This window comes from Actinokineospora sp. UTMC 2448, assembly GCF_024760565.1.
Lineage (GTDB): Bacteria > Actinomycetota > Actinomycetes > Mycobacteriales > Pseudonocardiaceae > Actinokineospora > Actinokineospora fastidiosa.
Map to the genome: position 1 here is coordinate 6,334,965 of NZ_CP031087.1, position 677,433 is coordinate 7,012,397.

At 72.5% G+C, this 677,433-nt stretch carries 669 protein-coding genes and 9 tRNA genes (1 of these 678 cut by a window edge); 255 read left to right on the forward strand and 423 right to left on the reverse strand.

Annotated features, from left to right (window positions below; genetic code table 11):
- The 14 genes from Actkin_RS29120 to Actkin_RS29185 form a co-directional block, all read right to left on the reverse strand.
- On the reverse strand, positions 1-304 hold the 5' portion of the coding sequence (locus Actkin_RS29120) for a pentapeptide repeat-containing protein (RefSeq protein ID WP_189209598.1). Its footprint begins 284 nt before the window's first position; the window shows 304 of its 588 coding nt (coding positions 1-304); the start codon lies at positions 302-304; the stop codon falls past the left edge of the window.
- A 13-nt stretch (positions 305-317) separates the two neighbouring features.
- Positions 318-956: an HAD family hydrolase gene (locus Actkin_RS29125; RefSeq protein ID WP_189209597.1), complete on the reverse strand. Its 639-nt coding sequence runs from the start codon at positions 954-956 to the stop codon at positions 318-320.
- 10 nt (positions 957-966) lie between these two features.
- Positions 967-4,257, reverse strand: a complete 3,291-nt coding sequence (locus Actkin_RS29130) for an error-prone DNA polymerase (RefSeq protein WP_258905013.1) — start codon at positions 4,255-4,257, stop codon at positions 967-969.
- A gap of 136 nt (positions 4,258-4,393) precedes the next feature.
- Complete coding sequence (locus Actkin_RS29135; RefSeq protein ID WP_258908005.1) at positions 4,394-5,923, reverse strand: DNA polymerase Y family protein; 1,530 nt, start codon at positions 5,921-5,923, stop codon at positions 4,394-4,396.
- Between the two features lie 108 nt (positions 5,924-6,031).
- The gene (locus Actkin_RS29140; RefSeq protein ID WP_258905014.1) at positions 6,032-6,907 is read right to left on the reverse strand and encodes a DUF1028 domain-containing protein; all 876 of its coding nucleotides are present in this window, start codon (positions 6,905-6,907) and stop codon (positions 6,032-6,034) included.
- Complete coding sequence (locus Actkin_RS29145) at positions 6,904-7,497, reverse strand: DnaE2-dependent mutagenesis accessory factor ImuA' (protein ID WP_308425858.1); 594 nt, start codon at positions 7,495-7,497, stop codon at positions 6,904-6,906. The genes Actkin_RS29140 and Actkin_RS29145 overlap by 4 nt, the downstream gene beginning before the upstream one ends.
- A 743-nt stretch (positions 7,498-8,240) precedes the next feature.
- Positions 8,241-9,794, reverse strand: coding sequence for a bifunctional phosphoribosylaminoimidazolecarboxamide formyltransferase/IMP cyclohydrolase (gene purH / locus Actkin_RS29150; RefSeq protein ID WP_258905015.1), 1,554 nt, complete (start codon positions 9,792-9,794; stop codon positions 8,241-8,243).
- Positions 9,791-10,387, reverse strand: coding sequence for a phosphoribosylglycinamide formyltransferase (gene purN, locus Actkin_RS29155; protein WP_258905016.1), 597 nt, complete (start codon positions 10,385-10,387; stop codon positions 9,791-9,793). The genes purH and purN overlap by 4 nt, the downstream gene beginning before the upstream one ends.
- A 72-nt stretch (positions 10,388-10,459) precedes the next feature.
- Positions 10,460-11,797, reverse strand: coding sequence for a cell division protein PerM (locus tag Actkin_RS29160; protein ID WP_258905017.1), 1,338 nt, complete (start codon positions 11,795-11,797; stop codon positions 10,460-10,462).
- Positions 11,798-11,897: 100 nt separating this feature from the next.
- Positions 11,898-12,488, reverse strand: a complete 591-nt coding sequence (locus Actkin_RS29165) for a DUF5336 domain-containing protein (RefSeq protein WP_258905018.1) — start codon at positions 12,486-12,488, stop codon at positions 11,898-11,900.
- A gap of 264 nt (positions 12,489-12,752) precedes the next feature.
- Positions 12,753-13,640, reverse strand: coding sequence for a succinate--CoA ligase subunit alpha (gene sucD, locus Actkin_RS29170; protein WP_258905019.1), 888 nt, complete (start codon positions 13,638-13,640; stop codon positions 12,753-12,755).
- Positions 13,641-13,643: 3 nt separating this feature from the next.
- Entirely contained in the window at positions 13,644-14,813 is a 1,170-nt protein-coding gene (gene sucC, locus Actkin_RS29175; RefSeq protein WP_258905020.1) for an ADP-forming succinate--CoA ligase subunit beta, read from the reverse strand.
- A 100-nt stretch (positions 14,814-14,913) separates the two neighbouring features.
- Entirely contained in the window at positions 14,914-15,174 is a 261-nt protein-coding gene (locus Actkin_RS29180) for a hypothetical protein (RefSeq protein ID WP_258905021.1), read from the reverse strand.
- Positions 15,171-16,916, reverse strand: coding sequence for a hypothetical protein (locus Actkin_RS29185; protein ID WP_258905022.1), 1,746 nt, complete (start codon positions 16,914-16,916; stop codon positions 15,171-15,173). Before Actkin_RS29185 ends, Actkin_RS29180 begins: the two co-directional genes overlap by 4 nt.
- Positions 16,917-17,989: 1,073 nt before the next feature.
- On the opposite strand from Actkin_RS29185, the gene Actkin_RS29190 reads away from it, so the two are divergent.
- The gene (locus Actkin_RS29190) at positions 17,990-18,673 is read left to right on the forward strand and encodes a M23 family metallopeptidase (protein ID WP_258905023.1); all 684 of its coding nucleotides are present in this window, start codon (positions 17,990-17,992) and stop codon (positions 18,671-18,673) included.
- A 97-nt stretch (positions 18,674-18,770) separates the two neighbouring features.
- On the opposite strand, the gene pcrA is transcribed toward Actkin_RS29190, so the two are convergent.
- Positions 18,771-21,116, reverse strand: coding sequence for a DNA helicase PcrA (gene pcrA, locus Actkin_RS29195; protein ID WP_189209585.1), 2,346 nt, complete (start codon positions 21,114-21,116; stop codon positions 18,771-18,773).
- A 239-nt stretch (positions 21,117-21,355) separates the two neighbouring features.
- On the opposite strand from pcrA, the gene Actkin_RS29200 reads away from it, so the two are divergent.
- The 7 genes from Actkin_RS29200 (at position 21,356) to Actkin_RS29230 (ending at position 27,904) form a co-directional block, all read left to right on the forward strand.
- On the forward strand, positions 21,356-21,652 hold the full coding sequence (locus Actkin_RS29200) for a chorismate mutase (RefSeq protein WP_189209584.1): 297 nt from the start codon (positions 21,356-21,358) through the stop codon (positions 21,650-21,652).
- A 51-nt stretch (positions 21,653-21,703) separates the two neighbouring features.
- A complete protein-coding gene (locus Actkin_RS29205; protein ID WP_229786670.1) occupies positions 21,704-22,009 on the forward strand; it encodes a hypothetical protein in 306 nt (101 codons plus the stop codon).
- A gap of 61 nt (positions 22,010-22,070) precedes the next feature.
- A complete protein-coding gene (locus Actkin_RS29210) occupies positions 22,071-22,745 on the forward strand; it encodes a PIG-L deacetylase family protein (RefSeq protein WP_189209583.1) in 675 nt (224 codons plus the stop codon).
- A gap of 20 nt (positions 22,746-22,765) precedes the next feature.
- Positions 22,766-23,647, forward strand: coding sequence for a hypothetical protein (locus Actkin_RS29215; protein WP_258905024.1), 882 nt, complete (start codon positions 22,766-22,768; stop codon positions 23,645-23,647).
- Between the two features lie 233 nt (positions 23,648-23,880).
- Positions 23,881-24,672 (forward strand): hypothetical protein, encoded by a 792-nt coding sequence (locus Actkin_RS29220; RefSeq protein ID WP_189209581.1) that lies wholly within the window; start codon positions 23,881-23,883, stop codon positions 24,670-24,672.
- A 230-nt stretch (positions 24,673-24,902) separates the two neighbouring features.
- Positions 24,903-26,282: a serine/threonine-protein kinase gene (locus Actkin_RS29225; RefSeq protein ID WP_258905025.1), complete on the forward strand. Its 1,380-nt coding sequence runs from the start codon at positions 24,903-24,905 to the stop codon at positions 26,280-26,282.
- 11 nt (positions 26,283-26,293) lie between these two features.
- Positions 26,294-27,904 carry a serine/threonine-protein kinase gene (locus Actkin_RS29230; RefSeq protein ID WP_189209579.1) on the forward strand — a complete coding sequence of 537 codons (1,611 nt, stop codon included), beginning with the start codon at positions 26,294-26,296 and terminating at the stop codon, positions 27,902-27,904.
- Here the strand turns inward: Actkin_RS29230 and Actkin_RS29235 are convergent.
- Positions 27,901-28,797, reverse strand: a complete 897-nt coding sequence (locus Actkin_RS29235; protein WP_189209578.1) for a LysR family transcriptional regulator — start codon at positions 28,795-28,797, stop codon at positions 27,901-27,903. The genes Actkin_RS29230 and Actkin_RS29235 overlap by 4 nt on opposite strands.
- Positions 28,798-28,912: 115 nt before the next feature.
- On the opposite strand from Actkin_RS29235, the gene Actkin_RS29240 reads away from it, so the two are divergent.
- On the forward strand, positions 28,913-29,818 hold the full coding sequence (locus Actkin_RS29240) for a DMT family transporter (RefSeq protein ID WP_258905026.1): 906 nt from the start codon (positions 28,913-28,915) through the stop codon (positions 29,816-29,818).
- 10 nt (positions 29,819-29,828) lie between these two features.
- Here the strand turns inward: Actkin_RS29240 and Actkin_RS29245 are convergent, their stop codons facing one another.
- Together Actkin_RS29245 and Actkin_RS29250 are read right to left on the reverse strand one after the other, a co-directional pair.
- A complete protein-coding gene (locus Actkin_RS29245; RefSeq protein WP_189209576.1) occupies positions 29,829-30,479 on the reverse strand; it encodes a response regulator in 651 nt (216 codons plus the stop codon).
- Positions 30,476-31,723: an ATP-binding protein gene (locus Actkin_RS29250; RefSeq protein WP_396123011.1), complete on the reverse strand. Its 1,248-nt coding sequence runs from the start codon at positions 31,721-31,723 to the stop codon at positions 30,476-30,478. The genes Actkin_RS29245 and Actkin_RS29250 overlap by 4 nt, the downstream gene beginning before the upstream one ends.
- Positions 31,724-31,847: 124 nt before the next feature.
- On the opposite strand from Actkin_RS29250, the gene Actkin_RS29255 reads away from it, so the two are divergent.
- Both Actkin_RS29255 and Actkin_RS29260 read left to right on the forward strand, forming a co-directional pair.
- Positions 31,848-33,131, forward strand: coding sequence for a PspC domain-containing protein (locus tag Actkin_RS29255; RefSeq protein ID WP_258905028.1), 1,284 nt, complete (start codon positions 31,848-31,850; stop codon positions 33,129-33,131).
- On the forward strand, positions 33,124-33,324 hold the full coding sequence (locus Actkin_RS29260) for a hypothetical protein (RefSeq protein WP_189209573.1): 201 nt from the start codon (positions 33,124-33,126) through the stop codon (positions 33,322-33,324). The genes Actkin_RS29255 and Actkin_RS29260 overlap by 8 nt, the downstream gene beginning before the upstream one ends.
- Before the next feature lie 62 nt (positions 33,325-33,386).
- On the opposite strand, the gene guaA is transcribed toward Actkin_RS29260, so the two are convergent.
- A complete protein-coding gene (guaA, locus tag Actkin_RS29265; RefSeq protein ID WP_189209572.1) occupies positions 33,387-34,937 on the reverse strand; it encodes a glutamine-hydrolyzing GMP synthase in 1,551 nt (516 codons plus the stop codon).
- Between the two features lie 247 nt (positions 34,938-35,184).
- On the opposite strand from guaA, the gene Actkin_RS29270 reads away from it, so the two are divergent.
- On the forward strand, positions 35,185-36,627 hold the full coding sequence (locus tag Actkin_RS29270; protein ID WP_258905029.1) for an aldehyde dehydrogenase family protein: 1,443 nt from the start codon (positions 35,185-35,187) through the stop codon (positions 36,625-36,627).
- Here Actkin_RS29270 and Actkin_RS29275 read toward each other — a convergent pair.
- The 5 genes from Actkin_RS29275 to Actkin_RS29295 all read right to left on the reverse strand — a co-directional run bounded on the left by Actkin_RS29275 (position 36,624) and on the right by Actkin_RS29295 (position 43,055).
- Entirely contained in the window at positions 36,624-38,027 is a 1,404-nt protein-coding gene (locus tag Actkin_RS29275; RefSeq protein ID WP_258905030.1) for an FAD-binding oxidoreductase, read from the reverse strand. The two genes, Actkin_RS29270 and Actkin_RS29275, sit on opposite strands and share 4 nt — an antisense overlap.
- A 139-nt stretch (positions 38,028-38,166) precedes the next feature.
- Positions 38,167-38,883, reverse strand: coding sequence for a 23S ribosomal RNA methyltransferase Erm (erm, locus tag Actkin_RS29280; RefSeq protein WP_189209569.1), 717 nt, complete (start codon positions 38,881-38,883; stop codon positions 38,167-38,169).
- Positions 38,884-39,190: 307 nt separating this feature from the next.
- Entirely contained in the window at positions 39,191-40,693 is a 1,503-nt protein-coding gene (locus Actkin_RS29285; RefSeq protein ID WP_258905031.1) for an FAD-dependent monooxygenase, read from the reverse strand.
- A complete protein-coding gene (locus tag Actkin_RS29290) occupies positions 40,690-41,655 on the reverse strand; it encodes an MBL fold metallo-hydrolase (RefSeq protein WP_189209567.1) in 966 nt (321 codons plus the stop codon). Before Actkin_RS29290 ends, Actkin_RS29285 begins: the two co-directional genes overlap by 4 nt.
- Complete coding sequence (locus Actkin_RS29295) at positions 41,652-43,055, reverse strand: MFS transporter (RefSeq protein WP_258905032.1); 1,404 nt, start codon at positions 43,053-43,055, stop codon at positions 41,652-41,654. The genes Actkin_RS29290 and Actkin_RS29295 overlap by 4 nt, the downstream gene beginning before the upstream one ends.
- Positions 43,056-43,179: 124 nt before the next feature.
- Between Actkin_RS29295 and Actkin_RS29300 the strand changes: the two genes are divergently transcribed.
- The gene (locus tag Actkin_RS29300; RefSeq protein ID WP_258905033.1) at positions 43,180-44,073 is read left to right on the forward strand and encodes a LysR family transcriptional regulator; all 894 of its coding nucleotides are present in this window, start codon (positions 43,180-43,182) and stop codon (positions 44,071-44,073) included.
- A gap of 1 nt (position 44,074) precedes the next feature.
- Here the strand turns inward: Actkin_RS29300 and Actkin_RS29305 are convergent, their stop codons facing one another.
- The 3 genes from Actkin_RS29305 to guaB form a co-directional block, all read right to left on the reverse strand.
- A complete protein-coding gene (locus Actkin_RS29305; RefSeq protein WP_258905034.1) occupies positions 44,075-45,802 on the reverse strand; it encodes a GMC family oxidoreductase in 1,728 nt (575 codons plus the stop codon).
- Between the two features lie 76 nt (positions 45,803-45,878).
- On the reverse strand, positions 45,879-47,021 hold the full coding sequence (locus tag Actkin_RS29310) for a GuaB3 family IMP dehydrogenase-related protein (protein ID WP_189209564.1): 1,143 nt from the start codon (positions 47,019-47,021) through the stop codon (positions 45,879-45,881).
- Positions 47,022-47,048: 27 nt separating this feature from the next.
- A complete protein-coding gene (guaB, locus tag Actkin_RS29315) occupies positions 47,049-48,560 on the reverse strand; it encodes an IMP dehydrogenase (protein WP_258905035.1) in 1,512 nt (503 codons plus the stop codon).
- A 110-nt stretch (positions 48,561-48,670) separates the two neighbouring features.
- Here guaB and Actkin_RS29320 point away from each other — a divergent pair, with 110 nt between their 5' ends.
- Positions 48,671-49,129 carry a DUF5319 domain-containing protein gene (locus Actkin_RS29320; RefSeq protein WP_189209562.1) on the forward strand — a complete coding sequence of 153 codons (459 nt, stop codon included), beginning with the start codon at positions 48,671-48,673 and terminating at the stop codon, positions 49,127-49,129.
- A 3-nt stretch (positions 49,130-49,132) separates the two neighbouring features.
- Here the strand turns inward: Actkin_RS29320 and Actkin_RS29325 are convergent, their stop codons facing one another.
- The 4 genes from Actkin_RS29325 to Actkin_RS29340 all read right to left on the reverse strand — a co-directional run bounded on the left by Actkin_RS29325 (position 49,133) and on the right by Actkin_RS29340 (position 52,741).
- A complete protein-coding gene (locus Actkin_RS29325; protein WP_189209561.1) occupies positions 49,133-50,065 on the reverse strand; it encodes an anti-sigma-D factor RsdA in 933 nt (310 codons plus the stop codon).
- Between the two features lie 2 nt (positions 50,066-50,067).
- Positions 50,068-50,640: a sigma-70 family RNA polymerase sigma factor gene (locus Actkin_RS29330; protein ID WP_258905036.1), complete on the reverse strand. Its 573-nt coding sequence runs from the start codon at positions 50,638-50,640 to the stop codon at positions 50,068-50,070.
- A gap of 287 nt (positions 50,641-50,927) precedes the next feature.
- A complete protein-coding gene (locus Actkin_RS29335) occupies positions 50,928-51,524 on the reverse strand; it encodes a response regulator transcription factor (RefSeq protein ID WP_018682728.1) in 597 nt (198 codons plus the stop codon).
- A 122-nt stretch (positions 51,525-51,646) separates the two neighbouring features.
- Complete coding sequence (locus tag Actkin_RS29340) at positions 51,647-52,741, reverse strand: hypothetical protein (RefSeq protein WP_258905037.1); 1,095 nt, start codon at positions 52,739-52,741, stop codon at positions 51,647-51,649.
- Positions 52,742-53,010: 269 nt separating this feature from the next.
- Between Actkin_RS29340 and Actkin_RS29345 the strand changes: the two genes are divergently transcribed.
- A complete protein-coding gene (locus tag Actkin_RS29345; protein WP_258905038.1) occupies positions 53,011-53,568 on the forward strand; it encodes a dihydrofolate reductase family protein in 558 nt (185 codons plus the stop codon).
- Here Actkin_RS29345 and Actkin_RS29350 read toward each other — a convergent pair.
- Positions 53,547-54,515, reverse strand: a complete 969-nt coding sequence (locus Actkin_RS29350; protein WP_258905039.1) for a MerR family transcriptional regulator — start codon at positions 54,513-54,515, stop codon at positions 53,547-53,549. The two genes, Actkin_RS29345 and Actkin_RS29350, sit on opposite strands and share 22 nt — an antisense overlap.
- Before the next feature lie 212 nt (positions 54,516-54,727).
- Here Actkin_RS29350 and Actkin_RS29355 point away from each other — a divergent pair, with 212 nt between their 5' ends.
- A complete protein-coding gene (locus Actkin_RS29355) occupies positions 54,728-55,027 on the forward strand; it encodes a WhiB family transcriptional regulator (protein WP_189209556.1) in 300 nt (99 codons plus the stop codon).
- A gap of 48 nt (positions 55,028-55,075) precedes the next feature.
- On the opposite strand, the gene groL is transcribed toward Actkin_RS29355, so the two are convergent.
- Both groL and groES read right to left on the reverse strand, forming a co-directional pair.
- On the reverse strand, positions 55,076-56,701 hold the full coding sequence (groL, locus tag Actkin_RS29360) for a chaperonin GroEL (protein ID WP_258905040.1): 1,626 nt from the start codon (positions 56,699-56,701) through the stop codon (positions 55,076-55,078).
- A gap of 81 nt (positions 56,702-56,782) precedes the next feature.
- Positions 56,783-57,076 (reverse strand): co-chaperone GroES, encoded by a 294-nt coding sequence (gene groES, locus Actkin_RS29365; protein WP_189209554.1) that lies wholly within the window; start codon positions 57,074-57,076, stop codon positions 56,783-56,785.
- A gap of 209 nt (positions 57,077-57,285) precedes the next feature.
- Between groES and Actkin_RS29370 the strand changes: the two genes are divergently transcribed.
- Together Actkin_RS29370 and Actkin_RS29375 are read left to right on the forward strand one after the other, a co-directional pair.
- Positions 57,286-58,323: a toll/interleukin-1 receptor domain-containing protein gene (locus Actkin_RS29370; protein WP_258905041.1), complete on the forward strand. Its 1,038-nt coding sequence runs from the start codon at positions 57,286-57,288 to the stop codon at positions 58,321-58,323.
- Positions 58,320-58,820 carry a GNAT family N-acetyltransferase gene (locus Actkin_RS29375; RefSeq protein ID WP_258905042.1) on the forward strand — a complete coding sequence of 167 codons (501 nt, stop codon included), beginning with the start codon at positions 58,320-58,322 and terminating at the stop codon, positions 58,818-58,820. The genes Actkin_RS29370 and Actkin_RS29375 overlap by 4 nt, the downstream gene beginning before the upstream one ends.
- Here the strand turns inward: Actkin_RS29375 and Actkin_RS29380 are convergent.
- Positions 58,804-59,691 (reverse strand): patatin-like phospholipase family protein, encoded by an 888-nt coding sequence (locus Actkin_RS29380; RefSeq protein ID WP_189209551.1) that lies wholly within the window; start codon positions 59,689-59,691, stop codon positions 58,804-58,806. The two genes, Actkin_RS29375 and Actkin_RS29380, sit on opposite strands and share 17 nt — an antisense overlap.
- Positions 59,692-59,802: 111 nt before the next feature.
- On the opposite strand from Actkin_RS29380, the gene Actkin_RS29385 reads away from it, so the two are divergent.
- Positions 59,803-61,335, forward strand: a complete 1,533-nt coding sequence (locus Actkin_RS29385; RefSeq protein ID WP_258905043.1) for an alkaline phosphatase D family protein — start codon at positions 59,803-59,805, stop codon at positions 61,333-61,335.
- Positions 61,336-61,429: 94 nt separating this feature from the next.
- Positions 61,430-63,367 carry a peptidoglycan recognition protein family protein gene (locus tag Actkin_RS29390; protein ID WP_258905044.1) on the forward strand — a complete coding sequence of 646 codons (1,938 nt, stop codon included), beginning with the start codon at positions 61,430-61,432 and terminating at the stop codon, positions 63,365-63,367.
- Here the strand turns inward: Actkin_RS29390 and tsaD are convergent.
- From tsaD to tsaB, 3 genes are read right to left on the reverse strand one after another with little or no spacing between them, the layout of a single operon-like run.
- Entirely contained in the window at positions 63,364-64,401 is a 1,038-nt protein-coding gene (tsaD, locus tag Actkin_RS29395) for a tRNA (adenosine(37)-N6)-threonylcarbamoyltransferase complex transferase subunit TsaD (RefSeq protein WP_189209549.1), read from the reverse strand. The two genes, Actkin_RS29390 and tsaD, sit on opposite strands and share 4 nt — an antisense overlap.
- Complete coding sequence (rimI, locus tag Actkin_RS29400; RefSeq protein ID WP_189209548.1) at positions 64,398-64,883, reverse strand: ribosomal protein S18-alanine N-acetyltransferase; 486 nt, start codon at positions 64,881-64,883, stop codon at positions 64,398-64,400. The genes tsaD and rimI overlap by 4 nt, the downstream gene beginning before the upstream one ends.
- Complete coding sequence (gene tsaB / locus Actkin_RS29405) at positions 64,880-65,527, reverse strand: tRNA (adenosine(37)-N6)-threonylcarbamoyltransferase complex dimerization subunit type 1 TsaB (protein ID WP_189209547.1); 648 nt, start codon at positions 65,525-65,527, stop codon at positions 64,880-64,882. Before tsaB ends, rimI begins: the two co-directional genes overlap by 4 nt.
- 70 nt (positions 65,528-65,597) lie before the next feature.
- Here tsaB and Actkin_RS29410 point away from each other — a divergent pair, with 70 nt between their 5' ends.
- Both Actkin_RS29410 and Actkin_RS29415 read left to right on the forward strand, forming a co-directional pair.
- Complete coding sequence (locus Actkin_RS29410; RefSeq protein ID WP_258905045.1) at positions 65,598-66,983, forward strand: acyl-CoA synthetase; 1,386 nt, start codon at positions 65,598-65,600, stop codon at positions 66,981-66,983.
- The gene (locus Actkin_RS29415; protein ID WP_258905046.1) at positions 66,976-68,304 is read left to right on the forward strand and encodes a carboxyl transferase domain-containing protein; all 1,329 of its coding nucleotides are present in this window, start codon (positions 66,976-66,978) and stop codon (positions 68,302-68,304) included. The genes Actkin_RS29410 and Actkin_RS29415 overlap by 8 nt, the downstream gene beginning before the upstream one ends.
- Before the next feature lie 325 nt (positions 68,305-68,629).
- On the opposite strand, the gene tsaE is transcribed toward Actkin_RS29415, so the two are convergent.
- The 5 genes from tsaE to glmS form a co-directional block, all read right to left on the reverse strand.
- The gene (gene tsaE / locus Actkin_RS29420; protein WP_396122900.1) at positions 68,630-69,094 is read right to left on the reverse strand and encodes a tRNA (adenosine(37)-N6)-threonylcarbamoyltransferase complex ATPase subunit type 1 TsaE; all 465 of its coding nucleotides are present in this window, start codon (positions 69,092-69,094) and stop codon (positions 68,630-68,632) included.
- Between the two features lie 14 nt (positions 69,095-69,108).
- Positions 69,109-70,086 carry an alpha/beta fold hydrolase gene (locus Actkin_RS29425; protein ID WP_258908006.1) on the reverse strand — a complete coding sequence of 326 codons (978 nt, stop codon included), beginning with the start codon at positions 70,084-70,086 and terminating at the stop codon, positions 69,109-69,111.
- A 68-nt stretch (positions 70,087-70,154) separates the two neighbouring features.
- On the reverse strand, positions 70,155-71,228 hold the full coding sequence (gene alr, locus Actkin_RS29430) for an alanine racemase (RefSeq protein ID WP_189209543.1): 1,074 nt from the start codon (positions 71,226-71,228) through the stop codon (positions 70,155-70,157).
- On the reverse strand, positions 71,221-72,645 hold the full coding sequence (locus Actkin_RS29435; RefSeq protein ID WP_258905048.1) for an NAD(P)H-hydrate dehydratase: 1,425 nt from the start codon (positions 72,643-72,645) through the stop codon (positions 71,221-71,223). Before Actkin_RS29435 ends, alr begins: the two co-directional genes overlap by 8 nt.
- Entirely contained in the window at positions 72,645-74,507 is a 1,863-nt protein-coding gene (gene glmS, locus Actkin_RS29440) for a glutamine--fructose-6-phosphate transaminase (isomerizing) (RefSeq protein WP_258905049.1), read from the reverse strand. Before glmS ends, Actkin_RS29435 begins: the two co-directional genes overlap by 1 nt.
- A gap of 50 nt (positions 74,508-74,557) precedes the next feature.
- Between glmS and Actkin_RS29445 the strand changes: the two genes are divergently transcribed.
- Positions 74,558-75,337: a dienelactone hydrolase family protein gene (locus Actkin_RS29445; protein WP_189209540.1), complete on the forward strand. Its 780-nt coding sequence runs from the start codon at positions 74,558-74,560 to the stop codon at positions 75,335-75,337.
- A 172-nt stretch (positions 75,338-75,509) separates the two neighbouring features.
- On the opposite strand, the gene Actkin_RS32675 is transcribed toward Actkin_RS29445, so the two are convergent.
- From Actkin_RS32675 to Actkin_RS29515, 14 genes are all read right to left on the reverse strand, one after another.
- Entirely contained in the window at positions 75,510-76,064 is a 555-nt protein-coding gene (locus tag Actkin_RS32675) for a hypothetical protein (RefSeq protein ID WP_309569090.1), read from the reverse strand.
- Positions 76,065-76,078: 14 nt separating this feature from the next.
- Positions 76,079-78,310 (reverse strand): hypothetical protein, encoded by a 2,232-nt coding sequence (locus Actkin_RS29455; protein ID WP_258908096.1) that lies wholly within the window; start codon positions 78,308-78,310, stop codon positions 76,079-76,081.
- Positions 78,311-78,335: 25 nt separating this feature from the next.
- Positions 78,336-78,689 carry a WXG100 family type VII secretion target gene (locus tag Actkin_RS29460; RefSeq protein ID WP_189209537.1) on the reverse strand — a complete coding sequence of 118 codons (354 nt, stop codon included), beginning with the start codon at positions 78,687-78,689 and terminating at the stop codon, positions 78,336-78,338.
- A 154-nt stretch (positions 78,690-78,843) separates the two neighbouring features.
- Positions 78,844-80,343, reverse strand: a complete 1,500-nt coding sequence (locus Actkin_RS29465; protein WP_258905050.1) for a hypothetical protein — start codon at positions 80,341-80,343, stop codon at positions 78,844-78,846.
- Positions 80,340-80,654 carry a hypothetical protein gene (locus Actkin_RS29470; protein ID WP_258905051.1) on the reverse strand — a complete coding sequence of 105 codons (315 nt, stop codon included), beginning with the start codon at positions 80,652-80,654 and terminating at the stop codon, positions 80,340-80,342. The genes Actkin_RS29465 and Actkin_RS29470 overlap by 4 nt, the downstream gene beginning before the upstream one ends.
- Positions 80,654-81,103: a hypothetical protein gene (locus Actkin_RS29475; RefSeq protein WP_258905052.1), complete on the reverse strand. Its 450-nt coding sequence runs from the start codon at positions 81,101-81,103 to the stop codon at positions 80,654-80,656. Before Actkin_RS29475 ends, Actkin_RS29470 begins: the two co-directional genes overlap by 1 nt.
- 126 nt (positions 81,104-81,229) lie before the next feature.
- Positions 81,230-82,564: a phosphoglucosamine mutase gene (gene glmM / locus Actkin_RS29480; RefSeq protein WP_189209533.1), complete on the reverse strand. Its 1,335-nt coding sequence runs from the start codon at positions 82,562-82,564 to the stop codon at positions 81,230-81,232.
- Positions 82,565-82,649: 85 nt separating this feature from the next.
- Positions 82,650-83,087, reverse strand: a complete 438-nt coding sequence (gene rpsI / locus Actkin_RS29485; protein ID WP_189210129.1) for a 30S ribosomal protein S9 — start codon at positions 83,085-83,087, stop codon at positions 82,650-82,652.
- Between the two features lie 143 nt (positions 83,088-83,230).
- Entirely contained in the window at positions 83,231-83,674 is a 444-nt protein-coding gene (gene rplM, locus Actkin_RS29490; protein WP_189209532.1) for a 50S ribosomal protein L13, read from the reverse strand.
- Between the two features lie 260 nt (positions 83,675-83,934).
- The gene (locus Actkin_RS29495) at positions 83,935-84,222 is read right to left on the reverse strand and encodes a WXG100 family type VII secretion target (protein WP_189209531.1); all 288 of its coding nucleotides are present in this window, start codon (positions 84,220-84,222) and stop codon (positions 83,935-83,937) included.
- A gap of 61 nt (positions 84,223-84,283) precedes the next feature.
- Positions 84,284-84,595: a WXG100 family type VII secretion target gene (locus tag Actkin_RS29500; protein ID WP_258905053.1), complete on the reverse strand. Its 312-nt coding sequence runs from the start codon at positions 84,593-84,595 to the stop codon at positions 84,284-84,286.
- A gap of 183 nt (positions 84,596-84,778) precedes the next feature.
- Complete coding sequence (locus Actkin_RS29505) at positions 84,779-84,994, reverse strand: hypothetical protein (protein ID WP_258905054.1); 216 nt, start codon at positions 84,992-84,994, stop codon at positions 84,779-84,781.
- Positions 84,995-85,142: 148 nt separating this feature from the next.
- Positions 85,143-89,132 carry a type VII secretion protein EccCa gene (gene eccCa, locus Actkin_RS29510; RefSeq protein ID WP_189209528.1) on the reverse strand — a complete coding sequence of 1,330 codons (3,990 nt, stop codon included), beginning with the start codon at positions 89,130-89,132 and terminating at the stop codon, positions 85,143-85,145.
- Positions 89,133-89,180: 48 nt separating this feature from the next.
- Positions 89,181-89,882, reverse strand: coding sequence for a hypothetical protein (locus Actkin_RS29515; RefSeq protein WP_258905055.1), 702 nt, complete (start codon positions 89,880-89,882; stop codon positions 89,181-89,183).
- Between the two features lie 133 nt (positions 89,883-90,015).
- Between Actkin_RS29515 and eccD the strand changes: the two genes are divergently transcribed.
- Together eccD and mycP are read left to right on the forward strand one after the other, a co-directional pair.
- Positions 90,016-91,413, forward strand: a complete 1,398-nt coding sequence (eccD, locus tag Actkin_RS29520; protein ID WP_229786662.1) for a type VII secretion integral membrane protein EccD — start codon at positions 90,016-90,018, stop codon at positions 91,411-91,413.
- Positions 91,413-92,831, forward strand: coding sequence for a type VII secretion-associated serine protease mycosin (gene mycP, locus Actkin_RS29525; protein ID WP_189209526.1), 1,419 nt, complete (start codon positions 91,413-91,415; stop codon positions 92,829-92,831). The genes eccD and mycP overlap by 1 nt, the downstream gene beginning before the upstream one ends.
- 139 nt (positions 92,832-92,970) lie before the next feature.
- On the opposite strand, the gene Actkin_RS29530 is transcribed toward mycP, so the two are convergent.
- From Actkin_RS29530 to eccB, 3 genes are all read right to left on the reverse strand, one after another.
- A complete protein-coding gene (locus Actkin_RS29530) occupies positions 92,971-94,020 on the reverse strand; it encodes a WXG100 family type VII secretion target (RefSeq protein WP_258905056.1) in 1,050 nt (349 codons plus the stop codon).
- 1 nt (position 94,021) lies between these two features.
- On the reverse strand, positions 94,022-94,336 hold the full coding sequence (locus tag Actkin_RS29535) for a DUF2563 family protein (protein ID WP_189209525.1): 315 nt from the start codon (positions 94,334-94,336) through the stop codon (positions 94,022-94,024).
- Between the two features lie 62 nt (positions 94,337-94,398).
- Complete coding sequence (gene eccB, locus Actkin_RS29540) at positions 94,399-96,015, reverse strand: type VII secretion protein EccB (protein WP_189209524.1); 1,617 nt, start codon at positions 96,013-96,015, stop codon at positions 94,399-94,401.
- Between the two features lie 501 nt (positions 96,016-96,516).
- Here eccB and eccE point away from each other — a divergent pair.
- From eccE to Actkin_RS29555, 3 genes are all read left to right on the forward strand, one after another.
- Complete coding sequence (gene eccE, locus Actkin_RS29545) at positions 96,517-97,701, forward strand: type VII secretion protein EccE (protein ID WP_258905057.1); 1,185 nt, start codon at positions 96,517-96,519, stop codon at positions 97,699-97,701.
- A gap of 73 nt (positions 97,702-97,774) precedes the next feature.
- Positions 97,775-98,482, forward strand: a complete 708-nt coding sequence (locus tag Actkin_RS29550) for a hypothetical protein (protein ID WP_373292357.1) — start codon at positions 97,775-97,777, stop codon at positions 98,480-98,482.
- Positions 98,483-98,716: 234 nt separating this feature from the next.
- The gene (locus Actkin_RS29555) at positions 98,717-100,288 is read left to right on the forward strand and encodes a S8 family peptidase (protein WP_189209521.1); all 1,572 of its coding nucleotides are present in this window, start codon (positions 98,717-98,719) and stop codon (positions 100,286-100,288) included.
- Positions 100,289-100,360: 72 nt separating this feature from the next.
- On the opposite strand, the gene truA is transcribed toward Actkin_RS29555, so the two are convergent.
- From truA to infA, 8 genes are all read right to left on the reverse strand, one after another.
- Positions 100,361-101,137, reverse strand: coding sequence for a tRNA pseudouridine(38-40) synthase TruA (gene truA, locus Actkin_RS29560; protein ID WP_258905058.1), 777 nt, complete (start codon positions 101,135-101,137; stop codon positions 100,361-100,363).
- A gap of 62 nt (positions 101,138-101,199) precedes the next feature.
- Positions 101,200-101,769 (reverse strand): 50S ribosomal protein L17, encoded by a 570-nt coding sequence (rplQ, locus tag Actkin_RS29565; RefSeq protein WP_258905059.1) that lies wholly within the window; start codon positions 101,767-101,769, stop codon positions 101,200-101,202.
- A gap of 40 nt (positions 101,770-101,809) precedes the next feature.
- Positions 101,810-102,862, reverse strand: a complete 1,053-nt coding sequence (locus tag Actkin_RS29570) for a DNA-directed RNA polymerase subunit alpha (protein ID WP_189209518.1) — start codon at positions 102,860-102,862, stop codon at positions 101,810-101,812.
- 85 nt (positions 102,863-102,947) lie between these two features.
- Positions 102,948-103,553: a 30S ribosomal protein S4 gene (rpsD, locus tag Actkin_RS29575; RefSeq protein ID WP_189209517.1), complete on the reverse strand. Its 606-nt coding sequence runs from the start codon at positions 103,551-103,553 to the stop codon at positions 102,948-102,950.
- Between the two features lie 23 nt (positions 103,554-103,576).
- The gene (gene rpsK, locus Actkin_RS29580) at positions 103,577-103,984 is read right to left on the reverse strand and encodes a 30S ribosomal protein S11 (protein WP_189209516.1); all 408 of its coding nucleotides are present in this window, start codon (positions 103,982-103,984) and stop codon (positions 103,577-103,579) included.
- Between the two features lie 194 nt (positions 103,985-104,178).
- Positions 104,179-104,559, reverse strand: coding sequence for a 30S ribosomal protein S13 (gene rpsM / locus Actkin_RS29585; RefSeq protein ID WP_189209515.1), 381 nt, complete (start codon positions 104,557-104,559; stop codon positions 104,179-104,181).
- A 149-nt stretch (positions 104,560-104,708) separates the two neighbouring features.
- Positions 104,709-104,822: a 50S ribosomal protein L36 gene (gene rpmJ / locus Actkin_RS29590; RefSeq protein WP_010148647.1), complete on the reverse strand. Its 114-nt coding sequence runs from the start codon at positions 104,820-104,822 to the stop codon at positions 104,709-104,711.
- A gap of 81 nt (positions 104,823-104,903) precedes the next feature.
- Positions 104,904-105,125 (reverse strand): translation initiation factor IF-1, encoded by a 222-nt coding sequence (gene infA, locus Actkin_RS29595; RefSeq protein WP_005166804.1) that lies wholly within the window; start codon positions 105,123-105,125, stop codon positions 104,904-104,906.
- 288 nt (positions 105,126-105,413) lie between these two features.
- Here infA and Actkin_RS29600 point away from each other — a divergent pair, with 288 nt between their 5' ends.
- On the forward strand, positions 105,414-106,391 hold the full coding sequence (locus Actkin_RS29600; protein WP_258905063.1) for an aldo/keto reductase: 978 nt from the start codon (positions 105,414-105,416) through the stop codon (positions 106,389-106,391).
- 58 nt (positions 106,392-106,449) lie between these two features.
- On the opposite strand, the gene map is transcribed toward Actkin_RS29600, so the two are convergent.
- The 28 genes from map to rpsL form a co-directional block, all read right to left on the reverse strand.
- Positions 106,450-107,223, reverse strand: a complete 774-nt coding sequence (gene map, locus Actkin_RS29605) for a type I methionyl aminopeptidase (RefSeq protein ID WP_189210125.1) — start codon at positions 107,221-107,223, stop codon at positions 106,450-106,452.
- Between the two features lie 44 nt (positions 107,224-107,267).
- Positions 107,268-107,822, reverse strand: coding sequence for an adenylate kinase (locus Actkin_RS29610; RefSeq protein WP_189209513.1), 555 nt, complete (start codon positions 107,820-107,822; stop codon positions 107,268-107,270).
- A complete protein-coding gene (gene secY, locus Actkin_RS29615; protein WP_189209512.1) occupies positions 107,819-109,135 on the reverse strand; it encodes a preprotein translocase subunit SecY in 1,317 nt (438 codons plus the stop codon). The genes Actkin_RS29610 and secY overlap by 4 nt, the downstream gene beginning before the upstream one ends.
- 303 nt (positions 109,136-109,438) lie before the next feature.
- Positions 109,439-109,885 carry a 50S ribosomal protein L15 gene (rplO, locus tag Actkin_RS29620; protein ID WP_189210124.1) on the reverse strand — a complete coding sequence of 149 codons (447 nt, stop codon included), beginning with the start codon at positions 109,883-109,885 and terminating at the stop codon, positions 109,439-109,441.
- Positions 109,882-110,064 carry a 50S ribosomal protein L30 gene (rpmD, locus tag Actkin_RS29625; RefSeq protein WP_189209511.1) on the reverse strand — a complete coding sequence of 61 codons (183 nt, stop codon included), beginning with the start codon at positions 110,062-110,064 and terminating at the stop codon, positions 109,882-109,884. Before rpmD ends, rplO begins: the two co-directional genes overlap by 4 nt.
- Before the next feature lies 1 nt (position 110,065).
- Positions 110,066-110,725 carry a 30S ribosomal protein S5 gene (rpsE, locus tag Actkin_RS29630; RefSeq protein ID WP_189209510.1) on the reverse strand — a complete coding sequence of 220 codons (660 nt, stop codon included), beginning with the start codon at positions 110,723-110,725 and terminating at the stop codon, positions 110,066-110,068.
- A gap of 34 nt (positions 110,726-110,759) precedes the next feature.
- Positions 110,760-111,161 carry a 50S ribosomal protein L18 gene (gene rplR, locus Actkin_RS29635; protein WP_189209509.1) on the reverse strand — a complete coding sequence of 134 codons (402 nt, stop codon included), beginning with the start codon at positions 111,159-111,161 and terminating at the stop codon, positions 110,760-110,762.
- Between the two features lies 1 nt (position 111,162).
- Positions 111,163-111,702, reverse strand: coding sequence for a 50S ribosomal protein L6 (rplF, locus tag Actkin_RS29640; RefSeq protein ID WP_189209508.1), 540 nt, complete (start codon positions 111,700-111,702; stop codon positions 111,163-111,165).
- 12 nt (positions 111,703-111,714) lie between these two features.
- Positions 111,715-112,113 (reverse strand): 30S ribosomal protein S8, encoded by a 399-nt coding sequence (gene rpsH, locus Actkin_RS29645; protein WP_189209507.1) that lies wholly within the window; start codon positions 112,111-112,113, stop codon positions 111,715-111,717.
- A 77-nt stretch (positions 112,114-112,190) separates the two neighbouring features.
- On the reverse strand, positions 112,191-112,376 hold the full coding sequence (locus Actkin_RS29650) for a type Z 30S ribosomal protein S14 (protein ID WP_189209506.1): 186 nt from the start codon (positions 112,374-112,376) through the stop codon (positions 112,191-112,193).
- A 5-nt stretch (positions 112,377-112,381) separates the two neighbouring features.
- Positions 112,382-112,945 carry a 50S ribosomal protein L5 gene (rplE, locus tag Actkin_RS29655; RefSeq protein ID WP_189209505.1) on the reverse strand — a complete coding sequence of 188 codons (564 nt, stop codon included), beginning with the start codon at positions 112,943-112,945 and terminating at the stop codon, positions 112,382-112,384.
- 2 nt (positions 112,946-112,947) lie between these two features.
- Entirely contained in the window at positions 112,948-113,265 is a 318-nt protein-coding gene (gene rplX / locus Actkin_RS29660; RefSeq protein ID WP_189209504.1) for a 50S ribosomal protein L24, read from the reverse strand.
- Positions 113,266-113,267: 2 nt separating this feature from the next.
- Positions 113,268-113,636 carry a 50S ribosomal protein L14 gene (rplN, locus tag Actkin_RS29665; protein WP_018682823.1) on the reverse strand — a complete coding sequence of 123 codons (369 nt, stop codon included), beginning with the start codon at positions 113,634-113,636 and terminating at the stop codon, positions 113,268-113,270.
- A 67-nt stretch (positions 113,637-113,703) separates the two neighbouring features.
- Positions 113,704-114,000, reverse strand: coding sequence for a 30S ribosomal protein S17 (rpsQ, locus tag Actkin_RS29670; protein ID WP_189209503.1), 297 nt, complete (start codon positions 113,998-114,000; stop codon positions 113,704-113,706).
- A complete protein-coding gene (gene rpmC / locus Actkin_RS29675; protein ID WP_189209502.1) occupies positions 113,997-114,245 on the reverse strand; it encodes a 50S ribosomal protein L29 in 249 nt (82 codons plus the stop codon). The genes rpsQ and rpmC overlap by 4 nt, the downstream gene beginning before the upstream one ends.
- Positions 114,245-114,664 (reverse strand): 50S ribosomal protein L16, encoded by a 420-nt coding sequence (rplP, locus tag Actkin_RS29680; RefSeq protein ID WP_189209501.1) that lies wholly within the window; start codon positions 114,662-114,664, stop codon positions 114,245-114,247. Before rplP ends, rpmC begins: the two co-directional genes overlap by 1 nt.
- 3 nt (positions 114,665-114,667) lie before the next feature.
- On the reverse strand, positions 114,668-115,483 hold the full coding sequence (rpsC, locus tag Actkin_RS29685; RefSeq protein ID WP_189209500.1) for a 30S ribosomal protein S3: 816 nt from the start codon (positions 115,481-115,483) through the stop codon (positions 114,668-114,670).
- Positions 115,483-115,902 carry a 50S ribosomal protein L22 gene (gene rplV / locus Actkin_RS29690; RefSeq protein ID WP_189209499.1) on the reverse strand — a complete coding sequence of 140 codons (420 nt, stop codon included), beginning with the start codon at positions 115,900-115,902 and terminating at the stop codon, positions 115,483-115,485. The genes rpsC and rplV overlap by 1 nt, the downstream gene beginning before the upstream one ends.
- Positions 115,903-115,930: 28 nt before the next feature.
- Positions 115,931-116,212: a 30S ribosomal protein S19 gene (rpsS, locus tag Actkin_RS29695; RefSeq protein WP_189209498.1), complete on the reverse strand. Its 282-nt coding sequence runs from the start codon at positions 116,210-116,212 to the stop codon at positions 115,931-115,933.
- An 18-nt stretch (positions 116,213-116,230) separates the two neighbouring features.
- Positions 116,231-117,064 (reverse strand): 50S ribosomal protein L2, encoded by an 834-nt coding sequence (rplB, locus tag Actkin_RS29700; protein ID WP_189209497.1) that lies wholly within the window; start codon positions 117,062-117,064, stop codon positions 116,231-116,233.
- A gap of 14 nt (positions 117,065-117,078) precedes the next feature.
- The gene (gene rplW / locus Actkin_RS29705) at positions 117,079-117,378 is read right to left on the reverse strand and encodes a 50S ribosomal protein L23 (RefSeq protein WP_189209496.1); all 300 of its coding nucleotides are present in this window, start codon (positions 117,376-117,378) and stop codon (positions 117,079-117,081) included.
- Positions 117,375-118,055 (reverse strand): 50S ribosomal protein L4, encoded by a 681-nt coding sequence (gene rplD / locus Actkin_RS29710; RefSeq protein WP_258905064.1) that lies wholly within the window; start codon positions 118,053-118,055, stop codon positions 117,375-117,377. Before rplD ends, rplW begins: the two co-directional genes overlap by 4 nt.
- A 1-nt stretch (position 118,056) precedes the next feature.
- Entirely contained in the window at positions 118,057-118,707 is a 651-nt protein-coding gene (gene rplC, locus Actkin_RS29715) for a 50S ribosomal protein L3 (protein WP_189209494.1), read from the reverse strand.
- A 33-nt stretch (positions 118,708-118,740) separates the two neighbouring features.
- Positions 118,741-119,046, reverse strand: a complete 306-nt coding sequence (gene rpsJ, locus Actkin_RS29720; protein WP_003938093.1) for a 30S ribosomal protein S10 — start codon at positions 119,044-119,046, stop codon at positions 118,741-118,743.
- A 355-nt stretch (positions 119,047-119,401) separates the two neighbouring features.
- Positions 119,402-120,595, reverse strand: coding sequence for an elongation factor Tu (gene tuf / locus Actkin_RS29725; protein WP_189209493.1), 1,194 nt, complete (start codon positions 120,593-120,595; stop codon positions 119,402-119,404).
- Between the two features lie 146 nt (positions 120,596-120,741).
- The gene (fusA, locus tag Actkin_RS29730) at positions 120,742-122,841 is read right to left on the reverse strand and encodes an elongation factor G (RefSeq protein WP_189209492.1); all 2,100 of its coding nucleotides are present in this window, start codon (positions 122,839-122,841) and stop codon (positions 120,742-120,744) included.
- 39 nt (positions 122,842-122,880) lie between these two features.
- Positions 122,881-123,351, reverse strand: a complete 471-nt coding sequence (gene rpsG, locus Actkin_RS29735) for a 30S ribosomal protein S7 (protein ID WP_189209491.1) — start codon at positions 123,349-123,351, stop codon at positions 122,881-122,883.
- Position 123,352: 1 nt separating this feature from the next.
- On the reverse strand, positions 123,353-123,727 hold the full coding sequence (gene rpsL / locus Actkin_RS29740; RefSeq protein WP_030473471.1) for a 30S ribosomal protein S12: 375 nt from the start codon (positions 123,725-123,727) through the stop codon (positions 123,353-123,355).
- 586 nt (positions 123,728-124,313) lie between these two features.
- On the opposite strand from rpsL, the gene Actkin_RS29745 reads away from it, so the two are divergent.
- On the forward strand, positions 124,314-124,856 hold the full coding sequence (locus Actkin_RS29745) for a hypothetical protein (protein WP_258905065.1): 543 nt from the start codon (positions 124,314-124,316) through the stop codon (positions 124,854-124,856).
- Positions 124,857-125,008: 152 nt separating this feature from the next.
- Here Actkin_RS29745 and Actkin_RS29750 read toward each other — a convergent pair whose 3' ends face one another.
- The 4 genes from Actkin_RS29750 to Actkin_RS29765 all read right to left on the reverse strand — a co-directional run bounded on the left by Actkin_RS29750 (position 125,009) and on the right by Actkin_RS29765 (position 127,518).
- A complete protein-coding gene (locus Actkin_RS29750) occupies positions 125,009-125,440 on the reverse strand; it encodes a hypothetical protein (RefSeq protein WP_258905066.1) in 432 nt (143 codons plus the stop codon).
- On the reverse strand, positions 125,437-126,354 hold the full coding sequence (locus tag Actkin_RS29755) for a WXG100 family type VII secretion target (RefSeq protein WP_258905067.1): 918 nt from the start codon (positions 126,352-126,354) through the stop codon (positions 125,437-125,439). The genes Actkin_RS29750 and Actkin_RS29755 overlap by 4 nt, the downstream gene beginning before the upstream one ends.
- Positions 126,351-126,701 carry a type VII secretion target gene (locus tag Actkin_RS29760; protein WP_258905068.1) on the reverse strand — a complete coding sequence of 117 codons (351 nt, stop codon included), beginning with the start codon at positions 126,699-126,701 and terminating at the stop codon, positions 126,351-126,353. Before Actkin_RS29760 ends, Actkin_RS29755 begins: the two co-directional genes overlap by 4 nt.
- A 79-nt stretch (positions 126,702-126,780) precedes the next feature.
- The gene (locus tag Actkin_RS29765) at positions 126,781-127,518 is read right to left on the reverse strand and encodes a D-Ala-D-Ala carboxypeptidase family metallohydrolase (RefSeq protein ID WP_229786658.1); all 738 of its coding nucleotides are present in this window, start codon (positions 127,516-127,518) and stop codon (positions 126,781-126,783) included.
- Positions 127,519-127,711: 193 nt separating this feature from the next.
- Between Actkin_RS29765 and Actkin_RS29770 the strand changes: the two genes are divergently transcribed.
- The 5 genes from Actkin_RS29770 to Actkin_RS29790 are packed head-to-tail and all read left to right on the forward strand — an operon-like array spanning position 127,712 to position 130,271.
- Positions 127,712-128,155: a YbaB/EbfC family nucleoid-associated protein gene (locus tag Actkin_RS29770; protein ID WP_189209487.1), complete on the forward strand. Its 444-nt coding sequence runs from the start codon at positions 127,712-127,714 to the stop codon at positions 128,153-128,155.
- Between the two features lie 3 nt (positions 128,156-128,158).
- Positions 128,159-128,479 carry a type VII secretion target gene (locus Actkin_RS29775; protein WP_189209486.1) on the forward strand — a complete coding sequence of 107 codons (321 nt, stop codon included), beginning with the start codon at positions 128,159-128,161 and terminating at the stop codon, positions 128,477-128,479.
- The gene (locus Actkin_RS29780) at positions 128,476-129,177 is read left to right on the forward strand and encodes a WXG100 family type VII secretion target (RefSeq protein WP_258905069.1); all 702 of its coding nucleotides are present in this window, start codon (positions 128,476-128,478) and stop codon (positions 129,175-129,177) included. Before Actkin_RS29775 ends, Actkin_RS29780 begins: the two co-directional genes overlap by 4 nt.
- A 7-nt stretch (positions 129,178-129,184) precedes the next feature.
- Entirely contained in the window at positions 129,185-129,808 is a 624-nt protein-coding gene (locus tag Actkin_RS29785; RefSeq protein ID WP_258905070.1) for a CdiA C-terminal domain-containing protein, read from the forward strand.
- 16 nt (positions 129,809-129,824) lie between these two features.
- Entirely contained in the window at positions 129,825-130,271 is a 447-nt protein-coding gene (locus Actkin_RS29790) for a SitI3 family protein (RefSeq protein ID WP_258905071.1), read from the forward strand.
- An 80-nt stretch (positions 130,272-130,351) separates the two neighbouring features.
- On the opposite strand, the gene Actkin_RS29795 is transcribed toward Actkin_RS29790, so the two are convergent.
- The 17 genes from Actkin_RS29795 to rplJ all read right to left on the reverse strand — a co-directional run bounded on the left by Actkin_RS29795 (position 130,352) and on the right by rplJ (position 151,617).
- Positions 130,352-134,251 carry a DNA-directed RNA polymerase subunit beta' gene (locus Actkin_RS29795; RefSeq protein ID WP_189209482.1) on the reverse strand — a complete coding sequence of 1,300 codons (3,900 nt, stop codon included), beginning with the start codon at positions 134,249-134,251 and terminating at the stop codon, positions 130,352-130,354.
- 85 nt (positions 134,252-134,336) lie between these two features.
- Positions 134,337-137,834, reverse strand: a complete 3,498-nt coding sequence (rpoB, locus tag Actkin_RS29800; RefSeq protein WP_189209481.1) for a DNA-directed RNA polymerase subunit beta — start codon at positions 137,832-137,834, stop codon at positions 134,337-134,339.
- Between the two features lie 356 nt (positions 137,835-138,190).
- Positions 138,191-139,291: a hypothetical protein gene (locus Actkin_RS29805; RefSeq protein ID WP_258905072.1), complete on the reverse strand. Its 1,101-nt coding sequence runs from the start codon at positions 139,289-139,291 to the stop codon at positions 138,191-138,193.
- Between the two features lie 11 nt (positions 139,292-139,302).
- The gene (locus Actkin_RS29810; RefSeq protein ID WP_189209479.1) at positions 139,303-139,875 is read right to left on the reverse strand and encodes an Rv1363c family protein; all 573 of its coding nucleotides are present in this window, start codon (positions 139,873-139,875) and stop codon (positions 139,303-139,305) included.
- A 20-nt stretch (positions 139,876-139,895) separates the two neighbouring features.
- Positions 139,896-141,152, reverse strand: a complete 1,257-nt coding sequence (locus tag Actkin_RS29815; protein WP_258905073.1) for an MCE family protein — start codon at positions 141,150-141,152, stop codon at positions 139,896-139,898.
- Entirely contained in the window at positions 141,152-142,345 is a 1,194-nt protein-coding gene (locus Actkin_RS29820) for an MCE family protein (RefSeq protein WP_258905074.1), read from the reverse strand. Before Actkin_RS29820 ends, Actkin_RS29815 begins: the two co-directional genes overlap by 1 nt.
- Positions 142,345-143,538: an MCE family protein gene (locus tag Actkin_RS29825; RefSeq protein ID WP_258905075.1), complete on the reverse strand. Its 1,194-nt coding sequence runs from the start codon at positions 143,536-143,538 to the stop codon at positions 142,345-142,347. The genes Actkin_RS29820 and Actkin_RS29825 overlap by 1 nt, the downstream gene beginning before the upstream one ends.
- Positions 143,535-144,527, reverse strand: a complete 993-nt coding sequence (locus Actkin_RS29830) for an MCE family protein (protein ID WP_189209475.1) — start codon at positions 144,525-144,527, stop codon at positions 143,535-143,537. The genes Actkin_RS29825 and Actkin_RS29830 overlap by 4 nt, the downstream gene beginning before the upstream one ends.
- The gene (locus Actkin_RS29835) at positions 144,524-145,558 is read right to left on the reverse strand and encodes an MCE family protein (protein WP_258905076.1); all 1,035 of its coding nucleotides are present in this window, start codon (positions 145,556-145,558) and stop codon (positions 144,524-144,526) included. Before Actkin_RS29835 ends, Actkin_RS29830 begins: the two co-directional genes overlap by 4 nt.
- On the reverse strand, positions 145,555-146,898 hold the full coding sequence (locus Actkin_RS29840) for an MCE family protein (RefSeq protein WP_189209473.1): 1,344 nt from the start codon (positions 146,896-146,898) through the stop codon (positions 145,555-145,557). Before Actkin_RS29840 ends, Actkin_RS29835 begins: the two co-directional genes overlap by 4 nt.
- Positions 146,895-147,731, reverse strand: coding sequence for an MlaE family ABC transporter permease (locus tag Actkin_RS29845; protein ID WP_189209472.1), 837 nt, complete (start codon positions 147,729-147,731; stop codon positions 146,895-146,897). Before Actkin_RS29845 ends, Actkin_RS29840 begins: the two co-directional genes overlap by 4 nt.
- A gap of 1 nt (position 147,732) precedes the next feature.
- Entirely contained in the window at positions 147,733-148,524 is a 792-nt protein-coding gene (locus Actkin_RS29850) for an MlaE family ABC transporter permease (protein ID WP_189209471.1), read from the reverse strand.
- On the reverse strand, positions 148,521-149,654 hold the full coding sequence (locus Actkin_RS29855) for an ABC transporter ATP-binding protein (protein ID WP_258905077.1): 1,134 nt from the start codon (positions 149,652-149,654) through the stop codon (positions 148,521-148,523). The genes Actkin_RS29850 and Actkin_RS29855 overlap by 4 nt, the downstream gene beginning before the upstream one ends.
- A gap of 217 nt (positions 149,655-149,871) precedes the next feature.
- Entirely contained in the window at positions 149,872-150,264 is a 393-nt protein-coding gene (locus Actkin_RS29860; protein ID WP_189209469.1) for a type II toxin-antitoxin system VapC family toxin, read from the reverse strand.
- The gene (locus Actkin_RS29865; protein ID WP_189209468.1) at positions 150,252-150,509 is read right to left on the reverse strand and encodes a hypothetical protein; all 258 of its coding nucleotides are present in this window, start codon (positions 150,507-150,509) and stop codon (positions 150,252-150,254) included. Before Actkin_RS29865 ends, Actkin_RS29860 begins: the two co-directional genes overlap by 13 nt.
- Before the next feature lie 112 nt (positions 150,510-150,621).
- Positions 150,622-151,011, reverse strand: a complete 390-nt coding sequence (rplL, locus tag Actkin_RS29870) for a 50S ribosomal protein L7/L12 (RefSeq protein WP_189209467.1) — start codon at positions 151,009-151,011, stop codon at positions 150,622-150,624.
- Positions 151,012-151,071: 60 nt separating this feature from the next.
- Complete coding sequence (gene rplJ / locus Actkin_RS29875) at positions 151,072-151,617, reverse strand: 50S ribosomal protein L10 (protein WP_189209466.1); 546 nt, start codon at positions 151,615-151,617, stop codon at positions 151,072-151,074.
- Positions 151,618-151,859: 242 nt separating this feature from the next.
- On the opposite strand from rplJ, the gene Actkin_RS29880 reads away from it, so the two are divergent.
- Entirely contained in the window at positions 151,860-152,768 is a 909-nt protein-coding gene (locus Actkin_RS29880) for a hypothetical protein (protein WP_258905078.1), read from the forward strand.
- Between the two features lie 58 nt (positions 152,769-152,826).
- A complete protein-coding gene (locus Actkin_RS29885; RefSeq protein WP_189209464.1) occupies positions 152,827-153,045 on the forward strand; it encodes a hypothetical protein in 219 nt (72 codons plus the stop codon).
- A gap of 53 nt (positions 153,046-153,098) precedes the next feature.
- Here Actkin_RS29885 and rplA read toward each other — a convergent pair whose 3' ends face one another.
- The 11 genes from rplA to Actkin_RS29940 form a co-directional block, all read right to left on the reverse strand.
- Complete coding sequence (rplA, locus tag Actkin_RS29890; RefSeq protein WP_189209463.1) at positions 153,099-153,818, reverse strand: 50S ribosomal protein L1; 720 nt, start codon at positions 153,816-153,818, stop codon at positions 153,099-153,101.
- Between the two features lie 78 nt (positions 153,819-153,896).
- Entirely contained in the window at positions 153,897-154,703 is an 807-nt protein-coding gene (gene nusG / locus Actkin_RS29895; protein WP_396122901.1) for a transcription termination/antitermination protein NusG, read from the reverse strand.
- 34 nt (positions 154,704-154,737) lie between these two features.
- Entirely contained in the window at positions 154,738-155,178 is a 441-nt protein-coding gene (gene secE, locus Actkin_RS29900) for a preprotein translocase subunit SecE (protein WP_189209461.1), read from the reverse strand.
- Positions 155,179-155,247: 69 nt separating this feature from the next.
- Positions 155,248-155,320: transfer RNA gene (locus Actkin_RS29905), tRNA-Trp, on the reverse strand.
- 165 nt (positions 155,321-155,485) lie between these two features.
- A complete protein-coding gene (locus tag Actkin_RS29910) occupies positions 155,486-156,589 on the reverse strand; it encodes an aminotransferase-like domain-containing protein (protein WP_189209460.1) in 1,104 nt (367 codons plus the stop codon).
- A 56-nt stretch (positions 156,590-156,645) separates the two neighbouring features.
- Positions 156,646-157,077 (reverse strand): MaoC/PaaZ C-terminal domain-containing protein, encoded by a 432-nt coding sequence (locus tag Actkin_RS29915; RefSeq protein WP_258905079.1) that lies wholly within the window; start codon positions 157,075-157,077, stop codon positions 156,646-156,648.
- Complete coding sequence (locus Actkin_RS29920) at positions 157,074-157,526, reverse strand: MaoC family dehydratase N-terminal domain-containing protein (RefSeq protein ID WP_189209458.1); 453 nt, start codon at positions 157,524-157,526, stop codon at positions 157,074-157,076. Before Actkin_RS29920 ends, Actkin_RS29915 begins: the two co-directional genes overlap by 4 nt.
- A gap of 69 nt (positions 157,527-157,595) precedes the next feature.
- On the reverse strand, positions 157,596-157,760 hold the full coding sequence (rpmG, locus tag Actkin_RS29925) for a 50S ribosomal protein L33 (RefSeq protein WP_189209457.1): 165 nt from the start codon (positions 157,758-157,760) through the stop codon (positions 157,596-157,598).
- A 141-nt stretch (positions 157,761-157,901) separates the two neighbouring features.
- Positions 157,902-157,974: transfer RNA gene (locus Actkin_RS29930), tRNA-Met, on the reverse strand.
- Positions 157,975-158,027: 53 nt separating this feature from the next.
- A tRNA-Thr gene (locus Actkin_RS29935) sits at positions 158,028-158,100 on the reverse strand.
- 79 nt (positions 158,101-158,179) lie between these two features.
- Positions 158,180-160,831 (reverse strand): putative bifunctional diguanylate cyclase/phosphodiesterase, encoded by a 2,652-nt coding sequence (locus Actkin_RS29940; RefSeq protein WP_189209456.1) that lies wholly within the window; start codon positions 160,829-160,831, stop codon positions 158,180-158,182.
- 175 nt (positions 160,832-161,006) lie between these two features.
- Here Actkin_RS29940 and Actkin_RS29945 point away from each other — a divergent pair, with 175 nt between their 5' ends.
- The gene (locus tag Actkin_RS29945; protein WP_258905080.1) at positions 161,007-161,903 is read left to right on the forward strand and encodes a GNAT family N-acetyltransferase; all 897 of its coding nucleotides are present in this window, start codon (positions 161,007-161,009) and stop codon (positions 161,901-161,903) included.
- Here Actkin_RS29945 and Actkin_RS29950 read toward each other — a convergent pair.
- On the reverse strand, positions 161,893-162,888 hold the full coding sequence (locus tag Actkin_RS29950) for a winged helix DNA-binding domain-containing protein (protein WP_258905081.1): 996 nt from the start codon (positions 162,886-162,888) through the stop codon (positions 161,893-161,895). The two genes, Actkin_RS29945 and Actkin_RS29950, sit on opposite strands and share 11 nt — an antisense overlap.
- Positions 162,863-163,273, reverse strand: coding sequence for a VOC family protein (locus Actkin_RS29955; RefSeq protein ID WP_189209453.1), 411 nt, complete (start codon positions 163,271-163,273; stop codon positions 162,863-162,865). Before Actkin_RS29955 ends, Actkin_RS29950 begins: the two co-directional genes overlap by 26 nt.
- 98 nt (positions 163,274-163,371) lie before the next feature.
- Between Actkin_RS29955 and Actkin_RS29960 the strand changes: the two genes are divergently transcribed.
- Entirely contained in the window at positions 163,372-163,905 is a 534-nt protein-coding gene (locus tag Actkin_RS29960; RefSeq protein WP_189209452.1) for a SigE family RNA polymerase sigma factor, read from the forward strand.
- Positions 163,902-165,047 carry a hypothetical protein gene (locus Actkin_RS29965; RefSeq protein WP_258905082.1) on the forward strand — a complete coding sequence of 382 codons (1,146 nt, stop codon included), beginning with the start codon at positions 163,902-163,904 and terminating at the stop codon, positions 165,045-165,047. The genes Actkin_RS29960 and Actkin_RS29965 overlap by 4 nt, the downstream gene beginning before the upstream one ends.
- A gap of 17 nt (positions 165,048-165,064) precedes the next feature.
- On the opposite strand, the gene Actkin_RS29970 is transcribed toward Actkin_RS29965, so the two are convergent.
- The gene (locus Actkin_RS29970; protein ID WP_189209450.1) at positions 165,065-165,481 is read right to left on the reverse strand and encodes a hypothetical protein; all 417 of its coding nucleotides are present in this window, start codon (positions 165,479-165,481) and stop codon (positions 165,065-165,067) included.
- 94 nt (positions 165,482-165,575) lie between these two features.
- Between Actkin_RS29970 and Actkin_RS29975 the strand changes: the two genes are divergently transcribed.
- Complete coding sequence (locus Actkin_RS29975) at positions 165,576-165,791, forward strand: hypothetical protein (protein ID WP_258905083.1); 216 nt, start codon at positions 165,576-165,578, stop codon at positions 165,789-165,791.
- Between the two features lie 169 nt (positions 165,792-165,960).
- Here Actkin_RS29975 and Actkin_RS29980 read toward each other — a convergent pair whose 3' ends face one another.
- The 5 genes from Actkin_RS29980 to Actkin_RS30000 form a co-directional block, all read right to left on the reverse strand.
- Positions 165,961-166,698, reverse strand: coding sequence for a DUF899 domain-containing protein (locus tag Actkin_RS29980; RefSeq protein ID WP_258905084.1), 738 nt, complete (start codon positions 166,696-166,698; stop codon positions 165,961-165,963).
- A gap of 236 nt (positions 166,699-166,934) precedes the next feature.
- Positions 166,935-167,879 carry an alpha/beta fold hydrolase gene (locus Actkin_RS29985; protein WP_258905085.1) on the reverse strand — a complete coding sequence of 315 codons (945 nt, stop codon included), beginning with the start codon at positions 167,877-167,879 and terminating at the stop codon, positions 166,935-166,937.
- A 528-nt stretch (positions 167,880-168,407) separates the two neighbouring features.
- Positions 168,408-168,827, reverse strand: coding sequence for a type II toxin-antitoxin system VapC family toxin (locus Actkin_RS29990; RefSeq protein ID WP_258905086.1), 420 nt, complete (start codon positions 168,825-168,827; stop codon positions 168,408-168,410).
- A complete protein-coding gene (locus Actkin_RS29995; RefSeq protein ID WP_258905087.1) occupies positions 168,824-169,102 on the reverse strand; it encodes a hypothetical protein in 279 nt (92 codons plus the stop codon). Before Actkin_RS29995 ends, Actkin_RS29990 begins: the two co-directional genes overlap by 4 nt.
- Before the next feature lie 401 nt (positions 169,103-169,503).
- Positions 169,504-169,584 (reverse strand) — tRNA-Tyr (locus Actkin_RS30000).
- 128 nt (positions 169,585-169,712) lie between these two features.
- On the opposite strand from Actkin_RS30000, the gene Actkin_RS30005 reads away from it, so the two are divergent.
- From Actkin_RS30005 to rfbA, 3 genes are all read left to right on the forward strand, one after another.
- Complete coding sequence (locus tag Actkin_RS30005; RefSeq protein WP_189209445.1) at positions 169,713-170,204, forward strand: YajQ family cyclic di-GMP-binding protein; 492 nt, start codon at positions 169,713-169,715, stop codon at positions 170,202-170,204.
- Positions 170,205-170,274: 70 nt separating this feature from the next.
- Positions 170,275-170,484, forward strand: coding sequence for a hypothetical protein (locus Actkin_RS30010; protein ID WP_189209444.1), 210 nt, complete (start codon positions 170,275-170,277; stop codon positions 170,482-170,484).
- Positions 170,485-170,503: 19 nt separating this feature from the next.
- On the forward strand, positions 170,504-171,385 hold the full coding sequence (rfbA, locus tag Actkin_RS30015; RefSeq protein ID WP_189209443.1) for a glucose-1-phosphate thymidylyltransferase RfbA: 882 nt from the start codon (positions 170,504-170,506) through the stop codon (positions 171,383-171,385).
- On the opposite strand, the gene Actkin_RS30020 is transcribed toward rfbA, so the two are convergent.
- A complete protein-coding gene (locus Actkin_RS30020; protein WP_258905090.1) occupies positions 171,348-172,172 on the reverse strand; it encodes a M48 family metalloprotease in 825 nt (274 codons plus the stop codon). The two genes, rfbA and Actkin_RS30020, sit on opposite strands and share 38 nt — an antisense overlap.
- A gap of 46 nt (positions 172,173-172,218) precedes the next feature.
- Positions 172,219-172,980 (reverse strand): siderophore-interacting protein, encoded by a 762-nt coding sequence (locus Actkin_RS30025; RefSeq protein ID WP_189209441.1) that lies wholly within the window; start codon positions 172,978-172,980, stop codon positions 172,219-172,221.
- Between the two features lie 8 nt (positions 172,981-172,988).
- On the opposite strand from Actkin_RS30025, the gene Actkin_RS30030 reads away from it, so the two are divergent.
- Both Actkin_RS30030 and Actkin_RS30035 read left to right on the forward strand, forming a co-directional pair.
- A complete protein-coding gene (locus Actkin_RS30030; protein ID WP_396122902.1) occupies positions 172,989-174,398 on the forward strand; it encodes an amidase in 1,410 nt (469 codons plus the stop codon).
- A 5-nt stretch (positions 174,399-174,403) separates the two neighbouring features.
- The gene (locus tag Actkin_RS30035) at positions 174,404-174,949 is read left to right on the forward strand and encodes a TetR/AcrR family transcriptional regulator (RefSeq protein ID WP_229786657.1); all 546 of its coding nucleotides are present in this window, start codon (positions 174,404-174,406) and stop codon (positions 174,947-174,949) included.
- Here Actkin_RS30035 and Actkin_RS30040 read toward each other — a convergent pair.
- Positions 174,946-175,227: a hypothetical protein gene (locus tag Actkin_RS30040; RefSeq protein ID WP_189209438.1), complete on the reverse strand. Its 282-nt coding sequence runs from the start codon at positions 175,225-175,227 to the stop codon at positions 174,946-174,948. The genes Actkin_RS30035 and Actkin_RS30040 overlap by 4 nt on opposite strands.
- A gap of 144 nt (positions 175,228-175,371) precedes the next feature.
- The gene (gene ddaH, locus Actkin_RS30045) at positions 175,372-176,235 is read right to left on the reverse strand and encodes a dimethylargininase (protein ID WP_396122903.1); all 864 of its coding nucleotides are present in this window, start codon (positions 176,233-176,235) and stop codon (positions 175,372-175,374) included.
- 75 nt (positions 176,236-176,310) lie between these two features.
- On the opposite strand from ddaH, the gene Actkin_RS30050 reads away from it, so the two are divergent.
- The 4 genes from Actkin_RS30050 to Actkin_RS30065 all read left to right on the forward strand — a co-directional run bounded on the left by Actkin_RS30050 (position 176,311) and on the right by Actkin_RS30065 (position 180,675).
- Positions 176,311-176,760 carry an Lrp/AsnC family transcriptional regulator gene (locus Actkin_RS30050; protein WP_258905091.1) on the forward strand — a complete coding sequence of 150 codons (450 nt, stop codon included), beginning with the start codon at positions 176,311-176,313 and terminating at the stop codon, positions 176,758-176,760.
- A gap of 41 nt (positions 176,761-176,801) precedes the next feature.
- Positions 176,802-177,536: an enoyl-CoA hydratase gene (locus Actkin_RS30055; protein WP_229786656.1), complete on the forward strand. Its 735-nt coding sequence runs from the start codon at positions 176,802-176,804 to the stop codon at positions 177,534-177,536.
- 188 nt (positions 177,537-177,724) lie between these two features.
- A complete protein-coding gene (locus Actkin_RS30060) occupies positions 177,725-179,620 on the forward strand; it encodes a 2-oxoacid:acceptor oxidoreductase subunit alpha (RefSeq protein WP_258905092.1) in 1,896 nt (631 codons plus the stop codon).
- Positions 179,617-180,675 carry a 2-oxoacid:ferredoxin oxidoreductase subunit beta gene (locus Actkin_RS30065; RefSeq protein WP_189209434.1) on the forward strand — a complete coding sequence of 353 codons (1,059 nt, stop codon included), beginning with the start codon at positions 179,617-179,619 and terminating at the stop codon, positions 180,673-180,675. Before Actkin_RS30060 ends, Actkin_RS30065 begins: the two co-directional genes overlap by 4 nt.
- Positions 180,676-180,748: 73 nt before the next feature.
- On the opposite strand, the gene Actkin_RS30070 is transcribed toward Actkin_RS30065, so the two are convergent.
- The 20 genes from Actkin_RS30070 to Actkin_RS30165 all read right to left on the reverse strand — a co-directional run bounded on the left by Actkin_RS30070 (position 180,749) and on the right by Actkin_RS30165 (position 204,245).
- The gene (locus tag Actkin_RS30070; RefSeq protein ID WP_258905093.1) at positions 180,749-181,180 is read right to left on the reverse strand and encodes a sunset domain-containing protein; all 432 of its coding nucleotides are present in this window, start codon (positions 181,178-181,180) and stop codon (positions 180,749-180,751) included.
- 76 nt (positions 181,181-181,256) lie between these two features.
- Entirely contained in the window at positions 181,257-183,608 is a 2,352-nt protein-coding gene (locus Actkin_RS30075; protein WP_258905094.1) for a sunset domain-containing protein, read from the reverse strand.
- 147 nt (positions 183,609-183,755) lie between these two features.
- The gene (locus Actkin_RS30080) at positions 183,756-184,760 is read right to left on the reverse strand and encodes a polyprenyl synthetase family protein (RefSeq protein WP_189209432.1); all 1,005 of its coding nucleotides are present in this window, start codon (positions 184,758-184,760) and stop codon (positions 183,756-183,758) included.
- 123 nt (positions 184,761-184,883) lie between these two features.
- A complete protein-coding gene (gene nuoN, locus Actkin_RS30085) occupies positions 184,884-186,413 on the reverse strand; it encodes an NADH-quinone oxidoreductase subunit NuoN (protein WP_373292356.1) in 1,530 nt (509 codons plus the stop codon).
- A 44-nt stretch (positions 186,414-186,457) separates the two neighbouring features.
- Positions 186,458-188,056, reverse strand: a complete 1,599-nt coding sequence (locus Actkin_RS30090) for an NADH-quinone oxidoreductase subunit M (RefSeq protein WP_189209430.1) — start codon at positions 188,054-188,056, stop codon at positions 186,458-186,460.
- Complete coding sequence (gene nuoL / locus Actkin_RS30095) at positions 188,053-190,002, reverse strand: NADH-quinone oxidoreductase subunit L (protein ID WP_189210120.1); 1,950 nt, start codon at positions 190,000-190,002, stop codon at positions 188,053-188,055. The genes Actkin_RS30090 and nuoL overlap by 4 nt, the downstream gene beginning before the upstream one ends.
- A 16-nt stretch (positions 190,003-190,018) precedes the next feature.
- Positions 190,019-190,318 (reverse strand): NADH-quinone oxidoreductase subunit NuoK, encoded by a 300-nt coding sequence (nuoK, locus tag Actkin_RS30100; protein ID WP_189209429.1) that lies wholly within the window; start codon positions 190,316-190,318, stop codon positions 190,019-190,021.
- Complete coding sequence (locus Actkin_RS30105) at positions 190,315-191,133, reverse strand: NADH-quinone oxidoreductase subunit J (protein ID WP_258908048.1); 819 nt, start codon at positions 191,131-191,133, stop codon at positions 190,315-190,317. The genes nuoK and Actkin_RS30105 overlap by 4 nt, the downstream gene beginning before the upstream one ends.
- A gap of 142 nt (positions 191,134-191,275) precedes the next feature.
- On the reverse strand, positions 191,276-191,800 hold the full coding sequence (gene nuoI, locus Actkin_RS30110) for an NADH-quinone oxidoreductase subunit NuoI (protein ID WP_189209428.1): 525 nt from the start codon (positions 191,798-191,800) through the stop codon (positions 191,276-191,278).
- On the reverse strand, positions 191,797-193,095 hold the full coding sequence (gene nuoH / locus Actkin_RS30115) for an NADH-quinone oxidoreductase subunit NuoH (RefSeq protein WP_258905095.1): 1,299 nt from the start codon (positions 193,093-193,095) through the stop codon (positions 191,797-191,799). Before nuoH ends, nuoI begins: the two co-directional genes overlap by 4 nt.
- On the reverse strand, positions 193,092-195,551 hold the full coding sequence (locus tag Actkin_RS30120) for an NADH-quinone oxidoreductase subunit G (RefSeq protein ID WP_258905096.1): 2,460 nt from the start codon (positions 195,549-195,551) through the stop codon (positions 193,092-193,094). Before Actkin_RS30120 ends, nuoH begins: the two co-directional genes overlap by 4 nt.
- Positions 195,548-196,864, reverse strand: a complete 1,317-nt coding sequence (gene nuoF / locus Actkin_RS30125; RefSeq protein ID WP_258905097.1) for an NADH-quinone oxidoreductase subunit NuoF — start codon at positions 196,862-196,864, stop codon at positions 195,548-195,550. The genes Actkin_RS30120 and nuoF overlap by 4 nt, the downstream gene beginning before the upstream one ends.
- A complete protein-coding gene (nuoE, locus tag Actkin_RS30130; protein ID WP_396123013.1) occupies positions 196,861-197,640 on the reverse strand; it encodes an NADH-quinone oxidoreductase subunit NuoE in 780 nt (259 codons plus the stop codon). Before nuoE ends, nuoF begins: the two co-directional genes overlap by 4 nt.
- 92 nt (positions 197,641-197,732) lie before the next feature.
- Positions 197,733-199,046, reverse strand: coding sequence for an NADH-quinone oxidoreductase subunit D (locus Actkin_RS30135; protein WP_189209424.1), 1,314 nt, complete (start codon positions 199,044-199,046; stop codon positions 197,733-197,735).
- Positions 199,043-199,852, reverse strand: a complete 810-nt coding sequence (locus Actkin_RS30140) for an NADH-quinone oxidoreductase subunit C (RefSeq protein ID WP_258905099.1) — start codon at positions 199,850-199,852, stop codon at positions 199,043-199,045. Before Actkin_RS30140 ends, Actkin_RS30135 begins: the two co-directional genes overlap by 4 nt.
- 3 nt (positions 199,853-199,855) lie before the next feature.
- Entirely contained in the window at positions 199,856-200,404 is a 549-nt protein-coding gene (locus tag Actkin_RS30145) for a NuoB/complex I 20 kDa subunit family protein (RefSeq protein ID WP_189209422.1), read from the reverse strand.
- 12 nt (positions 200,405-200,416) lie between these two features.
- On the reverse strand, positions 200,417-200,815 hold the full coding sequence (locus Actkin_RS30150) for an NADH-quinone oxidoreductase subunit A (RefSeq protein WP_258905100.1): 399 nt from the start codon (positions 200,813-200,815) through the stop codon (positions 200,417-200,419).
- 236 nt (positions 200,816-201,051) lie between these two features.
- Positions 201,052-202,341 (reverse strand): geranylgeranyl reductase family protein, encoded by a 1,290-nt coding sequence (locus Actkin_RS30155; protein WP_258905101.1) that lies wholly within the window; start codon positions 202,339-202,341, stop codon positions 201,052-201,054.
- A 113-nt stretch (positions 202,342-202,454) separates the two neighbouring features.
- Positions 202,455-202,751 carry a barstar family protein gene (locus tag Actkin_RS30160; protein ID WP_258905102.1) on the reverse strand — a complete coding sequence of 99 codons (297 nt, stop codon included), beginning with the start codon at positions 202,749-202,751 and terminating at the stop codon, positions 202,455-202,457.
- A 6-nt stretch (positions 202,752-202,757) separates the two neighbouring features.
- A complete protein-coding gene (locus tag Actkin_RS30165; protein WP_258905103.1) occupies positions 202,758-204,245 on the reverse strand; it encodes a polymorphic toxin-type HINT domain-containing protein in 1,488 nt (495 codons plus the stop codon).
- Between Actkin_RS30165 and Actkin_RS30170 the strand changes: the two genes are divergently transcribed.
- Positions 204,226-204,435, forward strand: a complete 210-nt coding sequence (locus Actkin_RS30170; RefSeq protein ID WP_258905104.1) for a hypothetical protein — start codon at positions 204,226-204,228, stop codon at positions 204,433-204,435. The two genes, Actkin_RS30165 and Actkin_RS30170, sit on opposite strands and share 20 nt — an antisense overlap.
- Positions 204,436-204,480: 45 nt before the next feature.
- Here Actkin_RS30170 and Actkin_RS30175 read toward each other — a convergent pair whose 3' ends face one another.
- Complete coding sequence (locus tag Actkin_RS30175; protein ID WP_258905105.1) at positions 204,481-205,668, reverse strand: M23 family metallopeptidase; 1,188 nt, start codon at positions 205,666-205,668, stop codon at positions 204,481-204,483.
- A gap of 222 nt (positions 205,669-205,890) precedes the next feature.
- On the opposite strand from Actkin_RS30175, the gene Actkin_RS30180 reads away from it, so the two are divergent.
- Entirely contained in the window at positions 205,891-206,820 is a 930-nt protein-coding gene (locus tag Actkin_RS30180) for a hypothetical protein (RefSeq protein WP_258905107.1), read from the forward strand.
- Here Actkin_RS30180 and Actkin_RS30185 read toward each other — a convergent pair.
- Genes Actkin_RS30185 through Actkin_RS30195 form a run of 3 tightly spaced genes read right to left on the reverse strand, consistent with a single transcriptional unit; the run spans position 206,817 to position 209,749 of the window.
- On the reverse strand, positions 206,817-207,503 hold the full coding sequence (locus tag Actkin_RS30185; RefSeq protein WP_189209417.1) for a demethylmenaquinone methyltransferase: 687 nt from the start codon (positions 207,501-207,503) through the stop codon (positions 206,817-206,819). The two genes, Actkin_RS30180 and Actkin_RS30185, sit on opposite strands and share 4 nt — an antisense overlap.
- Positions 207,504-207,521: 18 nt before the next feature.
- Positions 207,522-208,631, reverse strand: coding sequence for a glycosyltransferase (locus tag Actkin_RS30190; protein WP_258905108.1), 1,110 nt, complete (start codon positions 208,629-208,631; stop codon positions 207,522-207,524).
- Positions 208,631-209,749, reverse strand: coding sequence for a glycosyltransferase family 4 protein (locus Actkin_RS30195; protein WP_258905109.1), 1,119 nt, complete (start codon positions 209,747-209,749; stop codon positions 208,631-208,633). The genes Actkin_RS30190 and Actkin_RS30195 overlap by 1 nt, the downstream gene beginning before the upstream one ends.
- A gap of 166 nt (positions 209,750-209,915) precedes the next feature.
- Here Actkin_RS30195 and Actkin_RS30200 point away from each other — a divergent pair, with 166 nt between their 5' ends.
- On the forward strand, positions 209,916-210,785 hold the full coding sequence (locus Actkin_RS30200) for an inositol monophosphatase family protein (RefSeq protein ID WP_189209414.1): 870 nt from the start codon (positions 209,916-209,918) through the stop codon (positions 210,783-210,785).
- Positions 210,786-210,789: 4 nt separating this feature from the next.
- Here Actkin_RS30200 and Actkin_RS30205 read toward each other — a convergent pair whose 3' ends face one another.
- The 9 genes from Actkin_RS30205 to menD form a co-directional block, all read right to left on the reverse strand.
- Positions 210,790-211,500 (reverse strand): DUF4328 domain-containing protein, encoded by a 711-nt coding sequence (locus Actkin_RS30205; RefSeq protein ID WP_258905110.1) that lies wholly within the window; start codon positions 211,498-211,500, stop codon positions 210,790-210,792.
- Between the two features lie 66 nt (positions 211,501-211,566).
- Positions 211,567-212,625 carry a 1,2-phenylacetyl-CoA epoxidase subunit PaaE gene (gene paaE / locus Actkin_RS30210; protein ID WP_258905111.1) on the reverse strand — a complete coding sequence of 353 codons (1,059 nt, stop codon included), beginning with the start codon at positions 212,623-212,625 and terminating at the stop codon, positions 211,567-211,569.
- 1 nt (position 212,626) lies between these two features.
- Positions 212,627-213,112 carry a 1,2-phenylacetyl-CoA epoxidase subunit PaaD gene (gene paaD / locus Actkin_RS30215; protein WP_189210115.1) on the reverse strand — a complete coding sequence of 162 codons (486 nt, stop codon included), beginning with the start codon at positions 213,110-213,112 and terminating at the stop codon, positions 212,627-212,629.
- Positions 213,106-213,990, reverse strand: coding sequence for a 1,2-phenylacetyl-CoA epoxidase subunit PaaC (gene paaC / locus Actkin_RS30220; protein WP_258905112.1), 885 nt, complete (start codon positions 213,988-213,990; stop codon positions 213,106-213,108). Before paaC ends, paaD begins: the two co-directional genes overlap by 7 nt.
- The gene (paaB, locus tag Actkin_RS30225) at positions 213,987-214,310 is read right to left on the reverse strand and encodes a 1,2-phenylacetyl-CoA epoxidase subunit PaaB (protein WP_189209410.1); all 324 of its coding nucleotides are present in this window, start codon (positions 214,308-214,310) and stop codon (positions 213,987-213,989) included. Before paaB ends, paaC begins: the two co-directional genes overlap by 4 nt.
- Positions 214,307-215,239: a 1,2-phenylacetyl-CoA epoxidase subunit PaaA gene (gene paaA / locus Actkin_RS30230; RefSeq protein WP_258905113.1), complete on the reverse strand. Its 933-nt coding sequence runs from the start codon at positions 215,237-215,239 to the stop codon at positions 214,307-214,309. Before paaA ends, paaB begins: the two co-directional genes overlap by 4 nt.
- 42 nt (positions 215,240-215,281) lie before the next feature.
- Complete coding sequence (locus tag Actkin_RS30235) at positions 215,282-215,743, reverse strand: DUF3592 domain-containing protein (protein WP_229786652.1); 462 nt, start codon at positions 215,741-215,743, stop codon at positions 215,282-215,284.
- Between the two features lie 817 nt (positions 215,744-216,560).
- A complete protein-coding gene (locus tag Actkin_RS30240) occupies positions 216,561-217,109 on the reverse strand; it encodes a TetR/AcrR family transcriptional regulator (protein WP_258905114.1) in 549 nt (182 codons plus the stop codon).
- Positions 217,109-218,782, reverse strand: a complete 1,674-nt coding sequence (menD, locus tag Actkin_RS30245) for a 2-succinyl-5-enolpyruvyl-6-hydroxy-3-cyclohexene-1-carboxylic-acid synthase (RefSeq protein ID WP_258905115.1) — start codon at positions 218,780-218,782, stop codon at positions 217,109-217,111. Before menD ends, Actkin_RS30240 begins: the two co-directional genes overlap by 1 nt.
- Before the next feature lie 34 nt (positions 218,783-218,816).
- Between menD and Actkin_RS30250 the strand changes: the two genes are divergently transcribed.
- Positions 218,817-219,728 (forward strand): 1,4-dihydroxy-2-naphthoyl-CoA synthase, encoded by a 912-nt coding sequence (locus tag Actkin_RS30250; protein ID WP_189209406.1) that lies wholly within the window; start codon positions 218,817-218,819, stop codon positions 219,726-219,728.
- Positions 219,728-220,696: an o-succinylbenzoate--CoA ligase gene (menE, locus tag Actkin_RS30255; RefSeq protein ID WP_258905116.1), complete on the forward strand. Its 969-nt coding sequence runs from the start codon at positions 219,728-219,730 to the stop codon at positions 220,694-220,696. The genes Actkin_RS30250 and menE overlap by 1 nt, the downstream gene beginning before the upstream one ends.
- Positions 220,697-220,745: 49 nt before the next feature.
- On the opposite strand, the gene Actkin_RS30260 is transcribed toward menE, so the two are convergent.
- The 3 genes from Actkin_RS30260 to Actkin_RS30270 form a co-directional block, all read right to left on the reverse strand.
- Positions 220,746-222,065 (reverse strand): FG-GAP repeat domain-containing protein, encoded by a 1,320-nt coding sequence (locus Actkin_RS30260; RefSeq protein ID WP_258905117.1) that lies wholly within the window; start codon positions 222,063-222,065, stop codon positions 220,746-220,748.
- A 57-nt stretch (positions 222,066-222,122) separates the two neighbouring features.
- The gene (locus Actkin_RS30265) at positions 222,123-223,514 is read right to left on the reverse strand and encodes an FG-GAP-like repeat-containing protein (RefSeq protein WP_258905118.1); all 1,392 of its coding nucleotides are present in this window, start codon (positions 223,512-223,514) and stop codon (positions 222,123-222,125) included.
- Positions 223,515-223,639: 125 nt separating this feature from the next.
- Positions 223,640-226,714, reverse strand: coding sequence for an AfsR/SARP family transcriptional regulator (locus Actkin_RS30270; protein WP_309569091.1), 3,075 nt, complete (start codon positions 226,712-226,714; stop codon positions 223,640-223,642).
- 94 nt (positions 226,715-226,808) lie between these two features.
- Between Actkin_RS30270 and Actkin_RS30275 the strand changes: the two genes are divergently transcribed.
- From Actkin_RS30275 to Actkin_RS30285, 3 genes are all read left to right on the forward strand, one after another.
- Positions 226,809-227,549, forward strand: coding sequence for a GNAT family N-acetyltransferase (locus Actkin_RS30275; RefSeq protein WP_258905120.1), 741 nt, complete (start codon positions 226,809-226,811; stop codon positions 227,547-227,549).
- Positions 227,550-227,639: 90 nt separating this feature from the next.
- A complete protein-coding gene (locus Actkin_RS30280; RefSeq protein ID WP_189209403.1) occupies positions 227,640-227,921 on the forward strand; it encodes a hypothetical protein in 282 nt (93 codons plus the stop codon).
- Positions 227,922-227,979: 58 nt separating this feature from the next.
- The gene (locus Actkin_RS30285; protein ID WP_258905122.1) at positions 227,980-228,846 is read left to right on the forward strand and encodes a 1,4-dihydroxy-2-naphthoate polyprenyltransferase; all 867 of its coding nucleotides are present in this window, start codon (positions 227,980-227,982) and stop codon (positions 228,844-228,846) included.
- A gap of 180 nt (positions 228,847-229,026) precedes the next feature.
- Here Actkin_RS30285 and Actkin_RS30290 read toward each other — a convergent pair whose 3' ends face one another.
- Positions 229,027-229,218, reverse strand: a complete 192-nt coding sequence (locus tag Actkin_RS30290) for a hypothetical protein (RefSeq protein WP_189209401.1) — start codon at positions 229,216-229,218, stop codon at positions 229,027-229,029.
- Positions 229,219-229,280: 62 nt separating this feature from the next.
- The gene (locus tag Actkin_RS30295) at positions 229,281-229,484 is read right to left on the reverse strand and encodes a BldC family transcriptional regulator (protein ID WP_189209400.1); all 204 of its coding nucleotides are present in this window, start codon (positions 229,482-229,484) and stop codon (positions 229,281-229,283) included.
- A gap of 156 nt (positions 229,485-229,640) precedes the next feature.
- Here Actkin_RS30295 and Actkin_RS30300 point away from each other — a divergent pair, with 156 nt between their 5' ends.
- The 4 genes from Actkin_RS30300 to Actkin_RS30315 are packed head-to-tail and all read left to right on the forward strand — an operon-like array spanning position 229,641 to position 231,739.
- Positions 229,641-230,102 (forward strand): Lrp/AsnC family transcriptional regulator, encoded by a 462-nt coding sequence (locus tag Actkin_RS30300; protein WP_189209399.1) that lies wholly within the window; start codon positions 229,641-229,643, stop codon positions 230,100-230,102.
- Positions 230,103-230,112: 10 nt separating this feature from the next.
- Positions 230,113-230,382 (forward strand): DUF4229 domain-containing protein, encoded by a 270-nt coding sequence (locus tag Actkin_RS30305; RefSeq protein ID WP_229786651.1) that lies wholly within the window; start codon positions 230,113-230,115, stop codon positions 230,380-230,382.
- Positions 230,379-231,467 carry an L-cysteine desulfhydrase Cds1 gene (locus Actkin_RS30310; protein ID WP_189209398.1) on the forward strand — a complete coding sequence of 363 codons (1,089 nt, stop codon included), beginning with the start codon at positions 230,379-230,381 and terminating at the stop codon, positions 231,465-231,467. The genes Actkin_RS30305 and Actkin_RS30310 overlap by 4 nt, the downstream gene beginning before the upstream one ends.
- 56 nt (positions 231,468-231,523) lie before the next feature.
- Complete coding sequence (locus Actkin_RS30315; RefSeq protein ID WP_189209397.1) at positions 231,524-231,739, forward strand: hypothetical protein; 216 nt, start codon at positions 231,524-231,526, stop codon at positions 231,737-231,739.
- Positions 231,740-231,858: 119 nt separating this feature from the next.
- On the opposite strand, the gene Actkin_RS30320 is transcribed toward Actkin_RS30315, so the two are convergent.
- From Actkin_RS30320 to Actkin_RS30335, 4 genes are all read right to left on the reverse strand, one after another.
- Positions 231,859-233,304 carry an AAA family ATPase gene (locus Actkin_RS30320; protein ID WP_258905123.1) on the reverse strand — a complete coding sequence of 482 codons (1,446 nt, stop codon included), beginning with the start codon at positions 233,302-233,304 and terminating at the stop codon, positions 231,859-231,861.
- Positions 233,305-233,380: 76 nt separating this feature from the next.
- Positions 233,381-234,337, reverse strand: coding sequence for a c-type cytochrome biogenesis protein CcsB (gene ccsB / locus Actkin_RS30325; protein WP_189209396.1), 957 nt, complete (start codon positions 234,335-234,337; stop codon positions 233,381-233,383).
- Between the two features lies 1 nt (position 234,338).
- Entirely contained in the window at positions 234,339-235,826 is a 1,488-nt protein-coding gene (locus Actkin_RS30330) for a cytochrome c biogenesis protein ResB (RefSeq protein ID WP_258908051.1), read from the reverse strand.
- Positions 235,827-235,864: 38 nt separating this feature from the next.
- Positions 235,865-236,635 (reverse strand): cytochrome c biogenesis CcdA family protein, encoded by a 771-nt coding sequence (locus tag Actkin_RS30335; protein WP_258905124.1) that lies wholly within the window; start codon positions 236,633-236,635, stop codon positions 235,865-235,867.
- 267 nt (positions 236,636-236,902) lie between these two features.
- Between Actkin_RS30335 and shbA the strand changes: the two genes are divergently transcribed.
- Positions 236,903-237,469, forward strand: a complete 567-nt coding sequence (gene shbA, locus Actkin_RS30340; protein WP_258908053.1) for an RNA polymerase sigma factor ShbA — start codon at positions 236,903-236,905, stop codon at positions 237,467-237,469.
- Here the strand turns inward: shbA and Actkin_RS30345 are convergent, their stop codons facing one another.
- Genes Actkin_RS30345 through hemL form a run of 3 tightly spaced genes read right to left on the reverse strand, consistent with a single transcriptional unit; the run spans position 237,470 to position 239,954 of the window.
- Positions 237,470-238,036, reverse strand: coding sequence for a TlpA family protein disulfide reductase (locus tag Actkin_RS30345; RefSeq protein WP_258905126.1), 567 nt, complete (start codon positions 238,034-238,036; stop codon positions 237,470-237,472).
- The gene (locus Actkin_RS30350) at positions 238,033-238,662 is read right to left on the reverse strand and encodes a histidine phosphatase family protein (protein WP_189209393.1); all 630 of its coding nucleotides are present in this window, start codon (positions 238,660-238,662) and stop codon (positions 238,033-238,035) included. Before Actkin_RS30350 ends, Actkin_RS30345 begins: the two co-directional genes overlap by 4 nt.
- Positions 238,659-239,954, reverse strand: coding sequence for a glutamate-1-semialdehyde 2,1-aminomutase (hemL, locus tag Actkin_RS30355; protein ID WP_258905129.1), 1,296 nt, complete (start codon positions 239,952-239,954; stop codon positions 238,659-238,661). The genes Actkin_RS30350 and hemL overlap by 4 nt, the downstream gene beginning before the upstream one ends.
- A gap of 79 nt (positions 239,955-240,033) precedes the next feature.
- Between hemL and Actkin_RS30360 the strand changes: the two genes are divergently transcribed.
- Positions 240,034-241,947 carry a TPM domain-containing protein gene (locus Actkin_RS30360; protein ID WP_258905130.1) on the forward strand — a complete coding sequence of 638 codons (1,914 nt, stop codon included), beginning with the start codon at positions 240,034-240,036 and terminating at the stop codon, positions 241,945-241,947.
- Positions 241,948-241,994: 47 nt separating this feature from the next.
- Entirely contained in the window at positions 241,995-242,216 is a 222-nt protein-coding gene (locus tag Actkin_RS30365; RefSeq protein ID WP_258905131.1) for a hypothetical protein, read from the forward strand.
- Between the two features lie 408 nt (positions 242,217-242,624).
- On the opposite strand, the gene Actkin_RS30370 is transcribed toward Actkin_RS30365, so the two are convergent.
- The 15 genes from Actkin_RS30370 to Actkin_RS30440 all read right to left on the reverse strand — a co-directional run bounded on the left by Actkin_RS30370 (position 242,625) and on the right by Actkin_RS30440 (position 255,635).
- Complete coding sequence (locus Actkin_RS30370) at positions 242,625-242,939, reverse strand: hypothetical protein (protein ID WP_258905132.1); 315 nt, start codon at positions 242,937-242,939, stop codon at positions 242,625-242,627.
- Positions 242,936-243,304 (reverse strand): hypothetical protein, encoded by a 369-nt coding sequence (locus Actkin_RS30375; RefSeq protein ID WP_189209389.1) that lies wholly within the window; start codon positions 243,302-243,304, stop codon positions 242,936-242,938. The genes Actkin_RS30370 and Actkin_RS30375 overlap by 4 nt, the downstream gene beginning before the upstream one ends.
- Positions 243,305-243,382: 78 nt before the next feature.
- A complete protein-coding gene (locus tag Actkin_RS30380; RefSeq protein WP_258905133.1) occupies positions 243,383-243,901 on the reverse strand; it encodes a hypothetical protein in 519 nt (172 codons plus the stop codon).
- An 18-nt stretch (positions 243,902-243,919) separates the two neighbouring features.
- Positions 243,920-244,393 (reverse strand): hypothetical protein, encoded by a 474-nt coding sequence (locus Actkin_RS30385; protein ID WP_189209387.1) that lies wholly within the window; start codon positions 244,391-244,393, stop codon positions 243,920-243,922.
- A gap of 11 nt (positions 244,394-244,404) precedes the next feature.
- Positions 244,405-244,842, reverse strand: coding sequence for a transport-regulating membrane protein Mce1N (locus Actkin_RS30390; RefSeq protein ID WP_189209386.1), 438 nt, complete (start codon positions 244,840-244,842; stop codon positions 244,405-244,407).
- On the reverse strand, positions 244,839-245,315 hold the full coding sequence (locus tag Actkin_RS30395) for a hypothetical protein (protein ID WP_258905134.1): 477 nt from the start codon (positions 245,313-245,315) through the stop codon (positions 244,839-244,841). The genes Actkin_RS30390 and Actkin_RS30395 overlap by 4 nt, the downstream gene beginning before the upstream one ends.
- A 13-nt stretch (positions 245,316-245,328) precedes the next feature.
- The gene (hemB, locus tag Actkin_RS30400; RefSeq protein WP_189209384.1) at positions 245,329-246,300 is read right to left on the reverse strand and encodes a porphobilinogen synthase; all 972 of its coding nucleotides are present in this window, start codon (positions 246,298-246,300) and stop codon (positions 245,329-245,331) included.
- A gap of 466 nt (positions 246,301-246,766) precedes the next feature.
- Positions 246,767-248,299: a bifunctional uroporphyrinogen-III C-methyltransferase/uroporphyrinogen-III synthase gene (locus Actkin_RS30405; RefSeq protein ID WP_189209383.1), complete on the reverse strand. Its 1,533-nt coding sequence runs from the start codon at positions 248,297-248,299 to the stop codon at positions 246,767-246,769.
- A gap of 21 nt (positions 248,300-248,320) precedes the next feature.
- The gene (hemC, locus tag Actkin_RS30410) at positions 248,321-249,283 is read right to left on the reverse strand and encodes a hydroxymethylbilane synthase (protein WP_189210108.1); all 963 of its coding nucleotides are present in this window, start codon (positions 249,281-249,283) and stop codon (positions 248,321-248,323) included.
- On the reverse strand, positions 249,277-250,590 hold the full coding sequence (locus Actkin_RS30415) for a glutamyl-tRNA reductase (protein WP_258905135.1): 1,314 nt from the start codon (positions 250,588-250,590) through the stop codon (positions 249,277-249,279). The genes hemC and Actkin_RS30415 overlap by 7 nt, the downstream gene beginning before the upstream one ends.
- Positions 250,587-251,381, reverse strand: coding sequence for a redox-sensing transcriptional repressor Rex (locus Actkin_RS30420; RefSeq protein ID WP_189209381.1), 795 nt, complete (start codon positions 251,379-251,381; stop codon positions 250,587-250,589). The genes Actkin_RS30415 and Actkin_RS30420 overlap by 4 nt, the downstream gene beginning before the upstream one ends.
- Before the next feature lie 204 nt (positions 251,382-251,585).
- Positions 251,586-252,254 carry a fasciclin domain-containing protein gene (locus Actkin_RS30425; RefSeq protein ID WP_258905136.1) on the reverse strand — a complete coding sequence of 223 codons (669 nt, stop codon included), beginning with the start codon at positions 252,252-252,254 and terminating at the stop codon, positions 251,586-251,588.
- Positions 252,255-252,335: 81 nt separating this feature from the next.
- Positions 252,336-253,862 carry a molybdopterin-dependent oxidoreductase gene (locus Actkin_RS30430; RefSeq protein ID WP_258905137.1) on the reverse strand — a complete coding sequence of 509 codons (1,527 nt, stop codon included), beginning with the start codon at positions 253,860-253,862 and terminating at the stop codon, positions 252,336-252,338.
- Positions 253,863-253,900: 38 nt separating this feature from the next.
- Positions 253,901-254,119, reverse strand: a complete 219-nt coding sequence (locus Actkin_RS30435) for a glutaredoxin family protein (RefSeq protein ID WP_189210106.1) — start codon at positions 254,117-254,119, stop codon at positions 253,901-253,903.
- 25 nt (positions 254,120-254,144) lie between these two features.
- Positions 254,145-255,635, reverse strand: coding sequence for an AMP-binding protein (locus tag Actkin_RS30440; RefSeq protein ID WP_258905138.1), 1,491 nt, complete (start codon positions 255,633-255,635; stop codon positions 254,145-254,147).
- 195 nt (positions 255,636-255,830) lie between these two features.
- On the opposite strand from Actkin_RS30440, the gene Actkin_RS30445 reads away from it, so the two are divergent.
- The 4 genes from Actkin_RS30445 (at position 255,831) to Actkin_RS30460 (ending at position 259,909) form a co-directional block, all read left to right on the forward strand.
- Positions 255,831-256,472: a sigma-70 family RNA polymerase sigma factor gene (locus tag Actkin_RS30445; protein ID WP_189209378.1), complete on the forward strand. Its 642-nt coding sequence runs from the start codon at positions 255,831-255,833 to the stop codon at positions 256,470-256,472.
- Positions 256,473-256,559: 87 nt separating this feature from the next.
- On the forward strand, positions 256,560-257,675 hold the full coding sequence (locus tag Actkin_RS30450; RefSeq protein WP_258905139.1) for a DUF5667 domain-containing protein: 1,116 nt from the start codon (positions 256,560-256,562) through the stop codon (positions 257,673-257,675).
- Between the two features lie 93 nt (positions 257,676-257,768).
- A complete protein-coding gene (locus tag Actkin_RS30455) occupies positions 257,769-258,662 on the forward strand; it encodes an HAD family hydrolase (RefSeq protein ID WP_189209376.1) in 894 nt (297 codons plus the stop codon).
- The gene (locus tag Actkin_RS30460) at positions 258,662-259,909 is read left to right on the forward strand and encodes a cytochrome P450 (RefSeq protein ID WP_258905140.1); all 1,248 of its coding nucleotides are present in this window, start codon (positions 258,662-258,664) and stop codon (positions 259,907-259,909) included. Before Actkin_RS30455 ends, Actkin_RS30460 begins: the two co-directional genes overlap by 1 nt.
- A gap of 590 nt (positions 259,910-260,499) precedes the next feature.
- Here Actkin_RS30460 and Actkin_RS30465 read toward each other — a convergent pair.
- The 16 genes from Actkin_RS30465 to Actkin_RS30540 all read right to left on the reverse strand — a co-directional run bounded on the left by Actkin_RS30465 (position 260,500) and on the right by Actkin_RS30540 (position 275,275).
- Entirely contained in the window at positions 260,500-260,601 is a 102-nt protein-coding gene (locus Actkin_RS30465; protein WP_018684825.1) for a 30S ribosomal protein bS22, read from the reverse strand.
- A 127-nt stretch (positions 260,602-260,728) separates the two neighbouring features.
- A complete protein-coding gene (locus Actkin_RS30470; RefSeq protein WP_189209374.1) occupies positions 260,729-260,938 on the reverse strand; it encodes a helix-turn-helix domain-containing protein in 210 nt (69 codons plus the stop codon).
- Positions 260,939-261,087: 149 nt separating this feature from the next.
- Complete coding sequence (gene proC / locus Actkin_RS30475; RefSeq protein WP_189209373.1) at positions 261,088-261,900, reverse strand: pyrroline-5-carboxylate reductase; 813 nt, start codon at positions 261,898-261,900, stop codon at positions 261,088-261,090.
- 50 nt (positions 261,901-261,950) lie between these two features.
- Complete coding sequence (locus tag Actkin_RS30480) at positions 261,951-262,805, reverse strand: thioesterase family protein (RefSeq protein ID WP_189209372.1); 855 nt, start codon at positions 262,803-262,805, stop codon at positions 261,951-261,953.
- 59 nt (positions 262,806-262,864) lie between these two features.
- On the reverse strand, positions 262,865-263,791 hold the full coding sequence (locus tag Actkin_RS30485) for a proline dehydrogenase family protein (RefSeq protein ID WP_189209371.1): 927 nt from the start codon (positions 263,789-263,791) through the stop codon (positions 262,865-262,867).
- A gap of 41 nt (positions 263,792-263,832) precedes the next feature.
- A complete protein-coding gene (locus Actkin_RS30490; protein ID WP_258905142.1) occupies positions 263,833-264,633 on the reverse strand; it encodes a sugar phosphate isomerase/epimerase family protein in 801 nt (266 codons plus the stop codon).
- Complete coding sequence (locus tag Actkin_RS30495) at positions 264,630-266,069, reverse strand: Rv0497 family membrane protein (RefSeq protein ID WP_189209369.1); 1,440 nt, start codon at positions 266,067-266,069, stop codon at positions 264,630-264,632. The genes Actkin_RS30490 and Actkin_RS30495 overlap by 4 nt, the downstream gene beginning before the upstream one ends.
- Positions 266,070-266,184: 115 nt before the next feature.
- Positions 266,185-267,117, reverse strand: a complete 933-nt coding sequence (locus Actkin_RS30500) for a Ppx/GppA phosphatase family protein (RefSeq protein WP_258905143.1) — start codon at positions 267,115-267,117, stop codon at positions 266,185-266,187.
- Positions 267,117-267,803 (reverse strand): response regulator, encoded by a 687-nt coding sequence (locus Actkin_RS30505; protein ID WP_189209367.1) that lies wholly within the window; start codon positions 267,801-267,803, stop codon positions 267,117-267,119. The genes Actkin_RS30500 and Actkin_RS30505 overlap by 1 nt, the downstream gene beginning before the upstream one ends.
- Positions 267,800-269,035, reverse strand: a complete 1,236-nt coding sequence (locus Actkin_RS30510) for a sensor histidine kinase (protein WP_309569092.1) — start codon at positions 269,033-269,035, stop codon at positions 267,800-267,802. The genes Actkin_RS30505 and Actkin_RS30510 overlap by 4 nt, the downstream gene beginning before the upstream one ends.
- Positions 269,036-269,205: 170 nt before the next feature.
- Positions 269,206-269,952: a phosphoglyceromutase gene (locus tag Actkin_RS30515; protein WP_258905144.1), complete on the reverse strand. Its 747-nt coding sequence runs from the start codon at positions 269,950-269,952 to the stop codon at positions 269,206-269,208.
- Positions 269,953-270,456: 504 nt separating this feature from the next.
- Positions 270,457-271,341, reverse strand: a complete 885-nt coding sequence (locus tag Actkin_RS30520; protein WP_258905145.1) for a DUF4349 domain-containing protein — start codon at positions 271,339-271,341, stop codon at positions 270,457-270,459.
- 67 nt (positions 271,342-271,408) lie between these two features.
- Positions 271,409-271,906 carry a type III secretion system chaperone family protein gene (locus Actkin_RS30525; RefSeq protein WP_258905146.1) on the reverse strand — a complete coding sequence of 166 codons (498 nt, stop codon included), beginning with the start codon at positions 271,904-271,906 and terminating at the stop codon, positions 271,409-271,411.
- Positions 271,903-273,171 (reverse strand): D-inositol-3-phosphate glycosyltransferase, encoded by a 1,269-nt coding sequence (gene mshA / locus Actkin_RS30530; protein WP_258905147.1) that lies wholly within the window; start codon positions 273,169-273,171, stop codon positions 271,903-271,905. The genes Actkin_RS30525 and mshA overlap by 4 nt, the downstream gene beginning before the upstream one ends.
- A 126-nt stretch (positions 273,172-273,297) precedes the next feature.
- Positions 273,298-273,711, reverse strand: coding sequence for a hypothetical protein (locus Actkin_RS30535; RefSeq protein ID WP_189209361.1), 414 nt, complete (start codon positions 273,709-273,711; stop codon positions 273,298-273,300).
- A 409-nt stretch (positions 273,712-274,120) separates the two neighbouring features.
- Complete coding sequence (locus Actkin_RS30540; RefSeq protein ID WP_258905148.1) at positions 274,121-275,275, reverse strand: L,D-transpeptidase; 1,155 nt, start codon at positions 275,273-275,275, stop codon at positions 274,121-274,123.
- Between the two features lie 71 nt (positions 275,276-275,346).
- On the opposite strand from Actkin_RS30540, the gene Actkin_RS30545 reads away from it, so the two are divergent.
- Positions 275,347-276,078, forward strand: coding sequence for an SDR family NAD(P)-dependent oxidoreductase (locus tag Actkin_RS30545; RefSeq protein WP_258905149.1), 732 nt, complete (start codon positions 275,347-275,349; stop codon positions 276,076-276,078).
- Here the strand turns inward: Actkin_RS30545 and Actkin_RS30550 are convergent.
- On the reverse strand, positions 276,075-277,166 hold the full coding sequence (locus Actkin_RS30550; protein WP_258905150.1) for a UDP-N-acetylmuramate dehydrogenase: 1,092 nt from the start codon (positions 277,164-277,166) through the stop codon (positions 276,075-276,077). The two genes, Actkin_RS30545 and Actkin_RS30550, sit on opposite strands and share 4 nt — an antisense overlap.
- A gap of 25 nt (positions 277,167-277,191) precedes the next feature.
- Between Actkin_RS30550 and Actkin_RS30555 the strand changes: the two genes are divergently transcribed.
- The 3 genes from Actkin_RS30555 to Actkin_RS30565 are packed head-to-tail and all read left to right on the forward strand — an operon-like array spanning position 277,192 to position 279,240.
- Positions 277,192-277,677, forward strand: a complete 486-nt coding sequence (locus Actkin_RS30555; protein WP_189209358.1) for a DUF2505 domain-containing protein — start codon at positions 277,192-277,194, stop codon at positions 277,675-277,677.
- Between the two features lie 2 nt (positions 277,678-277,679).
- Positions 277,680-278,480, forward strand: coding sequence for a class I SAM-dependent methyltransferase (locus Actkin_RS30560; RefSeq protein WP_258905151.1), 801 nt, complete (start codon positions 277,680-277,682; stop codon positions 278,478-278,480).
- 55 nt (positions 278,481-278,535) lie between these two features.
- The gene (locus tag Actkin_RS30565; RefSeq protein WP_258905152.1) at positions 278,536-279,240 is read left to right on the forward strand and encodes a response regulator; all 705 of its coding nucleotides are present in this window, start codon (positions 278,536-278,538) and stop codon (positions 279,238-279,240) included.
- On the opposite strand, the gene Actkin_RS30570 is transcribed toward Actkin_RS30565, so the two are convergent.
- Positions 279,229-280,347, reverse strand: coding sequence for an LOG family protein (locus tag Actkin_RS30570; RefSeq protein WP_258905153.1), 1,119 nt, complete (start codon positions 280,345-280,347; stop codon positions 279,229-279,231). The genes Actkin_RS30565 and Actkin_RS30570 overlap by 12 nt on opposite strands.
- 40 nt (positions 280,348-280,387) lie before the next feature.
- Between Actkin_RS30570 and Actkin_RS30575 the strand changes: the two genes are divergently transcribed.
- Entirely contained in the window at positions 280,388-280,831 is a 444-nt protein-coding gene (locus tag Actkin_RS30575; RefSeq protein WP_189209356.1) for an SRPBCC family protein, read from the forward strand.
- On the opposite strand, the gene Actkin_RS30580 is transcribed toward Actkin_RS30575, so the two are convergent.
- From Actkin_RS30580 to Actkin_RS30595, 4 genes are all read right to left on the reverse strand, one after another.
- Positions 280,780-281,946 (reverse strand): acyl-CoA dehydrogenase family protein, encoded by a 1,167-nt coding sequence (locus Actkin_RS30580; RefSeq protein ID WP_258905154.1) that lies wholly within the window; start codon positions 281,944-281,946, stop codon positions 280,780-280,782. The two genes, Actkin_RS30575 and Actkin_RS30580, sit on opposite strands and share 52 nt — an antisense overlap.
- Before the next feature lie 413 nt (positions 281,947-282,359).
- Positions 282,360-283,232, reverse strand: a complete 873-nt coding sequence (gene purU, locus Actkin_RS30585) for a formyltetrahydrofolate deformylase (protein WP_189209354.1) — start codon at positions 283,230-283,232, stop codon at positions 282,360-282,362.
- Between the two features lie 25 nt (positions 283,233-283,257).
- Positions 283,258-283,986, reverse strand: a complete 729-nt coding sequence (locus Actkin_RS30590; RefSeq protein ID WP_258905155.1) for a maleylpyruvate isomerase N-terminal domain-containing protein — start codon at positions 283,984-283,986, stop codon at positions 283,258-283,260.
- Between the two features lie 11 nt (positions 283,987-283,997).
- Positions 283,998-284,564, reverse strand: coding sequence for a YbaK/EbsC family protein (locus Actkin_RS30595; protein WP_258905156.1), 567 nt, complete (start codon positions 284,562-284,564; stop codon positions 283,998-284,000).
- Between the two features lie 329 nt (positions 284,565-284,893).
- Between Actkin_RS30595 and Actkin_RS30600 the strand changes: the two genes are divergently transcribed.
- Together Actkin_RS30600 and Actkin_RS30605 are read left to right on the forward strand one after the other, a co-directional pair.
- Complete coding sequence (locus Actkin_RS30600; protein ID WP_258905157.1) at positions 284,894-285,499, forward strand: RNA polymerase sigma factor; 606 nt, start codon at positions 284,894-284,896, stop codon at positions 285,497-285,499.
- Between the two features lie 8 nt (positions 285,500-285,507).
- On the forward strand, positions 285,508-285,969 hold the full coding sequence (locus tag Actkin_RS30605; RefSeq protein WP_189210101.1) for a carboxypeptidase regulatory-like domain-containing protein: 462 nt from the start codon (positions 285,508-285,510) through the stop codon (positions 285,967-285,969).
- On the opposite strand, the gene Actkin_RS30610 is transcribed toward Actkin_RS30605, so the two are convergent.
- The 9 genes from Actkin_RS30610 to Actkin_RS30655 all read right to left on the reverse strand — a co-directional run bounded on the left by Actkin_RS30610 (position 285,947) and on the right by Actkin_RS30655 (position 298,039).
- The gene (locus Actkin_RS30610) at positions 285,947-288,175 is read right to left on the reverse strand and encodes a HelD family protein (RefSeq protein WP_258905158.1); all 2,229 of its coding nucleotides are present in this window, start codon (positions 288,173-288,175) and stop codon (positions 285,947-285,949) included. The genes Actkin_RS30605 and Actkin_RS30610 overlap by 23 nt on opposite strands.
- An 89-nt stretch (positions 288,176-288,264) precedes the next feature.
- Positions 288,265-289,386 carry a CapA family protein gene (locus tag Actkin_RS30615; protein WP_396123014.1) on the reverse strand — a complete coding sequence of 374 codons (1,122 nt, stop codon included), beginning with the start codon at positions 289,384-289,386 and terminating at the stop codon, positions 288,265-288,267.
- Positions 289,387-289,512: 126 nt separating this feature from the next.
- A complete protein-coding gene (locus tag Actkin_RS32810; protein ID WP_396122904.1) occupies positions 289,513-290,943 on the reverse strand; it encodes an SRPBCC family protein in 1,431 nt (476 codons plus the stop codon).
- 1 nt (position 290,944) lies between these two features.
- Positions 290,945-291,799 carry an FAD binding domain-containing protein gene (locus tag Actkin_RS30630; RefSeq protein WP_258905160.1) on the reverse strand — a complete coding sequence of 285 codons (855 nt, stop codon included), beginning with the start codon at positions 291,797-291,799 and terminating at the stop codon, positions 290,945-290,947.
- A complete protein-coding gene (locus tag Actkin_RS30635; protein ID WP_258905161.1) occupies positions 291,796-294,228 on the reverse strand; it encodes a xanthine dehydrogenase family protein molybdopterin-binding subunit in 2,433 nt (810 codons plus the stop codon). The genes Actkin_RS30630 and Actkin_RS30635 overlap by 4 nt, the downstream gene beginning before the upstream one ends.
- Positions 294,228-294,752 carry a (2Fe-2S)-binding protein gene (locus Actkin_RS30640; RefSeq protein WP_189209347.1) on the reverse strand — a complete coding sequence of 175 codons (525 nt, stop codon included), beginning with the start codon at positions 294,750-294,752 and terminating at the stop codon, positions 294,228-294,230. Before Actkin_RS30640 ends, Actkin_RS30635 begins: the two co-directional genes overlap by 1 nt.
- 123 nt (positions 294,753-294,875) lie before the next feature.
- On the reverse strand, positions 294,876-295,985 hold the full coding sequence (locus tag Actkin_RS30645) for an XdhC family protein (RefSeq protein WP_189209346.1): 1,110 nt from the start codon (positions 295,983-295,985) through the stop codon (positions 294,876-294,878).
- Positions 295,978-297,048 carry a vWA domain-containing protein gene (locus tag Actkin_RS30650; RefSeq protein ID WP_258905162.1) on the reverse strand — a complete coding sequence of 357 codons (1,071 nt, stop codon included), beginning with the start codon at positions 297,046-297,048 and terminating at the stop codon, positions 295,978-295,980. The genes Actkin_RS30645 and Actkin_RS30650 overlap by 8 nt, the downstream gene beginning before the upstream one ends.
- Positions 297,049-297,163: 115 nt before the next feature.
- Positions 297,164-298,039 (reverse strand): AAA family ATPase, encoded by an 876-nt coding sequence (locus Actkin_RS30655; protein WP_189210099.1) that lies wholly within the window; start codon positions 298,037-298,039, stop codon positions 297,164-297,166.
- Positions 298,040-298,135: 96 nt separating this feature from the next.
- Here Actkin_RS30655 and Actkin_RS30660 point away from each other — a divergent pair, with 96 nt between their 5' ends.
- A complete protein-coding gene (locus tag Actkin_RS30660) occupies positions 298,136-298,342 on the forward strand; it encodes a PspC domain-containing protein (RefSeq protein ID WP_189209344.1) in 207 nt (68 codons plus the stop codon).
- A gap of 14 nt (positions 298,343-298,356) precedes the next feature.
- Positions 298,357-298,623, forward strand: coding sequence for a hypothetical protein (locus tag Actkin_RS30665; protein WP_189209343.1), 267 nt, complete (start codon positions 298,357-298,359; stop codon positions 298,621-298,623).
- On the opposite strand, the gene Actkin_RS30670 is transcribed toward Actkin_RS30665, so the two are convergent.
- From Actkin_RS30670 to Actkin_RS30680, 3 genes are all read right to left on the reverse strand, one after another.
- Positions 298,611-298,898: a DUF2516 family protein gene (locus Actkin_RS30670; RefSeq protein ID WP_373292354.1), complete on the reverse strand. Its 288-nt coding sequence runs from the start codon at positions 298,896-298,898 to the stop codon at positions 298,611-298,613. The genes Actkin_RS30665 and Actkin_RS30670 overlap by 13 nt on opposite strands.
- Before the next feature lie 81 nt (positions 298,899-298,979).
- Complete coding sequence (locus Actkin_RS30675; RefSeq protein WP_258905163.1) at positions 298,980-299,621, reverse strand: hypothetical protein; 642 nt, start codon at positions 299,619-299,621, stop codon at positions 298,980-298,982.
- Complete coding sequence (locus Actkin_RS30680) at positions 299,608-300,036, reverse strand: helix-turn-helix domain-containing protein (protein WP_189209340.1); 429 nt, start codon at positions 300,034-300,036, stop codon at positions 299,608-299,610. Before Actkin_RS30680 ends, Actkin_RS30675 begins: the two co-directional genes overlap by 14 nt.
- A gap of 99 nt (positions 300,037-300,135) precedes the next feature.
- Between Actkin_RS30680 and Actkin_RS30685 the strand changes: the two genes are divergently transcribed.
- Complete coding sequence (locus Actkin_RS30685) at positions 300,136-300,477, forward strand: fluoride efflux transporter FluC (RefSeq protein ID WP_189210098.1); 342 nt, start codon at positions 300,136-300,138, stop codon at positions 300,475-300,477.
- A complete protein-coding gene (locus tag Actkin_RS30690) occupies positions 300,474-300,818 on the forward strand; it encodes a fluoride efflux transporter FluC (RefSeq protein ID WP_258905164.1) in 345 nt (114 codons plus the stop codon). Before Actkin_RS30685 ends, Actkin_RS30690 begins: the two co-directional genes overlap by 4 nt.
- Here Actkin_RS30690 and Actkin_RS30695 read toward each other — a convergent pair.
- The gene (locus Actkin_RS30695; protein ID WP_258905165.1) at positions 300,782-301,426 is read right to left on the reverse strand and encodes a P-loop nucleotide/nucleoside kinase family protein; all 645 of its coding nucleotides are present in this window, start codon (positions 301,424-301,426) and stop codon (positions 300,782-300,784) included. The two genes, Actkin_RS30690 and Actkin_RS30695, sit on opposite strands and share 37 nt — an antisense overlap.
- A gap of 8 nt (positions 301,427-301,434) precedes the next feature.
- Positions 301,435-301,800 carry a TFIIB-type zinc ribbon-containing protein gene (locus Actkin_RS30700; protein ID WP_258905166.1) on the reverse strand — a complete coding sequence of 122 codons (366 nt, stop codon included), beginning with the start codon at positions 301,798-301,800 and terminating at the stop codon, positions 301,435-301,437.
- A gap of 192 nt (positions 301,801-301,992) precedes the next feature.
- Between Actkin_RS30700 and Actkin_RS30705 the strand changes: the two genes are divergently transcribed.
- Genes Actkin_RS30705 through Actkin_RS30715 form a run of 3 tightly spaced genes read left to right on the forward strand, consistent with a single transcriptional unit; the run spans position 301,993 to position 306,040 of the window.
- Positions 301,993-302,754 (forward strand): 3-hydroxybutyrate dehydrogenase, encoded by a 762-nt coding sequence (locus tag Actkin_RS30705; RefSeq protein ID WP_258905167.1) that lies wholly within the window; start codon positions 301,993-301,995, stop codon positions 302,752-302,754.
- A 26-nt stretch (positions 302,755-302,780) separates the two neighbouring features.
- Complete coding sequence (locus Actkin_RS30710; protein WP_258905168.1) at positions 302,781-304,118, forward strand: MFS transporter; 1,338 nt, start codon at positions 302,781-302,783, stop codon at positions 304,116-304,118.
- 53 nt (positions 304,119-304,171) lie between these two features.
- Positions 304,172-306,040, forward strand: a complete 1,869-nt coding sequence (locus Actkin_RS30715) for a helix-turn-helix domain-containing protein (RefSeq protein ID WP_258905169.1) — start codon at positions 304,172-304,174, stop codon at positions 306,038-306,040.
- On the opposite strand, the gene Actkin_RS30720 is transcribed toward Actkin_RS30715, so the two are convergent.
- Complete coding sequence (locus Actkin_RS30720; RefSeq protein WP_258905170.1) at positions 306,030-307,340, reverse strand: 3-hydroxybutyrate oligomer hydrolase family protein; 1,311 nt, start codon at positions 307,338-307,340, stop codon at positions 306,030-306,032. The two genes, Actkin_RS30715 and Actkin_RS30720, sit on opposite strands and share 11 nt — an antisense overlap.
- Before the next feature lie 145 nt (positions 307,341-307,485).
- Between Actkin_RS30720 and Actkin_RS30725 the strand changes: the two genes are divergently transcribed.
- Entirely contained in the window at positions 307,486-308,406 is a 921-nt protein-coding gene (locus tag Actkin_RS30725; RefSeq protein ID WP_258905171.1) for an extracellular catalytic domain type 1 short-chain-length polyhydroxyalkanoate depolymerase, read from the forward strand.
- 1 nt (position 308,407) lies between these two features.
- Here Actkin_RS30725 and Actkin_RS30730 read toward each other — a convergent pair whose 3' ends face one another.
- From Actkin_RS30730 to Actkin_RS30745, 4 genes are all read right to left on the reverse strand, one after another.
- Positions 308,408-310,702: an ABC transporter permease gene (locus tag Actkin_RS30730; protein ID WP_189209332.1), complete on the reverse strand. Its 2,295-nt coding sequence runs from the start codon at positions 310,700-310,702 to the stop codon at positions 308,408-308,410.
- Entirely contained in the window at positions 310,699-311,376 is a 678-nt protein-coding gene (locus tag Actkin_RS30735; RefSeq protein ID WP_258905172.1) for an ABC transporter ATP-binding protein, read from the reverse strand. Before Actkin_RS30735 ends, Actkin_RS30730 begins: the two co-directional genes overlap by 4 nt.
- Entirely contained in the window at positions 311,373-311,897 is a 525-nt protein-coding gene (locus Actkin_RS30740) for a PadR family transcriptional regulator (protein ID WP_189209330.1), read from the reverse strand. The genes Actkin_RS30735 and Actkin_RS30740 overlap by 4 nt, the downstream gene beginning before the upstream one ends.
- A gap of 63 nt (positions 311,898-311,960) precedes the next feature.
- The gene (locus Actkin_RS30745) at positions 311,961-312,329 is read right to left on the reverse strand and encodes a VOC family protein (RefSeq protein ID WP_189209329.1); all 369 of its coding nucleotides are present in this window, start codon (positions 312,327-312,329) and stop codon (positions 311,961-311,963) included.
- Positions 312,330-312,413: 84 nt separating this feature from the next.
- On the opposite strand from Actkin_RS30745, the gene Actkin_RS30750 reads away from it, so the two are divergent.
- Positions 312,414-312,881: a CGNR zinc finger domain-containing protein gene (locus tag Actkin_RS30750; RefSeq protein ID WP_229786639.1), complete on the forward strand. Its 468-nt coding sequence runs from the start codon at positions 312,414-312,416 to the stop codon at positions 312,879-312,881.
- A 6-nt stretch (positions 312,882-312,887) separates the two neighbouring features.
- Here the strand turns inward: Actkin_RS30750 and Actkin_RS30755 are convergent, their stop codons facing one another.
- Positions 312,888-314,096, reverse strand: a complete 1,209-nt coding sequence (locus Actkin_RS30755) for a DUF445 domain-containing protein (protein WP_229786763.1) — start codon at positions 314,094-314,096, stop codon at positions 312,888-312,890.
- 96 nt (positions 314,097-314,192) lie between these two features.
- Between Actkin_RS30755 and Actkin_RS30760 the strand changes: the two genes are divergently transcribed.
- Together Actkin_RS30760 and Actkin_RS30765 are read left to right on the forward strand one after the other, a co-directional pair.
- A complete protein-coding gene (locus Actkin_RS30760; RefSeq protein WP_258905173.1) occupies positions 314,193-315,359 on the forward strand; it encodes a pyridoxal phosphate-dependent aminotransferase in 1,167 nt (388 codons plus the stop codon).
- Positions 315,360-315,544: 185 nt separating this feature from the next.
- Entirely contained in the window at positions 315,545-316,336 is a 792-nt protein-coding gene (locus Actkin_RS30765; protein ID WP_258905174.1) for a hypothetical protein, read from the forward strand.
- Between the two features lie 422 nt (positions 316,337-316,758).
- On the opposite strand, the gene Actkin_RS30770 is transcribed toward Actkin_RS30765, so the two are convergent.
- Positions 316,759-318,183, reverse strand: coding sequence for a MocR-like transcription factor YczR (locus tag Actkin_RS30770; RefSeq protein WP_258905175.1), 1,425 nt, complete (start codon positions 318,181-318,183; stop codon positions 316,759-316,761).
- Positions 318,184-318,244: 61 nt separating this feature from the next.
- On the opposite strand from Actkin_RS30770, the gene Actkin_RS30775 reads away from it, so the two are divergent.
- Positions 318,245-318,886 (forward strand): membrane protein YczE, encoded by a 642-nt coding sequence (locus tag Actkin_RS30775; RefSeq protein WP_396122905.1) that lies wholly within the window; start codon positions 318,245-318,247, stop codon positions 318,884-318,886.
- Positions 318,887-318,905: 19 nt separating this feature from the next.
- Positions 318,906-319,979: a calcium:cation antiporter gene (locus tag Actkin_RS30780; protein WP_396123015.1), complete on the forward strand. Its 1,074-nt coding sequence runs from the start codon at positions 318,906-318,908 to the stop codon at positions 319,977-319,979.
- Here the strand turns inward: Actkin_RS30780 and Actkin_RS30785 are convergent.
- Positions 319,945-320,469: a Clp protease N-terminal domain-containing protein gene (locus Actkin_RS30785; RefSeq protein WP_229786637.1), complete on the reverse strand. Its 525-nt coding sequence runs from the start codon at positions 320,467-320,469 to the stop codon at positions 319,945-319,947. The two genes, Actkin_RS30780 and Actkin_RS30785, sit on opposite strands and share 35 nt — an antisense overlap.
- Positions 320,469-320,678: a helix-turn-helix domain-containing protein gene (locus tag Actkin_RS30790; protein ID WP_189209322.1), complete on the reverse strand. Its 210-nt coding sequence runs from the start codon at positions 320,676-320,678 to the stop codon at positions 320,469-320,471. Before Actkin_RS30790 ends, Actkin_RS30785 begins: the two co-directional genes overlap by 1 nt.
- Before the next feature lie 67 nt (positions 320,679-320,745).
- Between Actkin_RS30790 and Actkin_RS30795 the strand changes: the two genes are divergently transcribed.
- Positions 320,746-321,492, forward strand: a complete 747-nt coding sequence (locus Actkin_RS30795) for a protein phosphatase 2C domain-containing protein (protein ID WP_258905178.1) — start codon at positions 320,746-320,748, stop codon at positions 321,490-321,492.
- Here the strand turns inward: Actkin_RS30795 and Actkin_RS30800 are convergent.
- A complete protein-coding gene (locus tag Actkin_RS30800; protein WP_258905179.1) occupies positions 321,459-322,040 on the reverse strand; it encodes a TetR/AcrR family transcriptional regulator in 582 nt (193 codons plus the stop codon). The genes Actkin_RS30795 and Actkin_RS30800 overlap by 34 nt on opposite strands.
- 85 nt (positions 322,041-322,125) lie before the next feature.
- On the opposite strand from Actkin_RS30800, the gene Actkin_RS30805 reads away from it, so the two are divergent.
- Entirely contained in the window at positions 322,126-322,818 is a 693-nt protein-coding gene (locus tag Actkin_RS30805) for an SDR family NAD(P)-dependent oxidoreductase (protein ID WP_258905180.1), read from the forward strand.
- Here the strand turns inward: Actkin_RS30805 and Actkin_RS30810 are convergent.
- Together Actkin_RS30810 and Actkin_RS30815 are read right to left on the reverse strand one after the other, a co-directional pair.
- Positions 322,815-324,131 (reverse strand): UDP-glucose dehydrogenase family protein, encoded by a 1,317-nt coding sequence (locus Actkin_RS30810; RefSeq protein ID WP_189209318.1) that lies wholly within the window; start codon positions 324,129-324,131, stop codon positions 322,815-322,817. The two genes, Actkin_RS30805 and Actkin_RS30810, sit on opposite strands and share 4 nt — an antisense overlap.
- A 2-nt stretch (positions 324,132-324,133) precedes the next feature.
- Positions 324,134-325,495, reverse strand: coding sequence for a glycosyltransferase family 4 protein (locus tag Actkin_RS30815; protein WP_258905181.1), 1,362 nt, complete (start codon positions 325,493-325,495; stop codon positions 324,134-324,136).
- A gap of 127 nt (positions 325,496-325,622) precedes the next feature.
- Between Actkin_RS30815 and Actkin_RS30820 the strand changes: the two genes are divergently transcribed.
- From Actkin_RS30820 to Actkin_RS30830, 3 genes are all read left to right on the forward strand, one after another.
- On the forward strand, positions 325,623-326,846 hold the full coding sequence (locus Actkin_RS30820; RefSeq protein WP_373292333.1) for an MFS transporter: 1,224 nt from the start codon (positions 325,623-325,625) through the stop codon (positions 326,844-326,846).
- Positions 326,847-327,815, forward strand: coding sequence for a TolB family protein (locus Actkin_RS30825; RefSeq protein WP_258905182.1), 969 nt, complete (start codon positions 326,847-326,849; stop codon positions 327,813-327,815).
- A 92-nt stretch (positions 327,816-327,907) separates the two neighbouring features.
- A complete protein-coding gene (locus Actkin_RS30830; protein ID WP_258905183.1) occupies positions 327,908-328,210 on the forward strand; it encodes a hypothetical protein in 303 nt (100 codons plus the stop codon).
- A gap of 12 nt (positions 328,211-328,222) precedes the next feature.
- On the opposite strand, the gene Actkin_RS30835 is transcribed toward Actkin_RS30830, so the two are convergent.
- The gene (locus tag Actkin_RS30835; protein ID WP_258905184.1) at positions 328,223-329,314 is read right to left on the reverse strand and encodes a right-handed parallel beta-helix repeat-containing protein; all 1,092 of its coding nucleotides are present in this window, start codon (positions 329,312-329,314) and stop codon (positions 328,223-328,225) included.
- A 199-nt stretch (positions 329,315-329,513) separates the two neighbouring features.
- Here Actkin_RS30835 and Actkin_RS30840 point away from each other — a divergent pair, with 199 nt between their 5' ends.
- From Actkin_RS30840 to Actkin_RS30880, 9 genes are all read left to right on the forward strand, one after another.
- Positions 329,514-331,124 carry a hypothetical protein gene (locus Actkin_RS30840; RefSeq protein WP_258905185.1) on the forward strand — a complete coding sequence of 537 codons (1,611 nt, stop codon included), beginning with the start codon at positions 329,514-329,516 and terminating at the stop codon, positions 331,122-331,124.
- Positions 331,125-331,230: 106 nt separating this feature from the next.
- Positions 331,231-332,115 carry a YveK family protein gene (locus tag Actkin_RS30845; RefSeq protein WP_258905186.1) on the forward strand — a complete coding sequence of 295 codons (885 nt, stop codon included), beginning with the start codon at positions 331,231-331,233 and terminating at the stop codon, positions 332,113-332,115.
- Between the two features lie 3 nt (positions 332,116-332,118).
- On the forward strand, positions 332,119-333,444 hold the full coding sequence (locus Actkin_RS30850) for an O-antigen ligase family protein (RefSeq protein WP_258905187.1): 1,326 nt from the start codon (positions 332,119-332,121) through the stop codon (positions 333,442-333,444).
- A complete protein-coding gene (locus Actkin_RS30855; RefSeq protein ID WP_258905188.1) occupies positions 333,441-334,874 on the forward strand; it encodes a lipopolysaccharide biosynthesis protein in 1,434 nt (477 codons plus the stop codon). The genes Actkin_RS30850 and Actkin_RS30855 overlap by 4 nt, the downstream gene beginning before the upstream one ends.
- Positions 334,871-335,668: a glycosyltransferase family 2 protein gene (locus tag Actkin_RS30860; protein WP_189209308.1), complete on the forward strand. Its 798-nt coding sequence runs from the start codon at positions 334,871-334,873 to the stop codon at positions 335,666-335,668. The genes Actkin_RS30855 and Actkin_RS30860 overlap by 4 nt, the downstream gene beginning before the upstream one ends.
- Before the next feature lie 64 nt (positions 335,669-335,732).
- Positions 335,733-336,218: a SigE family RNA polymerase sigma factor gene (locus Actkin_RS30865; protein WP_258905189.1), complete on the forward strand. Its 486-nt coding sequence runs from the start codon at positions 335,733-335,735 to the stop codon at positions 336,216-336,218.
- Positions 336,219-336,226: 8 nt separating this feature from the next.
- On the forward strand, positions 336,227-337,132 hold the full coding sequence (locus Actkin_RS30870) for a hypothetical protein (RefSeq protein ID WP_258905190.1): 906 nt from the start codon (positions 336,227-336,229) through the stop codon (positions 337,130-337,132).
- Positions 337,133-337,238: 106 nt separating this feature from the next.
- On the forward strand, positions 337,239-338,114 hold the full coding sequence (locus tag Actkin_RS30875; protein WP_258905191.1) for a helix-turn-helix domain-containing protein: 876 nt from the start codon (positions 337,239-337,241) through the stop codon (positions 338,112-338,114).
- Positions 338,077-338,238 carry a DUF397 domain-containing protein gene (locus tag Actkin_RS30880; protein ID WP_189209304.1) on the forward strand — a complete coding sequence of 54 codons (162 nt, stop codon included), beginning with the start codon at positions 338,077-338,079 and terminating at the stop codon, positions 338,236-338,238. Before Actkin_RS30875 ends, Actkin_RS30880 begins: the two co-directional genes overlap by 38 nt.
- Before the next feature lie 20 nt (positions 338,239-338,258).
- On the opposite strand, the gene Actkin_RS30885 is transcribed toward Actkin_RS30880, so the two are convergent.
- The 15 genes from Actkin_RS30885 to Actkin_RS30955 form a co-directional block, all read right to left on the reverse strand.
- Complete coding sequence (locus tag Actkin_RS30885) at positions 338,259-338,639, reverse strand: hypothetical protein (protein ID WP_189209303.1); 381 nt, start codon at positions 338,637-338,639, stop codon at positions 338,259-338,261.
- Between the two features lie 2 nt (positions 338,640-338,641).
- Entirely contained in the window at positions 338,642-339,685 is a 1,044-nt protein-coding gene (locus Actkin_RS30890) for a glycosyltransferase family 2 protein (protein ID WP_258905192.1), read from the reverse strand.
- A 16-nt stretch (positions 339,686-339,701) separates the two neighbouring features.
- Positions 339,702-343,715: a DUF4082 domain-containing protein gene (locus tag Actkin_RS30895; RefSeq protein ID WP_258905193.1), complete on the reverse strand. Its 4,014-nt coding sequence runs from the start codon at positions 343,713-343,715 to the stop codon at positions 339,702-339,704.
- A gap of 287 nt (positions 343,716-344,002) precedes the next feature.
- Positions 344,003-345,106: a DegT/DnrJ/EryC1/StrS family aminotransferase gene (locus tag Actkin_RS30900; RefSeq protein ID WP_258905194.1), complete on the reverse strand. Its 1,104-nt coding sequence runs from the start codon at positions 345,104-345,106 to the stop codon at positions 344,003-344,005.
- Positions 345,103-345,741 carry an acetyltransferase gene (locus tag Actkin_RS30905; RefSeq protein WP_258905195.1) on the reverse strand — a complete coding sequence of 213 codons (639 nt, stop codon included), beginning with the start codon at positions 345,739-345,741 and terminating at the stop codon, positions 345,103-345,105. The genes Actkin_RS30900 and Actkin_RS30905 overlap by 4 nt, the downstream gene beginning before the upstream one ends.
- Positions 345,738-347,558, reverse strand: coding sequence for an asparagine synthase (glutamine-hydrolyzing) (gene asnB, locus Actkin_RS30910; protein ID WP_258905196.1), 1,821 nt, complete (start codon positions 347,556-347,558; stop codon positions 345,738-345,740). The genes Actkin_RS30905 and asnB overlap by 4 nt, the downstream gene beginning before the upstream one ends.
- 2 nt (positions 347,559-347,560) lie before the next feature.
- Positions 347,561-349,600: a glycosyltransferase gene (locus Actkin_RS30915; protein ID WP_258905197.1), complete on the reverse strand. Its 2,040-nt coding sequence runs from the start codon at positions 349,598-349,600 to the stop codon at positions 347,561-347,563.
- Positions 349,597-350,715 carry a DegT/DnrJ/EryC1/StrS family aminotransferase gene (locus Actkin_RS30920; RefSeq protein ID WP_258905198.1) on the reverse strand — a complete coding sequence of 373 codons (1,119 nt, stop codon included), beginning with the start codon at positions 350,713-350,715 and terminating at the stop codon, positions 349,597-349,599. Before Actkin_RS30920 ends, Actkin_RS30915 begins: the two co-directional genes overlap by 4 nt.
- A complete protein-coding gene (locus Actkin_RS30925; RefSeq protein WP_258905199.1) occupies positions 350,715-351,719 on the reverse strand; it encodes an SDR family NAD(P)-dependent oxidoreductase in 1,005 nt (334 codons plus the stop codon). Before Actkin_RS30925 ends, Actkin_RS30920 begins: the two co-directional genes overlap by 1 nt.
- Positions 351,716-352,774: a Gfo/Idh/MocA family protein gene (locus tag Actkin_RS30930; protein WP_258905200.1), complete on the reverse strand. Its 1,059-nt coding sequence runs from the start codon at positions 352,772-352,774 to the stop codon at positions 351,716-351,718. The genes Actkin_RS30925 and Actkin_RS30930 overlap by 4 nt, the downstream gene beginning before the upstream one ends.
- A 27-nt stretch (positions 352,775-352,801) precedes the next feature.
- The gene (locus Actkin_RS30935) at positions 352,802-354,316 is read right to left on the reverse strand and encodes a sugar transferase (RefSeq protein ID WP_258905201.1); all 1,515 of its coding nucleotides are present in this window, start codon (positions 354,314-354,316) and stop codon (positions 352,802-352,804) included.
- Positions 354,317-355,334: 1,018 nt separating this feature from the next.
- Positions 355,335-355,408 (reverse strand) — tRNA-Phe (locus Actkin_RS30940).
- A gap of 28 nt (positions 355,409-355,436) precedes the next feature.
- Positions 355,437-355,510 (reverse strand) — tRNA-Asp (locus tag Actkin_RS30945).
- A gap of 14 nt (positions 355,511-355,524) precedes the next feature.
- Positions 355,525-355,597, reverse strand: a tRNA-Glu gene (locus Actkin_RS30950).
- Positions 355,598-355,906: 309 nt separating this feature from the next.
- Positions 355,907-356,152, reverse strand: coding sequence for a hypothetical protein (locus Actkin_RS30955; RefSeq protein WP_189209293.1), 246 nt, complete (start codon positions 356,150-356,152; stop codon positions 355,907-355,909).
- Positions 356,153-356,740: 588 nt separating this feature from the next.
- Here Actkin_RS30955 and Actkin_RS30960 point away from each other — a divergent pair.
- Positions 356,741-357,094 carry a hypothetical protein gene (locus Actkin_RS30960; RefSeq protein ID WP_189209292.1) on the forward strand — a complete coding sequence of 118 codons (354 nt, stop codon included), beginning with the start codon at positions 356,741-356,743 and terminating at the stop codon, positions 357,092-357,094.
- Between the two features lie 83 nt (positions 357,095-357,177).
- Here the strand turns inward: Actkin_RS30960 and Actkin_RS30965 are convergent, their stop codons facing one another.
- The gene (locus Actkin_RS30965) at positions 357,178-357,381 is read right to left on the reverse strand and encodes a cold-shock protein (protein ID WP_189209291.1); all 204 of its coding nucleotides are present in this window, start codon (positions 357,379-357,381) and stop codon (positions 357,178-357,180) included.
- A 378-nt stretch (positions 357,382-357,759) separates the two neighbouring features.
- Here Actkin_RS30965 and Actkin_RS30970 point away from each other — a divergent pair, with 378 nt between their 5' ends.
- The 4 genes from Actkin_RS30970 to Actkin_RS30985 all read left to right on the forward strand — a co-directional run bounded on the left by Actkin_RS30970 (position 357,760) and on the right by Actkin_RS30985 (position 362,058).
- Complete coding sequence (locus tag Actkin_RS30970) at positions 357,760-358,944, forward strand: L,D-transpeptidase (RefSeq protein WP_258905202.1); 1,185 nt, start codon at positions 357,760-357,762, stop codon at positions 358,942-358,944.
- Positions 358,945-359,055: 111 nt separating this feature from the next.
- Entirely contained in the window at positions 359,056-360,318 is a 1,263-nt protein-coding gene (locus tag Actkin_RS30975) for an MFS transporter (RefSeq protein ID WP_189210093.1), read from the forward strand.
- 19 nt (positions 360,319-360,337) lie between these two features.
- Positions 360,338-360,904 carry a PaaI family thioesterase gene (locus tag Actkin_RS30980; protein WP_258905203.1) on the forward strand — a complete coding sequence of 189 codons (567 nt, stop codon included), beginning with the start codon at positions 360,338-360,340 and terminating at the stop codon, positions 360,902-360,904.
- Positions 360,905-360,930: 26 nt separating this feature from the next.
- Positions 360,931-362,058 carry a metallophosphoesterase gene (locus Actkin_RS30985; protein WP_258905204.1) on the forward strand — a complete coding sequence of 376 codons (1,128 nt, stop codon included), beginning with the start codon at positions 360,931-360,933 and terminating at the stop codon, positions 362,056-362,058.
- Here Actkin_RS30985 and Actkin_RS30990 read toward each other — a convergent pair.
- The 4 genes from Actkin_RS30990 to Actkin_RS31005 all read right to left on the reverse strand — a co-directional run bounded on the left by Actkin_RS30990 (position 362,048) and on the right by Actkin_RS31005 (position 369,348).
- Entirely contained in the window at positions 362,048-362,749 is a 702-nt protein-coding gene (locus Actkin_RS30990; protein WP_258905205.1) for an SDR family NAD(P)-dependent oxidoreductase, read from the reverse strand. The two genes, Actkin_RS30985 and Actkin_RS30990, sit on opposite strands and share 11 nt — an antisense overlap.
- 862 nt (positions 362,750-363,611) lie before the next feature.
- A complete protein-coding gene (locus tag Actkin_RS30995) occupies positions 363,612-365,792 on the reverse strand; it encodes a serine/threonine-protein kinase (RefSeq protein ID WP_258905206.1) in 2,181 nt (726 codons plus the stop codon).
- A gap of 1,262 nt (positions 365,793-367,054) precedes the next feature.
- Complete coding sequence (locus tag Actkin_RS31000) at positions 367,055-368,023, reverse strand: glutamate ABC transporter substrate-binding protein (protein WP_189209284.1); 969 nt, start codon at positions 368,021-368,023, stop codon at positions 367,055-367,057.
- On the reverse strand, positions 368,020-369,348 hold the full coding sequence (locus Actkin_RS31005; protein WP_258905207.1) for a GlnX family signal transduction membrane protein: 1,329 nt from the start codon (positions 369,346-369,348) through the stop codon (positions 368,020-368,022). The genes Actkin_RS31000 and Actkin_RS31005 overlap by 4 nt, the downstream gene beginning before the upstream one ends.
- Positions 369,349-369,468: 120 nt before the next feature.
- Here Actkin_RS31005 and Actkin_RS31010 point away from each other — a divergent pair, with 120 nt between their 5' ends.
- Positions 369,469-370,131 carry a DUF5134 domain-containing protein gene (locus tag Actkin_RS31010; RefSeq protein WP_258905208.1) on the forward strand — a complete coding sequence of 221 codons (663 nt, stop codon included), beginning with the start codon at positions 369,469-369,471 and terminating at the stop codon, positions 370,129-370,131.
- On the opposite strand, the gene Actkin_RS31015 is transcribed toward Actkin_RS31010, so the two are convergent.
- A complete protein-coding gene (locus Actkin_RS31015; protein WP_258905209.1) occupies positions 370,128-370,694 on the reverse strand; it encodes a PadR family transcriptional regulator in 567 nt (188 codons plus the stop codon). The genes Actkin_RS31010 and Actkin_RS31015 overlap by 4 nt on opposite strands.
- Before the next feature lie 53 nt (positions 370,695-370,747).
- Here Actkin_RS31015 and Actkin_RS31020 point away from each other — a divergent pair, with 53 nt between their 5' ends.
- Genes Actkin_RS31020 through Actkin_RS31030 form a run of 3 tightly spaced genes read left to right on the forward strand, consistent with a single transcriptional unit; the run spans position 370,748 to position 372,817 of the window.
- On the forward strand, positions 370,748-371,890 hold the full coding sequence (locus Actkin_RS31020) for an FAD-dependent oxidoreductase (protein ID WP_258905210.1): 1,143 nt from the start codon (positions 370,748-370,750) through the stop codon (positions 371,888-371,890).
- Positions 371,891-371,940: 50 nt separating this feature from the next.
- Positions 371,941-372,432, forward strand: a complete 492-nt coding sequence (locus Actkin_RS31025; RefSeq protein ID WP_189209280.1) for a hypothetical protein — start codon at positions 371,941-371,943, stop codon at positions 372,430-372,432.
- 1 nt (position 372,433) lies between these two features.
- On the forward strand, positions 372,434-372,817 hold the full coding sequence (locus Actkin_RS31030) for a VOC family protein (protein WP_258905211.1): 384 nt from the start codon (positions 372,434-372,436) through the stop codon (positions 372,815-372,817).
- Here Actkin_RS31030 and Actkin_RS31035 read toward each other — a convergent pair.
- From Actkin_RS31035 to Actkin_RS31050, 4 genes are all read right to left on the reverse strand, one after another.
- A complete protein-coding gene (locus Actkin_RS31035) occupies positions 372,789-377,618 on the reverse strand; it encodes a DNA repair ATPase (protein WP_258905212.1) in 4,830 nt (1,609 codons plus the stop codon). The genes Actkin_RS31030 and Actkin_RS31035 overlap by 29 nt on opposite strands.
- Complete coding sequence (locus Actkin_RS31040; protein ID WP_189209277.1) at positions 377,615-379,618, reverse strand: SPFH domain-containing protein; 2,004 nt, start codon at positions 379,616-379,618, stop codon at positions 377,615-377,617. The genes Actkin_RS31035 and Actkin_RS31040 overlap by 4 nt, the downstream gene beginning before the upstream one ends.
- 3 nt (positions 379,619-379,621) lie before the next feature.
- The gene (locus Actkin_RS31045) at positions 379,622-380,209 is read right to left on the reverse strand and encodes a hypothetical protein (protein WP_189209276.1); all 588 of its coding nucleotides are present in this window, start codon (positions 380,207-380,209) and stop codon (positions 379,622-379,624) included.
- Between the two features lie 73 nt (positions 380,210-380,282).
- On the reverse strand, positions 380,283-380,768 hold the full coding sequence (locus Actkin_RS31050) for an Lrp/AsnC family transcriptional regulator (protein ID WP_189209275.1): 486 nt from the start codon (positions 380,766-380,768) through the stop codon (positions 380,283-380,285).
- Positions 380,769-380,905: 137 nt separating this feature from the next.
- Here Actkin_RS31050 and Actkin_RS31055 point away from each other — a divergent pair, with 137 nt between their 5' ends.
- Both Actkin_RS31055 and Actkin_RS31060 read left to right on the forward strand, forming a co-directional pair.
- Entirely contained in the window at positions 380,906-384,301 is a 3,396-nt protein-coding gene (locus Actkin_RS31055; RefSeq protein WP_258905213.1) for an indolepyruvate ferredoxin oxidoreductase family protein, read from the forward strand.
- A gap of 11 nt (positions 384,302-384,312) precedes the next feature.
- Positions 384,313-384,385 (forward strand) — tRNA-Lys (locus Actkin_RS31060).
- A 166-nt stretch (positions 384,386-384,551) separates the two neighbouring features.
- Here Actkin_RS31060 and Actkin_RS31065 read toward each other — a convergent pair.
- Both Actkin_RS31065 and Actkin_RS31070 read right to left on the reverse strand, forming a co-directional pair.
- Positions 384,552-386,021 carry a TIR domain-containing protein gene (locus Actkin_RS31065; RefSeq protein WP_258905214.1) on the reverse strand — a complete coding sequence of 490 codons (1,470 nt, stop codon included), beginning with the start codon at positions 386,019-386,021 and terminating at the stop codon, positions 384,552-384,554.
- 512 nt (positions 386,022-386,533) lie between these two features.
- The gene (locus tag Actkin_RS31070; RefSeq protein WP_258905215.1) at positions 386,534-386,992 is read right to left on the reverse strand and encodes a MarR family winged helix-turn-helix transcriptional regulator; all 459 of its coding nucleotides are present in this window, start codon (positions 386,990-386,992) and stop codon (positions 386,534-386,536) included.
- A gap of 76 nt (positions 386,993-387,068) precedes the next feature.
- Here Actkin_RS31070 and Actkin_RS31075 point away from each other — a divergent pair, with 76 nt between their 5' ends.
- The 7 genes from Actkin_RS31075 (at position 387,069) to Actkin_RS31105 (ending at position 392,771) form a co-directional block, all read left to right on the forward strand.
- Entirely contained in the window at positions 387,069-387,554 is a 486-nt protein-coding gene (locus tag Actkin_RS31075; protein ID WP_258905216.1) for a cupin domain-containing protein, read from the forward strand.
- A 121-nt stretch (positions 387,555-387,675) separates the two neighbouring features.
- Positions 387,676-388,188, forward strand: coding sequence for a ricin-type beta-trefoil lectin domain protein (locus tag Actkin_RS31080; protein ID WP_258905217.1), 513 nt, complete (start codon positions 387,676-387,678; stop codon positions 388,186-388,188).
- A gap of 56 nt (positions 388,189-388,244) precedes the next feature.
- Positions 388,245-389,042 carry an isocitrate lyase/PEP mutase family protein gene (locus Actkin_RS31085; protein ID WP_258905218.1) on the forward strand — a complete coding sequence of 266 codons (798 nt, stop codon included), beginning with the start codon at positions 388,245-388,247 and terminating at the stop codon, positions 389,040-389,042.
- Between the two features lie 44 nt (positions 389,043-389,086).
- Positions 389,087-390,376 carry a nucleotide sugar dehydrogenase gene (locus Actkin_RS31090; RefSeq protein ID WP_189209259.1) on the forward strand — a complete coding sequence of 430 codons (1,290 nt, stop codon included), beginning with the start codon at positions 389,087-389,089 and terminating at the stop codon, positions 390,374-390,376.
- A 4-nt stretch (positions 390,377-390,380) separates the two neighbouring features.
- On the forward strand, positions 390,381-391,451 hold the full coding sequence (locus Actkin_RS31095) for a glycosyltransferase (protein ID WP_258905219.1): 1,071 nt from the start codon (positions 390,381-390,383) through the stop codon (positions 391,449-391,451).
- A 6-nt stretch (positions 391,452-391,457) separates the two neighbouring features.
- On the forward strand, positions 391,458-392,045 hold the full coding sequence (locus Actkin_RS31100) for an acyltransferase (protein ID WP_258905220.1): 588 nt from the start codon (positions 391,458-391,460) through the stop codon (positions 392,043-392,045).
- A gap of 63 nt (positions 392,046-392,108) precedes the next feature.
- The gene (locus Actkin_RS31105; protein ID WP_258905221.1) at positions 392,109-392,771 is read left to right on the forward strand and encodes a class I SAM-dependent methyltransferase; all 663 of its coding nucleotides are present in this window, start codon (positions 392,109-392,111) and stop codon (positions 392,769-392,771) included.
- 1 nt (position 392,772) lies between these two features.
- Here the strand turns inward: Actkin_RS31105 and Actkin_RS31110 are convergent, their stop codons facing one another.
- Both Actkin_RS31110 and Actkin_RS31115 read right to left on the reverse strand, forming a co-directional pair.
- On the reverse strand, positions 392,773-394,236 hold the full coding sequence (locus Actkin_RS31110) for a lipopolysaccharide biosynthesis protein (RefSeq protein ID WP_258905222.1): 1,464 nt from the start codon (positions 394,234-394,236) through the stop codon (positions 392,773-392,775).
- A gap of 172 nt (positions 394,237-394,408) precedes the next feature.
- The gene (locus Actkin_RS31115; protein ID WP_258905223.1) at positions 394,409-395,572 is read right to left on the reverse strand and encodes a glycosyltransferase; all 1,164 of its coding nucleotides are present in this window, start codon (positions 395,570-395,572) and stop codon (positions 394,409-394,411) included.
- Positions 395,573-395,684: 112 nt separating this feature from the next.
- Here Actkin_RS31115 and Actkin_RS31120 point away from each other — a divergent pair, with 112 nt between their 5' ends.
- From Actkin_RS31120 to Actkin_RS31130, 3 genes are read left to right on the forward strand one after another with little or no spacing between them, the layout of a single operon-like run.
- On the forward strand, positions 395,685-396,776 hold the full coding sequence (locus tag Actkin_RS31120; protein WP_189209253.1) for a DegT/DnrJ/EryC1/StrS family aminotransferase: 1,092 nt from the start codon (positions 395,685-395,687) through the stop codon (positions 396,774-396,776).
- A 2-nt stretch (positions 396,777-396,778) separates the two neighbouring features.
- On the forward strand, positions 396,779-397,750 hold the full coding sequence (locus Actkin_RS31125; protein WP_258905224.1) for a Gfo/Idh/MocA family protein: 972 nt from the start codon (positions 396,779-396,781) through the stop codon (positions 397,748-397,750).
- Positions 397,751-397,756: 6 nt separating this feature from the next.
- The gene (locus Actkin_RS31130; protein WP_258905225.1) at positions 397,757-398,890 is read left to right on the forward strand and encodes a glycosyltransferase family 4 protein; all 1,134 of its coding nucleotides are present in this window, start codon (positions 397,757-397,759) and stop codon (positions 398,888-398,890) included.
- 52 nt (positions 398,891-398,942) lie between these two features.
- Here the strand turns inward: Actkin_RS31130 and wecB are convergent, their stop codons facing one another.
- Both wecB and Actkin_RS31140 read right to left on the reverse strand, forming a co-directional pair.
- On the reverse strand, positions 398,943-399,998 hold the full coding sequence (wecB, locus tag Actkin_RS31135) for a non-hydrolyzing UDP-N-acetylglucosamine 2-epimerase (RefSeq protein WP_258905226.1): 1,056 nt from the start codon (positions 399,996-399,998) through the stop codon (positions 398,943-398,945).
- A 37-nt stretch (positions 399,999-400,035) separates the two neighbouring features.
- A complete protein-coding gene (locus Actkin_RS31140; RefSeq protein WP_258905227.1) occupies positions 400,036-402,030 on the reverse strand; it encodes a DUF6541 family protein in 1,995 nt (664 codons plus the stop codon).
- Between the two features lie 113 nt (positions 402,031-402,143).
- Between Actkin_RS31140 and Actkin_RS31145 the strand changes: the two genes are divergently transcribed.
- Positions 402,144-403,049 (forward strand): phosphotransferase, encoded by a 906-nt coding sequence (locus tag Actkin_RS31145; RefSeq protein WP_258905228.1) that lies wholly within the window; start codon positions 402,144-402,146, stop codon positions 403,047-403,049.
- Here Actkin_RS31145 and Actkin_RS31150 read toward each other — a convergent pair.
- Positions 403,021-403,740, reverse strand: a complete 720-nt coding sequence (locus Actkin_RS31150) for an inositol monophosphatase family protein (protein WP_309569093.1) — start codon at positions 403,738-403,740, stop codon at positions 403,021-403,023. The two genes, Actkin_RS31145 and Actkin_RS31150, sit on opposite strands and share 29 nt — an antisense overlap.
- A gap of 103 nt (positions 403,741-403,843) precedes the next feature.
- Here Actkin_RS31150 and Actkin_RS31155 point away from each other — a divergent pair, with 103 nt between their 5' ends.
- A complete protein-coding gene (locus tag Actkin_RS31155; protein WP_258905229.1) occupies positions 403,844-404,665 on the forward strand; it encodes a hypothetical protein in 822 nt (273 codons plus the stop codon).
- Between the two features lie 61 nt (positions 404,666-404,726).
- On the opposite strand, the gene phoU is transcribed toward Actkin_RS31155, so the two are convergent.
- The 15 genes from phoU to Actkin_RS31230 all read right to left on the reverse strand — a co-directional run bounded on the left by phoU (position 404,727) and on the right by Actkin_RS31230 (position 421,820).
- Positions 404,727-405,392: a phosphate signaling complex protein PhoU gene (phoU, locus tag Actkin_RS31160; RefSeq protein WP_258905230.1), complete on the reverse strand. Its 666-nt coding sequence runs from the start codon at positions 405,390-405,392 to the stop codon at positions 404,727-404,729.
- 73 nt (positions 405,393-405,465) lie between these two features.
- Positions 405,466-409,929: an LCP family glycopolymer transferase gene (locus Actkin_RS31165; RefSeq protein WP_258905231.1), complete on the reverse strand. Its 4,464-nt coding sequence runs from the start codon at positions 409,927-409,929 to the stop codon at positions 405,466-405,468.
- 221 nt (positions 409,930-410,150) lie between these two features.
- Positions 410,151-411,068 (reverse strand): GGDEF domain-containing protein, encoded by a 918-nt coding sequence (locus Actkin_RS31170; protein WP_373292331.1) that lies wholly within the window; start codon positions 411,066-411,068, stop codon positions 410,151-410,153.
- Positions 411,069-411,232: 164 nt separating this feature from the next.
- Positions 411,233-411,676: a hypothetical protein gene (locus tag Actkin_RS31175; RefSeq protein ID WP_258905232.1), complete on the reverse strand. Its 444-nt coding sequence runs from the start codon at positions 411,674-411,676 to the stop codon at positions 411,233-411,235.
- A 1-nt stretch (position 411,677) separates the two neighbouring features.
- Complete coding sequence (gene dusB / locus Actkin_RS31180; RefSeq protein WP_258905233.1) at positions 411,678-412,811, reverse strand: tRNA dihydrouridine synthase DusB; 1,134 nt, start codon at positions 412,809-412,811, stop codon at positions 411,678-411,680.
- A 23-nt stretch (positions 412,812-412,834) separates the two neighbouring features.
- Complete coding sequence (locus Actkin_RS31185) at positions 412,835-413,584, reverse strand: ESX secretion-associated protein EspG (RefSeq protein WP_258905234.1); 750 nt, start codon at positions 413,582-413,584, stop codon at positions 412,835-412,837.
- Entirely contained in the window at positions 413,584-414,981 is a 1,398-nt protein-coding gene (locus Actkin_RS31190; RefSeq protein ID WP_258905235.1) for a hypothetical protein, read from the reverse strand. The genes Actkin_RS31185 and Actkin_RS31190 overlap by 1 nt, the downstream gene beginning before the upstream one ends.
- A 9-nt stretch (positions 414,982-414,990) precedes the next feature.
- Entirely contained in the window at positions 414,991-415,545 is a 555-nt protein-coding gene (locus Actkin_RS31195; protein ID WP_189209240.1) for a DUF3558 domain-containing protein, read from the reverse strand.
- 23 nt (positions 415,546-415,568) lie between these two features.
- On the reverse strand, positions 415,569-415,955 hold the full coding sequence (locus Actkin_RS31200) for a hypothetical protein (protein WP_258905236.1): 387 nt from the start codon (positions 415,953-415,955) through the stop codon (positions 415,569-415,571).
- A 158-nt stretch (positions 415,956-416,113) separates the two neighbouring features.
- Positions 416,114-416,890 carry a phosphate ABC transporter ATP-binding protein PstB gene (gene pstB, locus Actkin_RS31205; RefSeq protein WP_189209239.1) on the reverse strand — a complete coding sequence of 259 codons (777 nt, stop codon included), beginning with the start codon at positions 416,888-416,890 and terminating at the stop codon, positions 416,114-416,116.
- A gap of 10 nt (positions 416,891-416,900) precedes the next feature.
- A complete protein-coding gene (pstA, locus tag Actkin_RS31210; RefSeq protein WP_189209238.1) occupies positions 416,901-417,812 on the reverse strand; it encodes a phosphate ABC transporter permease PstA in 912 nt (303 codons plus the stop codon).
- A complete protein-coding gene (pstC, locus tag Actkin_RS31215; protein ID WP_229786760.1) occupies positions 417,809-418,762 on the reverse strand; it encodes a phosphate ABC transporter permease subunit PstC in 954 nt (317 codons plus the stop codon). Before pstC ends, pstA begins: the two co-directional genes overlap by 4 nt.
- A 100-nt stretch (positions 418,763-418,862) precedes the next feature.
- Positions 418,863-419,993, reverse strand: a complete 1,131-nt coding sequence (pstS, locus tag Actkin_RS31220) for a phosphate ABC transporter substrate-binding protein PstS (protein ID WP_258905237.1) — start codon at positions 419,991-419,993, stop codon at positions 418,863-418,865.
- A gap of 204 nt (positions 419,994-420,197) precedes the next feature.
- Entirely contained in the window at positions 420,198-421,082 is an 885-nt protein-coding gene (gene mshD, locus Actkin_RS31225; RefSeq protein ID WP_396122906.1) for a mycothiol synthase, read from the reverse strand.
- A gap of 27 nt (positions 421,083-421,109) precedes the next feature.
- Entirely contained in the window at positions 421,110-421,820 is a 711-nt protein-coding gene (locus Actkin_RS31230) for a winged helix-turn-helix transcriptional regulator (RefSeq protein WP_189209236.1), read from the reverse strand.
- 360 nt (positions 421,821-422,180) lie between these two features.
- Between Actkin_RS31230 and Actkin_RS31235 the strand changes: the two genes are divergently transcribed.
- From Actkin_RS31235 to Actkin_RS31270, 8 genes are all read left to right on the forward strand, one after another.
- Complete coding sequence (locus Actkin_RS31235; RefSeq protein ID WP_189209235.1) at positions 422,181-423,050, forward strand: LmeA family phospholipid-binding protein; 870 nt, start codon at positions 422,181-422,183, stop codon at positions 423,048-423,050.
- Positions 423,047-423,478: a TlpA family protein disulfide reductase gene (locus Actkin_RS31240; protein ID WP_258905238.1), complete on the forward strand. Its 432-nt coding sequence runs from the start codon at positions 423,047-423,049 to the stop codon at positions 423,476-423,478. The genes Actkin_RS31235 and Actkin_RS31240 overlap by 4 nt, the downstream gene beginning before the upstream one ends.
- Before the next feature lie 222 nt (positions 423,479-423,700).
- Entirely contained in the window at positions 423,701-424,135 is a 435-nt protein-coding gene (locus Actkin_RS31245; protein ID WP_189209233.1) for a DUF4395 domain-containing protein, read from the forward strand.
- The gene (locus tag Actkin_RS31250; RefSeq protein WP_189209232.1) at positions 424,132-424,965 is read left to right on the forward strand and encodes a sulfurtransferase; all 834 of its coding nucleotides are present in this window, start codon (positions 424,132-424,134) and stop codon (positions 424,963-424,965) included. The genes Actkin_RS31245 and Actkin_RS31250 overlap by 4 nt, the downstream gene beginning before the upstream one ends.
- Before the next feature lie 11 nt (positions 424,966-424,976).
- Positions 424,977-425,282, forward strand: a complete 306-nt coding sequence (locus Actkin_RS31255) for a DUF1416 domain-containing protein (protein WP_258905239.1) — start codon at positions 424,977-424,979, stop codon at positions 425,280-425,282.
- A gap of 199 nt (positions 425,283-425,481) precedes the next feature.
- Positions 425,482-426,114, forward strand: coding sequence for a heme-binding beta-barrel domain-containing protein (locus Actkin_RS31260; protein ID WP_258905240.1), 633 nt, complete (start codon positions 425,482-425,484; stop codon positions 426,112-426,114).
- An 11-nt stretch (positions 426,115-426,125) separates the two neighbouring features.
- Entirely contained in the window at positions 426,126-426,743 is a 618-nt protein-coding gene (locus Actkin_RS31265; protein WP_258905241.1) for a 5-oxoprolinase subunit B family protein, read from the forward strand.
- Positions 426,731-427,600, forward strand: a complete 870-nt coding sequence (locus tag Actkin_RS31270) for a 5-oxoprolinase subunit C family protein (protein ID WP_258905243.1) — start codon at positions 426,731-426,733, stop codon at positions 427,598-427,600. Before Actkin_RS31265 ends, Actkin_RS31270 begins: the two co-directional genes overlap by 13 nt.
- Here the strand turns inward: Actkin_RS31270 and Actkin_RS31275 are convergent.
- The gene (locus tag Actkin_RS31275; RefSeq protein WP_189209227.1) at positions 427,579-428,424 is read right to left on the reverse strand and encodes an aminodeoxychorismate lyase; all 846 of its coding nucleotides are present in this window, start codon (positions 428,422-428,424) and stop codon (positions 427,579-427,581) included. The two genes, Actkin_RS31270 and Actkin_RS31275, sit on opposite strands and share 22 nt — an antisense overlap.
- A 77-nt stretch (positions 428,425-428,501) precedes the next feature.
- On the opposite strand from Actkin_RS31275, the gene Actkin_RS31280 reads away from it, so the two are divergent.
- The 5 genes from Actkin_RS31280 to Actkin_RS31300 are packed head-to-tail and all read left to right on the forward strand — an operon-like array spanning position 428,502 to position 432,428.
- A complete protein-coding gene (locus Actkin_RS31280) occupies positions 428,502-428,900 on the forward strand; it encodes a Fur family transcriptional regulator (RefSeq protein WP_258908063.1) in 399 nt (132 codons plus the stop codon).
- Positions 428,897-430,000, forward strand: a complete 1,104-nt coding sequence (locus Actkin_RS31285; protein WP_258905244.1) for a CAF17-like 4Fe-4S cluster assembly/insertion protein YgfZ — start codon at positions 428,897-428,899, stop codon at positions 429,998-430,000. Before Actkin_RS31280 ends, Actkin_RS31285 begins: the two co-directional genes overlap by 4 nt.
- Positions 430,001-430,010: 10 nt before the next feature.
- The gene (locus Actkin_RS31290) at positions 430,011-430,853 is read left to right on the forward strand and encodes a beta-keto acid cleavage family enzyme (RefSeq protein WP_189209226.1); all 843 of its coding nucleotides are present in this window, start codon (positions 430,011-430,013) and stop codon (positions 430,851-430,853) included.
- Between the two features lie 37 nt (positions 430,854-430,890).
- Positions 430,891-431,469 carry an RsiG family protein gene (locus Actkin_RS31295; RefSeq protein ID WP_189209225.1) on the forward strand — a complete coding sequence of 193 codons (579 nt, stop codon included), beginning with the start codon at positions 430,891-430,893 and terminating at the stop codon, positions 431,467-431,469.
- 17 nt (positions 431,470-431,486) lie between these two features.
- Positions 431,487-432,428, forward strand: coding sequence for an asparaginase (locus Actkin_RS31300; protein WP_229786623.1), 942 nt, complete (start codon positions 431,487-431,489; stop codon positions 432,426-432,428).
- A gap of 1 nt (position 432,429) precedes the next feature.
- Here the strand turns inward: Actkin_RS31300 and Actkin_RS31305 are convergent, their stop codons facing one another.
- The gene (locus Actkin_RS31305; RefSeq protein ID WP_189209224.1) at positions 432,430-433,278 is read right to left on the reverse strand and encodes a DUF8083 family protein; all 849 of its coding nucleotides are present in this window, start codon (positions 433,276-433,278) and stop codon (positions 432,430-432,432) included.
- 195 nt (positions 433,279-433,473) lie between these two features.
- Between Actkin_RS31305 and Actkin_RS31310 the strand changes: the two genes are divergently transcribed.
- Positions 433,474-433,662, forward strand: a complete 189-nt coding sequence (locus Actkin_RS31310) for a DUF3073 domain-containing protein (protein ID WP_189209223.1) — start codon at positions 433,474-433,476, stop codon at positions 433,660-433,662.
- 181 nt (positions 433,663-433,843) lie between these two features.
- Here the strand turns inward: Actkin_RS31310 and Actkin_RS31315 are convergent, their stop codons facing one another.
- Genes Actkin_RS31315 through Actkin_RS31325 form a run of 3 tightly spaced genes read right to left on the reverse strand, consistent with a single transcriptional unit; the run spans position 433,844 to position 436,788 of the window.
- Positions 433,844-435,316 carry a tripartite tricarboxylate transporter permease gene (locus tag Actkin_RS31315; RefSeq protein ID WP_189209222.1) on the reverse strand — a complete coding sequence of 491 codons (1,473 nt, stop codon included), beginning with the start codon at positions 435,314-435,316 and terminating at the stop codon, positions 433,844-433,846.
- Positions 435,317-435,808: a tripartite tricarboxylate transporter TctB family protein gene (locus tag Actkin_RS31320; protein WP_189209221.1), complete on the reverse strand. Its 492-nt coding sequence runs from the start codon at positions 435,806-435,808 to the stop codon at positions 435,317-435,319.
- A complete protein-coding gene (locus Actkin_RS31325) occupies positions 435,805-436,788 on the reverse strand; it encodes a Bug family tripartite tricarboxylate transporter substrate binding protein (RefSeq protein WP_229786622.1) in 984 nt (327 codons plus the stop codon). Before Actkin_RS31325 ends, Actkin_RS31320 begins: the two co-directional genes overlap by 4 nt.
- A gap of 145 nt (positions 436,789-436,933) precedes the next feature.
- Between Actkin_RS31325 and Actkin_RS31330 the strand changes: the two genes are divergently transcribed.
- Both Actkin_RS31330 and Actkin_RS31335 read left to right on the forward strand, forming a co-directional pair.
- Positions 436,934-438,475 (forward strand): sensor histidine kinase, encoded by a 1,542-nt coding sequence (locus tag Actkin_RS31330; RefSeq protein ID WP_258905245.1) that lies wholly within the window; start codon positions 436,934-436,936, stop codon positions 438,473-438,475.
- Positions 438,472-439,131, forward strand: a complete 660-nt coding sequence (locus tag Actkin_RS31335; protein WP_258905246.1) for a response regulator — start codon at positions 438,472-438,474, stop codon at positions 439,129-439,131. The genes Actkin_RS31330 and Actkin_RS31335 overlap by 4 nt, the downstream gene beginning before the upstream one ends.
- Here the strand turns inward: Actkin_RS31335 and arfB are convergent.
- Genes arfB through purF form a run of 5 tightly spaced genes read right to left on the reverse strand, consistent with a single transcriptional unit; the run spans position 439,124 to position 443,628 of the window.
- On the reverse strand, positions 439,124-439,555 hold the full coding sequence (gene arfB / locus Actkin_RS31340) for an alternative ribosome rescue aminoacyl-tRNA hydrolase ArfB (protein ID WP_396122907.1): 432 nt from the start codon (positions 439,553-439,555) through the stop codon (positions 439,124-439,126). The genes Actkin_RS31335 and arfB overlap by 8 nt on opposite strands.
- Before the next feature lie 55 nt (positions 439,556-439,610).
- Complete coding sequence (locus Actkin_RS31345) at positions 439,611-440,456, reverse strand: hypothetical protein (protein ID WP_258905248.1); 846 nt, start codon at positions 440,454-440,456, stop codon at positions 439,611-439,613.
- Positions 440,453-440,947: a SigE family RNA polymerase sigma factor gene (locus tag Actkin_RS31350; protein WP_189209216.1), complete on the reverse strand. Its 495-nt coding sequence runs from the start codon at positions 440,945-440,947 to the stop codon at positions 440,453-440,455. The genes Actkin_RS31345 and Actkin_RS31350 overlap by 4 nt, the downstream gene beginning before the upstream one ends.
- A gap of 51 nt (positions 440,948-440,998) precedes the next feature.
- Positions 440,999-442,075 carry a phosphoribosylformylglycinamidine cyclo-ligase gene (gene purM / locus Actkin_RS31355; RefSeq protein ID WP_258905249.1) on the reverse strand — a complete coding sequence of 359 codons (1,077 nt, stop codon included), beginning with the start codon at positions 442,073-442,075 and terminating at the stop codon, positions 440,999-441,001.
- Positions 442,076-442,092: 17 nt separating this feature from the next.
- Complete coding sequence (gene purF / locus Actkin_RS31360; protein ID WP_189209214.1) at positions 442,093-443,628, reverse strand: amidophosphoribosyltransferase; 1,536 nt, start codon at positions 443,626-443,628, stop codon at positions 442,093-442,095.
- 120 nt (positions 443,629-443,748) lie between these two features.
- Here purF and Actkin_RS31365 point away from each other — a divergent pair, with 120 nt between their 5' ends.
- A complete protein-coding gene (locus tag Actkin_RS31365) occupies positions 443,749-444,399 on the forward strand; it encodes a TVP38/TMEM64 family protein (protein WP_189209213.1) in 651 nt (216 codons plus the stop codon).
- On the opposite strand, the gene Actkin_RS31370 is transcribed toward Actkin_RS31365, so the two are convergent.
- Genes Actkin_RS31370 through Actkin_RS31385 form a run of 4 tightly spaced genes read right to left on the reverse strand, consistent with a single transcriptional unit; the run spans position 444,396 to position 447,178 of the window.
- A complete protein-coding gene (locus Actkin_RS31370) occupies positions 444,396-444,758 on the reverse strand; it encodes a sterol carrier family protein (RefSeq protein WP_229786621.1) in 363 nt (120 codons plus the stop codon). The genes Actkin_RS31365 and Actkin_RS31370 overlap by 4 nt on opposite strands.
- A complete protein-coding gene (locus Actkin_RS31375) occupies positions 444,755-445,534 on the reverse strand; it encodes an ESX secretion-associated protein EspG (RefSeq protein WP_258905250.1) in 780 nt (259 codons plus the stop codon). The genes Actkin_RS31370 and Actkin_RS31375 overlap by 4 nt, the downstream gene beginning before the upstream one ends.
- The gene (locus Actkin_RS31380; RefSeq protein ID WP_258905251.1) at positions 445,531-446,787 is read right to left on the reverse strand and encodes a hypothetical protein; all 1,257 of its coding nucleotides are present in this window, start codon (positions 446,785-446,787) and stop codon (positions 445,531-445,533) included. Before Actkin_RS31380 ends, Actkin_RS31375 begins: the two co-directional genes overlap by 4 nt.
- A gap of 19 nt (positions 446,788-446,806) precedes the next feature.
- On the reverse strand, positions 446,807-447,178 hold the full coding sequence (locus tag Actkin_RS31385; RefSeq protein WP_189209211.1) for a hypothetical protein: 372 nt from the start codon (positions 447,176-447,178) through the stop codon (positions 446,807-446,809).
- Positions 447,179-447,344: 166 nt separating this feature from the next.
- Here Actkin_RS31385 and Actkin_RS31390 point away from each other — a divergent pair, with 166 nt between their 5' ends.
- Entirely contained in the window at positions 447,345-447,887 is a 543-nt protein-coding gene (locus Actkin_RS31390) for a type VII secretion system-associated protein (protein WP_258905252.1), read from the forward strand.
- On the opposite strand, the gene Actkin_RS31395 is transcribed toward Actkin_RS31390, so the two are convergent.
- The 11 genes from Actkin_RS31395 to Actkin_RS31445 form a co-directional block, all read right to left on the reverse strand.
- Complete coding sequence (locus Actkin_RS31395; RefSeq protein WP_189209209.1) at positions 447,859-448,077, reverse strand: DUF397 domain-containing protein; 219 nt, start codon at positions 448,075-448,077, stop codon at positions 447,859-447,861. The two genes, Actkin_RS31390 and Actkin_RS31395, sit on opposite strands and share 29 nt — an antisense overlap.
- Entirely contained in the window at positions 448,064-448,924 is an 861-nt protein-coding gene (locus tag Actkin_RS31400) for a helix-turn-helix domain-containing protein (protein WP_189209208.1), read from the reverse strand. Before Actkin_RS31400 ends, Actkin_RS31395 begins: the two co-directional genes overlap by 14 nt.
- Positions 448,925-448,944: 20 nt before the next feature.
- Positions 448,945-451,449 (reverse strand): glycoside hydrolase family 3 protein, encoded by a 2,505-nt coding sequence (locus Actkin_RS31405; RefSeq protein ID WP_258905253.1) that lies wholly within the window; start codon positions 451,447-451,449, stop codon positions 448,945-448,947.
- Positions 451,446-452,156 carry a PIG-L deacetylase family protein gene (locus Actkin_RS31410; RefSeq protein ID WP_258905254.1) on the reverse strand — a complete coding sequence of 237 codons (711 nt, stop codon included), beginning with the start codon at positions 452,154-452,156 and terminating at the stop codon, positions 451,446-451,448. The genes Actkin_RS31405 and Actkin_RS31410 overlap by 4 nt, the downstream gene beginning before the upstream one ends.
- A complete protein-coding gene (locus Actkin_RS31415; RefSeq protein ID WP_258905256.1) occupies positions 452,137-454,170 on the reverse strand; it encodes an MFS transporter in 2,034 nt (677 codons plus the stop codon). Before Actkin_RS31415 ends, Actkin_RS31410 begins: the two co-directional genes overlap by 20 nt.
- Positions 454,167-455,669, reverse strand: a complete 1,503-nt coding sequence (locus tag Actkin_RS31420; RefSeq protein ID WP_258905257.1) for a flavin-containing monooxygenase — start codon at positions 455,667-455,669, stop codon at positions 454,167-454,169. The genes Actkin_RS31415 and Actkin_RS31420 overlap by 4 nt, the downstream gene beginning before the upstream one ends.
- Before the next feature lie 18 nt (positions 455,670-455,687).
- A complete protein-coding gene (locus Actkin_RS31425; RefSeq protein ID WP_258905258.1) occupies positions 455,688-456,821 on the reverse strand; it encodes a radical SAM protein in 1,134 nt (377 codons plus the stop codon).
- 27 nt (positions 456,822-456,848) lie between these two features.
- On the reverse strand, positions 456,849-458,234 hold the full coding sequence (locus Actkin_RS31430) for a GH1 family beta-glucosidase (protein WP_189209203.1): 1,386 nt from the start codon (positions 458,232-458,234) through the stop codon (positions 456,849-456,851).
- Positions 458,235-458,544: 310 nt separating this feature from the next.
- Positions 458,545-459,723, reverse strand: a complete 1,179-nt coding sequence (locus Actkin_RS31435; protein WP_258905259.1) for an MFS transporter — start codon at positions 459,721-459,723, stop codon at positions 458,545-458,547.
- A 58-nt stretch (positions 459,724-459,781) separates the two neighbouring features.
- The gene (locus Actkin_RS31440) at positions 459,782-460,363 is read right to left on the reverse strand and encodes a DUF4232 domain-containing protein (protein ID WP_229786614.1); all 582 of its coding nucleotides are present in this window, start codon (positions 460,361-460,363) and stop codon (positions 459,782-459,784) included.
- Between the two features lie 201 nt (positions 460,364-460,564).
- Positions 460,565-462,826 (reverse strand): (Fe-S)-binding protein, encoded by a 2,262-nt coding sequence (locus tag Actkin_RS31445; protein ID WP_258905260.1) that lies wholly within the window; start codon positions 462,824-462,826, stop codon positions 460,565-460,567.
- A 170-nt stretch (positions 462,827-462,996) separates the two neighbouring features.
- On the opposite strand from Actkin_RS31445, the gene Actkin_RS31450 reads away from it, so the two are divergent.
- From Actkin_RS31450 to Actkin_RS31460, 3 genes are all read left to right on the forward strand, one after another.
- Positions 462,997-463,563 carry a TetR/AcrR family transcriptional regulator gene (locus Actkin_RS31450; RefSeq protein WP_189209199.1) on the forward strand — a complete coding sequence of 189 codons (567 nt, stop codon included), beginning with the start codon at positions 462,997-462,999 and terminating at the stop codon, positions 463,561-463,563.
- A 247-nt stretch (positions 463,564-463,810) separates the two neighbouring features.
- The gene (locus tag Actkin_RS31455; protein WP_189209198.1) at positions 463,811-464,623 is read left to right on the forward strand and encodes a DUF4097 family beta strand repeat-containing protein; all 813 of its coding nucleotides are present in this window, start codon (positions 463,811-463,813) and stop codon (positions 464,621-464,623) included.
- Positions 464,620-465,207, forward strand: a complete 588-nt coding sequence (locus Actkin_RS31460) for a TetR/AcrR family transcriptional regulator (RefSeq protein WP_189209197.1) — start codon at positions 464,620-464,622, stop codon at positions 465,205-465,207. Before Actkin_RS31455 ends, Actkin_RS31460 begins: the two co-directional genes overlap by 4 nt.
- Before the next feature lie 64 nt (positions 465,208-465,271).
- Here the strand turns inward: Actkin_RS31460 and Actkin_RS31465 are convergent, their stop codons facing one another.
- The 5 genes from Actkin_RS31465 to Actkin_RS31485 form a co-directional block, all read right to left on the reverse strand.
- Positions 465,272-465,622: a hypothetical protein gene (locus Actkin_RS31465; RefSeq protein ID WP_258905261.1), complete on the reverse strand. Its 351-nt coding sequence runs from the start codon at positions 465,620-465,622 to the stop codon at positions 465,272-465,274.
- A 98-nt stretch (positions 465,623-465,720) separates the two neighbouring features.
- Positions 465,721-468,309: a CHAT domain-containing protein gene (locus Actkin_RS31470; protein ID WP_189209195.1), complete on the reverse strand. Its 2,589-nt coding sequence runs from the start codon at positions 468,307-468,309 to the stop codon at positions 465,721-465,723.
- 33 nt (positions 468,310-468,342) lie between these two features.
- Positions 468,343-468,552, reverse strand: a complete 210-nt coding sequence (locus tag Actkin_RS31475) for a hypothetical protein (protein ID WP_189209194.1) — start codon at positions 468,550-468,552, stop codon at positions 468,343-468,345.
- A 151-nt stretch (positions 468,553-468,703) separates the two neighbouring features.
- A complete protein-coding gene (gene clpB, locus Actkin_RS31480) occupies positions 468,704-471,298 on the reverse strand; it encodes an ATP-dependent chaperone ClpB (RefSeq protein WP_258905262.1) in 2,595 nt (864 codons plus the stop codon).
- Positions 471,299-471,547: 249 nt separating this feature from the next.
- On the reverse strand, positions 471,548-472,060 hold the full coding sequence (locus Actkin_RS31485; protein ID WP_229786612.1) for a MarR family winged helix-turn-helix transcriptional regulator: 513 nt from the start codon (positions 472,058-472,060) through the stop codon (positions 471,548-471,550).
- Positions 472,061-472,272: 212 nt separating this feature from the next.
- Here Actkin_RS31485 and Actkin_RS31490 point away from each other — a divergent pair, with 212 nt between their 5' ends.
- On the forward strand, positions 472,273-473,445 hold the full coding sequence (locus tag Actkin_RS31490; protein WP_396122908.1) for a globin domain-containing protein: 1,173 nt from the start codon (positions 472,273-472,275) through the stop codon (positions 473,443-473,445).
- A gap of 274 nt (positions 473,446-473,719) precedes the next feature.
- Here the strand turns inward: Actkin_RS31490 and Actkin_RS31495 are convergent, their stop codons facing one another.
- The 4 genes from Actkin_RS31495 to dnaK are packed head-to-tail and all read right to left on the reverse strand — an operon-like array spanning position 473,720 to position 477,833.
- Positions 473,720-474,145 (reverse strand): heat shock protein transcriptional repressor HspR, encoded by a 426-nt coding sequence (locus Actkin_RS31495; protein WP_189209192.1) that lies wholly within the window; start codon positions 474,143-474,145, stop codon positions 473,720-473,722.
- Between the two features lie 3 nt (positions 474,146-474,148).
- Complete coding sequence (dnaJ, locus tag Actkin_RS31500; protein ID WP_189209191.1) at positions 474,149-475,306, reverse strand: molecular chaperone DnaJ; 1,158 nt, start codon at positions 475,304-475,306, stop codon at positions 474,149-474,151.
- A gap of 20 nt (positions 475,307-475,326) precedes the next feature.
- A complete protein-coding gene (gene grpE, locus Actkin_RS31505; protein WP_258905263.1) occupies positions 475,327-476,004 on the reverse strand; it encodes a nucleotide exchange factor GrpE in 678 nt (225 codons plus the stop codon).
- Positions 476,001-477,833 (reverse strand): molecular chaperone DnaK, encoded by a 1,833-nt coding sequence (gene dnaK, locus Actkin_RS31510; protein ID WP_189209189.1) that lies wholly within the window; start codon positions 477,831-477,833, stop codon positions 476,001-476,003. The genes grpE (Actkin_RS31505) and dnaK overlap by 4 nt, the downstream gene beginning before the upstream one ends.
- 164 nt (positions 477,834-477,997) lie before the next feature.
- Here dnaK and Actkin_RS31515 point away from each other — a divergent pair, with 164 nt between their 5' ends.
- The 3 genes from Actkin_RS31515 to Actkin_RS31525 are packed head-to-tail and all read left to right on the forward strand — an operon-like array spanning position 477,998 to position 479,303.
- Positions 477,998-478,234, forward strand: a complete 237-nt coding sequence (locus Actkin_RS31515) for a hypothetical protein (RefSeq protein WP_189209188.1) — start codon at positions 477,998-478,000, stop codon at positions 478,232-478,234.
- Between the two features lie 45 nt (positions 478,235-478,279).
- A complete protein-coding gene (locus Actkin_RS31520) occupies positions 478,280-478,630 on the forward strand; it encodes a VOC family protein (protein WP_258905264.1) in 351 nt (116 codons plus the stop codon).
- 28 nt (positions 478,631-478,658) lie between these two features.
- Entirely contained in the window at positions 478,659-479,303 is a 645-nt protein-coding gene (locus tag Actkin_RS31525; RefSeq protein ID WP_189209186.1) for a DedA family protein, read from the forward strand.
- On the opposite strand, the gene Actkin_RS31530 is transcribed toward Actkin_RS31525, so the two are convergent.
- Positions 479,263-480,672 carry an FAD-binding oxidoreductase gene (locus Actkin_RS31530; protein WP_189209185.1) on the reverse strand — a complete coding sequence of 470 codons (1,410 nt, stop codon included), beginning with the start codon at positions 480,670-480,672 and terminating at the stop codon, positions 479,263-479,265. The genes Actkin_RS31525 and Actkin_RS31530 overlap by 41 nt on opposite strands.
- 114 nt (positions 480,673-480,786) lie before the next feature.
- Between Actkin_RS31530 and Actkin_RS31535 the strand changes: the two genes are divergently transcribed.
- From Actkin_RS31535 to Actkin_RS31545, 3 genes are all read left to right on the forward strand, one after another.
- Positions 480,787-481,743: an alpha/beta hydrolase gene (locus tag Actkin_RS31535; RefSeq protein ID WP_258905265.1), complete on the forward strand. Its 957-nt coding sequence runs from the start codon at positions 480,787-480,789 to the stop codon at positions 481,741-481,743.
- A 78-nt stretch (positions 481,744-481,821) separates the two neighbouring features.
- Entirely contained in the window at positions 481,822-483,540 is a 1,719-nt protein-coding gene (locus Actkin_RS31540; RefSeq protein WP_258905266.1) for an MDR family MFS transporter, read from the forward strand.
- A gap of 42 nt (positions 483,541-483,582) precedes the next feature.
- A complete protein-coding gene (locus Actkin_RS31545) occupies positions 483,583-484,074 on the forward strand; it encodes an FBP domain-containing protein (protein WP_258905267.1) in 492 nt (163 codons plus the stop codon).
- Here Actkin_RS31545 and Actkin_RS31550 read toward each other — a convergent pair.
- Positions 484,067-485,200, reverse strand: coding sequence for a hypothetical protein (locus Actkin_RS31550; RefSeq protein WP_258905268.1), 1,134 nt, complete (start codon positions 485,198-485,200; stop codon positions 484,067-484,069). The genes Actkin_RS31545 and Actkin_RS31550 overlap by 8 nt on opposite strands.
- The gene (locus Actkin_RS31555) at positions 485,197-485,757 is read right to left on the reverse strand and encodes an ABC transporter ATP-binding protein (RefSeq protein ID WP_258905269.1); all 561 of its coding nucleotides are present in this window, start codon (positions 485,755-485,757) and stop codon (positions 485,197-485,199) included. Before Actkin_RS31555 ends, Actkin_RS31550 begins: the two co-directional genes overlap by 4 nt.
- Positions 485,758-485,831: 74 nt before the next feature.
- Between Actkin_RS31555 and Actkin_RS31560 the strand changes: the two genes are divergently transcribed.
- Together Actkin_RS31560 and Actkin_RS31565 are read left to right on the forward strand one after the other, a co-directional pair.
- Positions 485,832-486,161: a DUF6191 domain-containing protein gene (locus Actkin_RS31560; protein ID WP_258905271.1), complete on the forward strand. Its 330-nt coding sequence runs from the start codon at positions 485,832-485,834 to the stop codon at positions 486,159-486,161.
- Between the two features lie 20 nt (positions 486,162-486,181).
- On the forward strand, positions 486,182-486,823 hold the full coding sequence (locus Actkin_RS31565) for a DedA family protein (protein WP_189209179.1): 642 nt from the start codon (positions 486,182-486,184) through the stop codon (positions 486,821-486,823).
- Here the strand turns inward: Actkin_RS31565 and Actkin_RS31570 are convergent.
- Positions 486,813-487,412, reverse strand: a complete 600-nt coding sequence (locus tag Actkin_RS31570) for a nucleoside/nucleotide kinase family protein (RefSeq protein WP_258905272.1) — start codon at positions 487,410-487,412, stop codon at positions 486,813-486,815. The two genes, Actkin_RS31565 and Actkin_RS31570, sit on opposite strands and share 11 nt — an antisense overlap.
- Before the next feature lie 75 nt (positions 487,413-487,487).
- Between Actkin_RS31570 and Actkin_RS31575 the strand changes: the two genes are divergently transcribed.
- The 3 genes from Actkin_RS31575 to Actkin_RS31585 all read left to right on the forward strand — a co-directional run bounded on the left by Actkin_RS31575 (position 487,488) and on the right by Actkin_RS31585 (position 489,454).
- Positions 487,488-488,486 (forward strand): LacI family DNA-binding transcriptional regulator, encoded by a 999-nt coding sequence (locus tag Actkin_RS31575; RefSeq protein WP_189210075.1) that lies wholly within the window; start codon positions 487,488-487,490, stop codon positions 488,484-488,486.
- Positions 488,487-488,538: 52 nt separating this feature from the next.
- On the forward strand, positions 488,539-488,985 hold the full coding sequence (locus Actkin_RS31580) for an RICIN domain-containing protein (RefSeq protein ID WP_189209177.1): 447 nt from the start codon (positions 488,539-488,541) through the stop codon (positions 488,983-488,985).
- Positions 488,986-489,070: 85 nt separating this feature from the next.
- A complete protein-coding gene (locus tag Actkin_RS31585; protein ID WP_189209176.1) occupies positions 489,071-489,454 on the forward strand; it encodes an ATP-binding protein in 384 nt (127 codons plus the stop codon).
- Here the strand turns inward: Actkin_RS31585 and Actkin_RS31590 are convergent.
- Both Actkin_RS31590 and Actkin_RS31595 read right to left on the reverse strand, forming a co-directional pair.
- Positions 489,440-490,174 carry an SDR family oxidoreductase gene (locus tag Actkin_RS31590; protein WP_258905273.1) on the reverse strand — a complete coding sequence of 245 codons (735 nt, stop codon included), beginning with the start codon at positions 490,172-490,174 and terminating at the stop codon, positions 489,440-489,442. The two genes, Actkin_RS31585 and Actkin_RS31590, sit on opposite strands and share 15 nt — an antisense overlap.
- Positions 490,171-491,283 (reverse strand): glycoside hydrolase family 76 protein, encoded by a 1,113-nt coding sequence (locus tag Actkin_RS31595; protein WP_258905274.1) that lies wholly within the window; start codon positions 491,281-491,283, stop codon positions 490,171-490,173. The genes Actkin_RS31590 and Actkin_RS31595 overlap by 4 nt, the downstream gene beginning before the upstream one ends.
- A 68-nt stretch (positions 491,284-491,351) precedes the next feature.
- Here Actkin_RS31595 and Actkin_RS31600 point away from each other — a divergent pair, with 68 nt between their 5' ends.
- A complete protein-coding gene (locus tag Actkin_RS31600) occupies positions 491,352-493,454 on the forward strand; it encodes a molybdopterin-dependent oxidoreductase (RefSeq protein WP_258905275.1) in 2,103 nt (700 codons plus the stop codon).
- A 25-nt stretch (positions 493,455-493,479) separates the two neighbouring features.
- Here the strand turns inward: Actkin_RS31600 and Actkin_RS31605 are convergent, their stop codons facing one another.
- From Actkin_RS31605 to pyrE, 5 genes are all read right to left on the reverse strand, one after another.
- The gene (locus tag Actkin_RS31605) at positions 493,480-494,088 is read right to left on the reverse strand and encodes a hypothetical protein (RefSeq protein WP_258905276.1); all 609 of its coding nucleotides are present in this window, start codon (positions 494,086-494,088) and stop codon (positions 493,480-493,482) included.
- A gap of 120 nt (positions 494,089-494,208) precedes the next feature.
- On the reverse strand, positions 494,209-494,736 hold the full coding sequence (locus Actkin_RS31610; protein ID WP_258905277.1) for a GNAT family N-acetyltransferase: 528 nt from the start codon (positions 494,734-494,736) through the stop codon (positions 494,209-494,211).
- Complete coding sequence (locus tag Actkin_RS31615; protein ID WP_258905278.1) at positions 494,730-495,374, reverse strand: TrmH family RNA methyltransferase; 645 nt, start codon at positions 495,372-495,374, stop codon at positions 494,730-494,732. Before Actkin_RS31615 ends, Actkin_RS31610 begins: the two co-directional genes overlap by 7 nt.
- On the reverse strand, positions 495,371-495,730 hold the full coding sequence (locus Actkin_RS31620) for a DUF2784 domain-containing protein (RefSeq protein WP_189209169.1): 360 nt from the start codon (positions 495,728-495,730) through the stop codon (positions 495,371-495,373). The genes Actkin_RS31615 and Actkin_RS31620 overlap by 4 nt, the downstream gene beginning before the upstream one ends.
- A gap of 58 nt (positions 495,731-495,788) precedes the next feature.
- Positions 495,789-496,358, reverse strand: a complete 570-nt coding sequence (gene pyrE / locus Actkin_RS31625) for an orotate phosphoribosyltransferase (RefSeq protein WP_189209168.1) — start codon at positions 496,356-496,358, stop codon at positions 495,789-495,791.
- A gap of 83 nt (positions 496,359-496,441) precedes the next feature.
- Between pyrE and Actkin_RS31630 the strand changes: the two genes are divergently transcribed.
- The gene (locus Actkin_RS31630) at positions 496,442-498,409 is read left to right on the forward strand and encodes a GNAT family N-acetyltransferase (RefSeq protein ID WP_258905279.1); all 1,968 of its coding nucleotides are present in this window, start codon (positions 496,442-496,444) and stop codon (positions 498,407-498,409) included.
- Here Actkin_RS31630 and Actkin_RS31635 read toward each other — a convergent pair.
- The 7 genes from Actkin_RS31635 to fbaA all read right to left on the reverse strand — a co-directional run bounded on the left by Actkin_RS31635 (position 498,381) and on the right by fbaA (position 503,909).
- Positions 498,381-499,184: an LURP-one-related family protein gene (locus Actkin_RS31635; protein WP_189209166.1), complete on the reverse strand. Its 804-nt coding sequence runs from the start codon at positions 499,182-499,184 to the stop codon at positions 498,381-498,383. The genes Actkin_RS31630 and Actkin_RS31635 overlap by 29 nt on opposite strands.
- Positions 499,185-499,202: 18 nt before the next feature.
- On the reverse strand, positions 499,203-499,982 hold the full coding sequence (locus Actkin_RS31640; protein WP_189209165.1) for an SDR family NAD(P)-dependent oxidoreductase: 780 nt from the start codon (positions 499,980-499,982) through the stop codon (positions 499,203-499,205).
- A 39-nt stretch (positions 499,983-500,021) separates the two neighbouring features.
- Positions 500,022-500,708, reverse strand: coding sequence for a TtfA family protein (locus Actkin_RS31645; RefSeq protein ID WP_189209164.1), 687 nt, complete (start codon positions 500,706-500,708; stop codon positions 500,022-500,024).
- A 170-nt stretch (positions 500,709-500,878) separates the two neighbouring features.
- The gene (locus Actkin_RS31650) at positions 500,879-501,280 is read right to left on the reverse strand and encodes a DUF3151 domain-containing protein (RefSeq protein WP_189209163.1); all 402 of its coding nucleotides are present in this window, start codon (positions 501,278-501,280) and stop codon (positions 500,879-500,881) included.
- A 4-nt stretch (positions 501,281-501,284) separates the two neighbouring features.
- Positions 501,285-502,472 (reverse strand): amidohydrolase, encoded by a 1,188-nt coding sequence (locus Actkin_RS31655; RefSeq protein ID WP_258905281.1) that lies wholly within the window; start codon positions 502,470-502,472, stop codon positions 501,285-501,287.
- Positions 502,465-502,767, reverse strand: coding sequence for a GNAT family N-acetyltransferase (locus tag Actkin_RS31660; protein ID WP_189209161.1), 303 nt, complete (start codon positions 502,765-502,767; stop codon positions 502,465-502,467). Before Actkin_RS31660 ends, Actkin_RS31655 begins: the two co-directional genes overlap by 8 nt.
- A 107-nt stretch (positions 502,768-502,874) precedes the next feature.
- Positions 502,875-503,909 (reverse strand): class II fructose-bisphosphate aldolase, encoded by a 1,035-nt coding sequence (fbaA, locus tag Actkin_RS31665; protein WP_258905282.1) that lies wholly within the window; start codon positions 503,907-503,909, stop codon positions 502,875-502,877.
- A gap of 86 nt (positions 503,910-503,995) precedes the next feature.
- On the opposite strand from fbaA, the gene Actkin_RS31670 reads away from it, so the two are divergent.
- The 3 genes from Actkin_RS31670 (at position 503,996) to Actkin_RS31680 (ending at position 505,766) form a co-directional block, all read left to right on the forward strand.
- Positions 503,996-504,280: a DUF427 domain-containing protein gene (locus Actkin_RS31670; RefSeq protein WP_189209159.1), complete on the forward strand. Its 285-nt coding sequence runs from the start codon at positions 503,996-503,998 to the stop codon at positions 504,278-504,280.
- 92 nt (positions 504,281-504,372) lie between these two features.
- Positions 504,373-505,296: an SDR family oxidoreductase gene (locus tag Actkin_RS31675; RefSeq protein WP_189209158.1), complete on the forward strand. Its 924-nt coding sequence runs from the start codon at positions 504,373-504,375 to the stop codon at positions 505,294-505,296.
- A gap of 5 nt (positions 505,297-505,301) precedes the next feature.
- Positions 505,302-505,766, forward strand: a complete 465-nt coding sequence (locus tag Actkin_RS31680; RefSeq protein ID WP_258905283.1) for a pyridoxamine 5'-phosphate oxidase family protein — start codon at positions 505,302-505,304, stop codon at positions 505,764-505,766.
- Here Actkin_RS31680 and Actkin_RS31685 read toward each other — a convergent pair.
- The gene (locus Actkin_RS31685; protein WP_189209156.1) at positions 505,760-506,041 is read right to left on the reverse strand and encodes a YciI family protein; all 282 of its coding nucleotides are present in this window, start codon (positions 506,039-506,041) and stop codon (positions 505,760-505,762) included. The two genes, Actkin_RS31680 and Actkin_RS31685, sit on opposite strands and share 7 nt — an antisense overlap.
- Positions 506,042-506,101: 60 nt before the next feature.
- Here Actkin_RS31685 and Actkin_RS31690 point away from each other — a divergent pair, with 60 nt between their 5' ends.
- Complete coding sequence (locus Actkin_RS31690; protein WP_189209155.1) at positions 506,102-506,692, forward strand: SigE family RNA polymerase sigma factor; 591 nt, start codon at positions 506,102-506,104, stop codon at positions 506,690-506,692.
- Positions 506,693-506,800: 108 nt separating this feature from the next.
- Positions 506,801-507,940 carry an N-acetylglucosamine-6-phosphate deacetylase gene (nagA, locus tag Actkin_RS31695; RefSeq protein WP_189209154.1) on the forward strand — a complete coding sequence of 380 codons (1,140 nt, stop codon included), beginning with the start codon at positions 506,801-506,803 and terminating at the stop codon, positions 507,938-507,940.
- A gap of 63 nt (positions 507,941-508,003) precedes the next feature.
- On the opposite strand, the gene Actkin_RS31700 is transcribed toward nagA, so the two are convergent.
- From Actkin_RS31700 to Actkin_RS31720, 5 genes are all read right to left on the reverse strand, one after another.
- Positions 508,004-509,959, reverse strand: a complete 1,956-nt coding sequence (locus Actkin_RS31700) for a S8 family peptidase (protein WP_258905284.1) — start codon at positions 509,957-509,959, stop codon at positions 508,004-508,006.
- Between the two features lie 189 nt (positions 509,960-510,148).
- Positions 510,149-511,576: an adenylosuccinate lyase gene (gene purB / locus Actkin_RS31705; protein ID WP_258905285.1), complete on the reverse strand. Its 1,428-nt coding sequence runs from the start codon at positions 511,574-511,576 to the stop codon at positions 510,149-510,151.
- 11 nt (positions 511,577-511,587) lie between these two features.
- Positions 511,588-512,166, reverse strand: coding sequence for a TetR/AcrR family transcriptional regulator (locus Actkin_RS31710; protein WP_189209151.1), 579 nt, complete (start codon positions 512,164-512,166; stop codon positions 511,588-511,590).
- Between the two features lies 1 nt (position 512,167).
- The gene (locus Actkin_RS31715) at positions 512,168-512,455 is read right to left on the reverse strand and encodes a hypothetical protein (protein WP_189209150.1); all 288 of its coding nucleotides are present in this window, start codon (positions 512,453-512,455) and stop codon (positions 512,168-512,170) included.
- Positions 512,456-512,941: 486 nt separating this feature from the next.
- The gene (locus tag Actkin_RS31720) at positions 512,942-513,469 is read right to left on the reverse strand and encodes a SigE family RNA polymerase sigma factor (protein WP_189209149.1); all 528 of its coding nucleotides are present in this window, start codon (positions 513,467-513,469) and stop codon (positions 512,942-512,944) included.
- Between the two features lie 126 nt (positions 513,470-513,595).
- Between Actkin_RS31720 and Actkin_RS31725 the strand changes: the two genes are divergently transcribed.
- Positions 513,596-514,624 (forward strand): threonine aldolase family protein, encoded by a 1,029-nt coding sequence (locus tag Actkin_RS31725; protein WP_396122909.1) that lies wholly within the window; start codon positions 513,596-513,598, stop codon positions 514,622-514,624.
- On the opposite strand, the gene Actkin_RS31730 is transcribed toward Actkin_RS31725, so the two are convergent.
- From Actkin_RS31730 to Actkin_RS31755, 6 genes are all read right to left on the reverse strand, one after another.
- The gene (locus Actkin_RS31730; protein WP_258905286.1) at positions 514,596-515,351 is read right to left on the reverse strand and encodes a potassium channel family protein; all 756 of its coding nucleotides are present in this window, start codon (positions 515,349-515,351) and stop codon (positions 514,596-514,598) included. The genes Actkin_RS31725 and Actkin_RS31730 overlap by 29 nt on opposite strands.
- A 39-nt stretch (positions 515,352-515,390) precedes the next feature.
- Entirely contained in the window at positions 515,391-515,564 is a 174-nt protein-coding gene (locus tag Actkin_RS31735) for a hypothetical protein (protein WP_189209147.1), read from the reverse strand.
- A 76-nt stretch (positions 515,565-515,640) separates the two neighbouring features.
- Positions 515,641-516,792: a pyridoxal phosphate-dependent aminotransferase gene (locus tag Actkin_RS31740; RefSeq protein WP_189209146.1), complete on the reverse strand. Its 1,152-nt coding sequence runs from the start codon at positions 516,790-516,792 to the stop codon at positions 515,641-515,643.
- Between the two features lie 212 nt (positions 516,793-517,004).
- Positions 517,005-517,169: a DUF397 domain-containing protein gene (locus Actkin_RS31745; RefSeq protein ID WP_258905287.1), complete on the reverse strand. Its 165-nt coding sequence runs from the start codon at positions 517,167-517,169 to the stop codon at positions 517,005-517,007.
- Between the two features lie 2 nt (positions 517,170-517,171).
- Entirely contained in the window at positions 517,172-517,348 is a 177-nt protein-coding gene (locus Actkin_RS31750) for a DUF397 domain-containing protein (protein WP_258905288.1), read from the reverse strand.
- Positions 517,345-518,202 carry a helix-turn-helix domain-containing protein gene (locus Actkin_RS31755; RefSeq protein WP_258905289.1) on the reverse strand — a complete coding sequence of 286 codons (858 nt, stop codon included), beginning with the start codon at positions 518,200-518,202 and terminating at the stop codon, positions 517,345-517,347. The genes Actkin_RS31750 and Actkin_RS31755 overlap by 4 nt, the downstream gene beginning before the upstream one ends.
- 208 nt (positions 518,203-518,410) lie before the next feature.
- Here Actkin_RS31755 and Actkin_RS31760 point away from each other — a divergent pair, with 208 nt between their 5' ends.
- Positions 518,411-519,241, forward strand: coding sequence for a Scr1 family TA system antitoxin-like transcriptional regulator (locus Actkin_RS31760; protein WP_258905291.1), 831 nt, complete (start codon positions 518,411-518,413; stop codon positions 519,239-519,241).
- Here Actkin_RS31760 and Actkin_RS31765 read toward each other — a convergent pair.
- Positions 519,225-521,324: a putative bifunctional diguanylate cyclase/phosphodiesterase gene (locus tag Actkin_RS31765; protein ID WP_258905292.1), complete on the reverse strand. Its 2,100-nt coding sequence runs from the start codon at positions 521,322-521,324 to the stop codon at positions 519,225-519,227. The two genes, Actkin_RS31760 and Actkin_RS31765, sit on opposite strands and share 17 nt — an antisense overlap.
- Before the next feature lie 315 nt (positions 521,325-521,639).
- Here Actkin_RS31765 and Actkin_RS31770 point away from each other — a divergent pair, with 315 nt between their 5' ends.
- The 5 genes from Actkin_RS31770 (at position 521,640) to Actkin_RS31790 (ending at position 526,082) form a co-directional block, all read left to right on the forward strand.
- Positions 521,640-522,428 (forward strand): lysozyme, encoded by a 789-nt coding sequence (locus tag Actkin_RS31770; RefSeq protein ID WP_258905293.1) that lies wholly within the window; start codon positions 521,640-521,642, stop codon positions 522,426-522,428.
- Between the two features lie 168 nt (positions 522,429-522,596).
- Positions 522,597-523,115: a WXG100 family type VII secretion target gene (locus Actkin_RS31775; RefSeq protein ID WP_189209139.1), complete on the forward strand. Its 519-nt coding sequence runs from the start codon at positions 522,597-522,599 to the stop codon at positions 523,113-523,115.
- Positions 523,115-523,912, forward strand: coding sequence for an ESX secretion-associated protein EspG (locus Actkin_RS31780; RefSeq protein WP_258905294.1), 798 nt, complete (start codon positions 523,115-523,117; stop codon positions 523,910-523,912). The genes Actkin_RS31775 and Actkin_RS31780 overlap by 1 nt, the downstream gene beginning before the upstream one ends.
- Positions 523,909-525,264 carry an esterase/lipase family protein gene (locus Actkin_RS31785; protein WP_189209137.1) on the forward strand — a complete coding sequence of 452 codons (1,356 nt, stop codon included), beginning with the start codon at positions 523,909-523,911 and terminating at the stop codon, positions 525,262-525,264. Before Actkin_RS31780 ends, Actkin_RS31785 begins: the two co-directional genes overlap by 4 nt.
- On the forward strand, positions 525,261-526,082 hold the full coding sequence (locus tag Actkin_RS31790; RefSeq protein WP_258905295.1) for a hypothetical protein: 822 nt from the start codon (positions 525,261-525,263) through the stop codon (positions 526,080-526,082). The genes Actkin_RS31785 and Actkin_RS31790 overlap by 4 nt, the downstream gene beginning before the upstream one ends.
- Before the next feature lie 27 nt (positions 526,083-526,109).
- Here the strand turns inward: Actkin_RS31790 and purL are convergent, their stop codons facing one another.
- From purL to purS, 3 genes are read right to left on the reverse strand one after another with little or no spacing between them, the layout of a single operon-like run.
- Positions 526,110-528,383, reverse strand: coding sequence for a phosphoribosylformylglycinamidine synthase subunit PurL (gene purL / locus Actkin_RS31795; RefSeq protein WP_258905296.1), 2,274 nt, complete (start codon positions 528,381-528,383; stop codon positions 526,110-526,112).
- Positions 528,380-529,051 carry a phosphoribosylformylglycinamidine synthase subunit PurQ gene (gene purQ / locus Actkin_RS31800; RefSeq protein WP_189209134.1) on the reverse strand — a complete coding sequence of 224 codons (672 nt, stop codon included), beginning with the start codon at positions 529,049-529,051 and terminating at the stop codon, positions 528,380-528,382. Before purQ ends, purL begins: the two co-directional genes overlap by 4 nt.
- Positions 529,048-529,287: a phosphoribosylformylglycinamidine synthase subunit PurS gene (gene purS, locus Actkin_RS31805; protein WP_189209133.1), complete on the reverse strand. Its 240-nt coding sequence runs from the start codon at positions 529,285-529,287 to the stop codon at positions 529,048-529,050. The genes purQ and purS overlap by 4 nt, the downstream gene beginning before the upstream one ends.
- 148 nt (positions 529,288-529,435) lie before the next feature.
- Here purS and Actkin_RS31810 point away from each other — a divergent pair, with 148 nt between their 5' ends.
- Positions 529,436-530,413 (forward strand): NAD-dependent epimerase/dehydratase family protein, encoded by a 978-nt coding sequence (locus tag Actkin_RS31810; protein ID WP_258905297.1) that lies wholly within the window; start codon positions 529,436-529,438, stop codon positions 530,411-530,413.
- The gene (locus Actkin_RS31815) at positions 530,410-530,931 is read left to right on the forward strand and encodes a GNAT family N-acetyltransferase (RefSeq protein ID WP_258905298.1); all 522 of its coding nucleotides are present in this window, start codon (positions 530,410-530,412) and stop codon (positions 530,929-530,931) included. The genes Actkin_RS31810 and Actkin_RS31815 overlap by 4 nt, the downstream gene beginning before the upstream one ends.
- 48 nt (positions 530,932-530,979) lie before the next feature.
- On the opposite strand, the gene Actkin_RS31820 is transcribed toward Actkin_RS31815, so the two are convergent.
- Complete coding sequence (locus tag Actkin_RS31820; RefSeq protein ID WP_189209131.1) at positions 530,980-532,803, reverse strand: acyl-CoA dehydrogenase; 1,824 nt, start codon at positions 532,801-532,803, stop codon at positions 530,980-530,982.
- Positions 532,804-532,908: 105 nt separating this feature from the next.
- Complete coding sequence (locus tag Actkin_RS31825; protein WP_189209130.1) at positions 532,909-533,625, reverse strand: response regulator transcription factor; 717 nt, start codon at positions 533,623-533,625, stop codon at positions 532,909-532,911.
- Positions 533,626-533,927: 302 nt separating this feature from the next.
- Here Actkin_RS31825 and Actkin_RS31830 point away from each other — a divergent pair, with 302 nt between their 5' ends.
- Positions 533,928-534,380, forward strand: coding sequence for a hypothetical protein (locus Actkin_RS31830; RefSeq protein ID WP_189209129.1), 453 nt, complete (start codon positions 533,928-533,930; stop codon positions 534,378-534,380).
- 265 nt (positions 534,381-534,645) lie between these two features.
- On the opposite strand, the gene Actkin_RS31835 is transcribed toward Actkin_RS31830, so the two are convergent.
- A tRNA-Gly gene (locus tag Actkin_RS31835) sits at positions 534,646-534,719 on the reverse strand.
- Positions 534,720-534,787: 68 nt separating this feature from the next.
- On the opposite strand from Actkin_RS31835, the gene dcd reads away from it, so the two are divergent.
- Together dcd and Actkin_RS31845 are read left to right on the forward strand one after the other, a co-directional pair.
- The gene (gene dcd / locus Actkin_RS31840; protein WP_189209128.1) at positions 534,788-535,369 is read left to right on the forward strand and encodes a dCTP deaminase; all 582 of its coding nucleotides are present in this window, start codon (positions 534,788-534,790) and stop codon (positions 535,367-535,369) included.
- A 66-nt stretch (positions 535,370-535,435) separates the two neighbouring features.
- A complete protein-coding gene (locus tag Actkin_RS31845; RefSeq protein WP_258905299.1) occupies positions 535,436-537,619 on the forward strand; it encodes an esterase-like activity of phytase family protein in 2,184 nt (727 codons plus the stop codon).
- A gap of 4 nt (positions 537,620-537,623) precedes the next feature.
- On the opposite strand, the gene Actkin_RS31850 is transcribed toward Actkin_RS31845, so the two are convergent.
- Positions 537,624-538,427: a DUF1206 domain-containing protein gene (locus Actkin_RS31850; protein WP_258905300.1), complete on the reverse strand. Its 804-nt coding sequence runs from the start codon at positions 538,425-538,427 to the stop codon at positions 537,624-537,626.
- A 115-nt stretch (positions 538,428-538,542) separates the two neighbouring features.
- On the opposite strand from Actkin_RS31850, the gene Actkin_RS31855 reads away from it, so the two are divergent.
- A complete protein-coding gene (locus Actkin_RS31855) occupies positions 538,543-538,818 on the forward strand; it encodes a GlsB/YeaQ/YmgE family stress response membrane protein (RefSeq protein WP_189209127.1) in 276 nt (91 codons plus the stop codon).
- A gap of 33 nt (positions 538,819-538,851) precedes the next feature.
- On the opposite strand, the gene Actkin_RS31860 is transcribed toward Actkin_RS31855, so the two are convergent.
- Genes Actkin_RS31860 through Actkin_RS31870 form a run of 3 tightly spaced genes read right to left on the reverse strand, consistent with a single transcriptional unit; the run spans position 538,852 to position 542,841 of the window.
- The gene (locus tag Actkin_RS31860; RefSeq protein ID WP_189209126.1) at positions 538,852-540,663 is read right to left on the reverse strand and encodes a VanW family protein; all 1,812 of its coding nucleotides are present in this window, start codon (positions 540,661-540,663) and stop codon (positions 538,852-538,854) included.
- Between the two features lie 36 nt (positions 540,664-540,699).
- A complete protein-coding gene (locus Actkin_RS31865) occupies positions 540,700-541,020 on the reverse strand; it encodes a GroES family chaperonin (RefSeq protein WP_189209125.1) in 321 nt (106 codons plus the stop codon).
- 9 nt (positions 541,021-541,029) lie between these two features.
- Positions 541,030-542,841, reverse strand: coding sequence for an NHL domain-containing thioredoxin family protein (locus tag Actkin_RS31870; RefSeq protein WP_258908066.1), 1,812 nt, complete (start codon positions 542,839-542,841; stop codon positions 541,030-541,032).
- Between the two features lie 85 nt (positions 542,842-542,926).
- Here Actkin_RS31870 and Actkin_RS31875 point away from each other — a divergent pair, with 85 nt between their 5' ends.
- The gene (locus Actkin_RS31875; protein WP_258905301.1) at positions 542,927-543,730 is read left to right on the forward strand and encodes an SAM hydrolase/SAM-dependent halogenase family protein; all 804 of its coding nucleotides are present in this window, start codon (positions 542,927-542,929) and stop codon (positions 543,728-543,730) included.
- Here Actkin_RS31875 and Actkin_RS31880 read toward each other — a convergent pair whose 3' ends face one another.
- From Actkin_RS31880 to purD, 5 genes are all read right to left on the reverse strand, one after another.
- Positions 543,731-544,495: an ESX secretion-associated protein EspG gene (locus Actkin_RS31880; protein WP_258905302.1), complete on the reverse strand. Its 765-nt coding sequence runs from the start codon at positions 544,493-544,495 to the stop codon at positions 543,731-543,733.
- Positions 544,492-545,703 (reverse strand): hypothetical protein, encoded by a 1,212-nt coding sequence (locus tag Actkin_RS31885; protein ID WP_258905303.1) that lies wholly within the window; start codon positions 545,701-545,703, stop codon positions 544,492-544,494. The genes Actkin_RS31880 and Actkin_RS31885 overlap by 4 nt, the downstream gene beginning before the upstream one ends.
- A gap of 10 nt (positions 545,704-545,713) precedes the next feature.
- The gene (locus tag Actkin_RS31890; RefSeq protein ID WP_189209120.1) at positions 545,714-546,316 is read right to left on the reverse strand and encodes a DUF3558 domain-containing protein; all 603 of its coding nucleotides are present in this window, start codon (positions 546,314-546,316) and stop codon (positions 545,714-545,716) included.
- 7 nt (positions 546,317-546,323) lie between these two features.
- Complete coding sequence (locus tag Actkin_RS31895) at positions 546,324-546,716, reverse strand: PE domain-containing protein (RefSeq protein ID WP_189209119.1); 393 nt, start codon at positions 546,714-546,716, stop codon at positions 546,324-546,326.
- A 183-nt stretch (positions 546,717-546,899) separates the two neighbouring features.
- Positions 546,900-548,168, reverse strand: coding sequence for a phosphoribosylamine--glycine ligase (purD, locus tag Actkin_RS31900; RefSeq protein ID WP_258905304.1), 1,269 nt, complete (start codon positions 548,166-548,168; stop codon positions 546,900-546,902).
- Positions 548,169-548,319: 151 nt separating this feature from the next.
- On the opposite strand from purD, the gene Actkin_RS31905 reads away from it, so the two are divergent.
- Positions 548,320-549,426 (forward strand): glycerophosphodiester phosphodiesterase, encoded by a 1,107-nt coding sequence (locus tag Actkin_RS31905; protein ID WP_258905305.1) that lies wholly within the window; start codon positions 548,320-548,322, stop codon positions 549,424-549,426.
- Positions 549,427-549,469: 43 nt separating this feature from the next.
- On the opposite strand, the gene Actkin_RS31910 is transcribed toward Actkin_RS31905, so the two are convergent.
- Positions 549,470-550,756, reverse strand: coding sequence for an adenylosuccinate synthase (locus tag Actkin_RS31910; protein WP_189209116.1), 1,287 nt, complete (start codon positions 550,754-550,756; stop codon positions 549,470-549,472).
- 97 nt (positions 550,757-550,853) lie between these two features.
- On the opposite strand from Actkin_RS31910, the gene Actkin_RS31915 reads away from it, so the two are divergent.
- The 3 genes from Actkin_RS31915 to Actkin_RS31925 all read left to right on the forward strand — a co-directional run bounded on the left by Actkin_RS31915 (position 550,854) and on the right by Actkin_RS31925 (position 552,540).
- Positions 550,854-551,516: a hypothetical protein gene (locus Actkin_RS31915; RefSeq protein ID WP_396122911.1), complete on the forward strand. Its 663-nt coding sequence runs from the start codon at positions 550,854-550,856 to the stop codon at positions 551,514-551,516.
- A 127-nt stretch (positions 551,517-551,643) separates the two neighbouring features.
- Entirely contained in the window at positions 551,644-552,273 is a 630-nt protein-coding gene (locus tag Actkin_RS31920) for an HNH endonuclease family protein (protein WP_258905306.1), read from the forward strand.
- Between the two features lie 18 nt (positions 552,274-552,291).
- Positions 552,292-552,540 (forward strand): hypothetical protein, encoded by a 249-nt coding sequence (locus tag Actkin_RS31925; protein ID WP_189209114.1) that lies wholly within the window; start codon positions 552,292-552,294, stop codon positions 552,538-552,540.
- Here Actkin_RS31925 and Actkin_RS31930 read toward each other — a convergent pair.
- Positions 552,521-553,186, reverse strand: a complete 666-nt coding sequence (locus tag Actkin_RS31930; RefSeq protein ID WP_189209113.1) for a TetR/AcrR family transcriptional regulator — start codon at positions 553,184-553,186, stop codon at positions 552,521-552,523. The two genes, Actkin_RS31925 and Actkin_RS31930, sit on opposite strands and share 20 nt — an antisense overlap.
- 89 nt (positions 553,187-553,275) lie before the next feature.
- On the opposite strand from Actkin_RS31930, the gene Actkin_RS31935 reads away from it, so the two are divergent.
- Together Actkin_RS31935 and Actkin_RS31940 are read left to right on the forward strand one after the other, a co-directional pair.
- Positions 553,276-553,929: an SCP2 sterol-binding domain-containing protein gene (locus Actkin_RS31935; RefSeq protein ID WP_258905307.1), complete on the forward strand. Its 654-nt coding sequence runs from the start codon at positions 553,276-553,278 to the stop codon at positions 553,927-553,929.
- A gap of 20 nt (positions 553,930-553,949) precedes the next feature.
- Positions 553,950-554,540, forward strand: a complete 591-nt coding sequence (locus tag Actkin_RS31940; protein ID WP_258905308.1) for an SCP2 sterol-binding domain-containing protein — start codon at positions 553,950-553,952, stop codon at positions 554,538-554,540.
- 55 nt (positions 554,541-554,595) lie between these two features.
- Here Actkin_RS31940 and Actkin_RS31945 read toward each other — a convergent pair whose 3' ends face one another.
- The 3 genes from Actkin_RS31945 to pdhA are packed head-to-tail and all read right to left on the reverse strand — an operon-like array spanning position 554,596 to position 558,192.
- On the reverse strand, positions 554,596-555,957 hold the full coding sequence (locus Actkin_RS31945) for a dihydrolipoamide acetyltransferase family protein (RefSeq protein ID WP_258905309.1): 1,362 nt from the start codon (positions 555,955-555,957) through the stop codon (positions 554,596-554,598).
- A 7-nt stretch (positions 555,958-555,964) separates the two neighbouring features.
- Positions 555,965-556,990 (reverse strand): alpha-ketoacid dehydrogenase subunit beta, encoded by a 1,026-nt coding sequence (locus Actkin_RS31950; protein ID WP_189209109.1) that lies wholly within the window; start codon positions 556,988-556,990, stop codon positions 555,965-555,967.
- Positions 556,990-558,192: a pyruvate dehydrogenase (acetyl-transferring) E1 component subunit alpha gene (gene pdhA, locus Actkin_RS31955; protein ID WP_189209108.1), complete on the reverse strand. Its 1,203-nt coding sequence runs from the start codon at positions 558,190-558,192 to the stop codon at positions 556,990-556,992. Before pdhA ends, Actkin_RS31950 begins: the two co-directional genes overlap by 1 nt.
- A gap of 429 nt (positions 558,193-558,621) precedes the next feature.
- Here pdhA and Actkin_RS31960 point away from each other — a divergent pair, with 429 nt between their 5' ends.
- Both Actkin_RS31960 and Actkin_RS31965 read left to right on the forward strand, forming a co-directional pair.
- A complete protein-coding gene (locus tag Actkin_RS31960; protein ID WP_396122912.1) occupies positions 558,622-560,031 on the forward strand; it encodes a M20/M25/M40 family metallo-hydrolase in 1,410 nt (469 codons plus the stop codon).
- A gap of 2 nt (positions 560,032-560,033) precedes the next feature.
- The gene (locus tag Actkin_RS31965) at positions 560,034-562,976 is read left to right on the forward strand and encodes a TIR domain-containing protein (RefSeq protein WP_258905310.1); all 2,943 of its coding nucleotides are present in this window, start codon (positions 560,034-560,036) and stop codon (positions 562,974-562,976) included.
- 1 nt (position 562,977) lies between these two features.
- Here Actkin_RS31965 and Actkin_RS31970 read toward each other — a convergent pair whose 3' ends face one another.
- Positions 562,978-564,048 carry an ADP-ribosylglycohydrolase family protein gene (locus Actkin_RS31970; protein ID WP_189209106.1) on the reverse strand — a complete coding sequence of 357 codons (1,071 nt, stop codon included), beginning with the start codon at positions 564,046-564,048 and terminating at the stop codon, positions 562,978-562,980.
- A gap of 114 nt (positions 564,049-564,162) precedes the next feature.
- On the opposite strand from Actkin_RS31970, the gene Actkin_RS31975 reads away from it, so the two are divergent.
- From Actkin_RS31975 to Actkin_RS32005, 7 genes are all read left to right on the forward strand, one after another.
- Positions 564,163-566,835, forward strand: coding sequence for an MGH1-like glycoside hydrolase domain-containing protein (locus Actkin_RS31975; protein WP_258905311.1), 2,673 nt, complete (start codon positions 564,163-564,165; stop codon positions 566,833-566,835).
- 117 nt (positions 566,836-566,952) lie between these two features.
- Entirely contained in the window at positions 566,953-567,888 is a 936-nt protein-coding gene (locus Actkin_RS31980) for an ABC transporter substrate-binding protein (protein ID WP_258905312.1), read from the forward strand.
- A complete protein-coding gene (locus Actkin_RS31985) occupies positions 567,888-568,790 on the forward strand; it encodes an amino acid ABC transporter permease (protein ID WP_258905313.1) in 903 nt (300 codons plus the stop codon). The genes Actkin_RS31980 and Actkin_RS31985 overlap by 1 nt, the downstream gene beginning before the upstream one ends.
- Entirely contained in the window at positions 568,787-569,551 is a 765-nt protein-coding gene (locus Actkin_RS31990) for an amino acid ABC transporter ATP-binding protein (RefSeq protein ID WP_309569094.1), read from the forward strand. The genes Actkin_RS31985 and Actkin_RS31990 overlap by 4 nt, the downstream gene beginning before the upstream one ends.
- A gap of 120 nt (positions 569,552-569,671) precedes the next feature.
- Positions 569,672-571,867 carry a translocation/assembly module TamB domain-containing protein gene (locus Actkin_RS31995; protein ID WP_258905314.1) on the forward strand — a complete coding sequence of 732 codons (2,196 nt, stop codon included), beginning with the start codon at positions 569,672-569,674 and terminating at the stop codon, positions 571,865-571,867.
- 23 nt (positions 571,868-571,890) lie between these two features.
- Complete coding sequence (locus tag Actkin_RS32000) at positions 571,891-572,772, forward strand: phosphoribosylaminoimidazolesuccinocarboxamide synthase (RefSeq protein WP_258905315.1); 882 nt, start codon at positions 571,891-571,893, stop codon at positions 572,770-572,772.
- Between the two features lie 51 nt (positions 572,773-572,823).
- Entirely contained in the window at positions 572,824-573,573 is a 750-nt protein-coding gene (locus tag Actkin_RS32005; RefSeq protein ID WP_258905316.1) for a DUF2334 domain-containing protein, read from the forward strand.
- Here the strand turns inward: Actkin_RS32005 and Actkin_RS32010 are convergent.
- Both Actkin_RS32010 and Actkin_RS32015 read right to left on the reverse strand, forming a co-directional pair.
- Positions 573,525-575,195 carry a S8 family peptidase gene (locus Actkin_RS32010; protein ID WP_229786601.1) on the reverse strand — a complete coding sequence of 557 codons (1,671 nt, stop codon included), beginning with the start codon at positions 575,193-575,195 and terminating at the stop codon, positions 573,525-573,527. The two genes, Actkin_RS32005 and Actkin_RS32010, sit on opposite strands and share 49 nt — an antisense overlap.
- Positions 575,196-575,378: 183 nt before the next feature.
- Positions 575,379-576,020 (reverse strand): MBL fold metallo-hydrolase, encoded by a 642-nt coding sequence (locus Actkin_RS32015; protein ID WP_258905317.1) that lies wholly within the window; start codon positions 576,018-576,020, stop codon positions 575,379-575,381.
- A 49-nt stretch (positions 576,021-576,069) separates the two neighbouring features.
- Between Actkin_RS32015 and Actkin_RS32020 the strand changes: the two genes are divergently transcribed.
- Complete coding sequence (locus Actkin_RS32020) at positions 576,070-577,548, forward strand: aldehyde dehydrogenase family protein (RefSeq protein WP_258905318.1); 1,479 nt, start codon at positions 576,070-576,072, stop codon at positions 577,546-577,548.
- Positions 577,549-577,593: 45 nt separating this feature from the next.
- Here Actkin_RS32020 and Actkin_RS32025 read toward each other — a convergent pair whose 3' ends face one another.
- The 4 genes from Actkin_RS32025 to Actkin_RS32040 form a co-directional block, all read right to left on the reverse strand.
- Entirely contained in the window at positions 577,594-577,779 is a 186-nt protein-coding gene (locus Actkin_RS32025; RefSeq protein ID WP_258905319.1) for a hypothetical protein, read from the reverse strand.
- A gap of 39 nt (positions 577,780-577,818) precedes the next feature.
- Complete coding sequence (locus Actkin_RS32030; RefSeq protein ID WP_258905320.1) at positions 577,819-578,397, reverse strand: winged helix-turn-helix domain-containing protein; 579 nt, start codon at positions 578,395-578,397, stop codon at positions 577,819-577,821.
- 100 nt (positions 578,398-578,497) lie between these two features.
- Positions 578,498-579,349, reverse strand: coding sequence for a MaoC family dehydratase (locus Actkin_RS32035; RefSeq protein ID WP_189209094.1), 852 nt, complete (start codon positions 579,347-579,349; stop codon positions 578,498-578,500).
- Positions 579,349-580,713, reverse strand: a complete 1,365-nt coding sequence (locus Actkin_RS32040) for a 3-oxoacyl-ACP reductase (protein ID WP_258905321.1) — start codon at positions 580,711-580,713, stop codon at positions 579,349-579,351. The genes Actkin_RS32035 and Actkin_RS32040 overlap by 1 nt, the downstream gene beginning before the upstream one ends.
- 88 nt (positions 580,714-580,801) lie before the next feature.
- Between Actkin_RS32040 and Actkin_RS32045 the strand changes: the two genes are divergently transcribed.
- The 3 genes from Actkin_RS32045 (at position 580,802) to Actkin_RS32055 (ending at position 583,730) form a co-directional block, all read left to right on the forward strand.
- Positions 580,802-582,082 carry an acetyl-CoA C-acetyltransferase gene (locus Actkin_RS32045; protein WP_189209092.1) on the forward strand — a complete coding sequence of 427 codons (1,281 nt, stop codon included), beginning with the start codon at positions 580,802-580,804 and terminating at the stop codon, positions 582,080-582,082.
- Positions 582,083-582,208: 126 nt separating this feature from the next.
- Complete coding sequence (locus Actkin_RS32050; protein WP_258905322.1) at positions 582,209-583,402, forward strand: ATP-binding protein; 1,194 nt, start codon at positions 582,209-582,211, stop codon at positions 583,400-583,402.
- 181 nt (positions 583,403-583,583) lie between these two features.
- Complete coding sequence (locus tag Actkin_RS32055) at positions 583,584-583,730, forward strand: hypothetical protein (RefSeq protein ID WP_189209090.1); 147 nt, start codon at positions 583,584-583,586, stop codon at positions 583,728-583,730.
- Between the two features lie 150 nt (positions 583,731-583,880).
- Here the strand turns inward: Actkin_RS32055 and Actkin_RS32060 are convergent, their stop codons facing one another.
- Positions 583,881-584,114 carry a hypothetical protein gene (locus tag Actkin_RS32060; protein ID WP_258905323.1) on the reverse strand — a complete coding sequence of 78 codons (234 nt, stop codon included), beginning with the start codon at positions 584,112-584,114 and terminating at the stop codon, positions 583,881-583,883.
- Between the two features lie 33 nt (positions 584,115-584,147).
- On the opposite strand from Actkin_RS32060, the gene Actkin_RS32065 reads away from it, so the two are divergent.
- Positions 584,148-584,453 carry a hypothetical protein gene (locus tag Actkin_RS32065; protein ID WP_189209089.1) on the forward strand — a complete coding sequence of 102 codons (306 nt, stop codon included), beginning with the start codon at positions 584,148-584,150 and terminating at the stop codon, positions 584,451-584,453.
- Positions 584,454-584,492: 39 nt separating this feature from the next.
- Here the strand turns inward: Actkin_RS32065 and mctP are convergent, their stop codons facing one another.
- From mctP to Actkin_RS32105, 8 genes are all read right to left on the reverse strand, one after another.
- The gene (mctP, locus tag Actkin_RS32070; protein WP_258905324.1) at positions 584,493-586,136 is read right to left on the reverse strand and encodes a monocarboxylate uptake permease MctP; all 1,644 of its coding nucleotides are present in this window, start codon (positions 586,134-586,136) and stop codon (positions 584,493-584,495) included.
- Positions 586,133-586,399 (reverse strand): DUF3311 domain-containing protein, encoded by a 267-nt coding sequence (locus Actkin_RS32075; protein WP_189209087.1) that lies wholly within the window; start codon positions 586,397-586,399, stop codon positions 586,133-586,135. Before Actkin_RS32075 ends, mctP begins: the two co-directional genes overlap by 4 nt.
- Before the next feature lie 278 nt (positions 586,400-586,677).
- On the reverse strand, positions 586,678-586,899 hold the full coding sequence (locus Actkin_RS32080) for a hypothetical protein (RefSeq protein ID WP_189209086.1): 222 nt from the start codon (positions 586,897-586,899) through the stop codon (positions 586,678-586,680).
- A gap of 67 nt (positions 586,900-586,966) precedes the next feature.
- A complete protein-coding gene (locus Actkin_RS32085; protein WP_258905325.1) occupies positions 586,967-588,793 on the reverse strand; it encodes a phosphoenolpyruvate carboxykinase (GTP) in 1,827 nt (608 codons plus the stop codon).
- Between the two features lie 354 nt (positions 588,794-589,147).
- Positions 589,148-589,852, reverse strand: a complete 705-nt coding sequence (locus tag Actkin_RS32090; RefSeq protein ID WP_258905326.1) for a hypothetical protein — start codon at positions 589,850-589,852, stop codon at positions 589,148-589,150.
- A gap of 120 nt (positions 589,853-589,972) precedes the next feature.
- Positions 589,973-591,805: a dynamin family protein gene (locus Actkin_RS32095; protein ID WP_258905327.1), complete on the reverse strand. Its 1,833-nt coding sequence runs from the start codon at positions 591,803-591,805 to the stop codon at positions 589,973-589,975.
- On the reverse strand, positions 591,805-592,224 hold the full coding sequence (gene grpE, locus Actkin_RS32100) for a nucleotide exchange factor GrpE (protein ID WP_189209082.1): 420 nt from the start codon (positions 592,222-592,224) through the stop codon (positions 591,805-591,807). Before grpE (Actkin_RS32100) ends, Actkin_RS32095 begins: the two co-directional genes overlap by 1 nt.
- A 50-nt stretch (positions 592,225-592,274) precedes the next feature.
- A complete protein-coding gene (locus tag Actkin_RS32105; RefSeq protein ID WP_258905328.1) occupies positions 592,275-593,843 on the reverse strand; it encodes a dynamin family protein in 1,569 nt (522 codons plus the stop codon).
- Positions 593,844-594,022: 179 nt separating this feature from the next.
- Here Actkin_RS32105 and Actkin_RS32110 point away from each other — a divergent pair, with 179 nt between their 5' ends.
- The 5 genes from Actkin_RS32110 to Actkin_RS32130 all read left to right on the forward strand — a co-directional run bounded on the left by Actkin_RS32110 (position 594,023) and on the right by Actkin_RS32130 (position 596,993).
- On the forward strand, positions 594,023-595,168 hold the full coding sequence (locus Actkin_RS32110) for a sensor histidine kinase (RefSeq protein WP_189210067.1): 1,146 nt from the start codon (positions 594,023-594,025) through the stop codon (positions 595,166-595,168).
- A 35-nt stretch (positions 595,169-595,203) separates the two neighbouring features.
- Positions 595,204-595,860 (forward strand): response regulator, encoded by a 657-nt coding sequence (locus tag Actkin_RS32115; RefSeq protein WP_189209080.1) that lies wholly within the window; start codon positions 595,204-595,206, stop codon positions 595,858-595,860.
- 96 nt (positions 595,861-595,956) lie between these two features.
- Complete coding sequence (locus Actkin_RS32120; RefSeq protein ID WP_258905329.1) at positions 595,957-596,436, forward strand: helix-turn-helix domain-containing protein; 480 nt, start codon at positions 595,957-595,959, stop codon at positions 596,434-596,436.
- A 12-nt stretch (positions 596,437-596,448) separates the two neighbouring features.
- A complete protein-coding gene (locus tag Actkin_RS32125; protein ID WP_258905330.1) occupies positions 596,449-596,682 on the forward strand; it encodes a PIN domain-containing protein in 234 nt (77 codons plus the stop codon).
- A gap of 8 nt (positions 596,683-596,690) precedes the next feature.
- Positions 596,691-596,993, forward strand: a complete 303-nt coding sequence (locus Actkin_RS32130) for a VapC50 family PIN domain-containing toxin (protein WP_258905331.1) — start codon at positions 596,691-596,693, stop codon at positions 596,991-596,993.
- Positions 596,994-597,002: 9 nt separating this feature from the next.
- Here the strand turns inward: Actkin_RS32130 and Actkin_RS32135 are convergent, their stop codons facing one another.
- Together Actkin_RS32135 and Actkin_RS32140 are read right to left on the reverse strand one after the other, a co-directional pair.
- Positions 597,003-597,902: an SDR family oxidoreductase gene (locus tag Actkin_RS32135; protein ID WP_258908074.1), complete on the reverse strand. Its 900-nt coding sequence runs from the start codon at positions 597,900-597,902 to the stop codon at positions 597,003-597,005.
- Positions 597,903-597,917: 15 nt separating this feature from the next.
- A complete protein-coding gene (locus tag Actkin_RS32140; protein WP_189209079.1) occupies positions 597,918-598,496 on the reverse strand; it encodes a TetR/AcrR family transcriptional regulator in 579 nt (192 codons plus the stop codon).
- 249 nt (positions 598,497-598,745) lie between these two features.
- On the opposite strand from Actkin_RS32140, the gene Actkin_RS32145 reads away from it, so the two are divergent.
- The 9 genes from Actkin_RS32145 to Actkin_RS32185 all read left to right on the forward strand — a co-directional run bounded on the left by Actkin_RS32145 (position 598,746) and on the right by Actkin_RS32185 (position 606,769).
- A complete protein-coding gene (locus Actkin_RS32145; RefSeq protein ID WP_189209078.1) occupies positions 598,746-599,687 on the forward strand; it encodes an ABC transporter ATP-binding protein in 942 nt (313 codons plus the stop codon).
- Between the two features lie 4 nt (positions 599,688-599,691).
- Positions 599,692-600,456 (forward strand): ABC transporter permease, encoded by a 765-nt coding sequence (locus Actkin_RS32150; RefSeq protein WP_258905334.1) that lies wholly within the window; start codon positions 599,692-599,694, stop codon positions 600,454-600,456.
- Positions 600,456-601,184, forward strand: a complete 729-nt coding sequence (locus tag Actkin_RS32155) for a hypothetical protein (RefSeq protein WP_189209076.1) — start codon at positions 600,456-600,458, stop codon at positions 601,182-601,184. Before Actkin_RS32150 ends, Actkin_RS32155 begins: the two co-directional genes overlap by 1 nt.
- 288 nt (positions 601,185-601,472) lie before the next feature.
- Positions 601,473-602,042 carry a hypothetical protein gene (locus tag Actkin_RS32160; protein WP_229786600.1) on the forward strand — a complete coding sequence of 190 codons (570 nt, stop codon included), beginning with the start codon at positions 601,473-601,475 and terminating at the stop codon, positions 602,040-602,042.
- 78 nt (positions 602,043-602,120) lie between these two features.
- Positions 602,121-602,759: a tRNA (guanosine(46)-N7)-methyltransferase TrmB gene (trmB, locus tag Actkin_RS32165; RefSeq protein WP_258908075.1), complete on the forward strand. Its 639-nt coding sequence runs from the start codon at positions 602,121-602,123 to the stop codon at positions 602,757-602,759.
- Between the two features lie 78 nt (positions 602,760-602,837).
- Positions 602,838-603,833: a nitric oxide synthase oxygenase gene (locus Actkin_RS32170; protein ID WP_258905337.1), complete on the forward strand. Its 996-nt coding sequence runs from the start codon at positions 602,838-602,840 to the stop codon at positions 603,831-603,833.
- 19 nt (positions 603,834-603,852) lie between these two features.
- The gene (locus Actkin_RS32175; RefSeq protein ID WP_258905338.1) at positions 603,853-605,151 is read left to right on the forward strand and encodes an amidohydrolase family protein; all 1,299 of its coding nucleotides are present in this window, start codon (positions 603,853-603,855) and stop codon (positions 605,149-605,151) included.
- Between the two features lie 181 nt (positions 605,152-605,332).
- On the forward strand, positions 605,333-606,280 hold the full coding sequence (locus Actkin_RS32180; RefSeq protein WP_258905339.1) for a hypothetical protein: 948 nt from the start codon (positions 605,333-605,335) through the stop codon (positions 606,278-606,280).
- A gap of 27 nt (positions 606,281-606,307) precedes the next feature.
- Positions 606,308-606,769, forward strand: coding sequence for a hypothetical protein (locus Actkin_RS32185; protein WP_258905340.1), 462 nt, complete (start codon positions 606,308-606,310; stop codon positions 606,767-606,769).
- Positions 606,770-606,829: 60 nt separating this feature from the next.
- Here the strand turns inward: Actkin_RS32185 and Actkin_RS32190 are convergent, their stop codons facing one another.
- The 4 genes from Actkin_RS32190 to Actkin_RS32205 form a co-directional block, all read right to left on the reverse strand.
- Positions 606,830-607,501 carry an SDR family oxidoreductase gene (locus tag Actkin_RS32190; protein WP_189209071.1) on the reverse strand — a complete coding sequence of 224 codons (672 nt, stop codon included), beginning with the start codon at positions 607,499-607,501 and terminating at the stop codon, positions 606,830-606,832.
- A 55-nt stretch (positions 607,502-607,556) separates the two neighbouring features.
- Entirely contained in the window at positions 607,557-609,602 is a 2,046-nt protein-coding gene (locus Actkin_RS32195; RefSeq protein ID WP_258905341.1) for a PhoX family protein, read from the reverse strand.
- A gap of 171 nt (positions 609,603-609,773) precedes the next feature.
- Complete coding sequence (locus tag Actkin_RS32200; RefSeq protein WP_258905342.1) at positions 609,774-610,865, reverse strand: inositol-3-phosphate synthase; 1,092 nt, start codon at positions 610,863-610,865, stop codon at positions 609,774-609,776.
- 87 nt (positions 610,866-610,952) lie between these two features.
- A complete protein-coding gene (locus tag Actkin_RS32205; protein WP_189209068.1) occupies positions 610,953-611,492 on the reverse strand; it encodes a PadR family transcriptional regulator in 540 nt (179 codons plus the stop codon).
- Positions 611,493-611,726: 234 nt separating this feature from the next.
- Here Actkin_RS32205 and Actkin_RS32210 point away from each other — a divergent pair, with 234 nt between their 5' ends.
- From Actkin_RS32210 to rarD, 4 genes are all read left to right on the forward strand, one after another.
- Entirely contained in the window at positions 611,727-612,131 is a 405-nt protein-coding gene (locus tag Actkin_RS32210; protein WP_189209067.1) for a DUF5318 domain-containing protein, read from the forward strand.
- Positions 612,132-612,204: 73 nt separating this feature from the next.
- On the forward strand, positions 612,205-614,994 hold the full coding sequence (locus tag Actkin_RS32215) for a transglycosylase domain-containing protein (protein WP_309569095.1): 2,790 nt from the start codon (positions 612,205-612,207) through the stop codon (positions 614,992-614,994).
- Between the two features lie 155 nt (positions 614,995-615,149).
- Positions 615,150-616,724 carry a glycosyltransferase family 87 protein gene (locus Actkin_RS32220; RefSeq protein ID WP_258905343.1) on the forward strand — a complete coding sequence of 525 codons (1,575 nt, stop codon included), beginning with the start codon at positions 615,150-615,152 and terminating at the stop codon, positions 616,722-616,724.
- A 371-nt stretch (positions 616,725-617,095) separates the two neighbouring features.
- On the forward strand, positions 617,096-617,998 hold the full coding sequence (rarD, locus tag Actkin_RS32225) for an EamA family transporter RarD (protein WP_258905344.1): 903 nt from the start codon (positions 617,096-617,098) through the stop codon (positions 617,996-617,998).
- Here rarD and Actkin_RS32230 read toward each other — a convergent pair.
- Positions 617,976-619,262, reverse strand: coding sequence for a glycosyltransferase family 87 protein (locus Actkin_RS32230; RefSeq protein ID WP_229786754.1), 1,287 nt, complete (start codon positions 619,260-619,262; stop codon positions 617,976-617,978). The genes rarD and Actkin_RS32230 overlap by 23 nt on opposite strands.
- 136 nt (positions 619,263-619,398) lie before the next feature.
- Positions 619,399-620,169, reverse strand: a complete 771-nt coding sequence (locus tag Actkin_RS32235) for a deoxyribonuclease IV (RefSeq protein ID WP_189209063.1) — start codon at positions 620,167-620,169, stop codon at positions 619,399-619,401.
- Positions 620,170-620,349: 180 nt separating this feature from the next.
- Here Actkin_RS32235 and Actkin_RS32240 point away from each other — a divergent pair, with 180 nt between their 5' ends.
- From Actkin_RS32240 to dnaB, 7 genes are all read left to right on the forward strand, one after another.
- Positions 620,350-621,327: a hypothetical protein gene (locus Actkin_RS32240; RefSeq protein WP_258905345.1), complete on the forward strand. Its 978-nt coding sequence runs from the start codon at positions 620,350-620,352 to the stop codon at positions 621,325-621,327.
- Between the two features lie 48 nt (positions 621,328-621,375).
- A complete protein-coding gene (locus Actkin_RS32245) occupies positions 621,376-622,209 on the forward strand; it encodes a hypothetical protein (protein ID WP_258905346.1) in 834 nt (277 codons plus the stop codon).
- Positions 622,210-622,297: 88 nt separating this feature from the next.
- Positions 622,298-622,588: a 30S ribosomal protein S6 gene (gene rpsF / locus Actkin_RS32250; protein WP_189209060.1), complete on the forward strand. Its 291-nt coding sequence runs from the start codon at positions 622,298-622,300 to the stop codon at positions 622,586-622,588.
- Between the two features lie 10 nt (positions 622,589-622,598).
- A complete protein-coding gene (locus Actkin_RS32255) occupies positions 622,599-623,090 on the forward strand; it encodes a single-stranded DNA-binding protein (RefSeq protein ID WP_189209059.1) in 492 nt (163 codons plus the stop codon).
- A gap of 33 nt (positions 623,091-623,123) precedes the next feature.
- Positions 623,124-623,372, forward strand: a complete 249-nt coding sequence (rpsR, locus tag Actkin_RS32260; RefSeq protein WP_189209058.1) for a 30S ribosomal protein S18 — start codon at positions 623,124-623,126, stop codon at positions 623,370-623,372.
- 12 nt (positions 623,373-623,384) lie between these two features.
- A complete protein-coding gene (rplI, locus tag Actkin_RS32265; protein ID WP_189209057.1) occupies positions 623,385-623,840 on the forward strand; it encodes a 50S ribosomal protein L9 in 456 nt (151 codons plus the stop codon).
- A gap of 375 nt (positions 623,841-624,215) precedes the next feature.
- Positions 624,216-625,583: a replicative DNA helicase gene (dnaB, locus tag Actkin_RS32270; protein ID WP_396122913.1), complete on the forward strand. Its 1,368-nt coding sequence runs from the start codon at positions 624,216-624,218 to the stop codon at positions 625,581-625,583.
- Here the strand turns inward: dnaB and Actkin_RS32275 are convergent.
- Complete coding sequence (locus tag Actkin_RS32275; RefSeq protein WP_258905348.1) at positions 625,574-626,020, reverse strand: LysR family transcriptional regulator; 447 nt, start codon at positions 626,018-626,020, stop codon at positions 625,574-625,576. The two genes, dnaB and Actkin_RS32275, sit on opposite strands and share 10 nt — an antisense overlap.
- Positions 626,021-626,126: 106 nt before the next feature.
- Here Actkin_RS32275 and Actkin_RS32280 point away from each other — a divergent pair, with 106 nt between their 5' ends.
- From Actkin_RS32280 to Actkin_RS32295, 4 genes are all read left to right on the forward strand, one after another.
- Positions 626,127-626,609 carry a nuclear transport factor 2 family protein gene (locus Actkin_RS32280; RefSeq protein ID WP_258905349.1) on the forward strand — a complete coding sequence of 161 codons (483 nt, stop codon included), beginning with the start codon at positions 626,127-626,129 and terminating at the stop codon, positions 626,607-626,609.
- Positions 626,610-626,656: 47 nt separating this feature from the next.
- Complete coding sequence (locus tag Actkin_RS32285; RefSeq protein WP_189209053.1) at positions 626,657-627,043, forward strand: MerR family transcriptional regulator; 387 nt, start codon at positions 626,657-626,659, stop codon at positions 627,041-627,043.
- Positions 627,037-627,375: a thioredoxin gene (trxA, locus tag Actkin_RS32290; RefSeq protein WP_258905350.1), complete on the forward strand. Its 339-nt coding sequence runs from the start codon at positions 627,037-627,039 to the stop codon at positions 627,373-627,375. Before Actkin_RS32285 ends, trxA (Actkin_RS32290) begins: the two co-directional genes overlap by 7 nt.
- A gap of 88 nt (positions 627,376-627,463) precedes the next feature.
- A complete protein-coding gene (locus tag Actkin_RS32295; RefSeq protein WP_258905351.1) occupies positions 627,464-628,720 on the forward strand; it encodes a DNA sulfur modification protein DndB in 1,257 nt (418 codons plus the stop codon).
- Positions 628,721-628,765: 45 nt separating this feature from the next.
- Here Actkin_RS32295 and Actkin_RS32300 read toward each other — a convergent pair whose 3' ends face one another.
- The 4 genes from Actkin_RS32300 to Actkin_RS32315 form a co-directional block, all read right to left on the reverse strand.
- The gene (locus tag Actkin_RS32300; protein ID WP_189209052.1) at positions 628,766-629,131 is read right to left on the reverse strand and encodes a nuclear transport factor 2 family protein; all 366 of its coding nucleotides are present in this window, start codon (positions 629,129-629,131) and stop codon (positions 628,766-628,768) included.
- A gap of 184 nt (positions 629,132-629,315) precedes the next feature.
- Complete coding sequence (locus Actkin_RS32305; protein ID WP_258905352.1) at positions 629,316-634,814, reverse strand: beta strand repeat-containing protein; 5,499 nt, start codon at positions 634,812-634,814, stop codon at positions 629,316-629,318.
- Positions 634,815-634,993: 179 nt separating this feature from the next.
- Positions 634,994-635,752, reverse strand: a complete 759-nt coding sequence (locus tag Actkin_RS32310) for a hypothetical protein (protein ID WP_258905353.1) — start codon at positions 635,750-635,752, stop codon at positions 634,994-634,996.
- A gap of 176 nt (positions 635,753-635,928) precedes the next feature.
- Positions 635,929-638,169, reverse strand: coding sequence for a translocation/assembly module TamB domain-containing protein (locus Actkin_RS32315; RefSeq protein WP_396122914.1), 2,241 nt, complete (start codon positions 638,167-638,169; stop codon positions 635,929-635,931).
- 79 nt (positions 638,170-638,248) lie between these two features.
- Here Actkin_RS32315 and Actkin_RS32320 point away from each other — a divergent pair, with 79 nt between their 5' ends.
- The 9 genes from Actkin_RS32320 to Actkin_RS32360 all read left to right on the forward strand — a co-directional run bounded on the left by Actkin_RS32320 (position 638,249) and on the right by Actkin_RS32360 (position 645,957).
- Positions 638,249-639,427: an AI-2E family transporter gene (locus tag Actkin_RS32320; RefSeq protein ID WP_189209048.1), complete on the forward strand. Its 1,179-nt coding sequence runs from the start codon at positions 638,249-638,251 to the stop codon at positions 639,425-639,427.
- Entirely contained in the window at positions 639,424-640,557 is a 1,134-nt protein-coding gene (gene macS / locus Actkin_RS32325) for a MacS family sensor histidine kinase (protein ID WP_258905355.1), read from the forward strand. The genes Actkin_RS32320 and macS overlap by 4 nt, the downstream gene beginning before the upstream one ends.
- An 11-nt stretch (positions 640,558-640,568) precedes the next feature.
- Positions 640,569-641,204 (forward strand): response regulator, encoded by a 636-nt coding sequence (locus Actkin_RS32330; RefSeq protein WP_189210061.1) that lies wholly within the window; start codon positions 640,569-640,571, stop codon positions 641,202-641,204.
- Between the two features lie 9 nt (positions 641,205-641,213).
- On the forward strand, positions 641,214-641,828 hold the full coding sequence (locus Actkin_RS32335; protein ID WP_258905356.1) for a DUF1707 SHOCT-like domain-containing protein: 615 nt from the start codon (positions 641,214-641,216) through the stop codon (positions 641,826-641,828).
- A 37-nt stretch (positions 641,829-641,865) separates the two neighbouring features.
- The gene (locus tag Actkin_RS32340; RefSeq protein ID WP_258905357.1) at positions 641,866-642,168 is read left to right on the forward strand and encodes a DUF6191 domain-containing protein; all 303 of its coding nucleotides are present in this window, start codon (positions 641,866-641,868) and stop codon (positions 642,166-642,168) included.
- 82 nt (positions 642,169-642,250) lie between these two features.
- The gene (tdh, locus tag Actkin_RS32345) at positions 642,251-643,279 is read left to right on the forward strand and encodes an L-threonine 3-dehydrogenase (RefSeq protein WP_189209044.1); all 1,029 of its coding nucleotides are present in this window, start codon (positions 642,251-642,253) and stop codon (positions 643,277-643,279) included.
- Complete coding sequence (locus Actkin_RS32350; protein WP_258905358.1) at positions 643,280-644,461, forward strand: glycine C-acetyltransferase; 1,182 nt, start codon at positions 643,280-643,282, stop codon at positions 644,459-644,461.
- Positions 644,462-644,495: 34 nt separating this feature from the next.
- Positions 644,496-645,371 carry a LysR family transcriptional regulator gene (locus Actkin_RS32355; RefSeq protein ID WP_189209042.1) on the forward strand — a complete coding sequence of 292 codons (876 nt, stop codon included), beginning with the start codon at positions 644,496-644,498 and terminating at the stop codon, positions 645,369-645,371.
- A gap of 28 nt (positions 645,372-645,399) precedes the next feature.
- The gene (locus Actkin_RS32360; protein ID WP_258905359.1) at positions 645,400-645,957 is read left to right on the forward strand and encodes a TetR/AcrR family transcriptional regulator; all 558 of its coding nucleotides are present in this window, start codon (positions 645,400-645,402) and stop codon (positions 645,955-645,957) included.
- Here the strand turns inward: Actkin_RS32360 and Actkin_RS32365 are convergent.
- Positions 645,931-646,677 (reverse strand): TetR/AcrR family transcriptional regulator, encoded by a 747-nt coding sequence (locus tag Actkin_RS32365; protein WP_258905360.1) that lies wholly within the window; start codon positions 646,675-646,677, stop codon positions 645,931-645,933. The two genes, Actkin_RS32360 and Actkin_RS32365, sit on opposite strands and share 27 nt — an antisense overlap.
- A 140-nt stretch (positions 646,678-646,817) precedes the next feature.
- On the opposite strand from Actkin_RS32365, the gene Actkin_RS32370 reads away from it, so the two are divergent.
- From Actkin_RS32370 to Actkin_RS32380, 3 genes are all read left to right on the forward strand, one after another.
- Positions 646,818-648,935, forward strand: a complete 2,118-nt coding sequence (locus tag Actkin_RS32370) for an MMPL family transporter (RefSeq protein WP_258905361.1) — start codon at positions 646,818-646,820, stop codon at positions 648,933-648,935.
- Between the two features lie 236 nt (positions 648,936-649,171).
- Positions 649,172-650,023, forward strand: coding sequence for a ribokinase (locus Actkin_RS32375; RefSeq protein WP_258905362.1), 852 nt, complete (start codon positions 649,172-649,174; stop codon positions 650,021-650,023).
- Positions 650,020-650,478: a Pycsar system effector family protein gene (locus Actkin_RS32380; protein ID WP_189209037.1), complete on the forward strand. Its 459-nt coding sequence runs from the start codon at positions 650,020-650,022 to the stop codon at positions 650,476-650,478. The genes Actkin_RS32375 and Actkin_RS32380 overlap by 4 nt, the downstream gene beginning before the upstream one ends.
- On the opposite strand, the gene leuS is transcribed toward Actkin_RS32380, so the two are convergent.
- Positions 650,479-653,289, reverse strand: coding sequence for a leucine--tRNA ligase (leuS, locus tag Actkin_RS32385; protein ID WP_258905363.1), 2,811 nt, complete (start codon positions 653,287-653,289; stop codon positions 650,479-650,481).
- Positions 653,290-653,493: 204 nt separating this feature from the next.
- Between leuS and Actkin_RS32390 the strand changes: the two genes are divergently transcribed.
- On the forward strand, positions 653,494-653,892 hold the full coding sequence (locus tag Actkin_RS32390; RefSeq protein WP_189209033.1) for an SdpI family protein: 399 nt from the start codon (positions 653,494-653,496) through the stop codon (positions 653,890-653,892).
- On the opposite strand, the gene Actkin_RS32395 is transcribed toward Actkin_RS32390, so the two are convergent.
- Positions 653,889-654,470, reverse strand: a complete 582-nt coding sequence (locus tag Actkin_RS32395) for a YqgE/AlgH family protein (protein ID WP_189209032.1) — start codon at positions 654,468-654,470, stop codon at positions 653,889-653,891. The two genes, Actkin_RS32390 and Actkin_RS32395, sit on opposite strands and share 4 nt — an antisense overlap.
- A 306-nt stretch (positions 654,471-654,776) precedes the next feature.
- Here Actkin_RS32395 and Actkin_RS32400 point away from each other — a divergent pair, with 306 nt between their 5' ends.
- A complete protein-coding gene (locus Actkin_RS32400; RefSeq protein WP_258908077.1) occupies positions 654,777-656,000 on the forward strand; it encodes an MFS transporter in 1,224 nt (407 codons plus the stop codon).
- On the opposite strand, the gene Actkin_RS32405 is transcribed toward Actkin_RS32400, so the two are convergent.
- Complete coding sequence (locus Actkin_RS32405; RefSeq protein ID WP_258908078.1) at positions 655,917-657,380, reverse strand: CCA tRNA nucleotidyltransferase; 1,464 nt, start codon at positions 657,378-657,380, stop codon at positions 655,917-655,919. The two genes, Actkin_RS32400 and Actkin_RS32405, sit on opposite strands and share 84 nt — an antisense overlap.
- A 129-nt stretch (positions 657,381-657,509) precedes the next feature.
- On the opposite strand from Actkin_RS32405, the gene Actkin_RS32410 reads away from it, so the two are divergent.
- The 9 genes from Actkin_RS32410 to Actkin_RS32450 all read left to right on the forward strand — a co-directional run bounded on the left by Actkin_RS32410 (position 657,510) and on the right by Actkin_RS32450 (position 667,674).
- On the forward strand, positions 657,510-658,052 hold the full coding sequence (locus tag Actkin_RS32410) for an NUDIX hydrolase (RefSeq protein WP_189209031.1): 543 nt from the start codon (positions 657,510-657,512) through the stop codon (positions 658,050-658,052).
- Entirely contained in the window at positions 658,049-660,247 is a 2,199-nt protein-coding gene (locus tag Actkin_RS32415; RefSeq protein WP_258905364.1) for a DUF6049 family protein, read from the forward strand. Before Actkin_RS32410 ends, Actkin_RS32415 begins: the two co-directional genes overlap by 4 nt.
- A gap of 17 nt (positions 660,248-660,264) precedes the next feature.
- Positions 660,265-661,884, forward strand: a complete 1,620-nt coding sequence (murJ, locus tag Actkin_RS32420) for a murein biosynthesis integral membrane protein MurJ (protein ID WP_258905365.1) — start codon at positions 660,265-660,267, stop codon at positions 661,882-661,884.
- Positions 661,885-661,958: 74 nt separating this feature from the next.
- The gene (locus Actkin_RS32425; RefSeq protein ID WP_258905366.1) at positions 661,959-663,518 is read left to right on the forward strand and encodes a protein kinase family protein; all 1,560 of its coding nucleotides are present in this window, start codon (positions 661,959-661,961) and stop codon (positions 663,516-663,518) included.
- A 34-nt stretch (positions 663,519-663,552) separates the two neighbouring features.
- Positions 663,553-664,179: an RNA polymerase sigma factor SigM gene (gene sigM / locus Actkin_RS32430; protein WP_189209029.1), complete on the forward strand. Its 627-nt coding sequence runs from the start codon at positions 663,553-663,555 to the stop codon at positions 664,177-664,179.
- Complete coding sequence (locus Actkin_RS32435; protein WP_258905367.1) at positions 664,176-664,940, forward strand: anti-sigma factor family protein; 765 nt, start codon at positions 664,176-664,178, stop codon at positions 664,938-664,940. Before sigM ends, Actkin_RS32435 begins: the two co-directional genes overlap by 4 nt.
- A gap of 119 nt (positions 664,941-665,059) precedes the next feature.
- Complete coding sequence (gene trxB, locus Actkin_RS32440; RefSeq protein WP_189209027.1) at positions 665,060-666,046, forward strand: thioredoxin-disulfide reductase; 987 nt, start codon at positions 665,060-665,062, stop codon at positions 666,044-666,046.
- A gap of 14 nt (positions 666,047-666,060) precedes the next feature.
- Positions 666,061-666,384 (forward strand): thioredoxin, encoded by a 324-nt coding sequence (gene trxA, locus Actkin_RS32445; RefSeq protein ID WP_189209026.1) that lies wholly within the window; start codon positions 666,061-666,063, stop codon positions 666,382-666,384.
- Positions 666,385-666,537: 153 nt separating this feature from the next.
- Positions 666,538-667,674, forward strand: coding sequence for an N-acetylmuramoyl-L-alanine amidase (locus tag Actkin_RS32450; RefSeq protein WP_189209025.1), 1,137 nt, complete (start codon positions 666,538-666,540; stop codon positions 667,672-667,674).
- Positions 667,675-667,678: 4 nt separating this feature from the next.
- Here the strand turns inward: Actkin_RS32450 and Actkin_RS32455 are convergent, their stop codons facing one another.
- Positions 667,679-668,308, reverse strand: a complete 630-nt coding sequence (locus tag Actkin_RS32455) for a GNAT family N-acetyltransferase (protein ID WP_189209024.1) — start codon at positions 668,306-668,308, stop codon at positions 667,679-667,681.
- Between the two features lie 133 nt (positions 668,309-668,441).
- Here Actkin_RS32455 and Actkin_RS32460 point away from each other — a divergent pair, with 133 nt between their 5' ends.
- From Actkin_RS32460 to Actkin_RS32470, 3 genes are all read left to right on the forward strand, one after another.
- On the forward strand, positions 668,442-669,761 hold the full coding sequence (locus Actkin_RS32460) for an aminotransferase-like domain-containing protein (protein ID WP_258905368.1): 1,320 nt from the start codon (positions 668,442-668,444) through the stop codon (positions 669,759-669,761).
- Positions 669,762-669,842: 81 nt separating this feature from the next.
- Entirely contained in the window at positions 669,843-670,793 is a 951-nt protein-coding gene (locus tag Actkin_RS32465) for a D-alanine--D-alanine ligase family protein (RefSeq protein WP_189209022.1), read from the forward strand.
- Positions 670,794-670,819: 26 nt separating this feature from the next.
- Complete coding sequence (locus tag Actkin_RS32470) at positions 670,820-671,809, forward strand: pentapeptide repeat-containing protein (protein ID WP_258905369.1); 990 nt, start codon at positions 670,820-670,822, stop codon at positions 671,807-671,809.
- Positions 671,810-671,842: 33 nt separating this feature from the next.
- Here Actkin_RS32470 and Actkin_RS32475 read toward each other — a convergent pair whose 3' ends face one another.
- The 8 genes from Actkin_RS32475 to rpmH form a co-directional block, all read right to left on the reverse strand.
- On the reverse strand, positions 671,843-672,796 hold the full coding sequence (locus Actkin_RS32475; RefSeq protein WP_258905370.1) for a ParB/RepB/Spo0J family partition protein: 954 nt from the start codon (positions 672,794-672,796) through the stop codon (positions 671,843-671,845).
- Entirely contained in the window at positions 672,793-673,683 is an 891-nt protein-coding gene (locus tag Actkin_RS32480) for a ParA family protein (RefSeq protein WP_189209019.1), read from the reverse strand. The genes Actkin_RS32475 and Actkin_RS32480 overlap by 4 nt, the downstream gene beginning before the upstream one ends.
- 51 nt (positions 673,684-673,734) lie before the next feature.
- Positions 673,735-674,406 carry a 16S rRNA (guanine(527)-N(7))-methyltransferase RsmG gene (gene rsmG, locus Actkin_RS32485; RefSeq protein WP_189209018.1) on the reverse strand — a complete coding sequence of 224 codons (672 nt, stop codon included), beginning with the start codon at positions 674,404-674,406 and terminating at the stop codon, positions 673,735-673,737.
- 150 nt (positions 674,407-674,556) lie between these two features.
- Positions 674,557-675,090 (reverse strand): Jag family protein, encoded by a 534-nt coding sequence (locus Actkin_RS32490; RefSeq protein ID WP_396122915.1) that lies wholly within the window; start codon positions 675,088-675,090, stop codon positions 674,557-674,559.
- A gap of 29 nt (positions 675,091-675,119) precedes the next feature.
- The gene (gene yidC, locus Actkin_RS32495) at positions 675,120-676,196 is read right to left on the reverse strand and encodes a membrane protein insertase YidC (protein ID WP_258905371.1); all 1,077 of its coding nucleotides are present in this window, start codon (positions 676,194-676,196) and stop codon (positions 675,120-675,122) included.
- A gap of 3 nt (positions 676,197-676,199) precedes the next feature.
- Positions 676,200-676,496, reverse strand: coding sequence for a membrane protein insertion efficiency factor YidD (gene yidD, locus Actkin_RS32500; RefSeq protein WP_189209015.1), 297 nt, complete (start codon positions 676,494-676,496; stop codon positions 676,200-676,202).
- Positions 676,493-676,861 carry a ribonuclease P protein component gene (gene rnpA, locus Actkin_RS32505; RefSeq protein WP_189209014.1) on the reverse strand — a complete coding sequence of 123 codons (369 nt, stop codon included), beginning with the start codon at positions 676,859-676,861 and terminating at the stop codon, positions 676,493-676,495. Before rnpA ends, yidD begins: the two co-directional genes overlap by 4 nt.
- 14 nt (positions 676,862-676,875) lie before the next feature.
- Complete coding sequence (rpmH, locus tag Actkin_RS32510) at positions 676,876-677,013, reverse strand: 50S ribosomal protein L34 (protein WP_189209013.1); 138 nt, start codon at positions 677,011-677,013, stop codon at positions 676,876-676,878.
- Positions 677,014-677,433: the final 420 nt, after the last annotated feature.

A 677,433-nucleotide genomic window follows, 5' to 3' on the forward strand; every position in this document is an offset into this window, starting at 1 on the left:
CGCAGTCGCGGATGGTGACGGGCCGGAAGCGCACGTCGAGGAACGCCGAGCCGATCAGGCTGCATCCGGTGAACGTGCTCTCGGTCAGTGTCGTGCGGTCGAACGTGCACGACCGGAACGCCGTGCCGCGGTGGGTCGACTCGCCCAGGTCGGCCCGGGTGAAGACGCACTCGGTGAACACGCACGTCTCCGTCGTCAGCCCGCGCAGGTCGGCCTCGGTGAAGTCGCAGCGGGTGAAGTGGCGGCCGGTCCAGGTCTGGCCGTGGAAGTCGGCGTCGGTGTGGTCGATGTCTTCCTCGTGCACGCCGCCCACCCTGTCATGCCGCCCCGACAAGCGCCGTCACCAAGTGCAGCCGCCGCTCGGCGACCGACCGCAGCGGGGGCACCAGCAGCACCGGCAGGCCGAGTTCGACCGCCCCGCCGTCTGGCCGCGCCCGGTCGCCCACCATCAGCGTCGACGACGGCGACGTGCCCAGCGCGGCGAGCGCGTGGCGGAAGATCTCCGGGGACGGCTTCTGCACGCCCAGCTCGTAGGACAGCGCGTAGACGTCCACGACGTCGGCCAGCCCGGCCTTGGCGAACACCGGCCGCAGGTCGAAGTGGATGTCGCTCAGCACGGCGACGCGGCACCCCGCGGCGGAGACCGCGCGCAGGGTGTCGGCGGCGTCCACGGCGAACGGGTTGTGCGCCGGGTCGGACTCCACCGCGTACAGCGCGTCCGCCAGCTCCTTGTCCAGCCCCGCTTGGGAGAACACCCGGTAGTAGGCGGCGTGGTGGATGGCCCGGGAGGTGTCGACGCCGGGTGCGTCCAGCAGGTCCTCGAAGACGGAGACGCGCTGCCAGATCTCCTCGGCGGAGGCGTCCCGGCCGATCAGGCACAGCGCCTCGCGCACCCAGGCGACCCCGTCCAGGGTGGTCACCAGGGTGCCGCGCCAGTCGAAGATCACGCCTTCCATCCATCCCCCCTCAGCGGAAATCCCGGGACGTGGCCGGGATTCGCATGTCCAGGTGCTGGAGCCGGTCGGCGTTGAGGCTGACCACCCCGTCGACGTTCTCCACCACCCCGCGCACCAACAGCGCCGAACTCGTGCGCGCGATTCGACGATACCGGGCCCACAGGCCCGGGGAGCACACTATGTTGATCATGCCAGTCTCGTCCTCCAGGTTGAGGAACGTCACCCCGCCAGCGGTCTGCGGCCGCTGCCGGTGGGTCACCGCGCCGCCGACCAGCACCCGGGTCCCACTATCCACTTCGGACAGCGCCGCGGTGGTGAGCGCGCCGAGGCGGTCCAGCCGGGCGCGCAGGAACTCGGTCGGAAAGCTGTCCGGGGACAGCCCGGTCGCCCAGACGTCGGCCACGGCCAGTTCGAGGGCGTCCATGCCGGGCAGGGCGGGCGCGGCCACGCCGACCGCGGTGCCGGGCAGGAACTCCGGGCGCTCGGCCGCAGCCGCGCCCGCCGCCCACAGCGCCTCCCGCCTGGCCAGGCCGAAGCAGCCGAACGCGCCCGCGGTGGCCAGGGCCTCCATCTGCGCGCGGGTCAGCCCGACGCGCCGGGCCAGGTCGACCATGTCGGCGTACGGGCGGCCGGCGGCGATCCGCTCGGCCAGCTCGTCGCCGATGCCGCGCACCGAACCCAGGCCCATCCGCACGGCCTTACCCGCGTCCTCCAGCGTCGCGTGGGCGAGGCTGGCGTTGATGTCCGGCCCGCGCACCTCCACGCCGTGCCTGCGCGCGTCGGCGACGAGCGACTGCGGCGAGTAGAAGCCCATCGGCTGCGCGCGCAGCAGCGCGGCGCAGAACGCGGCGGGGTAGTACAGCTTGAACCACGCGCTGGCGAAGACCAGGTACGCGAAGCTGAGCGCGTGGCTCTCCGGGAAGCCGAAGTTGGCGAAGGCCAACAGCTTCTCGTAGATCCGGGCGGCCAGCTCGGGCCCGACGCCGTTGCGCGCGGCGCCCGCGTGGAAGCGCTCGCGCAGCCGCTCCATCCGGGCGGTGGAGCGCTTGGCGCCCATCGCGCGGCGCAGCTCGTCCGCCTCGGCCGGGGTGAAGTCGGCCACGTCCACCGCGACCTGCATCAGCTGCTCCTGGAACAGCGGCACGCCCAGGGTCTTGCGCAGCGACTTCTCCAGCAGCGGGTGGTCGAAGGTGACGGGCTCCTTGCCGTTCTTGCGCCGGATGTACGGGTGCACGGAGCCGCCCTGGATCGGGCCGGGCCGGATCAGCGCGACCTCGACGACCAGGTCGTAGAACTCGCGCGGGCGCAGCCGGGGCAGCGTCGCCATCTGCGCGCGGCTCTCCACCTGGAAGACCCCGACGGAGTCGGCGCGGCAGAGCATGTCGTAGACGTTCTGATCGGCGAGGTCCAGCTCACCCATGTCGACGTCGACGCCGTGGTGCTCGGCGACGAGGTCGATGGCGTAGTGCAGCGCGGAGAGCATGCCCAGCCCGAGCAGGTCGAACTTGACCAGGTCGATGGCGGCGCAGTCGTCCTTGTCCCACTGCAGGACCGTGCGGTCCTTCATGCGCGCGGGCTCGACCGGGCAGACCTCGCTGACCGGGCGGTCGCAGATGACCATGCCGCCGGAGTGGATGCCCAGGTGCCGGGGGAAGTTCTCCAGCTGCCCGGCCAGCTCCAGCACCGGCTGCGGGATGTCGTGGTGGGTGTCGCCGACGGTGTCGGTCAGCGGGCCCCACCGGTCGATCTGCTTGCTCCACGCGTCCTGCTGGCCCGGCGAGTGGCCCAGCGCCTTGGCCATGTCGCGCACCGCGGACTTGGCGCGGTAGGTGATGACGTTGGCGACCTGGGCGGCGTGGCGGCGGCCGTGCTTGCGGTAGACGTACTGGATGACCTCCTCGCGCCGGTCGGACTCGATGTCGATGTCGATGTCCGGCGGCCCGTCGCGGGCCGGGGCGAGGAACCGCTCGAACAGCAGCTCCCAGCGCACGGCGTCCACCCGGGTGATGCCGAGGGCGAAGCACACCGCGGAGTTGGCAGCCGAGCCGCGGCCCTGGCAGAGGATGTCGTTGTCCCGGCAGAACCGCACGATGTCGTGCACGACGAGGAAGTAGCCGGGGAAGCCCAGCTCGGTGATGACCCGCAGCTCGTGGGCGAGCTGGGCGTAGGCGCGCGGGCGCTCCGCGGCGGAGCCGTAGACGCGGGCGGCGCCGCGGTAGGTCAGCTCGGCGAGGTAGCTGGCCTCGGTGTGTCCACTCGGGACGTCGAACGGCGGCAGCTTGGGCGCCAGCAGCCGCAGGTCGAAGGACAGCTGCACGCCGATCACGGCCGCGCGCTGCACCGCGCCGGGGTAGCGGGCGAAGCGGGCCAGCATCTCGTCGCCGGTGCGCAGGTGCGCGGTGGGCGCCGGGGGCAGCCAGCCCGCGAGGTCGTCCAGGCTGCGCCGGGCGCGCACGGCGGCGACCGCGGCGGCGAGGCGGCCGCGCTGCGGGTGGGCGTAGTGCACGGCGTTGGTGGCGACGGTGGGCAGGCCGAGGTCCTTGGCCATCCCCGCCAGCAGGTCGTTGCGCGTGGAGTCGTCGGGATAGCCGTGGTCGGTCAGCTCGACGAAGACGCGGTCCTTGCCGTAGGCGGTGACGAGGTGGCGCAGCTGCTCGAACGCGGCCTGGGGACCTTGTCGCGCAAGCGCTTGCCGCACCGCGCCCTTGCGGCAGCCGGTGAGCACGACGCAGTGGTCGCGGGTCTGCTCGACGACGTAGGGCAGGTCGTACTGCGGCTTGCCCTTCTCCTCGCCCGCGAGATGGGCGGTGGTGAGCACGCGGGAGAGCCGGTGGTAGCCGTCCTGGCCGTCGGCGAGCAGCAGCAGGTGCTCGCCACCGGGGTCGGGCCTGCCCGCCTGCGGCTCGGTGAGGCCGAGGCTGAGCTCGGCGCCGAAGACCGTCCGCACGCCCAGCTCCCGCGCGGCCTCGGCGAAGCGGACGACGCCGTACATGCCGTCGTGGTCGGTGATGGCGATGGCGTCCAGACCGAGCAGGGCGGCGGCCTCGACCAGTTCCTCGGGGTGGCTGGCGCCGTCGAGGAAGCTGAAGTTGGAGTGGCAGTGCAGCTCGGCGTAGGGGACGCGGGAGTCGCCGTCGGGGTGGTCGGTGGGACCCGGGTGCGCGGTGCCGCCGGTGGGCAGGTAGCGCTCGCGCCTGCGGGTCCAGGCGGGGCTGTCCCCGCCGTCGCCGACCTCCGGCGCGCGGCCGGAGAGAATGCGCTCCAGCTCCGACCACCGCACCGGCGGGTTGTTCCAGCCCATCGCCGTCCTCCGCTGGTGAGGGCCCGGGCGGCCCGTGGGGCGGGCCGCCCGGGCCGGGATCAGGACTCCGGGAGCGGCCCGCGCGGGTGCGGGATCAGCTCGGTGAGGTCGATCAGGTCGATCCAGTCGTCGTCGCTCACCCGTAAATCCCCTCCACGGTCCATTTCTCGTCCTCCCTGCTCAGCAGCAGCGCTGCCTGGTTGTCCTCTTCGGACGCCTCGGCGAGCACGACCTGCAGCCGCGCCCGGCGTCTGCCCCGCGGGTCCCACCAGCGCTCGTCGACCGGCCACGGGCCCGACCAGGCCAGCACGCGGCGCGGCGGGTGGCGGCCGACGACGACCTCGGCCGGGTCGGCGGTGAGCCGGAAGCGGCCGGTCACCGCGACCTCCTCCCCCTCCGCGTCGCGGACGACGACGGGCAGCGGGCGCGGCGGGACGGTGGTCGGCGACGGGGCCGGGAGCGCGCCGGGCCACGGCCGGTCCGGCGGGGCGGGCGGGGTGCGGTCGTCGCCCCAGGGGACCAGGTGGACCCGGTCGGCGGGGCCGCGTCCCCCCGTCATCACCGGGATGAGCACGCCGTCGGGGCCCAGCAGGCCCTGGACGTGCACCATCGCCCGGGCCGCGCGCTCGGCGTGCTCGTCGTGCGCGCCCTGCCACAGGCCCAGCTGCAGCGCCCGGCCGTCGACCACCTCGACCGGGTCCAGCCGCAGCGCGGTGATCGGGGCGTCGGGGCGGTGGGGGCCGCTGAGCCAGCCGTCGAGCTGCCAGCGCAGCCGGTCGGCCATGCCCGCCGGGGTGAGCGGCTCCGCGCAGCGCCACACCCTGGCCAGCTCGGCCCCGGTGGCGGTGGCGGCGTGGATGGCCAGCCGGGTGCAGGCCAGCCCGTGCGCGGCCAGCCCGGCGTGCAGGCGCTCGGCGAGGGTGCGGGCGAGGAACGCGGCGGCGTCGACCCGGTCGACCGGCGGGTCGGGGTGCGCGGTGACGGCCAGGTCGGCAGGCGGGGTGCGGCGCGCGGCCGGGCGCTGCTCGCGGCCAGCGGCCAGCTGGTGGGCGTACGCGGCGGCGGCGCCGAAGCGGGTGGCCACGTCGCGCTGGTCCAGCGCGGCGAACGCGCCGAGCGTGCGGATGCCCAGGCGGCGCAGCAGGTCGACCAGCTCGGGCGAGTCCAGCTCGTGCACGCCCAGCGGGGCCAGGAACGCGGGCGTGTCCGCGACCAGCAGTCCCCTGCGGGCGGCCAGGGTCGCGGCGAAGAGGCCGTCGGCCATCCCGACCAGGCACTCGGCGTCGGCCCGCGCGCCGACGTGGTCGATCAGCCGCTCGGCGGCGGCCTCGGCTGACCCGAAGTACCCGACCGGGCCCCTGGCGGGCACGGCGACCACGCCCGGGCGCACCACCTCGACCCCGACCGCCAGCTCCTCGACGGCCGCGACGACCGGCTCGAACCGCCGCGCGTCGCGGTCGGGGTCGTCGGGCAGCACGACGAGCTCGGGGCAGCGCCCCTGCGCCTCCCGCCGCCGCAGCCCGACGGCGATCCCCTCGGCCCGCGCGGGCCCGTTGCACGCCACGACCCGGTTGGCCGCCACCACGGCCGCGGGCGTGTCGATGCCGACCCCGGCCGCGGCACTCGCGGCCACGACCGGCCAATCAGGACACCACACGACGAGCAGCACGACATCTCCCAGCTGGGGCCGGGTCCGCCGTGGGGAGCCGTCGGACAACAGGGTCGAACATACGTTCGAGTCCGAACGGGAGTCAAGCTCACGGACGGGTGATGCTCACAACCAGCCGAGCAGGGTCGCGGCGTGCGGGTTGCCCTCGGCCATGGCGCGCTCCGCGGACACCCGCGCCCAGCGGGCGATCCTCGGCTCCAGGTCGAGCGCGCGGGCCAGCAGCGGCCGGGCCTCGGCGGTGAAGCCGCGCAGGGCCAGGGTGATGCCCGCCGCGCGCAGGGCCGTCGGGTCGTCCGGGGCCAGGGCGACGGCGGCGCGGAGCTCGTCGGGGTCGTCGGTCATGTGGGCGCGGATGAGGTGGCGGTGGGCCCGGGCGGTGCGCAGCAGGCGGGCGAGGTCGCCGACGGGGTCGCGGGAGTCGTCCACCCGCAAGTCGACCACCGGGTCGTCGGGGTAGCCGGTCGGCTGGGCGCCGGGGGTCGGGCCGACGACCAGCAGCGCGGCCGACTGCGGGCCGCGGACGTCCCCGCCCTCCCGCTCGGCCGCCGCCAGGGCCGCGACCAGGCGCTCGGCGAACGGGGCGGGGGACGACGCGGCCAGCATCGCCTGCCAGACGGTCGGCGCGGCCATCATGTTGGCCTGCGCGCTCACCGGCCCCTGCGTGGCGTGCCCGGCCTCGGGGATGCAGCCGGGGCCGGTGTAGGCGGCCGCGTCGCCGTCGACGCCGACCGCGGCGAACTGGGACTCCTCGGCGCCCGGCAGCGTGGCCACGGCCGCGACGGCCTGCGCGGCGGTCATGCCGGAGGCCATCAGGTCCAGCAGCATCGTCCGCCAGGTCAGCTCCGAGCCCGCCTGCGCGACCACCGCCCCGACGCCCGCCCGCGCGTCGGCGACCCGGGTGCCGATGGCCAGGACACCGCTCTGCACCGCCACGCCGAGGCAGCCGGTCTCCTCATCCCGCGCCACGATCGAGTACGTCATGCGATCAACCTAGATCGGCCGGGCAGCGCCACCCCCACGCGGACCGGCCGCGCCGCCGCGCCCCGGCCTCGGGCGCGGATCTCCACCTGGCGCTCGCGCAGGACGCCGTCGCCCCGGCCGGGCCCGCTCCAGCGGGCGCGGGCGCAGCTCAACTCCACCTCGACCCCGGGCCACGACCCGAACGCCAGCAGCACCGACCCGCGGCTGCGCGCCCGCGCCGACAGCCTGCGCGCGTCGGCTTCCCGCAACCCGCCCGCGACGGCGACCACGGCGAACCCGTCCAACAACGCGGCCACGACCCGCACCAGCTCCAGCCCCGGCCTCGGCACCAGCGCCAACCGCTCCGCGGGCACCCCGCTCTCGGTCGCGGCCAGCACGCCGAGGTCGGGCAGCCCGACCACAGCCGCCCACGCCCCGTCGGCCACCGCCCCGGCCATCAACGCCACCAACAGCGCCCGCGAGCCCCGCACCCCCACCGTCGCGCCCCGGCGCAACCCGCCCCAGGGGAACAGCGGCGCGAGATCCGGCCAGACCGGCAACACCTCCGGCCCATCCCCACCCCCCACCCGCTCGGCGACCGCGGCCCGCAAGGCGGCGATCCCATCCCCACTGGCCCGCCGCAGCCCCCCGCCGGACGCGTCCGGGACGCGCCGGTCCTCTCCGGGAACGCCGCCAAGCCGCCGCCCGCCGGCCGACCGCGCCACCTCGGGGCCATCCGCCCGCCCTCCGGCGGGCCGGCGGTCGCCCGCCAGCGGCACCACGGCAGGGGCATCCGAGCCGCGCTCCCCGGACCCGGAAACGTCGTGGATGAGCCGCGCGCCCGCCAACCTCACGACCTCGGGCACCGCCGAGGCCTCTGCCTGCTCCCCTGGCCCCGCAACACCACCCGGCTGCGGCTCGGAGGCTTCCCACAGGCCGTCCGCCTGGCGGGAGCGGTTGGGCGTGGCGGGGCGGGGCCGCCGCGGATTGCCCATGTCGATCACCTACCCATGTCGAGCACCACCCACTTGCCGAACACCCCAGTTCAGCGATCTTTGTCGAGGATCACTCAGTTTTGTTGCGCGCAGAAAAGGGGCGCCGACCGCCCTCGAATACTTCCCCGCGCTCGAAGGCGATCGGCTTGCCCCATGGCGACACCTTCCTCACGTCGTCCGCGTACCGCTCATACGCGTCCGCCGTGGGGAGCCGGCGTCCGGGGCGTCCGGCCTCGACTCCGTCGGCCCCGTTGGGTCGAACACGTGTTCGACACCCACGACATTACCCGGCCACCGGCCGGTGTCAACCCGGAAATGGCAAAGCGACTGACCCGGACGGGTCGGTCGCTTTGTGAGACTCAGTGCGCGAAGTGCCGCGTCCCGGTCAGGTACATCGTCACGCCCGCCGCCTCGGCAGCGGCGATCACCTCGGCGTCGCGGACCGAGCCGCCCGGCTGGACGACAGCGCGGACGCCGGCATCCAGCAGCACCTCGAGGCCGTCCGGGAACGGGAAGAACGCGTCCGACGCGGCCACCGAGCCCGCCGCCCGCGCGCCCGCCCTGGACACCGCCAGCCGGGCCGCGTCCACGCGGTTGACCTGGCCCATACCCACCCCGACGGTAGCGCCGCCGGAGGCCAGCAGGATGGCGTTCGACTTCACCGCCCGGCACGCGCGCCACGCGAACGCCAGGTCGGCCAGGCCAGCCTCGTCGAGCGGGGTGCCGGTGGCCAGGGTCCACTTGGCCGGGTCGTCGCCCTCGGCGGCGATGGTGTCGAGGGTCTGCAGCAGCAGGCCGCCGGACACCGGGCGCAGCTCCACGCCGCCGCGCACGGGCGGCTCGGCGAGCAGGATGCGCAGGTTCTTCTTCCGGGAGAGCACCTCGACCGCGCCGTCGGCGTACGCCGGGGCCACCACGACCTCGGTGAAGATGTCGGCCACCTGCTCGGCCATCGCCAGGCTCACCTCGCGGTTGGCCGCGACGATCCCGCCGAAGGCGCTGGTCGGGTCGCACGCGTTGGCCTTGCGGTGCGCGTCCGCGATGTCCACAGAGGACACCGCGATCCCGCACGGGTTGGCGTGCTTGATGATCGCCACGCACGCGTCGTCGTGGTCGAAGGCGGCGCGCCAGGCGGCGTCGGCGTCGATGTAGTTGTTGTACGACATCTCCTTGCCGTGCAACTGCTTGGCCGTCGCCAGCCCCACCGCGCCGTCATTGCGCGCGTACAGCGCCGCCTTCTGGTGCGGGTTCTCCCCGTACCGCAGCACCGACTGGCGGCTCCACGACGCCCCCGCCCACGCGGGGAACTCCTCGGCCCCGAACTCCGCGCCCATCCACGACGCCACCGCGATGTCGTACGACGCGGTGTGCCGGTAGGCGTCCACGGCCAGCCCGCGCCGGTCGGCCAGGGTGAAGCCGCCCGCGGCGACCTCGGACAGCACCCACGGGTACCGCGCCGGGTCCACGACGACGGCCACGCTGGCGTGGTTCTTCGCCGCCGCGCGCACCATCGCCGGTCCGCCGATGTCGATCTGCTCGACGCACTCCGCCGCCGACGCGCCCGAGGCCACCGTCTTCACGAACGGGTAGAGGTTCACCACCAGCAGGTCGAACGGCGCGATGTCCAGCTCGCCGAGCTGGGCGACGTGCGCGGGGTTGGTCGTGTCGGCCAGCAGCCCGGCGTGCACCCGGGGGTGCAGGGTCTTCACCCGCCCGTCGAAGGACTCCGGGAAGCCGGTCACCTGCTCCACCGGCGTCACCGGCACCCCGGCGTCGGCCAGCGTCCGCGCCGTGCCGCCGGTCGAGACGATCTCCACACCGGCCGCGTGCAGTCCGGTCGCCAGTTCCAGGAGTCCGGACTTGTCGGACACGCCGATCAGCGCACGGCGCACGGCCTTGCGGGACTCGGTCACGGGATGCTCACCTTCCGTCCGTCCACGGTGTAGCCGTCGCGGGCCATCCGGGCGACCACGTCGACCAGGAGCCGCCGCTCCACCACCTTGATGCGTTCGTGCAGGGCGGCCTCGTCGTCGCCGGGATCGACCGGGACGGCCTCCTGGGCGATGATCGGGCCGGTGTCGACGCCGCCGTCGACCAGGTGCACCGTGCTGCCGGTGACCCGGACCCCGTGGGCCAGCGCGTCGGCGACCGCGTGCGCGCCGGGGAACGCGGGCAGCAGCGCGGGATGGGTGTTGACGATCCGGCCGCCGAAGCGGGCCAGGAACGCCGGGCCGAGGATCTTCATGAAGCCCGCGGACACGATCAGGTCCGGCTCGTGCGCGGCGACGGCGTCGGCGAGCGCGGCGTCCCACGCGGCACGGTCGGCGTGGTCGCGCAGCCGCACGGCGAAGGTCGGCAGGCCCGCGCGCTCGGCGCGCTCCAGCCCAGCGATGCCCGGGCGGTCCGCGCCGACGGCGACGATCCGGGCGGGCAGGTCGGCGTCGAGCAGGGCCTGCAGGAGGGTGCCCGAACCCGACACCAGGACGACGACCCGGGCATCGGGCATGGGCGGGCGGTGAACGCTCAGCGTGGTCTCCTGCGGACGCCGGAACGGGGTGTGTCCAGCGTAAGGCGTCCGTTAACGATCTTCGTCGGCGGCGTCGGTGTCCGACGCCACATCGTCGGCCGCAGGGTCGGCCGCGTCGTCGGCGGTGTCGTCGGCCGCCTCGACCGCCGCATCGTCCTCATCGGACTCCTCGGGGCTGTCCGGCTCGTCGGTCCCGTCCGGCTGCCCGGGCTCGTCCTCGTCGGCGTCGGCCTCCGGCTCGATGAGCCCGGCGGCGACCGGGTGCGGCCCGGCGAACCAGGCGAGCACCCCGGCGGGCACGCCGATCCAGCCGACCATGGCCAGCGACAACGCGGCGGCCCGCAGGTCGAGCGGGTCGAACGGCCCGCCGCCGAGCGCGCCGCCCGCCGACCCGGCCAGCACGGCGACGACCGCGGCGACCAGGATCGAGGCCACCGACACCGCCCGCAGCCGCGCCACCGGCGACTCGTCCGCGTCCCGCAGCGCCCAGCCCACCAACAGGCCCACGGCGAGCGGCAGGACGAACAGCGCGGGCCACCAAAGCTGCGGTCCGCTCGGCAACGCGCCCAGCAGCGGCACCGCGGGCACCGCGCCGCCGCTGAACCCCAGCGGCGCCACCGACACCTCGCCAATGCCGAACCCCGGCCCCGCCGCGAACCCCAGCCCGGCGATGACCGCGTTCGGCAGGTATCCCAGCGACAGCAGGAACAGCCCGGCGCTCTCCCCTGCGCCGCCGGTGAACAGCGAGGTCACCCGCCCGAACGCCGTGACCAGCCCGATGACGACCACGACGGCGCCGACGGCGACCAGCGCGACGCAGGCGAGCACGCCCGCCCGCAGCCCGCGCACCGCCAGCGGGTCGATCCGGCCGCTGAGCCCGGTCAGCACCTCCGAGCGCCGCGCCAGCGCGACGACGCACGCCGCGCCGCTGATCAGCGCCGGGTAGTAGAAGCCCGCCAGCGGGTCGACCCGCAGCGGTCCGTCGAGCAGCAGCGCGGCGGTCAGGCCCGCGGCGGCGTGCGCGAGCGCGACGACGCCCGCGATCCACCCGGTCTGCTGAGGCCCCCGCGCGTCCGCCCGCCGGGCCGCGACCGCGACGACCCACCCGACGAGCAGCGCGAGCAGCAGGGTCGGCAGCAGCGGCAGCGCGCCGAGCGCGCGGTCGGAGATCACCAGCGGCACCTGGTAGGCGGCCAGCCAGCCGGGGACCGCGGCGCCGAGCACCCCGTCGACGCTGAACGACGCCCGCGGCGCGAACGCGGTGACCAGCGCGAACACCGCGGCTATCGCGGCGTGTCCGAGGAGGAGCGGCAGCAGCGCGGCGGCCGCCAGCGTGCGGACCCGCGGGCGCGCTGGCGTCCGCAGCGGGGACTCATCGAGCAGCGCCATGTGTCCACTGTGGCATCGGCGTTGCTCCGAACGGGTCAGCCACGCCGACACGCGAATGGGCGATGCCGGGGTCCGGCATCGCCCATTCGAGGTACGTCGGCTACGGCTGCTGCTGCGGGTACCCGCCCGGCGGCGTGCCCGGGGCCTGCTGCCCGAACTGGCCCTGCTGCGGGGCGAACGTCGTCTGCTGGCTCGACACCGGCGGCTGGCCGAACTGGCCCGGCTGCTGCGGCATCGGCTGGCCCGGCTGACCCGGCTGACCCGGCTGGCCCGGCATCTGCTGCTGGCCGAACTGGCCCGACGGCGGGTTGTAGCCGCCCGGCTGCGCGTAGGGCACGTGGTGCTGCGGCGCCGGGGGCTTGATGATGCCCGCGTCCATCAGGAACGCGGCCACCGCGGCCGCGGCCTGGATCAGGCCGAAGATCAGCAGCAGGATCGCGCCCGTGCCGTCGAGGCCGCCGAACAGGCCGAACAGGACCGTCAGCGCCGAGGCCACCGCGATCGCGGGCACCAGGATGCCGGGCTTCTTGTCCTCGCCGGGCAGGATGACCTTCAGCGAGAGCACGCCTGCGATCAGGAACAGCGCGGGCACCACCGAGGCGATCTCGAAGTAGTTCGAGCCGGGGCCGACCTCGGCGAAGCCGAGGAAGAAGTTGAGCAGGCCGAGGCCGGCGACGCCCAGATGCAGCATCTGCGCGACGGTGAACTTCGGACCCGCCGACGGCGGCGGACCGTAAGCCTGGGTGGGCTGCTGCCCGGGGCCCGGGTAGCCACCCGGTGCACCGCCTGGGTAGGACATCGCGTGCTCTCCTCGCTTGGGCCTGTGTTACGCCGAGCCTGGCGCGAACGCTAGCTCATCCGGCCGGTTCGATGGTCACCGGCACGCGTTGGTTCCCCAGGCTGACGGACGAAAAACCCGCCACCCGGTGGATGGCGGGTCTTTCACCTGGTCTTATTACCGCGCGGCGAACAGCTCGCGGGCCAGGGCCGCGGTCTCCGACGGCGTCTTGCCGACCTTGACCCCGGCGGCCTCGAGGGCCTCCTTCTTGGCCTGGGCCGTGCCCGCCGAGCCGGAGACGATGGCGCCTGCGTGGCCCATGGTCTTGCCCTCGGGGGCGGTGAAGCCCGCGACGTAGCCGACGACCGGCTTGGTCACGTTCTCCTTGATGTAGGCGGCGGCCCGCTCCTCGGCGTCGCCGCCGATCTCGCCGATCATCACGATCAGCTCGGTCTCCGGGTCGGCCTCGAACGCGGCGAGCGCGTCGATGTGCGTGGTCCCGATGATCGGGTCGCCGCCGATGCCCACGGCCGAGGAGAAGCCGATGTCCCGCAGCTCGTACATCATCTGGTAGGTCAGCGTGCCCGACTTCGACACCAGGCCGATCTTGCCCGGGCCGGTGATGTCGGCGGGGATGATGCCCGCGTTCGACTTGCCGGGGCTGATCAGGCCGGGGCAGTTCGGGCCGATGATCCGGGTCTTGTTGCCCGTGGCCACCGCGTGCGCCCAGAAGTAGGCGGTGTCGTGCACCGGGATGCCCTCGGTGATGACCACCGCGAGGCCGATGCCCGCGTCGATGGCCTCGATGGCGGCGTCCTTGGCGAACTTCGGCGGGACGAAGATCACGGTCACGTCCGCGCCGGTCTCCGCCATCGCCTCGGCCACGGTGCCGAACACCGGGAGTGAGGTGCCGTCGATGTCGGCGGTGGCGCCCGCCTTGCGCGGGTTCACGCCGCCGACGATCTGGGTGCCGGACTTGAGCATGCGCGAGGTGTGCTTGGTGCCCTCGGCGCCGGTCATGCCCTGGACGATGACCTTGCTGTTCTCGGTCAGGAAGATTGCCATGGGTCAGGCTCCAGCAGCGGCGAGTTCGGCGGCCTTGTCGGCGGCGTTGTCCATCGTGTCGACTACGGTCACCAGCGGGTGGTTGGCCTCGGCCAGGATGCGCCGACCCTCGTCGACGTTGTTGCCGTCCAGGCGGACGACCAGCGGCTTGGTGGCCTCGTCGCCGAGGATCTCCAGCGCCTTGACGATGCCGTTGGCGACCGCGTCGCAGGCGGTGATGCCGCCGAAGACGTTGACGAACACGGACTTGACGTCCTCGTCGCCCAGGATGATGTGCAGGCCGTTGGCCATCACCTCGGCCGAGGCGCCGCCGCCGATGTCGAGGAAGTTGGCGGGCTTGACGCCGCCGTGCTTCTCGCCCGCGTAGGCCACCACGTCCAGGGTGGACATGACCAGGCCTGCGCCGTTGCCGATGATGCCGACCTCGCCGTCGAGCTTGACGTAGTTGAGGTCCTTCTCCTTGGCGGCGGCCTCGAGCGGGTTCTCCGCGTCCTTGTCCACCAGGTCGGCGTGCGCCGGGTGGCGGAAGTCGGCGTTGCCGTCGAGGGTGACCTTGCCGTCGAGGGCGATGATGTTGTCCTGCGGGTCGCGGACCAGCGGGTTCACCTCGACCAGCGTGGCGTCCTCGCCGACGAAGGTGTCCCACAGCTTCACGATGACCTCGGCCGCCTTCTCGGCGACCTCGGCGGGGATCCTGGCCGCGGCGGCGATCTCGCGCGCCTTGGCGATGTCGACACCGGCGATCGCGTCCACCGGGACCTTGGCCAGCGCGTCGGGGCGCTCGACGGCCAGCTGCTCGATGTCCATGCCGCCCTCGGCGGAGGCCATCGCCAGGAAGGTGCGGTTGGCCCGGTCGAGCAGGAACGAGAAGTAGTACTCCTCGGCGATGTCGGAGGCTGGGGTCACCAGCACGCGCCGCGTGATGTGGCCCTTGATGTCCAGGCCCAGGATGTTCTCGGCCTTCGCCTGCGCGTCATCCGGGGTGTCGGCCAGCTTCACGCCACCGGCCTTGCCGCGGCCACCGGTCTTGACCTGCGCCTTGATGACGACGGTCTGGCCGAGCCGCGCCGCGATCTCGCGGGCTTTCTCGGGGGTGTCGGCCACGTCGCCCGGCAGGACCGGGACGTCGTGGGCGGCGAAGAGGTCCTTCGCCTGGTACTCGTACAGGTCCACGCGACAGTCTCCTGACTACGGTGTCGACACGATTGCTGTCGGACGTCAAGACCCTAGCGAGCAGGGTTTTCGGTTGACACTTCGCACCCGGTGAGGTAGCTCACCTTGGGTGGTGAGTTCGGTCACCGGCAGTGTCCACCCAGGCCAGGACGTCCGCGGCGGGTACCACCGGGATGTCGTCGACCAGGGCGGCGACGGCGTCGACGTGATCGGCGACGGCCACGGCGTCCGGGTCCTCCTGGGCGGCGACGGCCGCGGCCGGGCCGGGCGCGAGCGGTCCGGTGTAGACGACCTCGACGCCGCGGTCGCGCAGTTCCCTGGCGAGCGCGGGCAGGTCCCCGACGAGCACGACGCGGATCATCGGCGCGCGCTCACCGCGGTCGCGGCGGCGATCACCAGCGCGACGACCGCCGCGATGGCCAGCCACAGGCCCTGGCCGGGGCGGCCGTCGGCGGCGCGGGCGGCGGTGAGCGGGTACTCCAGGGCGCGGAAGCCGACGAGGGCGGCGGCGCCGAGCAGCAGCGCGCCCGCGCGCGGCGGCCGGGCGGCCGGGGCGAGCGCGGCGGCGGCGACCACCGCGCCCAGGGCGATCAGCAGGCCCCAGGACGCGAAGCGGAACTCCGCCCAGATGCCGGGGGCGACCAGGTCGGGGGCCTTGAGGACGGGCAGCCCGTAGGCGCCGACGGCCAGCAGCGCGGCCACGGCGGCGGGGGCGGCGACCGGGAGGGCGTAGCTGCGCTCGGTCAGGTCGACGTCGTCGCGCTCCGCGCCACCCGCGATGGCGGCGGTGACCGCGGCGGCGCAGGCGAGGACCAGCGCGAGGCCAGCGAACCAGACGCCCGCGCCGACGGTGACCGCGCCGCTGGCCCCGGTCGCGGTGAACGCCGCGTCCAGGCTTCCCGCGGCGGCGAAGCCGACCCCGGCGAGCACGACGATGAACGCGGGCCGGGTCGCGGCGGCCGACCCCGAGGCGAGCATCGGCGCCGACAGCAGCAGCACGGCGACGGCGACGGGGAGGAACAGCCTGCTGGCGTAGGCGGGCGGGGTGTCGATGCCGTCGGCGACGATCAGGCTGCTGGTGCCCGCGATGACGGCGGCGGCCGAGGTGAGCACGCCGAGGACGCCCGCGACGCGGTGCAGGCTGCCGAGGTCGAGCCGGACGTCGGCGTCCTTGGCGCTGGCGGCGGGGCTGACCGACCACAGCGCGGCGGCGAGGGCGGCGGTGGCGGCGAGGGCCAGGAACGGGCCGAAGGCCGGGTGCAGCAGCTCGGTGAACAGTCCCGCCGCGATCTGCGGGACGGTGACGGCGGCGACGGCGGCGAGCAGGCCGAGGACCATGCCGCGGGCGACGGCCAGGTTGGCGGCGCTGCCCGCGAAGACGGCGGCACCCGCCGCGCCCAGGGCGAGGGCGAGCAGCCCGTACCGGGCGGGGGCGGGCGAGTCGACGACGCCGAGCGCGAGGACGAAGGCGTTGTCGGAGGCGAAGGGGACGACCAGCAGCCCGACGGCGGCGATGGTCCCGGCGAGGAGCGCGGACCGCGTGAACACCGAGCGCGCCCGGGTGGGGCGGTCGGCGGAGGGGTCGTCGAACTCGGCGGCGTAGACCGAGCCGGGCTCCGCGCCCGCCCTGGCGAGCGCGAGCGCCCCGGCCACGGCGGCGAGCACGTGGCCCGCGACGAGCAGCCAGAGCCCGGCGGCGGGCTCCAGGGGCGCGAGGCTGGTCGGGACCAGGATCTCGGGCCGGGAGGCCCGCAGGACGTCGACGGCCAGCTGGAGGTCGACGAGGGCGCGCCCCGGGGCGAGCAGCGCGGCGCCGACGAGGACACCCGCGCCCGTCACCGCCCTGCCGGTCACGGCGAACGCGATGGCGATGGCCGCCGGGAGAAGCGCGAGAACCACGAGAAGCGCGGTGGACGCGTACCCGGGCGGCGGGGCGTCGGCCATGACCCCGACCACCGGGCCTGCGGCGGTGAGCACGGCACCGGCGAGAGCGACACCGAGCCCCGCCTTGAGCCGAACGGGAACGTCAACCCACCCGATCCGCTCAGCGGACAGGGCATCAGGACCGGTCCGGTCCAGCGGCTTGTGGGTCCGCGCAGTCATCGCAGGCAACGCTAGCAAGGTGGCGGGCTGTCGACCGATCAACACCACGGGGGGTGGGGGTGTTTCTTGGGGCCTTGCCCGGTTTGGGGCGCGGCCAGGCGCAGGTGGGCGCGGTCGGGCCCGTCAGCCTTGGGCGGGTCTTGCCCGGTTTGGGGCCGTGGTCAGCCGCAGGTGGGCGCGGGCGACCCCGTCAGCCCTCGGGCGGGCACGGGCGACCCCGTCAGTCTTGGGCGGGCGCGGGCGGCTCGCCGGTTCCCGGCGTTGCTCGTGGTTTAAGAGCGTCCTCGCCGGACGGGCTGGTCTCCGGGATGGTCGGGCTTGCCTGCCATCCCGTCGACCTCCCGGAGGGTTACCACACCCAGGGTGGGGGCGCGGAGCTTTGGGTGTTCGCTTGTCAGAGCCCTGGGGGCTCTGACGTTGCAAGCTGCGGTTTCGTCGAGGGCCGCGCCCCCACCCTGGGTGTGGTAAGGCTGCGCCAGGTCGACGGGATGGCAGGCAAGCCCTGCTTTGGGTGGGTGTGTTGCGTGTGCGTTTGGGTGGGCTGGGGTCCCCCGTGAACCCCTGCCCTTGGGTGTCCGTGTCGGTCGGTCTTGTTGCTTTGGGGTGCCACCCGAACGGCCGATTGAAACGAGACCCACGTCACACTAAAGACGTGAGTTCGGCTTAACTTTGTGTAGTTCTCGCAGGACATGACCTTGGGGGGTTGGCGGGGCTTTACGGATTCAGGTGGGCGCTGTTGCCCATCGCGGTATCTCCCCGTTACTGTCCCCGCGTCCGTTGTCACGGTCAGATCACGGTTAGGGCTGGACGGCAACCTCCCCCGGGAAGCCGTCCGAACTGGGTCCCCCGCCCGGTGAAACCGCCCCCGCCGAGTACGGCCCGTCCCCCGCGGGTCTCGGCGGACGAGGTCTGACTCCCCGAAGGCGGAAGGCCAGGTCTTGTCCCGACATCGCTCGTCCGGCGGTGAACTCGAGTTCGCCGTCGACGATCAGGCGCTGGAACGCACGAGGAATACCCGCGGTCGCGGGGTACACCGGATCGCTCCGCCGTCGTCGGCGTTGCGTGGGCGGGTTGTGGTCGCCGCCGTCGCGGTGGGCGCCTTCGCCGCCGCCGCTGCCGGGCAGACGCTGCAGGGCGCGGTGGGCGAGCAGGCCGCCAGCGCCGACGAGATCATGCCGCTGGCCAACCCGGGCGACGCCGCCGCTTCCATGGGCATCGGCGGCGACACCGCGGGCGCGCCGGAGCTGCTGGCGCTGGCCGCGACCTCGGACGGCGCCATCGAGGCCGAGAAGATGGCCACCACCGAGCGGGTCGTCCAGGAGAAGGAAGAGCGGCTCGCCGAGGAGGAGGCCCGCAGGCGCGAGGCCGCCCGGCCCAAGTACGTCCGCCCGACGACCGGGATCTTCACCTCCGGGTTCGGCGCCCGCTGGGGCCGCACCCACTACGGCATCGACATCGCCAACCGCATCGGCACGCCGATCGTCTCCGTGGCCGACGGCCGCGTCATCGAGGCAGGGCCCGCGGGCGGCTTCGGACTCTGGCTGCGCGTCCAGCACGACGACGGCACCATCGCCGTCTACGGCCACATCAACGACTACGTCGTCAACGAGGGCGACCGGGTCAAGGCGGGCGAGCTGATCGCCCACATGGGCAACCGCGGCCAGTCGACCGGCCCGCACCTGCACTTCGAGATCTGGCAGGACGGCTACAAGATGAACCCGTCCAGCTGGCTCAACCGCCACGGCATCGGCTACTGAGCCCCATTCCCGGTCGTCCTTGACCACGGTCTACCCCCTCGTCGATCCGACGAGGAGGAGTCAACCGCAGGGCACCGACAATTCTCGAACGTACGTTCTAGAGCTTCACCAGCGGCACGCTGCCGATCAGCATCAGCCGGATCGTGCCCGCCGAGCCGAAGTCGATCGTGGCCGTCGCGCGGGGACCGACGCCGTCCGTCGCCACCACCGTGCCCAGCCCGTACTTGTCGTGGTTGACGCGGTCGCCCACGTTCAGCGACAGCGCCGGGGTGTCCTTCCAGCGGGCAGTGGGCGCGGGCCTGCTCGTCGCGCCGAGACCGCCGCCGGAGCGCCCGCCCCACGTCGTCGCGCGGGTCGGCGCGGCCCGCTCGGGGCCGGTGCGCCGCCAGTCGATCAGGTCGGCCGGGATCTCGGCGAAGAACCGCGACGCCGGGTTGCTCATCGGCTGGCCCCACGCCGCGCGCACGATCGCCCGGGACAGGTACAGCTTCTGCCGGGCCCGGGTGATCCCCACATACGCCAGCCGCCGCTCCTCGGCCAGCTCGACCGGGTCGCTGAGCGCGCGCAGGTGCGGGAAGACGCCGTCCTCCCAGCCCGTGCTGAACACGACCGGGTACTCAAGGCCCTTCGCGGTGTGCAGGGTCATCAGCGTGACCACGCCGCTGGACTCCTCGTCGCCGTCGGGGATGGAGTCGGCGTCGGCGACCAGGGACACCCGCTCCAGGAACGCCGCGAGCGAGCCGGACTCCGGCAGCGGGACCGGGGCGGTGTCCGGCGGGGCGTCGTCGGGGACGACGCCGGGGCCCTCGGCGAACTCCCTGGCCACCGTCACCAGCTCGGTCAGGTTCTCCAGCCGGGTGCCGTCCTGCGGGTCGTCGCTGGCCTCCAGCTCGGCGCGGTAGCCGGTCTGGTCGAGCACGGCGTCGAGGACCTCGGCGACGTCCTGCCCGTCGTCGACGAACCGGCGCAGGCCGTCGATCAGCTCGACGAACCCGGCGATCGCCCGCTGCGAGCGCGGGTTGAGCATGGCCACCCGGCCGTCGGCCGCGTCGCGCAGCGCGGCGGCGAAGGAGATCCGCTCCCGCTCGGCGTGGGTCGACACGCACGCCTCGGCGCGGTCGCCGATGCCCCGCTTGGGCACGTTCAGGATCCGCCGCAGCGAGACGGTGTCCTCGGGGTTGGCCAGCACCCGCAGGTACGCCAGCATGTCGCGGACCTCGCGGCGCTCGTAGAAGCGGACGCCGCCGACGACCCGGTAGGGCAGGCCCAGCCGGATGAAGATCTCCTCGAACACGCGGGACTGGTTGTTGGTCCGGTAGAACACCGCGATGTCGTTGTTGTTCGCCTCGCCCGCGTCGACCAGCCGGTCGATCTCGTGGGCGACGAACGCGGCCTCGTCGTGCTCGTTGTCGCCGACGTAGCCGACGATCTTGTCGCCCTTGCCCAGCGCGGTCCACAGGCGCTTGTCGCGGCGGTTGGGGTTGCGGGAGATGACGGCGTTGGCGGCGTCGAGGATCGTCTGCGTGGAGCGGTAGTTCTGCTCCAGCATCACCGTCGTCGCGTTGGGATAGTCCCGCTCGAACTCGACGATGTTGCGGATCGTGGCGCCGCGGAAGGCGTAGATGGACTGGTCGGCGTCGCCGACGACGCACAGCTCCGCGGGCGGCAGGTCGCCGGTGCCCTTGCCGACCAGCTCGCGCACCAGCACGTACTGGGCGTGGTTGGTGTCCTGGTACTCGTCGACCAGGATGTGCCGGAAGCGGCGGTGGTAGTACTCGGCGACGTCCGGGAACAGCTGGAGCATCTCGACCGTGCGCATGATCAGGTCGTCGAAGTCCATCGCGTTGGCCTGCGAGAGCCGCCGCTGGTACTCGGCGTACACCTCGGCGACCCGGCGCTCCAGGTCGTTGGCTGCGTTGGCCGCGGCCGTCTCGGCGTCGATCAGCTCGTTCTTGAGGTTCGACAGGTGCACCGACAGGGTGCGTGCCGAATAGCGCTTGGGGTCGAGGTCCAGGTCGCGCGCGACCAGGGTGATGAGCCTGCGCGAGTCGTCGGCGTCGTAGATGGAGAACCCGGAGGTCAGCCCCAGCGTCTTGGCCTCGCGGCGCAGTATGCGCACGCACATGGAGTGGAACGTCGACACCCACATGGCGTTGGCGCGGCGCCCGACCAGGTCGACCACGCGCTCCTTCATCTCCGCGGCGGCCTTGTTGGTGAACGTGATCGCCATGATCTCGCCGGGGTGCGCGTGCCGCTCGGCGAGCAGGTGGGCGATGCGGCGGGTGAGCACCCTGGTCTTGCCCGAGCCGGCGCCCGCGACCACCAGCAGCGGCGATCCGGCGTGCTCGACGGCCCGGCGCTGCTGCTCGTTGAGGTCGTCGAGGCTGTGCGCGGCCGGGCGCGGCGCGGGAGTGGGGCTGGGGAGGTCGAATAGCGCTTCCATTTGCCGGTCACGGTACCCGGGCGTGCCGACGATCGCGAAGATCCCGCCTCGACCCGGCGGCGGTCGGTGTGCGAGAATCGGCGACGTGCATCGCCGTTACTTCTTTTTCTACGGGACCCGGACTCCGGCTCCCGTGATGGCGTAGGCACCACAAACCCACACGAAAGCCCCGGAGTCCTCGGACCCCGGGGCTTTCGTGCGCCAGGGCCGGAACTCCCCAGGACCCGCAGAGGACGATGATGAGCACCGTGTCCCAGGAACCGAAGTCGGACAAGAGCGTGGAGTTGCCGCAGCCCGCCGAGGTCGCCGAGCTGCGCAAGGAGATCGATGAGCTGGACCGGGAGATCCTGCGGCTGGTGAAGCGCCGCGCGGAGGTCTCCCAGCGCATCGGCGCGGCGCGGATGGCGGCGGGCGGGCCGCGCATCGTCGTCAACCGGGAGATGGACGTCCTCGCCCGCTACCGCGAGCTCGGCACGGCGGGCCGGATGCTGGCGATGGCCCTGTTGGACCTCGGCCGGGGCAAGCTCGGCCGATAATCAGGGAATCTCCCCCATTCCGGGCGGGCCGCGCTGCGGCACACTGGGATCATGGGACTCATCGCGCTGATCGTGGTCGTCGTCGCGCTTGTCGTGACCCTCGGCCACGCGGCTTATCTCGGGCTGCTGAACGCGGCGGCGAAGAAGAAGGGCGCGGCGGGGTCGCAGGTCGCCCGGGACGTGCGCGCCAGGCTGCCGGTGGCGGGGGCCACCGCGGCGGGCGCGCTGCTGGCCGGGCTGATCTCGTCGGGCTCGGGCTTCGCCGACGTCCTGGCGATCCTGCTGGCGGCCGGGTCGGCGGCGATCGCCGGGTCGGCCCAGGTCGCCGCCCAGCAGCGCTACCAGATCGGCCGTTGACACGATCGGGTGAGACGCGGGCAGCCGCGCGAACGCTGCGCGACGACCTAGGCTTGCCGGAATGAGCCGGGCCTTGGTCGTCTTCGCCCACCCCGACGACGTCGACTTCGGCGCCGCGGGCACGGTCGCGGCGTGGACGTCGGCGGGCGTCGAGGTGGCCTACTGCGTCGGCACCTCCGGCGAGGCCGGGTCGCACCCGGGCGCGGTGCGCGAGGCCGAGCAGCGCGCGGCCGCCGCCGAGGTCGGGGTCAGCGACGTCGTCTTCCTCGGCTACCCCGACGGGCGGCTCACCGCGTCCCTCGACCTGCGCCGCGACATCGCCCGGCAGATCCGGCGGTTCCGGCCGGACCGGGTGCTCGCCTGGAGCCCGGAGATCAACTGGGACCACGTCGTCACCGCCCACCCCGACCACCGGGCCATGGGCGAGGCGGCGTTCGCCGCGGTCTACCCCGACGCCCGCAACGCGCACGCGCACCCCGAGCTGCTGGCCGAGGGCCTGCGGCCGTGGACGGTGCCCGAGCTGTGGCTGGCCGACGCCCCGGCCCGGCTGCGCAACCACGCGGTGGACATCACCGCGCACTTCGACCGCAAGCTGGCCGCCTTGCGTAGCCATGTCACCCAGACAGGCGGCAATTCCGGGCTTGAGGCCCAACTTCGCGCACACTTCTCCGCAGTGGCCGCGCGCCACGGCATCACCGGACTGGCCGAGGAGTTCCAGGTCGTCGACACGAGCTGAACGGACAGGAGTCGCCACAGATGACAGGGGGGCACCACAGCGGCAGACACCGGCGGGGCCGGAGCCCCCTGGCGTGGACGCCGCGCACGCGGGACCGGCGGGACCGGGCGCACGCCCTCGCCGAGGCCGACACCGACATCATCCCGATCATCGACGAGTACCCCGACCTGCCCGCCGCCGGGCTGGCGAAGTTCAACCTGGGCAGCATCCCGGCGTCGGTCACGCCGCCGCGCAGCACGCGGCGGGCTGCCTGGTTCGCGGTGACCTCCTCCGCGCTGGTCATCGTCGGCCTGGTGTACGCCGCAGCGGCGCTGGTCACCGGCCCGCGCAGGCCGGACGTCGTCGACGCCCTCCCCGGCCTGCCGACGGTGCCGCAGCCCTACGCCGAGCCCGTGGTGACGACGACGTCGGCGGCGACGCCGACGCGCTCGGCCCCGCCGAGCACCACGACGCGCACCACCACCAGCGCGCGCGAGCCGAGGACCGCGCTCATGCCGACGCGGCAGGCAGCGCCCGCCAGCGAGTCGCAGGCGGCCGCGCCGTCGACGCACCCGACCCGGGTCACGGTGTCCACGCCCGTGCTGGTCGGCCCGGCGACCGACACCGAGGCGATGGGCGACCAGACCGAGGTGTACTACCGGCAGGTGACCGAGGACCCGGAGGCCGCGCACGCGATGACCGCCGGGGAGCTGCACGACGAGGGGCCGGACTCCATCGGGCGGCGGTACGCGGGCATCGAGCGGGTCGAGGTCAAGAGCATCACCATCGACGCCAACCGGGGGACGACGCGCTCGGAGCTGCTCGTGGTCCGCGAGGACGGCACGGTGACCTCCATGGAGCGCGAGCTGACCTTCACCTACGGCTCGGACCCCAAGATCAGCGCGGACAGCGCCGCATCATGAACCGTTGCGCCGTCCGGGGCGACCAGGGCGGCGGAGTACGCAATCTCCGCTACCCCGATCGTCGGCCGAGTGCCGGTAAACAGGTGTGCTCCGAGTCACTATTACTCCATTCGAGTGATATTTGCCGGTTGCCTCTCGCCTCGATCGGGTGAAGCGCCGAGAAAGGGTGGTGTGAGGGCGCGGAGCAGGGTACGAGTGGCCCCGTAGTGGACGGCGGACGAAGGACAATGGCAGTGGAACGACCGGGTCCCGGCAGGCGTCGGGTGCGCTCTGGGGCCGTCCGCGCCACCGAGCTCATCGACCGCGCGGGACGCCGTTTTCCCCGCTCACAGCCGCCGTCGCGGCGGGCGGCGCCTGCCGAGGAGCCGTCGGCGGCGCCCTCGGTCGACCCGCCGTCGCGCCGGATGCGGGCGGCCAAGCTGGCGGGCCTCGTCCTGGCCGCGCTGACGCTGTGCGGCACGGTCGGCACGGCCGCCGTGGTGTCCCGCGAGCGCGGCGACGCCGTCGGCGCTGACGCGCCCGGCCCGATCACCGGCAGACGCGCGCTGCTGCCCGACGACCTCACCGCCGCGGTCTCCCACGCCTCCTCCGTCGCGAGCACGACCTTCGCCGCGCCGACGACGGCGGCCTCCACCGCGATCGTCGCCCGCACCTCCCGGCCCGCGACCGACCAGGGCACCTCGCCCGCCGACGGCAGCACCAGCCCGGTCTCGACCTCCGGGCTCTCCGACGGCGAACTCGTCGCCGAGTACTACCGGCTGGTGCGCAGCGACCCGGGCAACGCGTTCACCCTGCTCTCCGGCGCCGAGTTCGGCGCGGACCTCGGCCAGTTCCTCACCGCGTGGTCGGCGGTGACCGACGTGCGGGTCATGGACATCGAGACGACCGCGGAGGGCGTGGTGGCGGATGTGCGCATGCATTTGGTGACCGGCCAGACGCTGTGGGTGCGCCAGCTGTTCCACGTGACAGACGACACACCCCGCCGGATCGCCAACGTCACGCTGCTGTCGGCGCAGGTCGGCTGACCAGCCAATCACACGTTCGGGCGACCTGTTCGCCCGGATTGTGACACCATGTAACGGCCACTGGAGCGGCCTCGGCGATCCGGGACTGCGTTCGACCGCGCTGCGTGAACGCCTAGCCTGGATAAGTCGGCCTGGGGCCAACGTCGCCGTGTGGGTCGCCCACCGGGCCCAGGACGCCATGGACGAGCAGCCCGTGCACGGAGCGCGCGGGCAAGGGAGGTTCCGGTCGGATGAGCGACGAGGGCCGGCTGGTCGCCGGGCGCTACCGGCTGGCTGAGCGCATCGGCAACGGCGCGATGGGCGTGGTCTGGCGCGGGGTCGACGAGCGCCTGAACCGCGAGGTCGCGATCAAGCAGCTCATCCTGTCCCCGCTGCTGCCCGCCGACGAGGCAGAGGAGGCGGTCGCGCGCTGCCTGCGCGAGGGCCGCATCGCCGCCAAGCTGCACCACCCGAACGCCATCGGCGTGTTCGACGTGGTCGACGCCGACGGCACGCCGTGGCTGGTCATGGAATACCTGCCGTCGGTGAGCCTGGCCAGCGAGCTGGCCGAGCACGGCACGCTGCCGGTGGCCGAGGTGGCCCGCATCGGCCAGCAGATCGCCGCCGCCCTGGCCGCGGCGCACGCGGCCGGGATCGTGCACCGCGACGTCAAGCCGGGCAACATCCTGCTCGGCCACGACGGCACGGTGAAGATCACCGACTTCGGCATCTCCCGGGCGACCGACGACGTGACCGTCACCAAGACGGGCCTGATCGCGGGCACGCCCGCGTACCTGTCGCCGGAGGTCGCCGTCGGCCGCGACCCGTCGCCCGCCTCCGACGTCTACTCCCTCGGCTCGACGCTCTACGCCGCGATCGAGGGCGAGCCGCCGTTCGGGCTGACCGAGAACACCCTCGGCCTGCTGCACGCCGTGGCCGCTGGCAAGATCAACCCCCCGCAGCGCTCCGGGGCGCTGACCCCGGTGCTCGTCGCGCTGCTGGCCGCCGACCCCGAGGCCCGCCCGAGCGCGTCGCGGGTGCGGGAGATGCTGGGCGCGGTGGCCAGGGGCGAGGAGCCCGACCTGCCCGCGACCGCGCTGGTCGCGCCGGTCCCCGCGGGCGACGAGTCCACCCGGCTGGTGGCGAGCCCGGCTGCGCTCGGGACCGGCACCGGCGTGCGCGCGCTGGGCACCGGGACCGGCCGCCCGGTCGGCCCGCCGCCCGCCCGGTCGCACCGCCCGCTGATGTTCGCCAGCGCGGGCGTGGCCATCGTCATCGCGCTGGGCGCGTGGCTGCTGGTGCGCAGCACCGGCGCCGACGACCCGACCAACGGGACCACGCCGCCGTCGCAGGCCCCGGTCGCGACGACGGAGGTCGTGACGACCACGGAGGCGACTACGGACGCGCGCGAGCCGACCACTACGGTCGCTCCGACCACGACGGCGGAGCCGACCACCACGACGACGGCGGTTCCCACGACCACGGAGCCCACGACGACCACCCAGCCGACGACGAGCACCGAGCCGACGACGAGCGAGACGGACCCGACCGCCGAGCCGACCACGCCCAACCCGACCTCGAACGGCCAGCCCACCACGACGGCGGGTCAGCAGAAGCCCGACACCAACTAACCGGAGCGCCGATGTCGAGCGAGCAGACCCTGGTCGCGGGCCGTTACCGGCTGCTGACCAAGATCGGCAGCGGGGCGATGGGCGTGGTGTGGCAGGCGCGCGACGAGCGCCTGCACCGCACGGTCGCCGTCAAGCAGCTGCTCTCCCAGCCCGGGTTGAGCGCCGACCAGGCCGAGGAGGCCCGGCAGCGCGCGATGCGCGAGGGCCGCATCGCCGCCCGGCTGTCGCACCCGAACGCGATCACCGTCTACGACGTGGCCGAGCACGACGGCCAGCCGTGGCTGATCATGGAGTACCTGCCGTCGCGGAGCCTGGCCGCGGTGCTGTCCGAGCGGGAGACGATCCCGCCCGCCGAGGCGGCGCGCATCGGCTCGCAGGTGGCCGCCGCCCTGGTCGCCGCGCACGCGGCCGGGATCGTGCACCGCGACATCAAGCCCGCGAACGTGCTGCTCGGCGACGACGGCACGGTCAAGATCACCGACTTCGGCATCTCCCGGGCGACCGGCGACATCACCGTGACCGCGACCGGGATGCTGGCGGGCACGCCCGCCTACCTGGCGCCCGAGGTGGCCAAGGGCGAGACGCCAGCGCCGTCGTCGGACGTGTTCTCCCTCGGCTCGACGCTCTACACCGCCGTCGAGGGCCATTCGCCGTTCGGGCTGAGCGAGAACACCCTCGCCCTGCTGTACGCGGTCGCCGCAGGCAAGATCACCCCGCCGAAGCAGGCCGGGCCGCTGACCGCGCTGCTCATGCAGCTGCTGCGGACCAACCCGGCCGAGCGCCCGACCATGACCCAGGCCCGGGAGGGCCTGGCCGCGATCGCCGCTGGCAAGCCGCTGCCCACCGCCACGGTCGCCAACCAGCTCACCGACCCGTACCCGAAGCCGCCGGCGCGGCCGGTCGCCGGGCCGCCCGCCACCCCGCCGCCGGGCACCCGGCTGGACATGCACCCGTTCAGCGAACCGCCCCGGCCCCAGCAGCAGCCGCGCCCCATGGGCCCGCGCACGCCCGCAGGCGGCGTCCGCACCGCGCCCCCGCAGCAGCAGCGCAGACCGGAGCGGGACGTGCGCTCGATCGTGCTGACCGTGCTGGCCATCGTCGCCGCTGCCCTGGTCGGCATCCTGGTCGCCAGCCTCATCACCAAGAGCGACGGCAAGCGCGCCGACGAGAACCCGAACCCGCCGACCGTGACGCAGGAGCGGCCCGCGGAGACCACGACCACGAGCGCGCGGCCGACCACCACCACGACCACCACGACGACGACAACCACCACCACGACGACGACCACGCCCAAGCCGACGCCGCGGGACTACGAGACCTTCATCAAGCAGTACTACGGCCTCCTCCCGGCGAACACCGAGGCGGCGTGGAACCTGCTCACGCCCAACGCGCAGCGGCTCTCCGGCGGCTACGAGTCGTTCAAGAGCTTCTACGGCGGCATGAAGAAGGTCGAGGCGAGCCGGGTGAACGCCACCGCGAACGGCAGCGTCACCGCCCGGATCAAGTTCGAGCCCAAGGACGGCGACGACTCGACCGAGCACTACGCCTTCGTCGTCGTGGCCGACGACATGGGCGTCATGCGCATCGACAGCTTCCGCAAGACCGGCGGCGAGGACGGCTAGGCGGCCGCCGCCTCGCGCAGCGCGGTGAGCAGCCCCCGCACCGCGGGGTGGTCCAAAGCGGACTCGCGCACGGCGGCGTGGATCACGCGCACCGGCTCGGGCTTGCGCAGCCGCCGCACCACGACCCCGGGGTGCCTGCTGCCCAGGCCCATCCTCGGGATCACCGAGACGCCGAGGCCTGCGGCGACGAAACCCTGCGCCGAGGTGTAGTCCTCGCTCTCCACCACGACGTCGGGGCTGAAGCCCGCGGCGGCGCACGCGTCGAGCAGGATGCGCAGGCACGGGCCCGGCGGCCACTCGCTGCCCACCCACGGCTCCTCGGCGAGGTCGGCCAGGTCCAGCACCCGCTTGGCGGCCAGCCGGTGCCCGCGCGGCAGCACGGCCTGATAGGGGTCGTCCAGCAGGTGTTCGGTGTGGACGCCGGGCGAAACCAGCCTGCTCGAGCGGTGGATGAAGATCGCGACGTCGGCGTGGCCGCGCTCCACCTCGATCAGCGGGTCCTCCGGGTCGATCAGCTTCAGGTCCACCCGCACGCCCGGGTGCTCGCGGCGCAGGCGGGCCAGCGCGGGCGGCACCAGCGACGCGCCCGCGGTGGTGAAGTACCGCACGACGACGCGTCCGGTGACGCCCGCGCGCAGGTCGGCCAGCGCGGTCTCGGCCTCTGCCACCCGGGTGCCGATCGCCCCGGCGTGCTCGGTCAGCAGCAGCCCCGCCGGGGTGGGCCGCACGCCGCGGCCGAAGCGCTCCAGCAGCACCATGCCGACCTCCTTCTCCAGCGCGGCGATCTGCTGGCTGATGGCGGAGGGCGTGTAGCCGAGGTTGGTCGCGGCCGCGGTCACCGAGCCGCTGGTCACGACCGCGCGCAGGACCTGGAGGCGGCGGACGTCGAGCATGTAGCGCAGCTTAATTGTCGGTCCAGCACTTTTCACTTGTCCTGAGCGGACCGCGCGGGCAGCGTGTGCGCGGAAGGAGCGTGTGATGGTTGGCGGACGGGGGACCCTCATCCGAATGGGCCTGCTGGCCCTGATGTGGGGATCGAGCTTTCTCTGGATCGAGATCGCGCTGACCGGGCTGAGCCCGGTCCAGATCTCGGTCGCGCGCTGCGTGCTCGGCGCGCTGGTGCTCGTCGGACTGTGCTACGCGGCGGGCAAGCGGCTGCCGAGGGACTGGCGGGCGTGGGGGCACATGACGCTGGCGGCGGTGTTCGCCAACGCCCTGCCGTTCACCCTGTTCGCCGTCGGCCAACAGACCGTGGATTCGGGCGTGGCCGGGGTCATCAACGCGACGACGCCGCTGTGGCAGCTGGTGATCGGGCTCATGCTGGGCACCGACCGCGGCATGGGCGGCATCCGCCTCCTCGGCCTCCTCCTCGGCTTCGGCGGCACCCTGCTGATCTTCGCCCCGTGGAACGCCGGCCTCATGGGCTGGGGCGCCCTGGTCATCCTCGCCGCCGCCATCAGCTACGCGGTGGCCTACGCGTACATCGACCACACGATGAAGGGCCGCGGCGTCGCCCCGATCGCGATGTCGGCGACCCAGCTGGTGTCGGCGACGTGGCTGGTGGCGCTGGCCCTGCCGGTGGGCGGCCTCCAGCCGGTGTCGCTGACCTGGCAGGTCATCCTGGCCATCGCGGTGCTGGGCGTGTTCGGCACCGGCTTCGCCTTCGCCCTCTTCTACCGCCTGCTGTCCGACGAGGGCCCCACCAACGCCTCCGTGGTGGGCTACCTGCTCCCGGTGGTCTCAGTCCTCCTGGGCGCCCTCTTCCTGGGCGAGGACCTGAACCTCCGCATCATCGCAGGCATGGTGATCGTCCTGGCAGGCGTAGCCATGACCCGAATCCCCCGCCGCCCACCGACGACACCCGCCGTGCTCGCGGTTGAGGACGAACCACGGGCACCCGCACGGCTGGACTAGGCGAACCGGATCACACCAGCCGCCGGTCCGAAGCCCATCGGGAGAGTTCGTATCGGTTCGACAGCTGGGTCTTCCGCAGCACGCTCGACACGTGCGTCTCCACGGTCTTCACCGAAATGAACAACTCCGACGCGATCTCCTTGTACGCGTATCCCCGCGCCAACAAGCGCAGCACGTCACGCTCGCGTGGCGTCAACAGGTCCAGTTCCGGGTCGCTGATCGGGGCGGCGCCGGGGCGGTCCGCGAAAGCGTCCAGGACGAAACCCGCCAGCCGCGGCGAGAACACGGCGTCGCCCTCAGACACGCGGATGATGGCCTTGCCCAGTTCCGCCGCCGAGATCGTCTTCGTCACGTACCCCCGCGCCCCGGCCCGGATGACCGCGATGACGTCCTCCGCCGCGTCCGACACCGACAGGGCCAGGAACACCACCTCGGGGAACTTCGGCCGGGCCTGCCGCAGGACCTCGGCCCCGCCCCCATCGGGCATGTGCACGTCCAGCAGCACCACGTCCGGCTTCAGGTGGCCGATCCCGGCCACCGCCTCGCCGACCGACCCCGCCTCGCCGACCACCTCGATCTCGCCGTCGACGCTGTCGAGTTCGGCGCGCACCCCGGCGCGGAACATGCTGTGGTCGTCGACGAGGAACACCCGGACACTCATGTGACCACCTTCGCACGCGGCATCTGCAGTTCGACCTCGGTGCCCTCGCCCGGCGTCGTGCGCAGTCGGACCCGGCCGCCGTTGCGCTCCATCCTGCCGTGGATGGAGTCGGCGAGGCCATGGCGGTCCTCGGGCACGGTGTCGGGGTCGAACCCCTTGCCCCGGTCGCGCACGAACACGGTCACCTGCTCGGGCTCCACCTCCGCGTACACCGACACCTCGCCGACCCCGGCGTGCTTGGCCGCGTTGACCATGGCCTCGCGGGCGGCGGACACCACCGCGTGCAGGCCCTCGTCGAGCAGGCAGTCGCCGACGACGACGCTCTGCACGCTGATCGCGAAGGTGTCCTCCACCTCGCCTGCCGCCCTGGCCAGCACGTCGGAGAGGGCCTCTGCCTCGGCGACCTTGCCGTAGCCGGACGGGCTGTAGAGCCAGGTCCGCAGCTGCCGCTCCTGGCCGCGGGCCAGCCGCAGCACCTCGCGCGGGGACTCGGCCTGCTTCTGGATGAGGGCCAGCGTCTGCAGCACCGAGTCGTGCAGGTGGGCGGCGATCTCGGCGCGCTCCTCGGTGCGGATGCGGGCGCGCCGCTCCTCGCCGAGGTCGCGGACCAGCCGCAGCCACCACGGCACGGTCAGCAGGGCCACGCCGACCAGCGCGGCGACAACCGCGAGCAGGGTGAACTGCACCTGGCCGAGGCCCATGCTGGTGAGCAGGAAGATCGCGATGCCCGCGGCGACCAGCGCGGAGCCGGAGAGCACCCGCACGACCGCGGCCGGGCCGCCGCCGCCGAGCACCGCGCCCTTGGCCCGCCGCCGCTGCGACTGGTCGGCCTCGCGCCAGACCAGCGCCGCGCCGACCAGCGTCACGCCGATGCCGCCAGCGACCCAGCCGTTCACCGCGCTGGAGAGCCCCCACGCGCCGATCGTCAGGCCGAGGCCGAGGGCGAGCAGGCCGATGGCCTGCTGGCGCTCGCGGCCGGACACCTCGCGGGTCGGGGCGTCGGCTGGCTGCTGCGGAGCGAAGATCCAGAACAGGCCATAGGCCAGCACGCCTGCGCCGCCCAGCGCCGCGCCGAGGGTGAAGGCCATCCGCACCCACAGCACCGGCATGCCCAGGTGGTCGGCCAGGCCGCCCGCGACGCCGCCCAGGGCGCGCCCGGTCCGGCGGCGCTGCAGCCGGGCGTCGCCGGGCAGCGCCACCGACGTGGGCCCGCTGCGGTCGATCTCGGCCTCCGGCTCGGTCATGGCTGTCTGCACACCAGCATGCTCACACGCGCGCGTGGCGACAACATCGGGGAACGACCCTGACTTCGGGTTCAGGGTCGTTCCCCGATGCGCGCGGCCCTGGCGAGGCGCGATCCTCGGTAGCGTGAGTGGAGCATCCAGGTCCTCCCAGGTGGAGGACACCGTCAAGGACATGTGGGCAACGCGCCCACGGCGGCCGCGGCGCGGTCGCAAGGTCGCGGGCGTCGCGGCCGGGATCGGGCAGCGCTACGGCATCGATCCGGTCGTCCCCCGCGTCCTGTTCGCCGTTCTGACCTTCTACGGCGGCGCGGGCCTGCTGTTCTACGTCCTGGGCTGGCTGCTGCTGCCCGAGGAGGACGACGAGGTCTCGCCGGTCGAGGCGCTGGCGGGCAAGGGCCGCAGCGCCACGTCGCCGTTCTTCACCGTCGTGCTGTGCGCGTCGCTGATCCCGCTGTTCGCCTGGTTCCTCGACAAGGACTTCGGCGGGTTCTTCGGCCTGGTCGCCTGCGCGGTCCTGGTGTACGCGCTGCACCGGGGCCGGGCGCACCTCGGCCGCGTGCCGGAGCCGCCGACGCAGGCGGCCCCCGAGCACCCCTCGGCCGTCGACTACGCCGCCCACACCGTCCCCGTCTACGTCCCGGAGCCGCCCATGTCGTCCCCCGTGCAGCCGGAGCTGGCCGACCAGACCCCGCGCACGACGCCCCCGGAGTGGGACCCGCTCGGCGCGGCCCCGTTCGCCTGGGACCTGCCCGAGCCCAGCCGCCCCGAGCCCGAGGCCGAGCGGCCCGTGCCCGCCAAGCGGTCCAAGGCCGGTCTGGTCACCGTCGGCGTCTCGCTGCTGGCCGTGGGCGGCCTGGTGCTGGCCGGGCCCACGCTCGGCGACTGGGTCAGCGTGCCGCACGTGATCGGCGTGGTGCTGGGCATCGTCGGCGTCGGCATGTTCCTCGGCTCGTTCCGCCGGGGCGGGCGCGGGCTGATCGGCCTGGCCGCGCCGCTGGCCGCGCTGGGCATCGCGATGACCGTGGTCTGGCCGGACGGCTTCGAGGGCGGGGGCATGGGCGACCTGCGCGCCCAGCCCACGACGCTGGCCCAGGTGCAGCCGGAGTACGTGCGCAACGTCGGCTCGGTCGAACTCGACCTGACCGCGCTGACGGAGAAGACCGGGACCGTGAAGACGCGCGCCGCGATCGACGTCGGCGACGTGACGGTCGTCGTGCCCGCCACCGCCGACGTGGTGGTGCGCTGCGAGGCGGGGCTCGGCGACGTCCGGTGCCTCACCGAGGGCCGCGGCGGGTCGAGCCCGATGGTCGACGTGACCGACTACGGCCCGGACGGACCGGGCGGCTTGAGGATCGAGCTGCACGCCGAGGCCACCGGCCCGGGCAGCGTGGAGGTGACCCGTGGCTGAGTGCACCAAGCACCGCCGTCCCGATTTCCTGACGATGCTGTGCGGGCTGGCCACGATGGGCGTCTCGGCCTACGTGCTCACCGACGGCGAGATGTGGCTCCCGGTGCTCGACCTGCGCTGGATCGTCGCCGGTGGCGCGGTCTTCGCGGGCCTGCTGTTCCTGGCGATGTCGACCCGCCGCAAGCGGGACTGACACCTCCCACCCCACTCACGGGAGAAGCGGCGGCCGCCCCGAGGGCGGCCGCCGCTTCCGTGTCACTCCCACTCGATGGTGCCCGGCGGCTTGCTCGTCACGTCCAGCACGACCCGGTTGACCTCCGCGACCTCGTTGGTGATCCGGGTGGAGATGCGCTCCAGCACGTCGTAGGGCAGGCGCGTCCAGTCGGCGGTCATGGCGTCCTCGCTGGAGACCGGGCGCAGCACGATCGGGTGGCCGTAGGTGCGCCCGTCGCCCTGCACGCCGACGCTGCGCACGTCCGCGAGCAGCACCACCGGGCACTGCCAGATGTCGCGGTCCAGACCGGCGGCGGTCAGCTCGTCGCGGGCGATGGCGTCGGCCGCGCGCAGCGTCTCCAGCCGGTCCGCGGTGACCTCGCCGATGATGCGGATGCCCAGGCCGGGGCCGGGGAACGGCTGGCGGTGCACGATCGTCTCCGGCAGCCCCAGCTCGAGGCCGACCCGGCGCACCTCGTCCTTGAACAGCGCGCGCAGCGGCTCGACCAGCTCGAACTCCAGGTCCTCCGGCAGCCCGCCGACGTTGTGGTGGCTCTTGATGTTGGCCGTGCCCGTGCCGCCGCCGGACTCCACGACATCGGGGTAGAGCGTGCCCTGCACCAGGAACCGGAACTTCTCCCCGCCAGCGGCGGCCTGCAGGTCCAGCTCGGCCTGCTCGAAGACCCGGATGAACTCGCGGCCGATGATCTTGCGCTTCTGCTCGGGGTCGGTCACCCCGGCCAGCGCGGACAGGAACCGCTCGCGCGCGTCCACGGTGACCAGCTTGACGCCGGTCGCGGAGACGTAGTCGCGCTCGACCTGGGCGCGCTCGCCAGCGCGCAGCAGGCCGTGGTCGACGAACACGCAGGTCAGCCGGTCGCCGATGGCGCGCTGGACCAGGGCGGCCGCGACCGCGGAGTCCACGCCGCCGGACAGCCCGCAGATGGCCTTGCCGTCGCCGATCTGCGCCTTGATCCGCTCGACCTGCTCATCGACGATCGACGCGGTGGTCCACTGCGGACGGATGCCCGCGACGTCGTGCAGGAACCGGCGCAGCACCTCCTGCCCGTGCGGGGAGTGCCCGACCTCGGGGTGGTACTGCACGCCCGCGAACCGGCGACCGGTGTCCTCGAACGCGGCGACCGGCGCGCCCTGGCTGGTGGCGGTCACGGCGAACCCGTCGGGGGCCTTGGTGACGGCGTCGCCGTGGCTCATCCACACCGGGTGGCGGCCGGGCAGCGCGTCGTGCAGGACGCCGCCGTCCGCGGCGAGGTCGGTGCGGCCGTACTCGCGGGTGCCGGTGCGCTCCACCACGCCGCCGAGGGCCTGGGCCATGGCCTGGAAGCCGTAGCAGATGCCGAAGACGGGCACGCCCGCCTCGAACAGGGCCGGGTCGACGCCGGGCGCGTCCGCGGCGTAGACGCTGGCCGGGCCGCCGGAGAGCACGATCGCGGCCGGGTCGCGCTCCAGCAGCTCGGCGACGGGCGTGGTGTGCGGGACGACCTCGGAGTACACCTGCGCCTCGCGGACGCGGCGGGCGATGAGCTGGGCGTACTGCGCCCCGAAGTCGACGACCAGGACTGGACGGTCCATGGGTTCTAGCCTTCCGGTACGGGCCGGGCGTGCGCGAATCGGCACGCAGCGGCCTGCTGCGTGCCGACCGGTCCCTCCCTGGGTTTCTCTCCCGGAGATGCCTGCCCGCGTGCCGGTCACGCGGGTTTTCCGTGGCGCTCGAACCAGACCCGCTGGATGCGGCGGAACCCTAGCCACCATCGTCGGTCGACCGCTGCCATGGTAACTCCGTGCGGCTCGACGCCGCCTCGCGGCATACGGTTGGGGCATGACGTTCGAGACCAAGCCGCGGCCGTTCTGGGTGGCGGGAGCCGCGCGGACCAGCGAATCGACACTCGACGTGCACCACCCCTACGACGGCACCGACGTGGCCACGGTGTGCGTGCCGGGCCCCGACGACGTCGAGGACGCCGTGGCCGCGGCGGCGGGGATCGCCCGGGAGTTCCGCTCCACCCCCGCCCACGTGCGCGCCGCCGCCCTGGCGCACGTGTCGGCGCGGCTGGCCGAGCGGGCCGACGAGATCGCCGAGACGATCACCGCGGAGAACGGCAAGCCGCTGAAGTGGGCGGAGATCGAGGTCGCCAGGGCGGTCTCGACGTTCCGCTTCGCCGCCGAGGAGGCCCGGCGGTTCGTCGGCGAGTTGCAGCGGCTGGACACCGATCCCAACGGCGACGGGCGGCTCGGCGTGATCCTGCGCCGCCCGCGCGGGCCGGTGCTGGCGGTGGCCCCGTTCAACTTCCCGCTGAACCTGGTGGCCCACAAGGTCGCGCCCGCGCTGGCGGTGGGCGCCCCGGTGATCGTCAAGCCCGCGTCGTCGACGCCGCTGTCGGCGCTGCTGCTGGGCGAGATCCTGGCCGAGACCGACCTGCCCCCGGGCGCGTTCTCGGTGCTGCCGGTGCGCGGGCGGGACATGTCCGCGCTGGTCGAGGACCCGCGGCTGCCGGTCATCTCCTTCACCGGCTCCACCTCGGTCGGCTGGGGGCTGATGGACGCCGCGCCGCGCAAGCACGTGGTGATGGAGCTGGGCAGCAACAGCGCGGCCATCGTCTGTCCGGATTGGACGGACTTCGGGTTCGCGGCCAAGCGGATCGCCACCTTCGGCAACTACCAGGCCGGGCAGTCGTGCATCGCGGTCCAGCGGGTGATCGTGCACCGGGACGTCGCCGACGCGTTCGTGCCGGAGCTGGTGTCCGCGGTGGAGGCGTTGACCGTCGGCGACCCGCACGACCCGGCGGTCGACGTCGGGCCGCTGATCGATGCGGACAACGCCGAGCGGGTCGCGTCCTGGATCGCCGAGGCGGTCGACGCGGGCGCGCGGGTGCTGACCGGCGGGCAACGGTCCGGGAACTCGATCACCCCGTGCGTGCTCGCCGACGTGCCGTCGACGGCGTCGGTGTGCCGCGAGGAGGTGTTCGGGCCCGTGCTGGTGGTGTCCGTCGTGGACAGCGTGGACGACGCCTTCGCCCAGGCCAACGACACCGACTACGGGCTGCAGGCGGGCGTGTTCACCCGGGACGTGCGGCTGGCCTTCCGCGCGGCGGCCGAGTTGGAGGTGGGCGGCGTCGTGGTGGGCGACGTTCCCAGCTACCGGGCCGACCAGATGCCGTACGGCGGGGTGAAGGGCTCCGGGACGGGCCGCGAGGGCGTGCGCTCGGCGATGGACGACTTCACCGAGGACCAGACGGTCGTGCTGTCCGGCCTGACGCTCTAGGTCGGGGTGACGCCCTGCGGGAACGCGAACACCCCGTCCGGGTCGTACCGGCGCGCGGTGTCGCGCAGGCGGTTGAAGTTCTGGCCGTAGTACATGACGTCCCAGTCCGGCATGGCCGCCTCGATGTAGTTGACGTAGCCGCCGCGCACGCCCAGGCCGATCAGGGAGTTGCGGACCTCGGCGACCGGCCTGCTCAGGTTGTCGCCGACCGCCGGGTTCGCCTCCTGGTAGATCTGCACGGTGGCCAGGGCCTCGCGGTGCGGGAAGGCGGTGTCGTCGGGGGCGACCTCGGCGACCGCGCCGCCCAGGGCGTCCAGCAGCAGGCTCAGGCCGTCGCGGCCGTCGAGCAGGTCGACCAGGGCCGCGGGGTCGGCCAGCGGCTCGGACAGGATGCGGGAGCTGGCCGCGAACGCCTCGCGGGGGAAGCGGCCGGGGGCGCAGGCAGCGACGCTGGCGCAGCCCGCGAAGTGGAGCATGGCCTCGAGGTAGCCCATCTCGCGGACCATGCGGTTGACCGGGCGGACGTCCAGATCGGCCAGCAGCGCGACGGCCTCGTGGCGGGGTCCGACGTAGCAGCCGTTCAACCGGCCGCGCGGGGGCGAGCCGCCCTCGACGATCAGGTTGGTCCACAGCTCGGGCGGCAGCCCGGCCGTCCACTCCTGCCACGCGCCGACCACGTCGGGCATCGAGCCCTCGGCGAAGTCCATGCGGACGACGGTGAGGTCGGGGGCGGGGTCGGTGGCGAAGGTGAGGTCGGTGACGATGCCGAAGTTGCCGCCCCCGCCGCCGCGCAGCGCCCAGAACAGGTCCGGCTCGGTCTCCGCGTCGGCGCGCAGGAGCCGCGAGTCGGCGGTGACCAGCTCGGCGGCGATCAGCTTGTCGCAGGTCAGGCCGTACTTGCGGGCCAGGACGCCGAGCCCGCCGCCCAGGGTGAGCCCGGCGATGCCGACGGTGGGGCAGGAGCCAGCGGGCAGCGAGCGGCCCGCCTCGGCGAGCGCGGCGTAGACGTCGATCAGCCGCGCGCCCGCGCCGACGACCGCGGTGCCGTCGTCGCGCACGTCGACCCTGGTCATCCCGCCGAGGTCGACCACGAGCCCGTCGTCGGGCACGGAGTACCCCGCGTAGCTGTGCCCGCCGCTGCGCGCGGCGATGGGCAGCCCGGAGGCGCGGGCCACGTCGACACAGGCGCGCACGTGGTCGGGCGTGGACGCGGTGGCCACCGCGATCGGGGCGCGGTCGTCCAGCAGCGGGTTGTACGAGCGGCGGGCCGTGTCGTAGTCGGGGTCCCCCGGCCGCACGAGCGCCCCGCCCAGGGCGCGGCGCAGGCCGTCGAGGTCCGGGCGGACGGTGGTGGTCGCGGTGGTGGTCGGCGGCGCCGGGGTGGGGCTGGGCTTCGGCACCGTGTCACCCGAACACGCCGGGACGGCCGCCGCAAGCCCCGCGGCCCCGGTCACGTGCAGAAACGCCCGCCTGGTGAGTCCCACGCCCGCGATTCCACCACCGGGGCGGCCGCGCGGCCACCCACCGCTGTTGCCAGAACTACGACGACAACCGCCACAGCCGCGCCCACTGCTCGGCGCTCAGGTCGCGGGGCAGCGCGTCCCGCGGCGCCCACGCGGCGGCCTCCCGGTACCCCGCCTTGGCCAGGATCGCCCGCAGGCCGCGCCCCCGGCCGGTGAACACCCGCTTGACGAACCGCTGGTAGCCCGCCCGGTCGTCGACCAGCGGGTCCGGGCGGCGCGTCGCGGTGAGGATCGCGCCGTCGACCCCGGGCACCGGCCGGAAGGCGCGGGCCGGGACGCGGGCGCGGACCCGGAAGTCGAACCACGGCCACCAGCTGGCGGTGAGCAGCGTCGCCCCGCCGATCCCGGCCCGCCTGCGCGCCACCTCCCACTGGACGATCAGCACGGCGGCCTCCCACCCGGGCGCGGCCAGCAGGCGGCGCAGGGTGGCGGTGGTGATGTGGAACGGGATGTTGCCGACGACGGTGTGCGGGTGCCGGGGGAAGCGGAACCGCAGGTAGTCGCCGTGGATGACGGTGGCCCCGGTGCGCCGTCGCAGCTCGGCGGCGCACCGGGGGTCGAGCTCGACGGCGGTGACGGGCCGCCCGGTGCGCCCGAGCGGGACGGTCAGCGCGCCGTCGCCCGGCCCGAGCTCGACGATGGGCCCGTCGGTCTCCGCGACGCACCGCAACACGGCGTCGATGGTCGCGCGGTCGATGAGGAAGTTCTGGCCGAGTTCGTGGGGGCCGAACATGAGGAAGCTCCACTGTGGACATCAGGTGGAGCCGGGCAGCACTCGCAGGCCGCACCGGCACGGGCCGGAAAGCGGCGCACAGGCCTCGCCTGCGCCCGCTTAGGCGCGGCGGATGCGAATGAAGTACATACCCACGTTCCCGAGGCTATCGACGCCCACAACCGATTTATGGTGATCGTCATGCGGGCACCAGTGGAGGTCGCCACCCGCTGCGGTCCCCGGCTGGTCCGGCGCGTCCACGCCGCCCTGGCGGCCTCGCGCGCCGGGGAGAGCCGGTACCTGGAGCACGGCGTCGCCGTGTGTCGGGCTAGTCGTGGCCGGTTGTGCGGGCGATCGCCTCGGCGACTCCCTTCCCGTCCGGGAGGATCGCGGCGAGGTAGCCGTCGGGGCGGAGCACGGCCACGCCCTCCGGGCCCATGCCCAGGGTGGTCAGGGCGGAGGGGGCCGGTTCGACGTGGGGCCAGTCGTGCGGGGTCGTGGCTGCGGTGAGGAGGGTGAGGCGGGGGCCGAGCGCGGGGCGGAGCCTGCGGCCGTCGGACAGCGGGAGGTCGGGGCAGAGCACGCCCGGCACGGGTGGGCGGGGCGCGCCCGGCGCCGTGGGGAACCTCGCCAGCGCCTCGGCCGGGGCGGGGGTGGTCAGCGGGGAGTCGAGGTACCAGAACGGCTCGGCGAGGCGGCCGGAGTCGATCTGGGCGCGGGCTTGAGGGTCGTGGACGCTGCGGGTGAGGACGTCGACGCGGCGGGCGTGGTCCTCGGGGGTGGCGGGCACGAGGAAGCGCATGGTCTCCCCGGTCACCCGCAGGTTCTCCGCGGCGGCCGCCCCGCGTTCGGTGTCGTAGGTGGACAGCAGCGACGGGGCGCCCCAGCCGGTGCGGAGCGCGGCGAGCTTCCAGGCGGCGTTCTCCGCGTCGGCGATGCCGGAGTTCATGCCTCGGGCGCCGAACGGGCTCATGACGTGCGCGGCGTCGCCTGCCAGCAGGACGCGGCCCACGGTCATCCGGGGGACCCTGCGCTGGTGGAACCGGTAGACGGAGGCCCAGACGACCTCGTAGCCGACCTCGCCGACTACGTGGCGGACCCGCCGGTCGAGGCCGCCGCCCGCGCGTTCGGCGGCGAGGTCGAAGTCCTCCGGCACCTGCCAGTCGATGCGCCACACCGAGTCCGGCTGCGGGTGCAGGAGGACCTGCCTGCCGGGGTTCCACTCCGGATCGAAGTAGAAGCGGCGCTCGGGCGCGCGGTCGAGGTCGGCGCGGATGTCGGTGATCAGGAACTTGTCGTCGTAGGACGTGCCGTCGAACGGCAGGCCGAGCAGCCCGCGCACCGTCGAGTGGGCGCCGTCGGCGGCGATGCAGTGCGTGCCCCGCGCCGTCATCCCGTTCTCGGTCGTGGCGGTCACGCCCGCCTCGTCCTGGGTGAGCCCCGTGACGCGGCGCCCGACGCGCAGGTCGATCAGGGGCGAGGCCGCCACGAGGTCGGCGAGGATGCGCTCCACCACAGTCTGCGGCGTGTTGACGAACGCCGGGAACCGCCCCGGCGGGGTCTCCGGCAGGGCCAGGCGCACGACCTCGTGCTCGCGGTAGTGGATCCGCCCGGAGTACCAGGTGACCCCCGCCGCCACGACGGGCCACCCCGCGCCGACCCGGTCCAGGATGTCGAGGACGTCCCCCTGCACGCAGATCGAGCGGCTCCCCACCGCCGAGCGGGTCGCGGCCGCCTCCAGCAGCACCGACGGCACGCCGTGGCGGGCCAGGTGCAGCGCGGCGGTCATGCCGACCGGCCCGGCCCCGACCACGAGCACGGGCTCGGTCACGACCCGCCCCGCAGCTGCGCCCACACCTCGCGGTCGCGCTCGGGCGTCCACACCAGGGGCCACTGGACTCCGGACAGCTCGTCCCAGTAGCGCTGGACGTCGAAGGGCAGGCAGTGCTCGAAGATCGGCCACCGGCCGTACCTCGGCGCCAGGGCCGCGTGGGCCGCGCGGAACGCGTCGGCCACCGAGCCGCCCGCGCGGTGGGCCTCCCCGACCGTGCGGCGGAGTTCGTCGAGGAAGTGGCGGCTCTGCGCGATGGCATCGCCCACCGCGGCCGCGCCGGTCGCCACCGGGCCGCGGCCGCCGATCAGCGTGGTCGCGCCGAAGGAGGCCACCGTGTCCAAAGTGGTCGTCGCCCACTCGTCGTGGAAGGCGTCGCCGGTGTAGAGCGCGGCCGCCGACTCGACCAGGTCGCCCGCGAACAGGATGCCGCGCGACGGCAGCCAGGCCACGATGTCGCCCGCGGTGTGCCCGCGCCCGCAGTAGGCCAGCACCAGGTCGCCGCGGTCGCCGCCCAGCGGGATCACCATGCGGTCGGTGAACGTCAGTGTCGGCCTGGTCAGTCCCGGGATCGACGACGGCTCCTCGAACAGCCGCGGCATCCGGCCCAGCTCGCTGGCCCAGTCCGCCTCGCCGCGCTCCTCGATCAGCGCCCGCGTCGCGGTGTGGGTGACCACCTCGGCCGCGTCGAACGCGCTCGCGCCCAGCACGCGCACCGCGTGGTAGTGGGTCAACACGAGGTGGCGGACCGGCTTGTCCGTGCGCTCCCGCAGAGCCGCCAGCCACCGGCGGGCCGCGACCGGCGTCGCCCTGGCCTCGATGCAGACCAGGAAGTCCTCGCCCTCCACGGCCCCCACGTTCGGATCGCCCTCCGCGGTCAGCGCGTACACGCCGCCGCCGAGGTCGACGAAGGTCTCCTCCTTGCGGCCGAGGTCGCCGCTGGACGCGAAGTCGGTGCTCACCCCTCCAACCTGCCACCCCGGACGCCGGTTGTCGGCCCCCGGAAGGAGGTCCTCGGCACCAGGCGCCCGACGACCAGGCCGACGGCCACCAGGACCGCCGCCGCGGCGAAGCACCACCGGGTCGCCGCGGCCACGTCCGCTGCGGGGGCGGCGGCCAGGTCGCCGGTCCCCGCCGCGGCGGCGAACACCGCCCCCATGACCGACGCGCCCGTCATGAGCCCCAGGTTCCGGGACAGGGTGAGCGCCCCGGACACCACGCCGCGGCTGCCTGCCGGGACGTCCCGCATGACCGCGGTGTTGTTGGCCGCCTGGAAGGTCGCGTAGCCCGCGGTGATCACGACCAGCGGCCCGATGTACCCGGCGACCCCGGCCGACGCGGGCATCGCGGCCAGGACCGCGGCGCCCGCGATGATGCCGCCGAGGCCTGCGAGCACCATCGCAGGCGCGCCGACGCGGTCCGTGACGCGGCCCGCGGGGACCCCGGTGACGGCGGAGACGACCGGACCGGCCGACATCGCCAGGCCCACGAGGGCCGGGTCGAGGCCGAGCGCCAGCGTCAGGTGGAACGGCCCGACCACGAGGGTGGTCATCATGACGGCCGAGACCAGCGTGTTCGTCGTCAGGCCCGCGGCGAGGACGCGGTCGCGGAGCAGCGCGGGAGCGAGCAGCGGGTCGCGGGCCCGGCGCTCGACGGCGACGAACCCGGCGAGACCCGCGGCCGCGACGGCGAGCAGTCGCGGGTCCACCGTCACGGCGAGCGCGTAGGCGGCGAGGGTGGCGGCCAGCAGCGCCGTCCCCGCGCTGTCGAACCGCCCGCGCGCCGGGGTCGGCGCGGCGGCGGGCAGCGCCCGGATGAGCACCAGCGCGAGCAGGCCCAGCGGCGCGACGACGAGGAAGATCGCGCGCCACCCGGCGAGCTCGATCAGGACCCCGCCGAGCGAGGGCCCCAGCGCCGTGCCGACGGCCGACATGGTCCCCAGCAGCCCCATCGCGCTGCCGGTCCGGTCCGGCGGCACCGTCTCGCCGACGAACGCGATGGCCAGCGCGATCATCGCGGCGGCCCCGACGCCCTGCAGCGCCCGGGCCGCGATCAGCAGGGGCAGGTCCGGGGCCAGTCCGCACAGCAGCGTCGCGCCCGTGAACAGCGCCGTGCCGCCGGTCAGCAGCCGCCGCCGTCCGGCGAGGTCGCCGAGCCTGCCGATGCCGACGGTCAGGGCCGTCGTGGCCAGGAGGAAGGCGACCACGACCCACTGGACCGCGGTGAAGCCCGCGCCGAAGGCCGAGGCGATCGTCGGCAGGCCGACGGTGGCGACGCTGATGCTCAGCGAGGGCAGCAGCGTCACCAGCGACAGCGCGGTCAGCGCCCAGGCCGGGGATCTGCGGGTGGGTGTCGTGGTCACGTCCGGTGCCTCCTGGCGAGGAAAGGGGTTCGACCGGACCGTAAGTCGGCGTCAGAGCGGGCGGAAGACGCAAAGATGGCAACGGACCTGTGCATGCGACGCCAGGTCATGGGATTGTCTGCCCATGGCCCAGCCCGACCTGAACCTGCTGATCACCCTGGACGTGCTGCTGGAGGAGGGCAGCGTCACCCGCGCGGGCCAGCGGCTCGCGCTCAGCCCGTCGGCGATGAGCCGCGCCCTCGCCCGGTTGCGCCGCGCCACCGGCGACCCGCTGCTGGTCCGCGCGGGCCGCGGCCTGGTGCCCACCCCGCGGGCCCTGGAACTACGGGACCGCGTGCGCGGCGTCGTCCAGGAGGCTCGAGAGGTGCTGCGGCCCGCGGCCCGGCCCGATCTGGCCACTGTGGACCGCGCCTTCGCCCTGCGCGCATCCGACGGCTTCGTGGAGCAGTTCGGCCCCGCGCTGGTGGCCGCCGTCGGCGCGCAGGCGCCGGGCGTGCGCCTGTGGTTCCTGCGCAAGGCCGACAAGGACACCGCGCCGCTGCGCGAGGGCTCGGTCGACCTGGAGACCGGCGTCATCGAGGACGCGCCGCCCCCGGACGTCCTCAACGCTCCCCTGTTCACCGACCGCTTCATCGCGGTGGTGCGCCCCGAGCACCCGCTGGCCGAGGGTCCGCTGACGACCGCCCGCTACGCCGCCGCCCGGCACGTGCACGTCTCCCGCCGCGGCCTCGTCGACGGCCTGGTGGACGAGGCCCTGCGCCCGACCGGCCACCACCGGCACGTCGTCGCCGCGGTGGACGGCTTCGGCGTGGCGCTGGCCCTGGTGCGGGCGGCCGACCTGGTCGCCACGGTCCCCGCGCGCCACACCGCAGCCATGCGCCAGGGGATGGCCGCTTTGGAACTGCCGTTCCGCGCCCCGGAGGTGACCGTGTCCCTGCTCTGGCACGCCCGCCTCGACACCGACCCGGTCCACCGCTGGCTGCGCGCCCGCGTCATCGACGTCTGCCGGGCGGGGTAGGTCAGCGCCGCGCGGGCTTGCCGTTCACCTCGACGACGGGCAGCCGCAGGGCCGCGGGCGCGGAGGCCGGGACGGCGGGCGCGACCGGGGCGACCGGGCTGATCCGCCGGTAACCCTCGCCCTGCGCGGGCCGGGTGTCCGGCTCGCCCTTGTTCGGCCAGAACGAGAACGCGCGCTCGGCCTGGGCGGTGATCGTCAGCGACGGGTTCACGCCGAGGTTCGCGGTGACCGCGGCCCCGTCGACCACCGAGATGCCCGGGTAGCCGTACACGCGGTGGTAGGGGTCGATGACGCCGTCGGCCTCGGAGGCGCCGATCGGGCACCCGCCCAGGAAGTGGGCGGTCATCGGGATGTTGAACACCTCGCCCCAGGTGCCGCCCGCGGTCCCGCCGATGTGCTTGGCGGTCAGCTCGTTGGCCGTCTGGCCCGCCGGGATGTACGACGGGTTCGGCACGCCGTGCCCCTGCCGGGAGGTGTACTTCCGCCGCCCGAACAGCCCCCGCTTCAGATAGGTGGTGATGGAGTTGTCCAGGCACTGCATCACCAGCAGGATCACCGTGCGCTCGCTCCACCGGTAGCCCTGCAGCAACGACAGCGTCTTCAGCGGGTGGCGGATCATGAACCACAGCGCCTGCAGGATGCGCGGCACCTTCGAGCCGCCGTCGGTGGCGATCGTCTGCAGCAGGCTCATCGCGTTGCTGCCCTTGCCGTAGCGCACCGGCTCGATGTGGGTGTTCTCGTCGGGGTGGATCGAGGAGGTGATCGCCACGCCGGTCGAGTAGTTGTTCTCCGGGTCGACCCTGGTGCGCGCGGCTCCGATGATCGACTCGGAGTTCGTGCGGGTCAGCTCGCCCAGGCGCGGGGACAGCGCGGGCAGCGCGCCGTTGTCCTTCATCCGGTGCAGCAGGTTCTGCGTGCCCCAGGTCCCCGCCGCCAGCACGACCTGCGTCGCGGTGATCCGCCGCCGCTGCCGCTTGCGGCCCGTGCGGTGGGCGAGGATCTCGTAGCCGCCCTCGACCGGCCGGACGTCGGTCACGGTGGTCAGCGGGATGACCTCGGCGCCCTTCTTCTCCGCCAGGTACAGGTAGTTCTTGACCAGCGTGTTCTTCGCGCCCACCCGGCAGCCGGTCATGCACGACCCGCACTCGGTGCAGCCGGTCCGGGCGGGCCCCTCGCCGCCGAAGTACGGGTCGGCCACGGGCTGGCCGGGCTTGTCGAACAGCACCCCGACCGGCGTCGGGTGGTAGCTCTCGGAGATCCCCATGTCCGCCGCGACCTTCAGCATGACCTCGTCGGACGGCGTCGTCGTCGGGTTGGTGACCACGCCCAGCATCCGCGACGCCTGGTCGTAGTGCGGGGCCAGCTCGGCTTCCCAGTCGGTGATGTGCGACCACTGCTTGTCGGCGTAGAAGCCCTTCAGCGGTCGGTACAGCGTGTTGGCGTACACCAGCGACCCGCCGCCAACGCCCGCGCCCGCGAGCACGACGACGTCCTTGAGCATGTGGATGCGCTGGATGCCGAAGCAGCCCAGCGCGGGCGCCCACAGGTACTTCCGCAGCTCCCACGACGTCTTGGCGAACTCGTCGTCGGCGAAGCGCCTGCCCGCCTCGACGACCGCGACCCGGTAGCCCTTCTCGGTCAGCCGGAGCGCGGCCACGCTGCCGCCGAAGCCCGAGCCGACCACCACGACGTCGTAGTCCGCCTTGTTACCGACGAGTTCGGTTGCCATGCGCCTGAGGTTAAGCGCAGCGCCCGCCCGGAGCTAGGGCCATCGGCGCAAAATCCCGAACTTTGAGTAACAGGTTCTACGCGCGGACCGTGAGGCCGACCTTCTGGAACTCCTTGACGTCGCTGTAGCCCGTCTTCGCCATCGCCCGACGCAGCGCGCCGAAGAGGTTCACCAGGCCGTCGGGGTCGGTCGACGGGCCGAACAGGAGCGTGCGCAGGTCCACCTCGACGTCGTCGGCCACCGGCAGCACCCGGCTGCGCGGCAGCGACGGGTGCGCGGCCGAGGTCGTCCAGTACAGGCCCTGACCGGGCGCTTCCCCGGCGACGGCCAGCGGGGCGCCGAGCATGACCGCGTCGGCGCCGCAGGCGATCGACTTGGCGATGTCGCCGCTGGTGTGCACCCCGCCGTCGGCGATCACGTGCACGTACCGCCCGCCGGTCTCGTCGAGGTAGTCGCGGCGGGCCGCGGCCGCGTCGACGATCGCGGTGGCCATCGGGACCCCGATGCCCAGCGACGAGTCGGTGGTGGTCACGCCAGCGCAGTGGCCGTAGCCGACGATCACGCCCGCCGCGCCCGTGCGCATAAGGTGCATCGCAGTGCGGTAGTCGTGCACGCCGCCCGCGATCACCGGGATGTCCAGGTCGGCGATGAATTGCTTGAGGTTCAGCGGCTCGGCGTCGGCCTCGCGGGCCACGTGCTCGGCGGAGATGATCGTGCCCTGCACGACCAGCACCTCCACGCCCGCGGCCAGCAGGTCCGGGGTCAGCTCGGCGGCGTGCTGCGGGCTGACCCGCACCGCGACCGTGACCCCGGACTCGCGCACCTGCTTGATCGCCTCGGTCAGCAGGTCGATCCTGACCGGCTCGGCGTGCGCCTCCTGCAGGAGCCGGACCAGCTCCATCGGCTCGGCGCCGTCCTCGGCGGCCGTGGCCAGCCGGAACAGCACCTCGTCCGGGTCGGCGTGGCGCGCCCACAGGCCCTCGGCGTTGAGCACGCCCAGCCCGCCCAGCTCCCCGACGGCCACCGCGGTCCTCGGCGAGACGATCGCGTCGCTGGGGTGGGTGATCAGCGGGATGTCGAACCGGTAGGCGTCGATCTGCCACGCCGTGGAGACGTCCTTCGACGAGCGCGTCCGCCGGGACGGGACGATCTCGATGTCGTCCAGGCCGAAGGCGCGGCGGGCCGTGCGGCCCATGCCGATGTCGACGAGATCCCGCACTGGTAGTTGTTCCTCTCGGGAAAGAGCTCAGCGAGTCGTGTAGTTCGGCGCTTCGACCGTCATCGTGATGTCGTGCGGGTGGCTCTCCTTGAGCCCCGCCGACGTGATGCGGATCAGCTGCGCCTGCTGGAGCTCGGCGATGGTCCGCGAGCCGGTGAAGCCCATGCCCGCGCGCAGGCCGCCGACCAGCTGGAAGACCACCTGGGACAGCGGGCCGCGGTAGGGCACCCTGCCCTCGATGCCCTCGGGGACCAGCTTGTCGTCGGCGAGCACGTCGTCCTGGGCGTAGCGGTCGCGCGCGTAGGACTTGGCCTCGCCGCGCGAGCGCATCGCGCCCAGCGAGCCCATGCCCCGGTAGCCCTTGAACTGCTTGCCGTTGACCAGCACGACGTCGCCGGGCGCCTCCTCGGTGCCCGCGAGCAGGCTGCCGAGCATGACCGTGCTGGCGCCCGCGGCGATGGCCTTGGCGATGTCGCCGGAGTACTGGATGCCGCCGTCGCCGATCACCGGCACGTTGGCGGCCAGGCACGCCTGCGCGGCCTCGTAGATGGCGGTGATCTGCGGCACGCCCACGCCCGCGACCACGCGGGTGGTGCAGATCGAGCCCGGCCCGACGCCGACCTTCACGCCGTCGGCGCCCGCGTCGACCATGGCCTGCGCGCCCGCCCGGGTGCCCACGTTGCCGCCGACGACGTCGACGGCGTCGCCGACCTCGCGCTTGAGCTTGGCGACGATGTCGAGCACGTCGCGCGCGTGGCCGTGGGCGGTGTCCACCACCACGACGTCCACCCCGGCGTCGACCAGCGTCATCGCGCGCTGCCAGCCCTGGTCGCCGACGCCGATGCCCGCGCCGCAGATCAGCCTGCCGTCGGGGTCCTTGGTCGCGTTGGGGAACTGCTCGGTCTTGACGAAGTCCTTGACCGTGATCAGCCCGCGCAGCCGCCCGTCGCCGTCGACGATGGGCAGCTTCTCCACCTTGTGCCTGCGCAGCAGCCCCAGCGCGGCCTCCGCCGACACGCCCACCTGGGCGGTGATCAGCGGGCCCTTGGTCATCACCTCGCGCACCGGCCGGTCGTGGTCGACCTCGAAGCGCATGTCGCGGTTGGTGATGATGCCGACGAGCTTGCCGTCGCCGTCGGTGACCGGCAGGCCGGAGATGCGGTAGCGCGCGCACATCCGGTCGACCTCGGCGAGGGTGTTGTCCGGCGAGCAGGTGACCGGGTCGGTCACCATGCCCGCCTCGGAGCGCTTGACCGTCTCGGCCTGCCGCGCCTGCTCCTCGATCGAGAGGTTGCGCTGGAGGATGCCGATGCCGCCCTGGCGGGCCATGGCGATGGCCATGCGCGCCTCGGTGACGGTGTCCATGGCCGCCGACGCGAGCGGGATGCGCAGGGTCACGTTGCGCGAGAACCGGGTCGAGGTGTCGACGGTGCTCGGGATCACATCCGACTGGGCCGGTTGGAGCAGCACGTCGTCGAAGGTGAGGCCGAGTTGGGCGAACTTGTGCGGGACACCGTCGGCGGTGAGCTCGCTGGTCATGGGGGCTGGGCGACCTTCCTGCGGGGGTGTGGCGGCGGGACCCGAGGTCACGCGGGTGGCACGGTTGCCCCATCGTATCTGGGACCGGGCAGGGGCAGCCGGTAGCGTGCGTGGTCGTGGCCCATGACGCAGTTCCCCCGAACCCGTTCGACGACGGCCCGTGGGACCGCCCAGCCGGGCGGGGCCACGGCGGCGCGCTCCCGCCCGACCCGTTCGCGGGCGATCCGGACGACCCCGCCCGCGCCCTCGACGAGCCCGAGGTCGCCGACGACGAGCCGATGAGCGCCGCCGAGCGGGCCGAGTTGCTGGGCGACCTGTCGGACCTGGCGGTCTACCAGGCGCTGCTGGAGCCGCGCGGCGTGCGCGGCATCGTCGTGGACTGCGGCGACTGCCAGGAGCCGCACTACCACGACTGGGCGCTGCTCGCGGCGAGCCTGGAGCAGCTGCTGCACGACGGCCGGATGCGCCCGCACGAGCCCGCGTACGACCCGGACCCGGCGTCCTACGTGAGCTGGGAGTACTGCCGCGGGTACGCCGACGGGGTCACCGCCAGCGAAAACGCGCGCTAGGCGCTAGGGAGTCGTCGCGTCGCCGGTGGCGGGAGCGGACCCGGTGCCCGCCGTTCCCGTCCCGGCCGTTCCCGTGCCCGGGTCGACCTTCGGCTCGCCGGTGGTGACCGACGTCGTGGAGCTCGGGGTCTCCGTGGTCGTGGGCGGCGGGCTGCTCGGCGAGGTCGTGGTCGGCTGCGTCGTCGGCTCGGTGGTGGTGGGCGCCGTGGGGTCCGACGTCTGCGACGGCGTCGTGGACGGCGCGGCCGTGGTCGGGTTGGCCGACGGCGGCGGCAGCACGCCGTCGGCGGGGGCGCCGGGCAGCTGCGACTCCAGGTCGGCGTGGCGGGCGGCGAGTTCGTCGCGGCCCTCCTCGACGGCGACCGAGGAGAGGTTCGCCCCGGCCTCCATCAGCTTGGTCCGCGCCTCGGTGAGGTCGCCCTTGGCCAGGGCGGTCTGCGCGCCCGTCAGGTCCTCGCGCACCTCGGCGGCGGCCTCGACGGAGCGGGCGTGCTCGGAGTAGAGGACCTGGGTCAGGCCCCAGAGGGTGTCGCCGGGCTGGGCGTTGCGGGCGGCGAGTCCCGCGCCGGTGATGGCGATGGCGAACACGGCGGCGGCGGCCGCGACCGGCACGAGCAGCCTGGGTCTGCGCTGCTTGCGGTCCCGGGCTGCGACGACGGTGTCGACGGCCAGCCTCGGATCGACCAGCTCGCCGATGGGCTCGGAGTCCACCTCGTCGCGCCAGGAGGTCAGCAGCACGGCCAGCTCGGCGTCGGCGAGGTCGTCGGTGTCGACCGGCGCGCCCTCGCCGCGCAGCGACGCGCCGAGCGCGTCGAGGAAGGCGTCGTCGGCGTGCACCCTGGCGAAGTCGATCAATTCGCCGTCCGCGTCGAGATCGTCGAGGACGTGCAGGTCGTCAAAGGGATCACGGCCGTCGTCCCACCCTCTGTCGGCCACCGTCAGACCACCTCCTCCGCGGACAACGTCTTGCGCAACCTTGCCAGGGCCCGGTGCTGGGCGACCCGGACGGCTCCGGGCGTCGAGCCCACCGCCTCGGCGGTCTCCTCCGCGGAGAGCCCCACGACCACGCGTAGCACAACGATCTCACGCTGCTTCTCCGGCAAGATCTGCAGGAGGTCTTCCATGCGCTTGCTGAGCTCGACCTGCATGGCGATCTGCTCGGGCCCGGCGTCGGTCTCGGCCTCGTCGGGCACCTCGGTGACCGGCTCGGACCGGTTGCGCTTCGCGGCCCGGTGGGCGTCGGCGACCTTGTGCGCCGCGATCCCGTAGACGAAGGCGAGAAACGGGCGTCCCTGGTCGCGGTACCCCGGCAATGCCGTCAACACCGCGAGACACACCTCCTGGGCCACGTCGTCCGCCGAGGCGAACGAGCGTTCCTGCCTGCCCACCCGGGCTCGGCAATAGCGCACGACCAGGGGGCGGACCGAGGCGAGCACGTGCTCGACCGCGCGAGGTTCGCCCTCGACGGCGGCACCTACCCAGGTGTCCAGTCCGTCCCCCGTTGTGGTCATCGCAGAATGCAGCCCTGGCGTTACGAAGGTGGCCAACTCGAAGACACCGCACGTGCGTGTCGCTCGACTGTCGCCGCCCACCGTACCGGTCTTTCCAGAGATGCCGGAGTGAAGATGTCGGAGCGGGCGGGGCGACACGCTCGGTGTGGCGTGACTAGCGACACACATTAGCGCTCCGCTTGCCGTCCGCAAGTTTCGGGTTGGCAAAACTGCCGGTGACAAGACGACGAGCCGTGGGAGCCCGCTCCCACCCGGGCACCCACGGCTCGCCGCCGACGCGGGTCGGCCTAGGAGACCAGGCCGCGCCGGAAGCCGTGGGCGACCGCCTGGGCGCGGTCGCGCACGCCCAGCTTGCGGAACAGCCTGCGCGCGTGCGTCTTCACCGTGTCCTCGGACAGGTACAGCTCGCGGCCGATCTGCCCGTTGCTCTTGCCCTGGCTCATGCCGCGCAGCACCTGCAGCTCCCGGTCGGTGAGCTGGACCCCGGGGTCGCTGGGCTGGCGCGGCGCGGGCACCGAGGTGCTGGCCAGCGTGTGCGCGAGCGCGGCGACGAGTTCGGGCCTGCTCGCGTCCCAGCGCAGATAACCGCGGGCGCCGCCCGCGATCGCGGCCGCGATGCTGCCCGCGTCGTCCGGCGCGCCGAACACGATGACGTTGGCCTGCGGATTGGCCGAGACGAGCCGCCTCGTCGCCTCCACCCCGGTCGGCACGGCGCGCTGGGTCCCAACCAGTACGACGTCCACCGGCTGACGGGAGAAACGGGCGAGCAACTCGTCACCGTGCGCTACGCAGTCGATGCGACTGACCCCTGGTACCGCGGACATGACGCGGGTCAAGCCCTCCCGGACGCTGCGTCGGTCGTCGCAGATCAAGACCGTCGTCACGGGGACTCCTTCCTGCAGCCGAGTGACGTTCCAATTCCCCTATCGGACGCTGCGCGCCGAACCTTGACCCGATCCGGTGGTAAATCTGTCAACAAAGATGCCGATCGGCGTCCGCCCCCGCGTCACCTGTTCGGAGCAGACGCGAACAGCCAGGTAGGAACCCAGGGAGACGCCTCGGCGTGACAGCGGGCGATCGGGTCGGAGTGTCGTAGCACACAGCGCAACGCATCGACAGCTTGTTCCTTACGTTCGGTATGCCCGAGTTGGTCAAGGACGAGGGCGGCGGGCCAGACGAGCGGGCGGAGGCCGCGGTCGGCCGCGATGCGCAAGTTGCCGACAAGCAGTTCCTCCGCTTCGTCCCGTTCGCCGGTCGCCGCCAGCGCGGCGCCCAGCACGATCGCGCTCTTGACTCGATGCCGGATCGAGCCGAACTCGATTCCGAGCGCGGCCCGGGCGGGCGCGATGGCGGCGGGGGCGTTCCCGGCGGCCAGCTCGATCTCCGCCCGCAGCCACGAGCGCCGCACGCGGCAGCGCGGGCTCACGTCCCCGGTGTCCAGCGCGACCAGCCTCCGCGCCTCCCCGACCCGCCCGAGCCCGACGGCGTCGGCCGCCAGCCCGAGCAGCACGTCCGACCGGGCGTCGGCGGCCAGCCCGAGCTGGACATCTGACCGGCCACCGGCGGCCAGCCCGAGCGGGACGTCCCGCCACACATCCGCAGCCGGGTCCAGCGGGACGTCCCGCTGGCCGTCGGCAGCCAGGCCGAGCGGTTCCTTCCGCCGAGCGTCGGCGGCCAACCCGAGCCGCACGTCCACCGGGGCGTCCGCGGCTAGGTCGAGGGGCACCTCCCGCCGACCGTCAGCGGCCAGGCCGAGCTGCACGTCCGCCGGGGCATCCGCAGCCAGGTCGAGCGGCACCTCCGCGCGGGCATCCGCGGCCAGGGCGAGCCGCGCTTCCGCCCGGGCAGCCGCGGCCAGCCCGGGCGCCCCGTCCGGTCCGGCGTCGGCGGCGCGCGCCGCGGTCAGGCGGTGCAGTCCGCGGGCGTCCCATGATCGGGCGGCCGCGTGTCCGCCGACCTGGCGCAGGTGCGACGCGCGGGTGGCGGCCGCCAAGGCGGCGAGGACCGGGTCGGGCGAGCGCGCGAGCGGGCCCAGGTGCGTCGCGGCGGCGGCGTAGTGCCCGCGCGCGCCCAGCGCGACCGCCGCGAGCCAGGCCGCCACCGACCCCTCCCGCACAGCAGGAACGGGCGAATCGGGCGCGTCCCCGAAGGCCGCCGACCACAGGTCTTCACCGCTGGCGGAAGAAACATCCCTCATCTGGAGGAGTTTGACCCCACCGACCGACGACCGCTGTCGGGTGGCCCGGCTTTTCCGCGGCCACCACGGCCGGTCCGCGGGCCCGCGCTCCGCTATATCCGCGGGCACACGTCCGCTCACCCGCTGGTCCCGGGCACACTGGGCGCGATGTCGCCCGACGGAGGGAAGCGGTCATGCGGAAGGTCAAGCTGCAGCTCCAGGTCACCGTGGACGGCTTCATGGGCGGGCCGGGCGGCGAGCTGGACTGGCTGACGATGCCGTGGTCGGACGACCTCACCGCCTTCACCGACACCATCTGGAAGCCGGTGGGCACCATCGTCCTGGGCCGCAGGCTCGCCGAGGGGTTCATCCCGGCGTGGGCGTCCGGCCCCGAGGGCGAGACCCAGGAGTCGATCGACCAGATGAACACCACGCCCAAGGTCGTCGTGTCCCGCTCGCTCACCGAGTCGCCGTGGGACAACGCCGTGGTCGCTGGCGGCGACCTGAGCGAGACGATCGCCGGGCTCAGGCGGGAGCCGGGCGGGGACATCATCACCTGCGGCGGCAGCACGCTGGTGCGGGACATGATCGCCCGGGACCTGATCGACGAGCTGTACCTGTTCGTCAACCCGGTCGCGATCGGCGCAGGGCTGCCGGTGTTCCCCGAGGGCGCGCGGCGCCTCCGGCTCGTGGCCGCGCGGCCCTTCGAGTGCGGGATCACCGTCCTGCACTACGAGCCGAAGCGGTCCTGACCCTCACCGGCGACGAAGGACTCGATGCGGTCGACCGCGCACGCCAGGTCGTCCAGGCGTTCGACGCGCGCGGGCAGGTCGAGCCCGTGCCAGCCGGGCCCGCAGGCGAAGAGGCGCACGCGCTGGCGCGTCCTGGGCAGGTGGACCAGGGTCGTCACGTCCGCGTGCGCGCGGACCTGCGCGTAGAGCGCGACGGCCGCGGGCGCGGTGCGGCGGACGGCGGCGATCAGGGCGGGCAGCGGCACCGCTGACCCGAGCATCCGGGTGCCCAGGCCGCGCCGGGCCAGGGCGGCGCGGAGCACGTAGAGCGGCAGGCTGTGCAGTTCGTCCGGCGTGCAGCCGAGCAGCACCGGACGCGGGTTGCGCGGGGCCGTGACCAGCGGCGTCGCCCGGATCATGGCGGCCATCGCGCACTCGGTGACCAGGTGCTCCACCTCGACGCAGTCCCCCGCGTACAGGGAGCGGCCCCCGACGGCGGCCAGCACGGGCCGGATGACGTCGTCCCAGACCGCGGCGACCCCGTCGGCGTCGATCGCGTCGACCAGCATCCGCTGGACGGACACCTCGTCCATGGCCATCGCCGCCCGGCCGAGGCCCCGCGCGGGGCCGGGGGCGCCGGGCATCAGCAGCTGGCGCCCGCCGCCGTGGCCCGCGCGCGCCGGGGGGATCGGCGGGGCGACCGGCTGGGGCGCGGTGGCGGCGCGCAGGGCGTACTCGGCCGCCTCGGCGGGCGACGCGCCCTGCAGCAGCGCGCGCTGCATGAGTTCGAGGCGGTGGACGTCGGCGGGCGCGTAGCGGCGGTGCCGTCCGGTGGTGTGGTCGGTGGGCCCGACGCCGTAGCGGCGGTCCCAGGTGCGCAGCGTGGCGGGCGCGATACCGAGCCTGCGGGCGACTGCGGCAACGGTGAGCCGGGGCTCGGAGTCGCAGGCCGCCTCGGGTCTGGTCACCACGCCAACATCGTCGGGTGACACGCGCCGGGCGGCAACCCGGGCTTCTGATGACGCTGCGTCGTCTGGGTGATGCCGATCGGCTGAATCGGCGAACGAAAGAGTCGATCACCCTTGAACAAGCATTGGCGCGCTTCTAGCGTGTAATCCACTGCACCAAATGGAGTATTGACTCTCCAGCCGAACGTCCTACCTACGTGGAGGCGGCCACCATGGCGGACACTCGCAGGCTTCCCGGCCCCAACGCTGACGTGTGGGACTGGCAGCTCGAAGGCTCTTGCCGGGGCATGGACAGCGCGTTCTTCTTCCACCCCGACGGCGAACGCGGGCCTGCGCGGGCCCGGAGGGAGGCCAAGGCCAAGGCGATCTGCCAGGCCTGTCCGGTGCTGTCGCTGTGCCGCAAGCACGCGCTGGCCGTCCACGAGCCCTACGGCATCTGGGGCGGGCTGTCGGAATCCGAACGCGAGGCCATCATCAAGGCGGAGAAGCGCTCGCTGGCGGTGGCCAAATAGACCGAGGGCCTGTCCACAACGGACAGGCCCTCGCTCGTTCGACGCGGGTCAGTGGCCGTGGCCGTGACCGTGCCCGTGGCCGTGACCGGCGGCGGGCTCGTCTTCCTTCTTCTCCACGACGGCGCTCTCCGTGGTGAGCACCATGCGGGCGATGGACGCGGCGTTGGCGACCGCGGAGCGGGTCACCTTCACCGGGTCGATGACGCCGTCGGCGAGCAGGTCGCCGTACTCCAGCTTGGCGGCGTTGAAGCCCTGGCCCCAGGGCAGCTCGCGCACCTTGCTGACCACGACCGCGCCCTCCTGGCCGCCGTTGATGGCGATCCAGGACAGCGGGGCCGACAGCGCCTCGCGGACGATCGCGACACCGGTGGCCTCGTCGCCGGTGAGCCCGAGGTTGCCCTCCAGCTCGGCGGCCACGTGCACCAGCGCGGACCCGCCGCCGGGCACGATGCCCTCCTCGACGGCGGCCTTGGTGGCCGCGACCGCGTCCTCGATGCGGTGCTTGCGCTCCGACAGCTCGGTCTCGGTGGCCGCGCCGACCTTGACCACGGCGATGCCGCCGGAGAGCTTGGCGAGGCGCTCCTGCAGCTTCTCCCGGTCCCAGTCGGAGTCGGTGGCCTCGATCTCCTTGCGGATCTGCTCGGCCCGACCGGCGACGGCCTCCTTGGTGCCGCCGCCGTCGACGATCACCGTGTCGTCCTTGGTGACCACGATGCGCCGGGCGCTGCCCAGCACGTCGAGGCCGGACTCGGACAGCTTCACGCCGATCTCGGCCGAGACGACCTGGCCGCCGGTGACGACGGCGAGGTCGTCGAGGAACGCCTTGCGGCGGTCGCCGAAGTACGGCGCCTTGACCGCGACGGCCTTGATCGTCTTGCGCAGGGCGTTGACCACCAGGGTGGACAGCGCCTCGCCCTCGACGTCCTCGGCCACGATCAGCACGGACTTGCCGGACTGCGCGATCTTCTCCAGCAGCGGCAGCAGGTCGGCCAGCGCGGAGATCTTCTCCCGGTGCAGCAGGACGTAGGCGTCCTCCAGCACGGCCTCCTGGGCCTCCGGGTCGGTGACGAAGTGCGCCGAGACGAAGCCCTTGTCGAACTGCACGCCCTCGGTCACGACGAGCTCGGTGGCCATCGTGGAGGACTCCTCCACGGTGATCACGCCGTCCTCGCCGACCTTCTCGATGGCCTCGCCGAGCAGCGCGCCGATCGAGGCGTCGCGGGAGGCGACGGTGCCGACCTGGGCGATGTTGTCGCGGCCCTTGACCGGGGTCGCCTTGGCCTTGAGCGCCTCGACGACGGCGTCGGCAGCGGCCTGGATGCCCTTGCCGAGCGCCGTCGGGTTGGCGCCCGCGGCCACGTTGCGCAGGCCGACGCGCACGAGCGCCTGGGCCAGCACGGTCGCGGTCGTGGTGCCGTCACCGGCGACGTCGTTGGTCTTGGTGGCCACGTTCTTGGCCAGCTGGGCGCCCAGGTTCTCGAACGGGTCCTCCAGCTCGATCTCGCGGGCGATGGTCACACCGTCGTTGGTGACGGTGGGGCCGCCGAACTTCTTGGCCAGGACCACGTGCCGCCCGCGAGGGCCCAGCGTGACCTTGACGGCGTCGGCGAGCTTGTTGACGCCGCGTTCGAGGGCCCGACGAGCGTCCTCGTCGAAAGAAATCTGCTTGGGCATGGGATTCCCTCTTCACAAGCCGAAGCGCCCCGGTCCCCGGTGTGACCACTGGGGAGCCCGGGGCGCTCGATCGGCTGGGTCCTAGTTGATGACGGCCAGCACGTCACGGGCGGAGAGGATGAGGTACTCCTCGCCGTTGTACTTGACCTCGGTGCCGCCGTACTTGGAGTAGATGACGACGTCGCCGACCTGGACGTCCACCGGGACCCGGTTGCCCTTGTCGTCGATGCGGCCCGGGCCGACCGCCAGGACCTTGCCCTCCTGGGGCTTCTCCTTGGCGGTGTCCGGGATCACCAGGCCGGAAGCCGTCGTGGCCTCGGCCTCGCTCGCCTGGACGACGATCTTGTCCTCGAGCGGCTTGATGTTGACGCTCACCGCTGTGACCTCCACGGGTCGTCTTGAAAGCGTTGGCAGGTGGTAACGGCTCCCTGCCACCCCGCCGTCGCGGGTGCCGGGGCGGTGTCCGGTGCCGTGCACTTGGCACTCTACCCATGCGACTGCTAAGGCTGCAACGAGCCCCTCGGCGTTTCCGATTTGCGGCGCCGCCGGGTTTGTGGTCGATGCTGTCCCCTGTGATGAACGACATGTCCACGCCCATCACCGTGTTCCTGAGCTACGCGCAGATCGACGACGAGGGCCTGGGGTTCGTCAAGGCGTTCCGCAAGGACCTGGAGTTCTACTGCTTCGCCGACCACGGCAGGCGGATCGAGGTCTTCTACGACCGCGCGTCCCTCGGCTGGGGCGACGAGTGGCGCACCGGCATCAGCACGGCGATCGAGGGCGCGCTGGTGTTCCTGCCCCTGGTGACGCTGACCTACTTCGAGCGGCCGTGGTGCCGCGAGGAGCTGCTGCAGTTCTACAGCTCCGCGCACACCCGCGGCGTCGTCGACCTGCTGCTGCCGGTCGTGGTGCTGGGGCACGCCCGGATCACGTCCGACAGCCCGGACATGGCGGTGCGGATCATCGCCGACCGCCAGCAGTTCGACTTCCGCGAGGCCGCGATCGCGGGGTCGGGGACGCCGGAATGGCGGCGGACGATGACCCGGCTGGCGGGCGAGCTGGTCGCGGCCGTGGCCCGCGCCGAGCAGCGGCTGACGCCGTCGGGCGGTCCGGACCGGCGCGTGCTGGGCGAGCGCATGTCGGCGGACGCGACGCGGATGGTCGGCGTCCTGGTCGAGCTCACCCGCGCGATGCAGGAGTACCTGCCCGAGCTGGAGAAGGCGGCCGACCTGATGGCCGACCCGGCCCGCCGCCGCGACCGGGTCGGCCAGGTGGCGGCGGCGCTGGCCCCCGGCGGCGCCCGGCTGGAGCGGTACGGGATGGCGCTGGAGGCCGCGTCGGTCGACCTCGACGGCAACCTGCGCGCGTACTGCGACCTGACGATGACCCACGGCACGCCCGACGAGCGCGCCCGGCTGAGCGCGGACCTGGCGAAGCTCGGCTCCGACGCCCAGCCCCTCCTCGACATGGGCGAGCTGTGCGCCGAGTTCCTCGACCTGCTCCGCCCGGTCGAGGCGGCGAGCGTCCCCATGCGGCAGGCGCTGGAACCGACCAGGAAGGGCTTCCGCGCCGTGGAAAGCGCTGTCGGGATCATCCACGGATGGACGATGCTGGGCCGGTGATCCGACCAGCGACCCCGGCCGACTTCCCCCGCCTCCAGCAGCTCGAGGTCGCCGCGGGCCAGGCGTTCCGCGAGGTCGGCATGCCGGAGATCGCCGATCACGACCCGCCGTCCCTGGAGATGCTGACCCACTTCACCGACCGCGGTCGGGCGTGGGTGAGCGAGGAGGACGTCGTCGGGGCGTACCTGCTGGCCAAGGTCCTGGACGGCTGCGCCCACATCGCCCAGGTCAGCACCGACCCTCAGTTCCGCGGCCGCGGACTCGGGCGGGCGCTGATCGACCACCTGGGCCACTGGGCGTCCAGCCACCACTTCCCCGCCCTCACCCTGACCACCTTCCGCGACGTCCCGTGGAACGCGCCGTATTACCGCCGACTGGGGTTCGTCGAGGTGCCCGCGACGGGTGCGCTGGCCGATGAGGTCGCCAAGGAGGCCAGCCTCGGCCTGGATCCGAGGCTGCGGGTCTGCATGCGCCGGGCGGTCAGCCCAGGGCGGTGATGACGGCGTGGTGGCCCATGCGGACGGCGCGGCGGAGGAGGAAGGGGTCTCGGGTGAGGCGGCTGATCTCGGGGCCGTCCTCCGGTGGGCGGATCTGGAGGATCTCGGTGTGGTCCGCCAGGTGGGCCTCGTCCGCCGTCACCCGGGTGTGGCGGGTCGTCCACGCCTCGACCGCGCCGGGGGCGGCTCGGCGGAGGTAGCGGGTCACCACGGAGGTCTCCACGCGTGAGGGGACCGGCAGCGGGGCGTCGGGGCGGGTGCGCAGGACCAGGACGTGGGTGGCGCCCTGGGCGACGGCGGTGCGGAACGGGACGGACTCGGCTATGCCCGCGTCGATGTAGGAGTGGGCGCCGATGCGGACCGGGCGGCCCGCGAGCATCGGGAGGGCCGTGGACGCGCGCAGGGCGGCGCGCAGGGACGCGGCGTCGGTGATGGTCGGGGCCAGGTCGACCGCCGCGCCGGTGGCGATGTCGGTGGCCAGGGGGTGGAAGGTGGTCGGGTTGGCCAGGATGGCCGCGAAGTCCATCGGGACGGCCGGGTAGATCCGCTCGACCAGGTGCTCGGTGTCGACCACCGGCCCGCCGGTGAGGGCGCGCCACGGGTTGGTCACCCGGCGCATGATCAGCGGGTCCGACCAGCCCAGGACGCCGGTGACGGCCTGGCCGGAGAGGAACCACGCGCCGTTCAGCGCGCCCGCCGAGGCGCCGTAGACGGCGTCGAAGCAGTGCCCGAAGCCGAGTTCGACCAGGGCGGCCGCCATGCCGCCGGAGTACGCGCCCCGGCTCGCCCCGCCCTCGATGGCCAGGGCCACACGGGCGTCGTCGGCAGCGCCGGAGCGGCGGGCGAGCAGGATCTCGCGGACTGCGTGCACCCCCGCGACGGTAAACGACCGCTCATTCTGCTCTCACCCGGATGTGGGATCACGGCCACCATCGCCGACCAGCGTGGCCTCCCGGTACACCCGAACCGAAGGGGAGGCCCGATGACCCACCACCCATCCCGCCGCAGCGTCCTGCTGGGCGGGGCCGCGGCCGCGGCCGGTCTGACCGTGCTGGGCGCGCCCGCGCTGGCCGCGCCGAGCCGCAGGCTCGCCGACCCGTTCACCCTGGGGCTGGCCTCCGGCGACCCGTCGCCGGACGGCTTCGTGCTGTGGACGCGGCTGGCCACCGAGCCGCTGGCGCTCGACGGGCGCGGCGGCATGCCCGACCGGGCGGTCCCGGTGCTCTGGCAGGTCGCCACCGACGAGCGGTTCCGCCACGTCGTGCGCTCGGGTGTCGAGATCGCCCGGCCGGAGTCCGCGCACAGCGTGCACGTGGAGGTGGCGGGCCTGCGCCCGGACGCGGAGTACTTCTACCGCTTCCGCGTGCAGGGCCACCTCACCGAGACCGGCCGCACCCGCACCGCCCCGGCCCCCGGCACCATGGGCGCGCCGCTGACCATGTGCTTCGCGTCCTGCTCCCACTTCGGCGCGGGCTACTTCACCGCCTACCGCCGCCTCGCCGAGGACGACCCGGGCCTGGTGCTGCACCTGGGCGACTACCAGTACGAGTACGCCGCCCGCGCCAACGAGGTGCGCGAGATCGTCGGCCCGGAGACCCGCACGCTGGCCGACTACCGACTGCGGCACGCCCAGTACAAGACCGACGCCGACCTGCAGCTCGCCCACCGGGTCGCCCCCTGGCTGGTCGTCTGGGACGACCACGAGACCGAGAACAACTGGGCCGACGAGGTCCCCGAGCAGCCGGACCCGGCTTTCCTCGACCGGCGCGCCGCGGCGTTCCAGGCGTACTACGAGAACATGCCGCTGCGCCGCACCGCGCGCCCGCGCGGGATCGACATGCGGCTGTACCGGCGGATCGGCTGGGGCGCGCTGGCGAACTTCCACATGCTCGACACCCGCCAGTACCGCGACGACCAGGCCTGCGGCGACGGCACCCGGGTCGGCTGCGAGGAGCGCCTGGACCCGACCCGCACGATCACCGGGGTGGAGCAGGAGCAGTGGCTGGCCGACGGGCTGCGCCGGTCGCGCGCCCGCTGGGACGTGCTCGGCCAGCAGGTGTTCTTCGCCCAGCGCGACCTGCGCGTCGGCCCGGCCGAGGGCTTCAGCATGGACGGGTGGGACGGCTACAAGGCCAACCGCGACCGCGTCGCCGGGCTGCTGGGCCAGACCCGCAACGCCGTGGTGCTGACCGGCGACGTGCACCGGCACTGGGCGGGCGAGGTGCTGGAGACCTGGGACCGCCCCGACTCCCGCCGGGTGGCGACGGAGCTGGTGGCCACCTCGGTGACCTCCGGCGGCGACGGCGACGACTCCGACAACGCCGCGGTGCTGGCGGAGAACCCGCACCTGAAGTTCTACAGCAACCGCCGCGGCTACGTGCGGACGCGGTTCAGCGCGAGCGAGATGCGCGCGGACTTCCGCACCCTCGCCGCCGTGCGGACGCCCGACGCGCCCGCCACCACGGCCGCGACGTTCGTCGTCGCCGACCGGCAGCCGGAGCTGCACCGCGTGTAGGGCCTTCACACCTTGTGCGATTGACGGGGAAAGGCCTTTCCGAGCAGAGTGGGCAGCCACACCACTGGGGTTCCCTGACCGGAAGGCCTTTCCCTTGCACCGCCGACGTACGCTGGCCGTCGCGGTCGTCGCGCTCGCCGCGCTGGCGATCACCGCGCCCGCGACCGCCCAGCCCGCAGAAGAGAAGCGGCAGCGCGCCTTCGCCGCGGCAGCCGACGAGTTCGACGTGCCCGCCGACCTGCTCATGGCGCTGTCCTATTTGGAGTCCCGCTGGGACGCCAACGCGGGCGCGCCGAGCGTTTCCGCGGGCTACGGCCCGATGCACCTGACCGACGCCGCCACGGCCACCGCGGGCGGCACCCACCACGACCACGGCGAGGACCCGCGCGGCGACACCGCCCGGCCCGAGCTCAAGCCCACGCACCAGGACGTCGATATCAGCGCGCCCGCGCTGCACACGCTGCCCAGGGCAGCGGAGCTGACCGGCATCGCGCCGGAGACGCTGCGCAGCGACCCGGCGGCCAACATCCGGGGCGGCGCCGCGCTGCTGGCCCACTACCAGCGCGAACTCGGCCCGCTGAGCGACGACCCCGCGGACTGGTACGGCGCGGTCGCCCGCTACAGCGGCGCCACCGACACCCGCACCGCCGAGGTCTTCGCCGACGAGGTGTACGGCGTGCTGCGCCAGGGCTTCGCCCGCACCACCGACGACGGCCAGAAGATGCGGCTCAAGGCCCGCTCGGTGGAGCCGGACAAGACCGTGCTGAACCGGATGGGCCTCACCCAGACGGCCACGGCGGCCGCGGTCGAGTGCCCGTCCGACGTGGCCTGCCAGTGGGTCGGCGCGCCGTACGGGCAGTTCAACGACAGCAACGGCAATCCCACCTATGGCAACCACGACAAGTCGAACCGGCCGACCAACCAGAAGGTCGACTACATCGTCATCCACGACGTCGAGGGCTCCTACGCGGGCGCGCTCTCCTCGGTGCAGACGCTGACCAGGCCCGCCAGCTGGCACTACACGCTGCGCAGCAACGACGGCCACATCGCCCAGCACGTGGCCACCAAGGACGTCGGCTGGCACGCGGGCAACTGGTACGTCAACTCCAAGGCGATCGGCCTCGAGCACGAGGGCTTCGCCGCGCAGGGCACCTGGTACACCGAGGCGATGTACCGCACGTCGGCCAAGCTGGTGAAGTACCTGGCCGCCAAGTACAACGTGCCGCTGGACCGCCACCACATCGTCGGCCACGACAACGTGCCCGGCCCGATCGCCAGCCGGATCCCCGCGATGCACTGGGACCCGGGCCCGTACTGGAACTGGACGCACTACTTCGGCCTGCTCGGCGCGCCCTTCACCGCCGACGGCACGCCGTACACCAACGTCGTGACGATCCGGCCGGACTGGGCGACCAACAAGCCGAGGTTCACCGGCTGCGACGGGACCAGCGCGGCGTGCCCGTCGCGCAGCTCCACCTCCGTCGTCCTGCGCAGCGCCCCGCGCGATGACGCGCCGCTGCTCAAGGACATCGGCCTGCGCCCGAACGGCGCGGTGTCGACCATGCACGTCTCCGACATCGGCAGCCGCGTCGACTCCGGGCAGAAGTTCGCCGTGGCCGAGCGCTCCGGGGACTGGACGGCGATCTGGTACCTGGGCCAGAAGGGCTGGCTGCGCACCAGCCAGACGGTCCCGAGCCGCGGCGTGCAGGTCTGGCCGAGGCCGGGCCTGACCGCGGTGCCGGTGTACGGCCGGGCGTACCCGCAGGCGTCGGCCTACCCCTCGGGCATCACGCCGGAGCCGGTGGAGGCGCTGCCGTACCGCATGCTGGCGGGCCAGAAGTACATCATGGGCGGGGACGTGGCCTCGGAGTACTTCAAGGCCACCACGTTCGACCCCGCCCACCACACGGTGGTCCGCGGCGAGCGGTACATCCAGGTCCAGTTCGGCCACCGCTTCGGCTTCGTGAAGGCCTCGGACGTGTCCCTGCGCACCGACTACGTGGTGCCGGAGCCGACCCGCCCGCGCCGCTAGACCGAGATGGTGGACACCGGCAGCGCCGGGTCCGCCGAGAGGTCCAAAGAGGACGCCTCGACGCCCGCAGCCACCAGGTGGGCGCCGAGGGCGGCCATCATGGCGCCGTTGTCGGTGCACAGCCGCGGCCGCGGGACGCGCAGCGTGATGCCCGCGGCCGCGCAGCGCTCGGCGGCCAGCTCCTTGAGCCGGGAGTTGGCCGCCACGCCGCCGGAGATCACCATCGTGCCGATGCCCTCGTCCACGCAGGCCCGCACGGCCTTGGCGGTGAGCACGTCGGCGACGGCCTCCTGGAACGACGCTGCCACGTCGTCGACCGGGATCGGCTCGGGCTCGCGCGCCTCGACCCAGCGGGCGACCGCGGTCTTGAGGCCGGAGAAGGAGAAGTCGTTGCGGGCGTCGCGCGGGCCGGTGAGCCCCCGCGGGAAGGCGATCGCCCTCGGGTTCCCCCGGCGGGCGGCGGCGTCGATCGGCGGGCCGCCCGGGTAGGGCAGGTCGAGCACGCGGGCGACCTTGTCGTAGGCCTCGCCCGCCGCGTCGTCGATGGTGGAGCCGATCTCGGTGATGCTGGTCGCCAGGCCGTCGACCTTGAGCAGCTGGGTGTGGCCGCCGGAGACCAGCAGCGCCAGGCACGGCGTCGGGAGCGGGCCGTGCTCCAGGGTGTCCGCGGCGACGTGCCCGGCGAGGTGGTTGGCCCCGTACAGCGGCACGCCCAGCGACAGCGCGTACGCCTTCGCGGCGGAGACGCCCACCAGCAGCGCGCCCGCCAGGCCGGGACCGCAGGTCACCGTGATCGCGTCCACATCGGACATCTTCAGGCCAGCGGCGTCGAACGCCCTGCGCATGGTGGGGACCATGGCCTCCAGGTGCGCGCGGCTGGCCACCTCGGGCACCACGCCGCCGAAGCGGGCGTGCTGCTCGACGCTGGAGGCCACCTCGTCGGCCAGCAGCTCGACCGCGCCGGAGCCGTCGAGGCGGACCAGGCCGACGCCGGTCTCGTCGCAGGAGGTCTCGATGCCCAGGATGATCGTCACGTCGTCTCCTCGACCGGGGCGGGGCGCATCATGGTGTAGGCGTCGGCGCCGGAGGGCTGGTAGTAGCGCTTGCGCAGGCCGACACGGGTGAAGCCGTGCGCGGCGTACAGCGCGATGGCGGGCTCGTTGTCGGTGCGGACCTCCAGGAACACCGTGGCCCCGACCCGGTCCGCCTCGGCGAGGAGCTCGCGCAGCAGGAGTCGGCCGATGCCGCGGCGCTGCCAGTCGGGGTCCACCCCGAGCGTGTGCACGCTGGCCTCCACGTCGCCCGGCGGGCCGACGACGGCCAGCCCGGCGTACCCGACGAGCCGGTCCGCGGCGTAGGCGCCGAGGTAGTAGTGGCCCCAGTCCAGCTCGGAGGCGAACGCGGCCTCGCTCCACGGGTCCTCGCCCGCGAACAGCACGCGCTCCAGCTCCGCGCACCGGGCCAGGTCCTCGCGGCGCAGGTGGGCCGTGCGGACCTGTGCCGTGCGCACGCTCATGCCCGGCTCACCCGCTTGCGGGCGCCGGGGACGACGGCGTCCGGGCGGCGCAGGTACAGCGGGGTCAGCGGGCCGGGCTCGGCGCCGGAGAGCAGCGCGGCGCGCGCCGCGGCGACCAGGCCCGCCGGGGTCGGGTGCGCGGGCTCGATCAGCGGGAGGCCGAAGTCGTGCAGGTCCGCGCCCGCCACGCGCGTGGCGTGCGGCGCGTTGACCTCCGCGGGCGGCGACACGTGCGGGCCGTCGGTGCGCACGCCCATGGCGTCGTAGGTCGCCCAGTAAACCTCGCGGCGGCGGGCGTCGGTGACCACCAGCAGCGGCTCGCCGGGCACGGCGGCGGCGATCGCGTCCAGCGAGCACACCGGGTGGACCGGCCTGCCCAGGGCGTGGCCGAGCGCGCCCGCGCTGACCATGCCCGCGCGCAGCCCGGTGAACGGCCCGGGGCCGACCCCGCAGACGATCGCGTCGACGTCGGCGAGCGTGCGGCCCGCCTCGGCGAGCGCGTCGCGCACGTGCGGGGTCAGCAGCTCGCCGTGCGCCTTCGCGTCCACGGTGACCCGCTCGGCGAGCACGCGCACGGTGTCACCCACCTGGACGACGCCTGCGGTGACGGCGGGGGTGGCGGTGTCAACAGCCAGAACCAACACAGTCGTCAAGAGTACGAGAGAGCCTGCTCACAGCCCTCGGCGGCCGGTGCTCCCCACTAAGGTTGGCCTCGTGCTGCTGCCGCAGAGTGCCCCGGAGCGGGTCGCCGTCCGGTTCCCCGGGCTGACGCTGACGCACGGCGAGGTGGCCTCGGCCGCCAGGGCCGTCGCCGAGAAGGTGCGCGGATGCTCGCGGGTCGCGGTGTGGGCGACCCCGTCGCCGGAGACGGTGCTGGCTGTGGTGGGGTGCCTGGCCGCGGGGGTGGCGGTCGTTCCGCTGAACCCCAAGGTCGGCGCCCGGGAGCTGGCCCACATCCTGGCCGACAGCGCCCCGGAACTGCTGCTGCACGCGCCCGCCGACGACCCGGGGATCGACCTGCCGCGCCACGCGGTGGACGTCGCGGCCCGGGTGTCCGGGGAGCCGCTTCCGGAGCCGGACGGGGAGTCCGTGGCGTTCGTCGTCTACACCTCCGGCACCACCGGGCCGCCCAAGGGCGTGCTGCTGCCCCGGCGGGCGGTGGCGTCGAACCTCGACGCGCTGGCCGAGATCTGGGCGTGGACTCCCGAGGACGTCGTGGTGCACGCGCTGCCGCTGTTCCACGTGCACGGGCTGATCGTGGGCGTGCTGGGCACGCTGCGCCGCGGCGGGACGATGTGGCACCTGGGCCGCTTCACCAGCGCCGCTGTCGGCCAGGCGTTCCGCGACGGGGCGACGGTGATGTTCGGCGTGCCCACGATGTACCACCGGCTGGGTCTGGACTGCGCGGCCGACGCCGACCTCGCCGCCGCGGTGGGCCGGGCGCGGCTGCTGGTGTCCGGGTCGGCGGCGCTGCCCGCGACCGACCACGCGCGCATCACCGAGGCCACCGGCCAGCGGGTGGTGGAGCGCTACGGGATGACCGAGACGCTGATGAACTGCGGGGTGCGCGCCGACGGCGAGCGGCGGCCGGGGATCGTCGGGCCCGCGCTGCCCGGCGTCGAGGTCCGGCTGGCCGACGTGGTCGACGGCATGGGCGAGATCGAGGTGCGCGGGCCGAACCTGTTCCTCGGCTACCTCAACCGCCCCGACGCGACGGCCGCGGCGTTCGTCGACGGCTGGTTCCGCACCGGCGACATGGCCGTGCGCGAGGCCGACGGCGCGTTCCGGATCGTCGGGCGGCGGGCCACGGACCTGATCAAGAGCGGCGGCTACAAGATCGGCGCAGGCGAGATCGAGAACGCGCTGCTGGAGCACCCCGGGGTCGCCGAGGCCGCGGTGACCGGCGAGCCGGACGACGACCTCGGCGAGCGGATCGTGGCGTGGGTGGTGCCCGACGGGGAGCCGCCGTCGGCCGCCGAGCTGGCCGACCACGTCGCCGCGCTGCTGGCCCCGCACAAGCGCCCCCGCGTCGTGCGGTACCTCGACGCCCTGCCGCGCAACGAGATGGGCAAGGTCACGAAGCGGGCGCTGCATGGCTGACCCCGGCGCGCGGTGGGTCATCGACCTGGTCGCCACCGACTTCGACGAGTTCGCCGTGCCCGCCGTTGACCGCGGCGCGGACGGCCCGCTGGCCTGGGCGGGCTACGACGCCCAGCGCGGGGCGGCAGCCGAGCGCAGCGGCGAGACCGAGTCCGTGGTGTGCGGGGTCGGCCGGGTCGGCGGCACGCGCGCGGTGCTCATCGCCTTCGACTTCCGCTTCCTGGGCGGCTCGGTCGGCACCGGCACCGGCGACCGCATCGAGCACGCCTTCGCCCACGCGCGGCGGACGCGGACGCCGCTGGTGTCGCTGATCGCCACCGGCGGCAGCCGCATGCAGGAGGGGATGCTGTCGCTGCGCCAGCTCCAGCGCATCGCCCGGCAGTCGACCCTGCTGCACGAGGCGGGCGTCCCCCAGCTGTCGGTCCTGCGCGACCCGACGACCGGCGGCCTGTGGGCGTCGCTGGGCGCGGGCGCGGACGTCGTCGTGGGCGTCGCGGGGGCGCAGGTGGGCTTCGCGGGCTCGCGCGTGCGCCCCTCGGCCGACCGCGACGACCCGGCGTACACCGCGGAGGGGCAGTTCGCGGGCGGGCACGTGGACGAGGTGTGCGAGCTGGAGGACCTGCCGTCCGTCGTAGCGGAGTGGTTGACGCTGCTGAGCGCGTCCAGCCCGGAGCCCGCGGACGTCCCGCGCGCGCTGGGCGCGGGCGTCCCGGCCGCCGACGGGTGGTCGACGGTGCTGGGCGCGCGTTCCCCCGGCCGCCCGCGCGCGGACGCGTACCTGGACGACTACTTCGACCTGCGCCGCGCCATCTCCGGCGACCGCTGCGGCGGGGTCGACCCCGGGATGCTGTGCGGGATCGGCCTGCGCGGCAGGCGCTCGGTCGCGTACGCCGCCCAGACGGGCACGGCCACCACCCCCGCGGGCTTCCGCACGGCGGTCCGGCTCATCCGGATCGCCGAGCGGCTCGGCCTGCCGGTGCTGACCCTGGTGGACACCCCCGGCGCCGCGAACGACGCCGCCGCCGAGCGCGCGGGCGTCGGCCCAGCCATCGCCGACCTGTTCAGCACGATCGCCGCCGCCCGCGTCCCGGTGACCACCCTGGTCATCGGCGAGGGCGGCTCCGGCGGCGCACTGGCCCTGGCGGCCCCCGACCGCATGTGGATCACCCCGGACGCCTACTTCTCGGTCATCGCCCCAGAACTGAGCACCGCCATCCTCAAACGATCACCGGACGCCGTGCGGGAAACCGCCGAACAGCTGCGCCTCCGCCCGACAGACCTCCTGGAACTGGGCGTCGTCCGCGGCATCGCGACCCGCTAGCGGGCCGACCACCCGCCCGAGCCTGGATAACCACCGACAGGCGACACGTGGGCCGGTCGGTCCGCGCGGCACACCGACCCGGTCACGGAAACGGCAACGGAACCGCCAGCCCACGCCGCAGCGCCGCCCACCGCCTGCCAACGGTTCGGTCATGGACAGGCACAAACGCGACCACCTGCGCGCGGCGCATCGCCGCCGACAGCGGGCGGCGTCTGCCCGAGTCGACTCGTGCGAGCGTGGGCGGGCGAGCAGCGGGACCGCTGGCCGGGAAGGCGTGGGCCAGCGGCAGCGTCGGCGAACCGCCGGTGCGGGTCGGGTGGGGCGGTTAGGCGTGGTTGGCGGTCAGGGCCGTCAGCCGGGTCTCCCACGAGCCCGACGGCTCCAGGGTGAGTTCGCGGGTGTCGTCCGGCCTGCGGGCGATGCGGATCAGCAGGTGGTCGGCCGACAGCCGCTCGGCCGCGCCCTCGCCCCACTCCACGACGACGGCGGCGTCGACGAGTTCGGTGTCGAGGTCGAGGTCGTCGAGTTGGGCGAGGTCGCCGCCGAGGCGGTAGGCGTCGACGTGGACCATGGGGACGCCGCGCTCGCCCGCGGGGTGTTCGCGGGCGATGATGAACGTCGGGCTGCTCACCCGCCCGCGCACGCCGAGGCCGTCGGCGATGCCCTTGGCCAGCACCGTCTTGCCCGCGCCGAGGGGGCCCGCGAGCAGGACGAGGTCGCCCGCCGTCAGCAGGGCGCCCAGGCGCCTGCCGAAGTCCAGCGTGTCCTCCGGGGTACGCAGCTCAACCACGCCGCTCTCCATGTTCACTCCGATGACGGGATACCCGCGCAGTCCCGCAGCAGGACCGCGAGGTGGCCGGTGACCACATCGGGCCGCTCCAGCATGACGAGGTGGCCCGCGCCGCGCACGCGGACCAGGGTCGAGTGGGGCAGTTCCTCGGCGATGCGCTCGGCGTGCGACCACGGAGTCATCCAGTCCTCGTCGCCGCCGAGCACCAGCACCCGGCACTCGCGCAGACCGGCCAGCGCAGCGTAGCGGTTGTGGCTGCCCAGGGTGTCGACGAAGTCGGCGAGCACCCGGACCGGCGTCACGTCGAGCATCGCCACCATGAAGTCGACCAGCCGGGGGCTGACCTCGCGCGAGCCGAACCCGATCGTGCGCACGCCCGCGCGGGTCAGCTGGCCGCCCGCGGCGCGGATCAGCTCGACCAGGCCCGGCTGCCAGTCGGCGAAGCGGCCCAGCAGGCGCGTCAGCGGGTTGTACTTCGACAGCAGCGGCCGCGGCAGCCCCTGCTTGCCGACCTCGCCCGCCGACGTCCCGATCAGCGCGACCCCGCGCACCCGGGCGGCGAACAGCTCGGGGAACAGCTCAGCCAGCGCGATGACGACCATGCCGCCCATCGAGTGTCCGATGAGGACCAGCGGGCCCTCGGGCGCGGCCACCCGGATGACGGCCTCCAGGTCCCGCGCCAACTGCTCGATCGTGCTCCCCGCCGCGTCGGTGCGCTGGGAGCGGCCGTGGCTGCGGTGGTCGTAGAGGATCTGCGCCACCCGGGGCCCGGTCAGCCGCGCCAGGTCCCGCCGCTGGAAGTGCCAGCACAGCCTGCTCAACGCGAAGCCGTGCACCAGGATCGCGGTCAGGTCGGGAGCGCCGCCGTCGGCCGGGTCGATCTCCTCGACCGACAGCGCGACCCCGTCGTCCGCGGCGATGGTGCTCACCCGGTCGGCAGGCAGTTCGCCGAAGGGCTCGTCGGCGTACGGGTCGTCGGCCTTGCGCCGCATGGTCAGCGCGGCCGCGGCCGCCGCCAGGCCCACCGCGCCGCCCACCGCCGCGACCGCGCGGCCGACCCTCACCGCTCCCCCAGGTAGGTGCGCGTCACGCGCGGGCGGTTCATGCCGGTGACGATCTCGTAGTCGATGGTCCCGATCGCCTCCGCCCAGTCCGTCGCGGTCGGCTCGCCCCGGGTCCCGGGTCCGAACAGCACCACCTCGTCGCCCGGGCGCGCGTCGCACTCGACCACGAACTGGTCCATGCATATCCGGCCGCGCACCGGGCACAGGACGTCGTTGACCAGCACCGACATCCGCCCGGTCAGCAGCCGGGGAACGCCGTCGGCGTACCCGACGGGCACCAGCGCCAGCCGGGTGTCCCGCTCGGCGGTCCACAGGTGTCCATAGGAGACGGACTCGCCCGCGGCGATGTCCTTCACCGACACCACCGACGAGCGGAACGTCATGGCGGGCGCCAACTTCTCGCCGCCCGGCACGGGGTTGAGCCCGTACATCGCGATCCCGACGCGCACCATGTCGAAGCACAGGTCCGGCCGGGTGAGCGTCGCCGCGGAGTTCGCCAGGTGCCTGCGCGGGCGCAGCCCTGCGGCCAGCGCCACCTCGTAGGCCTCGGCGAACCGCCGCGCCTGCGCGTCGATCGACGGGTGGCCGGGGTCGTCCGCGCACGCCAGGTGCGACCAGACCGCGTAGACCTCGCTGTCCGACGCCGCCGCCGCGCGCACGAGTTCCGGCCACAGCCCGGGCGGGCACCCGCCCCGGGTCAGCCCGGTGTCGATCTTCAGGTGCACCCGCGCGCCGGACACCGCGCGCAGTTGCTCCACACTGGACACCGCGACGTCGATGCCCTCGGCCACCGCGGGCCGGTAGTCGGTGCCGACCGGGTCCAGCCAGCACAGGATCGGCGCGTCGATGCCCGCGTCGCGCAGCGCAAGCGCCTCGGCCAGCGACACCGTGCCCAGCCAGCTCGCCCCGCCGCGCAGCGCCGCCCGCGCCACCGGGACCGCGCCGTGGCCGTACCCGTCGGCCTTGACCACGGCCATCGTCGCCGCGGGCCCGGCCCGCTCGGCGAGCAGCGCGACGTTCGCCTCGATGTGGTCGAGGTGCACGAGCACCTCGGCCCGGGGGCTAGCCACCCGACACCACCTCCCGCACCGCGTCCGGCACCGCGGCCAGGATCGGCGAGGCCGACACCGGCGCCCCGCGCGCGGCCAGCTCCGCCGCGCGCACGTGCAGCCACGCCGCCGCGCCCGCCGCCGCGACCGGGTCGGCCCCGCTCGCCAGCAGCGCGCCGACCAGGCCGGACAGGATGTCGCCCGTCCCCGCGGTGGCCAGCCAGTGCGAGCGCGCCGGGTTGACCAGGGTGCGGCCGTCCGGCCCGGCGATCACCGTGGCGTGGCCCTTGAGCAGGACCGTGACGTTCAACCGGGACGCAAGCGCTTGCGCGGCCTGCACCCGGTCCGTTCCGAGCGTGATCCCCAGCGGCTCGGCGATCCGGGCGAACTCGCGGTCGTGCGGGGTCAGCACGACCGGGGCGTCCGGGTCGCGGGCGTCCCACAGGTCCGGGTGCGCGCCCAGCAGCGTGATCCCGTCGGCGTCCACGCAGGTGGCCACGCCGTCGGCGAGGACGTCGCGCAGCACCGCCCGCGAGGCCGACCCGGTGCCGAGGCCGGGCCCGACGACCCACGCCTGCACCCGCCCGGCGTCGCCGACCGCCCCGGTGGCCACGACCTCCGGCCAGCGCGCCCGCACCTCGTCGGCCGCCGAGCCCGCGTACCGGGTCAGCCCGGACGTGGCGGCGACGGCCGCGCCGACGGCCAGCACCGCGGCGCCCGGGTAGGTGGCCGACCCGGCGGCCACGCCCACGACGCCCTGGGTGTACTTGTCGTCGGTCTGGCCCGGCACGCGCCAGGTCCGCGCCACGTCGACCGGGTCGAGCACGGAGAAGTCCGGATCGGACAGTGCGAGCCCGAGGTCCACCAGGCGCACATCGCCGCAGCGCTCCGCGGCCAGGAAGTGCGCGGGCTTGTACGCGCCGAACGTCACCGTCACCTCGGCGGTCACCGCGGGACCGTCGACCGCCCCGGTGTCCGGGTCGACGCCGCTGGGCAGGTCCACGGCCACGATCGGCGCGCGCACCCGGGAGACCAGCTCGGCGGCCGGGGCCCGCAGCGGCCCGCGTGCCGAGAGCCCGACGATCCCGTCGACGACCACGTCCGCGGCCTCCACGGCCGACCCGATCCGCCCGCCCGCGCGCAGCAGCGCCGCCAGGCCCTCCGCGTGCACGCGGGACGGGTCGAGCAGCACCGCCGTCACCCCGACCGACCGGCGGCGCAGGAACGCGCCCGCCCAGAGCGCGTCGCCGCCGTTGTCCCCGGTGCCGACCAGCAGCACGACGTGGCGCCCGGCGACCCCGCCCGTCCGGCGCAGCAGCCGCAGCGTGTGCTGGGCGACGCCGTAGGCCGCGCGGCGCATGAGCGCGCCCGGGGCCGTCCTGGCCAGCACCAGCCGCTCGGCCTCGCGCACCCGGCCGGTGGCCCAGACGCCGCGCACTACTCGACCGTGACGGACTTGGCGAGGTTGCGGGGCTTGTCCACGTCGTACCCCCGCGCGCGGGCGATCTCGGCGGCCAGCACCTGCAGCGGCACCGTCGACACCAGCGGCTGCAGCAGCGTCGGCACCGCGGGCACCTCGATCAGCTCGTCGGCGAACGGGCGCACCGTCTCGTCGCCCTCCTCGGCGATGACGACCGTGCGCGCGCCGCGGGCCTGGATCTCGCTGATGTTGGACACCAGCTTGGCGTGCAGCACCGCGCGCCCCTTGGGCGACGGCATCACCACGACGACCGGCAGGCCCTCCTCGATCAGCGCGATCGGGCCGTGCTTGAGCTCGCCCGCGGCGAAGCCCTCGGCGTGCATGTACGCCAGCTCCTTGAGCTTGAGCGCGCCCTCCAGCGCCACCGGGTAGCCGACGTGGCGGCCGAGGAACAGCACCGCCTTGGAGTCGGCCAGCTCGCGGCCGAGCGCGCGCACCCGCTCGACGGTCTCCAGCACCCGGGACACGGCCTTGGGCATGGCCTCCAGCTCGCGGAACTCGCGGGCCACCTCGTCGGCGTACTTGGTGCCCCTCGCCTGCGCCAGGGCCAGCCCGACCAGGTAGTTCGCCGCGATCTGGGCGAGGAACGCCTTGGTGGACGCGACGCCGATCTCGGGTCCGGCGTGGGTGTAGAGCACCGCGTCGGACTCGCGCGGGATCTGCGCGCCGTTGGTGTTGCACACCGCCAGCACGCGGGCCTTCTGCTCGCGCGCGTGGCGCACGGCCTCCAGCGTGTCCGCGGTCTCCCCGGACTGGGACACGGCCACCACCAGGGTGTCGCGGTCCAGCACGGGGTCGCGGTAGCGGAACTCCGAGGCCAGCTCGACCTCGACGGGCAGCCGGGTCCAGTGCTCGATGGCGTACTTGGCCACCAGCCCGGAGTGGTAGGCCGAGCCGCAGGCGACGACGAAGACCTTGTCGACGTCGCGCAGGTCCTGGTCGGACAGCCGCTGCTCGTCGAGCACGACCCGCCCGTCGACGAAGTGCCCGCGCAGCGTGTTGGCCAGCGCCTCGGGCTGCTCCTCGATCTCCTTGAGCATGAAGTACTCGTGGCCGCCCTTCTCGGCGGCGGAGAGGTCCCAGTCGACGGTGAACGGCTTCACCGGGGCGTCCTCGCCGTGGAAGTCGGTGACCCGGTAGCCGTCGCGGGTGATCTCCACGAGCTGGTCCTGGCCCAGCTCGACGGCCTCGCGGGTGTGCTCGATGAACGCCGCCACGTCGGAGGCGACGAACGTCTCGCCGTCGCCGAGGCCCACCACCAGCGGCGACGACCGGCGCGCCGCCACGATCACGTCCGGCTCGTCGGCGTGCGACACGACCAGGGTGAACGCGCCCTCCAGCCTGCGGCACACGGTCCGCACGGCCTCGGCGAGGCCGCCGCCGCGCTCCTTCACCGCGCCGTACTCGCGGGCGATCAGATGCGCCGCGGTCTCGCTGTCGGTGTCGCTGGCCAGCTCGACGCCCGCGGCCTCCAGCTCGGCCCGCAGCGCGGCGAAGTTCTCGATGATGCCGTTGTGCACGACCGCGACCCGCCCGGTGGCGTCGCGGTGCGGGTGGGAGTTGCGGTCGATCGGCGCGCCGTGCGTGGCCCACCGGGTGTGGCCCATGCCCGCGGTGCCCGCGAAGCTGTCGACGCCGACCTCGGCCAGCCGCGCCTCCAGGTTCGCCAGCCTGCCCGCCTTGCGCTCGACGGTGAGGCCCGCGTCGGTCAGCACCGCCACGCCCGCCGAGTCGTACCCGCGGTACTCCAGCCGCCGCAGCCCGTTGAGGACGACGTCCAGCGCCTGCCGGTGTCCTACGTAACCCACGATTCCGCACACGGCGACCAGGGTAACCACGTGCGCCGCGCGGCCCCGGATAGGCTTCCCGCATGGCACGCCTGCTCGACGAGCTGTCCCGCCCGGGCCCGTACGAGGTCCTGCGCGGCGACCTCGCCCTCGTCGGCCTGCCCGGCGCGGTGTTCACCCCGCGCACGGGCCTGAACCTGCCCGCGATCGCCTTCGGCCACGGCTGGCTCCAACCGGTCGAGCGCTACCGCGGCCTGCTCCGGCACCTGGCGTCGTGGGGCATCGTGACGGCGGCGCCCGCCACCCAATCGGGTCCCTTCGCCTCGAGCCGCCTCCTGGCCGCCGACCTGCGCACCGCGCTGGACGTGTGCGTCGGCGTGCGGCTCGGCGACGGCGACATCAGCGTCGACCCGGCCAGGCTCGGCCTCGCAGGTCACTCGACCGGCGCGGGCTGCGCGGTCCTGGCCGCCGCTGAGGACCCCAGGGTGCGCGCGGTGGCCACCCTGGCGGCGTCCCAGACCCGCCCGTTCGCCTCCGAGGCGGCCCGCGCCTGCGCCATGCCCTCCCTGCACCTGGCGGGCGGGCGCGACATCGTCGCCCCGCCGGTCGCCCACGCCGAGCTGATCGCCCGCACCTGGGCCGGGCCGTCCCGGCTGTGCGTGCTGCCCAAGTCCAGCCACATGGCCTTCACCGAGGGCAGGCACTGGAGCGACCTCATCGTCCAGGGCAAGGGCGACTCCACCGCCCGCAAACTGGCGCGGGGCCTGCTGACGGCGTTCTTCCTGCACCACCTGGCGGGCGTGAAGGACTACGCGGCGCTCCTGGAGGAGCCCATCAAGGGCACCCTCCCCACCGCCGCCTAGAACGCCGGAGCGCCGTGGGCGCGGACCTGGATTTCGCTCCGGACCGACGCCCACGCCCGCTGCACCGCGGTCAGTGAATCCGCCTCAGGGCCCGGGTCGCAGGCAGTGGTCCTGCGGACCCGGGACCGTCCAGGCGTCATAGCCCCTCGCCGGAGCCCGGCAGGCTCCCGGCCTACCGGCGCATCCAGCTGCGGCCCGACCAGTCGTCGTCCTCGTCGTCGGTGGCCTCGGCCTGCCTGCGCGGGGGTGCGGCGGGGCGGCGCGGCGGCTCCGGGGGGCGGGTGGGCTGCGGCGGGGGCGGGGGCTGGGCCTCCTCCTCCGCGCCGAAGCTCAGGTAGCGGTTGGGAGCCGCCGCGGACGGCTGAGGCGCGTGCTGCGGCGGGGGGACCGGGCGCGGCGGCGGGGGCGGCGGGGTCTGCCGTGGGGCAGGCGCCTCCTCGCTCTCGCCGAAGGACAGCACGGTCTGCCGCTGGGGACGGTCGCCCCAGGCGTTCTGGGGCTTCTTCTCCGCCGCCTCGCGCGCGGCGATGCGGGCGGCTTCCTTGCGCTCGTGCTCGTCCTTGGCCTCCTGGACGAGCTGTTCGCGCCGCTTGTTCGCCTCGGCCGCCGCCTTGTCGAGCTCCTGCGAGCGCTCCAAGGCCCGGTCCATCGCCCGGCGACCGGCCTCGGTGGCCTGGTCGATGCGGCGCTGGGTGGCCGCCGGGTCCATCTGGTCCATCAGGTACATGACCGCCCCCTGGGTCAGCGGAAGTCGCCGAGGAAGCCGCCGAGGCGGGAATCGGCGAAGTCGTCGTCGAAGAGGTTGCCACTGGTGCGCCACTGGCCGGTCTGGCGCTCGGAGTCGCCGCCCTGGCCGCCGCCGCCCGCACCGCCCATGGCCCCCATGCCGCCGCCCATGGCGCCCATGCCCGCGGAACCGCCTGCCTGGCTGCCGTCGCCGCCGCCCGGGTTGCCGCTGACCGCGCCCAGCGCCGCCTCGCTCGTGGCGGTGACGGACTGCGCCATCGCGTTCTCCGCCGCCTGCGGCATCGGGTCGCCGAACGCGCTGCCCGCCGCGCCCCACGCGCCGCCGTCGCCGGAGGGCGTGGTGGCCTGGTACTCGGCGACCGCGACCGGTTCCCCGTGGCTGCCCGCCACGACGCCAGCGGGCTCGCCCGAGGACCCCGCGGACCCGCCCGCGGAGGCCCCCACGGGCTCGCCGGGGCCGCCGACGGCCGAGCCCACCGGCTCGCTCGGCGCGCCCGGCTCGGACCACACGGCGGGCTCGGCCCACGCGCCCGAGGGCTCGGTGAAGCCGCCCGGAGCGGGCGCGGGCATCGCCTGCACGTCGCCCGGCCCGTACGGAGCGGGCATGGCCTGGACGTCGCCCGGCCCGTCCGGGGTCGGCGTGGCCGACTGGGCCGGGTCGGAGTAGTCGAGGGTGTAGGTGGTCGGCTCGCCGCCGCTGCCGTCGTCGACGGTGACCACGACGGTGTCGCCGCCACCGGGCCGCTCCGCGGTGATGGTCATCGGCGGGTCGGAGATCACCGCCTTGCCGTCCTCGCCCGGCTGGATCATCTCGCCCTCCGCGCCGGGCACGCCGCCACCGGCGCCCGAGCCGTCCGGGCCGAAGCCCGGGGCGGGCGCGGGCAGGGTGGTCACGCCGCCGGGCAGCTGCGGGCCGCCCGCGCCGAAGTCGACCGTGTAGGTCTTGGGCTCGCCGGAGCCGTCGTCCACGGTCACCTTGACCTGGCCCTGGCTGTCCGGGCTGGTGACCTCGATGGTCCGGCCGTCCTCCTCGATCTTCACCGTCTCCGGCGCGCCGCTGCCGCCGGGCGAGCCGTCGGCCCCTGGCCCGTTCGGGTCGGTCGCGCCGGGGTTGTCGGGGTCGAGGGGGTTGTTCGGGTCGGGCTTGCCGTCCTTCTCCAGCGAGCCCGTGTCGGGCTCGGGCAGGGGCGGCGGGGTGGGTGGGGTCGGCATCTGCGCCTGGCCGCCGCCACCGCTGCCCGAACCGCCGCCGCTGCCGGAGCCGCCGCCGTTCCCGGAGCCGCCGCCGTTGCCGCCACCGCCGCCGTCGTCATTGCCGCCGCCGTCGTTGCCGCCGCCGTCGCCCGACGGCGCGCCCGGCACCTTCATCAGGGCGAAGACCTTCAGCTCCGCCATGATGCGCAGGTTCTCCAGCGCGGCGTCGTGCAGCTCGGTGACCTGGTCCTTGAGGTCGTCGGTCGCGGTGTAGAAGCCGTGGATCTTCTCCCGGATCGACTGCCGCTCCTCCTCGGACTTGGTCGCCACGTCGGAGGCCATGCCGCGGACCTTGTCGCCGCTCTCGTCGCAGTCGTTGGAGTCGAACCACTCCAACCAGCCCTTGGTGGCGAACTTGCCGAGCATCGCGCCCGCGTCGTCGTCGTCCTTGTCGCAGTTGACGCTCAGGTGCCACTCGCCGCACGACTCGGCGAAGGCGTCGAGGTCGCTCTGCTGGACCTTCTTCCAGTCCTCCGGCTTGGTGAAGCAGCTGAAGTCGAAGATGCTGACGCAGTTGTCCGAGTAGGTCGAGTAGAGCTGCTGGGCGCTGTCCATCGCGGAGGTGAGCCCGCCCGCGGTCGTCTTGCACGCGCCCGCGAAGTCGTTGAGGGTCTTCTCGACCCGGTCGACGGCGGTCTTGAACGCCTCGAACGACTCGCCCTTCCAGTCGTGGGCGAGCTTGTCCTTGCCGCTCTTGACGACCTGGGCGATGTTCTCCATCGCCGCGGCGAGGCCCTCCAGCCGGACCGCGTCCTTCTTGATCTTCCCCCAGCGCAGCTCGTTGACCTCCTGCCGCTTCTCCGGCGGCTTCGGGTTGAGATTGAGCTCAAGGGCGGTGTCGTAGGCGGGGAGGAGCTGGTCGACGCCGTAGTCCATCGGGTCGCCGATCTCGTCCCACGCCTCGCCGCGGGTGCCGACCGCCGCGGACTTGTTCACCAACGCCTGATAGGCGTCCGGCTTCTCGAATTCCACTTCTGCCCCCTAACGCGCCCGGCGCTCAGACGTAGACGGCGCCGTCGCCGTCGGCGGTGCCGGTCCCCATGCGGTCCTCAATGGACTTGAGGTTGCTGTAGCCGGAGGTGTCGGACTCCACGACGAGGTCGGTGCCCTGGTTGAGGCTGGCGCTGATCGCCCCGAGGTGGGTGGCCAGGTTCTTCAGGTCGTTGGCGATGGCCTGCCAGTACTGCTCGAACTCCGCGCCCTGCAGACCCGCCCACGGCTTGCCGAAGTCGACGGCCTTCGCCGTGCTCTGCGCCAGGTCCGACTGGATCATCGACACCTGCGACTGCGCCTCGGCGAACACCGCGGCGAACCCCCGCACCGCGTCGGCGTCGTACTCGAAACCGCTCACAGCTCTCCCCTCCCGGTCACCCGGCCCGTGCTGCGCAGACTACTCGCCTGTTCCGACCCGGACGGTCCGAACGGCTGATCACACCTGCTTGCAGCGAGTGGGATGCCGTCGGGATTCCGCCGGTTCCCACCTCGTTGCGGACGCGAAGGGACGGTCAGGCCTGCTTGCGGCCGGGATCGATGCCGATGATCCCGTCGAAGCCCGAGGCCGGGTCCTTGTCATCGAAGATGTTGCCCGCGATGCGCCACGCGCTCTGCTTGCGCTCGTTGTCGCCGCCCTGGCCCTGGCCTGCGCCCGCGCCCATCCCGCCGCCCATCGGCATGCCGCCGCCCATGCCGCCGCCGGACCCGCCGGACGCGCCGCCCGCCGCGGCCGCCGCCGGGGCGGCCGCGCGGTGCTGGTCGCCAGCGGGCGCCTCGGCCCCGGTCGAGGGGCCCTCGGCCACCGGGGTCGGCGCGCCGGCGTCCGCGCCCGCCGCGCCGCCCCCGCCGATCGCCGCGGAGCCGCCGCCGGGGCCACCGGCCCCGCCGCCCGGGCCAGCGTCGTCGCCGGAGGGCTTCACCGGCGTCTCGGCGGGCACCGGCTCGGGCTGCTCGTCGCCGGAGGCGTCCACCGTGTAGGTCACCGGCGGACCGTCGCCGTCGTCCAGGGTGATCGCGACCTTGCCATCGCCGACCAGGGTCGCGGTGACGGCGGTGTCGCCGTCGGTGAAGCGGACCGGGCCGTTCGAGAAGTCCAGGGACCGGGTGCCGCCGGGCAGGGCCAGCTCGTAGCGGCCGTGCTCGTCGGGACCGGTCAGCACCATCGAGTGCTCGCCGTCGCGGATGGTCACCCTGGTCTCGTCCGGCGCGGGCTCGGGCGGGGCGAACACGGCGAACGGGTCGGCGGGGACCTCGGCCAGCACCTGCCCGAGGACGCCCCACACCTGCTCGACGGCGTCGCGGGCGGCCAGCGCGCCGCGGCGCAGCCGGACCAGCTCCGCGCTGTGCCGGGCGGCGAAGTCGTCCAGCCAGCCCAGCACCTCGTGGCTCGGCACGACCGGGTCGCCGCCCAGCGGGATGCCCATGGTCCGCAGGGACTGCGGGGTGTGGCCCGCGTCCAGCGCGGCGTCGACCAGGTCGATGTGGGCGTGCCGCAGGGACGGGTCGCTCACCCGCGCGTCCGCGCCGCGGACCTCGTCGGCCCAGCGCCGCAGCACCGACGCGACCGTGCGCCGCGCGCCCTCCATCGCCGCGCCCAGCTGGCCCGCGCTGTCGCGCCAGGCGCCCAGCGCCGAGGCGAAGTCGGACAGGCGCAGCGCGGCGGCCTGGTCGGCCCGGTTGTCCCACCGCTCCTCCAGGCCCGCGCGGGCGGCCGCGACCAGCGGCCCCACGGCCTCCGCCGCGGTCGCCAGCGCGGTCATCCTGGCGAAGGTGGCGTCCATGACGCCGAAGTCGATGCCCCGCAGGTCGTCCAGCGCCCGGGCGTCCTGGTCGGTGCCCCACGGCTCGTCCGGCCACCGCCGCGCCGCGGCCGGGTGGGCCCGCCAGCGCGCGTACAGCGCACCGGCCTCGCGCATCCGCTCCGCGACCCCGGCCAGGTCGTCGACCAGCGCGGTCGAGGTGTCCGACGGGTCCACCGCGGGCTCGACCAGGGCGGCGCTCACCTCGCTCACCGCTCACCGGCCCTGGTGATCATCGCCGCCGCGTCCTCGTCCGCGTCGATCACCGCGCGGTCGGCTGCGGTCAGCGCCTCGCCGATCCCGTCGACCGCGGCGACCGCGCGCTCCAGCGACGTCAGCAGCGCGTCGGCGCGGTCGGCGTACGCCCGGCCCGCGGCGTCCCCGAGCGGGCCGAGCCGCGCCGGGGCGAAGGCGTCACCGCGGCCGTGGCGGACCATCGCCGCCAGGGCGTCGGTGACCTCGGCGAACCGGGCGACGGTCGCGGACACCGCCTCGGTGTCCACCCGCAGCTCACCCCGCGCCATCACCGCATCCACCTCTGCGCCGACAGGTCCTCGTCATCGACCGGGCCGAAGGAGTGCACCCGACTGCGGACGGGCCGCCGCGGCGGCTCCGGGGCCGGTGGCGGCGCGACGGGGGGCGGCGGCGGTGGGACCATCGGCTGCGGGCCGGCCGCGGCCGGGGTCTCGTCCTCGGCGCCGAACGACAGGACCGTCGGGCGCTGCCTGCGCTCCCAGGTGGGCTTCGCCTCGGGCGCCTGCTCGGCCTGCTCGGCAGCGAGCTTCGCCTGGGCCTGCGCCTCGGCGGCCAGCCGGGCGCGCTCGGCGGCCTCGGTGTCGGCGGCGGCGAGCCGCTGGGCGAACTCGTCGCCGATCTCGTCGACCCGCGCGCCGTGCCGGACGGTGATGTCCTCGTACCGGGCGAGGATGTCCCGTGCGGGGATGACCCCGTCCTGCGTTCTCGTGCCGTACATGCTTGTGGCGACCCCCCGGCGGCGCGTTCCCGTTGCCCGTTCGACGCTCTGACGCCGGGGCACGCCCCGCGGTGCCGTCGCGTACGCGAAGAGAATCTACCCCCGGGCGGCCCGGCGGACGGGGCTTTAGCGAGCGTCGGCGACCACGGCCGCGAGCCGGTCGGCAGCGGCCTGGGCCAGCTCCTGGGTCGAGGCCTCGACCATGACCCGGACGAGCTGCTCGGTGCCCGACGGGCGCAGCAGCACCCGCCCGGTGTCGCCCAGCTCGGCCTCCACCTCGGCGACGGCCGCGCTGACCCGGGGCGAGACCGCCACCGCTGCCTTGTCGGCCACCTTGACGTTGATCAGCACCTGCGGCAGCTTCGTCATCACGCTGGCGAGGTCGGCCAGCGGCCGCCCGGTCGCCGCGACGCGCGCCATCAGCCGCATGGCGGTCAGCAGGCCGTCGCCGGTGGTGGCGAACCCGGGGATGATCACGTGCCCGGACTGCTCGCCGCCCAGCGCCAGGCCGGACCCGCGCAGCTCCTCCAGCACGTACCGGTCGCCGACGGCGGTCGTGCGCACGGCCACCCCGGCCTCGCGCATCGCCAGGTGCAGGCCGAGGTTGCTCATCACGGTGATGACGAGGGTGTCGTCCACCAGCTCGCCTGCGTCCTTCATGGCCAGCGCCAGCACGGCCATGATCTGGTCGCCGTCGACGACCGCGCCGGTGGCGTCCACGGCGAGGCAGCGGTCGGCGTCGCCGTCGTGGGCGATGCCCAGGTCGGCGCCCTCGGCGACGACGGCGGCGCGCAGGTCGTCGAGGTGGGTGGAGCCGCAGCCGTCGTTGATGTTCTCGCCGTCGGGCAGCGCGTGCAGGGCGATCACCTCGGCGCCCGCCTCGCGGTAGGCGCGCGGGGCGACCGACCACGCCGCGCCGTTGGCGCAGTCGACCACGACGCGCAGGCCGTCCAGCCGGTTCGGCGTCGCCTTGAGCAGGTGCTCGACGTAGCGGTCGGCGGCGTCGGGGATGTCGTAGACCCGGCCGACGCCCGCGCCGGTCGGGCGGCCGTCGGTGACCCCGATGCCCGCCTCGATCTCGTCCTCGATGGCGTCGGGCAGCTTGTGCCCGCCCGCGGCGAACAGCTTGACGCCGTTGTCGGGCATCGGGTTGTGCGACGCGGAGATCATCACGCCCAGGTCCGCGTTCAGCTCGCCCACCAGGTGCGCGACGCCCGGCGTCGGCAGCACCCCGACCTGCATGACGTCCGCGCCCGCCGCGGCCAGCCCGGCGCACACCGCCGCCTGCAGCATCTCGCCGCTGGCCCGGGGATCGCGCCCGACGACGGCCACCGGCCGGTGCGAGCGGTCGTGCGCGGCCAGCACGCGGGCCGCCGACGCGGCGACCGACAGGGCCAGCTCGGGGGTCAGGTCGGCGTTGGCGAGACCGCGCACCCCGTCGGTGCCGAACAGGCGGGCCATGGACTGGGAAACCTCCGTTGGTGAAAACCAGAACGGGAGCAGCACGGTGCGTGCTGCTCCCGAACGGTAGCGTGCTGTCGTCGCGTCAGCGCTTGCTGTACTGCGGCGCCTTGCGGGCCTTCTTGAGGCCGTACTTCTTGCGCTCCTTCACCCGCGCGTCCCGGGTGAGGAAGCCCGCCTTCTTCAGCGGCGGCCGGTCCTCGCTGTCGAGCTCGATCAGGGCCCGGGCGATGGCCAGGCGCAGCGCGCCAGCCTGCCCGGTGATGCCGCCGCCGCGCAGGTTCGCGCGGATGTCGAAGGACTCGTTCTTCTCGACGGTCACCAGGGGCTCGCGGATGAGCTGCTGGTGGACCTTGTTCGGGAAGTACTCCTCCAGGGTGCGCCCGTTGAGCAGGAACTTGCCCGAGCCGGGGGTGATGCGCACCCGCACGACGGCCTCCTTGCGGCGGCCGACGGTCTGCGCGCTCTCGGCGGTCAGCCGGGGCAGCGCCGGGGCGGCGGGCTCGTCGTCGTCGGCCTCGATGGCCTCGAACGAGTCGGCCTGCGCCTCGTCGGCGACCTGCGCCTCATCGGCGGGGGCCGCGTCGACGGCGGGAGCCTCGTCGGCGACGGGGGCCTCAACGGCCTCCGGGGTCTCCTCGACCTCGGGGGTCACGGCGTCTTCACTCACTTGGCGACCTTCGCAATCTCGAACGGCTTGGGCTGCTGCGCCTCGTGCGGGTGGTTCGGACCCGCGTAGACCTTCAGCTTCTTGGCCTGGGCGCGACCCAGCTTGTTCTTGGGCAGCATGCCCTTGACGACCTTCTCCAGCAGCCGCTCCGGCCGGGTGTCGAGCATCTCGCCGAAGGAGCGCTTCCGCAGACCGCCGGGGTAGCCGCTGTGCCGGTAGACGAACGCGGTGTCGCGCTTGTTCCCGGTCAGGGCCACCTTCTCGGCGTTGACGATCACGACGAAATCGCCGGTGTCGACGTGCGGGGCGTAGGTGGGCTTGTGCTTGCCGCGCAGCAGGTTCGCGACGTGCGTGGCGAGCCTGCCAAGCACCACGTCCTCGGCGTCGACAACGTGCCAAGCGCGGTCGATCTCGCCGGGCTTCGGGGTGTACGTGGGCACGGGTCTACCTCATTGTCAACTTGCGTCATGGGTACCTGTGCGGGCATCACCCCTGGTCGGCGAACCGACCAGGAGCGCGCAACGCCACCCGACCCGCAGTAACCGGTCGGGCATCACGCCCCGCGCCGCACAACAAAGAAAGAAGATACCGGGTGGCATCGCCGAGGGTCAAAACGGGTCCCCCCAAGTCCCCGGCGAGTGACCCCGGACACGCGTCGAGCCCCACGGGAACCCGCGGGGCTCGTCACGATGGGTGGGGATCAGCCCCAGCGGTTGGCGTTCGCCCGCTCGGTGGCCTCGTAGTTCTCGCCTGCCTGGCCGACGGCCGCACCGATGGAGGACAGCACCTGGCGCAGGTCGTCGTAGGCCCGGTCCCACTCGGCCTGCTTCTGCTGCCACGCCTCGGAGGCCGCGCCGGTGTAGCTGGCGCCGATCGGGGCGAGCCTGCTCTTGAGGTCGCTCAGCAGACCGTCGAGGGTGCCGGAGGTGCTGTTGATCGCCTGGGAGGCGTTGGCCACCTCGGCGAAGTTGACGCTGATCTGGTCCATTCGAGTTCTCTCCCTGTGAGTTGAAGCCTGATGTGGGTGCTGTCGGCGTCAGAGGCCGAGATCAGCCGCCGAGGACGTTGCTGATGTTGCTGAGCGAGGAGGACGCCTCCTCCTCCATCTGGGCGTACGCCGCGTTGGACTCCTTCAGCTGCTCCGAGATGCCCTGCAGGGCGTCGTGCAGCTTCCTGGCGTCGTCCTGGTAGCGCTGCAGCAGCGTCGCGAACGCCTGCGAGGCGGCGCCCTTCCAGTTGTCCTGGAGCGGCGTCAGGGCGTTGTACAGGCTGTTGAGCGAGTCCTGGCTCTGCTGGTTGACGTTGTCGACGTCAACAGCCGCCTTGGCCATCTCTTCCTGCGAAACACCGTATCCGGCCATCGGGAGTGACCCCCTACATTCGTCTGGTTGGCTCGGACGTTTCCGTCCGTATGCCCCTTACGACTGCGACCCTGCCAGGTTCGGTTCCATGCCGGTCGCGGTTGGTCGCAGGTAGTTGCTCCCGTAAACGCCGTTTCGGGAAACCCGCAGGTCAGCGCCGCGAAGCGTGTGCAAACGCACCGGTCAGGGGCGGAACAGGATGGTCTGCTCGGAGAAGTCGTCGTCGTCCGGATCGGACGGTGGCGCGGGCGCGGGCTCCGGCCGGTCGACCTCGTCGACCTCCCGCCGGAGCGCTGCCGAGTGCGCGCGCGCCTCCGCCGCCGCCCGCCGCGAGCGGGTCACGGCCGTGGCGAGTTCGGCGCGGAACCGGGCGACGGCCTCCGCGAAGTCGGAGTTCATGGGCCGACCCTACTGCGCGGCCCCGGCCATCGGGTTCCTTCTTCCCCGAACAGGCATGCCGTCGGTTCCGGCGCCGCGCGGGCCCTGCGGACGCGAACGGCGGGAGGCCCGGATGGGGCCTCCCGCCGTGGAACCGTCGCGCTCGGGGTCAGTCCGGCTGGATCCAGGCCACGTGCATGAGGGCCTGGCCCGCCTTGCGGCTGACGAGGGTGCCTCGGCCGGGCGGCATGGCCGACGGCTTCACCGTGCCCAGCAGGGCGCCCTCGTCCTTGCTGCCCGACATCACGATGCCCGGGCTGGCGATCTCGCGCAGCTTGCCCAGGATCGGGTCGAACATCGCGCGCGCGGCGCCGCCGGTGCGGCGGACCGCCACGACGTGCAGCCCGACGTCCTTGGCCTGCGGCAGGAACTCGGCCAGCGGCTGCAGGGGGTTGTTGCCCTGCGGCGCCACCAGGTCGTAGTCGTCGACGATGACGAACAGCTCGGGGCCCTTCCACCAGGACCGGTTCTTCAGCTGCTCCTGCGTCACGTCCGGGCCGGGCAGCCGCTTGAGCATGGAGCCGCGGACGTCCTTGACGATGTCGCCGAGCTGGTTGGACGACACCGCGTAGGACAGCAGGTGGTCGGTGTTGATGAAGCCCAGCATCGTCCGGCGGTAGTCGACCAGGATGATGACGGCTTCCTTGGGCGTGTACCGGTCCATGATGCCGCGCACGATCGTGCGCAGCAGGTTCGTCTTGCCCGACTCGCCTTCGGCGAAGGCCATGAAGTGCGGCTCGTTGTCGAAGTCGAGGTACACCGGCGCGAGGTCTTCCTCGTCCACGCCGATCGGCACCATGTGCGTGTCGCGGCGGGTGTCCATCGCGAGCAGGTCCTCGTACGGCATGACCTCCGGCAGCAGGCGCACCTTGGGCGCAGGCCGCCCGCGCCACGCCGCGGACACCTTGGCCACGGCGTCCTGCACGCCGTTCGCGACGTCCTCGGCGTTGCTGGAACCGTCCACCCTGGGCAGGCCGACGAGGAAGTGCAGCTTGTCGCGCGAGAGGCCGCGGCCGGGGCGTCCGGCCGGGACGTTCACCGCGACCCGGCGGTCCACATCGGACTCCGACGGGTCGCCGAGGCGCAACTCGAACCGGGTGCCCATGAGGTCCTTGAGCGCGGGGCGGATCTCCGCCCAGCGGTTGGCGGCCACGACGACGTGGATGCCGTAGGACAGGCCCTGCGCGGCCAGGTTGACGACCTGCATCTCCAGGTTCTCGAACTCCTGGCGGAAGTTGAGCCAGCCGTCGATGATCAGGAACACGTCGCCGAACGGGTCGTCGGCCAGCTCGCCGCGGCGCTTGCGGTTGCGGTAGTCGGTCATCGAGTCGATGCCCATGTCGCGGAAGCGGCCCTCGCGGTCGGTGACCAGGCCGCTCACCTCCGCGATCATGCGGCGGACCTTGTCCGGGTCGAGACGACCGGCGACACCGCCGACGTGCGGCAGGCCCTCCAGCGACGCCAGCGTTCCACCGCCGAGGTCGACGCAGTAGAACTGCACCTCCTGCGGGGTGTGCGTCAGCGACATCGACATGATCATCGTGCGCAGCAGCATCGACTTGCCGGTCTGCGGGCCGCCCGCGACGGCGGCGTGGCCCGCGGCGCCGGAGAAGTCCGCCCACAGCAGGTCGCGGCGCTGCTCGTAGGGCTTGTCGATGATGCCGAGCGGGATCTGCAGCCTGCCGTTGCCGTAGAAGCCGACCGGGGACAGGCCCCGGTCCTCCGTGGGCTGCAGCGGCGGGAACAGCGTGTCGAGGGAGTTCGGCTCGTTCAGCGGCGGCAGCCACACCTCGTGCGCGGGCGGGCCCTGGCCGACCAGCCGCCCGACGATGACGTCGAGCTCGCTGGGCTCGTGGCCGCCCTCGGGCTTGGGCTCCTCCTTGACCGGGACGACCGGCTTCTCCGGCTCCTTGGGGATCTCGACGTAGTCGGGCACGAACAGCTTCGCCCGCCGGTCGCCGCTCACCGCGGCCACCGGTCCGGCGGCCTGCATGCCCGCGGGCCGGTACGGGCCGGAGACGTAGGCGGCCTTGAACCGCACCATCGTGCTGGTGTCGTACTTGAGGTAGCCCGAGCCCGGGATCGACGGCAGCTCGAAGGCGTCCGGCACGCCGATCGCGGCGCGGGACTCTGCCGCGGAGAACGTCTTCAGACCGATCCGGTAGGACAGGTGCGAGTCGAGGCCGCGCAGCTTGCCCTCTTCCAGGCGCTGCGAGGCGAGCAGCATGTGCATCTGCAGCGACCGGCCCAGTCGGCCGATCATGACGAACAGGTCGATGAAGTCCGGCTTGGCCGACAGCAGCTCGGAGAACTCGTCGACGACGATGAACAGCGCGGGCAGCGGGTCGAGGTCGGCGCCGTTCTCGCGGGCCTTCTCGTACTCCCACACGTTCTTGAAGTTGCCGCCGTTCTTCAGCGCCTCCTGGCGGCGGTTCATCTCGCCCGCCAGCGCGTCCTTCATGCGGTCGACGAGCGTGATCTCGCCCGCGAGGTTGGTGATGACCGCGGAGACGTGCGGGGCGCCGTCGAGGCCGAGGAACGTCGCGCCGCCCTTGAAGTCGACCAGGACGAAGTTCAGCGTCGTCGACGAGTGCGTGGCCAGCATGCCCAGCACGAGGGTGCGCAGGAACTCGGACTTGCCGGAACCGGTCGCGCCGATGCACAGGCCGTGCGGGCCCATGCCCTCCATCGCCGCTTCCTTGATGTCCAGCTCGACGGCCTGGCCGAACTCGCCGATGCCGAAGGGCACCCGGTAGCGGTCGCGGACCGGCCGGGGCCGCCACGCCTGCTGCACGTCGAAGGTCATCGGGTCGCCGGGGATGCCCAGCAGCTCCAGCAGCGTCGGGTTGGCGGCGAGCGCGTCCTCCTCGCCGGAGTCCGCCTGGCCCTGCCCGAGCCGGTAGGGGGAGAGCTTGCGGGCCAGCGCCTCGGCCTCGGCGACGGTCAGCGTGTCCGGCGAGGCGAACCACTCCACGCCGCTGGCGCTGCGCGCGCCGAGCTTGTCGCCCTCGACCACCAGGCGCAGGCCGCGGCGGGCGGTCAGCGCGCCGAGGGAGTCGGACAGGTCCAGCAGCGTGACGCCGACCTGGCCCTCCTCCAGGATGATGTTCTCCTCGCGGGTGACCTCGCCGTCGTCGATGACGATCACGATGTGCGGCTGGTCGGGCTGCGGCGGGGCGTTGCGGGTGAACCGCTGCCGGTCGCGCAGCTCGTCGTCGAGCCAGTGCTCGATCTGGGCCAGCGACCCGGCCATCATCCGCAGCTGGCCGATGCCGTCGACCATCGTCGGGTGCTGCACGTGGGGCAGCCACTTGGCCCACTCCCACTCCTGCTTGGCCTTGCCCGAGGTCACCACGGCGATCAGCACGTCGTCCGGGCTGTGGAAGGTGACCAGCTGGGCCAGCAGCGCGCGGGCCAGGCCGCGGGTGCGGTCGCGGTCGCCTGCGATGCCGACGGCGGCGAACCCGCGGATGGCGACCTGGATCGGCAGGTCCGGCACGATCGAGTGGGCGCGGACGAACCGGCGCAGCGCCAGCGTGGCGATCGGCTCCAGCTCGTCGACCGGGCCGGTCTGCGGCGGCACGAGCCGGGTGGCCAGCCGCTGCGAGCCGCGGCCCGCGCGCAGGTGGCAGAAGTCGGCGTCGGCCTGGCGGCGCTCCCACATCCGGCGGCTGGTGGCGATCGACCACAGCGCCTGCGGGTCCGGGTGGGTCCACTCCAGGGCGGCGCGCTGGTCGAGGGCGGCCTCGCGGGCCCGGTCGCGCATCTGGCCGAGGTAGCGCAGGTAGTCCTTGCGGTCCTCGTTCATCTCGGCCTTCTTCTGGCCGCCGCCGCGCCCGCCGCCACCGGCCATCATGCCGATCGTCGACATCAGGAACATGGCGCCGAACATCAGCGACATCGGGTTCCTGTTCCCGACGACGAACATGAACGCCATCATGCCGATGGACGCGACGATCATGACCGCGGGCAGCAGCTTCATCACGATGCTGCCCGGGATCACCCTGGGCACCTCCGGGGGTGGCTCCAGGTGCACCTCGCCGCCGGGCTGGCGGGGCGCGGCCATGCGCGGCGAACGCTTGAACTGGAGCGTGCTCACCGGGAGGACACCTCTCTCCTGGGCGGGACCTGACGCTGTGCGAGAAACCTACCGAACGGGCAGACGCGCGTCCGACGATTCGGCCGAACGGCTCTTGTCGAGCGGGCCGATCGCGGCCACTGCGGCGACGGCGGCCACCGCGGCGAGCGCGATCGCGGGGACGCCGGGACCGCCGATGGCCAGGAAGTACACCAGTGCCGCCGACAGGGCGACGCCCAGCGCGCCGAGCGCGAACCGGGCCGGGCCAGCCGTGCCCGACGCCACCGCGAGCAGGACGGCGATCAGCAGGGAGAGCCCGCCGTGCAGCAGGGACGACGCCTGGGCGGACGTCTGGACGAACCGCACCGCCATCAGCAGCGCGGCGCTCACCGCGGCCACGGCAGGCGCGTACGCGGTGACCGGCCACGCGGCGCGGACCGTCTCGCCGGAGAGCAGCCACACCAGCGCCACGGCGAGGAGGGCGAGACCGATGAGGACGGCCGTCAGGTCGCTGTCGCGGGTGGTCACGAACACGGCCGTGATCGCCGCCGCGGCCGTGACCAGCACCACACCGAGCGCGATCCGCCCGGGCAGCGTGCGTCCGGCCGGGGAGAGCGCCGCCACGACGGCCGCGGCGAAGCAGAGGGACGGCAACACGGCGACGGGCCGCGTCCCGGTCGCCGTCATCACGCCGAAACCGAGAGCGCCCAGCACGAGCACGAGCGGGAGGACCTTGTGGACTACGCCGCGCTGGGCAGGCGAAACAGCCATCGTTATCCCCCTGTTGCTCCCCGCGCGTCCGGTTTCTGCGCCAACCGGCTCACCCGCGCGGATCGGTGCGGCCATACTAGGGGCCGTCTCGGGGCAGCCGGGACGTGATCGGCCAGGTTAGGGGGCAGCTGAGGTGGCAACGGGGACGACCGTGTTCAGCCGGGTGACGGTACTCGCCCCGAGAACGCGCATCGACGTGGCGCTGCCCGCGGACGTGCCGGTGGCCGACCTGATGTCGATGCTGCTGGAGATGGCCAAGGAGGCCACCCCGGACGGCGGCGCGCGGCACGGCGGCTGGTGCCTGGCCAAGATGGGCGACGTCCCGCTCGACCCCAGCCGCACGCTGGGCTCGCTCGGCATCGTCGACGGCGACATGCTCCAGCTGCGCAAGCGCGCGGAGAACCCGCCGCCCCCGCTCTACGACGACGTCGTCGACGCCATCGCCGAGTCCGCGCCGGACAGCTACCGGCCGTGGACCAAGGACACCGCCCGGCGCATCGGCCACATCGCGGGCGCGCTCGCGCTGGTCCTCGGCGCGGCCGCGGTCTGGATGGGCGGCCCGATGTGGGGCGGGGGCAACCTCGGCCCGGCGATCACCGCGGGCGTGGCCGCCGTGGTGTTCGTGGCGCTGGGCGCGGTGATCGCCCGCGGCTACCAGGAGAAGACGACCGGCGTGCTGATCGCCGCCGCGGGCGCGCTGCCGATGGCCTTCGTCAGCGGCCTGGCGATCGTGCCGGGCGCGACCGGGCGGGCCTCGCTGCTGCTGGCCTCCGCGCTGGTGCTGATCGTGGCATCGGCGTCGATCATGCTGATCGGCGCGGGCGTGACCACCTTCGTCGCCGCGGGCACCGCCGCCGGTCTCGGCGTGCTCGCCTTCGGCGTGGCCACGCTGATCGCGCACCCGGCCGCGGGCATCGCCGCGGGCGCGGTCGCGGTGGCGCTGGCCGCGCTGTCGCTGCTGCCCCGGCTGACCATCCAGCTGGCCAGGCTGCCGCTGCCGAACGTGCCGGGCAGCGCCGAGGACCTCAAGGAGGACACCGGCTTCCCGGACTACCGCTCCATCGAGCGCCGGGCGGGCCTGGCCCACGAGTACATGACCGGCATGATCGTCGGCTGCGGCGTGGTCACCGCGATCGGCGCGATCGTGACGGCGTCCGCGCCCGGGCCGTGGGGCGTCATCCTGGGCGTGGTGGCCACGCTGGTGCTGCTGCTGCGCGGGCGCACCTACGCCAACGGCAGCCAGGCGATCGCGCTGCTGGCGACCGGCATGCTCGGCGCGACGGGCATCCTCATCGGCTGGATGATGGCGATGCCGCCGTTCGAGCGCCTGCTGTGGGTGTTCGGCGCGCTGGTGGTCGTCGCCGCAGGCGCGCTGGTGCTCGGCGTGGTGTTCCCCCGCCAGCGGTTCTCGCCGCCGCTGCGGCGCAGCGTCGAGGTGTTCGAGGCGATCTGCATCGCCGTGGTCCTGCCGCTGGCGCTCGCGGTCATGAACCTGTACGCGGTCCTGCGCCACGTCGACTTCAACATCTGATGCGCCGCCGCACCCGCATCCCCGCCCTGGCGCTGGCCGCCGGGCTGGCGCTGGCCGTGCCCGTCCAGCCAGCGGTGGCCCAGGAGCCCACGACCGCGGGCGCGCTGCCGCCGCCGCTGCCGCCCGGCACGCCGATCCCCGGCGGGACGGACCCGAACCTGCAGTACAACCTGAAGACCCAGTGCATCCGCGGGCACAAGGACAACATCGACATCAAGAACAAGCCGTGGGGCCAGTCGAAGCTGCAGTTCGACACCCTGCACAAGTTCGCGACCGGCAAGGGCGTCAAGGTCGCGGTGATCGACACCGGCGTGTCCCGGCACCCCTACCTCGGCGACCGCCTGCAGGGCATCGGCGACTACGTCAAGAAGGAGCACGACGGCCTGGAGGACTGCGACGGGCACGGCACGATGGTGGCGGGCATCATCGCCGCCAAGCCGCCCGCGGGCTCCGACATCGGCTTCATGGGCATCGCGCCCGACGCGACGATCCTCAGCATCCGCCAGTCCAGCGCGAACTACACCGCCGAGATCGAGCAGAACGGCCAGCGCCGCGAGGTCAACGCGGGCAACCTGCACACGCTGGCGCAGGCGGTCGTGCTGGCCGCCAACTCCGGCGCCGACGTCATCAACATGTCGGTCAACCGCTGCCGCCTGGCCGCGGAGTACCTGATCGACAGCGGCGAGCGGGAACTGCAGGCCGCCATGCGATACGCCGTGGACCAGAAGGACGTCGTGCTCGTGACGTCCGCGGGCAACACCGACGACGACAACTGCCCGGACTCCCAGAACGGCTACGACCCCAACAACCCCACGCACATCGTGACCCCGCCGTGGTTCCGCGACGACGTGCTCTCGGTGGCGGCGGTCAACCGCGACGGCGACCCGGCTCCGTTCACCGTCCAGGGCCCGTGGGTCAGCGTCTCCGCGCCGGGCACCGACATCATCTCCCTCGACCCCTCCGGTGACGGCCTCGCCAACCTGCACATCAAGAAGGAAGGCGAGAAGAGCACCATCCAGGGCACGAGCTTCGCCGCGCCCTACGTGGCCGGGCTGGCCGCGCTGATCCGCGAGCGCTACGACGACCTGTCCGCGCGCCAGGTGATGGAGCGGATCCGGCTCACCGCGTCGCACCCCGCCGCGCCCGGCGGGCACGACAACCTGGTCGGCCACGGCATGATCAACCCGATCGGCGCGCTGACCGCGATGATCCCGGCGGAGCAGGGCATCCCCGCCGAGGAGGGCGTCGACGTCCAGATGCAGATGCCGCCCGCGGTCGTCAAGGATTGGACGCCCATGCACGTCGCGCTGATCGGCGCGGGCGGCGGGCTGCTGCTCCTGCTGATCACGCTGTTCGTGGTGCACACCGTGCGCCGCAACCGCCCGGAACTGCGCTCCGAGGCCCGCGGCCAGGCCTAGCGCCTGATCCCCTCGGCCGCGCCGGGGGGATCAGGCGGGACCCCTGCGGCTACCGACGCCGCCGACTCGACCGCGTCCCGGAGCCCGCCGCCGATGGAGCGCCTGGTTCCCCGGCGGCGCCGGGGAACCAGGCGGAACCTCAGTCGTCGCCGATGACCGACGGGGACGCCTTGGCGGGCTTGCCGAAGATGTCCTCGGGCTTGCCCTGCACGCGGTTGCGCGGCTTGTGCTCGTTCGCCCCGCCCTGCTGGCCCATGGCCCCCATGCCGCCCATCATCGGCATGCCCATGGCGCCCATGCCGCCGCGGCCCGCGCCCGCACCACCCGCCGCGGCCGCGGCCGCCGCGCCCGCCGCTGGCTGCTTCGACTGGCCCGCCTCGCCAGCGGCGACCCAGTCGCCGGGCGCGGGCGGGGACACCGAACTCCCGCCGCCGACTCCGGCGCCGCCGCCGACGCCCGCGCCCCCGCCGCCGACACCCCCGCCGCCCCCGGCGCCGCCCGCGGACGCGACCGACGGCGTCTCCGCCTCCACCGGCTTGACCGTCGGGGCCGAGATCGCCCAGTCCGCCTCGGGGAACGTGTGGGCCATCGCCACGTCCTTGAACGCGGCGGAGCCGTCGATGCCCTCGCACAGCCGCACCAGCGCCTCGAGCACCTGGCGCACCGAGTCGAACAGCTCCTGGCCGGGCCTGCGCATCTGGTCGAGGTAGAACCGGGTCCGGTCGTCGCCGAGACCGCGGCCGTGGCCCGCGGTCTCGGCGGTGTCCACGAGCATGTCGGCGAGGGTGACCACGATCTCCCGCAGGCCGTCCGCCGTCTCGTCGAGGACGTCGGCCATCGTGGTCATCGCGTCGGACATGTCGTTGCCGGCGAGCCCGATCTTGGTCATGTACTCGATGAACGAGTCGGCGTCCGCGCCCTGCCACGCGGCGTCCAGGCCGCCCAGCGGGGCCGTCAGGTCCGTGGAGACCTGCTCGGCGATCGCGCCCACCGCCCGGTAGCGGTCGGCCTCGGCGTGCAGGTCGCTCCAGCGGCCGACGACCGGGGCGAAGTACTCCTCGACCGGGTCCGGCACGCCGAGCTCGGCGCACAGCCGGGACAGGAAGTCCAGGTACGGGCCGATGCCCGCCTCGACGTCGGAGCCGTCCGGCCCGCCCCTGGGCGCGCCCACCGCGCTGACGACGGCCACGTCACTCACCCCCGCTGCGGCGCAGCGCCACCGCGCCGTCGTCGTCGGACGTGCGGTACTTCCCGGCGACCTCGGTCAGGCTCTCGGCCGCGGCCGCCAGCGACTCCGCGCCGCGGTCGAGCTGCGCGCGCAGCGCCGAGGACGCGCGCTGGTAGGCGTCGGCGATGCGCACCGTCCGCCCCAGCGAGCCGAACGCCTCCGGCCCCAGCGGCGCGGTGTCGAGCACCGCGGCGCCGTCGGACAGTTCGGCGGCGGCGGACGCGACCTTCTTCGCGTAGCCGCCGACCCAGTCGGGGTCGACCTTGATCACGGCCATCCGCGGGTCCTCCTTAGCCAGGCGGGTACCCGTCCGACGGTAGGCCGTTCTGCCCGGTTCCCCTAGGGGACGGGTTGCTCCTGCGGCTTGGCCTGCTCGGTGAACACGCCGTCGCCCACCGGGACGGAGTCGAAGGTCTGCAGGACGTCGCGGGCGTTCAGCGACGCGCCGTTGGGCAGCAGGCGGACGATCGCGTCCGGGGCGGGGGACTGTTTGGACAGTCCGAGCGCCCCGGCCGTGCGGGCGTCCGGGATGCCGTACTTCACGCCGCGGTCGGAGATCAGGTAGATCGGGCCGGTGGTGAAGTCGGCCGGGGACACCGAGCCGCGCACCACGGCCGCCTTGCCGGGCGGCATGTAGAAGTGCTCGATCTTCCCGCCGTCGGCGTTGGGCGAGGTGATGTCGACGACGCCGGGCTCGCCGGTGGCGTTGACCGGGACCGGCAGCGTCTGGCCGACGTGCACCTTGGTCTGGCCCTGGGCGTTGGGGCCCTCGCCGACGACCGCCCAGCCCAGGCACACGACCGGGAAGTTGGTCGGGGTCAGCACCTCGGGCACGACCTCGGGGAAGTCCTTCTCCTCGACCGCGTCGCGCAGGACCTGGCCGGGCAGCTGGTCCGGGGCGATGCGCGGGATGTCGGTCTGGCGGGACTGGGTGAACCGGATCAGGTCGGCGGTGGTCTTCTTGATCTGCTGCACGCCGTCGCGCAGGACCACGTAGTAGACGAGCTCGCCCGCGCGCTCGACCTCCAGCACGTCGCCGACCTTGAGGCCCGCGATGCCCGCGCTGCTCTCGCCGCCGCGGCCGGGGATCTCCGGCGAGCGCAGGGCGGCCGCCTCCGGGATGGCGTTCAGCAGGCCGACGGTGATCTTGCGGACGTTGTTGCGGTCGAGGTTCAGCGCGTCGACCACGCGGTCGTTGGTCATGTCGACCTCCGCGCGCACCGTGCTGGTGTTGGGGCGGTTGGCCGAGCTGGGCGTGCGGTAGACGAGGTAGACCTTCTTGGTCGGCGCCTCGACCAGCAGCGCGGCCTTGTCGCCGAGCTCGGGGCCGAGCTCGGGCATGCCGCCGAGCACCGTGGTCTCGATCTTGTCCTGACTGGACGGGTCGTTCAGGCTGCGGTCGAGCTGGTACTCGTCGCACACGGCCCAGTGGTCGGAGATGCGCTGCTCGTCCTTCTCCGGCAGCAGCTGCGGCGCGTCGGGGATGCCCGCCATCCGCTCGCGGGCGATGCCCTCCAGCTTCTCGTCGGCGACGAAGGTCGGCGCGGGCACGGCGCTGACCGGCGTCTCGCCCTCCTCGACCTGGCTGCCCACGCCCTGCGCCTCCGGCGAGCTGCGCGACAGCAGCAGCAGGCGCGCCGAGGTCAGGTTGAAGGTGGGGATCAGCACCTGTCCCTTGGGGGTGCCGTTCAACAGCACGTACACCGCGCCGGACGGCTGCGCGATGATGATGCCGTCCTTGTCCGGCGGCTTCGGCGACGGGCTCAGCAGCCCGACGATCAGGAAACCGATGAGGCCGATCGCGCCCAGGCAGATGCCGACGACCGTGGCTCTGGTGTGGGTGCGCATCGGATCGTGCAGCATCACCGCGTCCTTGCGGACCAGTGCCGACTGCATTCTGCGCAGCACGAAGCGGTATGCCTGAACCTGGGACTTCGTCGTCGGTGTTGATGGCATTCTCGGCCTGCAGCTCTCCCCGTCGCGGTACGGTTCCGCAGGATAGTCGTACGGCCGTGCGCCGTATGCCGGTTCCCGAGAACCGGCACCGACACTAGGGGAATGATCGATCGGATGTCCGTGACCACTCCGCCGCGCCATGGCAGGACACCACCGCCGGGACAACCGCCGCGTCCCGGGCCGGGCGGACCTGGGGGTCCGGGCAGACCGGGTGGCCCAGGCGGACCCGGTGGACCGGGTGGCCCCGGCGGACCGGGGGGACCCGGCAGGCCAGGGGGGCCGAACGGTCCCGGCGGCCCGGGTGGTCCCGGTGGGCCCGGCGGCCCGGGTGGACCTGGCGGCCCCGGTGGACCTGGCGGACCGAGCGGGCCGGGCGGCCCCGGTGGGCCGGGCAGGCCAGGGGGACCGGGCGGACCGGCGGGCGCGAGCCCGGCCGGGCCGCCGCCGACCAGGGTCTCCGCGCGCAGGCGCGCCCGCGGTGCCAGCCTCGGCCCGCTGCCGGTGGCCAACCTGGTCGTGCTGGAGGTCGGCCTGGCGATCGGGCTGATCCTGCTGGCGATCAACCTCAAGCTGGTCTACGTCGCCATCGGCATCGCGGCCGTCGCGCTGGTGGTGGCGTTCCTGCGCTGGCGCGGCCGCTGGTTCACCCAGTGGGTCACCGTCACCACGCGCTATCTGGCCCGCTCCCACACCAGGGTGACCAAGCCCACGGGCGTGGTGACCATGGAGCAGATGGCCCCGGGCAGCGAGGCCGAGGTCACCGGCCCCGACGACCCGCGCGTCGCCCTGCTGCGGCTGGCCGTCCCCGACCTGGTGGTGGCGCACGGCGTCGACCACGAGCGCAAGCCGGTCGGCCTGGCGTGGCACGAGGGCACCTGGACGGCGGTGCTGCTGGTCGACCCCGCGCCCGCGCTGATCACCAAGGTCGGCGCGACGCCGAACCTGCCGCTGGCCGCGCTGGCCCCCTGTCTGGAGGACCGCGGCGTCGTGCTCGACGCGATCCAGGTCATCTGGCACTGCTACCCCGGCAGCGCGGCGCTGCCGCCGAACTCCCCCGCGCTGGCGTCCTACCTCGAGGTCCTCGGCGGGCTGTCGGCAGCGGCGCGGCGCAGCACGTGGGTCGCGGTGCGGCTGGACCCGAGGCGCTGCCCGGCCGCGGTGCGCGAGCGCGGCGGCGGCGTCGTCGGCGCCCACCGCGCGCTGATCGGCGCGCTGTCCCGCGTGCGCAACGCGCTGGAGTCGCGGGGCGTGCCGACCCGGCCGCTGGACCCCGACGAGCTGCTGAAGGCGGGCATCTCCGCCGCCGAGCTGACCGGCGTCGCCGGGTCGCAGGCGCGGGTGTCGCTGCGCGAGCGCTGGACTGGCGTGACCGCGGCGGGCATCGGCCACGCCAGCTACGCCATCACCGGCTGGCCGCAGGGCAAGGCCGCGCAGAGCCTCAACACGCTCACCAGCGTGCGCGCGCTGTCGGCCACCGTGACCATGTCGATCTCGCCCGGCGCGGACGAGGGCGCGGTCGGGCTGCGCGGGCTGGTGCGGGTCAGCGCCCGCAACCCCGACGAGCTCGGGCACGCCGACGAGCGGCTGACCGCCATCGCCGACCGCATCGGCGTCACCCTCACCCCGCTGCGCGGGCTGCAGGCCGCGGGCCTGGCCGCGTCGCTGCCGCTGGGAGGACAGGTATGAGTGAGCTTGCGAGCGAATCATTGATGCCACGGCGTCTCGGAGCCTGCGAGGAGGCGCCGTGAGCAGCAGGCTGATGGACACCAAGGGCGGCGCGGGCGTCGCGCCGGAGTTCCTGGTGTCGCCGGAGATGCTGAGCGCGGTCAGCCCGTCGGGCGACCGGGGCGGCATGGTGCTGGGGTCCAGCGCGCGCGGCGAGCCGCTGCTCGTCTCCGCGCTGCGGCCAGCCCCCACCCGGATCGTGCTGGTCGGCGGGCTGTACCTGGCCCGCCAGGTGGCGCTGCGGGCGATGGCCGTCGGCGCGTGGGTCGTCGTGGCGACCGGTCGGCCCGCGGCGTGGCAGGTGCTGCAGAAGGCCGCGGGCACCGGCCCGGACGGGCGGCCCGCGCCGCTGGTGCAGATCCGCAGGCTCAGCCCGGTCGAGCTGCCCCGGCCGTCCGAGGACGGCCCGCTGCTGGTCGTGCACGACGGCGGCCCGACGCCGCAGGAGCTGTTCCCGCCCCGCTCGCCGTGGCAGACCACGGTGTACGTGCTGCCGTACATGCACCCGCAGGCCGGGGCGACGGCGAACACCGCCGACCTGGTGCTGATGCAGCGCCTCCCGGTCGGCCAGGCCCAGCTCGCGGCCCGGATCTGGCGGCTGCCCCCGCCGATGGTGCAGGAGCTGAGCTCGCTGGCCGACGACCAGGTCGTCGCCCTCGGCCGCAACATGTGGGAGCGCATGCGGCTGGTCACCACCCAGAAGGAGCAGCAGATCCTGGGCCCGGTCCGACGCGGAGACTAGGCCATCCGGCTCAATTGAATACATCCCCGGGGGCAAACGTTTCCCACGGGCTGCTCATCTGTTCATAAGTGGACGGCTTCGTACACGGAACGCTCTTGCGAGAGTTAAAGGTTTTAAACCACTGTGTGAAACGTCCGCGCGGACACCCTGCACCACAACATCTCCCCACCAGCACGCGGCCCTGACCACCAAGGGTCCGGTGCCGCATGCTCCCTGCATCAAGGAGATCGACAGATGGGTAAGTCTCGCGCCGAGTCGCTGCGTCGACTCGCCGGGGTGGGCATCGCCGCCGCCGCCACAGCCGCCGCGGGCGTCGGCCTGGTCACGCCCGCCAGCGCCGCCGAGGGCCGGATTCTGGGCGCTGGCAGTGCGACCGCCATCGAGGGCAGCTACATCGTCGTCATGAAGGACGGGCCCCAGGCCCAGGGCGCGTCCGCCGACGCGCTCGCCGCCCGCCACGGCGGCAAGATCAAGCACCGGTTCAGCGCCACGATCAAGGGCTTCTCGGCGACCATGTCGGAGCGGCAGGCCAAGCGCCTCGCCGCCGACCCCGCCGTCGCCTACGTCGAGGCCGACCAGGTCGTGTCCATCGCCGAGGACCAGCTCAACCCGCCGTCGTGGGGCCTGGACCGGATCGACCAGGCCGCGCTGCCGCTGAACAACAAGTACTCGTTCGCGACGCGGGCCACCAACGTCAACGCCTACATCATCGACACCGGGATCCTGACCACGCACCAGGACTTCGGCGGCCGCGCGGTCCACGGCCGCGACACCGTCGACAACGACAACAACGCCACCGACTGCAACGGCCACGGCACGCACGTGGCGGGCACCGTCGGCGGCGGCGCCTACGGCGTGGCCAAGGGCGTCAAGCTCTACGGCGTCCGGGTGCTCAACTGCAGCGGCTCCGGCACCAACGCGGGCGTCATCGCGGGCGTCGACTGGGTCACCCAGAACCACGTCAAGCCCGCGGTCGCCAACATGAGCCTCGGCGGTGGCGCCTCCTCCGCCCTGGACGACGCGGTCCGCCGCTCGATCTCCGCAGGCGTCACCTACGCGCTGGCGTCGGGCAACTCCAACGCCAACGCGTGCAACTCCTCGCCCGCCCGGGTGACCGAGGCGCTGACGGTCAACGCCAGCGACCGCAACGACGCGCGTGCCAGCTTCTCCAACTACGGCACCTGCACCGACCTCTTCGCGCCGGGCGTGAGCATCACGTCCGCGTGGCACACGGGCAGCACCGCCACCAACACCATCAGCGGCACGTCGATGGCCTCCCCGCACGTCGCGGGCGCCGCGGCGCTGTACCTGGCGGCCAACCCGTCGGCGACCCCGTCGCAGGTGAACTCGGCCATCATCAACGCGGCCACCAGCGGCAGGATCAGCAACCCCGGGACGGGCTCCCCGAACCGCCTGCTGTTCACCGGCGACGGCGGCGGCGAGGAGCCCCCGCCCACCGGCTGCGACCCGGTGACCAACGGCACCGACGTGACCATCCCCGACGCCGGTTCGGCCGTCACCAGCTCGATCACCATCGCCGACTGCGACGGCGGCTCCGCGTCCTCCACGGTCTCGGTGGACATCCGCCACACCTACCGCGGTGACCTGGTCATCGACCTGATCGCCCCGGACGGCACCTCCTACCGCCTGAAGAACTCCAGCGGCTCGGACGGCGCCGACAACGTCATCGCGACCTACACCGTCAACCTGGCAGGCGAGACCGCCAACGGCACCTGGCGCCTCTCCGTCCGCGACGTGTACCGCGCCGACACCGGCTACATCAACACCTGGACGCTCGACCTGTGAGTCGTGCTGCCTGAGTGACCACACAGGACGGCCCGCCGAGTTCCCGGACTCGGCGGGCCGTCCGCCGTGCGCTCAGCGGGTGCGGACGTTGCGGGTGAGCTCGGCGCGGGCGGCGAGGTCGGCGTCGGCGGGGTAGTCGACGCCGATGAGGGTGAGGCCGTGGGCCGGGGCGACGGTGATCTCCGACGGGCGGGTCGCCGCCGTCAGCATCGAGGCGGGCCAGTCGGCGGGTTTGCGGCCCTCGCCGACGGCGAGCAGGGCGCCCATCAGACTGCGGACCATCGAGTGGCAGAACGCGTCGGCGGAGACGTAGGCGATCAGCTCGTCGTCCTCGCGCGTCCACTCCAGGCGCTGCAGCTCGCGGATGGTCGTCGCGCCCTCGCGGCGCTTGCAGAAGGCGACGAAGTCGTGTTCGCCCAGCAGCTGTGTCGACGCGGCGGTCAGGGCGTCGAGGGACAGGGGGCGGGGCCAGGCCACCACGAAGCCGCGGCGCAGCGGGTCGGCGCGCCACGCGGCGTCGGTCACGCGGTAGGCGTAGTGCCTGCGGAGCGCGCCGAAGCGGGCGTCGAAGGCGGCCGGGACGACCCGCGCCGCGGTGACCCGCACGTCGGCGGGCAGCGCCCGGGACAGGCGGAACACCAGGTGGTCGGGGTCGGTGTCGGCGGGGAGGTCGGCGTGCGCGACCTGGCCGCTGGCGTGCACGCCAGCGTCCGTGCGGCCCGCCACGGTCAGCCGGACGGGACGGCGCAGCACGCGCTCCAGCGCCTCCTCCAGCACCCCGCACACGGTGCGCCGCGACGGCTGGCGGGCCCAGCCGGAGAAACCCGCGCCGTCGTAGGCGATGTCCATGCGGAAGCGGGCGAGCCCGCCATCCCCAACCGGGATGACGGGCTCGTCCGGGACGTGCTCGGTCAGGACGTCTTGTCCTTGTCGTCGGCGCCCTCGGCGGGCTCCTCCGCGGCGTCCTTGGTGGCCGACTCGGGCGCGTCGGCGTCCTGGTCCACCACGTCGGCGGCGTCGGTGGTCTCCTCGGCCGCCGTCGCCTCGTCAGCCGTCTCGTCGGCCTTCTTCTCGTCCGCGGCGAAGCGGGTCTTGCGGGCGGCCTCGGCCTCCGCGGTCACCGTCTTCTCCTGGATGAGCTCGATGACGGCCATGGCGGCGTTGTCGCCCCGGCGCGGCATGGTCTTGACGATCCGCAGGTAACCGCCGTTGCGGTCGCTGAAGAACGGGCCGATCTCGGTCATCAGGCGCTGGACGACGTCCTTGTCCCGGATGACCTTCATGATCTCGCGGCGGTTGTGCAGGTCGCCGCGCTTGGCCTTGGTGATCAGCCGCTCCGCGTACGGCCGCAGGCGCTTGGCCTTGGCCTCGGTGGTGGTGATGCGGCCGTTCTGGAACAGCGACGTGGCCAGGTTGGCCAGCAGCAGCCGCTCGTGGGCCGGGCCCGCGCCCAGCCGGGCGCCCTTGGTTGGGGTGGGCATTGGATGCTCCTTGATTAAGATCAGCGAGGCCCGCGAGGACCTAGAGCTGCTCGGTCTCCGCGTAGTCCTGGCCGTCGTCGTTGCCCGTGTCCGCCCCGGTGGACCAGCCCGCGTCGGCCGAGTAGTCGGTAGCGGCGGCCGACGGGTCGAATCCGGGCGGGCTGTCCTTGAGCGCGAGCCCGAGGCCGACCAGCTTCATCTTGACCTCGTCGATGGACTTCGCGCCGAAGTTGCGGATGTCCAGCAGGTCCGCCTCGCTGCGCGAGACCAGCTCGCCCACGGTGTGGATGCCCTCGCGCTTGAGGCAGTTGTACGAGCGCACGGTGAGGTCGAGGTCCTCGATCGGCATCGCGTAGGCGGCGATGGTGTCCGCCTCCTGCGGCGACGGGCCGATCTCGATGCCCTCGGCGTCCACGTTGAGCTCGCGGGCCAGGCCGAAGAGCTCCACCAGCGTCTTGCCCGCCGACGCGACGGCGTCGCGCGGCGTGATCGACGGCTTGGTCTCCACGTCGAGCACCAGCTTGTCGAAGTCGGTGCGCTGCTCGACACGGGTGGCCTCGACCTTGTAGGTCACCTTGAGCACCGGCGAGTAGATCGAGTCGACCGGGATCCGGCCGATCTCGGCGCCCGCCTGCTTGTTCTGCATCGCCGGGACGTAGCCGCGACCGCGCTCGACGACGAGCTCGATCTCCAGCTTGCCCTTGCCGTTCAGCGTGGCGATGTGCAGATCCGGGTTGTGCACCGTGACGCCCGCGGGCGGCACGATGTCGCCCGCGGTGACCTCACCGGGGCCCTGCTTGCGCAGGTACATCGTCACCGGCTCGTCCTCCTCGGAGGAGATCACCAGCTCCTTGAGGTTCAGGATGATGTCGGTGACGTCCTCCTTGACACCCGGAACGGTCGTGAACTCGTGCAGCACGCCGTCGATGCGGATGCTGGTCACGGACGCGCCGGGGATCGAGGACAGCAGCGTGCGGCGCAGCGAGTTGCCGAGCGTGTAGCCGAAGCCGGGCTCGAGCGGCTCGATGACGAAGCGGGAGCGGGTCTCGTTGACCGGCTCCTCGGTCAGGGTGGGACGCTGTGAGATGAGCACTTCTGGTGGTTCCTTTCCGAAGGCGCCCGCTATATGACGCCGATCGAAAGACGGGCGGCGGCCGGGTCGACCGCCGCCCCGACGACTACTTCGAGTAGAACTCGACGATCAGCTGCTCCTGCACCGGGACGTCGATCTGGGCGCGCTCGGGCAGCTGGTGCACGAGGATGCGCAGGTTCGACGGGACCAGCTGCAGCCAGCCCGGGATCGGGCGGTCGCCGACGGACTCCTTGGCGGCCACGAACGGCAGCGTGGGCAGCGACTTCGGCTTCACGTCGATGATGTCGAACTTCGACACCTGGAAGCTGGGGACGTTGACCTTCTTGCCGTTGACCAGGAAGTGCCCGTGGCTGACCAGCTGCCGCGCCTGGCGGCGGGTGCGGGCCAGGCCCGCGCGGTAGACCACGTTGTCCAGGCGGGACTCGAGCAGCTGGAGCAGGACCTCGCCGGTCTTGCCCTGGCGGCGCACGGCCTCCTCGTAGTAGCGGCGGAACTGCCGCTCGAGGACGCCGTAGGTGTAGCGCGCCTTCTGCTTCTCCTGCAGCTGGAGCAGGTACTCGCTCTCCTTGACCCGGCCGCGGCCGTGCTGGCCGGGCGGGTAGGGGCGGCGCTCGAAGGCCTGGTCGCCGCCGACGAGGTCGACCTTGAGCCGACGCGAGATGCGCGTCGCGGGGCCGGTGTAGCGTGCCATGGTTTTCTACTCCTCCCCGTTCCTCAGACCCGGCGCCGCTTGGGCGGGCGGCAGCCGTTGTGAGGCTGCGGGGTCACGTCCTGGATCGTGCCGACCTCGAGACCGGCGGCCTGCAGCGACCGGATCGCGGTCTCCCGGCCGGAGCCGGGGCCCTTCACGAACACGTCGACCTTCTTCATGCCGTGCTCCGCCGCCTTGCGGGCGGCGTTCTCGGCGGCCATCTGCGCGGCGAACGGGGTCGACTTGCGCGAGCCCTTGAAGCCGACGTGCCCGGAGGACGCCCACGAGATCACGGCGCCGGTCGGGTCGGTGATGGAGACGATCGTGTTGTTGAACGTGCTCTTGATGTGGGCGTGCCCGTGCGAGATGTTCTTCTTTTCCTTGCGCCGGACTTTCTTGACTCCGGCGCCGGTGCGCGACTTGGGGGGCATGTCTTGGGTGTGCTCCTACTTCGAACGCTTCGAGGTGGTGACGGTGGGGGCCGCGTGCCGGATGACTGTCCCGGCGTCCGTGTACAGCTCGCGCAGGGCAGCCGGACGGCTGTCCCGAGGCGCGACGGCAAGAGCCACGAAGGCCCGGTTGCGTCGCCGCTGCGGGGCGACGACCACGGTCTGGCGGCCCGTGCTCACTTCTTTCCGGCCTTCTTCTTGCCTGCAACCGTCTTCTTCGGGCCCTTGCGGGTGCGGGCGTTGGTCTTGGTCCGCTGACCGCGGACCGGCAGACCACGACGCCAGCGCAGGCCCTCGTAGCAGCCGATCTCGATCTTGCGTCGAATGTCGGCCTGCACCTCGCGGCGGAGGTCACCCTCGACCTTGAAGTTGTTCTCGATGTAGTCGCGCAGCCGGGTCAGCTCCTCGTCGGAGAGATCCTTGACGCGCAGGTCGGGCGAGATCTCGGTGGCGGCAAGCAGCTCCTTCGAGCGCGTGCGGCCGATGCCGAAGATGTAGGTGAGCGCGATCTCCATCCGCTTCTCGCGGGGGAGGTCGACGCCAACGAGTCGTGCCATGGCGGCTTCTGTCTCCTGTCGGTATCTCCAGGTCTGCTCCCCCACCACCCCCGACCGACTCGAGGTCGGGGACCCGGCCTGAAGTCCGGGCGTGAACCGGGTCCGTGTGACCCGGCAGGTTGAGGGAGGTCCTCGTCAGTGCTGCGTGATCAGCCCTGGCGCTGCTTGTGGCGCAGGTTCTCGCAGATCACCATGACCCGCCCGTGACGGCGGATCACCTTGCACTTGTCGCAGATCTTCTTGACGCTCGGCTGGACCTTCACGTCCTTGTTTCTCCTGCTCGGCCGCCTAGCCCCGCGTGCGCGGGGGCAGCAGTAGTGGCCCGGTCCGGCACGGACCGGGGGTCACTTGTAGCGGTAGACGATGCGGCCGCGGGACAGGTCGTAGGGCGACAGCTCTACGACGACCCGGTCCTCGGGCAGGATGCGGATGTAGTGCTGCCGCATCTTGCCGCTGATGTGTGCCAGCACCTTGTGGCCGTTCTCCAACTCGACGCGGAACATCGCGTTGGGGAGTGGCTCGACCACGCGGCCTTCGACCTCGATGGCCCCGTCCTTCTTGCCCATGTCCTCCGCGTTTCGTGACGGTGTCGGGTGACACTGCCGCGCCGCGCGCCAGGGCAACAACTACATTGTCCTGGACGACACGCACGACAGAGACGGCGCTTGCACAGCGCCACCTGCCTAGTGTACGCACTCACCGACCGTGACCCAAATCGGGTCCAATACCCGACACCCGACGGCCTCCGCAAGCGGCGAACCGCCTGCTCACCTCGTTCATCGGATTATCGGCTGATCGGATCTCCGCGGCTCAGTAAGGTCGGCATCCTGAGTTCGTCGGGACTGGGAGGGAACGTGCAGTACGCGCGACTGGGTTCGTCCGGGCTGAAGGTGTCGCGGATCGCGCTCGGGTGCATGAGTTACGGCGACCCGGGGCGCGGCACGCACCCCTGGACGCTGCCGGAGGCCGAGGCGCTCCCGTTCCTGACGCAGGCGCTGGACCTGGGCATCAACTTCCTCGACACGGCGAACATGTACTCGCTGGGGTCCAGCGAGGAGATCGTCGGCTCGGCGCTGCGCAAGCTGGGCGTCCGCGACGACGTGGTCATCGCCACCAAGGTCTACTTCCCGATGGGCGCGCCGCTGACCGGCGGGCTGTCGCGCAAGGCCATCCTGCGCGAGGTCGACGCGTCCCTGGCCCGGCTCGGGACGGACTACATCGACCTCTACATCATCCACCGGTGGGACTACGAGACGCCCATCGAGGAGACGATGCAGGCCCTGCACGACGTCGTCCGGGCGGGCAAGGTCCGCTACCTCGGGGCGTCGTCGATGCACACCTGGCAGTTCGTGAAGGCCCAGTACACCGCCGACCTGCACGGATGGACCCGGTTCATCAGCATGCAGAACCACTACAACCTCATCAACCGCGAGGAAGAGCGGGAGATGCTGCCCTACTGCCGCGAGGAGGGCATCGGCGTCACCCCGTGGAGCCCCCTGGCCAGGGGCAAGCTGACCCGCGACTGGGACGACACCTCCGCCCGCACCGAGGGCGACCCCATCCAGGCCGGGCTGTACGCGGCCACCGAACAGGCCGACCGCAGGGTCGCCCAGGTGGTGGCCGACATCGCCGCCGAGCGCGGGCTGCCGAGGGCGCAGGTGGCGCTGGCGTGGGTGCTCCAGCAGCCGGGCGTCACCGCCCCGATCATCGGCGCCACCAAGCCCCACCACCTGACGGACGCGGCCGCCGCGGTGGACGTGGAGCTGACCCCGGAGGAGCTGGCCCGGCTCGCCGAGCCGTACGTGCCGCACGCCATCGCCGGATACAGCTAGCCGACGGGAACGGCCCCCGGGAACACCCGGGGGCCGTGTCACGCGAACGGGTGAGGGGTCAGTCCTCGGGGGCGGTGAGCACGCGCGGGCCGTCGTCGGTGATGGCGACGGAGTGCTCCCAGTGGGCGGCCCGGGAGCCGTCGGCGGTGACGACCGTCCAGCCGTCCTCCAGCTCGACCGTCTCCTCGGTGCCGAGGGTCAGCATGGGCTCGATGGCGATGGCCATGCCGGTGCGCAGGCGGGGGCCCTTGCCCGGCTTGCCGTGGTTCGGCAGGAACGGGTCCATGTGCATGGCGGTGCCGATGCCGTGGCCGCCGTACTCGCGGACGATGCCGTACTCGCGGCCGTGGGCCGCGCTCGACGCGATCGCCGACTGCTCGATGGCGTGCGAGATGTCGGTCAGACGGGCGCCGGGCACGGCCGCGGCGATGCCCGCCAGCATGGCGTCCCTGGTCGCCTCCGACAGCTGGGCGTCCTCCGGCGACGGGTCCCCGATGAACAGCGTGACCGCCGAGTCGCCGTGCCAGCCGTCGAGGATGGCGCCGCAGTCGATCGAGATCAGGTCGCCGGTGGCCAGGACCTGGTCGCGGCTGGGGATGCCGTGCACGATCTGGTCGTTCACCGAGGCGCAGATGCTGGCCGGGAAGCCGTGGTAGCCCTTGAAGCTGGGGATGGCCCCGGCGTCGCGGATGGTCTGCTCGGCCAGCTCGTCCAGGTCCTGGGTGCTGACCCCGGCCTTGGCGGCCTCGGCCAGCGCCGACAGGGTCCGGTGCACGACCAGGCCAGCAGCGCGCATCGCGTCCAGCTCGGCCGGGGACTTGATCTCGATCATCCGGCCGCGCCACTTCGCCAGGCCGCTGAACAGCCCTCCACCGCTCACGTCCGGGAGCGCAGGGCGTCCAGCACGCGGCCGGTGATCTCGCTGACCTCGCCGACGGCGTCGACGGTGATCAGGATGCCCGCGTAGTACTCCAGCAGCGGGGCGGTCTCGTCCCGGTAGACCTGCTGGCGGTGGCGGATGACCTGCTCGGTGTCGTCGGCCCGGCCGCGGGCGAGCAGCCGGGTGACCACGACCTCCTCGTCGACGCGGAACTCGACCACCGCGTCGAGCCTGGTGTCGGCGTCGGCCAGCAGCTTGCCCAGCACCTCGGCCTGGCCCACGTTGCGCGGGAAGCCGTCGAGCAGGAAGCCGTGCTCGGCGTCGGGCTGGGCCAGCCGCTCGCGGACCATCTCGTTGGTCACCGCGTCCGGCACCAGCTGCCCGGCGTCGAGGTAGCGCTTGACGTCCTGTCCCAGTTCGGTGTTGTTCGCGATGTGCGCCCGGAACAGGTCACCCGTGGAGATGTGGGGCACGCCGAGCCGCTCGCTCAGCGCCGCCGCCTGGGTGCCCTTGCCCGCTCCGGGCGGACCGACGAGAACAACACGCGTCACTTGAGGAACCCTTCGTAGTTGCGCTGCATCAGCTGGCTCTCGATCTGCTTCACGGTGTCGAGACCGACGCCAACCATGATCAGCACCGCGGTGCCGCCGAACGGGAAGTTCTGGTTCTGACCCTGACCGGTCAGGTCCAGGAAGAAGTTCGGCAATACGGCAACGATGCCAAGGTAGATGGAGCCCGGCAACGTGATGCGGCTCAACACGAAGTTCAGGTACTCGGCCGTCGGGCGGCCCGGGCGAATGCCGGGGATGAACCCGCCGTACTTCTTCATCTCGTCGGCACGCTCGGTGACGTTGAACGTGATGGTGATGTAGAAGTACGTGAAGAAGATGATCAGCGCGAAGTACACGCTGATGTGCACCCAGCTGGACTGGTCGGTCAGGTGGGTCTGCACGAACCGCTGGAACCAGGAGTCGTCGGTGCCGATGAGGTTGACGATGAGGTCCGGCAGGTACAGCAGCGACGAGGCGAAGATGATCGGGATGACGCCCGCCTGGTTGACCTTCAGCGGCAGGTAGGTCGAGGTCCCGCCGTACATGCGGCGGCCGATCATGCGCTTGGCGTACTGCACCGGGATGCGGCGCTGGCCCTGCTCGACGAACACCACGGAGGCGATGATGAGCAGCGCGAACGCGCAGACGATCGTGAAGACGAGCGGGCCGCCGCCGGTCGGGTTGTCGTAGATCGCCTTGCCCTCGATCGGGATGCGCGCGGCGATGTTGACGAAGATCAGCAGCGACATGCCGTTGCCGATGCCCCGCTCGGTGACCAGCTCGCCGAGCCACATGATGAGCGCGGTGCCCGCGGTCATCGTGATGACGATGACCGACAACGTGAAGACGTTGCTCTCCGGGATGATCGGGTTCGGGCAGTTGCCCAGCAGACCGCCGCGGTCGGCCATCGCCACGATGCCGGTGGACTGCAGCACCGCAAGGGCGATCGTCAGGTAGCGGGTGTATTGGGTGAGCTTGCCCTGCCCCGCCTGGCCTTCCTTCTTCAGCTGCTCGAAGCGCGGGATGACCACGGTGAGCAGCTGGACGATGATGCTCGCGGTGATGTAGGGCATGATGCCCAGCGCGAATACCGACAGCTGCAGCAGCGCACCGCCGCTGAACAGGTTGAGCAGCTGGAAGACGCCCTGGTTGTCGTCCTTGCTGAGCTCGATGCATTCCTGCACGTTCGGATACGAGACGCCAGGCGACGGGAGGGCGGCTCCGACACGATAGACCGCGACGATCCCCAGGGTGAAGAGGATCTTCTTGCGCAGGTCTGGCGTCGCAAGAGCCGAGCGGAAGGCGCTGAGCACGCAGGAACCTCCTCGGCGTCGCCTGCACTTCGCTGCAGGCGATACTGCGGTAGCCGACGCGGTTGGCCGGCAGGGAACAGGGAACCATAACCTATCGGGAACGCCGACAGGCCACAGCCACCCCGAAGACGGCCGTCCTGGGGCGTGACCCCGACTTTAACAGCACGAGTGACGAAGCCCGCACGCAGTGCCCGCGGAAAACGCGAGGCGACCGGCGCGAACACCGGCCGACTGCGACCGACGTCACACGAACGCGACGGGCCGGGCACCTGGATGACGGTGCCCGGCCCGATGCGTCATTGCTCAGAGCGTGGTGGCGGTGCCACCGGCGGCCTGCAGCTTCTCGACCGCGCTGCCGGAGAACTTGTCGGCGGTGATGTCCAGCTTGACGCCGTTGACCTCACCGTTGCCGAGCACCTTCACCAGCTGGTTCTTGCGGACCAGGCCCGCCTCGACCAGGGCGGCCTTGTCGACGGCGCCGCCGTCGGGGAAGGCCACCGCGATGTCGCCGACGTTGACGACCTGGTACTCGACCCGGAAGCGGTTCTTGAAGCCCTTGAGCTTCGGCAGCCGCATGTGGATCGGCATCTGGCCGCCCTCGAAGGCGGGCGAGACGTTCTTGCGGGCCTTGGTGCCCTTGGTACCGCGACCGGCGGTCTTGCCCTTGGAGCCCTCACCGCGACCCACACGGGTCTTCTCGGTCTTGGCGCCGGGGGCCGGGCGCAGGTGGTGCAGCTTGATCGCCATCAGTCGACCTCCTCGACGGTCACGAGGTGGCGGACGGTGTGGATGAGGCCGCGCACCTCTGGCGTGTCCTCGCGCACCGTGGACTGGCGGATCTTGCGCAGACCCAGGGTGCGGAGGGACTCACGGTGGTTGCGCTTGGTGCCGATGCTGCTGCGCACCTGGGTCACCTTGAGCTTGGCCATGTCAGTTCCCCGATCCAGCGGTGGCCGCCGCCGCGCGGGCGCGGAGCATGCCCGCGGGAGCCACGTCCTCCAGCGGGAGACCGCGGCGCGCCGCGACCTCTTCCGGCCGCTGCAGGTTCTTCAGCGCCTGCACGGTGGCGTGCACGATGTTGATGGCGTTGTCGGAGCCGAGCGACTTCGACAGCACGTCGTGGACGCCCGCGCACTCCAGCACGGCGCGGACCGGGCCACCGGCGATGACACCGGTACCGGCGCTGGCCGGGCGGAGCAGCACGACGCCCGCGGCCTTCTCACCCTGCACGGGGTGCGGGATGGTGCCGCCGATGCGCGGGACGCGGAAGAAGTTCTTCTTCGCCTCCTCGACGCCCTTGGCGATGGCCGCGGGGACCTCCTTGGCCTTGCCGTAGCCGACGCCCACCATGCCGTCGCCGTCGCCGACGACGACCAGCGCGGTGAAGCTGAAGCGCCGACCGCCCTTCACGACCTTGGCGACGCGGTTGATGGCCACCACGCGCTCGAGGTGCGGGGTCTTCTCCTGGGCCGCCCCGCCGCGACCGCCGCCGTCACGACGGTCCCGACGGTCGCGGCGCTCGCCGCGCTCGCCGCCCTGACCGCCCTGTCCGCCGTGGCCGCCGCCGAACTGCCGCGTACGTCCCGGCATCAGGCGTTCCTTCCCTTGTTAGTGCAGATCATCATCAGAACTCCAGCCCCGCATCGCGGGCCGAGTCGGCCAGCGCCGCGATCCGGCCGGTGTACTTGTTGCCGCCGCGGTCGAAGACGACCTTGGCGATCCCGGCGTCCTTGGCCCGGGCGGCGAGCAGCTCGCCGACCTTGGCCGAACGGGCCTTCTTGTCGCCCTCGAGAGCGCGCACGTCGGCCTCCATCGTCGACGCCGAGACCAGCGTGTGGCCGTTCAGGTCGTCGATGATCTGGGCGAACATGTGCCGGGAGGACCGGTGCACGACCAGTCGGGGGCGCTCCGCGGTGCCGCTGATCTTCTTGCGGAGCCGGAAGTGCCTGCGGGTCTTGGCGACGCGCCGGGTGGTGGAGATGTCCTTGCCCACCGGCTTGCGCTTGGTCACAGTCGTGGTTGCCATATCACTTACCCGTCTTTCCGACCTTGCGGCGGATCTTCTCGCCCGCGTACCGGACGCCCTTGCCCTTGTACGGGTCGGGCTTGCGCAGCTTGCGGATGTTCGCGGCGACCTCGCCCACCCGCTGCTTGTCGATGCCCGAGACGGAGAACTTGGTGGCGCTTTCCACCTTGAAGGTGATGCCCTCCGGCGGCGAGATCTTGACCGGGTGGCTGAAGCCCAGCGCGAACTCCAGGTCGGAGCCCTTGGCCAGCACGCGGTAACCGACGCCGTGGATCTCGAGCTTCTTCTCGTAGCCCTCGGTCACGCCGACGACCATGTTGTTGACCAGCGAGCGGGTCAGGCCGTGCAGCGCGCGGTTCTGCCGCTCGTCGTTCGGCCGGGTCACGGTCAGCGTGCCGTCCTCGGCGCGCTCGACGGTGATCGGCTCGCTGACGGTGATGGCCAGGGTGCCCTTGGGCCCCTTGACGCTGATGTCGCGGCCGTTGATGGTCACGTCCACGCCGGACGGGACGGCGATCGGAAGCCTTCCGATGCGAGACATGTGTCAGTCCCCTTACCAGACGTAGGCGAGGACTTCCCCGCCCACACCCTGCTTGGTCGCCTGCCGGTCGGTCATCAGGCCGCCGGACGTGGAGATGATCGCCACGCCCAGGCCGCCCAGCACCTTGGGAAGGTTGGTCGACTTCGCGTACACCCGCAGACCGGGCTTGGACACCCGGCGCAGACCGGCGATGCTGCGCTCGCGGTTCGGGCCGTACTTCAGCTCGACGACGAGGTCCTTGCCCTTCTCGCCGTCCTGGTCGCGGTAGCCGGAGATGTAGCCCTCGCGCTTGAGGATCTCGGCGATGCTCGCCTTGAGCTTGGAGTGCGGCAGCACGACCTCGTCGTGGTATGCCGAGTTGGCATTGCGCAGACGGGTCAAGAAGTCTGCGATCGGGTCGGTCATCGTCATGGTGACCTGTCAACCTTTCTCGCCGTGGTTCCCGGGCCGGGCCTTCGGCGATCTAGAGGTCTGGGGGGACTCGCGTCCTACCAGCTGGACTTGCTCACGCCGGGCAGCTCGCCCCGGTGCGCCATCTCCCGCAGGCAGATCCGGCAGAGGCCGAACTTGCGGAACACCGAGTGCGGACGCCCGCACCGGTTGCAGCGGGTGTACGCCCGGACCTTGAACTTCGGCTTCTTGGCGGCCTTGTGAACCAGCGCCTTCTTCGCCATATCCCTCAGTTCTCCTTGAACGGGAAGCCCAGGTGCTTGAGCAGCGCCCGGCCCTCCTCGTCGGTCCTCGCCGTGGTGACCACGGTGATGTCCATGCCGCGCTGGCGGTCGATGGAGTCCGGGTCGATCTCGTGGAACATGGACTGCTCGTTGAGACCGAAGGTGTAGTTGCCGTTGCCGTCGAACTGCTTGCCCGAGAGGCCGCGGAAGTCGCGGATACGGGGCAGCGCGATGGTCAGCAACCGGTCCAGGAACTCCCACATCCGGTCGCCGCGCAGCGTGACCCGGGCGCCGATCGGCATGCCCTCGCGCAGCTTGAACTGCGCGATGGACTTGCGGGCCTTGCGCACCTCGGGCTTCTGGCCGGTGATGGTGGCCAGGTCGCGGACCGCGCCCTCGATCAGCTTGCCGTCCCGGGCGGCGTCGCCGACGCCCATGTTCACGACGACCTTCACGACGCCGGGGATCAGCATGGGGTTCGGGTACTCGAACTCCTGCCGCATCGCCGGGGCGATCTCGCCGCGGTAGCGGGTCTTGAGGCGGGGAGTGATCTTCTCCGTGCTAGTCATGATCAGATCTCCTTCCCGTTGCCCTTGCCGCGGGCGATCCGGACCTTGCGGCCGTCCTCGGCGATCTTGTAACCCACGCGGACGGCCTTGCCGTCGGCCACCAGCATCACGTTGCTCACGTGGATCGGCGCTTCCTGCGTCACGATGCCGCCGGACTGGGCGCCGCGCTGGTTCTGCGTCACGCGGGTGTGCTTCTTGATCCGGTTGACGCCCTCCACCAGGACCTTGTTGGTCGCGGGGTAGGCCTGGATGACCTTGCCCTTCGCGCCCTTGTCCTTGCCGGAGATCACGACGACCGTGTCGCCCTTCTTGATCTTCATGCTCAGAGCACCTCCGGCGCCAACGAGATGATCTTCATGAACTTCTTGTCGCGCAGCTCGCGGCCCACGGGGCCGAAGATGCGGGTGCCGCGCGGCTCGCCCTCGTTCTTGATCAGAACGGCGGCGTTCTCGTCGAACCGGATGTAGCTGCCGTCGGGGCGGCGGCGCTCCTTGACGGTGCGCACGATGACCGCCTTGACGACATCGCCCTTCTTCACGCCCGCGCCCGGGATGGCGTCCTTCACGGTGGCGACGATGATGTCGCCGATGCCCGCGTAGCGCCGACCGGAGCCGCCGAGCACGCGGATGCAAAGGATCTCCTTCGCCCCGGTGTTGTCGGCGACGCGCAGTCGCGACTCCTGCTGGATCACGTCAACTCCTTGACCATTCCTGGCCTGCCAGATTGCCGACCTGACAGGCTCGGCCTAGACATGCTGCTTACTTGGCGCGCTCGATGACCTCGACCAGCCGCCACCGCTTGGTGGCCGACAGCGGCCGGGTCTCCATGAGCAGAACACGGTCGCCGACACCGGCGGTGTTCTCCTCGTCGTGCGCCTTCACCTTGGTGGTGGAGCGCATGACCTTCGCGTAGCGGGCGTGCTTCTTGCGGTCCTCCAGCGCCACGACGATGGTCTTGTCCATCTTGTCGGACACGACCAGGCCCTCGCGGACCTTGCGGGTGCTGGTGCGCTTCTGCTCGTTCACGTTCTCAGTGCTCTCAACGTTCTCGCTCATGCGGCACCCTCACCGGTGGTCGCCTCGTCGGGGGACACCGACAGCCCGAGCTCGCGCTCGCGCATCACGGTGTAGATCCGGGCGATGTCCTGCTTGACCAGGCGCAGGCGCCGGTTGTTGTCGAGCTGGCCGGTCGCCATCTGGAAGCGGAGGTTAAACAGCTCCTCCTTCGCCTCCCGCAGGCGCAGCACCAGCTCGTCGTCGGTCAGCTCGCGCAGATCCGTCGCGGTGGTCCCGGCGGCCATCAGAAGTCACCACCCTCACGCGTCACGATGCGGCACTTCATCGGCAGCTTGTGGATCGCGCGGCGCAGTGCCTCACGCGCCACCGTCTCGTTGGGGAAAGTCATCTCGAACAGCACGCGGCCCGGCTTGACGTTGGCCACCCAGTGCTCCGGCGAGCCCTTGCCGGAACCCATGCGGGTCTCGGCGGGCTTCTTCGTCAGCGGACGGTCCGGGAAGATGTTGATCCACACCTTGCCGCCACGGCGGATGTGCCGGTTGATGGCGATACGCGCGGACTCGATCTGCCGGTTCGTCACGTAAGCGGGCTCCAGCGCCTGGATGCCGAACTCGCCGAAGGTGACGCGGTTGCCACCCTTGGACGCGCCCGAGCGGTCCGGACGGTGCTGCTTGCGGTGCTTGACCTTGCGTGGGATGAGCACTGCTCAGCCCTCCCCGTTGCCAGTGCCCTCGGCGGCCGGAGCCGCGGGGGTGTCGGACGCGGCGGCGCGACCCGCCTCGGTGCTGGTGGGCGTGGTGCCCGCGGAGCCGGAACGGCGCGGGCGGCTGGGCCGCTCGCGGCGCGGCTCGCGCCGGGTGTCCTGCGCCTGGCGGACGTCCGCCTCGCGGCGGCCGCCGACGACCTCGCCCTTGTAGATCCACACCTTGACGCCGATGCGGCCGAAGGTGGTGCGGGCCTCGAAGAAGCCGTAGTCGATGTCGGCGCGCAGCGTGTGCAGCGGGACCCGGCCCTCGCGGTAGTGCTCGGAGCGGGACATCTCCGCGCCGCCGAGGCGGCCGGAGCACTGCACGCGGATGCCCTTGACCTGCGGCGAGCGCATGGCCGACTGGATGGCCTTGCGCATCGCGCGCCGGAAGGACACGCGGTTGGACAGCTGCTCGGCGGTCACCTGGGCGACCAGCTGGGCGTCCGACTCGGGGTTCTTCACCTCGAGGATGTTGAGCTGGACCTGCTTCTTGGTCAGCTTCTCCAGCTCGCCCCGGATGCGGTCGGCCTCGGCGCCGCGGCGGCCGATGACGATGCCCGGCCGGGCGGTGTGGATGTCGACGCGGACCCGGTCACGGGTGCGCTCGATCTCCACGCGGGAGATGCCTGCGCGCTCCATGCCCTTGGACAGCAGGCGGCGGATCTTCACGTCCTCCGCGACGTACTCCGCGTACTGCTTGTCGGCGTACCAGCGGGACCGCCAGTCGGTGGTGATCCCGAGCCGGAAGCCATGCGGGTTGATCTTCTGCCCCATTAGCGGGCACCGCCCTTCTTGCCGCCCTTGGCGGGCTTGGCAACCGCCGGACGCGATTCGACCTCGATGGTGATGTGGCTGGTCCGCTTGCGGATGCGGTAGGCGCGACCCTGCGCACGCGGCCGGAACCGCTTCAGCGTCGGGCCCTCGTCCACGTACACCGTGGACACCCACAGGGTGTCCGGGTCGAGGCCGAGGTTGTTCTCGGCGTTGGCGACCGCGCTGGCCAGGACCTTGGCGACCGGCTCGGAAGCGGCCTGCGGCGCGAACCTCAGCACGGCCAAGGCGTCACCGGCGCTGCGACCCCTGATGAGCTCGACGACACGGCGCACCTTCATGGGCGTCATCCGCACGTAGCGAGCCCGAGCCACGGCGCGCGGAAGCTCTTCCGTCGCCACGGCGTCGTTACGGGCGTTCATCGCTGTTCCCCTTGCTCTTCACTCGTGCCTAGCGGCGCCGCGACTTGCGGTCGTCCTTGATGTGGCCCTTGAACGTGCGGGTCGGGGCGAACTCGCCCAGCTTGTGACCCACCATGGCCTCGGAGATGAACACCGGGACGTGCTTGCGGCCGTCGTGCACCGCGATGGTGTGACCCAGCATGTCCGGGATGATCGTCGACCGACGGGACCAGGTCTTGATCACGGTCTTCTTGCCGGTCTCGTTCAGCGCGTCCACCTTCTTGAGCAGGTGGTCGTCCACGAACGGGCCCTTCTTCAGGCTGCGTGGCATATGCTTCTACCTCCCTGCTCAGCGCTTCTTGCCAGTACGGCGGCGGCGGACGATCAGCTTGTCGCTCGGCTTGCGGCGGCGGGTGCGACCCTCGGGCTTGCCCGCCGGGTTCACCGGGTGGCGACCACCGGAGGTCTTGCCCTCACCACCACCGTGCGGGTGGTCGACCGGGTTCATGGCGACACCGCGGACGGTCGGGCGCTTGCCCTTCCACCGCATCCGGCCAGCCTTGCCCCAGTTGATGTTGGAGTGCTCGGAGTTGCCGACCTCGCCGACGGTGGCGCGGCAGCGCACGTCCACGTTGCGGATCTCGCCCGAGGGCATCCGCAGCTGGGCGTAGGGGCCGTCCTTGGCGACGAGCTGCACGCTGGAACCGGCCGAGCGGGCGATCTTCGCGCCGCCGCCCGGACGCAGCTCGATGGCGTGCACCACGGTGCCGACCGGGATGTTGCGCAGCGGCAGGTTGTTGCCCGGCTTGATGTCGGCCCGCGGGCCGGACTCGATCGGGTCGCCCTGGCGCAGCTTGCTCGGCGCGATGATGTAGCGCTTCTCGCCGTCGGCGTAGTGCAGCAGCGCGATCCGAGCCGTGCGGTTCGGGTCGTACTCGATGTGCGCCACCTTGGCGGGCACACCGTCCTTGTCGTGACGGCGGAAGTCGATCAGCCGGTACGCGCGCTTGTGGCCGCCACCCTTGTGCCGGGTGGTGATCTTGCCGTGCGCGTTGCGGCCGCCGCGGCCGTGCAGCGGGCGGAGCAGCGACTTCTCCGGGGTGGAGCGGGTGATCTCGGCGAAGTCCGAGACGCTCGCGCCGCGACGACCCGGGGTCGTCGGCTTGTACTTGCGAATACCCATTGTCTACTCAGTCCTTACGCGGCCGGGCCGCCGAAGATCTCGATCGGCTTGCTCTCCGGGGACAGGGTGACGATCGCGCGCTTGGTGTCCTTGCGCTTGCCGTATCCGGTCCGGGTGCGCTTGCGCTTGCCGTTCCGGTTGAGCGTGTTCACGCTCAGCACCTTGACCGCGAAGATCTTCTCGATCGCGATCTTGATCTCGGTCTTGTTGGCGCCCGGGCTCACCAGGAAGGTGTACTTGTTCTCCTCGAGGAGACCGTACGACTTCTCGGAGATCACCGGCGCGAGCACGATGTCGCGGGGGTCGGGGATCACTTGTCCTCCTCCGACTGGGCTTCCGCTGAGGTGGCCTTGGCCTTGGCGACCTTGACCGGACCGGCGAGGAAGGCGTCATAGGCGGTCTTGGAGAAGACGATGTCGTCGTTCACCAGGACGTCCAGGGTGTTCAGCTGGTCGGGCGCGATGACGTGCACGTGCGGCAGGTTGCGCACCGACACCCAGGCGACGTCCTCGTCGCGGGTCAGCACGACCAGCACGCGGCGCGCGGAGGTCACCGCCTCCAGCAGCTTGCGCGCGGTCTTGGTGGAGGGGGTGTCCCCCTCGACCAGCGCCGACACGATGTGCAGCTGGCCTGCGCGAGCCCGGTCGGAGAGGGCGCCGCGCAGCGCGGCGGCCTTCATCTTCTTGGGGGTGCGCTGGGTGTAGTCGCGCGGCTGGGGGCCGTGCACGACGCCGCCGCCGACGAACTGCGGCGCACGGGTCGAGCCCTGGCGGGCGCGGCCGGTGCCCTTCTGGCGGTAGGGCTTCTTGCCGCCGCCGGACACCTCGCCGCGGGTCTTCGTCGCGTGCGTGCCCTGGCGGGCCGCGGCCTGCTGGGCCACGACGACCTGGTGCATCAGGGCGACGTTCGCCTGCACGTCGAAGATCTCGGCGGGCAGCTCGACCGAGCCGTCCGTGTCACCGGCGGGGGTCTTGATGTCGACGCTGGTCAACTCAGGCACCGCCCTTCGCAGCGGTCTTGAGGAACACCAGGCCGCCCTTGGGGCCGGGAACGGCGCCCTTGAGCAGGATCAGGCCGGAGTCGGCGTCGACCTGGTGCACGGTCAGGTTCTGGGTGGTCACCCGGGCGTTGCCCATGCGGCCCGCCATGCGCAGGCCCTTGAACACGCGGCCGGGGGTGGCGCAGCCGCCGATGGAACCGGGGGAGCGGTGCTTGCGCTGGGTGCCGTGGGAGGCGCCGAGGCCCTTGAAGCCGTGGCGCTTCATGACACCCGCGGTGCCCTTGCCCTTGGTGGTGCCGGTCACGTCGATGACGGCGCCCGGCTCGAACACCTCGGCGGTGATCTCCTGGCCGACGGTGTAGTCGGCCGCGTCGGCGGTGCGCAGCTCGGCCAGGAAGCGGCGCGGGGTGACCCCGGCCTTGTCGAAGTGGCCCCGCTCGGGCTTGTTCACCTTGCGCGGCGCGATGGCGCCGAACGCGAGCTGAACCGCGGCGTAGCCGTCCTTCTCCTGGCTGCGGACCTGGGTGACCACGTTGGGTCCGGCCTTCACGACGGTCACCGGGACGATCCGGTTGTTCTCGTCGAAGACCTGGGTCATCCCGAGCTTGGTGCCCAGGATTCCCTTCATCTGCCTGTCAGACATGGCTCTCGTTACTCTCCGCCTCGCCGCGCGCGCTTACTGGATGTTGACGTCGACGCTGGCAGGCAGGTCGATGCGCATGAGCGCGTCCACCGTCTTGGGCGTCGGGTCGAGGATGTCGATCAGCCGCTTGTGCGTGCGCATCTCGAAGTGCTCGCGCGAGTCCTTGTACTTGTGCGGCGAGCGGATGACGCAGTAGACGTTCTTCTCGGTGGGCAGCGGCACGGGGCCGACGACCCGAGCGCCGGTGCGCGTCACGGTCTCCACGATCTTGCGCGCGGACGCGTCAATGGCCTCGTGGTCGTACGCCTTGAGCCGGATGCGGATCTTTTGTCCCGCCATGGTGGCTTGCCGTTCCTCTTCGTTGCGATCCATCGGCGGGAGCCCGGTTCCCCGGGCCTGTGCCGCGCCGCTTCCCTGTTCACAAGTCAATGGTGTCGGAAGCCGTCTGCCCTGCTCGCTCCGGTCCACGCGGTCGGGCGTGTCGCGGACCTACTGCAGAGCGGTCCCTTGGCCGAACCTCAGGACCTGGCTTTCGGTTCCGAAGGGCCGTGAAGGCCCCGGCTTCTCGTGCCGGGGCGGCCGGTGGTCTTGCCCTATACCGGCCGCCCCGTAACGAGCAACCCATAAAGAATGCCACACCTCGATGTGGCAGACCAAACCGGGGTGGCCGTTAGCTCGGCCACCCCGGTTCAGGTCACTTGTTGATCTTGGTGACGCGGCCCGCGCCGACGGTCCGGCCACCCTCGCGGATGGCGAAGCGCAGACCCTCGTCCATGGCGATCGGCTGGATCAGCTTGACCGACATGGCGGTGTTGTCGCCCGGCATGACCATCTCGGTGCCCTCGGGGAGGGTCACGACGCCGGTCACGTCGGTGGTGCGGAAGTAGAACTGCGGGCGGTAGTTGTTGAAGAACGGGGTGTGACGGCCGCCCTCGTCCTTGCTCAGGATGACGACCTGGGCCTCGAACTCGGTGTGCGGGGTCGTGGTGCCCGGCTTCACGATGACCTGGCCGCGCTCGATGTCCTCGCGCTTGATGCCGCGCAGCAGCAGACCGACGTTGTCGCCCGCCTGGCCCTGGTCGAGGAGCTTGCGGAACATCTCGACACCGGTGACGGTGGTCTTCTGCGCCTTGTCCTTGATGCCGACGATCTCCACCTCCTCGTTGACGTTGATGACGCCGCGCTCGATGCGGCCGGTCGCGACGGTGCCGCGGCCGGTGATCGTGAAGACGTCCTCGACGGGCATGAGGAAGGGCTTGTCGGTCTCGCGCTCGGGCTGCGGGATGTTCTCGTCGACCGCGTCCATGAGCTCCAGCAGGCGGGCGCCCCACTCGGCGTCGCCCTCGAGGGCCTTCAGCGCGGAGACGCGCACGACCGGCAGGTCGTCGCCCGGGAAGTCCTGCGCGGACAGCAGCTCGCGCACCTCGAGCTCGACGAGCTCCAGGATCTCCTCGTCGTCGACCATGTCGGCCTTGTTCAGGGCGACGACGATGTAGGGCACACCGACCTGACGGGCGAGCAGCACGTGCTCACGCGTCTGCGGCATCGGGCCGTCGGTGGCGGCGACCACGAGGATCGCGCCGTCCATCTGGGCCGCACCGGTGATCATGTTCTTGACGTAGTCAGCGTGACCCGGGCAGTCGACGTGCGCGTAGTGGCGCTTCTCGGTCTGGTACTCGATGTGAGCGATCGAGATGGTGATGCCGCGCTGCTTCTCCTCCGGCGCCTTGTCGATCTCGTCGAACGGCGTGAAGGGGTTCAGGTCCGGGTACTTGTCGTGCAGGACCTTGGAGATCGCCGCGGTCAGCGTGGTCTTGCCATGGTCGATGTGACCAATGGTGCCGATGTTGACGTGCGGCTTGGTCCGCTCGAACTTGGCCTTAGCCACTGGACTGTCCTCCTGGACTGGGTTGCTTGTCCGCTGTGGGCGCAGACGCTATCCGTCCACGCCCACCAGCGGTCCATCAGGGTCGATGTGCGGACCCCGGGGAGCTCCCCGGAGAGCCCGCACTTACTGTGCGGAGCTCCGGTGGGTCACTCCCCCGTAGCCTTTGCGATGATCTCCTTCGCCACGTTCGTGGGAACCTCGGCGTAGGAGTCGAACACCATCGAGTAGTTCGCCCGGCCCTGGGTCTTCGACCGCAGGTCGCCGACGTAGCCGAACATCTCCGACAGCGGAACGAGTGCCTTCACGATGCGGGCGCCGCCGCGCTCCTCCATGGCCTGGATCTGGCCGCGGCGGGAGTTCAGGTCGCCGGTGACCGTGCCCATGTACTCGTCGGGCGTGGTCACCTCGACCGCCATCATCGGCTCGAGCAGCGCGGGGTCCGCCTTGCGGGCGGCTTCCTTGAGCGCCATCGAACCCGCGACCTTGAAGGCCATTTCGGACGAGTCGACCTCGTGGTAGGCCCCGTCCAGCAGGGTCAGCTTCAGGCCGACCAGCGGGTAGCCCGCCAGCACGCCGTACTGCATGGCGTCCTGCGCGCCCGCGTCCACCGAGGGGATGTACTCCCGCGGGACGCGACCACCGGTGACCTTGTTGTCGAACTCGTACAGCGCGCCGTCCGCGGTGTTCAGCGGCTCCAGCGCGATGATCACCTTGGCGAACTGGCCCGAGCCACCCGTCTGCTTCTTGTGGGTGTACTCGAACTTCTCGACCGGGCGGCGGATCGTCTCGCGGTAGGCCACCTGCGGGCGGCCGATGTTGGCCTCGACCTTGAACTCGCGGCGCATGCGGTCCACCAGGATGTCCAGGTGGAGCTCGCCCATGCCCGCGATGATCGTCTGGCCGGTCTCCTCGTCGAGGTTGACCTTGAAGGTGGGGTCCTCCTCGGCCAGTTTCTGGATCGCCAGGGAGAGCTTCTCCTGGTCGGCCTTCGTCTTGGGCTCGATGGCGACCTGGATGACCGGGTCCGGGAAGGTCATCGACTCCAGCACGATCGGGTTCTGCGGGTCGCAGAGCGTGTCGCCGGTGGTCGTGTCCTTCAGGCCGATGACCGCGTAGATGTGGCCAGCGCGCGCCTCGGTGACCGGGTTCTCCTTGTTGGCGTGCATCTGGAACATCTTCCCGATGCGCTCCTTGCGGTCCTTGGTCGAGTTGATGACCTGGGACCCGGAGTCGACCTTGCCCGAGTACACCCGGACGTAGGTCAGCTTGCCGAAGAACGGGTGGACCGCGATCTTGAAGGCGAGGCCGGAGAACGGCTCGTCGGCGGAGGCGGCGCGGGTGGCGGGGGTCTCCCCGTCCTGCAGCGTGCCCTCGACCGGCGGGACGTCCAGCGGCGACGGCAGGTAGTCGACCACGGCGTCGAGCATGGGCTGCACGCCCTTGTTCTTGAACGCCGAGCCGCACAGCACCGGGTAGGCCGAGCCCTCGGTCACGATCTTGCGGATGCCCGCCTTGATCTCGGCGACCGTCAGCTCCTCGCCGCCGAGGTAGCGCTCCATCAGGTCGTCGTCGGTCTCGGCGACGGCCTCGACGAGGGCCTCGCGGTACTCCGCGGCCTTCTCGGCGAGGTCGGCCGGGATCTCCTCGACCGTGTAGTCCTCGCCCTTCTGGACCTCGCCGCGCCAGGTCAGCGCCCGCATCTCGACCAGGTCGACCACGCCGATGAACTCGGACTCGGACCCGATCGGGATCTGGATGGGCAGCGGCTTGGCGCCGAGGCGCTCGGAGATGGTCCGCACGGTGAAGTAGAAGTCCGCGCCGAGCTTGTCCATCTTGTTGACGAAGCAGATGCGCGGGACGTCGTACTTGGTGGCCTGGCGCCAGACCTGCTCGGACTGGGGCTCGACACCCTCCTTGCCGTCGAACACGGCGACCGCGCCGTCGAGGACGCGCAGCGAGCGCTCGACCTCGACGGTGAAGTCGACGTGCCCGGGGGTGTCGATGATGTTGATCTGGTGGTCTTTCCAGAAGCAGGTGGTGGCCGCGGAGGTGATGGTGATCCCCCGCTCCTGCTCCTGCTCCATCCAGTCCATGACCGCGGCGCCGTCGTGGACCTCGCCGATCTTGTAGCTGATCCCGGTGTAGAACAGGATCCGCTCGGTCGTGGTCGTCTTGCCCGCATCGATGTGGGCCATGATCCCGATGTTGCGGACCTTGGCCAGGTCGGTCAGCACGTCGAGTGCCACGGGTGTTTCCCCTGTCCTATCTGAAATCAGCTACTGGTCTTACCAGCGGTAATGAGCGAAGGCCTTGTTGGACTCCGCCATCTTGTGCGTGTCCTCGCGGCGCTTGACGCTGGCGCCGAGCCCGTTGGAGGCGTCGAGCAGCTCGTTCATCAGGCGCTCGACCATGGTCTTCTCGCGACGGGCCCGGGAGAACGTCACCAGCCAGCGCAGCGCCAGCGTGGTGGAGCGGCCGGGCTTGACCTCGATCGGCACCTGGTAGGTGGCGCCGCCGACGCGGCGGGACTTCACCTCGATGGTCGGCCGGACGTTGTCCAGCGCGCGCTTGAGGGTGACGACGGGGTCGGTGCCGGTCTTGTCGCGGGCGCCCTCGAGGGCGCCGTACACGATCCGCTCGGCGACGGACCGCTTGCCGTCGACCAGGACCTTGTTGATCAACTGGGTGACCAGCGGCGAGCTGTACACCGGGTCAGAGATGAGCGGCCGCTTCGGGGCCGGTCCCTTGCGGGGCATGTCAGCTCTTCTCCTTCTTCGCGCCGTAGCGGCTGCGCGCCTGCTTGCGGTTCTTCACGCCCTGCGTGTCCAGCGAGCCACGGATGATCTTGTAGCGAACGCCGGGGAGGTCCTTCACACGCCCGCCGCGGACGAGCACCATCGAGTGCTCCTGGAGGTTGTGACCCTCACCCGGGATGTAGGCGGTGACCTCGATACCGCTGGTCAGCTTCACGCGAGCGACCTTGCGGAGCGCGGAGTTCGGCTTCTTCGGGGTAGTGGTGTAGACGCGCGTGCACACACCACGACGCTGCGGGCTCCCCTTGAGAGCCGCAGTCTTCTGCTTGGCGACCTTGTCCTGGCGGCCCTTGCGGACCAGCTGCTGGATCGTGGGCATAGACCGGCTTTCTTCCTGTCGCGCCCTGGCTGGGCGCCTGTTTGCTAGCGGGTTCCTGCATGTCCGCCCGTACCCCGAGGTCGGGCGTGTCGCCGCCCTTCCCCGAAGCACCCGAGGGAGAACGGATCCCCACGGGTTCGGAAGGTTCCTCCGGCGACTGGTGCAGGAGGCCGCCTTCGCAGGCGAACCGCACGGCACAGGCACACGGACCGACCCGACATAGGTCGGGCACGAGTAGCAAAGATACCGTCCCCGCGCGGGCGGGGTCAAAGCGGGGGTACCGCCAACCGGGCTACTCGCCGCGGGTACAACGCGGGACACGCCGAAGACCGTGCCCGAGTGTGGCGAAGGACATAGCGCGCCATGCTGCGGACGTTCCGGGCGAAACGGACTGGCACGAAGGGCGTCGACGCAGGTCAGGCGTCAGGTTATCGGAACGCGTCGCCACGATAGGCAGCCCGAGCCGCTGGCGGGGCATGCGCTCCGCCGGGTCGGGTGACAGCAGTCTGCCCGCCACGATCGTGGACGTGCGGGCCTGCGGCCGAACACCCCGGATCGGCGGCGGCCGAGGCGGTACCGTGCGGGCGTGGATCTCTTCTCCGCGCCCGCGCTGCTGATCGAGCAGGACATCGGCATGCGGAAGTCGTTCTTCAACACCTCGTTCGCGGTGAACGCCTACGACGAGGGCGGGCGGCTGCTGGCCCGGGTGCGCGACCGCAAGAGCCCGGGGCTGCTCGGCGCGGTCAGGATGCTGGGCGAGGCCGGGACGACCCCGTACGACCTCGCCGTCACCCTGCCGGACGGGCGGGAGGCGCTGCGGATCAGCAAGGGTTTCACCTGGCTCGGCGCGGGCCGGGTGGGCGTGGCCGACCCGCACGGGCGCGAGGTCGGGACCATGGTGCGCCGCATGGCCGGGTCGATCGAGTTCGCCGATCCGGACGGGCGCCCGCTGGGCGCGTTCGGCGACCACGCGGCCTTCCGCTACGGCGAGGTGGCCAAGCGGGACGGGCAGCGGGTGCGGCGCAACACGCTCTGGCCGCGGCCCGAGGCGCAGGGGCCCGCGCGACTGCTGGCGATCGCGGCGGGACTGGCGTACACCGTCGTGTCCGGCATGGGCAACAAGGCGTAGCCGACCGGTCGGCGCGCCCGTCGGGCGTCCGGTCGCGCCCGAGGCGCGGCGGGATCGCAGCAGCACCCGGTGTAGGGGTGGCGCGGCCGGGTGCGGATCTCCTGCCGTGGCGTTCGCCCCGGTCGGGCGGCCGACCGGGGCCGTCGCAGGTCCTACCAGGCCTCGCGCATGATGCCGCCGCCGTCGGGGTCGTCGTCGTCGGTGCGGCGGGGGGCCGCGCCGAGGGCGTCGATCACGTCCTGCGGGTCCTGGCCCTCTCGGATGGCGTCGTGGGCCTGGCGCAGGCCGTCGAGGTTGGCGGCCATCGCCTTCTGCACGCCCTCGTCGTCGAGCGCGCGTCCGGAGAGGACGTCGTCCCAGGACAGCTCGCCCGCCTTGATGCGCTGCACCATCTCGCGCATCTCCTTGGGGGCGTTGGGACCCAGGGCGTGCCGCTCGATCTCGGCGATGTCCTTCTCGGACAGTCCGGGGGCGCGGTTGCCGACCGCGGCCGCCTCGACGGCGGTGCGCTCGACGTTGGCGATGCGCGCGTCCACATCGGCCACGAGGGCGTCGAGCCTGGCCTTGTCGTAGGGGAAGGTCATGGCCGCGCCCCGCTGGTCGCGCCCGCGGGCGGGGCGGGCGGCGGCGCGGGGGCGGGCGGGGGCGGCGGCGCGGGCGCGGTGGGCGCGGGCCTGCCGTTGGCCACGTTGTTGTACTTGCCCCTGATCCCCCATGCGCTCATCCCGACGCCGATGGCGCCGGACTTGACGGCCGCCTTGCCGTCGTTGTACTTCTCCTGGCCCTCCTGGTAGCCGTCGACCACGTCCAGCAGGTCGTTGACGTCGCGGACGTCCTTGAGCTTCATCAGGGCCGTGCCCATCGCGACGATGCCGTCGACCATGCCCTGCACGCCCTCGATGAGCGTCTGGATGGAGATGATGATCTTGCGGATGGCGTCGGCGAGCTCGATCGCGTCGTAGACCATCCACACCGCGCGGCCCCAGCCGACGACCGGGATGGCGGCGGTCATGATCGCTTCCATCAGCTTGCCGACGAGCTTGTCCAGCAGCGTCAGCGCAAGGCCGCACGCGGTGCGGCAGGTGTTGGCCATCGACTTGAACCGGTCGCCGATGATGCGCGCCACCTGCGAGTCCGCCTCGATGGCGATCGCCCACATGGTGTCCATGCGGCGGCGGAAGCTGGCCGCGGCGTCACCCTCCCAGTGCTGGCCGAGCTGGTCGGCGCCGCCGTCGAGGTTGCGGCGCACGGAGTCGAGCGCCTTGCCGACCTGGTTCCAGGCGTGGGCGTTGGCGTCGATCTTCTCGAAGTCGCCGAGCAGCGGCTTGATCAGGGCGTCGAGGAGGTTCTCGCCGGTGACCTGCTCGTAGATCCAGTTGACGCCCTGGATCTTCCAGCCCGCCTTCTCGATCAGCTCCTTGGTGGACTGCCTGCCCGGCCGGTCCTCGGCGGCCGCGCTCAGCGCGGCGGCGGGGTCCTCCACGTCGGCGTAGGTCATCGGCCACCGCCCGCCACGGTCACACCGGGCAGGGTGTTCAGGCCCTGCTCGATCAGGTTGAGCCGCTCGCCGCTGCTCGTGTCGGTCCTGTGGTAGGCCTCCGCGGCCTGCACGAGGCTGTCGGCGTCCTTGGTCATCACGCGGTTGGCGAAGTCAAGGGTCTCGCCGTAGAGGTTGGCGATGCCGGTGACGACCGGGTGCAGCAGGGTCAGCAGACCGGTGAAGCCCGCGGTGTCGCCGCCCTTGGCCACGGCGTGCTGCTTGATCGTCAGGAAGTGCTGGGCGTTGCGCGTCATCAGCTCGCTATAGCCCCGCAGCTCGTCCGGTTCGACTTTGAACTGACCCACCGCTTCCACCTTTCACCCTGTCGACCGTGCGGGTGAGACGGCGGCCACCGGACGGCGGTTCCCGGTGGCCGCCGCCGCTTCAGATCCCGCAGCTGGGGGCGTCCCAGAACCGGCTGGACCGGTGGTCGACGTGGGTGTGGTCGTTGTGGCCGGGGTAGCCCGGGCCGAGGATCCCGTTGAACCCGTGGTACCGGGCGCGCTTGGCCAGCGTGCACAGCGAGTGCGGGCCGGACCCGAGGTCCACGGCGTCGCCGTAGAGGTGGCGGCTGTTGGACGCGCCGCCCACGGCGCTGTTGCACGCGTAGCTGCGGAAGCCGCTGGTGACCCGGATCGGCTCGTCACCGAGCGCGTGCCGCATCGCCTGCAGCTTCCACATCGACACCAGCGCGTTGAACTTCGCTGTCGACGCCGAGACCGCGCCGCCGGACCAGGTGGAGTTGCAGTTGTTCAGCTCCGCGTAGGAGAAGTTCACCGGGGTGCAGTCGCTGTCCTGCAGCGCGTAGATCTTGTTGAAGGTGTTGGGGCCCGCCACGCCGTCGGCGCCGAGGCCGTAGGCCTGCTGGAAGCGGGTGACCGCGGCCTTGGTGGCCGGGCCGTAGTCGCCGTCGAGGGCCAGGACGCCGCCGTAGCCGGGGTATCCGGAGACCCGGATCTGCAGCTGGCGGACGTCCTCCCCGGACATGCCCTGGGACAGGGTGCGGCCCCAGGTGTAGCAGCCGTCGGCGGTGGCCGGGGCCGAGGTCAGGACCATGGTCGCGAGCACGGTGGCGATGACCACCGGGACCACGGATAAGAGGCGGGCAATGCGGCGAGTCACGCGAAACCTCCCATATGGGGACGGATGACACCGGGGAAGAGGGTGACTCACGGACCGGGCGTCGTCAATGAATCACAGACCGTATCGACGGTTTGGCCCAACTTTGCGGGTCCGATCGGCGCTGTCCGCCGCCCCGCGGCCGTGATCGGTCCTAGACTCCGAGCCGAGGCCGACGAGGGGAGTCTGGGCGCGTATGGACGGCGAGATCCTCGATCCGGACGGCGCCCGCGAGCGCCTGCGGGCCTGGAAGGGCCGGATCGACAAGCTGGCCGCGGACACGCAGGCCATGAGCGAGCGGCTGCGCGCGGTGCGGATCAGCGCGGCCGACCCGGGCGGGCTGGCCGAGGTCGTGGTCGACTCGACCGGCGCGCTGGTGGACCTGCGCCTGACCGACCGCATCCAGCGGGTGGCCCCGAACCTCGTCGCGCAGGCCGTGATGACCGCGCTCGGCGCGGCCAGGGCCACGCTGGCCGAGCGGTCCCGGGAGGTCATCGCCGAGACGATGGGCCCGGACTCGGCGGCGGGACGCGCGATCGCCGACAGCGTCGGCCGGTCCCTCGGGGAACCGCGCGCCCGGGCGGCGCGTCCGGACGATGACGAGGATTTCGACCTGGGGTCCCAACTCGGACGGGGGTAGGCCATGGCGGGCGGGTTCGGCGTCGAGATCGAGCAGTTGCGGGCGCACGCGGCCAACGTCGAGGCCGTCAAGGCCCGGTTCGAGGCGGTGAAGGCGGCGAGTTCGCACATCGCGCGGGACGACAGCGCCTACGGCCTGCTGTGCGGGTGGATCTCCGGGATCCTGGAGGACAAGCACGCCCGGCAGGACGCGCTGATCGCGCGGCTGGAGAACAACCTGTCGCTGGTCGCGGCGGAACTGCGGGCGAGCGCCGCTGAGTACGAGGCGACCGAGGACGCCAACGCCCTGATGATCGACGGGGTGTACCAGGGCGGCCCGCGATGACCGACGACTCGCTCGTCGCGCCGGTCGAGTCCAGCCGGGAGGTCTGGACCGGCTCGGGCCTGGCCGACAGCATCGAGGGCCTGGTCGACGCCATCAAGAGCGACGGGTGGGTCGACGACCTGCTCGCGGGCGCCCAGCTGGGCGTCGAGGTCGCCGCGACGGTGATGGACCCGATCAGCGCCCTGCTGGCCAACGGGATCGGGTGGGCGATGGAGTACTTCGAGCCCCTGCGCCAGATGCTCGACGAGCTCACCGGCAAGCCCGACGTCGTGGCCTCGCACGCGGCGACGTGGAACAACATGGCCACCGAACTGCACACCATGTCCGAGGAACTGGGCAACCACCTCAACAGCGACCTGCCCGGCTGGACCGGCCCGGCCGCCGACGCCTACCGCGCCCTGATGGTCAACAACGTCGACGGGCTGGCCGCGCTCGGCGCGATCTCCGCGGCGATGGCCGCGGCCACCGAGGGCGCTGGCGGACTGGTGGAGCTGACCAGGGAGATCGTGCGCGACCTGATCGCCGACCTGGTCGCCCGGGTGATCGTCTGGGTGGTGGAGGCGGTCTTCGTGGTGACCATCCCGGTCATCGCCTCGCAGATCGCCGCCGCGGTCGTGAAGTGGGCGGGTCGCATCCTGACCTACACGATGGCGCTGATCACCAGCCTGACCAACCTGACCAAGCTCCTCAACGGGTAGGGCGGCCGTGACACCCAAACCAAGGACGCCCGGCAACGGCAGCCCCGGCTCCCCCGACCGGCCTTCGCAGACCGGCGGCGGCGTCAACGCGGGCAACGGCGTCGACAGCGCGCTCACCAGCGCCGAGACGACCATCTCCCGCGGTGAGCCGGGCAGCGGCCAGGGCCAGACCAACCCCACCACCCCTAGCCAGTCGACGCACACCAGGCCGTCCGGGCAGCCCGACCCGAACGCCAAGCCCGGCGGGACGCCGACCGACACCTCCACCGGCAGCCCGAAGCAGCGCGAGGGCCACCGGATCGAGAACGACACGGCGACCATCCTCGCCAGGGCCGGGTACCGGATCAGCCAGAACACCGGCGAGAAGGGCGCGAACGGCACCAGCGACCCCGACTACAACATCGAGGGTCGGCTGTGGGACTGCTACGCGCCGAGCAGCGACAACCGCAACAGCCTGCGCAGCGAACTGCGGGACAAGGTCAAGAAGCAGTCCGGCAGTATCGTCATCAACATGGAGCGCAGCCCCATGACGGTGGAGGAGATGAAGGCGATCCTCCCGCACGTCAGGGGACTGCAGGAGGTCAAGATCATTGACAAGAACGGCACCATCATCGATGCCTTCCCCCAGTGACGGCAGGACGTGACCCGTGTCCATCACCTACAAACTCGAACTCGGCGCGCCGGTCGCCCCGAAGGCCGTCGTGTCCGCCATGGTCGCCGCGGGCTCGGGGGCGGTCGACCGGCACGAGGGCACGAAGGGCACGCTGCGCGGCGGCGGCTGGTTCGACGTCGACGTCGCCGAGTACGACCCGCCCGACCCGGTGGAGGAGCAGTTCGGCTTCGCCCCGACGATCGAGGCCTACTTCGGACTGAGCAAGACCGGCGATTTCGAGGCGCAGGAGACCGACGCCTTCCGCCTGGTCGTCGCCGTGCTGGCCGCGATTCCCGGGGACGCCCTGCTGCATTTCGAGCACGACGAGGTGTGGCTGCTGCGCCGGAACGGCGAGCTGACCGTCAACGACAGCCTGTGGAAGCCCGCACAGCTCGCCTTGCTGCCGTGGCCGTACAAGCGGGCGCACCTGGCGTTCAGCTGAGCTGAGCGAGACAGGACCGGAAACGGGGGAAAGGCCCCGCGAGCCGAAGCTCGCGGGGCCTTTCCGTCGACTGGCGGCCGTCAGCGGTAGTCGCGGCCGAAGTCGTAGTCGTCCAGCGGGACGGCAGCGCCGGTGCCCGTGCCGAAGACGTCCGGGGTGTAGTACCCGTCGTCGTAGCTCGGGATGGCGTAGGCGGCCACGCGGGCCTCCTCGGTGGGCTGGACCTGGATGTTCCGGTACTTGTTGATGCCGGTACCGGCCGGGATCAGCTTTCCGATGATCACGTTCTCCTTCAGGCCGACGAGCTTGTCGCTGCGGCCGTTGATGGCCGCGTCGGTCAGCACGCGGGTCGTCTCCTGGAAGGAGGCGGCCGACAGCCAGGAGTCCGTGGCCAGCGAGGCCTTCGTGATGCCCATCAGGACCGGGCGGCCGGAGGCGGGCTCGCCGCCTGCCGCCACCACGCGGCGGTTCTCCGACTCGAACTCGGCGCGCTCGATCAGCGCGCCGGGCAGGAACTCGGTGGCGCCGCTGTCCAGGATGGTCACCCGGCGCAGCATCTGGCGGACGATGACCTCGATGTGCTTGTCGTGGATCGACACGCCCTGCGCCCGGTACACCTTCTGGACCTCGTCCACCAGGTGCAGCTGGGCCTCGCGCGGGCCCATCACGCGCAGCACCTCGTGCGGGTCCGGGGTGCCCTCCAGCAGCTGCTGGCCGACCGCCACGTGGTCGCCGTCGGCGAGCGGGCCGTCCGGCGTCAGCGCGAGGCGCTGGCGCTTGGACAGCTTGTCCATCACGATCTCCTCGGAACCGTCGTCCGGGATGATCGTGATCTTCCAGTAGCGGTCGCCGTCCTCGATCCGCACGCGGCCGTCGGTGTCGGCGATCGGGGCCTTGCCCTTGGGCTGGCGGGCCTCGAACAGCTCCTGGACACGCGGCAGACCGGTGGTGATGTCGTCTCCGGCCACACCGCCCTGGTGGAAGGTGCGCATCGTCAGCTGCGTGCCCGGCTCACCGATGGACTGGGCGGCGACGATGCCGACGGCCTCGCCGATGTCGACCAGCTGGCCGGTCGCCATCGAGCGGCCGTAGCAGGTCGCGCACACGCCGACCGCGGCCTCGCAGGTCAGGACCGAGCGGACCTTCACCTTGAGCACGCCGCTGGACAGCAGCTTCTCGATCGCCGGGTCGCCGAGGTCGTCGGCGCGGTTCATCAGCACGTTGCCGTCGGCGTCGGTGACGTCCTCGGCGACGCAGCGCGCGTACACGCCGGTCTCCACGTGCTGGTGGCGCACCGCCGTGCCGTCGGCGTTGCGCACGCCCAGCGGCATGACGATGCCGCGGGTCGTGCCGCAGTCGACCTCGCGCACGATGACGTCCTGCGAGACGTCCACCAGACGACGGGTCAGGTAACCCGAGTCGGCGGTGCGCAGCGCGGTGTCGGCCAGACCCTTGCGGGCGCCGTGCGTGGCGATGAAGTACTCCAGCACCGACAGGCCCTCGCGGAAGTTGGCCTTGATCGGCCGCGGGATGAACTCACCGCGCGGGTTGGTGACCAGGCCGTTCATGCCCGCGAGCTGACGGATCTGGGTCATGTTGCCCGCCGCGCCCGACTTGACGATCATCGGGATCGGGTTGTCGTCGGGGAAGTTCTCCTCCATGACCCGGGCGACCTCGTCGGTGGCCTTCGCCCAGACCTGCACCAGCTCGCTGTTGCGCTCGGAGAGCGACAGCTGACCGCGCTGGTAGCGCTTCTCGACCGTGTCGGCCTTGCTCTCGTAGTCGTCGAGGATGCCCTGCTTGGCCTCCGGGACGAGCACGTCCGAGATCGAGATGGTGACGCCGGAGCGGGTCGCGTAGTAGAAGCCCGCGTCCTTGAGCTTGTCCAGCGTCTGCGCCACGGCCACCATCGGGTAGCGCTCGGCGAGGTCGTTCACGATCGCCGCCTGGCGCTTCTTGGGCAGCAGCTCGTTGATGAACGGGTAGTCCGCCGGGAGCAGGTCGTTGAACAGCACCCGGCCCAGCGTCGTCTCGGCCAGCCACGGCGTGCCGGGGGTCCAGTCGTCGCCGACCATGCCCGGGCCGGGCGTGCGGTCGGTGATGCGGATCTTGACCGGCGACTGCAGGCTGATCGCGCCCCGGTCGTAGGCCATGATCGCCTCGGCCGGGGACGAGAACGCCTGCCCGGCGCCGACGCCGTCCTCCTTGAGCCGGGTCAGGTAGTAGATGCCGGTGACCATGTCCAGACGCGGCATGGCCAGCGGGCGACCCGAGCCCGGGGACAGGATGTTGTGGCTGGACAGCATGAGGATGCGGGCCTCGGCCTGCGCCTCGGCCGACAGCGGCAGGTGCACCGCCATCTGGTCGCCGTCGAAGTCGGCGTTGAACGCCTCGCACACCAGCGGGTGCAGCTGGATGGCCTTGCCCTCGACCAGCTGCGGCTCGAAGGCCTGGATGCCCAGGCGGTGCAGGGTCGGGGCGCGGTTGAGCAGCACCGGGTGCTCGTTGATGACCTCTTCCAGCACGTCCCACACCGCGGGCCGCGCGCGCTCCACCATCCGCTTGGCGGACTTGATGTTCTGCGCGTGGTTGAGGTCGACGAGCCGCTTCATCACGAACGGCTTGAACAGCTCCAGCGCCATCGCCTTGGGCAGACCGCACTGGTGCAGCTTCAGCTGCGGGCCGACGATGATGACCGAGCGGCCGGAGTAGTCGACGCGCTTGCCGAGCAGGTTCTGGCGGAACCGGCCCTGCTTGCCCTTGAGCAGGTCGGACAGCGACTTGAGCGGGCGGTTGCCCGGGCCGGTCACCGGCCTGCCGCGGCGGCCGTTGTCGAACAGCGCGTCGACGGCCTCCTGCAGCATCCGCTTCTCGTTGTTGACGATGATCTCGGGCGCGCCGAGGTCGATCAGCCGCTTCAACCGGTTGTTGCGGTTGATCACCCGGCGGTACAGGTCGTTGAGGTCGGAGGTCGCGAAGCGGCCACCGTCGAGCTGCACCATCGGGCGCAGGTCCGGCGGGATGACCGGGACGCAGTCCAGCACCATGCCCATCGGCGAGTTGCGGGTCGCCTGGAAGGCGGCCACGACCTTGAGCCGCTTGAGCGCGCGCAGCTTCTTCTGGCCCTTGCCCGAGCGGATGACCTCGCGCAGGATGTCCGCCTCGGCGTCGACGTCGAAGTCGCGCAGCAGCGTCTGGATGGCCTCGGCGCCCATGGCGCCGGTGAAGTAGTCGCCGTAGCGGTCGATCAGCTCGCGGTAGAGCAGTTCGTCGGCGATGAGCTGCTTGGGCTCGAGCTTGGTGAAGGTGCTCCAGATCTCCTCGAGCCGGTCCAGCTCGCGCTGGGCCCGGTCGCGGAGCTGGCGCATCTCGCGCTCGCCGCCCTCCTTGACCTTGCGGCGCACGTCGGACTTGGCGCCCTCGGCCTCCAGCTGGGCCAGGTCGCCCTCCAGCTTCTGGGCCCTGGCCTCGATGTCGGCGTCGCGCTTGTTCTCGACCTGCTTGCGCTCGACGCCCATCTCGGACTCCAGCGTGGGCAGGTCGTTGTGCCGCAGCTCGGTGTTCACGCCGGTGATCACGTAGGCCGCGAAGTAGATGATCTTCTCGAGGTCCTTCGGGGCCAGGTCCAGCAGGTAGCCCAGCCGGGACGGCACGCCCTTGAAGTACCAGATGTGGGTGACCGGCGCGGCCAGCTCGATGTGGCCCATCCGCTCGCGGCGCACCTTGGCGCGGGTGACCTCGACGCCACAGCGCTCACAGATGATGCCCTTGAAGCGCACGCGCTTGTACTTGCCGCAGTAGCACTCCCAGTCCCGGGTGGGACCGAAGATCTTCTCGCAGAACAGACCATCCTTCTCCGGCTTCAGCGTCCGGTAGTTGATGGTCTCGGGCTTCTTCACCTCGCCGAAGGACCACTGACGGATGTCGTCTGCGGTCGCCAGGCCGATGCGGAGCTCGTCGAAGAAGTTGACGTCCAGCACGTCGGTTCCTTCTCCCCTTCTTGGGTCATGGCTAGGGGGATCGGCGCCTGGCCGGGGGCCGGATGGCCCCCGACCGGCGAGGTTGTCAGTTCACGACGTCGTCCACCGAGGGCGACTCGTTGCGGGAGAGGTTGATGCCCAGGTTGGCCGCGGCGCGCTCGAGGTCCTCGTCGTCGCTGTCGCGCATCTCGATGGCGGCGCCGTCGCTCGACAGCACCTCCACGTTCAGGCAGAGCGACTGCAGCTCCTTGAGGAGCACCTTGAAGGACTCCGGGATGCCCGGCTCCGGGATGTTCTCGCCCTTGACGATCGCCTCGTAGACCTTGACCCGGCCGAGCACGTCGTCGGACTTGATCGTGAGCAGCTCCTGCAGCGTGTAGGCGGCGCCGTAGGCCTGCATGGCCCAGCACTCCATCTCGCCGAAGCGCTGACCACCGAACTGCGCCTTACCACCGAGCGGCTGCTGGGTGATCATCGAGTACGGGCCGGTGGACCGGGCGTGGATCTTGTCGTCCACCAGGTGCAGCAGCTTCAGGATGTACATGTAGCCCACGGCGACCGGGTGCGGGAACGGCTCCCCGCTGCGGCCGTCGAACAGCTGCGCCTTGCCGTCGGGCTGCACCATGCGCTCGCCGTCGCGGTTCGGGCGGGTGGAGGCGAGCAGGCCCATCAGCTCGTTCTCCTTGGCGCCGTCGAACACCGGGGTCGCGGTGTTCGTGTCCGGCTCCACCTCGTAGAGGTCCTCGGGCAGCTGCTTGGCCCACTCCGCGTCCGGATCGATCGACCAGCCCTGCATCGCGCACCAGCCGAGGTGCAGCTCCAGGATCTGGCCGATGTTCATTCGGCGCGGCACACCGTGGGTGTTGAGGATGATGTCGACCGGCGTGCCGTCCGGGAGGAACGGCATGTCCTCCACGGGCAGGATCTTGCCGATGACGCCCTTGTTGCCGTGGCGGCCCGCGAGCTTGTCGCCGTCCTGGATCTTGCGCTTCTGGGCGACGTAGACCCGCACCAGCTCGTTGACGCCCGGGGGCAGCTCGTCCTCGTCCTCGCGGGAGAACACCCGGATGCCGATGACCTTGCCGGACTCGCCGTGCGGGACCTTCAGCGAGGTGTCGCGCACCTCGCGGGCCTTCTCGCCGAAGATCGCGCGCAGCAGGCGCTCCTCCGGGGTCAGCTCGGTCTCGCCCTTCGGGGTGACCTTGCCGACCAGGATGTCGCCCGCGCTCACCTCGGCGCCGATCCGCACGATGCCGCGCTCGTCGAGGTCGGCGAGCACCTCCTCGGAGACGTTCGGGATGTCCCGGGTGATCTCCTCGGCGCCCAGCTTGGTGTCGCGGGCGTCGATCTCGTGCTCGTCGATGTGGATCGAGGTCAGGACGTCGTCCTGGACGAGGCGCTGCGACAGGATGATCGCGTCCTCGTAGTTGTGGCCCTCCCACGGCATGATCGCCACGAGCAGGTTCTTGCCGAGGGCCATCTCGCCCTCTTCGATGCACGGCCCGTCGGCGATGACCTGGCCGACCTCGACCCGCTGGCCCTCGTCGACGATGGGCTTCTGGTTGATGCAGGTGCCCTGGTTGGACCGGCGGAACTTGTGCAGGCCGTAGGTCCGGCGGGAGCCGTCGTCGGCCATGATCGTGATGAAGTCCGCGGAGACCTCCTCGACCACGCCCGCCTTCTCGGCGGTGACCAGGTCGCCGCCGTCGACCGCGGCGCGCAGCTCCATGCCGGTGCCGACCAGCGGGGACTCGCTGCGCAGCAGCGGGACCGCCTGGCGCTGCATGTTCGCGCCCATGAGCGCGCGGTTGGCAGCGTCGTGCTCGAGGAACGGGATCATGGCGGTGGCCACGGAGACCATCTGCCGCGGCGAGACGTCCATGTAGTCGACGTCGAACGGCTCGATGAACTCGACCTCGCCGCCCTTCTTGCGGACCAGGACGCGCTCCTCCAGGAAGTGGCCCTGGTCGTCGAGCGGCGCGTTGGCCTGGGCGATGACGTGCCGGTCCTCCTCGTCCGCGGTCAGGTAGTCGACCTGGTCGGTGACCTGGCCCTCCACGACCTTGCGGTACGGGGTCTCGATGAAGCCGAACGGGTTGACCCGCGCGTAGCTCGACAGCGAGCCGATCAGGCCGATGTTCGGGCCTTCCGGCGTCTCGATCGGGCACATGCGGCCGTAGTGGCTGTGGTGGACGTCGCGGACCTCCATGCCCGCGCGCTCACGGGACAGACCGCCCGGGCCCAGCGCCGACAGGCGGCGCTTGTGGGTCAGCCCGGCGACGGGGTTCGTCTGGTCCATGAACTGCGAGAGCTGCGAGGTGCCGAAGAACTCCTTGATCGCGGCCACGACGGGCCGGATGTTGATCAGGGTCTGTGGGGTGATCGCCTCGACGTCCTGGGTGGTCATCCGCTCGCGGACGACGCGCTCCATGCGGGACAGGCCGACCCGGATCTGGTTCTGGATCAGCTCGCCCACGGTGCGCAGGCGCCGGTTGCCGAAGTGGTCGATGTCGTCGATCTCGACCGGCACCTCGATGGCGTTCTCGCCCTCGCCGGAGGTCATGGTGGTCTCGCCCGCGTGCAGGCGCACCAGGTACTCGATCGTGGTGACGATGTCGTCCTCGGTGAGCACGCCGGTGGACATCGGGGTGCTCAGGCCCAGCTTCTTGTTGACCTTGTAGCGGCCGACCTTGGCCAGGTCGTAGCGCTTGTCCTTGAAGAACAGGTTCTCCAGGAGGGTCTGGGCGCTCTCCTTCGTCGGCGGCTCGCCCGGGCGCAGCTTGCGGTAGATGTCCAGCAGCGCCTCGTCGGTGCCCGCGGTGTGGTCCTTCTCCAGGGTCGCCAGCAGCGTCTCGGAGAAGTGGAACCGCTCGCGGATGGCCTCGGTGGTCCAACCGAGGGCCTTCAGCAGGACGGTGACCGGCTGGCGGCGCTTGCGGTCGATGCGCACGCCGACGGTGTCGCGCTTGTCGACGTCGAACTCCAGCCACGCGCCGCGGCTGGGGATGATCTTGACGCTGAAGACGTCCTTGTCGGTCGTCTTGTCGATCGAGGTGTCGAAGTAGACGCCGGGCGAGCGGACCAGCTGGGAGACCACGACACGCTCGGTGCCGTTGATGATGAAGGTGCCCTTGTCCGTCATCACGGGGAAGTCGCCCATGAACACCGTCTGGCTCTTGATCTCGCCGGTGGTGTTGTTGGTGAACTCCGCGGTGACGAACAGCGGCGCCGCGTAGGTCATGTCCTTGTCCTTGCACTCCTCGACGGAGGCCTTGACCTCGTCGAAGCGCGGGTCGGAGAAGGAGAGGGACATCGACCCGGAGAAGTCCTCGATCGGGGAGATCTCGTTGAGGACTTCCTCCAGCCCACCGACGGGGTTCTCCTCGCCTGCGTCGACGCGGCGCTGGAACCACGCCTCGGCTCCGGTGAACCACTCGAACGACTGGATCTGCAGGTCCAGCAGGTCGGGGGTACCCAGGGGCTCACGGATCTTCGCGAACGAGACCCGCTTCGGGGCTCCCGGGATCTCGGACTGGGTGGAGTTGGTCGCAAGCGTGGCCTTGGTCGCGCGGGAGACTGCCAAGATGCGTCCTTCCAGGACTATGAGCGGTCGACAGCCGCATTAGCACAGCTCACGCGACTGTCAAGGGTGCCGTGGTGCCCAACATCCTAGCTCTCGGCAAAGGGCGTGCGGAAAATGGGCAGCGCAAAGGGGCAGTCTAGCCACTGACAGGGCGACTGTCGAGGCCCGCGCTCAATCGGCCCTCCTGATCGAGGTCGCTGCTCGGATACAGCCTGAACCCAGCACCCCCGGCAGTCAAGATGCCACGCCAACGAAACCACTTTTGCAGCAGTCATCCGCCGCTCGGCGATCACGTCTTGACCAGCACAAACACGCGTGGTAGCGCCGCCGGGCCTGGCAATCCCACGGATGGAGTGTCAGCACTGGGGCAGTGGTTGACCGTTGGGCAGCGGCTGGTTGAACGTGTCGAACTCGGTGATCTTCCAGGCCCCGTCGACGCGCTCCGCGGTGACCCCGAGCTGGGCCCCGCTGGCGGTCGTCTGGTCCTCCTCGACCCGCGTGGAGGTCTGGTCGATGAAGACCAGCGCCTCGGCCCGGTCGGCGCTCAGCTGGCGCACGCCGAGCTCGCGGACGATCGTCGTGTGGACCAGCTTCTGGGCGGGCGCGAGCTCCCTGAGCTGGCCGAACATGGCGTCGTACTCGCAGACGGCCCGGCCCGCGAGCACCTCCTTGACCGCCGCGGCGGTGCGGTCGAGGTCGCGGTAGTCGTAGGACAGCGCGCGCTCCAGGCCCGCGACGATCTGCGTCTTGACCTCGGCGGTGGCGGCCGCGTCGGTGAATGCGGTGTTGGCCTTGTCCGCCCCGGAGGTCAGCCGGTCGGCCTGGCCCTTGAAGTAGAGCCCGAGCGCGGCCAGGAGCAGGGCGACGACGGCCAGCGCGATCGCCCCGTTCAGCGCCCGCTTGCCCGGGTCGATGGCCGCCTTTGACCTGGTCCGACCGCCCGTCGACCGTTCGGCGACGGCCAGGTCCCTCGGCGCGGCCCGCCCGCCCGCCCGGCGCTTGCCGGTCGGGGACGGCCGCGGCGGGAGATCATCTTCAGCGGAGTCAATTGAGTGACTTTCATCACTTTTCTTGGCCGGGCTGGCGGTGATGACGCCGTCGGTGACCGTCGGGGTGACGGGCTCGTCGCTGTCGGCGACATCCGGGTCGGCGGGCGCCTGCTCGTCTTGGAGATCAGTGTCGCGCTCGTCGACGGGCCCGTCGGCGATGTCCGGCTCGGGCTCGTCGGCGGGCGGCACCGGGGCGGGCGCGGTGATGGCGGTGTCCGAGACGGGGGCGTCGGGACGGGCCTGCGGGTGGGCTCCGCCGGTCGCGGGCCGCTCGTCGCGGGCGGCGGGCGGCTTGGTCCCGGCGTCGCTCTCGTCGGGGACGTCGGGGCGGGCGGGCTTGCGCAGGCCCGCGACCTTGGGGCGGCGGGTCGGGGGTCCGGCCGGGCGGCGGCGCGGGGGCGTGGGCACGGGCTTTCCTCTCAGCCTGCCGGGGTCGGCGCGATGTAGGTCAGGCCGGACAGCTTCCAGCCCGCCTCCCCGCGCTGCAGGGCGGCTTGGACACGCAGGTACTTGTCGACGGGGGCCTCGGCGCCCTCTTCGGTGATCTTCTGGTGGACGGCGCTGATGATCGTGGCCGTGCCGGTCGTGTCGTTGAGGTCGATCACCGCGGTGCTGTAGACGGTGGCCGTCGAGACGCGCTTGCTCTGCTCGATCACCGACTTGCCGCTGGCCCGGCCGCGCTCCAGCTGGGCGAGCATGTCGCCGGTCGACGCGGCGACCCAGCGGTCCAGGTTCGCGTCGACGTCGCGGTAGTCCATCGTGTGGAAGGTGATGACGGCCTGCTCGCCCGCCCGCACGGCGTCGTCTCGGGCGCGGGCGACGTCTAGGGCGTCGTCGGTGCCCGCGCGCAGCCAGGCGACGCCGAACCAGACCGCCGCGGCCGCGCAGAGCACGAGCAGCGCCGTCGCCGCGAGCACGAGCGGGTGTCTCCCCACCGGCCTCGTCCGCACCTCGGCGACGGGCTCGGGATCGACGGGCTCGGGGTTGGTCATGGCGCTCCAGAGTACGTAGGTCAGCCGAGGCCGAGCAGGCCGGCCAGCCCGATGGGGTTGCCGATACCGGGTTGGGTGACCACGCCCGGCACGCCCGCCAGCTCGGCGAGCTGCTCGCTCGGCCGGTCGGCGTTGTCCTCGAGCTGGTCGGGGGTCGGCTGCACGGGCTTGCCCCCGTAGGGCGCGTTCTGCGAGCCGCGGACGCTGATGGGGCTGCCCACCGGCTCGGCGCAGTACGCCTGGGAGTTCTCCGGCACCGGCTCCAGCTCGTTGCCCGCGCGCTGCTTGGTGCCCTCGTAGCCGCGGGTGCACGGCGGCGGGTCGAACAGGTTCAGCGCCAGGCCCAGGTGGGCGGTGCCGTCGCCGGGCACGACCGTCTTCGGGCCGACGGCCACCACCGGGTAGGCGACCAGCGCGAGTTCGAGGCCGTCCTGGCGGGTCACCATCAGGTTGGACGTGGTCAGCAGGTTCGCCACCAGCACGCCCAGCCCCGGCCCGGTCTCGCGCAGCAGGCCGGTGACCGACGCCGCGGCGGGCGGCGCGGCCGCGATCAGCTCGCGGATGTCGGCGTCGGAGCCGCGCAGTTGCTCGCCGAGCAGGCGCAGGTCCTCGGCGAAGCTCTTGATGTTGCCCGACTGCGCCAGCTGGGTGTCGAGCACGATCGCGCCGTCCTCGATCAGCTTCACCGTCTCCGGCAGCGCGGCGCGGGCGGCGGCGGTGAACTCGCCGGTGCTGTCGAGCAGGGCCTGCAGGTCGTCGCCGGTCCCGGTGAACGCCTGGTGCAGCTCGTCGACCACCACGCGCAGGTCGTCGACCGGCACGGACGACGCGAGACCGTCCAGGTCGCGGATGACCTTGTCGGTGCCGACCGGGACGGAGGTGCGGTCGTCGGTGATGCGCGCGCCCTCGGCCAGCGGCTCCCCGCCGTCGTGGCGCGGCCGCAGGTCGACGTACTGCTCGCCCACGGCGGAGCGGTTGGCGACCACGGCGTCGAGGTCGGCCGGGATCGGCGGGGCCTCGGGCTCGATGTTCAGGTCCACCTCGATGCCCTCGCGGGTGAGCCGGATGTCGCCGACCCGCCCGACGTTGACCCCGCGGTAGGTGACCTCGGCGTTGGTGAAGATCCCGCCGGAGTCGGCCAGCTCCATGGTCACCCGGTAGCCGTTGGCGCCGAACGCCCTGCCGATCTCGGTGAACCGGAAAAGCGCGTAGACGACCGCGACCACGGCGATCACGAAGAAGGCGACGAGCTGCAGCCGCACTGTCCTGGTCAGCATCAGGCGCCGCCTCCCAGCAGGACGTCGAAGATGCTGCCGCCGGGCGTCCCGCCCGACGGCGGCTGGGCGGCGGGCGTCTGCGGGGTCACCGAGGGCAGCGGCAGCGGGTCGGGCGCGTTCTCCGGCACCCCGTCCTGCCCGCCCGCCAGACCGCCGAGCTGGTCGGGCAGGCCCAGGTCCTGCAGCGGGTTCTGCCTGCTGCGGCCCAGGTTGTCCAGCACGTTGGTCAGGTCGAGGTCGAGCTTGGCGTAGAGGTTGAAGTAGTCGCCCTTGACGCCCTTGGCCGCCTGGTCGGTGAACGGGAAGGTCAGCAGCAGCTCCAGCGACTTGGGCAGGTCCGCGCCCGCCTCGCCGAGCTTCTGCAGGGTCGGGGCCAGCGCCTTCAGGTCGGCCACGAGGTCGGCGTGGCTGCGGTTGACCGTGTCGACGGCGACCTCGCCCAGCGACTCCAGGCTCTGCAGCATGGTCACGAGCTGGCGGCGCTGCTCGTGCAGCACGGCCAGGCCGGGTCCGATGTCGTCGATGACGCCCGCGATCTGGTCGCGCTGGGCGTTCAGCGTCGCGGCGAGCCGGTTGATGCCGTCGAGGGCGCGGGTGATGTCGTCCTTGCCCGCGTCGAGCGTGGCGACGGCGGTGTTGAGGTTGTCGAGCAGGGCCTTGATGTCGTCCTCGTTGCCCGCCAGGGCGGCGTTCACCTCTTTGGCGATGTCCTGCAGCTGCTCGACGCCGCCGCCGTTGAGCAGCATCGACAGGGCGCCGAGCACCTCCTCGACCTCGGTGTTGCGGTTGGTCCGCTCCACCGGGATCAGCGCCCCGTCCGCCAAGGAGCCCCGCGGGTCCGACGGCGGGCTCAGCTCGACGTACTTCTCGCCGAGCAGACTGGACTGGCGGATCTTGGCCAGGGCGTTGGCAGGCAGCTTGACGTCGCCGTTGACCAGCAGGGTCAGCTCGGCCGTCCAGCCGTCGGGGGCCAGCGAGACGGTGTCGACCCGGCCCACGGCGACCTCGTTGACCTTCACCGCGGACTGCGGCACCAGGTCGAGCACGTCGCGGAACTGCACGCGCACCGAGTACGGCTCGCCGCCGAGGTCGGCGCCGCCGGGCAGCGGCAGGTCGTAGATGCCGGTGAACCCGCACCCGGAGACCAGGGCGGCCGAGCCGAGCACGGCCATCAGCGTGCGCTTCACGGGCATCAGTTGCCTCCCGAGCTCAGCGGGTCGCCCGCGATCGGCAGCGGCAGCATGGGCAGCTGGCCCTTGCGCATGCCGTCGATGACCTGGGCGGGCGAGGGCAGCGGCACCACGCCCTGCAGGATCGGCGCGAGCTGCGCGCACGCGTCGGCCAGCGGGTTCGGCAGCTCCTGCGGCGGGGTCTGCTTGACCAGGTTGCACAGGGTGACGATGGGCGGGTTCGTCAGCTCGTTGATGTTGGACCGGGCGTCCAGGGTGCCGGAGGACGCGTTGTAGGAGTTGACGATGTTGCTCAGCGCCAGCGGGGCGATGTCCAGGGTCTCGGCCAGCGCCGCCCGCTGCTCGACCAGCACGCCGGTGATCGAGGCCAGCTTGTCCACGTTGGACTTCAGCGCGCCGCGGTTGTCGTCGATGAACTTCTGCACCACGCCCAGGGCGATCCCGAGCTGGTCGACGGCGGCGGCGAGGTTGCCGCGCTCGCTGGCCAGGAACTCCGAGGCCTGCGCGAGCTGGACGTTGAAGTCGTTGACCGCCTGGTCGCTGCCCGCCAGCGTGGTGGTGAGCTTCTGCAGGTTCTCCACGGTGGCGAACAGGTCGTCGGAGTTGCCCGAGAGCGTGGTGGACAGCTGCCCGAGCGAGGTGATCGTGTCGTTGAGCGCCTTGCCGTTGCCCTCCAGGTTGGCGGCCATGGTGCTCAGCAGGTCCGACAGCGCGCCGTCCTTGTTGGCGCCGTTCGGGCCGAGGGTCTCGCTGACCCGGGAGAGGCTGGCGTAGAGGTCGTCGACCTCCAGCGGGGTGGCGGTGCGCTCGCGCGGGATGACGGTGCCCGCGGCCAGCACCTCGCCGCCGGTGTAGGCGGGGGTCAGCTGGACGTAGCGGTCGGAGACCAGCGACGGCGCCACGATGACCGCCTGGGCGTTCGCCGGGATGTCGACCGCGCGGTCCACGCTCATCCGCACCTCGACGACGTCGCCGCGCGGGATGATCTCGTCGATGCTGCCGACCTTCACCCCGAGCACGCGCACGTCGTTGTCCTCGTAGAGGCCGACGGTGCCCGCGAACATCGCGGTGTAGGAGCGCTCGTTGGCCTCGCGCAGGAAGTACCAGAGCGCGGTGGCCAGCACGAGGCCGAGCACGCAGGCGATCGCGACCGCGCGCGCCAGGTCGTGCCCCGCCTTGGTCGCGAACCTGCTCATGACGGCCTCCCCAGACAGCCCGGCTGGTTGATCGCGCCGATGGCGGGCGGCAGCAGGCCGCAGATGTAGTTGTCGAACCAGCGGCCGTTGCCGATCGCGTTGTTGAACTGCCGCACGAACGGGGCGAACTTCCGGATGCCCTCGCCCAGCGCCTCCTGGTTGCGCTGCAGCATCGCGGTCAGCTGGTCGAGGCTCTCCAGCACCGGCCCCAGCTGCTCGGAGTTGTCGGCGACCAGGCCCTGCAGCTCCTTGGCCAGCGCGCGGGTGCCGCTGAGCAGCGTCGAGATCGCGTTGCGCCGGTTGTTGATCTCGGTGAGCAGCAGGTTGCCGTCGGTCAGCAGCCGGACCAGCTCGGCGTCGCGGTCGGCCAGGGTCTGGCTGACCTGGCGGGTGTTGGCCAGCAGCCTGGCCAGCTCGCGGTCGCGGGAGCTGATCGTCTCCGACAGCGACCGCAGGCCCGACAGCGCGGCCCCGACCTCCTCCGGGGTGTCGGCGAAGGTCTCGGCGATGACCTCGAAGCTCTTGGCGAGCTGGACGGTGTCGACCTCGTTGACGGTGTCGGCCAGCCCGCGGAAGGCCTCCAGCACGTCGTAGGGCGCGCTCGTGCGCTCCAGCGGGATGCGGGTGCCGGGGTCGAGCACGGCGTCGCCGTCCGGGTCGAGCGAGAGGTACTTCTGGCCCAGCAGCGTCTTGATCTTGATGTCGGCGCGGCTGCGGTCGCCGACCCAGGCGTCCTTGACCTTGAACGACACCACGACGCGGTCGCCGTCGAGCTCGACGTCGGAGACCGAGCCGACCTTGATGCCCGCGATGCGCACCTCGTCGTCGGCCTGGATGCCCGCCGCCTCGCGGAACTCCGCGCTGTAGGTGGTGCCGCCGCCGATGACCGGCAGGTCGTCGGAGTTGACCGCGGCGACCAGCACCAGGCCGATCACCAGGAGGCTGACGATCCCGATGGGGACGGGATTGCGGGAGCGGAAGGACCTCATTCCGTGCACCTCGCCTGGTTCGCGGGCAGCAGCGGCAGGTTGATGGGCTGCTCGATCAGCCCGGGCACGCCGATGTCGCCGGAGGCTTCGCAGAGGTAGAAGTTGAACCAGGAGCCGTAGCTGGCCGTGCGGGTCAGCGCGGCGGTCTTCTCCGGCAGGAACCGGATGAAGTGCTCGACCACCGGCTCGTGCTCGTTGAGGGTGTCGACGAGCGTGCCGAGGTGGGCGATGTCCTGCTTGAGCGGCGCGCGCGCGTCGGCGAGTAGGCCCGAGGTGGTGTCGGCGAGCCCGCCGATGGCCTCGATGGCGTCGCCGATCGGCTCGCGGTCCTCGGCCAGGCCGCTGACCAGCTGCTGGACCGTCACCAGCACCTCCGACAGCTGCTCGCCCCGGGCGTTGACGGTGTCGAGCACTCCGTTGAGGTTGCCGATGACCTGGCCGATGACCTCGTCCTTGGCGGCGATGGTGCTGGTCAGCGAGGCCGTGTGGGACAGCAGCGACTCGACCGTGCCGCCCTCGCCCTGCAGCACCTGGATGATCTCGTAGCTGAGCTGGTTGACCTGCTCGGGCGAGAGCGCCCGGAACAGCGGCTTGAACCCGTTGAACAGCTCGGTCAGGTCCAGCGCGGGCCGGGTGCGCTCCAGCGGGATCTCCGCGCCCGGCTCCAGCACGGCGTTGGGGTCGTGCCCCGCGCCCTGGGTCAGCGAGACGTACCGCTGGCCGACGAGGTTGCGGAACTTGATCTGCGCGCCGACCGACGCGGGCAGCCTGCGCTCGGCGGCCACGGAGAACTCGACCATCGCGAGGTTGCGGTCCACGATGGACACCTCCTCGACCTGGCCGACCCGCACGCCGGCGATGCGCACGTCGTCACCGGGCAGCAGCAGCGTGGCGTCGGTGAACCGGGCCTTGTAGGTGGTCGTCTCGCTGAGGTTGACGTTGGCGATGCTGATGGCCAGCACGGCCGTCGCGGCGACCGTGACCGCCATGAACAGGGCCAGCTTGACCAGCGGCGCGGCGAGGCTCCTCACTCGAAGCTCACCTCCGAGCCGCGCAGCGCCGGGCCGAGCAGCAGCGTGCTCCACGTCGGCACCTGGTGGGCCTCGACGCCCATGCCGGGCGCCAGCAGCTGGTTCACGAAGGCGACCTCCTCCGGCGAGTTCGGCAGGCCGAGCCCGCCGCCGTCCGCGGCGCTGGGCGTGGTCTTCTCGGTGTTCTGCGGCGGGATCAGGCCGTCGCCAGCGGGCCGGGCGGGCGGCGGGAACGACGAGCCGTCGTTGAGCGGGCCGTCCGGCGGGGCCTGCGGGAACGGGCTCGGGAACTCCGCGAAGTCGTAGCAGCGCGGGCCGCGGTCCTCGGCGTAGCGCGGCTCGTCGACGCCGGGCTTGTACGGGCCGCGGTTGACGGTGACCTCGATGGTGGCGTGCAGGCCGGGCTTGTTGGTGCCCTTGCCGAAGGCCACGTCGAGCGCGTCGACGTTCTCGGCCATCAGCTTGAGCAGGCACGGGTACTCCGGGGAGTACCGGGCCAGCGTCTCCAGCGTCGGCCGCGAGGTGTCCGCGAGCATGATCAGGTTCGACCGGTTGGCCCGCAGGAACGCGTCGAGGTCGCGGCCCGCCGTGGTCACCGTGGCGAACACCGCGTCGAGGTTGCCGCGCTGCTCGGCGACGGTCCGGGAGGTGACGGTCATGTCCGACAGGGCCTGGATGAGGTCCGGCGCCGCGTCGCTGTAGGTGTCGCTGACCTCGGCCAGCTTGGCCAGGTCCTCGCGCAGCTGGGGCAGGTGCGGGTTCAGCTCGCCGACCAGCTCCCCCAGCTCGGACAGCGTCTCGCCCAGCTGCTCGCCGCGGCCCTCCAGGGCGGTGGAGATCGCGGTCAGGGTGCTGGAGAGCTTCTGCGGCTGCACGGCCTGCAGCACCGGCAGCAGGCTCTCGAACGCCTGCTCCAGCTCGACGGCCTCCACCGAGGTGTCCTGCGGGATGACCGCGCCCGCGGCGAGCGGGGCGGACACCGGCTCGTCGGGGATCTGCAGCGCGACATAGCGCTCGCCGAAGAGGGTCTTGGGCAGGAACCGGGCGGAGACGTTCGCCGGGATGACGTCGATCTTCTCCGGGTCGATGGCCAGGTCCAGCTCCGCGCCGGTCGCCGTCGGGGTGATCCGGCGGACCTCGCCGACGATGAGCCCGCGCACCTTCACGTCGGAGTGCACGGCGAGCTGGTTGCCGACCTTGTCCGTGGTCAGCGTGACCATGGCGACCGGCGTGAACGCCTTGTTGTACATCGCGATGCTGAGGCTGACCAGCCCGGCGATCACCGCGATGAACGCCAGGCCCCACAGCCTGCGCTTGAGGGTCGTCGCGAAGCCGCTCATCCCGCGATCCTCACCGTCGTCGTGGTGCCCCAGATGGCGAAGCCGATGAAGAAGTTGACCAGCGCCACGGTCACGATCGTCATCCGGACCGCGCGGCCCACGGCCACGCCCACGCCAGCGGGGCCGCCGCTGGCGGTGTAGCCGTAGTAGCAGTGCGACAGGATGATGATCACCGCGAAGATCAGCACCTTGCCGAACGACCAGAACACGTCCTCGGGTGGGAGGAACAGGTTGAAGTAGTGGTCGTAGGTGCCCGCCGACTGCTGGTAGAAGTGCACGATGATCGTCCGTGACGCCAGATAGGACGTCAGCAGCCCGATGATGTAGAGCGGGATCACCGCGATGAAGCCCGCGATGATCCGGGTCGTCACCAGGAACGGCAGGCTCGGGACCGCCATGACCTCCAGCGCGTCGATCTCCTCGGAGATGCGCATCGCGCCGAGCTGGGCGGTGAAGCCCGCGCCGACGGTCGCCGACAGCGCGAGCCCGGCGACCAGCGGCGCGACCTCGCGGGTGTTGATGTAGGCCGAGGCGAACCCGGAGAACGCCGCGGTGCCGATCTGGTCGAGCGCGGCGTAGCCCTGCATGCCGACCACGACGCCGGTGAACACGGTCAGCCCGACCATGACGCCGACGGTGCCGCCGATGACGGCGAGCGCGCCGGAGCCGAAGCTCACCTCGGCGAGCAGCCGCATCGTCTCGCGCATGTACCGGCGCAGCGCCCTCGGGATCCAGGCGAGCGCGCGGACGTAGAAGGAGAGCTGGTCGCCGAGGTCGTCGAGGGCGCCGAGCGGCTTCTCGACGACCTTGCGCGCGGTGTCCAGTGGCGTCATCTCAGCTCCCCTTCGCCGGGACGACCTGCAGGTACACCGCGGTCAGCACGAAGTTGACGAAGAACAGCAGCAGGAACGTGATGACGACGGACTGGTTCACCGCGTCGCCGACGCCCTTGGGGCCGCCCTTCGGGTTCAGGCCGCGGTAGGCGGCGACCACGCCCGCGATGAAGCCGAAGATCAGCGCCTTGAGCTCGCTGATCCACAGGTCCGGCAGCTGCGCCAGGGCCGAGAAGCTGGCCAGGTACGCGCCCGGCGTCCCGCCCTGCAGCACGACGTTGAAGAAGTAGCCGCCCATCACGCCGACCACGCTGACCAGGCCGTTGAGCAGCACGGCGACCAGCATCGCGGCGAGCACCCTGGGCACGATCAGGCGCTGGATCGGCGAGACGCCCAGCACCTCCATCGCGTCGATCTCCTCGCGGATGGTGCGCGAGCCGATGTCGGCGCAGATCGCGCTGCCGCCCGCGCCCGCCACCAGCAGCGCGGTCACCAGCGGCGCGGCCTGCTGGATGATCGCCAGCACGCTGGCCGCCCCGGTGAAGCTCTGCGCGCCGAGCTGGACGATCAGCGTGCCCAGCTGCAGCGCGACGATCGCGCCGAACGGGATGGCGACGAGCGCGGTCGGCAGGATCGTGACGCTGGCGATGAACCAGCACTGCTGGATGAACTCGCGGAACTGGAACGGCCGCTTGAAGATGTTGACCGCGACGTCGAGGCCGAGCGCGAACAGCCTGCCGGTCTCCCGCAGCGCCCCCGCGCCGGGCATCGGGCGCGCGGTGCGCGCCGTCATCGCGATCCCCAGTCGGTGCGCGGCAGGTTCGCCACGTCCGTGTCGGCGAGCGAGCCGCTGAACCCCGTCCTCGGCGTCGGGCTGGGCACCGCGACGCGCGGCCTCCCCGCGGCGTGGGCGCCCGCGCGCACGCCGTAGCGGCGCTGCTCCTCGGGGGTCAGGGAGGCGATGATGCCCTCCTGCGCGGCGGGCGGCAGCTCGTGCAGGATCCGCATGACGCGGTCCTTGCGGCGGCGCACGGCCTGGCGCTCCGGCAGCCCCGGCGTCGGCTCGATCTGCGGGACGATGCCGCGCAGGTCCTCCTCCGGCGACCCGTCGGAGTGGCCCGCCGCGGCGTGCGCCTGCTCGGCGGCCATCGTCGCGGCGTCCTTCTCCTCCGACATGCCGATGGGGCCGAGCCGCCTGCCGTTGAGGAACTGCTCGACGACGGGCTCGTCGCTGGTCAGCAGCACCTCGCGGGGCCCGAACATGACCAGCTCCTTGCGGAACAGCATGCCCAGGTTGTCCGGGACGGTGCGGGCGAGGTTGATGTTGTGCGTGACGATGAGGATCGTCGCGTCGATCTGGGCATTGAGGTCGATGAGGAGCTGGCTCAGGTAAGCCGTGCGGACCGGGTCGAGGCCGGAGTCGGGCTCGTCGCAGAGGATGATCTCCGGGTCCAGCACCAGCGCGCGGGCCAGCCCGGCGCGCTTGCGCATGCCGCCGGAGATCTCGCCGGGCAGCTTCTTCTCCGCGCCCTGCAGGCCCGTCATCTCCAGCTTCTCGAGGACGATCCGCTTGATCTCGGCCTCGGACTTGCGGGTGTGCTCGCGCAGCGGGAAGGCGACGTTGTCGAACAGGTTCATCGAGCCGAACAGCGCGCCGTCCTGGAACAGCACGCCGAACAGCTTGCGGGTCTCATAGAGCTGCTGTTCGGAACAGGTGACGATGTCGACGCCGTTGATGAGGCAGGAGCCGCGGTCGGGCTTGAGCAGGCCGATCATCGACTTCAGGAAGACGGACTTGCCGGTGCCGGAGGGCCCGAGCATGACCGAGACCTCGCCCGGCGGGAGCGTCAGGGAGACGTCCCGCCAGATGGCCTGCCTGCCGAAGGACTTCGTCAGCCCCTCGATGACCACCTCGGCGCCCATCCGCGACCCTCCCGACTTCCCGCCGTCAACGCCCGCCGCCCGCTCGGCGTTGCTACCCAGGTGCAACGACGGCGACAGGCACTGGTTACTGCTGAAGTTACTGCGGAGTTCAGAACGTACCTGTTCGGCCCTTGCCTGGTTCAAGGGGGCTATGACGCGCACCACACAGAGTGCTGTCGCGGGCGGAACGCAGCACCGCGCACACCCGTTCGGTGGCTCAGGAGAGGACGTGGACCGCCCGGACGGCGGCGATCCGCATCAATCGGTCATCGAAGGTCGCCAGCTTCGCGCCGTAGGTCTCCGCGGTGAGCAGCGAGCAGCAGTCCGGCATCGGGAGGCCGGTGGTGGCGCGCAGTCCGGCCAGGGCCGCCACCTGCGACGACGACAGGCCCACGACCTGCAGGCCGAGCTGGTCCATGGCGCGGCGCACGGTGTCCTCCGTGCCGGTCTTGCACGGGCCGACCAGCACCTCGGCCATGGTCAGCGCGCCCATGCGCAGCGGCTCGTCGCCGGTGGCGAGCAGCAGCCGCGTGGCCCGCTCGTGGTGGACCTCGGTGCGGTCGAAGTGCGCGATGAGCACGCCCGCGTCGACGACGATCACGACGGCCACTCGTCGCGCAGCTCACCGAGGTGGCCGGGGCCGTAGGCGCCGGTGGCGATGCCGGAGGTGGCGATGACGGCGGCGCGCCTGCCGTCCGCGGACTCGCGGATGGCGCGGTGCCCCTCCGCGACCAGCCTGCGCAGCAGCTTGCTCGGCCGGTCCCGCAGCTCCGGCCAGCGCAGCGCGGCCTCGTCCAGCGCGGCGCGGACCACCTCGTCCTCGGTGATCGTGTGGCGCGGGTTCTCCGTGGGCACCGGCCAAGTGTCGCACTTCTCCGCAAAGGTGCAACACCTTGCCGGTGCGGACAAGCCGAAGGCCCGGCGCCCCACCGGGGACCGGGCCTTCGAGCGAGGCGCTACGCCGAGATCACTTGAGGCTGATCTTGGCGCCCGCGGCCTCCAGCTTCTCCTTGGCCGCGTCGGCGACGTCCTTCTTGACGCCCTCGAGGATGGGCTTCGGGGCGGCCTCGACCAGCTCCTTGGCCTCCTTCAGGCCCAGGCCGGTGACGACCTCGCGGACGACCTTGATGACCTGGATCTTCTTGTCGCCAGCGCCCTCGAGGATGACGTCGAAGGAGTCCTTCTCCTCCTCGGCCGGGGCGGCGGCGCCACCCTGCGCCGGGGCGGCCGCGACGGCGACCGGGGCGGCGGCGGTGACCTCGAAGGTCTCCTCGAACAGCTTCACGAACTCCGACAGCTCCAGGAGGGTCATCTCCTTGAAGGCGTCGAGCAGGTCGTCGTTGCTCAGCTTCGCCATGGTGGCGTTCCTTTCACGTGCACACCCGGTGCTCCGGGCGCGGGTTATCCGGGTGGTGGATCAGCTCTCGGCAGGCTCGTCGGCGGGAGCGCCTTCGGCCTTCTTGTCGCGCAGGGCGGCGGCCAGGCGGGCGACCTGGGACGCCGGGGCGGCGAACAGGCCAGCGGCCTTGCTCAGGTTGCCCTTCATCGCGCCCGCCAGCTTGGCGAGCAGCACCTCACGCGTCTCGAGGTCCGCGATGCGGGTGACCTCTTCGACGGTGAGCGGGCGGCCGTCCATGTAGCCGCCCTTGATGACCAGACCCTTGTTGTCCTTGGCGAAATCGCGCAGCGCCTTGGCCGCGTCCACCGGCTCGCCCTCGATGAAGGCGATGGCGGTGGGACCGACGAACAGGCTCTCCAGGCCGGTGACGCCCGCCTCCTCGGCAGCGCGCTTGACCAGGGTGTTCTTCGCGACGCGGTAGGACGCGCCGGTGCCGAGAGCGCGACGCAGCGTGGTCAGCTGCGACACGGTGAGGCCGCTGTACTCGGTGACGACGGCCGCCGAGCTGCTGCGGAACCGGTCCGCGATCTCGTCGACAGCGGCCACCTTGTCGGGCTTCGCCATGGTGTCGCCTCCTCTCGTTGGGCTGACGCCGGAAGCCCAGAGACGACGAACGCCCCGGCGCAGGACGGCACGGGGCGTGAGAAGAGACCAACCCGTTCCCCCTGCGCGGGCCGCCCACTCGGGGCATTTCACCTCTCCGGGATCGAAGAGGAACCAGCGGTCTTCGGTGAAACCTCGACAAGACTACGCGCCACCCGCGACGCGTTCCAAATCGCCCCCGCCGACAGGGCATGATGATGTCCGTGGCCGACGACGAGCAGCCCCCGCGCGACCAGCCCGGCCCACCCCCGGGCCCGCGTCCCGCCGAGCAGCCCCCGAGCGCCCCACCCGATCCGCCCTTCCCCGCCGCCCGCCCGGACTGGCCATCCACTCCCGGCGGCAACCCCTCTCCCGCCGAGCAGGCCTTCCCCGCCGCCCGTCCCGACCGGCCGTCCGCCCCGGGCGCGCATCCCCACGGGCCGCCGCCCGGCGCCACCCCTCCCCCCGCCGTCGTCCCCGGGGAGGCGTTCGACGCCGAACAGTGGCGGCGCTTTCAGGAGTTCCAGGAGTTCAAGCGGTTCGAGGAGGCCCAGGGCCAGGCTCCGCCGCCCAGGCGGGCCGGGAAACCGTTGTGGCGCAAGCTCGTCTTCAACCGGTGGGTGCGCCGCCTGGTCGTCCTGCTCCTGCTCCTCATCGCCGCGAGCTGGGCGGTCGACCACTACTTCGGCAACCCCGACGCCGACCTGCCCGCCTCGGAGACCGGCGGCGGCAAGGCCTCGCGCACGGTCCTGTTCGCCGAGTCCCCGCGCGAGGCGATCCGGATGATCTACAACAACGTCGCCCAGGCCACGCTTCCCGACGCCTGCACGCGGTTCGAGACCGAGGAGCTGGCTCAACTCTTCGCCGACCACTTCAACGCGCCCGACTGCCCGACCGCCATCCGCAGGCTGCACGACGAGGTCACCGACGCCAGCGCGTACGCCCGGCCGGTCTTCCCGGCCGCCGTCGACCTGCGGCCCGGCGCGGACGGGACCGTGGTCGTCTCCTCCTGCGAGCTGCAGATCAGCGCGGGGCCCCGGCTCGGCGAGTTCACCCTCCGGATCATCCCCGGGTCGCTCAGCAACCAGTGGATCATCTCCGGCCACCGCAAAGAGGCAGCCGATTGCCGGTAAAGCGGCCTAGTTCGCCAGTAAGAACCGCGGCGACACCGGTCAGCGCTAGGTTCGACTCATGGAACGCAGGGGGATCGAGGCGCTACAGGCCGTCGTGTTCGTCGTCGGGATCTACGAGGGCGTGGTGCCGCTGGTGTCGCGGGTGTTCGACTGGAATCCGGTCCTCGCCCTCCCGCTCCGGCTGCCCGAGCCGTACTGGTGGATCGTCTCCGTCGCCGTGATCGTGGTCGCGGCCGCGCTCTTGGAACTGCTCGAGAGCCGCAAGTCCCGGGCGTGAGAGACCGACGGGCCCCGCCGGAGTACCGGCGGGGCCCGTCGACAGAACCAGGATCAGGCCTGGGCGTCCTCTTCGAGCAGGTTGCGGGTCCGGGTCGGGTCGACCGGGATGCCGGGGCCCATCGTCGTGGTGAAGGTCACCTTCTTGACGTAGCGGCCCTTGGCCGCCGAGGGCTTGGCGCGCAGGATCTCGTCGAGCGCGGCGGCGTAGTTCTCCACCAGCTTGGCGTGGTCGAACGACGCCTTGCCGATCACCAGGTGCAGGTTGGCCTGCTTGTCCACCCGGAAGTTGATCTTGCCGCCCTTGATGTCGTTGACGGCCTTGGTGACGTCCGGGGTCACGGTGCCGGTCTTCGGGTTCGGCATCAGGCCGCGCGGGCCGAGGATGCGGGCGATCCGGCCGACCTTGGCCATCTGGTCCGGGGTGGCGATCGCGGCGTCGAAGTCCAGCCAGCCGCCCTGGATGCGCTCGATCAGGTCCTCCGCGCCCACCGCGTCGGCGCCGGCGGCCTCGGCCTCGGCGGCCTTGTCGCCGACGGCGAACACGATCACGCGGGCCGTCTTGCCGGTGCCGTGCGGCAGGTTGACGGTGCCGCGGACCATCTGGTCGGCCTTGCGGGGGTCGACGCCGAGCCGCATCGCGACCTCGACGGTGGCGTCCAGCTTGACCTTGGAGGTCTCCTTGGCCAGCTTCGCCGCCTCGAGCGGGGAGTAGAGCTTGGCCTTGTCGATGAGCTTGGCCGCCTCGGCGTATGCCTTGCTGCGCTTTGCCATTGCTGTTCCTTACCTAGCGGATCAGTTGTGGTGCGGGCCGCGCATTGGCCCTCCCACGAAAGACACCCCGGCGGGGCGTCAGATCTTGGAGACCTGGGTGAACGACAGCTCGACCGGGGTCTCCCGGCCGAAGATCGACACCAGGACCTTGAGCTTCTGCTGGTCGGCGTTGACCTCGGAGATCGTCGCGGGCAGCGTGGCGAACGGGCCGTCCATGACGGTGACCGACTCGCCGATCTCGAAGTCGACCTCGACGGTGGGCCGGGCCGCCGTGGCGGTGGCCGCCTTGCCCGCCGCGGCGGGCTTCTCGCGCTCGACCTGCGGGAGCAGGAACTTGAGCACCTCGTCGATGGTCAGCGGCGACGGCTTGTTCGTCGCGCCGACGAACCCGGTCACGCCCGGGGTGTTGCGCACCGCGGACCACGACCCGTCGTTGAGGTCCATCCTGACCAGGATGTAGCCGGGCAGCACCTTGCGCTGCACCTGCTTGCGCTGGCCGTTCTTGATCTCGGTGACCTCTTCGGTCGGCACCTCGACCTGGAAGATGTACTCCTCCATGTCCAGGGTCTGGATCCGGGTCTCGAGGTTGGTCTTGACCTTGTTCTCGTAGCCCGCGTAGGAGTGCACGACGTACCACTCGCCCGGCGCGCGGCGCAGCGCCTCGCGCATCTGGGCGGCCGGGTCGACCTCGTCGTCGGCCTGCTCGTCATCGGCCTGGGCTTCCGCCGCGTCGACAGCCTGCTCGTCCGCCGCGTCGGCGGCGTCGTCCGGGGACTCCTGCGCCTGCTCCGGCTCGGTGTCCGCGGCCTGCTCGTCGGCGTACACCTGGTCGTCGTCGGGCGGGCTGGTCAGCTCGCCGCCGACGGCGCCGTTCTCGGAGGTCACTGTTGGTCCCGCTTCCTTTCGTCCATCACGCGGTCTAGCCGAAGAGCCAGAGCACGCCCTTGCCGAGCGCCAGGTCCAGGCCGGAGATCACCGCGATCATGAACGCCACGAACACCAGCACCACGGCGGTGTAGGTGATCATCTGCTTGCGCGTCGGCCAGATGACCTTCTTCAGCTCGGCGACGACCTCGCGCAGGAACCGCCCGATGCGGCCGAGGAAGCCCACCCGGGTGTCCTTGCGGTCCCGGGCGGGGGTGGGCCTGCCCTTGCGGTCCGCCGCGTCCGCGTCGGCCTTCCCGGGCTTGGCCTTGCCCACCGACTTGGCGGACGCCTTCGCGGTGGGCTTGTCGGCGGCCTTGTCGCCGTCCGAGCGGCCCGCCGGGCGGGCGGCTCCGCGCCGCTCCCGCCGGGACGCGGCGCCCGCGGGACGAGCCGGACGCTCGGCGCCCTCTTCCCGCTCCACTTCGTCGGCCACGCCAGTTCCTCCGCTCGGTGTGCTGACCTCGCATCCGGTGCGACGGTCAGCCGCACCGGACGTCAAACGCAGGGGCGACAGGACTTGAACCTGCAACCTGCGGTTTTGGAGACCGCTGCTCTGCCAATTGAGCTACACCCCTTCGCGAACCGCCAGCGGACTGGCGAACCGCGCCTGGTTCGACGTGCCCCACCCTAGCCGCACCGCGGGCGGCACAGCCAGTCGCGGCTCGTCGAGTCGCTCCGGCCACTCTACGGCACGCCGCCGCGTGGCCGGAAACCGGTCCCGGCCACGCGGCGGCGCCGGGTCAGCCCGCGCTGACCCGCAGCGACCCCAGGGCGTCGGCGATGCGCGCGACGCCCTCCTCGATCTGGTCCGTCCGCACGCCGGAGTAGGCCATGCGCAGCGTCGACTCGCCGCCGTCGAGCAGGAAGTCCGTGCCCTTGACGAAGGTGACCCCGCGCTGCTCGGCCGCGGTCAGCAGCTCGCCGACGTTCACGCCATCGGGCAGCTCGACCCACATGAAGTAGCCGCCGTCGGGCTTGGTGAACCGCGCGTCCGGGATGTGCTTGGCCAGCGCGTCGCACAGCACGTCGGCACGCTCGCGCAGGGCGGCGTTGACCGTGGCCACCGAGCGCTCCAGGCCGCCGTCGACGCAGAACCGGTACACGATCGCCTGGGCGAGCATGTTGGGCGAGATGTAGGTGTTGGTCGCGCGCACGCGGATGCGGGCGATGAGGTCGGCGGGGCCGACCAGGTAGCCCACCCGCACGCCGGGGGCGACGGTCTTGGAGAACGAGCTGGCGTACACCACGCGCCCCCGGCCGCCGTCCAGCTCCAGCATGGTGGGCAGCGGCTCACCGGCGAAGCGGATCTGCACGTACGGGTCGTCCTCGAAGACGATGAAGTCGTGCGCCTCGGCCAGCTCCACCAGCCGGGCCCGCTTCGCGGCGCTGAGGGTGTAGCCCGCCGGGTTCTGGAAGTTCGGGATGACGTGCGCGAACGTCGGGCGCACCCCGGACTCCAGCAGGGCGGCCAGTTCCTCGGTGTCGATGCCGTCGGTGTCGAGGGTGACCGCGCGCACGTCCGCGCCGCGCTGGCGCAGGCCGAGCAGCGTGCGGTCGTAGGTCGGGCGCTCGACGACGACCGCGCGGCCCGGCTCGACGAGCTCGTCGAACAGGAAGGCGTCCGCCTGCATGGAGCCGTTGGTGACCAGCACCTGCTCCTCGGCGACGCCGTGCTTCTCCGCCAGGAACTTGCGCAGCGGGGGGTAGCCGATGGCGGTGCCGTATCCGGTCGCGCCACCGGGGTCGGTGGTCAGGGCGGCGTCCGCGGCGGCCTTGAGCCCGTCGATGTCGACGATGTCGAGGGACGGGGCGCCGCGGGCGAAGGAGATGAGGTCGGACGTCACGGCGTCGAATCTACGACTGCCGGGCGCGGGAGCCCCGGTCGGGGCTCCCGGGCCGCTCAGTCGGACAGGCGCACCCTGGCGACCGGCTTGCCCAGCACGGTCTTGCCGTCGAAGTGCGCCGACAGGGCGATCCTGGCGATCCGGGCGCCGTCCTCCTCGTCGATGGCGGCGACCTTGCCCGCGACGGTCAGCGCGGCGCCCTCGCCGTCGTCCGGGACGACCACGGGGCGGGTGAAGCGGGCGCTGTAGTCGAGCAGCTCGCCCCTGCCCCACGCGGTGACGACCCGGCCCGCGATGGCCATGGTCAGCATGCCGTGGGCGATGACGTCGGGCAGGCCGACCGACCTGGCGAAGCGCTCGCTGAGGTGGATCGGGTTGAAGTCCAGCGACGCGCCCGCGTAGCGGACGAGGTCGGCGCGGGTGATCCGGACCTCGATCGCGGGCAGCTCGTCGCCGACGGCGACGCGCGGAGCCGTGGTCTCGCTCATGCTTCCTCCGCATCCCGGACGACCAGCTGGGCGCGCGCGGTGACGACCGGCCTGCCCGCCGCGTCGGCGATGTCCGCGCGCAGGGTGATGAAGTCGTTGCCCGCCCGGCGCGAGATCGCCTCGATGGTGGACGACGCGGTCAGCTCGTCGCCAGCCACGACCGGGCGGTGGTAGGTGAAGGCCTGGTCGCCGTGGACCATCCGGCCGTAGTCCAGCCCGAGCGCCGGGTCGGTGACGATCGTGTTGATCGCGGCGAGGTTGATGATCGTGGTGAACGTCGGCGGCGCGATCACGTCCGGGTGCCCTGCGGCCTTGGCGGCCTCCGGGTCGGTGTGCACGGGGTCGGTCTCCCCGATCGCGACGGCGAACTCCCTGATCTTCTCCCGGCTCACCTCGTACACCGCACACGCGGGGTACTCCCGGCCGACGAACGCTGGATCCAAAGCCACGCGCGGAAGGCTACGGGACGCGCGAAGGCCGCCCCACCGGTGGTGGGACGGCCTTCGCGGAAGCGGTGTTTAGCGCGTTTCCTTGTGCGCCTGGTGCTTGCCGCAGTTCGGGCAGAACTTCTTCATCTCCAGGCGGTCCGGGTCGTTGCGCCGGTTCTTCTTGGTGATGTAGTTGCGGTGCTTGCAGACCTCGCACGCCAGCGTGATCTTCGGTCGCACGTCAGTTGCAGCCACAGCGAAACCTTTCTAACGTCCCGGGTTTCCCGGCTCTCGCCGGGTCCGGGGGCTCGCCCCCGGCTGGGGTCTGGGGCTGGGCCCCAGGGTGGTGGCGGAAGCGATTGTCGGCGCTTTCGCCGACGCACTTCCGCCGTCGCGTAGCGGTGGCCGGACTTGAACCGACGACACAGCGATTATGAGCCGCTTGCTCTACCAACTGAGCTACACCGCCTGGCACGGAACTAGGCCACGATACGCCTAGCCAGTATCGCGGCCTGATCCACGAGCCCCTTTACGGAATCGAACCGTAGACCTTCTCCTTACCATGGAGACGCTCTGCCGACTGAGCTAAAGGGGCGTTGTCGTTCGGGACCCGTCCCTGGCGACGAGGAGTACTTTACACAGACCCGGTTCAAGCTCCAAAACCGGGGGTGGCCTCAGGTCAGGAGAGTGAGCACCATCTCGTCGCGCATGCCCTTGGCCTGCGTCGTCCGCGCCTGCAGCCAGGCCTCCAGCCTGCTCTCCGACAGCGGCCGGGAGATCAGGTAGCCCTGCGCGACGTCGCAGCCCATGGCGGTCAGCTGGTCGCGCGCGAGGTCGTCCTCGACGCCCTCGGCGACGACCGTCAGGCCGAGCGAGTGGCCGAGCTCGACGATCGAGCGGACCACGGCGTGGTCGCCGAGGTCGGTGCCCATGCCGAGCACGAAGCTCTTGTCGATCTTGACCTCGTCGACCGGGAGCTGGCGCAGGTACGCCAGCGACGAGTAGCCGGTGCCGAAGTCGTCGACGGCCAGCACGACGCCTAACGCGTGCAGGGCGCGCAGGACCGGCAACGCGCGCTGCGGGTCGGCCATGACGCCGGACTCGGTCAGCTCCAGCGTCAGCAGCTCCGGCGGCACGTCGTGGCGGGCCAGCGCGTCGGCCACGCGGTCGGGGAAGGTGGCGTCGTCGAGGCTGCGCACCGAGAGGTTGACCGCGGCGGAGATCCGCAGGCCGCGGTCGAGCCACTTGCGGACCCGGCACAGCGCCTGGTCCATGACGAACCCGGTCAGCGCGTCGACGAGACCGGCAGCCTCGACCGCGGGGACGAACTCGTCCGGGTCGAGCTTGCCGAACTCCGGGTGCCGCCAGCGCACGAGCGCCTCCACACCGAGCACCTGGCGGCTCGGCAGGGCGACCTTGGGCTGGTAGTGCACCTTGACCTGGCCGGTCTCCAGCGCCTGGCGGAACTGGGTGACCAGCTGGAAGCGGCGCAGGAAGATCTGGCCCATCGTGGGCAGGTACTCGCGCACGGCCTCGCCGGAGGAGCGGGCGGCGCGCAGGGCGACGTCGGCGCGCTGGAGCAGGGCCTCGATGTCGAGCTCGGCGCCCTCGGCGTCGGCGGTGTGCGGGCTGGCGTAGCCGACGACCGAGCCCGCCTCGACGGTGAGGCGGTCGACCGGGTACGGCGCGGTGAGGTCGCGGCGCAGGCGCTCGGCGGACTCCTGCAGGCGCTCGGCGTCCCCGGCGAGGTCGCAGTCGGCGAGCAGGATGGCGAACGCGCCGCCCTCCAGCCGGGCCAGCGGGACCTCCGGGCCGAGCGCGTCGCGCAGGCGGCGCCCGGCGGCGACGATCATCCGGTCGCTCCAGGCGTAGCCGAGGGCGTCGCTGACGGCGGGCAGCACGTCGAGGTCGATGCGCAGGACGACGGAGTCGGGCTTGCGGCGCAGCAGGTCGCCCGCGGTGCGGCGGAAGCCGGGCCGGTTGAGCAGGCCGGTCAGCGGGTCGTGGTAGGCGTCGTGGCGCAGGGTGGCCAGCAGCCGCCGGTTGTCCAGCGCGGTGGCCAGGTGGCTGGCCATGGTGCCGATCATCCGGACGTCGGCTTGGCCGAAGCCGCGCCAGCGGGAGAGCTTGTCGTGCGCCTCGACGACGCCGAGCAGGTGGTTGGCGCTGCGCAGCGGGGCGACCAGCGCCTCGTCGACGCCGCGGCGCAGCAGGCCCTGGCGGATCTCCGGGACCGAGTCGACGCGGCGGAAGTGGCGCACGTGCGAGCCGGGCAGCCGCAGCAGGGCGTCGGCGCGCGGGCCGGTGGCGTCGAGGTCGACGGTGTCGGCCGGGAGGTCGTCGCCGGAGACGATCACGTGCATCGGGGCCTGCGGCTCGAACCGCAGCCGCAGCACGACCCGGGCGGCGCCGAGCTGGTCCTTGACCCGGTCGGCGATGACCTGCCACTCGTCGGCGTCGGTGACGTCGGCGCCCTCGGTCGGGTCGGCCACGCCCAGCGACGGGCGGGCGGCTGCCTGGTGGCCGGAGCGGGCGACCATGAGGCTGACCTCGGAGAGCGCCTCCAGGTCGCGCTGCTCGCGCAGCAGGCCGGAGTAGGCGATGTAGAGCGCGCTGAGACCGGCCAGGGCCAGCACCAGCAGCGGCCAGCCCCACTCGGCGTGCACGGCGACCTGGTAGCCGACGACGCCGACGGAGGCGTTCACCAGGCCGAGGACGGTGGTGCGCAGGAACAGCCGGGCCGCGGCGCCGACGCGCATCCTGCGGCCGAGGATGCGCACGCAGACCAGCGCGAGCGCGGTGGACGACAGCGGCGCGGCCAGCGCGCCCGCGACGACGCCGGTCCAGGCCGGGGCGACGCCGCTCAGCATGTCGTTGAGCCAGGTGGCGACGGCGAACGCGGCGCAGATCTCGAAGATCATGGCGCCCGCGTTGTAGAGGATGCGGTCCTGCACGCGCCGGATCAGCAGCGTGCCCACCCCGGCGAGCAGGTGCGCGGCGAGCACTACCTCGAATGGCGCAACGAAGAGCCCGATGACCAGCGGGATCTCACAGAACGTGATCGACCACGACACGCCGCTGCGCACGTCGACGTTGATCGCCAGCTGCTCGGCCAGCAGGAAGCCCAGGGCCAGCAGCAACCCGACCCAGACGGTCTGGTTCTCCGGCTGCGGCAGCCACCAGGAGAGCAACCCCGCGGTGACGAGGGCGGACACCAGGACGAGCACGGAGAAGGCCAGGAACGAGCGGTTCGGGGCTTCCTCGGCCTGCCAGTTCTGGGCTTCGGCCTGCGGTTCGGCGGTGGTCTGCCCAGGGTGGTCCGACATGCGACCTCCTCGGGCGGCGTGGTGGGCGACGGCGGGGAAACTGTACCCCGATCAGGCGACGGTGGCACGTGTCGTGATTACCCGCGGACACCATCTCCGTGATCGTCCAGCTTGTGGACGGCCGTGATTCGCCCGGCTGTTTATTCATGATCCCCTCCCGGGGTTACATGGGGCCATGGATGTCGACGCGATCGTTGCCGAGCACGCGGCCCGGGTCGCCGCGCTCGATCCGCTGCTGCCTGAGCAGGCCGCGCCCAGGGAGTCCGGGCGCATCGCGCACGGCGGCGCGGTGGGCGCGGCGTCGTACCAGGAGTCGCCGGAGGGCACGGCCATGCGCACGTGGTTCCCGGCGCGCAGGCACCGGCTGGACGTGCGGGTGGCGGGCCAGGACCCGGTGGACGACCTCGGCCGGGTCCTGGACCGGTGGCTGGCGGGCCTGGCCCCGGTGACGCCGGGCGACCTGGACTGCGCCGCCGAGGTGGAACTGCCCAGCCGTGACACCGCGGCCCTGCCCGCGCTCATCCGCCGCGGCTTCGTGCCGGTCTCGGTGACCGCCGTGCGGCGGGCGGGCCGACCGGCCGCCGTCCCGGGCCCCGGGGTGCGGGCGTGCACGCCCGACGACCTGGCCGCGATGGTGGCCTTGAACATGGAGGTCGTCGAGTACGACGCGCAGTTCGGGAAGATCACCCCGCGCGCCGACACCAGGGAGGCGCTGACCAACAGCCTGCGGCACGGGCTGAGCGCGCCGACGACGCTGTCGTGGCTGGCCGAGCGGGACGGCGCGGCGGTGGGCCTGGCGACCGTCCAGCTCCCGCCGAGCGCTGAGTGGGTGCAGGGCTGCACGTCGGTGTCGCCGGTGGGGTACCTGGAGACGATGTCGGTCACCGAGGGCGTGCGCGGCTCCGGGGTCGGCGGCGCCCTGGTCGGGCACGCCCTCGCGGCCCTGGACGCGGCGGCGCCGGTGTCGGTGCTGCACCACGCGCTGCCGAACCCGCGCTCGACGCCGTTCTGGTACCGGCACGGCTACCGTCCGCTGTGGACGATGTGGTCGCGGCGACCCGCTATCGCCTGACGGCGACCTCGGCGCCGAGGAACCGCCCGAGGTCGGCGGCCTCGTCCCGGTAGACCGCCCGGTCGCCCGGGGCGTCGACCTCGATCACGTGCTCGTTCAGCAGCTTCCACGTGCCGACGACCTCGCCGTCGACCAGGACGACGGGCATGACCATGCCGCCTCGCGTGATCAGCTCGGCGAGCCGCTGGGGGACGATCAGCTCGCGGTCGGCGTGGCCGAGCAGGTAGTCGTCGAAGTGGCTGAGCAGGCGGACCGACGGGCCGGGATCGCGCGGCTCCGGCGCGGTGGCCCGGGCGAACCCGGCGCGGGCCTTGGTCAGCGGCAGGCCGGACCACGCGGCGAGGTCCTCGGCCGTGGCGTGCGCGTGGCCGTCGAGGTAGCGCTGGGCGAGGCGGGCGAGCGCGGTGTCCTCGTCGACGGGGTCGGGTTGGAACCGGACGTAGGTGGGCTCGCGGTCGGCGCGGTCGGGGCCGCGCACGATCGCGCCGGTCATGGCCGCGTAGGCGATCAGGTGGATCGGGGCCTGGGTCTTGGGGTCGAGGTCGATGCCCGCTGCGCTCAGGACCTCGACGATCCGCGCGCGGGTCACCGGCGTGGCTGCGGCCTCGGCGATGACCTCGACGCCGCGGGCGCAGAGGTCGTCGGTGAGGCCGAGGGCCTTCCGCCTGCCCCGGCCCGCGTGGGCGAAGCGGGGGCCGAGCAGGCCCACGACCCAGGCGACGTCCTCGCGGGCGAGGACGTGCAGGGTCCCGCGCATGGCCCAGGTGCGCACGAGGTCGCCGTCCGCGTGCGCCTTGTCGACGTCGTGCCTCGTCAGGCCGTCGGTGCGGGCGCGGATGGCGAGGCGGGCGGCGCGGACGTCCTGCGACTGCAGGGCGAGGACCCGACGGACCGCCGCGACCGCGTCGGCGGGCCGGTCCCCGGCCAGGCCCTGCGCGGCCGTGCGGTGCCTGCGCCGCTCAGCGGGCGAACAGCCGGGACTCATCGGCGAAGGCCTTGAACTCCAGCGCGTTGCCCGCCGGGTCGCGCAGGAACATCGTCCACTGCTCCCCCGGCTGCCCCTCGAACCGGACGTAGGGCTCGATGACGAACGCGGTCCCCGCCGCCCGCAGCCGGGCCGCCAGCTCGTGGAAGGCGGGGACGTCGAGCACCAGGCCGAAGTGCGGGACGGGCACGCCGTGGCCGTCGACGGGGTTGCTCGCCTCGTCCGCGCGGGGCGCGAGGTGGGTGACGAGCTGGTGTCCGCGCAGGTCCCAGTCGATCCAGCTGTCGCTCTCGCGGCCCTGCGGGCAGCCGAGCAGCCCGCCGTAGAACGCGCGCGCCGCGGCCAGGTCGTCGACGGGGATGGCGAGGTGGAAGGCGGGACGCATGCCGCCGACAGTAACGGCTGGGCAACGGCGGCCGGGGGCGGCAACCTTTTCCCGGGCCGCTCGGTCTAGGGGGTGAGCGGAGGGGAGGTGGGGACGGCGTGCGCGCTGAGCCGGAGTTCGACGAGTTCGTGCGGGAGCGCTATCCCCAGCTCCTGCGCTACGCCGTCATGCTCACCGGCAGGCAGTGGGACGCCGAGGAGGTCGTCCAGGAGGCCCTGCTGCGCTGCCTGAAGCGGTGGCGGCGGGTGCCAGCGGAGAACGCCGTCGCCTACGTCCGCAAAGCGATCTACCACGAGTTCCTGCGCGCGGCCAAGAAGGCCACCCCGGTGGCGCCGGAGGAGATCGCCGAGCAGCTCGACCTGACCGACGTCGCCGGGTCGGTCGCCAGCCGCGACCACGTGCTGCTGGTGCTGCAGAAGCTGCCGCCGCGCCAGCGCGCCGCGGTGGTCGCCCGGTTCGTGCTGGACCTCTCCGAGGCCCAGGCCGCCGTCGAGCTGGGCTGCACCGTCGGCACGGTCAAGTCGCTGACCAGCCGGGGCGTGGCGCGGATGAAGGAGCTGTGGGCGGCGGACGAGGCCGTCGTCGGGGGTTGGCCGGGCGTCGACCGGGAGTCGGGGAGGAGGGGGACATGACCGTTGACGAGCAGGACCCCGCCGTGGTGCGACTGCGCCGGGAGTCGGGTTCGGTGGTGGTCGCCCCGCCCAGGGTGGACACGGTGCTGCGGCGGGTGCACGAGCGCCGCCGCGAGCAGCGGCAACACCGCATTCAAGCGTTTGCGGCCCTGAGCGTCGTGCTGATTGCGGTGGCCGGTGCGTTGCTGGTCAACCGGGACTGGGGCCAGGACGTGGTGACCCCGCTGGCGGCCGCGCCGATCGCCGAGTGGCCGCTGCGCGGCTCCCTCGCGGGCGACCGCGACCTGCTCGCCAGGGCGGAGGAGACCTGGCGGCAGAACCCGCACCGGCCGTCGGGGGCGGTGCGGGCGGTGTTCGCCGGGTCTCCGCCGTACTCGGGGACCGCGAACTTCGCGGTGGTGGCGATGGTGTCCGCCGAGGGGTCGGTCGCCTTCGTCACCACCCCAGCGGGCCGACAGATCGATATGTCGACACTGCTGCTGCGGGCGGTGGCGCCCGTGGAGGCGGGCGCGCCCGCGATCGGGTTCATCGCCGCCCGGCCGGACCCGCGCGACGAGGTGGCGGGCATCGCGTTCGGGCTGGCCGCGCCCACCCTGTCGGCGCCCAACCTGGTGTCATCGGCGCTGGACTACTCCCTCGGCGACGGCAACCACCACGTCGACGGCGCGTTCTGGGCGCAGGTGGCGCAGCCGGTCGCCGCCTGGAACAGCCGCCTCGACCTGGGCGCGCTCGGCGCGGTGGACCCGGCGGCGGGGACCGCCGACCCGGTGTCGCGGGTCGGGCTGCGCCGGACCGACCAGGGGCTGGTCGCCGACGGCGCGAGCGAGGGCGACCTCATCGCGACCCGCGACGGCGCGCTGGGCGTGGTCGGCCCGTCAGGCGTGCTGGACACCGGTCTGAGCGCGCTGGGCGAGTGGGGAACCGCGGTCGTCCCCTACAACAACGTCGTCGGCACGCTGACCGACGACGGCGAGTTCCGTCCCGACGGGATCGTCTACCCGGACAACCGGGTCGTGCTCGTGCGGGAGGACGTCACCGTCACGCTCGGCACCGTGGCGCCCGACGGCGCGGCATGGCGGCTGGTCCGCGCGGCCGACCCGGCAGCGGCGCCCGCCGCGGGATGGCGGGTGGGCCTGCCGTGACCCACCCGTCGACATCCCTACTGCGAGGCCCAGCCGTCGCCCCAGACCCCGTTGCTGCCGCCCCAGTCCTTGGTGAGCCGGAAGTAGTGCTCGTGGTACGGGTAGAGGCCGGTCCAGCAGTACCCGTAGTAGTTGCCGTTGACCGAGTAGCGCACGGTCGGGCCGACCTTGGTGTCGGTGCCGTAGGCGTTCCACATCTCGACGCGGATCTCCCGGCCGTACCAGGTCGGGTCCGAGCTGCCGGTCCCGCGCAGGTTCACGCAGGCGCGTCCGCTGTAGGACGGCCAGAACGTCCGCGAGGACAGGCTGTACGCGAAGCTGAAACCGAAGTTGAAGGGCAGGTACACCCCTTGCACGGTCATCTCGTCCGCGGCGACGACCTCCCCCTCGCGGAGCTCGTATGTCGGCGCTCCCGGGATTGGGCCACCGTCCACCCGAGGCGCGATCGGGGGCTCCTTCCCCGGCCGGTTCGGCGGATCGGCATGGGCGGCCGGAGCCACTGACATGACCGCGATAAGGCTGCACAGAATGGGCAGTAAGCGCCGCTTGACTCTCATGGCCATCGACTCCCGCAAGATCATTCCCGGACGTTGGGGAAATTTAACCAGCTCCCTCGATTTCAACGCCCGTCTTTCGGGTGACGACGCCGCCACCTGCTCTTTTCGTCTCCCGACGAACCTGCCGAACGGCCCAATGGTCAGCGCCGAAAAGAGCAGTCGAATCATGCTCGGATACGGTGAATAAGAATCCCGATTTCACTGTTGCTTAGCCAGAATTCCCCCGCCACCGCCCTCACGCGCGCGGGGGTCCGAGGGGCCCGGGCGCCGCTTGCAGGGAGCGCGCCCGGGTCCCGCCTACCGGGACGGGGAAGTCCCCGGACCACCGGGTCCGGGGACTTCCCCTGTCGCACGGGTCAGGCCGATCGGTATTCGTCGTGCCTGCGGAACCACAGCCCGGTCTCATTGCGGCCGAGCGGGGCCCGGTCGAGCCACTGGTACATGCCCCACAGGCCGTCGATGCCGCGCTCGTAGGCGGAGTAGGTGTGGTAGACCACGCCGTCCTCCAGGGCGAACGCGCTCACGCCTGGACCCTCGCGCCGGTAGGTCTCCCAGTCGGTGCCGACGGTCGCGGCGATCTCCAGGTCCAACCCGCGGAAGTCCCGCTTGCGGAAGTTGTACTCGACCTCACCCGTCCGCCACTCCTCCTCGGTGTGCGCGGCGTGGAAGTCGTAGTTGAAGTCGCTGGCGAAGGACGAGGCCCACGGGAACGACCAGCCCATGCGCTTCTTGTACTCCCGCAGCCGAGGCAGCGGCGCCCGCGACACCGCGCACAGCGTGACGTCGTGGTTGGCCAGGTGGACGACCGACCCGTCGAACCCGTCGGCCACCGCCGAACACGACGGACAGCCCGCGGCGTACTCGGGGGCGAACATGAAGTGGTAGACCAACAGCTGCGAGCGCCCCTGGAAGAGATCGGCCAGGGACGCCTCCCCCTCGTCGGTGTCGAAGCGGTAGTCCTTCTCGACCCTGACCCAGGGCAACTCCTGCCTGCGCCGCGCCAACTCGTCGCTGCGCCTGGTCAACTCCTTCTCCTCCGCCAGCAGCTCCAGCCGGGCGGCCAGCCATTCCGCACGTGTTCCGGTCCTGCGCATCTCTTCTCCCCATCGGTTTGTCCCAGCCGGCCCCGGCGACGCCCTTGACGGCCACCAACCACCGGTCCCACTCGACGGCGAGCGCCGCGCTCCACGCCCGTCACCCCTGACACTGAGGGCTCCGTGCACCGCACCTCACGTCCGGAGAACGCCTTGGCCCGCACCTCGATGCAACCGATGGTTGCACATAGCCTCGTGGAGCGCAACCATCGGTTGCGCGTCGTGGTGCGGTGCCCCTAGGCGCCTTCCTGCCGCTCCAGCCACTGCAGAATCGCTTGATTCGTCTCTTCCGGCTTTTCCTGCTGGATCCAATGTCCGCAGTCCAGATTGACCACTTCCACATTGGGCACGAACTTCGTCAGGTTCTCCGCCCTGGCGATCACGTCCCGGTCGCCATAGATCATGAGGGCGGGCTGCCGGATTATCGGGTCCACGTCCGCCAGCAAGTGCCAGTTGCGGTCAACGTTCCGGTACCAGTTGATACTGCTCGTGAACCCCGACGCTTCGAAAGCGGAGACGAAGACGGCCAGTTCGCTGTCGCTCATTATGGGCTCGCCGAGGGGCTTTTCCGCTCTGGCGAGATTAATCAGCGCCACCCCTGGCTGGGGCTCTACCGGGGGCTCGTTCTTCCGGTACAGGTTGCGGAGGAACTGGAAGGTGTTAGCTTCGAACACCGCGTCGGCGACGCCCGGCTGTCGATTGAAGTGGACGAAGTAGAAGTCCTCACCGAGGACATCTTCGATGAACTCGACCCAGGGCTTCTCCCCGCGCTCAAGGTAGGGAACGCTCAGGTTGATCACCTTGTTCACCCGGTCCGGATGCAGCAAGGTCAACCCCCACACGACGTTCGCACCCCAATCATGACCGACGAAGGTGGCATCCTCGTACCCGTAGTGATCGAGAAGCGCGACCAGATCACCCGACAGGTGTTCGATACCGTACTCTGTCACCTCCGTCGGACGAGACGAATTCCCGTACCCCCGCTGATTCGGAACAATGACGTGGTAGCCCGCCGCAGCAAGGACAGGCATCTGGTGACGCCAAGAAAAGGCGTGCTCGGGCCAGCCGTGACAGAGCACGATAGGCGCTCCAGAATTCTGACGGCCTGCTTCGAAGACTTCGAGTTCCACCCCGTTGACCGGAATGCGGGTAGGCTCGGGAAAATCCGCAGGATCAAACATCACATCTTCTCTCATCGAGTTACCGACCCTGGCACGACCCAGTCGGCTGCTAGCACCGTAGGGCTCACTGCGGACAAGATCAGTCCTCGTTAGACGCCACATAGGCGGACGCGCCAGCCTCAGGCGACGACGGCCAGCGCGGGCGATCCTCGGGTCATGGCTGCCTCAACACAGCGATGAGGGCAGCCGTCTCCCACTTCGGCCTGCGGCTCACCACTGGCCCTCGTCCACCGGAAACAGGTGCGGCCTCGAGTGCTTCGCACCCAAGGCCGCGTCCATAGCCCGGCCCCAACTGGCGAGCCGATCTTCTCTCGATTGTCTCCGCAGGTCAGACCTGCTGGTGACGGGTAGAGGATTCGAACCTCTGTGGCTTTCGCGACGGATTCACAGGCGGCTGACCTGCGACGATGCAGCCTTCTACCTGGGCACAGATCACCCGAACGAGGTAGCGGCGACCGGTAGAGAGGCACTGTGGGCAGGAGTTCGCACCCAAACTCGCACCCATATTGGTCCTCTGCAGAGGTACCCCTACGTCACCATGCCTGGTGCGGCGACGGGTAGCCCCGCCGCAACAGCCGAGTCGAGAAGCCGCTTGTCGTACGTGACAAACGCCGAAAGCGGCGTCGCCGTCTCCGAGACGACGACCTGAGCTGTCGCGAGATGGATCGCATCGAGCGTGCGCAGAGTCGCTTCCGGGTACGCGGCCGCAGTGGCCCGAATGACGTCGGTGATCTGCACGCGGTACAGCCGAGCCAGCACGGCCGGAATGCCCGGCAACGCCGCAGGAGCGCTGCGACGAAGCGCCCTGACTGTCTCGACCTCCACCAAGACCGAAGACACCAGCTGCGCACCCGAACGACCTGGGGCGTTGAGCCACGCGACGAGATCGGAGCTGTGGTCCTCGTTGTGCACGAGCTTGATGACCGCACACGAGTCGAGGTAGATCACCAACGCTCCTCGTCACGATCGGCCGCCAACTGCTCCGACACGTTCACACGTCGGTCGCCCTGCGACGGAGGCAGGGGGACGGGGCCGCGGACCGACGGCGCGATCGCCTCCCCGGACACAGCCATCGACTGAAGCGTGGTCACCACAGTCGCCCTTCCCGCCGTGCCATCCGGGGCGACCAGAGCGGCCTCGGCACGACGAGACACGACATCCTTGGCCTTGAGCGCCACCCCTGCGACCCTGACGGACTTGATCAGCCCTTCCGGCACCGACACGTGCCCGACCGCCAAGCGCCCACGGGACCTGAGCCGGCGATGAACACCAGAAGCGCCGTGACTTCTCCTGCTCGCAGGCGGCGTAGTCATGAGCCGAGTGTAGCCGGAGCAGCCCGGCAACTCACGAACATAGAACGCCTCAGACCTGGGCAGACTCACCAGGCAGGCCCCGTGAACGCCAACCGTCGAGACACGTTCCGCCAGCGGCAGTGCCGCAACCAGTAGGAACCCAACTCAGGCACGAGTACCAACACCGAAGCTCGTCATCCCTTGCCCACGCGCTCCATCGACCCACAACGAAAGCGACCCCCAGGGAAGTCCCTGAGGGTCGCACCCAAAGATCACCCAACGCGCGCGTCTTCGATCTTGGTTTCATTATTTGCACTGGTCAGGCCAGCTTGTGGCGGGTAGAGGATTCGAACCTCTGTAGCTTTCGCGACGGATTTACAGTCCGCTCCCATTGGCCGCTCGGGCAACCCGCCGGGGTCCGGTGCGTGCCGGACGGGGGAAACCATACCCAATCGGTCTGGGCGGGTTCCAGCGGGGGACCCCTGGGGGCGGCGGTAGCATCGGCCACCCACTCGGTTTCAGGCGTGGAGGTGCGAGGCACGTGGCGGACCCGTCGTTCGACGTGGTGAGCAAGGTGGATCGGCAGGAGGTCGACAACGCGTTGAACCAGGCGGCCAAGGAGTTGGCGACGCGGTTCGACTTCCGGAACACCGGGGCGGAGGTGGCCTGGGCCGGGGAGGAGGCCATCTCGTTCCAGGCCGAGACCGAGGAGCGGTGCAAGGCGGCGATCGAGGTCTTCAAGGAGAAGCTGATCAAGCGCGGCATCTCGCAGAAGGCGTTCGACATCGGCGACCCGGCGCTGTCCGGCAAGGTGCACAAGGTCACCGGCACGCTGGTGCAGGGCATCTCCAGCGAGAAGGCCAAGGAGATCGCCAAGAAGATCCGCGACGAGGGCCCCAAGGGCGTCCAGGCCCAGATCCAGGGCGACCAGCTGCGCGTCTCGGGCAAGAAGAAGGACCACCTGCAGGACGTCATCGCCCTGCTGAAGGCAGCGGACTTCGGGATCGCGCTGCAATTCACCAACTACCGGTAACACCGCACGCTGAGAGCGGATAACCCAGTCGGCGCGGGCGCATGGTGACCTCCTAGGAGAGGAGGACACCATGCGTGACACCGTGGCGCGGGCGGGCCACCTTGGTCTGGCCGAGATCGACCGGCGGTTGGCGTGTGCCAACCAGGCCATCGACCTGGCGCTGGCGATGCGCGACCGGGCCCGGTTCCACCGGGCCTGCGACGTGCGGGCCGACTTGCTCACACTTCGGGCCGAACGGGAGCGGCTGGAGGCGGCGGGGGAGCCAGAATCGATCTGGTGACCTTACGAGGGGAGTTGGGATGAAGGGCATCGTCCTCGCCGGGGGCAGCGGCACCCGATTGCACCCGATCACGCAGGCGGTGTCCAAGCAGCTCCTGCCCGTCTACGACAAGCCGATGGTCTACTACCCGCTCTCGGTGCTGATGCTGGCGGGCATCCGGGACGTGCTGATCATCTCCACGCCCGTCGACCTGCCGAACTTCAAGCGGCTGCTGGGCGACGGCGCGCGGCTGGGGATGCGCTTCTCCTACGCCGTGCAGCCCGAGCCGAACGGGCTGGCCGAGGCGTTCATCATCGGGGCGGACTTCATCGGCGACGACGACGTCGCGCTGGTGCTGGGGGACAACATCTTCTCCGGCCACCGCTTCACCGAGCAGCTGCAGGAGTGCGTGGCGACCCTCGACGGCGCCACGCTGTTCGGCTACCGCGTCAAGGACCCCGAGCGCTACGGCGTGGGCGAGGTCGACGCCGAGGGCAGGCTGGTCTCCATCGAGGAGAAGCCCGCCGCGCCCCGGTCGAACCGGGCCATCACCGGGCTCTACTTCTACGACAACCAGGTCGTGAAGATCGCCAGGGGGCTGACCCCGTCGGCGCGGGGCGAGCTGGAGATCACCGACGTCAACCTGGAGTACCTGCGGCAGGGCCGGGCCAAGCTGGTCGACCTCGGCCGCGGGTTCGCCTGGCTGGACACCGGCACGCACGACTCGCTGCTGGAGGCCGGGCAGTTCGTGCAGACCCTGGAGCACCGGACCGGCGTGCGGGTGGCCTGCATCGAGGAGATCGCCCTCGAACAGGGCTTCATCACCCCGGACGAGTGCCTGGCCCTGGGCCGGGAGCTGGCCAAGTCCGGCTACGGCGAGTACGTCATGAGCGTGGCGCGGGCCGCGGGCGCAACCGGCTGACCCGCTCGTCGATCGGCGGGTGCGTGGCGAAGCGCCGGGCCAGCGCCGAGTCGGCGGGGAACGGGTTCACGACCATCAGGTGGGCCTGGGCGACCAGCGCGGGAGCGGGCGCCAGCGGCGCGGCGCGGGTGCCCGCGTCCAGCTTGCGCAGGGCGGCCACGAGGGCGTCGGCGTCGCCGGTCAGCCTCACGGCGTCGGCGTCGGCGCGGAACTCGCGGGAGCGGCTGATGGCCAGCCGGACGACGAGCGCGGCGACCGGGCCCAGCACGGCGACGGCGAGCGCGCCCCACAGCCCGTCGTCGTCATCGTCGCCGCCGACGAGGGCGGCCGCGCCCCCGACCACGGCGATGATGCCCGCGAGCGCCCCGGCGACGCTGGCGACCAGCGTGTCGCGGCGGTGCACGTGCGCCACCTCGTGGGCCAGGACGGCGCGGAGCTCGCGGTCGTCGAGCAGGTCCAGCAGCCCGGTCGTGCAGCACACGGCGGCGCTGCGGGGGCCGCGGCCGACGGCGAAGGCGTTCGGCGCGGCGGTGGCGCTGACGTAGAGCCGGGGCATGGGCTTGCGGGAAGTCGTCGCCAGCTCGCGGACGATCGCGTAGAGCCGGGGGTGCTCGGCCTGCGACACCGGCCGCGCCCGCATGGCGCGCAGGGCTATCCGGTCGGCCGCGCCGAGCGCGTAGGCGACGAGGAGGGCCGCGGCGGCGAGCGCGAGCCAGACGGCGTCGAACAGCGCGCCGACGAGGAGGAGCAGCGCGCTGATCCCGCTGAGCAGCAAGGCGGTCCGCATGCGATTCCTCCTCCCGGTCCGGTGTACCAACGGATCGCGGCGGCGCCTAGTTCCCGCTCTCGCCGCGCCGCCAGTAGGTGGTGGGGCGCACACGGGCGCGCGGATAGCCGCGGTCGTCGAGCAGATGCGAGCGCACGGCGAGCATCGCCGCGCGCTCGCCCGCCATCCAGACCTCCGGCAGGCCGGGGGGCAGGTCGGCGGCGCGGATGGCGTCCACGAGCACGGTGCTCTCCCCCGCCGGGACGCCGTCGCGGTGCAGCCAGGTGACGCCGTCGACGGGCTGTTCCTCGGCCGCGTCGGCGACCTCGACGAAGGCGCGCACGGGCTTGTCCACCTCGCGCAGGATGGCGGCGATGGCGGGCAGGGCGGTCTCGTCGCCTGCGAGCAGGTACCAGTCGGCGTCCGGGTCGGGCCGGTAGGCGGGCGAGGGGCCGACGAAGATCATCTCGTCGCCCGGCCGGACGCGCGCGGCCCACGCCGACGCCGGGCCGCTGTCGCCGTGCAGGACGAAGTCGAAGTCGACCTCGTCGCCGTCGTGCCTGGCCAGGGTGTATGTCCTGGTCAGCGGGCGGACCTGGGACCAGCGGGCGCGGGCGTCGGCGAGCGTGTCGGGCAGCTCGGCGCCCTCGGGGTAGAGGTAGAGCATGACGTTCTGGTCGGTCCGGACGTCGTCGAGCGCCTTGAGCGACTCGTGTTTGACGGTGACCCTGGCCATCTTCGGTGTGACGCGGGTCACGGCCGCGACGGGGACCCGCCAGAGGCGGGGCTCGGGCCTGCGGGAACGCCTGCGGGGGTGGTCTGTGCTCATCGGTTCTCATGGTCGCGCGCGGCTTGCGGGCTGGCCAGACCCGGGTACTGTTCGTTCGTACGAACAAGGGAGTGGACATGGCCGGTCTCGCCGAATCCGCGCAACTGCTCTCCGACGGCGTGACGACGTCGTCCGACCTGGTCGGCAAGGCCCTGAAGGCCGCGATGGACAGCGACCTGAACGCCTTCCGGCTGCTGCGCGCGTCCGAGGCGCTGGTCGAGGCGAAGGCCGCGGACGAGCGCCTGGCGGCCGGTGAGCGGCTGCCGCTGCTCGGCGTGCCGATCGCCATCAAGGACGACGTCGACCTGGCGGGCGCGCCCACGGCGTTCGGCTGCGCTGGCGACTTCCCGGTCGCGGAGGCCGACTGCGAGCTGGTGCGGCGGGTGAAGGCCGCGGGCGCGGTGATCATCGGCAAGACGAACACCCCGGAGTTCGGCCAGTGGCCGGTGACCGAGGGCAGCTTCGGCGCGACCCGCAACCCGTGGAACCCCGACTACAGCCCCGGCGGGTCGTCGGGCGGCTCGGCCGCCGCGGTCGCGGCGGGGATCGTCCCGGCGGCGGTGGGCTCCGACGGCGCGGGCTCCATCCGGATCCCGGCCGCGTGGACGAACCTGGTGGGCATCAAGCCGACCCGGGGGCTGGTGCCGACCGCGCCGGACCCGGAGCTGTTCCACGGCCTGACGACGTCCGGCCCGCTGGCGCGGACGGTGGCCGACGCCGCGCTGCTGCTGGACGTGCTGACCGGCGGCGACTACTCGGCGGCGGTGACGGCGCCTGTGCGGCCGTTGCGCATCGCGCTGTCCATGCGGCCCGCGTTCACGGCGTTCCGCGTGCGCGTGGACCCGGACGTGCGGGCGGCGGTGTACGCGGTGGCGCGGACGCTGATGTCGCTGGGGCACTCGGTGTCGGTCGCGGACCCGGCGTACGGGCTGATCGGGCTCAGCTTCCTGCCGCGGTCCTTCGGCGGCATCCACGACTGGACGCGGCGGGTGCCGGACGCGGCGCTGCTGGACGCGCGCACCCGGCACAACGGCCGCGTCGGCAGGCTCCTGGGCCACGGACTGGGCGCGTCCCGGGCCACGCTGGGGTTCTTCGCGCGCCGGATCGGGGCGGTCTTCACCGAGTTCGACGTCGTGCTGACCCCGACGACGGCGACGCCGCCGCTGCCCGTCGGCAGCATCGACGGCCTGCCCGGCTGGCGCACCGACCGGCGGGTGGTGACGGCGTGCCCGTTCGCGTGGCCGTGGAACGTGCTGGGCTGGCCGGGGGTGAACGTGCCCGCCGGGTTCACGCCGTCGGGCCTGCCGGTGGGGGCGCAGCTGCTCGGGCCCGCCAACAGCGAGCCGCTGCTGATCTCGCTGGCCGCGCAGCTGGAGGCGGCGTCGGACTGGGCGGCGACACGTCCGCCCATACGATGACCGGTATGGGCGACACCCGCACCGAGATCCTCCGCGCGACGCTCCGGGTCATCGGCGCGGAGGGCGTCGCCGGGGTGACCAACCGCCGCATCGCCCGCGAGGCGGGGGTGTCGCTGGGGTCGATCACCTACCACTTCGACACGCAGACGTCGCTGCTGCGGGAGACGATGCTGCTGTTCGTCGCCGAGGAGACCGCGCGGCTGGCCTCGGTCGCCGAGGCGCACCGGTCGGTGATCTCGGTGGACGACGCCGCGGCGCTGGTGGAGCGGATCGTCGAGAGCACGGCGTTCGGCAGCGAGGAGATCGCGCCCCTGGAGCTCTACATCCACGCGGGCCGCGACGCGTCGCTGCGCGAGGCCGCCGCGACCTGCTTCGCCGCCTACGACGCCCTGGCGACCGCGGTGCTCTCCGCGCTCGGCGTGCCGGACCCGGCCCGAATGGCCGGTCCCGTGGTGGCGCTGATCGCGGGTCTCCAGCTGCGCCGCCTGGCCACGGGGACATCCGGCCCGACGACGGTCGCGGACGCGCTGCGCCTGCTCGTGGCCGCCTAGCGCCTGCGGTTGAGCGTCGGCCAGGTGGCCAGGGGCGGGACCACCCCGGTGGACAGCTCGACGATCGTCTCCTGGGTGGCGCAGGCGTCGCAGATCGCGATGCAGCCGTCGCTGGTGGCCATGGACGCGCTCGCCCACTCCCCCTGCGGGCCGCGGCCGCACCGGGGGCAGAAGCAGGCGGCGACGAGGTTCTCGATGTCCCTGGCGAACTTCTCCACGAGCCCGATGCTCAACCGCCCGTACCCGATGAGCGCGGTCGCCACACAGTCCCTATGCACAGCCCCGATTCTGGCCGCGCACCCCGTCCCACCAGCGCAGACGCCCGGCGGAGCGGGTCGAGTCCAGCCGATGGGGTGACCGGGGGTTGATGGAAAGCGGCTCCCAGGGCGATCACCGGGAGCCGCTTTCCCGTCCGGGGTCGATCAGCCGCGCAGTTCCATCGTGCAGCACTTGGGGCCGCCGCCGGACTTGCGCAGTTCCGAGATGTCCACGGGGAGGACGGTGTAGCCGTTGGCCTGGAGCTCGGTGATCAGGTGGGTGGACTCCTGGGCGATGACCACGTTGCGGCCGTCGGAGACGGCGTTGAGGCCCAGGCAGGCGGCGTCGGCCTCGGTGGCGCGGATGGCGTCGGGGAAGAGGCGGGCGAGGACGCGCTGGGTGCCTGCGGAGAACGCCTCCGGGTAGTACGCGATGTGGGCGGGTCGGGTGGCGGTGGCCTCGGAGAGGACGACCAGGGCGACGTCGAGGTGGTAGTAGCGGGGGTCGACCAGCTGCAGCGACACCACGGGGACGCCGAGGACCTCCTGGGCCTCGGCGTGCGCGGCCGGGTCGGTGCGGTAGCCGGTGCCCGCCAGCAGGAGCGAGCCGGTCCAGGCGAAGTCGCCCTCGGCCTCGTTGATCCGCGACGGCATGGTCACGTCGCGGTAGCCCGCCTCCAGGAACCAGCGGCGGTAGTGGTCGGCCTCGGCGGAGCGCTGGGCGGCGCGGAAGCGGGCGCCGAGCACGCGGCCGTCGATGACGGTGCCGGAGTTGGCGCTGAAGACCATGTCGGGCAGGCCGGGCACGGGCTCGATCGTCTCGACGGTGTGGCCGAGGGACTCGTACGCCGACTTGAGCGCTGTCCACTGCGCGATGGCCAGATCGGTGTCCACCGGCTTGCTGGGGTCCATCCACGGGTTGATCACGTACTCGACGGTGAAGTGCCGCGGTTCGCACATGAGGTAGCGCCGGGTGGTGGGCACGCGCTCGGCCACCGAGAGGACGACCTGGGGGGACGCAGTGGTCATGGATCGAAATGTATGGGCGAGGTATACCCGCGAACAACGTCGCTGCGTTGCGGATAGAGCTACATAATGTTGCGTATGGATGCCATTGATCAGCGGATCGTTGCGCAGCTCGTGAAGGACGCGCGGTCCAGCTACGCCGAGATCGGCAAGGCGGTCTCGCTCTCCGCGCCCGCCGTGAAGCGGCGGGTGGACCGGTTGCTGGAGGCCGGGGTGCTGAAGGGGTTCACCGCGGTGGTCAACCCGGAGGCGCTGGGCTGGGGCACCGAGGCGTTCGTCGAGGTGTTCTGCGACAGCAACGTCTCCCCCGACCGCATCCGCCAGCGGCTGGAGCCGCTGCCCGAGGTCGTCGCCGCCTACACCGTCTCCGGCGCGGCCGACGCGATAGTGCACCTGCGCGCGGCGAACATCCACCACCTCGAGGACGCGCTGGAGCGGCTGCGCGCGGTGGACATGGTGTCCAGGACCATCTCCACCGTGGTGCTTTCCACACTCCTCGAACGCCCGCCCGCGCCGGAACCTCAGTAGGTTCACCGGACATGGCGGAATCACCGGGAAAGACCGTACGGATGGAGCGCCGCGACGGCGTGGCCGTCATCACCCTGGACGACCCCGACCGGCGCAACGCGCTGACGCTGGCGATGTCCGCCGAGCTGGCGGACCTGGTCGACGGATGCGCCGAGGACCCGGCTGTCAACGCAATCGTGGTCACCGGCGCGCCGCCCGCCTTCTGCGCGGGCGCCGACCTGACCGTGCTCGGCGAGTCCAGGGAAGAGGGGCTCAAGCGCATCTACGCGGGCTTCCTGGCCGTCGCCCGGTCGCCGCTGCCGACCATCGCCGCGGTCAACGGGGCCGCCGTGGGGGCCGGGCTGAACCTGGCGCTGGCCGCCGACGTGCGCATCGCCGGGCCGATGGCCCGCTTCGACGCCCGCTTCCTGCAGCTGGGCATCCACCCCGGCGGCGGCATGACCTGGATGCTGCAGCGCCTGGTCGGACCGCAGGCCGCGACGGCGATGACGCTGCTCAGGCACATCCCCGACGCCGAGGAGGCCAAGCGGATCGGCCTGGCGCACGAGGTCGCCGACGACCCGGTGGCCGCCGCGGTCGGCGCGGCGGAGGCGGCGGCCGCTGCGCCCCGCGATCTCGTGCTGTCCACCAAGCGGACGCTGCGCGCCACCGCGGCGATGTCCGCGCACGACGACGCGATCGCCGCGGAGCTGATCGCGCAGGTGGCGTCCATGGACACCCCCGAATTCGCCCGACTCCTGGCAGCCATGAAGGAGCGGATCACCAAGCGGGGCTGAGACAATCCACACATGGGACCGTCCGGCATCCGAGATACTGTAACCCGGGGTTACAGTAAAATCAGGTACATATCAGGTGGGACCGGGATAGTGGGCGGCGCTGGCCACGCTTGACCGGCCGTCCAGCGGGCAGGACTACCCTCGGGCGCGCGGCGGGAGGCCAGGAGCGTCGGGCAGGAGAGGAATCGATGAGCACGAGTCTCGACGAAGGGGCGGCCGGGTCGACGCCCAGGCCGACCCGGGTGACCAAGCTGGACCGGGTGGTGATCCGCTTCGCGGGCGACTCCGGCGACGGCATGCAGCTGACCGGCGACCGGTTCACCTCCGAGGCCGCGGCCTTCGGCAACGACCTGTCCACGATGCCCAACTTCCCGGCCGAGATCCGCGCCCCGCAGGGCACGATCCCGGGCGTCTCCAGCTTCCAGGTGCACTTCGCCGACTACGACATCCTCACCCCGGGCGACCGGCCGGACGTGCTGGTGGCGATGAACCCGGCCGCGCTCAAGGCCAACATCGCCGACCTGCCCGCGGGCGGCATCCTCATCGTCAACACCGACGAGTTCGTCAAGCGCAACCTCTCCAAGGTCGGCTACGAGGTCAGCCCGCTGGAAGACGAGTCGCTGTCGCAGTACCAGGTGTACGAGGTGGCGATGGCCACCCTGACCCAGGGCGCGCTCGCCGAGACCGGCCTGGGCAAGAAGGACGCCGAGCGCTGCAAGAACATGTTCGCCCTCGGCCTGCTCTCCTGGATGTACCACCGGCCCACCGAGGGCACCGAGCGGTTCCTGCGCGAGAAGTTCGCCCGCAAGCCCGAGATCGCCGAGGCCAACGTGCTGGCCTTCCGCGCGGGCTGGAACTACGGCGAGACCACCGAGGCGTTCGCCGTCACCTACGAGGTCGCCCCCGCGAAGCTGAACCCGGGCACCTACCGGCAGATCACGGGCAACACCGCGCTCGCCTACGGCGTCGTCGCCGCGGCCGAGCAGTCGCGGCTGCCGGTGTTCCTGGGCACCTACCCGATCACCCCGGCCTCGGACATCCTGCACGAGCTGAGCAAGCTCAAGCACTACAACATCACCACCTTCCAGGCCGAGGACGAGATCGCGGGCATCGGCGCGGCGCTGGGCGCCTCCTACGGCGGCGCGCTCGGCGTGACGAGCACCTCCGGCCCGGGCGTGGCGCTGAAGTCGGAGACGATCGGCCTCGCGGTGATGACCGAGCTGCCGCTGGTGATCATCGACGTGCAGCGCGGCGGCCCGTCGACGGGCCTGCCGACCAAGACCGAGCAGGCCGACCTGCTGCAGGCACTCTACGGCCGCAACGGCGAGTCGCCGGTCGCGGTGCTCGCGCCGCAGTCCCCCGCCGACTGCTTCGCCATGGCGCTGGAGGCCGCGCGGATCGCGCTGACCTACCGCACCCCGGTGTTCCTGCTCTCCGACGGCGCGATCGCCAACGGCTCCGAGCCGTGGCTGATCCCCGACGTGGAGGACCTGCCGGACCTGTCGGTGGAGTTCGCCACCGAGCCCAACGGCGCCGACGGCGCGTTCCTGCCGTACCTGCGCGACCCCGAGACCCTGGCCCGCGCGTGGGCCGTCCCGGGCACCGCGGGCCTGCAGCACCGCATCGGCGGCCTGGAGAAGGCCGACGGCACCGGCAACATCTCCTACGACCCGGACAACCACGACCGCATGGTCCGGCTGCGCCAGGCCAAGATCGACGGCATCACCGTCCCCGACCTGACCGTCGACGACCCGTCCGGCAAGGCCAAGACGCTGGTGCTGGGCTGGGGCTCGTCCTACGGGCCCATCGGCGCGGCCTGCAGGCGGGTGCGCAAGCTCGGGCACGACGTCGCCCAGGCCCACCTGCGCTACCTGAACCCGTTCCCGCGCAACCTGGGCGAGGTCCTCTCCCGCTACGACAAGGTCGTGGTGCCGGAGATGAACCTCGGCCAGCTGGCGCTGCTGCTGCGGGCGAAATACCTGGTGGACGCCATCAGTTACACCAAGGTGGCAGGGCTGCCGTTCAAGGCGGAGGAACTGCAGGGCGTGCTGCTGGACATCGCGAAAGGGGCCGATGCCGCGTGACCACGATCGACCTGGGTCTGCCCGGTCTTGCGGGCGTGCCCGCAGCCGACGAACCGCAGAAGGCCAAGGACTACAAGTCCGACCAGGAAGTGCGCTGGTGCCCCGGCTGCGGTGACTACGTCGTGCTCAACGCCGTGCAGTCGTTCCTCCCGTCGCTCGGGCTCAAGCGGGAGAACATCGTCTTCGTCTCCGGCATCGGCTGCTCGTCGCGGTTCCCGTACTACATGAACACCTACGGGATCCACTCCATCCACGGGCGCGCCCCGGCCATCGCCACCGGCCTGGCCACCGCGCGGCCGGACCTGTCGGTGTGGGTCGTGACCGGCGACGGCGACGCGCTCTCCATCGGCGGCAACCACCTGATCCACACGCTGCGCCGCAACGTGAACCTGAAGATCCTGCTGTTCAACAACCGGATCTACGGGCTCACCAAGGGCCAGTACTCGCCGACGTCGGAGACCGGCAAGGTCACCAAGTCGACCCCGATGGGCTCGCTGGACTACCCGTTCAACCCGGTGTCGCTGGCGCTCGGCGCGGAGGCCACCTTCGTCGGCCGCGCGCTCGACTCCGACCGCAAGGGCCTCACCGAGGTGCTGCGGCAGGCCGCCGAGCACCGGGGGTCGGCGCTGGTGGAGATCTACCAGAACTGCCCGATCTTCAACGACGGCGCGTTCGACGTGCTCAAGGAGCCCGGCCAGGCCGAGCAGCGGCTCATCCCGCTGGAGCACGGCAAGCCGATCCGCTTCGGCGCCGAGGGCGAGTACGGCGTCGTCCGCTCCGGCTTCGGCGCGCTGGAGGTCGCCAAGGTCGAGGAGGTCGGCGAGGACGCGCTCGTCGTGCACGACGCGCACGCCACCGACCCGTCCTACGCCTTCGCCCTGTCGCGGCTGTCCACCCAGGACCTCAGCCACACCGTCACCGGCGTCTTCCGCTCGGTGCGGCGCGAGACCTACGACGACCTGGCCCGCGCGCAGGTCGCCGAGGCCCGCGAGGCCAAGCCGACCGACCTGCAGTCCCTGCTGCGCGGCAAGGACACCTGGACCGTCGTCGGCTGACCACGGGAAACGTCCGGCCCCCGTCCTCGTGGAGGATGGGGGCCGGTTCCGTTCTCGGGGGTGGCCTGGCGGCTCAGGCGTCCCAGCGGCTCAGGCCCGCGCGTTCGGCGTCGGCGGGGTTGCGGAACCACAGCTGGGCCCGGACGCGGGGGTAGTGCGGGGACTCGGTGGTGTGGAAGCGGTCCGCCACGCCCTTGACGGTGTACTCGTCGGAGGGGGCGCCGCCGTCGGGGAGCGGGAAGGCGGAGCCGGGGTGCGGGCCGGGGGCGATCTCGACGGCGGCCCAGCGCTCGTCGTAGGCGTCGTGGTCGATCAGGACGTCGTCGTTCAGCAGGTCGTCGAGGGTGCCGGTGAGCCTGCCCTCGGTGGTCGCCCTGGGGATGCGGCCGGTCGGCGGGTCGTCGACGGTGCGCGCGTCGGCCGCGGAGCCGCGCCGCCGGTACAGCCAGACGGCGACGCCGCCGAGCAGGAACGACAGCAGACACAGCACGAGGGGTCGACGCACCACATTCCTCCTAGCCCGGTCCTCGTTCTATCACTCTGGAACGATCACCGCGAGCCGAGGGAACGCGCCGGACCGGTCAAGCCAGCGGGCGGAACCCGACGCGCTCGGCGTCGGCCACCGTGCGGAACCAGACCTCGGCGACCGTGCGGTCGAATTTCGGCGATTCCGGGGAGCAGTACCGCAGCGCCGTGACGCTCGCCTTGACCCGGTACTCGCTCGACGGGGAGTTGCCGCCGGGCAGCGGCATCGCCGAGCCGGGGCCGAACGGGCCCGGCGGGACGAACGTGTCCACGCCGCCGGGCAGCACCTGCGACGCCCGGCCGCGGCGCGCCCGGCTCGGCGGCGGCACCGGCGCCTTGGCCGCCCCGCTCTCGTCGGCCGGACGGACCGGCTCGAACAGCGAGCGGACGCGGTCGGGCTCCGACTCGGCGGCGGGCTCCCGGGTGGCGGTGGCCGCGGACGTCGGGGCGGGCTTGGGCTCCGGGGTGGAGGTGCGCACGCCGAACGGGAACCGGTCGCCGGGCTTCTTGGGCACGCGCTTGGGCAGCGCGCCCGCCTGCGGCGCCGCGGGCTGGGCGGCGGGCTCGGGCTCCATCTGGTGCCTGCCCGCCCTCGGGCCCGCCTCGGCGTCCGGCCGCACGACGGGGGCGAACATGGTGGGCTCCGGCTCGGCGTCCACGCGCGCGGCGGGGCTGTGCCGGGTCGCCTCCGGGCTGTGCGCGGCAGCGCCGTCGGGGCGGGCGGCGGGGCTGTAGACGGTGGCCTCGGAGCCTGCACGGCCCTGCCCGGCCGCCTCCCGCTCGGCGGCGGTGGCCTGCTCGGCCCCGGCGCGCGCCTGCCCGAACGGGTCACGGTCGGCGGCAAGGCTGTGGGACGCCTGCTCGGAACCCGAACGCGCTTGACCGAACGGGTCGCGCTCCGCAGCGGCGCTGTGGGACGACTGGTCGGAACCCGAACGCGCCTGACCGAACCGGTCACGCTCGGCGGCGGCGCTGTGGGGCGACTGGTCGGAGCCGGGGCGCGCCTGGCCGAACGGGTCGTGGTCGGTGTCGGGGCGGGCGGCGGGGCTGTACTGGGTCTGCTCGGACTCGGCGCCCGGGCGGGCCGGGGGGCTGAACGGCTCGCTGTCGGGGCGGGCGGCCGGGCTGTACTGGGTCTGTTCCGACTCGGCGCCGGGGCGGGCGGGGAACTGCTCGCGGTCGGTGTCCGGGCGGACGGGAGGGCTGTAGATCGTCTGCTCGGTCGCGCCCTCGGGGAAGCCTGCCCGCTCGGGCTCGGTGGCCGGGGTGAACATCGGCGGGCGCTGGGCGAACGTCGTCGACTCGCCTGCCGGGGTCCGCTTCGGGAGGGCGTCGGCGTCGCCGGGGGTGCGCTTGGGAAGCGCGTCGGCATCGCCCGGGGTGCGCTTGGGCAGGGCGTCTGCCTCGGCGGCGGCGCGCTTGGGCAGGGCGTCTGCCTCGGCAGCGGCGCGCTTCGGGAGGGCGTCGTGGGTGCTGCGCGTGGGGTGGACGTCGGCGCCGCGCTTGGGGAGGGGGTCGGCCGTGGTCCGCTTCGGGAGCGCGTCGCCGGGAGTGCGCTTGGGGAACGCCTCGGTCTCGGGTGCTCGGTGCTCTGTGTCCGCGGCGCGGTGCTGGGCTTCGGTGTCCTCGGCTCGGTGCCGGGAGTCCCGGGAAGCGCGGTGGTCGTCGGGGTCGTCCTCGCCGCCCACGGAGGGGAAATAGCGGGTCGAGGGGTCGGCCCACTCCTGCTCGTCCTCGGGGGTGAGCGCGCCGCGGTGGGGGTCGATGTCGTCGTCGAGATCGTCGACCAGGGAGGAGTCCTGGTCCAGGTCGCGGATCAGGCTGCCGGAGATCGGGGTGGTGTGCTGGGTGAAGATCGTGCCCGTGCCGGGCTCAGGGAGGTCGTCGACGAGGTGCTCGTCGTCGGGGCTGTCCGCGTCGAGGCGGGAGACGTCGAAGCGCTCGGCGACCGGGATCCACTCCGGCTCGACCTCGGCGGGCGCCTCGACCGGCGGGTGCGGGGCGACCGGCGGGGTGTCGATCAGCTGGGTCGACTCGACGGCGGCGACGGCGGGCGGCTCGTCCGGCTCGTCGGCGGCCTCGGCGGGGGCGAGCAGATCGGGCTCGTCGCGGTCGAGGTCGTCGTGCCGCTCGGCCGGGGAGTCCTCGCCCCGGTCGAAACCGGGCAGCAGCGCGGGCGCGGCGGTCTTGGTGGCCGGGTAGTCGTCCGGGTCGAACTCGTCGTAGGGCCGCTCGGCCTGGTAAGCGGTGGACACCGGCTCGGAACGGCGGCTGCGCGCGTCGGCGAGGCTGTCCTCCAGCTCGATGACGCGCCGTCGGGCGGGTCGGGCCACCAGCGCCCAGCACAGGAGCGCGCCGACCAGGAAACCGGCGAGGCTCCACAGCCACACCTGCCCGAAGAACGGCATCGTGCCACTTCTCCTTCCCGGTCGAGCCGCGCGCCCGCCCGCTCAGCGACTAGGAGAGGCTACTGCGCCGCCTTTCCCGGCGTGCGCGAGCCACGCATTTCGGCGAACGGATTCCGATACCGCGCCGAGATAGCGTCGTTATAGCGCTCAGTGCGTTCGTGCGACCACGTAGCGTGTCAATAGGTGCAGCGCTTCCCGGGCCGGGGAGTCCGGCAGCGTCGCCAGTTCGGCGTCGGCGCGCGCGGTGTAGTCGTCGAGGGTCTGCCGGGCGCGGACCAGGCCGGGTGAGACGCGCAGCAGCCCCAGCGCCTCCTCGACGGCGGCGTCGTCGGTGATCGGGCCCGCGAGCAGCTTCGCCAGCCTCGGGTCGGGGTCCTCGGCCAGCGCGTACAGCATCGGCAGCGTCCGGACGCCCTCGCGCAGGTCGGTGCCCGGCGTCTTGCCGGACTCGGCGGCGGGCGAGGCGATGTCGATGACGTCGTCGGAGATCTGGAACGCCGCGCCGATGATCTCGCCGACCCGGTGCAGGGTCTCGACCTGCGCGGCGTCCGCGCCGGAGAACATCGCGCCGTAGCGGCCAGCGGTCGCGATCAGCGAGCCGGTCTTCTGCCCGATCACCGACAGGTAGTGCGCGATCGGGTCCTCGTCGCGCGGGCCGACGGTCTCGCGCATCTGCCCGGTCACCAGCTCGCGCATCGTCTCGGCGATGACCCGGGTCGCCAGCGGCCCGAGGTCGGCGACCAGCATCGACGCGTGGGCGAAGAGGAAGTCGCCGGTCAGGATCGCCACCGAGTTGTCCCAGCGCGCGTTGGCGCTGGCGTCCCCGCGGCGCATGGTGGCCTCGTCCATGACGTCGTCGTGGTACAGCGTGGCCAGGTGCACGAGCTCCACGGCCGCGGCCGCGGCGATGACCTCGTCGGTGGTGCCCGCGTTGAACTGCGCGGCCACCAGCGTGAACAGCGGGCGGAACCGCTTGCCACCGGCCCGCACCAGGTGCAGCGCGGCCTCGTCGACGAACTCGACGTCGCTGTGCACGGCGCTGCGCAGCAGGTCCTCGACCCGACGGAGCCCGTCGACGACGGTGGCCGTCAGCTCGGGGTCCGCGTTCTCCAAGCCCAACGACGCGGGCAGGACGTTCTCGGTGGCAGACACAGCCGCGAGCCTACTTGCCCGCCTTGACCCGGTTCAGGCCAACGGGAGTGGCGCGCGTCATGGCCGGACACGAAGAACGGGCGCGGTCGATGTCCGACCGCGCCCGTCCGTCGACCGCAGGAACTACCGGATGGCGAAAGCGCCGCCCGCCGCCCAGTCCAGGGCGAACGCCGGGGCGACGCCCAGCAGCAGGGTGACGATGACGCCGAGGGTGATCGCCGCCGTGGTGAAGGCGCCGGGCACGGTGACCGTCGGGCCGTCCTCCGCCGGGGCGCTGAAGTACATCAGCACGATCACCCGCAGGTAGAAGAACGCCGCCACGGCCGAGGCGACCAGGGCGATGACGACCAGCGGGGCCATCCCGTCGGAGAGCGCGGCCTCGAACACCACGAACTTCCCGACGAAGCCGGAGGTCAGCGGGACGCCCGCCATGGCCAGCAGCAGGAAGGTGAACACGCCCGCCACCAGCGGCGACCGCTTCGCCAGGCCCGCCCACTGCGACAGGTGCGTCGCCTCGCCGTCCGGGCCGCGGACCAGGCTGACGACGCCGAACGCGGCCAGCGTGGTGAAGGCGTAGGTGAGCAGGTAGAACAGCGTGCTCGACAGGCCCTTCTCGGTCAGCGCGATGGCCCCGATGAGCAGGAAGCCCGCGTGCGCCACCGAGGAGTAGGCCAGCATCCGCTTCACGTCGGTCTGGGTCAGGCCCAGCACCGCGCCGACGACCATCGAGATGATCGCGATGCCCCACAGGACGCCGCGCCACTCCCAGCTGGTCGACTCGAAGGCCACCTGCAGGACCCGCAGGATGCCGCCGAACGCCGCGACCTTGGTGCACGCGGCCATGAACGCGGTGACCGGGGTCGGCGCGCCCTGGTAGACGTCCGGGGTCCAGGTGTGGAACGGGCCGACGGACGCCTTGAACAGCAGGCCGACGACCAGCAGGCCGAGCCCGGCGAACAGCAGCGTGTCCGAGCGGTCGGTGCCCGCGGCGGCCGCGCCGATGTCGGCGAGGCGCACCGAGCCGGAGTAGCCGTACAGCAGCGCGATGCCGTAGAGGAAGAACGCCGAGGCGAACGCGCCGAGCAGGAAGTACTTGACCGCCGCCTCCTGGGAGAGCAGGCGGCGGCGCCGGGCGAGGCCGCACATCAGGTACAGCGGCAGCGACAGCACTTCCAGCGCGATGAACATCGTCAGCAGGTCGTTGGCCGCGCAGAAGATCATCATGCCGCCGAGCGCGAACAGCGTCAGCGGGAAGACCTCGGTCTGCATGCCGGTCGACTGGACCTGCGCCCGGTCCTGCACCGTGCCGGGGCGGATGGCGGCGGTCGCCACGAAGGCGCCGCCGGGCTCCACCGAGCGGTCGGCGATCAGCAGGACCGCGCCCACCGACAGGGCCAGCAGCGTGCCCCACAGGAACAGCGCCGGGCCGTCGACGGCGAGCGTGCCGTACATGGCCAGCTCGCCTGCCTCCGGCGCGTCGACGATGTAGCCCGCCAGGGCCGCGCCCGCGCCGACGATGGCCAGCAGGGTCAGCACGACCTGCGTCGACCAGCGCTGATGCTTGGGCAGGAACGCCTCCACCAGCACGCCAGCGCACGCCGCCGCGAGGATGATCAGGATCGGCCAGACCGCGCCGACCGGCGGCGGCTCGATCGCGGTGGTCTCGGGCACCGGCAGCGGCTCCTGGGCCAGGTACGTCAGCACTGCGCTTGCTCCTCATCGGACTGGACCGGGTCGACCAGACCGGCCTCGCACATGGTGGCGGCCACGGACGGCTCCACCGTGTCCAGCACCGGCTTCGGGAAGATCCCGAGCGCGACGACCAGCAGGACCAGCGGGGCGAGCACGAGCTTCTCCCGCCCGGACAGGTCCGCGATGGCCTTCCTGGCCCCGACCTCGGGGGCCACGACCGCGCCGGGGCCGCCCGCCGCGCCGACGATGGCGTCGCCGCGCAGCGGGCCCTGCATGATCCGCTGGTACAGCCACAGCACGTACAGCGCGGCCAGGACCATGCCCACCGTGGCGATGATCGTGTGGACGGGCGCGTTCGGGAACGAGCCGATCAGCACCAGGAACTCGCTGATGAACGAGTTGGTGCCGGGCAGCGACATGCTGGACAGACCGGCGATGAGCAGCATGCCCGCCAGCACCGGGGTCAGCTTGGCCATGCCGCCGTAGTCGGCGATCCGCGCCGAGCCGCCCCGGAAGATCACCATGCCCAGCACCAGGATCAGCATGCCGGTGGCGATGCTGTGGTTGACCATGTAGGTCACCGACCCGGTCAGCGACTGCGTGCTGAAGGCGAAGATGCCCAGCGCGATGAAGCCGAAGTGGGCGATCGAGACGTAGGCGACGAAGCGCTTCATGTCGCTCTGGCCCGCGGCCAGCAGCGAGCCGTAGATGACGCCGACCGCGGCCAGCAGCAGCACCAGCCAGGACAGCTCCTTGCTGGCGTCGGGGGTCATCGGCAGCAGGAAGCGCAGGAACCCGAAGGTGCCGACCTTGTCCAGGATGCCGACCAGCAGCACCGCGACGCCCATCGGCGCCTCCGCGGTGGCGTCCGGCAGCCAGGTGTGCACCGGGACCAGCGGCGCCTTCACCGCGAAGGCGATGAAGAAGCCGAAGAAGATCCAGATCTGGGTGGTCAGCGGCGCCGCCGAGACGACCGGGACCAGTTCCTCCCACAGGAACGTGCCCTGGCCGAGGGTGTCGGAGGCCAGCGAGTACGCCGCGATCACCGAGGCCAGCATGATCAGGCCGCCGAGGAAGGAGTACAGGAAGAACTTGACCGCCGCGTACTGCCGGTTCGCCCCGCCGTACGACCCGATCAGGAAGTACATCGGGATCAGCATGATCTCGAACAGCACGTAGAACAGGAACACGTCGGTCGCGGCGAACACGCCGACGGTCAGCGCCTGCTCCAGCAGGATCAGCGCGAAGAACCCGCCCTTCGTGCGGCCCTCCGGCAGCCGGTCGGCCCAGCCCGCGCCGATCACGATCGGCACCAGCAGCGCGATGACCGCGATCATCACCAGCGCGATGCCGTCCACGCCCCAGGCGATGTGCACGCCGAACGCGGGGATCCAGTCCAGCGTGGTGCCCAGCTGCAGCCGCTCGCCCGCCGGGTCGTACAGCGACCAGGCGACACCGGCGAGCACCAGCTCGACGACGCTGAACGCCAGCGCCGCGAGCTTGGCCGTCTTGTCGTTGCCGCGCAGGGCGACGGTGACCGCCGCGCCCACCAGCGGGACGGCCAGCAGCGCCCAGAGCACCCAGGAGTCGGCCGTTGACGTCATGCGAACCTCACCATCAGCAGTGCGGCGATCACGAGGATCGACCCGCCGAGCATGGACAGCGCGTAGGAGCGCACGAAGCCCGTCTGCGTGCGGCGCAGGCGGCCCGAGCTGCCGCCCAGGCCCGCCGCGATGCCGTTGACCAGGCCGTCGACGCCGCGGTTGTCGACGAAGACCAGCGCCCGGGTCAGCCACGTGCCCGGCTTGGCGAACAGCGCCTCGTTCAGGTGGTTGCCGTAGAGGTCCGCGCGCGCGGCCCGGACCGGCCAGGACACCCGCTGCGGCCGCTCGACCGGCTGCTCACCCCGGGCGAACAGCAGGTACGCCAGGCCCGCGCCGATGACCATCGCCACGGTGGCCATGACGGCGACCATGCCGTGGGAGACCAGGCCCTCGCGCTCGGCGACCGCGCCGACGCTGGGCTCCAGCCACTCGGGGAGCATCGTGGCCAGGATGCCGCCCGCGGCGACCGAGCCGAACGCCAGGATGATCATCGGGATGGTCATCGTCGAGGGCGACTCGTGGGGGTGGTAGTCCTTGCCGTCCTCGCTCTTGAGCCCTTCCCAACGCGGCTTGCCCAGGAAGACCAGGACCAGCAGGCGGGTCATGTAGAACGCGGTCAGCAGCGCGCCGAGCAGGGCCGCGCCGCCGAAGACCCAGCCGCGCCACCCCTCCTCGCCGAACGCGGCGTAGATGATCTCGTCCTTGGAGAAGTACCCGGACAGGAACGGGAAGCCGATCAGCGCGAGGTAGCCGAGGGCGAAGGTGGCGAAGGTGATCGGCATCTTCTTCCACAGCCCGCCCATGCGGCGGATGTCGCCCTCGTCGTTCATGCCGTGCATGACCGAGCCCGCGCCGAGGAACAGCCCGGCCTTGAAGAAGCCGTGGGTCAGCAGGTGCAGGATGCCGAAGGCGTAGCCTGCCGGGCCGAGGCCGACGGCGAGCATCATGTAGCCGATCTGGCTGACCGTCGAGTACGCCAGGACCTTCTTGAAGTCGTCGTAGGCGCAGCCGATGACGCAGCCCAGCAGCAGCGTGAACGCGCCGACGATCATCACGACCAGCCGCGCGTCCGCAGCCTGCGGCAGCGAGTAGATCGGGCTGGACCGGGCGATCAGGTACACGCCCGCGGTCACCATCGTCGCCGCGTGGATCAGGGCGGAGACGGGGGTCGGACCGGCCATCGCGTCGGGCAACCACGCCTGCAGCGGGAACTGGCCCGACTTGCCGCACGCGCCCAGCAGGAGCAGCAGCCCGATGGCCACCACGACCGCCGTCGACTGCCCGCCGATCTGCTCGAACACCCCCGCGTAGGAGGTGGTGCCCATCGTCTTGAACATGAGGAAGATCGCCAGGGCGAGGCCGACGTCGCCGACCCGGTTCATCAGGAACGCCTTCTTGGCGGCCGTGGCCGCGTAGCCGCGGCCCTGGTACCAGCCGATCAGCAGGTACGAAGCGAGGCCGACGCCCTCCCAGCCGAAGTACAGCGTCACGAACCCGTTGCCCAGCACCAGCAGCAGCATCGCGGCGATGAACAGGTTCAGGTAGGCGAAGAACCGGCTGCGGTCCTCCCGCTCGTGGCCCATGTAGCCGATCGAGTAGATGTGGATCAGCGCGCCCACACCGGTGATCAGCAGCACGAACGTCAGCGACAGCGGGTCGATCCGCAGGGCGATGTCGACGTCGAGGGAGCCGACCGGGATCCACTCGAACAGCAGCAGGTCCTGCGTGCGCTGGTCGGGGCTCAGCCCGGTGCTCTCGAAGAACAGCACCAGGCCGTAGACGAACGCGCCCAGCACGGTCGCGCTGCCCAGCAGGTGCCCCCAGCCCTGCGCCCGCCTGCGCCCGGCCAGCAGCAGCACGGCCGCGCCGAGCGCGGGGAGCGCCAGCAGGAGCCAGGCCTGCGACGCGGCCCCGGTCGCGGGGGCGACCTCAGCAGCGAGGTTGATGCTCACCGAGTTCCCCTTAGTACTTCAGCAGGTTCGCGTCGTCGACCGACGCGGTCCGGCGGGTGCGGAAGATCGACATGATGATCGCCAGGCCGACCACGACCTCGGCCGCGGCCACGACCATCACGAAGAACGCCATCACCTGGCCGTCCAGCGACCCGTTGATCCGGGCGAAGGTGACCAGGGACAGGTTCACGGCGTTGAGCATCAGCTCGATGCACATGAACACCACGATCGCGTTGCGCCGCACCAGCACGCCGACGGCGCCGATCGTGAACAGCAGCGCCGAGAGCAGCAGGTAGTAGGTGGGCGTCATTTCCCGTCCTCCTTGCCGGTGAGCGCCTTCGCGTCCGGCTCGGCTCCCTCGCCTGCGACGGCCTTGCGGTCGTCGTCGAGGGTCTCGGCGACGGTGGCGTCGATCAGCCGGGACAGCGACTCCGGGGCGACCGAGCCGTCGGGCAGCAGCGCCGGGGTGGCCACCGAGTTGGCGGTGGCGAACACGCCGGGGCCGGGCAGCGGCGACGGGCGGTCGTGCTCGCCGCGGAAGCGGGCGACGACCAGCTCGCGCTGGGTGCGCTTGCCCGAGCGCGACCGGTCGATGTAGCCCAGGATCATCGCGCCGACCGCGGCGGTGATCAGCAGCGCCGAGGTCAGCTCGAACGGGAACAGGTAGTCGGTGAAGATCGCCCGGCCGAGGCTCTCGACGTTGCCGCCGTTGGCGTTGGGCCCGTCCAGCCCCAGCGGGGTGACCTCGGTGAGCGAGCGGGCCAGCGCGCCGACGACCAGCACGGCCATGCCGACGCCGAGGACGGTCGCCCACAGCCGCTGCCCGCGCAGCACCTCGACCACCGAGTCCGATGAGTCGCGGCCGACGAGCATCAGCACGAACAGGAACAGCATCATGATCGCGCCGGTGTAGACGATGATCTGCACGAACCCGAGGAACGGGGCCTGCTGGACCATGTAGAGCACGCCCAGGCTGAGCATCGTCATGACCAGGAACAGCGCCGAGTGCACGGCGTTGCGGGCGAAGATCATGCCGAGCCCGCCAGCCAGGGCCAGCGGCCCGAGGATCCAGAACGCCACGGCCTCGCCGGTGGAGACCGCCGCGGCCTCCTGGGCCAGAAGCATCGCGCTCACTCCGCCTCCCCGGAATCAACCGTGGTGGTCGCGTTGAGCTGGAACACGCCTGCTCGGCGGGTGCCCGCGGCTGAGTCGCGTTCCGTTCCCCTTGGGTGCGGTTGGCAGCGACTCGCGGTCGACAGAAGGTCCGTCACTTGCCCTCCCCATTCGTCGCCAGCTCCGGGCCGCGGACGTAGTAGTCCTGCTCCGTGTCGCCGAGGCGCATCGGGTGCGGCGGCTGCTCCATGCCCGGCAGCAGCGGCGCGAGCAGCTGCTCCTTGGTGTAGATCAGCCGCTGCCGGTCGTCGTCGGCCAGCTCGAACTCGGTGATCATCGTCAGCGAGCGGGTCGGGCAGGCCTCGACGCACAGGCCGCAGCCGATGCAGCGCAGGTAGTTGATCTGGTAGTCGGCGCCGTAGCGCTCGCCCGGGGAGTAGCGCTCCTCGTCGGTGTTGTCGCCGCCCTCGACGAAGATCGCGTCGGCCGGGCAGGCCCACGCGCACAGCTCGCAGCCGACGCACTTCTCCAGCCCGTCCGGGTGCCGGTTGAGCTGGTGGCGGCCGTGGTAGCGGGGCGCGGCGCCCGGCCAGTCCTCCGGGTACTCCTCGGTCACGACCTTCTTGAACATCGTGCCGAAGGTGACCCCAAAACCCTTGAGCGGATCGAAAATGCTCATTGCTCGGTCTCCTTCTCGGCCGGTCCGCCGACCGCGGCGGGCTGGCGGCGCCTGCGGGCCCGCACGGCCTTGGGGCTGTTCTTGTCCGGCACCTGCAGGTCCAGCGGCGGGACCGGGTAGCCGCCGCCGGTCAGCTCGACCGGCTTCGGGCCCTGCTGGACGGTCTTCTCCGGCAGCAGGAAGCTCAGCCCGATCAGCAGGAGCAGCAGCACGCCACCGGCGACGAGGATCGTGGTCGAGGAGATCTCGCCCTCGGCGCGGAAGGCGCGGATGGCGGTCACGCCGACGATCCACACCAGGTTCGCCGGGACCAGGAACTTCCAGCCCAGCCGCATGAACTGGTCGTAGCGCAGCCGGGGCAGCGTGCCGCGCAGCCAGATGAAGACGAACAGCAGCAGCAGCGTCTTGCCGAAGAACCAGATCATCGGCCACCAGCCGCTGTTGAACATGTTGTCGTTGATCAGCGAGATCGGCCACGGCGCCATGTACCCGCCGAGGAACAGCGTGGTGCACATCGCCGAGACGATGACCATGTTCACGTACTCGGCGAGGAAGAACAGCGCGAACTTCATCGAGCTGTACTCGGTGTGGAAGCCGCCGACGAGCTCCGACTCGGCCTCGGGAAGGTCGAACGGGGCGCGGTTGGTCTCGCCGATCATCGACACGAAGAAGATGAGGAAGCTGGGCACCAGGGTGACCGCGAACCAGATGCCCGTCTGCGCGTCCACGATGTCCCCTGTGGACAGCGACCCGGCGTGCAGGATCACCGCCACGATGGACAGGCCGAGCGCGATCTCGTAGGAGATCACCTGCGCCGCCGAGCGCAGGCCGCCGAGCAGCGGGTACGGCGAGCCGGACGACCAGCCCGCGAGCACGATGCCGTAGACGCCCAGCGACGAGCAGGCCAGCACGACCAGCACGCCGACCGGCAGGTCGACCAGCTGCAGCACGGTGCGCTCGCCGAAGATGCTCACCTCGGGTCCGAACGGGATCACCGAGAAGGCCAGGAACGCGGGCACCGTGGACACGATCGGCGCCAGGAAGTAGACCTTCCGGTCGGCCGTGTCCGGGATGATCTGCTCCTTGAACGGCAGCTTGATCGCGTCCGCGAGGGATTGCAGCCAGCCGCCGGGGCCGACCCGGTTGGGGCCGGGGCGGTGCTGCATGCGGGCGACGACCTTGCGCTCCCAGATGATCATGAACATGGTCATCAGGGCGCCCAGCGCGAGCAGGGCGACGCACTTGATCAGGATCAGCCAGAACGGGTCGTCGGCCAGGAGTTCAGCCCTGGTCATGCGTTGCCTCCCTCGGAGCCTGCCACGGACACGACGTCGCCGTGGCCAGCGCCCAGCGTCGCGCGCAGCGCGGAGCCGGGTGAGTTCGCGGGCAGCCAGACCACGCCGTCGGGCAGGTCGGCCACGTGCACCGGGACGTCGACCGTGCCGCGCGCGGTCGACACCCGGGCGGTCCCGGTGACGGCCACGCCCAGCCGGGTCGCGGTGTCCAGCGACATGCGGGCGTAGACCGGGCGCCGGGTGCCCGCCAGGTGCGGCTCGCCGTCCTGCAGCGAGCCGTTGTCCAGCAGCATCCGCCAGGACGCCAGCACGGCCTCGCCGTCGCCTGCGGTCCTCGGGGCGGCGGCGACGTCCGGCGCGCCCACCGAGCGGGCGACGGCGTTCTCGCCGGTCAGCTTGGCCAGGTCGGCGGCGGCGGCCTCCGGGGTCTGGGTGAACAGGTCGGCGTCCATCTCCACGGCGAGCGTGTCGAGCACCCGGCAGTCCGGCAGCGCGCCGCTGGTCTCCAGCGTGGTGCCGAACGGCCTGCGGCGGCCCTCCCAGTTGAGGAAGCTGCCCGACTTCTCCACCGCGGCCGCGACCGGGAGCACCACGTCGGCCAGCGCGGTGACCGCGCTGTGCCGCAGCTCCAGGCTGACCACGAAGCCCACCTCGGCCAGCGCGCGCAGCGCCAGCTCCGGATCGGCGAGGTCGTACGGGTCGACGCCGCCGACCACCAGGCCGCCGAGCTGTCCGGCCGCCGCGGCGGCCAGGATCGCGTCGGTGTCGCGGCCCGGCAGCGCGGGCAGCGCGCCCTCGGCCAGGCCCCAGACCTGCTCGACGGCGGCCCGCGCCCCGGCGTCGGCCACCGGGCGCCCGCCCGGCAGCAGCGTCGGGACGGCGCCGGCGTCGAGCGCGCCGCGCTCGCCCGCGCGGCGGGGGATCCAGGCGACCTTCGCGCCCGTGCTCGCCGCCAGCCGCAGGACCGCGCTGAACAGGCCGGGGATCGCCGCGGCGCGCTCGCCGACCAGGATCACCGCGCCCTCGGCGCCCAGCGCCGCGTTGACGTCGGGCGCGTGCTGGGCCAGCGCGTCCAGCGTCCTGGGCTCCGCGCCGGGGGCGCAGGCGAGCAGCGTGCCCATGGTCTTGGTGACGCTCGGGCTGCTCCACTGCCCCACGTGGAACACCTTGGCGCGCTTCGTGCGGGCCGCCTTGCGCAGCCGCAGGAAGACGATCGGCGCCTCCTCCTCGGGCTCGAACGCCACGCACAGCACGGCGGGGGCGTTCTCGATCCCGGCGAAGGTGACCCCGTCGTCCGGCGAGGTGTTCACCACGGTGGCGGCGAGGAAGTCCAGCTCCTCGGCCGAGTGCGGCCGGGCGCGGAAGTCCACGTCGTTGGTGCCCAGGGCGATGCGGGCGAACTTGGCGTAGGCGTAGGCGTCCTCGACGGTCAGCCTGCCGCCCGCCAGCACGCCGACGCCCTGGTCCCGGGCGGCCAGCAGGCCGTCCGCGGCCACCCGCAGCGCCTCGGTCCAGCTCGACTCGACGAGCTCACCGGTCTTGGCGTCGCGCACCATCGGCCGGGTGATCCGGTCGGGCTGGGTGGTGTAGCGGAAGGCGAAGCGGCCCTTGTCGCAGATCCACTCCTCGTTGACCTCGGGGTCCTCGCCCGCCAGCTTGCGCATGACCTTGCCGCGCCGCCAGTCCGTGCGCTCGGCGCAGCCGGACGAGCAGTGCTCGCACACGCTCGGCGTCGAGACCAGGTCGAACGGCCGCGACCGGAACCGGTAGGCGGCGCTGGTGAGCGCGCCGACCGGGCAGATCTGGATGGTGTTGCCGGAGAAGTAGCTCTGGAACGGCTTCTCCTCGGCGATGCCGATCTGCTGCTGCGCGCCGCGCTCCAGCAGCTCGATGAACGGGTCGCCCGCGATCTGGCTGGAGAACCGCGTGCAGCGCTGGCAGAGCACGCAGCGCTCGCGGTCGAGCAGCACCTGGGTGCTGATCGGGATCGGCTTGGCGAAGGTCCGCTTGGTCTCGTGGAAGCGCGAGTCCGCGCGGCCGTTGGACATCGCCTGGTTCTGCAGCGGGCACTCGCCGCCCTTGTCGCAGATCGGGCAGTCCAGCGGGTGGTTGATGAGCAGCAGCTCCATCACGCCCTGCTGGGCCTTGTCGGCGACCGGCGAGGTGTGCTGGGTCTTGACGACCATGCCGTCGGCGACCGTGATCGTGCAACTGGCCTGGGGCTTCGGCATCGGCCGACCGCCCATCTCGACCTCGACCAGGCACTGGCGGCAGGCGCCTGCCGGGTCCAGCAGCGGGTGGTCGCAGAACCGCGGGATCATGATCCCCAGCCGCTCCGCGGTGCGGATGACCAGCTCGCCCTTGGGCGCGTCGACCTCGACCCCGTCGATGGTCAGCCGCACGTGGCCTTCCGGGACGGGCCTGTCGGTCTTGGGGTTCTCCGGGGCGATCGTCATGACTGGACTCCGGGCTGGGCTCCTACGAGTTCCGGATTGCGCTTGCGGTTCTTCTCGCACAGCGCAAGGAACTCGTCGCGGAAGTACTTGATGCCGCTGGTGATCGGGCTGACCGCGCCGTCGCCGAGGGCGCAGAAGCTGCGGCCGAGGATGTTGTCGCAGATGTCGAGCAGCGTGTCGATGTCGGACTCGGTGCCCTCACCGGCGACCATCCGCTCCAGGATGCCGGTCAGCCAATAGGTGCCCTCGCGGCACGGCGTGCACTTGCCGCAGGACTCGTGCTCGTAGAACTGGGTCCACTTCATGACCGCCCACGGCACGGACACGGTCTCGTTGAAGACCATGACCGCGGTGGTGCCCAGCATCGAGCCCGCCTCGGCCGCGCCCTCGAAGTCCAGCGGGACGTCGAGGTGCTCGGCGGTGAACATCGGCGTGGACGAGCCGCCCGGGGTCCAGAACTTCAGCGGGACGCCGTCCTTCATGCCGCCCGCCATCTCCAGCAGCTCGCGCAGCGTGGTGCCCAGCGGCGCCTCGTACTGGCCGGGGTTGGTCACGTGCCCGGAGATCGAGTAGATCTTCGGGCCGGGCGACTTCTCGGTGCCCATCGTGCGGAACCAGTCGCTGCCGCCGTTGACGATGAACGGCACGCTGGCGATGGTCTCGACGTTGTTGACCGTGGTCGGCGCGGCGTAGAGACCGGCGGCCGCGGGGAACGGCGGCTTGAGCCGGGGCTGGCCGCGGCGGCCCTCCAGCGAGTCCAGCAGCGCGGTCTCCTCGCCGCAGATGTAGGCGCCCGCGCCCGCGTGCACGACGATGTCGAGGTCGTAGCCCGAGCCGAGGATGTCCTTGCCCAGGTAGCCCGCGTCGTAGGCCTCGCGCACGGCGGCGTTGAGGCGGCGGATGCAGTGCAGCGCCTCACCGCGCACGTAGATGAAGCAGTGGTGCGCCCGCATCGCGTACGAGGCGATGATGCAGCCCTCGATGAGCGAGTGCGGGTCGGCCATCATCAGCGGGATGTCCTTGCACGTGCCCGGCTCGCCCTCGTCGGCGTTGATCACCAGGTAGTGCGGCTTGTCCTCGTTGGGCGGCATGAACGACCACTTGACGCCCGCGGGGAAGCCCGCGCCGCCCCGGCCGCGCAGGCCGGAGGCCTTGACCAGCTCGACGAGCTGCTCCGGGGTGCCCTTGAGCGCCTTGCGGATGGCGGTGTAGCCCTCCAACTGCTCGTAGGTCCTGATGGACCACGAGTTCGGCGACAGCCACCGCTTGGTCAGCACCGGCGTGACCGGAGCCGGCTTGGCAGGAGTGCTCATTTCTTCTGCACCTCCGGGAGGGCCACGTCGTCGGGCATGGCCGGAGCGACCCAGCCGCGCTCGTGGGCCAGCTTCGCGCCGCGCAGCGTCTCCACCGCGGCGGACGGTCCGTCCACACCGGCCTGGTACTCGGCCTCGTCCTCCGGGAAGAATCCGGCCAGCTCCAGCTCCGCGGTGCGGAAGTCGCGCAGCGGCGCGCCCCGGGTGGGCGCGGGGCGCTCGCCGTTGCGCAGCTTGTCGACCAGCTCGACCGCGGAGTCCACGGTCTGGTTGTCGAAGTACTCGTAGTTCACCTGGATGACCGGGCCGAGGTCGCAGGCGGCCAGGCACTCGGCGTGCTCGAGGGTGATCGAGCCGGGCGCGCCCGGCTCCCCCGCCGTCTCGTTGTGGCCCAGGCGCTTCCCGTCGGCGCCCAGGTGCTCCCCGAGCCTGCGGTAGATGTCGTCGCCGCCCAGCACCGCGCACAGGGTGTTGGTGCAGACCGACACCAGGTGCTCGCCGCAGGTCTTGCGCTTGTACATCGTGTAGAACGTGGCGACCGCGCTGACCTCGGCGGGCGTCAGGCCCAGCTGCTCGGCGCAGAAGTGGATGCCCGCCTGGCTGACCCGGCCCTCCACCGACTGCACCAGGTGCAGCATCGGCAGCAGCGCCGAGCGCGACTGCGGGTACCGGGCGACGATCGCCTCGGCGCGCTCGACGGTCTTGGCGTCGAACACGCTCAGGTCCGGCGTGCCCTCCTCGACCAGGTGCTCCGCCGGGACGGGCGCGATCTTCACCACGTCGACGTCCGGCACGGTCTCCTGGTGGGTCGGGCCGCCGCCGACGCTGGAGCCGCCGTAGGTCTTGCCGGTGTTCAGGGACTCCGCGCTCACCGGTCACACCCCCCCATCACGGGATCGATCGAGGCGATGGCCGCGATCACGTCGGCGACCATGCCGCCCTCGCTCATCGCGGGCATCGCCTGCAGGTTCACGAAGCTGGGCTCGCGCACGTGCACGCGGACCGGGCGGGTGCCGCCGTCGGAGACCAGGTGGTAGCCCAGTTCGCCGCGCGGGGACTCGACCGGCACGTACACCTGGCCCGCCGGGACCTTGAAGCCCTCGGTGACCAGCTTGAAGTGGTGGATCAGCGACTCCATCGACTGGCCCATGATCTTGCGGACGTGCTCGAGGGAGTTGCCGAGCCCGTCGGAGCCGATGGTCAGCTTGGCGGGCCAGGCGACCTTGGCGTCGTCGACCATCACCGGGCCGGGCTCCAGCCTGCGCAGCGCCTGCTCGATGATCCGCAGCGACTGGTGGATCTCCTCCAGCCGCAGCAGGTACCGGGCGAAGGCGTCGGCGTCGGTGGAGGTCGGGACCTCGAAGTCGTAGTCCTCGTAGCCCAGGTACGGCTCGGTCTTGCGCAGGTCCCAGGCCAGGCCCGCGGAGCGCAGCACAGGGCCGGTGATGCCCAGCGCGAGGCAGGCGTCCACGGGCAGGTAGCCGACGTCCTTGAGGCGGTTGCGCCAGATCGGCTGGCCGGTGAGCAGCTTGTCGTAGTCGGGCAGCCGCTTGCGCATCACCTTGATGAAGCCGGTGACCTGCTGGTGGTAGTCGTCCGGCAGGTCCTGGGCGACGCCGCCGGGACGGATGAACGCGTGGTTCATGCGCAGGCCGGTCAGGTGCTCCAGCAGGTGCAGCGCTTCCTCGCGCTCGCGGAAGCCGGAGGTCATCGCGGTCAGCGAGCCCAGCTCCATGCCGCCGGTGGCCAGCGCGACCAGGTGCGAGGAGATGCGGTTGATCTCCATCAGCATGACCCGGATCGTCTGCGCGCGCGGCGGGGCCTCGATGCCGAGCAGCTTCTCCACCGCCAGGCAGTAGGCGGTCTCGTTGTGCAGCGGCGCGAGGTAGTCCATGCGCGTCACGAACGTGACGCCCTGGGTCCAGGTGCGGTACTCGCAGTTCTTCTCGATGCCGGTGTGCAGGTAGCCGATGACGCTGCGCGCCTGGGTGACGGTCTCGCCCTCCAGCTCCAGCACCAGGCGCAGCACGCCGTGGGTGGACGGGTGCTGCGGGCCCATGTTGATGACGATGCGCTCGTCGTGCTGGGCGTCCTCGAGCACCTCGTCCCAGTCGCCACCGGTGACGGTGTAGACCTTGCCCTCGGTGGTGTTGCGCGCTTCCGCGTAGTCGTGCGTGGTCACGAGTACGACCTCCGCTGGTCGGGCGGAGGGATCTCCGCGCCCTTGTACTCCACCGGGATGCCGCCCAGCGGGTAGTCCTTGCGCTGCGGGTGGCCGTCCCAGTCGTCCGGCATGAGGATCCGGGTGAGCGCGGGGTGCCCGTCGTAGACGATGCCGAACATGTCCCACGCCTCCCGCTCCTGCCAGTCGGCGGTCGGGTAGACCTCGACCACCGACGGGATGTGCGGGTCGTCGACGTCGACGGAGACCTCCAGGCGGATGCGCCGCCGGTAGGTCATCGAGGTCAGGTGGTATACCGAGTGCAGGCGCTGCGGGATGTCCACGCCGTAGTCCACACCGGACAGCGAGCTGCACAGCTCGAAGCGCAGCGCGGGCTCGTCGCGCAGCGTCCAGCACAGCGCGACCAGGTGCTCGCGGGCGACGTAGAGGGTGATCTCGCCGCGGTCGACGGTGACCTGCTGGATCGCCGCGGCGGGGATGTCGCGGGTGGCCATGGCCGCGTGCAGGTCGTCGGCGAACTCGTCGAACCAGCCGCCGTAGGGCCGCTCGGCCGGGACCGGGACGTAGGCGGGCAGCTGCAGGCCGCCGAAGCCGGAGGTGTCGCCGGAGCCGGAGACCTGGAACATGCCCTTGCGGGTGCGGCCCGCGACGACGGGCTCGGCGGCGACCGGCTCCCGGTGCTCGGCCGGGCGGGCGAGGTCGGTGTCGGCCTCGACGCCGGTGTCCGGGCGCGCGGCGCTGGAGCCCTCGGCGCCGACCGGCGGGGAGGCCTGGGCCTCTGGGGTGGTGGGGTTCTCGTCAGCCATGGGTCACTTCTTCGCGAATTTCACCGAGGACGGGATCAGCTCGGTACGGAGCCCCTGCTCGGCGCGGATGGCGGCGCGGGTGGCGTTGATGGGCTCGTCGGCGATCTTGGCGTGCAGCTTCAGGATCGCGTCGAGCAGCATCTCCGGGCGGGGCGGGCAGCCGGGCAGGTACATGTCGACCGGGACGATGTGGTCGACGCCCTGCACCACGGCGTAGTTGTTGAACATGCCGCCGGAGGACGCGCACACGCCCATCGCCAGCACCCAGCGCGGCTCCGCCATCTGGTCGTAGATCTGGCGCAGCACCGGGGCCATCTTGTTGGTGACCCGGCCCGCGACGATCATCAGGTCCGCCTGGCGGGGGGAGGCGCGGAAGGCCTCCATGCCGAAGCGGGCGATGTCGTAGCGCGGGCCGCCGGTGGTCATCATCTCGATGGCGCAGCAGGCCAGCCCGAACGTGGCGGGCCACAGCGAGTTCTTGCGGCCCCAGTTGACCAGCTTCTCCAGACTGGCCAGCAAGATGCCGTTCGGGAGCTTCTCCTCAAGACCCATTGGTTTCTCCCGTCAGTTCCAGTCCAAGCCGCCGCGGCGCCACACGTAGGCGTAGGCGAAGCCGACCGTGGCGATGAACAGGAAGATCTCGACCAGGCCGAACAGGCCCAGCACGTCCGCCGACACCGCGAACGGGTAGAGGAACACCATCTCGATGTCGAACAGGATGAAGAGCATGGCGGTCAGGTAGTAGGCGACCGGCACGCGTCCGCCGCCGATGATCGGCTGCGGCGACGGCTCGATCCCGCACTCGTAGGCCTCGAACTTCGCCCGGTTGTACCGGGACGGCCCGACCAGCGGCCCGAGCAGCGCCGAGAAGACGGCGAAGGCCGCCGCCAGCGCGAACATGACCACCAAGGGGAGATAGATGCCCAGGTCGTTCGTCACGTCCTGGGCGAGCTGCACCGACACCCTCGCGTCCTTTCCCCGGCGTCCTCCGGCCGAACCCTAGGGGCCCGCGATCGCGCCAATGGTCATTAGGCGGACCTAACCGGACGGGTCAATGCTTGTGAAAACCTTCACAAGCGAGACCGCTCACTTGTGAAAGCGTTCACAGCACCGGGGCCAGTCTAGGACGTGGCTCACAGCCGTTTTCGCGCCCCCCTGAGCGCCGCTCACCTGCGCTAACGCGATGCTTGCGTGAGCAATCAGACACTCGGCGCCATGCGCGTCGCCGCGGTGATCACCCGATCGAAGGCATCGCCGTCGCGCTGGTCGTAGAGGCCCGCGAGCAACTTCAGGACCAGCTTCATGAGCGTCTTGCGCGGCAGGCCGTACTTGGTGGCGGTGCGCATGACGGTGGGGTTGCCGATCAGTTTGGAGAAGATGTTGCCCAATCGGTAGTAGCTGCCGAGGGCCTCCCGCATGGCCACGGGGTACCCCTCCAGCGCGCGCTCGCGGGCCGGGCCCTCCGCGCGCGCCATCGCCTGCACGACGATCTCCGCGGCGATGCGGGCGGACTCCATGGCGTAGCCGATGCCCTCGCCGTTGAACGGGTTGACCATCCCGCCCGCGTCGCCGACGAGGAGCAGGCCGGGCGTGTAGTGGGGGGTGCGGTTGAAGCCCATCGGGAGGGCCGCGCCGCCGATCTTGCCCTTGGCGTTGTGCTCGCGCAGACCCCACTCCTCCGGCGTGCCGTCGAGCCAGGAGCGCATGAGCTTGCGGTAGTCGGTGGTGCCGAATGCCTTGGAGGTCGACAGGATGCCCAGGCCCGCGTTGATCGTGCCGTCGCCCATGCCGAAGATCCAGCCGTAGCCGGGCAGGAGCACGGGGTTGTCGGGGTCGGACCGGTCCCAGAGCTCCAGGTGCGACTCCAGGTAGTCGTCCTTGCTCCGAGGGGACTCGTAGTAGCGGCGCACGGCGACGCCCATGGGCCGCTTGTCGATCTTCTCAAGGCCGACGCTCAGCGCGAGCCGAGCGGAGACGCCGTCGCAGGCGAGGATCAGCGGGGCCTTGTAGGTGACGGGGACCCTGTCCGGGCCCGCCTTGGCGTTCACCCCGATGACGCGGCCGGTGGCGTCGGTGATGGCGGAGTTGACGGTGGTGTTCTCCAGCAGCCGCGCGCCCGCACGCTGGGCGGTGCGGGCGAGCATCTCGTCGAAGTCCTGCCGGGGCCGGACGACGCCGTACGGGGGGAAGGAGGCGAGGTCGGGCCAGTCGAGTTCGAGGGTGACGCCGCCGCCGACCACGCGCAGACCGCGGTTGTGCAGCCAACCCGCCTGCTCGCGGGTGTCGATGCCGAGGTCGATCAACTGCTTGACGCCCCGGGGGGTCAGGCCGTCGCCGCAGACCTTCTCGCGCGGGAAGGTGGACTTCTCCAGCAACAGGACGTCCAACCCCGCCCGGGCAAGGTAGGTCGCCGCGGTGGAGCCAGCCGGTCCCGCCCCGACGACGATGACCTCAGCGTCCTCGCCCGCCTTGCGACGGCTGATCGACATGCTCACTGGACCTCCTAGACCCGCCTACCCCGGCGAGTCTAGAGGGGTGGCCGCAGGCGGTCCGCGCGATCAAGGTGCCTGGGCATCCGGCTCTCGGCTCGCCCTCCACCTCATCAATCAACTGTCATCTCAAACTCAAAACGATCCGACTCGTTGTCACGAATATCGTAAGCCACAACCTTGTTGATCAGGTCGACAATTCGCCCAAAGTCTCGCTCCCCAAGGGCCTCACGACTATGCGAAGCATGCGTCCAGATCAACCGCACAGGGCGAGGAACGTCGCGGTACAGCCTGTCCCAAAGCGCATCCAGATTGGCACCATAATAGGGGCCGAAGTCCAACGCGGCCGCAATCTCACGGTGAAACTCGGCGACACTGCCAATCTTTCGTCCGTCAATTTCGACCCTCAATGATCGCTACCTCCAGTTCGGCAAGCGGTAGTACGTCTTATAGTGGTCGTGGGTGACATAGGCGAGCCCGTCATTCGAGTAAGTCAACCGTGTCCCGGGCTGCTTCGCCCTGCTCATACCGCCCGTTAGACCGATGTCAGCCTCGTACCATACCCGTCCTGCGACATCAGGCAACTGGCTGTCGCTGTTCTCGAACACATCACCGCCGATCTGGCCGCCCGGCACGTGATTATTCAACGCCTTACCTGGTTTCCAACCCGCCGCTTTTGCTTGGTCCTTCGTCACATAGTTCGACGGCAACGCACCAGTTTGCCGGAGACTATCCACCACAGGGTTCGCAATTTCGGCGGTCCTCAACTGTTCGGCGAACTGGGCATGCCGTTTTGCGCTAAGACCCGGTCGACGACACACCTCTCCGTGATCATCGTCGTTGTGGACGAGAACGCCGATAGGCGCGTTCGCCCCGACAGTCGAAACATAATAGGTGTGCAGGTCGTCAACCGTGAGGTTGTAAACTTGCCGCCGCTCGCTCAGCGGCCTTACGCCTGCGACCGTTGCAGGCCGGTGGTCCGCGGTTTTGAAGGTGTAGCCCGGCTTCAGGTCCTCCGCGTGGACCCACTTCTGCAGCGACTCCACCCAGAACGGGTGCTCATCCGTCGCCGTGATCTTGCCTGTGCCGTCGGCGGTGTCGACGGTGATCTCGTACAGCAGTCGTTCCGACTGGTGTGATCGGACGTCGGTCACCACGCGGGGGCCGGATTCACCGGTGGTGGGGTCGGTGGCGAGGACCACGTCGCCGACTCGCATGTCCTTGATCGGTTTCCGTGTCCCATCCGCCAGGAGGACGGGGGTGTCACCGGTGAAGCTGTTCGAGTTCAGCTGGGCCTTGGACGACGCGGAGCAGGAGCCGTTGGTGGCGGTTCCTCGGGCCGTCTTGCCTTGTTCGGATGGGCCCTTCTTCCGGCGGTCCAGCAGATCCACGACGCCGTCGAGCATCGGGATTCCGCTGCCCGCCATAACCTCCGCGGCCGCGGTCTCGGCGGCCTCCTTGACCACCTCATGACCGACGCCCAGCATCGTGTCGTAGATCTTGTCGTACACACGATTGACGTCCGGGACGTTCGACACGGCCTGCTGGACGTACCTGGCCGGGGCGTTCGCGACGGCGGAGACCAGGTTCTTCGGGTTGGCCATCGTCGGCTTGAGCATCGACTTCAGGACCGGCATCGGGTTGCGCTTCACCGCGTACGCGACCGCTGCCTTCGCCTTCGCCGTCCGTGCCACCGCCGCCAGGTAGGCGGCTCGGGCCGCGGCGGCTCGGCGGGCCGCTGCGGCTGCCGCCGCGGCGTTCGCCTTGCGCGGATTGGGGGCTGCCTTCGCGCCCGACGGCACGTCGCCCTTGCCCGCCTTGCGGCCGCCGGGGATCTCCTTGTCGTAGCGCTTCGTGGGCTGCCACTTGGACGGGACCGGGGGTGTGCCTGCCGCGGCCGTCACCGACCCGGTGATCGCCCTGGCCGGGGCGGAGAACCGCTACTTCTTCCAGGACGACGTCGGCAACGCCTACTTGGTCTTCGCGCAGCCCTACCCGGCGCAGCCGAGCGCGGCGATGGCGGCGGGGGCCCCTGAGGTGAAGCAGGTCAAGAAGGTCGACCAGAAGGTGACCACCTTCCGGGTCGGCGGCTGACGTGCCGAGGGTGCGCCCCGCCACGCGGGGCGCACCCTCGTCGCTTCAGCAGGCGGGCGCGACCGGTTCGTTCGAGCCGGTGTTGACGAAGCCGTCGCTGATGAAGGAGCCGTTGGGGAGGCGGTTCCAGAGGTCGGTCGTGCCCCAGAGGCCTTGGACGGAGCCGCCGCGGGTGGTGCAGACGATCGACACCACCTCGCCGTCGTTGGCGCGGCCGGTGATCGTGTAGTTGAGGCCGGGGCCGGAACGGAGGTTGACGTAGGTGTTCGAGCCCGCGTCCACCGTGCCGGTCGGGTAGTCGCCGGGGGTGTCGCCGCCGCTGGGGCCGTAGTTGGTCACGCGGCCGTTGCCCGGGTACACGCGGGTGCCGTTGCGCTCGGCGTAGCCGCCGTAGGCTGAGCTGCCCTCGTAGAACGTCCAGCCGCCGAACACCTTGCCGTTGACGCTGGTCTGGGTGGTGCCGCGCAGCAGCGAGAAGTGGACGTGGGCGCCCGTGCTGTTCCCGCCGCACGGCAGCTCGTTGCCGATGTGGCCCAGGTACGTGCCGGTGTTCACGGCGCTGCCGTCGCTCAGGTTCGTCAGGTTGTACATGTGGTAGTACGTCGTCGTCCACCCGTTGTCGTGGACGACTTTCACCAGCGCGCTGCCGTTGCGGATGCAGCTCTTGTAGACGCGGCCAGGTCCGGCGGAGAGCACCCGGCCGTCGCCGCCGCTGAAGTCGATGGAGTTGAACGGCCTGCTGGTGCCGCTGTCGCCGTGCGGGCCGCCGCCCATGTACCAGGCGACGCCCTGGGCCCAGGGCAGGCCGAGGCCGGTGTCGGTGGCCGCGGCGGCCTGGGAGGCGGTGTAGTTGGCAGCGAAGGTGCGCTTCTCGCCCTCGCTGAGCACCGGCGCCTGGGCGGCCAGCCGCACGAAGCCCTCGGTGCCGTCGAGCTCGACCTGCCAGCGGCCGCGGTCGCGGCGGGCGATGAACAGCGCCGTCTGCGGCGACTGGTGCTCGGCGGTGGCCGTCAGCGGGATCGTCGTGCTGCCGAACACCCAGTTCCCGGACGTCCGGGTCGGCTCGAACAGCGGTTCGCGGACCGACTGGGCGCCGGGCCCGCTCCGGTCCATCATGGCCGCGCGGACCACCGTGGGCAGGTCGGGCGCCGCGGTCGCGGCCGGGGTCGCGACGACCACCGCGCCGCCGACGGCGACGGCCGCGAGCACGGCCTTGATCGATGTTCGGGACATGTGCCCTCCACATATCGCAGGGTCGACGGCGCGTGCAGGGGACGCCGTCGCGCAGATGACAGCGGCGCTCGCGTGGGGTGGTCAAGACCACGCCGGGGCGCGCGCGGTCGTCTGTGATGCGGAACGGCAATACTGTGAAGCGATACCCACCCCGTCAGGGCTTTTCGCTGACCGGCCGCGCTCCTACTCTCTGATATTCCACAGTCGGGACAGGAGCGGCCCGTGGCGACCACCGGGAACGACGTCGACGCGCTGCTGCGCACCGGCCCGTTCCACGAGGCGCTGCGCGCGGCCATCGACCGCAGCGGGCTGACGCTGGACCGGCTGCGCGAGCGGCTCGCCCGGCGCGGCATCCACGTGAGCCTGGCCAGCCTCAGCTACTGGCGGCTGGGCCGCAGCCGCCCCGAGCGCCCGGATTCGCTGCGCGCCGTGGTCGCCATCGAGGCCATCCTGGGCCTGCCCCGGCACTCCCTGGAGGCGCTGCTCGGCCCGCCCCGGCCGCGCGGGCGCTGGGTGGGCCGGGAGTCGCAGGGCAGGCGCTACGGGTCGCTGCTGGAGCCCGCCCAGTCCCTCGCCGAGACGGTCGAGGCGCTGGCCGGGCCCTCCGACGGCAAGCTGCGCCCGTGGTGGCTCGACGAGGCGGTCGTGGTGGGCCGAGGCGGCGCGCTGCGGCGGGTGCGGGCCCGGCAGGTGGCCCGCGCGGTGGCCGACGGCCCGGACCGCCACCTGGCGGTCTACTGCGGCGAGCCGGGCGAGGACCCGGCCGGGATCGCGTTCACGGCGGTGGAGAACTGCAGGCTGGGCCGGGTGCGCAGGCATCGGAGCGCCCCGGTCGTGGCCGCCGAGCTGCTGTTCGACCGGACGCTGCACAGCGGGCAGACGCACCTGTTCGAGTACGACGTCGCCATCACCGGCGGGCGGCCCGCCACCGACTACCGGCGCGCGTTCCGCTACCCGGCCGACAGCTACGTCCTCAGCGTCCGCTTCCACGCGGGCAGGCTGCCCGTGCGCTGCTCGGGCTTCGTGCAGCACGGCGAGGACACCGCGCAGGTCAGCGACGAGGAGCTGGGCATGACCGCGGGGCGCATGGTGCACGTCGCGGAGCGGGAGGTGCGGCCGGGCGTGGTCGGGATCGCCTGGGAGTGGGCCTAGGGCTTGACGGCCCGGTGCAGGGCGACGACGCCGAAGGTGAGGTTCAGCCACTCGACCTCGCCCCAGCCCGCGTCGGCGATCAGCTCGGCGACCGCGCGCTGGTCGGGCCAGTCGCGCATGGACTCGGCCAGGTACCGGTAGGCATCGGGGTTGGACGAGACCGGGCGGGTGAGCAGCGGCAGGCCGCGCAGCACCACGTTCCGGTAGAGCCAGCGGATGGGCCGCCACGGCGGCTGGGAGACCTCGCAGACCACCAGCCTGCCGCCGGGGCGGGTGACGCGGGCCATCTCCCGCAGCGCGCCGACCGCGGGCTCCATGTTCCGCAGGCCGAAGGACACCGTCACCGCGTCGAACGCGTCGTCGGCGAACGGCAGGTGGAAGGCGTCGGCCGCGACCCTCGGCATGCCGCGGTGCGCGCCGTGGCGCAGCATCTCCAGGGAGAAGTCCGCGGCAACGCACCAGGCTCCGGAGCGGGCGTACTCGACAGTGGAGACCGCCGTCCCGGCGGCCAGGTCCAGCACCCTCTCCCCGGGGGAGGCGTCCAGCGCGCGACGGGTCAGCTCCCGCCACCGCCGGTCGAACCCCATGGTCATGACCGTGTTGGTGCGGTCGTAGCGCTTCGCCACCCCGTCGAACATCGATGCGATGTCGGCGGGGTTCTTGTCCAGCCCGGCGCGGCCCATGGGCCGAACTGTACGACCTCAGTCGAGGCGCAGCGCGGTCAGCATCCCGCGCACCGAGCTCGGCCAGTCGAACTGCTCCGCGCGGGCCCGCGCCGCCGCCCTGCGGTGCGGTTCGGGGACGTCCAGCAGGCCGGTCACGGCCTCGGCGAAGGCGGGCGCGGCGTCGGCCACCGCCGCCCCGCAGTCCGGGCGCACCAGCTCGCCGAGCGCCGACGAGCGCGACACCACGACCGGGGTGCCCGAGGCCAGCGCCTCCAGCGCGGCCAGGCCGAAGGTCTCGTGCGGACCGGGGGCGAGCGAGACGTCGGCGGTGGCCAGCAGGTCGGCCACGGCCATGCGGTCGCTGACGAACCCGAGGAACGTCACCGGGAGCCCGGCCGCCCGCCGCTCCAGCGCGGCCCGCCTCGGCCCGTCGCCCGCCACGACCAGCCGCGCCCGCACGCCCGCGTCGTGCAGGGCGGCCAGGGTGTCGACGCTGCGCTCGACGTGCTTCTCCGGCGACAGCCGCCCGCAGTGCACCAGCAGCGCGTCCGCGCCCATGGCCAGGTCCGCGCGCAGGCCGCGGTCGCGGCGGGCCGGGGTGAAGGTGGCCAGGTCGACGCCGAGCGGCACCTGGGCGACGTTGCGCGCGCCGATGCGGTCGAACTCCGCGCGGGCGAACTCCGTGGTGCACACCACCGTGTCGTAGGCGTCGGCCATCCGCCGGTTGGCGAAGTCCGCGCCGCGGCGGGCCAGCGGCGCGGGCAGCAGGAACTGCTCCAGCAGCCGGTCCAGCCGCTCGTGCGAGATCACCACGGACGGGACGCCGCGCTGCCGGGCCCAGCTGCCCATGCCGCGCAGAGTCAGCCGGTCGGACACCTCCAGCCGGTCCGGCCGCAGCCCGGACAGCAGCGCCTGCACGCGCAGCGGGTCCACCGCGCGGTAGCCGCCGGTGCCCGGGATGCCGGGCGCGGGCAGGGTGATGCGCCGCACGCCGCCGGGCAGCACGTCGTCGCGGCGGCGCGGGCCGGGGACGACCAGCACGACCTCGTGCCCGGCCGCGGTGTAGCCCGCGCCGAGGTGGTGCAGCGCGGTCCGCAGGCCGCCGGAGCGCGGGCCGTAGAAGTTGGCCAGCTGCGCGATCCGCATCAGGCGGCCTTCCGCACCCGGCCCACGGTCACCGCGCCGTAGTGTTCGACCAGCTCGTCGCACACCGCGCTCCACGTGCGGCCCTGCACCCGCGCCCTGGCCGCGGCGCCCATGCGCCTGCGCAGCAGCGCGTCGGCGAGGCGGTCGACGGCCAGCGGCAGCTCGGCGTCGAAGCCGTCGGGGTCGAGCAGGTAGCCGGTGCGGCCGTGGTCGACGAGGTCGCGCGGCCCGCCTGCGTTCGGCGCGATCACCGGCAGCCCGGAGGCCATCGCCTCCTGCACGGCCTGGCAGAACGTCTCGTGCGGTCCGGTGTGGACGAACACGTCGAGGCTGGCGTACGCCGAGGCGAGCGCGGCCCCGTCGCGGAAGCCGAGGAACGCCGCGCCCGGCATGGCCCTGCGCAGCGCGTCGGAGTCCGGCCCGTCGCCCACGACGACGACCCGCACGCCCGGGCGATCGTTCAGCGCGGCCAGCCGCCGGACCTGCTTCTCCGGCGCGAGCCTGCCGACGTAGCCGACCAGCAGCTCGCCGTGGGGCGCGAGCTCGCGGCGCAGCTCCCGGTCGACGTGGTCGGGGTGGAAGCGGCGGACGTCGACGCCGCGCGCCCACCGGTGCACGCGCGGGATGCCGTGCGCGGCGAGATCGGCGACCGACGCGGTGGACGGCGCCAGGGTGCGGTCCGCGCCGCAGTGCAGGCGTCTGATCCAGCGCCATGCGGCGCGCGCGCCCCGGCTGAGCCCGTACGCGGCGGCGAACCCGGCCACGTCGGTCTGGTAGACGGCGACGGTCGGCACGCCGAGCCGCTTGGCCGCGCGCAGCCCGGCCGCGCCGAGCACGAACGGCGACGCCAGGTGCACCACGTCGGGGGCGAACCCGGCCAGCTCGGTGTGGATGCGGGGGCTGGGCAGCCCGATGGGCAGGGAGGTGATGACCGGCAGGTCGACGGCCTTGACCCGGTGCACCCGCGCGTGCAGGTACTCGTCGGGCCCGGTGGTGCCCGGGGCGATGACCATGGCCTGGTGGCCGCGGGCGTGGAGGTGCTCCAGCACCCGCAGCACGGAGTTGGTCACGCCGTTCACCTGCGGCAGGAAGCTCTCGGTGACGATGGCGACGCGCACGGGGGGAACGTCGCACCCGGCGCTGACCCTGGGGTGGGCGGGAGCGTGACCGTGCGGCGAACGCCTCCCGAACATGCGGAGCGGTGGCCAACCTTGGCCAGATGATGGACGGGAGGTCACCTTCCGGTTGGGCTGTGGACACCGACCGTGGTCAATCTAGGTTGGCATGACGCTCTTGTCCTCCCGGCCGGTCGAGCCGGGCCTGCTCTCCCGTGCCCTGGAGGTGGCGGGCAGACTGGCCAACGACGCCACCGACGTGATCACCGCGACCGCCGGGCGCGGCGCGCGGCCGGGCGTCAAGGACAACCCGTTCGACTGGGTGACCGACACCGACCGGACGCTGGAGCGCCACACCCGCCGCGTGCTGACCGCCGAGTTCCCGGGCATCCCGGTGATCGGCGAGGAGTTCGGCGGCGACGCCGGGGGCGCGGAGTTCCACTGGGTCGTCGACCCGGTGGACGGGACTGCCAACTACGTGGCGGGCATGCCGTGGTGCGCCTACAGCCTGGCGCTGGTGGACGACGAGGGCCCGGTCGTCGGCGTGGTCGCCGACCCGTACCGCGCCCAGATCTACGCCGCCGCCCGCGGCCGGGGCGCCCGCGCCAACGGCCAGCGGGTCACGCTGGCCGACCGCTCGGACGTCGCGGGCGCGATCGTGTGCACGGAGCTGTCGGCCACCGGGGCGTGGCCGGGCATGGGCGCGTTCATCGAGCAGGCCGCCGCCGCGCACGCCGGGGTGCGCGTGCTGGGCTCGGCGGCGCTGACGATCGCGCAGGTGGCCCTGGGCCACGCGGCCGCGGCGGTCCTGCACAGCTACCACGCGTGGGACGTGGCGGGCTCGCTGGCGTTCGCGCTGGAGGCGGGCGCTGTCGTCCTGGACCGCACGGGCGCCGACGCCGCGCTGCCCGCCGACGGCCTGCTGGTCGCCGCCCCCGGCGTCGCCGACACGGTGCTGGCGTGGTGGCGCGCCACCCAGCGCTCCGACGCGCCCCTGCCCCGGCAGGCGCCTTTCGCGGACACCACCGAGGCGGTGTAGCCGGTCAGCGGATGAGCGGCCGGGCGGCCTGCCAGCGGTCGATCCGTCCCATGAGGACGATCGCGGCGAGCGCCGCGGCGCCGGTCAGGCCCGCGCTGAGCGTGGTGGCGACGGCGATGGCGCGGAACGCCCGCTCGGTCTGGTCGTCGGCCAGCAGGAACACGGTCACCAGGTCGACGGCGTGGGCGGTCAGGAACGCCGACCACCACACGGTCACCAGGAGGCTCGGTTTGAGCCGCGCCAGGTCGGCGTGACGGGCGGGGGTGGCCGGCCTGCTGGCGCGGTGCACGTCGCCCACGACCATCTGCGGCCACCACAGGTTGGCCACCGGGACCAGCCAGGACAGCACGGCCCACCGCACGCGGTGGCGGTGCGCGCCGTCGCAGGTCCGCGCCGCGGTGACCCGGGCCCGCCACAGCCACGCGGCGAACGCGAGCCAGGAGACCGCCAGGCCGACCAGCCACGCCCACGACAGCCACACCGAGCGCTGCTCGGCGGCGGTGATCTGCTCGACGGTCACGGTGGGCGCGGCCGAGTAGACGTCGCGGACCAGCCGGTAGGACGCCCACGACTGCCAGGCCACCAGCCCGGCGACGGCCGTGGTGAGCAGGATCGACCCCGACGCCACGACCCGCGCGCCCCGGTTCGGGCTGCCGGTCGGCCGCTCGGTCGGCAGCGCGACCACGCCCATGGGCGGCGTCGGCACGTCGGTCACGGCGCCCCCTCCCCCGCAGGCCTGTCGGATCAGGCATCGCCCGGGGGGGCCGCGGTGTTTCGGGGCTCAGGCGTCGAAGTCGACGGTGACCGCGTCGGTGGTGGGCAGCGCCTGGCAGGTCAGCACGAACCCGGCGTCGATCTCGTGCTGTTCGAGGGCGTAGTTGCGGCGCATGCTCACCTCGCCGGTGACGACCTTGGCCCGGCACGTCCCGCACACCCCGCCCTTGCAGGCGAACGGCAGGTCGGCGCGGACGCGCTGGGCGGCGTCGAGGATCGGCTCGTCGAAGGGCAGCGACAGCGTCGTCTCCCGCCCGTCCAGCAGCACGGTCACCGCCGCGGTCGGACCGTCAGGGCGGGTCTCGTCTGCCCGCTTCGGCTCCGGCGGCGGTTCGTCCACATAGAACAGTTCACGGTGGATCCGGTCGGCGGGCACCCCGCGCGCGGCGAGCACGTCCGTGGCGTCCGTCACCAGTCCGAACGGGCCGCACAGCCACCAGTGGTCCACGTCCTCCGACGGCACCACGGCGTCCAGCAGCGCGGACAGGCGCTCCGCGTCGAGCCGCCCGGAGAACAGCTCGACGTCGCCCGCCTCGCGGGACAGGACGTGCACCAGCTGCAGCCGCGCCGGGTAGCGGTCCTTCAGGTCCGCCAGCTCCTCGGCGAACATCACCGTGTCCGTGCGCCGGTTCCCGTAGAGGATGGTCACGCGGTTGTCAGGCTCGGCGAGCAGGGTCGCCGCGATCGACAGGACCGGCGTGATGCCCGAGCCCGCGGCGATCAGCGCGTGGTGCCCGGGACAGGTTGGGTCGGGGCTGAAGTTCCCCAGCGGGGGCAGCACCTCCAGCACGTCGCCGGGGCGCAGCGAGTCCACCAGGTGCGCGGAGAACAGCCCGCCGTCGACCCGCCGCACGCCGATGCGCGGGGCCGCGCCGACCGGCGCGCAGATGGAGTACGAGCGCCGCTCCTCGCGGCCCTCCACCACCTGCCGCAGCGTCAGGTACTGCCCGGCCCGGAACGCGAACTCCGACCGCAGCGGCTCCGGCACGGCGAAGGTGACCGCCACCGCGTCGGCGCAGAGCCGGTCGACCCTGGCGACCGGGAGCTCGTGGAACGTGCGCCGCACTTCAGATCTCCTTGACGTGCTCGAACGGCTCCTTGCAGTCCCCGCAGGCCCGCAGCGCCTTGCACGCCGTCGAGCCGAACCGCGACAGCTCGCGCGTGCGGAGGGACCCGCACCGGGGACACGCCACGCGCGCCGCGGGCGGCTCCAGGTTCAGCGGCACCGGCCCGCGCCGCCCGATCCGCGACGGCGGCGCGATGCCGTGCTCGGCCAGCTTGCGCAGGCCGTCGTCGCTGATCCAGTCGGTGGTCCACGCGGGAGCCAGCACCGTCCGCACCTCGACGGAGGTGTAGCCCGCCGCGGTCAGCGACCGGGTCAGGTCCGCGCGCATCTCGTCCAGGGCGGGGCAGCCGGAGTAGGTCGGCGTGATGGTGACGACCACGTGGTCGCCGTCCTCGTGGACGTCGCGGAGCACCCCGAGGTCGGCCAGGGTCAGCACCGGCAGCTCGGGATCGAGCACCGCTGCGGCGACCTCTCGCGCGCTCACCAGGTCGCCCCCGGCATCGACCGGTGCACGTGCTGCATCTCGGCGAGCAGGTAGCCCATGGCCTCGGTGTGCACGCCGTCCCGGCCGCCGCGCCCGGCCACCGTCGCCAGCGGCGACACCGCAGGCCGGGCCAGCGAGGCCGCGGCGAACACGGTGTCCAGCACCTCGTCGACCTCCGCGCGCAGCGCCGCCGAGTCAACGGCGATGCCGGGCAGCCGCGCCTCCACCGGGTGCGGGGCGAACAGCTCGTCGACGAACGGCCACACCTGCTCCAGGCCCGCGACCATGCGCTCGCGGGAGAAGTCGGTGCCGCCCGCCAGCCGCAGCGTCCACTGGGCGGCGTGGTCGCGGTGGTAGGCGACCTCCTTGACGCCCTTGGCCGCGACCGCGGCGAGCACCGGGTCGCGGGAGCCGGTCAGCCGCTGCAGCAGCGCCAGCCGGTAGGTCGAGAACACCAGCAGCCGGGCGATCGTGGCGGCGAAGTCGCCGCCAGGGCCGGGCCCGCAGTCGATCTCCACCAGCCGCACGTTGCGGAACTCGTGCTCGTCGCGGGTGAAGGCCAGCGCGTCCTCGTCGCAGGCAACGCCGTCGGCCTCGGCCGCGCGGGTGAGCAGCAGCCGTGCCTGGCCGAGCAGGTCGAGCGCGATGTTGGCCAGCGCGACGTCCTCCTCCAGCTCCGGCGCGCGCGAGCACCACTCGGCGAGGCGCTGGGACAGGATCAGCGCGTCGTCGCCGAGCATCAGGCAGTACGCGGTCAGGTCTTCGGTGTCAACCTCGGCGGGCAGCGCGCGGTCCACCCCGGACAGCGCGGCGGTGAAACCGGTGCCGAAGGCCCAGTGGCGCTCCTCGCCCGTGTCGACGAGTCCCTCGTAGGCGTTCACAGGTGCGGCACGTCTTCCGGGATCGCGTAGAAGGTCGGGTGGCGGTACACCTTGTCGCCGCTGGGCGCGAAGAACGGGTCCTTCTCGTCCGGGCTCGACGCGGTGATCGCGGCCGCGGGCACGACCCAGATGCTCACGCCCTCGTTGCGGCGGGTGTAGAGGTCGCGGGCGTTGCGCAGCGCCATCTCGTCGTCGGGGGCGTGCAGCGAGCCGACGTGGACGTGGTTGAGGCCGCGCTTGCCGCGCACGAAGACCTCGTAGAGGGGCCAGGACGACCGGGGACCGCGCCCGGCCGCCGGTTCGCTCGCTCGCTCGGTCACGCCACCTGCTCCTCGCCGCTCTTCTTCGCCGCGTAGGCCGCCGCGGCCTCGCGCACCCACGCGCCGTCCTCGTGCGCCTTGCGCCGGTGGGCGATCCGCTGCGCGTTGCACGGCCCGTCGCCACCGACGACCTGCCAGAACTCGGCCCAGTCGATCTCGCCGAAGTCGTGGTGGCCGCGCTCGGCGTTCCACCTGAGATCGGGGTCGGGCAGGGTGACGCCCAGCTTCTCGGCCTGCGGCACGGTCATGTCGACGAACTTCTGGCGCAGCTCGTCGTTGGTGTGGCGCTTGATCCGCCACTTCATCGACTGCTCGGTGTTGGTCGACTCGGTGTCCGGCGGGCCGAACATCATCAGCGACGGCCACCACCAGCGGTCGACCGAGCGCTGCACCATGTCCCGCTGCGCCTGGGTGCCGCGCATCATGGTGAGCAGCAGCTCGTAGCCCTGGCGCTGGTGGAAGGACTCCTCCTTGCAGACGCGGATCATCGCCCGCGCGTACGGCCCGTAGGAGGTCCGGCACAGCGGCACCTGGTTGACGATCGCCGCGCCGTCGACCAGCCAGCCGATCACGCCGACGTCGGCGAAGGTCAGCGTGGGGTAGTTGAAGATCGACGAGTACTTCTGGCGGCCCTCGACGAGCTTGGCCGTCAGGTCCTCGCGGTCGGCGCCCAGGGTCTCGGCGGCGGCGTAGAGGTAGAGCCCGTGGCCCGCCTCGTCCTGCACCTTGGCCAGCAAGACCGCCTTGCGCCGCAGCGAGGGGGCGCGGCTGATCCAGTTGCCCTCCGGCTGCATCCCGATGATCTCGGAATGCGCGTGCTGGGCGATCTGCCGGATCAGCGTCCTGCGGTACCCGTCGGGCATCCAGTCGCGCGGCTCGACCCGGTGGTCGGCGGCGACGACGCGCTCGAACTCGTGCTCCAGCTCCACGCGTCCGATGTTACACGTCGGACCCGTTTTCGCGGATAGCTGTCACACTCGCTTCGTGCGGTGTGGCGGCCGCAGGTGCAGCGGCCCCTGCTTGCGCAACCACCACAGCACGACGCCCGCCACGGCCCAGACGGCGGCGAGCAGGCTGGTCACCGGCAGGATCGTGAGCGCGGCGCCGCGCCCGGCCACCCGCACCAGGTCCGGATTCCGCGCGTCGTACTCGACCCGGACGACCTGCCCCTCTTCGAGGTGTTCGGGGTACAGCACTCCCACGGACGGCACCTGCTCGGCCCCGTCGGGCGTGGTGAACCGCACCAGCGTGCGGTGGAAGGCGACGCTGACGACCTCGGCCTCCGCCCGGCCCACATGGTTCTCGATCGCCGCGTCCTCGACGAACGCCGCCACGATCAGCAGCAACCCGAACACGCTCAGCAAGCCCCCGACCCCGACCACCACCCGGGCCACCGCGCGGCGAACCCGCGCCTTGCTGTCGAGCTCAGGCACAGACCCACCCTAGTGCGCCACCTGCCCCGCTCAGCAGCACGGTTTCCGGGCAGGCGGGAGGGAAGCCGGAGACCGCCGCCGCTCGCCCTGGCCTTGACGGACCACCACTCCCGGCCGGACCGGACAGCGGAGCGCGTGTCAGCGGTCCACACGGATGGAGCGGCCACCGTGCCGATCGCCCGAGGAAGGGGACGCCCTCAACAGCCACCATCACGAGGGCGGTCCGGTCAAGGAGCCAGAAAACGCCCTCGCTCGCCCTGGTCCCGCCAGGCCAGCGCAACACCTCACACCACCCGACCAGGTAGCGCCGGACGTCAGCGGCCACACGAATAGAGCGGCCGCCGCGCCGATCACCCGAGGAAGGGCGACGCCCTCAACAGCCACCATCACCAGGCCAGGCCGGTCGAGGAGCCGGAAACCGCCCTCGCTCGCCCTGGTCCCGGCAAGCCAACGCAACACCCCACACCACCGGACCGGACAGGAAGTCAACTGTCCACGCGGATACAGAAGCCGTGCCGATCACCCGAGGGAGAGTGATGACCTCAACAGCCACCACCGGGGACGCGGGCCGGTCGGCGAGCCGGAAGTCGTCGCGGAACCGGCAGGGCGGCGGCGCATCCCGCGCCGCCTGACCGGACAGCAGAGGGCCTCAGCGGTCCACGCGGGTGGAGAGGCCGCCATGGCGTTCGCCCGGGGAAGGGTGACGTCCTCGACAGCCACCATCGCGAGGGCGGGCAGGTCGGGGGGCCGGAGGCCGCCGTCGCTCGTCGTGGTTCCGGCGGGTTGGCGGACCACCCGAGCGGACTGCGGAGCGCCGTCAGGTGTTTGTGCTGGTGAGGGCGCGGATGTAGAGATCCGTCTCGGCGGCCGCGCCGATCGCGCGGTGGAGGGCGATGCCCTCGACGGCCACCAGGACGAGGGCGGCGCGGGCGTGCGGGTCGGGGGAGCCGTGGGCGCGGAGCCAGTCGGTCAGGCGGGCGCGCAGGGTGGCGACCAGGTCGGACAGGCCCGTGCGCAGGTCGGGGTGGCGGGGGGCGGCGAGGTAGATCTCGGCCATCAGACGGTTGGCGGGGTCATCGGGCGGGTGGGCGTCGAGTTGGGCGATCAGCCGGGCGATGCCGTCGTCGGGGTCGGTGGCGTCGTCGAGGAGGGTGAGCCAGGTGTCGCCGAAGGAGCGGCAGAAGGCCAGGGCGGCGGCGGTGAGCAGGTCGGGCACCGTCGGGAAGTGGTAGTGCACCAGGCCGGAGCGCACGCCCGCCCGTTCGGCGACAGCGCGGGTGGTGACCGCGCTCCAGCCGACCTCGGGGATCAGCGCCAGCGCCGCGGCCAGCAGGCGCTCGCGGGTGGCCGCGCCGCGCGCGGACATCAGCGCAGGGCCCCGGCGACCGCGGCGCGCAGTCGGGCGTGCAGGTCGCGGAGCCGGTCGCGGTCCGCGCGGATCTCGACCACGCGCAGCCCCGGGGCGGGGCGCAGGGCCGCGGCGAACTCGGCGTGCGACGCGGCGAGGGTGTGCGGGACGCCGTGGGCGGCGCACAGCGCGGCCAGGTCGACGCCGTGCGGGGTGCCGAACACCCGCTCGAAGGCGGCCTTGTGCTCGGCGGCGCCCTGTTCGAGCAGGGAGAAGATGCCGCCGCCGTCGTCGTTGAGCACGACGACGGTCAGGTCGGGCCGGTCCTCGCCGGGGCCGATGAGCAGGCCGTTCGTGTCGTGCAGGAACGTCAGGTCGCCGACCAGCGCGTAGCCGGGCACGCCTGCGCCGAGCGCCACGCCCGCCGCCGTGGAGAGGTTGCCGTCGATGCCCGCGACGCCGCGGTTGGCGTAGATCGCCACGTCGGCGCGGTGGTCGGCGACGAGGTCGACGTCGCGGACCGGGTTGGACGAGCCGAGGAACAGCGCCGCGCCCGAGGGCAGCGCGTCGACCAGGGCGCGGGCGACGTGCAGGCCGGTGGGCCACGGCTGCTCGCCGAGCAGCTTGTCCACCGCGGTCGCCGCTGCCGTCTCGGCCTCCAGCCAGCCCGCCAGCCACGCCGGGTCGGGCCGCTCGGCGTGGGCGAGGTCGTCGTCGTCCAGCCAGCTGCGCACGTGCGTGGCGACGTACTGCGGGTCGGTCCACTGCGGATGGTCGCCGATGCCGATGACCGGCGCGCGGTCCATCAGGCCGCGCACGCCCCGGGAGAGCGTCGGGCGGCCGACCACGACCACGGCGTCGGGGCGCAGGCCGTCGGGCAGCTCGCCGGAGAGCAGCAGCGGGCCGCCGCGCAGCACCCGGGCGCCGCCGGACACGGCCGCCGCCGCGCCGACCGGCTCGGCGATCACCGGCCAGCCCGCCTTGGCGGCCACCGCGGCCGCCGCCCTGGCCCGCACCGGGTCGCCGCTGCCGACGACCATGAGCGCGCGGGCGGGCAGCGCGAAGTCGACCCGGTTGCCCGGCGGCGTCCGCTGCGCCGACCACGTCGTCCAGCGCGCGCCGCCCGGCCTGCCCTGGAGTGAGTCCGGCCACTCGTCGCCGAAGGTCGGGACCAGCGGCTCGCGGAACGGGATGTCCAGCTGGACCGGCCTGCCGGTCTCCGCGCGGGCGACGCCGCGGCACACCAGGCCGCGCCAGACCGGGTTGAGCCCGGCGCGGTGCTCGGCGACGGGGAAGTCCACGGCCACGGCCGCGCTGCCGAAGATCCCGCGCTGGTCGATGGTCTGGTTGGCGCCGGTGCCGTGCAGCTCCGGCGGCCGGTCGGCGGTGATGAGCAGCAGCCCGACGCCGGAGTGGTGGGCCTCGAGGACCGCGGGGTGCAGGTTGGCCACCGCCGTGCCGGAGGTGCACACGACCGCGGCCGGGCGGCCGGTCGCGCGGGCCAGGCCGAGGGCGAGGAACCCCGCGGCGCGCTCGTCGACGCGGACGTGCAGGCGCAGCCGGTCACGGGCCTCGAACAGGGCGAACGACAGGGGCGCGTTGCGCGATCCCGGGCAGAGCACCACGTGGCGCACGTCGTTGCGGACGAGTTCGTCGACGACCACGGTCGCCATCGCGGTGGACGGGTTCACCGGCCCAGACTGCCACGCCTGGCATGCTCTGGATGTGGCTGACCCCCAGGTTTCGGAGCTGTTCGACCCGGCGCAGTGGCGCGAGATCGAGGGCTTCGACTTCACCGACATCACCTATCACCGTGCCGTGGACACCGGCGCCGTGCGGATCGCGTTCGACCGCCCCGAGGTGCGCAACGCCTTCCGCCCGCACACCGTCGACGAGCTGTACCGGGCGCTTGACCACGCGCGGATGAGCGCCGACGTCGGCGTGGTGCTGCTCACCGGCAACGGCCCGTCCCCGCGCGACGGCGGCTGGGCCTTCTGCTCCGGCGGCGACCAGCGCATCCGCGGCCGCACGGGCTACCAGTACGCCTCCGGCGAGACCGCGGACACCGTCGACCCGGCGCGCGCGGGCAGGCTGCACATCCTGGAGTGCCAGCGGCTGATCCGGTTCATGCCCAAGGTCGTCATCGCCGTGGTCCCCGGCTGGGCCGCGGGCGGCGGGCACAGCCTGCACGTGACCTGCGACCTGACCCTGGCCTCGGCCGAGCACGCCCGCTTCAAGCAGACCGACGCCGACGTGGGCAGCTTCGACGCAGGCTACGGCTCGGCGTACCTGGCCAGGCAGATGGGCCAGAAGTTCGCCCGCGAGGTGTTCTTCCTCGGCCGCGCCTACACCGCCGACGAGATGGTCCGCATGGGCGCGGTCAACCGCGCCGTGCCGCACGCGGAACTGGAGGCCGAGGCGCTGGCCTGGGCGCGGGAGATCAACGGCAAGTCGCCCACGGCCCGCCGGATGCTCAAGTACGCCTTCAACCTGATCGACGACGGCCTGGTCGGCCAGCAGCTGTTCGCGGGCGAGACGACCCGGCTGGCGTACATGACCGACGAGGCGGTGGAGGGCCGCGACGCGTTCCTGGAGAAGCGCGACCCGGACTGGTCGCCGTACCCGTACTTCTACTGATGGAGCGGCTGCGCGCCGTCCTGGAGTCGTCCGGGGTGTGGACCGTGCGGACCTCGGGGTCGACGGGGACGCCGAAGACGGTCCTGCTGTCGGCGTCCTGCCTGCTCGCCTCCGCGCACGCCACGCACGCCCGGCTGGGCGGGCCGGGGGCCTGGCTGCTGGCGCTGCCGACCGACCACATCGCGGGCCTGCAGGTGCAGGTGCGCTCGCTGGTGGCGGGCACGGTCCCGAGCGTGCTGACCGGCCCGTTCCGCGGCCCGTCCTTCGTGGCGGCGGCCTCGGCGGTGCCCGCCGACGGCCCCCGGTACACCTCGCTGGTGCCGACCCAGCTCACCCGGGTCCTGTCCTGGGGCGGGTCGGCGCTGGCGGCGCTGCGCTCGTTCGACGCGGTCCTGGTCGGCGGCGCCGCGCTGGCGTCGCCGGTCCTGGACGCCGCGCGCGAGGCGGGCGTGCGCGTGGTGACGACCTACGGCATGACGGAGACCGCGGGCGGCTGCGTCTACGACGGCGTGCCGCTGGACGGGGTCTCCGTCGAGCTGGTCGACGGCGTGATCCGCATCGGCGGCCCGACCGTCGCCATCGGCTACGCGGACTCGCCCCCGTTCGACGGCTGGTTCACCACCTCCGACCTCGGCGAGTTCGTCGGCGGCCGCCTCCGCGTCCTGGGCCGCGCCGACGACGTGATCAACACCGGCGGCGAGAAGGTCGCCCCCGCCTCGGTCGAGGCGGTGCTGCTGGCCCAGCCGGGCGTCCGCGAGGTGTGCGTGGTGGGCGTCCCGGACCCGGAGTGGGGCCAGCGGGTGGCCGCGGCCGTGGTCGGCGACCTCACCGAGACCGCCCTGTCCGCCGTCCGCACGGCGCTGGGCGCCGCGGCCGTGCCGCGCCGGGTCGCGGTCGTGGACGCCTTGCCGGAGAAGGACTCCGGCAAGGTGGACCGGGCCGCGGTGGCGCTGATGTTCGCGGAATGACGCCGAGGGGTGGCGCCGCGTGCGGCGCCACCCCTCGGCCGTCCTGTTGTCACATGAGCTTGCTGAACACCTGGAAGCCCTGGCCGATCTGCAGCCCGCTGCCGACGAAGGGCAGGTTTCCGGGGTTGTGGTAGCGGTTGTTCGCGTAGTAGAAGAGGGTGCCGTCCGGCTTCCTCGCGAACAGGTCCGCGCTGCCGTCCCCGCTGATGTCCGCGGCGTTCATGATGTCGAACACCCCGAACCCGCTGCCGATCTGCGTCCCGGTGCCCGCGAACGGCACACCGCCCGGGTTCGAGCCGCTGTTGTTCGCGTAGTACCACAGCGTGCCGTCGGGCTTGCGGGCGATCAGGTCGGCGTGGCCGTCGCCGGAGATGTCCGCGCCGTCGAACCAGTCGAACACCCCGAACCCGCTGCCGATCTGGGCGCCGCCGCCGTCGAACGGATCACCGCCGCCGGTGCCGTAGTTCCGGTAGAACCACAGCGTTCCGTCCGACCGGCGACCGAGCAGATCCGCGTCGCCGTCGCCGTCGATGTCCGCGGCGTCGAGCCGGTCGAAGTTCTGGAACCCGTGGCCGACCTGGGTCCCGCTGCCCGCGAAGGGGACGTTCCCCGGGTTGGAGTACCGGTTGTTCGGGTAGTACCACAGCGTTCCGTCCGGCTTCCTGGCGAGCAGGTCGGCCGAGCCGTCACCGCTCAGGTCCGCGCCGTCGACCCAGTCGAACACCCCGAACCCGGAGCCCACCTGCGCACCGCTTCCGCTGAACGGGTCGCCCGGGTTGGCGTTGATGTTGTTGCCGTAGTACAACAACGTCCCGTCCGGCTTCACGCCCAGCATGTCCGCGTGGCCGTCGCCGCTGATGTCCGAACCGTCCACGGTGTGCCGGGCGGCGGGCTTGGCCTCCGCGATCAGCGCCACCGCCTTGGCCTCCGCGTCGCGGTACCGAAGCGGGCAGCACGACCGCTGCACGTCCTGGGCGATCTCCCAGGCCGCGAAACCGGGGTGGTCCCGCTCGCTGGCGATCGCCCTGGTGAAGAACGAGTTCGCCGCGTACTCCACGTTCATGATCTGTTCGACCGTGCCCCACCCCATGGACGGGCGCTGCTGGAACACGCCGAGCGAGTCGCGGTCGCCGCAGTTCAGATTGTTCATGTGGGACTCGACCCACCCCGCCTCGAACCCGGCGAGCATGACCTTGCCGGAAACGTCGAGCCGGTCCCCGACCCGGTACACGGCCGCGATGACCGCGGGATCGTGGTTGGCCGGGACCGTGCACATGATCGTCATGTCGTCCGCGGTCGGCGCGTCACCCGGTCTCGCGGCCGCGGTCCCGGTGGACAGGGCGGCCCCGGCGAGCAATCCGGCGATCACGAATCCGGCGGATATCCTCGTGCGCATCATTTCCCCCATGTCGTTTCGCGCCGCAACTCAGCTGATCTTGGTGAACGTCTGGAACCCGTGGCCGATCTGCAGGCCGCTGCCGACGAAGGGCAGGTTTCCGGGGTTGTGGTAGCGGTTGTTCGGGTAGTACCAGAGGGTGCCGTCGGGCTTGCGGGCGAACAGGTCCGCGCTGCCGTCGCCGCTGAGGTCGGCGGCGTTGATGATGTCGAAGGCCTGGAATCCGCTGCCGATCTGCGTCCCGGTGCCCGCGAAGGGCACACCGCCCGGGTTCGACCCGCTGTTGTTCGCGTAGTACAGCAGGGTCCCGTCGGGCTTGCGGGCGATCAGGTCGGCGTGGCCGTCGCCGGAGATGTCCGCGCCGTCGAACCAGTCGAACACCCCGAACCCGCTGCCGATCTGCGTGCCGCTGCCGGAGAACGGATCGTTGTTCGTGGTCCCGCCGTTGCGGTAGTACCACAGCGTGCCGTCGGCCTTGCGGCCCAGGAGATCCGCCCGGTTGTCGCCGTCGATGTCCGCTGCGTCGAGCCGGTTGAAGTTCTGGAAGCCGTGGCCCACCTGGATCCCACTGCCCGTGAACGGGACGTTGCCCGGGTTGTGGTAGCTGTTGTTCGGGTAGTACCAGAGCGTGCCGTCGGGCTTGCGGGCGAGCATGTCGGCGCTGCCGTCACCGCTGATGTCCGCGCCGTCGACCCAGTCGAAGACCCCGAAGCCGCTGCCGATCTGCGAACCCGTCCCCTCGAACGGGTCACCGTCGGCGGTGCCGTTGTTGTAGTAGTACCAGAGCGAACCGTCCGCCTTCACGCCCAGCAGGTCCGCAGCGCCGTCACCGCTGATGTCCGAACCGTCCACACTGTCCCGGACGGGATCGCTGCTCTCGACGATCTTGTCGTAGCGCACCGGGGTGTAGGTGCTCGCGGTAGCCGCGGTCCACACCCGTTCGGTCGTGGGCGAGCCGTTCGGGCCCGCCTGCTCTCGCACCCGTGGCTTCGTTCTCGCCGAGTCGGCCCAGCCGATGAAGATCGCCACGTGCCCGTACTCGTGGCCGCCGCCCGCCAGCCGCAGCAGGGCGTCGCCCGGCCGCAGGTCAGCCCGGGCGATGGGGTGCGTGACCTCGTGGAGCGACCCGGTCCACTCCGACTCCCTCAGCCCCCACACCATCGAGACGAAGCCGGAGCAGTCCGCGCGGTAGTTGCCGAAGTCGTTGGCGTGGCAGTGGTTCATGCTGTACGGGACCTGGTCCCTGATCCAGCTGAGCGACCGCGCCAGGGCCTGGCTCCTGGACATGGAGCGGTTCTCGGAGAAACCGCTCGCGCAGTAGACCAGGGCGCCGAACTCGCCGTTGGGCGTCATCTCCTGTGCGGCCGCGGGAGTGGTGAGCGCGCCGGTGAGCGCGAAGGCGGCGACCGCTCCCGCGGTCATTTTCCTGATGGACACTGTCGATCCTCCTGAATCCCCAAGGGGCGGTTCCCCTATCGCCACGCCAAGAGTGGCGAGGCAGGCTCAAGAAGATCTGAAAGCCGTTTCCCGGCTCCTTCAGCGGGTTTTCAGGGTTCGGCCGGACCGTCGGCCAGCGGCACCGCGACCAGCGCGGGCCGGGACCTCGGTTCCACCGCCTCCCGCGTGCCGTGCCCGGCGAAGGCCGCCGACGCCTCCGCCCAGGCCGCGTCGGCCTCGGCCGCCTGGCCCATGCCCGCGAGGACCTGGGCGAGGTCGCGCAGGGTCCGCGCCCGCCAGACCGGCAGCGACAGTGCCTCCCACCACTGCAGCGCGTGGTTCAGGAAGTGGTGCGCCTCCGCCAGGCGGCCCGCTGCCAGCTCCAGCTCGCCCAGCGTCCGCAGCATCAGCGCCTGGCCGAACCCGTCCTGCATCTCGTTGCAGGTGGCCAGGCAGGCAAGGAGGTCCTCGCGGACGGCGTCGCCGAGCCCCTGCCGGATCCGGATCTTGGCGATCGCCTGGCGGGCATAGGCGACCAGGAGGCGCTCGCCCGTCATCCGGAGCAGCTCCAGTGCCCTGGTGGACACCCGGGCAGCGCTGTTCAACCTGCCTGCGGCCCGGTGCACCATCCCGATCGAGCGCAGCACGACGGCCTCGCCCGTGCGGTCGCCGAGCTCGCGGTAGCCCGCGAGGGCGCGCTCGCAGGCGAGCTGGGCGGCGCCGAGATCGCCCTGCTCGGTGAGCACCCGGCCCAGTTCGTGGGCGGCGCGGGCGATGTCGCCGGGTTCAAGCAGGTCGCCGTCCACCAAGTCGAGCAGGTCGCGCGCACGGGCCAGCTCCCCCTGCTCGCGCAGCACGGTGCTCAGCGCCAGCCGGGTGCGGGCCTCGCTGCCCCGGTCGTCGATGGCGGCGTAGGAGGCGATGGCCTGTTCGTAGTAGGTGACCGACTCGTCGAAGCGGTCCTGCTCGTACCGCAGCCAGCCCAGGCCTGCGAGGAGCCGCGCCTCACCCGCGCGGTCGCCCGCCCGGCGGGCGGCCGCCAACGCCGCCGAGTGGGTGCGCCACCACTGGCTGAACAGGTTGCGCACCGAGAACCGCGACGCGCACAGCGCCGAGGCCAGGCGGGTGGCTATGCCCGTCAGCTCCATCTCACTGACCCGCTCGACCACCCGGACCAGGCCTGCCTGTTCCCTCTCGAACCACCCGTCGTAGTCCGCGAGCAGTTGGGCGACGAAGTCGTCGTCGAGGTACGGGTCGTCAACCGGGGAGCCGCCCGCGGCCTCCACGACCGCGAGGAGGGACTCCGCGACCCGGGTCAGCGCGGCGCTTGTCGCCTCCCGCGACTCCTCGACCTCGCCGCGCTCCCTGGCGAAGGCGCGGATCAGGTCGTGGATCTTGAACCGCGCGGGCCCTGCGCCGTTCGACACGTCGAGCAGCTGGGCGTCGGCGAGGCGCTCCACCAGTTCCTCGGCCTCGCCGACGGGGCAATCGATCAACGGCGCCAGCAGCCACGCGCCGAAGCCCGCCACGTCCACCAGACCGAGACCGCGCAGCGCTGCCCGTTCCCGGCCGTCGAGGCCGTTGTAGCTGAGCGCGACGCTGCCGCGGACCTCGAGGTCGCCCACGGTCAGCTCGGCCAGGATGCCGCGCTGGATCCGCAGCCGCTCGACCAGCCGGTTGAGCGGCCAGTGCGGGCGCGCGGCGAGCCGGGCCCCCGCGATGCGCAGGGCGAGCGGGAGGTTCCCGCACAGTCGCACGATCTCCCTGGCCGGTTCCTGTTCGACGCGCACGCGCTCGGCCCCGACGACGCGCTCCAGCAGCTCTATCGCCTCGGCGTCGTCGAGCAGCCGCAGGCCGAGGTGGACGGCCCCGTCCAGCGCGCCGAGCCGCTCACGGCTGGTCACCAGCACACCGCAGGACCCGCCCCCGGGCAGCAGGGGCCGGATCTGCCGCTCATCGGCGGCGTCGTCGAGCACCACCAGCAGACGCCGGTCGGCGACGATGGTGCGGTAGAGCTGGGCCCGCTCGTCCAGGTCGGCGGGGATGGCGGCGACGTCGACGCCGAAGGCGCGCAGGAAGGTGGCGAGCACCTCGCCTGGGTCGGCAGGCACGGCCTGCACGCCGCGCAGCGCGGCGTAGAGCTGCCCGTCCGGGAACTCGTCCCGCACGCGGTGGGCGACGTGGACGGCCAGCGAGCTCTTGCCCGCCCCCGGCTTGCCGAAGATCGCGCAGAGCCGCCTGGTCGCGTCGGAGCCGGTCAGACGAGCGGACAGCATCGCCGTCTCCGCCGCGCGCCCGGTGAAGTCGGCGACCTGGTAGGGCAGCTGTCGCGGCCGGAACACCGGCGGGCCGTCGTCGGGCCGACCCGCCTGCGTCTGCGTCTGCGCCGGTTCCGGCTCCGCTTGCAGGACCTGGGCGACCGCGGCCCGCAGCGCGGGGCCGGGCTCAAGCCCGAGCTCCTCCCGCAGCAGCGAGCAGCTCTGCTGGTACTCGGCGAGCGCGTCGGCCTGTCTGCCCGCCTGGTGCAGCGCGAGCACCAGCTGACCGCGCAGCCGCTCGCGGAACGGGTGCTCGGCCACCGCGGCCGTGAGCTCGGGGACCAGCCCGCCGCCCCGGCCCGCGCCCAGCCAGGCGTCGGCCTGGTCCTCGACCGCGGCGAGCCGCAGTTCCCCCAGCCGGGCGCGCTCGTTCTCCGCCCACCAGCCCTGGGCGCCCCCCAGCGCGCCGCCTCGCCAGAGGCCCAGCGCGTCAGCGAACCCCCTTGTCGCCTCGTCCCACCGGTCGTCGGCCAGCGCCGCCCTGGCGGCCGCGCATCCCAGATCGAAACGCCGCAGGTCCACCTGGTCCGGCTCGACGGCGAGGACATATCCGCCGCCCGCGCGCAGAACCACGTCGTCACCGCACAATGCCGAAATACCGCGCCGCAGTGTCGACACATATGTGTGCACTGCCGCCCTGGCCTGCTGCGGAGGATCCTCACCCCAAATCGCGTCGACCACCCCGTCGAAGGGAACGGTGCTACCGGCGTTGACGGCCAGCAGGGCCAGCAGCGTCTTCGGCTTCGGACCGCCGACGGATCCCGTTTTCCCGTTGTGGAATACCTCGACCTGACCCAGGATTCGGAAATCCACTCGGCCCCCCAGCGCTCCCGGATAATCCCGAATCAGCCTAGTGGCCGCCGCCACCGCCAAGACGGTGATTCCCGCGACGACCGAATGGAGCAGCGGCTTCGGTAATTCGGTTCCACCCCGGCGGGCGGCCGGGTAGCGTCCGGCGATCGTGGACCTCGTGGTGACGACCCTTGCCGACCGACCCGACCTGGTGAACCTGGCGCACGACTTCCCCGGCGCGTGGCCTGCGATGATGCAGCAGGACCCGGTGGCGGACCTGTACTACGACGTGATCGACACCGTGTTCGCCGAGTACGCGCTCGTCGCCTACGACCGGGACAACCCGGGGCGGGCGGTGGCCCGGGCGTACGCGGCGCCGTTCACCTGGGAGCGGGACGAGTTGCCCGACGCGGGCTGGGACGAGGTCATCCGGCGGGCCGCGCTGGACCGGCTCGCCGGGCGCGAGGGCGACCGGATCTCGGCGCTGGAGATCTGCGTCCAGCCCGATCTGCGCGGGACCGGGCTCTCCTCGGTCATGCTCGAGGCCATGCGGGCCAACGCCGGTCGGCTCGGGTACGACACGCTGCTCGCGCCGGTGCGGCCCAACGGGAAGGCCGACCCGTTCCTCCCGATGTCCGACTACGCCTTCCAGGTGCGCGAGGACGGGCTGCCGGTCGACCCGTGGCTGCGCGTCCACGTGCGCGCGGGCGGGCGGATCATCCGGGTCGCGCCGCGGTCGATGACGATCAGCGGGACGCTCGCCCAGTGGCGGGAGTGGACGGGGCTGCCGTTCGCCGAGGCCGGGCCGGTGGCCGTGCCGCACGCGCTGGCCCCGGTGCTCTGCGACCTCGACCAGGACCTCGCCGTCTACATCGAGCCGAACGTCTGGGTGGAGCACCGGACGGCTTAACCCGTTCGGCGTAATTTCCCCGGGTCGGTGTGACGAGACGGTCACGGCAGGCGACAGTCCGGGTGGGAGGGCGTCGAGACGGAGGTTCCAGTGCGACCGGTCAAGGCGGGTCCGGTGCAGGCGTTCGCGGCCGAGCTGCGGGCACTGCGCCGCCGGTGCGGCACCCCCGACTTCCCATCGATCTCGCGGACGACCGGCGCGTCGGTGGACGCGCTCGCGGCCGCGGTCGCCGGGGAGCAGCTGCCCACCTGGCCGACGGTGGCCGCGTTCGTGCGCGGCTGCGGCGGCCGGGTCGCGGACTGGCGGCAGCGCTGGGAGCAGGCCCGCGCCTGCCTCCTCGTGCGCATCCCCGCGCCCCGCATGCCCAGCTGAGCCGAATCTCACGGGGGCCAGCGCCCGGCCGCCACCCGGCTGCGGCGAGACTGGGGCCATGGCGACGTTCACCCAATGGGTCACCGGGGCGCGCGTGCGGACCCTGCCGAACTCGGTGGCCCCGGTCATCGTGGGGGCCGCGGCCGCGGCGCCCGCCTTCTCCTGGCCCCGCACCCTGCTCGCGCTGCTCGTCGCGCTGGCGCTGCAGGTCGGGGTGAACTACGCCAACGACTACTCCGACGGCATCCGCGGCACCGACGCCGACCGGGTCGGGCCGCTGCGGCTCGTGGGGTCCGGCGCGGTCGCCCCGGCCGCGGTGCGGGCGGCCGCGTTCGCCTGCTTCGGGCTGGCCGCCGTGGCCGGGCTGGCGCTGGTCGCGGTGAGCGGGCACTGGTGGCTGCTGCTGGTCGGCGCCCTCTGCATCGCGGCCGCCTGGTTCTACACCGGCGGCTCGCGGCCGTACGGCTACTCCGGCTGGGGCGAGGCCGCGGTGTTCCTCTTCTTCGGCCTGGTCGCGGTGCTGGGCACGCAGTACGTGCAGGCGGACACGGTCACCTGGACCGGCGCCGCCTGCGCCGCGGCCATGGGCTCGTTCTCCGCCGCCGTCCTGGTCGCCAACAACCTGCGCGACGTGCCGACGGACGCGGTCACGGGCAAGACCACCCTCGCCGTCCGCCTGGGCGAGGCCAACACGCGCCTGCTCTACGCCGCGCTGGTGACCCTGCCGTTCGCCATGACGCTGCTGATCGCGGTGTCGGCCAAGCTGGCGCTGATCGGCCTGCTGTCGGCGGCCGTGCTGATCCCGGCCGTCCGCGCGGTGACCGAGAAGGCGACCGGGATGGCGCTCGTGCCGGTGCTCAAGCAGACCGGGCTGGCGATGCTGGCCTGGGCCGTCCTCACCGGTGCGGGCCTGGCGCTGGGCTGATCGGGGGAATTCCCGGCAGGCGAACTGCCGGTGCCGCTTTCCGCCGCCCGCGACGGCGGGAGCGTAAAGGGCGGTCAAAGTCACAGCCGCGCGGAAGAAGGCCCGGCCCGGCCGGGTCCAGCGCCGTGGTGTTCGACGGTGAACCCGACCGGGCCGGTTGTGCTGAGCAAGCGTGCCGGGCTACGCGGGCGGAGTGTCCTCATCCCGGTCGCGACGGCGGTTCTCGTCGAGTTTGCGCAGGAAGTCCGGGTCGTCGTCGGGCGCGAGCGGAGTCCGCCTGCGCTGGGCGAGATCCGCGGTCTGTGGTCCGAACGCCCGCCACATCAGCACGGCGATCGTGAGGGCGCCGACCGCGGCGAGCAGGTACACCATCGAAGCCACCTCCAAGCATTGAGGTGTTCGAGGTTAGCCCTTTTGCCCGCCGGACGGGGCGGTCACGCCGGACCGTTCGCCTCGGTGGTCAACTCCGCGAGCAGGGTCTTCACCTCGGACTCGCGGAACCGGCGGTGCCCGCCGGGCGTGCGGATGGAACCGATGCGGCCCGCTGTGGCCCAGCGGGTGACAGTCTTGGGGTCGACGCGGAACAGCGCGGCCACTTCCCCCGGGGTGAGCAGTCGTTCGCCGACATGCGCGGTCACGGCTTCTTCCCTCCTTAGTCGCCGAGTGGAGCAAACAGGAGCATCGTGGCATCTCGCCCGCCGGGTACTCGAACGGTTGGCTGATAGTAAAGAGGTAGTAAGGGACAAAAAGGTTGGTTCGGACACCCTCTCGCGGGGGCCGTACGCTGCACATCCGTGGACAGTGTTGATCGCCGCATCATCGCAGCGTTGCGAACCAACGGCAGGATCACGTACGCCGATCTGGGCAGGCAGGTGGGGCTGTCGGCCTCCGCCGTGCACGAGCGGGTCGGCAAGCTGGAGTCGTCCGGGGTGATCACCGGCTACCACGCCGTCGTGGACCCCCGCGCGGTCGGCCTGGGCGTGACGGCCCTGGTCGGCATCCACCCCACGGACACCGCCGACGACGAGGACGTCGCCGACGCGCTCGCCGAGCTGCCGGAGATCGAGTCGTGCTACCGGGTCGCCGGGGACGAGGCGTTCGTGGTCAAGGTCAGGGTGGCGACGGTGGACGACCTCGAGCAGGCGCTCAACCGGCTGCGCCGCATCCAGGGCGTGGCCAGGACCCGCTCGACCGTGGTGCTCTCCACACGGTTCGAGGGGCGGCCGAACAGCCCCGAATCATCGGGCGCGGAGTAGCCTGCGAAGCGTGGATTCCACGCTCGGCCGCGATATCGCCCTCTACACGTTCGCCCGGATCGCCCTCGTCGCCGCGGTGACAACCGTGCTGCTGCTGTTCGACGTTCCGCTGCTCGTGAGCCTCGCGGTGGCCGTCGTGGTGGGGTTCCCGCTGGGGCTGCTCCTCTTCCGCGGGCTGAACGCCCGGGTCACCGAGGGCCTGGCCAAGCGCGGCGAGAAGCGGCAGTCCGAGCGTGACCGGCTACGCGCGCAGCTGCGTGGAGAGGACCCCGATCAGTGACGGCCATCGACCGCTGCAGCGCGCCCACGCGCGCCTGGGTCTGCGAGGCGATCCGGATCATCGAGGCGGACGCCAACCGCAGCGCCGACACCCACCTGCTGCCGTTCCCGCTGCCCGCGAGCTGGAACATCCAGCTCTACCTCAAGGACGAGTCCACCCACCCGACCGGCTCGCTGAAGCACCGGCTGGCCCGCTCGCTGTTCCTGTACGCGCTGTGCAACGGCTGGATCCACGAGGGCACGCCGGTCATCGAGGCGTCGTCGGGCTCGACGGCGGTCTCGGAGGCGTACTTCGCCAGGATGCTGGGGCTGCCGTTCATCGCCGTCATGCCGCGCACGACCAGCCCGGAGAAGGTGGCGCTGATCGAGCACCAGGGCGGTCGCTGCCACTTCGTCGACGAGCCCGGCCTGATCTACACCGAGTCCCACCGGCTCGCCGCCGAGCTCGGCGGGCACTTCATCGACCAGTTCACCCACGCCGAGCGCGCGACCGACTGGCGGGGCAACAACAACATCGCCGAGTCGGTGTTCGGGCAGATGGCGCGGGAGCCGCACCCGTGCCCGGAGTGGATCGTGGTCGGCGCGGGCACCGGCGGCACCAGCGCGACGATCGGGCGCTACATCCGCTACCGCGCCCTGGAGACCCGCCTGGCCGTGGTGGACCCGGAGAACTCGGTGTTCTTCGACGCCTGGCGCGACGGCACGGAGCTGACCGGCTGCCAGGGCTCGCGCATCGAGGGCATCGGGCGGCCGAGGGTGGAGCCCTCGTTCGTCGGCTCGGTGATCGACCGGATGATCAAGGTGCCGGACGCGGCGTCCATCGCGGTGATCCGCGAGGTGTCGGAGGTGCTGGGCCGCCGGGTGGGCGGCTCGACCGGCACCAACCTGTGGGGCGCCTTCGCGATCGTCGCCGAGATGCTGGCCGCCGGTCGCTCGGGCAGCGTCGTGACCCTGCTGTGCGACGGCGGCGAGCGCTACAGCCACACGTACTACGACGACGCGTGGATCGCCGCGCAGGGTCTGGACCTGGAGCCGTACGGCGAGACCGTGCGCAAGTTCCTCGCCACCGGCAGGTTCTCCGGCTAGGGAACTGTTCCCCGGCCCGGTTCGTCTTGTCGGGAAACGACACTGGGGGCAGTGGCATGGGCCTGACACCGGATCCGAGACTCACCGACGCCGACTTCGACCTGATCGCGTCCCGAGCCCGCAGCGCCGAGGCGTCACCGGCGCTGCGGGCGCTGCAGTGCCGCATCGACCGCGGGGACCTGACCTGGCGCGACATCACCGACGGCCGCACCGCCCGCGACCCCGACGTCCGCAGGGCGGTGGAGTCCGGCTTCCCCCGGTGGGACGGGTGACCCGTCGGTTTGTGGGCTTTCCGTCCTGGGCGAAAGGGGTCCCCGGATAGCGGCGGGCCGCACCCCCGTGATGAGGATGCGGCCCGTTCTCCGAGATCAGTGGGGCTGTGACGGCCTCGTCAGTGGGTCCGGCGCAGTTCGCTGGGGAAGTCGTCGGCGACGGTGGCGGCCAGTTCGAGGAGGCCGAGGCGGGTCTCCGGGAGGAGGCGGTCGAGTTCGATCTCGGCGCCTTCCTCCAGGTGCGGGTCGAACGGGATGCGGCAGACGGCGCGGCAGCGGGCGGCGAAGTGGGCGGCCAGCTTGTCGAGGTCGACCTTGCCCGAGCCGGGGCGCACGGAGTTGATCACGGCGACGGAGCGGGCGACGAGGTCGCGGTAGCCGTGGGCGTCGAGCCAGTCGAGGGTGGCCGAGGCGCTGCGGGCGCCGTCGACCGAGCCCGACGAGACGATCACCAGCGAGTCGGCCAGGTCGAGGACGCCCTTCATGGCCGAGTGCATCAGCCCGGTGCCGCAGTCGGTCAGGACGATGTTGTAGAAGTGCTCCAGCAGCGCGACCGTGCGGCGGTAGTCGTCCTCGCTGAACGCCTCCGACACCGCCGGGTCCTGCTCGCTGGCCAGCACCTCCAGCCGCGACGGGCCCTGCGAGGTGTAGGCGCGGATGTCGCTGTAGCGGCGGATGCGGTCGGCGTCGCGCAGCAGGTGCCGGACGGTGGCGGTGGTCTCCAGCGGGATCTTCTGGCTCAGCGTGCCCCGGTCGGGGTTGGCGTCGACGGCGATCACCCGGTCGCCGCGCAGCGACGCGAACGTCGAGCCCAGCGTGGTGGTGGTCGTGGTCTTGCCGACGCCGCCCTTGAGGCTGAGCATCGCGATCTTGTAGCAGCCGCGCAGCGGCTGGTTGACCCGGCCGATCAGCTCGCGGCGGCGCACGTCGGCCGGGCTCTCGCCGGGGTTGATCAGGTGGCCGCTGGCCACGTAGACCGCCCGCCGCCAACCCGACTGCGGGGCCCGCTTGACCTGCTTGACCAGCCGCGACGTCGACAGCTCGCCCTGGTGCTGCACGGGCTGCGGGGCCTGCTGGTAGCCGTAACCGGGGTAGTTCTGCTGGTACTGCCCGCCCGACGGCGTGGACTCCACGTAGTACCCGGGGTGCGGGCCGGAGTGGCCCGGCCCGACCGGGTACGCCCCGGACGTCGCCGGGTTCACGTGGTGCGGCCCCGACTGCCCGGGGGCGACGTGATGCGGACCGGACTGACCGGGCCCCACGTGGTGAGGACCGGACTGACCGGGGCCCATGGGGTGCGGGCCGGAGTGGCCGGGCGCCATGGGGTGCGGGCCGGACTGGGACGCCAGCGAGTGCGGGCCGGACTGGCCGGGGCCGACGGTGTGCGGACCCGACTGGCCCGCCACGGCGTGCGGGCCGGACGTCCCCGGGTGCGGCGTGGAGTCGGTGCCCGCCTCCTCGTCCAGGTGCGAGTCGGCCAGGTCGGGGTTGGGGCCGAAGTCGCCGGGCTCACCGCCCACCTGCGGCCGCCACGGCATGTCCGATTCCTCCGGGCGTCCAGTCACCCCTGCGCCCCTTCTCCCTCGCGTCGAACCCTCGGTTGCGACGGTAGTCGCTGGCCGTCGCGGCCCCTGCACTGGGTCAGGCGTAGGAGTGCATGCCGCTGACCACGAAGTTGATGAAGAACGTGTTGAACAGGATCACCACGAAACCGACCGTGTTCACCACCGCCGCGCGGGTGCCGCGCCAGCCCGCGGTGGCCCGCGAGTGCAGGTAGCCCGCGTAGACGACCCAGGCGACGAACGCCACGGTCTCCTTCGGGTCCCAGCCCCACGGCCTGCCCCACGCCGACTCCGCCCAGATCGCGCCCGCGATGATGCCGAAGGTGTAGATCGGGAAGGCGAAGATCGTGGTCTGGTAGGCCAGCCGGTCGAGGGTGTCGGCCGGGGCGAGCCGGGCGCCGAAGCGGTTGGGCGAGCGGTCGTGCTTGACCCGGGCCAGGTACAGCAGGCTGACCACGCCGGGGATGAGCAGCAGCCCGCTGGACGACGCCGCCGCGATGACGTGGATCACCAGCCAGTAGGACTTCAGCGCGGGCTGCACGGGCGCGGCCTCGGCGTAGAGCACGGTGAAGCCGAGGAACATCAGGATGACGACCGGCGTCATCACGAACGCGCCGAGCCTGCGGACGTTGTTCTCGCGGAACCTGCGCATGAGCACGAGCCAGCCGACGACGGCGACCAGCATGGTGGCCGCGCCGTACTCGTACATGTTGCCCCAGGGCGCGCGGCCGGTGGCGAACCCGCGCAGCACCAGCGACGCCAGGTGCAGCAGCGCGCCGAGGACGGTCAGCGCGACGGCCATCCGCCCGAAGCGCTCGGGCCGCGACCGGCGCGGCTCGTCCTCGATCACGCCGATCCTGACCTCGGGCGGCGGCGCGGCCGACCCCGCGGCGACCAGCTCGCGGGCCTCGGCGTGCTTGCGGGCGCGGCCGAACGCGCCCTCCACGGCGTACCCGATGAGCGCGAGGAAGTAGATCAGCGCGGCGGCGGCGTAGGCCCAGTCGCTGTACTCGGCCAGGTTCTGGTCGATCGGCATGTCAATCCCTTCCGGAGCGCAGCGTGGACGCGATCCTGCCGAACTCCTCGCCGTATCCCGCCTGGTCGGTGCGGGCGAGCCCGCCGACCGACACCACGGTACGGCCATCGGGGCCGGGGCTCGCGCGCACCCACAGCCTGCGCCGCTTGATCGTCAGCGACACCCCGAGGCCCAGCAGCATCAGCACCGCGAACCCGAGCACCCAGACCTGGGCCGGGTCGTGCGAGACCTGCAGCGACACCCAGCGCTCGACGCCGTCGAACTTGACTCGCGTGCCGTCGTCGAGCGTGATCTCCTCGCCGAGGTCGAGGTTCTCCCTGGCCACCCTGGTCAGCCTGCCGCTGTCCACCAGCGACTGGTCGATCTCGAAGATCGACTGGCCGCGGCCGGAGTCGATGCCGAGGTCGCCGCGCATGACGTCGACGGCGACGCCGGGGTCGGTGAGGTCGGGGAAGGAGGAGCTGAGCACGCCGCCGTGGACGATCTGGGTCGGCGCGAACAGCCCGGTGACCGCCAACTGCCGCTGCCTGCGCTGCTCGGGGTCGGTGACGCCGGGCGGGTCGAACTTGGTCGCGCCCTCGGAGAGCAGGGTCAGCTCGTCGACCGGACGCCACTGGATGGTCTGGGTGCGGACCTCGCCGTTGGGGAAGGTCACGGTGAAGATCGGCGCGTAGCCGTGGCCGAGCAGGTAGACGCGGTCGCCCTCGGTGCGCAGCGGCTCGTTGACCCGCAGGTCGTACGGCCGCCACGTGCCGGTCTCCAGGTCGTGGCCGGACTGGTAGTCGATGTCGGCGGTGAACTGGTCGGCCTGGCCGGAGGGCAGGTAGTCGGCCTGGAAGCTGTTGACCCGCACGCAGAACGGGGTGAGGTTCGTGCCGTCGACGCGCAGCCCGGGGCGGAACGAGTCGTAGCCGAGGGTGCCCGCGTTGCAGAACTGCGAGCCGTTGGCCAGCACGATGACCTGGCCCTCGTAGTTGATCATCTTGCCGACCGCCAGCGCGACGATCAGGCCGAGCATGGCGAAGTGGAAGACCAGGTTGCCGGTCTCGCGCAGATAGCCCTTCTCCGCGCTGACGGTGCGCGCGCCCCCGTCCTCGGTGCGCTCGGTGACGCGCCAGCCGCGCAGCAGCCCGGTCGCGGCCTTGACGACCTCGTCGGGGGTGCGGTCGGTCTCGGCCGTGTCGTGGTGGGGCAGGCGCGCGAGGTTGCGCGGGGTGATCACGGGCTTCGCGCGCAGCGCGCGGTAGTACTCGGCGGTGCGCGGGATCAGGCAGCCGATGATCGAGACCGACAGCAGCAGGTAGATCGAGGAGAACCAGACGCTGGCGTAGACGTCGAAGGCCTGGACGCGGTCGAGGAACTGGCCCCACCAGCCGTTGGCCTCGATGAACTGCTGCGTCGCGCGCAGGTTCAGCGACCGCTGCGGCAGCAGGGCGCCGGGCAGCGCGGCGAGGGCGAGCAGGAACAGCAGGACGAGCGCGGTCCGCATGGAGGTCAGCCCGCGCCAGGTGTTGCGGAGGAACGCGGTCACAGCGGCAGCCGAACGTCGGTGACCACGGTGTTGCGCAGCCAGGACACCAGCTCGCCCCACAGCCCGGTGACCAGCGCGAGCCCGACGACGATCAGCAGGGCGCCGCCGACGAGCTGGATGGTGCGGCCGTGCCTGCGCAGCCAGCCGGTGGCGCGGACGGCCCAGCGCGCGCCGACGGCGATCAGCAGGAACGGCAGGCCGAGGCCGAGGCAGTAGACGACGACGAGCAGGTAGCCGCGCGCCGCCGACCCGCCGGTGGCGCTGGCCAGCGAGAGGACCCCGGACAGCGTCGGCCCGATGCACGGCGTCCAGCCGAGGCCGAACACCGCGCCCAGCACCGGCGCACCCGCCAGGCCCATGCGCGGCGTGCGGTGGATGCGGACGTCCTTCTGCAGCGCGGGGACCAGGCCGATGAACACCAGGCCCATCGCGATCGTGACGACGCCGCCCACGCGTTGCAGGACGTCCTGGTTGATCAGCAGGGCGTCGGCGAGCCAGACCAGGCTGCCGACGGTCGCGGCGAAGACGACGGTGAACCCGAGGATGAACAGCCCCACCGCGCCGAGCACCCGGTACCGCCCGCGCTTGCGCTCCTCGTCCGCGCTGACCGCGGGCGCGTCCGCGCCGACGAGCGCGGCGAGGTAGGCGAGGTAGCCGGGGACGAGCGGGACGACGCACGGGGACGCGAAGGAGATCGTCCCGGCCAGCAGCGCGACCAGCCCGGCCAGCACCAGCGGGCCGGAGACGGCGATCTGCGTCGGATCCACCCGGTCAGGGTAGGCAAGCCGCCATTCGTGGCCGCAGCCGGAGGTCGGCTGGCGCGGGCTGGGTCACAGGCACATTCGAGTGTTCCTCCTGTAACGGGGGTGACCTGCGAATTTGAACAGGAAACCTGCGGTTGGGGTACTGAATCGATTTTGCTCCTTGTCGGCCTGGGACCGTATACGGCGCTACTCCTGGTCCGAAGGGAGTAGGAGGAGGTGCCGGTCGTGGCCGAATCAGTCCGCCCCGCGGTCGACGCGGTGTTCACCCGCTTGAAGTCATCGGCGTTCCACGAGTTGGTCGACCGCGCCCGCCTCGGCGACCGCGGCGCGGCCGACACGCTGGTCTCCTGGATCCATCCGGCGATAGTCCGCTACTGCCGAGCCCGCATCGGCCGCACCGGCTCGGCCTTCTCCACCGCCGACGACGTCGCCCAGGAGATCATTCTCGGCGTCCTCAAGGCCGTCCCCCGCTTCACCGACGCGAGCACGGCCTTCATGCCGTTCGTGTACGGCATCGCCTCCAACAAGGTCGCCGACCACTACCGCCGCGTCGCCCGCGACCGCTACGAGTCCGTCGCCGAGTTCCCCGACATCCCCGACGCGGGCGTGGGCCCCGAGCAGCTGGCCGTCCGCGGCGAACTGACCAGCCGCATGGCCGCCCTGCTCAACGACATCGCCCCCCGCCAGCGCGACATCCTCATCCTCCGCATGGTCGTCGGCCTGACCGCCACGGAGATCGCCGCCACCCTGCGCATGAGCCCCACCGCCGTCCGCGTGGCCCAACACCGGGCCCTGGGCAAACTCCGCGGGAGGCTGAAGGCGGAGGACTGGCTCTGACTACTCCGCCACCAGGCGGCCGAGGATGGGTTCGAGGTCGGAGGCGAGCAGCTCGCGCATGAAGGCGGCGGCGACGCGGCCTTGCTTGTCGATGACGAAGGTGGCGGGCACCACCGCGCGGGGGTAGCCCTTCAGCGCCAGCAGCGAGCGGCCCGGGGGGTCGTAGATCGACGGGTAGGTCAGGCCCTGGTTGATCATGAAGTCCCGGGGCTCGGTCTCCTGGAAGTCCCGGACGGCGATGCCGAGGACCTGCACGCCCTTGTCGCCGTACTCGTCCTGGACCTTCTGCAGCTCCGGGGCCTCGACGCGGCACGGGGGGCACCAGGAGCCCCAGACGTTGAGCACGACGACCTTGCCCCGGTAGTCCGAAAGGGACAGCGTCGTGCCCGGCTCCATCAGCGACGGCCCGGACAGCTCGGGCAGCGGCTTGCGGTCGGCGCCGTCGTAGGTGATGTCGGTCTGGCCGCCCGGGGAGACGAAGACGAACTCGGAGTTCGTCGGCGAGTTGTCCGTCCCGGTGCAGCCCGCCGCGAACAGCAGGGCCAGGACCGCGATGACCGCCCTCATGCGCCGGTGTTCTTCGGGTCGCTCGCCCCGGCAGGCTCGCTGTAGCGGATGGCGACCAGTTGCTCGTGCTCGAAGACGAGGCTGGTCAGCGACGCCAGCGAGCACTGGCGGCGGGTGGGGTTGTGCCACAGCCGCCTGCCCTCCAGGTACCGCCGGACCGTCCACACCGGCAGCTGGTGCGACACGCACACCGCCTCCCGGCCCTCGGCCGCCGCGCGCGCCCGGTGCACCGCGGCCAGCATCCGGTGGGCGATGCGCAGGTACGGCTCGCCCCACGACGGGGTGAACGGGTCGCGCAGGTGCGGCCAGTTGCGCGGGGAGCGCAGCGCGCCGTCGCCGACGGAGACCTTGCGGCCCTCGAAGACGTTCTCCGACTCGATCAGCCGCTCGTCGGTGGCCAGGTCCAGCCGGTGCGACGCGGCGATGGGCTGGGCGGTCTGCTGGGCGCGCTCCAGCGGCGAGGCGACGACGTACGCGATGTCGTTGCCGCTGAGGTGTTCGGCGACCGTCAGCGCCTGCCGCTCCCCGGTGGCGGAGAGCCGGTAGCCGGGGAGCCTGCCGTAGAGCACGCCGGTGGGATTGTGCACCTCGCCGTGGCGGACGAGGTGGACGATCGTCTGGGTCATGCGGGCTCCTTCGCGGCCGCTGCGGCGGCCGCCGCGGGAGGCAGGGCGGCGGCGATCTCCTCGAACGCCGCGTCGTCGAGGGCGGCGCTGACGAACCACGCCTCGAACGCGCTGGGCGGGGCGTACACCCCGTGGTCGAGCAGGGTGTGGAAGAACGCGGGGAACCGCCAGGTCTGCGCCGCCTTCGCCGAGGCGTAGTCGACCACCTCACCCTCGGTGAAGAACACGCTGAGCAGGTTGCCCGCGTACTGCACCCGGTGCGGCACCGACGCCGCGGTGAGCGCGTCGCCGATCAGCGCGCCGAGGCGCTGGGAGTTGGCGTCCAACGCCTGGTAGACGGCCGCGTCGGCGGCGCGCAGCGTCGCCAGCCCGGCGGCGACGGCGACCGGGTTCCCCGACAGCGTGCCCGCCTGGTAGACCGGCCCGGTCGGGGCCAGCTTGGCCATCACGTCCGCGCGGCCGCCGAACGCGGCGGCGGGCAGGCCGCCGGACATGACCTTGCCGAAGGTGTAGAGGTCGGCGGCGATCGGCTCGATGCCGTGCCAGCCGGAGGCGGACACCCGGAACCCGGTCATCACCTCGTCCATGATCAGCAGCGCGCCGTGCGCCGCGGTGATCTCGCGCAGGCCCGCGTTGAACCCGGGCAGCGGGGCGACCGCGCCCATGTTGCCCGCCGCCGCCTCGGTGATCACCGCGGCGATGGACGGGCCGTGCTCGGCGAACGCCGCCCGCACCGCGTCCAGGTCGTTGTACGGCAGCACGATGGTGTCCGACGCCTGCGCGCCGGTCACGCCGGGCGAGGTGGGCAGGCCGAGGGTGGCCACGCCGGAGCCCGCGTCGGCGAGCAGCGCGTCGACGTGGCCGTGGTAGCAGCCCGCGAACTTGACGATCTTCGTGCGCTCGGTGAACCCGCGGGCCAGCCGGATGGCGCTCATCGTCGCCTCGGTGCCGGAGTTGACCAGCCGGACCCGCTCGACCGGGGCGACCCTGGCGATGATCTCCTCGGCCAGCTCGATCTCCGCGGCCGTGGGCGCGCCGAAGGACAGCCCGCCGGTCGCGGCCTCCCGGACGGCGTCGACCACGGCCGGGTGGGCGTGGCCCAGGATCATCGGGCCCCAGGAGCAGACGAGGTCGACGTAGCGGTTGTCGTCGGCGTCCCAGAGGTGCGGACCGCTGGCGGCCACCATGAACCGGGGCGTCCCGCCGACGGCGTTGAACGCGCGCACCGGCGAGTTGACGCCGCCGGGGATGACCTGGCGGGCGCGGTCGAACAGGCCGGCCGATGCGCGCACATGCGCGGGCTGCGGAGTCACACCTCCAGTCTGGCAAACGGACCGGCGTGTGCGGGGTCACGGGGTTATGGTGCGGAGGGTGTGGCGCCTGTTGCTCGCGGTGACGGTCCTGGTCGTGTCGGCCGGGCCGGTCGCGGCCGAGCCGCCGTTGCGGCTCCCGAACCAGATCACCGACCGGGTCGACGCGCTCTCCGGCGGGCGCGCCGCCGTGCAGCGGGCGATCGACCAGCTCTACGACGAGCGCAGGCTGCGCCTCTGGGTGGTCTACGTCGACAGCTTCGACACCGCGGGCTGGGCCGAGCGGACCGCCGACCTGAGCGCGCTCGGCGAGCGGGACGTGCTGCTCGCGGTGGCCACGGAGGCGCGGGAGTACCGGATGTTCTCCCCCGGCCTGCCCGCCGAGGTCAGCGACGCCGAGTTCGACGAGATCCGGGTCGAGCGGGTCGAGCCCGCGCTGCGCGGGCAGGACTGGGCGGGCGCTGCCGTCGCCGCGGCGGTCGGGCTCCAGGCGGCCGCCGGTCCGCGCGGGTACGGATCGCTGCTGGTGATCGTCGGTCTGCTGGTCGTGGGCGGGCTCGCGGTGTGGTGGTACGCCCGCCGCAAGCGGGCCCAGCGGCGGGCGGCGGGGCTGGTCGCGGCGCGCGACATCGATCCGGACGACCCCGCCGCGCTGGCGGAGCTGCCCGACGACGTGCTCGACGAGCGGTCACGGGAGCTGCTGGTCGAGGTGGACAACGCGCTGCGCGCCAGCGCCGAGGAGCTGGAGCTGGCCCGCGACGAGTTCGGCGAGGCCCGCACGCGCCCGTTCACCGACGCCTACACCGGCGCGCGGGCCGCCATGGAGCACGCCTTCGCGCTGCGGCAGCGGCTGGACGACGATCTGCCGGAGACCCCGGCGCAGCGGCGGGACATGCTCGTCGAGCTGATCGCCGTCCTCGGCCGCGCCGACCGCGACCTCGACGCCCGCGTGGCGGAGTTCGACGCGCTGCGCGACCTGCTGATCAACGCCCCGGCCCGGTTCGACGCGCTGACCGAGCAGCTGGTGGGCATCACCGTGCGGCTGCCGGAGTCCGAGGCCGCGCTGGAGCGGCTCGCCGGGGAGTTCCCCGCGCCCGCGATCGCCGCGGTGCGGGAGAACGCGGCGATGGCCAGGCAGCGGCTCGCCTTCGCCGAACAGTCCATTGCCGACGGTCGCGCCGCCGTGGCCCGGCCCGCGGGCGAACAGGGCGACGCCGTCGCGGCGATCCGGGCGGCGGAGGGCGCGATCGGCCAGGCCCGCGCCCTGCTCGACGCCGTCGACAACGCCGAGAGCGGCATCCGCACGGCCACGGCCGAGCTGCCCGCCGCGCTCGACGCGCTGCGCGCCGACATCGCCGCGGCCGAACGCCTCGACGACCCGGCGCTGGCCGACGCGCTCGCCGCGGCACGGGCAGCGCTGGACGTCGACCCGGCCGACCCGCTGGCCGCCCACGCCGCGGTGACCTCGGCCGATGCCGACCTCGACGCCGCCATCGCCGCGGCGGGCGAGCGCCGCCAGCGGGTCGAGCTGCTCCGGCAGACGATCGCGGCGGCGAGCGCGCGGATCTCGGCGGTCGAGGACTTCATCGCCACCCGCAGGGGCGCCGTCGGCGCGCGGGCCCGCACCCGGTTGGCCGAGGCCCGCCGCCACCTCGCCGAAGCGGACCGCGCGCCGGACCCGGCCGGGGGCCAGCGCCACGCCCAGGCCGCGAACGACCTCGCGGCCCGGGCGGCGGCCGAGGCCGAGGCGGACGTGCAGGACTGGGAGAGCGCCCGGATGGCCGGTCCCGGCGATCCCGGCGCGATGCTGGGCGGGATCCTGATCGGCAGCATGCTCGGCGGCGGCTTCCGCGGCCCGTTCGGCGGCGGCTTCGGGGGCGGCTTCGGCGGCGGGTTCGGGGGCGGCGGCTTCGGCCCCGCGTCCTTCGGCGGCACCCGCGGCACCCGCCGCTATGGCGGCGGCGGCCGCTTCTGACCCCGGAGACCGGGCACAATGGCGGGAGACCCCGGAGGAAGGCACCCATGAGCGAGCACCCGCCCCAGGGCGACTACGACGAGTCGGGCGTGCCCAGCCTCGACTACGTGCGCGACAAGATCGAGGGCCGCTTCGCCACCTCGACCGGCGCGACCGAACTCACCGAGGCAGGCCACGAGGCCGCCGAGATCGACAAGCAACTGGCCGAACGGGAGAAGGCAGGCGCCGACCGCCTGGCCGAGATTCGGCGGGCGATGCGCGGCGAGTAACCGCCGCAGACCAACGCCCGAACCGCGAGGACAAGGTTGCGGACCGCGCCCGAAGACTTGGGCAGGGCCCGCATAGCCGAGCGAGATTGCGGACCGCGCCGAGGACACTCAGCCCTTGGGCCGGGCCCGCACGGCCAGAACGACGTTGCCGGCCGCGCTCAACGCTTGGGCCGGCCCCGCACGGCCAGAACGACGTTGCCGGCCGCGCTCAACGCTTGGGCCGGCCCCGCACGGCCAGAACGACGTTGCCGGCCGCGCTCAACGCTTGGGCCGGCCCCGCACGGCCAGAACGACGTTGCCGGCCGCGCTCAACGCTTGGGCCGGCCCCGCACGGCCAGAACGACGTTGCCGGCCGCGCTCAACGCTTGGGCCGGGCGCGCACGGCCAGAACGACGTTGCCGGCCGCGCTCAGCGCTTGGGCCGGGCGCGCACGGCCAGGACGAGGTTGCGGACCGCGTCGAGGAGGGTCAGGGCGGCCGCGGTGCCCGAGGCGACCGACAGGGCGACCAGGTCGCCCGCGTACTCGGTGAACTCCAGGTCGGGGCGTTCGGCCAGCGGCGTCGTCACGACCACGCCGCGGTTCCACAGCCACAGGGCCAGCGCCACCAGGCCCGCCGCCGCCACGACCTCGATCGCCGCGACGACGCCCCGCCGCGGCTGGTTGAGCGGCTGGGTGGGTTCGGGCCAGGTCAGGTGGGCGCCCTCGGCGGTCTCCGCGGTCACCCGGTCAGCCTCTCATGGCCCGCGGCGGGACCCGTGCAGAACTCGCGGACGTCCGCGCGCAGCAGCAGCGCGATCACCGCCGCCCATGTCAGCGCCAACACCGTCCCGGCCACCATGTCCAGCGGCGCGGACAGCGCCACCGCCACCGCGTGCGCGGTCAGCACGCCCCACAGGGCGCACACGAACAGCGCCACCCGCGCCCACGCGTGGCCGGTGCGGACGGGGAACGCGGCGGCCAGCGCGCCGAGCGCCGCGACGCCCGCGCTGACCGCCATCCAGTCGGGCTCGCGGTCGGAGAGCGCCAGCAGCACCCCCACCGCGCCCGCGCCCAGGAACGCCCCGCATAACGCGGCTGTCACAGCCACCGGACGCACCAAGGGATCAGGGTGAGACGCCATCACGGGGGATATGTAGCCGCTGGCCCCTCCCGCGTTACCGAATCCTCAGTAGGTCCGCCGCTGTCCCTTGAAGTAGTCGTTCGAGTCCCGCAGGTACATGGTCACGATGGCCGCCGCGACGAAGGCGATGATCACGAACGTGACGCCCGCGTTGGCGCTGGCCGTGCCGAGCAGCGTCAGCAGGATCAGCAGGCCGCCGAACACCGTGAGCACGATCCGCGCCCAGTTGCGCCCCGCCCGCATCGGGAAGGCGCAGCCGAGGAAGGCGACGAGGAAGATCGCCGGGAGGGCGATCGCCACCGCGAGGAACACGTCGGCTGCCTGGCCAAGCTGGTCGTCGCCGATGCCGGTGTTGGCCTCCCGCAGCGCGTCCTCCACCGCGCCGCGGTCGATCGACAGTGCGCCGATCAGGCTGATCAGGAGCAGCACGGACACCGCGATCCACAGCCAGAACGCGATGGAGACCATCTTGGGCCGGTCCTTGCCCGGACTTGCCGGTTCCGGGTGCACGGGCGGGGCCGGGGGCATCGGTTCGTACGGGTTGTCAGGGCCGCTGGTAGTCATGCGGAAAACGCTATTGCGTCAGCGGGGTCTCCGCATGCGGGCCTGGAAGTAGGCCGACGACTCGCGCTGGAACAGGTACACCACCGCGGCCGAGCAGCAGGCCACGTCCGCCAGGTTCCACATCAGCCCCAGCTCGGCGTTGGTCTGCGCCGCCGCGGTGAGGAAGCGGACCAGGCTGAACGCCGTCAGCCCGGCGAACACCACCCGCGCCCAGTTGCGGCCGTCCCGGAACATCAGCGCCAGCAGCGTGAACAAGCCGATCGTGATCAGCACGCCGATCACCCCGGCGATCGGCACGGCGCGGGTCATCATCGCGATCTCGGCCTCGGTCGCGCCCTGCTGCGTGCGCACGACCTGGGCGGCGAACTCGTCGTCGAACACGGTGATCACCGTGCCGACCGAGCCGACGAGGGTGCCGCCGATGGCCAGCCACGCGGCCGTGTCGAGGGCCTTCGGCCGCGGCGGCGTGGACGGCACCGGGAGCGGGGGCATGGCGGGGAAGGTCACTGGTCCTCCGATCGCGCACCGAGAACGGTGGTCAGCGCGGCACGCATCCGGCCCGGGTACTTCGCCCAGGCCAGCACGGTGCTGCCGTCGTCGAGCGTCAACGGGATCTCCGTGGTCTTGCGCGGCACGGCCAGCCCGCCGCCGAGCACCGGGGCGCCTGTGCCGTCGCCCTCGCCCAGCCCGGCGATGCGCTCGACGGGGAGCGTCTGCGGGCCCTGGCGCAGGGTCTCGTCGGTCAGCTCGACCGCGCACACCTTGCGGCGGGCGTTGACCCACCCGGCGGCCATGAGCGTCAGCACGATCCCGACGACGACCCACGCGAACACGTGCACCGGCCCGCTCAGCGCCTCCACGCCCGCGCCCGCCAGGCAGAACGCGGGCGCCCACAGCACCGGCCACCAGGTGGAGCCCGGCTCGGCGTAGCGGACGCTCATCGCCCGTGGGCGTCGTAGAAGCGGCGCGACGCCGGGAAGTACATCAGCGCCATCGCCAGGACGGTGAGCAGCGCGCAGACCAGCCCGAAGATGGTGACCCGGCCGAAGCCGTACTGGAAGAACGCGCTCAGCACGCCGACGACGAGCAGCAGCGTGCGCGCCTTCCGGACGCCCGTCCGCGCCTGGTAGGCCAGCAGCCAGTACAGGATCAGGAAGACCGCCGAGCCGGTGACCAGCCAGACCGTGAGGCCCTGGACGATCTCCTGCGCCTGCTCGGGCGGCAGCGACTGCGCCTTGGCCATCCCGTCGACCAGCGTGCGCTGGTTGAGCATCACGGCCAGCCCACCGGCCAGCCCGATGGCCCCGGCGACGAGCCAGAGCCAGTAGGTGGCCGACACCAGGCCGGGCGGCCGCACCTGATCGCCCGCCGCCTCGTCGGCCGTCGGCATGATCGGCGGTTCTTCGGTGGTCACCGCTCGACGATACTCAGCGCAGCCAGCGCGCTGCCTCGGTGGCCCAGTAGGTGAGCACCAGGTCCGCGCCAGCGCGGCGGATCGACACCAGCGTCTCCATGACGGCCCGCCGCCGGTCCAGCCAGCCCTTGGCCGCGGCCGCCTCGATCATCGCGTACTCGCCGGACACCTGGTAGGCCGCGACCGGCACGTCGGACATCTCCCGCACGGCGCGGATGACGTCGAGGTAGGCCAGCGCGGGCTTGACCATCACCAGGTCGGCGCCCTCCCGCAGGTCGAGCGCGGTCTCCCGCAGCGACTCCCGCACGTTGGCCGGGTCCTGCTGGTAGGTGAGGCGGTCGCCGGTGAGCGTGGACTCGACGGCCTCGCGGAACGGGCCGAAGAAGGCGGAGGCGTACTTGGCGGAGTAGGCGAGGATGCCGGTGTCGATCAACCCGGCCGCGTCCAGCGCCTCCCGCACGACGCCGACCTGCCCGTCCATCATCCCGCTGGGCCCGAGCAGGTGCGCCCCGGCCTCGGCCTGCGCGACGGCCATCTGGGCGTAGATCGACAGCGTGGCGTCGTTGTCGACCCGCCCGTCGTCGTCGAGGACCCCGCAGTGGCCGTGGTCGGTGAACTCGTCGAGGCACAGGTCCGACATCAGGACGGTGTCGTCGCCGAGCTCACCCCGCAGATCCCTCAGCGCGGCGTTGAGGATCCCGTCCGGGTCGACGCCCCCGGACCCGACCGCGTCCTTGGTGGTGGGCACGCCGAACAGCATGATCCCGCCCACCCCGGCCTGAACGGCCTCGACCGCCGCCTTCCGCAACGAGTCCCGACTGTGCTGCACAACCCCGGGCATACTCGAAACGGCGACCGGCTCGGTGGCGCCTTCCTTGACGAACATCGGCAGGATCAGCTGACGCGGCGCCACCTCGGTCTCGGCCACCATGCGCCGCATGGCCGCCGTCCCCCGAAGCCTGCGCGGCCGATGGCTGGGAAACATCGTCTCATTCTATCGGCGGCGGCAGGCCTCCCGACCACACCCCACCGTGCCCTCCCCCACGTCCGAGTGGGGACGGAACCGCAGAAAGGGAACCGCAGGGAACCAGGACGGAAACGAAATCCGCGATGAGCCGAGGCAGACGCCGAAGCCAGTGCGCTAGCGGGCAAGAAGGGGATGCACGGCGACCACCCACCCAACGCGACACGCCCCACGGGCTCTGTCCGATGGGGTGGACCCGCATTCGTGGGGAGCGAAGCGTCGCTACCCTCGCCCGGGCGCGGACGGCTTCGCCGATCCGCCGCTTCTCCGCGCCCGCGACGCTTCGCTTAGGGGCCCCGCGAATGCGGGTCCACCCCATCGGACCAACAAAGCAAATCGCGTTCTCTAATGGCGTCCCACCAACAATGGCGCCCCACAAACACGCCAAACGCCCGCCACCACAAGGTGACGGGCGAGGCGAGCACAATCAGCGCCGGGCGCGCTTCGTCTTCCGGGGCGGCGGGAGCGCACCCTCCGCACGCAAGCGAGCAGCGTGCTCGGCCAGCGCGTCCACCAGCGCAGGCACGGTCGCGTGCTCAGGCTGCACGTCCACCCGCAGCCCGAACTCCTTCGCCGTCTCCGCCGTCTTCGGGCCGATGCAGGCCACCAGGGTCCGCGCGTGCGGCTTGCCAGCGATGCCGACCAGGTTCCGCACCGTCGACGACGAGGTGAAGCAGACCGCGTCGAAGCCGCCGGTCTTGATCATCTCGCGGGTCTCGGCGGGCGGCGGGGCGGCGCGGACGGTGCGGTAGGCCGTCACGTCGTCGATCTCCCAGCCGCGTTCGCGCAGGCCTGCCGCCAGGGTCTCGGTGGCGATGTCGGCGCGGGGCAGCAGGACGCGCTCCACCGGGTCGAGGATGTCGTCGTACGGCGGGAAGTCGGCCAGCAGGCCCTCGGACGACTGCTCGCCCGACGGCACCAGCTCCGGGTTGATGCCGAAGCCGCGCACGCGCTCCGCGGTCGCCTCGCCGACGCAGGCGATCTTGACGCCGGAGAAGGCGCGGGCGTCCAGGCCGAACTCGGCGAACTTCTCCCACACGGCGCGCACCGCGTTGGTCGAGGTGAACACGACCCACTGGTAGCGGCCGTCCACCAGGCCCTTGACCGCCCGCTCCATCTGGGCGGGCGAGCGCGGCGGCTCCACCGAGATCGTCGGGACCTCCGACGGGATGGCGCCGTGCAGGTGCAGGCGCTCGCTCATCTCCCCGGCCTGGTCCTTCGTCCTCGGCACCAGCACCCGCCAGCCGTACAGCGCGCGGGACTCCCACCAGGACAGCTTCGCGCGCGCGCCGACGACGGCGCCCACGGTCACCACCAGCTGGCCGGACATCTCGCCTGCGTCCGCTGCCAGCGACGCCAGGGTCGTGTCGATCGTGCGCTGGCTGGTCGCCGTGCCCTCCGCGGTGACCGCGACCGGGGTCTGCGCGGCGAGGCCGTGCTCGACCAGCGCCGAGGCGGCCTCGGCCAGGTGCGACGCCGTGGCGTGCAGGACGATCGGGCCGGGCGCGCCTGCCAGGCCCGCCCAGTCGATGTCGCCGCGCACGTCGACCTCGGTGTGCGTGGAGCCGAGCGCGATGCCCGCGTAGGCGGGCACCGCCGTCGCCGGGGAGACCCCGGGCACGACGTCGAAGGCGACGCTGGTCTTGGCCACCGCCTGGGCCTCGGCCACCACCGCGGAATGGGTCAGCGGGTCGCCGGAGACCAGCCGGACGACGACGCGTCCGGCCTTGGCCTCGGCGGCGAGGTCCTTGGCGACGTCGCCGGGGTCGCCCACCGCGGGGCGGACCTCGGCGTCGGCGCGGGTGCAGGCGAGCACGCCCGCGGGTACGTCGGGATCGGTCACCACCAGTTCGGCGCGGTCGAGCAGCTCCCTGGCGCGCACGGTCAGCAGTCCGGCGTCACCGGGTCCGGAGCCCACGAACGCGACGCGGCCGGGGGACTTGCGGGCACGGGTGGTCATGTCAGGCCACTTCCTCATCAACTACTGCTCGGGGCCGGAAAGCACCCCGGCGCCGAGTTCCAGCAGCTCGGCGGCCACCGCGCGGCCGAGCTGGCATGCATCGGTCAGGTCCCCCGTGGCCGAGGCGCGCAGGATGTCCACCGGCCCGGTGATCGGGTCGGTGTCCGGCGCGTGCACGGCGGCGACCCCGCGCAGCGACAGGCGCATGACCACCTTGTCGTCGGCGTCGAGGTCCTCCACCACATCGGCGAGCGCCCCGACGGGCGCGCTGCAGCCTGCCTCGAGCGCGGCCAGCAGCGCGCGCTCCGCGGCCGCGGCCGCCCGCGTCCCCTCGTCGTCCACAGTGGAGCGAAGCAGGTGCTCGGTGTCGACGTCGTCGACCCGGCACTCGATCGCCAGCGCGCCCTGGGCGGGCGCGGGCAGCATCTGGATCGGGTCCAGCGTCTCGGTGATCTCGTCGAGCCTGCCCAGCCGGGCCAGTCCCGCTCGGGCCAGCACGACGGCGTCCAGCTCGCCGTCGCGCACCTTCCTGACCCGGGTGTCCACGTTGCCGCGGATCGGCACGACCGTCAGGCCGAGGCCGAGCGCGTGCAGCTGCGCGGCCCGCCGGGGCGAGCCGGTGCCGACGGTGGAGCCGGGCGGCAGCTCGCCCAGGGTCAGCCCGTCGCGGGCGATGAGCGCGTCGCGCGGGTCCTCCCGCCGCGACACCGCGGCCAGCGAGAGCCTCGGGTCCGGCGTGGTCGGCAGGTCCTTGTAGGAGTGCACGGCCACGTCGACGCTGCCGTCGGCGAGCGCGTCGCGCAGCGCCGAGGTGAACACGCCGATGCCGATCTGGGCGATCGGGGCGTCCGACAGGTCGCCGGGCGTGGCGATGGTGACGATCTCGACCCGCGCGCCCGCCTTCTCCAGGGCGTCGGCGATCGTGCCGGTCTGCGCGACCGCCAGGGCGCTGCCCCGGGTTCCGATGCGAAGTGTCCTCATGATGAGCGGCCGTCCACAGTAGATTCGGCGGCGGTGAGGGCGGCGGGCGCGGCGGGGTCGAGCCCGAACAGCTCGCGCAGCGCGTCGGCGTACCCGGTGCCGTCGGGCCCGGACGCCAGCTCCTTGACCCGCACCGTCGGGGTGTGCAGCAGTTTGTCGACCACCCGGCGCACGGTGCGGGCGAGCTCGCCGCGGACCGTCTCGTCCAGTTCGGGCAGTCGGGTGTCCAGGCGCAGCAGCTCGGCGTCGACGACCTCGGCCGCCCGCCTGCGCAGCGCCGTCACCGTGGGGGTGACCGCGGCCGAGCGCTGCGCGGCCAGGTAGGCGCGCACCTCCTCGGCCACCATCTCGTGGGCCCGGCGGGTGTCCAGGCCGCTGGGCGCCTCGGCCAGCCGCCGCTGCAGGCTCTCCAGGTCGACAAGGCGCACGCCGGGCACGTCGCCGACGCCGTCCTCGACGTCGCGGGGCAGCCCGAGGTCGCACACGACGAGCGGGCGGGTGCGGGGGGCGACGTGGGAGGCGAGCACGACCGCGCCCATGGCCCCGGTGCAGGCGACCACGAGGTCGGCCCGCGCGATCTGGGCGGCGAGGTCGTCCATGCCGACGGCGGAGGCGGGCACGCCCTGCTCGGACAGCGCGGCGGCCAGCCGCATGCCGTTGGCCCGCGTGCGGTTGGCCACGGCGATCGAGCCGATGGCGGCCCGGCGCAGCGCGGCGGCGGCGAGCCCGCCCATGGAGCCCGCGCCGACGATCAGCGCGTGCCGTCCGGCCAGGCCGTCGAGCACGCGGTCGGCGTCGGCCAGCGCCTCGCTGACCACGGACGCGCCCGCGGCGTCGAGGCCGGTGTCGGAGTGCACGCGCTTGCCGATGCGCAGCGCCTGCTGGGTCAGCTCGTGCAGCGCGCGGCCGACGGTCCCGGCCTCGCCCGCCGCCTGGTAGGCCTGCCGGACCTGGCCGAGGATCTGCGCCTCGCCGACGACCATCGAGTCCAGGCCCGCGGCGACGGTGAACAGGTGCTGGGCCGCGGCGGCGGCGTAGTGCACGTACAGGTGGTCGTGCAGGTCGGTGGCGGCGAGCCCGGAGTGCCGGGACAGCACGCCGACGACGTCGGCGAGACCGGCGTGGAACGCCTCGACCACGGCGTAGACCTCGACCCGGTTGCACGTCGAGACCAGCATGGCCTCGGTGACCGCCGGGCACTCGATCAGCTCGCCGAGCAGCTTGGGCACGTCCGGGGCCGACACGGCGACCTGTTCGAGCACGCGCAGGTCCGCGGTCCGGTGCGACATGCCGATGGCGAGGATGCTCACGAGACCACCATCCCATCGACCCGCCCGTTCAGGCTCGCGCTAGCGGGCGCCGGTCCGTCTGCCCTGCGGGCCACGTGGAAGGACAGGACCTGCAGCTCGACGGCGAGGTCGACCTTGCGGACCTCGACGTGGTCGGGCACCTGCAGGACCACCGGGGCGAAGTTGAGGATGCACTGCACGCCCGCGGCGACCAGCCGGTCGCAGACGCCCTGCGCGGCGGGCGGCGGGGTGGCGATGACCCCGATGGAGACCTCGCGCTCGGCGCAGACGCGGGTGATGTCGTCGATGTGGTCGACCGGGATGCCGCCGACCGGGACGCCGATGAGGTCGGCGTCGATGTCGAACAGGGCGCTCACCGGGAAGCCGCGGCCGGGGAAGCCGCCGTAGTTGGCCAGCGCGTGGCCGAGGTTGCCGATGCCGACCACCGCGACGCTGTGCTTGCGGGTCAGGCCGAGGATCCGCTCGATCTCCTCGATGAGCACCGCGACCTCGTAGCCGACGCCCCGGGTGCCGTAGGAGCCGATGTAGGACAGGTCCTTGCGCAGCTTGGCCGAGTTGACCCCGGCGGCCACCGCGAGCTCCTCGCTGGATACCGTGCCCGCGCCCTGCTCCTGCAGCCCGGACAGGACCCGCAGGTAGACGGCGAGCCGGGCGACGGCGGCCTCGGGGATGGCGCGGGCGCGCTCACGGGCCGCGGGCACCTCGGCCACCCTCGGGATGGGCGCGGTGACCTCGGCGGCGTTCGGGGCGGCCGGGCCGACCCCGTTCCGCTGGCCTCGCTGTGCCGCCACGCTGCTACTCCTCGACAGACATGTCACCGGGTTGTCACCACGGTACCGCTTGTGAACGTGTGCACAAAGTCAGTGGTAGAGGGCTTGACACACACCACACTCTGCGCGGCGGGGTGCGACCGGGGCCACTTTCGGCGTGCCGTGGTGCGGACGCGCGGAAGCGGGGCGGGACGTGGGTCCCACCCCGCTTCCGTCGGCGTCCGGTCAGGCCGCCGGGGGCGTCATGACGGTGTCGATCACGAACACGGTGGCGTTCGCGGTCGGGATGTTGCCGCAGAGCACCTTGGCGCCGTTCACGGTCATGGTGTCGCCCTCGCCCTCGATCTTCAGCGCGGGCGCGGAGTCGTTCAGCGACTGCACGGTGCCCGCCTCCCGCAGGCCCTCGGCGTCGTAGCGCTGCGGGACGACGTGGAACTGCAGGATCGGGGCGAGCTGGTCGGGCTTGCCAGCCAGCTCCTGGAACTTCGCGTCGCCGAGCGCGGCGAAGGCCGGGTCGGCCGGGGCGAACACCGTCAGCGCCTCGGCGCTGTTGAGGGTGTCGGCCAGGCCGTCCACGGCGCCGACGGCGGCGACGAGCTTGGTCAGCAGCGGGTTGGTGCTCGCGGCGGTGGCGACCGGCTGCGGGCCCATCGCGTCGAGGCTGCCGGGCTCGCCCTCGGCGGGCAGCTGGGAGCAGGCCGGGCCGAAGGTGTCATCGGGGGTGGTCACGCCCTGGGCCATGGCCTCGGTGGTGGTCGTGGGCGCGGCCATCGTGGTGGTGGTCGGGGCGGCGGTGTCGCCGCCGGTCGAGGGCTCCTCGCTGTTGCTGCACGCGCTGAGCGCGAACGCGGCGGCGGCGACGGCGGCCAGCGCGGGAACCAGCTTGGTGTTCACCAGGGATCACTCCGTTCCGATTGGACTCTCACCGGTACTTCGGAGCCGCCCGCCCGGCGGTTGGGTCCCCGTTCGGGTGAATCAGGAGACGGTGAACAGGATCGAGTGCCACCCGGTCGCGCCGTCGGGGATCGGCGGCACGCGCTCCTCGGCCTGGGTGTGCCCGCTGGCGTCGGTCGCGCGGACCTCGGCGCGGTGGTTGCCCGGCGGCAGGTCGACGACGAGGCGCCACATCCGCCAGGTCTGGTCGTTGACCTCGGCGGCGAGCTCGGCGGCCCGCCACGCGCCGCCGTCGACGCGCACCTCGACCGTCTCGACGCCGACGGTCTGCGCCCACGCGACGCCCGCGATCGTGACCTTCCCGGCAGGCAGGTTCTGGAACGCGCGGGGCGCGTCGATGCGCGACTGCGTCTTGATCGGCGCCTCCTTGGCCCAGCCGCGGTCCTGCCAGTAGAACGTCTTCTCGCCGTCGCGGATCAGCTCCAGGTCGACGACCCACTTCGTCGCCGAGACGTAGCCGTAGAGGCCGGGGACGACCACGCGCGCGGGGAACCCGTGCTCGACCGGCAGCGGCTCGCCGTTCATGCCGATGGCCAGCAGCGCGCCGCGTTCCTCGGACATCATGTCGGCGACGGGCGTTGCCGTGGTCCAACCGTCCACACTGGTCGCGTAGACCTGACCTGCCTCGGGCCGCACCCCGGCCTCCGCCAGCAGCTCCCGCATGGGCACGCCCGTGAAGGCCGCGGTGGAGATCAGGTCGCCGCCGACCTCATTGGACACGCAGGTCATGGTGACGACCCGCTCGACCAGCTCGCGCCCGGCGATGTCGGCGAAGTCCAGCTCCAGCTCGGTGTCCACCAGGCCGTGGATGCGCAGCGCCCAGTCCTCGGCCCTGAGCCGCGGGACGGTCAGCGCGGTGTCGATGCGGTAGAACCGGCTGTTCGGCGTGATGAAGGTGGGCGTGCCCGCCGAGGCGAAGTCGGCGGTCGCGGGCACGGGCGGCGCGGGCCGGTCGGGCACGATCGGGCCGACGGCCCGCCGGGACGCCTCGATGTCGACCCGGGTGCCGAGGACCTGCCCGGCGATGGCCGCCAGGCCGAACCCCGCGGCCACGCCGCCGGAGGTGATGAGGAACCTCCGCCGGTCGAGGGTGGTGTCCACGCCGTCCGCCGCGTCCGTCGCCAGCCGGTGCAGCCACCGGAAGACCGCCGCGCCGACGACGAAGGTCGTCAGCGGCGCGAGCACGGCGAGCTGGCCGAGGTCGGGCCGGAACAGCACGGCCGCCACCGCGACCGCGCCGAGGACGACCGCCACCACGACCCCGGGGACAGCCGAGCGCCGCGACAGCAGCCCGGCGGCGACGGCGAACCCGGCGATCCCGACGGCGATGCCGACGAACAGCAGCTTCTTGTCCCACTCCGGGCCGAACTGCTTGCCGAACTCGGTCAGCCACGGCGGCGACAGGTCCACCATGCTGTTGCTGACGGCCAGGTAGGGCGAGGCGTTGATGCCGACGAACGCGGCCACGAGGTGACCGGCGGCCAGCGCGGCCCCCACGCTCAGCACCCCGATGAGCGCGGCGGTCGGCCTGCGCAGGCGAGTCTCCATACGTCCTATTCGACGCCCGCCCGCCGCCGGGTTGGTAGTTACGGAGCGAGGACGGCGCGCAGCCGGTCCTCCTCGACCCGCCAGTACCCGTGCTCGGCCCCGTCGACCAGGATCACCGGCACCCGGTCGCCGTACTCGGCGCGCAGCTCGGGGTCGCCGTCGACGTCCACGGCGGCCCACTCCACACCCAGTTCGCCGCAGATGCGGGCCACATCGGCCTCGGCCGTCACGCAGGACGGGCACCCGGCCCTGGTCATCACCTCGACACGCACACCGGCAACGCTACCCGCGCAGTCCCGCGCGCCGGAGCTTGCCGGTGACCGAGTGCGGCAGCCCCTCGGCGAACTCGACCACCGCGGGCACCTTGAACCGGGCGAGCCGCTCGGCGCAGTGGGCGCGCACGGCGTCCTCGTCGACCGCCTCGCCGGGGCGCGGCACGACGACGACCTTGACCCGCTCGCCCGCGCGCTCGTCCGGGACGCCCACCGCGGCGACCTCGGCGACCGACGGCAGCTCGGCGACCACCTGCTCCACCTCGTGCGGGTAGACGTTGAAGCCGTTGACGATGATCAGGTCGCCCGCGCGGTCGACCAGGTGCAGGTCGCCGTCGGCGTCGAGGTAGCCGACGTCGCCGGTGCGGAACCAGCCCTCGGCGTCGGGGCCGTGGGCGCCGTCGGGCCAGTAGCCGCTGAACAGGTTGGGGCCCTGCGCGGCGACCAGGCCGGTGTCGGCGTCGTCGGCGTAGTCGACGGCGATGGACTCCTCGTCCGGCGCGCCGCCGATGGGCGTGCCGTCGCTGTCGACCAGCCGGATCCGCACCCCGGGGATGGGCCTGCCGACCGACCCGGGCTTGGCCAGGCCGCCGACCAGCGTGGACGTGAGCACCGGCCCGGTCTCGGTGAGCCCGTAGCCCTCGAAGACCGACAGGCCGGTCTCGGCGCGGAAGAGGGCCAGCGTGCGGGCGTCGAGCGGGGCCGCGCCCGAGGTGCACAGCCGCAGCGTGGCCAGCGCCTCGCCGAGCCGGTCCGCGCCCGCCGCCGTCAGCGCCGTGTACATCGCGGGCACCCCGATGAACACGGTCACGCGGTGGCGCTCGCACAGCTCAAGCACGGGGTCGACGGCGAACCTGTCGACCAGCACGGCCGTGGCGCCGGTCGCGGCGACCTGCCACAGCCCGGACAGCCCGTACGCGTGCGACATGGGGATCGACAGCAGCACGCGGTCGGTGGCGGTGACCGGCGCGGGCCGCAGCCGGGCGAGCTGCGCGGCGTTGGCCAGCAGCGCCCGGTGGGACAGCATCGCCCCGCGCGGCTCGCCGCCGGTGCCGGAGGTGTAGGCGATGACGGCCAGGTCCTCCCCGCCGCCGATCGGCTCGACCGGCTCGACCGGGTCGGCGGAGCCCAGGGCGTGGTCCAGGACGGTCACGCCGGGGAGGTCGCCGAAGCCGAGGGTGGCGCCGCTGTGCGCGATCAGGCGCTCCAGCTCGCGCGGCGCGGCGTCGGTGCCGATGGGCACGGCGACCCCGCCCGCGCGGAGGATCCCGAAGACGGCGACGGCGAACGCCGCGCCCGTCGGCAGCCGCAGGGCCACCCGGTCGCCGGGGCGCAGGCCAGCGTCGAGCAGCCCGCGCGCGCACGCGTCCACCGCAGCGTCCACCTGCCGCCAAGTGAGTGATACCGAGGCCGAGGCATCGATAAGGGCGGCATGAAGAGGTACTTTCGCGCTCGCCTCCGCGACCGGGTCGGCGAGATTGCCGGTGGGCAGTCCATCCATCGTTTCGTCCCTCAGCACGTCATCGAGTCACAAGGAGATCGCGAAAGACGATCACAGTGTGGCACGCGTCACCCGCGTCACGATGAACTGGCTACCGCGTCACAACCCCGAGGCCTCACACTTGTCACACCTACTTAGAAGTAACAACACGTAAGCTCCGAACCCGGACCCCGTCGAGGAGAGTGCGCCTGTCCGATGACCCGCCAGACGCGCCCGTCGCAGGCTTCGGCCGTGCCGCTGGCCCGATCCGCCCCGGATCGGGCCCCTGACGTGCGCGAACCCGAGCCGGAGCAGGGCGACGCCTGGGACCTGGTCCGGGCGGCGCAGGGCGGCGACACGGTCGCCTTCGGCAGCCTCTACGACCGCTACGTCGACATCGTCTTCCGGTACGTGCTGTTCCGCGTGGGCGACCGCGAGCTGGCCGAGGACGTCACCAGCGAGACCTTCTTACGCGCGCTGCGGAGGATCACCAGCGTCAGCTACCAGGGCCGGGACGTGGGCGCGTGGTTCGTGACCATCGCCCGCAACCTCGTGCTCGACCACGTCAAGTCCAGCCGGTTCCGGCTGGAGGTGGCCACCCCGGAGATCCGCGACTCCGAGCGGGTGGAGGCCGGTCCCGAGCAGCAGGTGATGTCCAAGGTCACCCGCGACGCGCTGCTGGCCTGCGTCGACCAGCTCGGCGACGACCAGCGCGAATGCATCGTGCTGCGCTTCCTGCAGGGCCTGACGGTCGCCGAGACCGCCAGGGTGATGAACCGCAACGAGGGCGCGGTGAAGGCGCTGCAGCACCGGGCGGTGCGGCGGCTGGCGCAACTGCTGCCCACCGAGATCAGATAGCGGCGGCCGACCGATACCGTCATCGCCGTAACCCCGGGTGCGCGAAGCTCGTTTTCACTGGGCGGGAACGACACGAGTCGGAGTGGGATGGTGCGGAGCGACGGCAGAGGACAGCGCGAACCGGGCGGTGGCGAGCCGTCCGAGGACGCCGTCCGCGCGCTGCTCGCGGAACTGGCCCCGTTGACCGCGCCCGACGCCGCCGAGCGCTCGCGCATGCGGGACCGGGTCCTCGCTGGCTTAGCCAAGCCCACGCCGTCGCCGCGCGCCCCGTCCCCGCGACCGCCGCGCGCCGGGCGGGCTCCGCGCGGACGCCGCGCAGCAGGGGTCGCCACCCAGCCCGCCGACGAGCCGAGAACGGGATTCGGCGCGCGCGGGCGCTTCGCCGTGGCCGCCGTCGCCGTGCTGGCCCTGGTGTTCTCCCTGGCCGGGATGAGCCTGCTGCTGGCCCGCGACGCCCTGCCCGGCGACCCGCTGTACGGGATCAAGCGCACCGGCGAGGCCGCCTCGCTCGGCCTGACCTTCGGCGACGAGGACCGCGCGTTCAAGCACCTTGAGTTCGCCACCGCCCGGGTCACCGAGCTGGAGACGCTGGCCCGCCGCTACGCCGACCCGGCCGACGCGCCGCTGCGGTCGTACCTGGCGTCGCTGACCGACTTCAACCACGACGCCGCCGCGGGCTCGCGCTCGCTGACCGCGATCGCCGTGGCCGCCGACGGCGCGCTGCTGCGCACCCTGGGCGAGTGGGCGGAGGTCCAGCGCCTGCGGCTGGGCGCGCTGCCGGTGCCCGTCGACGTCGTCGCGCCGCGCGCGGTGTCGATCGCGCTGCTGGAGCGGATCGCCACCAGGGCGGGCGCGCTGTCGGCGCGGATGTCCTGCGCCCAGGTCACCTCCGGCGGCGTCGACGACGTGGGCGCGCTGCCCGCCACCTCGCCGTGCGTGCCCGCGCCGACGCCGGGGACGACCGCCACGACCTCGGCGCCGAGCGCCCCGGCCCCCACCGGCCATCCCGGACGGACCCTCGGCGGGCCGACCACGCCCGGCGGGCCCGAGCCGACGGCTCCCTCCGGGACGATCGCGCCCTCCGCGCCGTCGGTCCCGCTCAGCACGACCCCGGACGGCACGACGACGGTGGACCCCAACCCGCCGCTGCCGCTGCCGACCATCGGCGTCCCGGCGCTGGTGCCCGGGCTGGGGGCGCGGTAGCCCGGTCCACTTCCCCAGCGGGCCTGCCTGCCGAATCGCTACGCTGTTTCCAATTGCCGAGTCTTGGGAACTCGCCGGAGCAGGGAGGCCGCGGTGTCGTCGCTGAGGCGTGGGGAGGAACGCCGGGAGCTGGCGCGGCTGGCCGAGGAGGCGGGCCAGGCCAGCGCGGAGGCGGCGGTCTCGCTGGAGCGGGTCGACACCGTCGACACCCCGATCGACCTCACCGCCGCCGCGTTCTTCGACGTCGACAACACCATGATGATGGGCGCGTCGATCTTCCACTTCGCCCGCGGCCTGGCCGCGCGCAAGTTCTTCACCAACGCCGACCTCGCCCGCTTCGCCTGGCAGCAGATGATGTTCCGGGTCGGCGGCAAGGAGAGCGTCGAGGGCATCCGCAACCACCGCGAGCAGGCGCTGTCCTTTGTGGCCGGACACTCGGTGGCCGAGCTGGCCGAGCTCGGCGAGGAGATCTACGACGAGCTCATGGCCGACCGGATCTGGCCGGGCACCCGGGCGCTGGCCCAGATGCACCTCGACGCGGGCCAGCGGGTCTGGCTGGTCACCGCGACCCCGGTCGAGCTGGCCACGATCATCGCCCGCCGCCTCGGCCTGACCGGCGCGCTGGGCACCGTCGCCGAGAGCGTCGACGGCGTCTTCACCGGCAAGCTCGTCGGCGAGATGCTGCACGGCCCGGCGAAGGCCCACGCGGTCCGCTCCCTGGCCGCGCGGGAGGGGCTGGACCTGCGCCGCTGCACGGCCTACTCCGACTCGGCCAACGACGTGCCGATGCTGTCGGTCGTGGGCACGGCCGTCGCGGTCAACCCCGACGGCGCGCTGCGCGACGCTGCCCGTAAGCGCGGCTGGGAGATCCGCGACTTCCGCACCGGCCGCAAGGCGGCGAAGATCGGCGTCCCGTCGGTCCTCGGCGCCGGGGCGGTGGCGGGCGCGGTGGCCGCTGGCCTGGCGTACCGGCGGCGGACGGCCTGATGGACCAGGCGGCGCTGGCGACCCGGCTGGCGTTCTACCGCGCCGTCACCTGGGGCCTGGCCGTCAGCGGCGACCGCCTGACCCGCCTCACCGCGCCCCCGTGGCGCGCCGACCCGTACCGGACGTACGCGGACCTGCGCTCGGGCCCCGCGGTGTACCGCAGCCGGGCAGGCATGGCGGTGGTCTCGACGCACGAGCTGTGCCACCAGGTCCTGCGTGACCGGCGCTTCGGCGTGCGCACCACCGACGGGACGCTCCCGGAGCCGTTCACCGCGACCCCGCTGCCCACCGACCACCCCGCGACGCCGACGTTCCTGGAGCGCGACCCGCCGGACCACTCCCGCCTGCGCGCCCTGGCCCGTCCCGCGTTCGGCCCCGGCCGCATCGAGGGCTACCGCGCCTCGGTCGTGAAGACGACGACCCGGCTGCTGGACGCGGCCACGGCGAAGCCCCGCTTCGACCTGATCGCCGACTTCGCCGCCCCGCTCCCGATCGCCGTGATCAGCGACCTCATGGGCATCCCGGACGTCGACGCGGCCCGCTTCACCCACTACGGCCGCGTCCTCGGCGGCGCCCTCGACGGCGTCCGGACCCTCCGCCACGCCCGCGCCCTGCGCACGGCCACGTCGTCCCTGCGGGAGATGTTCACCGCCTTGATCGACCGCAGGCGCGAGACCCCGGGCGAGGACGTGATCAGCACCCTCGCCACCGCGGACCTCTCCGCCGACGACCTGATCGCCACCTGCGAACTCCTGCTGATCGCGGGCTTCGAGACGACGACCAACCTGATCGCCAACGCGGCCTGGACCCTGGCCCGCCATCCGGACGTGTGGGAGCGGATGCGCGAGGAGCCGGAAATCACCCCCGCCGTGGTGGAGGAAGTCCTCCGGTACGAGCCCCCGGTCCAGATGACCCAGCGCGTGCCGCATGAGGATGTGGACTTGGCCGGACACCGACTCCGCAAGGACACCTTCGTGGTGGTCCTGATGGCCTCCGCAGGCCGAGACCCGGCCGCCTTCACCAGCCCGGAGACGTTCGACCCCGACCGCACGGACGAGAAGGACCACCTGGCGTTCTCCAGCGGCATCCACTACTGCCTGGGCGCCCCACTGGCCCGGATGGAGGCGGACGTGGCCCTCCGAGCCCTGGCAACCCGCCTACCCAACCTGAAGATCACAGGAAAGCCCAAGTGGCGACCAACCACAGTTATCCGTGGCCTACGCAATCTTCGCTTACAAACCCTGTAAAGCAACGCAACCACCCACACACGCAACACGCGTGACGCTTCTGTCCGATGGAGTGGACTCGCATTCGTGGGGAGCGAAGCGGTGCTACCCTCGCTCGGGCGTGGACGGCTTCGCCGCTCCGCCCTTTGTTCACGCCCGCGCCGCTTCGCTTAGGGGCCCCGCGAATGCGAGTTCACTCCATCGGACACCCCCAAAGCAACTCGCGAACCACCCACGCCCCCGCCTGCCGCCCTACGACGCCTTACTCCTGCCAAGGTGTGCGCCTGGGGCGCGCCAGACCCCAAGATCCGAAGCGCGATGTGATTCTTGGGCGTCCGATGGGGTGAACCCGCATTCGCGGGGCCCCTAAGAAAAGCGGCGCGGCGCGGAAAGAAGGGCGGAGCGGCGAAGCCGTTCCGCGCCGAGCAAGGGTAGCACCGCTTTTCTCCCCACGAATGCGGGTTCACCCCATCGGACATTTGGGTGGGGCGACTTGCGTTGGGCGGGTGGTTGCGCTTCTTTTGAAGATATTTTGAACATATTTTGGACAAATACGCCGCAGCGCCCGTCCCCTGGGGGGCGGGCGCTGCGGTGTGTACTGCTTGTACTGCCTACTTCTTCAGCTTGCGACGCTGGACACGCGTCTTGCGCAGCAGCTTGCGGTGCTTCTTCTTCGACATGCGCTTGCGGCGCTTCTTGATGACTGAGCCCATGGGCGTCCTTAGCTGTCGTCGTGGGTGGAACGGGTGCCGGGCGCTGAAGGTGCGGGCACGTCACCGACGCGCGCCAAGACACCAGGCACAACGGACGTCCAGGGTACCCGGTTGGCCTTGGCGGGCGTCATCCGGCGTCGAAGTAGGCCTTCTCCAGGTAGTCGTGGACCGCCTTCTCCGGCACCCGGAACGACTTGCCGACCCGCACCGCGGGGAGCTCGCCGCCGTGGACCAGGCGGTAGACGGTCATCTTGGAGACCCGCATCATCGTGGCGACCTCGGCCACCGTCAGGAACTGGACCGGCGCGATGGCCGGATCTCGCTTGTTCGCAGACATCATGGTTCACCGCGTCCTTAACCACGCGTCGCGCCGTCGGCTTCCCCACCGGCGGTTTCGACACGCACGTGCTCTCCCGAGGGTAGCGGGACACCTGTGACCAGTGCGACGCCGCGGGCCGCTAAACCCGCAACTTGCAGCCGGTTGGGTCAGTCGGCGTCGTGGGGCTGGCCCAGCTCGCGGGAGCGGTCGCGGGCGGCCTCGATGGCCGCGAGCAGGGCGGCGCGCACGCCGTGGCGCTCCAGCTCGCGGATAGCCATGATCGTGGTCCCCGCTGGCGAGGTGACGGCCTCGCGCAGGGTCACCGGGTGCTCGCCGGTCTCGGCCAGCATCGCGGCCGCGCCGACGGCGGACTGGACGATGAGCTTCTCGGCGACCGCGCGCGGCAGGCCGAGCAGGATGCCCGCGTCGATCATGGCCTCGACCAGGAAGAAGAAGTACGCCGGGCCGGAACCCGACAGCGCGGTGACCGCGTCCTGCTGCGATTCCGGCACCCTGGCGACCTTGCCGACCGCGCTCAGCAGCTCCTCCACGATCGCCAGGTGCTCGGGACCGGCGTGGCGGCCCGGCGAGATGGCGCTCATGGCCTCGCCGACGAGCATCGGCGTGTTGGGCATGACCCGCACCACCGGCACGCCGTGCGGCAGCCTGCGCTCGAACAGGGCCGTCGGCAGGCCAGCGCAGAGCGACACCACGAGGGTCTCCGGGCCCACCACGCCCGCCAGGTCGTCCAGCAGCGGGTCGATGTCCTGCGGCTTGACGGCGACCACCAGCACGTCGGCCGTCTTGGCCGCCGTGGGCACGTCGGCCGAGCGGATGCCGTAGGTGGCGGTCAGCTCGGCGGCGCGCTCGGCGTGGCGTTCGGTGAACAGCAGGTCGTCGGCGCTGCGCCCGGCGTGCAGGAGACCCGAGAGCAGGGCCTCGCCGATCTTTCCCGCGCCGAGCACAGCCACAGTCGTCATGGCGTAAGGCTAATGGCACGGCACGTCGCCGGGCCGTGCCGGTCCCGCGGTCACGCCATGGCCGAAAGCGCCAGCTGACGGGCCTGGCAGACCAGGCGGCCGGTCGCGTCGACGACGGTCGCGTCCGCGTCGAACCACATGCCGTGCACGGCCCGGGACTCGACCTGGATGCGCAGCCAGCCCGGCGCGGGGCGCGAGCGCAGGTGGGCGGTCAGCTGCACGGTCGGCGACCAGCCCAGCCTGCCCAGGTTGAACGTGACCGGCATCGAGATGTCCCCGGCCACCAGCGCGAACAGCGGGTCGGCGTGCTCTCCCCTCGGCCGGGCCCACAGGCGCAGGCGCAACGGGTCGCCGACGTGGCCGTGCAGGAAGCCCGCGCCGTTCGGGTCCAGCCGGACGTCGCAGCCCGCGGTCAGCTTGAACACCGACGCCGAGGGCAGCGTGGCCAGGTCCACCGCGTTGCCGGGCGGCTCGGCCGGCTGGTTCGGCAGGTCGCTCCAGGCCGCCCGCTCGCGCGGGAGCCTGCCCGTGGTCACCATCGCCTCGACGCACGGGCCGCCGCTCTGTTCCAAGTGGACGGAGACGACGGTGGTGCGGCGGCCCGCCTTGCGCACGTCGGTGCGCAGCAGGACCGGGCCGACGCCGGGCGGGCGCAGGAACTGCGCGCTCACCGACAGCGGGTCCACCAGCGGCGCGCCCGCGCTGTGCGCGGCCACCGCCGCCCTGGCCATCAGGGCCAGCAGGAATCCGCCGTGCGGACGCCCCCCAACCGTCCAGGACGCGGGCAGGTCGGCGGTGAACGTGCCGTCCCCTAGCGCCCGCACCCTGGTCGCCGCGGCGAACGCTCCTCCGGCGGGCGCCTGCCCGCCCACCCGCACGTCGCCGGGTCCAGCAGCACTACTCATGGGCCACAGCCTGCCACGCCCAGTGGCCGGGTTTGGCTTTGCAGGGGCCGAAAGCGACCTCAGTTCCGGCTGGCGAGCGCACGCAGGAAGAACATCATGTTCGCGGGCCGCTCGGCCAGCCGCCGCATCAGGTAGCCGTACCACTCGCCGCCGTAGGGCACGTACACCCGCACGGTGTGGCCCAGTTGCGCCAGACGGAGCTGCTCCTCGGGGCGGATGCCGTACAGCATCTGGAACTCGAAGGACCCCGGCTTGCGGCCGTGGGCCTCCGCGCGCTCGGTGATGATCCGCACCATGCGCGGGTCGTGCGTGGCGAACATGGGGTACCCGTCGCCCGACAGCAGGGCGTTGACGCAGCGGACGTAGCTGAGGTCGGTCTCCAGGCCCGCGGCGAACGCGACGGTCTCCGGCTCGGCGTAGGCGCCCTTGCACAGCCGCACCCGCGAGCCCGACGACGCGAGGTCCTGGACGTCGTCGAGGGTCCGGTGCAGGTACGACTGGAGCACCGCGCCCACCCACGGCCACGTGCCGCGCAGCTCGCGGAGGATGCGCAGGGTGGAGTCCGTGGTGGTGTGGTCCTCCATGTCCAGCGTCACCGTCGTCCCGGCCGCCTCGGCGGCGCGGCAGACGCGCTGCGCGTTGGCCAGCGCCAGGTCCTCGTCGAGGAGCTGGCCGACGGCGGAGAGCTTGACGCTGACCTCGGCGCGGTCGCTCAGGCCCTCGGCGTGCAGCCGGGCGAGCAGGTCCTCGTACGCGCGGACGGTGTACTCGGCCAGTGCGGCGTCGGTCGTGTCCTCGCCCAGGTAGTCGAGGGTGACGGCGAGCCCGTCGGCGACGAGGCGCCGGGTCACGGCGACGGCGTCGGCGGTGGTCTCGCCCGCGACGAAGCGGCGCACAACGTCCCGGCTCACGGGCGCGGTGGCGACCGCGTTGCGGATGGCCCCGTTCTTGGCGGCGGCCAGGATGATCGAACGCAAGGGGTTCACGAGCGAAGGGTACGACCACCGCGTTCCCGGTTGCCGATCCCCTATGGGGTCATCCTACGTTTATGGGCCAGATGGACCCGGGCGAAGCGCAGCGCCTCGGCCAGATCCCTGAGCCGTTCGGCCGCCGTGCGGGCCCGTCGGGTGTTCACTTCCAGCACGACCTGCCCGCCGAACCCCGTCGCGGCCAGGGTCTGGAGCACGCGGGCGCACGGCTGGGCGCCGCGCCCGGGCACCAGGTGCTCGTCCTTGGCCACCCCGGTCCCGTCCGCCAGGTGCAGGTGCGTCAGGCCCGCGCCCATCCGCTCGGCCAGGCCGACGGCGTCCACCCCAGCGGCGGCGGTGTGCGACAGGTCCAGCGTGTAGTGCCGGTGGCCGACGACGGTGGGGTCGGTGGACGGCCGGAAGGCCGACACGACCGCGCGCCCCCTGCGCACCGGGAACATGTTCTCGACCGCGACCGCGATCCCCGTCGCGTCCTCCAGCGACGCCACCAGGTCCGGGAAGGCGTCGGCGTAGCGGCGCTGCCAGCGGAACGGCGGGTGCACCACGACCGTGCGCGCGCCCAGCTCCTGGGCGGCCTCCACCGATCGGCGCAGCCGCGTCTCCGGGTCCGGCGACCACACCCGCTGGGTGATCAGCAGGCACGGCGCGTGCACGGCCAGCACGGGCACCCCGGTGCGGTCGACCTGGCGGCGCAGCGCGGCCACGTCCTGGCTCAGCGGATCGGCCCAGACCATGACCTCGACGCCGTCGTAGCCCAGCTCGGCCGCGGTGGTGAACCCGGTGGCCGCCGACCGCGGCCACACGGACGCGGTCGAGAGCCCGACCGGGATCGGCGTCACTGCCCGATGATCAGCAGCGCGGCCGGGGAGACGGTGACGACCAGCCCCACCAGCACGGCCAGGATCGTGGTGTTGAGGTCGTCGGCGCGGCGGATCTTGCGGACGATGAACACCAGGCCCGCGATGACCAGCACCGCGAGGACCAGCGCCGCCACCGGCTGGAAGCCCCACAGCCAGTTGAAGCCCAGCCACACCGCCGCGCCGCCCACCACGCCCAGCGCGAGCTGGCCGATCATCGTCAGCCACGCCTTGGCGGGCGAGACCTCCTCGTCGGGCTCGGCGTCCTCGGTGAGGCCGTCGAGGTCGGAGAAGCCGTCCAGCTCCTCATCCTCGACCGGGGAGTCCAGGTCGTCGTGGGCGGTGTAGCCGTCGAAGCGGCGGGCGGCCTTGTCGTCGAAGGCGTCGTGCTCCTCGAGGAACTCCGGCGGCGGGGCCTGCGGATCGATCTCGGTCTGCGCGGAGTCGCCGGGGAAGTCCCCCGGCCGCACGGGCCGGTTGACCTCGGTCGGCTGCGCGATCGGCGGCACCGGCGCTGGCGGCTTCGGCAGCTGCTGCGACGGCTGCGGGAACGGCTTGGCCAGCTGCTGCGACGGCTGCGGGCCCGGGAGCGGCTGGGCGGGCAGCGGGAGCTGCTGCGACGGCTGCGGCAGCGGGAGCTGCTGGGAGGGCTGCGGCAGGGGCGGCTGCTGCGACGGCTGCGGCTTCGGCAGCGGCTGGGACGGCTGCTTGGGCTTGGGCAGCGGCTGCGAGGGCTGCGGCGGGATCGGCTTGGGCGCCCGCTGCGGCATGCGCGAGGTGCCCGGCGCGCGCCGGGGCAGCGACGGGCCCCGGCCGTTGGGCGGCAGGTCGGCCTGCGGCTCCTCGTCGAGGTCGTCGAGCGCGGGGATGGCCCGCTGGGTGCCCTCCAGCGCCGCGGCGATGCGGCGCGGCGGCCCGGCGGGCGGCTCCGGGCGCGCGGGCGGCTCGGGGCGGCGCTCCGGGGGCAGCGGGCGCGGCGCGGCCTCGGCCGCGGGCTCGTCGGGCTGCCTGCGGCGGCGCGCCGACGGCGGCACCCTGGGCAGCTGCTCGGTCATCGGCTCGGGCGGGTCGTGCCGGGGGCCGCGGCGCGGCGGCTGCTCGGCCGACGGCGGCTGCGGCTGTGCGGGCGGCGGCTGCGGCGCGGGCGGCTGCGCGGGCGGCGGGGCGGCCCGGCGGCCCGCCCGGCCCTGGCGGTGCGACGTGCGGGCGGGCGGCTCCTGGTCCTCCCGGATGACCGGCAGCTCGCCGCTGTCGGACATGACGCGCTCGATGATCGCCTGGGGGGCGGTATCCGACACGTCGTCCGGCCTGCGGCGTCGCCGCCTGGGCGCGCCGCCTTCCGAGCTGTTGCCGTATTTGGCCAACAGCTCGGCCACGGTGCGCTGCTGCGTGCGCTCCGACCCGCCTTCGTGACTCATCCACTCCACCGTGCCCCGTGTGGGCCCATCCGTCCAGTGCGCGCACGGCCAACGGACGGCCACGCGCGGGCAGCGGCGAACGCTACTTCACCGCCCATGCCGAGGTGACAGTCTGCTATCCGCCGTTCGTCTGGTCCAGCCGCCTCAGGATGACGCCTTCGCGCAGCGCCCACGGGCCGATTTCCAACTCCGGGAGTGACAACGCTCGCATCGTGGCCTGCGCCACAAGCGCGCCCGCGACGAGCTGATGGGCCCGTGATGGGCTCACCCCCTCCAGTTCGGCCAGGTCAGCGGCGGACATGCGGGACACGAACGCGAGCAGCTGGCGCAGCCCGGCCGCGGTGAGCACCCGGCTCACCCTCGGCCCTGCCGACGACGGCGCCGCCCCGGTCAGCCGGGCCAGCGTCCGGAACGTCTTGGACGTGCCCACCACCCGGTCCGGCGCCCCGTGCTTGGCCAGCTTCCCCGCCACCGGGGCGAGCTGCTCGGCGAGCCACTCCACGGCGGCGTCGATCTCCGCGCGCGGCGGCGGGTCGGCGGTGAACCGGGTGCGCCGCACCCGGCCCGCGCCGACCGGCACCGACAGCGCGGCATCCGGGTCCTCGTCCCGGCCGATGGCCAGCTCCAGCGAGCCGCCGCCGATGTCGAGGACCAGCAGGTTGCCCGCCGACCACCCGTACCAGCGGCGGGCGGCGAGGAAGGTCAGCCGGGCCTCGTCCTCGCCGGAGAGCACCCGCAGCTCGACCCCGGTCTCGGCGGCGACGCGCTCCAGCACGGCCGCGGAGTTCGACGCCTCGCGCACCGCGGAGGTGGCGAACGCCATCAGCTCGGCGCAGCCGAGCCGCGCGGCCGAGTCCTTGGCCGCGGCGACCGTGCGGACCAGCTCGTCCGCCCCCGCCTTCGACAGCTCCCCGCTCCCGGTGATCCGCTCGGCGAGCCGCAGCACGGTCTTCTCCGAGCGCGCGGGCGTGGGGTGCGCGCCGCGGTGGGCGTCCACCACGAGCAGGTGGACGGTGTTGGAGCCGACGTCGAGCACGCCCAGGCGCATCAGGCCTCGAACTTGTAGCCGAGGCCGCGCACGGTCACCAGGTGCCTGGGCGAGGCCGGGTCGGGCTCGATCTTCGAGCGCAGCCGCTTGACGTGGACGTCGAGGGTCTTGGTGTCGCCGACGTAGTCCGCGCCCCACACCCGGTCGATGAGCTGGCCCCTGGTGAGCACCCGGCCCACGTTGCGCAGCAGGTACTCCAGCAGGTCGAACTCCTTCAGCGGCAGCGCGACCTCGGCGCCGTCGACGGTCACCACGTGCCGCTCGACGTCCATGCGCACCGGGCCCGCGGAGAGCACCTGGGGCAGCAGCTCGTCGGCGGCGGCCTCGCCGCCGCGGCGCAGCACCGCGCGCACGCGGGCGATCAGCTCGCGGGCGGAGTACGGCTTGGTCACGTAGTCGTCCGCGCCCAGCTCGAGGCCGACGACCTTGTCGATCTCGCTGTCCCGGGCCGTCACCATGATCACCGGGACGGTGGAGCGCTGGCGCAGGGCCTTGCACACGTCGGTGCCGCTCATGCCGGGCAGCATGAGGTCGAGCAGCACGATGTCCGCGCCGTTGCGGTCGAACTCCTCCAGCGCCTGCTGGCCGGTCGCGGCGACGGCCGCGGTGAAGCCCTCCTTGCGCAGCAGGAAGGCCAGGGGGTCGGCGAAGGACTCCTCGTCCTCGACGATGAGCACTCTCGTCATGCCGTTCCTCCATGGTCGTTGACGTGGCCTTCCGCAGGTGACGGAACTGCCTTCGACGGGACTGCTGCCGAGGACGCCGCCCCGGCACGGACGGGCTCGACCCGGGGCTCCAGGCTCGGCGGGTCGAGGTGCGCGGGGATGCGCAGCGTGAAGGTCGACCCGAGGCCGGGCTTGCTCCACAGGGTCACCTCGCCGCCGTGGTTGGCGGCGACGTGCTTGACGATGGCCAGCCCGAGGCCGGTCCCGCCGGTGGCCCGCGACCGGGCCTTGTCCACCCGGTAGAACCGCTCGAAGACGCGCTGCTGCTCGTCCTCGGCGATGCCGATGCCGCGGTCGGTCACCGAGATCTCGACGAACCCGTCGACCCGCTGCCTGCTCACCGACACCGGGCTGCCCGGCGGGGAGTAGGCGAGGGCGTTGTCGAGCAGGTTGGACAGCGCGGTCACCAGCAGGGTCCGGTCACCGTCGACCAGCAGGCCGGACTCGGCGTCGGTGGCGATGTCGATCCCGGTGGAGTCCATGGCCAGCCGGGCCCGGCCCAGCGCCTCGCGGACCACGGCGTCGACCTCGACGGCGTGCATCTCGGGCAGCCGCTCGGCGCCCTGCAGCCGCGACAGCGCGATCAGCTCGGTGACGAGCTTGCCGAGCCGGTTGGCCTCGTGCAGGACCTTGGTGGTGAACCGGCGGACCTCGTCGGGGTCGTCGGCGGCGTCGAGCACGGCCTCGGCCAGCAGCGCCATCGCGCCGACCGGGGTCTTGAGCTCGTGGCTGACGTTGGCGACGAAGTCGCGCCGGGTGGCCTCCAGCCGCACGGCCTCGGACTGGTCGTCGGTCTCCACGACGGTGAACCCGTCGCCGAGCGGGCGGACCTCGCCGAGCACGGCCTCGGGGGTGCGGCCCCCGCGCGACTCCAGCGGCGAGAGGTCCACCTCCACGAGCTGGTTGGTCTCGCGGACGACCTCGGCGGCCTTGCGGGCGCGCGCGTCGACCTGGTTGGACCGCACGACGCCGAGCTCCTCGGCGCGCGGGTTGTGGATGACGACGTCGCCGAAGTGGTTGAGCACGACCACGCCCGTCCGGCTGGCCTCGACGATCCGGCCGAGCAGCTCGGAGACGGTCGGGCCGGGGGGCCTGCGTGGGTTGCGGGCCCGGGAGCGGGCGATCGAGAAACCGGCGAACAGGCCGATCAGCAGTGCGCCGATCGACAATGCGAGGCAGACCGGTGCGGTCACGGGGGGATCGTAAGCAGGTGGTGCGGGGTTTGGACCAGTCCGATTGGCGCTTCAGTGACTGTGCTGACACCTACGGGCCACTTGTTCCCCGATCGGACAGGTCGTGTTCACCCATTCGTGGCCTAACCCGACGGGAACGGCAACATCGCGCGCCGTCCCCGTCGGCGGGGTCAGCGGCCCTGGTTGGCGACGGCGGCCGCGGCGGCCTCCGCGGCGGCGGGGTCGAGGTACTCCCCGCCCGCGACCTTCGGCGACAGGTCCTCGCCGAGGTCGTAGCGCAGGGGGATGCCGGTGGGGATGTTCAGCTTGCTGATCGCCTCGTCGGAGATGCCGTCGAGGTGCTTGACCAGCGCGCGCAGCGAGTTGCCGTGCGCTGCGACCAGGACCGTGCGGCCCGCGCGCAGGTCAGGGACGATCTCGGCCTCCCAGTACGGGATCAGCCGGGCCACGACGTCCTTGAGGCACTCGGTCCTGGGCAGGGCGTCACCCAGGTGGGCGTAGCGGGGGTCGCCGTCCTGGGCGTACTCGTCGCCGGGCTCGATCGGCGGCGGCGGGGTGTCGTAGGAGCGGCGCCAGAGCATGAACTGCTCCTCGCCGAACTCCTCCAGGGTCTGCTTCTTGTTCTTGCCCTGCAGCGCGCCGTAGTGCCGCTCGTTGAGCCGCCAGTCCCGCTTGACCGGAATCCAGTGCCGATCGGCCGCGTCCAGGGCGTAGTAGGCCGTGGAGATGGCGCGGCGCTGCAGCGAGGTGTGCACGATGTCGGGCAGCACCCCGGTCTCGGTGAGCAGTTCGCCGCCGCGGATGGCCTCGGCGACGCCCTTCTCCGACAGCGGCACGTCCACCCAGCCGGTGAACAGGTTCTTCGCGTTCCACGTGCTCTCGCCGTGGCGGAGCAGCACCAGGGTTCCGATTCCCATGGCAGCCAAGCCTGCCAGATGCCGACCGAGAGCGACCGGCCGCGGAAGTGGCGAACGCCACTCCCGGCGACCACCGCCATCGGCGCGGGCCGTTCACCGGCCGCCGTTGGGCCGAATGGCCCCGAAAAGTGCACTCGCCCCCACTCGGAGTCACTCTTTCGAGCGACTAACGAGTAGCGGCTGAACGACTCCGCCCACCCAGAGATGCGCGACCGCCGGTTTTCGAGACCGAATAGTTACCTACGGAGAGCTATTTTCCCGTTTGGGGTAATCAGCGGCCTTGTGCAGTTGTCCACTGTCTGACAAGTTGGGCCGCAGCCAACCGGGCCGGCTCCCACGCACTCCCTGGCCCGGCAGGCGGCACAGTGCGGTCCGACTCCCCTGCCGGACCGCACCGCCCGCCCGGTCTGCAGGGTGCCCCCCGCCTCGCAGGCCGGCCGGGATCGCCGCGGGGCGGTTCACTGCCGCGACTCCCCCTCGCCGAACCGCCCCGCGCCTCCCGGCTCACTCGGCGGCGTCGGCCACCACGGTCCCGCGCCGCCTGCGCGGTCGCACCCACCGCACCCAGACGCCCGCCAGCACGGCCGCGATCACCACGAGGAACGGCAGCGAGCGGGCCAGCCCGCGCCCGATGGCCGCGATCACGTCGGTGAACGCCGTCCAGCCGTCGCGGAACGCCTCGCCGATGCCTTCCTCATCGCCGTCGTCGTGCACGGCCGCCGTGCTCGACTCGCGCAGGCTGAGGGTGAGGGTGGAGACCGCGACCTGGCCCGACAGCGTCTCGCGCCGCTTCAGCAGCGACTCCAGGTCGGCCTCGCGCTGGGTCAGCTCCGACTCGATGCGCACGATGTCGTCGATGGTCGTCGCCTTGGCGAGCAGTGCGCGCACCCGGTCGACGCTGGCCCGCTGGGTCTCGATGCGGCTCTCGACGTCGACCAGCTGCTCGGTCACGTCCGTCGCCGTCTGCGCGCTGCGGGTGACCGTCCCCAGCTCGGACACCTGGGTCACGACCCGGTCGAGGTGGTCCGACGGCACGTGCAGGGTCATCGTGGCGTGGTTGCCGCTGTGCTCCTGGTCGCCGGTGTAGCCGCCGACGCCCGCCACGAGCTGGCGGGCGCGCGCGACGGCGTCCGACAGCACGGGCACGGTGACGCTCACCGACGCCGTGCGGATCAGCTTGCGCTCGACCCCGGGCTGGTCGATCTGGGGCGCCTCGGCCTTGGCCTCCTCGTCGGTCCCCGCCCCCGAGCCGCCGTCGGAGCGGCTGTCCTCGGCCTGGGTCGGCGCCGACGGCGCGTAGGCGGCCGAGCCGGACGAGTCGGACGCAGTGCAGCCCGCCACGCCGACGGCGGCGAGCAGCAGCACGGCTAACAGCCGGTTCCTGGTCATCGGTGTCCCCTCCTGTGGTGTCAGACCACAGACGGACCCCGGTGGACCCCGCGTTGCCGTTTGCCGGTTACGACTCGGACTCGGTGGGCTTGAGCAGGTGCTCGAAGGCCCGCAGGTTCGCCAGCGACTCCCCGCGCGAGACGCGCCAGTCGTACTCGCGGCGGATGGCGGTGGCGAAGCCGATCTCCAGCAGGGTGTTGAAGTCGCCGTCGGCGGCCTCCAGGACCTGGCCCAGCAGCCGGTCGAGCTCCTCGGCGGTCACCGACTCCAGCGCCGTGCGCCCGACGAGGTGGATGTCGCCCGCCTTGTCCACGGTGTAGGCGACGCCGTAGAGCTTGGCGTTGCGGCGCAGCAGGAAGCGGTAGACGTCCTCGTGCGCCTCATCGGGCTGGCGGCAGACGAACGCCTCGACCAGCAGCGCGTGCTTGGTGACGATCAGCCAGCAGTTCGTCTGCTGTTTGCGGGTGCCCGGCAGCGTCACCAGGTACCGGCCGGGCTCGGGGCTGTCGTAGGCGAGCTCGCGCTCGTCGAGGGTGGTGCGGATCAGGACGTCGAGATCGGTCACACCGCAACTTCAGCACGGGCCAGGGAGTGGCGCAGAGCCTGGTCCGCCATCGCGTAGGCGTGCAGCAGCGCGTCGGTGGTCCGGTCCCAGGAGAACTGACGGGCGTGGCGCACGGCGCCCTGGGCCAGCGCAGCCCGGGCGCGCGGCGGGGCCAGCGAGCCGAGTGCGGCTGCCCAGTCGGCGGTGCGGTGCCCGTCGACGAGCAGGCCGGAAACGCCGTCGGCCACGGCGACCGGCAGCCCGCCGACCGCGGCGGCCACCACCGGCGTGCCGCACGCCTGGGCCTCCACGGCGACCAGGCCGAAGCTCTCGCTGTGGCTGGGCACGGCGACGACGTCGGCGGCCCGGTAGATCCGCGCCAGCGCGTCCCCGCCCTGCGGGGGCAGGAACACCACGACGTCGTCGATGCCCAGGCCCGCGGCCAGCTCGCGCAGCGCGGTCGGCTGTTCCAGACCGGTGCCGGACGGCCCGCCTACCACGAGGACGACCAGGTCCGCACGGCGCACGGCGCCGCTGGCGATCAGTTCGGCGGCGGCGCGCAGCAGCACGTCCGGGGCCTTCAGCGGCTGGATGCGCCCGACGAAGGCCAGCACGAACGCGCCGGGGGCGATGCCGAGCGCGGCGCGGTCGGCGGCGCGGCCGCCAGGGCGGAAGCGGTCGAGGTCGACGCCCGGGGAGACGGTGTCGACCTTGGCGGGGTCGGCGGCGTAGAGGTCGAGCAGCTGGCGGGCCTCGACGGCGGTGTTGGCGATCAGCCGGTCGGCCTCGTCGACCACCTGCTGCTCGCCGATCACCCGCCCGCGCGGCTCGGGGGTGTCACCGTCGGCGAGCGCGGCGTTCTTGACCTTGGCCAGGGTGTGCGCGGTGTGCACCAGCGGCACGCCCCAGCGGTCGCGGGCCAGCCAGCCGACCTGGCCGGAGAGCCAGTAGTGGGAGTGCACGACGTCGTAGAAGCCGGGCTCGTGGCGGGCCTCGGCGCGCAGCACGCCCGCGGTGAACGCGCACAGCTGGCCGGGCAGCTCCGCGCGCTCCATCGGCTCGAAGGGGCCCGCGGCCACGTGCCGGACCAGCACGCCGGGGGCCAGCTCGGCCACCGGGGGCAGGTCGGACGACGTCGCCCTGGTGAACACCTCCACGGCCGTGCCCCGCGCGGCCATCCGGGCGGCGGTCTCGGCGATGTAGACGTTCATGCCGCCCGCGTCGCCGGTGCCCGGCTGCTCCAGCGGCGAGGTGTGCACGGACAGCACCGCGACCCGTCGCGGCATGCGCCTGGGAGTCACCCCGGTTCACCCCTTCCGGTGGACCGCGCGGTCGCGGCCGCCCCGCCGGTGCAACGCCCCGCGCTGACGGGAATTCCCGACCGACCGGCGTTTAGTGGTCTTCGTCACACCTCATGTGAAGACGCACCAGGTCTCGGGCCCGACGACCTCCAGGGCGAACAGCCGCCCCGGCTCGACCTCGACGTCGAACACGGCCCGCTCCACGTCCACCAGGCGCGGCTTCTCGGCCAGCCGCACCGGGGCGTGCTCGACCGCGGTCAGGTAGACCCCGCCCGGGCGCTGCTTCTCGCAGGTCAGGGCGGTCGCCGCGGCCTCGTCCTTGGCGTTGATCGCGGCGACGAACTTCTCCGCGTGCTCGCGCGCGGCGGCCACCTGGTCGGGACCGAGCGGCGGCTCGGTGGTGTCCGGCCGCGGCGAGGGGCGCGCGGTGTCGGTGGGCACGGTCGGCGGCGGCGTCGTCGGCGACGGCTTCTCCCCGAAGATCAGGAACCCGGCCACCCCGGCGGCCACCAGCACCACGGCCACGATGGCGACGATCAGCCCGGTCCTGCGCCGACGCGGCGGCGCCCCGGGAACGCCCGCGCCCGGCGGCGGAGGCGGACCGAACTGGTACGCCCCGCCAGGCGACTGCTGATACGCCCCCGGAGGCGGCTGGTGCTGCCCGACGGCCAGCGGCTGCTGCGGTCCGGCATTCGGCTGCTGATGCGGCCCGCCGGGATAGGGCTGGTGCGGCCCGCCTGCTGACTGCTGCGGTGCGACCGGGTGATACGGACCGGTGGGATGTGGTTGCTGCTGCCCGGCTGGTGGCTGGTGCTGCCCGGCGGGCGGCTGGTGGGGCGGTCCGCCCTGCCAGCCCGGCGGGTTGGGTCCGTTCGGTGCCGTCATGCCGTTCTCCCCCGCTCGTGGTCGGCCCCGGTGCCGTCCGGGGCGCGGCTCACCGTAGCGCCGACATCGACTGCCACTGCGCCCACGAGAACAGCCAGTCGTTGACGTCCGAACTCGTGGGCATGTCGGCCTTGGAGCCGGTCACCTCGACCGGGTCGCCGATGATCGCGCTGTCGAAGTAGGCCTTGGCGTCGGCCTCGAAGAGGTTCACGCAGCCGTGCGAGGTGTTCCGCTTGCCGATGTTGGCGCGGTTCTCCTCGTTCTCGTGGATGAACTCGCCGTGGTTGGAGAAGCGCACGGCCCACTTCTTCTCGACGTCGGTGTAGCCGTAGCGCGGGTTGGAGAAGTTGCCCACCGGCTCCTTCGCCATGACGATCATCGTGCCGTTGGGCGTGTTCAGGTTCGGGTCGTGGTCCTTGCCGTTGCTGGCCGGGTAGCTCGCGTGCAGTTTGCCGTCGCGGTAGACGTCCATGCGGTGGTCGGGGGTGTGGACCTTGACGACCTGGTTGCGGCCGATGGTGAACGCGGTGCTCAGGTCCGACTTGCCGTACGCGCCGCCGCCGTAGGCCAGGCCGTAGAGCTTGGCGGTGACCTTCACCTCGGTGTGCGCGGGCCAGTACTCCTTGGGCCGCCAGTCGACCTGCTGGTCGTGCAGCCACCCCCAGGACCCCTCCACCGGGACCGACGTCTCGACCTTGAGCGCGCGCTCGACGGCCGCCTTGTCCTTCACCGGTCCCTCGGGGAACTTGATGCTGATCGGCATCCCCACGCCCACCACGGCGTCGTCGATCGGGTTGATCGTGGCGCGCGGGGTGCTCTTGGGCTTGACCGTGGTGAAGGAGCCGGTCAGCTCGACCTTCTTGCCGTCGGTGCCGGTGGCCGCCGCGGTGTAGGTGTATTCCCTGCCGTAGCCCAGGACCTCGGTGGTCGACCAGCTCGCCTTGTCCTCGGCCAGTTCGCCGTCGACGGGCTTGCCATCGGGGTTGGTCAGCTCGACGCTGTCGAGCGCGCCCTCGGCGACGGCGATCCTGACCGGCTCGGTGACCGGGACGTCCTTGGCGGCGTCGGCGGGCGTCGCGGTGATCTTCGCCACCGGCGGGATGTCGGCCTGGGGCGCGACCGCGTCACCGGTGGTTTGCGAGGTACAGGCCGTCAGCAGCGCCAGTGCGAGCAGCAAGGCTCCCAACAGGGTCTGTCGTGGCACTGTTCCTCCTCATATGTGTCGCTCTTCGCAAGACGTGTGAGCGCGCGGCCGGTTGCGGCAGGATCGGCCTTGTGAACAAGCGCACTGCCGTTGTGACCGGGGCGAGCGCCGGGATCGGCGCGGCCACCGCCCGCCACCTCGCCGAAGCAGGCTACGCCGTCGTGCTGGGCGCCCGGCGGGCCGAACCGCTGGCCGAGATCGCCTCGGCGATCGGCGGACGGGCCGTCGTCCTCGACGTGACCGACCCCGCGTCGGTCGAGGCGTTCGCCGATCAGGTTCCAGAGTGCCACGTCCTGGTGAACAACGCCGGTGGCGCCCGCGGCCTCGACCGCGTCGCCGACGCCAACGAGGCGCGCTGGCAATGGATGTTCGACGCGAATGTCCTGGGCACGCTGCGGATGACGAAGGCGCTGATGCCCAAGCTGATCGCCTCCGGCGACGGGCATGTGGTGACGGTCACGTCGATCGCGGCCTACGAGGTCTACGACGGCGGTTCCGGCTACACAGCGGCAAAGCACGCGCAGTCCGCGCTGCACCGCACGCTGCGCGGGGAGTACCTCGGTCAGCCGGTGCGCTTCACCGAGGTGCTGCCGGGCATGGTCGAGACCGACTTCTCGATCAACCGCTTCGACGGCGACGCCGCGCGCGCCGAGGCGGTGTACGAGGGCCTGGACCCGTTGACGGCCGACGATGTGGCCGACGTCATCGCCTTCGCGGTGACCCGGCCCGCGCACGTGAACCTGGACCAGATCGTCATGAAGCCGCGCGCCCAGGCGTCGGCGACGCGGGCGCACCGCGCCTAGATCGAGCAGTTCACCAGCACGGGCTCGGCGTGCAGTTCGACGCCGAACGCGTCCAGCACCCCGGTCCTGACCTCCGCGGCCAGCGCCAGCAGGTCCGCCGTCGTGGCGCCGCCCCGGTTGGTCAGCGCCAGGGTGTGCTTGGACGACAGCCCGACCCGGTTGCCCGGACCCGGGTAGCCGCGGGCGAACCCGGCCCGCTCGATCAGCCACGCCGCCGACAGCTTGGCCGCGTCCGGGCCCGCCGGGTAGCACGGGACCGTCACGTCCGGCCCGACCCGCTCGGCGATGCGCGCCAGCACGGAGTCGATGTCGGCGGAGGGCACGATGGGGTTGGTGAAGAACGAGCCCGCCGACCAGGTGTCGTGGTCGGCGGCGTCCAGGACCATCCCCTTGCCCCGGCGCAGCTCCAGCACCGCAGCGCGGGCAGCGGCCACCGGCACCCGCTGGTCCTGGCGCACGCCGAGCGCCCTGGCCAGTTCGGTGTAGCGGATCGGGGCGGACTGCCCGTCGTCGGTGAGCAGGAAGCGGACGCGCAGCACGATCGCGCGGTCGCTGCCCTTGAGCACGCTGGTCCGGTAGCCGAGGCCGAGGTCGTCCACGCCGTAGGTGCGGACCTCGCCGGAGTCGCGGTCGTAGACGTCCACCGACTCCAGGACCTGCGCCACCTCGACGCCGTAGGCGCCGACGTTCTGCACCGGGGTCGCGCCGACGAGTCCGGGGATGCCGGAGAGGCACTCCAGGCCGCCGAGACCCGCCTCGACGGTGCCCGCCACGACGGTGTCCCAGTCCTCGCCCGCCTCGACGGTCAGCCGGACGCGGCCGGGCTCGGCGGTGTCGATCTTGCTGCCGCGGTGTTCCAGGCGCACCACCGTGCCCGCGAAGCCGAGGTCGCCGACGACCAGGTTGGAGCCGCCGCCGAGGACCAGCAGCGGGCCGCCCGCCGCGTCGACCGCGCGCACGGCGTCGACCACGTCGTCGGCCGTGGCCGCGGCGACGAACGCGGCGGCCGGGCCGCCGAGCCGGAGGGTCGTGTACCCGCTGAGCGGCACGCCGGTGCGCGGCTCGGGCCTGAGGGGAAGGCTGGTCACGGGCACCAACGGTAACCTCCCGCACATGGCCAGCCGCATCGAGCACCGCGCCGACCTCGCCGCGCCCGCGTCCCGGGTGCGCGCCGCGCTGGTGAGCACCGAGTACCTGCGCGACCGGCTCGCCGAGATCGGCGGGCCGGGGGCGGAGCTGGTCGACCACGGCGTCCGCGGCGGGACCGTCACCTACCGGCTGCGGCAGACGGTCCCCGCCGACCGGCTGCCCTCGTTCACCAAGTCGGTCTTCCGCGGCGATCTCGTGGTCGAGCGCACGGAGACCTGGGACGACGCGGCGGGCACGACGACGGCGCGGGTGACCGGCGTCCCCGGCGAGATCACCGCCGCCTACACGCTGACCGACACCGCATCCGGCTGCACCTGGCGCACCGACGGCCGGGTGCAGGTCAAGATCCCGCTGGTCGGCGGCAAGATCGAGAAGGTGATCGCCGAGCAGGTCGGCAGGCTGCTGGCCGCGGAGACGGCGTTCACCGCCGACTGGCTGGCCACGCGCTGACGATGGCCCGCACCCCCCGGCTGGCCGCGGGCCGGGCCCGCGCGCTGGGCTGCCCGACCCGAGGCACCACCAACCCGAACCGGCTGCGCCGCGTCGACCGCTGGCTGGCGGCGCTGCCGCTGCGGCCGGACGCGCTGGTGGTCGACCTCGGGTACGGCGCCACCCCGGTCACCACCGTGGAACTGGCCCACCGGCTGCCGTCCGCGCGGGTCGTCGGCCTGGAGATCGACCCGGAGCGGGTCGCCGCGGCCAAGCCCGCCGCCGACCCGCCCCGACTGGACTTCCGCAGAGGCGGGTTCGAGCTGGCCGGGCTGCGCCCCGACCTCGTCCGCGCGTTCAACGTCCTGCGCCAGTACACCGAGGCCGAGGCGCTGGACGCGTGGCGGACGATCGTCGGCCGCCTGGCCCCCGGCGGGCTGCTGGTGGAGGGCACCTGCGACGAGATCGGCCGCCGCTGCTGCTGGGTGGGCCTCACCGAGGAGGGGCCGCGCACGTTCACCCTCTCCTGCCTGCCCGCCGACATCGACCGCCCGTCGGACCTCGCCGAGCGCCTGCCCAAGGCGCTCATCCACCGCAACGTCCCCGGCGAGCGCGTCCACGCGATGTTGTCCACTTTGGACTCCTGCTGGGACAACGCGGCCCCGTTCGCGCCCTTCGGGCCGCGCGCTCGCTGGGTCGAGGCGGTCGCCGAGTTCGCCGGGTCCTGGCCGGTGCTCGACACCAGGAAGCGCTGGCGGCTCGGCGAGCTGACGGTGCCGTGGGAGACCGTCGCGCCCGCAGAGGTCGGACGTTGGGAGGTCTGACCGCCCTACGTTCGGAGGGTTGTCCTGCGCCGTTCGGTCCGGTCGGATTGGGCCCGTGAGTACGCAAACCGACAGGGAGCCCGCCGGGGACGACACCGCGCCGCCGGTGGCCACGGTCCGGGTGGGCGTCGTCGACGACGAGCCCATGGCCCGGGCGTTCGTGTCCCGCATCCTCGCCAGCGCCCCGGACATCGAGGTCGTCGCCGAGGCGGCCGACGGCGCAGGCGCTCTCGAACTCGTGCGCACGCAGTCGCTCAACGTCCTGCTGCTGGACCTGCGCATGCCCGGCATGGACGGCATCGACACCCTGCGCGAACTGCGCCGATCGCCGCACCCGCCCGCCGTCGTCGTGCTGACCACGTTCCACGCCGACGAGGCGGTGGCCACCGCGCTCAACCTGGGCGCGACCGGCTTCCTGCTCAAGCACACCGATCCCGACGAGCTCGTCCGCGCCGTGCGGGTCGCCAGCCGGGGCGGCTCGGTGCTGGACCCCTCGCTCACCCGTGAGCTGATGGGCCACCTCGCCACGCACCACCTCGACCGGTTGGGCGCGGCGGCCGAGGTCGCCCGGCTGTCCAACCGGCTGCGGGACGTGCTGCGGCTGATCGGCGCGGGGCGCAGCAACGCCGAGATCGCCGAGGACCTGCGGCTGTCGGAGTCGACCGTGCGCGGGTACGTCTCGGAGATCCTGGCCGCGACCGGCTGCGCGAACCGGGTCACCGCCGCCGTCCTGGCCCAGCGCGCCGGGCTACTCGACTAGCGAGTCGGCGTAGGCGGCCAGGACCGCCACGACCTCGTCGACGTCGTCGGTGACGGTGATCCACTTCTCGGCGGCCCGGCCCTCGGCCAGGCCGCGCACCAGCGGCGCGGCGGGCACGTCCCGCGTCCAGAACCGGCTGCCGAGGAAGATCATCGGGGCGGGCACGCCGTAGTGGTTCTGGGTGTAGTCCTGGAAGACCTCCTGGACCGTGCCCGCGCTGCCCGGGGTGTAGACGATGCCGCCGGTGGCCACGGTCAGCAGGCCGTCCTCGCGCACGGAGTTGGCGAAGTACTTGGCGTGCAGCTCGCAGAACGGGTTCGGCGGCTCGTGCCCGTAGAACCAGGTCGGGATGCCGATAGTGCGCGGGGTGTCCGCGACGGGCAGCTCGACGGCGAGCCCGGCGGCCAGCCACTGTCCGATCTCGACGGAGGTGTCCCCGGCCGGGCCCGCGCCGCCCGCGAACCGCGGCGCGGCCGAGAGCGCCGCGAGCGCGGGCCCCGGGTCGGCCTCGGCCAGCCGCACGCCCAGCGGCACGGCCTCCATCGCGCCCGGCCCGCCGCCGGTCAGCACGGTGAACCCGGCCCGGCCGAGCGCGCGCCCGAGCTCCACCGCCTCGCGGTAGCCGGGGGTGTCGCGGACCAGGGCGTGCCCGCCCATGACCGCGACCGGGTGGCCGGTGAGCACGTCGGCCAGCGCCGTGGTGATGCTGTGGTCGTGCAGGCGTTCTGCGAGCGCGTGCAGCGGGTCGAGCGCCTGTTCCCTGGTGTGCCGGTAGATCCGCGCGTCCGGGGTGTCCGCATAGGACTCCGGGCGGGCGGGGTCGAAGCCCGCGAACAGTTCGGCGGGGGTGTAGAGCCGGGCGCGGTAGACCTCGTACGGCAGATCGGGCACGACCGGGAAGATCAGCGCGCCGCCCGCCTGCGCCCGCCGGGTGGTCTCCGGGGTGAGCGCGCAGCCCAGCAGCAGCGCCCCGTCCAGGGCCGTCCGCAGCAGGCGGTCGTCATCGGGGTCGGTCAGGTCGAGGCCGATGAGCACGGCGCCGCGCAGGTCGCCGCCCCGGTCGCGCTGGGTCCGCAGGGCATCGAGATCGGCATATTCGGCACGCACGGCGGGTAGCCTAGGCCGCCGAGCCGACCGGGAAGCGCCGATGAACCAGATCCACGCCTTCGCAGAACGCCTGATCCCGCTGCCGGTCGCGCGCGTGCGGGCCGCGGTGACCGACTACGCGGGCGTGCGCCGCCGCATCCTCACCCCCGACTTCGCCGACTACGAAGTGCGTCCCGGCCCGACGGTGGCGTGCGTGTTCCAGGGACAGCGGTGCGAGTTCGAGGTCAGCACGCCGCGCGCGGACACCGTCGTCGAGGCGGACCGGCACTCCAGCCTGGTGTTCACCTGGACCGTCGACGGCACGGGCGACACCACCAGCGTGCGCCTCTCCCTCGCCCGCGACGGCGCCAACGGCCCGCTCGGGCTGCTCCAGCGGGTCACCGCCCCGGCCCGGCTGCGGCTCGTCCTCGCCGACCTCCTGGCGAACCTGGCTCAGGCCAGCAGCGGCGTGGCGGGCGGCAGCCCGCACAGCGACCGCCCGTAGTGCTCGATGCCCGTGGCGGGCATCATCGCCGCGTGCGCGGCCAGCGCCTGGATGTCGCGCAGGACCAGGTTCAGCGGCGAGTCCACGCGGATGCACCCGGCGCCCGCGGCGGCGCGCAGGATCTCGGCGGCCTGCGCGTGCAGCTTGGTCGCGTACGACACCAACCCCCACACCCGCGCCTTGTCCTCCGGCCGGAACGGCTCGCCGTCGGCGATCCTGGCGTCGACCAGCCCCGCTGCCGACGCGGCGTGGTGGCCCGCCGACTCGATCAGCAGGCTCGCCTCGGCCATCTGGTGGTGGGTGATGGCGGCGTCGCGCCGGGCGGCGTAGCCGGTGTAGGCGATCGGCCGCTCCTCGGCTAACTGCGCCAGGGACAACTCGACGGCGGTCGCGGACATGCCGGTGAAGGGCGCGGGGCCGCCGGTGAGCAGTTCGAGGATCAGCGGGATCCGGTAGAGCGGGGTGTCCGCGTTGCGGTCGCTGAGGTGGGTCTCGCCGACGACGTCGACCTGCCGGACGACCCGGTCCTCGGGCACGAACACCTCGTCGGCGCGCACGGTGTTGCTCGCCGTGCCGCTCATCCCGCTGACCATCCAGTCGTCCTCGATGACGACGTCGGAGTACGGCAGGAGCACCTGGACCGGCACGCCGTCGCAGAAGGTGGGCTGCATGACCCACTCGGCGTCCATGCAGCCGGTGTTGAACGGCCACCGGCCGCTGACGACGTACCCGTCGCCGCGGCGCTCGGCGCGCCCCTTGGGGATCAGGGTCGCGGTCGCCCGGGTGTCGGGGTCGGCGAACACCAGCTCCTGCAGTTCGTCGGGGAAGCGGGCCAGCAGGTAGTCGGCGTCGTTGTAGATCAGCGCCACCCACGCCGTGGACCCGCAGCCCCTGGCGATCTCGGCGACGACCGCGTCCTTGGTGCGCATGTCCGCCTCGTGGCCGCCGAACCGCGCCGGGCGCAGCAGGTGCAGCAGCCCGGCGTCGCGCAGCGCCTCCAGGTTCTCCCGGGGCGGCCTGCGCTCGCGCGCGGCCCTCGGCGCGTTGGCCCTCAGCAGCGGCACCAGCTCGGCGGCGCGGTCGACCAGCTCCGCGCGCTCCAGCGTCGCCTCCATCGCGTGAACTCCTCCCGCCGCAATTCACACTTCGTGTCGACCCTGCCACAGCGCGCTCCTAGGCGGGGTGACCGTGGACACAGTTCACCCGAAACGACCGGTGCGGCAGGAAATGCGGAAATGGCCGATCCGGCCACCGCGACACAGGCGGCGACCGGACCGGCCGGGCAGACCCGGGAATTACCGGGATTGGTGGTCGTGAAGGAGAAATTAATTGCCTTGACGGCAACGGGTCGATCGGGACCCGGCGGGCCGGATCACCCCACGCTGACCGTGTTGGCCTGCGCGCATGACCACTCGCGGTCCTCCCGCGCCGGGCGGGCGGGCGCGACGGCCTGCATTGTCGAAGTGCGGGGGTCGGTGTTTCTCACGGGCATGAGGATGCCCGGGAATGCCTTTCCCGGGCAATCGAATTAAAAGACGACGGTCTTGTTCCCGTGCACGAGCACGCGCCGCTCCAGGTGCCAGCGCAGGCCGCGGGCGAGCACGACCTTCTCGATGTCGCGGCCCTTGCGCACCATGTCGGCCACCGAGTCGGTGTGGTCGACGCGGATCACGTCCTGCTCCACGATCGGGCCCGCGTCCAGCTCCGCGGTGACGTAGTGGCAGGTCGCGCCGATCAGCTTCACCCCGCGCTTGTGCGCCTGGTGGTACGGCCGCGCGCCCACGAACGACGGCAGGAAGCTGTGGTGGATGTTGAGCGCCCGGCCCGCCCACTCCGCGCACAGCTCGGCGGGCAGCACCTGCATGAACCGGGCCAGCACGATGGCGTCCGGGTGCGCGGCGTCGACCAGCTGGCGCAGCTGGGCGAACGCGGCAGCCTTGCCCTCCTCGTCGATGGGGAAGGGCACGTGGTGGAACGGGATGCCGTGCGCGCGGGTGATCGAGGCGAGGTCGGCGTGGTTGCCGATGACCGCCTTGACCTCGACCTCCAGCTCGCCGCTGTGCACCCGGCCCAGCAGGTCGTAGAGGCAGTGGCCCTCCCGGGTCACCAGGATGACCACCCGCTGCGGCTGCCCGGTGTCGGTGATGTCCCACTCGACCCGGCCGCCGAGGCGCCGGGCGACGTCGACGAAGCGGGCGCGCAGCTCCTCGGCGCCGAAGGGCAGGGAGTCCGCGCGCACCACCTGGCGGGTGAAGAACCAGTTGGTGTCCGGGTCGGAGTGGTAGTCCGCCTCGACGATCCAGCCGCCCGCCGCGCTGAGGAACCCCGCGATCTCGGCCACGATCCCCGTGCGGTCGGGGCAGCCGAGGCGGATCACGTAGCGGCGCTCGTTGGTCGACACCGGCGGACTCTCCCAGCTCTCGCGGTCAGAACGACTTGAGCGTAGTGACCAGCGCGGAGTCGCCGCTGACCACGGCGTGCCCCGGCCGTCCCCACACCTCCCGGTACACCGCGTCGGCCGTGCCGACGACCCGCGCGTCGGCGTAGAGCGCGTCGGGCTCGGCCGGGGTGTCGTCGACCCGCAGCGGCTCGGTCTCCGACAGCGTCACCAGCCAGGCGCGGCCCGCGTCGGCGGCGTGCAGCAGGATCGTGCCGGACCGGTCGGCGGGCGCGGGCGGGAGCAGCTCGAACAGCTCGGCGATGCCGTCGGCGGCGAACTCGGGGTCGAACAGCAGCGACGGCACGGTCTCGGCCGCCGCGTGCTCGGCGTCGAGCCGGTGGATCGCCGTCTCGTGCGCCTGCCTGCGGGCGAACCAGCCGGCGTCGGCGCCGAAGCCGGGGACGAACGACCAGGTGCGGGTCGTCGGGGCCGTCGCGGCCAGTCCCGCGGTGACGTTGCGCACGCGCTCGTCCCACCAGTCCAGCAGCTCGGCCCAGTCCGACGGCACGCGCGGCTCGTCGGGCGCGGGCCCTTCCGGCGGCAGCGGCAGCGAGACCTCCAGCCAGGCCTGCAGCCCGGCGACGTGGGCGATCAGGTCCCGAACGGTCCAGTCGGGGCAGGTGGGGACGGGTGCGTCCGGGCCCGCCTTCTCGGCCGCGGCCCGCATGGCGGCGCAGTGCAGTCTGATCTGGTCTATGTACGCGGCGTGGTCCACGGAAGAAGACCCTAGTGGGCCCGATCACGGTCCACAGCGGGCTTCCCCAGGCCCTCGACGACCTCGGCGCCGGGCAGGGCGGCGAGCACGTCGCCGGGGACGAGCAGCTTGCTGCCCCGGATCCCGCTGCCCACGACCAGCTCGGGCGCGGCCGCCACAGCGGCGTCGACCAGCAGCGGCCAGTCCGGCGGCAGCCCGACCGGGGTGATGCCGCCGTAGGCCATGCCGGTCAGCGCCACGGCGTGGTCCATGGGCGCGAACGACGCCTTGCGCACGTCCAGCCTGCGCCGGACGACCCCGTTGACGTCGGCGCGGGTGGTCGCCAGCACCAGGCAGGCCGCCAGCCGCTCCTCGCCACCGCGCCTGCCCGCGACGACCACGCAGTTCGCCGAGGCCGCGAGCGGCGAGCCGTAGGCGGCGCAGAACTGCGCGGTGTCGGCCAGGTCGGGGTCGATCGCGGCGACGCCGATCCGGTCGGCAGGCAGCGCGGTCAGCGCCTTGGCCACCGGCTCGGCGAGCAGCTCGGGGTGGTCCGCGGCGGGCAGCACGGTCAAGGTGCCCGCGATTGTCCAGGTCACGGCGCCCTCCAGGTCGTCACGACGGCGGTCACGCAAAGTTGCCCGCCGACAAAGGTATCCAGCCGGCCCGTGGCGGCTCTTTGAGTTGTCCGGAGCGCGACAGTACCGTCACGGTGGAGGCGACGATGTGCCACGACCCCCGAGCCGCGGTCGGCCGACCGCGCCGCCGGGCGCGTGATCGTCACCGTCCCGGACGGGGACAGGCGGCCTACGGCATCATCCGTCCGGGTGAGCACGCGGTGGCGTGGACGCGCCGCCACGGCCCGCGGCGATGTAGCCAGAGCCACCACGGAACTGGGCCCCGGATCACGGAAGCAGGGGTGGGAGCGGTGACCGAGCTCCACACGGTAGGGACGAATCCGCCCTGGGAGGGGCTGGCCGGATCGGAGCGCTACGCCGCGTGCATGATCGCCGCGCGGGACGGGGACAAACGCGCCCTCGACGTGCTCATCGCCGAGCTGACGCCGCTGGTGTGGCACGTGGCGCGCGGGACCGGCCTCGACCACGGCACCGCGGAGGACGTGGTGCAGTCGGTGTGGCTGGCGCTGCTGCGTCACCTGGAGCGGCTGAGCGAGCCCCGCGCGCTGGCGGGCTGGCTGATCACCACCACCCGCAGGGAGGCCAACCGGGTCCGGCAGCGGATGGCCGCGCAGACCGAGCTGCTGCCCGAGTACGCCGAGCAGCTGCCCAGCGGCGACCCCCTCCCCGAGACGCTCCTGCTGCGCGGGGAGCGCGACGACAAGCTGTGGGCCGCGTTCCGCAAGCTGCCCGAGCGCTGCCAGATGCTGCTGCGGCTCACCGTGCTGGCGGGCCGCGCCGAATACCGGGAAGTCGCCGCGGCTCTGGGGATGCCGCACGGCAGCATCGGCCCCACCCGAGGCCGGTGCCTGAAGTCGCTGCGGGGCTTGTACGAGGATGGGGATGGTGCCAGGTGAGACACGACATGGATCCCGCCGAGCAGCAGTACTGGCTCGACCAGGTCGCCTACCTCGTCGACGAGCTCGACCCGGTGCCCGCCGGGCTGGTGGAGCGCGCGCAGTTCGCCGTCGCCATCGAGGACATCGATGCCGAGGTGGAGCTGGAGGCGGCGCTGTGGCTCGACCAGCGGTCGCTGGTCGGCGTCCGCGGCGGCGGCCCCGGCACGATCACCTTCTTCGTGGGCGACCTGACGGTCATGGTCAACGTCACCCGCACCGGCGAGTGCCACCGCATCGACGGCTGGCTGGTCCCGGCCGGTGAGCACGGCGTGGAGGTCCGCGTGGCCGACCACGAGACGTCCTCGACGACCGCGGACGAGGGCGGGCGCTTCGTCCTGACCGAGGTGCCGCGCGGCACCACGCAGATCCTGATCAGGATGAACGGCGGCCGCCCCCGCACGGTGGTCACGCCGACCGTAGTGCTGTGAGCGCGGGCGGCAGGTCCGCGCTGTGCAGCACGCCCAGGCGCTGGGTCGCCCTGGTCAGCGCCACGTAGAGGTCGTTGAGCCCGCGCGGGGACTCCGCGACGATCTCGGCGGGCTCGACCAGCAGCACCGAGTCGAACTCCAGGCCCTTCGCCTGCCGCACGGTCAGCACGACCACGCGGCTCTCCAGGTCCGGCCGCTCGCCGACGGCGGCGTCGGGCACCTCGGCCAGCACCGCGGCGCCGATCTCGGCGACCCGCTCCTCGGGCACCAGCAGCGCCAGTGAGCCGGGCGCGTCGCGCGCGGCCTCGGCGGCAGCGGCCCCGGCCAGGTCCGGCGTGCGCCGCGCCCACGGGGCGTGGCCGGTCTCGCGCACCGACTCCGGCGGCTCCACCGGCGCCCCCAGCTCGGCCAGCACGTCGGCGGCCACGGCCATGATCTCGGCCGGGGTGCGGTAGTTGACGGTCAGCTCGGTGCGCCGCCACCGGTCCTCCACGTACGGCGCGAGCACGTCGGCCCAGGAGTCCGCGCCCGCGAGCGCGCCGGTCTGGGCGACGTCGCCGACCAGGGTCATCGAGCGCGACGGGCAGCGGCGCATGAGCACCCGCCATGCCATCGCGGACAGCTCCTGGGCCTCGTCGACGATCACGTGGCCGAACGTCCAGTCGCGGTCGGCCGCGGCGCGCTCGGCCGCGGTGCGGTGGTCGGCGTCCTCCTGGCGCTCGGCGAGCTCGCGGGCGTCGATGAGGTCGTAGGCCAGCAGGATGTCCGGGTCGGCCTCGTCCTCCAGCTGCAGGATGTCGAGCACGCCCTGGGCGTAGTGCTCGGCGTCGCGCCTGCGCTGCGCCTCGCGGGCGCGCTCCTCGCGGTCGTCGACGCCGAGGAGTTCGGCGGCCTCGTCGAGCAGCGGGGCGTCGGCGGGCGTCCAGCCGCCGGGGTCGCGGCGCAGCAGCGCGCGCTCGGCGTCCGGGTGCTCGGGCATGGCGGTGGCCAGGCGGTCCTCGTCGGCGTAGAGGTCCTCCAGGAGCCGCTGCGGGGTGAGTTCCGGCCACAGGTCGTCGATGGTGGCCACGACCTCGTCGTCGGCGGCCAGCTCGCGGCGGATGTCGGCGAGGTCGGCGGCGTCGAGGAACTCCGCGCCGAGGCGGTCCGCCTCCTGCCTGGCGAGCGCGTCGACGATCTCGCGGGCGAAGACCTCCCGGGCGTGGTTGTGCAGCCGCCCTGACCGGCGGGCGCGGGCGCGGGCCTCGGCGACCTCGCGCGGGTGCAGGGTCATCTCGACGCGTTCGACCACCAGCGTGATCGGCTCGTCGGGCACGACCTGCCGGTCGGCGACCGCGCGGCGCAGCACGTCGACCATGCTGAGGCGGCCCTTGACCTCGGCGGCCGCCTGGCTCTCCGCGCGGGTGGCCCGGACGCCGGGGAACAGGTCGCCGACGGTCCGCAGCAGCACGCCGGTCTCGCCGAGGGAGGGCAGGACCTGGCCGATGTACTTGAGGAAGGTCGCGTTCGGGCCGACGATCAGCACGCCGCGTCGGGCCAGCAGCTCGCGGTGGGTGTAGAGCAGGTAGGCGGCGCGGTGCAGGGCCACGGCGGTCTTGCCGGTGCCCGGCCCGCCCTGGACGACGAGGACGCCGTTGAGGCCCGCGCGGATGATCTCGTCCTGCTCGGCCTGGATCGTCTCGACGATGTCGCGCATGACGCCGTGGCGGGTCTCGTTGAGCGCGGCCAGCAGCGCGGTCTCGCCGGTGACGGTGTCGCCGTGCCCGGGGTCGCGGAGGTCGAGGTGCTCGTCATCGACGGCGGTGACCTTGCGCATGCTCGTGCGGATGTGGCGGCGCCTGCGCACGCCCTGCGGCGCGGCGGCCGTGGCGAGGTAGAACGGGCGGGCGGCGGGCGCGCGCCAATCCAGTTGCAGCGGCTCGTAGTCGTCGTCGCGGTCGAAAAGCCCGATTCGGCCGATGTAGGTCGTGGTGTCGTCGGTGAAATCGATCCTGCCGAAACACAACCCGTTCTCGACAGCGTCGTACTGGGCGCGCTGGGAACTGAGCTGCGCGATGGTGGCATCCCGCAGCGACATGGCCTGCGGCAGGCTGCTGACCTCGCGCAACGCGGCGGCGAGGCGGGTGTCGGTCTCGGTCCGAAGGTGGTCGAGGTGCGCGTAGAGCAGGGTGAGGTATTCCTGCTCGGCGTCGATCTCGTTTGACAACCGCCCTCCAACGACGATATAATGACGCCATTCGGCCGCCATTGTTGCGGCCTTTTTCTATGACCTAGCGAATATACGTGCGGAATTCCTCACGCGCCAGGTCGGGTGAGCCCGTCGGCGTCCGCGCCGAGCCGGGTGACGATCTCCTCGGTGCGGCCGATCGCCTGCTCGGCGCGCGCGCCCTCGGCGCCGGTGAGGTCGAGCAGGCGGATGGGCGGACCGAGGTCGACCAGCGTCGGGATGTACTCGGCGGTGCTGACGGCCCAGCCGTCCGGGCCCTTGGTGAACCGGAAGCGGGCGAGCGCGCCCTCCTCCGTCGTCCCCTTGGGCTCCGCGTGCCGGGCGACCTGGTTGCCCAGCCCGTAGGCCACCCACTTGCCGTCGAACGCCTCGAACGGCTGCACGACGTGCGCGTGGTGCCCGATGATCAGGTCGACGGCGGGGTCGCCGAGGATCTCCTCGGCGAGGCGGCGCTGCTCGGCGGTGGGGTCGTGCTTGCCCTCGACGCCCCAGTGCAGGCTGGCGACGACGACGTCGGCCCCGGCCTCGCGCGCGGCCTCGGCGTCGGCGATGACGGTGTCGGCGTCGAGCACGTTCGCCATCCAGGGGGAGTCCGCGGGGACCTCGGTGCCGCTGTTGAAGGCGAAGGTGTAGGACAGCCAGCCGACCTTGGCCCCGGGCACGTCGAGGATGAGGGGCGTGCCCGCCTCCTCGGCCGACCGCGCGGACCCGGTGTGCTTGATGCCCGCGCCATCGAGCACGTCGAGGGTGCTGACGGCGCCTTCGGCCCCGTGGTCCATGGTGTGGTTGGAGGCCGTGGTGCAGACGTCGTACCCGGTCTGCGCCAGCCCATCGGCCACCTCGGGCGGCGCGTTGAACCGCGGGTACCCCTGGAACGGCCCGTCCGGCCCGGCGAGCGGCACCTCGAGGTGGCAGACGGCGAGGTCCGCCGCGCTCACCACGGGCGCGATCCCCGCGAAGAGCGGCCCGTAGTCCCGCGTCCCGTTCCCATCGGCCTCGGCCTGCTCGGTGAGCGCGGGGTGGATGAGCACGTCCCCGCCCGCGACGATGGTGAACCCGTCGGGGGCCTGCTGGGTGGTGGTCGGCGGCGGGGCGGCAGGCGGCGTGGTCGCCCCGACCCCGGTCGGCACCCCCGGTGTCGTCGTCGCGGCACACCCACCCGCGACGACAGCGACAACAGCAATCCCCAGAGACCGACGCACCCGCGCACCCTACCCACCCCGATCACGCGCCCGGCCCACCCGCCCGAGCACCCCACCCGGTCGAGCGATGGCCGGGCGGCCGACGCGAGTGGCTGACGCGCCGGCCGCCCGAACTCAGCCCCGCTTCCGCAGGACGACGGCGACCACCGCCGCGACCACGGCGAGCACCAGCCCAGCAGGCACGGCCCGCTTGACTACCGAACGCCCGGCAATCGCCATCAGGTCGATGGGCTCGGCGGGATCGGCGGGAGCCGGTTCCTTTGCCTGACGGTCTCGTGCCTCGGCCTGCGGCGAGGCGGACAGGCGACCTCGCGCTAGTTCCCGGTCGGCGGCAGAGGTGCTCCAGATGTCGTCGGCAGCGGGGGCCTGTTCCGTCGACTGCGGGTCCATGGTGGGCGGCTCGCGCATGGAGGGCACCTGCTGGGTCGGCTCGGCCTGGGGAGACAGCCCGGCCTCACTGGGGGTCTCGGTTGGACCAGCCGAGCGGCCGTTGGAGGGCGGCCCGCTCCCGTTCGCGGGTGGGGAGACCCCGTTAGTGGTGGGCGGGCCGTGATCCCCGGCCGTGGCCGCCGCCCCGGCTTGGCCTTCGGCTTGGGCGGCCGAGATGGACTGGGACGCGGGAGCAGGCTGCCCGGTGAGATCCGGTTGCTGCGGGGCGCCAGGGTGGGCTGTGGGATCAGGCCGAGGAGTGGGCCCGGATTCGCCTTCCCAGGGCTGGCCCGCCGGGGCGGATGAGCTTCCGGGGGTGGGCTGAGGCTCCAGGGCGGGCTGGTGCTCCAGGGCGGGCTGGTGCTCCAGGGCGGGCTGGTGCTTTAGGGCGGGCTGGTGCTCCAGGGCGGGCTGGTGCTCCAGGGCGGGCTGGTGCTCCAGGGCGGGCTGGTGCTCCAGGGCGGGCTGGTGCTCCAGGGCGGGCTGGTGCTCCAGGGCGGGCTGGTGCTCCAGGGCGGGCTGGTGCTCCAGGGCGGGCTGGTGCTCCAGGGCGGGCCGAGGGTCCACCGTCGGCCCGGTTCCCCGGGCAGGTCGGGTTTCCAGAGCAGGCTGGATTTCCGCGACCGGCCCAGGTTCCAGGGTGGATTGGGTTCCGGGGCTTGTGGTGGCGGGTTGGGTGGTCAGGGTTTGGGCTAGGCAAGCGGCGAAGGTGGTGAGGAGCTTGGCGCCTACCTCGGCGATCAGGCCTCGGCCGAATTGGGCGGGTTTGCCGGTGATCGAGAGGTCTGTTTCGACGTGGCCGGTGGTGTCCGCGCCCTCGGGGGTGAGGGTGACGGTGATGGTGGCCGCTGCCGTGCCGTTGCCTCGGGAGTCCTTTCCGGACGCTCGGATGACCAGGCGGTGGGCGTCGGGGTCGCGGGTGAGGAACTCGCCCTTTCCCTTGTAGGTGAGGGAGATGGGGCCCAGTTTCACGCGCACGTCGCCGGTGAAGGTGTTGCCGTCCACCCCCGTGAGGGTGGCGCCGGGCATGCAGGGGGCTACCCGTTCGGGGTCCTGGAGCGCGGTCCATACCTCGGGGAGGGGGGCCGGGACGCGGAAGTGGTGGTCCAGGCGCACGTCAGACTCCCGCCGCCGCGGTGAGGGCTCGGTCGGTGAGGACGCGGGCCAGGTGTTGGCGGTACTCGCGGTCGGCGTTGCCGTCGGCGGTGGGTGAGGTGCCCTCGGCGGCGTGGGCCGCGGCGGCGCGGACGGTGGCGGCCGTGGCCGGGTGGCCGACCAGGGCGGCCTCGACCTCGGTGGCGCGCAGCGGGACCGAGCCCATGTTGGTCAGGCCCACCCTGGCCTCGGCGATGACGCCGCCGTCCACGCGCAGGCAGGCGGCCACGCCGACGATCGACCACGCCTGGGCGACGCGGTTGAACTTCTCGTAGTGCGCGTGCCAGCCGGTCAGCTTCGGCAGGCGGACCTCGACGACGATCTCGTCCGGGCGCAGGGCCGTGGTGAAGTAGTCGACGAAGAAGTCGGCGGCGGACACCGTGCGCCTGCCGTCCATGCCGCACAGCACGAACTCCGCGTCCATCGCCAGCACCGGGGCGGCCAGGTCGCCCGCGGGGTCGGCGTGCGCGAGGGCGCCGCCGAGGGTGCCCCGGTGGCGGACCTGCGGGTCGGCGACGGTGTCGGTGGCCAGCCGCAGCAGCCGCAGGTGGGTGTCGACCACCGGGTCGCGCTGGATCTCGTAGTGGGTCGTCATCGCGCCGATGACGACGTGGCCGCCCTCCTCGCGGATGCCGCGCAGCTCGGCGACCCGGCCGAGGTCGATCAGCGTGGTCGGCGCGGCCAGGCGCATGCGCAGCACGGGCAGCAGGCTCTGCCCGCCCGCGATGACCTTGGCGTCCTCGCCGGCGTCGGCGAGCGCGCGGACGGCGTCATCCACAGTGGTCGGTGCGACGTAGTCGAACGGGGCCGGGATCACTGGGCACCTCCGGACAGGGAGCCGAGGCCGCCGCCCGCCTCCGTCGAGCCTGGGCCGCCCGCGTCCGGACGGCCGGTGCGGATCGCCGTCCACACCCGCATCGGGGTGCACGGCATCGCGATGTCGTTCACGCCGAGATGGCGCACGGCGTCGACGACCGCGTTGACCACCGCCGGGGTGGACGCGATCGTGCCCGCCTCGCCGACGCCCTTGACGCCCAGCGGGTTCGTCGACGACGGCGTCTCCGTGCGGTCGGTGACGAACGCGGGCAGGTCGGCCGCCGAGGGCAGCAGGTAGTCGGCGAAGGTGCCCGTCACCAGCGTCCCGGCCTCGTCGTGCACGGCCTCCTCGTAGAGCGCCTGGGCGATGCCCTGGGCGAGCCCGCCGTGCACCTGGCCCTCCACGATCAGCGGGTTGACGACCTTGCCGATGTCGTCGACGCAGACGTATTTGCGCAGCCGCACCGCGCCGGTCTCGGTGTCGACCTCGGCCGCGCACAGGTGGGTGCCGTGCGGGAAGGAGAAGTTCTCCGGGTCGAACGTCGCCTCGGCGTCGAGCGAGGGCTCCATGCCCTCGGGCAGGTCGTGGGCGGAGAACACGGCGAAGGCGATGTCGGACATGGCCATCGACTTGTCTGTCCCGCGCACGCTGAACGCGCCCGCGCTGAACTCGACGTCGTCCTCGGCGCACTCCAGCAGGTGCGCGGCGATCCGGCGGGCCTTGGCGACCACCTTCTCGGCGGCCTTCACCACCGCTATCGCGCCCACGGTCAGCGACCGCGAGCCGTAGGTGTCGAGGCCGCGCGGGGAGGTCTGGGTGTCGCCGTGCAGGATCTCCACGTCCTCGAACGGGACGCCGAGCTGGTCGGCGACGATCTGGCTCCACGCCGTCTCGTGCCCCTGCCCGTGCGCCGAGGACCCGGTGACCACCTCGACCTTGCCGCTGGGCAGCATCCGCACCGCCGCGTGCTCCCAGCCGCCCGCCGCGTACGACAGCGCGCCCAGCACCCGCGACGGCGCCAGGCCGCACATCTCGGTGAACGTCGAGATGCCGATGCCCAGCTGCACCACGTCGCCTCGGGCGCGGCGCTCGGCCTGCTCCGCGCGCAGCCCGTCGTAGTCGAACAGCTCCTTGGCCTTGGCCGTGGCGGCCTCGTAGTCGCCCGAGTCGTACTCCAGCCCAGCCACCGTGGTGAACGGGAACTCCTCGTGCTTGATCCAGTTCAGCTCGCGCACGGCGAGCGGGTCCATGCCGACCTCGGCGGCCAGCTCGTCCATCAGCCGCTCGATGGCGTAGGTCGCCTCCGGCCGCCCGGCCCCTCGGTAGGCGTCGGTCGGGGTCTTGTTGGTGAACACGGTGGTGCACGCGAAGTGGTAGGCGGGGAACTTGTAGATCGCGTTGAACATGAACGCGCCCAGGATCGGCACGCCCGGGGTCACCAGCCGCAGGTACGCGCCCATGTCGGCCAGCAGCTCGACCTTGAGCCCGGTCACCGTGCCGTCGCGGCGCGCGGCCAGGGTCAGCTTCTGGACCTGGTCGCGGCCGTGGTGGGCCGACAGCAGCGACTCCGAGCGCGTCTCGGTCCACTTCACCGGTTTGCCCAGCCGCCTTGCCACCAGCAGGCTGACGACCTCCTCGGGGGTGACCTGCAGCTTCCCGCCGAACCCACCGCCGACGTCCGGCGCGATCACGCGCACCTTGTGCTCGGGTATGCCGGTCGTCAGCGCGACCATCAGCCGCAGGATGTGCGGGATCTGCGTGGCCGACCACATCGTGTACTGCTCGCCCGTCGGGTCGACCACGACCGAGCGCGGCTCCATGAACGCCGGGATCAGCCGCTGCTGCCGGTAGGTCCGCTCGATCAGCACCTCGGCCTCGGCGATGGCCAGGTCGACGTCGCCGCCGGTGCCCGCCTGCGCCGAGTCGAACACCCACAGCGCCGACTTGTTGGTGCCCAGCTCCGGGTGCACCAGGTCGGCGCCGTCGGCGAGCGCGGCGGCCATGTCCAGCACGACGGGCAGTTCCTCGTAGTCGACGTCGATGGCCGACAGCGCGTCGGCGGCCTCGTACGGCCCGCGGGCGACCACGACGGCCACGGCCTCGCCCGCGAAGTTGACCTCGTCGACGGCCAGCGAGGGCGCGTTGGGGGCCTTCATGTCCTCGGTGATCGGCCACGCGCACGGCAGGCTGCCCTGCTCGTCGGCGAGGTCGCGCCCGGTGAACACCGCGATCACGCCGGGCATCGACCGGGCGGCCGACACGTCGATGGCGGTGATCCGCGCGTGCGCGACCGGGCTGCGCAGGAACGCCAGGTGCAGCAGGCCGGGCAGGGTGATGTTGTCGGTCCACCGGGTGCGGCCGGTGATCAGCCGGGCGTCCTCCTTGCGCAGCCGGGCCTTGCCGACCTCGGGCTCGGCGGTCGCGGTCATCACTCGCCCCCCGACAGCTGCGCGGAGCGCTGCTCGACCCGCTCGGCCTCGGGCCCGGCGCCCGGCCGCATCCGCCCCGCCGCGTCCCGGACGGCGCGCACGATGTTCTGGTAACCCGTGCAGCGGCAGAGGTTGCCCTCCATGCCCGAGCGCACGGTCTCCTCGTCCGGATCGGGATGGTCGGCCAGCAGGTCGATCGCCTGCATGATCATCCCGGGGGTGCAGAACCCGCACTGCAGGGCGTGGTTGTCGTGGAATGCCTGCTGGACCGGGTGCAGTTTCCCGTCCCTGGCCAGGCCCTCGATGGTGGTGACCTCGCGGCCGTCGGCCTGCACGGCCAGCATCGAGCACGACTTGACGCTGTGGCCGTCCACGTGGACGGTGCAGGCGCCGCAGTTGCTCGTGTCGCAGCCGACGACGGTGCCCACCTTGCCGAGCTTGTCGCGCAGGTAGTGCACCAGCAGCAGACGTGGCTCCACGTCGTCGGTGTAGGCCGTGCCGTCGACACTGACCGTGATGCGCATCGTGCCTCCTGGGGATGGACGGGTGACCGGGCTCACACGCGACTCTGCTCCCGCGACGCCCGCCCCGGCAACCCCAGGACCCACCGGCTGTGGACAACTACCCGCCTGTGGACAACTTCCCGCCTACTTGTGGATGCGCTCGGTACCCTGCGCCAACCGCGCGCCGCTTCCGCCCCACCGCAGCGAGATGATCTCCGCGGCGATCGACACCGCCGTCTCCTCCGGCGTGCGCGCGCCGAGGTCCAGCCCGATCGGCGAGGCGAGGCGGCCCAACTCGGCCTCGGTCAGCCCGGCGGCGCGCAGCCGCTCCACCCGGTCGGCGTGCGTGCGCCGCGACCCCATCGCCCCGACGTAGCCGAGCTTGGCGCGCAGCGCGACCTCCAGCACCGGCACGTCGAACTTCGGATCGTGGGTGAGCACGCAGACGGCGGTGCGCTCGTCCACCCGGCCCGCCGCGAGTTCCGCGGTCAGATACCGGTGCGGCCAGTCGACGACGACCTCGTGCGCGCCGGGGAACCGCGACGTCGTGGCGAACACCGGGCGCGCGTCGCACACCGTCACCCGGTAGCCGAGGAACGCGCCCATGCCCGCCATGGCCGCCGCGAAGTCGATCGCGCCGAAGACCAGCAGGCGCGGGGGCGGCTCGTAGGAGTTGACGAACACGCGCAGGCCCTCGCCGCGCCGTTCCCCGTCCGGCCCGTACGACAGCGCGCCGGTCCGCCCGCCCGCCAGCAGGCCGCGCGCGTCGTCGGTGATCGCCGCGTCGACCCGGGCTGACCCGGTGGTGCCCGCGACCCGGTCCGGCCACACGACGATCCGGCGGCCGACCAGGTCGCCGGGGTGCGCGATCACCGTCGCCACCGCGACCGGCACCTCCGCGCGCACCGACTCGGCCAGCTCGGCCAGTTCCGGGAAGCCTGCGCGGTCGACCTTCTCCACGAAGACGTCGATGATCCCGCCGCAGGTCAGGCCGACCGCGAACGCGTCGTCGTCGCTGACGCCGTACCGCTGCAGCACCGGCCTGCCGTCCGCCAGCGCCGCGCGCCCCAGCTCGTAGACCGCGCCCTCGACGCAGCCGCCGGACACGCTGCCGGACACCGTGCCGTCCTCGGCGACCATCATCGCCGCGCCCGGCGAGCGCGGCGCGGAGGAGAAGGTGGCCACGACGGTGCCGACGGCGACCGCCTCCCCGGCCGTCCAGCGGGCCAGGACCTCGTCAAGGACGTCACGCACGGCGCACCTCTCGCAGGAGTTCGTCGAGTGCGGCCAGGCTGTGCCCGGCCAGCAGGCGGTCGATGTGCGGCAGCGCCGCGGCGATCCCGGACTGCACGGGCGCGTAGTCCGCGCTCCCGGCGTGCGGGTTGGCCCACAGCACCCGGTGGGCGAGCCGGGACAGCCGGGCCGCCTGCTCGCCGAGCAGCGCCGAGTCGCCGCGCTCCCAGCCGTCGGAGAACAGCACGACCACAGCGCCTCGGGCGACGCCGCGCTGACCCCACCGGTCCAGGAACGCGCGCAGCGTCTCGCCGAGCCGGGTGCCGCCTGCGAAGTCCGGGACGGCGCGGGCGGCGGCGGCCAGCGCCAATTCGGGGTCGCGCTGGCGCAGGTGGCGGGTCAGCCGGGTCAGCCGGGTGCCGAGGGTGAACACCTCGGTGGGCATCCGCCGGGCGACGATGTGGGCGAAGCGCAGCAGGGTGTCGGCGTACGGGCGCATGGACCCGGACACGTCGACCAGCAGCACGACGCGGCGGGGCCGCACGCCCGCCCGCTCGCGGGGAAGGCGGACGGGCTCGCCGGTGGCACGCATGGCGCGCAGCACGCGGTCGGCGTCGAGGGTCCCCCGGCGGTCCGGACGGCGGCGGAACGCGGGCCGCCTGGGCGGCTCAGGCCGCAGCCGCTCGATCAGTTCACGCAGGTGGGCGCGCTCGGCGGCGGTCAGCCCGGAGACGTCGCGGCGCCGCAGGACCTCCACGTCGCTGGCCCCGGGATGCGGCGCGTCGTCGGCGCCGGAGCCCGCGGCCCCGGTCAGCGCCGCGATGGTGGACCGGCGCGGCCGCGGCGCCACCGGGCGGGCAGGGGGGCGCGGGACCTCGCCGCCGAACCACGCGTGGAAGGCGGCGTCGTAGCGCGGGAGGTCATCGGGCTCGGCGCACAAGGTGAGACGACCCGCCCAGTAGAGCCGCGGCAGCCCGAGCGCGGCGGCCGCTGCCAGGAAGGCGCGGACCCGGTCGGGACCGCACGCCACCCCGGCCGCGCGCAGCGCCGCGGCGAATCCCACCAGCCCGGGCAGCGGGTCCATCCCGCCATTGTGCAAGGGAGCCGGACTCCACCGGCGCCGCCACTCGCCAGGGCCGTCCGGCTCCCCGCGGAATCATGCGTGACCACACGTTCGAGAAGCGACCGAATTTCCCCGGTCAGCCGCCGAGGAGGGCGGCCATGCCCGCCCGGACGACCCGGTCGGCGTCCTCGCGGTACTTGAGCACCGCGCCCAGCGTCGCGGCCGCGGCCTCGGCGTCGAGTTCGTCGCGGCCCAGGGCCAGCAGGGCCCGGGTCCAGTCGATCGTCTCCGCCACGCCCGGCGGCTTGAGGAGGTCGGCGGCGCGCAGCCTGCGCACGGCGGCGGCGACCTGCGCGGCCAGGGCCTCGGTGACCTCGGGCAGGGTGCGCCGGAGGATGGCGATCTCCCTGGGCAGGTCGGGGTGCTCCAGCCAGTGGTACAGGCAGCGCCGCTTGAGCGCGTCGTGGACCTCGCGGGTGCGGTTGGAGGTCAGCACGACCAGCGGCGGCACGGCCGCGCGGACCTCGCCCAGCTCGGGGATGGTGACCGCGTACTCGCCCAGCACCTCCAGCAGGAACGCCTCGAACTCGTCGTCGGCGCGGTCGATCTCGTCGACCAGGAGCACGCACGGCGCCTCCTCCAGCGCCCGCAGCAGCGGCCGGGCCAGCAGGAACCGCCTGGTGTACAACGACTTCTCGGCCTCGTCGGCGTCCAGCGCGCCGGGCGCCGCGGCCTCGAGGGCGCGCAGGTGCAGCAGCTGGCGGGGGAAGTCCCAGTCGTAGAGGGCCTGGGTGGCGTCGATGCCCTCGTGGCACTGCAGGCGGATCAGCGGGACGTCCAGCGCCCTGGCCATGGCGGCCGCCAGCGCGGTCTTGCCCGTGCCCGGCTCGCCCTCGCAGAACAGCGGCCTGCCCAGCGCGACGCCCAGGTACGCGGCCGTGGCCAGGCCGGGATCGGCCAGGTAGCCGACGCGGTCGAGGGCGGCGGCGACGTCCTCCGGGCTGTGCACCAGGCCACGGTATCCGGACCCGGGACCGGGATCACCCTGACCTGGGAATCCGGGTCGATCCCCGATGGCAGCCGCGGCGCGGGCGGCGATGCTGGGGACATGGACGAGTACACCGCAACGAAGGTCCGCAAGCTCCGCCGCAGCAGGTCCGACCGGATGGTCGCGGGCGTGTGCGGGGGCGTGGCCAGGCTGCTCGGCATGGACGCCGCCCTGGTCCGCATCCTGCTCGTCGGCGCGACGCTGCTCGGGTTCGGCACCGGGGCGGTGATCTACCTGGCGTGTTGGCTGATCATGCCCGAGGAGTGATCTAGGGTCGCCGGGTGTCCCGTGCGATGGTCCTGGCCGCCGCGGCCGTGCTCCTGGCCGCGTCCGGCCTGGTGAGCTTCGTGGTCCTGGTGTTCGGCCCCGCGCTGGGCGGGCGGCCGGTGGCCGGGACGGTCGTGTTCACCTCGGTCGTGGTGGCGGCCGCGGCCATCGCGGTCGTCATGGCCGTGCGGGGCGCCAGGGCGCTGTGGGGATGCTCGGTGCTGCTGGTCGGCGCGCTGGTCGCGGCCGGGGCGCTGCTCGCCCTCGTCTACCAGCGCTGACCGCGCTGGACCTCGATCAGCTTCGGGCGCACGTCGACGATGTAGACCAGCGCGGCCACCAGGCCCGCCATCCAGAAGATCCAGCCGGTCCCGGAGAAGCGGAAGATCAGCAGGGCGGCGAGCGCGCCCGCGGTGATGCCCAGCCACGCGGGCTTGGACATCCGGTCGGCCGCCGAGTACGCGTCGGGGCGCTGGAGCAGGGCGTGGATGAAGGCGAACGCTCCCACCGGGATCGCCGCCCAGGAGATCACGTCCAGAATCCAGATAGCTGCCATCGGCACGCCACCAGACTACGTTGCCGAAACCGCGATCACCATACAGCCGGACCCCGGGCCGGGGCCCGGGGTCCAGAGGTCCTACTTGTCGGTTTTCGTGGTGGTCTTGCGCGGGGCCCTCGGGGCGGCGGGCTTGCGCGCCGGGGCGGTCTTGTTGGCCACCCTGCGGCTGGTGCTGCGCACCTCGTGGGCCACGTCCTCGCCCGCCTCCTGGACGGCCTCGGCCACCTCGGCGGCCATCCGCTCCGCGGAGATCGCGGTCTTCTCGCCGACGGACCGGGTCTTGCGGGTCACCTTCGCCAGCACGTCCTCGGCCACCGCCCGGGCGTCGCCAGCGACGTCGCCCGCCCGCGCCTGGGCGGTCGTGATGGCCTCCTCCAGCTGCTCGATGGCCCGCTTGACCTGCGGCTGGGTCTTCAGCTTGCCCAGCGCGTCCTCACCGTGGTCGGCCAGCTTCTGGTAAAGCTTCAGCGCGGCCTCGGTGTACTCGTCGACCAGCCTGCGCAGCTCGGTGGCGTCGACCCGGTTGGGGATCTCGTTGACCGCCGTGCGGGTGGACTCGGCGCGCTCCTTGGCCCGGTTCACCGCGTCGGCGACGGCCTTGGCGGCGAGGTCGCCCGCGCCGAGCGCGGCCAGCAGCGGGGTGCGGACCTGCTCGAGCGCGGCGCTCACCGCGGCCGCGGCCTGCTCGCCCGCCTTGCGGACGTCGTCAGCCTTGCTCATCTGGGCTCACTCCTTCGGGTTCGTCGTCCACACCGGAGCCCTCCACTGTGGACTTCTCGTTCTCCCGCCGGAAGGACGCGTAGATGTCCAGCAGGATCTGCTTCTGGCGCTCGGTCAGTTCGGCGGCGGCGCGCACGGCGTCGACCACGGGGCCGCCCGCGGGCACGTCCAGGATCCCGGCCTGCACATAAAGCGCCTCCGCGGAGATCCGCAGGCCCTTGGCGATCTGCTGCAGGATCTCCGCGCTCGGTTTGCGCAGCCCGCGCTCGATCTGGCTGAGGTAGGGGTTGGACACGCCCGCGAGCTTCGACAGCTGGCGCAGCGAGATCTTGGCGTTCGCGCGCTGCTGCCGGATGTACTCGCCGATGTCACGGCCGAGGTCGGCGACCTTGTCGAAGGCCTTGGACTCGTCCATGCGCTCTCCTCCTCGTGACCCGTCCGACGGTACGCCGAGGTGCTAGCTGCTGCAAGCGGAGCGCTTGCGCCGTCGATCACATAGGGTCGGCGCGTGGTCATGGTGGCGGTGGCCGCCGGCGGCGTGCTCGGCTCGCTGGCCCGGTACGGCCTGGCGAGCGCGTTCCCCGGCGCCGTCACGACCTTCGCGGTCAACGTGGTGGGGTGCCTGCTCATCGGCGCGCTCATGGCCGTGCCCGCGCGCCGCCCCTGGCAGCGGCCGTTCCTCGGGGTCGGCGTGCTCGGCGGGTTCACCACGTTCTCCACCGCGATGGTGGACGTGACCACCCTCGTCCGGGAGGGTCGCCCTGCCGTCGCCGCGCTCCTGCTGGTCGGCACGGCCGCGGTGGCGCTGACGGCGACCGCGGCCGGGTTGTGGGCGACCAAGGCGGTCCTGCGGTGAGCGTGCTGCTGGTCGCCATCGGCGCGGCGGTGGGCGCGCCTCTGCGGTACCTGGCCGACCGCGCGTTCGGCGCCCGCTTCCCGTTCGGGACGCTGCTGGTGAACGTCGTCGGGTCGCTGGTGCTGGGCTACCTGACCACGCTGCCCGGTGGCGCGCTCACCACCGGGCTCGGCGCGGGGTTCTGCGGCGCGCTGACGACCTATTCGTCGTTCGCGTACCAGACGCTGTGGCTGGTCGAGCGGCGCGCGATCGGGCTCGCGGCGGTGAACCTGGCCGCGAACCTCGGCCTCGGGTTCGGCGCGGCCTACCTCGGCATGTCCCTGGGCGGCATGTCGCTCTGAAGCCGCGCGCGCACCCAGTCGGCCACCGCGCGGGCGGTCTCCTCGACCGGCACGTCGGAGGTGTCGAGCAGGTCCATGGGCGGGTCGGTGTAGGCGGCGTTGTCCTTCACCCAGGCGTTGAAGCGGAGCATGTCGGCCACGCGCTCCTCGTCCTGCCAGCCGCGCCAGGCCGGACGCGCGAGCAAGCGCTTGCGCAAGACGTCGTCGTCGGCGACCAGGGCCAGGTAGTGGATGTCGGAGAACAGCAGGCGCTCGGGACGCGTCTCGAACTGCGGCGGCGCGACCGTGCCGCAGAGCACCGAGGGCCGCCCGCTCTGGTTGAGCATGGCGATCATCCGCAGCCAGGTCTGCCGGAACGCGCCGAAGTCGTCGGCCGGGTCGCGCAGCGCGCCGATCCACAGCACGTCCTGCTCCAGCACGACGACCTCGTCCCCGAGCAGGGCGCCGAGCCGCCTGCACACCGTCGACTTGCCCGTCCCGCTCGGCCCGGTCAGCGCGAACACCGGGAGCCGGTGGAACGGCTCCCGGTGCCCGCACCGCAGACAGACCAGGACGGCCCCGTCGACCGAAGGCGCGTCGGCCCACTCGCCGCAGGCCGCGCAGATCATGGGGTTCGTCAGTCGAACAGCTCCTCGAGGAAGCTCTTGCGGCGCTTCTTGTAGTGCCCGCCGTGGCCGTAGTGGCCGTACCCGGGGGGCGAGTCGCGGTAGCCGGGGGGCGAGTCGCGGTACACCGGCTGGCCGTAGCCCGGCTGCGGCGCGGGCGGGTACGGGGCCGGGGCCGCCGCGGGCTGGGCCGGGTACCCGCCCGGGGCGGGCTGGTACGGCGGCGGGGGCGCGGCGTTGTAGCGCTGCTCCGCGGTCAGGATCTGCTCCAGCTCACCGCGGTCGAGGAAGATCCCCTTGCAGCTGTCGCACTGGTCGATGTGGATGCCCTGCCGGTCGACCGTGCGCATCGCGCTCTGGCACTTGGGACAAATCAAAGTCACACGCTCCGTCTCTGGGCACTCCCGGCCCGACCCGACCGATCTTAGGTCGGGCAGATCACTCAGCCGTTCAACGCCACGGCACCCGCACGCGGTTCCCGACATGGTCGCGATCACCACTGCCACGCCGTCAGGTGTGGGTGGCCGACACATGGTTGGTCGGACCCGCCCAGCCTACCGTTTCCGGCCATGACCAGTGGTCCGCATCACACGCTCGACGGACGCACCGCGTTGGTGACCGGCGGGGCCGGGGGCATCGGCAGGGCGTGCGCCAGGGCGCTCGCCGCCGCGGGCGCCAAGGTGCACGTGGTCGACCGCGACGGCCCGGGCGCCGAGGCGGTGGCCGCGGAGGTGGGCGGGTGGGCGCACGTCGTCGACCTCGCCGACCCCGACGCGATCGCCGCCCTGCCCGCCGAGGTCGACGTCCTGGTGAACAACGCCGGGCTCCAGCACGTCGCCGCCCTGCACGAGTTCCCGCCGGAGCGGTTCGCGCTGATCCAGCAGGTCATGGTGACCGCGCCGTTCCTGCTGATCCGCGCGGCGCTGCCGCACATGTACGCCCGGGGGTGGGGCCGGGTGGTCAACGTCTCCAGCGTGCACGGCCTGCGGGCCAGCGCGTACAAGGCCGCCTACGTCGCGGCCAAGCACGCGCTGGAGGGCCTGTCGAAGGTGACCGCGATCGAGGGCGCCCCGCACGGGGTGACCAGCGTGTGCGTCAGCCCCGGCTACGTCGGCACCCCGCTGGTCGACGCCCAGATCGCCGCCCAGTCCCGCGAGCACGGCATCGATCCGGCCGATGTCGTCGAGCGGGTGCTGCTCGACCGCGCGCCGATGAAGAAGCTCATCGACGCCGGGGACGTCGCCGCGCTGGTCGTGTGGCTGTGCGGGCCGCACGCGGCGCACCTGACCGGGGCGTCCATCCCGGTCGACGGCGGCTGGACCGCAACATGAACCCCCAACAGGAGAACGGTGACACCATGTCAGCGACCCCGGCAGCGAAGCGCAAGTCGTTCGTGCGGATCGTCGGCGCCAGCCTCATCGGCACCACGATCGAGTGGTACGACTTCTTTCTTTACACCTCAGCGGCGGCGCTGGTGTTCAACAAGCTGTTCTTCCCGACCGCCGACCCGCTGACCGGCACGCTGCTGGCGTTCACCACCTACGCCATCGGCTTCCTCGCCCGGCCCATCGGCGGCCTGGTGTTCGGCCACTTCGGCGACAAGGTCGGCCGCAAGAAGCTGCTGGTGTTAAGCCTGCTGCTGATGGGCGGGGCGACCTTCGCGATGGGCCTGCTGCCGACGTACGCGGCGATCGGCGCTGCGGCCCCGATCCTGCTGACGCTGCTGCGGCTGGTGCAGGGCTTCGCCCTCGGCGGCGAGTGGGGCGGCGCGGTGCTGATCGTCTCCGAGCACGGCGACGACCGCAGGCGCGGGTTCTGGGCGTCCTGGCCGCAGTGCGGGGCGCCGGGCGGGAACCTGCTGGCCACCGCGGTGCTGGCGGTCCTGGCCTCGACCCAGTCCGACGAGGCGTTCCTGTCCTGGGGCTGGCGGGTGCCGTTCCTGCTCTCCGGCGTGCTGGTCGTCATCGGGCTGTGGATCCGCCTGACGGTCACCGAGTCCCCGGTCTTCGTCGCCGCGCAGGCCAAGGCGGACGCGACCGAGAAGCACGTGCCGGTGGTGGAGGTCTTCCGCCACGGCTGGCGCCGGGTGCTGATCACCATCGGCGCGCGGATGGCGGAGAACGTCTCCTACTACGTGATCACCGCGTTCATCCTCGTCTACGTCACCACCGGGCTCGGCATGGACCGGACAGTCGGCCTCAACGCGGTGCTGATCGGCTCGGCCGTGCACTTCCTGACGATCCCCGTGTGGGGCGCGCTGTCGGACCGGATCGGGCGGCGCCCGGTGTACCTGATCGGCGCGGTCGGGGTCGCGGTGTGGTCGTTCGCGTTCTTCGCGCTGCTGGACACCCGCTCGGCCGGGCTGGCGATCGTCGCCGCGACCGTGGGCCTGGTGCTGCACGGGGCGATGTACGGGCCGCAGGCGGCGTTCTTCAGCGAGCAGTTCCCGACGCGGTACCGCTACACCGGGCTGTCCATCGGCGGGCAGCTGTCGTCGATCGCGGCGGGCGCGGTCGCCCCGCTGATCGCGACGGCGCTGTACCAGCGCTTCGACAGCACGCTGCCGGTGGCGCTGTACGTGGTCGCGATGTCGGCGATCACCGCGGTCGCGGTGCTGTCGGCGCGGGAGACCCGCGGCGCGTCGCTGCACGACACCGTGCCCGCCGCGCCGAGGCAGACCGCGCCGGTGGTGTGACCGGCCGTCGCGGGCCCCGGGATTCCCCGGGGCCCGCCGCCGCGGGTGCGACGATGGCACGCGTGGAGGACGCGGCGGTGGAGAGCGCGGTGGCCGGGCTGCTGGCGCTGCTGGCCGACGGCGCGGGCGGGGACCGGCTCGCGCAGGTCGTGATCGCCGCGCGGGCCGCGGGCGTCGACGGCGCTGAGCTGGCCGCGCTGGAGCGGGCGACCGAGGACGCGCTGCGCGTGCGCGCGACGGTGGCCGCGCACCAGCGGCGCGAGGCCGAGCTGGCCGCGCTGTTCGACACCGCGAGCGACCTGGCCCAGCTGCGCGACACCGACGCCGTGCTGCGGTCGATCGTGCACCGCGCGCGGATGCTGCTGGGCGTCGACGTGTCGTACCTGAGCATGAACGACGAGCGCAGCGGCATCACCTACATGCGGGTGACCGACGGCTCGGCGTCGGCGCTGTTCCAGCAGGTCACCCTGGGCATGGGCGAGGGGCTGGGCGGGCTGGTCGCGCAGACGGCGCGCCCGTACGCCACCCGCGACTACTTCGCCGACAGCCGCTTCAAGCACACCTCCCCGATCGACTCGTCGGTGAAGGACGAGGGCCTGCGGGCCATCCTGGGCGTGCCGCTGGCGCTGGGGTCGAAGGTGATCGGCGTGCTCTACGCCGCCGACCGCACGCCGCGCGACTTCGCCGCCGAGGAGGTGGCGCTGCTCAGCTCGCTGGCCGACCACGCCGCGATCGCCATCGACAACGCCCACCTGCTGGACGAGACCCGGCTGGCGCTGGCCGACCTCAACCGGGCCCACGAGACGATCAGCGCGCACAACGCGGCGATGCGCCGCGCCGAGGACGCCCACGACCGGCTGATGGACCTGGTGCTGCGCGGCGGCGACCTCTCGTCGGTCGCCGCGGCCGTGGGCGACGTGCTGCACGGCGGGATCGCGGTGTACGACGCCTCGGGGTCGGTGCTGGCGGCGGTCGGCGAGTGCGCGGGCCCGTCGGCGGACGCGGTGGCCGCCTCGCGCCGGACCGGGCGCGCGGTGTCCACAGGGGACTCCTGGGTGTGCGCGGTGCTCGCGGGCCCGGAACCGCTGGGCAGCCTGGTGCTGTCCGGGCGTCCGGTGCTGGACGACGCGGACCGGCGGCTGTTCGAGCGCGCGGGCGTGGTGACCGCGCTGCTGCTGATGCTGCGCCGGTCGGTCGCCGCTGCCGAGGACGAGGTGCGCGGCGAGTTGCTGACCGACCTGCTGACCGCCCCCGACCGCAACCCGGCCGCGCTGGTGGACCGGGGCAGGCGGGTCGGGGTCGACCTCACGGCGTCGTACGCGGTCCTGGTGGCCACGGCCGACCACGTCCCCCGCCGCAGGCTGGCGATGGCGGCGGCGCGCTACGGCGTCCTGGCGGGCGTGCACGCCGAGCAGGTCGTCGTGCTGGCCAGGGACGCGGCGCCGGGCGCGCTGGCCGCCCGGATGGCCAGGGAGCTGGGCGCCGACGGCCCGGTGACGGTCGGCGCCGCCGGTCCGGCGAGCGGACCGGCGGGCCTGGCGGAGGCGTACGCGGCGGCGGCGCGGTGCGCGCGGTCGCTGATCGCGCTGGGCCGCGCGGGCGAGGGCGGCTCGGCTGCGGACCTGGGCTTCGTCGGCCTGCTGCTCGGCGACGGCGCGGACCTGGCGACATATGTGCGCGACACCCTCGGCCCCGTGCTGGACTACGACGCCCGCAGGGGAACGGACCTGGTGCGGACGCTGGAGGCGTACTTCTCCTGCGGGACCAACCTCACGCGCGCGAAGGAGGTCCTGCACGTGCACGTCAACACGGTGGTGCAGCGGCTGGAGCGGATCGGGGCGCTGCTCGGGCCCGACTGGCAGGAGCCCGCGCGCGCCCTGGAGATCCACCTCGCGCTGCGGGTGCACCGGCTCAGCCGGTGAGCGCGCAGCCCGTCGCCGGGTCGGGCCGGTCGAACGGGACCGTGCCCGAGCGCGGGGCCGCGCCGTGGTCCAGCCACGCCTCCATCGCGTCGAACGCGCTCAGGAAGCAGGGGGCGATCGGGCGCAGCCGGTCGGGGTAGGCGTCGTAGAGGCCGTCGACGTGGGTGCCGCCCTCGATCCGGAGGTAGCGGTGCAGGTGGCCCCGGCCCGCATCGGCGATCATCGCGGCGTAGGTGTCGGAGTCGCCGACGGGCAGCAGCGTGTCGAGGTCGCCGTGCAGGGTGATCATCGGCTTGCCGACACGGCCGGTCAGCGCGACGCGGGACACCGCCTTGTGGACCGAGCGCGGGCGGGAGGCGTAGTCGTAGTCGGCGTCGCAGGAGGGCGTCCCGCTCGCGCAGAACGGGATTCCGGCCTCCAGGTCGCCGTCGTAGGCCGGGTCGAACTCCTCGCGGTAGATGCGCTGGGTCAGGTCCCAGTAGACGCGGTAGTGGTAGTCCCAGAGGAACTCGGTGCCCGAGGGGAAGCCGGTGGGCTCGCCCGCGGGATACGCGCGCAGCGCGGGCGGCAGGGTGGTGAACAGGTTCGGCCCCTCGGCCGTCCACAGTGTCCCTTCCCAGTCGATGCCGCCGTCGTAGAGCCATGGCGCGTTCTCCAGCTGCCAGCGCACGAGGTAGCCGCCGTTGGAGATGCCCGCCATCAGCGTCCGCTCGACGGGACGGCCGTAGTGGCGGGCGGCGGCGAGCCGTGCGGCGACGGCGAGTTGGGTGACGCGGGCGTTCCACTCGACCAGCGCGTCGCCCGGCCGCCTGCCGTCGCGGTGGAAGGCGGCGCCGGTGTTGCCCTTGTCGGTGGCGGCGAACGCGTAGCCCTGGGCGAGGACGTGGTCGGCGATGGCCCGGTCGTTGGCGTACTGCCGCCGCACGCCGGGCGCGCCCGACACCACCAGTCCGCCGTTCCACCGCTCGGGCAGCCGGATGACGAACTGCGCGTCGTGGCCCCAGCCGTGGTGGGTGTTGGTGGTCGAGGTGTCCGGGAAGTACCCGTCCACCTGCACTCCCGGCACCGCGGCCTGTCGGGGCAGACCCGCGGGCGTCAGCCCGGCCCAGTCCGCGGGGACGGTGTGTCCGGACGCGACGGTACCCGTCGTGGTGAGGTCGTCCAGGCAGGCCGCCTTCTGCGCCGCCGCCCCCGGCACCCGGGGCGCGGCGCACCCGCTCGCCGCGGCGGCGGGAACGGTCAGCGACGCCAGCAGTCCGACAGTCAGTCCTACAGCGGTCAACGCGGCACGAGGGAGCATGGCGCAGACCGTAGGCAGGCCGAGGCGGGCGGACCATGAGCGCCGTCCACACATCCGGGCGCTCCGATGTGGTGCCCGGCACCGTGGATCACCGCGACCCCCGCGCCTAACGTCGAGTGATCGGCATCACAAGGAGGCGGTGGGGATGCGCGCGATGGCAGTGGTGGTCCTGACCCTGGCGGCGCTCCTGGTCGGCGCGCCCGCCCGGGCGGCGACGGAGGTGCCCTGGTTCGGCACCAACCCGGGGAACCTCAAGATGTTCCGCTACACGCCATCGGGTCTGCCCTCGGGCAGGCCGGTGGTCGTCGCGCTGCACGGGTGCACGCAGGACGCCTCGTACGGGACGAACTCGGGTTGGACGGAACTGGCCCAGCGCTGGGGTTTCACCGTCGTGATGCCGCAGCAGCAGGCGATCAACAACGGCAACCGCTGCTTCAACTGGTTCCAGTCCGCCGACACCACGCGGGGGTGGGGCGAGGCCGAGTCCATCGCCCAGATGACCCGCAAGGCCCTGTCCGACGCCGGAACCCGCCGCGCCCACGTCACCGGCCTGTCGGCGGGCGGCGGGATGACCTCGGTGATGCTCGCCGCCTATCCGGAGCTGTTCGCCGCGGGCGGCATCGTCGCGGGCATCCCGTACGGCTGCGCGGTCACCCTGTACGAGGCGTTCTCCTGCATGAACCCCGGCAAGAACCTCACGCCCGCCCAGTGGGGCGCCAAGGTCCGGGCGGCGAGCGGGCACACCGGGCCGTGGCCCGTCGTCGGCGTCTGGCACGGCACGGCGGACACGACGGTCGCCCCGGCGAACCTGCGCGAGATCGTCGAGCAGTGGACGAACGTCCACGGCGTGCCCGCCACGCCGACCAGCACCGACACCGTGAACGGCTACCCGCACGCCCGGTACGGGAGCGCGGTGGAGACGTACACGATCACCGGCATGGGCCACGGGCAGCCCGTGGACCCGGGCGCCGCGGCGGGCCAGTGCGGCCGCGCCGCGGCGTACGTGCTCGACGTCGGCGTCTGCGCCGCATGGCACATGGCCGCCGCGTGGGGCATCGCCGGGTGAGTCACTCCGTGCGCAGCGACTCCACCCGGGTGGCGCTGCGCAGGAACGGCAGCGTCACCAGGCACACCAGCACGCCGAGGACCGCGGCCGCGCCGGTCATCACGCCCACGCCCGCCCAGTCGACCAGCAGCGGGTCGTTGGTCATCCGGTTGACCAGCGCGGCCAGGCCGACCCCGGTCGCCACCGCGACGACGACGCCGAGCCCGATGGGCACGCCGATCTGCCACAGCAGGGACCGGGCGATCGACCCGGTGGGCACCCCGCTCGCGGCCAGCACGGCCAGCGGGCGGCGGCGCTCCCTGATGTGCTCGACGGCCAGCACCAGCAGGCTCACCCCGGCCAGCATCAGCGTGAACAGCGAGCCGATCAGCAGGCCGCGCTGGATGGTCAGGAACGTCTCCTGCTCCTCGGTGACGTTCGCGCCCATGTTGCCGTCGAAGTAGAAGTCGGTGCCCACGAGGTCGAACGTGGCGTTGCGGAGGTGTTCGATGGTGTCCGGGTTGGACGGGTCCATCATGATCCGCAGGCCGACCCCGCGGTCGTCGGCGCCGGGCGGGGCGGCGGCCGGGGTCACGAGCAGGTTCTCCGAGCGGCCCATGCTGTCCTCCACGGCGATCTCGCGCACCTCGGTCGGCAGCGTCCACTCCCCGAGCGCGGCCATGCCGTTCTCCGTCCACTCGATCGACGTCAGCCGCTGGCCGGGGGCGTAGCCCTGGTCGGCGAGCGCGTTCGGCCAGGTGAAGACGTCGCCGTCGGCGCAGTCCGCGACGCGGTAGACCCGCTCGATGTCCGCGCACGAGGCGATGGCCACGCCGAGGACGTTGTTCTCGTTCATGTCCGCGCTGAGGTCCGCGGTGGTGAACCGGGCGACCCACTCGACGCCCTCGACACCCGAGAGCAGCTCGGCGATCTCGTCCGCGCCGTCGGCCCCGACCCAGCCGCGGGCCATCGGCTCGGTCACCGCGCCGGTCCGCCCCGGCTGGTCGGTCTGGCCCAGCCCGACGGCCGATGCCTGGGAGAACAGCAGCGCCTGCAGGGCGATCGCGCCCGCCAGCACGACCGCGATGCCGCCGATCACCCGCGCCGACGTGCCGCTGTCCAGCTGGAGCCTGCGCACCGCGAGCTGCCACGACGGCGGGCCGCCGCGCAGCCGGGAGACCACGCGCTCGACCACGACCGGCAGCAGCACCGGCACGCCGACCAGCATGAGCGTCGTGCCCATGGCGATGCGGACCGCCCAGATGTCGCTGTTCTCGTCGCCCAGCTCCACCAGCAGCAGCGCGGCGCCCGCGGCGACCAGGAGCAGCCGCCACACCACCCGCCTGCGGACCGGCCGACTGAATCGGACCACCCCCAGCGGCTCGATGATCGTCCGGCGCAGCGCGGCCTGCGCGGTGAGGACGGCCAGCGCGGGCACGGCGACGACGATCACGCCGACCAGCCACCACGACGGCACGACGTCGGAGGGGTAGACGCCCACGCCCATCAGCCGCACGCTCGCGGCCACGGGCCGCAGCAGCAGGAACGCCACCGCGCCCACCACCAGCCCGGCGAGCGCGCTGACCAGCGTCTCGGCCGCCGCGATCCGCCTGACCTGGCGGCTGTCCCCGCCGACCAGGCGCAGCGCGGCGAGCCTGCGGTCGCGTTCGGCGCCCGCGATGCGGGTGCTGGACGCGACGAAGATGAACACCGGCACCAGCAGCGCCACCACGCCGAGCAGCAGGAGCAGCAGGAACTCCGGCTGCAGGTCCCGGTCGTAGGTCACCCCGAACTTGTAGACGGCGGTGACGTCGCCCTCGGCGTAGTCCTGGCGCAGCCCGGTGTAGGCCTCCAGGTCGTAGGGGTCGGCGACCGCCTCGGGCGGGAGCACGCCGACGACCCGCTGCGGGAACCTCGGGCGCAGCAGCTCGGACTCCGGGCTGTCCAGCAGCTCCTTGAGCGCCGCGGACACGTACATCTCGTCCGCGGCGGGCATGCGCGGCACGCCCACGGGCAGCGGCGAGTCCGGCCCGGTGCCGCGCAGCCGCTTGACGCCGATCCGCTGGCCGCGGAAGGACGTGCCGTCCCAGACCATCTCCGTCGGGGCGACGCCCTCGATCGGCGTGGAGTCGGGCGACTGCGCCATCGTGCGGTCGTCGCGGTTGCCCGCGATCGTCCCGACCGAGGCGGCCATCAGCAGCACCAGGACGGCGATGCCGACGCCGATGGTGCTCAACACGAACCGGGCGACGGAGGTCCGGCCGCCCCCGACGGCCAGCCGGACCCCGATCGCCAGGTCAGAACGCCACCCGCTCACGGAACCAGCTCCGGCGAGCGCGTCCGGCCGTCGCGCACGATGACCTCGCGGTCGGAGTACGCGGCCACCCTGGCCTCGTGGGTGACGAGCACGATCGCCGCGCCCGTCTCCCGCGCCGTCTCGACCAGCAGGCGCATGACCTGCTCGCCGTTGAGCGAGTCCAGCGCGCCGGTGGGCTCGTCGGCGAAGACGACCTTGGGCGCGGTGACCAGCGCCCGCGCGACGGCCACGCGCTGGCCCTGCCCGCCGGAGACCTCGCCGGGCCGCTTCGCGCCGACCTCGCCGATCTCCAGCCGGTCCAGCCACTCCCGGGCCCGCGCCTCGGCGACGCGGCGCTTGGTGCCGCCCAGCCGCATCGGCAGCGCCACGTTCTCCAGGCAGGACAGCTCGGGCACGAGCTGGCCGAACTGGAACACGAACCCGAACGCGCCGCGGCGCAGCGCGCTGCGCTCCTTGTCCGTCATGGCCGAGAGCTCGCGGCCCGCGTAGACCACCGAACCGGAGTCCGGCGCGACGATCCCGGCCAGGCAGTGCAGCAGCGTCGACTTGCCCGAGCCGGATGGGCCCATGACGGCGACGACCTCGCCCGCCGCCACGCTCATGCCCGCGCCGTCGAGGGCCGGGGTGCTGCCGAAGGTCTTGCGCAGGTCCGTCGCGCTCAGGATCGGGGTCATTCCGCCACCGCCTTGGCCAGCTCGGTCAGCCGCGCGGCGGTCAGCTCCAGCCAGCGCAGGTCGGCTTCCAGGTGGAACAGCGCGTGGTCGCAGATGAGCTGGTCGGCCAGGTCGCCGCCCTGCTTGCGCCTGGTCAGCTCCCGCATGGTCCGCAGGTGCGCCGCCCGCTGGACGTCGAGCACCTCCTCGGCGCTGCGGCCGGACATGAGGGCGAGCACGACCTTCGTGTAGAGCGCGCTCTGCAGGTACACCTGCGGGTTCTCCGGGGTCACCAGCCAGGCGCCGAGGTCGGTGACCCCGGCGTCGGTGATCGCGTAGCGCTTGCGCTCGGGACCGCCCCCGGCCTCGACGCCGCGCTCCTCCACCAGTCCGTTCTTCAGCAGCCGCGAGAGCGTGGCGTAGACCTGCCCGTAGGCCAGGGGGCGGTCCTGCCCGAAGTGCTCGTCGTAGACGCGCTTGAGGTCGTATCCGTGCCGCGGCCCTGTTTCCAGCAGGCCGAGCAGGGCGTGTCCGATTGACATGCCCGCGACTCTACAACACGCGTATACACCCCGTGCATAGGCGGTCTAGCTGGGAAGATCCGATCAGACGGTCAGGCAGAACGGGTGGCCCGCCGGGTCGGCGTAGACCCGGAAGGACTTGGCGTAGGTCTCGTCGAGGAGCTTCGCGCCCAGGGCCGTGACGCGCTCGTGACCCGCGTCGAGGTCGTCGACCCGCAGGTCCAGGTGCAGCATCTGCGGGTGCTCCCCGCCGGGCCAGGTCGGGGCGACGTAGTCGGGGATGCGCTGGAACGCGATCCGGCCGAGCGGTCCGTCGAGGTTCACCCAGCCGCCGTCGTCGTCGACCTCCGGCTCATCGGGCCACTCCAGCACGCGCCGGTAGAAGTCGGCGAGGGCGGCGGGATCGGGGCAGTCCAGCACGACGGTGAGCCGGGTGGGCCGGGAGTCAGCCATGTCATCCTCCATTCGTAACCGGTGATCTTGAGTATGGGGGTTATCTCCGATCGCTGCAACCGGTATCGGGCCTACAGTGGTGTCGTGACCACCGACCACGACGTGGAGCTGGTTCTCGATTTCCTCAACACGGTCGACCTCGACCGCGGCACCGACGTCCTGGCCGATCCGCTGGCCTGGCAGGCCTGGCTGGCCGACCGGGGACTGACCGGCGGGCCGCTGGCGCGGGTGCGGGCCGTGCGGGCCGGACTGCGGGCCGCCGTCGGCGGACCGCCCGCGCCCCCGCCCCCGCCGGTCGAGGTGCGGGTCGAGCTCGTGGCGGGCATACCCAGGTTCGCCGCGGTTGATGTCACCGGCGCGGTGCTCGCCGCGGCGAGCAGGCTCGCGGTGCTCGACGAGTGGGAACGGTTCAAGATCTGCCCGGCCGACGACTGCCAGTGGGCCTTCTTCGACCGCTCGCGCAACCGCAGCCGGACCTGGTGCTCGATGCGCGTCTGCGGCAACCGGGAGAAGGCGCGGGCCTGGCGCGAGCGCGCCAAGCTCAGCCTCTAGGCGCCGTCAGCCGATGAGCTGGGCGACGGTGTAGATCGCCAGCCCGGCCAGCGCGCCGACCACCGTGCCGTTGATCCTGATGAACTGCAGGTCCCTGCCGACCTGCAGCTCGACTTTGCGCGCGGTCTCCTCGCCGTCCCAGCGGCGGACCGTGTCGGTGATCAGCGTCGTGATCTCGTCGCGGTAGTTGAGCACGACGTGCGCCGCGGCGCCCTCGACCCAGCCGTCGGCCTTGGCGCGCAGCGCGTCGTCGGACTCCAGGCGCTCGCCCAGGGTCACCAGGCCCGCGCGGACCCGGGTCCGCAGCTCGCTGGACGGGTCGCCCGCGGCGTCGAGCAGCAGGCGCTTGGCCGTCGCCCAGATGGAGCCGATGAGCTTCTGCACCTCGGGGTGGTCGACGACCTGCTGCTTGAGCGCCTCGGCCTTGCCCATGACCTTCGGGTCGTGCTGCAGGTCGTGGGCGAACTCGCCGAGGAAGCGGTCCAGCGCCAGCCGCATCGGGTGGTTGACGTCGGTCTTGACGTTCCAGGCGAACGACAGCGCCTCGTTGTAGACCTTGTCGGCCACCAGGGCGTCGACGAACTTCGGCGACCACGTGGGCGAGCGGCCGGAGACGACGGTGACGATCTGGTCGTGGTTGCCCTGCACCCACTCGTATGCCTGGTCGCAGAGCAGGTCGACGAGCTTGTGGTGCGAGCCGTCGGCGAACACCCGCTCCAGCACCTTGCCCAGCGGCGGCCCCCACGGCGCGTCCATGATCCGCTTGACGACGGCCTGCTCGACCACCGCCTGCACGTCGTCGTCGCGCAGCACGGTCACCAGCCCGCCCGCCGCAGTGGACAGCTCGGCGGTGACCCGGTCGGCGTTCTCCCGCCGCGCCAGCCACGCGCCGAGCTTCGCCGCGACGCCGACGCGCCGCAGCCGCTCGCGCACGACGTCCTCGGACAGGAAGTTCGACCCCACGAAGTCGCCCAGGCTCTGCCCGAGCTGGTCCTTCTTCGTCGGGATGATCGCCGTGTGCGGGATGGGCAGGCCGAGCGGGCGGCGGAACAGCGCGGTCACGGCGAACCAGTCGGCCAGCGCGCCGACCATGCCCGCCTCGGCGGCGGCCTTGACGTAGCCCACCCACGGCGGCGCGCCCGCCGACTGCCACAGGGTCATGGCCAGGAAGATCAGGGTCGCGCCGCCGAGGAAGGCCAGCGCGACGCCCTTCATCCGGCGCAGGGCGCGGCGCTTCTCCAGCTCGGCGGGCACGGGGGCCAGGGCGCTCGGGTGGTCCACAGCCGCCATTGTCCGTGAGAAGGTGGCCCCATGTCGGAGACCCCGCTGGTGCCGCGACTGCGGCCGTTCACCTCGACCATCTTCGCCGAGATGACCGCACTGGCCGTGCGGACCGGAGCGGTGAACCTCGGCCAGGGCTTCCCGGACACCGACGGCCCCGAGGCGATGCTGGAGCGCGCGCAGCGGGCCATCGGCGAGGGCGTCAACCAGTACCCGCCGGGGCCGGGCATGCCCGAGCTGCGGGCCGCGATCGCCGCCCGGCGGGCCCGCTTCGGCCAGGAGTTCGACCCCGACACCGAGGTGCTGGTCACCGTGGGCGCTACCGAGGCCATCGCGGCGTCGCTGCTCTCGCTGGTCGAGCCCGGCGACGAGGTGACCGTGTTCGAGCCCTACTACGACTCCTACGCCGCGTCGGTCGCCATGGCGGGCGCGACGCGGGTGACGGTGTCGCTGGCCGAGCAGGAGTCCGGCCGCTTCGGCGTCGACGTCGACGCGCTGCGCGCCGCGGTGACCCCGCGCACGCGCGCGGTCCTCGTCAACAGCCCGCACAACCCGACCGGCACGGTGTTCACCCGGGATGAGCTGGCCGGGATCGCGGCGGTCTGCGCCGAGCACGACCTGATCGCCATCTGCGACGAGGTGTACGAGGACCTGGTCTTCGACGGGCACGCCCACCTGCCGCTGGGCGCGTTCCCGGGCATGGCCGAGCGGACGCTGACCATCTCCAGCGCGGGCAAGAGCTACAACTGCACGGGCTGGAAGATCGGCTGGGTGTGCGGGCCCGCGCCGCTGGTGGGCGCGGTGCGCGCGGCCAAGCAGTTCATGACCTTCGTCGGCGGCGCGCCGTTCCAGCCCGCCGTGGCGCACGCGCTGTCCCATGAGGACGCCTGGGTGGCCGCGCTGCGCGAGTCGCTGTCGGACAAGCGCGAGCGGCTGTCCGCTGGCCTGGCCGACGCGGGCTTCGCGGTGCGGCGGACCGAGGGCACCTACTTCGTGTGCGCCGACGTGCGCCCGCTGGGTTTCACCGACGGCCTACAACTGTGCCGCGAGCTGCCGGAGAAGGCAGGCGTGGCAGGCGTTCCCGTGCAGGTGTTCACCGACAACCCCGACCGCTGGCGCCACCTGGTGCGGTTCGCCTTCTGCAAAAAGGACGAAGTGATCGACGAGGCTTTGGCACGACTGCGCAAACTCCGCTGACCCCCGTCACCCGATCGGCTGAATTCCACCGTCTGTGACTGCGCCACCCGTGGTTCGGGCGGAGGTATCCGTCTTTCCGGGTGGAACCCGCCCGGTTAGGGTGCGGTGACGCGACTCGGTGCTGGATAGTGGCTGGGTCGTCGTAGCGGCATCGGGAACCGCCGGGACGGAAGTGGGGTGAGGCCGTGGACACCACACGCGCCCGCGCCTCGCTGCTCTGGTTGCGCAGGCTGGCGGTGGTCGCCGGGTTCCTGTTCTGCGGCTGGCTCATCGGCGCCACCGCGGCGACCGCCGACTCCGGACTGTCCGATCTGACCGATGAGCTGATGGACCGGGCCGCGGCGGGCGAGGACATCTCCACCCTCATCCACTCCGCGTTCGAGGTCGTCGACCCCCAGCCGCAGCGGCAGGAGTACGCCGCCGAGGAGCCGGAGCCCGAGCAGACCAGCTCCGCGCAGGGGTCGGCCAGCTCGACCCGCGGCGTCGAGGTCGAGAACACGACCACCTACGGCGGCGTGGACTACGGACCCGGCCCGCGCGAGGTCACCACCGCCTCGGTGGCGGACCCCGTGCCGGTCGCCGTCGTCCCCGCCCCGCAGAAGGCCGCCCCGCCCGCCAGGGCGCCCGCGCCCGTCAAGCCCGCGCCCGCCCCCGCCACCCGCGCCGTCGAGGTCCAGCGGGCCCCGGCCGCGCCCGTCGCGGCGGCCGTCGCGGCCGAGCCGTCGGACGACGGCGAGCGCACCGCGCCCGCCGAGCGGCCCGCGGAGCCGCCCGCCCCGCCCGCGCCGAGCACGCCCGCCTCCGGGTCCTCGGCCGGATCGGCGCACGACGGCGGCGGCCAGGCCCGCGGCGCGCTCGGCGTGCTGGCCACCCGCGATCACGCAGCCACGCCGTCCGGCGGTTGGCCGATCGTCTACCCCCAGGTGCTCGGCGCCGCGGTCGAGGCCGCGGGCTCCCCGACGTGCCGACCTGACTGACCCCGTTCCCGCGGGACACGTGTGCCCTTTTCCGGGCTGATCCTTCCGATGACCGATCGACCCGTGACCGATCGACCCATGACCGATCGCCTCGCGACCAACCCGTTCGTGCCCGACCGCGCCCGGGCGCGAGCGGGGGTCATCGCCCCGACGCCGCGATGCCCCCGCGGCGTCGGGGCACACCCCCAGACCCGCCGATCCGCCTACCGCGCCAGGACGGATCGGCTCCCCGCCTCGACACCGCGATGCCCCCGCGGTGGTCGAGGCGCCTTGGCCGCCCGCCGCCCCGGCACGACGTGGGGCCGTGCCGGGGATGACCTCGGCGGGCAGGCCGGGGAACGCGGTGCGCTGGATGGCGTGGAGAGCGCCATCCAGCGCACCGCCTTGTCGGTTCTTACTCGGCTCTCCCGCACGGCCACCACTCAGGCGACCGGGATGAGCCCGTCGGTTCCCTCCGAACCAGGCGATCCGGTGACGGACGCGGCGACCAGCGACAGTCTGCGCACGGCCTCGCCGAGCCGGTCCCCCGGCAGGGTGAACGGCAGCCGCAGCCACCGCTCCAGCCCGCCGTGGGCGCTGAACCGCGACCCCGGCGCCACCCGCACCCCGACCGCCCGCGCGGCCACGGCCAGCCGCGACCCGATCGGCCCGGGCAGCTCGCACCACAGGCTCAGCCCGCCGTCGGGCACCCGGAACGCCCAGTCCGGGCAGTGCTCGCGCACGGCGGCCGCCAGCACGTCCCGCTGGGCGGCCAGCTCGGCGCGGCGGTGCGCCAGCGCGGGCTCCGGGTCGGCGTAGAGCTCGGCCAGCACCAGCTGCTCCAGCACCGGGGATCCCAGGTCGAAGGCGTGCCGGGCGGCGGCGAGCCTGCGCACGACCTCGGCGTCGGCGCGCACCCAGCCCAGCCGCAGGCCGCCCCAGTGCGACTTGCCCGCCGACCCGATGGTGATCACCGTGCCGGGCCCCGACAGCGGGGCGGGCGGGCGCGCGGGCGCGCGCAGGTCGAGTTCGGCGAGCGTCTCGTCGACGACCAGGGGCGTGCGGGCGCGCGCGGCCAGCCGGGCCAGCCGGTCGCGGCCGTCGGCGTCGAGCAGGTGCCCGGTCGGGTTGTGGAAGTCGACGATCGCGTAGGCCAGCCGCGGGCCCGCCTGGCGCAGCGCCGCGGCGATGCCGTCGAGGTCCCACCCGTCGTCGAGCAGCGGGACGGCGACCGGGATGGCGTGCGCCGCGGTGATGGCGTCGATGGCGTTGGGGTAGGTCGGCTGCTCGACGAGCACGCGGTCGCCGGGTCCGGTGAACGCGCGCAGCACCAGGGCCAGCGCGTGGTGGGCGCCGTTGGTGACCAGGATCTGGTCCGCCGAGGTGGGCAGGCCGCGGGCGGTGTAGCGGGCGGCCAGGCGCTCGCGCAGGACGTCGAGCCCGTAGTCGTGGTAGCCGTGGCCCGCCAGTTCGGCGGCGAAGACGCCGCGCACGGCGTCCAGGGCGTGGGCGACGGCGGGCGGCGCGGCGGGCGCGGCGCGGGCCAGGTCGAGCGGCTGCTCGCCCGTGTCGTCGGGGCCGCGGCCGGGTCCGGGCAGCGCGGTCCAGGTGCCCGCGCCCCGGCGGGTGCGGACCAGGTCCTCGGCGCGCAGGACGTCCCATGCCGCGGCGACCAGGGTCCGGCTGACGCCGAGGGCGGCGGCGACCTCGCGCTCGGCGGGCAGCGCGGTGCCCGGCGGCAGCCTGCCGTCGAGCACGAGCAGGCGCAGGGCGCCTGCGAGCGCGGCCGAGCCCGGCCTGCCGCCGGTCTGCCAGCCGCCCAGCAGGCGGGCCAATCGGGCGCCGGAGATTCGTCCCACGGGATGCACCAGGCCAATTTATGCCGATTGGCTATCGGTGCACAGGCCAATCTCGGTGAGGATGGCTCGCATGACCGCTCTCGACCTCAGCCCTGTCCCGGTCCGGGTCCGCCCCGGCCGCCGCCTGCCCCAGCTCGTCGGGGGTCTGGCCCTCTACGGCGCGAGCATGGGCCTGCAGATCGAGGCGGCGCTGGGCCTGGCCCCGTGGGACGTGCTGCACGAGGCGCTGCACAAGCTGACGGGGCTGAGCTACGGGACGGTGACCGCGCTGGTCAGCGTCGCGGTGCTGCTGTGCTGGATCCCGATCCGGCAGCGGCCGGGGGTGGGCACGGTGGCCAACATCGTCATCATCTCGGTGGCGGTCGACCTGACGCTGTACCTGCTGCCGACGCCGGAGCACCTGGCCGTGCGCGCCGCCATGCTCGTCGCCGGGATCGTCCTCAATGGACTGGCGACGGCCGCCTACATCGGCGTCCGGCTCGGCCCCGGCCCCCGCGACGGGCTGATGACCGGCCTGGCCGCCCGGTCCCGCTTCTCGCTGCGGGTGGTGCGCACGGCCATCGAGATCGTGGTGCTCGTCACCGGGTGGCTGCTCGGCGGCACGGTGGGCCTGGGCACGGCGGCGTACGCCCTGCTCATCGGCCCGCTGGCGCAGGCGTTCCTGCCCTACGTCGCCTGGCAGCCGCGCGCTTCGGCCCAGATCGGACATTAGAGTCGGGGGCGTGACCGCCATCGCCTTGCCCCGCTGGAGCCTCGCCGTCCCGCCGCTGAGCGTGCTGATCCTGGCCTTCGGGTGGGGGCGCGCCGAACTCGGTCCCGTCCTGCTGCCGTTGGTGTGCCTGGGTTTGGGCGCGGCGGTCGTCGCCGCGGTGCACCACGCCGAGGTCGTGGCGCACCGCGTCGGCGAGCCGTTCGGCACGCTGATCCTGGCGATCGCGGTCACCGTCATCGAGGTCGCGCTGATCGTGACCCTGATGACCTCCGGCGGCGACAAGGCCGCGACCCTGGCCAGGGACACCGTGTTCGCCGCGATCATGATCACCTGCAACGGGATCGTCGGCCTCGCGCTGCTGGTCGGCTCGCTGCGCCACCGCGTGCAGGAGTTCCGCGCGCACGCCTCCGGCGGCGCGTTCGCGGTCGTGCTCGCCCTGGTCACGCTGAGCCTGGTGCTGCCGACGTTCACCACCAGCAGCCAGGGCCCGACGTTCTCCGGCGCGCAACTGGCCTTCGCCGGGGTGGCGTCGCTGGTGATGTACGCGGTCTTCGTGTTCGTCCAGACCCTGCGCCACCGCGACTACTTCCTGCCCAAAGTGGACACCACCCCGGACGACCACGCCGAGGCCCCGACGACCAGGACCGCGCTGACCAGCCTCGGCCTGCTGCTGGTCTGCCTGATCGCCGTCGTCGGGCTGGCCAAGACGGTCTCCCCCACCCTGGAGTCCGCCGTGGCCGCCGCGGGCGCGCCGCTGTCGCTGGTCGGCGTGCTGATCGCGCTGCTGGTGCTGATGCCCGAGACCGTCGCCGCCGTGCGGGCGGCGCTGCGCAACCGGCTGCAGGTCAGCCTCAACCTGGCGCTGGGCTCGGCGCTGGCCAGCATCGGCCTGACGATCCCGGTGATCGCGGTCGCCTCGATCTGGCTGACCGGGCCGCTGGTGCTCGGGCTGGGCGGCAAGGAGCTGGTGCTGCTGGCGCTCACCGGCGCGGTGGGCACGCTGACCCTGGTGTCCGGCCGGGCGACGGTGCTGCAGGGCGCGGTTCACCTGATGGTGTTCAGCGCGTTCCTGTTCCTCGCCGTGACGCCGTGATCCAGCCCCGGACGTCGGTGTAGCGCAGCCCTAGGTCGGCCTCGGCGCCGAGGGCGAGCAGGGCGAGGAGCACGTGCTCGTCGCCGATGAAGGTGTCGCGGCAGTCCAGCGCCTCGCGCAGGGCCCGTTCGAGCACGCGTTTGGCCTCGGCCGTGAACGTGGTGTGAAATCGCCGCCTGCCCCGCTTCGGCGCCATCGCGCCCGTCCCGTGCTCGCGCTCGACGGCCGCGACCACGGCGTCGAGGTCGATGCCCAGCTTGGCCAGCGCCTCGGCGTCGGCCTCGCTGAGGCCGCCCCTGCGGTGCTTGGCGGCCAGCGTCTCGGCCACCCGCTCCCGGTCGACGCCGAAGTGCGCCAGGATCGCCGCGCCCGTGGTGTGCTCGCGGTCGAGCAGGGCCAGGACCAGGTGCTCGGGGGTCACGACGGCGTCCCCCTTGGCGACGGCGTCGCGCACCACCTCGCGCGCGGCCGCCGTGAACCGCTCGAACATCACTGCCTCCCGTACTTCTTGTGCACGGCCTGCTTGGTGACCCCAAGCTCGGCCGCGATCTCCTGCCAGGACCAGCCGTGGGCGCGCGCGCTGCGCACCTGCACGGCCTCCAGGCGTTCCAGCAGCTTCCGCAGCGCGGCGACGGCCCGGAGCCCGGTCCGGGGGTCCGCGTCGCCCGCCGCGTCGGCCAGTCGGGTCGCTTCGGTCATGGCGTCAACTCTGGTTGACGGAGGCCCGGGTTGTCAACCCCGGTTGACGATGGGGATGATCGGGCGCATGGCGGAGGTCAGGGTCGCCGAGCAGGCCGGGCTGGGCGCGGACGGCCGGGCGCGGCCGAGCGAGGACGTCGTCGTGGTGCTGCCGTCGGCGGTGATCCTGCTGGACGGCGCGACCTCGGCGACCCATCCCGCCGGGCAGTACGCGGTGGCGCTCGCCGCGCAGCTGGCCGGTCGGCTGACCGCGGCGCCGGAGGTCGGGCTGGCCGACCACCTCGCGGGCGCGATCAGGGCCGTGGCCCGCCACCACGGGTTCACCCCGGGCGACAGCCCGTCGAGCACGGTCGCGCTCGCCCGCTGGGACGAGTCCGCTGTGGAGGCGCTGGTGCTGGCCGACAGCCCGGTCGTGGCGTTCCACCCGGACGGCGGGCACACCGTCGTCGCCGACACCCGGCTGCGCGACCTGCGCCCGGTCACCGCCGAGCAGGTCGCCGGGCTGCGCAACCGGCCGGGCGGCTTCTGGGTGGCCGAGGCGCTGCCCGGCGCCGCGCGCGAGGCCGTCCAGGCGCGGTGGGACCGCGCCGAGGTGACGGACCTGATCATGGCCAGCGACGGGGTCTCCTGCGGGGTGGACGACTACGGCGTGCTCACCTGGCCGTCCATCCTGGACACCGTGCGCGCCGCGGGCCCGTTCGCGGTCCTCGACGCGGTCCGCTCGGCCGAGGAGTCCGACCCGGACGCGCGGCGCTGGCCCCGGTCGAAGCGGCACGACGATCAGGCCATGGTCTGGGTGGACCTCTCCGGCTGACCGCCCTCGGCGCGCAGGCCGTCCACGACGAGGGCCAGCAGGCGCCGCCACGGGCCAGACTCCCGGATCACCTGCGACATCGCCCAGGTCAGCGTCGTCAGGTCGGCGACGGAGAAGTCCGGGCGCAGCCGCCCGCCCGCCTTGGCGCGCTCGATGACCTCGTCCGCGCGCCCGACACCGCGCACGCAGTTCGCCTCGACCTCCGGCCCGGTGGGGAACCGGCGGGCGATGGCGTCGTTGAGGCCGCGGTCGCCCGCCTGCAGGGCGAAGATCCCCTCCAGGAACGCCACGAAGCCCGCCCACGGGTCCGGCTCGGCCAGCGCCCGCTCGGCGAGCCGGTCGAGTTCGGCCAGCCGGTCGGGGAAGATCGCGTCGAAGAACGCCTGCCGGGTCGGGAAGTGCGCGTAGAGCGTGCCGATGCTGAGCCCGGCCCGCTTGGCGATGTGCTCCATCGGCACGTCCATGCCGCGCTCGGCGAACAGGGCCGCGGCGGCGTCCAGCAGGCGGCCGCGGTTGCGCGCGGCGTCGGCCCGCAGCGGCTTGTCCACCGAGTCAGTCTACAAACCCGAGGGAACCCTCGGTTTTTCTGCTAGCGTCTAAGTCGAGACAACCCTCGACTTAAGGAGTTGGCGTATGCCGACCGCTGTCGTCCTCGGTGTCGGGCCCGGGCTGGGCATGTCCGTCGCCCGGCGCTTCGGCCGGGAGGGCTTCGACGTCGTCCTGGTCTCCCGCTCCGCGGACCGCCATCCCGACTACCTGGCGGCGCTGCGCGCGGACGGCGTCGCCGCGACCGCGTACGCCGCCGACGTCCGCGACACCCCGGCGCTGCTGAGCGTCCTCGACCACGTCGGCCCGGTCGACATGCTCTACTTCGGCCCCGGCGCGGCGGACCTCGACAACCTTCCCGCGCCCATCACCGAGACCACGCGCGCGGCCGTCGACGCGGCGATGGCGGGGATCTACCCGGCCGTCGACGCGGTCCGGCGCGTGCTGCCGGGCATGGTCGAGCGCGGCTCGGGCGGGCTGCTGTTCGCGGGCGGGCTCAGCGCCGTGCTGCCGATGCCGCCGCTGGGCGCGCTGGCGCTCTCCTCGGCCGCGCTGCGCACCTACGCGCTGACGCTCAACGCCGCGCTGGCCGACCAGGGCGTGTACGCGGGCATCCTCACCATCGGCGGGCTGATCGACCGCGGCGACATCCACCGATTCATGGGCGAGCGCTTCGGCGATGTCGCCGGGACCACGCTGGATCCCGACGCCATCGCCGACGCCGCGTGGGACCTCTTCACCCGGCGCGACCGGGTCGAAGAGGTGTTCAGCGTCCTCTAGGCCTTGCCCAGCCCGATCCACTCGAAGCCCGCCCGCCGGGCCACGGCCGGGTCGAGCAGGTTGCGGGTGTCGACGACGACGGGCCTGCGGACCGTCTCGGCCAGCCGGTTCCAGTCCAGCGAGCGGAACTCCGGCCACTCGGTCAGCACCACGATGGCCTCGGCGTCCTTGGCCGCCAGGTACGGGTCGTCCACGACGGTGATCGACGAGACGTCCGGGTGCGCGCAGTCGGAGCCCAGCGCCGGGTCGTACCCGGCCAGTTCCGCGCCCGCCTGCCGCAGCAGGGCGGCCACGGCCAGGGCCGGGGAGTCGCGCAGGTCGTCGGTGCCCGCCTTGAACGTCAGGCCGAACAGCGCCAGCCGCAGGTGCGACAGCGACCCGGTGCGCTTGCCGGTGACGGCGACCCGCACCTTCTCCACCATCCGCTGGCGCTGGCGGGTGTTGGTGTCGATCGTGGCCCGCAGCAGCCGGAACTCGAAGTCGGCGGCGTCGGCCAGCTGCAGCAGCGCGGCGGTGTCCTTGGGCAGGCACGACCCGCCCCAGCCCGGGCCGGGCATCAGGAACGCCTGGCCGATGCGCTTGTCGTAGCCCATGCCCTCGGTCACGTCGGTGATGTTCGCGCCGAGCCGGTCGCACAGCTCGGCCACGGCGTTGACGTAGGACAGCTTCATCGCCAGGAAGCAGTTGGCGGCGTACTTGACCAGCTCCGCGCTGGGCGCGTCGGTGAGCACCGTCGGCGCGCCCAGTCGCGAGTAGAGCGCGGCGACCCGCTCGGCGGCGTCCTGCTTGTTGCCGCCGACCACGATCCGGTCGGGGTTGAGGAAGTCGTAGACCGCGGTGCCCTCGCGCAGGAACTCCGGATTGGACACCACCGCCACGTCGTCGCGGCCCAGCAGCTCGGCCGTGCGCTCCGCCGTCCCCACCGGCACGGTCGACTTGTTGACGACCACGCACCCGTCGGGCAGCAGCTCGCGGACCTCCTCGACCACCGACTCGACGATGCTGAGGTCGGCCACCCCGCCCACGCCCATCGGCGTCGGGACGCAGAGGAACAGCACCTCGGGCCCGTCCGGGAAGTGCCCGACCGCGGCGGCCGCGCCCAGCACGAAGCTCAGCCGACCGGCGGCGATGCCCTCGGCGACCAGCTCGGCCAGCCCCGGCTCCAGGATGTCGACCTCGCCTGCGGCCAGCCGGGCGAGCTTGGCCGCGTCGACGTCGGCGCAGACCACCTCGTGGCCGAGCGAGGCCAGGCAGGCCCCCGTGGTGAGGCCGACATACCCGGTTCCGACCACGGCGATCCGTCGTACGAACACCGCTACCCCTCTCGCAGTCGTTCGGCGACGCGGGCCGCGGCGAAGGTCCGCAGCGCGTCCTGGTCGCGCAGGTCCACCAGCTGGTTGCCCCAGCGGTCCTTGGGCGCCACCCCGGGTCCGGTGCGGCGCTCGGCGGCGGGCCAGCCGTCCGGGAACGGCCCGGCCGACCGGAAGCCCAGCAGCTCGTCGTACACGCCGACGTAGGCCTGGGCCTGCGGGCGCCAGTCCAGCACGCGCTCGGCGCGGCGTCGACCCTGCGCGCCCAGTTCGGCGCGGCGGGCCGGGTCGTCGATGAGGTGCAGCACGGCGTCGGCGAGGCCGTCGGTGTCGCCGGGCTCGACGTAGACCGCGCAGTTGCCCGCGGACACCACCGTCTCGGTGAGCCGGTAGGCCACGACGGGCAGCGCGTAGGCCATGTACTCCATGGTCTTGTTCATCGTCGAGACGTCGTTGAGCGGGCTCTTGGGGTCCGGCGACAGGCCGACGCAGGCCGAGGACAGGTACCGGGAGATCTGGTCGGGCCCGACCCGGCCGGTGAACTCCACGTAGTCGTCCAGGCCCAGGTCGCGGCACTGGCGCTTGAGGTCGTCGAGGCAGTCGCCGAAGCCGAGCAGCGCGAAGCGGACGTCCGTGCGGCCGTGGAAGTGCACGATCCGGTCGGCGACCTCCAGCACCCCGTCCACGCCGTCCTGCGGGCCCATGATCCCCAGGTAGGCCACCAGGTGCTTGCCCCCGCGCAGCGGCGGGTCGGGCACGTACGCCGGGCGCATGACCGAGGTGTCCGGGCCGGACCGCACGACGGTGGTGTGCTCGCGCCGCACGCCGCCCCGCCGCACGGCGATGTCCTGGTAGGACGTGTTGGTCGAGATCACCCGGTCGGCGGTGCGGAAGGTGCGCCGTTCGAGCCACTTGAGGACGGCGAGCTGCAGCTTGCCCGCGCGGCCGGTCGGCTCGCCGAAGCGGGAGCGGAAGACCTCGGGGTTGAGGTCGTGGTGGTCGAAGACGAACTTGACCCCGGCGGCCTTCCAGGGCAGCGCGAGCGCCCAGTACGTGTCCGGCGGGTTGCAGGCCTGCATGACGTGGAAGCGGGCGCGGCGGCGGACCTTGAGGGTCAGCGCGGCCGTGCGCAGCCAGCAGTAGAGGAACTCCCACGCGTAGCCGAGCAGGCCGTCGGCCTGACGCGGCGGGGCGTACTTGTAGAGGTGCACGCCGTCCAGCACGGCGTAGCCGGGGTCGCCCGGGCCCTTGGGGCAGATGACGGAGACCTCGTACCCGGCGGCACGCAGGGCGCGGCACTCCAGCCACACCCTGCGGTCCAGCGGGACGGGCAGGTTCTGCACGATGATCAGCACATGCGGGGCCATCCAGCCCGACCTCATTCCTCGCGACAGGGCCGACACCTCAAGTTCGGCCGCGCCGGGGCTGTTGTTACACACCGTGGCCGTCGGGCGATGTGCAGGACGAGGGCTCGCCGGTGGTGGAGGTGTTCGGGTGTACGTGGCCTCGACCAGAGGCAGGGGTTCTGTGCCGCCATCCGCCGGTAGCCGCGTGCCGACCACCGTCGTCCTGCTGGGCACGGTGAGTCTGCTCACAGACGTCTCCTCGGAGATGGTGACCGCCTTCCTGCCCGTCTACGTGATCTTCAACCTGCAGATGTCGTATCTGCAGCTCGGTCTACTGGACGGGATTTACACCGGCGCGACCGCCGTGCTGCGGTTGGTTGGCGGGCACGTGTCCGATCGGATCCGCCGCCCGAAGGCCGTCGCCGTCGCCGGGTACGGCCTGTCCGCCGCGACCAGGCTGGGCTTCCCGCTGGTCGGGGCGTCCGCGGGCGGGCTGGGCGGCGTGCTCGCCCTCGACCGCGCGGGCAAGGGCCTGCGCACGGCGCCGAGGGACGCGCTGATCTCGCTGTCCACCCCGGCCGACCAGCTCGGCGCCGCGTTCGGCGTGCACCGGATGATGGACACCGTCGGTGCGCTGATCGGCCCGCTGGCGACGTTCGCGGTGCTGACCTGGCTGACCACCAGCCCCGGCCCGATCTTCATGATCAGCTTCTGCTTCGCGCTGCTGGGCGTGATCGTCCTGGTGTTCTTCGTCCGCGAGCACCGCTTCACCGGGCCGCGCACCGCGGTCGTCTTCCGCGACGCGCTGGGGTTGCTGCGTCACCGCGGGTTGCGGCGCACCACGGTGGCGGCCGGGCTGCTCGGGCTGGCGACGATCTCCGACGCGTTCGTGTTCGTCGTCCTGCAGCGCGCGTCCGGGGTGTCGCCGACGCTGCTGGCGTTGATGCCGGTGGGGACGGCGCTGACGTTCCTGGTCCTGGCGACGCCGCTGGGCAGGCTGTCGGACCGCGTCGGGCGCTGGCGGGTGTTCTTCGCCGGGCACGTGGTGCTGCTGGCCGTGTACCTGTTGCTGCTGGGACCGTTCGACGGGCTGGCGCTCGTGATCGTGACGGTGGCGCTGCACGGCGTGTTCTACGCGGCCACGGACGGCGTGCTGATGGCGCACGGGGCGACGCTGGTGCCGGAGCGGCTGCGGGCCAGCGGGCTGTCGATCGTCCAGACGGGGCAGGCGCTGGCGCGGTTCGCGTCGTCGGTGGGGTTCGGGGTGCTGCTGACCACCCTGCCGTTCACCGCGGCGGTGCTGGTCGCCACGGGGGCGCTGGTCGCGGTGTTGGTGGCTGTCGTGCTGGTGATCCGCCCGGAGGTGTCCTGAGTGGTCGAGTGGCTGGGGCGGCACCGCGTCGCCGTCGGTGTGGCGTCGATGGTCATCGTCGTGATCGCGGCGTTGGTGTACGTGGTGAGCACGGTCCGCTCGGAGCGGGCGACGGGATCGGCCCCGGGCGCGGCGGTGTCGTCCGGCCTGCGGTTCGTGGACAACGGGGGCGGCCGCAACCTGGTCTCCGATGTGGACCCGTCGGGGGTGCGGACGTCGACGGAGATGTCCTGCCTGCGCGTGTATACGGCGAATGGGACGACGGTGTGCCTGCGCATGGGGCTGCCGGGGGCGTATGAGGCGGCGGTGTACGTCGGGGAGGCGCTGGTCCGCACGGTCCCGCTGCCCGGAACCCCGAGCCGCGCCCGGGTGTCGGCGTCGGGCCAGATCGTGTCCTGGACCGTCTTCGTCACCGGGGACTCGTACCTGGCGCCCGGCGGCTTCTCGACGAGGACGGGAATCCTGAACCTGAGCACCGGGGTGCTGGTGGAGTCGCTGGAGGAGTTCCCGACCGTGCTGATCGAGGGAAAGCCCGACAAGCGCGCCAACGAGAACTACTGGGGCGTGACCTTCACCGGCGACGACAACACGTTCTATGCGACATTGGGCTCCGGCGACCAGACGTGGCTGGTCAAGGGAAACCTCACCAACCGCACGGTGACCTCGGTCCGCAAGGACGCGGAGTGCCCGTCCCTTTCACCGGACGAGACCCGGATCGCGTACAAGAAACGCGCAGGCCGCCTGGGCGGCTGGCGGTTGTTCGTGTTGGATTTGGCGTCCGGCACGGAAACCGAACTACCGGGCTCGGACGGCGTGGACGACCAAGCGGCCTGGCTGGACCAGAACACGGTCGCGTACGCCAAGGTTCCCAGGGGCGGAAAACCAACCATCTACACCTCCCCAGCAGACGGCTCAGGCACCGCGACCGAACTCATCCCAGGCGCATCCTCCCCGTCCCCACGCGACTGATCTCCGTTCGGGGGATTTTGCCGTAGGTGACAATCGCGGCTCGCTTGATTCCCCGGCAGTACCGTGGCGACGTGAACGAGAGCCCCCGCCCTGTGGAGGAGCGGATCGCGGCGTTGGAACGGGAAGTGGCCAGCGTCCGGAGAATCGCCGAGGACGCGCGAGCCGACGCGGAGGCGGTGCGCACGCTGGCCACGAGCACCGACCGCGATCCTGCGGTGACCCGCGAGCAGATCGAGCGCGGCCACCGCCTGACGCGGCTGGAGGACAAGCTCGATCGGCATTTCCACCAGGTCAATGAGAAGTTCGCCGCTGTCCATCGCCGGTTCGACATCGTGACCGCCGGGATCCGGCACATCACCGCGCTCCTGACCCAGCACATCGAGAAGACCCGATAGCCGCAGGGCTCCTTAAGGCTGTCGTACCGGTTTTCCCGCTGCGTCGGTGTTTCCTGACCATTGCGCGATTCCGCCGCCGTCTAGGAGGACTTCGCCCCAGCCGCCCTTGGTGGGGCCGAAGCGGTTGTTCTTGATGATCGCGCCGCTCAGCGGGGTGCCCAGGCGGAGGATGTAGCCGCCGCCGGCGAGGTAGTTGCCGGTGACTTCGAGGTTCTTCGCCGGGTTCTCCGCGCTCGGCATGACGAAGATCGCGCCGTTCTGGTGGGCGCCGTCGTAGGCGAGGCCGTTGACGCTGATGTCGATGCGGTTGTTGCGGATCTTGAGGTTCGGGCCGCCGTAGGCCTGGATGCCGTCGTTGTGGGTGTTGTTCGGGGGTGAGCCGAAGACGCGCATTCCGTGGATGTGGTTCTGCTCGATGAGGCTGTCCCCGCGGCCATTCTGGATGCCGTCCGGGGCGCCGGAGATGTCGTTGCGGATCAGGGTCATCCGGGCGTCGCCGTGGATGACGCCGTTGCCCCACTGCGGGCCCGGGATCTGGTCGTCCTTGTACGTGATCGTGGAGTCGCGCACGTCGACGTGGCCGCTGATGGCCATCAGCGGGGACCAGCTGCGGTGGTTGCCCTCGATCACCGAGCCGCGGATCGTCAGGGTGCCGTGGCCGCTGTACTCGACGCCGCCCTTGACCCAGACGCCCTCCAGCGTCACGTTGCCGCCCCCGAAGCGCAGGGCGCCCTCGTTCCACTCCGTGCCCGGCGGGGCCGACGCGGGGCCGTCGACGACCTTGAGGCGCTGGCGGTCCCCGCGGAAGCCGACCTGGCCGGGAGCCGGGACCGCGCCCGGGGCCAGCGCGCCCGGCGGCGCGGCGGTCTTGGACGTCGTCGGCTTGATCGTCGCCGTGGCCGACGTCGGCGCGGAGGTCACCGACGTCGGCGGCAGCAGGCTCGTCGTCGGCGGCGCGGTGGTCGGCGCCGGCTGGATCACCACCGGGTCCGGCGGCGGGACGGGCAGGTCGGGCGCGGGTTTCCCGGCCAGCGGCTTGCACGCGGCGACCAGCACCACGGCCGCCACCGCGGCGAGCAGGCGGGCGGATAAGTCCGCGGCCATGACGTCCTTCCCATCCGGCAATCCCCCGACGCCGTCGGCACTGTATGCACAGACGCCGCCAGATCACAACGAGGTCACGACGGACCCACCCTCGGTGTCACCGACGGTGACCCACCGGCACCAGTCGACGCTGGGTAACGATTCAACCGGGGAAGCGATGCCTCACCCGGGAGACCCATCCGAGAACAGGACGCCGCCGATGCTCGCTGCCACCCGCGCCGAACTGCGCGGTCCCGCGCCGCGCGCGACCGTCCCGTGGTGGCGGACGGCGACGGCGCTGGCCTGCGTGCTCGGCGCCATCCGGGTCGCGGTGGTGGCCGCCGCGCCGTATCCGCAGGCGGTCGGGCTGTTCGACGACGACGCCTTCTACTACTTCGGCGTCGCCCGGCACATCGCCGAGGGCGACGGGTCCACGTTCAACGGCATCGACCCGACCAACGGCTATCACCCGCTGTGGCTGCTCGCCCTCGTCCCCGTGTTCTCGATAGCGGACAGTCACACCGCGCTCGTCGCTGTGAGCCTGCTCTCATTCGCGGTGCTCATCGGCGCGGCCCGGCAGATCGATCGGATCGGCGCGCTCACTGCCCGTCCCGTGCTCACGTTGGCATGGGCGACGCCGCTGCTGGTGACCGGCACGGCGGGCCCGTCGTTCTTCTTCTCCGGCATGGAGACCGGCCTGCTCCTGCTGGGCCTGCTCTGGCTGGCCGCGACCTGGCTGGCCTCCGACGGGTTCACCGCCCCCTGGTTCGGCGTCGGCGCCGCGGTGGCCACCGGCACGCTGATGGCGCTGACCGTCCTGGCCCGACTCGACGCCGTCTTCCCGATGGCGCTGCTGGGCGTGCTCGCCCTGGTCACCTGGCGCCGCATGGGTTTGCCCTGGACGCGCCTCGGCGTGGCCATCGCCGCCGTCCCGGCGCTCACGCTGGCCACGTACCTGGCGGTCAACCTCGCCGTGTTCGACACGCCGCTGCCGGTGTCCGGCCAGGCGAAGGCGCTCGGCGGCGGGCTGAATCCGGGCGTGGTCGGCCAGTTCCTGGTCTCCCCGGTCGTCTTCGGCGTCCCGACGCTGCTCGGTGTCGCGGCGCTCGTCGTCGTCATCGCCGCCGTGCTCCGCGGGCAGCCCGGTCTCCTCGGCAGGTCCGCGCAGTTCGGCGCGGTCGTGCTCGGGGGCGGCGTCCTCACCGTCGCCTACTACGCGCTGACCTCGTCATGGCAGCTGTGGCCCTGGTACTTCTCGGCGGCCCCGCTCGCCGTCGCGCTGGCCGGGCCCGCCGTCGCCGCGGGCCGCACCGAGCGGCTGCCCCTGCGCGGCCTGGCCACCGGGGTCCTCGCGGTGCTGACGGTCGCGGCGGCGGGGATCACCGCGGTCCGCGCGGCGGGCGGCGGCGTCGAGCGGTCGGCGTTCATCGAGGCGGGCCCGGCCGCGGCCCGGCAGATCGACGCGCTGCTCCCGCTGGGCGCGCCCATCGCGATGGGCGACAGGGCGGGCAGCGTCGGCTACCACCTGCACCGGCCGCTGGTGCACCTGGAAGGGCTGGTCAACTCCGCTGAGTACCTCGACGCCATGCGCGCGGGCACGGTCGGGGACTTCCTCGCCGAGCGCGGCGTCGCCCTCTACGCCCGCGGCGACGCCGACCCCGGGGAGCCGGTGCCCGAACGGCCCGGCTGCCACCGGTTCACCGAGCCGCAGCAGGGTGGCGGCGTCAAGTTCACGCTGGTGGTGTGCGACCGTGATCTCGTGCTGACAACCCCGTTGAGTGACGGCACGTCCTACCGCGTGTGGCTTTATCGCGCCGAACCGCCGCGATGACGCCGCCGAACGGCCTAACGGCCCTCGGGACTGCACTACATGGAGTAACGGTCGCCCCGGTGGCCGCGATGGTAAAGCAGGCGCTGCGTCGTGGGTTGGGGCACGAATGGACTTCTGGAAGACTCTTCTAGTACTGCTCAAGCGCTGGTATGTGGCGCTTCCGGTGTTCGTGATCACGGTCGGCGCCGCGGGCGGCGTCTACCTCACCACCCCGATGGTCTACCAGTCGACCGGACTGCTGGTGCTGACCTCGCCGTCGAGCGGTCCGACCAGCATCGAGGACAAGGAGACCGGGCAGACCAACCCGCTGCTCGCCTTCGACTCCAGCCTGGCGATCTCGGCATCGATCGTCATCCAGACGATCAACACGCCGGTCGTGGTCAAGGAGCTGGGCGCGGACAAGCCCGAGCACACCTTCGAGCTCTCCGGCGGCAACGAGGGCGGCCCGTTCATCAGCGTGGTCACCGAGAGCGAGTCCGAGCCGGGCGCGCGCGAGCTGGCCGTGCAGGTGCTCGACCGGGTCCGCGCGGAGCTGACCAAGCGGCAGGAGGACCTCGGCGCCGCGCCGAGCACGTTCATCGGGGTCAACGAGATCGTCGCCCCGACCGAGCCGGAGGCGCTGACCGGCGGCAAGCTGCGCGCCGCTGGCGTGGCGATGGTGCTGGGCTTCTCGGCCTGCCTGGGCGCGGTGTTCGGCCTGGAGAGCTTCCAGAACCGCAAGCGCGGCAAGGACGAGCCCGATGACGCCGTCGAGACCACGCCGGCGCCCGTCGAGCCGGTGCGCCCCGCGCCCCGGCACACGATGGAGCGCACCCAGCGCATCCGCCCGATCCAGCCAGCCAACGGCAAGTTGGCCAACGGCGTGCCCGCCGCGAAACCCCTGCCGAAGCCCGGCGCCAACCAGGCCGGGGCGTGGCCCGCCGAGGAGTACCGCGAGCCGCCGACCCGGATGGTGCGCCCCGCAGCGAAGCAGCCCGAGTCCGACGGCTGACCGATGAGCGCGCCCACCCCGCCGAAGGCGCGTGCCGACGGCGCCACCCTCGCCTGCGTGTACGCGCTGGTGATGACCGTCATCCCGGCGAGCATGGTGCTCAAGGGCGTGCCCATGGCCGTCACGCCGGGGATGATGGTCGGCTTCGTCATGGGTGTGCTGTGGTTCTGCGCGCAGCTCGTCACCACGCTCGGGGTCGCCAAGGGCCGCAACGCGGCGCGGACGGCGCTGTTCCTGTTCGCCCTGTCCCAGCTGGCCACCTACGGCGTGGCGACGTACGGGTACCTGCCCTCGGACGAGCTCGCCGCCGCCGACCGCACGCTGATCACGCTGACCGCGGTGTTCGCCGTCGGCCTGGCCGTGGTCGACGGCGTGCGCGGGCTCGACCGGATCGACCGCGTGCTCAAGACGATGGTCGTCGGCGCGACGTTCATGGCCTTCGTCGGCATCCTGCAGTTCTCCTTCGCCATCGACCTCACCCAGTACCTGACCCCGCCGATCCTCAAGGCCAACGGCGACGTGTCTTTCGTGCTGGAGCGGTCGAACTTCCGCAGGCCCGCGGGCACGGCGGGGCATCCGATCGAGTTCGGCGTGGTGTGCGCGATGGCGGTCCCGATCGCCCTGCACTACGCGATGCGTGCCCGCGACTTCGGCGGCCCGGACAAGCGCTGGTGGTTCTGCCTGGGAATCCTGGCGATGGCGTCGATGCAGTCGCTGTCGCGCTCGGCGGTGCTGGCGCTGGCGATCGCGGCGATGTTCATCATCCCGGCGATGCCGCCCAAGCGCCGGGTGCGCGCGCTGTTCGGGATCGTGCTGTTCCTCGGCGCGATGCGGGTCATGGTGCCCGGCCTGGTCGGCACCCTCTACAGCCTCTTCACCTCCATCGACGAGGACCCGAGCGCGGAGAGCAGGCGGCGGGCGATCGAGCGGGCGGGCTCGGAGATCGCCGAGCACTTGATCTTCGGCCGCGGCATGGGGACCTACCTGCCGGAGAAGTACGGCTGGCTGGACAACCAGTACCTGGGCACGCTCGTGCAGAACGGGGTCCTGGGCATCCTCGCGCTGATCGGCCTCTACGCGGCGGGCTGGTACTGCTGCTTCCGGGCGCGGATGGTCACCAAGGACCCGAGGATCAAGGACCTGGCGGTGACGGTCGCGGCGTGCATCGCGGTGCCCGGCATCTCCTCGGCGACGTTCGACCTGCTCGGGTTCGCCGTCGCCACCGGATTCACCTTCCTGCTCGTCGGGCTCGCGGGGGCGCTCTGGCGGCACGTCCAAGAAGACGCCGCGCGGCCCGCGGCGCTACCCAGAACCGAGGTGGCCAGGTGAGCGTGGACGTCGGCGGGAAGGTCGGCAGAGGCGCGGTGTGGAGCCTGCTCAACACCGTCGTGCTGCGGCTCGGCACGCTGATCGCGGGCATCGCGCTCGCCCGCATCCTGACCCCGGCCGACTACGGCGTGTTCGCCGTCGCCCTGGTCGCGCTGACCCTGCTGCAGGCGTTCAACGAGCTGGGCGTGACGCTCGCGCTGGTGCGGTGGGAGCGCGACGTGCGCGAGTTCGCGCCGACGGCGCTGACGATCGCGGTGTCGTGCAGCGCGGCGCTGTACGCGGTGGTGTACTTCGCCGCGCCTGTGTACTGCGAGCTCATGGGCAGCCCGGACGCGGTGGGCGTGCTGCGGGTGCTGTGCCTGGCGGTGGTGCTCGACGGCATCGCGGTCGTCCCCGCCACGATCCTCAACCGGGAGTTCCTGCAGCGCACACGGTTCTTCTGCGACGGCGCGGCGTTCGTGGTGGTGACGTCGCTGACGATCACGCTGGCGCTCTCCGGCGCGGGCCCGATGAGCTTCGCGATCGGCCAGGTGTCGGGCAACGTCGTCTCGGTGATCTGCTATCTCGCGCTGTGCCCGGTGCGGGTGCGGCCGGGGTGGGACCCGGCCACGGCGCGGGAGCTGGTGCGCTTCGGGCTGCCGCTGGCCGCGGCGAGCCTGCTGGTGCTGTCGGTGACCAATGTGGACAAGATCGTCGTCGGCGCGTACACCGATGAGATCGCGCTGGGGCTGTACCTGATGGCGTTCAACCAGTCGAGCCTGCCGCTGCAGGTGTTCTCCGAGGCCGCGCGCCGGGTGTCGCTGGCGGGCTTCGCGCGGCTGGTGGACGACCGGCCCCGGCTGGAGCAGTCGCTGGCGCGGGGCACGGGCCTGCTGGTCGCCGCGGCGCTGCCCGTGTGCACCCTGCTCGCCTGTTACGCCTATCCGATGCTGCACGTGGTCTACGGCGCGCAATGGACCCCTGCCGCCGTGGTGCTGCAGGTGCTCGCCGGGCTGGGGCTGGTGCGCATCCTGCTGTTCATCGGCTATGACCTGCTGGTCGCGCTGGACGGCAACCGCTCGCTGGTGTGGCTGCAGGGGTTGTGGCTGGCGACGATGCTGCCCGCGCTGGTGGTCGGCACGCGGGTCGACGGCATCCGGGGGGCGGCGATCGCGCAGGTGGCGGTGGCCGCGGTCGTGGTGGTCCCGGCCTTCGCCTGGGTGATCCGGCGGCGCGGGCTGAGCCTGCGCCCGGCGGCGGCGGTGTGCGCGCGTCCGGCGATCGGCGGCGTGCTGATCGCGGTGTCGGCGGTCGCGGTGCACGCGGTGTTCGACGACCCGCTGCCGACGCTGCTCGTGGGAGGCGTCGTCGCGGCGCTGGTCTATCTGCCTGTGGTGTATCCGATGCGCGCCCTGCTGCCTGGGCGATCGAGGGAAGGGGCGTCCGCGTGAGCGCGCCGTTGAAGGACCGGGGCGGGCTGTCGGCGGGGGTGCGCCGGGCCCTGCGGGACCGGTTCGGGATCTGGCCGATGCACGAGGCGAAGACGAAGCTGCTGCTCGGGCGGCACGCCGTCGCCCTGCGGCGGTTCGAGGACGCCGAGGTCGCGCGCCTGCGACGGCCGCTGCCCGTCCCGCTGGTGACCACGGTGATCCCGACCTACCGGCGGCCAGCGATGCTGGTGGACGCGGTGGATTCGGCGTTGGCGCAAACGATTGCGGACCACTTGGTCGTGGTGGTCGACGACGGCGGCGGGCTGCCCGCGCTGCCGTCGGACGAGCGGTTGGTCGCGGTGAGCCTGTCGCGGAACACCGGGGTGGTGGGCGTGGTGCGCAACGTGGGGATCCGGCTGTCGCACTCGCCGTACCTGGCCTTCCTCGACGACGACAACACCTGGCGGCCGGACCACCTGGAACTCGCCCTGGCCGCGATGCGCGAAGGCGCGGACCTGACGTACTCGGCCGTGCAACGCCACCGCGCCGACGGGACGGTGGTCGACGTGCTGAGCGCCCCCTTCGACCGCCACACCCTGGCCGACGCCGACCCGTACGTGGACACCAACGGCCTGGTCCTGCGCAGGAGCCCGACCGTGCTCTACAGCCGCCTGCCCAGGACCAAGACGACGATCCCCAAGGAGGACTGGGAGTTCGTGCACCGCGCCGCCCGCACCCGCGTCGTCCGCCACATCCCCGAGCCGACCGTGCGCTACCTGATCAACCCGGACAGCTATTACACCGACTGGGACTGATGCAACCTCCCCGGCGCCCGCGAGCGTGACTAGGGCGTAGCTACGCACTGCCCCAGGGGGATGGATGGATCGGGACGGCGAGTTCGCCGACTACTTCGCGGCCCGGGCGGACGTCATGCGCGGCACGGCTTACCTGCTGTGCGGCGACTGGCATCGCGCCGAGGACCTCGTGCAGACGGCGTTCGTCAAGCTCTACCGGGTGTGGAACCGGGTGTCGCGGCGGGACCGCCTCGACGCCTACACCCGGCAGATCGTGGTGCGTGCTTTCCTCGACGAGACCAGACGGGGGTTCTTCCACCGGGAACGGGTGACATCGCAGGTCGCGGACGGGTCGGCGCCGGAGTACGGGCCGGACGACCGCGTGGTGCTGATGGCCGCCCTGGCCCGGGTGCCCGCCCGCCAGCGCACGGCGCTGGTGCTGCGGTTCTGGGAGGACCTGTCGGTGGAGGAGACCGCCGCCGCGATGCGGTGCTCGGTGGGCACCGTCAAGAGCCAGACAAGCCGCGGTCTCTCCGCCCTGCGCGCACTGCTTCCCGCGCCCACGCGCTGAGAGGACACATGGACGAGCACGACCTGCGCCACGCCTTCAACCAGGCGATGGCCGACACCCCGCCCTCGATGGACACCGACGCCGCGCTCGCGCGCGCCCAGTCCGCCTACCGACGCAGGCGCACCGCGATGATGGGCGGTGGCGCGGCCGCCGCCGTGGCCGTCATCGCCGCGGGGGCGATCGCGCTGACCGGCGCCGCCCCCGGCGGCGCCGCTCCCGGACAGGCCGCGCCCGCGGTTCAGCCGACCACCGCGGCCCAGTCGACCACCGCGGTCCAGCCGACCGACCCCGGGGCGTCGACGACGATCGCCACCCCCGCGACGGGCGTCCCGCCGAGCACCAGGCCGTCGTGGCCCAACGGCCAGACCGACCGCACGGCGAGCCGCGGCCCGCAGCACGCCCGCGGGGTCGAGCTGCTCGACCTGATCACCGCGGCGCTGCCCGAGGGGCTGGAGTCGCCGGAGCTGGAGTGGGCGAGCCCGGAGTACTCCGGCGACACCCGGTACCACCAGGCCCAGTACGCCGACACCATCAACGGTGTCGAGATCTGGGAGTACATGGCCACCATGCCGGTGGGCAAGGACGGCCGGTACGGCAAGCTGCTGATCGAGGTCCACACCCCCGGCAACGCCGACCCGACGGAGCCGTGTGCGCTCACCACGAACCTGTGGGGCATGGGCGGCGACTGCACGGTGGTCACCGTCGAGGGCAAGCAGGTCGGCCTGGTGCGCAAGCCCTCGGCCGACGGCCGCTTCGACCAGTGGGCCGCCTACCGCCACCCGGACGGCACGACGGTCGCCATCGCCCAGGCCAAGCGGTTCGACGGCGTCACCGAGCCCGCCATGACCGAGCTCCCGCTGACCACCGACCAGCTCCTGACCCTGGTCATCGCCGACCGGTTCGCCATCGGCTGACCCCCGAGGGCGACGCCTCCTGCCGGAGCGCAGGGGGCGTCGCCCCAATGGCTTACGCCCCACCGGAAAAGTCGTGGTCCCCGACGAACGCCCTTATCGTGCGGCCATGACCAAGACACCCAAGTCGATCGCCCTCGGCGGCGCGATCCGACAGGCCCGGCAGGCCCACGGGGAGACGTTGCGGGACTTCGCCGGACGCATGGGCGTCGACCCGGCGATGATGTCCCGCTGGGAGACCGGCGCCCGCTCCCCCCAACCGGAGAACGTGGCCCGGATGCTCACCGCACTGGGCGTGACTGGCGAGCGGTACAAGGGCCTGATGACGCTGGCCTACGGCACCGGCCAAGACCAGTGGGTGGCGACGAGCCTGCCGGAACAGCAACAGCAGATGTTCGCCTTCGTCTCGTGCGAGCAGCAGGCCACACGGCTGGTGGAGTTCTCACCGCTGCTGATTCCCGGTCTGCTCCAGACGACCGACTACACCCGGGCGATCATGTCCGCCCCCGGTGTCCCGCCAGCCGAGATCGAGGACCGGGTTCGGCTGCGAGCGGACCGCAAGGAGGTGATCCTGCGCCCACACCCGGCGCACCTCACGGCGATCATCGGAGAAGGCGCGCTCTACCAGGGAATTGGCGGTGCGGCAGTCACCGAGGGACAGCTCCGCTACCTGCTGGCGATCGGCAGGCGGGCGAACGTCGAGCTGCGGATCGTGCCCAATGGCACAGGTTGGCACCCCGGTCTCGAAGGTCCTTTTCACCTGATCGAGGGTGTTAACCTGATCACCAGCGTGTTCGTCGAGACGCGCCGCTCAACCCTGTGGCTGCACAAGGAAGCGGATGTGAGGGCATACAAGCAGGCCGTCGAGCTCATTCTGCGGCACGCGTTGAGCCCCGGGGACTCGATGCGGTTCGTCGCCCATCAGGTGCGCAGAATGGAGACCCGCCGTGACCTCCCCGACCACGTGGCGCAAGGCCACCCGTAGCCAGAACGGACCGACCTGCGTCGAGGTGGCGGGCTCGCTCGACCGGCTCCGCGACTCCAAGCACACCGGCCCCGTCCTCCGCGCCGACGTGCCCGCGCTGGTGCGCTACGTCAAGCGCGACTAACGGTCTCCAGCCCCGCGCGGTCAGATGCCGTAGTAGGCGAAGACCGTCCTGCGCTGGTCCTCGACCGTCCCCACCTCCGCCGGTTCGGCCGAGGCGAACACGTCCACCACGTCCGTGCGCGGCTCCCCCGGCACCAGGCGGTACGCGGTGCGGCCGAGGTCGGCCTGGAGTTGTTCGGCGCTCGGGTGGACGTCGGGACGCGCGCCCTGGCAGCACAGCAGGTAGCCGTCGGCCTCCAGGGCGGCGCGCAGCTTGCGCAGGCAGGTGAACCAGTTGCCCGCCCGGTAGTCGACCGCCTCGCGGCCGTCGACGGACGCGCGGATGCGGATGTCGGGCTCGGCCAGCAGCTCGACGTCCACGGGCAGCCGCCCACCCGACCGCGAGTCCGCCCACAACCGCACGTCTACACCCCGAATCTGGCCCAGCGGGCCTCGCGGTACAGCTGCCGGACCCGGCGCGCGGGCGCGGTCAGGACCAGCGGGGACAGCGCCCTCGCCCGGCGGGCGCCCAAGCGCTGGCGCAGCCGCAGCGTCTTCCACTCCGGCAGCAGTTCCGCCGCCGGGTACGCCTCGCGGGCGAACTCGACCAGTTCGGCGATCGGGTCCGTGTCGGCCCGGCCCTTGTCGTAGGCGCGGCCCGCCCTGCGCAGGGCATCGGCGGCCAGCACGCGGCGGACGCGGCGGTCGAGGTCCACCCGGTCGGGGAGGATGCCCTCAGCGCGCCGCACGATCGACTCGAAGGCGGCCAGGCGCTGCCGCAGGTCGCCGACCTGCGTCTCGTAGTACGCCTTCGACATGTTCGCCCCGTGCACCCGGTAGTACGCCTGGTCCACGCCCTTCAGGTACCCCACGTCGGCGTGCAGGGCGAAGCGCATCCACATCTCGATGTCGCCGGTGTGCTTCAGCTCCGGGTCGTAGCCGCCCAGCTTGTGCTGAAGCTGCGTGCGCACCACCACCTCGGGGGAGGTGATGCAGCCCTCGCCGAGGGCGAACCGCCTGCGCAGCCAGGTGAATCCGTTGTAGACGGTCCAGCCGCGGTCGGCCGTGCGCGCCGCCGGGAGCGGGTCGCTGCCGTCCCAGTGCAGCGGGCGGCCGTAGACGAACCCGACCTCCGGGTGCGCGTCCATCAGCCGCGCCGCCCGGCCGAGCGCGCCCGGGGTGAGGGCGTCGTCGGCGGACAGCAGCGCGCAGTAGTCGGCCTTGGCCCAGTCGAGCAGGCCCTCGTTGTAGGTGGCGATGTGGCCGCGGTTCTCCGCGTGCTCCCACACCGTCACCCGGCTGTCGGCGTCGGCCAGCGCGCGGGCCACGTCGGCGCTGCCGTCGCCTGACGCGTCGTCGATGACCAGGACCCGGACGTCGACGCCCGGCTGGTCGAGCACGCTGCGCACGGCGACCGGCAGCACCGACCCGTACCGGTAGCACGGGATCACCACATCGACGCTGGCCAACTTCCGCCTCCGAGATCTAGTTGTCGAAGACTGCGTCGACCCAGTAGTTCGATCCGTTACCGGGCCCGGCCGGGAACACACCGCCGCCGCCGTACTGGAACACGCCGTTGGGCTGCGCGCCGGTCGCGGGCGAGGTCAGCGGGCCGTTCACCTTGTCGCTGGTGAAGTAGTCCCGCGTGTACCCGTACCGGCCCGCCGAGGTCCAGAACGAGACCACGTAGGTCTGCCCCGCGGTCACCGGAACCGGTGTCGCGAAGGTCATGGTCTGCCACCCGCTGGACGTCTCGCCCTCGAACGCACCGGTGGCCAGCAGGCCGCCGGTCGGCGACCACAGCGAGCCGGTGTGCGTGCCCGGGTCGCCCGCTGCCTTGTAGAACCGGACGCCGGTGATGACGCCGTCGGTGGCCGGGGTGATCCGCATGCCCAGCTCGACCGGGGAGTCGACCGCGAACTGCGCGGGCGCGTCCGTCGGACGGAACAGGCTGCACGGGCACGCCCCGGACGCCGCCGTGGTGAACGACCAGGTCAGCGCCGAGGGCATCGGGTTGCCCATCGGGTCGCTGGCCAGCACGGACGCGGTGAGCGTCGCGCTGCCGGGCAGCGGGTCGGTCGAGACGAACGTGGCGCTCTTGTTGTCGGCGCCCATGTGCACCGCGCCGGGCACCGCGCTCGCGCCCTCGGACACGGTGAACTGCAGGTTCGCCGGGTTGACCGCCTCGGAGAACGTCACCGTGACGCCCGCCCCGGTGGAGACGCCGGTGGCGCCGTCGGCCGGGTTGGTGGCGGTCACCGACGGCGGCGTGGTGTCCGCGCCCTCGGTGTCGACGATGACGTCCACCCAGTAGTTGTTGTGGTTGAACGTGCTCGACGGGAAGCCGCCGCCGTAGACGTAGACGCCCTGGCCGCCCGCCGCTGGCGAGGACGGCGCGGTGAGGATGCCCCGCCCGGCGCCCTTGTCGGCGAAGTAGCCCGGGTCGACCGAGTACCGGCCGTTCGGGGCGCGGTAGGACGCCACGTACGTCTGCCCTGCCGAGATCTGCACGGGCTCGTCGAAGACCAGCGTCTGCCAGCCCGACGCCGTCTCGTCGACGAACGTGCCGTGCGCGATCCGCTCGCCGCCGGAGGTCCACACCGAGCCGGTGTGCGTGCCGGTGTTGTTGACCGCCTTGTAGAACCGCACGCCCGTCACCGTCGCGTTGGCGGCGACGGTGAACTTGACGCCCAGTTCGACGTCGCCGCCGTCGTTGGCGTCCAGCGTCGCCGGGGTGCGCTGCCCGAACAGGTTGCACGGGCAGGGCGCCAGGGTGGTCCCGGTGGTGAAGCTCCAGGACCGGGGCGCGGCCAGCGGGTTGCCGAAGCCGTCGGTGGCGTTGAGCGTCACCGAGTGCTGGGCGTTCGGCGGCAGCAGGTCGGTCGCGGTGAAGGTCACCGTGGGCCCGTCCGTGGTCACCGTGCCCGGGATGGGGTTGCCGCCCGCCTGCACGGTGAACTGCACGCTGCCGGGGTCGACGTCCTCGTTGAACGTCGCCGAGATCGACGAGTCGATGTGCGCGCCCGTGGCGCCCTCCGCCGGGCTCACCGAGTTGATCACCGGCCGGGTGTTGTCCGCGGAGTCGGTCGTGACGATCACGTCGACCCAGTAGTTGCCGCCGTTGAACGAGGTGTCCGGGAAGCCCTGGCCGTACTTGAACACGCCGTTGCCGCCCGCCACCGCGCTCGACTTCGGGGCGGTCAGCGGCACGATGCCCGCGCCCTTGTCGTTGAAGTAGCCCGCGTCGACGGAGTACCGGCCGACCGGCGCGTGGTAGGAGACCACGTACGGCGTGCCCGAGCGGATCTGCACGGGCTGGTCGAAGGTCAGCGTCTGCCAGCCGGACGCGGTCTCGTTGCCGAAGGTGCCGGTGGCCAGCCGCTGGCCGCCGGGCGACCAGAGCGAGCCGGTGTGGGTGCCGGTGTTCGCGGCGGCCTTGTAGAAGCGCATGCCGGTGACGGTCGCGTTGACCGACGTCGTGAACTTCGTGCCCACCTCGATCGAGGCGTTGTCGCCGCTGTCCACGGTCGCGGGCGTGGCGTTGCCGAAGACGGTGCACGGGCACTGCTGCGCGCCGATGGTGACGTTGATCGTCATCGTGGCGCCCAGGGTGGCGCCGTCGTCGGACGCGCGGACCTTGATCGTGGCCGGGCCGAGCGTGGACGGCGTCCACTGGTAGCTCCAGGTGTCCAGCCCGTTCGCCCGCTTGAACGTCGCGCCGCCGTCGACGGAGACCTCGACGCCCGCGACCACGCCGCCGCCGACATCGATCGCGGTGCCGTTGATGTTGACGTTCGTGCCCGCCGGGATGGTCTGGCCCTCGGTCAGCCCGTTCACCGTGACCACCGGCCCGACCAGGTCGGTGCTCGGCGTGGCGGCGACCAGGCCGGGCATCAGCGTGCGCGGCTGCGCGCCCATGTCGGCGAGCATGTTGACCGTCGCCTGCTGCATCGCCGGGCTGGTCGGCGCGGTCGGCGGGGCGCCGTAGGGGAAGGTGTGGTCGTCGTCGAGGCCCCACGCCCACTGCACGGTCGCCGCGTTGAACACCAGCGCCTTGCTCTCCGGGTCGCGGTACAGCGTGATGTTGTGGTCGGCGGGGCCCGCGCCGTAGGTGTTGCCGTGGTCGAGCAGCAGCATGCCGAAGTCGACGTTGACGGTGGTGTGCGAGAGCCGGATGGAGCCCGCGGGGCGGTAGCCGTTGTCCGGGTCGGTGTCCCACTCGTAGCCGAGCGTGCCCGCCGGGAACGTCGTGGTGCCCGTCGCGGTGGCGACCGGGGTGTTGCGCCAGAACCGGTTGCGGCCGAAGGACGCGGGCACCTGCAGGGCGTCGGCGCGGTAGCCGTTGACCATGAACAGCGCGCCGATCAGCTGGTTCTCCGGCCTGCCGCCGTCCGACGGCGGCGAGGAGCGCGGGTCGCGCCAGGTGCCGGTCCACTCCGGGCTCGGGTCGATCTTGGCCCCGCCCGGGGCCTTGGTCTCCTTGTAGCAGACCATCGTGCGGTAGGCGGTGTTCGAGCCGTCGATGGAGTTCTCGAACCGGGTCTTCCAGAACCAGGTGTTGCCCGAGGAGAAGAACAGGTCGACCCCGGCGTCGCGGGCGGCCTCGACCCCGTTCCACTGGGCGTTGTTGGCGTACTCGTCGTGCCCGCTGGAGAGGTAGATCTTGTGGTTCTTCAGCAGGGCGGGGTTGCGGGTGACGTCCACACCCGACAGGTAGCTGACGTCGTAGCCGTTGCGCTCCAGGAACCGCACCATCGGGTACTCGGCGTTGAGGAAGTTCGACGTGCCCGCGTTGCGGTACGGCCGGTTGTAGCTGACCTTGAACGCGCGGCCGTCGGGGGAGCCGGAGAAGCCGCCCTCGTAGAGGTTGAACTCGTTGACGCCGGGCCGGTCGCCGTACTTGTTGTAGGCCTGCCAGGTCTGGTCGGACGTCTGCACGACGATGTCCGATGTGGACGAATCGTTGCGCACGACGAACGGGTACTGGCTGGCGCCCGCGCCGTCGTTGCGGATGAAGTTGGCGACGTAGAAGCCCGAGACCGCCGTCGAGGGCACGAACCAGCTCGCCGACACGCCCCAGTTGCCGCAGTCGACCAGGCCGGTGGCGCCGTCGTAGGAGCACTGCGGCTGGTGCTGCGGCAGCGGCACCGACGGGTTCAGCGTGGCGACCCTGCGCCCGCCGTGGCCCTGGTACCAGCCGAGGCGCACGATGTCGACCACGTAGTTCGTGCTCGGCGTCTTGATCTTGAAGTCCAGCCGCTGGCCGGGCTGCACGCTGGCCGCGGTGGCGAAGCCCTCGATGTCGCCGTAGGGCGACTCGATGAACCAGTTGTCCTTCGGCGTGCCCGCCTTGGAGTTCTCGCACACGATCGGGTTCGTCGGCGCGTCGCACGGCCCCGCGGACGCGGGCGTGGCGACGAGCAGCGGCAGCCCCACCGCCACGAGCAAACCCGAGAGGACGATCCGGATCGTCCGCGCCCGACCAGTCGCCCGGTCCATGGGAGCCTCCACGGCTAGTTACCTTCTGTAATTGGAGCGGGGCGGCCTCGACCGGGCCGTCACTGCGCCTCGTCTGGACATCGCCGGTCCATCCCATCCCGTTACCCCCATTGGGGGAAGGAGATGTGGTCCCGTGCCGCGGATTGTCCGAAGTGTCGCGACCGACGAGGGATTTCGCGTCTCCGGCCGCTCACGTTCGGTAGTCATATCGGCTCTGACCTGCGGTTTCCCGCCACTGTCCTAATAAGACGACCGGTTGGTGAACAACGGGACAACCCCCCGGATGGTCAGGCCCGCACCGCGTCGGCCAGTTCGGCGACGACCCGCTCCTGCTGCTCGACGGTGATCTCCGGGAACAGCGGCAGCGACAGGATCTCCCCCGCGGCCCGCTCGCTGACCGGGAAGTCGCCCCTGCCGTAGCACAGCCCGGCGAACGCGCCGGTCAGGTGCACCGGGGTCGGGTAGTGGATGCCCGCGCCGATCCCGGCCGCGTGCAGCTTGCCGAGCACGGTGTCGCGGTCGGCCACGCGCACGACGTACAGGTGCCACACGGGCACGTTGCCGTCGGCGACGACCGGGGTGACCACACCGGGCACATCGGACAGCAGCGCGGTGTAGCGCTCGGCGGCGGCGCGGCGCGCGGCGTTCCAGCCGTCGAGCCTGCGCAGCTTCGCCGAGAGCACGACGGCCTGCAGGGTGTCGAGCCTGCTGTTGAACCCGAGCACGGGGTGCTCGTACTTGCGCGGCGAGCCGTGCGCGCCCAGCAGCCGGACCCGCTCGGCGAGGTCGGCGCGCGCGGTGGTCACCGCGCCCGCGTCGCCGTAGGCGCCGAGGTTCTTGCCCGGGTAGAAGCTGGTGGCGGCGATGTCGCCCAGCGAGCCGCAGACAGCGCCGTGCCGGGTCGCGCCCTGCGACTGCGCGGCGTCCTCGACGACGGCCACGTTGGCGGGCAGCAGCACGCGCAGCTGCTCGATCGGCGCTGCCTGACCGTAGAGGTCCACCGGCAGCACCGCGCGGGTGCGGGTGGTGACCGCCGCGGCGGCGGCCTCGACGTCGATGAGCAGGGTGTCGGGGTCGCAGTCGACCAGCACGGGTGTCGCGCCGGTGCGGGCGACGGCCTCGGCGGTGGCGATGAAGGTGTTGGCGGGCAGCACGCACTCGTCGCCGGGGCCGATCCCGAGCGCGCGCAGGGCGAGTTCGATGGCGTCGGTGCCGTTGCCGACGCCCACGCAGTGGTCCACGCCCGCGAACCGGGCGTACTCGGCCTCGAACTCGGCGACCTGCGGGCCGCCGACGAACGCGGTCCTGGCCAGCACGGCCGCCCAGCCCTCGGCGACCTCGTCGGCCACGGCGGCGTGCTGGGCGGCGAGGTCGACAAGCGGGATGGTCATGGGTTCTCCTTGAGTAGCCGGGCCGGGACTCCCGCCCAGGTCTGGCGCGCGGGCACGTCGGCGAGCACGACCGCGCCCATGCCGACGACCGCTTCGGTTCCGATGTGGACGCCCTGGCGCACCAGCGCGCCCGCGCCCAGGTAGGCCGACTCGCCGACGGTGACGTTCCCGGCGAGGGTGGCCCGGCCCGCGAGGGTGGCGTGGTCGCCGACCTCGTCGTCGTGGGTCATGAGGACGTGCGGCATGGCCAGCACGTGCCTGCCGACGCGCTGCGGCGCGGTGATGACCGCGCCCGCCAGCAGGACCGTGCCCGCGCCGAGCTCGGCGCCGTGGGCGACCGAGGCGGCCGGGTGGACCAGCGTGGCGTAGCGCTCGTCGGGGAGCCCGAGCCGAGCGGCCACCGCGGCCCGGCCCGCGGGTCGGGCGGGGTTGGCGACGCAGAGCAGCACCGCGGCGTCGCTGTGGTCGTGCACGAGGTCGAGCCCGCCGAGCACCGGCACGCCGTCCACAGTGGTCCCGTAGCGGGCGGCGTCGTCGTCGAGCATGCCGAGGACGGGGGCGCCGAGCGCGCGGGCGGCGGCCAGGACCTCCCGCGCCAGCCCGCCCGCCCCGACCAGCAGCAGGGGGCGGGTCATCGGGTCAGTTCCCGGTGCCAGACCTCAAGGGACAGCAGCGTCCAGAGCCTGGGCTGCTCGTTGCGGTCGCCGGAGTTGTGGTCGTCGACGAGCCTGCGGACGGCGGCCGCGTCGAGCACGTCGGCGACGAAGGACGACGGGCCGGTCAGCAGGTCGGCGGCCATGTCGCGCAGGCCGCCGCGGAACCAGGCGTCCAGCGGGACCTTGAACCCGGACTTGGGCCGGTCCACCACGTCGTCGGGCAGGTGCCTGCGGGCGACCTCCTTGACCACCCACTTGGTCACCCCGCCCCGCACCTTCACCGCGGACGGGAGCGCGAACGCCAGCTCGACCAGCCGGTGGTCCAGGAACGGCGGGCGCAGCTCCAGCGACGCCGCCATCGACATCCGGTCGCCGCGCTCCAGCAGGTTGTCGGCCAGCCAGGCGTGCGAGTCGGCGTAGAGCATGCGGCGCAGCGCGTCGCCCCGGCCGCGGCGGTACGCCTCGGGCGCAGGCCGGCTGGCCGGGCCGCCGAGCAGCGCCGTGCGCTCGGCGGTGGTGAACGGGGCGAACCAGCCGCGCATCCGCTCGGCCGCCGACGGCTCGGCCAGCGCCCGCACGGCCACCCCCAGCCGAGCCTTGGACGCGGGCAGCGACCGCTCGACCCTCGGCAGGACGAGCCCGCGCCCGGCGGCGAGCCCCGCCCACCGGGTGACGCCCGCGTACCGGTACTTGGGGTAACCGCCGAACAGCTCGTCGCTGCCCTCGCCGGACAGCACCACCTTCACGTGCTGGCGGGCCAGTTCGGCCAGCCGGAACACCGCCACGTCGGCGGGCTCGGACAGCGGCGCGTCGCGGTGCCAGCTCAGCCGCGCCCAGGAGTCGCGGAAGTCCTCGGCGGTGACGGTGACCTCGTGGTGCTCGCTGCCGACGATCCCGGCGACCCTGCGCGCCCACGCGACCTCGTCCACCCGCTCGTCGCCGAACCCGGCGCTGAAGGTGTGCAGTCCTTCGCCCTGCCTGGCCTTGGACACCAGCGCGGTGATCAGGCTGGAGTCGATGCCGCCGGAGAGGTAGGCGCCGACCGGCACGTCCGCGACCAGAGCGTCGGCGATCGAGGCGTCCAAGGCGTCGGACACCAGCCGGACGGCCTCGTCAGGGGGCGTGGGGCGGGTGCCGGAGACCGGCAGCTCCCAGTACGCGCGCAGCCGCACCTGCCCGTTGCGGCCCAGCGTCAGCCGGTGCCCCTGCGGGACCTTCCGCACGCCCTCGACCAGCGTGTGCGGCGCGGGCACTGACCGGTGCGCGAGGTAGTCGTGCAGGCTCGCCCGGTCGACCCCGGGCCGCCCGATCACCGGGAACAGCGCCTTGATCTCCGAGGCGAACGCGAACACCTTGTCGTCGCGGTAGTAGTACAGCGGCAGGATGCCCAGCCGGTCGCGCACGAGGTGCAGCTCCTGCGTGCGCCCGTCGAACACCGCGTACGCGAACTGACCGCGCAGGTGGCGCACCCCGTCGACACCGTCGCGCAGGTACACCGCCAGCAGCGTCTCGGTGTCGCCGGACGTCCGGAACGGGTAGTCCACACCGGACCGCAGCTCGCGGTAGTTGAGGATCTCGCCGTTGAACGCCAGGTGCACGTCCCCGGCCGACATGGGCTGCCGGGACGCGCCCAGGTCGATGATCGACAGCCGGGTGTGGGCGAACCCGACCGGGCCATCGGCCCACGTGCCCGCGTCGTCCGGGCCGCGGTGGTGCAGGACCTTGGCCATCTCGGCCAGCACCCCGGGGTCGGCCGGGGCGCCGTCGAGGCGCCGGTATCCGGCGATGCCGCACATGGCTATCCCTCCGCCAGGTCCATGAGCTGGCGGGCGCGGGAGTCCCACGACGCCGACAGCACCGAGGCCCTGCGCCCCTCCGGCGTGGACAGCCCGCCGGTCTCCAGCACGTCCCGCACGGCCTTGACGAACGCGTCGTGGCCCTGCACGACGGTGATCCGGTCGGCGTAGTGGCGGACCTCGGGGAAGTCCGTGCTCACCGTGGCCAGCCCGAGCGCCAGGTACTCCTTGAGCTTGATCGGGTTGGCGTGGGTGATCCAGTCGTTGTCCAGCCACGGCATGATCGCCACGTCGAAGCCCGACCCGTAGGCGGGGATCTCGGCGTAGGGCTTGAAGCCGAGCCAGTGGATGTTGGGGTGGCGCTCGAACCGCTCCATCGAGATCGAGGTGTCCCCGACCAGCACCAGCGAGGCCTCCGGGATGTCCTCGGCCAGCCGCTCCAGCAGGTCGAAGTCGACCAGGTAGTCGTCGAGGCCGCCGAAGAAGCCGATGCGCGGACCCGGGATGGCCGCGAGGTCGGCGGGCAGCGTGTCGCGGCGCTGGAAGTGCTTGAGGTCCACGCCGTGGTCGAGGAAGTGCGCCCGCTCTCCGGTGACCGGCGCGTCCTCGGCCTGCAGCGACCGGCTGACGTAGAGCACGTGGTCGGCGCCCGCGAGCAGCTTGGCCTCCAGCGCGGCGATGGCCCGCTGGTCGGCCTCGGGGAACGCCGAGTGCCGGTCGGAGCGGTTGAACACCAGCGAGCGGCGCTTCATCGGCTCCACCACGTCCCACGCGGTCGGGATGGTCGCCACGATGACCGGGTTGCGGATGCCCAGCGCCAGCGACACCGCCCGCACCTGGGCGCGCACCAAAACCGCGTTGAGCTTCCGCAGCGCCGGGTTGCCGTAGAACGGCAGCGGCAGCGGCGTCATCACGTGGTAGTTGGGCACGTCCGGCAGCGGCCGCCGCACCAGCTTGGCCACGCTCGCGGCCTTGCGCGCGATCCGGCGCAGCACCTGCGTGCTCCGGCCGGGCGTCGGCATCCGCAGTCCGATGCTGTTGACCAGCAGCACCTTCCGGTGCTCGGCGATGCGGGTGAGCAGCTGGAAGTCCGAGTGCGCCTGGTTGTGGTACCACCAGTCCTGCGCGGAGAAGCAGAGGTAGGGCGGGCCGTCGCCGTCCAGCGGCGCGGGCCAGCGGGGCATGGTCAGCAGCGCCCGCGCCGCCTGCCGGTGCCGGGCCGAGCCGCGCGCGGCGCGGATCAGGCTGTCGGCCATCGCCGCCAGCCACATGCCCGCGGCGGCCAGCGCGCCGAACCGCTCCCGGTGCAGCCGTACCTTGTTCGTCACGACCAGCGACCACAGCCGCGCCGAGGTCGTGGACTCCCCGCCGAGGTGCACGGCGGTCGCGGCGGGCTCATACCGGGTGGCGAAGCCCGCCCGGCCCGCGCGCAGCATGAAGTCGGTCTCCTCGGAGTACAGCAGGAACCGCTCCTCCAGCGGCCCGACCGCGTCCAGGCACTCCCGGGAGACCAGCCAGGCCGCGCCGGTCGCCCAGTCGTGCTCGCCCGCGCGCTCGTAGGCCCTCGGGTGGGTGACCGTCTCGCCGAGCAGCCGCCAGCGGCCCGCGCGCGTGCCGCCGAGCACGGCCTCGCCGAGCGTGCGCAGGCTGGTGGGGGCGCGCCGCAGCGAGTGCTGGACGCGGCCCTCCTCGTCGGTCAGCTTGGGCACGGCGATGCCCGCCGGGCGCAGCGCGCGCTGCAACACCGCGACAGAGCCGGGCGCCAGCCGCACGTCGGCGTTGAGCACGAGCACGTCGCAGCCGTCGGCGTGGCCGATGCCCGCGTTGACGCCCGCGCCGAAGCCGTCGTTGTCCGCCCGGTGCACGATCTTGGCGGCCGGGTCGGCAGCGGCGGCGACCTCGGCGGTGCCGTCGGTGGAGGCGTTGTCCACCACGACGACCCGCGCGTCCACCCCGTCGAGCGCGGCGGGCAGCGAGGCGAGGCAGTCGGCGATGACCTCGGCGCTGTTGTAGGTCACGATGACCACCGCGACGGGCCTCACCCGCCCACCGCCTCGACCAGCGCCGACACGACCAGCCGCTGGTCGTCGTCGGTCAGCTCGTGGTGCAGCGGCAGGATCACCGACCGCAGCGCGATCCGCTCGGTGACGGCCAGCGGGCCGTGCGGGTGGCCCTCGTAGGCGGGCTCCAGGTGCGCGGCCATGATCCCGCGCCGGGCCGAGACGCCCCGCGCGGCCAGCGCGGCCAGCACCTCGGGCAGGCCGGGCGCGGACTCGGGCAGCATCACCCAGAACGACTGGAAGTTGGTCGTGCCGTGCGCCGGGTCGGTCACCGCGGACAGGCCGTGCGGCGCGAGCAGGTCGTGGTAGCGGGCGGCCAGCTCGCGCCGCTGCTTGACGATCCCGTCGAGCCGGTCCAGCTGCACCAGGCCCATCGCGGCCTGCACGTCGGTCATCCGGTAGTTGAACGCCGTCTCCACATAGGACTCGACGACCGCGCCGCCGGAGGCGTGCCGGTCGGCGGCGGAGACGCTCATGCCGTGCTCGCGCAGCCTCCGCAGGCGCGTGGCCCACTCGGCGTCGTCGGTGGTCACCATGCCGCCCTCGCCGGTGGTGATCAGCTTGCGCGGGTGGAAGGACCACGCCGCCAGCAGCGCGCCGCTGCCGACCGGCCGCCCGTGCAGCGTCGACCCCGCCGCGCACGCGGCGTCCTCGACCACCGGGACCTCGCCAGCGACCGCCCGGATCGCCGGGATGTCGGCGGGGACGCCCGCCTGGTGCACGACCATGACGGCCTTGGTCCGCTCGGTCAGCGCCGCCTTGACCGTCTCGGCGGTCAGGTTGCCGGTCACCGGGTCGACGTCGGCGAACACCGGGTTCGCCCCGCAGTACCGCACCGCGTTCGCCGAGGCGATGAACGACAGCGACGGCACCACCACGTCGTCGCCCGGGCCGACGCCCAGCAGGTGCAGGCACAGGTGCAGGCCGGTCGTGCAGCTGGACACGGCAACGCCGTGGCCCGCGCCGACCCGCTCGGCGAACGCCTTCTCGAAGGCGGCCACCCTCGGCCCCTGCGCCACCCAGCCCGACCGCACGGCCTCGGCGACCGCCGCCGCCTCGGCCTCGCCGAGCAGCGGCTTCATCACCGGGATGGCCATCAGCCCGCCGCCCCGTTCTCGGCAGCGGCCTTCTCCGCACGCCACCAGGCCACGAGGTCGCGCAGCCCGTCGGCCATCTTGATCTCCGGGCGCCAGCCCAGCTCGCGGTCGGCGGCGGAGATGTCGGCCAGCCTGCGGGTCACGCCGTTGACCTTGCGCTCCGGGCCGTGCTCGACGCCGAGGTCGGAGTCCATCGCCGACAGCAGCGCCTGCGCGAGCCCCAGCAGGCTGGTCTCCTCAGCGGAGGCGATGTTGTAGACCGTGTCCGTCACATCCGCTCGGGCGGCCAGCAGATTGGCGCGGGCGATGTCGTGCACGTGCACGAAGTCCATCGTCTGCGCGCCGTCGCCGAAGATCAGCGGCGCCTTGCCGTCGGCGATGCGCTCCATCCAGCGGATCAGCACCTCGGTGTAGAGGCCGTGGACGTCCATGCGCGGGCCGTAGACGTTGAAGTAGCGCAGCGCCACGTAGTCCAGGTCCTTCATGGCCTTGAAGCTGCGCAGCATGCCCTCGTTGAACGCCTTGGCGGCGCCGTAGAAGGTGTCGTTGTTGTACGGGTGGTGCCGCTCGGTCGTGGGGAACTCCTCGGCCAGCCCGTACACCGAGGCCGACGAGGAGGCGACAAGCTTCTTGACCCCGTGCTCCGCCGCCGCCTCGATGACGGTGAACGTGCCGTCCACCAGGCACTCCAGGGCCAGCCTCGGCTCCTCGGCGCACTGGGTGATCCGGATGGCGGCCAGGTGGAACACCAGGTCCATGCCCCGGGTCAGCTCGCCGACCAGCGCGCGGTCGTTGATGTCGCCGTCGACCACGCGCAGCCGGTCGCCCGCGGCCTCGCTCGCCGCGGCCAGGTTCGCCCTGCGGCCGCGCACGAAGTTGTCCAGCACGACGACCTCGGCCGCGCCCGCGGCGACCAGCCGGTCCACCACTGCCGACCCGATCGTCCCCGCGCCGCCGGTCACCAGCGCCCGCTGGCCCTCGATCGGCTGTGCGTACCCGCTCACGCAGACACCTCCGCGACCAACTCGCCGAGGACCGGCATGAACGCCCCGCCCTGCGCCAGCGACGCCGAGGCGGCTTCCAAGATCGACAACACCCTCAACCCCTGTCGTCCGTCCGTCAGCGGCGGACGGCTCTCCGCGATGGATGCCTGGAACTCCGCCATCACCGCCCGCAGCGCCTCCCGCTCGGGCAGTGCGGGCGCGACCATGTCGCCGGTCCGGTACGACACCAGCGTCTGCGCCTTGGTCTCCGGGCCGATGTCGTCGGCCACCCGGTCCACGCCCCGGTCGTAGACCGCCAGGCGCTGGCTCGGGTTGAGGTCGTCCCAGACGATCGTGCGGGCCGACCCGCCGATCACCATCGTGCGGATCTTGGTCGGGGACAGCCAGTTCACGTGCACGTGCGCCATCACGCCGTCGGACAGCTGCAGCGTCAGGTGCGCCACGCAGGCCCGGCCCGCGCCGATCGGGTCGGACCCGTGCGCGGCCACCGACAGCGGCACCACGCCGTCGGGCAGGATCGACAGGAAGATCGACAGGTCGTGCGGGGCCAGGTCCCACAGCACGTCCACGTCCGGCTGCACGAGGCCGAGGTTGATGCGCACGGAGTCCAGGTACTGGATGTCGCCCAGCGCCCCGGAGCGGATCTGCTCGCGCAGGTGCGCCACGGCCGGGGTGTAGCAGTAGGTGTGGTCGAGCATCAGGGTCAGGCCCCGGCGCTCGGCGGCCTCGACCAACTCGCGGCCCTCGGCGTAGGTGGCGGCCAGCGGCTTCTCCACCAGCACGTGCTTGCCCGCCTCCAGGGCGGCCATGGCCACCGGCAGGTGCGTCTTGGCGGGCGTGGCGATCGCGACGGCGTGCACGGCCGGGTCGGCGAGCACCTCGTCGAGCGAGTCCGACACCCGCACGGTCGAGTAGCCGCCCAGGACCCGGCGCGCGCGGTCGGCGTCGAGGTCGCACAGGTACTCCAGGCGCAGACCCGGTGTGGCCTGGGCGTTGCGGACCAGGTTCGGTCCCCAGTACCCGGCGCCGATCACGGCGAGGCCGATGGTTCCCACGGTGAGATCCCCTATCAACAGAAGCGGTCAGTAAGCGCCTTGGCCGGAGAACACGGCCCGGATGGTCTTCCAGAGGATCACCGCGTCGAGGGCGAGCGACCAGTCCTCGACGTAGCGCAGGTCGAGCCGGACCGCCTCCTCCCACGGCAGGTCGCTGCGGCCGCTGACCTGCCACAGGCCGGTCAGGCCCGGCTTGACCAGCAGCCTGCGCCGCACGTCGGGGGCGTAGCGGGCGGTCTCCTCCGGCAGCGGCGGCCGGGGTCCCACGAGGGACATCGGGCCCGCGAGCACGTTGAACAGCTGCGGCAGCTCGTCGATGGAGTAGCGGCGCAGCACCGCGCCCACGCGGGTGATCCTCGGGTCGTGCCGCATCTTGAACAGCAGGCCGTGGCCCTCGTTGCGGTCGGCGAGCTGGGCGACCATCCGGTGGGCGTCGACGACCATCGTGCGGAACTTGACGATGGTGAACTCGCGGCCGTCCTTGCCCACACGCCGCTGCTTGTAGAACACCGGGCCGCGGCTGTCGAGCTTGATCGCCAGCGCGACCGCCACCATGACGGGGGCCAGCAGGGCCAGCAGCACGAACGAGCCGACCTTGTCGAACACGTCCTTGACCACGCGCCGCACGCCGGTGAACGACGGGGCGGACACGCGCAGCAGCGGCATGCCGAGCACCGCGTCGACGTGCAGGCGCGGCCCGGCGACCTCCATCAGGACGGGCGCGACGACCATCTCCGCGCCGCTGCCCTCCAGGTTCCAGGCCAGCTGCTGCAGCCGCTTGGGCGTCCAGTACTGGTCCGGGGTGACCGCGACGATCCGGTAGCCGCCGCGGCGGGCGTGGGTGGCCAGGTCGTGCAGGCGTCCGACGACGGAGACGCCTTCCAGCTCGTTGTCGTCGTCGCCGCGGCCGTCGGTGGTGCAGACGGCGTCGACGCGCCAGCCCAGGTACGGGGTGTTGCGGGTGCGGGTGATCAGGTCGCGCAGCGTCTCGGTGCTGCCCGCGGCCATGACCGGGAGCAGGCAGCGGCCCTCGCGTCGTCTGCGGTGCAGCAGCTGCCGCAGCGCGTACCGCAGGGGGAACACCAGCATCGCGGTCGCGGGGACGACCACGAAGACCCACGGCCGCATGCGGTCGACGTCGAACAGCAGCCCGGCGAGGGCGAGGACGACCGCGCCCGCCACGAACGCGCGTCCGACGCGCCGGAACTCCTCGACGCCGTGCCCGAGCACGGCCGAGTTCCAGACCCGGTTCACGGCGAGGGCGCCGAGCAGCACGAAGAAGGTGACGAAGGTCACTGGATGCACCAGCGGCTCGCCTGGCCGCGCGTAGGCGGTGACGGCGCCGCCGACGACGAGTGCGCCGGTGGCGATGGCAGCCAGATCGGCGAGCAGGACCCCCGCCCGATACCGCGGCTCCCACCCCGCGACGGGCGGGAACGAGGGCTCGCCCGCGGGAAGACCGGACCCGCGCGCCCGCCGAGGCTGCGGCGGTGCGGGCCAGGTGACTGGTCTTCGACGCGGGAACCCAACTTGGTCACGCATTGTTCATCCCCCGGTTAGGCCGGTGTGGGCGCGCTGGCGCGGGCGGCTCCCCGAAGTCCCGAACCAGGCAAATCTCTTGGGTCGACCCAGCTCCCGACGGTCTCCGTCGATCTCGGGTCGCGCTACCTGATTCGCTCCCCCACCCAGCGCCGTTACACACAGAGTCAGGAACCAGCCGACTCCATCCCCCAACAAAACTTTCGGTACCCGCTTTGCTACACCCTGAGTAGCTTCGCCATTCACCGAACCGTCACCGAGCCCACGAAACCGGCTGCTCACGGTAGTCAGCCGGACCACAAACGACAGTCTCCACAGGACGGACGGAATGATCACTTTCCGTCACCCACCGCCAAAGCCGACTACGTCACACCCCCCGTCGGCCCACCCCGCACCCCCGCCACCCGGCCCCACCCCCACTAGGACACCCGCACTTCGCAAATTGCTCCGCCCCTCCCTCAACACATGTGACGTGCAACACAAAGGGAGACGAGCAGGGAAACCGAGCGAACACGGCACGCAGCAGGATCCACGACGGCAGACGGACCACGAACAGCCAGGACGGCAGATACCAGCAACCGAGCCACAAGACGGTTGACCGCGACAAGACGACCAGGGGGACAGGCCAGCCCCAAAGACGAGCCGGAGGAGACGCCCAGAGGCAGGAGGCCCCCGGAGAGCAGCCGCGCCCATCGGCAGCGGTCTCCGGCCCCAAGCAGAGGCGCCAGACCCAAGCCGGATGACACCAGCCAAGACTGGAAGCAATCAACCGAACGACGGAACCCGACTCACACCAAGCAGGCAGGCCCCCAACTACCAGCCATCACCCACCACCGCCGCCAGCCAGCCAAGCCGCGAGACCCACCACCCACCGCACCAGGCAGACCAACGACCCACCCCGACCCGCAACCACGCCGGGTCGGCCACCGACCGCACCGTGGGGGCCTGGGGGCTCGGCCCCCAGAAACGACGACGGACGACCAGGTCCACGCTTTCCGTGGACACAGGTCGCCCGAGGACGTGGCCAGGGGCGGGGTCGAACCGCCGACCTACCGCTTTTCAGGCGGTCGCTCGTACCAACTGAGCTACCTGGCCTAGCTCCGGCCACAGACACCAGAACTTGCGACCCTGACGGGACTCGAACCCGCGACCTTCGCCGTGACAGGGCGACGCGCTAACCAACTGCGCCACAGGGCCTTGCTGTACTTCCGTGCTCCCAACGGGATTCGAACCCGCGCTGCCGCCTTGAAAGGGCGGAGTCCTAGGCCGCTAGACGATGGGAGCCGACCTATGCTCGTCCGGTGTTCGCTGGGAGCACGCATAGCTTATGACACGTCCCCGCCAAGACCAAAACGGGACCCCCCTAAACCGCTCTACCTGCGGAAACACGCCCCGCAGGGCCCCCAAGGCCGGTCGGCCCGCCAGCGGGGCGGGCGCGGCCGGGCGCGGCCTTCCGTCGGACGGGTGATCGACCGGCGGGCGTTACGGCAGGCCGGAATTGCCCCGAGGAACGCCCGCGGTCGGCTCCGGCGGGCAATTCCGCCGGAGCCCGGGAACACCGCATGATCGAAATAGGTCGGCCACCTGATTTCGCTATCGGCGAACGGGTGGAACGCCGTCTTCCCCGTCGATGAGCCCCAGCATTTCGAGCAGCTCGCGGCAGTCTTCGGTATCCTGCGCGCCGCAGGCCACGGCCAGTCGGGCGCGTCGGACCTGCTCCTCCGTCACCCGGGAGCCCTCGCCGGAACGGGGCGCGGGCACGCCCGTGGAGAAATTCCCCGATCCGCCCAGGCTGTCCTGGCGTAGCAAAAACGAACGAACTTCCAAAGACCCGCTCATCCCGCCTCCCCGGCTTTTTGTTTGGCGTGAGGCTATGAGAGATCTCGCCCAGGTCACAGCCCCCTGGGGAGTGAACCGGACTACCCGCTGGGTAGCCGTGTGTAACCCGGTTCCCAGTTGACGTCTGGAGTGGATAGTGGTCAACCGGCAACCGTGTCACCCGTTCGGCCGCTAGGCGGCCGTGGACCGCCACAGCGGGGTCACGGAGAGCTGACTTGTGGCCGGTTCGTGGTCCCGGTCACAGCCGGGCGGCGGCCCGCGCTCGCCGATGGAGCAGGCCCGGCGCCCGGGCCGCGCGGCGGCTCCGGGGCAGGTCGGGTGACCGTTAGCGCATCAAGGCCTGTCTGACAAGACGAACGTCAGGTGAACATTTCTCTCGAATTTTCCCGTCTCGGCCCCTCCCGGACGGCGCGTGCACGTGCAACAATCGACGTGCTGACACACCCCCGGTCAGCGCCTGTGGAGATCCCCTCCGGCCCCCGCGTTCCTCCCCCTGGCGCGGGGGCCTCTCCATGTCCGGGGCAGGCGCGGGCGGTGACGGCGCTCACAGTGCGCCCGCCTCCGCAACCGAACCGTTATCGTGTCCGGGTGCCTTTCCCCTCCTTCGGCCGCAGCCGGTCGGACCTCAAGCCGGTCGGCGAGTCGACCGGCCGCCACCGCACCCCGGTGCGCGAGCAGTCCGACGAGCTGCTGCCCGACCACGAGCTTGAGTCGTACCTGGCGGCCCTGGCCCCCGAGTCCGACGCCGAGACCACCGCGACCGGCAGGCGCTTCGGCACCGCAGAGGTCCACCAGCTGCGGCTGCCGCTGGCGGCCAACGAGAAGCTGCGCGAGCTGGCCGCCTTCCGCCGCACCTCCCCGATGGCCCTGGCCCAGGAATGGATCATGCAGCGCCTGGACTGGGAGGCCCGCCAGCAGGAGCAGTACCAGATGCAGCGCTGAGGCCCGGCCCGGTGCGATGACCCCAGACGGCGGTGAGCCCCCCTCGGCCGAGGCCGAGGGGGGCTCACCGTTGTGTGACGGCCCTACAGCGGGATGACGTTGGTCGCCTGCGGGCCCTTGGTGCCCTGGCCGACCTCGAACTCCACCCGCTGGTTCTCCTCCAGCGTCCGGAAGCCCTTCGACTGAATCTCCGAGTAGTGCACGAAGACATCGGCGCCGCCGTTGTCCTGCGCGATGAATCCGTAGCCCTTCTCGGCGTTGAACCACTTGACAGTGCCCTGTGCCATAAAACCTGCCTCCATCGCAGGAGCTTGGGGTTGCACCGTGCAACCCCGGGCCGCCTTCGGGCGGCGCCCCCGCCCCAGTTCAGCGGAAACAGCCCGCCCGCGTTTTGTTCCGCGAGCGTGGAAACACGAACACAGAAACCACGGCCAGCAAGCCAAAGAGTATCGGCTGCACGGGGTCTCTTCTACTGCCTTGCGGGCTTTGGACTAGGCCAAGCGAGTGAAGTCAATGGGCACTCTCCGGAATTGCTTCCGGAACAAAACATGAAGATCCTCTCTGTCCACCGCTAGTGACCTGAATCACAGGCCAACCGAGCCAACGCGGCGCTCCGCCGTGGCGTCGTACCGGTAGCGGTTCGGGTGGAGCTGGTGGGGGAGAACATGATCACAATCAGGCGGGCGGCCCTGGGTCTCGTCGCGGTGCTCGCGCTGGGCGGGTGCACGGGCGGCACGGACCAGGCGGCCGGTCGCGGGCCCGCGCCGATCGCGGCTGACGAGGAGGCGCCCGCGCCCGCCGTGGTGACGGCGACGCCCGCGATGGGCTCGACCGGCGTCGGCCCGGCCGGGCCGATCTCGGTGTCGGTCGCGGACGGGCGGCTGGAGTCGGTCACGCTGACGAACCCGGCGGGCAAGCAGGTCAAGGGCGCCATGGCCGCCGACGGCAGCTCCTGGACGGTCACCGAGCCGCTGGGCTACGGCAAGACCTACACCTGGGCGGGCAGCGCCGTCGGCGAGGACGGCGCGCGGGTGCCCATCGCGGGCGAGTTCACGACCGTGACCCCCAAGACCACGGTCCGGGCCCAGCTCAACGTCGGCGACGACAAGACCTACGGCATCGCCATGCCGATCAAGGTCACCTTCACGCCGCCGGTGACCGACCGGGCCGCAGCCGAGCGCCTGCTGACCGTGGAGACCTCGGTGCCCACCGAGGGCGGGTGGGCGTGGCTGTCGGACTCGGCGGCGCACTGGCGGCCCAAGGAGTACTGGAAGCCGCACACCGAGGTCACCGTCACCGCGGCCGTCTACGGCCACGACCTCGGCGGCGGCGCCTACGGCCGCGACGACGTCAGCGCGTCCTTCACCATCGGCCGCAGCCAGATCGTCAAGGCCGACACGCAGTCGCACCGGATGATCGTCATCCGGGACGGCAAGAAGGTGCACGACTTCCCCGCCAGCTACGGCCTGGAGTCCGACCGCCGCAGGGTGACCCGCAGCGGCATCCACGTGGTGATGTCCAAGCACCGCACCTACGAGATGAACAACCCCACGTTCGACTACGCCGACGTCGAGGTCCCGTTCGCGGTCCGCATCCACAACAACGGCGAGTTCGTCCACGGCTACGCGCCCTCGATCCCGTCGCAGGGCCGGGAGAACGTCTCCCACGGGTGCATCAACCTGTCCCCGGCCAACGCGGAGATCTACTTCAACTCGGTGCTGGTGGGCGACCCGGTCGAGGTCGTCAACAGCTCGGTCAAGCTGGGCGAGTTCGACACCGACTACAGCGACTACTACGACTGGACCATCCCCTGGCCCCAGTGGGAGGCCAAGTCGGCGCTGGCGTCCTAACCGGCGGTTTCCCCCGGCCGGCGTTACGTTCGGTCGGTGGACACGGTGGAACCCGGCAAGGCGCCCGAACCGGACCAGACGGCGGTGAAGAAGGCCGTCGCGGCGTCGGCGATGGGCAACTGCATCGAGTGGTACGACTTCGGCGTCTTCGGCTTCATGCCCGCGGTGCTGGGCGCGGTGTTCTTCGCCGCGGGCTCGCCGACGGCCAACACGCTGGGCACCTTCGCGGTGCTCGCCGTGGCCTTCGTCGCCCGGCCGTTCGGCGGCTTCGTCTTCGGCCCGCTCGGCGACCGGATCGGGCGGCAGAAGGTGCTGGCCACCACGATCATCCTGATGTCGGGCTCCACCTTCGCGATCGGGCTGTTCCCGTCGTACGCCTCGGTCGGCGTGCTGGCCCCGATCCTGGTCATCCTCGCCCGGCTGCTGCAGGGCTTCTCCGCGGGCGGGGAGTACGGCGGCGCGGCGACGTTCATCGCCGAGTACGCGCCCGACCGCAGGCGCGGGTTCCTCGGCAGCTGGCTGGAGTTCGGCACCCTGACCGGCTTCTTCCTCGGCGCGGGCGTGGTCACCACGTGCACGGTCCTGCTGGGCGACGAGACCATGCGCGACTGGGGCTGGCGCATCCCGTTCCTGCTCGCGGGCCCGCTCGGCCTCATCGGGCTCTACCTGCGGGTCAAGCTGGAGGACACGCCGCTGTTCCGCGAGCTGTCGGCCAAGCACGAGGTGAGCCGGTCGCCGCTGAAGACCGTGCTGCGCACGCAGTGGCGGGCGATCCTGCACCTGATCGGCTACATCGTGCTGCTCAACATCGCCGACTACGTGATGTTGACCTACATGGAGAGCTACCTGACGAACGCCCTGGGCCTGGAGGGGCACACGCCGCTGCTGGTCATCATGGGCGTCATCCTCGGGATGATGCTCATCATCACGCCCATCGGGGCGCTGACGGACCGGGTGGGGCGCAAGCCGTTCCTGTACGCGTCGGCGGCCGGGTTCATCCTGCTGCCGATCCCGGCGTTCACGCTCATGGGCACGGGGAATGTCGCGCTGCTCACGGTCGGCCTGGCCATCATCGGCGTGCTGCTGACCTTCCTGCTGGCCACGATCCCGTCCGTGCTGCCCGCGATGTTCCCCACAGAGGTCCGCTACGGCGCGTTCGCCATCGGGTACAACCTGTCGACGGCGCTGTTCGCCGGGACGGCCCCGTACATCGTGACGAAGCTGGTGTCCTCCACCGGAAACGACCTGATCCCGGCCTACTACCTGATGGGCGCGGCGATCATCGCCGCAGTGCCGATCTACCTGCTGCCGGAGACCGCGGGCCGCTCGCTGCGGCACATCACGTCGAGCACCCGGTCCCTCGCGCCCGCCTAGCCGTGCTTACTCTGCGGTAGTGAACAGCTGGCCTCCCGTCCCCACTGAACCGCCCGCGCGCCACCCGGACGCGCCCGCGCCCGACACCGAGCTGCCCGAGCACTACGCGTACTGCTTCGGCTGCGGGTCCGAGGTGGAGCACGGCCTGCACCTGCGCGCCACGGCGGGCGAGGACCTGACCGTCCGCTCGCGCTTCCTGGTGACCGAGACCCACCAGGGCGCGCCGGGCCTGGCGCACGGCGGCCTGCTCGCGTGCGCGTTCGACGAGGCGCTCGGCACGGCGGTCGGCCACCTGCTGCGCCGTCCCGCGGTGACCGGGCGGCTGGAGACCGACTTCGTGCGGCCGGTCCCGGTGGGCACGGTGCTGCACATCGACGCCCACATCGACGGCGTGGCCGGGCGCAAGGTGTACGTGAGCGCGGAGGGCCGCATGAACAGCGTCGTCGGCGACATCGCCGTACGCGCGCGTGCGCTGTTCGTGTTGGTGGAACTGAAGCACTTCATCGACCACGGGCGGCGGGAGGATCTGCGGAAGGTCGCGGAGGACCCGGGCCTGCTCGGGCGGTCCGTGGACCTGAACCCCTGACCGCGCCGCGTCCGTAGGCTGGTCGCATGTTCCTGGTGGTCGCCGCGGCCGTGGTCGTCCTGCTGCACCTGTATTTGTGGAAGCGTGTGGTCAAGGACACCACCCGCACGGCGCGGTGGCGTCGGGTGGGGACGGTCGCGCTGGCGGCGTTGGCGGTGCTGGTCCTGGCGACGCTCGCGCTGCCCCGCCGGGTCGGCGTCGACGTGGCGCGGTGGTTCGCCTGGCCCGGGTACCTGTGGTTCGGGTTGATGTTCTATCTGGTCGTGGTCCTGGCCGTGCTGGAGCTGCCGCGGTTCGCCGTGCGCAGGACGGTGGCCACGGATGAGAGCCGTCGCCTGTTCCTGGCCCGCTCGGCGGCGGTGGTGGCGGGTGTCGCGGCGAGCGGCATCACCGCGACGGGCGTGGTCTCGGCGCTGAGCGCGCCGGAGGTCCGCAGGCTCACGGTCCCGATCCGCCGTCTCGACCCGGCGTTCTCCGGCTTCCGCATCGCGGTGGTCAGCGACATCCACCTCGGCCCGCTGCTCGGCCGCGGCCACACCGAACGACTGGTCCGCATGATCAACGAGGCGGACGCCGACCTGGTCGCCATGGTCGGCGACCTGGCCGACGGCACGGTCGCCGAACTCGGCCACGCCGCCGAGCCCCTGCGCGACCTGGTGTCCCGCGAGGGCACGTTCTTCGTCACGGGCAACCACGAGTACTACTCCGGCCACCAGCAGTGGGTGACCGAACTGGAGCGGCTCGGCCTGCACTACCTCCACAACACCCGCACGACCCTGACCCGCGGCGGCGGCAGGCTGGACCTCGCGGGCATCCCGGACGTGACGGGGCAGGCGTTCGACGACGACCCCGACCTCCCCGCCGCCCTGGCGGGGAGGGACGGGGCCGCTCCGGTCGTGCTGATGGCCCACCAGCCGGTCCAGGTGGCGTCGGCTGCGGAGGCCGGGGTGGACCTGCAGCTGTCCGGCCACACCCACGGCGGTCAGCTCTACCCGTTCCACCACATCGTCGCCCTGGCCCAGCCCGCGGTGTCCGGGTTGTCCAAAGTGGACGACACCTGGCTCTACGTGACGAACGGCGCGGGCTTCTGGGGCCCACCGGTGCGGGTGGGCGCCCCGCCGGACATCTCGATCCTGGAACTGGTCAGGCGTTGACCCCGCCGTCGACGAGCACGGACGTCCCGGTGATGTAGTCCCCGCCCGGTCCGGCCAGGTGGGCGACGGTCAACGCGATCTCCCGCGGCGCGCCGAAGCGCCCCAGCGGGATCAGCCCCAGCTGCCCGGGCGCGTTGGGCCCGTCGGCGGGATTCATGTCGGTGTCGGTGGAACCGGGGTTGACCTGCGTGACGTTGATGCCGCGCTGGGCCAGGTCCCTGGCGAGCCCGTGGGTCATGCTGTTGAGCGCGGACTTGGTCATGGCGTAGGCAGTGATCCCCGCCATCGGCACCCGCTCGGCGAGGTTGCTCCCGATGTTCACGATCCGCCCACCCCTCGGCAGATGCCGAACAGCCGCCTCCGCCGCCACCCACGCGCCTTTGACGTTCACCGCCCACATGTCGTCCAGATCCCCGACGACACCGGCGTTGTTGACCAGGATGTCGATCCGTCCAAAGTGGCCGACGACGTCATCGACGGCCTGGACCATGGCGTCGGCGTCCGCGGCATCGGCCCGCAGAGCCAACACCCGCCGTCCGGTCCCCTTCACCGCCTCCACAACAGCCGACGCGTCATGCCGGTAGGTCACCGCCACATCGGCCCCATGCTCGGCCAGCACCACCGCGATCGCCGCCCCAATCCCCCGGCTACCTCCGGTGACCAGCGCGACCTTGCCATCCAAAGTGTTCATGAAGGTAGCTTCGCCGCCCGACGAACAACCCGCCGGCACCTATCGGCCACCGATTTTCGGGAGAGGAAGACGGGAGGAAAGGAAGCCAGACGACCCGGCCGAGCGAGGGCGAAGGGATGGCAGGGAGATGGGAGAGCGGGAAGGGGAAGGGGAAGGGAACCGAGGAGGGGGCCAAGAAGGGAGAGGCGCGAGGAGACGAAGGGGACAAGAAGGTAGAGAGGGCGAGAGAGGACGAGAGAAGGGGGGAAGGAAAGGGAGAGTGGAAGGGAGAGAGGGCGAGGAAGCGGGAGAGACGGAGGGAGCGGGGGGAAGCGGGGGGAAGCGGGAGGAAGCGGCAGGAGCGGGAGGAAGCGGGAGGAAGCGGCAGGGAGCGGGAGAGGGAGCAGGAGGTGGGAAGCGGAAGCGGAAGCGGGAGAGAGAGAAAGGCGAGGGCAAGGGCGAGGGCAAGGGCAAGGGGCAAGGGCAACGGGCACGAGCAAGGGCAACGGGCGAGGGGCGAGAGGCAAGGGGCGAGGGGCAAGGGGCAAGGGGCAAGGGGCAAGGCAAGAGGCGGCGCAACCACCCACCAAACGCAACACGCCTCAACCGACTGTCCGATGGGGTGGACTCGCATTCGTGGGGAGCGAAGCGGTGCTACCCTCGCTCGGCGCGGACGGCTTCGCCGCTCCGCCCCTAATCCGCGCCGCGCCGCTTCGCTTAGGGGCCCCGCGAATGCGAGTTCACCCCATCGGACACCACGAAGAAAGTCGCGTTACCTCAACCGTCGGACATCCACGAAGCAAACCGCGTCAACCGTCGGACACCCACGAAACAAACGGCGTCAACCATCGGACACCCGCGAAACAACCCGCGCGGAGAGAAACTACGTCAACGTCCGAGGACGAATAGCGTTCGCCTTGTCCACCAACGCATGCCGCTGCTCAGCCGTAGCCGCCAACCGGGCCAGCGCCCGGTAGCACCGCTCCAACCCGAACCGCAGCTCCCTCTCCGACAGCTCGCACCCCAACACCTTCCGCCCCGGCGGCCCACCACCGGGCCGCCCAGACTTCACCCAGGTGTAAGCAGCCTCCAGCACCTCCGCCGACAGCCGCGTCCGCCGCTCGGCGTCCAAGGCCAGGCGCTCCAACCGGCCTGCGGCGTCGTGCAGGTCCTGTTCGGCTACCCCGGTCTCCCCCCGCCGCGCCTTGATCTTGATGGCGGCCACCTGGGCGGCGACGTGATGGCTGGACGTCTCCGGCACGGCCTCCAGCACCTCGATGGCGCTCGCCCGCGCCCCCTGTGCCATGTAGACCCGCGCCAGCCCGAAGGCCGCGCTGACATACGACCGGTCGGTCCGCCACACCAGCTCATACGTCCGCGCCGCGGCGAACATGTCGCCCGCCAGTTCGGCGCTTACCGCCAAGGCGAGCTTGGGGGCCAACTCGCCCGGGACCGCGTCGTACACGCGGTCGAACGCCTCGCGGGCGGCCTGGGGCGCGCGTCCGGCCAGGGCGATGAGGCCGTGGAACCAGTCCGGCCGCCAGTCCGCCGGGTCGACCACCAGCCGCCGGGCCGAGCCGAGCTCCGCCGACGCCGCGCGCAGGTCGCCCTGCTCGATCCGGGCCTTGACCAGACGCAGCCGCACCTCGACGGAGTCCTGGGGCGCCGCGGACAGGGCCGCGACCAGTTCCGCGGGCTCGGTGGCGGTGATGCTGGCCAGCGCGGCCGCGGCGTGGTCGGTGGTGTCGACCAGCGGCAGCGGCAGGATCGTGGCCACCTCCAGCGGGTCCGGCGCGGGCAGCGCGGGCTCGCCCTCGGCGGTCAGCCCGGCGCCGAAGCTGCGGGTCTCCACGCCGAACACGGTCGACACGCCGGGCCGGGGCTTGCCGGTGCCCAGGGCCATGACCTCGCGCAGGACGCCGGTCAGCTGGTCGGCCATCTCCCCGCACGAGGTGAACCGCTTGGCCGGGTCGGCGTGCGTGGCGCGCTTCAGGACGCGGTAATAGCTGCCGAACAGCGCGAACAGCGGCTCGACGTCCGGCCCGGGCAGCGTGTGCTTGTAGCGCGAGGTGTACCCGGCGAACTCGATCGAGAGCACCGCCAGCGTCCGCCCGACGGTGTAGATGTCGGACGCCACCGACGCGCCCTCGCGGGCCAACTCGGGGGCCGCGTAGCCCGCGGTGAAGAACAGCGGGCTCTCGTAGTCGTCGACGCGGCGCACGGCGCCGAGGTCGATGAGCTTGAGCTGCTCGCCGGACTGGATCACGTTGTCCGGCTTGAGATCGCAGTACAGCATGTCGACGCTGTGCAGGTAGCCCATGGCGGGCAGGATCTCCAGGCCGTAGGCGATCACCTGCCCGATCGGCAGCGGCTCGGCCCGGCCGACGTCGCGGTGGTGCTGCAGGGCGAGCTGGCGCAGCGACTGCCCACCCACGTACTCCATGACGATGTAGCCGTTCATCGCCTTGGTGAACGGATCCGGGTGCTGCACGAAGTTGTAGATCTTGACGACGTTCGGGTGCTCGACCTCGGCCAGGAACCGCCGCTCGTTGACCGCGGCGGCCATCGAGGTGGCGTCCCCGGTGTCGATCATGCCCTTGAGCACGACCCAGCGATCGCTGACGTTGTGGTCCTTGGCCAGGTAGATCCAGCCCAGCCCGCCGTAGGCGATGCACCCCAGCACCTCGTACTGCCCGGCGACGAGGTCGCCCTGGTACAGCCGGGGCCGGAAGTTGAACGCCTGCCCGCACTTGGGGCACACGCCCTCCGGCGAGCCCTTCTCGCCGTCGGTGCCGCGACCGACCTTCTCACCACAGTTGGTGCAGTACCGCTTGTTCTCGGCGACGACCGGGTCTTCCAACACCGCCGACGCCGGATCGCGCACCGGCACGACCGGCACCTCGACCAGCCCGGCCCCCAAGCTGCCCCGCCCCGCCGCCCGCGAGGACGTCCGCCTGCCGGTGCCGGGGAACGCGCCGGTCCCGGTGACCGGGTTGCTGTCGGACGCCGTGCCCGCGGGCTCCTCCGGCTTCGGCGGCACGATGTACTGCGTCACCGTGGTCATGTTGAGCACACTGGTGGGCAACGGCTCATTGGCCGCCAACACAGGCGGCGCAGTCTGCCGCTGCGGCGCGACCTGCGGCCGCTGCCCGTGCGTCCACCCACCGGGCTGCCCAGGACCGGGCTGCCCGGGACCGGATTGCCCAGGACCGGATTGCCCGGGGGCACCGGGGTGACCAGCAGCCCCGGTCCGCCCGGCGTGCTGGGCCGGGCCGGGATGACCGGCGGACCCCGGCTGGCCGGGGTGGTTGGCAGACCCCGAGCCCGGACCGGGGTGGCTCGCGGTACCCGCTCCTTGGCCGGGGTGACCAGCGGCACCGGCCCCTTGGCCGGAGCGGCCAGCGATACCGGCTCCTTGGCCGGGGTGGCTGGCGGAACCCGTGCCAGGGCCCGGGTGGCTAGCCGTTCCCGTCCCTGGGCCGGGGTGGCTGGCGGTGCCGGGGCCCGGGTGGCCTGCCGAACCCGTGCCAGGGCCAGGGAAGCCAGCGGCACCGGGCTGCCCCGGCGCCGAATGTCCGGCCTGCCCAGGCCCGTGGTGGCCGGGGGCACCGGGCTGGCCCGACGCCGGGTGTCCACTGTGTCCTGGCGCGGGGTGACTCGATGTACCGGGCTGGCCGTGGCCTGGGTGACCGGGTCCGGCCGGGCGTGCTCCTGGGCCGGGGTGGCCGGTCGAGCCCGTCTGGCCAGGCCGACCGCCCGAGCCGGGCTGGCCTGGGTGCGGGGTGGAGCCCGACTGCCCGGGGCCGGGCCGATGCCCGGAACCCGGATGCGGCATGCCGGGCTGGGACTGCTCACCAGGCCGCCGCCCGCCCGACTGCTGCGCCCCGGAATGCTGCGGTCCAGCCTGCCCAGGTCCGGACTGCCCTGGCCCGGACTGCCCTGCTCCCGAGTGCTGCGGTCCCGGCTGCCCTGGCCCCGGTTGCTGCGGTCCTGACTGCCCCGGACCCGACTGCCCGGACGCGGGCTGCTGCGGACCGGACTGCTGAGTTCCCGGCTGCCCCGAGCCCGGCTGCTGTGGACCAGCCTGCCCCGGACCCGACTGCCCGGGACCTGACTGCCCCGGACCTGACTGCTGCGGTCCCTGCTGCCCCGGGTGCTGCGCACCCGGCGGAGGGCCGGGGTGGCGTGGCGGCTGGGTGCCTGGGCGGTGGGGGGAGGCGGGCGGGTGGCTCCCGGGGGGCGCGGGTGGGCGCTCGGGCTGGGACTGGGTGGGCGGTGGGGTCCACCGCTGGTCCTCGGGTTCCCCCGGCGGGGTCCACTGGTTCATCAGTCGCGGTACCTCAGCGTCGGGGGGGTGGCTCGGCCGCCTGCTTGGGCGAGCCAGCGGTTCCAGCTCGCCTGCCACGCGCCGCTGCTGATGGACTTGGTCAGCACCGCGTTGACGAAGCGCACCATGTCCACGTTCTCCTTGGGGATGCCGATGCCGTACGGCTCCTCGTGGATGCGGGGGCCCACCATCTTCAGGTTCGGGTCCTGGGCGACCATCCCGGCCAGAATGGTGTCGTCCGTGGACACGCCGACGACCTGGCCCTGCTGCATCAGCACCAGGCAGTCGCTCCAGTTGTCCACCGCGACCAGCTCCGGCGGCGACGGGAACTCGCGCATCCTGGCCAGCGACGTCGAGCCCTTCGCCGCGCACACGCGCTGGCCGCCGAGCTGGTCGATGTCGCTGATCTCCGAGGACTTGTCCACCAGCAGCCGCTGGGCGGCCACGTAGTAGATCGCCGAGAAGTTGATCTCGTCCCAGCGCGCGCAGGTCGCGGTCATCGTGCGGACGACGACGTCGACGTCGCCGTTCTTCAGGGCGTCGATGCGCTGGGCGGAGGTCAGGACGCGGAACTGCACCTTGTTCGGGTCGCCGAAGATGGCAGCGGCGATCTCCCTGGCCCGGTCGATGTCGAAGCCCTCGAGGGCGTTCGTCGTCGGGTCGCGGAAGCCGAACAGGTAGGTGTTCTGGTCGACGCCCGCGATGAGCCTGCCGCGCTGGAGGATCTTCTGCATGGTCGACCCCGACGGCATCTGCCGAGGGGGCGGCAGCGCGCCGGGGCGCAGGCTTGCGGTCGGGTCGCAGTCCGACGGCTGCGCCGCCCCGGTGGTCGCGGGCGGGTTGACCTCGACCCCGACCGGCAGCGGCCGGTCGCCCGCGGTAACCGTGGCAAGGTTGACGGGTGTGCCCGCGGTCGCACAGCCGCTGACCATGACCAGGGCGGCAACGGCCGCCGCGACGCGCCTCATCGGTACTCCCGCAGTCGGGCCCGGATGCCCAGGGTGGCGCCGACGCCCGCCACCATGGCGAGCACGACGACGCCCGGGACCAGGCCGGTCAGGGCGTTGGCCGCGCGGCTGGTCTGGGCGACGAACTCGCCGCGCCCGGCGTCCAGCGCGGCGATCAGGTTGCGGTCGAGCGCGGCGAACGCGACCGCCGCGCTGTCCGGGGCGTCGCCGATCGCCATCGCGACGGCCTCCTGGTACTGGCCGGTGCCGTCCAGCTCGCGGATCTTGCCGTGCGCGGCCACCCACGCCTCGGCGTTCGCGACCGCCTCGGTGATCGGGGCGGCCAGCTCGGGGGTCGGCGCGGCGGCCGCGGCGCGGCTGAGCAGGTTGCCCTCGCCCGCCAGCGTCGGGGCCAGCTCGGCCCACTCCTTCTCGTAGGCAGCGCCGTCACCGCGGGCGACCAGCGTCAGCGTCTCGTCGGCGCGGCACTTGAGCGAGTTGATCCTGGCCTGCACGAGCAGATCCACCTGCTGGGAGCCGTCGCGCTCGGCGCCGCGCACGTACGTCGACTCCACCAGCAGCGCGACCGTGCCCCAGATCAGCGCCAGCGCGACCGCCGCCGTGGCCGCGGCGAGCCCGATGTTGATCAGCCGGTTGGTCTTGCGGGTCAGCCACAGCTGGGTGACGACGAGCGCGGCGATCAGGGCGAGGGTGAGCAGCGCGGTGATCCACGGGAACGACCGCGCGTCCTCCTGCTCGCTGGTGAGCCGCTGGTAGTTGATCTCGTAGAGCTTCTCGGCAGCGGGCAGGATCTGCGAGCGCATCAGGCCGGACGCCTCGCGCAGGTACGCCGCGCCCGCGGGGAAGCCCTGCCGGTTGTTGGTCCGCGCGGTCTCGACCAGGCCGGTGTAGACGGGCAGCTGGCGGGACAGGATGTCGACCTGCTGGGCGGCCATGGAGTCCGCGCCGACGTCGGAGGACGCCTTGCCCAGCGCGGCGCCCGCCTGGGCGATGTCGAACTCGTAGCGGGCGCGCAGCTCGTCGGGTTCGGCTCCACCGGAGAGGAAGGCGCTCGCCGCGGTCGCGTCGGCGTCCGACAGCGACCGGAAGATCAGCTGCGCCGCGGCGGCCAGCGGCTCGCGGTGGCTGACGAGGTCGTCGAGGGTGTCCTTCTTGTCCTGCAGGGTGAGCGCGGCGAACAGCCCGGTGACCGCGGTGAGCAGGACCAGCCCGACGGCGGCGACCGACAGCCTGCCCGGCGTGGTGGTCGCCGTCCTCGTCACGGAGCGCAGCCCGGCGGACCGCGCCCCCTCGGGCGGGGCCTCGGTCACCACGGGTGCTCCCACGGGGTCCCAGTCAACAGCACGATCACCCGCACGACGCCCGCTTCCCCCTGGCGTTATCCGCCCGTTATGCCAGGACCTTCACCCGGTGAACCTAGCCCCTCGCCGGGTCCCGCCGCCACCGTGCGTGACGCCGCTGCGCTGCGCGATCGCCTCGTCGCGCTCTGGCGCGTCACCCTGGCGCGCTGGGACAGTTCCGGTGTGCTGATCCTGGCCTGGACCGGCGTCGCGGGCTTCCTGGCCGTCGGCGGCTACGGCGTCGCGCGGCTGGTCGCGGCGGCGTCGCGGCCCGGCTACCCGGGCTGCCACCGCGCGGTCGATGTCGCCCACGTGCTCATGGGCGTCGGGATGGCGGTGATGGCGTCCCCCGTCGGCGGCCCGCTGCCGATGGCCGCGTGGCAGACCGCGTTCGTGCTGATCACCGCGTGGTTCCTCGGCGCGTGGGCCTACCGGCTGCGGCACCCGGTCGACCGGGTCGGCTGGCACGGGTCCGCCCTGCACCACGCGCTGGGCGCCGCGGCGATGGTCTACATGCTGACGGCCGTGCCGCACTCGCCCTCGGCGATGGCCGCCGCGTGGACGCCGGGCCCGCACACCGGCCGCGCCGCGCTCCCGCTGCTGGGCTGGGCGCTGATCGCCGCCCTGGTCGTGACGGCGCTGCCGCTGCTGCGCGCCGCGCTGCGGTCCCCGGGCGCGCGGGACATCCTGACGTGCGGGCGCCGGGCGGCGTGGGCGCAGCTGGCGATGTCGGCCGGGATGGCGGCCATGCTCGCCACGCTCCTCTAGGTCCAGTCGGCAGGCCAGGTGAGCGTGCCGGAGCGCAGGTCGGCGACGACGCCGCGCAGCCAGGCGACCTCGGCGCGGCCCACGGTCTGGGCGTACTCCTCCTCCAGCAGGAACGGCCGGGCGAGGCCGAGACCGTCCACTTCGGCCTTCGCCGCGTCGAGCGCGCTCTCCACGGCGTCGGCGCGCCGGTCGAGCAGGTCGGCGACCTCGGCGGGCGGCAGGATCAGCAGCGAGGCCAGGGCGGCGGGGAACTCCGGGTACTCGACGGCGGGCTCGGAGAGCATGCCGCGCAGCCAGTCGAGCATTGTGGCGGTGCCGTCGGGGGTCAGCTCGTAGACGGTGCGCTCCGGGCGTCCGGCGTCCCGGTCGACGCCGCGCACCGCGATCAGCCCGAGCCGCTCCAGCCGCTCGACGGCCTGGTAGACGCTGTTGCGCGAGGCCACATTGGCCACCCGGTCCTTGCCGCGGGCGCGGATCAGCTCGTGCATCCGGTACGGGTGCGCGGGCTCCTCGGCGAGCAGCACCAGCAGCACGAGCGCCAGCGGCGAGCGCGACCTTCCCATACCGAGGACCTTAACGGCCTCGGCGGCCTAGTCATTTTATGTATAGTGATGTCATGACTAAGCGAATCCTCGTCATCGGCGGCGGCATCGCCGGACCGGTGACCGCGCTGGCCCTGCGGCAGGCGGGCTTCGACCCGGTGGTCCACGAGGCGTACGACGAGTCCGCCGACGGCGTGGGCGCGTTCCTCACCCTGGCGAGCAACGGCCTGTCGGCCCTGGAAACGCTCGGCCTCGCCGAGCCGGTGGCCGCCGCGGGCTTCGTCACCCCGCGCATGCGGCTGAGCCTCGGCGCGCGCGAGCTGGGCTGGTTCCCAATGTCGAGCACCGATCCGCGCATGCCGAGCACGGTCACCATCACCCGCGCCGCGCTGTACCGGGTGCTGCGCGACGAGGTGCGGCGCCAGGACATCCCGGTCGAGTACGGCAAGCGCATGACCGGCGCCGAATCCGACGCCAGGGGCGTCACGGCCCGCTTCGCCGACGGCACGACGGCCACCGGCGACCTCCTCATCGGCGCGGACGGCCTGCGCTCGACCGTGCGCACGGTCATCGACCCGGCCGCGCCCGCCCCGCGCTACGTCCCGCTGCTCAACACCGGCGGCTACGCCCGCGGCGTGCGCGTGCCCGGCGAGCCGGGGACCGCCTACATGGGATTCGGCAGGCGGGCGTTCTTCGCCTACCTCCCGCACCCCGACGGCTCGGTCTGGTGGTTCGCCAACGTGCCCAGCAGGACCGAGCCCACCCGCGCCGACCTCGCCGCGATCACCGACTGGCGCGGGCGGCTGCGCGAGGTCTACGCGGGCGACGACCTCCCGGCGCAGGCCCTGATCGACGCCACCGCCGACATCGTCGCGCCGTACCCCACCTACGACTTCCCCACCGTCCCGACCTGGCACCGGGACCGGATGGTCATCGTGGGCGACGCCGCGCACGCGACCTCGCCCGCGGCGGGCCAGGGCGCGTCGATGGCCGTCGAGGACGCGGTCACCCTCGCCCGCTGCCTGCGGTCGGACCGGCCCACCGCGTTCGCCGAGTACGAGCGACTGCGCCGCCCCCGGGTGGAGAAGGTCGTGCGCATGGGCAAGCGCAACGGCGACGTCAAGGCGCCCGGCGTCTTCGGCCGCCTGCTGCTGCCGCTGGCCATCCGGATGCTGCCGACCCGGGACATGTCCTGGCTGCTGGACCACCGCGTCTGATCCACCCGTTCGGGTCCGGCGCGGGCGCGCTCCCGTGCACAATGACCGCCGTGACCTACTACCCGCAGCCCCCCGGCGCGTGGCCGCCGCCGATGCCGCCGCGCTCGCCCAGCGGCGGCGCGGCCGTCACCGCGGGCGTCTTCGCCCTGTTGTTGCTGGTCTACTGCGGTTACAACATCTACATGCAGGTCTGGTGGCTGCTGGAGGGCTGCGGCATCGCCTGCCTGGTCGGCATCCACATGATCCCGGTCGTCGTGCTCCCGCTGGCCGCGCTGCTCCTGCTGATCGGCGCGATCGTGATCTTCGCAAGGGCGGTCGCCGGGCCCATCCTGACCGCCATCGGCGCGTTCCTGCTGCTGGCCCTGCAGCTGATGTACCTCATCCTGTCGGGCTTCTACCTGCACGTGCTGACGCTCGTCGGCCTGGTCCTCGCGCTGGTCACGCTGGTCATGTCCCTGCTGCCGCCGACCTTCGCCTGGACCCGCTCGAAGCCCCGCTTCCCCGCCTACCCGGCCCCCATGCCCTACCCGCCGAGGTACTGACGTGGACGAGCGGGTCGAGTTCGGACTGCACCACGTGCAGTTGGCGATCCCGCCGGGCGCGGAGGACGAGTGCCGCGCCTTCTACGTCGGCGTGCTGGGGATGCGCGAGGTGGCGAAGCCGCCCGCGCTGGCGGCGCGGGGCGGGCTGTGGGTGCGGCTGGACCGGCTGGAGATCCACCTCGGCGTCGAGGCGGACTTCCGGCCAGCGCGCAAGGCCCACCCCGGCATCCTCGTGTCCGATGTGGACGCCGTGGCGGCGCGGCTGGCGGCGGCCGGGGTCGCCGTCGAGTGGGACGACGGCTTCCCCGGGTTCCGCCGCTTCTACACCACCGACGGCGTCGGGAACCGGTTGGAGTTCATGGCTCCCGTCGACTCGCGCGGGTGATGGCGGCCTCGATGGCGCCCACGCGGTCGGCGAGCAGGCCCATGGCGCCGACGGCGCGGGTCATCGGGTCGTCGTCCGCGCCGCCGAGGGCCTGGGTGCGCAGGTAGGCGGCCTTGACGTCGGCCCAGCGCGCGGCCGACGCCGGGTCGAGGCGGCCGCGGAGCTCGGCCAGTTTCAGCAGGTTGGCCTCCGCGCCCGCGGCCAGGGTCTGCGCCTCGCCGAGGTAGTGGTCGTCGATGACGGCCTCCAGCTCGGCGTCGTTCATGACCGGGACGATGCGCTCGGCGAGCTTGTTCATATTGCGGTAGGAGCCCTGCAGGCCGAACGGCGGCTCGGTGCGCGCCGCATCCGACTGGGCGGCGGAGGCGATGTACGCCTTGTTGTTCGCCAGCACGACCTCCTGCACGCGCAGCAGCTTCCGCAGCACGGACACGATCTGCTCGACCTCGACCGCGGAGTACGGGTGCGCGAGCTGGTCGGCGCGGGCGGACTCGTCGCCGCGGGCGAGGCGGACGAACAGGCCGATGTCGGCGCGGTCGCGGGTGGACAGCGGGGCCAGCACCGGGTTCGAGGTCAGCGAGTTCTCGATGTAGCTCAGCGCGAACAGCTCCTCGCGCCCGGACAGCACGTCGCCGAGGTTCCACACGTCGGCGCGGTTGGCCAGCATGTCCGGGACGCGGAAGCGCTGGCCCGCCTCGGTGTACGGGTTGCCTGCCATGCACACCGCGAAGCGCTTGCCGCGCAGGTCGTAGGTCCGGGTGACGCCGTCCCACACGCCCTCCATCCGGCGCTGCGCGTCGCACAGCGGGATGAACTTCTGCAGCAGCTCGGGGTTGGTGTGCTGGATGTCGTCGAGGTACAGCAGGACGTTGCTGCCCAGCTCCAGCGCGAAGTTGATCTTCTCGATCTCCTGTCGCGCGGTCGCGTTGGGCGCCTCGGCCGGGTCGATGGAGGTGACCGCGTGCCCCAGCGCCGGGCCGTTGACCTTGACGAACACCAGGCCGAGCCGGTCGGCGACGTACTCCATCAGCGTCGTCTTGCCGTAGCCGGGCGGGGAGATGAGCAGCAGCAGGCCCATCTGGTCGGTCCGCTTGCCCGCGCCCGCCGCGCCCAGCTGCTTGGCCAGGTTGTCCCCGATCAGCGGCAGGTAGACCTCGTCGAGCAGGCGGTTGCGGACGAACGCGCTCATGACCTTCGGCTGGAACTCCGGCAGCCGCAGCCGCCGCTTCTCCGCCTCCACCAGCGCCGCGCGCGTCTTCTGATACGCCCGGTAGGCCGGGATGCGCTTCTCGCGGAACCGCGAGGTCCGCACCAGGAACTCGTCCAGCCGCACGGTCAGCGTCCGGTCGGCGATCCTCGGGTGCGTCCCCAGCAGGCCGGTCACCTGCTCCGACAGCGCCGCCGACGAGTCGTGCCGCGTGACGAGGTCGCCGCACAGCTCGATGGCGACCGCCTCGGCCACGTCCGGCGCGTTCCCGGCGAACGCCTCGTACCAGGCCGCCACCAGCTGGTGCCGGGTCGGGAAGTCGGTCAGCGCCCGCACGTCCTCGGCGAAGCGGCGCTCGTCCTCCGCGCTCAGCGACGCGTGGAAGCGCTCGACCAGCGACCGCGCGGACGCCCCGGTGACGAACCCGGTCGGCCCGTCGGCCAGCTCCTCCACCAGGTACTCCGCGGCGAGGTCGAAGTCCACGGGCAGGTCGAGGAAGCCGCGCATCACCTCGGCGAGCGCGGCGACCAGGTGCGCCAGCGCGGGCGCGCTGCCGAACGCCGCCCGCGCCCTGGCCAGCGAGGACGCGCGCACCGCCCATCGCGCCCGCGCGTCGTCGTCGGCGCCGAACGTCCAGAACAGCTGCGCCGCGGCGCGCTCGGCGGGCGGGTACCGCAGCAGCCCGGCGCCCGCGTGCAGGCGCAGCAGCGCCTCCAGGATCAGCACGGCGTCGTGGTCGTGGACGCCGCGCTCGTAGCCCTCGTCGTAGCGCGACTCCGCGGCCGCGCGCACCACGTCGGCGAGCGGGCCCGTGCGCTCGGCGTGGAGCAGGGACGCCGCCAGGTGCTCGGCGCGGTAGACCTCGGCGGACTCCGACACCAGCAGCTGGTCCCAGAACTCGCGGGTCGCGGCGAACTCCGGCGAGCGCACCGGGGAGCGGTAGTCGGTGCCGGTGACCGCGAACGCGAGGCCGTCGTCGTGCGGCACCAGCGTCAGGTCGATCGGCTGGGTGTTCACCGCGAACGTGTGCCGCCCCAGGCGCAGGGTCTCGCCGTCGGCGCCGTAGAGGTCCTGGCGGTCCCGCAGCGACCGCCCGGCCTCCTGGCGGGCCGTCTTGACCCTGCCCTCCAGCTCCTCGGCGCGGACCTGGTCGTCCAGCGCCCGCAGCTCGTCGGCGACCGACCGCAGCTTGGCGATCATCGGGTCGCCCGCGAAGTAGGCGTTGATCTCGTCTGCTGAGGACAGCGCCGCCAGCCGCCGCTGGACCGAGGCCAGCACCCGCTCGGCGGAGGCCGCCAGGCGGTCCGCGCGGCGCGCCCGCTCGTCCATCAGCGCCTGCTTGCGCGCGGAGAACGCCTCGTAGACGTCGGTGCGCTTGTCGACGAGCTGGGCGAGGAAGTCGTCGAACTCGGCGAAGCGCGACTCCAGGTTCTCCACCTGCAGCATCAGCCGCCCGAGCTGCTCGTCGCAGCGCGCGGGGGTGTCCGCGGCCGCGATGGCGGCGGTGATGGCCTGCCCGAGCAGCGCGAACTCGGCGGCGAACTCGGCGCGGCCCTCCAGCGCGAGCAGCTCGTCGCGCCGGGAGCGCAGCGTGGCCCTGGCCCGGTTGACCCCGGCCAGCACCTCGCCGACCCGCTCCAGGATGCCGGTGCGCACGGTCGCGTCGGCGATGTCGAGCGAGCCGACCACCTCGGTGACGATCTCCAGCCCCTCGGCCTGCGCGGTCAGCCGCTCGGCGACCGGCTCGGCCTCGGCGACCGTCGCGAGCCCGGCCGCCTGGGCGGTCAGCGCGTCGACCTGCTCGTGGTAGGCGGCGAACGCGTCGGGCCCGCGCAGGAACTCCACCGCGCGCCTGCCCGCCGAGGCCAGCTCGCCGGTCAGCGACTCCTCCAGGCCGTCCACGGCCGCGAGGTCGACGTAGCGCAGGTCCCGCAGGGTGACCACGCGGCCCTGCGCGCGGCGCAGCGAGGCGAGCTGGGCCACCCAGTCGTCGGCGGTCTTCGGGGCCTCACCCCGGGACGTGCGCACCAGCGACGCGACCGACTCCGACACCTCGGCCAGCGCGGCCGCCGCCTGCGACGTCAGCGCCTGCACGGTCTCGAACTCGTCGAGCACCTGCTCCGCCGTGGCCCGCATCGCGGTCAGCGGCTCGCGCAGGTCGCCCAGCTCGGTGTCGCCGAGCCAGTGGTAGTGGTCGAACACCCGGGCGCACGCGGCGATCAGCGCCTCGTACACCGGCACCGACGGCGCCATCTCCGCGACCATCCGCGCCACCGACAGGCAGTCGGAGATGCCGCGCACCAGGTCCGGGTTGCCCACGCGCTCCAGCGGGCCGGACCCGACCGGCTGCCCCGCCGCGTAGGTGTCGGACTGGTACGGCGTCTGCCAGACCTGCATCGGGTGGACCCGCGTCGGCTCCTCCGACGTCGCCCGGAACGCCACCAGGGTGCCGTCCTCGAACAGCGAGTACCCGTGGCAGACCAGCGGCGCGGCGACCTCCTTGCGGATCACGTTGTACGGCAGCAGCAGCGTGCGCCCGTCGGCGCGGGCGTGGAAGGCGTAGAGCACGTCCTCGCCGTTGGGGGAGCGGATGACCCGCTCGTACTCCAGGTCGGCAACGTCGGTGTCGAACGTCCGGTGCACGCCCGTGGCCAGGTAGTACCCGCCGGGGAAGATGATCCCCTGGTCCTCGGGCAGCCGCTGGCAGGCCTGCCCGATCCCGTCGAGCCGCACCACCGACCGGGTGTGGGTGTTGAACACCAGGTGGCGCCACTCCGGCTCGTTGTACGGGCGCACGCGGATCAGGATCAGCGACCCGACCTCGGCGTAGTGCACGTCGGCGTCGGCCAGGCTCTGCAGCTTCTCCACGACCGGCTCGGTGTAGACGCCCTCGCCGGTCTCGGTGTTGTCCTCGACCTTGACCGTCAGGTTCCCGCCGACGGTCTCGACGAACACCTTCCCCAGGATCGAGATGTGCGGGAACCGGCCGAGCACGTGGTCCTCGCGGGTCGTCTCCACCCACTCGAAGTCGTGCGCTGGCGGGAAGACGTGGTCGCGCTCGCCTCGGTTGTCCAGGTAGGCGACGGGGTTCGTCGACCAGCGCAGCACCTTCGCGTCGGAGGTGCGCGGACCGGTCTGGAACACCGCCAGCAGCTTCCCGTCGAGGTTGCGCAGCTGCAGCAGCCGCGTCTCGCGGTAGTACCGGTACAGCTCGCCGAAGTCGCGGGCGAACCCCGGATCGGCCAGCAGCCCGGGCAGCTCGCCGGGGTCGGCCTGCTCGAACCGGAACGCGTCCCCGTCGCGGGCGAAGCGGTACAGGCCGAACACGTCGGCCACCGCGGTCTCCGGCTTCAGCCCGATGAACACGTTGTAGCCGAACAGCATCAGCCCGCCGACCTGCACGATGTCGCGCGGCACGCAGTTGTGCTCGGTGCGGATGCGGTCGGTGCCGACCAGCCGCATCTCCGCGCCGCCGAAGACCGCCAGCCGCCGGGTGTTCAGCGCGTCGGCCCGGCGGGCCAGCTCGGCGGCCTGCTCGCCGAGCCGGGCCCGCAGGACCTCGTAGGTGCCCGCGTCCAGGGTCGGGGCACTCACCGCGCGGCCAGCGTCGCCACCGGCGCGTCGGCCACCCCGAGCCGCTGGGCGTGGCCCAGCAGCTCCTGCAGCTTGGCCGCGTCCCCACCGCCGGAGTTGATCATCTTGAGCAGCAGCGCCGACACCGACAGGTTCTTCAGGTCCTCGCTGGAGAACGCGCCGAGCATGCCCTTGAGGTCGTCGGTGAAGCTGGCCTGGCCGTTGAGCCACGGGCCTGCCAGCGTGCGGGCGGTGTCGGAGTGGTCCATGAACCCGTCGACGGCCTTGCCCATGCCGACCGCGCCGACGAGCCGGTCGAAGAACATCGTGTCGCCGCCGACGATGTCGATGTCGGCCTTCTCCAGCCCGGCGGCGAGCACCATGGCCTGCGCCTCGGCGACCTCCTTGTGCACGTCGATGCCGCGCAGCCGGATCTCCTTCTCCGCCTCCAGCCGCAGCCGGTACTCCTCGTGCTCGCGGGTGACCTGGTCCATCGCGGCCAGCGCGCCCGCCTTGTCGGTGAGGCCCTCGGCCTCGCCCTTGAGCTTCTCCTTGATCGCCTCGGCCTCGACCAACGCCTTCTCCCTGGCGACGGCGGCCTCGGCCCGGCCGACCTTCTCGATGGCCGCGGCGTCGCGCTCGCGGACCTGCACCGCGGCCAGCCCCTCGGCCGCCGCCTGCGCCTGCTCGCCCTCGGCGAGGCGGATCTTGGCCCGGGCGTCGAGCTCGGCGGCCTGCTGGCGGGCCTCGGCGAGGGTCAGCTCCTCGCGGGCCCGGTGCTTGGCGGCCACCTCGGCGGCCTCGGCGGCCTTGATGTCCTTGACCAGGTTCTCCTGCGCCTCGGCCTCGGCCTGGATCACCAGCGCCTGGCGCTTGCGCTCGGCCTCCTCGACCGCGCGCAGCCGCTTGATCGTCTCCTCCTGCTCGGCGACGGTCTTGTCCACGGCGATGCGCTCGCGGACCACCTCGGCGACCGAGCGCTTCTCGACCTCGACCTCCTTGCTGGCCGCGATCCGCGACAGCTCGGTCTCCCGCTCGCGGGCGATGACCTCCAGCAGCCGGTCCTTCTCGATGCGCTCGGACTCGATGGCGATGACCCGCTCGCGGTTCTTGGCCGCCACGGCGATCTCGCGCTGCTGGTTCTCGGTCTGGATGCCCAGCGACTCGTCGGTGCGCAGGTGCGCGGTGTTGGCCTTGAGCCGCTCCTCGGCCTGGACCTTGGCGATCTCGGCCTCCTCGCGGGCGCGCATGGTCTCGATCTCGCGCTTCTGCTTGATCTCGGCGTCGGCCTGGCGGCGCTGCAGTTCGAGGATCGCCTCCTTGGCGTCCACGTTCTGCCTGGTGATCTCCTTCTCCTCGTTGCGCTGGTACTCGTTGGTCCGCACGTGCTCGATCGCCGTCAGCTCGGTGATCTTGCGGATGCCCTGCGCGTCGAGGATGTTGGCCGGGTCGAGGGAGGACAGCGGGGTCTGCTCCAGGTAGTCGATCGCGGCGTCCTCGAGGCTGTAGCCGTTGAGGTCGGTGCCGATCACCCGGATGATCTGGTCGCGGAACTCGTCGCGCTTGGTGTAGAGGTCGACGAAGTCCAGGTGCTTGCCGACGGTCTTGAGCGCCTCGGAGAACTTGGCGTTGAACAGCGCCTGCAGCGTGGTCTCGTCGCTGGCCCGCGCGGTGCCGATCGCCTGGGCGACCTTGATGACGTCCTCGACGGTCTTGTTGACCCGCACGAAGAACGTGATGCGGATGTCGGCGCGGATGTTGTCCCGGCAGATCAGCCCGTCGCGTCCGGCGCGGTGGATCTCCATCGTCTTGACCGAGATGTCCATCAGCTCGGCCTTGTGCAGCACGGGCAGCACGACGGCGCCGGTGAAGGTCACGTCGACCTTGCGCACCTTGGAGACGATCAGCGCCTTGCCCTGCTCGACCTTGCGGAACAGCCTGCTGACCACGAACAGCCCGACGACGGCGAGCAGCAGCAGCGCGGCGATGGCGATGCCCGCGCCGATGGAGATCGGTTCCATGAATCAGTCCCTTGTGGAATCGAGATCGACCGGGGCGATCCAGAAGAACTCGCCGTCGGCGTCGTAGTCGTAGATGACGGCCGTGCGGCCCGAGGGCAGCGGGTCCTCGCCCGCCATCCGGACCTGCACGATGGCCGACGATCCGTCGGCCGCGGTGACCTCGGCCTGGCCGAAGGTCGTGTCGACCCGCCCGGTGCGCACCACGCAGACCAGGCCGACGAAGTCGTGGCGGGACGCGGCCGGGGCGTCCGGCAGCACCTTGCGCAGCGGGATGAGGATCAGGCGCGTCACCAGCAGGCCCACGACCACCGCGATGGCGAGACCGGCGATCCCGAGCACGGTGACCAGCGTCGGGTCGAGCCCATCGAGCAGCACGGTGACCACCAGACTCGTGAACCAGGCGACGATGATGGTGATGGACAGGGCGACGGTGGCCGGGACCCCGCCGAGGCCGAGCGCGTCGACCGGCTCCAGCGCCTCCACATCGGACGCTCCGAACAGGACGAGCAGCCAGAAGCAGACCACCACGACGAGCGCGAACGTCAACACGACCACGGGGAAGCGCAGCACCGTGTCGACGAATTCGCCCATCCGCTTCCCTTCCGCCCCTGTTGCGGCGGAGATTACCCGCCGCGCGGGCGCGCGTGTGGGGTTTTCGTGAAACTCACTCGGGCTCCGGCGACGTCCGCTCCAGGTCGTCGAGCAGCGGCGCCACGCGGTAGGCGATCTGCTCGGTCATGGCGACGGCCGTGGTGCTGCGGATGACGCCCCGGCAGGCGAGCACGCCGTTGATCACCTCGTGCAGGTGGCGGGTGTTGCGCGCGGCCACCCGGACGAGCAGGTCGCCGTCGCCCGCGATGCCGTGCGCCTCCAGCACGTACGGCAGGGCGGCCAGGTCCTCCACGGCGCCCTTGAGCCTGCCCTGGGCGACCTGGATGGTGACGAACGCGGTCACCTCGACGCCGAGGGCGGTGTAGTCGACCGAGCGGCCGCGCTGGCCGACGACGCCGCGCCGCTCCAGCCGGGCGACCCGGGCGTGCGCGGTGTTGCGGGCGACGCCGAGGCGCTGGGCCAGCTCGGTGACGCCGACCCGGGGGCTGGCCACGAGCTCGCGGATGACCCGCAGGTCGAGGCGGTTCCAGTCGGCCATCCTGCTCAACCTCCGGGCGCTGGTCGACGCGCTTTTGAGCAAACCGCTCAGTTACTCTGCCGGAGTATTGCATTTCGCTCAGCAGGTCGCATTGTCTGTCCGGAAGCGTGCGGTGTTTGTGGAGAGGTGTGAGGTCGATGACGCAGCTCCTGGCGGGCTACCACCCTGCGGAGGTGCTGGGCCGGGCCGACGGCGTGGGCGCGATGACCGGCGTTCAGGCGCTCGGTCGGCTGCTGGTCGAGCAGCGCAGGGCCGACGCCGCCCGCGGCTGGAAGACGGCCGGGCTGGTCTCCGGCTACCGCGGCTCCCCGCTGGCCGGGCTCGACCTCGTGCTGGAGCGCAACGCCGCGCTGCTGGGCGAGCACGACATCAAGTTCATCCCCGGGGTGAACGAGGAGCTGGGCGCGACCGTGGTCTACGGCTCGCAGCTGGCCCCGCAGCTGCCGGACCCGTCGTACGAGGGCGTGTTCGGCCTCTGGTACGGCAAGGCGCCGGGCGTGGACCGCTCGGTGGACGCGTTCAAGCACGGCACGTGGATGGGCACGACCCCGCGCGGCGGCGTCCTCGTGGTGGCCGGTGACGACCCGGCGTGCAAGTCCTCGTCGCTGCCGTCGAACTCGGCGATGGCGCTGGCGGAGTCGTACCTTCCGGTGCTCTCCCCGGTGGACGTCGCCGACGTGATCCGGCTGGGCCGCTACGGGTTCGAGCTGTCCCGGTTCTGCGGGAGCTGGGTCGGGTTCACCGTCGTGACCAACATCGGCGACGCGTACGAGATCGTCGACCTGTCCGCCCGACCGTCGGTGGTCGTTCCCGAGTTCGAGTGGAACGGGCGGCCGTGGCGGCCCACGCACAAGCCCGGCGTCGGCATCCCCGAGGCCATCGCGCTGGAGCACGAGGTGCTGGAGGGCAGGCTCGCGGCCGCGGAGGTGTTCGCGCGGGCCAACGGGCTCAACCGGATCACCGGCGCGGGCGACGGCGCGCGGCTCGGGCTGATCGCGGCGGGCCACAACTACGCCTCCCTGCGCGACGCCCTCGACCGCATGGGCCTGACCGGGCCCGAGCTGGAGCGGCGCGGCGTGCGGCTGCTGTGCCTGGGCATGGTGCACCCGATCGACCGGGAGACGCTGTTCGAGTTCGCCGACGGCCTCGACGAGATCGTGGTCGTCGAGGACAAGCGCGCGTTCGTCGAGACGCTGGTCAAGGAGGCGCTGTTCGACCGCGCGTCCCGGCCAGCGGTGTACGGGAAGCGGGGACCGGGGGGTTCCGCGCTGATCCCGGTCCACGGCGCGCTGGAGGCCGACCGGCTGATCACCGGCCTCGGCCGGTTCCTGGCCGAGCGGGTCGGCGCGGAGCTGCCCGAGCGGCCCCGGCCGCCCGCGCTCACGCTGACGCCGGTCAACCGCACGCCGTTCTTCTGCTCCGGCTGCCCGCACAACCGCTCGACCGAGCTGCCCGAGGGGTCGCTGGCGGGCGCGGGCATCGGCTGCCACGCGATGACCACGTTCATGGACCGCAGCGTCGGGTTCACGCAGATGGGCGGCGAGGGCGTCAGCTTCGTCGGCGCGGCGCCGTTCACCGGCACCCGGCACTTCTTCCAGAACCTCGGCGACGGCACGTTCTTCCACTCCGGCAGCCTCGCCGTGCGCCAGGCCGTCGCGGCGGGCACGAACATCACGTTCAAGCTGCTCTACAACGCCGCCGTCGCGATGACGGGCGGCCAGCACGCGGACGGCTCCATCGACCCGGCCGCCGTCACCCGCCTCCTGCACGCCGAGGGCGTCGTGCGGACGGTCGTGGTCACCGACGAGCCCGGCAAGTACCCGCGCGGGGTCAAGTGGGCGCCCGGCGTCCGCGTCGCGCACCGCGACCGGCTGGACGAGATCCAGCGCGAGCTGCGCGAGGTGCCGGGCGTGACGGTGATCCTCTACGACCAGGAGTGCGCGGCGGAGAAGCGGCGCAAGCGCAAGCGCGGCACGGCCCCCGACCCGGTGACCAGGGTCTACATCAACGAGGCCGTGTGCGAGGGCTGCGGCGACTGCGGGCGCAAGTCGAACTGCCTGAGCGTCGAGCCGGTGGACACCGAGTTCGGGCGCAAGACGCAGATCGACCAGACCTCCTGCAACAAGGACTACTCCTGCCTGCTGGGCGACTGCCCGTCGTTCATGACGGTGACCCCGGGCAAGCCGGTGCGGCGGTCGCTGGCGGCGGTGCCCTCGGTCCCCGAGCCCGCGCTGCCGTCGTCGGCCGAGCTGGTGATGGTCGGCATCGGCGGGACGGGCGTGGTGACCGTCAACCAGGTCCTGGCCACCGCCGCCCTGCTCAGCGGTCTCGACGCGCGGGCGCTGGACCAGACCGGGCTGTCGCAGAAGGCGGGCGCGGTGGTGTCGCACCTGCGGATCACCGCGGAGCCGACCGGGCACCCGGGCCTGATCCCGGCAGGCGGCGCGTCGGCGTACCTGGTGTTCGACGCGCTGGCGGCGACGTCCCCGGTCAACCTGGGCCGCTGCTCGCCGACCCGGACCGCGGCGGTCGTGTCGACCTCGGAGGTGCCGACCGGCCGGATGGTCGTCGACACCGGCGCCCGCTACCCCGGCCGCGACGAACTCCTGTCGGCGATCGCCGCGCGCACGGCGTCCCTGCAGGCGTTCGACGCGCTCGACCTGGCCGAGCGCCTGTTCGGCACCACGGTCGCGGCGAACTTCCTGGTCGTCGGCGCGGCGTACCAGTCGGGCCTGATCCCGCTCACCGCGGCGGCGATCGAGGAGGCCATCCGCCTCAACGGCACGGGCGTCGAGATGTCCATCACCGCCTTCCACGCGGGCCGAGCCGCGGTTGCCGACCCGTCGTGGCTGGCGGGCGCTGAGCCGGAGCCGGTGGCCGTCCCCCAGCCCCTGCCGCTGGACGACTTCACCGGGGAGCTCCGCCGCCTGCTGGAGATCCGCGTGCCGGACCTGGTCGGCTACCAGGACCTGGCGTACGCCGAGGACTACCTGGCCTTCGTCCGCGAGGTTGCCGCCGTCGACCCGGACGTCGCCACCGCGGTCGCGCGGAGCCTGCACAAGCTGATGGCGTACAAGGACGAGTACGAGGTCGCCCGCCTGCACCTGGCGGACACCTCGGCGGAGACGGTGTTCGGCCCCGGCACCCAGGTCGCCTACGCCCTCCACCCACCCCTGCTGCGCGCGATGGGCCTCCGCCGCAAGATCACCCTCCGCCGCACCGCCCGCCCCGCCTTCCGCACCCTCCGCGCGATGCGGGCCGTCCGAGGCAAGTGGTACGACCCCTTCGGCCACGCCACCCTCCGCAAGACCGAGCGCGCCCTGATCACCGAGTACAAGACGATGATGCGCGCCGCCCTGACCCACCTGACCCCGTCGACGAGGCCAACGGTCCTCGCCCTGGCAGCGGCCCCGGAGGAGATCCGCGGCTACGAGCACATCAAGGAGGCCGCCATCACCCGCTACCGCGAGACGACGACCGCCCTCCAGTCCACCCTGCAAGCCGCCCCGGAGCCAGCCACGGCACCCCGTTAGGATGAGGGCGCGGGCCGTTAGCTCAATTGGTAGAGCTGCGGACTTTTAATCCGTAGGTTCTGGGTTCGAGCCCCAGGCGGCCCACAAAGCCCCAGGTCAGCGCCTGGGGCCTTGTGGTGTCAAGGTCAGCGGGCCGCTGGATACGTGACGGCGGGCTGTGCGCGTAGTCTGGCTCGCGTATCTCGGCTTCTAGGGGCAGCTCCGACACAAGCGCCTCATAGGCCCAGCAGCGGAGTCAGAGTGACTAAGATCACATATCGTCGATCTTCTTAGCAACCACTTCGGCAATCTCCTTGGCCTGAGCGGCAAGATCACCATCAGGATCGAAGTCCAGATGGGCGATGTCACGAAGTTGGTCAGTCGCGCCGAGTTCAACGTTCCGAGAAATCACAGGTATTACCGCCCCCTGTTTTATGCGGTGCATATACTCGTTCGCCTCAAAGATTGTCCACCGCTTTTTACTGTAGCTTTCACCAATCACCACAACGACATAACGCGAACCTGAATCATAGATTGGGCGCATGTACTCTTCAATATTGTTCGCGACAATCCGATACATCTCGGTGAAATCATAGAACACCACAAGGCCTTTATCTTGAATCTCATCGCGAAGATGTTCAACGAACTTTCGATCCTCGCCAGCAAACGACAGTGCCACATCATACTCGTGATCATAGTTGACATTTGTAAATCCTACGTCACGAACAAAGTCTGCCCAGTTTAGGTTCCTCAGATAGAAGACCAGTAATGGATCCTCAACTGATAGGATTCCATTTTCGGGATTGAAGTGAAGAAGATTAGAGATGTCAGCATCCTCCGTTAGCCGCTGAAGGAAGCCCTGTTGGAGGACCATGAGTACACTTGCCTTTTCTTTTGGCCTCTTTTTGACTTCCTCACGCAAGGAGAGTGACCACTGATCCGCCTCGGCCAACCACTTAAGAATGTGCAGATACGGGGCACGGCCACCTGGACGAAACTTAGTGCCGCGGGCGAAGTTCCTAACCGTCGCCCCAAATTTGTCAGCTTGGCGATCAATCACCCTTCGTTTGACCGACGAGTAGGGCGTCGAGATCTCTGTACAGTCGAACTGGGACTCTATTACCGAGGCTTGAACACACGCCTCATGACACAGGATCTGCGCGAGATAGAAGCTTCCCCTTGCTTCCGAGATGATGCTATCTTTGAGCCGAATATCTACGTTGAGTGCGGCTTCACCCTTAGATATCAATTCGGACACCTTCGAGTCTGGCTCCACCTCGAAGCGGACCACATCTATCCTATTTGAGAGATCCGGAGATGATGAGATTAGAGACTGGCCCGCTTGATTGATGCCGATAATGATCAGCTTGCTATCGAGCTCTTCGTTATCGGCCAGAATCTTGAGGAGATCGGCCAAGGCCGCCTTAGTGTCCTCGCTCAGGCGATGGAAGTCATCTATTAGAACTGTCCCGAACGGGATCATCTCCGGCAGCGCTTCGATAAGTTCGACGTCGGCTTTGCGCCGGGCGGTCAATTTGAGCATGTCACTCTCAAACCCGATCTCCTTCAGCGCATTCAACACCGCCGTAGACTTCCCGATCCCGGATGGGCCCTCGATGACCACCCCGCGACCAAGCGAACGAAGCGCCACCTTGAGCCGATTGAACTCAGAGGGTCGCACGAAGGTATGGGATGGAACGCCGGAAGTCTTGAAAACGTCTTCGAGGAGAAGGGTCGCCACCAGTACAAGATACCCCCAGTCAAGGGCATCGGTGAAGACGGTTGCGTTTCTAGTCGACAGATTGAACGCATAGCTCGGTATTCTCTGACCTCACTCAGGCCCTGCAATGAATGAGCAACACCCGTTCCCCACACGTCAGGCGGTATAGCTCCGGAGCTCGAGACCTGCGCGACTCGATCGGTACTAGGAAAAGGTTCTTCGACCGTTCGTACCGACACGAGCCGCAGTATGATCCGCATAGTGGCCCCGGGTGTTAACACGGATCACGCTTCCCTTGAATGCGCTTAGGTCCGAACCGGCGAGTTCCCTCGACAACTGCCAGCATGTGGCGACCGGTCGGAAAATGCGCACAGCACGGACCATCGATCAAGACGCATAATGTGGACTATCCTTAACCGACAGTGCTAAGTGTCTTCGGCGACCTACGACCTCGACGGTTAGAGTCCAACTCCCGGCGACCGGTCACTTTTGCCTGCCCAAGTCGCTCGGTGACCACAGGGGTTAGTTTCTGTCTACATCGGACAGTTGTTCAGGTTGGCGGTGACGGCTCTCATGGCTCGGCCGACTGCTTGCAGGTCGGCGGGGTCGAGTAGGTCGATGAAGTGGGTGCGGACCGTGTGGAGGTTGGTGGGGGCGGCTTGGTGGAGGGTGGCGGCGCCGGTTTCGGTGAGGCGGGCGATGACGCCGCGTTTGTCTTCGGGGGTTTGGGTTCGGGTCACCAGGTCGCGGGCTTCCATGGTGCGGATGCGGTGGGAGAGGCGGCTGCGGGAGTAGTACGCGCGTTCGGCCAGGTCGGCCATGCGCATCGACTGGTTCTCGGCCTCGGAGAGGCGGACCAGGATCTCGAACTCGGCCAGGGTGAGGCCGTGGCGCTCGCGCAGGGTGCGGTCCATGAGGTCGATCAGGCGGATCGATCCCTCGATGAACGCCCGCCAGTCGCGTTGTTGGTCCGCGTCGAGCCAGTCGGTCATTCGGGGAGGGTAGCAGTTGACACCTTCAACCATCTCGACCTAGCGTGGTTGAAGACTTCAACTATCAGGGGGCGTGATGGTCGACAACGCGTGGGTGGTTCAGGCCGAGGATGTCGAGCGGGTGACCGAGCCGGACCTGTGGCTGCTGGCCGACAGCAGCCACACCGGTGGGATGCTGGGCGCGAACCGGCTTTCGTTGGAGGCCGGGGCGGCGGGGGCGAAGCCGCACTTCCATCAGCGGTCAGCGGAGGCGTTCTACGTGATCAGCGGGGCCTTGCGGATGCTGATCGACACCGAACTCGTCACCGTGGGCCAGGGCGGCTACGTCGTCATCCCGCCGGGCACGCCGCACGCCTTCGCCGCCGCGCCGGACTCTCCCGCGGACGTCCTCATCACGCTGGCGCCCGGCGTCGAGCGGTTCGCGTACTTCCGGATGCTGCCGGAGATCCTGAACGGCACCTTGCCCGAGGACGAGGTCGCCCGCATCCACCAGCGCTTCGACGTGCACTTCGTCGACCGCCCGGAATGGGACGCGGACCGCCGGTCCCGTTCGGGTGCTTAGCGCGATCGGAACCGGACAGGCGGGCCTGCGGCAATTAGACTCCGGCTCGGCACATCTGCAGACGAGCCGTGAAATGAGCCCTTATCCCCACCGGCCGATAACGGTGGAAGGAGAGCATTTCATGAGACTTCGTCAACTCGCGGTCAGTGTCCTCGCGGCCCTGGCGGCGACCGGTCTGACCGCCGCTCCCGCGCAGGGCGTCGACACCCAGGGCCACCACATCCGCAACATGGACTCCCATCTCTGCCTCGTGTCCCGTCAGGGCGCGGGCGAGCGCCCGGTCATCCAGTCCACCTGCGACTACAGCGCGGGCACGGTCTGGGAGGACCAATACTGGCGGCTGATCCCCGTCGACGAGGACGCCAATCTCTGGCGCGTTCAGAACGTCCTGACACGACTGTGCGTCGTGGCGCGCGGATACGAGCCGACAACCGTGATCGCGACCGTATGCGGCCCCGCGAACGGCTATCTGTACGCGGACGGCATCTGGCGCATCGAATACATCGACAAATGGGACGCCTTCCGCTATCAGAACTACAAGTCGGACCTCTGCCTCGCCGTCCGGGGCGACCAGGAGGTCCAGGCGGTCACCGCCCCCTGCGACGAGCAGGCCGCCGATCAGCACTGGTGGTGATCAGCCCGCCTTCCGACCGCCCGGTCGCTGTCGTGCCCCGGTAGTACGGTGCGGCCGTGGCCGACCAACACAGCAAGCACCTCGCGTTCAAGGCCCTTCACGAGGCCGACGAGCCGTTCGTCATCCCCAACCCGTGGGACGCGGGCACGGCCCGCCTGCTGACGGCGCTGGGCTTCCCGGCATTGGCCACCACCAGCGCCGGGCTCGCCTTCGCCCGAGGAGTGCCCGATGGCGCGTGCGGGCTCGACGACACGCTGGCCAACGCCGCCGAGATCGTGGCCGCCACCGACCTGCCGGTGACCGCGGACCTCGGCGACGGGTTCGACGACCCGGCCGAGACCGTCCGGCGGGCGGCGGCGGTCGGCCTGGTCGGCGGGTCGGTCGAGGACGCCACGCACGGCGAGGTCCTCCCCGTCGACGTGGCCGTCGAGCGGGTGGCCGCCGCGGCTGAGGCCGCCAAGGGGCTGCCGTTCCTGCTCACCGCGCGTGCCGAGAACTTCCTCTGCGGCCGCCCCGACCTCGACGACACGGTCGCCCGGCTGAAGGCCTACGAGCAGGCGGGCGCCGACGTGCTCTACGCCCCCGCCCTCCCCGACGCCGACGCCATCGCCGCGGTCTGCCAGGCCGTCGACAAGCCGGTGAACGTGCTCGTTGCGGGCGCCGCCGCCCAGCTCACCCTGGCCGAACTGGGCCGACTCGGCGCCCGCCGGATCAGCACCGGCTCGGGACTGGCGAGGGCCGCGCTCGGCGCGGTGACCGAGGCGGCGACGCGCATGCGGGGCGCGGGCACGTTCGAGGCGATCGCCGCCGCCCAGCCCTACGGCGACCTGAACCGGCTCATGGGCGGCAGGTAGTCTCGCGGCACCGCCGTGCGTCGTCAGGATAGGAACCGTCTTCGGTGAAGATCGCAGTCATCGCCCTCGGCAAGATCGGGCTCCCGCTCGCCGTCCAGTTCGCCGACAAGGGGCACGAGGTCGTCGGCGTCGACGTGAACGCCGACCTGGTGGCGCAGGTCAACCAGGGCGTCGAGCCGTTCCCCGGCGAGGCGCACCTGCAGGAGAAGCTGTCCGCGCTCGTGCCCGCGGGCAAGCTGCGCGCGACCACCGACTACGGCGACGCCGTGCCCGGCGCGGACGCGGTGGTGCTGGTCGTGCCGCTGTTCGTCGACGACGAGGCCCGTCCCGACTTCGGCTGGATGGACGCGGCCACCGAGGAGCTGGCCCGGCACCTGACCCCCGGCACCCTGGTGTCCTACGAGACCACGCTGCCCGTCGGCACCACCCGCAACCGGTGGAAGCCGATGCTGGAGAAGGGCTCGGGGCTCACCGAGGGCGTCGACTTCCACCTGGTGTTCTCCCCCGAGCGGGTGCTCACCGGCCGGGTCTTCGCCGACCTGCGCAAGTACCCCAAGCTCGTCGGCGGCCTGTCGCCGGAGGGCGCGGCCAAGGCGGTCGCGTTCTACGAGGCCGTGCTCGACTTCGACGAGCGCCCCGACCTGCCGCGCGGCAACGGCGTCTGGGACCTCGGCTCGGCCGAGGCCAGCGAGCTGGCCAAGCTGGCCGAGACGACCTACCGCGACGTCAACATCGGCCTGGCCAACCAGTTCGCCCGCTTCGCCGCGACCGCGGGCGTGGACATCTACCAGGTCATCGAGGCGTCGAACTCCCAGCCGTACAGCCACATCCACCAGCCCGGCATCGCCGTCGGCGGGCACTGCATCCCGGTGTACCCGCGGCTGTACCTGTGGAACGACCCGGACGCCACCGTCGTGCGCGCGGCGCGGGAGACCAACGCGGGCATGCCCGACTACACGATCGGCCTGCTGGAGGGCGCGCACGGTCCGCTCGACGGCGCGCGGGTGGCCGTCCTCGGCGCCGCCTACCGCGGCGGGGTCAAGGAGACGGCGTTCTCCGGCGTGTTCGCGACGGTCGCGGCGTTGACCGCTCGGGGGGCGACCGCGCTGGTGCACGACCCGCTCTACAGCGACGACGAGCTGCGCAAGCTCGGCTTCGAGCCGTACCACCCCGGCGAGGAGGTCGACGCCGCCGTCGTGCAGGCCGACCACGCCGAGTACCGCGAGTTCGGCCCGGACCAGCTGCCCGGCGTGCGCACCTTCATCGACGGCAGGCGGGTCAGCTCCGCGGACCGCTGGCCGGGCGTGGCCTACCGCGTCATCGGCAAGGCCTGACCCCATGCGCGTGGTGATCGTCACCACCTGGTGGCCGAACGACGACCAGCCGGGGATGGCGCCGTTCAACGTCGCCCACGCGAAGGCGATCGCGCGCCACCACGACGTGCGCGTGGTCCGCGTGCAGCGCAAGGTCGAGCCGCGCCGGGACACCGTCGATCCGAGTGGACTGCCGCTGACCACGGTGTCGGTGAACCCCGCCGACCCGCTGGCCACCGTGCGCGGGCTCAACGAGCTGCGCAAGCTGGTCAAGGGCGCGGACATCGTGCACACGCTGGCCTACGACGCGGTGACCGTGCTGGCCCCGCTCTACCCGCTGATCAAGAAGCGCTGGGTGCACACCGAGCACTGGAGCGCGTTCGTGAGCAACCAGGCGATCATCCCGCCCCGGGTGCGCAAGTCGATGCGGCTGCCGCGCCGGGTGTCCACTGTGAGCAACGCGCTGCGGGAAGCGCTTCTGCCGTTCACCGGCGACGGCGAGATCACCGTGATCCCGAACGTGATCGCCGACCACTTCACCGCGGTCGAGCAGCCGTCCTGGGACCCGCTGAAGCTCGTGGCGGTCGGGATGCTGATCGAGCGCAAGCGGCCCCTGCTCGCCGTCGAGACCGTCGCGGAGCTTGTGCGCGGCGGCCAGGACACGACCCTGACCTGGGTCGGCGACGGACCGCTGATGGACGACGTGCGGACGCGCGCGGCCGAGCTGGGCGTCGCCGAGCGCGTCCACCTCGTCGGCGCGGTGCCCGCGCCGGAGGTCGCCGGGCACCTGAGCGCGGCCAACCTCTTCTTCCTCCCGACCGCGGGCGAGACCTTCCTCGTCGCCGCGGCCGAGGCGATCGCGGGCGGCAGGCCCGTCGTGCTGCCCCGGCTGGCCTGCCTGGACTACGTGACCGAGCAGAACGGCGTGCTGGTCGACGGCGCCGACGCTGCGGCGTTCGCCGCGGCGATCACGGAGGCGGCCAAGGCCTTCCGCGACCGGTCCGCCGAGGAGATCCGCTCGACGGTGATCCCGCGGTTCGACGCGGAGAGCGTCGGGAAGCACTTCGACAGTTTCTACTCTGGACTGGGAGCGTGAGCAGCCGTGGCGTTCGTGGCTGATGGCGCCGATGTCGCGGACGCCGCGCAGATCGGTGAGGGATCCAAGATCTGGCATCTCGCGCAGGTGCGCGAGAACGCCAGGATCGGAGCGAACTGCATCGTCGGCCGCGGCGCCTACATCGGCCCCGGCGTGGTGCTGGGCGACAACTGCAAGGTCCAGAACCACGCCCTGGTGTACGAGCCCGCGGCCCTGGCCGACGGCGTGTTCATCGGCCCCGCGGTGGTGCTGACCAACGACACCTACCCGCGCGCGGTCAACCCCGACGGCACGCTCAAGTCGGCGTCCGACTGGGACCCGGTGGGCGTGACCATCGCCGAGGGCGCCGCCATCGGCGCGCGCGCGGTGTGCGTCGCCCCCGTGCGCATCGGCGCGTGGGCGACCGTCGCCGCGGGCGCGGTGGTCACCAAGGACGTGCCGGACCACGCCCTGGTCGCAGGCGTCCCCGCCCGCCGCATCGGCTGGGTCGGCAGGTCGGGCGCCCCCCTGAGCCAGGACGGCGACGAGTGGGTCTGCCCGCAGACCGGGCAGCGGTACGCCGAGACCGACGGCGCGCTGTCCCTGATCGGCTGAATCTTCCGCGTGCCGCCCGGGCGGATGTGAGGATGACCGGACGTACCGATTAAGGTGCTCTGGGTGAAGATCCGTTCCATGGTGGGCAAAGTCGCCAAGACCGAGCCCGCGCTGCGCATCCGCGCCCGGATGTTCCCGGGCAGCGCCGCCTACTGGGAAGAGCGCTACGCCAAGGGCGGCACGTCGGGCGCGGGGTCCTACGGCGCGAAGGCGGAGTGGAAGGCCTCGGTCGTCAACGGCTGGGTCGCCGAGCTCGGCGTCACCTCGGTGATCGACCTCGGCTGCGGCGACGGCAACCAGCTCAGCCTCGCCAAGTACCCCCGCTACCTCGGCCTCGACCGGTCGGCCACGGCGATCAGGATGTGCATCGACCGCTTCGCCGACGACCCGACCAAGAGCTTCCTGCGCTACGACCCGGTCACCCTCGCCGACCAGGCGGGCTGGCTGCGGGCCGATCTCGCGCTCTCCATGGAGGTGATCTTCCACCTCGTCGAGGACGAGGTCTTCGAGGACTACATGTTCCGCCTGTTCGACAGCGCGGAGCGCTACGTGGTGATCTTCTCCAACGCCCGCGACGGCGGCGAGATGGGGCCGACCGAGCGGCACCGCGACTTCACCAAGTGGATCGATGACGCCCGTCCGGATTGGACGCTGGAGCAGCGGGTGGACCCGCCGGAGGGGATCGAGATGATCTCGTCGTTCTTCCTGTACCGGCGAACGCGCTGACTCAGCGCCGCTTGAGCAGGACGGCGATCGTGCCCCAGTTGAGCGCGCACCAACCCGCCAGGAACACGAGCACGAACACGGGGTCGAGCCAGCTGGGCAGCGCGGCCGCCCGCTGGACGATCGCCGCCGCGCTCACCACCGCGACGCCCACACCCACCTTGCCGAAGACGGCACCCCATCGGTGGTTGTCCTTCCGCCAGGCGACAACCACCGGGATCACCGCGACTACCACGGTCCCGCAGAGGTACCCGACGGCGACGCCCGCCAGGCCCATGCGCGGTGCGGCGACCAGCCAGACGATCACGCCGACGACCATGCCGATGACGCTGGCCGCAGTCGTCACCCGCTGGCCGCGCTGCGACCGGGTGGCCAGTGCGTTGACGCTCGCGACGCCGAGGTTGGTCGCCAACACGGCCAGCACCAGCACCGGCAGCAGGTCCTTGGCCCCTGCGAGCTTCTCGTCCCAGATCACCTCGACGATCAGCCTGCTGGCCAGGATGATCGAGCCGAAGATCGCCACCATGACTGCGGCCAGCGCGCGGGTCGCCTGGTCGGTCTGGGCGGCGAAGGCGGCGCGGTCGCCGCGCCCCCATGCCTCGGCCATCGACGGCAGCAGGACCAGGCTCAGCGAGGCCGCGAGCATCGACGCCGGTGTGGCCAGGCTGAGCGCGGCCGCGTACACGCCCGCGGCGGCGGAGCCCTCGGCCAGCTTCGCCGCGATCTGGGAGAACTGGAGGAAGCCGGTGCTGGCCAGCGTGCCCACCGCGCCGAGCAGGACGAACCCGTCGATCTCCCGGCGGTGACTCCGGTCGAGGCGCTGGCCCCCGCGGCGACCGTAGGGCCATCCGGCCACGGTGTAGAGGCCGTACGCGACCACGAGCGGCAAGACCAGTGCAGGGCCGCGGACGCCTGCGAGGAGCAGCCAGATCAGCAGGCCTAGCCCGACGACCACGCTGGCGATGTCCCACAGGGTGGCGCGCTGGACCTGGCCCGCGCCGAACTGGACGCCCCGGGTGAAGGCGTAACCGGAGTAGGCGACGGTGAGCAGGCCGACGGAGGCGGCCCCGGCCCAGGTGCCGCCGTCGATCAGCACCCAGGCGGGCAGGCTCGCCATGCCCAGCACTGCGACCGCACCCGCGACCCGGCCACGCAGGTGGGCGGCGATCGCCCGGGCCTCGTCGAGGTCCTCCCCGCCGCGGGCGCGGGCGAGGAACTTCGACGCCGCCGATCCCGCCGTCGTCGGCCACAGCAGCGCGAGGATGGTGGCCGTGGCGATCGCGGAGGCCACCACGCCCAGCTCGGCCTCGCTGTCCGTGATGTGCCCGACGAGCAGCGCGGTCAGGAACCGCAGCAGGCCCTGGGCAAGGAGGCCGATGGTGCTGTAGACGCCGCCGCGCGCCAGCGAGGTGCGCACGGGCGCGTCCAGCCGGACCGGACGGAGCATCCGGGCGAGCGGGCCGCTCACCGGCGCTGTCCGCGGCCGCTCGTGGGGTCCGCGGGCGGTGCGGTGGTGGGCCTCTGGCTCGTCACCGCGACAGCCTACCGACCGGTCGACCTCGGGATTCCGGATCCGGCGGACTCCCGGCGGAGCGCCGCCCGGTTCGACACCGGAGCCGGTTTCGTCCGATCCGGCCGGGTCAGCGGGCCGTCCGGGCGAGCAGGTCGCCCACGATGGCGCGCAGCGTGGCGGCGTCCTCGGTGGAGTTGAGGACCTTCGCCGCGGTGTCCACGTTCTGCTTGAACCGGCGGACCTGCTCGGTGTCGAGCGCGGCCAGGGTCTCCCGCATCGCCTTCGCCGAGGCGTCCGGGGCGATCACGCCGAGCTCGTGCTCGGTGATCAGCCGGTCGGTCTCCGGGGCGGAGCCGAACACCACCGCGATGCGCGCCTGGACGAAGTCGAAGATCTTGTTGGGCAGCATGTAGAGGTGGTTCGGGGTGAGCGGGGGCAGGCTGTAGATGCCCACGTCGTACTGGTTCAGCGTGCTGGGCACCTCGGTCGACGGGACCGGCGGGTGCAGCGTGATGCGCGGGTCGCCGTCGATGAGCGCGCGCAGCTGGCCGAGGTACTTGCCGCCGTCGCGGCCGGGGACCAGGTAGAGGTCCAGCGTGTAGCGCTCGTCGAGCCCGCGGACGGCCTCGATGAGCGTCTCCAGGTTGCGGCCGGGAACCGCCCCGCCGCTGTGCACGAGCCGGATCCGGTCGTCCTGCACCGGGGTCGGCGAGAGTTCCCGGTAGGCGGCGGCGTTGCGCACGATCTGGGGCCGGACCCCGAACCGCTGCTTGTAGAGCTCGGCGATGGAGTCGTTGACGGTCGTGACCGCGGTCATCTTCCCCAGGTACTTCGCGCACTGGTGGGTCATGAACGGCTTCACCAGCAGCCGCCACGACCGCACGTGGGACCGCTCCTCCGGGGCCCACTCGTGCATGTCGGCCACGACCGGCGCGCCGTGGGCGACCTCGTGGCCGAGCGCCATGGCCCTGGCCTCGTTGGCGACGACGACGTCGAAGCGCCTGTCCTTGAGCAGGGCCCGCGCGGCCTTCACCGCGGGGGCCATGAACTCGACGGTGTCGAAGCGGCGCAGCGCGAGCAGCGCGACGCCCAGCGGCGTCTGCGGCAGCGACGGCAGGTCGGCGTCGACGGCCAGGTGCTCGGTGGCCGCGGCGGGCTTGTCCCCGAAGCCGACCGTGGTGACCTCGCCGAGTTCGGCGAGCACGTCCAGCTGGCGGAGCACGCGCGAGTCGCTGGTGATGTCGGAGAAGGAGATGCAGAGAATGCGGCCGCGATTCGCGTCGTTCGCCATGGTCGGGCAGTCTAACCGCGCCCGTCGCGCCCCCGGCGACCCCGGCAGGGCGCACGGGGCGGTGGGTTCTAAGGTGAGGCGACCGGTCCCCGACCCCGCATCGAGGCGAGACGTGAGCAAGGACTTCATCCCGGCGGCCAAGCCGATCATCGGCGACGAGGAGCGGGCGGCGGTGGACGCGGTGCTGCGCTCCGGCATGCTCGCCCAGGGCGCCGAGGTCGCCGCGTTCGAGCAGGAGTTCAGCCAGGTTCTGCTGGACGGCAGGGCGGCCGTCGCGGTGAACTCCGGCACCGCTGGCCTGCACCTGGGCCTGCTGGCCGCGGGCGTCGGCCCCGGCGACGAGGTCATCGTGCCGTCCTTCACCTTCGCGGCGACGGCGAACTCGGTAGCGCTGACCGGGGCGACCCCGGTCTTCGCCGACATCGAGCTCGACCACTACTGCCTGTCCCCCGAGCACGTCGCCTCGCTGGTGACCGAGCGGACCAAGGGGATCATGCCGGTGCACCTGTACGGGCACCCGGCGAACATGCCCGCCCTGGCCGCGATCGCCGAGAAGCACGGGATCGCGCTGTACGAGGACGCCGCGCAGGCGCACGGCGCGAGCCTCGACGGCAGGCGGGTCGGCACGTTCGGCACGTTCGCCATGTTCAGCCTGTACCCGACCAAGAACATGACGTCCGGCGAGGGCGGCATGGTCTCCACCGGGGACGCCGACGTCGAGCGGACCCTGCGGCTGCTGCGCAACCAGGGCATGGAGCGCCAGTACGAGAACGAGCTCGTCGGCTTCAACGCCCGGATGACCAACCTGCACGCCGCCATCGGCCGCGTGCAGCTGACCAAGGTCGGCGGCTGGACCGAGACCCGGCGGGCCAACGCCGCGTTCTTCGACGCGAACCTGACCGGCGTCGGGGTGCCCGCGGTCGCCGACGGCGCGGTGCACGTCTACCACCAGTACACGATCACGGTGCCCGAGGACCGCGACGGCTTCGTCAAGGCGCTCAAGGACGAGCACCAGATCGGCTCGGGCGTCTACTACCCGATCCCGAACCACCGGCTGCCCTCCTTCGACCGCGTCGAGGACCTGCCGAACACCGAGAAGGCCGCCGCCGTCGTGGTGTCGCTGCCGGTGCACCCGTCGCTGGACGACGAGGACCGCGAGCGCATCGTGAACGCGGTGAACACCCTGGCGAAGGCGGGTGCGTGAGCATGGCTGAGCTGCGAGTGGGCCTCATCGGCCTGGGCATGATGGGCCGCCACCACGCGCGGGTCGTGCGCGAGGTGGACGGGCTGACGCTGGTCGCCGTCGCCGACGCCAACGGCGACCCGCACGGCGTCGCGCAGGGCCTGCCGGTGCTGCAGAACGTGGCCGAGCTGATCGACGCGGGCATCGACATGGCGGTCTGCGCCGTGCCGACCGGCATGCACGAGGAGGTCGGCCTCGCGCTGGCCGAGGCCGGGGTGCACACGCTGATCGAGAAGCCGATCGCGCACAGCGTCGAGGCCGGGACCAAGCTGGTCGAGGCGTTCGCGGCGAACGGCGTGATCGGCGCGGTCGGGCACATCGAGCGGTACAACCCGGCGCTGCAGTCGCTGCGCGAGCGCATCGCCAACGGCGACCTCGGCGACGTCTACCAGATCGCCACCCGCCGCCAGGGCCCGTTCCCGGCGCGGATCGCCGACGTCGGCGTGGTCAAGGACCTCGCCACCCACGACATCGACCTGACCGCGTGGCTGGCGCAGTCGGAGTACACGCACGTGACCGCCCAGGTCGCGCTGCGCTCGGGCCGCGCGCACGAGGACATGGTGGCCGCCACCGGGCGGCTGGCCAACGGCACGATCACCAACCACCTGGTGAACTGGCTGTCCCCGATGAAGGAGCGGCTGACCGTGGTGACCGGCGAGAAGGGCGCGTTCGTCGCCGACACCCTCACCGCCGACCTGACCTTCTACGCCAACGGCGTGGTCACCACCGAGTGGGACTCCGTGGCCAACTTCCGCGGCGTCTCCGAGGGCGACATGACCCGCTACGCGATCGTCAAGCGCGAGCCCCTGCGCACCGAGCACGAGAAGTTCCGCGACGCGGTGCTGGGCGAGTCGCAGGAGATCGTCACGCTGCAGGAGGGCCTCAACACCCTGCGCACGGCCGAGAAGGTCCTGTCGACCGCGGCCGCGGTGTAGGCGGCGATGAGGGTCGTCCTGGCCACGCGGCTGTTCGCGCCCGAGGTCGCGGCCGCCGCGTTCCGCCTCAAGGCGCTCGCCGACGGCTTCGCCGCGGCGGGCCACCAGGTCACCGTGCTGACCACGACGCCGCCGAAGACCGCGGCGCCGCAGCGGTTCGGTGACTACGACGTGCGCCGCTGGCCCGTGCTGCGCGACTCCGGCGGCAACGTCCGCGGGTACGTGCAGTACGCCAGCTTCGACGGCCCGCTGGCCCTGCGGCTGCTGCTGGCCTCAGCGGACGTGGTGATCTGCGAGCCGCCGCCCACCACGGGCGTCGTCACCGCGATCGCCTGCCTGCTCAAGCGCAAGCCCTACTACTACTACGCCGCCGACGTCTGGTCGGACGCGCTGGTGGCGATCGGCGCGCACAAGGCCGTCGCCGGGTTCATGCGCGGGTTGGAGCGGTTCGCGCTGCGCCGTGCGCGCGGGGTGATCGCGGTGTCCGACGGCGTCGCCGAGCGCGTGCGGGAGCTGGGCGTGCCCGCGGACCGCGTGCGGGTCGTGCAGAACGGCGTGGACACCACGACGTTCCGCCCGGTCGAGGTCACGCCCGAGGAGAACTACTTCGTCTACACCGGCACGATGTCGGAGTGGCAGGGCTCGGACGTCTTCGTCCGCGCCATGCCGCTGGTCCTGGCGAAGCACCCCACCGCCAAGCTGCGGTTCTTCGGGCAGGGCACGGCGGAGAAGGCGCTGCGCGCGCTGGCGGCCGAGCTGGCTCCGGGGAGCGTGGAGTTCGGCGGCGTGGTGCCGCCCGCCGACGCGGCCCGCTGGATCAGCGGCGCGGTGGGCGCCCTGGCGAGCATCGTGCCCGGCCAGGGCTACGACTTCGCCAAGCCGACCAAGATCTACGCGGCCGCGGCCTGCGGGACGCCCATGCTGTTCGCCGGTGTCGGCGCGAGCGCGGAGCTGATCAGGGACAACAAGCTGGGCCTGGTGGCCGACTACACCCCGCAGGCGGTCGCCGAGCAGATGATCGCGATGCTCGACGGCGCCACGGTCGACCGCGAGCACCTGGTCGACTGGGTCGGCGAGAACGCCTCCCTGGCGACCACGGGACGCGTCGCCGCCGCGTGGGTCGCCGAGGACATGGCCTGACCCGCCCGGTGCGGTCCGGTCGCCGGGCGGCGACCGGAGCGATCCCGCGTCGCTAGCGCTCGACCAGCGCGCGGACGGCGGCGGCGGCCGCCTGGCCGGTGCCGTACGGGGCCGCGTCGGTGTCGGCGGGCCGCGGCCGCTCGACGGTGGCCGCCAGGGCGTCGAAGTCCCGGTCCACCAGCACGTTCCAGCCCAGCTCGACGGTCTCCACCCACTCGGTCTCCGGGCGCAGGGTGGTGCACGGGACGCGCAGCAGGAACGCCTCCTTCTGCAGCCCGCCGGAGTCGGTGATCACGCCCGCGCTGTTGACCACGGCGTTGACCAGCTGCGGGTAGCCGACGGGCTCGGAGACGGTGATCGACCCGGCGCCCAGCTCGATCCCGTGCCGCTCGGCGAGGCCGCGCAGGCGCGGGTGCGCGAGCAGCACTACCGGCTTGCCCACCTTGGCGATGCCGTCGATGATCGCGCGCAGCCGGGCCGGGTCGTCGGTGTTGTCGGGGCGGTGGATGGTGGCCACGTAGTACCCGCCGCGCTCGACCGGCGTCGCGAGGTCGACGGGCGTGCCCGCGACCTGGTCGCGCACCTGGTACAGCACATCGGTCATCACGTCGCCGACGAGCACGCTGCGCTCGGCCAGGCCCTCGGTCGCCAGGTGGTCCATCGCCACCTGGGTGGGCGCGAGCAGCAGGTCGGCTGCGTGGTCGGTGAGCACGCGGTTGTGCTCCTCGGGCATCCGCCGGTTGAACGAGCGCAGCCCGGCCTCCAGGTGGGCGACCCGCACGTGCAGCTTCACCGCGGCGACCGCGGCGGCCAGCGTGGAGTTGGTGTCGCCGTAGACCAGCACCCAGTCCGGCGCGGTGTCCTCGATGATCTTCTCGAGGCCCGCCAGCATGGCGCCGGTCTGCTCGCCGTGCTTGCCCGAGCCCACGCCGAGGTTGAAGTCGGGGTGCGGGATGCCGAGGTCGGCGAAGAACGCGTCGCTCATGTTGTGGTCGTAGTGCTGGCCGGTGTGCGCGATGAGGTGGTCCGCGTGGCCTGCCATCGCCCGAGCGATGGGGGCGAGCTTGACGAACTGCGGACGCGCGCCGACGACGCTCAGGACTCGCATGGCGGGATCCTATCGACGGCGCGGCGGCGGTCCGCCGCTAGCCTTCCGCGCCGCAGGCGGTGATCCGGTACAGCGCGGCCTCGCCCTGCCGGTCGACCTCTTCCAGCCCGGGGTTCGAGTCCACGGTCAGCAGCCCGGGGAAGACGGTGGGCCAGTTCCAGAAGACCCGGCCGTCGAAGTCCAGGACGTAGTAGGCGTCGTTTTCGCGCACCAGCTCGCACAGCCCGGAGTCCGAGCCGAGGCGGCCGAGGCCGTCCATGAGCGCGCGCGCGTCGGGCGGGATGCTGCTCTCGGCCAGGTGCGGGGTCAGGGTCCGCCTGCCGCTGAACGCGTAGGACAGCGCGGTGCCCGTCCAGGGGTTGCCGATGATCCTGGCGTCGGCGGGGACGTGCTCGTCCAGCCTGCTCAGCAGCGCGCGCTCGTCGGGGGACAGCAGCGGGGCCTCGCCCTGGGGCTGGTAGTCGACCTGGGCGAAGGCGACCGTGTAGTTGACCGCGCTGTACTGGCCCACCACGCCGACGATCGCGGCGACCACGAACGCGACCCCGGCCGCCGCGGGCGTGGACTCGCGGGTGAACTTCACCCTGGCCAGCCGGGGATACCGCTCGACGAGCGCGTCGCGGGTCCGCAGGAACAGCCAGGTGCCCGAGATCGTGCACACCACCACGGCGATCAGCGGCACGAGCGCGGCCAGGCGGAAGGAGTCGTTGTACCAGACCCCGGTGAGGAAGTCGCGCAGCGCGGGCCGGTCCACCGCCGACACGACGACGAACAGCGCGGCCGCGATCAGGTACACCCCGAACACCCACTGGCTGAACTGCCTGCGCATCGCCAGGCCGACCGCGACCATCGTCAGGCCGAACACGACCCACGACGGGCCGCCGTCCATCAGCCCGCCGGTGAGGACCTGCCCGATGGCCTGCGGGATGGTCTGGATCGGCTGCCACCCCGATGCCTCCGCGGTGGGGCGCACGCGGACCCACAGCGCCAGTGCGGCCAGCAGGTAGGCGACCAGCAGGGAGACCAGCAGCCAGTAGCGCCCGGCCCCGGCCCGTCCGGCCAGGATGCGCCGGTACCGGACCACGGCCACCACGAAGATCGGCAGCGCGAACAGCAGCAGCGTCAGGAAGGTGCTCGGGTGCGAGAGCGCGACCGCGGGGGTGGCCGCCAGGAAGATCACGGTGGCCAGCCAGCGCGGCGTGCCGTTGCGCTCGCCGACCCCGGTGGCCATGGCGACCAGGCCGAGCGCGACCGGCAGCAGGGCCAGCGACAGGAAATACGGGTACAGCACCCCGAAGTCGACCATCAGGTACGGGAAGGCGCCGAACACCGACGACAGCGCGCCCGCGAACAGCACCGGGACCGGCCGGGTCCCGGTGACCCTGGTGGCCAGGAAGATCGCCGAGATCGGCCACACCAGCGCGCCGACGACCAGCGTCACCGCGTTGATCGCGGCCGGGATCGACACCCCGGTCGTCTGCACGACGAGGGCGACCAGGTCGTGCCACGCGGCCGGGTAGGTCGACGGCTTCTCCCCCGCGCTGTACATCCCGCCGAGGGTGAGCGTGGAGCCCGACCCGGTGTCGAGGATGTAGCGGATCGAGTTGAGGTGGAAGACGTTGTCGTAGGTCTGGGAGATGTTCTCCGGGGCGCCGATCATCCTGGTCAGCCCGCGGGTGATCAGCGCGGCCGGGATGAGCAGGGCGCCGAGGTGGGCCAGCAGGGTCCAGCGCGAGCGCGGCGAGCGGCGGATGCGGCCGTGGATGCCCATCGCCCTCGGCGTGGCCTTGCGCAGCACGAGGCCGATCGCGGCGATGGCCACCGCGGGCACCGCGACGAGCGGGATGCCCCACCGGACGCCGACGTACGGGCCCGCGATGGCGCACATGGCCATGAGCCCGATCGACACCGGCGCGGCCGTGCCGACGGCCACCAGGCCGGTCACCGCCCAGCAGCGCAGGATGAGGTAGCCGGGCAGGAAGACCATGGCAGCGGTTGCCAGCACGGCTGGGGCCAACTGCCACCAAGTCATGGGAATGCTCCTCGCGGACGCGCGCACGGGCGATCGCAGACTAGCAATCGGAAATCCGGGCCCCGCAGGCCGGCACCTCGCATAACCTGCGGATAACGATGGGGGGACAAGCCGTGCGGGACACCGGATGGACGAGCGCGGGATGGCGGGCGGAGGCGGTGGCGTGGTTGGACGACGCGCTGGCGCGGCGGGGGGTCGTGCGGTGTGGGGAGGTCGAGCAGCCGAGGGTGCGGCCGTGGGCGACCGTGCTGTGCGCCGAGACGAGCGCGGGGCGGGTGTGGCTCAAGGCTTCCGGGGCGGAGACGGCGTTCGAGGCGGGCCTTTACCTGGTGTTGCACGAGGTCGTGCCCGAGTCGGTGCTTGAACCGCTGGCCGTGGACGCGGAGCGCGGGTGGGTGGTGTTGCCTGACGGCGGGGCGTCGTTGGGGGGCGTGTCGGGGCTCGGGGACGCTCTGGTGGCGTACGCGCGGATGCAGCGGCGGCTGATGCCGCACGTCGACCGCTTGCTCGCGGCCGGGGTCGCCGACATGCGGCCGGAGGTGTTGCCGCGGCGGCTGTCTGAGGCCGTCGCCGTCGTGGGCGGGGGACTCCCCGCGGAGTTCGCGGACGGGATCGCCGCGCGGTGGGTCGCCGAGTGGGCGGCCGAGCTGGCAGCGTCGGCGCTGCCCGCGTCGCTGGACCACAACGACCTGCACCCGGACAACGTCCTGACCGGGCCGCGGTTCTACGACTGGGGCGACAGCGTCGTCGCGCACCCGTTCGCAGCCGCGATGCTGCCGCTGAGCGTGATCGGCGACGGGCTCGGCGAGGCCGCGGCGGTCGAGGCAGGCGAGCGGTACCTTGCCGAGTTCACCGACTTCGCGCCGATCGGGCGGCTGCGCCGCGAGCTGGCGCTGGCGCGCAGGCTCGGCATCGTCGCCCGGACCCTGACCTGGGCGCGGGCCGCTGGCGCCGCGCCGGAGTTCGCCGACGCGCCCCGCCTGACGCTGCTCAGCCTGCTCGACGAGCCCAGGCCGTGAGCAGCCGGTCGGCCAGCTCCGGGCGGCAGACGAGCAGGTCGGGCAGGTAGGGGCGGGGCTGGTTGTAGCGCAGCGGCGAGCCGTCGACGCGGGAGGCGTGCAGGCCTGCTGCCACGGCGACGCCGACCGGCGCGGCGGAGTCCCACTCCCACTGGCCGCCGGTGTGGAAGTAGGCGTCGGCGTCGCCGCGCAGCACGGCCATGGTCTTGACACCCGCCGAGCCCATGGGGACCAGCCGCGCGCCCACCCGCTCGGCCAGGTCGGCCACGCCGTCCGGGGGGCGGCTTGCGCTGATCACGATCCGCAGGTCGGACCGGGTGGGCGGGACCGCGAGGTCGCCGCGGACGTGGACCCTGTGGGGCAGGGCGACGGCGGCCGCGGTGATGCCCGCGCCGCGCTCCCAGAGCGCGACGTGCACGGCCCACTCGGGGACGCCCGCCGCGTACTCGCGGGTGCCGTCGAGCGGGTCGACGATCCACACCCGGTCGGCTTGCGGGCGGGCGGGGTCGTCGGGGGACTCCTCGGAGAGCACGGCGTCGCGCGGGCGCAGGTCGGCGAGCATGCCCAGGATCGCGGCGTTGGCCTCGGCGTCGGCGAGGGCGCCCACGTCGGGCGGGTTGTCCGCGCGGAGTGCGGTGAGCAGGGCCGCCGCCCGGCCCGCCGCCGCCTCCGCGACCGCGGCATCGTCCACGGAAACGACCGTAACAGCCCCGATCGGTGCATTACGCTCCCGGAACCGGGCGTGCTCGCCCCGCGTCTACCCGTCGGACACCGAATTCAGGGGGCACCTCGACATGGCGGACATCCAGTACCACTTCGGCACCGGCGACGGCGACCCGAACGTCCACCACGGACAGACCAACGTGGACGTCGACGGGGACGGGGCCACCGACGCCATCGCGGTCGACTTCGACGGCGACGGCCGCTACGACGACGCCATGTGGGACTCCGACGGCGACGGCGTCGCCGACACCGCCCTGCTCGACCTCAACGACGACGGCGTGGCCGAGTCCGCCTACCACGACCCCAGCGGCGAGGGCACCTGGAACGCCAAGGGCCAGGGCGGCCAGCCGGAGCAGGCCGACGAGCCGACGCAGACCGTGGACAACCCCGAGAGCGAGTTCGAGAACCAGCCGCCGGAGGCGACGACCGAGGAGCCGGAGTCCACGGAGCAGCCCGCCGAGGAGCCGACGACCACGGAACCGGCTCCCACGGAGGAGCCGACTCCCACCGAGGGGCCGGAGCCGACCGAGCAGCCGAGCGAGGCCGACGGCCCGTCGCTGACCGACTGGTTCGACGACCTCAAGCCCGGCGACGACACCCCCGAGCAGGAGCCGGTCGCCGACAACGCCGAGTCCGGCGAGCCCACGCTGGAGGACTGGTACTCCAGCCTCGAACCCGCCGCCGACGCCGACTCGACCGACGGGGACCCGAAGGACGCCGAGCCCACGGACTCCGCCGTCGAGGACGACCCCGCCGACGCCACCGGGGACCCGGCGCTGTCGGACTGGTACGACGACCTCAAGCCCATGGACGACATGGCCGACACCACCGATGCCACCGACACCACCGACGGCTCGTGCGGCGACGAGCCGTCCGGCCTGTCGAACTGGTAGCCGAACGCGCGTGAGGCGGGGCCGGACAGCTGTCCGGCCCCGCCTCACGGTCGTTCGAGGGCTAGGGCTCCAGGTCGTCCGAGGCGCCCGGCATCCGGCCGGTCACCACGAACACCACGCGCTTGGCGACGGAGACCGCGTGGTCGGCGTAGCGCTCGTAGAAGCGGCCCAGCAGGGTCACGTCCACGGCCGCGGCGACGCCGTGCGGCCAGTCCTTGGCCATGATCACCGAGAACAGGCTGCGGTGCAGGTCGTCCATCTCGTCGTCGGCGTCGTCCAGGGCGCGCGCGGCGGCGACGTCCTGGCTGCGGATGACGGACTCCGTGCCGCGGGCCAGGCTGACGGCGATGCGGCCCATCTCGGCGAAGCTCTCCCGCACGCCGTCCGGCAGCACCGGGTTGGGGTGCCTGCGCCGGGCCGCCTTGGCCACGTGCAGCGCCAAGTCGCCCATCCGCTCCAGGCTCTCCGCGGCGTGGATCGCCGCGAGGACGGTGCGCAGGTCGGTGGCGACGGGAGCCTGCAGCGCCAGCAGCGAGTAGGCGTGCTCCTCGCAGGCCGAGCGCGCGTCGTCGATCTTCTCGTCGCCGCTGATCACCTGTTCGGCCAGCGAGAGGTTGGTCTCCAGCAGCGCGCGCGTGGCGAGTTCCATCGCATCGCCGACCATCGCGCACATCGCGGCGAGCTGGTCGGCAAGCTGTCCTAGTTCACTGTGGTAAGCCTCGCGCATGGCCAAAGCCTAGACGCAACCGCGCCGGACGCACCTATCGGAGCGTGAATGAGCGGTGAACCCATGACGACCATCAGGCGCAGGTGACGTCTCCGCCGTTGATGGCGGACAGGTCCTCCGGCAGCTTCTCCGGCTCGGGCTCGGTGACCTTGGCGGTGCCGGGGGCGACCACCTCGCCGTCGTACTCCGGGCCGATGACCAGCACCAGCGCCTTGCCCATCGACGCGTCGGCCACGAGGTGCACGCCGGGGATGGAGGAGGCGAGCGTGCGCGCGGCGGCCTCGTTGCCCGTGCCGTAGTAGATGACCGTGTGGGCGACCTTCGGCGCGGAGCTGACCATCATGACGTCGTAGCCGTACTCGGCGAGCTTCTCGCCGGTGTCGCGGGCGATCCGGCCGGTGGTGTTGCCGCCGTTGAGCACCTGGATCTTGAGCGTCTTGGGGTCGACCTGCTGCTGGCGGGCGCGCAGCGGCGAGGACTGCGGCAGCGCGCGCTGCTGGGTATCGGCCTTCTCCGCAGGCTTCTCGCCGGGCAGCGGCTGGTTGTTCACGATCGCCCGGAACAGCGCGGCGTTGTCCTCGACCCGCAGTTCCTCGTTGCCGCGGTCGTTGGGCAGGCCGACGGTGGGCACGGTCAGGAAGGTGACCCGCCCGGCCTCCAGGCCCTGCAGCGACTGGCCGAGGGAGAACAGCGACTCGACGGTGATGTTGTCGCCGAAGGTGGACTTGGTGAACGCCTCGGTGAAGCCGGTGAGCTTGCCCGGGTCGAGCAGCACCTGACCGGACATGGACTTGCGCAGCAGGGAGGACAGGAAGCGCTGCTGCCGCTTGATGCGCCCGTAGTCCGACGTCGGGTCGCCGCGCACGTGCCGCGCGCGGACGAAGTCCAGCGCCTGGTCGCCGCGCAGCTCGACGGCGGTGCCCGCCTTCTGCACGATCCACTTCTTCATGTACGTGTCGTACATCGGCTCCTCGACGCAGACGGAGACGCCGTCGACGGCGTCCACCATGTCCTTGAAGCCGTGGAAGTCGATGCCGATGAAGCGGGTGATGCGCAGGCCGGACAGCTCCTGCACGACCTTGGTCGCGCACAGGGGGCCGCCGACCTGGTAGGCGGTGTTCAGCTTGGCGGCCTGCTGGCCCGCCACGGTCTCGCCGGTGTAGTCGTTGGTCGCGGGGTCGAACCGCTCGCACTCGGGCCGCTGGATCTCCAGGTCGCGGGGGAACGACACGATCACGACCCGGCTGCGGTCGGCGGGCACGTGGGCGATCATCGTGGTGTCCGCGCGCGCCCCGGGCACCTGGCCCGCGTCGCCGACGCCGTCCTCGGCCTCCGCTCCCTCGCGGGAGTCCGAGCCGATGAGCAGGAAGTTCTCGTCCCCGTGCTGCGCCTCGGCGTTCTGGATGGCGTCGGAGTTCGGGTCCAGGGCGCGGACCTTGTCGATGCTGTCGCCGGTGTGCTTGAGGAAGCCCCAGCCGACGCCGGTCGCGGTGAACACCAGGATCGCGGTCGTGCCCGCGAACACCCGGGCGAACAGGCCGCGCTTCTTCGGCTTCGGCTTCTCCTCGGCGTCGGCGCCCGCCTCGCCCGGCGGCTTGGCGAGCTCCTCGAGCTGCTCCTCGAGCTCGTCGTCCTCGGCGTTCCACGGCAGCCGCCGCTTGGCCCGCTTGGCCTTCTCCTCGGCCTTGAGCTCGTCGTGCACCTTGGAGAACCGCGCGAGCGTCTGGTCGACCCGCCTGCGCTTCTGCGTGGCCTCCCCGATCGGCTCCATCTCGGTCGTCATCCCGACCGCGTCGGCGGGCGAGACGCCTGGAGGCGGGGTGAGGGCGACCTTCTGCGTCTCCTCGGGGTGGGCGGGGTTGGGCATCGACGACTGCCCGGGCGGCTGCTGCCGGGGAATCCGCGGCTTGCCTTCCCCATCGAGCCTGGCGGCGATGTCGGCGGCGGGGTCGACGGGGAACCGGCCGGAGGGCTGCGGGCTGTCTGCGTCCACGGGGAACCGGCCGGACCGCTGCGGGCCTTCTGCGTCGACGGGGAAGCGACCGGAAGGCTGCGGGCCGTCGGTGTCGATGGGGAAGCGACCGGAAGGCTGGGGGCCATCGGCGTCGACGGGGAACCGGCCGGAGGGGTGGGGGCCGTCGGCGTCGGCCGGGAACCGGCCGGGGGGCTGTGGCCTCCGCTGCCCGAAACCGTCGTCGGCGGGGTGCTGCCTGCGGCTGGGCTGGGGGCCGTCCGCGAAGTCCTCGGCGGGCATGGGGTGGCCGGGGGCCTGCCGACGGCCGGGGTGCGGGCCCTCCGCGAAAGCCGCGTCCTCGGCGGGAATCGGCCGACGGCCCGGGAGGGGACCGTCCACATAGTCCTCAACCGGCATCGGGCGCCCCGGCCCCTGCCGACGGCCGGGATGCGGCCCATCGGCGAGGGCCGGGTCCTCCGGGGCGATCGGGTGCTGACCGGTCGGCTGCCTGCGCCCCGGGCGAGGGGCGTCCGCGAAGGCGTCCTCGGGGGGCATCGGGTGACCGGGCGGCTGCCGACGATGGGGCCCCTCGACGAAAGCCGGGTCCTCCGGGGCTAGGGGGTGCTGGCCCGTCGGCTGCCTACGACCGGGACGCGGGCCGTCGGCGAAGGTCGAGTCCTCCGGGGCGATCGGGTGCTGGCCAGTTGGCTGCCTACGACCGGGGCGCAAGCCGTCGGCGAAGGCCGGGTCCTCAGCGGCGATCGGGTGCTGGCCAGTCGGCTGCCTGCGGCCCGGGCGCGGGGCGTCGGCGAAGGCCGGGTCCTCCGCAGCGATCGGCTGGCCCGTGGGCTGCCTGCGGGCTGGGCGCGGGGCGTCCGGGAAGGCTGGGTCCTCGGGGGCGAGGGGGTGCTGGCCGGTCGGTTGCCTGCGGGACGGGTGGGGGGTGTCGGCGAAGGTCGCGGGGGGGCCGGGGAGGGGGTGCCTGCCGGTCGCCGGGTGGTCTTCGGTGGGGCGGGGTAGGGGGTGGCGGGCCGTCGGGCGGGGGTGGGGGCCGGAGGGCCTGCGGTCCGCGTCCGGGGCTCGGTGGTCGACCGGGAAGTGGTCGTCGGGGGTGGGGGGCTCGTGGTGGTCGCGCGGGAACGGCTCGTGGCGCGGGGGGTAGTGCGCGCTCGGGCGGTCGTCCTCGGGGAGGTCGCCGGTGCGCGTGGGTTCGGGGAGGGGGCGGGCCGGGCGGGGAGGGGCGGGCCTGCGCGGGGGCTCGGGCGGGACGTACTGGTCGAAGTCCAGTCCGGCGTCGGCCGGGATGCGGTGGGCTCCGGTGGCCTGGCGCACGACATCGGCGGGAATGGACGCGCGCTGCGGTCCCCCCGGCTCGACGGGCGGCGCCACCGGGTCCACCACGGGCCCCCGCGGCGCACGACGGGGGCGCGGGCGGTGGTTCGCCTCCGGCGGGTTGGGCGGCAACCCGTCCCGAACGGCAGGCTCGGCCCGATGTGCGGTCGGCTGCTCGACGCCGCGGTGACCCGGCACCTCATGGTCGACGGCACCACGGCGCGGGAGCGGCTGCTCCCCAGCGGCCCGGTGGTCCGACACCTGACGGTCACCACCACCGCGCCGCGGAAGCGACTCGTGGCCCGGAACGCGGTGGTCCGGCAGCTGGTCTTCATCAGCACGACGCGGAAGCGAGTCGTGACCCGGAACCCGGCGGCCCGGCGGCTGGCGGTCGGTGCCAGGGCGGCGCGGGAGCGGCTCGGGGCCTGCAGCGGCCGGGTGGTCCGGCAGCTGGTGGTCGGCGGCGGCACGGCGCGGCAGCGACTCGTGACCAGCGCGGTAGTCCGGCGGCTGGTGGTCGCTGGCACGGTGGTCCGGCAGCTCGGGGTCGGCGCCTGCCCGGCGCGGGAGGGGGTCGGGGGTGGCGCGGCGGGTGGGGGCGCGCCGGGGGGAGGGCTCGGCAGCCGCGTGGTGGTCCGGACCGACGTGGTGGGCCGACGGCAGGTCCGGGGCACCGCGGTAACCGGACGGCTGGTGGTCCGGGCCCACGTGGTGCGCGGACGGCAGGTCCGGGGCGGCGCGGTGGGCGGGGGGGTGGTGTTCGGCGGCCGCGCGGTGGGCGGGGTCGACGGCGCCGCGGGGGGTGGGGTCGGGGGCGCCGCGGTGGGCGGGTGGGGTGGACTCGCGGTAGGGCTGCTGCGGGTAGGCGGCGGCGGGGGCCGAGTGGTCCGGGAGGCGGCCGGGGGGCTGTTCGGGGGCCTGCCTGCGGCCGTGCCTGCCCGGAGGGGTGTCGGCCTGCTCGGCCGCGGCGCGGCGGCCCTGCATGGCGGCGCCGAGGTCTTCCACGCCGCCGCGTTTCGGGCGGGGGGACTCGGGGGCGGCGTGGCGGGACTCGTCGGCGCGGCGGCGGCCGGGGGCCGGGAGGTCGGCGCGGGAGGCGGTGTGCCGCTCGACCAGGTCCGAGACGCTCACGCCGTCGCCGTCGTCGAGCGAGCGGCGTCTGCGGCGGGGCTGGTCGGCGGGGTCGGGGGCGCGGCGCTTGCCACCTGGGCCGGAGGGCGGGGCGCCGTCGCCGTCATAGTCGTCGGGCACCCAGGCTCCTTCCTTATGACCGCGTCAAGCGTTGCAGGTTGGTTATCAACACGTTGCGATGCCGCACTCGGTTACTTACCCGATCGTGTCAGTCTCGCGGAGGCGATAGTACGGATGACCGCGATCCCTGACGACCACCGCCCGGCGATTAACCACAGACCGTACGCAGAACCGCCCACGGGATTACCCCGATCGGGCGACTGTGGCGCGGGCGAACGCGCTCAGCGAGCGGCCACGCGCGGCGGGGCGACGGCGCGCCTGCCCGCCGCCGGTCCGGCCAGGTGGGGCTTGCCGCCCGAGAGGTACGCCACGGCGTTTCGTCCGGATTGCTTGGCGGTGTAAAGCAATCCGTCCGCCTCGCGAAGTTGCCGCTCCGCGGATGCCGGTGTGTCCTCCGCCACGTCCGCGGCGGGCGCGTGGGCCAGGCCGACGCTGACGGTGACGCGCAGGCCGAGCACGAGGGTCGACCACGGGTGGCACTCGACCCGCGCGCGGGCCGCCTCGGCGACGTCGACGGCCGTGGGGCCGTCCACGTCGGGCAGCACGAGGACGAACTCCTCGCCGCCGTAGCGGGCGCAGAAGGCGCCCTCGGGAAGGTCCTGCTGGAGCAGTTCGACGACCCGCTGCAGGACGCGGTCGCCGACGAGGTGGCCGAAGGTGTCGTTGACCTGCTTGAACCAGTCCAGGTCGACCAGGGCCACGGCCAGCCCGCCCGCCCCGCCGCGCTCGGCGAGGACCTCGATGAGTCTGCGGTCGAGGTAGCGGCGGTTGTAGCTGGCGGTGAGGCTGTCGCGGATGCTCTGCTCCTGCGCCTCGGCGTGCTCGCGGCGCAGGCGGTCGACCTCGCGGCGGAACTGCTCGGGGATCGGCGGCGGCGCGGTCAGCTCCGACATGAGGTCCAGCGCGGACCGCAGGTGCTGGTAGGCCTGCCGGTACTGCCCGCGCGAGGCCAGCAGGGTGGCGATCGATTCGTGCAGGCTGACGAGGTTGGCGGCGTCGACGGGCGGGTCGGCCTCGGCGGGCTCGGGCCGCTCCGGACGGCGCAGCGGCACGGTGGGCTCGTTGACCCTGCGGTCCCGCCAGTTGGCCGTGCGCTGGTCGGGCTCCGGCTCGGCCACTCCTCGTCCCAGTGCGGACACCGCGGTCACCTCCCTACGTACGAGTGTGTCGTCCGGAATGAAGGTCCGCTTGAGCCGACGGGACGCTTGGGCGGGGTAATTCCCCCTACCGGTGGATACGCGGTCGCGGGGCACTCCGCCGCGTCGCCGACCGTGGGCCGATCACTGCGACATTCGGGTGTCACTCATTCGGCGGGACACGGCGAGAAGCCGTAGGCCTCGCCGTCGAGCAGGACGACCCGCTGGGACCCGATCTGCTCCCCCAGGGTGGTGCTGTCCCGCCGGATGGTCACCGTCACCGCGACCACGTAGACCTCGCCCCTGGGGGCCTTGGCCGACTTCTCCGGCTTCCACTCCGGGTCCGGCCGCAGCGTCGACTCGACCGGGACCATGCGCAGGACCAGGTCGTCGAGGTCGCAGAACCGGTCGGTGAAGTCCGGGTGCTGGGTGCGGCGCAGGAAGTCCGACTGGCTGCCCGGCCCCTCCTCGCCCGCGTCGTTCAGCGCGGCGAAATAGGCGAGGACCCGGTCGTCGTCCTCGTCGCCGCCCGCCGCGGGCACCGGCTGCCCGGCCACCGCCGTCGAACAGCCAGCGGCCGCGAACGCCGCCAGCACCGCCAATCGCCGCACGTCATCCCCCGGAATGCATCAGTTCCGCCCCGACGGGCACCGCCGTGTCCTCGGGGTCGTCGAGCCAGCCCTCGGGCAGCACGACCCGGCCCGGCGAGCCCTGCCGCCCGCGCGGGCCCTCGGCGTCGGCCGGGTACGGCACATCGGGCTCCAGCTCGCCCACCAGGTCGGCCAGCTCGGCCAGCCCGGAGACCAGCGCGAACCGCTGCCGCAGGCTCGCGCCGATCGGGAACCCGCGCAGGTACCAGGCCATGTGTTTGCGCAGGTCGCGCAGTCCCTTGTCCTCGCCGAGGTGGTCGGCGAGCAGTTCGGCGTGCCGGGTGAGGATGCGGCCCACCTCGCCCAGCGACGGCCCGTCGGGGATCGGCGCCCCGGTGAAGGCGGCGTGCAGTTCGCGGAACAGCCACGGCCTGCCGAGGCACCCCCGGCCGACCACGACCCCGTCGCAGCCGGTCTGCTCGACCATCTTGAGCGCGTCGGCGGCGCTGAAGATGTCGCCGTTGCCCAGCACCGGGATCGACGTCACGGCCTCCTTGAGCCGCGCGATCCGCGACCAGTCGGCCTCCCCGGAGTACCGCTGGGCGGCGGTGCGCGCGTGCAGCGCGACGGCCCGCGCGCCCTCACCCTCCGCGATGCGGCCTGCGTCCAGGTAGGTGATGTGCTCTTCGTCGATCCCGACGCGGAATTTGACGGTCACCGGGACGTCCCCCGCTGCCCGGACGGCGGCGGAGACGATGTTGCGGAACAGGCCGCGCTTGTACGGCAGGGCCGCGCCGCCGCCCTTGCGGGTCACCTTGGGCACCGGGCAGCCGAAGTTCATGTCGATGTGGTCGGCGCGGTCCTCGCCGACGATGATCCGCACCGCCTCGGCGGTGGTGGCCGGGTCGACGGTGTAGAGCTGCATGGAGCGCGGGTGCTCGTCCGCCCCGAAGGTGATCATCTCCATGGTCTTGGCGTCGCGCTCGACGATGGCCCTCGCCGTGATCATCTCGCAGACGTACAGCGAGGTCGGGCTGCCGAACTCGCGGCAGAGGGTGCGGAAGGCGACGTTGGTGATCCCGGCCATCGGGGCAAGCACGACCGCCGGGTCGACCGGGTAGGGGCCGATCCGCAGGGCCGGGAGTCGCGGGGTCACCCACCCATTGTTACCGATGGCCTCTATCGGGCGGACGGGGCCGAGTCCCGGGCCGACCGGATCAGCTCGTCGAGCTGCCTGGCCAGGCGGGCGCCGTCGGCGGGCGAGTAGGTGGCGCGCACGGCGCCGTCGTCGGTGGCGGTGGTCAGGGTGAGGTAGCGGCCCGCGTCGGTGTCGATCCAGCCGAGGTTGTCGCGGGTGGTGAGGGTGAAGAAGCCGAAGCCGGTGCGGGGGCGTTCGAGGATGCCTGCCGCGACCCGCAGCTGGGTCTGGGCGGCCGTGCGCGGGGGGCGGACGGGCGTGGCGAAGCCCGCGGGGGCCTGCTCGGGGGCGGGCTGCTCGACGTGGACGGACTGGCCGGGGCCCGCGGCCGCGGGCGGCAGCAGGGCGACCATGGCGCGCGCCATGCCGGTCGCGCCCACGCTGGCGAACCGCACCGACTGTCCTTCTTGGACGGCCAGCACGCCCGAGTCGCCCCGCACCGCCCCCCGCGCCCGGAGCAGCGCGTCGGGCCGGGGCACGCCGGACGCGGCGATGCCGACATCAGGGTCAGCCAGGAGCCGCAGCGCGCGCTCCACGCGTGGATGAGGGCCGTCGGGACCCATCAGGCCCCGATGGGCCAGATCGGTGAACACGGCGCGGGCGATGCGGGCGCGGTCCTCGGCGTACTGGCCGACGCTGGGGATCTCGAACGGGTAGTGCCTGCAGGTGATCCCGAGCAGCTGCGAGAGCACGTCGACCGCGGCCAGCGACAGGGTGAACGGCGTGCCCATCAGCCGATCACCGGCGGGGACGCGGACCCGCCCGCGCCGAACACCTCGTCCGGGTCGGGCTCGACGAGGTAGGTCGGCCGGTCGTGCTCATCGTCCTCCGCGCCCCGGGCCACGGGCGCGCCCACCATGCCCGCCGCGGTACGGGCTCCCACCGCGGACGCGCGGCCCGCGGCCTGCTGGGCGGCGAGGGCGCTGGCCGGAGCGCGTCCGGTGCCGCGCACGGCCTCGCTTCCGGGAAGCCCGCCGGGACCGCCCACCGGCGGCGGTCCGCCGACCGGCACCGGGGCGGGCTGGCTTCCACTCGGCCCGACGGGACCGGCCAGCGGACCCGCTCCGGCGGGCAGGCCCGGGTCGTAGCCGCCGGGCGTGGTCCCGGGGCCGCGCTGTCCGGGGGCGGTGGCCGAGGCCGGGTCGCGCGGCGCGGGGACGGACCCGCCCTCCGACGACTGGCCGGACGCGACCGCGGACAGCGGGGTGTGACTGTCGCGCTGGTGGCCCTGCGGCACGTCCTCCACGCCGCTGGGACCGGTCTGGGTGTCCCTGACGCTGACGTCGGTGTCCCTGTCGACCGCGCGGGCGTCGTGCGCGCGGACCGGCTCGTCGCTCCTGGCGTCGCACATCGCGGGCGGTGGGGCGAACGCGGGCATGGCCGCCGCCGCGCTGAGCCTGCCGTCGTACGCGCCGACGACGCGGGCGGCCTCCTCGTGCGCGGCCTGGCTCGCCCGGTACTCGTCGAGGTAGCCCGCCGCCTTGGTGGCGAACGCGAGCGGGTCCGTGGTCGCCTGCAGGTCCCGCATGGCGGCGCCGAGGTCGAACGGGCGCTCCTCGGGCATCGAGTTCTTCGCCTCGGCGAGCGCGGCCGAGTGCAGCGCCAGCTGCGTGCCCGCGTACTGCGCGCTCTGCCCCGCCTGGCCGATCCAGTCGCCGGTGTCGGCCAGGAACCGCCGCGCCGCGTCCCCGGCGGGCCCCTCCCACTGGGTCTGGCTGTTCGCGATCGCCGCGGCCACCTCGTTCTGGAACCTGACCATGGCGTTCCCGGCCTGGGTGTAGAGGTCGCTCATGGCGCCGACGTCCTCGGGGCTGACGTCCTGGGTCACCATCGGCTTGAGCTGGGCGTGCGGATAGCTCAGGTAGTTCGCGCACGGCATCGCGGGCGGCGTCCGCATAGACACCCCGGCGGCGAGGTCGCCCGCCTGCGCGGCCAGCTGCTCGGTGAAGCGCTGCTCGACCTCGCTGTTGCGGCTGAACCGCCGGACGAGCCCCATGAGCCAGCCCGACTCCTCGATGTCCCGGTCGACGTGCCGCTCCGCGTCGGTGTGCACCTCGTCGCGGGTCCGCGCGGCGTCCCGCCGCTCGACGTGCGGCGGCTGGTTCGGGTCACGGGTCGGATCGGTCATCGCCACTCCCTAGGGCAACTCGGGCTCCACGAGTTCGGCCAGTTCCAGCGCCAGCGGGCACAGCTTCTCCCCGTCGTCGCCCACGACGGCGGCGTCCACCCGGGAGGAGTCGGTCACGGCCAGGGCGACGAAGCAGCTCCCGCCCTGGACGCCGATGCCCTCCACGGCCGCGCGGGAGTTGACCCGCAGGGGCCGCACCGGGCGCTCGGACACGGCCCCGTCGATGCTGAGGCCCTCCCAGACGCCGACCGAGATGGTGTAGCTGTCGCGGACGCTGCCCTTGCGCACGCGCCACTCGCAATAGCGCGCGCTGCCCACCTTCCTGCTCTGTCCCTCGCCGGTCACGGCCATCGCGGACTGTCCCGCCGCGGTCAGCAGGTCACACGGCTCGACCGCGGCCAGGGGCGTCTCCTGGGCTGGCTCGGTGGTCGTCCCGCGCGTCGGCTCCGCCTGCGTCCGGCTCGCCGGGCCCGCGGACTCCGGCTGGCCTGCCGTCGTCGTCGCGCAGGCCCCGACCACCAGCAGCGCGGTGGCGAGCGAGGCGACCAGCGGGGAGGTCCGCACGGGCAGCACCTTTCACCTCACGGTCAGCGGAGCTTGTCGGCGTTGAGCTTGTCGGTGTCCTGGTAGTTGGCCATCGCCTGCTTGATCCCCTGCTCGGCCTGGATCAGCGCCTCGCGGAACTGCTCCAACTGGGTGACGAAGCCCGCGCCGTCGGAGGCGACCTGTTGCAGGTACGGCTTCATCGTCATCGCGCCGTGCGTGCTGCCGAGCGGTGCTTCCTGCTGGAGAAAGGCGAGCGAGGTGCGCTGGCTGTCGACCCAGTCGGCCATGGCGTAGACGGCCCTGAGGAGCGCCTCGCCGCCCTCGCCGCTGACGGCGAAGCCGCCTTCCTGGGCGGTGGCGGCGAAGCCCGCCATGGACTTGCCGATGGTGGTGCCGATGCGCGCGCCGCCTGCGTCGTCGACGTACATCGCTGCCCTCCGACCCGGGTCCGATCCCTCTGCGCACCGTACCAATCACCCTGGGTGGTCGTCGCGGGGTGAGACGTGATCACTTGGTTGCCCGTTCCCGCGCAGTGCGAACAGGCCCCCGACCGGAGTAGTCGGGGGCCTGTCGTTGGCAGGATCGATCAGCCGAAGCGGCCGGAGATGTAGTCCTCGGTGGCCTTCTGGGCCGGGTTGGAGAAGATCCGCTCGGTGTCGTCGATCTCGACGAGCCGACCCGGCTGCCCGACGCCCGCGAGGTTGAAGAACGCCGTCTGGTCGCTCACCCGGGCCGCCTGCTGCATGTTGTGGGTGACGATCACGATCGTGTAGTCCTTCTTCAGCTCCTGGATCAGGTCCTCGATCGCCAGGGTGGAGATCGGGTCCAGGGCCGAGCAGGGCTCGTCCATCAGCAGCACGTCCGGCTGCACGGCGATCGCCCTGGCGATGCACAGCCGCTGCTGCTGACCGCCGGAGAGGCCGCCGCCGGGGCGGTTGAGCCGGTCCTTGACCTCGGTCCAGAGGTTGGCACCGCGCAGCGCGCGCTCGGCGATCTCGTCGAGCTTGCGCTTGTCCTTCTCCCCGGCCAGCTTCAGCCCGGCGACGACGTTGTCCCTGATGGACATCGTGGGGAACGGGTTGGGGCGCTGGAACACCATGCCGATCGTGCGCCGCACCGACACCGGGTCGACGGAGCTGCCGTAGATGTCCTCGCCGTCGAGCAGCACGCAGCCCTCGGCGCGCGCGCCCGGGATGACCTCGTGCATGCGGTTGAGCGAGCGCAGCACGGTGGACTTGCCGCAGCCGGACGGGCCGATGAACGCGGTGACGCTGCGCGGGGGCACGGTCAGCGAGACCCCGTCGACGGCGTGGAACTTGCCGTAGTACAGGTTCAGGTCCTTGACTTCGATGCGCTTGGCCATCGTTACCCGCTCACTTGGTCTTCAGGGACGTCATCCGCGAGATCAGCGATCCCAGCAGGTTGAACACGGTGATGATGAGGATGAGGGTGACCGCGGCGCCCCAGACGCGCGCCTCGCCGACCTCGTTGATGGTCAGCCGCTCGGAGTTCATCAGCAGCGGCAGCGAGGCCATGTTGCCCTCGAACGGGTCCATGTTGATGAACGAGTTGTAGCCGACCAGGACCAGCACGGGCGCGGTCTCGCCCATGACGCGGGCGATCGCCAGGCTGATGCCGGTGATGATGCCCGACATCGCGGTCGGGATGACGATCTTGACGATCGTCTTCCACTTGGGGATGCCCAGCGCGTACGCGGCCTCGCGCAGCTCGTCCGGGACGATCTTGAGCAGTTCCTCCGTGGTGCGCACCACGACCGGGATCATCAGCAGCACCAGGGCGAGCGCCACGGCGAACGCGCTGCGCGGCAAGCCGAACGTGGTGATCCACAGGGCGTAGATGAACAGCGCGGCCACGATCGACGGGACGCCGGAGAGGATGTCGACGGTGAAGGTCACCGCGCGGGCGAGCCTGCTGCCCCGGCCGTACTCGACCAGGTACACCGCGACCAGGATCGCGATCGGCACCGCGATGATCGCGCAGATGAGCCCTTGGATCAGCGTGCCGTAGATGGCGTGGTAGACGCCGCCGCCGAACTGCCGCGACGTCAGGCCCGCGAGCGAGTGCGTCCACCACTCCGCGGTCAGGACGTGCTCGAAGCCCTTGACGACGACGGTGAGCAGCACCCACACCAGCGGGGCGAGCGCCAGCAGGAACGTGCCGGTGATCAGCGTGCCCGCGACGCGGTTCTTCATCCGCCGCCCGGGGGTGATCTCCTGGAAGGCGGGCGGGGCTGCGGGCCGGTCCAGGTCGGTCGCGGTCGTCATCGGTACTCCTTGCGCCCGGCCACGATGGAGCGGGCGATCGCGTTGACCACGAACGTCAGGACGAACAGCACGAGACCGGCGGCGATGTAGGCGCCCGCCCCGCGCGGGTCGTTGAACTCCGGGGCGGCGCGGGCGATCTTGGAGGCGATCGTGTCGCCGCCGTCGAACAGCGACCAGCCGAAGACGTCCGACGTCGAGGCCAGGATGATCATGACGGCGATGGTCTCGCCGAGCGCGCGGCCGAGGCCGAGCATGGAGGCGCTGACGTAGCCCGCGCGGCCGAAGGGCAGCACGGTCGTGCGCACGACCTCCCACTTGGTGGCGCCGAGCGCGAGCGCGCCCTCGATCTGCATGGGCGGCGTGCGGTCGAACACCTCGCGGGTGATCGCGGTGATGATCGGCAGCACCATGACCGCCAGGACGATGCCCGCGGTGAAGATGGTCTGGCCGATCACCAGGCTGGTGTTGCCCTCGGCGAAGACCGGGATCCAGCCGAGGTTCTCGTTCAGCCAGGTGCTGATGGGCTCCAGCGCGGGCGCGAGCACGTAGGCGCCCCACAGGCCGTAGATGATCGACGGCACCGCGGCCAGCAGGTCGACCAGGTAGGCGAAGGGGCGGGCCAGGTTCCTGGGCGCGTACTGGGTGAGGAACAGCGCGATGCCCAGCGACACCGGCATCGCGATGACCAGCGCGAACACCGAACTGAACACCGTCACCAGCAGCAGGTCGAGCACGCCGAAGGCCAGGTTCGCCGGGTCCCCGGTGTCCCATGAGCGGCTGAACAGGAAGCTGGAGTTGTTCTGCGCGAGCGAGGGGATCGCCTGGATCAGCAGGAACACGCCGATCAGCGCGATCATGACGACGACGAACCCGCCGGAGCCGACGGTCAGCGCCTTGAAGATGCGGTCACCCGGCCGGGTGACGGTCGGGGTGTGCTCGGTGGATGTAATCGTCGCCTCCGTCGAGGTGGTGGACGCGGAGCCGCCCCGGCACCCGTTCGGCGGGTGCGCGGGGCGTCCGATTATCCGTGTGGGCAGTCTGCCACTGCCGTCAGGCGATGGCCTTGATGGCGGTCAGCAGCTTGGTCTGGAACTCCTGCGGCAGGGGCAGGTAGCCCGCCTCGACCAGGCTGGCCTGGCCGGTGGTGGCCGCCGTGGTCAGGAACGCCTTGACCGCCTTGGTGGTGTCGGCGTCGTAGCCCTTGGAGCACACGATCTCGTAGGTCGCCAGCACCAGCGGGTAGGCGCCGGGGGCGTTGCTGGCGTAGAGGGCCTCCAGGTCCAGGCGCAGGTCGTTGCCCTCGCCGGAGATGGTGGCCGCGTCGATGGCCTTGCCGCCGGACTCGGCGGTCAGCTCGACCGGGCCGGAGCCGCTGTCCAGCTTGGCCATGGCCAGGTTCTTGTCCTGGGCGTAGGACCACTCGACGTAGCCGATGGCGCCGTTGCCCGCCGCGACGGCCTCGGCGACACCCGCGGAGCCCTGCGCGCCCTGGCCGACGCCGCCGTTGAACGTCTTGCCGTCGTCCTTGGTCCACGCGCCCTTGCCCGCGGCGACGAGGTACTTCTGGAAGTTGTCGGTGGTGCCCGACTCGTCGGCGCGGTAGACGACGGTGATGTCGGTGTCGGGCAGGGTCACGCCGCTGTTCAGCGCGGCGATCGCCGGGTCGTTCCACTTCTTGATGCCGCCGGAGAAGATCTTGGCCAGCACCTCGCCGTTGAGGGCGAGGTCGGTGACGCCCTCGACCTTGTGCACGACGGCGATCGGGCCGAAGACCAGCGGCAGGTTCCACGCCGGGTTGCCGCCGCAGCGCTCGGCGGCCTTCTCGACCTCGCCCTTGTCCTCCTTCAGGGCGGAGTCGCTGCCGCCGATGTCGACCTGGGCGGCGATGAACTGCTTGACGCCGTTGCCGGAGCCGGACGGGGTGTAGGCCAGCTGCTGGCCCTGGCACTGCTGCTGGTAGGCGGCGATGAAGGCCTCCATCGCGCCCTTCTGCGCCGAGGAGCCCTCGGCCGTCAGCGCCTGCTTGCCGCCACACTCGACGGGGGCGCTGCCGGTCGGCGCCGGGGCGCCGGAGTTCTGGCCGCCGCCCTGGGGGGCGTTGGTGTCGGAGCCGCAGGCGGACAGCGCCAGTGCGCCTGCCGCCACCATGCCCAGCACGTTGGCGTACCGCTTGATCTTCACTGGTGTTCCTCCAGCAGGAGCATCGGGAAAGGCGCGGCGTCACGCTCTGTGCGCCGTCGCCCCGGACGCTAGGCAGCAGTGGTGGACGGATGCCCCTCTAGAGGTGAACGCAGCATGAACAAGGCAGCTCATGTGACCGGGTCAACGCCCGGGGCCGTTTCCCGTGTCCCGCTCGTGACCTGCGCGTTTGCCGGACGTAATCGGCTATGCGCCATTCGGGGGGACAGCGGCGTACTGGATGTCAGCGTCCGAACGGGTGAATCCGAGCCGCCGGTACACGGCCACGGCCGGGGCGTTGTCCGACTCCACGTACAGGATCACGGTGCGTCGCCCCTGCTCCCGGAGGTGGGCGAGACCGGCCAGCGTCAGCGCCCGGCCGAGCCCGCCGCCCTGCGCGGCCGGGTCGACCCCGACGACGTAGACCTCGCCCGTGCCGTCCGGGTGCACCTTGGTCCAGTGGAAGCCGAGCACCCGGTCGGCGCTGTCGACGGCGAGGAAGAACCCGGCGGGGTCGAACCACGCCTCCGCCTCCGTGGCGATGACGTCGGCCGCGGTCAGCGCCCCCTGCTCGGGGTGCCAGTCGAAGGCGCGCTTGTTGACCGCCACGACGGCGTCCTCGTCCTGACCGGGCACGAACGCCCGCACGGACACGCCGTCGGGCCAGACCGGCGCGGGCAGCGGCTCGCCGAACTCCATCCGCATCTGCCACAGCTCGCGCACCCGGGACAGGCCGAGCCGCTCGGCGATCCGGGCCGCCCCCGGGTGGTCGCCGTGCGCCCAGAACCGGACGTCGGCGGGCGCGTGCGCGCGGATCTCGGCCACCAGGGCCGTGCCCAGCCCGCGGCCGCGGGCCTCGGGGTGGACCAGGACCTCGGCGACCTGCCTGCCGAAGGCGTCGCCCCCGGTGTCCAGGTGGCCGTACCCGAGCAGCCGGTCGCCGTCGGCGGCCACCACGTGCCGCCCGCCGCGGAACTCGTGCGGCAGCGCGGCGTCGGGGTCGACGCGGGGTCGGCCGTCGGCGGCGCGCACGGCGCGCAGGAACTCCCGGAGCAGGGCGGGGTCGATCTCGTCGAGCCAGGTCAGGTCCACGCGGTCGAAACTACCGGCGCGATCGGACTACCGGGCGTAGGACCGCTCCTCGGCGTCGCGGCGCTGGCCCGCCTTCGGCGGCTGGACGAACTTGTAGCCGACGTTGCGCACGGTGCCGATCATCTGCTCGTGCTCGGTGCCGAGCTTGGCGCGCAGCCGCCGGACGTGCACGTCCACGGTGCGGGTGCCGCCGAAGAAGTCGTAGCCCCAGACCTCCTGCAGCAGTTGCGCGCGGGTGAACACCCGGCCCGCGTGCTGGGCGAGGTACTTGAGCAGCTCGAACTCCTTGTAGGTGAGGTCGAGCGGGCGGCCACGCAGCTTGGCCGCGTAGGTCGCCTCGTCGATGACCAGCTCGCCCAGGCGCAGCGCGCCGTCGACGCCGCCCGCCGGGCCGCGCGAGCCGAGCAGCCGCAGCCGGGCGTCGACCTCGGCCGGGCCCGCGCCGGGCAGCAGGATCTCGTCGACGCGCCAGTCGGCGGTGATGGCGACCAGGCCGCCCTCGTTGACCACCGCGATGACGGGGGCGTTGTCACCGCCGCTGGTCAGCAGCCTGCACAGGCTCTTGGCGGCGGCGAGGTCGGTGCGCGCGTCCACGATGACCGCGTCCCGGGAGCCCGCCTCCAGCAGCGCGGTCACCTCGGGGGCCTGGGTGCGCACCGAGTGCGGCAGCAGCATCAGCGAGGGGAGCACCGACCCCGGCTCGGGGTCCGCGGTGAGCAGCAGCAGATCCAGGCTCATCGACGCCTCCTGACGTTGAGCGCCCGCTCCGCGTCGTTGGGGTGCGGTCCCGCGAGGGATCGGTAAAGACGATGCCCAGGAGAATAAACCGTGAACAGGGCAATTGTCGCCCGCGTGACGTCTCTGTCACATCTTGAGCGAGCCGACAGACGGCCTTCGACCAGGGCGGATGCGTCATGTTACAGCGGGGTAAATCCGCAGCGGCGACCGGCGATTACGCAAGATCTACCGCCCCGATCCGGCCTCGCGAAATGATTTTGTGAACACCGGGTAACGCGACCTGCCCGGTCGTCCCACCGGACGGCCGAACCGTGACTACCCTGGGTGCGACCGCGGTGGGCGAGGCACAGAGGACGGCGGATGACCACGATGACCAACCCGGCACCCCAGGCCGCCCCGAGGAAGCGCCGCTCGAAGGCGCTGCGCCGCACGGCGGTGACCCTGGTCGTGCTGGCCGGTCTGCTGGTGGCCGCCGACTTCGGCGCGGCGGCGATCGTCGAGCACGAGGTGTCCAAGAAGGCGCAGCAGCAGTTCGGCCTGCGCGACCACCCCGCGGTGAAGATCGGCGGGTTCTCCTTCCTGCTGCAGGCCTTCTCCGGCGAGTACGAGTCGGTGACCGTCGACGCGCAGGGCGTGCCGGTGAACACCCTGCGCGACCTGGAGGTGCACGCCGAGCTGCGCGGGGTGCAGGCCCCGCTGTCCGACGTCATCGGCGGCACGCTGACCGGGGTGCCGGTGCGCGAGGTGCGCGGGCAGCTGCGGGTCAAGGCCACGGACGTGAACCGGGCCATCCAGGCCAACGCCCAGCCCGTGCTGGCCTCCATCACCAACCTGACGATCGCGCCCGCCGCCGAGGAGCTGGTCGCCGACCCGGACGCCGAGGTCACCGAGACCGAGGCCGAGATCGCCGACCGCGCGGGCAAGACCGCGGGCGTCAAGCTGTGCGGCACGGTGGCGGTGGCCGGGCAGAACACCGAGCTGTGCGTGTTCTCGCTGATCGCGCTCAACAACGGCGGCATCGCCGTGCAGCCCAAGCGGATGGAGCTGAAGAACAAGATCAGCAGCGCGGAGCTGCCCGCGGCCATCCAGAAGAAGGTGCTGCCGCTGTTCGCCGTCGAGCTGGACCCGGGCGAGCTGCCGTTCGCCGTCACGCCGACCGAGGTCAAGGTCGAGGCGGGCGTGCTGGCGGTGCAGGGCACGGCGAAGGACATCGTGCTGGGCCAGCAATGACGGGCGCGCTGGTCGCGCTGGGCGCGCTCGTGGTCGCCGCGGCCGCTGGCCTGCTGATCAAGGCGCGGTCCGGCCGGGTCAGGGCGGGCCGGGACACCGCTGGCCGGGATGCGGCGGGCCCGCCCGCCGAGGTGCTGGCCGCGCTCGACCCGGCGGCCGCGGTCACCCTGGTCCAGTTCTCCACCACGTTCTGCGCGCCCTGCCGCCACACGCGCGTGCTGCTGGCCGACCTCGCCGAGCGCACGCCCGGTCTGGCGCACGCCGACATCGACCTCACCGACCGCCCCGAGCTGGCCCGGCGGATGGCCGTGCTGCGCACCCCGACGACCGTCGCGGTCGACCCGGCGGGCGCGGAGATCCTGCGGGTCTCGGGCGTGCCCCGCCGCGACGAGCTGCTGGCGGCGCTGCGCGAGCGGCTTCCGGCGTAGGCGTCCGACCTGCGGTGATCCCGCGGCGCTGGCCCGTCCCACCCTGTGGACGGGCAGTTCCCAGCACCAGGAACGGCGGTAGGCTCGCCGCCGTGACCAAGTACCTGACCAGGCGGCGCGCGGTGGACTTCTGCCGCGTCGACAGCAGCCTTTGTCGGGGACAGCGCGCCATGGCGGCCTGACGCCGCACGGTACGCACGTCCCCCGGTCAGGAGGTCCCCCATGCCCACAGGCGTAGACCCGCGCGGTCCCCGCTTCACCGCCTGGGCCACCAGCGCGGTGCTGGTGGCCGTGCTGGTCACCGGCTGGTGGCCGCTGCTCGCGGCGCAGGCCGCCGTCTTCGCCGTGGGCGCCATCCTCGGACCGCGCTTCTCGCCGTGGACGCCGGTGTTCCGGGCCGTCGTCGCGCCCCGGCTGCGGCCGACCGAGGAGCGCGAGGACGAGGCGCCGCTGCGCTTCGCCCAGGGCGTGGGCCTGGCGTTCGCGCTGGCCGGGACCCTCGGCTACGCGCTGGGCGCCCCCGTGCTCGGCATGGCGGCCACCGCGCTGGCGCTGGCCGCCGCCTTCCTCAACGCCGCCTTCGGCTTCTGCCTCGGCTGCCAGGTGTACCTGTTGATCAACCGTCTCTCTAACAAGGAAGTGGGAACCGCCCGATGAGCCGCGAAGACGTGCTTGTTTCTGCCGCGTGGGCAGAGGAGAACCTCACCGCGCCCGGGGTGGTGTTCGTCGAGGTCGATGAGGACGCCAGCGCCTACGACGCGGGCCACATCCCCGGCGCGGTCAAGGTCGACTGGAAGAAGGACCTGCAGGACCCGGTCCGCCGCGACTTCGTCGACCAGGCGGGCTTCGAGAAGCTGCTGTCCGCGCGCGGCATCGGCAACGACGACACCGTGATCCTCTACGGCGGCAACAACAACTGGTTCGCCGCGTACGCCTACTGGTACTTCAAGCTCTACGGCCACCAGGACGTCAAGCTGCTCGACGGCGGCCGCAAGAAGTGGGAGCTCGACGGGCGCCCGCTGGACACCGAGGTGCCCTCCCGCCCGGAGACGAGCTACTCGGCCAAGCCGCAGGACAAGGCGCTGCGCGCCTTCCGCGACGAGGTCGTCGACGCGATCAACACCAAGAACCTGGTGGACGTGCGCTCGCCCGACGAGTTCTCCGGCAAGCTCGCCGCCCCCGCGCACCTGCCGCAGGAGCAGGCGCAGGTCAAGGGCCACATCCCGAGCGCGATCAACGTGCCGTGGAGCAAGGCGGCCAACGAGGACGGCACCTTCCGCTCCGACGACGAGCTGCGCGAGCTCTACAAGGACGCGGGCCTCGACGAGGGCAAGGCCACCATCGCCTACTGCCGCATCGGCGAGCGCTCCTCGCACACCTGGTTCGTGCTGCGGGAGCTGCTCGGGTACGAGGACGTGAAGAACTACGACGGTTCGTGGACCGAGTACGGCTCGCTCGTGGGCGTGCCCGTCGAGACCGGCAGCTGAGAGGACGAGACATGAGTTCCTGCGGAGCCCCCGAGCAGACCGCGGCCCTTCCGGCCACCGTCGACCCGGGCAAGGAGATCGTGCTGGACGGCACCGTGACCAGCGCGGGCACGCCGGTCGGCGGCGCGTTCGTGCGGCTGCTGGACGCCTCCGGCGAGTTCACCGCCGAGGTCGTCTCCTCGCCCGACGGCGTGTTCCGGTTCTACGCGGCCCCCGGCAGCTGGACCGTGCGCGCCCTGCACCGCGACGGCAACGGCGAGGCCACCGTGTCCGCCGACGGCCCGGGCGTGCACCCGGTCGCCATCGCCGTGGCCTGACGCTTCTTCCGCGAGAGCCCCCAGGGACCACCTGGGGGCTCTCGTGCTTTGCGCCACGCCCGCCCGGCCGCCCGCCTGCCCGGGGACTATCCTCTGCTTTCGTGGAAATCTTCTTCACGGGCCTTCTCGTGCTGGTGGGCATCGCGACCGTGTGGTTCGCCGCGTACGTGGTGTACCGGCTGTTCAGCGACCAGCGCGGATGACCGACGGCCCCATCCCCGGCAGTGGCGACGCCGCGATCCAGGCTGCCGCCGAGCGGGCCGAGCAGACCCGGCACCGCAACCTGCCGCAGTTCGACGACCTGCCGATCCCGGCCGACACCGCGAACCTGCGCGAGGGCCCTGCCCTGCACGACGACCTCCTGGGCCTGCTGCCGCTGGTCGGCGTGTGGCGCGGCGAGGGCGAGGTCGTCTACCCGACCATCGACGGGCCGGTGAAGTTCGGCCAGCAGCTCACCTTCGCCCACGACGGCCGCCCGTTCCTGGCCTACGAGTCCCGGACCTGGCTGCTCGACGACGACGGCAGGGTCATCCGCCCGGCCGCGCGCGAGTCCGGCTGGTGGCGCATCAAGGCGGACGACACGATCGAGCTGCTGCTCTCGCACGCGACCGGCGTGGTGGAGATCTTCTACGGCAAGCCGCGCAACTCCACGTCCTGGGAGCTGGCCACCGACCTGGTCGGGCGCACGGCGAGCGCCAAGGAGGTCAACGCGGCCAAGCGGCTGTACGGCCTGGTGAACAACGGCGACCTCGCCTACGTCGAGGAGCGGGCCATGGTGGGCCAGCCGATGCAGCCGCACACCTCGGCGTACCTGCGCCGCGTCGTCGGCTAGGTCGTCGGCCGGTGCGTCTGCGGCGCTGCGGCGCGCACGCGGTCCTGGTGGAGCTGGATTCGCTGACCGAGGTGAGCGCCGCCCGGGCCGTGCTCGCGGGTCTGCCCGGCGTGGTGGACCTCGTCCCGGCCGCCCGGACCGTGCTGGTCACCTTCGCCGCCGACGTCCCCCGCGAGCTGGCCGACGTGCTGAGCGCGGCCGATCTGTCGGCCGCGCCACCGCCGTCCGGCGAGACCGTCGTCCTGCCCGCCGTGTACGACGGCCCCGACCTTGAGCTGGTGGCGGCGACGGCGGACGTGTCGGTGGACGAGGTGATCGCGCTGCACGCGGGCGCGGAGTACACGGTGGTGTTCACCGGGTTCGCCCCCGGCTTCGGCTACCTGACCGGGCTGCCTGCCCCGCTGCGCCAGCCCCGCCTCGACTCGCCCCGCACCCGCGTGCCCTCGGGCGCGATCGGCGTCGCGGGCGAGTTCACCGGGGTGTACCCGCGCCCGTCCCCGGGCGGGTGGCGGCTGCTGGGCAGGCTCGCCGACGACGCGCCCGCCCTGTTCGACGCCGACCGCGACCCGCCCGCCCTGCTGGCCCCCGGCCTGCGCGTCCGCTTCGCGGCGGTGTCATGCGCGCCGTGACCGTGCTCGCCACCGGCCCGCTCGCCCTGGTCCAGGACCTCGGCAGGCCCGGCAACGCGCACCTGGGGGTGCCGCCGTCGGGCGCGCTGGACCAGCCGTCCCTGCGCCTGGCGAACCGGCTCGTCGGCAACCCGGAGGGCGCCGCGGGCGTGGAGTGCGTCCTGGGCGGCCTGCGGCTGCGCGCGAGCGCGTCGTGCACGGTGGCGGTGACGGGACCGGCGGCGCCGGTGTCGGTGGACGGCCGGGACGCGGGCTCGCACACCCCGGTGCACCTGCGCGCGGGTCAGGAGGTGGCGGTGGGGACGCCGCTGTCCGGCCTGCGCGTCTACCTGGCCGTCTCCGGCGGTCTGGCGGTGCCCGAACAGCTGGGGTCGCGGTCGACGGACGTGCTGTCCGGGATCGGTCCGGCTCCGCTGCGGGCCGGCGATGTCCTGCCGCTCGGCCCGGTGACCGGGCCTCCGGTCGGGGCGGACGTGGTGGCCCCGCTGTCGGCGGGCGACCGGCTGACGGTGCCCGTGCTGCTCGGCCCGAGGGACGACTGGTTCACCGACCCGGCCGCCCAGCTCGCGGCGGCGGAGTGGTCGGTGTCGCCGGAGAGCAACCGGGTCGGCCTGCGCCTGCTCGGTCCGGCGCTGACCCGCGCCCCGGACCTCGTCGGGCGCGAGCTGCCGAGCGAGGGCGTGGTGACCGGCGCGGTGCAGGTCCCGGCGAGCGGGCGCCCGGTGGTCTTCCTGGCCGACCACCCGACGACCGGCGGCTATCCGGTGGTCGGGGTGGTGCCCCCGGACCGGCTGCCCGCGCTGGCGCAGGCCAGGCCGGGTGTCCGGGTGCGGCTTCAGGCGTACTCGGCCTCGTAGAGGCCGGTCAGCTCCGACCACAGCGCGGTCGCGTCCGGCAGGACGACGCCGTCCAGCGTGTGCACGCGCACGATCTTGCGGATGCTCGACACCAGGAACACGCCGTCGGCCTCGGCCAGCTCGCCGACGCGCAGCGGCTCGACCTTGGTCGCCCAGCCTGCCCGCTCGGCGGCGCGGAACAGCGCGGACTGGGTGGTGCCGGGCAGGATGCCGCTGCTCGCGGGCGGGGTGCGCAGGGTGCGGCCCTCGGCGACGACCACCGTCGACGTCGGGCCCTCCAGCACCGAGCCGTCGGCCGCGCGGAAGATCACCTCGTCGGCCCCGAGCGCGGCCGCATGCCGCTGGGCGGCCATGTTCACCGCGTACGACAGGGTCTTCGCGCCCAGGAGCAGCCACGGCGCGCGCTCCACGACCTCCGGGTCGAACCCGCGGTCCAGCACCACGACGGACGCGCCGCGCCGCCGCCGCTCGACCGTGTGCGGCTCGATGGAGAACGCCAGGGCGAACACCGTCGGCGTGCCGTCGCCGTACTCCGCGCCGCGGGTGCACACCACCTTCACGGCCATCTCCCCCGGCGACGGCCACGCGGCCACGACCGTGGCGAACAGCCGCTCCAGCGTGTCGCGCGCGGGCACGGGCAGGTCGAGCATCCGGGCCGAGCGCTCCAGCCGGTCCAGGTGCGCGGTCAGCTCGCGGGGCCTGCCGTCGACCACGAGCACGGTCTCGAACACGCCGTCGCCCCGGGTGAGGCCGAGGTCGTCCACCCGGATGTGCGGGGCGTCGGGGTCGGCGGTGGTGCCGTCCGGCAGGGCGAGCAGGCGCATGCCCAGCACCCTACGCGCGGGCTCGGCCTACTATCGGCGGGGTGGACGACCTGCGCAGCACGCTGCACCGGCGTGGCATGCGGATGACCCCGCAGCGGCAACTGGTGCTCGACGCCCTGCAAGCGCTGGAGCACGCGACACCGGAACAGGTGTGCAAGCGCGTGCAGGAGACGACGCCGTCGGTCAACATCACCACGATCTACCGGACCCTGGAGCTGCTGGAAGAGCTCGGCCTGGTCCGGCACACGCACCTGGGCCACGGCGCGCCCACCTACTCCCTGCACGAGCACGAGCACGTCCACCTGGTCTGCCACCGCTGCGGCCGGGTCGACGAGTCGCCCCGGGAGGTCATGGACCAGCTGTGCGGAACACTGCGGGACGCGCACGGGTTCGTACTGGACGCCGCCCACCTCGCGCTGTCGGGCACCTGCCGCGACTGCACCGGGGAGACCGACCGCACCAGGGAGACACCGTGACCTCGCCCATCCTGTCCGTGCCCGGCGCGGTGCCCCCGCCCGAGGAGACCACCGACCCCGGGGTGCCGTGGCACTTCGGCGACCCGTTCGCCGAGCAGCGCACCGCGACCCGGTCGGCGGCCGTGGTCGACCGCTCGCACCGCGAGGTGATCGCCGTCCCCGGCGTGGAGCGGCTGTCGTGGCTGCACCTGGTCATCTCCCAGCACGTCTCCGCCCTGCCCGCGGGCGCGGGCAGCGAGGCGCTGATCCTGGACAGCCAGGGCCGCGTCGACGCGCACATGGTCCTCTCCCACGTCGACGACGTGGTGTGGCTGGACACCGAGGCGGGCGCCTCCACGGTCGGCGCGCGCGGGGGCCGGGTGCCGCTGCTGGAGTACCTGGAGCAGATGCGCTTCTGGTCCAAGGTCGAGCCCCGCGACGCCACGGCGGAGAAGGCCGTGCTGACCATCGTCGGCCCGGAGGCGCCGCAGGTGCTGGCCCGGCTGGGCCTGCCAGCGCCCGAGGGCCAGTACGCCTCCGCCGAGCGCGACGGGGTCGTGGTCCGGCGGATGCCGTGGCCCGGCCCGGACGCCGCCGACCTGCTCGTGCCCCGCGCCGACCTGGCGGACTGGTGGGCCCGGATCACCGACGCGGGCGCCCGCCCGATGGGCAGCCTCGCGTTCGAGGCGCTGCGGGTCGAGGCCCTGCGGCCGAGGATGGGCGTGGACACCGACGAGAAGACCATCCCGCACGAGGTGTCGTGGGTGCCGTCGGCCGCGCACGTGGCCAAGGGCTGCTACCGCGGCCAGGAGACGGTGTCGAAGGTGCACAACATCGGCCGCCCGCCGCGCCGGATGGTCCTGCTGCACCTCGACGGGGCGGCCGACGAGCTGCCCGAGACCGGCGCCCCCGTGCTGGCGGGCGAGCGGGTCGTGGGCCGGGTCGGCTCGGCCGTGCAGCACCACGAGCTGGGCCCGGTCGCGCTGGCCCTGCTCAAGCGGTCGGTGGACCCGGCGACCCCGCTGACGGCGGGCGCGGCGGCCGCGGCCGTCGACCCGGACTCGGTCCCGGCCGAGATCGGCGGAGCGGGGCGTGCGGCCGCGCAGGGGTTGCGGGGCTAGGGTCGGCGCCATGTCGACCGGCACCCTCATCACCGTCGCCCCGACCGGGGCGGAGCACAGCAAGGCCGATGTCCCCAACCTCCCGGTGACCCTGGAGGAACTGGTGGAGACGGCGCGCGACTGCGAGCGCGTCGGCGCCGCCATGATCCACATCCACATCCGCGACGACGACGCCCGGCCGACTCTGGACATCAAGCGGCTGACCGACACCGTCGCCGCGGTGCGCGAGCAGACCAGCCTGATCGTCCAGCTCTCCACCGGCGGCTCGGTGACCGACCCGGAGGAGGACCGGCTGCGCGTGCTCGACGCCATGCCCGACTCGGCGTCGTGCTCGATGGGCACGGTCAACTTCGGCGACGACGTGTTCATGAACCGCTGGGGGTTCATCGTCGAGCTGCACAAGCGGATGCAGGAGCGCGGGATCCTGCCGGAGTACGAGATCTTCGACCTCGGCCAGCTGACCACCCTGCACCGGCTGCTCGACAAGCACGGGCTGCCCTCGGGCGGCCACGTCCACGTCGACCTGGTGATGGGCGTGCCGGGCGGCATGGCGGGCGACACCGAGACCCTCGCCGCCGCGCTGCGGCTGATCCCCGAGGGGGCCACCTTCTCGGCCACGGGTGTGGGCCGCGCCACTCTCCCGGTGTTGTTCGGCGCCCTGTCCGCGGGCGGCCACGTCCGCGTCGGGATGGAGGACACCGTCAACTACGCCCGAGGTGAGCGGGTCAAGGACAACGCCCAACTGGTGGCCCGCGCGTCCGGTCTGGCCCGCATCGCGCAGCGCCCGCCGGTTACGCCGGACGAGGCACGGACGCTGCTGGGGGTGGCGGCCCGCCCGTCCGCGTCGGCATGATCTGGCGATCGAGCACTCTTTGACGGAGGATGGCCTGGTGATCGAAGTCCGCCCGGGTGGGCGCAGGCGCATCGACCGGGTCCTGGCCCCGGACTACGTCGCCGATCTGGACCGCCTGGACCTCGCCGAGGTCCGCGCCCGCCGCGATGACGCCGCCCAGGAGGAGACCGACCTGTCCTACCTGCGCAGACTCCTGCACGGCCGGATCGACATCGTGCGGGCCGAGCTGCGCAGGCGGGAGACCGGCGGCGCGGAGTCCATCGTCGCGCAGCTGGCATCGATCCTCGCCGACAACGCCGTGGGCCCGGCCATGGGCTCCGGCCGCCACCAGAACATGGAGCCATCGCGCGCCGAGGCGCACCGCCGCCACGTCGAGGCGCTGGTCTCCGACGCCGACCTCTCCGACGTCGCCTCCCTGCCGGACGAGCGGCTGGCCCTGGCCCTGCGCACGTACGAGGCCGAGGAGGCGTCGGTGTCCACCCGCCGCCGCGAGGTCCAGGTCGTGATGGACCTGCTCAACGAGCAGATCGCGAGCCGGTACCGCACGGGCACCGCGTCGGTGGACGACCTGCTGGCCGCCGAGAGCGCCCGCACCGACCCGGGGGAGGCGCGCTGAACCCCGTCCTGGTCGAGGTGCTCCGGTCCGGCTTCGTCGAGTCGGTGCACCGGGGCTCCGTCGTCGTGCTGGCCCCCGACGGCACGGTCCGCCTCGCGCTGGGCGAGGTCAACGAGCCGGTCTTCACCCGCTCGTGCAACAAGCCGCTCCAGGCGCTCGGCCTGCTCCGCACGGGCCTCGACCTGCCCGACGACGCCGACCTGGCCGTCGGCTGCGGGTCGCACAGCGGCGAGCCCGAGCACGTGCGGCAGGTCCTGGGCATCCTCGCCAAGGCCGGGCTCACCGAGGCCGACCTGGGCTGCCCGCCCGACTGGCCGATGGACGAGGCCGCCCGCAACCGGGTCATCGCCGCGGGCGGCGGCAAGCGCCGCGCGGCGATGAACTGCTCGGGCAAGCACGCGATGATGCTGGCCACGAGCGTGCAGCAGGCCTGGGACATCATCGGCTACCTCGACCCCGAGCACCCGGCCCAGCTGGCCATCGCCGCGACCGTCACCGAGATGACCGGCGAGGACATCGCCACCATCGGCGTCGACGGCTGCGGGGCCCCGCTGTTCGCGCTGACCCTGACCGGGCTGGCCACGGGCTACTCGGCGCTGATCAAGGCCGCCGACGGCACGCTGGAGAGCCGGGTGGCCGACGCCATGCGGACCCACGCCCACCTCGTCGGCGGCACCCACCGCGACGACACGGAGCTGATGCAGGCCATCCCGGGCCTGCTGGTCAAGGGCGGCGCGGAGGGCGTGCACGCCATGGTCCTGCCCGACGGCACGGCGATGGCCATGAAGATCGACGACGGCGCCCCGCGCCCGCGCACCCCGATCCTGGTCGGCGTCCTGCGCGCCCTGGGCTACGACGCCCCGGAGCTCGACGACAAGGCCGAGCGGGACATCCTCGGCGGCGGCGTCCCGGTCGGCGCGGCCCGGCTGCGCGAGGGCCTGCTGGACGGGCTGGCCTGAGCTACTGCATCCGCTCGCGCACTGCCAGTTCGCTCCAGAACTCGCGCAGGCGCTCGAAGCGCTCGGCGACGGCGCCCGGGTCGGGCTGCTCGATGGCGTCGAGGATGGCGTTGACGTCCTCGGCCGAGGTGTCGGCGTCGATGTCGTCGTCGGCCATGAGCTGGACGAGGCCGCCGTAGTCGAGCTCGACCATCGAGTCCTCGTGGAAGTGCGCCAGCCAGCGCCCGGTGTCCTGGAGCACCTTGGTCGGGCCGGACTCGCCGAAGGTGGCCTCGGCCAGCTCGAAGGCGCGCTGGACGCGCTTGCGGGCGGTGCGCATGGGGATCAGCCAGTAGACCGTGCGGGTCGCGCCCTCGCCGGTGACCACCCGCTCGGACGGCTGCACCAGGACGAACCACGGCAGCGGCACGGTCCAGGTGGTGGACACGACGTGGACGGCCCCGCCGGGCATGTCGGCGAGGACGGTGCCCGCCTTGTGCCGCAGGCGGTCGGCCGACTCGCCCAGGGTGGCCTCGCGCAGCGGGTTCGCCGCCGTCGAGAGGAAGCCCACGACCGCCGCGGCCGAGCGGGCGCGCAGGTCGAGCGGGCAGACCAGCAGCTCGCCCGACTCGGCGCGCACGGCCATGACGTCGCGGGTGGGCAGCGGGGAGCCGTCGGGGCGCTCGCCCGGCAGCCGCGTGGCCGCGCCCACCTCCTGTGACTTCAGCCACATCAGCTGCTCGTGGACGCCCACGTCGGCCCGGTCCAGCGGTGAGTTCTCCGCCATGTGCCGGAGTCGATCACGGGACGCGGGCGGGAAAGCTGACAAGGGTTCGTACACCCGCAGGTAGGCGACGAACGGTCGAGGCACCCGCACATCGTGTCATGAACCGGTCGCCGGGCCCCGCCAGGGCGGGCGGTCCGGGGGTGTCGGGTTCTGCACACCGAGCCGCGTCGCATCGAACCCCTTCGGCACGGTACGGTAGTTAGCAGGAATCAACTGTCGACATCTACGGGGCCGCCGATTCCCCCGGCCGCCCCGTCACCTGTGCGAGGGGGTCGAGCCATGGGGCGCGGCCGAGCCAAGGCCAAGCAGACGAAGGTGGCCCGGGAGCTCAAGTACAGCAGCCATCGAATGGACTTGGACGCCCTGCAGCGCGAGCTGTCGGGCGACAAGCCAGGCGACGGCTCCGACTTCGAGCGAATCGAGTCCGACGAATACGACGACGACGGGTACGACGACTACCGCCGTTGACGCAAGGCCCCGGCGCCCTCCGCGGCGCCGGGACTCCCTCGCAATGCCGACAAGGCCACCCCGCGACCGGCGGGGTGGCCTTCGCGACGCGACTCAGCCGAGCGCGCTCGCGCGGCCTGGCGATGGGCACGTGGCCGCCGCGCCCGGTCGAGCTCCGGCGCGGCGACCAGTCCACGCCTCGTCAGGTCCGTGAGCGCGCTTTGCGCACCAGGGGCCACAGCACGAGGAGCGCGACGACCGCGTACACGGTGATGGAGAACGTCGTGTTCACCAGGCCGGTCAGCGCGCCGTCCGAGAGCTGCAGCGCGCGACGCATCTGCAGCTCGGCGGCCGGGCCGAGGATGACGCCGAGGATGGCGGGCAGCACCGGCAGGCCGTAGCGGCGCATGACCAGCCCGATGACCCCGATGGCGAACAGCACCAGCAGGTCGGCGGCCTGCCCGCTGACGGCGTACGCGCCGACCATCGCGAAGAACAGGATCCCCGCGTACAGGTACGGCCGGGGGATGCGCAGCATCCTGGCCCACAGCGGCGCCAGCGGCAGGTTCAGCACCAGCAGCAGCACCGTCCCGACGAACAGGCTGGCGATCAGGCCCCACACCAGGGTCGACTCGCGCTCGAACAGCAGCGGGCCGGGCTGGATGCCGTACTGCTGGAACGCCGCCAGCATGACCGCGGCCACCGCGGTGGTCGGCAGGCCGAGGGTGAGCATCGACACCAGCGTGCCCGCCGCGGACGCGCTCGCGGTCGCCTCCGGCCCGGCGACGCCCTCGATGGCGCCCTTGCCGAACTCGTCGCGGTGCTTGGACAGCCGCTTCTCCGTCGCGTAGGACAGGAAGGTCGGGATCTCGGCCCCGCCAGCGGGCAGCGCGCCGAACGGGAACCCGATCAGCGGTCCGCGCAGCCACGGCTTCCACGCCCGGCGCAGGTCGGCGCGGCCCAGCCAGGGCGTGCCCACCGGGATCGGCCGGGCCGGGTTGCGGCGCAGGTGCGCGGCGACCCACAGCGACTCGCCGACCGCGAAGAGCCCGACGGCGACGATCACGACGTCGATGCCGTCGGCCAGTTCGAGCGAGCCGAAGGTCAGCCGCTGCTGGCCGGTCATCTCGTCCAGGCCGATCAGGCCGATCGTCAGCCCGATCAGCAGCGAGGCGACGCCGCGCACCCGCGAGTCGCCGAGCACCGTCGTCACCGCGGCGAAGGCCAGCACCATGATCGCGAAGAAGTCCGGCGCGCCGAGGCCGACGGCCAGGCCCGCCACCGTGGGCGCCAGCACGACCAGCAGGGTGGTGCCGACCATGCCGCCGACGAAGTGCCCGATGGCCGCCGCGGCCAGCGCCTGCGCGCCCCGGCCGGACCTGGCCATCGGGTTGCCGTCGATCGCGGCCACCACCGCCGCGCTCTCGCCGGGGGTGTTGAGCAGGATGGACGTGGTGGAGCCGCCGAACATGCCGCCGTAGTAGATGCCCGCGAACATGATGAACGCCCCGGTGGGCTCCAGCCCGTAGGTGACCGGCAGCAGCAGCGCGACGGCCATGGCCGGGCCGATGCCGGGCAGCACGCCGATGGCCGTGCCCAGGATGACGCCGACGGCAGCGAGCAGCAGGTGGGTGGGGGTCAGCGCGGTGGCGAACCCGTCCCAGAGTTGGTCCATCTAGAGCACTCCCATCAGCGGGCCGCCGGGGAGCGGCACCCCGAGCAGGACGTCGAACACGACGTAGGTCAGCACCGACACGGCGGCCGCGATCAACGGGTCGCGGACGTGCCCTCGGCTGCCGAGCGCGTACGCGGCTCCCCAGAACAGGACGAAGCCCGCGACCGGGAACCCGGCGGTCCCGATGAGCGCGGTGGCGGCCAGGAACGCCCCGCACAGCAGCAGGACCGTCCGCCAGTCGCCGGGCGCGCTCAGGTCGACGTCCTCGCCGCCCTCGGCCGCGCCCCGCCCGCCGCGCAGCACGTCGCGGGCCAGCACGACGGCCACGACCAGCAGCGCGGCCCCGACGAGCACCGGCACCGCCTTCGGCCCGATGGGCCCGCGCGTGGCGAAGTCGGTGGGGATGGTGAGGGCGTCGACGAGCACCAGGGCGCCGAGGACCGCCAGCACCGCGCACACGCCCAGCTCGGACCGCTCACGCAACCACGTCATGCCAGCCCCAACTCCTTCAGCACCTCGGCGACGCGGCGGTTCTCCCCGGCCAGGAACTCCCCGAACCCCGGACCGGCCTGGAAGGCGTCGGTCCAGCCGTTGCGGGCCAGCGCGTCGCGCCACTGCGGCGAGGAGTGCAGCCGGGCGAACGCGGCGATGAGCCGCTCGCGGTCGGTGTCGGAGATACCGGGCGGGGCGACGATGCCCCGCCAGTTGGTGAAGGACACGTCCAGGCCCGCCTCGCGCAGGGTGGGCGCGTCGATCCCGGCGATGCGCTCGGGGCCGGTCACGGCGAGGACCCGCAGCTCGCCCGCCTGGATCTGGTCGCGGTACTCGCCGACCCCGGAGACGCCGAAGGCGACCTTGCCGCCGAGCACGGAGGCCAGCAGCTCGCCGCCGCCGTCGAAGGGCACGTAGTTGACCGACCTCGGCGCGAGCCCGGCCGCCTTGGCCATCAGCATCGGGGCGAGGTGGTCGGGTCCGCCGGGTGATGAGCCCCCGCCGACCGGCACCCCGCCGGGGTCCGCCTTCCACGCCGTGAGCAGGCCCGCGATGTCCCGGTAGGGCGAGTCCTTCCCGACGACGACGATGTCGGGCTCCTCGATGAGCTTCGCGATCGGCGTGGTGTCGGCCAGCGACGACGGCGACTTGTTGGTGTAGACGCTGCCGACCACGCCCAGCCCCATCGACATGACGAGCTTCCCGTTGCCCCGCTCGTTGACCAGCCGACCCAGGCCGACGGTGCCGCCCGCGCCCGGCAGGTTGAACACCTCGACCGCGCTGGCGAGCCCGGCGTCCTCCATCGCCTTGGCCGCCGTGCGGGCGGTGACGTCGTACCCGCCGCCCGGCGAGTTCGGCACCAGCACCCGCAGGCCGCGGACCCGCTCCCCGACATCGGCGTCCCCGCCGGACCCGACCAGCGGCGGGACCAGCAGCACCGCCGCCAGTCCCGCCGCGGCGGCGACAAGCTTCCTGACCACCCGAACCTCCTTCGACTCGCGCGGCGAGATGTTGCCCCGGTGTGACGGCGTTGTCGCGCTTGCGCGCGTTCCGATCGTTGTGGTCGTTGTGTTCATCCGCCGCCGGGCGGCGCCGAGCGCGTCTCGGCGGGGCACACTGTCTGCCATGTCCGGACGGGGTTCGTTGGCGCGCCAGCTGCTGGGGTGGCAGTTCGCGGTCGTGGCCGCCCTGCTCGGGGCCGTCGCCGTCTTCTCCGCGGTGCAGTCCACCGAGGCGTTCGGCGACGTCCAGGGCAGGCGGATGCTCTCCGTCGCCGAGGACGTCGCGGCGACGGCCGGGGTGCGGGCCGCGCTCGCCGACCCGCTGCGCTACCACCAGCTGCCGCCGTTCGCCGAGAGCGCGCGGAGCCTCTCGGGGGCCGGGTCGGTGCGCATCGCGCTGCCGGACACCCGGGTGCTCACCTCGCCCGACCCCGACCAGGTGGGCGAGCCGATGCCGGTCGGCGAGAGCACGGTCGCCGCCGGGCGGTCCTGGGTCGGCGAGGTCGGCGACGAGCTGGTGGCGCACGTCCCGGTGATCGGCGACCGCGGCGAGATCATCGGGATCGTCGCCGCCGGGGTGGACCTGCCCCACCTGTTCGCCGGGATCGTGCACTCGCCGTCGGAGGCGCTGCTGATCCTCGCCGCGGCCACCGTGCTCGGGGTCGGCGGGTCGCTGCTGGTCGCGCGGCGGGTCAAGCGGCAGACGCTCGGCATGGAGCCCGCCGAGATCGCCGGGCTGGTCGAGCACCGCGAGGCGATGCTGCACGGCATCAGGGAGGGCGTCGTCGGCCTCGACGGCCAGGACCGGATCACGCTGGTCAACGACCAGGCCCGCCGCCTGCTCTCGCTGCCGGAGCGCACCGACGGCGTGCCCGTCGCCGAGCTGGGCTTCAACGACCGCCTCACCGACGTGCTCACCGGGCGCGCCGAGGGCGCCGACCAGATCGTCCTGCGCAAGGGCAGGGTGCTCGTCATGAACCGGGTGCCCATCACCCCGGCGGGCGCGGTCGTCACGCTCCGGGACCGCACCGAGATCGTGGCGCTGCAGAACGCGCTCGACGCCAACCGGTCCACCACCGACACCCTCCGGGCGCAGGCGCACGAGTTCTCCAACCGCCTGCACACCATCGCCGGGCTCATCGAGCTGGGCGACCACGACGAGCTGCGCCGCTACGTCGACCGGGTCAGCCACCACCAGCGGGCCTGGCAGGGCGAGGTCGCCGAGCGGGTCGGCGACCCCGCGCTGGCCGCGCTGCTGGTGGCCAAGGCCAGCCTCGCCGCCGAGCAGGGCGTCGGGCTGCGGCTCGACCCCGACAGCGACCTCGGTCTGATCGACGAGCACCTGTCCGCCGACCTGGTCACCGTGCTCGGCAACCTCGTCGACAACGCGCTGGACGCCCTGCGCGGCAAGCAGGGCTGGATCGAGGTGTGCCTGACCCACCGCGACGACGAGGTGCGGGTGGTCGTGCGCGACTCCGGCCCCGGGGTGGCCCCGGAGATCGCCGAGGAGGTGTTCCGGCACGGGTTCACCACCAAGGCCGCGGAGGACGGCGGCGGGCGCGGGCTCGGCCTGGCCATCACCCGGCAGACGTGCGTGCGCAGGCAGGGCTCGGTCGAGGTGCACAACGACAACGGCGCGGTGTTCACCGCCCGGATGAAGCCGTGATCACGGTCCTCGTCGTCGACGACGACTTCATGGTCGCCCGGGTGCACAGCGGCTACGTCGCCCGCACGCCCGGGTTCGCCGTCGTCGGCACCGCGCACACCGGGGCGGACGCCGTGCGCTTGGTCGACGAGCTCGCGCCCGACCTGGTGCTCCTCGACATCTACCTGCCCGACATGCCCGGCCTCGACGTGCTGCGCGCCCTGCGCAACGGCGCGGTCGACCCGGACGTCATCGTGATCACCGCGGCCACCGACGTCGACACCGTCCGCGGCGCCATGCGCGGCGGGGCGCTGCACTACCTCATCAAGCCGTTCGCCTATTCCGCGCTGCACGACCAGCTCCAGCACTTCGCCACCCTCCACACCAGACTCACCGCGCTCGGCAGCGCGGGCCAGTCCGATGTGGACGAGGTGTTCGGCGCGCGGCCGAGGGCCGGGGCCGGGCTGCCCAAGGGGCTGACCGAGCAGACCGCGGAGCTCGTGGCCAGCACGCTGCGCGAGGGCGAGATGTCGGCGGCGGAGTGCGCGGCGGCGGCGCACCTGTCGCGGGTCAGCGCTCGGCGCTACCTGGAGCACTTCGTGGCGACCGGCCGCGCCCACGTCCGCCTGCGCTACGGCGCGACCGGACGCCCGGAGCGCCGCTACCGGCTCAGCTGAGGTCGGGCCGCCTGCGCGTCTGCTTGGTCGCCGAGCGGCGCTTCTTCGACTCCAGCCGCCGTTCCCGCGCGCCGCGGCTCGGCTTGGTCGGCCTGCGCCGCGGCGGGGGCGGCGCGGCGGCCTGCCGCAGCAGCGCGGCCAGGCGCTCCCTGGCCGCCTCGCGGTTGGCCAGCTGCGCCCGGAACTCGCTCGCCGCGATGGTCAGCACGCCGTCGACCAGGCGGTTCGCCAGCCGGTCGAGGATGCGGGCGCGCAGGTGCTCGGGGATCGACGGCGAGCGCGCGACGTCGAAGGACAGCTCGACGCGGCTGTCGGCGGTGTTCACGCCCTGGCCGCCGGGACCGGACGAGCGGGAGAAGCGCTCGCTCAACTCGGCCGCCGGGATCACCAGCGACCGGGACACTTCCAGCTCTCCTCCGGGCACGCCTAGAGAATGCCCCATGCGTCCACCGGTTAACGGGGCCTGCCAGTTGGCTCCCCTACTGATTGACCGCGGCGAACCCGGGGATCAGCGCGATCTGTTCCAGGCCGTCGACGCTCATCAGCGGCTCGGTCCGCCACGGCGGCCCGGCCCCGCCGATGTCCGCGACCACCACGACGACCCCGTCCGGCCGCAGAGCGTGCAGGGTCAGGGCGTTGGGGCCGTGCTCCTGCACGCGCTCCGGCTGCCAGTAGTGCACCAGGGCCCCGTTGGCCGTGCGGTGCGACCTGCAGGTCATGTCCGCCTGGAAGCACCCCTCCGGCTTGTCCCCGGACCGCTGTCCCGCCGCGACCCGGATCTCGATCGTCCGCCGGGCGTGGTCGCGGGTGACCAGGGCGAACTGCGCGTGCCCCTTGGCGTCGAAGGTGTGCCAGGGGACGTCGCTGCCCTCCACCTCGACGTCCGCTGGCCAGGACAGCGGCGCGGCGCCCAGCGCGACGCCGAGCTGCTCGGACACCTCGGGCCGGTGCGTCATGGTGGTGGACGGGACCTCGGCCCAGGTGGTCGTGGTCGGCCACACGGTCGACCGCGGCGCCTCGACGGTGGTGCGGACGCGCGCCGACGGGGACGCGGGGGTCGTCGTCACGGCCGACCTCGGCTCCGACGACACCCCCGGCCCGGCCGGGCCGACCGGCTCCGGCATGCCGAACTGCGACCCCGACAGCGCCGTCATGCCGATCACCACCGCCGCCACGGCCGTCGCCGCGCCGCCGACCGCGGCCGTGCGCCGCACGCGCAGCCTGCGCCTGCCCGCGCCGATGACCGCCTCGCGGTCCAGCGTCAGCGGGGGCTCGTGCCGGACCGCGGCCTCGAACAGCCTGCGCACATCCTGCTCGTCGTTCACAGTGCGACCTCCACAGACAACATGTCGCGCAGCGCCGCGAGTCCCTTCGCCGCTTGGCTCTTGATCGTGCCCTCGCTCTTGCCCAGCACCTGCGCCGCCTCGGCGACGGAGAGGTCCTCCCAGTACCGGAGCACGACCACGGCCCGCTGGCCCGGCGGCAGGCGCCGCAGCGCGCGCCGCACATCGATGGCGGCGTCGACGCCCGGCGGCGGCACCGACGTCTCGGGCACCGCGTCCGTCACCGACTCCCGCCGCCGGAACGCCCGCCGCGACTCGTCGATCGCCGCACGCACCATGACCTTGCGGGCGTAGGCGTCGATCGCGTCGTCGCGGCGCAGCCGGGGCCAGACGACGTAGATCTTGGCCAGCGTCGTCTGCACCAGGTCCTCGGCGCGGTGCCAGTCGCCGCCGCACAGCAGGTACGCGGTTCGCCGCATCACCGCGGCGCGGCTGTCGACGAACTCGCCGAACTCCGTGTCACGATCCCCCACGGAACCTCCCTACTCGCCCGTACTACGCGGGCGGGTCCCCGGGAGGTTGCCTCAGAACCTCGGGTGGTCCCCGACGACCTCGGCGCGCGGCTCGGCGTCGGCCGACGGGCGCACCTCGCCGACCACCCAGGCGGGCACGTGGCGCGCGGTGAGCATGGCCAGCGAGCGGTCCACGTCCTCGGGGGCGACCACGGCGACCATGCCGACGCCCATGTTGAACGTGCGCTCCAGCTCCGCGCGCTCGACCCGGCCGCGCTGGCCGATCAGCGAGAACACCGGCTGCGGGGTCCACGTGCCCCGGTCGAGCGTGGCCTTGAGCCCGGGCGGGATGACCCGCGCGAGGTTGGCGGCCAGGCCGCCGCCGGTGATGTGCGCGAAGGTGCGCACGCCCGCCTCCTGGATCAGCGCCAGGCAGTCCTTGGCGTAGATGCGGGTGGGCTCCAGCAGCTCCTCGCCCAGCGTCCGGCCGAACTCCTCGACGTGCCCGTCCAGCGGCATCCTGGCGATGTCCAGCAGCACGTGCCGGGCCAGCGAGTAGCCGTTGGAGTGCAGGCCGGAGGAGCCCATCGCGATCAGCGCGTCGCCGGGGCGCACCCGGTCGGGGCCCAGCACGGCGTCGGCCTCGACCACGCCGACACCGGTGGCCGAGAGGTCGTACGCGCCGTCGGACATCAGCCCGGGGTGCTCGGCGGTCTCCCCGCCCAGCAGCGCGCAGCCCGCCTGCACGCAGCCTTCGGCGATGCCCTTGACCAGCGCGGCGACCCGGTCCGGGAGCACCTTGCCCACGGCGATGTAGTCCTGCAGGAACAGCGGCTCCGCGCCGCAGACGACCAGGTCGTCGACGACCATGGCGACGAGGTCGACGCCGACGGTGTCGTGGATGTCCAGCGCCTGCGCGACCGCGATCTTGGTGCCGACGCCGTCGGTGGACGAGGCCAGCACCGGCTCGCGCCACCGGTCCAGCCGGAGCTTGAACAGCCCGGCGAACCCGCCGATCCCGCCGAGCACCTCCGGCCGGTTGGCCTTGGCCGCCCACGGCTTGAGCTTCTCGACGGCCTCGTCGCCCGCCTCGATGCTCACCCCAGCCGCGGCGTAGGTGGCGGGGCCGGTCGACGTCGGGTCAGACACTTCGGATCTCCGGATATCTAGGGGCGGGACAGCGCGTCCGAAGCACCGTACCCGGCGGCCACCACGGGCGCCGCGTCCCCCGCGACTCCCTTCTCCAGGCCTTCGAGCAGGTGCTTTCCGATGCGCGCGTCGTCCGGCAGCGGAATGGGGTAGTCGCCGTCGAAGCAGGCCGAGCACAGCCGCGTGCGCGGCTGCTCGCTGGCCTGCACCAGCGCCTCCAGGCTCACGTAGCCCAGCGAGTCCGAGCCGATGGAGCGGCGGATGCCGTCGAGGTCCAGCCCGTTGGCGATCAGCTCGGCGCGGGAGGCGAAGTCGATGCCGTAGAAGCACGGCCAGCGCACCGGCGGCGACGCGATCCGCACGTGCACCTCGACCGCGCCCGCCTCGCGCAGCATGCGCACCAGCGCGCGCTGGGTGTTGCCGCGCACGATGGAGTCGTCGACCACGACCAGCCGCTTGCCCCGGATCACATCGCGCAGCGGGTTCAGCTTCAACCGGATGCCGAGCTGGCGGATGGTCTGCGACGGCTGGATGAAGGTCCGCCCGACGTAGGCGTTCTTCACCAGGCCCGAGCCGTACGGGATGCCGCTGGCCTGGGCGTACCCGATCGCGGCGGGCGTGCCGGACTCGGGCACCGGGATGACCAGGTCGGCCTCGACCGGGGCCTCCGCGGCCAGCTTGCGGCCGATCTCCACCCGGGTCGCGTGCACGGAGCGGCCCGCGATCGTGGTGTCGGGCCGGGCCAGGTAGACGTACTCGAAGACGCAGCCCTTGGGCTCGGGGTTGGCGAAGCGGCTCGACCGCAGGCCGTCGGCGTCGATGGCGATCAGCTCGCCGGGCTCGACCTCGCGGACGAACGAGGCGCCCACGATGTCCAGCGCCGCGGTCTCGCTGGCCACGACCCAGCCGCGCTCCAGCCTGCCCAGCACCAGCGGGCGCACGCCGTGCGGGTCGCGGGCGGCGTAGAGGGTGCTCTCGTCGGAGAAGACCAGGCAGTACGCGCCGCGCACGCCGGGCAGCAGCTCCATCGCGGCCTGCTCGATGCCCTTGTCCGCCGCGGCGGCGGCCAGCAGGCCGGTGAGCAGGTCGGAGTCGGTGGTGGCTCCGTTGGTCGGCAGGCCCAGCTCGGCTGCCTTGTCGCGCAGCTCGGCGGTGTTGACCAGGTTGCCGTTGTGGCCCAGGGCCAGGCCGCTGCCGGTGGCCGTGGTCTTGAACGTGGGCTGCGCGTTCTCCCAGGTCGTGGACCCGGTGGTGGAGTAGCGGCAGTGGCCGACGGCGACGTGGCCGCGCAGCGAGACCAGCACCTGCTCGTCGAAGACCTGGCTCACCAGGCCGAGGTCCTTGAAGACCACGATCTGGTTGCCGTCGGAGACGGAGATGCCCGCCGCTTCCTGCCCTCGGTGCTGGAGCGCGTACAGCCCGTAATACGTGAGCTTCGCGACTTCCTCGCCCGGCGCCCACACGCCGAACACGCCGCATTCCTCGCGCGGTTCGGGGTCGGTCTCGGGCGGGTCGAGCGGAGAGGGGCCAGTCGAGAACTGGTCGGAGACCACCGAAGCTCCCTGTCAGTGACAACAGTCTGACATCAGCATGTCCCCCAAAGTGTAAGTGCTCGCGAGCTCAGTTCCGACCGACGGAGGGTGGGGAGCGTCACGCCGGTACCGTTGGACGGCGTGTCTCCTCGCGCCACGCTGGTCTCGCTCTTCGGTGTGTTGGCCGCCGTGGTCGCGATCGGTTTCCTCGTCCCGATCCCCAGCCCCGCGGCGGTGCGCGACTGGGCGGCGGCGGCCGGGTGGGCCACCCCGGCGCTGTTCCTGCTGGCGTATTCCGTGCTCGCCGCGTTCCCGATCCCGCGCACGGTGTTCAACCTGTCCGCGGGCCTGCTGCTGGGCGAGGCGCTGGGCGTCGCGGTCGGCATGGTCGCCACCGGCGTGGCCGGGTCGCTGGCGTTCGCCGCCGCCCGGCGGTTCGGCCGCCGCTGGACGTCGCCGCTGCTGGAGCACGGCGCGATCAAGGCGGTGGACGCGCGGCTGCGCGCGGGCGGGTTCGCGGGCGTGGTGTCGCTGCGGCTGATCCCGGTGGTGCCCTTCGCCCCGGTCAACTACTGCTGCGGCCTGTCGACGATCGGGTACCGGCCGTACCTGTGGGGCACGCTGATCGGCAGCCTGCCGGGCACCGCCGCCGCGGTGGTCCTCGGCGACGCCCTCACCGGCACGACACCGCCCGCCCTGCTGGCGGTGTACGGCGTGCTCGCGGTGGCGGGCGGCATCGGCCTGTACCGGGCGCTCAAGCGCGTCGACCCGGAGTTGGTCGAGACCGCCTAGAACCGCACGATCGGCAGGTGTGCGGCGAGGTCGGCGCGGCTGCCCGAGGCGTGCAGCGCGCCGCTGGCCAGCGCGTCCGGCCAGGACAGGCGTCCGGTGGCCAGCCGCAGCCAGGTCCGCGGGTCGGTCTCCACGACGTTGGGCGGGGTGCCCCGGGTGTGCCGGGGACCGGCGACGCACTGGATCGCCGCGAACGGCGGGACCCGCACCTCGACGGTCCGGCCGGGCGCGGTCTCGGCCAGGGTGCGCAGGCTCAGCCGGACGGCGGCGGCCAGCGCCGGACGGGCGGGGCGCTCGCCGCCGTCGAGCCAGGGCAGCACGGCGGCCACGGCCGCGCGCAGGTCGTTCGGGTCGGTCACTCGGCTGTTTCCCGCAAGAGCTCGTCCACGTGGTGGGTCAGTTTGCGCGAGTCCGCGGGCGAGATCGTCGTCCACAGCTCCCCGTCCGGGGAGGCGCGCCGGATCTGGACGTAGCGGCCCGCGGCGGTGTCGAAGAACGACACGACGCGCTCGCCGCGGACCCGGCGGCCGAGACGGTCGCGGACGGCGGCGCCGAAGTTCCCGGTGTGCAGCACGTCCCCGATCATCTCGGCCAGCGCGGCCGCGTCGTCGGCGCGCACGCCCCTGCCCAGCAGCGATCCCTCGAACCCCCGGACGGTCCCGTCGCCCTGGGCGGCCGCCTCGAAGTCGGCGGTGCGCAGGGTGACCGAGCGGCCGGGCCCGGCCGGGGCGGACGGCAGCTCGCCGACCGCGGCCGCGGCCAGGCCGAGCGCGGAGATCCGGCTCAGCCGCAGGGTGTCGCCGGACAGCACGGCCAGCGCGGCCGCGTCCTCGCGCGAGCAGGCCAGCAGCCGCACGCCGCGCCCGGCCCACAGCCGCCCGTCGACCTCGCGCTCCGGGCGGGCCAGCAGGCCGAACACCTCGGCGATCTCCGGGTCGTCGCGGTCGACGCCGCGCGCGGCGAGCCCGCGCCACACGCCGTCCTCGATGGCGGCGCGCTCCTCGTGGGTCTTGCCCGGCGAGGGCACCTTGACGATCAGCGGCATGGCGCCCGGCGCCAGGTGCTCCCAGAGCACGTCGAACTCCAGCGCGGTGAGCGTGACCGGTTCGGCCTCCACGGCCCCGAACGGCATCATCGCGGCTCGTCGCCGATGACCGGCTGGGACACGGTGCGCTCGTCGCCGAAGACGTCGACGGTCTCGATCAGGTAGTCGGCGAGGCCGTGCTCGCGGTCGTCGTCGCCGTCGCCCCGCGCTCCCGGCGCGCCCGCGACGCCCATGCCCGCCCCGCCGCGCGGACCGGGCGTGGGCACGGCGCCGACGACCCCGCCGCGCGCGCCCACGTGGCCCTCGCCCGCGACGCCCATGCCGTGCCGGAACGCGTGGTTGCCGCGCGTGTTCTCGGTGTCCGTCCCGCCGGGGGCGAACGGCGTCGCCTGCCGGTGGCCCCCCGACCCGGGCGGGCCGGGCAGCGCGAGCGGACCGGCGGGCGGCGGCGCCGACGGGGGCGCGGTGGGCGGCAGCGCGGGCTGCGCCGGGGCCGGGCCCGTCTGGAGCTGGCTGGGCAGCGTGTAGCCGGACGGCGTGGTGCCGAACGGCTGCGTGTACGCGGCAGGTGGCGTCGCTGTCCCGCCGGGCGCGAACGGCGTCGCGGAACCACCGCCACCGCTGGGGGGCGTGTACCCGCCACCGCCGCCCGAGGGCGGGACCGGCGCGGCGTAGGACGGCGCGCTCCCGCCGGAGCCGCCGGACACGCTTGCGGTCGCGCTGCTGAAGTACGCCGCCGACGTCCCCGTCCCGCCCGACGGCGCGGGCGTGGACACCACCACGTCCGGCGGCGGCACGAACTCGCCGAGGGTGTTGCGGTTGAACTCGCTGCTCGCGGCGTAGGACTCCATGGTGTCGACGGCCTTCTGCGCCGCCGCGTCCCGCGCGGCCTCCTGGGCCTCGTGGTCGGCGGCCTGCTGCGCGACGGCCATCGCCGGGCCCGCGTCGCCGGTGAACAGGGCGGCGCCTGCGGCGAGCTTGGCCCAACCGGACGGCGCGGGCGTGGTCACCGCGACCGGCTCGGGCATCTCGGCGCGGGCGCGGGCGATCATCTCGGCCTGGTACTCGGTGGACGCGCGCATCCCGCTCGCGCCGGTCTGCGAGTCCGATGCCCACACCTGCAACGGGTTCAGCGCGCCCTGCGCGCCGTCGCCCGCCGCGCCCTGCCAGGTCGCGGCGAGGGTGCCCAGCTTGGCGTTGAGGTCGTGGTCGATGTCGCCGAGCTCGCGCAGCAGCGACTCCCAGTACTCCGTCTGCGGGGTCGACGCCGAGGGGCCGGGACCCGAGTTGATCATGCTGTGCAGCTCGGCGTGGTCATACCCGCGCCAGCGGTGCGTGCCCATCTTCCGATCACCTCGTGCCTCAGGAGTGCTGCTTGCCCCACATAGCGGTGTTCGTGCCCTCGGTCATGGAGTACGCCGCGTAGGCGGCCTCCAGCGCGGTGACCGCGGCGAGCAGCTGGTGCTCGTAGCCGCGCAGGCAGGCGATGGCCGAGTCGGCCGCGCCGCCGTTGGTGCGCTGGGCGAACTGGGCGGCGGTCTCGCCGCTCACCGGGTCGCCCGCCCACTCCGGCACGGCGAGGCCGTCGAGCGCGGCGACCTTGGCCGCCACCCGGTCGTAGGCGTCGCGGAACGCGGCCAGCGCGCCGGGGATGGCGGACGGTTCGATGCTGAGGGTCTGGGTCCCGGAGTAGGCGGGCGGCGCCGCGCCCCCTCCGCCATCGGCTAGAAACACCAGCTGGCTCCCTCGTCCTGAGCGATTGCCACGACTCTAACTTCGATGACCTCCGGGGTGGAACGGTTCCCGCCGGGAGTTCACGAGACCGTGGCGGGCTCGGTCCGCCGTGACCGAGCGCATACGATAATCGGCCGAACAGCACCGACGCCATTCGGAGCAGCCCATGGACCAGCCGGAGATCACCCTCGACATGCGGATCGCCGCCCGCGCCAACCCCGGAAGCTGGCTGTACGTCATCGATCCGGTCTTCGAGGCCGACGACGACGTGCCGCCGTGGGGCGTGGTCGGGGCCTACCCGGTCGACGCGTCCGGCGAGATCCGGGAGACGTTCAGCCCCAACGCCGAATACCGCCCGTCGCCGCGCGCGCTGCGGATGCCCCTGCCCTCCAACGACGTGGAGAAGGTGCTGCAGCTGGTGCGCACCCGCCACCTCGACCAGGGCGCGCTGCTGCCCGCCCTGCGCACGGCGAAGCTGCTGGTCTACGCGCGCGACGCCCGCGACACCGGGATCACCGCGTTCCCCAACCACGACGGCCAGGTGATGGTGCCCGCGTGCACCTCGGTGGGCCGCGTGCCCCGGCAGTGGCCGGGCTGGCGGGAGGTCAAGGGCTCGGCGCTGGCCGCGCAGCTGAACGGCTATCCGCTGGTGGTGAACCCGACCGGGCCGATCACCGCGATCATCCCGGCGGCCGACCTGCTCGGCTGAGCAGGGCCGCCCAGGCCGCCGCGCCCACCGCGAGGCTCGGCCCGGTGTGCTTGCTGTCCCGGATGAGCCAGCCGGAGGGAACCGGGGCTACCTCGACGCAGTTCCCGTTGGCCGCGCTGGCGCTGCTCCGCCGCCAACGGAGGGCCAGTACATACGACAGGGAATAGGACGCCCGCTCATAGGACACCATTGTCCTCTCCGTCCGCGTACAGCTCGCTCGCCAGTTCGGCGACGACCTGCCGCGATTCTCCCGCACCCAGCGCCGTCTCGGCGAGGGCGGAGAGGATGCCCCGGTACGCCGCGATCTCCTCGGGGCGCTCCAGGAACAGGCTGGAGTTCTCGCTCTCCAGGTACACGATCGGCTTGTAATGCGGAAACTCCATCAGCCGGAAGGCCCCCGCGAGCGCGGCGTGCGCGCCGACCGACGCGGGCACGACGCGCACGAGGATGTTGTCCCTCGCCGACATCCGCACCAGGTGGTTGAGCTGGTCGGCCATGACCTCCGGGCCGCCGACCGGCAGCCGCAGCGCGAACTCGTGGATGTAGAAGGCGAAGCGCGGCGGCCGGGCGCGGCGGAACAGCTGCTGGCGGGCCGTGCGGGCCACCACGCGCTCCTCCACCTCGTGCGGGGGGACGTTGGTGTTGGCCCGCACGATCGCCTGCGCGTAGTCCACCGTCTGCAGCAGCCCGGGGACCAGCGTCGGCTCGAACTCGTCGATGGCGCTGGCCTGGTTCTCGTGGTCGACGAGCGTCTTGAGCTGCGTGGGCAGCTTGCCCAGCCGCTGGATCCAGCCGCCGGGCTCGCGGCACAGCGACAGCAGCCGCGCGCGCTCGGCCCCGTTCACGCCGCAGAGCAGCAGGATGGAGGACACGTCGCGCTCGGACGCCCCGCGGGCGCCCAGCAGCAGGCGGGACACCTTGGAAGGCGACCAGCCCAGCCTGCGTGAGGCTTCCTGTCCGGTGAGGCCCGCGGCTTTGAGGGCTTGTCGCAGTGCGTCGCCGAGTTCACGGCTGCGGATCGTTGGCACGCGGTCCATGGTGTCGTTCGGATCGGCGTTTACGGGGTCCAGCGGATATTGCGGAGTTCGACGCAACCCGAACCCTCAGTGTAGATCATGAAGGGCACATCGACGTGCTCGAGGTCCGAGCCTATCCGGCGCAGCTCGGCCAGCGGCACCCGCAGGGTGGTCCACTCCTCGCCGAGCCGGTCGGTGATGTCCAGGCCCGGCTGGGCCGGGTAGTCGTCGTGGACCGCCAGGTACAGCGGGCGTTCCGGCCGCTCGACGACGCGGATGCCCAGCGAGATCGCCCCGCCCGCCGCGGCGTAGCCGCGCAGGTCGCGCGGCAGGCCGGAGGTGTTCTCGGCGTAGACGAACGCCGGGAACCCCTTGAACCGCAGGCGCAGCTCGCCGCCGAGCGGGTCGGCGCGCACGATCAGCTCGTCGGTGGGCGCGGCGAAGTCGATGTCGACCCGGGACCAGGTGTTGTGCCCGCCGATGCGGAAGCGCAGCCCCGCGGCGGGCCTGCCGCCGGTGAGGATCGGCAGCGGGACGGCCTCGGCGGCCGCGGGCGGCGCGACGCGGGGCGGGTCCAGCGGCAGCGGGCCGGGGCCGAGGTCGGCGAGGGTGAGCCCGTAGCCGACCTCGAACAGCGGCGCGTCGTCGCCCTCGGGCTCGGTCTCCTCCGGCGGGACCGCGTAATCCGGGATGTGCGGCGGGATCCGGTTCACCGCGGAGGTGAACCGCCCGCGCGGCCAGGAGCTGGGCAGCCGCCCGGTGAAGTCGTGGGCGCCGAAGAGGACGTCGGCGATCCCGCCGCCGTGCGGGCCGGGCAGCCAGGCGACGGCGAAGGCGTCGGAGAGGTTGATCTCCTCGGTGACGTACAGCGGCCGCCCGGTGAGGAACACCGTCACGATCGGCACGCCCGCGTGCCGCAGCTTGCGCAGGATCTCCAGGTCGCGGGCGTAGGAGAGCTTGAGGTCGGCGTAGCCGAGGCTGCGCCACGGTTTGAGCGTGCCGCGCATCTCGGCGTAGGAGTCCTCGCCGAGCACGACGACGGCGACGTCGTAGACGGTCGGGTCGACGCGGATCAGCTCGGGGTCGACGACGACGTCCGCGGCGGCCTCGGCCAGCGCCTCGGCGACGGTCGCGCCGCCGGGCAGGTCGGCGGGCACGATGTCGTCGCCCTGCCAGGTCAGCGTCCAGCCGCCGGTCTGCTTGCTGATGTCGTTGACGCCGCTGCCGGTGGCCAGCACCCGCGCGGAGCGGCGGATCGGCAGCACGCCCGCGGTGTTCTTGAGCAGCACCACCGAGCGCCGCGCGGCCTCGCGGGACAGCTCGTGGTGCCCGCCGACCGTGCCGACGGGCCGCTCGGTGGGCCGCGGCCGGGTCCAGAGCCCGGCGCGCAGCTTGACCCTCAGCACCCGCGCGACGGCGTCATCGATACGCGACATCGGGATGATCCCGGACCGGACCTGCTCGATCGCGGTGTGGTAGACCGACTGCCACGCCGCGCGGCCCGCGATCATGAGCACGTCGAGGCCCGCGTTGATCGCGTAGCCTGCGTCGCCGGGCGCGCAGTTGGCGACCTCGGAGTGCGCGTCCCAGTCGCTGATCACGATGCCGTCGAAGCCGATCGCGTCCTTGAGCACGTCGGTGATCAGGTACCTCGACCCGTGCACCTTGTGGTTGTACGGCTCCCCTCGACCGGGCGAGTGGTCGTAGTTGGCGGGGTTCTCCCAGCTGGAGAACGACGCCATGACGCACTGCGCGCCCGCCTCGATCGCGGAGTAGAAGCCCGCAGCGTGGATGTTGCGGACGTGGTCCTCCGGGCAGCGGGCGGTGCCGCGGTCGGCCCCGTCGGCGGTGCCGCCGTCGGCGACCCAGTGCTTGACGGTGGCGATCACGCCGCGCCCGGTGCGCAGCGCCTCCGCGCCGCCCTGCAGGCCCTCGACCATCGCCGCGGCGTAGGCGTGCACGAGTTCGGGGTCCTCGGAGTAGCCCTCGTAGTAGCGGCCCCAGCGCCGGTCGCGCGGGGTCGTCACGGTCGGGGCGAACGTCCAGTCCATGCCGGTGGCCAGGATCTCCCGGGCGCTGGCCCGGCCGATGCGGCGCACCAGGTCCGGGTCGCCCGCCGCGCCGAGGCCGATGTTGTGCGGGAAGACCGTGGCGCCGTAGACGTTGTTGTGCCCGTGGACGGCGTCGGTGGCCCACATGAACGGGATGCGGAAGGGCCGGTCCCGGTAGGCCTCCTCGGCGGCGGCCCAGAAGGTGTCCACGGTCTCGACCCAGGCCGCGACGCCCGCGTGCCGGTCGCCGCCGGGCCAGATGCCCGCGCCGTTGAGCGCCGAGCCGATCTTGTAGTCGGTGACGTCCTGCGGGGTGAGCTGGGCCAGCTCGGGCTGGATCATCTGCCCGAGCTTCTCCTCCAGGGTCATCCGGGTGACGAGCCGGGCGACCCGCGCCTCGACGGCCGGGTCCGGCGCGATCGCCGAGCGCAGCCGGGGCCAGGTCGGGTGGTAGGTCAGGCGACCGCGTCCGGTGGTGGGCACGAGGGGTGTCATGGCTCCGTCCAGAATGCCTCGGTGGTGCGCTCCAGCACCCGCCGCTGGAACGCCGCCGGGACGACCGGCCGGGTCTGGCCGGGGGCGAACAGCGACACCTGGGTGCGGTGCTCGGCCAGCGCCGCCCGCTTGGCCGCTCGGTGCTCGGTGATGTCGAACTCGACCAGCCGCTCGCCATCGGGCGCCCGGCGCTCGGTCGGCTGCCTGCTGGTGAAGGCGAACTCGGCCTCGGTGCGCTCGTCCCACACGACGTACTTCCGGAGCTTCGGCGTCTGGCCCAGCTCCTTGAGGCAGCCCACCGCGATCTCGCCGGTCAGGCGGTGGTCGCCGTGCAGTTCGTGCACCTCGTGCGGCAGGAACACCTCGGCTGGCCGCAGTTCGGCGAAGAGGGCGAGCAGTTGCGCGCGCAACGCGGGCAGCGTCTCCGACAGGCGGGTGTCGCCGTGGCCGAGGAACCGCACGTCGGTCACGCCGAGCACGGCGGCAGCCGAGCGGGCCTCGTCTCGGCGGATCCCGGTCAGCTCCGCCGGGGTCGGGTCGTCGTGGATGCCGAGCACGGCCGCGTGGGACTGCGCGCCGTCGGTCACGACCACGACGACGACGTCGGCCCCCGCCGCGGTGCGCGCGGCGATGGTGCCGCCGCAGGCGATGACGTCGTCGTCGGGGTGCGGCGAGAGCACCACCACGTCAGCGGGAGGGCGCGGCATCGGTGCCCTCCTCCACCAGCCCGCGCTCGCGGATGATGTCGTTGATGTCGTGGAAGTGGTTGCCCACCACCAGATCCGTGATCGGCGAGTCGTACTTCGCCGCGAAGTAGCGGTAGTTCCCGGCGGCGCTGGCCATGTTGTCCGCGTAGCTCTTGGGGTGCGGAACGTGGATCGCGCACGCCTCGCGGGCCAGGACGAACCGCGTGCCCGCCCGGTGCAGGCGGTAGGACAGGTCGACGTCCTCCACGCCCCACGACCGGTACGCCTCATCGAACCCGCCCACGGCGCGGATCGCCGCGGTGGGGGCCGAGGCGTTGCAGGTCCAGAACATCAGCCAGGGCGCGGGCAGGTCGCCGAAGTCGTCGCCGTACTTGGCGTAGAACTCCTCGCGGATGTCCAGCCAGCGCCGCTGCGCGCGCAGCTCGTCCATTGTGGAGTCCGGATCGGCGAAGTCGATGGCGGCGGTGATCTCCGCGCCGTCCTCGTTGTCCTCGTTGAAGCACAGCACGTAGCCGCTGACCGCGACCGCGCCCCCGGCGTGGGCGGCCAGGTGGGCGGCCAGCGCGCCGGAGTGCAGCACGACCCCGGAGTCGACGAACACGGTGATCTCCCCGCGCGCCCGCTCGACCCCGGCGTTGCGCGCCTTGGCGACGCGGTAGCCCTCGTCCTCCTGGAACACGTACGTCAGGTCGAGCCGGTCGCGGTAGCCGCGCACCACGTCGGCGGTGTCGTCGGTGGAGCCGTCGTCGACGACGATCACCTCGAACCGTTCGGCGAGACGTTGTCTGGCCAGCGAGTCCAGCGTGTGCCGAAGCAGCCCCGACCGGTTGTAGGTGGGGACGACGACGGTCGCGGCGACCGGCCGGACATCTGACATACCGCGCACTCCGATCAGCAGGGCGGCGAGCGCGGACAGCCCCGCGCACACCCAGAACACATTGGGGTAACCGAGGAACTGGCCCGCGACGCCGGTCACGCTGCCGCCGAGCAGGCCGCCCGCCTTGAACCCCGAGGCGTACAGCGCCGAGGCCGCGCCGATCCGGTCGGGCATCTCGTCCTGCAGCATGACCACCGGCAGGCTGAGCACGCCCGCGGTCCACAGCGCGTTGGGGATCTGGAGCAGCAGCAGCGCGGGCAGGCTGGTGGCCAGCGGCAGCACGGCGAAGAACACCACCGCGGTCACCGTGCTGGCCAGGACGATCCTGGCCTTGCCGAGCCGGTCGGCGTGCGCGCCGATCAGCAGCGTCGCCGGGATCTCGATGACGGCCGCCAGCCCGACGAGCAGGCCGGGCACCCCGGTGCCCATGCCCAGGTCCTTGGTGACGAACAGGGCGATGGTGATCTGGTAGGCGGTGTTGACCGTCAGCATGAGCACGAGCGCGCCCAGCAGCAGGTACGTCCGCGCGCCCAGGCCCGCGTAGGTGGCGCGCTGGGCAGGCTCGCGGACCTTGGGCAGGTCGGGCATGCCCCACCGGGACAGCGCGGCCCCGACGAGGTACAGCCCGCCCGCCGCCGCGTACAGCGTGGCGAAGTCGAACTCGGCGATGACGAGGAACGCCAGCGGCGGCCCGACGATCCAGGCCAGCGTCGTCACCGAGCGCAGCGCGGAGGTGAACATCGTCGGGCCGACGCCGCGGTGCTCGGCGAACTCGCGGGTGTAGGCGAACAGCTGGGCGAAGGTGGCCCCGCCGATGCCGAAGAAGACCGCGCCCGCGATCAGCAGCACGGTGTAGTCGCGCAGCAGCATGTAGGAGAACGCGCCCACGGCGGACAGCAGCGCGCAGACCGCGATGAGCGCGCGCCTGCTGCGCAGGCGGTCGGACAGGCCGCCGACGTAGAGGTCCGTGCCGATCTCGGCGGCCGCGCGCCCGGCGAAGAACAGGCCGATCATCAGCGGCGTGGCCAGCACGGCCTCGGCGAGGAACAGGCTGGTGGTGGTGACGACGAACGCGCCGCCGACGCCGATCGCCGCGGTGGCCCCGACCAGCCGGACCAGCGGGCCGTCGGTGATCACCGCCGGGCCTCGACGCGCGGGTGCTGGCGGTAGGGCAGCCAGGCGTCGAGCACCCGCTCCCGGGGGACCAGCGCGGCGGCCGCGTGGTCGGCCGGGGTGATCTGGGCGTCGGCGAGCAGCGCGTCCCGGACGCCCTCGGGCAGCCCGGCCAGGACCCGGCGGCGCACGTCGGCGACGTCGACGGCGGAGTCGTGCGCGGCAGGCCGGGGGCTCGGCCAGACGAGGTTGTGCGGGGAGACCGCGCTGGCCATGGCGGTCCAGTAGTCGGCGAAGTCGGTGGCCGGGTCGGGCAGGGCGCCGCTGAGCAGGCGGAACCGGACGGTCTCCAGCCAGCAGTCCAGGTATCGCCTCCGGTGCAGCGCGCCCATGTGCTCCGCGCACCAGCGGGAGCGCTCGCGGACGTCCGGCAGGGGCGCCGTGCCCGCCCAGACGGCGAGCACCCAGCCCGCGATGGCCTCGAAGTACGGGCACGCGGTGCCGAACGCCTCGGTGTCCACCGGGGTGTTGATCACCGCGAGGGTGGGGTCGATCCGGTGGAGGTGGTGTTCGTAGAGGTCCTCGCGCCGCAGGCCGTCGATGAAGCCGTAGTCGGGCATCTGGTAGCCCAGGCACAGGATCACGGTGTCGTAGCGCTCGACGCGCCCGTCGGCGAACTCGACCGCGCCGTCGGCGGTGAACGCGGCGAACGCCGGTCGCGCGCGGACGGCGCCCTGGTCGACCAGCGGGATGATCTTCTCGTTGACGTGGACCGCGCCGTGGAAGCCGTCGTCGGGCAGCAGTCCGGTGGCCCGGTAGGTGCGCATGTAGGCGGGCATCAGCTCTTCCAGCCACGCCAGGTACTCCCCGTAGGGCATGTCCTCCACGGCGACCCGACCCGCGTAGGAGAACAGCGCGTCGTTGTAGAACTCGCCGCAGTAGCGCGGGAGGAACAGCTGCTTGCGCCGGACCGACCAGTCGACCGACGCCGCGACGCCGGTCAGCTCCCCGGCGATGTCGGCCCCGCTGACCCCGCCGCCCACGACCAGGACCCGCTGGCCGCGGAACGGCTCGGGGCGCCGGTAGTCCTTGGCGGTCAGCGTCCCCGGCGGCGTCCCCGGGGGCAGCCGGGGCCGCCACAGTTCGCCCGTGGCGACCATGACGGCGTCGAAGTCCTCGTCCCCGACCCGCCAGCGGCCGTCCACTTTCGCCACGCGGGTGACCTCGCTGCCGAACCGGGTCACTGGGAGCACGCCGAAGTGCTCGGCGTACTCGCGCAGGTAGCCGTGCACCTCGGCCAGCGAGGGGAAGTCGGTCGGGGTCGCGGGCGGGAAGTCGGAGTACGGGAACGCCAGCCGCGAGGTCTGCATGCGCACCGAGTCGTACGCCCCGCCCGCCGCCGGGTTCCAGATGCCGCCGACGTCGGCGTGCTTCTCGTGCACGACGACGTCGTGCCCCGCGGCCAGCGCCTGCTTCGCGCTGGTCAGTCCCGCCGGGCCCGCGCCGATCACCGCTATCCGCATGGCTCCCGCCTGAGTGGCCTAGATGAAGGGGTCGAAGTCGTCCACGACCCCGGCGTCGCCGAGGTCGGCGACGGCGAGGTTCGTGGGGTGCCGGGCGCAGACGAACCGGCAGTCCGCGCTGGGGTCGATCACCGTGGTGTCGGCCGCCGCCCACATCCGGTCGAACGGCTGGTCGGCGAGGTCGCCGATCCGGCCGCGCTCGTTGCCCCGGTGGTACGGGCAGACGTACACGCCGTTCGGGGTGATCGTCGTGCGCAGCTCGGCGGTCGCGCAGGTCCGGTATCCCTTGGGCTGCACCGGGTCGTCGCCAGCGCGGACGGCGGCCCAGTTGGAGGAGCCGAGCAGGCGGAAGGAGTCGTCCTCCAGGTCGCGCAGCTTCTCCAGCTGCCGCTCGACCAGCTCGATGTCCTCGGCGCGCTGGTTGACCGTGAAGTGGTCGGCGTCCAGCATCGCCTTCATCTCGAAGTAGTCGCAGCCGATGTCCTTGGCCAGCGCGCCCGCCTCGTACACCTCGTCGTAGTTGGTGTCGGTGACGCTGCCGTCCTCAGCGAAGCGCTGCATCAGCAGGAACGAGTACCCCAGCCTGCCCGCCTTGCGCTCGGCGAGCCTGCGCATGTTGTCGATCACCAGCGGGAACACGCTGGTCCTGCGCCTGCTCGGGCGGAACCGGTCGTACGTCGGCGCGGTCGCGGCGTCGAGGGAGACCCGCACCCAGGACACCATCCCGGCGATCTCGTCGAGGTAGCGGCCGATCAGCGTGCCGTTGGTGACGAGGCCGAGCTGGACGCCGCCGTCGTGCAGGGTCCGGATCACGGCGCCGATCGCGCGGTGCATCAGCGGCTCGCCGCCGCCGATGAGGATCACCGCCCTGACCCCGGCCGCGACGAGCTCGCCCGCCAGCGCGGTGATCCGGTCGCCCCGGAACTGCCCGGTGTGCAGCACGCCGGAGCTGATGCACTCCGGGCAGGCCAGGTCGCACAGGGTCGTGGGGTCGAGGTCGACCACCAGCGGCGCGGCCAGCCGCCCGCCGTCCGCGACCACGCGCACGGACGGGTGGATGGACCGCTGGTAGAGCTTGCCCACCAAGTCGAGGCTCTTGTCGACGTGCGCCGTGCCGATGCGGCGCGGGGCGGGTAACGGGACGGGTGCCAACTGCCTGGTCCTTCCGGTTCCGCCGGGTCAGGCCCGCACGCCGTTCGCGCGGATCACCTCGGCGTAGAAGTCGGCGCTGGCCTTGCGGGTCCGGCGCTGGGTCTCGTAGTCGACGTGGACGATCCCGAAGCGCATGCCGTAGCCCTCGGCCCACTCGAAGTTGTCCATCAGCGACCAGAGGAAGTAGCCGCGCACGTCGACACCGCGCTGCAGCGCGGTGTGCACGGCGGCGAAGTGGTCGCGGAGGAAGGCGACCCGGTCGTCGTCCTGGACGAAGCCGTTCTCGTCGGCCTTGTCGTCGTAGGCCGCGCCGTTCTCGGTGATGTAGATCGGCAGCCCGGGGTACTCCTTGCCGATCCGCTCCAGGGTGCGCAGCAGCCCGTCCGGCGCGACGTCCCACCCGATGTGTGTGGTGCGCTCGTTGTAGCGGTGGAACCGCACGTCCTCCGCGCCCGGCCACGACGTGGGCTCGCCGTCGGCCGTGCCCGCGCTGACCTGGTAGACGCTGTAGTAGTTGACGCCGACGAAGTCGATCGGCTCGCCGATGATCTCCTCGTCGCCGGGCCGGATGTGCTCGGTGCCGCACACCGCCGCGAAGTGCGCGCGGACGTCGTCGGGGTAGCCGCCCTTCATCACCGGCTCCAGGAACAGCCGGTTCTGCAGCAGGTCGATGCGGGCAGCGGCGTCGGCGTCGGCGGGCGAGTCCGTCAGCGGGTCGACGGGGTAGAAGTTGGGCGCCAGGCCGACCTGGGCGGGGTGCGGGCCGGTCTTGAGCCGCTGGTTGGCCAGGCCGTGCGCGAGCAGCAGGTGGTGCGCGGCGCGCAGCGACGCGGGCGGGTCCTGCACGCCGGGGGCGTGGATCCCGCTGCTGTAGCCCAGGAACGCCGCGCACCAGGGCTCGTTGACCGTCACCCAGGTCTGCACGAGGTCGCCGAGGGCCTGCTTGGCGAGCTCGGCGTATTCGGCGAAGCGGTAGGCGGTGTTGCGGTTGAGCCAGCCGCCCTCTTCCTCGAGGGCCTGCGGCAGGTCCCAGTGGTAGAGCGTGGCGACGGGCTCGATCCCGTTCTCGTGCAGGCATTCCAGGAGCCTGCGGTAGAAGGAGACCGCCTCGGGGTTGGCCGGGCCCCGGCCGTCGGGCTGGAACCTGGCCCAGGACAACGAGAAGCGGTAGGCGCGCAGGCCGAGGTCGGCCATCAGCGCGACGTCCTCCGGGAAGCGCTTGTAGTGCTCGACGGCGATGTCGCCGGTCTCCCCGCCCGCGACCTTGCCCGGGGTGCGGGCGAAGGTGTCCCAGATGGAGGGCTTGCGTCCGCCCTCGGCGACGGCGCCTTCGATCTGGTAGGCCGAGGTGGCCGCGCCCCAGCGGAAGTCGGCCGGGAAGCCGAGCAGGTCGGCGCCATCGTGGTCGGTCATGGGAAGTTCGCACCTTTCGCCCGGACGGGAGGCGCTTCTGGGAGCGCTCTCACAGATCTTGACAGGGAATGTCAGCGACCGTCAATGGCTCAACCACCATAAGGACGCGAAGTTGCCTGGTGACCCGCTCGCGTTCACCCGAACGCAGTGCTGAGCTGCCACCCAATTTGGGAGCGCTCCCAGCACGTTGTGACATGCTGTTCCGGTTTCGCTGGGTTTCGTCCGACCATTGGCGCCGCGCCGGACGCCGGTGTGGCGAGGAACACCCCCGTCCGATCGCCGCTGTCCGCTCGGCCGATCGGACCCGCCGTCACGTTCGGGCGGGAACCGGACGGCCGAGGACCTCGCCGCGCACGGGCGTCGCCGCGGCGGCCGCGATCGGCATGGCGGCGGCGAGGGCCAGCGCCCACGGCCAGGGCAGGGCGGTGACGACGACGGCGAACACCGGCACGACCGCCAGCCCGACCACGCCCTGCCCGGTGTTCTGCACGCCGATCGCGCGACCGGCCCAGGAGGGCCCGGCCAGCTCGGCGGACGCGGTGAAGCCGAGCCCGTTGTCCATCACGGACACGACGAGCGTCGCCGTGAGCCCGACCAGCGCCAGCCAGCCCGCGACGGCGTCGCCGAGGGCCCAGACGAGCAGCGACAGCGCGGCGAGCGCCGCGATCGCGCGCATCGGGCGCATCCGGCTGCCCGCCCGGTCCGACCAGATCCCCGCCACGATCCGCGCCCCGGCCCCGATGATGTTGACCACCGCGATCACCGCCCCCGCGGCGACCGGGTCCCACCCCTGCTCGGATTCCAGGTACTGCAAGGCGAACGTGCTCGCGATGAACTGCGGCCCCACGAGCAGCGCGCTGGCGGCGTGCACCCGCCACAGCCGCGCCTGCCGGTAGGGCGAGCCGGTCGCGCCGACCTCGCGCGTGCCGCTCCTGGGCGGGTTCCGCAGCAGCGCGGCGACCGCGATGCCCGCGAGCAGGCACAGCGCCGAGGGGACGACGAGCGCGACCCGGTATCCGCCCGCGCCCGCCGCCAGCGGCAGCGACACCGCCGCGATGCCGACGCCGATGGGCGTGCACGTCTGCCGGATCCCCATCGCCAGCCCGCGCTCGCGGACGTCGAACCACCCGAGCACAGCCCGCCCGCTGGCCGCGCTGATCGACGCGCTGAACAGCCCGGCGACGGCCAGCGCCACACCCAGCCCGACGAGCCCGGGGACGACCGCGGCCGCGAACCCGGCCGCCGCGCTGCCGAGCATCCCGACGGTCATCACCACGCGCTCCCCGAACCGGTCGGCGAGCGCGCCCCACAGGATCATGGTCAGCAGCATCCCCAGCATCGGCGCGGCGACGAGCAGGCTGGCGCCGGGCAGGGAGATCCGCTCCTCGGCCTGGATCATCGGCAGCAGGAACGGCGGCCCGTAGACGAGCGCGCTCATGGCTGCCTGCGCGGCGACCGCGACACCGAGGATCACCCACCGCTGCGTCATGAAACTTACGCTAGCTAAGCGATCCCGGATTACGGAATGTGATTCCCGTTAGTTGAGATCAGGAGCGGTCGGCCCAGGCGTTCACCGCGAGCCTGCCCGTGGTGCCAAGGTCGATCCCGCCGTCCGGGGCGAGGAGCTGGGCGGGCTCCCCCTCGGCCGGGGCGACCTCCAGGAAGTGGCCCTGGGTGGCGGGAGCGGTCGAGTCGACCGTGTTGCGCCAGAGCACCCGCGCCGTCACGTGGTCGCCGGGCCGCAGGGTCACCGGCTCCGGCGGGACGTCGTAGGCGTCCGGCGCGCTCACCGGGGCCGAGCCGGTGCCGACGGTGACGTCGAGCGGCCGGTGGTCCGCGTCCAGCACCCGGACCACCGGATAGCCGTTGACGGTGAAGTCGTCGGTCCCGCAGTTGGTCAGCAGGATGCCGAGCGCCCGCAGCCCCATCGCGCTCTCGACCTCGCCCGCGGTGATCTCGACCCCCGACTCGGGACACGCGGCGACCGCGCTGGTCGGCGCGGGTGGCGGCGGCGGAGGGGGCGGGACCGGCGCGGGACTCGCGCAGGCGGCGAGCGCCGCGCTCCCGCCGAGCAGGGCGGCGAGCCGCCGGACCGTCCGTCGGGGAGGCAGGGTGGCCGCTGGGTTCACCGGACCGAGCATTCCACGCGCCCCGCCCTGAGGGCGAACCCGCGAGGTGTGACCGCAAGACCGACTCCACGGCCGACCGCGAGGTCCTGACGCGCGAGGCCCCACAGTTGACCTCAGCGCTTTAGGCGCTCCTCGCCCGCCGGGATGAAACAGCCCAGGCCCGCCGGGTTGCGGCGGACCTGGGCTGGGGACTGGGTCGGGCTAGGCGCTCGTGCTGGGCGACTTGTCCTCGTCCGGCAGCGGGGTGCCGGTGGGCTTCTCGTCGGTCGGGGTGTCGGCGGGCTCCGGGAGGCCGCGCTTCACCGCGCTCAGCAGGAGCTGGGCGACGTCCACGACCTCGACGTGCTCGCCCGCGAGGCCGTCGGCCTGCCGGGCGGTCACGCCGTCGGTCAGCATGACCCGGCAGAACGGGCAGCCGGTGGCGATCTTCGACGGTGCGGTGCCCAGCGCCTCGTCGACGCGCTCGACGTTGATGCGCTTGCCGATGCGCTCCTCCATCCACATGCGGGCGCCACCGGCGCCGCAGCACATGGAGCGGTCGGCGTGCCTGGGCATCTCGCGCAGGTTCGCGCCCGCCGCCCCGACCAGCTCGCGCGGGGCCTCGTACACCTTGTTGTGGCGCCCGAGGTAGCACGGGTCGTGGTAGGTGATGTCCTCGGCGACGGGGGCCACCGGGACCAGGCGGCGCTCGCGGACCAGGCGGTTCAGCAGCTGCGTGTGGTGCACGACCTCGTACTGCCCGCCCAGCGACGGGTACTCGTTGGCCAGCGTGTTGAAGCAGTGGGCGCAGGTGGCCACGATCTTGCGCTTGCCGGGCGCGCGGCCCTCGAACACCGTGTTGATGACCTCGACGTTCTGCTGCGCCAACATCTGGAACAGGAACTCGTTGCCCGCGCGGCGGGCCGGGTCGCCGGTGCAGGTCTCCTCGGGTCCGAGGACCACATAGGACACCCCGGCCACGTGCAGCAGTTCGGCGACGGCGCGGGTGGTCTTCTTGGCGCGGTCCTCGAACGCGCCTGCGCAGCCGACCCAGAACAGGTACTCGACGTCCCCGGCCAGCTCGCCGTCGAACACCGGGACCTCGAAGTCGAGGTCGTCGGTCCATGCCAGGCGGTCCTTGGCGTTCTGGCCCCAGGGGTTGCCCTTGTTCTCCAGGTTCTTGAACATGCCGCCCAGCTCGGACGGGAAGTTCGACTCGATCAGCACCTGGTAGCGGCGCATGTCGACGATGTGGTCGACGTGCTCGATGTCCACCGGGCACTGCTCGACGCACGCGCCGCAGGTGGTGCAGGACCACAGGACCTCGGGGTCGATGACGCCGTTCTCGTCCACCCCGCCGATCAGCGCCCGCTCCGCCTCGGCGATGGCCAGCACGTCGATGCCCGCGTACGGGTTGTCCCCGGTCAGCCCGACCTCGTCACCGGCCATGTCCTTCTTGCCGCCCGCCAGCAGGTACGGCGCCTTGGCGTAGGCGTGGTCGCGCAGCTGGGTGATGACCAGCTTCGGCGACAGCGGCTTGCCGGTGTTCCACGCCGGGCACTGCGACTGGCAGCGGCCGCACTCGGTGCACGTGGTGAAGTCCAGCCAGCCCTTCCAGGAGAAGTCCTCGACCTTGCCAGCGCCGAAGACGTCCTTCTCCGGGTCGGCCTCCTCGAAGTCCAGCGGCTTGCCGCCGGAGGTCATCGGCTTGAGCGCGCCGAGCGCGACGCCGCCGTCGGCCTCGCGCTTGAAGTAGATGTTGAAGAAGGCGCTGAACCGGTGCCAGGCCACGCCCATCGTCATGTACTTGGCGACGACGTAGACCCACACCATCGCGCCCATGAGCTTGATGAAGGCCAGCACCGACACCAGGTCGGGGCTGGCGGGCAGGATCTGGCCGAGCGGGTTGGACACGAACGCCGCCCAGGTCGGCAGCTCGTGCGCGCCCATCGCGGCCTTGGCCGCGCGCACGCCGAGGATGCCGATGCCCTCGAAGATCACCACGAACTCGACGAAGTACGCCTGCCAGAAGTTCGAGCCCTGGAACCGCGACTGCCGGTCCGCCCGGCGCGGGTGGTTGCGCTGGCGGATGACCACCAGCGCGAGACCGCCGATGATCGTGCCCACGCCGAGCAGCTCCATCAGCAGGTGCCACAGGTTCCAGTGGTCGAGGACCGGCCAGCCCCAGGTGGGGACGAAGACCTCGCCGTAGGCCTCGAACAGCGCCGCGGACCCGACGAGGAAGCCCCACATGACCAGCCAGTGCGCCCAGCCGACGTGCCGGAACTTGTTCATCCGCGTGTGCGCGGCGAACTCCTTGATCAGCGTCCGCATCCGCGGCACGAAGGGGCCGTTGCGGGTCGCGTCGGGCTGGCCGAGCCGCACCACGGCGACCATCCGCGCGACGGTGCGCACGAACATGCTCCAGGCCACGAGGCTGACCGCGACCGCGATCAGCCCGAGGGTCAACTGCACCGCGCCCATGGTGGTGACGACCTTCCGTTCGGGTGGGTCCTTCTTACTCGTCAGTAACCGGGTTAGAGAAGCCTAAGACGGCCAAGTGTGGCGCACACCTCCAGGGTATTGGGACGATTGTTCAGCTAAATTGCGCGTATGGCGAACCAATCTTGCTCGCCCCGGCCACACTTCGCCCGGTGACCAGGCCCCGCGCCGACGGCCGCCGGGTCCGCGGCGAGCGCCGCAGGGCCGAGCTGATCGACGCCGCCCTGCGGGTGATCGAGCGCGACGGCGTCTCCGGGGTCACCCACCGCAGCGTCGCCGCCGAGGCGGGCGTACCCACGACCTCGACGACCTACCACTTCGCCAGCCTCGACGACCTGCTCGTGGCCACCCTCACCTCGTCGGCGGAGAACATGGCCGCCGACATCCGCGACTCGATCGAGTCGAGCCGGATCAAGGGCGCGAGCCCGGCGGCCGCGGTCGCGCACATGCTCGCCGAGGCCGTCGGCCCGCGCCGGGGCCGCACGATGGCCGAGTACGAGCTGTACCTGCTGGCCGCCCGCCGCCCCGCGCTGCGCCCGGCCGCGCGACGGTGGCTCGACGTGCTCACCAGCCTGGCCCGCAATCCCGACGAGGTCGGCTTCCGCGCGTTCCTCTCCGGCGTCGACGGCCTGCTCCTGCAGGGCCTGATCGACGACGAGCCGCCGACCGCGGCCGAACTGCTGCCCGTCGTGGAGGCCCTGCTCGCGCCCCTGCGCTGACACCGGCATACGGCGAAAGTCGGGTGCGATGTGCGACTTCGGGCTGACGTGCGATCGGGACCGCGGTCCGTAGCCTCCGGATGGCGGTAGGGGGAACCTCCGGGTCAGGTCGGGGGCGTCCCTGATGTCCGGGGGCCGTCGGCGGCCATAGCGTTCTGCGTGTTCGGTCCGGTTGCGCCACCCGCTCGGGTGGGGCGATGGACTCCGGGGGCGCCGTCGGCGCCTCCGGCGGGGCAGAGGGGGAGCGATGAGGGTGCTGGCGGGGATCACCGCGGCGGGGCTGGCGGCGACGCTGGCCACCGGGTGCGGGCTGGCCACCCGGGAGTTCAGCGAGAGCGCCGACCTCGGGCCGGGCGTCACCACGGTGCGCCTGGCCCAGGACGCGGGGGACGTGACCATCCGGGTCGGCGCGACGTCGTCGGTGCGCCGCACGGTGCACTACCTCGACGAGAAGCCCGGTGCGACGCACCGGGTCGAGGGCGACGCGCTGATCCTGGAGGGCTGCGGGCAGAACAACTGCTGGATCGACTACGAGGTGGTCGTCCCGCAGGGGTACCGGCTCGCGGGGGACGTCGCGTCGGGGGACGTGACGGTCGAGGAGGCGGAGTCGGTCGACCTGCGGTCGTCGTCGGGGGACGTGACCGTGCGGGGGGTGTCCGGAGCGGCCTCGGTCGAGGCCAACTCCGGTCGGGTCGACCTGTCCGATGTGGGGGAGAACGCCTCGGTCCTGGTCCAGTCGGGGGACGTGGACCTGCGCGGCGTCGCGGGGGACGCCAGCGTCCGATCGTCGTCGGGGACGGTGACGGTGACCGGGGTGGGGGGAGCGGTGGACGTCGAGGCCACGTCGGGGGACGTGGCCATCGGCGTCGCCGAGCCCGTCGACGTCCGCGCCCACGCCACCAGCGGCCGGGTGGACGTGACTGTGCCGAGGGGGCGGTACCGGGTGAGCGTGGAGGTCGGCAGCGGGGACATCGACTGCGACGTCCAGCACGACGCGGCGGCGACGACCGCCATCGATCTGTCCACCAGCAGTGGCGACGTCACGGTGAGGTACGCATGACCACCAAAGAGCGCGCGGACGCCGCGCGGAACCGCCGACGCATCCTGACCGCGGCCCGCCTCCTGGTGGAGCGCCACGGCGCGGACGCGGTGACCATGGACGACGTCGCCACCGCGGCGGGCGTCGGCAAGGGCACCCTCTTCCGCCGCTTCGGCGACAAGGCGGGCCTGGCGAGATCCCTGCTGGCCGAGGCGGAGCGCAACCTGTACCTGCGGGTCACGACGGGCGAGGCCCCGCTGGGCCCGGGCGCCCCCGCCACCGAGCGCCTGGTCGCGTTCTTCGACGCGTACCTGGCGTTCCTGACGGCGAACCTGGACCTGATGCGGATCGCGGAGACGGCCAAGCCGGGCGCCCGCTACCGGGCCGAGCCGTACCGCTACTGGCACCACCACGTCGCCCGCCTCCTGGTCGAGGCCAGGGCGCCCGCCGACCCGAGGGCACTGGCCCACACCCTGATGGCCGCCGTCGCCGCCGACCTCCACCGCTCGGTCAGCCGCGAGTCCGCCCCGGGCGCCATGCGCAACGCGGTGCTCCACCTGGTCGGCAAGAGCACCGGCTCCGCCGCGATCCCGGCGCCGAGGTAGGTCCAGCCCGGTCACTCGGGGCGTCCTGACTGGGCGGTAGGCCCGGCCGGTTGCCCGGTGCGGGTCAGCCGGGGACGGTGTCGAGGGGCAGGGCCAGTTGCGCCTCGGGCGACTCCGGGCCGGACCGGCCGCGGTGGCCGTTGAGGCAGAGGCCGCAGTCGACGCGGTCGGTGGTCGGTGTGTAGACGCGCCACCACGGCCTGCCGACGGCGAAGTAGCCCGTGTGGCAGTCCGGCGCGGGGATCTCCACGCCGCGCTCGTCGGGCAGGAAGGACACCCGGTGGACGGTGCGGTTGCGGCCGATGCGCAGCGCGCGGCCGCGGAACTGGCCCGCCGCCCACTGCTCGCCGGGCACGCCCGCGGGCGGTGGGGAGTCGGCCTCCGGGGCGGTCTCGCCGAACAGCGGAACAGTCACCACGCCGCCTTCCCTCGCCGGACGTCCGTCACCCCATCGTGGCAGGTACCCCCGACGAACCGGGGTCAACGCGCCTGTGACACCGAACCCGCGCCCGGTCAGTCGCCGGAGCCCACGCAGACGAACGGCCTGCGCAGCGGGTCGACGGCGACGGACTCGGCGAGGGCGAGGGCGGGGGCCGCGCCCCCGGTCAGCGCCCGGTGGTAGTCGGCCATCGCGGCGGCGGCCGAGCGGTCGCCCACCCGGCTCGACGCGGCGATGACCGTGCGCGCGCCGCCCGCCAGCAGCGCGCCCGCGAAGCCGAGCGGCTCGTCGCCGGGGCGGACGCGGTTGAGCGCCAGCTCGCAGGCCGCGAGGACGACGTGGTCGGGCGTGCGCTGGAGCCTGCCCAGCTCGTGGGCGAACAGCGCGCCGTCGACCAGTTCCAGCCGGGAGAACAGGGCGTTCTCCGGCTCGTGCTCGCCGTGGGCGGCGATGTGGGCGAGCGCGGCGCCGTCGAGCATCGACAGGACGCGGTCGACGGTCGCCTCGTCCTCGTCGAGCACCTTCGCGTTCCGGTGCAGGACCGCGAGCCGGTCGATCTCGCCCGGCGCCGCGGTCAGCTCGGGGCCGCGCACCAGCAGCACGCCGCTGCCCTTGTCCGGTCTGCAGGCCGAGAGCCAAGCGGTGGCCGACGGCGCGACCGTGGTCGGACGGCCCGCGCAGGTCGGCAGCACGCCCCACGGCACCACGTGCAGCACGCCCGTGGGCACCACCACCAGGTCGCGGTCGCCGATCAGCCCGCGCAGCGGGCGCAGCAGCGCGTCGTCCAGCCTGACCGCCTCGCGGCGCGCGGACGCGGTGACGACCGCGGCGAGCGGGGCGGGCAGCTGGTCGGGGGCCAGCGCGTTGAGGTCGGCGTGCAGCCTGCGCGCGGACTCGGTGGCCTCGGCCAGCCCGCCGATGCGGACCATCCGCACCCGCCCGCCCGCCAGGACCACGGCCACCAGCGCCCCGTCGGACGCGGCGAAGTCGACCAGGGCGCGGTCGCCGAGGCGGGCCAGCACCTCGTCGGCGGTGGCGACTGGGCGCGGCGTGCCCCACGGCCCCGCCGACCACTCCAGCTGCATCGCCGCCTGCCTGCCCGCGGCGCAGCGGGCGGCCAGGTCGGCGGTCGGCAGGCCGTCGAGGCGGGCGCGCAGCAGCGCCCGGTTCAGCACGCGCAGCTCGGCGATCCGCTCGGCGAACTCGCCGTCCATTGTGGATTCGACCGGGTCGTACCGGTAGAGCTGGGCCCTGGTGCGCTCCAGCCAGGTGAACAGCCGCCGGGCGTTCGCGGGCGAGTCCGCGCCGCTGAGCACCTGCCGGATCGCCAGCTCGCCGAGTTCGCGGCCGTGCGCGGAGGTGCCGGAGAGCAGGTCGAGCCCGCCGAAGCGGTCCCGGATGCGCCCCAGCTCGGCCAGGCCGGTCCTGGCCTGGGCCAGCGCGGCCCGCTGGTCGCCCTGCGCCAGGGCGAGTTCGGCGCGGGTCAGCCGCAGCAGCATCTGGTGGTCGATCGGGCCGAGCCGCCGCCGCGACGGCACCGCGCGCAGCGCCGCGACGGCGTCCCCGGTCTCGCCGCGGCGCACGTGCAGCAGGGCGGCCAGCGTCTGCGCGAACGCGGCGTGGCCGTCGAGCCGGAGCGCGCCCAGCTCGGCCGCCAGCGCCGCCACCTGCCGCACCAGGCCCGCCGGTGGGCGGCCGGGGCGCTGCGCCCGCGCGCGCAGGGTCACCAGCGCCGCGATCGCCGCCCAGCCCGGGCTGCCCCTGCGGACCAGCCTGCGCCGCGCGGCCCCGGCGAGCCGCTGCGCGAGGGCGAGGTCGCCTTCGTGCAGCGCGGCGATGGCCCGGTACAGCTCGGCCTCGGCGATGTCCTGGCCCGCGCGCTGGGCGCGCAGCCCCGGCAGCACCGAGTCGAGCTGCCTGCCCGCCTCCTCGGCCAGGCCCGCGCTGATCAGCGCCTCGGCCTGATCGATGCGCAGCCGCCCGAGCAGGCTCGGCTCGACGTCGGCGAAGATCCTGGCCGCCACCGCGTACCGGCGCAGCGCCCCGGTGATGTCCCCCGCGCGTTGCAGCGCGTTGCCGAGCGCGTGCGTGGCGATGGCGGTGCGCATCGGCATCCCGAAGCGGCTCGCCAGCGCGGCGGCGCGGTCGAGGTCGCGCGCCGCCTCGTCGAAGCGGTGGATCTCGCCGTAGGCGTTGCCCCGGTTGGACAGCGTGACGACGAGCGAGTTGACCACCGCCGGATCGCCGGGGGACGCGGCGAAGCGGCGCTCGTGGTAGGCCACGTCGAGGTCGACGAAGGCGATGCCCTCCTCGATGCGGCCCACCCGGAACAGCAGCACCCCCTGGACGCCGTTGACCAGGCTCTCCAGCTCCTCGCGCAACGGGCCCGGCGGAAGTCCGCCGAGCCCGTCGCGAGCGGTGTTCAGTTGGCGCAGCCCCTCGTCGAGACCGCGGGTCTCGGCCACGCAGAAGGACAGCGTGATCAGCAGGCGGATCCGCACTTCCCGGGCGTCGACCCGGTCCGGCCCCGCGCCCGCGAGGGCGTCCAGGCCCGCGCGCAACAGCCTGACCGCCTCCGGATAGCGGTTGGCCGAGGCCGCGGCCTTGCCCCTGCGGTGCAGATCGCGCGCGACGCCGACCGGGTCGTCGGGTGGCTGTGGCACGCGACCATCAGAGCACAGCGCGGACCGGGCGTCCTACTTCTGCTCGGCGCCGCCGGTCGGCTCCGGGTCGGGCGAGTGCGGCTGGTAAGGACCCCCGGTGGGCACGCGTTCCGGCGAATGCGGTTGGTAGGGCCCGCCGTTGGTCGAGGGATCGTCGCCCTCGAGGATCTTGTCCTCGATGTCGTCGATCTCCTTGACCAGGTCCGGGTCGGTGCCCGTGGTGCGCTCGGTTCCAGCTGACATGGTTTCCTCCCCTGTGACAGCGCCTGGGTTGGCGGTGCTGTCTCAGTGGAGTTATCGCGCCGAGCAGCTCGACTCGAACGGCCTAAGCTTCACTCGATCGGTGCATATTTCGTGGCTTCGACACTACGTGCCGAAGCCACTACCGTCGGTGTCAGCCACTCGCCCGGGTCACCGTGAGCCCGCTGTTGTCGTCGGTGACGTCCACCGACACGGTGTCGCCGTCGCGGATGTCGCCCGCGAGCAGGTTCTTGGCGAGCTGGTCGCCGATGGCCGAGGACACCAGCCGCCGCAGCGGCCGGGCGCCGTAGACCGGGTCGAAGCCGTTGAGCGCCAGCCAGTCGCGCGCCGACGGGGTGACCTGGAGCGTGAGCCTGCGCTGGGCCAGCCGCTTGCCGAGGCGGGCGACCTGGATGTCCACGATCGACGTCAGCTCCTCGGTGGCCAGCGCGTGGAACACGACCACGTCGTCGAGCCGGTTGAGGAACTCCGGCTTGAAGTGCCGCTGCACGACCGACATCACCGCGTCGCGGCGCTGGGCCTCGTCGAGGTTGGCGTCGGCGATGGCCTGGGAGCCGAGGTTGGAGGTCAGCACCAGGATCGTGTTGCGGAAGTCGACCGTGCGGCCCTGGCCGTCGGTCAGCCTGCCGTCGTCGAGGACCTGGAGCAGGACGTCGAACACGTCGGGGTGGGCCTTCTCGACCTCGTCGAGCAGCACCACGGTGTACGGCCTGCGCCGGACCGCCTCGGTGAGCTGCCCGCCCTGGTCGTAGCCGACGTAGCCGGGCGGCGCGCCGACGAGGCGGGCCACCGAGTGCTTCTCGCTGTACTCGCTCATGTCGATGCGCACCATGGCGCGCTCGTCGTCGAACAGGAACTCCGCGAGCGCCTTGGCCAGCTCGGTCTTGCCGACGCCGGTCGGGCCGAGGAACAGGAACGAGCCGGTCGGGCGGTCGGGGTCGGCCACGCCCGCCCGCGCGCGGCGGACCGCGTCGGACACCGCGCGCACGGCCTCGGCCTGGCCGACGACCCGGCCGCCGAGCGCGTCCTCCATGCGCAGCAGCTTCTGGGTCTCGCCCTCCAGCATCCGGCCAGCCGGGATGCCCGTCCACGCCGAGACCACCTCGGCGATGTCGTCCGCGCCGACCTCCTCCTTGAGCATGAGCTCCGCGCCGGGCTGCGGGGTGGACGCCGTCGCGGCGTCGAGCTCCTTCTCCAGCGCCGGGATGCGGCCGTAGCGCAGCTCGGCTGCCCGGCCGAGGTCGCCGTCGCGCTCGGCGCGCTCCGACTCCCCGCGCAGGGCCTCCAGCTGCTCCTTGAGCTGGCGGACGCGGTCGATGGAGCCCTTCTCGTTCTGCCAGCGCGCGGTCAGCGCCGAGAGGGCCTCGCGCTTCTCGGCCAGCTCGGCGCGCAGGGCGCCCAGCCGCTCGCGGGAGGCCGGGTCGTCCTCCTTGGCCAGCGCCATCTCCTCGATCTCCAGGCGGCGCACGGCGCGCTCGACCTCGTCGATCTCGACTGGGCGGGAGTCGATCTCCATGCGCAGCCGCGAGGCGGCCTCGTCGACGAGGTCGATGGCCTTGTCGGGCAGGAAGCGCGCGGTGATGTAGCGGTCGGACAGGTCGGCGGCGGCGACGAGGGCGCTGTCCATGATCCGCACGCCGTGGTGGACCTCGTAGCGCTCCTTGAGCCCGCGCAGGATGCCAATGGTGTCCTCCACCGAGGGCTCGCCGACCAGCACCTGCTGGAACCGCCGCTCCAGCGCGGGGTCCTTCTCGATGTGCTGGCGGTACTCGTCCAGCGTCGTCGCGCCGACCATGCGCAGCTCGCCGCGGGCGAGCATCGGCTTGATCATGTTGCCCGCGTCCATGGCGCCCTCGCCGGTCGCGCCCGCGCCGACGATGGTGTGCAGCTCGTCGATGAAGGTGATGACCTGGCCAGCGGACTCGGTGATCTCCTTGAGCACGGCCTTGAGCCGCTCCTCGAACTCGCCGCGGAACTTCGCGCCCGCGACCATCGCGCCGAGGTCGAGTCCGACGACGCGCTTGCCGCGCAGGGACTCCGGGACGTCACCGGCGATGATCCGCTGGGCGAGGCCCTCCACGATCGCGGTCTTGCCGACGCCGGGCTCGCCGATCAGCACCGGGTTGTTCTTCGTGCGGCGGGACAGCACCTGCACCACGCGGCGGATCTCGGAGTCGCGGCCGATGACCGGGTCGAGCTTGCCCTCGCGGGCGCGCTTGGTCAGGTCGATGCCGTACTTCTCCAGCGCCTGGTAGGTGCCCTCGGGGTCGGGGCTTGTCACCCTGGCCGAGCCGCGGACCTTGGTGAACGCCTCGCGCAGCGCCTCCGGGGTCGCGCCGCGGCGGCGCAGCACCTCGGCGACGTCGCCGCCCGCGGCCGCGAGGCCGACCATCAGGTGCTCGGTGGAGACGTACTCGTCGCCCAGCTCGGTGGCCAGCTTCTGGGCGTGGGTGATCGCGCGCAGGGCGGGCTGGGACAGCGAGGGCGACGAGACCGTCGCCCCGGTCGCCGACGGCAGCGCGCGCAGCAGCGGCTCCAACTCCTTGCGGACGACCTCCGGGTCGGCGCCGACCGCGGTCAGCAGCGGGCCCGCCAGGCCGTCGGGCTGGGCGAGCAGCGCGCCGAGCAGGTGCGCGGGCGCGATGTCGGGGTTGCCCTCGGCCGCCGCGGCCTGCGCCGCCGCGCTGATGGCGGCCTGGGTCTTGGTCGTCGGGTTGAACGCGTCCATCTCCCACCTCAATGCTGCGGTCGTCTCACCTGACTCAACGTCAGGAAAGTTGAGTCAGTTCCGCTCAACCTGATTCTGCCCGGTGTGACGTGCGCCGCGAGCGTTTGTCCACCGCCTCACCCACATGTCGCAACCCGGTTGTCCACACGCTCATCCGGGTTGTCCACAAATCCCAGGAAGTTGTCCACAGCGCTGGGGACAACCGCGGTCCGGGTATCCGCCAGGCAGGTGCCATACCCGGCCGAGCGTTCACAAATCGCTGTTGAGCCTGGCCAGCAGCCGGGCGAACTCGCGGAGGTCGGCCGTCGGCCACTGCGCGACCCGCTCGCGCAGCCGCCGTCTGCGGTCCGCGCGGACCTTGGCCAGCCGCTCCGCCCCGGACGCGGTGAGCCGCACCAGCCGCGCCCGCCCGTCCGACGGGTCGGCCACCCGCTCGGCCAGCTCCAGGTCCACCAGCCGGGCGATCTGCCTGCTGACCGTCGACTTGTCCAGCCCCGTCCGCTCCACGACCTCGGCCGCGCGCACCGGTCCGGTGTCGCCGAGGTGCAGCAGCAGGGCGTAGGAGGCGCTGTCCAGGTCGGGGTGCACCCGGGCGGCCAGGGTCAGCGACAGGCTCCGGGCGCGGCCGAAGAGTTTCGACAGCTCCCGCTCCAGGTCCTGCGCGGCCCGCAGCCGGTCGTCGTCGACCATCACCGCGACGCCCCGCTCGGGCGCGCGGTTGCGGCTGGGGAAGGATCGGAGAACACGCGCAAACGGTGTCATGCCCGTCCCTCGTCCGCGAGCCCGCTCACCCGGACGCCGCCGCGCCCCGGCTGACCGCGTGACGATCGGTGAGGGAGATCGGGATCGGCGCCGCGCGGCCACGGGCGCGCGGCCCGGAATGGGTCTACTGTCCACACCGTCGGGGGATCATTGCTCGAGTAGCGTGGTGTCACGCTGGTAGGCGCCCGAGAGGTGGAGTCAGCACCCCGACCATGACAGCCAACCCCGTGCTCAGCCCGATCCCGTCCCTGCGGCGCCACCCGGAGTCCCCCACCGCGGTGGTCACGATGGTGCGCCACGTGCGGGAGAGCTTCGCGGTGGTCGAGCCGCACATCGACCAGGTCGGCCAGTTCTTCTACGCCATGCTGTTCTCGATCGCGCCGGCGACCCGGGAGATGTTCCCGGCGAACATGCAGGTGCAGCGCTCCCGCCTGCTGCGCGCGCTGGTGCACGTCGTGCAGTTGGTCGACCGGCCGGACGACCTGGTGCCGTACCTGCGCCAGCTCGGCCGCGACCACCGCAAGTTCGGGGTCGCCACCGACCACTTCGAGGCCGTCGGCATGGCGCTGATCGCCGCGGTGAAGAAGTACGCGGGCCCGCACTGGACCGACGACATCGAGCGGGCGTGGGCCGAGGCGTACACGATCATCGCCCGGGTGATGATCGACGCGGCGGCCGCGGACACCGGCCCCGCGGTCTGGCGCGCCGAGGTCGTCGACCACCAGCGCCTGGCGTGGGACCTGGCCAGGGTGTGGGTGCGCCCGGAGCGGCCGATCCCCTACCTGCCGGGGCAGTACGTCAGCGTCGAGGTCCCGCAGCGCCCCCGGCTGTGGCGGTACCTGACCCCGGCCAACGCCCCGCGCGAGGACGGCGTCATCGAGTTCCACGTGCGCGGGGTCGAGGGCGGCTGGGTGAGCCGCGCGCTCGTCGCCCACGCCGCCGAGGGCGACCAGTGGCGCATCGGCCCGCCGATGGGCCGCATCGCCGTCGACCGCACGGCCGACTCGGACGTGCTGATGGTGGCAGGCGGCACCGGCGTCGCGCCGATGCGCGCCATCGTCGAGGACCTGGCGCGGTGGGGCGAGAACCCGGCCGTGCACCTGTTCGTCGGCGGGCGCACCCCAGATGACCTCTACGACCTGCCGCTGCTGCAGGACATCGCCGCCGCCAACCCGTGGCTGAGCGTCGTCGGCGTGTGCGAGGAGTGGGTCCCCGGCCTGGAACACGGCACCCTCGCCGACGTGGTGACCGGCTACGGCGCCTGGGACGACCGCGAGGTGCTGATCGCGGGCTCCCCCCCGATGATCCGCGCGACGGTCTCCCGCATGCTCATCGCAGGCACCCCCCTCGACCGCATCGTCTACGACCCGTTCACCCTCGACTGACCCGGCTGGCGCCACCCGCGAGGACGAGCAAGGCGGTCACCCGACGAGGCGCGACCGGTTCGTCTGTCCTAAGTCGACGGGATCAGAGGGCCCGACTCCCGCTCGACAACCCGCGCGGACCGTCATCGGCGCGCAAGCGCGCGGCAGATCGCGGACGGACGCGGCGCCCCGGCCGCTCATCGCCGGGGCGCCGCTGCGCCGACAGCCCTCAGCCCCTCGCGGTTGCAGATGATGTTGGGTTCTTGTTAAGCGCGTCGTCGCTTCCGGGGTGCGGCTAGCGCTTCCGCTCCGGGCGCCAGACGACGAGGGCGGTCTGTTGGCGGACGGGGACCAGGTCGTGGCGGTAGGAGCGGTGGATGGCGGCCGCGGCCTGTTCGGCCGCCGCGCGCACCGCGGCCAGTTCCTCCGTCAGGGCCTGCACGACGCCCTGGAGGCGGTCGACCTCGTTCTCCAGGTCGATGATGCGCTTGATGCCCGCCAGGTTGACGCCCTCCTCCTGGGAGAGGCGCTGGACCTCGCGCAGCAGGGCGATGTCGCGCAGGGAGTAGCGGCGGCCGCCGCCGGGGGTGCGGCCGGGGGACACCAGGCCCTGGCGGTCGTAGCTGCGCAGCGTCTGGGCGTGCAGGCCGGAGAGCTGGGCGGCCACCGAGATGACGAAGAACGGGGTGTCCTCGTCGGTTCCGGGGGGCAGGGGGTTCACGGGCTACCTCGCCTTCTCCACCAGTGCGGTGAGGTCCGGTCGGGGGTCGTGGTCGGCCGTCGCCGCCGCGTAGGCCTCGAGGGCGGCGCGGGCGTCGTCGTCCAGTGTGGCCGGGACGGCGACCTGGAGGGTGACGAGGAGATCACCGACACGGCCGTCGCGCCGGGCGACGCCCTTGCCGCGCACGCGGAGCACGCGGCCGGACGTGGTGCCGGGCGCGACCCGCAGGCTCACGGTGGAGTCCAGGGTCGGCACGGTCAGCGTGGTGCCCAGCGCCAGTTCCGGGAAGGTCACCGGGACCTTCAGCGTCAGGTCGTCGCCGTTGCGGCCGAAGACCGGGTGCGGGGTGACGTGCACGCGCACGTACAGGTCGCCAGCCTGGGCGCCGTGCTGGCCGGGCTCGCCCTGGCCCGCCAGCCGGATGCGCTGCTCGTCCTCCACCCCGGCCGGGATGCGGACGGTCAGCGGGCGGGTCCGGGTGGCCACGCCCTCGCCGCCGCAGTCCGGGCACGGGTCGGTGACCACGGTGCCCTTGCCCCGGCAGTCCCGGCACGGCTCGCTGAAGGCGAACGCGCCCTGGCTGCGGTTCACCAGGCCCGCGCCGCCGCAGGTGGCGCACACCTGGGGCGTGCTGCCCGGCCGCGCGCCGGAGCCGTGGCAGGTCTCGCAGGTGGCTGGGCTGGTCAGCCGCAGCGGGACGGTGGCGCCGCGGACCGCCTCGACGAAGTCGATGCGCACCTCGGTCTCCACGTCCGCGCCGCGCCTGGGCCTGCTGGGCCCGCCGCCGCGCCTGCTGAACAGGTTGCCGAAGAGGTCGCCGAGGCCGCCGAAGCCGCCGCCCGCCGACCCCTGCTGCTGGCTGAAGATGTCGGAGAAGTCGAAGTTGCCGCCCGCGCCGCCGAAGCCGCCCGGGCGGAACCCGCCGCCGAAGAGGCTGCGGGCCTCGTCGTACTGCTTGCGCTTCTCCGGGTCGCCGACCACCCCGTACGCCTCCGACACCGCCTTGAAGCGGGCCTCGGCGTCGGTGTTGCCCGGGTTGGCGTCCGGGTGCAGCTCGCGGGCGAGCTTGCGGTACGCCTTCTTGATGTCGGCGTCACTGGCGTCGGAGGAGACGCCCAGTTCGCGGTAGAAGTCCTTGTCGATCCAGTCCCTGGCGCTCACCGGACGCCCCCTCCTTCCGTTCAGCCTTCGGTGGATTCGCCAGCGGGCGCGGAGCCCGCCTCGGCGTCGGTGACGGCGACCATGGCCGCGCGCACCACCCGGTCGCCGAAGCGGTAGCCCCGGCGCAGCACGCCGGTGACCGTCGGCCCGTCGACATCCGGCGAGGTCGCGTGCTGGACGGCCTCGTGCACCGCGGGGTCGAACGGCTCGCCCTCGTGCCCGAACGGCTCCAGGCCCGCGCGCTGCAGCGTCGCCGACAGCTTGTCGGCCACCGCCTTGAACGCGCCGGTCAGGTCGCCGTGCGCGTCGGCGCGCTCGATGTCGTCGAGCACGCCGAGCAGCTCGATGACCACCTGCGCCTTCGCGCCCGCGACCACCACCTCGCGGTCGCGGTCGACCCGCTTGCGGTAGTTGGCGTACTCGGCCTGCAACCGCTGCAGATCGGCCGTGCGCTCGTCCAGCTGCGTCTTCAGCTCGGCGGCCGGGTCGAAGCCCGCGCTGTCCGCGTCGGGGGTCTCGGCCTCGGGCGGGAACTCGATGGTGCCCTCGATCGCACCCTCGCCGGGGTCGGCGGCCGACGCGGCGTCCGCGTCGGCCGCTGCCGGACGGACCTGCCCGGTCTCCGGGTCGATCCGGCGGCGATCGCGCACCACGACCCGGGGCTCCTCGCCGCCGTGCTCGTCGTGGTTATCGCTCACTTCTTGTCCTCGTCCACGATCTCGGCGTCGACGACGTCGTCGTCGGCCTTGGCCTGACCCGCGTCGGCGCTCTCGCCGCCCTGGGCCTGGGTGTTGGCGTACAGCGCCGAACCCATCGTCTGCGACTCGGTGGCCAGCTTCTCCATCGCGGCCTTGATGGCGGCGATGTCGGTGCCCGCCAGGGCGTCGTTGGCCTCCTTGATCGCGGCCTGGACCTTCTCCTTGGCGTCGGCCGGGATCTTGTCGTCGTTGTCCTTGACGAACTTCTCGGTCTGGTAGACCAGCGACTCGGCCTGGTTGCGGACCTCGGCCTCCTCGCGGCGCTTCTTGTCCTCCTCCGCGTGCGCCTCGGCGTCGCGGACCATCCGGTCGATGTCCTCCTTCGGCAGCGCGGAGCCGCCGGTGATGGTCATCGACTGGACCTTGCCGGTGCCCATGTCCTTGGCGGAGACGTGCACGATGCCGTTGGCGTCGATGTCGAAGGTGACCTCGATCTGCGGCACGCCGCGCGGGGCCGGGGGCAGCCCGGTCAGGTCGAAGGTGCCGAGCTTCTTGTTGTCCTGGGCGAACTCGCGCTCGCCCTGGTAGACCTGGATGCCGACCGTGGTCTGGTTGTCGTCGGCGGTGGAGAAGATCTCCGAGCGCTTGGTCGGGATCGTGGTGTTGCGCTCGATGAGCTTGGTGAACACCCCGCCCTTGGTCTCGATGCCCAGCGACAGCGGGGTCACGTCGAGCAGCAGGACGTCCTTGACCTCGCCCTTGAGCACACCGGCCTGCAGCGCGGCGCCGACCGCGACGACCTCGTCGGGGTTCACGCCCTTGTTCGGCTCGCGGCCGCCGGTCAGCTCCTTGACGAGCTCGGCGACGGCGGGCATGCGGGTCGAGCCGCCGACCAGCACCACGTGGTCGATGTCGCCGACGGAGATGCCCGCGTCCTTGATGACGTTGTTGAACGGCGCCCGGGTGCGGTCCAGCAGGTCGGAGGTGATCCGCTGGAACTCGGCGCGGGAGAGCGTCTCGTCGAGGAACAGCGGGTTCTTGTCCGCGTCGACGGTGATGTAGGGCAGGTTGATGCCCGCGCTGTTCGAGCTGGACAGCTCGATCTTGGCCTTCTCGGCGGCCTCGCGGATGCGCTGCAGGGCCATCTTGTCCTTGGTCAGGTCGATGCCGCTGCTCTGGCGGAACTTCTCGACCAGCCAGTCGACGATGCGCTGGTCCCAGTCGTCGCCGCCGAGGTGGTTGTCGCCGGAGGTCGCGCGGACCTCGACGACGCCGTCGCCGATCTCCAGCAGCGAGACGTCGAAGGTGCCGCCGCCGAGGTCGAAGACCAGGATGGTCTGCTCCTTGGCGCCCTTGTCCAGGCCGTAGGCGAGCGCCGCCGCGGTCGGCTCGTTCACGATCCGCAGCACGTTGAGGCCCGCGATCTGCCCGGCCTCCTTGGTGGCCTGCCGCTGGGCGTCCTCGAAGTAGGCGGGCACGGTGATGACCGCGTCGGTGATCGTCTCACCGAGGTAGGCCTCGGCGTCGCGCTTGAGCTTCATCAGCACGCGGGCGCTGATCTCCTGCGCGGTGTAGGGCTTGCCGTCGATCTCGGTCTTCCAGTCGGTGCCGATGTGCCGCTTCACCGAACGGATGGTCCGGTCGACGTTCGTGACCGCCTGGTTCTTGGCGGGCTGGCCGACCAGCACCTCCCCGTTCTTGGCGAAGGCCACGATCGACGGGGTGGTCCGGGAGCCCTCCGAGTTGGCGATAACCGTCGGTTCACCGCCCTCGAGGACGGCGACGACGGAGTTGGTCGTCCCCAGGTCGATGCCGACCGCTCGCGCCATTGGTTTCCTCCATGCATTCACTGGGTTGCTGTAGCGAAGTTGAGTCTACCGGCATCAGCCTTGGTAGTTGAGTCGCCTCCACTCAAGCTTCCTGCCGACTCAACGCGCGGGCCCGTCGGATCGTTCCCGGGGTGAGCGGCGTCACCGGTGCTACCGTCGCCGACGTGACCGACGACCCCGAGCGGCTGCTCGCCGAGGCGCTGCGGGCGCAGGCCGCGCAGGCCCCCGTGGCGCACCAGCCCGAGCCCGCGCTGCTCTCGGGCACCGACCTGTTCCCGCGCCCGGTCGAGGTCACCGAGCGGCTGCCCCCGGAGTCCACGCCCGCGCTGTGGGTGCTGGCCGTCGCCCTGCTGCTCGGCCTGGCCGCAGGCGCGGTCGTGGGCCTGTTGACGCTGGTCTGAGCCTACGGCCGGAAACTGTCCGCCCCCGCTGTCAGGATGCCTCCCATGATCGGAAAGTGGCACGGACTGGTCGTCGACTGCCCCGACCCGCGCGCCCTCGCGGAGTTCTACGAGGAGCTGCTGGGCATGATCCGGGTCCAGGACGGCCCCGACTTCGTGGTCATCGGCGACGCCCCCGACCGTCCCGGTATCGCCTTCCAGCGCGTGGCCGACTGGCGTCCGCCCGGGTGGCCGTCGGAGTCCGCGCAGATGCACATCGACGTCCGGGTCGACGACCTGGCGCGGGCGGGCGAGCTGGCGCTGGCGCTGGGCGCGACCCGGCTCGACGGCGGCGGCGACCGGTTCCGCGTCTACGCCGACCCCGCCGGTCACCCGTTCTGCCTAGTGCACTGGTGACACAGGCCCCACCTGTACCTTGTCGGGGGTGAACCTCGCCTTGCTGCCCGAGTGGCTGGACCCGGTGAACATCCTGACCGGCTTGGGCCCCTTCCTCCTGCCCGGGCTCTGCCTGATCATCTTCGCCGAGTGCGGCCTGCTGATCGGCTTCTTCCTCCCCGGCGACTCGCTGCTGTTCACCGCGGGCATGTTCGCGGTGACCGGCGTGATCCCGGCGCCGCTGTGGGTGATCTGCGTGCTGCTGACGGTCTGCGCGTTCGCGGGCAACGTCGTCGGCTACTGGATCGGGGAGAAGGCCGGACCGGCGTTGTTCAACAAGCCGGACTCGCGCTTCTTCAAGCAGGAACACGTCGACAAGACGCACGCGTTCTTCGAGAAGTACGGCGCGCGCGCGATCGTGCTGGCCCGGTTCGTGCCGATCGTGCGGACGTTCATCACCGCCATCGCGGGCGTGGGCCGGATGAACAAGCGCACCTTCTTCGTCTACTCCGCCATCGGCGCGGTGCTGTGGGCGACGGGCGTGACGCTGCTGGGCGCGGCGCTCGGCAAGATCCCGTTCGTCAACGAGAACCTGGAACTGATGATCCTGCTGATCGTCTTCCTGTCCGTGCTGCCGATCATCATCGAGGTGCTCAAGGCGCGTCGGGAGAAGAAGCAGCTGGTGCAGGACTGAACATCGATCCCGGGTTGAAGAGGTTCCCCGGGTCGAGAGCGGCTTTGATGGCCCGGTGGGTGCGCAGCCCCACCGGGCCGATCTCGTTGGCCAGCCACTCCCGCTTGACCTTGCCGATGCCGTGCTCGCCGGTCACCGTGCCGCCGAGGCTCAGGCCCAGCGCGAGGATGTCGTCGAAGGCCCGCTGCGCGCGGGCGAACTCGTCGGCGGACGTGGGGTCGTAGACGATCGTGGGGTGCATGTTGCCGTCGCCCGCGTGCCCGACGACGGCGATGCGCAGGCCCACCTCGGCGCTGATCAGCTCGCACCCGGCGATGAGCTCGGCGATGCGGGTGCGCGGCACGCAGACGTCGTCGGTCATCCAGGCGCCGTAGACCTCCAGCGCCATCAGGACCGCCCGGCGCGCGGTGAGCAGCATCCGGCCCTCGGCGAGGTCGAAGGTGGTGTGCACGAGGTCCGCGCCGCTGTCGGCGCACACCTGCTCGATGGCGGCCAGTTCGCGGCGGGCGGCCTCGCGGCCGGAGTCGGACTGGCAGATCAGCAGCGCCGCGCTGCCCCGGCCGGCGCCCACCTCGGTGTTCAGGTGCGCCTCGACGGCCTCGATCGAGGCCGCGTCCATGATCTCCATCAGCGACGGCACGATGCCCTCGCGCACGATCCGGGACACCGCGGCGCCCGCGGCGACGATCGACGGGAACGCCGCGACGGTGGTGCCCGGCGCCTGCGGGAGCGGGCGCAGCGCCAGGGTGGCCTGGGTGACCACGCCGAGCGTGCCCTCGCTGCCGATGAACAGCTTGGTCAGGTCGTAGCCCGCGACGCCCTTGACCGTGCGCCTGCCGGTCCTGAGCAGCTCGCCGTCGGCCAGGACGACCTCGAGGCCGAGGATCGCGTCGGTGGTGACGCCGTACTTGACGCAGCACAGCCCGCCCGCGTTGGTGGAGACGTTGCCGCCGATCGTGCACCAGTCGTAGGAGGACGGGTCGGGCGGATAGAACAGCCCGTGCTTCTCCACGGCGTCGCGCAGGTCGAGGTTGACCACGCCGGGCTCGACGACGGCGAGCCGGTTGTCCGGATCGATCTCCAGGATGCGGTTCATCCTGGTGAGCGCGAGGACGACGCAGCCGTCGATGGCGTTGGCCGCCCCGGAGAGGCCGCTGCCCGCGCCCCTGGGCACGATCGGCGTCCGGTGCTCGGCGCACGCGCGCACGACCGCCTGGACCTGTTCGGTGCTCGTCGGCAGCACGACCGCCAGCGGCTCGCCGTACGGGGCGAGCGGCATCATGTCCCGCCGGTACGCGGCGGTGACGTCGGGATCGGTCAGCACGGCGTCGGCGCCGACGGCCGCGCGCAGGGTCGACAGCAGGTCCACCGGGCCACGGTAACGCCCGCTGCGCAATTCGTGACTCGGCCCGTGACGGCTGATTGTCCTACAGTGGTTATGTGGCCGTCGTCACCGTCGACTCGGCCGTCGGGGAGGTGGCCCGTGGTCGACGTGCCGTCGGCGCCCAGCGCGCAGGCCAGGGCCTTGGCGCGGCTCCTGCTGACCGGGATCCGCCCGCTGGGCGACCGCATCCGCCTGCGCGGCGCGGGCCTGGCGCTGGTCAGGGAGGCCTTCGACGCCACCGGGGTCACGCCGCTGCCGCGCGGGACCCGGGTGCGCGCGGTCTCCGAGTCGCACGGGTACGGCGAGGTCACCGGGCTGTGGGTCACCGCGCCGAACGCCGACGCCGCGGACGGCGCCGTGCTGTACCTGCACGGCGGCGGGTTCGTGCTCGGCTCGCTGCGCACCCACCGGCGCCTGGCGGCAATGATCTCCGTCGCCACTGGCCTGCCGGTCCTGCTGCTGTCCTACCGCAAGGCGCCCGAGCACCCGTTCCCCGCGGCGGCGGACGACGCGCTGGCCGCCTATCACTGGCTGCGCGACCAGGGCCACCGCGCGGACCGGATCGTGGTCATGGGCGACTCGGCAGGCGGGCACCTCGCCGCCGGGCTGCTCGGCGACCTGACCCGCGCGCGGGCCCCGATGCCCGGCGCTGCCGTGCTGTTCTCCCCGTTCCTCGACCTGACCTGCGCGGGCCTCGATGAGCGCGACGCGCTGCGCCGCGACCCCTACATCCCGCCCGCGCGCGCCCGCGAGGTCGCCGCGCAGTACGCGGGGCCGCATCCGCTGACGCACCCGAGGCTGTCGGTCTTCCGGGGCAGCAAGCGGCGCTGGCCGCCGATGTTGATCCAGGTCGGGGACACCGAGTGCCTGCTGGGCGACTCCGAGCGGATGGCCGCGCTGCTGCGCGCCGCGGGCGGGCACTGCGAGTTGCAGGTCTGGCCGGGCCAGGTGCACGTGTTCCCGGCCTTCCACGCGCTGATCCCGGAGGGCAGGCTGGCCATCGGTTACGTCGGCGAGTTCGTGCGTGCCGCGTTGACCGTGGCGGCCGCCGCATGAACTTGCGATCAGGGACCGATCCCGGAAGGCTGGACGGCAAGTAGTTGCTGAGCCCAACCAACCGAATCTGAGGGACGCATGACCCAGCCCGGGTCCGTGGCCGGGCCCACGCACCGGCAGATCCTGGTCGTCATGTCCGGGCTGATGCTGGGCATGTTCCTGGCCGCGCTCGACCAGACCATCGTCGGCACGGCCATCCGCACCATCGCCGACGACCTGCAGGGCCTGAGCATGCAGGCCTGGGCCACGACGGCGTACCTGATCACCGCCACGATCTCCACGCCGCTGTACGGCAAGCTGTCGGACATCTACGGGCGCAAGCCGTGGTTCACCACCGCGATCAGCGTGTTCGTCATCGGCTCGCTGGCCTGCACGGTCGTGGACTCGATGGCCCAGCTCGCCGCCGCGCGGGCGCTGCAGGGCCTCGGCGCAGGCGGGCTCATGTCGCTGGCCCTGACGATCATCGCCGACCTCGTCCCGCCCCGGCAGCGGCCCAAGTACCAGGGCTACTTCCTGGCCGTGTTCGGCACCTCCAGCGTCCTCGGCCCGGTGATCGGCGGGTTCTTCGCCGGTCAGGACGAGATCCTGGGCATCACCGGCTGGCGCTGGGTGTTCCTGGTGAACGTGCCGATCGGCGCGGCCGCGCTGATCGTGGTGGCGAAGGTGCTCAACGTGCCGCACTCGCGGCGCAAGCACCGCATCGACTACTGGGGTGCGGCGTTCCTGGCGCTGTCCGTGGTGCCGCTGCTGCTGGTCGCCGAGCAGGGCCGCGCGTGGGGCTGGGGCTCCCCGGTGGCGATCGTCTGCTACGTGCTGGGCGTCGTCGGCCTGATCGCGTTCCTGCTGGTGGAACGCCGGATGGGCGACGAGGCGCTGATCCCGCTGCGGCTGTTCGGCACCTCGACGTTCGCCATGACGATCGTCGCGGGCGCGATCCTGGGCGTGGGCATGTTCGGCGGGATCTCGATGATCCCGCAGTACCTGCAGATCGTGCGCGGCTACAGCCCGACCGACGCCGGTCTGATGATGCTGCCGATGATGCTCGGCATCATGACGGCGTCGATCACCTCGGGCAGGCTGACCGCGAAGACCGGGCACTACAAGCTGTTCCCGATCATCGGCACCGCGCTGACGGTCGTCGCGCTGCTGCTGTTCTGGACCGTCGGCGTGGACACCCCGATCTGGCAGCCGCTGGTCTACATGGCGGTCTTCGGCCTGGGCCTGGGCAACTGCATGCAGACGCTGACCGTCGCGGCGCAGAACTCCGTGCCGTTCGGCGACATGGGCGTGGCGACGGCCTCGGTGACGTTCTTCCGCCAGCTGGGCGGGACCCTGGGCGTGGCGGTGTTCCTGTCGCTGCTGTTCAGCACGGTCGCGGACAACATCGGCCGGGCGTTCCGCTCGGCCGCGGCGGACCCGGCGTTCCAGGCGGCCCTCGCCGACCCGGCCGTGCGAGCGGACCCGGCGAACGCGCCCGTGTTCGACGCCCTCAGCAGCGGCGGTCACGGCGGCGTGCTGGACGACTCGTCGTTCCTGCTGGCCGTGGACCCTCGGCTGGCGCGCCCGTTCCAGGAGGGCTTCACCGAGTCGATCCAGCTGGTCTTCCTGGTCGGCGCGGCCGTGATGGCGCTGGCGTTCGTGGTGTCGCTGTTCATCAAGGAGATCCCGCTGCGGATGCACAGCCCCGCGCAGGCGGCGGCCATGGCGGCGGCTGACGAGAAGCCCAGTGAGAAACACACTGAGAAGCCCGCCGAAGACGCCCGCGACGAGGTCCGGCAGCGCAGCCAGCCCGGATAAACCGATTGTTCCGCGCGCGGGGCCGGGCGTAGCTTCGGGCGCATGGGCCCCCTGACAGAGCGTGAGATCCGCGCGTCCTTCGTCAACTGCACCAAGGGCGAGGCCAAGCGCCTGTCCCTGCCCGCGGACCTCGCCGCCCGGCCGTGGGACGACCTGGACTTCCTCGGCTGGCGTGACCCCGCGTCACCGCAGCGGGCCTACCTGGTCGCCGAGTCCGACGACGGCCCCACGGGCGTGGCGCTGCGGCTGGCGTCCTCGGAGGCCGGTCAGCCGCGGCGCAATATGTGCTCGCTGTGCCTGACCACCCATCCCGGGGACGGCGTCTCGCTGATGACCGCCCGCAAGTCCGGGCGCGAGGGGCAGCTGGGCAACTCCGTGGGCATCTACATCTGCGCCGATCTCGCGTGCTCGCTCTACCTGCGCGGGAAGAAGGACGCCGGGCCGGGCGCGCGGCTGCGGGAGTCGCTGACGCTGGCGGAGAAGGTCGAGCGGACCACGGCCAACCTGACCGCGTTCCTCAACCGGGTCAGCTGAGTGCCGCCAGGCCCATGACCAGCAGGAACGGGCCGCGGACGAGTTGGCGGACCAGGTTGACCGGCATGGCGACGCCGCCGAGGTCGGCGGTGGGGCCGGGCGAGTAGTCAAGATCGGGCCTGCTGACCGTGCGGGCGACGGCCACCGCCGCGACGGGGATGGCGGCGGGGGCGGCGGGCAGTCCGGCGAGCGCGGCGGCGGCCAGCCAGAGCCCGGCCACCACCATGAGCACGACGACCGCGGTCAGCCACAGCTCGGTGTCGGACTGGGGCAGCCAGCGCCGGAGCCCGGCGACGGTGCTGACCTCGGCCAGCCCGCCCGCGAACGGCAGCACGGCGAAGTACGCGCCCAGCCCCGCCCACCAGACGGGGGCGACGACGGGGAACACCGCGTGCAGGACCGGGGCCGCCAGGGCGATCAGCACGGCGGCGGCGACCATCCCGCGGCGCGCGGCGATGCCGGTGACGACGAACCGGAGCGTGGTGCCGAGCCTGCCCCGGGTCGGCCTGGGCCGCGGCAGCACCGAGAGGACGTCCCCGAAGGAGGCGGCGACGGCGCGGGCGACATGCGCCAGATGGCCGCGCACCAACTCCCGGCGCCCCGGCCGCGGGGGCGGACCCCACACCGCGGCCGTGGCGGCCAGCAGCACCCCGGCGATGATCCACAGCCAGGTCGACGGCACGAACGCCGCGCCCGCCGCCGCGAGCCCGAACGGCACGGCGTGCTCGCCCCTGCGGGCCCGGCGGGCGGCGGCGTAGGCGTACAGGGCGGCGGCGACGGTCGTGGCCAGCAGCGCGGGCCAGCCCGACCACCCGAGCACGATCCCCGCCGCGACGAAGAGGTAGGCGACGATCCCGAACCGCAGCGCCCAGGCGCGGACCATCGCCCGGTGCACGATCCGGTCGCGGTCGCCGGTGTCGTCCCAGGTGAGGCGCGCCGGGTGCAGGCGGACGAAGTCCCGCCGCAGCAACGACACGACGGCAACGGCGACGGCGAGGAGGACCACGGCGGTCAGCGCGTTCGCGGGCACGGCGTGCTCCCCGACGAACCGCTCGTGCAGCAGCTCGGCCCGGTAGAAGGGCAGGGTGAGCAGCCCTGCGCCGATGAAGACGGCCAGTCCGCTCACAGCTCGACCACCTGGTCGGCCACCCGCTCGACCAACGGCCCGTTGTGGCTGGCGATCACCACGGCGGCGGACGCCTTGGCCTCGGTGATGACGTCGGCGAGCCATGCCCGCGCGGTCGCGTCGAGCGCGCGCTCGGGCTCGTCGAGCAGGAGCACGCTGTGCTCGCGGCGCAGCGCCCCGGTCAGCAGCAGCCGCCTGCGCTGTCCCGCCGACATCTCGACGGCGGGGATGTCCGGGAGCGCGGTGGTGTCGGCGAGGCCGAGCAGCTGGAGGTGCTGCTCGGGCGTGTACTCCTCGAAGAGGGCGGAGTCGTCGAGCACGACGGAGACGGCCCGGCGGAACTCCCGGTCCCGCTCATCGGGCCTGCGCCCGGCGACGGTGACGACGCCCTCGGTGAGGTCCTGGACGCCGTAGAGGCAGTGCAGGAGGGTCGACTTCCCCGACCCGTTGTCCCCGGTCACCGCCAGGCACTCGCCTGCCTCGACGGCGAGGTCGAGGCCCCGGAACAGCCACCGGTCGCCGAAGCGGACCCCGAGGCCGCTCGCGTGAATCGCCACGGCCGCTCAACGTCTCAGCGCGCTCTCAGGTTCCCGCGCCGGAACCGCGCCCGGGACGGGACCGTTGAGTGGTCATGGTGGAGACCGTCCTCACCTGGGCCGTGCCCGGCGGCACGCTGCTCATGGTCGCCTTCGGCGTCTTCGAGCTGCGCAGGCAGAAGCGGCGCGGGCGGGCGGGCACCCCGATCACGGCCACCTACGTCAACGAGTTCACGGCCATGTTCTACGGCACCAAGCGCATGGAACTCGACCACCGCGACTCCATGTCGATGATGCGCGAGGAGGACGCCCAGGGCGCGCCGCCGCCGCTGGGGGTCGATCTCGACGCGGGGACGGTGGTGTTGCCCGGTAACCCGGGGACAAAGGCTGGTGAATTGCGCTCGACGGGAGACCCGGCCGGGTGAGCGACACGTACCCTACGGCCGTGACCCTCGCGACCGGCGTGCTCGACTCGGCGGGGCCCCTGTTGGTGTGGGCCATCGTGCTGGGTTTCGTGTTCGTCGAGTGCGCCTTCATCTTCGGGCTGTTCCTCCCCGGCGACTCGCTGCTGTTCGCGGCCGGGGTCGTGCTCGCCCAGCACGCCGCCGAGGGGCAGGCGTGGGCGCTGTCCATCGCGGCGACGGTGACCGCGGTGGGGGCCAACCAGCTCGGCTACCTCATCGGGGCCAAGACCGGCCACGCGATCATCACGCGCAAGGGCGGGCGCGTGCTCAACGCGGCGAACCTGGCCAAGGCGCGGGACTTCCTCGACCGGCGCGGCTTCCTGGCGATCGTGCTCGCCCGCTGGCTGCCCTGGGTGCGCACGCTCGCCCCGCTGATCGCGGGCGCGGCGAAGATGGACGCGCGCAAGTTCGCCCTGGCCACGACCGTCGGCGCGGTGGCGTGGGTGCCGACGCTTGTCCTGCTCGGCTACTACGCAGCGGGCCTGCTCGACCGCGTCCCCTGGCTGCAGACGGCCGCGGTGATCGGCAGCGTCGCGTTCTTCGTCGGCGGCACGGTGTGGGGGATCTGGAAGTACCGCCAGGAGATGCGCAAGCCCGTCGACACCATCTCCATCACGGAGTGACCACGAGGTCGGCGTGCTCGCGGCCCGCGGCGATCAGGACCGCGTTCCGCTCGTCGGAGCCCATCGTGCGCTCCCACGCCTCCAGCGACGTGCGGCCGTAGGCCATGTGCCGCCGCCACAGCCGCTCCCGGCGCACGTCGTCGGGCACGTCGACGTACCAGACCTCGTCCAGCAGCGCCCGCACGCGCGGCCATTGCAGCAGGTAGTTGCCCTCGGTGATCACCAGCGGCACGTCCCTGGGCACCGGCACCGCGCAGGCGACCGGCTCCTCGATCTCCCTGCGGAACTCCGGGGCGTAGACGATCTTGTCGGTGCGCGCCTTTAGCCTGGCCAGCAGATCGGCGTAGCCGTCGGCGTCGAAGGTGTGGGGGGCGCCCTTGACCTCGGCGGCGCCGAGCCGGTCGAGCACCCGCTGGGCGAGGTGGAAGCCGTCCATCCCGACCAGCGCGGCCCGCTCGCCCAGCGCCTCGGCCAGCCGGGCGGCCAGGGTCGACTTGCCCGCGCCCGGCGGGCCGCAGACGCCGAGCAGGCGGCGCCGGTCGGTCAGGGCGGACGCGCGGGCGACCAGGTCGGGGAAGGTCGGTCCCATGGTCCTCACTCTCGGCGGGGTATGGTCCGCAAGCGTTTGCAGCGAACGGAAGCAGGATTACACGCCGTGGCCACCATGCAGGATGTCGCCCGGATCGCCGGGGTGTCGATCAGCACCGTCTCGCACGTGGTCAACGAGACGAGAGCGGTCGCCGAGTCGACCAGGGTCCGGGTCCTGGCCGCCATCGAGTCCACCGGCTACACCGGCAACGCCATCGCCCGGTCGCTGGTCACCGGCGGCACCAAGTCCATCGGCGTGGCGATGTCGCTGCTGGCCAACCCGCACCTGGCCCAGCTGATCCACGCCATCGAGGCCGAGGCGACGGCCGCTGGCTACACAGTGCTGATCGGCGACACCCTCGACACCTCCGACGGCGAGCGCGACGCCGTGCGCAGGCTGCAGGCGCGGCGGGTGGACGGCGTGCTGCTGACCCCCGTCCCCGGCGACACCGCGACCCTCGACGCCCTCGCCCGCAGCAACATCCCCGCCGTGCTGGTCGACCGGGTCTCCCACCGGGTCAAGCTCGACCAGGTCGGGCCGGAGAACATCCAGTCGACCTCGGCGCTGGTGTCGCACCTGGCGGGCGCGGGGCACCGCCGCATCGGCTTCATCAGCGGCGTGGACTGGGTGGGCGCGAGCGAGGAGCGCACGCTCGGCTACCGCCTGGGCCTGGGCCGCGCCGGGCTGCGGTGGGACTCCAACCTCGTCGCGGGCGGCGGGGCGACGCACGAGGACGGCGTGCTCGCGCTGCGACGGCTGCTGACCGTGCCCGAGCGCCCGACGGCGGTGATCACCGGCAACGGCGCGATGACCGGCGGGGCGTACCGGGAGGCCCGCGCGCACGGCATGCGCATCGGCCACGACTTCGCCATCGCTGGCCACGACGAGGTCGAGTGGGCCGAGCTCGTCGAGCCCGGCATCACGACCATGGCCCACCCGGTCGACGAGATCGGCCGCACCGCGGTGCGGCTGCTGCTCGCCCGCATCGCCGACCCGGAGCGCGAGCCGGAGACGGTGCTGCTGCCCCCGACGCTGGTCCACCGCGGCTCCTGCGGCTGTCACGCGGACGGGTGATTCGCCCGATCTCGCGCGGGCACCGAGCGCCGCCGCCCAGTAGGCAGGGTCCATGAAAACCATCACCGGCGCGGTCGCGGCGCTCGTCGCGTTCCCCGCGGTGGCGGCCGCGGACGTGCCCGCCGACCGCTACACCATCATCTCCGTGCTCACCGGCCAGTGCCTCGCCATCGGCGCGGACAAGGTGGAACTGGCCGACTGCGGCGGCAACGCGACCACCTGGGACGTCGTCCCGGCGGGCGCGGACGAGCCAGCGCTGCTCATCCGCCATGTCCTGGACTGCGTCGCGCACGACGGCACCCTCGGCGAGTGCGGCGACCCGAGCCAGTTCTGGACGGTGGAGCAGACCGAGGCCGGTGACTTCACCATCCTCTCCGCGCCCGAGCGCCTGGCGCTCAGCGTGGTCCCCGTCGGCGACAACGCGGCGGTGCACACGGTGCAGACCGTCCAGAGCACCACCGAGCAGGCGGACCTGTGGCAGCTGGAGCCCCTGGAGTGATCCGGTAACACCCCGCGCCGCTCCCACGACGCTCCCTTCGGGCCCGCCGCGGGAGCGGGCCCGGATGGGAGCGCCGGTGTCCGCCATGACCGGACAGGACCTGCCGACCCTGGCCTTGACGATCACCGCCGACGCCGCCGACACGGCCCGTCGCGCGCTCACCCGGTGGCTGATCGATCACGGCGTCGCCGAACTGTCCGCCTGCGACATCGTGCTGGCCGTCACCGAGGCCACCGCCGAGGCCGTGGCGCACGCGCCGACGTCGATCACGGTCACCGCGACGATCCACCCGGCGCGCGTCGTCGCCACCGTCACCGACGACGGGCGCTGGCGCGACCCGGAGACCGGCCTGGGCACGCTGCGCGGCCACGGCCTGGGCATGGTCGAGGCCATCACCGAGCACTACGACATCGCCCACAGCGACGACCTGACCACCCTGACGGCGTACTTCCGGCTAGAAACCGCCTGACACCGGCAGCACGGCGCCGGTCACAAAGGACGCTTCCGGCCCGAGCAGCCAGAGCACGGCCGCGGCGATCTCGTCCGGCTCGCCCGCCCGGCCCATCGGGATGCGGGTCGCGGCCAGGCGCGCGGGCCGGTCCGGGTCGCCAGCGGCCGCGTGCAGGCCGGTGTGGACGGTGCCGGGCGCGACGGTGTTGACCCGGACGCCCTCGGTGGCGACCTCCAGGGCCAGCCCGTAGGCCAGCGTCTCGATCGCCGCCTTCGACGCTGCGTAGTGCGCCCACTCGCCGGGTGATCCGCGCTTGGCCGCGGTGCTGGAGACGGCGACGATCGATCCGCCCGCGCCACCGTGCCGTGTGGACATCCGCCGCACGGCGGTCTGCAGGCACAGGAAGGTGCCCAGCACGTTGACGTCGAGCACCGCGCGCATCGCGGCGGCGGGCACCTCGTCCACCCGGCCCCGGCCGCCGGTCACGCCCGCGTTGGCGACCAGCCCGGTCAGCGGGCCGAGTTCGGCCGCCGCGTCGAACAGCGCGGCGACGTCGTCCTCGGCGGACACGTCGGCCCGCACGGCCAGCGCGCGCCTGCCGGACGCCTCGACCTCGGCGACCACGGCCTCGGCCGCGGCCCGGTCCTCGGTGTAGTTGACGACCACGTCGTGGGGCGCGCGGCGGCAGACCGCGGCCCCGATTCCCCGGCTCCCGCCGGTCACCACCAGAACGCTCACCCCGCCATGCTGGCACGGCCCTCTAGCCGGGCGGCGGCCTCCAGCGCCATCCAGCCCGACAGCTGCACGGACAGGTCGTGCTCGGGGCCGCCCGCGAGGTCGGCGGGGCGGGCGAACTCCGGTCCGAACAGCGGGCCGCCGGGCAGCGCGCCCCGGTTGTCCCACAGCGCCTCCGCGCTGGCCGTCACCAGCCGGGCGGCGGTCTCGCCCTCGGCGGCGGGCAGCCGGATCGCGGCGTCGGCGAGGTAGCGGGTGAGGATGCCGGTGAACAGGCCGCCGTCGCCGCCGTCGTGCCCGCGCAGCACGCCGTCGGGCGCTAGGCCTGCCTCGACGGCGCGCACGGTCCGCGCGGCCCGCCCGACCCACGGCCCGGCGGGCTCGTGCCCGGCCAACTCGACGCAGGCGCCCAGGTACACGCCCTGGCAGTAGGTGTAGGTCGTGGTGACGACGTCGCGGACGCCGCCGTCCTCGGCGACGTGCAGGCCGTCCCACATCAGCCCGGTGCCGGGGTCGCGCAGGGACCGCTCCATCCACTCGGCCATGGCGCGGGCGCGCTGCCGGTCGGCCCGCTCGACCCGGGCGCGGGCGAGCAGGATCGCGGCGGGGCCGTTGGCGGGGACGTTCTTGAAGGTGTCCCCGCGCCGCCACCAGATCCCGCCGCCGCCGTGCTCCGTCCAGCCATCGCGCAGCCGCGCGGTGATCTCGGCGAGCGCGGGCCGGGTGTCGACGAGGTCGCGGGCGCGGTGCAGGGCGAGGCCGAGCCAGGCGATGTCGTCGTAGTAGTCGTTGGTCCAGTGCCGGAGGTTGCGCAGGTGCACCCCGCGGATGAGCCTGCCGATCACCTCGACGCGCTCGGCGGCCGGGGCGCGCTCGTGGGCGTCGATCAGGCAGTCGAGCAGGTGCGCCTGCCACCAGTAGTGCCAGCGCGCGAAGAGCCGGTCGGCGAGGCGGGCGGGCCTGCGGACGACGCCGAGCCGGGTGCCGGGCAGGCCCCACAGGCGGCGGAGGTGGCGGCCGCGGATCGCCCGCTCGGCGACCCCGGCGCGGGCGGCCCACAGCCCCGGCGAGCGCTCGGCCGCGCCCTCCGTGCGCCGCGCGCCCCGGGTCATGCCTCCCATGGTGGCCACTGGATCGTTCCGGATGCCGCGCGGGGGCCCGATCGTGCCAGGCTGGATCAATGCCGACCCACCACGTCACGTGCCCGCTGTGCGAGGCGACCTGCGGCCTGTCGGTCACCGTCGACGACGGCGCGGTGACGTCGGTGCGCGGCGACGCGCTGGACGTCTTCTCCCGGGGCTACCTGTGCCCGAAGGGCGCCTCGATCGGGTCGCTGCACGGCGATCCCGACCGGGTGCGCGCGCCGCTGGTGAAGCGGGACGGGCGGTTCGTCGAGGTGGCGTGGGACGAGGCGTTCGCCGAGATCGCGGCCCGGCTGCCGAGGGGTGACGCGGCGGCGGTGTACCTCGGCAACCCGGGCGTGCACAACCTGTCGACGTCGCTGTACGCGCGGGCGTTGATCAAGGCGTTGGACACGAAGAACGTGTACTCGGCGAGCTCGGTGGACCAGGCGCCCAAGCAGTTCGCCGCTGGCTACCTGTTCGGCGACCCGATGAGCGTGCCGGTGCCCGACCTCGACCGGACGGACTTCCTGCTGCTGCTCGGCGCCAACCCGCTGGTGTCCAACGGGAGCCTGATGACCTCCCCCGACACGCGCGGGCGGCTCCGGGCGATCCGGGCGCGGGGCGGGCGGATCGTGGTCGTGGACCCCATGCGGTCGCGGACGGCGGAGTCGGCGGACCAGCACCTGGCGATCCGGCCGGGGACGGACGCGCTGCTGCTGTTCGCGCTGGTGCATGTGCTGTTCGCCGACGACCTGGTGAAGCTGGGCGCGTTGGCGCCGCACGTGGTTGGGGTCGACGCGGTGCGGGCGCTGGCGGTCCCGTTCAGCCCGGAGGCCGTCGCGCCCGCGACGGGGTTGTCGGCCGAGGTGATCCGCGGGCTGGCGGCCGACCTGGCGGCGGCCCCGACCGCGGCGGTGTACGGCCGGATCGGCACCACGGCCCAGCGGTTCGGCTCGCTGGCGAGCTGGCTGGTCGACGTCCTCAACGTGCTGACCGGCAACCTGGACCGTCCCGGCGGCGCGATGTTCCCGCTCGCCGCGGCGGGCCAGGCGAACGCGGGGCGCGGCCGCAAACCGTTCCGGCACGGCCGCTGGCACAGCCGGGTGCGCGGGCTGCCGGAGGTGATGGGCGAACTCCCGGCGGCCACCCTCGCCGACGAGATCGAGGCGGGCGGCGTGCGCGCGCTGGTCACGCTGTCCGGCAATCCGTGCGTGAGCACCCCGAACGCCGACCGGCTGGCGGAGGCGCTGCGCGGGCTGGACTTCATGGTGTCGCTGGACATCTACGTGAACGAGACGACCCGGCACGCGGATGTGATCCTGCCGGGGACCTCGCCGCTGGAGCGCCCGCACTACGACATCGCCTTGTACCAGTTCGCGGTCCGCAACGTGGCGAACTGGAGCGACGCCGTGCTGGAGACGCCGCTGCCCCAGGAGTGGGAGACGTTGCTGCGCATGACCGGCGCGGTGGCGGGGATGTCCGATGTGGACGCGCTGGACAACATCGTGGCCGCCCAGGTCGCGTCCCGCTTCGGCGTCCCGGTGGCCGAGGGCCGGGGCCCGGCCCGCCTGGTGGACATGATGCTGCGGGCCGGTCCTTATGACGTGCGGCTGGCGGACCTGCGGGCCCACCCGCACGGCATCGACTTCGGCCCCCTGAAGCCGCGCGTCCCCGAGGTGCTGGCGACCGAGAGCGGCCGGATCGAACTGGCCCCGCCCGCCCTGACCGCAGACGTCCCCCGCCTGCTGGCCGAACTCACCGCGCCGGTCCCCCCGATGGTCCTCATCGGACGACGGCAGCTGCGCTCGAACAACTCGTGGATGCACAACATCGCCCCGCTCATGGGCGGCGCCAACCGCTGCACGGCCCAACTCAACCCGACCGACGCCGAGCGCCTCGGCCTCACCCCCGGCGACCCCTGCGTGGTCCGCTCCCGAACCGGCAAGGTGACCGTCCCCATCGAAATCACCGACGCCATCCGCCCCGGCGTGGTCAGCATCCCCCACGGCTGGGGCCACACCCACCCCGACACCCACACGGCGGTCGCCGCCGAACACCCGGGCGTGAACTCCAACATCCTCGCCGACGAACTCCTGATCGACGCCCCATCGGGAACAGCGGTGCTGAACGGCATCCCGGTGGAGGTCACCCGGGCGTAGGCGCGAGCGCCAGGCGCTGACGCCGCTATAGCGGCCATTCCCAGCCCGAAGCCATGAACCCCGGCCGGTACGTGAGAACACCCTTGGTGCTACGAGAATCGAGCACGATGGAGAACCTGTACTTGGACCCAGGGGCCAGCGCCAGCGGCGCGGATTCGTTGAGGCAGGAGTAGGTGGCCACGGTGGACAGGTTGGTTTCGGTCACCCCGTCCGGTCCGACCACAGCGAAGTCATACGGGTTGAACATCCCGGCCGCTACCATCTCATCGAACTCGGCCGCCGTGGTCACCCGCAAGTGCAGAATGAGGAAGTGGCCGTTCTCGGGCTTCTCGGCGAATTCACCGGTGCAGCGGCCGGATTTGTCGATGCTGTCGAGGGTGAAAGTCAACATGGTGGCCCCGTCCTCGTTGGTCACACCGGCCTCCTCACCGAGCTTCTTCGGCACATTGCCCCGCTCACTGGTGGCTGGCTTGGTCGTCGTCGGTGTCGTGGTCGTGGTGGTGGTCGCCTCGGGAAGGTCCAGGTGCGAGCCGCTGCCCGCCGCGGGCACAGGGCTGCCGCCTTCTGCGCACCCAGCGCTGACCAGGGCGAGTGCTGCGAACGAGACGACAGCCAGCGATCGTGCGACGAACATGATGGAGCCCTTCCTGCAGATTCATGGGGCCATACAGACTCCATCGCAGTTGAAGGTTGAACTGTTAACCACAATAGCCAGTGACAGTTTTGTCGCCTGGAAAGCGGCTTCTTCCGATCACTAAAGCCCGATGCGCCAGATCATGCCCACGCCGGTCTCGGCTGGGGCGGTGATAGGGCGGGGTTCGGCGGTTTCCACCAGGGTGAAGCCGAGGCGGCGGGGGATGGCGCCGCTGGCGTGGTTGGCGGCGTCGTGGTGGATTTCGACGTGGTCGATGTCGTCGAGGGTTCTGGCGAGGGTCAGGAGGGTGGCGGTGGCGCGGGTGGCGTGGCCCTTGCCGGTGTGGGCGGGGTGCAGCCAGTAGCCGATCTCCAGGCCGCGGGGGCCGATGCGGCGTTCGAGGCCGCAGGCGCCGATGGGGACGCCGCCGGGGGCGATCAGGTAGCAGAACGACGTGCCCGCTGCCCAGCCGGTGGCGGCGTCCAGCAGGAACGAGCTGGCCGACTCCACTGTGTACTCACCGGCCGCCCACGCCATCCAGGGGGCCAGGTGCGGCTGGGCGTCGGCGACCAGCCGCTGGACGGTGACCGGGTCGAACTCGATGGCGCGGACCAGGTCGTCGGCGCGGGTCGGGGGGCGGGTCACCATGCCGTGTCCAGGTCGGCGTGGGCGCGGATCCAGGCGTGCATGACGATGCCAGCGGCGACGCCCGCGTTGATGGAGCGGGTCGAGCCGAACTGGGCGATGGAGACCAGCAGGTCGGCGGCGGCGCGGGTCTCCTCGGTCAGCCCCGGCCCCTCCTGGCCGAACACCAGCACGCACTCCCTCGGCAGCTCGGCCGTCTCCAGGCGCACCGAGCCGGGCGTGTTGTCGACGCCGACCACCGCCAGCCCCGACGACCGGGCGAACGACACCAGCGAGGACACCTCCGCGTGGTGCGTCACATGCTGGTACCGGTCGGTCACCATCGCCCCCCTGCGGTTCCAGCGCTTGCGCCCGACGATGTGCACGGCGCGGGCCGCGAAGGCGTTGGCGGTGCGGACCACGGTCCCGATGTTGTGGTCGTGCTGGAAGTTCTCGATGGCCACGTGGAAGCCGTGGCGGCGCCGGTCGAGGTCGGCGACCACCGCCTCGCGCCGCCAGTACCGGTAGGCGTCGACGACGTTGCGGCGGTCGCCCTCGGCCAGCAGGTCCGGGTCGTAGTGCGCCCCGGTCGGCCACTCACCGGGCCACGGACCCACGCCGACGGGCTCGCCGAACACCCACTCGGTGGGCCCCTCGCTCACACCCGCACACCCCCACGCCTGCGCGTCCACACGCCGACATACGACACGACCAGCAGCACCACGGCCAGCACGCCCACCGCGGGCAGCAGCTCCCTCGGGAACAGCTCACCGTAGATGTAGTGCTCGTTGAACCCGCCCGGCAGGTCCCCCAACCCCTGCTGCCGCCGGAAGTGGTTCTCCAGCTCCGTCAGCGGGCACGGGATGGACGTGACGTTGACCAGCACGCCCCACGCCGCGAAGAACACGTGGACGTAGATCGTGCGCGGCCACCGCCACGCCAGGAACCCGCCCAGCCCGATATAGCCCAGCGCGATGAAATGCACCACGACCGTCGCTGCGGCAAACACCCCCGCCATCGGCGACCACCTCCCCGGTCACCTCACGGTACCGGGGAAGTGTCCGATTCGGCTCCGATCAGCCCTGGTCAGGAAGTCCGAGATCGGTGAGGTCCAGCAGCGAGCGCCACGGCAGCCCGCGCTCCTCGACCGCCCGCCGCGCCGTCTCGCCCCGGTTCACCACCGTCGCCACCCCGACGACGGTCGCCCCGGCCTCGACGAGCGCGTCCACCGCGGTGAGCACGCTGCCCCCGGTGGTGGACGTGTCCTCGACGGCGAGCACCCGCTGCCCGGCGACCTCGATGCCCTCGACGCGCCGCTGCATCCCGTGCGCCTTGGTCTCCTTGCGCACGACGAAGGCGTCCAGCACCTCACCGGCGTGCGCCGCCGCGTGCATCATCGCCAGGGCGACGGGGTCCGCGCCGAGGGTCAGCCCGCCGACGGCCACGTAGTCCCAGTCGGCGGTCAGCCCGCGCATGAGCCGCCCGATCAGCGGGGCCGCGGCGTGGTGCAGGGTGGCCCGGCGCAGGTCGACGTAGTAGTCGGCCTCCCGGCCCGAGGCGAGGGTCACGCGGCCGTGCACGACGGCCAGCTCGGTCACCAGGCGGGCGAGCTCGGCCTTGGCGGTCTCATCAACAGCGGTTCGCACGGAACGTCAGCCTCTCATGTCCGCCCCCCGGACACACCATCAATCCCGTTGCGGCGCGCGCCCCGACCCTCTAGACCGGTCAGGTGGAGATCATCGACTTCGACCCCGACCACGCCGCCGAGGCCGACCTCGCCGGTTTCCACGAGCTGTCGCTCGCCCGGCTGCGGGCCGAGCTGCCCGAGCAGCCCGAGCCCACCCCGGCCGAGAGCATCGCCCGGGTCCGCGTGCCCGCCGCGGGGTTCGGGCCGCGCCGGATGTGGCTGGCCCGGCTGGACGGGCGCGCCGTCGGCTGGGCCCGGGTCCACCTCCCACCGGACGGGAACAGCCACGTCGCGATGACCGACATCGTGGTGCACCCGCAGGCCCGGCGGCTCGGCGTGGGCACCGCCCTGCTCTCCACCATCGCGCGCGCCGTGGACCGCGAGGTGATCGAGGGCCAGCTACTCGACGGCGGCGACGGCGCGCCATGGGCGGACTCCCTGGGCCTGCGCCGGGTCCACGGCATCGTCGAACAGCGCCTCGAACCGGGTGATGCCCGCACCGACTTCCCCGCGCCGGACGGCTACCACCTGCGCGCCTGGTCGGACGCCGCGCCCGACGACCTCCTGCACTCCTACGCCGCCGCCCGCACGACCATCCAGGACGCGCCCCTGGGCGAGCTGGCCTACCGCGAACCGGACTGGACCGCCGAGCGCATCCGCGCGGAGGAGGCGGAGCTGCGCGCGAGCGGTGTCACGCTCCACGTCGTCGTCGCCCTGCACGGTGACGAGGTCGTGGGCCTGACCGTGGTGCTGGTCTACCCGGATACCGACGGCCCCGCCCACCAGCGGGACACCGCGGTCGTCCCCGCGCACCGGGGCAAGGGGCTGGGCGTGTGGATGAAGGCCGCGATGCTGCGCCGACTGCCCGGGACGCGGATCGCCACCGCCACCGGCATCGAGAACGTCCACATGCGACAAGTCAACGAGCGGCTCGGCTTCACCACCCTGCGCACGTGGCTCGCCGTCCGCGGCGACCGGGCCGACCTGCTCGAGCGCCTACGCTCGGAGATCGCCGAGTTCGACCCCGATCACGCCACCGACGCGGACCTGGAGGGCTACCACGCCGTCATGCTCGCCCGGCAGGAGACGGACCGTCCGGACGAGCCGCCGCTGAGCGTCAACGACGTCGTGGGCAGGCTCCGCACGCCGTTCCCCGGTTTGGGCCCGGTCCGGTACTGGGTCGCGCGCGTGCGCGGCGAGATCGTCGGCCTGGCCGTCGTCTACTTCCCCGGGCACGAGAACAGCCACCTCGCCCTGGTCGACATCGTCGTGCACCCGCGCTTCCGCAACCGCGGCATCGGCACCGGCGTCCTGCGCGCGATGCTGCCGACCCTGCGCGCCGAGGGCCGGACCACGATCGAGGAGGACCAGGTCACCGCGGGCAGCGACGGCGAACGCTGGGCGCTCGGCGTCGGCCTGCGCGTCGTGCACGCGGCGATCATCCAGAAGCTGGTGGTCGCCGACACCGACCCCGCGCTCTGGGACGTGCCCGTGCCCGAGGGCTACCGCCTGCACCAGTGGTCCGGCGAGGCGCCGGACGAGCTGGTCGACTCCTACGCCGCCGCCCGCGCCGCCATGGTCGACGCGCCGCTCGGCGGCATGGACTACGCCGTCCCCGCATGGTCGGCCGAGCGGCAGCGCGAGCACGAGGCCGGGCTGCGCGCCCGGGGCGTCGAGCAGCGGGTGGTCGTGGCCGTGCGCGACGGCGCGGTCGTCGGCCTGACCGAGGTCGAGCTGCACCCGCACCGGCCGACCTGGTCGTTCCAGCGCGACACCTCGGTCGTCGCCGCGCACCGCGGCCGGGGTCTCGGGCGGGCGATGAAGGCGCACATGCTGCGCTGGCTGGTGGCGACCCGGCCGGACTACCGGCTGGCCTACACCGGCACGGGCGCGCAGAACGTCCACATGGCCAGGGTCAACCACCAGCTCGGCTTCCGGACCGTGCGCGAGCTGGTCGCGGTGTCCGGCCGGATCGACGGGCTCAGCCCCAGCCCCGGTTGTCCTGCTTGAGCGCGGTGTCGACGGTGAGCGCGGAGGCGATCACCAGGCTCAGCAGCGGGTCGGCCAGCGGTCGGTGGATCTGGAGCACGTAGTTGTCGGCTGTGGTGAACATCGTCTTGGCGAAGCCCTCCCACGTCTTGGTGATCCGCGCGACCTCGCCGCCCGCGTGGTCGGTGACCGCGAAGTTCCACGCCCGCCAGTTCTCCGCCTGGATGCCGCCGACGCGCTGCCCGCCGACCTCGAAGGCGAAGCGGATCTTGCCGATGGCGTTCTCCTGCCGGATCTCCCCGACCGGCGCGCCGTCGCCGCGCTCGACGATCATCCGCGACTTCACGAACTTCGCGGGCCTGGTCAGCCGCAGCACGGTCTGGCCGTGGGCGTCGCGGACCTCCAAGCGGTGGGTGAAGAACTGGTCGTAGCTGCCGAGGAACCGGGCGGCCTTCTTCAGCGCGCTCTGCCCGACCTGCACGACCGCGCCGATCTGGCGGGCGTGCTGGTCGTACACGGCGTACTCGTTGGCCAGCTCGATCAGCTTCACCCGCTGGTTCACCACCAGCACGGGCTCGGTGAACAGCGTCCCGCCGCCCTGCCCTGCCTGGCCGACGCCCGCCTTGCGCTGCTGTTCCCTGATCCGGTTCGGGTCGACCGGGCCGTCGAAGGACAGCTCCCACGCGCTGGCGTCGCTGGCGGCGCGCGTCTGCTGCGTCCACCGCGCGCCGTCCCAGTAGCGCAGCGTCGACGAGCCTGGGGCCTCCGGGTACCAGCCGGGCTGCGGATTCGTCATGCCCGCGAGCCTACGGACTCAGCCCCGGTTGCGGCCCCCCGCGACGCGCCGCTCCAGCGACCGCTGCAGGCCGCGGGGCAGGAGCCTGGTCAGCGCGACCAGCGCCTTGTACTGCGGGCCGGGGACCGAGCGGGACCGGCCGTGGACGAGGTCGTCCAGGCAGTCGGCCACGACCCGGTCGGCGTCCAGCCACAGGAAGTCGGGCAGCTCGCTCATGTCGTCGCCCGCGCGCTCGTGGAACTCGGTGTGGGTGAAGCCGGGGCACAGCGCCACGACCCGCACGCCCGTCCCGGCCAGGTGCGCGGCCAGGCCCTCCGACAGCGCCGTCACGTACGCCTTGCTGGCCCCGTAGGACGGCCCGCTCGCCGGGAAGAACCCCGCGATGCTGGAGACGTTGACGATCCCGCCGTGCCCGCGCTCGATCATCCCGGGCAGCGCGGCCCTGGTCAGCCGCATCACGGCGGTGACGTTGAGGTCGACCTGCGACTGCAGCCACGCCGGGTCGGCGTCGGCGAACGCGCCCCGGGTGCCGAAGCCCGCGTTGTTCACCAGCAGGTCGACCGGGCGCTCCGGGTCGGCAAGCCGGTCCTCGACGCGCTTGCGCGCCCGGGTGGTGGTCAGGTCGGCGGTCATGGTCTGCACCGCGACGCCGTGCGCCTCGGACAGCTCGGCGGCCACGGCCTTCAGCCGGTCCGCGGTGCGGGCCACGATGACCAGGTCGTATCCGTCTGCGGCCAGCCTGCGGGCGAAGGCCGCGCCGATTCCCGCGGTGGCGCCGGTGATCAGTGCGGTGGGCATACGGGGCACGCTACCCAGCGGTACGCCCGGGCCGGTAGCTCACTCCTCGTGGCCGCCGCGGACCTCGACCTCCCCGGCCGGGTCGATCTCGGCGTCGAACGGGTCGACCACGTCGGCGATCTCGCCGAGCCCGCGCAGCAGCCGCTCCAGCCGCGACGGCGAGGAGTTCGGCGCGGACGCGGCCAGCACCCACCCGTTCTCGATCCAGGCGACGGCGACGTCCTGCCCGATGTCCTCGGTCGCGTCGACCAGGTCGGGGGTGATCAGCGCGCGGGCGGCGGCGATGTCGGAGACGAACGCGTACCGCTGGCCGACCGGGCCCAGCAACTCGGGCATGTGCTCGCGCTGGAACGGCGTGCTCGGCACCCACAGCTCCACGACGACCGGGTGCACGCGCTTGCACTGCACGGCGGAGATGACGGTGTTGACCCGCCCGCCCGCCTCCAGGTCGAACACGTACACCTTGCGCCTGCCGTCGGCGGTGAACGTCGACCCGGCGACCACGTCGCGGGCCACGCCGTCGCCGTAGTAGGCGATCGCCCCGCCGTTCCACTGGCCGGGCAGCACCGGGTCGGACTCGGCGAACTGCCACCCCCGCAGCGCCGCCCAGCGCCTGCGCTCGCGGTTGCGCGAGGTCAGACGCGCGCGATCGCGCATGAGGAACAGAGCGCCCGCGACCAGAGCCACGAACGCCACCACGAACCAGACCCACGCGGGAACGCCCACACCGCCAGCGTAGTCGCCGCGGCGCGTCGTTCAAGATCACGGGGGTGCGCCGCGCCCGAAGTTTTCTGCTCCGTTCGCCGATCGCTGGCCCGACCGAACAGCCCCCACCGCCCTCCCGGGGCTGACCGTGGCCAGCACCCGGGGGCTACTCGTCGGTTCCGGACTCCCCGTCAGGGGGACAGGGGCGCGTCCGGGTCGGAGTCGGCGAGGAACTGGGCGCAGCGCTGGTGCTCCTCGGTGTCGCCGATGGCCTCGGCGGCGCGGGCCAGCGCGGCCAGGGCGCGGAGGAAGCCCTGGTTGGGGCGGTGCGACCAGGGGACGGGGCCCGCGCCCTTCCAGCCTGCGCGGCGGAGCTGGTCGAGGCCGCGGTGGTAGCCGGTGCGGGCGTAGGCGTAGGCGGCGACGTCCTCGCCAGCGTCGAGGGCGCGCTCGGCCAGGGCGGCCCAGGCCTCGCTGAAGTCGGGCCACTGGCGGGCGACGGCCGTGGGGTCGTCACCGCGCTCCAGCGCCGCCTGCGGCTCGGCGCGCTCGGGCAGACGGGTCGGCTCGGGACCCAGAAGGTTGCCATGCATGCGGTCAATCCTGCCGGAGCCAGGCGCGGGCCGTGTTCGTCAGGCACGACACGCCCAAATCGATCGTCGGGTCGATGACGGGGGCGAACAGCGGCGAGTGGTTCGCGGGCAGGGTCATGACCACCTCGCGCAGCTCGTCGAAGGTGCCCGCCCCGGCGAACGCGGCCGGGTCGGCGCCGCCGAGCAGCCAGTACACCAGCGGGGCGCCCGCCGCGGTGGCGAAGACGCCGACGTCCTCGCTGCCGGTCACCGGCCCGGGGTCGACCACGGCGGCCACGCCGTCGAACGCCGGGCGGGTGCGCTCGACGGCGTCGGCGTCGTTGACCACGGTCGGGAAGCTGGTCTCCAGCACGATCTCCGGGTCCCGGTCCGCCCCGGACGCCTGCGCCTCGGCGCGGACGACCCGCTCGATCGCCGAGAGCACGCGCTCGCGGACCCGCGCCTCGTACGTGCGGACGCTGACGTGCAGCTCCGCGGTGTCCGGGATGATGTTGGCGACCGTGCCCGCCCGGATCGCGCCGACGGTGACCACGGCGGTGTCGCCGCCCGCGGTCTCCCGGGACACGATCGTCTGCAGCCGCATGACCGTCGCCGCGGCCAGCACCACCGGGTCGACGGCGACCTCCGGCCGCGACCCGTGCCCGCCCCGGCCGTGCAAGGTGATCTTCAGCGTGTCCGCCGCGGCGAACGACGGGCCCGCGCGCAGCCCGACGACCCCGGCGGGGATCGGCGCGACGTGCTGGCCGAGGACCACGTCGGGCGTGCCGAACCGGTCGAAGAGGCCGTCGTCGATCATGGCGTGCGCGCCGCCGCCGACCTCCTCGGCAGGCTGGAAGACGGCCAGCACGGTGCCCGACCAGTCCCGGCGCTCGGCCAGCCGCGCCGCCGCGCCGATCAGGCAGGTGACGTGCATGTCGTGCCCGCAGGCGTGCATCACGCCGTCGACGGCGCTGGCGTACGGCAGCCCGGTCCGCTCGGCCATGGGCAGCGCGTCCATGTCGGCGCGCAGCAGCACCGTCGGGCCGTCGCCGGAGCGCAGCGCGCCCACCACGCCGGTCCCGCCGACGTTCTCGGCCACCTCGAACCCCGCGGCGCGCAGCTCCCTGGCGGCGACGGCGGCCGTGCGGGTCTCGGCGAAGGCCAGCTCGGGATGGCGGTGCAGGTCGCGGTAGAGCTCGGCGAGGTCAGTCATCGGCGGGCGCGCGGTTCTGGTACGCCAGGTCCAGGTACTCCGGGTGCCTGCGCATCCACCCGGCGATGAACGGGCAGGTGGCCAGCACGGACAGCCCGCGCCTGCGCGCCTCGTCCAGCGCGGCCCTGGCCAGCGCGCTGCCCACGCCCCGCCCCTCGAAGGCCGGGTCGACCTCGGTGTGCGGGAAGACGATCACGTCGGCGCCGAGCAGGTACTCGGCGTGACCGGCGGGCGCGCCGTCCACAGTGGCCTCGAACCGGCGCCGGTCAGGCGCGTCGGCTACCTCGACACTCATGCGTCGAGCTTCCCGGAACCCGCTCGACCGGGCAACGAGGGGCCCGCCACCGCGGACGCGGAAGGGCCCGCCCGGGAACACCCGGACGGGCCCTTCGCCGGTCGCGCTCAGCCCGCGATCATGCGGCCAGCGGACTTGAGGTGCTCGCACGCCTGGGTCACCCGCGTGGCCATGGCCTGCTCGGCGACCTTGAGGTAGCTGCGCGGGTCGTAGGTCTTCTTGTTGCCGACCTCGCCGTCGATCTTCAGCACACCGTCGTAGTTGGTGAACATGTGCGCGGCGATCGGGCGGGTGAAGGCGTACTGGGTGTCGGTGTCGATGTTCATCTTCACCACGCCGTAGGAGACGGCCTCGTGGATCTCCTCCAGCAGCGAGCCGGAGCCGCCGTGGAAGACGAGGTCGAACGGCTTGGACCCGGCGGGCAGGCCCAGCTTCTCGGCCACCACGTCCTGGCCCTGCTTGAGGATCTCCGGGCGCAGCTTGACGTTGCCCGGCTTGTAGACGCCGTGGACGTTGCCGAAGGTGGCCGCCAGCAGGTACCGGCCGCGCTCACCCGCGCCCAGCGCCTCGACGGTCTTCAGGTAGTCCTCGGAAGAGGTGTAGAGCTTCTCGTTGATCTCGTTGTCGACGCCGTCCTCCTCGCCGCCGACCACGCCGACCTCGATCTCCAGCACGATCCTGGCCTTGGCCGCCGCGTCGAGCAGCTCGGCGGCGATCTGCAGGTTCTCGTCCATCGGCACGGCGGAGCCGTCCCACATGTGCGACTGGAACAGCGGGTTGCCGCCCGCGGCGACGCGCTCGGCGCTGATGGCGATCAGCGGCCGGACGAAGCCGTCGAGCTTGTCCTTGGGGCAGTGGTCGGTGTGCAGGGCGACGTTCACCGGGTACTTCGCGGCGACGACGTGGGCGAACTCGGCCAGCGCGGTCGCGCCGGTCACCATGTCCTTCACCTTGGTGCCGGAGGCGAACTCGGCGCCGCCGGTGGAGAACTGGATGATGCCGTCGCTCTCCGCCTCGGCGAAGCCCCGCAGGGCGGCGTTCAGCGTTTCCGACGAGGTCACGTTGATCGCGGGGTAGGCGAACTCGTTCGCCTTGGCCCGGTCGAGCATCTCCGCGTAGACCTCGGGCGTGGCAATGGGCATCGGGGGCTCCTCCTCGGGATGGCCATGCGCCGTTCTGCCGCATCCTACGAAAAGCGGGCCGCCTGCGCGTCGGGCACACTGGCGCAATGGCGACCGCTACCTGGAACGGCGAGGTCATCGCCGAGAGCGACGACACGGTCATCGTCGAGGGGAACCACTACTTCCCGATCGATTCGGTCCACCAGCACTTCCTGCGGCCGTCGGAGACCACGACGCACTGCCCGTGGAAGGGCGACGCCAGCTACTACACGCTGCACGTCAACGGCGAGGACAACCCCGACGCCGCCTGGTACTACCCCGAGCCCATGGAGGCTGCCGAGCAGATCCGCGGCCGGGTCGCGTTCTGGCGCGGGGTCGAGGTCCAGGGCTGACCCGTTACCGAAATTAACTGTTACCGCCGGTAGCTTACCGGCGGTAAGGTGCGGTACCGTCGCCCCACTGACCGACTGCGAGGAGGCATCGGATGGGTGCGACGAACCTGTTCGCCCGCGAGCACGGCGTCGATGGCAAGGTCGTGATGATCACCGGGGCGGCCCGGGGGCTCGGCGCGGGGCTGGCGAAGCGGCTGGGGGCGCGCGGCGCGAAGATCGCGCTCGTCGGCCTCGAACCCGACGAGATGGCCAAGGTCGCCGTCGAGTGCGGGCCGGACGCGGCGGTCTTCGAGGCCGACGTCACCGACTGGGCCGCGATGGAGTCCGCCGTCCAGGGCGTCGTCGAGCGGTTCGGCGGCATCGACATCGTCGTCGCCAACGCGGGCATCTCGGCGGCGGGCTTCGTCCGCTCGGTCGACCCGGCCGCGTTCGAGCGCACCATCGAGGTCGACCTGCTCGGCGTCTGGCGCACGGTCCGGGTGGCGCTGCCGCACGTCATCGAGCGCCGCGGCTACATCCAGATCGTGTCGTCGCTGGCGGCGATCACGCACGCCCCCGCGATGGCCCCGTACGCCGCTGCCAAGGCGGGCGTCGAGGCGTTCGGCAACTGCCTGCGCGCCGAGGTCCGGCACCTGGGCGTGGCCGTCGGCGTGGCACACCCGTCGTGGATCGCCACGGACCTGGTGCACGGCGCGGACGAGCACCCGGTGTTCGGCAAGCTGCGCGCGGCCATGCCCGGCCCGATGGGCAAGACGCACCCGGTGTCGGTCGCGCTGGACGCGATGGAGAAGGGCGTGCTGCGCCGCGACCGGACGATCCACGTGCCCGGCTGGGTCGGCGCGCTGAAGCTGATCCGCGCGTTCCTCCCGCCGATCATCGAGATCGGCGGCAGGCTGCGCGGCAACATGGTCGCCCGCGCCGACAAGGAGGCGCTGGCCGACGTGGCCGCGCGCGGCGCGGCGGCGTCGTCGCGCCCGGTCGGCCCGGGCGGCGCGGCCGCGATGAAGGGCAGGTAGGCGCGATGGCGTCCCGCCGGGAGCTGATCAGGATGACCGACGCGGAGGTGGCCGGCTTCCTGGCCGCCGAGCGCACGATGTCCGTCGCCACGCTCGGCCCCGGCGGGCGCCCGCACCTGGTCCCGCTCTGGTTCGTGCCCGGGCCGACCCTGTCGACCTGGACCTACGGCAGCTCGCAGAAGGTCGCCAACCTGCGCCGGGACCCGAGGGCGACGGTGCTGGTCGAGGCGGGCGAGTCGTACGAGGAGCTGCGCGGGGTCAGCATGGAGTGCGACGTCGCGCTCGTCGAGGACGAGGCCGGGGTCGTGCGGATCGGCTCGGCGCTGCTGCACCGCTACAGCGGCAGCGAGGAGGCCGCGACGGCGGCCGCGCAGTTCGTCAGGGCCCAGGCCGCCAAGCGGGTCGGGCTGGTGTTCACCCCGACCCGGGTGACGTCCTGGGACCACCGCAAGCTGGCCGGGACCTACTGAGCCCAGGGGCCCATCAGGATCTTCCACTCCCGGATCTCCCGGCGGGCGGCCACGTTCTCGGTCGTGTACGGGTCCTTGGCGATCAGCTCGTCGAGGGCCGCCCGGTCCTCGGCGGAGACGACGAAGAAGCCGCCGGAGTCGTCGGCCCACGGGCCCGCGGCCAGCACGCGGCCGGACTCGACGTATCCGGCCAGCCACTCGCGGTGGGCGGGGCGCACGGAGTCGAGGAGCGCGCGGTCATCGGTGTACGTGGTGTCCACGGTGAACCAGGCCATGGCTGAATCTTGACACGCGATGCGACCTGTTCCCCGGGCGCTTGCGGGTAAGGTTTGCCCGTGGCAGGGGATGCGAGCGCCGAGGGGCAGGCCGAGAAGAGCGTCGAGCAGACGCTGACCCGGCTGCGCGCCATCGATCTGAAGAGTTCACCGGCAGCCCGGCCGGACGCCCCGCTGACCCTGGAGGACCTCTACCGGACCCACCGCATGCGGCTGATCCGGCTGGCGCTGCTGCTGGTCGACGAGCCCGCGACCGCGGAGGACGTCGTCCAGGAGGCGTTCACCGGGCTGCACCGGCACTGGGGCAACCTGCGCGACTCAGCGGCCGCGGTCGGCTACCTGCGGACGGCGGTCGTCAACGGCTCGCGCAGCGTGCTGCGCAGGCGCAAGACCGCCCGCGAGTACACGCCGCCGCACGCGCCCAACGCCCGCTCGGCCGAGAGCCTGGCGATGCTGACCGCCGAGCACCAGCACGTGGTCAAGGCGCTCCAGCAGCTCCCGCCCCGCCAGCGCGAGGTGCTGGTCCTGCGCTACTACGGCAACCTCTCCGAGGCCGAGATCGCCGAGGCGGCGGGCATCTCCCGGGGTACGGTGAAGTCGACGGCGTCGCGTGCGCTCGAAGCCCTCCAGAAGATCATGAACGCGCCCTAGCGATACTCCAGCCGGGCTCAAGTTGGTTTAGACCATTGCGGTATAGACCAATAGACTGCCACTGTGCACACCGATCGCGGGTGCGCGGCGGAACGGCTCGGAGGACACATGGCAGGACAGCTCATCGCAGGCGGCAGGCTGGTCACCCCCGACGGCCTGCTGGACGACGGCTGGCTGCTGGTCGAGGAGGGCGAGATCGCCGCGCTGGGCGCGGGCGAGCCGCCGCGCGCGGACCGCGTGGTCGACGCCGAGGGCGCGTGGGTCGTGCCCGGCTTCGTCGACATCCACTGCCACGGTGGCGGGGGCGAGCCGTTCACCAGCGGAAACGCCGACCGCATCGCCTCGGCCGTGGCCACCCACGCCCGGCACGGCACCACGACGCTGCTGGCGAGCCTGGTGTCCCGCCCGATCCCGGAGCTGGTCTCCCAGATCGCGGCCCTGCGCGAGCTGACCGAGGACGGCCTGCTGGCGGGCGTCCACCTGGAGGGCCCGTTCCTCTCCGCCGTGCGCTGCGGCGCCCACGACCCCGCGATCCTCTGCCCCCCGGACTCCGACTCGGTGGCCGCGGTCCTCCGCGCGGGCCGGGGCGCGGTCCGCATGGTGACCATCGCCCCCGAGCTGGAGGGCTCGGTCCGCGCCGTCCGCCAGCTGGTGGACGGCGGCGCGCTGGCGGCCATCGGCCACACCGACGCCATCGAGTCCCAGGTCATGCCCGCCGTGGACGCGGGAGCCACGGTCGCCACCCACCTGTTCAACGGCATGCGCCCCCTCCACCACCGCGAACCCGGCCCGATCGGCGCCCTCCTGTCGGACCCGAGGGTGACGGTGGAGCTGATCTGCGACCTGGTCCACCTGAGCCCCACGATCGTCCGCCTGGCCGCCCGGCACGCGGGCCCCGAGCGGACCGTCCTGGTCACCGACGCCATCGCCGCGGCCGGTGTGGGGGACGGGACGTACGACATCGGCGGCCTGGAGGTGGTCGTCAAGGACGGCGTGCCGACCCTGGCGGGCGGGACCTCGCTGGCGGGCAGCACGCTGACGATGGACGCCGCTTTCCGGAACCTGGTGGAGACGTGCGGCCTGTCGGTCCAGGACGCCGTGGCCGCGACCGCCACCCGGCCCGCGGCCCTGCTGGGGCTGGGCGAGGTCACGGGCAAGCTGGCGAAGGGCCTGCGCGCCGACGTGGTGCTGCTGGATCGCGGCTTCCACCCGACGGCCGTCCTGCGCCGAGGCGAGTGGATCAGCTGACCTGATCGCCGCCGCCGCTGACGCCCCGGGAACTAGGGACGCCAGCGGCGGAAGCATCCGTCACTACGTGGTCAGTGTCCACGAGTCGATGTAGCCGGTGTCGTTCGTCGCGATGTCCTGAACCCGCAGCTTCCACGTCCCGGCGCGGGACTCGGAGGACAGGTTCACGGTGGCCGTCCCGATGACGTTGTCCGCGCTGTCACTGGTGCTGGAGTTCTTCAACCGGTAGGCGGTCCCGTCCGGCGCCACCAGGTCGATCACCAGGTCGCCCCGGAACGTGTGCTGGATGGAGACGTCGACCTTGCTGGTGGCCGAAGCGGTCCCCGAGCAGGACAGGCTGATCGGGCTCTCCGCGGTGGCGTTGTCGTAGATCGTCACGTTCGCGCCGTTGGTGGCCGGGGCGCAGGTCCCCGGCGTGCCGCCGCCGGTGGTCGCCTTGGTGTCCAGCGTCCAGGTGTCGAGGTAGCCGGTGTCGTTCGTCGCGACGTCCTGCACGCGCAGCTTCCACGTCCCGGCGGCGGTCTCGCTCGACAGGTTCACCGTGTACGTCTGGTTGATGTTGTCCGCCGACGACCCGGTCCGGTTGTGCAGGGTGTACGCGCTGCCGTCCGGCGCGATCAGGGAGACGACCAGGTCGCCGATGTAGGTGTGCACGATCCCGACCGTCACCGTCGCGCTGGACGAGGCGGTGCCGCAGGTCGACGCGATGGCGATGGAGCTCTCCACGGTCGCGTTGTCGTTGATCGTGTGGTTGGTGCCGTTGGTGCCCGAGCAGCCGGTCGGCTCCGGGTCCGGGTCGGGGTCGGGCGAGCCGCCGTTCATGAACGCGGTGTAGAGCAGGCGGTTCGGCGAGCCCGAGCCGATGCCGCTGAGCTTGTTGGTGCTGGCGTTGGTCACCAGCGCGTCGCGGACCTGGGCCGGGGTGGCGGCGGGGTTCTGCGCCAGGTAGACCGCCGCCGCGCCCGCGACGTGCGGGGACGCCATCGACGTGCCGGTCATCGTCGCGGTGCCGGTGCTGCTGGTGTGCGACGCGGAGACGATGTCCGTGCCCGGCGCCCAGATGTCGAGGCAGGAGCCGTAGTTGCTGGAGCTCGACCGCGCGTCGGTGCGGGTGCTGTTGCCGACCGTCACGCCCTCGGTGACGTACTGCGGGCTGTAGCCGCAGGCGTCGTCGGTGGAGTTGCCCGCGGCCATGACGAACTGCACGCCGCTGGCGATGAGCGCCTTGACGGCGTTGTCGGTCGCCGGGTCGGTGCAGCGCTGGCGGCAGCCGATGCTGTAGTTGACCACGGCGGGCTTCACCGCGTTGTTCTTGACCCAGTTGATGCCCGCGATGATGTCGTCGCTGGAGCCGGAGCCCTGGCAGTCGAGCACGCGGACGGCGTGGATGGTGGCCTTCTTGGCCACGCCGTAGCGGGTGCCCGCCGCGGACCCGGCGACGTGGGTGCCGTGGCCCTGGCAGTCGCTCGGGTTGCTGTCGCCGTCGACGAAGTCGTACCCGGCGGCGATGCGGCCGGTGAAGTCGGAGTGGCCCGCGTTGATGCCCGTGTCGAGCACGTAGACGTGGGCGCCCTGGCCCGCGTTGGTCGGGTAGGTGTAGGCGCCGTTCAGCGGCAGGTCGCGCTGGTCGATGCGGTCGTCGCCCCAGTTCGGCGGGTTGGTCTGGGTGTCGACGGCGGCCATCTGGACCGCCTGCTGGACGTACTCGACGTCCGGGTCCGCGGCGAGTCTGCGCGCCTGCTTCTCGGTCATGGTGACCGAGAAGCCGTTGATCACGTCGAGCCGGTGCCGGACCGCGCCGCCGTAGCGGCGGGCCTTGTCGGCCGAGGTGGTCTGGAGCGCGCCGGGGTTGTCCTTGAGCTTGACGATGTAGCGGTCCTTCGCCGCGCCGGGCGCGCCGGCGCCGAGGATGGTCCCCTCGGCGGCGGCGGGGACGGACAGCACGGCGATTCCGGTGGCCGCGGCGCCGAGCAGCACTGCCGCTCTGGTCGCCGCGCCACGCAGGGTGGTGAGCTTCATGCCGATTCCTAATCTCGCAGGGAGCGCACAGCGGCAGGGTGCGGGATCGAGGGCCCGCGTCCACAAGGGACCTGTGCGCCGGGCGGGATGCTGCCATCCCGCGCGAGATTTGAGAAGCCCTCAGTCCACTCTGGCAATTGGGGAACGCGGCAGCTTGATTCAGCCGAACGCCGCGCTCACCATGTCGGCTCAGAGAATCGCGGCGGGCGCGTATCCGGCCGCTTCCGGGAAGCGCTCCAGCACCGTCTCGACGCGCTTGACGACCTCGGCGACCTGCGCGCCCGCGACCCCGGTGAACGGCAGCCGGTCGGCCAGCAGCGCGTCGAGTTCGGCGCGGTCGAGCGGGACCCGCGCGTCGGCGGCGAGCCGGTCGAGCAGGTCGTTGCGCTCGACGCCCTCCTCGCGCATGGCCAGCGCGACGGCGACCGCGTGCTCCTTGATCGCCTCGTGCGCGGTCTCCCTGCCGACGCCCGCGCGGACCGACGCCATGAGGACCTTGGTGGTGGCCAGGAACGGCAGGTACCGGTCGAGTTCGCGCTCGATCACCGCCGGGTACGCGCCGAACTCGCCGAGCACGGTCAGGAACGTCTCAAGGAGACCGTCCACGGCGAAGAACGCGTCCGGCAGCGCGACCCGGCGCACCACCGAGCACGACACGTCGCCCTCGTTCCACTGGTCGCCCGCGAGTTCGCCCACCATGGACGCGTATCCGCGCAGGATCACGGCGAAGCCGTTGACCCGCTCACAAGAGCGCGTGTTCATCTTGTGCGGCATGGCCGACGAGCCGACCTGGCCCGGCTGGAAGCCCTCGGTGGCCAGCTCGTGCCCGGCCATCAGCCGGATCGTCTTCGCCAGCGACGACGGCGCGGCGGCCACCTGCACCAGCGCGGACACCACGTCGTAGTCCAGCGACCTCGGGTACACCTGCCCGACGCTGGTGAACACCGACGCGAAGCCCAGGTGCGCGGCCACCCGCGACTCCAGCTCGGCCAGCTCGGACGGACCGCCCAGCAGGTCGAGCATGTCCTGCGCGGTCCCGACCGGGCCCTTGACGCCGCGCAGCGGGTAGCGCGCGATCAGCCCGTCGAGCCGGGAGAACGCCACCAGCAGCTCGTCGGCCGCCGTGGCGAAGCGCTTGCCCAGCGTCGTGGCCTGGGCGGCGACGTTGTGCGAGCGGCCTGCCATCACCAGGTCGGCGTGCTCGGCGGCGAGCCGGGCCAGCCGGGCGAGCACGGCGGCGACGCGCGCGCGGATCAGCTCCATCGAGCGCAGCACCTGCAGCTGCTCGACGTTCTCGGTCAGGTCGCGGGAGGTCATCCCCTTGTGCACGTGCTCGTGCCCGGCGAGGGCGTTGAACTCCTCGATCCGCGCCTTGACGTCGTGGCGGGTCACCCGCTCGCGCGCGGCGATGGACTCCAGGTCGACCTGGTCCAGCACCCGGCGGTAGTCGTCGATGGCGGCGGCGGGCACGTCGACGCCGAGGTCGGCCTGCGCGGCGAGGACGGCGAGCCACAGCTCCCGCTCCATCCGGACCTTCGCCTCGGGCGACCACAGGGTGGCCAGCTCGACGGAGGCGTAGCGGCCTGCGAGGACATTGGGGATACGCGGCTTCTGCACGTTGGGCCACTCTAGCCGAGGGCCCGGCGCAGCATCCGCCGCGCGTTCTCCCGGGGATCGGGGTCGACCTCGATCAGGGCGTTCACCACGGCCCCGTCGACCAGGGCGATCAGCTGCTCCAGCCGATCGGCGTCGATGGGCACGCCCATGGCGGCGAACGTGGCGAGCAGGAGTTTGCGCAGCTCGCCGCCGAGTTCCAGCATCAGCGGCCGCAGGTAGGGCCTGCGGCCGGTCGCCACCAGCCGCTCGTAGCGCAGCAGGACGGCCTCGAAGTCGCCGTCGGGCGCAGGCGGCCCGAGCAGCTGGTCGAGCACCAGCTCGACCAGCGTCTCCGGCGGCCGCTCCGCCAGCGAGTCCAGCAGCTCGTAGCCCTTGGCCAGCTCGGCGCGCCCGTGGTACTCCAGCGCGGCCATCACCAGCTCGTCCAGCGACTGGAAGTAGTAGGTCGTGGAGGCCAGCGGCAGCCCGGCCCGCTCGGCGACGGCCCGGTGGCGCAGCGCATCGAAGCCGCCCTCGATCAGCAGCTCGGCGGCCGCCTCGACCAGCGCCTGGCGGCGACGCTCGCCCTTCGGGGTGCTCGCGGTGGTCAAGTCACAACTCGTCGGCGAGCCCGTCGGCGATCGCGCGCGCGTCGGCGGCGTCCAGCGGCGGGGCGGCCGAGCCGGGCACCGGCTCGATCACCACGACCAGCGTGCCGCCGGACTCCGCGACGGCCACCGCGCCCGCGGTCCCGGACGGGCGGTCCTGCCAGGGCGGCTGGAGGGTGAACGGGGTGCCCTCGGGCACGACCATCAGCGAGAGGAGGCCCTTGCGCGGGCCGTCGGCCACGGGGAGGGCGACGGACTTCGCGCCCGGGGGGCAGACCAGCGGGGAGGCCACCGGCGCACCGGCGGAAGTGGCGGCCGGGAGTTCGCCCGCGAGGGCAGCAGCGAACTCCCCGGCCGCCGTTCCACACCCCGTGGGGGTGCCGCCGGGTTCAGACCCGGCGCTCCCTGCGACTTCGCCCCCCTGCTTGGGCGTTGTCACCGAGAGGTCTGGGGTGGCGCGATCCTCTGCGCCGTCACGAGGTACCTCGTATGGAGCAGCGGTTTCGTTACCTTCGAGTACGGACGGAGAGGCCGCCGCCGCCGAATCGTTACCGGAACCACCGTTCGGCCCAGTCCACAACGCGACGCCGGTCGCGGCGCCGCCGACCAACAGGGCGAAGCCTAGCGCCGATCCGGCCAGAAGTCCGTTCCTCTTTCGGGTCAACCTCGCCGACTCCGCCGTGACGTCGCCCTCGTCGAAGGTGGGCGCGGGCACGTCCCGGACGGCGTCCTGGAACAACGAGGAAATGCGCTTCTCGTCCATCGACTCCCACCTCCCCTACTGGGCTGACCTCAGGTCGTCCAACGCGTCGCCGAGCACTGTCCGCAAGGTTGCCAGGCCGCGTGCGGTCTGACTCTTGACATTGCCCTCCGAGCACTTGAGCACGGCAGCCGTGGCGGCCACGTCCAAGCCTTCCAGGAACCGCAGGACCAGCACCGCCCGCTGCCTCGGCGGCACCCCGGCCAGGCCGTCGAGCAGCGCCGACCGGGTGGCCACGGTGTCGCTCATGTCACCACCGGCCCCGTCGCGGGCAGGCCGCTCCGGGACGGCGTCGACATGGCGCTCCCGCCGCCACGGCCGCCGCGACTCGTCGATCGCCGCCCGCACCACGCTGCGGCGGACGTAGGCGTCCAGGGCCCCTTTGTCCCGGACCTTGCGCCACCTGCGGTGCAGTGCGACGAACGCGGTCTGCGCCAGGTCGTCCGCCCGGTGCCAGTCGCCGCAGAGCAGGTACGCGGTCCGCCGCACGGCGTCGCGCCGGGCGGCGAAGTACTCCGCGAACTCCCGCTCCTCGCTCTGGTCCACGCGGACGCTCCTGTTGTTCCGGACTGGGGACGGATCTGTGGTGCCCAACGGTTGCACGGACCGGGTGGGAGACGCACGCCACCCCCGGCAGCAGCCGCGCGCGCGTGGCTGTGGTGTGATCTGTTCGTGACCTTCCCCCGCATCGACCTGCGCTCGGACACCGTCACCCAGCCCGATGACGGCATGCGGGCCGCCATGGCCGCCGCCGAGGTCGGCGACGACGTCCTCGACCACGACCCCACCATGCGCGAGCTGGAGGAGCGCGCCGCCGACCTGCTCGGCATGGCCGCGGCCCTGTGGGTGCCCAGCGGCACGATGGGCAACCTGATCGCGCTCATGCACCACCTGGAGCGCGGCGACCGCTACCTGGCCCCGCGCGCCGCGCACGTGCTGGAGGCCGAGCTGGGCAGCGGCGCGTGGCTGGCGGGCGGCATGCCGCAGCCGCTGGACTGGTCGGCGGGGCCGGGCCGCATCGCGCCCGAGGACCTGCGGGTCCACCTGGGCGGGGACGGCCCGTACTACACGCTGCGCACCCGGCTGCTGTGCCTGGAGAACACCCACAACTTCGCAGGCGGCGCGGTCACCCCGCCCGACGAGCACGCCAAGCTGGTCGCGCTGGCCGCCGACGCGGGCGTGCGCGTGCACCTCGACGGGGCCCGGATCTGGAACGCCGCGGTCGCCCTCGGCGTGCCGCCCGCCGCGCTGACCGTGGGCGTGGACACGGTGCAGGTGTGCCTGAGCAAGGGCCTGGGCGCGCCGGTCGGGTCGCTGGTGTGCGGGTCGGCGGAGTTCGTCGCCGAGGCCCGGCGGCTGCGCAAGATGCTCGGCGGCGGCGTCCGGCAGGGCGGCGTGCTGGCCGCGGCGGGCCTGCTCGCCCTCGACCGGGTCCCGGAGCTGGCCGCCGACCACGCCAACGCCGCCCGCCTCGCCGACGGCCTGGCCGCGCTGGGCTGGCAGGTGGCCAAGCCGGAGACCAACATCGTCATCGCCGCCGTCCCGGACACCCGGCACGCCCTGGCCACCCTCGACGGGCTCGGGGTGGCCGCGGTCGCCGTGCCCGGCGGGGTCCGGTTCGTCACGCACCGCGACGTGACGACGGCCGACATCGACGAGGCGCTGGCCAGGATCAGGGCGGACTCGACCCGGACCGGTTGACCCCGGCGAGCTCGGCGCGCAGCGCGGCGAGTTCCCCGCGCATGGCGACGACCTCGGCGTAGGTCGACTCGTCCTTGTCCTCGGCGCCCGCGATCTTCTCCAGGAACCAGGACGCGATCGTTCCCGTGGCCACACCGATGAGCGCGATGCCGCCGATCATCAGGGTGGCCGCGATCAGCCTGCCCTCGGTGGTCACCGGGTAGCGGTCGCCGTAGCCGACGGTGGTGATCGTGGTCAGCGTCCACCAGAGCGCGTCGCCGAAGGTGGTGATGTTGGCCTCCGGGTCGCGGCGCTCGGCGTCGAGGACGGCCAGGGCGGCGGCCAGTCCGATCAGGAGCGTCGTGCCCGCGACGTAGATGCCGACCCGGCCGCGCAGCCCGGAGCCGAACCGGCGGTTGAGCACCCGCAGGACGGTCAGCAGCCGCAGCGCGCGGAGCTGGCGCACCATCGGCAGGGCCACCGCGAGCAGGTCGAGCATGTGCCTGCCGACGAACCGCAGTTTGCGCCGGGCCAGGGACAGCCGGATGACGTAATCGGCGGCGAACAGCACCCAGATCACCCAGAGCGTGCCTTCCAGCACGGAGTGCAGGCCCCGGTCCATGCCGACGTCGAGCACCTGCCAGGCGTAGACGCCCAGGAACAGCAGGGCCAGCGTGGTCAGCGCGAGGTCGGTGCGCGCTTCCCACGCGCTGACCGCGGGTTCGGTCTCATCGGTCTGCTTGGACACGCGGACATGCTGAACCCCCCGACCGCGATCGGGCAAACCTCAGCCGCGGATCTGCTTGCGCGCGCCCCTGCCCTTGATCGCGCCGTAGGCCGCCACGCCGACGGTCGCCACGGCGGCGACGATCAGCAGCGTGCCGAGCACCTCGAACACGAAGCCGAGCACACTGAACGCGATCCAGATGACGATGATCGCGCCGATGATCTTGATCAGCATCTGCGCCTCCCGGTTTACCCAGGTCAACGCTTCGCGACGGTCGAGGGTTCCGCGCAGGGGCACCCCGGTCCGGATGTCAGCGCAGCCAGCCGCCGATCCGCGCCAGCGCCTCGCGCACGTCCTCGGTGGAGCCTGCGAACGACAGCCGGACGAACCGGCGCCCGGCCACGGGGTCGAAGTCGATCCCCGGCACGATCGCCACGCCGGTGTCGGCGAGCAGCCGCTTGCAGAAGTCCATGGAGTCGTCGGTGAGATGGGACACGTCGGCGTAGGCGTAGAACGCGCCGTCGGCGGGGGCGACCTCGGTGACGCCCAGGTCGGCCAGTCCCGCGATGAGGATGTCGCGGTTGGTCCGGTAGCGGGTGACGTGGGTGTCGAGTTCGGCGTAGGTCGCGGGGGTGAAGGCGGCCACGGCGGCGTGCTGGGCGATCGCCGGGGCGCAGAGGTGGAAGTTGCCGGTGAGCCGGTCGACCGCGCGGTGCAGGCCGGGCGGGACCAGCAGCCAGCCGAGGCGCCAGCCGGTCATGCCGAAGTACTTGGAGAAGGAGTTGACCACGACGGCCTCGCGGGAGGACTCCCACGCGCACGCGGTCGGCACGCCGTAGGAGATGCCGTGGTAGATCTCGTCGCTGATCAGCCGGACGCCGCGCTCGGCGCACCAGGTGGCGATGGCGGCGAGTTCGGCGGCGTCGAGGACGGTGCCGGTCGGGTTGGCGGGGCTGGCGACGATCACGCCGTCGAGCGGGCCCGCCTCCTCCAACATGGCGACGGTGGGCTGGAAGCGGACGTCGGCGCCGCAGGGGAGGTCGACGACCTCGCAGCCCAGCGCGGACAGGATGTTGCGGTAGGCGGGGTAACCCGGCCGGGCGAGGGCGACGCGGTCGCCCGCGTCGAAGGCGGCGAGGAAGGCGAGCAGGAAGCCGCCGGAGGAGCCGGTGGTGACGATGACGTCGGACTCGGCGATGTCGAGGTCGTAGCGGCGGTAGTGGGCGGCGATCGCCTGCCGCAGCTCGGGGATGCCGACCTGCTCGGTGTAGCCGAGGGGACCGGCGTCGATCGCCTCGGCGGCGGCACGCCGGACGGCGGCGGGCGCGCCGGTGGACGGTTGGCCCGCGGCGAGGGAGATGACGTCGCCGTGGCTGCGCTGGCGGGCGTTGGCCGCCGAGACGACGTCCATGACGTGGAAGGGCGGGATGTCGGCCCGCTCCGCGACCTTGTGGAACTGCATGGGCTGGAGCCTATGTTCTCGCCGAGGAGCGCCGGACGACGAAGGCGACCGGCGCTCCTCGGCCGCTCCACGGCGGTGGCTGCCGACGGCGGCCCCGCAGCCACCGGTCCCCGGATGCCGTAGGTGGACGCGGGGAAGTGAAACGGCGGCAGGACGCCCGGGTGAGGGCTGTCCTGCCGCCGTCGAGCTGGATCACCGTTGCCGGGACCCGGCTAGCGCTTCACCTCGGCGAGAAGCGCGTCGACCGAGCGCGGCGGGAACCAGAGCACCCCACCGTCCCGGCACTTGGAGTCGCGCACGCCAGCGACCTCGGCTTCACGCGCCAACTCCACACAGTTGTTGCTTCCTCCGCTGAAACTGCTGGTACGCCACTCCATGGCTACTTCTTCACCCGAACCAGGAGCGCGTCGAACGCGTACGGGGAGAACCGCAGCAACCCACCGTCCCGGTGCTTGGAGTCCCGCACCGCAGCGGCTTCTGCGGTCCGCGCCAGTTCGACGCACGCGTTGCTGCCTCCGCTGAAACTGCTGATACGCCAGTCACTACCTGCGCTCATAGTCCCTCCATCGCTTCGACCTCCGCCCTCATCAGCGCTGCCGACTCCGCAGCAGACAACGCTTGGGCGGACACATCGTCGAACATCGCCGCGAACTTGGCGACGTCCTCCGCGTTATCGACCCATTCTCCCCCGCCTGGGTACTCCAGGTACACAGAGTCTGGATCATCGTCGTCGAAGCCGAAGATCATGACCGGCCCGGACATCGTGGCGTACGCACCCGAGTCGAAGTCGATGATCTGGATTTCCACGTTGTCGCAGAGACCTGCGGCAATCAGATGCCTGAGCTGGCCAGCCATGACGGCCGGTCCGCCGACGCGCCGCTTGATGACAGACACGTCGATGAGCGCGTGCAGCCGAAGCGGCTGATCTCCTTCGAGGAGCCGCTGGCGCGCAAGACGTGCTGCGACCAACCGGTCCTCGGCCACGTGCGGATCGACTATCCGGTGGGACGAACGCTGGATCGCGGCAGCGTACTCGGCGGTCTGGAGCAAGCCGGGTACGCAGCACGGCTGGAGATCCCTGACTGTGCTGGCGTCTGCCTCCGTCCGCAGGAACGCACGGAACTTGGGCGGCACGGCCGACGAGTGAGCAATCCGCGTACCGTCCTGTTTCGCGTCCTCCCACAGGCTCTCGACCTCGGCACGCTCCTCCGGCGTGGCCTCGTAGAGCACGAGCATCGTGCTCAGCTCGGCGTAGGCGCAGAGGTTGTAACCGTTCTCGTACTTGGAGATCTGTCCGTGGGAGCGGCGCAGCAACGCCGCGATCTGGTCGGTCGTGTGGCCAGAACGCTCACGGAGACGGGCAAGCGTCTTGCCCACTTTGCGCTTGCGCCTGGTCTGAGTGCTCGGCATGCCCGAACCCTAGATCAGCCAGCCGCTTGACGATAGTCACCCATTCGAGGAATAGAGGGAGAAGGTTACCCCCGATATGGTTCCTGTGTCGGCGGGATCACATCTGCCACGGTCGGCGTTCCTCCCTCCAAGCCGTGGACTCCGCAGCCGTGGTCCCGCCGGCCCGACCTACCCGGAGCGGTCGGAACCACAGCTGGAAGGGCGGATCATGTCGGGACGGCGCAGGTCACCACAGGCGCGGGATCGGATTCTCGGGGCACAGCTGCGGACCATCCGCATGGAGCGAACAGACCTCTCCCTGGAACAGGCGGCCGAGGTGTCCATGATCTCCCTGTCCACCCTGAGCCGCATCGAGAACGGCAAGCGGCACATCACCAGCGAGGACGTCGCCCTCCTCCTCACCATCTACCGCGTGCCCGCGCGCCAGCGCGCCCTGCTGGTCGACGCCGCCCGCGCCGAGGTGCCGAGCGGCTGGTGGCAGGGGCGGCTGCCCGGCCTGCCGCCGGACATCGGCGTGGCCAGCCACGAATGCACCGCCACCGCGCTCACCAGCTGGTCGATCGCGGTCCTTCCCGAGCTGCTCCAGACCCGCGCCTACGCCTCCGCCTTCCTGCGCATGAACGGCACGGAGCAGCGCGAGATCGACACCCTCTGGGAGACCCGCGCGCGGCGGCGGGACCAGGTCTTCGCCAGGGCCGACATCACCGCCTTCGTCCACGAACTGGCCCTGCACACCCCGTTCGGTGGCCGGGCGGCCCTGAAAGAGCAGCTCCACCACCTGCTCGCTTCCGTGGACCGGGGCATCGGCGTGCGCCTGCTGCGCATCGGCGAGCCGCTGGGCGCGCTCGTCCACCCGTGGCTGCTGTGGGAGTTCCCGAGGGACCCCGCCGTCGTCCACGTCGGACTCCAGCGCAGCGAGGTGTTCCTCCACGAGCCCGAGATCGGGCTCTACCTCGCCGCGCGCACCGAACTCGCGCGGGCTGCGTGCACCGTGGCCGAGACGCGCACGGCCATCGCCGCGGTCATCGACCGGCTGTGACGTCCGCGGTCGCGTCCAGCCAGCGCTCGATCTCCTCCGGCGGGCCCGGTTTGGCGTAGAGCCAGCCCTGGGCGCTGTCGCAGCCGATGGCGCCCAGGCGGTCGGCCTGCTGCGGCTCCTCGACGCCCTCCGCGATGACCTCCAGGCCCAGCACGTGGGCCAGCGACACCAGGCTCGTCACGATCTGGCTGTCGGCGGGGTCGGCGGCGGGGATGCCGCGCAGGCCCTCCATGAACGACCCCGCCAGCTTGATCGCGTGGACCGGCAGGTGCCGCAGGTAGGCCAGGTTCGAGTACCCCGTGCCGAAGTCGTCGATCGCTATGCGCACGCCCAGGTCCGCCAGGCCGTGCAGCGCGGCCAGCGGCTTGCCCGTCGTCTCCATGATCGCCGACTCGGTGAGCTCCAACTGGATCGCGTTCGCCGGGATGTCCGCCGCGGCCAGGATAGTGCCGACGTCGGCGACCAGGGTCGGCTCCTCGGTCTGGCGGGCGGCGAGGTTGACGCTGACCCGCGGCGCGCGGCAGCCGTACGCGTCGCGCCAGCGGCGGGCCTGGCCAGCTGCCTCGCGCAGGACCCAGCGGCCGATCGGGACGATCAGCCCCGTCTCCTCGGCCAGGCCGATGAACTGGTCGGGCCCGAGCCGCCCGAACTCCGGGTGCGCCCAGCGCACCAGGGCCTCGACGCCGACCAGCGACCCGTCCGCGAGCCGCACGATCGGCTGGTAGTCGACGTAGAACTCCTCGCTCTCCACGGCGGCGGGCATCCGCGCCGACAAGGTGAACCGGGCGACCTCGCGGGCGTTGCGGTCGGGGTCGTAGTCGGCCCACCTGTTCTTGCCGTCGGCCTTGGCCCAGTACAGCGTCACGTCGGCGTCGCGCATGGTCTCGGCGGGGCTGGTGCCCGCGACCGGGCGCTCCACGACGCCGATGCTGGCCGACACCGACAGCCGGTGGCCGCCGATGCTGACCGGCTCGGCCAGCGCGGCGAGGATGCGCTCGGCGAGGTCGACCAGCTCGTCGCGGCCCGTGCTCTGCTCGACCAGCACCACGAACTCGTCGCCGCCCATCCGCGCGACCAGCCGGTTCGGGGCGGTGACCAGGGCGTCGAGGCGGGCGGCGACGGCGACCAGCAGCTCGTCGCCGACGTCGTGGCCGAGGCTGTCGTTGATGACCTTGAAGCCGTCGAGGTCGAGGTAGCAGACGCCGACGCGGTTCTCCTCGCCGAGGGCGAACGCGGCGGCGAGCCGCTCGGAGAACAGCGCGCGGTTGCCCAGCCCGGTGAGCGGGTCGTGGTTGGCCTGGTGGCGCAGCCGCTCCTCCAGGCTGTGCCGCTCGGTGATGTCCTCCATCATCCCGACCATGAACCGCGGAGCGCCGTTCTCGTCGCGGACCAGGGAGACCGACTGGTCGACCCACAGGCCGGTGCCGTCGGCGCGCTTCAGCAGGCGCTCCATGCGGTAGTGGTCGCGCTCGCCCGCGACCATCTCGGCGAACGGCTCGCGCATCGCGGCGGGCTCGTCCGGGAAGCGCAGGTCCGCCGCGGACATCCCGACCAGCTCGGCCTCCGGGTACCCGAACATCGCGGCGAAGGCGGAGTTGACCTCCAGCAGCGTGCCCACGGCGTCGGTGATCACGATCCCGATCGCGGCCTGGGTGAACATCGCCCGGAACCGGGCCTCGCTGGCCAGCAGGGCGGCCTCCACACCGCGCCTGGCCTCCAGCGCCGCGCGGCGGATGGCCTCCTGGTCGCGGAAGATCCGCTCCTGCTGGGCGGCGACGAACCCGCTGGTCAGGGCCCCCTGCAGGGCGGGCAGGTGCGGGCCGGACAACAACTCCCCGAACAGCCGGACGCTGGCGGCCAGGGTCGCGGCGCCGGTCAGGCTGAGCTCGACGAGCGCGGTGCCGACCTTCTCGACCGCCGCCGTGTCGGGCTCGGGCGCGGCGAGCGCGGCGTAGACGACATCGGTCAGTCCGCGCACGCGGCCGACGAGCGTGGCCCGGTCGAGGGCCACGTATCCGGTGGAGACGAGTACGCCCGTCCACCTTTCGGCGAACGCGTCCGGTCCGACCGGTGCGGTGTCCACTTCTCACCCCTTCCGCCACTCCACGGACAGTTTCACCTGAACAACGCCATGTCACCAGAGCGGTTGCGCATTTGCGGAGTGTCACCACCTCTGTTCACATGAGGCTTCCGGGTGACTACCGAAAGCGTCCGGGAACGAGGTGGCCATGGTCAAGTCTCCACCGCCGTCCGGACGAGGTCCGCGCGCCCCTCGGCCGTCCGGTTATCAATTCACGCGAAAGCGTGACTTTTGGGTGGTTAATCAAGCACACTGGGTACTCGGGCGGCTACCTCCGGTTAGCCGCCCGCGTGAGGGCACTCGGAAGGGGCATCAACGATGAAGTCCTTGTTAGTGACGTCCGCACTAGTGCTGTCCACCCTGGTCGCGCCCCCTGCCGCGGCCGAGAGCGTCCTGGCCCAGGACCACCCGATGGGCTCCCAGATCCGCAAGCACGAAGGCGGCGACCGCAACGCGCGCAAGGCGCCGCCGGACCCGGGCGTGCAGGCGACGGTCGCGGGCATCGACGTCTCCGGCTGGCAGGGCAACGTCGACTGGGCGTACTGGTGGAACCAGGGCAAGCGATTCGCTTACGTGAAGGCAACCGAGGGCACGACGTACCGCAACCCGTACTTCGCGCAGCAGTACAACGGCTCCTACAACATCGGGATGATCCGGGGCGCGTACCACTTCGCGCTGCCCGACCGGTCGTCCGGCGCCACCCAGGCGCACTTCTTCGTCAACAACGGCGGAGGCTGGTCCCGCGACGGCAAGACCCTGCCGGGCGTGGCCGATCTGGAGTACAACCCGTACGGCGCGACCTGCTACGGCAAGACGCAGGCGCAGATGGCGGCGTGGATCGCCGACTTCAGCAACACCTACCGCGCCCGCACGGGCCGCGACGCCGTCTTCTACACCAGCACCAGCTGGTGGTCGCAGTGCGTCGGGACGGCGGCGCGGTTCGCCCACTCCAACCCGCTGTGGATCGCGCGCTACTCCTCGTCAGTGGGCACGCTTCCCTACAACTGGACGGTGTGGACGTTCTGGCAGTACACCTCGTCCCCGATCGATCAGAACTACTTCAACGGCGCCTACGACCGGCTGCAGGTGCTGGCCAACGGCGGCTGACCGCTGGACCGGCGGACCGACGGCGGGGCCGGGGCAGCCCCGCCGTCGGTCTGTCACGCGGCCCTGTCGCGAGACCCCAGTCACAAGACCCTGTCACGAGCGGGAACCGAACCCTCACGGGCCGCGTCTACCGTGCGTACCGACGGCCCGCCCGCTGGGGGTAAGGACATGGCGTTCTACGGCGACCCGGATGAGCTCGACCGCATCGCCACGCGCATCGAGCAGCGCGCGACCGAGATCCGCGACCACGGCACCTCGATGCTGACCCAGGCCGAGGCGATGCGCTGGAAGTCCATCGCCGCCGACCGGTGCCGGGAGACCGTCGCCAACGACCGCGCCGCCCTCGACGGCACCGCGGAGAAGTTCGACGCCGCCGCGGCGATCCTGCGCCAGCACGCCCAGGAGGTCCGCGAGCTGATCGCGGCCATCAAGCGGATCGCCGAGAGCGTCGTGAACTGGTTCAACGGCGCGATCGAGCGGTTCAACCAGGCGGTCGACGCCTTCAAGAACGCGGTCAAGGACATCGCCGACGGCATCGGCGACGCGCTGGGCTTCGGCGGCGACGCGCCGTCCCCGCCGCGGCCGCCGTGGGAGGGTTGGCGCTACCAGCCGGACAACCTGCCGCCGCCCGGCGACAAGGAGTGGCTGGAGGTCGGCAGGTTCATGCAGGCGCAGGGAGTGGCGTGATGGCCGCGTTGACCGCCGCGCACCGGCTGGTGCTGACGGCCGCCGAGTACGCCCACCTCGTGGGCGAGCTGGGCATGAGCATGCCGCCGGACTGGGCGCCCGCGCCGGACGTCACCACCGGGGCCGAGGCCGAGGCGCTGGCCGCGCGCGACATCGTCGTCGACGGCCGGGTGCACCCCTCCGTCGCGGCGAACCTGCGGGTGCTCAGCGGCCCGCAGATCATGTTCGACACCACGGCGACGATCAGCACCCGGGGGTCGCGCAGCCTGCACGCCATCGCCGGTCGGCTGGGCGCGTCGCTGTTCCTGCTGCCCGACGCCGCCGTCGAGCTGTCGATGTTCCAGGCGACCGACCTCGGCCGCGAGCTGGTCCGCGCGGTGCCCGCCGAGGAGCGCGGCGGCATCGGCTCCGCCCTCGACGCCGAGGAGGCCGAGCCGCTGCGCGGACGCGTGCCGCTGCGGGCCCTGCACGAGCTGGGCGTCGCCGAACTGCTGCGCGAGGCCGACCCGGAGGCCCCCGGCCACGTGCTCTCCGAGCTGGACCTGCCCGCCGACGAGGCCCGGTTCGCCACCGCCGTGCTGCGGCGCGCCGACGGCGTCCTGCACTGCCTGGTGACCGCGCTGATCGGCGAGGGAGTGCGGACCGCGCGGCTGACGTGGCTGCACAGCGACACCGGCTGGGTGGGCATCCGCCCGGCCCCCACGGGCGCCGACCGCGAGCTGGTGGACCTGGAGCCCGTCGCCCGGGAGGATTTCGGGGTCTGGCTGGCCCCCTTCGTGTCGGAGGCGCTGTCATGACCGGACCCGGGGTGACCAACCTGACCGTCGAGGGCGGCGCGGGCGGCACCGAGGCGCAGTACGAGGACCTCGCCGCGCTCGGCGACCTGACCGACGACGTCGCCGGCGAGACGCTGACCATCGCGATGGCCTCCCACGGTCACCTGGTCGACCCGAACGTCGTCGCCTCCGCCCTGCTCAACCCGGGCGGGGTGGCCCGGTTCGAGGCCGCGATGCTCGGCGCGCTCGACGGGCCGAGCGGGCTGACGGCGACCTCGGCCGCGATCGGCCTGCGCGGGCTGACCCTGCAGGCGACCAACCAGGCCTACCAGCTCGCCGACGACATCAACGCCAAGGCGCTGGAGGCCAGCCGCTGGCTGATGGGCGCGGCGGCGACCACGCTGCCCGGCCTCGCGGTCACCGGCGGGACGGCCGCCCTGATCGCCGCCGACATCATGCTCAACTACGACGGCGACGCCCAGCGCTGGCTGGTCGAGCACCCCGGCATGATCGACACCGTGCTGGGCATGGCCCCCGGCACGCTGAGCGCGCTCGGCCTGCCCACCGACATGGCCACGCTGACCGACCTGGCCGCGGCGGCCTACCCCGACGGCGACCCCGCGCTGGACCCGCCCTACGGTCAGCCGCCGGTCATCGACCAGAGCGTGCACGGCACCACCCCGCCCGACGGGCTCGGCGACCTCCTGGACGGCCTCGACCACCGCAACGAGACCGACGCCAACATCGACGTCAAGAAGGTCGTCGGACCGGACGGCACGGTCTCCTACATCGTCGACATCCCCGGCACCAAGGTGTGGAACCTGCCGGGCGGGGACCAGGGCAGTGCCAACGACTTCGGCACCAACGTCGACGCCATGGCGGGCAACGAGACCGTGCTGCAGGAGGGCATCGAGGAGGCCCTGCGCGCGGCGGGCGTGCCGTCGGACGCGCCGATCATGCTGGTCGGGCACAGCCAGGGCGGCATCGTCGCCGCGCAGGCGGCGGGCAACCTGGCTAACCCGGAGACCGGCGCCCCCTACAACGTCACGCACGTGGTGACGGCGGGCTCGCCGGTGGGCAACATCGACGTGCCCGACAACGTGCAGGTGCTCTCCCTGGAGAACAGCGGCGACATCGTGCCCCACCTCGACGCCAGGGACAACCCGGCCAGCGACAACCGCACGACCGTCACCTTCGACAACCAGACCGGGACCGCGGGCGGCAACCACGGCATCGGCGGGAACTACACCGACGCCGCGCGCCAGCTCGACCAGAGCGACGACCCCTCGGTGCGGCGGTTCATCGACAGCGCGGGCGGCTTCTTCGGCGGCCAGGAGGTCACGACCTACGAGTACACGGTGTCCCGCAAGTGATCCGCCGCGTCGCCGCCGGTCTCGCGGTGCTGCTGGCGGCCGCGGGCTGCTCGGACGAGCCCGAGCCGGTGCCCGTCGCCGAGGACTTCAGCGACACCGTGACCAGCCTGCTGCGCGCGGTCGACGGCGGCGCGACGCCGAGTTTCGGCGCGGAGACGTGCGGCGCGTGGCCCGCCACGCCCGACCAGGTCATCACCTGGGCCGACGCGGCGCTGACCGGCGTCGCCCCCGAGCGGCTGCGCGCGGCGGCGGTCGCCGCGGGCTGGCAGCCCCAGACCGCCGACGGCGTCGACCTCGCCCTGGTCGGACCGCACGACGTGCTGCTCGCGCTGACCGGGGGAACCGTGCGCGCGGAACGGCCCAACTGCACCAAGTCCGGGGACTCGCGGCGGCTCGACCACAACGACTTCACCCGGCCGGACCCGACCGAGGCCCAGGCGCGGGCGGTGGCCGACGGTCAGGAGCGGGCCGCGCGGACCGCGGCGGCGATCAGGGGGATCATCGAGCTGGGCGGACGGGCGGCGGACGAGCCCGCGCTGGCCAACTGCGGCGGCGCGGGGCCGCGCGGCGTCACCTGGACCATGCGGGACACCGCGAAACTGCCCGCCAGGACCAATCTCCCCGCGGTTATGTCCCAAATGGACGAGGAGCTGCGGTCGGCAGGCTGGACGACACAGTCCACACCGGACGGCATGACGGCGACCGGCGACGGCCTCACCGCGACGATCACCGCGCGGCACTCCTCGATCGAGGGCGACCCGAGCCCGTTCCTGCTGGAGATCCGGCCCGGCGAGTGCGTGCCCGTCACCGGGTCGTAGCGCGCGCCACGACCCGGTGACCGGGGCTCAGCCGAACAGGGCCGGGAGCGTGGCCTCCCACGCCGACCGCAGCTCGGGCAGCGGCAGCACGCCGACGCCCTGGATCTCCAGCGCGCCGGACTCCGGGTCCACCACGCCGGTCTTGCGCCACGGCAGCCCGCGCGCGGTGCACATGTCGGTGAACCGCAGCTCCTCGGTGCGCGGCACCGCGACCAGCACGCGCCCGGCCGACTCGCTGAACAGCTGGACGAACGGGTCGGCGTCCGGGTCGAGAAAGACCCGCGCGCCGGTCTCGCCGATCAGGCACGCCTCCACCAGCGCCTGCGCGAGGCCGCCGTCGGACAGGTCGTGCGCCGCGGAGACCATGCCGTCGCGCGAGCCCGCGACCAGGACCTCGGCCAGCAGCTTCTCCCTGGCCAGGTCCACCTTCGGCGGCAGGCCGCCGAGGTGGCCGTGGATCTCGTGCGCCCACTCCGAGCCGTTGAACTCGTCGCGGGTCTCGCCGAGCAGCAGCAGCGTCTCGCCTGCCTCCGCGCCGATGCCGGTGGGGATGCGGCGGCGGACGTCGTCGATCACGCCGAGCACGCCGACGACCGGGGTCGGCAGGATCGCCGTGGTGCCGGTCTGGTTGTAGAAGCTGACGTTGCCGCCCGTCACCGGGATGCCCAGTTCCTTGCAGCCCTCGGCCAGGCCCTTCACCGCCTGCTCGAACTGCCACATGACCGCGGGGTCCTCCGGCGAGCCGAAGTTCAGGCAGTTGGTGACCGCCAGCGGCATCGCGCCGGTGACCGCGACGTTGCGGTACGCCTCGGCCAGCGCGAGCTGCGTGCCGGTGTACGGGTCGAGCTTGACGAAGCGGCCGTTGCAGTCGGTGGCCAGGGCCACGCCGCGGCCCGTCCGCTCGTCGATGCGGATCATGCCGCCGTCGGAGGGCTGGGCGAGCACGGTGCCACCGCGCACGTAGCGGTCGTACTGCTCGGTGACCCAGCGCCGCGACGCCAGGTTGGGCGCGCCCGCCATGCGCAGGAGCAGCTCGCGCAGCTCGTCCGGGGTGGACGGGCGGGGGAGCCGGTCGCTGGTGTCGGCCTGCAGCGCGTCCTGGAAGTCCGGGCGGGCGATGGGCCGGGCGTACATCGGGCCCTCGTGCGCCACGGTGCGCGGCGGCACGTCGACCACGGTCTCGCCGTGCCAGGTGATGACCAGCCGGTCGCCGTCGGTGACCTCGCCGATCACCGTGGCGATGACGTCCCACTTGGCGCAGACGGCCATGAACGCGTCCACGTTGGCGGGCTCGACGACCGCGCACATGCGCTCCTGCGACTCGCTGGAGAGCACCTCCGCGGGCGTCATGCCGGTGGCGCGCAGCGGCACCTTGTCCAGCTCGACGCGCATGCCGCCGTCACCGGCGCTGGCCAGCTCGCTGGTCGCGCAGGACAGGCCAGCGCCGCCGAGGTCCTGGATGCCGACGACGATGCCCGCCTGGAACAGCTCAAGGCAGCACTCGATCAGCACCTTCTCGGTGAACGGGTCGCCGACCTGGACCGCGGGGAGCTTCTTGCGCCCGGTGCCGCCCTCCTCACCCGAGAACGTCTCGCTCGCCAGCACCGACACGCCGCCGATGCCGTCGAGGCCGGTGCGCGCGCCGAACAGGATGACCTTGTTGCCCACGCCGGAGGCGTGCGCCAGGTGCAGGTCCTCGGTGCGCATCGCGCCCACGCACAGCGCGTTGACCAGCGGGTTGCCCTGGTAGCTTGCGTCGAACACGACCTCGCCGCCGATGTTGGGCAGGCCGAGGCTGTTGCCGTAGCCGCCGATGCCCGCCACGACACCGGGCAGCACGCGCTTGGTGTCGGGGTGGTCGGGCGCGCCGAAGCGCAGCGGGTCCATCACGGCCAGCGGGCGCGCGCCCATCGCCATGATGTCGCGCACGATGCCGCCCACGCCGGTGGCCGCACCCTGGTAGGGCTCCACATAGGACGGGTGGTTGTGCGACTCCAGCTTGAAGGTGACGGCCCAGCCGTCGCCGATGTCCACCACGCCCGCGTTCTCGCCGATGCCCGCCAGCATCTTGGCCTGCATCTCGGGGGTGGTGTTGTCCTTCCAGTGCTTCCAGTGGATCTTGGAGGACTTGTAGGAGCAGTGCTCGCTCCACATCACCGAGTACATCGCCAGCTCGGCGTCGGTGGGGCGGCGGCCCAGGATCTCCCGGATGCGGGCGTACTCGTCGTCCTTGAGGCCCAGCTCGCGGTAGGGCTGGCTCTGGTCCGGGGTGCTCGCGGCCTGCTCGACGGTGTCGGTCACGCCGTCACCACCGCGTCGAGCAGGGACAGGAAGATGCCCAGGCCGTCGTCGGAGGGGCCGGTGAGCGCGTCGATGGCGTGCTCGGGGTGCGGCATGAGGCCCACGATGCGGCCGCTCGGGTCGCTGATGCCCGCGATGTCGTCCAGCGAGCCGTTGGGGTTGGCGCCGACGTAGCGGAACACCACGCGGCCCTCGCCCTCCAGCTCGGCGACGGTCTCGGCGTCGGCGGTGTAGCGGCCGTCCATGTTCTTGATCGGGATGATGATCTCCGCGCCCTGCTCGTAGCGCGACGACCACGCGGTGGTGTTGTTCTCCACGCGCAGCCACTGGTCGCGGCAGACGAAGTGCAGCCCGGCGTTGCGCAGCAGCGCGCCCGGCAGCAGACCGGCCTCGCAGAGCACCTGGAAGCCGTTGCAGATGCCCAGCACCGGCATGCCCTTGCGGGCTGCGTCGACGACCTCGCCCATGACCGGCGCGAACCGGGCGATCGCGCCCGCGCGCAGGTAGTCGCCGTAGGAGAAGCCGCCGGGCAGGATCACCGCGTCGACCCCGCGCAGGTCGGCGTCGCCGTGCCAGAGCGCGACGGCCTCACCGCCCGCGGCGGTGATGGCGCGCAGCGTGTCGCTGTCGTCGAGGGTTCCGGGGAAGGTGACCGCGCCGATCCTCACGACTCCACCCGCCGCACGACGAAGTCCTCCACCACCGGGTTCGACAGGAAACCCTCGGCGATCTTGGCGAGCGTGGCGTCGTCGACGGAGTCGTCGACCTCCAGCTCGAAGTGCTTGCCCTGGCGGACATCGGACACACCGGAGAACCCGAGGCGGGGCAGGGCGCGGGCCACCGCCTGTCCCTGGGGGTCGAGGATTTCCGGCTTGGGCATGACGTCGACGACGACTCGGGCCACGGCAGGCTACTCCTGGGTTGCGGGGGCCGGTACTGTCAAATCGTACCTGACCTGCGTATTCATCAACTCGGCCGGTGAGCCCGGCCACCTTGTTCGCCCGCGGCGAGCAGGGCTGGCGGCCGGGCGGGCCGCGGAGTTGGGTGGGCGCATGCGAATCCTCATCCTGGGCGGAACCCGCTTCGTCGGCCACACGACGGCCGCCGCGGCCGTGGCGGGCGGCCACGACGTCGTCTGCGCCGCGCGCGGCGAGTCGGGCGCGGTCCCCGACGGCGCCCGCCTCGTCAAGGTCGACCGCGACCAGCCCGACGGCCTCGCCCCGCTGGCGGGCGAGTCGTTCGACGCGGTGGTCGACGTCGCCCCGATCTCCCACACCTGGGTCCGGCGGGCGCTGGACGCCTTCGGGTCCGTCGGGCACTGGACCTTCGTCTCGTCCATCAGCGTCTACGCCCACCCCGACCGCGTCGACGACGTCCTGCTGCCCCCGCGCCAGGAGCACTTCGACCGCTCCAAGGTGCTGCAGGACCCGGAGGCGTACGGCTCGATCAAGGTCGCCAGCGAGAACGCGGTCCTGGAGACCATGGGCGACCGCGCGTTCATCGTCCGGGCGGGCCTGATCACCGGACCCGGCGACCCGTTCGACCGCTTCGGCTACTGGCCCATGCGCCTGCACCGCGGCGGCCGCGTCGCCGTGCCCGACGTCGACCAGCTCACCCAGATCATCGACGTCGGCGACCTGGCCGCGTGGATCGTCGACGCGGCCGAGCGGGGCACCACGGGCGTCTACGACGGCATCGGCCCGGCCCAGCCCCTGCTGGACGTGCTGCGCACCGTCGCGGACGCGGTCGGCTCGGACGCCGAGCTGGTCCGGGTGCCGGAGTCCGTGCTGACCGAGCACGACATCGCCCCCTGGGCTGGCCCGCGCTCGCTGCCGCTGTGGCTGCCCGCCTCCCACCGGGGGATGAGCGCCCGGGACGCTGGCCCGGCGCTGGCCGCGGGCCTGACGCCGCGGCCGCTGGCCGAGTCGGCGGTGCGGGCGCTGGAGCACGAGAAGGCCCTCGGCCTCGACCGCGAGCGCAAGGCGGGCCTGCCCGCCGACGCCGAGGCCGAGCTCCTCGCCGCGCTGTGACGCTGATCCGCCGGGCGGCGCCCGACGACGTCGAGGGCATCGCCGAGACGCACGTGCTCGGCTGGCGGCACGGCTACGTCGGGCTGCTGCCCCAGCCCGTCCTCGACGGCCTGCGGCCCGAGCAGCGGGTTCCCCGGTGGGCGCTGGCCGTCGCGGACGCGGACTGGCCGCGCCGGGGCGCCCTCGTCGCCGACGACGGCGACGGGATCGCGGGCTTCGCCCACCTCCGCCCGACCGGCGACGAGGACGCCGACCCGGCCACGACCGGCGAGGTCGCGTCGTTCTACGTGCGCCCGGACACCTGGCGGCGCGGCGTCGGCAGCCTGCTGATGGCCGCCGCCCTGGCCTGCTTCCGGGAGGCGGGCTTCACGACCGCGACCCTCTGGGTGCAGGAGGGCAACGAGCGCGCCATGGCGTTCTACGCCCGCTGCGGCTTCGCCCCCGACGGCGCGGCCAAACCCGACGTCGTGGGTGGGCTGGAGATCCGCGATCTGCGCTACCGGCAGGCGCTGACATAGCGAAACGGCGGCGACCCCCGGAGGGAGTCGCCGCCGTTCGGCGTCGGATCAGAACGCGGCTTCGTCGACGTCCATGATGTCGTTGTCGGCAGCCTCGACGATCTTGCGGGCGCCCGCCAGCTCCGGCAGGACGTTCTTGGCGAAGAACGACGCCACGGCGACCTTGCCCTCGTAGAACGCCTTGTCCTTGCCGGACGCGCCCGCGTCCAGCGCGGCCAGGGCGATCTCGGCCTGGCGCTGCAGCTGCCAGCCCACCAGCAGGTCGCCGGTGGCCATCAGCAGGCGCACGGTGTGCTGGCCGACCTTGTAGAGGTTGCGCACGTCCTCCTGCGCCGAGGTCAGCGCGCCGATCAGCGAGCCGAGCATGGCCTGGACGTCCTCGAGGGCCTGCTTCAGCAGCTCGCGCTCCTGCTTGAAGCGGCCGTTGCCGCCCTCGGCCTCCAGGAACTTGGTGATCTCCCCGGCGATGTAGGTCAGCGCCTGGCCCTTGTCGCGGACGATCTTGCGGAAGAAGAAGTCCATCGACTGGATCGCCGTGGTGCCCTCGTACAGCGAGTCGATCTTCGCGTCGCGGATGTACTGCTCGATCGGGTAGTCCTGCAGGAAGCCGGAGCCGCCCAGGATCTGCAGCGACTGCACCAGCTGCTCGGTGGCCCGCTCGGAGCCGACGCCCTTGACGATCGGCAGCAGCAGGTCGTTGACCCGCTCGGCGAGCTTCAGGTCGCCGTCGCCGGTCCACACCTGGTCCTGGAAGGACGCCGTGTAGAGGTACACCGCGCGCAGGCCCTCGGCGTACGCCTTCTGCAGCATCAGGCTGCGGCGCACCTCGGGGTGGTGGGTGATGGTGACCCGGGGGGCGGTCTTGTCCAGCATCTGGGTCAGGTCCGCGCCCTGCACGCGCTCCTTGGCGTACTCCAGCGCGTTGAGGTAGCCGGTCGACAGCGTGCCGATGGCCTTGGTGCCGACCATCATCCGGGCGTACTCGATGACCTGGAACATCTGCGCGATGCCGTCGTGCACCTCGCCGAGCAGCCAGCCCTTGGCCGGGGTGCCGTGCACGCCGAAGGACAGCTCGCAGGTCGTGGAGACCTTCAGGCCCATCTTGTGCTCGACGTTGGTGACGAAGGCGCCGTTGCGCTCGCCCAGCTCACCGGTGTTGGTGTCGAAGTGGTACTTGGGGACCAGGAACAGGCTCAGGCCCTTGGTGCCCGGCCCGGCGCCCTCGGGGCGGGCCAGCACCAGGTGCATGATGTTCTCGGTCATGTCCTGGTCGGCCGAGGTGATGAACCGCTTCACGCCCTCGATGTGCCAGGAGCCGTCGTCCTGCTTGACCGCCTTGGTGCGGCCCGCGCCGACGTCGGAGCCCGCGTCGGGCTCGGTGAGCACCATCGTCGCGCCCCAGGCGCGATCGATCATGATCTGCGCCCAGCGCTTCTGCTCCTCGGTGCCGTTCTTGTGCAGGATCATGGCGAAGTTCGGGCCGGCCAGGTACATGAACAGCGCCGGGTTCGCGCCCAGGATCAGCTCGGCCGCCGCCCACTGCACGGTGGGGGGCATGCCCAGGCCGCCGAGGTCGTTGGTCAGGCCGAGCCGCCACCACTCGCCGTCCCACAGCGCCTGGTAGGACTTCTTGAACGACTCCGGCAGCGTCGCCGAGAAGGTCTTCGGGTCGTACACCGGGGGGTTGCGGTCGGCGTCGGCGAAGGAGTCGGCCAGCGGGCCGACGGCCAGCTTGTTCAGCTCGGCCAGCACGCCGCGCGCGGTCTCCTCGTCGGCGTCGGCCAGCACACCCTTGCCCAGGCGCTCCTGAACCTTCAGCACCTCGAACAGGTTGAACTCGAGGTCGCGGACGTTGCTCTTGTAGTGACCCATGTCTGTTGCTCCGTGTCCTCACGAGCGGGCGTGCTACTCACCGGTAACAACAGGATATTACTAGGCGGTAACCCGAGCAAGTGGTGAGCATTTTCGTGCCTGCCGTCACGTGCCCGTGCGCGGCTGCACCGGCTGCTTGTTCGTGCCGATGGTGAGGACCCCCGAGCGGAACGCGACGGCGACGGCGTGGGTGCGGTCCCGCGCCGAGAGCTTGCGCAGGATGCTCTTGACGTGGGTGCGGACCGTCTCGACGGACACGTAGAGGATCTTGGCGATCGCCTGGTTCTCCAGGCCGTCGGCGATGAGCTGCAGGACCTGGAACTCGCGCCGGGACAGCGGCTGGGTGGTGTCGGACAGCCAGGCCAGCTTGGCCCTCGGCGCGGCCACCGTCTGGGCCAGGGCGGGGTCGACATAGCGGCGGTCGCGGTGCAGCCCGAGCATGGCCTCGACGATCTGCGGGGGCTCCGCCGAGCGCAGGATGACCCCGTGCACGCCGGAGGCCAGGGCCGTGGCGACGTAATGCGTGGTGCGGTGGGCGTCCCTGACCATGATCAGCACGGTTAACTCGGGATGACCCGCCGTCAGCATGTGGCTGAGGTGGTGCCGGGGGTCGAGGCCGGAGTCGATCATCGCGATGTTCGGCCGGAACCGCTCGACCATGGCCACCGCGCCCTGCGGGGTGTCGGTCGCGCCGAGCCAGCGCAGTCCGGGCGTGCGCATGACCAGCGCCGACAGGCCCTCGCGGAACACGGGCACGCCGTCGACCAGCGCGATGCCCAGGCCCGCCTGCCCGACGGGTCGCGGGATGGAGGTGCGCGGCATACGTGACCCTTCGTTCAATTACGCGTCCTGTTAGAGCGACGTGACAAGCGGCAAGCCGTGACGTGCTCGGCGGGGATGAGGTCCAAGTCACCCGAACAGCCCAAAGATTGTGATCTGGATTACATCCTTTGCCTGTGTCATCGTGGGCGGACGGTGGCACGTGTCACCCGCACGAGGAATACCGAGCAGTAGGTGCGGGATTGGGTAGGAAGGACCGCCCGTCCGGGATAGGGTCGCGGTAGCTCTGGAGTGACCGTCCGACTGCGGTGCGTACGCGGAGTGTTCGAGGAGAGGGGCTGCCGGTGGAACCAGGCGCCGTACGCAACGCCGACGGGTGGTTCCGCCTCATGGTCGAGACCGATCTCGCCCCCGGTCTGCGCGCGCTGGGCTTGTCCGGCAGCGACCGCCACTACCGCATGGTCACCGACACCCACCGCGCCGAGATCTCCATTGTCCAGGCCCCCGCGCGGCCCGACACCACCAGGTTCACCCTCTCCCTCGGCGTCACCCCGACCGACGAGTGGACGGCCCAGCGCCGCATCCGCCCGTACCTCGCCCACTCCCAACCCGGCTGGCGCGTCCCGATCGGCCAGGTGGTCCTGGTCGGCTCCGGCGTCCCCATCGGCGACCTGTGGTGGCAGGTCCGCGCGGGCCGCCCGTTCGGCTCGATCTCCCAGGAGATCCTGAACCTGGTCAAGGAATTCGCCCTGCCAGCCATGCAGGCCCAGATCCGAGCGCGGACAACCGGCGGCTGACCAACGCCCGACCCGAGCGACCCGGCCCTCGGACGTTCACCTTCGGTCTGTGGACGGACAACGCGCGCGACCTTTCGTCGCCCACTCGCAGGCCGCGAAGTTCCGACACGCCTCATCCGGCCCCTCGCAGTTTCCATCGGCCACAGTGGCGAACTGCGCGCTCTGCGGGGATGTCGCCCCTGGTCGAGGAGCCGCACGAGGCGGGCATGGGAAAGGGGCGCCTCCCTGATCGGGTGGCACCCCTACTGACCTGCATAAACCGTTCTGGAGCGGATGACGGGAATCGAACCCGCGTTCTCAGCTTGGGAAGCTGATGTTCTACCATTGAACTACATCCGCATGATCAAGCTCGATGAGAGCATACACCGTCCCGAAGGCCGCGCTCGCGACCGGGTTAGTGTGTCTGCGTGCTGCTCAGCGACCGCGACCTCCGCAAGGAACTCGACTCCGGCAGGCTCCGGGTGGAGCCGCTGGACCCGGCGATGGTGCAGCCGTCCAGCATCGATGTGCGCCTCGACCGGTTCTTCCGGGTCTTCAACAACACCCGCTACACCCACATCGATCCGCAGCAGCAGCAGGACGACCTGACCTCGCTGGTCGAGGCCGAGGGTGACGAGCCCTTCGTGCTGCACCCCGGCGAGTTCGTGCTCGGGTCGACGTTCGAGGCGGTCACGCTGCCCGACGACCTGGCCGGGCGGCTGGAGGGCAAGTCGTCGCTCGGGCGGCTCGGGCTGCTGACGCACTCGACCGCCGGGTTCATCGACCCCGGCTTCACCGGCCACATCACGCTGGAGCTGTCCAACGTGGCGAACCTGCCGATCACGCTCTGGCCGGGCATGAAGATCGGCCAGCTGTGCCTGTTCCAGCTCTCCTCCGCCGCCGAGTTCCCGTACGGCTCGAAGGAGGCGGGCTCGCGGTACCAGGGCCAGCGCGGGCCGACGCCGTCGCGGGCGTACCGCAACTTCCACCGGGTGGACACGCGTCGCTAGGCGTTCACCTCGGGGACGTGTTCGTCGGCTACAAAGCGCGGCACATACCCCGAGGTAGGAGGCCCAGTGGCGGTCCGGTTATGCGCTGGCGCGCTCGCGTGCGCGGCGACGTTCTCCCTGGTGAGCCCGGCGGCCGCCGCGGCTCCCGAGTGGTTCCAGCGGGTGGGCACCATGCCCGTGCACCTCAACAGCTCGCCCGATGAGCACACCGCCGCCGAGATCGCCGCGGCCACGCCGGACGGCAGCACCGTCGTCTACACCGACTCCCCGGCCGGGCGCATCGGCTTCGCCTCGCTGCGCGGCGGGCGGCTGAGCCCCGACGGCGTGCTGGACATGCCCGGCGAGCCGACGTCGGTCGACATCGTGGGCGGGCATGCGCTCGTCGCGGTCAACACCTCCGCGTCGCACACCGCGCCGTCCGGGCTGCTGGTGGTCGTGGACCTGCGCACCCGCGCCGAGGTGGCCCGGCACGAGCTCGGCGGGCAGCCGGACTCCATCGACATCGCCCCGGACGGGCGCCGCGCCGCCGTCGCCGTCGAGAACGAGCGGGACGAGGACGTCGCCGACGGCGCGCTCCCGCAGGCCCCGGCGGGCTTCCTGGCCGTCGTGGACCTCGTCGGCGCGCCCCGGGCGTGGACGGTCCGGCGGGTCGGGCTGACCGGGATCGCCGAGGTCGCGCCGTCGGACCCGGAGCCGGAATACGTGAGCGTCAACGCGCGCAACCAGGCCGCGGTGACGCTGCAGGAGAACAACCACATCGTCATCGTCGACCTGCCGACCGGGCGGATCGTCCGGCACTTCTCGGCGGGCAGCGTGACCGTCGCGGGCGTGGACACCGAGGACGACGGCGTGATCGACCCGTCGGGGACGATCACCGCCGCGCGCGAGCCGGACGCCATCGCCTGGCTGGACGAGCGCTACCTGGGCACCGCCGACGAGGGCGACTACGTCGGCGGCTCCCGGACGTGGACGGTGTTCGACTCCCGCGACGGCGCGGTCGTGCACTCCTCGGGCAACGAGCTGCAGCGGATCGCCGTCAACCAGGGCCAGTACCCCGACGGCCGCTCGGACAACAAGGGCGTCGAGCCGGAGGGCCTGGCCGTGGCCGCCTTCGGCCGCGACCGCTACGCCTTCGTCGGCATGGAGCGGGCCAACCTGGTCGCCGTCTACGACATCGCCGACCCGCGCCGCCCGCGGTTCGTGCAGGCGCTGCCGACCGGCGTCGGCCCCGAGGGCCTGCTGCCCATCCCGGCGACGCGCACGCTGGTCGTCTCCGCGGAGGAGGACTCGGCCGAAGACGGCGTGCGCTCCTCGCTCAGCGCCTACCGGCTGACCCGCTCGCCGATGTCCGTGGCGGTCGCCCAGAACCGGGCGGCCCCGTCGATCGTCTCCGACGGCATCGGCTTCGGCGCGCTGTCCGGCCTGTCGGCCGTCCCCGGCAACCACCGCGACGTCGTCGCCGTCACCGACTCCGCGTACAGCCCGACCCGCGTGCTGACCGTCGACACCCTGGCCGTCCCGGCGAAGGTCCGCGCCGAGCTGACCGTCACCCGCGACGGCGCTCCCGTCGGCTACGACGCCGAGGGCATCGCCGCCCGGGCAGGCGGCGGCTACTGGATCGCCGCCGAGGGCGACGGCAAGAAGCGGCCGAACCTGCTGGTCGAGGTCGCCGCCGACGGCGCGGTCGTCCGCGAGGTCGCGCTGCCCGCCGCCGTCGCGGCGACCGCGACCAGCAGCGGCTTCGAGGGCGTCGCCGCGGCCGGGGAGCACGTCTGGCTGGCCGTGCAGCGCGAGTGGAAGGCCGACCGGCCGGGCGAGGCCATGCTGGCCCGCTACACCCCCGCCACCGGCGAGTGGGCCTTCGCCGCCTACCCGCTCGACACCGCGGCGACCGGCTGGGTCGGCCTGTCCGAGCTGACCGCCGTCGACGACCGCACGCTCCTGGTCCTCGAACGCGACAACCAGCGCGGCGACACGGCGGCGGTCAAGAAAGTCTACCGGGTCGACATCGGCCGCCTGGCCCCGGTGCGGGCGGGCGAGCCCAAGCCCGTGGTCGGCAAGCGCCTGGTCCGCGACCTGCTGCCCGCCCTCACCGCGGGCGGCGCCGCCGCGCACGACAAGCCGGAGGGCCTGGCGCTCGTCGGCGCAGGCCCGGTCCGCAGGCTGGTCGGCGCGGTGGACAACGACGGCCTCGACGACGCGCCCGGCGAGTCGGTCTTCCTGCGGCTGGGCTGGTTCGCCCGGTTCTGACCCGTCAGGTCCAGTGGGCCCGCGCGGCGGCGAAGCAGTAGGCGCCGAACGCGGCGAAGCCGACGGCCATGACCGACAGCAGGACCATCCCGTAGGGCTGGGCGGCCAGGGTGCGCAGGGCGGTGTCGAAGCCGCCCGCCTCGCCCGGGTTCGCCGTCAGCGCCGCGGCCCCGATGAGGCCGCCGACGATGGCGATGGCCACGCCCTTGGCGATGTGGCCGACCCTGCCGATCCGCCGCACCCAGCGCTGGGTGCCGGTCGGCAGGTCGGTCGCGTCGAGGTCGCGCATGAACGAGCCGCGGACGCCGGTCACCACGCCCGCCACCCCCACGGCGATGACGATCGCGGCCACGGCGCCCACGATGACCGGGCCCGCGGGCAGGTCCAGCACCACCGCCGTCCACTCGCGCTGCTTCTGGTCGCCGCTGCCCGCGCCGCCGCCGGTCGCGAGCTTCACCGCGACGATGCCCAGCGAGACCCCGGTGCCCGCGCGGACGGCGGCGCCGAGGCGCTTGCGCGTGCGCTTGAGCTCCTTGCCGACCCACCGGAAGCCCATCGCCGCCTCCATCGCCTGCCAGAGCGCGAACGCGAACAGCCCGGCGGCCAGCACCCACATCAGCGCCAGCCCCGCGCCGGTCGAGGCGATCTCGGCCAGCGCGCCGCTGGTGTCGGTCTCGCCGCTGCGGGCCCCGGCCACGACCCGGACGGCCAGGTAGGCCAGCACCACGTAGATCGCGCCGTAGCAGACCATGCCCGCCCGGCCCAGCCACTGCACCGGTCTGGACCGGTGCGCCCGCTCCGCGTCCACCGCCGCCCTCCGCTCACTCGATCAGGTGACACCGCTGGTGAGGACGTGTCCCTCACCGGGCACACCCAAACGTCCGGTGCCAGTCTGGTGATCGGCAACAGACAGGAGGAGCGGTATGGGAATCGGCGGCATCATCAGCGCGATCATCGTGGGCGCGATCCTGGGCATCCTCGGCCGGGCCATCGCCAGGGGTGAGCAGAAGATCCCCTGGTGGCTGACCATCCTCACCGGTATCGCGGCCGCGTTCATCGGCACGCTGCTGGCCAAGCCGTTCGGCTGGGACGACACCAAGGGCATCGACTTCCTGGAGATCGTGCTCCAGGTCATCGTCGCCGTGATCGCGGTGACCCTGGTCGCGAGCCTCTGGGCGAAGATGAGGTCCCGCGCCTAGCGCACGGCCCCCGGTTCCGACCGGGGGCCGTCCTCAGTTCTGCGGCGGGCAGACGATCTTCGGCTGCGGGTTGTAGCGGACCGTGCGGGTGTCGCGGCGGATCTCGGCGCCGGAGAGGCTCTTGATGATCCGGGTGTCGGTGACGGTGAACCCCGGCGCGCCGTTGGAGGCCTTGCAGTTCTCCTTCGGCCCCTCCTTCTCCGACGGCGGGGTCTCGTTCGTGCGCGGTCCGGTGACCGACTCGACGATGTAGCGCTTGGTCCCCCACAGCCGGACGGTGATCGACGACGGCGTCCAGATCGTCTGGATGGCGACGCCGGTCTCCGCGTCGTTGGTGAACCGCAGGTCGATGACGCTGCTGCCGTCGGCGTTCTGGAACACCGTCGCCTCGCGCGCGGCGGGGTAGCGGCTGATGTAGTAGCTGTGCTCCTGGTGCCCGGCATCCACCATGCCCGCGAAGTACGCGGCGTTGTAGAGCGTCGTGGCGAACTGGGAGATGCCGCCGCCGACCGCGCGGCCGGGCGCGCCGTCCTGGATGATGCCCGCCCCGACGTAGCCCTGGGCCTCGGTGCGCGGGCCGGTGTGGCCGTTGAGGCTGAACGTCTCGCCCGGCTTGACGATCGCGCCGTCCACCTCGCCCGCGACCACCCGGATGTTGACGCCGGAGTCGGCGGCGAAGTTGCGCGTGGTGAACTCGCCGATGACCTCCTTGATGCCGAGGTTCTTGGCCTCCTCGGTGGTCACCTTGGCCGGGGTCTTGGCGTACTCGACCGTGATCTCGCGGCCCTCGGTCTTCTTGAGCACGTCGAGCAGCTTGGCGAAGGCCACGTCGTACTTGATGCCCCGCCCCTCCACCGACGGCGTGACCGTGGGCTTGCCGCCCTCGAACACGATCTCGGCGTCCTTGCCCTCCTGCTCGGTCTCGGCGAGCTGGGGCTTGACCGCGTCGGTGATCTTCTTCAGGTCCAGCTTGGGGGTGAGCCCGCCGCCGTCGGCCGGGGCGAACGTCAGCGCGCCCGCGATGACCTCGGGCTTGATGGTGGCGTTCTTGCCCTCGCCCTTGACCACGACCGGCCCGGACACCGCGGGCTTGGCGACCTGCTCCAGCGCCGCGGCCACGCCCTCCGGCGTCGTCTTGACCGGGGTGTGCTCGACCGGCAGGTCCAGCTTCCGCCCGCTGGCCCAGCCGTCGACGATGGTCTCGCGCGCGCCGTCGACCTTGAGCTCCTGGCCGGGGATCGGGTCGACCGGGACCGGCTGGGCGCCGCTGAAGGTGATGGCGCCCTCGACCGGGTCCTTCGCCGTGTCGGCGACCAGCTTCTCCATGGCCGCGTCGAGCTTGGCGTCGTCGGTCGCGGTCACCACGCCGACCTCGCGGGTGCTGAAGAACGAGCCGATGCGGGTGAACGGGTTGAGCGGCTGGTCGCCCGCCTGCTCCAGGGTGGCCGTCCAGTCCAGCGTGAGGCCCGCGGCGGCCGGGTCGAGCTTGTGCTCGACCGTGCCCGCCTGCAGGGCGATCGGCTCGGACAGCCGGGGCTCGATCTCCTGCCGCAGGGCCGCCTCGGCGTCCTCGCGCGACATGCCGCCCACGTCCACGCCTGCGACGGTGACCCCGCGCGGGACGGAACCGCCGCTCACCAGCAGGTCGATGCCGTAGAGCAGGACGAGAGCGCCGAAGACCGCGCCCGCGATCAGGGCGGGTTTGCGGAGGTTGCGCTTCTTGGGCTCACCCACAGGGGTGATGCGTTGAGTAGCCGCGTCGGCGCCCACGACGGGCAGCAGATCGGTCTGCTCCGCGTGGGACACCGGCCACTGGTGGTGGCCCGGCCGGTGGCGGTCCTGCACGACTACCCCTTCCCCCTCAACAAGCCGCGGTTCTCATCACAGGTACAGCCCGGTCCCGTGCTCGGTGCGCTCGCTCGCGATGGCGTGCACGTCCCGCTCGCGGATCACCAGGTAGGTGCGCCCCTGGATCTCGACTTCCATCTGGTCCTCCGGGTTGAACAGCACCCGGTCGGACACCTTGACGTGGCGGACGCTCGTGCCCACCCCGAGCACGTCGCCCCAGGACAGCCGCTTGGCCATCTGGGCCGTCGCCGGGATGACGATGCCGCCGCTGCTGCGCCGTTCGCCTTCCTCGGGGGTGAGCTGCACGAGCACGCGGTCGTGCAGCAGCTGGATCTCGAGCTTCAGTTCCGGCACCGGCGAATCCTAACCGCCTGCTGAATCGTGCTTTTCCAGGGACGCCTCGTCCAGCCCGCCCATGACGAGCGGAAGGCGGGCCACACCCTCCCGGGTGACCCGAACGGGCACTCCCCAATCCTGTCGGATGAGGTGGCACGCGCCGTGCTCGGCGTCATCGGCGTCACACGCCGCGGCCTGGGCCACCACGTGCAGCACGCCCTCCGCGCCGCCGACGACCAGCCTGCGGGTGAGGTCAGTGCCCACGCCGGCGCCCTCTTTCAGCAGCTCAGGCGGCGACGAGGTGACCTCCAGGCGGGTGCTGGGGCCGTAGCGGTCGTCGAGCTTCTGGCCCGGCGGCGGGGTGAAGACCACGACCAGCTCGACCTCGCCGTCGGCGATGTCGGTCGTCGGCCTGCGCACCTGGTGGGCGTCGCCGGAGACCAGCCGCGCGGCGGGCACCGGCCGCTCCAGGCGGTGGGCGGCGGAGGACACCACGACGAGCTCGCCGTCGACCAGCACCGCCCCGGACGGCTCGGCCAGCCCGGTGGCCAGCGTGCTGACCTCGTCGGTCGCGGGGTCGTAGCGGCGGATGGCGCCGTTGTAGGTGTCGGCGACGGCGACCGAGCCGTCCGGCAGCGCGGTCACGCCCAGCGGGTGCTGCAACAGCGCCTGCCCCGCCGGGCCGTCCCGGTGGCCGAAGTCGAACAGCCCCGCGCCGACGGCGGTGCGCACGGTCCGGTCGGGCTCGATCCAGCGCAGCGCCGAGGTCTCGGAGTCGACCAGCCAGAGCCGGTCGGCGGTGGCGGCCAGCCCGGAGGTCTGGGCGAAGAACGCCTCGTCGGCCGGTCCGTCGAGCAGACCCTCCACCGTCGTGCCCGCGAACCGGCTGACCTGGCGGTTCACCGGGTCGAAGAGGCCGATCGTGTGGTTGCCCGCCATGGCGATGACGACCCCGCCCGCAGGCTCCCACCAGGCGACGTCCCACGGGCTGGTGAGGTCGATGTCGGTGGCCGGGCCGTCGGTGGCGCCGTCCCGCCACTGCTCGCCGGTGCCCGCGACCGTGGTCACCACGCCCGTGCGGGTGTCGAGTCCGCGCAGGAGGTGGTTGACGGTGTCGGCGACGACCACGTCGTACCCCACCTGCTCGGCGATGCGCGCGGGCAGGACCGTCAGGCCGGAGGGCTCGGAGAAGGTGGGCTCGACGCCGTCCCGACGCCCCCGCTCGCCAGTGCCGAACGCGCGGGTGAGCGCGCCGTCGACCAACTCCACAATCCGGTGATGGGCGGTGTCGGCGACCAGCAGCTTCCCGTCGTGGGCGATGGCCTTCGCCGGGAACCGCAACTCCGACTCGGCGGGCGGCGGCGGCACATACGGCCCGTCCCCGCGATGGAGCGTGCCCTTGGCGTCGTGCTCGGCGACGACCTCCCGGATGACCCGCCGCAACGCCTCCGCATGCCCCTCCCCGGCGGCGACGTGCACGACGTACCCCTCGGGATCGACCACGACCAACGTCGGCCACGCCTTGACCGCGTACGCCTGCCAGGTGGTCAACTCGGGATCGTCCAGCACGGGATGCCGCACGTCATACCGCTCGACCGCCGCCCGCAGAGCCGCCTCGTCCGCCTCATGCACGAACTTCGGCGAGTGCACCCCGACCGTCACCAGGACATCGCCGAACTCCTCCTCGACGGGCCGCAGCTCATCGAGGACGTGCAGGCAGTTGATGCAGCAGAACGTCCAGAAGTCGAGCAGCAGGACCTTGCCGCGGAAGTCGGCCAGGCGCAGGTCCGTGCCCCCGGTGTTCAGCCATCCGCGTCCGACGAGCTCCGGAGCCCGCACCTTGACCAGCTTCGTCACGTGGGGAGTGAACACCACCGGTTCGGGGTGCTGTTCCCGGTGTCCGCATTTCGGGACACTGCTCGGCATGGCCTACGACTGGATCTCCTTCACCACCGACTACGGCCTGGCGGACGGCTTCCCGGCCATCTGCGAGGGTGTGATCGCCCGGATAGCGCCGAACGCGCGCGTGCTGCACGTGACGCACCAGGTGCCCGCGCAGGATGTGCGGCGGGGGGCCGAGGTGCTGGCGCAGGCGGTGCCCTACCTGCCGCCGGGCGTGCACCTGGCCGTGGTGGATCCCGGGGTGGGGACCGCGCGGCGGGCGGTCGCGGTGGCGACGCTGGGCGGGGTGCTGGTCGGGCCGGACAACGGCCTGCTGGTGCCCGCGGCGGAGGCGCTGGGCGGGATGGTGGCCGCCGTCGAGCTGACCGAGCACCGGCTGGAGCCGGTGTCGCCGACGTTCCACGGCCGGGACGTGTTCGCGCCCGCGGCCGCGCACCTGGCGCTCGGGCGGCCGCTGGGCGAGCTGGGGCCGGAGGTCGACCCGGGCGCGCTGGTCCGGCTGCCCGCGCCGGTGACCTCCGCGGTGCCGGGGCGGCTGACCACGGAGGTGCTGGGCGCGGACGGGTTCGGCAACGTGCAGCTGGCGGCCGTCGGGCCGGACCTGGCCACCGCCGGGGCGGCGCCGGGGTCCGGCGTGCACGTGGAGATCGGCGGGCGGTCGGTGGAGGCCGTCGTCGGGCGCACCTTCGGCGACGTCGCGGCGGGCGCTGCCGTGGTGCTGCTGGACTCCGCGGGGCGGGTCGCGGTGGCGGTCAACGGCGGCTCGGCGCAGGCGGTGTTCGGCGGGCGGGCCGGGGACCGCGCCGTCGTGCTGGTCGAGCGGTGATCACACCTCGTCGAGCAGTTCCCAGACGCTGGCGATGATCCGCGCGTTGTCGGCTGGCGTGATCGTGCTCCACATGCGACCGTCGTTCGCCGGGCGCGCCAGGTACAGGTAGCGACCGTCCACAGTGTCATGGAACGCGACGACCCGCTTGGCGCGGGCGCGGCGCTGGTCCCGCTGCGCGCGTTCGGCGCCGAACTGGCCGCGCACGCCCATGCCGCCCACCATCGCGGCGAGCGACTGCGCGTCGCTGAACGACAGGTCGCGCTCGGCCAGGATGGTCACCAGCTTCTGCGCGTCACCGCCGCTGCGCGCGTCGGCGTCCGTCAGCACGTCCGTCGGCAGGCTGACCGAGCGACCGGGTCCGGCAGGCGTCTCGCCCGCGATGGACACCGCCGCGTCGGCCAGGGCGGTGGCCCTGGCCGGGATCAGCCAGACCTCGCCCCGGTCGATCGCGCCCAGGACCGCCTGGTTGCCGTTGGCCGCGGCCAGCGCCGCGATCTCCCGGTCGGTCCACACCCAGGAGTCGACGCAGACCTGCGGGTAGGCCAGCAGCGCGAGCCGGTCGGCCAGCTCGGGCACGGCCCGGCCGCCCTTGGCCAGCCCGCGCGCCGCGAGGCCGTCGAAGGCCTGCTCCACCAGCCGCGCGCGCTCGCTGTGCGTCGTGCCCGGGCTGGGCACGTCGAGCGCGACGTGCTTGGCGGGCAGGCGCTCGGCCTCCCAGAGCACGTCGAACTCCAGCGCCGAGAGGACCAGCGTCCCGCTCAATCGTCGTCCTCGCCGCCGAGCACCTTGTCGATGACCAGCCGGTCGTCGCCGAACACGTCGTCGGAGTCGATGCCGTACTTGCGCACGTGCTCCTCGTCGTCCTCGCCGGGCGCGGTCGCCGCGGCGGGCGACATCAGCGACGACCCCGACTTGGCCCCGCCGCCACCGAGCCGCTCGGCCGCCCGCGCGGCCCTGGCCTGCTCGTCGGGCACGTCCGCGGCGACGCCCATCGCCCGGCCGGCCGGACCGCCCGGGGTGGCGCCGCGGACCACCCGGTCCTTCGGCAGCGACGCGCCCGCGAGCGCCCCGCCCGCCGTCGCGCCCGTGATCCCGGTGACCATGCTCGCGTCGGCGATCAGGCCCACCGGGAACACCGGCCGGGCCAGGCCGGGACCCGGGTTGGCGGGCAGGCCGTTCGGCGTCGGCGGGATGGGCCCGATGCCCGCGCTGCGGCCGGGCAGCGGGTTCTGCGAGTTGCCGCCTCCGCCGCCGGGCTGGTTGGCGCCGTTGTACCCGGGCTCGCCGGGACCGGGGCCGAACGGGGTCGACGTGCCGCCCTGCACGGGCCCGGACCCGCCGATCGGGGTGTAGCTGCTCTGCACGCCGTCGAAGCCCTGCGCGGAGGTCATGCCGTGCCGGTCGACCGGCTGCGTCACCAACCCCATCCCGGGCGGCACCGGCAGCGACACGTGGTTGTCCAGCGCGGACTGACTGCCCCGCTGGTAGTCGTTGAGGGAACCGATGGCCTGATTGCGCGCGGCCTGCGTCTCCTGCACCTTCTGCGCGTTGTCCGTCGTATGCCCGAACGCCCCCGCGAACCGATCCCACCCGTTGAGCTGCGTGGGCCCCCGCAACTGATCCGACCCGGGCGCGGAGTTGCGGGTGTGGGAGAAGGTGTCGCCCTGCTGGTTCACCCCACCCGCCGACTTCGCCACCTTGGGCACGGCGTCCTCGGCGTAGATGCTCGCCTTCTGCGTCTCCTCATGCCCCTGGTCGGACGCGGCCCCCTGCCACTCGACCCCGATCTTCGCCAGCTCCCGCCGCAACGTCATGTCGGTCTCCGCCAACGCCTTGGCGATATCGACGAGCGCGTCGACGGCCCGGTGCAGGGACTCCGCCCCTTGCCCACCGCGCAGACCATCGATCTCGGCAGCCAGCTGCTCGTTGCTGAACCCCTCGAACCGGATGTCGCTCAGACTGCTGGTCATCTCCCGCCCCTCACCCGGCCTGCAGCGTCTTCAGCGCCGCCGCGGCGACCTGATCGGTGGTCTCACAAAGCTTCTCCTGCGCCCAGCCCTCGCCGGGCATGAGCAGGCCGACCTGAAGGTGCTGGCCGTCCGCCACATCCACGGCGGTGTTGCACTCGGCCCCTTCGCCACCGGCCAGCCAGTAGTGCGCGGCCCCGAATCCCTCGATGGACGTCTGCTCGGCGGTGACGTTCCGGTCGCCCGCGAGCCACGCCTCTGCGCCTTCACTCGTCACGAGAAGGACGGAGACGTCCAGGTACGGGTCTCCGCCCTCAAGGGTCAGCGCACAGCGCTGCTGCCCCTCGTAGACCTCCCCGCGCGAGACCGTGTCCCGCGCGCGGTCCACTCGGAGCTGTTCGCGCTGGGCGTCGGTGAACAGGTCGCAGGGCTTGGCGATGCCGTCGATCGGCAGGTCCTGCGGACGAGGCGGAAGGTCTACACCCGGCCGGCTCGCCGAGGTCGTCGTCGCCGGGGGCGCCGCACTGGAGCCATCGCCCGGACCCGGGGCAGGCGTGCCCGGCTCGTTGGTGCTGCATCCGGCCGCGACAACGGTGAGCAGGACGATCGCGGCCATGAGGCGCTTAGTCACCAGACTTCCCCAGCGCCGCCTCGATCTCGTCCTCGTTGAAGCCGTACGCGATGGCCGACTCGCGAAGCTGGACCACCAGGTTGTCCAAGCCCTTGATGTAGGCCTTGACCCGCTCGACGTAGCTGCCCTCGTCGTAGACGAGCCGCCGGTTCCACTCCTCCGCGACGAGGCCGCTCACCTGGTCCTGGCCGGGTGGCACGACGCGGAGCAGCTCCGCCGCGTCGACCGTGCGGTCCCGCAGGCTGTCCACCTGGTTCTGGATCACCTTGGTGGCCGCGAGGACGTTGTCTCTGTTGACGACGAACTGGCCGGATTTGGCGGTGGCCAGGTTCTGGAGGTCGGCGACGACCGCGCCCGCGATCTTGCCGACATCACCGATGTTCATGCCACGCACCCCCGTACGCATCGTGACGGTGTCGTCTCGGTTCGCAGGCTACCAATGGCGTTGTGGGGCCTACCTGAACTTTGACGAAGTATCGCGGGCGGGGGTTCCGGTGATCTACCCGACGGCCGTGGGGTGATCGTTCCGACGACCGGGGCGGCGTCCTAGCCGGGGTCGCGGCGGCGGCTAGCTGACGGCCGGGGTGGTGATCTCGCCGCGTTCGGCGCGGAGGGCTATGTCGGTGCGGTGGTGGGAGCCAGCCAGGTGGACGGCGCCGACCAGGCGGTACGCCTCGGCTCGGGCGGTGGTGAGGGTGTCGCCGATGCCGACCACGGACAGGACGCGGCCGCCCGCGGAGACGATGGCGCCGTCGTCGCGGCGGCGGGTGCCCGCGTGGAGGACGCCGTGGGTCTCCGCGCCCGCGATGACGTCGCCCGTGCGGGGGCGGCCCGGGTAGCCGTCGGCGGCGATCACGACGGTGACGGCGGCGCCGTCGGCCCAGTCCAGGGGTGGGTGGGCGGCGAGGGTTCCGGTGGCGGCGGCCATCAGCAGGCCCGCCATCGGGGTGCGCAGCAGGGCCAGCACGGCCTGCGTCTCCGGGTCGCCGAAGCGGCAGTTGAACTCGATGACCTGGGGGCCGGTCGAGGTCAGCGCCAGGCCCGCGTACAGCAGGCCGGTGAACGCCGCGCCGCGGGCGGCCATCTCGTCCACGACCGGTTTGACGATGTCGCGGACGATCTCGTCGACGAGGCCCTCCGGGGCCCACGGCAGGGGGCTGTAGGCGCCCATGCCGCCGGTGTTCGGACCGTGGTCCCCGTCGCCGACGCGCTTGAAGTCCTGGGCAGGCAGCAGCGGGACGACGGTGCCCTCGGCGTCGACCAGGCAGAACAGGGACACCTCGGGGCCGTCCAGGAAGGACTCGAGCAGCACCGGGTGGCCGTCGTCGAGCAGGGTCATGGCGTGGGCGCGGGCCGCGGCGAGGTCGGTGGTGACGACGACGCCCTTGCCCGCGGCGAGGCCGTCGTCCTTGACCACCCAGGTCGGGCCGAAGCGGGCCAGGGCGGCGTCGAGGCGGGCCGGGTTGTCGACGATCTCGCTGTGCGCGGTCGCCACCCCCGCCGCGGTCATGACGTCCTTGGCGAACGCCTTGGAGCCCTCGATCCGCGCGGCCGCGGCTCCCGGGCCGAAGCAGGCGATCCCGGCGGCGCGCACGGCGTCGGCGGCGCCCGCGACCAGCGGCACCTCCGGGCCGATCACGACCAGGTCCGCCGACCAGCGGGTGGCCAGGTCGGCGACGGCGGCCCGGTCGGCGGCGTCGACCGGGAGGGCCTCGGCGAGCGCGGCGGTCCCGGCGTTGCCGGGCGCGCAGGCCAGCGCCGTCACCGCCGGGTCCTGCGAGAGGGCAAGGACGAGGGCATGCTCACGGGCGCCGGAGCCGATTACCAGGACTCGCACGGCACGGGAGCCTAGATGGCCCAGTCGCCGCGTGCCCGCGCGCCCCCGCCGGAGGCGACGGCAGCCAGGCGTTCACCGGGGCGTCAAGCGGCGGTCAATGGGGCGTCGCGGGGGCCGATCAGGGTGGGCGTCTCTACTAGGAGGTTGCGTTATGCGAGCGTTGAGCGCGTTAGTGCTGTCCGCGGTGTCGGTGTTGGGCGTGGTGACGCTCAGCCCGGCGAGCGCGGCGCCCGAGGGGCGGGGGCAGCAGGTCGAGCCGCTGGTCATCGGGCACCGGGGCGCGTCGGGGTACCGGCCGGAGCACACGCTGGCGGCCTACGAGCTGGCCGCGCGGATGGGCGCGGACTTCATCGAGCCCGACCTGGTGTCCACCAAGGACGGTGTGCTGGTCGCCCGGCACGAGCCGGAGATCGGGGGCACCACCGACGTCGCCGAGCGGCCCGAGTTCGCCGACCGCAAGCGGACGAAGGTGCTCGACGGCGTGCGGGTGACCGGCTGGTGGACCGAGGACTTCACCCTGGCCGAGCTGAAGACGCTGCGGGCGGTCGAGCGCATCCCCGAGCTGCGCCAGCAGAACACCGTCTACGACGGCCGCTACGAGGTGCCGACCCTGCAGGAGGTCATCGACCTCGCCCGGCGCCTCTCCCGCGAGCTGCGCCGTGACATCGGCATCTACCCGGAGACGAAGCACCCGACGTATTTCCAGCAGCTGGGCCTGCCGCTGGAGCCGGAGCTGGTGCGCGTGCTCAACCGCAACGGCCTCAACCACCCGAAGGCCAAGGTGTTCGTGCAGTCCTTCGAGGTCGCCAACCTCAAGCAGCTGGACCGGCAGCTGCGCGTCCCGCTGGTCCAGCTCACCAGCGCGTCCGGCCGCCCGTACGACTTCACCGTCTCCGGCGACCCGCGCACCTACCGCGACCTGATGACGCCCGCGGGCCTGCGCGAGGTCGCGACCTACGCCGACGGCCTCGGCCCGGCCAAGGACTCGGTCATCCCGCGCGACGCCGCGGGCAACCTCGGGCAGCCGACCTCGCTGGTCCACGACGCCCACGCCGTCGGGCTCAAGGTGCACCCGTACACCTTCCGGGCGGAGAACCAGTTCCTCCCGGCGAACCTGCGCTCGTCGGCGAACCCGGCCGACTACGGCGACCTCTTCGCCGAGCTGGACGCCTTCTGGCGGGCCGGGGTCGACGGCGTGTTCGCCGACAACCCCGACATCGCCGTGGTCTCCCGCGACGAGGCGTTCGCCCGCCGCTGACGACCGGACGGGCCCGCCGCCGACCGGGGGCGGGCCCGCGCCGTCAGGCCAGCTCGTGCCGCACGATCGTCTGGTCGCGGCCGGGTCCCACGCCGACGGCCGACACCCGGGCCCCGGAGATCCGCTCCAGGTGCTCGACGTAGGCGCGGGCGTTCTCCGGCAGCTCCTCCCAGGTCCGGCAGTGGCTGATGTCCTCGAACCAGCCCGGCAGCGTCTCGTACACCGGGACGGCGTGGTGGACGTCGGTCTGGGTCATCGGCATCTCGTCGACCCGCCGGCCGTCGACCTCGTAGGCCACGCACACCGGCACCTGGTCCAGGCCGGACAGCACGTCCAGCTTGGTCAGGAAGAAGTCGGTGATGCCGTTGACGCGCGCGGCGTAGCGGGCGATCACCGCGTCGAACCAGCCCGTGCGGCGCTGGCGGCCCGTGGTCACGCCGAACTCGCCGCCGACCTTGCGCAGCCGCTCACCCATCTCGTCGTGCAGCTCGGTCGGGAACGGGCCCGAGCCCACGCGGGTCGTGTAGGCCTTGAGGATGCCGATCACGCTGGTGATCCGGGTCGGGCCCAGTCCCGAGCCTGCGCACGCGCCGCCCGAGGTCGGGTTCGACGAGGTCACGAACGGGTAGGTGCCGTGGTCGACGTCGAGCAGCGTGCCCTGGGAGCCCTCCAGCAGGACGGTCTCGCCGCGGTCGAGCGCCTGGTTGAGCAGCAGCCGGGTGTCGGCGATGCGGTGGGCGAACTTCTCGCCTGCGCCCAGCACCTCGTCGACGACCTGGTCCACGTCGAGGCCCTTGCGGTTGTAGACCTTGACCAGCACCTGGTTCTTGGTGTCGAGCGCGGCCTCGACCTTCTGCCGCAGGATCTTCTCGTCCAGCAGGTCCTGCACGCGCACGCCGACCCGGGCGACCTTGTCCTGGTACGCCGGGCCGATGCCGCGCCCGGTCGTGCCGATCTTGGCCTTGCCCAGGTAGCGCTCGGTGACCTTATCGATGGCCACGTGGTACGGCATGATCAGGTGCGCGTCGGCGGAGACCAGCAGGCGGGAGGTGTCCACGCCGCGCTCCTCGAGGCCCGCCAGCTCGCGCAGCAGCACGGCGGGGTCGACCACGACGCCGTTGCCGATGACGCAGGTCACATCGGGGGTGAGGATGCCAGAGGGGATCAGGTGCAGGGCGAACTTCTGCCCGTCGGGCAGCACGACGGTGTGGCCCGCGTTGTTGCCGCCCTGGTAGCGCACGACCCACTGGACCCGGTCGCCGAGCAGGTCGGTCGCCTTGCCCTTGCCCTCGTCGCCCCACTGGGCGCCGATCAGCACGATTGCCGGCATGTGAAACTCCAGGTGTTCGTCAAGTGGAGTGCTGTGACACCCGGACCCGGAACGCTCGGGCGAATGCCGGTGACTCAGCCTAGACCAGGAGACAAGCGTGAGCGCACTCGTGCTGGCCTGCGGAAACGACCGGGTGGCCGACACCACCGACCTGTTTACGGACAGTGACGTCCGTGCAGTGCCTGCACGACCCGACCGGGCGGCCATCGATCCCCTGCTCACCGGCGTCGAGCGGGTGATCGTGCACGGCACGGACGCCGACCTCGCGGCGGTCGCGTTGCGCCTCATGCGCAAGGAGCGGTTGGAAACGGTGTCGGTCGGCTACGTGCCCGCGGAGGCGGATTCCGTCGTCCGGGCGCTGTGGGACCTGCCCGCCGACCCGCGCCTCGCGGCCGAGCTGGCGCTGCGCGGCGAGGTCGACCCGGTTCCGCTGGTCCGCGACGACACCGGCGGCGTGCTCGTCGGCCTGGGGGTCCTGCCGCAGATCCGCGGCGTCGTCTACTGCGATGACACCGTGGCCCTGCGCGGCCGGGCCAGCCGCATCGAGGTCAACCCCGCGCGCGGCGCCGGGCTGGAGGTGCGGGTCATCCGGATCGGGCTGCTCGGCAAGCGCGTGCAGACCTTCCACGGGCGCGCGGTGCAGGCGGGCTGCCTGCCGGTCATCCCGCGCAGCGACGGGGTCGACCACCCCAGGGAGGCGGGCCGCTGGACCTGGTACCGGCACACCGCCGATCTCCGGCTCGTCCGCGGACTGCTCTGATCGGTGTGAAAACCACGACGATCTTCCCCTGAGCGTCGTCATCAGGTCACCCTTTGGTGTGAGGCATTCCACCTCGATTCGTCACGGTTGACCCGCTCCACGTGTGTCCCCACTCACGGAGGAAACGATGACGAAGACTCGGGCGCTCCTCGGTTCCCTGCTCTTATCGGCCGCCGTCACCGTCGGGCTCGCGGGCTCGGCGAGCGCGACGCCGCCCAACATCCCCAGCGAGTCCACCGCCCGCGCCGAGCTGTCGGCGCTGCGCGTGGCGAGCGAGGGGTCGATGACCGGCTACTCGCGCGACAAGTTCCCGCACTGGATCACGATCTCGGGCACGTGCAACACCCGCGAGACGGTGCTCAAGCGGGACGGCTCGAACGTGCGCACGGACTCCTCCTGCTACGCGACCTCCGGCAGCTGGTACAGCCCGTACGACGGCGCCACCTGGTACAACCCGTCCGATGTGGACATCGACCACATCGTGCCGCTGGCCGAGGCGTGGCGCTCCGGGGCGTCCTCGTGGACCACGTCGCGGCGGCAGGCCTTCGCCAACGACCTGAGCAACCCGCAGCTCATCGCGGTGACGGACAACGTCAACCAGAGCAAGGGCGACCAGGACCCGAGCACGTGGAAGCCGTCGCGGACCGCGTACTGGTGCACCTACGCGAAGATGTGGGTGCGGACGAAGTACGCCTACAACCTCTCGGTGCAGTCCGCGGAGAAGTCGGCGCTGTCCTCCATGCTGAACTACTGCTGACGGGGCAGGATCGGCGGCATGGCTGACTACTCCACCCCGTTCAGCGCGGGCCCCGGCGTGATGACCGAGGAGGTCGGCGTCGTCACCGGCGACCTGGAACTGCGCACCACCTGCGGCCCGGACAACGTGGTGACCGCGAAGGTCCGCTACGCGGGCGCGGAGGAGTGGTACCGGCTGCGGGGCGGCCAGTGCAAGCTGGCCGACCCTGCCGACCATGCCGCCGTCCACGCCCTGCTGGCGGGCGTGCTCAACCGGCCGTCGGGGTAGCCGGCGTCCAGACGTGACCGTCCACGAGGTCGCCGAAGCCCATCCAGACCAGGTTCATCAGCCAGCCCGCGACGACCTTGTCCGGCACCTCGGGGTGGTCGAGCCACCAGTCGGCCAGCGACTCGCTCGCGCCGACGAGCGCGGCGGCGAGGGCCTCGGTCGACTTGGTGGCGGCCTCGTCCATGCCCCGGCTGGTCGCCGAGCGCACCAGCAGGGCGTCGACCAGGGCGATGGCCCGGTCGCGCATGGCCAGCAGCTCCTCGCTGAACGGGCCGCCCTGGGAGGTCGCCTGGCGGTGCAGGACGCGCCAGCTCTCCTTCTGCGCGCCGACGAACCGGAAGAACGCGCGCAGGCCGTGCCAGAGCTGCATGTCCGGGGGCAGCTCGGCCTCGACGCCCGCCGCGATCGCCTCGATCAGCATCGACGCCTCCCGGCGGATGCAGGCGGCGAACAGGTCCTCCTTGTGCCCGAGGTAGGCGTAGATCATCGGCTTGGACACGCCCGCGACGTCGGAGATCTCGTCCATCGACGCGTTGTGGTAGCCGTGCTCGGAGAAGACCCGGACGGCGGCGTCGAGGATCTGCCGCTCGCGGACCTCCCGCGGCAGCCGCTTGACCTTCGTCGGACGGCGTTCGTCGACGCTCACGCCGTGCTCCTCCCCTTCGCCGGATTCCACCTTGCCAGTCCAAGCTACCCGCCCGTAGCCTACTCGCGAGTAGGTACAGGGAGGTGGCAATGTCCGAGCCGCAGGGCGCCGAGGTGGAGCTGGACGCCCTCAAGCCGCGTGAACTGGTCGAGCTGCTCGATCGGATGAACCCCGAGGACATCGCCGCACGGAACATCGACGTGGATGCTATCGGGCGGGCGATCGATCCACGGAAGCTGCGCAAAAACGAGCTGTCCGCGCTGCTGTCGGCGATCACCCGGTTGGCCGAGGCGGGCGCGGACGTCGACCTCTCCCGGATGCGGCCGGGCACCTTCGCCCGGATCATCACCCACGCCTCCCGCGAGCAGATCCAGGCCGTCATGGCCGACCCCCGGCTGCGCACCCGCGTCATCGACGAGATCTTCCGGCGCGCGGGCGAGCACGTGCGGCCCGAGCGCGTGCGCGACCTCGACGCGGTCGTGCACTGGCGGCTCACCGACGGCACCGGGGCGGGCGGCTACGACCGCTGGGAGACCGTCTTCGCCGACGCGGCCTGCACGGTCAGCCGCGAGATGGCGCACAAGCCGAAGGTCACCATCACCCTGACGCCCGCGGACTTCCTCAAGCTCATCACGCAGAACGCGTCGGCTCCCGTGCTCTTCCTCACCGGCAAGCTCAAGGTGCGCGGGGACCTGGCGTTCGCCGCGAGCCTGTCGGGCCTGTTCGACCTGCCGCGCGGCTGAGGGTCTGGTTGTCTTCCCGGATGCGCCGAACCCGCAAGTGGCACCGGCTGGCCCGGCCGCCGGTCGCCGACCTCGACGCCTTCGCCGAGCTGATCGACCCGGCGAGGCTCACCCCGGCGCAGTTCGTCGACCTGGTGTCCGTGTTGGACATGCTGGGCGCCGCGGGCACGGCGGTGCGGCTGAGCGGGCTGCGGACGGAAACCTTCGTCCGATTCCTCGACAAAGCGTCGCGTGAGCAAATCGAGGCGCTGATGGCGCACCCGCACCTGCGTTATGTCGTGTTCGACGAGCTGTTCCAGCGCATGTCCGCGCATCTGGACCGGACCAAGTCCGCCGGGCTGCGCGCCGTCGTGCACTGGCAGTTCCCCGGCGGCCCGCACGACGACGGCGTCGACCGGTTCGAGACCCGCATCCGCGACGGCCGCTGCGACACCGGCGACGAGCCGACGGCCGACCCCCGGGTCACGCTCACCGTGGACCCGGTCGACTTCCTGCGCGTGATCACCGGCTCGGTGAACGTCCCGATGCTGTTCCTGTCGGGCAAGGTCAAGGTGAAGGGCGACATCGCCTTCGCGGCGACCCTGATCGGGTACTTCGACCTGCCCCGGTGAGACGACGCGGGGGTGGGGACGAGTCGTCCCCACCCCCGCGCGTGTCGGGGAACCGTCAGAAGGTCATGGCCATGCCGGGGTCGGCCAGCAGCGCGCCGACGTCGGCGAGGAACTCCGAGCCCTGCTGGCCGTCGACCAGGCGGTGGTCGAAGCTCAGCGCGAGCTGGCAGACCTTGCGGACCTTGATGTCGCCGTCCACCACCCACGGCATGTCCCGGATCGCGCCGAAGGCGAGGATCGCGGACTCGCCCGGGTTGATGATGGGCGTGCCGGTGTCGACGCCGAAGACGCCGACGTTGGTGATGGTGAAGGTGCCGTTGACCATGTCGCCGGGCGGCGTCTTGCCCTCGCGGGCTGTGGTCGTCAGCTCGTCGAGCGCGACGGCCAGCTCGCGCAGCGACATCCGCTCGGCGTCGCGGACCTTCGGCACGATCAGCCCGCGCGGGGTGGCCGCGGCGATGCCCAGGTGCACGTAGTCCTTGTAGACGATCTCCTGGGCGGCCTCGTCCCAGGCGGCGTTGACCTCCGGGGTCCGCTTGATCGCCATCGTGACCGCGCGGGCGCAGAACGCCAGCGGGGTCAGGCGGACGTCGCGGAACTCGCGGTGGTTCTTCAGCCGGGCCCGCAGCTCCATCATCGGCGTCACGTCGACCGTCAGGAACTCGGTGACGTGCGGTGCGGTGAAGGCGCTGCTGACCATCGCCTGGGCGGTCATCTTGCGGACGCCCTTGATCGGCACCCGGCGCTCGCCGCCGCGGGTCGCGACCGGGGCCGCGGCCTGCTCGGGGGCGGACGCGGCCTGCTGCACGTCCTCCCGGGTGATGACGCCGTCGGCGCCCGTCCCGGTCAGCGAGCGCAGGTCGACACCGAGGTCCTTGGCCAGCTTGCGGACCGGCGGCTTGGCCAGCGGCACGTACCCGCCGGCGGCGGCGGGCTCGGGCTGGGCCGGTGCGGGCCGGACCGCGGCGGGCGCGGAGCCGTTGGTGCTGGTGAACGCCTGGCCCACCTGCTCCTGCACCGCGGCGGCGGCGGGCTCGGCCGGGACGGCCGGTCCCTTGCGCGCCCGGCGCTTGGCGGTGACCGTCTTGGAGCCGTAGCCGACGAGCGGCTTCATCTCCTCCTCGGCGGGCGCGGCCGCGGCGGGCGCGGGCGCCGGGGCGGCCGCGCCGCCCGGGTCGGTGTCGATGGTCAGGATCGGCGTGCCGACCGTGACCGTGTCGCCGGGCCGCACGTGCAGCTCGGTGACGACGCCCGCCCACGGGCAGGGCAGCTCGACGGCGGCCTTCGCGGTCTCGATCTCCACGATGATCTGGTTGACCGTGACCTCGTCGCCCGGCTGGACGTGCCAGGACAGGATCTCCGCCTCGGTCAGGCCCTCGGCGGTGTCGGGCAGGGGGAAGCTCTTGTACTGCGGCATCAGCGGATCACCAGGCCAGCGAGCGGTCGACGGCGTCGAGCACCCGGTCGAGGTCCGGAAGGAAGTGCTCCTCCAGCTTGGCGGGCGGGTACGGCACGTCGAAGCCGTGCACGCGCAGCACCGGCGCCTCCAGCGAGTAGAAGCACTCCTGCTGCACGCGGGCGGCCAGCTCCGAGCCGATCGACGACTCCGACGGCGACTCGCTCACCACGACCATGCGGCCGGTCTTGCGCACCGACTCGAACACCGGGCCCAGGTCCAGCGGGGACAGCGTGCGCAGGTCGATGACCTCCAGCGAGTGCCCGTCCTCCTCGGCGGCGGTGGCCGCGTCCATGGCGACCTTCACCGACGGGCCGTAGGCGACCAGCGTCGCCGTGGTGCCCGTCCGCACGACGCGCGAGGCGAACAGCGGGTCCGGGGTGGCGGCCGGGTCGATCTCGGCCTTCATCGCCGCGGAGTGGTAGTAGCGCTTGGGCTCGAAGAACAGCACCGGGTCGTCGCAGCGGATGGCCTGCTGGATCATCCAGTAGGCGTCCACGGCGTTGGAGCAGGCGACGACCTTGAGCCCGGCGGTGTGCGCGAAGTAGGACTCCGGCGACTCCGAGTGGTGCTCGACCGCGCCGATGCCGCCGCCGAACGGGATGCGGATGACCATCGGCACCTTCACCCGGCCCTGGGTGCGGGTGTGCAGCTTGGCGACCTGGGAGACGATCTGGTCGAAGCCGGGGAAGACGAACCCGTCGAACTGGATCTCGCAGACCGGGCGGAAGCCGCGCACGGCCAGGCCGACCGCGGCGCCGATGATCCCGGACTCGGCCAGCGGGGTGTCGAGCACGCGGTGCTCGCCGAAGTCCTTCTGCAGGCCGTCGGTGATCCGGAAGACGCCGCCGAGCTTGCCGACGTCCTCGCCCATCACCAGCACCTTGGGGTCGGCCTCCATGGCGGCGCGCAGGCCGAGGTTGAGCGCCTTGCCCATGGTCAGCGACTGCACGGCCGGTGCGGTCTGGGGCTTGTTGATCGCGGGCGCGGCCATCAGTGCTCACCTCCGAAGGCGGACAGGTACGCCAGGAACTCGTCGCGCTGGGCGTCGAGGACCGGGCTGGGCTCGGCGTAGACGTTGTCGAACATCTGCCGCACCGGGGGGTCGGGCATGTTGAAGCAGTATTCGCGCAGCTCGGCGGCCATCTTGTCGGCGTCGGCCTGCACGGAGTCCAGGTAGTCCTGGTCGGCCATGCCGTGGCGGACCAGGTGGACGCGGACCCGCTCGATCGGGTCCTTGAGCTTCCACGCCTCCAGCTCGTCGGAAAGCCGGTAGCGGGTCGGGTCGTCGGTGGTGGTGTGGGCGTCCATGCGGTAGGTGAACGCCTCGATCAGCACCGGCCCGTTGCCGTGGCGGCACTCGTCCAGCGCCCAGCGGGAGACCGCCAGCGAGGCGAGCACGTCGTTGCCGTCCACCCGGATGCCGGGGAAGCCGTAGCCGCGCGCCCGCTGGTACAGCGGCAGGCGCGACTGGCGCTCGGTCGGCTCGGAGATCGCCCACTGGTTGTTCTGGCAGAAGAACACCAGCGGCGCGTCGTAGACCGCGGCCCAGACGAAGCCCTCGTGCACGTCGCCCTGGCTGGTCGCGCCGTCGCCGAAGAAGCACATGGTGGCCTCTCCGTCGTCGTCGCCGACCTTGCCCTCGAAGCGCTGGCCCATCGCGTACCCGGCGGCGTTGAGCACCTGGTTGCCGATCACGATGGTGTACGGGTGGAAGCGGTGCGCTACCGAGTCCCAGGTGCCGTTGTCGGTGCCGCGGAAGATGCCCAGCAGCTCCTCTGGCTTGATGCCCCTGCACCACGCGACGCCGTGCTCCCGGTACGAGGGGAACACCATGTCGGTCGGCCGCAGCGCGCGCCCGGCGCCCACCTGCGCGGCCTCCTGGCCCAGCAGCGGCACCCAGATGCCCAGCTGGCCCTGCCGCTGCAGGGCGTTGGACTCGCGGTCCGCCCTGCGCACCAGCACCATGTCGCGGTAGAGCCCGCGCAGGTCCTCGTCGGTGATGTCGGCGACGTAGCGGTCGAATTCGGGATTCTCGACGCGCTCGCCCTCCGGGGTCAGGAGCTGCACCAGCTCCGGCCCGCCTTCGCTGGTCGCACGCAAACCCGCGATCACCTGCTCTGCTGTCGGAGCGGCTGCGGTGGCGGCGGGGCCCTCCCGGGGCTCCGGGTGCGTCCACTGTTCGGCAGAGGACATGTGGTTCTCCTCTAGGTGTCTGGTCCGCACCCCCGCTCGTGACGGGACGGCACGGCCGCGCCGCTGGTCGCCGCCGCCGTTGTCATCGGCCACGGCCCCGTCGACGCTGACGGTTCGTTCCCACATCCTGGCACGGCGCACCCCGATCCGGTGAGTCCGCTCAGCCCGTTCGTTACCAACAACGACCCTCTGACCTGGGAAAACCATTGGACTACCGACGTTAGGGGGTCATAGCGGCGCGCGATCGGCGCAGCGTGGCGGGGCCCGCGCGGACCGGCGGTGATCGCGCCGGTGATCGACAGTGAGCTGCGTCACCGCGGGGGCGAGCCCGCGGCCACGGGCGGGAAGGACGGGGCCGCGGGCTCACCACCGAGCCTGGCCGACGCCGCCTGAGACGATCTCAGCGCCGGAGGTGGCAGGATCGGCGGCGTGGACACCGCAGCCGTGAAGCAGGGCGTGCGCGAGGTGTGGGAGGCAGCGATCCTGCCCAGCCTGCGCGACTTCATCGCCATCCCCGCGCTCTCCCCGACCTTCGACGCCGACTGGGCGGCCAACGGCCACCTCGACGCCGCCGCCGAGCACCTGCGGGCCTGGATCGCCGACCGCGGCCTGCCCGGCGCGACGCTGGAGGTCGTGCGCCTGCCCGACCGCTCGCCCCTGCTGGTCGTGGACGTGCCCGGCACGGTCGACGCCGGCACCGTCCTGCTCTACGGCCACCTCGACAAGCAGCCGCCGGTCGGCGGCTGGTCGGAGGGCCTCGGGCCGTGGACGCCCGTGCAGCGCGACGAGCGCCTGTACGGCCGGGGCAGCGCCGACGACGGCTACGCCGGGTACGCCGCGACCGCGGCCATCGAGGCCGTGCGCGCCAACGGCGGCGAGCACTCGCGGTGCGTGATCCTGCTGGAGACGGGGGAGGAGTCCGGCAGCCCCGACCTGCCCGCGTACCTGGAGCACCTGGCCGACCGGCTCGGCGAGGTCGCGCTGGTCGTCTGCCTGGACTCCGGCGGGCAGGACTACCAGCGGCTCTGGCTGACCACCTCGCTGCGCGGCCTCATCTCCATCGACGTGACCGCCCGCGTGCTCGACGCGGGCCAGCACTCCGGCCTGGCGGGCGGCGTCGCGCCCAGCTCGTTCCGCGTGCTGCGCGCGCTGCTGGACCGCCTTGAGGACTCCGCGACGGGCGAGCTGCTGATCCCCGAGCTCACCGTCGAGATCCCGGCCGAGCGGGTCGCCGAGGCCAAGGCCACCGCGGAGGCGGCGCCGGGCACGATGCGCGCGACCTTCCCGCTGCACGGCTCGACCCGGCCGATGGCCGACGACGAGCTGGAGCTGATCCTCAACAACAGCTGGCGGCCGACGCTCAGCGTCGTCGGCGCCAGCGGCATGCCCGAGCCCGCGGACGCTGGCAACGTGCTGCGGCCGTTCACCACGCTGTCGCTGAGCTTCCGCCTGCCCCCGACCGCCGACGCCAAGGCCGCGCTGGAGGCGATCCAGAAGGCCCTCACCACCGACGTGCCGAACGACGCGACCATCGAGTTCAGCCGCGTCGACATCGCCAACGGCTGGAACGCCCCGGCGCTGGCCCCCTGGCTGCGCGACGCGCTCGACCGCGCCTCCCACGAGGTCTTCGGCAGCCCGTGGCGCACGGTCGGGCTGGGCGGGTCGATCCCGTTCATGGGCCTGCTGGCCGAGCGCTACCCGGCCGCCCAGTTCGTCATCACCGGGGCGCTGGGACCCGACAGCAACGCCCACGTCCCGGACGAGTGGCTGCACGTCCCGCAGGCCATGCGGGTGACCGAGACCGTCGCGCACGTGCTGGACGCCCAAGCCCGCGCCTGAGGATGCGGCGGCCAGCGGACTACGACGCGTTCCTGTCCTACAGCTACGCGGTCGACCGCCCGCTGGCCGCCGCCGTCCAGCGCGGCCTGCACACGCTGGCCCGGCACTGGTACCAGGCCCGCGCGCTGCGCGTGTTCCGCGACCAGACGAGCCTGTCCGCCAACCCGGACCTGTGGGACTCCATCGAGACCGCCCTGCGCGCGTCCCGCCACTTCATCCTGATGGCGTCGCCGGAGGCCGCCGCGTCGCCGTGGGTGCGGCGAGAGGTGGCGCACTGGCAGGCCGAGGGGACGCGCGAGACGTTCCACATCGTGCTGACCAGCGGGGAGATCGTCTGGGGCGACGGCGACTTCGACTGGGAGCGCACGACCGCGCTGCCGCCGGGCCTGCGCGGCTGGTTCGCCGCGGAGCCGCAGTGGGTGAACCTGGGGTGGGCCCGGGCGGACACCCAGTTGTCCCTGCTCAACGGCCGGTTCCGGGACGAGGTCGCCACGCTGGCCGCCGCCGTCCACGGCCTGCCCAAGGACGTCTTCGACGGCGAGGACGTCCGCAGGCACCGCAGGTCCGTGCGGCTGCGGCGCGCGGCGGTGAGCGGCTTGGCGCTGCTCACCGTGCTCACCACCCTGCTCGGCCTGCTCGCCTGGCGGCAGCAGAACACCACCGAGCGCCAGCGCGACCAGGCCGTCGCCCGCGAGCTCGCCACCCGCGCCGCCGAGCTGGGCGACCGGGACCCCCGGCTCGCCCGCCTGCTGAGCCTGGCCGCCTGGCGGATCGCGCCGCTGCCGGAGACCCGCGCGGGCCTGCTGGCAGCGGCGGGCAGGCCGGGACGCGCCGTGATCGAGAGCCCGGGCGCGACCGCGGTCGCCGTCAGCCCGGACGGGAGGCTGATCGCCGTGGGCGGCGGGTCGGTCCGGCTGTGGGACACCGCGACGCGGCGGCCGGTGGGCGAGCCGTTCGCGGCCGGGGACGTGCGGACGCTCGGGTTCAGCGCCGACGGCGGCAGGCTCGTCGTGGGCAGTGACGAGGTGCGGGTGTACGACGTCGCGACCCGGACCGCCGTCGGCAGCCCGGCGCCTCTCCCCGAGGGGCTGCCCGGGGTGGGGACTCTGCGCACGGTGGCGATCAGCCCGGACGGCGCCACCATCGCCGTCGGCGAGACGTTCGGCGACCTCGGGCTGTGGGACGTCGAGACCGGGACGCGGCTGTTCGCGCCGTTCGAGACCGTACGGCCGCACATCCCCTCGGCGGCGCCGGTGGCGGCGTTCAGCCCGGACGGGAAGACCCTGGCGGCGCTGAACCCGCACGACGGCAAGCTCCGGTTCTGGGACCTGGCGACCGGCCGCCCGCGCGGCGCGCCGGTCGCGGCGTACCCGCGCCAGACGACCGCGCTGGCCTGGCCGTCCCTGGCCTACCGGCCCGACGGCATGCGGATCGCGACCGCAGGCGTCGACGGCGTCGTGCGGGTGTGGGACCCGGCCACGGGCAAGCCCGTCGGCGCGCCGCTGACCGGCGGCGGCCGCACCCGGCAGGAGAAGGAGCTGCCGTCGGTCGCCTTCAGCGCGGACGGCGCGCTGGTGGCCGCGGGCAACGCCGACGGCACCGTGTCGCTGTGGCGCGGCGACACGCTGGAGCCGGTGGGCGACCCGCTGGCCGGGCACGGCGGCGTGGTCGGGGCGGTGGCGTTCGGCCCGGGCGGGCTGCTGGTCAGCGCCGGGGCGGACGGCACGGTCCGGCTCTGGGACGTCGACGCGCGGCTGCGCCGGGTCAGCCCGCTGCCCGCCGACACCGGCCCGCTGTACTCCGTGGCGTGGTCCCCGGACGGCGCCACGATCGCCGCGGGCGGCCACGGCGCTGCCGGGCTGGGGGCGCGCGGCGCTCCGGTCTCGTGCCGGATCGACGGGTGGGCGCTGTGCCTGGCGCTGGAGGGCCGGTCGGTGATGGTGGGCGGCGGGACCTCGGCCCACCCCTACACCAGGTGGAGCGACCCGGGCGGGCACGACGGGACGCTGCTGCTGTGGGACGCGGCCACCCGGCGGCGGCTGCCCAACCCCGCCGAGGGCAGGTCGGCCATCGCGAACTCGGTGGTCTTCGGCCTCGACGGGCGGGTCGTGTTCGCCACCGGGGTGGGCGCCGACCTCGACACCCGGGGCACGGTGACCCGCTGGAGCGCCGCCCAGCAGGTCCCCATCGGGATCGCGTCGGTCGAGCTGAGCGGGCCCGCGTGGGCGTCCGCGCTGAGCCCCGACGGGCGGCTGCTGGCCGTCGGCGGGGACGACACGGGCACGGCGGACGGGCCGAGGACGGACCCCGTCGTCCTGATCGACCCGGTCGACGGCCGCCGGGTCGCGTCGTTCCCCGAGGCGGGCGCGGTCTACGCGGTCGCGTTCAGCCCCGACGGCCGCACCCTGGCCGCGGCGACCGAGACGGGCGCGGTCGGGCTGTGGGACGTGCGGTCGCGGACCAGGACGGGCGAGCTGGCCGGGCACAGCGGACCGGCCGGGGCCGTGGCCTACGCCCCCGACGGCGCGACGGTCGCGACCGCGGGCGCCGACGGCACGATCCGGCTGTGGGACAGCGAGACCGGGGAGCAGGTGGGCGTGCCCTTGCGCGGGCACGGCGGCACGGTGTTCTCGGTCGCGTTCAGCCCCGACGGGACGCTGCTGGCCAGCGGCGGCGGCGACAACTCGGTGCGGCTGTGGGAGGTCGCGTCCCGCAGGCAGGTCAACGAGCGGTTCTGGGGGCACGCCCTGCCGGTGCGGTCGGTCGCGTTCAGCCCGGACGGCCGGACCCTGGCCAGCGCGGGCCTGGACCGGGCGGTGCGGCTGTGGGACGTCGGCCACACGGTCGACCCCGCCGCGGTCCTCTGCGCCCAGGCGGGCGGGTCGCTCACCGAGGAGGAGTGGGACCAGCACATCCCGGACATCGGTCACCGCCCGGTCTGCTGACTCACCAGGCCGGATAGCGCTCCTGCCAGGCCGGGTCGACCCGCTCGGCGCGGAAGACGAGCAGGGCGTCGTCGACCAGCTGGACCATGACGTCGCGCAGCTCCAGGCCGTCCAGCAGGTGCGCGGGGATGGCCTCGACGCCCAGCGTGACGCCGAGCAGGTTGCCGCAGATGGCGGCGGTGGAGTCGCTGTCGCCGGAGTGCTCGGCGGCCAGCGCGAGACCGTCGACGAGGTCGTCGGCGTGCAGGGCGGCGCAGACGGCGATGGCCAGCGCCTCCTCGCCGACCCAGCCGCCGCCCAGGGTCTCCAGCGCCTCCGCGCTCGGCCTGCCCTTCTCGGCCAGGACCATGGCGGCGCCGAGCGCGGCGACGGTCTCCTCGTTGCCGTCCCACTCGGCCAGCTCGGCGCGGACCTCGTCGACGGCGGTCGGCAGGGCGACCCCGTCGAGGAGCCTGCGGACCAGGAAGGCGAGCGCGCCCGCGCTCAGGTAGCCGCTGGGGTGGCCGTGGGTCAGCGCGCCGGAGCGGGCGGCCAGCTCGAACACCTCGGCGGCGTCGGCCGACCACAGCGCGATCGGCGCGGCGCGCATGACCGCGCCGCAGCCCTTGGAGTCGTTGATCCGCTTCTCCGGCGATGCCGACGGGACGCCGCCCGCGAAGCCCCGCAGGGACGCGAGCACGGTCGCGCCCGGGGCGCGGCGGCTGTGCAGCTCCGGCTCGGCGACCAGCCAGCCGTCGGGCCGCTCCTCCAGCGCATAGGTCCCGCCCGCGCGGTGCCAGGGCGTGCCCTGGGTGTGGTACCAGCGCTGGTAGGCGTGCTGGAGCACCGAGATGGGGTGCTCGGCGAGGCCGAGCCCGCGCGCCATCTGGGCGCGGATCATCGCCTCCAGCGTGAACAGCGTCATCTGGGTGTCGTCGGTGACGCGGCCGGTGCCGCCGTAGGCCGTGCCGTACTCGCGCACGCCGTCGGGGAACCGCGACCGGATGTCGGCCAGCCCCATGAACTCCACCGGCCCGCCGAGCGCGTCACCCACCGCGCCCGCCAGCACACATCCCAACCAGGCTTCCCGCACCCGGCCAGCCTAGTGCGCGCGAACGACATCACCCTCCGGCACGGATCGTGCGGAGCGGGTGACGACCCGCCGGGTGTTTACGGGATATCAGCAGGCTCGGTCACACTTGACCGGATGAGCGAGCGCGAACGACTGGAGACGTCCGGGTCCGCGCAGTCGCCGTGGCGGCTGTGGGGGCCGTATCTGGCCGCCCGGCAGTGGGGCACCGTCCGTGAGGATTATTCACCTCACGGCGACGCCTGGGGGTACTTCCCGTTCGAGCAGGCCCGCTCGCGCGCGTACCGCTGGGGCGAGGACGGCATCGCGGGCATCTGCGACCGCCACGGGTTCCTCAACTTCGCCGTCGCGCTGTGGAACGGGCACGACGAGATCCTCAAGGAGCGGTACTTCGGGCTGTCCAACACCGAGGGCAACCACGGCGAGGACGCCAAGGAGTACTGGTGGGTCACCGACGGCACGCCCACCCACTCCTGGATGCGGATGGTCTACCGCTACCCCCAGGCCGCCTACCCCTACGCCGAGCTGCGCGAGATGGCCGCCAGGGCGGGCCGCGACGCGCGCGAGCCCGAGCTGGCCGACACCGGCGTCCTCGACGACGACCGCTTCTTCGACGTCCGCGTCACCTACGCCAAGGCCGCACCGGACGACGTCTGCATCGAGATCGCGGCCACCAACCACGGCCCCGACACCGCCCCGCTGCACCTGGTCCCGCAGCTGTGGTTCCGCAACACCTGGTCGTGGGGCCGCGACGCGCGCAGGCCCGCGCTCATCGCCTCGACCGCAGACGGGTGGTCGCGGGTGCTCGCCGAGCACGCCCTCCTCGGCCGCTACACGCTGCAGTTCGACGGCGCGCCCACGCTCCTGGTCACCGACAACGAGACCGACGAGGCCAACCTCTTCGACCGACCCGTCAACCCCAGCCGCTACACCAAGGCCGGGATCGGCGACCACATCGTCAGCAAGATCTCCGACGCCTGCCAGGTCGTCGCCGACGGCAAGGCATCGCAGCCGGGCACCAAGGCCGCGGGCTGGTACCACTTCCCGGCCGTCGCCCCGGGCGAGACCGTCCGGGTGAAGCTGCGCCTGGTCGCGGGCAGCGGCCACGGCGCGGCGTTCGGCCGCTCGTTCACCGGCGCCATGATGGACCGCGAGCAGGAGGCCGACGACTTCTACGACGAGGTCGCGGGCCACATCGCCGAGCCGGAGCGCACCGTGGTGCGCCGCGCCTACGCGGGTCTGCTGTGGACGAAGCAGCACTACCGGTTCCGCGTGCGCGACTGGCTCGACGGCGACCCGGCCCACCCGCCAGCGCCCGCCGAGCGGCTGCGCGGGCGCAACGCGCACTGGAAGCACGTGGACGTCGCCGACGTGCTGTCCATGCCGGACGAGTGGGAGTACCCCTGGTTCGCCGCGTGGGACCTGGCCTTCCACATGGTCCCGTTCGCCGTCGTCGACCCGGCGTTCGCCAAGGACCAGATCCTGCTGCTGTGCCGGGAGTGGCTGATGCACCCCGACGGGCAGCTGCCCGCGTACGAATGGGCGTTCGGCGACGTCAACCCGCCCGTGCACGCCTGGGCGGCGCTGCAGGTCTACAAGGCCGAGGAGGCCGCGACCGGCAGGGGCGACCGGGTGTTCCTCGCCCGCGTCTTCCACAAGCTGCTGCTCAACTTCTCCTGGTGGGTCAACCGCAAGGACCCCGAGGGCAACTACCTGTTCGAGGGCGGGTTCCTCGGCATGGACAACATCGGCCCGGTCAACCGGTCCGAGCCGCTGCCCGGCGGCTGGCGGCTGGAGCAGTCCGACGCCACGTCGTGGATGGCGACCTACGCCCTGCACCTCATGCAGATGGCCCTCGAACTCGCCCGCGACGACGAGGCCTACGAGGACGTGGCCACCAAGTTCGTCGAGCACTTCCTCTCGATCGCCCAGGCCTCGACCCACTTCGGCTCCGCCGACCGGCCGATCTGGGACGACGAGGACGGCTTCTGCTACGACCTGCTCTCCCGCCACCGCCCGGACGGCGGGGTCGAGGCCCAGCCGGTGCGCGTGCGCTCGATGGTGGGCCTGATCCCGCTGCTGGCCGTCGCGCCGCTGCCCGCGTGGGTGTTCACCGAGCTGCCGCACTTCGCCGAGCGGCTGAACTACCTGCTGCGCCACGCGCCCGCGTTCGGGCAGTTCCTCACCTGGCACACCGACGGCGAGCGCAGCGCGCTGCTGTCGCTGCTGGACGTCCGCAAGCTCCAGCGGGTGCTCAAGCGCATGTTCGACGAGGACGAGTTCCTCGCCCCGCACGGCATCCGCTCGCTGTCCGCGACCCACCGCGACGGCGTCGACGTGCACATCGACGGCTGGCCGCACCGCATCCAGTACGAGCCGGGCGAGTCCCGCACCCCGATGTTCGGCGGCAACTCCAACTGGCGCGGCCCGATCTGGTTCCCCACCAACGCGCTGCTGGTGCAGGCGCTGCACGTGCTCGACGCGTTCCACGGCAAGGACCTGCAGCTGGAGCTGCCGACCGGGTCGGGGACCAGGGTCACCGCCGGTGACGCCGCCCGGGAGCTGCAGCACCGCCTCGCGGCGCTGTTCCTGCCCGGCCCGGACGGGCGCAGGCCCGCCGACGGCCACCGGATCGAGGCGTCCGACAGCGCGCGGTGGCGCGAGCACGTCACCTTCAGTGAGTACTTCGACGGCGACACCGGCGAGGGCCTCGGCGCCTCTCACCAGACCGGGTGGACCGCCCTGGTCGCCGTACTTATTGCGGGCTGGCCGGGTACCAGCGGGAAATAGCCCGGCGCCGTCGGCCGAACGATGGTGATGTGTCCGTAACCAAGGCCGTGCTGTGCTGACCGACCGGCGGGTGGCAGTATCCCCAGCACTCCGGTACCCAGACCCGAGGAGTAGATGGTGTCCCGACGACAGTTCCGCAGGCTGAGCCAGGTGACCACGGGAATCGCGGCCGTCGCGCTGACCGTGACCGCGTGCGGCTCGGGTGGCAGCGGCGCCCCGCAAGACCCCGGTGCGGGCCAGAGCACCCCGACCGCGGAGGTCCCCTCGGTCGCCAAGGACCCGGCGCTGGCCGCGATGGTCCCGACCGACATCGCCGCCGATGGGAAGATCATCGTCGGGCAGGACCAGAGCTACCCGCCGAACGAGTTCGTCGACGAGCAGAACCAGGCCGTCGGCATGGACATCGACATGGGCAACGCGATCGCCGCGAAGCTCGGCCTGACCATGGAGTACCAGAACAGCGCCTTCGACGGCATCATCCCCGGCCTGACCTCGGGCAAGTACGAGCTGGCCATGTCGTCGTTCACGATCAACGCCGAGCGGCTCCAGCAGGTCGACATGGTGTCCTACTTCAGCGCGGGCACCTCGATGGCCGTGCTGAAGGGCAACCCGGACGCCGTCTCCATCGACGACCTGTGCGGCAAGACCGTCGCCGTGCAGAAGGGCACCGTCCAGGTCGAGGACCTGGAGAAGGCCAACGCCGAGTGCAAGACGGCGGGCAAGCCCGAGATCACCGTCAGCCAGTTCCAGAACCAGACCGACGTGACGCTGGCGCTCACCGCCAAGCGCGCGCAGGCGATGCTGGCCGACTCCCCGGTCGTCGACTACGCCGTCAAGCAGACCGAGGGCCAGCTGGAGACCGCGGGCGCGCCGTACGACACCGCGCCGTACGGGATCATCGTGCCCAAGGACAAGGGCGACTACGCCAAGGCCGTCCAGGGCGCGCTGCAGGCGCTGATCGACGACGGCACCTACACCAAGATCCTTGAGAAGTGGGGCGTGCAGGCGGGCGGCATCCCCACCGCCGAGATCAACCCCGAACCGGCTGGCTGATGACGCAGGGCCACACCCCGCAGAAGGTCGTGCCGGTGCGCCACCCCTGGCGGTGGGTCACCGGCGCGATCCTCGCGGTCCTCATCGCACAGGCCGCCACCAGCGTCGTCACCAACGACAACTTCGGCTGGCCGGTGGTCTGGGACTACCTGTTCGACCCCCGGGTGCTGCAGGGCCTGCAGAACACGCTGATCCTGACCGTGCTGTCGATGGTCATCGGCGTGGTCGGCGGCATCCTGCTCGCGGTCATGCGGCTGTCCGGGAACCCGATCGCCGCCGGGGTGGCCAGCGCCTACATCTGGCTCTTCCGCGGCACGCCGCTGATCACGCAGCTGATCTTCTGGTTCTACATCGCCGCGCTGTACCCGCGCATCGGCCTCGGCGTGCCGTTCGGCGGGCCGGAGTTCGTCTCGTGGGACACGAACACGCTGATCACCCAGTTCAGCGCCGCCCTGCTGGGGCTCGGCCTGAACGAGGCCGCGTACATGGCCGAGATCGTGCGCAGCGGCATCCAGTCCGTCGACGAGGGCCAGACCGAGGCGGCGAGCGCGCTGGGCATGACCCGCGGCCGCATCCTGCGCCGGATCGTGCTGCCGCAGGCCATGCGGGTGATCATCCCGCCGACGGGCAACCAGACGATCTCGATGCTGAAGACGACCTCGCTGGTCATCGTCATCGGGTACTACGAGCTGATGGTCGCCGCGGGGCAGATCTACGCGCGCAACTTCCAGACCATCCCGCTGCTCATCACCGCCGCGCTGTGGTACCTGGCGCTGACCTCGGTGCTGACGCTGGTCCAGACCCAGATCGAACGCCGGTACTCCCGCGGCATGTCGCGCTCGTCGAAGGCGTCGCGCGGCCTGGTGAACCGGCTGCTGACCAGCGGGAGTGATCAGGTATGACCGAACCGATGGTGCGCGCCGAGGGCGTCTGCAAGAGCTACGGCAGGCTGGAGGTGCTGCGCGGCATCGACCTCGAGGTCGCGCACGGCGAGGTCATGTGCGTCATCGGCCCGTCCGGCTCCGGCAAGTCGACCTTCCTGCGGTGCATCAACCACCTGGAGAAGGTCGACGCGGGCAGGCTCTACGTCGACGGCGACCTGGTGGGCTACCGCCAGCGCGGCGACCGGCTGTACGAACTGCGGGAGGACGAGGTCGCCCACAAGCGGCGCTCGATCGGCATGGTCTTCCAGCGGTTCAACCTGTTCCCGCACATGACCGCGCTGGAGAACATCATCGAGGCGCCGGTCGGCGTCCTCGGCAAGCCGAAGGCGTCGGCCCGCGCGCACGCCCTGGACCTGCTCGACCAGGTCGGGCTGGGCGACAAGGCCGCCGCGTACCCGAACCAGCTCTCCGGCGGCCAGCAGCAGCGCGTCGCCATCGCCCGCGCGCTGGCGATGGAGCCCAAGCTGATGCTGTTCGACGAGCCGACCTCCGCGCTGGACCCGGAGCTGGTGGGCGACGTCCTGGAGGTCATGCGGAAGCTGGCCGAGCAGGGCATGACCATGGTCGTCGTCACCCACGAGATGGGCTTCGCCCGCGAGGTCGGCGACTCCCTGGTGTTCATGGACGAGGGCGTGGTCGTCGAACACGGCAACCCCCGCGACGTGCTGGGCAACCCCCAGGAGGAGCGCACGCAGGCGTTCCTGAGCAAGGTCCTGTGAGTCGCTGACGAGTCCGGCCCCCCGCGCGAGCGCGGGGGGCCGGACTTCCGCGGAACGCCCCACCACCCCGGTCCGTCTCTATGATCGACCGCAGGAGCGATCACGGGGGGTGGTATCGCCATGACGACCAGCGACGACGAGCGGCGGCTGGACCCGCACGACGAGAACCCCCCGGCCTGGGCGCACATCAGCGCGGCCGAGGTCCTGCGCCGCGCGGCCGAGCAGGAGAGCGGCGGCGTGCTGCGCAGGCGGAAGCTGGCCACGCCCGCCGTGCAGCGCTGGTCGGACCGCTACATCACCGGCACGCTCGACCTGCGCAACATCGAGTTCGCGCTGCTGGAGTTCGAGCGCTGCCGGTTCGAGCAGCCGCCGGACCTGCGGCAGGGCAAGCTGGCGGGCATCGACTTCCGCGACTGCGCGCTCCCCGGCCTGGAGGCGCGCAACCTGCGCACGGACAACGACCTCACGCTGTACCGCACCGTGGTCAACGGGACCGTCGACCTAACCGACGCCGAGGTCAGGGGCACGCTCGTGCTGCGCGACAGCACGCTCATCGGCCGCGACGGCAGGCCCGCGCTGCACGGCGACCGGCTGCAGCTCGCGGGCGCGCTGCTGGCCGCGCGGGTGGCGAGCAAGGGGGAGATCCGCCTGCCCGGCCTGCGCACCGGGGGCAACGTCAACTTCGCGGGCGCCGAGCTGGACAACCCGCGCGGGTTCGCGCTCAACGGCAACGGCATGCAGGTCGGCGGCAACCTGTACTTCACCGTGGACCCGCAGGGCACCCCCTTCCGCGCCGTCGGGCAGATCTTCCTGCCGACCGCGCGGGTGGAGAGCGACCTGTCCATGCGGGGAGCGCGGCTGGCCCCGCGCACCGAGCACTCGCGGGCCGTGCCGCCGGACGACCCGTTCTTCGACCCGAACGCCACCCTGGTCGCCGACCGGTCCAAAGTAGACGGCAACGTCAACCTCGACCGCGGCTTCGTCAGCACGGGCACGGTGCGCATCGTCAACGCCGCGATCGGGGGCTCGCTGCGGCTGTCGCAGGCCAGGGTCGACCTGTCCGGCGGGCAGGAGGAGTTCGTCGAGATGGGCGCCAAGGCGGGCCCGTACTCCGACCGCTCCCTGCACCTGGACGGCACCGCCGTCGGCGGCAACATCGACGCCCGCGACGCGCGGATCGCCGGGCAGATCCGGCTCGTCGAGGTCATCGTGCGGGGCAGCGCGCTGCTGGACCGCGCGGTGATCAGCAACCGCGGCGGGGACGCGGTCGAGGGCCGCCGCTTCACCGTCGGCGGCAACCTCGACGCCCGCGCCGTGCTCGTCTTCGGCTCGGTGCTGCTGACCGGGACCAAGATCGAGGCCAACCTGGACCTGCGCGGCAGCAGGCTGCTCGCCCCCGGCGTCTACCACCGCGACGGCGCGGTCAAGCCCTCGCTCGACCTGCGGGTCGCGCGCATCGGCCGCGACCTCATCTGCGCGGCGGGCGACGAGCCGTTCTCCGCGCACGGGGAGATCCGGCTGCGCCGCGCCGAGGTCGGCCAGGTCACCGACTTCCACGGCGCCGAGCTGGGCAACAGCCACAACGCGATGACGATCAACGCCTTCGGCTTCCAGACCCAGGAGCTGCGGCTGACCGTGGCCGCCGCGCCCCGCGGCCGGGTCGACCTCGGGCACGCCCGGTGCGCGTCGCTGTCGGACAACGCGGCGTTCTGGAGCGCCAAGGGCCGCATCGAGGTGGAGGACTTCCGCTACGAGACCCTCGCCGACCCCATCGACCTCGACGACGACGACCGGGTGCTGACCCGGCTGGCCTGGCTGCGCCACGGCCTGCGCGAGACCTACAGCCCCGGCCCCTACGAGCAGTTCGCCGCGATGCTGCGCGCCGCGGGCAACGAGGAGCACGCCGACACCGTCCTGGTCGAGAAGCAGCGGCTGCGCTACGCCGCGCTCGCCGACGGCGCGGGCCTCACCGCGCCGGGGATCCGGCTGTGGAGCTGGCTGCAGCGCGCCACCGTCGGCTACGGCTACCGGCCGACGCGGGCGCTGACCTGGCTGCTCGGCTTCCTGGTCGCGGGCACGGTCTGGTTCTTCATGATCCCCGAGCCGCGCGAGGCCAACACCGACGACCGGCTGGTGTGGAACCCGCTGCTGTACACATTGGACCTGCTCGTGCCCATCGTCGACTTCGGACACAAGAACAAGTGGACCATCGGCGGGGTGTCGCAGTGGATATCGGCGGTGTTCATCGCCCTGGGCTGGATCTTGGCCACGACCGTCGCCACCGGTCTGACCCGCCTGCTGCGCAGGGGCAGCTGAGCGGCCACGTAAGCTGCGCAAACGTGCCCACGCTCGCTGATTACGACAAGATCGCCGCAGGCAAGGTGCGGGAGCTCTACGCCGTCGACGACGACCACCTGCTGATGGTCGCCTCCGACCGCATCTCGGCGTACGACCACGTGCTCGCGACCCCCATCCCCGACAAGGGCCGCGTGCTGACGGCGATGAGCGTGTTCTGGTTCGACCTGCTCGCCGACGTCGTCGACCACCACATGGTCGCTTACGACGACCCGAGGATCCCCGCCGAGGTCCGCGGCCGGGCGCTGCTGGTCCGCAGGCTGGAGATGCTGCCGGTGGAGGCCGTCGCGCGCGGCTACCTCGCGGGCAGCGGCACCGCCGACTACCGGGCCACCGGCGCCGTCTGCGGCATCGCGCTGCCCGACGGCCTGACCGAGGGCTCCCGGCTGCCCGAGCCGATCTTCACCCCGGCCACCAAGGCCGAGCTCGGCGCGCACGACGAGAACATCGACTTCGCCGCCGTGGTCGAGCTGCTGGGCGCTGAGCAGGCCGAGCGGGTGCGCGAGCTGACGCTGCGCATCTACCGGCGCGGCGCCGAGCACGCCCTGGCCAACGGCATCATCCTGGCCGACACCAAGATCGAGCTGGGGCTGCGCGACGGCGGGCTCGTGCTCGGCGACGAGGTGCTGACCCCGGACTCCTCCCGCTACTGGCCGGTGGAGACCTGGGCGCCGGGACAGGCCCAGCCGTCCTTCGACAAGCAGTACGTGCGCGACTGGCTCACCTCCCCGGAGTCGGGCTGGGACCGCGCGTCCGACACGCCCCCGCCGCCGCTGCCCGACGCCGTCGTGGCCAACACCCGCGCCCGCTACGTGCAGGCGTACGAGCAGCTCACCGGCCGGAAGTTCGCCGACTGGATCGGCTGAGTCAGGGTCGGGGACACCCGCGTGTCATGCGCGTCGGGTGTGCTGTGCGGTATGACGGCCCGACTCGTGGTCTCCCTCTCCGGGATCACCGCCCGGAGCCTGGACGCCTGCTCAGGCTTCGCCGCCGAGCTCGACCGGCGCGGGGTCCCGCTGTCGGCGCTGGTCGCCCCGCGCAGGCTCGACGCCGAGGTCGTGGCCTGGGTGCGCGAGCGGCCCGTGCTGGCCCACGGCTTCGACCACGCTGCCGAGCCGCGCGGCCGCAGGGTCGCCCTGGGCAGGCGGGCCGAGTTCGCCGCGCTGCCCGCGCACGAGGCCGGGCTGCGGCTGACCGCGGCGACCGCCGCGCTCGACCGCGCGGGCCTGGCCACCGACGCCTTCGCCCCGCCGCGCTGGTTCGCCTCCCCGGGCACCCTGGTCGCGCTCCGGCGCGCGGGCTTCACCCTCTGCGCCGACCTCATCGGCGTCCGCGAGCTGGACACCGGCGTCGTGCACCGGGGCCGCGCGCTCGCCGTCGGCCAGCGCGCCGAGCCGTGGTGGTGCTACGCGCTGGTCCAGGTCGCCGCCCGCACGGCCCGCCGCGGCGGGCTGGTGCGCGTGGCCGCCGACGCCGCCGACCTGGCCCGCCCCGGGCCGAGGCAGGCCCTGCTGGACGCTGTCGACATCGCGGTGCACCTCGGCGCCGAGCCGCTGACCTACCCCGGACTGCGGACGGCCCCCGCCGAGGCGAGGGCCGTCCTGGTGCCGGTGCAGCGTCAGAAGGTCAGCTTCCAGGAGTTGATGTACCCGGTGTCGGTCCGGTAGACGTCCCTCACCTGCAGCTTCCACGTCCCGTTGGCCACCTCCGACGAGGCGTTGACCGTGTAGGTCGCGATGACGTTGTCCGCGCCGTCGCTGCCGCTGGAGTTCTTCAGCCGGTACGCCGTGCCGTCCGGCGCGACCAGGTCGATGACCAGGTCGCCGCGGTAGGTGTGCACGATGTTGACGTCGACCTTCAGCGTCGCGGGCGCGTTGCCGTCGACTCCGGTGACGCTGATCGGGCTGGTGATCGCCGAGCCCGCGTCCGGGATCGCCACGTCGGCGGTGTTCTCGAAGACCTTGTCTCCGGGCGGCTGCGAGCCGCTGACGGCCTGGTAGGCGTCGACCCGGCCCTCGCCGAAGAAGTTGTTCCGCGCCGTGGTGCCCGTGCAGCGGCTGTCGGTGCAGGCGAGGTCGTCGGCCTGGGTCGCCAGCATCTCCCGCAGCTGGGCCGGGGTGGCCGTCGGGTGCACGCTCTTGAGCAGCGCGGCGACGCCCGCGACGTGCGGGGACGCCATCGACGTGCCGGACATGCTGGAGTAGCGGCCGCCGGGCACGGTGGAGTAGACGCTGTCACCGGGCGCGCCCACCGCGATCTTCTCGGTGCCGTAGTTGGAGAACGAGGACTTGCTGTTCGACGAGGTGATCGAGGAGACGTTCACGACCCCGGACACCTCGCCCGGCACCTTCAGGCAGGAGTTCGACACGCTGCGGTTGACCGGGGTGGAGTCGTTCGGGCTGGTCGAGTCGCTGGTCTTGTTGGCCAGGTTGTAGTTCTCGTTGCCCGCCGCGGCGACGTTGAGCACGCCCTTGCCCTCGGCATAGGCGATTGAGCGGCGCACGCCCTCCAGGATGGCGTCCTGGTCGAGATTGTCCGGGCAGTTGAACATCCACGGATCGGTGTAGTAGCTGTTGTTGGTCACCTCGAAGCCGCGGTCACCGGCGAACACGAAGGCGCAGATGGTGTTCTCCGGGAAGAAGAGCCCGCTCGGCTCCTCGGCGATGCGCACGGAGGCGATCTTCACCCCGGGCGCGACGCCGACCGCGCCCCGGCCGTTCTTGGCCGCCGCGACGGTGCCCGCCACGTGCGTGCCGTGGCTGCCGGTGTCGCGCCACGAGCCCGCGCGGGTGTCGAGCTTGCCGTAGGCGCAGGACGCGGAGTTCGCGGCGTCGAAGTTGGCCTTGAGGTCGTAGTGCTGGTCGTCGACGCCGGTGTCCAGGATGCCGACGGTGACCTGCGACGAGCCCTGGTTGACCGCCCACGCGCGGTCGGCGCCGATCTGGCTCATGTCCGAGCGGACCGGCTCACCCGTCGACGGGGTGACCTGCGACGGCGCGGCGGGGATGGCCGGGTTGGCCGCGGCGGACGGGACGTCGGAGGTGCGGGTGGCCCCGACCTTCTGCACCCCCGCCACCGCGCGCATCCTGGTGGCGAAGTCGCCCGCGCTGGAGTGGGCGACGATGACGCCGATGGCGTCGTAGGACGACCACACGGCGCCGCCGTTGCCGCCGATGGCAGTCTTGGCGCCCGCGGTGTCGTTGGGCGCGGTGATCACCAGGTAGGCGCGCAGCCCCGCCGCCGGGGCGGCGGTGGCCGGGGTCGCCGCCACCAGCAGTCCGGCGCCCACGGCCACGGCGGTGGCCGTGGCGCGAAGGCGCGATCGTGAACGCAGGAACACGATTTCCTCCGAACGTTCCGCGGGGGTGGCCCGTGCTCTGCTGCGCGGGCCGCAGGGTCCCCGTCATGGGCTAGGAGGCAGCCGCGGCCCGTTCGGGACGCCGGGAGCGGAAAATGCTCCGCGCGGCCGGGGTCAGACCTCGGTGGTGTCGGCCAGCGGCAGGACGACGAGCCGCGCCCCGGCCGGGGCCAGCGAGTCGAACCGGTGCAGCGCGCTGTCGATGCCCTCGCGGCTCAGCGTCAGCTCGTGGATGGGCACGGCGACCCTCGGCGCGACCGCGCGGAAGAACTCCACGGCCTCGGACACCTTCAACCACGGCGCGCCTGTCGGCAGCCCGAGCACGTCGACGGCCTGCTCGGGGACGTGCAGCGAGTCGCCGGGGTGGTAGAAGGCGCCGTGGTCGACGAGGTAGCCGACGTTGGGCGGCACCTCGACCTCGGGGTGGATCTCGGCGTGCACGCCGCCGACGGCGTGCAGGGCCGTCCCCGCCACCTCGCGCGCGTCGCCCGGCCGCATCACCGTGGCGTGCAGGTCGAACCGGGCCACCTCGTCGGCCGACCCCGGGTCCGTGATCAGCTCGGCGTCGGGGTTGGCGGCCAGCAGCGGGCCGAGCCGGTCGGGGTCGAGGTGGTCGCCGTGGCGGTGGGTGATGAGGACGGCGTCGAGGTCGCGCAGGTCCTCGAAGCCGTGCGACCACACACCGGGGTCCAGCAGCAGCCGGGCGGTGCCGGTCTCCAGCAGGACGCACGAGTGGCCGAAGTGGGTGATCCGCACCGGCACAGGGTATCGCCGGCACCCGGTACCGGCGGGTAGCTTGGCGGGCATGACGACCGTTCAGGCGAAGACGTTCGAGTCGCTCAACCCGGCGACGGATGAGGTTGTCGGCGTCCACCCCGTGAACTCCGCCGAGGAGGTGCGCGCGGCGGTGGAGTCCGCCCGCGCGGCCGCGGCGTGGTGGGGCGCGTTGGGCTTCGCCGGTCGTCTGGAACGGCTCAACCGCTGGAAGGCCGCCCTGACCCGGCGGGCGCACGAGCTGGCCGACGTCGTCCACGCCGAGACCGGCAAGCCGCACGGCGACGCCATGCTGGAGATCGTCCTGGCCATCGACCACACAGCATGGGCGGCGAAGAACGCGCGCAAGGTGCTGGGGCCGAAGCGGCGTCCGGCCGGGCTGCTGATGGCCAACCAGAAGGCGACGGTGGAGTACCAGCCGCTGGGCGTCGTCGGCGTCATCGGGCCGTGGAACTACCCGGTCTTCACCCCGATGGGCTCGATCGCCTACGCCCTGGCCGCGGGCAACGCCGTGGTGTTCAAGCCCAGCGAGTACACCCCCGGCGTCGGCCGCTGGCTGGCCGAGTCGTTCGCCGACGCGGTGCCCGAGCACCCGGTGTTCCAGGTCGTCACCGGCTTCGGGGAGACCGGGGCCGCCCTGTGCCGCTCCGGCGTCGCCAAGATCGCCTTCACCGGCTCGCCCGGCACCGGCCGCAAGATCATGGCCGCGTGCGCGGAGACCCTCACCCCCGTCCTCATCGAGGCGGGCGGCAAGGACGCGCTGCTGGTCGACGCCGACGCCGACCTCGACGCCGCCGCGGAGGCCGCCGTCTGGGGCGCGATGTCCAACGCGGGCCAGACCTGCACCGGCGTGGAGCGCGTCTACGTGCATGAACGCGTCTACGACGACTTCGTGGCCAAGGTGACCGCCCAGGCGCGGCCGCTGAAGGTCGGCTTCGACGCCGACGCCCAGGTCGGCCCGATCACCATGCCCGGCCAGATCGACATCATCCGCCGCCACATCGCCGACGCCCTCTCCCGGGGCGCCCGCGCCCTGACCGGCGGCCCGGTGCCGGAGGGCTCCCGGTACGTCGAGCCGACGGTCCTGGTCGACGTCCCGGAGGACTCCGCGGCCGTCCGCGAGGAGACCTTCGGCCCCACGATGACGGTCACCAAGGTCCGCGACATGGACCAGGCCGTCGACCTGGCCAACGCCACCGCCTACGGCCTGGGCGGCACCGTCTTCGCCCGCGCCCGCGGCCTGGAACTCGCCCGCCGCCTGCGCGCCGGGATGGTGTCGGTCAACTCGGTGATCAGCTTCGCTGGCGTCCCGTCACTGCCCTTCGGCGGCGTCGGCGAGTCCGGCTTCGGCCGCATCCACGGCCCCGAGGGCCTGCGCGAGTTCGCCAGGGCCAAGGCCATCACCACCCAGCGCTTCCGCGCGCCGATCACCATGACGACCTTCGCGCGCACGCCCAAAGTGGACGCCCAGGTGGCGAAGCTGATCACCTTCCTGCACGGCAGGCGCTGACCGCTGCCCCGCCACCCGGGCTGTCCACAGAGGACTTTTGAACCGCTAGGCGTAGCGCGGTCGGGGAACCGGTTGGGAATGCAGGTCGTTGATTCTCGACTCGGCTCGGTCGGCCTCCTTGGCGAGTCGGGCGCGGGCGGCGTCGGCGATGTCCTCGGCGTTGCGCTGGGTGGCGAGCAGGTAGAGGGCGTCCGGGTACATGCGGGTCTCCTTGGTGTGGGCAGGCGCCATCGGGCCACGCCCCCATGCGTGGCCTGGCCCTGGTGAAGGTCAGGGGGTTTCCGGGGTGTCGGGGATGACGAAGTTCGTCAGCAGGAAGCGGACCGGCCGGGATCCGCTCGGGCGCAGCGCCGAGTTGTCGGAACGATCGCGGTATCGATCAAACAACGATTGAACCTCGGCCTGCAAACCAATTGCCTCATCGGGCGTGAGGTGGGCGTGCATGCCCATGAGGCTGAAGGCCCGCCGCCACTCCTCTGATTCCCGCCCGTGGCCGCGCAGATAGGTCCGGACGCGGTCGAACTCGTGCTCCAGGAACGCGTCCGTGGCCGCCTCGGCGGCCAGCACGCCTTCCTCGTCCAGGCCCTCGTGGTCGTAACTGCGCTCGCGCTCGGCCAGCCGCCACGGCTTCTCGCGGCCCTGGCCGCCCTCGGCCTGCTCGACGAAGCCGTACTTGGCGAGCATGTTCAGGTGGTACGAGCAGCTGGCGACGCTCTCGCCGATCGCGGCGGCGCACTGGGTGGCGGTGGCGGTCTCGGCGATCGACAGCGCGTCGAGGAGCTTCCACCGGATCGGGTGCGCCAGCGCCTTGAGGCGCTGCGGGTCGGTGATCATCTTGCGGTCGGCCATGTATCTCAAGATAACTTGCTAAAGACTCCCTTAGCAAGGTTCCTTGTTAAACGCCGATCGGCGGGCGCCCCGGGAGGCGCCCGCCGATCGAGAAGCCAGGTCAGAGCGTGATGGCGCCTTCCAGGTGCGGCTTGCCCCTGCGGGCGTCGACCAGGTCGAAGCGGTGGCCGTCCTGGGTCCGCGCGGTCGCGAACGCGACCTTGGCGGGCAGCAGGACCGGCAGCTTGAACCGGACGTCCACCGTGTACGCCTCCGGCAGGCGTCCCTCGAAGGCCGCCAGGCAGCGGGCCTTCGTCCACATGCCGTGCGCGATCGCCCTGGGGAAGCCGAACAGCTTCGCCGTGAGCGGGTGCAGGTGGATCGGGTTGCGGTCGCCGGAGGCCTCGCCGTAGCGGCGGCCGATGTCCTCGGGCACCTTCCACACCGCCGACGGCGCGGGCGGCCCGGCCTGCTCGGCGGGCTCCGACGCGCCCGACGAGCCCGAGCCGCCGCCGCGGCGCAGGTACGTGCTGGTGTCGTGCCAGACCAGCTCCCCGTCGACGAACGCCTCGCTGACCATGTCGAACTGCCTGCCCTTGGGATGCGGCCGCAGGTTCTCCACGTGCACCCGCAGGTCGAACTCCTCGCCCACGCGCAGCGCCCGGGTCTGGGTGATGCGGTTGGCCACGTGCACCGAGCCGACCAGCGGGAACGGGAAGTCCCCGTCCGTCATCAGCTTCACCTGCATGGGGAAGGTCAGCACGTGCGGGTAGGTGATCGGCAGCTCGTCGGTCAGCCGGAACTCGCACACCTGGTTGTACGCGGCCAGGTGCGCCGGATCGACCCGCACGCCCGCGCGCCGGTACGCGCGGGACGGCAGCGCCGAGCCACCCTTCTTGGTGAAACCGGCGACCACGGCCTTGGGGAAGAGCAGGCCGAGGCTCGGGGACTCGTGGAGGTCCACCACCTGCATCACGCCCCCAACAGGCTCTGCCCGCACACCCGGACGATGTTGCCGTTGACTGCCCCCGAGGCGGGCGCGGCAAACCAGGCGATCGTCTCGGCCACGTCGACCGGCAGGCCGCCCTGGGACATGCTGTTCATCCTGCGGCCTGCCTCGCGGATGAACAGCGGCACCGCCGCGGTCATCTGCGTCTCGATGAAGCCGGGCGCGACCGCGTTGATCGTGATGCCCTTCTCCGCGTACACCGGCGCGTAGGCGTTGACCATCCCGATCACGCCCGCCTTGCTGGCCGCGTAGTTGGTCTGGCCCAGGTTGCCCGCGATACCGGCGATCGAGGACACGCCGATGATCCGCCCGCCCGCGCCGAGCACGCCGGACTCCAGCAGCGCCGCGTTGGCGCGCAGCTGGCTGGCGAGGTTGACCTGGATGACGGAATCCCAGGCGCTGTCCTTCATCTTCGCCAGCGTCTTGTCGCGGGTGATGCCCGCGTTGTGCACGACGATGTCGACCCCGCCGTGGCGGGTCTTGAGGAAGTCGACCAGCTTCGCGGGCGCGTCGGCCGCGGTGATGTCCAGCTGCAGCGCGGAGCCGCCGACCTTGTTGGCCACCTTCGACAGGTCAGCGCCCTGCGCGGGGATGTCGAGCACGACGACCTTGGCGCCGTCGCGGGCCAGCACCTCGGCGATGGCCGCGCCGATGCCCCGGGACGCGCCGGTCACCAGCGCGACCTTGCCCGCGAGCGGGGCCGCCCAGTCCTCCGGGTCGGGCGCCTCGCCGCCGTGCGTGCCGATGCGGATGACCTGCGCGTCGACGTAGGCGGACTTGGCGCTCAGCAGGAACCGCAGGGTCGACTCGGCCTTGTCCTCGGCGCCGGGCTCTACGTAGACCAGCTGCGCGGTCGCGCCCCGCTTGAGCTCCTTGCCCACGGAGCGCACGAAGCCCTCCAGCGCGCGCTGGGCGATGACGGCGCCCGGCTCGCCCGCCCGCTCCGGCGGGGTCCCGAGCACGACGACGCGGCCGGAGGCCACGACCGAGCGGATCACCGGGTGGAAGAAGTCGTAGAGGGCCCGCAGGCCCTCGGGGGAGTCGATGCCGCTGGCGTCGAACACGAGCGCGCCGTAGGCGGGTCCGCGTTCCTCGCCCGCGGGCACTGGTGGTGGATCGGAGAGCACCTCGACGCCCGTGGCCTTGAGCACCGCGCCGACCGGCTCCAGCAGCCTGCCGCCCGGGGCGGCGCCCAGCAGCGCGGGGCCGGGCAGCGGCGGCTGGCCGGGGCGGTGGCGGCGCAGCGGCGTCGGGTTCGGCAGCCCGAGCCGCTTCACCAATGCCTTGCCGATGCCGGTTGTGCTGAACTGCTGGTAGCGGTCCGTCATCTACGCATCCTCCCTACTCCATAGTAATCTTACTCGCGAGTAGGTTAGGATGGTACCGCAGAATCAGACCTGTGCTCAGGAGGTTGGCATGGCCCCGAGTCGCGTGCGGCGGGTGGCGATCATCGGCGGGAACCGGATCCCGTTCGCCCGCTCGAACGGCCCCTACGCCCAAGCGTCGAACCAGGACATGTTCACGGCCGCCCTGGACGGTCTCGTCGCCCGCTTCGGGCTCGCAGGCGAGCGCGTCGGCGAGGTCGCCGCGGGCGCGGTGCTCAAGCACAGCCGGGACTTCAACCTGGCCCGCGAGTGCGTGCTGGGCAGCAGGCTCTCCGCGGAGACGCCCGCGTACGACGTGCAGCAGGCCTGCGGCACCGGCCTGCAGGCGATCGCGCAGGTGGCGAACAAGATCGCCCTCGGCCAGATCGACTCGGCCATCGCGGGCGGGGTCGACACCACCAGCGACGCGCCGCTGCAGGTCAACGACAAGCTGCGGCGCATCCTCATCGCGCTCAACAACGCCAAGACGGTCGGCCAGCGGCTCGCGCTGCTCTCCCGCGTCCGCCCCGGCCACCTGGTGCCCGACATCCCGCGCAACGCCGAGCCGCGCACCGGCCTGTCGATGGGCGAGCACGCGGCCGTCACGGCCAAGGAGTGGGGCATCAGCAGGGCGGCGCAGGACGAGCTGGCCGCGACCAGCCACCAGCGCCTGGCCGCCGCGTACGACCGCGGCTTCTTCGACGACCTGGTCACCCCGTTCCAGGGCCTGACCCGCGACCAGAACCTGCGCGCGGACTCGACCGCGGAGAAGCTGGGCAAGCTCAAGCCGGTCTTCGGCGGGCCCGAGGGCACCATGACCGCGGGCAACTCCACGCCGCTGAGCGACGGCGCCTCGGCCGTGCTGCTGGCCACCGAGCAGTGGGCCAAGGAGCGGAAGCTGCCGGTGCTGGCGTACCTGACCTTCACCGAGACCGCCGCCGTCGACTACGTGCAGGGCGGCGAGGGCCTGCTCATGGCCCCGGCGTACGCCGTGCCGAGGATGCTCGCCCGCGCGGGTCTGGGCCTGCAGGACTTCGACTTCTACGAGATCCACGAGGCGTTCGCCTCCCAGGTGCTGGCCACCCTGGCCGCGTGGGAGGACGTGGCCTTCGCCAAGGAGAAGCTGGGCCTGACCGAGCCGCTCGGCTCGATCGACCGGGCCAAGCTCAACGTCAACGGCTCCTCGCTGGCCGCGGGCCACCCGTTCGCCGCCACCGGCGGGCGCATCGTCGCCACGCTGGCGAAGCTGCTCGCCGAGAAGGGCTCCGGCCGCGGCCTGATCTCCATCTGCGCGGCGGGCGGCCAGGGCGTCACGGCCATCGTCGAGCGCTGATCTGCTCTCTTCTACGGCTCTCTAGCTTTCGGGCTAGAGAGCCGTAGTCGTTTCTACCGACGACACGCCGTAGAGCTTTCTGCGCTCGTATCGGACAAAGGCTAGATACGCCGATACCGTCCGAGGATGGACCCCATCCGCAATCCGTTCGCGCCCGGCGCCGGGCAGCGGCCGCCCGAGCTGGCGGGCCGGGAGAAGGAGCTGGCGGCCTTCGAGGTCGTGCTGGAGCGCGTGGCGCGGGGACGGCCGGAGCGCAGCCTCGTGCTCACCGGGCTGCGCGGCGTGGGCAAGACCGTGCTGCTCGGCGAGCTGCGGTCGATGGCGCTGCGCCGGGGGTGGGGCGCGGGGAAGATCGAGGCGCGGCCGGAGGCCGACCTGCGCAGACCGCTGTCCGCCGCGCTGCACCGGGCCGTCCGGGACCTCGCCGTGCGCCACCGCGCGCCCGATCGGGTCGAGGCGGTGTTGGGCGTGCTGAAAGCGTTTGCGCTCAAGTCCAACCCCGGGGACGCGAAGCTGCGCGACCGCTGGCAGCCGGGCATCGACGTGCCCGCGGCGAGCGGGCGGGCCGACTCCGGCGACATCGAGATCGACCTCGTCGAGCTGTTCACCGACGTCGCCGAGCTGGCCGCCGACGTCGGGACCGGGGTCGCCGTGCTCATCGACGAGATGCAGGACGTCGGCGCGGACGACGTCTCCGCGCTCTGCGCCGCCTGCCACGAGCTGTCGCAGTCGGGCGCGCCGCTGGTCGTGGTCGGCGCCGGGCTGCCGCACCTGCCGACGCTGCTGTCGGCGAGCAAGTCCTACTCCGAGCGGCTCTTCCGCTACGTCCGCATCGACCGCCTGGCCCGCGACGACGCCGACCGGGCGATCCTGGCGCCCGTCGAGCGCGAGGAGGCGGGTATCACCCCGGATGCCCTCGACGCGCTGTTCGACCGCTCCGGCGGCTACCCGTACTTCATCCAGGCCTACGCCAAGGCCGCGTGGGACGCCGCGCCCGCGGACCCGATCACCGCGGAGGACGTGGCGGTCGCCGCCCCGGAGGCCGAGTCCGAGCTGGCCGTCGGCTTCTTCGGCTCGCGCTACGAGCGCGCCACGCCCGCCGAGCGGGAGTACCTGCGGGCGATGGCCGAGTTGACCGAGGGCCGCGACGAGGGCGCGAGCACCGCCGACGTGGCCGTCTCGCTGGGCCGCAAGCCGTCGTCGCTGTCCCCGGCCCGGGACAGCCTCATCAAGAAGGGCCTGGTCTACAGCGCCGAGCGCGGCTGGATCGCGTTCACCGTGCCGCACTTCGGAAAGTTCGTCCTGGGGATGGACGACTGACGTATCAGCGTTTCTACCCCGTCACCTAGACAGGCGGATCGTCACCTACTTCCGGGTTGCTGCCGAAGATTGTCCGGCCTGTGCGCCACCTCACCGGCTAATCACTGGCTTCCGTCGCGCGGGCGGTGCATACTAGAGGCACAGCGAACGCAAGGCAACACCGAGGGGAAGTCTGACTCACATGAACGTCACCGCGAAGATTCGTGCCCGCCGCGCCGAGGCCCGTACTCGCAGGGCGGTCACCCGGGCCATCGAGCAGGCGGCCACGCCGTCGATGCGCCACGAACTCATCACGCTCGCGCAGACCCAGCAGGTGAACTGGCGCTGAGCCCGATCGTGACGCGAGGATGTGATGCAGGGCACATCCTCGCGTCCGTGTAACACCGCCGGACTCCATGGCGATGTTCAGGTTGACCCCGTAGTGCTGGCGGACCCCCGACCTGGCAGCACTACGGGGTTTCCATTTCTCCGCGACCGCTCACTGGCAGTTACCGCCGCCCCCGGTCGACGTCGAGCGCCGAACGGCATCACCCGAACCGACTAGGCCGCCCGAGGCCGTTCGGCTCGGCCAATCGCGGTAACCGCCGGTGCATCTGTCACACTCATGAGTGATCAGGGCCACAGACAGCCGCTCGGCGATGAACACACTCCGTTCACCGTCTTCCTCGGCGAAATCGGCGATCTTCGTCGCGGGCTGGAGCAGACTGATCACCGTCAGCGCCAGCCGAGAAGGAAGCCAGCGCCCGTGACCGCGACCGGATCACAGACCCGCCCGAACCTCCGGCCCGTCGTGCACCTCACCGTGTCGCCCGGAGAGCCGCCCATCCCGATGACGTGGCGTCCGCCGAGCGCCCCGCCGCGCTCGGCGCGGGAACGGCTGCTGCTGGTCGCCGAGCGCGCGGTCGGCGGGCTGGCCCCCACGCTGCGCGCGGCCCTGCTGATGCTGCTGTGCGCGCTCGCCGGGCTGGGCATGATCGCGGCCATCGCGGGCCCCGTCGCCGCCCTCTTCAGCACGCTCGTGCTCGTCGTCATCGCGCTGCTGCGCAGATGAGACCGGCTGGGAGCGGACAGCGCCCCCAGCCGGTTCCCGTCAGTGCGCGCCGATGGCGCGCAGCTTCTTGTCGCCCTCGTCGGCGTGGTAGTCGGCCGGGCTGGTCTTGTCCAGGCCGTTGGGCCACCTGAGCCTGCGGGCCAGGACGGTCACCAGGACGGCGACCACCAGGTTCGCGATCAGCGAGACGAAGCCGACGTAGATCGTCATCGTCGACCCGGCGAACGGGTGCCAGCCGAACAGGCTCAGCTTGTCCAGCACCAGCGCGGAGCCGCCGAAGTGCGCGCGGCTGCCGTCGGCGCTGGGGATGGTGTAGAGCAGCCACATGCCCCACGCCATGCCCGCGACCCAGCCCGCGACGAGCCCGCGCACGTGGAACCAGCGCGTGTAGAGCGCGATGGCCACCGCGGGCAGCGTCTGCAGGATCATCACGCCGCCGATGAGCTGCAGGTCGATGGAGAACTGCGGGTCGATGAACAGGATGAACGCGACCGCGCCGAACTTGACCACCAGCGAGGCGAGCTTGGCCTGCTTGGCCTCCTGCGCCGGGGTCGCGCCCTTGTTGACGTACTCCTTGTAGACGTTGCGCGTCCACAGGTTCGCCGCCGCGATCGACATGATCGCCGCGGGCACGAGCGCGCCGATGCCGATGGCGGCGAAGGCGATGCCCGCGAACCACGACGGGAACATCTGGTCGAACAGGTTGGGCACGATGGTGTTCGTGTCCGGCCGCCCGGTCGCCTGGTTGACCAGCGGCTTCGTGCCCGCCGCGATCGCCATGTAGCCCAGCAGCGCCAGCAGGCCCAGCAGCAGCGAGTACGCGGGCAGCGCCGACATGTTCCGCTTGATGACGTTGCGCCCGCGCGAGGCGAGCACGCCGGTCAGCGAGTGCGGGTACAGGAACAGCGCCAGCGCGGAGCCCAGCGCCAGCGTGGCGTACTGGAGCTGGTTGTTGCCGTTGAGGAGGGTCCCGTCGCCCTTGGCCGGGCTCGCCTCGAACTTGGCGTCGGCCGCGCCGAAGATCTCCGTCCAGCCGCCGAGCTTGATCGGCAGGTAGATGACCGCGACCACGATCACGACGTAGATCAGGATGTCCTTGACGAACGCGATCAGCGCGGGCGCGCGCAGGCCCGACTGGTAGGTGTAGACGGCCAGGATGATGAACGCGATCAGCAGCGGCAGGTGCCCGACGATCCCGGCGCCGTTGAAGCCCAGCGTCCGCAGCACCGCCTCCAGCCCGACCAGCTGCAGCGCGATGTAGGGCATGGTGGCGACGATGCCGGTGATCGCGATGAGCAGCGCGAGCGTGGGCGAGCCGTACCGCCCGCGCACGAAGTCGGCGGGGGTGACGTAGCCGTGCGTGCGCGACACCGACCACATGCGCAGCAGCGGCATGAACACCAGCGGGTACACGACGACGGTGTAGGGGAGCGCGAAGAAGCCCATCGCCCCCGCGGAGAACATCAGCGCGGGCACGGCGACGAACGTGTAGGCGGTGTAGAGGTCGCCGCCGATGAGGAACCAGGTGATCCACGAGCCGAACTTGCGCCCGCCGAGCCCCCACTCGTCGAGGTGGTCGAGGGTCCCGCCGGCCTTCCACTTCGCCGCGGCGAAGCCCAGCACCGTGACCAGGCCGAACAGCAGGGCGAAGATGACCAGTTCCGGCCACTGCAGCTCGTTCATCGGGCCCCCTCGTCCAGGTCGTCGACGTCGAGCGGCTCACCGGGCGCGGACGTGGTCGGCTTGTCCTTGGTCTTGACGTAGACGATGGACGTGCACAGCACGCCCACGGCGATGCCGAGGAACTGGAACCAGTAGTAGAACGGCATCCCGAACAGCTCGGGCCCGGTGCGGTTGAAGACGGGCGTGATCAGCCACAGCAGCGGGACCACGAGCAGCAGGTTCCATGGGCTCCAGCGCAGCCCGGTCTTGCCTGGTGGTGCCATGGGCACTCCCCTCACGACGGTGTTGCGGCGAAACACTAGAACGCGTCGGCGGGATAGTCACTGATCAGTTTGGTAACCGGCCGAACTCCGACCACCGCCGCCGTCGCACCCGGTTTGTCCACAGCCCCGACTGTCTACGGACCCGAAGTGCCCCAGGCCCCGGCCGCCCGCTTCCCGCCCTGCCCGCGCCGCAGGCGAGTTGCCCACAAGCTGTGCACAAGTCCATCCACAGTCTGTGGACAACCCGGACGCAGGTGTGGACCAGGGGACGCGTGGGACTAGCGGGACTTGTCCCCGGGGTTGTCCACAGCCGTCAGGACGTCACCCACGATCAATAGGCACGACACGCAGCGGGGGCCGGAGTGGGTGCGGGGCGCTTTGGCGTAGGGGACGGTGTGGGTGCAGACGGCCTCGATGAGGCTGGCCCGCTCGTCCGAGGGGAAGGCGTGGACGCGCTCGTCGTAGGCCGAGAGGCGCCAGGTCCATCTCGCCGCTTCCATCCCGTCCTCCCGAGAAACGATGAGGGCCACCGCGGGGTGTCCGCGGTGGCCCTCATCAAAGCACCTGTTACCCGGCGAGCCGCTGCTTGAGTGCGGCGAGCTCGTCGCGCAGGGAGGTCGGGAGCTTGTCGCCGATCTTGTCGAACCAGGCCTCGATCAGCGGGAGCTCGGCGCGCCACTCGTCGAGGTCGACGGCGAGGGCGGCGTCGATGTCGGCCGGGTCGGCGTCCAGGCCCGACAGGTCGAGGTCGGCGGCGGTGGGCACCCAGCCGATCGGGGACTCGTGCGCGGCGGCCTTGCCCTCCAGGCGCTCGATGGCCCACTTGAGGACGCGGGAGTTCTCGCCGAAGCCCGGCCACAGGAACCGGCCGTCCTCGCCGCGGCGGAACCAGTTGACGTAGAAGATCTTCGGCAGCTTGTCGGCGTCGGCGCGCTTGCCGGTCTCGATCCAGTGCCGGAAGTAGTCGCCCGCGTGGTAGCCGATGAACGGCAGCATCGCCATCGGGTCGCGGCGGACCTCGCCGAGGTTGCCGGTGGCCGCCGCGGTCTTCTCCGAGGACAGCGTGGCGCCCATGAAGGTGCCGTGCTGCCAGTCGAAGGACTCGCTGACCAGCGGGATCGTGGTGGCGCGGCGGCCGCCGAAGAAGATGGCCGAGATCGGCACGCCCTGCGGGTCGTCCCACTCGGGGGCCAGCACCGGGCACTGCGCCATCGGCGTGCAGTACCGCGAGTTGGCGTGCGAGGACAGCTCGTCGGACTCCGGCGTCCAGTCCTCGCCCTTCCACGAGGTGGCGTGGGCGGGCGGGTTCTCCATGCCCTCCCACCAGATGTCGCCGTCGTCGGTCAGCGCGACGTTGGTGAACAGCGAGTTGCCCTTGTCGATGGTGCGCATCGCGTTCGGGTTGGTCTTCCAGTTGGTGCCGGGCGCGACACCGAAGAAGCCGTTCTCCGGGTTGACCGCGTAGAGGCGGCCGTCCTCGCCGAAGCGCATCCAGGCGATGTCGTCGCCCAGGGTCTCGACCTTCCAGCCCGGGATGGTCGGCTCCAGCATGGCGAGGTTGGTCTTGCCGCAGGCGCTGGGGAAGGCAGCGGCGATGTAGTAGACCTTGTTCTCCGGGGAGATCAGCTTGAGGATCAGCATGTGCTCGGCCAGCCAGCCCTCGTCGCGGCCGATGACCGAGGCGATGCGCAGCGAGTAGCACTTCTTGCCCAGCAGGGCGTTGCCGCCGTAGCCGGAGCCGTAGCTCCAGATCAGCCGCTCCTCGGGGAAGTGCACGATGTACTTCGTGTCGCTGCACGGCCACGGCACGTCGGACTGGCCGGGGGCCAGCGGCGCACCGAGGGAGTGCAGCGCGGGGACGAAGTCGCGCTCGTTTCCGTCGGCGTCGGTGAAGCGCTCCAGGGCCTGCGCGCCCATCCGGGTCATGATCCTCATCGAGACCACGACGTACTCGGAATCGGTGATCTCCACGCCCAGCATCGGCTTCTCGGCGTCGAGCGGGCCCATGCAGAACGGGATCACGTACATCGTGCGACCGCGCATCGAGCCGCGGTACAGCTCGGTCATGATCGCTTTCATCTCGTCCGGGGCCATCCAGTTGTTGGTGGGCCCGGAATCGGCCTCGTCGACCGAGCAGATGAACGTGCGCTCCTCGACGCGCGCGACGTCATTGGGGTCGGACGCGGCGTAGAACGAGTTCGGCTTCTTGTCCAGCCGGGTGAAGGTGCCCGCGGCCACCAGCCTGTCGGTCAGCCGGGTCCACTCCTCCTCGGAGCCGTCGACCCACACGACCTGGTCGGGCGCGGTCAGCTCGGCGACCTCTCGCACCCACGCCAGGAGCCGTTTGTGCGTGGTCGGTGCCTGGTCAAGACCTGGGATGGTCACTGCCGTCATCTCGCCTCGTCTCCTGACTGAACGCCGAAACGCCGATCAGGACGCCATCGCACCCGGACCGGGGACGTCGACGTCCTCATCGAACGGCTGACACCCGCCCTTGGTGGGAGCGGGTGGCGCCGGAAGGAATGCACTGAGGCTAGCGAAGTAAACGGCAGGCCACCGATAGCTGACCTGTCGGTTCTCTCACAGGAACGATAAGGGGATCGATTCAGTACCCGATTGCGGATCAGAACGGACGTCCGGTTTGCGAGTGTCGGCGCGTTAACCGTGATTCCGCCCACGTGAGCCGGATTACCAAAGAAGAAGTCCCGCCGCACCGGAGTGCGACGGGACTCTTTCCGGTCGGCGAACTCAGCCCTGCCAGGCGGCGTCGGAGGCGCTGTCGGAGGTGTAGGAGCCGTCGGCGTTGATGTGGCCGGTCTCGACGGTGGTCCACTCGTCCTCGGCGGTGTGCTGGGCCACGGTCACGTCGCCGTCGGCCTCGATCACGACGGCCTCGTCGGCCTCGCCGTCGGCGTCGGTGTCGACGAAGGCGTAGGTGTTGCCCTGCTCGTCGGTGACGACCGCGGTGTCGTTGGTGCCGTCGCCGTCGGAGTCGTACTGCGCCGGGCCGACCTCCATCTCGCCCTCGGCGGTGTCGACCGTCATGCCCTCGCCCGAGCCGGTGTCGGTCGTCGTCTCGGTGGTCTGGGTCGGGTCGTCGCCGGTGGTGGTGTCGGCGCCCGCGTCGTCGGCGCCGCCGCCGGAGGGGGCCTCCACGGAGTTCGGGTCCGCCGCGGTCCACTCGCCGCTGGCCTCGTCGTACTCCGCCGCGCCGGTCACGTTGCCGTCGGCGTCGAGCTCCACCATCGTGTCGGCGGTGCCGTCGCCGTCGGTGTCGTGGAAGGCCATGTAGCCGTCTTCGGTCTGGACCACGGCCGAGTCGTTCTCGCCGTCCTGGTCGTAGTCGTAGTTCTCGGTGACCTCGTACTCGTCGCCACCCACCTCGACGGTCAGCTCGTCCTGGCCCGCGTCGGTGGTGTCGGTGGTGTCGACGTCGCTACCGGTCTCGTCCACGTACACGTGGTGCCCCCTCTTACTGGTCCCTCTCGGGATGTTGTGCTGTTGCGGATATGACTGACCCTTCGCCGCGGCGGTTCCCGGCGTTACGGAGATTCCTCGGCGCGTTCTTACTGGTCAGGACTTGTCACGCAGGGTGCGGATGCTCGCGAGCAGCTTCTCGGCGCGCTCCCGGCCCGCGACGACGTCGGTCAGGCGCTTGTTTACCACGGTGACCCGCTTCTGCCGCTCGCTGACGTCCAGTCGCAACGCCTTGTCGACCTCGCGCAGCTGCTCCTCGATGCCCGCGATCCGCTTGCCCAGCGCCTCGTCGAGGGCCAGCGACAGCTGCGACTCCGCGTCGATCAGCTGCTCGGACACGAGCTGGTCCAATGTGGAGCGGGAGTCGGCGATGGCGTCGGACAGCCACTGCTTCATGTGCTGCTTGTCGGCGGTGTGCTTGCGGGTGCGGGCGATCCACCAGCCCGCGCCCAGGCCGATGACGATCGTGGGCACCAGCAGGATGGGCGCGGCGACCGCGCCCGCCAGCGGCAGCACGGCCATCTTGCCTGCGCCGAAGCCGCCGGAGACGCCCATGAAGACGAGCAGCTTGTCCTCCGCGGTCGGCGTGCGCTTCTCCGCGGCCCGCAGGACGACCTGGGCGCCGCCCGCGCGCGCGAACTGCGAGCGGATCACCGCCAGCTCGTCCGCGGTGAACAGGTCGGCGAGGACCAGGTCGGCGACCTGGTTGAGCCGGTTGCCCACCTTGTCGCCGATGCGCGCGGTGACCATCTGCAGCGCGGCGTCGACCTGGCCGGGCAGGGTCTTGATCTTCTCCCGGTCGGCGGCGTCGATGGCCGCGCGGAACCACGTCTGCAGGTCGCGCATCTCGCGGCTGACCTCGTGCGCGTTCTCCAGCCGCGCGCGCTGCACCTCGCTGCGCAGCCGCACCTGCCAGCCCCGGGTGGACGAGCGCCGCTCGGCGGTCAGCTCCTCCTTGCGGGCGCGCAGCGCCTCGGCCTCAGCCTCGCCGGTGGTCAGCACCCGCTTCTCGGCCTCCAGCCGGACCGTCAGCTCGGCGAGCGCGGAGGACAGCGCGCGCAGCGTGTTCGCCTCCGACAGCATCACCGAGCGGCCGACGAGCAGCGACTGCAGCGCGTCGCGCAGCTCGACGATGCCGGAGCGCTCCTTGAGCAGCGCCGCGGCCTCCGCGCTGGGCGCCTTGCCCGCCATCTCGTGCATCCGCGAGGAGACGGGGTAGAACTTGGCGCCCGCGAACCGGGGGGCGTGCTCGGCCAGCAGCGCCTGGTTGGCGTCGAGCACCTGCCGCCAGCCGCGGAACTGGTCCACCTTGGACAGCGCGAACACGACGGTCTCGACCTTGTCGCCGATGCCCGCGAGGAAGGTCAGCTCGCCGATGGTGAACGGCGCCGACGCGTCCACGACGAACAGCAGCGCGGTGGCGCTGGACGCGGCCTCGATCGCCAGCTCGCCGTGCATGGAGTCCAGCCCGCCGACGCCCGGGGTGTCGACGATGACGAGCTTCTCCAGCACCTCAGCCGGGCCGTCGATCTCGACGTAGCGCGGCGGGATCTCGCCGTCGGGCAGGTCGTGCGCCGCGGAGACCCAGTTGATGAGCAGGTCGAGGTCGATGGGCACGTCCGGGTGCTGGCCCGGGTAGCAGGCGCGGGCCTTCCACTCGGGGGCGTGGTCGAACATCAGGTACGTCGCGGTGGCGACCTCGGCGTCGACCGGGGACAGCCCCGGTGTCTCCAGCAGGGCGTTGACCAGCGAGGACTTGCCCCGGTTCGTCTCACCGACGACCACGACCGACGGCTTCTTGCTCCGCTTGGCGCGGGCCTCCTCGACCCACTGCGCAGTCTCCGGCTCGATGTCCTTGAGCAGGGCGAGCAGCGTCTCGCGGGCGTGCGCCACCTGCTTGGGCAGGGACGGCGGCTGAGGCTTGGTCATCAGGAGTGGACCTTGTAGACGGTGACGATCGGCGGGCGCAGCACGTGGCCCCGGTCGCTGAAGCCGACCACCTCGGTCTCGGCGACGACGCCGTCCAGCGCGGGGTCGTCGGTGTCGGCGGTGCCGCCCGCCTCGTGCACCGCCGGGTCGAAGCGCTGCCCGTCCGGGCGCAGGGCCTCGACGCCGACGCCCGCCAGCCCCTCCTCCAGCCGCTCGGCCACCCCGGAGCTGCGGGCGCGGTCGTGGGCGTAGAGGCACAGCGCCACCATCGCCTTGCGCTCGGCGGCGAGCCGCTCGAACGCCGCCAGGTCGACCGACGGCGCCATCGGGTGGGCGATGGCCTCGGTGATCACCTCGGCGTCGACCTGCTGGGTCGACTCGGCCTCATCCCTGCGCTTGCCTTTGAACCAGGTCGCCATTCGTCATCACCCAGACTGTGCCGTGAGTCGCTGCCGGATCCGGGACGGCCTCATGCGCCGCCCGTCGCCTTCAACTGCTGCCAAATGAGGAAGTACGACCGGTGCACCACGTGGGCCACGCGGCTCTGCGCCGGGGTGGCGCCGAAGGAGGCGAACGAGCGCCACCAGCCCGCGCGCTCCAGCGCGTAGGCCGACAGCTCCTTGTGCGGGCGGCCCTTGAGGCCGAGCTGCTCGCCGACGTCGGCGGTCGAGCCGACCCGCAGCACCTCGTCGGCGAGGTCCTCGGGCATGTCGACGGCGCCGGAGGCGACCAGGGTCAGCGCCTCCAGCAGGCGCAGCTGGTGGGCCTCGGGCTTCTGCAGCAGGACCTCGATGGCGTCGTGGACGCGCTGGCGCTCGCCCGCGTCGCCGGAGGCCTGCGCGAGCGCGGTCACCGAGGCCAGCGCGGCGGCGGCCTTGATGCCGTCGGCGCGGGCGCGGAAGACGCCGTCGAGCCGGGCGCGGACGCGGGCCAGGCCGGAGGACTCCAGCAGCCTGCGGCGCAGCGCGCCCGCGGTCAGCTCCGGGTCGGCGCGCAGCGCGTCGACGGCGCTGCGGATGCCGTAGAGGTCCAGCTTCTCCAGCAGCCGCACGCGGGTGCCGACCGGGACGTCGCAGTCCCAGGTGGTGAAGATGTCGGCCGACATGAGCATGGTCTCCCACGTCGCGTCGTCCAGTTGGGACAGCGTCTTCAGCGCGTCGGCGTCGGCTGAGGTGAAGCCGCCGGACTCGGCGGACTCGGCGAGCAGGCCGATCACCGGGATGACGTCGGCGACCCTCGGCTTGAGCGTGGCCGCCTGCTTCTCGGCGATGATCGACGCTGCCTTCCACACGTCGCCGTCGCTGCCCGCGACCGACTCCGGGGTGATCGTGTCGGCCTTGTTCAGCACGGCGATGGCGTTGACCGGCCCGGCCTCGCGGCTCGCGGTCGCCGCGGTGAAGGCGGCCAGGGCCTGCTGGTCGTCGGCGCGCACGCCCTGGGTGACCACGTAGAGCACGGCCTCCGCGCCCGCGACCGCGTTGCGGGAGGTCTCGTCGAGCTCGTCGTCGTCGGTCTCCTCGGAGTCGTCGTCCTTGCGGTGCTTGGCCGCGCCGAGCAGCTGCTCGGTGCGCTTCACCGAGGCGAGGTCGAGGGAGCCGAGGCCCGGGGTGTCGATGACGGTCAGGTCGCGCAGGACGGCGTTGGTCAGGTACGCCTCCAGGTGCGAGACCTTGTCGAAGTCGACGTCGAGGTCCTTGGGGATCATGCCCGCGGCGTCGAAGGGCAGCACCTGCTTGCGGCCGTCGAAGAACACCAGCTCGACGCGGTCGACGGTGCCGTACTGGAAGCGGGTCACCAGCCGGGTGCACTCGCCGACGTCGGTCGGCGCGACCCGGCGGCCGATGAGGGCGTTGACCAGGGTGGACTTGCCGGACTTGATCCGGCCAGCGACGGCGACCTGCAGCGGGGCGCCCAGCCTGCGCAGCACCTCGCGGAACCCGGCCGCGGTGCGCGGGGACACCTGCGGCTGCAGCCGGGTGCACAGGTGCGCCACCGCCGCCGACAGCGGACCGGCGAAGTTGGGCTGCTCGGTCGACACGCTTCTCCCCTCGAATACGGGTGAGATCGTGCCATGCCCGGGGTGGGGGCCGGAGGCGTTCCCCGGACATCCGCCGCAGGGCTCATCGCGGGTGCGACGCCAGGGTGACGCGCGCGGGTGGTGAGCATGCCTACGCTTTCGGGGTGCGGAGGCTGAGCCTGTGGTTCAAGGCCCACCCGATGGCGGGCGACGCCCACATCGCGGTGGCGATCGCGCTGTTCGAGCTGCCCCTGATCGCGGCGATGGCCTCGGGCTGGCACACGGCGATCCTGATCCTCGTCGGCATCGGGCTGACCGCGCCGCTGGTGATCCGCAGGCGCAACCCGCTGCTGTCGGCGTACCTGGTGCTGGCGGCGGGGGCGGTGCAGCTGTTCACCCACGGCGAGGGCTCCGACGACACCCCCGACCTGCGGCTGCGGGTCGCGGACATGGCGCTGGGCATCTCGCTCTACACGCTCGTCGCCTACGTCGGGCGCCGCCAGGCCGCGCTGTACGCGGTGGGGCTGGCGATCGGGACCGGCGCGTGGGCGTTCTGGCGGTTCTCCGGCATGGAGCCGCTGATCATGGTCACGTTCGCCGCGATCATCTTCGCCCTGTGCTGGGTGCTGGGGGAGTTCGCGGGCGCGCGGCGGGCCTACCACGTCGAGGTGGAGCGGCGGCTGGCGCTGCTGGAGACCGAGCGCGACCACCAGGCCCGCATCGCCGTCGGCGAGGAACGCGCGCGCATCGCCCGTGAGCTGCACGACGTCGTCGCGCACGCGGTGAGCGTCATGGTCGTGCAGTCCGAGGGCGCCGCGTACGCGGTGCGCACCGACCCGGACATGGCCGAGCAGGCGATCCGCACGGTGGCCCAGACCGGCCGCGACGCGCTCACCGAGCTGCGGCGGCTGCTGGGCGTGCTGCGCAGCGACGCGGCCGAGACCGGCAGGGCGCCGCAGCCGGGCGCGCAGTCGATCTCCGAGCTGGCCGAGCGGGTGCGCGCGGTCGGCGTGCCGGTGGTGCTCGAGCTGACCGGCGAGCTGGACGACCTGCCCGCCGGCGTGGGCCTGGGGGTGTACCGGATCGTCCAGGAGGCGCTGACCAACACGATCAAGCACGCGGGCCCGGGCGCGTCGGCCGCGGTGCGGGTCAAGCGCGACGGGGACCAGGTCGAGCTGGACATCACCGACCGGGGCCGGGGCGCGAAACGCGGACTGGCGTCCGGGGGCAACGGGCTGATCGGGATGCGCGAGCGCGCCCACGTCTTCGGCGGTTCGCTGGAGGCGGGGCCGCTGCCGACCGGCGGCTGGCGGGTGCACGCGGTGCTCCCGGTGACCGCTGCTTAGGACACGTTCAGCTTGGGCGCGCTACGTTGGCCCGCGTGATCCGGGTAGTGGTGGTCGATGACCAGGAGCTGATGCGCGTCGGGTTCCGCATGGTGCTCGGGGCCCAGGACGACATGGAGGTCGTCGGCGAGGCGGGCGACGGCCGCGCGGCCATCGCCATGGCCGAGCAGCTGCGGCCGGACGTGGTGCTGATGGACGTCCGCATGCCGGTGCTCGACGGCGTGGAGGCCACCAAGGCGATCACCGCGGCGGGGACGTCGAAGGTGCTCGTGATGACGACCTTCGACCTCGACGAGTACGCCCTGTCGGCGCTGCGCTCGGGCGCGAGCGGGTTCCTGCTGAAGGACACCCCGCCCGCGCACCTGGTCTCGGCCCTTCGCTCGGTCGCCAGCGGCGACGCGGTCGTCTCCCCGAGCGTGACCCGCCGCCTCCTCGACCGCTTCCTCGGCCAGAGCGGCGGCGAACTCCGCGACGCGAAGGTCCTCGACGCCCTCACCGAACGCGAGCGCGAGGTCCTGGTCCTGGTCGCGCAGGGCCTGTCGAACACCGAGATCGCCCGCAAGCTCTTCCTGTCCGAGGCGACGGTGAAGACCCACGTGGGGCGCGTGCTGTCCAAACTGGACCTGCGCGACCGCGTCCAGGCGGTGGTCCTGGCCTACGAGACCGGCCTGGTCCGCCCGGGGGACCTCTGAGAGCGCGCAGCAGGCCCGCTGTTCACCGATCCCCGATCTTTCGATTTTTTCGCTACACTGGCCATCCGACCCTGGGTTGTGGAAGGAGGTCTCGCCGTGCCCGCCGTCACCGAGCTCGAAGAGCGCACGCTGCTGCCACCCGAGCCCGACACCCGCGACCAGGAGGAACTCTCGAACCTGCTGGCCAGGCTGCCCCGCGAGGAGAAGGCCCGGCTCGTGGGCCCGGACGGCACCGAGACCGAGATCCCCGACGAGGTCTACCGAACCTTGCGCCAGGTGATCGACGCCTTGGTCAAGGGCAAGGCGATCACCATCGCCCCCCACGACACGATGCTGACGACCCAGCAGGCCGCCGACATGCTCGGCATCTCCCGCCCCACCCTGGTCAAACTCCTGGAGAAGGGCGACATCGCCTTCGAGAAGCCCGGTCGCCACCGCCGCATCCGGCTGGCGGATCTGGTCGCCTACCGCGACCGAGCGCGGGAGCGCCGTCGCCTAGCGCTTCGTGAACTCACCCAAGAGGCTGACGATGACGGCCTCTACGACACCGGCACCGGTTTTGTGCCCACCCGCTGACAAAATCGTCGGATGGCCTTCCCAGCCTTCCTGGACGCGAACGTTCTCGTGCCCGTTCACCTGACCGACCTCCTGCTGCGGCTGGCCGAACACGAGACCTACCGACCGCTGTGGTCGGACCACGTGCTGCGGGAGGTAGAGCGCACCCTCCCCCGACTCGGTGTGAGCACGGAGAAGGCGGCCTGGAGGGTTCGGGTGATGCGTGAGCACTTCCCTGATGCAGAGGTCAGGACTACGCGTCACTAATCGGAGCGATGACGAATGATCCAAAGGACGCCCATGTGTTGGCCGCCGCCGTGCGGGCGAACGCGGAAATTATCGTGACGGCCAATATCGCGGACTTTCCGCGCAGCGCCTGTGCTCCCTACGACATCGACACCAAGCATCCTGACGACTTCCTGCTCGACCAGCTTGACCTCTACCCGGACCGCACCGTCCGATGTGTGCGGGAGCTCGTCGACGACCTGCGCAGGCCTCCCACGTCCATGCCCGAGTTCCTGGAGCGGTTCCGCAGGACCGTGCCCAGGTTCGCCGACGAGGTCTCCTCGTGGTTCTGACCCCGGCCCCTACCGGTACTTCTCCGGGTCCACTGTGGCCGGGTCGACGCCCGGCTTGACGACATCGGCGAACCAGCGGCCCCAGTCGGGCTTGCTGCCGTCGACGTCGGTGAAGCCGTACTCGCGCATGAGGGTCCAGCTGGCCAGGGTCTTGCCCGCGTACCGGGAGACGTTCGGGTCAGCGGCCAGGTGGGCGACGGCGCGGCCGAGGTAGCGGGGGGTTTCCGACAGGGCGTAGTGCGGGTCGGGGGCGTCGCGCCAGTTGGCCTCGGTGACGCCGAAGTGCTCCAGCATCATCTCCGAGCGGAGGAAGCCGGGGGTGACGCCCATGGCGACGACGCCGTGGGGCTCCAGGTCCTTGCCCATGACGCGGGCCAGCGCGCGGATGCCGGACTTCACCAGGAAGTACGGCGCGCCGACGCCCGGGTAGCTGTAGTTGTCGTCGTCGCCGTCGGTGACCTCGATGACCAGGCCGCGCGCGGACACCACCAGCGGGAGCAGGGTGTGCAGGGCGATCAGGTGGGTGTCCAGGCCGTTGTGCACCACGCCCAAGGCCTTCTCCAGGTCGGTCTCCCACAGCGGCTTGTCGAACTCGACGAAGGGGTCGCCGCCCCAGACGTCGTCCACCAGGATGTCGATGCGGCCGTGCTCTTCGGCGATCCGGTCACGCAACGCGCGGACGTCGTCGACCGCGGTGAAGTCGCACCGCACCGGGATGCCGCGCCCGCCCGCGGCGTCGACCAGTTCCGCCGTCTCCTCGATCGTCTCCTTCCGTCCCATCGGCGACCGGGACTCCCGCGTGGTGCGACCGGTGACGTACACCGTCGCGCCCGCGGCGCCCAGTTCGACCGCGATTCCCCGGCCGCAGCCCCGGGTCGCCCCGGTGACCACGGCGATCTTCTCCCGCAGAGTCACGTCCGCTCCTCATCCTCGGCGCCAGCAGGCCAGCACCGCGTCGACGTCCTCGCCCAGCCGGTCGGCCAGGGTCCCCAGTGGTCGGATCGACCAGTCGAGGGCCGCGCCGTTGGCCAGGCCCAGCAGCACCCGCGCCGCCACCGGCGGGGCGGGCATGCCGGGCAGGCCCTCGCGCGCGGCCGCGCAGCACGCGGCGAGCTCGGCCTCCATCGCCGCGTAGTACCGGCCCAGCAGTTCGCGCAGGACCGGGTCTTGCAAGTCCACGCCCAGCTGGCCGAGGTGGTTGGCGGCCTCCCTGGCGTCGCCCAGGGCCGCGTGCAGCACGGTGGCCGCGGCGCGTAGGCCCGCCACCGGGTCCGGCTCCGCGTCCCACGCCGCCCGGATGACCGGCGCCGCCTGGTCGATTCCCCGCTCGGTGAGCGCGCGCAGCAGACCGGCCTTGGAGCCGAACCGGCCCGCGACCGTGCCCACCGACACGCCCGCCTCCTCGGCCACCATGGCCAGGGTGAACCCGGGCCCCGCCCGGCCGATGACCAGCGACGTCGCCTCGATCAACCGCTGGTCGGAGATGGTCTTGGGGCGGGGCACACCGTTATTGAACCACCATTCAATAACTGGTGCCACCCCTACTCCCCGTCACCGGGTTTCAGGGTTCGCTCAGGGTCGTCACCGATTCATCCACTCGTTCGGCTGAGCGAGGCTACTCCCGGAAGCTGACCCCAAGTAGCTACCGCAGGACGACGCCCTCCGACCCGGGGATGGGGACGATGGTGTCAAGCGGGGGACGACCGCGCCGGGGACGCGCGGCACCACAGGCATCGAACGAGGAGCCACACCATGATCGAGGCAAGGGGCCTCAGCAAGCGGTACGGCAAGACGCTGGCCGTCGACAACCTGTCCTTCTCCGTGACGCCCGGCAGGGTCACCGGGTTCCTGGGCCCGAACGGCGCCGGGAAGTCGACCACCATGCGGATGATCCTCGGCCTGGACACCCCCACCGGCGGCTCGGCGCTGATCGGCGGCAAGCCCTACGCCGACCTCAAGCACCCGCTGCGCACGGTGGGCGCGCTGCTGGACGCCAAGTGGGTGCACCCCAACCGCAGCGCCCGGGGGCACCTGCGGTGGCTGGCCCGGTCCAACCAGCTCCCCGCCAAGCGCGTCGACGAGGTGCTGGACCTGGTGGGCCTGAGCGGGGTCGCCAACAAGCGCGCGGGCGGCTTCTCGCTGGGCATGTCGCAGCGCCTCGGCATCGCGGGCGCGCTGCTGGGCGACCCGCAGGTGCTGCTGTTCGACGAGCCGGTCAACGGCCTCGACCCCGAGGGCATCCTCTGGATCCGCAAGTTCATGCACCGGCTGGCCGACGAGGGCCGCACGGTGTTCGTCTCCAGCCACCTGCTCTCGGAGATGGCGCTCACCGCGCAGGACCTGATCGTCATCGGCCGCGGCAGGCTGATCGCGCACAGCAGCACCGAGGAGTTCGTGGCCGCCGCCACCGAGAACACCGTGCGCGTGCGCAGCCCGCAGCTCGCGGTGCTCCGCGGCGCGCTGGGCCGCACCGGCGTCTCCCTGCGCGACGAGGGCGACAGCCTGGTCGTGTCCGGCATGGAGAGCGCCGACATCGGCGAGCTGGCCGCGGCCAACGGCGTCGTGCTGCACGAGCTCAGCCCGCAGCGCGGCTCGCTCGAGGAGGCGTTCATGCAGCTGACCGGCGACTCCGTGGAGTACCACACCGACCTCGACGCCCCGGCCGCCGCCGACCTGATCGCCGCGGGGAAGTGACGACATGACCCTGCTCGCCGTCGAGCGGCTCAAGCTGTTCACCACGCGCTCGCCGTGGTGGTCCATGCTCGCCGCGCTCGTCGTGACCATCGGCTTCGCCGCGCTCATGGCAGGCACATCGGACGACACCGCGCCGATGGACCTGGCCGCCACCCAGTTCGGCTACAACTTCGGCGTCGTGGTGGTCATGGTGATGGCCGCGCTGGCCGTCACCACCGAGTACCGCTTCTCCACCATCCGCGCCACCTTCCTCGCCGTGCCCAACCGCACGGCCGCGCTGCTGGCCAAGACCGCCGTCGTCGCCACCCTCGGCGCGCTCATCGGCGCGGTCGCCGCCTTCGGCTCGTGGGGGATCGCCAAGCTCATCACCCCGGAGGCCGACCTCGCGCTCGACTCGCCCTACGCCTGGCGCGCGGTCGCGGGCGTCGCGCTGGTCTACTTCTTCTCCGCGGTGATCGCCGTCGCGGTGGGCACGTTCATCCGCCACTCCGCGGGCGCCATCTCCGCGCTGCTGATCTACTCCCAGCTCGTCGAGAGCCTGGTGCAGCTCATCCCGAACGTCGGCGACGACATCTACAAGTGGCTGCCGTTCAACGTGGCCAACAACTTCGTCACCGGCGACCCGGACCCGAGCGCGCGGCCGGTCGAGTTCGGCCCGCCGCCGTCGACCGCCGAGCTGAGCCCGTGGTGGTCGCTGGCCTACTTCGCCGGGTTCGCCCTGGTCCTGCTGATCCTGTCCATCGTCTCGGCCAACAAGAGGGACGCCTGATGACCACGCTGCTCGCCACCGAGCGCATCAAGCTGCTCACCACCCGCTCGCCGTGGTGGTCCACGCTGGCCGCGCTCGGACTGACCATCGGCTTCGCGCTGATCATCGCGCTGAACGCCAGCCGCCCCGCCGAGTTCGAGGTCTCCCAGACCCAGTTCGGCTACCAGTTCGGCCTCATGGTGGTGCTCGTGATGGCCGCGCTGGCCGTCACTACCGAGTACCGCTTCTCCACCATCCGCGCCACCTTCCTGGCCGTGCCCAACCGGGCGGCGGCGCTGCTGGCCAAGACGGGCGTCGTCACCGCGCTGTCCGTCCTCATCGGCCTGGTCGCCGCGTTCGGCTCGCTGGGCGTGTCGATGCTCGTGCTGCCCGACGCCCCGCTGGCGCTGGACTCCGCAGCGGAGTGGCGGGCCGTGATCGGCGTGCCGCTGGTGTTCGGCGTGGCCGCGGTCATCGCGGTCGCGGTGGGCGTGCTGCTCCGCCAGTCGGCGGGCGCGATCGCGGTGCTGCTGATCTGGTCGATGCTGGTGGAGAACCTCGTCACGCTGATCCCCGACGTCGGGCAGGACATCCGCAACTGGATGCCGTTCGCGATGTCGGAGCAGTTCCTGCTCGGCCCGTTCGACGAGCGGCCGCTGGGGCCGTGGGGATCGCTGGCGTATTTCGCGGGCGTCGGTGTCGCCCTGCTGATCGCCGCGCTCGCCGTGGCCCGCAGGCGGGACGCCTGAGCCTTCGGTCCGGCACGCATTCGGGGGTTGTCGGACCACACCGGGGAAATGACGGAGCCCGGGTCGCCTTTCGGGGGTCGGCCCGGGCTTCGCGCCGTCTAGCTGCATCTTTCCAGGTTCAGTGGCAAATTGCGGGCGCGCGCGGAGATAACCCGGTTTCCAACTCCGGGCAGGTCGATTAAATACACGTTAAGCGGTGGTGAGGTCGCGCACACAATGCGGACAATGGGGATAAGGCACTGTTCGTATTGGATGGAGACCCCCGTCAGGAGCCCCCGGAGGTGAACCTTGACGGTGATCAACGCCGGACGTCCCCGGCCGACCTCGTCCGAGCCGCAGAGCCGCGGCCTGCACGTCGAACCCCTCATCGGACTGGAATGGTCCGACGCGCTGGAACAGCCGCACGGCCGCATGGCCGCCGTGCCTGCCGACGCGCGCAGATCGTGGGTGCACCGCGCGCCCGAGCAGCAGGTCGTCGCCCTCTACCGGGCAGCGTCGGCCGCCGACCCGAACCTGCCCGCGCCGTGGTGGGTGCGGGCCGTCGCCGAGGGCTCGCTCGCCTCGCGGCGGGAGGGCTTCGTGGTGGAGGACCGCGTCGCCAAGCTGCTCTCCGCCCGCCCCGGATGGGTGTTCGTGCCCTGGGGCATGGACGGCGACACCGGCTACTGGGAGTTCATGCCGTCCGAGCGCACGCTGGACGCGCCCGGCGTGCCGACCACCCTGGCGCACACCCACCGCCACGCGGGCTGGATCGACGTGGTCGGCGCGCACGCCAGCACGGCCCCGCCGCCCATCGCCGTCGCCGGACCGGCCGACCTGCGCGCGAACCTGGCCCGATTGGAGTCCATCCGGGCCTGACCTGGCACGCTTGCCCGTGTGACACCCACCGACGAACACCGGCGCTCCGTCGTCAGCTTCGTGCACCGCGGCGGCCGGATGACCGTCGGCCAGGCCCGCGCGTGGGAGCGGCGCTGGCCCGAGCTGGGCCGCCTCATCGGCGAGCTGCCCGACGGCCCGCTCGACCTCGCGGGCTGGTTCGGCCGCGAGGCGCCCGTGCTGCTGGAGATCGGCTCCGGCATGGGCGAGACGACCGCGCGGCTGGCCGCGGCCGCGCCGGAGCTGAACTACCTGGCCGTCGAGGTCTACCAGCCGGGGCTGGCCCAGCTGCTGCTGCGCGCGGAGGCGCTGGGCCTGGCGAACCTGCGGCTGCTGCGCGGGGACGCCGTCGACCTGCTCACCCGGCACATCGAGCCGGGCACGCTGGCCGGGATGCGGATCTTCTTCCCGGACCCGTGGCCGAAGAAGCGCCACCACAAGCGCAGGCTGGTGCAGCCGGACTTCATCGCGCTGGCCGCGTCCCGGCTCGCCCCGGGCGCGGTCATCCACCTCGCCACCGACTGGGCGGACTACGCCGACCAGATGCTGGAAGTGCTCTCCGCCGAGCCCCGGCTGCGCAACCAGCACGACGGCTGGGCGCCCCGGCCGGACTGGCGGCCGGTGACGAAGTTCGAGTCGCGGGCCAACGAGGAGGGCCGCATCTCCCGCGATCTGATGTTCGTCCGGGTGACCGACTAACCCTGTGTGACGCGAATCGACGCGACACCACACTGTCGAGTAGTCGAGTCGCGCGGCCAGGGCACCGATATCAGTGACGTGACCGCTCTGCGCGACGACACGACCCGCTCGGCGACCGTCCCGCTGTTCGCCGAGGCCGCCGCGTTCCTGCGGGACTTCCACACCGCGCGGCCGAGAGCGGGCGACCTCGACGCGCGCATGGCCAAGGTCCGCGCGGAGATCGCGGCCACCGGCACCTACCGGCACACCCCGGCCGAGCTGGCCTTCGGCGCGCGGGTCGCGCTGCGGGAGAGCGGCTGGTGCCCGGAGGGCGTGCCGTGGCGCGGCATCCTGGTGCGCGACCTGCGCCAGGTCCGCGACGCCACCTCGGTGGCCGAGCACTGCGCCCAGCACCTGGTGATGGCCGCGGGCGACGGCGCCGTGCGGCCGATGGTCACCGTGTTCGCCCCCGACACGCCCTGGCGCGCCGGGCCCCGCATCCGCAACGACCAGCTCGTGCGGTACGCGGGCTACCGGATGGCGGACGGGTTCGTCGGCGACCGCAGGTACGCCGACTTCACCACGGGCGTGTGCAGGCTGGGCTGGCGCCCGCCCAGCACCCGGGGCGCGTTCGACCAGCTGCCGCTGGTGGTGGAGACCGACCACGAGGGCGTGCAGGTGCACCAGCTGCCGAGGGACGCGGTGCTGGAGGTCGCGCTGACGCACCCGGAGCTGGCCTGGTTCGCCGAGCTGGGGCTGCGCTGGCACGCGGTCCCGGTCATCAGCAACATGCGCCTGGCGATCGGCGGCATCGAGTACCCGGCCGCGCCGTACAACGGGGTGTACCTGTGCCGCGCGATCGGCGAGGACGTCCTGGCCGACGACGCCGCCTACGGCATGGCCGCCGCGGTCGCCGAACGGCTCGGCCTGGACACCTCCTCCGACAGGACGCTGTGGCGCGACCGGGTCGCCGTCGAGCTGAACCGGGCCGTGCTGCACTCCTTCGACGCCGCCGGGGTGACCGTCGAGCACTCGCCCGACGCCTACGTCCCCGCGGTGGACTCCCTGGGCAGGCCCGCGTTCCGGCGGCGCTGAGAATGGCAGGATCGTCGGCATGCGTCTGCGTGCCCCGATCGTCCTGCCCTGCGACCCCGCCTGCTCGGTCCTGCGCGATGCCGTCGTCGACGTGGTGGACGGGCGGATCAGCCACGTCGGCCCCGCCGCGACCGCGCCCGAGGTGGACCTCCCGACCCGGTCGCTGACCGGGATCCTCATGCCCGGCCTGGTCAACACCCACGCGCACAGCCCGATGACCGTGCTGCGCGGCATGGGCGGCGACCTCCCGCTGATGCGCTGGCTGACCGAGGTCATCTGGCCTGCCGAGGCGCGGATGACCCCGGCGGACGTGCGCGCGGGCATGGTGCTCGGCTCGGTGGAGATGCTGCGCGCTGGCGTGACCACGAGCGCGGAGATGTACTTCCACGGCGCCGAGGTCGCCTCCGCCGTCCTGGAGACCGGGGCGCGCATGGTGCTGGCGCCCGCGATCATCGACGCCCCCGGCTGGGACTGGCGGGCGCTGCTGGCCGAGATCGACGCCTGGATCGACACCGACGGGCTGCGCATGGGCCCCGGCGAGCGGGTCGAGCTGGGCTACGGACCGCACTCGGCGTACATGCTCCCGCCGGAGGCGCTGACCGCCGTCGGCGAGTCGGCGCGCGCCCGCGGGGCGCTGGTGCAGATCCACGTCGCCGAGTCCCTTCCCGAGGACGTCAAGCAGCGCGCGGCGCACGGGTCGGTGCCCGCCCTGTTGGAGTCCGCGGGATTGGTGGGCGGCCGGGTGCTGGCCGCGCACGCCGTGCACCTGTCCGATTCGGACATCGCGCTGTTCGCCCGGCACGGGGTGTCGGTGGCGCACTGCGCGGGGTCGAACGCGAAGCTGGCCTCCGGCATCGCGCGCGTGCCCGACCTGCTGCGCGCGGGCGTCCCGCTCGGCCTGGGCACGGACGGCCCGGCGAGCAACGACGACCTGGATCTCTGGGAGGAGATGCGCTGGACCGCGATGATCGCCCGCGTGTCCACGATGGACTCCACGGTGCTCGGCGCGGTCGACGTCCTGCTGCTCGCCACCCGGGGCGGCGCGGCCGCGCTGCACCGCGACGACATCGGCACGCTGGCCGAGGGCGCGTGGGCGGACATGGTGCACGTCGGCGTCGACGACCCGGCCTTCGCGGGCGGGCTGGACGTCTCCGACGAGCAGTTGCTCGCCAACCTGGTCTGGGCGGCGGGCTCGCGGACGGTCAACGACGTGTGGGTCGCGGGCGAGCAGGTCGTCGCCGACCGGGAGCCCACGAAGGTGGACCGGGCCGCGGCGCAGGCCGCCACCAGGGAAATCACCCATCGCCTCACCGCGTAGCGGAAACCGCTCATACCGGGCCGAAAGGATCAGCTCGATACACCCGTTCGGCGGTATGGCGTTGCATCCTCCGGTGGGACCGTCGATGGCGGGGGAGTGACACATGGGGGAAATCTCGGCATCCGGTGTTCGATCGATTCCTGGCGCGCTCCTTCGACCTGCCATCACAAGGAGCGGAATCATGAACTGGGGAAGACCTTTAGTCTGCGCGGTGCTCGCCCTGTCCGGGCTGACCGTCGGCTCGACGGCCTCGGCGGAGGAGGCGCTGGCGCCGGTCTCCGGGACCGCCGCCGCCGATCTCGCCGAGACGCGGGCCGCGCGGTGGACCGATGAGCGCATCGACGAGGTGATCAGGACGGCCAAGCCGATCGCCGCGCCGGAGCCCGACGGGACGCCGAAGGCGGTGGACCCGGCGGCGCTGCCGCGGTCGGTCGCCGAGCCCGCGGCCGCCACGGTCCGGCAGACGGCCAACCTGCCCGCGCCCGGCGCGCACGGCCGGATGTACATCGCCAACGCCGACGGGTCGAGCACCGGCTGGTGCTCGGCGTCGGTGGTGAACAGCGGCTCGCGGAACCTGATCTCCACCTCCGCGCACTGCCTGCACGGCGGCGAGGGCGGCGACTGGCTGTTCACCGAGGCGTTCTTCGTGCCCGGCCTGCACGGCGACTCGCGTCCGCACGGCATCTTCTGGGCGCAGCGGTGGACGGTCTGGTCGGCGTGGACCGACGACTCCGACGACGACTACGACTACGGCTTCGTGAACCTCTACGCGCGCGACGGCCTCAACGTCGTCGACGTCGTGGGCGGCAACGGGATCAAGATCAACATGGGCTACGGCCACACCGTCGTGGTCTGGGGCTACCCCGCCAACGACGGCTATCCCGGCGACGTCCCGTACTACTGCGACAAGGTCACGACCTACGACGGCAGCTGGTTCGACTCCTACGTCTACGTCGGGTGCATCCTCACCGGCGGGGCCAGCGGCGGACCGTGGCTGGAAGGCTACGACTACAACCTGTCCCTCGGGTACGTCATCGGCGTGACCTCGCGGGCGGGGATCGACTTCGACTATTCGCTCAGCCCGTATCTCGACGATTCCTTCGCCGACCTCTTCCACGAAGTCGACTAAGGACGATTCGGGGGGATTGGAGTTCCGATGACGCGCGGCGGCCACGCGACGTGGTGGAAGCGGGCGGCGGTGGCCGCCGCGGTCCTCGGGGCGGTGCTCGGCGGCCTGGCGGTCGGGCGGGCGCTCGCCCCGGACGTCCCGCCGCACCCGCTGCCGTCGCCGCCGCCGACCACACCGGCGGCGCCCGCCGAGGTCGACGCGGCCACCGACACCGGCACCAGCGTGCGGCTCACGGCCGCGGTCACCCCGGAGCCGGGCTGGATCCGCGTGCGGGCCGCGGTGCTCGGCGCGCCGCCGGGGCAGCGGTACGACATCGTGCTCCGCACCCGCTCCGGCGCGGAGATCACGGTGGCGGCCTGGATCGGCTCGCCCGAGCACGAGCTGGACGGCGTCTCCGTGGACGGCACGGCCGCCGTCCCCCGCGACGACCTGGCGTCGATCGCGGTCGTCGGCGCCGACGGACGGCGCTACGTCACCGTGACGTACTGATCGGCCTCTGCCGCCCGAGCCCGCCACGACCCGGACCAGGCGGGCGGCGCGTCTTCCCGATCAGCCGCGCGAGCGCACCACGATCTCGGTCAGGTGCGCGTCGTCCGGGGCGGTGGCCGCGTGGTGGACGGCGGCGGCGACGGACTCCGGGCGCAGGTAGCGGTGCGGCTCGTACGCCCCGCCCTCGTCGGCGCGGACCACCTTCTGCATGTCGGTCGCGGTGCGGCCGGGGTAGACCGTGGTGACCCGCAGGTCCGGCTCCTCATCGCGCAGGATGTCGGCGTAGGCGCGCAGGGCGAACTTGCTGGCCGCGTACGGGCCCCACCCGGCGTTGGCGACCCGGCCCGCGCCGGAGTTGATGAGCACCACCCGGCCGCGGGCCGCGCGCAGGGCGGGCAGCAGCAGCCGGGTCAACTCGGCGACGGCGACCACGTTGACCTCGTACATCCGCCGCCACAGCTCGGCGGGGGCCTCGGTGAGCGGGCCGACCCTGGCCATGCCCGCGGAGTGCACCAGCACGTCGAGCCGGTCGATCCCGGCGACGGCATCGGCAACGGCCGCCGGGTCGGTCAGCTCGACCGGCCACGGGCGGGCGTCGGGCAGCCCGGCGGCCACCGCGCCCAGGGCGTCGGCGTCGCGGCCGCCCAGCAGGAGCGTGTGGCTGTCGGCCAGCGAGCGGGCCACGGCGGCGCCGATGCCCCGGGAGGCACCGGTGATGAGCGCGATGGGCATGGCCCAACCCTAAACGGGACGCCCGCGTCGGCGCGCGCCGCGGGCGTCCGTCCACTCAGGAGCCGATCGCGCGACCGGGCTTCCACACCACGGCCACCGACGGCCGCGGCTGGGTCGCGCCGCCGTCGGGCCAGTGCGATGCGGGGTTGTCCGCGGACGCGCCGTCGACCTCGCCCGGGTGCTGCACCGACACCAGCACGAAGTCCTCCTCGATCACCGGGCCGCAGGCCTCCGCGCCGCTCGGCACGGTGAGGAACTGCTTGAGGTGGCCGCGCTCGCGGCCGGTGGTCGCGGTGGCGAAGATGCCGTCGTTGGAGCCCAGCGCGTTGCCGTCGGTGGAGATCCACAGGTTGCCGTGCTTGTCGAAGGCCAGGTTGTCCGGGCAGGAGATCGGGCTGACCTGGCTCTTGTCGTAGCCGCCGAAGTAGGTGTCCGACGCCGCCGGGTCGCCGCAGACCAGCAGCAGCCGCCAGCGGAAGGTGGTCGCGGTGTTGTCGCCGCGGTGCTCCTCCCACTCCAGCACGTGCCCGTGCCGGTTGCCGTTGCGCGGGTTGATCTCGGTCGGGCCTTCCTTGCCCGGCTTGCCCCGGTCGGTGTTGTTGGTCAGCGCCGCGTACACCCGGCCGTCGCGCGGGTTGGCCTCGACGTCCTCGGGCCGGTCCATCTTCGTCGCGCCGACCTTGTCCGCGGCCAGGCGGGTGAAGGTGTAGACCTCCTCGGCGCTCATCCCCTCGACGAACGACTTGCGGCCGCTGGCCAGCGGGATCCAGTGGCCGACGCCGTCGAACTGGCCGTCGGCGGGCAGCGTGCCCGAGCCGTCGATCTCCGCGGCCGGGGAGTCGCCGGTGAACTTGGCGACGTACAGCGTGCCCTCGGTGAGCAGCTTCTTGTTGTGCGCGCGGGCCCAGCGGCTGTTGCCCGGGCGCACGCGCTCCTTGGACACGAACTTGTAGATGTAGTCGAAGCGCTCGTCGTCGCCCATGTACGCGACCACGCGGCCGTCGCGGGCCACGTGCACGTTGGCGCCCTCGTGCTTGAAGCGGCCGAGCGCGGTGTGCTTGACCGGCTTGGCGTCGGGCTCGTACGGGTCGATCTCGACGATCCAGCCGAACCGGTTGGCCTCGTTGGGCTCCTTCGCCAGGTCGAAGCGGTCGTCGAAGTTCTCCCACTTGCGGCCGCTCGCGCCGCCGACCAGGCCGTAACGGGCCAGACGGGCCTTCACCACCGGGTCGGTGACCTTGTTGCCGTTGGCGAAGTACTGGTTGAAGTTCTCCTCGCCGGACAGGATCGTGCCCCACGGGGTCACGCCGCCCGCGCAGTTGTTGAGCGTGCCCAGCACCTTGCGCCCCGACGGGTCGGCGGTGGTCTTGAGCAGGTCGTGCCCGGCGACCGGGCCGCTGACCTCGAACTCCGACGTCGCGGTGATCCTGCGGTTGTAGTGCCGGTCCACCTTCGCCTTCAGCGCGCCCGAGCGCCGGTCGCGCTCGACGACGACCACCGACATGCCGTGGTTGGCCCACGCGATGCGGACCTGCTCCTCGGTCGGGGCCGACGCGCTGTAGCCCTTGAACATGAACGGCTCGCTGCTGTACTCGTGGTTGCTCACCATGAGCCACTGGTCGCGGCGCAGCGGCACCAGCCCGCAGAAGTCGTTGTTGAACCCGAACTGCGCGGCCGCGGACTCCGGGGTCTGGTTGTCGAAGTCGAACGCGGGCGCGCCCGGCAGCACCGGGTCGCCCCAGCGGATCACCACGTCGGTGCGGTAGCCGGCGGGCGCGACGATCCGGTCCTCGGTGTTGGGCGCGACCGGCGCGAAGTCCAGGCCGCGCGGCGGGCGGTGGCCGCCGGGGCCGCGGTGGGCCGCGGCGACGCCGCCGGTCGCCGCGACGCCCGCGCCCGCGATGCCGAGCACGGCGCCCGCCTTGAGCATCCCTCTGCGGGAGACCATCGAGCGGACGACGTCGCCGAAGTACTCGTTGTCCGAGGTGTTGGGCGCCTCGTGGGAACAGGCGTTGCCGCAGCGGTACTCGCAGGTCACCGCCGCGCGGCCGAGCGGGTGGTGGGGCGGCAGCAGCGGTAGATCGATCCGGCCGTCGGACACGGTGCCTCCTTGCAGGCCACCCCGGGTTCCGGGCGGCCACGCGGTTCAGTCGGGAACGGCGCGAACCTAGGAGCCGAAGACCATGCGCAGCGGGCATCGAGGTGAACGGGCGGCGAACACTCCGCGGGCCGCCACCCGGGAAACCCCAGGTGGCGACCCGGACGCGCGCAGTTACCGCTCGACGTCGCCGCGGATGAACGCCTCCACTGCCTCGAACGCGTCGTCGTCGGCGTACTGCTCCGGCGGCGACTTCATGAAGTAGGACGACGCCGACAGGATCGGCCCGCCGATGCCGCGGTCCAGCGCGATCTTGGCGGCGCGCACCGCGTCGATGATCACGCCTGCGGAGTTGGGGGAGTCCCAGACCTCCAGCTTGTACTCCAGGTTCAGCGGGGTGTCGCCGAAGGAGCGGCCCTCCAGGCGCACGTAGGCCCACTTGCGGTCGTCCAGCCACGGCACGTGGTCCGACGGGCCGATGTGCACGTCGGCCTTTGCCATCTCGTGCGGGATCTGGGAGGTCACCGACTGCGTCTTGGAGATCTTCTTCGACTGCAGGCGGCTGCGCTCCAGCATGTTCATGAAGTCCATGTTGCCGCCGAAGTTGAGCTGGTACGTGCGCTGCAGCTCGACCCCGCGGTCCTCGAACAGCTTGGCCATCACCCGGTGGGTGATCGTGGCGCCCACCTGCGACTTGATGTCGTCGCCGACGATCGGCACGCCCGCATCGGTGAACTTCGCCGCCCACTCCGGGTCCGAGGCGATGAACACCGGCAGCGCGTTGACGAAGGCCACACCCGCGTCGATGGCGCACTGGGCGTAGAAGCGGTCGGCGTCCTCCGAGCCCACCGGCAGGTACGACACCAGCACGTCGACCTCGGCCTCGCGCAGCGCGGCCACCACGTCGACCGGCTCCTCGTCGGACTCGGTGATGATCTGCCGGTAGAACTCACCCAGCCCGTCGAGGGTGTGCCCGCGCTGCACGGTGACGCCCAGCGGCGGCACGTCGCAGATCTTGATCGTGTTGTTCTCGCTGGCCACGATCGCCTCGGACAGGTCCCGGCCGACCTTCTTGGCGTCGACGTCGAACGCCGCGACGAACTCCACGTCGCCGACGTGGTAGTCGCCGAACTGGACGTGCATCAGACCCGGCACCCGCGCGGCCGGATCGGCGTCGCGGTAGTAGTGCACACCCTGGACGAGCGACGCCGCGCAGTTACCGACGCCGACGATGGCCACCCGCACACTCCGGCGGTTACCGCCCATTGTCGGATTCCCTTCTCGTGTTTTACCCGCGCGGTGCGCGGGGTGTTCCCAGGCGACGTGCCTTGTCGATCTGCCTGTTCCCGGTCTTCAGTCGGTGGTGTCGCGCTGCTCGCGCTGTTCGTGCGCGATCAGCTCATTGAGCCAACGCACTTCGCGCTCGCTTGCTTCCAGCCCGAGGCGGTGCAGCTCCCGCGTGTAGCGGTCGATCTGCTCGCCTGCGCGCTGCATCGAACTGCGGAAGCCCTCCCTGCGCTCCTCCACGCGGCGGCGCCTGCCCTCCAGGATCCGCATCCTGATCTCGGCCGGTGTCCGCGAGAAGAACGCCATGTGGACGCCGAAGCTCTCGTCGTCCCAGGTCTGCGGGCCCGCGTCGGCCAGCATCCCGGCGAAGTGCTCCTTGCCCTCGGCGGTGAGCTTGTAGACGCGCTTCGCGCGCCTGCCCCACTGCCCGGGTTCGGGCGCCTCCTCGACGATCAGTCCGGACCGCAGCAGCCGCCGCAGCGTCGGGTAAAGCGACCCGTACGAGAACGTCCGCCAGGCGCCCAGCACATCGTGCAGGCGTTTGCGCAGCTCGTACCCGTGCATCGGGGCTTCGTGGAGCAGCCCGAGAATCGCGAAGTCGAGCACGGGCCACCTCCTGTCGACTCGCTCATGTTCGACCATGACCTACCGACTGACTATATCGTGCCGATACATCCGCGTACGGACAACTTGATCTCCTGTGGTCATGGCCACGCCGCCGGTCCACATCGGCGATTGCGCCGGTCAGGCGGTATTCGGAGGTCGATTCGGCTACCCCGCGCATGTCGGTTGGGCCGAACGGGGCGGCACCGTGATATTGGGCGCGCGTACGCTGTCGGGGTGCGAACGCAGCGGCAGGTGGTCGACTACGCGTTGCAGCGACGGACGCTGCTCGCGGACGTCCACGCGGGCCGGGTCGGCACCAACGAGGTGTGCGACGCCAACCCGTACCTGCTGCGGGCGGCCAAGTTCCACGGTGAGCCGACGGAGGTGGCCTGCCCCGTCTGCCGCAGGGAGCAGCTCACCAGGGTGAGCTGGGTCTACGGCGACGAGATCAAGCACCTGGCGGGCTCGGCCCGCACCCCGGACGAGCTGACCAGGATGGCGGCCGTGTTCGCGGAGTTCACCGTGCACGTCGTCGAGGTCTGCCGGACCTGTTCGTGGAACCACCTGGTGCAGTCATACGTCCTGGGGACCGGGGGCGTCCGCGCGCCCGGCAACCGCAGGAAGACGGCGGCCGAGTGACCGGCACGGCTGTGCGGGTCCCCGCCGGGCACGACGACGCCCCCGAGCCGGGGCGCCGATCTGGAGGCTTTGCGTGAACGACCACCCTGACCACCGCAGGCGCGACGAGCCCGACTGGCCATCCGGGGACGACCCGGACACGGGCCACCGCCGGGAGGAGCGCACCGGGTTCTGGAGCCCGATGTGGGAGGACGACGACGCGCCCGGCAGCCAGCCGTCCCGCCCCGCGCCGCGCCCGCCCGCGGGCGGTCCGCCGCGCCCGGCAGGCCCAGCACCCCAGTCAGGCGGCCCGGGCCCGCAGGCAGGCGGTCCCGGTCCGCACGCAGGTGGCCCCGGTCCGCAGCCGGGTGTCCCCGGCGCGCACACCGACGGTCCCCGGGGCCCGCACGGCCCGCAGCGGCCCGGTCCCGGGATGCGCCCGCCCCTGCCGCCCGGCAGGCCGATGGGCCCGGCGGGTGGCCCCCCTGGTCCTCCCGGTCCCGGCAGGCCCGGTCCGGGCAGGCCGCCGATGGGTCCCCCCGGCGGTCCCGGCACCCCGCCGCCCGGCTTCCGGCCGCCGCCGGGCATGCCGCCTCGGCGCGACCCGTCGGAGGACCCGACGGTGATGATGCGCCAGCCGCCCGAGCGCCCGGTGCCCGAGCCCGCGCTGCTCACCCACCGCGAGCCCGACGACGAGGCCGAGTTCTACGACGACGGCTACGACGACTACGACGACGAGCCGGTGACCGACACCAAGCTCGCCCGCCGCAAGAAGATCTGGCGGCGGGTGCGGCGCACCGCGTACGTCTGCACCGCGCTGGGCATCATCCTGCCCATCGTGGCGTTCTTCATCACCTACCAGATGGTCGACGTCAAGGACCCGGCCGAGGTGGCGAAGGAGCAGAGCAAGGTCGTCACGTTCCAGTACGCCGACGGCTCGGAGATGACCAAGGTCGCCGACGACGGCGGCAACCGGATCATGCTCACCCACGACCAGATCCCCGACCAGATCAAGAAGGCCGTCTACGCCGCCGAGGACGACACCTTCGAGACCAACGCGGGCTTCGACCTCAGCGGCATCGCCCGCGCGGTGTGGAACCAGCTCCAGGGCAAGGCGGGCGGTGGCTCGACCATCACCCAGCAGTACATCAAGAAGTCGAGCGGTCAGGACGACGCGACCCTCTCCCGCAAGTGGGTGGAGATGGTCAAGGCGTACAAGATGAGCGAGACGTACGAAAAAGAAGAGATCATCACCGCCTACCTGAACACGATCTACTTCGGGCGCGGCGCCTACGGCGTGGCGGCGGCGGCGAAGGCGTTCTTCAACCTCGACGACATCTCCAAGATCACCAAGAGCCAGGCGGCGCTGCTCGCGGGCGTGATCCAGTCCCCCGGCCGGGCCAACAACGAGGCCTACCAGCAGGAGCGCTGGAGCTACGTCACGAAGCGGATGATCGCCCTCAACTGGATGACCGAGGCGGAGAAGGGCGAGTTCCCGACCCCCGTCGACGCCGCGGACACCAAGACCAGCCTGCCCGGCCCGCGCAAGGGCCTGACCGACCTCGCCTTCGAGGAGCTCGCCAAGAAGGGGATCCCGGAGGAGGAGATCAAGGCCCGCGGGTACACCGTCGTCATGACGATCGACCCGAAGGCGCAGAAGATCGCCGAGGACTCGGTCCGGGAGGTCATGAAGGGTCAGCCGAAGAACCTGCACCCCGCCCTGGTCGCCGTCGACCCGGGCACCGGCGAGATCCGCGCCTACTACGGCGGCGAGAAGGGCTACGAGTTCGACTACGCCGCCGCGCTCCAGCAGCCCGGCTCGTCGTTCAAGCCCTTCGACCTCGTCGCCCTCCTCAAGATGGGCAAGGGCCTGGGCGAGTCCTACGACAGCACGGCGAAGTCCTTCGGCGAGAGCAAGATCGTCCGCAACGCCTCGACCCCCCGGTGCGGCCAGCAGTGCACCGTCGCCGAGGCGATGAAGGAGTCGCTGAACGTGGTGTTCAGCGACATGGTCTACAACGACGTCAAGCCCACCGGCGTGGCCGAGGCGGCGAAGCAGGCGGGCATCCGCACCCCGATCAAGGACCGCAGCATCAACATCGCCATCGGCGGTGGCGACACGATGGTCAGCACCGTCGACATGGCGTCGTCCTACGCGACCTTCGCGGCGAACGGCACGTACCGGCCGCCGCACATCGTCAGCAAAGTCCTCACCCCGTCGGGCGAGATCTTCTACGACGCCTCGATCCACCCCGACCACCAGGACAAGCTGGCGTTCGACCAGGACCGCGAGCTCAACGCCAAGATCGCGCGCAACGTCACCGAGTCGCTGCTGCCGATCCCGGAGTACTCCGACATCCCGTGCGCGGACGGCAGGCTGTGCGCAGGCAAGACCGGCACGCACCAGTACGTCGACTCCAACGGCGTCGAGACGAAGTACAACGCCAAGGCGTGGATGGTCGGCTACACCCCGCAGATCTCCACGGCGGTGTCCATGACCGGTGACGAGACCGAGCGCAGGCTGTTCGACAAGGACCGCACGACCATCTACGGCAGCGGCCTGCCCGGCGAGATCTGGCAGCGGTTCATGGACCGCTACCTCGCGGGCGAGGAGAAGCTGGAGTTCGGCCCGTTCGACCCGATCGGCCGCGAGGAGGTCGTGACCCAGCCGCCGGTGACGACGGACGACACGACCGACGTGACCAGCGCGCAGCCGCCGACCTCCAGCTCCGAGCAGCCCACGACCACCACCGGGCAGACCTCGGACACCGAGACGACCACCGAGCCCGACGAGACGACCACCACCCCGGACCGGCCGGGCTGGCCGGGCAAGCCGCCGGGTGACGACGACGATCCGAACCCCGGTCTGCTGCCAGGCGGCTGACCGCGCGATTCCCCAGGAGGCCGTCCGGCCCCTGGGGAATCGCCGTTTCGGGGGTGTCTGCGTGAGGCTTTATCCCGGCCAGGCACGGCAGGCCGTAGCATCGCGCCGTGCCAGGTGATCCAGGTCGCAGCGAGCAGGGGCGTGACGAGTCGCCCGTGGGCGGGTCCCGCGGGTCGGGCGGGGTGGCCGACACCGCCTCGCTCGGCGCGGACGAACGGGTCCGGCCGACGCTGACGGAATCGCTGGCGCGCGACGCCAGCATCCCCCTCGGCGGGCCGATCGGCGAGCACGCGGTCGTCGGCAGGCACTGGTTCTGGACGCCGCTGCGCGTCGGGCTGCTGCTCGCCGTGGTCGCGCTGGCGCTGAGCTGGTTCGGCAAGGCCGCGTGCATCCAGCAGAACGCCGGGCCGGACGGCTCGCTCGGGCTGGACTGGAGCGGCAGCAGGCAGTTCACCGCCATGTGCTACTCCGACATCGTCCCGCTCTACGGCGCCGAACGCCTGGACAGGGGCGGCTTCCCCTACGCCACGATGTGGTACGACGACGAGGGCAAGCCGACCCAGCACGAGCGGTACATGGAGTACCCGGTGCTGACCGGGATGTTCATGTGGGCGAACGCCCAGATGGCGCAGGGCTGGGTGGAGCTGGCCAAACAGGGCTGGCTGCCCACCGGCCTCGACGTGGTCGTCTACTTCGACATCACCGCGCTCTGGCTCGCCCTGGCCTGGCTGGTGACCATCTGGGCGGTCGCCCTCTGCGCCAAACGCCGCAAATGGGACGCCGCGTTCATCGCGCTCTCGCCACTGGTGATCGTCCACGCCTTCACCAACTTCGACACCCTCGCCACCGCCTTCGCCGCCGTGGGCCTGCTCGCCTGGGCCCGCAAACGCCCGGTCCTCGCAGGCGTCCTGCTCGGACTTGGCGGCGCGGCGAAGCTGTACCCGCTGTTCTTCCTCGGCCCACTCCTGGTGCTGTGCATCCGCTCGGGCAAGACGCGGGACTGGTGGCGGACGGCAGGAGCGGCGGCCGCCACCTGGGCCGCGGTCAACGCCCCGTTCTACCTGCACCCGGACACCGCCCGCGGCTGGGGCGAGTTCTTCCGCCTCAATTCCACCCGAGGCGCCGACCCGGACTCGCTCTACAACGTCTTCATGCAGTGGCTGAATTGGCCAGGATTCGACGGCCCCCTCGGTTTCAAGGAACCCCCGACAGTCCTCAACACGGTCACAGCGGTCCTTTTCCTGGCCGCCTGCGCCGCCATCGCCTTCGTCGCCTGGCACGCCCGGACGAAACCGCGGGTGGCCCAACTGTGCTTCCTGGTCGTGGCGGCTTTCCTGCTGACGAACAAGGTGTGGAGCCCGCAGTACTCGCTGTGGCTGGTGCCGCTGGCCATCCTGGCCATCCCCCGCTGGAAACCCCTCCTGGCCTGGATGGCCATCGACGCCGCCCTGTGGGCCCCCCGGATGTTCTTCTACCTGGGCACCGACAACAAGGGCCTACCCCAGGACTGGTTCCTCGGCTTCGTCGTGGCCCGCGACCTGGCGGTAATCGCCCTCTGCGTCATGGTGATCATCGAGATCTACCGCCCCCACAGAGACCTTGTCCGAGCCCACGGTGACGACGACCCCATAGGCGGAGTTCTGGACGGCGCCCCCGACCGCTTCACCCTCCGCCGCAAGGAACAACCAAAAGAAGAACCAACACAACTGGTAGCTGCCACAACCCCTTAACAGAACAAATAGCAAAATCAGCGCAACCCACACCCAACGCAACACGCCCCACCAGCACTGTCCGATGGGGTGGACCACCAAAGCAAATCGCGAAACCCCCACCCCACCCCACTGCCACCGACAACGCAACCCACGCCCGGCGGGATAACGCGCGGTCGACCAGCGCGTGCACGGCGGATCGGCGCGCAGTGGGTTGGCGCACGGCGGGAAGGCGCGCGACAGGAGCACCCCCAGGAAGCCCCCCAGCGGAAGGAACGGCAGCAAGAGCCGACCCCGCCCCACGAAGCGACCTCCGTCACCTCCAGGAATAACCCGCTCGCGCCCCCACGCTGCCATGGGGTAGACCATCGGTCGGATGATCGGAGGAAGCGGTGGGCACTCGGGAGAACGGTTTCCTCCTCGGCCTGGGCGCGTACGTGATCTGGGGGTTCTTCCCGCTCTACTGGCCCCTCCTGGAGCCCTCCGGCCCCATCGAGGTGCTGGCGCATCGGGTGGCGTGGTCGTTGGCCGCCGTGGGGGCGCTGCTGATGGCCGCCCGTCGCTGGCGGGCGTTGCGGAACGTCCTGCGCAGTCCGCGGACGCTCGCCTACGTGGCGATCGGGGCGGTCGTCATCGGGGCGAACTGGGTGATCTTCATCTGGGGGGTCAACAACGGGCACGTCGTCGAGGTCTCCCTCGGCTACTTCATCAACCCGCTGGTCACCATCCTCATGGGCGTGCTGCTGCTCGGCGAGCGGCTGCGGCCGGTGCAGTGGGCGGCGCTGGCGATCGCGTTCGTCGCGGTCGTGCAGCTGACCCTCGACTACGGCACCCTGCCCTGGCTCGCGCTGGCGCTCGCCGCGTCGTTCGCCACCTACGGGCTGATGAAGAAGAAGGCCGACATCGGCGCCGTCGAGGGGCTGGCGCTGGAGACGGCGCTGCTGGTCCCGCTGGCGGGCAACTACCTGGTCTTCCTGCACACCACCGGCGGCGGCACCTTCGGCGGGAACGGCTGGCCGCACGCCCTGCTGCTCGCCGGGACCGGGCTGATCACCGTGGTCCCGCTGCTGCTGTTCGGCGGCGCGGCCACCCGGGTGCCGATGGCCACCCTGGGCCTGCTGCAGTACGTCACCCCGACCCTGCAGTTCATCCTGGGCCTGGTCGTCTTCCGCGAGCAGATGACCACCGCGCGCTGGATCGGGTTCGCGATGGTGTGGGCGGCCCTGCTGCTCATCACCAGCGAGTCGCTCGCGCACCGCAGGCGGGTGGCGGTCAGGGAACCCGCGCTGGTCTAGGCAGGTCGTCGACCGTGGACCGGTTGACGAGGAACGCGAAGAACAGCCCGACCAGCAGCGCCGCCCGACCCCAGACGCCGATCATGACCGCCTGGGCGGCGAAGCCGTCGTAGATGCCCGCGGGCTGGTCGGCGGCGATGGTGGCGAACCACAGGAAGATGCCGATCCCCATCGCCAGGTCGGCGACGAAGTACGCGGTGATCCACCCCCACTTGACCCGCATCAGCACGAAGAACGGCACCAGCCACAGCGCGTACTGCGGCGAGTGGACCTTGTGCAGCAGCAGGAACCCGCACAGCATCGCCGCCGACACCGCGACCCAGGGGAAGGTGCCCTCCCGCAGGTAGCGCGACCAGCCGTAGACGCAGGCCGCGCCGAACGCGGCGAACATCAGCACCGGCGACGCGACCCCGATCATCGCGTGGACCATGCCGTTGTCCGGGTCGGAGTCGGGGCGCAGCGCCCAGAACCAGATGGAGTTCGCGGTGATGTCGGCCTTGCGCTGGCCCTGGAAGGCGAACGAGGCCAGCCAGCCGTCGAACCCGATGACGGCGAACGGCACGTTCACCGCGATCGCGGTGCCCATGGCGATCAGCGCCGTGCGGACCATGCCGACGACGTCGCGGGTCCTGCCCTCGGGCAGCTCCTTGCCGTCGCGGCCGCCGGTCAGCACGTAGAGCATCAGCGGCAGGACGAAGATCGCCGGGTAGATCTTGAACGCGAACCCCAGTCCGAGCAGCACCGCCGCCACCGCCGCCCGCTGGCGCAGCGGCCGGTCCACCCCGCGCTTGCCCCAGCCCCGGTGCACGACGTACACGGCCGCGACCGCGCAGGCGACGACCGGCAGCTCCCAGTTGTGGAAGGCGTAGAGCACCAGGGGCGGCGACAGCGCCCAGATCAGCGCCCGCCACCGCGACAGCCTGCCCAACAGCCACGCCGTGACCAGGCCGAACGGGGCCATGATCAGCGCGGACGCGAGCAGGAAGCCCGCGTCGGTGTGGACGAACAGCGCGCCCGCCCAGATCAGCAGGCCGGTCAGCACCGGGTACTCGACCGAGCCCCCGGTCAGCTCCCCGCGCTCGTTGATGCCGCCGTGGACGTACGGGAAGACGTGCTGGTCGATCGACCGGCCGATCCACAGGTACTGGATGTCGGAGTAGCAGGCGTCGGCGTACTTGCGCTCGTCGAACCCCGGCGCGCTGCGGCCCCACTCGTCGAACAGGGGCCCGGTGCAGCGGTCCTTGTTGGCGAACCCCAGCAGCATCGTGACCCCGCACGCCAGCACGATCACGGCCAGCGCCACCCGCCCGAGCCCGACGCCCGCCCGCTGCCGGTCCGGGGAGCCGTCGGGCACGCCGGTGTCCGCCTTCCCTGATGCGGTCACGCCGGGGGGCACCTGGTCACCGCCCGAGCGCGGCGCGCAGGAACGCGATGTCCTCCGCCTGACCCTCACTGGGTGTCTCGACGACGACCGGCGCGCCCGCCGCGGCCACGACCGCCACGAGTTGGTCCGCATCGATCGTGCCAGTGCGGATGTTGTCATGCCGGTCGCGGGCGGAGTCGAACTCGTCGCGCGAGCTGTTCAGGTGGACCAGGTCGATGCGCCCGGTGATCGCCTTGACCCGGTCGACGACGTCGACGAGGTCCTCGCCAGCCGCCCAGGCGTGGCAGGTGTCCAGGCAGAACCCGGCGCCGAACTCGCCCACCTCGTCCCAGAGCCGGGCGAGCATGTCGAAGCGGCGGGCCATGGCGTTGTCGCCGCCCGCGGTGTTCTCGATCAGGATGGGGACGGCGAAGCCGCCCTCCTTGCTCTGCCGCTCGAAGAACTTGCGCCAGTTGACCAGGCCCTCGGCCGGGTCGGCGTCCTTGGTGACGTGGCCGCCGTGCACGACCAGGCCCTTCGCGCCGACCGCCGCGGCGCCCTCCGCGTGCTGCACGACGAGCTTTCGCGACGGGATGCGGATGCGGTTGTTCGTGCTCGCCAGGTTGACCCGATAGGGGGAGTGGATGAACACCGTCAGGTCCGCGGCCAGCAGCTCATCGGTCTGCGGGTGCGGCTTCGGCGCCGCCCACCCCTGCGGGTCGGACAGGAAGAACTGGACGACATCGGCGCCGCGCTCGCGCGCCGCGCCGATCGGGTCGTCATCGCGGACGTGGGCGCCGATGCTCATGGCCAGCGAGCGTAGTCGCCGGGGGCGTCGGCGGTAGCCCTCACCTGTGCCGGTGACGCTCTGCTCCGACTGGGGCACTCGTAGCTCAAGGTAGGGAATCCGCACTGGTGGGCGTCACGCGCACGGGTTACCGTCGTTCTCTACATAAAAGCTACTCGCGGGTACCCGGGAGGACTAGGGATGCGACGGCGCGTCGGGACTATCGCGGCCGGGATGGCGTTGCTGCTCGGCGGCGCGACCGCGGGCCTCGTGGTGGGCACCTCCACCGCCGCCGCGGCCGAGCCCGTCGTCATCGGCAGTTGCTCGACCACGGTCTCGGGCGCGCCCGGCACCCCCATCTCGCTCGCCCCGTCCGCGGTGGCCAAGCCGATCCTCGACGTCCTGCGCCCGCTCGACCTGCTCGGGCTCATCAGCGGCCCGGTGCAGCGGACCCTGGACACCATCGGGCCGATCCCCATCGGCGCGATCCAGACCGCCGACGGCGTCATCAGCGGCGGCACCATCGCCAAGCTGGTGACCGACAAGCTCCCGCTCGGCAAGCTCCTCTCCCCGGTCACCGACATGCTCACCGGCCTGTGCAAGGTGACCACCGACGTGGTCAACGGCGCGGCCGCGCCCATCCAGGAGGGCGGCGAGGCGGTCGGCGGCGCCATCGAGCAGGGCGTCGGCGCCCTGCCGCTGCCCGGCACCACCCCGGGCGACCCCGACACCCCCGGCCAGCCGGGCACCAACCCCGGTGGCGGCGGCTCGACGCCCGGCACGAACCCCGGCGGCGGTGGCGGCGGCTCGCCGTCGCCGCCCGGCGTGAGCAACCCGGTCGTCGGCGGCGGCGTCGGCGTGGGCGGCCTGCCGCTCTACAACGGCCTCGGCCGCGTCCCCCGCGACTACTACGGCGACATCCCGGCGTTCGCGCCCGGCCTGTTCAGCCCGTCGCCCGCGGTCCGCTACGGCGGCGCGGTGCCCGGCTACACGCCCGAGTTCGGCATCCTCGGCGGCGAGGGCCTGGGCGACGGCGTGCAGGCCGCGGGCCACGCGGAGGCGATCGGCGCGCCCGGCGGCAACCGGATCGCGTTCCCCGTCCTGCTGGCCGTGCTCGTCCTCTCCGGCGTCACCGCGGCGCTGGTGCGCACGTGGGTCCTTCGGCGCACGGCCGTCTGACGATCTAGGGTTCTGCTCAGTCACCCGATCGGATGAAGGGACGCGCCGGTGCGCAGGCTGCTCGGCATCACCGCCGCCATCCTGGCCAGCGCCGCCACGGCCCTGATCCCCGCTTCGGCCAGCGCCGCCCCGCCGCCCTTCCTTGCCGTGGACTGCGAGCAGACGGTCCACGCCTTCCGCGGCCAGCCCGTGCGGCTGTCCCGCATCGCCGTCTCCCGGCTGGTGACCGACGCCACCCGCGCGGAACTGGGCGGGCTGCGCGCGGCCGCGGTGAACCTCGCCTTCCCGCTCGGCCCGGCGATCCCGGTGGGCGTCGTGCCGAACGGCTCGGCGGAGATCCCCGGCGCGGTCATCGCCGACGCGGTGGCCGAGGCGGTCGCCCCCCTGCCCGAGATCGCCCCCGCCGCGGCCGCCATCACCGACGGCGTCCGGGCGCGGGTCGCCGAGGCGTGCGGGATGACCGTGCACGCCCTGGACAAGACCGACGCCGAACCCGGCGAGACCCCGCGCCCGCCCGCTGCCGACGACCCGGCCACGACGCCCAACGCCCAGCCGGTCGGCGGCGCGGACGCGGCCCCGGCCGAGGTCGAGCTGTACGACCCGGCGCAGTTCGCCCGGTCCGCGCCGCGCGACTACGGCGGCATCCCGGTCGCCCACGCGGGCGTATTCGCGCCCAGCCCCGACGACCGCTACGGCAGCGTCCCCGGCTACAGCCCCGAGTTCGGGCTGCTCGGCCGGGAGGGCGCGGTCGACACCGCGGGCGAGGCCAGGGCGCTGCCCGTCGGCGGCGGCCAGGTCGCCCTCCCGGTGCTGCTGGCGGTGCTGCTCCTGTCGGTGGTCACCGGCGCGCTGGTGCGCACCTGGGTCCTGCGTCGGAGCTGACGCGGGGACGCTGTTACGCTGTCCGGCGCAGACCCTCCTGCCACGGAACGTCCGTGGCCGCCGAGTCCACAGGAGGTGAGTGGTCTTCATGCGTCATTACGAGGTCATGGTCATCCTCGACCCCACACTCGATGAGCGCACCGTCGCCCCGTCGCTGGAAACGTTCCTCAACGTGATCCGGACGTCGGGCGGCAACGTGGAGAAGGTCGACATCTGGGGCAAGCGCCGCCTCGCCTTCGAGATCAAGAAGCACGCCGAGGGCATCTACGCGGTCCTGGACGTCAACGCCGACCCGGACGCCGTCAAGGAGCTGGACCGCCAGCTCTCGCTGCAGGAGTCCGTGCTGCGGACCAAGGTCCTGCGGCGCGAGACCGCCTGAGGCCCGGGCTATGGCTGGCGACACGACGATCACCGTCATCGGCAACCTGACCGCTGACCCCGAGCTGCGGTTCACCCCCTCCGGGGCGGCCGTGGCCAGCTTCACCGTCGCGTCCACCCCGCGCACCTTCGACCGCCAGAGCGGCGAGTGGAAGGACGGCGAGGCGCTGTTCCTGCGCTGCAACATCTGGCGCCAGGCGGCGGAGAACGTGGCCGAGTCCCTCACCAGGGGCGCGCGGGTCATCGTGAGCGGGCGGCTCAAGCAGCGCTCGTTCGAGACCCGCGAGGGCGAGAAGCGCACCGTCATGGAGCTGGAGGTCGACGAGATCGGCCCCTCGCTGCGCTACGCCACGGCCAAGGTGAACAAGGTCAGCCGCGGTTCCGGCGGCGGCGGCTTCGGCGGGGGACCGTCGGGCCCGCCCGCCGACGACCCGTGGGGCTCCGCGCCGCCCGCCTCATCCGGCGGTGGCGGCGGGGGCTTCAACGACGAGCCGCCCTTCTAACTTCCCACGAGCTAGCTATCCAGGAGTACTGACGTGGCCAAGCCACCCATTCGCAAGCCGAAGAAGAAGGTTTGCGTGTTCTGCAAGGACGAGAAGAAGCAGCGTCCGGTCAACATCGACTACAAGGACACCACGCTGCTGCGCAAGTACATCTCCGACCGCGGCAAGATCCGCGCGCGCCGGGTGACCGGGAACTGCTCCCAGCACCAGCGCGACATCGCGACCGCGGTGAAGAACGCCCGTGAGGTGGCTCTGCTGCCCTACACCTCGACCGCGCGCTAAGGAGGGGACGACATGAAGCTCATCCTCACCACCGACGTGAGCGGCCTGGGCGGCCCCGGCGACATCGTCGAGGTCAAGGACGGCTACGGCCGCAACTACCTGCTGCCCCGCGGCTACGCGATCGTCGCCACCAAGGGCGCCGAGAAGCAGGTCCAGGTCATCCGCCGGGCCCAGGAGGCCAGCCGGATCCGCGACCTCGACCACGCCAAGGAGGTCAAGGCGAAGCTGGCCGACCTCGGCACGGTTCCGCTGAAGGCCAAGGCCGCCGCGGGCTCGGGCAAGCTGTTCGGCTCCATCACCACCGCCGACATCGTCGCCGCGGTCAAGAGCGCGGGCGGCCCCGTGCTCGACAAGCGCGCGCTCGAGGTGTCCGGCCACATCAAGACCGTCGGCAAGCACTCGGTGAGCGTTCGCCTGCACCCCGAGGTGTCCGCCGCGTTCACCATCCAGGTGACCGCCGCGAGCTGACCCACTCGCGAAAGCGCCCCTTCCCGCCGTGTGGAAGGGGCGCTTCGCTTGTCCACATTCTGTCCACAGGCTGGGTGTACCCGGTCGGGTGACGGGGGCTGGCGACACGCCGAACGGAGCACTCCGCGCGACACGCCGAACGAGTTTGTCCCCAGACTGTTCACAGGGCCTGACCTGCGTATTCGGTGAACACCACCGAAGTTGTCCCCAGTCTGTCCACAGCCCTCGGCCGGGGTGTGGGAAGCATCCCCAAGTTATCCACAGGGGCGTGCACAGGCTGATTTGTCATGCCCGGTCCGGGGCCCTAGCGTCGCCTCGCCGACGGATCTTGTCGGCCCGCGGACGTACCGTTGCCGGGCGAGTGAGGGGGACCTTGTGGCACTGACCGACGACCGATTGCCCACACCCCCGGACCACGGGATGGACCGGCAGCCACCGCAGGACCTCGCCGCGGAGCAGAGCGTCCTCGGCGGGATGATGCTGTCCAAGGACGCCATCGCCGACGTGATCGAGGCCCTGCGCCCCGGCGACTTCTACCGCCCGGCGCACCAGGTCATCTACGACTGCATCCTCGACCTCTACGGCCGCGGCGAGCCCGCCGACCCGATCATGGTCTCCGCCGAGCTCGAACGCCGCGGCGAACTGCGCCGCGTGGGCGGCGCGCCGTACCTGCACACGCTGATCGCCACGGTGCCGACGGCGGCCAACGCGGGCTACTACGCCGAGATCGTCGCCGAGAAGGCGATCCTGCGCAGGCTGGTCGAGGCGGGCACCCGCATCGTCCAACTCGGCTACCAGGGCGCCGAGGGCGCGGACGTCACCGAGGTCGTCGACCGCGCCCAGGCCTCGATCTACGAGGTCACCGAGCGCAGCATGAGCGAGGACTACGTGGCCCTGGAGGAACTCCTCCAGCCCACGATGGACGAGATCGACGCCATCGCCTCCCGAGGCGGCCAGTCCCTCGGCATCCCCACCGGCTTCGCCGACCTCGACGAGATCACCAACGGCCTCCACCCCGGCCAGATGATCATCGTCGCGGCCCGCCCGGGTGTTGGGAAAAGCACCCTGGGACTGGATTTCGCCAGGTCGTGCAGCATCAAGCACCACATGACGAGCGTCATCTTCAGTCTGGAGATGAGCAAGACGGAGATCGTCATGCGCATGTTGTCGGCCGAGGCGCGGATTCGGTTGGCCGATATGCGCGGTGGGCGGATGAGCGACGAGGACTGGACCAAGTTGGCGCGGCGGATGAGCGAGATCAGCGAGGCGCCGCTGTTCGTGGACGACTCGCCGAACATGACGATGATGGAGATCCGGGCCAAGGCGCGGCGGCTCAAGCAGCGGCACGACCTGCGGCTGGTCGTGGTCGATTACATGCAGCTGATGACCTCGGGCAAGCGCGTCGAGTCGCGGCAGCAGGAGGTGTCGGAGTTCTCCCGGCAGCTCAAGCTGCTGGCCAAGGAGCTGGAGGTGCCGGTGGTGGCCATCAGCCAGCTGAACCGCGGCCCCGAGCAACGCACCGACAAGCGCCCGATGCTGTCCGACCTGCGCGAGTCCGGCTCCCTGGAGCAGGACGCCGACATCGTGCTCCTCATCAACCGCCCCGACGCCTGGGAACGCGACGACCCGCGCGCGGGCGAGGCCGACCTGATCATCGCCAAGCACCGCGCAGGCCCGACGGCCACCGTGGTCGTCGCCCACCAACTCCACTACAGCCGCTTCGCCGACCTCGCTCAGGGCTGACCGAGCAGGTCGACCGCGGCTTCGGCGAAGGCGCGCGCGCGGGCGGTCCCGCCGTCCGCGCGCCACAGCAGGGCCCAGCCCGGCAGGCGCTCGCCGAAGACCTCGGCCACGCCGACGAGCAGTTGGCCGGACGCCGCACCGACGAAGGCGACGGTCAGCGTGCCGGTGGTGCCTCGGCCGTGCTCGATCGCGCGCTCGAGCGCGGCGCGGATGCGCGCCCACTCTGGTCCGATTTCCTCGGCCAGCCGCCGCCCGGTCGCGGTCAGCTCGACCCGGCGGCTGGTCCTGGTGAACAGGGGGACCCCGAGGCGCCGCTCCAGGCGGGCGATCGTCTGGCTGATCCGGGCCGTCGAGACGCGCAGGCGCTCGGCGGTGCTGCCGAAGTGCAGTTCCTCGGCAAGGGTCAGGAACGCGTCCAGCTCGTGCCGCTCCAGCATGGCCACCCCGATCGTTAAGTCCGGGTTGACGATCCTTCCACCGTTCGCGATTGATCACGCTGAGGCGCGCGGCGAGAGTGGGGGCACCGTCTAATAAGGAGCGTTCATGTACGTGGTCGAGCACCAAGCCGCCCGCCGACCCTCGGACCTGGGGGACCGCGTCGAGATCATCGACGCGCTGTACCGCTTCGGGCTCGGCCAGGACCTCCCGGACCGGGACCTGTTCGCCTCGTCGTTCGCGCCCGACGCCGAGCTGGACTTCCGGCCCGCGGCGGCGAAGTGGGGCGCGGAGCCGCCGCCGATGACCGGCAGGGACGCGATCGTCGACACGATCCTCGCCCTGTTCGCGGGCCGGGTGACGACCACCCACCAGGTCGCCAACCCGCGCGTCGCGGTGGAGGGCGACACCGCCCGCCTCACCGCGCTGGTGGAGGCCCAGCACCTGCTCACCGCCGATCACGGCACGTTCGCCCTGCTGAAGAACCGCTACGACGTGGACCTCGTCCGCGACGGCGACCGCTGGGTCATGCGCCGGGTCGTCATCGACAACGTCTGGTTCACCGGCGATCCCGTCGCGATCTTCGGCTGATCGTCGGGCTTGCCCTGACGCGCGCGGCAGGGTTTAGCGTCGGGCGCATGCGAATCGGCGAGTTGGCGCGGCGGGCGGGCACGACCGTCCGCGCTCTGCGCTTCTACGAGTCCCAGGGCCTGCTGCCCGCCCAGCGCTCCGCGAACGGGTACCGGGAGTACGGCGAGGACCACGTCCGGCTCGTCACCGAGATCCGGACGCTGCAGGCCGTGGGGCTGAGCCTCGACGACACGCGGCCGTTCGTCGAGTGCCTGCGCGCGGGCAACACGGCGGGGGACGCGTGTCCGGCGTCCATCGACGTCTACCGGCGCAAGCTCGCCGAGGTCGACGCGTGCCTCGACCGGCTCACCGCCGTCCGCGCCGACCTGGTGCGGAAGCTGGCGGGCGCGCTGGCCCGCCAGCCCGGTCCCTGCCACGCGGAGCCGTCGTGCTGACCGCCGTCACCGACGCGACCTTCGAGCGCGACGTCCTGCGCAGCGGGATCCCCGTCCTCGTGGACTTCTGGGCGCGCTGGTGCCCGCCCTGCCACATGATCGCTCCCGTGCTCGCCGAGATCGCCCGCGACCGCGCGGGCGACCTGGCGGTGCTCAAGCTCGACACCGACGAGAACCCGCTGACCGCGCGGACCTACCAGGTGATGTCGCTGCCCACCCTGATCCTCTTCGACGCGGGCGAGCCCCTCACCGCACTCGTCGGCGCGCGGCCGAAGCTGAAGCTGGTGTCCGAGGTGGAATCGGCTTTACGAGGGCGCCTCACTCGCCATTAGAGGGCGGCGCCGCCTGAGCTACGCGCTCTAGACAACGTTCTACGTTCAGATCTTGACGTAGCGACTCAAGATCACTAACTTGTCGATCATGATCTCCAGCCAGTTCAACCTCACCGAACACGACTCGCTGCCTGCGGCACGGGACGCGGCCACCGACGCCGCGGCCGCGTCGGGTGGGCGCGTATTCACCTGCGTGGTGTTCCAGCAAGGCAACCGCCTGATGCTGACCACGGCGTTCTCCAACGCGTTTCTGGTGAAGCACGTTGTCGCCGAGGCGGCAGTGAAGGGTGGCAACCCACGACTGGCGTCGAACCGGCCGATGGATTCCGGACACGTCCGGGCCATCGCCAAGTACCTGGGGGAGAACAAGGACAACTACATCCTGCCGCCGCTGACCCTGAACGTCCGGTACGTCCCGGCCATCCATATCCCCAGGGGCAACTTCGCCACGATGGTGGGGTTTGTGGTGATCGGGGACGAGACGCGCTTCTCCGTCACCGACGGACAGCACCGTCTGGCCGCCATCGCGAAGCGGTGCGAGACCCTGCCCGAGTCCGAATCCGAGTTCCTCAAGGACAGCGTCTCCGTCGTCATCGTCGTCGAACCCGATCTCGCACGCATCCACCAGGATTTCGCCGATGCCGCGCAGACCAAGCAGATTCCGGCCAGCCTCCTCGCGGCCTACAACACGCGGGAGCCGCTGAACCGCGTCCTCACCAAGATCGTGGACGGTTCGAGGTTGTTCCGTGACCGCATCGATGAGACGTCGAAGAGCCTGTCGAAGCTCTCACCCGCGATCTTCCTGCTCAACCAGGTTCGCGGGATGGTCAAGGAACTCCTCTTCCACGACTACGCCCTCAGCGAGGCCAGCATTCCGACGCGCAGTGTGCAGGTCATCGGCACGACCCCGACGCAGGACGCGTTCGTGGAGCGGACGTTGCGGATGCTGGAGATCCTGACCGAACACATGGCCCCGTGGAACGCCATCGCCCAACTGCCGACATCCGGGGGCCCCGCCAACCAGGTCGTGGACTTCCGGAAGCACTTCGTCAACATGACCGCCACCGGCCTGGTGATCATCGGACACGTGGCGTACGAGATCGAGAAGAACCCCGACCCGGAGTGGCGGAAGGCGCGCTACATCGATCTGGCCACCAAGGTCGACTGGCGGCGCAGTGCTCCGATCTGGCAGGGAAACATCATCACCGGCGACAAGATCAGTACGACGAGGGCGCCCGGCCGGACGGCGGCGAAACTCGTCATGGAGGTCCTCGGAATCCAGAACCGCACACCGAACGAGGACATGTTCTCCTCGATCGCCCAGCTCGGTGCTTCCGGCTACTGAGCCACAGGGGCGGGGAACTCCTCCCCCCGCCCCCTTCCGCACTCGTCAGGCGGCGGGCATCTTGTCGATGAAGCCGTAGATGCCCTTGAGCCTGCCCTCCTCGGCGACGACGACGTCGAAGCCCTCGATGACGGACTCGCCGCCGCCCGCGGGGGCGATCTGCCAGCGGAAGCGGGCGATGCCGTGGTGGGCGTCGACGGCGCCGAGCAGGGTCAGCTCGTGGCCGGGGACCTGCTCGAGCACCGCGCCGATGCCCGCGCTGATCGCCGCCGGGCCCTGGACCTCCATGACCGGGTCCACGAAGACGACGTCGTCGGTCAGGACCTCGGCGGCCTGGGCGGCGCGGGTCTCGGCGTCGGTGGTGTTCCAGAGCTGGATGTAGCGGTCGACGAGTTCCTTCAGGTCGCTCACGCGCTTCCCCTTCGTTGAGAACTGTGTGGAGTCCGTCGCGGCCGCAACTTGGGGTCCACCTTGCCGGCACCCTCCGTGTCGAGTCGATCGCGCGTCAGCGCGGCGTCAGGGCGTCATCAGGGACCAGACACGGGACGGGCCCGGGAGCGTCGCTCCCGGGCCCGTCCACTGGGTGGATCGGTGGTCAGCCGATCGGGTTGCGGCCGACCAGTCCGGTCAGCCTCGACTGCGTGTCGGCCAGGGAGGAGCCGGGCGCAGCCGGGAGGGCCGCCCTGGTGTCCAGACCCGACAGCGCGGGGGTCTGGACCGGGAGGCGGTCCACGGACGGGGTCTGGACGAGGTGGCCGGAGAAGGCCCCCTCCAGGTTGTCCAGACCGGGCGCGTCGTCCAGGCCGGGCATGGCCGGGGCGGCGACGCGGGGTGCGGGCAGGATCGCGGTGTCGGCCAGCGGGTCGGTCGGGTTGGAGAGCCCGTTGACGCCGTAGGAGTGGTTGCCGCTCAGGTCGCCGAGGTGGACGCCCTTGGTGAACTGGTCGGCGGGCGAGTCGTGCGAGCCGAGCAGGTACAGCACGTCGGTCATCGCGTCGTCGAGGCGCGGCATGGTGAGGGTCGTGTCGCCCAGCGTGTGCTGCGCGACGCTCATGCCGTCGAGGGAGTTCCCCTCCAGCGGGTTCCGCATGACGCCCATGGTCGTGCTGGTCAGCACGCCGTCAACCAGGGTCGACATGGGGTTGCCGGAGCGGGGCGAGGTGGTGCCGGTCAGGGCGCCGAGGCCGCCCACCGGGGTGCGCTGCAGGTCCACACCGTTCCCCGTCATGGTGTCGAGGGCGAAGTCGATCCCGCTGGGCAGCGAGTCGGGGTACTGCTTCGGGTCGAGGTACTGCGGGTCGTCGGCCCGGTGCGCGGGGCGGTAGTGCCTCGGCGCGGCGCCGGAGACCCCGACGGTGCTGGTGACGCTGTCGATGGCCTCGAACAGGTTCAGCGACTGCTCGACGGGCCGCACGACGTCGGCCGTCTGCGGGAACGTGGCCGACACCGGGTTGTTGCCGGTGAGGCCGTTGGGGTTGACCAGGTCGTCGACCTCGGACAGGGGCTCGCCCAGGTCGCCGGTGACGCCGTCGAGCGGGTTGTCGACCGACGGGAGGTCGGCGCGGCCGGTGCCGCCGCCGGTCAGGCCGCCGAGGGCGTCGGTGGCCATCGGCAGGCCTGCCTGGCTCGCGTCGGTGAGCGCGCCCAGGCCGAGCAGGTCGGCCAGGTCGCCGAGCGGGGACTCCGAGCCGGAGCCGCCCAGCAGGCTGCCGAGCGGGTCGCCGCCGAGCACGCCGCCGAGCGGGTCGCCCGCGGTCGGCAGGTCGGCGCGGCCGGTGCCGCCGGTCAGGCCGCCCAGGCCGCCCAGGCCGAGCAGGTCGCCCAGGTCGCCCAGCGGCGAGTCGCCGCCGAGCAGGGTGGACAGCGGGTTGTCGGTCGGCACGTCGGCACGCGGCGCGCCGCCGGTCAGGCCGCCCAGGGAGAGCAGGTCGCCGAGGTCGCCCAGCGGCGAGCTGCCGTCGAGGACGCTCTCCACGACGCCGCCGGTCGGCGGGATCTCCGAGCCGGGGCCGGTGAGGCCGAGCAGCTCGCCGGCGTCGGACAGCGGGTTGCTCACCTGGGTGTTGACGCCGTCGACGGGGCTGCCCGGCAGCGGCAGCCCGGACCGCTCCCGGCCCGCGCCCAGACCCGCGAGGTCACCCAGCGGGTTCTTCACGGCGTCGGTCACGCTCTCCAGCGGGTTGCCGCCGCCGGGGAGGTCGGCACGGCCGGTGACGCTGCCCATGCCCAGGATCTCGCCCAGCACGGAGGTGCCCGCGAGGGCGGCGCCCAGCGGGTTGTCGGTCTGCCCGACCCCGCCGGTCACCCCGCCCAGGCCCGCCAGCGGGTTCTGCTCACCGCCGAGCAGCCCGGCGAGGGGGTTGCCCGCGAGGGGCGAGTCCGCGCGGGAGACGCCCCCGGCCAGCCCGTCGAGCGGGGTGGTGCCGATGGGCAGGTCCGCCCGGGCGAGGCCACCGGTCACGGCGTCGAGGCCGCCGGTCAGGCCCTCCAGCGGGTTGCCGCTGGTCGGCAGGTCGGTACGGCTGACACCGCCGGTCAGGCCGGACAGGGCGTCGAGGCCGCCGGTCAGCCCCTCCAGCGGGCTCCCGCCGGTCGGCGGGTCCGTGCGGCTGACGCCACCGGTCAGGCCGGACAGGGCGTCCAGACCACCGGTCAGACCCTCCAGCGGGTTGCCGCTGGTCGGCAGGTCGGTACGGCTTACGCCACCGGTCAGGCCGGACAGGGCGTCCAGACCACCGGTCAGACCCTCCAGCGGGCTCCCGCCGGTCGGCAGGTCGGTACGGCTGACACCGCCAGTCAGGCCGGACAGGGCGTCCAAGGGGTTGCCCAGGCCGCCGGTCAGGCCGTCGAGGGGGCTGCCGCCGGTCGGGAGGTCGGCGCGGCTGCTGCCGGTGGGGATGGCGTTGAGCGGCAGGGTGTCGGTCAGGGCGTCCACCGGGTTGCCGCCGGTCGGCAGGTCCGTGCGGCCGACTCCGCCGGTCAGGCCGGATAGGGCCTCCAAGGGGTTGCCCAGGCCACCGGTCAAGCCGTCGAGGGGGCTGCCGCCGGTGGGCAGGTCCGCGCGGCCGGTCGGGGCCGACAGACCGGTCAGCGGGAGGGCGTCGGTCAGGCCGTCGAGCGGGCTGCCGGGCTCGTCGGCGCGGGCGGCGCCCGTGCCGCCGAGCAGGCCGCCTGCGATGGCGGGCACGGTGTCCACGGCCGCGAGGCCGCCCGAGGTGGCCAGCGGGTTCTGGATGTCGGCGGTGACCCGGCCGGGCAGGCCGTCGGCCAGCGGCAGGCCGGTGCGGCCGGGGATGCCGTCCAGGCTCGCCACGTCGCCCAGCGGGTTCTGGCCGAGCACGCCGCCCAGCGGGTCCTGGCCCAGCAGGCCGCTCAGGGGGTTGGCGCCGCCCAGCAGGCCGTTCAGCGGGTTGGCGCCGCCGAGCAGGCCGTCCAGCGGGTTGTGGTTGCTGCGGGCCATGCCCGGGTTGAACAGGGAGGTCAGCTCGCTGAGGCTGCCCGCGACGCCGTCGCCGAGCAGGGCGCTCAGCGGGTCGGGGCGGTCGAAGCGGGACATGCCGTGGCCGCCCGGGTAGGGCAGGGCGGACAGGTTCGGCAGCGCGGGCGGCTTGGTGGCCTCCAGCGCCCCGGCCTTCGGCAGGGTGACGCCGAGCGGCTCCTCCTCGCCGACGGTGACGTCGGTGAACTGGTTGCCGTCGGCGATCGCGTCGGCCAGGACCTCGATCGGCACGTCGTAGATCGGCAGCTCGAGGCCGAGCGGGAGCTGGCCGTCGTTGCCGGACAGGTCGTTGGTGTCGCCGTCGGTGTTCGAGTCGCCTCCCGCCGAGCCGGTGGTGACATTGTCGGACGCGCCCACGGCGTCGGCCGCGGCCGCGGCCACGGCGTTGCCGTGGACCTGGGCCAGGGTGGCGGCGGGCACGTCGAGCACGTTGCCCGCGAGGTAGCCGCCCTCGCCGCTGGTGGTGAGGTCGCCGCCGGAGTGGCCCTCGGTCTTGTTGGCGCCCACGCCCATCGCGTCCGCGGCGACCGCGGCGACGCCGTCGCCGAAGGCCTGCACGATCGGCAGGGCCTCCAGGCCGATGATGTTGCCCGCGATGTTGCCGTCCGCGCCGCTGGTGGCGCCGTCGCCGCCCGCGGTGGTGTCGGTCTGGTTGGCGCCCACGGCCTCCTCGTCGCCCGCGACCGCGCCCGCGACGCCGAAGCCCTGCAGGGCGGCGGCGACCGGCGCGGTGACCAGGTTGCCGGAGATGTTGCCGTCGGTGCCGTCGGTCACCGCGTTCCCGCCGGAGGTCGACGACGTGTCGTTCGCCGCGACGTGCTTGCCGTTGCCGACCAGCGAGGCGCCGGAGCCGAACAGCTGCGTCGGCACCGCGAGCGGCGTCTGCGCGATGTTGCCCGACAGCGTGCCGAGCGTGCCCTTGGCCCGCGAGGGGCCGCCCGCGGTGACATCGCTGTAACCGTCCGTTTGGGACTGGGTGTTGCCGCCGACGCCCGCGCCGTTGCTGAACGCCTGCAGCGGCCCGGCGACCGGCACGGTCACCAGGTTCGCCCCGCCGGTCGCGGCCTCGTCGTTGGTGTTGTTGCCGCCGCCGGCCGAGGACACCTTGTGTTCCTTGACGACCGACTCGGCGTCGCCGAGCGCGCCGACCACGTTGCCCAGCCCCTCGACGGGGAAGGCGACCGGGACCGAGCCGTTGTTGCCGCCGAAGACGGAGTCGTCGCCGGTGGTCCCGGTGTTGCCGCCGGCCTCGGTGGTGGAGGTGTTGCCGCACACCGCGGTGGCGAGCCCGCCCGCGCCCGCGACGTTGCCGCACGCGTCGACGGGACCGGCGACGGGGACGCTGAGGCTGGTGCCGCCGAGCACGCTGTCGTGCCCGCGGGTGTAGGTGTCGCCGCCCGCGGCGGAGCTGACCTCGTTGACGCCCGCGGTGTCGCAGTTGCCCACCAGCGCGCCGCAGTTGTCCTGTCCCTGCACGGGAAGCGCGACCGGCGTCCCGCCGACGATGCCGGACACCACCGAGTCGTCGCCGAAGGTGCGCGTGCCGCCGCCCGCCGTGGTGGCGCTGGTGGTCTCGCACTGGGACGCGGTGTTGCCCACGTCGCCCACACCGTTGCAGTCCAGCGCGACCGGGCCGGACACGGGCGTCTGCACGCCGTTGCCGGAGGCGGTCGCGCCCTGCTTGCCGTCGGTCTGGATGTAGGTCGGCACGCGGAACAGGTCGGGCTTCTCGTCGCCAGCGTGCGCCTGGCTGCTGCTCGACGACAGCGACTCGGCGATGCCGAGCTTGGTGATGGTGTTGCCGGACGCGCGCACCGGCACGGCGACCGGGACGCCGCCCGCGTCGCCCGAGGCGAGGCTGTCGACGCCGCTGGTCTCGATGGCGCCGCCCGCGCTGGCCGTCGACTCCGCCGCGGCCGCGGCGCTCGCGGTGCCCGCCAGCGAGACGGCGTTGCCGGTGGCCTGCACCGGGGTCGCGCCGTGCGCGGCGAAGACGTTGCCGGAGATGACGCCGTCGTCGCCGTTGGTGGTGACGTCGCCCTCGTTGACCGCGCTCTGCTGGCTGGAGCTGACCACCGCGGCGTCGTCGGCCACGGCGAAGGCGTTGCCGCTGACGTCGATCGGCAGGCTGTAGGCCAGGCGCACGACGTTGCCTGCCAGGGTCTCGTCGCTGCCGTCGGCGTACACGTCCTGGTGGTGGGAGACGTGCTGGCTGGAGGTGTCCGCCACGCTGACGTCGCCGCCGAGCGCGACGGCGTTGCCGGTCGCCTTGGCGGGGAGGATCACGGTGCCCACGGCCTGGTTGTCCTTGAACAGGTCGTCGTCGTGCGCGTCGCGCGACACGGGGAGCTTCCTCGTCGCCATGCCGGGCGCGACGCTGACGTCGCGGCGCACCGAGGGCAGGTGCCTGCTGCCCATGGGCGTCCCGATCGCGTTGCGATCGATGCGGACCGGCACCTTGACCGTCGCGTCCAGCGCCGAGGGCGGCGCGTCCGGATCGATGGTGTCGTCGGCCGCCGCGATGCCGGTGCCCAGCATCATGACGCCACCCGTGACCAGCACGGTCTGTATGCCGCGCTTCGCCCAGGTTTGCATTCTGGTGATCTCCTTCATCGGTTTCCGCGAGTTCGCGGTAGTGGGGCGGAACGGACGCCGGGGAAAGCGTCCGGATATCGCGCCCGGAACAGGGAGTGCGGAATTGCCCGCCGGGGGGAAAACGCGCGGCCTGGGCAGGAAGGGGAGTGCGCCTGCTGCTGGTGCGGCCGCGCGGGAGTTCAGTCGGGGGTGACGCCGGGCTGCGCGGGAACGGCGGCGGGCTCGTCGGCCCGGGCGGCGCTCGGGGTGTGCGCGAGGGCGGGCTCGGTCGCCAGGGGAGCCGTGGACAGCAGGCCGGACTGCGGCGCGTCGCCCGTGCTCGCCCCGGTGTGCCCGGAGTGGGCGGGGGCGGGCAGCGTCAGCGGAGCCAGCGGGGTGCCGTTGCCGTGCTGGGTGATGGGCTTCTCGACCGAGGATTCCGGCGGACCCCGCCGGGTGACGGACCGCGCGTCGGCGGAGGTGTCCGCCGACGCGCCGGGCTCGCCGTGCCGCTGCCCTCCGGCAGCGGGCACGGCGACCGGCCGCCCGGGCTCCGGCGCGACGGCGAGGGGGCCGTCCGCCGCGGCGGAGCCGGGCAGCGGGGAGAGATCGGGGAGGCTGGGCAGCAGGTCGTCGACCTGCTGCCCGGGCGCGGCGTGGCCGAAGTGCTCGGCGACCGTCTCGCCGACCTCGTCGAAGCGGTCGACGGCGGCCTTGGCGCCGTCTTCCACGTGCAGGTGGGTGAGCGCGCTCTCGACGACGGCCACGCCGTCGTGGGCGAGCACGCGCTCGGGAGCGGACTCGACGACCGCGCCGAGGTCTGCGACGAGGTCCACACCGGTGTCGGCGGCCGCGGTGGCCGTGCCGAGCGCCCAGGCCGCCGCCGCGCCGCCGAGGACGAGCAGCGCGCGGGCGAACAGCCGCCGGGTGGCGGTCCGTCCGGTGCGCACTGGGTCCACGGTGGGATTCCTTCGCGATTGTCGGCCATGCGGCGCGCGGCGAAACGCCGTGCAGGGCAGACACTTTCATCCGGGCGGGCCGTTATGCACGTGTGATCGGGAATGCCCACCTGATCGTGTGACCAACACAGCGTGTTTCCACAGATCACGTTCCGCGCACGGCGCAGGTGGGCGGCTCAGTTCCGCTTCAGCACGCGGGTCGCGCCCGTCGCGGCGGTGGTGGCCAGGATCCAGCCCGCGGCGATCAGCCCGCCGGAGACCCACTGCGACGGCCCGACCATGCGCCACTTGTTGTCCTGCCCCAGATCGATGATGGGCAGCAGCAGGTCGGTGGCCAGCAGCGGCGGGTTCCACACCGGGTTCTGGTCGGAGTCCAGGCGCTCCATCACGTTGAAGGAGAACCAGAACGTGCCCACCAGCCAGAACAGCAGCAGCCACAGCATCGCCAGCCACGGCCGGTATCCGAAGCCGACGGTGACGTGCTGGAGCTTGCCCCAGATCCGTCCGGCGATGTGCAGTTCGGCGTAGCGGCGGCGTTGGCGCTCAAGGAGGACCTTCTGCGCCAGCTCCTCCTCGCCGCCGTCGGAGTACACGGCGGCGAGCTGTTCGTACGGTCCCGGCGCGAAGTCCGGCTGCACCGCGCGCAGCCACGCCAACCGCGTGCGCACGGGCACCTCCGGCTGCGCGGAGATGGCCTCGAAGGCGAAGTCCTCGATGTCCACGCCGCCGGTCGCCGCCCACAGCGCCGGGCCGTCGGTCACGGACACGACCCGCGCCCGGGTCAGGATCACCGCTCCCCTCGGCGGACAGCGCTCCGGGAACACGAGCACCAGCTCATGCGCGGTGAGGCCGTAGGCCGACAGCGCCTTGTCCGTGCGGTGGTGGTCGGGATGGGTGCGCCCGCCCAGGCGGGCGCCCGCGAAGCTGACCATCTTCTCGACCTCGACCAGCCGCACCCGCACGCCGCCGATGGCCTGGAACCCCCGGCTGCACAACAGGTCCTTGCCGATGGTCGCCACGCGCGCGTCCAGCGACGGCTTGACCGTGCCGTTGGGCCGGAGCCTCGGCTTGTGCAGGCGCGCGCCCGAGCAGTCCAAACTGGACCCGATGGTGGCGTTCTGCAGCCGCACCGACCCGCTGACGCGCACCTTGCGCAGGAACAGCGTGCCGCCGACGCGCAGCCGGTCGGCGAACAGGACGTCGATCGCGGGACCGTAGAGCCGGGCGCGGGACAGGCTCGCGCTGCCGTGCACGGTGGCGTCCACCAGCCGCACCTGCCCGTACGCGCGCAGCGCGCCGTGCGGATCACCGTCGGTGTCACGGCCCAACCAGTCGCCGCCGCGCGCGTCGACGTCGCCGCCGATCTCGATGCCGTCGGCCAGCAGCGCGACCGGCACCCGCTCCACGGCGCGCGCCGCGCTGAAGCACGCTGACAACTCGGCGACCACCGACGGGTCCCCGATGCGCGCCCCGGAGAGCAGCAGATGGCCGCCGATGCGCGCGCCCCGGACGGCGACCGAGCCCAGTGCGGTGAACCCGGCGTCGAGCTTGACGTCGCCTTCCACGCGCAGCCGATCGCCGTCGAGGACGGTGCGGTCGGCGGCCTTGCCGTGCGGGACCACGAGAACTGCCTTGTCGCGCACGCCGTCATGCAGCTGCGCGCCGGAGAACACGGCGTCGCCGCCGATGCGCGCGCCGGTCAGCCGGACCACACCCGCGCTGTCGAAGTGGGTGCGGACCGTGCTGTCGCAGAAGAGGTTGCCCTCGACGACCAGGCCGGACGCCTCCAGCGCGTCGCCATCGGGGTGGGAGAGCCGCGCGCCGGTCAGGTGCACGCTGCCGCCGATGTGCGCGCCGCGCAGCCGGACCTCGCCCTCGGCGCGCAGCGAGGTCGCCTGGACCGAGCCGGACACGCGCAGCCGGGCGCCGAGCAGCGCGCCCGCGCCGGGGTGGCGCAGAGTCGCGCCGATCATGCGCAGCGAGCCGTCGACGGTGGCGTCGGTCAGGTCGAGCGCGCCCTTGCAGGTGAAGCCGTCCTCCAGGACGAGGTCGCTGGCCACGCGCAGGTTGCGGGCGCGCAGCCCGGGCGCCTGGCAGCCGCGCAGGTGCAGCGAGACGAGCCGGGCCATGCGCAGCGCGGGGGTGCGCTCGAAGACGCAGCCGCGCAGTGTGATCACCGTCTCGACCGTGCGCCCCTCGAGGTCGAACCGGCCGGTGACGCGGGCGTCGTCGAGGCGCAGCGCGGGCATCGCGCCCTCGCCGAGCGGGTAGGCGCCGGTCAGCATCCCGGCCAGGACCTGCCCCCGGACGCGGCGGCCGCCGAGGTCGAGCCGGAAGCCGGTGCCGAAGGCGTCGAGGACCTCGCGCTCGGTCTCGGTCAGACCGCTGAGGGGGACGTACGACACATACTCGGACACGGGTCCCATGAGATCAGAGAATTCGTCGCGTCCGACGTGATTCGGCCGATACCGTGTCGGCGATGATTGGGGAACACCGATGAACCGTCACCGCGTCGCGGGCCGCAGGAACCTCCCGAGGAAACCCCTCCCTGACGTCACCCCGCTCGTCCCGCAGGGCCTGCGCGTGGGGGCCGCGCTCTCCTGGCGCTTCCTGGTGGTCATCGGCGCGCTGTACGTGGTGATCTGGCTGATGGGCTACTTCGGCCACGTGGTGATCCCGATCGCGATCGCGCTGCTGCTGGCCGCGCTGATGGCCCCGGGCGTGGCGAAGCTGGTGGAGTACCGGGTGCCGCGCGGGCTGGCCACGGCGATCGTGCTGGTCGGCGGCATCGCCGTCGTCGGCGGCGTGCTGACCTTCGTGATCACCGAGTTCACCACCGGCCTGCCCGACCTTCAGCAGCAGGTGAACGAGAGCCTGGAGACGATCAAGGACTGGCTGGTCCACGGGCCGCTGCACCTGCGCCAGGACCAACTGCAGGGCTACCTCGACACGGTCATCGACACGATCAAGGCCAACCAGACGCAGATCACCTCGGGGGCGATCACGACGGCGGCCACCATCGGCGAGGTCCTCACCGGACTGCTGCTGACCGTGTTCGTGCTGATCTTCTTCCTCTACGACGGCGAGGCGATCTGGCGCTTCACCGTGCGCGGCGTGCCCGCCCCGGTGCGCGACCGGGTCGACGTGGCCGGGCGGCGCGGGTTCTCCTCGCTGGTGAGCTACGTGCGCGCGACGGCCGCCGTGGCGATCTTCGACGCGGTCGGCATCGGCATCGGCCTGTGGATCATGGACGTGCCGCTGTTCGTGCCGCTGGCCGCGCTGGTGTTCCTCACCGCGTTCATCCCGATCATCGGCGCGCTCATCGCGGGCACGGTCGCGGTGCTGGTCGCGTTGGTCGCGCAGGGCTTCGTGCCCGCGCTGGTGGTGCTGGCGATCGTGGTGGGCGTGATGCAGATCGAGAGCCACGTGCTGCAGCCGTGGCTGCTCGGCCGGGCGGTCAAGCTGCACCCGCTGGCGGTCGTGCTGGCCATCGCGGTGGGCCTGGTGGCCGCCGGGATCGCGGGCGCGCTGCTGTCGGTGCCGCTGCTGGCCGTGCTCAACGCGGGCATCCGCTCCCTGCTGGCGCACGACGAGACCGAGCCCGACGAGGTCGACGTCCTCGACGACACCGGATCGGTGCCCGGGGCCGAGGACGGCGTGGTGCCCGGGACATGAGCCGCAAGGACCCCCTCACCCCGCTGTGGCGGGCGGCGGTCCTGCTGCGGATCATCACGCTCGGCTTCGCCGCGGGCGTGGTGGCCGCCCACCACGGCGAGTACGCGGACACGGCGCTGGCCTGGGCGACGATCGGGCTGATGGCCTGCTGGACGGCGGCGACGTCGTGGTACTACCTGCGGCCCCGGCCGTCGGCCTGGTTCACCGCCGTCGATCTCGCGGTGTGCTGCGGGATCATGGCGCTGTCGCCGCTGGTGCTGACCGCCCACCAGTTGCGCGTCGAGGTCGTGCCGCTGGTGACGACGGTGTGGGTGACGGCTGTGGTGGCGGTGGGCGCGGTCCGCGGCGGGACGGTCGGCGGGACCGCGTTCGGCGCGGTGGTCGGGCTGCTCAACTACGCGGTCCGCGGCTATGTGGACACCGACCTGACCAGGGACATGGTGCTGCTCGTCGGCGTCGGGTTCGTGCTGGGCCTGGCGGCCACGACGTCGCGGCGCTCGGCGGAGCGGCTGGAGCGCGCGTTGCGCGTGGAGGCGGCGACCGCGGAGCGCGAGCGGCTGGCGCGGTCCATCCACGACGGCGTGCTGCAGGTGCTGGCCAGGGTCGGCAAGCGGGGCCGCGAGCTGGGCGGGGAGGCCGCCGAGCTGGCCGAGCTGGCGGGCAGGCAGGAGATCGCGCTGCGCGCGCTGGTGGCCGCCGCGCCGCTGGACTCCGGCGCTGAGGAGGTCGACCTGCGGGGCATGCTGCAGGTGCTGGCCACCGACCGGGTGCAGGTGTCGGTGCCCGCGACGCCGGTGGTGCTCTCCGGCGAGGTCGCCGCCGAGCTGAGCAACCTGGTGCGGGAGGCGCTGGCCAACGTCGAGCGGCACGCGGGCGCGGCCGCGCGGGCCTGGGTGCTGCTGGAGGACCTGGGCGGCGAGGTGGTGCTGAGCATCCGCGACGACGGCGTGGGCATCCCGGCGGCGCGGCTGGCCGAGGCGGCCGCGCAGGGCCGGATGGGCGTGGCCCGCTCGATCCGGGGGCGCGTGGCCGAACTGGGCGGAACCGTCACACTGGACACCGCGCCCGACGAGGGCACCGAGTGGGAGGTGCGGGTGCCGCGCCGGACCGGGAAGCGGGGGAGCGGGTGAGCATCACCGTCATGGTCGTCGACGACCATCCGATGTGGCGCGACGGCGTGGCCCGCGATCTGACCGAGCGCGGCTTCGACGTGCGCGCCACCGCGCGCGACGCGGACTCCGCGGTGCGGATCGCGGCGACGGTCCGGCCGCAGGTCGTGCTGATGGACCTCAACCTGGCGGGCGAGTCCGGGGTGCCCGCCATCGCGCGGATCACCGCGGAGGCCCCCGAGGTGCGCGTGCTGGTGCTCTCGGCCAGCGGCGAGCACAGCGACGTCCTGGAGGCGGTGAAGGCCGGGGCGTCGGGGTACCTGGTGAAGTCGGCGTCGGCGGAGGAGCTGGTCGACGCCGTGCGGCGCACGGCGGCGGGCGACGCCGTCTTCACCCCGGGACTGGCCGGGCTCGTGCTGGGCGAGTACCGGCGGATGGCGGCCGGGCCGCCGGACGACAGCCCGCGCCTGACCGACCGCGAGACCGAGGTCCTGCGCCTGGTGGCCAAGGGGCTGACCGCGCGCAAGATCGCCGAGCGGCTGGTGCTGTCGCACCGGACGGTGGAGAACCACGTCCAGTCGACGCTGCGGAAACTGCAGCTGCACAACCGCGTCGAGCTGGCGCGCTATGCGATCGAACACGGGCTTGACCAGGAGCCTCCGCAGTAGCCTTGGCTTATGCACCCAGCGCCCATCAATCCCCGCGACCTGCGCGTGTCGGACGCCGAGCGCGAACACGTCGTCACCGTGCTGCAGAAGGCCATCGGCCGGGGGCTGCTCGACCTCGACGAGTTCACCCGGCGGACCGACACGGCGCTGGCCTCGCGCACGCGCGCGGAGCTGAACGCGGTGCTCGTGGACCTCCCGGGCATCACGCACACGGACTCCGGTCCGGCCTCGACCAGGCCGGTGGAGTTCCGCAACACGATGTCCTCGACCAAGCGCGACGGGCGGTGGGTGGTCCCGCGGTCCATGCGGATCTACAACCGGATGGGCTCGACCGAGCTGGACTTCACCGACGCGGTGATCCAGCACGCCGAGGTGCACGTCGAGGTCGACCTCGCGGGCGGGGCGGTCGAGCTGCTGCTGCCGGACGGTGCGTCGGTGCTGGCCGACGAGGTGAACGTGATCGCGGGCAGCGTCACGAACAAGACGGCAGCGGGCGCGGGCACGCCCCGGTTCGTGGTGACCGGCTCGGTGACGGCGGGCTCACTGACGCTGCGCAAGCCGAAGTACGTGCGGATCGGGAACATGGTGGTCCGCAGGCCGTGGAAGGTCAGCTGGGAGAGCTAGCCGGGAACCGGGCGACCGCGCCCGCCGTTGTCCGGTCATGGGCTGGCTGCTGGCGCTGACGATCCCCGGGCTCGTCGTCCTGCTCGTCATCGTCGTCTCCGTCGAGGCGTTCGGGAAGACCCTGCCCTGGCGGCGCAAGCGCGCCGGTCTGCCGGTCTCGGCGGCCGCGCTGGAGGACTTCGCCGGGGTGCTGCAGGCCAGCCGCCGGGTCGACCAGGACCGCAAGCAGCACTCCCTGATGATGCGCGACGAGATCGGCGACAACGGCCCGCCGCGCACCGTCGTCGACTTCGCGGGCCGGACGGTCCGGCTGGTCGTGCCGCCTGTGCAGGAACGCTGAACAAGCACTGCAGAAACTCCAGATGGACCGCACAGCGCCACGGGTCCACACTCCGCGGGTAGACACCCCGTGGAGGACAAGCGTGAAGGCTCTGGTCAAAGGCGCCCCGGGCCCCGGGCTCGAACTGGCCGACGTGCCGGACCCCCGGCCCGGCCCCGGCGAGGTGCTGCTGCGCGTCAAGCGCACCGGCATCTGCGGCACCGACCTGCACATCGACACCTGGGACGACTGGGCGGCGCGGACCATCAAGGCCCCGCTGGTCGTCGGGCACGAGTTCGTCGGCGAGGTGGTCGAGGTCGGCGCGGCGGTCACCCGGGTCAAACCCGGCGACCTGGTCAGCGGCGAGGGGCACATCGTGTGCGGCACGTGCCGCAACTGCCGCGCTGGCCGCCGCCACCTCTGCGCCAACACCATCGGGCTCGGCGTGCACGTCGACGGCGCGTTCGCCGAGTACGTCGTCCTGCCCGAGCAGAACGCCTGGGTGCACGGCCATCCGGTCGACCTCGACGTCGCGGCGATCTTCGACCCGTTCGGCAACGCCGTGCACACCGCGCTGTCGTTCCCGGTGCTCGGGGAGGACGTGCTGATCACCGGCGCAGGCCCGATCGGGCTGATGGCCGCCGCGGTGGCCAAGCACGCGGGCGCGCGGCACGTCGTCATCACCGACGTCAGCGAGCCCCGGCTGGCGCTGGCCGCCAAGCTCGGCGTGGACGTCGCCCTCGACGTCAGCCACTCCGCCATCGCCGACGTGTACGACCGGCTGGAGATGACCGAGGGCTTCGACGTCGGCATGGAGATGAGCGGGCAGCCCTCCGCGCTGCGCGAGATGATCGCGAACATGACCCACGGCGGCCGCATCGCCATGCTCGGCCTGCCCTCGCGGGAGATCTCCGTCGACTTCAGCACCGTCGTGCTCAAGATGCTGACGATCAAGGGCATCTACGGCCGCGAGATGTTCGAGACCTGGTACGCCATGTCCGTCCTGCTGCAGGCCGGGCTGGACCTCACCCCCGTCATCACCCACCGCTACCACTACACCGAGCACGCCGCCGCGTTCGACACCGCCCGCGGCGGGCACAGCGGCAAGGTCATCATGGATTGGGAGAGCTGAATGTTCGGCGCGATGCGCGAGAACCTCCGCACGACCCTCGACCAGATCCGGGCAGACGGCCTCTACAAGGCCGAGCGCGTGATCACCAGCCCCCAGCGCGCCTCGGTGACCGTCGCGGGCGACGAGCCGGTGCTGAACTTCTGCGCCAACAACTACCTCGGCCTCGCCGACCACCCGACCCTCATCGAGGCCGCCAAGAACGCCCTGGACGAGTGGGGCTTCGGCATGGCGTCGGTCCGCTTCATCTGCGGCACCCAGGCCCCGCACAAGAAGCTGGAGGCGCGCATCTCGGAGTTCCTCGGCACCGACGACACGATCCTCTACAGCTCCTGCTTCGACGCCAACGGCGGGCTGTTCGAGACCCTGCTGGGCGCGGAGGACGCCGTCATCTCCGACGAGCTCAACCACGCGTCGATCATCGACGGCATCCGGCTGTCCAAGGCCCGCCGCCTGCGCTACCGCAACCGCGACATGGCCGACCTGGAGGCGCGCCTGGTCGAGGCCAAGGACGCCCGCTACCGCCTCATCGCCACCGACGGCGTCTTCTCCATGGACGGCTACCTCGCGCCGCTGGACGAGATCTGCGACCTCGCCGAGCGCCACGACGCCCTGGTCATGGTCGACGACTCGCACGCCGTCGGCTTCATGGGCGCCACCGGCCGGGGCACCCCCGAGCACTTCGGCGTCGGCGACCGCGTCGACATCTACACCGGCACCCTCGGCAAGGCGCTCGGCGGCGCCAGCGGCGGCTATGTCTCCGCGCGCGCGGAGATCGTGGAGATCCTGCGGCAGCGCTCGCGCCCGTACCTGTTCTCCAACTCCCTGGCGCCCTCGATCACCGCGGCGAGCCTGGCCTGCCTGGACATGCTCGACTCCTCCGCCGAGCTGCTGACCCGGCTGCGCGCCAACGCCGCCCTGTTCCGCTCCCGCATGACCGAGGCGGGCTTCGACCTGCTGCCCGGCGAGCACCCGATCATCCCGGTGATGATCGGCGACGCCGCCCGCGCCGCGCGGCTGGCCGACCTGCTGCTGGAGCAGGGCGTCTACGTGATCGGCTTCTCCTACCCGGTCGTCCCGCACGGCAAGGCGCGCATCCGCACCCAGATGTCGGCCGCCCACTCCACCGAGGACGTCAACCGCGCCGTCGACGCCTTCGTCGCGGCCCGGGAGAAGCTGGGCTAGGTTCTGGCGCTATGCCCGACCAGCGGACCAGCAGATGATCGACCCCCGAAGGCTGCGGGTGCTGCGGGCGCTGGCCGACCACGGGACCGTGACCGCGGCCGGGAGGGCGTTGCACCTGACGCCCTCCGCCGTGTCGCAGCAGTTGGCCGCCCTGGAGGCCGAGGCAGGCCAGGAGCTGCTGCGGCGCAAGGGCCGCAGGGTCTGGCTGACCGCGGCCGGGGAGCTGCTGGTCGAGCACGCCAACGCCGTGCTCGCCGAGCTGGACCGGGCCGAGGCCCGGCTGGCCGAGCACGCCTCCGGCCAGCTGGGCAAGGTGCGGGTGGCCGCGTTCGCCTCGGCGATCGTGCAGGTGGTGGCGCCCGCGCTGGCCCTGCTGCGGGAGCGGGCGCCGGGGATCACCGTCGTGGTCTGCGACGCCGAGGGGCAGGAGAGCCTGCCGATGGTGCTCGACGGGGAGATCGACATCGCGGTCACCGAGGAGTACCGGGCGCCCGCCGACGACAGCCGGATCGCCAGGGACCGGCTCTACGCCGAGCCGTTCGACGCCGTGCTGCCGCCGGGGCACCGGCTGGCCGGGCGGGCGGTGGCGCTGCCCGACCTCGCCGAGGACGACTGGGTCGCGCCGTCGGCCGGGAACCCGTGCCGCGACGTGGTCCTGCTGGCCTGCGAGCACGCCGGGTTCGCGCCCCGGATCACCCACACCTCCGACGACTTCGCCGCCGAGGCCGCGCTGGTCGCGGCCGGGGTGGGCGTCGCGCTGATCCCGAGGACGGCAGCGCGCGGGGGCGTTCCGGTCGCGGGGGACCCGCCCACCCGCCGCGTCTTCGCGGCCGTGCGGCGGGGCCGGGAGAACCACCCGCTGATCGCCGCGGTCCGCCAGGCGCTGCGCGAGGCCGCGACCCTGGCCTGATTTACTCAGCCGAGTTACTCTGTTACTCATGCAGGTAACAGACCGCAGGGAGCAGATCGCCCGGACGGCGATCGCGATCATCGGCGAGCACGGGTTCGCGCAGTGCACCTTCAAGCGGATCACCGAGGAGGCCGGGCTGAGCAGCACCCGGCTGGTGTCCTACCACTTCAAGGACAAGAACGAACTGCTGATGACGCTGCTGACCACGACCATCGGCCGGGCCGACGAGCTGATGGCCGCCCGGCTGGCGGGCACGACGGACCGGGTGGCGATGCTGCGCGGGTACATCGAGTCCCAGGTGGACCTGCTGCGCCTGCACCCGGCCTACGCCAGGACCATCGTCGAGGTCGGCAGGCACGTCGCCGACTTCGCGCCGGTGCTGCGCGACTTCCGCGTGGGCAGGCTGGAGCGCCAGCTGGCCCAGGGCAAGACCGAGGGCGTGTTCGGCGACATCGACGTCACCGTCACCGCCCAGTGCGTCCGCTCGGCGATCGACGGCGCGACCGAGCGGTCCGCGGAGGGCCTGGACATGGCCGACTACGGGCGGGCGGTCGCCGACCTATTCGTGAAAGCCGTCCTCGCCTAGGCCGACCTCGCGCAGCAGGTCGGCGAGCATCGACTCGAACAGCGGCTCCGGGTCGGTCACCGGGAACGGGAACTGGCCGAAGACCTCCAGCGCGACCTGCCCGTACAGCCGGACCCACGCCTGCAGCATCACGTAGGCCGTCCCCAGGCCCAGCCGCTCCTCCGGGACCTCGACCCCGGACTCGGCGATCACCCGCAGCAGCTCGCCCCGGAACGCGGTCAGGTCGGCAGCCAGCGACGGCGGCACGTCGCGGTCCTGGGGCACGACCAGCGGGCCGGAGGCGAGCACGCCGCCCGCGACGGACAGGAAGATCCGGCCGAAGGAGTCCATCGGCACGTCGGCGCCGTTGGGCCCGGCCGGGCAGTTCGACGTCGCCTCCGACGGCGAGGCGAAGACCAGGACGAACTCCTGCGGGTGGGCCAGCGCCCAGCGGCGGAAGCCGCGGCAGACGGCCATGACCTGACCCGTGCGGTCGTCCTCGGACAGCTCGGCCAGGTCCCGCGCCAGCTCCCCGGCCAGGTCCTCGCAGACGTCGGCGCGCAGGTGCTCGATGAGGTCGTCGTGGGAGGCATAGTACCGGTACAGCGCGGGCGCGGTGATGCCCATCTCGCGGGCGATCGCCCGCAGGGTGACCGCTTGCGGGCCGTCGCGCACGAGGAGCGCACGGGCCTGGGCGCGGATCGCCCGATCGGTGTCCGCGCGGCGTGTGGCCTGCGTCATGCGTCACTCCGAGCTCTTGTGAACACCGTTTACTCACCCGTACGGTGGGTACCAAGTAAACGGCGTTTACGGCAATTCCCGTGTTTATCGCACCGTAGTCGGTGGCGCGCGGGATGACCACTGGCGGGAGGACGGCGGAGATGTTCGCGAGGTGGGGCGCGCTGGTGCACCGGAGGCGGTGGGTGGTGCTGGTCGCCGTCCTCGTGGTCACGGTGACGGGCGGCTTATGGGGTCTGGGCGTCTTCGACAAGCTCACCCAGGGCGGCTACGAGGACCCCGGCAGCCAGTCGGCGCAGGTGAGCCGGATCATGCAGGACGCGCTCGGCCAGCGCCCGGCCGATGTCGTCGTGGTCTACACCGCGCCAGCGGGCCGGACGGTCGACGACCCGGACATGGCCGCCCGGGTCACGCAGGCGCTCAACGGCCTCCCGCCGGAGCGGGTCGCCCAGCGCGTCGACTACTGGAGCACCCAGGCCCCCACGCTGATCAGCGGCGACCGCACGCTCGCCCTCGCCACGATCACCTTGACGGGCGAGGACTACGACAGCCGCCAGGCCAACTACCAGGCGATCGCGGACCAGCTCACCGTCGAGGGCATCGAGACCCGCGTCGGCGGCCAGGCGCCGACCGAGCAGGCGATGACCGACCGGTCCAACGCCGACCTCGTCATCGCCGAGGCGATCTCGCTGCCGGTGACCCTGGTCCTGCTCCTGTTCATCTTCGGCAGCGCGGTCGCCGCGGCCCTTCCGGTGCTCGTCGGCGGCCTGTCGATCTTCGGCGCGCTGGGCGTGCTGCGCGCGCTGAGCCTGGGCCTGGAGGTCAACAACTTCGCCGTCAACGTCGCCACGCTGCTCGGCCTCGGCATGGCGATCGACTACGGCCTGTTCATCGTCGGCCGGTTCCGCGAGGAGCTCGCGGGCGGGGCCGAGCCGCGCGAAGCGGTGCGCCGGACCGTCGCCACGGCCGGGCGCACGGTCGCGTTCTCGGCGACGCTGCTGGTCATCGCCCTGTCCGGGCTGCTGGTGTTCCCGATGGACTTCCTCAAGTCCATGGCCTACGGCGGCATGTCCGCGGTCGCGATCGCCGCGATCGTCTCGCTGACCCTGCTGCCCGCGCTGCTGGCGATCCTCGGCCGCAACGTCGACAGGCTCGCCGTGCGCCGCGCGCCCACCGGCGAGCCCCGCTGGCTGGGCCGCGTCGCCGACGCGGTGATGCGGCGGCCGGTGTGGTTCGCCGCGCCGATCATCGCCGTGCTCGTCGTGCTCGCGCTGCCCTTCGGCGAAGTCCGCTTCGGCGGCTACGACGTCAAGCAGCTCCCGCCCGGCGACCCGAACCGCGTCACCGCCGAGGTGATCGCCGACAACTTCCCCGGCGCGGGCGACAACACCGCCGAGATCGTGCTGCGCGGGGCGGACCAGGCCGACGCCGCCGCGTTCGTCGCCGCGGGCAAGCAGGTCCCCGGCGTGCTCGACGTCGTGCCCACCGGCGCGAACGGCGACGTCTTCGCCTTCTCCGCGCCGCTGGCGGGCGAGTCGTCCTCCGACGAGGCGCGCGACGCCGTCGACGGGCTGCGCGCGGTCGCATCGGACGCGGAGGTGCTGGTCGGCGGATTCCCGGCGATGGTCGCCGACAGCGTCGACGCCATCGTCGCCCAGGTGCCGTGGATGATCGCGATCCTGGTCGGCGCGACGCTGGTGCTGATGTTCCTGGCGTTCGGCTCGATCCTGCTGCCGGTGAAGGCCGTGGTGATGAGCGCGCTGAGCCTGTCGGCGACCTTCGGCGTGCTGGTGTTCGTCTTCCAGCAGGGCCACTTCGCCGACGCCCTCGGCGTCACGCCGCAACCGGCGCAGGCCGGGATGATGGTGCTCATCGGCGCGGTCGTGTTCGGGCTGTCCACCGACTACGAGACGTTCCTGCTCTCCCGCATGGTCGAGGCCCGCGCGCACGGGATGTCCACACCGGACGCCGTGCGGACCGGGCTCGTGCGCACCGGTCGGATGATCACCGCGGCCGCGCTGCTGCTGGGCGTGGTGACCGGGGCGTTCGCGATGTCGTCGCTGGCGAGCATGCGGTTCATCGGCACGGGCATGATCGTGGCGCTGCTGCTCGACGCCACCGTCGTGCGGATGCTGCTGGTCCCGGCCGTGCTCCGGCTGCTCGGCGACGCGTCCTGGTGGGCGCCGCGCGGCCTGCGCAGGCTGCAGGAGCGGGCCGGACTGTCCGAGGTGGAGGCGCCCAGGGAGCTGGAACGGGTGTAGAGGCGCCACCGGCGCCGATCGCTCGGGGGGCTACGCGACCGACGCCGGTGACCAGTGCCGGCCGTGGCCCCCTGGCCCTGACCGGCGCCCAGGGTTGCGGCCCTGGGGTCGAGCACGGACGGCGATCTCCACCGCCCGCGAGACATGTGACGTCAATTGTGGCACTCAGGAGCCATCCGACTACGCATTCGTTCACACTTGCGCACGTTCACTTCCGTATACGGCTGGAGGTCGCGGTGGGTTCAGTGGTCGCCGTCCTGGGTTCGGCCAACGCCGATCTCGTCGTCGCGGTGCCGAGGCGGCCCGGCGGCGGGGAGACGGTCCTGGGCTCTGACGTGCGCGTTCTGCCCGGCGGCAAGGGTGCGAACACCGCCGTCGCCGCGGCGCGGCTGGGCGCTTCGGTGATCTTCGTCGGGGCCGTCGGGGACGACGCGCACGGCGCGCTGCTGCGCGAGTCGTTGACAACGGCCGGTGTCGACGTCGGGCGTCTGCGGACCGCGGACCGGCCGACGGGGGCGGCGTTCATCACCGTCACGGGGGATGGCGAGAACGCGATCGTCGTCTCCCCGGGCGCCAACGCCGCCCTCACGCCCGCCGATGTCGACCTCTCCGGGGCCGCCGTCCTGGTGGCCTCGCTGGAGGTGCCGATCCCGGTCGTGGAGCACGCCGTCGCGCTGGCGGCGGCCTCCGGCGTCCGGGCGGTGGTCAACCTCTCGCCCGTCGCCGCGCTGTCCCCGGCGACGCTCGCCGGGCTGGACCCGCTGATCGTCAACCAGCACGAGGCCGCCGCTTTCGGCCCCCTGCTCGATCTCGGCGTCCGCAGCGCGGTGGTCACCCGCGGAGCCGACGGCGCGGACGTGATCACCGCCGACGGCGTGCGGCGCGTCCCCGCCCCGCGCGTCACCCCGCTCGACACGACCGGCGCGGGCGACGCGTTCGCGGGCGCGCTCGCCCACCGCCTCGCCGAGGGCGACATTCTGGCCGCGGCCGCGGAGTTCGCCTGCCGTGTGGCGTCGATCTCGGTAACCCGCGCGGGCGCCCAGCCGTCCTACCCCACAACGGCCGAACTGCGAGGGGACCGACGATGACACCCGCGGAGCTGATGCAGGAGGAGATCAACCGCGCCGACGGCGCGATGGTCCGCACGGACACCAAGGCGGGCCTGCTGCTCGCGGTGTTCAGCACGATCACCGCCGGGCTCACGTTGCTGGCCAAGACCAGCCTGCACCCGGTCGTCGTCGTCGCGCTGGCCGTCGCCGCCGCCCTGTTCGGCACGGCGGTCCTCCTGCTCCTGTGGACGATCCGCCCGCACATGGACGGCAGCCCGCTGCTCATCTACGGCGCGATGACGGCGAAGCAGGTCAAGCAGCACATCGCCGACCGCGCCCGCGACCAGGAGACCTGGCACGGCGAACGCCTCGCCGCCGTCTCCCGCCTGGCCTCCCGCAAATTCCGCCTGGTCCGCAGGGCCACCACCCTCATCGCGCTCGCGCTCGTGGTGATGGTGGCCGCCGCCGTGCTGGGGCTCGTCCTCAAGCCCTAGTCACAGCACCACGTTGACCAGCCTGCCCGGGACGACGATCACCTTCTTGGGGGTCTTGTCGGCGACCAGGGCGGCGACCTTCTCCTCGGACAGGGCCGCCGTCTTGATCTCCTCCTGGGTGGCCGAGGCCGGGACGGTGACGCGGGCGCGGACCTTGCCGTTGACCTGGATCGGGTACTCGGCGGTGTCCTCGACCAGGTACCTCGGGTCGGCCGTGGGGAACGGGCCGTGGGCCAGGGACTCGGGGTGGCCCAGCCGCGACCACAGCTCCTCGGCGATGTGCGGGCACATCGGGGCCAGCAGCTGCACCATCGCCTCGGCGACCGGCCGGGGGCAGCCGTCGCCGTGGTGCTTGGTGATGTGGTTGGTCAGCTCGATCAGCTTGGCGCCCGCGGTGTTGTAGCGCAGGTTCGAGTAGTCCTCGTGCACGCCCGCGATCGTCTTGTGCAGCAGGCGCAGGGTGGGCTCGTCGACATCACCGTCGACGACGCGGACCTCGCCCGTCGTCTCGTCGATGATCGCGCGCCACAGGCGCTGCAGGAAGCGCTGGGCGCCCACGACGTCCTTGGTCGCCCAGGGGCGGGAGACGTCCATCGGGCCCATCGACATCTCGTACAGCCGGAAGGTGTCCGCGCCGTACAGCTCGCACATCTCGTCCGGCGTGACGACGTTCTTCAGGCTCTTGCCCATCTTCCCGTACTCCTGGAACACCTCGGTGTCCCCGTGGAAGAACCTGCCGTCGCGCTCCTCGACCTCGGCGGCGTTGACGTAGACCCCGCGCGCGTCGGCGTAGGCGTAGGCCTGGATGTAGCCCTGGTTGAACAGCCGCCGGTACGGCTCGTCGCCGGAGACGTGGCCCAGGTCGAACAGGACCTTCTGCCAGAACCGCGCGTACAGCAGGTGCAGCACCGCGTGCTCGACGCCGCCGACGTACAGGTCGACGCCGCCCGGGTCGGTGGCGCCGTGCTGCTCCGGGCGCGGGCCCAGCCAGTAGCGCTCGTTCTCCGGCGCGCAGAAGCGCTCGTCGTCAGCCGGGTCGACGTACCGCAGCTGGTACCAGCACGAACCGGCCCAGTTGGGCATCGTGTTGGTGTCGCGGCGGTAGGTCCGCACGCCGTCGCCCAGGTCCAGCTCGACCTCGACCCAGCCGTTCGCCTTCGACAGCGGCGGCGACGGCTCGGTGTCGGCGTCCTCCGGGTCGTAGGTCGTGGGGGAGTAGTCGTCGACCTCGGGCAGCTCGACCGGCAGCATCGACTCGGGCACCGCGATCGGCGTGCCCGCCTCGTCGTAGACGATCGGGAACGGCTCGCCCCAGTAGCGCTGGCGGGAGAACAGCCAGTCGCGCAGCTTGTACTGGACGGTGCCGCGGCCGTGGCCGTGCTCCTCCAGCCAGCCGATGACCGCCTTCTTGGCCTCGGCGATGTCCATGCCGTCCAGGAAGCCGGAGTTGATCGCCGGGCCGTCGCCGGTGTAGGCCTCGCCGTCGAAGCCCTCCGACGGCGCCACCGTGCGGATGATCGGCAGGCCGAACGCGGTGGCGAAGTCCCAGTCGCGCTGGTCCTGGCCGGGCACCGCCATGATCGCGCCGGTGCCGTAGCCCATCAGCACGTAGTCGGCGATGAAGACCGGGATGCTCGCGCCGTTGACCGGGTTCACCGCGTACGCGCCGGTGAACACGCCGGTCTTGTCCTTGTTCTCCTGCCGGTCCAGGTCCGACTTCATCGACGCCGCGCGCCGGTAGGCAGCGATCGCCTCGCCCGGGGTGTCCGCCCCGCCGGTCCACCGGCCGTCCACCTCGGACGGCCACGCGGGCGCGGCGATCACGTCGACCAGCGGGTGCTCCGGGGCCAGCACCATGTAGGTGGCCCCGAACAGCGTGTCGGGGCGGGTGGTGAAGACCTCGATCGACTCGCCGCCGCAGGCGAACCGGACGCGGGCGCCGTGCGAGCGGCCGATCCAGTTGCGCTGCATGGCCTTGACCTTCTCCGGCCAGTCCAGCCGCTCCAGGTCGTCGATCAGCCGGTCGGAGTAGGCGGTGATCCGCATCATCCACTGGCGCAGGTTCTTGCGGAACACGGGGAAGTTGCCGCGCTCGGAGCGCCCGTCCGCGGTGACCTCCTCGTTGGAGATCACCGTGCCCAGGCCGGGCACCCAGTTGACCGGCGCGTCCGACAGGTACACCAGCCGGTGCTCGTTCAGCACCGCCTGCCGGTCGGCGTGCGACAGCTCGGCCCACGCCCGCCCGTCCGGGGTGGCGCGCTCGCCGGACTCGAACTGCGCGACCAGCTCGGCGATCGGGCGGGCGCGGCCGACGGTGTCGTCGTACCAGGAGTTGAAGATCTGCAGGAAGATCCACTGGGTCCAGCGGTAGTACTCCGGGTCGATCGTGGAGATCCGCCGCCGGTCGTCGTGGCCCAGGCCCAGCCTGCGGATCTGCCGCAGGTAGGTCTCGATGTTGTCCTCGGTGGTCTTGCGCGGGTGCTGCCCGGTCTGCACGGCGTACTGCTCGGCGGGCAGGCCGAAGGCGTCGAAGCCCATCGTGTGCAGGACGTTGCGCCCGTTCATCCGGTGGTAGCGGGCGTAGACGTCGGTGCCGATGAAGCCCAGCGGGTGCCCGACGTGCAGGCCCGCCCCGGACGGGTACGGGAACATGTCCTGCACGAACAGCTTGTCCTCGGGCACGGGCCCGGCCAGCTTCCCGACCGGGTTCGGCGCGTGGAACGTGCCGCGCTCGGTCCAGTGGTCCTGCCAGCGGCGCTCGATCTCCCCGGCCATGGCCGCGGTGTACCGGTGGGCGGGCTCGTCGCTCATCAGAAGATCCTCCCGAGGTGGGGTCCTGCTCTGGACAAACGAAAACCCCCCAGCCCGCGGGCATGGAGGGTCGCCGTGCTCACCGAAGACGTTCGGTCAGCACGGCCCACTAAGGAGCAGGTAACCCGTGCTCATGGCCCTAGGGTAGCGCAGCCTGTCCAGCGGCCTGCGACGTGACCGGGCCCACGACCTACCATCGGTGCCGTGACTCTGTTGCCGCTCGCGCCCCTGGTGGCCGGCCTCGCCCTGCTCGTCGTCGGGTTCCTCGGTCTGACCGAGCGGCTGCCGCGCAACCGGTTCGCGGGCGTGCGGACCGCGGCGACGCTGCGCGACGAGGACACCTTCCGGGTCGGGAACAAGGTCGCCGGGCTGCCGACCGCGGTCGCTGGCGGCGTCGGCGTGCTCGGCGCGGTCGCGGGCTGGCTCATGCCGAACCCGGTCCTGGCCTGCGTGCTCGCCTTGGTCGGCCTGGTCGTGCTGACCGCGGGCGGCGGGGTGCTCGGCCACCGGGCCGCCGCCGCGGTGCCCGAGCCGGAGCCGGAGCTGCCCGCGGGCTGCAAGGGCTGCCAGTGCGGCGGCTGCGGCGTCTTCCAGAAGGCCTAGTTCTGCCGAACGTCACCCGGATGGGTGGCCAGCAGCGCCAGCGGCATGCCCTGGCGGCGCAGCACGCGGCCCCACAGGTCCTGCCCGGGCGGGGCCAGGACGTCGGCGGGCAGGGCCGGGACCACGATCCAGTCGCCGCGGTCGATCTCGCCCGCGAGCTGGCCGACCTCCCAGCCCGCGTAGCCCGCGAACACCCGCACGCCGCGCAGCTTCGGCACCAGCGGCTCGGGGTCGGCGTCGAGGTCGACCAGCGCCACCGGGCCGCGTACGCCGATCAGGCCGTGCACCCCGTCCACCGACTCGCCCGTGCGCATGGCGGCCAGGCACAGCGCGGTCTTCTGCTCCACCGGGCCGCCGACGAAGACCGACCCGGGATCGGTCACGTGTGGCCCCCACGACGGGAGCACCTCGCCGACGGGCACCTCGCTGGGCCGGTTGAGGACGACGCCCAGCGTGCCCTCGCCGCGGTGGTCGATGACGAACACCACCGTGCGGCGGAAGTTCTGGTCGAGCAGGCTCGGCGCGGCCACCAGCAGCGTTCCCGGCTCGACGGACACCTCGGACGACACGACCGACATGATCCCATCCGTTGCCGAATCGTCATGACCGAGCCGGGGAACAACTCGACCACCTCGGTCGTTGTAGAAGACGGTCGGCGCCACCGTGTCCCCCGGGCTCAACCACAACTGCCTTAGTGGAATACCGCTCGGCTGGAGCCACTCTGCGCAAACCGCCGTGAGGCGACCGGGCGTCGGCCGGCCGGGCGGGCGGCTACCCAGCTGGGAGCCGCCCGCCCGTTCCTGCCCGTAGGCTGGCTTCCTGTGAGCACGGAGGCCGCGCCCAAGGGCCATGAGCACCACCACGACCGCATCGGTCCGCGGCGGATGCTCGCCTTCCCCGGGTTCCGCAGGCTGCTGCTCAGCCGGTTCGCCGCGCAGTGGGGCGACGGGCTGTTCCAGGCGGGCCTGGCAGGCGCGGTGCTGTTCAACCCCGAGCGCGAGGCCGACCCGCTGGCCATCGCCGCCGGGTTCGCCGCGCTGCTGCTGCCGTACTCGGTCATCGGGCCCTTCGCCGGGGCGCTGCTGGACCGCTGGGACCGCCGCCGCGTGCTGGTCGCGGCCAACCTGCTCCGCGGGCTGATGATCCTGGTCACCGCGGTCTGCGTGATCGGCGGCGGCAGCGGGACGGTGCTGTTCACCCTCGCTCTGGTCGTGGTCGGGATCAGCCGGTTCGTCGGCTCCGGGCTCTCGGCGTCGCTGCCGCACGTCGTGCCCGTGCGCAACCTCGTCGAGGCCAACGCCATCGCCACCACGCTCGGCGCGGTGATCGCGGTGATCGGCGCGGGCTGCGCGGTCGGCGTGCGCGCCGTGCTGGGCGACGACGACACCGGCTCCGGCCTGACCACTGCCGTCGCCGTCGTCGGGTCGGTCGTGGCCGCCGTCGTGGCGGGCCGGTTCCCGCGCAACGCCCTGGGGCCGGACGCGGTGGACGAGCCCGCGCAGACCCTGGTGGCGGTCGCCAGGGGCCTGTTCGACGGCGGACGGGTCGCCGTGCGCACCCCGACCGTGCTGGCCGGGTTCGTCGCCCTGCTGGCCCACCGCGCGGTGTTCGGCGTGCTCCTGCTGCTGACCGTGCTGCTCATCCGGTTCGAGTTCGACGCCGGGATGGCCGGGCTCGGCCAGGTCGCCGGGCTGTTCGGCCTCGGCGTGCTGGTCGCGGGCATGACCACGGCGCGCATCGTGGCCGCCGTCGGCAGGCGCCGCACGATGGGCGCGGGCATGGTCGTCGGCGCGGCCGCCGTCCTCGCCCTCGGCCTGCCGATGACGATGTGGACCACGCTCGCCGCGGCGTTCGCGGTGTCGTTCGTCGGGCAGGTCGTCAAGCTGTGCGTGGACGCCGCCGTGCAGCGCGACATCGGCGACGAGAGCCGAGGGCGGGTGTTCGCGCTCTACGACACGCTGTTCAACGTCACCCAGGTCGTCTCGCTGGCGCTGGCCGCGCTGGTGGTCGCCCCGGACGGTGGCTCACCGGGACTGATCGTCGCCGCCGCCGTCGTGTACCTGCTCGGCCTCGGCGGGTTCGCCCTGGCCAGCCGCGGGCACCTCTAGCCCCTGCTCGGCAGCCCAGGCGTACAGCGCGGCGATCGCGTCGTCGTGGTCGAGCGGGCCCTGGTCGAGGCGCAGCTCCTTGAGGTGCCGCCACGCCTTGCCGACCAGCGGGCCGGGGGGCAGGCCGAGCAGGCGCATGATCTCGTTGCCGTCGATGTCCGGGCGCACCCGCGCCAGGTCCTCCTCGGCGGCGATCCGGGCGATGCGCTCCTCCAGGCCGTCGTACGTGCGCTGGAGCATGTTGGCCTTGCGCTTGTTGCGGGTCGTGCAGTCGGCGCGGACCAGCTTGTGCAGCCGGGGCAGCAGGTCGCCTGCGTCGGTGACGTAGCGGCGCACGGCCGAGTCGGTCCACTCGCCCTTGCCGTAGCCGTGGAAGCGCAGGTGGAGGAACACCAGCCGGGCGACGTCCTCGATGATCTCCTTCGAGTACCGCAGGGCGCGCAAGCGCTTGCGGACCATCTTGGCGCCCACGACCTCGTGGTGGTGGAAGCTGACCCCGCCGCCGGGCAGGTGCCTGCGGGTGTCGGGCTTGCCGATGTCGTGCAGCAGCGCGGCCAGCCGCAGGACCAGGTCCGGGCCGTCGTCCTCGAGGTCGACTGCCTGCTCCAGCACCACGAGCGAGTGCTCGTAGACGTCCTTGTGCTGGTGGTGCTCGTCGATCTCCAGCCGCAGCGCCGGGACCTCGGGCAGCACGTGCGCGGCGAGGCCGGTGTCGACCAGCAGCTCGATGCCGCCGCGCGGGTCGTCGCCGCAGAGCAGCTTGGAGATCTCGACCTGGACCCGCTCGGCGGTGATCCGGGTGATCTCGGCGCTCATCTGCGTCATCGCGGCCACCACGCGCGGCGCGGGGACGAAGCACAGCTGGCTGATGAACCGCGCCGCCCGCAGCATGCGCAGCGGGTCGTCGGCGAAGGACTCCTCCGGCGTGGCCGGGGTGTCCAGCACCCGGTTCTCCAGGGCGGCCCGGCCGTGGTGCGGGTCGATGAGTTCCTTTGTCGACAAGTCGATGGCCATCGCGTTGACCGTGAAGTCGCGGCGCACCAGGTCGCCCTCGATGGTGTCGCCGAAGCGGACCTCGGGGTTGCGCGAGACGCGGTCGTAGGCGTCGGCGCGGAACGTGGTGATCTCGCAGGTCTGGCCCGCCTTGGCCGCCCCGACCGTGCCGAAGGCGATGCCGGTGTCCCAGACCGCCTCCGCCCACCCCTTGACCAGCGCCATCACCTGTTCGGGGCGCGCGTCGGTGGTGAAGTCCAGGTCTGTGCCCAGCCTCCCGAGCAGCGCGTCGCGCACGCTCCCGCCGACCAGGTACAGCCGGTGCCCCGCGGCGGCGAAGCGGGCCGCGAGGTCGTCGGCGACGGGATTGGCGCGCAGCAGGTCCATCAGGGGCTCGGAGTGGGCGACCGGGGAACTTGACACAAGGGTCGAGGGTATCCGGCCTGGCAGGCGCGCCTCGCGGGACCGGTCCCAAGCCCGGCTCGGCACTGCGCCATTCGCATTACCATCGGTGAGGTGCCCCCGTCGTCCGGCAGGTCTCGCGGTGCCCGGTCCGGGCGCCGGTCCCGGGGGCGCAGGCTGCGCACCGTGGACGAGACCTCCGCGGGCGGCATGGTCCTCGACGCCGACCGCGACCGCGTCGCCCTGATCGGCAGGCTGGACCGGCGCGGACGGCTGCTGTGGTCGCTGCCCAAGGGCCACATCGAGGCGGGGGAGACCCCCGAGCAGACCGCGGTCCGCGAGATCGCCGAGGAGACCGGCATCGACGGCGAGGTCGTCCGGCCGCTGGGCACGATCGACTACTGGTTCATCGCCGACGGCAGGAAGCGCGTGCACAAGACCGTGCACCACTTCCTGCTGCTCGCGCGGTCCTACGAGCTGTCGGACGAGGACGTGGAGGTGAGCGAGGTGGCCTGGGTGGACCTCGCCGACCTCGACGCGCGCCTGGCGTACGCCGATGAGCGGCGTTTGGTCCGCAAAGCCCGCCAACTACTCTCCGAGCAGCCCCTCGTCTTCGGTCCCGACCGGGACCTGTCCCCGCATGGAGAGTCCCCGTGACCGCACGCCTGCGCCGCGGCCCCGCCGCGGTGGCGGCCGCACTGGCGACCCTGGCCGCGATCGTGTTCCCGGTGGAGGCGTCCGCCCAGGCGCAGTCGAGCAGACTACGCGTGGAGATCGACACGCTGTCCCCGCGCGTGGTCCAGGCGTCCGCGTCGACGCTGACGGTCACCGGCACGCTCACCAACACCGGCGACCGCGCCATCTCCGAGGTCGACCTGCGGGTGCAGCGCGGCGACGTGCTCGGCACCGAGACCGGCCTGCGGGAGGCGATCACCGACCCCTCGCTGACCTCGGCGCTCAACCGGCCCGCCGAGACCTCCGACTTCGAGGAGGTCACCCCGAGGCTGGAGCGCGGGGCGAGCGTGGACTTCCACGTCACCGTCGACCTCGTCGGCGACCTGGGGATCGACCGGCCGGGCGTGTACCCGCTCGCGCTGAACCTCAACGGCGTGCCCGACTTCGGCACCACCGAGCGGCTGGGCTCGCTGAGCACGCTGCTCCCGGTGCTGTCCGTGCCCGGCGGCGGCCGGGTCGAACCGCCTGCCAAGGCCACGCCGCTGACCGTCGTCTGGCCGCTGGTCGACGAGCCGCGCATGGTCGAGACCGCGCTCGGCGGCGGGTCCGCCGTGCTGGTCGACGACGACCTCGCGACGTCGCTGGCCGTCGGCGGGCGGCTCTACACGCTGCTCGACGCCGTCCGCACCGCGGCGGAGAGCGACCCGGCGATCCTGCGCTCGCTGTGCTTCGCCGTCGACCCCGACCTGCTGGCCACCGTCTCGGCCATGACGGAGGGCTACCGGGTCCGCAGCGGCGACGGTTTCGTCGACGGCCGCGGCGCCACCACCGCCGACCTGTGGCTGACCACGCTGCGCGAGCTCGCCCAGGGCCAGTGCGTCATCGCCCTGCCCTACGCCGACGCCGACCTGGCCGCGCTCTCCCGCGCCGACACCACCGCCCTACAGGCGCTCGCCGTCGACGCGCCGGGCATCACCTTCGACGAGCGCGGCAGGCCCCGGACCACGACCGACGTCGTCGAGTCGGTGCTGGGCGCCACCCCGGTCGACGGCGCGGTCTGGCCAGCGGGCGGCACGCTCGACAAGCGGGCGCGCGCCGCCCTGGCCGCCATCCGCCCGACCACGCTGCTCGTCGACAACACCCGGCTGACCGGCGCCACCGGCTCCGCCCCCTTCGACCTCGACCCCAACCTGCGCGCGATCCCCTACGACGGCCTGATCGCCCAGTCGCTCGAACCCCGGCTGCGGGTCGCCGACCCGGCCGTGGCCACCTCGTCGGTGCAGAACGGCCTGGCCGCCCTGGTCTTCCGCGGCGGCCTGGCGGCCACGCCGGAGCCGGTGCTGGCCGTCCCGCCGCGGCGGTGGGCGGCGAGCGCGGAGGACCTGGCCGACTTCCTCGGCACCGTCCGCGCGCTCTCCGCCCAGCGCTTCACCACCGCGCTCGCCCTGCCCGCGCTCGTGGCGGGCGAGGCCAACGGCACCGCGTCGGAGCTGGAGTACACCGCCCAGGACGCCGCCCAGGAGATCCCCGCGCCCGTGACCGCGCGCATCGGCGCGGCCGACCGGGTCCAGCGCGAGCTGATCGACCGGGTGCTGTTCGAGGACGACGCCAAGCAGGTCACCCCGGAGGCCCTGATGGCCCCGCTGCGCCGCGGCCTGACGCGCGCGGCGTCCACGGCGTGGCGCGTCGACCCCGAGCAGGCCAGGCGGGCGGCCGCGCAGGTCGCCGACGGGCTGGAGACCATGCTGGACCAGGTGTCGGTCAACGACCCGGGCAGGCCGCTGGCGCTGGCGTCCAAGGACAGCCCGCTGCCGGTCTACATCACCAACAAGCTGCCGGTCGCGGTCCTCGCGAAGATCAACGTCGGGACGACGCCCGGGCTGCGGCCGCAGGAGGACACGCTGGTCCGGATCCCGGCCAACGCCGCGATCCCGCGCTACCTGCCGACCGAGGTGACCCGCTCCGGCCGGTTCGTGGTCAACGTCTGGCTGACCACGCAGAGCGGCACCGAGCTGGGCGGGACGTCGCGGGTGGAGCTGAACTCGACCTCGTTCGGCAGCATCATCCTGATCGTCACCGGCACCGCGGCGGGGGCGCTGGTGCTGATGGTGGGGCTGCGGGTGGTGCGTAGGCTGCGCAAGGCCAAGGCCGCGGACTCCGCCGGGGCCGACCTTTGACCCGAGCGGGAGCGGGCGTGCAGCAGGGCGGCGATCAGCCGAAGGTGCCGTCGCTGGCGCGTGCCAGCGGCGGGATGGCGGTGGCGACGCTGATCAGCCGGATCACCGGCTTCGGCTGGAAGCTCCTGCTCACCGCCATCGTCGGCCTCAGCGTCATCCAGGACTCGTTCACCGTCGCCAACACCCTGCCGAACATGGTGTTCGAGCTGCTGCTCGGCGGCGTGCTGGCCAGCGTCGTCGTCCCGCTCCTGGTCCGCTCGCAGGACGACCCCGACGGCGGCCAGGACTACATGAACCGGCTGCTCACCGTCGCCATGACCGGCCTGGCCGTCGGCACCGTGCTCGCGGTCGCCGCGGCCCCGCTGTTCACCTGGCTCTACGTCGACGACTCCACCGGCAAGGCCAACCCGGAGCTGACGACCGCCTTCGCCTACCTGCTGCTGCCGGAGATCTTCTTCTACGGCCTGTTCGCGCTGCTGAGCGCGATCCTGCAGGCCCGGCACGTGTTCGGCCCGACAGCGTGGGCGCCGGTGCTCAACAACGTGGTCATCGTGGCGACGCTGCTGCTCTACCTCGTCGTCCCCGGTGAGATCACGCTCAACCCGGTCGACATGAGCGAGCCGAAGGTCCTGGTGCTCGGCATCGGCGTGACCATGGGCATCGTCGTGCAGTCGGTCGTGCTGATCCCGGCCCTGCGCCGGATCGGCTTCAAGTACCGCTGGACGTGGGGGCTGGACTCGCGGCTCAAGGAGTTCGCGGGCCTGGGCCTGTGGGTGCTCGGCTACGTCGCGGTCAGCCAGGTCGGCCTGGTGATCACCCAGCGGGTGCTGACCGCGGCCGAGAAGGGCAGCGTCTCCATCTACGCGAACGCCTGGCTGCTGTTCCAGCTGCCCTACGGCGTCATCGGCGTCTCGCTGCTGACCGCGATCCTGCCGAGGATGAGCAAGTCGGCCGCGCGTGGCGACACCAAGGCCGTGATCGACGACCTCTCCACCGGCAGCAGGCTCTCCACGGTCCTGCTGGTGCCGATCAGCGCGGTGCTCACCATCGCGGGGGCGGCCGTCGGCGTCGCCCTCTTCAGCCTGGGCGAGTCCACCGTGGCCGACGGCCACCGGCTCGGCGTCGCGCTGGCGTTCTCAGCGTTCGGGCTGCTGCCCTACGCGCTCGTGATGCTGCAGCTGCGGGTGTTCTACGCGATGAAGGACGCCAGGACGCCCACCCTGATCATGGTCGGGATGACGGTCGCCAAGATCCCGATGCTGTACCTGTGCGGCTGGCTGCTCGAGCCCGCGAACGTGGTCGTCGGTGTGATGCTGGTCAACTCGCTGACCTACGTCCTCGGCGCCGTCGCAGGCCAGATGTGGCTGTGGGTGCGGCTCGGCCACCTGCGCAACAAGAAGATCGTCTCGCTGATCGCCAAGACCGTGCTCGCCAGCGCCGCGGGCATGGCCGCCGCCTGGCTGGCCGCCGAGGTGCTGGTGCCCGACGGCGTCCAGGGCGCCGGGTCGGCGTGGGCGACGCTCATCCTGCAGAGCCTCGTGGCGGGCGGTGTCGCCTTCGGCGGGCTGGCGCTGTTGAGGGTGCCGGAACTGCGGCCCGCGACCACGCGAATCACCCGTCTGGTCCGCCGGGGCTGATCAGCGCACTCTCCAAGGGCATGCCGGATTCCCGTACTCTCGGGCGCGGGAGCGACGGCAGAAGCGAGAGCACGGTGACGACGAGGCGATCCGAGGTGCCCACGGGCGGGGAGCAGGCAGGCTATCGACCGCCTGCGGGCTCGCTCGTCCCGGGTGGGCTCGTCGGGGAGGGCCGCTACCGGCTGCTGGCCCAGTGCGGCGCCGAGCCGCGCGCTGGCGTGCAGTTCTGGCGGGCCCGCGACGGCCAGCTGCGCCGCGACGTCGCCCTGACCCTGCTCACCGGCTCCCCCGCGGACGCGGCCGCCGTCGAGCGCGCCCGGCGGGTGCTGGAGCGCGCCGCGCACACCGCCCGGCTCGACCACCCCGGCACCGCCCGGGTCCTCGACGTGGTCGCCCCCGGCGCGGGCATCGGACCGCAGGAGGGCGTGCTCGGGCTCGTCATCGCCGACTGGTCGGCGGGCACCGACCTGCTCGACGTGATCGCCGAGCACCCGCTGCCGCCGGGCACCGCCGCCCGGCTGCTCGAACCGCTCGCCGCCGCCGTCGACCAGGCCAACCACACCGGGCTCGTGCTCGGCATCGACCACCCGCAGCGGGTGCGGGTCACCCCGGACGGGCAGCTGCGGCTGGCCTTCCCCGGACCGCTGGCGCACGCGGGCATGCGCGACGACGTGCGCGGCCTCGGCGCGGTCCTGTACCTGCTGCTCACCGGCCGCTGGCCGCTGCCGGACGGCCCGGAGGGCGTGCCGCCCGCCCCGCGCGGCCCCGACGGCACGGTCCTGCCCCCGGCCGCGCTGTTCCCGTACATCCCGCTGGAGCTGTCCGTCGCCGCGGTGCGCTGCCTCGCCGAGGACGCCCACGGCGGCATCCGCACGGGCGCGGCGCTGCTGCAGGTGCTGGAGCGGGCCCGCCTGGCCGACGACCAGACCCAGCGGCTGGTCGCGCTGGAGGAGGAGTACGAGGACGACGGCGCCGTGTGGACCACGCGGCCGCCGAGCAACGACAAGGCGCAGCGGCGCAAGCTGGCCATCGGCGTCACCGCGCTGGCCGTGGCCACCGTCGGCGTGCTGGCCTGGGTGGGCATGCAGCTGATCAGCTTCTTCGACGACGGCGGCCCGTCGGGCGGGCCGACGATCACCGCGACCGCGCCCGGCGACACCACCGCGGCGGGCGGGGCGCCCACGCCGAAGCCGGTCGTGCCCGCCGGGCCCATCCGGCCAGCGGACATCAAGGTCTTCAACGTCGGCGGCACCCCCGACAACCCGCGCCGCGCGAACCGGGCCGTCGACGGCGACCCGGGCACCGCGTGGCGGACCGACACCTACAAGGACCAGTTCCCCGCGCTCAAGCCCGGCGTCGGCCTGATGGCCTCGTTCGCCGAGCCGGTGTCCCTGGCCGAGGTCGCCGTCGACTCGCCGAGCGACGGCACCGTGGTCGAGATCCGCAGCGCGCCGTCGGCCGACCCCGAGCTGGGCGATACCAAGGTCATCGGCCGGGCGACGCTGCGGGCCGGGCAGACGAAACTGCAGCTCGACCGGGCCGAGCCGACCCAGCACGTGCTGGTCTGGATCACCACGCTCGGCCAGGGCAACCGGTCCGAGCTGAGCGAGATCGGGTTCATCCGGGCGCAGTGACGGGGTGGTTGACCACCCCCGTTACATTGTCCGCGTGACCGCCCCAGCCAGCTCGGACGCCGACCTCATCGCGGCGCATGCCGCCGGTGATCCGCGCGCGTTCTCCGAACTGGTCCGCAGGCACCGCGACCGCCTGTGGGCGGTGGCGCTGCGCACCCTGCGCGACCCCGAGGAGGCCGCGGACGCGCTGCAGGAGGCGTTCATCTCCGCCTTCCGCGCCGCCGGGTCCTTCCGCGCGGAGTCCCAGGTGACGACCTGGCTGCACCGCATCGTCGTCAACGCCTGCCTCGACCGCGTCCGCAGGCGCAACGCCCGCCCGACAGTGCCGCTGCCGGAGACCGGACCCGGCGAGCCGGTCAGCCCGCGCGACGCGATGGCCGACCGGGAGACCCAGCTGGTGGTGCAGCGCGCGCTGTCGGAGCTGTCCGAGGACCAGCGGATGCCGATCATCCTGGTCGACGTCGAGGGGTACTCGGTCGCCGAGACCGCCCAGCTGCTCGGCATCGCCGAGGGCACCGTCAAGAGCCGCTGCGCCCGGGGCCGGGCGAAGCTCGCGAAATCGCTCGGACATCTGCGGAACCCCGGTGCAGATGCGAACGTCCCAGGTGGCGCTGGCGATTGGCGAGGTGTGCCCGACGGGCGCCACGGGGAGGGACGATGACGGACAAGATTCGGGGCAGTATCGGCCCCGACGGCCCGCCATGGCCCGTCGACCTGCTGGCCGACCTGCACGCCGGCGTGCTGGAGCCGGGTCGCGCCGCCGAGGTGGGCACCCGGGTGGCCGCCGACCCCGACGCCCGCGCGGTGCTCGCCGCGCTGGACTCCGTGCGTGCCGACCTCGGCGCGCTGCGTGAGGCCCCCGCCCCGCCGATGCCCGAGCACTTCGCCGCGCGGATCGACGCAGCGCTGGCCGAGGAGGCCCGCAGGGCCTTCGCCACGAACACCCCGCCCGCGGGCGCCCCGGTGATCGACCTGGCGACCGCGCGCCGCAAGCGCGGCCGGATGGCGGCCTGGGGCGGCGGCCTGCTGACCGCCGCTGCCGCCGCCGTCGCGGTGGCCTTCGTCGCGCTGCCGCAGGACACCCCCGGCACCGGGGTGGCCGCGCCGAGCCCCACCGTCTCCGACGGCGGGACGAACGCCGAGCCGCCGCTGAGCGTGGGCCGGGAGAACATCGGCGAGTCGGTGAACGACGTCGTCGACGCCGAGGACTACGGGCCGCTCGGCGACCGGGCGGGCCTGGACCGCTGCCTGGACGCCAACGCCATCGACCCGGCGAGCGCCCAGGTCGTCGGGGTGCGCCCGGTGACCCTGGACGGCAAGTCGGGCGTGATGGCCATCATGCTCGGCGAGAAGGCCGCCCAGTTCCGGGTGCTCGTCGTCACGCCGGACTGCTCCGCCCTCTACAACGGGCTCATCAACTGATCCCACTTCGTGGGCCGGCATAGGTGAGTGGCAGAAGGCGGCGGAACAAGAGCGCCATACCATCGCGTTGACATGTGTGCGTCCGGACGAGCACGTCCGGCGGAAGCGATGGAGGGCGAATGTCTGCGCAGATCCGCAACCTGATCATCATCGGGTCCGGACCGGCCGGCTACACCGCGGCCGTGTACGCCGCGCGCGCGCAGCTGAACCCGCTGGTGTTCGAGGGGTCCCAGTTCGGCGGCGCGCTGATGACGACCACCGAGGTGGAGAACTTCCCCGGCTTCCGCGACGGCATCATGGGCCCGGACCTGATGGAGCAGATGCGCGCGCAGGCCGAGCGCTTCGGCGCCGAGCTGCGGCCCGAGGACGTCGAGTCGGTGGACCTGACCGGCCCGGTGAAGGTCGTCGAGGCCAACGGCGTGCGGTACGAGGCCAAGGCCGTCGTGCTCGCGATGGGCGCGGCCGCCCGCTACCTGAACGTCCCCGGTGAGCAGGAACTGCTCGGGCGCGGGGTCTCGGCGTGCGCGACCTGCGACGGCTTCTTCTTCCGCGACCAGGACATCGCCGTGGTCGGCGGCGGCGACTCGGCGATGGAGGAGGCGACCTTCCTCACCCGGTTCGCCCGGTCGGTGACGATCGTGCACCGGCGCGAGGAGTTCCGCGCCTCGAAGATCATGCTGGAGCGCGCCCGGTCCAACGAGAAGATCAGGTGGCGGCTCAACACCGCGATCGACGCGGTGCTCGGCGAGCAGAAGGTCACCGGGCTGAAGGTGCGCGACACCGTCACCGGCGAGGCGGACGAGCTCGACGTCACCGGCTTCTTCGTGGCCATCGGCCACGACCCGCGCAGCGCCCTGGTCAAGGGCCAGGTGGACCTCGACGACGAGGGCTATGTGATCACCAAGGGCCAGACCACCTACACCAACCTCGACGGCGTGTTCGCCGCGGGCGACCTGGTCGACCACACCTACCGGCAGGCCATCACGGCGGCGGGCTCGGGCTGCGCCGCGGCCATCGACGCCGAGCGCTGGCTGGCCGAGCACGGCACCGAGGAAGCCGAGATGGCCACCGAACTGGTCGGCGGCGGCTACGGCAAGAGCAACTGAACAAGGAGAAAGAGATGGCCGGCAACACAGTCACCGTCACCGCGGACTCGTTCGACGCGGACGTCATCAACAGCGGCAAGCGCGTCCTGGTCGACTTCTGGGCGACCTGGTGCGGACCGTGCCGCATGGTCGCCCCGGTGCTGGAGGAGATCGCCCGCGACCACGCCGACAAGATCACCGTCGCCAAGCTCGACATCGACCAGCACCCGACCATCGCCCGCGACTACCAGGTGATGTCCGTGCCGACCATGATCCTGTTCGAGGACGGCAAGCCGGTGAAGACCATCGTCGGCGCGAAGCCGAAGGCGGCGCTGCTGAGCGACCTCGACCTGGCCTGACCCGCGTCACGAACCCGGGGCCCCGCCCGTCTCGTTGTCAGACGGCGGACCCCGGGTTCGCTCGTCCCTGTGACCGATCGCGTCCGGACCGGAGCGGCAAGGCACAATGGTCGACTGTCAGGATTCGCACAACCGACTCGAGAGCGAGGGTCCATGCGGGTACTCCGCCGCGGCGACACGGGCCAGGCTGTGGCCGAGGTCCGCTCCACGCTCGTCGCACTGGGCATGGCCACCCCGGCCCAGGAAGCGGACGTCTTCGACGCCCAACTGGAACACGCCGTGCGGGCGTTCCAGCAACGGCGCGGCCTGATCACCGACGGCGTCGTCGGCCCCGCCACCTACCGGGCCCTGCGCGACGCGACCTACTCCCTCGGCGGCCGTCCGCTGGCCTTCCTCGTCTCCGCCCCCCTGACCGGCGACGACGTCCTCACGCTGCAGGAGCGGCTGCTGGAGCTCGGCTACGACGCGGGCCGCTCCAACGGCGTCTTCGGCGCGCAGACCGAGGCCGCGCTGCGCAACTTCCAGCGCGACTACGGCCTCACCGTGGACGGCATCTGCGGCCCGCAGACCGTGCGCGCCCTGCGCCAGCTGTCCCCGCGCGCCCGCGGCGGCCGCCCGGTGCTGCTGCGCGAGCAGGAGCGCGTCCGCAGGGCCGGGCCCCGGCTGCGCGGCAAGCGCATCGTCATCGACCCCGGCCACGGCGGCGACGACCCGGGCCTGTCCATCGGCGGGGTCTGCGAGGCGGACCTGATGTGGGACCTGGCGACCCGGCTGGAGGGCAAGATGGTCGCCACCGGCATGGAGGCGCTGCTCTCCCGCGGCCCCGACCAGTGCCCCGACGACGCCGACCGCGCCCACTTCGCCAACGACACCGGCGCCGACCTGGTGCTGTCGCTGCACACCGACGGCAACCGCTCCCCGCACGCGCAGGGCGTGGCGGCCTTCCACTTCGGCACCGGCAACGGCGCCACCTCCACCCTCGGCGAGGCGATGGCGGGCCTGATCCAGCGCGAGCTGGTCATGCGCACCGGCATGCGCGACTGCGGCGCGCACCCCAAGACCTGGGACATGCTGCGGCTGACCCGCTGCCCCGCGGTGCGCATCGAGATCGGCTACCTGACCAACGAGGAGGACCGGCGCAGGCTGAGCGAGCCCGCGTTCCGGGACGTCGTGGCCGAGGGGATCCTGGTCGCGGTCAAGCGCCTCTACCTGCTCGGGCAGAACGACCAGCCCACCGGCACCTTCACCTTCGCCGACGTGCTCGCGCACGAGCTGGCCAAGGCGGAGTAGCGCCTCAGCGCTGCATGGCCGGGGTGCCAACGGTGCTGATCGTGACCGTGCCCAGCAGGCGTTCGAGGGCGGCCTCGACGTCTTCCTTCCAGGTGATGGCCGAGCGCAGCTCCAGCCGCAGCCGGGGCCAGCGCGGGTGCGGCCGCACGGTCTTGAAGCCGACGCTGGTCAGGAACGCCGCGGGCACCACGCAGCTGTGGTCCTCGTCGGGGTCCATGTCGCCGAAGGTCTCGATGGCCCGCACGCCGCGGCGGGTGAGGTCCTTGGCCACCGACTGCACCAGCAGCCTGCCGAGCCCGCCCTTGCGGAACTCGGGGAGCACGTGGAAGCCGGTGAGCACGACGGCGTCGGCGCTGATCGGCGAGGTGGGGAACGCCGAGGCGCGGGGAACGGCGTTGGGCGGGGCGTAGAGGACGAATCCGACCGGCAGTTTGTCGCTGTAGACGATCCGGCCGCAGGACCCCCACTCGAGCAGGACGCTGGAGACCCAGGCCTCTTTCTCCAACTCGGTGGTGCCGAACTCCTCGGCCTGCTCCTTCAGGTGCGGCGCGAGCTCCCAGTACACGCAGGACCGGCACTGCTTAGGCAGATGCTCCAGGTTGTCCAGCGTGACGCCGACGACGCGTCGCGACACCCAACCTCCCCCGCCCGAGTTCCCTTACCGGGACAGGATAGGGCGATGTGACCTGCGTCGGAACCGCAGACGCGATTATCCGGCCGACGTCACCCCTCCGGTTACACTCGAACAACGCATGCGAGGAGGCGTCGTGAGCAGCTTGCACCAGCCGCCGGACCGAAGCGGGGCGCGCAGCCTCGACCCCCACCTGAGCCGCTACGCGGCCCGGGCGGAGGGCATGACCGCATCCGAGGTGCGAGCGCTGTTCGCGGTGGCGAGCAGGCCGGAGGTGGTGTCGCTGGCGGGCGGCATGCCGAACCTGGCCGCGCTGCCGCTGGACTCGCTGTCCCAGCAGATGGCGAGCATCGTCGCCGAGGAGGGCATGACCGCCCTGCAGTACGGCTCCGCACACGGCGTCCCGCAGCTGCGTGAGCAGATCTGCGAGGTCATGGCGCTGGAGGGCGTGCACGGGCACCCGGACGACCTGGTGGTCACCGTCGGCTCGCAGATGGCGCTCGACCTGGTCACCCGCATCTTCTGCGACCCGGGCGACGTGGTGCTCGCCGAGGGCCCGTCCTACGTCGGCGCGCTGGGCACCTTCGCCTCCTACCAGGCCGACGTGCGCCACGTGGCCATGGACGAGCAGGGCCTGGTCCCGGCCGCGCTGGAGGAGGCCATCGCCGCCGTCCGCACCGCGGGCAAGCGGGTCAAGTTCCTCTACACGATCCCGAACTTCCAGAACCCCGCGGGCGTGACCCTGGCCGTGCCCAGGCGCGCGGAGATCCTCGACATCTGCCTGCGCCACGACGTGCTGGTCATCGAGGACAACCCGTACGGCCTGCTCGGCTTCGACGGCCAGATCTACCCCGCGCTGCGGTCGATGGACCGCGACAACGTCATCTACCTGGGGTCGTTCTCCAAGACGTTCGCCTCCGGCCTGCGCGTGGGCTGGGCGCTGGCCCCGCACGCCGTGCGCGAGAAGCTGGTGCTGGCCGCCGAGTCGGCCGCGCTGTGCCCGCCCACGCTGAACCAGCTCGTGGTGTCGCGCTACCTGGCCACCCACGACTGGAAGGGCCAGATCAAGTCGTTCCAGACGATGTACCGGGAGCGCAGGGACGCGCTGCTGGCCGGGCTGGAGCAGCACATGCCGCCGGGCTGCACGTGGACCCGCCCCGACGGCGGCTTCTTCGTCTGGCTGACCGTGCCCGAGGGCGTGGACACCAAGGCGATGCAGCCGCGCGCGGTGACCGCGCGGGTGGCGTACGTGCCCGGGACCGGCTTCTACGCCGACGGGTTCGGCAGCAGGCAGATGCGCCTGTCGTTCTGCTACCCGCCGCCGGAGCGCATCACCGAGGGCGTCCGCAGGCTCGCGTCGGTGCTGGCCGAGGAGCTGGAGCTGCTGCGCACCTTCGGCCCGACGGCCAGGCGCGCGATGTCCGGGGCGCAGGCCCCCTCGCCCGACACCGCCTGATCGGCGGTCGCTGAATCGTGCCGGTGTACCGTCGGCACTGATTTCGTGTGCCGAGGAACAGCCGTGCTGAGGAGTCCTGTCGTGTCCGATCGCTGGGTGACCGTCCTTGCCGGTGGGCTGTCCCACGAGCGCGACGTGTCGCTGCGGTCCGGCAGGCGCGTCTCGGCTGCCCTGCGCTCGACCGGCGTGACGGTGGAGGAGTGGGACGCCGACGCCGCCCTGCTGCCCCGCCTGCGCGAGCACCGCCCCGACGCGGTGGTGGTCGCCCTGCACGGCGGCGAGGGCGAGAACGGCTCCATCCAGACGATCCTGGAGCTGCTGGACATCCCGTACGTCGGCACCGACGCCGACGCCTGCCGCCGGGCGTGGGACAAGCCGACCGCCAAGGCCGAGCTGGCCCGCGCCGGGCTGCTCACCCCGGACTGGGTCGTCCTCCCGCACAGCACGTTCCGCGAGCTGGGCGCCCAGCCGGTGCTCGACGCGATGGTCGAGCGCCTGGGCCTGCCGATGATGCTCAAGCCCGACCAGGGCGGCTCCGCGCTCGGCGCCCAGGTGGTGCGCGACGCTGCGGACCTGCCCACGGCGATGGTCGGCTGCCTCGCCTACAGCGACACCGTCCTGGCCGAGCGCTACGTCGAGGGCACCGAGGTCGCCGTCACGGTCATCGACACCCCGGACGGCCCGCTGGCCCTGCCCGCGGTGGAGATCACCGCCCACAACGGCGTCTACGACTACACCGCCCGGTACACCGCGGGCCTCACCGAGTTCCACGCCCCGGCCCGGCTGCCGGAGGAGACGGCGGCGAAGGTCGCCGACCTCGCGGTCTCCGCCCACCGCCTGCTGGGCCTGCGCGACATCTCCCGCACCGACGCCGTGGTGGACCGCGACGGCGACGTGCACTTCCTCGAGGTCAACCTCTCGCCCGGGCTGACCGAGACCTCGTTGGTCCCGATGGCCGTCGAGGCGGCAGGCCGCTCCCTCGGCGAGATCTACGCCGGTCTGGTCGACCGCGCGATCACCCGCCACGGCTGACCCGACCCGGCTGCCATGATCACGTCGTGGCCACTGCTCCCGTCCCGCAGCCGACCCGTCCCGACCCGCCCCTGAAGCCGCTCTCCGGCAGGCTGATCGCCGCGGTGGCCGCCGCGATCGCGCTCGCGACCGCAGCCCTGGTCGTCGCCCTCTGGTGGGCGGGCACCAGCGGGCTCAGCGGGCCGGAGCTCGTCACCGCCCGCTTCGACGCCCTGCGGACCGGGCTGAGCGTCGGGCTCGGCGGTGGCGGCGTGTTCGCCCTCTACCTCGCCTGGCGGCGGCAGCGGTCCACCGAGATCGGCCTGCGGCAGAAGGAGCGCGACCAGGCGGACGTGGCGAAGGCGTACGCGCTGCAGGAGCGCGTCGCCGCGGCGACCGAGGCCGACGCCGCCGCTCGGCGGATCACCGACCTCTACACCAAGGCGGCCGAGCAGCTCGGCTCGGACAAGGCGCCGGTGCGCCTGGCGGGGCTGTACGCGATGGAGCGCCTGGCCCAGGACAACCCGTCCCAACGCCAGACCATCGTCAACGTCCTCTGCGCGTACCTGCGGATGCCGTTCACCGACGACCCGGACGACCTGGCCTCGGCCCAGGAGCGGCAGGTCCGGGTGACCGCCCAGCGGATCCTGTCCGCGCACCTGCGCCACCAGAACGTCCCGAGCGAGTCGTTCTGGCCGGACATCGATCTCGACCTCAGCGGTGCGGTGCTGGTCGAGTTCAACATGACCAACACCCGGGTGCGCGGCGCGCGGTTCGCCAACGCGACCTTCGTCGGCGCCGCGTGGTTCAACGGCGTGACCTTCGCGGGGGACGCCCGCTTCTACGACGCGACCTTCACCGGGCCCGCCCGCTTCCACAACTCGACCTTCCGCGCCAAGGCGCTGTTCCAGCGGGCCACGTTCGCCGAACCACCGGATTTCGCGGGCGTGGTCGCGCCCGCGGAGTTCGCGGAGCGCCTTCCCGGGTCGGCTACGGCGAGCCACGACGACGACCACCAACGGTCATCGTCACCGTGACGAAAGCGGCCGGTATGGTTCCCTACGACCGTTTCATGTCTGATTTATCCCTTTTTCCGCCATCAGCTCGACGATGCGCTCCAGGTCGTCGACCGAGCCGAACTCGACCACGATCCGACCCTTCCGCTTGCCGAGTTCGACCTTGACGCGGGTGTCGAACCGGTCGGACAGGCGGTCGGCGACGTCCTGGAGGCCGGGGGCGTGCATCGGCTTGCGCGGGGCGGGCTTGGCCTTCGGCGGGGGAGCGCCCTTGGCGAGCGTCACCGCCTCCTCGGTCGCCCGCACCGACAGGCCCTCGGCCACGATGCGGGTCGCCAGGTCCTCCTGCGCGCCCGGGTCGTCGAGCCCGAGGAGCGCGCGGGCGTGACCGGCCGACAGCACGCCCGCCGCGACGCGGCGCTGGACCGGCAGGGGCAGGCGCAGCAGCCGGATGGTGTTCGTGATGACCGGGCGGCTGCGGCCGATGCGGCCTGCCAGCTCCTCGTGGGTCACCTCGAACTCGTCCAGCAGCTGCTGGTACGCCGCCGCCTCCTCCAGCGGGTTGAGCTGCACCCGGTGGATGTTCTCCAGCAGCGCGTCGCGCAGCATGGCGTCGTCGGCGGTCTGGCGGACGATCGCCGGGATGTGCTCCAGGCCCGCGCGCTGGGCGGCGCGCAGCCGCCGCTCGCCCATCACCAGTTCGTAGGCGCCGTTCAGCTCCCGCACCACGATCGGCTGCATGAGGCCGAACTCGCGGATCGAGTGCTCCAGCTCGGCGAGCGCGTCCTCGTCGAAGACCTGCCGGGGCTGCTTCGGGTTCGCCGTGACCGCCGCGGTCGGCACCTCGCGGTAGACCGCGCCCGCGACCGGCTCGGCCGCGGGCGCCTCGGCCGGGGGAGTGGGCAGCTTCAGCCCGTTGGACACCGGCGCGGCGGGCGGGCCCTGCGGGATGAGGGCCGCGAGGCCGCGGCCCAGTCCACCCTTGCGGCCGCCACCGGCCGCGCTCACTGGGCCGCTCCGCGTTCGGCGATCTCCCGCGCGGCGTCGAGGTAGCTCATCGCGCCCCGAGAGCCGGGGTCGTACGCGAGGACCGTCTGGCCGTAGCCCGGCGCCTCGGACACCTTCACGCTGCGGGGAATGACGGTCCGCAGCACGGTCTCGCCGAAGTGGGTGCGCACCTCGTTGGTCACCTGGTCGGCCAGCTTGGTGCGGCCGTCGTACATCGTCAGCAGGATCGTCGACACCGACAGCGCGCGGTTGAGGTGCGTCTGCACGAGCTCGATGTTGCGCAGCAGCTGGCTCAGCCCCTCCAGCGCGTAGTACTCGCACTGGATCGGGATGAGCACCTCCTGGGCGGCGACCATCGCGTTGACGGTCAGCAGCCCCAGCGACGGCGGGCAGTCGATGAACACGTAGTCGGGGTCGATCTGGTCGAGCGCCTCGTCGGAGAGCGCCTCCTTGAGCCGGGACTCCCGGCCCTGCATCGACACCAGCTCGATCTCCGAGCCCGCGAGGTCGATCGTGGCGGGCACGCAGAACAGCCGGTCCGACTGGTCGCTCAGCTGCGCGGCCTCGGCCAGGGACAGCTCGCCCAGCAGCACCTCGTAGACCGACGGCGTGCCCGAGCGGTGGTCGACCCCCAGCGCGGTGCTCGCGTTGCCCTGGGGGTCGAGGTCGATGACGAGCACGCGCAGTCCGTGCATCGCCAGCGCGGCGGCCAGGTTCACCGTGCTCGTCGTTTTGCCGACGCCGCCCTTCTGGTTGGCCACGGTCAGCACGCGACGGCTCAGCGGCCGGGGGAACATCCGGTCCGGGTGCTTGATCCGGGTCGCCCGGGCGGCTTCCTCCTCGATGGGCGTCCATCCGGCGACGGACGCCGCGGTCGGCTGGCTCATCGGTCCCCCTCCGACCGCCGGTGTTTCACGTGGAACATCCTCGCTCCGTTCTCAGCCTCGACGTGCACGCTGGTCCTTCCCGGTCCGCCGCGGCAGCCGTTCGACCACCACCACGGTGGTCGGCGGATCCACCACGGTGGCGCCGCACCGCTCGATCCTGGGGTCGCCCCCGCCCGCGCGCCGGATCTCCGCGCGGTCCCGCTCGATCTCCTCGGCCGCGCTGGCCCCCTTGAGCGCGACCATCCGGCCACCCGTCCGCAGCAGCGGCAGGCACCACGCACTGAGCTTGCCCAGGGGAGCGACCGCGCGGGCGGTGACCACATCGGCCCCGGTGACCCGGTCACGCACGGCTGGCTCCTCGGCCCGCCCGCGCACCACGGCGACGGACGACAAGCCCAGAGTCTCTACCACCTCGTCCAGCCACGCCACCCGTCGCGCCATCGGTTCCACGAGCGTGATGCTCAGGTCGGGCCGGGCGATCGCCAGCGGGATGCCGGGCAGCCCGGCGCCGGACCCGACGTCCACCACGCGGCCCCGCTCGGGCAGCACCTCGGCGATGACGGCGGAGTTGAGCACGTGCCGGTCCCACAGCCGGTCCACCTCGCGCGGCCCGATCAGGCCGCGGGCGACGCCGTGCACGGCCAGCAGTTCGACGAACCGCTCCGCGAGCCCGGTCCGGTCTCCGAAGACCGACGACACCCGGTCCCGATCAAGGTTCGTCATATGCCTTCCGATGTTCCACGTGAAACAGTGCGTTGCAGAGATTGTCGCCGATGCCCCCGCGACCGCCGCAGCAGACTCCCCGGTGTTTCACGTGAAACACGAAAGAGGCGCGGCCCGCCAGAGCGGACCGCGCCTCTTCCTGAACCACGCCTACTGCGGGAAGACGACCACCCGGCGTCGGGGGTCCTCGCCCTCGCTCTCGCTGTGCACGCCCTTCACGGTGGCGACCGCGTCGTGCACGACCTTGCGCTCGAACGGCGTCATCGGCTGCAGCCGGATCCGCTCGCCGGTCGACAGCGCCTTCTCGGCGGTCGCCCGGCCCAGGTCGGCCAGCTCCTCGCGGCGGGCGGCGCGCCACCCGGCGATGTCGAGCATCAGCCTGCTGCGGGTGCCGGTCTCCTGCTGCACCGCCAGCCGGGTCAGCTCCTGCAGCGACTCGAGGACGCTGCCCCGAGGGCCGACGAGCTTGTCCAGGTCCTCGCCGCCGTCGATGCTCACCACCGCGCGGCTGGCCTCGACGTCGAGATCGATGTCCCCGTCGTAGTCCAGGATGTCGAGCAGGCGCTCCAGGTAGTCGCCCGCGATGTCGCCCTCCTTGACCAACAGGTCCTCGGTGGCGGCCGCCTTCTCGACCGGCGCCTCCTCGGCGGTGGTGGTCTCAGGCTCCTGCACCGTCTCCGGCACGGTAACTCCTCTCCAGGTCGAGCGACGCCTCAGCGGTTCTTGCGACCTGACTTCTTACGGGAACGGTCCGCGCTCGGACCGGGAACCTGGGTGCCGCCCGACGGCTTGCCGGTCTGCGGCTTCGCGCCGGGGCGCGGCTTGCTGCCCGCGGCGGGCTTGGCGCCGCCGGTCGCGGGCTTGGCGTCCGGCTTGGCGTTCGGCGTGGCGTCCGGCTTGGCGTTCACGTCGTCGGCGGGCTTGCGCGGCGGGGCGGCCTTCTTCGCCTGGGCGGGCTTCTGCCCGGGCTTGGGCGCGGCGGCCGAGCGCTTCTCGATCGCGGCGGCCTTCGCGGCCGCCTCCTCCTTGTCGATCTTCTGGTAGACGACGTGCTGCTGCATGAGCGTCCAGCTGTTGTTGCTCAGCCAGTACATCAGCAGACCGATGGGGAAGAAGAAGCCACCGACGAGGACGCCCAGCGGGAAGATCCAGAGCGTCAGCTTGTTCATGATCGCGGTCTGCTGGGTGGCCGCGTCCGGGTTCTGCCGGGCCACCGAGTGCCGCGCGGTCAGGTGGGTCAGCACGCTGGCGAGGATCATCAGCGGGATCGCGACCAGGATGACCGAGGTCCGGTCGACGCCGTAGGCGACGAGCTCGGCGCCGGGCTGGGTGATCCAGTTGCTCAGCCGCGCGCCGAACAGGTTGGCGTCGAGGTAGGACTGCACGCCCTGGGCGTCGAAGAAGTAGTTCTCGGTCTTGCCCGGCTCGAACTCGCGCAGGACGTGGAACAGGCCGATGAAGACCGGGATCTGCAGCAGCATCGGCAGGCAGCCGCCCAGCGGGTTGACCCCGTGCTGGGACTGCAGCTTCTGCATCTCCTGCGCGAGCTTCTGCCGGTCGTTGGCGTACTTCTTCTGCAGCTTCTTGATCTCGGGGGCGAACTCCTGCATCTTCCGCATGGAGCGCACCTGCTTGACCATGGGCTTGAACATGATCGCGCGCAGGGTGAAGACGAGGAAGACGATGCCCAGCGCCCACGAGACCGCGCTGGACTCACCGAAGATGTGACCGAAGACCCAGTGCCAGCACCACAGGATGAAGGACACCGGGTAGTAGATGAAATCGAGCACGAACTACTCCTCGGCAGCTCTCACGTCAGCCGGGCCGGTCCCGGTCAGGTTCTCGGGGTGCCGCGGCGGCACCGGGTCCAGTCCGCCGGGGTGCCACGGGCCGCAGCGCAGCAGGCGGCGCAGCGCGAGCCACGAGCCGCGCAGCGCACCGTGCTCGGTGAGGGCCTCGGCGGCGTAGGCGCTGCAACTGGGGTAGAAGCGGCACGCGGGCGGCAGCAGCGGCGAGATCCACCTGCGGTAGGCGCGCACGGGAGCCAGCAGCACCCGGGCACCAAGGCTCGGCGCGGTCCCTACCGTCACGACTCATCACCACTCGACAGCCGGAGCTTGCGAAGCGCGGCGTCGAGGTCCGCGCCGAGCTCGGCGCTGGTCGCCTCGGCGGCGCGCGGCAACGCCCGCACGACCAACGCGCTGCCCGGCGGCAGAGTTCCGAGCCGGTCGCGCACGAGGTGGCGCAGCCGCCGGGACACCCGGTGGCGGACCACCGAGTTGCCCACGGCCTTACTCACGACGAAACCGACCCTCGGCGAACCGGGGTCGGCTTCGGGGTCCGCTGGGCCCGCCACCGCGTGCACCACCAGCCGGGTGCGGCCCGCCCGGCGACCCCCGCGGGTCACCAGCCGGAAGTCCGCGCTGCTGGTCAGCCGGGCGGCCGCGGGGAGCACGGCGGCGGTTGGGCTCAGGCCGACAGCTTGTCGCGGCCCTTGCGCCGACGGGCGGCGAGGATCGCGCGGCCCGCACGGGTGCGCATCCGCAGGCGGAAGCCGTGCGTCTTGGCGCGGCGACGGTTGTTCGGCTGGAAGGTGCGCTTGCTCACAGCTCTATCTCCCGGGTACTAGCCCTGCCAGTCGTTCTGGCCGTAGGTCGGGTCTCGCGCGGGCACGGCCCAGGCGGATCGCGCGCAAGCCGCTCACGGTGCGGGCACGCAGAACTCGCCCGCCGCAAGCGGGAGACCTTATGAGAGTACGCACCCGCTCTGGCGGGGACAAATCCGGGTACCCGGGGATCGCGTCTTGTGGCGACCGGCCGTCCTTGTTAGCGTGCGGGCTCTTGGCTTGCCGGACGCCGATGGGAGCCCCTGCCGGGCCGACCGTGCCGGACCACTGAGTACCGTTGACCCGCCACGGGGTGTCGCCGCGGTTCGCCGTACCTTCGTGCACAGTTGTGGACAACTGTTGTGGATGAGCGCCGGACACCCGGCGTGCGGGGGCCGTCGGAGGGGAGGGGAGCGGCGTCG

Coding starts and splice junctions, on each gene's coding strand:
- Actkin_RS32020 (WP_258905318.1), top strand. CDS start 576,070: ATGACGACCGTTCAGGCGAAGACGTTCGAGTCGCTCAACCCGGCGACG.
- Actkin_RS30840 (WP_258905185.1), top strand. CDS start 329,514: ATGCTCGCTGCCACCCGCGCCGAACTGCGCGGTCCCGCGCCGCGCGCG.
- Actkin_RS30670 (WP_373292354.1), bottom strand. CDS start 298,898: ATGGCAGCTATCTGGATTCTGGACGTGATCTCCTGGGCGGCGATCCCG.
- Actkin_RS30875 (WP_258905191.1), top strand. CDS start 337,239: ATGACCAAGACACCCAAGTCGATCGCCCTCGGCGGCGCGATCCGACAG.
- Actkin_RS32145 (WP_189209078.1), top strand. CDS start 598,746: ATGATCGAGGCAAGGGGCCTCAGCAAGCGGTACGGCAAGACGCTGGCC.
- Actkin_RS30720 (WP_258905170.1), bottom strand. CDS start 307,340: ATGCTCCCTCGTGCCGCGTTGACCGCTGTAGGACTGACTGTCGGACTG.
- Actkin_RS32400 (WP_258908077.1), top strand. CDS start 654,777: ATGCTCGCCTTCCCCGGGTTCCGCAGGCTGCTGCTCAGCCGGTTCGCC.
- Actkin_RS30675 (WP_258905163.1), bottom strand. CDS start 299,621: ATGAGCAAGGCTGACGACGTCCGCAAGGCGGGCGAGCAGGCCGCGGCC.
- Actkin_RS31255 (WP_258905239.1), top strand. CDS start 424,977: ATGAGTTCCTGCGGAGCCCCCGAGCAGACCGCGGCCCTTCCGGCCACC.
- groL (WP_258905040.1), bottom strand. CDS start 56,701: ATGCCCAAGCAGATTTCTTTCGACGAGGACGCTCGTCGGGCCCTCGAA.
- Actkin_RS29160 (WP_258905017.1), bottom strand. CDS start 11,797: ATGGCGCTGCTCGATGAGTCCCCGCTGCGGACGCCAGCGCGCCCGCGG.
- Actkin_RS32075 (WP_189209087.1), bottom strand. CDS start 586,399: ATGGCACCACCAGGCAAGACCGGGCTGCGCTGGAGCCCATGGAACCTG.
- Actkin_RS31250 (WP_189209232.1), top strand. CDS start 424,132: ATGAGCCGCGAAGACGTGCTTGTTTCTGCCGCGTGGGCAGAGGAGAAC.
- Actkin_RS30560 (WP_258905151.1), top strand. CDS start 277,680: ATGGCCCGCACCCCCCGGCTGGCCGCGGGCCGGGCCCGCGCGCTGGGC.
- rpsQ (WP_189209503.1), bottom strand. CDS start 114,000: ATGAGCGAGAACGTTGAGAGCACTGAGAACGTGAACGAGCAGAAGCGC.
- Actkin_RS31290 (WP_189209226.1), top strand. CDS start 430,011: ATGTCGACCGGCACCCTCATCACCGTCGCCCCGACCGGGGCGGAGCAC.
- Actkin_RS32005 (WP_258905316.1), top strand. CDS start 572,824: ATGACGGCCCGACTCGTGGTCTCCCTCTCCGGGATCACCGCCCGGAGC.
- Actkin_RS31245 (WP_189209233.1), top strand. CDS start 423,701: ATGCCCACAGGCGTAGACCCGCGCGGTCCCCGCTTCACCGCCTGGGCC.
- Actkin_RS29955 (WP_189209453.1), bottom strand. CDS start 163,273: ATGCGTCCCGCCTTCCACCTCGCCATCCCCGTCGACGACCTGGCCGCG.
- Actkin_RS31390 (WP_258905252.1), top strand. CDS start 447,345: ATGGACCAGCCGGAGATCACCCTCGACATGCGGATCGCCGCCCGCGCC.
- Actkin_RS29385 (WP_258905043.1), top strand. CDS start 59,803: ATGACCCACCACCCATCCCGCCGCAGCGTCCTGCTGGGCGGGGCCGCG.
- Actkin_RS31280 (WP_258908063.1), top strand. CDS start 428,502: ATGCGGATGACCCCGCAGCGGCAACTGGTGCTCGACGCCCTGCAAGCG.
- Actkin_RS32125 (WP_258905330.1), top strand. CDS start 596,449: ATGGCCTTCCCAGCCTTCCTGGACGCGAACGTTCTCGTGCCCGTTCAC.
- rpsG (WP_189209491.1), bottom strand. CDS start 123,351: ATGCCCCGCAAGGGACCGGCCCCGAAGCGGCCGCTCATCTCTGACCCG.
- Actkin_RS32365 (WP_258905360.1), bottom strand. CDS start 646,677: ATGACGCAGGCCACACGCCGCGCGGACACCGATCGGGCGATCCGCGCC.
- Actkin_RS30795 (WP_258905178.1), top strand. CDS start 320,746: ATGGCGGAGGTCAGGGTCGCCGAGCAGGCCGGGCTGGGCGCGGACGGC.
- Actkin_RS31670 (WP_189209159.1), top strand. CDS start 503,996: ATGGCGACCGCTACCTGGAACGGCGAGGTCATCGCCGAGAGCGACGAC.
- Actkin_RS32040 (WP_258905321.1), bottom strand. CDS start 580,713: ATGACGGACCGCTACCAGCAGTTCAGCACAACCGGCATCGGCAAGGCA.
- Actkin_RS29305 (WP_258905034.1), bottom strand. CDS start 45,802: ATGGCAACCGAACTCGTCGGTAACAAGGCGGACTACGACGTCGTGGTG.
- Actkin_RS31235 (WP_189209235.1), top strand. CDS start 422,181: ATGACCACGATGACCAACCCGGCACCCCAGGCCGCCCCGAGGAAGCGC.
- Actkin_RS30450 (WP_258905139.1), top strand. CDS start 256,560: ATGGTGCGGAGCGACGGCAGAGGACAGCGCGAACCGGGCGGTGGCGAG.
- Actkin_RS31890 (WP_189209120.1), bottom strand. CDS start 546,316: ATGGCCGCGATCGTCCTGCTCACCGTTGTCGCGGCCGGATGCAGCACC.
- Actkin_RS31445 (WP_258905260.1), bottom strand. CDS start 462,826: ATGGGCGCGGTGCAGTTGACCCTCGGGCTGATCGCGGTCGCGGTCAGC.
- Actkin_RS29470 (WP_258905051.1), bottom strand. CDS start 80,654: ATGGCGCGGGGTGAGCTGCGGGTGGACACCGAGGCGGTGTCCGCGACC.
- Actkin_RS29555 (WP_189209521.1), top strand. CDS start 98,717: ATGGGTAAGTCTCGCGCCGAGTCGCTGCGTCGACTCGCCGGGGTGGGC.
- Actkin_RS30350 (WP_189209393.1), bottom strand. CDS start 238,662: ATGACCCAGACGATCGTCCACCTCGTCCGCCACGGCGAGGTGCACAAT.
- Actkin_RS32030 (WP_258905320.1), bottom strand. CDS start 578,397: ATGGCCGACCGCAAGATGATCACCGACCCGCAGCGCCTCAAGGCGCTG.
- Actkin_RS31600 (WP_258905275.1), top strand. CDS start 491,352: ATGCCGACCCACCACGTCACGTGCCCGCTGTGCGAGGCGACCTGCGGC.
- ddaH (WP_396122903.1), bottom strand. CDS start 176,235: ATGACCACTGCGTCCCCCCAGGTCGTCCTCTCGGTGGCCGAGCGCGTG.
- Actkin_RS31885 (WP_258905303.1), bottom strand. CDS start 545,703: ATGACCAGCAGTCTGAGCGACATCCGGTTCGAGGGGTTCAGCAACGAG.
- Actkin_RS29825 (WP_258905075.1), bottom strand. CDS start 143,538: ATGAGCAGGTTCGCGACCAAGGCGGGGCACGACCTGGCGCGCGCGGTC.
- leuS (WP_258905363.1), bottom strand. CDS start 653,289: ATGAGCGACGAGCCCGCCCACCGGTACACCGCGGCCATGGCCGGGGAG.
- asnB (WP_258905196.1), bottom strand. CDS start 347,558: ATGTGCGGCATCGCCGGATACCGGCGCCTCGACGGCGCCCCGGCCGAC.
- rpmD (WP_189209511.1), bottom strand. CDS start 110,064: ATGGCCAAGCTCAAGGTGACCCAGGTGCGCAGCAGCATCGGCACCAAG.
- Actkin_RS30175 (WP_258905105.1), bottom strand. CDS start 205,668: ATGTCCCGAACATCGATCAAGGCCGTGCTCGCGGCCGTCGCCGTCGGC.
- Actkin_RS31920 (WP_258905306.1), top strand. CDS start 551,644: ATGACGAAGACTCGGGCGCTCCTCGGTTCCCTGCTCTTATCGGCCGCC.
- map (WP_189210125.1), bottom strand. CDS start 107,223: ATGATCGAGATCAAGTCCCCGGCCGAGCTGGACGCGATGCGCGCTGCT.
- Actkin_RS31080 (WP_258905217.1), top strand. CDS start 387,676: ATGAGACTTCGTCAACTCGCGGTCAGTGTCCTCGCGGCCCTGGCGGCG.
- Actkin_RS31395 (WP_189209209.1), bottom strand. CDS start 448,077: ATGGTGTCCTATGAGCGGGCGTCCTATTCCCTGTCGTATGTACTGGCC.
- Actkin_RS31660 (WP_189209161.1), bottom strand. CDS start 502,767: ATGAGTGTCGAGGTAGCCGACGCGCCTGACCGGCGCCGGTTCGAGGCC.
- Actkin_RS30920 (WP_258905198.1), bottom strand. CDS start 350,715: ATGGCCATCCCGGTGATGAAGCCGCTGCTCGGCGAGGCCGAGGCGGCG.
- nuoF (WP_258905097.1), bottom strand. CDS start 196,864: ATGAGCACTCCTGCCAAGCCGGCTCCGGTCACGCCGGTGCTGACCAAG.
- Actkin_RS29355 (WP_189209556.1), top strand. CDS start 54,728: ATGGCGGACACTCGCAGGCTTCCCGGCCCCAACGCTGACGTGTGGGAC.
- Actkin_RS30990 (WP_258905205.1), bottom strand. CDS start 362,749: ATGAACACTTTGGATGGCAAGGTCGCGCTGGTCACCGGAGGTAGCCGG.
- rpsK (WP_189209516.1), bottom strand. CDS start 103,984: ATGCCCCCCAAGTCGCGCACCGGCGCCGGAGTCAAGAAAGTCCGGCGC.
- Actkin_RS32295 (WP_258905351.1), top strand. CDS start 627,464: ATGATCTCCAGCCAGTTCAACCTCACCGAACACGACTCGCTGCCTGCG.
- Actkin_RS31270 (WP_258905243.1), top strand. CDS start 426,731: ATGCGCGCCGTGACCGTGCTCGCCACCGGCCCGCTCGCCCTGGTCCAG.
- clpB (WP_258905262.1), bottom strand. CDS start 471,298: ATGGACGCGTTCAACCCGACGACCAAGACCCAGGCCGCCATCAGCGCG.
- Actkin_RS30715 (WP_258905169.1), top strand. CDS start 304,172: ATGGCACGCGTGGAGGACGCGGCGGTGGAGAGCGCGGTGGCCGGGCTG.
- Actkin_RS30740 (WP_189209330.1), bottom strand. CDS start 311,897: ATGTCAATCGGACACGCCCTGCTCGGCCTGCTGGAAACAGGGCCGCGG.
- Actkin_RS30555 (WP_189209358.1), top strand. CDS start 277,192: ATGGCCAGCCGCATCGAGCACCGCGCCGACCTCGCCGCGCCCGCGTCC.
- pstA (WP_189209238.1), bottom strand. CDS start 417,812: ATGACGACCGCGACCGACCTGGACCGGCCCGCAGCCCCGCCCGCCTTC.
- Actkin_RS31570 (WP_258905272.1), bottom strand. CDS start 487,412: ATGGGACCGACCTTCCCCGACCTGGTCGCCCGCGCGTCCGCCCTGACC.
- rpsD (WP_189209517.1), bottom strand. CDS start 103,553: ATGGCACGCTACACCGGCCCCGCGACGCGCATCTCGCGTCGGCTCAAG.
- Actkin_RS31115 (WP_258905223.1), bottom strand. CDS start 395,572: ATGGCGAACGACGCGAATCGCGGCCGCATTCTCTGCATCTCCTTCTCC.
- Actkin_RS29225 (WP_258905025.1), top strand. CDS start 24,903: ATGAGCGACGAGGGCCGGCTGGTCGCCGGGCGCTACCGGCTGGCTGAG.
- Actkin_RS31240 (WP_258905238.1), top strand. CDS start 423,047: ATGACGGGCGCGCTGGTCGCGCTGGGCGCGCTCGTGGTCGCCGCGGCC.
- Actkin_RS31380 (WP_258905251.1), bottom strand. CDS start 446,787: ATGGGCACGCACCGCTGGCGCGGGTATGACCACGCCGAGCTGCACAGC.
- Actkin_RS30605 (WP_189210101.1), top strand. CDS start 285,508: ATGGATCCCGCCGAGCAGCAGTACTGGCTCGACCAGGTCGCCTACCTC.
- Actkin_RS31775 (WP_189209139.1), top strand. CDS start 522,597: ATGGCGTTCTACGGCGACCCGGATGAGCTCGACCGCATCGCCACGCGC.
- Actkin_RS31185 (WP_258905234.1), bottom strand. CDS start 413,584: ATGGGCACGCCGTTCACCCTGTCGCTGGCCGCGGTCGACGTGCTCTCG.
- fbaA (WP_258905282.1), bottom strand. CDS start 503,909: ATGCCCATTGCCACGCCCGAGGTCTACGCGGAGATGCTCGACCGGGCC.
- Actkin_RS29370 (WP_258905041.1), top strand. CDS start 57,286: ATGTCCACGCCCATCACCGTGTTCCTGAGCTACGCGCAGATCGACGAC.
- Actkin_RS32175 (WP_258905338.1), top strand. CDS start 603,853: ATGCGTCTGCGTGCCCCGATCGTCCTGCCCTGCGACCCCGCCTGCTCG.
- Actkin_RS30285 (WP_258905122.1), top strand. CDS start 227,980: ATGGCGACGTTCACCCAATGGGTCACCGGGGCGCGCGTGCGGACCCTG.
- Actkin_RS30785 (WP_229786637.1), bottom strand. CDS start 320,469: ATGTTCGAGCGGTTCACGGCGGCCGCGCGCGAGGTGGTGCGCGACGCC.
- Actkin_RS31825 (WP_189209130.1), bottom strand. CDS start 533,625: ATGCCGCGCACCTCCATCCCGCGACCCGTCGGGCAGGCGGGCCTGGGC.
- Actkin_RS31975 (WP_258905311.1), top strand. CDS start 564,163: ATGAGCGAGCGCGAACGACTGGAGACGTCCGGGTCCGCGCAGTCGCCG.
- Actkin_RS29200 (WP_189209584.1), top strand. CDS start 21,356: ATGAGCACCGTGTCCCAGGAACCGAAGTCGGACAAGAGCGTGGAGTTG.
- Actkin_RS30050 (WP_258905091.1), top strand. CDS start 176,311: ATGGATGCCATTGATCAGCGGATCGTTGCGCAGCTCGTGAAGGACGCG.
- rplX (WP_189209504.1), bottom strand. CDS start 113,265: ATGAAGATCAAGAAGGGCGACACGGTCGTCGTGATCTCCGGCAAGGAC.
- Actkin_RS31940 (WP_258905308.1), top strand. CDS start 553,950: ATGCGCCGAACCCGCAAGTGGCACCGGCTGGCCCGGCCGCCGGTCGCC.
- Actkin_RS31760 (WP_258905291.1), top strand. CDS start 518,411: ATGTCGGGACGGCGCAGGTCACCACAGGCGCGGGATCGGATTCTCGGG.
- Actkin_RS31740 (WP_189209146.1), bottom strand. CDS start 516,792: ATGCAGTTCCACAAGGTCGCGGAGCGGGCCGACATCCCGCCCTTCCAC.
- Actkin_RS29210 (WP_189209583.1), top strand. CDS start 22,071: ATGAGCCGGGCCTTGGTCGTCTTCGCCCACCCCGACGACGTCGACTTC.
- Actkin_RS31375 (WP_258905250.1), bottom strand. CDS start 445,534: ATGATGCCGTTCGGGGCCGTGGAGGCCGAACCGGTCACGCTCACCGCG.
- Actkin_RS29130 (WP_258905013.1), bottom strand. CDS start 4,257: ATGGGCTGGAACAACCCGCCGGTGCGGTGGTCGGAGCTGGAGCGCATT.
- Actkin_RS29810 (WP_189209479.1), bottom strand. CDS start 139,875: ATGACCAACCCCGAGCCCGTCGATCCCGAGCCCGTCGCCGAGGTGCGG.
- eccB (WP_189209524.1), bottom strand. CDS start 96,015: ATGCCATCAACACCGACGACGAAGTCCCAGGTTCAGGCATACCGCTTC.
- Actkin_RS32285 (WP_189209053.1), top strand. CDS start 626,657: ATGCGAATCGGCGAGTTGGCGCGGCGGGCGGGCACGACCGTCCGCGCT.
- Actkin_RS29125 (WP_189209597.1), bottom strand. CDS start 956: ATGGAAGGCGTGATCTTCGACTGGCGCGGCACCCTGGTGACCACCCTG.
- Actkin_RS31585 (WP_189209176.1), top strand. CDS start 489,071: ATGACCGGACAGGACCTGCCGACCCTGGCCTTGACGATCACCGCCGAC.
- Actkin_RS32320 (WP_189209048.1), top strand. CDS start 638,249: ATGAACCGTCACCGCGTCGCGGGCCGCAGGAACCTCCCGAGGAAACCC.
- Actkin_RS30745 (WP_189209329.1), bottom strand. CDS start 312,329: ATGGCTGACTCCCGGCCCACCCGGCTCACCGTCGTGCTGGACTGCCCC.
- Actkin_RS30845 (WP_258905186.1), top strand. CDS start 331,231: ATGGACTTCTGGAAGACTCTTCTAGTACTGCTCAAGCGCTGGTATGTG.
- Actkin_RS30465 (WP_018684825.1), bottom strand. CDS start 260,601: ATGGGCTCAGTCATCAAGAAGCGCCGCAAGCGCATGTCGAAGAAGAAG.
- Actkin_RS30660 (WP_189209344.1), top strand. CDS start 298,136: ATGGACGAGTACACCGCAACGAAGGTCCGCAAGCTCCGCCGCAGCAGG.
- Actkin_RS32340 (WP_258905357.1), top strand. CDS start 641,866: ATGGGCTGGCTGCTGGCGCTGACGATCCCCGGGCTCGTCGTCCTGCTC.
- Actkin_RS30315 (WP_189209397.1), top strand. CDS start 231,524: ATGGGCCTGACACCGGATCCGAGACTCACCGACGCCGACTTCGACCTG.
- Actkin_RS30685 (WP_189210098.1), top strand. CDS start 300,136: ATGGTGGCGGTGGCCGCCGGCGGCGTGCTCGGCTCGCTGGCCCGGTAC.
- Actkin_RS32240 (WP_258905345.1), top strand. CDS start 620,350: ATGCGACGGCGCGTCGGGACTATCGCGGCCGGGATGGCGTTGCTGCTC.
- Actkin_RS30835 (WP_258905184.1), bottom strand. CDS start 329,314: ATGGCCGCGGACTTATCCGCCCGCCTGCTCGCCGCGGTGGCGGCCGTG.
- Actkin_RS32280 (WP_258905349.1), top strand. CDS start 626,127: ATGTACGTGGTCGAGCACCAAGCCGCCCGCCGACCCTCGGACCTGGGG.
- Actkin_RS31460 (WP_189209197.1), top strand. CDS start 464,620: ATGACCACCAAAGAGCGCGCGGACGCCGCGCGGAACCGCCGACGCATC.
- Actkin_RS32190 (WP_189209071.1), bottom strand. CDS start 607,501: ATGCCCATCGCGCTCATCACCGGTGCCTCCCGGGGCATCGGCGCCGCC.
- Actkin_RS31675 (WP_189209158.1), top strand. CDS start 504,373: ATGGGTGCGACGAACCTGTTCGCCCGCGAGCACGGCGTCGATGGCAAG.
- Actkin_RS31650 (WP_189209163.1), bottom strand. CDS start 501,280: ATGCATGGCAACCTTCTGGGTCCCGAGCCGACCCGTCTGCCCGAGCGC.
- Actkin_RS31075 (WP_258905216.1), top strand. CDS start 387,069: ATGGTCGACAACGCGTGGGTGGTTCAGGCCGAGGATGTCGAGCGGGTG.
- Actkin_RS31945 (WP_258905309.1), bottom strand. CDS start 555,957: ATGCCGCAGTACAAGAGCTTCCCCCTGCCCGACACCGCCGAGGGCCTG.
- Actkin_RS30105 (WP_258908048.1), bottom strand. CDS start 191,133: ATGCTTCTGGCCCAGGAGGCCGCGGCGGTCTCCACCGGCGAGGCCGTG.
- truA (WP_258905058.1), bottom strand. CDS start 101,137: ATGGACATCGCCTACGACGGCGCGGGTTTCTCCGGCTGGGCCCGCCAG.
- Actkin_RS30705 (WP_258905167.1), top strand. CDS start 301,993: ATGACCAGTGGTCCGCATCACACGCTCGACGGACGCACCGCGTTGGTG.
- rsmG (WP_189209018.1), bottom strand. CDS start 674,406: ATGACGAACCTTGATCGGGACCGGGTGTCGTCGGTCTTCGGAGACCGG.
- proC (WP_189209373.1), bottom strand. CDS start 261,900: ATGACGACTGTGGCTGTGCTCGGCGCGGGAAAGATCGGCGAGGCCCTG.
- Actkin_RS31405 (WP_258905253.1), bottom strand. CDS start 451,449: ATGACACCCCTCGTGCCCACCACCGGACGCGGTCGCCTGACCTACCAC.
- Actkin_RS30970 (WP_258905202.1), top strand. CDS start 357,760: ATGATCACAATCAGGCGGGCGGCCCTGGGTCTCGTCGCGGTGCTCGCG.
- Actkin_RS31995 (WP_258905314.1), top strand. CDS start 569,672: ATGACGACCAGCGACGACGAGCGGCGGCTGGACCCGCACGACGAGAAC.
- Actkin_RS32675 (WP_309569090.1), bottom strand. CDS start 76,064: ATGTACCTGATGGACCAGATGGACCCGGCGGCCACCCAGCGCCGCATC.
- Actkin_RS30640 (WP_189209347.1), bottom strand. CDS start 294,752: ATGCGCATCACGGTCAGTGTCGACGGCACGGCCTACACCGACGACGTG.
- Actkin_RS30905 (WP_258905195.1), bottom strand. CDS start 345,741: ATGACCCGCCCCCTGCTGCTGGTCGGGGCGGGCGGGCTGGCGCGGGAG.
- Actkin_RS32035 (WP_189209094.1), bottom strand. CDS start 579,349: ATGCAGGTGGTGGACCTCCACGAGTCCCCGAGCCTCGGCCTGCTCTTC.
- rpsS (WP_189209498.1), bottom strand. CDS start 116,212: ATGCCACGCAGCCTGAAGAAGGGCCCGTTCGTGGACGACCACCTGCTC.
- rpsJ (WP_003938093.1), bottom strand. CDS start 119,046: ATGGCGGGACAAAAGATCCGCATCCGGCTCAAGGCGTACGACCACGAG.
- Actkin_RS29830 (WP_189209475.1), bottom strand. CDS start 144,527: ATGAGGTCCTTCCGCTCCCGCAATCCCGTCCCCATCGGGATCGTCAGC.
- grpE (WP_189209082.1), bottom strand. CDS start 592,224: ATGGCGACCTGGTTCAAAGGCAAGCGCAGGGATGAGGCCGAGTCGACC.
- Actkin_RS29975 (WP_258905083.1), top strand. CDS start 165,576: ATGGGCAGTAAGCGCCGCTTGACTCTCATGGCCATCGACTCCCGCAAG.
- Actkin_RS32360 (WP_258905359.1), top strand. CDS start 645,400: ATGCAGGTAACAGACCGCAGGGAGCAGATCGCCCGGACGGCGATCGCG.
- Actkin_RS31435 (WP_258905259.1), bottom strand. CDS start 459,723: ATGACGCAGCGGTGGGTGATCCTCGGTGTCGCGGTCGCCGCGCAGGCA.
- rplF (WP_189209508.1), bottom strand. CDS start 111,702: ATGTCTCGCATCGGAAGGCTTCCGATCGCCGTCCCGTCCGGCGTGGAC.
- Actkin_RS30515 (WP_258905144.1), bottom strand. CDS start 269,952: ATGGGAATCGGAACCCTGGTGCTGCTCCGCCACGGCGAGAGCACGTGG.
- Actkin_RS31315 (WP_189209222.1), bottom strand. CDS start 435,316: ATGGACCAACTCTGGGACGGGTTCGCCACCGCGCTGACCCCCACCCAC.
- rpmC (WP_189209502.1), bottom strand. CDS start 114,245: ATGGCCGCCGGGACCACCGCGACGGATCTGCGCGAGCTGACCGACGAC.
- Actkin_RS30470 (WP_189209374.1), bottom strand. CDS start 260,938: ATGTCTGCGAACAAGCGAGATCCGGCCATCGCGCCGGTCCAGTTCCTG.
- Actkin_RS32335 (WP_258905356.1), top strand. CDS start 641,214: ATGCACCCAGCGCCCATCAATCCCCGCGACCTGCGCGTGTCGGACGCC.
- Actkin_RS29330 (WP_258905036.1), bottom strand. CDS start 50,640: ATGACCACAACGGGGGACGGACTGGACACCTGGGTAGGTGCCGCCGTC.
- Actkin_RS29750 (WP_258905066.1), bottom strand. CDS start 125,440: ATGACCTTCCCCTACGACAAGGCCAGGCTCGACGCCCTCGTGGCCGAT.
- Actkin_RS30330 (WP_258908051.1), bottom strand. CDS start 235,826: ATGCGGACCGCGCTCGTCCTGCTGTTCCTGCTCGCCCTCGCCGCGCTG.
- Actkin_RS29840 (WP_189209473.1), bottom strand. CDS start 146,898: ATGAGCGGCTTCGCGACGACCCTCAAGCGCAGGCTGTGGGGCCTGGCG.
- Actkin_RS29165 (WP_258905018.1), bottom strand. CDS start 12,488: ATGCTGCATCTGGGCGTCGCCGGCCTCGGCCTGCTCAACTTCTTCCTC.
- Actkin_RS30140 (WP_258905099.1), bottom strand. CDS start 199,852: ATGGCTGACGAGAACCCCACCACCCCAGAGGCCCAGGCCTCCCCGCCG.
- guaB (WP_258905035.1), bottom strand. CDS start 48,560: ATGACCAGCGAGCTCACCGCCGACGGTGTCCCGCACAAGTTCGCCCAA.
- pstB (WP_189209239.1), bottom strand. CDS start 416,890: ATGGCCAAGCGCATCGAAGTCAAGGACCTGAACCTGTACTACGGCAAG.
- Actkin_RS31155 (WP_258905229.1), top strand. CDS start 403,844: ATGGCGGACATCCAGTACCACTTCGGCACCGGCGACGGCGACCCGAAC.
- Actkin_RS32230 (WP_229786754.1), bottom strand. CDS start 619,262: ATGCTGCTGGGGTTCGCCAACAAGGACCGCTGCACCGGGCCCCTGTTC.
- Actkin_RS31735 (WP_189209147.1), bottom strand. CDS start 515,564: ATGCTGATCAAGATCATCGGCGCGATCATCGTCATCTGGATCGCGTTC.
- Actkin_RS30790 (WP_189209322.1), bottom strand. CDS start 320,678: ATGACCGAAGCGACCCGACTGGCCGACGCGGCGGGCGACGCGGACCCC.
- Actkin_RS30090 (WP_189209430.1), bottom strand. CDS start 188,056: ATGACGTCAACGGCCGACTCCTGGGTGCTCTGGGCGCTGCTGGCCGTC.
- Actkin_RS30505 (WP_189209367.1), bottom strand. CDS start 267,803: ATGACGAGAGTGCTCATCGTCGAGGACGAGGAGTCCTTCGCCGACCCC.
- rplI (WP_189209057.1), top strand. CDS start 623,385: ATGAAGCTCATCCTCACCACCGACGTGAGCGGCCTGGGCGGCCCCGGC.
- Actkin_RS31520 (WP_258905264.1), top strand. CDS start 478,280: ATGATCGGAAAGTGGCACGGACTGGTCGTCGACTGCCCCGACCCGCGC.
- Actkin_RS32480 (WP_189209019.1), bottom strand. CDS start 673,683: ATGAGCCAGCCGACCGCGGCGTCCGTCGCCGGATGGACGCCCATCGAG.
- Actkin_RS31560 (WP_258905271.1), top strand. CDS start 485,832: ATGGTGGAGACCGTCCTCACCTGGGCCGTGCCCGGCGGCACGCTGCTC.
- Actkin_RS29850 (WP_189209471.1), bottom strand. CDS start 148,524: ATGACGGCGCGCACCGCGCGCCCGATGCCCGGCGCGGGGGCGCTGCGG.
- Actkin_RS31490 (WP_396122908.1), top strand. CDS start 472,273: ATGACAGCCAACCCCGTGCTCAGCCCGATCCCGTCCCTGCGGCGCCAC.
- Actkin_RS31610 (WP_258905277.1), bottom strand. CDS start 494,736: ATGGTGACCCGCCCCCCGACCCGCGCCGACGACCTGGTCCGCGCCATC.
- Actkin_RS30870 (WP_258905190.1), top strand. CDS start 336,227: ATGGACGAGCACGACCTGCGCCACGCCTTCAACCAGGCGATGGCCGAC.
- Actkin_RS31965 (WP_258905310.1), top strand. CDS start 560,034: ATGCGGCGGCCAGCGGACTACGACGCGTTCCTGTCCTACAGCTACGCG.
- Actkin_RS30345 (WP_258905126.1), bottom strand. CDS start 238,036: ATGAGGGCGGTCATCGCGGTCCTGGCCCTGCTGTTCGCGGCGGGCTGC.
- Actkin_RS29500 (WP_258905053.1), bottom strand. CDS start 84,595: ATGGCCGGATACGGTGTTTCGCAGGAAGAGATGGCCAAGGCGGCTGTT.
- Actkin_RS32080 (WP_189209086.1), bottom strand. CDS start 586,899: ATGGAAGCGGCGAGATGGACCTGGCGCCTCTCGGCCTACGACGAGCGC.
- Actkin_RS31055 (WP_258905213.1), top strand. CDS start 380,906: ATGACGCAGCTCCTGGCGGGCTACCACCCTGCGGAGGTGCTGGGCCGG.
- Actkin_RS30440 (WP_258905138.1), bottom strand. CDS start 255,635: ATGGATGGACTGCCCACCGGCAATCTCGCCGACCCGGTCGCGGAGGCG.
- Actkin_RS31015 (WP_258905209.1), bottom strand. CDS start 370,694: ATGGGAAGGTCGCGCTCGCCGCTGGCGCTCGTGCTGCTGGTGCTGCTC.
- nagA (WP_189209154.1), top strand. CDS start 506,801: ATGGCAGGACAGCTCATCGCAGGCGGCAGGCTGGTCACCCCCGACGGC.
- Actkin_RS29300 (WP_258905033.1), top strand. CDS start 43,180: ATGGCCCAGCCCGACCTGAACCTGCTGATCACCCTGGACGTGCTGCTG.
- menE (WP_258905116.1), top strand. CDS start 219,728: ATGGAGCGGCTGCGCGCCGTCCTGGAGTCGTCCGGGGTGTGGACCGTG.
- Actkin_RS32180 (WP_258905339.1), top strand. CDS start 605,333: ATGAACTGGGGAAGACCTTTAGTCTGCGCGGTGCTCGCCCTGTCCGGG.
- Actkin_RS30480 (WP_189209372.1), bottom strand. CDS start 262,805: ATGAGTAGTGCTGCTGGACCCGGCGACGTGCGGGTGGGCGGGCAGGCG.
- Actkin_RS29820 (WP_258905074.1), bottom strand. CDS start 142,345: ATGCCCGTGAAGCGCACGCTGATGGCCGTGCTCGGCTCGGCCGCCCTG.
- Actkin_RS29515 (WP_258905055.1), bottom strand. CDS start 89,882: ATGGCTGTTTCGCCTGCCCAGCGCGGCGTAGTCCACAAGGTCCTCCCG.
- Actkin_RS29755 (WP_258905067.1), bottom strand. CDS start 126,354: ATGACCTACGCCGACGTGGAGGACCCCGCCGCCGCGCTGAGCGCGGCC.
- Actkin_RS31045 (WP_189209276.1), bottom strand. CDS start 380,209: ATGGGCGAATTCGTCGACACGGTGCTGCGCTTCCCCGTGGTCGTGTTG.
- Actkin_RS32395 (WP_189209032.1), bottom strand. CDS start 654,470: ATGTCGGTCGTGTCGTCCGAGGTGTCCGTCGAGCCGGGAACGCTGCTG.
- Actkin_RS30435 (WP_189210106.1), bottom strand. CDS start 254,119: ATGACCAGGGCCGGGTGCCCGTCCTGCGTGACGGCCGAGGCCGATGTG.
- Actkin_RS30380 (WP_258905133.1), bottom strand. CDS start 243,901: ATGACTACCAGCGGCCCTGACAACCCGTACGAACCGATGCCCCCGGCC.
- Actkin_RS30020 (WP_258905090.1), bottom strand. CDS start 172,172: ATGCGGACCGCCTTGCTGCTCAGCGGGATCAGCGCGCTGCTCCTCCTC.
- Actkin_RS29945 (WP_258905080.1), top strand. CDS start 161,007: ATGGATGTCGACGCGATCGTTGCCGAGCACGCGGCCCGGGTCGCCGCG.
- Actkin_RS30895 (WP_258905193.1), bottom strand. CDS start 343,715: ATGGACCGGGCGACTGGTCGGGCGCGGACGATCCGGATCGTCCTCTCG.
- pdhA (WP_189209108.1), bottom strand. CDS start 558,192: ATGTCCTCTGCCGAACAGTGGACGCACCCGGAGCCCCGGGAGGGCCCC.
- Actkin_RS30735 (WP_258905172.1), bottom strand. CDS start 311,376: ATGACCCCGATCCTGAGCGCGACGGACCTGCGCAAGACCTTCGGCAGC.
- Actkin_RS31985 (WP_258905313.1), top strand. CDS start 567,888: ATGACGCAGGGCCACACCCCGCAGAAGGTCGTGCCGGTGCGCCACCCC.
- Actkin_RS30580 (WP_258905154.1), bottom strand. CDS start 281,946: ATGGAGGCGACGCTGGAGCGCGCGGAGCTGGTCGACCGCGCCGCCGAG.
- rimI (WP_189209548.1), bottom strand. CDS start 64,883: ATGAGCGTGCGCACGGCACAGGTCCGCACGGCCCACCTGCGCCGCGAG.
- pcrA (WP_189209585.1), bottom strand. CDS start 21,116: ATGGAAGCGCTATTCGACCTCCCCAGCCCCACTCCCGCGCCGCGCCCG.
- dnaK (WP_189209189.1), bottom strand. CDS start 477,833: ATGGCGCGAGCGGTCGGCATCGACCTGGGGACGACCAACTCCGTCGTC.
- Actkin_RS29815 (WP_258905073.1), bottom strand. CDS start 141,152: ATGCTGACCAGGACAGTGCGGCTGCAGCTCGTCGCCTTCTTCGTGATC.
- Actkin_RS32355 (WP_189209042.1), top strand. CDS start 644,496: ATGATCGACCCCCGAAGGCTGCGGGTGCTGCGGGCGCTGGCCGACCAC.
- Actkin_RS32235 (WP_189209063.1), bottom strand. CDS start 620,169: ATGAGCATCGGCGCCCACGTCCGCGATGACGACCCGATCGGCGCGGCG.
- Actkin_RS32275 (WP_258905348.1), bottom strand. CDS start 626,020: ATGCTGGAGCGGCACGAGCTGGACGCGTTCCTGACCCTTGCCGAGGAA.
- Actkin_RS29780 (WP_258905069.1), top strand. CDS start 128,476: ATGACCGACGACTCGCTCGTCGCGCCGGTCGAGTCCAGCCGGGAGGTC.
- Actkin_RS29980 (WP_258905084.1), bottom strand. CDS start 166,698: ATGCGCAGGACCGGAACACGTGCGGAATGGCTGGCCGCCCGGCTGGAG.
- Actkin_RS29475 (WP_258905052.1), bottom strand. CDS start 81,103: ATGTACGGCACGAGAACGCAGGACGGGGTCATCCCCGCACGGGACATC.
- Actkin_RS32200 (WP_258905342.1), bottom strand. CDS start 610,865: ATGGGCGGTAACCGCCGGAGTGTGCGGGTGGCCATCGTCGGCGTCGGT.
- rplJ (WP_189209466.1), bottom strand. CDS start 151,617: ATGGCGAAGCCCGACAAGGTGGCCGCTGTCGACGAGATCGCGGACCGG.
- Actkin_RS32435 (WP_258905367.1), top strand. CDS start 664,176: ATGACGGACAAGATTCGGGGCAGTATCGGCCCCGACGGCCCGCCATGG.
- nuoK (WP_189209429.1), bottom strand. CDS start 190,318: ATGACGCCCACCTACTACCTGCTGCTCTCGGCGCTGCTGTTCACGATC.
- rplQ (WP_258905059.1), bottom strand. CDS start 101,769: ATGCCCACCCCAACCAAGGGCGCCCGGCTGGGCGCGGGCCCGGCCCAC.
- Actkin_RS31640 (WP_189209165.1), bottom strand. CDS start 499,982: ATGCCCACCGCACTGATCACCGGCGCCACCGCGGGAATCGGCGCGGCC.
- Actkin_RS31680 (WP_258905283.1), top strand. CDS start 505,302: ATGGCGTCCCGCCGGGAGCTGATCAGGATGACCGACGCGGAGGTGGCC.
- Actkin_RS30710 (WP_258905168.1), top strand. CDS start 302,781: ATGTCAGCGACCCCGGCAGCGAAGCGCAAGTCGTTCGTGCGGATCGTC.
- Actkin_RS31400 (WP_189209208.1), bottom strand. CDS start 448,924: ATGGACCGCGTGCCAACGATCCGCAGCCGTGAACTCGGCGACGCACTG.
- Actkin_RS31420 (WP_258905257.1), bottom strand. CDS start 455,669: ATGCGGATAGCGGTGATCGGCGCGGGCCCGGCGGGACTGACCAGCGCG.
- Actkin_RS30775 (WP_396122905.1), top strand. CDS start 318,245: ATGACCGCTCTCGACCTCAGCCCTGTCCCGGTCCGGGTCCGCCCCGGC.
- Actkin_RS31485 (WP_229786612.1), bottom strand. CDS start 472,060: ATGACACCGTTTGCGCGTGTTCTCCGATCCTTCCCCAGCCGCAACCGC.
- Actkin_RS30760 (WP_258905173.1), top strand. CDS start 314,193: ATGTCGGAGACCCCGCTGGTGCCGCGACTGCGGCCGTTCACCTCGACC.
- rpsH (WP_189209507.1), bottom strand. CDS start 112,113: ATGACGATGACCGACCCGATCGCAGACTTCTTGACCCGTCTGCGCAAT.
- Actkin_RS31750 (WP_258905288.1), bottom strand. CDS start 517,348: ATGAGCGCAGGTAGTGACTGGCGTATCAGCAGTTTCAGCGGAGGCAGC.
- Actkin_RS29985 (WP_258905085.1), bottom strand. CDS start 167,879: ATGTTTGATCCTGCGGATTTTCCCGAGCCTACCCGCATTCCGGTCAAC.
- Actkin_RS29885 (WP_189209464.1), top strand. CDS start 152,827: ATGGAACGCAGGGGGATCGAGGCGCTACAGGCCGTCGTGTTCGTCGTC.
- trxB (WP_189209027.1), top strand. CDS start 665,060: ATGTCTGCGCAGATCCGCAACCTGATCATCATCGGGTCCGGACCGGCC.
- Actkin_RS31655 (WP_258905281.1), bottom strand. CDS start 502,472: ATGACTGACCTCGCCGAGCTCTACCGCGACCTGCACCGCCATCCCGAG.
- Actkin_RS30635 (WP_258905161.1), bottom strand. CDS start 294,228: ATGACCGCGACCGCCGAGCCCGAGGTCGGCAAGGCCCGGCTGCGCAAG.
- Actkin_RS29965 (WP_258905082.1), top strand. CDS start 163,902: ATGACCGTTGACGAGCAGGACCCCGCCGTGGTGCGACTGCGCCGGGAG.
- rplR (WP_189209509.1), bottom strand. CDS start 111,161: ATGGCAACCACGACTGTGACCAAGCGCAAGCCGGTGGGCAAGGACATC.
- rpsM (WP_189209515.1), bottom strand. CDS start 104,559: ATGGCACGACTCGTTGGCGTCGACCTCCCCCGCGAGAAGCGGATGGAG.
- Actkin_RS31000 (WP_189209284.1), bottom strand. CDS start 368,023: ATGAGGCGCGTCGCGGCGGCCGTTGCCGCCCTGGTCATGGTCAGCGGC.
- Actkin_RS31990 (WP_309569094.1), top strand. CDS start 568,787: ATGACCGAACCGATGGTGCGCGCCGAGGGCGTCTGCAAGAGCTACGGC.
- Actkin_RS32095 (WP_258905327.1), bottom strand. CDS start 591,805: ATGACCAAGCCTCAGCCGCCGTCCCTGCCCAAGCAGGTGGCGCACGCC.
- Actkin_RS30965 (WP_189209291.1), bottom strand. CDS start 357,381: ATGGCACAGGGCACTGTCAAGTGGTTCAACGCCGAGAAGGGCTACGGA.
- Actkin_RS31190 (WP_258905235.1), bottom strand. CDS start 414,981: ATGACCGATCCGACCCGTGACCCGAACCAGCCGCCGCACGTCGAGCGG.
- ccsB (WP_189209396.1), bottom strand. CDS start 234,337: ATGCCGATCGACCAGAACCTGGCCGAGTACAGCGACTGGGCCTACGCC.
- Actkin_RS29855 (WP_258905077.1), bottom strand. CDS start 149,654: ATGGGCGCCGAGGTGGTCATCGAGGGGCTGACGAAGTCCTTCGGCAGG.
- rpsL (WP_030473471.1), bottom strand. CDS start 123,727: ATGCCCACGATCCAGCAGCTGGTCCGCAAGGGCCGCCAGGACAAGGTC.
- Actkin_RS31785 (WP_189209137.1), top strand. CDS start 523,909: ATGACCGGACCCGGGGTGACCAACCTGACCGTCGAGGGCGGCGCGGGC.
- Actkin_RS31575 (WP_189210075.1), top strand. CDS start 487,488: ATGCAGGATGTCGCCCGGATCGCCGGGGTGTCGATCAGCACCGTCTCG.
- Actkin_RS30120 (WP_258905096.1), bottom strand. CDS start 195,551: ATGACGATCGCCCCGGAGAACCCCAAGACCGACAGGCCCGTCCCGGAA.
- Actkin_RS32150 (WP_258905334.1), top strand. CDS start 599,692: ATGACCCTGCTCGCCGTCGAGCGGCTCAAGCTGTTCACCACGCGCTCG.
- Actkin_RS31230 (WP_189209236.1), bottom strand. CDS start 421,820: ATGAGCCTGGATCTGCTGCTGCTCACCGCGGACCCCGAGCCGGGGTCG.
- wecB (WP_258905226.1), bottom strand. CDS start 399,998: ATGCGAGTCCTGAGCGTCGTCGGCGCGCGTCCGCAGTTCGTCAAGCTC.
- Actkin_RS31595 (WP_258905274.1), bottom strand. CDS start 491,283: ATGACCCGGGGCGCGCGGCGCACGGAGGGCGCGGCCGAGCGCTCGCCG.
- Actkin_RS31685 (WP_189209156.1), bottom strand. CDS start 506,041: ATGGCCTGGTTCACCGTGGACACCACGTACACCGATGACCGCGCGCTC.
- mycP (WP_189209526.1), top strand. CDS start 91,413: ATGCGCCGCCGCACCCGCATCCCCGCCCTGGCGCTGGCCGCCGGGCTG.
- Actkin_RS31905 (WP_258905305.1), top strand. CDS start 548,320: ATGCGAGCGTTGAGCGCGTTAGTGCTGTCCGCGGTGTCGGTGTTGGGC.
- Actkin_RS29235 (WP_189209578.1), bottom strand. CDS start 28,797: ATGCTCGACGTCCGCCGCCTCCAGGTCCTGCGCGCGGTCGTGACCAGC.
- Actkin_RS30900 (WP_258905194.1), bottom strand. CDS start 345,106: ATGACCATCCCGCTTGTCGACCTCGCCGCCCAGCACGCCGCCGTGGCC.
- Actkin_RS31475 (WP_189209194.1), bottom strand. CDS start 468,552: ATGTCAGCTGGAACCGAGCGCACCACGGGCACCGACCCGGACCTGGTC.
- Actkin_RS29845 (WP_189209472.1), bottom strand. CDS start 147,731: ATGACGCCACTGGACACCGCGCGCAAGGTCGTCGAGAAGCCGCTCGGC.
- Actkin_RS31095 (WP_258905219.1), top strand. CDS start 390,381: ATGCGCGTGGTGATCGTCACCACCTGGTGGCCGAACGACGACCAGCCG.
- Actkin_RS29940 (WP_189209456.1), bottom strand. CDS start 160,831: ATGTCGGACCACCCTGGGCAGACCACCGCCGAACCGCAGGCCGAAGCC.
- rplA (WP_189209463.1), bottom strand. CDS start 153,818: ATGGCAAAGCGCAGCAAGGCATACGCCGAGGCGGCCAAGCTCATCGAC.
- rplV (WP_189209499.1), bottom strand. CDS start 115,902: ATGAACGCCCGTAACGACGCCGTGGCGACGGAAGAGCTTCCGCGCGCC.
- Actkin_RS30650 (WP_258905162.1), bottom strand. CDS start 297,048: ATGGACCCGCTGCCCGGGCTGGTGGGATTCGCCGCGGCGCTGCGCGCG.
- phoU (WP_258905230.1), bottom strand. CDS start 405,392: ATGCGCGAGGCTTACCACAGTGAACTAGGACAGCTTGCCGACCAGCTC.
- Actkin_RS31410 (WP_258905254.1), bottom strand. CDS start 452,156: ATGCCGCGCCCTCCCGCTGACGTGGTGGTGCTCTCGCCGCACCCCGAC.
- Actkin_RS30975 (WP_189210093.1), top strand. CDS start 359,056: ATGGGCAACTGCATCGAGTGGTACGACTTCGGCGTCTTCGGCTTCATG.
- Actkin_RS30520 (WP_258905145.1), bottom strand. CDS start 271,341: ATGACCAGGAACCGGCTGTTAGCCGTGCTGCTGCTCGCCGCCGTCGGC.
- Actkin_RS30145 (WP_189209422.1), bottom strand. CDS start 200,404: ATGGGTCTTGAGGAGAAGCTCCCGAACGGCATCTTGCTGGCCAGTCTG.
- rpsE (WP_189209510.1), bottom strand. CDS start 110,725: ATGCCGGGACGTACGCGGCAGTTCGGCGGCGGCCACGGCGGACAGGGC.
- Actkin_RS30935 (WP_258905201.1), bottom strand. CDS start 354,316: ATGCGTGACCAAGTTGGGTTCCCGCGTCGAAGACCAGTCACCTGGCCC.
- Actkin_RS29240 (WP_258905026.1), top strand. CDS start 28,913: ATGGGCCTGCTGGCCCTGATGTGGGGATCGAGCTTTCTCTGGATCGAG.
- Actkin_RS32380 (WP_189209037.1), top strand. CDS start 650,020: ATGACACCCGCGGAGCTGATGCAGGAGGAGATCAACCGCGCCGACGGC.
- Actkin_RS30010 (WP_189209444.1), top strand. CDS start 170,275: ATGCGTGACACCGTGGCGCGGGCGGGCCACCTTGGTCTGGCCGAGATC.
- rplB (WP_189209497.1), bottom strand. CDS start 117,064: ATGGGTATTCGCAAGTACAAGCCGACGACCCCGGGTCGTCGCGGCGCG.
- infA (WP_005166804.1), bottom strand. CDS start 105,125: ATGGGCAAGAAGGACGGGGCCATCGAGGTCGAAGGCCGCGTGGTCGAG.
- Actkin_RS32130 (WP_258905331.1), top strand. CDS start 596,691: ATGACGAATGATCCAAAGGACGCCCATGTGTTGGCCGCCGCCGTGCGG.
- Actkin_RS29550 (WP_373292357.1), top strand. CDS start 97,775: ATGGACACCAAGGGCGGCGCGGGCGTCGCGCCGGAGTTCCTGGTGTCG.
- Actkin_RS31620 (WP_189209169.1), bottom strand. CDS start 495,730: ATGGCGGGGGTGTTTGCCGCAGCGACGGTCGTGGTGCATTTCATCGCG.
- hemB (WP_189209384.1), bottom strand. CDS start 246,300: ATGTTTCCCAGCCATCGGCCGCGCAGGCTTCGGGGGACGGCGGCCATG.
- purN (WP_258905016.1), bottom strand. CDS start 10,387: ATGCCCGATGCCCGGGTCGTCGTCCTGGTGTCGGGTTCGGGCACCCTC.
- mshA (WP_258905147.1), bottom strand. CDS start 273,171: ATGCCGCGACGGGTCGCGGTGCTGTCCGTGCACACCTCGCCGCTGGAG.
- Actkin_RS30460 (WP_258905140.1), top strand. CDS start 258,662: ATGGACCAGGCGGCGCTGGCGACCCGGCTGGCGTTCTACCGCGCCGTC.
- Actkin_RS31810 (WP_258905297.1), top strand. CDS start 529,436: ATGCGAATCCTCATCCTGGGCGGAACCCGCTTCGTCGGCCACACGACG.
- Actkin_RS30035 (WP_229786657.1), top strand. CDS start 174,404: ATGGGCGACACCCGCACCGAGATCCTCCGCGCGACGCTCCGGGTCATC.
- Actkin_RS31125 (WP_258905224.1), top strand. CDS start 396,779: ATGGCTGAGCTGCGAGTGGGCCTCATCGGCCTGGGCATGATGGGCCGC.
- Actkin_RS31925 (WP_189209114.1), top strand. CDS start 552,292: ATGGCTGACTACTCCACCCCGTTCAGCGCGGGCCCCGGCGTGATGACC.
- Actkin_RS30055 (WP_229786656.1), top strand. CDS start 176,802: ATGGAGCGCCGCGACGGCGTGGCCGTCATCACCCTGGACGACCCCGAC.
- Actkin_RS30390 (WP_189209386.1), bottom strand. CDS start 244,842: ATGAGCGTCCGCTACGCCGAGCCGGGCTCCACCTGGTGGCCGGTGCTG.
- Actkin_RS31050 (WP_189209275.1), bottom strand. CDS start 380,768: ATGGCCGACTGGAACCGCCTCGACCTGCGGGTCATCCGCGAGCTCGTG.
- Actkin_RS32255 (WP_189209059.1), top strand. CDS start 622,599: ATGGCTGGCGACACGACGATCACCGTCATCGGCAACCTGACCGCTGAC.
- Actkin_RS31040 (WP_189209277.1), bottom strand. CDS start 379,618: ATGGAACCGATCTCCATCGGCGCGGGCATCGCCATCGCCGCGCTGCTG.
- Actkin_RS31430 (WP_189209203.1), bottom strand. CDS start 458,234: ATGACCGACCACGATGGCGCCGACCTGCTCGGCTTCCCGGCCGACTTC.
- Actkin_RS30025 (WP_189209441.1), bottom strand. CDS start 172,980: ATGAGCACAGACCACCCCCGCAGGCGTTCCCGCAGGCCCGAGCCCCGC.
- Actkin_RS32305 (WP_258905352.1), bottom strand. CDS start 634,814: ATGCAAACCTGGGCGAAGCGCGGCATACAGACCGTGCTGGTCACGGGT.
- Actkin_RS32155 (WP_189209076.1), top strand. CDS start 600,456: ATGACCACGCTGCTCGCCACCGAGCGCATCAAGCTGCTCACCACCCGC.
- Actkin_RS31330 (WP_258905245.1), top strand. CDS start 436,934: ATGTCCGGACGGGGTTCGTTGGCGCGCCAGCTGCTGGGGTGGCAGTTC.
- Actkin_RS29345 (WP_258905038.1), top strand. CDS start 53,011: ATGCGGAAGGTCAAGCTGCAGCTCCAGGTCACCGTGGACGGCTTCATG.
- Actkin_RS30500 (WP_258905143.1), bottom strand. CDS start 267,117: ATGCGCCTGGGCGTGCTCGACGTCGGCTCCAACACCGTCCACCTGCTC.
- Actkin_RS30190 (WP_258905108.1), bottom strand. CDS start 208,631: ATGCGGATCGCGCAGCTGGCCAACTTCTACGGCCCGCGCTCCGGCGGC.
- trxA (WP_189209026.1), top strand. CDS start 666,061: ATGGCCGGCAACACAGTCACCGTCACCGCGGACTCGTTCGACGCGGAC.
- rplL (WP_189209467.1), bottom strand. CDS start 151,011: ATGGCGAAGCTGAGCAACGACGACCTGCTCGACGCCTTCAAGGAGATG.
- Actkin_RS30695 (WP_258905165.1), bottom strand. CDS start 301,426: ATGATCTGCGCGGCCTGCGGCGAGTGGGCCGACGCGCCTTCGGTCGAC.
- Actkin_RS30385 (WP_189209387.1), bottom strand. CDS start 244,393: ATGCCCCCGCTCCCGGTGCCGTCCACGCCGCCGCGGCCGAAGGCCCTC.
- Actkin_RS31935 (WP_258905307.1), top strand. CDS start 553,276: ATGTCCGAGCCGCAGGGCGCCGAGGTGGAGCTGGACGCCCTCAAGCCG.
- Actkin_RS31605 (WP_258905276.1), bottom strand. CDS start 494,088: ATGTTCGTCGCACGATCGCTGGCTGTCGTCTCGTTCGCAGCACTCGCC.
- Actkin_RS31755 (WP_258905289.1), bottom strand. CDS start 518,202: ATGCCGAGCACTCAGACCAGGCGCAAGCGCAAAGTGGGCAAGACGCTT.
- Actkin_RS30725 (WP_258905171.1), top strand. CDS start 307,486: ATGCGCGCGATGGCAGTGGTGGTCCTGACCCTGGCGGCGCTCCTGGTC.
- Actkin_RS32185 (WP_258905340.1), top strand. CDS start 606,308: ATGACGCGCGGCGGCCACGCGACGTGGTGGAAGCGGGCGGCGGTGGCC.
- Actkin_RS30405 (WP_189209383.1), bottom strand. CDS start 248,299: ATGACCACCCGTGCCCGCAAGTCCCCCGGCCGCGTCGCGTTCGTGGGC.
- Actkin_RS31545 (WP_258905267.1), top strand. CDS start 483,583: ATGGGCCCCCTGACAGAGCGTGAGATCCGCGCGTCCTTCGTCAACTGC.
- erm (WP_189209569.1), bottom strand. CDS start 38,883: ATGTTCGGCCCCCACGAACTCGGCCAGAACTTCCTCATCGACCGCGCG.
- Actkin_RS31950 (WP_189209109.1), bottom strand. CDS start 556,990: ATGGCCGCGCCCGCGATCAACAAGCCCCAGACCGCACCGGCCGTGCAG.
- nuoH (WP_258905095.1), bottom strand. CDS start 193,095: ATGACCAGGGCTGAACTCCTGGCCGACGACCCGTTCTGGCTGATCCTG.
- nuoI (WP_189209428.1), bottom strand. CDS start 191,800: ATGAGCATTTTCGATCCGCTCAAGGGTTTTGGGGTCACCTTCGGCACG.
- Actkin_RS32110 (WP_189210067.1), top strand. CDS start 594,023: ATGGCGGGCGACGCCCACATCGCGGTGGCGATCGCGCTGTTCGAGCTG.
- Actkin_RS30200 (WP_189209414.1), top strand. CDS start 209,916: ATGACGCTCTTGTCCTCCCGGCCGGTCGAGCCGGGCCTGCTCTCCCGT.
- Actkin_RS29205 (WP_229786670.1), top strand. CDS start 21,704: ATGGGACTCATCGCGCTGATCGTGGTCGTCGTCGCGCTTGTCGTGACC.
- Actkin_RS29215 (WP_258905024.1), top strand. CDS start 22,766: ATGACAGGGGGGCACCACAGCGGCAGACACCGGCGGGGCCGGAGCCCC.
- Actkin_RS31260 (WP_258905240.1), top strand. CDS start 425,482: ATGACCGACGGCCCCATCCCCGGCAGTGGCGACGCCGCGATCCAGGCT.
- Actkin_RS30755 (WP_229786763.1), bottom strand. CDS start 314,096: ATGAAGGGCGTCGCGCTGGCCTTCCTCGGCGGCGCGACCCTGATCTTC.
- Actkin_RS31140 (WP_258905227.1), bottom strand. CDS start 402,030: ATGACTTGGTGGCAGTTGGCCCCAGCCGTGCTGGCAACCGCTGCCATG.
- Actkin_RS31455 (WP_189209198.1), top strand. CDS start 463,811: ATGAGGGTGCTGGCGGGGATCACCGCGGCGGGGCTGGCGGCGACGCTG.
- Actkin_RS32330 (WP_189210061.1), top strand. CDS start 640,569: ATGGTCGTCGACGACCATCCGATGTGGCGCGACGGCGTGGCCCGCGAT.
- Actkin_RS29245 (WP_189209576.1), bottom strand. CDS start 30,479: ATGAGTGTCCGGGTGTTCCTCGTCGACGACCACAGCATGTTCCGCGCC.
- Actkin_RS29415 (WP_258905046.1), top strand. CDS start 66,976: ATGGCTGACCCCGGCGCGCGGTGGGTCATCGACCTGGTCGCCACCGAC.
- Actkin_RS32050 (WP_258905322.1), top strand. CDS start 582,209: ATGGACCCCATCCGCAATCCGTTCGCGCCCGGCGCCGGGCAGCGGCCG.
- Actkin_RS31780 (WP_258905294.1), top strand. CDS start 523,115: ATGGCCGCGTTGACCGCCGCGCACCGGCTGGTGCTGACGGCCGCCGAG.
- Actkin_RS32055 (WP_189209090.1), top strand. CDS start 583,584: ATGAACGTCACCGCGAAGATTCGTGCCCGCCGCGCCGAGGCCCGTACT.
- guaA (WP_189209572.1), bottom strand. CDS start 34,937: ATGGACCGTCCAGTCCTGGTCGTCGACTTCGGGGCGCAGTACGCCCAG.
- Actkin_RS30985 (WP_258905204.1), top strand. CDS start 360,931: ATGTTCCTGGTGGTCGCCGCGGCCGTGGTCGTCCTGCTGCACCTGTAT.
- Actkin_RS32085 (WP_258905325.1), bottom strand. CDS start 588,793: ATGACGGCAGTGACCATCCCAGGTCTTGACCAGGCACCGACCACGCAC.
- rplE (WP_189209505.1), bottom strand. CDS start 112,945: ATGACTAGCACGGAGAAGATCACTCCCCGCCTCAAGACCCGCTACCGC.
- Actkin_RS30850 (WP_258905187.1), top strand. CDS start 332,119: ATGAGCGCGCCCACCCCGCCGAAGGCGCGTGCCGACGGCGCCACCCTC.
- mctP (WP_258905324.1), bottom strand. CDS start 586,136: ATGAACGAGCTGCAGTGGCCGGAACTGGTCATCTTCGCCCTGCTGTTC.
- Actkin_RS32025 (WP_258905319.1), bottom strand. CDS start 577,779: ATGGCGCCTGCCCACACCAAGGAGACCCGCATGTACCCGGACGCCCTC.
- trmB (WP_258908075.1), top strand. CDS start 602,121: ATGACCGTCGGCCAGGCCCGCGCGTGGGAGCGGCGCTGGCCCGAGCTG.
- Actkin_RS31070 (WP_258905215.1), bottom strand. CDS start 386,992: ATGACCGACTGGCTCGACGCGGACCAACAACGCGACTGGCGGGCGTTC.
- Actkin_RS29495 (WP_189209531.1), bottom strand. CDS start 84,222: ATGGACCAGATCAGCGTCAACTTCGCCGAGGTGGCCAACGCCTCCCAG.
- macS (WP_258905355.1), top strand. CDS start 639,424: ATGAGCCGCAAGGACCCCCTCACCCCGCTGTGGCGGGCGGCGGTCCTG.
- Actkin_RS29770 (WP_189209487.1), top strand. CDS start 127,712: ATGGACGGCGAGATCCTCGATCCGGACGGCGCCCGCGAGCGCCTGCGG.
- Actkin_RS31745 (WP_258905287.1), bottom strand. CDS start 517,169: ATGGAGTGGCGTACCAGCAGTTTCAGCGGAGGAAGCAACAACTGTGTG.
- Actkin_RS30030 (WP_396122902.1), top strand. CDS start 172,989: ATGGTCGCGCGCGGCTTGCGGGCTGGCCAGACCCGGGTACTGTTCGTT.
- Actkin_RS31020 (WP_258905210.1), top strand. CDS start 370,748: ATGACTAAGCGAATCCTCGTCATCGGCGGCGGCATCGCCGGACCGGTG.
- Actkin_RS30290 (WP_189209401.1), bottom strand. CDS start 229,218: ATGGTGTACCTGCTCGCCGCGGTCGGCGCCCTCACGATCGCCGTGCTG.
- rfbA (WP_189209443.1), top strand. CDS start 170,504: ATGAAGGGCATCGTCCTCGCCGGGGGCAGCGGCACCCGATTGCACCCG.
- Actkin_RS31540 (WP_258905266.1), top strand. CDS start 481,822: ATGACCCAGCCCGGGTCCGTGGCCGGGCCCACGCACCGGCAGATCCTG.
- Actkin_RS29505 (WP_258905054.1), bottom strand. CDS start 84,994: ATGAACTCCGACTTCGCGGAGGCCGTCGCCCGGTTCCGCGCCGAACTC.
- Actkin_RS30805 (WP_258905180.1), top strand. CDS start 322,126: ATGCCGACCGCTGTCGTCCTCGGTGTCGGGCCCGGGCTGGGCATGTCC.
- Actkin_RS30495 (WP_189209369.1), bottom strand. CDS start 266,069: ATGAGTCACGAAGGCGGGTCGGAGCGCACGCAGCAGCGCACCGTGGCC.
- Actkin_RS31895 (WP_189209119.1), bottom strand. CDS start 546,716: ATGAACATCGGTGATGTCGGCAAGATCGCGGGCGCGGTCGTCGCCGAC.
- Actkin_RS31875 (WP_258905301.1), top strand. CDS start 542,927: ATGGCCTACGACTGGATCTCCTTCACCACCGACTACGGCCTGGCGGAC.
- Actkin_RS31310 (WP_189209223.1), top strand. CDS start 433,474: ATGGGGCGCGGCCGAGCCAAGGCCAAGCAGACGAAGGTGGCCCGGGAG.
- Actkin_RS31820 (WP_189209131.1), bottom strand. CDS start 532,803: ATGGGTCACTACAAGAGCAACGTCCGCGACCTCGAGTTCAACCTGTTC.
- Actkin_RS29425 (WP_258908006.1), bottom strand. CDS start 70,086: ATGCGGCGCAAGGCCGACGACCCGTACGCCGACGAGCCCTTCGGCGAA.
- rpsC (WP_189209500.1), bottom strand. CDS start 115,483: ATGGGGCAGAAGATCAACCCGCATGGCTTCCGGCTCGGGATCACCACC.
- rpsF (WP_189209060.1), top strand. CDS start 622,298: ATGCGTCATTACGAGGTCATGGTCATCCTCGACCCCACACTCGATGAG.
- Actkin_RS31130 (WP_258905225.1), top strand. CDS start 397,757: ATGAGGGTCGTCCTGGCCACGCGGCTGTTCGCGCCCGAGGTCGCGGCC.
- Actkin_RS29915 (WP_258905079.1), bottom strand. CDS start 157,077: ATGAGCGAGACCACGGCTCCGCGCGTCGCCGTCGGCGACGAGCTGCCC.
- Actkin_RS30155 (WP_258905101.1), bottom strand. CDS start 202,341: ATGTCGATCAGCCGTCGCAAGGCGGGCGAGGACGCTGAGGTCATCGTC.
- Actkin_RS31580 (WP_189209177.1), top strand. CDS start 488,539: ATGAAAACCATCACCGGCGCGGTCGCGGCGCTCGTCGCGTTCCCCGCG.
- Actkin_RS32350 (WP_258905358.1), top strand. CDS start 643,280: ATGTTCGGCGCGATGCGCGAGAACCTCCGCACGACCCTCGACCAGATC.
- Actkin_RS30240 (WP_258905114.1), bottom strand. CDS start 217,109: ATGTCCGCGCGCGGCGCGGCCACCCGCGAGCGCCTGCTGGCCGCGGCG.
- Actkin_RS31200 (WP_258905236.1), bottom strand. CDS start 415,955: ATGTACGTCGACGACGCAGGCGGCGCGCGCATCGGCACCACCATCGGC.
- Actkin_RS31320 (WP_189209221.1), bottom strand. CDS start 435,808: ATGACGTGGTTGCGTGAGCGGTCCGAGCTGGGCGTGTGCGCGGTGCTG.
- Actkin_RS31770 (WP_258905293.1), top strand. CDS start 521,640: ATGAAGTCCTTGTTAGTGACGTCCGCACTAGTGCTGTCCACCCTGGTC.
- Actkin_RS31910 (WP_189209116.1), bottom strand. CDS start 550,756: ATGCCGGCAATCGTGCTGATCGGCGCCCAGTGGGGCGACGAGGGCAAG.
- Actkin_RS29180 (WP_258905021.1), bottom strand. CDS start 15,174: ATGATCCGCGTCGTGCTCGTCGGGGACCTGCCCGCGCTCGCCAGGGAA.
- Actkin_RS29445 (WP_189209540.1), top strand. CDS start 74,558: ATGGCACGCCTGCTCGACGAGCTGTCCCGCCCGGGCCCGTACGAGGTC.
- Actkin_RS30365 (WP_258905131.1), top strand. CDS start 241,995: ATGAGCGAGCACCCGCCCCAGGGCGACTACGACGAGTCGGGCGTGCCC.
- Actkin_RS30955 (WP_189209293.1), bottom strand. CDS start 356,152: ATGAGCGGGTCTTTGGAAGTTCGTTCGTTTTTGCTACGCCAGGACAGC.
- Actkin_RS29270 (WP_258905029.1), top strand. CDS start 35,185: ATGACGTTCGAGACCAAGCCGCGGCCGTTCTGGGTGGCGGGAGCCGCG.
- Actkin_RS30060 (WP_258905092.1), top strand. CDS start 177,725: ATGAGCACGAGTCTCGACGAAGGGGCGGCCGGGTCGACGCCCAGGCCG.
- Actkin_RS32450 (WP_189209025.1), top strand. CDS start 666,538: ATGCGGGTACTCCGCCGCGGCGACACGGGCCAGGCTGTGGCCGAGGTC.
- sucD (WP_258905019.1), bottom strand. CDS start 13,640: ATGGCAATCTTCCTGACCGAGAACAGCAAGGTCATCGTCCAGGGCATG.
- Actkin_RS29140 (WP_258905014.1), bottom strand. CDS start 6,907: ATGACGTACTCGATCGTGGCGCGGGATGAGGAGACCGGCTGCCTCGGC.
- Actkin_RS32045 (WP_189209092.1), top strand. CDS start 580,802: ATGGCCCCGAGTCGCGTGCGGCGGGTGGCGATCATCGGCGGGAACCGG.
- Actkin_RS30075 (WP_258905094.1), bottom strand. CDS start 183,608: ATGCCGTTCTTCGGGCAGGTGTGGCTGTGGAGCCTCGCCGGTTTCCTG.
- Actkin_RS31635 (WP_189209166.1), bottom strand. CDS start 499,184: ATGACGAATCCGCAGCCCGGCTGGTACCCGGAGGCCCCAGGCTCGTCG.
- Actkin_RS30430 (WP_258905137.1), bottom strand. CDS start 253,862: ATGGAGACTCGCCTGCGCAGGCCGACCGCCGCGCTCATCGGGGTGCTG.
- Actkin_RS29950 (WP_258905081.1), bottom strand. CDS start 162,888: ATGAGTCCCGGCTGTTCGCCCGCTGAGCGGCGCAGGCACCGCACGGCC.
- Actkin_RS31855 (WP_189209127.1), top strand. CDS start 538,543: ATGGGAATCGGCGGCATCATCAGCGCGATCATCGTGGGCGCGATCCTG.
- Actkin_RS30995 (WP_258905206.1), bottom strand. CDS start 365,792: ATGACCACGGTGACGCAGTACATCGTGCCGCCGAAGCCGGAGGAGCCC.
- Actkin_RS30445 (WP_189209378.1), top strand. CDS start 255,831: ATGACCCGCCAGACGCGCCCGTCGCAGGCTTCGGCCGTGCCGCTGGCC.
- Actkin_RS31275 (WP_189209227.1), bottom strand. CDS start 428,424: ATGCGCCTGCTCGCCCTGCCGGACGGCACCACCGCCGACCCCGACGCC.
- glmM (WP_189209533.1), bottom strand. CDS start 82,564: ATGGCCCGCCTGTTCGGCACCGACGGGGTGCGCGGTCTCGCCAACGCC.
- Actkin_RS32370 (WP_258905361.1), top strand. CDS start 646,818: ATGTTCGCGAGGTGGGGCGCGCTGGTGCACCGGAGGCGGTGGGTGGTG.
- rplC (WP_189209494.1), bottom strand. CDS start 118,707: ATGTCTGACAGGCAGATGAAGGGAATCCTGGGCACCAAGCTCGGGATG.
- Actkin_RS30815 (WP_258905181.1), bottom strand. CDS start 325,495: ATGGCCCCGCATGTGCTGATCATCGTGCAGAACCTGCCCGTCCCGCTG.
- Actkin_RS30865 (WP_258905189.1), top strand. CDS start 335,733: ATGGATCGGGACGGCGAGTTCGCCGACTACTTCGCGGCCCGGGCGGAC.
- Actkin_RS30265 (WP_258905118.1), bottom strand. CDS start 223,514: ATGACCGCGGGAGCGGTCGCCGCCTTCGCGCTCACCGGCGCGCTCACC.
- Actkin_RS29250 (WP_396123011.1), bottom strand. CDS start 31,723: ATGACCGAGCCGGAGGCCGAGATCGACCGCAGCGGGCCCACGTCGGTG.
- Actkin_RS29535 (WP_189209525.1), bottom strand. CDS start 94,336: ATGGCCGTGATCAAGGTCGACCCCGACTGGGTCGGCGGCTACGCGAAG.
- Actkin_RS32405 (WP_258908078.1), bottom strand. CDS start 657,380: ATGGACCTGCTGCGCGCCAATCCCGTCGCCGACGACCTCGCGGCCCGC.
- Actkin_RS29230 (WP_189209579.1), top strand. CDS start 26,294: ATGTCGAGCGAGCAGACCCTGGTCGCGGGCCGTTACCGGCTGCTGACC.
- Actkin_RS31700 (WP_258905284.1), bottom strand. CDS start 509,959: ATGAAGCTCACCACCCTGCGTGGCGCGGCGACCAGAGCGGCAGTGCTG.
- Actkin_RS30680 (WP_189209340.1), bottom strand. CDS start 300,036: ATGGACGAGTCCAAGGCCTTCGACAAGGTCGCCGACCTCGGCCGTGAC.
- Actkin_RS29185 (WP_258905022.1), bottom strand. CDS start 16,916: ATGACTGCGCGGACCCACAAGCCGCTGGACCGGACCGGTCCTGATGCC.
- Actkin_RS29775 (WP_189209486.1), top strand. CDS start 128,159: ATGGCGGGCGGGTTCGGCGTCGAGATCGAGCAGTTGCGGGCGCACGCG.
- Actkin_RS30185 (WP_189209417.1), bottom strand. CDS start 207,503: ATGGGCCGCGCCGGGCTGGACAAGAACCCCGCCGACATCGCATCGATG.
- Actkin_RS30575 (WP_189209356.1), top strand. CDS start 280,388: ATGAACCAGATCCACGCCTTCGCAGAACGCCTGATCCCGCTGCCGGTC.
- Actkin_RS29650 (WP_189209506.1), bottom strand. CDS start 112,376: ATGGCGAAGAAGGCGCTGGTTCACAAGGCCGCCAAGAAGCCGAAGTTC.